The organism is Tengunoibacter tsumagoiensis (genome assembly GCF_003967535.1).
Taxonomy (GTDB): Bacteria; Chloroflexota; Ktedonobacteria; order Ktedonobacterales; family Ktedonobacteraceae; genus Tengunoibacter; species Tengunoibacter tsumagoiensis.
The window spans coordinates 3,153,672-4,076,417 of sequence record NZ_BIFR01000001.1 but is presented as its reverse complement, the minus strand read 5'-3'; the positions used below and the strand labels follow the sequence as shown (position 1 = coordinate 4,076,417).

Genomic DNA, 922,746 nt, shown 5'->3' with positions numbered 1-922,746 from the left:
TGCCCGTCGCCCTGGATACCAGTATTGTTATTATCGGTGCTCTGCTGACTGTTGCCCTGTCCAGTCTGACCCTGAACATAAACTGGTTCGTTTTTATCTGGTTGACCATTCGTATTTTGATTTCCCCCAGGACCGTTGCCATTGCCACTGCCTCCACTTCCCTGCCCCTGCCCCTGACCCTGACCTTGCCCCTGGCCTTGACCCTGGCCCTGACCCTGACCCTGACCCTGACCTTGACCCTGCCCCTGGCCTTGACCCTGACCCTGACCTTGGCCCTGGCCCTGACCTTGGCCCTGACCCTGGCCCTGACCTTGACCCGGGTTCTGGCCCTGGCCCTGATTCTGGCCGGGTGTGGTAGCTGTTGTCGCCGAAGGATCAGTAGCAGAAGCTAGATTATTCGCATTATTCTGAAGGCCTTGCTCTGCCTTTGCGATAGCGTTATCCTTGGCCGTAGTTGAGCCAGTCTGATTGGTGGCAGAAGTTACAGCGGCTGAGGCATCTGCAATCTCACTAGAATTACCATCGGCAACTGCTTTAGCTAGCTGATGTAGGGCTGAACTGAGATCAGAATTCTGGTTTGACTGGTTAGCTGCTTTTTCGATTTCTTGTGCGAGCTGGCTCCGTTGATCGCTGGACATCGAACTGGCCTGATTGGCCAGATTCTGGAGAGCCTGCGCTAAGGCATTATTATCATTCTTTGCAGCCGCATCTCCCGCTGCTTTTGCATTGGCATTGCTGCTATTTTGCAGTGTATTCGCGGCATTCTGTAAGGCCTGTGATTTAGCTGCCGCCTGAGGATCGCGGAGTTGATCGAGCTTGGCCTGTGCATCTGAAAGCGCTTGCTGAGCCTCAGTGGCATTTTTAGCATCCTGAAGCTTTGCCTCAAGATCCTTCAGGATCTGATCCGCCTGTTTTTTGTCAGCAGAAGAGAGCTCTTTCTGTTGCGTAATTGCCTGACGAGATTTCTCGATAGAACTAATCTGCTTGGCGACCTGGGCATGAAAGAGAGCTTGCTGTTTTAAGACTGCATCCATTGGATTAGGAAGCAGCAGCAAGAGCACCAGTGCAACCGCCAGCGCACCCAGCCAGAGAGAGGTCGAGCGCCGTAAACGCAAGGGCAGCGTTGTATTTGGGCGATGCTCTCCCAGGTGTTGCAGCGCGTCCTGTCTCTGGAGACGGGACAGGGTAGATGATTGCTCGCGTAACTCCCAGGCTGTTCCGATGCGATCATGGAGATGCAGATGGCGGTCAATCTGTGCTGCAGTTGAGCCTAGAGATGGGCGATACCAGACCGCAATCGCCAGGGCTCCAAAAAAACTGAGCAGGCCGACCGCTCCAGCCCAATAGCGTGCCGAGGCCCAGGGAAAGAGGTATGAGAGGAGCAAGATAGCCCCAGCACCGATCAGACCCACTAACAGACCACGGGCGCTCCAGCGCACTATTTGTCGAATGGTGAAGCGCCAGCGCCAGGGGCGCAGGGCTATGGTCAGGCGCTCGCCTGTCAGCGGCTCCTGATGAACCGTTGCCAGTCGAGACTGTAATGAAGTCGCCATACGAACCCCTTTCCTTTCTGATAGGCGGGTTACTCAAGGATGATCTGGAGCAAATCAGCATTATCCAGCAACCTGCCTACACTTGTTATTGTTATTGTATATTACGCTATCGTCGTAGCAGGTGTTTCCGACTTCCTGACGGAGCCTGTACGAATACGTAGATGGCCATTTGGCTTTACAAAGAAGATGCTTAACGCCAGAAAGATGCCTGTGATTAGCAGGCTGATAAGACTATAGAATAGCCAGGGCACCATAGAGAATTGCCCGAATGAATAGCTGGGAATGGAATTGTAGGTTGAGGTGAGGGCGAATGCCGGGTTCCAGATCAACCAGATGGACGAAGATGAACCATTCGAAGCGAGGCGAAACAAAACAGCTAACAGAGCAGGTGCAAGGAGCCAGAATAATGTCAACATATAGACAATTGCAGTCGAGAGTGCAGGACGTGGAAAGATAATTGAGCAGAGCAATCCCAATGTACCTGAGAGAAGAGCACTCACCACAATGACCAGGAATGCGTAGAAGATCTGTACAGGTGCAACACCGCCGAAGAAAAAGACCAGGCTAAAGACTGGAATAGAGGCAGCCACCAGGATAAAGGTGTTTGTGAGCCCGGCCAGGAGCTTACCGATCACTAAATCTCTGGATTTCAGCCGTGAGCAGAGCAAGAGATCAAAGGTCTGGCGTTCTTTCTCACCATTGATAGTATTGGCCGTAAAGGCCGGTGTTACAAAAAGCACAAGCAGTAATTGCAGGAAGATAAGGATAGTGTAGAGGACATATCCTACACTATTATAAGTATTGCCTGTATTGTAAGTTGATGGGTTTGATTGGCTGCTGAGGAGTGTGAGCCAGCCAATCAAACCCATCAGCAGGATATACACAATCATAACCCAGATGGTCCGTTCGCGGCGCAGTCGTAAGCGTAATTCTTTTGTGAGTAGGGCAAAGAACGTCATCCCTGCTGTCCTCCTTCTGTAATCTGCATAAAAATCTCTTCCAGCCGACCACCCCCTGAGCGGGGAGCAAAGGAGACAACAGGAATATTTTCAGCCATGAGCGCGCTCAGCATCTGATACAGGACCTGATCATCGCCCTGAAAGTCGGCCTGGATCACCTGATCTTCAATCTGAGTCTGTGTCACCTCGGGGCGAGCCTTAAGCACATCAAGGGCTTGAGGGAGCGACGACGGATCGAGCAAGCGAATTTCAACCTGGCGTCCACCATTAATCTGACTGGTGATCGTATCAACACTCCCAGAGAGGACGAGCTTCCCATTTTTTACAATTGCGATATCTGTGCACATTTCAGCTAATTCAAGCAGGATGTGGGAGCTAATAATAATCGTCTTGCCCATTCCTTGAAGAGTACGCACCAGCTCACGGAGCTCAACGCGGGCGCGTGGATCGAGTCCAGAGGCTGGCTCATCGAGCAAGAGAACCTCGGGGTCATGAACCAGAGCGCGAGCAAGACAGAGGCGCTGCTTCATACCGCGTGAAAGATTCTCCACCATCGCATCTCGTTTGGAGGTCAACTCGACCAATTCCAGGAGATCTGAGATCAGCCCGGCCTGCTTTTGACGTGGAATGCCATGAATTCCGGCATAGAACTCCAGATATTCAGCGGACGTGAGATCGGGATACACGCCAAAGAAATCCGGCATATAGCCCACCTGTCGTTGAATTGTGGCAGGTGAGCGGCTGACCTCTTCGTTATTAAACCAGACCTGGCCGCTACTGGGAGCTAACAGAGCGGCCAGGATGCGGATGAGCGTTGTTTTGCCTGCGCCATTGGGTCCAATCAGTCCAAAGATCTTCCCTCGTGGGATCTCCAGACTAAGGTCATCCAGCGCATTCACATTGCGATATCGTTTGGAGACATGCTGAATACGAATCAGCGTCTCACTTGCTACAGGCGTTAGAACAGTGCTATCTGCCATATACTGGAAATCTCCCTCTATTGAGCAAAGGTCGCATCGAGCTGGACCGTTGGTTGGCTAAAAATGGTCGTACCCAGGGCTGTTTGCTGATTGGCCATCTGCAAAAGAATACGCCCATCGGGACTTATATATGTCTGAGCATCAGAGACAGACAGCGTAAATTGTGCATCAAATTTCACCGCATCCCACTTGCCTGATTGCCAATTATAGAGCGATGTCTGTAAATGAGTTATATCGCTGATGGTACCAGCCTGACCTGGCTGATACGATTTAGCGGAATTGGCAGCATTTGCTTGTGAGGAGAGAGTAAGCGTTGCCGACTGAATGTGAGCCGTAGTAGGGAGTGTATACTCAAAGGTTAAACCTCCAGTGGACAGGGCATAGAGGCCGCCTCCAATAGACTGAATAGAGGTATTGCCCGTTGATTGATCGTTCTGGAAATCGACAACCTGGCCAGGAATAGCGCTACCAGGAATACTGGCAGTAGCGCCGTACTGAAGATCGAGCGGAGCCTGAAGGAACGTCTCCTGAGCGCCCGAAGGCTGGATCCCATTGATGGTCAGATTATTATTCGGGTCTGCTGCTGGATCTGTCCAGCCAATGAGTGTTGCCGGTGCGTTGCTGAGCAGCAAAGGATCTTGTGTGATTCCATAATTTGCGTTCGAGTTGATAATAATTTTGCCCAGGCCATTGGTCACGACACCCCGTCCATAGGGGCAGCCACCGAAACAGTTGGCATTGCTTGAATTGAGTGCTTGTAAGAGTTCTACATGGCGATGGACATCGTCTGAAGGCGTAGTTGGATTATAGGGATTAAAGTATTGATTGGGAATATTGAGGCTATTTGCAATCTGGTCGGCGAGACTTTGCGTCTGCCCATTGGTGATCAGACTATTTGTTAATGGAAGATTGACTGTTTTGCTTTCACCAACATTGAGATGTCCAAGCGAAACAAAGTCATTTCCAATCAGGAGATACGCATCTGAGATGGCGTATGGCAAGGTATTGCTGACTGTACCCTTAATGGTTTTGTCCTGAAGTGTAAGTTTTGAACGGATGCCGCCGCTCACGTGGCGATCATTCTGTGCCTGAAGTGTACGAATGCTCCAGATCTCCAGCCCCTGTAACGTAACATCGGTTGCAGTGCCACTACTTGTGAAGGTTGTGGGGGCATTGCCTGATGATGAAAAGGGAGGAGGACCATAGAAATTATTGTTCATCGTCTGAATCGTGCCAGCCGTAGGAAGATGGACATGGAAATCGCCCTGACTGGGGACGTAGACTCCAAAATAGGTATTGATATGTTCTAAACTGCCAGTTGCATCGGGCCGACTTAACTGGATCATCGAGACGCGACTGCTAATAACAGACGTTCCCTTTTGTTGGAGTGCGAGTCCATAACTGAGCCCCGTAAAAACGACAATTGTGCTGAGAACGATGCGCCAGCTCCACGAGCGCTTCTTAAAACGGCGAACGATAAAAAGTCGTATAGGACCAAGGATCAATACATAGCCAAGCAGAAGAAGCAGGATGAGCCAGGGAGAGGGGGTCGCATTGGGTACGAATGATCGTACCAGAGCGTCCATCATATTGCTGGCCGTCAGACCTGAATTCACATTGGTATAATTGCCATTATTGGTCGAGTTTTGAAAGATGCGGTTGGCCAATGATCGTGTCAGGAGCGTCTGCCAGAGCGTCGTGGTATTCTGCCAGCCAAACAAGGGGGCAATAGCAGGATCAAAAGCCAGATAAGTAATGGTCCCCTGCCCAAAGGTTGATTGAGCGATCAGGGGTACCTTGCCAGATGAGAGAAGAACAGAGCTTCCACTGACAGGCGAACCAATGCTGATATTAATGGGATCTGATAGGGTATCATTGGTTGGCTGAGAGCTGGACTGGCTGCCGGGGCCACCGATAGGCAAGAGATGCGTCTGAGCTGCCAGAGTATCGGTGCCAGTAATTGTGACGGGAAGAAGATTGGCAGGGAGGGTACTAAGCGTACGATGCCATTCTGGTCCTCCAGCCACGACAAGCGAACCACCCTGATTGACCCATTGCTGAATCGTCAGTAGTTGATCCTGACTGAGCGAACTGGTCGTAAAATTGTCCAGCACTAATAGATCAAAATTGTTCAATGACTGAGGGTTCGTGGGAATAAGGTCAGCGTTTAATGGCTCAGTATTCACCGTAATGCCACTATTGATGGGAGCAGCCTGTGAAAGTGCTCCAAAGCCATTTTTGAGATCACTCAAAACGCCAATCGAGATGATATTTGAGCTTAAGGCATTGAGCTGTGTACTGGAAGAAGTAACCTGTTGTCCATTTGCATTGATGAGCACAACATTTAAAGTACGTATACCAGTGCTATTAAGAGACAGAGGAAGATAGAGCGTAATTTTTTTGTGGGTTCCCGCAGGCAGATTGATATTTTCCTGATACGTTGATGGAGAGTTAAATGAGCCATTCTGGCTGCCAGAAGCAGTTTTGAGAGCGATCTGGCCCGTAAAATCAGAGCCATCGTTGTGCAACGTCACACGAATGGGAATCCAGTTCTGATCCTGAAATTTTCCATTGAAGCCGACATCTACTGTATCAATGGACGGGCCGCCAGTGAGCGCCTGTGTGCTAAAAGCAGATGAGGTACCAGTAAACAGAAAAAAGGTACAGAGAAATACCAGTCCGAGGCTAAGACAGAGCTGTGGCAGTAGTCTATGGTGAGATCGCTTTGTTCGCTTCTTTGTATAGAGCATGCAGTGAGCCTCTCTTAAAAAAATTCAATTGTTAGTTGTGTGGAGGATTCCCTACTGTCCTAAAAATGGAAAATATATTTCTGGTAGAGTCAATAACAGGAAGGAAGCCTCTCTCAATAGATTATTGTTTCTGCTAGTACATTAGACGTTCGAGAGAGATGTTTTGTTGCAAAAAGATAGGGAGCGGAACTGCGGTAGGACAATTGGATGAGCCAGGAGAGGGTTGAGTATGAGAAGAGAGCGACAGTGGAGAAAGACTGCCGCTCCTTCCAGAACGGAAAAGGCTACAATATTATAGAAAACACGGGAAATAGTATGTATAGTGTGCGATAAAAGAGAAGGCTAGATAGACACATGCCCAATCTGGCGTCCCACTTGCTCAATAAAGTGATTGCGATCCTGGCGACGCAGGGCCTGAAGGCGAGGCTGGCCGGCCTGATTCTCCAGAATCCACTCGCGAGCGAAGGCTCCAGTCTGAATATCAGAGAGGACTGCTCGCATCTGTTCACGTGTATGTGCATCAATGATACGCGGTCCACTAAGATAATCGCCAAATTCAGCCGTATCACTGATCGAATTGTGCATAAAATGAATACCCCCGGTGTAAAGAAGATCTGCAATCAGTTTAACTTCTTTGAGACAACAGGTATAAGCGACCTCTGGTTGATAGCCTGCTTCAACGAGCGTTTCAAAGGCCATACGGATCAGATTGGTGAGGCCACCGCAGAGCACCACCTGTTCTGCAAACAGATCGGTCTCGGTCTCTTCAGCAAATGTTGTCTCCATGACACCAACGCGGGTACAGCCAAGGGCGCGCGCATAGGCTAATGTCAGCGCTTTCGTCTGACCGCTTGCATCTTGATAGATCGTCCAGAGTGCCGGAATACCAGTTCCAGCGCAATACATCTGTCGCAACATAGCTCCGGGGCCATTGGGAGCAACCATTGCGACATCAACCTCTTCAGGTGGAATGATCTGGCCATAGTGGAGGCTAAAGCCATGGGCAACAAGCAAGAGATTACCTGCTTGTAGAGATGGGAGAATCTCCTGTGTATAGAGGCGACCCTGAACCTGGTCTGGAGCCAGGAGCATAATAATATCGGCCTGTTGAGCAGCTTCGCGAGGCAGCAGAACTTGCCAGCCATCCTGCTCCGCGCGATGACGACTCTTGCTCTGGAGTGGAAGACCGACTACAACATGGCAGCCGCTATCGCGCAGATTAAGAGCATGAGCATGGCCCTGGCTTCCATAGCCAATGACAGCAATCGTCTTTGGTTGAAGGACCGTAAGATCGGCATCGGCATCGACATAGATTTTTGTCATAGATTGTTTAACTTTCTAGAGCATTATTCATCGAGCACTGGTTCCTGTTCCTGTTGCAATGCCTGTAGGACTGTTTTATCGAAATGATAGCTCTCTTTATCGGTAGGGAACGAGCCTGCCTGGACTTCTTGATGAAATGCCTGCAAGGCTTCTGTTGCAGTATGTGCCAGTTGTGCAAATTCACGAACAAATTTGGCGAGATGGCCCAGATTCAGTCCGAGAACATCATGATAGACCAGGACCTGACCATCACACTGTGCACCAGCCCCAATACCAATCGTTGGAACGTTAACGGATTGTGTGATTAAAGCCGCGAGAGAGTCAGGAATACCTTCCAGAACGATGGCAAAAACGCCTGCCTGTGCGATAGCTTGAGCATCGGCGATAAGATCTTTCGCCGCCTGGAGATCTCTCCCTTGAACGCGAAAGCCTCCCATTGTCAGGACCGATTGGGGGGTGAGGCCCAGGTGTCCAACAACAGGAATCTCAGCATTGACCAGAGCCTTAATGACGGAGAGACGCTTGCGTCCACCTTCTAACTTCACGGCATCGGCATGACCCTCTTGAACAAGCCGTCCGGCATTGCGAACAGTCTCTTCCGGTGAAATATGGTAGCTAAGCCAGGGGAGATCGACAACCACCAGGCAATGAGGACGGGCACGATTTACCGCTGCGGCATGATAAACCATCTGATCGAGCGTCACTGAAAGCGTATCTTCGTGTCCCTGGACCGTCGTAGCGACCGAATCTCCAACCAGAATCATATCGACTCCGGCCCGATCAACAATCTGAGCCATTGAAGCATCATAAGCTGTAACCATGCTTATTTTTGGACCCTGTTTGCGGGCCCGAATCATCGGAACAGTGATCTTTTCACTCATTGTTTCAACATTTCTTTCATATGTTTGTCTCGGAAGAGGAATATAGCACCTGGCCTGTATCCCAACTTCCATGAGTTCGATAAATAAAGTTATCGATGAGGCGTGTTGCACCGATCGAAACAGCAAGTAAGAGGAGCGCAGGTGCCTGAAGTCTCTCCAACGAGAGAAAAGTCTCTGCGTGACGCAGCTCGATATACTCTAAGCGAGCCAGCGGTTCCTGAGCAATAACCGTCTGCATCGCTTGTAGGACCAGGCGAGTATCTGTCGTAGGATCGCTCTCAAAGAGCTTGCGACCAGCCTGCAAGGCCTGATAGAGAATAGTCGCTGCATGGCGTTGTGGTGGAGTGAGATAGCTGTTGCGGCTACTCATGGCCAGCCCATCGTTTTCACGAATAGTCGAGCCCACCTGAATTGTAACCGGGAGATTGAGATCTTTCACCATGCGCTGAATCACAGCGACCTGCTGTGCATCTTTCTGTCCAAAGTAGGCAGAGTGAGGCTGAATCAATGAAAACAATTTCAGAACAACCGTAGCAACGCCTCGAAAATGGCCTGGTCTGGCAGCTCCTTCACCCTGATTTGCCAGCACGCCACCAGGTTCAACAAAGGTCATAAATGCTTCAGGATACATTTCGCTTGCTGAAGGAGTAAAGACCACATCAACCCCGACGGCTTCAAGGAGCTGGAGATCGCGAGCGAGATTGCGTGGGTATCGAGCAAGGTCTTCATGGGGTCCAAACTGAGTAGGATTAACGAAAATGCTTGCCACAAGGATCGTATGAGCAGAGCGAGCCTTCTGGAAAAGCGAGAGATGCCCTTCATGAAGGAAGCCCATCGTAGGGACAAAGCCTACTGAACCATGCCATTGATGGCGTTCTGTTTCCAATGCTTGAATAGTCTGAATGATCTGCATACTGCGCTGGTCCTCTAATTCTCAACAACGAGCTTTGTGTCAAGCCTTCTCTCTATCAACAGAGAGGAGTCGCTATCTGCCACCCCCTCTTCTGCGTTGATCCTTCATAGTGGGAATGAGCTTTATGCTCTGTAAGATTGCTGTGATTATGGAAGATACTGAAGGCCATTGGGGCCACCAATAATAACCTGCGACGCCATATGAATGAAGAGCCCGGTCTCTACAACTCCTACAATCTGATGAATACGAGCATCCAATGAAGAAGGATCGGAGATACCCTGAGGGAAGCGGCAATCCACAATCAAATTGCTGTTATCGGAGATAAACGTCGATCCATTTTTAACGCGTATCTGTGCTGAAGCACCCAATGCCTGTAAATGTTTCAGAACAGGACTGACGCCAAAGGGTGTGACCTCGACAGGGACAGGAAAGTTCTGACCAAGATGGCTGACCTGCTTTGAAGGATCTGCAATGACAATAAAGCGTTGAGCAGAAGAGGCCACGATCTTTTCGCGCACCAGCGCACCTCCAGCCCCTTTGAGGAGACGGAGCTCTGGATCTATCTCGTCTGCCCCATCAATATAGAGATCTAATTCGGGATGAGCATCGAGTGTCGTCAAAGGAATACCTACCTGCGCTGCAAGATCATGAGATGCATTGGAGCTTGGGACTGCACCCGCAATCTGGAGGCCAGCTTGAAGACGCAGACCAAGAGCCTGAATAAAATAATTAGCGGTCGAGCCAGTACCTAGCCCGATCAGCATACCATCCTGAACCAATTGAGCCGCAGCCTCACCAGCCGCTTTCTTCCAATTATCCTGTTCAGATGTGTGAGCTGTCATAAATCTGCTCCTTTAAAAAAGAATGTCTATCATGTTTATGATCAGGAAAGAGAGATCTCTTCTATAAAATGAGTATCAGGCGTTATTTTGAGGAGAAGCCAGAGCGCTTCCAGAGCCAACCTCTCCTGGGAAGAGTATAGCACGCCGCGATCACACCCTACAAATGTGCTTAGGTGCTTGTCTGGTACCTCTTTGTTAGATCTTGCCATGGTTAAGGGAGTCGTGATACACTCTTCAAGTAATTGCATAACCAAGCAACGAGGAAGACCTATTGATCGTGATACGACAATGATGGCTGATGAATGGGCGTAAGGGTCTGCGTTGACGGGTGGAAGCAGCCAAATCTGTTTCAGGTGGTAGGAACGATGTCTGAAGTCTGGCGTATTTTTGTGGTTGAGGGAGATGAATCTCTTAACCGTAGCATAGTCAATTCTCTCCATAAGGATGGGTACGCAGTTCAAGGAGTAACGAACGGGGCGGATGCCGTACGCGTCTTATGGATGGAAGAATATGACGTGGTAATCTGTGACCTGAAAACTCCAGGGACAGATGGTTTTGAGCTGCTGCAATGGCTACGTTCGTATCGACCCAATACGCGCATGATCCTTATAGGCTCAATAGATATGCCTGCTCTCCGTGTGCAGGCGTTAGAGAGTGGTGCTGCAAGCTATCTTGAGCATCCTCTGGATGTGCGCCTCTTAAAAGAAGAGTTACGCCGTTTATTGCAACAGAGCGGTTTTAGTGCGAGCCTGGATTCATTTGATCTGCTCGATGTAATCCAGATTATCACGATGAGCCGTAAGAGTATCACCCTCTTGCTCAATACTGGTTTAGAGGAGCGAGGCGTTCTCCGTTTCCACAATGGAGAGCTTACCTGGGCAGAGTATGGTGTTCTGCGAGGGGAAGAGGCTTTCTTTGCCCTGGCTGCGCATAAAAATGGGACTGTCACCCAGCAAGATTGGGATGATGGGCAGCGAGGTTCAAATGTAACCCAGCCATTATCGCGTCTCATTTTCCAGGCGTTACAATATCGTACAAAATATGCAGACCGGCTGCAATATAGTGGAGAGCTCAATGCTATCCAACAGATGCAAGCGGGTGCACCAGAACTTCCAGCCTTTCCGCAGATGCAGTCGGGCGAACAGAAACTGAACCTCTTCTCGAACATTGGCACTTCAGGGGATGAGATTGATGATAGTCCTTTTGTCTTTGTCGAGGGTCCTCAGACTCCAGTGCAGCCAGTGCAACCTCCAATCGAGCGGGCCTTTCCGACGCAGATAGAGAAAAGGCAGGAGACGTTGCAACCGACGCCACATAACTTTGAGATAGCGGGAGCGGACAAAGGGGACACACGTGAATGGTGGGAACGTACCAGTCAGATTGTCAGCGTCAACAAGAGCTCGGGGGTTGAACACGGCTCTGCTACTACGCCAGCTCAATATTTTGATGAGCAGGCGCGCCAGAGTGGGATTCGGCCTCTCGGGGATCAGAATCTTTCTCAATCCGAGCTACCAAGCTGGCTGACCGATAAGGCTATTAGTAGCGGAATGCCAGCGGTCCGACCTTCATCGCTTGCCAATGGAGAAGTGGCACAGCCGCCGAAACCAGAAGGCCGAAGTTCAGCGCCCGAATGGCCGCAGTCTATCGCACAATCGAAGACCCCGCCCCCTGTTCAAGCCAATGCACCAGTGAAAGAGAGCGGGCCATTGCAGCCAGTGCCGCCTAACTGGCTAACCACTCCGATCGAACAGGCTCGTCCAGCCACGCCTGCTGCTCAGCCGCCATTGAATGCTGCACCAACCAGCGGGCCGTTGTCTTATCCAGATTTACAAGATAGCAATCCTATGTTAACCTCTGCGACCTTAACGGCACAGAGGGCGGCACGACGCAACTATACCGCTCTTGTCTCTGCATTGCAGACGCTGGGCTATTCAATTGCAGGTTTTATTGCCGCCGCAGTAGTGAGTAGCGATGGTCAACCGATTGCCCAGGTTGCGGTTGATGATCTGGATGTAGCCCGGATCTGCAAGCCATTTAGCACGATACAGAAACATATTCTCATGGTGCTTGAGCAGAGCGAATGGGGCGAATATCAAGATACCATTATCAGTAGCGCAGATGCCCACATTTTAATGCGTCAGGTGGGAGTTGAGAAAAAGGCTTTTCAAGTCTTAATCACTACGCGCGAAGCAAACCCGATTGAGAGTCTGGAAGTTATGGCAAATGTGGAGGGTGCGATTAGCGCCGCCCTGCGTCAATAGCGATATCTGAGTTATAAAGAAAGAAGTGAGTGAGATTATGAGTAAAGAAGAGATTACCACCCAGGAAGAAGAGAAGCCAAATCGCTGGTATTCTATCCTGGTTGGCATTTTTATCGGCATTGCAATTATTGCAATCTACGCCATCTTTTTTAACAGTTAGAGCATAGCCATTCATGACAGGGGTTCACTACCCTGCATGAACATTGAGGATTTCAGAAGAGAACTCAGAGCAGCTCTGATAGTGGCGAAGAAAGCTTTGTCGCCGCGATAGCTCAGGAATCCATGCTTTGTGGTGTGTCCAGTAGCTTTTTCAAATGCTTCAACTGGATATCTTGTTGAGTTGAGGGCTCAGAGGGGATATGGGCCTGCCGTATGCGCGAAGGATCGCGCTTTGTGGAGGGGTCAGCCTGATCTTCAGAGAGTGGTTGAGTGGACAAAGGACCTGTATGAGGCTTTTTGGCGTTTTGCACAATCTGCTGCATATTGAGAGGGGATTGTGCAGGCTTCTGAGACTTAAGATGTTGTAACTGATTTTCAACCATCTGCTCCCGGGTCAACTGTGTCAACTGCGCATCCAGTGAGCGCGAGTGGAGATCGGCCAGCGCTCGTGCACGCGCTTCGGCCTCAATAACAGCATCTTGCGCCTTCGTGGTCGCCTCTCGATCCTTCCGATTACCTGTTTTATTAAGAGCATCAAAGACCCGTTGTTGAATCAGCGCATTGCGTTTGCGGGTCGCTAGAATATCGATCGTCGTATCAACCTCAGCTATTTTTGCCTCTAATTGACGTAGTGCGTTACGCATTGTTGACACAAGACTCTCCTGCTCCTGTTTTTGCTGTAGATAGCGCTGCATCTGCTTATTTGTGTCGTTATAATGAGTAAGAGCATCTCGTGCAACATCATCATTACCTTGTTGGACCGCCTGCTCAGCTTTGCGTAACCAACCATCGGCCTGCGTTTTGCGCTCCTGACTCCGCTTTTGCAGCTTGTGACTCTCTGCGATAGCCGTTGCGACCTGTGTCTTCACCTGAACTAATTGATTGCGCATATCTAATTGTAATTGTCGCAAGACCTTCTCAGGATCATCCGCAGTCTCCACAACGGTTGTAAGGTTTGCTCGGAGCAAAGTAAGTACTCGTTCCAACAGATTCATAGGCCCACTCCACTTCTCAAAAATAGCTATCCTCCATGATTAGGAAAGGGAGAGAGAAGCTTAACTTCTCTGCTCCCTATTAGTACGCTGTACAGACTATTTATTGGCAGTATTGGAAGCAGCGTTTGCAGTACCATTGGCACTGGCTTTGGCTGCATCCGTGTTGGTGCTGTCTGTCTCTTGTGTATTGATCGCAGGGACACGGCTCATCAGTTCATTAATACGGGTGCCACTCAGAAGTTCAAAGAGGGCAGGGACCTGTGCAGCCATATTCATGATATCGCCAGTCAGGCGGCTGGCACCTACGCCATTGTGATTGCCATCGCCACCCGTCGAAACGATCGTCACCTTATCAACCTTGCTAAGAGGCTCAGCGATAGCACGAACAATCTCAGGCATGCCAGTGAGGAGTTTATCGAGTACAGCGGCCTGATTATATTCGTGGAAGGCAGCGGCTTTGACTTTCATTGCATCGGCCTCAGCCTCACCTTTCGCACGAATAACTTCAGCCTCAGCAAGACCACGAGCGCGAATAATTTCAGCTTCAGCGAGACCACGAGCGCGATTTGCTTCTGCATCACCAAGACCGCGAGCTTTGGCAGCGTCGGCCTGACCTTGAGCTTCGAGAATCAAGCGCTGGCGTTCGGCCTCAGCCACCGTTTCAATACGGCGACGATCGGCCTCAGCAGCCTTCTGAATCGTTGCCTGTAGCTCTAATTCGCGGCGCTGGATTTCAGCCTGTTGTACTTTAATCTGAGCGTTCTTCTCGACCTCAGTAACGCGAACAGCCTCAGCAATGACCTGCTGCTGAGTCACATTGGACTGAATATCGTAGGATTTGTCCGCAGTTGCCTGTTGCTTTTTGATTTCGGCCTCGAAAGCAGCCTTTTTCAAAGCCAGGTTACGCTGTGACTCAGCCTGGAGAGCCAGCGATTCGGTCTCCGCTTTCACGCGTTCCTGATCGGCCATGGAGCGAGCGACGGAGGATTGGCGAGCAGCGTTGGCCTGTTCAATCTGAGTATCGCGTTGAGCAAGAGCGGCAGCGATATCGGCCTGTTTGCGGATCTGAGCGATCTGTGGACGGCCCATATTCGTAATATAGTCGTTCTCGTCACGGACATCTTTAATGGTGAACGAGATCACCTCAAGGCCCATCTTCTGCATATCAGGGGTAACGGTCCGCAGCATCTTGCCGCCAACGCTTTCGGGATCCTTGACCAGATCCTCAACCGTAAGCTGACCAACAATGCCACGGAGATGCCCTTCCATGACCAGACGGATCAGATTTTCGCGATCATCCTGATGTTTATTTAAAAACTGTTCGGCAGCAGTTTTAATGCTCTCATCATCAGAGCGGACCTTAATCTGAGTCACGGCCTCTACATTCACCGCAACGCCTTGAGTCGTATAGAGAGCCTGGCGGGGGGCGACATCAAAGGACATCAGTTCCAGCGATAAATCTTGAGCGCGCTGGAGCATAGGAATCACAAATTGTGCGCCGCCAGTAACAATTTTGGTGCCACCTTTACCATAGACAATGAGAGCCTGGTTTGGGCCAACCTTGCGCAAGAAAGTGGCATAGATACGAACAATCACCACGACAATAAAGAGTGCGGCGATAACGCCTGCACCAATAATAAGAGCCCATTCCATAAGTATTACTCCTTTTGTTGGTCTTGCTGTAGGGCATACTCTTCAGTAATATTAGTAGATTCATCAAGTAAGGCGCGGAGAGTGGCTAATTCGTTACTATGAGACCCTTCTATCCCCACCGACTCTTCCTGGTTGACAAAATGTTCCCAGGTATCGACCTCTGCAATACCACGCTGATAATTGATCACCACCACCTCTTGATCGCGTTCAAGACGACGTCCATCGATGCTACGTGCAGGAATACTCTTGCGCATCCCACCAGGAGAGAGATAGAGAATCTCGCCCATGCCATGCTCTTGAATGGTCAGGCTGACCTTTCCCAGAAGACCAGTCCGGTCAGAGACATCCTGGACTGTAGCTCCCTCACTATCGCGAAAGATGCGCGAGATCAAGAGTACAATCAAGGCTGCAACGAGCAAGCCACTTATGCTGGCTAGAAGCAGCGTTATAGCCAGTGGGAGGGTGGTTGCGTTGTGAAAGATATACCCAAAAAAGCCAAAGCCAAAGGCGAAGAGGACAATCGTAATAGGATTAATATACGCGAGAAACGACAATGTATCAGAGGTTGCCTGGCGTTGAGTCGACTGATGACTCGTATGGGTTGTGGTATGAGCATGAGTTGCATGCGTGCTGACATGAGCTGCATGTGCGGGCAGGTGGACATGCGGAGCAGCATGGCCATGGCCAATGCCAGCAGTATGTCCATGACCGCCACCCAACAGGCTGGTAATGACAAGAAAGAGGATTCCTAGCAGGAAACAGACGATAAACAAGATTGAGAGTGGATCAGTAGCGATCATAGCTATGCTCCTTTGATTGCTGACCATGAGTGGTATGTGCAATCTTGACGACCTGTACCCCCCATTGGAGTTCATTGTATTCAAGGATGCCAATGATGCAGATCAGGAGACCACACGTCCCGAGCACAAATGCTACAAGCAGGCAAAGGAGCAGAGAAGAGGCTCCAATGACTGTGAAATCCATGTTTCCATAGAGGCCAGCGATACCAGAGAGTAACGAGCCAGACAGGAAAGCCGTTGGTAGAAGGACAGGGTGGCGCTGTAGCAGAGGATTCCGGCTCTGCTGGAAAAGGTAGCGCTGTGACCTGACTGAATCCAGGCACTGCTGTTGGCTACGAAACATACATCCACCTTTGTGTAGAGGCTACAGGGCGGACCCTGAAGCGTCAAAAATGTTCCTGTTCTGTAAACGGATAGAGCAGGGAAGAGTGTAGGCCAGAATAAAAACACGGTTCTATAGAAAGAGACGTAGCCTGACCGTAAAAATACAATCTCCCCTTTTTGATGATGTTACTGATCGAGCATTGCGCTCTCTTCAGATTCCTGATGCTCTTCGAGAGCTTCTACAATAGCCTCTAGCTCTTCAATTGAATAGTCCATTAACTTTTGCAGGACATCCAGGTAGCGGCGAGGATCGGGTGCATTGGCGAGCGTCTGGAGCACTGTATGCAGAGCTGGCTCGATGCGCCACTCAGCAGCATTCGCAACTAGCCAGGTCTCCAGGCGATCTGTGTGCATCTCCATCTCTGAGAGCAGATCGGTGCTATAATCGGGGGGATCGCTGACAAGATACCCAGGATGTACCTTAAAGAAACGAGCCAGCAGATCTCTACTAGACGCAGTGAGATGCAGACGTTTAGAGCTTTCCAACTGGGACAAATAGGCCTGACTGATGCTCTCGCCAAGCTCCTCTTGCATCGTTTTGACAATTTCCATCTGCGTCATGGGCCGGTTAATTCCCCGTAATTCCCCTTCTACCTCGCGCAAATGCTTAATCTTCTCCGCTAAGTTCATATTTTTCCTCAAATAACTATTTGCTATAGAAAGTATAGCTTTCTGTTATGAGGTTGTCAAGAGGTGAGGCAAAAGGTAGCGGCATCTCCTGGCATGGTGGCAATGAATGCAAAATGTACTGGCAGAAAAAGACTTCTCAAGCGTGTTGTGGGCTGGATTCATGCTCTGGGTGATACCACGATAGTGTGATTTGATTATACTGTATTGTTGGCTTTATCATGACTGAATGTACCAGAAATAGCCAGATCAGCTTACTTGAGCCATGAAGAAGGACAAAATAATGAGGCTTGTTCGCATGTACAAGCCTCTCTGAGTGTGAAGCAGGGCCTGTGACTCACTCTGCATTCTCACATAGCTATAGTTTACAGCTAGAATCTCAAGAATAAATCTTGAAAATGTAAAGAAAGTATATAGTTGTTGTGTTTGTTGTGTTTAAGGTTGGAGTTCCAATTGTTCGATGGTCGATTTTTGCACCCGTTGCTGGCTAAAGGGTAGCGAATGATAGGCCTGTTGCTGCCAGAGTGGGAGCTGATCGGCATAATGGGGGCTCATAGGATGCCCAGATTGACCGGGAGAGTGGATTGAGCGTGAGTTATCCCAATCATTCAGGTCAGCAATCAGTCGATAGGAGGCAGTAGCCACCACTTCTTCCGGGTGAATGATCGAGCTGGCGCTGACATTGATCGTATCATTATCGCCTCCGATCGGGAATGGGCCTCGATTGAAGGTCTTCTCCAGCGTTTTCGTTGTGCCCATGGGATGTTTATAGGTCAGCGTATGAATAGCGCCATATTGCCATCGTAGGATATTGGCTGTAAGGGTGTGACTGAGCTCTTCGATGGTTGCCTCAAAGGCACGTTGAAGTGCAGTCTCCCATGAGCTGGGCCCATTAGGCAGGGCTGAATGAGCAAACCAGCTATCATCCTGTACTTTGAGCAGACGAATGAGCCAGGGCTTAGCACGACTGGTGTAGCTATTTATAGAAGAGCTCCTGCCTTGATAGCTACGTTGAAGAAGCTCGTCGTCACCCAAGATAGCATCCAGAACGATCTGTTCCAGTTTCCGTTGAAACGTTGTATAGATGGCAGCTGCAATGCTTTGTGGCGATAGTGTATAATCCCAGCTCAGGAGAATCTCGTGGGCAGCTCGCTTGAGTGGCGTGTCGGTAGAAAGCTGAAGGAGATAAGGGGTATATTCGGTTGCCGGGAGAGAGAATTGATCGGTCTGGATCGTTTGCATATCTTCGAGCGTAAATTTCTCTTTTGCCAGGAGCAGGTTTGTGATGCGTTGGGCGCGATAGCCATTGGCCCATTCATGAGTAATATAGTAGTGATAGTTGTCATCAAGCATGCGATTATTGGCTGTAACAATAAAATGTTGCTCTGGATTATAGCTCTGCGGAAGCTCTGCAAAAGGGATATATCCCGTCCATTCATTCTCGCCGGTCCATCCGGGTGAAGGAAGGAGCGCCTGGCCACGAGCGCGGATGGGGATCTTCCCGGCCATCAGATAGCCAATATTACCGGACCTATCGGCATACACGAAATTTTGTGCTGGCGTATCCCATTGTTGGAGCGCAGTTTTAAATTGCTCCCAATCTGTGGCGCGATTGAGGAGATAGATTGCGGCGGGAAGGGTACAATCCTCAAAGGCGGTCCAGCGCAGGGCAAGCGGAAGTTCGCTTTGTTGTGTTGAGGTGAATGTTGTAAGAATAGGGCCATGGCGTGTGATGTAAACCTCTTCGATCACTGGTTTGGCCTGATCTTTGACGATGATAGATTCTCGTACGATCGTCGCATCTTCCCAGTGGTCTTGAAACTCATATTGGCCCTGGGCGTTGAATCTTTCAATGTAGAGATCCTGGACATCGGAGACCGCGTTAGTGATACCCCAGGCAATCTGGTCGTTGTGACCAATGATGATGCCAGGGTTTCCTGGGAAGCTCACACCTATAACGTTCAGGGTAGGGCTCTGTAAGTGACATTCATACCAGACAGAAGGGACAGCCTGTCCGAGATGGGGATCATTGCAGAGAAGGGGCTTGCCCGTCTGGGATCTGGTGCCATCGACCACCCAGCTATTGCTGCTACTCAGGGCACCCAGGCCACTGAGCTCTTTGATCTGAGCAGATTGTTCAAGCAGGTCAGGATTGATACCTCGATAGGAGACCCCAGGAGGAATGGTCAGTGGATGGCTGGGAGCATCCCCGGTTTCCAGTCGGCTGGCCTGTTCAACGCCGAGTTTTTCGATCAGTTGAGCACGAATGAGCTCAGTCTCCCAGTTTCCACTGAGGCTCCAGGCCTGTAGTTTTGACCAGAGCAGTGTTGCGGCAGGTTCCCAGAGAACAGGTGTAGTGTGTAATCGTTGAAACTCGATGGGAAGCTTTTTTATTCGGGTCTCGCTATGTGTATTGATATATGCATTGACCCCCTGACTATACACCTCTAATAGATGCCGATCGTGCTCCGAGAGGCGAGAGAGATGTGCCTGAGCGGCTCGATGAAGCCCCAATCGACGACAAAAGCGATCAACCTCAAGAGTGGGTGCACCGAACAGTTCTGAGAGACGACCAGATGCCAGGCGTCGATTAAATTCCATCTGCCAGAGACGATCCTGAGCATGAACATAGCCCTGTGCAAAGTAAAGATCATCATCATTGTGAGCGTAGATATGAGGGACTCCATAGGTGTCAGTCTGGATAGTCACAGAGGAATGCAGGCCAGGAATGTGGAGTGTGCCACTTTTGCGAGGGAGCGATTGACGAGTAAAGGGATCATAGGAGCCGCTGAGGAGACTGGTTAGATCAGCGGCGCTCTGACGAGTCTTTTGCCACCGAGATGCCATTCATCTGCTCTCTTTCTATTGGGAAAAAGACGACAAGAGAGGGAGGAGAAGCCTCCTCCGCTCCTTCTATTTTAAACTAGCTCAGTCCCATTTGCAGTATCTCGTACCTCGAACCCCAGAGCTTTTAGAGCTTCACGCAGGCGATCGGACTCCTTCCAATTGCGTGCTGCACGAGCTTCATCGCGTAGACGAACGAGCTCCAGGGCCTCGGGGCTAAACGTGCGCGTTGCGCGTGGCTGAACGGTCTCCAGTCGCAGGCCCAGTACGCGATCAAAGTCTAGAATGAGATGGCGGCGCTCACCGGGCTCGATTTTTGAGCTCCGAACGGCTTCACGTGTAATGCTAATGGCCCCGGGGAGATCCATATCGTTGTTGATCGCCTCGTGGAAAGCTTCGCGGAACCGTTGGGCTTCAACTGACCAGGTTGTAGGAGCCTCCGTGATTGGAAGCTCTGCCAGATCGGTGCGGAGATTATTCAATGCATTCTGAGCACCCGCAATAGACTCATCCGTAAAACCCTGTTTAGAGCTATAGTGAGCAGTAAGCAGCAGGTAGCGATAAGCCATGGGCTCAATACCCCGCGCTTTGAGCGTATCCAGTAGAATGACATTGCCAACCGAGCGAGACATCTTACTATTGCCGAGATCGAGAAATTCGTTGTGAAGCCAGTATTGGACTGGCTGCTTGCCTGTTGCCCCCTGACTTTGAGCAATCTCATCTTCGTGGTGAGGGAAGACCAGGTCGCGTCCGCCCGTATGAATATCGAACTGCTCGCCCAGATATTTTGTCGCCATGGCTGAGCATTCAATGTGCCAGCCAGGGAAGCCAGTGCCCCAGGGGCTCTCCCAGTTCATCTGGCGAGAGGCATCGCCTCGTTTCCAGAGGGCAAAATCTTCTGGAGCCTGCTTATCCTCAGCAATCTCCATCTGAGCGCGACCATGGCCGCCCTCGCGAAGATTCTCGACCGTATTGCCCGAGAGAGCGCCATAGCCTTCAAAGCGGCTGACATCATAATAGACATTGCCATCGGAGACATAGGCGAGGCCGCGCTCGATTAATTTTTCTGTAATTGCGAGCATCTCAGGGATATGATCCGTTGCCCGTGGCGTCACATGAGGAGGCAGAATATTCATCTCAGCCGTATCGCGCAGATACTGTTCGGTATAGTGTGCAGCAATTTCGTAGGCCGAGCGACCAGTTGTGCGCGCCTCATGCTCTAATTTATCCTGTCCTTCACGAGCCTCATCATCATGGAGATGGCCGACATCGGTGATATTGCGAACCAGGAAAACATCGTAGCCGTTATATTCCAGGATACGGCGTAGCCAATCGGTTGTCGTAAAAGCGCGGAGATTTCCAATATGAATATCTTTATAGACCGTAGGGCCGCAGTTATAGATGCCCACGCGAGGTGGATTCAGGGGCTGAAAGAGATCTTTGGTGCGGGTCAATGTATTATACAGATAGATTGGTTTCTGTGAAATGTTAGCCATAAACTTTCTCTCCTCTGGAGCAGGTAACTGCATAGTGTTGGCATAAGAGGCAGTAGCCCAGGCAGCGGATGTACGGGGGGAGGCTATGATGAAACCTGTTGGATCGCACAGAAGTTTAACGTTCACAGAGGGCTGAGCTACTTAACGGTACCTCTGTAAACGTAGAGACAGCTAGAATAATCCATGCGATAGTTCACGATGTTTTCTCCAACTTTGCCAGAGTAGATTACATTCTTACCCTGGAAGTATACCATAAGCTTTGTGCGTTGTCATTACTCATTTTTTTATGCACTCTTTTCCTCTTAAAGGAGGGCATATTGTATCTCAGATCAGGACCAACGCTTAAAATGGGATATTTATAGAACTCTCTTGACATTTCGATGACCATATCGTAATATTTTGACTGTAGGGTCATAATGAGAAGTGAAGTATGGGAGAGGTAGTTGAGTGGCTAGTGATAATGTGCCTCTAAAAAAGAACCACACCAGAATAAACATCAGTGTAGAGGTTTCTTCTGAATTTTGAGCGTCGATAGGCGGCTCATTTTTGATGCTTTAGACAATAACAAATCTCCTGACTGGGAGCGTGTGTGTTGTAAAAGCTCCTGCCTGGCGTGTGGCGACGAAGAAGTGCAAGCGTCTGGTAAACGTAAACAATCTGTTTTGACTATGCTAAAAACTTTTTGCTACAGCAACGGGACCCCAAAGGAAGGACTAACGAATGGCCTCAACGTCGCAAGTCTCTTCGGTTGAAGAGGAAAAAATTTCTGCTATCGAGCAGACACAGGAGAGACCACGCTATACCGATCGTGAGAAGCTCTTAACCATGCTGGGCGTATTGATGGTGATGCTTCTTGCTTCATTGGATCAGACCATTGTTGATACTGCGATGCCGCGCATCATTACCGATCTGCGAGGCATTAATTACTATACCTGGGTTACGACAGCTTACTTGCTGACATCGACCGTCATGGTACCAATCTATGGAAAATTATCGGACATCTTTGGTCGTAAGCCTATCTTTCTCATTGGTGTTGTTCTCTTTCTGGCGGGGTCTGCTGCCTGTGGAGCCTCGCAAAATATGGCCCAGCTCGTTGCTTTTCGCGCATTTCAGGGAATCGGTGCTGCGGCTCTGATGCCAATTGCGATTGCCGTGATTGGAGACCTGTTTACGGCGCGTGAGCGTGGACGTTGGCAGGGATTGACTGGTGGCATCTTCGGCCTCTCTTCTGTCCTGGGACCGACAGCTGGTGGATGGATTACCGATAACTCGACCTGGCGCTGGGTGTTTTATGTCAATCTGCCAATTGGCGCGATTGCCTTACTCGTTCTCATCTTCTTGATGCCAACTTTACATAGCAAAGATAGTCGCCGACCAAGTATCGATTATCTTGGCGCTGCTCTGTTAATTGCTGGAACGGTTCCATTCCTGCTGGCCTTTACCTGGGCGGGTTCCACCTATCCCTGGCTCTCCTGGCAGATCATGAGCCTGTTTGCGGGTGCGCTGGTAGTTTTGACCACCTTTGTGTTTTATGAGCACAATCTGGAGCGTCATGACGGGCAGCCAATTATTGACCCAAGCCTGTTTACCAATCGAATCTTCACCACATCCGTACTTATCTCCATGATTACAAGTATGGGTATGTTTGGCTGTATTGTCTTTCTGCCCCTCTACTCACAGGGTGTTCTGGGTATCTCCGCTACCAATAGTGGCCTGCGTCTGATTCCATTGATGGGAGGCATCATTGTCTCCAGTATTGTCTCTGGTATTCTGGTGTCGCGCTTTGGAAAGTATAAGCTGATTGCGATTGCTGGAATGGTGATTGCGATTGGTGGATCGCTGTTACTGCAACAATTGACGGCTGATTCAACGCCCAATCAATTGATTGTGGCGATGCTGGTGTTGGGCCTGGGACTGGGTTGTAGCTTTTCGCTCTACACAATTATTGTGCAGAATGCTCTACCGACCAAGCTGGGACAGGCTACGTCTGGTCTGACCTTCTTCCGGCAGATAGGTGGAACAATTGCCGTTGCAGCGATGGGTTCAGTGATGAACTCAACATACTCGCCTGCTTTCCAGAATGCTATTCCGGCAGCTGTGAAAAAAGTCTTGCCAGGCAAGACGCTGGATCTCTTCAATGATCCAAACGTGCTCCTGTCGGATGAAGTTCAGAAGCAGTTTCAGAAGCAATTGGCGGCGTATGGGCCACAGGGGAAAGCGCTCTATGGGCAATTGATGGAAGCTGTAAAAGTTGGTCTGACCGGAGGCATTCATAATGTCTTTGTGTTAAGCTCGCTTTTGATGGTTCTGGCTTTTATCATCTCGCTCTTCCTGAAGGAGATCCCACTTATCGGCAACAAGCGTAAAGCTGCCGAGCATGAGGCTCCTGAGGATGCTGCATCAACAAGTGTTTCGGCAATCTCTATCCATTAATCCATAGGTCATTGAAGAACCGTTCGGGCTCCCTCTATCTCACAGAAAAGAGAGGGAGCCCGAACGGTTTTTCAATGACCTGAAGCTTTCGACTAGACTGCTGCGGTCTCTGCTGAAGATGTGCGAACGGCAAAGTAGACGGATTGTGGATGATGGATAACAATGGCGGCAGTGGTCTGTTCAGGAACCAGTTGATAGCTTTCAGTGAGATCAACATTGATTGTCTCGCGCACTGGCAGCAATTGGAAGAGCTTCTCATGATCGGCGAGATCAGGGATTGCGGCATAGCCCCAGCTATAGCGCCGTCCACGCGGCTCCTCAAGTTTCAACTCCTGTTTGATCAGATTATTTGCATAGTCGGCCATTGCCTCCGTCATCTGAACTGAGAGTCCATGAATGAAGTAGGCTTCTGAATAGTCACCAGCCTGTTGTGCTCGCTGTACAGCTTCGCTGGCCGGCTCGCCCATTGTCACAACCTGGAAGGCTACAACATCAACCTGACCACTCTCTACCGAAGCGAAGTAGTCGGCCAGGCAGAGTCGTTCCCGCTCGGTTTGACGAGGGAAGCCAAAGCGTGAGATTTCGCGTAGCTCGGGCGTGCCACTACTTGTTTGTTGGAAAGGTTGTGGATCATAGATAATCAGCTCATTGCCGCTTGATTGGCAGGGATAATAGCCATAGATCATCCGTGGTTGGAGATAGCGTTGCTGGCGAGCCTCGCGGAGCATACGTTCCAGGCGCGGCTGAAACTCCTCTTCAACCAGGCGCGTAAATTCGGCCCCATGCGCGGTTCCTCCCCAACGTCCGCGATAGAGCGCATTCAGGTCAAGATTGACGGCGATATCCTCCAATCCGATCCGCTCAAGTACGCGTGGACCCCAGAATGGCGGGGTAGGGAGCGTGGTGAGTGGCTTGATGCTCTCCGATGGTTTTGTGGCTGCCGCTTGATCGACAGGTGCAACAGGTTCTGGTCTGGCTGCTTTGCGTGTGCGTTCTGCGAGAGCTTCTTGCTGGATGCGCTCCACAAACCTGGCCTTTTCTGTGGGAGCATTGGTTAATTTATCGATAATATCCAGGCCTTCGAAGGCATCGCGAGCATAGAAGACGCCAGGATCATAGATCTGAGGCGTTGATTCGGGGGTCTGCTCATCGACGAACAGAATACGGCGTCCAAATGAGCGGTTAATCGCAGCTCCACCGATAATGACCGGGAACTTGAGATTGCGCTTATGCAGCTCTTTGACGCAGAGAGGCATCTGTTTTGAGGTACTGACCAGCAGCGCAGAGAGTCCAATAGCATCGGCATTTACCTCAACGGCCTTATCCAGGATTGTATTGAGAGGGACCTGTTTGCCGAGATCATAGACAGTATAGCCATTATTACTAAGAATCGTATTGACAAGATTCTTGCCGATATCATGGACATCGCCAAAGACTGTGGCCAGAACGATCTTCCCTTTAGTATAGCCCTCCTGCTTCTCCAGATATTTCTCCAGGTGAGCCACAGAACGCTTCATCACTTCAGCCGATTGGAGTACAAAAGGGAGAATCAACTCACCAGCTCCGAAGCGGTCACCAACATCTTTCATGGCCGGTAACAGGACCGTATTGAGGACATTAACGGCTGTATCGCCAGTGCTCCAGCCTTCGGCCTGCGAGCGTTCGGCGATCACCTCATCGATCAGCGGCTCAACCCCTTCTTTGCGGCGATGGAGGATCTGCCAGTGAATCTTTTCGGCTGCGTTCATCCCTTCCGTTGGATCGACTCTGGCCACGCCTTCATCTTTTTGTGGGCCATGGGCCTCAAAATAGGCAATATAGCGAGGCAGAGCATCTTCTCGATTAAAGATCAGATCATCGGCGAGCTGGCGTTGCTCGGCATCAATCTCGGCATAGGGAGTAATATGGGTTGGATTGACAATCGCCATATCCAGGCCGGCCTGTACGGCATGATAGAGAAAGACACTGTTGAGCACTTTGCGAGCATGCTGTTTCAGACCAAAGGAGACATTGCTTACCCCTAGAATCGTCATCACGCCAGGCATTTCAGCCTTGATACGCGTGATGGCGGTCAATGTCTCCACTCCAGCAGTCTGAAGCTCTTCCTGTCCCGTTGTGATGGGGAAGGTCAGTGGGTCAAAAATCAGAGCAGTGGGCGGCAACTGATATTCATTGACGCAGATATCATAGATCTTCTGCGCGATCTCAACCTTTCGTTCGATGGTTTTGCCCATTCCGATCTCATCAATCGTCAGTGCAATGACCGCAGAACCATGCTCAAGTGCGAGCGGGAGCACACTTTCAATGCGTTGGCGTCCTGTCTCCATATTGATCGAATTGATAATAACGCGGCCAGGAGCAATCTCGAGGGCCGCCTGGAGGACTGGTGCTTCTGTAGAATCAATGACCAGAGGAGCCTCCACGCCCATTGAGAGCTTTTTTGTCAGGATCGCCATCTGAGCGGCCTCATCGGTTCGTTCTGTCAGCGCAACCTGAACATCAAGCACATGAGCGCCCCCCTCAACCTGTTCGCGGCCAATTGCGAGCAGCGTGTCATAGTCATCGGCTAGAAGTGCTTGCTTGGCTTTGCGACTGCCGGTTGAATTGACGCGCTCCCCGACCAGCAAAGGAGCCGGGTCCTGTTGCATCGAGACCGAGCGGATACCGCTGGAGACCAGTGGAGGAATAATCTTTGTAAAATCTTTGTGGAGAATATTCTTATCGGCGATAGGGCGGGGATGACGGGAGACGGGACGACAGGCATTCACAATAGCGCGAAGATGTTCATGGCTGCTGCCACAACATCCCCCCACAATATTGACGCCAAACTCAGTAATAAATTCGCGGAGAGCCTGTGCCATTGGTTCGGGCTCCATCGGATAGACGGCCTGCCCATTCACATTGAGGGGAATACCAGCATTGGGAATGGTTGAGATGGGCAGAGGGCAATTCTCGGCCAGAAAGCGGACCGGCTCACGCATATGTTCGGGGCCAGTAGAGCAATTGAGGCCAATAATATCGACGCGCAGAGCCGTCAGCGTCGTCATCACTGCACCGATATCCGTTCCCAGAAGCATCCGACCGCTTGTATCGAGCGAGACCTGAGCTTGAATCGGAACCTGCCGACCCACCTCCTGCATAGCGCGGCGTAGACCGGTAATCGCCGCCCGAACTTCAAGAATATCCTGACTTGTCTCAATCAGAAGGAGATCGACGCCTCCAAGCAAAAGACTATGGGCCTGCTCACGGAAGATTTCAACCAGTTGTCGGTAGGTAATATTGCTCAAGAGAGGATCATCGGAGGAGGGGAGCATACCAGTAGGGCCAATAGAGCCAGCGACAAAGCGTGGCTGCCCTGGCGTACTATAGCTATCAGCCAGACGACGAGCGAGTTGAGCAGCAGCAAAATTGACCTCATGAGTCAGATGACCGATGCCGTACTCATCCAGTTTCAAGCGGCTGGCAGTAAATGAATCTGTCTCCAGTACATCGCATCCCACCTCAAGGAAGCCAGCTTGAATCTCCTCGATGATCGCTGGTCTGGTGAGAACAAGATATTCATTGCACCCTTCGGTAGCCGCGCCACCATAATCTTCAGCCGTTAATTGATAGCGTTGTATATTTGTACCCATCGCGCCATCATAGATAATCACGCGTTGAGCCAGGGCATCGAGAAAATTGCTCATAATCCCTCCACAGTCCATCTTCAGGGGTCAGACGTATCTTTCATAGACTCCGTGACCAGAAGAGGTAAATGTTGCTAGTGCATTCAGGTATATTTCTGCTCATCGCCAGACAGGAAGGAATGTATAGACAGATCGCCCTTCAGCATAATTATTGGTAACATCTCAGTGGCGTCAAGCAGATAGTCTGTAGTATGGTCTCCAGGTTATCATCCATTATACCATGAGCCATCTGGAAAAGGGCTTTTTTAAGAGAGAATCTTGACCGACTTACTCAAGATTAGTGTGGATGCTAGCGAATTATTTCACTCATTCAGAAGCGATCGATCAAAGCGATACAGGGGAGGATTATTCGCTAAAAACGCGAGGAGATCCGCTCTCTATGGTGGATCTCCTCGCGTGACATATTCCTATAGTTCTACTAGTTCTACTGTTTATAAATTATAGCCAGCTAATTGCTGAGTATAAAAATTTGTATTTTTTTCGAAATCTTCCAGGGCCTCATAAGATGACTGGCTATAGATGCCATTGTAGCCGCCATAGACGGTTGCATAGACGAGCGTAACGCTATTGGGATCACTATTTAAACGCTCTTTGAGTAGCATCACTTTAAAGAGCTCGTAGCAAGAGCCGGCTCCATAATTGCAGGGGCTTTTCTTTAGGAAGATCTCAACCTTACAGCCGGTTTCGCGCAGCATATCCAGGTACTCATGGAATTTATCGGCATAGTGTACAGCGAGAAGCTCTTCCGCATGATTGGATGGGCGAACGCCAACCTGCTCTGGATCATGTGGTTGAGACCAGATCGTCATCGCATGAGCGTCATTGATGGCGACGACACACCATGTATCCTGTGGCGACTGATTCGTCTGCATAACTGCATCAACCTGTGCACGAAGCGCTGAGCGGCTTTTTTTGGGAGCGGAGACAAGTGTCATGCCTGGCATTGACGTACCTTTCTGCTAGTAGATCGCATTGGTAGAGAGAGATACCACTAAGATGCTGTCGTAGAGTGAGTCTGGACGGCTAATGAGCCTGGAAGCTTCAGTTTTCCAGGGGCCCAGAGAGCGAAGCCCAGCCATGCGAGCGAGATGAAGAGGATAACACCTGACAATTGACCGAGAAAAGGAATATGCAGAAAGAATTGGCCGAGCAGATTAAGGAGTGCACAGCAGATCATGAGTAGCAGGGCCGAGCGTGGGCGAACGTCTGCAACCAGAAAGATGAGCCCCAACAACAGGCACCCAGGAGCAAGTAAAGCACCGGACATCAGCATCAAGCCCAGTGTGCCAAGGAGGGGCAGAGGAGGTAGACCAATGCTAGCGAGCAAAGAGCTAATCGTTGGAACAGTAACGGAGGGGACCGAGCCCGAAGGAACAGTTGGTGAGGAAGCGGAAGGGCAGCTCAGGCTACTCCCACCGAAAGGAAGATTCTGCGTAACGGTATTGCAGGCGCTTGTTGTGCCGTTAGTAACGGTGGAAGTGGCTGTATTGGTTCCATTGATAACCGTTGAGGCAGCAGTATTAGTGCCATTCTGAACCGTATTGTACATACCCTGTAGCTGTGGAGCAAGATCAGGGAGCTGGCTAACTACTTTAAACAGCCAGGGAAGAATAAAGAGATCAACTGCGCAGGTGCCCGCGATAAGTACGAGTGCTCCTAATAAAAAGACAAGCAGGCCAAACTGTCCGACCGAGCCGATGCGCAGCATATATTGCGCATAGAGTGCAAGAAACCCAAACACTAAGAAGATCACACCACTAATGACCAGCCAGACGGCCACACTCCAGGTTGGGCTTAACGGATCTGTATGGACAGCAGCTAGAAGCCAGCCAACCGTTGATAGAACCCCACCAACGCAGATGAGCAGGCCAGTAACTCTCAGAATGAGACGCGAAACCCAGCGTAAGAGCTTTTCCAGGCGGCTAAAGAAAGTACCCACCAGATGAATACCATGAACAACAGTATCTTGTAGACCAGCGGTAGATAAGGGCTTCTCCATTCCATGCTCCTCCTGGCAAACAAAAAGCGACGTAAAATGGTAAAAGTGTAGAAATGATATATATAGTAATAACTCGATTTGATGTTTAGATGATGATGGCAAGAAAATACGCAATCTCAATGATCAATTAAGATATCTGTCTGTTTTGATCATCTAATAGTAATACGGTAACAATGCAGAATTTTGGTGGGTTATTTTGCGATGAAATGAACTATACATTTGTGGCTAGAAACTTCAGAGATGAGTTCAGCGTAAGAGTATGTCTTAAGAGCCTGGGGACACGTTTGATGTCCCTTCCAGCTTGAAGAAACGGACGGTTTTTTGTCAAAGATGCATGAAATATACACTTGTTATGTATATGACGTCAGACAATATCTCTTCAATAATGAAGTATTGAGGTTATCTCGATCAGCATTGGCGGCTCTTAAGACACACTCTAAGAAGAGTGTGAACATGGCAAGAGAATAGCGTCGTCGGAGGTATTGGATATGAGCAAGCGTTTCACACTGGGTATTGAGGAGGAGTTTCAACTGGTTGATCCTCAATCCGGCAAACTGCGTTCAAGTGCACAGAGCATACTAGAGAAGGGCGCTCCAATCTTTGAAGAGCAGATCAAACCTGAGATGTTGCAATCGACTGTCGAGTTTATTTCAACAGTCTTGCCGGATATCGCAGCGGCAAGATTAGAATTATATGCAGCCCGGGCACTGTTAGCTCGCCTCTTACAGAATGAAGGACTGGTGCTGATAAGCGCAGGAACGCATCCAATCTCTCCCTGGTGGGAGCAGAAACGGACCCCGCGTGAGCGCTACGAATCTATGGAAGATGAATATCAGGACCTGGGGCGTTCAATTCAGATCTTTGGCCTTCATGTGCATGTTGCGGTTGACTCAAAAGAGCGCTCGGTCAAACTGATGAATCAGGTACGAACCTGGCTGCCGCAGCTCGTTGCCCTCTCCAGCAACTCGCCATTCTGGAATGGGCGCATGACAGGCATCAAGTCCTATCGTTCAGTCGTCTGGAAGAGCTTTCCACGCAGCGGGATGCCTGATATTTATCGAACGCGTGAGGATTTTGATCGCTATGTCCAGAGATTGGTCGATGCAGGCTGCATTGACAATGCCAAGAAGATCTGGTGGGATATCCGTCCTCATCCATTCTTTGACACACTGGAATTCCGTATCAGCGATATGCCAGCTTCCGTCGAGGATACCCTTGCCCTTGCGGCCCTTTGTCAGGCGCTCGTTGCCAGATTGACACAGCTGGACGAACAGGGCCAGGATGTGCCAATTTTGGAGCGCGATTATATTGATGAGAACAAGTGGCGAGCAACACGCTATGGACTGGACGCTGAATGGATTGACTTTGCACAGAATCGTCGCCTGAGTATGAGAGATGCTATTCGTGAGACGCTTGAGTTTGTAGATGGCGTTGTGGATGAATTGGGGAGCAGGCGTGAAATGAATTATCTGCGGGCATTGTTAGATGATCCACGAGGAACTGGAGCCGACCGCCAGATGGCCATCTATCAACAGAGTGGTGGTGATCTTCAGCAGGTTGTACGCTATCTCATCGAGCAGACGATGCAGGGTGTCCAACAAGATGATGCCTCATTTTCTGAGAAGTTTCTGCGCTTCAAAGCCATCGAGCTGGCAGTATAGCCGATGGCTCCCGCAAAAAAGGACGGGCACACCCATGTTCAGAGAGAGATTGTGTCGAGGTCCTTTTTTGCAGTGGAGACAGTAGTGACACTATTAGATCAGGTTCTCAATGGCAGAGCAGAAACGAGCGATCTCCTCTTCGCTATTGTAGTAGTGAACGGAGGCACGCACAAACGTCTTGATGCCGCGAGCCTCCAGGTCGAGGAGTGTGGAGTTCTGAACGCCAACCGAGACATTGATGTTTTGTTCAGCCAGCCGTCGCTGAATCTCTTCAGGCTCTTTCCCATCAATCGTAAACGTGACGATACCACATTGAGTGATGCCGCGGTCTCTTACGATGAGCCCGGGGAGAGGGCTGAGTTGGGAACGGAGTTGATAAGAAAGCAATTTGATGCGCCGCCAGATCGTTTCCATGCCCCATTGAAGCGCGTAATCGATAGCTGCTCCCAGACCTACGCGATTGGCATAATTTGCCTCCCAGGTTTCAAAGCGGCGAGCATCTGGTCGCATCTCATAGCTCTCGCGAGCAGTCCAGGTAGCAGCATGGAGATCAAGAAAAGGAGGTTCTAGCTGATCCAGAACCGCTTTGCGCACATAGAGAAAACCGGTACCGCGAGGGGCGCGAAGATATTTGCGACCAGTAGTCGAGAGAAGATCACAGCCAATCTTCTGTACATCAATTGGCATCTGTCCAACCGATTGGCAGGCATCTACCAGATAGAGGATACCCGCAGAACGAGCAATCTTACCGATCTCCGCAATTGGATTAACCAGACCACCACTGGTAGGAACATGGGTAATTGAGATCAGTTTCACACGGTCATCGATGGCATTGCGGAGCGCATCCAGCGAGAGCTGTCCATAAGGATCATCAGGAATGGGTTCAACAATGGCCCCAGTCTTGTGAGCGACCTGTAAATATGCGATATAGTTGCTTGCATATTCGGCCATTGAGGTCAGGATACGATCGCCAGGCTTAAATGGAATGGAATAGAATGCCATATCCCAGGCACGCGTGGCATTCTCCATCAGCGCAATCTCCTCCCGAGAGCAATTGATCAGTGTTGCAGCAGCATCATATGTATGTTCAATAGCTGCCTGGGAGGCTGCGGCCATCTCGTAGCCGCCAAGCAGAGCTTCGCGCTGAAGATAGGTAATGGTTGCATCTAAGACCGGCTGAGAGGGGAGAGCTGAGCCTGCATTATTGAGATGAAGAACCTCTGTGGTACCTGGCGTTTCCTGCCGAGCGATCTGAAGGTCAAAGGGTCTGGTCTGGATGGTAGTCAAGTGCTAACCTCGCTTTTTCTCTTTATTGTAACAAAAAAGAGTGCATTGGAGAACAGCACTTTGCGCCTCAATCGTTGGCATCAGGCGCTGTTCTCCAATGCACTCTTACAACCTCAGGTAGTGGGGATAACAACCTTGCCCTGTCCGATAGGGGGCATATTGGGGCCGCCGCCGACATAGCGCACCGCAGTCCCGATTGCAGTAACTTCCATCCATTCGTTATTGTGCATAAACTCGACTTTAATGTCGACGCCAATCACACCATCGGCCCCTAACTGATCTGCTTCAAATTGCATGCGACCAAGGGCAAGCTCACGAGCCTGATACATCAGCTCAGAATATTCGCGAATCTCGCCTTGAAAATTGCCCTTAATACCAACGAGCCAGTTGCGCACCGCTCCCATTGAATAGACGCAGTTGCCCATCACCAGACCCATAGGCTGGAAACCTTTATCAACCACCAACCAGAATTCCTGACCGCTGAGATCGGAGGTAAAAGCTCGGCCCCGGTACCCTGGTTTGACTTCCATTGCATTGCGTGGATTCCCCATCCAGATCTACTCCCTTTTCGTATGGTTAGAAATACGCTAGAAACCCAACATTCTGTATGATAGCATAAGAGAGGACTGCTCTTGATGTCAACCATTCATGTACTGTAACGTAAGGAACTAACAAAAATGAAATTTTATCGTCTGTGTATCGTAGGCTTTGGAAATGTGGGCCAATCGCTGTTACGGCTTTTAATAGAGAAGAGAGATGAGCTACGTGAGAAGTATGAGGTCGAATGGCAGGTGACTGGTGTGGCCTCCCGACGCATTGGCTGGCTTGCGGATCCAGAAGGTCTGGACGTAGCCGCACTCCTGAGAGGCGAATGGCCTGAACAGAAAGGGCAGCCAGCCAATGTGCGCGAATGGTTAATTGCAGCGCGTGGAGATGTCTTATTTGAGCTGACCTCGCTGAACGTTGAGACTGGCGAACCTGCTATTGAGCATATTCGGACGGCTCTAGAGCTCGATATCCATGCGATTACAGCCAATAAAGGAACGATTGTCCATGGGTATCATGAGCTACAGAGCCTCTCCCGTGAGCGAGGCAAAAGATTTCTCTATGAAGCTACCGTTATGGCTGGCTCTCCACTCTTTTCCCTTTTTCAAGCATCGTTACCTCTTGCCAGATTGCTTCGCTTCCGAGGTTTGCTAAACTCAACCAGTAATGTTGTACTGGCGGAGATCGAGCAAGGAAAGAGCTTTGCAGATGCAATTAAAAAAGCTCAAGAGATCGGTATTGCCGAAAGCGATCCCAGTGCCGATGTTGATGGTTGGGATGCTGCGGTTAAGGTCTGCGCCATTGCAAAGGTTCTCATGGAGGTTGAGCTCCCCTTAGAAGCCATTGAAGTGCAGGGTATCCGCGGATTGAGTGTTGACGAGATTCAGAAGGCAAGTCTGGCTGGTCGACCGTATAAACTGGTTGCGGGGATCGAGCGCACTGAAGGAGGAGTGAAGGCCTGGGTGCGGCCTGAGCAGATTACGCCTGGCGATCCGTTCACCACTATTGGACCTGCTGGCTTGCTCTCTCATTTTGAGTTGGACGTGATTCCAGGCCTGACGATCGCCTTACATATTCCCAATAGTGGTACAGCAGGACCCGATGTGACCGCTTACGATGTGCTGGCAGATTTTATTCGTGTGGTCCAGCACTGATCTTTAGGAGGCTCTTACTGAAAACCTCTTTCGGTCAGAACCCCTGAGCATAACGGTAAGGAAACTAAGAATGCTTGTAGAATATCAAGAAGAGATCGTAAGCGAAAAGAACAACTCGCTCTGGAAAATAGCCTGTAAAGAGGCGGGGCTGGATCTTTGCGATTAGCCGTTTCATCTTGCTGCTCGTGACCTTTATTGGGCCCAGCGTCTTTCCTTCTTTCTCTCAGGAACAACACATAGTGCAGGAGAAGAAGGTCTGGGTAAAGATTGTGGCGTTTCCAACGCAGTGTGCAATAGATATCAAGCATTGTCTTGATGCCTGGGATACCTGGGACGTAGGAGTGTTTGTGGATGTGGCTCATCGTGGTTATCCATCTGACACGGATAAACAAGATCTCGTTGCCTTTTTTCCTGCATGGCCCCTTGTTCTGCATCTGGTGGGAGATCATGGTGGGGATCCCTATCAAGTTCTTTTTTATGTTGGTTTGATTCTAACAAACCTGAGCTTTTATGGAGCTCTGGTCCTGCTTTATCTGCTGGTGGCCAGACGATTTGGGGCTGATATAGGGAAGAATACCTTATTTTTGCTGGCTTTAAGTCCCTATGGCCTTTTCTTCTTTGTTGGATATAGTGAAGCCTTTTTCCTGTTGCTCTGCGTCGCTCTCTTTACTTTTTTAGAGCGCGGGCATTGGTGGTTAGCTGGTGCTTGCGGCTTTGTTGCGGCACTGACGCGTTCGGTTGGAATCGTTCTTGTTCTACCTTTTCTGGTCGTCCTTTTACAAGATTATGTGGCGCAGAGGAGAGTGAACTGGCGTCTGGCAGTCGGGCGTCTCATGCCCGCTTTATTGGTGCCTTTGGGATTGCTGCTCTATATGAGCTATCTGGGCATGATTAAGGGGAATATGCTGGCCTTTACTGTGGCTGAAGTCTCCTGGGGGCGCTCCTTAAATTTCCCCTGGGCTGGTTTTGTCGATGTATTGAAATCTTTTGTGTATTGGCGTCAGAACTTTGAAGAGAATGTGATGGATTTTCTCTTTACCCTGTTCCCGATGATAACTCTTGTACTCTGGTGGAAGAGGCTACCATTGACATACAGTATCTTTACGACTGCAATGATCTTTTTTGCACTGCTCCATCCAATTCAAGGCATAAATTATCCACTTTCGTCATCGCCACGGTTTATGCTTGTCCTTTTTCCACTGTACATCCTGCTGGCGATATGGTGTAAGAATGAGCGTGTGAGAAGTGTGCTCTTTCCATTGTCGTGTGCACTCTTTACTATTAATGCACTCTTATTTATCTGTCATGGTTGGGTCGCATGAGGCTGTGAAACGAATTGTCATCTCCGGATCTTTAGAGCGTTAGTTTTTTTCATTTTGTGCATCATACTAGTAGTTTGAAACAGAAGCAAGAGCGAAGTGTATAGTGGATATTATACACTCTAGAATGGATAAAACTGGATGCTTGACGATCTTACGCTCGTGGGGTTGCGCCCATCACTAGTACGGTTCTGCTTAAAGATGATAGGAGATAGCGCTTTAGCAGAAGATATTGCTCAGGAGACACTGCTGGAGGCATGGGTGCATCAGCACGAACTGCGTGATCAGGCACGTCTTGCTTCCTGGATGTTTGGAATTGCTCGTAATCGTTGTTTGATGTGGTTGCGCCAGCAAAAACATCATGCAACGTCAATCAGCCAACTCACTCAGGGAGAAGCAGAGACAGCACTTATGAGCCAGATGGATTTAGAACAGGATCTTGAGGCAAAAGAGATTGCTGAACTGTTGGAGCATGCTCTGGATACCTTATCGCCAGCTATGCGAGAGTTGCTCATTCATCGTTACTACGATGAAATGTCACCTGGCACAATTGCGATCCAGGCAAAGATTAGTGTTGCGGCTGCCAGTATGCGGCTGCAACGTGCAAAGGCAGCATTGTATCAGATTCTGCATGAAAATCAGAAACTGGATGGATACATAATGCTCTCAGGGAAGAAGGGATGGCAGGATACACACCTCTGGTGTCCGCACTGTGGTCAGCATCATCTATCTGTGCGTAGCACAGTAACGGAATTGCACTTTATCTGCTTTGGTTGTGTGCCAGCGTCACTTGCTTCAACCATTCATACAACTATCCCAAAAGCGTTATTTGGGACTGCAAAAGGGTATAAACGCCTCCTCTCACATCTTTCTGATTGGCTTGCTGGAGCGTGGAATGGAATGAGAGAAGGGTTAAGATATTGTCCCTATTGTCATTCATCGGTTGTCTGGTGTTCCCAGCCATTTTCAATTCCAGGCCAGGAGCTTCAGCCTGGTTTTTCTGCAGACTGTGAACAGTGTCGTTTCTCCTCTTACCTTTCCTGGGAAGGAATTATCCTGGCTCAGGCAGAGGTACAACGTTTCTGGCTTCGTTTTCCCAGGATGCAGATTGTACTTGAGCAGGAGCGTGAGATTGCAGGACAACGTGCAGTCGTAGTAACAGTTCGAAGTATACCAACGCAAGCGCGTGTGGAGTGCTGTTTGGGACTGGAGCAAGGAAAGATCCTTGAAATCATAGCGAGATAAAGAGGGGATTAAGAATGTCTATTGTTACCGATGATCCGGAAATGAAAGCTTGTATAGACCAGCTGGATGTCTATTTGCATGAGGCCATGATAGAGCATCACTTTCCCAGTTTTGCTATTGGCATTATGCACGATCAAGATGTTGTATTGTCATCAGCATATGGTTATGCGGATCATGAAAAAAAAGTCCCGGCCACTTCTCATACCATCTACGCCCTCGGTTCAATCACCAAATTATTTACAGCAACATTGTTGTTACAGATGCGAGACGCAGGAAAAGTGAATCTGGACGATCCACTGACAGCCTATCTTCCAGAACTAAAGATTGTTTCGGCATTTGGGGAGGTACGCCCTCCAACATTTCGGCAGACAGTGGCCCATATTGCTGGTTTCCCTAATTTTTCTGAGGGAAGTTTGAGGCAAGAAAAGGATGTAGTGATTGCACCTTTATTGGAAGAGATGTTTACGCCAAAGCTGGTTATTCCTCCAATGACCGAGCATCGTTATTCAAATCTGGGTATCTCATTGATGGGACATGCGTTAGCCAGAATCAGTGGACAGAGCTATGAGGAGATGGTACAGACCCATATTTTAGATCCACTTGGTATGAAAATGACAGCTTTTTCCATTCGTGATGAGATGCGTCCTTATCTGGCAACAGGTTACGTAGCTTCTCATGGATCTGAAAGATCACAAAAGATTGCCCCTTACTTTGAAGCAGGAGGGATGAAGCCAGCCGGTGGGTTGTACTCTTCAATAGAGGATATGGAGCGTTTTATCGCATTACAGTTTCGGACTGAGAGCACAGGAAGTTCCGTTGATGTTCCCATACTTGATGGGCGAAGCATAAGAGAAATGCACAGTCCAACGTTTTTTCTCAATCAAGAATGGAGAAATGCGATTGGGTTAGGCTGGTTTCTAGAGCGTCTGGGTAAGTATACAATTGTCGGACATGATGGAGGAATATTTGGCTTTGGATCAGATTTACTTCTGGTGCCAGCCTTGAAACTGGGAATGATCCTGTTGACCAATGTTGGTAGTCCAGTTAATGGGGTCAGCCGAGGGGTATTGGAGCGATTGCTTCCTGTCTTTGAGAGGTATCAACTGAGACAACAGGAGGATGGAGAGCGAGCTCTTGCGCCGATCCCGCTTGATTGGCAATGCTATGAGGGAGCGTATACTGAGCTTAATCTGACTCAGACCCTGCGTATTCTGTTTACTCCAACCATGTTAAAAGTGCAGGCCCCTGATGGGAGTGAATCGAGATTAGAGAAAGAGGGAGAGCAAAGCTTTCGCGGAAGAGGAGGCCCGCTTGATGGAGAGCTGTTTACATTTTGTAAGCATGAAACAGGGATAGTAGAGAGCCTGAAAGTATCACTATTTGAGTTTGTAAGAACGCAATAACGTGCGATTGTTCCTGGTCGAGACTCAAGAGTTAAAAAAATCTACAAGGAGAAAATCAGTCCCCTCTGAAGATTATTCTGTTATAAAAATAATCTTGGGAGGGGGACTGCTTTTCTCCTTCGACAGAGAAGTTGTCGTGTTCTGCTTAGTTTTCGACTTCGCCTGTTGGGGGAAGGCCAGTGATCTGGAGTCCCTGTGGATATTCGACCAGGAAGCGATAGTCAATTTTCTGTTCAGCATCGGGAGCCAGCGTAAATTCCCAGGTCAGGAGCGAAAGCTTTGTCTGCTCTGTCGGCTGAGGCTGGATCGATTGGAGCTTAAACTTAATGCGTTCATGTTGTGAGACGGGTAGATGATCACGAACAACGATCTTTCGGGCGACGTGAGCATAGTTATGAACAGTAATGCGATAGGCATAAATGTTGCGGCGCAGATCATTCTGGAGAAGATTTCCTTTCTCAACCGAGCGTTCTGTTGGCTCACGTGTAATTTTAATGCTATCATCGATGCCCAGGAAGATCTTAAATTGTTCATTGGATGCCGTCTGTCTGACCTGAGTTGTTCCAACATATTCTCCGCTCAGGAAGATATTGGCCTCACCTTTCAGGAGAACCTGTTCTGCGGTATTGGTGATAGTAGCACGCAGATGGGCATCTTTTTCCAGAGCAGGAGCAGTCACATAATCAAACTGGCAAGGAAGATCATGGCGAGCAATGGTTGTCTTATGTGGCGAGTTATCGGATGGAATATCGACTGAGTGACCAATGTGAAAGACGAGAGCAGTTCCAGTCTGTTCAACGTTTGCTGTCGCGACTTCAGCCGCAACTGGAGGCGGAGGAAGGTCAAGTTTTTTTTCTTTAAGCGTATCCGCAAAATCATCTAAAGCACTTTCATCAGAGGACATCAGCCGAGAGCGTGAGGGGGCTGGAGCTCCTCCAGCCGATTGTGCAAAGGAGCCAGGAGCAATTTTGCCAAATGCCATCGGTGTTACAACATTGAGATACCAGGGCTGTAGTTCTGGTAACGTTGCAGAGAGGCTTGGCCTGGCCGTTGAAAGCGAGAGACGAACGGCATTCCATGCCTCACCAGTTGATTGACGAACCATTCCAAGGTAGGTCAGTTCGACCGTCCCTGCGCCTGGTTGATCATGAAATTGCACACGAACATCATACTGTGGATACCAGGAAGCATTCTTCGTAATATACGAGACGGCTATCGTTACATCCCCCTCTTGAGCCAGTTCGATTGTCACATTGGCTGCAAGGCGATCCGGACTGGTCGTCTGTTGTTGTGGGCGAAGTTCACGATACCTGGCCTGAATTTCTTGTTCAATAGAGTGTATCTGCAATTCTAGCTGTTGGGCAGTTTCAGCGTCCTGTAAAGATTGAGTCGCCATAAACTGGAAGAAATCGCTGCAGTCCTGAGGCTTCATCTGCCCCTGAGCCAGCCCTTTCGCAAAATCGTGGGATTGTTCGCCGAGAGAACGGAGCCATTGGCGGCGGTCGTTTAATGAATCCTGACGTGCCCGAAGCAGCTCCTTCTGCTGAACGAGCAGATCGATCTCTCGCTGTAACGCTTGTAGAGAGGCTTCGGGCGGCTGGCTGTAGAAAGCCTTTGAGACATCAACGTTAAGAATGCGCGTCCCCTGGGGACCCTCACCAGATGCGCGGAGAGAATCGCGTATAAATTGAGGAAGATTATTGATACGGAGATCGTGTGTTCCGGATGAGAGATGAAGTGTGCACTGCCGTGTAACGAGTGCGCGATCAGTGTAGACCGTGACAGCTATAATTGGAGCATCGAGATTCTGTGCTGGCATGTTATTGACATCCTTCATTGTACAGTAGTTGGGCCAGGAGAAAAGGAAAGATTCCAGATCATCAGGAGATGATGGTAAAAGCTTCTCCTGGTGATTGTATACCATAAAGAAGCGAGCCAGTCTGTTAATTTATTCTCATTTTTCGTGGTGAATGTGGAGAGAGCCCGGAGGGGAGTGATGCATCATGTCTGATTGTGTGACAAAGTAGCGCATGATTGTGTTGCATTTGTTGGATCGTATTTTAAAAAAACAGCAGTGCCAGTACTACAAGTACTGCTTTTTGACAACACATCGAGAATGAGATAAAGTACATGTGTTCAAGGAATATGTGCACAAATGTGTTGAAGTAGAGGTGCGTTGCCAATGTCCAGTATCAGCCCGTCGCGTAAGCAATATCTTGAGTTTAAGCAACAGTTCCCCGATGCGATACTTCTCTATCAAGTTGGTGATTTTTACGAGACCTTTGATGACGACGCCTATATTACGTCCCGCGAACTCCAGATTGTGCGCACCTCACGATCCTATGGGAAAGGGCGAGAGCGAGTCCCGCTAGCAGGGATCCCTTTACATGCACTGGATAATTATCTAGGAAAGCTGATTCAGCGGGGCTACAAAGTCGTTATCGTCGATCAGGTTGGTGAAGTTACGAAGGGGCGAGACGTCGTTGAGAGAGCCGTGAGCCGTATTCTGACGGCTGGGACCCTCTCAGAGCCCAATTTGCTCCCAGCGCGACAGAACAATTATCTTGTAGCCATTGCACCAGCGCGAGGTCAGACGGCTCTGGCGGCGGTTGATGTTAGCACAGGCGAGTTTATGGTCACCTGGTTTGTTGCCGATGAGCTCCCCGTCTCACTGGACGCCGAGTTGCAGCGGCTGGCTCCGGTAGAATGCTTACTGATGGAGGGAAGATCCAGTGACGGATATCAATTTCCTGGTAAGACCATCACCATTACCCATTGTCCCGCCTATTTTTTTCAACACGAAGCAGCACAAGAGCGGCTCTGCCGCCACTTTGGAGTACAGTCATTAGAGGCTTACGGCTGTGCACATGAGCCGCAGGCAGTAGCCGCAGCGGGAGCTATCATCGCCTACTTAGAAAAGATGAATGTCTCTCTCCTTTCACTGTTAACAGGGCTGCGCTCATATCGCACCACCAGCTACATGATCCTTGATGCTCATACCCAGCGCAACCTGGAGATCCTGCATGGAACACGCAGTAATACCGTTGCAGGAAGCCTGTTGGGAGTCCTGGATCGTACCATCACCCCCATGGGAGCGCGCCAGCTGCGACGTACCATTACTCAGCCTCTGCTGGATCTTACAGAACTGGATGCTCGGCTGGTCAGCGTCGAAGAATTGTATGGAAGTCCAGCTCTACGCAACCGTTTTAGTAGCTGTTTGCAGGAGCTGGGAGATCTTGAACGGGTAGCGGGCCGAATACGGCAGGGGACAGCAGTACGCAACGAAGTATTGGGCCTGCGCGATTATCTTGCGCTTATGCCCAGACTCTGCGATCTGTTGCAGAGCTGTGACGCCCCCTTGCTCCATGCATTGAGCGAAGAGCTTAGTGGCTGTCCAGAGGTAGGCGCACTGATCGATCGAGCCTTGCTGAGGAGCGACGAAGAGGACGAGAGTGGGGATGAAGGCCGCATCATTCGACCTGGCTATCAGGCAGAGTTAGATGAGCTCTTTAGCTCCATTCGAGACTCGCGGCGCTGGATGGTCTCACTGGAGGCGCGTGAGCGGCAACGAACGGGCATTAAATCGCTCAAAGTTGGTTTTAATAAAGTCTTTGGGTATTATATCGAAGTCAGCCATGCCAACGCTCGCCTGGTCCCAGACGATTATATGCGCAAGCAGACGCTGGTCAACGCAGAACGTTTTATCACCCCTGAACTCAAAGAGCATGAGGCCTTAATTTTGAGCGCCGTCGAACGCATTGAAGAGATGGAGCGGAGCATCTACGCCGATCTCTTGCGCCAGATCGGCGTCTTTTATGCTGAATTGATGAGCACTGCTGCTGCGGTGGCCCGTGTGGATGTGCTGGTCTGTCTGGCAGAGGTTGCGGCTCATCAAGGCTATGTTCGACCGCTGCTTGAGCAAGGGCATCGCCTTGAGATTGTTGGTGGAAGGCATCCTGTTGTCGAGGCAGGCTTAGATGGCGACGTCTTTATTCCCAACGACACGCGTTTAGAGGCTGATCTGAGTGAGCGCGTTTTTCTGCTCACTGGACCAAATATGGCGGGAAAATCGACGTATCTGAGACAGGTTGCCTTGATCACCCTGCTCGCTCAAATTGGCAGCTTTGTGCCAGCTCGCCAGGCGCGGATCGGGCTCGTTGATCGCATCTTTACGCGTGTGGGTGCTGAAGACGATATTGCATCGGGGAAAAGTACCTTTATGGTGGAGATGGAAGAGACAGCAACCATTCTGCATCATGCTACACAACATAGCCTGATTATTCTCGATGAGATTGGACGCGGCACCAGCACCTATGATGGGCTGGCAATTGCCCGCGCCGTTGTTGAGCATCTGCATAATGAGATTGGCGCTCGCACCCTCTTTGCAACCCATTATCATGAGCTGGCAGGAATGGCCGACGAACTATCTCACTTAAGCGTGTATACGATGGCAATTAGCGATGATGAGGAGACAGGCATCGTCTTTCTGCATCGAATCATGCCAGGCTGTGCAGGCAGAAGCTACGGTATTCATGTCGCTAAATTAGCTGGTATGCCATTAAGTATCGTCAAACGTGCTGAACATGTCCTGGAACTGCTCGAGGCTGGACGTGGGAGCGAGCCTGCACAGACCCCGATGGCCTTGAGCTCAGCAGATAGAAGAGCAGCAGTAGCCAGCTCCGTTCGGAGACAGGTCGCAGAGACGAAGGGGGTCGTGAGAGGCATGAATACTCAGCCAGGATCGGGTGGATATGACTGGCAGAGTGACGAAGCGAGAAAGGCTGCCCAGGCGCTGGATCAGACAGATGATCGCGAAGCTGAGCTGGATCTCATAGATGTGTATGCCATTACTCCGTTGGATGCGCTTCATCTCTTATTTTTGCAGCAGAGAAAGAGGAGTAGGGGCGGAAAATGAAGGCAGATCAACCAATCGATCTTCCATGGGAACAGCCGTTTGAGCGAGCTCAATTGCAGACCCTGCCACTAGAGGTAGCAGAGCGTATAGCGGCGGGTGAAGTCATCGAGCGTCCAGCGTCAGTGGTAAAAGAACTGCTTGAGAATGCGTTGGATGCGGGAGCACATGAGCTGCGCATTGAGATTCGTGGCGGTGGACTGCGCATGATTAGAGTAACCGATGATGGCTATGGAATTCCCGAACACGAATTGGAAGCCGTTTGCCAGCGGCATACAACGAGCAAGATCAGAACTTTTGAAGATCTGAGCGCGTTACACACCTTCGGCTTTCGTGGTGAAGCTCTGGCAAGCATTGCGACAATTGCAGAGATTACCATTTTGAGTCGTACAGTAGAGGCTGAACAGCAGGATGATGAGCAGGCCGCCTTCTGGATCACCTTGCGCGGCAATGAAATGATACAGCGTGGCAGGAGGGCCCGCCTGCATGGAACGACTATCACCGTTCGTGATCTCTTTTACAATGTACCTGCCCGTCTGAGCTTTATGCGTGGGGCTCGTACAGAGAACAGTCATATTCTTCAGCTTGTGCGAAAATATGCTGCGGGCTATCCTGCAACCCGCTTCACCCTGATCCTGGACGAACATCTGGCCCTGCAAACAAGTGGTTCAGGGAGCGTCGTTGAAGCTCTGACAGAGCTCTATCATCTCTCACTGAAAGAGCTCTTGAGCCCTATTGAGCTGAGTGATGGAGCTCACTATCGCCTCTATGGGTATCTTGGAAATCGCATCCTGGCTCAGCATAATCGACAATATCTCACCCTCTTTGTGAATGGACGCCTGGTTAACTCGCGTGGGTTACAAGAGGCATTGGAGCAAGGGTATCGCAGTCTGTTGCCGAAGGGAAAACATCCCTTGCTTGTTTTGCATATCGAAGTACCGCCGCCAGAACTGGATGCGAATATTCATCCAGCCAAAGCAGAGGTACAACTGGTGTATGAAAAAGAGATTACCAGAGTCTTGACCCAGGCTGTGCAGAGTGTATTGGAGCATAATCCAGTCGCGCCTGAAGCGCTTCACTTTCCGGGTCCAGTCTTAGCGAGCCAGAGGCGTTTACCGGGTGTGCGTCGACGTGGGCTTCACGTAGCAGAGACCGCAGAAGGGTATCGAGCAGAAAGCGCTCCACCAGGGACTGCTGAGGTCATTGCCAGCCTTCATCCGTTGGCGCAACTTCAGCAGGCAGTAATCCTGGCAGAAGCGTCAGATGGCAGCCTGTATCTTATTGATCAGCATCGGGCACACGAACGGGTTATCTATGAGCACCTGCGTAGTACCTCAACGGGGAACAGAAACAAAGAAGAGGTCTCTGATGCGCATCTTCTGTTAGAGCCAGTCATGATCGAGATGAAGCGTTATGAAGCCGACCTGCTGGAACAACGTCTTCCCTTATTACGTGGATTAGGGATAGAGTGTGAGCGATTTGGAGGGAGAAGCTTTCTGATTCGTTCTGTTCCTGTTGGTCATGAGCAGGCTGTAGAGCATCTACAAGAGTTAGCGACACTAGCAGCAGAGGATAGCACCGATTGGGAGGACCAGCTACTGATTGGTCTGGCCTGTCGCTCAGCGCTGCGGCGTGGGAGAGAACTAAGTAGTGGTGAGCAGAGAACGCTTCTGCATGCTCTTGCAAAAGCTGCCGTCCCGGCTGTATGTCCTCACGGCAGCCCAATCTTATTGCACTATAGCCGCTCATTTTTAATTGAAAAGTTCTCCTGGTAAGAAGAGGTTCCTGCAACGCCATTCAAGATCGTAGAAGCTGAACAATGGCCTCAGCAATAACCAGAAAGACCAGATCTAGCGCGACCAGGATAAGCAAAGCGAAATCGAGCCGTGAAGCTGCAAAGGTGGCAATCGTTAAGACAGCGGAGGTCAGGTTATAGTACCAGATAGCAACGCCCGCACAGATCAGAAGCACCGTCAGCATCGCTACAAACCAGCGAGCTCCACGCCAGTCCTGGCGGCTAGGCCAGAGCTCTGAGGTCACCGTTAAAATCAGATAGGGAGCAAAGAGAAGAGTCCACCAGGGCCAGCCGGGGCGCAAAATTTTGAAAGAAGAGTGGACGCTATCAAGCGGAATATCCCACAAATTGTAGCCTGTTGCGACCCAGTAGAGAAAGATAAACGCAGCGGTCCCTCCCAGAAGAGGGGCAACCCCACTTATTCCATCACCAACAAAGCTCATCAGAGCCCTTTGAGGACGAACATATTGCACCTCACCCAATTGTAAAGAGGCGGGCCCACCACGCATAACCTGACCATATGCATTTCGCTGTGGAATAGGCTTGATACGGAAAAGCGTAATACTCGTAATACGAAAGCCAAAGGGCCAGAATAGCAGCACCACAAATGCATGACTGAGCTCATGAATAATCACTCCGGGGGCATTCAACCAGAACCAGATCAGGGGGCCTTTTGAGCGAAAGAGCCGATAGCCCGACTCATCAACCCTCCTGCGTAGCCCCTTTCGTGTCAGGCGCAAGAGACCAAAGAGCACAAAGACACCGGCAATTGTTAACCAGGATTGATAGGGGGCGATTTCAGTCATGATCTGCGCATTGGGCATAAATTCTGTGCTCCCTCACGAAGACAAACACAATTTCTGTTTCTATTGTAAACACAATAATCTCATCCGTCAATCAATTTCGCGAAGGCTGAGAAAGCTGATCGGCCTCTTCGGACAGCCCGCGTTGCACATCCTCAGTTCCAGAGGATGAATGTCTGCGTTCATAGGAGAAACCCCAGAAGCCAAACAGAATCTCGCTGGCAGCCAGAATAAAGAGCACCTTCACCATGCCAAAGTAATCAGCAAACGCCCCAATGAAGAGGATAATAGGGATCGAACAGGCATTATAAAAGGCAAGCTGGAGAGCGAGAACGCGCCCCTTAATCCAATCTGGTGATCGTTCCTGCATAATGGCCTGAGCGGGTATATTCACCAGATTTAACGCCACACCAGCTACCAGCATACAGCAAGCAACTAGGATAAATAGCAGTGGATCGGTGCTCCAATGAGCAGGATTAAAGAAGCGTGCTAAAAGCGTTAGCACAGGGAGAAGGACAGTTGCCACTGTAAGCGTCAATGTGCCAAACAGAATCGTGCGGGATGTTCCCAATTTGCGCGAGAGAGTGGGGACAAAGATTGAGCCAGCCACAAGCCCAATACCAGCAGGTGCAAAGACCAGAGGCATCGTATTAGCATCCCGCAAGAGAAGTTTTGTCACAATAGGCGTAGCGAGCTGACCAATGACCAGAATTAAGACACCAGCAAAAGAGAGCTGAACCACCCCGAGGAATAGAGACGTATCGCGACGAACAAACCGCCATCCCTCGCTCATCTCCTGCCAGACAGTAGCCCAGATACTCCATGTTGAAGCGTGCCGTGTTTTTTCAGCGGGAGCATCCAACCGTTGTTGTAAGTGAGCGTGTGGAATACTCAGAATCAAGGCTGCACAGATCAGATAGAGCACACCGATCAAAAGATAGAGTTGGATGGTTGAATTAATGACCAGCCCTTGAAAAGAGAGCGTAGGCAAGAGTGTGAGTGCCAGAGGGGCCAGTAAAATAAATCCCAGAGCTTGAGAGAGCATAAACGTGATATTGAACAGAGAAAGAGCCGGCATAAGTTCCTGTTCATTCACCAGCATGGGAATGGAAGCCCCTTCAGCAGGAGTAAAAAACTGACCAATGGTCGAGATAAGAAAAGTAAGCAGATAAATAGGAATAAGTCCGGTGTTATTGGTCAGCAAAATAAGAGCAAAAAGAAACGTTGCGATTGCACGAAGACAATTACTGGTCCAGAGAACCAGCCGCTTATCGAGACGATCGACGAAGACACCGGCAGGAGCTCCAAAGAGGACCGCAGGCAGACTAAAACTAATAATGGCCAGACCAATCAGCGTTGTAGAATTTGTTTTTTGTTCAATGAGAATAATCATTGCATAATTGGAGGCCTGGAGAATCGTCATAGAGATCAACTGAGCTAACCAGAGACGGAGAAAATCTCGCTTCTTGAGGAGAGAGAGAAAGCCATCGCCTGAATGCACTAGGGCCATAGCGATACATCCTTATGCATAGTGTGATAGAGAAACCACGGAAAGACCTACAAAGAAAAACCACGAGAGACAATCAGGTGAGCCAGACCACGAAGAGGCAATAACGCCTCTTCTACTCCTCATCGAAAAAATCGTCTGTTTTGGACAAGCGTGGCAGCACCTGTTTAATGCGGCGCTCGACCTCAGAGCGAGGAAGGAGCACGCGTCGTCCGCACTTTTCGCAGCGCAGACCGATATCAGCGCCTAAACGTACAACCTCCCAATCGAAGTTGCCGCATGGGTGCTGTTTGCGGAGGCGAAGCCGATCGCCCAGTTGAAATTGCATTGGTTGCATATTACTGATAACTTTCTGTTACGTTATGAATGTGGTCGATAGAGACCATTCTCTATGGTTGCATACTACTGATAACTTTCTGTTACGTTATGAAGGTGGTCGATAAAGACCATTCTCTATAATATAGCGTTCAACAGCTTCAGGTGTCTGATATTTAATCGTGCGTCCAGAAGCTACACGTTGGCGAAGATTGGTAGAAGAGATATCTAATTGGGGTATCTCAACAATCAAGAGCCGTTCATGGAGCCCTGGGAGGCGAGCTTCTAGCCGTTGTAAGTAGTCTAAGTCAGTCGTATAGCCGGGACGGCGAACGACAATGAGCTGATCTAACTGAGACAGGATCCCTGAGGGATCATACCAATGAGGGAAATCTTCCAGGCTATCCCAGCCGATAATAAAAGAGATCCTGGTGTGTGGCTCCCATTGCTGATGCAAAAGGCGAAGCGTCTCTACCAGGTAGGAAGGGCCAGGGCGGTCAACCTCGATGCGAGAAATTGAGAAATGTGGATTCGAGGCGATAGCCAGCTCCACCATCGCCATACGATGTGCAATGGGCGTACTGCCCCTCTCAGCCTTATGAGGTGGATGTCCGGCTGGAACAAAGACAATTTGTGAGAGCGCAAGCGTTGTCCTGACCTCTTCGGCAATAATGAGATGAGCATGATGGATGGGATCAAATGTCCCCCCCATTAAGGCCAATGTGTGTGTTGATGACTGGGATTGATCTGTACTCAAAGGACCTCCCCTCCTCAATGCGATGTGGTTGATTATATCATGCCACCTGGCTCTTTGGCTTCCAGATCTGCATTGGGAAGAAGCGTATGGAGAGCATACACCATCTCTGAGATGTCATGAGTCTGTCCACTGGGAATCCAGAAGCGAACCACAAGGACAAATGTATTGTCAACATAGCTATTCAATAAAGCTATGGGTTCAGGCTTTTCTAAGACATTATCGACCTTTTTTAGTTCTTCAATAATTGAAGGAATCGTGTGTTCCTGTGAATAATCGTCTTTGTGCACCTTCACAATAATAGTAGCGCGCCGCTCGCCATAGTATGTATTGTTAATAACAGCGTTTCCAAAGAGAATAGCGTTTGGAATGGTAATCTCTTCACCACCAACCAGGCGTAGCTTTGTTGCACGTAGCTCAACGCTTTCGACTTTACCAACATAGATGACAGTTGGTGCAATGGTAATGCTAATCTGATCACCGATAAAGAAGGGTCGTTCAAGGAGAATATAGAAGCCTGCCACCAGATCCTTCAAAATGTCCTGAATGGCGAAGGTAATAGCGACCGTAATAACGCTGGCGGCGGCTACGAGATTGCTGGAAGAGATACTCCAGATGGAGAGAATCCAGAAGCCTGCGATCACTAATGTAATGGTATAGAAGAGGCGGCCAATGAAGGTGCGAATATTGATATCGATGCGGTTCTCGCTCAGGCCCCGGATCGTCAGATTTTTAACAGTACGAGCCAGGCCAACGCCCAGACCAGCGAGCAAGAAAGTGGCAACAATATTTCCGAGCAGGCCTGGAACATCTTTAGGATTGAGATGGAGAAAATCTGCGACTATGCCAAGGAGATCATTGCGCCAGACTGCAAGAGCGATCACACTCCCTAAAGCCAGTGGCAAGAGAACTATCAGACCGCCAAGGATCTGACTGATCGATTCATCCAACACCGTTTTTTTGAGGAGTTGAACAAGTCTGCGGCGGAGATAGAGACCTATGATGAGGGCCGCTATAATCACACCAACACTGAGAACAATATTCCCAATCATACTGATGATCTCGACACCACCTGTTGTATCAAACCCGAAACTACGAGGAACAGACAACGACATGAGCAGGAGCACCCTTCCAACCTTTCCAAAATGTGGTAGCTTACTGTATCAGCTTTGTGATTATATCATATTCTGGCTGAGGATATCTAAGAATGAGCTCAGATGGCGTCATGATTTCCCCTATCCCGGCTAGCCCGCAGCTTGCGGCTAATTGTCCAATCACCTCGGCGGCTGAGTATCCTGCCTCACGGAGTGGTGCCAGACCAGCGCTTGCAGAGCGTTTAGAGAGTCGTTTGCCCTCGCTGTCGACCATGAGTGGGACATGGGCAAATGTTGGGATCGGAAAGCGCAACAGTTGAAAGAGGAAGATCTGTCGAGCAGTCGAGGGAAGGAGATCGATCCCTCGGACCACCTGATTGATGCGCATAAGCCCATCGTCAACAACAACTGCAAACTGATAAGCAAAGATGCCATCAGCACGACGAAGAATAAAATCTCCCACCACTTGTTGAACAGATTGCTGCTGGGGCCCTGCCAACAGATCGATAAAGTGGGCTTGATACTCATCAGGGATATGGATTCTGAGTGAGGGGCGTCGTCCAGCTGCTTCATGGCGGCGGCGTTGAGCAGAAGTGAGCTGGCGACAGGTTCCTGGATACCGAGAGCCATCGCCTGCCCCCTGTTGAGGAGCAGTTGCGGCATGGGCAAGCTCTGCCCGACTGCAATAACATGGATAAACGAGACTGCTGGCCTGTAAACATTCGAGATAGTGTTGGTAGATCTCGAAGCGTTCACTCTGGGTATATGGAGCGAAGGGACCAGACAGATCTGGTCCTTCATCCCAATCCAGTCCAAGCCAGCGAAGATCGGTTATGATCTGTTGAGTCGCATGAGAGTTAACTCGAGGTTGATCGAGATCCTCAATGCGTAAGACAAAGCGTCCACCCTGAATGCGGGTAAAGAGCCAGGCAAGCAGCGCTGTGCGTAAATTGCCCAGATGGAGCTCTCCAGTGGGACTTGGCGCATAGCGTCCCCGTAGTGGCGCTAACGCTGGCATTGCTCCGACCAGGGACACTGCTGCCCCTGTCTCCCCTGGGTAGCTGGATGGACATCGAACTCTGCAAGTAAGCGTACAAGCGTACAGAGTGGTAGCCCTACCACATTCAGATAGCAGCCATCAATACGTTCGGTTGGTTGGAAAGAGGCACTCTGAATCCCATAGGCACCAGCTTTATCCATTGGATCGCCAGTTGCGATATAGGACATAACCTCCTCTTCGGTGTAATCTCGCATCAACACGGGCGTAGAGCAACTGGCTCCACGTGAGCGAAACTCGCCGTCGATAAGAGTGCTTACAACAACGCCAGTTACCACATGGTGCCAGCGGCCACGTAGCGAGAGCAGAAGCTCACGAGCGTGTGCCTCATGGCGGGGTTTGCCCAGAACCTGATCATCCAGAATAACCGTTGTATCTGCGGTTACTACCAGATGGTTGGCAGCTTCAGGCTGCGTCAACGTCATCACAGCTTTGTGCAAAGCTGTCCATTGTGCCAGGCCGGTGGCTGGCCCTTTGTAAAAGAGTTGAGCTGCATCTTCATCCCCGGGGGCTATACCAAGCGTAAAAGGGAGACCCAACTGTGAAATAATCTGTCTCCGCCGGGGTGAAGCGGAGGCCAGAAGAATAGGGAGATCCTGTGCTTTCATAAATTATTGCGCTCCAGTACAGCGACGCATTCGATATGGGCCGTTTGTGGAAACATATCGAGTGGTTGGACGGAGTGAAGACGATAGATGGTATGTTGATTACAAAGGATATTAAGATCGCGAGCCAGAGTGGAAGGATCGCAAGAGACATAGACGATGCGAGCCACCGGATTCTTCAACAGAGCATAGAGGACGGCGGGCATGCAGCCTGCGCGTGGTGGATCGATGACAAAGCCATCGATCTGTGATGAAAGCTCTGGGAGAAGATCTTCCACCTTCCCTTTCAGGATCTCCACATTATCGACATGGCGGACATTCCATTGAGCATCCTTGATGGCGCTAGCTGACTCCTCAATCGCGATCACTTTACCAACGGTGCGCGCCAACAGGAGCGCAAATGTCCCTACGCCACAGTAGGCATCCACAATAGTCAATTTTTTGGCCTGTTCCGTCGTTTCGGCCAGTGCCGAGGTGAGCAGACCTTGCTGGACCATTGCAGCCATCTTCTCTGCCTGTTTGGTATTGGTCTGGAAGAAAGAACTGGGACGAATCCGAAATGTCTCGCCGCCAAGAACCTCATCCATTGTCTCGGTATGGAGCTCAATGCCAGCTTCAGCCAATTGCTGTTTCACCTCTGGTTTCTGCGCGGGTTGCATAAGCATTTGCTGATTGGTTGTTGAGCAGCGAATAAGCACCTGTGGCTTGGGATTGACATGTTGTTTCACAATACGAAAAGCCGTATTGATCTGCTCATGAGCGATAGGACATTCCTCTAGTGGGAGGACGCGATGTGTGCCCTTTGCCGTGAGTCCAGGCTGACCGGTGCGATTAACCGAGAAGCGCATATGATTCCGATAGTGCCAGGGGACATCGCAAGGAACCGTTGCCAGCAATGGAGGATCATCAAAGCCTCCCACCTCTTGTAACAGCTTCAAGACCACCTCGCGTTTCCATTCTAGCTGAGACTCATAACGAAGGTGTTGAAGTTGGCAGCCACCACAGGTGCCAAAGACGGGACAGGGAGCTGTGACACGAAGTGGAGAAGGTTGATGTACCTCTGTAATCCAGACTCTGGGAGGGCGAGGCTTCCAGCGTCGTCGTTTGCGACCTGGTTGCGGTGTGGGAGGAGCCTCAACCGCAATCGTCACACGTTCTCCAGGCAGGCCCGTAGGAACGCGATAGATAACGGAGGTTGTCTCGCCAGCCTCATTCTGCGTCTGGACCTCGGCGAGCGCCTCACCCTCGCGGGTGAGCGCTCCCAATGTCACAGTATGGTAAGTAATTGTTTGTTCGGTTGGTATCTGTGTCATGATAGCAATCTGTATTATTTCTTCTTTTTCTTTGGATGATGGTGCTGTGAACTGGAGCCCTTAGAAGGGCCTTTTGATTGTGCCCGCTGTTTCATTTTCTGTTGATTGAGCACAGAACGCACCGTTTGAACCAGTTCGTTTTCTCCTTCATCATCTAAAGCTTCCGCCTGCTGGAGATATTTTTCGGCGCTCTTAAGATCATTCCCCTGAATATAGGTCAAAGCCAGCATCGTCGTCAGATCGACCGATTCAGGATCGACCTCTAATCCTTGCTGGACCACCTGACGTGCAAGTTTGAGCTCACCTAGCTCAGTATAGATAGCAGCCAGTTCGGCATGAGCCTCAATCAAGGTTGGATTTGTCTCAATGCTGCGCAATAAATGAGGAATGGCCTCCTCTTCCTGCTCCAACTGATGATGGAGAGTACCCAGGTGGAACCAGATATTGGGAAAATCTGGTGCCAGAGCAGCCACACGCTGATAGTGTTTCAGTGATTCTGCTGGTTGATTGCGCAACTGAGCCACTTCAGCCAGGCCAGCCTCAATTAAAGCTGTCTCTTTCTCGTCAGTTGTTAGCTTCTGGGCTTTTGCCAGGAGATCGGCAGCTTCATCGAGCGTCTCATCATCTTCGAGCAGGAGATCTGCAAGGAGAATGTAGGCAGCCGGTGCGTTGTCGGTAGCAATAGCCTGTCGCAGCGTTTGCTGTGTTAATGTATGGAAGCGCTCGGCAAGCTCATCATCTTCATCATCATCAGCGGCATCAATCAACGTATTGTATGTAAACGCCAGTTCGCGCAGAGCTTCGCCCCGGAGCTCTGGCACATGTTCGATCAACTGCTGTAGATAGACAGCAGCGCGTTCGGGCTCGTTGATGAGCATGGCTTGAGCATAAGCTTGCTGATGATACTCTGGATGCGCTTCAGGATGTTGAGAGATCAAAGCATCATAATAATGAAGGCTCTGAGTCGTCATGCGAATAGCCTCATCCATTTGAGCTAAAGCCTGACCAAACTCTTCATCGTCGTCCTCCTCATCGTCCTCGTCCTCTTCATCCTCGTCGTCCTCATCAAACTCTTCTTCATCCTCCTCCTCATTGTCATCATCGTCCTCGTCGTCGTCCTCCTCCTCCAGACTCTCTGCAAGTGCTTGAAGTGCCTGTAAGCGTTCTTCAAGGACCTCCGTAGGGGTTTGTAGTGTGTTTGCGCCTTCATCGGTCATCGTCGTAATGAGCCACTCATCGTTCTCTTCAACCAATGTGTAACGCGTCCAGAACCAGTGGCGTCCAGTCTCCTGAAAAATGGCTGTAGCCACTGGTAACTCTGGGAGCGTAGAAGCAATTGGAGTCTCTGCAAAAGCTAATGACCATCCAATTTCAACAGAGATAGGTTGGCCTGTTTGTTCGGGTGACGTTGGATGAAGATACACGATTTTCGCATCTAATGGCGCTGGTTCGTCTCCATCATCATGGGTATAGATGAAAGCGACCTTTGATCCACTGGGCTGTGCTTGATTGCTCCAGGCCTGTCGGCGGGAGACCCACTCATCTTCTGAGAGACCTTCGCGTAAAGGGCTTGTTTCTGCCAGTTGACGATAGGCTTCATCAAAAGTGCCGGAGGACCATGCATCAATAAAGGTGGCAACAGTCTCTTCGGCATCTGAGCCACCAAAGAGATTCCCTGCGCCAGCCAGGATTGATTGTAATTCTGCGAAGATAGCATCGTCTGGAAGCTCGCTATCCTCTTCAGTTGCCAATTCAAAAGCCTGACTAAGAGTTGGCACAGAGGGTGGGGTCCACTGTGGATAGATCTCCGAGCTTTCGAGACGAATGATGGTTTTGCGAGCCTCTTTACGGACATCTTTTTGGGATGACATCGTATTCATAGCCATTGCAACATCGGCAGCGGCAACCGTTTTCTCCTGTGCAAGGGCCTTTAAGAATGCGGTCTGTACTTCTTCTGGAAGAAGAGTAATTGGCTCAAGCAGCGCTGAGATTTCGGCTGCTGGCTTCATTCCTTGCAACTCGTGAGCCAGTGATGGATACTGTGCAAGTAGTTGCTGTACTTGTGGATTCTCGTGCTTGTTGGGCATAAATGATCCTTTCCCTGCCACGCATGACTACTTTTTCTTTTCACTGTAGATGTGTTGTCGTACGCTCTGCACTATATCTAACGTTGGATCGAGGCGTTCGGCCTCATCAAGGCGTCGTTGTGCGCCGCGTTTATCCCCTATCTCAAAGAGAACTGAGGCCAGCAAAGCGAAGAGGTGAGCGGAAGCGGGATTGGTGCGTATCCCTTGCTCAAGAATGGTTCTGGCTTTCTGTGCCTGCTCGGTGTTCATATAGATAGCGGTAAGTTCGGCATAGATGCGAATATCGCCAGGTTCTAGCTGAAGGGCGCGCTGATAATAGCCTTCGGCCTGATCAAGGTCATTGAGGAGGCGATTGGCAAAGCCCAGGCTAAACCAGACGCCAGGGTAGCGAGGATCGATCTCGGCGACCCGTTGATAATGTGGTATAGCTGCTTGCATATCCTCGCGGCGCATCGCAATATTTCCGAGGCCAGCCTCAACTGCCGCTGCTTCTTCGCCCTCAATATGTAGCTGTTGCGCTTTAATAAATTCCTGTTCGGCTTCCTCTTCGCGATCCATACTCATTAATAGTTCAGCGAGCAGCATATGTCCCAGGCCATTTTCGTCAATGGAGATGGCCTCGTGAAGTGACTCTTCGGCTCGCTGTAAGAGATGCTGATTTCGTTCAGTGAGATGTTCGTTGCCTTCTTTATAGGCGAGGCCAACCAGAGTCGAGCCTAAGCGGCGTAAGATATCGCCACGATTGGATTGGAAGCGTTGATAGGTGCGTTCGAGATAGACCAGGATGCGCTCAGGATTGCCTGTAAGAATGGCGCTGCTATAGGCTTCCTCATATATCTGTTCGTCCAGTGGGAGTTGAATCAAGAGAGCATCATAGAGATGAAGGAGCTGCGTTAACTGCCAGGAGACCTCATCAACAAACCGTTGAGGATCGGTATCTCGTAGCTCTTTGATGCTTTTTTCAATACCATCCTCATATTCTTTCATGCGCTTCTGGATGGTTTCTACCGATAGTGCCTGGACGCGAGCCCCTTCATCAGTAATTGTTTGGATGCGCCATGCACCATTTTCTCGAGTCATTTGATAGCTCGTCCAGAACCAATGGCGGTGAGTCTCTTTATTCACTGAAGTGCCTAATGGGAGCTCTGAGATCGTACCGCTTAGCGGCGTGTCACTGAGCTCAAGCGACCAGCCAATCTCAATCTCTTTGGTTTTAGGAGTGCGGCTCGTGACATTTGTCGGGACCCAGAGAGCACTCTGGGGTTGGGGACGCTCATGAACAAAGCCCAGTTCTAAGCGAGCGGGTTTTGCCTCATCGGCCCAGGCGCGGTGAAGCTGAATCCATTCCTCACGGGAAAGGTTATCGCGAACGGGGCTCTCCTTCGCCAGTAGATCATAGGCCAGGCCATAATCGCCCATTGACCAGCCGCCCAGGAAATTGATAATGACCTCTGCTTCTTCCAATTCAGGGCTGATAAAAGTTGCTTGATGATCTTCACCTGGCTCGGATTCGGGCACCTGGAGAAGCAATTTATTGATCTGAGGAAGCGCCGCGCGATAATCCTCATGAGGTTGTTTCGCTCGCCAGGTATTGACCGATAATGCTTCTTCGAGCAGGCGTCTCCCCTCAGCCAGAGTGCACTCGACCAGATCACTGCCAGCCTGATGTATGCGGCTACGTAGATCTCTAATGCGTTCGTTGACCTGGGTTTTGCTGGTTATATCAGCCATGAAATCCTTGACGCCAGCCTGCCAATAATCCAGGAGGAAAGAGAGAAAGCGAATTTCACTATATTCATAGCCCTGCTCCCAGATCAGAATGAGCTGAACTTCACCCTCGTCACGCGTCTGTGAAACAAATCCTTTCCAGAAGCGAGGAGGTTGCGAGATAGACATCTGTACAGCGGGAGCTTGAACGACGGGTGGTTTCCATTGAGAAGTAATTTTTGAAGCTTCCAGCTGCAAAAGAGCTCTACGAGCCTCTTTGCGAACTTCCTTTATCGGACAGAGTGCATTCATAGCCGTAAGTACATCGGCTGCTTTTGTGTTTGTCTCTTTGGAGAGCGCCTTTAACACGGCAATCTGCACCTCTTCGGATTGAGAGAGAAGTGGTGCAAGAGCTCCCTCGGCATCAGCCTGTGTCGTACTTGTATGTAAGCTTTCTGCGATCTGAGAATATTGATCAAGCAGATGTTGTACCTGCGTAAACTCTTCTTGTGAAAGCTGGGTATTGCGAACGTTTTTATGAGACATAGTACCTGTCAACTCCTTGTTACACCAGCGAGATATTGGTTGGATTGTACCACGAAGTGAGACAAGAGTCGAGACACATCGGCATATAGATGTCTGAGTAATTATTTCGACAAAAGAAGAAAGATCATCAGGTGAAGAAAAAAACACAGCGGATAGAGAATAACTCTCTATCCGCTGTTTACTATCCAGATCAGGCGTTAATGGGTGTTGGCAGACTGATGGTTGGAGTCTGTCGAGTATGGAGCTCTTCTTCTGACGCCTTTGTGCGCGATGTGTTGCGTGCGGCTTGAATGATAAAGATTGGGAAAGCGATACAGTAGAAGTAGGAAGCCAGACTGCGCCAGGCCAGGAAGAGTGGCAGGACAGCGAGCAACATGACCGATTCTGGGCGTTCGCGACAGGTGCGCCAGTACCAGATCATTGCACCGAGCATACCACCGTACTCGAGAATGCTATAGAAAGAGGTTGGCAGGTAAGGGATGAGATGGGTAACGCTCAGGTTGATGATCCCCACTCCCATTGGGAACATTGGGTCGGCGATGGGAGCCATCACCCCAGCAAACCACGCCTGTGGGTCCCAGATAATAAAAGGCAAGTTGATCAGAAGGGCCACAGCGCCTGCAAAGCTCATGCGATAAATGGTAGCTTTAAGGCCATAGTGGCGTAGCAACATGATCATATAGAAGGGGGCAAAGTACCATGCGATCTGCTTACTGGCAAGGGCGAGCCCAAAGAACAGAGCCGAGATCCAGCGGCTATCACGTTTGAGCCAGGCCATGACCACGAGCAGGCTATAGAAGATATCGAGATTTCCACCAACAGTTGATGCCCACATAGGGATATTGGCGATGGCCAGGAGGAGTACCCATGGCCGCAATTCAGGTCGAGCCGCCTTCCAGGCTAGATAGACTAACAGGAGATAGCTCAAGACATAGAAGGGTAAGACATTATAGTGTTTAAACACAGCGAATGGGACCAGGGTAAGGAACGAGAGAGCGGGATAACTGACTTTTGCCTCAAATTCAGGTACTTCATCGGCTTTGAGAGAAGTATTTAGCACAGATTGCAGCTCTGCCATCTGCGGATAGTCCAGACGATTGGCAAACTGACCCTGGCGCAGCGGAGTAGTCCAGTCGGGCTGGATATTGAAGCGGCGCATCAATTCGGGAATATTGGAATCGGTATATGGATTGCGACCTTCCAGTAACAGAATTGCTGCATTTGTATCCAGAGATGTGCCGTCATTAGTGAACTGAACGGGCGCAAAGCTCAAGATAACGCAGCGAGCGAGCTGGATGCCTCCGATAAAAGTCAGGATTAACATCAGCATCAGCACAATTCGTTGCCAGAGCTGAGGTTGTCCGGGAGTCTTCATCGTAGAGGCCGGGCGCAGGGCTTTCCATACAGCATAGAAGCTTGCCAGAAAGAAGACCATTGGGAGCAGTGAGCGGAATGGGCCTAATTGCGCAATATTCGTAATATAGCTAATCTCATTCAGTGACTGAAAGATCAGCGCCAGGGCGATCCAGACGGCGCGACCCTGTAATTCGACAACGGCGCTATTGGCTGACGAAACATCCTCAGTAAAGAATGCTCGCATCCATTTATAGGAGAAAAGCTGTTTTTCTTGTTGTGGTAACGCGGTCTGTGCTGTAACAGATCTCAAAGCCATAGACACACGCGCTTCTATCGCAAGAAATGCTCACCATGTCACAGAGTAAGAAACGAATAGAGAACGATGTGAGCATTGGATCTTCGAGCGACTCTGCGCTATTTACCTCCCATTGAAGTACCGAGAACAATGGCGGAATAGTATGAAACTTTTATCAGTAGAGTTTCTCGGTCCGTGTCTTAAAACGAAGGGGAGTACCCTTTCGTCACAAATTACCGCGCTTTTTCACGTCTTGAGGAGATCTTGAGAAATGAGCAAGACTGGAGGTGCGTATCCTCTTCTTGATGGAGGGAAGAAGAGGATAGAGATGCTGCCGAATTAGAGTGGGAGACGATAATAGAGCTCGCGATGTTTGAGCTCAAAGCCCAATTTCTCATAGAGCTGAATGGCCGATGTATTTTGATCCCAGACATGGAGATCGATAGACTCTAAATGTTGCTCAGTGCGAGCAAACGTAATGACATGTTCAAGGAGCTGGCGAGCCAGCCCCTGACCACGAGCATCGGGATGGACAATGACGCGCTTCACATACCCAACAGCATTTAACGAATCATTGGGAGGGAGCATGAGTTCTGCCTTCGCCACTGCTTTGCCATCGCTTTCGGCAAGGAAGATCAGTGTACGTTCATGGGTTGAAGGATCGACGGAGCCAAAGTATTTCTGCATATCACGATGAATATCGCGTGTGGGCGAGGCACTGAAGCTGTCGAGGTATTCAATTTGGGCGATATCGGCAGGCGTAGCGAGGTGAATAAACAAGCGGGAGACCGAATGTTTGTCTGTCATAGTTCGAATCCTGATTTAAGCTAACCTGACGAAGATTACATTTTTTTGCGTGGAAGCGAGAGAATGGCAATTAATGCAACACCTGAACAACCTAGAAGTAGGATAGAATAAAAAATAGTTTCTCCATCTCTTGGCGTAGCTTGAATACTGGTGACTAACTGGGTGAGACCCCAGGCTAAAAATCCGATAAAGACAGCAAATAAAAGCAGTGTGCTGGTAAGTTTCTTACTCATGTTGGCATCCTTTTGCATAAATTGGAAGGCAAGAGGCCCCCTTTTTTAGGATTATAACATAGTCTGACCAGTCTCTCCTGCTTCCTTGTCCAATCAGGGTATGTCTCCATCTTGTAGCTCTCTCGGAGCCTTATTTTTGTGTCGTGAGTGCCTCCCAGACGAGTTGATGGATAGGTGCGCGAAACTGGCCCCAATCGCTCCAACGCCAATAAATAAACTCTTCTTTGGAGCTACCAAGAGCCTCTAGATTTTGGGCCAGGGTTGGAAGTTCGCTGATCTCGATCTCGCGGAACGCCTCGACCTGTTCGTCTTCATCGATAGCACCAAGCGTGCCACTTACCTCATCGAGCAGGAAGGCAAAGGTATAGAAGACCGGCGTGTCAGATTTTTCCAGGTGATAGGAGGCAATAGCGAGAAACTGTTTAACCTCGACTTCAAGCCCGGTCTCTTCCTGCGTCTCGCGTAACAGTGCATCAAAGACGTACTCTCCATGGTTAATACCGCCAGTGAGCAGGCGATAGGCCCCCTGAGGATAGAAGGTCTTGATCATCGTTAGCAAACGACCATTACGACGGCGCACAACCATACAGACCTCGCCATAGCGATCGGTCTTATCAAGTGGATCGAAGTATTTATTTTCGCCCAGATCAATCGAACGGATAAGAGGCTGTCCATAACGTTCAGAGAGCCGAGTTATCTCATCCTGAATCTCATTGGGGAGGGTAGAAAGTAAGGTCATAGATATAGATACTCCTTAGAGAGATATGTAATAGAGAGAGGTAATTATTTCCTTATTATAGCATAAGCCTGTGTGGAATTATAGCATGAGACCGTGTGGAGTATTTAAATGCCTTTGAAAGAAGAGGAATCTTTTGGAGGAACTAACTCATCTTTATCTTTACTCTCTGTTTCTGTGAATAATTTTTTTACTTGTCTCCATTGAAACGTATACACAAAAAAAGCGAAACAGACCGCACCACAAATAGGTAGAATGAGATGCAAAACATTATCCACTTCAGAAAAAATCTTTATCCAGAAAAGAACAACAATAACATCCACAAGAAAGTAAAGCCCTATTGTCAATCCTTTTCCTTGTGCTATCCCTATAGTATAAGAATATCCTGAAGCCTCCTTTTTTAATGCTCCTCTCTTTAAGCGTATTGTACTTAATCCAAAAAGAATAAGCACAATAAATAGACTAGTGATAATAATAGTGAGCGTTTGTTGCATCATTATTACTCCGATGGAAAATAAATAACAATGTAGATAAAAAAGAGCTAAAAGTTTATTTTTCATCTCAGAGAGCATTCATACCTTAAAAACCTTTCACTTTTAAATCGAACGAAAACAACAATTCCCCTATCGCCTTATGAGAAATACAACTGAACTAACTAAAATTACAATTATCGCATTTTAATTGTAAAAAACTATCTTTTTATTAGTATTACTAATAAAGTTACTATCATAGAAATAACACACAAAAGAGCAAATAAATACACAAAAACTTTAAAAAAAGATAGTATAATATCCCTATTAAATGCACTTTCTAAGTCTTTAAGGATATTATTTTTTATTTCATCATTGAAGTTTTTTATTACACCTCTCGGTTTTTTGAAGACCATAGCAAATGTTACTCCTCTTAGCAAACATGCTTCGATATTTGAAACAATTCTATCAAGGCATAAACTCTTTCTTGCTTTAGCTCCAGCAAAACCTAACGCTGAGGCAGCTGCTCCACCTATGAAAAGAGAAAGGAGTACGAGGATCAGATTGATCAGCTCAAAAGGCCGTGTCGGCAACAGATCTGTCAGCATCGCAGGATGATCAATAGCCATTTCGAGAATGAGTGCGACAATCAGCAGGCCCAGGCAGATCTCAAGGGCCAGCAGCCAGAGTTGTTTGATGGTGAGGGTTTGTGTATTCACTTCCGTCTCCTTAAGCACGACATAGCAGTAAAATGCTCTTACATCATCAAAAATAACTCTAATTTTTGTTATACAAGTTATAGAAAATTGCAATAGGTATCAAATTAACACTAAACACCACCAAGTAAATAATTATCAAAAGCCATCCATGATCAAAGTTTGTCACAATTTTAAAAAAAATGATAATGTTATTTAGAGCTTGGGAAAGTGCCAACATTCCAAACAAATAAATAAAAATCATCGCGTAATTTGTTTGTTTGGCTCCTTTCAGCTTTACACTAGAAAAAGAGGCAAGCCAACAACTCAGACAAATCAATAGGCTATCAATAGCTAAAAATAATAATAAAGGAATAGAAACAGATTCTAATCGTTCGATTAGAATTGTTGAAAAAATAAGTATCAATAAAATTATGCTTTCATAAAAATATAATATTTTCCTTTCAACATCTTTTTTTATGTTCGCAATAATATACAAACAAACAATGCTTAAAATATTAAAAGCAAAAAGCAAAAATAGAAACACTTCACTTAATATTTTCACCTTAGGACTCCTTCTATAGCTGGTTGTCAAGGTGCCACTATGCGTGATCAGGTCCAGATACTGCACGCTTTTTATTGAAATTTGACAGGGTTCTTGTATACCCGAATTGTTACCAAAACCTTTAGGTTTGGTGAACGATCTTGATCAATTGTGAGGTACAAGCGACCTGAGAGAATACATGTAACACTATTTGGATCAATACGCTTAGGTCACCTTCTTTATGCGTGCATGAATGCAGCTTTAGCCAGTTGGATGTATGCTGCTCCTGCAAATCCTGACACGACGACAGTAGGAACGCCAGATACCTACTTTCCAGGTAGAGGTATTTTTAAACCGATGTTCCTAAAAATAGCGACAAAAAAGAAAAGAAAACCAATTATACCGAAGAAATAAAGACAGATTGTTCTTATTTCTTCTAATTTAGCCCTTGTGAAAACAAAATAGCTAATCCCTGCGAGAGAAAATAGTAATGAAGAGAGAGCATAAAATATATTGGACGTCATATATCCTCCTTCACGCTTCTTTTGAACATGAAAAACTATTACTACAAATGATATGAAAAATATACATAATGAAATCAGCACATTTTTTGTCGGCCCAGAAAAATACACGATTAAAAAGAATAAGCATATTAATCCTAACAGGATAACTATTATTAAGATTAGCATTTGTTTAGACATTTTGATGTCCTTATTTTCCATGATGCCCTCCTCAAGATACGTATCAAAATGGCACAAAAGATTCACTATTCAATACTAGTACGTTTTCAGTATCACTGTTGGTAGTAAGCCTTGATGAGCTCGCCATTAGAGAATGGACTGTTTGAGGGAAGTAAGGGTCTTGTCTGACTCTATTTTACTCAGGTAGCTCTTCTCTAAACTATACTTTTTCATCCCCCATGATGGCAGACGGACACCACCCTATGCAGTTATGACATATAAAAACTGTAACCCAGACAGCAGAGACCGACAATAAGGAATAGAACCACAATAAAAACGAGGCCAAATATTCTCTTTAAACTATCATTCTTTTCTTTCATATGTCCCTCTTGAATCTTCGCATAATATTTATGCATAAGTAATTCGTCATTATCTAAGAATGCACAATATAAAATCTACTAATTCAATACCATCAATTACTGATGAATCTAACCACACTAATGTACTGACGGTTCCGACAATGCCTAATAAAGATGTTACTATGGCTTCGGAACAATCTCGTCCACTCGGATCCACCTCATTCACAGGATTATCATCAGCATACCCATACGGATTCCCTTTCAGCGTCTCCTGCAAGCTCCCACCCACTGGCGTCCGCTGCGTCCAATGTCCCACTGTCGGATCGTAATAGCGAATGCCGAACTTGGTCAGGCCGGTGCTGCTATCGTAGTAGCCGCCAGCATACTTCCAGGGGTTGTTGAGGCCGCTCTGTTCCTGCTGGCTGATGATGTTGCCGTAGGGATCATATGTGTAGGCATTGACCTCCTGGCCGGTGCTGTTGGTCATGCCGACGACGGAGCCCAGGCCATCGAACAAGTAGTAATATTTCTTGCCGTCTGGCGTTCGCTCGTTGTTGAGCAGGCCGCAGCTACAGCGGACATATTCGGTTGTGCCTGCGGTGGTCTTGGCTCGGGTGAGACCCAGGCCGCCGTAAACAAAGGCCTGCACCTGCTGAATCTAGTTTTTCAAAGTGCTCAGCAGGTGGAAGTCTCTTCTTTCATCATTGCCATTCTATCCTCATACCAGCACATGTGTAGTCTTCTGCGACGCCTTCTTGCCTCTTGGATAGACCAACCTGCGCCCGGAGAGGGTCACCACCAACAGCACCAAAGCCCTCGCATAAAAGACCCGTTCCATCACCCTCTCTCCACAGAGAATGACTATTTCTATAAAAAGAGTCAGCGGCAACAGGATCATGGTGATCAGCTTAAAAGGTCGCGTGGACATCAGATTGGCCAGCCTTGGGGATAATCACTATCTATTTCGAGGATGAGGTCGACGATGAGCAGGCCCAGGCAGATCTCAAGTGCCAGTAATCCCACGTGTTTGATGGTGAGAGTCAGTGTGTTTATATATTTGCTTGCTTTCTTCTGTCACAGATATCAATAAAAGAGGCTCTACCAACAAAATAGCTTTTCCAATAACCATTCTGGGAGTGTCTGTCAATGCGACTTTTTTAACATGAGATGCAAGTAATATGCAATACACAACACAAAAACTACTGCTGTAAAACCTAATAGTATACGTATGAAAACCGTATACTGATTATTGGCGGCAACATAGAAAAAATAGCAACTAGCAATAGCCATCATAAGGCTTATGATCGTATAGCTGCTCTTGCTTTTTGATGATTTCATTCTCTTTATCTTTCATTTTCTTGGGGATGCTTTTTCACTAATAATGCAAAAGCATTCCCCAAATTTGTAAAGAAAGTATTTCTACCTAATTTATGATGAAACACAACTCATCCGAAACACTTAGCGGCTAGTGCGGCACCCACACCAGCACCTATAAGTGCCAATACAAGTGCACCGCCAATAATACCTACTATCACTGCTGGACTTACGGCAATACCATATGTAGCAAGGAGTGTAACAACCTTTGGTACCGATTGTGCAGCGACAAGAGCTGGTTTTATTAAACCAATAAGGGCTCCACCAGCAGCACCTACACCAATGAACAAACAAGCAGCAACCGGAGTATCACCACTCGGATCCACCTCATTCCCCGGATTATTATCCGCATACACATACGGATTCCCTTTCAGCGTCTCCTGCAAACTCCCCCCAACCGGCGTCCTTTGCGTCCAACATCCCACTGTCGGATCGTAGTAGCGAATGCCGAACCCGGTCAGGCCGGTGCTGCTATCATAATAGCCGCCTGCATATTTCCAGGGGTTGTTGAGGCCGCTCTGTTCTTGCTGGCTGACGATGGTGCCGTAGGGATCATATTTGTAGGCATTGACCTCCTGGCCGGTGCTGTTGGTCATGCCGACGACGGAGCCCAGACCATCGAAGAGGTAATAATATTTCTTGCCGTCTGGGGTCCGTTCGTTGTTGAGCAGGCTGCAGCTACAGCGCACATACTCCGTCGTACCAACTGAGGTTGGCTCGTGTGAGTCCCAGGCCGCCATAGACAAAGCTGTCGCTCTTGACTGTGACACGCTGGCTCTGGTCGGCCTCACTCGTCTGCATCAGCTTTACCTCCTTACTCACACCAGCACATGCGACGCCCTCCCCGATACCTCCTTGCCTCGTCGATAGACCAACTTGAGTACACCGACCGTCAAGAACAATAGCACAAAGGCTCCCCTATAAAAAACCTTCTCCATCATCTTCTCACCACAGAGAACGATAATGCCTGCAAAAAGTGTCAGGAGCGACAGGGTCAGGATGATCAACTCAAAAGGCCGCGTTGGCAGCAGATCAGCCAACATCATCGGATGGTCGATAATCACTTCCAAGATGAGAGTAACGATCAACAGTCCCAGACAGATCTCAAGGGCCAGCAGTCACAGCTGCTTGATGGTGAGGGGTTGTGTATTCATCTTGTATATCATTTCTCTGCTTTTTCAAGTACTTAGGAGGGCCACTAAGTAGCAAATAGTTCCAAAAAATGAAACAATAGGCTTACAATGTGCGCTATTCCCAGTTAATAATGTTAATAACAAATTGGTTTTGTGAGCTTAAACCAAGAGAATAATCTCTTGAATTATCTGGTGTATCAGAAATACTTGTACGCTTGAATTTCAAACATCTATATTACATCTTCATACCTTTTTTGCTCTATTATTCAAGTATATAGAAAGAAAAACAATAAAAAATACAAAATATCCTATTGCTGCACTTATATCCACGATAGATCTATAACCATAGAAAAATCTCGCCACACTTGCAGTAAAACTAAGAAAAAAGAGTACGCACAAAACACAGTAAAAAATATAAAAAGACGAGGAACTTCTCTTTTCTTTTCGCATCAATCTCACCTTTACCTCGGAAAATCATAGCTGACTTAAACTTTATAATCCAATTGTAGGCAGCATAAACGATAAGTCAGATATCTTTTACGCTGCCTTGAATTTCACCATGCTCGCTTTCTATTTTTATTTAATCCACTTTCTTCTGATCATAGACTAATTGATTAGAAATCAAGCAGGTCTTCCTATTAGAACTTGCAGTCCTTTTTGATATTCTGAATACCATTGATTCCTTGAAGGATACCAAAGATAGACACAGTAACACTCAGCCCAATAAACAGGCTAGCTTCTATACCTATAATTGCTGCACCTCCCGGCGCTGCAGCGGCTGTTAGCCCTAATGCTACAGCCCCAGTGGGATTCGCGGGTGTAAACAAACTAGCTGCAAAAAAAGCTGTGAGTCCTGAAATGGCAGTTGCACCTCCACCGATTGAAACAAAATCTTGGATGCAAGAGTATGTTAAAGAAAATCTTCCACTCGGATCCACCTCATTCACAGGATTATTATCCGCATACCCATACGGATTCCCTTTCAGCGTCTCCTGCAAACTCCCTCCAACAGGCGTTCGCCGGGTCCATCTCCCGACGGTGGGATCGTAATAGCGAATGCCGAACTTGGTCAGGCCGGGGCTGCTATTGTAGTAGCCGCCAGCATACTTCCAGGGTTGTTGAGGCCGTTCTGTTCCTGCTGGCTGACGATGTTGCCATAGGGATCATATGTGTAGGCGTTGACTTCTTACACTCTTTTATAGCTTATCTGCTCGTTGGTAAATACAAAATTACTCAAGGCTGCTTCTTATTAAATCTTTTACGCAGACGAAAAGAAATAATGCCCGTCAGCAAAAGAGCGAGAATAATAATACAAAATATCACAATTTTATAGCCTTCATTCTCAGTAGGAAGACTCCAGAGTAAAACTGCAAGAAGAGCCCCTGCAACAAGAAGGCCAATTCTCAATTGTATACTTTTAGATACCTTTTTCACATTCTTACCTTTCGAATCTCGTCTGCTTCATGATAAAAAATGGGTAATCTATCGTCTTCCCTCTTTAAAAACACCAAACGCTAACGCAATAAAAAGGGCTGCAGTCAAAAAAATACTGAGTATTCCAAATGAATAGATAGTAACAGTTGTGTCTGAAATGGACGATCTCAGGAGAAAAAACACAAGGTAAACAAAAAGGAAGCCAACTCCAAAAAACAACGGGCCTATTATGAGGCATAAAAGAAAAAGGATCTTCTTTATTGTTTTTTCCATGCAACACTCCTAAAAAGGCTCAAACGATCGTAGTGATGTTCACCAATGAAGCAAGAAAAAAAACCACTACGATCGTTTCCTAAAATCCTAAGAAATTGAATACTTTAATAGCAACCGTTGTAATGCTGCTATTAATAGTAGCTTTATCACTATTAACGCACGAAAATTCGTAAGCATATTCAAAAGTCACTAAATATCTTATTGCACTTATTACAGCTCCAGCGGAAGCTCCAGCAGCGAAAAAGAGCCCAATTCCAGTTCCCGCAAAAGCAATCCCCCCAAGTGTAAATCCAAATTGCACAACTGCACCTATTATCCCCGCAAGTAGCAATCCTGCACTGCATCCTGGAGATACACCATCTCTCCCACGCGGATCCACCTCGTTCACAGGATTATTATCCGCATACACATACGGATTCCCCTTCAGCGTCTCCTGTAAGCTCCCTCCAACAGGCGTTCGCCGGGTCCAACGTCCCACTGCGGGATCGTAGTACCTGATGCCAAACTTGGTCAGACCGGTGCTGCTATCGTAGTAGCCGCCTGCATACTTCCAGGGGTTGTTGAGGCTGCTCTGTTCCTGCTGGCTGATGATGTTGCCGTAGGGATCGTATTTGTAGGCGTTGACCTCCTGGCCGGCGCTGTTGGTCATGCCAACGACAGAACCCAGGCCATCGAACAAGTAGTAATACTTCTTGCCGTCTGGCGTTCGCTCATTGTTGAGCAGGCCGCAGCTACAACGGACATATTCGGTTGTGCCTGCGGCGGTATTGGCTCCCGTGAGGCCCAGGCCGCCCTAGACAAAGCTGTTGCTATTGACCGTGACACCGGCTGGCTCTGGTCAGCACCACTCATCTACATCAGCCTTGCATACTTATTTACACCAACACATCCCATGCATCCTTCCCCTGTGGATACACCAGATCGAGTATACCGACCGTCAGAAGCAGCAACACAAAAGCCCCCCGCATAAAAAAAACACTCCATCACCTTCTCGCCGCAGAGAATAATGCTATCCACAAAGAGCGCCATCAGTGACAAAATCAGAGTGATCAGCTCAAAAGGTCGCGTGGGAAACAGATCAGCCAGCATCTTAGGATGATCAATCGTTATTCCGAGAATGAGGGCGATCACTATGAGACCCAGACAGATTTCGAGAGTCATCAGCCACAGTTGTTTGATGGTGAAGGGTCGTGTCCTCATTTTAAATCCCAAAAGACAGGTACTTTTTAATGAGCGTTAATAATAATTATGTAGATAATAAACAGCATAGTAAAAATAATAACTGCTATTGCTAACCTATATCCATTAAGCAAATCTCTCCCTCTCATGCTTACATCAGTTTTTGCTTGATATCTCATACCTAACAAAAGTGCTAAAAGCGCAACAGCTAAAACACAAAACAAAATAAACGATATGATGAGTATGTTCATTCTTACAACCTCTCTTTTTTGCAGTATCCATCGATACTTCTTTATCTTTGAAACATTCAGGCAATATCAAATGATAAGTTTTTATGCTTACCTCAAATTCTTATATCTTTTTAGAATTTTCAAGGTATTTATGCTGTTAGACCATAATAAAAATACTTTAGTCTAACAGCGTATTTCAAGAAATGGAGTACGTGGGTAAAAGCCTAGCGATACTGCTCATCTTGGCTAACTGCATCGCCAATAGCCTGTGTAATCTCGTAAACCGAATAAGAGATGAATGCAGCCAATATTAAACTAGCAGCTATTCCTATAAAAGGAAATAACTTTAATAAATCTTATATACAAGCTAAGCTTTATTAAAGCAAAAATTGGATTAGAACATATACAATGAACAAATGTTGCATTTCTATCCTGGCGGGCAATCATCGATGAGCTATCGTTTCGCTCGCCAGGACAGAGACCCATGTAAAGCTTCCTATAGCTTCATCTACTTCTGGAATAAAATTGGTAAACATATTCTGCGTATTTAACTATCTCTTTTAATTATATTTATAAGATAACCTAAAATAATAAAAATACTCCAGAAGCAATAAAAAAAGAGAGTGGAAATGCAAGGTTTCTATTTAGGTGTAGCAATAATGAAGCAATATAAAGTACGATGCCGATAATAAATATAACAACTCCGATTGAGAGTAGCGTTACTTTTGATTTCTGAGAACCCATAGATATGCTTCTCCTTATTCATTTTGGCCAATATCATGCAAACTTCTCTCCCTACATTCCGCGGTTCAGGATGGCATTTTGAATAAAAAATAAAAATATTTTTATGCTTTTATTATTTATTAAGATCTTTTTGCAAAATAGAACAAAGCGCAGAAGAGTCTGATTTGGATCAAAAGTTCTCATATCTTGCCTCTCTATTGCCATGCAAAAGAATCTTTTGTTCATATTCAAAAAGCTATTTTCTCGAGTGCAGAATGTGGGCTTTCAATAACAAGTATGAAAAAATTATGACCCGAATAACTCCAAAAGAGAAAGCAGGGCTAACTCTTTTGGGTGGAGATTTGAGCCTCAAGAAAATTATTTCCTCTGTTTCCGATGTTCTAAATAGTTTGCTAAGGCAAAGAGAAACACCAGAATACAACCTGCTAGTGCAAATAGACTAGCAACTCTCTTTTCGCCATTTATTGACCTCATTACCATAACTGCTCCACAAAGAAGCATGCCTGTAAGAGTCGTCAAATAATAAACGTTGTAAAACTTATTTTTCCTTTTTTTTTCCATATGTCCTCCTCTTTAAAATGAAAGTGGTGTTAATTATTTGAAAAAGTGCAGAATAGGCAGCATTGTTAAAGAATCTCTCGAGTCAAACGATGCTGCCTAGTCGTGCTTAACACGTATGCTAGATGTATAGATATGATCTGCTATCTATACATCTAGCATACAGTTCTAAGAGCAATCAGATTTAAGACTTCGAGCGCTATCAACTCCCTGCAGGATAAGAAGGATAGAAATAGTCACAAATACCCCAATAAACAAGCTAGCTGCTAAACCTGCAATGGCAATATCTCCTGGACCTGTAGCAGCAGCAAGCGCTAATGCTACTGCACCGGTTGCATTGCCAGGTGTAAAGAAAGAAATCAACCCTGAAAGCGTAATTACTCCGCCTCCAATAGTTATTACATCTTGAATACATTTATAAGTTAAAGAAAATCGTCCACTCGGATCCACCTCATTCACAGGATTATTATCCGCATACATATACGGATTCCCCTTCAGCGTCTCCTGTAAACTCCCACCCACTGGCGTCCTCTGCGTCCAACGTCCCACGGTCGGATCGTAGTAGCGAATGCCGAACTTGGTCAGGCCGGTGCTGCTATCATAGTAGCCGCCCGCATATTTCCAGGGGTTGTTGAGGCCACTCTGTTCCTGCTGGCTGACGATGTTGCCGTAGGGATCGTATTTGTAGGCGTTGACTTCCTGCCCAGCGCTGTTGGTCATGCCCACGATCGAACCCAGTCCGTCGAAGAGGGAGTCATACTTCTTGCCGTTCGGGGTGCGTTCGTGGTTAAGCAGGCCACAGCAACAGCGCACAGATTCGGTCGTTCCAGCTGCGGTGTTAGTTCGTGTGAGTCCCAGGCCGCCCTAGACAAAGCTGTTGCTATTGACCGTGACACGCTGGCTCTGGTCAGCACCACTCATCTACATCAGCCTTACATACTTATTTACACCAACACATCCCATGCATCCTTCCCCTGTGGATACACCAGATCGAGTATACCGACCATCAGAAGCAGCAGCACAAAAGCTCCCCATATGAAAAAACCGCTCCATCACCTTCTCACCACAGAGAATGACGATGCCTACAAAAAGTGTCAGGAGCGACAAGAGCAGAATAATCAACTCAAAAGGCCGCGTGGGCAATAGATCAGCCAGTACTATGGGTTGATCAATGGCCATTTCGAGGATAAGTATGACGATGAGCAAGCCCAGACAAATGGCCAGGGCCAGTAGCCAGAGTTGCTTGATGGTGAGAGGTTGTATGCTCATTCTAGATGCTTTCTTCAATCAAGAAATATCAGTAAAAGAGTCTACTATTCTAGCAATCTCAAGAAAGTTTCTTTACGAAAAAGCTGATATACTTTAATTTAATTGCTAATATACCTAATTACCTTTTTTTCTCCTTGCATTGTAAAGATAATTCAAAATTATTAGCAAAACAGCGACAAAAATGATACCAAGCATACTGTCAATCCAATATTGCCTAATATTCGGATCTCCTGACCAATTTTCTACAAGCCCAATGATAACAAAAATAACTACAAATAGAGCAACAATAAGTGATGTCCATGTCTTTGCTTGTTTCTTCATTGTATCTCTTTCCTATTTAAAATTTGAAGCTGTAAAATTTTTACAGCTTATTTGAGAAGATATACCTGTGGTAAACAATAGTACCTTTTAAGATAGCTGCTGTCCTTTGTCGTCTGACAATTCCAGTGCAAGTTACTGAACGACTTGCACTGAAATTGCCATCTAAAAGACTCAAATCGCATATCTGCTAAATTTTTCAAAGCAGAAAAATAGCTACGATATACTAGAATATAACACTACAAAGTCCACCACTAAGAGATTCTATTAAATGAGGCTCGAAGCTCACTATTTGCTCAGCTAATGCTTTTCCTGCTACTTTTGCCAGTGCCTCTACATCGAATAGTGGTCCCAATGCTGCGGTTAATCCACCTTCTATCCCACCAGATATAGCACCACAAAGTACATCTTTGCCAAGCTCCCATCCTCCATGACGTTGAAATAATCCATCCAAAAGTCCAAAAAATGCTCCAACTGCTGCCCCAACGCCTATGCCTGCAAAAATTTCAGTCGGATCCGGAAGTGCACCACTCGGATCCATCTCATTCACAGGATTATTATCCGCATACATATACGGATTCCCCTTCAGCGTCTCCTGTAAACTCCCACCCACTGGCGTCCTCTGCGTCCAACGTCCCACGGTCGGATCGTAGTAGCGAATGCCGAACTTGGTCAGGCCGGTGCTGCTATCGTAGTAGCCGCCCGCATACTTCCAGGGGTTGTTGAGGCCGCTCTGTTCTTGCTGGCTGACGATGTTTCCGTAGGGATCGTACTTGTAGGCATTGACTTCCTGGCCGGTGCTGTTGGTCATGCCGACGACGGAGCCCAGACCATCGAAGAGATAGTAATATTTCTTGCCGTCTGGTGTTCGTTCGTTGTTGAGAAGGCCGCAGCTACAACGGACATATTCGGTCGTGCCTGCGGTGGTCTTCGCAGTGGTCAGTCCCAGGCCACCATAGACGAAGGTATCGCTATTGACCTGAACCCGCTCGCTCTGGGTGGTTCCGCTATAGGTGTAGTTAGTGGAACCATTCTTTGTGGTCTGGTTCAGGACGTTGTAGCTCAGGGTGCCTCCTGCGGTTGAACCGATCAGGTTGCCGATGCCGTCATAGCTATAGGTGGTGCTTCCGCTGCCGTTGGTTCTGGTGATCAGCTCGCTGGCGGCGTTGTAGCTATAGCTCTCATTGAGGCCAGTGCTCTGGACCTGCTTGCTGGTGATGTTGCCGTTATTGTCATAGCCATATTTGTTGTCTTCTACCACGCTGTTACTGGCATTCTTTGTGGAGGCCTCCAGCAGGAAGTTAAGACCATTGCCGCTATAGCTATAGCTGGTTGTCAAGGTGCCACTGTGTGTGATCGGGTCCAGATACTGCACGCTCTGCAGCAGAGAGGTCGGATTGGGCCCGCTCTGATAGGTGTACTGATAATTGGTATACGCGGTACTGAAGGTATTGGATGTAGATGAAGTGAAAATCCCGCTCTGGCTTGCAGTCTCCTGACCAGCTGTGTTGAAGGCCATCAGCATACCAGTGCCGTTGGGATAGCGGATGCTGGTCTTGTGGTTGGCATGGTCGTAGCCATACGTGGTCTGAGCCCCATCAGGCTCCTGAACGGTCGTGACGCGATTGATCGTGTCATAGCTGTAGGTGATATCCCCGGTGCTATCGTCATAAATGGTCAGGTTGCCGACGTTGTCATACGTAGTCTTGATCAGGGTCCCCCCTGGCAGTTTCTTCTGCGTGAGACGGTTGAGGACATCATATTGAAAGGTAGTGGTGCCTGTGCTATCCTGCTCGGTCAGGACATTACCAGCATCATCGTAGGTATATTTCACGTCACTTTGACTATTGTAATTGATGTCCGTTACCCGATCCTGCTTATCGTAGGTGTAGGTTGTTTTGTGGGTGTTGCCATCGGTCAGGGTGCTGACACGGCTGAGGGCATCAACGGTAAGGCTTGTCTGCCCCAATGGGCTGGGCTGGGTAATCGTCTTCAGGTTGCCCAGCGCGTCATAGCCATAGGTGGTGGTATTCCCATTGGCATCTTGCTGGGTGGCGACGGTGCCATTGCCGTTATAGGTGTAGGTCAGCCCTTTGTTGGTCTGCTGATCGATGGCCGAGAGCAGGTTGCCATTGGTGTCATACGCATAGTTCGTGCTATGGCCCTGCGGATCGGTCTGGGTGAACGGGTTGTAGGTGTTGTTGCCCGTTCCGCCATAGCCAAAGTGCGTCGTGGGACCAACGGTAGGATTGGAGCCGCCCGTGTTGGTATCACCGATAGAGACCTGGGTGAGATTATTCTTGCCATCGGTTGAGAATTGGAAATCGGAGAGGTCGCTCAATGCATCTCCATACTGAGTGACGTTATAGTTGGTCGCATCATAGGTGTTGGTGGTGCTGTATCCCAGCGCATTGGTCGTCTTCGTCACCTGAAGGTTGCTGTTGTAATAGTATGTGGTGCTGTGATTGTTCTGATCGGTGACGACGGTGTTGCCGGTGTTATAGGTAAAGGTGATGGTTTTATTGTTCGCATCGGTGATTTTGGTGACTTTCCCATCCGGGGCATAGATAAAGGATGTCTGATGGTTCAGGGGATCGGTGATGGTTGCCACGCGATCATCTGTGGAGTTGTCATAGGTAAAGCTGGTCGTTTTGCCATTGGTGTTCTGAATGGAGGTGAGGTCTCCCCAGACATAGGTGTAGATGGCAGTTCGACCGGTGCTATCAGTGATCTTCGTCAATTGATTGGCGTTCAGGTTCGTGGTTCCTTTCTCAAACAGAACCGTTCGTCCCTGACTATCAACCGCCTGCGTGCTGTATCCATCAGCATCATAGTCTGCATTGATCAGATTGCCATTCTTGTCCTGGATACTGAACAGATTGCCATAGGTGCCATTAAAGTTCCAGGTGAGGCCCGATTGGTGGAAATGAAGCACGTAGTTATTTGAGGCATCATGGAAATGATAGAGCGTAGCATTGAGGCCAGGAGCATCCGTAAATTCTCCATTCCCATCGGCTGGATAGTAGGCATGGAAGCCGCTGGGTCCGGCCAACGTAACGCCCGCATTGGGATTACTGACATCAAGAGCGATGCCTCGGCCAAAGGACCAGTTCCAGTTCCAGCCTGCATCCACAATCAGTTCATTATTGAGACTATTAAAGTAATCACCCAGATTGAGGTCCAGACCAGTTCCTTTGATGTTGACCGCATCCTGGTGCAAGAGCAGGTTTCCACTCGCAACATTGACCTTCATCGATAATTGATCGGTGAGGTTGCGACTGGCGGCATAGGTATAGAAAGGAAGATCTCCCAGACCATCAAAGGGTGTCTGTGCACTCAATGCAGTGGTTGCGGTTTTGATGGCCAGACTCTTTTGAAAGTTAGCGGGAGGAGGCGTCTGAAAGGCTGGCTGCACCTGACGTGGTGGAGTCGAGCTCTGCTGAAGCGCGATTGCCTCACGTTGCTGACTGGCCGCCTGCACCTGCGGGACTTGAATCAGAAAGCTGGTCAGAACACTTCCACTGACGAGTGTCAAGAGCAGGGACAATCTGGCGATCTGACTCCAAAAACGGCGAACCCAATAAAGAGAGAAAAGCTGTAAAAAGAATGTAAAGAGTGATGAAACAAGGGAAGGAGAATTTTGCGTGGAAATCTGCTGATTCACTGTGTCATTCATAAAAGAAGAAATCCATTTCCGTATGTCAATAAAGCAATCAACATTCCATGTGGTTGCGGATACAAAGAGAAGGCGAACATCCATGGCCACTTCTCTTCTGAGAAAGCACGAGAGATTGCTGTCCTCTGGACAGATGGACATCTCGTCATACGCGAGAGCATCACAAAAGATCTCGTTACAACAGTGTAGAGAAGTGCCCAGAGGACGCTTCTCGCTTCTTAAGAAAAAAGATACGTGCCTGATATGGTCATTCGTCGAAGCCGTTTTCTGTTCGATCCTGCTCTCTCATATGCGAGAAGAGTGAGGAAGATCCTCACATCATGCAGGATAGCTACTGCGCACCATGTAGCTGACAAGAAATTTGGCGGTAGAGTTGACCAGCACAGGCTATTCCGTTCTTGCATCTCTAACCATGAATAGTGTAACTAATGCTAGAGCAATTATGCAAGTATTTCAGGTGGAATACAATAATTTCTAATCTTTCTTATCTGGCTCTTAGTGATTTCTAATCATTTTCTAAGGGTAAATTTCGCTCTGAGCTCAAAGTCTTTTGGATAAGATAGTATTACCTCATCCATAGTAATGTTAGGTATTAACTCATCCATAACTATGTGAGGAATCACTCTTCAGGAAGACTAACAAGCAGCAAGAGAGGGCATTTATTTTTTTATGTGGAGAGATTATCCCTATGAGGCTGTCAGGAGAAACGGTAATCTTTTCTACTATTCATAGTAATTAGTCTAGTTTATGTTAGTTTACTCGCAATTGTGATGCCATGTTCTAAAGCCAGATGTAATCGGCCCCCGACAAAAGAATCGCCACAGAAGGCCAGACCTTCAGGCAGACTGAGGGCGTTAAGAGTTTCGGCATCTGCTCTGGCAGAGGGAAGGGCGTAGAGCCAGCGCTGGACGTCACTGACGATGGGCTCCCCTAACTCTTCTTGTAGGAGCTTCTCAACCTGTCGAGCGGCATCCTGGATCAGATCCGGATCTTCATCATCCCAGTGGGTAAGGCTATAGCTGGGAGACATCTGAGCAAGCAAGAGGCCAGCGCCAGCGGGGACGCGTTCAGGGGCTTTTTCGTGTTCCCAGGCCAGCCAGGAGATCGCATGTTTTTTATCGGTATTGACGATCGCATAATAGGGACGTTCCTGAGGTCTGGACTGATAGCCGAGGGCGATCGAGAGCTGACGATTATAGTGGGCCATCTTCAAGTGCTTCAGGCAGTGTGCTTGTAACGTTTGGTCGAGCTGACTATTAGCGATGATAGTAGAGGATTGTTCGGCAGGGATAGCCAGTAGAATTTTTTCAAAGGGGCCGTAGAGCTGACCATGATTATCGGCTAGCGTCCAGCCATCTGCATGCTGCTCAATTGTATCGATGCGTGTATGGGTCGTGATAGGGAGGCCTTCAGCCATGCGGTTGGCAAGCGAAGAGAGCCCATTGCGGTAGCTCCACTTGTGCTCTTCCGTCAATGTGGGATCGCCCGGCTGAATCTCTCCCTGTTCATTGAAGATCCAGACTGGTTTACCAATATTGAGCAGATCCGGCGTCGCAAAGCGATCGGTGATCAGAGAAGTAATAGCAGGGTTGCCCTCTTTAAAGTATTGTGCCCCGCCATCATAGATAAAGCCGTCGCGCTGGCGGGTCGTTGCTCGACCGCCAGGGCCACGGCTTTTCTCAAAGAGGTGCACTGATAAACCAGCATCGCGCAGGGTATGAGCGGCGGCAAGTCCGCTCATACCCGCGCCAATAATTGCGATGCTCATGGTATCTTCCCTCGCCAACTTTCTGCAACACGCAAATAAATAGGATTGGAATCAGGAGAGGCCAGATCGATCGGATTGATGATTGCGCAGCCAGTTCTCTTTCCAGAGATAGGAGCGATCGAGCATCTCCTCGGCACTCTTCATCGAGAAATCCGTGACGCTTCCACCCATGATATGAGCAATCTCGCGTGAGCGCTGCTCAGGACGTAGCTCATTCACAATTGTGACCGTACGATTCTCGAGTATCTGCTTATTCACATTGTAATGGGTATCGGCAAACGCAGCAATCTGTGGCAGGTGCGTCACACAAATAACCTGATGGCTGCGTGTGAGCTGCCAGAGCTTCTCGCCAACCACCTGACCGCTGCGACCACTGATACCTGCATCGATCTCATCGAAGATCAACGTTGGAGTTGCATCGGCGTCGGCCAGAATCGTTTTCAGAGCGAGCATCAGACGTGAAGTCTCACCACCGGAGGCGATCTTTGTCAGGGGCTTGAAAGGTTCGCCAGGATTGGGCGCAATCAAGAACTGAATCTGATCGATGCCAGAGAGATCACAGGCATAATGTTGTACAGGTTCGCCCTGAATACTCGCCGGTACGCCAGACTCATCGAGAGACTGAATAATTTCGACCTGGAAGCGAGCGCGGCGCATATTGAGATCATTGAGCTGCGCCTCCATCGCCGTCGCCAGATGTTTAGCGGCTTCATAGCGGCGTGCCGAGAGTTGCTGAGCAATCTCACCGATCTCGTTGCGGAACTGGCCATCCTGTTTTTGCAGACGAGCGATCAACTCATCACGATTATCAATCGTCTCCAACTCCGCCTGATCCTCGGCCATGCGTTTGAGGATCTCCTCAATTGTCGCGCCATATTTGCGTTTCAGCTTGGCAATGAGATCGAGCCGTTCCTCGATATCGGCCAGTCGATTGGGATCATCCTCAATATCGGTCTCATAGGTGCCAATCGAGGTTGCGATATCCTCAAGCTGATAGATGGCTTCGGAGAGCGTCTCCTCATACTCCTCCATACTCTTATCGAGCCGGACGAGCTCATTGAGACTGCGTTGAGCCACACGTAACTGATCGAGGGCCGGTTGAAAATCCTCGCCCCCAACCTCGGACCCCTTGATGGGACCATAGATCAGCGAGCAGAGCTCACGCAAGCGTTCGGCATTGCTCAGAACCTTCTGCTCCTCCTCGAGCTCCTCAACCTCACCGACCTTCAAATTGGCCTTCTCGATCTCCTCAATCTCAAAGCGGAGGAACTCGGCGCGTCGCTCTTGATCACGAACATTCTGTTGTAACGACTGCAACGTTTTGCGTGCATTGCGCCAGTCAGTCACTTTATTGGTAAGAGCATCGCGGAGAGGAAGCGTCTCGGCATAGCGGTCAAGAAAGTTGACATGTTGATCGGGTCGCAGCAGACTCATATTCTCGCTCTGTCCATGGATATCGATCAGCCAGCTAGCAACCTGTTGTAGAATCTGCTGGGAGAAGGCGCGGCCATTGATGCGAGCGACCGTACGACCGGAACGAAAAATATCGCGGGTCAGAATAATCTGGCCCTCATCGGGTTCAATGGCGTATTGAGCGAGAAGAGCAGCGAGGGCCACGCGTGCATCGGCGCTGTGTTCGGCGTCGGTAGCGCGCTGAGCCTGATAGGTTTCAGCCTGTTCCATCACAGCCAGGAGCGTGGTCGCGCCATTGGTTGCGGGATCGGTTGACGCATCATAGGGCTGCCAATCCTCGGCCATAGTTGGGAGGGGAGCCAGAGTAAAGACCCCCTCAACGGAAGCGCGTTCGCAGCCGGCGCGCACGAATTCCGCGCCAATCTTCCCGCCGAGCAGAGCGTTTACAGCGTCAATAATAATCGACTTACCTGCACCAGTTTCGCCAGTAAAGACATTAAACTTATGGTTCAGACGTAAGTGCAGGTGATCGATAATAGCGAAATCTTTAATCGTTAACTCAGTTAGCATGATGACTTTCGGTCTCAGGTGTGCTATCGTTTCGTAACTTCGCATTAATGATCTGATAAAAATAGGTTGGCGGTCGTCGCCGGAGAAATTTGGTCTCGTATTGGCTTTTATGAACAGTAATAATGGCCCCATCCTTTAGCTCGCGGTTAAGCTGGCCGTCGGCGGAAAAGACCCCATTCTGAGAGCCTGTAAAGATCTGAAGCTCAACCCGGGCTTCGGGCTGGAGAACAAGAGAGCGATCGGATGCCAGATGGGCTGCAATAGGAGTCAGGACACTGCTTTTCACCTGTGGATGGAGCAAAGGGCCGCCAACAGCCATATTGTATGCCGTTGAGCCGGTCGCTGTTGAGAGGATCATACCATCAGCATAACTTGTATTATAATAATAGTCATCCACTGTCACGCGAACCTGAATCACACGTGGCCAGGTACCGCGTGCAATCACGATGTCATTGAGCGCTAAAAACTCCTCGCTGGTTCCGTCTTGTGTGAGAACCGCATGGAGCATCGAGCGTTCATCCGTCCAGACCGAAGCGTCTTCATGAATATAGTAATCGAGTTTTGTCTCCAACTCAGCTGGCTCTAATTCCGTAAGAAAGCCTACGCGACCAAAATTTATACCAACGATTGGAACGCCAAGGCAAGCGCAGACGCGAGAAGCATGGACGATTGTCCCATCGCCACCGAGGACGAGAACAAGATCGCAGCCTTCAATGGATGAGGTTGCGCACTCCTGACCTTCCTCGTGAAGATCAATAGAACGGACAGTATGGCCTTTGTGTTCTAAGGTTGGTACAAGCTGGGACGCCATTGTTGCAGCCTCTTGCTTGCGTCCCTGGTAGAAAATCGCAATTGTCTTCACTAAATACTCCCGTTGGCAAGCGAGGACTCCGATCCCATGTGCTGCCTTTACATGTTGAGCCTCTGTAATGGTACGCCATGGTAGCCGACTTGTCAACCGTTTTTTCTGGAAAGAACGTTCTTATTGCCGAGTGATAGGAATGCCGTTTGTTAGGGGTCGTTACCAGGAGTTGTTGTGTTGGAGAAACTCTTCGGCGAACCAGAGAGCCTCTTCCTTTGAGCGAATCTGGCCTTCAGACTGAGCTTCGGAGATAGCTTCCAGAAGCTGACCAACGATCGGGCCTGGTTGAAGGTTCATGCGATGGATAAGCTCATCAGCCTGTAGTAAGCGAGGAGGGAGAATGGTATCACGTTCGCAGATATAGCGCGTTAAGAGGGTCAGGACCGCATTGAGATGGCGCTGCCAATGTTCGGTTAAAGGCTGGGGTCCGCGCATGGCCAGATGGTCTGCCAGCGCTACGATGGCAACAGAGATGCCTGCTGGTCCCAGGTCTACAAAGTAGCGGCGGATGGCACGCTGAGTGATCTCCGCCTGGCTGAGTTGGCCGGGCCGCATATGATGCGCAGCAATCTGTTGAGCCAGCCTCCGTTCCTGAGTACTGGCTCCCAGGCGTGTCATAATCTGAGCCACCAGCGAGGCACCTGTTTGAGGATGATGATAGAACGTGATCGTGCCCTGATCGTCGACGGCATAGGTTGATGTTTTCCCAATATCATGGAGGAGCGCTCCGAGCTTCATCGTTGGGCTTGTGATGTGTTCGAATGAGAAGATACCCTGTTCTTCTGCTAAAAAGAGCAGTCGTTGAAGCTCAACTATTGTTCCTGTCTGTTGAAGATCCAGGGGAGATTGTGCGAGCTCTGAGGCTGGTTGGAGCAGATGATCGGCCAGATATTCCAGCGCGGCCACCGTCTCCAGCGAATGATCAAAGACATCCCAGTAATGGAGAGAAGGCTGGGGCATTCCCAGTGCCGGTTGAAGTTCAGGGATAAGTGTAAGAAGAAGTCCCTGTTGATCGAGAAAGCGGAGACGCTCAATGGCCTGCGGTGGCCGTAAAATCATAAAGAGCTCTTCATGAATGCGTTCTACGGCAGCCCTGGGCAGGAGGTGAGCATCGCGCTGAATAAGACTGGCCGTGTGTGGTTCAATGGTAAGCTGATAGCGCATACGAAAACGAATAGCCCGTAGCATGCGTAGAGCATCCTGTCGGAAGACCGTGTCATTCACCACACGGAGCGTGCGAGATTGAAGATCCTCTGCTCCTGATAATGGATCAATCAGGGCGAGAGGAGCCTGCTGTTGAAGCGAGAGGAGCAGATTATCGAGGGAAATAGCCATCGCATTGAGCGTAAAATCGCGTTGACGAAGATCCTCCTCAAGTGTTGAGCCATGAAGGGGAGCGAAATCAAACACAAGCTCAGACTGATCACGTTTAAGTACCACTCGTCTGGCTTTATCATGCATATGTGCATAAAAGCCCCCGAGAAGATTCGCAATATCACGCGCCTGTCTGGATACATCGCCACTCAGGACAATATCCCAATCAGTGCAAGGTTCATGGAAGAGGAGATTACGAACCGACCCACCAACTAAATAGGCTTCACTCTGCTGAGAGTGAAGATAATGAGCAATCTGTTCTAAAAGGGGCAGTATCTTGCTCGTTTGTTGATCTTCTATTGCCATCGCACAATCTCAAATCGTTAAGAATAGAATGGATATCCTTGTAATAATAGCATCATTGTCTATATCTTTGGATCGTCTGGCGATAGAGCCAGATTACTTCATGTTATAGATGAAGGATGGAAGAGAGAGCGGTCCATCCAGATAGAGAAGCGAATTGTTCTACGATAGAGAGACAAAAGACCAACTGAGAGATAAAAATGGTAGGGAAAAGGGTTAATTTTTTGTGGTCAGTTGTCGTATACTAAAATTAGCGAAAGATAAAAATGACAGTCAGAGATGCCGAGAAAGAAAAGAAAGATGTGTGCAGCAAGTGGCAAATAAGTCTTTGCTGACTGGGAATACGTGTGCATGAGCGTAAGCGATAATTTTGGGGTCCTGCGTATTGTGCGAGTGAGAGCGGCGAACACGGCCAGAAAGACCTCTGAGAAACAGACGGTAGAATGGCTGCCAGAAGAACGATTGGTGCACTTGCTTACACAGCGTGAGACGATTATTGGTCGCGCCTTAAGTAGCGACCTGGTCTTATTAGACCCGACCGTCTCGCGTGAACATGCTCGTTTAGTCTTAGATGAGCTGGGTTGGCGTGTCTATAATTTGACCTCACAGAATATTGTTCGCGTGAATGGGCGCACCGTCCCGATGGGGGAATCGCTCCCTCTCCAGCCTCAGGACTGTTTTGTGCTAGGTGGCACAACCTTACAATTAATTGCACCTTCACAGGGAGATCTTGACGATGTATCCTCCCTTGCCTGTCCTCCTCAAACTGATGGATCGCCAGTAGAAGATCACCTGATAAAGCTGAAGCAGTGGCAGGACCAGGAGAGTTCAATTAGCGTGCTTCCCAATGAAGCAACCGTCCTTGCAGGGATTGACACAGACATCATCTCTGAAGAGGAGGACAGTGGAGGAGTGCCGGAAGGCTTTTTGAGCGCGGGCATCACCATGCAGTTTGCATTACCGAGACTATTGCGTGGGAAGGTACGCTGGTGGGTATTTGGGGTGGTAGTGGCTTTTTTGATTGTTGGCGCGGTAATTGCGATTATCCTGCATAATATGACCGATCTTATGGCGTTAACCCAGGATGGTCCAGTGAGCATCTTATCGGCTCTTACAATCCCCCTGATCCCGGCCATTGGCATTGGCTTGCTCGTCAATTGTATCGATCGTTTTGAGCGTGAGCCCTGGTTTCTGCGTTTAGGAGCTTTTATCTGGGGAGCAATTATTATTCCTCCAGCATTATTTATTGAGCAGCAATTGGATACTGCCTTTGTAGGGATTGCTGGTCCGGACTCAGGAGCACTGGCGCATGCATTATTTCAAGGTTTGCGGGCAGGCGTAACTGAAGAGAGCGTAAAAGGCTTTGGGCTTCTGCTCCTCTTCTTCTTGATACGAGATGAATTTGATAACATAACTGATGGCATTGTCTACGGAGCATTAATCGGCGCAGGCTTTGCCATGGTGGAAAACTTTTATTATTTTGTGCAGAGTCCAAAATTAATCCTCTTCCTTTTTGTTGGCAGAATAGTATTGGGCTGGCTGTGTCATTCTACATTTACCGTTTGTTTTGGTATTGCCCTGGGATATGTGCGTCATACGCGTCTGAGATGGAAGCATATAGCTATTCCACTAGTAGGTTTTCTTGCGGCAATAGGGCTGCATACCATCTTTGATTTTATCAACCAGTTTGCCAACGACCTGGCTACTGCATCGCCAGACAATGCAACCATCATGCTGATATCAACGATTGCAGTCATTGCCAATTATATTCCCCCTTTTTGTACTCAGATTGTGATCCTCTATTTTCTCCTCAAATCATTGAGTCATGAAGTATATATCCTGCGTGAATTTTTGGCTTCGGAAGTGAGCCGCGGTATTATTACCGTTGATGAGTATGCCCTTCTACAACATTCCTTTGTTCGTACACAAGAAGAGCGAAGAGTTCTCAGGCGGTATGGTTGGAAGCAATGGTTGCGTGTCAAAGAGCTCTATCAGACTGAGATTGGATTAGCTTTTCGGAAGTGGCATGTGAGCATGGGAGACAAGCCAAAATTCGGCTATATCCAACCCGAAGATGCCTATCGTCAGCGTATCAAGCGTTTGAGACAAGAGATTGTAGTGTGTGAACAGGCCAAAAAAGGAGAGGAATCATCACCTTGACACCTCTTCAAATCGCATGTTAGCATGAGCACAGGTGCATCTGAAATAGCAAAGGATGTGTATTATGGAACTGGGGCGGGCCTTCCTGCTACAGATCTATTATTTTATGCGCCTCACACGAGCGCTAGAGGACCGCACACGGACGCTTTTCCTGCAAGGGCGTATTGTGGGTGGAGTATATACAGCGCAAGGACATGAGGCCACAACCGTCGGTGCAGCAATGGCGTTGCGCGATGGTGACTGCATTGTTCCGCAGCATCGAGATCTGGGTCTGCATCTTGTGCGTGGAGTTTCTCCGCGAGCAGTGATGTGTCAATGGTTGGCGCGAGGAAACTCAGCGACGTTAGGGCGGGACGGGCAGCTTCATATTGGGGATATGCATGCAGGAATCGTACCAATGATTAGTATTTTGGGCGAATCACTGCCAGTAGCGAGCGGTGTTGCGCTTACAATGAAGATGCGTAAGCGTCCAGGAGTCGTCCTGGCCACCTGTGGGGATGGAGCGACCAGCACAGGAGCTTTTCATGAAGCCATGAACTTTGCGGCTGTCCAGCGTCTGCCACTGGTTCTGATCATTGAAAACAACGGCTATGCCTACTCCACCCCATCATCCAGACAGAGCGCATTGCAACACCTATCAGAGCGAGCCAAAGCGTATGGACTCCCAGGCGAAAGCATTGATGGAAACGATGTTTTGACCGTCTTCACCACCGTTCAGCAAGCGGTTGAGCGAGCGAGAAAAGGAGATGGAGCGAGCATTATTGAGTGTCGAACTTTTCGCGTGCGTGGGCATTCTGAGGCTGACAAGGCCGATTATGTTCCTGAAGAAGAGAGAGCCAGCTGGTTAGCACGTGATCCAATTCACAGCTTTGAAGCCTATCTTATGCAGAAGGAAATCCTGACCATGGAGACAAAGGCCGAGATAGAAGCGAGCATTCAACGAGAAGTTCAGGATGCTGTAGCCTTTGCGGAGCAGAGCCCGCTCCCCGCTAGCGAGACAGTGGCTGACTATGTATTCGCTCCTGATGGACCAATTGCCATCATTGGCGAGCCAGGGGCAACTGCTCCCTCTTATATCAATGCAATAGATTGTCGAACAGGTCAGCCCTTTAACATCGTGCGGAAGGCAGAGGAGGCCATAGGACGATGAGAGAACCTCAGAAAGCCACCAAAGTAACCTATTTAGAGGCCATTAGCCAGGCGATTCGGGAAGAGATGCAGCGCGACGAAGCCGTCTTTTTGTTAGGGGAAGACGTAGGGGCATACGGAGGAGCTTTCAAGGTCAGCGCAGGACTCCTTGAAGAGTTTGGTGCCGGGCGTGTGATTGATACTCCGATGTCTGAAGCGGCGATTATTGGGTCGGCGGTTGGTGCTGCGCTCATGGGCATGCGTCCAATAGCTGAGATGCAATTTATCGATTTCATTACCTGCGGCTTTGACCAGATTATTAACATGTCAGCCAAGATGTACTGGCGTGTAGGTATGCCTGTGCCTATCGTTATTCGGGGTCCTTCCGGGGGAGGGACAAAGGGTGGCCCATTCCATTCAGCCAGTCCTGAGGCCTGGTTTTTCCATACACCAGGGATCAAAGTGGTTGTCCCTTCGACAGCGTATGATGCCAAAGGCCTGCTCAAAGCGGCGATTCGGGATAATAACCCTGTGCTCTATCTGGAGCACAAGTTGCTTTACCGGTTGCCGGAGTTGCGTGAGGAGCTGCCCTTAGACGATTATGTCGTCCCTCTGGGCAAGGCCATTGTGCGGCGCGAGGGAGAAGACATGACCATCCTCACCTATGGGGCGATGGTTCATCAGTGTCTGCGAGCCGCGCAGGTTCTGGAAGAGAACGACGATCTTGAGGTTGAAGTGCTGGACCTTCGTTCGCTCTCGCCCCTGGATCGTGAGACAATCATGGAATCGGTGAAGCGGACCAATAAAGTGTTAATTGTTCATGAAGATACCCTGACGGGCGGTATTGGTGCAGAGCTGTCCGCTATCTTAGCCCAGGATCTGTTTGAATATCTGGATGGCCCCATTACCCGTGTGGCAGCGCCAGATGTGCCTTTTCCCTATGCACCACCCCTGGAGCAAGCATACCTGCCGAATGCCGACAAGATCCTATCGGCGGCCAGGCAACTTGCTGCGTATTAGACCAGAACAGGACTTGAGGTAAACTATATGTATGCTGTCTTAGAGGATGTCAGTTGTCTATGCCTAGTATGTGAAGAGGGAGGCTACTTATGCCAACGTCGGTAACGATGCCTCGCTTAGGGGAATCGGTAGCAGAGGGGACGATTGGAGCCTGGTTGAAAAACGAAGGTGATTATGTCGAGCGAGACGAAGCGCTTGCAGAGGTGATCACTGATAAGATCAACGCAGAGCTCCCCTCGCCAGTAGCGGGCCGCCTGGCCAAAATCCTGGTCAACGTTGATGAAACGGTGTCAGTGGGAGCTGCGATCGCCCTGATTGAAGAAAGTGCCGAGGAAGCGCAGAGTCATAGCGGGCCTGACGCCTCACCAGTGGACTCTTTACAGGAGGCGGCGACACCGCTTCACGAGTCTGAGCGCATCTCTGGGGGAGGGCTCAATGGCAATCTGGAAGCAGGAGCCACCTCAGCTGGAAGACGAACAGAAGAAGAGAGGCAGCGGATCTCGCCTCTTGCCAGACGTCTGGCGTATGAACATGGCATTGATCTCAACATCATTCATGGAACCGGAGCCGGTGGCCGTGTGCGCAAAGAAGATATTCTCAGTTACGTAGAGCAGCGCAGGACGGCTCCGACCATAGCACCACAGGTTGTTGCCACAAACAGCCTGCATCAAAACGGCCAGAAAGCCACTACTGAAGTGCCAGCGCTGAAAAGCGAAACAGTAGCAGGGGTAGACGAAGAGATCCTGGTCCCCAGCCGGATGCGGCTGGCTATCGCCGAGCATATGGTGCGTAGCAAGCGGACATCCCCACATGCCACCACTGTCGTAGAAGTGGATATGACCAACATTGCGAAGTGGCTGGCAAAGAACAAAGAAGATTTCAAGCAGCGCGAGGGGTATGGAATTAGCTTTGTGCCCTTTGTCATGAAGGCCGTCTGTGAAGGATTGCGCAAGATCCCATTGATGAACTCCACCTGGACAGAAGATAATAAGATTATCATCAAAAAGCGGATCAACCTTGGAATGGCCGTTGCAACCGAGACCGGTCTGGTCGTTCCGACCATCTATGACGCCGATCAGCTTACCGTAGCTGGATTAGCGCGGCAGGTCAACCAGCTGGCACAGCGAGCGCGGGCCAATAAACTGACCGTTCAGGATCTGCAAAATAGCACGTTTGTAGTGAATAATCCTGGTGTATTTGGTACAATTATATCGATGCCCATCATCAACCAACCCCATGCCGGAATTTTAAGCATGGATGCGGTGGTAAAACGTCCTGTAGTCATCGAAGACGACGCAATTGCAGTCCGCTCGATGATGTACATCAGTCTCTCCTTTGATCATCGTATCCTCGATGGTGCAGGAGCGGGTGGTTTCTTGCAGGCCATACGCACAAAATTGCAGAGTTATGGTCGCGAGATCGACGTCTATTAGACAATATGGAACAGATACTCTCTACTGATCGGACCTGTTTCCTTCGTCGTCAAAGGCAGAAGCAAGCAGGTTCAAGGTAGCAACGCTAGAACAAGGGAAAAGTAGCATGACGACCATCATCCCGGAGCGTCGTCCTGAATGGCTCAGGATCAAAGCTCCTAAAGGAGAGAACTACCAGAATCTCAAGACTCTGATGCGTGGACAATCTCTCCATACCGTCTGTGAGGAGGCTCGTTGCCCAAATATTGGCGAATGTTGGAGCCATAAAACGGCGACCTTTATGATCTTAGGAAGCGTCTGTACGCGCAGTTGTGGCTTCTGCGCCGTCGATACAGGCCGTCCATTGGGCTTAGATTGGGAGGAGCCCAAACGTGTGGCCGAGGCCGTACAACAGATGGGATTGCGCTATGCGGTTGTGACCTCAGTGAACCGCGATGAGCTCAAAGATGGTGGAGCTGGTGTCTTTGCTTCCACAATTCGCTGGATCAAGCGGCTCAATCCAGAGTGTAAAGTCGAAGTCCTCACGCCAGACTTTAAAGGTGTGCGTGAAGCGCTCCAGGTCGTTATTGACGCGAAGCCAGCCGTGTTTAATCATAATGTTGAGACCATTCCACGGCTGTATCGAACAGTGCGACCGCAGGCCGTGTATGAGCGCTCGCTCCAGGTGTTGAAATGGTCCAAAGAGATGAACCCGGCTATCGCGACCAAATCAGGCTTTATGCTGGGATTAGGCGAGACGACAGACGAAGTTTTGCAGGTTATGCGTGATATGCGCGAGCATGATGTTGATATACTCACCATTGGACAGTACCTGCGCCCATCGTTCAAGCACCTGCCGATCCAGCGTTACGTGCCCAGAGAAGAGTTCGAGGCTCTGAAGATCGAGGGACAGAAGATGGGTTTTCGCCATGTCGCATCCGGGCCGTTTGTGCGTAGCTCGTATCATGCCCACGAGCAGGCAGATGATGCCACCAGAGAGCAGGCATAGCAGTGAAAATAAGCATCAATGGGGTTGATATCTCCTATGATGATCATGGGATAGGGTTGCCCGTTCTCTTTCTTCATGCTTTCCCTCTCAACCGAAGCATGTGGACCGAGCTGATGACAGCGCTTCTTAGCGAGCAGCGTTATCGGTTGGTGGCGTGTGATTATCGTGGCTTTGGCGAAAGTAGCTTAAGCAACGGTATTCTCACCATGGAGACAGTGGCAGATGATATTGTAGCATTGATGGACGCGCTTGGAATGAAGCAGGCCGTCCTCTGTGGCCTCTCAATGGGGGGTTATGTTGCCTTTGCGATGCTCCGAAAATACCCCCAACGCATTGCAGGACTCATCTTTGCAGATACGAAGCCAGCTGCCGATACTGAAGAGGGGAAGATCAATCGAGAGAGGCTGGCTGAACTGGCCCTCACCAGAGGCACCCAGGCTGTTGCCGATCTACAAATTCCCAGGTTGCTTGCTGAACGGACCAGGAGACAGCAGCCAGAAGTTGAAGTACGAGTGCGGCAACTGATTGCTGCGAATACTGTCCAGGCGATTGCCGCAGCTTCGCGAGGGATGGCCGAGCGAGAGGATGCATCTGATCTCCTGGCACAGATTGTTTGTCCAACCCTGGTCATCGTTGGCGAGCAGGATCTGGTCACGCCTCCAGATCTGGTGCAGCGCTATGTGGAGCATATCCCCAAAGCGCAATGTGTTGTGCTTGCTCAGTCTGGACATCTCACATGTTTAGAGCAGCCAGAAGCATTTCTGGCTCAGGTACGAGCTTTTCTTCAACAAAATTTTTAAGAAAGATCTCATTTTACTGTCACTGCTAGTAGCAGAGATAACAGTGCTTCGAGAAGAAGAGTATGTTGTTATTCTCACTGGTTGCTCATAAGATGAAGAGATTTGAGAGAGTGCATGAAGTATCCGCAGTATGAAGAGGGGCGATCGCCAGTTGTACTGGTAGTGGACGATAATCCAGCTATCCGCGATATGGTCTCCTGGGCCCTTGAGTTAGATGGTTTTGAGCCAGCAGAGGCGGCGGAAGGACAGGAGGCACTGGATTGGATCAAGAATGCAGCCAGTGAAGGCTGCTATCCCGCTGTTATCTTGTTAGACCTTGCGATGCCAGGCATGAGTGGCCGTACATTTTTGGAGCACTTGCATAGACAATGGGAAGAACATCATATGCCCTCCCCTCGACCAGCCATTGTGGTTATCACTGCTGCCAATACGAGCCCGGATGCGGATAGTCTTGGTGTTGAACGTGTTATCGTCAAACCGTTTCACGTTCGTGACCTCCTCGATATTGTCCACTCCTTTATCCCACCTCTAAGCTCATACCATACTTCTACCCCCATCGTTGAGCGAATTGATGAATAGTGCTTAACAATTCCAGGGAATAATGATGTTGTTTGTTGAATTTCCAACGAACAACGTATAGCCATTAGATGGGCACGTTGTAAACAACGTTACTTTAATTTGCTGTGTCTCTCCTGGACTGAGCCGGCCACCAGAAGGTTGGAATTGCGCTGATCCTCCCATCCCAAAACCATACCAGCTTTGTGATTTTGGAGCTGATGACGACAGGGAGATCGTCAAGGTACAGGTATAGAAATTTTGTCCAGCGTCACAGCTATTGGACTGAAGTTGCGCCGGGGTTACTGCAAAGATGGTCGATGTTGGCGTGGCTGTTGCAGTTGGCGCTGCCGTTGCAGTAGGTGTCGGTTCTGATGTTGGTGCTATCGTAGGGGCCGCCGTGGGACTGGGGGCAGATGTTGGCGTGGCCGTTGGCGACGGCTCTACAGGTGGATTGGTTGCAGAAAGAGTATTAGTGGGCGTTGGCTGGACCGTACCTTCTGCGCGGGTTGGAAGGGCCGTAAGGATGAGTGGTTGGCTGGGAGTCGTAACAGTTGGTCTGATGACTCCTGTATGATCTGGCAACGAGGGGATGAGTGCAAAGAATACTCCCGCCAGAACGATGCCCAGGATCATAATAAGCAGCAGCGCAAGCGCAAGCAAGCGCGATCGTGAGCGTTTTTTTTCGGCGGTTGTATTGCGTGATGGTTGTGATCTGTGCGTAAAAACCTGAGATGATGGAAAACGATCTGTATGAACACCGGCTACGAGCGTAGATGAAGACACCTCTTCTACGATAGCCTCCGCAGGCTCATCAGGAAGCGCGCCTGCCGGTGGATTTTCCGCTGACCGTTCGTTGATCGTATCAGGATCTATCGATTCTTGTGGTTCTGGAACTTCACCTGCACCCGGCGTGGATGGTAAAGAGGTTGGCATGACTGGCTGTGCCATCGCCTGTACAGCGAGAACCTGCTGCTTGCCGCTTGTGCTAATAGTTGTTCCCAGGGCATTGAGAAAGGCGCGGATAGAGGGATAGCGGAGAGCTGGATCGTCATGCAGAGCAGTGAGAAGGACCTCCTCAATCTGTGTGGAAAGAAGAGGATTTAGTTCGCGAGGCCTGCGTAAGAGATCTGCTGATGGGTGATCGTCTGCGAAAGCAGTGGTGGTCGTGAAGGGCTCATGACCAGTCAAGAGCGTGTAGGCCAGGCATGCCAGGGCATAAAGATCCCCACTCTGACTGCTGCCTTGTGTATATGGAGATGGGGTCGCTGATGAGATAGGTAATTGGAACCCTCCTATCTGAATATCGTACCGTGTGCGCAGGAACGTAGTCTGGGGAGACAGATTGCCATGTGTTACCTGATGCATATGCATATACGTAAGAGCAAGCCCTATCTGTGAGATAAACATCAAAGCTTTCATCTCAGTAAGTGGGCGATAGGCATTCTGTTGAAGAAGAGCATAGAGAGAATTAGCGCGTATCTGTTCAGTCACAATAAAAGGAGTGTGTGATGCCGTTTCGATTCCTGCTGATAAGAACGAGACCAGATATGGATGACGTAATTGCTTGAGTAAGAGAGCATGTCGAAGAAACTGTTTTTTTGCTTCGAGCGTTACCAGAGGAGCCGTAAAAAACCATTGGACAGAGACTAAAGGCTTCGTATGCAGAGGAGAGACATGAGCTCCAATAAAGGTTCGAATGGCATCGGTTGCGGGCAATTCCATAACTAATCGATAATCGCCAAGTTGAGCAGGCGTCTCATCAGCATTTATGGGCATATGGATATTCCTTAAAGAGAAACTGCCGTCCAGAATAAAAGTTCGGGCCCGTATTCTCCAACTATAAAATAAAATATATGTGGCCGAATCATAGCAATTGCGTTATATCTCTGTCAATGAAAAGGTGAACGGTAGTACTGATATGTTCCTCTCATAAAGAGAAGATTGTACTTCTGTATTCACAAAAGTGATGTGTCCTGTTTCTTAGCGTTCTAGCCGGGCTGAACGGTGCTGTCGACAACGGATGCTCAGGCTTCTAGCCGCGCTGAACGACGTTGGAGAGCCAGAGAGCCAAGAGGGATAAGAAGTACTCCCCAGGTCCAGAGGCCGCGCAGATAGGCCCAACGGAACCCATCAATTCCAGGAATCATTGTACTATATGGAACCCATGTATAGAAGCAGTAAAGACTGAGCAAGCTAAAAGCAAAGATGGGAACACTGACCGAGAGAGAGAAAGAGTGTAAAAAAGGCTGTTTTTGCCAGAGATCGCGATCGACCATTGCAAGGAGAGCAAACAGGCCAAAGAAGGTGATAGCATACCAGGGCCAGAACCAGGGCGTGCCCAGAACACAATACAGGAACCAGGCCAGCGTCATCCAGCGGATCATACGGATGGGGGTAGTGAGGCGTAACGATGAAAAGAGAGCTAACCAGCAGAGAAGGCCATAACTTCCCAGGAAGAAGACCAGACTGAGCGTGTGAAGAATATTTTCCGCAGGCGAGCCAATCTCCTCAGCGACGGGAGCACCCACAAAATGAGCCAGACTATTGATCAAGCGGCTAAGAAACTCAGCGATTGAATTGATATTGCGATACGTCCCAGGATTCACCGAGAGGAGCTTGAGAATAGCGCCCCCCTGCCAGAACGGAAGATACAGGGTCAGGAGGCTAAGCATATAGACTGCAAGCATTCCTGAGAGGAGACGCCAACGTTGTGGTTGAGTCCATAAGAAGAGAAAGAAGCCAGGAACAAGCAGAACGATATTCACTTTGAGGGCCGTTGCCAGAGCCAGCATAATCGTTGTCAGAGCATATGTGACACTGCGGCGAGGCGTCTGGCGAACCAGGGACCAGATGGCGAGCAGGATAAAGAAGAGCATAATCGTATCGTTATGGACATTCACACAGGCCTCAAAGAGGAGAAGCGGATTCCATGCAAAGGCCAGCGCGGCTTGCATACGTGTGCGAGATGAGATTCGGCCTTGCTTCTGTTGGAGCTCACCACCAATAGTCCAGACGAGCCAGACTGAACCCAGATGAGCGGCCAGTCCAAGGAGCCGAAGGAAAACAATCATAAGAGCAACATTGCGAATATCAGTATAGCCAGATAGATTGACCAGCCATTGGAGAGCGCAAGTTAGCAAGATCCAGGTTGGACCATAGGCCGAGGGTTGATCAATCCAGTAGAGATGTGGATAGGCTGGATCGTTAGGGATTGCCAGAGGCGTAGCAGTTAAGGGATTGAGATGATAGATTATCGCCATGCGTGCATAGATAACATAAGAGAAGATATCTTGCGAAGTCACAACGGGAGTCAGAACACAGATGATGCCAAAGAGAAACGTTGAGGTAAAGAGGAAGCGTCGATGAATGCGTTCGGGTAGGGTAAAGATCGCCAGGAGATAAAAGAAAAGGAGCAGCAGACAGATGCCGAGCATAATCCCTGTCTCCTTCCAACTAACAGAAGGGGCAGGAGAGAAATTATCAAGCCCAAAAAGTGATGGTGTTAAAGCGCGACCAGGAAAAAGCCATTGGGCGGGGAGCAGAACGCGGTGACTCAATGTATTAAGTAAAGATGTATGAAAAAAGAGACCGTGAAGTGGTAGAAGAGCGTAGAATAAAAGAAAAGTGCAGAGTACAGAGAACAGTAGGAAGGTCGGTAGAAAGCGAAACGTCAACAATCTCCGGAAGAATGAGGGCTTACTCTGAGGGATTAGTGTTTTCAATCGTCTCCTCGCAATACTAGGGTTAGAGCCTCTTATCAGCGCTTACTATACAACACGTTTCATCAGCGAAGCAAGACGAAATCCTAATCGCATTTTGAAGATTTCTTGAGATTTACCCGTTACAATGAGAACAGTGAACGTGAGGTGTGGGAGGAGGGGGACAACCATTGAACAAAACAATTTTCTGTCTGGATTGACAGTGAAAGCAAAGAGAATGGAGCGACGTTGGCATGGAGATGCATGAGCAGCCAACTCTCCCAATTATGGGAGAAGACCCGTTGGTGGCACATGATGCCCCGACAGAGGCGCATCGCGTACAGAGAGAGCCTCGGCGACGTGGTCTATCGCGCCGGGCACTGTTTACGAGTATAGCGGGAGCAGGCGCTGTAGCAGTCGGTGGTGCTGGTCTGGTAGCCTGGGGCGAACAAGGTGGGGGACCATTGCCACAATTAGCACAGAACCTGGGAATTTCAGGCGTCTTCCCAACGCGACCGGAGACCAGCGTTCAGGTTGGACACCTCCTGCGACGAGCAGGCTTTGGAGCCTCTCCGCAAGAAGTAAAAGAGTACAGTGCTCTGGGCTATCAAGGAGCAGTTGATCGGCTACTGAATTCTTCGCAGGACTCGGACGCCGAGCTTGAGAATCGCCTCAAAGGGTTGAATATCGATCTTAATCAACCTCGTGAGCAGCAGCGCTGGTGGCTCCTGCGTATGATCTATACCAATCGACCATTAGTAGAAAAAATGACACTTTTCTGGCATGGTTTTCTCACCAGTAGCTATACTAAAGTAGGTGGAAAACAGTATTACACGCGCATGATTACGCAGAATAATTTCCTGCGAAGCCATGCTTTTGATAGCTTTGATACCCTTCTTTTAGGCATCACCGCTGATCCAGCCATGCTTGTCTATCTTGACCTCACAAAGAGTCGGAAGAATGCTCCCAATGAGAACTACGCACGCGAATTGATGGAGCTATTTACGCTTGGCCTGGGAAAATATACGCAGCAAGATGTCTATGAAGCGGCATCGGCCTTAACTGGCTGGCATGTGTCAAAGGACCAGACCGGTTCGCAATTTGTCGCTGCTGATCACAACACTGCTGAAAAAACATACTTAGGGCAAAAAGGTAATTTTGATTATAAAGATGTCATTCGTATTCTTACGAATCACCCAGATACCCCATGGTTTGTCTGTAAGCATCTTTTCACCTTCTTTTGTTATGAGAATCCGAGCCAGAACGATCTAAAGCCCCTGGTGGATAGCTATAATCAGAGCAATCATAACATGGGAGCAGTCATGAAGACGCTTCTACTCTCGCCACAATTTCAATCTGACAAAGCCTATCGCAGTCGTATCAAATCGCCAACCGAATTTGTTGTTGGCATCCAGCGAGCGTTAGGTATCCAGGGAAATGGCAATGGGCTGCCAGCAGAGGTCATGTCCATGGGTCAAGAGCTCTTCAATCCACCGAATGTTGCGGGCTGGCCTGCGGACAAAGTGAGCGCTTACTGGTTAAATAGTGGGACCTGGATGGCGCGGCTCAACTATATTAATCTGGTGCTCATGGGAACAAAAGCCAAAAACGTCTCATATCCCGGGCTTGACCTTCAGAAACTGGTGAACGATCAGCATATCAGCACACCGGAGCAGTTTGTGGACTACTTTAGTTCGTTTCTGCTGGATGGACGTTTAGATGCCGGGCGCAAGAGCGAACTGGTCAGCTACTTTACAACGTCATTGCAGTCAGGTACTCAGGCAACAACAGCCGTCTCGACAAAGGCCGGAAAAAAAGGGAAGACTGAGCCACAGATCACATTGGGAAATGGGAAGAGCTATCCGATCAGCAATGTCCGTGGAGCTCTCTACTTGTTATTATCATTGCCAGAATATCAGTTGAACTAAGAGAGGAGCAGAGAGGTCATGAGACTTTCGCGTAGAGCACTGTTAAAAGATGGGATGATGGTCGTCTCGGCTGGAATGGTCATGCCAGCCATCTTTAGCCGTGGAGTTGCCTCCGCTCAATCGTTGGCGGGAGAAGGGGCACGTCTCTCATTAGCAGCCACAGATCGTGTCTTGATTGTCGTGCAGATGGCAGGTGGAAATGATGGGCTTAATACCGTGGTCCCCTATACCGACGCAACCTATCGTAAGATGCGCCCAACGCTTGCGATACCAGGCGAAAAAGTGTTGCAATTAGATGGTCGATTAGGATTGCATCAGAACCTTGCGCCGCTGAAAAATCTGTGGGATCAGGGACACATGGCGATTATTGAAGGGGTAGGCTATCCCAACCAGAGCCTGTCGCACTTTCAGACCATGGATATCTGGCAGACACTGGACCTGAATGGTACCGGAACAGAAGGCTGGTTGGGGAAAATGGTCTCGGGCTGGGTCGACAAAGATGGGCATCCCTTTCGCGCAATGGATATTGGATCGCAGACGGCTCAGGCGTTGGCATCGATTAGCGCCCCTGTGCCTACATTGACGAATACGAAAAATTATCGTGTTCAGCCCGACCCCGTCGATCTAGATGGTGGTAATGCCCGCATGCAGGCATTGATGAAATTGTATAATACCTATCCAAAATCTTCGCCCTATGCGGCACTCCTGGATGCCACCGCCCTTGGTGCTCACGATGGAGCGCTCCAGTTAAGTCAGGCCGACTCAGCCTACCAGCCGAGTGTAACCTATCCAAAAAATTCGTTTGCAGCTGGCCTGCAAGTTCTGGCGGAGGCCATTGTGCAGGGGTTAGGGTTAAGGGTCGGGTATGTGACCCTCGGTGGATTTGATACCCATGCAAACGAGCAGCCGGAGCATGATATGCTCATGACCACCCTGGCTGATGGTTTGGCTGCCTTCTATCAGGATCTCAATCAGCATGGCAAAGGTGATAATGTAATGATTATGACCTGGTCTGAATTTGGCCGGAGGGTTGAAGAGAATGGGAGTCAGGGAACAGATCATGGGACGGCAGCTCCAATGTTTATGTTGGGTAAAGGGATTAGCAAAGGCATTTACGGAGAGCCACCTGATCTACAGAACTTAGACCATAATGGAAACCTCAAGTACACCACTGATTTCCGTTCGGTCTATGCCACTGTACTTGATAACTGGATGGGAGCTTCATCGAAGGATGTGCTGGGGGCAACCTATGATACACAAAAATTTATCCTGCCCTCATAATAGTAACGGGATTGCTTCCTTCAGGAGGCAATCCGATATACCATTGCCTGAGAGAGCCCTTATGATGGTTAGTGTGGTGCAACAGGGTGGAGAGGGCTCTGGATATGCCCAGATTAGTAGATTTACTGCTGTGCTTGCCTTGTTAATCGATAGTTGAGATAATGAAGGAAAGAGAGTGCGTATCGAGATAGACAAAGAGCATCATGAGTAGGAGTGTTCGCGTGTACGGGCAAAATGAGAATAGAATAGCGGAAAGTGAATTTAGTAGTGAAAAGATTGACCTGACAAATTGCGATCGAGAATTGATTCATATCCCTGGCGCGATTCAACCTCATGGAGTTTTGCTCGTCCTGGCAGAGCCGGATCTGCGCATTGTACAGATTAGCAATAATGCCAGGGCATTCCTGGCGCGAGAACCTGAGGAGCTGCTCAATCAACCATTGGAGAGCTGTCTTGACCCTCAACAGGTCCAGTTATTGCAAGAGAGAAGACTGCAGCCGGATCTTGAGGCGCTCAATCCATTACAGATCACCGTACACAGTACACCTCAACCAGAGATATTTGATGGGATCATTCATCGTATAGGTACGCGGCTTATCCTCGAACTGGAACCTTTCAACCCCCAAATAGAGAATCCTTTTTCTAATTTTTATCATCTCATGCGATCCTCCACAGCAGTGCTTCAGCGGGCCAGAGATCTTCCTATCTTAAGTCAGGCAGCAGCTGATTTAGTCCGTGAATTGACGGGCTTTGATCGCGTTATGATCTATAAATTTCATCCTGACTGGCATGGAGAAGTCATTGCAGAAGCGAAAAGAGAGGGCTTAGAGCCATTTCTTGGTCTGCACTATCCAGCTTCCGATATACCCCAACAGGCTCGCGAACTGTATCGGCATAACTGGTTACGACTGATTGCCAACGTTGCCTATCAACCGGCGGCATTACTTTCAGTCGATAACCCAGGCCCACTGGATCTTAGCGGATCAGTGTTACGGAGCGTCTCACCCATGCATATTCAATACCTGAAGAACATGGGTGTAGGAGCCTCGATGTCTATCTCTATTTTGAAAAACCAGCAGTTGTGGGGATTAATCTCCTGCCATCATGCCACCGAGCGCTATGTACCTTATATCACACGTGCAGCCTGTGAATTTCTGGGCCAGATCCTCTCTCTACAGATAGCAGCCAGAGAAGAGCTTGCTGATAACATGTATGAGATGGAGGTCAAAACAAAGCAGTCGATCTTATTGGATCTCTTGCTGCAAACGGAACGGGTTGAAGATGTATTGCAAGCACAGTCCGAACGGATTCTTCAACTTGTAGAGGCCCAGGGAGTGGCCATTTATCTAGCGGACCGTTATTTGGCATCAGGAAAAGTACCTGATCAAGCGACGGGACTACGTCTATTAGAGTGGGTAAGGCCACAGTTACATGCTGAAGAGTTCTTTGCAACCAATGCCCTCGCGACCCTATGGGAAGAAGGGGAGAGCATTAAAGAGATTGCCAGTGGTGTACTGGTAATCTCCATCTCAGCATTACAGAATAGCTACCTGCTCTGGTTTCGTCCAGAGATCATTCAGCAGGTGACATGGGGAGGTGATCCAGAGAAGCCTATGCAGAGCGACCAGCAGGGGATCATCTTGCATCCACGGACCTCATTTGCAGCCTGGAGTCAGACTGTTCAGAGAACAGCAACCGCCTGGAAAAGGTGTGAAATAGAGGCGGCCCTAAGTTTACGCAGTGCGATCGTGGATCGTGTATTGCGGAGCCTCCTTTTGCATCGCAACGAAGAACTCGCCAGCCTGAACGAGCGTCTGGAGGAGAGTAATCAAGAGCTTGATTCATTTGCATATATTGTCTCACATGATCTTAAAGAGCCTTTGCGCGGAATAAGTAACTACGTCTCTATATTAGAGGAAGACTATCATGATCAGCTTGATGAAACAGGCATAGCCAGATTAACCACATTAACCCGACTCAGTGCCAGAATGGGAGAGCTGATCGATGCATTATTGCATTATTCACGGGTTGGGAGGGTTGAACTAGCGTTTGTTCAAACGGATCTTAACGAGGTTGTGCAGAGAAGCCTGGAGATGGTAAGAGGAAGAATCGAAGAGGACAGCGTACAGGTGCATCTAATTGAGCCTTTACCAACCATACGGTGCGATCGTATCCGGGTTGGTGAGATATTTAGCAACCTGATCTCAAATGCCATCAAATACAACGACAAACCAGCGAAAGAGATTGAAATAGGGGCTCTGCCAGAGGAAGAGCAGGATGGGATGCGACGTGTGACCTTATACGTGCGGGACAACGGAATTGGCATACGAGAGAAATATTTTGATTCGATCTTTCGCATTTTTAAACGCTTGCATGGTCGTGATACATTCGGAGGGGGGACGGGTGCAGGCTTAACCATTGTCAAGCGCATTGTGGAGCGCCACAGTGGAAACATATGGGTGGAATCAGAGCCGGGCAGAGGGAGCACCTTCTACTTCACCCTTGTTGAAAGGTAAAAACACAATGAGAAGAAGTTCTGCATATCCACTTTTAATTGTCGAGGATAATGACGAAGATTTTGAGATACTGGAGTGGGCACTACAAAAATTATCTATCAACACTCCAACGCTTCGCTGTAAAGATGGCGACGAAGCATTGGACCTCCTGTATCAACGTGGAAAATATAGTGATGTGCAGCAGTATCCGCGCCCGGCAATCATTTTGCTTGACCTGAACCTTACCTTAATGGATGGGCATGAAGTGTTAAGTCATATCAAGCGAGATGACACATTGAAAATGATTCCAGTCATAGTATGGACTACCTCATCAGATCCCAAGGATATTGAGATTTGTTTCCAGGAAGGAGCCAATAGCTATATTTTGAAGCCAATGACGGTAGAAAAATTGTTAGAGGCAGTAGAGATGTTAAACCATTATTGGTTTGGGGTAGTCATGTTACCAGACAATGCGGGGACGTGATGACAGAGAAGAATCCAACTATCTGTCTTATTGAAGACAATCCAGAAGATCGAGAAGTGTTTCGGCGCTATCTCCTCCAGGATACAGACTATCAGTATCAATTCTATGAAGAAGAAACGGGAGAGAAAGGGCTTATCCTGTGTCGTACCGTACAGCCAGACTGTATTCTACTGGACTATAATCTCCCAGATATCGACGGTTTAGAGTTTCTGACCGAGCTTGCGGACGAGAGTAATGGCCTGGTCCCTTATGCCGTCGTCATGCTAACAGGCTTACAGGACGAAGGAACAGCACTCCAGGCGATAAAGAGTGGAGCGCAAGACTATCTTGTCAAAGCCGAGATGACACCGGGCAATCTCCTGCGAGCAATTCACAATGCCATTGAGCGGACAGCGATGAGGCGAGATCTGGAGCAGCATCGCCGTGAGTTAGAGAAAAAGAACCAGGAGATTCAGGCCTTTGCTTATGCATTGGCTCATGATCTTCGGGCTCCTTTGCGTGCAATTACAGGTTTTTCACAGATTGTTGCAAACGACTACAGCACAGATCTTGATGAGACTGGTAAGCATTATGTCAGCAATATCGTTCGAGCCTGTTTGCAGATGGATCGTATCATCGATGATCTATTGAGTTACACACGGATTGAGCATCGGGCAGTGCGCCTCAAGCCAGTTATGTTGCGCTATAGCTTACTTCAGGTCATTGAGAACTGTCGTAGACAAGCGAATGGTGAGGATGCCAGCATCACCCTTGATGAACGAATGCCAATGGTTTACGGAGATCCGACACTCATCAACCAGATCTTTATGAACTTGATTGATAACGCACTGACATACGTGCCACCTGGAGTAATAGCAGAGATCAAGATCAGTGCGCGAGAAGAGAAAAGCTTTGTCACAATCTGCGTGGAGGACAATGGAATTGGCATTCCGCCGAAGCAGTATGAGCGTATCTTTGCCATCTTTCAACGCTTGCATGGAGATGATCTTTATCCGGGAACAGGCATTGGACTGGCTATTGTCAAGAAAGCAACAGAACTGCTGGGAGGGCAGGTCTGGGTTGAGCCCGGACCAGAGCAAGGAAGTCGCTTCTTTGTCAGGCTGCCAGGGACGGGCTAAAGAGAGCTTGTTGTGACTCTGAAAGGAGCAGAGCGAAACTGAACAATGTCTTGAAGAGTATTAACTCTAAAGGCTGAGATTAGAGAACGTTCATTGACCAATGGTCTATGTAAAGATACAGAATGCTGGAGAGAGCCTGTGAGATTCTTAATTATTGATGATAGTCCGGCTGATCGTGAGCTGGTTGTACTTCGGTTACGTAGAGAGTTTCCGGAGGCAGAATTTGTGCAAGTGGATCGGGCAGAGCGGCTGGATGAGAGCTTAACCGAGGAATATTTTGACATTGTACTCACAGACTATCAGTTAAACTGGACCAATGGATTGCACGTGCTCAGCCAGGTGAAATTGCGCTATCCAGAAGTGCCTGTCCTCATGGTAACAGGAACAGGAAGTGAAGAAGTCGCGGTGGAGGGTCTGCGTTCAGGCCTTAGCAACTATATCTTGAAAAGCCATCTTGATCGCTTGCCGCAGGCGGTCCACGAAAGTCTGGAACGAGCACGTCTACAGAGGCAGTATGAGCAGGCTATTGAGCAACTGCGAGCCTCTGAAGAGCGGTATCGAGAGATCTTCGAGCAAGGGCTGACCGCAATTTTTGCTGCCACTCCTGAGGGCGAATTGCGCACCTGTAATGCAGCCTTTTTGCGTATCTTTGGTTTTACCACCGAGGAAGAGGCCCTGGGGGCCAACATGCGCGAGCTCTATTGCCATCATGATCACTACCAGCTTTTCCTGGATAAATTGATGCGTGAGAAGAGATTGAACTATCATGAGATAGAGATGAAGCGCAGAGATGGGCATCTCCTCTATGTGGTTGAGAACGTCGTAGGTACTTTTGATGAGCAAGGAAGATTAAGCGAGATCAAAGGCTATATCTTTGACATCACCGAGCGCAGAAAGCTTGCCAATCAGCTTCAACAGGCGCAACGTCTGGAGAGTGTGGGTCTGCTTGTAAGTGGAATTGCGCATGATTTTAATAACATGCTGGGGGGAATCCTCGGTTATTCAAGCCGTGGCCTGGCTCGTATCACGACCAGCCATCCGCTCTATAATGATCTATCGCGTATTTACGAGATTGGCGGTCGCGCCGCGCGAATGACGCAGCAATTGCTTGCCTTTTCGCGTCGCCAGATGTTAGAGCCAACGAATGTTAATCTAAACGTCGTTGTTGATAACTTATTAAGCTTTTTAAGTAAGATCCTTGAAGACCATATTGACTTCACCTTTGAACCTGAGTCAGATCTAAAAACAGTCTATGTTGATCCTGGCCAGATGGAACAGGTCTTAATGAACCTGTGTGTGAATGCACATGATGCCATGCCTGAAGGCGGCAAACTGATTATTCGAACCGCAAACGTGGCACGAGAGATGATTCAGCAGAAAAGTCGGACGCCTTTAGAGGCACCTTACTATGTGCAGATCTCGGTACAGGATACCGGGATTGGCATGGATGAGGCTACAAAGGCGCAGATCTTCGAACCATTTTTTACTACGAAAGAGATTGGCAAAGGGACAGGTTTAGGCCTCTCAATGGTGCATGGTATTATTGGCCAGCATAATGGATTTATTGATGTTGAAAGCGTTCCAGGGGAAGGAACCACTTTTACACTCTATCTACCTACTGTTGAAGCCTCTGCGCAGCAGATCACCCCTATAGTAGCAGAGCGTCGAGATATTGAGACATTACAGGGTGGAAACGAAGTCATTCTGGTCGTTGAAGATGATCCAGATCTGCGGTGTTTAATGGAAGAGGCTTTAGGGGAATATGGATATACCGTAGTGAGCGCTTCGGATGGATTTGAGGGCTGGCAACTTTTCCAGGAGCGTGAACAGGAGATTGCTCTTGTCGTTTCCGACCTGATGACGCCTAAAATGAAAGGTAAAGAGCTCTACAATGCCATCTCAGAGCGGAGACCAGAGACGCGTTTCCTCTTTGTCAGTGGCTATCAGGCCAATCAGATCAGCCAGAACTTTGTACTGGATAAAGGTTTTGCCTTCTTGCCCAAACCTTTCGACCTGGATGAGCTAGCTGCTAAAGTGCGAGAAGTGTTGGGCTAGCTCATCACCAGGCTTTCTCATCCATGATGACACATGGTTCCTCCGTTGTTTTCTTTGTTATAATACGTTGTGTTCAATCTACAGAAGAGCAGGAGCAGTGTCGGTCATGAATGAAGTCGACCCAACCCAAACCCAGAATGTGGCACAAAAGAGACCTTTTTTTCGCAAGCGCTGGATGGGTTCAGCACTTGGCGTGGCAATAATTATACTGGTTACCTTTCTGGCGGTGCGCTATGCTCCACCAGAAGGAGAAGCGAATAACACTACGGGCGATCTTCCAGAGACACCTACAGTGACTGTGACTAATTTGCTGGATCAAGTCAATCTGAAGCACGAGGTTGACTTTCAAGGGGTGCATATTACTCTTTCTCAAGCGATGCTGGCCACCCATTTTTCCAATGATCGTAAGCGGGCGGGAACCTATACCGTACGAATCATGGCACAGACGAAGAATAATGGATCGCAAGCTGTAGGAATAGACTATGCGCAGTTACTCGACCTTATCTTGCCGGATGGCTCGAAAGTCAAATCGAAATATATCTCGATTAAGGCCATTCAATTGCCTGATAGCCCACAAAGCGGTTTTTTCGATTTTCCCGTGAACGAGCAGGTCCCCCTTGCGGATCTCAAATTGCAGTTTGATGAGCATACCATCGTCCCACTGGGTGAGGGATAGCGTGAGAGGATGGCAAGCAGGACGCTGGTCTGGTTCTTTGTCCAGCCAGCATCCTGCTCGCCATCCTCTCACGAAGCGGGTTCTTTTATACCAAACAAGATAGCGCCATGTTCACTCGTCTTCATTAGCGATGCCAACGTGTTCAACGCGCTGCTGAACATCGGCCAGAGCCTGTATGCGTGGGGTCTTATATTCAGTCTGGTAAGTCATGACAAGATCTTCTAATTGGAGATAATATTCAACGAGCAGGCGATCGCCAACAGTGGTATGGTTAACGCAGTCCTCCAGGATAGCTTCAGCTTCTTCATAGGCCTGCAAACGTTCCTGTGCTTCTGTGAAGGTTTGTTGTATATGGGTAAGGCGATCAGACTGTTGTTGGAGCTCTCTGCGCCGTAGACGTCCCTCCTGTTCATAGGACAGTTGTACGTGTTGCAATTGCAGCGCTGCTTCACCAATCTCAATCACCGTCTCGCGCTGCCGGCGTTTCAGCCAGGAGCGGATGGCGTGAAGGCGGACCAGTGGGCTCGCATTCTCAGGTAAGCGAAGATGATCATCCGAGAGAAGCTCATCGCTTCCAGTCTCAGCCGTTTCATCCGAAAATTCCTCATGCATACTCATTAGTCAGATCCTTCATGAATACATGTTGTAACGATAGGTCAGCATATGGTTTTATCGTAGCATAACAGGGCAAGGGTTAGTATGTATTAGAACCTTTGGCGAACATGATCTGGTACCACCCTTTTGGCCTTCATATCCTTTGAAGGACTTGTAGAGCATGGTTGTGCACCGTCAGAGATCGTGAAGCGTATTGCTACCAGGATAAGCGGTGCCTGTTTAGATAAATGGTTGAATACCAGTTTCGGCTGGAATGGGTGGAGCATGCTCCTCTTCATAGTCGGAGGGGAGTGTGAGATCATAGCGTTGACCTGGATCGAGCATATTGAACAAAGGCGTCAGTAAAACAGTCAGCAAAAGATTGATAAGCAACGCCAGGAGCGCGATATAGATGGGAAGACCAAACAGGGTATAGGTAGAGGCTCGATTATTGAGAAGCGTCAGCAGCGTACCGAGGAGCATAGAGACCCCCCAGCCGATCAGTAAAGCCCAGCGATTGAACCAATGGGTATAGAGACCGAGAAAGACCGCAGGCAAGGTCTGGAGAATCCAGATCCCACCAAGGAACTGAAGATAGACAATCTGTGTAGTTCTACCAAGAAGAAGAAAGAGAAGCGCCCCAAATTTGATCAGAAGTGAGGCAAATTTAGCCACGCGCGTCTCCTCATAGGCATCAACCTGCTTACGGATAAACCCCTTATAAATGTTACGGCTAAAGAGCGTTGCTGTTGCGATAGACATGATCGAAGCTGGCACGAGAGCGATAATAACCAGCGTTGCCATCGTAAAGCCAGCAAACCAGGAAGGGAAAAGTTGAATCATCAAAGCCGGAAAAGCGCTATTGGTGCCAAAGTCAGCTATAAAATGAATATTGGAAGCAATAGCCATATAGCCAGCAATCGCAATGACTCCCAGTAAAAGCGTGTAGATGGGAAGAAAGATGGAGATGCGTTTTATAACCTGCTGGCTATGGCAACTGAGTATGCCAGTGATCGTATGAGGATACAGAAAAAGCGCCAGAGTGGAGCCTATTGTCAATGAGATGTAGGTAACTTGCTGCTTCGCTGGAATAAGATCAGAGAACGTGTACGTTGTCGCTGCCTTCATATGTGCGGCGGCAAAGATGGGAGCGATACCATGGAAATGAGATGGTATCAGGAGAAGGAGCGCGAGAACCACAACGAATAGCATGGCATCCTTTAAAAATGCCATCAGCACAGGCGCACGTAGTCCGCTGGTATAGGTATAGCTAGCGAGAACCAAGAAAGCAAGGAGTAGTGGAAGATCTACAGTCTGACCAGCGATGGTAAAGGTCAGAGGGAGGCCCAGGCCAGCGATAGCTAATTGAATACCATACATCTGGAGTGCAATATAAGGCATCGCTGCCAGCAGACCCGTAAAGGCAACTGCGCGTGCCAGCCAGGCACTCCCAAAGCGAGCCTGTACGAAATCGGCAACAGTAATATAGTTATGCCGTTTGCAGACTAGCCATAAACGGGAGAGTACCACAAACACAAGAGGATAGACCAGAGCTGTATAGGGTATCGCAAAAAAACCACTGACGACCCCAATACTAAACATTGCTCCTGGAATAGCAATCACCGTACTGGCCGTATAGATATCACCCCCCAGTAAGAACCAGCTAATCGTTGATGTAAAGCGCCTGCCTGCCAGCCCCCATTCTGGTAGGAGCGTGAGATTCCCCTTTTGCCAGCGTGCGGCAAAGAAGCCAATTATTGTCACAATAATAAAAAAGAAGAGAAAGATGGCCAGAGCATCAAGTCGAAGTTTCATCATGTTTTTAGTCCCTTTATGCTTCTCTGGAGAGGTGTGTCGGTAAGGTATCTAAAAATGCTTTACATCTAAGTTGATAAGAGAGCAGGCTATTTTTCATACCAGTACACAATCGCGCTAATGAGCATAACAAGGAGGACACAGAAGAATTGATACCAGTAGAAAAAAGGGATTCCAATGAGGGTGGGATTGTATCTATTATAGAGGGGTGTACAGAGCAGAGCAATGAACGGAATAAGAAAAAGAAGGGAGAGCCAGCGACGACGATCAGGTTTTAGAGCCATAGAGATTTTCCCTTCATTGTACGGGCCAGAGCGATAGGAATAAGCAGTAATGAAGAGCTTTACATAGGTAGGATAGTATTCAAATCTCTATTACAACAATTAAAGACGTTGACATCACTGAAAAAGTGAATGGTAGAGAACTATTTCACGATAGGAGCCAGCGATGTTACTTAACAAAAAAATGAAATGAAAGTATTTACTGTAAAATAAAATATATATCAGATTTTAGCAATTTGTCAAATCCTCTGAAAAAGCATTCATGGTGATCATTTTAGCGGTCTAGTGGGCGAAAACTTGACAATGTACGTAAAAAAGTGTAATATGATTGTATATCCTCTTGTTTGAGAACTTCCCTCCTCTACATTTCTCGGAGCTCCGTTCCCCCCTTTTTTCAGGAGTCTATCCTATGTCATTTCTCTCATTCTGGCGCCATCACGGCACACGTGGGGTGTTTTCATCGATTCAAGAACAGCTTTCTTCTCCAACAGGCTGTACCCAGGAAGATCAGTATTGGGGCCGTTTGGCAACTGGTGGGGAAGAGGACTATTATTGGCGTCGTCTGTCGGATAATTGGTCGATGAAAGATGTGATGCCTTCGACCTATCTCGAGATTCATAATGCCTGTTACGAAGCTTACAATGCGAACCCTATTGCTTTTGCCATTATTGAGATCACCACCAGTTTTGTGCTTGGGAAAGGGGTCAGTATTACAGCCAGCGAACCAGTCGTTCAGCAGATTTTGCAGGATTTTTGGAACGATCCCGATAATCATATGGATACACGAGTGTATTCATTGTGTACTGAACTTTCCCTCTATGGAGAGCAGTTTGTCCGTTTTTATATCAATCGTTTGAATGGGAAGGTCAAAATACGTCAGATTGATCCTTCAATTATTGACCAGATTGAGACAGATCCAGAAGATATCGAGACCCCGATGCGCTTTCATCTGAGGCCGATTGGCCCGGCAGTGGTCCTGCCAACAGCCACAGATGTACAGAGGAGCCTGAATACTGAGGGTGAATGGTTGCTCGCTGGCAGTGACGTGGTACAGTTCTGCATCAACAAGGTCTCGAATGCAAAACGAGGAAAAAGCGATCTGGCGACGCTTCTCCCCTGGTTGAGACGGTATAAGGACTGGTTGACGGATCGGGTCCGCATTAATAAATACAAGTCCGCCTTCTTGTGGGATGTTCAGTTGCAGGGGGCAGATAAGAAAGCGATTGATCGCAAGAAGATGGAATACGCCTATCCACCAGAACCAGGCAGCATTATCATTCATAACGAGGCAGAGAAATGGTCTGCGGTCCGCCCAGAGATCAATGCGAACGAGGCTGAAGCCGACGGACGTGCGTTAAAATTGATGCTGGCCGTTGGTGCACAACTTCCGGAGCATTATCTCTCAGATGGAAATTATGGGAATCGGGCGACGGCGGCAGAGATGGGGCTACCAACCCTTCTTAAATTTCAGCGTCGTCAGCATATCCTGCGCGCCCTCTTGAGGACCATTCTTGATCGGGTTATTCTAGAGGCGCAGAAGGCTCACCGTCTATCAAATACACTTGCAACAGACTATGAGATTCTCTTTCCGCAGATCGACACGGCTGACCATCAGACGCTTGCCAGTGCAACACAACTTCTGATGGGTGGTCTGACTCAGGCAAAGCAGCAGGGTTGGATTAGTGATGAGACTGCGATGCGGCTTTTGTTTCAGTGTCTTGATGAAGAGATTGACCTGCATGATGAGCGAGAGCGAGTATGGCTTGGCGATCAGAAACGGAGATGAGCATGCCACTAGATGATCGAAAAGCGCAACGGATCCTCCAATTGATCAATCGAAGCTTTGCTGGTCGCCAGCGTCCAGTTGTTGTCGTGTATCGAACGGGTGTGGCCTACAGCTATAGCCTGCTTCAGGTCATTATGCGAGCTGAGCAGAATAGAGAGCCTCAGATCTTGAGTGCGACAGGTCAGCCGCTTCCACAAAGTACAGATACGTGGTTACTTGCCCCCCTGGGTACAAATTTCACCGGTGCAGTGTATATTGCTGATACTGCAACGGCCAACGCCAGTGCGGTGGCCGCCTCAGCAAAATATGAGATCATTGAGGTGCTGCCAGTGGGGCTTGTGCCGGGAGGGAGCCATCTTCGCCTTCAACTCCGGCGGATGAGGTAAGATCTGTGGCTGGTTTAGCCAACGGTGCAGAGGAGCCCCAGACCATACTGAGCAGCCAGTCGTAATGCCATTAAGAAGGTTTCTGCGTGTGTAGGAAGAACCTCGTCAAGCAAACGGAACTCAGCAGGAATGTGTTGCTGCAGGCGGAAGAGAGCATAGTCTTCTTCCGCCTGTGCAGCTGTTGGCGGAATAGCCAGTTTGAGGGAATCAGAGAGTTGCCATAACTCTTCAGGTGTAAGGTAGCCAATAATATTTTCATAAGGCTCATTGGCCCGATAGCCAAAAGGCATACGACGACGGCCACAGGCCAGGAGCTCAAAAAGTGCCATGCTTCTTATAGAGGTGCTCGCTAACCAGCCACGAAGGTGGAGAATTCCTGGTTGATTGCCAATATTAACCCCGAGCGAGCGTTCATCTTTCATAACCTCTTCGATCTCTTCGGCGTCCTCATCCTCTAGCAAAAGGGGTTCAGTTGCGCGTTCTTTAATCTCCTGGGCCAGATCCTTAAGGCCAGCGGCGTGTAAAAAAGAGATCATTTCATGTCGACTTAAGGCAGGAGTCGATGAAGCGTGTGCGGGTTGAGAGACCTCTTGTTGAGGAGATGGAAGGGTAAACCAGGATTGACAATATTCGGTGACCAGAGCTCCCCAGATGACACGCAGGGCCTCTGATTGTTGATAGAGCTGAGGAGGATGGCGATGAATATAGCTATCGCTCAAGGGAGTATAGAGAGTAGGAGTGCAGAGAGCCTGATATTCTGGGAGCGTATGGGTGCCGCGTGGTAACTGTTTGACGAAAGTTTGAGCGCGCGGCCAGGAACAGACTGGTCGTAGTGGAGCGGGAAGAAAACTTTCTTCGCGTGCGTTCTGTGTCTGTTGATAGAGCTCAGAGACGAACGATGAATCCCCATCAACGAGCCAGCGAGCGAAGGCTGGCATCACACGCTCAGTATAAGCACCCCAATCAAATCCGTGGATTCGCACAATCATCAGAAAGTCTGACCTCATCTATTCTTAAAGTAAGCTTAGGAGCAATAGAGTAGCGTTATCTACCCTGAAAAAAGAAAATTTCATGCAAGGCAGAAAATCCTTATCATGAAGGTTTACCCTGGAAAAATATTGCTTACAGAGGTATTATAGCGCACGAAATTTTAATTCCCAAATAGAGATGTAGCAATTGAATAGGACCAGTTGTACTGTTATTCCTGCGGAGAGAACGGGTAGTACAACTGGTCCTATTTAATTGCCAGCATAGATATGACGGCACAAACTGGTTATGATTGGCTATCCTGGTATTTGGTATGAGTCCCTGTAATGTCACTCTCTGTTGCGGGCCGATCAGGGAGTGCATAGAGCCCAATCTGTGCCTGGCGCATAATTGTCTCAAGAATTGGATCGCCTTTGACATCAACCGTAGGGATATCATCCTTTGGCTGCGTCGGAGGGACCGGGTGTTTATTTGAATGAAGCGGATTGGCCCCAAAGGGATCATTGGGATTTAGAGCAGGAATCGGGCCGGACTGAGAGGAGAGAACAGAGGGTGAGAAGGGATCAGCCTCTGTTTTAGGAAGAGAGAACGAACCTGTATGCTGTTTCTGAATAAAGCGATCAAAAGAATCGCTATCGGGGACAATCAATCGTGGCGAGGTCTTTGAATCAAATTCTCTTTGCGTCTGTATGTTTGGATTAGTTGAAGGAGCTGGTGTCATAGGGACATCAGGAACCGAGAACTTCCCCGAATGAGACGAGAGCGGTGTGGTTGTATAGCCGCTCCCAGATCCAGCAACAGGAAACTTACCAGAATGACCTGATGGCGTTTCAAACAAAAACGTATCTGCGTTGAATGGATTCTGTGGTGAGCGCATTTTATCCATATTTGAATGCGTAGGAAGCATAGAGATGTTGTCTTGCCCGATGGAACCTCCAGGCGTATGAGGCGAGGCCGTTGGCATCTGGAAGCCTGTGGCTCCGGCTGGATGAATCTGTGGTCGTGTTTGGGGGCCCAGGACCTGCGCAAAATCGACATCCAATAGAGGAGCATTGTTCATAGTCTGTCCTCCTGGTCGCTGATGAGAAAATTGTGCTGGGAGCGAACTTGTAATCGGGCGCAAGGCACTTGGTTTATAGTCCAGAGATTGTCCAGGCATCTGTAAAGGAATCTGGGCAGATTGAGGAAGGGCTCCTTTTACCAGAACCTGTTGTTGTGTTGGGGCAGAAGCGAAGAGAGCATTGTTCGGTCCGCCAATCGATGCCCCAAAGGCGGGCTGAGAGAAGAGAGCAGGAGCATTGTTGGGTGAGAGCTCGTCGCCAGAGGGAAGCCAGGGATTTTTAGGGCTTTTGGGGCGAACAGGTCCACCCTGGTCTGGCCGCCGTTTCCAGAAAATAAAACCAATAATCGCGCCAACAATCAGAACCAGCAGGAGAACCAGACCAGCCGGTAAGAGAATGCCATTGAGATCGGTTGACGATCCTGCTGCTGGAGAGGAGGGTGGGGTATCTGACGTGTTGGAGGTCTGTTGCCCCGTTGGAGTGCCTGAGGTGCGGGGAGTGCTGACAGCCGTTACCGTCGCCGTTGCCGTAGATGTAGCCGTAGGCGTCCCAGTTGTTGGAGTCTGAGTGCCGGCTACCATTGTTGGATTGATCGTATTCCCTGCTGTTGGGGTTGCCGTAGGCACAACCTTCGTCGGAACGGGCGTTGAATTGGCAGGCGTGGCAGTGGGAACGGGAGTAGGCGCAGTTGTTGGCGTGGCAGTAGGCACAGCGGTAGGTATGGGAGTGGGAGTTGGCGTAGGTGTTGGTGTTGGACTGGGAGTGGGAGTTGGGGTGGGCGTATCAGTAGGTGCTGGCGTTACAGTATCCTGAGGAGCGAGCGAAGCGGTAGTTTGTAATGATTGGGAGTTGTTAGCATATGCATTTGACAGGACAGAGATGAGCCCGAAACAAGAAAAAAATAAAAGCAACAGGGATGTTCCCGCAACCAGGAGATGTCGGCTCAAAAGAGATTTGAAATTAAAATATCGTTTCATAGACCTGGCCTTCCTGCACAGATTTCTTCATTGATCGTCTGCCAGCCTCTGTACAAATATGGTCCCCGCTACTTCGGAGGTGGTAACATGAGGCGTTTGCTTGAAAGATGATGAATGCAAATAAATAAATAAAATAGTAACACTGATCAGTGTAGTTGGAAGGGTAAAAAGCTGTCAAGAAAAATAGAAAATGTACTACTACATGTAATTGTATTATTGTGTATTATCATGTGTCACTAGCCTTCGAGAAGTTCAATAGTAACTTCATAGGAGAGTGCCAGAGGACCACCGGTTGCTAAAGCGAGCTGTTGAGTATGCAGATCCAGAACAGTCTCGCGATAGTTATCAATATGAACGGTTACAGCAGTGGCCCCGATGGGATCGCTATAGAGAACGGTACTTCCTGTAGAAGCGAGATAGGAAGCGCGTAGGGTATCGCGATATTGTTGGCCTGTCAATCCTGTGGGGGTACCATCATAGCGTGTCAGTTCATTGAAACAGAGAATGACGAGCTGCCATGTCCTTTTTCCTGGTCCTAGATCGACATAAGCGAGCCCACCATCGGCACGAGGCGTTGCTCTTCGTAGCCGAGGCTGCTGCATCTGATAGGAACCCGGCTTGAGAAAGTAGCCTGTACCATCCAGAATGAGCTCGCAATCCAGTCCGATTGTTGGCATCTTCAATCTCCTTTTCCTGCTGGTGCGTTGTTAGACAGTCGCGCATGTCCGAATTATTTACAGCCTTCCCCAATGAATGGGGATCTCTCCCCAGTGGATGCGGGCTGCGTAGGCGAAATCGCGCTGCTGTTTAATCTCCTGCAAGCGCTCCTCAAACTGCTGGCGTCGGCTCGTAATTGCAGCCAACCAGGCCTGTGGGCTCTGTGTGTCATCAATGCGATCATGAAGACTGCCATCTTGAAACTCGAAATTATCGTTTGTACTGACCTGATAGGCTTCCATGGCATAGACGGAGGCTCCCAATATGATACTATCGCGATGAACTTCAGGAATTGTGGAGCCACTTGTATCGAGTTGATGTCTGGTCGCGTAGAAGATTCTGATAACCTGTGTGTTATCCTTTGGTAATTCCGCGTTATTGAAGGTCAGAGTAAAACTGGGAGAGCCAGTCCTTCCCTGAAGATCAGGATTGCCACCAGCAGCCAGAGCAGTTGTACTATCAAACAAATTGGAGTATTCAGCAAACGCGCACTCTCGTGGCGGCCAGAGCATTATTCCCGATGTATTGATCGTAGGGGGCTGTGCGCGATTCAGGAGAGCACTATCAGGCAGATTATCCAGCCAGCTCGTCGTAGTATTATCGTCAATTGTGCCAAGCAAGAAAAAGAGTTGACCATTGACCTGAGTACGATAGAGATTGCGACCTATAACCGTATTCGTTCCGCTCGAAGTAAGAGTTGATGCAAATGGAATAGCAGAGAGCAGAACTGTCTGGTTCCCACTGGTAGTTGTTACCGTCACGACAGGTGAGGGAGTCGTCTCGCCACCTGGAGTGAGCCAGGTAACCAGATAACGATAGGTCCCGATATTCAGGCCAGAGCCCGCGTTTGCCTGCGCTAATGGAATGGCCGTAGGAGCCGGAAAGGCAGAGCCATAGACTTGCAGAGGATAGATAATCCTTTCTAACCACCAGACAGGATAGCTTCCATTCCAGGATTGAGGATAGGGGTAGGTGCGCTGATAGGGTTGTGTAGCCATATCGGTGTACATAATATTGGGATAATACTGTGAATAGCGATCAACTGCTTTATCGATAGCCCGATCGAGATCCATCGTTGTCCAACGTTGATTGGGGCCCGCTGGATCAAACAGATCCAGACGGAGAGCAGCTTCTATATCGGTGAGCAGCATCACAAATCCTCCTGATCAGCCCGGCTTAGCTGATGTATCCATAGGTATAGAGAGTAAGCAAACAAGTGCCAGTAAGAGCTTTAATATCAATCTGCCCGGTAGAACTGATGGGTAAGAGGCCATTGCCACTGAAGGTTGTATTGGCTGCTGCTAGATTTCCAACGGTCGCATAGAGTCCCAGTGTTGTGTTATGAGGAGCTAATTGAATGGATGCATTGTTGGTGGAACTGGTAAAGATAACGGTATAGAGTACCCCAGAGCAGCCAGAGGGGAGGCCAGTTCCCCCACCAGTCAGAGTATAAGTACGCGTCGTATTGACTGGAAGCGTATCGTTATTGATCTGGCGATAGCCTGCAACACAGGTCAGGCGACCAGGAAGTGGCGTTGGGAGACCACTACTGCCATTGGGAAATGTTGCCAGTAGAACTGCATCCTGTCCATTGTGTTCATCGAAGAAGAGTACGGCACAGAGAGCGCCAGGTAAGAGAGAGCTTTTATCCAGAGCGGTATTGACCGGCACCCCCGTCAGCGCTAAAGAAGTGGCCTCAAAGAGGAGGATCGAAGCCGTATAGCTACTGGTATCGAACGAGATCAACAGCCCTCTTCGTATATTCATTCGAGTATTCATTCATGGCCCCGTATCTGATCATAAGCTATGGCTGGAGAGATGTTTCGCCTGAGAGAGCATCTCTCCACCGTGTTCGTGACGATCAGGCGTCGTTGCTCATCGTGCCAGGGGAGACGGTGGCATCCCCACCCGAGCACGCATGGAAGCTGGCGGCAGTATAGGTAGTATTCAGCAATGTATTGAGATTGCTTGCGATAGCTGTAAAGGTCTGGCTACCCGATGGATCAACGCGGACAAATGTCCCATCCAGAGGAAGGATGCCATCCGTGCTCTGCTGGAAGATGCAGAACGTTCGTGGATTGAGATAGCTCCCGATCGGAGCCGTCTGTCCACCATTATAGCGGCCATAGGTAAATTCGAGGAGATCGAGCATCGAGTTATTCCCTTTCTTGTAGAATGGTGTGCAGCTCTAGACTTATAGCCTGAGCCATCTGAGCACACTCTTACGAAACCAAGATCGATGCTGGCGCTTTTAGAGTTCTAGCCAGCGAGCAGTGATTGAACTAAAGCCAGAGGCATAGGTCTGAAGAAAGACGACAAACCCGGTAGAAGTGCCGGGGGGAAGCAAAAGGATGGCCCCATTGGAGAGAAACTCAATCGGAGTGACATTAATAACAACTTGCGCATACGGTGCAGTGAGCGTCTGCGAGGTGTTGCTATAGCTGCAACTACTGTTGAGTGCGGAGGGTGTAGCGCCAATGCGATTGGGGGTAACATTTGCCGAACCTGGGTAGGATGGATTGACCGTCACAGTCTGGAGAAACAGACTAATCGAGTTGACACTGGCAGTGCCGGAAGAGGCATAGAGGGAGTAGATGAGAATAGTCTTCCCTGTTGAGGCTGGATTAAAGATGCAGAGCGGATAATTGCCAGCAGCAACATTCAAGAGTCCGGTAGTTGCCGTATAGCCCTTTCCTTGCTGAAGCGAAGCGAGAAGTGCAGACTGCGTTAAAACGTTGCCCTGAGCATCTAATTGGAGCGCCTGCCCCAGCCCGGTCAGGGTGGTACCACCAACCAGTGCTGAGCCATCGGCATTGATAAAGCCTGTCATAAGCTAGCCCTTTATCTAACTAGATGCCACGATACATCCCGCGATAATCGACGACCGCCCCACCAAATTCATGGCGGATCTTATAGGTAATCACATCCTGAGTAAAGTTGAGTCCAAAGAGCGGTTGATCCTGAATAAAGAGTGCTGGATTGACCTGGCCTCCCACAAATCCAATCTCAATTGTATCCACCTCGCGTGGATCAGCGATCAGGAACCATTGACTCGAGTTTGAGAGTTGTGGCGAGACAATTGGAGTCACATAGCCCAACATCGGGTTAATATCGTTGGCATTTCCGCCCGGCATACCAGCCGATTTTGTGACAATCATCGAGCTCCATTCTAGTTCAGGAGGCACAACCAGAAAATGCGGGCGGAGTCCCAATCGCTTTCCTGCATAATTGGTCTGTTCACGCATGGCTGTAACGCCAGTCTGCATGGCGCTCGTACTTAAGGCCGCCGCCCCAAGATTATTATGGGGGGCGCCTGTCGTAAAGAGCGCACTGCCATCGTAGATGGTTGAGTTGGAGCTTAAGAAGCCATACACAAATTCAGCAAGCGTGTATGCGGCAGAGACGGCAAGCTTGGTTGGAATCTGTTTAATGGCTTGTAGATCATCATTCACAATCACCTCGCGTGAGACCGTCACCAGATTGCCACGTTTCTGTGGCACATAGGTTGCAGCCGAATCGGTAAGGGTCATTGTGCTATAAGAGCTATCCTCTGCTACGATCGAGAGAGAGCCAAAGGCCCCCAGGCGCACACGGGTCTGCTGCTTGAAATCTCGAATGGGCACAATCGTTGTAAACTTCATCCACTCAGCTGGCCAGGCCTGATAATCTTTGAGTAAGCGTTTATTCATGCTTGTACCAAGCAGATACGAGAAGGATGCAGTTGTTGTATCTGCCTCGCTGATATGGGCGATGGGGGCGCTTTCTGAGACACGGATAGTACCTAATGTGGAGCGTTCAGTAAAGCCAGCGACAGCCGGATCTCCTGTGACACGTGCGTACGCCTCGCGAATACTGCCAAAGGGCCTGATTGGACCAAGGCGGCCAGTATCCACCTCTAAATCAAACATCCGATCAAAGGCGGCCTGAATTTTTTCGGCCTCACTAATAACATGGCTAATGTCAGGTTTCTCATAGGTATGGCCGCGAATGAGGCCCGATGAGGACAGGGCAGACAGCATAGAGTGTTGTGCTTGTAGCTCCGCATCTAATTCATGTTGTTCAAAGAAGCGATTGGTATAGCGGTCGCGGACCAACTTTTGAACCGCCTCAGGTAAGGCTGACTCCAACAATCGGCGTTCAAGCAGTATCTGAGCTCGTTCAAGCTGTAGTTCACGTTTCAATTCTGTAATTTCTGCCAGTTGAGGCGTTAGAGAACTCTGGTGCTCTTGAACTTGTGCCGATGAAGATGGTAGGGGAGAGGAAGCGGAAGTTACATCCATAAGGTGATCTCCTTGTGAGGTAGAGGGCAAGTAACTGGATAGAGGGGCATCATGATGCAGGATACGTTGAAAGCGCCCTCCAGCGCTGGGGCGTGTCACAACATCACACGAATTAAGCGCTATAACCTGGATAACATCTTTAGCTCGTGTTGCCTCATTGAGCTGCCACCGGCCAAAGATATCAATTGAGAGCCCGATGAGTTCAGGCTGCTCAAGCCGACAGGCCTCTTGAATCAGTGACCAGAGCCATTCAGCGGCCTCTAGAATATGCAGTGTTGCCTCAACCCGGCCGGGCTGCTCAGGCGTGCCTGCAACATAGAGAGCATCCTGATAGAAGCCAACGATATCTCGTACTGAACGTGCATCGTGGGCAGCCTCAGGGCGAACATGATCCGTATAGGCATGGGCCCCTTCAAGGCAACAGGCAATCTCCTGGAGAATACACTCATTGTAATTGTAGCCATTTTTAGATAGCCCACCTTGTAGTACTGTGACACGAACTGCGTGCCCCTGGGGGGAGAGAGCATGATGCTCTTGAATTTCACCATCCAGGCGTATCGTTGTAGAGCTCTGTTCAGGCATCAACGCCTCTCCTCTTCTGCTAAGCCCTGAAAGAGTAGATCGAAATGACGAGCTCGATACCCATTGACCCCTGACTGATCCATAAATGACGTGCGATAGTTGTGATGAGCTAATTGCTGATAGGTAGGATCTTGCTGTAACAGGTCTTGAGCCGCATCTGCGAGATCTCCAGGGCGCTCTACGGTTGGCCATACCACATCTGGTCCTTCAGGATAAAGATCGGGGAGAAGTGGATCATGTGCTAATTGTGCAGACATGAGAAGATCTGGTGAGGGAAGCGGGGAACTAACGAGGAGATCGCTGGTAAAGGGAGGAATGCTAAGAGGAAGAACATAGTCAGTCAGATCAGGTAGCAGAGGATCTGGTTTGAGGGCATCAAACAGGTCAAACTGGAGGCCTGATAGCGAACCGGAAAGAGCATCATCTTGTTGCATCATTGTGGCTCCTGAGAAAAAGAGAAGAGGATGAAAAGTAGTGTGAAGAGGTAGTAAGGAGGAAAGCCTTAAGATATCAAAAGAAAAGATATCTTGCTTATAAAAAAAGTATAACCAGAAGAAGTTTAAATGTCAAGAGCACCTTCAAAGATTTCCCCTCATTGTAAAATCGAATGATAGAGTGACAAAAAGGTACTATTTCACAATGAGGCAAAAATGCTTTGTTTTTTTTCAAGAAAGCGTGAACATCTTTATAACAAAAAACGTAGATAATAGAGAAGAAGGTAGCAGTTCGTACGGCAAGGACTGAACTGAATCTTAGCAAGCGATAACCAGGAAGTGCAACCAAGGCGTACCCGCCCACATATTGCCAATGCCCATTGGCAAAGGAGTCATGCCGCTATGTTCATTAACAGTACCGTTGCATTTTGCGTGGGGAACTTCATGCGTCAAGAATTACAGCGTGTGTTAGCGAGCCATGTCTTGAAGGAGGAGCAGGCTTTTCTGGCTATTCATTCATTGCAAGAAACCTTGTCAATTGTCAGCCCGGTAGAAATTGCGGTCGTGCGGACGCTGAACATCTTTTGTGATCGCGAGACCTGTGCTCATGCACTTCGGCTCTCAGTGTTTGCCGAAGCAATTGGCGCGGCTTTAGGGCTCTCTGCAAGAGAGGTGCAGTGGGTACGACTGGCGGCGCTGTTACATGATATTGGGAAGGCAGGCATGGCATCTGACATCTTAGCGAAACCGGGGCCTCTGGGCGAGGAAGAATGGCAAAAGATTCGCCTCCACCCTCAGATTGGACAACATATCCTGCTCGTTGCAGGTGGGGTCTTTGCTTCTCTGGCAGCAACAGTTGTGTCACACCATGAGCGTTGGGATGGAGCAGGCTATCCAGTTGGGTTAAGTGGCGAAGCGATCCCAAAGTGGGCGCGAATCCTGGCAGTCATAGATTCTTACGATGCCATGACATCGTATCGACCTTATCGGCAACCGTTGCTACTAGAGCAGGCATATCACGAACTTGAGCAAGGGGCGGGTTACCAGTACGACCCGCACGTCGTAGCAGCATTTCTTGCTGTACTCGACGTGCGGAGGGCCTTAAAACCTCCTTATATTCCAAGAGTAATGTTTATACCACAGAATGCTTCTCAATTAGAACCAGTTCATCTGGATTATGCAAGCTAACGTAAACTCTCTGATAGAGTGCAAATGAGCCATTCGTACTAGAATTATTGTCAAAGTACCTATTGAAGCATATTCATACGACAGCGGCGAGAAAACCGCAAGTTCTTCAGCTTCGTGGTAGTTCACAATTCATTGCATAAAACCATTAGATTATAGTTTGTCAGGGTTACTCTCCAGAGAAGCGCATCAGACAAAATCCAGGAGATGAACCTGAATAGGTTGCCGAAGGGTACGCAGTGCCTTTACTTCAATCTGGCGAATACGCTCTCGGGTCAACTTGAAGTAAGCGCTCAATTCTTCAAGTGTATGGCAATAACCATCATGAAGGCCGTAGCGTAATTCAATGACCTGACGTTCGCGTTGATTCAGAGTCTCGAGGGCGCGGCCAATCTGATCGCGTAGTACCTGATGGGTGACCACATCAGCAGGGGCGGCAGCATGAGTATCTTCAAGCATATCTGCGAGATGGTACTGTTCATCCTCAATCAGAGGGGCATCGAGAGAGATAGGCGCTTCAGCCATACTTTGTAGCTCTACGATGCGTTCTTTGCTAAGGTGGATAGCCCGCGCAATCTCTTCAGGAAAAGGATCGCGCCCGAGATCCTGATAAAGCTGGCGTGTAACCCGTTTCATCTTATAAATGAGTTCGACAACATGAACAGGGATATGGATCGTGCGCGTGTGTTCAGCAATTGCGCGGCTGATCGCCTGGCGAATCCACCAGGTCGCATACGTGCTAAAGCGAAAACCTCGTACTGGATCGAACTTTTGCGCCGCTCGAATGAGCCCGAGATTCCCCTCTTGAATAAGGTCTAAGAGGGAGACACCATGATTATTATAGCGTTTGGCGATGCTGACGACCAGACGCAGATTGGCTTCTACGAGCCGTTGCTGGGCTTCGAGATCGCCAGCGATAATACGCTTTGCCAACTGCATCTCTTGCTCCGCTTTGAGCAAGGGATAGCGGCCAATTTCGGCTAGATATTGTCGGATCGCATTCTCAACCTCGTTCTCATCGGGATCTTCTTCTTCCAGGTACTCATCATCTTCATGGAAGTCTGTCGAGCTTGTTTTTTGGCGTCGCTCGGTGCTTTCGGACCCTTCTGGAAAAGTCTCGTCCTCATTCCATGATGAAAGTTCACTGGTCTTCTCACCTTTTTTACGACTGGCTACTTTTCCCTTTCTGCTTGTTCCAGCTCTATGGCGAGCCGTCGAATTCTTGTGTATTTGCTGCACTTCGCCCTGTCCTGAGGCCAAAGGCGGCTGTACGTCAAGTGCTGTCTCTCTTTGTGTGCTCGCCTGTTTGATAATGGCTACCATATCCTACACTCCTTATACCTCAAATCCCATTCCACAACTTGGTAACCGGAGATATTGGCGTTAGTCAACTGGACCATCCCTGGTGCTAACGCACGCCCGAAATTTTTTCGGACATCTACCCCCTATTCTTTAATTGTGCAAGATATGTGCCAATATAGAGGTATAGGTATATATGCTGCCTCTATCCACAAAGGGGGCTCTCCTCCGGTTTCTTTCTCAGGAGACAGGTTCTTTTCTTCTTGTCTGGTCGGAAAAAATTTCCAGCTAGTGAGTAAAAATTCGCATTCTTATCTGGTTAAAAAGGTCAAATCTCTTGTGTTTAATCAGGTGGTTTCTGGTCCGATAAAGCAAGAAAATGCTGCGTTTAATTGAATGAAGGCGGTTCTATTGAAGATTTCTTGTAGAAAGGTTCCAACTGAGATAGGAGAACTGGTATGGCATCTACTCCAGTAAAGAAACGATCACGTACTTCTGGGAAGCATCATTCTTCTCAACAGTTTCTCGTAAAGCCTTCTTCAATCCCGCCACGTGCTTCGGCTCATCCATCGGCCATTGTGCGGGTGCGACCACGTTCTGCGCGTTTCTTGTTTCCCGAAGCAGAGGAGGATGTAACACGTATTCCAACGTGGCCCCAATCTGCAACCTGGCACTATGAATCGCCAGGTTTTGCTGCGGTGAGCAGTCTCCCTTCGCTGTCTTTAATTGTTGCTGAGGCAGCCTCTCACCCCGATCTGACTATTGATGATGTGGATACCTATCCTGAACAGGTGTCCAGTGCATTGGTAGAGAAGAAAAGAAGATTTGCCCTGATAGACACGCTCCCACTCTTGCATTCTTCGTTCCAGCCTCGGTCTGAGCGTGGATTGTGGATGCGGCAGAGCTTGCCCATCTCCGATGAAGATCGTCAGAGTGTCACGTTCTTTGAATTCCAGGTATCTGGCAAACGTCTGGTCTTTTCTCGTTGGCTTGATCAGTTACGATGGTGGCTCTTGCGTCCGGGGCGGTTGGAGTATCTCTTCTGGCTCGGGGGGACAATGCTACTGTGTTGTTGTACTGGAATCTTTTTCTGGTTGTTGTTCATGTGCCTGGGTTGTGGAGCATTATAGCCATGAGAATAGATCCTCAAAAGAAAAATCCAGAAGGAGCGCATATTTTAACAGAAATTTGATGAAATATATTTTGATCTGGGCCTATAATAAAAAAGTGGATGTTATGTGCGGTAGAATAGGTCAGGGTAGCAGGTGAGAGACTACGCTGATTGGGAGAGGATAATGAAATATTTTGATTACCCCGCGAATGAGGTTATACCAGAAGGAGCTTATTGCACCCCTCAATTTACCTTCCATGAGCCCTATATTCTGGTAGTAGATGATGATCATGCCATTTTATCTGTTCTTATGATGGTATTGGAGAACGAAGGCTATGCCGGTCTGGGCCTCTTTGAAAGTCGGAGGGTCTATCCTTTTTTAGAACAGATTGAGCGCTCCAGAAGACAGGGCCAGATGCGATCTCTGCCATCGCTCCTTCTGCTTGATTTAATGATGCCAGACGTGTCAGGATATGAACTGGCCTCTCGTTTAAGCCTCCATCCCACTCTATCTGCCTTGCCCATTATTGCAATCTCCGATGACGTGACGGTCTCCTCAGTGGGCATGGTTTCCGGTGCCAGCGATCTTATCGGCAAACCATTTTATCTTGATGTGTTATTAGAAAAACTTGCTCGTTACCAATCCCCTGCTGTTCTCTTTTAATCCCTGCTAAGAGTACAGAGGCGTACTGCACCAATGAGAGTACAGAGACGTACTACTAAAGGTTCTTTTAAAAGTTCTTTATTCGCCCCCTTGAAGCAAGGCTCATTGTATGTTACAATGATAATTGTACGAAGAATAGCGTTATTTTACTTCTCTCTCCCCTCTTCATCTCCTCCGAGAAAATAGACTATGCAACGCCCTCCACTCACTGTTGCGCAGTTTGCACAGCAAATATTAGGCAAGCCGCTTTATCCCTATCAAGAGCTTATCGCCGAAGCTATTGTGCGCTCGATTTATACAGAACAGGGCCATATCTTCACCGTCATGATGGCTCGTCAGTCCGGCAAAAATCAGTTATCAGCCGTTCTCGAAGCCTATCTCCTGTTTTATCAGTCAGAGGGAGTAATCGTCAAAGCAGCCCCAACGTTTCGACCGCAGATTCTGCATAGCAGACTTCGCCTTCTCTCATTGCTGGAGACTCCACTCACGCGAAAGCGGATCTGGCAGAGCTATGGCCAGATAGTGGGACTGGCTCCTCGCGCTGATCAGCTGCTGGTGCGCAATCAGATTGGGCCACGAGTGATGTTTTTCTCTGCGGCACCAGAAAGTAATGTCGTAGGTGCAACAGCGAGTCTTTTATTAGAGATCGATGAGGCGCAAGATGTGAGCGCAGAAAAGTTTGATCGCGATTTTCGCCCGATGGCCTCGACCACAAATGCCACGACCGTCCTTTATGGTACAGCCTGGTCTGACCGGACGCTCCTTGCACAGCAGCAGGCTAGGAATAGAGAGTTTGAGCAGCGGACTGGTATACAACTTCATTTTGAATATGATTGGCGGATTCTGGCTGCTGTGAATAGTGCCTACCGGCATTACGTGGAGCAGGAGATAGCGCGACTGGGTGAAGAGCATCAGGCCATTCAGACTCAATATTACTTGCGTCCTATTAATGGAGCCGATTATTTTTTGACTCCTATGCAGCAGAAGTTATTGCAGGGAAGTCATATCTGGGAAGGAGCTCCGGGTGAGGGGGGCTGCTATCTGGCTGGATTAGATATTGCAGGAGAAGAGCGGGCCGCCGGGAGCATCGCCCTGCCAGTAGCGAAACAGCGTGATTGGACCGTCCTGAGTATCGGGCGGGTACGCTACAATGAGCTTAATCTCCCGGTGATTGAAGTCGTCTATCAGCAGCGCTGGCATGGAGCACGCTATCTTGAGCAATATGCGGCCATTAGCATGCTCATTGAGCAATGGAATATACGCGCAATCGTTATTGATGGAACCGGATTAGGAGCAGGGCTGGCCTCATTGTTAGAGGATCGCTATAGTGCAGAGCGGGTCACAACCTTTCATTTTACGCGCCCCAGTAAATCTCGGCTGGCCTACCAGTTGCTTGCTCTCATTAATAGCGGTCGTTTGAAGCTCTATCTCCAGGCCAGTGCCCCTTTTGAGCTCGCGAATGAATGTTGGCAGCAACTGCGACGTGCTCGTTATCGCTTGCCAGCGCCCAATGTACTTGATATGTATGTGGATCCCTCGGAAGGACATGACGATTTCTTGATCAGTCTGGCTCTGCTGACAGAAGCATTAGGAAGCCTGAATGCTCCTGCTCTTTCGACCTGTATCCCACCGCTTCGACTGTATGGAGACGAAGGGCGTTTTTAAGCCGTTTCCCCTCATCAGTATAGCTTTTGTCTCTAATGCTGATCTCGACTCTGACAGGTGAACGTGGTACAATGCCTTTCACTGATGTATGCCTATGAGGGCTGCATACAACTACTCCCAGAAGGTACAAGGAGACTGCTCATGCCACGAGGACGCAAGGGGCCTCCACAAGAGAGCGTTGATAGTATTCTCCTGGCGGTTAGCCGCCGCGAAGATATTGACGCTGAAACTATGTCCCATTATATGGATCGCCTGGATGAAGAGTGGGCGGAGAGTGCTCGTGAGAAGGTTCTGCATCTTCTGCAAAGCAACGATGCAATGGCTCAGGCGGCTGCACTGCGCATTCTTACGGAATTGGCCACAGACTTTGATCTGGAAGGCTTAGAAGACTTTGTGGCTGATCCAACGATTAGTGATCTCGCGAAGCTTTCCCTTGCGCCCATCCTCAAAGAGCTAGGCTCAGAGATGGCTGATGATGGCATCATTGAGTACTTAAACGATCCAGCAGGAGCCATCCGCCAGATGCAGATGCGATTGCTAGAACTGGTTGATCAGGATGAAATGGGCATCGAGACGATTCTAGAAGATGTTGTCTCAATGCCACTGGAGCGGCGCTTCGCTTTTATTGGGTGGTTGGGCAATAGTAATGATCCACGTGCTGCCAGTCTGCTTATCCCACTGCTGGAGAACCAGTCTGGCAAGATTGTAACGGCAGTGATTGAGTCTCTTGAGCAATTAGGACCAATTGCAGTTCATCAGACCATGCCAGCTCTGAATCGCTTAATGACGACCACCTCTAACCGGCAGATCAAGCAGCTCTCGCGAGCAGTGCTTGGACGTTTAACGATGCAATCAATGCTGGGAGTAGAGGATGCTGCGATGATAGCTGCACGTTCGCAGCCATTGCCGCCGTATGAGGCACGCGTGAGCTCAATCGATGGCTCTGGTGCTCAGCTCATTATGCTCTCCTGGCAACGTCCAGATGGCCTTGTGAAAGGGGTCAACGTACTATCTCTGGATCAAAAAGGCATTAAAGATTGCTACGGCGTTGATGAGATGGATGCTGAGCAGTGGAAGTCGCTGGTGGATGATCTGCAAGAGCAAGGTTTTTCGAATTTTTCTGTCCCGTTTGAATATGCTCGAGCATTGATTATTGAGGCCCGCGCCCTCAATAAGCGTTCGCGCTTTAAATTGCCGATCGCCTATTCCATCTGGCGACCCCTGATTGAGATACGCCCCGTTGAGCAATCAGAGGTCGGGATTATAGCAGATCCTCTCCCTCTCACACCGGCTACCTATGCACTTGGGCAACGAGGTGACGAGCTCTATCAGATTAAAGAATTTGCCTCCTGGCTTTTTGAGCCTATGGAAGCGATAGAGCCCTATATTGGTCGCTATTGGACGGCACAGGATCTTTCTGAGGGCTCTGGCCGTGGCCGCACAGGGCGCAAGAGCAAGGCACGTGAAGCCGAGCAGCGTGCTTTACTGGAACAGATTGTGAAAGAAGCCATTGAAGAGCTTGTCGATGATAAATGGCGTATACTCTATCAGCAGCGCCTTCTTCGGCAGGTGGCTCTTTTCAAACAAGCGGGTCGTCAGGATGAGGTTCCACTGCTTCAGGCGGTGGCGACGCTGTTAGATCCAGCCTCAGGTATCTCTGTACTTGAGCAGCCTTTTCCACGCGCCCTCTTCCGAATTTCTATTGAGCAAGGCCCTCTTCGCTTGATGGTTGAATCATTGCGGCATGGAATGCTCAATGCCTTTCCCATTGACATGTTTCAACCGGATTAAAGACCGGGCCTGATTCTGGAAGGGCTCACAAATTGGGGAGGTTGCTTGTCTCGCTAACTCCAGGTTAATCATAAATGAACCTGGGAAGCTCATTCAACCAGACCAGCTACGCTCCTTCCGCCTCTTCTGGTTTTGCCAAAGCCCGCCCCTCTATCTCTAATGTTGAAAAAAGAGGTGCTGATCCAGTCAAAACCGGAACATGTGGAAGGAGACAAGCAACTGGTTTAGTGAGCAGCTTTTGTGCGCTCGCTTTCTAAACGCTCAGGTGTCTCCAGGATCGCCCTGGCTGCATGTTCCCCGCTGTGCATTGCACCCTGGATACTGCTTGACTGAGTATACTCTCCTGCCAGGTAAAGCCCTTCAATCGTTGTTGTATTGCCGGGAAGCTGGTCAAATGTGCCAGGGAGCTGAGCAAACTGAGCAAAGGGGATGCGATAGAGTCCCAGAAGCTGCCAGTGCCTGAGATCATTGTCTGGGAACCAGCCGGTTAGCTCCTCGCGGCAGCGTCGTTCGATCTCTTCATCGTCCTCGCCTGGATTCCCCAGGACCGTCACAGAGAGAAGATGTTTGCGCGGTGGGGCATAGGTAGGAGCGATATTTGTGAGAAGAACCGCGTTGTTGATATACGCCTGTGGATCGGTATTCAACAGAATCTTGCGCTGCGAGTAGAGCCGTTCATCGCCAGCGAAGTAGAGACAGACTGCACTAACTGGCTGTGTCGGGAGAGGGGTATGTACAAAGCGCTCTGCAATGGGACTGGCAGTGGCGACCACAACCTGCTCGGCTTGAAGCGTCTCTCCATTGACCAGCACAACTCCTTTAACCTGACCCTCTTGTACAATGAGCTCTTTCACACGTGCATTGCAGCGTACGCTCCCTTTGGGTAAAGCGGCTGCGAGCTGCTCTGGGATGCGTTGAATCCCTTCGGCAGGGATAATAATATCCCCCTGTGCCAGCATTTTAAAGGTAAATTGAAACATCCGAGCACTGGTTGAAAGTGAGCGATCCAGGAAGATTCCACCATAAAAAGGTCGAACAAAATTATCTAGAAAGGTATCAGAGAAGCCCGCGTTGCGCAGATAAGCCTCAGTTGACTCATCCTGCCCATCTTCCTGTAATTTACCTGCAAAGATCTCACCCACTGATGGTTGGGCAACCTGCATACGTAAGCGCAGCACACGCATCTTATCGAGCGTGGGGACAAGGGGATTTAAGAGGCTTCTAACTGTGTGCATTGGCTCGCGCAATGGATCAGTAATCTCATAGCGCTTTTTGCCTTTCACCAGAAGTGCCCCGGGTTCAAATTTGCGTTGTTTGAGCGTCGTAAAATCGAGATGGCGTTCGGCTGCCGGATAGGAAGTAAAGAGAACCTGAAAGCCTCGATCTAAGCGATAGCCATCCTCATGATAATCTGTGCGGACACGACCACCAATCTGATCCCCAGCCTCGAGAACCAGTACCTGGCGACCAGCTTCTGAAAGCATTTTGGCGCATGTTAAACCGGCCAGACCAGCGCCGACAATAAGTATCATTTTCTGCTCCTCACCATAATGGATTCATCACCAACCCGCTTATGAGTTTTGGGTAGAGGTAAGTTGATTTTTGAGGCATCCTTTCATCGGCCTGGGCCACGTCGCGCACTTGTCGAAAAGGAAGCCCGTTGAGTAAGATAACAGCCTGAGCTTGTTTCTGTGCAATAGCTTGCAGGGCCTCAGCTGTCTCGTGAGTATAGCGTATATAGTTACCAGCCGCCACCTGATCTGCAGTAATCCCCAGCAGGCGTTCGAGTATCAATCGTTGTACCTGTGCGACATCCAGAGCATTCCAGGCTTCGCCGTGTCCACTCCGTTCCATCTCTTGTCTTCCACCCTCATTGATGCGCAGGAAGAGCATCTGTGCCTCCGTCTGTACCATGAGTGTGGGCTGTTCCTGTCCGCGTTGCGCCAGATGAGCGATGAGCTCTGCCTGAGTTGCGGTGCTGGAGGCTGGCTCAACAGTGAAATAGGCTCCTAATCGCTCAGGTATAAGAACAGCGAGCTGTTCAGAACTGAGATGATTCAGGAGGCGATGCGTTGGTAAGACAAGCATGCCAGGATCATCGAGGTCAATGAGTGCCATCATGACAAAGTTAGCAGCGTCCTGAGGATGAAGCTCCTTGCGTTGTTCTCGGATCTCTTCGCGATAAGTGAGAGCAGTTGTATAGCGATGATGTCCGTCGGCAATATATATCTGGCGCTCTCGAAAGAAATCCTGGATAGCGGCAATCTGTTGTGCATCAGTAATAGGATGTAAGCGGTGCTGTTCTCCTACCTCATCAGTAAGCTGTACTTCGGCTTGCTCTGCATATGTGTTGAGGAGACGGCGGATGCGCCCCTGTGGATCTTCATACATGCACATAATCGGACTAAAGTTTGTGGCACAGGCGCGCAACAACTGTAAGCGATCCTCTTTATCTTTGGTGCGTGTGTGCTCGTGAGGCAGCACAATGCGTTTCTCCCAGGGTTCCAGCCGAACGCGTGCCAGTAGGCTTGTTCGTGTATAGCTCTGTCCCTGATAGAGAAAGCTTTGCTGGTAAAGATAGTAGCATGCCGTGTTCTCTTGCTGAAGCACCTGTTGAACGCGCCACTCGGCAAAGGTTGCGGCAGCTCGCGAATAGACCGTACTCAGCGAGGTATCGTTCGTGCCCTGGTGGCCAAGCTCCAGTCGAATGACATTATAGGGATGACGCGCATAATAACGATCCTGCGCCTCATGGCTAATCACATCAAATGGAGGGGTTACCACATTGGCAAGATCCTTGATCTTTTCTGGTGCGTAACGCAATCCTCGCAATGGCTGTACGTCTGCCATGGCTACTTCCTCCTATGTTCTATCTCGTTCTGTTCTGGTTGGTTCTTTTTTGCCCCTGGGAGGCAGCAAAGTGGAAAGGGGTGAGAGCTCTATGCATGCGCTCGCTCAGAGCTTGATTGATGACCCTTTGCTCATTGTATCATCCCAGGGAAAGATGAGTCCCAGAAGTAGGACTCTTTCGGGAGGAAAAAAGGGTCTTTTGTCTCTCTTTGGCTGAAAAATGAATCTTCGTCTTCTCTACCGCTTGACAGGCCTCGCGACATATGGTATCCTCTTTTTCGTTGGAACAAAAGTTCCAGTGACGCGTTCCCCGCCGCGTCTAACCCCCTTCGTATCTCCCTCATCTTGGGCGGTCGGGTTCCTCTCTCCCCCGACCGCTGAGGGCCCGCTATAACGCACAAGTCCTACTTCCCTCCTGTTGCATTGACGTAATCTGATACAGTGTGTAAACTCATCATCGTAGTGTCTGTTTAACAGCCAGACTGCGTTTTTTCTTTTGTCAGAAGCCAGTTGGTCGGAGAGATCATCCAGGGACGGTTGATTGGCTGCTATCGATAGTAATCAGTCGTTGGCTGTGTGTAGTTTGTATTTGGGGAGCGATGTTGTATGCCAACACTATCTGCGGATCAGCTTGTCGGACAGAGCCTGGGAAACTATCAGTTAGAGCGTTTATTGGGCCGTGGTCGCTTAAATGCAATCTACCTGGCTCGACATCGAACGCTTCAGCGCAGCGATGCACTCACTTTTTATCTCCTCCCAGAACACTATACACTTGATGCGCGGCAACGTTTTCTTGCTCGCTTTCATCAAGAGGCGCAGGCTGTTACCCAACTGGACCATCCCCATATTCTCCCTGTCTATGAAGTGGGAGAGTATGCTGGCTTCCCCTATCTTGTGACTCCCTATATGATGAATGGCTCCCTGGCTGATCTATTGAAGCAGAAAGGGCGCTATGAGTATGATGAACTGGGTCCGATTGTCGAGCAGATTATTTCCGGTCTGGCCTATGCCCATAGTAAAGGCTTTATCCATGGGACGTTGAAGCCAGCAAATATCGTGGTGAGCAATGAGGGGATCCTCCAGGTCGCGGGCTTTGGTTTAATGCATATCCTTCAAGCCAGCGGTATTGAGCCAGCTGATCAGCCTTATGCACATCTGTTAAGTATCGTCGGGACTTTTCTGGCGGCTCCGGAATATATTGCGCCAGAGGTGGTGCAGGGGCAGTCTATTGATCGACGGTCAGATATGTATGCGCTTGGTTGTATCATCTATGAGCTATTAAGCGGACGCCCCCCTTTTACTGGTCAACATCCATTGGAGGTGGCTGAACAACACCTCAAGCAGAGCATTCCACCGTTGCATACACTGTCTCCAACCGTCCCCCTGGTTCTGGAGTCTGTGATCAACCAGACGTTAATAAAAGATCCGTTGCACCGTTTTCAGCAAGTCGAAGCGTTTGGTGTGGCCTTTCAGCAGGCCACCAGAGGGGCCAGTAGCTCATTGGCATTTGTTGATCCTATCCATATGCCTGTCAGCCAGACTGTGCAAGAGACGCCGCAAAGTGGTTATGTGACGCGGAATTGGCAATTAATGCCACCAATTGTAACGGGAAAACTGCCGATTGTTTCTTCTCCATCTGCTAATAGCAGCCGGGAGCGGTTCACCGATCTTTCTCTGAAGGCGTCCAGTGGGCGTTTACCTGCTTCTGCACATCTGAAGCCTCCTGTACCCGCTGCTCCGCCAACGTTGATTCCTTTACCTCCCCAGGAACTGGCTAACGCTCAGATGGGGTTGGTCAAGCCCCTTGGAGCTGCTTCAATGGCTGCGAAACCGCAGACTGTTCCAGAGCCTGCTGTAGTAAAAGAGCCTCAGCCTGCTGATCTGGCGAAGGCATATGAATGGTGGTCACAGCCTGGTCTGGCCCCTGCCGATTCCTCTCCATCTGCTCGCGCTTCTGCTCCGAAGGAGGCCAGCGGGCTCGCAGCCGCTCAGTGGACAAGTGAGCCGGTGCGACCTCTTCCCTCTTCAGCCAGACAGATGCCACCTCCTACAAAGTCATCGCCGAGCCGCCGCCGTGTAGTTGCTCTACTGGCTGGTGGAGGCGTTATTGCCGCCGGGCTTGGAGTTGCGGCGTTGAACCTGAACCATTTTATGGGATCGACAGGTAAACAACAGGCTGTAACGCCACTGAACTCGAATGGGCAGGGCATAGCACAAAGACCCCCAGCTGGTAATCAACCCCCGGCTGGGAAGAATCCCCCGCCTCCGGCTGGCAATCAACCGCCCGCGGGGAACCCGCCGCCAGTGGGGAATCAACCGCCTGCGGGAAATCCACCACCAACGGCAGCGCCAGCTCCTGGTCATACAGGAACGGTGATTGGCCAATCCACTCAACCAACAGCAACAGCAACGACGTTTGTCAACCCTGCGGATAAAAAGAATAGCTTGCTCATCCATCTTACTAATGGGAATTTTGCTGCATATGAGATGGCCTGTACTCATGAAGGAGTTGCGGTGCGCTATGATAAGGGGACTGGAACCCTGGTCTGCCCGGCTCATGGTGCAGTTTTTGATCCCATGAATGCCGGAAAAGTCTTGCAGGGACCTGCCACGAGACCATTGCCCTCAGTAGCAATTAAAGTGAATGCGGATGGAACAGTGACAGCCGTTTAGGCGTAAGAGCGTGATGGTTATTGCAGGAAGAAGGCAGGTTTTTGTGCAAAACCTGCCTTCTTCCTGCGCCTGTTTAAAAGCGGTTACTCTTTCTTTTGCTCAAAAATGCGATGGACTTCGGCGAGAATCTCCTGCACATCCAGGCCACCTGGCTCCTCATCTCCTGCGAGACCCAATTTTGCAAGCGGTTCATTGGTGGAGGCAGAAGACCAATCGGACAGTTCATGCTGAAAAAAATCGTGTTCACAGCCCTGGATTGCTTCTTGAATTGATTGATGTCCATAGATAATGCGTGGAAGCAGGCTATGATACATCGATGCCGTCTGGACAATAGCTCCAAAGACCAGTTGAAATTGCTCAAAGCTAATACCCTGTTCGGCCAGAGGAACAGCTTCTTCGAGACGAACTTCGCCATCCTCCAAATCTAAGCCAAACTTGCCAATGGCAATACTATAATTGACGGCCATTAATGCTTCCAGGCATTCCAGGCGTTTTTTGTTGGTCACAGTTCCGATGTGAGGAGCTATCAGCATGAGCTTGCGTTCAGGTCCACTCTGCTGAGTCCCGATAACCAGACGCCATTGGCCGCTCTCGCCATGAAAGGCTAGCTCAATAATGTTTTTTGTGCGATCCACGTGGGCGACCTTAATATCCATCTGGGTGAGGTAATCAAGAATCTGTGCAACACCAAAGTCTCTAGCCATGCGGCTCTCCTTACCATGCTCATGATCTGGACGGGGCTTGAACCGTTGAGTCCTGTCTATCTCTGCACCAAGTATAGCATAAATGTTCTCTTATGCACTCTATCTGTGCATGGAAGGGAGAATAATTCTGACGAATGTACTAGACTAGACGGCCATGTTACTGGTCTGTTATTCTGAACATATCGTTAGGCAGCAATCCCATCTGCGTATTGTTGCCATAGCGGACGTCACATGTTTATGTATGATGTAGAGGAGATGTGCTATATGTTGAATACTATTCCGGGTGAGAGTGAAGCGACTTCATTCGAGGCCCGCTTGCAGAAGGGCGCAGGCAATGCGATCGCTTGCATGGGAGTAACGGCTCGTGATCGCGTGTTTATTCTGACCGACTACGCTCGTCAACGAATTGCCGAGCAGGTGGCATGGGCGGCCCTGCAACAGGGTGCGAGCGTGACTGTGCGTTTCCTGGAACAATATGGGGAGCGTCCTTTAAAAGCCTTTTCGGACGAGTTACGGACAGAGCTGCTTGAGGCACGTCCTACCGTCACCTACTATATAGCAACGGCACAGCCAGGAGAGATCTCATTTCGTATCCCGCTGCTTCCATTTCTAGTCAATGAATTGAAGGTGCGTCATGGGCATATGATTGGCATCGATGAGACCCTGATGACGGATGGTATGTGTGCCGACTATGAGGAAGTGTATACGGTGACGAACCAGATCTATGAGGTTGTGCGTCACGCAAAGAAGATCCATGTAACCTCGGTCAAAGGGACCGATGTTACGGCCACGTTCCATGAAGATTGGCGCTGGGTTCCCTGTAATGGCCGCTATCATGAACAAGGCAAGTGGGGGAATTTGCCCGAAGGTGAGGTCTATACCGCTCCAGCCACGGTTGATGGAGTCCTGGTCTGTGATGTCCTGGGTGACTATTTCTCTGAAAAATATGGCGTCCTTGAGCATCCTCTGGTGATCAATGTAGAGAATGGCTACATTACAGAGATTCGTAGCGAGGACACTGCTATTGCCGATGATGTGCGTTCTTATCTCTTCTCTGTTCCCAATGGGAATCGTGCGGGCGAATTTGCCATCGGTACATTAACAAGCCTTCAAAAGTTAGTTGGAAACCTGTTGCAGGATGAGAAGATGCCAGGCTTACATGTGGCTTTTGGCGATCCCTATCCTCACTTTACCGGTGCCGATTGGAGCGCAGGCATCCACGTCGATGTGATTCCTTCCGAATGTACCATCGAAGTAGATGAGCGCGTGATCATGCGTGACGGGAAATTTGTCATCTAAGTCATCTTTCTTGATGAAGCTCCTGCCAGCAAAAAATTTTTAAGATAACCATCTTCTGCTCAAGTGAGGAAAGATGGTTATCTTCTCTCTCTCCTCTTTGCTAGTGGTAAATTTGCTAGTGGTAAAGTAAGCAACGTTAAAAAGAGAGAAATAGTGTATCGTGTATAGCTTTGTTGTTGTTCAATAGGTAGAATGACTGCATATTGACAGTTAGTCGGTTTCTTGCTTACAATGATTATAGAGTCCCAAGGAGAGCGAAGGGGATTCACGAGGGATAAAGGGTAGCACTTGATTTTTTAAGGGGGGAAGCTAGAGAGGAGCTTTGGCGTGGCTACAACTCGGGGTCAACATCTGATCGGCAAAACATTAGGCTCATGCGTGTTGGAGCGGCTGCTGGGATATGGTGGATCAAGTGCTGTTTTTCTCGCACAGCAAGAGCAGCCCAGGCGCAAGGTCGCGATTAAAGTCTATCTTCCACGAACGGGAATGGATAGGCGTATGCAGCGAGATTTTTATCGGCGCTTTTTGCATGAAGCTGAGGCGGCGAGTAAGTTGGATCATCCAAATATTCTGCCTATCTACTCATATGGTGAGGAAGAAGGCTTGCCCTATATCGTGATGCCTTATATGGAGGGAGGGACGCTCTCTCAATATATGGCAAAGAGACGTGTGCTTTCTCTCCCTGAAGCAAATTGGTATCTTGAGCAATTGGCTTCGGCGCTCCATTATGCGCATGAGCATGGTTGTGTGCACTGTGATGTGAAGCCTGCAAATATTCTGCTGAGCGACAAAGGACATGTGGTCCTGTCGGATTTTGGTATTGCGCGCCTGACCCGCACTGATAGAGAGGGAACACCAACAGAGGTGAATACTCCCAATGCTGTTATGGGTACGCCAGATTATATTTCACCTGAACAGGCTCTAGGCCACAAGCTTGATGGCCGCTCCGATATTTACTCCCTCGCTGTTACGCTCTTTTTTTTGCTAACCAGGCAACTGCCGTTTAAAGCCGATTCAGCGATTGCCCTGGCCTTGATGCATGTTCATGAGAGCCCCCCCGCACTCTCCCTTCGTCGTGCCGATATTACCCCTGGCGTTGATCGAGTGCTGCAAAAGGCATTGGCGAAAGATCCTCAGGATCGTTTTCAGACGCCATTGGAGTTTAGTCAGGCGTTTTCCGCCGCTGTGGCGGCTGCGGCTGAGAAGAAATCTTCACCTTCGCGAGGAAAGTACCTGACCGATATTGAAGGGGATGAGGATGAGCCTCTTTCAGGTCCACAGCCAGTGACCATCGTTACCCGACAAATCGCTCGTCGGAGCTCCTGGCTACATAGCTGGAATGGGGGGCGTCTCCTGTTAACAGCATTCTCTTTACTTTTATTAGGCATTATTATTGGTCTGTTTGTCTTCCAATCAATTGCCAGCCGTTCCTCTCGGGTCGCTCATGGCCTGGCCACGACCCCCACTCCCGTTGTGCTGAACCTGTTTGCTAAAACGGACAACTGGTCGGATAATTGTTCCTGCTTTTTTGATTCCACAAAGCAAAGCTATCATGTGCAGAATAATCTGGACAACGGAGCGGTTTTAGCGCAATATTATGGACCCTCCATGAGCAATTTCCTGCTGACCGTGACTTTGACCGAGACCAGGCATACAGCTCATACTGCAGATTTTTATGGGATCGTTTTCCGTGAAAGCAACGATCAGGGGCAGTATTATCTCTTTGAGATTGCACCCTCCCTTTCTCAGTATGCCTTTTTACGATACGATAATCGGACGCAGGGGGCCTGGTGCACCATTCATCCTGAGAATGCAACCCAGGGTCCATGGTGTTTTATTAGCACTGGTTCAGCCCCTTCATTGCTTACGGGCGTTGGCCAGAGCAATGTTGTCACCATTGAGGCCAAAGGCAACCATTTTGCCTTTACAATCAATGGTGTCCCAATGGATAGCTCTCCCGTAGATACTCTTCCAGCACGTTCAACTGGATCCTTTGGTCTGTTTGTTGAGAACCAGGGGATTGAGGCCGCCTTTTCTCATTTTACAGTCAGGCAGTTGCCATGAATCAAGCGCTTTCTGCTCTAAAGGGGAGATGGGCGGGCTGGAAAGAGTGTCGTAAAGACAACTTCCAGGGCCGGATTCACCCACACATCTGGGAAGGATGCCCTGGAGACAGAAGCCCTTTCTGGTGCTGTTCATGTACTGTTGTTTTGCTGTTCAGGTAGATCTCTCAAAGAGAGGGCTCTCGTTTGCCATGTTATAATAATAAACAATAAGAAGATCGCCTGGCTAGTGGAGGTCGTCAAGGACTGGCCAGCCATTGTTGGTAAAGGCGCCAGGCCAGACAATTGACAGCACCTGTACAACCCTCTATACTAAAGTTGGCCTAATACTAAACTTTGCCGCTATGCCTCTTGTTTTGTCATAGTGTGCTAAGAGGAGGATGTCGAGAACAATGACCTATGTAATTACTCAACCCTGTATCGGTGTCAGAGATGCTTCCTGTGTAGATGTCTGTCCTGTTGATTGCATTCATCCATCGTCCAGCGAGGCAGGATACGATGAGCATGAGCAGCTCTATATTAATCCCGATGAGTGTATCGATTGTGGCGCTTGCGAGCCAGCCTGCCCTGTAACAGCGATCTTCGAGGAATCAGCCGTTCCTGAAGAGTGGAAAAGCTATATCAAGGTAAATGCTGACTTCTTCAAAGGCTAATTGGCCCTGGCCATTGTGAAAGCAAATGCCCATAGGAATACGCTCGTATTTCGCCGGTTTTCTATCTCAAAGGGGTCGGGCCTCATCCCTTTCTACTGGTGAGGCTTGTCCCCGACTGGTCGGCACCTGCTACTCCTGACGCAAAACGATACCAGGTCAGGCTCTCGCTGTGCGACGTGATATAATACTCGTGCTACGTTTACTTTGTACGCACACACAACTTCTTTTCATTAATGGAGTGTACCCCTATGCCAGTAACTCGTCGACGACGTGTCAATCCACCTGATCAACAAGAAGCGAATAATCAGATTGTTGATGCAACCGAACAGAATGTAGAAGCGACCGCCGCCGAGCGCCCCACGGCCCCTGCCGAAGAAACGGTAAGCCAGGCCTCTGCACCTGTGGCCTCTTCCCCTGTCGCACCTGTTGCCCCCACCCAGCCTGAAACACCCCCCGCCCTTCCATTTCGTGCCTATACCTCTGCCCAACCTCCGCTGAGCGAGCGGCCCGAACGCCCAGAGCGGCCCGAACGCTCAGAACGTCCCGACTATATGCCCGCTATTGAGCCAGGCCGTCGTACCGCGCGAGGCGAGCTGTTCCGTCGTGCGCCTCAGCCTCCGATCGCTCAGCCACCAGTAGCTTCTCAGCCTGCAGCCAGCACTCAGGCCCCTTTACAGGCCCCATCCCATGAGATTAACCTTCCCTTAGGAAATCTCCTGCATCTGGCCTATAATCCAGGCTATACCGGGTCTGAAGAGGCACGTAGCGCCCTGTTACAGAAATTAGTAGCTGAGAGTAAAGCGGGAGGCCGGGCACGTTGTTGGAGTTGTGGGTCATTAGCTATTGCCTATGATCGCTGGAATACGCGTAGTAAGACCTTTGGAGAAGTCGGCGTCGCCTTTTGTGAGATCTGCGGTGTGTGGAGCGTGATGTAGGGACCAGGGATTGGATGATCAACGTTTCATGAGGTGGGCCTTTATGATGGAGGAACGAGCATGACGACTGGTCAGGATCAAGCGACACCCTTTTATTGTCCACGCTGTGGGGGGCTGATGTATAAGCCAACTGGGAGCACCTTTTATTGGCATGCCAATAGTAATCACCCCCGCTGCACCATTACGAATATTGCCGAGGACGTACGCCAAAATCCTCCCGATGCAGAACTTCCAGCCATAACACCAAAGAAAAACCTTCTTCGTTGACAGACCCATGTTGCATCTGCCTCGAGACCTGTGGGGGGATGGTCCGGTGGAGATCCCACAGTAGAGACATAGAAATGCCAGCTGATCCATTCCTACGCTCGGGCTAACAGGGGATCGCGCTTGCAACTAGCGCTTTGCTTTCTGCGTAGTAAGGGATGAGAGTGCTTTGTCGTTGTGTTGCAGAGAGCACCTATGGGCGACTTGCGCTTTTCGATCTATGTGGCGACTCGTGCTTTTGCAATCTTTTCACCGTGAGGTTTTTATGTATAATCCAAGAGATCCCTATGGCCGGGGTAATAACCCTTCCAGGAACAGAAACCAGGGATTTGGTTCAAGTTATCAGTATCAGACATTGCCTTATGGCTATGTTGGTACCCAGACCAGCGGCCTGGTAAGTAAGGTCATGGGTCTCCTTGCTTTCAGCTTTATCTTTGCCACGTTGGGGGCCTTTGTTGGTGTTCAGATCTCACTTGGCCCTGGTACCTTTTTGGTTGTGGCAATTGCGGGCTTTATTGTGCTGTTTGCCCTTCAAGCTCTGATCCAGAAGCCTGGGATCAATCTGTTTCTCCTGTACCTGTTTACTTTTTTGGAAGGCCTCTCACTCGGTCCTCTGATCGATTATTACCTCAGGACTCCAGGGCTGTCTCACCTCCTTGGCCAGGCCTTTGCCATCACCGCTGTAACCTCCCTGGCGCTCGCACTCTATGCCTGGACCACGAAGCGCGATTTTAGTCGGTTTGGCGATTACCTGTTTCTGGGAGTCATCCTTTTGATTGTGGCAGGCTTGCTCAACATCCTGTTTCAGAGCAGCTTTTTTGCATTGATTATCTGTATTGTTGGGATTGGTATCTTCTCTGCCTACGTGCTTTTCTATGTTCAACGGGCCAAGTATATGGCTGATACGTTGCCAAATGCCATTGGCCTGACCGTCTCACTGTTCATGACGGTCCTCAACTTGTTTCTCTATATCCTTCAGTTCTTGTCTATCATGCAGAATAATGAACGCCGACGCTAATAATTGTTCCTCTTTCTCCTGAGCTGTTGACGGAATAATTTTTGCAAGCATGGTGTTTTCATTGGCAGGTAAGACTGATAAAGGTATATAATCCTTGAAGGTTGATAGATTGTTGTTTTGATATGGAAAGTGAGAACCATTTATGAGCACGCATGCACATCTAACCTATGTGAGCGATGCAGATTTTCAGACGCAAGTCTTGAAGTCGGCTCAACCAGTTATCGTCGATTTCTGGGCGACCTGGTGTGGACCCTGTCGCGCTATCGCTCCTGTCTATGAGCGTCTGAGCGAAGAGTATCAGGGGAAGTTGCAGTTTGCTAAGATGGATATCGATGAGCATCCCAATACTGCTGGACAGCTTGGTGTTCAGGCTATTCCTACTTTGATCATCTTTCATGCAGGCAAAGAAATTGGTCGGTTAGTTGGGCCACGCCCGACGAGCCTGAAAAGCGAAATTGATCGTGTCCTCGCCCAAAATGGGCTAACTGTAGCCTAAGTCCCCCTAAATGACCTGGTATATTTCGAATTTACCAGGTCATTTTTCATATTCATACAAATTTATTCATTTACCCCCTCGACTCTCATCGCTTTTTGTGATATATTCTTCCCATATTGTTATCTATCAAAAATCTGTTGTATGGACATAAGGGGAACCATATATGCCAACACTAGAGCGCTCAAATCCGCTTCCGCTGTACTATCAGCTGAAAGAAGTTCTTAAGCAGCAGATCCGTGCGGGGCATCTGGCTCCGCATACTGCTATTCCATCTGAACCTGAGTTGGTGGCTCAATATCATGTGAGCCGCGCAACGGTCCGCCAGGCCCTGACGGAGCTGGTTCATGAAGGGCTTCTGTATCGTCAACATGGTCGCGGAACATTTGTATGTGAGCCACGGGTACAGCACCAGACTATTAGTGAATTAACAAGTTTTTCTGAAGAGTTACGTCGTCGAGGGAAGCGTCCGGGTGGTATGTTATTTGTTAGTGAATTAGTTCGTGGTTCTCAGACGGTTCGTGAGCAATTGCGCCTGACCGATGAGGAACAGGTTGTGCGCCTTGAACGGTTGCGTACCGCCGATGAGAGCCCGATCGCTTATGAAATTAACTATTTACCCTACCCTCGTGCGATGAGCGTCTATCAACGCGCTAAGGAGGCCGCCGAGGGCTCTCTGTATAATCTGATGGCTTCTGAAGGCCTCCAACCCTATATTGCTGAGCAGGCCTTTAAGGCCGGTCTGGCTTCTGGCCGCGAGTCTGAGCTGTTGCGCGTGCCTGAAGGAAGCGTTGGGGTCCGTATGACCAGCACCGCTTTTGATGAGACCGGAGCCCCCATTGAATATACGGAGTCTTTTTTCCCTGAGAACTTGTATGAGTTTCGCCTGACCTTACGTATTACAAAATAGTTGTTATGGCACGTTAACTGACGTTTGATCTTTGGGCCTGAGGGAATGTCTGCATCTCGTTCGGACATTCCCTTTCATCGCTCATCGCGTCCTTTCTCTGGTAGAAGGGTGCTCAGCCGCCCGCTGTTCGGCTAGGAACTGAGCGGTGTTACGTGCTATACTACGCAGGGACTTTCGGCGCTTTCGTATGCTAAAGAGAAATGACTCTTTGCTTAGAGGAGAATTGGTGACGTATATGAGTGACATGCAAGGTGAATCAAATACTCCAAATGTGAACAGTCAACCTGTTCAGTTTGTAAGACGTGAACAACTGCGTGGGGACGAGCAGTCTCTCACGGATCGTGGCAACTCTGCTGCCCAACAGGGGGATTACGAGACAGCTGCTGAGGCCTTTGCTCAGGCGGTTGAAGTGAGCCCGCTGAATGCTCGCGCTCGGTATAATCTGGCCCTGGCTCAACAATATCTCGGAGATGCTGAGACGGCTATCGCTGGCTATCGCCGGGCTATCGATCTGGATCCGCAACTGCTTGATGCATATATCAATCTTGGGAATCTTTACGGTGAACTGGGAATGCATGAGGAGTCTTTGGAGACGTTTCAGGAGGCGCAGGATCTCGATCCTGAGAATGATGAGCTCTATCTGAGCGTGGCCGATGCCTATCGTTCTCAGAATCTGTTTACCGATGCGATCCAGGCCTATCGCCAGACGCTGATGCTCAATCCTGAGAATGCTTCGGCTGCGGACAATTTGCGCGATGTTCGCGAGCGTGTGAATGATCAGTGGCGCCGCGTTATGGATCAAGAGCACAAGATTGATGACAATCCTTCTGATCCTGCTCGTTACGCTGAACTGGCCAGCCTTTATCTCGATATGCGCCGCTATGATGATGCTCTCTCCACTGCAAACAATATGCTGACCCTCGATCCCGATGGCCGCACTGGTTATGATATGCTGGCTGCGATCTATGAACAGATGGGGGAGCGCGATCAGGCTGCGGGGATCTATGAGCGGATCGTTACGATCGATCCTGAGGATGCCGAGGCCTGGGAGCATCTTGGAACCTGGCGTAGTCTGCAAAATAAAGCTCCCGAGGCTATTACTGCTTATCAACGCGCGTTGCAGCTGGATCCTCAGCGGGTAACAACACGTTTTAGTCTCGCTGAAACCTATCTCGAAGCCGAACGCTATAGCGATGCTCTTCCTGTGTATCAAGCTCTGGTCGATGATGCTGAGCGCGGTGATCTCCAGACGGATGATCTGGCCGCAGCGTATGCTGGCCTGGCTGAGACTCTCAATGCTCTCGGTCACTATGATGAGGCTATTCAGGCTTCAACCAGCCTGCTTGAACGCTCTGAGGATGATCCAGAGGGCTATTATCAGCTGGCTACAGCCTATGATGCTCTTCATCGTTATGATGAGGCTATCGACAACTATCAGAATGCGATCGAAAGCGATCCGCTGAATGCTGATTACTACAACGATTATGCCGATACGTTGCGAGAGGTCAAACGGTATGATGAGGCGTTGGATACAGTCCAACAGGCGATCTCTATGGACCCTTCGTTGATTTTAGGGTATGAGACTCTTGCTCAGATCTACGAAGAGATGGGACGTTCTGAAGAGGCTGCCAGTGCTATGAGTCAGGCCAATGAGCTACGCTCAGTCTCGGAGTAGCCGTTTTTTGATCAGCTTTGTGGTGGAGGGGGCTCAGATCCTTTTGAGCAAAGAAAGCTGAGGGGGCTCTTGATACAGAAGCAGTAGAGGAAAGGAGACAAGCTACTTTTCCTATGCTGCTTCTCGTGCTATCGAGGCATATTTTTTTGATGTGACAAGGATGCATGGATTGGGTTCTGTGCTCTCAATGGTGTCGTTTCTCTGAAAATGTGCAGGAGACTGATCGCTAGCCCTGCTTTTTTTCTATGATGGCGACAAACTCTGTTAGATCGACCAGATGCTGTTGAAGGTGCTCATAGATAAGCTCATGATTGTTACTTGTCGATTGAGTAAGCAGGTCGTTGCGCAAGTTTGTAAGATTCTCTAAACGATAGGCAAGGGATTGTGGGAGTATCTGTTGGCCTGCCAGGATACTGAGGAGCTCATGATGCGCTTCTGGTCGGCGGAGATTCAAGGCAGCGATTAAGGTGCTACAGATTCTCAGACAATTTTCAATGGCTATTTGTAAGTAGCGCTCGGCCAATCCGTACAGTTGGTAGTCGGAGAGAAAGGTTTCACGTGGTTTCTGTTTTAATTCACGGAGAATCTCTAAGGCTGCATTCATCTGTTGAAGCGCCGGTTTCAGTAACTCTTTATCAATGGGAAGCAGCTGCGCATATAAACGACGACTAAGGGCCTGGTGTTGGATCTCGTCAAACTTTTTGAAGTCCAGATAATCCATCACTGCCTTTGTCTCAAATGAGACACGCTGTTTTTCATTGCGACTGAAGAGTATCTGCCCATATTTGATGACTTGAAGCTTGAGGAGCAACGAGGCCTGATTCAAGATCACGACATCAATCATATCTGATTCAAGCCGTTTTGCTAGCTCACTGAGAAAGTAGAGTTGATAATCCAAAAATTGTTCGGCTTTGATCTGGTCCATCATGAGAATTGCGACGTCAATATCGCTGAGATGACCAAAGCTGGTACGATTCGATAGGGAGCCAGCAAGATAGGCAGCGTTCACGGGGCTTTGCGTGAAGAGTTGATTCAGAAGGGTCTGTTTTTCGAATAAGTTCATCAACGGCCTCCGAGAAAAAATCTGTGTCCATTCGGGAGCGTTGGCACCTGAGTGCGTTTGAGTCTGTCCTCTCATTATACCATAAAAATAAGCCGATCAGGCAGATCTATACCATAAAAATAAGCCAATCAGGCAGATGTCTCTCCCTCTTTTTGTGTATGCTCTCTCATTCTTCCGCATATGATTTCGTTTCGATGAGATGAGGGAGCACACCACTGGTGGGTAAGCTCTGAGAGGAAAGATTGGTTAGCCCTCTACCCATTCCTCTCCATTGGTGGCGACCTCTTTTTTCCAGATGGGGACGGTTGCTTTAAGGGTATCAATGATGTAGCGGCAGGCTTCAAAAGCTTCTGCGCGATGGGGGGTGCCAACGACGATAATCACGCTGGCCTCTCCGATCTCCAGGCGACCGGTGCGATGGGCGACGGCAACTCGTTCGACGCCCCATTTTTCTCCTGCTGTGATGACGATAGCACGAATCTGTTCTTCGGCCATCTCTTTATAGACATCATATTCAAGGTATCGTACCTGTTTGCCGCGAGCATTATCGCGCACGACCCCCTCAAAAATGACGATTCCTCCCAGGCTTGAGTGGGCGACGGCTGCGACGAGCTGTTCCCGTTGCAGCGGCTGTTCTGTCAGTTGAATTACGATCTCCATCAGCAACCTCCTCCTGTTGGAGGGATAAAGACAATCTCGTCACCATCCTGTATGAGTGTTTCAGGGGTAACATAGCGTCGATTAACTGCGCAGACTGAGCGTGTCATGATAGATTGTAGTTGGGGATGCAGGATGAGCAAGTGTGCTCGTATGTCGGCAACGGTGCTTGCCATAGGGACCTCCAGGGTCTCCTCTCCCTGTCCCACAGCCTCTCGGAATGAAGCAAAATAGCGAATTCGTATTTTCATGCCTCCGAGTATAGCATATCCAGCGTCTTTCTGCCGTGTTCCGTTTCATGCCTCCGAGTATAGCATATCCAGCATCTTTCTGCCGTGTTCCGTTTCATGCCTCCGAGTATAGCATATCCAGCATCTTTCTGCCGCTGAGTGCGCCGTTTCAGGAGGTTGTTATCCTCAACTCAGGTGGTACGAACGTTTCTAAGAGAGGAGGAAGCTATGAATAAACAACAACGCTATGATGCGATTATTATTGGATCTGGTCCTAATGGTCTGTCGGCAGCGATTGTACTGGCTCTGGCGGGCCGTTCGGTACTGGTGGTGGAGGCTCGGGCGACGATCGGTGGTGGGTCTCGTTCACAGGAGCTTACCTTGCCTGGTTTTGTCCATGATGTCTGTTCGGCAGTCCATCCCTTGGGTCTTGCATCGCCTTTTTTTCAAACATTGCCTTTAGAACGATATGGGCTGGAGTGGATACAGCCTGAGGTTCCATTGGCCCATCCTTTGGATGATGGAAGTGCGGTTCTGCTTGAGCGGTCGATCGTGGCTACTGCGGCCCATCTTGGGGTTGATGGAGAGCGCTATGAGCGGTTGATGCGCCCTTTTATTGAGCACTGGGAGCTTATCGTTGCAGCCTTTCTGGCTCCTTTGCAACTGACGCCCTTTTTGCATCCATGGGCTCTGGCTCCCGCTGGTCTGGCCGCTCTGCAATCGGCTCGCGGATTGGCCGAGAGGAGCTTCAAAGGTGAGCGGGCAAGAGCCCTTTTTGCCGGGATAAGTGCGCATTCGATGTTACCTTTGGAGCAGTTAACGAGCGCTGCGGTCGGTCTGGTACTGGCAACGGCGGGCCATGTCTCTGGCTGGCCAGTGCCAAAGGGAGGTTCACAGAGGATTGTGAACGCTCTAGCGGCCTATCTCCAGGCTCTGGGTGGCGAGATCGTCACGGGGGAGGAGGTGACAACTGTTGAGCAACTGCCTCCTGCCCGCGTGATTCTTGGAGATATTACCCCGCGCCAACTGCTGAATATAGCGGGTCATCGTCTCTCTCCTGGTTATATCCGAGCTCTTAAGCGTTTTCGCTATGGCCCTGGCTCATTTAAAATCGATTATGCGCTCTCCGGGCCCGTCCCCTGGATGGCCAGAGACTGCTTGCGAGCAGGTACGGTTCACCTTGGCGGAACTCTCTCACAGATTGCCACTTCAGAGCGTTTGATGCGTGGTGGCGAGCCAGCCCCTCAACCGTACGTGCTGGTTGCCCAACAGAGCCTGATAGACCCTTCGCGAGCACCAGAAGGCAAGCAGACGCTCTGGGCCTACTGTCATGTGCCTCATGGCTCAACGTTTGATATGACTACGCGTATTGAAGATCAGATCGAACGGTTTGCACCTGGTTTTCGCGATCAGATCCTGGCTCGTTCCGTGATCTCGCCCGCAGACCTGGAGCGCTATAATCCCAACTATATTGGCGGAGATATCAATGGTGGTAGTCTGGACCTCTGGCAGCTTTTTACGCGTCCAACCCTGCGCCCTATTCCCTATAGCACATCTGCGCCCGATATATATCTCTGTTCATCGTCTACGCCGCCAGGAGGGGGTGTGCATGGCCTCTGTGGGTACTATGCAGCCAGAGCCGTTCTCAATGCTGGTTTATAAAGCCCTTGAAGCGTTTTAGCAGAGAGGTGATCCCTATTTGCGAACGGTGAGTGGTTAGCGTATACTCCGAATGGTCCGATGGCGTGAGGCTTTCGGCTATTTACTTTCAAAGGGGTTGACTTGACTATGGATGCAGCAACAATTGCTCTAAATAATTTCGAGATACACCTGCAAAAAAATCCTTATCCTGGACGTGGCCTGGTCGTAGGGCGCTCTGCTGTTGAAGATGCCTGGTTGATTGTTTATTGGATTATGGGGCGGAGTGCTTCGAGCCGCAATCGCCAGTTTGTGATTGAAGGATCGACGCTGCGCACTGAGCCGATTGATTCAAGTAAGATGGAGGATCCCAGTCTGTTGATCTATGAGGCGATGCTGGAGCTCCCCAATGTCTATCTGGTGAGCAATGGCGATCAGACGCGCACGATTGCAGATCTTCTCCAGGCCGGGAGCTCGTTTGATTCTGCGCTGGCTACGCGGGAGCGCGAGCCTGATGCTCCTAACTATACGCCTCGGATCAGTGCGATGTTGGAACTCCAGCCTTCACCAGCCATCACGCTGAGCATCTTAAAGGCGAATCCTTTTAATCCTGATCTGACCGATCGTTTTGCCTATCGTCCAGCTACGCCAGCTCCTGGCTTCGGTGTTGGCCTGACTACCTATCAAGGCGACGGCAATCCTCTGCCGAGTTTTCACGGAGACCCTTTACTTCTGCCTTTACAAGGAAGTCAGGAGTATGTATTAGAAGCCTACTGGCATGCCTTAAATGTCGAGAATCTGGTCTCGCTTGCCGTAAAGCAGATCTCGAATGTGGATGGTTCAAGCCATATTATGGTTCGTAATCGCTATTCGGCATAATATTAGAGTTCGTACTCACTCTTCGGCATCAGCCAATTGAGCCTATAACACGGCGTGGATAAGCTGGATAGCTACAGTACAGGGCAAGATGACCTCCAACATGAGTCATCTTGCCCTTTGTTTGTGCTACGAAGTTTGTGTTGTTAGCTGGCAGCTGGTAGCTGTTCTGTGGATATCTTTTTCTCTGCTTCAATCTTCTCGATACGACGTGCCATAGAGCGGTTAGCAGCTCTCCATGAACGAATGAATATCCAGGCTGCAATTAGTGCGACCCCTGCCAGTGAGATCCACATGATAATGAGCGCGACAGTCGGGTGTGCACTACTGGTGAATATGTTACCAATGCCTGCCAGATAACTCTGACTGGTTGCCTCGATTGCGAAGACCTGTGGGAGATAGTAGAGTGTGGCTCCTATAATCAAAAATGCGGTCGCAATCCGAAAGGCGGTGACATCGTCATCAACTCTCCGTGAAAGCTTGACTGCCAGTGCCAGCAAGAGACAGAGCGCAGATATGGAGCCAGTGATTGGCAGAGCCTGAGCAACCAGGATATTGGGCAGGAAGAAAACCCAACTAAGCGGCGAAGAGATCAATGCATGGGTATGGTCTTGCACCTCCGCCAGAAATCTAGGCCTGCCCAGGCCCTTGATACTAGGGAATGAGGCCGCTTACAAGAACTTCCAGTATGCTCTTCAGGTGGAGAGAGGCTTCATGTGGTTGGCGGGGAGTGCCCAGGAAACTATAGTTAAAGGCCAGTTGGAAGCATGGTCCTAGCAAGAGGTGACTGATCGTTAGGGGATCAAGTTGCGGCGTGATGCGTCCAAGTTGTTGTTCTTGCTGAATATATTCCGCCACCCTTGCTGGTAGACGCTGTGGCCCTATTTGATGGGTATCCATCCAGGTGCGATGCCGGGTAAGGAGTTCTGTATCTGCAAAGAAGCTGGCGGCTAGAGGCGTCAGTTGTGTGTAATAGAGAAAGGCAGCTTCGGCGATAGCCAGAAGATTTTCCTGTACCGTCCGCTGGCCAGGCTGGTGATCGTGGAGGGCAAGCACAAATTCTGGCAGATTTTCTTGTAGCACTTGCAAGAAAAGATCTTCTTTATGTTCAAAATGTTTATAAAGCGTCCCTTCTGCGCAGCCAGCCTCACGGGCAATCTCTTTTGTCGTCACACGTGCAATACCGAGCTGCTGAATCACCCGTTCTGTAGCTTCCAGAATCTGTTGGCGTGTCCCCATCCCATAGACTTCCTTTCTGTGTGGATGTGGCATGATGACTGATGATTCCATGCCACTCCAACATTATACGCTGATAATTCTCGCGCATCTAGAGCGTTTTTAAGGTAGTAAGGGCTTCGGTAATATGTTTTTCTGGTGTGAACTGTGAAGAAAAGATGTGTCGTACAATCCCTTCTTTATCAATAATATAAGTGACGCGTCCAGGCAAGAGTCCGAAGGTACTCGGGACACGATAACTTTTGCGAACTGCTCCATCTGCATCACTCAGGAGTACAAAGGGGAGGCGATGTTTCTTTCCAAAGTTTTCATGGGCGTCGACCGAGTCAGAGCTAATGCCCAGCACTTCAGCTCCAGCCTCTTTAAACACTTCATAGCTATCGCGGAAAGCACAGGCTTCCTTTGTGCAGCCAGGGGTATCATCTTTGGGATAGAAATAAAGCACGACCGCTTTCTGCCCGCGAAAATCTGCCAGGCTTACCTCTGTCCCATTCTGACTGGGAAGAGTGAACTCTGGCGCTTGATCGCCAACCTGAAGCTTTCCTGTTGAACTGGTTGTCATCCTAAGGCTCCTTCTGCTTTTATATATCGTCTTTTTTTGAGTGAGTGCTCACTCACATTTTTATTGTAAAGAGAAATTGAGCGTTTTGTCAAGGGAAATGGCACGTAGAAAGAGGCATTTCTTTCTACGTGCCATTTCTGGGATCACGGGCTTTGGAGAGAATTATTTGTTATTGGCGCGTTTGATGGCTAGTTCGGCCAGTGTGCGGACACCGACACCCACACCGCCTTTTTCTTGATAAGGCTTTTTGCTATCAACATAGCTTGTGCCAGCGATATCTAGATGTGCCCACTGGGCAGTACCAACAAAGTTTTCCAGAATTTTGGCAGCCGTGACTGCGCTGGCCTGGCGGCCACCAGTCTGTTTGATATCGGCGATATCGCTACGGATCATCTCGCTATAGTCATCATCAAGGGGCATTGGCCAGTATTTCTCGCCAGCAAGCTGACCGGCGGCAATAATCTCTTGTGTCAAAGACTCATCGTTGCTGAAGAGCCCGGTCATCAGTGAGCCGAGAGCAACAACGATACCACCAGTCAGAGTTGCCAGATCAATAATCGTAGAGTGCCCCTCTTTGACCGCATACGATAGAGCATCGGCCAGGACCAGACGCCCTTCTGCATCGGTATTGACGATCTCAATGGTTTTTCCATTCATAATGCGCAGGATATCACCAGGTAGATAGGAGGTGCTGCTGGGGCGATTCTCACAAGTAGAGATAAAAGCAGTGACATTGATGGCGGGTTTGATCTGGCCGATCGCCTGCATTGCACCGATAACGGCGGCGGCTCCTCCCATATCGCCCTTCATTTCATCCATGCGGTCCGCTGGTTTTAGAGAGATGCCACCAGTGTCGAACGTAATCCCTTTACCCACCAGTGCGAGCCCTTTGTCGCCCTCTGCCCCACCGCGATAGCGTAGAATAATAAAGCGTGGTGGCTCAGCACTGCCCTGAGAGACGCCGAGCAGTCCGCCCATACCCAGGGCTTTGATCTTCTCACGATCAAAGATCTCACACTCAATCCCCACCTCTTTGGCCATACTGCTTGCTCGATTAGCGAGCTCTGTCGGAGTGAGCACATTTGGGGGCTCATTGATCAACGTGCGCGCAAAGTTGGTGGCTTCTGCCAGTGCCTGCCCTTTTCGTACGCTCTGCTCGGTCTCGGCTTTCTGGGCCTCAGTGCTCAGCACCTGTATCTGTGTGATACTGCTGGTCTGTTCGTTGCTTTGATAGATTCTAAACGTATAGATGCCAAGCAAAGCACCTTCAACCTGAGCCTGTATGCCTGTCTGAGTCTCAACCTTCTCTTGCGCTAAGCCAAGTACTATCTGTTTCGCACCAGTGTTTTGGAGATGACGAACTGCAATGGAGCTGGCGCGCCGTATTGTCTGGCTGGTCACCTTCTCCTGTGAGCCGAGTCCCACGACAATAACGCGAGTGGCACCTATCTGACCTTTTGTGTGAAGCGTAAGTAGCTCACCCGGATTGGCTTTGAACTCTCCCGCGCGATAGCGATCTTGAATGAGTCCGTTAAGGGTCTGATCTAACTCGGTAGCCGTTGGTGAGAGAGTCAGTTCTTTTTTTGTCTCTCCACCGCTTTTGTATGCAGCTGCAATGACGAGCGCATCGCTGCTTAAGGTGCGTATTGCCTGTGTGATGACTTGAACGTCCATCGAATGTGCCTCCCAATGAAGTTGAATATGGTAGGACTGGCGAATGCTTCTCTGTGTTGTACTTGCCAATGCCAGCAGTCAAAGAACACATAAAACGGACCGATCAGCCCACTGATCGGTTTTGTGCTTCTTGAGATCCTGCCTTTTTTAGTATGGCACATCTGGTCAAGGTTTGGGGTGATTTCGCCCTATAAAATGGACAAACAGAGAGAGCAACACGAACATTCATTTATGGGCACAGAGCCGTTCAACGACATCAAGCAACTGCCGTGGTTTAAAAGGTTTGGTAAGATACTCCGTACAACCAATCTTTCTGGCAGCTTCTCCTTCATCGCTGAGGGCAAATGCCGTCACTGCGACAATTGGAACCTCAGCCATACCGGGTCGAGCGCGGATAAGCTGAGTTGTCCGATAGCCATCCAGAACTGGCATGGAGAGATCGGTCAGAATCAGATCGACCTGTTCATGATCAAGGATATCAAGTGCTTCCTGTCCATTCGAGGCTGAAATACAGCGATAACCTCGGGTGGATAAGACGCGTTCAATAAGAATACGATTAGAGACCTCATTTTCAACCACGAGAATACTGACTTGTTGATTGCTCATAGCTCTTGTCTCCGTTTTCTCTGCTCAATAGAATGAGTATTCATCTAGATAGTATGGGGGAATGTGGGGAAGAATACAACTCTGACCTTCCAGTCTCCCAGATGCTTTCAGTGCTAGACCAGCGGTAAGCAGGCTCTCTTAAACGTATGCTACTGGCCTGTAGTTATGATTGGACAGTCGGTATGGTAAAGGAGAAGGTTGAGCCCTCACCTGGCACACTTTCCACCGCGATCTCACCACCTTGAAGTTCAATGAGTCTTTTGGCGATCGTTAACCCCAGACCAGTTCCTCCAAAGCGTCTGGTTGTGCTGCCATCGGCCTGTCGAAATGCCTCAAAAATATAGCTCAAGGCTGCTGGAGAGATTCCGATCCCTGTATCTTGTACTGAGATACGCAGCATCGCTGGTTTTTGTAGTGGTATACAACGGATCGTTACTCCTCCTTTTTCGGTAAATTTCAGGGCATTGGAGATCAGATTAATGGCTACTTGTCGCAAGCGATAGCTATCTGCAAGCGCCAGAGGTAAGGGTTCCGTGATCTCTAAATGAAGAGCGAGCTCTTTATTATTTGCCAGCGGTTTCAACTGATTCACAATGTCTCGCAAGTAGTGTGGCAACTCAAGGGGTTCTGGTTTGACTTCAATCCGATCGGCCTCAATTTTTGAGAGATCAAGCATATCATCGACGAGATGTGAGAGGTCCTCGGCCCGCCGGACCATAAACTGAATATGTTCTTCCTGTTCTGTCGTTAGTTTACCATCGACAAAGCCATCCACAAGGAGCGCTCCATAACTAATAATGCTATGAAGGGGTGATCGCAATTCATGCGTAACATTGGCAAGAAACTGCGATTTGAGTTGATTTGCCCGTTCAAGAGCGGCATTTTTCTCCTTTACTTCGGCAAAGAGCAAGGCATTTTCGATGGCCATCGAAGTCTGGAGCGCCGCTGTACTGAGGAGAAAGGTATCCTCCTTGCTGATCTGATGTGGTTGATCCAGATAGAGAATAAATGCTCCAATAGCCTGATCCTGGAACAAAAGAGGGACTGAAATTGCAGACCGATACCCCTCTTCGAGGGCGAGGGAGGCCCAATGTTCTTTGCGTACCTGATAGATCATCGCAATATCTTCACCATAGACAATCTTCTTCCGTTGAATTGCCATGCGTCCTAACAGTCGGTCGAGGTCGCGCAAGGCATGTGGAGGAATTCGCAGCCCTCCTCCTGTTGGAAAGTGTGGTATCCGTTCCATCTCTGGCGAGCGACCTGCCTCATTAAATGTATGCTTGTTCGTTCGTTTTTCCGCACCTTGTATACGTCCATTGGGGATCGCAGCCAGTTTGCTGGTTACGACCATAGTAATATCCCCATCAGGATCAATATGGACCGTTACTACACCATTCTGATCGGTCTGTGTCAGAAGCGAAGGGAGAGCAGGGCTATCTGACCACTGCGCAACCGCCCAGGGAAGGGGCATCTCTCGACCATAAAGCAGCAGTGAGACATGTTTCACCTTCATGATATTGCCCATTCGCGCGACAAATTCACCCAACAGCTGCTCTAGATTGAGCGTTGACATGAGTGCATCGCTCATAATGAGAAGATGACTCATCTGCTCTGTCTGAGCAATATTTTCGTGGTGGATAGACTGGGCTAAGAGCTGAATAGCTGATTGGAGTGTTGAGAGCTCATCGCGCTTTGGTGGGAATGGTGTCTCCTCCGTGATATGTTCTACAACCAGGGCCTGAGCCTGGCTTTGAAGCTGCTGTAGCGGTCGAATCACGAGTATGCGAATAATCAGGAGCGAAAGCATGACGCCGAGCGCAAAGACAAAGAGCCCGATTCCCAGCATCAGGAGAGGAAACGTCGTGCTATGGGTAGCTAACGTATAGAGTGGCTCAATAACAGTCAGCGTCATCGTTGGTGAGTTGGGCATCTGTTGTTGACAATGTGTCCTGGCTGAGAGCAGCAACGATGGTTGAGGATGCTGAACAGTGCGAGGCGTTGAAGCAGTGCAGAGGGTTGATGAATCTTCTAGCCTCATCGCGCTATCCGAACTTGTCAGCAGCGTTGTATTCTGGCAGAGCAAGATATGGAAGCCGCGCGGCATTGGTTGCAGCAATGTCTGTACAAAATTTGTATCGATGGGTTGCGTTGCCAGCAGGACCCCTTGTATCGTCTGATCCTGATCTTGAAGAGGAATCGTGAGCACCATCTCCCAATTTTTTGCGGGTTGAGCTGGGAGCATAGGCTCTGGTATTGGCTGGATGGCTGTCACCGTCTGACCCTGTAAGGCCTGAGCAATGAGCTGTGCGGTAAGATCCGATTGTGCATGAGCTGCCCCAATGGAGATCCGCTGATTATTTTTTGTGAGAACTTCTAGATGAGAGAAATGCTGATGAAGCATAGGTGCCAGCAATGCCTGCTGCATCTGAAGGCTGCCCTCCATGCTAAGAGGTTGCGAGAGGGAACTGGCCAGAGCCTGTTCATGGGCCGTCTGCTCCAATTGATGGATGAGAAACGTTGTCTCAACCTGATACTCACTCTGCAAGAGCTTCAGATGGACCTGTGCATCATTGCGTGCCTGATTTTCGGAGGTCAAGAGAAATAGACTCCAGACGAGAACGATAAAAAGGAGCAGGCAGAGTAAGAGTGTGAGTGAGACAATTGTCGTCAATTTTCCACCGAGGGAACGGACAGTGAAACGCATGTGATCCTTTCTACCGTAACCAAAAAGGAAGGAGAGAACGGGGTGCCAGCTCGTCCTCCCCTTACCGCGCGTCGGCATAGTAGAAGCGCAACGCGAAGCTTTAAGAGGTGCGCGTGCAGACCCCATGGGGAAAAGGTTGCACGAATGTCTAGATACACGTTACAAGCCGCTCGTCGAGGTGGATCTGCTTGCCCACGTCTATCCCGCTATCCATCCCAAGCCTATGTATTATAACGTATTAGCGATCAAATTGTTATCGTTTTTGGCATTAAAATTTTAATAAGCCAGCAAATGTATTTACTGACATTTCTTGACACAGTTCTCTGCCGGAAAAATTGCTCGTTCAGTCCTTGAGACATGCCCCATACCTTTCAAGGACTGGTATGTGATCTATTATACTATCATACTGATAAAGTATAAAAATAGTATCAATTTCCTGTGTGACATTATGAAGATTTGCGAAAAAATCAACATGATGACTCAGGAAGTGCTCCTTCTTTCATTAAAAAAGATTCTGGGAAAAGTGTCCAGCGTTTAGGACTTTGGGTTGTGCGGGTAGCTTTTACGGTGTTGAAGCTGCCTCAGACTGAGGAAGCTAGCGAGAAGCACAGTAAGGAAGAGGAAGAGAGCGAGCCATAGAGGTAGCTTCACCGTCTTTTGTCCATAAGTGGGGAGATAGAAGAAGGGAGCTGTTGGTGTCTGATAGGTTGGGTTCACAGGAGCCTGGAGAGGGAAGAGGAGAAGTTTGGGATGAGGAGAGGCGACCTGAAGTCCTCCGGACCTTTCAGAAGGTAGACGTAAATAAGTGAGATCCTGGTCGCCGCTCTGTGCATTTCCTGTGTAAGAAGAAAAGTTAGCATGTAGAAAAATATTCTGTCGAACCGCCAGATCTGGTGTAATACGAGGCAACTGGCTGAGGAGAGCGTTATAGCGGCGAAAGTCAGCGAGAATCTCGGTGCAAGCCTGACAGTGTTGAAGATGATGAGCGACTTGCTGACACTCGTCGGCGGCGAGCATATGATCAAGGTACGCGCTTAGCAGATCCTTGACTTGCCCGCATCTCATGGTGCGCCTCCCCTTGTTCCAGGGCTCGATACTGTTCCCTAAACGACTGCCGCGCGCGCGAAAGATACATTTTAACGCCACTCTCTGCAATATTGAGCGTCTGAGCAATTTCGCTGTATGAGAACCCTTCCTGGGTATACAGGAGGAGAGCCGCTCTATATTGTTGGGGCATGAGACGCAAAGCCGCGCGCACGAGCTCCGTAGTCCCATAAATCTCCTGTGGATCTGCGCCTTCAATGTCTGCTGGCTCGTGATCAAGATCTTGCCAGGGTAACCAGGCAATCAACTTGCGACGTCGTAATGCATCATAGGCAGTATTGGTCGCAATACGATAGAGCCACGCGGACAATTTCAGGTTAGCATCCATTTTTGGGAGCGCTCGAAACGCCTTTAAAAACGTATCCTGTGTTAAATCGTCTGCTTGCTCACGATCACCTACCAGATGATAGACATAATTATAGATAGGTGTTTTATATTCGTCGTAGATCTGCTCAAACGACCAAGCTTGTTCCTTGGTTTCCACCCGGACCATGCGCTACTATCCCTTCGATAGCTACTGTTTCTCTTTTGTCCGTTCCATGCAAAAGACAGTATCTACCTCCGGTGATCTGCCGCTATCAAGGCGACGATTGCAAGTACTCGTCGGGCGGACCGGAAATACATTTTCCTTCTGTCTAGTGGAACGGACAACCAACGCTATCAGTAACATGCTAAAGTAGTCATCACCTTCAATTGGGACACCCCAGCCTTCAAGCGTGGGGAGGAAACAATAATACCTTGCAGTTGGGTGATGTATCGTCTATCATGTTAGCATACTTTGGTGGAATTCCCGCTATTCTTTCCCTCTTCCTTAGTACTATTTGGTGGATAATGTCATGCTTGCGTTACCACCTCGTTACATAAAATCGGGGGACTATGTCCAAATTTGTCTTCATGCTTTACTCCAACGAGGAGAGGTCTGGGAGGTTCGTTTTTCATGGATGATCAATTGCAGCCACCAGTACGAACAGTCTGGTGGAATGAAGATCCATCTGCTACTCCTTCTTTCTCGCTTGGTCTGTTGGACCAGACGTTATTGCCGCAGCAGGTTGTTGAGCTTTCTTTGACACATGAGCTAGCAGTTGCCGAGGCGATTACCAGTCTGCGCGTTCGTGGTGCGCCTGCCATTGGTGTGACTGCGGCTTTCGGTCTGGCTCTCGCTCTCCGAAGGATTGTTTACGACTATGAGCAGCAAGGCCACGAGCTCTCTCTGGCTCTGGCGCAAGAGCAGTTGTTTCGTACTGCTCAACTGTTACGTCAGACGCGCCCTACCGCAGTGAATCTTGCCTGGGCACTCGAACGTATGCTACTGGCTGCACAGAGTGTGCTGGTTGAGACCAGTTCTGTGGCTGCGCTGGTGGAGCGGGTACAGATGGAGGCGCATACAATCGCTGCTGAGGATGCAGCAGCCTGCCTTCAGATGGGTCGGTATGGGGCAAGCCTGATTGTTGATGGGATGTCGCTTCTCACGCATTGCAATGCAGGCGCTTTAGCTACCTCTGGTCTCGGGTCGGCTCTGGCTCCAATTTATACTGCTCAACGGCAAGGGAAACAGCTTCATGTCTATGTGGATGAGACGCGTCCCGTCTTACAAGGGGCTCGATTGACCGCCTGGGAGCTTCAGCGCTCACAGGTCCCCTGTACGTTGATTACCGATAATATGGCGGGGACATTTATGCGTCAGGGGAAGATCCAGGCCATTTTTGTTGGGGCCGATCGCATTACAGCGAATGGAGATATTGCCAACAAAATTGGAACCTATAGCGTTGCCGTTCTCGCCCAGGCCCATGGCATTCCGCTCTATGTCGTTGCTCCCTGCTCTACCATTGATCTGGCGCTGGAGACCGGGGATGGGATTCCTATCGAGCAACGGGACCCGGGTGAGGTCAGCTCTTTAGGTGGTCAAATGATTGCTCCATTGGGCGTTGCAATCGCCAATCCTGCCTTTGACGTCACCCCCCATCATCTTATTTCAGCCATTATTACCGAAAAAGGTATTGCACGCTCGCCGTATGTGCAGACGCTCCAACAGATGTGTGCAATATCTAACGAGAAGGTATCATCTTTAGATGAATAAAGAAGTGTTACAAGCTGTTGCCCGTTATTCCGAAGAGATTATGGGGAGCGAGGGTTTTCAGTATGTCAGTGCTGTCGTGGCAAATTGTAAGATGCTTGCTCTTGAGTTAGAGGCAGAGGCTGACGAGGATCATCCAGTGACGCTCGATATGGATATTCTGGTTATTGCAGCCTATCTCCATGATATTTCGACGGTGACACACGGTTTTCAAGATCATCAGGTAAAATCAGCTGAGATGGCTGTTGAGTTTCTGAATGAGTTGGATCTTTCTGATGAGCAGATCAAGAAGGTCGAGCAGACGCTTTTGAGTCATACTGTTCCACTCTCTGAGTCTGAGCGAGGTGTGTTATCAGAGGGGCAGGTGCTCTATGATGCGGATAAATTAGGACGCCTGAGTGGACTGGCAGTCGTGACCTCGCTTGTAGAGTTTGGGGCGCGTTATCCTGATCGTGTGGTGAATGGTGAGGTGTTAGCTGCTATTCTTCGACACATTGAGGAACGCTTCATTGAGCTCTATCAGTCTCTGAATACTGGTCCTGCTCGTGAGATGGCGCGGGATAAATTTAATCGAACCGTGACATTTCTGGATGGGGTGATCGAGCATCTGAGCGATGCAACTCCTGTGTGAAGATCAACCTGAGCGGCGTCGGGTTCAGCATGGAGTAGACTGACTCGTCTCTCCGGCTTGTGGCTGTGTGTAGATAAAGGATGCAAGGGGCTTGCAGCTTAGTCTGTTATCAGTTGTCTGACATTGAGTTATTTTGAGTTATTCCGGGTTATTTTAAAGTATCTGGAGGAGGCATACATGTCGATTCTTGTTGTAGGTTCTGTGGCATTGGATACGGTGGAGACTCCGTTCCGACGCGAGGAAGGTGTTCTTGGGGGAGCTGCCTCGTATTTTGCTACGGCAGCTTCGTTATATAGTGGTGTAAATCTTGTGGCTATTGTCGGCAGTGATTTTCCGCAAGAGTATTTAGAATACTGGAAACAGCGTGGGATCGATCTCACTGGCTTGCAGATTGAAGAAGGAAAAACCTTCCATTGGAGTGGCCGGTATCATCTGGACATGAATACGCGAGATACGCTTGATACCCAATTGGGGGTTTTTGCTGATTTCCATCCTGTTGTTCCCGCACAATATTTGAACTCGCCCCTGGTTTTTCTGGCCAATATTCAGCCGACGCTGCAATTGGAGGTCCTCAATCAGGTCTCTTCACCACGCTTAACGGTGCTGGATACGATGGAATTGTGGATCAATACTGCGTATGATGAACTGACCGAAGTCATGAAACGCGTTGATGTCCTCCTGATCAGTGAGGAAGAGATTCGTCAATATACAAAACAACCGAGTGTGTTAGTCGCTGTTCGCCAGCTCTTCGAGATGGGCATTCGTTATGTGGTTGTAAAATTAGGAAGTTATGGTGCGCTGCTCTTTGGTACTGATGGTACTTATTTTAGCGCCCCTTCCTATCCATTGGAAGAAGTACAGGATCCCACAGGGGCAGGTGATTCTTTTGCGGGAGGTTTTCTGGGGTATCTCTCCACCGTTGAGCCACAGGCCGATCAACACTATAGCGTTGATGATCTCAAGAGAGCCGTTGTTCATGGCAATATTACGGGTTCTTTTGCCTGCGAAAAATTTGGTATCGAGGGACTGCGCTCATTGACGATCGAGCAGATTGCTGGTCGCTATCGGGAGTTGGTAACCTTCTCTCACTTTGATACCAACTGGTATCCTGGTCAGCGTTAATCGTACGCACGAAGCTGTTCGAGGCCCAGGAAGGAGACTGAGCAGGCATAATGTTCCTTGCTCGGTGGCTGAAAAGTAGGCGCAGCGCATAAAATGTTGTAGAATGCCATCAGATGTTATTGATGATTATCATTTTGTAGTGTGTCCGTTCTGTTTTCATAAGAAGGGAAGACGGAGATAAAAATGGCTATTTCAACTCAGGGTGATGTAAGAGATCTGTCTCTTTCAGCCCGTGGTAAAGATCGTATCGAGTGGGCCGCAAAAGACATGCCCGTCCTGCGCCTGATCCGCGAGCGTTTTGCTAAGGATCTGCCTCTCAAAGGCGTGCGTATGTCTGGCTGTTTACATATTACAACCGAGACGGCCAATCTGGCAATTACGCTCAAGGCAGGTGGTGCCGATCTGGTGCTGTGTGCCTCAAATCCTCTTTCGACCCAGGATGATGTTGCTGCAGCTCTGGTAAGCGAGTATGGCATTCCTACGTTTGCTATTAAGGGCGAAAATGAAGAGATCTATTATCAACATATTAATGCTGTGCTGGACCACCAGCCACAGATGACTATGGATGATGGTTGTGATCTGGTTTCAACTATTCATACCAAGCGTACCGAGCTCATTGCCAATATCATTGGGAGTATGGAAGAGACGACGACGGGTGTGATTCGCCTTCATAGCATGGAGAAGCAGGGCGTACTCAAGTTCCCGGTCGTAGCAGTGAATGATTCTGATACCAAGCATCTGTTTGACAATCGCTTTGGTACTGGACAAAGCACGCTTGATGCTATTATTCGTTCAACCAATATTTTGTTGGCTGGTCGCACGCTGGTCGTGATTGGTTATGGCTGGTGTGGTCGTGGTGTTGCTTCTCGTGCTCGTGGTATGGGATCTGAGGTCGTCGTCTGCGAAGTGAATCCTACCCGCGCTCTTGAGGCTGTGATGGAAGGCTATCGTGTGATGCCAGGGGTTGAGGCTGCTGCTATCGGCGATGTCTTTGTCACCGTTACTGGCGATATTAATGTGATCGATAAGGCCCATCTGGAGCATATGAAGGATGGAGCGATCATCGCAAACTCTGGCCACTTCAATGATGAGATTAACATCCCTGAGTTAGAAAAGCTGGCAGTCAAGAAGCGCCGCGTTCGTGATTTTGTTGATGAGTATACCTATGCTGATGGCCGCCATATTCATCTTCTGGCTGAGGGGCGTCTGGTCAATCTATCCGCTGCTGAGGGACATCCTGCAAGCGTGATGGACATGAGCTTTGCCAATCAGGCTCTGGCCGCAGAATATATTCTCGAGCATGCGAAAGAGATGCAGCCACAGGTATATACCCTGCCTGCCGATATCGATACTGAGATTGCCCGCCTGAAGCTGCATGCAATGGGCGTTAAGATTGATACGCTGACTCCTGAGCAAGAGCACTACCTCAACTCCTGGGAGTCTGGCACCTGATCATCGTCTCAAAGGGTTAGAAACCCTATGGCTAAAGCTGGGGGCTTGCACGTGCGGCAAGCCCACACCTGACCAGTTTTGGCCTGGTAACAGCCTCCGTTCTAAGCGAAATAGCGCTTTTTGTACGCCGTTATGCGGTGGTAGTGGCTAACTGATCCTGTAAATAGGGTATTTTTGCTTGACGGATGCAAATTCTCTTTTGCACCATTGACAACTTTCCCAACCATAGCGTACAATAATAAACGATGACAAGCTATGATAGCCTTGCGTCAAAGATCCCAGACAACTGAATAGTTGAGTTTGCTCTCATCAAGAGAGGTGGAGGGAAACGGCCCGATGAAGCCCGGCAACCCGCTTGTCCTTACAGGAAGGGTGCCAATTCCGGCGGTATATACCGCAAGATGAGGGGATGTGCTATAAATAGCCAGGCCCCTGAACACGCAGGGGTTTTTTTCTGCCCCGACAGACCCCCTGTTTCACCTTTGCGATAGAGAACACGTATCATGCGCACGTCTCTCTGACTGATAAGCCAGTCGATTCGTTCGCTTTGAGCAAGTGAAGGTCTCACAGCCCACTGCTTGCTCGTGTAGAGTGCAAAGATGCTCGATGTTCCACAGATCTTTGTCGCTCTGTCTATTTTATGTAATTGAAAGGAAACAGCTGATGAGCAGTTTCATGCGTAGTCCAAAAACATTTTTCACCAGTGAGTCTGTCACTGAAGGGCATCCCGATAAATTATGCGATCAGATCTCCGATGCTGTTCTAGATGCGATCCTGGCCCAGGATTCCAGCGCTCGTGTGGCTTGTGAGACCGCGACAACGACTGGTCTGGTCCTGGTAGCTGGAGAGATTACCACATCGGCCTGGGTAGATATCCCCGCTGTCGTGCGGTCAACAATTGAACAGGTTGGGTATATCAATGCGGATTATGGCTTTGATTATCGTACCTGTGGCGTGGTGACTTCGATCGGAAAGCAGTCGCCAGATATTGATATGGGTGTGAGTCAGGCTCTGGAGACGCGCGATGCTCAATTGACAGATGATGAGCTGGAGCGTATTGGCGCTGGCGACCAGGGCATGATGATTGGTTTTGCCTGTAACGAGACTCCTGAATTGATGCCGCTGCCCATTAGCCTTGCTCACAAGCTCACACGCCAGCTCTCACAGGTACGCCGTAAGTCCTGGGGTGGCAATGGCCCTATGACGTATCTGCGCCCCGATGGGAAGGGTCAGGTGACGATTCAGTACGAGAATGGCCGTCCCGTACGTGTTGATACCGTCGTTATTTCGACGCAACATGCCGATTATGTGGATCGCGAACAGATCCGCCGCGACGTGCTGGAATATATTATTAAGCCCGTCGTTCCTGAACATTTGCTGGATAAAGAGACAAAGATCTTTGTGAACCCGACTGGACGCTTTGTAACTGGTGGTCCTATGGGTGATGCTGGCCTGACTGGTCGCAAGATTATTGTTGACACCTATGGTGGTATGGCCCGCCATGGCGGTGGCGCTTTCAGCGGCAAAGATCCGACAAAGGTTGATCGCTCGGCTGCTTATGCTGCTCGTCATATTGCCAAGAATATTGTCGCTGCTGGCCTGGCTGATCGGATCGAGCTCCAGATTGCGTATGCTATTGGTGTCGCTCGCCCTCTCTCTCTCTTTGTCGAGACGTTTGGGACGGGCAAGGTGGCCGATGAAGAGATTATTCGCCTGATTAATGAGCACTTTGATCTGAGGCCTGCTGGCATTATTCAGTCGCTTAATCTGCGCCGTCCAATCTATCAGCCAACGGCAGCGTTTGGCCACTTTGGTCGTACCGACATTGATCTGCCATGGGAGGCTTTAAATAAAGTTCCTATGTTGCGCAAAGGTGTTGGCGCTTATGCAGGGGAGCATGAAGCTCTCCCGTAGACACCGTAGGCACATTTAATGATGAGTCATGCCGATCTTGCAGGGATGACTCAGCAAAGAACAAGATGGCTCACAGACAACAAACTGTGAGCCGTTTTGTGCTAAAAACCTTACCCTTTTTTTAACCGGCAGGCATCTTAGTTCGTATTCTATTCAGGAAGATGTTGTATAGGTGTGAAAAAGAGAGGTTGAGGGGAAGATGGACTTTTCACTCAATGATGAGCAGCAGGCTATTCGCGAGACCAGCCGAGACTTTGCTGAACAAGTAATTAAACCCGTCGCCGCAGAACTGGATGAGACCGGACGTTTTCCCATCGAGATTATCCAACAGATGGGCCAGCTCGGTATGCTTGGTCTCCCTTTTCCTGAGGAATATGGGGGAGCAGGCGCTGATTTTCTCTCCTATTGTCTGGCTTTAGAGGAGATCTCACGAGCCGATGTCTCTGTCGGTATTACGATGGAGGCTCATACTTCACTGGGGGCCACCCCTTTCTTTCTCTTTGGTAATCAGCAGCAGAAGGAAGAATTGCTTCCTCGCCTGACACGTGGAGAGCAGCTCTGGGCGTTTGGTCTGACGGAGTCCGAGGCAGGATCAGATTCAGGAAGCACTCAGACGCGTGCTACTTTGTCGGACGATGGCTGGTGCATCAATGGTGCCAAGGTCTTTATTACCAATGCGGGTACTGAAATGAGTGGCGGCGTCACTATTACAGCGCGCACTGGCACACAGTCCAATGGGCGTCCTGAGATTACAAATCTTATCGTTCCCAAAGGCACCTCTGGCTATAGTATTGGGCAGCCCTATAAAAAAATGGGTTGGAAAGCCTCCGATACTCGACCCTTAACCTTTGAAGATTGTCTCATTCCACAAGAAAACCAGTTGGGTCAGCGAGGTGATGGTCTCAAACAATTTCTTCGCATTCTTGATTCCGGTCGTGTTGCGATTGCTGCACTCTCCGTAGGTCTGGCGCAGGCCTGCCTGGATGAAGCTTTGAGCTATGCGCAACAGCGTAAACAATTTGGTCAGCCGATCAGCAGGTTTCAGGCTATTCAGTTTAAACTTGCCGATATGGATACCGAGATTGAACTGGCTCGCCTGATGTACTATAAGGCTGCCTGGCTGCATATGCAGGGGAGATCCTACACGCGTGAAGCCTCAATGGCTAAGTTGGTGGCCTCAGAAACAGCCAAGAGAGCAGCCGATCAGGCTGTACAGATTCATGGTGGGTATGGGTTTATGGACGAGTATCCTGTTTCACGCTATTGGCGTAGCGTCAAGATCAACGAGATTGGCGAAGGAACCAGCGAGATTCAACGTATTGTTATTGCCAAGCAGCTTGGTTGTTGACCGTACTTTTTAAAATAACAGATCAAATACTCATCCTTAAGACGTTTAAATAATAGGCAGCTACAATTCGAAACGTCTTAAGGAGTTTTTTTGATGGAGACAACCCCTGGCCAGAGTGTCAACCAGCACTCTCAATCTACGACTGAAGAGAATATTAAACAATTTTTTAACGCAGTTGGCTCATGGAAATTTCCGCAGCTGAAGCGCGAAGAGCAACCAGAACTTATTAATGTCAATAAAACGGTCGATGATAAGCTCACAATAGGTGACAAAATTTCTGATGCGGTAACGTCTACTATTGGAAGCTGGCGTTTTATCATTATTCAATCATGTATCCTGTTTATCTGGATTGTGCTAAATATTGTACTATTTGTGAAGTACCGATGGGATCCGTATCCATTTATTCTTTTAAACCTGGCCCTCTCTTTCCAGGCAGCCTATGCCGCCCCTTTTGTCATGATGAGCCAGAATCGCCAGGCCGTGAAGGATCGTCTGACCGCCGAGAACGACTATCTAACGGATGTGAAAGGAGAGCAAGAAGTCTCTCATATTCTTGAGCATCTTGATCATCAGGATACACTGGTACTGGAGATTGTGCAGCGTTTAGCGACCCAGAATGAGAAAATTAATCAACAAGAGCAACTTATTCTTGAACTGGTACACAAAATTGATGCACAGCAGCAATTTATGAAAACACAGCATCAAGAGATTATTGACCTGGTGAAAACAGCAGAAGACAGCAAGTAAACGGTAAGGAAGGCAAGACGCAGCTTAGATCAACCATCTAGCTGCATCTTGCCTTCCTTGACATCTCCGTCTCTCTAGGGGCCTGTAGAGCCTTTAATGGGTCGAGGCCATTTGAACGTACCCAGCTTAATAGTTGGATTAACAGGATCGCTTTGATCGGTGGTATTTGGAGCGAGGGTATTAATGACCCAGACTGCCGTATCGCCGTTAACATTTAAGAAAGAGGCATTCTTAGGCACCGTATCGCTATCAATCGTCACGGGAGCTTTTGTCTCCACATCATACATCTCAAACGCATTGGCACTATTCTGCCAGAGTAAGAAACGTTTGCCGCCTTGAATTGCTGAGACAATCTTATTATCATCAATGGTCGTTGGGAGCTGGAGTGCACCATTGGCTGAGTAGGTCTGAAGCTTTCCGCTGGCCTGAGCATCGATCTGTGCTGCGTACACACCTGGATCATATTTTACCGTTCCACCCAGTACACTATTGGCATTAATTGAGATTGGCGAGGCCGTTACAGTTGCCTGAGCTATTGATGTCGATTGAGCGGTTGGTGTTGCCGTTGGTTTGGCCTGATTGCTTGTAGAACCATCCGTTTGCAGGAAGAAAAGCATATCTTCAACAACCTGCGGTTTGAAGGAGCGTTCATCAGAACGGAAGAGATAGGTATAGGTCTGCATATGAGCGGCCCATCGTCCCTGGCGCTCGGGAATCGCCTCTTGAATCTGCTGTGTCCAGATATTGCTATGCAGAGCATTCTCTCCGTTGACCCACCATTCATCGGCCCAATAGATATCGGTGCCATCCATATTGCTGGTAGGAGAGGCCAGGATATGCCCATCCTCAGCATGAGCGAGCTCAATAGGATTGGCCTGAGTTGCAGCAGTCTTATCTAAGGGATAATTTAAGAGATGGGATGTCCCCCTCTCATCGACCATAGCCAGCAGGATCGTATTCTGAGTAAAGCTGACCCCCTGTACAGGTGAACGTACCCAGTTTGGAACAGTATCGGGATTAAACGTCCCATTTACCAGTGTGAGATCAGCATTGTTCGGGCTACTTGCATCTGTTCCGAGCGCTTTGACATGAACGCTCCAGGTGCGCGGCAGGACATTCTGTGCATCAGGATGAACATGTTTTGTATCAGCAGCTTTGGGCTCATCAAATTGGAGCCAGAGCAGCCAATCTTTGGAGGTTCCAAGGAGAATCAGCGGGCTACCGACGGGAACAGTTAAGAGCAACTGAGAGCTATTCTTCCTGATATCGAACTGTTCGAGCATCCAATTGGTCTTACTCGCATTGTAATTTGTGTAATAGATCGCATCGTTTCCAGCGATTGCACTGGCTACATAGGGATAAGTCGAGGTTGTTGCATACGGCTCTGACGCAGAAATCTGTGCTGAGTGAATACTTGTCGTTGTTTTATTCAGCGTCGAAAGGGAAGAGCCTTGATTGGCAAGAGTCAAGAGCCCTGTTACTCCACCAACCATCAAGACCATCAGAATAGAAGCGGCGAGACCGATAGTCATAAATTGATTCATATGCCAGGGCTGACGTCGTCTGATAGGGCGTATAATAGGCAGAGGACCAGTCTCAGCGGTGGCGAAAGCCGCGAGCGATTTTGTATCCGGATCTTTCTGTGCAAGTTCCTTTAAGTAAGGCGCGAGAAAGGCAGGGGCAGGAGTTGAAGATACAGAAGAGGGGGCGCGTTCCAGGAAACGCGCATGTTCTGCCGCCAACGCCTGCATCAACTTTGTGTGTGCAGTAGGGGACGGCTCAATAGGAGGGAGCGCACGAATGCGTTCGCCGATAGAATGATATTGAGCATATGCCTCTCTGCATGCTGCACAATGCGCCAGGTGCACGTCTAATTCGGTCGCGTCAGAGGATGTTGTCTGATCCTTATTCAGTTCTCGGTATATGGCGAGCAGAGCTCGCGCCTGACTACAGTTCAATCTTCACCGACCTCTTTTTGATACAAACCAATAAACCGTTCTCTTGCTCGCATCAAACGCATTTTTACCGCTGAGGCACTGATATTGAGGACTTCGGCAATCTCTGCACAGGAGAGTCCATCATTTTCATAGAGCCAGAGGCAGCTAGCATATTTTTCTGGTAACTGCTGAAACACACGTTGTACGATTTCGCGGTCGGCGACACGGCTTTCAAAACGTCCTCCATCGTATCCATTGCGCTCATAGAGTGAAGTCACGGAAGAAGAACGTGGCTCAGAGCCATGTTCATCGGATGCTGGATTAAAGGTTTCGGAAGGTGTGCCTCCTGCGTCAGAGACAACCCCGGCCCCAATCCCACGATCTTCATTAAACAATGAGAGTGGTAACCACGAAATCAAGCGACGGCGGCGAAGGGTATCTGTTGTGGTATTGGCCGCAATTCGATAGAGCCACGCCGATAGTGCCCCGGGTTGAACAACAGTTCCCCCTAATAACGCTTTATATGCTTTGACAAATACGTCTTGAGCAAGATCATAGGCTTGTTCACGATTCCCGATCAAATGGTAGATAAAATTAGTGATAGGGCCCTGGTAGCGTAAGAAGATAGCCTCAAAATTCGCCACATCTACCTGTTCTGGTTGAGTGACCAGTTCAGGGGATGATGGGCTCTCGGCGATCTCAACCTGTTCCTCCTCACCATCAGTCTCTTTTGGAGCGGGAATGGTTACATGCCCCTGCTGTTCCTCCTCTTCAGAGGAACGCAGATTGCTATTCGTATTGTACAAACGTATAGAGGTATCCATCGGTTACATTGGCCTTATCGAAAAGCAGTATTTTCTCTGACAGTGCTTACAAACGCGACTTTACACAAACGGAGAGAGCCTATACTGTTAGCATAACACATCTATCAGTCTTTGACGGTGACAGATCAGCCGGGCAGGCCTAAATCGGCCAGCCCACTCCCGGTGAAGAAGAGCACGACCTCGTCGTCTGCCGATAGAGAGTTATTTGCAAGCAAGCGATGATAGGCAGCCAGAGTGGCGGCGGCTTCTAATGAGATCAACATACCTTCTTGTTGTGCCGCATAATGGACCATCTGTTTCATCTCCTCATCACTGACGCTGAGCGCGGTTCCAGCGCTTTCGCGTATGGCTTGTAGGATCAATCGGTCCCCAATGGCTGATGGGACCCGAAGGCCAGCAGCTTGAGTCGTAGCCTGGTCTGAAGGCCAGGGAGTGGCCTCTGTACTTCCTTGATTCCAGGCCTGTACCAGGGGGGCGCATCCCTCTGCCTGGACAACAATCATCCTGGGTAGGGGGGATTCAGTCAACCAGCCAAGTGAGTAGAGTTCACTGAAGGCTTTCCACATCCCTACAACCCCAGTCCCTCCACCGGCGGGATAGATAATTGCCGTGGGTAGTCGCCAGCCAAGTTGTTCAGCTAATTCGAGCCCCATCGTCTTTTTACCTTCAACACGATAGGGTTCGCGTAAGGTTGCGACATTGAATAAGCCCCGTTGAATTGCTCGTTCAGTTGCTAATCGTCCAGCATCGCTAATTAATCCTGCGAGGAGCTCAACCTCAGCTCCGTAAAGGTGGGCCTGCTTTATACACGCTTGAGGAGCATCTTCTGGTGCAGTGACATATGCAGGCAATCCGGCACGTGCAGCATAGGCGGACATGGCTGCACCCGCATTTCCTGCCGTAGGGGTGATTACACCGCGTACTCCTAATTCAAAAGCGCGAGAGACGGCGGCTGACATGCCACGGGCTTTGAAACTTCCTGTTGGATTCTGTCCTTCGTCTTTGACAAAGACCTGTGCTGTCTGTTTTAACCCTTTTGGTGCTAAACGGGGCGCAGGCAGAAGAGGCGTCATACCCTCACCCAGACTCTGTACAGATTGTGGGGTACGAACAGGTAAAAGTTCATGATAACGCCACATGGTTGCAGGCCGTCCAGACAGTTCTTCCCTGCGCATTTCGTTTTTGAGCGCCGAGAGATCATACTGGGCAAGCAAAGGGCGGCTGCAACACGGGCTGATGGTACTCAGCTGGTCTGCGTCGTAATGGCACTGGCAGAGACTACAGACCAGATGACTTAGGTAACTGAAACGTCTACTCATGAGAATTAGTATATCATATAATTCTCAGCTGCAAACCATCTTTATGAATAGTGCTTGTTTTGCTCTGTAAAATTCAATAATGAGTTTCCAGTAGGATTTTTTTACGCGTAATTGCCGCATATATGGTGACAGACGATGCGCGAAACTTGCCATTTCACTGTATTTCTGCTACCATGAAGCTATGGTTACCCAGCTATTACAATCACAAAATTGGGATATCGTGGGCCACGAGCACTCCATTGATATCCTCCGTCGAACCCTGGCAGCGCAACAGGTGCGGCATGCCTATCTTTTTGTTGGCCCCCAACGGATAGGTAAGCATCGGCTTGCGCAACAGTTTGCTCAGGCATTGCTCTGTACTGGTGGTCCTGATCCACATCGTTCTCCTACCGATCCCTGTCATCAGTGTCTCTCGTGCCGTAAGATTATGCACAATAATCATCCTGATGTGCATGTGATTACAAAGGCAGTTGATAAACAATTTATTACGATTGATCAGGTACGTGAATTACAGAGCTCGGCGGCCCGGCGTACGTTGGAGGGACGCCGTAATATTTTTCTGCTTCCAGATGCACAAGATATGAATGTGCAGGCGGCCAATTGTTTACTCAAAACATTGGAGGAGCCCGAGCCTGAGGTTGTGCTCTTGCTCACTGTTCCAGATGCAGGTCTTTTGCTGCCAACTATTCTTTCGCGCGTGCAGCAGATTCCTATGCACCTTTTGACAGCAGCTCAGATACGGACCGCATTGCTTCGAGAGTGGGATGTAGATGAGCAGCAGGCTAACCTGATCTCTTCGCTCGCCGCCGGTCGCATGGGCTGGGCGGTCCAGGCTGTGGAGGATGAGGAGATGCTTGACGAGCGCCGTACTCTTCTTGAGTCGCTGGCCAAATTGCCTGGGATGTCTAAGGTGCAGCGTTTTGATTTTGTGCAACAACTGGGGTTGGATGCAGAGAAGGCTCGAACTCTCTTAGAGCTCTGGCTTCTCTGGTGGCGCGATCTGGTGTTAACTGCCAATGGTTGTCTGGAGCTGACTGTCAATGTGGATCTGCGAGATCTTCTTGCCAGACATGCTGCTAAAATCGGTTCTGCGGAGGCCGAGCGCGTCGTCCGAGCGATTTTGCAGACTCAGGAAGCAATTGATCAGAATGTAAATGTACGTGTCGCTATGGAAGTGTTACTGATGGATCTCCCCCTGCTAAAAATGTAAGCTTATCATCAATCTGTCCGCCATGTGACTGTTCTACGATGAGGAGGAACCCACCATGCGTACTGATTTCCAGCATCTGATTGTGCAGCGTCAGGGTGGCGTATTGACGCTACTCATGAATCGGCCAGAGGTGCTGAATGCATTTAATGCGCAACTGCTTCAGGATTGTATTGAGGCGGCGCAGGCTGCGGCTGAGGATGAGACGGTGCGCTGTGTGGTATTGGCAGGAGCTGGACGCGCCTTTGGCTCGGGTCAGGATCTCTCTTTCTTCAAAGATCCGTTATCTGAAGATGCCGGGCGTGATCACCTTCAGCACTATCATCGCCTGGTTCAGATCATTCATACGATGCCTAAGCCAGTCGTAGCAGCTCTTCATGGTGTGGCAACAGGCATTTCGTTAAATATTGCGCTTGCCTGTGACCTCCGTATTGCTGCCGATACGACGCGCTTCTCCGAAGGTTTTGCACGTATTGGACTGGTCCCCGATGGTGGGGGGGCTTATTTTCTTACACGGTTGGTCGGGCTGAGCAAGGCGTTGGAGCTCTCATTGCTGGCTGAAGAGATTCTGGCTCCGGAAGCTGAGCGTATAGGGCTGATCCATAAGTGTGTTCCTCTCTCTGAACTAGAAACCACAGTTCAGGCGCTTGCACAACGTCTGGCTGAAGGTCCAACCGTGACGTATGGTCTGATTAAGCGCTTAGTGTATGCAGCCCCTGATGGCGATCTTTCAACTATTTTTGCATTGGAGAGTGAGCTACAGGGACAGGCGATCCAGACAGCCGATCATAAAGAAGCAGTGGCCGCCTTTTTGCAGAAGCGGCCACCCTCCTATACCGGGCAGTAGGTCAGAGCTGTAGTATTACAGGAAGGCCTGGGTATGTCCCCATGCAACGCGTTCGTCGATGTGACGATAGAGGCGATAGGCGATCGTGCGGAAGCCCTGCCGGGGCCAGAACCGGGATGAACTGAGATTGGTGACGCGCCAGTCCACTCCAACTTTCGTGTCACCCTGCTCTTGAGCCTGGCGGAGGGCATGGGCCGTCAATGCCTGTCCAATTCCCTGCCCTCGAAGCTCTTCGCGTGTAGCTGCAATATTTAAGTAGGTTGACTTCTCATCGTCCATCAGGTTATCGACTTCAGGTTCTGATGGGGTATAGAGCTGGTAAGCAAGGAAACGACCATCTTTTTCAGCTACCCAGCAGATAGCCTCGGGATCTGTCAGGACACGCTCAAATAGCTGGCGGCGACCGACTATCTCCTCAGGGAGAAGAGGGGAATAGACGGGGCTGTCTGCCTGGTGGCGCATGATGATAGTGGCAAGCTCCATGAATGCCTCCAGATCAGCTCTCTCAGCGCGGCGAATCTGAATCGATGGATCAAACCGATGCTCAGGTTCTTTGATTGGAGCAATCTCACGCAGACCATGAGCATGTTCCTTCCCAAAGCTCAGAGCAAACCAGGCCGCCAGGGCATCTTGATCATGGGCCGGAATGAGCGCGTAGTGTTCAAAACACCCTTCCGCAATCCAGCGAGGAGCACTGGCTGCATAGAGGTCACGATAAAGTTCGGCATCTTGCGATGGTGCCAGCGCATGGCCAGCCAGCGGTATCCAGATTGTGCGCCCACGCTTTGTCTCAATCTTTGGCGCTCCCAATACATATCCCACGACCTCATTATGTGCAAGTGCGACCGTTCCACTGGCCAGAGGCTGTTGCCATGTCTTCTCAACGGCTTTAAGCGAGACAGCTGGATCGGCAAATTGTGGAGGAAGTGCAGGCTCTGCCAGGAGATCGCGCCGATGACGTTGGGCAAGCAGGTTTGCTGCTCCCAGGAGATGGTTTTCCTGAAAAGGCAAAATCGTAATAGACATTGGAGGAGCATCTTTCTGTGTTTTTGAAATATCGAGATGAGGGACGCATCTTTAAGGAGACTTCTATCCTTCGCATGGTGAAAGAGAGAAGCTCTAACTAGACCTGACGCAGCAGAAATGCTACACTAAATCCGTTCATTGTTACCAATTATACTTGAAATTTCCCGTTTTTGCCACTACGGCATAATGAAGGTCATCATCGTGCGTATAGATACATTAGCTGCAAATAATCGTCAAAGCCAGGGACCGCTCCGTCGTGAATGGTTTCGCCAGCATACTCCACAGCATCTCAAGCAAGTGAATGCCCTTGTCTCTCAGGGATTGTCCCTCCGTTCAACAGGAGCATCTCGTAGCTCACTTATTCTAGGAGCAGGAGCGTGTACAGAGGTGCCTCTGGCTGAGATCACGCGTGCATCCGAGGAGGTCGTCCTGGCTGACCTCGATCTGTTGTCAATGAATTATGGGCGTGAGGAATTGGGAGCATCTGGTCTTAAGCGGCGTGTGCGTTTTGTGAAATGTGATATCAGTGCTGGCGTGAGTAGTAATTTAGAGCGCCTGTTGAAGCGTCAGGACTGGAAGCTGTTAGCCCAGCAAGGTGCTACGGCCATATTCAATGCAGCAGCAGCCTGTCTGGACGAGTGTCTCATCCCCGACCCACCAGAGATTCATACCCTCCGTAAGGGCGACTTTGGCCTGGTAATAAGCTCACTCGTGCTATCTCAACTCTTTAGCTATCCATTGCTTGATGTCTTAGATACCGTGAAGCAGTATGCGCCAGATCTATTAGTCGAGCAAGAACGCCACCGCCGTTATCAAGATGCGGCCCAGGATTTTCGGATTCGCGTCATTAATGCTCATCTGCATTATATGCGTACCCTGTTGGATATTGGCGGGGTCGCCGTACTTCTGAGCGATATTCGTGCCTTTGTCTTTGGGGTCTATGGAACCGACCACGATGCTAAACATCGGCGTCTGCTCCCGCTGGTACCACGAAGCTTTCCAGAGCTCGTGCAGAATGTATTTACGGTGGTAGAAGAGGCTCACTGGGAATGGATCTCAGATCTTCCAGAGAACGATCGGCCCGGTCGGGGCTATGAAGTGGCAGGCTATATTCTGCGAGATGGGAGGTAGCCTCAATCTGAGCGATAAGAGGAGTATGGCTTCTGAGCTATACTTGACAAAGCGACAAGAAGAACCGTATACTAAAAGAAATTCAAATTTCAAAATCGTCGCGAGGGACGAATGCAATTTGCTAGAAGCAGACAGAGAGCTGGCAGTGGTGAGAGTCCAGCAAGCTTCACAAAGCACTGTAAGGCCCCCCTCTGATCCCATAAGTGTAAAAGGATCGCGATGCAGGAAGAACGCTTCTTTTCTGGAGCCTGTAATCCTGACCGGTAGCCCTCCGTTATCTCAGGGCAAGGCATCGAATAGCGATTGCGGCTGATGGTTTTACTATCATCTTCCAGCCAGTTTATTCCGTGTCTTATTAAGTGGGAAGCTTTCTATAGACAGAAAAACGCTTCCAATCCAGGTGGTACCACGGGCTATCAAGAAATTTCAGCCCGCCCTGAGCAGTAAGCTGAGGGCGGGCTTTTTATTGTGCTTGTTAGGTTTTGATCTGAAGGGAAATTGATATGAACAGTATGGATATTCGGCGTACCTTTCTGGACTACTTTATTCAGCACCAGCACGTGCAGTTGTCTAGTAGTCAGCTTGTCCCTGCAAATGATCCAACCTTGCTGTTCGTGAACGCTGGTATGGTCCCATTTAAGGAGACATTTCTGGATATAAGCCAGCGGACCACTCCACGCGCAACAACGGTCCAAAAATGTCTTCGCGTCTCTGGCAAGCATAACGACTTTGAGACTGTTGGGTCATCGCCTCGTCATCATACATTCTTTGAGATGCTGGGCAATTTTTCATTTGGTGATTACTTTAAGCGTGAGGCGATCCAACTGGCCTGGGGTTTGCTTGTACAAGTCTTGCAACTTCCGCTTGAGCGGCTCTGGTTTACGGTGTATCGCGATGATGACGAGGCTGCTCGTTTGTGGGAAGAAGTGGGCGCTCCACGAGAGCGTATCCTGCGCTTTGGTGAGAAAGATAACTTCTGGACTATGGGTGAGACTGGACCATGTGGGCCCTGTTCCGAGATCCATTACTATCAGGGCTCTGATCTGGCTCAGCAGCAGGCGTCTGGTGTGAATTCGGATGATGACGATTATATGGAGATCTGGAATCTCGTTTTTATGCACTATAATCGCGATATTCAGGGTCATCTGACCCCTTTGGAGCGACCCTGTATCGATACTGGCATGGGTTTTGAGCGTCTGGTTGCTATCTTGCAAGGTGTGAAAAATAATTATGAGACGGATCTGTTTCAGCCACTTATTGAGCGCCTGCAACAGTTATTGGGTCAGCAGAGCAGCCATTATCGGGCCCATACATCTCTTTATCATACTATTGTTGACCACAGCCGTGCGATTACTTTCTTGCTTGCTGATGGAATAGCGCCGGCGAATGAGGGTCGGAGCTATGTGGTGCGCCGTATCTTGCGCCGGGCTGCATACCTGGGCCAGCGTTTAGGAATGGAGAGACCATTTCTGGCGCACATGGCGCAGACGGTTATTGAGAAGATGGGACCAGTCTATCCTGAATTAGTGCTAAAGCAGGCATATATTCAACAGTTGATCACTGACGAAGAGGGTCGTTTTCGTTCGACATTAGTGACTGGTCTTCAGCACCTGGAGGCGATGGTTCAGCAGTCCGGAGCTCAAGAGAGTGGTATTCTTCCTGGAAGCGTTGCTTTTACGCTGCATGATACCTATGGTTTTCCAGTGGATCTAACGCAAAAGGTTTTGTCAGAGCGTTTAGTAAAGGTTGATCTGGAGGGCTATGAGGAGTCGCGAAGAGAACAGCAAGAGCGTTCTCGCTCTGGCAGCTGTCTGAAGCAGAGCGTTGAGTCGCTCTCAGAGCTGGTTCGTGAATTGCCACCAACAGAATTTGTTGGTTATACTCGCCTCGAGTGTCAGGGAACGATTCTGTCGCTTGAGCACCTGGGTCAGATCGTCCATTCTGTTCATGCTGGAGAGTCACTTCATGTAGTAGTTGATTGTACTCCTTTCTATGCAGAGAGTGGAGGTCAGGTTGCTGATACCGGTCTCATCTATAGTTTGACTGGAACTATCAAAGTAACCGATGTCCAGAAATTAGCGAATGGCCTTTACCTTCATGAAGGGAAGGTGGAGGAGGGAATCATCTCTATTGGAGAGCAATGTACATTGCAGGTAGACCGCACGCGCCGTTATGCGATTATGCGTCATCATACGGCGACCCATCTCCTCCATCAAGCGTTGCGCGAAGTGTTGGGTGCTCATGCAGAGCAGGCAGGCTCTTTAGTTTCTCCTGAGCATCTACGCTTCGATTTCCGACATCCTCGTGCGGTAACGTTGGAGCAACTGCGTGAGATCGAGCGCCGCGTTCAGGGGTGGATCCGTTCCGATTATCCTGTCAGCATGACCTTGATGAGCTATACCCAGGCAAGAGAGCAGGGAGCGATGGCCCTTTTTGGCGAGAAATATGGCGATATGGTACGAGTCGTTTCTGTAAATTCTTATAGTCTTGATAAACAAGAGCAACATGCTCACCTTGATTCAGATGTGCCATTCTTGCATTCACAAGAGCTGTGTAGTGGGACGCACGTCTTGCGCACAGGTCAGCTAGGAAGTTTTCATCTGCTGGGCGAAGGCTCTGTGAGCTCGGGTCTAAGACGTATTGAAGCAGTGGCTGGTCTGGCAGCCGACGCGTGGGTCACACAACAGTATGAGCAGTTACAACAGTTTGCAATAAAGCTATCAGCGCCGCTCCCACAATTATCTGAACGTATAGACGTTCTTGTGAATGACCTGAAGCAACGCACACATGAGCTAGCTCATGCACAATCTCAGCTCGTAGGACAACTTACGAAGACGTTGTTGCCACAAGTACGACAGCAAGGGACGATTCCTGTTTTGACGAGCATAGTTGAGATAGGGGATAAAAACCTCTTACGCCAACTTGGTCAGCGTGTTAGCCAGCAGTTAGGGTCGGGAATAGTGGCTCTGGGTGCCTTGATTGAGGGACAGCCACACTGTGTGATTCTCGTGAGTGCAGACCTCATTGCTCAAGGCTATCATGCAGGTACGTTCGCACGTGAAGTTGCAAAACAGTTGGGAGGAGGCGGTGGTGGACGACCCGAGATCGGGCAAGCTGGGGGCGGCGACTATCAAAAGCTAGAGAACGCGCTACATGCTCTGTTCTTTACGGGTAGCCTGTAGCATAGAAGTTATCAGGGATAGCTTATCGGCTCATTTTGCCTTGCCTGCCTATTCCAACGGCATATATAGCCGCACCATTGAGCGCTCACGCTTCTCAGTCCTGAATTGGTCAGAGCCGTCTCCCTGAAGAAGCAGGCAAGCAGTTTCCCACAGACCAGTAGGGTGATAAAGTAGGGACGGATGTTTGCCTGCCCTTATCGATCAAAGAAGCCCATAGGTGAGCCTACTGAGCTCCTGCAGACCAGCCTCTTGAATAGATGGTATGAAGATATGCACATCTAAGCAGAGCTTCTGGCTGCAGGGTCTTATTTTAAGACTTTCATCCACTGAAGTACTAAGCGAGAGACACAGATCAGTGATGGAAGAGGCGCACGCCAGTGAAGGCCATGGCAATATCGTAAATATTGCAGGCTTCAATCACATCCTCATCGCGCAAAGAACCACCAGGTTGGGCAATATATTTCACTCCATAGGCGGCAGCGCAGTCGACATTATCGCGGAACGGAATGAAGGCATCTGAACCCAGAGCCACATTTTTGAGTGTCTTGAGCCATTCCTGTTTCTCTTCAGCGGTCAGTCGAGCAGGAACCTCTTCAAACAGCTCTTTCCAGGGCTCTAGCTCAGCCGCAGTGGCATCGTCGCGCAGATAGAGGTCGATGGCGTTGACACGATCCTGACGTTTGACGGTGGCTTTCCAGGGGAGTTCGGCGATACGTGGGTGCTGGCGCAGATACCAGTTGGCAGCCTTTGAAGCAGCCAGGCGGGTGCACTGGATACGGGATTGCTGACCAGCTCCAATGCCAATGCACTGTCCATCGAGAGCAAAGCTGATCGAATTTGATTGCGTGTACTTCAGAGCAATCAGCGCAATTAACAGATCTCGTTGAGCACTCTCAGGCAGCTCTTTATTGCTGGTTGGGATATTTTGCAACCATTCAGTGCTGGCAAGGGCGGTGTTATGTTTTTGTTCGAACGTGATGCCAAAAACCTCTCGGCGCTCCAACTCCTCGGGCTCATAGGTGGGGTCCATCTCCAGAATAATATAGCGACCTTTCTGCTTTTTCTGGAGTAGTTCCAGTGCAGCAGGTTCGTAGCCGGGAGCTATGACACCATCGGAGACTTCGCGGTTAAGCAGCCGCGCTGTTGAGAGATCAACCACATCGCTCAATGCCACCCAGTCGCCAAAGGATGAGAGCCGATCAGCGCCACGTGCTCGTGCATAGGCATTCCCTAAAGGGGAAAGTTCGAGATCTTCGACACCATAGGCCCGCTTGAGCGTTTCGCTGAGCGGTAGACCGACCGCTGCTCCTGCCGGGCTTACATGTTTGAACGACGCAGCGGCTGGCAGATTGAGAACCTGACGGAGCTCTTTGACCAGTTGCCAGGAGTTTAGTGCATCAAGGAGATTGATATACCCGGGAGCTCCATTTAGCACCTTAAATGGTAGCTCACCATTATTCATAAATACTCTGGCTGGAGCCTGATAAGGGTTACAGCCATACCGTAATTTTAACTCTGTAGGATTGCTCATTGTTCTATTTTATCCTTATCGTACAACAATCACAGCATGAAACATTTGAAAACGTTTCATGCTGTGATTGTTCTGATGGTTTATTAATTGTTCTCGGCCAGAATCTGGGTGAGATTCAGATTCAACTCTGGATAGAGGGGATATTTAGCCAGAAGTGCTTGTACACGCTGTCTGGCCTCAGTGCTGATTTCAGGATCTAATGCGTATTTTGTAAGGCTCTTCTTACCACTTGAAGTAGTATTTGGTACGACATGTGAAAGCACAAGTTTGATAATGCTGGCAATCTCGCGCATGTCAGCAGGCCCCATACCCAGGGTTGTGATGGCAGGCGTGCCGATGCGAAGGCCACTGGTGTACCATGGTCCATTGGCATCAAATGGCAGAGAGTTGCGGTTGAGTGTAAAGTGGCAGTCGTGCAAAGCTGATTCGGCCTGGCGACCAGTTAAGCCAAAGGTTTTGGCAACATTGATCAAGAGCAGGTGATTGTCAGTGCCGTTGGTAAGCACAACGAGGCCCTCATCGAGACACGCCTGAGCCAGTGCCTGTGAGTTCTCAACAATCCTGTGAGCGTACTCTTTAAACTCAGGCCGCAGCGCTTCACGGAAGGCAATAGCTTTGGCTGCCATCACGTGTGGCAAGGGGCCGCCGAGCATCGAAGGACAGCCCTTATTGACCCATTCTGCAAATTCCTGTTTGCAGAGGATCAGGCCACCTCGAGGTCCACGCAGCGTCTTATGGGTTGTTGAAGTCACCACATGAGCATAGGGAACTGGATCGTACTCACCAGTAAAGACCTTACCCGCAACCAGACCTGCAAAGTGGGCCATATCAACCATCAAAACGGCACCTACTTCATCAGCGAGCTCGCGCATTTTTGCAAAATTCAATTTGCGTGGATAGGCACTATACCCAGCCAGTAAGATCAGGGGGCGCACCTCGTGCAACTGAGCGCGTAGCTGTTCCAGGTCAATCTGGTTGGTAGCTGGATCAACCGAATAAGTATAGACATCAAAGAGCTGACTGGAGATATTATGGCGATAGCCATGTGTCAGGTGGCCGCCGGAGTAGTAGTCCAGCGAAAGCAGGCGTTGATTATGGAAAGCTTCACGAACTTTATTCCAATCTTCCCGGCTGAGTTTCGAAGGATCTTCCTGACCCAATGAAGTTAGTAGAGGTTTCTCCACCTTTGCCAGCAAAATTGATAGGAAGGCTACAAGGTTGGCATCAGCTCCTGAATGGGGCTGAACATAGGCATGATCGGCTCCAAAGAGCTCACAAGCCAGTTGTGCAGCCTCCGACTCAATTGTATCGACATTATCACAGCCGGCATAAAAGCGGTGATTGGCATAGCCTTCGGCATATTTATCGGTCAGCAGATTGCCAGTTGCTAGCTGGCTTGCAAGAGAGCTATAATTTTCGCTGGCAATTAACTTGAGGTAGCTTCTTTGATCATCGAGCTCCTGTACAATTGCGCGAGCGATGGTTGGTGAGACGCTACTTACTTGATCCAGAGAGGCATAGAAAGCCGCGGCGGCAGAGTTCGGGGCTGCTCCATTGAGGCTATTGAGATAACGAATAAGAAGAGTCTGTGGAGTCGTTGAGATACTCATAGCTATTTTCGCTCCTTTGCTGTGCTTAAAAGATATCCACACAGGTATCGTATCATGTGTGGTCTACCAGCCCAGGCGAGCGACTGTAGATGGTTGTTCTCCTAACTTCCTCGTGGTTAATCCACTCGATCGCCAGTTGTTAAGAGAACCAGGTAGCTTATGATATGTTTGCCGCATTGATTGTATGTCTACTACTTCCTAGTATAACAATTTTGTAGGTCGCGTCAAGTACTCTGTATTCAAGGCAGGGCTTTCCCATTCCAGGTTGGTGCTCTCTTCACTGATGAGATTTCGAAAGCCAGTATTTAATTGTCCCTACTAGAGATGGGATCTGTGCGAAAACGAATCTTACGTGCATTTTCGGGTGTAAAATGCCGTGTAGCAGATTGCTGTAACTGTTCAACCATCTGTGTAAGCTGTAGATGATGGGGTGAAAGGTCGCAGGTTGGATCGGTCTGTGCAGGGTCGCCAGTAATGAGGAAGGCCTGACAGCGGCAGCCACCAAAATCTGTCTCTTTGTGTGGGCAACTCCGACAGGGTTCAGGCATCCAGGCGGTACCTCGGAAAAGCTTGAAGGCTGAAGAATGTTCCCAGATCCATGGAAGAGAATGTTCACGGATATTATCAAACTGGATGGTGGGGATTTCGCCAGCGGTCTGGCAAGGCAAAACGTTTCCCATAGGGTTAACCGTTAAAAAACGCTGGCCCCAGCCAAAGAGACAGGGTTTTGGACGTTCGCCATAGTAATCAGGCAAGATATAAAGGACCTCCATCTTCCCCCGCAAGCGCAGCTGAGCAGCGGTTGCAGTGTGATGGGCATCAGTCACCTGTTGCCGCGTTGGGAGGAGAACCTCTTTATTCTGAAATGCCCAGCCTAAAAATTGCGTATTAGCCAGTTCCAGTCGTTGTGCATCAAGTTCCTCCGCCAGTGCAATGATCTCGCTCAGTCGTTCTATATTCTCGCGGTGAAGCACTACATTCAGAGTTAGCGGAAAACCGAGTTCTCGAGCTAAGCGGGCCGCCGCTAATTTGCGTTGATGTGCCCGCGCGCCTGCAATCAGATCGGCCAATTCAGCCTGATCGGCCTGAAAGCTGATCTGAACACTATCAAGGCCAGCGGCTTTTAGCTCCTGGGCTCGATGTCTGGTAAAGCCTAAGCCGCTGGTAATGAGATTTGTATACATGCCAGTCTGTTGTGCTGAGGCAACGAGCTGTACGATATCGCGGCGCAACAGTGGCTCTCCACCTGAGAAGAGTATGTGGAGAATTCCTAGTTCGCTTGCTTCCTGAATGACGCGGAGCCATTCGTTCGTGGTGAGCTCAGACTGCTTCTGGGCCACCTGGAGTGGATTTGAGCAGTAGGGACAGTGGAGAGGGCAGCGGTACGTCAATTCTGCCAGAAGGCCAAAGGCACGATAGTGATTTGTGGTGGTCGTATGTGAGGTTTGTGGTGCAACGACCACTGGTTGTTGATCCATAGCTGCCAACATCCTTTCTGCTTCCAACATAACGAGTTTTTCGCGAAAGTTCTTAATGGAATGATGGGAATTCAGAAGACTCTATTTCAAGAAGGCTGTGGCGATAAAGCAGCACAAGGTATCTGGCGATTTCCGGTTGGATCTGTGCTGGAGATTGTCGATACTGGAGAGAGAGCTCTTCGACAATCTGGAGAAGAGAACGTGAGCCATCACAAAGCCTGACAATAGCCGCTCCAGTCTCATTGAGTAGGAGAACCCCTTCTGGATAGAGGAGAATGGGTTGCCCTGTAACCTTATCGATCTGAACACGAGCTTTGAGCGCCAGTCGAGGAAAGCTGGTGTCTGTAAGTATATTCTGTTCCTCTTTCACATTCTCTTCTCCTTAGTATATTTACTTCACCTTAGCCCGCAGCGACTGCTTCCTCGCTCCATTTCTTCTTATATCCACTGTATTCAAGCATCATGGCATCAAGCATGCTCCAGAGCAGATCGCATTTAAAGGAGAGCGCTTTGACAGCTTCTTCCTGTAATGGCAATGTATCGCAATAGGCCATGGTTAATTCTAGGCCCTGGTCAGAATCAATACTGGCTTGAGTAATGCGCGAGCGGAAATAATCCAGCCCTTCATCGGCGACCCAGGGATAGTATTTTTTAAAGGCAGCTAAGCGCGTGCTCATAAGATCAGGTGCGAACAGTTCAGTAAGTGATGAGGCAATGGCAATAGGCCACGGTTTTGTACGTGTAAATTGGACATACGCATCCACAGCGAAGCGGACGCCAGGAAGGACATGGCGCTCATCCTGAAGCTCGGCGCGTGTGAGCCCGGTAGCTGTAGCAAGTTTGAGCCATGCTCCAATGCCCCCATCGTCATTTTGAAGACCATCGTGATCAGTAATCCGATGGAGCCATATGCGTCTGACCTCGCGAATTGGGCAATTTGAGAGAATCGCAGCATCTTTAATCGGGATATTTTGCTGATAATAGAACCGATTTGCGACCCACCCGCGTACCTGTTCGGGGGTAAGTCTCCCCTCATTCATATAGGTATGAAATGGATGTTTATTATGATATTTGTAATGACCAACTGCGCGCAACTGAGCTAAGAACGTCTCCCTATTCCACCGCTCTCCACATTGTGTTTGTGTCATACTGAGCTACTCTTTTCTACATAGTGATTGAAAACGTGATTGAAAACTCTACCATGTGCTTACGATCCCAGGAGCATGGCTATGCTAAGAACCTAAAGAGTAAATTCCAGGCCGTCCCAGCCAATCTCGATCCCTGCCTCATGGACTATGGAAGCTTCAAGTGAATCCTCCACAAGCATGGGATTGGTATTGTTGATATGAATATAGATGCGTTTGATGGCTAAACTCTGGAGATAATTCAGACTGCCTTCAGGTCCGCCGACAGGGAGATGCCCCATCTGGCTTGCTGTTGTGCTCCCTACATGACTGATCTCCATCTCATTCTCACTCCAGAAGGTACCATCGAACAGAACTGCGTCGCATTCGCCCAGATATTTCCTGGTCTCAGTATCAAAGGAGGCCAGGCCAGGCAAGAAGAGCAATCTTCCACCAGTCTGCTGATCTACAAACCGATAGCCAACCCGATCACCAATCTGCGGTTCGGCTCGTTGCTCCATATAGCGTGGAGGTTTTCCTGCAACAGGATAGGCTTGATAGGTAAGCTGGCTGACTGTTCCATCTGCATGGAGCAATGGTGTCGGGGTATGTGCTAACTCTTGCCAATAGATGCCGCTATAGGCTTCGAGCACCGTACTGGCGGGAAGGCCGACCGTTAACGCCTGACGTACCTGCGGACTTGCGTAGACGGTAAGTGGTTGCCCTTCGCGCAGGGTAAAGAGCCCAAGCGTATGATCGAGATCGGCATCGCTCAGTAAGATCCCATTGATTCGTGTATCACGCCATTCGTCTTCTTTGGGGGCAAGAGCGGGTGCGTGTTCGATCTGCTGACGAATATCCGGCGAAGCATTGAGCAGAAACCAGTGTTCGTCATCGGCGCTAATCGCGACGCATGACTGTGTTCGTGTTTTTGCTCGTAACGAGCCCGACCGGAGCCCCCGACAATTGGCACAATTACAATTCCATTGTGGAAACCCACCACCAGCAGCCGTCCCCAGGAGTCTTACGCGCATACCAATCTGTCTTTCGCTAACTGAGGCTGTTGGGCAACTGAAAGGAGGGACAGGCAGTGCTAACAGCCTCATTTTCCAATTAGAACACTCTTAAGGGAGAGCTAGAACTACTCTTGTGGCTCGCTTGCATTCGCATAGGCGGTGCATTCTAAGCTGACCGCGATGACCTCCAGAGTGGGAGCTACCCAGACTGGTGTAGAAATAGCCCCGTTTTCAGTCTTCTTTTCCATGCTGCTTTTCCCTTTCGTGTAAAGACGTTCGAATAACAGTATCAGCATCTACCTTTTTTCATTTCATCAATACGATGAAATTGGTATCTGCTAAGAAAAGTGCGCTGGCCTGCATAGAATGCTATGATGACCTTCACATGAGATAGTATAGAGCGGGATTATAAAAAATGCAATACATTCCTGGGAAGATGAAAATACTGTCATAATTCAAAAGATAATAATATGCTTGTATGTTTGGTTGATACGAACTATGTGATAGAAGACTATACTAAGATAGCCCCAACGCGTCCCTTTAAAGAGATGCGTTGGGGCTATGCTCGGTCTTACTTATCGATCCTGCAATCAGGCAATGGGCTCAATTTTGGAGAGGACCAGATCCATAATAGCGGTTGCTTCGTCAATATCGCCGTGATTCAACACAAGAGGTGGAATCATACGGAGCGTATCGGGAGCAGTGCTATTCAACAGTAGTCCGTGTTCAAGGGCTTTTTGTACAATTGTTGCTGCAAGCCCATGCTGTACATGGACAGCCCGCATCAGGCCGATCCCTCGTGGGCTATCAATAATGGGGTACCTGGTGCAGAGTTCTACCAGTTTGCTATTCCAATACTCGCCCATCTGGGCAGCGTTCTCAATGAGATGGTTCTCCTGAATTGTGCGAATCGTCGCGATCCCAGCGGCGCTGGCCAGGGGGTTGCCGCCAAAGGTTGTGCCATGATCACCCGGGGTGAAGAGATCTGTTCGTGGTCCAGTGAGCATTGCGCCAATGGGGACTCCTCCAGCCAATCCTTTTGCCATGGTAACAATATCTGGTCTAACATAGTGTTCCCAGCTAAAGAACTTGCCTGTGCGACCCATTCCGGCCTGGATCTCATCGCAGATCAGGACCAGATTTTGTTCATCGCACCAGTCTCGGACCCCCTGCATGTACGCTTTATCGCTGGGCCAGATGCCACCCTCACCCTGTACGGCTTCGATCAAAATACCAACCGTTTTCTCACTAGTCGCTGCCTTCAGTGCCTCCAGATCATTGAATGGAACCTGCTTGAAGCCATCGGGTAAGGGGGCCCAGGTTGCCTGATATGCAGCCTGACCTGTTGCAGCTGTTGTAGCAAGGGTACGGCCATGAAAACTATTATTCATGCTAATAATCTCATAGGCACCATTGCGATGCAGCCGACCATATTTTCGTGCTAATTTGATGGCTCCCTCATTGGCTTCGGCACCACTATTGGAGAAGAATGAGCGCATACCTTGACTCTGCTGACCAAGAAGTTCGGCGAGTTCGATCTGACGAGTGTTATAGTAGAGATTGGAGACATGCACCAGTTGCGTGACCTGTTGCTGTACTGCTTCAACGATAGCTGGATGGCAATGCCCAAGGACATTGACCGCAATCCCTGCTACAAAATCAAGATACACGTTTCCCTGACTATCCCAGACTCGTGTCCCTTCGCCACGCACAAGGGTGAGAGGCTGACGTTTGAAGGTGCCTTGATAGTATTGGTGCTCCAGCGCTACCCAATCTCTGTTGTTCACTTCTGTTGTGGTCATGTTCTGCTCCTGATCATCAAAATAGAAATGCTGCCTGTATTCATGGACTCAATGCCAGTGGCCTGTATGTATCATACGACAAGCTAGCGATGATAAACAGTATTCTCTTCAATATAGCCGGCTGTAAGGTTACAACCCCAGGCAGTCGCTTGATGAGAACCTATGTGAAGATCAATGGTGATGATAATCTCTGGTCCCAACATTGCTGCTTGAGCCTGTTCAAACTCATATTCTGTCGCTACCCCACCTTTGGCGACCTGGATCGAACCCAGAAAGACATCAAAGCTCTCCTGGCGTAATGCGCAGCCACTTGCTCCCAGGGCTGCGACCAGTCGTCCCCAGTTAGGGTCTTCTCCGGTGAGGGCACATTGCCAGATCGGCGAGAGCGTGATCGCTCTTGCAGCCTTACGCGCATCCTCTCGAGAGCTTGCTCCCTGAATATGGACGGTCATGAGTTTGGTCGCGCCTTCGCCGTCGCGTGCGATCTCACGAGCCAGGTAGATGGTCATTTTTCTCAGGGCCTGACGAAAGATAGCTGCGTCCGGATGAGCCTCATGCAGTGGCTGATTGCCGGCTAAGCCATTGGCAAGAAGAATGCAGCTATCGTTGGTGGACATGTCGCCGTCTACAGAAATCATATTAAACGAATCGTCCACAGCCAGTTGGAGCTCCTGTTGGAGCCAGTCTGCATCAATGGCCGCATCAGTAGTCAGATAACAGAGCATTGTTGCCATCTGGGGGCAGATCATGCCCGAGCCTTTTGCTACTCCTCCAAGCCGGACTGTCTTGCCATCGATCAGAAATTCGAGCGTCATGCGCTTAGGGCGGCTATCAGTGGTCAGGATCGCATTCGAGAAGGCTACGCCCCCTTCTGAGGTAAGTGTCAGTTGCTTAATGCCCTGTTCTATCTTTTCAATGGGTAGCTGCCGCCCAATAATGCCTGTTGACGAGCAGAGCACCAGTTTCTTATCGATTCCCAGGAGTGCCGCAGCAGCAGCTGTCATGCGAGCAGCATTTTTACGACCTTGCTCGCCTGTTGCACAATTGGCATTGCCACTATTGATAATAATTGCCTGGGCTCGATGACCATGAAGACGCTCCTGACAGAGAAGGACTGGAGCGGCCCGTGTGCTGCTTGTGGTGAAGGTGCCAGCGGCAATGCAGGGCACATCAGAGACCAGCAGTGCTAGATCATGGATCGTGGCATTAGATTTAATCCCACACGCGATGCTCCCTGCTCGATATCCCTGAGGCGCTGTCACATAGTAGTCACTTTCGGAGTATAGATCGGACACTTTTTTCTCTTTCTCACTTAAAAAAAGCTTCAGGCCTTTGCTCTGCTCTCTTCTCGTATCTGTTGAGGAGAAGCGTCTGCCAGGAACTCTTTATGATACTCCCCAATTATACTCCCCATCTGGTCCGTGGAACAATCCTATGGGTCTACAGACCTCTCTAAGGTTAAAACCCCCAATATTGAAAAATAGTCAGGAGGGTATCGATGAGGCCATGCATGATCGAGCCACTCCAGATGTTTTTCTTATTTGCCAGGTAGATCAGGCCAGCAAAGAAGCCATAGGTTGCTGCATTAATCATACCACTCAGCCCCTCATACCCATGAGCTGAACCAAAAATAATAGCCTGGAAGAGTAAGGCAAAGATCCAGCCATATATTTTTGTTCCAAAGAGATCAGTAAAACGATTAAGTAGATAGGCACGAAACATAATCTCTTCCATAAAGGCGGCTGATGTCCAGATATTGAAAAGATCGCTAGCAAAGTAGGCCCATTTATTGTGGATGATCAGAATATTTCCTGTGATTGAAACAGGCGGGACCAGATGATTGATCGTTGGCGTAATCACATAGTGGACTAAAACAGTAAAGAATAAGCCGAGCCCTATTCCACTAAGCAAGCAGATTTTCAGACTATTTGGGCTCCTCAGCCCTAGCTCGCCCCAGGTCTTTCCTTGTAGCCAGACCAGACCAAAAAGGAGTAAGAAGATCCAATAAAATTCAATCAAGTGCTTGAAAGAAGCGATTTCAACCAGAACGATGAAGCAGAGAATTTCTAGTCCAATGACAAACTTGTTATAGCGAAGTATTTGAATGCAGCGGCCTCGAAATGATGACAGTGGAATGATCTGAGCATGAGGAAGGAGCTGAATCTCCGGGCGTAATCTCTGGAGTACTGAACTCTTGCTGTTTTCGACGGCATACAGATTTCCTTCGGGATCAACTCCATCAAAGCGCAGTGCTCCGGGAGTGGGAGAGCTCATCTCCTGAATGAGAGCTCCACTCTGTAATAGCTGAGCATGGCAGGCATGAATATCTGGAACGCAGAAGATCAATCTTGGCGTATTCTGTCGTGGAGCCTGTTTGAGAACAGCCTGTGATGGCGACTGAACCTGTAGAATAAGCGTACACGCGCCACTTTGAAGTTGTACTTGATAGAAATCGCGAAAATCGTTTACTCCCACAGGCTCTTTGACGCGGAGGCCAAGGATATCGCGATAAAAAGCAACCTGAGCATTGATATCTAGCACCGGGAGAATGACCTCGAGGAGCTCCCCCGTCCGTGAGGTAATCATCCGAAATAATCCTTTTTCAGTAATAGTTGGCTTACAAAAGTAATACTTGCCTAGTTTGACATCCTCCCCCGACTAAAGCCGGGGGATTCCCGACCTCACGATCGGGGTTTCCTGCTTCGCTGAGACGTGCCAGGCTTGGTTTTCACCGCACCAGGTCTTACGGCCTCTCCACAGGCTTCACGTACCGTCAGTCCGGCGGCATGAATGTTTTTTGAGGCGTTGAGGTCACGATCGTGATGGACCCCACATTTGGGACAGGTCCAGTGCCGTACCTCTAACGCTAAGGAGTCGAGAATATGTCCACAGTCAAAGCAGCGTTTGGAGGACGGGTACCACTTGTCAATTTTGACGAGGGTGCGTCCATACCACGTTGCCTTGTATTCCAACTGGGACACGAATTCCGACCAACCCACATCGCTGATGGCTTTACTGAGACTCTGGTTTTTGACCATGTTTTTCACCGCCAGGCTCTCCACACAGATCGTTTGGTTTTCACGGATCAGGCGGGTCGAAAGCTTGTGCTGGAAATCACGGCGACGATCAGCGATGCGGGCATGGATTTTGGCAACCTTCAAACGAGCTTTCTCTTTGTTCTTGGAGCCCTTTTTCTTTTTCGCATGCCGTCTCTGGGCTTTGGCGAGCTTCTTTTCATCGGTGTGAAAGAACTTGGGATTGCCGATGGTTTCCCCTGTGGAGAGGATCACGTAGGATTTCAATCCGAGATCCGCACCCACGGTTTTGGGGGTGACAGGCAACGGGGCAATGTTTTCCTCCACCAGGATGCTCACAAAATAGCGATCGGTACTATCCTTGGAGACGGTGACGCGAGAAGGGACGGCATCCTTGGGCAGCGGACGGGACCACACAATGCTGAGAGGTTCTTTCATTTTGGCAAGCGTCAACTGCCCATCTCGCCAGGTAAAAGCATTGCTGGTATAGGTGGCTGCTTGTTTCTGACGTTTGTGCTTGAAACGAGGATAGGCGGCGCGTCCCTCAAAGAAATTGACAAACGCTTTATCGAGATGGCGCAAAGCTTGTTGCAGGGGAACAGAAGAGACGTCATTGAGCCACACATACTCACCTTGTTTTTTGAGGGCTGTGAGCATCTCACTCAAATCTTTGTAGTACAGACGTTTCTGCTCCTGGTAAAAGGCGTCGGTTTTGCATCGCAATGCCCAATTGGAGACAAAACGTGCGCACCCAAACGTACGAGCAAGTATCTGTTTTTGCTCGTTGGTTGGATAGACTCTGTACTTATATGCTTTCTTCTGTTCCATACTTTACATCGTATCACATATCGTGTAAAAAGTCAACCCCAAAAAGGAACGGCGCTTTCATCCCCCGCATGAATGCAGGGGTTTTCCCGCGCCGGTTCTATAAATAGAAAGGTGGCTTTTGTACAGGCTTGTTTATCTCATGAAAATCTTGTTTAAGCCGATTGATGCTGTCAGAGAAGAGGTGGTAAGGGATGGTTTGTAAGCAGTCAGAAAAGATGTCTATAGCCGCCAATGGAGCAGATGGAACTTGCTGGACCCTGTACTGTTTGATACCTCTCAATCAAGGCTCTTCTTTTTCATCCGAGGTTTTCCTTTATTGAGAAGTATCCAACGCAAGAAACCATCCTACGCGTTATAAGAATTATGATCAGGCATTGGTAGCCCCTTTGGCTCATGGAAAAATTCCATCTCGGGCATACCGGCAATAACACTGGGGCCATCAAATTGATCATCAGCAGCAGCAGGCTCTTCAGAACCTTGCTGATTGAAGAGCGATTCAAAGACAGCTCCTTCGAGTGTCTCTTCTTTCATCAGCCGTTCGCTGATCATAATGAGCCGTGTCTTATTCTGATTCAGGATCGCATAAGCCCTATCAAAGGCCTGCTGAACGATTCGACGAACCTCTTCATCCACTTCACGCGCAGTCTGTTCGCTATAGTTGCGTTGTTCGTTGATATCGCGCCCCAGGAAGACCAGCTCGTCCTTATGTCCCAGTGCGATTGGTCCAATGAGCTTGCTCATGCCATATTCGGTCACCATTGAGCGGGCAATTTTGGTCACTCGTTCAATATCATTAGAGGCCCCGGTCGTCACCTCGCCGAATGTCAGCAATTCTGCCACATGTCCACCAAGCGCATAGGCGAGCATATCCTCAAATTGTGGTTTGCTCCAGAGATAGCGATCCTCGGTAGGGAGTAACATAGTAAAACCACCAGCCTGGCCACGAGCCACGATAGAGACCTTATGGACCGGATCAGTATTTGGAAGCATGCGTGCGACTAAAGCATGCCCGACCTCATGGTAGGCTGTAATAGCTTTCTCTCGTTCACTGATGATGCGACTCTTCCGTGCGGGGCCCGCCACAACGCGATCAATAGCCTCTTCCAACTCACTCAGGCCGATGGTATGCAGGCTACGTCTGGCTGCAAGAATTGCGGCCTCATTGAGAAGATTTGCCAGATCTGCTCCCGAGAAGCCAGGAGTCTGTTTGGCGATCACATCCAACGAGATCCCTGCCTCGAGCGGTTTGTTTCGCGCGTGAACGTTAAGTATACTGATCCTTCCACGGATATCGGGTTTGTCTAAGACAACCTGTCGATCAAACCGGCCAGGGCGTAGCAGAGCTGGATCAAGCACATCAGGGCGGTTAGTAGCAGCGATAACAATAACATTGGTATTCGTATCGAACCCATCCATCTCAACGAGAATCTGATTGAGCGTCTGCTCGCGCTCGTCGTGTGAGCCTCCCAGGCCAGCTCCTCGTTGTCGTCCAACAGCATCGATCTCATCCACAAATACAATGCATGGACTATTACGCTTTGCCTGATCAAAGAGATCGCGTACGCGGCTGGCGCCAACCCCTACAAACATTTCGACAAATTCGGAGCCGCTAATGCTAAAAAACGGAACCCCGGCCTCACCAGCTACCGCACGTGAGATCAGCGTCTTCCCGGTACCGGGCGGTCCTACTAGCAGCAGACCTTTCGGGATGCGAGCACCTAAGGCCGCAAACTTTTCGGGATATTTTAAGAATTCAACGATCTCTTGTAGCTCCTGCTTTGCCTCTTCCACACCAGCCACATCAGCAAACGTGATGGCCTGCTTATTGCCCATAAACATGCGTGCCCGACTCTTTCCAAACGAAAGGGCCTGATTATTATTGCCCTGTGCCTGACGGACCATAAACACAACAAGCCCTATGACCAGAATAAGAGGGATCAGGGCCCACAATCCAGCCAGCCAGCCCCAGATTGGATTGGGGGTTGCATATTGGAGAACAATGTGTTGACTATCCGTATAATCGATTCCATTATCTTTGAGCACATGGGTAATATCAAAGCTATTATCAATTGTGGCAGCTTCCAGAGGCAAGTCAACTGTTTTGCCTCTGGCTAGTGTCAGTGCTCCATCTCCTACGGTTAATGTATCTTGTTGGTTGCTTGCAATATCTGCTTTTAAGTGGCTGAGCAACGTCGAGACGGTTACCGTCTTTGTGGCAGTTTGTGGATGTACAAAAAATACCACGATTACTACGAGAACAAGCAATGACAGGAGCCAGAAAAAGCTCGTTCTGAGCCATTTTCTATTGGTAGACATTGGGGGCTCCCCTCTCTGAAGTAGTACCGGCACAGAGTTATTGAGATAAAATCGTTTCATCGGCTGCATAGAACTACACTGTGACTCTTGTGTGCCATATTATAGCACACGAGCAGACGATTCTCTTTATCTTGAAGTGGCCTCTGGTTCGCCCTCTATCCTTGTGAGCTAGAGAGGTTTCTGTTAATCATTACGTACTATGGTGTGATTTTGTTCTCCAGATTGACCAGAGATAGTTCTTTTTGGAGGAAGCTGTTTGCTTTTCACTCATTCGCAGCGACCCATACCTGATTGTGCAGCGCTAATGAGGACTTGCCAGCACCAAAGCGTTTACTTCAAGCGCCCCACTGAGCCAGAGGGGTTTTGCGCAGGCTTCGAGGGTTGCGCCAGTTGTACAGACATCATCGATAAGCAGAACGCGTTTGCCCAGGAGGTGGGCCGAAGCATCTGCTGAGGCCTGGAATGCTCCCTGGACATTGACCCGGCGTTCGGCACCGGAAAGATTGACCTGTGCTTCTGTTGGACGTATGCGACGAAGGAGTTGAGGCTGTAGGGGAAGTTGTAGAAAGAGAGCACAATATTCAGCAAGTAACAAGGCTTGATTATACCCACGTTGTTTTTCGCGTTGAGGATAGAGTGGAACAGGGATCAGGATGTCAGCCTGAATGCATCGCTGTTGATATGTCTGGTATAACAGATGACCAAGTGGTTGGGACAGGCTCCTCTGACGATTATATTTGAGTGCATGGATGCAACGTCGCAAAGGTTCCTGATATCGGCTGGATACAAAGAGGCGATGAAGGATAAAAGAGGGTGCGGTACAACGGAGGCACTTTCCGTTCTGATTGAGAGAGCCACTACAGCGATCACAAAAAGGCGGGGATAGTGGCAGGATCGCCGTCAGACAGAACGAGCACAGGATCGAGCCAGATCGTTTGCAATAGACACAGCAGTTCGGAAAAAGGAGATTCAGAAGGTGTTGGAAAGGTTTTTGCCAATCATACATGTAAATCCTCTTTTCGCGTATAGTGGATCCATGGATGAATTGTACCCATTTTCTGGCGCTTTGTCTATTCTTAAAAATAACGAGAATGGGGGTCTTCCTTGAATCGGTACGTGTATGGTGTGCACTGTCCTGCAAACCTCTCCATGAAAAAAGGCTCGCAGGTGCTTTACCGTTCCTGCGAGCCATGCGTGTAAGGAGAAGAAAAAATTATTGAATTGAGAGAATAGTATATTCTTTCACTCCACCGGGCGTGGCAACAATCACCAGATCGCCCTCTTTATGACCAAGCAGAGCTTTACCGACAGGCGACTCATTTGAGATACGGCCCGAGCCAGGATCGGCCTCAAAAGCCCCAACAAGCCGATAGCAGTATTCGCGCCCTTCGCTTGTACGCAGTTGTACGACAGAGCCAAGCGTCACTACTTCAGATTGTACATCCTCAATCATCTTTGCTCTAGCAAGCATCTCTTCAAGTTCATGGATGCGCCCTTCAAGGTGAGTGTGTTGATATTTTGCCTCTTCATAAGCAGCATTATCGATCACATCGCCCGATTCCTTGGCATCATGCAAGTATTGAGCTACTTCTGCACGTTTTACTGTGCGCAAAAACTCTAACTGGTTCATTGCACGCTGTAGCCCATCATTGGTAAGGAATACGTCTTGTGACTCCATAATTGTTCCCTCTCATCTGCTTGTTGGAGGATAGCCCTCCGACAGTTAGTGATTGTCTATCCGGGGTAACAATTCAACGTCCCCCCAGGTAATACAGATGTGCCGTCCCGAATGGTCACGCAGTAACAGTTCTCCGTGTTCATTCACATCCTCAGCCACGCCGCTGAGGAGCTGGTTGCCTTGTCTGACCTGAACAGCTCGACCGAGTGTCGCCAGGTGTGCGCGCCAGTTCTCTCGGAGCAATCGAGCGACAAGCGGAGCACCAGAATGGTCAGTATGAAAAGCTTGTTGCAAGGCGAGGTAACGATTTTCCAGATGGTGCAACAGGTGTGCGATAAAAGCTTCGCGCTCAATCACCTGACCACTAGCCTCTTCTAGCGTGATGGCTTGATAGTAAAGCCCTGAGGTAGCCGGTGGAGAGTGCGCCTGCAACGCCTCGAGTGGTGGTATCGTTCCCTTCACATTAACGCCTATTCCCACAATAGCAATCAGTTTTCCCTCTGGATCAAAGCGGGTCTCGATCAGAATGCCAGCGACCTTGCGGTCCTCAATGAGGATATCATTAGGCCATTTAATAGTGGCAACACACGAGCAAGTGTCAGCAATAGCATCGACGACAGCCAGAGACGCGATCATAACCAGAAAATGGGGAGCAAAGGAAGGTCGAAGGATGGTTGAAGAAAGAGCATGATTGCCTGCAACATCAATCCATTTTCTGCCCTGTCTCCCTTTGCCAGCTGTTTGACTATTGGTAAGAACTACAACCCCTTCCTCTGACCCTTCCTGAGCCAGTCTCATTGCCAGTGTATTTGTTGAGTCGATTGTTGGTGTATAGATCAGACGATGACCAGTACCAAAATATTCTGTTGCGAGGAATTGTTGAATCCGATCCACTTGTAGTCCTTGTGAACCGGAGGTATCCGAACTATTCAAGCGTTACTACTTCTATCTATCAATCTTCTCGGATATGAGCGCAGATTGGCTCGTTCGAGGAGAGCGAGCAGCTAATTGGATAGCATAACAAAGTGAGAAATGTCCTCTGTATGAGAGGAGACCGGAAGGGAGGAAAACAGGTTCTGGCGTGCTCGGCAATGCGAAGTGGTTGAGGTCCGATAAGTTGCGAAAAAACCCAGGGCCTAGACAAAAAATAGTGTTTGCCTCTGCCCTGGGGAGCTGCACAGGCAGACGGGAGAGCCCGACCTACCAGTGTATATTTTCGGCCCACACCTGACGCCTAAGCCAGATGTCGCAGAGAAAAGGAACGGAGCTAGCTCCGCAGTCCTCTCTTCTGGAAGGTGTGGAGATCTATACCGCTGACTGTGCAGCGACTAGGTTCATACATTACACACCACCTCCTTTCGTTGAGTGAATTGTACCATTAAGGGTTAGCATTTGTCAAGATCTGTCGTGATCAGCCGAAAAATTCATCACCGTTAACGTTGAGGTGAACCAGCAAAACTGGCTTGAGAGGCGGGAGAAGCCCTTCTTTTAGATGTGAAAATAGTGTGAAAATACGCCTTCTGGAATTGCTGAGAGTCCCCCTGAAAGCTTCGACACTAGGCAAGATAATCTTCTATGCGCTATACTTTGTATGTAGCATGTTTGGGGTGAGTGAAGTGGGGGTCTACCTGCTACTTCTCTACTCCGCGTCTGTGCTGTATCCAGTATGTCACACCATTGCGTGCCTGTTACGTCTGTCATCAATCCTGTCTTATGTATTGTGCTCGCCTGGTTTTTTAGTGCGTGGATGTCAGCTGACTCATCTCGTGTTACGCGAAGCGGTTGCCCGTGGGTAATCGTGTTCTCTGTAGAAATCACCATTGAATGCGCTGGGAAGGAGGACTTTATATGCAGCAACAGTTTGTAGACCTGCTCATCGATGCCCTCCTAGACGAGGGTTTTACTGTCGAGGAAGCTCAATCTCTCATCTTACTACAGCAAGTGTATGAGGAGCGTAAAGCTTCTGAGGAGACCAACCATCACCGTTTTGTGCGCTGGCTTGTTGAGCATGGGCACTTTAGCGAATGGTTTTAAGGGGTCTTTGTTCCTTTGCTCCGCTGAAGCATGAGGGGCCTTCGAGGATGCATATGCGTCCTTTGTTAGCAAAGGTAGCAGGCAGCCTGAATAGAGTAGATACTCTCCTTGCGGTGCTCTTCGTGGATGTTGTACAATGAAGACAGCGGAGCAGATGGGACGGCGTGGCGTTGCTACGCCGTTCTTCTATTGCCAACAATAGTGCGGGGGACGAAGGTGCGTTTCCCTGCCAAAGGGAGGCCTCTATGAAAGCGGTTGTAATGGCCGGAGGGGAAGGATCGAGGCTACGTCCATTGACTATTCGGCGACCTAAGCCTATGGTCCCAATTGCAGGAAAACCTGTAATGGAGCATATCCTCAATTTGTTAAAGCGCCATGGCATTACCGAGGTCGTTGTTACGGTTCAATATCTGGCGAGCAATATCGAAGACTACTTCGGCAATGGTTCACAATTAGGAATGCGCATTACGTATTCGCGAGAAGATGTCCCGCTCGGAACGGCTGGGAGCGTGAAGAATGCTGAAGAACAGCTAACCGAGCCTTTTATCGTGATTAGTGGTGACGCTCTCACTGATTATAATCTTACTGAGCTCATTCAGTATCATAATGAAAAGAAGTCGCTAGCTACCCTGCTGCTGGCTCACGTCCCCAATCCTCTTGAATATGGTGTGATTATCACGAATGAGGATGGTCATATCTCTCAATTCCTGGAGAAGCCCAGTTGGGGCGAGGTCTTCAGCGATACTATCAATACTGGCATCTATGTTCTGGACCCCAAGATCTTTTCTTACTTCGAGCGAAATAAGCCCTTTGATTTTAGCCAGGAGCTTTTCCCCATGATGCTTCGGCAGGGGGACCCCATCTACGGCTACATCGCGACTCAAGGCTACTGGTGCGATGTTGGTAACCTCAGTGAGTATATGCGTGCTAACGCCGATCTGTTGCAGGGGAATGTCGATCTGACTATTCCTGCACAGAATATTGGTGGCAATATCTGGTGCGAAGAAGGGGCCGAAATTCACGAAGATGCTCAACTTTACGGTCCGATCTATCTTGGCCGTGATAGTAAGGTGAGGGCTGGGGCTATTATTCATGGGCCTAGTATGGTTGGTAGCTATTCGATTGTTGATGAGCGAGCGCAGGTTGATCGCAGTATTGTCTGGAATAATTCTTATATTGGCGATCGAGCGGAGCTGCGGGGCGCAATCGTTGGCTCGTCCACAAACATCAAGAGTAAAGCGGTGATGTTTGAGGGGTCGGTGATCGGCGATAATTCAATTATTCAGGATGGCGCGATCATTCAGCCAAACGTTAAGATCTGGCCTGATAAAGAGGTTGAGGCCGGGGCCGTGGTGAATACGAGTATTATCTGGGGGTCACAAGGCCGCCGTGGGCTCTTTAGCCGCTATGGTGTGACCGGTCTGGTCAATGTAGATATTACGCCCGAGTTCGCCACCAAACTGGGGGCCGCTTATGGTGGTATTCTGCCAAAAGGTTCGGTTGTCTGTTTGAATCGTGATGCAAATCGCACCTCTCGTATGATCAAGCGCGGGATTAATGCCGGGCTTCCTTCAGCCGGGGTGAATGTGTATGATATCAATCAGGTGCCTTTGCCTGTGTCCCGCTATTATATTCGTACAACCGAGGCGGCTGGTGGCGTCCATGTTCAGGTCTCGCCTTTCGATCAGCGTGTGATTGATATCAAGATATTTGATCAGAATGGTCTGGATATCAATAAGACAACCGAACGCAAGATTGAGAATCTCTATTTCCGTGAGGATTTTCGGCGCGTCTATCTTGACGATATTGGGGCCATTGATGTGCTCAGCAATCGCGATGTGATGGGGCATTATCTGGAGGGTTTCAATAAAGTTGTTGATCACGAGGTGGTGCGCAAGCGGAAGTTCCAGCTGGTGGTTGATTATTCTCATGGCGGGACAATGGAATTCTTACCTGCTATCCTGGATAAGCTTGGCTGTGAAGTGATCGTTCTGAACTCTGGTACAGAGGATGCAGTGACGGCTCGCTCGCAAGATGAGCTCACCAAGGATATGCAGCGTCTGGCCACGATTAGTGCAGCTCTCAATACCGATATGGGTATTCGGATCGATCCCAGTGGGGAGCGCATCTCTCTGGTTGATGATCGCGGTCGCATTCTGGATGGAATGAAGCTCCTGGCTGTGATGACCAGTCTGGTTCTGCGCCGCCATCGCAATGGCATTGTTGCTGCCCCGGTGACCGCTCCCAGTGCTCTTCAGCATATTGCAAAGCGCTATGAGGGCTCGATTCAGCATACGAAGGTCCTGCCTCATGCTTTGATGACTGCTGCGGCTCGGGAGGGGGTCGTTCTGGTGGGCGATGGTGGGGGCCAATTCGCGTTCCCAGAGATGCATCCGGCTTTTGATGGGATGTTGGCGATTGCAAAGTTGTTAGAACTGCTGGCAACTTTCGATATGCGCCTCTCTGAGGTCGTCGATGACCTGCCTACCTACTATATGAGTAGCGCTCATGTCAGTTGTCCCTGGGAGCATAAGGGCAAGGTGATGCGTATTCTGAGCGAGCAGTATCGTGAGCGCCGCGCCAAGCCAATCGATGGGATTAAGATCGATCTCGGCAAAGAGTGGGTCCTGATCCTGCCCGATGCTGATAGCCCTTTGTTCCACGTTTTTGCTGAATCTGTTTCAAATGAACAGGCTCAAGCGCTGGCTGAAAAGTATGCACGTGTGGTCAGTGGGCTGCAACAGTAGCTGTTGATAAGCGATGCATTGAGGAGAGGGGATCAGCAACGATCTTCCTCTCCTTTTTTGAAGCTGCCATGAGATGTTAAACGTGAGAGTAGCGTTTCTCTCCGCTCTGTTCGTGTCTTTGAAATGCTACTGGTTGTGGTCTTTTCGCTGAGGGCTCGATATGCAGCCGCTCGAGGGCTTTTTTGATCCCTTCTCGTAATACTGTCTGAGGTTGCCAGTGCAGGATCTGGCGCGCCCGGCTGTTATCTAACAGGCAGACCGTTGGCTCTGTTAGATAGCCTGACAGGTAGATAGGTTCAATCTCTGGAACCTCCAGGGCTGTTGCGCTCATCATATAGAGCTCATTGAGTGAGTATCCTTCTCCCGAGCTGATATGAAAGGTCTGATCTGTCCCTTTTTGTAAGACTGCCAGGTTGGCGCTGACAACATCATCGATGAAAATGTGGTCCCGAATCTCTGTGCCAGCGCCACGAATGACTGGTCGTTGTTGCGCTTGAAGCATCAATAGAAAATAGCTTAACGGATGATGAATCCTGGTTCTCTCTGGTTCTCCATAGACATTGGCGTAGCGTAGAATGGTATGGGGGAGGCCGAATTGCTGGGTATAGTAGCGGATATACCATTCACCGATTGCTCTGCTAATATCAGCGGCGCTCTGCGGATTAAGTGGCCTGTTTTCATGAATGGGCTGGTGGCTGGCCTCGACATTGCCATAAAGCGAGTTGCCTCCTGAGGCAAAAATAATTTTGGTGCAGGCTGCATTGACGCAGCTATCGAGGACATTAAGCAGACCGCGAACGTGAACGTCTGCTTCTGTGAGTATCTGTTCTGTAGGGTATTCGTGGTGCAGATTAATCTGATAACTGACAATCTCTGGCCGCTCCTGTTGTAACAGTCTACAGAGCTTACCATCGCGAATATCAAGTGGATAGAAGCGAGCACGCGGATCAATCTCCTGCCTCGACCCTTCAACCAGCGTATCAATGACCACGACTTCGTGGCCGGCATCCAGATATGCTTTTGTGAGGTGGCTTCCAATAAAGCCAGCCCCGCCGGTAATTGCTATTTTCATGCTTGCCTCGCTTCTTTGTACTGTCTTCCTTTTCCCATACAACTGGTCTCTTCTCTCCTTTGAGAGGCATGCTTTCTCTTGACGTCCTTTTTGTTCTCTGTGGTATAGGGTCCCTCCCATTTCATTCCATTTCTTTTAGTGTAGTTATCAGTCCTATCGATCAGGCTTGATCTGTCTTGTTGTTTACAGTGGCGGCCTGCTCGCTCTTGCAATCTGCCTGACCGCCATGGTCGCTGGCTGCGTCTTAGTTCAGAGCTAATACGCTGGTTAATAATGTATCGAGCGTTGATTTCTTAATTCGATAGGCCTGGCGCTTCCCTCTGTGAGGCAGGGTGATCGCTTCGAGGGCTCCACTTTTGATCCAGCGACGCACTGTGGTATCATCGACACGTAGGCGACGAGCAACTTCACGAACGGTTAAGAGCTCTTCTTGCGGTTTCTCTATGATGATCATTTCTCCGGCTGAAGATGGTGCATCTAAAACACTACTTTTGCGTGACATGATTTCCCCCTTTACTACTTGCTTTGCAGATTACGTCGTTTTTGCTTGGATAGAACAGCATGTTGTCTTGTTGAACGAATCATCATCTGTCTGTTCATAAGAGCTCTTGAGCGGCCTCTGAAGAACCAAACAACAAGCAAAGGATGATTACTCTCTCTTTAGAATAACATCGGTCACAAACCAGCAAAAATTCAATTTTCTACCGCATTCCCCTTTTTCTGCTGAGTCGAGGCTAAACCTACCTGGCCTGACTTTCCATATTTTCTTCTCTCAATGAGAATAAGCTATCCTGGGCTGAAACCCCTTGATTCTTGAGGTGGGACAGCGTACCATACGTATGCAGCCAGATGCGCTATGTGCCGTGAACTTCAAGCCCTGAGATTGTTGGCCTCTGTTCTGGCCTGTGGAATTGATAGATAGACGGGTTGCTTAAAGATGACAAAAGAGACAAAACGCAAAAGACTCATTTTGATTGATGGTCATGCCATCATTCACCGCGCCTTTCATGCTGTGCCAGAGGACCTTTCGACCAGTGCAGGTGAGCCGGTGAACGCGACTTTTGGCTTCACATCCATGCTGATGAAGGCGCTTCTGGAGGAGAAACCAGATTATATTGCTGTCACGTTTGATCGCCCTTCTCCTACTTTTCGCCACACTGCTTACGCCCCCTACAAGGCACATCGCCCTGCGTTGCCTGATAATCTCCGTTCGCAGTTTGCTCGTATCCGTGAAGTGGTCCACTCATTTGGGATTCAGATCTATGAGAAAGATGGTTTTGAGGCCGATGATGTGCTAGGAACGCTCTCGGTTCAGGCTCGGCAGCTTGATGTGATGACAATTATCTACACAGGTGATATGGATACGCTCCAACTGGTGAATGATCAGGTGATGGTGAAGGTAGCCAAGCGCGGCATCTCTGAGGTGGTAGAGTACGATGAGGCTGAGGTACAGCAGCGCTATGGCTTCACGCCAGACAAACTCCCTGATTTTAAAGGTCTGATTGGGGATAAATCTGATAATATTCCAGGGGTACCAGGGGTAGGCGAGAAGACGGCCAGCCGTCTCCTGAATGAGTATGGTGATCTGGAGGGGGTACTGGCTCATGTGGATGAGTTAAAGCCAAAGGAACAGAAACTTTTACGTGAATTCGCTGATCAGGCTCGTCAGAGTAAGTATCTTGCGACGATTGTGCTGGATGCTCCAGTTCAGCTGGATTTAGCGTCCTGCCGTATGACACATGTGAAGACTGAAGATGTGGTGACGCTCTTCCGTCAGCTAGAGTTCCGCACGCTGATCGAGCGAGCACTTTCGCTCTTTCGGCAGCTGGGCCTGAGCTCTGCTGCCATTGAGAGCTCTGTGCCTGATCAGCGTGCTTCGGATGAACAGGCTCTGGTAGCTGATCTTTCACCAGAGGTGGAGCAAGAGAGTCTGTTGTATGCTCCGCCGCTTGGTGTTGTCCCTATTCTGCTTCCGCCCATCTCTCCTACCACGCATGCGATCAATCCTGTAAGGGCCGAGGCTGCGGCTGTCTCTCCCAGTTCACCCAGTGTTCCACCTCCTGCTGAAGAACCCCTTCAACTGAGCTTGTTTGACGTGGAGGTTCCTCATACAGAGGTTGTGCGTAAGTTGCGTCTGCCAGATCCTGCAACGCCCGCCTCGGCGCTCTTTGTAGAGGATAATCGACCCGGCCAGACGAACACATTGATTGTGGATACAGAGGAGGGGCTACGCGTTTTAGTCCAGAGTCTTCGTAATGCAGGCCGTTTCGCTTTAGATACTGAGACCACTTCTGATGATCCTCATCATTCTGATCTGGTGGGAATCTCGTTTGCGATGGCTCCTGGTGAGGCTTACTATCTCCCCGTTGGTCATGGCATAACCCCGGATGGGCAGGAGCCCGGACCTCAGCTTCCTCTCCCACTCGTTGTGGAGAAGCTTCGACCTGTGCTGGAAGATGCCTCGCTTCAGAAGTATATGCATAATGCAAAATATGATCTTGCGATCTTTGCACGCGTCGGTTTACATGTTCAGGGCCTTGCCTTTGATACTATGTTGGGGGCGTATCTGGCTGATCCTGGTCGGCGAGGGGTGGGTTTGAAGGATCAAGCTTTTCAGCGGTTAGGGGTGGTGATGACACCGATCTCTGAGCTTATCGGAACTGGGAGCAAGATGATTAGTATGTCGCAGGTTCCGATTCGCAAAGCTGCCGATTATGCTGGAAGTGATGCCGATATGACGTTTCGGCTGGTTGAACCGATTGAGGAGGAGCTGCGTCAACACAATCTGCTCGATCTCTATTATCGCATCGAGCTCCCACTCATTCATGTGTTGATGCAGATGGAGATGTATGGTGTCGCTCTGGATGCTGATTTTCTCAGTCAGTTTGGTGAGGCATTGGAAGACCAGCTCACACGATTGGAGGAGCTGATCTTCTCCGACGTTGGACATCGTTTTAACATTAATTCTCCGAAACAGCTGGCGGTTGTCTTGTTTGAAGAGCTTAAGCTCCCCACAGGGAAAAAGACGAAGACCGGGTATTCGGTGAATGCTGATGTGATTGACAGCCTCCGTGGGAAACATCCAGTCGCCGATCACCTGTCGCTCTATCGGCAGTTGACCAAGCTGAAGTCAACGTACGTGGATGGACTCTTATTACTGGTGGACAAGCAGACAGGGCGAGTGCATACCTCGTTTAATCAAACGATTGCATCGAGCGGACGATTATCATCGAGCAATCCTAACCTCCAGAATATTCCGGTGCGCACCGATCTTGGTCGCCAGATTCGCCGCGCCTTTATTGCTGATCCCAGCTATCTGCTGCTGACTGCTGATTATTCGCAGTTCGAGCTGCGTATTCTGGCGCATATCATTGGTGATCCTCGGCTGGTTGAAGCTTTTAAATCTGATGAGGATATTCATAAAATTACAGCCGCCTCGCTGTTTAACGTGCCTGTAGAGGAGGTCACAAAAGATCAACGCCGTCTGGCTAAAACGGTTGTTTATGCGACTCTCTATGGTCAGTCGGCCTTTGGTCTTTCGCAGGTAACGGGTATGACGAATGCTGAGTCAGCTGATTTTATTCGACGTTATCATGAGACCTTTCCCAGTATTAAGGGCTATGTTGACAGTACGTTGCAGCAGGCGCGCTCCCAGGGCTATGTCAATACACTCTATGGTCGGAAACGGTTCTTTCCTGAGATGCATGCGCTTTCACATACTGAGCGGCAGGCTCTGGAGCGTGAGGCGATCAACATGCCCATTCAGGGCACGAATGCCGATCTGATTAAGATTGCAATGCTGCGCATCCAGCATGATCTGTATGCACAGAATCTGAAGACCAGGATGATTCTGCAGGTTCATGATGAACTTGTTTTTGAAGTGCCTGTGGAGGAGGTTGAGCGCGTGCAGCCCTTGATCAAAGAACGGATGGAAGGGGTTGCTGAGCTAAATGTCCCGATTAAGATTGAGATGAAGCTTGGTCGGAACTGGTATGAAGCTGAGCCCGTCTCTCTAGCGGAATCTCTTGTTGATGAGCCTGTGGGCTTGAATTGATGCATTCATCCTCCGCCCCAGAGTATCTACTCCAATCTACTCCAGGCGGGGGAATGGTGAAAGGTAAGGTAGCGTATGCAGTTGTCTCGTTTGATTAATAATCTTCCTCCCTATCATTTTGCCGATGCCAAGAAAAAGATTGCCGATCGGCAGGCGGCAGGTGTGGATGTGATCTCGCTCTCAATGGGTGACCCGGATCTTCCAGCTCCTCCGGCAGTACTTGAGCGGCTCTGGTCTGCATTACAGGATCCCGTAAATCATCGTTACCCTGAATACCGGGGCATGTATGCACTTCATGAGGCGATTGCAGATTGGTTTGAACACCGTTTTGGCGTGCAGCTTACTCCTGAGCGTGATATTCTTCCGCTTCTAGGTTCAAAAGAAGGGCTGGCTTATGCTGCTCAGTCGGTGCTTAATCCTGGCGATATCGCCCTGATTCCAGATCCCTACTATCCTGTGTATGTTACTGGTAGCACTACCCTCGGAGCACAACCTTATTTTCTCCCTTTACGTGAAGCTAATCGGTATCTTCCTGATCTTACAGCTATTCCTGCTGAGATTATTGCAAGAGCGCGTCTCCTCTGGCTTAACTATCCCAATAATCCTACCGCCGCCAGTGCTGATCGAGCGTTTTTTGAAGAGGTAGTTGAATTTGCTCATCGTCATCAGTTGGCAATCATCCACGATATGGCTTATGCCGAGGTCTATTTTGAAGATTTTCGCCCCATGAGTATTCTTCAGATTCCAGGGGCCAGTGAAGTGGCGGTTGAACTGCATTCATTGAGCAAAACATATAATATGGCGGGTTTTCGCATTGGAATGTTAGTAGGTAATCCACAACTGGTGGATGCCGTTGGACGTTTGAAGAGCAATATTGATAGCGGCATCTTTCGCCCTGTACAATATGCGGCTATCGAGGCGCTTCAGCTCCCGTCCAGTTGGCTTGAACAGCGCAATGCCATCTATAAGCGGCGGCGCGATCTGTTGGTGGAGGGCTGCAATGAGCTGGGTTTGCAGGCTGAAAAGCCTCAGGCTGGACTGTATGTCTGGGCTCATGTCCCCACAGGCTATACCTCGCGTGAATTTGCCAACTGGCTCTTTGAAGAGACAGGCGTCTTTGTTACCCCAGGCACCAACTTTGGACCCGCTGGTGAGGGATATCTGCGCATCTCCATTACTGAATCTGAAGAGCGTTTACGTCTGGCTATCAAACGTATGCGCGAAGCTCTCCGTAAATAGGGCTATTAATAGTTATAAAACAGTACTATTGAGTAGTCATAGAATGAGTCCTTCTTCATTGGTTGATGCGTGCTCAAAGAGAGCGCAGCAGTATCAGATTCGTTTGTCCATGGAGTAAAGGGTGTATAGAAACACATCTGGTGGTAGGGCCCTTACAGCGAAGTATGTTAGTTTAACCGCCCGTCTATCCATTGCAGACTGACCGTGTTTCATGCTTGAGAGCCTGCCACCAACTTGCGGTCCTATCCGCACTGACCTCAGGACAAGAAGCTGTAGGCTTCTTCCTGAGGGAGGGAGCGACCTGCTCTCTAGCTGTATAATTGAAAAGAATGGTTTTTGGACAATCTTTTAAGAAAATAGGTAGATGATAGTCAATATCATAGGGATTTGGAACCATCTAAGCATACCGTTGTCGCTAGTGTCGTTTTTCGTGAAATTTCACAGAGGAAAAAGTAAAGATGCTCTTGGAAAAAAATACCACATTGCGACAGCCGCAGTTTGCCAATGCCTGGCACCTTCAGCTTGGCCCCGAGGTCTGTCAGAATGTTCAAGCTAGCCTGGATCTAGAATGGCTGGTGACGAATGGTCTGGGTGGTTATGCCGCTGGATCGCTTGTTGGAGCAACCACAAGCTCATATCATGGGCTTCTGGTTGCTTCTTTGCATCCGCCAGTAGAGCGGACGGTTCTTGTGACAAAGGTTGATGAAACGGTAGCTCTTCCTGATGGACAGATGCTTCAGTTAGGGGTAAATGAATATCAAGGTGGTATTCTTGATCCTCATGGGGCATCTTTATTAGAGATGGTTAGTCTAGAAGGGGATATCCCTTGTTTTGTCTATCGGCTCAATGAGACGCTTAGCCTGGAGAAGCGGATCTGGATGGAGTATGGTCAGAATACGACCTATGTCCAGTATACATTGCGTGGGGCTTTCCAGGACGATGATTCTGCTCATCCCGAACGTATTGATCATACAATCAAGCTGACTCTTGCTCCATTTTGTCTTACCAGGGATTATCATAGCACTACTATCGGCTCCAATGATTGGCATTTTCTCGTTGAAAGCCAGCCCAATCGATGTATGGTGCGTGCATTTGTGGAGGCTGTCCCATTTCAACTCATTGCTGATCCTACGGCAACATTTACCCCCGGGGGGCTCTGGTACTGGCATATCTGGCATCGTCGCGATGCCGAACGAGGCCTGCCTGCAAGTGAAGATGTCTATCAGCCCGGCCATTTTCAACTGACTCTTCAGCCGGGTATTCGTAAGACATTAGTATTATCTTCTGAGCCTCACCTATCCAATGATTTTGGGACGCAGCAACATGAGACTGCTATTGCTCAGGCTCTCATGCGCCATCAGCGTCGGGTCCGTCAGATTCTCGCCGTTGCTGATCGGTCCATTGATAATCTTCAGGTCGCCGATCCTGTGCATGCGCGTCTGGTACTGGCTGCTGATCAATTTATTGTGGCTCGTCCAGATTATTCAGCCGCTAAAACTCCATTGCGCCTGTCGCCTGATCGCAAAACGGTTATCGCAGGATATCCCTGGTTTACCGACTGGGGACGCGATAGCATGATCTCTCTGCCCGGTCTGTTTCTCTATACGGGGCGGTATAGTGAGGCGCGAGGTCTGTTGAAAGCCTTTGTTTCATTTATGCAGAATGGATTAATCCCTAATAGATTTGCTGATAGCGGTGAAGAGCGAGCCTACAATACTGTTGATGCAACCCTCTGGCTCTTTCGTGCCCTTGATCTCTACGTTGCTAAAACTGCCGATTGGCAACTTCTCAAAGAACTTTTTCCAGCACTACAGAGCTGTATTCAACACCATATTGATGGTACTGATTACGGTATTGGTCTTGATTCTGGCGATGGTCTGTTGCACGCAGGTGCTCCAGGAGTGCAGCTTACCTGGATGGATGCCAGGGTTGATGATTGGGTGGTGACACCGCGACGTGGGAAGCCAGTAGAGATTAATGCTCTCTGGTATTATGCCTTATGTGCGATGGAATACTGGGCAGTGCATCTCTCAATTGATGCAACGCTCTATAGCCGCTTGCGCCATCAAGTACGCCAGAACTTTGCGTCTCGCTTCTGGTATGAGGAAGGAGGCTATCTTTATGATGTGGTGGATGTCGATGGTGAGCCTGGTCGCAACGATGCCTCTCTACGTCCCAATCAATTGTTTGCAGCTTCGCTGACCACTGATCTTCTCTCCGATAGCCAGACAACCCGTCTGTTTCAACAGGTTACTGAGCACCTTCTTACACCTTTGGGCCTGCGTACTCTGAGCCCTACAGATCCGGCTTATCAGAATCATTTTCATGGTGATCGTCATCAACGAGATGGGGCCTATCATCAAGGGACCGTCTGGCCCTGGCTGCTTGGCCCCTATCTGGATGTTCATCTGCGCCTTTATAATGACCGTACGGCCTTGATTCCTTTGCTTCGGCCTCTCGTAGAGGCGTTATGGGAGAACTGCCTGGGCACTCTTGGTGAGGTTGTTGAGCCCGAAGCTCCTTTTACCATGGGAGGTTGCTTTGCACAAGCCTGGAGCGTGGCAGAGATTCTACGCTGCTGGCTGTTAGCTGTAGGATAGTGGCCGCCTGTAAGATAAGTATCAGCACAGAGAGGGGCAGGGTCGTGTATTCATACAAGCAGTCAGATTGTATAAATACACGACCCTGACCTTTTTCATGCGATCCAGAGGAGAGCTATCACTGTACACGTACCACGATGGCACTAATATTTTCATTCCCTGCAACCCGATTAGCAGCTTCAACGAGCTTAAGTGCCAGCAGTTGTGGATCGCCACCAACCTCCAGAAGTCGTTGAATAGATAGATCATCGAGCGCGTTCCAGATGCCATCGGTGCAGAGCAAAATGAGATCATCCACGTCAACCTGTTTACAGGTTGATTTGATCTCGATATGGTAGCTCTGTCCAAGATACCCTGTCTGCTGTTGCGCTGTCAGCGTATCCTGTGTCAGGAGCTGTAGGCCCTGGTGCTTATTGTAGCGATAGGCTCGGCTATCGCCATAACTGGTCAGGTAGATCTGCCGCTTGTAGAGGAGTCCGACTGTCAGTGTACTTGCACGTTCGGTTTCATAATCGGCATTACAGTGGTAGATCACATGGTTGGCCTGGCGCACAGCATCTCTGAGCCATTGCTCGATGATAGTATCGGGAGGTATTTTACGGATGGGGAGCGTGCTCAGACTGCCTGCTGGAAGCGAGGGCGTATGGGAGAGTTGTGTGCGTGGCGGAGGCGATAGTAAGGGTAACAGGACATCTGTGATTGTTTCAATGGCAAGATGGCTGGCCTCCTGGCCGCCTACCGCTCTTCCCTGAGGACCTCGTAAACCATCAGCCACAGCAATGAGTCCAAAAGGATGTGGCGGTGGCGTAAGGGTAATACATAACCCTTGCACCACTAACATCATATCTTCATTATCATGAAGGTGGCGACCCGTCTCGCTGACATAGCCGATCTGGCAGGTTTCTTCAACCATTGGTGACGTTTTGGCGAGACCATTGCCACAATAGCGACAGAAGCGAGAGCTGAGTCTGTTCTCTCGTCCACATTGTGTACAGGGATTGTCTGGTAGAACGGTCCGTACGATGACATTGGCCTCTGTTTTGGGGCTAATCGTCTGATCGATAGGAACTGCAATTGTTGGTGCGCTCCAGAGGTGCTCTTCAGCATCAATCGCGCTATTCAGCTCTGCTATAAATGCCCGGGCTGAATGATAGCGATCTCTGGGATCTATCTCCATTGCCTTCAAAATCACCGCATCGATAGTAGCTGGTAATGTTGAATTGAGCTCGCTTGGAGTCGGTAATTCACCATTGACGCTTTTAATAGCTGCCTGAAATGGAAGTAGACCTGTGAGCATCTGATAGGCGACAACCCCCATGGCATAGATATCGCTGGCTGGCTCAGCCTCTCCATGCCTTTGCTCGGGGGCCATATAGTGTTCTGTCCCAAGTTGCCACCCACGTTGAGTAAGAGGTTTATCCTGTTGAATGGCGCGTGCAATGCCGAAGTCAGTGACAACCAGCCGCCCATCATCCTGATGAAGCAGCAGATTGGAGGGCTTAATGTCGCGATGAATAATTTGCTGTGGATGTTGATGAATGGCATCGATGGCCGATGCGAGCTCATTCAGATAACGCTGTATCTGTTGGAGTGGCAATGGCAGTCCCGAATGCATAAGCGATTTTAGCGTGCCGCCAGTGACCAGAGGCATCGCAAGGTAGAGGATCTTATTATCCTGTCCAAAGTTTAGCACTGGCACAATATTGGGATGGTGTAGTTGATGAGCGTAGCGTGCCTCACGACGAAAACGTTCGACACCAGTCTCCAGATCAAGGTTAGGGTTGGTAAACGTCAGAACCTTGAGAGCTACCTGCTTCATCTCAAATGTATCGCTGGCTCGATAGACGGCTCCCATGCCCCCAATACCAATCAATGTTTCAATGCGATAGCGACCTGCTACAATAGCTTCTGGCAGCAGGCACTGGCAGAATGGGTTGCTACATTGCATATCTCCAGCAGTATAATCGCGCTGGCAGCGAGGGTTGGGACAACGTGGCATGGCTTTTCTCTTATCTTAATCTACTAAGCAGATTCTCTCGTAAGGTCAGTTTTGTGACCTCAGTGTAGATTATGAGCAAGCGTCTGTCAATACGTGTATCATGAGCAGACCGCTCTTCTTTTGCCCAGTCTGTTTGTCCTATAATCGGATTGGCAGAAATTCCCTGTCGGCAGAAGCGGAGAGCTTCATGCTGCCTGAATCGATACGTTGTCATGTGCGAACGGGAGATGTATAATCTGCACAGGTCTTGTAAAGTTTTTTCCCCTGACCTATCCTGAAAGAAGCAATCAAAGGACAAGGATATCATGCGACTAGAAACGTTACCTTTAGCCTTGTATATAGTCATGGCCGAGGTCTCCATTGGCGCTGTAAGCGTTCTGGTTTTTCTCGACTGGCGGAATGAAGTGAAGCGCGGTTTTCTGATCTCTTATGCTTTTATCTATCTATTCCTGGCCGGTATGACCTATCTCTTGCAGCAGAATTTTTCTACTCCTGAACTGCTGCATACGTTTAAGCATCTGGATCAATCCTGGACAGGCTCGCTCTCACTGCCTCTCTTGCTCTTCTTCCTTCTGCTGATCCCCTATAGTCTGTTTCTTGTCTTCGATAAGCATGCAGGCATACAGGATGAGGTGAAGGCAGAAGGTGAAACGGTCCGGCCTCCTCAAGGGCGCGTGATCCGTATCCTTCGTCTGGCGAGCGGTATTGCAACCGTTCTGGCCGGTCTAGCAACCTTATTTGTGACGGCTATGATTTATCGTCCTGTAGTTGCAGGAAACCTGGGAGGAGCCTTTACGGTTGCAGGCTTTTTTGCCGCTGCTTTTGCCCTTGGTGGTGTTATGACGGCGATGTGGTTGGGGCATTGGTACCTTGTCACTCCCGCGCTCTCTGAGAAACCTCTTCAGTTCTCTACAACGTTGGTGCTTGTCGCCATCGTCGCTCAGATTGCTTTTGCACTGATTGCTAGCCCTGCTGCTCTGTTTGGATTTGATCAGGCTGCAACCTCTACAACACCTGCGACCACTGTTGTCACGCCTACTCCAACAACTGGATCGGCGCCCGCTGGTCAGGTCAAGCCTGAAGGTGCTCCTGTTGTGACACCGTTGAGTATAGGGGCAATTAGCTGGATTCGTATTCTGGTTGCCTTCCTGATGCCTCTGGTTCTGGGTGGACTGAGCTGGAAGCTGATTCGTGATCGCTCTTTCCAATCAGCAACGGGTATGCTTTATCTTGTGGTTGTCTGTGCACTGGCGGGTGAGATTATGGCCCGAGGACTGTTCCTGGGTGGTCTTATCTCTTGATCTGTCCTCTTGCGGATTGATTCCTACAAGGATAGACCTGTGTGTTGTCAATCTGAGACAGAGTCACTATCGTTCAATGCAAGCCTTTTGAAGGCGTTGTGTTGGAGCTTCATCAAGGTGCCATAGAACTTAAAGGGCAGATCTGGTGTTCAAGATCCCATCCTACAAGTTTTATGGCATCCCCTGAGATCAAACAAGCGTCTTGCAATGAAGACTTTCCTTTTCAAGAACCCTTCTCTAAAGAACCCTTCGATAGTATCTCGTTAGCTCGTCTGCTCTCGCTCTTTCAGCGTCCGACGCAAGATTTTCCCGGATGTGGTTTTAGGAATAGCGTCAATAATTTCGAGGACGTGTATATGTTTGTATCCTGCCAACCGACCATTGACGAAGCTTATAATCTCTTCTCTCGTGACTGATGCTCCTGGTCGGACCACGATAAAACCTTTGACCTGTTCACCAGTCTCTGGATCGGGAATGCCAATAACTGCGGCATCGACGATGGCTGGATGCTCTAATAAAGTGGTCTCTATCTCTGCAGGAGCTATTCCAAAACCTTTATATTTGATCATTTCTTTTTTGCGATCAACAATATAGAGATAGCCATCCTCATCGAGATGCCCAATATCTCCCGTATGGAACCAGCCATCCTTCAGCACTCGTTCAGTCTCTTCAGGCGCTCTCCAATACCCTGTCATTACCTGTGGTCCCTTTACGAGAAGCTCTCCATTCTCCCCCTGCGCGACCTCTCGTGTCTCATCATCGATCTCAACCAGCTTTTGCAGCGTATTATGAATGGGGAAGCCAACGCTACCCAGCCGGATTAATTCCGGGTCGTATGGCTGGGAATGTGTGAGCGGGGAGGTCTCAGTCATGCCATATCCCTGGACGACGGTCCCTTTAATCTTGCTTTGTACTATACGAGCCGGTTCAATCGGAAGTGGGGCAGCTCCAGAAAAAATATACTTGACCGAGTTTAATTTTTCCAGGTTTAGTGAAGAATGAGCCAGGGCAAGAATAATGGGTGGGACCGCAAAATAGTAGGTGATCTGATGTTTCTCGCTAAGCTCCAATGATTGCTGAAGGTCAAAACGTTCCATCATGACCTGCGTTCCACCACATGCAAGGAAGCTACCTGTGAGCATAACGCCATAAATATGATAAAAAGGCAAAAAGAGTAACGCTTTATCATTGGCTGTGGCACCAAGAACGGTGATGAATTGGAGGTTGTTGATGCTCAGGTTTCCGTGGGTAAGCATGGCGCCTTTGGGAAGCCCGGTTGTGCCTGAGGAGTAAGGGAGCGCTAGCAGATCCTCGCTGCCTACGACCGCATGTTCCTGATAGCGAGGTGATGATTGGCGTAGTAACGTGGCAAATGGCAGAGCTCCTGGCAGGTTTTCTGGCGCGCTGCTTCCCGTGATCAGAATATGTTTGAGTTCGGGGAAGGTATGCTGTGCCAGGACGCGACTAAAAAGTGGGGCCAGCTCTTCTTGAATGAGGATCGCCTGGGCCTCAGAGTTTTCCAGTTGATAGGTGATCTCACGCTCCTTATAGGCAGGATTGATCGGGCTGATAACGACCCCTAAAGAGGCAGCAGCAATAAAAGTAATGATATATTCTGGTCGATTGGTTAGCAAGAGGCAGAGCCGATCGCCTTTCTGGAGGCCCAATGCATGAAGCCCATTGGCGATACTATTGACCATGGCAACGACTTCGCGATAGGTCAGACGGAGATTATGATAGATGATTGCGTGTCGTTCCGGGTTACGTTCAGCAGCGGAACGTAAGAGCTGATCATAGGAAACAGCAGGAAAATCAAGTGAAGGACGAAAAAGTTCAGGTGTTATCATTTTCTCAGACATAGCGGAGCCTCTTTCTGCTTTACTCAACTCTGAGCCAATCAGCCCCCACACTTCTAACCCACGTCAGGCCGTTCTTGCCAGTTTTTATGATAGAAAATAAGCATACGCTGGTTTCTCTTAATAGTCAAGGGCCATATCTGTCCAGCTTTTCGGAGAATATCGTTATGCAGCCTGGATAGGGCGCAAGACGTATCTGTAAAAGAGATGGAGATATTTCTGGTCTATCTCTTATCTATCTAAGGAAAGAGGTATGTTCTATGAGCGCTGCTGAAGTAATCTGGTCGGCAGAACAGATTCTGCCAACGTTTCAGACGGTTGAGCACCTGACTATCTATGCGTTAGAGGGAGTAAGTCAGGACTATCAATTGGCAATTCTTACGCTGGTAGGCCTGATTAATCGTCCACAACCTTTGATCTACCTTGTGATGAATGGTGATGACGAATATTGGCTAAAGAAGATCTGTTCAACGATTCCTCAAGAGCGCCCTTCATCGGTGAGAGATGCAATTCTCTTTGATCTGCTAGAGCATCATCGGTCTGTCTGCACAGGCCTTATCATTTATGATCCAGAGCTCAACGATACGATTAATATCGCCACTACGCTGGCTGGCCAGCGCTCTGGCATTATTGTCTCACCAGTGTTAGCTGAGATACTTCAACACAAATATGCCCTTCCTATCCTGGTTGATCTGCGCCAATATGGTTGGGAGAATCGTATCCAGGCCTATACCTGGGCTATGGAGAATCTGTTGCCATTAACAACTGACCGTCTTGTCGCAGGCTTAAAGCCAGATGGTGTAACCTGGTTGCGTTCATTTGCTGTCGCTACCCGAACCTTTGTCTATTGGCTGGATTCGAGACGCTCCCTTTTCTCCAACGGTCAGAGCTCCGAGCGTGCGCTTATGCGTAAGCTCCTTCAGGCGTTTCCTGCTGGAGCAGCTCATCTAGGCTGGTTTGAGCACGAGAGCAGTGGCGTTGCTCTTACTTCAGAGGCGGCTCTGTCGGTCTATGCAAGCGATTTTTGTAGTAATCTTGAAGTGCTCATCTCGCTTCCTGCGCCAGTCGTTCGACCACATCTCCCTCAAAAATCGAACCTCGTGCTCGATCCACAAAAGATCTATCTCTCCTTCACGTTGAGTGAGGGTGATAATCTGCAATATTGTCAACATCATCTATTGAGGCTCTGGCAAGACCCACAGCGTGGGGTTCTTCCGCTTGGTTGGACCTTTTCGCCAGCATTATTACAGATGGCTCCTGCTCTGACGAATCATTATCTCTCGACCGCTACACCAAACGATGAATTTATTGCTGGACCAAGTGGTATTGGGTATATGTTTCCTTCTCGTTGGCCTGTTCAGCATCTTGTCCCCTTTGTACAGCGCACAGGGGCCGCAATGCAAGCATTGGGAATGACAACTGTTCAGATATTGGATGTTGACCCACTTACACGCTCTGGATTACCATTGCTCTCCAAACTGAGCCTGACGGGGATGGCCTTTACAGCGTGTTCTCGGCAACATATATTTGCCCAGACCCTTATTCCTTATGGAGTACAGGGGCTTCTCACAGGTACCGGTTTCTGGGTCAATCGTGGAAGCTATAGGTCTGTTTCTAACTTGCCAATCTACCGTAATATCGGTCTGGCTGGATCAGTAAAACAGGCCTTGATGCTGATTAAATGGGCCAGTCGCCGTAAGAAACGCCACCATCCCCTTTTTCTCAATCTGTATGTTCTTGCCTGGTCTCTTGGTCCTACTCAGCTCTGTCAGCTCGTTGAACAGCTTGGTGAGACCTATCAGATCGTCCTTCCGAGGACTATTTTAACCACTCTTGAAGAAGCAAGGCGTTTGTGAGCCTTCAGTTGTTTTGGGGCGAACAGAACGGAACTGAATGATCCCCCCAACCTGGGATGATCCTTTAGGTGTAACGCGGCCCTTTCTAAGGATACGCCTGTTGATACATCTTTTGTTGCATGGCAATGGCTGAATTTTCGAGTATTCTTCCTATAGAAATCAGTTAGAAATCAATATTGATGAGGTCTTGCTTCATCAGAGATGCAGATCAATAGAAACAGTTCATTATTCATGCAAAGGAGATAGTTTTTATGCGAGTGGTACGTTCTTTTATGGGGGTAAGCATTGCTCTGGTTGCTCTTACCTTAGCACTCAATGCACCTGGACATCAACTTATCGCCCCTGAGATTAGCACAGGGAGAGTCCTTCATATGCGCGCACAGGCGGCCTATCCTCCTGGACCGAGTGAGCCAGTGAGCAGTTATCCTCCTGGACCAAGCGAGCCAGTAGCCGCCTATCCTCCGGGACCGACCAAACTGGTGGCCAGTTATCCTCCTGGACCAAGCGAGCCAGTGGCAGCCTATCCTCCGGGACCGACCGGGCCAGTAGCTATAGTTTTCGCTCATTCAGGAATAATTGCTCCAGATGTGTAAGGTATAGTAGTTAATCGCGGCTGGAACATCGTGGATGGGAAGAAAGCAAGAGGGCAGGTTTCTCAGGAGATGAGAGAAACCTGCCCTTTTAAGAACATGTTACTTTTTTTGTGGGAGCTGAGCCACAGGCTCTTTCTCTTCTTCTAATTCTTCTGTCTCGAGGTCGAGCTCGAAGTCGAAGTCGTCATCTTCCTCTTCAGTCCAGATTGTGGGACGCAGAACACGTTTTGTCGAGCGTTTCTGCTCTAGCACTTCGTGTTTGAAACCGCTCTCTTTACTGCCTCCTCGTTTGTCTCGTAATTTTCCTCTCATCTTTTCACCTCCTCTCCATTGAGGATGCTGGTTATTGAATGGATAGAGCACAATGGTTGACTAAGCAATGTCGCCAGCGCTTTCTTGTCTGTTAAAACAGATTATTGAATAGGAGTAGAAAATACATAGAACCTGTATGAAAATGATACAGAGATAATTCATGTTTTTCTCTATTGATGAAGTATTAAACTCTTGAGGAATGATTGCGCATTGGGAGGGATAAAGGGATAGAACCGCCTGCTCAGGTTTTGTTGTTGCCGAGCCATAACAACTTCACGCATCGAAAAGTGCTCTCCTAAGAATCGATGACTATTTCTGTTAGTCTTCTCCTCCCATATTGGGCGGAGCCATGTGCCGTCTGGATCTCCCTGTGAAACATGGGCTGTTTGGCCATGTATAAAACGAAGATGGGATTGTCCATTCCATTGTATCGAGTGTACTTGCCCAGTTTCTAATTGTCAAGCGTTTTTGCCTTTGAACATCCAGGGATTGCCAGATTTCATTGATTTCGGTGCTTTTGATGTTTGAAAGAGGACGTTTGTCTACCCGCTAAATGTCCTGTTGTACTTGTTATTCGTTTAAACCCGTGTTAAGCTCTTGCTAATTGATCTATAGAGTGGAGGATACTATGGCTGTACGGCAAATACAGACGGAGACACTTTATTGGTGCTCTGTACCCAGTGTACGAGGCATCTGCTACATTTTTGCAACGAGATATGGTATCTGCTGGGTTGGAACACCAGGTACCTCGTTAGAGGATGGTATAGCTCAGACCAGACGCTGGTTTCGGCTTGAAAATATTACGCATATCGGTAATCCTTTGTTAGAGAAGGCACAGGAAGAATTGCATCGTTACTTTGCTGGCGAGTGCGTGCAATTTACCTGTCCGCTTGATCTCCATGGGACACCGTTTCAACTCCTTGTCTGGCAGGCACTCACAAAGATTCCTTATGGGAAGACGTGCAGTTATAGCGAGATTGCACAGGCCATTGGCCAGCCTAAAGCTTCACGAGCGGTTGGTGCAGCCAATGGGGCTAATCCTGTTCCTATCATCGTCCCATGCCATCGTGTCATTGGTCGTAATGGAACCTTAACAGGTTATGGAAGCGGATTACCTACTAAATCCTGGTTGCTCTCTTTAGAAGGTATTTCGCATACCTTCTAAAGCGTTATCGGTACTATGGCTGGAAAAGAATAGTTCCTAAAATCTAGCGAATCCTTGATTTGTTCGGTTATGGAGCTACCAGCGGGCTTCACTTCGGTGGAACAGGAGTTCGAGAGGTGTATCACACCCTGGGGTGTTTGTTCCAGCTCCAGGCTCTGTGGTGCTGCATTAAGGAGAAGCGAAAGCAGACGTGTGCTGCACGTGACAACCCTCTTGAACGCCGCGAGGAGCATTTACTCCGAAAGGAGCGCTTACAGCATGACCCAGTTGGTGTATGTCATCAATCAAAATGGACACCCCTTGATGCCTTGCAAGCCATCAAAGGCACGCAAGCTGTTGCGGGATGGTCGAGCCAAAGTGAAGCACCGTGCGCCCTTTACCATTCAACTGCGCTGGGACTGCGAAGAGCAGGTCCAGGACGTGGTGGTTGGCATTGATAAGGGCAGTTCAACGACGGGCTTTGCCTGTGTGGGCCGAGGAGAAATCCTGCTGTCAGGAGAGATCCTGCATCGCAAGGATGTCAAAGAAAAGCTCGACGCACGGCGTGCGCATCGGCGCAGTCGCCGGAACCGCCGCTGGTATCGTCCCTGTCGAATATTGAACCGGGCATCCAGCAAGCGCAGTGGCAGGCTGCCGCCTTCCATCAAGACCAACGTGGAAGAGGTGATCCGGGTGGTACGACGGCTGCCCTTGCCCATCACTCGGATCGTCATTGAGGATGTCCAGGTGGATATTGCCCGGCTCAATGATCCGACGGTACAAGGCAGTCGCTATCAAGATTCCAAACGCCTGGATGAGAACCTGCGCATCGCGTGCTTGCTGCGAGATCGCTACCAGTGCCAACACTGCGGCAAACGGGAGGTGCGTCTGGAAGCCCATCATGTGCAGTATCGTCAGCATGGGGGAAAAGACACACTGAGCAATCTGTTGACCCTGTGCGAGTCGTGTCATCACGGGGTGCATGCGGGGAAAATCACGCTCGAAGTTTCAGGTGTGAGCGGCCATCTTGATCACATCGCGCAACGGTCCATGCAAGGCAAAACGTATCTGTACACCACACTTGGAAGCGCGCTTCCGCTCTCAACGCTCTTTGGGTATCAAACGGCCACCTGGAGAAAGCAGCAGGAATTGCCGAAGGAACACGACAGTGACGCCCTGTGCATCGCGACCTACGACACCGGAGAACTGGTTCCCTGGCAACGAGAGCGATTTTATCGCATTGGGTTCCGCCCTCGTCAAACACGACGGCAGTACCACGATTTGCCGCGCAAGGGGCAAGGGCGGGTGCGCTATCAACTCAACACGGAACTGGAGGGCTTTCGCAAAGGGGATGTCGTCCGAGTCAAAGGAACATGGATCAAACAGATCAACTCGATTTATTCGACGGGATATCTCGCCTTTTCCCGTAAGAAGGGGGAGCCTGCGAACGCTCGTCCCAAGGATTGCGTGTTGCTGGAACGTGGCACCACGATACTCTGGCAAAGACCGCAAAGATAATCAAACAATGTCATTGATTCACAATGGTTTCAAAGAACGTTTCGAATACCCCAGGGCGCTCGTTTGACGCCTTAAGCGAGCTTATATTGGTGTACTTCAACGTATGTAATCCCTTGCCATTCCTTGCGTGTGCCAATCATTGCAAAAGGGAAACGGTTGATCTGGAGCACTGCTTCAATATCGGCGAACGGCAAATCTGGATAGCCCTGTTTCCAGGCATCAAACCGCCCTGCTGTTTGAAGCTGGTGGATAGCCGTTTCCAACAATGTTTGGGCCTGTTTATCTTGATGAAGCAGAGCTTCAATATATTGTGCGCAGGCCTCATCCTCAAAGCATGTTGGATCCTCAGCGGAATGGGCAGTGGGCAGGATGGTGATGACCTCACCTGTTTTGATTGACCGTTGTCTGGCATATTCTGCTGTTGCTTGTGCATTTGTCAGGGCGCATAACAGAATGATGCTGGCCCCATCTGAAGCATTGACGGCCCCTTGCGTGCCTGCGCCAGTTCGTTGAATCAGGCGTTTACCGCGTACATCACGGGCCGCCATCTGCGAGGGAGAATTATTGAAATCAAAGCCCGGTATCAGGCGGCCACCAATCTCTCCACCAAGTAAGGCATCCGGGGCGAGTTGTTGCAGTGCCCGAGCCTCTTCTGCGCTGCGAACCAGCCAGAGGCTGTGAGCCTCTTCCGCAAAGGCATAGCCAGCAACACTAAATGCGCGAATAACATCAATCACAATCACAATGCCGCGTGCATGCGCGGCATTGTGACGATCTATGGTAACAATCTGCATACATCCCTGTCTTTCTACCTGTTCTGGTCGAACTGCTATGCTGTATGGGAGCGACCGTAATTGCCAGCCTGGGTTAAAAAGATGCGGCAGAGCCCCCAGATGACCACAGACGAGATAATTAATTCAAGGACGATCATCGTAATCCAGACCCAGATTAATTGAGCTTCTTGTGGATTTCCGCCATGGAGTGCAGCAATAGAATTAGAGAGAAGGGGGATTAAGATAAACAGTGGAATCGCTAGCAAAGAGATGCAGAAAAGGGCTATAGCACCTGGTAGGATAATACGCCAGAGTCCAGAATCGCGGAGGTTCTCCGTTTTAGCCGTTCCATATGCTTTGCGTTGTTCAGCTTCGCTTCGTTCAACGGGGGCCGTGGATTCCTGGTAAGCTGCTGCTGAAGCGCTCTGAGCCTGGGGAGTCGAAACGCTGGAACTTGAAGCTTTCTCTTCCATAAAAATATCTCTCCTGAAGGACGTAGAATAGGACGCTGCCCCTCAGTATACCATATATCAGGAGAAAGTGGGTTCTAAAAAGAACCCACCTACAGACGTTCGTCGATAAAGGTAAAGATCTGTTTACGTAAGGCGAGCACCAATGCTGGTAGAACGATAACTCCCACTACCCATTTTAAAACAGATTTTTTCATTCTTCTTCCCTTTCCTTCTGGAGATAATTCTGCTTCTGTATAGAACACGGATATATTGGAATAGGCGTCTCACTTTTGGACAAATGCATTCTTCTCTTATCCCATCCACAGATTTTGTCTCTCCTTAGCAATATTGTTGACAAAAGCGCTTGACAAAGCCCTGGACTGGTGATATAGTTACACCCGTCACCAGTTAGACGGGCGTTTAGCTCAGCGGGAGAGCGCTTCGTTCACACCGAAGAGGCCACTGGTTCGATCCCAGTAACGCCCATATTTCTTTTGCAACCACCCCTGATCTTCAATGTAGCATCCTCCATCGTATCATCTTATCTGCACTATTTTTGATCATTGTTGTTTTATCACTCAAAAGCGTGAGCTTTGGTCAGATCTTTTATGCAAAATTTTTCACAACAACGCTCATCCTTGCTCGCCTGGCTCCAAAGCCAGGGTATTCGTGATCAGCGGGTTCTCTTTGCTCTGGAACAGGTTCCACGAGAACTGTTTGTGGAGCAGGATCTGCTCTCCCTCGCCTACGCTGATCGAGCTCTTCCAATTAGCCAGGGCCAGACAATCTCCCAACCTTTAATGGTCGCGACCATGACCCAGGCATTAAATCTGTCTGGGAGAGAGCGGGTCCTGGAGATTGGAACGGGATCAGGGTATCAGACGGCTCTTCTGGCCCAGCTAGCTGGGAAGGTCTATAGCATTGAACGTTATCCTGAATTGGCTCGTCAGGCGAAGGAGAGACTCTCACATCTTCCTTGTAAATCGCCGGTTACCCTGCTCGTAGGGGATGGTACACTGGGCTGGCCTGAAGCGGCTCCGTATGATCGTATCCTGGTTACTGCCGCCGCACCTGCTATTCCTTCAGCTCTCCTGGATCAATTGGCTCCAGGCGGCTTGCTTGTTATACCTGTAGGGAGTGAGCAAGCACGACAAGATTTACAGGTTGTGCAACGCACTGCTGAAGGTTTTTCAACCCGTTCGTTGGGCTATTGCGTCTTTGTGCCTCTCATTGGAGCACAGGGATGGAAGGAATCATGTGAGCCATGATCTGATCCATTCCTCCTTATCAATTGCACAAAAAAGAGCGTCTGGTTTATAATAGAAGAGAACCAGTCCGCATTCAAAACGCACAGTAGTGTCAGGAGTTTTGTGCATGCCAGATTTATTGGGCGCTATTCATGTCAGTAACTTCTTGGGCTTGTTGCTGTTCCTTGTGTTGTGGATCGTTCTGTGCGAGTGTGCTCGTGTGGGCGTGATGCTTTTACGGAGAGAACCATTGTTAGGTTGGGCTGTAAGCCCGTTTGGGGTGACGGCATTGTTTTTGTATGAGCCATCTCTTTTGACCCTCTGGCTGAGTGTCCTTGTCCCCGCCTGTGTCTCTACAGGCATATTGGCCGTAGCTCTCCTCTCCCCTTTTACACCGATTACGTTTCCCGCTTATCCAGTAGGCCAATGGATTGTGTTTCTCTGTGCAGTTCTTTTATCTATCAGTGGAGATCTCATTCATACTTTGCGTGATCTGCGCTATCCACTCTGGGGTGAGGCACGCGTCTTGCGGACAATGCAGGCTCTCCGTTCGTCCTGGGCTACCATTCACTTTACACCTTTTGGTCATTCCTACGTCCAGGACCATTTTGGGTCTAATCCGACTGAATTGCTACAAACAATGTAGCAATTCAGTCCGTTCTTCATGCTATGCTATAGGTGAAGGATGAGGAGGTACGACAGGGAGCGTAAAATGGAATGTTGTCCCTGTGCCCTGATTATTTGCCAGCCAGATCTGTCCACCATGTGCATTAACGATCGCTTTTGCGACGTAAAGGCCAAGGCCAATACCTGCAAAATGTTTGCTCGCTGTATTTTGTACGCGATAAAACCGCTCAAAAATGTGATCGAATTGTTCTGGACTTACGCCTATGCCTTGATCGCTGATACTGATCAAGTACTTATCCTGATACATACACAGGTTAACATGAACCTGGCCGCCATAGGGAGAGTATTTCACCGCGTTATCCAGGATATTTCCTACAACCTGGCTGATGCGTGCCTGGTCAGCAATTACCTGCGTCTCCTGGACTTGAAGATTCAACGAAATGGCATGTTGCTCAGCACTGGCCTGAACTGAATGAATATTTGTGCTGAGGAGATCTGCCAGGTGAAAAGTGCTATAGCTAAGCTCAAGGTGGCCCCATTGGACCCGAGAGAGATCGAGAAGATCATTGACGAGCCGTTCGAGATGATCCGTCTGGCTCTGAACGATGGTTAAATTGCGTAAATCTTGCACCTCTGGAAGATCGTTTCCTCCCTCTTCATCTGGTTGACTGCTTCTAACTTTACGCAGGCGCCTCTCGATTCTGCGCACAAGGTGCTGAGTATATCCTTTAATGGTAGTAAGAGGTGTTCGCAGCTCATGAGAGACGACGGAGACAAATTCGTCTTTTAATCGTTCTACTTGTTTGCTTGACGTGACATCAGTAAGGACTGCAACGACTCCAATGGGCCGTTTTGGCGTACTGGCTTCATACAGAGGTGCAGCACTGATACTGAGTGTTAACGGAACGCGTTCCTGTGAGTTGCCAATGACCAATTCTTGATTTTTGACCGTTTTGCCAGTTAAAGCCTGCCTGAGAATCTCAATAAAACGTGGAACCCAGGGGGCAGTACTACTCTCTGCCAATGTATAAAGTGGCTGATCTGGATCAAAATCGATTCCTACTTGTGAGAAGAGTTGACGAGCTGAGGAGTTTAGCTCCGTAATATTCCCCTTCGCATTTGTAATAAGCAGACCTTCAGTCATGCTACCAAGAATGAGTTTAAGCCGCATCCGTTCCAGTTCCGTCTGTTGCCAGAGAGCATTAGCCCGTTCATGAAGTCGAACGTTTTCCAGGGCAACTGCAGCATAATCAGCAATCATGGTCGTCAATTGCAGGAGATTTTCATCAAAAGCATGTTCTTTCTCGTCGAAAAGACTGAGCATGCCAATAATAGAATCCTCAACAATCAAAGGAATATTGAGATGGGAGCCGACCTTCGTCCCACCAACGACTCCATAGTTTCTTGATGGTGCTAGCTCATCGGGCGCATCGAAGTAGGCCGCACGAATAAGCTGTTCAGCCGTCATGGTAGGGAAATTGAGTGCATTGGAGGCATTAGCAATGCTTTGGATCATGGACTCTAAAAACGTTGCATTGAGAGGATAGCAGGGGATGATGAAGAGCTCAACGGGTTCGGTTTTGAGCAGAATGCAACAGGCCGCAAAACTATAGATGTCACTCAACGCGGCCAGCAGGGCTCGATGGACCTGAAAGCGATCCAGCGCAGCTACAAACCGTTTCCCAATGGTATTGAGATACTCCATCTCCTGGCGGATAGCCAGCAGACGCTCTTCGTTCAGTCCATTGGATTGAGCGGTTACTTGGATGTCAGACTGTACGCTGCTCTCCATGCTGCTCCCTTATTGTAATGGTGGTTGATCTACATGATCTAACTGATGCATAACTTCTTCATGTAACGGCGGAGCTATAAGATCGCCTGTTAGCTCTCGCAAACCTGCAAAGCACTCGTCAACGAGAGCATTAAGCCCTTCAATGAGCTTTGGGGCCGCGACACCGGCGCATTCATCTTTAATGGTTGATAGTTTCAGATCGGTATACGGTCGATTGATCAGGCAGCGGAGAAAGGGGTATTTCTGTTTGATGCGGTTGGCGGCACCTTGTACCAGGGCACGGGTAGTTGCTCTCCCTAGAAAGGGAGCTACGCGCTCATCTATTAACCCGATAGCCTTCAGGTACGCCTCTGTTACTTGCTCACTGGAGACGAAAGAGGAGTTGTCATGTATGGGTAACACTATGTTCTCCCTTCGCTTCTTTAGAATACGCTCCATTGTTTATTATATCATAGTCGCCTATATATTGTAAGTGTGCAGTACTTACAACGCAAGCGTTCTCTATGATATACTTTGACTATGAAGCAGAAGCTGTGCTTTGATCTCTGTTGATCTCTAAAGAAGAGCTTCTGCTTATGATAGTCACAGAGGGCGTTTTACCGGAAGAGTTTTAATTTGCTTCTACCAGACCAAAGAGACGCGCGAGCCAGAGCCGGAAGCCTCGCAATGGTGGTTTTTCGTGTGGATCTTTTCCTGCTGCCATGTCAATCAGCCGTTGTCGTCCGCGTTCTTGCCGTGTTCTCTCCTCTTCTGCCGCTTCCTGAACCGAGTAGCGTTCGCGCTGTTCGTCGATTGCCTGTGCAAAATGTTCGGGCCGGATCTGAAAAGGTCGTGCTGCTATCTGGGGGGTCATCGCTGTCTCTCCAGTGGGTTCAAGCGGCTCTCCCTCTTCAGTGACAGGTGTGATCTGCACTTGACCAATGCCGAGCTTGGGCGTGATCCACTCACGTAATGCCAGGAGTGCGGCACGGCGGCAGATGGCTTCTATATCTGCTCCACTTCGATTTGGGGTGATCTTGGCAAGCTCTTCGATGGTGATATCTGGCGTAATTGGCCGGCCTCGTAAGTGCACAGCAAAGATTGCCTGCCGTTCAATCTCGCTTGGGGCTCGCAGCTCAACGATCAGGTCAAATCGTCCAGGACGTAAGAGCGCCAGATCAATTGCTTCTGGTCGATTGGTTGCTGCAACGACGATGACGCCTTCGCGACCTTCGATGCCGTCCATCTCAGTTAAGAGTTGTGCGATGACTCTATCTCCCACATTGCCATCATTGCCGCTCCCACGCCGGGGGGCTAATGCATCCAGTTCATCAAAAAAGACAATGCAAGGAGCTGCCTGTTTAGCGCGGCGGAAGACCTCTCGAATGCCCTTTTCTGATTCACCAACCCATTTAGAGAGCAGTTCTGGCCCTTTGATGGAGATAAAGCTGGCTTCACATTGATTGGCGAGTGCTCGTGCAATCAATGTTTTTCCGGTTCCTGGAGGGCCCGCGAGCAGTACTCCACGAGGAGGTTCGACTTTGGCATTGGCATAGATCTCGGGGAAGCGTAAGGGCCATTCAACGCCTTCAGTGAGCGTTGTTTTGACATATTCCAGCCCTCCAATATCATCCCATGAGGTCTCACTGACTTCAACATAGACTTCACGTGTCGTAGACGGTTCCACTTCGCGAAGGGCGGCTTGAAAGTCTGCCATCGTAATATTGAGATTGACCAGCGTCTCGTATGGAATATAGCCTCGTTGATAGTCAATATGTGGGAGGACACGACGTAGCGCAATCATTGCGGCCTCACGGCAAAGTGCCTCAAGGTCAGCTCCCACAAAGCCTGGTGTGAGCTGAGCCAGTCGAGCCAGATCGATATCATTGGCAAGTGCTGCATCTTTACTATGAATTTGCAGAATCTCAGTGCGCCCTCGCACATCAGGGACGCGAAGCGATATCTCACGATCAAATCTGCCTGGTCGACGCATTGCAGGGTCTAACGCGTTAGGTTGATTGGTTGCTCCAATGAGAACGACCTGCCCACGGGACTCCAGGCCATCCATTAAGGCTAAGAGTTGCCCAACAATACGGCGCTCCACCTCTCCGCCAGTCTCTGCACGTTTAGGGGCTAAAGCATCTAGCTCATCAATAAAAATGATGCTTGGTGCGCGTCGCTGGGCTTCCTGAAAGACTGAGCGGAGCCGTGATTCGCTCTCGCCATAAAATTTGTTAATAATTTCTGGTCCATTGATAATGAAAAATGCGGCATTGGTCTCAGCTGCAACGACGCGTGCAATCAGCGTTTTTCCAGTTCCGGGAGGTCCATACAATAAGACCCCTTTGGGCGGTTCAACTCCTAGACGATCAAAGACGGCTGGATATTTGAGTGGGAGCTCGATCATCTCGCGAATGCGTTGCAACTCTTTGCCCAATCCACCAATATCTTCATAGCCCACTCGTCCCTGCGTGCCGTTGGCAGCCCCTCTTGCTTGTGCGCGAACGATCGTTCCAGCCTGCACTAAGACGGCTTCCACCTCCGCATTGTGTACAGGAGGTGCCAGTGGTAGTTCTCCGCTGACATCTTTGCGCTGCAATGTGTAGCTTGGAGTGGCTGGAGTTGTGCCAATGATCAGAAATTCGCGTGGAGCCGTTCCAGGTGTTCCAACGCGCAACAGGTCTCCAATCGTCACGGGGAGGCCCACCAGATAGCGGGCAATATATTGAAGGTCGCTCTCTTGAATAGGGGCACCTCCACTCAATGGGAGGAGCGTGACTTTTTCGGCCGTTTGCACGCGAGCTTTGTGAACGGTAATGTGTTCACCTAATCCAGATGCGCTATTCTGCCGTACCTGGCTATCCATCTGAATGGATTGTTGCCCGCGATCGATGAGTGCACTGGGCACAACCTTGGCCGCTGTTGTGCGTGCTCCCGTAATCATCACGATATCGCCTGGTTGACAGCCCAGACGCGCAATATCGGCAGGATCGATCCTTGCTACTCCACGTCCAACTTGAAGCCCTTCAATGACGGTGAGTTGAATGTCTACGGGTGATCCATTGCCTTGCTGTGTTGCCTCTTTATTGGTGATCCCTGCCTCTTGCTTTACCTCTTCTGGCGATAGCTTGGCAGTGATTCGTGTTGTAGTGTCGGAGCTATTGGTCTGGCGTACGTGATTGTCTCGTGGCTCCTCCATATGCTTCTCTCCTAGCCCTACAGGATATCTTGGATGCTCTAGGCATCATATCATAGGTATCTTATCTACGAGTGCTGGCAAAGAAAGTTGGATAGCGAGATCGCTGAGGGACTTTCTCTTCTACGTACTCCCTTCGCCTTTTTAGCGGAGATCTGCTTGCTGCAATATGCCACTAAACAGGTAGTAATTTTATCGTATTTAGCGGAGATCTGCTTGCTGCAATATGCCACTAAACAGGTAGTAATTTTGTTGTATTTAAATATACGCAAATATGCGTATTCTCACCCAATTCTGGATCGATTATACTCTTTTTCGAAGCACTTTTTACTTTGCTCGCGATTGGATTGATTGTGTTCTCTGTTGGGCCTGGGAATGGTGTTGGTAAAGTAGTGGTGCTTGTCATGTGACAACTTTTTGAAAAAACATGGTTGAAGTAAATGGTGGTAGGATATCACGTCTAGACGAAAGGGTGGAGAGGATGCTTCAACGATCGATATTGTCTAAAAAGGTATGGGCTGTTTTCTTACTTGTGTGCATCTGCGTGTTTCTTCCGCTAGTCACTACAGCCAGCAAATTGGTTGCAGCCAGGGGCCACACAGAGGTTCATAGTTCAGGAGTAGCTGTAACAACGTATCATAATGATAATTTACGGACCGGTCAGAATCTTCGAGAAACGCTGTTAACGACCAGTAATGTGAATGTTCATTCGTTTGGTCGTAAGGTCGTTTATCCAGTCGATGGCAAGGTCGCGGCTCAACCGCTGTATCTGCCTAATGTTCCTATTGGAGGGAATACACATAATGTTGTGTATGTTGCGACAGAAAATGATAGCGTCTACGCATTTGATTCCGATGCGACTCAGGCCGGCGCTCCTCTCTGGCAGACATCGTTTATTCACCCACCTACTGTTACTCCTGTGTATGCAAGCGATATCTTTGGTCATGGTTCTGCAACGGTCTCTGGAGATCCTATTGGGATTACGGGGACACCAGTCATTGACACTACTACTGGCACATTGTTTGTTGTATCAATGACGAAAGAGGGTGGTGCCTTTATCCAGCGCCTGCACGCTCTTGATATTCAGACTGGGAACGATAAGCCTGGTAGCCCTCTTCAGATTACGGCCTCCGTTGCTGGACATAGTGCTGATAGCAAAAATGGTATGGTGTACTTTGATGCGCAAAAGGAGCAACAGCGTGCAGCTCTGTTACTTTTGAATCATAATGTGTATATCGCCTGGGCTTCCTTTGGGGATCGTAAAGATTATCATGGTTGGGTGTTAGGGTATAGCTATGATGGAAAGCATTTGAGCCAGATTCACGCGGGCATCTACAATGATATGCCCAATGGTGAGGATGGCGGGATCTGGATGGGAGCATCTGGCCCCTCTGCTGATGCAGAGGGCAATATTTATGCAATTTCTGGCAATGGAACCTTCAATCTGAACCAGGGTGGTTCAGATGCTGGCGATACCATTCTGAAGTTGAGCACAAAGTCTGGTCTGCAACTTGTGGATTATTTTACTCCCTTTAATCAAAAATGCCTGGATACTTTTGATAAAGATCTGGGATCAAGTGGGGCGCTCCTTTTGCCCGATCAAACAGGTACAAAGCATCCACATGAGTTGTTGGGCATTGGGAAAGAGGGACGATTATATCTATTGGATCGGGATACAATGGGGAAGTATGTCTCAGATCAACAGTTAAAGTGTATTCGTTCTGGAGCCCCGGCGAATGCTGAACAGTTTCGTACTGATGTGGATCACGCTGTAGAGGAATTTCCTATAGGTATAACTGGCGCGATGTTTGGTAGTATGGGGTACTGGCAAGGTACAACGAAAAGTGGTCCACTGGTGTACATTGGTGGTTTCAAGCACCCGCTGGAAGCCTTTCAGTTGAAGAATGGTCTCCTTCCATCAACTGTTAGTAGCCAGAGCACCGAAACGTTTGCCTTTTCTGGCGCAACGCCTTCAGTTTCAAGTAATGGAAATCTCGCCGGGACTGGGATTGTTTGGGTGACTGGCTCCGTTAATTGTCCTGATCCCGGGTGTACTCCTCTCGGCCCTGCTATCCTACGTGCCTACGATGCAACTGATCTTAAGCATGAACTTTTTTCAAGTGATCAGAATCCCAAACGTGATCAACTGGATAGTTATATGAAGTTTAGTGTCCCAACGGTCGCTGATGGACATGTTTTTGTGGCCACGCAGACCGGGCTCTCTATCTATGGTCTCCTTTAGCCTCCTGTGACACTCCGCACGCGTTAGAAACGCGGCGGCTTCTTGCACTGCTCCGTAGTCGCTCTTCTGAGTCTGTGCTTGCTAGAAGCTACTCGGTGAACAAGCGTAGTTGGGTAGCAATACGGGGAGAAGGCGCACCCATCCTGCGCTTTTTCCCATGGGCGGTGCCATGCCCCTGGCGATCTGCGCGCCCAGATGGGGGAATGGATGGTTCCCCGTCCCCTTTGGCGCCCTGGCAGATGGCCACACCTGACCCTCTCGGGTCCTCCGTTTGACGGGCAAGCGGAGTGCGAGGCTTTTCTTGATATCGGGAGACCAGCCGTTGACCAATCACGATGGCCGCGTTACGATCCGCATTGCCACGCATCCCGCACGCAGGACAGATCACCAGTGGAGCCCCCATGGTATAGCCTTGCTCAGGAGTGCCCTGGGCATAGCGAATCACGTTCGCATGACAGCATGCACATTCTCGGCTCGTGTTGCGCGGATTGACCCGACTGGTGATGATGCCTTCATTCCAGGCTTTGTACTTGCAATACCGGAAGATGCGTCCCTTCATCCAGAATGCCCGCTTGCTATTCCCGCGACGACTGTATTTTCCTTGTTCGGGTTTCAGGTTCCCCAGATGCTCAAACACCAGGATGCTTGCCCCGTGGTGTTTGGCAAACTGGACAATGCGAGCGCTGATCTGATGGGAAAAGTCTTCATCGTGATTGGCTATTTGGTGCCACAGAGCCGCGTTATCCTGCTCTTCAGTGGCAATGATTCCCGTTCTCTTGCGATTGCGTGCAATAATGCCAAGCTACCTTTTCCTAAAGCCGGATATCCGTTTGCCACCCTTGAGAAAGCGGGTGGCAAGGATCGTACCTGCGGCAGTTTGCACCGTGCAGACGGCGATGTGGTCGCCTAAATTGAGGTCTACCGAACAGATGCGTGTCTCAGGATAAGCCATCTGTTCAACGATTTTGCCCGGACTGGTAAAGGTTTTTTCAACAGGGGTATGCAGCACCCATCGATCGCCTTTGCGAATGAGCGAGGGACTTCCCAACACGTAGCCATCCTCCACATCCCCGCCCAGCGTGCGCACTTTGACCCAGGACCAGCAGGTTCCCGTCCAGATCTTGAGCAAGGTGTTCGTCGTGGTGCGTCCTTTGTACATTCCAGCATAAAAAGAAGGAGACTTGCGCCATGTGCGAGGCGGAACGGGTGGACGATCGCCACAGGTTTTGCCTTTGGCCTCCGCTTTCGCCTTTTTCGCTTTCCATCTGGCGAGATGCGAAAAGAAAGAGCGAGCGGACCCCAGCGCGGTGTTAATGGCAGCGCGTCGAAACAGGGCGGGAATGTTGGGCTCAATCTCGGAGAGTGGCATGATGGGATCAGGATTATCAGCCGTGCGATGAGTAAGTTTCTCCAGAGCGGTGAGCGCTTCTTTTGTCGGCAGATCGAGCAGTTTCACATGGGCGTTGATCACATCAAAGTAGAAGGCGGCCACCCGGTTGAACAGGGCATGGTGAGCTTCAAACCAGAGCGCATGCTGCGGTTGATAGCACAATGCCTGTTTGATCGTTTTGGTCGCCTTCCCCATCACTTCTCCTCTTCCTCTTGTTTCGCAAGAACTCTTGTTAATTCCTGTTGAACAAGTCGATCAAGCACTTTCACGATGCTTTCATTGGTATATGCTCCGATGAGCTTTGCAGCTCTTACGGTTCGTATCCAAATGCGGGTACTGGTGTACTCTGGTTTTTCCATGTGGTATTTATATCACATTTTATACAAAAAAGCAAGGGCTAAAGCCAAGAGAAAACCCGCCTTACCGGCACGCCTTGAAAGGACGGCGGCTTGCGGCGGGTTTCGGTTCATGTCATCCTGAAATCAGATAGCTGAATGCAGAGTGGTATATTTGCCTGTTATGCCTACCGCTTTGTTCTGGTAAATTGAGATCTTATTCTAACGGTAGAACGCAAGTTACAAAAAATAAGCTCGTGGTAAAGATAATCTTTGCCTGCTTGAATGCTACTTTAAAACCGGATGGAAAGCTGCTATGCTTTAGTAAAGCAATTACTCTGCTGTATTCTAGAAGGTATAGGAGCTTTTATCTATGTATTATCTTGCGGAGGTAAATATTTCTCGCGTGCTCGCGCCATTAAATGATCCTCAATTAGCTGACTTTGTGACGAAACTTGAGGAGGTCCATCAGTATGCAGAGCATAGTCCCGGATTTGTCTGGCGGTATCGCTCACCAAAGAACGCGAATTCGGTCAGAACAACTCCTTTTGATGATGTGTTGATACAGCTTAATATGTCTGTATGGCGTTCGAGAGAGGCACTATTGGAGTTTATTTATTCTCCGCAAGGTCTTCATCATCAGGTCATGAAGGAGCGTCAACGCTGGTTTGCTCATATTGATGGCCCTTTTATCGCTTTATGGTGGATTCCACAGGGGCATCTTCCAACTATTGAAGAGGCAAAGGAGCGTCTTGCCTATTTGCGGATGCATGGTGAAACGCCCTATGCCTTTTCATTTCGACATTTTTTTCCCGCTCCCGATGAAGCGAAAGTGCAGTAAAATTATAATAAGTGTAGAGTGTACTAATGTTTCTTGCGTGCGTTCCACAGGACAGTTCGTGCATCTTTGCTGGAACTGTGCCCGGCATCAATCATTGTTCGGCGCAAGAAGTAACCGCCCATAAGGATAAGCCCTGAGATGAGCAGGCTCACTCCGCCCGGCGATTTCTTGTGATTTTTTGTCTGTAAAAGAAGAAATTGGAGCGCAAGCGGTAGGACCAGGCCCCCACCAAACATAAAGCGCCAGAACGTTCGCCCATGCTCCTCTGGCCCACTTCCAACCAGTGGTCGAGCTACACGTCTGGATTGACGCAGGAAGATAAGGATACCAGTTAGTTCGATAAGCATATTTGATACTTCTAGCCGTTCGAGCTTCTTAAGGGTTCTGGCTGGTGCCTGCGTAAGATGCAGAACCAACGAGATGAGCGCTCCACTGGTTGAGAGAGCTGAGGCAATAAAGATCGCTCCCATAAATTTGCTTCGTGACCAGAGTGGAATGCTCGTGGCTGCTAAGAGGACTCCTGTGTAGCCACCAAGAAAAACTCCGGCAATACTGCCTGGAACCGCCAGCAGTTTTTGAGGCCAGGAAGCCAGCCAACGAGCTCCCCACCACTTTCCCAGCAGACCATCTCGGGCTGCTTGAATCATTGTTGTTATTCCACTAAAGAAAGAGAATGTGAGAATGCCCCAGACGCCCATTGACATTGGCGATTGTACCTTAAAAACGCGCATCATATGCAGAAAACGCTCTGGCTTGCCGAGATCTTTAATTAACAATGGTGGACATGGCAGGAGTGCTAGCAAGGAGAGGTAATAGCCTGTTCTTGTGACAACTTGATCCTCTTTTGAACCAAAGAGCGAGGCAATGCTCGCTATCACATAACAGCCAGCAGCCAGACCTCCAAAAAAGAAATACCAGACAATCTCCCAACTCCAGACCGGTGCTTTGAGTACAGGATAATCATAGTAGGAGATCTCCTGTTGTTCTTTCTCTCTCTCTGGTTGATAGCCTGTTGTCACAAGCGCCAATTGCTCATAAAGATTTTTTCTGATCGTTCTGGCAGGCTGTGGCTGTCCATTTGATGGCGTCGCGTGATCGATATAGTCTCCCATAGCAGGTCTACTCCACTTCTATTAATCTTGTTTGAAAAAGAGCATTCCCAGAACTCCCATCAGTAATGCAGACACAATTGTCCAGAAAGAGGTAGGCCAGACATTGTTGGAAGGTCGCGGCGGGTCTTGTGGGAGATTATACACCTCTGGTTGATCGAGTAGCAGAAAGAAAGAGTGTAGGCCACCTTGTAGAATAGTGTCATCCACTCCATATAATTGTGCTGTGTGTACACCGCGCTGTTGCAGGCTGCCTACTCTCTCTCGTGCTTGCTGTTTCAGGTGCTCAACCTCGCCAAAGACGATTGATTGAGTGGGACATGCTTTGGCACAGGCGGGCTGCATGTCCTCTTTGAGCCGATCATAGCAGAGGGTACATTTATGGGCTAGATGATCCCCCTTCTCGTCACGGGCAATAACGCCAAATGGGCAGGCAACAATACAATAGCCACAGCCATTGCAGATATCTTGTTGCACATAGACTGTGTCAAATTCTGTACGGATGATTGCCCCGGTGGGACAGGCCTCCTGACAGGGAGCATTTGCGCAATGTTTGCAGACGTCGCTCTGCATCAGCCAGCGATCGCTGCTAAAAAATGGCAGGGCAGTGCCTGATGGTACCGCTGGAATAGCTGGCTCAACCCTGGCAACTGGTTGATCGTTCGTCGTAAGTTGATCATTCGTCGTAAAGAGCGGAAGTTCCGGTTGAGCTGGAATCTGAGGCTTACTGACTCGTACCTGTTCGATGAATTGAACATGCCGCCAGGTAGTAGCGCTGAGCTGACCGGTATTGTCGTAGCTATGACCGCTCCATTGTGTTTCTGGCGCTGATAACTGGTTCCATTGTCTGCATGCAACTTCGCAGGCTTTACAGCCAATGCAGATGCTGGTGTCGGTAAAAAATCCCATTGCTGGCTTGCTGGGAACTGGTGGCTCGTGTTTAAGCGGAGCCACCAGTTTCATAAATTGTCGCTTTTTCTGGGAGGTTCTACCAGAACCTCCCGCTAAGTTGACCATCTTTTTTTAATCCCCTTTGTTCAGTCGCCCTGGACGTATGTTACAGGTAAAAGCTTTGGCCTCTTCGATGCTCACATTTGGCTCTAATACCATATGGGTGAGATCGTTGGCGATACTTCCTGTACTTTTGCCTTGAAATCCCCAGTGGAAAGGGAGTCCGATCTGATGAATGGTTCGTCTGCCCATCTGTAAAGGCCGTAATCGACGTGTAACCATAGCTCGGGCCTCGATCTCTCCTCGAGGTGTGCAGAGTACTATCCAGTCTCCATGCTGGATCTGTCGCTCATGGGCTAACTCAGGACTGAGCTCCGCAAACAGCGAAGGTTGCAAAGCGTTCAGCCATGGCATCCAGCGCGTCATTGGCCCGCTCACATGATGTTCTGTAAGCCGATACGTCGTAATAACGATGGGATACTGCGGATCACCTACAGCGGCTAGACGGTTATCCTTCCGATCTTTGTTGTATTTGGCGGCTGGATTGCTTTGTTGACGATACAGCTGATTATGAACAGGCGACTCGATCGCCTCATAATGAGTTGGTAAGGGGCCATCTTTCAGTCCCCTGGGAGCAAAGAGCCAGGCTCGTCCATCAGGTTTCATGATAAACGGATCACTGCCAGAGATGGCATCCATCCCCGTCGCTCCAACTGGTGGTCGATAGTCAGGTGGCTTATTGATGGGAAAGTCGGGAATATCATAGCCTGTCCATTGCCGTTTTTCGGCATCCCACCAGATGTATTTTTTTTGTTCGGACCAGGGACGGCCCTCAGGGTCTGCCGAGGCTCGATTGTAGAGAATCCTACGGTTAGCGGGCCAGGCAAAGCCCCATTGTAGACTGATGGAATCGTCAGCGATCCGTGACGCTGCCAGATTTTTTCCGGGCTCTGGATAGATGCCACTATAGATCCATGAGCCACAAGCAGTACTACCATCAGCTTTGAGTGCTGTAAAGCCAGGCACATGTGGTGCCTCAGACAGCGTATAGTCCTGTTTGTTCTCTTCTTGATGGACAATATACCCATTGATCTCTTTAAGCACGAGAAGTGCGTCAGGTTCATCGTGAATCTGAGAACCTTCCTCAGGTTCACGGCGTTCATAGTCCCAGGTAAGATGCTGGATTGGCTGATCTTTGGCTTCATGACTGTCTGCATAAAGCTCTTTGAGCCGTTTGCCCAGTTGATAGACAAACCAGAGATCTGAGCGAGCGTCGTCTGGTGGATCGACGGCTTTATCACGCCATTGAACCAGGCGTTGGGTATTCGTAAAGCTCCCTTCCTTTTCAGTGGAAGCCGCAGCTGGAAGGAGAAAGACCTCAGTTTTAATGGTGGTTGGATCGACGGGTTCGGTCCCTTTATACCAGAAGACAGCTGACTCTACTTCATAGAGATCACGTATAACCATCCAGTCTAACTGCTCTAAAGCTCGTCGTTGCATCTGTGCATTACTGCTCCCGGCAGAAGGGTTTTGTCCAAACAAAAAGTATCCCTTCACTTTACCATCCAACATCTCATAGCTTGTCTTAAGATGGGAATGATCTCCAATGATCTTTGGAAGCCAGCGATAGCCTCTGTCAGCTCCCGGTAATTCAGTCGCAGAGCCATACCAGGCTTTGAGGAGGCTTACTATATACGAGGAGGTATTTGACCACCAGCCAAGCTTTTGACCATTGACTTTGATATAGCTTTCCAGCGTCTGTTGATCTTTGGAATGCGTTTGTTGATCATGTCTGGCCCCCCAGGTGGTGGCTGTTGGGGTATCATGGGCGTGTGGCTTGCTGGAGAGCATCGCCGCTGGCTGTGGCATATAGCCGGAGAGCAGATCATAGAGGGTAGGAATATCTGTTGAACCCTGAATGGAGGCATGCCCTCGTAAGGCCAGAATTCCACCACCCGGTCGTCCAACATTGCCTAATAAGAGCTGTACGATTGCAGCGGCTCGGATAATCTGTACCCCTTTTGATTGCTGCGTCCAACCAACCGCATAGCAGAGGGTCGAGGTACGTTCACGACCGGAATTGGCAATCAGTGTCTGTACCACCTGAAGCCATTGCTCTTGACTGACACCACAGACTTCCTCCACCATTGCAGGCGTATAGCGTGCAAAATGGCGCCTCATAATCTGGAGCACACAACGAGGATGCTGAAGCGTTGGATCTGTTAGAGGCCTCCCCTGCTCATCGTATTGATACTCCCAGCTGCTCTGGTCACTATAGGTGTTCGTCTGAGGATCATATCCTGAGAAGAGGCCATCTAATTCTTCAGTATCCTGAAACTCTTCGCAGACAAGCATTGCAGCATTTGTATAGTGTTGGACATACTCAAGGAAATAGGCCTGATTCTCCAGTAGATAGCGAATGATGGCCCCTAAAAACACAATATCAGAGCCTGCTCGTGTCGCTAAGTAAAGATTAGCGAGCGCCGAGGTGCGAGAAAAATGTGGATCGATGTGAATAACTTGCGCGCCGCGCTCTTTGGCTTTTACCACATTGGCAAAGGCAACAGGGTGGGCTTCAGCCATATTGCTTCCCATGATCCAGATGCAATCGCTATTGAGAAGATCGCGTGGAAAGGATGTTGCCCCGCCACGTCCAATTGTTGTACCCAGACCGGGCACTGTCGAGCTGTGTCATATCCGGGCCTGGTTCTCAATTGAGACTATCCCCAGGCCGCCTCCTAATAGCTTCTTAATGAGGTAATTCTCCTCAACATCCAGCGTTGCACCGCCGAGCGAAGCCATTCCGAGCGTATGATTCACTTCCTGACCATCCTCCAGCCGTTCGACAAAGGTTTCCTCGCGCGTCTGTTTAACACGGTGCGCAATCTGTTCCATTGCCCAGTCGAGTGAGCGGGTCTCCCAATGATCACTATAAGGCGCTCGATAGAGCACATGAGTAAGTCGACTGGGATTGATCGTGTATTGGAATGTAGCTGAGCCCTTGGGGCAGAGCGTACCCTGATTAATGGGGCTATCCGGATTCCCTTCAATATCAATAACGCGCCCGTCTTTCACATAGACATTGAGCCCACAGCCAACGGCACAGTAGGGACAGACGCTTTTTACGATTTTTGCGTCGCGAATGCGAGCTACTTTTTCAGTGCTCTCTTTGCTGAAGGGTTGTTTACGCGAACCAACCTGAAGCAATTGTTGAAAAACGTTCTGGATGACTTGTGGCGCTTTGTACTGTTCTGTCATAGTATGTACCCTTCTTCAGAGGTCATTAATGTGCGAGAAGACAAGTAACGGGCTGGAGCGGCATGACATTGGTACTATCTCAGGAGATACGTATGTACTCAGTCACTAAAAACGTATTGTATCATAAAAATAGATACCATCTTCTTCTATCTCATCAATACGCTTTGGGATCGTTGATTCGTTCTCAAGTTGTGTAACTTTTTATACGGTGAAGAAGAAGAAAACTCAGCAAAAAGTCGTGCGACCAATGATACAATAGTACTAGCTTTCTCAGTATTCTAAGCTTTCTAAGCTTCTCCTAATCTTGCTAAACAAATTCTTATGAGCTATACTACGCACAAGTAACACGCTGACAAAAGGAAATATAGCACGATACTATTTGAACTATGGTTGATCGTTTATTTCCATTGTAGAAAAGCATAGAAGGGACCTTCGGTAGCGCATGCAGATACCTCCAAAAGATAAGCGCGAAAACACAAAAAGCTCAACTCCCAAGATAACAAGAAGACGGAACGCATTTAGGCGTTATGGCCTCCCGGCCTCGCTCGTCTTGCTTGGGATTCTGCTGCTCGTGATTGCTGGTTTACGGTTTGCAAATATTTCGTTCGGCTCCACTGCTGCGGTACAGGAGCGACCAATCAGTGATGTACTGAATATGGCTGACCAGCATCAATTGAAATCGGTCACGTTGAATGGCAATGAGGTTACTGCAACGAACCGGTCTGGAATGCGATTCCATGCGATGAAGGAGGACGGCCAGTCCGTCACCGATATCTTCCGCCGCGATGGAACAACTGTTACTATCGACAATGGGCAACAGGGACAATGGACACAGGGCGTGATCGATCTGGTGATTGTGCTCCTGATTGCTGGTGTGGCATTTGCTTTTATTCGCCGTAGTTCAATGGGCGGTCAGGCGATGCCTTTTGCCCGTTCCAGAGCTCGCCGTTTTAATGAATCTCGTCCATCGGTTCTCTTTAAAGATGTAGCTGGTGTTGATGAGGCTAAGATTGAGCTGCAAGAGATTGTCGAGTTTCTCAAATATCCCCAGCGCTTTACTGCGATGGGCGCTCGTACTCCTAAAGGCGTTCTGCTGGTTGGTGCTCCTGGTACAGGTAAAACGTTGATTTCCCGCGCAGTTGCTGGCGAAGCGGGTGTATCGTTTTATAGTGTCAGTGGTTCAGAATTTGTTGAGATGTTTGTTGGTGTTGGTGCAGCGCGGGTGCGCGACCTCTTTAAAGAGGCAAAAGAACATGCCCCTTGCATCATTTTTATCGACGAGATTGATGCAGTTGGTCGCCAGCGTAGCTCCTCTGGAGCCAGCGGCAACGATGAGCGTGAGCAGACCCTCAATCAGTTATTGGTCGAGATGGATGGTTTTGATAAGCAGACAAATGTTGTTGTTATTGCTGCGACAAATCGTCCCGATGTGCTGGATCAGGCACTGCTGCGCCCAGGACGTTTTGATCGTCGCGTCATGTTAGACAAGCCAGATATTCGTGGTCGTCACGAAATACTGGAGGTCCATGCGAAGGATAAGCCGCTTGCCCCTGAAGTAACTTTATTGGATCTGGCTCGTCAGACCGCTGGCTTCTCGGGTGCTGATCTGGCAAACTTATTGAACGAGGCTGCTTTGCTGGCAGCTCGTAATGATCGACAAACGATTAATAAGTTGGATCTTGATGAGGCCATCTTGCGCGTTATGGCAGGCCCTGAGCGAAAGAGCCGTTTGATCACCGAGGCAGAAAAAGCAATTATCGCGTATCATGAAGTGGGTCACGCTATTGTGATGCGCTCGATGCCTGGAGCCGATCCAGTACAGAAGGTGTCGGCGATTGCTCGTGGCATGGCACTAGGGATCACCGTCCAATCTCCGTCTGAGGATCGGTATCTGATGCGCCGCTCAGAACTGCTGGCCAAGTTGGCAGGCGCAATGGGTGGGCGTGCCGCTGAAGAGATTATCTTTGGCGATATCACTACTGGTGCCAGCCAGGACATTGAGTATGTAACCAATATTGCCCGCCGTATGGTCTGCGAATTTGGTATGTCCTCTCTTGGGAATGTGGCTTTTAAAGCTGATGCAGAAGGCAATATGCTGATTGGGGCTGAGATGGCTGCAAAGATCGATAAAGAGGTCTCGTTCTTAATCGATGAGGCCTATGCTACTGCCCTGCGTATCCTACGAGAGCGAGAAGAGAAGTTGATTATGATCTCTGAACACTTGATTAAGGTTGAGACTATCGATGGTTCAGAGTTAGATCAGATGCTTTTTGCAGCATGACTCGCACCTTTATCGCCCTCGAGATGAATAAAGAGGTTCAGCGCTACCTGACGGAGGTAATCCGTCAGGTAGCGCGAAGTTTTCCTGCTATTCGCTGGGTAGATCCTGCGACAATCCATCTGACCCTGGCTTTCCTGGGTGAGTTAGACGATGAGCAGGTTGCTCATGCAATCCAGATCAGTGAGCAGGTTGCTCAGCAGAGTACCGCGTTCTCCTATCGACTTTCGCGTCTGAGCAGTTTTGGGGCTTCTCATCAGCCTCGCGTGCTCTGGATGGGTATCGAAGAACCTTCACGAAACCTGCACCGTCTCCACCAGGCACTCAATCAGGAGCTTGAGAAGTGTGGCTTTGCTCTCGATACCAGACCATTCTCACCACATTTAACGCTGGCCCGTCTTAAAGCGCCCTTACCTCCCTCAGAGCTCCAACGACTTCAGGAACTTCTTCAGGGCCCTCAGACAGGCCTTATAAGTTCACAGAGCTATCCTATCCATGCACTCCACGTTGTAAAGAGTGAGCTTCGGCCTCAAGGCCCCATCTATACCCTGCTCAAGAGCTGTCCTTTCCAGAGATAAAAGATCTCTGCTATGCTGCCTGGTTTTCGCCTCTTTAAGAATTCGCATGTACTATCATGATTACTCATCTAAGTGCTTGCATTTTAGATGAAAACCGTGTACTATTCCTATTTGGAAGTATCACTATTTGAATACCCGCGTTCGCCTCCTGTAAAGGCTTGCATCAGAAGCGTTTGTGCAAGCGTTATGTGATATCTATCCATGGCACCACAGGTGCTTATGTGTGTTTCCTCCAATCTCTCAAAAAGATCTTTTTCTGGGGTTGACAAATCTCTAGCGGGTAGTGTATCCTCGAAACCAACAAAGAAAAATTGTGTAATAGAGAAGTGCTCCGGCAAGGGTGCCGTTGTAGCCTCTTTATCCACTGTACCTCAATCTCTTATTGTTTCAGTGAGTCGCACCTGGTAGAATTTTGAAATGGAGTGAAGGCATGTATACAACGTTTTCGACGGCTTCAACGACAGCATCGTGTTGTCAGAGTCCGTCTGGACGTATGCCCTTCACCGCTTGTGCTATGGCCATGTGCTCCGCTGCAAGCGCTAGCATGTTGATTCACACCGGCGTCTGGACGTCGGTTTTTTTATTTGTGCTAGTATCCCTCCTTATTCTTGTATGCCTTGTGGTCCTTATTAGCCTCCTCCTTACCGGCCTTACCGGACTATTGAGGCTTGAGTGTCTGGTAGGGCTAAACAAAAAGCTAGCCACAAGAACAGTACAGGGAGATTAAGCGGGAGCAAAGACGCCACCCAATCCGCAGTAGGTAACCGAACAGGGCCTCCCAGTCTGGGAGGTCTTCTTTTTTTGTGATCAATTTCGTATTCAGGAGGAATTATGGCAATCGCTGCAAAAATTGTTCAGCGGCCCGAGATGGCCCAGGATGCGACAGGAAAAGCTGAAGAAGCTCGTGAGTTAACAGGCAGTCAGATTATCTGTGAGGTGTTGATTCGTGAGGGGGTTGAGGTGCTTTTTGGCTATCCAGGCGGCACAATTATGCCTTTTTACGATGCATTGACCTCCTATCCCGCCCTTCACCATGTGTTAGTACGTCATGAGCAGGCAGCCGCCCATGCAGCCGACGGGCTGGCTCGCGCAACTGGACGAGCTGGTGTCTGCGTAGCAACGAGCGGCCCGGGGGCCACAAACCTGATTACTGGTCTGGCAACCGCTTTTATGGATTCCGTTCCACTGGTCGCCATTACTGGTCAGGTGGGTCGGCCTTTGATTGGCCGCGATGCTTTCCAGGAGATTGATGTTCTGGGCGTTTCACAGCCTATCACCAAGCACAGTTATCTGGTGCGCAATGCCAGTGAACTGGCTGGAATTCTGCATGAAGCATTTCAGGTTGCCCGTAGTGGTCGTCCAGGACCCGTCCTTGTCGATATCCCCAAGGATGTTCAATTTGAGAAAGCGGTCTATCAGCCAGCGAAGTATCAGAGCTCTGATGCCTATCTTGAGGAGCAAGCTAAGAAGACTCCACAGCCTGCCTCGGCCTTGATCTCACGAGCGGCTGAACTCCTTGCTGAATCGAAACAACCAGTGATCTTAGCAGGTCATGGCGTTATCCTTTCCAACGCTTATACTGAGCTGAAGGCATTTGCAGAGAAGACCGAGATCCCCGTTATTACAAGTCTGTTGGGACAGAGCGCCTTCTCAGAGGATCATCCTCTCTTCATTGGTATGCCTGGTATGCATGGAGCTGCTCACACTAATCGAGCAATTGATGCTTCAGATCTGATAGTAGCGGTTGGTATGCGTTTTGATGATCGCATTACTGGCGATGTCTCGACGTTTTCTCCCCATTCGAAGCTGATTCATATTGATATTGACGCTTCTGAGATGCACAAGGTGAAGGTCGCTACGGTTCCGATTGTAGCTGACGCGAAGGTTGCCCTGGCGGCGCTAACAGAAGCAGTACCTCAGAGCAATCGTCGTACCTGGTTACACGAGATTCGTCAGTGGGAAGACGCGGGCCGTATTCGTACTCAGCAGATTGTTCATGATGAGTCACTGCCCGATCCTGTGAGTATTCTGAAGGCTATTCGTGAGGCAACGGATGGAGAGGCGATTGTCGTCTCAGATGTTGGCCAGCACCAGATGTGGACTGCTCGTTATTATAACTGGACCCGTCCCAATAGTCATATCACGTCAGGCGGATTGGGAACGATGGGCTTCTCCTTACCAGCAGCCATGGGCGTCAAAATGGCGCTACCAGATGTGCCAGTCTGGGCAGTAGCGGGTGATGGCTGTATTCAGATGAACATTCAGGAACTGGCGACCCTGGCTCAAGAGGGAGTGGCCGTCAAAGTAGCCATTATGAACAACGGCTATCTAGGTATGGTGCGTCAGTGGCAGCAGTTCTTCCATTCTCGTAATTATTCGGAGACCCCAATTACTGGCCCGGATTATACAAAACTTGCTCCAGCTTACGGCTTGACGGGTATTCGCGTAACGCGTCGCGATGAAGTTGCAGCCGCAGTGAAGCAGGCAATGGAGACGGAAGGGACGGTCATCATTGATTTTGTGATCGAATCTGAAGCAAATGTGTACCCCATGATTCCAGCTGGTAAGTCGGTCCACCAGATGATTGAAGAGACGGTAGAGGAGTAATAATTGTGGCAAATGGAATATCGACAACGATTCGGACGGGGCAATCTACGCTGTCCCAGGGCGCAGAGCAGGTTCATACATTAATCATCACCCTTCAGGAGCGCCCTGGATCGGTCGATCGTGTGGTTGGCTTGCTGCGTCGTCGTCGCGCAAGCCCTCGCTCATTGATCCTGACTCAGACTGGACTGCCTGAGCAAGTTTGTATTACCGCTCAGGTGCGTGATTCAGAAGTCGCTATTGATCAGTTAACCGAGCAGCTACGAAAACTGGTTGATGTATATCAGGTGCAGAATCTGACGGCTGCTGAGATTATTGCTCAGGAACTGGTGCTGATAAAGATCAATGTGCCAGCCGAGAGGGCAGTCCAGGCTCAGCAATCAGGAGCTCAGATTATAGCAAGCACTGCACAGACAACGACCATATCCTACACGGGAACACACGAGCAGGTTGATGCGTTCATTGCCTCCTGTGAAGAGTCTGGTATTCATGAGATTGCACGTTCAGGGTCTGTGGCCTTATCTCGCGAGTAGAAGTCATAACTTAACTTTCAAGTAGATGTAGCAACTTAACTTTCAAGTAGAAGTCACAACTTAACTTTCAAGTAGAAGTAGCGACTTTTTCACAAAATTCGTTGAGCGGACAGGTCTTCTCTTGCAGGAGACCTGAGAGGAGTAAGAAGAGCTGATGGCGACTATTTATTATGATGCAGATGCCAACCTTGAACTTATTCAGTCAAAGCGGATTGCCATTATTGGGTATGGTAGCCAGGGTCATGCACATGCTTTGAACCTGCGCGACAGCGGCTGTGATGTAGTGGTTGGCCTTCCTATAGAGAGCAAGAGCCGCAATCGCGCTCAGGCAGAGGGCCTGCGTGTGATGACGCCTGCTGATGCTACCCAACAGGCTGATGTCATCATGATCCTTCTACCTGACCAGATTCATCGAGAGGTTTTTGAGCGCGATATTCGCCCAGGACTGGCCGCTGGCAAGACCATTTTGACCGCCCATGGCTTTAGCGTCCATTTTGCTCAGATTGTGGCTCCAGAAGATGTTGATGTTGCAATGGTAGCTCCTAAGAGCCCTGGCCATATGGTGCGTCGACTCTATACCGAAGGTGCAGGTGTGCCAGCTCTGTGGGCCGTCCATCAGGATGCAACCGGTCAGGCACAACAGCTTGCTCTCGCCTATGCTCGTGGGATTGGTTCAACACGTGCAGGGGTACTACGCACAACCTTTGCAGAGGAGACCGAGACCGACCTCTTTGGAGAACAGGCTGTCATCTGTGGTGGTGTGAGTGCTCTGATCAAAACTGGGTTTGAGACGCTGGTCGAGGCGGGCTATCAACCAGAGATTGCCTATTTTGAGTGCTTGCATGAGATGAAGCTCATTGTTGACCTTATGTATCAAGGCGGCATGAATTACATGCGCTATTCTATCAGTGATACTGCTGAATTTGGCGATTATGTCTCTGGCCCTCGTGTCGTTGATCAGCATGCACGCGAAGAGATGCGCGCCATCTTGCGTGAGATTCAGGATGGAACATTTGCGACCCGCTGGATTTTGGAGAATCAGGCTGGCCGTCCCAGTTTCCTGGCTCAGCGCCGCAAAAACGCTACCCACCAGATAGAGCAGGTTGGTCAAGAACTGCGCTCTATGATGTCCTGGTTGCATCCTGTAAAGCAGAAGGCTGGTGAAGCCGAGGAAAACGTCGAAACAAAGATCTAGCACACGGAGGCTTTGGCGCCTCCTCTTGCTGAGATGGTTCTGAAAGAGAGATGAACATGAAGGCTGCAGTCGTTAAAATTTTTGATACCACTTTACGCGATGGAGAACAGTCCCCAGGCGCGACTCTGACGACCGATGAGAAACTGCTTGTGGCTGATCAACTTGTACGCTTGAATGTAGATGTGATTGAAGCTGGTTTTCCAGCGGCCTCACCTGGTGATCTTGCAGCTGTTAAAGAGATTGCTCTTCATGTGCGCGGTTCTGCCGTAGCTGCTCTTGCTCGTGCAATGATCAGTGATATTACGACTGCATGGGAGGCTGTACGGGATGCCGAACAACCTGTTATCCATGTGTTCCTTGCCTCCTCTGAGATCCATCTTGCGCATAAACTGAAACTCAGCCCAGAAGAGGCATTGCAAAAGATTAAAGCATCTGTCTCTTATGCTCGTTCGCTCTGTCCGACAGTTGAATTTTCGGCTGAGGATGCGACCCGGAGTAATTGGGAGTATCTCTGCCGCGTCTGTGAGACGGCTATTCAGGCGGGTGCAACAACCATCAATATTCCTGATACCGTTGGCTATACTCTGCCACATGAGTATGAGGCCCTCTTTCGCTATCTCAGTGAACATGTGCCAGGAATGGATAGTGTCACCATGAGTGCTCACTGTCATGATGACCTGGGAATGGCGACGGCTAATACGTTAGCTGCGATTAGAGGGGGGGCTCGTCAGGTTGAAGTGACAATCAATGGTCTGGGCGAGCGTGCAGGAAACACGCCATTGGAAGAGGTTGTTATGGCCTTGAGAACGCGTCCCGAGGCTTTTGGTCATGTGGATACCAACATCCAGGCTCAATATCTCCTGGCTACGAGCCAGATGGTGAGCCGTCTGACGAGCATGCCTGTTCAGCCCAATAAGGCGATCATTGGTGCCAATGCTTTTGCACATGAAGCCGGTATTCATCAGGATGGAATATTAAAGAACCGCCTGACCTATGAGATTATGACTCCTCAATCGGTTGGCTGGAATGAAACAAAGCTGATTCTCGGCAAACATTCGGGCCGTCATGGACTGGATGCTCGCTTACGTCAACTGGGCCATCATCTGGATGCGGAACAGTTGAAAGAGGCCTACACACGTTTTGTGGCACTGGCCGATCAGAAGAAGGAGATCTCAGACAGTGATCTGATCTTTATCGTTGAGAGCAGTGAGGAGACACCCGCCGCTGTCTAATCGTAGATTACCTCTTCTTTTCGTGACGTGGGCATTCACTGATGTTCCCCCCATACAGTGAATGCTCGCTGTCAGACAGTCATCACTTGCATTTTTCTAACCTGCGAAATGTAGAGATTTTATCTATGTTCAAGCACAGCATTAGATAGTTTATCAATTGAGTGTCTGTACAGAGGCTGGTATACTAGAAGGAACAATTTGCTATGCTGGGAGAGTAGCATCGCGGCTATTCGCCTCCTTATCGTATTAATCTGAGCGATTCCTCACCATCTTTACAGGATCTACTTTCACGATTGAAGAGGACTTTTGTACTTCCTCTCTTACTAACTGTACAAAACATGATAAAATAGTTGCATGTTGAAAGGATGAATCGTATGGGTTCTTCATCAGAAAGGCAGGTAGCCTCCGATGGCACTGGTATTACCTGTCTCAGTGACAGTCTTAACGCCCGCTACATCAGCTAATCTAGGACCTGGCTTTGACAGCCTGGGTCTGGCCTTGCAGCTGTATAATCGCTTTGAAGTTGAGGAAGCAGGTTCTGACCCGCTTCAGCCAACAATCGAGATCCGTGGCTCTCTTGGCGAGGGTCTATCAACGGGACCTGATAACCTCTTTTTTCGCTCATTTTCTCGCCTCTTTGAGCATGTTCATCTTCCTCTACCTGCTGTTCGTATTCGAATGACGATTAATATCCCGCATGGGTGTGGTCTGGGAAGTAGTGCAACTGCTGTCGTTGGCGGCCTGGTGGCTGCGAATGAATGGTTGCGCTTACAGCAAGCCTCGGTCTCGCAGGATGTTTTATTAGAGCTAGCGGTAGAGATTGAGGCGGGCAACCATCCTGATAATGTTGCTCCGGCTCTTTTAGGTGGGTTGGTAGCTACTACTCATCTGGATGGGAAGATTCATGCGATTAAAACACCTTTCCCTGATGTTTTGAAGGCCGTTATTTTCACTCCTTCATTTCCAATGGATACGGTGGCAGGTCGCAAGTTATTGCCTGCAAGTTATCCCAAGGCGGATGTGACCTTTAATACCGGGCGTGTTGCTCTCTTATTAACGGCTCTCCAGACTGGGCGCTATGAGTTGATTGGGGAGGCAATGCAAGACCGGCTCCATCAACCGTACCGTCAGGTCCTGTTCCCGGCTATGCCTGAGATTATTCAGGCGGCAGTGAATGCAGGAGCTCATGGTGCCTGCCTCTCTGGAGGTGGTTCATCCCTTATTGCTCTGGCCAGTTCGCGGTTCCATGATGTGTTAAATGCGATGCAGTCGACTGCTCGGGAGGCAGGTGTTCAGGGAACGGGAATGGTGCTACGTGCGGATCAGAATGGCGCGCGGGTTATCAAGACGTCGCGCAGTCGCATACGAAAGGAAGTCAGTGCCCGTCATGGCGATCAATTCTACTGGTCTCCAGCCCGATCAAGGGGCGGATTCTAACCGTTTATCTCAATTATCTGAAGCGGTCGAGGCATTGTCCTCGACGTCGCTTCGCTGTGTTGAATGTGCTTCACTTTATCCTGCACTGGTTATTGGTCAGCAGCCACGTTACCGATGCGATTGTGGTGGGGTGCTGGATGTAGAGAGCCAGTTTCGGCTCCCAGCCAGCCAGCTCAATTCATCCACTGAGTCCGAGGTTGTTCCTGCTGGTGGCTTGCTTCTTCCTACACTCGATACACCTTCTGAGGGAGCAGTCTGGCGGCAACTGTTTGATGAGCGGGTGGCTACACCGCCGATCTGGCCTATTAGCACTGATGAGTTGCTTCTGGATCGAAGCGGAGTCTGGCGCTATCGAGAGCTGATTCTGCCTGTCCCAGAGCAGTTTGTGGTAAGCCGACCAGAAGGCAATACCAGCCTGTATCCAGTGGGCCTGGAGAACTGTGGTGCTGGTCGAACTGGACATCGGCAGATTGGCAACTACGCTGGCCTTGAACGCTTCTTCCTGAAGCATGAGGGGGAGAACCCCACTGGTAGCTTCAAGGATCGTGGAATGACAACGGGCGTCACCATGGCCAATCTCTTAGGATCGCGGGCGGTAGCCTGTGCCTCGACTGGCAATACTTCAGCTTCGCTGGCCTCTTATGCTGCACAAGCTGGTATGGAAGGCATTGTCTTCTTGCCTGCTGGTAATGTAGCTGCCGGTAAGCTCGCCCAATCGCTGGCCTATGGCGCGAAAACGGTGCAGATTGAGGGCGATTTCGATGCTGCAATGACGCTGGTTGAGCAGGTCTGTAACGAATTGGGCATCTATCTGCTTAATTCGCTCAATCCTTTCCGCGTTGAAGGTCAGAAGGCCATTGGTTTTGAACTGCTTCAACAGCTCGATTGGCAGGCACCTGATTGGCTGGTCTTGCCAGCTGGAAATCTGGGCAATACCTCTGCCATCGGAAAGGCTTTCCGCCAGGCCTATGAGCTATCCCTGATTAGTCATCTTCCACGCATTGCCTCTATTCAGGCCGCGGGGGCCAATCCGTTTTACCGGAGCTTTATGGGCAGCTTTGCTCAGCGTGAATCTGTGCAGGCTGATACCGTAGCAACTGCTATCAAAATTGGCAATCCTGTGAGCTATAGCCGCGCTCGCCGGGTGATTGAGGAATCCGATGGCATTGTTGAGCAAGTGACTGATGAAGAGATTCTTGAAGCCAAGTCTGTGATCGATCGTGCTGGTATTGGGTGCGAACCTGCCTCTGCCGCAACATTGGCTGGTGTACGCAAACTGGTCGCTCGTGGCGTGATTAAGCGTGATGAGCAAGTTGTGGGCATTCTCACAGGCAATTTATTAAAGGATAGCAAGACTGGCATTCCTCAAAGCATTAGCGGTGGTGCGGTTAAAGCAACTATTGAGGCCGTGAGGAGTATTTTATCCTAATGACTTTTACGCGTGTTCAGAATTTTAAAGCATCTCAAGCTGAGACTTCAGAGCCTGCTGCTTATAAGCAGCAGGCTTCCTTACGTTCCTGGCTTTTATCCTGGGAGATCTATCTGATCGTTCTGGTCGCCTCGTTTCTTCGTCTTTACGGCATACAGCGAACCGAGTTTGATGGCGATCAGGCTGATATCTTTCAGATGGCTCATGATGCCATTGTCCGTGGGCATCTGGTGGCAACCAGTAATATTGCCTCAATTGGTATTTATAATCCACCTGGTACGATTTATTTCTTGATGGTGCCTGCGGCAATAAGCGCAGATCCAGTGGGTGGAGCGATTTTTACTGCTATTTTGTCGATTGCATCGGTTCTCCTGACCTATTTTTGTATGCGGCGTTATTTTGGACGTCTCGCCGCCACTATATCTGCATCCCTCTATGCAACGGCTGCGCTCTCAATTTTCTATTCACGTTTTATGTGGAATCAGAATCTGCTGTTTTTCTTTGTCACGGTATTGATTTTTCTGTTCTTAGAGGTGATATTCTTCCAGCGTAAAGGCTGGCTTATTCTTGCGATTCCTTTGCTTGGACTCCTTTTTCAACTCCATGGTTCTGGTATCCTTCTGCTTGCGCCTCTTATTGTAACGGTGGTTTTGGCGCCGAAGACAGTGAGGATACGTGATATTGTCTTTGGTTCTGGGCTTTTATTGCTGCTCTATCTGCCTTATATTCTGTGGGAATTTTCAGTCTCATTCCACGATGTCTCCGTCTTATTGACCGGCTCTCAACGTGAGAATGTCTATGATAATCAGATCTGGATTCTGTATCAGACCTATTTAAGTCCTTTTTACGAATCCTTTCTGAATTTAGATACAGTCTATATTACCTTTTTCAAATGGGTTCGCGTCTTCATGACCGGACTGATCATACTCTCACTCCTCTTTGCGCTGTTCTCTGGCCTGAAGGCATTGAGGAGACAGCATGAAAGTCCCCGCGTCTGGTGGTTGAAGCCTTTGCAGTGGGTAAAAGCGCTCCAGTCTTCACCAGAAGGTTGTGCTTTATTGGTGCTGGCTTCCTGGCAATTAGTCATGCTCAGTGAAATCCATCACACGATTAAGTTGCAATTGCACTATTTAATTGTTTTTGCACCTGGACAATATCTTCTTGTGGGGATATTCCTTGCCTGGTTGATTTATTGGCTTCGTCAGCGTACTGGTTGGCCGCGAGTGGCAATGTATAGCCTCTCCATCTTTTCTCTCTTGCTGATTCTGGTTCAACTGGTTGGTAGCACTTACTCTGTTCTGGATGCAGTTACGGGCCAGTTTAACGAAAAGGATTTCTCACATCCTTATTATAATGATCTGCAATCTATGCAAGATGCCCTGGCGCGGGCAGAGGATGAGGCCAGGGTGCATCGGATTCAGCATATCTATGTCGATGCTGACCGCTCGAATTTTTCTGGTTTCAGATATCTAGCGGGGCAGGCACAGATTCCTACCATCGTCTCTAATGATGAGTGTGTGCTGCTACCAGATGCCAGCCGTGGCCCGATCATCTGGCTTGTCTCTCCGTACAGCGCGGTAAACGAGGCGCTTGTGACTCATCTAACGAATGCGACGTTGTTGTCTGTCTCTCATCGCCCGTCTGGTGCACCGTTTAAGCTGTATTTAGTTCAGCCCCCAGTGCACGTTGGTGACCAACCGCTGCAACTTTCAAATGGTATGCAGTATCTGGGCAGTCAGAGCATACACACCGCACAAGCACAAGGTCTGCTGACACAGTGGCGTCTTGAAAAGGATCGACCAGCGACCACAGGCCAGTTTTATAACTACCATGTTACAAGCAATGAGCTTGGGAGAGATAGCTGTAAAGTAACCTCAGTGCAGTCGGACGATCAACTCTGGACCTTCTTTCCGCAGCAGCCAGCGAAGTTTAACCAGCTCTCATTGCGTGTTGAGATGTACCAGAGTACAGAGCAGAGCTTCTCTCTTCCGGGCTTACTGTCATTTATAACATTTGACACCTTTTCTTATCAGACACAGAGGTTCCAGAAAGCCTCTGCTAATCAGGGCAGCCTTACAATTCCCTGGCCCTGATCGCACCTCTTGTGAAGTTGGATCAACAATTGGCAGAATGATTGATTGAACTGATACAATAGAAGCAACGAAGACCAAAACTATGCTGTAAAAGAGGATGACTGTGAGTACAAGCAAACAGAGACGACGTTTACTCCCACCCTGGGATATGCCTTCAGATCCCATCAAGGCCCTCTGGTGGTTTATGCATTGGCTCCTCAAAGTTGTAGTGCACTATTTCTGGTTGCTCATTATCTTCATGGTTATCTATGAGACAGTTATCGATTGGATGGCCAGTGGAGCTGTGAGCGGTCTTATCAGTGGTTTTGTGACCTTGCTCATTGGGCTTGTTGTATGGGCTATTTTGCGTGGAGTGCTGGTACTGGTCAATTTTAGTACTGGGGTCTCACGCGTTTATACGACGTTTACGAATTTGCAGCAGCAGCGGTATCCGCGAAGAGATTTCTCCTCCCCTTTTAATAGTGGAAATTACTTCTCCAACGATGATTCCCCTTTTGCATATAAAGATCCTGAATCGAAGATCGTTGAAGGGACAATTACTGATCTTGAAGAGGAGCGTCAAAAACGGCGTCGCGAAGAGAAATAATTCCAGACACAGGGCATCATTCTCCATAACTGATCAAACCAGAGGACTCTTTGGGACTCTTTGTAGTAATGTACAAGCTACAAAGAGTCCTCTAGTTTGCCAGGAAAATGTTTGCGCTAGTGATTGGTACAGACGCAAAAAAATCTTAGAGGGCGACCTCTTTATTGGCTGCGTTCCAATGTTGCCAGGCTGTATCCTGTTCATTTGGAACATAAGAATAGAGGAAGCTCCCCAATCCACTGATAGAGAAGGTGCCCAGAGCAGCAGGAAGTACAAGCGTCTGACCACGGCTCAGGACTTCACTTTGAGACAGATCATCTCCATAGTTGACCTGGAGTTCTGCACCTACCGATGTAATGATGATACAGCTATCGGTTGTCTGTCCTGCCATTGTTGCGCCCGCTTTGAGGCTGATCTCACGCGTCAAGAAATAACGGCAGGCCACAAGTGCTCGATCCTGATAGTTTTCTTCGGAAGCAACCACGACGGGGTCCATCTTAATCTTAGGCGAGACACCATAGTAGCTGACATCTAGTGAACGTTTGATATGAAGTTCGCGTGGTTTACCAGCGGCAGTGAGGCGACCATAGTCATACATGCGGTAGGTAACATCTGAGTACTCTTGCAGCTCATAGAGCAGCACATCACTCCCAATTGCATGGACAGTTCCTGCTGGCACAAAGATCACATCGCCAGCCTGGACCTGTTCTTCATGCAGAAGCCCTTCCAGGGTGACATTTTCGATTGCCTGCTCTACTTCTTCGCATGTGACTGGTGCTTGAAAGCCATGGACAATACTGGCACCAGGTTCGGCGGCTAGAATATACCAGAACTCAGTTTTCCCAAGTTTACCGCCCTCATGCAGATCGGAGTAGCTATCAGTGGGGTGGACCTGGACAGAGAGTTTCGCGTTTGCGTCAATGAATTTAGCGAGTAGAGGGAAACGGTGTCCAAAGACGTTGATGGCCTGTTGTCCTAATAATTCAGCATCGAGCGTTTTCACCAGTTCTCCCAGAGTCTGACCCTGATAGGGACCATTCTGGACGATCGTGCTAATCTCAGTCTCCCAGGCTTCCCCGATGGCACTCTCCCCCTGGGGAAGCTCTTTCCACTGATCGCGCTCCAGGCGGCGTCCGCCCCAGAGCGTTTCATGTAAAGAGGCATGTAAACGAATTGGATATAAATATGACAAAATAAAACTCCTAAACTACTTAATAGAAGTGAGGATATATTTAATTTACCAACAATACTCCCTCGATCTGGCGCTTGAGACGAGCTCGCATCACGATCCCTGAGATGCGATAGATCTCTCTTCCATATCTGAAGAAGACCAGGGTTGGTATACCTGTAATATTCCACTGCCGTGTGAGTTCTTCGTTCTCGGCCACATTGAGCCTGGCGAAGGTAACACGGTCGGCATATTGCTTGCTAATCGCTTCAATTTCTGGCTCTTGTATTTTACTTGCATTGCTTTGATCCATCAGGAAAGCCACAATGACCAGATGTTCTGCTTGTAAAACGTCGCTTGCAAAATTTTCGCTGGTCACAGTAATATAGTTTTCAGCCATTTTACCCTCTGCTTACTGCTAAAGAAGTTCTAGAACGTGCACTCCACAGTATCATTCGATTCAGCTATCTGTCAAGCAAAACGTTCTTTCACCCGATTTTTCTCATTCTTGCGGTTTCTTGGTAGAAACGAAGAGCATTGAAAAACCCGGTTCTTTTATAATGGCCTTTGGCGAGAAAACCACGAAGTCTTCAGCTTCGTGGATGAATCGCCGGATGTGCAGGACCCTTCAAAAGAAACCAGCACACCCATGGACTCAAAAAACTCCGGCAGAGCCGGGTGATGCGTATCTACTGGCTGTGACCACCAGGAGAATCCGACCTCATCTCGACAAGGTTCAAAAGGCTTGTTGTGCTTGGAGCACCGATCCTTTCCTCAAATCTTCTTAACTCCAAACGACAGAGCAGCGGTCTGATGCGTCAACCGCAGGTGTCATGACCAATTGAACGGAGCTCCCATTTCTGGGGCTGAGTCTGGTGAACTTGAGCTTCCGAAGAAGCGACCAAACCGTCGATCCAACGGCTTCCGAAGAAGCCGCTGAGTCTTCAGCTCAGCGGTAGTTCACCAGTGACCGTTAAGAGTGGACCTGTAACAAAGTTTCAGCATCTTCTATAACGTATCGGTAGCCTTGTTCGGTAAGGAACAGTTGGCGATTAGCCGAAAATTCCTGGTCTCGTGTATCACGTGTAACAAGCGAGTAGAAGTACGCCATCCCTCCATCGCTTTTTGGTCGCAAGATACGTCCCAGGCGTTGAGCCTCTTCCTGGCGAGAGCCAAAGGTGCCAGAGACCTGAATGGCGACATTGGCATCGGGCAGATCGATCGCAAAATTTGCGACCTTGCTCACGACAAGGCGGGTGATCTCACCGCGTCGGAACTGCTCATACAGCTTTTCTCGTTGTGAGGTGGAGGTTCGGCCTGTCAATAACGGTGCCTCCAGAGTCTCTGAGATCTGTTTGAGCTGTTCCAGATATTGGCCGATAATAAGCACGCGATCATTTTTATGTTTGTCAATCAGGTATTGTGTGACAGTTAGTTTCTCGGGACTCTCAGCAGCAATACGATACTTATCGCGTGTTTCGGCGGTGGCATAATTCATCTGCTCATCTTCGCTGAGGCTAACGCGGATCTCATGGCATTCAGCGGTGGCAATCCAACCCTGTCGTTCAAGTTCACGCCAGGGGACATCATATTTTTTGGGTCCGATCAAGCTAAAGACATCCGCCTCACGTCCATCTTCGCGGACCAGCGTAGCGGTTAATCCCAGGCGGCGGCGAGCTTGGATCTCGGCTGTAACGCGGAAGACAGGGGCGGGCAGAAGATGAACCTCATCATAGATGATCAGCCCCCAATCATAACTGGTAAAGAGCGAAAAATGTGGGTAAGAGTCCTGCTCATCACCTTCGCCATTTTTGCGATAGGTCAAAATTTGGTATGTACTGACCGTAATGGGAGCAATCTCTTTGCGATCACCTGTATATTCACCCACCATTTCAGGTGGAATATCTGTCTTATCAATGATTTCGCTAATCCATTGTCGTACTGCAACGGTATTGGGCGTAAGAATTAAGGTTGCGCGTTGAACAGAGGCCATGGTCGTCAGGCCAACAATAGTCTTGCCGGCTCCACATGGAAGGACCACGACACCGCTGCCTCCACTTGGTGCTCCATTGGCATAGAAGGCAGCGGATGCCGCGTGTTGATAAGCTCGTGGCTCAAAACTTTTTCCTATAGTGGTTTCGCTCCGGAGCAGCATAGGCAGAGGAGAGCCATCGCTATAGCCCGCGAGATCTTCAGCAGGGAAACCAATATGAATGAGTGCCTGTTTGATATGTCCGCGTCGCGATGCATCAACTTGCAGCGTCGAGCGATCGATCTGGCGCAAAATATACGGCTGCGTTCGCTTGTGATGGAGAACTTCACTGATTAATGCAGCGTCATCTGAGTGGAGGAGAAGAGCTTCGCCGTCGCGGACCAGTTTGATGCGACCATAGCGTCCAACATATTCGCGGATCTCAACAGCGATATTGCCAGGGATGGGATATTTACTGTAACGGGTCAGCTGCTCGAGAATTTCAGGGGCATCCATCCCACCGGCAGCTGCATTCCACAATGAAAGAGGCGAAAGCCGATAGGTATGAATATGCTCGGGTGATTTCTCTAGCTCAGCAAACTGGGAGAGCGCATCCCTTGCCTCGGTATGGAGGGGATGATCTACCTCTAAGAGAATCGTGCGATCACTTTGCACAATGAGTGGGTTATTGGGATTCATACATTACACTCCAGGCATCTCTGCCCACTTCCTCACATACTGTACGACAGCCTGAACGGCAGGCTCTTCAAATCCACGCATAAGATGCCGAGCCCCAACGATAACTTTGATCCCTTTGGGGCCTTCGAGCTGTTCTACAAATGGTTCAAGTTTAAAAAGCGGGCAGATCTCATCAAATTCGCCTGTGACAAAGAGCTTGGGGCGTTCGAATTGACGAGGGAAACCGCTTGCTGCTCGAAAGAGTGGAAGGCTAATAGCAACCACGGTACGGATACGGAGGTCAAAAGGAGCATAGAGTAGTGTTGCATAAGCACCAAAACCATGACCAATGACACAGACCTTGGCGGGATTGATACCGGGTTGGTTTAAGGCGAAATCGATTGCTCCCGCTAGATCGAGTGGCTCCAGGCGACCTTCACTCTGCTGTCCCTGGCTCTTGCCAACACCACGGAAATTAAAGCGCAGCGCCACCATTCCGGTTCCGGCCAGACCCTGAGCCAGAGCCACAGTGAGAGGATCTTGCATATCACTGCTGGCAGGTTGTGGGTGGCATAAGATGACCACTGGTGCCTGCCTGGCATGGGAAGGAGTATGGAGCACGCCTTCTAAGAGATGGGCAGGTTGTCCTTTGCTCTGGAACGTAATAGCTCGCTCAGTTTGTACTGATAAGGTCATCGCGTATCCCTTTTCCCCTATTCATTATTCTCTCGCACCACAATAGTATCTCAGGATGAGCCATGCGTCAACTTTCTTCGTGAAAAAGGGAGAAAAAATACCTGATTGGTGCAATCTCTTACCAAAAAGTCCATATTGCGTGAGTTTTTGAGGATTTTTGACGAATTGCAGTGAACTAGTCTGATTTGTTGAACAAAACCTTTGCATGTAGACCTTTGGATGTTATACTAACTATGACATATGTACACTTTTTTTTAGTTGTGGAAGGTTCATTGTCAGGAAAGCTGTTTCTTATTTTTTGCCAGCGTATTGCTACCCCGGTTTCCTGACAACCCTTGCGTTGGAAAGGGCGGTTGCCCTGGGAGGTGATCTTTTCATCACGGTACGTCTGACCTGACAAGGCTCAGTTCAGTCTGCACTTTGCAGATATCTTCGGCTCACCAGTAGAACTTTTTTCCGGCGGGGGATGTGATAAGGGTGAGACCAGACATATTTTCTCTCAATAGTGGTCCTTCAATGATGGAAATGATGCATGTATCTCTCTCAAAAGTCGCTTTTGAGGGCCTACGGCCTCGTCTCTCGTGTATAAGCGCAAGCCTGCCTGGCTCTCAATCGGTGAGAGGCTATTTTTTTCTTTTTCGATCGAAAAAATACTGGTGCGCTTATTGATCGTTATTGCTGAGATTATGAACATCTAGTAAGATTTTTTGTTTGTTTTTCTGCAAATGAGAGTATCAATGTTCTGATACAGGTGAGTCTGGTAAGGTAATTTGGTGTATATAGTGAAATGTAGAGGTAGGAGCACATATGCCCAGTATTCTCGTACTTGAAAATGACGGTTGGATAACCAATGTAATTAATGACCATTTGAAGGGCGAAGATTATCAGGCTGTAATGGCTTGTACTGACGAGGATGCTGTTCAATTTGCTTTTCGTGAGACTCCTTGCCTTATTTTATTGGATGCAACATTGGAGAATGCCAATTGTTTGCGCATGGTTCAGCGATTGCGAGATCATCCAAAGTGTATGCATATTCCAATTATAATGGTGGGGGCAACTACTCCTAATACACTTGCTGAGAAAGTGTGTGCTTACGAGGCGGGGGTTGATAGCTATCTGTGTAAGCCCCTGATCCTTGAGGAACTTCTGGTGCAAGTACAGAGGCAGATTCAACGTTTACAACAACATATGCTTTCACCTCTAACACGCTTGCCTGGCGGTCTCCAACTCGAGCGAGCAATTGAACAGAAGGTTAAAAATGTTGTGCCCTGGAGCGTTCTTTATCTAGATTTAGATAATTTTAAAGCTTTTAATGATGTGTATGGCTTCCTCGCGGGCAATAATATGATTCTTCTTGTGGGCAATATCTGTCAACGTATGGTGTATGAGTACGGGAATCCGGAAGACTTTGTGGGACATGTTGGAGGCGATGATTTTGTGATTGTGTCCACACCAGAGCGTGAAAAGATGCTTTGCCGACAGATCCTTTCCCATTACAATGAAGAGAGTGCGGTCTTATATAGGCGTGAAGACCTTGAGCGTGGAACGATTAGCGGGGTAGATCGCAAAGGACGACCCTATCAGTTTCCACTCGTCTCTTTGTCGATTGGTGTGGTGAGCGATCATCTGTGCTGTTCGCATACGGCCGATGAGGTGGGGACGCTGACGGCAGAGGCAAAGCGACTGGCTAAACAATCCTCCAATAATATTTCTCATATCTCTCTGGAATGGGGGAAGAAGTATCTGCAAAGTTTTAGCTCTCAGTCACCACCTTCGTTCCATTTTGCAAACCATGCCGGGCGCAATCCGTTTCGACTGCCAGAAGAAGGAATCGTTGCTGAGTATAAGTAATCCTTGCTGGAGAACTGATTGGCAGCCTCCCCATTTCTGTGCTACAGTACAGAAGAGAACGTGTTGTTTTAGTTGAAGCCGAAAGGGCAGGATTGTGACAAGGCTGAATAAGGATCTCACCTTTAAAGGAAGTGTGCAGAAGCCAGAGACGATAGAGATAACAGACGATCTTCACTCTCAAGAGGAAGCAGCGAGACGTCAAGCGGTGCGAGAAAATGCCAAGCAGATACTGCGTGAGAGCGGATTGGCTGAGATGATGCAGTCCCTTAATCGTCATGAGCTCAAAGGACGCGGACGTTTTGAGGAGTATGATGCAATGGTCCTGTTTAAGTGGGGGACCTGGTCAACAATGCGTCATATCTGGATTGAGGTGGTAGGAAGTTCTATCCGTTTCCGTCTCCAGCCTCACCGTGTCTGTAAACAAGAGGTTCCTCTGTGTGATGGGGAGTACCATACGCTGACCAGTGCAATGTGGGCGGATCAAGAGTTATTGCGGCATGAGCTTAAGAAATGCTACGATCGACCAGTAGCAGAGACCTCATCTTTCTAATAGCTGTTTGGAAGAGCCGAACGGTTCTGGCGGCCCAGATTGGCCGGGAATAGGCAAAAAAACCTTATAGTGGCTCGAGTGCGAGAATCTGAACGGAGCTTCCCTGCTCGCTGAACGCGTGCATGGTGCGGATCTGTTTCTCGCTATAAAAGAGATCACGTTCCATCTGACTGCTCCAACTAAAGAAGCAGAATAAAACAGTCACTGGACCTTCATGAGCCTCATCAGTTGTTGGAGTCGTGCTGTGCGCCAGAAAGGCATAGGCCAGCGCAGGCTCCTGAACATGATGTTGGAGTGTTCGCCGCCAACCGTTTTGTAGTAGTACCTCCTGTTCAGGAGGCGCAGACATAAGGTGGATTGCCGCCAGCGTTGGCGCAGCAAGAGGTCGTGTATATCCCCATACATAGTGCATCACCCATTGGAGAGGATCGATAACGAGCAACTCCTGTCGTTTATGTGCTTCTTGTAATAACTTATGAGGACTATACTGTTCCTGAGCTTTCCGCCAGCTATTCTCACTATCCCAGGTGCATAAGAACAGAGCATAGGCTCCTCCTTTCTGGCGTCCGCGATAGCTACGTAGATGAGTTAGCCCCGGGGCTGTCTGGAGCGTGTCCGAGACCGTTCGGAGTTGTGAAACGATCTCTGTATCTCTTCCTGTTAGCGTATATGCGAGTGTAACAACAACGACTTCCATCTATATCCGCCTTCCACTCAGCCCAGGAAAAAGAGCCTGGCGACTGGCTGTATGAAGCATGAGAATGATGACTCTAAGCATACCATAGCTTCTCTTTCCATGCAATAGTAGCTATTCCTGTTCTGATAACCTTCTAACCGTTCAATATATTAAAGCCTGCTAACTTCTTTCCATTGATGATTTTTTTTCTTCTCCTTTACCACAGTACAGGGCTGTGGGTCTGTCTTATCTGGTAAAATACGAGTAAAGACTATTCATAAAGAAGTGAGGGCCTGGTATGGATCACTCATCATTGGGAGAATTTGAGCTGATTGCGCGCTTAACACAGGGGTTGCACTCTCGTGCCGATGTGGCTTTGGGAGTAGGAGATGATTGCGCTCTTCTGGAGCTTGGAGGGGATCTCCAATTATTAGCAACCTGTGATAGTCAGGTTGAGGGGGTTCATTTCACGTTACAGACTGCACGTCCTGAGCAGATTGGGCGGAAGGCACTCGCAGTCAATATTAGTGATATTGCTGCTATGGGTGGTGTGCCACGCTATGCATTGATCTCGCTGATCCTTCCTCAGCAGATAGCGATTGAGACATTGGAGGGGATCTATCGGGGTCTTCAGCAGGAAGCTGAACGCTATGAACTCTCGCTCGTTGGTGGAAACATTGCTTCTTCTCATGGATCAAAGCAGTTAATAATCGATATAACCCTGTTAGGAACGATTGAGCGTGGACGAGCGCTCTTGCGCAGTGGGGCTGAGGTGGGAGATCTTCTTTGTATCACAGGTCAACCTGGCTCGTCCGCCGCTGGCCTGTATACGCTGTTTCATCCCGATCAACCCTATGATGCTACAGCCTTAATCTCTGTTCAGGCTACTCATCACACACCAGAGCCGCGGGTAAGCGCAGGCCGTTTATTGAGCCGTTTTTCACCCCAGCAGGTGACAGCCGCATTGGATGTCAGCGATGGATTAAGCGGCGATCTTCAACATTTATGCGAGCGTAGCCACGTGGGCGCGCTTGTAGAGCAAGCAAAGCTCCCAATTTCTCAGCATCTTTTCGCCATTGCGCAAGCAGCCAGGCGTGATCCTTTTGCCTGGATTTTGCATGGTGGAGAAGACTATGAACTCCTGTTTACCTTGAAGCCATCTGCTCAACAGGAGGTGCTGAAGGCACTCTGGGCAGAGACAGGAACACCTGTCTCTGTGATTGGAGCTATTCTTCCAGAGAGTGAAGGTCTACGCATCCGTCTGTTAGATGGTCGCGAAGAGGCTCTACGAGCCCAGAGTTGGGACCACCTGAGGCAGAGCTAGTGTGGTTTTCCTGCTGTCGGAACTGAGTTTCTTAGCGTGAGAAGGAGCGTAGTGCAAGCGTCACCTGTTGCTCCAGGGTCAGGACCTGATCCTGGGGTAATTTTGCCAGCGCAGCCTGAGCCTCGGCGGCACTAAATCCCAGCCCCATCAGAGCCTCGAGCGCCTCGGCTTGAATACGGCCCGCTGCGGCTCCATGAGGTCCACTGGCGGCCTGGGCAGTTGCTGGTGGAAGTTTTCCTTTTAGCGCAACGATAATCTGAGCGGCCAGTTTTTTGCCGACCCCTCTCGCCAGGCCCAGGCGCTGCTGATCATCGTTGGCAACGGCCTGATAAAACTCAATTGCACTCATATTTGAGAGCAAGGCCAGCGCAACTTTGGGTCCAACGCCATTAATGCCAATCATCTGTTCAAAGGCATCGCGATCGGCCTCAGTTATAAAGCCATAGAGAGCAATTCCATCTTCACGCATATGAAAATGGGTGAATAGCGAGACCTCCATCCCAGGCTCATTTAAGCGACTGAGCGTTGATAAGGGAGCAAAGACGCGAACGCCAAACCCTCCAACGCGAATAATCGCTGCATCTGGTAAGCTTGCCTCTAAGGTTCCATAAATATTTGTAATCATGAATGGCTATTGTCTATCTCCACGTGTGGATAGTCCTGCCTTCGAATCAGGACGGAAGCGCCCGAAGGCAGGATGACTGTGCATCGAATGGGAAGATCTAGCGATATTCCAGCAGATCTTGCTGGCCGTACAGATACGTTGCGGTCTGAAGATGGCAAAGGGCTACCGCAGCGGCATCAGCAGCATCATCTGGCTTTGGAATGCTCGGTAATTGCAAAAGAATCTTCACCATCTCACCCACCTGATTTTTGTCGGCCCCACCGTACCCTGTCACAGCTTGCTTTACCTGTTTGGGCGTATATTCAGCCACGGAGAGACCTCCATTGGCTAAAGCCAGCATTGCAACCCCACGTGCCTGCCCAACAGTCATCGCCGTTCGAGCATTCTTGGCAAAAAACAGCTCTTCCATCGCTGCTTCATTGGGTTGATAGGTAGCAATAATCGTACTTAACCCTTGATAAATGAGCTGCAAGCGTTGCGCTAACGGCGTTTTAGCAGGAGTTGTAATCACGTCACAGGCCAGCATGCTGAGTGTACTTCCTTGCGCCATCACGACAGCATAGCCGACAATGGCAGTGCCTGGATCGATGCCAAGCGCAATGCGTGCAGCTGGTACATGTGGCGGGAGAGTAACTGGATTATGCATGATCTCTCCCTTCAATGGTAAAGGTTCTAAGCACCGTAAGATGCCGCAAACTCCTCTGGGAAGTCCGCATTCGTATAGACGTTCTGGACATCGTCCAGATCTTCCAGCTTATCAATTAAGCGGATAGCCTGGTGAGCAACCTTCTCTTCTGAAAGCTCAACACGCGTCTTGGGTACCATGGTGCTTTCAGACTTTACGATCTTGTAATTTTGTTTCTCTAAGGCCTGGCGCACCTCATCAACGGTTGATGGATCTGTATAGATGACCAGCGTCTCATCGCCTTCTGAGTAGGGTTCAGCGTCATCTGCACCAAGATCGATGGCTTCAAGAGAGACCTCATCAGGATCTTTGCCGTTGAGCTCGATCTCAATGACGCCTTTCATCTCAAATAACCAGTCAACGCAGCCATTTTCGCCCATATTTCCAGCGTTTTTGTTGAAAGCGTTGCGAACCTCGGCAACAGTGCGGTTCCGATTATCGGTGAGGGTCTGTACAATAATGGCGGTGCCGCCAGGACCATAGCCCTCGTAGGTGATCTCTTCCAGATTTGCACCTTCGCCGCCACCCAGAGCGCGCTTGATGGTACGCTCGATATTGTCCAGGGGCATGTTTGCATCGCGTGCGCGCTGTACAGCGATACGCAAGCGGAAATTAGCATCAGTATCTCCACCGCCTCCCTCACGCACAGCAACCACGATTTCACGACCCAGACGTGTGAATAACTGACCACGACGTGCATCATTGACGCCTTTTGAGCGACGAATTTGTGCCCATTTTGAATGACCTGACATCTCAATGCTCCTCTATTTTTTTAGACGTCTATAGAATATGCCTCATGCATATTGTCTAACCTGAATGCTTTTAGAATAGCTGTCGGGCCTATTTTAACACGAACCGGCCTTCAGCGTCGAGGGGGGGCTGGCTAAGCCCTCATTCCAGGCCGTGTTCCTTGCTTCAGTCCTTTCTCCAATGTCTGCAACACAGTGGTATAACGTAGCGTACTATTCTTGAAGATGCTTTGATGGGGTGCCTGGTAAAGGATGGAAGATGAGGTTTAGACAGGGAGATCCGGCTCCTAAACAGGGTCTGGGTCGTACAGGCGAACGTCTGGCTGCTGAGCAAATTGAGCGGCAGGGATATATTATTCTTGAACGGAATTTTCGATGCGGCTATGGTGAGATCGATCTGGTTGCTGAAGAAGGAAACGAACTGGTATTTGTAGAGGTCAAGACGAGACGTGGTCAGGCCTATGGGCTCCCTGAAGAGGCCGTGACCCTTCGTAAACAGCGGAAGCTGCGGCAGGTTGCTAATGCCTATTTAGATCTGCATGCCTGCTTTGAACGAGACTGGCGCATCGATGTCGTCGCTGTTCAACTCAGTATTAGCGGGCGCTTAGAAGAGATTCGTATCTATCAGTATGCCGTGAGTGATGAATAGTTTTTGAAGGTAAAGTGGAAAACATTGGTACTCTTTGTGCGGGGACTTTTGAAAATTGGTCTAAAAGGCAATTATAGTACAATGTATTCTCATCTATTGCATTATACGGAGGCAAATAATGAGTGATTTTCTGGAATCTGCCAAAAATTTTGTGAATTCGGCGGTAAGCCGCACGAGCTGGGAGGCGCAGAAGCAATTAAAAGTTCGCAGTAAGCAGACGGAGATCGATAAGTTGGTGGATCAGAGGCGTCAATTAATGGACGAACTGGGACAGGTTGCGATGAACCTCTATCAGCAAGGAGCATTAACGGATTCGCAGCTCTCGCGACTCTGCGCCAGTATCTTCGAACTGGATCATGATCTGCGTACTCGTGAGACACAGATGCAGGATATTAAGAACGAGGCGTATCCAGCGGACCAGCTTGGACCCGCCCCAACGATGAACTACGCTCCCCCCATCTCTGGACCCTCACAGGTTCCTCCTCAGCCGATCAATGCCAGTTATCAGCCACAACAAAATCAGCCACCGCAGATACGCTGTCCTCAGTGTGGAAATACCGTCCGACCTGGCTCGGCATTCTGTCGTAGCTGTGGGGCTAAAGTGCAATAAGGGCAATGTAAAGTACCATTTCGTTGGGAGACCATTCAGGTTGGTCTCCCAGGTACGGTCTTAACCACAGAAGAAGAAGAGGCTGACGTTCTGGTTAAGCGCGTGAAGTTCATATTGTTCCTGAGCCGTAGCAGATCATCAGCTCTTTTCTCAGCCGTGTGATATGAATGAGGGGAGTAGCTGATAGAAGTCAGTCAGGATCATAGTCAGCGGGATAAAACTCTTCATCCTCTTCGCGGACATGAACGCGTGGACGCAAGTCATTTTCCGCCATTTCGCGATTGAGCAGCTTAGAGATCTCCTCAAACATCGTCTCTACATTGCCAAACGAGCGGTAGACGCTTGCAAAGCGAATATAAGCGATCTTATCGAGTCGGCGGAGATGATCCATGACCAGTTCCCCAATCACGCTACTGGGAACCTCCTGCCGCCCAAAGCGATAGAGCTCCTGTTCGATCTCCTCTACGGCCTTCTCAATCTCTCCTGCGGGGAGCGGGCGCTTCTCACAGGCTTTGCGGATGCCTACATAGAGCTTCTGTCGATCAAACGGCTCACGGCGCTGATCTTGTTTAATCACCATCAGGTGAAATTTTTCGACGCGCTCATAGGTGCTAAAACGAGCTTTGCAATGCTCGCATTCGCGCCTGCGATGAATGGCGTCGCCAATGTCGCGCGAATCTTTGACGCGCGAGTCTGTGCCTCCACAAAAAGGACATTTCATCCCTGTGTTCCAAAATCCTTACTGCGATGATAAATGTAGATATGTTAGGATTATTCTACCACAAATCGAATCCTTTTTTGTGAAGGTACAGATTGCTTCAGCCATTTGTCTGCTGAAATCAGTAGCGATAGACGTAAATCCATTGATATTGCTGGAACGCCTTCATCAGAGACGGGCTTGTGCGGCAACGACCTCTTCTTTTGGGCGGAGAGGAGCTGCAACCCCCTTTGTTGTTCCATTGCGCTGCATGCCTGGATGGATCTTCCCAACATAGCCCGAGCGGAGTCGAGAGCCTTCGCGCCAATAGGCATACCAGTAAGGGCCATGCCCCTGTCCATTGCGACAGGTACTGCAAGAATTCTTGCCACATTTGCGATATTGTAACTGATAGGTGATATGTTGATCACTCGGAATAACTGTCATAAACCACTTGCCCTTCCACAATCAAATTAACTCCAACACAACCTTCTAGGGTTAAGAATATAATACCATCAATTAATGAACATTGTATGAATTTATCCCCCTCAAAGATGAAACATTGTTCATAATTTGGCGTATATCTCTATGCAAATATGTCGTTCCATAAAACAATTTTCATCATTCACTGCCAGCGCTATTTTCGTTTGATCTCTGCTATTCTGTCTGCCTGGTAGAAAGAAGGTGCTACTGCGCATCTTAAAGGCTGCGAAATAGCGGGGCAGGCCATAAACGTTCGTCGGAATGGTCGCTTTAAACGTATCCTATATATGACAATTGGGGCCGCCTGTGGCAAGGCATGAGGACATGGCCTTTGTGAGGGCGGGGATAGGTCAAACGCTCAGGGGCAGGAGCGCTATTCTAGATCATGCTGCTTCACTGGCAAAAGCCCACCGGCTTTGATGAATCGTGATATACTATCAGTGTATACACCTTTCTCTGCTCGAAAGTTAGCTGCTTGTTCGTTATAGTGTGTTGTTGGACTGGAAAGAGAAGGCGAACTATGCAAGTTATTATTAAAAGTAGACAAATGCACGTATCTGATAATCTGCGCTCAAAGATTGAGCACAAAATCCAGCGTCTGACGCGATTTGTGGAGGATACTGCGCGCATTGAAGTAACCGTAACTGAAGAACAGACGCGTAGTGCAGATGATCGCTTTACGGTGCAACTTGCTCTCTCGACTAACTCCCATCCTATTCATAGTGAGGTGAGCGCACAAAGTGCCAGTGCGGCTCTGGATATGGCGCTCGATAAAGTTGTGACGCAATTGGGGAGACAGAAGGATCGGGCGACTACTATCCGCAGGCATCATACCCCTGGCGTGAAGGTTCTTGCTTTGTCTCGCAGTGGCGAAATCTCCTCATTGGAAGAAGAAGAAAGCCTCGAGGCGGCTGCGGCTCACCCTCCTGTTGGCGATGAAAGTAATGAGGCAATCTGGTCACAGGTCCTGGAGATTCGCCGCCTACCTACGACGCCTATGAGTGATCAGGAAGTGATTGAACATATGGAGAAAGATGGCGTTGCTTTTTATCCCTTCTTTAATGGCGAGACCAATAGCGTGAATGTGATGTACAAATTGGAGCAGGGTGGCTATGGGCTGCTCGTCCCTGCCGTCGGCTAACGCTTCTCATAAGGCGAAGTAGAATGCTTTGCCTGGATATCTTTTTGAAGCACTAACAATCGAGCAATTGCGTGAAAGCTGCTCTCTCCGGGTACGATAGCCAGGAGAGGGCAGCTTTTTTGAGTGATGATCGGTGATGTGGACGTGATAAACTATCCACAAGGGGACGTAATAATGCTATAATGGCAGAGAATAGACGCGCTTTGGCCCCGCTGGAGCGCGTTTCTGGCAATTAATAACAGATTACGTGGTCCTATTCCGAGCTCGCCGCTGCGTAAAGGCGAGTTTGTGAGGGGATCATCATTATGGGGAAAAGAAGATCTCTTTTGGAAAGGTTGTGATCTTATGAATGAAGATGCACTGGCACGAGTCGACCTCTTTTCGGGGCTTAGTAAGAAAGAGCTACAGTTTTTAACGAACAGTTGCCAGGAGCGTACCTACACTGCCGGTTCGACCTTATTTGCACAGGGCGATGCGGGTGTGGGCCTCTATATTGTGATTAGTGGGAAAGTCCGGATCATCCATAAGAGCAATCCTGAGGCCGATGAAGAAGAGTTGCGTGTTCTGGGTCCTGGTGAAGTGATTGGTGAGATGGCTCTGCTGGATGATCTACCCCGTTCCGCCAGCGCGATTGCCATCGATGATGTGAAAGTCTTGCTGTTGCCTGTCTGGGAGTTTCGCACGATTCTGCGCAATCATCCAGACATCACGCTGAACCTGCTCAGTGTCCTCAGCCGCCGTCTTCGTAAAGTTGAAGCTGAGTAAACCACTTTGACCTCTTTGGGCATCCTCCGCTAACTGAGTCCGGAGGCCCATCCCTCATGCTGTAATTCTTCTGTTTTTTTGAGATGTGCCGGGTGCAGTGAGAGCTGCACCTGGTCTTAGGGACCAAATGACTATTGTAGCTATCTTTTTTCAGCCGTTTGCTCCATTTCTTAGATGTGCTGTTGTAGCTGCTCAATCATTTGGGTCGCTTGTTGCACCGCTGCTTCCAACTGTGCCATCTGCTGATCTTTCTACTGTCTCTGTTGATCTTTTCCTACACCTACGCCGTACCTGATGGGCCCAAAAATGCAATTGTTTAATCCATTTGAGTCATCTATAAGGAAAACGATCCAATGAGTTATAGTGATAAAATGGTTTTGACATCTTATCATCTCCAATTGGGAGAATTGCCTTGCCTCTATGGGAAAAACTATTTTGGACCTGCATTGGTAGGGAAGATTGGTCGTGAAAGGCTTTTAACCACTCCTGGTGTGGAGATACGAGAATTAGGTGATGGTGGAATTTTCCTGCGTGATAAGGCTCCAGAAGATGTTATGAGCGAGCATCTTGGGTTAGTTTGGCAGTCAGACGCAAAGTTGCCAGATTTTTAGAGGTGCTGAGGTCATCCATTTCACATTAGGGAGATTTGTTGACTTCGACGCGCGAGAAATGCGTCTCGCGAGTCAACCAGAGCAAGACGATGGTGGTGCCTTCCACAGATAAAAAGGAGCTTTGTAGGCAACTACAAAGCTTTTTTTGCTGAGAGGAAGGTCATGTATCCCACATAAAAGCGGCCTGCCGTCTCTTTGTTTCGCGGCGTAGGGTCAGAAATCTCTGAAGGTTTGCATCAGCTCTTTTAGCTTTCCTGGACTGAGTCAGCTCTCGAGCCACAACTGAGCACTCTCTAAAAAGTGATATAATCAGATGAAGGTATGCGGCTCATCCATAACTGGCGATACTAGCAAGCGTACCAGAGTACTGTACGATTGAGCAGAAGGTCGTGGAACGATCACTCTCACCAACAGAGTTCACTCCATCAATCAGTGCAGACTCTCGTATTTTTGGTGTCAGAGACAACGAAGTGTGCTGCCTCGACAATGACGGAGAGTTGGCCCCTGGCGGATGTGGGTCTTATTATGCGAGTCGCCACATTCAGGAATGACAATAGAGGAAATGCAAGATGGAACAGATAGCGAACAATAATCTTCCAGATCGGTTCGATACTGATCAGGTAAAGAATCGAAACCTGGGACTCGAGCTGGTACGAGTTACCGAAGCAGCCGCTCTGAGCGCTGGCCGTTGGATGGGAAAAGGCAATAAAGAGATGGTGGACCAGGCTGCGGTGGATGCCATGCGTCACGCACTGGACGGCGTCGATATGAACGGAACCGTGGTCATTGGTGAGGGCGAGAAGGATGAGGCTCCGATGCTGTATATTGGCGAGCATATCGGCAATGGAAATCCCCCCGATGTAGACCTGGCAGTTGATCCCGTTGATGGCACACGTTTACTGGCTCTTGGTCTTCCTGGCGCTCTCGCCGTTGTGGCAACAGCCGAGCGTGGGAGCATGTATTCGGCCCCTCCAGGTGTCTTCTACATGAATAAGATTGCCGTTGGGCCCGCTTTTAGACATGTGATTGATATTAATGCTCCTGTAGCGGTTAATCTGGATCGCATTGCCCGCGTCCGTTCAGCACATATTGATGACCTGGCCGTGGCCGTTCTGGACCGTCCTCGTCACCAGGAGCTCATTCGCCAGATCCGCGAGGTTGGCGCTCGTATTCGCCTCATTGGGGATGGCGATGTTGCCGCTGCCATTCAAGCGGCGATGGAAGATTATACTGGTATTGATGTGATGATGGGAATTGGTGGTGCTCCAGAGGCTGTGCTGGCCGCTGCGGCCATCAAATGTGTTGGTGGTGAGATTCAGTGTAAGATCTGGCCACGGACAGAGGAAGAGCGTGAAAAGTTCAAGGCCGATGGTATTGATCTTGAGCGCGTCTACAGCACAAATGATCTGGTGAGCGGAGACGATGTCTCATTTGCTGCAACTGGAATTACGACTGGCGAGATGCTTGATGGCGTTCAATATTTTGGCTGGGGGGCTCGCACTTCATCTGTGATGATGCGTTCTCGCTCTGGGACGGTCCGTTATATTCAGGCTCGCCATACCTGGAAGACGAAATCAATCAAGTAACCTCTCTGATAAAACTGGTTTTGTGCCCATCGGTGGGTGTGTAACAGAGATGCATACTCCGAGCAGTGTTGTTATTCTGATGGCTCCTTCATGAAAGGATTACGCTTCATTGAAAGCTTGTTTTCTTATCATGAATGGTCCATCAGAGTAACTCTGTTGTAGAAATCTATACCGACGCTCAGCTACGATCAAAGATAGGAATCTCTGAGAGAAGGAATGAAAGCGTCATAGAAGGTGGCTCTTATGCTCAAACCTACTTCTGAACAATGGACTATTTTTGAGCAGAGTCCAGGGCAGATCGCGGCAGCTGTCCAGGATCTGACCGACAAACAGTTGCGTTTCTCACCAGGCATTGATCAGTGGAGTATTCATGATATTCTGGTGCATCTGGCTGATAGCGAGGCGGTGGGTTACTGGCGCTTCCGCAAAACACTGGCAGAAGCTGATTCTGTTCTAGCAGTGTATGATGAGGCCGCATGGGAAAAGAATCTTCAGTATGAGCAGCAGGATTGTACACTGGCACTCAATCTCTTTACGCTTCTACGTGCTGCTAACGCCGCTCTCTTGCGTATCCAGACCAGCGAGGCCTGGGAGCGCAAAAGCATTCATGCTGAACGCGGAGAGCTGAGTATCTATGACCTCTTTGAGACATACTACGAACACGGTCAGCTCCATCTCCAACAGATTAAGCGCCTAAAACGAGCTTTTCCGCTATAGGGGAGCGTCAATCATTATCACGGGCTGACAAAACGTTCAAATCCAAAGGGTTTAAGACTTGTAGGAGTATCTCCAGTCAGTACCAGTTGAGTGAGCGCCTGGGCTGTAATAGCGCTTGAGAGCACGCCAAAGCTATAATGTCCAACGGCCAGTATGACATTCTCCCAACCAGGAGCTCTTCCCAGAATGGGTTGATTGTCAGACGTTTTTGGTCGCAGTCCAGCCCAGGCTCTGTCCCAATTCGAATGCTCTAAGGCTGGCATTAATTGGAAGGCAGAGGACAATAATGAAGAGATCCCACCAGCCGTAACCCGTGTATTAAAGCCGACATCATCGTTGGTGGCCCCGATGATGACTGTCTGATCTTGCTTGGGGGCAATATAGATGCCTTTCCCAATGATAATATGGCGAACGGGAGGATTCGGCTGATGGAGCGCTAAGATCTGACCACGCTGTGGAACGATGGGTAGGTTGAGTTGAAGCCAGCGACCACATTCTGCTGCCCAGGCTCCAGGAGCCAGTATCAACTGTTGACAATGAACAACCTCGCCGCTTGCAGTAACTACGCCTGTAATCTGTGACCCATGTTTCTTCAAGCCCACTACAGGAGTTTGTGGGCGTATCTCAACTCCATGCTGGCGCGCAGCCAATGCCAACGCTTCAACGACACGAGCAGCCTTTACCTGACCCTCACCAGGGAAAAAGACAGCCCCAAAGAGCTCAGTAGTCAAAAGTGGCTCGCGTTCTCTTGTTTCAGCCTCGTTCAATAGCTGAACGTTAAGCCCGGCCTCCTGACAGGTCTGAAGCCATGTCTGTAAGCGTGCAATCCTGACTTCATGATGAATGGTACGCAACGTTCCCGACTGCTCATACTCAAGCTTCAGTCCTGTCTGCTCTTCAAGATCTGCCACTAACTGCGGAAAAAGTTCCTGGCTGGTGGCCAGGAACTGGTTATAGGCAGCCATAGGCCTGATCTTACTCTGAGGCTTAAGCCAGGAGAAGAGGCCAGCAGCCGCGCTAGAGGCCTCTCCACCAATCTCACCTCGCTCTAATAAGGTCACTTTTACCTGTTGCCTGCTGAGATGATAGGCCAGTGAGCAGCCTATCACCCCGCCCCCTACAATGACAATGTCGGGTGTGTGCATGGTGCTATTGCAGAATCAGAACATGATTGATAGGGCCAAAGACTACTGGTTCGCCTTTGCGAGCGCGGGTAAAGGCCTTGAGAGCGCTGGCTTTGAGCGTTGTTGCCTGTTCGGTCTTCCCGTTTTTCCAGCTAATAAGGAGATACTGATCTTCCTGAACAAACATGGCAAGCAGAATCTGATCATCATCGCTGAGCTCAGTGCTGACAACGCCTGTGGTGGCACGCCCCTTCTGGGGATACTGGCCCACAGGCACTTTTTTCGCCAGACCACTCTGTGTGACGATCAACAGGCTTGTAAGGTCCATGCTCTCTCCGCGTTCACTATCCAGATAGGATGCGCTGACAACCGTGGCTCCTTTTCCCAACGCCATGGCTGCGACCCCTTGACCAACGCGACCCTGGGCACGAAGCTGCTCATCGCTAAAGCGCAGTGTCTGAGCATTGCTGGCAGTCACAAAATATTCACCACGGCCACGGGAGATCAGAGCTGTCAACAGGGTATCACCCTCAGCGAGCTTCATATCTGGCAGGCCATCCACATCCGTCGTTTTGTATTCACTTAATGGCGATTTTTTGACCTTACCAAGAGCGCTAAAGGTTACAAGGTAGCGATCCTCATCATAACTATCAATTGGCAGAATCGTCACAATCTCTTCATCTGGAGCCAGTTCAAGCAGGTTTGCCAGCGGCTCACCCTTGGCCGAGCGGGTCGCCACTGGAATCCGATGAGATGCAATCTGGAAGACACGACCGGTTGAGGAGACGCATAACAGATAATCCTGAGAGGTTGTCTCAATTATTTGTCGCAACTGTTCATCACCTCTCACGGGTGTATAGATAGCCTCGGAATCTCCATTCTTGGCCCTGGGTTTGTACGTATCAACGGGCAAGACTTTGACCGCCCCGGCTGCGGTAAAGGCAACCGTCATTGGCTCGCGTTCATGCAGGCTTTCTACGACCTCAATAGGTGTGTGAATGGTGCTCTCTGCATCGATTGTGGTTCGGCGCTCATCGCCAAATTGTTTGATTAACTGTTGCATCTCTTTTTTCAGCAACGAGATAAGTGCCTTGCGATCAGAGAGAAGTCGTTCCCATTGAGTAATCCGCTCACCCAGCTCGTTCTGCTCTTTTCCATATTTGCTGGCATCCAGGCGTGTTACTTGAGCCAGCGTCATAGAAGCGATGACGTCAGATTGGATGGCGGTCAACGCATAGCGTTGCTCAATCTCTCGTCGTGCTGATGCGCGATCCTCAGCCTCCTGGAAGATCTTAACGATCTCGGCGGCATGCGTGGAACCAATAATCAGACCTTCCACTACGTGCAAGCGTTCACGTGCTTTGCGCAGATCAAATTCAGTTCGGCGCGTCAAAATATCTATCTGATGAGCGTTCCAGTAATTGAGCAGCTCAATCAGACCGACCTGTTTCGGCTGTCGTGCAGCTTCCATAGGCGAACCAAACAGGAAGACTACCTGGAACGACAGAGCAATCTGAAGGTCTGTATCGTTATAGAGCTGTGAGAGCACCTGAGCAGCATCGGCATCTTTGCGTAGCTCGAGTACGATGCGCGTCCCTTTCTCCGTATCACTTTCATCGCGTACATCTGGCATCAGGCCTTCCAATTTGCGAGCATTGATCGCTTTCACAATCGAGGCTTTCAGCTTATCGCGGCCAATGGGGGGAATCTGGGTGACGACCAGCGAACGGCTCCGGGGAGTCTCTTCTAAGCGTACTTCTCCTCGTACAATGATGCGCCCTTTGCCATTCTTGAAATAATCGCGGATTCCTTCAACCCCAATGATGCGTCCACCCTGACAAAAGTCTGGGCCCTGGATATAGGTCATCAATTGCTCGACGCTCATCGTAGGCTGATCTAATAGGGCAATACAGGCTCGCATCACCTCGCTCAGATTATGAGGTGGAATATTGGTTGAGAGACCTACTGCAATGCCACTGGATGGATTGACGATAGGAGGAAGACGCCCGGGCAGATAATCGGGTTCAACAACCTTGGGATCTTGCTTATACGTTGGATGAAGTGGCACCGTATCGCGTTCGATATCAGCCATCAGAGCCTCTGCGATAGGTGACAGGCGCATCTCTGTATAACGATAGGCTGCAGGATCATCCCCATCCTCACTCCCCATATTGCCCTGCCCTTCGATCAGCGGATAGCGCATCGTGAAGGGCTGTGCCATACGGACAGAAGCATCATAGACAGAGGCGTCCCCATGTGGATGATAGTTTCCAAGAATGAACCCTACCACCTCGGCACTTTTGACAGTGCTGCGAGATGAGAGATACCGCGCCTCCAGCATTCCAGACAGAATGCGGCGCTGAACGGGCTTTAAGCCATCACGAGCGTCTGGCAGCGCTCGATCAGTGACGACGGAGAGCCCGTAAGTAGCAAATGCCTGTGACAAAATGACCGAAAAATCTTCCTTTACAATGCCAGTCTCTGTTGTCGTATCAGTTATATTCCGAGCCATTACTTTTTATACATCCAATTCTTTAATCTTACGGGCATGCTCTGCCAGGAACGTCCGCCGCCGCTCTGCATTTTTATCTTCCATCAGTTCCATGACCAGTCGTGCAGCTAAGACCCCATCTTCCATTGTGACCTGCTTGAGAACACGCCGGGCAGGATCAAAGGTCGTATCGCGCAGCTCTTTGGGGTTCATCTCGCCCAGACCTTTAAAGCGCTTAAACTCTAGATTTTGTGAGTCTGGGTGTTGCTCAATAAAGCGAATCCTTGCTTCATCGTCTAAGAGCCAGTTGACTTTGCCTTTATATTTGACTGAATAGAGCGGTGGGCAAGCAATGTAGACAAAACCACGTTCAATCAAGTCGCTAAACTCTTGATGGAAAAGAGTTAAGAGGAGACACTGAATATGGAGTCCATCGACATCAGCGTCAGTTGCGATAATAACACGATTAAATTTTAAGCGTGTGATATCGAATGTGTCGCGCGTACCTGTTCCCAGCACATTGATGATGGTACGAATCTCTTCGTTCTCCACAATGCTTTTAAGATCAGCCTTTGCCACGTTGAGAGGCTTCCCTTTGAGCTTTAAGACAGCCTGGAAATCTGAGAAGCGGCCCTGACCGGCGCTACCACCAGCCGAGTCACCCTCAACAATAAAGAGCTCAGCGCGCGATGGATCAGGTGTGTTACAGCGCAAAAACTTTTTCGAGAGCGTTGTATCAATCAACTCGCCATTTTTCTTTGTGCCAGCGCGAGCCAGCTCTTCGACGAGTTGCGCTTCATTTCGCGCTTTTTGCATCTGCTGGATCTTCTTCAACCACTCTTTTCCAACATTTGCATTGCTCTCAAACCAGTCTTTCAGGCCTTCATCTACAATCGAGCGTACAATTCCTTCGACTGGAGCATTATTCAGGCGATCTTTTGTCTGCCCTTGAAACTGTGGATTAGTCAACTTTACTGAGATAACGACATTGAGCCCTTGTTGAATAACTTCGGGCCGGAAGCCATCGCGCTCACGATTGCGAATAATATTCCACTTCAAAGCATAATCGTTCACAACTTTGGTGAGTGCTGCTTTAAAACCAGTCTCATGAACGCCGCCATCGCGAGTGCGTACTGCATTCGCATAACTATACATGGAGATTTTGTAGCCTGTTGTTGGCTGTAGTGCAATCTCAACATGGACATCATCTTTATCTTTCATGATGCTGAGCACATTTTTGAACAAGGGCGGATTTGTGCTCAGAGCCAGATCTCGTACATAATCTGGCAGACCATCGCGTGAATAAAAGACCCGCGAGATCTCTTCATTTGTAGCATCATCCCATGCATCCAGATGGAACGTCATACCTCGATTGAGGTACGTTGCAGCTTTCAGGCGACTTTCTAATGCCTCAATTGAGTAATAAGCATCAGGATCAAAGACCGAACGATCGTAGAGCCAGCGCAGCTGCGTCCCATGTAGTTTGGGATCACAAGGCTCGATCGCATGTGGTAGCGCAGTCCCACGACTGAAATTTTGCGAGAATTGTTGACCATCTTTCCAGATCGTCACTTCGAGTTTTTCGGAGAGTGCATTAATAACGGTTGAACCAACACCATGGAGACCGCCAGCCGTCTTATAGGCTCCTTCAGAGAATTTTCCGCCCGAATGGGGAACGGTTAAAATAACAGTGGCAGCAGGAACATATTCTCCCTGATACAGCATCAGGTCAAATGGCATACCTCTCCCTTCATCCCGCACCGTTACCCAGCCTTCCTGATCGATCATAACCCAGACATGTTTTCCATAACCTGCCACAGCCTCATCAACTGCATTATCCAACGCCTCCCAGATCAAATGGATTAAGCCGGAGGTAGACGTTGAACCAATATACATGCCCGGGCGATGGCGGATGGCGGCAATACCCTCTAACACCTGGATATCGGCAGCCGAATAGTTCTCTGGCTTCTTTTTTGTACGCCCTGTCGCTTTTGTCTCTATTTTTGGTGTGTCTTTCTCTTCACTCTCATCAATCTGTTCACCAGTGCTCCTCGTGGGAAGAAGTGAGAGCTGATCTTGCAGCACATCAGACTCATCTCGCGTAGGAGGGGGTGCTTTGGGGGAACGGAACATCTACCCTTATACCTCTCTTCAGAATGCTTTCATTGCATAATTCAGCATACAGCCTTCAATCCCGAAAGTCAAGACACCTTTGGACCAAAAGTTCTAATCCCAATAGGGGGCACCATTTCTGGACTTGCCATCTTTTTTCTGATTCTCACCACCGCTTCCAAAAATGACACTGAACTAAAACGACTATAGCATACACCTGGTTGGCAAGAGGGCGAAACTCTCCTGATTGGTACTTCTGCCCGGTACGTAGGCCAGATGCGGGCTATCCTGTTGGGAATGTCGCTAGAAACCCTGCTCGAGAGCCTGTTCTCTTTTTGAACCGTTTGCTCAATCTATTTCTAGCGAAATTGCTCGTATCATATGTGTAAAGCCAGAACATGATTCCTCGCGCTACGATCTATACGCTCATTCTTCCACATGGGATTGTCTTTTTATGCTGCATCGATTATAATTACTTTTGACTGTCATATACTGTCATAGTTTTGAGCATTTGACAATTCCCAAGTAGGAAGGATGGCGTAGCAGCATGCCACGGCCGTCTAAATATATACCCCCAACGACAATCGGTGGTCGTCTCCGCGCCGCTCGCGAAGATTTGCATCTTTCACTGGCGGATGTTGCTCATGGTCAATATAGTACCAGTCTGATCTCTCAGATCGAGCGCAACCGCATTGAGCCATCCCAGGAGAGCCTTCGCTTTCTGGCTGAACGGCTCCAATTGTCTTTGCCAGAGCTCCAGCAGCTTGCTCGCCAGAGTCGTGAGCAGGATCAGCAAAATCATCCCACTCAATCATATGAAGAACTACGTCGCTCCGCAACAGAACTTCTCGAACGGGCAGAAATCTCTTCTGCCCTCCATCTCCTTGCTACCCTCTCGTTTCCTCAGATTCCACCAGATCAGCGTTGGCGATTGGCTGCCCTACGTGGGCATTGCTACTTTGGGCAGCGCAAATTTCTTCAGGCACAACAAGATTTTATCTATGCTCTCCATGAACAGTCTACCTCGCAGACGCATCTTTCATCATTGCAGCCAGAACGTATGTTGCTCCATCTTCATCTTGCTGCTACCTATCGCGAACTGCGTCAGTCAGAAGCTGCGCTAGAACAGTATTATCTTACCCTGTCATTGATCTCGCGGGAGACGCCTTTTGACTATGTGGCAGAAGCTCACTGGGGCCTGGCACTTCTCCATCTCGAACAGGCTCATAGGCTGTCGAGAACTGCCGAGGAGGAGATCAAAGAGGCTCTGCACCATGCTCTGAAGCATGCCGAAAATGCGTGCTTTCTCTATCGCTCGATTAGCGAACTACGCCGCGCAGCTGCCGTTACTTGTCTGATTGCTCAGATTGAGCAGGAACTGGGGTCGATCGATCACGTCAAAAAGCTGCTGACTGAACTGCTTGCTCATTGGTCTCCTTTGCTGGTTGAGCCAGCTGTTTCTTCAGATTCGAGCGTGCTAGAAAAAAATCAGCATCAGGAGATTGCCAGTATTGTCTCTTCGGCTGCCTGCTCCCTTGCCGATATTGAACTTCAGGCGAAAAATTATGCGCAAGCATTGCTTTATGTAGAGCAGGCTTTAGCAGCTGCCCAACAGAGCTATAAGCTTCGTCGCGCCGAAGCGTATGTGATGCTCGGGCGTGTATTCGAGTCTATCAATGCAGAGACGGATGAAAGCGCGCTGGCCAGGATCTGCCCCTCTCAGATTGAGCAGGCCTTTAGTCAGGCAGTGGAAGAGCTCTCAACGACGCATCGCATCGCCGCTCGTATCAGCATCCATGTCCGGTTTGGTCGCTACCTGCTCAAGATCGGTAAGATTGAGGATGGTGAACAGCAGTTGGAGCTGGCTCGACAACTCTCGGACCTGGTCTCGGCGAGCAATCATTCCTCAACTTTACTGGAAGATGTGACCTTGCTCTAAATGTGCTATAGTAGCAGTAATAGTTTAGCACTACAAGCAGGTCAGTAAGGCAGGAGGGAAGTCGAAAGCTATGAAGCCCATTACAGGTCAATATGAATGTGTCCACAGCTCTGGCGTTGGACTGGATTATTTTACGTCTCGCATCGATCGGCTTGTGCTCCTTCCGAACGGAACCTTTACGCTTACTGTGCAGACACACAGTCGTGCTACCCATGCGGCGAAATCTTTTGCGAAAGGCGAGCAGACCTCTCTCTCTGCCCCTGAAAATCGGTTGGAGGGGAGCTATACCTGTACTGAGACTCAGGTCGATCTCACGTTTGCCAATGGCGGCTTTGAGCAGGCTCACCTAGCCCCTGATGGGACAGGGCTTCAGATCGGGCCAAATTTCTTTACAAAGGTCTCCGACTCCACTCTTTTGCCCTCGACCCATCGTCTGAAAAAGGATATGGATGATATCGCCAGAGGGCTAAAAATTGCCAGCACAATTGGCGGAATAGCCATGAAGGCTGCTAAAACTATTCAAGGTGGTATTCAGTCCGTTCAGGGCAATGCGCAGAACTCTCCTGAAACTCCCAATCCACCACTCACTACCTCTACCCCACCAGTCATGCAACCTGCTCCAGCTCAGCCTGTCCAGCCGAGCATTCAACCTGGAAGCCCGGCTCAACCAGCGGGTGCTCGCTTCTGCGATCAATGTGGCGCTCCATTACGAGTAGGGAAGCGCTTCTGCAATAATTGTGGAGCTCGCGTTGTTTGATTGAATTTGAATAGACAGAAAGAAATGATCTTTAACGCTGAGGGTCTTTCATCAGTAACTCATAGGCTGCAATAATTTTCTGCATCTGTCTGGGATCGCCTCCACGGTCGGGATGATAGCGTTTGGCAAGAGCTCGATAACGCCGTTTGATCTGTTCTGGAGTCGCATTCAATGGCAGGCCCAGGACCGCCAGTGCTTGCTGACGCTGAAGCACTGCCCGCGCTGGATTGGCACCACTTCCCCAGAGGGATCTCATCCCAATTCGTACAACATCCCACAGTAAAGAGGCAAAAGATTTTGGGGGCTGTGAACTCATAAATGTATTCTTCCACTCCTGTATAAAAATACCTGTTTAGAAGATCTAGAGTAGATAGCGTTCTGACACTTTCTCGTCCTGTATAAAAATACCTGTTTAGAAGGTCTAAAATAGAGAGCGTTCTGACACTTTCTCTTATACTATACGGCATAGCGTGAGATAGTGAAACGTAAAGCCCCGATAAACCGTGGATGAACTAACAGGAAGGTGCACTTTTTTAAGAGTGAACAGACCAGAATGATTTGTATTCTAAATGTGAGAAGCACCTCCAGCTAGTCTTTTTATACTGCATCCAGTCCATTTTTTTATAGAGGGGAACGATCGAAGATGGCAAGTGATACACACGGCTTTCGGCGTAATGTGTCAACCTCAGGGTTCACTAACATGCTGAAGCGCGAAAGCAGTCCCTGGAAACAATTTTTTCAGAAGTTTAGCAATGATTGGTCAATGACGTTTGCTGGCTCTTTAGCCTATAGTCTGCTAACTGCTATGCTCCCTATTGCAATTGCAGTGCTCTCTATCCTTGGCTTTATTCTCGGCAGCCACATTAATTATATTCTGCAACATCTGGATATTATTCCAGGCATTAAACCTAATGATCCAACCATTAGCAATGCTCTGAAGCAGTTCTCCAATGGCGCAAGCCTTCTGGCCTTTATCTCTATCGTGCTGGCGATCTTTGGTGGTTCTCGCCTGTTTGTTAGCATGGAGGGCTGCCTGGATATTATCTACCGTGTTCGCCCACGCCCTTTGCTTCGACAGAACCTCATTGCAATTTTGATGATGGTGCTGTTTGTCATTCTCGTTCCAATTATGGTTTTTGCCTCAACCCTTCCAGGTATTCTTGTTGGGATTGTAAGCAACAATCCCTCTTTGAGCAAAATTTCATTCTTGAATTTTTTGCTTCAGAATCAAGTTACCGTCTATCTCACCGGTCTGGCTGGCGGGTTAATTGCAGCCTTCATTCTGTTTGAGGCGATCTACGTCATTGTTCCTAATCAAAAGATTAGCTGGAGTAATAGTTGGCAAGGAGCGCTGGCTTCAGCCATTGCTTTACAACTCTTTATGACAGTTGTCTTCCCTTTTTACAGTAGTCATTTTATGAGCAATTATGTAGGGCAGATCGGGTTTGCAGTGATTCTGCTCGTGTACTTTTACTACTTTGCGGTGATTTTGCTGCTTGGAGCTGAGATTAATGCATTTTTTCGTGAAAATGTGCGCCCTTTACCCAACGATCTGGCGACCTTTGTAAGCACGATGGCTGGAAAACTCAACAAAGATACGCCCGTATACGAAGCGCATAAGCATGTGAATGCAGAGCCTACTGAGCAGGCAGACCATCATCATATTGTAGAAGCTCGTGAGCAGGAGGAACGTAACTCTGTTGAGAATGTTGCCAGACAGCAGCAACTACTGGCACAAACAGAGTCAGAAGCGCCCAGGGCTCAGCAAAAACCTCATGCGTTCTCAAGCATTCTTCCAAGTATTATTCAAGGCATGATTGGCTCAACTGTGGCTCTGATAATTGAGCTCTTTCGCCTGAGGCAGAGAGAGAAGTAAGTGTTGAACAACCTCTGCGGCAAGGCTGGACTGTGACAGACCTTCGGCGAGAAGTGACGCTCCACGAGCAACCTGAAAGGCTGCTGGTTCGGTCTCTGCCAGAGGGAAGTGGTAGAACTGATAGTGCTCATCCAGACGTTCAATGACGGCATTTTTCATTTCACCACTGTGTACGCTGCGATCATACACTACGACATCTTCGAGATGATGAATTGCCTGGAACCCTGCCAGCTGGCGCGTCAGGCTCTCCCAAAAAGCTTGCTCGCAGATGTTCTGAGCCTGCTCTTGAGCATATTCACTGGCGGCTGACAGTGAGAATACCTGCTCCTGTGCATCAATCAGTAGCCCATCAACTATAACGGCCAGACGATATGCATACCGGGTTGTCGTACGTTCGAGCTCCAAAAAGAAGAAACGCATCTCTGGCCAGGCGGCATCTTGCTGACGCATTCGATACAGCAGATTGGCAACCATGCAGACCAGATCAGAACCTCCCATATGCTGCTGAAGCAGACGCCGGTAAGGTGGAATCGTTGGTACAGAAGCAACATCTGGAATGTGATAACATCTACTACTGGCTTTCTCAATTGCCGATAGAAATGTCTGTTCACCCTCCCTCAGACCAATCTTATCCATCTCATAGATTTCGCTTAATGTTGTTGGCCAGGGCGAGGCTAAAGCGATTACTGGCTCTGGATAGAGTGCGCAGGTTTGCTCTACGTATGCCTGAACGGCCTGCAGATCTGCAAATTGCTGATACTCTACAATCTGACTTTTCTCGGTGAGGCAGATCCGATAGGATAGGTCACCAATTTCAATTCCAATACTCAATGCCACAAAATCCCTCCAAATAAATTTCTTCGTGGGTCTTATTATAGCGATGACCTCTTCGAAAGGTCAACGCGTCATAGCGTTTCTCCCTTCCTCAGTCGTCTCTTTTACCTACAAATTGACGCCATACCTTTCTTGACTCATCAACAATTAATCTGTTACACTTTGACTCAACCGGGGAAAAGCCCCATTGCCCTGGATTTACAGAGTCCTACATTGCTTGCTTGTCAGCTTCAGATAAACCGTAGAGCATGTACGGATCAATGTTGCCTGCATCATCGCGTTAGCTGTTGCAATCACATAGGCCACTAGAGGTCACGAGTATGCGAAACGAACATTCTTTATCGACGCATAACCAGGAACAAGCGAGACTCCTTAAAGCATTGCGCGAAAGCGAACTGCTTCGTGAGCTCTCCGAATTATTGGCTTCCTCATTGGATACGCCGACGATTTTACAGGTGTTGGCTCGTCGCACCGCAGAGGTCTGTGAAGTTGGACGCTGTTCCGTCTGGCTGCTGGATGAGAAGCAGCATCAACTCATACCTTCTGCGTACTATTTTGCGGCCACAAATGTAAAGAAAAAGGTCCTCGAGAGTGCCAGCCGTGTCTGGCCGCATAGCACGCTTCCTTTTGATGACCCACTCTTTCAGCGCCTTCAATTGGGCAATGGATTACTCTTTGTGGAAGACCTGCGTCTTGAGGCAGGTATGCAACAGATTGCCAGAGATTTTTCGGTTCGTTCCATTCTGCTGGTTGCGCTCCTGCGAGAGAACCGTCCCCTTGGTATTTTGACTCTCGATAATTTGTCGGCGATGAGCCCGATTTCTCGTGAACAACAACAATTAGCACGTGCAATTGGACAACAGGCTGCGGTAGCCATTGATAATGCTCGTCTCTATCAACAAGCCAGGGACGAGAGAAGTCGCGCTGAACGATTGATTGAGCGAGCCCAGTCTATTTATCAGGTCGCTACCGCCGTGAATGCTGGCGAGCCCTTGCCATCGATCATGGAGATGGCCACTGGTCATCTGCTCCATGGGCTCAATGTGAAGAGTGTTGCTATTGTGCTTCTTGAGAAGCAGACATTGACGCTAGCTACCCATACGCATTCACCGCCTCCTCAAGTCGCTCCTGCATTGATCTCAAACGTTCCGCATTTACAGGCTACTCTCAAAAAAGGCGCTCCTCTCTTTCTCAATGCTCAGCAGCTAGAGGGCTCGTGGTGGCAACAACTCCTGCTGGAGAATGTTCTGCTTGTTCCTTTGCTAGCAGGGAGCCAGCCATCTGTTGTGCAGCCGGGAAAGAAGATTGGGCAACGCAGTGTAGGCTTTGTCTTACTGAACTATGGCCAGGACGTGGTCGCGCCCTCACCTGGTCAGCAGGCCTTTGCACAGGATATTGCTGCCCAATGCGCTCTTGCGGTTGAAAAAGCACAGATGCTGACAGCGATGCATCACGCCAGTGCCCTTGCTCATGAGCAGGCTCAGACCCTCAGTGCTGTCTTTAATGCGATGACCGAAGGCATTATTGTGTTCAACATGGAAGGCCAGATTATTCTCAGTAACGAGCTCTCTACACAATTTGTTCATGCGACCCGCAATGACAAGAAACGTTTAGTAGCCTATTTGCAGAATAATCAGGCTTTCACTCTCGCTGGTGAGCCAATTGCAAAAGAGAATTTTGCACTGGTTCGTGCTTTGCGCGGCGAGTATATTCATGCAGAACGGTTTCTTACCATTCAGCCTGATGGGAGTGAGCAAGCGGTTGAGATCAATGTGGTTCCGCTCTTTGATAGCGAGGAGCGGCAGATTGGCATCGTCAGTGCTTTTCGTGATATCACGGAACAGATGCGTGTCGAGAAGCGGATTCGACGGGCTCTGGAGGCTCTCCTCAATGCTGCTCAGGTTGTCTCCGGTATCACCACGATTCAAGAGATTCTTTTCCGTATTCTCTCGATGACTATGGAGACTTTTAGTATTGAACGCGGTGTGGTCCTGCTCTATGATCAGACGCAACAGGATTTTACCCTGTTGTTGGAGAGTGGATTTCAGACAACGGACATTCAGCATTGGCTCTCTCAGCAACGGCGCTGGCTCGTTCCTGAGGATTCACGATACCTGTCATTGCACACGCAATTGATGGAGAATCATTCAACAATGGTCAGTGAAGAGATCTTTGATGAAGAGAGCCAGCGATATCAACAGACATTGATTCTTGCTGCCCCCATTATGCAAAATCAGCGCCTCCTTGGTGTGATGCTATTAGATCGTTCGAGTAGCCATCCTGCTGTCAATGAACAGGATGAAGAGATGTATCACCGAGAGATGCCCCTGCCCCAACCCATCCGCTCTTTTCATGCCTGGGATACTGCCATTATCGAAGGGATTATGCAACTCGCTGGTCTGGCTATTGAGCAAGCGCGCTGGCAGCATGAGGTTGAGATCGCCCGCACCAATGAAGCCACGATGCGAGAATCAAATGCCTTGAAAGACGAATTCCTGGCGTTTACCGCCCATGAGTTCCGCACGCCACTCACCGTGATTCTCACACATAGTCAGATGATGGCCCGTCTCATCAATAAATCGCCAGCCGTTCCCAATGAGTTGAAAGAACGGCTGAAAGAGAGTACATCTTCCATTCAGGAGCAGACGAGACAGCTCACCAATATTGTCAATGCCTTTCTCGAAGTGACGCAATTGAATCGAGGGCAGATCAATCTTCTGACAGAGGTGCTCAATCTGGAAGATGTGATAAGAGAGGCGATAGAGACTGCGAGTGCCACATCGGCACTGCATACACTGAGCTATACCGTGGCTCCATCCTCTGTTCCCTATCTTCTCATGGGTGATCGTGCTCGGCTCTTGCAGATCTTTGGGAACCTTTTGCAGAATGCTATCAAATATAGCCCACAGGGCGGCCCTATCTGTATTGAGCTCTCTCAGCCTCAAGACGGAGATGGCAGAAACGTCATCGAGGTCAGCATTGCTGATAAGGGTGTTGGGGTTCCAGCCGACGCTCTTCCCTTCCTCTTTGATCGTTTCTATCGTGCTCCCAACATCAAAAGTAGTCAGGCACGAGGAATTGGATTGGGACTGTATCTCGTGGCCGAGTTCCTCCGTATGCATGATGGTTGCATCCGTGTAGAGAGTGCTGGCATCGAAGGTGAAGGGACCTGTTTCACCCTGACCCTCCCTTTACATGAGTAATCATCGAGCCCTCCCTCATCAGGTCATCTCACTGCTCCTGATGAGTAACAACGACATAGTTAAACGGAGTCCTCATAGCAGCTGGAGCAGTGAGATGAATAGTAAAACCAACCTTCGGCTGAAGAGAGATATATTGCACTACAACCGGGCCTGGATTGGCTGTAAGCGTCACAAGAACGACGCTAGAAGGGGTGATCACAGGATTGAGGATAATACTCTCCCCTTGCCCACTTTCAAACACGCCTGAGCCCGAGAGCGTTTCTACGCTTGCTCCACCTCTTAGTGCTGGTAAATAGCTACTCAGACTCTGTTCGTATTTGCGGAGCAGCTCAATAATTGGCAGATGGTTACCAGTTACTCCCTCTTCCAGCTCCGGTCCAACGATGGGAAGATGGCTACTTGTGACACTAAATTCATGGGCGATAGAATAATGCGAAAGCTCAGTTTTATCTCTGCCACCTGCATCAATCCTCTGTTCAAGATGACTTCCATACTGACGTGTGAAAGTCGTGGCCATAGGGGCCGTCTCCAGACGAATCTTACTATGCCGACCTGCTAAGCGCTGCCGTTGCACTCCAGGATGAACTTTCTGATTCTGTGTAAGTGAAGGAATAGGTGGCAGACTTTTTCGCTTGGCGGTAGGTTGTTCCGCCTCGGTCTGTTCAGATGGTGGCTCACTGGGTTTAAACGTTTTATCACAAGGTTGCACCACATAAGGAGCCGCCGATCTGCCAGCATTTGCGTCGACAGCAATAAAAGAGGCCGTTAGCCGTTGGGCAAAGCGTAATAAGACACTTTCATGCGTATTTGTGGTAGATTTCCATCCTTCCATCTCGTGCATGTTCTCGGTGCCAGGCTTCACCACAGGCATAGGACGTGACTGCAAACTTAACCGAGGAGGAAAAAACATAGGGCTTGTCGTCAGGCGATTCTGAACACTGGTTGGTTGAAAACCCTCATCTCGACTGAGCTCATCTAACCACCCTGCCTGCGAGCCTTCTCGCAATGTCTCTACCACAGAGACTGAGAGATCCAATCGTTCTCGCTCAAAACGCGACAAGACTTTTGACTGTTGACCTTGCTCTTTATCCACAACCATCACACAACTTCCCTCTACAAGGTAAAACAATTTTCGGATACATAATAGATAGAATAATAAATCTTAGGGCTAGTATAACATATATTTTTAAATAAAAAGGCCTTATATGATATTTATTGTACTTAAATAGAATTAGTCATATATTTGCATTTAGAACGATTGCTAATTTATGTATGCCACTAGGAATTTCGGCTATGAGGATGTTAGAGACTTGAAAGTCCTTTCAGAACACGTTACAATAGGGCCTGATCTTGCTGATCGTAAGATCAAACAAGTTCAATATTTTGATTAGCGTATTTGTCCCTGTCAATAATACGATGTAATGGGGATGGTCGCTGATTTTCTTTTTGATAAACACCATGAGGAAGGATTTTCCGAGATGAAACTTAGCGGAACACATAAATTCAAGGGTGCTACATGTGCCCAGGTTTTTCGCACCGTTCTCAATCCCGAAGTCTTGAAGGCCAGCATTCCTGGCAGTAATTCGGTTGCTTACAGTAGCCCAACCAGCCTGCGTGTAGAAATCTCCCCATCCATCCCCGGTTTACGTGGACCTTACAGCGTCGATATCAATATCGTCCGTGCTCAGGAGCCGAATTTTCTGGAACTTCAGGTTGCTCGCCAGGGCCGTGGTGGTTCGATCAACGCGACGGCTCAGATCACTCTGACAGCTGAGGCTGATGGCACACAGCTGAGCTATGAAGGAAATGCTGACCTCGATGGTACCATTGCGATGCTCAACAATCCGCTGGGTCAGGGAGCTGTTAAAAGCGGCTTAAATAGCTTCTTTAACAATATCGAAAAGCACATTGCCTAGCCTAAATGCTGCTTATCCAGTGACGAGAGACGAGGCTGGCATCTATAGATGCCGGCCTATTTTCTTATCTCTACTGAAAGTATCTCGTTTTATGCAGCTACTATCTATGTTGATAGACAGTAAGTAGATCACTGATTGGCGTTGCTCGGAGCCTGAAGGTGTGTTTTCAAGCAGGAGAAAAACTGCTCAGTCAGTTTCTCCGCCGTACTGTTCATTAAGCGAGCTCCAACGCTGGCCAGGGTTCCACTGACGATCACATGAGCCCGCCAATCCATCGTTGTCTGATCGGCTTCAGCAGGCGAGAGGGTCATTGTGCCCTCTAATTCAACTGCGCTACCAGGTGCTTTGCCACGTCCTTTTACAATCATCAGATCGGGTCTGCGCATCTCTGGCCGTACAATATCCAGTGTAAATTTTGCTTTTACAGGGCCAATGCCCACTGAGATCAGAGCTTTCCAGTGTTCAGGTTCAATCTCTTCAAGGCTTTGAAAACCGGGAACGCATTCCGCTACTTTATTGACATCCTCTAAATATTCCCAGACGATCTGTTGAGGAACGGTAATCGTTTGTGTACCAGAAAATTCCATCTCGCTTTCCCTTTCAACAAGATTATGCGCTACTTTGCCTCCATTCAAAAAATGCTCAAAACAGGTGTTATATACGATACGCTTTTTTACGCTTCATAGATGCCTTCCTAACAAAATATTAACAACATGTTCAGCACTACGATCGATGGTCCAGATCTCCATCCCATAGCGCAGACAAAATTGGATAGCGGGATAATTGCTATTCTGTAACTGAGTTGCCATTCCGTGGCACTTTTGATGGCGTGACCAGTCTAAGGAGCAGTCAAACAAGAGCCGATCTAGCGCATAACGACGATAGTTGCGCCCAACGATCATTCCTTTGATGATAGTTAGTGAGCGCTGCTCATCAATGGTCATCCAGATCCCGCCAGCGATCGTCTCGTCAACCAGGGCGCAAAAACCACCTTGACACTGTTGTAATTCATACGTGATCTCGTTCAGGTCATTTTTGCGACCACGATAGCTTTGATAGATAGGCGGGTCAATGGGCATCTCCATGAGCTCCAGCATAAAACTAGAGCGTGGCTTTGTTCCAGTAAGTCCTCGTTCATCGTTGGATTGTAAGCGATTATCGGTCAAAACTGCATAGATGCGATCAGTCTCAGAGAGATAATCAAGCTCAAAAAGCCAGGGAGCATCATTGCTATGGATCGCACGTACAGCAATATGAGGTTTTCCTTCTTCCATCACAGCACCTCCATTTGCAGAGCTACATGATGCTCGTTCCAGGAGAAGCGGGAGGTGGTATCCCGCCAGATGAATTACCACTTTTCATCTTTTCACTTTTGTGAGAAGAGAGTGATCAGGTCTACTGGAGCACCAGACCCGATGCATCGCAATAGTGCGTTGAGATGCATCGGGCATCAGCAGATCAGGCAATGTTAGTAGACAGGTCACGTATAGTTACTTAAGGGTGGAAAAAGTATGACCAGCGGCCTGAGCACCCAGGCAGGCCGCACCAACGACCCCCGAGAAATCACCAAGCTTAGCACGTAGAATCGGCGTCTGTCTGGCCGGGCCCGAGAGCGCAGTTGTACGTGCTCGATGGGTTGCAGTCTCGTAGAGGAGATCCACGGCCTCCACGACACCACCGCCCAGGATAATTGCCTCGGGATTATAAAAGTTCAGAATCGAACCCAATGCTACGCCAAGATACTGAGCTGCTGCAATAATGGCCTCGGTAACAAGTTCATCTTTTTGTTGAATGGCTGCTGCCAGTACGCCAGAACGAATAACAATATCACCATCTTTGAGGAGCCCTAGCGAATCTTTGGAGAGGACTGATGGTCTACCATGATGTATCTCGGCCAGAATAGCCTTTGTAATCGCCGTCCGAGATGCATAAGCCTCCAGACAACCACGCCCACCACATCCACAGATGCGTCCGTCCATCTGTACAACCATGTGACCCACTTCACCAGCCGTTCCAGTCAGGCCTGTATACATAGTACCATTTTGGACAATGCCCGAACCAATTCCTGTTCCAACAAAAATACAGATAAAGTTCTTATAGTTTTTGCCAGATCCATAGATTGATTCCCCAAGGGCTGCAACCTCAACATCATTGCCAACGGCTACAGGGGTATTAAAGCGTTTGCCAAGAATCTCTCCCAATGGCATATTATGAATGCCCAGATTAGGAGCATCCAGTACGACGCCAGCTTTACGATCAATCTGACCTGCGGCGCCAATGCCAACGGCTACGAGCTCAGTCCCTTCGGGCAGATTGGCAGCCTCAAGCGCAGCAGTGGCAAGTTCAATAGTGCGCTGAGAAACGAAGTCCTGTCCACGTTCAGCACGAGTGCGTTTACGGGCTGAAGCAATCACCTCACCAGTTGTGATATCAATCAGAGCAGCCAGTGTTTTTGTGCCGCCTAGATCGATTCCCAGGGCGTATTTGGGTTTTGGCATGACATTCCTCATTTCTTAAATGGAAGGCTTAATCCAGGTTGCACATCTAGATCAAAACCATGTCTTTCACCCAGAGCGAGGTGAAAGAAGGCCGCGCTGCCAATCATCGCAGCATTGTCTGTACAAAAATCTATGGGAGGATAGCTCAGACGAACCCCCAGCGGCTTGAGCTCTTGTGCCATACGCTGGCGCAGACTCAGATTCGCTGCCACACCACCAGCCAGGATCACTTGCTTGACCCGAAATTCTTCAGCAGCCAGTCTGGTCTTGACGGCCAGTACATCAACAATTGCTTCCTGAAAGCTAGAGGCGAGCAGGGCTACGTCGAGCTCACCATGTTGAGCAGCCTGCTCCCCCATACGCGTATATTGAGTCACCTGTGTAGCGGCACGCTGTTCCGCAGGCATGGATCGAGAAGCTCCTTCAGCTAGATTGAGCATAGCGGTTTTGACTCCACTAAAACTAAAATCATAGGTGCCTCGAATCCAGGCTCTGGGCAGGCGATAGGCCTTGCGAGCTTGATTTACAGATTTCTGTTGCTGAACATATGCATCCTCAGCCTGTTGCGCCATTTTCTGAATGGCGGGTCCACCAGGATAGCCAAGTCCAAGAATGCGCGAAACCTTATCAAAAGCCTCGCCAGCGGCATCATCACGCGTCTGCCCCAACAGTTCATAGCTCCCATGCTCATGTACCAGGACCAGTTCGCTGTGAGCTCCTGAAATCACGAGAGCCAGTAGTGGAAAAAGTGGGTCTCCCTCTTGAACACGCCAATCAGTCCCTACCAGTTGACCATCCCCCGCACGCAACCAGTTCGCATAGAGATGAGCCTCTAAATGATTGACTCCAATAAACGGAAGCTTCTGCGCAAGTGCCAGAGTTTTTCCTACTGTCAGGCCGACCAACAAGGAGCCAGCCAGGCCAGGGCCATACGTAGCGGCAATGGCATCAACCTCCTCCCAGCGACATGAAGCTTGCTGCATAGCTGCCTCAATGACAGGAATGATTGAGGCGATCTGTTGGCGAGAGGCTACTTCAGGGACAACTCCTCCGTAACGATTATGAATATCGATCTGTGAGGCCACCACATTTGAGAGGAGATAGCGTCCATCTCGGACCAAAGCAGCCCCAGTCTCATCACATGAACTTTCAATACCAAGTATAAGCATCTCTTCTTCTCTTCCCCAAACAACGCTACTCAGCTTCTAATTTTTGCAACAAAGTCTCTTTTAAGGCAAGATATTTCTGCTTATAATTGGGTGAATTAATCTCATCAGTCCACATGATGAGAGCATCTTCTTGATTATCACTATAATAACGGTGACGGAGACCGGCTTCACGGAAGCCATATTTCCGATAGAGATTCTGTGCAGTATAGTTAGAGACCCGGACCTCCAGTGTCACCCATTTGGCCCCGATCGTATACGCAATATCGATCAAGCTGACAAGTAGAAGCTCACCAAGACCACGGCGACGAACATCAGGATGAGTCGCAATGGTAGTCACATGAGCTTCATCGACCATGAGCCAGAGGCCGGAGAAACCAATAATTGAAGCCAGATCTGGCGCTGGGACGGTGGCGGCGGGACGGCCTGGCAAGAGCGAGAGCGGAAACAGACGATTTTTCCGTGGTTTCTCAGGCTCCTGAGGTACAGCCGTACGTTCTTCCAAAATGTGCTTATCGCGTAAGACGATGTAATGCGCCCAACGATTATCCTGGAGCTCCTTGCGATAGGCGCTAGGAGGCCAGGTCGAAGGGTAGGCTAGACGCTCGATCTCGATCACGCGAGGCACGTCCGACATCGTCATCTTATCAATGACGTAACGCACCCTCTTCCCTTTCTGTCGTGTGCGGCCCTATAGGAGGCTGACCTCCCAGTAGAGGCCGCTTTCGAGTACTCGTCGTAATAGACGGACGTCGTAAATAAAGTGGTTCAAGTGTATGAGGATCATCAGACTGTCCCCGCAAGATGCGTGTCTCTGCCAGACGTGCCAGCACCGAGGCGCGGCGACTGGCAGCAACTCCACTGATAAAGGTGATTGGTGCGGGCCAGTGCTGCTGGAATGACTGTCTGGAAACCGCACGAATTTCGCCAGAGAAACAGAGCTCTGTTGCACCTCCATCTGTGAGCTGTTGAAGAACTGCTAGCACTTGTTGTGGGGTACCCAGTTGATAATCACCTATCTGCACTAAAGCTGGTTCTTCCGTTGGAGTGACAGTCTGCCAGCGATAGAAGCCTGTATAGAGCTCTGAACGACCTGCTTCCAGTGCTGTGCAGAGAAGTGCAGAGTTATTATACAACTGGTGGGCAGCGATAATCTCCAGGGTACTGATCCCAATCAGTGGTTTTTGCAGGGCAAAGGCAAGAGCCTTGGCGCTGGCCACAGCTACCCGGACTCCATTAAAAGAGCCAGGACCAGTCGCAACTGCAATGCCATCGACATCGGGTAAGGTGAGATGACAATCAGTAAAGAGACGCTCGATGCGCTCTAGAAGCTCGACACTATGGTTATTTGTCGAGCTCCATGAATATTCAGCCAGCAGATCAGTCGTTGTACACAGAGCAATGCTGGATTGGTGAGTTGATGTATCAAGAGCGAGCAGTAGCATAGGTATTCTTCTGAAACTGCCGTAGCAGTTGACAATAGTGCGCACCTGCGGCATAAAATGCCAGGGAGCGCTGATCCTCAAGTTGTGTCTGGAGACGGATGACGAGCCGTTCAGGAGGCCAGAGCTCGGCAGCTTTATCGGCCCACTCGACGACACTTACTCCTGTTCCATAAAAATACTCTTCAAAGCCTAGATCAAGAATCTCCTCTGGTTCGTCCAGACGATAGAGATCAAAATGATAAAGTGCCAGCCCCAGGCCCGCCTGAGCAGGGGTCCAATACTCTTTGAGTAAAGTAAACGTTGGGCTACTCACTGTTGAGGTAATCTGCATCCCTCGCGCCAGCCCCTGGGTAAAGGTTGTCTTTCCTGCCCCCAGGTTCCCATCGAGCAAGAGCAGTTCACCCCCTGTCAACAGAGCTCCAAGCTGACGAGCATACTCTTGAGTCTGCTCTGCACTCTGACTGATCAGCCTCAATGAAGCATTCTCCAGGCCAGCTTCGTTGGCTGTCAGCGTAAACCAGGCGTCACTCACTCAATCACACTCCACTTTTCTCGTATATGTAGAATGAACGTTATCTCCAATTGCCCCTATTACGAAGCAGTCAGACAAAGATTTCGCATTCTACACACTCTCCTCTCGTCTTCATGTGTGGATACCCCGGCCTTCAGGTATGGGGAGGAAACACCCACTGCTGAAGGCAGAGCATTTTTGAATGGGAATGCTCAAACCCCTGGCCGGGTCTGGTCAAGTCCAGGCTTGAAGAACACGAACAAATGTCGCCCCATCTTCAAGCCCCGCCATTGAGGCGTGGGGTACTTGACTGATCTGGGAAGAGTTTTTTCCAATGTCCATTAAGTAAGCTACCATAGAAAAGGGAAGCAAACAAAACAGGCAACGGTGCAAATATTATAGCATAATTCCCTCGTGCAAGGACACCAGCCTGACTCCTCTTCTGCCAATATACACGAATACAAACCGGGGGAAGCTCACTATGGTATAGTATACAGAAAAATGAATGTGGCGCTTGCCAATTATCTAGAAAAAAACAAGGATTTCTTTATGGTCATGCATTCTCTTCCTCTTGAGCGTGCTCGGCTTGCCCTGGAAGGGCTCTCTGTGGGCGACGCCTTTGGTGAGCGCTTCTTTCTTCCTCAAGAACAGTTTGATATTCAGATTCAGACGCGTCAGCTTCCTCCGCCCATCTGGCGCTATTCTGATGACACACAGATGGCTCTTTCAGTTCTCTGGGTCTTACAGCAGCACGGACAGATCAAGCAGGCTCAACTTGCTGCCAGCTTTGCAGAACACTTTGATCCCTCTCGAGGTTATGGTCCAGGCGCCCAACGATTGCTCCGTTCTATTCGAGAAGGTCAGAATTGGCAAGAGGCTTCTTCAAATATGTTTGAGGGTCAGGGTTCACACGGCAATGGCGCAGCAATGAGGGTGGCTCCAATAGGAGCATATTTTGCCGACGATCTGGAGCGAGTTATATTTGAAGCGGCTCGCTCCGCAGAGATCACTCATGCTCATCCTGAGGGCATTGCCGGGGGGATTGCCGTGGCTGTGGCTTCGGCTCAGGCGTGGCGCCTGATGCAATCTGGAGAACGCCCAACGCGCTCGGCATTTATTGAGCGCGTCGTCCCATTTGTTCCAGTCGGCAAAGTGAAGGCCAGACTTCTCTGGGCCAGTCAGATTGCAGAAGCTACTCCAGTTGAAACCGTAGCTAAGATGCTTGGTAATGGTATCCAGATCTCGGCTGCAGATACGGTCCCTTTTGCTTTATGGTGTGCTGGAGAGCACCTGGATAATTATGAAGAGGCCCTCTGGCTAACTGCTCAAGGGGGAGGCGATGTCGATACCACCTGTGCTATTGTGGGAGGTATCGTTGCGCTTTATAGCGGCAGAACAGGTATTCCCCCTTTCTGGCTACAGGCTCGCGAAGCTTTACCTGATTGGCCCTTTACTTTTCAGTAAAAAGGACAGCTGGTGATGATAAGCCTTTTTCTGCACTAATAGCGATAATGTTAATATTTTATTAAAAAAACAAGGTAAGCCTTTTTCATGCTTTAAAAATAAAACAAACACTGGTATAATCAAGAAAATTTGTTCTGGATAGTTGTTGGAAAGGGATGATGCTCGGTGGAAGAATCCGAACAAAAACCAGGAAGTGCACAGCAATACGATTCAAGCCTGAAAGATTTTATTGAGCTGAATGCAGCTCTTCTCATTCCTGAATTAGTTCCTGGTGCTCAATTTGAACGTTCAATAAGTGTTGAGCTGATTCGTCCTGTCATTCGTGCGGACAAGGTTTTTGTCATCCGCTACAAAGGTGAAAGTTACATTTTGCATATTGAGATCGAAAGTCGTTCTCATCCTGAAATGCCAGCCCGGCTCTTGGCTTATAATGCTATTCTATATCATGACCAGAAATTACCAGTCCGTTCATTACTGCTGTATCCATTTACGGTTGAGTCGCCAGCCAGGTCGCCTCTCGTCGTAAAAATGGAAGAGCAAATGCTCATTACATTCCACTTTGATGTGTTATCATTGTCAGAGTTGGATGCCCAACGCTTTGTTGAGCAGCAGAAGCGCGAATTATATCCATTATTGCCAACTATGCAAAATGTTACCCCACTGCTGATAAAGCGAGCAATGGAAGAGTTAGTTGAGGTTTATCAGCATGATGAGGCAACATTATCCAAACAGTTTGTGTGGATGGAACTGTTATTAGACCGGACAACCACTATTGGTGATCTGGATAAAGGATTGATTCGGGAGGTGCTCAAAATGTACGACAGTTTGTGGGATGAGAATCCTCGTATCCAAAAAATGGTTCAAGATAAGCTCAAAGAAGGGCTTCTACAAGGATTGAAGGAAGGACTTCTAAAGGGACTTGAAGAGGGACGACAAGAGGGACGGCAAGAGGGACGGCAAGAGGGACGGCAAGAGGGACGGATGGCAGGGGAGATTGCTGCAAAAAAAGCAGTAGTCGTTAAAATTGCCCAGGCGCGTTTCCCCCGACTTTCAGAGCTTTTTCAGCGCCATGTGAATCAATATGCAGATAGCACACAGTTAGATGCGTTTATTCAACAGCTGATTGTGACTCCAGACGAAGATTCAGCTCGTCGCTTATTGACGTTACCAGAGGATTTCTAGTTTTTTCATGCCTGGGATAGGCGTATTCCAGGTAGTGTTACGAATATGCAAGGATAAGAGACATTGTTTCACCTTATCCTTGCATATTCTATTCATGCCGGAGGTTACACAGTCAGATGGACATCGTAATGCCAGGGCTGTGGCGGTGTCTCCTCAAATTGACCAAGGGGGTCGGCTGCGCGGATAGTGAGGACACGAGCCTCGCGATTGGGTAAAGGTTTGAAACGCGCATTTCCCTGGTAGACAGCATTGTTGGGTCCACTTGCCAACTCGGGACGAGCAAGCAGCATACCTCCACGTTCACCAGTCCATTGGGCACCAGTATTATCTTTTAAAAAGAAGATGATCCGAGGCACAAAAGAAAATCCCGCCATCAATGGAGGGCGAATCCATAGATAATGAAGCTCAAAGTAATCTTCAAAGTAGTGTAACTGATGTAGAATAAGCGTCATCCCCTGTTGTTTCTGCTCTATCTCGAGTGTAATGCTCCGTGTAGGTTCCGCGCTGTGTGCTGGTCGCTCAAGACCAAGAGCTTGTGGAGCCGCAATGACTACAGGGGGACGTGAGGCCAACTCGAGAGCCTGAGTCGAAAAAGGTGTAGGGTCATGCAGAATATCATTACAGATTTGCAGGCATTCGTCACAGATATAAGCAGCTCCAGGTCCAGCAATCATGCGCCGGACCTCAGAGGTGTGGCGTCCACAGAACGAGCAGCGAGCCAGTGATCGATCGAAACTCATGCCGATTTCTCCATCAAGATAGTGCCAATGAGACGTTTACTGCATCTCTGGCATTGCGTAAGGCGGCAGCGGCCTCAGTATGCAATCCCAGCCGTTCTAAGATGGAGGCATGTGCCTCCCATTCTAAGCGATCATCTAAAGGAGTGAGCAGGCTGCTAGCAAGGTCCGATTGGAGCTCAGGTGAACTGGTGTGGTCATCCTCAGTATCAGGATGGAACTGACCATTGAGGCTCCCAGGTTCGCCTGGAGATGTTCCCTGACCATATTTTCTACGCAAGGCCAACTCTATTAAGTGGTCAGCAAAGTGCGGATTTTTTGGCAGGAGCGATCCATGGAGATAGGTTCCAAAAGCGTTGCGATAGACAGCTCCTTCATTTCCATCCTCTGCATTATTGCCTGAACCTTTCAGGACTCTACCTAGAGGGGGAGTTGTGCCGAGATAGGTGCGACCGCCATGATTTTCAAACCCTACGAGAGTCTGATCATTCCAACGCAATGCAATATCTCCAATGCAGCGCGGAGTCTGCGCTCCTTTATGAATGGTCCAGGCGTCAAAGACGCCCAGGCCGCGCATATCCGGCCCCTCAGCAGGACGGTAATAGTGAGCCAGCAATTGATAGCCCCCACAGACCGCCAGGACTGGCATGTCATCTTCGATCGCTGCCCAAAGTCCTATGCCCTTCATTTCATACAGATCCTGGGCGACAGGAGCCTGTTCTTTATCCTGTCCACCACCAATAAAGAGGAGATCATACTCATCTGGGGCCAGTGCATCGCCTACCCCCAGGCCAACAATTCGCAGATTGATGCCCCGTAGCTGGCAACGGCGTTGTAGGGTGAGAATGTTTCCTCGATCACCATACAAATTAAGCTGATCTGGATACAAGTGGCCCAACGTTAGCGAGCGTGGTGCGATTGTCTGAATCATGCGTTGCCCCCTTCCCAATAGTGCGGTGTCAAACCACGCTGTTCTAACTCACGATGTACCTCTAGTAAACCTGTATACGTGGGAACTATGAACAGGGTTTCACCCAGAGGCGTCTGATCAAGTGCCTGATCAATAGCATTTTTGATGCCATAGCTGCGTATACCAGCCTCCGTCGCCTCAGACGGTATTTTTTTGTTGCGCCTATTGGCTCGATTTCTGGCAGCCAATTCATTCTTCTCTGCGCGTAAGGGCTGCGGTGGGATAATCTGAATCTCATCCTGGGCTATGCCCGCATATTTAAGGCGAAGTGCCAGATCAAGAGCTCGTGTACCTGCTACAACGAGGCTCTCCGTACGTCCTCTTGCACGCTCAAAATCAACATCCCAGATCCAGGAAATATCTTTCCCGTCGGCAGTGTTGTCGTTTAAAATAAAAAGCACATGGCGGGGAACTTCATCTGTAAAGAGGGTGCGAAGCACTTCATTAAAGCCGGTTGGATTCTTTGCCAGTAGGAGCCGCATTGTTTTTCCGTTGGCCTGTACACGTTCACCACGTCCAAAGACTGGTTTCGATTGTTCGATGCCACTGACAATCGGCTCCCAATCCATATCCAGAGCCAGGGCCGCTGTTGCTGCTGCCAGGGCATTATAGATATTATAGAGTCCCGGGAGAGGAACGACTAATTCTTGCGTATACAACGGTGTCTGGATCTGTAAGCGCATCCGATCGAAACTATCAACCTGAACCGAGCTGGCTGCAATATCTGGTTGGGGGCGTTCTAATCCACAGTTTGGGCAATGATAATGGCCCATGTGACTATAAAAGCGAGCTTGATAGATGAATTCGCCTCCACAATGGGGGCAGGTGCGAGCATCCATCACCTGATGTCGTTCAATGGAGCTCTCTTGATGAAGCGTGTCTAATGCAAGATCATTGATGCCATAATAGAGTACGCGACCAGCAAAGTTTCGTCCTAATTGAGCAACAGCTGGATCATCAGCATTTAAGATGAGCGTTGTCGTTGCAGGTAAGCGATGAATTGCCCGTTGCCAGAGGGTCAGGACGCTATCAACCTCGCCGTAGCGGTCTAGTTGATCACGAAAAAGGTTGGTAAAGACGGCGACACGTGGTTGAACAGAGCTTACAACCTGCGGAAGGGCGGCCTCATCAACCTCAAGGATTGAGATGGCTCGCCCAGATCGACGCAGATGGCCGTTTGGTTTGGCTCGAATAACCAGTGAACTGGCGACACCGCCGGCTAGATTTGAGCCCTCACGGTTGTTCCAGACACGTAACCCTCCATCACGTAAGATCGCTGCGATAAAACTACTGGTTGTGGTTTTGCCATTGGTTCCACTAATGACCAGACTGCCATGCTCGAGTTCAGAGGCAAGGTGCTCCACAATCTGGGGATAAACGCTTTGAGCCACTACGCCAACAATGCTCGTGCCACCACCAAAGCGCAGACGGCGGCTGACGGCTCCTGCCGTACGACCTGCCATGACTGCGAGACCAGCGCGTAAGGGGCTTCGGCGGCGTCGCTTTGCCTGCGCTTGTTTTTTTTGTGGAGGGGGAGGCGAGGTGGGCTCCATCTGATGCTCGCTGGCTGGCTCCTGGGCTTCGGGCGAGATTGACTGAGATGGCTTCGATTTTCGCATGCTATTCCTCCGCATCGGCGCTTCTGCTTCTATCCTCTATAGTAGATGCTATGCAGCATAGCATGCAAGCCTCATGGGGTCAAGTCTAAGGACTTTTTGAACATGCAAAGTCATATCTTCTCTCTTGTCCCCATTTGACAAATGGGGGTAAGATGCAGATACGTTGAGACTGCCATTGCAAGGATCGCATTCGTCCTGTATAGTTAAAAAAGAGCGTAAAGAACAGGTGTATTTAGTACCTGAATTAGCAAATGGTAAGGCGTTCAACAGGTAAAGGGAGCAATGACGAGGCTCAAAGCTTTGAATAGATGTAGTAAGAGATAGAATACCACCTTGCAAACATATGCTATTCTATCCTGTAAGATATAGATGATCTCTTCTGCGAATTGTTAGTAGTAAAAAGGTCAGGGAAAGTTTGATGGCGAAAAAACTAGTTATTGTCGAATCACCTGCCAAGGCAAAAACAATTGAAAAGTTCCTTGGCCGCGATTTCGTCGTTCTGGCCTCCATGGGCCATATCATGGATCTCCCTAAAAAAGGGCTTGGCGTCAATACCAGGAAGGATTTTACCCCTCGCTATGAGGTGATTGAGAAAAAAGATAAGCTTATTAATGAGCTAAAAGCCGCATCTAAACGCGCTGATGAAGTCTATCTGGCTCCAGACCCCGATCGTGAAGGGGAGTTCATTGCCTGGTCTCTTAAAAATATTCTTGGTCTTCAAAATCCGCATCGAGCAGTCTTTAATGAGATTACGAAGGGTGCTGTTCAGGAAGCAATCCGTAAGCCTCGGCAGATTAATGAAGATCTCTTTAATGCTCAGCAAGCTCGTCGTGTTCTTGACCGTCTGGTTGGCTATAAAATTAGTCCTCTTCTCTGGAGACGCATTCAGTCGGGGACGAGCGCTGGCCGTGTGCAGTCGGTGGCTCTCCGTCTGATCTGTGACCGTGAGGCAGAGATTAAAGCGTTTGTGCCCGAAGAATATTGGACGATTACTGCTCTTCTCAGCAAACAAAAGGATGCTCAACGTTTTGAAGCTACCTTGATCTCACGCTTGAAAGATATTGCGGCTGTTACTTCTGAGGAACTTGAGCGGGAAGATGGAAGTAAAAGCGATGAAGTCGTGAAAAGCGCAAAGGCTGAGAAGGGACGCATCAAGATCAGCTCAAAAATTGAGGCCGATGCAATCCTGGCGGAGCTAAAAGGTGCCAGCTATAAGATTCTGAAGTACGATGAACGTGAGCAGCGCCGACAGCCTCCGATTCCTTATACAACGAGTACTATGCAGCAAGATGCCTCGTCTCGTCTGTACTTCAAACCGAAAAAGACAATGAGCCTGGCGCAGCAACTTTATGAAGGTATTGAGCTTGGCGAACGTGGTCATCAAGGCCTCATTACCTATATGCGTACCGATTCTACGCGCATCTCTGAAGAAGCTCAAAGCAAGGTCAAGGCCTATATTGGAGAAGAGCATGGTCAGCCTTATGTAGGTCTGGGACGCACAGGGAAAGCGAAAGCGACGACTCAGGATGCACATGAGGCTATCCGCCCAACTGATGTAACCTTGACGCCTCAGATTGTTAAAACACATCTTTCACCTGATCAGTTTAAACTCTATAACCTTATCTGGCGTCGCTTCGTCGCCAGTTTTATGACTGCGGCTGTCTTTGATACTGTGCGTGCAGATATCGTTGCCCAGAACTACGTTTTCCGCGCTACTGGCTCAAATTTGAAGTTTCCAGGCTTCTATGCGGTCTGGCCCAGAGAGGAAGACGAGAAGTTGTTGCCGGTTATGCAAGTGAATGAACTTCTGGAGCAGCATGGTCTTAAACCTGAGCAACACTTTACACAGCCACCCCCTCGTTTTAGTGAGGCCAGCCTGATTAAAGAGCTTGAAGAACAGGGCATTGGACGCCCAAGTACGTATGTCCCAATCATCAGCACAATCCAGGATCGTGGGTATGTCGATCAAGAGCAGCGTCGCTTTATACCAACCTGGTTAGGTGAGACAGTCAATGAGGTCATGAATAAGCATTTCCCCAATATTGTGGATACTGGTTTTACCGCTTCAATGGAGCGCCAGTTAGATGATGTTGAAGAAGGACGGCGCGCCTGGACTGAGTTCCTCAGCAGTTTTTATGGCGATTTCAAGGTCTCAATGGAGAAGGCCGAGGCTGAGATGAATCGGGTCCAGAAACCACTTGAGGAGATGGATGAGGTCTGCCCTGATTGCGGACGTAACCTCGTCATTCGTACTGGTAGGTTTGGTCGCTTTATCTCCTGCTCAGGTTTTCCCGAATGCAAATATCGCCGCTCATTTATGAATAAGACAGGTTCCCACTGTCCACTCTGTCAGGGAGATCTTGTGGAGCGCAAGACACGCCAGAAAAAGAAGATCTTCTATGGTTGTGCAAATTATCCGACCTGCAATTTTGCAATGTGGGAGAAACCTACTACCGACCTCTGTCCAAATTGTGGCGGCTTGATGGTCATCCCGAAAGTAGGACAGGACCCTGTTTGCTATAACGAAGTGATTGCTCCTCAACGGAGTGTGAGTGAGGAACCACAGGGTGATGGAACGATCGTAAAGAAACCTGCTACACGCAAACGTGTCACCAGTAGCTCCGAAGAAGGGAAAACAACCACCCGCAGAACAGTTCGCAAAACGTCTCCCGAAGAGAGTGGTAAAAAAACACGAGCTACAAGCAGACGTACCAGTGCAACGACTACAAAGGCGACTAAAACGGTTCGGTCAACAAAAAGTGTGGCAACAAAAAGTACTACACGCAAGCAGGCTGTCAAGAAGGTGGCTACAGCGAAAAGCGGTACAGACGCAGTGCAGTAGAGGATGATGCAGAATACTATGCAATATGGTTGAGTAGATTGTGCTATAATCTTAGGATAATCTGACTCTTCTATCATTCGGTATTATCATAGGTTCTGCAATAACGGAGGATGCTATGCCGCACGCAGTGACGCTGATCCCCGGAGACGGAACTGGGCCCGAAATTGCTGAGGCGACCCGTCGTGTTTTAGAGGCAACTGGTGTACAATTCACCTGGGATGTATGCCAGGCCGGGGCCGAAACACTCGAGAAATATGGCACTGTTCTGCCTGATGAAGTGATTGAATCAATCAAACGGACCGGAGTGGGACTGAAGGGACCAATTACAACGCCTGTTGGGAAGGGGCAGCGGAGCGCAAACGTTGCCTTACGCAAAAAATTAGATCTCTATGCCAACTTGCGCCCTGCCAAAACCTACCATGGCCTACGTTCCCGTTATGAAAATATTGATCTGATTATTGTCCGTGAGAATACCGAGGATCTTTATGCCGGCATTGAATTTCAGCAGACAATGCCGGAGTATGAAGAACTGATCGAATTAGTTGGGCGCACAACAGGTCATCAATTGGATCCCAACTCGGCTATGAGTATCAAATATATCTCAGTTCTGGCTTCCCGCCGAATCGTCAAATTTGCGTTTGACTATGCTCGGGCCAATGGTCGGCGTAAAGTTACTGCGGTCCATAAAGCCAATATCATGCGTCTTTCGGATGGACTCTTCTTGTCTACGGCCCATGAGGTGGCCAGGGAATACCCGGATATCCACTATGAAGATCGCATTGTCGATAATATGTGCATGCAATTGGTCCAGAAACCAGAGCTCTATGATGTCCTTGTGCTCCCCAATCTCTATGGCGATATTATCTCTGATCTTTCGGCTGGCTTAATCGGTGGACTGGGTGTCGCACCAGGAGCCAATATTGGGAGTCAATACGCTGTCTTTGAGCCAGTTCATGGAAGCGCACCAAAGTATGCAGGGCTTAATAAAGTTAATCCGATGGCAATGATGTTCTCAGGAGTGATGATGCTTCGCCACCTGGGTGAACGTGAGGCGGCTCAACATCTAGAGTTGGCTCTGACACAGGTCCTGGCTGAAGGTCGTTCGCTGACCTATGATCTCAAACTACGGCCCGATGATCCCACTGCGGTTGGTACGTCACAGGTTGCTGATGCCGTGATTGATCATTTACAGCGGCTGATGTAAAGAATGGTGGATGAAGAAGAGAGCAAGCTCGAGCTTGCTCTCTTTGTGTACAACGACGATGATTGACCTCTGTGTGACAATACTTTCCTTGAGTTAGAGGATAGGTTGATCTTTGAAGGTGTCAGGGCTAAAATTGTTGACGTCCTCGTTTGTCTTTTCAACACGGACAACCTCGATCGAACATTGAGCGATCAAAGCGCCAAGGACACCAATTGCAGCCCAGATAGGGGCAAGTACAACTCCAGCTACACCAATGGTTAAGGGAATCTCAAGAATCGTGCGACCATCTTGCTTCAGGATGATGCGGCGGACATTTCCCTCATGAACCAGCTCTTTGACCTTGCTTAACAACTGTTCGCCAACTACCTGGAGCTCTTCAATACTATAGCCCTGTTTCTGTTCAACATTATTTGTATTAAAATCTTGTGACATACCTTTATACTCCTTATTTAGCAACATTTAGCAACGTTTAACAACGTGTAATTTTAATAAAATGTCCTTCACTTACAAGAACGAGATTGTTTCTGCACAATCAAATTATTGCTTGCTTGTCCAGTGTGTCAGTTCTCATCCTTGTGGTTCAGGATGGTTACATATGGTATACGTATTCAAGGCTCATCAAGTTGAAGCAGATTGTCACAAAACTGTCTCTATAAAGGTTTCTTCCCCAAAAAGAGGTATACCTGTGCATTGTTGCGGGCATCTGTTATGATGAGAGTGCAGATAGAGATACTTAGAGGTAGAGAATAATGGCGTATTTTTTAGCAAAGACAGATCCTGAGACCTATTCAATTGATCAATTTGAGCGCGAGCAGACGACCAACTGGGATGGAGTACGAAGCGCCCAGGCATTACAAGCCATCCGTGCAATGCGACCAGATGATCGTGTTTTGATCTATCATAGTATGAGCGATGCAGCTCTAGTCGGGGTTGCACGCGTCATCTCAGATCCTCAGCCCGATCCAGATGACAGCAAAAGTTGGATTGTTGAACTGGCCTTTGAACAGCGTTTTCCTACACCAGTGACTCTGAAAGAGATCAAAGCTACCCACCTTTTCGATGATTGGAGTCTTGTTCGGCAGAGCCGTTTATCTACAATGAATGTACCTGAGAAGTTTGTGAAGTGGTTGGAAGAACAGTACATGCTCGTATTATCATGAGTCTGTCTGCTTCTTGCGCTCCGCGCTCACCTTATGAGTACGAGTGGCAAACGAACCAGACTTCCCTGAGGTAAGAGGAGGGAAGCGACATAATGCAACAGAGATTAAGCTGGCGTCTGGTTATGAATAGATTATCCTGGATCGTCCTTCTGTTGGGTGGCTTCTTAGCGCTTGGAGTCAATTATGGTGAGTATCTTCTTCCTCTTAGTTTTGCGACTGTGGCGGGTTTCCTCTTCTTCAGGCAAGGCTGGCATTCGTTACGAGCGTTCTCTGCTGTTGTGTTGCTGGCAGGCATTGCGCTTGGGCTAAGTAGTCATACCTATTTTCTCTCTATTCTCTTGCTTTCCCTGGCCCTGTGCTCGTTTTTGAATATATTCGTAAACTTTACCAGGCATAAATTGCTAATGAGCCTGCATGTCGTGATCTGGCTTATGGCCTTTGCCGTTTTGTCTGTCTCGATGGGTGGGGGGATTTTAGCACTTTGTGTTGCATTGGGTGTCAGTTTTCTGCTAGAAAAGGCTATCAAGCCCCTTAATAATGCTCTGGCACGTCGCTCGGGAGCACTAAGACCTCAGGAGCAGCCCTATTACACACCGCCAGTTCATACGCCATCATATCAAACATATGGACAGGGATATCAGGCTATCGTACCTCAGAAGCGAGCCCAGGAAGCATCAGGTGCTCGCAATACTGAAGAGCCAGGCGTGCAGAGCTATGAACTTCCTCAAGCGCAGTATCCAGTTCTTCCTCCTCCACAATGAATAACACATGCAGTACAATAGAAGCAGAGAGTACAGCAAAAGGATAGGAGTCATTAAACAATGGATACAAGCGCCTGGTGGTATATTGATGGCCAGTGGGTTCATCCTCATGAGGCAAGCCTCTCAATCAATGATGTCGCAATCTTACGTGGTTATAGTGTCTTTGAGTCACTAAGAACGTATCATCGCCGCCCTTTTCATCTCCATGAGCATCTCCAGCGGCTCTACCGCTCAGCACAACTCATTGAATTAGAACTTCCTTATACGCCAGAGTTTTTTGCGCATCTTATTCAACAAGTGATCGAGCGCAATGTTTATGAGCATGCCTCTTTACGTCTTCTGGTTACTGGTGGTGAGAGTGAAGATGGGATTATGCCAATCGGTAAGCCAGTCGTTGCAATTCTTATTACTGAGCTGCCAGAGCGAGATATGGAGCGTTTTGCTCGTGGCGTGAAACTTATTACCACCTCTTTGCAGCGTATAACACCCGAGGCAAAGACCTCAAATTATATCTCTGCAATTCGCTCGCTCAAGACGGCACAGAAACAGGGAGCTGGTGATGCACTCTATGTGAACGAACAGGGACATGTCTTAGAGAGTACGAAAAGTAATTTCTTTGTATTTCGGGGCGATACGCTTATTACCCCACGTGAAGGTGTGCTCATCGGGATTACCCGTAATATTGTTTGTGAGCTTGCTCAGGGACGTTTTGCGCTGGAAGAGCGCCCGATCTTGTTAGAAGAACTGGGTCAGATTGACGAAGCTTTTCTTACTTCGTCCTCCAGAGAGATCACCCCGGTAGTACAGATTAATGAGCTTTCCATTGGTTCTGGCCGTCCTGGTCCACGTACGAGCGAATTGGAGCAGCTGTTTATCGAATTAGTAGAACGTGGAGACTTCTAAGTGTACAAAAAACCATCCAGGTAGAGTAGTCTCTATCTGGATGGCTGGCATAAGCGTCATCAAGATGAATAGTTTGTTTCACCCTAGGCGGCTCCTCCAACAGGGAGGCGTTGCCGTTCACGCAATATGCGTTCTACTGCTGTCCGTAAGCGAGCTTCACTGCGTGTTCCAAAGCCAGGTAATTGACGAATGGTGTGTTGTTGCAGAGCGGTCCATAATTTCTCAATTGAATCGATTCCTAATTCATCATACAGGCGAAGCGCTGTATAGGTTCCAATATGTTCGATTGACATAAGGGTACGAACTCCTTGAGGAATTGAATCCCAGCAGAAGCCATTCTGGAATGTCATTGTCCCTGCGCGCACTAATTCAGCAATACGCGAGCGGAGTCGATCACCAAGGCCTGGAATAGGGAGGGACTCACCACGGGCCAGAATATCTGCGGCAGGCTCTGAGAGGTTGAGCACTCCACGGGCAGCATTACGATAGGCCTGGATACGATATGGATTAGCCTGTTGTGTTGTCAGCATATCGGCGATACTTGCGAGCACCTCAGCAATCTGGCGATTCGTAACTTTAGGTGGGATCGCCATGTCCATCTCCATCCCAGGTAGCGTAGGTTGGAGGGAGCGTTTACGACGGCGAGCAGGTGCAGAAGGCATAATCTGGATGGTCTGAGTGATTTGCATGATACTCATGAAAGATGCTCCTCTTCTTTTTAAGAAAAAAGTTGAAGAATAGATGAAGAAGAACTACGAAGAAAAACATCATCACAATAGAGCGCAATATTTCTGTGGAAATCATGTTCTAATTATAGCACAAAAGTCCTTCTTCGTCAATCACAATGAGTTGCAATGAAGCATGATGCATTGTGGTATACGCTATCTTGATTTCATATTGACTCCTCTATCTATTCTTTTTTGATTGACTAAAAGTGGAAAGATGCAGGCATATAAATGCACGAGCAGAAGATAATTCAGCGCTGTCGCCAGGCTGGCCTTGGCCACCCTTCAGGCAGTCCAGAATCGATTACAGGTGGTTTATTGCATCTGCTATGGAAAGTTCGGACCGAACAGGGATCATTTGCAATGAAAGTACTCAATCCTGAGATTATGCAGCGACCAGGTGTGCGAGCTACTTATGAGCTCTCAGAGGAGGCTGCATCTGCATTTGCCGAGGCAGGGATTCCAGCAGTTACTGCATTGTCAATTTCCGGTAAGTATGTACAAGAGTTAGCCGGAAGCTCTTGTTTGATCTTTCCTTGGATAGAGGGGAATACTCACTCCTCCCAGGCAACTCCACCAGATCAAGCTTATCAGATCGGTTTTTTGTTGGGACAGATGCATAAAATGAACATACACATGCCAAAAATGCAGCCTTTGCAGATTGAAAGGCTTTTAGAACAAAGATGGGCCAGCATCATAGATAATCTTGAAACAAAAGATACGATCTGGGCAAGAGAAGTTCAGCAAGCATATCCTGAAATACTTGAGTGGATTGCGCTTTTTAATCGATCAGTGCCAGCACTAACTAGTATGCAAGTAATCAGTCATCGGGATCTGGATCAGAAGAATGTCTTATGGCAAGATGCTCAAACGCCATGGCTGATTGATTGGGAGGCCGCCGGGTATATCAATCCTACATTTGAAATTGTGGATGCTGCGTTAAATTGGAGTGGAGTTACAAGTGGTGTAGTAGTGGAGCAATCATTTCGAGCTGTTCTAGAAGGCTATCATGTTGCAGGTGGTAAGCTTGTTATTGATGCTGAGGATGCGCTGGCTGGGAGCTCTGGGAACTGGCTACGATGGTTGTACTATAATCTTCGCCGAGCCAGTGGAAGGCTTTCTGTTTCAGTTGCCGAGCAAGAGCTGGGGATTGGTGAAGTCCTCAAAACTCTGGCAACTTTGCGCTTGCTCGTTGCCCATCGTGAAGATTGGGCTCAATGGGCCAGAGAGTAGATGTTCATGAATGGTATTTATCACCCAGCATGAAAACTTCGTGTTCAGAAGAGAGAAAAATTTCGATTGACAGCCATACTATCATTGTTGCTTGTTACTAACTTCGACCAGGTTTCCTAAAACAGCTTTGCTGGTATCTATTTTTGTTTTCATGCTTGCAAAGCACATCCAAATAGAGGCATAATTGAAGTGACATTATAGCCACTATTAAGAGGGTATAAATAGATGGGATATCAAGCGAAGCTGGTCGGTCAAGATCCGCTCAATTATTTCTTGCAGCATGCTACTGGTGAGCAACATTTACAAATAGCTGATGTTGTTCTACGTACAAACAAAGATCCCAAAGAGATCTTTGCACATCTGATTCGTGTAGCGACGAACAGTAAGTGGAGTCATTCGGCAATTCTCTATCTTGTGAGCGATCCCTATCGAGGCTATAACAATACATTTTTAGTTGAGGCCAAGACCAGAGGAATCAATCTGGCAAGCTGGCGCAATGAGGTCGTACCGTTCGAACAATTTACAGTAGGGATCAAACGCCCAATTCTGGATTGGTATAAGGAGACTCCTTACGAGCAATCGCGTCGTGATCCTCAGGATGCTGAAGACGCGCATGGTATCAGTTACCTTCGGCATGTGCGGGGAATTGCTTTTGATCAGATTAATGGACTTTATGATAACAAGACCGTCTATGAGCTCAGTGCTTTATACGCTCAGCGTATAGCCAGGCGACATTTGAGTGCTCTTCCACAGGTTGCTGATGCTGCAGGAGCGATTGCTGATTTCTTTCGGAAATGGGATGAAGCAGACGATTCAATTGCCTCAATGCATCAATTAATCTGTAGTGGTCTGGTACAATATAGCTTCTTTGAAGCCTTGCGTATTCGGATTAGCAATGCGATGGCGATTCCTGAACATCGTGAGGCTGCTATGAGCAATCTCCAGAATATGGAGCGCATCCTCTTCCGAGAAGATCCTGATGGTATCCTCAAGCGCTATATCCAGCAGGTACAGGCGGGCCAACTTTCTATTGCCGATAAAACTCCTGAGGATGTACTTGATCTATTGAAGACAGCAACTCCTGCTGATTTCAATAATAGTTCTCATCTCCAATGGCGCTTTGTCATTAATAAAGGGGCTATCTGGGAGATCCTGCCCGCTGCCGATAGCTACCAACCTGAGAATGAAGAGGAAGCTGAGGTACTGGAAATGTTAGGACCAGAACATCACCCCTTCAAGAAGTGACAGGAACAGGCTGAGATAAGGGTCCTGGCCTCTTTTTTTTGTTTAGTTACCTGTTTGTTAGTGTCTTGATAGCTGGTTGATAGTTGAAGTTATTGTATCTATGCTCCGATTAGGGTACACTCTCCTCAACGAAGAAAAGAGTAACAAATAGTTGTTGATCCGATGTAGTCATTCCATGAACCTGAGTGCGTTGTTTATCTTGTTTGATGTCGTGGATCTCTTCATGGATTTGATGAGTGTACTTACCCCAGGAGGCGAAATTTAATGGTTCCTTCAGTTGTTATGACCGATGAATATATTATCCAGCTTGATCCATTGCAGGAAGATAGTCTCCGTTTTATCCATATCGAATCAAAGAATACATTTGTACTGACTGGTGCAGAAGCTTTTGATATGCTTTCACTGATGTATCGACATCAAGGTGAACTGCGAGCGATCCGTACTGGAAGCCCGTTCATCTAGTCCTCATCCTCTACAGTATAATTTTTCAACAGAAGAGGTTCCTGAATAGACTCAGGAACCTCTTCTGTTTTTCAATTTTCTCCCTTATTGAATTGAATGAAAAAAACGAGTGAAAGGTTGTAACGAGCGACCAGGAAGTGGACAGCTACACGGCATTGGTCTATACTAATTTTAAACTTAGCAAGAACCGCATCGTCCGCGCAGCTTGTATGTGGTTGGACGCGTTGCTTGTGCATCACTCTTCTAAAGAAGGTATTTCATGCCAGATAATCAAAATGTGCTCATTGTAGGCGGTGGCCCTGCCGGCCTGGCCGCTGCTGAGGCAGCAGCTAAACGAGGCGTGCAGACGCTTGTACTGGAGCGCCAGAATGAGATTGGGTATCCTATTCATACTAGCGGTGGGAGCTGGGTGCAGGATATGAAGGCGTTAGGGATTCCCGAACACCTCTATCACCCCATTCAAAAGGTTATTTTCCTTACACCTCATCGAGAAGTTCCTCTGTATTATAATCCAGCAGTGGCTTGTGTGGTTGATATCCGGGGCCTCTATCAGCATCTGGCGGCTCGTGCAGTTGCCGCAGGTGCCTCTATTCGTGTTCGACACACCGTCGAGCAGACGTTATTTGAGGATGGTCGGGTATTAGGTGTGACTGCCAAGACTCATGTGGGTGAGCGGATCGAGGTCCGCGCCGACGTCACGATTGATGCAAGTGGCGTAGCTCGTCATGTTGGTGTACGTACAGATATGGGCAAGGCTTTCCATCGCTATGGATATGGTGCAGAGTATGACCTCTATGCTCCAAACTATCCCCAGGACGAGTTGTATCTGATTATGGGGAGTGAATATGCGCCGCAGGGGTATGCCTGGGCCTTCCCTCGTGGTAACGGGCGTGTACGTCTGGGCGTTGGTGTTATTCATCCCGATAACGACGAAGATGCACGTGTCTATCTGGACCGCATCATGCGCGATATTCCGCAATTGGCCGAACGCTTTAAAGGTGCCAGTCCGCTAGAGTACCATACAGGCCTTTTCCCTTCCGAGGGTCCTGTGGAGCGCTTTACACGTGATGGTCTGATCCTGGCGGGCGATTCAGGTGGGCATGGTTCCACGCTTGTTGGAGAGGGTATTCGCTTTGCTATCTACTCGGGTCAGATGGCTGGAGAAGTGGCTGCCGAAGCCGTTAAGGCTGGTAACACTTCTGGTAGCTATCTTGAGCGCTTTGATAAGCGCTGGCGAGCTCGTTTTGGTCGTGATATGGATATCTCCTACATGATTAACAAGCATATTGCCCCCTATAGCGATGCCCAGTGGGATAATTCACTGGACCTGCTCAAGAGAATGACACCAGCTCAGTTGGCGCAAGCCCTGAGAGGAGACTACAGTGCCAGCCTGGTCATGGGAATTCTCGCCCGTAATCCTGGATTGGCAGCGCGTGGAGGAAAACGTTTCCTGGATCTTATGCTCGAGCGGATTAATAAGCCTGCCCCTACCTCTATCGAAGGCTCATTGTGAGTTCGCTCACTCCACCTATCTTGTCGTCAAAAGCAGCCATCATTGAAGCTGGCTGCTTTCTTTTGCAGCTGATACTTCTCTCACAATGTGCTTTTAGATGAATATTGTCTTCTGCAAGGAAGGATACGTATGAATAGGTGCACTGACTTGGGAATAGATCAGTAAACAACCGTGTTCTGATCAGTAAGAAGAGAAATCTAGAGACATCTTGCAACTATCTATCACTATCAAGGAGAAAATCGTGACAGCAGAGACGCCAGAGACTGAAAAGAAGATTCGCATGTATGCAACCACCTGGTGCGGCGATTGCCGCTTTGCCAAACGCTGGTTTGATGCACGCAATGTACCCTATGAATATATTAATATTGAAGAGAACGAGCAAGCTGCTGAATATGTCATGAAAGTGAATGGTGGTGCCCGTACTGTTCCAACCATTATCTTCCCAGATGGTTCAATTCTGGTAGAGCCTGATGCACGAGCCCTCGCAGCCAAATTCCCCACCGAATAGCTCGCAAAACCAACAAAAAAACTCCTGTTCCGAAACAGGAGTTTTTTTGTTGGTGCTTATATTGAACAAAAGTACCACTTTCTGTCTGGTGAAAATTGTATATTTTGAGCTTAGAGCTATAATTGCATAGAGATGCGTTGTTGTAGATCAGGAACCCGATGTCTGAAAGTGGGAGGGCCAGGTCTCATAATCTTATGGCTTGAGTCTGCTCTTGAAGAGCAGACCGTATTAATTTTAGTGCTGCATGCAAACAACGAGACCGAAACTCTTCTGAACAAGCGTTGGGACGTTGAATCACAGAAGTCAATGTGCGGCTGGCAGCTCAGTATCTGGCACAAACTATAGATTCTCTTCGACGGAGGCGCTACAATAGTCAGTAGGATCTGTTCACGGTCAGATCGAGCGCAGAGACGCCTTTGGGCGTTCTCGTTTTAGGAGCAGGCAAATACTATGATGAGGTCTGCCAGAGGGAGTAGTTGATGACAACAGGCGAACCCAGGATGCAGTATCCGGTCCCACCAGCCCTTGAACATCCAGAACTCCTGGTCTTTCGGGATGAGTTTCCTCTTTTGCAGCGAAGAACATATCTCAATAGTTGTTCACTGGGTGCTCTTTCTCAGCGTTCGATGCAGAATGTCACGCAGTTTATGGAGACGTGGAATGAGTGGGGGGCACACGCCTGGTCCGAGCTCTGGTTAGATGAGATTGCGCGGGCGCGAAAGAAATTTGCGACCTTAATCGGTGCTCAGTTACATGAAGTTGCCATTGCGCCCAATGTTTCAACGGCTCTCAGTGTTATCTCTTCGGCTCTGGACTATCAGACCCGTACGAATGTTGTGCTATCAGCGCTAGATTTCCCAACGCTTGCTTATCAGTGGTTGGCAAAAGAGCGGCAGGGGCTTACCTGTCGCTTTGTAGAGAGCCCTGACCAGATCTATGTCAGCCCGGAGCTATTTACGCCGCTGGTAGATAGTCAGACCGCTCTCATTGCGACGTCGCGCGTCTGTGATACGAGCGGGTATATCCAGGATATTCGAGCTGTAGCAGATATTGCTCATAAACATGGAGCTTTTATTCTGGTTGATGACTATCAGGGAACTGGTCAGATCCCTATCAATGTAAATGCCCTGGATATTGATTTTCTGGTCACTGGCTCGTTGAAATGGTTGTTGGGGGGACCTGGACTCGCTTTTGTCTATATTCGTGAGGGGCTTATACCGCATGTAGAGCCCGTAGTGGCCGGCTGGTTTGGCCAGCGCAACCAGTTTCAGTTTCAGGCGCAGACGTTTGAATGGCGGCCAGATGCAGCCAGGGTAGAACTGGGAACGCCGGCTATGGCTGCGGTCTATGCCGCTAATGGAGGGCTGGATATCGTTCTAGAGGCCAGTGTCGAAAGTATTGGCGAGCGTTCACGGTATCTAACAAATGATCTCATTGCGCGCGCTCGTGAGCATGGCTGGACAGTACGAGCTCCTCATGAACCAGAGTTGCGCAGTTCGATTGTTGGGCTAGAGTTTGAGGATCCGGAAGAGCTTGTAAAAGAGCTGAGAGCACGTTCGATTATGACTGATGCGCGCCCGGGGATTTTACGCATCTCGCCCTATTTTTATAATACCATTGAAGAGAATGCTGTCGTGATCGACGCATTAGCAGAGATCCTGACGCAGAGAAAACAACACAAAAAAAGGTAGTACAGGAGTACTGTACACTTGAGATAGAGGAGAAATCTATGCAGTGTCCTAATTGTCATACAAAATATGGAGAAGAGGATCTCTACTGTCGTCAGTGCGGGACTGATCTTGTCGAGAGACCTTCAACCGGGTTGGCGCATCGACAGAACCATCTGCCCTCCCTGCTCTACAATCCACAGCTTCCCAAAGGTGTCGCTGCCAGCGTCGGAGCCGTGGCTCTGGGCTTTGGCATCGAGCTCCTGAGGCGTAATCTCTTGACGCGCCTGGGGATGAAACCTTCGCGCATCGCACGAGAGACGCTACCTGCACTGGGAACCATCAAAGAGCTTATGCCTCAACAACGTACCATTAAGCTAGCTAAAGGGTATGAGATGCAAGAGACAGTGATGTATATACAGCGCGTGATTAGAAGAGAAGATTAAATTTCCTCTGGTCCAGTTGGTAAGCAGCTTGCCTCCTGGCCGCGATACCAATGCAACCCAGAGATTTATCTAGACAAATACTCTTTTTTAAGAGTAGTATTCTTCTATAGATAGAGAAGGGGGGAAGCTCTCCCTCAACCTGCTTTATTTTTTCAGATCGTGAGGGAGTAAAGCAGGTCTGGTTTGTATGCTCTACGCGAAAAAGGATAGGCAATAGTACATGTTAGCACCACTGAGAAACATTCGATCTCTCTCTTGCGGTCTTCTTTTATGCGTTTGTCTGTTGGCTTTCTCCTCATGTGCTACGGCGTCTGGGGGAATTTTAGGTGGAAATGGTGAGTGGCAAGGAAGCGATCTGGCTGGTCGTCATATCCGCACATTGGCTGTCAATCCAACTCATTTAGATCAATTGGTGGCTGGAAATGAGCATGGTCAGCTTTTTATCAGTGCAGATGCAGGCCTCCACTGGAAGGAGCAGGCACTTGCGTCTGCCCCAATAACACTTTCAACCCTGATCTATCATCCCTCAGGAGATCCGCTTTACGCTCTTACCAATCAAGGAATTATGCGAAGTACTGATAATGGAGCACATTGGGATCTCTGGCCTACCGCTCCAAGAGGATCTGTGATGGCACTATCCTTTTCGCCAAATGACCCGAAGCAAATGATCGTGGCAACTATGCAGCAAGGCATTTTTACGAGTCAAGATGCAGGAGAGACGTGGAGCGCTGAAAATTCAGGGTTGCCAGCGGGGATGACGATTTCAGGACTGACGTATGATTCAGGTGGCAATCAAGTATGGGCAGCAACGTCTCAGGGTGTCTATCGTCTGGACCGCGTACAGCGAACCTGGACTGCACTCAATACGGGCCTGCCGGCTGGACTGGCAATCAATTGTGTGCAACTGGCGAGCAGTCAGCAAGGACTGATCTATGCCGGAGCTCAGCGAGGGTTTTATCGCTCTACGGATGCTGGACAGCACTGGGTGAGTAGTAAAGATTCGTTAGCTGGGACCAGTGTCTGGAGCTTATTGGAGAGTGATACCGTTTCATTATACGCGGGAACAAATGTTGGCGTCTTGCAGAGTCGAGATGGTGGTGAGACATGGAGTGGGTTTGCACATGGCTTGCCAATGAAAGAACCGGTCTATGCCTTAGCATCTGGCGCTGATGCGAATAATCAGCTGTTTGCTGCTGCTAATAATGTGTATCGTTATCCTGGTACAAGCGGCGATTTGACACTGTCACGGCTTCTTCCTATTTTGCTGATTGTTGGTTTTTTCGTCTTGCTCTCTCTGCTTATCGGTAGGAAGAGACGGAGGCCAGTTCAGCTGAAAAAAGCGCCAGATGAGGTGAAGTAGGGGGTCTTAGAGCCGTTCGTAGCGTAGGAACAGTAGCAAAGGGAAGAGGAGGAAAGGCTTAAGCTCTTTTCAAGAGGATCTTCCTCTCTTCCTGATATGTAGTTGCTAGTGGTGAACAGTTGTACCAATATATGCAACTACTAGATAAAGAACGTAGAGAAAGATGCATAACAGGATAATCGTTCCGTAGCAGGTAAGACTCCATGCGCGGCGATTATTGAGCGCTTGCCGTAGCTGTTCCGCCATATCAGGAGGATCTAATTCCAGGCCAGGAATATGCTCTTGTAAATGAGGAATCATCTCGCGGAAACCACGAGCATTTGTCATTCCTTCAACTAAAATAATCGTTGTCTCGTCATCAAGATCAGCCATGAGAACAAGCTTGCCCGGATTGGGATCACCAGGAACGAGCGTCAGGCGTTTGATCGCCTCTAATTGGACGCGAAGCTCCTGGTCCTCCTCCTGGCCAGTCACCACCAGCTCATCGGTATAGAGTTGAATCTCTTTTCCCATCCCAAAACGCACCACACTGATTGGGTGCTTGTGTACTATTTCGTGTTCAACATTCTGTTCGCTCATCAAAGTTCCTATAATATCTCAATCTTATTGCATGTAAGATAGAAGCTAGCGCAAAGAAAAATTGCTTTTCCAATTGTACCTCAAGCGGCCAACCGCGTCGAGAGGGGCCTCAGGAGGAGAGCATTACTTGACAGCTGTAGATAGAGATATTACAATTTGAGAGGAGTATCGATAGGCAATCGAGGATTTTGTGATTTATGGCTCAGATTGGTCTACTTGAAGATAATACGCGCATAGCGAAATTATGTTCAACAATGTTGCAATATGCTGGACATCATGTCATTGTGTATAATCATCCACAAGCCTGTTTGGATGCGCTTTTACCGTCGGCACAGCATTTATGGCCAGATGCAATTGAGGAGAGCAAGACGCCAGATGTCTTAATTCTCGATCTGCATCTACCAGACATTCCTGGTCTGGAAGTTCTCCGTTCGTTACGCTCTCATCCTAGTACCAGTTCACTTCCACTTATTTTTTGCACAGCAGCCACTCCTGCTGAAATTAAGCAGGCATTGAGCGTTGCCCCCCAGGCAAGTTTTATTGAGAAACCATTTACCTTTCAAGGCTTGATCCAGACTATTCAACAGGTTCTTGATTCAGATCAAGCCATCGGAGCAGATGACTGACAACGGACCGTTGTTGCCAGCGATCTTTCTCCGCCAGGCTCTCTGTCTTTTCTATCTATATTCCTACATGGACACGTTTAGACGTTTGGTAGGGTTAATTAATAGCCCCACTTCCAGCCGCGCATGGTCTCTTCAGCGACTGTACGCCACCCACGGGCCGCAGCCTCAGATTTTAGGCCAGCTTGTTCGGCAAGATCGGCATCACTGATAGTAGGATTCTTTTTGAGAATCTGAATCACTTTATCAGTAGTAGCATGCGTTGTGGTGGTTGTTTTCTGTTCGGATGTGTTCACTACGATCCTCCCTTACGAATAAAAAAAGCTACAGAACACAAATCGTATGTATTCAAGAGAAAGATAGTCGGCTCACGATACTGTTGCGTATAACGGTTCAGTTTTAGCCTCTCTTAGATAAGAGAAGAAATGAGTCCCATTTAGGGTAGGATTGTGAGCAGTTAAATTTTCTCTTGTTACTCTTCTATAGTACAACTTTTTGGGTTACAATATCCACCTTACCAGACAATGATTCTCGCCTGGAATTTTATGGCGATCATAGAAACGATCACCAATGGAAGCAAAAGGGGGATTTCAACCGTCCTTTTTCTAGAAGGGGGCAGATCCCTTGCCTGTAGAGCATGCCAGTATTTTTTTGTGCAGTTGAAGATGATACAATAGGAGTGTGGGAACGGACCATCCAGTCTTCTAGAGGAGAGTGCTCTCTGTTCTCTACTAGAGATATGGATACAGAAGAGAAAGCTTTGGAGAGATTTTAGATGAATAGTAATCCAGACCGATGTATCCAGTTGCGTAAGCTCCACGCTCAACTCACCAATGAAGTAAAACTCTTGAGAGAAAGTATACAAAAGGCTGAGCAGAATGGTGTGGATACCTCTATTGAGACCCTCAATAGTATCAAGCACCTTCAAGCATCACTGCGTACCATCTCTCTAGAGCTAGAGAAGTGTCCTCCAGAAGTAGTTGAGATTGTGCCAACGATCACGCCTGCACAGGTGAAGGTTGGGAAGACCTCACGTAGCTGGTTCCCAGATGCAGAAGAAGATGATGTCGATTTTGAAAGTGTGGTTGACGAGCCTTAATGGACCTGGAAAGAAGGTTATCAGGCGTATCTGCCTCTTTCTTCTTAATCCTGAGCATACAAAAGGAGCTTGATCAGCGATGATTGAGCTCCTTTTGTATGCCTATCCCCAGTTAGTCATGGTGCTCTCTAAACAATGCGACGATTCTTCGTAGTGGTGCGTTCCTACTAGTGGAGTTTCTCTGTATCGGCACTCCTGTGTTAATTTATAGGTGGAAATATACTATGTATTTTACTCCTTTGCTCTTTCCTACAGAATAATGTCTGTACTAGAAATACGAGGCCAAACGTATGTATCAACCGGGTCAGCAGTCATTCCCCCCCAACAGACGACCACCAGGCCGTCTGTTTTCTCCGAAAAGCATGCTCTTATTGGCCCTTGGACTCATTCTTTTATTATTGGTGATTGTCATTGGGGGCGATTTTCTTGTTTCACCCTCCCAGGCTCGTTCACTCTTTTTGCCAACCTTTGTGACTTCATCTCCAACGGCTCTAGCTACTTCGACTCCCAGGTCTACTGCCATTCCCAGGCCTACTGCCACTCCAACAGCGCCTCCGTTTGATCCAGACGCGAATCGTATTCTGCCAGATCATCGCATTGTGGCTTTTTACGCGGTTCCAGGGGCAGAGCCAACCGGGCCAGCCTATCAGCTTACCCCTGCGATGGTTCAGCAGCTCCAGGATCAGGGCAAGGCCTATGAGGATCTTGATCCCGCCCATCCCGTTCAACTTGGCATTGATCTGGTTGTAAGTGTCCCAGATGGCGATCCAGGACCATCGAATACCTATAGTCATCATGTAGATGCTGACACGATTCAACAATATATCGATGTGTGTCAGGCTAATAATTTTCTCCTGTTTCTCGATCTCAATATTGGTTGGGCGCAACCAATGGATGAAGTGAATTTTTTCCTTCCTTACCTTGAAAAATATTCTTTTGTACATATGGCGATTGATCCTGAATGGATGTTTCCTCGTCATACGGGCATTCCTGGGACGAATCTCAGTAATGTATCAGCCTCAGACTTGAATCCCATTATTACAGCACTGGCAGAACTCCCGATGAAATATCATGTTCCGCGGAAGATACTCATTCTTCATCAATATCGTGGCGATGGCGACGAATTGGCAGATCCGACCGATGCATCACAAGCGGAGTATGCAGATAAGCGGAATCTTCGCTTCGATCCACGAGTGGATACGGTCATGCACATTGATAGTGTGGGTGGTTTCCCGGGCGATCATGATATCAAAAAGGCACAATATGAGCAGTGGGTAAAGAATGATATGTTGAAATATCAGAATTTTCAATATGGAGGTTTTAAGATCTTCTATCATTTGGAGTCCAAAACTTCTCTCATGACTCCACAGGAGGTACTTGCGCTTGATCCTGCTCCAATGGTCATTACCTATGGAAATTAGTGCCCATTACCAGGGGAGATCAGGCCAGATGGTAGGCGGTTGGGGGACATCTCCTCCTTCTGTCAGAACGGAGTGGAAAGAATGCTGGCTGCTTTCTTCAATGTGAGCTAGAACGTTGTTCTTGCATAAGAGCAGTAATCATCCCCATTTCCGCTCTAATAAAGGAAACAAGCTGTCTCAAAATAAGGCGCTCGACGTAGTATTGAGTAGAATACGTCGAGCGCCTTGCTGTATGTGTGCATTTCACAAATGGTTGACGTGAAGGAATCTTTTGTTGTTTTTTCTTTGTGGAATGCATGCCACCTGTTTCGGTGCCGGGTTTGTGATTAGATAAAGGATGAAGAGAAGATGCTTGCCTTTCTACTATGGGTAGCCGGTGTAAGCCTATTCATTGTAGGCGGAGTGCTTTTCAATGTCTATCTCTACTCGCGTGGAGCGATGGAATATTTGCGTCGCCATGGTAATGATGCTGCACATGCCGCCGAAACATACTATATGGATTGGGTCTCTACCAGCGATGATATGGGTCGACCGGTCCGCCGGATGGCTGCTGGTATTTTGGGAGCCTGTCTTATGGGTGGGTGTTTTATCGTGTTACTGATTTTTAGCCTGACACGCTAGTACAGGTTCAGGTTGATGATGAGTTTCGATCGTCTGGTTTTGAAGAATGGGCTCCCTCCCGGATGGAGAGAGTCCATTCTTCAAAGCGTTTTATAATTGCTGAGCCAGGAAGGCACCTACTTCTGCCAGCGCTTTCATTGCACGACAGGTGATCTCTACGGATTCATAGTAGGGAATTTTCTCTTCCTGTAAAATATGGAGTGCAGGAATGTCATGGCGTGCATAGACGGTCTGTACCAGGACGGGTTTCTTATATTCCCTGACCAGCCGACCTAGTTCGCGCGCTGCTTCTTCCTCTCGTTTCCCAAAGTCTTCAGAGAGGAGCATGCGGTAGCCGCCAAAGAGCCCGGTGACAATGACGCCATCGATATTGGGATCTTTTAGACAGGTTTCTGTGATGAGAGAGAAAGCGAGAGGGTCCTCATCAGTTGCACCTGCGACATCAATAGGATTGGTCGCGGTGGCACGTGGAGGCATCTGGGTGCGTAGAATCTGCTGCGTCTCTTCACTTAAGATAGGTACCTCGAGCCCGGCAAGTGTGACCGCATCTCCACTGGCGACTGAACTGCCACCGCCATCACCCACAATAGCGATCCGACGGCCTCCAGAGGGCGTTGGAGGCTGTAAAGCGAGTGCCTGAGCGACTGGATAGAGCTCATCTGAGCGCATCACACGAACGATCCCGCTCTGTTCCAGGCTCGTATCTTCGGCTGGTCGTACGATGCCTTCAGTGCCTGTATGGGCCAGCGCAGCGCGGACCCCAACGGAGGTTGCGCCGCTTAAGAGGATGACTACAGGTTTGTATTGTCCCTGTTCGTACATCTGGCGTGTTACCTGACGAAGAGTATCGACCTGAATGGCCTCTACATAGCCAGCGATGACCGATGTAGCGGGGTCCTGCCCGAGATACGTGACACATTCTGGAAAGGTTACATCAACGGCATTGCCAATGCTTAAAAAGGTTGTAAAGCCAGGACCATCCAGATGTGCTTGCGCGTACCAGTACATGCCGAGATTGCCACTCTGTGAGACCAGGCCAATAGGACCTTTGGGTAAAGGGAAGACCATCCCCAGTGCATTCAGGCGAGACCGCTCCACATAGAGCCCCATGCAATTACTGCCAATGATGCGGATACCGTGTTCGCGACAGCGTGCAACCAGTTGTTGTTCAAGTTCGCGGCCAGCTTCCCCCGTCTCGCTAAAGCCTGCGGTAATGACGACAATTCCTTTGACGCCATGAGCGATACAGTCCTCAATTCCCTGGGAAACATGGGGAAAGGCTGTTGCAATAACCGCAAGATCGACCGGGCCTGGCACATCGCGAAGGCTGGGATAGGTTGGGCGTCCCAGAATTTCCGAGACTGAAGGATTGATTAAATAAATATCGCCAGCAAAGCCACCATTGATCAGTTGGCGAGCTGCTACGTGTCCCCACTTTTGGGGAGCACGCGACGCGCCCAGTATTGCTACTGAGCGCGGCTGGAGAACTTCTTCTAGTGTATAAGGGATCATTCGGTCTCCTCATCATCATCAAAGTAAGCAGAGTTACCATTTTGGCGTTCTTCGCGGAGAAGCTCTTCCACATGGCGAATGACGCTGTCGGCGCTTGGTAAGGGGCCGGTCCCTACAGGACGATCGGGATTATGCAGAATTGCATTTCCTTCTTCATCCTCTGCCTCAATTCCATTTGCAATCTGTTCTTCAAGTCGGCGCACATACGCACTGGCCTCAGGGTCCTGTGCCACTAATGCAGTCACCCTTTCCTCAAAGCGTACAGCCTCTGAATGAACCTCTTTCAGATCTAATCCAAAGGAAAGAAATTGGTTGATATAGGTAAGTAATGCCGCCGTTACCTTGACATTAGGGGTTGCTGCCAGATAGTGGGATGCTGATGCCCAGAGAGATGCTGCGGGAATCTGCTCCCGACGGCAAGCATCTTGTAGGACACCAAGAATACCTGTAGCCCCTTCATAGTCAGAATTGCGAATCGCCATTTCAAGCAATCGTTCTTGCATCTCCTCATTGGTGGAAGTTCCTATAATAGGAACATCGGCTGAATGGGGGATCTCAGCGAGTAATGCTCCCAGAAAAAGAACTTCTGAGACATTGAAATGCTTACAGACATCCAGGAAGGTTGAGCTAAAAGATTTCCACTTCAGATGTGGTTCGATACCATTGAAGAGGATCACGTCACGGGTCCCTTCGGGGAGGCGCTGGGCAAAAAATTGATTGAGTGGCCAGTTGATAGGATGTTGAATCCCATCCTCATAACGAATAGTTGGTCTTGCCTCAGTGAAGACGAAGAATTCTTCAGCCTCGATTTCAGCTATTTTCTCCGAGGACCATCGGTCAACGAGAAACTTTACAGCTGAGGTTGCCGCCTCAGCCGCATCATTCCATCCTCCAAAAGCTACAAGGACCACGGGATCACGCAACTCTGGCTGATTATAATAGTGTATTAGTGACATGCTACTACCTCTTTATAAAATGAGGCGAGAAAACCACGAAGTCTTCATCTTCGTGAATGAATCGCCAGGCCTGCTCTTGTCTGAAAGGAGCACAACAGACCCATTGACTCAAAAAACGCTGCTTGCGCAGGTGGTGTGTATCGCTCCGCTGTGACCACGGAGAGAGTCCAGCCTCATCTCGACAATGTTCAAAAGGCCTGGTGGGCCTGGATCACTGGACCTTTCCCCAGTCCTCCTGAAACCCAGGTGACAGAGCAGCGGTCTGATGCGTCAACCGCAGGTGTCATGACCAATCGAACGGAGCTCCCATTCCTGGGGCTGAGCCTGGTGAACGCACATTCGCCGGGCGAAGTGACTGGATGGAAGATGCCATGGCTCCTGAAGAAGCCGCTGCGTCTTCAACTCAGTGGTAGTTCACCTGTGCCAGGCAAATACATGGTCTTATTCTATCATCCTCAATCAACACCCGATAGCATCATAGTGGCTGCGTGTTTTTTTTCGCTCACAGTGTAGTCGCTTGATTCAAACGGTAGCTCGTGTGGCAACGTCTTTGTTCAGAGCTTTTGCATTGCGATTCTGCCAGATGGTGTCTGCATATCTTTCTATTGTATCACTTTTAGTGCTCCGCTTCCCGAATATATGCGCACGATCTCTGTCGGCCCGGGTACTACTTGACGGTTTGTGTGGAAAACCATATACTCGCGATATGGAAATTGCAGATATCTCACTTCTTTTTCAGGATCATTATCTCCTTCTCGTGAATAAACCTGCTGGTATCGTGATTCATCCCACCTATAAACATGCCGCTGGGACGCTTTGGGATGCCCTTCTGGAGTATCTCCAACAGCAGGTTCCGGATGACTGGCAACCGCCTGTCAGGCCAGATGACCCTGAATGGGAAGGAGCACCCGCCGAGATTCGTGAGATGCTACGTGCCAAGCGTACCGCACGCTATTGGCAGGAAGATGGGCTGCTTCCCAGACCTTGCCTGGTGCATCGATTGGATAAAGATACTTCGGGCATTGTGGCGCTGGCGCGTACTGAGAACTCTCGTCGTCATCTGGTGAAGCAATTTCAAGAGCATACGATTCGTAAAAGCTATCTGGCGGTTATACAGGCTGGAGCTGATAGCTGGGCTCTGCCACGTGTCCCTTTGCACATAATAAAGCGCTCCTCTAGTGGCGAGGTGATCGAAACGCTCAATGCTTTTGACGCACTTCCAGAATTGGGCGTAGAATATCTCCTGGATGGTCCATTACAGCGTGATCCAGACGATCGCCGGCGCTGTATAGTTGGTCCAGATGGGCAAGAAGCACAGACAATTATCAGGGGAATCGCCGTGGACAATGGCTATGCCCTTCTTGAGGTACACCCTATCACTGGTCGCACTCATCAGATTCGTGCGCATCTGGCGGCAACTGGATATGCTATTGTTGGCGATCAGACCTACGCTCCTATGGTGCGCTTACAAGCAGAAGGTGGGTTGCAGCGTCAATTTCTTCACGCCTATAGTATTACCTTGCACCGTTACCCCGGTAATGAGCTTACAACCTATCGAGCACCACTGGCCACAGACCTCTTGCTCTGGTTAGAGCAGACCAGCCCGACGTTATATCGTGCCTGGCTAAACTTTTTCAACTCTTAAGAGAGTATGCCATATTGAGTTTTCATGAGCAGAATGCGCTGAAGCGACTGATCGATATTGGCCTGACTGATTGTGCCCTGCGTGATAGCAGCTTTGAGGGCCGCAATCACTGTCGTGACCTGACTGGTGGTATAGGGTCCCTCAATGATATCGTTGCCAGCGCTAATCGCCATCACGGCAGCCTGACTTAAGCTCCAGTAATTCTTCACCATGTAGAGCCCATCGGTAATGATTACTCCATTGTAGCCAAAATCTTTGCGCAGTATATTGATCGCTTTGGGCGAAAATTCTGCGGGCAGGATTGGATCGATTGCTTTCGTAATGACATTGGTTGTCATAATCATCGCTGGATGATTAGTGGCAATCAATTGTTTATACGGAGCAAGATCGATTCTTTGTACATCAGCCAGGCTTCGATTGACAACTGGCAGTACAGCATGAGGGTCCTGACCTTGAGGGAGCGAGCCAAGGCCCGAAAAATGTTTGACGCACCCAATTGTACCATTCTGCTGTAAACCAGTTAAAAAGGCACCAGCGTAGGTCGTTACAGTCTGTGGGTCAGATCCAAACATACGTGTTTGAAGAAGGTTAGAGGGCGGGCCCACATCGGCTACAGGGGCAAGATTTACATTTAAGCCAAGCTGTTTTAACCATCCAGAGCTCTGTTTACCCTGAGCCTGTACAGAAGCGATATTCTGGCTCTGGGCCATCTCCAATGCCGAAGGAGCTGGACCAAAGAAAGTTGAGAGCTTGGTCACCAACCCTCCTTCTTGATCAACTGCTTGAAGGAGAGGGATTTTGGCGTCTTTTTGCGTCTGAGTGATGAAGTTTTTGAAGCCGGAGACCGTATTGTTCGGAGCGGTAAAGTTATAATTGGCTGCTTGATAGAGAATGCCTCCAACGGCACCTTGAGAGATCATCATGGGTAATTCGGTCGTTTGATAGGTATACCCATGTTGATTGCCAAAATACTCAACCATAATGAGCTGCCCCAATTTTTGTTCAAGGGTCATACCTTGTATGAGCTGTCGTATATGATCTGTTCTGACGCGGAGGGCCTGTTCATTCAGAATGCCATTTGTATTAGCTTCAATCGTCTGGGAATGGGTTGCATCGGATTGTGAAGATTGCATATGCTGAAATGAATTGCTACAACTTGCAAGTAGAATAATCAGAGTAAAGGCAAATAAAAAACGCAAAATAGGCATTTTTTGATGTATTGTGTAAGAATATTTGTATTTTTGCATTTTTTTTGCTCCGTATTAGCACAGCTAATAATTGACGCCACCAGAATATCTTCATTTACATAACGCCCAACCTCCCAAAAAGATCGCGCTTTCCGTAGTGAATCGGATTAGCCGCTTCATACTCATCTCCTTACACCTGTGTTTTAGGCAGCACAGAGGCCTATAGCATCACTACGTTAATGAAAGGCATGAGATAGAAAGTTCGGCAATGCTTGCCAATAAACCTTGACAATAATCTTAGCAATATGTTATTTTATATATAGCTTACTGCTATATTCGATGAAGAGGAAGCACTAAAAATCCTTCAAAGAAGAAAAAAATAGATAATTCCGTTGGATCAACTGCATTTTGATACGTTGAAGAGAGTATCAAGGAAAATTTGTTTGTTATTCAGCTATAATGCTAAAGGAAAAAACACAATCATGCATGAAACAACGCAGCCCAATTCTGAGGAGCAGCTAGCTCAACCGATTGCCCAGGCCGAGCGCAAAGTAGTCATGGATGTGCGCAATATTACCAAGAGTCTTCCACTTGGACGTGAACAGATCGCCATTTTAAAAGGGATTAGTTTTCAGATTTTAAGCGGAGAATTTGTATCGATAGTTGGCCCCTCTGGATCTGGCAAAAGCACCTTGCTTGGTATTATTGCAGGTCTGGATAATCCATCTACAGGTCAGGTCTTCATCGATGATGTTGATATTACGCGGATGACAGAAAGTAAGCTTGCTCAGGTTCGTAATAATAAAATAGGTATGGTTTTTCAGGCTTATAATCTCATCCCCACCTTAACTGCCCAGGAGAATGTCGAGGTGCCCCTCTACGTTGGTAAGCATCGTGTCTCTCCTTCCACTCGTGCCAAAGAGCTACTTGCGCTGGTTGGTCTGACTCATCGCCTCGGCCATCGCCCAAGCCAGCTGTCGGGAGGTGAACAGCAGCGTGTTGCTATTGCTCGCTCGCTGGCCACAGATCCTGCTGTAGTCATTGCCGATGAGCCAACCGGAAATCTCGATGCGCGTAATGGTGAAAATGTCTTAAAGCTGATTGCCGACCTGCGGGCTCAGACAGGCAAGACTTTTATTATTGCCACACATGATCAGACGGTTGCCTCCCATGCTGATCGTGCCATTCGTATTGTGGATGGCTTGATTGGTTCTATTGATACTACAGGTGGGAGGATTACACAATGAAGTCGTCCTTGTACTTGAGTTACGCCAGTCGTTCTCTGCTTCGAGGAGGCCAACGAACTGTCTTAGCCATCTTTTGTATTGCCGTTGGGGTGATGGCAATCGTCTCGTTACAGTTAGTAGGCGAAATGATCAATCGCACGTTTACTAGTAATGTACGCGAGGCCAATGGTGGTGATATTGCAGTTTCCTCTTTTTCTGTTCCATTGAAGGATAGTGATTTAAGTTTCTTTGATCACCTCAAAACTGAGGGGAAGATTTCGAGCTATACAGCAACGAGTAATTATTCTGGCTCAGTTGGCGCATCTGCATCAGCAGGTCAACATTTTTCGCTCGAGACGATTGATCCTGAGACCTTTCCAGTTGTCTCTCCTCCGCCATTTGTAACACCATCGGATGGTAGCTTTGCCAGTCTGGTCAAAGAGACACAAGTCGTGGTGGATCAGAGCTTCGCTGATCAATATGATAAAAAAGTCGGTGATAGCTTCGATGTGCATGTGACCTCAGCAAAGCAAGGTGGTTTTGTTTTACATGTGCAGATTGTTGGTCTGGTTGCCAATAAAGGCTTATTGGCTCAGAATAAAGGGTTATTGTTTGTTGCAAAGAATGGATTACAGGCCGCTCAGCCTGATAATCTGATCACTTACCAGAGTGTGTATATTGCGACAACAGATCAGGCTCAAACAGATGCAGCCAGCAAGGCAATTAAAAAGCAATTTCCTCTGGAGACGGTCCAGACCAGTGATGATGCTTTAAAATCTGCACAAGATCAGGTTGCTCTCATCAAAAAGTTCCTGGATATCGCTGGCTTATTAGCGTTGCTGATCGGTGGCGTGGGTATCGTTAACACGATGCAGGTCTTGCTCTCACGGCGTAAGACAGAGATTGCGATGCTCAAGACGGTCGGTTATCGTCGTTTTGATCTTTACTTTCTCTTTGGCCTGGAGGCTGGTTTCCTTGGCCTGATAGGGGGCATTATTGGAGCCGCACTGGCTACTGGCGTTAGCGCAATTGTCCTCAATTTTATGGAGCGACTCTTCTCAGTCGATGTTCCGTTTGTGCTGGACCCACTGATCATAGGTGGGGGCGTCCTGATTGGCCTGATTACAGCGCTCATCTTTGGCCTATTACCAATTGTCCAGGCTGCGAATATTCGTCCGCTGAATGTCATTCGTGAGATCGCTGGTGGCAATCGTGTCGCAAGCATCTTTTTGACCATTGGTCTCCTGTTTATTCTCTCCGTTCTCTTCTGTCTCATGGCTGTCTTTATCCTGAATGATGTTGTACTTGGGATCAGTGCCGTCTATGGAACCTTCGTTTTCCTCATCATTTTAAGCGCTTTCTTTGCCTTCGTTGTCTGGTTAATTGGCATTCTGCCAGTGCGAGAACGTTTTAACATCTGGTATCTGTTATTGATCCTGGGTGGAATCATTATCTCGCTCTTGCTAACGCTGGCTCTACCAACCTTTGGTATTCTGCTGCTGCTTGTGTCATTGATGGGGATCGTGATAGTGCTGTTGCCGCGCTCAACAAAAGCCAGCACCAGGATGGCCTTGCGCAATATTGGTCGTCAGCCTGCACGCACGACGACGACCCTATTGGCACTGTTTGTAGGCGTCTTTACGATTGGTCTGGTGCTGGTGCTGGGTGAAGATATTCGTGGCCTGTTAGATAAGACAATTGCTACAACCATCAATTTTAATGTGCTGGCTCTGGCACAAGGGAGCGAGGGAGTTAAGCTTAAAGCGAACCTCTCGACTGTTCCTGGTCTGAGCCATTCAGAGGTGCATCCGTATGCTCCTGTGCTGCCATTGACCATTGATGATCAGCCAGTACAGACCCTGCTGGCGGCTCCACCAGATAAAAATGCGGCTTATAGCCTGCCTCCAAGCGTGGATTATTACTACTTAAGTAGCTTTGAGGGGTACGATTTAGCCAATGACCAGACTCCAAGTACTCAGACCTTCTCCTTCCAGAAAGGTGATGGCCGTAACCTTGATGCTAGCGATGTTGGAACGAACAACGTGATTGTCAGTGAGTACTTATCCCACCTTCCTCCCTTAAAGGGACATATTCATCTTGGAAGCCAGATTGCACTGGCAAGTCAGGACGGAAAAATTACTCGTACGGTTACCGTTGTTGGTTTCTATACGACGAGCCTTTCAAGTGATTATGGAGCAATTCTGTCTCCCAGTGATGTTACCAGCGCTTTTGCAACGCCTAACCACGAATTGTCGGTCTTCTACATGAAGATTGATGCAGATAAAGTTGGGAAAGGCCTGAACGAGATTGGGAAGATAGCCCCCAACGCGTCAGTCACTAATTATGCAAATATTGGCGACTTTATTAATGGGTATATTGCCAATATCATTCAGATCTTGACTGCAATCGCCTCGTTATCCTTGTTAGCCGGTGTAATTATTATTGCAAATGCGGTTGCACTGGCAATGCTAGAGCGGCGGCGGGAACTGGGCATTCTCAAGTCAGTGGGCTATACCAGCCGTAACGTCTTAGGTGAAGTTGTCCTGGAGAATGCAATTGTTGGTGCCACGGGGGCGCTCTTAGCGATGTTGCTGGTCACCCTGGTAACGAGTATTCTGGATCGTTTTGTCTTTAAGTCTGGCTTTGGTGTCAGCTGGTACATCTCGATTGGCCTGATTGTGGGGATCGCTCTGTTGGCAGTCATCACCGCCACACTGGTTGCCTGGGGCTCGGTTCGTGTCCGTCCGCTAGAAGTGCTACGCTATGAATAAGCGATAAATCTTCAAGTGCAGATGAATGCTTTTAGAGCATGGAATGTCTGGAGAGATACGCTGTCAGTATTTTTCCAGACATTTTTCTATTCTGTTTTTCTCGTGTGTGTCGCCCCTGTGTTGAGATATGGATGCGCTATAATAGCAGTGAAATTGATCAATAAAAGGAAGAATTATCCGATGAGTACAGCGCAAGAACGCCTTTCCGCCTATGAGCGTCAGTTAGCTCGAGTGCAACGTCGTCTTATAAAGCTATCAATGCAAAATAATACGTATAAAGTGCAACAGATTCTTCTTTTTTGTGGTGGAGTCCTGGTGGCTCTCTTCTCTATAAGTCTCAACCTTTTTTTAGGCCTTCTATTGTTAATTGGAGTGGTTGTAGGATTCATCATCTTACATCGGATGCAGAAGCGAGTCGAGCGTAGCTTCCTCAAACATCAGGCATGGGAGAAGATGATCAAAGCACAACTGGCGCGACTGCAACTCGATTGGGCTGCCATGCCAGTAGTTCCTGAGCTGGAGAAGGATCCCAATCATCCTTTTGAGATCGATTTAGATATCACTGGGGAGCGTTCTTTGCATCGTCTTCTGAACACAGGTATCTCATTTGAGGGGACAGAGCTATTGGCTGATTGGCTCTTAGAGCGTGTGCCAGATCTGACTACGATTAGACAGCGGCAAGCCCTGGTACAGGAACTTGCACCATTGACACGTTTTCGCAATAAGTTAATGATGAACTCTTTATTTGCGACACGTTTTTCGAGCGAAGGCCTGGATGGTGAAGGGTTGATGGCCTGGTTAGAGGCCGATCGTGAGGTATCGAATATGCCTTTCTCCACCTTGCTCATCGCATCTTTATTATTTGTGACATTGGTTATTCTGCTCTGCCTCTATGTCTTTGGGCATCTCTCACCATTGCTGCCTCTTAGCGGACTGGCACTTACGGCTCTCTGGTATCTATTTAAGCGACATGAACAAGGAGATCTGGCTCAGAATGCATCTCAAGTCAATGTTTCTTTTATTAAACTCCGTCCCATCTTTGAGTATCTAGAATCCTACCCTTATCGTCAAGGTTCTCTCCTTAAGCAACTCTGTGAGCCCTTTTATCTCCATGATGATCGCCGTCCCTCGCAGCTATTGAAAAAGTTGGAGCGAATAACAAAGCGGGCCAGCGGGGCGCAAAGCCAGGAGGGATGGTTCATCTTGAACACGCTCCTCCCAATTGGTTTTTATACAACATATCAACTACAACAATATAAAGCTCTATTAACAGAGTATCTCCCTCGCTGGCTGGATGCATGGTACGACTTAGAGGCTTACTGCTCACTTGCTAACTTTGCATACCTCAATCCAGATTATGTGGTACCTGAGATTTTGCCATCTGATACATCGGTTGAAACTTTTCAGGTCAGGGCGCTGGGCCATCCATTGCTAGCTAAAAAGGACAAGGTCAAAAATGATATTCAATTGGATACATTGGGTGAGCTTGTCTTGATTACCGGGTCAAATATGGCAGGAAAAAGCACCTTTTTACGTACAATGGGGATCAATCTCTGTCTGGCATTTGCAGGAAGTGTTGTCAACGCTGACTCTTTTCGAACATCACTGTTTGAGCTTTATGGCTGTATTAAAGTCTCAGATTCACTTGCAGATGGTTACTCATATTTCTATGCTGAAGTACGGCGATTGCGAGCAATTCTGGATGCTTTGGAGCAAGGAACACGTTATCCTGTCTTTTTTATGATCGATGAGATCTTCAAAGGGACAAATAATTACGAGCGCTTGATTGGAAGTGAAGCTTACCTACGTGTTCTTCTCCAGAAAAAGTGTATTGGCTCTGTCTCAACCCATGATCTCGAACTGGTGAAGTTAGCAGATAGTTTCTCTGCGATTCGGAACTATCATTTTCGTGAAGAGGTCATCAATGGTCAGATGGTTTTTGATTATATCTTACGGATCGGACCCTGTCCGACGAGGAATGCATTAAAAATCATGCAGATGGAAGGACTTCCCATCACCTGGGATCAACTTTCCCACCGTTAGCCACCTGGAAGAGAAGTCTTCTGCCATTGCTTACTTATACAAGAGCACTCTTTGATTTGGCGATAAAGGCAGATGGGCAGAGGTTAATCAATGTACATTGCTCGCAGCGAGGTTTGCGCGATTCGCAGGTGGCGCGTCCATGAAAGATGAGCAGGTGAGAAAGATCAAGCCAATCTTTATGAGGAATAATTTGCATAAGATCTTTCTCAACCTTAACAGGATCATCATTCAGGGTCCAACCAAATCGACGTGAGAGACGACCAACATGAGTATCAACGACAAAACCAACGCTAACACCATAAGCATAGCCAAGTACTACATTGGCAGTCTTGCGAGCGACTCCTGGAAGTGTCAACAGCTCTTCCATTGTGTGAGGGACCTCGCCACCGTAGGTACTGATAATGCGTTGGCAGGCTGCGCGAATATTTTTTGCTTTATTGTGATAGAAACCAGTTGAGCGAATATCTTGCTCAAATTCTTCCTGGCTCGCCGTTGCATAATCTTCGACACTCTGATACTTTTGAAAGAGACGAGCAGTTACACGATTGACGCGCTCATCGGTGCATTGTGCTGAGAGTTGAGTTGCCACCATAAGCTCAAGCGGATTAGAGAAATGAAGTGAGCAAGTTGCGTCAGGGAAGAGCCGGCGCAGTTCAGTAATAATTGCTAGAACCTGTTCCTGAGAACCAGGTTCAGGTCCTTGATAGATTGGTGCACTTGTCAGGTCCATAAAAAACCACTCCACATCAACGGAATATTAGAGATCCTGAATGAGATACTGTTCACTATGTGTGTGCCCAGAGTGACGCACGATTTTTTCAATCAGATCAGCCTTCTTGCTATCGGCAGCATAACGTATATGTAACTCTTTGGCAATCTTTTTTAATTCTGGGACAGTCTTCTTTTTTAGCTCACTGTCTGTCAGAGAGGTAACAGCCAGAGGGAGCTCTAAAGGAGAAGACGCTTCAGATGTCAGCCTCGGAGCACTTGTAGACTCTAACTGATGCATCACGAGATTTTGAAAAGGTACATCTGGTAAACGTTTAAGGAGAAGTACCACATCTGTAAGTAGTTCTGCCAATTCATGCGTTTTCATCTTCTCTAAGTCTGTGCTGGTCAAGCGATTTTTCATTATAATCTCCTATTAGTGCGTGCTAGCGAGCAAAAAATCGTAGCCCTTTCTGCCCATCGTGATCAACAAATTTGATCAGGGAAACCTGGAGAGAAGGGATGATACTTATTGTCAAACATATATATCTTACTGATAGAGATGAAGATTTTGCATACGTTGTATAAATTCGCCTGCGAGTTCTTTAAATTGTTCTTGAAGTTCAGCCTCTTTCTCTCTGGGCTTAGAAATCGCGCTGATAGGAAGCCGATTATCGGCGGCTTCAGCTACTTTTACGCTATCGCTAATGGTGCGTGTAAAGACCTGATTAGGATAATCCTTGATGACTTTATCGCTATAGGTACTGCTAAGATTCGTCTGTTTGATACGGGTGAGAACGATACCAACCAGAGTTGGACCATTGAAGCGTTGCTGCTGATTGGCTGCTGGAAAAAGCTTTTTGACGGCACGTTGGAGCAGGCCAATACCGTAGGTAGACAGAAAGTCAGGGACTGTTGGGATTAAATAGGCATCGCTTGCCCAGAGGCTATTTTTTGTAACAGGATTAAAATTTGGGGGACAATCGCAAATAATATAGTCATAATCGTTCTGTAGCTCATCTAAATAATGCTGGAGGATCGTATAACCGAAGAAATCTGCCAGACTGAGATCTACATCGATAAGATTTGGATCGGAGGGAAGGATATCAAAGCCAATGACAGGAGCTTTTCCTTGTAAAACATCCGGAACAATTGCATTATGGATAGGAAAGGAGCGATCACGTTTTTCAAAAAGGTTAGCGGATGTACCACGCAGGTTTTTCCACATTTTCCAGTGATCTTGCTCCATCACGTAAAAGCTTGCGCTGGCTTGAGGATCAAGATCGATTAAGAGCGTTTTACGTCCAAAATGACGAGCCAATGAGGTTGCCAACTCAATAGATGTCACCGTTTTCCCTACGCCACCTTTGAAATTGATGATTGTCACTATTTGAGCCATCGAATCTATACCTCTCAGTCTACGAGAATGATCTCAACCTTATTGAATGCAATTATTGCAGAAGCTGCAAGGGAATGTCAAATTCTGTATGAGGAAAGTGACTAAAGAGTCTCTTATCAATCTTCCTTTCATGCAAATGTTATTTTTACATTTAATAGACCATAAATAAGCTTCCCCTCTCAAGAGAGAAAGCTGTGAAAGGTATGTCTACTGATGCGGGATAAGTGTATGCCAGAGTTTATAAGGGGGTAAAAGGTGATGGTGTATGTAAAATCCGATACCTGGTCTACATACAGTTTTTAAGGAGTATAAAAAACCTCTTTCCCTTGTGTCCACCAGGAGGAGGAACCTTCGAGTGGTTCTTGCATGGGATCCGTCAGCGTCCACCATTCCTGTGTTTTGGGATCGGCAGCCATTTTCTTCATATCGGCTGCATAATCCTCGCCAATGTATTCGAAATAAGCAATGAGGAGTGTGTCATGACGGAAAATGGAATAGTTACGGATATTGCAATCATGGATGGTTGCAAGAACCTCAGGCCAGACGGCTGCATGAATGCGTTCGTATTCGTCGATACATTCAGGCTTTACCTTTACAAGTTGAGCAATTCTTTTCAAGGTGAGGCATCCCTTTCTTTTTGACTAATCAGTGAATAAGATGGCAGCGTCCAGCTTGAAAGAGAAGCGATAAGCAAAAACGCCGCCTAGTCAGGCGGGTGAGATGGCAGCGTCCAGCTTGAAAAAAAAGCGACAAGCAAAAACGCCGCCCAGTTTAGGCGGGTGAGATGGCAGCGTCCAGCTTGAAAGAGAAGTGGTAAGCAAAAACGCCGCCCAGTTAGGCGGGTGAGATGGCAGCGTCCTATTTTCCCATGCAGTTGCCCACAGAGTATCATCGGGGCTGAAGAGCTTAACTACCGTGTTCGGGATGGGAACGGGTGGACCCTCTTCGCTACAGCTACCAGCTCACCTGCATATCCAGGTGGCGTTTTCAACAAGACGAATACTACCAGAACCTTTGAGCTTTGTCAACCCCTTTTTGATCAGTCTTTTTTTCACAGGGAGGCAAGGGGTAGGATGGACCTCTCCTTCCTGAACGTGAAGCTGCACCATGGCAGTCCCTCCATCGTCCATGTTCACGTTACGTTATGAAGGGGCGACCAGAGCGGAGCTGAAACGAGCCCCTTCCCAACGCTTCCCCGCTTCTGCACGAACCAGCAAAGCCCAGCAAAAAGTCGGGTGTCCGTCAAATTTTTGCAAAGAGGTAGACACGTACAAGGAAAGAAGGTAAGATAGAACGAAGAAAATGTGGAGGTGGACCGTGAAGGAACCAAACGAAGAACAGTGGCAAGAGCTCAGTACACGTATTTTAACAGACATCAGAGAATGGCGGCGTAGCCATCCGAAAGCGACCCTGGCCGAAATTGAAGAGGAAGTTCACCGGCGCATGAGCCAGCTGGAAGCTCAGGTGATCGAGGATACCGCCCACACCAGTGCTTTTCAATGTTGGAGTGGCAAACCGGCGCACGAACGACCCTGCTGCCCGATCTGCCGCACGCCGTTGCAGACCCGAGGGAAACACATGCGGACCCTGCAAGCAGCGGGGGGACATGACATCACCCTGAAACGCGAGTATGGAACCTGTCCCACCTGTGGGACAGGTCTTTTTCCCCCTGGATGACGAGTTAGCTCTGCTTCCCGGACGCCTGACCCCACAACTGCAAGAACACCTGACGCACCTGGCAAGTTGGATGCCTTTTGCGCGTGCAGCCCAGATGCTCGAACGGCTTCTGGGAGTCCAGGTCAGCGAGCCAACGGTGCGACGCAAGACGCTAGATGCAGGCACAAGGTCCCAGGTGCGACAAACATCATCGCATGACGCCTCATGGCAGGCGAACAGTGGAGGGGACAAGCAGGTCATCAGTGTTGATGGAGCCTACGTTCCACTGATTGGTGGAGAATGGGCTGAGGTTCGCACGTTGGTGATCGGAGAGATCGACGTGGCGAAGAAACATCAGGGGAAACAGGAAACGAAGGTTGAGCGCCTCTCGTCCTTCTCGCGTCTGACGGATGCCGACACCTTTGGCGAACTGGCTCAAGGAGAAATGGAGCGCCGTGGGGTGCCTTCTGCCAAGGCGGTCTGTGCCGTCATGGATGGGGCAGACTGGCTGCAAGGTTTTGTCGATCTCCATCGGCCCGATGCGGTACGTATTTTAGATGTTCCGCATGCGGCTCACCATTTGAGCCAGTTGATTGAGGCCTTGCAGCAGGCAGGAGTACGCTTGCCTGCTGATGTCCTGCCACGAAGCATCCACATCCTCAAACATCGTGGTCCTGGGTTGTTCGTGCGCTGGTATGATCGCTTGCCTCCCTTGATCAAAGAGGGTGAGGCCGTTTCCAAACAGGAAGCGTACCTTCGCAAACGTCTGAGCTTGATGGACTATCCCACCTTTCAACGAGAAGGGTGGCCCATTGGCTCGGGTATGGTAGAAAGCGCCAACAAACTCGTCGTCCAAGCACGTTTGAAAGGGGCTGGCATGCATTGGCAGCGTCATCATGTCAATGCGATGCTCACCTTACGCAACGCTGTCTGCAATGAACGGTGGTCTGAGTGCTGGCACGAGGGAGTCCAGCAGCAGCAGTCTGAGCATGCCCTCAAGCGCACTCAGCGCGCTGAGAAGCGCTGGCAAGAGGTGTGCTCCTCTTTGTTGCACTGCCTTTTGCGGTCTCACCCTTCAACGCCTGCTCCTCTGGCGACTCCATCACCTCCTGTTGAACCTCCCGTTGCGGTGCGTTCGGCTGAACCTTGTGCCACCTTGCCTGGATCTTCTCGTCCCTCGCCTCATCACATCTGGAAGCGCCTCCCTGCGTGTCGTCCAAAGGAGATTGCAAAAATTTGACGGACACCCAAAATTTATTACCCCCTTGACAGCCCCTTTCCCGAGTGCTATACTCCGTGAGCTGTCGTTTCCAGACAATCACTCTCCTGGAGAGTGCTCCTGTCCGCAAACCCCCGGCTGTGCCACGATAACGTGGCCCCTCAGGAAGTTATTTCTTCCCAATGATGTGCACGACCACACGGTTCGTCCGTGGGTTGTTCAGCCTGTGAAAACGGTCTGAAACGTGCCAACACCAGGGGATGAGGACTTTCGGGGCAGGCGAAAAAACTCAGTGAGAAAACGCTTGACAGACCCCGAGGAATGTGAGATACTACAGCAGTCGTCGCGAGAACGCCAAAACAAAGCAATCGAGCGAGACACCCGAGAGCTACGGTTCTCGATCAGTCGCACTTTGACAACTGAAGAGTGGAAAGCAGAACAGTAACTGGTTTAGTAAGAAGGAACAAGACACCAGTTCCTGTCAATTCAATCACTTGGCTCACGCTGAGTGATGCAATCTGCGAACAAGCCAAGCAATAATAACTTGGACTGGATCGCGAACTACACAATGCATTTTCGGGAGGCCCGCTGTGGCTCTCTTGAACATAAATTGGATGGCGAGTTTGATCCTGGCTCAGGATAAACGCTGGCGGCGTGCCTAACACATGCAAGTCGAACGCACTCAGCAATGAGTGAGTGGCGGACGGGTGAGTAACGCGTGGATTATCTGCCCCAAAGTGAGGAATACCGGCGAGAAATCGCCGACAATACCGCATATGCTCGCAAGAGGAAAGCTCGCAAGGGCGCTTTGGGATGGGTCTGCGTCTGATTAGCTAGTTGGTGAGGTCAAGGCTTACCAAGGCGACGATCAGTAGCTGGTCTGAGAGGACGATCAGCCACACTGGGATTGAGAACGGCCCAGACTCCTACGGGGGGCAGCAGTGAGGAATTTTCGTCAATGGGGGCAACCCTGAACGAGCAACGCCGCGTGCAGGATGACGGTTTTCGGATCGTAAACTGCTTTTCTTGGGGACGAGAACGGACGGTACCCAAGGAAGAAGCCCCGGCTAACTACGTGCCAGCAGCCGCGGTAATACGTAGGGGGCAAGCGTTGTCCGGATTTATTGGGCGTAAAGCGCACGCAGGCGGTCAGGTAAGTTTGTACTGACAATCTCCGGCTCAACTGGAGAGGGTGTATGAAGACTGCTTGACTTGAGGGCTTCAGAGGGACACGGAATTCCGGGTGGAGTGGTGAAATGCGTAGATATCCGGAGGAACACCAATGGCGAAGGCAGTGTCCTGGGAAGTACCTGACGCTCAGGTGCGAAAGCCAGGGGAGCGAACGGGATTAGATACCCCGGTAGTCCTGGCCGTAAACGATGACCACTAGGCGTTGGAGGGTTCGACCCCTTCAGTGCCGGAGCTAACGTTTGAAGTGGTCCGCCTGGGGAGTACGGTCGCAAGATTAAAACTCAAAGGAATTGACGGGGACCCGCACAAGCAGCGGAGCGTGTGGTTTAATTCGATGCAACGCGAAGAACCTTACCAGGACTTGACATGGAATTGCACCAGCGGTAACGCGCTGTCCCTTCGGGGCGGTTCCACAGGTGCTGCATGGCTGTCGTCAGCTCGTGTCGTGAGATGTTGGGTTAAGTCCCGCAACGAGCGCAACCCCTGTCGTTAGTTGAATGATCTAACGAAACTGCCGCGATCAACGTGGAGGAAGGCGGGGATGACGTCAAGTCAGCACGGCCCTTACGTCCTGGGCGACACACACGCTACAATGGTCGAGACAAAGAGTTGCGAACCCGCGAGGGGGAGCCAATCTCGTCAAACTCGGCCTCAGTTCAGATTGGAGGCTGCAACCCGCCTCCATGAAGTGGGAGTTGCTAGTAACCGTAGGTCAGCACACTACGGTGAATACGTTCCCGGGTCTTGTACACACCGCCCGTCACACCACGAAAGTCGGCAACACCTGAAGCCGCTGGGCTAACCCTTCGGGGGGGCAAGCGTCGAGGGTGGGGTCGGTGATTGGGGTGAAGTCGTAACAAGGTAGCCGTACCGGAAGGTGCGGCTGGATCACCTCCTTTCTAGGGAGCTTCGATGGATCTTTCTCAGCAATGAGCAAGCACCTCCATCCACTCCTAGGTCGAAACAGGATACTGATGGTTGCTTTGAGCGACCAGGGACTGCGTTTGGTTTCCACTCTCCAGTGGTTGGGGTTTATCCCTGATCACATGCACCTGAACAACTGAAGAGGATATTCCTTCAATTTTGCTGAGCGATGAAGATTGCAAGCACGAGTTGAAGCAGAGCAAGCAAGACACCATCAAGACCAAAGAAAGAACAAGCTACACAGAGTACGAGGTGGATGCCTTGGCACGAAAGACCGATGAAGGACGCGGAGACCGGCGAAACGTTCGAGGGGAGCTGCATACAAGCCATGAACCTCGAGATTCCGAATGGGGCAACCCATCCAGAGTGATGTCTGGATACTCCCTGTTGAACACATAGACAGGGCAGAGGGCAGCGGGCGAACTGAAACATCTCAGTAGCTCGACGAAAAGAAATCAACCGAGATTCCCGTAGTAGTGGCGAGCGAACCGGGAGGAGCCCAAACCATCCGTTCTTCGGAACGGGCGGGGTTGTAGGACTCGCAACAAACAATGGCCGATCATTCGAATGCGTTGGAAAGCGCAACCAGAGCAGGTGAGAGTCCTGTAGAAGACGATCAACCAGCGTGGGCGAGGATCCTGAGTACCACGAGGCACGTGAAACCTTGTGGGAAGCTGGGGGGACCACCCTCCAAGGCTCAACATCTTTCGTGACCGATAGCGAACAAGTACCGTGAGGGAAAGGTGAAAAGCACCCCGAGAGGGGGATGAAAGAGACCCTGAAACCACGTACTCACCAGCAGTCAGAGGCCACTGTTCCAGGAGGAACCAAGGGCTGATGGCGTGCCTTTTGTAGAATGATCCGGCGAGTGCATCGTCGTAGCAGGTTAACCAACGCTAAAGTTGGGGAGCCAGAGGGCAACCGAGTCTGAAGTAGGCGCGCGTTGCGGCGATGCGACCCGAAACCACGTGAGCTATCCATGAGCAGAGTGAAGCGGATGTGACAGTCCGTCGAGGCTCGAACCCACCAGTGTTGCAAAACTGGGGGATGACTTGTGGATAGGGGAGAAATTCCAATCGAACGTGGAGATAGCTGGTTCTCCCCGAAATGTATTGAGGTACAGCTGCATGTGTTGTCTGTTGGAGGTAGAGCGCTGGAAAGGCTCGGGGCCCTGTGCGGGTTACCAACCCTTCTCAAACTACGAATGCCAGCAGAGTGGAGCATGCAAGTGAGACAGTGGGGGCTAAGCTTCATTGTCAAAAGGGAAACAGCCCAGATCACCGGCTAAGGTCTCCAAATCACTGCTCAGTGTCAAAGGGAGTCAGTACGCAATAACAGCCAGGATGTTGGCTTAGAAGCAGCCATCATTGAAAGAGTGCGTAATAGCTCACTGGTCGAGTGTAGTGGCACCGACAACGTAGCGAGGCTTAAGCAGTGTACCGAAGCCGTGAATCCTGGTTTTTGACCAGGATGGTAGGGGAGCGTTCTCAAGCAGAGAAGCCAGACCGCAAGGACTGGTGGAGCGACGAGAAGTGAGAATGCCGGAATGAGTAGCGCAATCTCTGTGAAAACCAGAGACACCGAATGCCTGAGGGTTCCTGGGCACCGTCAATCGTCCCAGGGTGAGTCGGGCCCTAAGCCGAGGACGTCATAGTCGTAGGCGATGGAAAGCAGGTCAGAGATTCCTGCACTAGCGTCAGATCGTGATCAACAATGGGGGGACGCAGTAGGGAAGGTGAACCGATCGAATGGACAGGATCGGCGTGTCGTTTGAAGTGCGAGACCGAGGCAAATCCCGGTCTCCTGTGCATGACAGCGGCACCGAGCGCGAGCAATCGTGCGGAAGTCATCGGACCCCAGGCTGCCAAGAAAAGCCTCTCGTGAGAGCTGACGCTACCCGTACCGCAAACCGACACTGGTAGGCAGGGGGAACTCCCCCAAGGTGATCGAGCGACCCTCTGTTAAGGAACTCGGCAAATTGACCCCGTACCTTCGGTAGAAGGGGTGCCCCAGTAGCGTGTTTCGATGCGTGAGGGGGCTGCAAGAAATTGGCTCAACCGACTGTTTACCAAAAACACAGGTCTCTGCGAACGCGAAAGCGGAAGTATAGGGGCTGACTCCTGCCCAGTGCCGGAAGGTTAAGCTGAGTGGTGTTCGTAGCCACGAGGTGAAGCCCCGGTGAACGGCGGCCGTAACTATAACGGTCCTAAGGTAGCGAAATTCCTTGTCGGGTAAGTTCCGACCCGCACGAAAGGAGTAACGAGTTGAGCACTGTCTCGACAGAGGACTCGGCGAAATTGAAGTACCCGTGAAGATACGGGTTACCCACGACAGGACAAAAAGACCCCGTGGAGCTTTACTACAGCTTGGCCTGGATACGAGGGACAGCGTGCGTAGCATAGGTGGGAGCCGGAGAATCCATCCTTGTGGGGGTGGAGGAGGCAGCAGTGAAATACCACTCTCGTTGTGTTTTGTGTCTCACGCCAGACCGTGAACCGGTTGGCAGACAGGACCAGGTGGGTAGTTTGACTGGGGCGGTCGCCTCCCAAAGAGTAACGGAGGCGCTCAAAGGTTCTCTCCGGGTGGATGGACATCACCCTTCAAGAGTGTAAAGGCAGAAGAGAGCTTGACTGCAAGGCAGACGCGCCGAGCAGGGACGAAAGTCGGACTTAGTGATCCCACATTCCCGAGTGGAAGGAGTGTGGCTCAACGGATAAAAGCTACCCCGGGGATAACAGGCTTATCTTGCCCAAGAGTTCACATCGACGGCAAGGTTTGGCACCTCGATGTCGGCTCGTCGCATCCTGGGGCTGGAGTAGGTCCCAAGGGTTGGGCTGTTCGCCCATGAAAGCGGCACGCGAGCTGGGTTCAGAACGTCGCGAGACAGTTCGGTCTCTATCCGTCGTGGGCGTAGGAAGATTGAGGGGCGTCATCTCCAGTACGAGAGGACCGAGATGGCTGAACCGCTGGTGTGCCAGTTGGCCTGCCCGGGCCACAGCTGGATAGCTATGTTCAGAAGGGATAAGCGCTGAAGGCATCTAAGCGCGAAGCCGCACCCAAGATGAGTCTTCCCATCACTTTGTGTGATCAAGATCCCAGGAAGAAGACCTGGTGGATAGACGACACGTGGACGCCTGGTAACAGGTGGAGCGAAGTCGCCCTAATGATCGTACGGCTTGTCATTCAGGTCTTGAGTGGGTGAGCGAGCAAAAATCGGCTTGAACGCGTGGTTGCACACGGCGCGCTCGGCAAAATTGAGAGAATATCCTCAACAGTTGGCGCCATCAGGTGCAATGGAACAAAGAGAGAAGTCAGGATTGAGAGATCCTGGCTTTTTTTTGCGTGTGATAAGTTCGAAGACTAATGATCCTGGATGTTTTTTGTATGAAAACATTCAGGATCATTAGTCTTCGTATTTCCTTAAGGATGTAGTTCTAACAAGGTTTTTTTGATGCCGTTAAGTGCGGTAGAGATTTGTGCAGTATCGATTCCATGATGTGTTACAGCACGAATTCTCCCCTCCCCCATCTCGCTTAAAAGGACTCCGTGTTCTCGTGCTTTTGCGAGAAATGGCGCGACGATTTCGTCTGAGGAGAGATGCGTACTCTTAACTTTGAATATGACAATATTTGTCTGTACTCGCTCTAGAGCAATTTCAAGCTGAGGTAGCTCAGCGAGTCCTTCGGCGAGCAGTCTAGCGTTCGCATGATCCTCTACCAGGCGTTCAACTCTCGTAGTAAGGGCAACGATACCAGCGGCTGCTAGAACACCTGCCTGTCTCATACCGCCTCCTAGGAGTTTACGAATACGTCGTGCTTTGCGAATAAATTCCTGGTTGCCTACTAATAGCGATCCAACCGGAGCGCTTAAGCCCTTTGAGAGACAGAACATCATAGAATCTACATTCTGTATGAGTGTTGCCAGTGGTATACCCAGAGCGATAGCTGCATTAAACGCTCGCGCTCCATCCATGTGAACGGGGACATGTCGACTGTGGGCAAGATCGGTAATCATCTGCATTTGATCTTGATTGAGCACTGTACCACCGCAGCTATTGTGAGTGTTCTCGATGCATACAAGTGCTGTACGGGCAACATGATCATCGCTCTCATCCGTTAAGCTTGCTCTTACTCGGGTCAGATCGAGCATTCCATCTTTATGAGTAGGTACTACAAACATAGGTGAGCCGCCCAGTGTTGAAGCTCCTCCAGCTTCATAATGGTAGATATGTGATTGGTCCCCTACAATAATGGCTTGCCCACGGCCAGCATGTGTGAGCATTGCAATAATATTGCCCATCGTGCCGGTAGGTACAAAGAGCGCAGCCTCTTTTCCTGTTAGCTCTGCTGCTAATTCTTGTAGCTTATTGATTGTGGGATCTTCGCCATAGACGTCATCACCAACGTCAGCACGAGCCATTGCCATTCGCATCTCATCTGTTGGCAGGGTCAAGGTATCACTTCTTAAATCAATTGTCATCTATCTTAAACCTTTCATAATAGCTGAATTTTTATGCTATAAGTATACCTGATCATGGAAAGAGTATATTATCAAGTCAACTCAAGAAAAGATAGGGAGATAAAATTTCTCTGATTCTCACTCCACCCATACGCCACAAAAGGACGGTCCATTCCTCCTCCGTATTCACGCAGAGGCATCCTGGACCAGTATCGTAAATTTTTTCTTATCCTGTGCACATTGTTGGTAAGAGTGTGTCCTAAAACCAGTAAGTGGCCGATAGAAAAAAGAAAGGAGTCAAACAAGCGATCAGAAAGGATCACAGCCAATGGAAAGAAGCATCACGCGAAAGCCGTACGCCACCGATCTGACGGATGCCCAATGGGAGTTGCTGGCTCCCTTCATCCCAGATGTCTCGCCCAATGCGACCCAAGAGACCATTCCCAGGCGCGAGATCGTCAACGGCATCCTCTACGTGTTGCGAACAGGCTGTTCGTGGAGACTGACACCCCACGATTTGCCCAACGGCAAGACGCTGCACCATTATTTGCGTCAGTGGAAACACAGCGGGGTTTGGGAGACCGCCATGACCAGCTTACGCAAACAAACCCGTCAGGCCATTGGCCGAGAAGAGGAACCCAGTGCGGTCATCATCGACAGCCAATCGATCAAAACCAGTCCCGTCCGAGGCATCGAGCGTGGGTTCGATGCGGGAAAAAAAAATCTGGGGTCGTAAACGACATCTTCTCGTTGACACGCAAGGCTTCGTTCTGGCGGTCAAAGTGCATACCGCGGGCTTGACCGACCGCAAGAGCGCTCCTCTGCTGTTGGCCGGGCAAAAAGAATACTTCCCACGAGTTTCGTATCTGTTCGCTGATCGGGGATACACTGGGCCGCTTCTTGATTGGATCAAAGAGCACCTTGGCTGGGAACCGGAGATTGTCCCTCATGAACACAACGACTCCCAGAGCGATTGGGTGCTCGTCAATGGGGAACCGGTCAAGATTGCCAAACCAAAAGGCGGTTTTCAGGTTCAACGAAAACGATGGGTTGTTGAACGCACCTTTGCCTGGCTCACGCGGTTTCGTCGCTTGGCGCGCGATTATGAGGGTCTCCCTTCGAGCAGTGAGGCTCTTATCCAGATCGCTGCGATCCGTCTCTTTTTGACGCGTTTGGCTCCTTTCTAGGCCTTTGCGTTTATCTTAAGACACACTCTAAATAAGTACTCATAAATAAGGATTTACAGGCTTGATATGATTAAATGGTCCTGAGGGGTATTGCATATCTCCTGATCTACAGTGCTACTTGCTAGTAAGATTACTATATTCTCCAATAGCGTTGTTTTTTCCTAATGTTGCCTCTCAGGAAGACTTTGCAGAATAAGATAGGCGATTCGTGCGTAAAGAGGATGTTGTGTTTGGATAAGTTGAAAGGAATTGGGTAATTTTTATGCACAACCATGAGAGTGAAAACGAGATGCAGCCAAATGAAGGATTGCATTCGCGTCGTAGATTATTACAAGGGGTTGCTGGAGTAGCTGTTGGGGCAGCTGGGGTCGCCGGTGTCACGCTCTTGCCATCGATTGGTGCATTTGCTGCTGGGGATAAAGGGAAGAAGCCTACGGCGGTCCAGGATATTCTGAATATTGCGCGTACCGCAGAGCGTCTAGCAGTCACCTTTTATAGTCAGGGCATTGCTAATGCTCATAAATTGGGAATTTCGGGTGATAGGCTGAACTATCTACGTGCTGCAGTTGTGGAAGAGCAGATTCATGAGTTCTACTTGCGCGATAATAAGGCAAAGCCTCTGACAAGTACCTTTAGTTTTCCACATGGGGCTGATACCTTCAAGAAGCTTTCACTCTTCATTGCCACACAGCAGGAATTGGAAGGCTTTTTTGATTCGGCCTATCTTGCGGCGGTCCGTGAGTTTGCAGAGCAGAATCAGCCGCGCCTGGCACAAATTGCAGCTCAGATTGCTACAATCGAGTCTGAGCATCGTGTTCTAGGCCGTGTCTTACTCGGTGAAAGCTTTGCCGATAATTGGGCTTATACACCAGTTGCCATTACGAGAGTGTCTGATGCTCCAGCTGCGGTTGCTAAGGCGGGCTATCTCAGTCCTAAGGGGGATAATAGTTATACATTTGCTGCGGTAAATATCGATCTGCCCGCAGTTATTAATCGTACGCCTCTAGTGGGGACGGTCTAATTCTAATACAAGTGAGCGGCTATGTAAGAGATTACATAGCCGCTACTCGAGTTTAGGAATACGCCTGTGTTTAAATGCTTGGGTCTACGAGTCTAATCATAATGCTATAGACAACGAGGATTGCAAAGCTAATGATGAGATTACAAAGGAGCACCAACCCTAGAAATTGGTAGGATGAGAGCTCTTGTAGTTGGTATAACACAAAACCCAGGCTAGCTGCTAGACCAATAGCTGCGAGAAGAACTGCACGCGTTACAGAGCCCACACTTGGATATTTTCTGCGCAATTTGGTCAGGCCTGTTAAAAGTCCTGCAATACCATTGATGAGAAGAGGAGCCCACCAGTCGATATTCTTATGCGCTGTGTTGATAAGATGGAAATGATTGTCTATGGGGTAAAAGAGGTCCCCACAGAGCACACCACCCAATCCAACAAGCAAGCCCACCCATGGACCAAACGAGGCACCAAAGAAGAGCGGAATGACTACGACCAGGGTAATCCCCCGATTTAGTACAGGAACAGGAAAAGAAGGGAGTGGGAAAATGGTGAGGTTGTGTATGGCACAGAACAGAATGATGCCCACAATTGTTGCCAGGATAGGCCATTTCCAGGTTGCCAGGATTCCCCAACTCTCCTCAAAGCTCTCGCTTCGACCTGTGGCTTGATTCTGCTTTTGATTTGTGCGTACGGCCTCACGTTGAGCAGCCTCACGCTGGGCAGCCTCACGCTGGGCGGTCTCACGTTGGGCGGTCTCACGTTGAGCAGCCTCACGCTGAGCAGCCTCACGTTGGGCAGCCTCACGTTGGGCAGCCTGCTGTGGGCTTTCGTAAGATTGTGCTGGTGCATACTGGTTACCAGGATATTGGTTACCTTGCTGGTTGCCATAAGGCTGTCCAGGATAGGGATTTCCCTGTTGGGGATTACCATATGATTGGCCGCTTTGTTGAGGCCCACCATATGGTTGTCCAGGATACTGGATACCTTGTTGATTGTTATAGGGCTGACCGGGATAGGGTTGTCCCGATTGTAAAGGCGGTTGATACGCACGATTCTGGAAATCCTGCCCCGATTGTGGCGTTGTTGGATTGCCTTGTTGTTGGGGTCTGAATTGGTTCGGTGTTCCTGGCGGAGGTGGCGGAAGAATCATTTGTGGAGGATTCGTCCGGGCCTCGGTCTCCATGGAATGAAGCGTTGGAAGTGCGCTCGGTTGAGAATTTTGCGCTGGTGCCTGAGAAGGTTGATTGATTGCCTGGTTGCTTCCTTGACCTGTGGTCTGTTGCCCTGTTTGATTCCCCGTCTGAGAATTCGTAGGAGTATTCTGGGTGTATTGTGCTCGAGAGAGCAACCCTTTCCCTGGTGTGATAGGGCTCGAAGGCGTGGCCTGTGTTGGAGGCATAAGCTCAGTCCTGTAAGAGGGAGGGGGTTGCATTAATTCTGTGCGATAAGAATTATTTTCTAGATCGATCTGGCCTGTGCGCAGTGCTGTATCGCCACTTTGCTGAATATTTTGCAGGGCGGTCGCGAAGTCACGGATTGTTTCAAAGCGCTGTTTGGGATCTTTGGCGAGAGCCCTCATAATCACTTGCTCAATGGCAGGTGAGACCTGAGTGAGTTTCTCGCTCAAGAGGGGAGGCTGAGCAAACATATGCTGAGTGCACATCTCAGTAAACGAGCCATGGAATGGACGTTCACCAGTGAGCCATTCATAGGCCACAATGCCCAGTGAATATTGATCGCTCGCTGGTCGAGGTTTTCCCTGGATCTGTTCAGGCGACATATAGGCGACTGTACCGATAACATCCTGCGTACCCTGTGAAAGAGAGCTTTGTGCTACAAGGGCGATACCAAAATCGCTGAGGAGGATCTCGTTGCGTCTCCCAATGAGCATATTTTCTGGCTTGATATCACGATGTATGAGCCGCTCGTCATGAGCGTATTGCAGTGCATCCGCTACCTGAGTGATATATGGGAGAATTGTTGTGAGGGGCAACGGAATCCCTTTCGCGTGACGCTGGCGCAATGTGCCATTGGGGGCATAGTCCATCACCAGATATGGTGTCTCCTCATCTATGCCGAAGTCCATGACGCGCACAATATTGGGATGGGCTAGCCGGGCGATGGTCTGGGCCTCTTTTAAGAAGCTGTCCATATCATCGGTACTCGACAGTCGAGCTTGTAGTACCTTAATTGCGGCTTGCGATTTCAGATAGAGGTGCTCGCCAAGATAGACCTCAGCGAAACCTCCCTGGCCCAATAGTTGTGTGATCGTATAATTGCCCAGTCGCTGTCCGACTCGATCTGCCATCCTTGCTCCTTCTGGTTCTTGCTATACCTGATTGTACGCTTACTCTAACGGGTTCAATTGTAAATAAATGGTGTAAGAACGTCAAGTATTCGGGAAGAAGCACAGTCCTTTCTGTCTGTTCCTGACAGAAAGAATGCCTACGAAGCAGAAGAAATGATATAATTGTTTTTCAGGTTCATAAGGTTTCTTCTTTTTGTGAGAACTTTATGCTTTTCAAGAAAACTGGCTCAATAAAGCAGGTGAGGAGTTTTTCATGACGTTCAGTACTGGCCACTTGATTGGTGGTTATCGTATCCTCTCAGAGATTGCTCATGGGGCCTATGCCTCTGTGTATAAGGCTGCTCATACTGTCTTGTCTAATCGGATTGTGGCCATAAAAATCCTCAATACAGCAACTCCAGATGCACAAAAGATGTATGAGCTTTTCTTTCAGGAAGCTCGTTTGCTAGAGCAGTTGCGACATCCCCATATCCTGGCTATTCTCGATGCGAATATGCAAGATGGTATTCCTTACATCGTTAAAGAGTATGCTCCTCATGGTTCTCTGCGTGATCTTCTGCGGCAGTATAAAGGACATCCTTTGCCAGTTGAGCAGGCCCTGAGTATTTTGCGACAGGCTGGCGATGCATTACAGTTTGTGCATCAACAGAGAGTTGTACATTGCGATCTCAAGCCCGAGAATATCCTCTTTGGTATTCATGACGAAGTACTCCTGGCCGATTTTGATATTGCACAGATTGTACAGAATCCTGGTCTGTCTGCATCAGGGATTGGTGGGTCTCCATCCTATATGGCCCCTGAACATTTTCAAGGTAAGGTTCGCCTGGAGAGCGATCAGTATTCTCTGGCTTGTATTGCCTATGAACTTTTTACTGGTCAGCGTCCTTTTGCTGGTACAGATTTTGAGACTCTTAAGCATGAGCACCTTACGGCAACTCCAACTCCGCTGACCCATCTTAATCCCGAACTCCCTTTTCATATAGAGCAGGCAGTCTTTACAGCATTAGCGAAAAAGTATACGCAGCGCTATCGCGATGTTGCAACATTTATTGAGGCCCTGGATCCAGTCCAGGCTCCAGAAGCGACTCAGCAATGGACATATATTCCTCAGCAGGGGCAACGCTTGCTATTGAAAGATACACAGCGCCGAAGCAAAGCGGATGATGAATTGTATTATGAAGCGACGGTGGTCGAGGTTCCAGAGGAGGTAAGTAAGCCGCGGTCTAAGGCACCGGCGAAGCCTAAAAAGGCTTCTCAAGAGGTTACGGCAACGCCTAAGAAGCGAACGGCTACCACATCTGCTGCGTCAACCTCGAAAAGCCGGGCCGCAAAAACGATTAATAGCGAGAAACAAGCAACTGCTGATACCTCTCCTAAGAAGAGGGCTACCAATTCTCAACCGGTTGTTGGTGCTGCTTCTACACGTTCTAAACAGACAGTCAATGCTAAGGATGCGCCCATACCCAAAAAACGTTCAACCACAGAAACGGCGTCGCCCAGAGCTCCAAAAAAGACAGTCGAGAGCCCGAAAGAGAGAGCGAAGCCAGCATCAACTCGTTCAGTGGCTTCTTCCTCAACTGCTAAAAAGCCGTCTTCGGATGTTGTGACAACTGAGAATGCTTTGCGTAAACTTATTCTAGATGGCGGCTCACATGTGCAGGATGGGAGTGAAGTTGTCAAGCCAGCGCGGCCTTCCCGAAAAACAAAAAATACGTAGATCCGATCAGAGATACTATCCTGAATAACTTATTAAGAAGTATTTGAGTAAGGCCATTTTTCAGGCATGCGAGGGTCAGTTCCTCATAACAGAGGAATTGACCCCTTGTGGATTGACGCTTCCAACATAGACGCATTCTCCATAGAGTGGACAGCGACCACAGTCGGGGCGCTGTGCATGGCAGATCTGCCGACCATGGTGAATCAGGTTGACGTGCAAGGGATAGACCCACTCAGGAGGAACGATCTTTGCAAAGATAACATGTGCCTGGTCGGCGCTGACTTTTTCTCCAATCAGTCCTAGCCGTTTGCTGGTGCGATGAACATGGGTATCAACTGGTATCACTGGTTGATCGAGATTGAACATGAGCACACAGGCAGCTGTTTTGGGTCCAACTCCTGGATAGGTGCGTAAATACTGCCAGGCCTGTTCGGGCTGCAAGGTCTGGAGTTTTTCTAACAGGTAACGTGTCAGTGGGCCTGGATGTTGATCTTTTTCCTGCTGGGCACTCATCTCATGAAGCACTTCCTGAATTCTGCGGGCCTTGATGTTAGCCAGACCGCCTGAACGAATTGCCTCTGCTATCTCTCCCGTGGGCGCATCGCGGACCCTCTCCCAGTCAGGAAACGTTTTGATCAGTTTTTGATATGCTCGGCCAGAATTGATGTCAGATGTATGCTGTGATAGGATTGTTCCGATCAGACCACCCAGTGGATCCATATCGGGTTGGTTATGGGGCTCACCATAGGTCTCTATTAACAGCTCATAGACCTCTTTTAAGTGGAGCGTTGGTTGTATGATCGTCAATGAACCTCTCCTCTGTTTTCCCAGCCGCTGGTAATCGAATGCTTGCCCTCTTACATGATAAAAGGGAACGATTAGAGCAGTATAGCATGTTTTGAAGGTGATTTCTTCCTCTAAGGTTAAAAACAGGACCTCTCAAATGTGTAGAGAATCTGTGCCACTATTCACACTGAGAAACGTACTATATATATAGTAGAGAAATAATGTAACACAGAGGGCTCTATTGTCTCAAGCTTTAGTCCCTAGACTTTAGTCCATGTAGATGATCCGCTCACGTAGGCGTTCCTTTTTCTTAGTAAAGGAGTGTGATCATGAGACGTTTGTTGTACGATCGCCGTCTGTTTCTGGCTCCGCTGTTCCTGTGTGGATTTCTCTTGTTTATGAATGCCTCTGAGGTAAATACACATACTGGTAGCACCTTTCTGACTGCATCTCATTCAAGCGTTAAGGCGGCAGGACCTGATTTTGGGTCTCTGGCGGGGAGCTGGGTACAACACGGGGCAGGCTTAACGGTTTTTGCCAATGGACACGCTAATTATGTTGCTCGCGTGTATACCTGGTGTGGTCCAGGAGTTGCGCCCCCATGCGATTCCTTTCAGGGGAATACCATCATTTCTGGAAATCAGGAGCAGTATCAATTTACTCATCTTGATAATGGGAAGGCTTATGGAAAAGTGATATCTAGCACCGTTGGTCATCAGGGGGCAGATGTGATGTTGGAGAAGACTCCTCAAGATACAGTCACGCTGCATGCAAGCTTTTTCCCTATTCCCAATGTGCTTTGTGGTCCCAGGGCACCAGCTGATCTTTGTGGCGCATAGGAAATACGGTATAGCTCCGCCCTATTGGGGGCGGAGTTTTTTTATTATCTGAACCTTTTGTGGGAAGCGGTGCGTTCAAAAAGTAAGCCTTTTGTCAGAGTTGTGTAGCTTAGATATAATGAAGAGGCTATGTTGCATGCAGGTCTTCATTTAGAAACGCTTGTGGCGACGAATTGAGGTTTGAATGGAGGGCTCTTCTTAGTGAAAGATGTTTGGCGGTTTCCTGCGTTCTATTGTGTGTGTTTTGTCCTGTGTATTTTTTTCTCTTCTTGTACTACTGGTGTGGCCCAAAAAAACACGGTAATGCTTTCACCTGCCACAAAGCAAATATTGACTTTTCCAAATGTTGGAATAGCCGATCTTCAAACGCTTGATCCAGCCGTCGGCCTTGATCAGAATGCTACCCTGGTCGCCAATATGATTTATAGTGGCCTGGTGCGGACCGACAAGGATCTCAAGGTCATTCCTGATCAAGCTACCTGGCAGATAGCAGATGATGGAAAAGTGTATACTTTTTTTCTGAATGCAGAGGTTGCTTTTTCAGATGGAACGCCCGTCACTGCACAGACCTATATTTATACGTGGAATCGTGTCTTTAACTCTACTTCAAACTCTTCAGTTGTGTCGGATCTCAACCTGCCAATTGCGGGCCTTAACGATTTTTTGACGGGGAAACAGACAACCATTAGTGGTTTGCAAGCTCTTAATGCTCATACCCTCCAGGTAACGTTAACGCAACCAGCACCTTATTTTTTGAGCGTCCTGACTAATCCGGCTTTTTTTGCAGTTAATCAACAGGTTGTTGAGCACTATCAGCAGGAGGATTGGTCGCAGCATGTGGCCGATAGTGCCGTTGGAACCGGGCCATTTATGGTTCAGTCCTGGCAACATAATGTCAAAATGCTTTTTATCCCTAATCCACACTACATTGGAAAGAGAACCAATCTAGCAATGGTGGATATGCGCTTTGTCGACGATCCTATTGTGGCCTTTAAAGCTTCGAATGCTGGACAATATGACCTTGTGTGGGGGATGGATCCGCAGGATCAGCCTGCCGCCAAAGGGTTAGCTGGTTTTGCGGCCAGTCCACAATTGCAGACCGATGCGCTCTTTTTTGATCCAACGCAACAGCCCTTCGATGCCTTAGAGGTGCGACAGGCGTTGACTTATGCGATAGATCGGTCAGCACTTGCGCATACGATTTTACACGATGTGGTTGTACCCACCACGACTATCTTGCCACCAGGAATGCCTGGATATCAGGAGCAAAAAGCTGGTCTGAGCGCAGATGTAGGTCGGGCTCGAGACCTCTTGAAGTCTGTCTATCCAGATCTTTCGGCATTTCCACCCATTACGCTTTCATTTCCTAATAGCCAGCTCTCGGTGGCTGAGGGGACCGCCTTACAACAAATGTGGCAGCAAAATTTAGGTATTCAGGTCTCTTTGCAACCAGTAGAAGAGAATGCCTATGAACAGGAGCTCGACGCTCATTCCATTGCGTTTGGTTTTGTTGGCTGGGCCGCCGATTTCCCAGACCCCTATGATGTTCTAGCAGTGAATCTACTCTCCACTTCCAATCAAAATCCCGGTCAATGGAAGAACGATGATTTTGATCAGGCTATCAATCAGGCAGAAGCTACGAGTGGTCAAGAGCGGTTGGCCCTCTATCAGAAGGCTGAGCAGATTGCACTTACTGACGTCGCCTGGTTCCCACTGGATCATCAGAAGCAAGTGGCTGTCCTCTCTTCATGGGTCCATGGAGTCACGGTTAACGCAAATGGTCTCTACTTTGGTGATTGGTCATCTGTCTATCTCTCAAAGCACTGATCCAATCCCCTTTAGCCCTCGACGCCTCCTACAGAGGATGTTAGAATGCAGACGAGTGATTTTGCAGGGAAGCATTGAAGCACAAGTATGCAAATAGATAGAAGGCGTTGCGATGTACTTAGATAAACAGTTACAGGACTATTTAGATGATCTAGCTTCTGCCAGACCTACCCCCGGTGGGGGATCAACGGCAGCTCTAAGTGGAGCTATGGGATCTGCACTGGCTTGCATGGTCTCGCGTCTGACGTTAAGCAAGGCGGACTATGCACCAGTTCATGCTGAAATCGAGCGCTTGCTGGCTCAGGCTGAGCAGTTGCGCAGCCGTTTTCAGTCGTTGATGCAGGCGGATATCGAAGCCTATGGTCACCTATCTGCAACCTTTAAGCTACCACGAACAACGAGCGAGGAGAAGGCGGCTCGTATGCAGGCCATTCAGGATGGTCTGGTCTCAGCAGCTCTTGTCCCCTTAGAGATGGCTGAGAGCGCAGCTCAACTCGTTCAGTGTTGTCTGCGCATTGCTGAAATCGGTAATAAGAATGTTCTCAGCGATATCGCTACGGCAACGTCTATGGCGACCGGAGCCGGTAGGGGCGCTTCATGGATGGTTCAGATTAATCTGCAATCGATGAAGGATCAAGGGCGTATTGCTGAGCTTAGCCAGCGCCTGGAGACTGCTCTGGCACAGATTGAACAGGGAACGCAGCAGGTTATCCGTAGTATAGAGGAGCGAGCATGAGCGTACAATTATTAGATGGGCGTGTGTTGGGAGCAGAGATGAAAGCCGAGCTTAAAGAAGATGTCGCTCGCTATATTCAGCGCTACGAACGTGCTCCAGGTCTGGTCATAGTGCGTGTGGAGGGCGATGCTGCCTCTAACGTGTACAGTAAAGCGATCTTGCGGATCTCCAAAGAACTGGGGGTACAGGCGCGTCTTGAGCTCTTGCCGGAGCAGACAACGGCTGATGAGCTGCGCACCACCTTACAGGGACTTAATGGAGATAAGGATGTGCATGGCGTGATCGTTCAGATGCCGCTCCCTGCTCATCTTCCACAGCAGATCGTTGCTGATACGCTCGCCAGCGCCAAGGATATTGATGGCATTAATCCGCTCAGCGCTGGAAGGCTCTTTATGGGTCTGCCCAGTTTCCTCCCTTCAACGGCTGCCTCCGTCATGGAGATTCTTGAGCGTAGCCAGACTCCACTTGCTGGCAAGCATGTGGTTGTGTTAGGTCGTAGCAATGTTGTTGGTAAGCCTCTGGCGATGCTTCTCCTGCAAAAGAACGCAACGGTGACTATCTGCCATTCGCGTACCGTCAACCTTCCCTCTTTGACGCGTCAGGCAGATATTCTGGTGGTCGCTGTGGGGCGAGCAAAAATGGTTACGGCTGAAATGGTACGTCCAGGTGCCACAGTTATTGATGTTGGCACCAATGCTGTGCCCGAAGGTGGAATCGTTGGGGATGTCGATTTTGCATCAGTACAAGAGGTTGCTGGCGCTCTAACCCCGGTGCCAGGTGGTGTTGGGCCCCTGACAAACATTCTGCTCTTAAGGCAATGTATCCAGGCTGCCTGGCAACAGCATGAATAGAGTGATGGTGAAGGCACGCTCAATAGAGTGGTAGTTTGTGTTCCATATTTTTAATGAAAGAGGGGGCAAGATCATCTGTCAGGATCATGCCTCCTCGTTTTTGTAGCTATTCTCCGCTGTAGAGAGCCTCTTTGATTTTTGGAACGTGGGAGGAGTATTATTAAGGGAGGGGGTATTTCTATGTTGAAAGAGTCAGGTCTCTCGATTCGAGAAGCAACTAGAGCTGATAGTGATCAGATTAAAATTGTGTTGCGGCAGGCTCATCTCTCCACAGACGATCTACTTGTTGAGGGAACGCGTTATTGGTTAGCAGAAGATGCCAATGAGCAGCCAGTCGGCACAATTGGTCTGGAGCTAGGAAATGAAGCGGCACTGCTGCGTAGTGTCGCGGTTATCCCTGCACAGCGGGGCCAGGGGATCGGTGCGGCACTGGTTCAGCAAGCGCTTGCCGCCGTATTGCAGGCTGGCTATCAGCGTATCTATCTCTTTAGTACCGGGTCAGGGGTCTACTGGCAGCGCTCTGGCTTTCGTGAGGTTCCTGTAGTTGAGTTGGTGGCATCTTTGCCCGATGCGCCGCAAGTTCGCCGTTACAATCAACTGGGATTGTTGCCGACTGAAGTGGCCTGGCGCCTGGACCTGGCCCAATAATGTGATGATCAGTCCCAAACTTTTGCATCTTGAAAAGAGGCTTCGGCAGGCGCTGTCTGGTCGCTACCAACCAGTACTCCAATCTCTCCGTGATCATAACTAGCATCGTGAATCGTTCCGATGCTTTTTTTGTTAATAAAAATAGTTATTACATCTCCCTGTGCGGTCACAGCGATAAGGTTTGTCTGCCGTAAACCAGTCTTAATGGCAGGTGAACTACCTTGCTCCAATATTAAGGCATGTTCATCAAGTGCATCAAGATACTGAATAAGCATATGGATGCTTATAAGGTAACGAATATAAATGATCCGAAGTTCTTTCATCCGTAGTTATCCGAATGTGTCAGAAGCCTCTTTGTCGAATAGATCAGAAAGACAAAGAGGCTATTGTAAAAAATAGAGTGTTCCGACCAGTATATATATAGTCATTCTACAATGCTGCATTATTGTTCCCCTGTATGTTTGTAGAATGACTCCTGTTATCTCTGATAATTGGACAGCATTGACTTCCAGGCATGCCTTACCTGAGATGTACGATTCATTTTTTTGTTAATATACAGGAAAAAATATTCACGGCGTTGATATTTTGAATTTTCATCTTTTTTTGCTATACTTATTCTGTAATCATAGTGTCACTACTATTCCTCTTTTTCTTCCTCTCTTTCACCCCCCTCTCAGCTTGAAAGGAAAAATCCAATGGTTCGTGCGCTTAGTCCCACATTACAGCTTGCTCTCAATCAAGTGACGCGACACCCGGCTCTGTCGGTTGTAGTTGAGGACCATGTCCAGCATTATACGTTATATCAGAACCCGGGGACAGCGGATGCCTGGAATGATGCCTGCCTTGCCAGCGATGGGAATGTTGTGCGAGTGCAGGTGCCGCGAGGCGGGACGGGGTTTGCAGCATCTTTTCTTGTTCAACGTATTACCGATCCCTCGCAATCCTCACAATGGTCTCATTGGATAACGCTGCCTGGCTCATCTGGATTGCTCTTTCAGGATGGTGGGTGCGCGATTGCGAATAGTGGAGGAATGCTCTTTGCATTTGCTCAGCAAGGGACTGGCGGCAATACTCTTCTGACCTGGACTTCCAGCACAAATGGTACTACCTGGTCCGGGCCGACGAGTGTGGTGTCCCCACCTGGTGGTGCCTTACTGAAGGGGATTGCCAGCGCTGGTAATGCAGACGTTTTTTTTCTGTATGACGTCGCAGGTGGCGAATCCATTGGTTGTTGCTTTTGGACAGGCTCAAACTGGACTCCACTCATAACCTGGACCTTGCCAACTCTTCCCTTTGGACAGGGCCTTGCTGCTACCTGGAATAGTTTTATCTACACGCTCATTTATTCAGATGGCTATAGCCTTGCTACTTGTAGCTATGATCCCTCGCTTGACCTCTGGCAGAGTGGTTTTGTGATTGCCCCATCAACCAATACTGCAATCTCTCGTATCGCTCCCCGACTCTCGTTTGTCGATGGGTTGTATCTTCTTACGTGTCTGGAGCAAGATAATGGGGCTCTGACGGGGACCGTCTATAGTTATCCACGCTTGCGACAATCGGTTGACCTGATCCATTGGTCGAATGGCCTGCCCCTGCCCGCTTTGAGCGCTCATTATGGAGCAGTTGCTTTTAGTCTTGCTTCTTCTGTCAGTGGGAGTGCTGGTCCACGCTATTATGTAGCAACACTTGCTTCTGTATTGAGTGCTCCGGCCTTTCAGGCAAATAATCCCGCGCAAACGTTGGATCTTTCGGGCGCTGTTCTCTCCTATCGTCGTACTGAACGGGCAGGTCGGCCAGGCGAATTGGAGGTGGTGCTGGATAATACCAATGGCGTCTATAGTCATCTGGTGACAACTGGCTCTTCACCGCAACCGCTGGGACTTGCTACTTCGCTGGTACTAAGTACTGGATGTCTGATTGGTGTGCCAGTGCTCCAAAAGGTGGGGACCTATCGCGTGCAAACACTGCGTTTTGAGCGTACCCCTGTACAGAATCAGATCGTCTTGCAGGCCCAGGATCTGACCTTTCAATTGGATCTGCTCTCACGCTATCAGGGGAGTTATCTCAATCAAACAGTGAGTTTTTTGATTCAAGAGATCTGTGCTCGAGCTGGCCTGTTTGAGATTCTCTTGCCCCTGACCACTCAGATGGCCCAGATCATTCCTGGTTTTGTCATACAGGCCGGGCTCTCGTATCGGCATGCACTGGATGAACTCTGTCTCACCTATGGGCTCGTCTACTTCCTGGATCAGGATGAGATCCTTCAGTTTCGCGAGCTCTCTTCCAGCGATCCCCTTGTCTGGAGCTATCGGTCAGAGATAGAGTCTGTCACATTTGCGCAATCTATCCATGCGGCTAATCACATTATTGTGACAGGGAAAGCTCCTGCGGGTGGTTTACTGGGTGCATTGACCACCGCAGAACTGGTTGATACAACCTCATTGCAGCTTCTGGCCAGCGAACATCTGCTTTCACAGATCGATGTAAGATTAACAGATCCACTCCAGTGTGCAGCTAAAGCCAGTTTTCTGTTGGCTCAAGAACAACGCAACAGCCTCGCTCTAACCGTAACCATACCGCTCAATCCCGCCCTACAGCTATTCGACTGTCTGAGCCTGCTGGATCAGAATCTGCCCATTGGATCTGGTCAGCAGGCGAATGGACGTATCATCCAGATCCAGGAGCACTATTCAGTGGCCCAGGCGCTTGCTGAGATGCGATTGACACTTGAGGGGTGCTAAACAGTTCAAAGCTCAGGCTCGGCCCGATTGTCTGCGCCGAGCTTGAGCAGCTTTCTGACGACGTGAGCGACGTCTTTCTTTTGAGCGAGCTTGCTGCTGAAGAGACTGTTCCTCGACCATATTTGCAAAAGAGTTGCGTTTAGGCGTAGCCTGTATTGAGCGTGCGCGGCGGCTGACAAGGCCCAGGTAGAACATTGCACAGAGAACGATGGCAGAAAGAAACATCATTGCTGTATAAATAGGCACAATGATGACGGCCCAGGAAGCTGGAAGGAGTTGTAGAAGCAGGCTCATATGCAGTACAATCACGCCAGTAAGCAGAAGATACTCCACTCCAGTAAGTATGGTCTGGTGTTTATACCAGGGAAGAGTATAGCCAGCGGCCAGCGCCAGTCTCTGGCGGCGTAGACCTACAACGAGGCTATAGACGCCCATAATCAAGAAAAAGATCCCCACGATCGCCAGAAATCGAGGATCAAAATGAGATAGCATGCTTAGTCCACTCCTTACTACAAATAGCTGTGAGTACTTCGACTGATCTTGCAAGTACTAGGAATTTTTACTTATTATCAAAGAAGAAAGTATAGGCTGTTCGTCTCCCTATCATACACCTTTTGGGGCAGCATTTCTGCATGAGTTTTGGTGTGGGGACGATTGAACTTTGTGTTACTGTTAGTAGAGAGTAAGAAGTGTTAAGCAAAAAAAGGCATAGGATGGAATGAAGAGGCCATCAGCCCGAGCGCGTACCACAGGAGGTATGCTCTTTTTTTTCCTCGACGTCATCCTATGTACCTTATTGATGATGTATGAATGAAGAACGGGTAACATCGATCAGGTAGATATCTGATGGAAGATAAGGTGAGCGCCTGAGAATATATAGGAATTCAGATCTTGACTCTTCTGAAAAAAACGCTAAAATCTAAAGTAGACTATGAAATTTCTAAAAGTTTTATGAGGTTTGCATGCATATCATCGTCGTTGGCGTTGATCACACTACCGCGTCTATTGAACTACGCGAACGCTTGACGTGTTCCTCTCGCCATATTCCACATCTTCTGCAAGCAGCTAGCCAATATGTGCAGGAGTGTGTCTTGCTTTCTACATGTAATCGTCTCGAGATATATGCGGTCTGTCAGGAGATCAGTCAGGGACGTCTGGATCTGTTAACAGTAATGAGTGAGCTTCGTCAGGTAGCGTTTGATGAGGTAGAAGCTCATAGCTATAGCTTTGCTGATGAGCGCGCGATCGCGCATCTCTTTGGCGTGGCCTGTGGGCTCTTTTCGCTGGTTCCTGGTGAGCCTCAGATTCAGGGTCAGGTTGCAGAGGCGATGGAGATTGCACAGGGGGGTGGTTTTGCAGGCCCTTTAATTTCAGGGCTCTTCCGTTCGGCTCTTGTGACAGGGAAGCGAGCGCGTAGCGAGACTGGGATTAGCAAGAATGCAGCCTCACTAAGCCATGTGGCAGTACAACTGGCGCATCATCTCCTCCCCGATCTTCATCAGGCTAGCGTCCTATTAGTTGGTTCAGGAAAGATGAGTGAGCTAGCAGCCCGTAATTTGTGTGATAACGGGGCGCAGCGACTGGTGATTGTGAATCGTACGCAGGCGCATGCTGCGGAGCTTGCGCAGTCTTTCCAGGGGACCCATCGCACCTTTGCAGAGTTATCAGAGGCCTTGATTGAGGCGGATGTTGTGATCAGCTCTACTAAATCGCCACGAGCGCTCATGACCTATGAGCTTATGAGTCATGTGATGGCCCACCGTGGAGGGCGCTCACTCCTGATGATCGATATTGCTCTGCCACGCGATATTGAGCCTGCGGTAGCGGATCTGCCAGGTATTCATCTGTATAATTTAGATGATCTCCAATCCGAAGTTGAGCGTGGTATCCTTCTCCGTTTGCAAGAGGCTGAGCAGGTACGCGTCATTGTGGCTGAAGAGGTGGCAGCTTTTCAGCGCTGGCAGGCATCATTAAGCGTTGTCGATACGATTAGTGATTTTCGGAAACATGTGGACGCGTTGCGACAACAAGAGTTGGCGCGCACCCTACGGCAACTTCCTTCTTCCCTTTCAGAGCGTGAAGTCGCGGTTGTACAGGAGCTTACCACACGGTTAATGAATAAGGTCTTACATACCCCCATGTTGCGGCTGAAAGAAGCGGCGGCAGCTGGTCAGGGGCATGTCTATGCAGAGGCTATGCGCTATTTATTTGATTTGGAAGAGAAGGCAGATGTCGATGTCAATAAGGATCGGAACACGAGCAAGCAAGCTCGCTATGATACAGACGCAGTGGGTAACTCAGCAGCTACGCCAGCAGTGGCCCAGTCTTGAGATTGAGATCGTCCAGATCCATACAACTGGCGATCGTGTCACCAATCTTCCATTGTCTCAGATTGGTGGCGATGGAGTATTTGTGACGGAGATTGAGCATGCGCTGCATGAAGGCCGCATCGATCTTGCTGTGCATAGTCTGAAGGATCTCCCAACCCAACAGCCAGATGATCTTTGTGTGCTTGTTGTTGGTGAACGGGAGGATGTGCGCGATATTTTTGTGACAAATCAGCCGTTTACCATTGCGGATGGTCGTCTTTTTCCCAACCAGCCAGACGCTAAATTGAGTGTATCGCCACGCATTGGGACCTGTAGTCTCAGGCGCACGGCGCAGATTCGCGAGTTTTTACCACAGGCACAGATTCTTTCTTTACGTGGCAATGTGGATACGCGGCTCCGGAAGTTGGAGGCAGGTGAGTATGATGGCATTGTCCTGGCGGCAGCAGGCCTTCATCGGCTGGATTTTGTTGAGCGGTTAGCTGGCAGGATGACCTATTTTCCATTAGAGATGATGCTCCCTGCTCCTGGTCAGGGCGCTTTAGGGGTGGAGTGTCGCAACGAGCCAGAGCTGTTGCGCCTTCTCGCCCCTTTGCAGAATCAAGAGGCTCAGGCCGCTACCAGCGTTGAGCGTACTTTTATGCGCCATCTAGGTGCTGGCTGTTATCTTCCTGTAGCCGCGGCGGCCCAGATTCGTGAGAATGTTTTGAGTGTACAGGGTCTGGTGATTAGTCTTGATGGCGAGCGGAAGATTCGCGTTCAACAGAGTCTCCCCTGGACCTCAAACTCAACGATTGCAGATGCAGAAGCGCTGGGCGTCAGGCTGGCTGAGGAGGCATTGACCCGGGGCGCAGATCGGATTATTCAGGAGATTATTCCAATCAGAGAGCAGGTGCAGAGTCATGTCTGATTCACTTCCTCTTCAAGGAAAACGCATTTTAGTCACGCGTACGCGAGAACAGGCGAGCGTTCTTTGTGAGCAGTTAAGGGCATCTGGTGCGATACCAGTGGAATTTCCAACGATCCGGATCGTTCCGCCAGACGATTGGAGCGCATTAGATCAAGCGCTCAGTCGCCTCTTTATTGTCAATGAAGTGAGCTATGACTGGTTGGTACTTACGAGTGCCAATGGCGTTGCGATCTGTATGGAGCGTCTGCTCAGTCTGGGATATCAGCCACAGCAGATGCGTGCAGTCTGGCAGGGACGTATTGCGACAATCGGTCCCGCCACTGCGGCAGCGTTGGAGCACTATGGCCTTCAGGCCGACCTTATCCCTTCCGAATATGTCGCTGAAGGTGTTATTCAGGCCCTTCTGCAAGCTGCTGAGAGAGATGGTCGAAGTATAGCGGGACAGCGTATTCTGCTGGCTCGTGCAGCCGAGGCGCGCAAGATTCTGTTTACCGAACTGCAACAAGCAGGCGCAAACGTGGAAGAGGTGGCAGCTTACTATACCTTTCCTGTTACCCGTGATGATGAGCAGGGGAGGACAGTCTTTCAGCAATTACAAAACAGACAGATTGATCTGTTGACCTTTACAAGCTCATCTACTGTCCGCAATTTTGTTTCCTGGCTCCAAAGCTATGGGCCAGATGGACAGCGTTCACAGATTGCCGAACAGATAAAGATAGCAAGTATTGGCCCTATTACTTCACAAACGGCCCGCGAACTGGGCTTGCGCGTCGATATTGAGGCGCAAGAATTTACCATCGATGGGCTGGTGAAAGCAATCATCCAAAGCGAGGAAAAAGTATCATGGTAGATCAGACACTTACCACACATGGTTCACAATCTGAGACAGCACCTGCCCAGGAGCAGCCTAAGCCGAAGCAGCCCCGCCAGCTGGTGCGTTTCTCATTCTATAAACTTGATCCACAATGGCAGTTGTTGCCAGCCGAACGTCGTGCCGAGGGGCGGCGACAATTGGAGCAGATCCTTGAGGCATATGCCCAGGATGAACTCATTCGTACATTCTCTCTCTATGGTATCCGCTCAGATTGCGACTTTATGCTCTGGCAGGCAACCTACGATATCGATAAACTACGTTTTCTGAGCAGCCAGATTCGCCGTAGCGCAATGGGCCCCTATTTGCGTGAGGTTCAATCGATGCTTTCAATGACCAAACGTTCAGTCTATGTGGGAAAGAACGCAAGAGGTGCCCATGATCCTCGGCTCGTCATTACACCTGATGATAAGAAGTACCTTTTTGTCTATCCTTTTGTGAAGACTCGCCCCTGGTATGCACTTCCAATGGAAGACCGCAAGCGCATGATGAATGAGCATATTCGTGTTGGTCTCAAGTATCCAAGCGTTTCATTAAATACCACCTATTCGTTTGGTATTGACGATCAGGAGTTTGTCGTTGCCTTTGAGACGGACGTATTGCCTGATTTTCTGGATCTGGTCCAGGAGCTGCGCGAGACCGAAGCAAGTATGTATACGTTACGCGATACCCCCATGTACACCTGTGTGGCAGAATCTTTGCATGACATTTTGGAATCTATTGGTGCGTAGACGTTGTGCCGCCTTTTGCGAGGAAGAGGCACCTTTATCGGTTCGTCTCTTCCAGGGTGTCTGACCTGTATGAAAAAAGGGTCATTGTACGCGCCAATCGGTCTCAGGCATCCATCTGGAGCCGGGACCATATGCTATCCATTGTCAGAAGGCAAGAAAAGGGGGAATTATGAGCCAGCAGAGCTCGGCAGAGACATCTTTATCACTTGCGCGTTCCCATGAATTATTTGCGGAAGCCCAGACATTACTACCTGGGGGAGTCAATAGCCCGGTGCGAGCCTTTCGTGGTGTCGGCGGGGCCCCCATTTTTATTGATAGGGCCGAGGGTTCCTATCTCTATGATGTTGATGGTAATCGCTATCTGGATTATGTGCAATCCTGGGGACCAATGATCCTCGGCCATAGTTATCCATCCGTTGTCCAGGCTGTGACTGAGGCGAGCCAGCGTGGCTTTAGCTTTGGGGCTCCTACTCAGGCCGAGAGTGTCCTTGCGCGCCTGGTCATTGAGAGTGTGCCATCGGTTGAGATGGTGCGTTTTGTCAATTCTGGGACCGAGGCCACCATGAGTGCCCTGCGCCTGGCCCGCGCTTACACTGGTCGTAGCAAAATTATTAAGTTTAGCGGCTGCTATCATGGACATGCAGATATGTTGCTGGTGCAGGCAGGATCAGGTGTTGCGACTATGGGGCTCCCCGATAGCCCGGGTGTGCCAGCAGAGACCACGGCCAACACCTTATCTGTTGCCTATAATGATGGAGATGCCGTTGCCGAACTCTTCCGTACCTATCCCAATGAGATAGCTGCCATCATTGTTGAGCCAGTAGCGGCCAATATGGGGCTGGTTCTGCCTCAACCAGGCTTTCTGGAGCGGCTACGGACCCTGAGTAGCCAGTATGGAGCCGTCTTAATTTTTGATGAAGTTATGACTGGCTTTCGAGTGGCGTTGGGGGGCATGCAGGAGCGAGTGGGAATGACGCCAGACCTGACCTGTTTTGGTAAGATTATCGGTGGAGGGCTGCCAGTTGGGGCTTACGGTGGGCGACGTGAGATTATGCAGCTGGTGGCTCCATTGGGTCCGATGTATCAGGCGGGTACCCTGTCTGGGAATCCTCTGGCTATGGCGGCTGGCATTGCGACGCTGAACGAGTTACGCCAGCCGGGTCAGTACGAACGTCTGGAGCAGAAGGGGCAATTGCTTTCAGAAGGGATTGAGCGCGTACTCTATGACCAGAAGATCCCGGCTCAGTTTGTGCGCATAGGAGCTATGTTCTGTCTCTACTTCTCAGCCGAGCCAGTTACCAACTATGCCAGCGCCAGACGTTCCGATACCGCCCATTTTGCCAGCTACTTCTGGCAGATGTTAGAGCGTGGCATCTATCTCCCTCCATCGCAGTTTGAAGCCTGCTTTATCTCGCTTGCTCTCACCAATGCGCAACTAGCAGACACCGTTGCCGCAGTCTCGGCAGTCCTGAAGAAACAAGACTAGAAAGAATCAGCTATGAGTCAATTCCCAACCGTTCGTTTACGTCGTTTGCGGCAGAATGAGCGCCTGCGCGGACTGGTGCGTGAGACGCGTCTAAGCGTTGAGCAGCTTATCTATCCACTGTTTGTGGCTGAAGGGATTGATCAGCCCTCTGAGATAGCTTCCATGCCAGGTATTGTTCAATGGCCATTAAAAGCCCTCCCGGCAGAAGCTGAGCGCCTGGCAAGGCTGGGCATTCCAGCCGTTCTCCTCTTTGGTATTCCCAATGAGAAGGATGAGGTAGGATCTCAGGCCTATGCAGAGCAAGGAATTATTCAAAAGGCTATTCGCGTCTTCAAAGAGACTGCTCCAGAGACCCTTGTCATTACTGATGTCTGCCTCTGTGAATATACCAGCCATGGCCACTGTGGCGTCATTGAGCATGGCAACGTCCTTAACGATGCCTCGCTTACGCTTCTCTCACGTATGTCACTTTCGCATGTTGCTGCTGGTGCCGATATCGTCGCTCCCTCAGATATGATGGATGGGCGTATAGGGACGATTCGCAAGGCCCTGGATGAACAGGGTTTTCAGCAGACCCCCATCATGGCCTATTCAGCCAAATTTGCCTCCGGCTTCTATGGTCCTTTCCGCGAGGCAGCAGGTTCAACGCCACAGTTTGGAGATCGCCGTTCTTACCAGATGGACCCTGCCAATCATCGCGAAGCCTTGCGTGAAGTTGAGCAGGATATCATAGAAGGAGCGGATATTGTGATGGTCAAGCCAGCGCTGGCCTACCTGGATGTTATTCGCCAGGTACGTGATACCTGTAATCTGCCAGTAGCAGCCTACAATGTGAGTGGCGAATACTCAATGGTCAAGGCAGCCGCTCAAAATGGTTGGATTGATGAGCAGCGTGTAGCGCTGGAAATCTTGACTGGTATCCGACGAGCTGGTGCCGATATGATTATCACCTACTTTGCTCCCGACGTGGCGACCTGGTTGAAGAATAGTTAAATCCTTTTCCATCTTTAAAGAGTTCTTGCGACAAAGAGAGCTCTTCCAGTATCACAATGCTGGAAGAGCTCTCTTTGTTTATAATCTTTCTCTTATCGTAACTTTAGATAGAGGCAGCTTTTTATTTGTCTGGATTTTTATACTATAAAAGGAGATACATATCTCCACAACAGAATCCTGAGAAACTTTTGCAGAGAACCGAAAACACTTTATGTGCACATATTGGCACGTAAAAATAGTGGAAAGGGGAACAAATCGATGCAAGAAGAACAGAGATCAAATGGAGAGATCGTAGAAATCGTCGAGAATCGTGAGAGTCGCCGAGCTTTTTTCCGACAGGCGGGAGCGCTCTTCCTGGCCTCTGCCGGTATTGCTGAACTGGGCTCGTTGGCATTCAGTGAAATTGCGCATGGTGCCAGTCTTACTCCAGGCATCCAGGCCAGTCCAACGGTCTGGTCTGGCTGGGAGGATCTTGGCGGATTGCTTGGTTCCAAGCCGAGCGTCTCGTCCTGGGCCCCTGGCCGTTTGGATGTTTTTATTAGTGGACCAGCAAAGGCCCTGTGGCACAAGTGGTATGATGGGGGCTGGTCTGGCTGGGAGAACCTGGGGGGTGTGCTGAAGTCGGCTCCTGGTGCTGTCTCATGGTCATATGGTCGTATTGATGTCTTCGTTGAAGGAACGGATAACGCGCTCTGGCACAAGTGGTATGATGGTGGTTGGTCTGGTTGGGAGAGCCTGGGGGGGATTCTAAAATCGGCTCCAAGCGTCTCTTCCTGGGCCCCTGGTCGTTTAGATGTCTTTGTGCGAGGAAAAGATAATGCCCTGTGGCATAAGTGGTATTCTGGTGGCTGGTCTGGTTGGGAGAGCCTGGGCGGCGTCCTCACGTCGGGGCCAGCAGCAGTCTCCTGGAGCAATGGTCGTATCGATGTCTTCGTGCGTGGCACTGATTATGCGCTCTGGCACAAGTGGTACGATGGCATCTGGCATGATTGGGAGAGCCTGGGCGGTATCCTTACCTCTGATCCAACAGTCTCTTCCTGGGCCCCTGGTCGCCTGGATGTCTTTGTAACTGGAACTGACAGTGGCCTGTATCACAAGTGGTACGATGGTGGCTGGTCAAATTGGGAAGGTCTGGGAGGTGTGCTGAAGTTCGGTCCAGGAGCCGTTTCATGGGGGTATAATCGTATAGATGTGTTTGTGGGGGGGACCAACAAGCATCTCTTCCATAAATGGTGGGCATAACAAGATTGGAAAAGAGGTGTGATTGTATCACGTTTGTTTATGAGGATTGAAGCAGACAACTGGCAGAGTACAAATATACTCTGCCAGGACTTTTTGGGAGTTCCCATCTCTGCCAGGATAGAAGAAGAAACAGAAAAATAGGATTAAGGTTGCTTATCTTTGGGGTGAGCGCTTCTGGCGAGAAAGCGACAGAAGCTTACAAATAATAATGCTTTACTCGCCTCTCCCATCATAGCGGCAATGACGCCGATAACCAATCCCATTGTCAGGCCAATACGCCCCGCTGGCTGTTGCATCATCTGTTGAAATTTACTCATTGCTGTGCCTACTCTCTTCCATCTGAACGTTCTTTCTGCTACACGTCTCACAGAGGGAAAAAGTTCCTCTTTTTGCACTTGCTGAGCTTTCCCCCACTTTTCTCATCTTCAAAGTAGCACATACGGGCTAAAAATGTCCAGCGGAAAGTGAATAGCTGTATAGTGGAAGTGGAATAACGTGTAAAGTTCTCACGTTTCGCTCACAGTAAAAAAAATCTCAAAAAAGGCTTTTTTTACTGTTACTATCAACTGTACTCTTGCGTTCTAATCTGTTATAAGGGTTCAAGAAATTAAGGATTTTCTAAGGAAGCCTTAAGGATTTCTAAGGAATGTCGTAAAGCACATTGTTTAAGAGAGAGAAGTGTTGCGTAATGGTTGGGATGAATGAACTCAATCGCACTTATCTGCCGATTAATTCGTATGGCGTCATTGGCGACTGTCATTCTGTGGTCCTTGTGTCCCCAGACGGGTCGGTAGACTGGGGATGTCTACCCGACTTTGATAGCCCGGCCATCTTCTGTCGCTTGTTAGACGCCGAACACGGAGGCTTTTTCCAGATCGCTCCCACTGAGGGGACGATCCCTGGTTCACAGCGCTACTTGCGCGGGAGCAACGTTTTGCAGACCCGTTTTGCCAGTATTGCCGGCGAGATGGTTCTCACCGATTTTATGCCGATCGAGACGTTGAGCGCCTGGCCCTATAAAGGCATGAATAATAATACCTGGACCCGTGATGATGGCTCCTGCCACTGTCTTGTGCGTATTGTTGAATGCGTACATGGCGAGATGCCCATCACTATGAAGCTCAAAGTGAGCCCAAATTATGCCTCTTCACCGAGTGAGATTACGTTTTCAGAGAGCCACACGGGCGTTGTGATCTCTGGCGGGCAGCAACATGTTGGCCTCTCCGTCGTTGGAGCGCACCTGTTGCCATCCTTCTCACTAAACTCCATTCAGGATCAAGATGACTGGCATGGTACGGTGCAGGCGCAGGTGACCCTCCGTGAGGGTGAACGTCTTCTGTTTGTTGTGGGTATGGGCCGTACAGCGCAGTCTGCCCGTCGTCTGGTGGACGAGGAATTACAAATAAGAAATTTTGATGCTGAATTAGCTCATACATTACATTGCTGGCGAAAATGGATTGCTTCCTGCAATTATCAAGGTCCTTATGCTGACATGGTCGAGCGCAGTGCGCTGACTTTAAAAATGATGACCTATGCTCCAACGGGGGCGATTGTGGCTGCGCCTACGACCTCTTTACCCGAAGAAATCGGCGGTATGCGCAACTGGGATTATCGCTTTACCTGGCTGCGCGATGCAACCTTTACACTCTATGCCTTTAACGTGCTTGGTTTTACTGAAGAGGCTCGCGCCTTTACGCACTGGTTGCGTCGGCTCTCCTTTGCCAATGGGGAAGATCTCCAGATTATGTATGGCATTCGTGGCGAGCGAGAGCTAACAGAGATCGAATTAAAGCATCTCAGCGGGTATGAGAATTCTGGGCCTGTCCGTATTGGGAATGGGGCAGCCGATCAGAAACAACTGGATGTGTTTGGTGAAGTCCTCGACTGTATCCACCTGTATCGCCGCCAGGGCTGCTTTGAGCGCTATGGCGAGACGCTGGAAGGTCCGTTGTGGACGATGATGCGCACGCTGGTTGAACATGTTTGTGCACACTGGAACGAGCCCGATAGTGGTATCTGGGAGGTTCGCGGTGGCCTGCGTCACTTTGTGTATTCAAAGGTGATGTGCTGGGTCGCTCTGGATCGTGGAGTTCGTGCTGCCGAGCAGCAGAATCTTGAGGCTGACCTGCCTCGCTGGAAGATGGTACGTGATCAGATTCGTGCTGATATTCTGGCCAATGGATACAATACGTCGGTGGGTGCTTTTACCCAATCGTATGGTGATACGGCTCTGGATGCCTCTAATCTCTTGTTGCCGCTGGTGGGCTTTATCGCTCCAGATGATCCTCGTATGCGTTCGACCGTCGATCGCACTATTGAGCATCTTACCGATGAGCGTGGCTTTGTCTATCGCTATCTCTCAGATGATGGTCTGGAGGGGGCAGAAGGCACATTCACAATCTGCACTTTCTGGCTGGTCGATAATCTGGCAATGCAGGGACGTCTTGATGAGGCTCGTTCGTTGTTTGAACGCCTCCTGAAATGCGCTGGTCGCCTGGGGCTCTTCTCTGAAGAGATCGATGGGGATGTGGCTCTGGGAAATTACCCACAGGCCTTTACGCATATTGCTTTGATTAATAGCGCGAACAATCTGCGTAAAGCTGAGATGCGTCTCTCTGAGCATCATACCGATCCATTGATTGCGGCGATTCGCCTTCAGAAGCAGTAGGTAAAAGGACGTATTCTTTGTTCTAACACTACAAGGAGACACCTGATTTGTTCATTCATTGAGCCAATCAGATGCCTCCTTTTTGTTGCGTGCCTTCAGTTCGTGCCTTTGCCTCTCCTGCCAGAGCCATATGGTGTGAATTTTGGGTTATATGAGCGGTAAACGTCTCTATGGAGAGCACCTCGGGCCAGCCTTTGCTTGCATGTGCTTTTCTCCCATAGTTTTACCATGTGAGATAATAGCGCAAGGTTAAAAAAAGCCTCATTTTTATTGTATAGATATCAAGGAGTAAGTGGCAACGTGTCTTCTGTTCATTATCCTTCGGCGAGCTTAAAACCACATCGGGATGAGAGTCTGCAAGGCGGACATCTCTGGATCTTTTCCGGGGCTTTACAGCAACCTCCACGCTGGGTTGAGATTGGTGGGGTGCTGGATGTCAAATCAGCAACAGGGAAGTTTGTGGCACGTGGATACTACAATCCTCAGACCGATATAGCCATTCGTATTCTTACCTATAATCCAGAAGAGCAGATTACTGTAGACTTTCTGCGTCGGCGTGTCGCGCAAGCTGTGCAACTCAGACAGGTCTTTGATCCAGAGCTGACCAATGCCTATCGTCTCATCAATTCTGAAGGGGATGGTCTCCCTGGCCTCGTGGTTGATCGCTATGCTGATGTGCTGGTTGCACAGATTCATACTGCGGGCATGGAGCGGCTCCGTCCTCTCCTGATCGAAGCTTTAATGCAGGAGACCGGGGCGCAAGGCTTGCTCTTCCGTAATGATAGCCAATCGCGCAAACGAGAGGGCCTGGATATTGAAGAGCCCATGATCGGAGCCGGAACAGTGCCTGATGCTGTTACTATCCGTGAAAATGGAGTGTACTTCACGGTCGATTGTTGGAATGGTCAGAAAACTGGCTTCTTTCTTGATCAGCGCGATAAACGTGAATCCCTGCGCAAATATGCCAGGGGGAAGCGTATCCTTAATTGCTTTAGTTATACTGGAGGATTCTCTGTTTATGGAGCCCTGACCAGTCCAGATACAACTGTCACCAGCGTCGATGTCTCTGCACCGGCGATGGAGGCCGCACAAAAGCACTTTGAGCTCAATCATGTATCGCCAGATGCTCATGAGTTTCTGATAGCAGATGTATTTGACTATCTGGAAGAGGCTGTTCAGAATGGAGAGCAATTTGACATTGTGATTCTAGACCCACCTGCATTTGCGAAGACACAGAATACACGGACCAACGCGCTGAAGGCCTACAGGCGCTTGAACACGCTTGGGATGCAGGTTCTGCGCCCTGGGGGCATTCTTTTAACCTGTTCCTGTTCTGGTGTGATTGGGATGGACGATGTATTAGGAGTGATCTCTCAAAGCGCCCAACGCCTCCAACGTCCCGTCCAACTTCTGGAATCTTATACTCATGGCGTCGATCATCCCATTCACATTGCGATGCCCGAAACAAGCTACCTGAAATCTATCTTCTGCCGCGTTGGCTGATAGATTTTACGGGTGATGTGCTTACTGCAACTGGCTCTCTTCGACACTTCCAAAGGGGGCCAGGCCTGTCACGACAGCCGCAGCCTCACCATGGAGATGAGCGCAGGATGCCCAGCGTTTCATGATGCCTTCTACTTTTTCTCCACTTGTCGTTAATTCGATCTCCGTTACAGCACAATTATAATTATCGACGCGGATGAGCTCTTCAATATCCATGGTGGGGCAGAGGTCGGGCATCGTCCGCGTAAAGATGCCGCCATGGCCAACAATGATGATTCGTTGGCCGTTGCGATTGCGCGTCGCTTCTAACAGGCCAGCTTTCAAACGAGCCAGGAGCGTATAATAATTTTCGCCACCAACAAAAGCGATCTCTTTATGACCATTAAACCATTGTTGTACAATCTTGTTATGATATTCCCAGTTCTCGTGGCTGGGCTCTTTGCCTTCTAAATCTCCGATATTGATCTCACGGAATTCTTCGATGATTGTTACAGGAAGCTGGAGTGCATCACCAATTGCCTCAGCGGTCTCTCTGGCACGTTTCAGTGGCGATGCATAGATGGCATTGATGGTTGGTTGCTGACTGAAGTATGCAGCTGTCTGTTGTGCCTGCAATCTGCCTTTGGGAGTGAGAGAATAATCAACAGCTTTATAAGAAAATTCATGAGTGAGATTTGCCGGATTCTCGCCATGGCGAACCAGATAGATGGTATTTGTGTGTACAGTATTCATGGTGTATAAGTGACTCCTTTATATATATACGAGGATCGGGCCGGCTATGTAAGGGTATAGCAGAACGTGTTCATGTTCTTCAAACATGTCATCCCATCAGTCTAACAGCTTATTATTAAACGATGTTTAACGTTAGCTCAAAGCTCTGATGTTTTAATTGATCTCAGGCTATCGTGCCTATAGTAAGGCATAGAGATCAATGGATAGAACATTTTTTGCAGTCATGAATGATAATATGTAACTCTATCATAACGTGTCCAATGAAGGCAGGGGGCCAAAAGGTTCTTCTGGTGAACACTCCCTCTAGCTTACCCAACCTGAGGAGAGGCCTATGTTAGCAAAGGAAGCCACTCAGATGAGCCACTGTTTTGAAGTACTAGAAGCTTTGTGATTATGAAGAGTAAAAAGAGCATGGATTGAGAATTGTTTTTGACTTTCTCAGGGGAACGAACTACAATGATGTGAGAAATCTAAACACATTCAACTCCGCTCTATAGCGTAAGAGTTTGAGGAATACATTTTTTATGGCAACATTGGAACCAGACAAACAAGAAAAAGATCGGCAAGCAGCCGAAATGCGTTTCAGAACCGCCATCGATGCATATAATGATGGTAAATTAGACAAGGCAAGTGAAGCATTTGGTGATGCCGAGATTCGTTTCCGCCTGATCAAAGATTTTAAGCGGGCGGGGGATGCTCGTGCCTTGATTGCAGATATCCAGGGTCAGAATCTGGAAGTTGAGGCTTCGGTGAATAGCTATCAACGAGCGATGCGCTTCTATCACGATGCCAATCGTCCGTTGCAAGAGGCTGCCAGCGCGCTTTCGATGGGTCATGGTGAGAGGCAGCTTGCTCATCTCGATCGAGCTCAGGATGCCTATCAGCAGGCGGAGCAACTCTATCGTCAGCAGAAGAATGCGCAAGGATTGGGCAATGTTGAGCTAGCCCTTGGGCATATCGAACTGCAACGCGGGAAACTGGATTATGCGACCGAGCATTATCAAGCGGCCGTTCAATCTTTCAAAGAGGCTCAGGATCGCATCAATGAAGCCGATGCCAATCGAAGCCTGGCTGACATTCAACGCTTTACACGTCATTTTGCTGAGGCGGAGCAGGCGTATAAAGAGGCATTAGCGATCTATACTGAGACCAAAGATCAGTATGGTGCCGTGGATGCTGAGGTTGGGTTGGGGCATATCTATATCGATCAGGATCGGCTAGACGAGGCCAGTACACTCTTTGGCGATGCATTGAGCACCTCAGGTGTATTGGAATATGAACTGGGTCTGGCCGATGCCAATCTGGGATTGGCAGAGATTAGCCTGGCTCAGAATGCCGTTGATCAGGCGCTTCAGGGAGCCCAGGCTGCAATCCAGTTATATTCGCAGCAGAAAAATGCACTGGGATCCGCAAATGCCAATCGCTTATTAGGAGAGGTCAATCTTCGTCGTGGCCAGCTAAACTATGCCAACGCCACCATGGAGCGAGCTCTCCGTACCTATCAGGCGATCTCATTCCGACTTGGTCAGGCAGAGACGCAGGTTGGTCTGGGGCTTATCCAGTATCAACTGGGACTGCTTGATAAGGCGCGCCGCTCGTTAGAGGCCGGTGTGGAGCAGGCCAGCACGCTGAGGAATGTCCTGGTAGAGGCGAGAGCCATCCTTGGCTTAGGGGATGTCTATCGGCAACAGGGCCAGCTAGCCCCCGCCAAAAATGCATATACTGATGTTCGTCCACGTCTGGAGAGTCAGGGACTGGAGCAGAGTGCTGGCCTCCATTTTGTCGTCAGTGCGGAGAGCCGTCTGGCTCGCCTGGCCGTTCTGGCAGGAGATCTACAGGAAGCCAGCCACCACCTTGATGTTGCCACACAGCTTCACCAGTCGCAGCCACGGCTCCAGCCCATTTTGAACGTAACTCGGGCCCAGATTCTTCTTGCCCAGGGCGAGTTCGAGCAAGCGTTACAGCATTTTAGCACCGCTCAGAATCTTGCTGATGGTCAACAAGAGCCGATCCTTGCGGCGGAGGCACTCCTGGGACAGGGGCAGGTCCAACTGGCTCTCGGCAATTTTGCAGCGGCCCGTGAGATTCTTCTGGCCGCCAGTCGTCAATTTCAGTTACTCGAACAGACAGGTGGGGATGGACTGGCACTGTTGAGTCTGGCCCAGATGAATATTGGCGAAGAGAAATTGGATGAGGCACTGGAGAATTGTGACGCGGCCCTGTTGCGTTTCACCCAGGTGAGTGATCAGGTCAATCAAGCCGATGCGTTACTGACGCGTGGCCTTGCCAATCGTACAAAGGAAGAGTACGATAGCGCCCTGGCAGACTTTGAGCAGGCTTTGAAATTCTATCATCAGCAGCGCCGTCCATTAGGGGTTGCTGATACACGCTTCGCGCGTGGAGCAATCTACCTGCTGCGCGGTGATCTGGAGCGGGCTCGGGATGAGCAGAGTAAAGCCATCTTACAGGTCGAGAAAGTGTTGAGCACCTTGAGTACCCCTCAACAGCAGAAGACGTTCCTGCGCCAGTATAGCGAACAGTATGCAGAGGCAGCCATTGCCGCAGTGCGTCAGAAACAGGATACTGAAGCGAGCGAGCTGTTGAAAAAATTCACGCAGATTGCAGGAGCTCAGGGCGTCAAACAGCAATTGGCCGATTACAGTGAGGCCATCCCTACGACTGGTGAAGAGCTCAGCGAAGAGGAACTCTTGCAAAACAAAGATCTGGTGAAACGCTTTGATCAACTCCGCAAAGGATTGAGGGATTGAAATTAGAGGCGATTCCATGAGAAAATAGAGAGACGTGTGACCAATCCAATTGCACACATCTCTTAAGTAGAGCAAGTTATCGGTGAAGCAGGGAGATAGATCTCCCTCTTTACCCTCGAATTGGAAGGACACTTCGGTATGGGTATTAATTTCTTACGCGGAAATTCTCAAGCTCCCAAAGGGCATGCAATCTTTATCGCGCGGAGTTCACGCGATGCCAGGGTGGTCTACAGTACATACTGTCTTGTTCCTCCCATTCCCATGTCCATTGCGAAGTATCTTCCTCCGATGCTTGCCGCCCAGATTCCTTCTGAGGAGTTGCAAGGAGCCTCTAGCGTCGCAGGAATGCCGATTCCACCAATGTTGGAAGAAGGCAATACCGTCGAACAGCTTGAGTTGTTGGCTGAGCGTCGGGATGATGACCTCTGCGATATTGGGACCGTTTCTTATGAAGAGATTGAGCGTATGCAACTGGCCAGCGTAAGTTGTCAGGAGTATGCTCAACTCTATGCAAATTATAATGAGCAGGCCGAGCGTATTCCACCATCCAGCGCTTCATCATTTAAGCAAGAGCCGCTTAAGCTTGATGATATGGATGCCGAAGATCTGCTCCTCCAGACAATGTCCGAACGGCAGAAACTGGCAGAACTTGGAAAGCTTGTAGGCATGGCTCGTTATGCCCTGGGTGGGCAGGATATGACCCTGTTACAGGAGACCAGACGGCGAATGGAGCGCATTACCAGCCGTTTCTCGGAGAAGTATCGAGGGACAGAGATTATTGCGGCTGCCGTTAGCCCGCAGGAAAAAGGTGCACGTCTGGCTGAACTCTATTTGAGCCGCGCATATAAACTACTAGACGAAGAATACGCAGATATCCCTAACATAGAGCGTGAGATTCGCGATTTGCAAGAATAACTCATGCCTGTGTTCTATTCTTATTCGATTTATACTTACAGTGTAGGAGTCATAAATGGCTGCAGTAGAAATGAGAGTGGACCTCTCAACGCTGGTTGACGCTTTAGTCAGCGGCAACAGCGATCGCATTATTTCGGTTGCTCGTGATCTTTTACTCGAGGGACGTTCTCCTGATGTCCTGCTTGGTCGTATCGGTCTGATCGCCTCCCATGGGGACCCTGATGGTCATCCTACGACGACTCTGGCCGCGGCAGCAATGTTAGCTCGTCTGACGCGTTATCTTCCAGAGCCTCTGGACAGCAAGGTGCCAGCTCAGGTGCGTACACTGCCTCTATTTGCGCAGGCTTTGCTTATGGCTGTGCCAGCAGTGCGTGCTGGTCATGATGTAAAGGTAGAGTATCCTCATCCGTTCTTCCCAAGTCAGCTGGTGGATACCGGTAAGAGCATGAACGATATTATGCATCAGGCCGTCTATCAGAACGACGCAGACCTGGCTGAGCGAGCGTTGTTGGGATTATATGGTACTGGCGCTGATTATCGCACGATGCAGGTGCGTGCCTATGAATCAATTGCTACGACCTTCCAGGATGCTGGTCATCCATTGATCTTTGCTGTGCGTGGTTTCCAGATTCTTGATGCGGTCGAGTGGGGGGATCGTGCTCCCAACATCATTCACTGGCTGGCTCCTCATCTTCCTCTGCGCTCGAACAGCGAAGAGACTCCCTGGATCAAAGCTGTCCGTAATTATACGGCTGATCCCAGCCACAGTGTGGCCAGTATCCGTACTCGTCTGTCGGCACCTAAAGATGAGAATGCGCTCCCTCTACGCCAGTTGATTTTGAGCAATGCTGATACTACCCAGGTCTGTCAGGGCGTTTATGATGCGTTGATCAAGGGTCAGGCCTCTCCACGTGCGGTTGGATCGGTCATTACCCTCGCGGCTTCAGATCTCCTCCAAAAGATTAGCGATAGTGACCGCGATCTCTTTACAGAGGTTGCGCATGGGCTTCTGTTTGCGTCTGCTACACACCTGATCTTCCGTCAGGTTCAGGATGTTGAGGCATTACCGATTTTGTTCACTGCCGCCTCTTATATCAATGCGCTCCAGAAAGAGATTACGCTCCCAGCACCTCTTACTGCTCCTGGGGTAACTCACACACCCTTTGCTGGTGGTGGATTGATTGCGGTTGCTCAGTTGGAGAGTATCAACAATCAGTTGAAGGCTCAGGATCTACGTGGAGCTTTGGTCACTGCTCAGCGTTATCTAAGCCTGGGACATGATGCGCGTGCACTCTTCGGTAGCATTGCGCTTGTGGCAGGCCGTATTGATGCGACCGCTGATCAGGGCCATAGCCTCCAGATCTTGCAGGCCGCTGCTGAATCGTATCTGACCTGGCCAACCAGCCTGGCTTCAACCAATATTGAGGGCCTGTTGTCCGTAGCCTTACGAGCCGCTGCCTTTGGTCAGGCTGATACAGCTATCTCTCATCTGTAATCGACCGCTTCCAGATTCTTAACAGCGACGATAGTTGCCGCTGCCATCATAATAGGAACCCTCAGGCGATAAATTGCACCTTGTGAGCGATTTATCGCCTGAGCGTGTAAGGCCCATCATTCATGATGGGCGAGGCGAGCCACTCCGCTGTGTGTGCCCTCTTTCCCTTATGATCAACATAGAAGAACTCTCCAATCCACAGCGGAGCTCCTATTGATGTACATGCCATCAAGATGGCCGAGTTGAGCCACTCCGTAGAAGTATTGATTATTGGTGTTCCTTACGAGGACATGCCATAGAGTGCATACAGTTCTTACGAGGGACACCCATAGAGTGCATACAGCTCTGAACGGTCTGGCTGCGGGTCCTATATTCTCTGTCTGTACTATGCATTCAATCTACTATCATGGTAGAATCTTCTAGAAGAATAAGATCTTGTGCCCAGAGGGACAAATACAAAAAAAGAGGATTCTCTATGTATGATAGATATAGACAAAAGCACCTACAAAACCTTCTGCCACTGTTCTGTCTGCTACTGATACTTACAGGTTGTGATCTCTTTGGGGGTGGAACTACAGTTCATAAAACTCAGCTCAAGGCTCCTCCCAGTAAGCAGACCTATACTATTCCTGAGATTGGACTGGAAAATCTTGATCTTGAGACGCTTGATCCAGCCCTGGCTCATGATCCAGCTTCGATTCGTGCTATTCAGATGGTCTTTACTGGCCTGGTTCAGCTCGACGACCAGCTTCAGGTCAGGCCCCAGTTGGCCCAATCCTGGTCGGTGAGCGATGATGGATTGAGCTGGACATTTCATCTCAAACCACATTTAAAGTTTAGTGATGGTACTCCTCTCACCTCTGCTGACGTCGCCTATAGTATTGATCGTGCGCTACAGCCCGCGACGCAATCTACTATCGCTCCCATCGCCCTTCGCCTCTTGAAAAACGCTGATGATCTCCTGGCTGGACGCGTTACAACTCTGATTGGTTCAAGCATTCAGACCCCCAATGACCAGACAGTTGTGCTTATCACGAAAGAGAAAGCTGCCTATTTCCCCGCCATGTTGACGAGCTCATGCTCCTATATTGTAGAACAGAGCCTGATAAAAACATATACAGATAAGTGGACCGATCATCTGGGCGAAGGTGGTGGCGCTGGCCCATTTAAAGTGCAACAATATACGCACCATACCTCAATTATCTATGTGCCCAATACAAACTACTATAATGCGAAACCACAGCTGCAAAAAGTGACGACGATATTCTATCATTCAGCCGATGAAGCCTATCGTGATTATCAGAATAATCAACTGGATCTGACAACGATTCCCACTTCATTGACGGTAGATAAGCGGCATAAAGATTACTATCAGGTTCCGCAATTGTGGGAAAATTATTATACGATGAACTATCTGGCGAAGCCTTTTGACAATATCAAGATTCGTCAGGCTTTTGCCCTGGCGATTGATAAACAGTCCATTGCTGACACGGTCTGGAAAGGGAGCGTTATTCCAACAAATCATATCGTTCCACAGGGGATGGTGGGCTATACTGCCAATCTAACCGGTCCAGATGGAACGACAAAGCTGACTGGTAATGTGGTCAAGGCGAAGGATCTTCTTCAGCAGGGCCTGAAAGAATCTAATCTGACAAGTTCTACGGATCTGCCAGCCATTACGCTCTCGTATGTGTCCGGCGTCGACAATTTTGATCAAGAGGTCGCTGCCCTGATTCAGCAGTGGCAAAAGGTTTTGGGAGTGACGGTAACGCCAGATCCAATCACTGATTATAATACCCTGCTGGATAAGATTACCGCGACCACCAACAACTCGAATGGACTTCAGATGTGGGGCCTTGGCTGGGTAGCTGAATATCCTGATCCTCAGGACTGGCTGAGCTGGCAATTTGGTCAGGGAGCGTTTAATAACAACATGAATTATGGCCAGAACACCAGCTCCCATGCGGCTCAGCAACAGATCATTCAGAAGCAAATGCAGGATGCCGATGCCAATACAACAGAATCTGCCCGTTTACAGAGCTATCAAAAGGCGGAACAGGATATTATTAATGATGTGGGGTGGATTCCGATATCGCAGGTTACAAGTACTTTTTTGCGAACCACATCCATCGTTGGCATAACAAACAATGGAGAGAACCTGATCCCTCCTGATGATTGGGCTCATATCTACCGCGTGCAGGCATAAAGAAAGCACTCATCTTGATCATAGGAGGGGTTTGGTGCCACCAGACCCCTTCTTGTTTCAATTCCCTCGCCCCCCGTTTAAGATGACAGGCCACCAATTTTACTTTTTTGTAGGAAGCCAGCGAGTTTTATTAATCTACTAAATTTCCTTATGTAAATGTGAGAGATTCTGTAAGTAATGGACGTATATTATTACAGATACTCTCCTTGAAGAGTAATGTAAGCTCTCTTTTCGCTGTTGCCAGGCGGATAATCTATTTTAGGATAGTCCACTATTCTGCGAACCCTTATGTCCTTATGCCTTATCCATTGTGCGTAAAACAGAAAAATGGTCTCTATCCACTATCTACCCTTTTCTCATGTGATGTAGGGCGCGATGAAAAGGGTGCAGCAGAGAAAAAGCTTATACTGGTTAAGACACTCGATAGACCAATCCTTTAACAAGCGTTTCCCTTTTGTAAGGAGGGCCTTCACATGCGAGGAACACACAAGCGACGTGTTCAATTGTTCTCAACCCTGGTATGTTTCTTTGCCCTATTTATGGCTGCTTGCGGCAGTAGTACCCCTGCAACCAGCAGCAAGCCAGAAGCCGCCTCAGCCGATAAGCAGATCTTCAAGTATCCAATGTCGGGCAAGCAGGACTTCGGTACGCTGGACCCCGCACTGGTACAGGATGCTTCAGACTCCTATGCGATTCAGGCCATCTTCACTGGCCTCGTGCAGTTTGATGATGCTGGTAATGTGCATGACCAGCTGGCCGCTAACCACTCGGTTAGTGCCGATGGTCTGACCTATACCTTCAATCTGAAGTCCGGTCTGAAGTTCAGCGATGGTACAGCTTTAACGGCTGATGACGTTGCTTACAGCATTAACCGCGCTCTGGACCCTGCCACCAAATCAGAAGTGACCAGCTACCTGAGCCTCTTGAAAGATTCTGACAAGATTGCCAGCGGCGCTGTGAAGACCCTGATTGGCGATAGCATCAAAGTTTTGAGCCCAACCAGCATCTCGTTGACCCTGAGCTCCCCAGCTGCTTACTTCCTCCAGACCCTGACCTACCCAACCTCTTATGTCGTGGAGAAGAAGCTGATCACTCAGTACGATATTAAGTGGACTGATCACCTGCAAGAGGGTGGCGGTGATGGCCCCTTCAAAGTACAGAGCTATAGCCATAGCACTGGCCTGGTTCTGGTTCCTAATGACAACTACTATGGTGCAAAACCCCAGCTGAAGCGCTTAGAGATGCCTTTCTCTGGCGATGCAGAGACCACCTACAAAGCCTACCTGAGCAATCAGTACGATTATGCTGGCGTTCCAGCTGCTGAACTGCCTGTAGCGAAGACCCGCAAAGACTACCATCGTGCTGATGCACTGGTCATCCGCTACCTGAGCTTCAACTGGTTGGTAAAACCTTTTGATAATGTCAAAGTTCGTCAGGCTCTCCAACTGTCAATCAACAAAAGCTTGATCACGAATGAGATCCTGAAGGGTGCTGTCACCCCAACGAACCGTCTGGTGCCAACGGGTATGTACGGTGCAAGCAAATCTGTCACCGGCCCTGCTGGTGCAACCGTGAATGGTGATGCCGCGAAAGCGAAGTCTCTGCTTGCTGAAGGTCTGAAGGAAGAGGGCCTGACCAGCATGCCAGACTTTACCCTCACCTACTACACCGGCAGCGGTTCGATTAAAAAGATCATTGACAACGTTATAAGCCAGTGGCAGGCCATCCTGGGCTTTACCGCCAAGACCAATGCTATTGACTTTGACGCTCTGGTTCAGGCTCAGAATTCGACCACCGGTAATGGGAGCTTGACTGCCTGGATTGGTGGCTGGCAGGCGGACTATCCCGATCCAGAAGACTGGCTGAGCATCTTCTTCGGCAAAGGTCAGAGCTATAACAACGCGAACTATGGTCAGAACAATAGCACTGCCGCTCCAGAACAGCAGGCTGTTCAGGCTGACCTGGCAAAGGCTGACGTCGAACTGGATCCTGCCAAGCGTTTGAAACTCTATAACGATGCTGAGCAGAAGATCATTAACGATGTTGCCTGGATTCCTTTGTATCAGTCGGCCACTAGCGTCTTGCAGAACCCCAAACTTCAGGGATATGTGAATGATCCTCTGGGTATCACTGCTCCTGATGACTGGGCAAACATCTACATTTCAAAGTAAGAGAGCGCTGATGAGACAGTCCTCAGTCCTCTAGTGATGGGAGCCATCACGATTACCGACCCTTGACAAAAGGGTCGGTAATTTTTTTATCTTCTTTTTGAGGGGAACAATTGAGGGGAACAACATATTTGAGAGCTTGCAGGCCTGAAGTTGGCCAATCAAGCCATGTGATGTTGGTCTGTTCTGTTTTATAATCTACGTTTCCTTCAGTCTATGTAGTGGAGAAAGAAAATGGTGCGGAATCTAGCATACGTGTTGACTTGTAACCTGATATCTCAATATGATAGTGAAAAACGCTAGAAAACAAGCATGTATGCTCGTTATAGTCGAGACCCTCAACCCTTGGGACCGTTCTCACATAATATTAGAGACGGTTTGGCGTTGCGGTTCGGGAAGAAACGCGTTACAATGACGGCTACAGAGTTAAAAAAACGTCAGGTTACTTCATATTTATCCGGTCAAGACTTGCGCACTGGCCAGACCTTCTGTTCTGGTGTATCGGTGAACTCACTGAACAGGGAACAAGAGAAGGCCAGTATCATCTTAGAGGTGTATTGATGCACGAACAAAACGCACAATTGGAAGAGATTTTAGGGGTACATTTTCATGATTCTCAGCTTCTCAGGCTGGCTCTCACCCACCGTTCATATATTTATGAGACCTCTGGTGCTGGTTTGACCTCCAATGAGCGGCTAGAGTTTCTAGGCGATTCGATTCTCGCGTTGATTAGTGCGGATTTCCTCTACCGTAATTTTTCGCATCTTACAGAAGGTGAGTTGACCGATGTGCGCGCCGTTCTTGTGCGAACAGAGACTCTAGCGCGCTTTGCTCGCGAGATGGACCTGGGCCGCTTCCTCATGATGGGGAAGGGGGAGCAGAATAGTGGCGGGGGACAGCGTGTTCAGGCTTGTGCCTTCGAGGCTATTCTAGGGGCGATCTATCTTGATCAGGGCCTCGAGGCTGTGCGTCATTTCCTGATTCCTCTGCTTGATCCTATTGCCCACACAATTATTGAAAAACGTTTGTTTAAAGATAATAAATCACTCTTTCAAGAGATCGCACAGGCTCAGACTGGAATCACTCCATCTTATCGTCTGGTTGGACAAGAAGGCCCTTCTCATAATCGCGAGTTTACGGTAGAGGTTATGTTAGGTGATGATGTTGCTGGACGCGGCCAGGGACGCAATAAACAGACTGCTGAGCAAGAGGCTGCTCATAATGCTCTTGTTAGTCGAGGTTGGATTTAGTTGCAATTAGCTGAGCCCTTTTTCTGGTTTCTACCATCTTGATTGATCTAATGCAAAACAATTGTATGTTGGAACAGTTCTAATCTTTGCTTTGGGCTATTGTTTGTTCTAAACGTACGATGAAGCAAGGATTGGGCGCTTGGGAATACGTCGGGTAAGTGAGAATAGGGGACGTGTATGCGGTTAGAGCCAAGACCCAGGCCCAGTCAGGTGTTACGTGTCAGTGCAAGGCTGATTACTTCCAGTACCATTTTACATTTATCGGCTGATGAATTAGAGCACACGGTAAATCAGGAGCAGACTGAGAACCCTGCTTTAGAAGTAAAGGAGGAGCGTGTCTGCCTCTTTTGTGGGACGCTGATGTATAGTCAGCGCTGCCTTGTCTGTGGGCGCTTTGTGCAGACGCCTCAGCCACTTCATCAGTCTCAAGAGGTACAGGAGGCTGAAAATCTGCATGAGCCTCCTGTCTATGTGCAACAGACCTTCTATGAGATTGATGCCTATGAGAGTTCAGAAGGTGACCAGGACGAGGATTTTGATCCGCTGGCGCATATTGCCATTAGTGTCACGCTTGAGGAGACTCTTTTACAACAATTAGAGGCGTTGGTGACTCCTGATGATGCAGTGATTGCAGAGAATCTGGTAGGGAATCTCAATGAACATGGCTATTTGGAGATCAGCACGCAAGAGATTGCTGAGTATCTTCAGGTTCCCCTGGAGCGGGTGGAGTATGTGTTAAGTCAATTGCAGACATTGGAACCTCTCGGTATTGGTGCTCGCACGCCTCGCGAGTGCCTCTTAATTCAACTCCACTCTTTAAGCGAGCAGCAAGCCCCGCATCCATTAGCGGCTCTTTTGATTGAAGATTATTTTGATGATCTTGCCCATAATCAATATCAAGAGATTGCTCGGCGGCTGAAGGTTCCTGAGGCAGAGGTACAGGCGGCAAATCAGTATATCCGAGAGACGTTACACCCTTTTCCCGCCTATATTTATCGCCCAGATTCGCGCTATGAGCAGCTAGGGGCAGGTGGCGCAACAACGTATATTCACCCTGATGTGCTTATCCGAGGAATGGATGGCCACTATGAGGTGGATCTGATTGAAGATAAGCGCTATCAATTTAGTACACGCAATCCTATTGCTGGACAGGCGAGCTCTCCAAATCCTGATCTTCAGCGCTATATGCAGCAGCAGAAAGAGCGTGCCAACTTTTTTATTGATTGTCTTGAGCGCCGCTGGCGGACATTGCGTCGCGTCTCTGAATTTGTTGTGGAGTATCAAAAAGGCTTTTTGCAGTATGGTATTCGCTCGTTGCGTCCTCTGACACGTGCTGAGGTCGCAGCTCAGCTGCATCTGGATGAGGGGACGGTAAGCCGCGCTACAGCTAATAAATATGCGCTTTTACCCAATGGACGTCTGATCCCACTTTCAGATTTTTTTGATGGCTCGCTGCGGATTAAAGATATGTTACGCGAACTTATTCAGTCTGAGAGCGCCAAACATCGGTTTAGCGATGAAGAGCTGGCCCGTCAGCTCTCTCTGCGTGGTGTTCCGTTGGCACGACGGACCGTGACTAAATACCGTGAAGAGATGGGGATTGGCTCCTCTCGGGAGCGTGGCCTCTGAAGGATTGTTTTCATTAGATGGTCCGCGGCCATCATGAATGATGGGCCCGACACGATTATGTGATAAATCACGCTTGAGGGTAGGTTCTGTGGAACAGGGTGGAGTGGGTTGCTGCGGCCATCATGAATGATGGGCCCTGCCAGCTTATGCGATAAATCGCGCTTGGGGATGCAATTTATCGTATGAAGAGGGAGGTTCTGTGGAACAGGGTGGAGTGGGTTGCTGCGGCCATCATGAATGATGGGCCCTGCCAGCTTATGCGATAAATCGCGCTTGGGGATGCAATTTATCGCATAAGGGGTGCATTTTGTTATAGTGGTTGCGGATAAGATGTTAGCGTTTTACAAAGGGTAGGGCGGCATCTGGCTCTACATAAATGGTATGTTCTCGTTCATAGATGACCATGCCGGGTCCGCCTCCCTTCATATGACGCACATGACGTTGTAAGGTGTAATCGACGGGGGCGCTGGTGCTTCCGCGGGCCTCGCTATAATAAGCGGCCAGACTGGCTGCCTGATTGATGGTAGCGCGAGGAATCTCTCGTCCTGCGGCCTTAATGATGACATGGGCTCCCGCCACTCCACGAGCATGCAACCACATATCGTTAGATGTGGCCTGATGGAAGGTGACCTCTTCGTTCTGGCGGCTATTCTTGCCGACAAGCAACGTAAAGCCTTCGGTACTCTGAAGGTGGATGGGAACGCCACCGCCGGGCGGGACGGGTCTGCCTTTTGTCTGCTTGCCGCCCTTGCCTTTTTTGGCAGCTTTAAGCGCTTTCTTATCCAGAGCAGCTTTCCCTCGAATATAGCCTGCCGTCTGAACTTCAGCCTTCACTAATGCGACCTCTGCGGCATTCTCAGCTAACAGGAGATCGGTGATCAGTTGTTCAATCGTGGCAAGCTCAACAGTATTCTGCTCGATCTGGCCTGGAACCAATTCAAGAGCTCGCCGCAGTTTATGATATTTGTTAAAGTAGCGATTTGCGTTGCCGATAGCGTCAAAACGTGGATCAAGCGGAACCAGTACGGTCTCCTCCTGGTCTCCAAAATAGTTTTGGAGCTCGATCTTTGTTGGCCCCTGTGTGACCTCTTGCTGGTGAGCGAGCAGGAGATCGCCGTAAAGCCGGTAGGTGTTGGCCTCCTGAATGCTCTCCATCTCTTTCTGCAAGAGCTCGGCTTTGCGTTGACAGCGCTCGCGTTGATGCTGAAGAATCTTGCGTAGCGGTGCACGCAGACCCTCGACAGCGTCGCGCCACTCGGCGCGGGCATAGTAATCATCCAGAATCACATTGATTGAGGGTGATTCACGTATGAGAAGCTCTGGTTGGGCCGCATATTGCTCCAGGCGATAGGCGGCAAAGGCCAGAGGAAGCCGCTGTCCACCCTGATCAAGCCCCTGTCTGCTGGTAGCTGAGTCGGCCTGCTCAACCATCTGTGGCTGCCAGCGGCGCGTCTTGTAGGCGCTCAAGAGATCGCTCACATTCCATGCCAGCTCTTCCCAGATATTATCGTCGGCCTGCGTAACGGGCATCTCCGTCTGCTCGGTTGTGCGAAAGACTGCCTCACGGGCCACCAGAGGGCTGCACCCCAATACATGTCGTGAAAGGAGCTCCCACAATTTGGGAGGGCCAGATGCGCGTTTCCCTTTCCGCTTCTTTTCGGCGGGCTCCTCAGGGGTGGGCTCTTCAACGGCACAGATGGAGAGCTGTGCTGCGGTAAGCGCAAGGGGATCTAATTTAGGAAGCTCCTGACCAACGAGCGTGCGCTGTTGAGGAGGTGGTGGCACATAGGGGAGCCCGGCTGAAATCACGCGATAGCGATTGATCTCTGCTCCGACGCGCTTCAGGCTTCCCAGGATGAGCCCTTCTTCAGTACAGAAAACGATATTGCTTAATCGCCCCATTATCTCAATAATGATGCGAAAACGGATGCGCTCCTCACTATCGGGACTTGAGCGATAGCCCGCTACAATCTCCACCACGCGCTCCCAGTCTGGCTGTACGACTGCTTCGATACGAGCGCCTTCGAGATGTTTGCGGAGAAGCATCACAAAAGGAGGTGGCTCGCTCGCAATTTTTTGAGGCTTGCGGGCAGTGATATGGGCGCGAGCCAATTGAGGATGGGCTGAGAGATAGAGCCAGCGATTCTGGCCTCCCTGTCCCTCAGAGCCTGGAGCATAACATTGCAGTGCAATAGCATGTTCCGTGGGTTGAATAATGGTATCAATGCGAGCTCCGATCAGGAGCTTGCGCCATTCATCAGCGACCGCAGCCAGTGTTATAGCATCAACATACATAGAGAAGCCTTCCGATCTACTTCGCCTCTGTTTTTTTATGGGTACAAGACTTCCGTGAGACGGAGGAGTGTTGTACAATAGGGAAAAGAGCCCACTTCTATCGCGCCAGCGAAACAACTGGTGGAGAGGTATGTGCTCAGAAATAGTACGTACTATTGTGTCGTACAAAGTATACCAAAGAGAGATTCATTCGTATACCAGCCTATACTCTTTGATGAGCAAGCAGGAAGAAGAGCATGCAACTCGAAACACAAGTAAATACAGCGACGGACGCCCCGACCGAGATTCAGCAGGGACTTCTCTTTGTTCTCTCCGCTCCCTCCGGAACCGGTAAAGACTCAGTCATCAACGCATTAAAACAAGACGGGATGGATTTTTATGTCGTTGCCTCAGTAACCACACGAGCGCCCCGTCCGGGTGAAAGCGACGGCAATCCCTATTATTTTGTCAGCCTTGAGGAGTTCGAGCGGATGGTCGCCGCAGATGAGTTGCTGGAGCATGCTAATGTCCATGGGAACTGGTATGGGCAGCCGATTAAGCAGATTAAAAATGAGCTCCGCCAGGGCCGGGATGTTCTGTTAAAGATCGATGTTCAAGGGGCTGCAACGGTGCGCCAGAAGTTACCCGGGGCAATCTTTATTTTTCTGACCCCCGGCTCCGTTGAAGAACTGGCTGAGCGGCTGATCAATCGAAGTACTGAGACTCCTCAGGAGTTAGAACGCCGGCTGGATGATGCTCGCGGCGAACTGGCCCAGCGCGGCCAATACGATTATATCATCGAGAACCGCCAGGGCAAGCTTATGGAGGCTGTCGAAGCTGTACGAGCTGTTATGCAGGCCGAACACTGCAAGACTCACCCCAGGTATGTAGATCTCTAACGATCCTCTTCTCCCCCTGTAGAGGGGGAGAGCCCCTTACCTCTTTGCCTGAAAGATCATATAGGCCCCACTCTCAAACTTTTGATAATTACCGCTTTGCGTAAGAAGTTTGATCGCTGCATCTGGATGATAATCTCCATCTTTTGTAAAGATATAGACGATGTGATCACGACTTGAATCAACTCTGTTTTTATAAGGCGAGTAACGAGTGAGGCCAGGATCAAGATGGTCATCGAGGACTGCACAGATTATTTTCTCTTCACTTTGAAAAATAAGGCTATCGCAGACCCAATAGCCAGAGTAGATCTTTGAAATATGTCTGCTGTGAAGAAATGTGATCAGATCAGCCTGTTGCTGTATGCGAATATTGCCCTCTGGAATTGCCTGTAAAGACTGTATGCTTCCATAGATGACCAGCGTGATCATCAGCGTAAAGATGGCTGTCTGTAAAAGCCTTTGGAGACTGGCACGACCATCTCTGGTGAATTTTTTTAGAAGAAAAAGACGCGAGCAGAGTGGATTGATCACGACTGGAATCGTTACCAGCAGGCCAATTAAATAACGGAAACTCCATGGACGTTCGGCAGCCGTAGCGCTCGATGCATAAGATAGTAAGGTAAGCCAGACACATAAGGCCAGAAAAAAGCGCAGGATCTGTTTGATGATCGCTGCTCGCTTTTCTGGATCAATTTGCTGACTCTTCTTTTTTAAGAAGAACAGCAATGTTTTTCCGGGCCATGATCGTCGTGTTTCAATGAGCAAGAGTGTCAGATAGATAGAGCTCCAACCTCCATAGAAAACAATTGGGATGAGCGATTCATGAGTGAGAGGACCATAGAATGGCAGAATACGAACGTCCAGATTAAGAAGAGAAGGCATGCCAGTCGCCATCGGCAGGGAATCAAATAGCGTTCCTGATAGTTGTTTAAGCCAGAGCGATAGGCCATGTGGTGCATCTGGATAGGCTGTGTTGTGCAGTCCCAGAAAAACAGCAATTGAATTATCTTTAAACGGGGCTAACATATTATAAATGATGAGTGGCGTGATCCCAATCAGGAGGCCAAACCCAAGTATAAACACCAGATATGAGCATAGATCGGGTAAACAAAAGATTAGAAGAATCAGTATGCTACAAAGGATGAAAGGCACAACCAGGAGATGGCTCCATAATCCTAACCCGACCGCCAGTCCCCAGGTACCATAGAGAAGACCATAACGGATTGTGTGGGATACTGTTTTTTCTTTCCCCGTATTTGAGAGATACGCTGGATGAAGTGCCAGCCAGGATGAAAGTAAAAAAGTCAGAGATCCGCACAGAACTGTCTCCATCGCTCCTCCAACTGCCATTAGTTCAGGTGCAAAAATAATTCCTGAACCTCCGATAGTGAGAAGAAGAGTGATAAGCGCTATCTTTCTGCCATAAACGAGTCTTGCTAAGAGATAACAACAAATTAACGCGCATAAAAATAAAAGTAGCATACCCAATCGAAGAGCGAAGATAGATGGCCCAAAGAGATGAAACATAATGGCTCCAAGATAGGCTTCGCCAGCCCCCATATAGTTTTGCCCATAAAGATACACGGGGTGATCGTGAGTGAAGGCAATGTGACGAGCCTCAAGGGCCATTGTCCCTTCTTCACTATTGGTGACGGGCCAATTGTGGATTATAACAAAGAGGCGGACGAGAAAAGAACACAGAAGAAGCAGAGAGGTAACAAGAAGATTCGCTTTCTCATCGATTTTTACTATTTTTTTCATTAAACCACTAAATCAATCATTTTTTAAGAAGTTTCTGTTCTCAAACCGTTACACTCCAGGATACAGTGCTGTATTGGATACCAGCAGTAGTGTGTTCGGTAAGTCATATCTCAAAACTCATTTGTTCCAGTTAACTGATTTGCAGGAAAATTGAATGCATATGTAAGTATTAAAAAGGGAATATTTTCTATAGCGTAATGTTATGAATGTGCATATATAATCATTATAAAACGGCAATCTACAAAAGTCAATCATTTTTATGAATATAGTAACGAAAATGCTTTAGCATTTAGAGATGCTTAAGTTGCATGGATTTTGAGTGAGGTTCGGGTATCATTTGTGGCAATTCAGGTTAAGAGAGTGATATTCTTGTGAGGAGCGAATATATATGCTATATTCTTATCAAGAAAGATGTTCTGAGAGAGTGCCTTGAGTGTCTCCGAGCAGAAAAAGATCTTCGTACAAATTTTAAGCCCTATCACCAATAGAGGCAAGGAGTAGATCTCTATGTCATCACAGATGCACGATGAGGGCTTCTCTTCAGAAGCTTATTACAAGGGCGAGCCCATCAATGGTCGGAGTCAGTATGAATTCCAGGGGAGAGGACAGAAACTCTTGTTTGACAAGATGCTAACAGTTAATCAGAAATTGGCACTCAGCTTGATTTCGACGCTTCTGTTTATGCTTTTTTCGCTGGCTTTGTTCTGGCTTCTGCTTACTAGCGAATCCGCTTATAGCTATGGCCCCGTTCAACTCTTTCTGTTTCTGGCACTAATTCTATCATTCATTGTCGTTATTGTAGTCAATATCAACTTTTATCGCCGTAAGTAGCGGTAACAACACCTATTGCTTTCATTCTTAGTGATTCCATCACGATCAAATCTATCAGGAAGAGCGAGTAGCAGATCATTGGATTGTCGCTACTCGCTCTTCTGTTGTATCTCTAAACGGCTTCAGCAGCCACGGGCTCTTCCAGTTTGGGGAAGAGAGGCTCGGGTTTGGGAAGCGTAATCCCGGCTTCAACTTTATGCATGCGCCAGGGAGTCTTGCTGGCCTCGCCCTCGTAGCCCAGGAAGCCATGAAGTCGCTCGGACGAGAACGGCAGGTAGGGACTGAAGAGCAGATGAAGACCACTCAAGACCTGTAGCATCACATAGATCGTCGTACCGGCAGCCTCGCGGTCGACTTTGATCTGTTTCCAGGGAGCCTGTTCGTCCAGATAGCGATTGGCCGCCCGAGCGACATTCATTGCCGCATTCAGACCATCTTTTAAGTGGCAGAGAGCAATATTGTGGCCGACAAGCCCGAAGCCACGCTCAACTTCAGCCAGAATAGCCCGATCAGCCTCACGAAGCTCTGTCGGCGTAGGAACGACCCCACCAAACTTGCTCTGGAGGAACGTCAAAGTGCGATGGACCACATTGCCATAAGTCGCGACCAGCTCATCATTATTGCGGCGTACCAGCTCCTCAAATGTGAAGTCAGTATCGCGCCCCTCAGGGGCCGTAGCCGAGAGATAATAGCGAAGCGCATCGGGACCATATTTTTCCAGCACATCTCTGGTCCAGATCACATTGCCCCGGCTGGTAGAGGCCTTGGCCCCACTCATCGTCATAAATTCGTTGGCCGGCACATCATAGGGGAGATTGCGATTGCCATAGCCCAGCAGCATGGCGGGCCAGATAATTGCATGGAAAGGGATATTATCTTTGCCAATAAAGTAATAGGCCTTCACCGCAGGATCAGTCTGCTCTGGCACCCACCAGGTTTTCCAGGCCTCAGGTTTTCCCTGTTTCTCCGCCCACTCGACCGAGGCTGAGAAGTACCCAATCACCGCATCAAACCAGACATAGATGCGCTTATTCTCGTAGCCATCCAGCGGAATCGGCACGCCCCAATCCAGATCGCGGGTAATCGCTCGAGCTTTCAGACCATCCTTCAGCCAGTTCTGGGCAAAGCTCAGTGTATTCTGCCGCCAGTGATGCTTCTCCTGATTTAACCAGGCTTGCAGAGGCTCCTGAAGCCGGGGAAGATCCAGGAAAAAGTGTTCAGTTGTGCGCATCTCAAGCTTGCTCTCTTTACTGCCACAGAGCTTACAGCGGGCATCGATCAGATCCACAGGATCCAGCGTGTGACCGCAGTTATCACATTGATCACCACGAGCGGACGTATAGCCACAGATGGGGCAGGTGCCTTCGGTGTAGCGATCGGGGAGGAAGCGGCGATCGGTGGGACAATAGGGAGAGAGCATGGAATCTTTATAGATATAGCCCTTTTCATAGAGGGTTAAGAAGAAATCTTGCGTAAGGCGGTAGTGATTAGCCGTCCCAGTCTCCGTATAGAGATCCCAGGACATCCCCAATGTATCCCAGACCTCGCAGATCTGGCGATGATAGTTCGCGACAAACTCGCGTGGTGTAATGCCGAGCCGTTCAGATTCGACCAGGATCGGTGTCCCATGTTCATCGCTACCAGAGACCATGAGCACCTGATTGCCAGCCATGCGATGATAGCGGGCAAAGGTATCAGCGGGTAGGTATGCGCCCACCACCTGTCCGACATGCGTCGAACTTTTTGCGTACGGCCAGGCGACGCAGACCAGGATATGTTCATTCATGATAAAATTGCTCCCTTATAGTTTGAGAGGAGATCTCGTCTGGTTTGACAACCTTGCTGCGTACATCTGGACAACGACAGAGAACAACAGGAGACGAACCACGGGTATTATATCAACACTATCAAGTAGCGACAAGCTCTCCTGTGATCAATTTCCGATATAGCGAGCATAGATCGAGCGTGCCACCTGTTCATCAGCAGTGCCTTTGATAATCGCTCGAGCATTGGGAAAAACAGTAATCTCATAGTCATCGACCAGAAAACGGAGCAAGAATTCATTGTAATTGACCGTCCCAACGGCTTGTAAACGTTCTGCCAGAGCAGCAAAATCGATGCTCCCCTTATGATGCTGAGCGCGTACCTGGACCGCATTGCGTCCACAAAGGCTGGCACTGGGCGGTCCCTGCGGGGCGTCTAGAAACTCATAGTGATGCTCACCGCAGGTTGGGCAATCGGGCTGGCGGGGAAGCTCGAGCCGCTCAACAGTATTTTCCCAGAGATCCATCCACAGCATAGCTTTGCTCACCTGTTCGCTGTGCAGGAGGATCTTCAGCGCCTCCGTTGAGGCAATCCCCGTTATTGCGCCCACGATACCATTGAGGACGCCGACCGTATCACAGGTTGGTGTTGTGCCTGGTAAGGGGAGATCGGGGAAGACACAGCGGAGACAGGCGCTCACTCCAGGGAGAATATTCATCGTCACGCCATATGAGCCAATCACACCGCTATAGATCCAGGGGCGCTGATACTTGATGCAGACATCATTGAGAAGATAGCGCGTCTCAAAATTATCCGTTGCATCCAGGACCAGATCGCAGGTACGGACCAGACTCTCAATGCCGTCCGCTGTAATATCTTCAACGACTGCTTCAATCTGAACATCGCTATTAATAGAGCGCAACTTCTCAGCCGCCGCCACTGCTTTCGGGAGGTGTTGAGCGACATCCTTCTCATCGAAGAGAATCTGGCGCTGAAGATTATTTAATTCAATAAAGTCGCGATCAGCGATGGTCAGATGCCCGATGCCTGCTCGACAGAGATTATTGGCCAGCACCGTTCCCAGGGCACCACAGCCGATAATGACCACCGATGAGGCTCGGAGCCGCTCCTGCCCTTCTATCCCAATAGGCCGAAATAACGTCTGACGAGAATAGCGCTCGAGCATAGCCTTTCCTTCCTCAACCAACGAAAACCCTGTTTGTTGCACCCATGAACACCCTGTTTTTTTTAACCAACGAACATCCTGTTTGTTGCACCCATGAACACCCTGTTTTTTTAATTGTAGCATATAGTTCCTCTTCCTTTCTTGCGAACTGGAATAGGACAGTTGTGGAAGGAAGTTGGCAGTGCCATAGAACTATGTTACAATGCAAAAGGTGCGATAAATTTCTTTCAAAGACTCTGTCACCAGTACAGACAGAGTGCAGCACTTTTTGTGAGGCATGCTGATGAATAGCGAAGAAGCCATCAAGAAAGTATTAGTAATTGACGACAATCCGACGATTGTGGAGCTTATCAAATATGCGGTAAACCTCCAGGGATTGTATCAAGTCGTTGTGGCTTATGATGGGGTACAGGGACTGGAACAGGTTATGGTCGAGCAACCTGACTGCGTTATTATTGATGTAAAAATGCCCAAAATGGATGGCTATCAGCTTGTACGCTGTCTGCGCGGCGATCCACAGACCGCAGAGGTCCCGCTCATTATTTTAAGTGCTATGACACGCGAGGAAGATCAGATGACAGGGCTCTTATCAGGAGCGGATGAATATTTGACCAAACCTTTTAAGCCAACTGCACTCAATGCTGCTATCGATCGTGTTTTAAGCCTCACGCCTGCTGAACGCCAGCGGCGCACCGACACTCTGGTTCAAACTCAGGCCGAGCGAGACTGATCTTTTTCTGGTCAGTGTTTGCCTGGAGGGAAGAGTTTTGGACCAGATCCCTTTTGACGACAACCGTAGGGGAGGAGCACGTCTTCCTTGAGAGACGCTTGAGAGACGTCCCTCTCTCCCAGCCAATTAGTAATAAAAAGCACGTATGTGCACATAGGCTACAGCCAGTGCGTAGGTTACAGATTCTTTTTGTTGATAATGATGCAAATGTGCATAGCCGGATGCAACAGGCACTCGAGCGCGATTTTGCGGTCCAGTGCGTACGCTCAATTCATGAAGCCGTTTCCTACTTAAATGCTCCGGTTCTTCCAGATATTCTCATTACAGAGGTGATGATTGGCCAGGAGAATGGCCTGGACCTCTGTCGCTATGTGCGTGGCATCTCCACGCTTCGGCATCTGCCAATTATGCTGCTCACCTCCCGAACCGCCTTGCAAGACAAGGTAGCGGGCTTTAGCGCTGGGGCCGATGATTATGTGGTCAAACCATTTGACCCCCATCATTTGACGGCTCGCATTCGTTTACTGTCACGCATCAAACGCATTGAACGGAAAGCAAGCAATAATCCAGGCATAAACGCATAGGTCTCTGGCATGGTCCTCTCCAGGAAATTGAATGACCTTAGCTATCTGTGCCGTTTTTCCTCCAGGGGAGCGGTTCTTATCCCTGAATGAAAATCCCTCTCCTCGCAATCTGCAAGGAGAGGGACTTTTATTGAGTAATAGTGAATGAAAGAGCTTACCCAGGGAAATGGCAGGCTGCGAAATGATTTGGCTGTTTCTCTTCCAGCGGAGGAACGACCTCGCGGCAGATCGTCTCGGCTTTCCAGCAGCGTGGATGGAAATTACAGCCACTGGGCGGATTGACAGGACTGGGCACGTCACCTTCCAGGATAATGCGTCGGCGGCGAGACTCGATATCTGGATCTGGCACAGGGATAGCTGATAAGAGGGCCTGAGTATAAGGATGCAGCGGAACTTCATAGAGCGACTCGCTCTTCGCCAGCTCCACAACACGGCCCAGATACATGACAGCTACGCGGTCGCTGATATGTTTCACGACCGAAAGGTTATGTGCCACAAACAGGTAGGTCAGCCCAAACTGGCCCTGGAGATCCTGCAAGAGATTTAAGACCTGAGCCTGAATAGAGACATCCAGAGCGGAGACAGGTTCGTCGGCGACAATAAACGAAGGTCGTAAGGCCAGAGCGCGGGCGATACCGATACGCTGACGCTGTCCACCGCTAAACTCGTGTGCAAAGCGATTGGCATAGAAGGGATTGATGCCCACGACTTCCATCAGATGAGCAACCTCTTCACGAATCTCGCGTGCATTGCCGCGCTTAAAGTTTTCGAGCGGCTCAGAGATAATCTGACCAATCGTATAGCGTGGGTCCAAAGAGCTAAAGGGGTCCTGGAAGACCATCTGCATCTCCGCGCGTTTGCGGCGAATCTCATTTGGAGGGAGCGTTGTCAGTTCGACATCACCCAATTTGACGCTGCCTGCCGTTGGTTTGATCAACTGCAAGATCGCGCGACCCGTGGTCGATTTCCCACAGCCACTCTCTCCAACCAGGCCCAGGGTCTCGCCTTTCCGAATAAACAGATCGACCCCATCAACTGCTTTCACCCTTGCAACCGTCTGACCGAGCATTCCGCCTTTAATGGGAAAGTGAACTTTAAGCCCTTTCACATCGACCAGCGTCGTCCCTTTTTGTGCGGGCGTCTGAACTTCTTGTACCATAGTTTTTCTCTCCCCTAGTTTGGATAGAAGCATGCTGCGACTTGCTCGCCGCGTCCGACTTGGATCAACTCTGGAAGCTCCTGTCGGCAGCGTGCCTGTACGCGTGGGCAACGAGCTGCGTAAGGGCAACCAACAGGAGGGTTGATGAGGTCTGGTGGTTGACCCGCGATGGGAGTCAGACGTGTGCCTCGTGAATCATCGACGCGTGGGATGGACTGAAGGAGCCCTATGGTATAAGGATGGGCAGGAGTCTCAAAGATCTGTTTGACAGGTGCCGATTCAATAATATGGCCTGCATACATAACGTTGACCCGCTGGCAGGTTCCAGCCACAACTCCAAGATCATGAGTGATCATCATTACCGCAGTGCCAAACTCATGGGAAAGCCCCTTCATCAGCTCCAGAACCTGTGCCTGAATCGTCACATCGAGCGCGGTTGTTGGCTCGTCAGCGATGAGCAACTGAGGATTACAGGAGAGCGCGATCGCAATCATCACACGCTGGCGCATGCCACCACTAAATTCGTGGGGATAGCTTTTGGCACGGCGAGCAGCATCAGGGATGCGAACCAGATCGAGCATCTCGACTGCGCGGCGCCAGGCCTGATCATTACTGACATCTTTACGATGCCGTTTTACCGTCTCAGCGATCTGATAGCCAACAGTGAAGACCGGATTTAACGAGGTCATCGGATCCTGGAAGATCATCGAGATCTTGCTGCCGCGAATATCGCTCAGCTCATCCATGCTTTTCTCCAGAATATTCTCCCCATTAAAATTGATCTCACCTTGCACAATCTTGCCCGGAGGCGAGGAGATCAGGCGCATGACAGAAAGAGCAGTGACACTCTTGCCACAGCCGCTCTCGCCCACCACTCCCAGCGTCTCACCAGGCTTCATTGAGAAGGTAACGTCATCAACCGCCTTAACTACACCACTTCGGGTGTAGAAATAGGTCTTTAAGTTATTTACTTCCAGCAAGTTTGCTGCCATAAAATTGTTTCTCCGCCTCTTAGTCTTTGGATCGTGGGTCAAATGCGTCGCGTAGACCGTCGCCCAGGAATGAGATACATAATACGATAATCGTGAGAATGATGGTAGGGAAGAGCACCTCCCAGGGATGGATGGTTGCCACTTCAAGACCATCAGAGATCATCAGACCGATACTTGAACCAGGCGAAACTACACCAAGACCAAGCAAGCTGATACCAGCCTCACCAATAATGGTGTTGGACACATTCAAGGTGGAGGCAATAAAGACCAGGCTAAACAGATTAGGAATGATATGGCGCAGAATAATCTGAGTATTGCTGGAGCCAGACGTTCTTGCGGCCTCAATAAATTGCTGTTCTTTGAGTTGCAGGGTCTGACCACGCACATAGCGTGCCATTAAGGGCCAGACAGTAAAGGCAATGGCGGCTGAACCGATCACGAGACGGGCGCTCCCCGTATCCTTAATAAAGGGGATATTCCCGAACCATTGATCGGCCTGGGGTCCAAAGAGGCCAACCAGCAAGATAATAAAGAGCAGGCTTGGGAACGCAAACATCAGATCGGTAAAGCGGGCCAGGAGCTGGTCGATCCAGCCACCGTAGTAGCCTGCGAGCACTCCGATAGTGATGCCCAACAGAATGTCTACCACTTCAACCAGGAATGCAATCACAATCGAGACATTTAAGCCCTGGAACATACGAGCAAGCATATCTCGTCCGAGGCCATCGGTGCCCATCCAGTAGCGTGCAGAAGGATTTTCATCGGCATGAGTCACCTCCTGATGGGCAAAAGTATGATAGACCGAAGGGCCAATTGGTTCACCGGTCAGGTCACTGTTATAGGTGCTGCCAATGACATGATAGATATAAGGGCCAACGATGGCAAGAACAATGAAAAAGATCAGTACCCACAGACTGATCATGGCGCGTTTATCCCGCGTGAGCCGTTTAAGCGAATCTCGAAATGGGCTGGAGGCCTTGGGTGCATTTTTAATGGAGAGTGAGGCTGCTGCGGCAGTGATATCCCCCCCTGCTTCCAGGAGATCCAATGGCGGCGCGGCCGTTCCTGTCTGGGGGGCCATATTCTCTGCTGGCGCGAGTTCCGAACCTTTATCTCTTGTATCCATGGTATCGTATGTTCTCCTTACGAAAGCTTAATGCGTGGATCGACAACGGTATAGAGAACATCCGAGATCAGGTTCCCTACGACCACACCAATCGCAATCAGAATAGTGGTAGCCTGGATAACAGGATAGTCACGAACGTTGATCGACAGTACTGTATTCAAGGCGATGCCATGAATGTTAAAGATCAACTCGACAAAGAACGAGCCAGCTACCAGGAGGCCGAGAAAGAGGCCAATGACTGTGATCAGAGGAATCATGGCGTTTCGTAAGGCATGGCGATAAATAACAACGCCTTCAGAGAGCCCTTTCGCACGAGCGGTACGGACATAATCCTGACGAAGCACTTCGAGCATCGTCGTTCGCGCTAAGCGAGCAAAATAAGCGTAGCCAGCAGCACCATAGACGATAATGGGGACCAGTTTATATTGGATATCCTCAGGCGTATATTGCCAGGGATTGCCCCAGTTAGATACCGGCCAGGATAAACCAAACTGAGTGTTGATCCACCCAACGATAACCTGGGCAAAGGCTGCCAGCACAAAAGGTGGCAGGGCATAAAAGATGAGGGCGACTGCCATATTGCTAGTGTCAATCCAGCTATTGGCTTTTACCGCAGACCAGATGCCCGCAGGGATGCCGATAACAAGCGTAATTAACGTTCCCCAGAAGGCCAGTTCTAACGAAATTGGGACTCCACTACTAAGAATATCCCAGACTGCGCGGTTCTTATAATAGAACGAGACGCCCAGATCAAAGTGTGCTAACCGAACCAGAAAATTCCAATACTGGTGATACCAGGGCAGATCAAATCCATAAATGTGTCGTAACTGAAGCCAGAGTTTTAGATTGAAATGTTGTCCCATCGCAGCTTTGATGGGGTCGTCAGGCTGCCAGTACCCAAGGATGAAGGTGATGAAGGTTACTCCAAGCACCACAAAAATGAGCCCAATGAGTCGTTTGACGAGAAATTGAAGCATAGTGTGTCCTCACTCTCCTGTCGAGGTTGGTATGACGAGCGAGATGCCGCTCATGACGTTATCTGCACAGGGAATAGCAAGCACCTGTGCTGTGCTAAGCCTATCTATACAATGGCACCTTGTTATAGATAGGTTGTGCTTAGCGCTATTTGCTACTGTCATGTGGCTGAATTTTGTTCATTCTATGTGAAGCAATCGGTAATGTCAAGCATACTAGCACCTCTGTCTCGCCCAGGGCAGAGTCAAGAGCCAGCCCAGGTTGCGAATGCTGTGCTGGCTCCTGGGGCCAGCCAGAACGACTGAAGATGGGTCAGAAAGCGTGTCCTCTCTTTTTGTGTGCGACACCGCCGCTACGCTCTTCCCTTTGTGCCAGCGAGAAGGCGTAGCGGCATAGAACCTGAAGGGGTTCTACCTAGCGCTATTATCTAGCACTGTTATCTAGCAATGTACACTTTTGACCAATCATCAGGCGGTATAATGAGCAGTGCATTGTCTACATAGCCCTGAACTTTGGGATTAATCAGCGTATGATTGACCGACTGATACAACGGAATCCAGGCCACATCATTAACCAGTTGCTGCTCAGCCTCATTATAGAGTTGAGCACGTTTGGTCACATCTGTTTCCTTGTCAGCAGCAACGAGCTTTGCCTGCACTGCTTGTTGCGCAGCAGCGCTGGTGCTGTTGTTCTGACCATAGTTATTATTGTTGTAGCTTGCTCCTTTCTCAAAGTAGATGCTCAGCCAGTCCTGTGGATCAGGATAATCGGCCTGCCATGCGCTAATCCATACCTGTAGTGGATCGGCGTGACCAGTGGTTGCCCCTTCAGCCTGAATCAGAGCGTCAAAGTCGATGGCATTGGTTTTCATGGTAATGCCCAGAACTGCCTGCCACTGACTCAAAACAGCATCGGTAATCTTTTTAATGCTGGAGTTGCCCGTATAGTAGGTGAAGGTCACGTCTGGGAAACTGCTCAGGCCCTCTTCCTTCAGCCCTTCGGCGAGCAATTGTTTGGCTTTGGCCGCATCACCATTGACAGAGGTTACCCCGGCTGGTCCAGTCAGGTTTTTGCTTGCACCATACATGCCCTCAGGAATCATATGATTGGTTGCTTGAACAGAATCCTGTAAGACGTTTTTGGTGATGAGCTCCTTTTTGAGAGCCAGGGCCAGGGCCTGACGCACTTTGATATTATCAAAGGGTTTGGCCAGGTAGTTCAGGCTTAGATAGCGGGTGACCAATGTGGGATTCTCATGGAAATCGTTGCGGTTTTTGCTATTCGGCACCTGTGCAGCTGTCAACGTGGTGTAGTCGTATTGTTTGCTGAGATAGGCCTTGTAGGTGGTGTCCAGATCGCCAGAAAAAGGCATTTCTAAGCGCTTCAACTGAGGCATCTTGCCATAATAGTGTTCGTTGGGGACCAGAATCAGGCCAGTGGTGTGATTATAGCTCTGTACTTTGAAGGGGCCATTTCCACCCCCCTCTTGTAGATGATCCGTCCAGGCCGTACCATATTTCTCAATAAGCTTCTGCTCTACTACATAGGCAGTTGGATAGGTGAGCGTCTGGAGAAAGTAGGCAGCGGGCTGGTTGATAACCAGTTTGATTGTGCTGGGATCGACGACGATGATGCTATCCCCGATCAACGTTTTCACCGCACCACTCGCCATTTTGTCGGAGTCCTTTAAAAGGCTCAGATAGCTGGTGACGGCTGATTTGGTGGCTGGATCAAGGGAGCGATTGATGCTGTAGGCAACGTCCTGAGCTGTCAATGCCGCACCGTCGCTGAACGTCAGATTGGGCTTCAATTTGAACGTATATGTCAGGCCGTCAGCGCTGACTGTGTGGGAGGTGGCCAGTTGATCCTGAACCTGACCCTGTGCATCAAACTCCACAAGACCGGTGAAGATAGCTTGAATGGCGTAGCCATCGGTTGCGTCTTGCACCAGCGCGGGGTCTAATGTTCCAAAATCCTGTTTGCCAGACATAGGATATTTGAAGATCTGCTGATCATCAGCTGCTTTTTGTACGTTTCCGGTACTTCCGCTCTGGCCGCAGGCGGCCATGAGAAGCGTCATGAGACACAACATACCGGCGAACATTTGTGTACGCAATGCTTTTTTTCCCTGCATGGAAAAGGTCTCCTTCGAAATGATTGGTGCATCTGATCGCCAGTAAGTAAAGAAGAGGCTAACAGCCTGTGTCCTTCTCCAATGTCTCGTCCTGTAGAGAGGAGGACATCTTTTTCCATCTAAGCGAACAGATAGCTGGATAGAGTAATTGCAGGTAGAACTTCGTTGCATTGGTTGGGTGTTCTCATATGCCTTCGTGTCTCAATGGGATGGGAAACGGTGACTACGAGCATTCCAGGGATCAGGGCCAGATGAGGAAAAGAGCTCGTTCTCTTCTCCTTAAAAAGACAAAACGTTCAAAACATCAATGATAGTGACCAGGGTGTCTGCACAAGGTGATCCGGCAACCTCTACAAACGTATGGTCTATAGTAACATACGTTTGAGATTTGTGTAATCTCTCACTGTTGTAAATAGGAAATTTGGTATGAAAATGAAAAATAAAAACTTTTTATATGAATATAGACATTAATTGTCCTCTGTAAAGGCCAAATAGGGAAAAGAAAACCGGCTCTCGTGAAGAGAGCCGGCACGCCTTCTGGAAGAATCTCTTGAGACACCTTCTTTAAGCGTATCTACCTGACCAGACTATTTGGTCATGTAGATGTTCTGCCAATCCTCTGGATCGGTGATACCCAGAGCATCGACAGTATACCCTTTGAGTTTGGGGTTTACCAGGACGACTGAGGCCGACTGATAGAGAGGAATCCAGGCCACATCATTGATCAGCTTCTGTTCAGCTGTGTTGTAGAGTTGAGCACGTTTGGTTGCATTTTGCTCTACATCAGCCTTTTTCAGATCAGCCTGGACAGCCTGTTGAGCTGTAGCAGTAGCGCTCTGATTCTGACCATAGTTGTTATCGTTGTAGCTCTGGCCTTTGCCAAAGAAGATGCTCAGCCAGTCCTGAGGATCGGGATAGTCCGCCTGCCAGCCGCCAATCCAGACTTGCAAGCTGCTATTACCAATCGTTGCATTCTGAGCATTGACCAGGGCATCAAAGTCAATGGCGTTGGTTTTGGGTGTAATACCCAGAACTGCCTGCCACTGGCTCATCACGGCATCAACAACTTTTTTAATGGTTGCGCTGCCAGTGTAGTAGGTGAAGGTGAAATCGGGCATGCTGGTCAGGCCCTCTTCCTTCAGACCTTCGGTGAGTAGCTCTTTAGCCTTGTTGGCATCACCATCAACGGTAGCCAGACCTGTTGGACCATTGACGGAACTGCTTGCACCATACATGCCAGCTGGTACCAGGCGATTGGTTGGATCAACCGCACCATGTAACACATTGTCAGTGATCAAGCTCTTTTTGATCGCCAATGCCAGTGCCTGACGGATTTTGATATTGTTAAAAGGTTTGGCCAGGTAGTTCATGCTGATATAACGAATGACCAGAGCAGGAGTGCGGACGAAGTCGGGGCGGGTTTTGGCCTGAGGCAGGCTGGCCGCAGGGACAGTCGCGTAATCGTACTGCTTACTCTGATAGGCCTTATACGTGGTGTCAACATCACCAGAGAAAGGCATCTCGAGACGCTTCAACTGGGGTTTTCCACCATAATAGTTGCTATCGGGAACCAGGATCAGGCCAGTGCTATGGCTATAGCTCTGCACTTTGAAGGGGCCAGCGGTACCACCCTCTTGCAGATGATCGGTCCAACTTGTCCCGTACTTCTCAATGAGCTTTTTCTCTACCACATAAGAGCTTGGGTAGGTCAGAGTCTGGAGGAAGTAGGCCGCAGGCTGGCTGATGACCAGTTTGATCGTACCGGGATCGGTAACAATAATGCTATCTCCGATCAAGGTCTTGACGTCGCCACTGGCAATCTTGTCGGAATCCTTCAAGAGGCTCAGATAGCTCACGACAGGTGATTTGGTGGCGGGGTCCAGAGCGCGATTGATGCTATAAGCAACATCCGACGCAGTAATGGCAGAGCCATCGCTGAACTTTGCATTGGGCTTCAGCTTGAATGTGTAGGTCAGACCATCAGAGCTGACCGAGTGAGAAGCAGCAAGCTGATCTTTCACATTGCCCTTATCGTCGAACTGGACCAGACCAGTGAAGATGGCCTGAATCGCATAGCTATCGGTAGCATCCTGAACGAGAGCAGGGTCCAGGGTTCCAAAATCCTGTTTGCCTTCCATGGGATAGCGGAAGACTTGCTGGTCATCGGCTGCCTTACCGGCAGTGGGCGTGCTGGCCTGTGAGCCACAAGCCGCCATAAACAGGGCAAAGAAGCACAGAAGGCCAGAGAAGAGCTGGATACGACGTGGGTTTTTCCCTTGCATGCAGGGATCCTCCTTAAAAAGGAAAACGCGATGTGATAAGAACGTAGGTGCTGGGATCAGTGGATCGCTATAAAAAAGCTAGAATGCAATAGACATGCATTATGCTATTTACTGTTCCATAGATAGAATGTACCACCATTGTAAGTATCGCGTAGCTTCCAGTCCTACAAAAAGTAATCGCTAAATCAGGATAAAAGAAAGTTTCTTGCCCCTCTATTGAAAAGAGTTCAGGAAAAGATAAATTGCCATGCGAAGAAGGCTTTCATTTATAACAGTCATTAGGTAATACCATTTGTAGTCCACCGTTACTCTTAAAGAAGATTTCTTGAAGAGTATATATATTCTATACGTCGAGTAATTACATAATCTCTCACATTTTTTCACGACTTTTGAGAAGATCCCCAAAGTCGTCCTAATAGATTGATATGTGTCTATCTTATAGCCAATGAAAAGGCTGGACTCAGACGTTGAGATATGGTACTCTAACGGGGTGCGGGTCAAAGAAAAACAGGTAATCGCGGACCAGAAGGTCCGAGGAAAGTCCGAGCTCCATAGAGCGTGGATGCTGGCTAACGGCCAGTGAGGGTGACCTTAAGGAAAGTGCAACAGAAACATACCGCCGGTCCGGATCTCTGGTCTGGATTGGTAAGGGCGAAATGGTGAGGTAAGAGCTCACCAGCAGCCAGGTGACTGGCTGGCTGGGCAAACCCCATCCGGAGCAAGACCAAGCAGAAGGAGTGATCAGGCGTTTCGATGCTTGATCCGCAGGTTGCTCGCCTGTTAACCTTCGGGTTGGTTGCTTGAGGCGGCGGGCAACTGTCGTCCTAGATAGATGATTACCATCCATTCTCACCGTAAGGCAGGATGGAGACAGAACTCGGCTTATGGTTTTCTTTGGCCTGCCACCACCCCACAAGTCTGCGTTTTTTGAGCCAGTTTGAGCCAGGTAGAGTATCGAGTATCCTCGCTGTTGTTTCTTTCTCTCTACAAAACAGGCCGCCGATACAAAGATCTTTGGCCTGCTTTTCTATCGAAGGATCAGGCTGTTTTGCTACCAGCTGATCCGATCGTGCTCTACTAGCCAGCGCATGAAAGCGAGGCGGCGGCTCTCTTCGACCATTTCACGATATTCTTTCTGCTCGCCAACATGTTCTTTCATATGAACCAGGCGGGTTGCTTCACATTCTGTAAAGCCCTGGCTAAGAAGCTGTTGGAAATGGGGGCCTTCACTGATTGAAGAATATTCTGGCATGATGCTCCCTCTCTGCGACTAACCAGACAGATTACGAGATGGTGGGATAGATGGAGACAATGAATGAGCGGAGTGTTATCGCTGTGAGCATGCCTCTCATTTAGTAAGAACACTGCGCCTTCCTAAAAATTTCCACACCTACGAATGTTTGTTATCTATATTCCGGTTGTTCTGGCAGAGTGGCTCTGGTTGGAAGCTCCTTTTCGCTAGAGAGCAAATAGAAGGGCATAAGTTGTTGATCCGATGGAGAGAGTAGGGAGCTACTCTCCCGTGAACATGTGTCTTCTTTAAACTATTCTGTTGGTCATGCTCATTCCTAGTTTTAAGATTCGTAACGCTCGCTCTGTCGCGTCCCTTGTCAGGGTTGCGGCATTGTGTATAGCATAGACTAATGACATGGGCCGAGAGGGTAATACTGCTACCGCATCAATACCAAGTTGGTAGATTCCTTGATACCCCTCGCTCAGACCTCCAGCCAGTGCCAGGACAGGAATATCGCGCTGTTTGGCCAGAGCTGCAACGGCTCCTACACTCTTGCCATAGGCAGTCTGTTCGTCGAGCTGACCTTCAGCGGTGATAACAAGATCTGCTCCTTCCAGATGCCTTTCCAGGTTGACTGCTTCAAGGACGATAGCTGCACCTGGTCGAAGGGTTGCATTGAGGAAGGCAAGCAGACCTGCTCCTAATCCCCCTGCCGCGCCTGCGCCGGGCTGTTCGGCAATGGATATTCCCAGGTCCTGGTCTATGATCTGGGCATAGTGTGCCAGCGCGGCATCGAGTTCCGCCACCATCTCGGGTGTTGCTCCTTTTTGTGGCCCGTAGATGGCCGAGGCTCCTGACGCTCCACATAAAGGATTGGTGACATCGCATGCCACCTCAAAAGTACAATCCACCAGACGTGAGTCAAGGTTGGAGCTATCGATCTGTGCGAGCTGTGCTAATGCCGCACCTCCCCATGTGAGCTCTTGCCCGTTTGTTGCAAGGAGATGGATTCCCAGAGCTTGTGCGAGACCAGCGCCGCCATCGTTGGTCGCGCTTCCTCCAATTCCAAGCAGAAAGTGACGACAGCCTTCATCCAGAGCAGCTCGGATAAGCTCACCAACTCCATAGGTTGTGGTGATCCGTGGATTGCGTTGTTCCGGTGAGATTAAGGGGAGTCCGGCACAGGCGGCCATCTCAATCACCGCCGTTTTTCTATCTTCCCCGCCTAAAAGTCCAAAGAAGGCCTCAACCGGTTCTCCTAAGGGTCCAGTGACTCTGCGCGTGAGGATTGATCCACCAGTGGCATCGACCAGTGCCTGGACCGTTCCTTCACCTCCATCGGCAACGGGGACAACGACGATCTCTGCTTCGGGATAGACTGCTTGAGCGCCCTGGGCGATAGCAGCCCCTGTTTCGGCTGCGCTCAAACTTCCTTTGAGCGATTGGGGCGCAATGACGATACGCATTTTTTCCTCCTACGTTTCGTATGGTCAAACACATAGTATGCCTAGTATACAGGCGGAAGGGAGAGTTTGGGAGCTGATTTGCGCTGTGACTTCACCTGCTCTATACTAGGATGGTAAAGATACCTCCAGGTCTTGAGATATTTTGTTCGTGCTGACAGCTTTTTGGGAGTATTTCCATGTTTTACGGTCTTCCACTCTCCTGGTCATGGAATTGGGGCGTTCTGATTTTTTTTATTGGCATCACTGGTCTCTATCTTTGTGGTTGGTGGCGAGCGCAGGTGCATCAGCGTCGTCTGGGCGAACCAGCTGTCTCCTGGCTGCGTAGCATCTGTTTCCTGAGCGCTATGGGGCTCTTTGCCGTAGTCTTCTTTTCTCCAATGAATGAATTAGCTCGCCTTCATCTCTTTACATTGCATATGGTGCAAGCGGTTTTATTGACGACGGTCTGTGCTCCATTGGTGCTAGCCGCCTGTCCTGCTATCGTCCTTCAACCTTTGAACGAATTGCCAGTTCTGCGGGTTATTTTTCGTGCCCTTACTCGTCCGGTAGTGGCATCTCTCATCTTTAATCTGACCTTTCTGCTCTGGCATGCTCCTCGCTTTTATACCATGGCGATGAAGAGCCCTACACTCTATACTCTTCTGCTCCTGAGCATCTTTGTGACTGCATTATTGAACTGGTTTCCTTTAATCGGGTCGGTAAGGACAGCACGTCAGATGAGTTATCCGGTTCAGATGCTCTATGCCTTTTTAGATGGGCAGCCAGTTGATATTTACGCTTTTATCCTCGTCTTTACTGGCGTTCCCCTCTATACACAGTACATGCTTCCCCCTGAACTTGGTATCACGCCATTTGCTGATCAGGCGATTGCTGGTGCACTGCTCTTAATTCCAGGTCTGGTCGATCTCGGTGTGATGAGCCCGATGTTTTTTCGCTGGTTGGGACAGATTGAAGAGAAGACGCGCCAGGCTGATCTGCGTCGCTTAGCTGAAGCCGAGGAGTGGGAAGAGGTTGAAGATGAGGAGCAGCAAAGAGCTTAATCGCTCCATTGGCAGGGAAGCATAATGGCATGGCGGAGACGTTGTTCATAGAGAGAGCGGGGAATTTCGCTTACACCTAAAGTGAGCAGGTGAGGGGTTGTAAATTGTGTATCGTGCAAGGTATAGCCACGGGCTTGCAGGTGTTCAACCAGAGCTACCAGGCAGACTTTTGAGGCATCTGATGCAGTTGAAAACATGCTTTCCCCCATAAACGCTCCCCCAATCGTGACCCCATACAGACCACCCACCATGTGTTTCCCCTGCCAGGCCTCCACACTATGTGCGTGACCAGATTGATGGAGGAGCGTATACGTCTGAATAAATTCCTCGTTGATCCAGGTTTCTGAGCGAGCCCCACAGGCTCGCATCACCTGTTCAAAGGATGTATCCATCCGTATTTCATAGCGGCGCTTCCGAATAGTTGAACGCAACGATCGTGAGACCCGTAAATTGGCATGTTCCAGAATAGCACGTGGGTCCGGAGCATACCAGCGAATCTGCCCATCCTCATCAGCCATAGGAAAGATCCCCTGGGCATAGGCATTAAGAACAAGCAAAGGATCAAGGGTCTCAGATCGTTTTCGCGCCATGACATCTCTCCTATTTTTTGCGTGCAAACCAGCGTAAATAGCGGACAGTTGCTGGTTTCGTAGCCTGGATCATCTCCAGATCGGCAGCACTCAATGGTTTAACGAGATAGAAGAGGATGAGACAGAGCACGAGAAACAGTCCTCCAGAGGCACTCAAGAGAATGCGGCTATTGGGATGCCAGAGGATACTTGGCAGGGCTGCAACCACAAGGACAGCCAATACACGAAAGGTAAAGCGTAAGAGATCCAATGGATAGTGGCGTGGTAGGGTTGGCAATAAGAACAGCAGCATTAAAATACCCGTCACCAGTCGAGCGAGCCCATCCGCAATGAGTGCGCCAGCTGGCCCATATTTTGGAATTAAGAGAATACCACTCACGATCATCAGTACCAGGCCAACCCATTGACTGACAATCACCAGCCCGGCCTTTCCAACGACATAGAGGCTTGACAGATGAATAGTTGATCCCGTTATGCGCACAAGAATATTAAAAAACAGAAAGATTGCCAGTAGCGGGCCAACGGCATCAAATTTGTCCCCATAAAGAGTATGGCTAATACTCTCGGCATTAAAGAGACAGAAGATGAGCCCGGGACCTGCGATCAGTGTCTCAACCTTAATCAGAGCCTGCCAGGAACGAGCCAACCGTGTCCCATTATGACCAACATACGCAGCTGCCAGTGCAGAGGCCCCCACACCAGAGAGCCCGGCGACTAGCAGAACATTTGCTGCATCGGCCATCTGATAGGAGAGATTAAAAAAGGCAACGTTTGTATCTGCTAAGCGAGCAATCGAGTAATACACAAGGAGAAACAGAACAACCTGCTTGAGTAAAGCCCCCGAGACCAGATTATTTAACCAGGCCGAGAAGCTCAAACGTAAGACAGGACCTAGCGGCTGTTTGTAGGTCACTCCTCGCGCAAATAAAAGGGAGGTTAACCAGAAAATGAAACCAGTTGCGCCAACTAGTGAGAGTAAAGCCTGCATCCACAGGACGCCGTCAATCCCCCAGCCCAATTGAATGACCGTAACGCCAGAGATTAAGAGTCCCAACTGCACCATACTGCCTATGACCAGCACAACTTTCATTCGCATCACAGAGGCACAGATAGCCATTAAAAGGTTTGTAATGCCTGAGCCAATAACATAGAGCACAATTGGCCAGATATGAGAATGAATAACGGGATCTGTGAAACTTGCGGCAACCTCACGCGCACCATGAACAGGGAGTTGGGCAATAACATTTCCCAGCGTAGTCAGACCAAATAGCAGGACAAGGACACTGACCAGCAGAATACCCAGACGAATACTCAACATGCGCCTCATCAAAGAGGCCGCCGCGGCTTTCCCGTATTCAGCGAACACGCTGGGGACAAAATTGGCGGTGGCATCCTCTAATCCGAAAGCCGTGATATAAATCAAGGTATTGATGGTCGTCTGGATACGGGCGTACATACCATACTCTGCGGTGGCAATGGTGTGCGTAAGCAGGAGCGTCAAAGTAAACAAAGAAATATAGAGCCAGAATTGGTACGCCTGGTTAAACAGATAATTATTGGGAGCCCGCTGTAACAACTGATGTGCTTCAGCGTCTCTCTGAATGGGCTGGATCTCTTCAAGTGTTTCAGGTGACATAATTATTACATTCTTTGGGTCTATCGATGCCGCCTCTCGTCGGCTCTCAGCCATTTGCCCGCTTCCTGTCACACCATCTCTACTTTGCCCATCGGGATAGTTGGTCTGTGTTTCCGTCTTGTTCAAACGGATCAGCCGTAAAGGACGCAACGGTAATTTTTGCATATCTTTATTTTATCTCATTTTGAGAAGGGAGCGTGCTAACCAGCCAATACCTCCTAGTGCGGCAAACAGTTCCAGCACACTAACATTGGCTGTAACATGATCCGCGGAGACAAGATAGAAGGCACCGATCTTGAATGTTGCGCCGATCAGGAAGATGCCCAGTCCAATCCAGGCAGGAAGTGTGGCCAGTAAGATCGCGCGTTGCCAGTCTCGGTTCAAAAAGCCAATCACTGTGGGGAGCGCATACAGCAATAACGTAATAACCGGGGCGATACTGGCTGGAAAAGGGCCATTGAGGGTTGAGCTAGCTGAAGGAAGGAGCCGAGACCACATCTGAGGCGTAATGAGCGCCATTGAGACAAGAAGAGTCTCCAGAGCTGTAAGGCTCCAGACCGCTCGATCCCAATTTCTTGGAGCCTTCTGCGGCGGAGGCTGCCCATGAGTTGATTGGTGATACATAGATTTCGTCCTCTCGCGTTTTTGTCGTATGTAAGAGCTAGAAAAGTAGAGCTAGAAAAAATTATTGTTATGCAGACAACTATTGTCGTGGTAAAGGAAGCAAGCCGAGATCATATTTCATCTGTAACAGGCGGCGAACCGATTCATCGATTCTCTGCTGGCTGATAGTGCCTGCATTGATGGCATCTTTAATACCATCAATCATTTGTTGCAATGCAGTTGGACTGGAGGCTCCCATGAGCAGATCTGAGCCAGCTTCAATAGCTAAAGCTGCGGCCTGTCCTGGAGTATAGAGATTGGTGATGCCATCCATTGTCAGGCTATCCGTCATAATGACCCCCTTGAAGCCCATTTGATCGCGTAGAATGCCCTGCACAATCTTGCTGGAGAGCGAAGATGGTAATTGGGTGTCGATCTGAGTGAGAAACTCATGGGTAACCATAATAGCATGAACATTGCCCTGTTGAATGAGATTACGGTAGGGGGCCCAATCCACTTGCTGAAGCGTATCTGGTGAGAGTGAGAGATGGGTGATCTGTCTGTGAGGATCGCCATTGACATGTCCAAGGCCCGGAAAATGTTTGAGTGTTCCAAAGACTTTTCCGCTCTGTTGTAGTCCGTTGAGATAAGCTCCAGCCATCTGAGTGACTTCATCGGCTGTCTTGCCAAATGCTCGATATTCGGTATGAATGATGGAGGCATTGGAGGTATCAACATCTACAACTGGTGCTAAGTTCACATTCAGTCCATATTGAGACAGATCTTGTGCATCTTGCATCCCGGCTGCTTTTGCCTGCTCAGGATCGCCCGTTGCAGCAATCTTTGCTGCCGATGGGCGTGGATCATCGATAGTTACGAGCCTGTCAACCTTTCCCCCTTCCTGATCAATGGCTAAGAGCATGGGGATAGGAGCATTCTGTTGCATCTGTCTGGTTAAGTTGGTCAGTTGAGTCTTGCTCGCTACATTCTGGTTGGCTGTAAAAATCAATGCAGCCCCCACTCCATACTGGCTGATCATAGCATTCAGATCAAGTGAGTAGTCGGGGCCAATAAATTGAATCAGCATCATCTGACCTAATTTCTGGTCAAGGCTCATCCTACTAATAATTTGATCGATATATTGTTGTGGTGTTAACGTTGTCGGTGTCCCGTTTTGGGGTTGAAGTTGTTGGGTAATCTTTTTTATCAGATTCTTATCAGTATTTTCTTGTGTTCCCGATAGGACAATCCCCCAGCCCCTGGGGCCAATAAAATCGTTGGCTCCAGTGGAGAAGAACTGTAGCACGATCAAACAGAGAAGGGAGATCAGGAAAAAGGCCTTGCCACGGCTCATAGGCCATGGTTTTTGAAAAGGCTCTGTCTGAGGAAGAAGAGGGAGGGCATGCGTAGTCTGTGTATCAATCGTATCAAGAATAGTCTGCGCGGGATCAAGCGCTGACTGGGACAGAGATTGATTCGTATGGATCTGAGGTTGCTGAGATACAACAGACTGAAGCGGGACAGTAGGTGACTTCTGAGTCTCTCTTTCGGTAAAAGCATGAGAAGGAGTCATTTCCTGCAATGCACTCTTCTCTGTTGTCGGGTTTCCCACCTTCTGGTCATCTTCGGGTGCCGTTTGTGGATCTGAATCCCCCATCGCCAGATGAAAGGCCGGTTTAAATTGTGGTTTACGCCGTCGGTTCAAGTGTACTAATGGCTTCTGTTGTTTGCCAGGCCACGAATTGGTCGGCTCCATGATTGGCGGTCCCTTTCAACAGTAACAAGTAACAATGTGCAAATTCATAGTTTTTGTTTACTTGTGATTGTGATTTTTGATACCAGTTTTTATGCATGATTCCATAAAAGGATGATTGAGTTCTTCAAACTTCCATCATACGAACGCTTCACATAGATGAGTTGTAACATAAAAGGCGTAGTACTAGGTGATTGTCAATCCTTTCTGAGTAAAACATATTTGCATAAAAAAAGCTAGTGGCCTCATTGGGTACGATTTTATTTCTTGAAAATCTCACCTGATGGTACTTTATTGGCCTCCTTCGATGGTACTGTCTTTGTATAGGTAAGGATGGGGTGTTCTGTGTTGTATTGTTTCATCTTGATGCGACTTTCCTACCTATTGTGGGGTTTGTGCTTGTTGATCTGAATGGACTAAGTTATACTGTTCGTACCACTCTTTTGATTTGGAAAGGGACGGGGTTTGATGAAAAAATCAATGACAGGATTTATGTTACCAGTGCATGTGCCACAACGCTTAATCCAGGGGACGTTGCGACAACGCCTTCTCGCCTGGTTCGTGTATGGTTTTCTCTTTGCTTGTGTATTAACAGTTTTTGAAATACTTATCATTATCGCTTTTAATCCATTTTTGATCTTAGGGACGGCTGCGAATAGGTGGGTGGCTTTATTGGTGGTGCCTGTCCATGCCCCTCTTCTTCTGCTCGTCCCTCTGAGTGAACTTGTTGTAGGGACGCTTGTTCTTGGTTGGGCCGCCCAACCATTGGCACTTTTTGCGTATCTTCGTTCGACTCAGCAACTACAGAAGGAGATCTATCAGCGCTCGTTTCCTGTAACTGCGCTGCTGACGCTGCCTAAACAGGAGTTTGATGAGCAGCCATCGGGAGAGAAGCCAGCTGAGCCAGTCGATGTCTTAGAGTTATTGCAGCGTCCGAACACGAGCATTCTCTTGTTGGGTGAGCCAGGAACGGGTAAGACGCAGGCTCTACGCGCTTTCCATTATCAAGCTTCCCAACGGTCTGCTTCACGTGCGTTTGCTCATGCACGTCTCCCAATCTATCTGTCGCTTAAGAAGTACAGCCTTTTTCTGAACCAGCATGCCGGTCGATTAGGAGATGAGGAAAGCTCTGGCCTCTTATTAGAATATCTGGTGCAGAGCGAATTACCGGGATTTGAATACCTGCGCTCCAGTCTCCGTCGTTTGGCTGGGCAAGGTCGCCTTCTCTTTCTCTGTGATGGGCTTGATGAGGTGGATCTTGCACTACGAGCTCGTATCGGCAGCGAGCTGGCTGCCCTGATGCAGTCTACAAGGAATCTTTTTGTCCTGACCGCTCGCGAAGTCGATTATGTCTCTCATCCAGAGCTTGTACAATTAGTTGAAGATGGGCTACTCCATCGAGCTGATCTTTTGCCTTTGCAGGATGATCAGGTGAGTGAGTTTGTCGAACGTTCGATTGGGAAGCAAGAGGATGATTGGAGCTATACTGCTGGTCAGGTTATACAAGCTCTACAACAGAGCCATCTGGGCTATCATTGCAACACGCCTCTACTGCTCACAACGCTGATGAGTGTTATTGAGCGGCAGGGGATTACGGCAGTCATGCAGGTTGATACACGAGGGCTGCTCTGGCGCACGTATGTGTTTGAGCTTCTCGAGCAACATTTGCATAGCTGGGAGGAGCCTGCTCCAGAGGCGCAAGATGTCGCCTACTTCTTACAAGTGGTCGCCTGTGCAGCTTTCTGGACCGGTGATCGCTTTGCTCTCCAGTTGCCAATGACAGCCGCTCTCCCTGATGAGTTACGCGATGGAGGACTCCCGTTTGGCTTCACACAGTTGGCTGAAGCTATCCTTACCTGGTTGCAAGAACATGCAGCGTCTGGCCCTTTTACCAATGGTGTCGGGTTGGGGTTAGATGAGCAGATTGATCTGGTCCCTATCCTTCAAGTGGCTCTCTCTACGGCGTTGATTGAAGTCAGTGCTGATGGGGTATTAAGTTTTCAGCATGCTCAATTGGCGGATTACCTGGTGGCCGAGGCTTTTCAGGCAGTGCTGGAACAATCCTCAATTGATGCTGAGTTTTTTCAGCCAGAACTGTTGGGGCAGCCAGGCTTCTGGAGCCAGATCGTTGTTATCTGGGCTGGGCTCCTTAATGAACCCTTTGAGTTAGCCCAACATTTTGCGGCGGGGGCTCAAGAACATGTTTCTCTGATTGCACAATCTCTGGCATTGACACTACTCAGCGTAGGCGTTGCTGTACCTGCGACGCTCTCTCCCAATCAGCCACCATTGATCTTTCCTCAATCCTTACAGAAAGAGTTTGAGCAATACCTCCAGCAGCAAAGCATCTGTGAAGAGCTTGCCCAGGCTTTTGTACAATGTGCGGCTGAGGGTGGGCCAGAGATCTATCGATCCCTTCTCCCACTCCTCCTGGTTGAACAGAGTGAACAGCTTTTTGCGCTCTTGGATCAGTCGAGGGTGGCGACGCTTCTATTTGATTTTTTACAAGATATTGTGGATGTTCCTGCCTATGAGGTTCATGTCAGGAGGTTGACCCGCATCCTGGCCAGTTTTGGAGCTCTTGTTGTTCCTCAGGCTACTGCTTTAAGTCTTCCTGAATTTGAACGTAGTTTACGTTTACGTGCTGTCGCTGTAAATATTCTTGGTGGCACAAATGCTGCTGAGGCTGTGACTCCTCTGCTGGCGCGTCTTCGCGATGCCGACTATCTCATCTATCAGCGAGCCACTAATGCTCTTACTCATTTAGGGGCCGGGCTGGTTCTCAAGGCCCTTTTAGAGCAGCTTGAAGAGCGAACGCCTACTGCTGTTATTGCAGGTGTCCATCGCGCGGCCCTGGTCATTCTGGGGTATTTCATGAATGAGCAGGACCCTCTTCGCCAACTTTCTTTGCTTCAATATGAGCAGATTCTGGATGGAATCTTGCCTCTCTTGACTTCGCAATATCAACATGAACCAGAAGTACAGAAACAAACTCGTGAATTATTAGTGGAGCAAGCTCGGAAAACCGAGGGTTTGAATATTCGCGATAAGCGCTGGGCAAAGGTTATTGAGGCGCTTCTGCGTTATCTGCCCTCGCAGAATGAAGTTGCTCTTCGTCATGTTGAGCAGGCGCTACTGGCTATTGGGGTGATGGTTATCCCGATTCTGTTGGAACAAGTGCAGAATACATCAGAGATTGTAAGAGTGCGCGTTGTTGGGCTGTTGCAGTCCTTCCAGAGCCCACAAGCTATTCCAGCCCTGCTAGATCTGGTTGGTGATCCCTTTCCTTCGGTTCAGCAGCGTGTTTCACAGGCCTTGATTGCATATGCACCTGACAGTATTGGTGGCTTGATTGATCTTGTGCAGCATGCACCATCTGAAGTGAGTGCTGAGCGAGCGGCTCAGATTCTGTCAAGTGCGGGCAGCTCAGCGGTGCAGCCAGCTATTCAGGCGCTATCTGATATTGTGCCTGAGCGAACTTTGTTGTTGGTGAAGGTTCTGGAGACCATTCATGATCCCCGGGCTGTGCCAGCTTTAATCGATCTGCTTGGGAGTGTGCTTTTAGATCCTGAACTGGCTCTCTTAGCAATCACTTTGATTCGAGCATTAAGTACGTTCTCAGAAGCAGGGGTTGTGGCACCACTTCTACAAGCGGCTGGCGCTTCCCAGCCTCAAGTGTATGAAGAGGCGATTACCGCCTTGAGTCAGCTGGGCGAGGGGGCTCTGGAGGGGCTGATCGCAGCGCTTGATAGCCGAGATAAGACACTGGTCAAGCGATTTCAGAGAGCAATTTTAGGGATTGCCCCCTTCCCAGGCAAAGCATTGCTCAAAGCGCTTGAACAATGTAGCTCGACACAGCGTCAGCAGATTCTGGCGATCTTTAAGGCTCGAGGTCCTGAGGCGGCTCAGGTTCTGGTGCGCAATCTGTTGTATCCAAAGAAACAGGTTCGGGAGACTGTTTATGAGGCACTGGAGCAATTGCCAGAAGAACTGGTTGTTCCTGCCCTTCTCCTGGGATTGGATGATCCTGCCTTACGCCAGATTATTAGTAGTTTCTTGCTCAAATATCCAGACCAGGCAATTCCAGCGCTTGTCAATCTATTAGGGCATCCTGAGCGCGAGCCGATTGCAGCTGAGATTCTCCCCCAATTTGGCGTGGCGATTCTGCGGTTCTTACTCGCAGGCCTGGATGATGTGCGAAGCCTGGCTCGCGAATCTGCTCAACGTATTATGGCGACCCTTGTCCGTCAGAGTCTTGATGAGCAAGCTGTTCTGCGAGAGGTTATTAAACTTTTCTATCCCCCGCTCCCGGTTCGGGCTCGTGAGGTGCTTGGGGGGGTCTTAACAGTCGACCTGGCTGATAAGAGTGTGCCAGCCTTACTCGAGGCGTTGGGTGATTCACGGTTGCGTAATGACGCGGCAATTTGTCTTGTGCGTCTGGCTCAGAATCCCATGTATCAACAGCTCGTCCTGGATGAATTAGTTACATCGCTGTTAAATGAAGAGCAACGACCAGGAGCTGAAGTAGCTTTGACGCGCCTGGGAGCCGTGGCTGTGCCTCGTCTGGGTGATCTTATCACCTCACCAGATCCGTTGTTGTCACAGGTTGCCAGAGCGGTCCTTGGTGAGATTGGCGTGCCTGCCCTCCCTTTTATCTGGAGTGCACATAGTGATCGTAGCCATCAAGCTCGTCGTGAAGCTGCGCTAGAAATTTTCCATGCGATGCGCACAGAGGTCATTAAGGATGAGCTTATTTCATTGTTGATAAGTCAGCGTCATGATGACACGGCAATGGCTGTCTCGCTGCTACTCGAGCGTATTCATGATGAGTCTGCCAAATCCTATGCAGACAGTGAGATGGTGCAGGAACTGGTGGATTATATCCAGAACAATCAGATGCAAGATACGAATCTCCGTGTCTTAGCGCTTCTGTTTCTCCTGGGTGAAGATACTATTGCTGAACGCTTTGTGCAGGCTCTCAAAGAGTCTATCGTACCTCAAAAGCAATTAAGCTATAGCCTCCTGCTGCTCAGCAAGAAGACGCATAGCCTCTTACTGAAATTGTATAACGATCCAGAAATTAGCGCGGAATTCCAGGCTGAACTGGCGGCTCTTCTTGCAATGGTCTCGCCAACAGAAGTGATTGTCCATGATGCAGCGCATGTGACGAGTTATGGAATGGATACCACTGATGGTACACCACGTTATCCAGATCAACTCGCCCTGGCCTTGCGTTCATTGGGGGGTCTGCTCGCGAGTGGAAACTGGAATATTGAGAGATTATTGGAGTTAAGAGCGGCTAATGCGAATGATGTTGAAGTACGTGAGCTCTTTAATATTCTCTTAGGGATACGCTACGAGCCTCAGATTGCACAGCTCCAGGCCGAAAAGTTCAAAATGCAAGAGACCTTCAAACGCGATATTGCACAGGCAACTGCCCAGATTCTTAATGAGAAGGGACGCGCCAAAGATCTTGAAGATGAACTGGTAAAGGTTCAGCAGGAACATAGCGATCGAGGTGACGAACTCCAAAAGGTTCTTCGAGAGAGAGAAGCCTTGCGTATCGAGGCCGAGAATGCTCAGAAAGAGCGCAGTATGTTAAGGACCACGATTGAGCAATTATCGCGTGAGAAAAGCACTCAGATTAATAAAATTGAGCAATTAATGCGCGAAAAAAATCAGTTAGGAATTCAACTGGAGCAACTTAAGCAGCGCCATCTGGAGTTTCAACGTCGTGTCGCTGATATTTCATCAGCACCAACCGTGAATAATAATCAGCAACGGCGCTAGACCTTACCGACTGGCTGGTTCAACAGGAATGTTTGGACCAGCCTTTTTGTGTTATCAACAGTTTGGATGCCTTATGTTGAGGATGGTGAGCTCTTTGAACTCAACAGTTTGTATGCCTTATGTTGCAGGTGTCGAGCGTTTTTAACTCAACAGTTTGTAGTGCAAGCGAGGTTAGGTAGTGCATCTCAACACGGCTTTGTAGCGTGTTCATCTCAGATATACCTGGAGAGAGAGGCATAGTTCCTCGTTTGTGAAGGAAGATTGGAGTGAAATATGAGTCAATCTGCAGCACATGCCGATAATAAAAAGCTCCTGTGGGAGAAAATTAAAGGTATTCGTATTGCTATGATGACGACCCATGAACCAGATGGTTCACTGCATAGCCGTCCAATGGCAACGCAAGAGATCGAATTTGATGGCGATCTCTGGTTTTTTACGCAAGCAAGTACCCCTAAAGTTGAAGAATTGCAGCGCGAACATCATGTGAATATTGCTTATATCGGGTCCGACGACAACCTGTTTGTTTCCGTCTCTGGAACGGCTCAACTGATCCGTGATCGACAGAAGATTAAGGATCTCTGGAAGCCTTTTTTCAAGGCATGGTTTCCAAAAGGGGAGGATGATCCAGATCTGGCGCTGCTTAAAGTCAGAGTAACAGATGCGGAATACTGGGATGCTCCAGCGGGAAAAATGGGAGCTCTTTATTCAGTGGTCAAGGGGCTGGCTACCGGCGGACAAGATTCTAGTGGCGAAAATCAGAAGTTGCACTTGCAATAGATTTTTTGCGCCACTCACACGCGTAGGATGGTGATCACTCATACCTTCTTTACCGGGGAAGTATGAGTGATCACTGTTTGTTTTATCTCGGCTCCCCGCTCAGTCCCAAACATCTTCGAGCAAGAGCGACGAACTCCAAACGGATCTCCCACCAGTGCTGAAGCCGCTTTACTAGCACATTGTGGACTTCCTTTTCGTGATGGCTTCCTCTTCAGGTTTACATCATTTCCTTTTTGCAAGGCGCTAGACGTACTATCGATCTTTTGCTTATAAGTGTTATAGAAGTTGAGAAGATGAATAGATGCCCTATTTCTTTATCAAAGAAGGCTATTTTTAGAGAGGAATCCTCCTGCAATGAAGATCTCGGCCAGGACTCAGCAGCATAGCCAGCAGCGATTATTGCCGCTTCTGACTTTAGCTGGTTGGCAAGTACGCCAGACGTGGCGTCTCCTCTTTCTACTTGGTATAGGGATGATTGCCGCTGTTGTGATTGTCTGTACCGGTCCGCTTTATGCTCAGATTACCTTGAATGCCAGTTTACGGAATTTTCTTACGGATGATTCTGGTCATGCAACGATCTGGTTGCAAGGGAAAGTACCAACGATCACTCCACAAAACGTTGAAAACTCAAACAGAATCTTACAGCAGATTGCGAGCAGAGATTTTGGCACCAACGTTACCTCTCAGCAATACATGCGTGCGGGAGTTACCGTCCTGACAGGTGATCAGCAACAGTCAGAGTCTAGTGGCAATACCGATGTTCTGGATGGCTTTCCTCAAGCTACTCTGGCTTCTCATGTCCATCTTGTCAGTGGGGCTTTACCTCAAGTCTCTTCTCAAGCGAATGTGGTAGAGATTGTTATTACACCCCAGATGTCTCAGAAGCTCCACCTCAATGTGGGGGATGTGAGCAGAATCACTCCTTCTCTTCTGTCATCAACTATCTGGACTTTGCGTGTAAGCGGGATCGTAACACCTCGCTCAAACACCGATCCATACTGGCAAGGAGAGGTCTTTCAATCTGTTGCATTGAACAATATTAATGCATCGCGCCTTCTTTCAACGTGCTTGACTACGACCGAAGTCTTATCGAAAGCCTATAGTGATCCTGGCGCAACTGAATCGAGCTTTGATTCTGCTCCAGACTTCTTTTGGATCTACCAGATCATTGGAGATCGCCTGGATGTCACTCGTTTGAACCAACTTATTGATGGTATCCATAATTTTACTGCTGATGCCGCAAATAGTCCCGCGCAGATTCAATTAATACAGACGAAAACGCCATCGAATGATCTGGCAGCCTATCGTGATCGTATTAACCTGGCCCTTGTCTCAGTCGACCTGCTCCTCTTACTGATTGTTGGCATGGTTCTTCTTTTTGTTTCGCTCATTGCTGAACTCCTGGTTGAACAACGATTGGATGCGATTGCTCTGTTGCGAAGTCGTGGAGCCAGTCGACGCCAGATTTTCGGCCTGTTTGCGATCCAGAGTGTTCTCTTGGCGCTGATCGCCTTATTGATTGGTCCATTTCTCTCTCTTCCACTTACCCATGAACTGGTGGCTCGTATTCTGCCAGCGAGTGATCTCGACCTGCTTGCTCCTTTGAATGGGAATCTCTTGAATCTTGTGATCGCTATCTGGCCTTACGCGTTACTGGCCGTGACAATTACGTTGCTTGGAATCCTTGCAGCAATCTTTCGCGAAACCGGTTATGACGTACTGGCTCTTCGCCGAGAGGCGGCCCGTTCAAGTCGTCGGCCTGTCTGGCAGCGCTTCTATCTTGATATTGCTCTGGCTATTTTAGCTCTTGGAGGATACGGCTATGCGCGCTATGCAACGACCGCCAGCGCTCTCAATGGTCAGGCAAGCACCCAGACCCTGGCCCCTCTGGCCCTCCTGGCCTCAGCGTTTTTTCTCTTAGCCTGTGTTCTTTTCTTTCTGCGCTGTTTTCCTGTTCTGCTCCGTTGGATGACCAGCCTGGCGAGCCGCCGTGGGAGTGTTTCTTCGATGCTGGCCCTGGCTCAAATGTCCCGTTCGCCGCAGCGAGCCTTGCGAACGATGTTGCTGCTCACGCTGGCAACGGCCTTTGCCATCTTTACCCTTGTGTTTACCGCCTCACAGTCTCAGCGTATCGTTGATATTGCCGATTATCAAGTAGGGACTGACTTTAGTGGGAGCATACCCGACGTTCAAAGCACGAATCTGGCTGAGCAGACGGCAGTCTATCGCGCCCTTCCGGGAGTAGAACGAGCTTCATTGGGGAATGTGGATGTCTTTTTTAGAGATAATCTGAATGCGACGGTGAAAGCTGTTGATGTAGATACCTATGCTCAATCATCAAAATGGTCGTTCCTGCCTGCTTCCAAATCATTGCCCTCGTTGATGACGAGCTTAAAAGCGCAGCGCAAGAAGGCCCAAGTGACTTCAATCATTCCCGCAATAGTAGATGCAGCTACATTAAAAGCCCTCCATCTCCAACCGCACATGGCATTTAGCCTCTCTATCTATGTATCAAATCCTGGTAGTAGCAATGCCACTGTCGATCCTACTACCCCACCTGACAGAGGTACCACTGTAGGTCTCACCTTTTTTATCATCGACAGCGTTTCGCATATCCCATCATTTGATGCACTCGATGCGGGAAATATTGATAATAGCACCCATTCAACTATTTTAGTTGATTATCAGACCTATAATCAACAGTATGGCAAAGCGGTATCGCTCCTTAGCAAAGATCATAGCTATCTCCCAGCCGAGCGTACATTGAATTATGTCTGGCTGCGTGCAAAGCCTGGTGCAAATCTGGGATTATTACATAAAGATCTCTTGAAGCATCTCACGCCTGAGACGCCATTGGCCGATCGTGCTCAATTTATTAGTGTTCTCCAACATGATCCCCTCTATCTGGCTTTACGGGGTATTCTGCTTATTGGCACATTTACTCCACTCTTTCTTGCTCTGTTTGGGAGTTTGCTGACATCCTGGATCGTTGCCACTGGTCGTTTAAGTAGTTTTGCACTGTTGCGAGCGCTGGGCTCGGCTCCTGGGCAACTGGCTGGTGTGTTGAGTTGGGAGCAGAGTATTGTCTATATCATCATCTTTGCGCTTGGAATCCTGGCGGGGGCGCTCCTCTCTTATATGGCAATGCCAGCCCTTATTCTTACCAGCGTTATTGCTTTTAATGGGACCAACATTGCTGTGTCTAATGGGGTGAATCTTCAGAGTGATCTTCCACCGCTCCAATTTGTGTTGTCGCCGTCGTTGGGGTATCTCCTGGGGGGGATTTTGGGCATTAGTATTCTCACACTTCTCCTCATTGTGTACCTTGTATCACGTCCGTCGATGAGTCAGACGTTACGGCTAAACGTTGATTAAAGGTTCTATCTGGATAAGTTGATACGAAGATTGTTCAGTTTGCGTTTCCTGGCAGAATATTCATAGACTTTGAAGGTGTGAAGTATTCTAGCGAGAGAGGATTTCTATGACAACTAAGCAAAAGACGCAGGCTCAATCTTCGAGTAGCATCAAATCCTTCCCGGTGCCACCTCCTCTAGCTACGGTCACAGACCTTACACCAGAGGAGGTAAAGCATGTTACGGATGTGATCAACCCGCTTATTGCTGATGCTTTTGCCCTCTATACGAAAACGAAAAATTTTCATTGGCATCTTGAGGGCTCGCATTTCCGCGATTATCATCTGCTTTTTGATGAGCATGCTGCTGCTCTGCTCGCCTCCATTGATACGATGGCTGAACGGGTGAGACGGATCGGTGGAACGACCATTCGTAGCATTGGTCATATTAGCCAGCTACAGACCATTCAGGATAATAATGCCGATCTGGTTGATCCGGCAGAGATGGTTCGCCAATTACTCCAGGATAATACGCATATGGCGCAAATGTTGCGTGCCGCAGGTATGATCTGTGAAGATAATCATGATTATGCCACCAGTAATGAGCTTGAAGTACTCCTCGATGAGACCGAGCGCCGGAAGTGGTTTTTGTACGAGATTGTGCAGGGCCAGGATAACGCGAACTAAGCTCCAGGGTTTAGGGGGCAAAGCCAGGAAGAGCTCGACATGACGAAAACATCGTTATGTCGAGCTCTTCCTGGCAATCTATTTTGTGAAGTAAAAGTTCTTACCTTGATTAATGTTTTAAAGATTACTGAAAAACAGTGAGATAACACATAGTCTATCTGCATTTTCTCTGCTATAGTATTGTCATCAAGGACAAAAACAGATGTCAAGGACGAAAACAGATGTAATTGGACTTATTAAAAATATATATGCAAAGGGACTAATCAGAGTGAAATACAAACATTTATTAAGCCGTTCCTCGGCAGCCGTATTCATGTTGCTCTTCTTTGTTGGAGCCTGCCTTTTGTCTGCCTGTGGTCAGGAGCCGATTGGCACAGGTGATGGGGGGCCTCTGCCTGCAAAGATTGCTGAGCCATTGACACAGGTCCGTCTGGTGGATGCCAATAGTGGCTGGGCTCTGACAAAGCATGCCATTCTGCATACGCTGAATGGTGGGCAGCAGTGGTCCGATGTGACCCCTCCGAGTGCGATGGCGAGCGGTGGCGATAAAGCTGAAAGCACTTTTCAGACAGCTCAACGCGCCTGGGTTGTCGTGCCAGCCTCAATAAGTGGCAGTAGTGGAGGCCTGCATATTGTTGTCTGGCATACAACTGATGCTGGAAAGAATTGGACTTCGGTTACCATCAATGATTCTGATGCCGTGGGCCTGGCGGATCGCCCTAATTTTGTGGATGACAAACATGGCTGGTTACTGGTCAATCTCAGTGCTGGGGCAGGCAGTCAGGGAGTGCATCTCTATCATACAAACGATGCTGGACAGACCTGGAAAATTATTGCTCAGGCTCCAGGCAGTCTCTCGCTCAGTGGTCAGAAGGCTGGCCCTACTTTTGAGAATACGCAGCAGGGCTGGATTTCGCATAGCGTAGGAGCGCTCACTGATAGTGTCCTGGTTGAGCGGAGTAATGACGGTGGGGTAACCTGGGCCGATAATAATCTTCCTCCTCTGGCCGGTGTAACCGATGCCTTTTATGAGACGACCCCTCCAGTCTTCATTGGTTGGACTGGTCTGATGCCCGTTCATGTGAGCTCTAGCGCAGGCCAATGGCTGGCAATGTACTCTTCGGGCAATGACGGTGGACGCTGGTATGCCAGCTATACTAAAGATTTTGATACACATGACATCTATATTGCCGATGAAACCCATTATTGGGCCCTGGATAAGGGCGCTTTATATGCAAACACCACTGGTGCCAGCAACTGGAGCAAGATTGCGACATTGGCAAGTACCGCAGACAAAATGAGCTTTATCAATGCCAATCAGGGCTGGATTACCGATACCGCAAATGCTGTCCTGTATCACACAACTGACGGCGGCCACACCTGGACCACCATCCATTATACCATTGTGTAAATGTTTACCCCTTAAAGGAGGGTGCAGGAAAACCAAAATTTTGGTTTTCCTGCACCCTCCTTTAGATTGCTATAAATATAAAGACCAGGATTATGTTGTCTTAAGGGCATATAAGACATTAAAATAAGATTTAAACGTTATTTTAATGTTATTTTAATAAAAAGTACTGCATTATTAAGCGTATATAATATAGAAGCCATAGGTGCAAAGAGAGATAAGATAGTAGATACTATGATATTTAATTGAAAGGGAGCAGACAAAAATATGGTAAAGTCAGTGAAAACTCAAGTACTTGCTGTTTTTGCAAACCCTCGAGGAACAGAACATCTTCGACTTGATGGGTAGAACCACATTACGTGGTGAATGAGCTCAAGCACTTTTCCGAGGCCGCCCCTTGGACTGCTTGGGGGCCATTGGGTCGGGCAAGGCATGTTTGCGTGGTCGCCCTGGTTGCCGTTGGGGAGCCATCGGATCAGCAATGGGTCGCAGCCTCTCCCTGTCTGCTCAGATTGCTTGTCGCGAAAGGCTCGCACAATACTCTTTGGATAGGCTGCAAATCCATCAGTCTTTCTTCCGGATTTTGATATAATTTGAAAAAAGTTCATATTGAAACTTATACGATCGAAAGACAAAAACAACTAGAATAGAGAGGTAGCCAATTCTATTAAGTATGCTATCAATACCAAGGCTTCCAGAGATAACGACTCCAAATAGACCTATGTCCATAATGATAAACGAAACAACCCTTTTTAAGCTGCTCCCTTCATCCTTAATACGCAGCATAAGTATGGGGCTACTTTTATCTTTTTCAATTTTCATTCCAGAAAAATAGAGTATAGATCCTAAAATAAGGACAATATAAAAACAGATAATAGTAAGACTCATAAAATTTTCCTTTCTATCGACGAGGTAGGGCCATATCGAGTAGGAAGAGTTCAAAAAGACCTGGAAAAGCATGGTCAAATGAAGAGGTCTTCACCAATTAGTGGTGTTCTACCCATCACTTTTTATATCAGATTTCGTTGTCATTGTCAAAGAAATACTATTAGAACATCTAGAAACTATTCAAGCCTACTTGAAAGCTTTGATCAGTAGTAGAACCGAATTACCTTTTAAAAGCCACTTCATTTAGCCTATTTTGTAGAGTATTTATGAGCCCTTTATCACTTAGAGGATTTATATCATTACCTCCTCGTGCAATCCTCCATTTTTAATATATTCTTAATTAACCATCTGTTATGCCCTAAAAAATATAATCATAGATATATATATTTAAAAATCAAAGGCTTTTTCTATGGGAATATTATTGACATATATATATATATCATGTTATGCTAGCAAAGGTTCTTACACAAGGTTTGCTGTCTTTAGCAGGGAAGTCAACCAGAGTAACTAATCTGCCGTGCAAATAGCCAAATTCTATGCACACCTCAGATTAGCACTCTAAGACATTGATGAACATTCGTATTGTAAAGAATCAACAGAGGAGCATAAAATGATGCACTTGTATCCACTTAAGAAATTTTTGCTAGTTGCTTTTATAGCAACAATGCTTTCAGCACTTTTTACACTGGGAGGAGTTGCAAGCGCTCACCCTATTGAGCACGTTGCTGACTCACAAACCTCAGTTTTTGTTCCTATTGGGAATACTTCAGATCTCTCTTCGCCACTTAAAGATGCACTAGAGAAGATACCTCAGGATAAACTAGAGCAAGCGAAAGCCGAATATGCCTATGCACTGGAACATCCTGATCAAGTTCATACTGAGACACGCACAATTACAGTCTCTAACACAACTTCTAATGGGAAAGTAAATCCTTATATTTTTGTACCTGGTATTGGTAGCATCACAGTCAGAATATATACTGCTGGCCCCGGCATTTTCCAGGTACCATATGCCTTCGGGTTGTACTTTCCTTTAGATACAGCCAAGGCCTTGCAAGGTTTTGGTCCAGTAGCTGCAGGAGCTATCGTTGCTTCGATTACAGTTGCTTACCCAGCTTTATTGCCCTTTAGCGGGGTTATATCTTATCTTCTGGGTAATGTGCTGAATTCTGTACCTAATTTTGTAGTAGACGTTTGCGGTGCACAGGGTGGAGGTTTTACTTCAAACTTAGGTCTGGGTGGTGTACCAATAACGTTCTGCGGATCGCTGCCACCTCTTCCCCTATAAAAATGAGCACCGACTCATCGCAAAAAACCTGATTCTTCCCTCAAATACATAGCAAGAGATTGACAGCAAGCTAAGAGTATATGACTATTTATCTATTGTGCATAGACAAATAGTCATATACTCTTTAAAATACCCAATATTGTGACTATTCAGTGATCAAACGTACAGCTTCGCTAGCGGTGGCGGTCTCGCGAGCATCTTTCTCAAGACCATCAGGAGCATACGTATCATTTTCAATCTGCTTCGTGGTTGCAGTCGCTTCCGCCACTTTTGCCTCTTTTCTGTTCAAATAACTCCAGCAATTTGTTGGAGTTATTTTCTAGTATTCACAGTGTTAGCTGTTATTTCCAACAAAATAAAGTATAGCATGACATAGAAAAAATGAGAAATGATTAGCTTCTTCGCACTAAAAAAGAAGAGAGTTTGCAAACTCTCTTCTCTCCAGTTATATTATGGTAGCACTCCATTAACCGGCGAAGGTTGCTCAATCTGAGCTCATTTTGCCGTCTCTTTTTGAGCTCTTCACCACTTACTGTGGCTGTACCGAGAGGAAGATGAGGAAGAGACTGATATCTTTTGTCTAGGGATGGGATTTAAAACAGAGATACATGTAAACCAAAAGGGTGATGCTAGCTTTCAAAAGGATCATCACATACCAGGTGAGGTACAGCAATGGAAAGTTCACCATGTTGTGTGTGATGTTTTAGCTCTTGCAGAACTCCTGCCTTCTCCTCAAAAATTAGCTAATTTCTAACAACAATTAGATCAAAGATGGAAAGAATATGCTGGTGAAATCATTGACAATGCCGTTATTACTGATGATGCCTATGAAGAATTGAGAAAATATCTCTGTGATGAGCTCTATAGATCTGCCACTAACCATTTGCACCAGAGTTTGCGGTATAAACTTGCACGCATCCAACCTCCAGACTGGCTTGCTCGTTACCTCCGTGATTTTGTTGGAAGACAGATGCAAAAAATCACAGAAATTTCTAACAAGTCCTCACAACGTTATACAAACGATGTTTATCAAAAAGCAAAAAATGATTTTGAAAAGCATAAAGAGTATTATGTCAGTATCATTCGTAATCTTGTGGATTCGTTTGCTAAAGAATTTACGACGGCAGCATTAAAAGGAATGACTCTTGGTTTTAGCTTATCTGAACTTGTGGAAAATCTAAGTAAAGAAAAAGCTTTAGATATTGGTGCAGAAATTCTAAATGCTCTTGAGAAAGAAGTAACTCAAAATATTGCATTGTCAATAAATTACCATATACAAAGGTTAAACTATGATAGACGTAGGATTTTTGCGAGAATAGATAAAAAAAAATCAAGACTCAAAACAGAACGTCTTATACGCAAAGTAGGGTGGGATATTCTCAAGCCATTAGTAGAAAATACGATAAAAGCGGTTTTTATAGAACATTTTGAAGAACAAGTCAGCGAGAATCTACCCTATTGGATTCAACTTGCATCTATGCGAGAAGTTGTGAGGCCTTTGCAAGATATATCTTACGAAATTCCAGGTGTAGATACTCAATATGCAACAGCAGATAAAATTATGTTTGGAGGAACACCATTCGAACAAACGTTGGATAAAGCCGCTATCCGCTTTATTGATAAAAGATATGAGGATAAAAAGAAAGTCCTTGTGATTATTTCCGATGGCGAATTTTTGCAATCGAAGCGCACCTTATTAACTGCTGAGTTGCTGAAAAAGCGAGGTATTATTATTATCTCTTGTGTGATTGCCAGGCAGGATATTTTGACCGGATTCATTCAACCTGCATATCCTAAATGGCCAGCTGGGGTGCAAAAGATGTTAGAGGTTGCTTCAGAATTTTCGACAAATGATCCAACTCTATCATGGGGCTATATTCAGCACCAGATTACTGAGGGCAAATTATGTCTGCAAATCAACCACACCTCGCTACTGGAAGATGTCTTTAAAACAGTGTTTCAATATGATGAGAAAGAAATCTTTTCTTGATCGCTTTCTGAATGTATACTCTCTTTATTGGTAGAGGTCAGATGGAATGTTAATAAGAAAATAAAGGCCCTCTATCGGTCTGTGAGGTAGGAACTTGCCAATAGAGATTACGCCAGAATGGCTGAAGACAGTATCCTTTCAGCGCTATGAGAAGACAACAATGGGTCGGGCCCGCCGTTTAACTGCTGAGGATTATCAACAGCGACAGGGGATTATCCTGTCATTAGAAGGCCCTGAGCGCTTTGAGCCAGGTGATTATCTTGCGCGTGGTGTGCAAGATGAGGAGTGGCCGATCGCAGAAGAGAGCTTTCGAACCAATTGTGAGCCGATTGGTGAAGCTGATGCCGAAGGCTTTTTCCCCTATCACGCAAAGGATTCTGTTCGAGAAGCTTGCCAGATCTTCGAGCCCTTTACGGTTCAGCGTGGTAATGGTGACATACTAAGTGGAAAAGCTGGCGATTATCTGGTGCGTTCTGGTAATCGAACCGCAATTGTGGATCAAGCAATATTTTTAAAAAGTTATCGACCTATCGTAGAGTCTGAATGAAGGAGCAATAAGGGAAGTGCAGGAAAGCAAAGAAGAGCGTTATCTAACAGGTCGTTGGAGCTCACAGCAGAAATATTATTCTAAACGTGCCAGTCGCTATAAAAACTTTCATCTCACGTTGCTTTGCGTGAGCGCCATTGGAGCAGTTCTTGTTCCTCTTCTGCTCAGTGTTGTCGCAATCCCAACCTGGATCTCGATCATCATTAGCGCCCTTGTTTCAGTGGCGCTAGTCGTGGATAACGCGTTTCATTTTGGCGAGAGCTGGCAAGTTTTTCGTCACTCCTCGGAGTTATTAAAGCGTGAGCGGGTCTATTTTGAGAGTGGGACAGGGCCGTATCTCAATGTCGCACAGCCATTTCCTCTTTTTGTGCAACGTTCAGAGGAGATCATCAGTGCAGAGGGGGCATCTTACTTTGATATATATAAATCTGGCGGTCAGGCAAGAGTCTAGAGGTCAGGCAAGCTGCGTAGAACATCAATCTCAGGAGATAAGAGAGCTTGCCTCCGTCTGTGACCTTGCGTTTTCATCCTTTAGGCGGTAGAATCAAATATGGTTCCACATGTTTTTGGTACCGTTGGATCATGCAGGATCGATCACTAATCCTCAATCCCAGACATGCATCACACGAAGCCAACCCCGAAGAAAGGTAGCACAAAACTGAATGACCATTACTACTCGACCACGCACTATCCGCGAGTTGCGTGAAAGTGGATATAAGGTGCTTTCTGTTAAAGAAGAGATGCGTAAAAACCTCGTACAGAAGATTCGTGATGGCGAGGAGCTGTTTCCGGGGATCGTTGGCTATGAGGAGACCGTCATTCCTCAGATTGAAAATGCCATTCTTTCCGGACAGGATATTATCTTCCTGGGTGAGCGTGGTCAGGCGAAGACACGTATGGCACGCAGCCTTGCGAATCTTCTCGATGAAGTAGTCCCAGTTATTGCTGACTGCGAAATTAACGATAGCCCCTATGACCCCATCTGTAAAGCCTGCCGTGAGAAGGTCGCAGAACTGGGTGAGGCCGTAGAGATTGATTGGTTGCCACGGGATCGCCGGTATGGAGAGAAACTGGCTACCCCCGATATCACCATCTCAGATCTGGTCGGTGAGGTAGACCCGGTCCGCGTTGCGGAAGGCCGTTACCTCTCCGATGAATTAACGATCCATTATGGGATGATTCCTCGCACCAATCGAGGGATTTTTTGTATCAATGAGCTTCCTGATCTAGCAGAACGCATTCAAGTTGGTCTGCTCAATATTATGGAAGAGCGCGATGTCCAGATTCGCGGCTATAAAATTCGCCTGCCCCTCGATGTTTATGTAGTGGCGAGCGCCAATCCTGAGGATTATACCAATCGTGGACGTATTATTACCCCGCTGAAGGATCGCGTTGGTTCCGAGATCCGAACGCACTATCCACGCGATATTGAGCATGAGATCTTGATTATGGAGACCGAGAGCAACCACTTTGTGACTGAAGGATTGGATGTGATGGTTCCACCCTTCATGAAGGAAGTTATTGCCGAGATCACGCATCTGGCTCGTAAGAGCAACGATATCAGCCAGCGCTCGGGGGTCAGCGTGCGCGTCTCCGTCACGAACTATGAAAACGTTCTGAGCAATGCCTGTCGCCGTGCGCTGCGTCTGGGTGAGCGTCAGGCTGCCCCACGCGTGAGCGATCTCTCTGCGGTCGTTGCCTCAACCTCTGGTAAGATCGAGCTGGATACCGTTGGTGATGTGAAAGAGGATCGTGTGGTCCAGAAATTAATCAATGCCGCCGTACTCAGCGTTTTTGGTGAGTACTTTGAGAATCGAGATTTTGAGCAACTGGTCGCTGGTTTTGAGCGCGGTCTGAGCGTTCAGGTTGGGGATGATATGTCCGCTATGGATTATGTGAATCAGTTGTCGAAGGTCGGTGGATTGAGCAAAGCTATCGATAAGCTCAACGGTCGTGGGAGCCCCGCAACCATTGCTTCTTCGGTCGAGTTTATTCTCGAGGGCTTACATCTTAACCGGCGTCTCAATAAGGATGATGTGGGCGGAAAAGTTCGCTATCGGCGCTAAGCCTGGCTGAAAGGACGCGCATCATGTTTGAACGCTTTTATAAGAAACGCTATGGCTACTCACGCTGGGATGGAACGCAGCGTATTGAAGGGCTTGATGCCGATGATATCCTGAATGCGCTCTCAGATGATTATCTAGAGAATGGCGATCTGCAACAGGCATTAAAACGTTTGATGCAGGAGGGGATACGGGGCGAAGATGGTCGGCGGGCCATGGGGCTGCGCGAGATGATGGAACGCATGCGCAACTCTCGCCGCGAACAGCTTAATCGCTATAATATGGCATCTGGCGTTATGGATGATCTTCGCGAGAAGCTAGAAGAGATCAAAAAACTGGAGCGAGACGGGATTCAGAATCGGCTCGACAAAGGCTCACAATCATCAGCGCAATCGCCAGAGGGCCAATCTGGCCAGGAACCAGGCGAGCAAAGCCAGTCAGGGCAACCTGATGCGGGTGAGCAAGGTCAATCCGGGCAACCCCAGGCTGGAGCGCAGGGCCAGTCTGGTCAGGGCGACGATGGTGGACTTACCCCCGAGCAGAAGCAGCGCATGTTGGAGATGATTGCTAAACGCAAGCAAGACTTCCTCAATGAACTGCCCAAAGATGTGCCGGGACAGATCAAAGGGCTGACCGATTATGACTTTATGGATGATCAGGCCCGCGAGAAGTTCCAGGAATTGTTGTCAGGTTTGCAGCAGCAGATGATGCAGCAGTTCTTCCAGGGTATGCAGCAATCCTTACAGAATATGTCCCCTGAAGACCTCGCCAATTTGCGTGAAATGATTCGAGATCTGAACAAGATGTTGCGCGAGCGTCAGGAAGGACGTGAGCCAGACTTCGATGCCTTTATGCAGAAGCATGGTCAGTATTTTCCTGGCGTTAACTCTCTAGATGATCTGATTGAGCAGATGCAGCAGCAAGCGGCAGCGATGCAGGCGATTATGGAAAACCTTTCGCCTGAGCAGCGACAGGAGCTGCAAGATCTCATGGAACAGCTCATGGGAGATGATCGCATTCGCGTCGATATGATGGAACTGGCTCAAAACCTTGAAGCCATAGCTCCATCAGAGCGGATGCGCACGCGTTTCCCGTTCCGTGGCGATGAATCCTTACCTCTCAATGAAGCTATGCGTATGATGGGACGTATGCAACAGATGGAGGGTCTGGAAGAGCAGATGCAAGAGGCGCGGCGGATGGATAATCTGGATGCCATCGATAGCGAGAAGGTGAAAGAGCTTCTCGGCGATGAAGAATATCAATCAGTCGAGCAGCTCAAACAGTTGATGAAGACGCTAGAAGAGGCAGGGTATATTCAGAAAAAAGGGAAGCGTTGGGAGCTAACAGCTCGTGGTATTCGTAAGATTGGTCAAAAGGCCCTGCAAGACATCTTTAACAAGATGAAGCGCGATGGCTTTGGTCGTCATGTGAGCCCCTTCCGTGGTGTTGGCGGCGAGCGTACGGACGAGAGCAAGCCCTATCAGTTTGGAGATCCTTTCTTGCTGGATCTCGAAAAAACACTGATGAATTCCTTGCACCGGCGCGGCACAGGCACACCAGTTAATCTGGCCAAAGAGGATTTTGAGGTCTACCGAACTGAGTTTACCACGCAATCCTCAACGGTTCTGATGATCGACATGAGCCTGAGCATGGTCTATAATGGATGCCAGCCCGCAGCTAAGAAAGTTGCCGTTGCGTTAGAGAGCCTGATTCGTTCGCAGTTTCCTCGCGACAATCTCTATATCATCGGTTTCTCCTTTGTTGCTCGTGAATACAAACCAAATGAACTGTTCGAGATGAGCCAGTACGACAATGAGCGAGGCACGAATATGGCGCATGGCCTGATGCTCGCTCGCCAATTGTTGGCTCGTCATCGAGGCGTCAATAAGCAGGTGATTATGATTACCGATGGCGGCCCAACCGTCTGGTATGAAGATTCCATGGGGGGATGGCAGTTTCAGTTCCCTAGCGCTCTGGCTGAAAAGCAGACGCTCCTTGAAGTTCAGCGCTGTACTCGTGATGGCATCACTATTAACACCTTTATGCTCTATGATGACAGTTGGATGGTTGCCTTTGTCAATCAGCTTGCTCAGATTAACCATGGTCGGACCTTCTATGCCGACAAAGACAATCTGGGCGAATACTTACTGGTTGATTACCTGAATAGTAAGCGGAAAATTGTATCGTAGTATGTCTGAATACCTGTCACTAACGTTCCTCAAGGAGCTTCATCAACTGGGTCTGGCCCAGACGGTTGAAGAAGAGGCCAGGTTAAGCCAGGCCTTTCTCATCTATCGGCAGGAGCTCTTATCCTGGAACGAACATACAAATTTAACGGCGATAACCGATCCTGAGGAAGTGTTGCAGAAACACTTCCTCGATTCATTATCACTATTGCCAGCTCTTCCTGATGCCGAACTAACCCTGATCGACATCGGCACAGGGGCTGGCTTTCCAGGCCTGCCCTTGAAGATAGCGCGTCCGCATTGGCAGGTAACACTTCTTGAGGCTACCGGCAAGAAGACAAAATTTTTAAGCCATGTCATCGAGAAGCTTCATCTGTCGGAGATTACTGTGATTCATGGTCGAGCAGAAGAGTATGCGCATAAAGAAGCGTATCGAGGCAAGTATGACATTGTCACGGCACGAGCCGTCTCTGCCTTAGCAACACTGCTCGAATCTGGAGCCCCTTTCTGCCGTATTGGGGGGCGTCTGATTCTCCCAAAGAAAGGTGATCTTGCACTCGAACTGGAACAGGGTAAGCGAACAGCAGGCCAGGTGGGAGCCCGGCTCATTACCGATCTACCAGTCACTCTGCAGGGGTTGGCTGATGGGCGGCGTATCCTCGTCTGGGAACAGCAGAAGCTCTCCCCGGCAACGTATCCACGAAGCTGGGCCAACATGACGAAAAAGCCACTTGGGTGACCATGTGGCTTTTTCTTATAGTTTTTCAATTCGTTTTTTTAGTATAGCATGAAAGAAACACTTATCGAGAAGCATTTTTGGGATAGCGGGGATCGTAGGGTGGGACAGCAAGCATATCTTTGATCTCCACTGTTTTACCGCGTTGAGGGCTCACCGAGACCATAACCAGAGGCGTTTCAATAAGTTCTTCAAGCCGTTCGAGGTAAGCTTTAGCGGCGGCTGGAAGTTCATCATAGCTATTAATTCCCGTGGTACTGCACTGCCAGCCTTCAACCTCTTCATAGATGGGTTCGCACGCGGCCAGATCCTGGAGTGTGGCTGGGAGATTATGGATGATCTGCCCTTTGAGGTTATAAGCGGTACAGATTTTAATGGTGGGGAAGGTATCCAGTACATCGAGCTTGGTAATCACAGCGGCATCCAGACCGTTGAGCTGAGCGACAAAACGACCAGCGACCGCATCAAACCAACCGCAGCGGCGTTCGCGGCCCATACTACTCCCATTCTCTTTTCCGCGCTCGCGCATCGTTTCCCCAACGACATCAAAGAGGCCAGTTGGCATCGGGCCGCTCCCGATCCTGGTCATATAAGCCTTATAGACTCCGATCACACGGTCAATCGAGCGGGGAGGGAGACCTGCACCGACTGAGGCATTGGCCGCCATGGTTGAAGAGGCAGTCACAAAGGGATACGTTCCAAAATCAATATCAACGAGAGCTCCCTGGGCACCTTCCAATAAAATAGTTTTATTTTCAGAGAGGGCATCATGAAGCATCTTTTGTGTGTCGGCGATATGTCCATAGAGTTGGAGGCCATAGCCAAAATATTCACCATGGATCTCTTCCAGCGAGAGGGGGGGCTGGCCATAGATCTGAGTGATCATGCGGTTCTTTTGCTGAATAATGGTAGAAAGCTTGGAGCGAAAGGTATCTACATCGAGCAGATCGGCCATGCGGATTCCAGTACGAGCATGTTTATCCACATAAGCTGGCCCCATTCCGCGTTGCGATTGATCACCTTTTTCCGCGCCACGGGCCTCTTCCTCTAGACGATCCAGGAGAAAATGATAGGGCATAATGACATGAGCTCGATCGCTGATATAAAGACGCGAAATATCGATGCCTTTATTACGAAGCTGTTCCATCTCTTCAATAAGAGCCCTGGGATCAACAACGACGCCATTTCCGATAATGCATGTTGTGTTCGGGTAGAGGATGCCAGATGGGACAAGGCGGAATGAAAATTCCCCCTTTTCATGAACAACACGATGACCAGCATTGCTCCCACCCTGGTAACGCACCACAAAGTCTGCTCGCATAGAGAGTTCATCAATGATTTTGCCTTTGCCTTCATCTCCCCACTGAGCTCCGATAACTGCTATTACCGCCATGATCTATTCCCTCTCAGCTTTCTAGGTTCGTCTGCCCATTGCCAGGCCAGAACTGGTCAGGTGTGGGCTTGTATGAGTGGCAAGCCCCCGGCTTTAGTCGTTGGGTTCCTGACAAGATAGTATAATGATAATCTGTCTGATTCGTCTGACCCGCATAAGAATACCACGTATGATACGAATTGTACACGTGATAGCATCCTTTTATCACAAGCAATAATGTCCTCAGTTTAGGACGAGATCTCGCGCTCTGTCAATGGGCCAAAGTGTTCAGATCGAGACAATCATACACGCTCGAGAGCAGAAAAGAGCTCACAGGTTGGAAAAAGGGAGAGCGAAGAAAGGAGACAGACCCTTGCAAGATCAGCAAGCCTGTCTCCCAAAACAAATGATCTCTTCATACATCGAGATGTGCTACGAGTGCTGAATATAATTGAGCAGGAGCTGATCCGTAATCTGTTCAATCGGAGCCCGATCGTCTGAGAATACAATCCCATTCGGTTCGGCGTGGCCCTCGGTGACAGTTGGAATAACTTCACTGGCTACCTGACCGAGAGTAGAATCAGGAGTGAGCTGGCTCAAGTTATTCTGAAACGTCTCCAGCGAAGTTGGTTGCATAGTCGCCATAATCTCAGTATTGAAGGTATTGGGAACATGGAACACGTAGACACTTGGAAAGACCTGGCGCATTGTATTCACAAAGGCCTGTTCCAGTCGATAATCAGTCGTTGTATGGCCTGTGTTCAGAGTCACTACGCCCGTAGAAGAGAGATGACTGGCAATCTCCGCAAAAAATTCGCGTGTGGTAAGCTGGAAAGGGATATAAGGTTGTTGGAAGGCATCAATAGCCATCACATCGTATTTTTCCTGAGTCGTGCGTAAGAATGTGCGTCCATCCTGAACATAGACATTCAGATTGGGCTCATTCATATCAAAGTACTTGCGTCCAACATCGACGATACTGGGATCAATCTCAACGCCATCGATTGGAACATGGTGATAGACCTCAGTAAACTGATGAGCGATGGTGCCCGCAGCCAGACCAATAATTCCAACGCGTTGAAGTTTATCTGGCGTAAAGCCGGGGTTAAAATACGGGGCAGCCAGAAAGTAATCCCAATACCAACCGGTCAGAATTTTATCCTGCGTGGGCGGATAATAGATAGAATGGATAGCTTCACCCTCATTGAGAATAAGCTGCCGCGTTCCATCGGACTCTTCAGTGACCTGGATATAATTGTAGAGTGACTCATGTTGATATTTTAGATGGGGAATATCCTTCAACGGCCCCAGAGGAACGACCAGCGTTACCACAGCCAATAGAATGAAGGCCACACTGAAAGAGGGACGCCAGCGTGGCCGTAGTCCCCAGAGTGAAGCTGCCAGGAGGAGCGTGGCTAAAATAAGGAGAGAACGTCTGACCCCCCACGTTGGAATAAGCCAGAGTACGGGTAAGAAGGCCCCAAGGATACTTCCCACCGTAGAGATTGCATAGAGTGAGCCACTAATGCGCCCACTGTGCTTAATATCTTTTGCCAGCAAGCGGATGGCGAAGGGTGAGACGAGCCCAAGCAACGTTACTGGCAGAGCGAAAAGCAGCATCGTTCCAACCAGAGAACTATAGAAGATACTGACCGAGACCTGGGCCATTCCCGTAACCGACCAGGATAGAATACTCTGGCAGACAAAGGGGATAAGCGCAATAGTGACGGATGCAGTCGCAGTGATGATGCAGAGCACCTGCTCCGAGGGATAGCGATCGGCTAGACGACCACCAACAAAATAGCCAATCGTGAGATAGAGTAAGATCAGACCGATCAAGTTGCCCCAGATGAAGAGCGAAGTACCGAAATAGGCACCCAGCAGGCGAGAGGCGCACATCTCCAGAGCCAGGCTGGTCAGACCACAGATAAATACCAGGATAATAAGAAAGTATTTCAACAGGCCTCCAAAAAGCTAAGCAGTCCCTGACGGTAAGAACTGATATTTGTTCAGCATCGCTGAATAGTACTGACTATATATTGTATCAAATTGATCATCGGGAGCCTGAAGCGCAATGACATATGCTTTTGAATTATGGATGGTTGCGTAGACCTCTACCCGTTCTTTTTGTGCGTTATCCTGATAGTAGAGGATGGCTGTTGTCCAGGTCTCGCCGCAGATCGTCGCTGTTTGATTGGAATTTGAGGCCTGATATCCGGGGTTTCTTGCATAGTTCATCGTGATTTCATTCAGTAAAATCTCACTGGCTGTAGTAGTACTAGTTGGTGGTAATTCTGCCTTAAAGCTTGCCATTGTATGGGATTGGGAGGCATTGCTGATCTGCATGCCGTTGCCAGGCATGGGAAGTGTTGTCACGATCCATCTGGTGGGATATTCTGTCATAAAATCGGCCGTCGTGCAGGTAGAAGAGCACCAGGTAAATCCGGAGTCGAGAGAAGGAGTCGGTGTAACAACTGTCGTGGGTGTAGAAAGTTGCGTTGGCGTAATCGAAGGGGCCCCGGTCACAGGCGTAGTAGGATGAGATGGTTGTGCTGTATCTCCATTGTGATTGCCTAAAGACCACATATAGGTCAGCAGGCCTATGATGCTTATAAGTGCAATGACCAGACAGATACAGATAGTCATGACAATGGCACTATGTGGTTGTCTCTGGATTGTTCGATGTTGATTTGTTTTGCTACCAGAACCTGGATTATTCACTGGATATGTTTGAGCCTTCTGCGAGGCTGTTATTCCGGATGTGGTGGCTGTTCGGTCCGTAGATTGAGATGGTGAGTACGCTTTCTGTTCTCCATGTGTGGGAAGGACTGGCATCGCCTGTGAGATCTGTCTGGGCTGGCTGCCAGGAATAACAGAATACTGCTGGTTCACTTGAAAAGCAGCGGTTGAATCGTGGTAAAATTCGCCCTGTTGATTGGGGCCACTCAGCACATGTGCGCCTGCCTGGGGAATTGAGGGGTACTGATGACCTGCCGATGAGCCAGATCTGGTACTATAGGGCTGCCGTGGAGGTTGGTTGGGGAGGCGGGGAGAAAGTGAGCGAGGCTGGGGTGGTGTCGTGGGCACACCATTGGGGTAGATTACAGGGATAGGGCCACTTTGGACCTGCGATTGATGAGGACTCACATTTGCCCGAGGAGAGACAGGAGCTGTGAATGGGGCTCCACACTGCCCACAAAACAGTTCCCCGGGTTGTACCTCATTCCCACACTTTGAACATCTCATGACGTTTTCGCTCCTGTTTTTCCCTTTTTTGCGGTGACTATTCTGATTTACAAGAGAGTCGTTTTTTTGCACAGCAAGCGTGTTCTTTTACCGCTTACCTTTGGTTTTGACGGCAGTACAACACTTTTCCACCAGCGAAAACATTATAACGTATTTAATTTAGTGTGGCTAGGTTTCTATCCAATTCTCTTATTCTGCTGCTCTGTATAGTCCTGTTGTGCCTTCTGAGATGAATGAGTGGAAGGTTCTGTTTGTATGGAAGATTGAATCTTGAGTGTGCAAAGCCCGTGATCTGGATAATAATGATAGGCGATAATATGCATGCTCTGCTCTCCTTCCATTCTAAATGTGCTGTCAAAGGGTCCACAGACAATTAACCAGGCCCAGGGAATCTGCTGTTCCAGGTTGACACGGCGCATATTGTTGATATCTGTCTCGCTAGCACATGCATACCCGGTTGGGTGACTGTGATAGATACCGATGATCTGTTCCGGATATTGTAGCTCCATCATGAGGAGCTCTTCGGGCTCAAACTCAAAGTAGACTGCCGAAGAAGCAGTATTTCTGAGTGCCCTTGCTTCTGTGATATACCAATCTCCAGCCTGATTCTGTTTGCCCAATAAGATGCCGCAAGCCTCTATCTGCGGTCGTTGACAGATATCAGAAAAAATATCCTCTCTGGCCTGTTGCTCCATCACTACTCGAGCCATAAGTCCTCTTCCTGCCGTCGTAAACACGGACCCTCTCTGTTCTGGCGATAAACCGCACACGATTCGCGGTTTATCGCCAGACTGGTCGTTATGATAGGTAAGATGTTGTATGCCATCTTGCCCTCTCTGTTATGCAATCCCGATGAGCTGGCGTTACTGGTTGGGATATAAAAACTGCTCGGCTGTAAATGTACGCAGGTCGCCAATCTTATCTACGCTGATATCGGGAGCAAAGTTTTTAGGATGCTCTTTGGCATATTTTCCCTGTCGCACAAAAACCGTTGTGATCTTTGGACCCAGAGCCTCTTTCATATCGATCAGAATCTGTGGTTTATCATCAATCATTACATAGTGATCGGCAGGATAGGTCCTTTGAATATCTGGAATATGCTCCTGTTTATGAATATAGAGGAGCACACGTCCTTCGACAGTCTCGGCCAGTGTGCTATTCACGATCTTTTCTGCTTGAAAGTCCAGATCACCATCGGAGACAATCACTGTTTGTCCAATGGTGTTAAGGTGATGAAGGGTCTCAATCGCCTGTGGATAAAGGGCCTTAATAAAAGGAAAATTATCAAAGATCGAATGGACATGTAAATAGGTACGTTCATCTAACTGATCTTCTGGGATCTCTGCTCGTAGCCGTTTGAGTGATAAAGGAATATCGACAAGCCCGGTCTCTTCTCGCACTTCCTCATAGATCTTCCAGAAGCGTGTATTAAGCTGCTCGCCCATTTCTACTTGCAGATGATGCTGTAGAACTTTTTTAACCTCGTCATTGGCAAGCAAGGTATTGTCAACATCAATCCAGAACACGAGTGTTGGCATCTTCTCTTTCTCTCACTTCTTCTTGGTATGGTTCTCTCAAAAGAGGCTCTTTTCCTTTGTACACAGTATCACAAAAAAGCTGATTGTGCAGGGGCCTATAACTTTAGCAGTCCTGGTTGTATACTGGAAGATGCCGAAAGATGCTGAAAGATGCTGAAAATGGCACAGAAAAAAGAAGGTGGATGGAAAGTTTTTGGTATGAAGATACTATTTCGCAGCAAAGATTTTTCCAGTGTAGAGGGTTCTGGTTTTGGCTTTAATAATCGCCGTCCCATGGCGAAACCATGGGAGTACCAGGGACGAGTGCAACATCGTCAGTGGCAAGGGACCTACGAATGCTATTGGGAAGGCGCTGGGGAGACTGCCAATGGCCGTGTCCCAACGGAGCTCGTCTGGACAGTGCGTGGGGATGCACGCTTATTTGGTCTGGCCGCAGCTCTCAAGACGCTCGGGTTTGTGGTCGATGTTGAGCAAGACTGACAGTGTGTAGCTGATAGCGTGTAGCAAATGTGCAGGTTGTGTTGTAAGGAACCAACCGGATAGCTAACCTGTGTTTGGCCTGCGAGAAGTGTAACACCGCCAAAGGAACGCAGGACATCAAGGACTTTCTCAAGAAGAAACCGGATGTACTCAAGCGGATCCAGGCACAGGTGAAAGCTCCTTTAAAGGATGCTGCCGCTGTGAATGCCACAAGGTGGGCACTCTTTGAGCGCTTGAAGGCCATCGGATTGCCCGTAGAATGCGGTTCCGGCGGGCTGACGAAATATAACCGGACGCTGCGAGAACTGCCCAAAGAGCACTGGATAGATGCTTGTTGCGTGGGCACATCGACACCAGCACACCTGATCATCAAGGCAGTGAAGCCCCTCCTGGTCAAAGCGACCGGGCATGGACGGCGCAAGATGTGTGTCACGGATAGGTACGGATTTCCCAAGCAGCACAAAGAGCGCAAAGGTTCCTATCTGGGTTATCGGACCGGAGATGTCGTGAAAGCAGTGACCCCCAAAGGCACCCTTCAGGGGCGTATTGCGATCCGGTATCGTCCCAGTTTTCGTCTTGGAAAGACCGATATCCATCCCAAGTACATGCGTCGTCTCCACCGGGTGGACGGGTATGAGTACACGAAAGAAGGGAGTGCGTGATGCTCCTCCCCATGTCTGAAGTCAGGGGTACCTGCATCACGCGATTTTATGATGGACTTTGAAGTTGAATGTAAGCGCATATTGTTTTTAATGACTCCGGCTACCTATCGTTCGGGCGCTTTTCTGAACGCCGCTCAGCGCCTGGGGTTGGAGGTGGTGGTGGGGATTGATCTTCCTGAGACCTTGTCTGACTATTGGCATGTGCCGTTGGGATTAGATTTTTCACAGGTAGAGGCGTCGATCCAGACAATTATTGATTTTGCTCAGACGCACCCATTCATGGCGATTCTGTCGTTGGATGACAGCGCTTCAGAGCTGGCGGCCCGAGCGAGCGTGGCTCTGGGTCTGGCTCATAATTCTCCTCATGCCAGTGAAGCCGCACGCGATAAGCTTCTCATGCGTCGTCTGATGTCTGCTGGTGGGGCCCCATGCCCAATCTTTCGTGAGTTCTGGTTACACGCCGATCCTGTAGAGATGGCCCGGCAGGTGAGCTTCCCCTGTGTACTCAAGCCACGTCGACTCTCGGGGAGTAGAGGCGTCATACGCGCCGATACGGTCCCAGAATTTGTGTCTGCCTTCCATCGCCTGAAGCGCCTGCTGATCAATGAGGGGTACAGTGAGAACGAGACCTCGTTTCTCGTAGAAGATTTTATTCCAGGCTTTGAAGTGGCATTAGAAGGGCTGCTCACTCACGGAGAGCTTAAAGTTCTGACGCTGTTTGATAAGCCTGATCCACTGGATGGCCCCTTTTTTGAAGAGACGATCTATGTGACTCCTTCTCGTCTGTCAGGAGAGATGCAGCAAGCGATTGCGCAGTGCGTTGCTACGGCAGCACGCTCGTTGGGCTTGCGTGAGGGGCCTGTACATGCTGAGCTTCGGGTAAATGACCAGGGACCATGGATGCTCGAGATTGCTGGCCGCTCCATTGGAGGTCTCTGCTCGACTGTTCTAGAGTTTGGATCTGGCATCTGTTTAGAAGAACTCATTCTTCGTCACGCGTTAGGTGAGGATCTGGCATCAGTAGAGCGAGACGGAGGGGCAGCAGGTGTGATGATGATCCCTATTCCAAAGGCCGGTATCCTGCGTTCAGTCCATGGGATTGAGGAGGCTCAGGCTGTGCCATTTATCACGGGCATCGAGATCACAGCCAGATTGCATAATCAACTGGTGCCGTTGCCTGAGGGGGCCAGCTACCTTGGTTTTATTTTTGCACGAGGTGAGACGCCAGAGGCAGTTGAGGAAGCCATTCGCCAGGCTCACCAGCACCTGCATTTTGAGATTCGACGTGAAATTCCTCTCCTGAATCGCTCGTTGCCGGCTGTATAAGAACTTTTCATGTGCTTCCTGATGAGCTCGCTGGAGCAATGCTTGCCATTGGGGGAGGACGGTCCATTTCTAGACAGCCTCCCAACGTGGCATGACAGGTAGTATATGTGTTCTGAGCTATACTATACCTAAAACTACTAGCTTCACGTATGTAAGTAGACACAGAATGTGTAGTATGCGATACTCAGAAAAAACTAGCATTGGTTTTCTGTGGAGGTTTCGTATGTCCTCAACCTACCCTCCTTTTGGTGGTGGTACGGCACGACCCTGTCAACGGTGTGGTGCCCCCTTGCCTCCTGGCGACTTCCGTTGTGTCAACTGTGGTTTTGCTCATATGCCCCCATCGGGACCTGATCAAAGGCCCCCGTCATCGGCTGGATGGGGACCGCCATCTCAGGCGCAGGGTGCACCAAACTGGAATCCAGGGCCTGGGCCACAGGGGCCTGGCGGCCCGCCCTCGTATCAACCCTTTCCAGGAGGACCCGGTTTTGCAGCTCTGCCCGCCTCTGGGACCTCTTTTGGTTCTCAGGCACAGTTGCCTAATCAGGGATCTGGCCCTCCTCATCAGGCACCTTATGCAGGATCGAATTATCCCTCGGCACCTGATGGGGCCTCTTTTTCAGGGACGGCTTACCCTTTTGTTCCTCCACCACAGCATCGCACAGGGAATCTGGGTGGACAGGCGATGGGCAATTCATGGTCTGTGGGACCAGGACCAGGTCCTGTGGGACCTCAGATGGGTAATGCCAATCCTGGTTTTGGCTCTTCAGCCCAGTTTGCTCATTCGGTGAATGCACAGCCTGATGCTGCTATGCCTTTTCCAAATGCCAGCATTCAAGGCAGAAGCCTGTATACAGAAGCTCAGAAGAGCAGATCCAAAAGAGGGATCTTGCTTATTAGCCTGCTGGTAATTCTCCTTCTCGTGGCTGGTGGTGGCGTGGCTTATTATTTTCTAGCTCCCTCTCTCTTTTCAACAACGGCAACGCCAGTCAGTACGGGAGGCAATACCGCTCCTACTGGACCTGTCCTCTTTAGTGATAGTTTTAAAGATACAAGTAAAGGCTGGGATCTTCAGAGTGAGCAGGGAATCTATACCGTAGCGATTACCAATGGCACGCTGACATTAGAGGATGATCATAATCGTTTATTTCCCGAATATGTCCCGGGTACCAGCGACAAGCCTCTCCAAGATCTTACCATAACGGTAGATGCCATGCTCTCCAAGGGCGATCCTGGCAATGGCTATGGGGTCTATCTGCGTTCGGCTGCTGGTCAGGATGGAAATCCATCCACATATTACTGTATTGAGTTTTATGGTGATGGTACCTTTGCCGTCTTCAAGGGCACTACTGATGCCAATGGTGCTCCCACACGTGCAAAAGTTGTTGATTATTCCAGTAACCCGGCTCTTGAGAAGCAGGGGAAGATCAACCATCTGAGCATTACGGCTAAAGGAACCAATTTTACTATCAGTGCCAATGGAAAAGTTATCAAAACCTTTACTGATAGCAGCTATAAAAGTGGCGCTGTGGCCCTGTTTGTCTCAAATCTCTCGGGTCTCCAGGCGGGCGCTCAAGCGCAATTTTCAAATCTTATTATCTATGGAGCATAAGCAAAAGCTAATGCAAGAGAGGCGCGGAGGTATGCGCCTCTCTTTTTTGTGGGAATTATTCATTCTGATCTGAGAGGACCTGCCCATAGAGATCGGGGTCAACATTCCCACCGCTGACGATACAGCAGACCCGTTGACCTGCAAAGCGCTCTGGTTGCGCGATAATTGCCCCCAGGGTGAGCGCACCAGTTGGTTCGACCTTGAGATTTGCGGAGAGAAAATAGTGACGTACTGCCTGTATGATCAAGGGATCAGAGACGTCAATAATATCTTTTAGTCCATGCTGGAGGATCTCCCAATTAAGTTGCCCAAGGCTGACAGTGCGTGCCCCATCTGCCAGTGTTACGGGCTCTTCTTCATTGCGGACCAGGGTGCCACTGCGTAATGAGCGGGCGGCATCATTACCAGGAATGGGTTCAGCTCCAATAATCGTGGTGGAAGATTTGAGGTGATCACGAGCAACCACCAGTGCAGAGGCCAGTCCACCTCCTCCAACAGGCACAATCACAGTATCAAAGGGGCCCGCAGCAAGAATCTCCTGGCCTAGTGTTGAATTACCTACCACCACTCGATAGTCATCATATGCCTGTGCTTGAAAAGCCTCTGGGCGAGCTGCTAAGAGCTGTGCCACACGTTGGGCCCGGCTAATCTGATGTACATCAATTAGATCGACCTCGCCACCATGCGCCAGGACCGCTTCGATTTTGACGCGCGCCGACGTATTGGGCATGACTACGGTACAGGTCTTGCCTAAGAGTTTGCTGGAGTAAGCCACTGCCTGCCCAAAATTCCCTGAGGAGGCCGCAATGACATGGGGATGAGGAATACTAGAGAGGAGATTATAAGCGGCCCGAAATTTAAAGCTACCAGTATGCTGAAAGGTCTCACTGGCAATCGTGATCTCGCAGCCAAAGCGTTGCGAGAGAGCCGGATTAGGAAGGATGAGTGTTGGGCGAATAGATGCTGGAAGGGTGTTCCAGACATTCTCAATATAGGCAGAGTTTAATTGTGGTGCATTGATATAATTTAATGGCATCGTCTTCTCCACACAATGTTTTCAATATTTTACCACAGTTTTTGTGTTCGTCCCGCAGTCTCCGTCCTTTCATGCTTGATGGTGTCCCAACGGGGCATGCTTATGTCTCGCTTATCGCCTGAAGCCAGTTGAAGATATCTTGATCGAGTTGAGAACGGTTGGCTTCAAATTGTGTATCGTGAGCAAAGGTTGGATAACTGATCCAGGTTTTCTTCGTACTGGCTAGCTGTTGAAAGAAGCGCCGGGTCGCAAGAGGGCGGACTGCTCTATCTTGTTCGGCCTGTAACACGAGTGCGGGGAGCGTGATCTGTCTGGCCATTTTGAGTACACCAGTGCGGAGAAGAAAGATCTGAACAAGGAATGTAGCCGTCTGCGCCTGCCGCCAGAGAGGATCGGCCCGTAACATCTGTTGGGCCTCTGGATTGAGCGTCATTGTCTCGACATCCCCACCCAACTTCCAGCTGCGCCTGGATCTGAGGAGACCACCAACAAAAATGCTTACTGTCGTAGGAATAGGAATCTGGGCAGAATCTTGAATCCATGGATTGAGGAAGATGACGCCCTGGATGAGCTCTTTGTGGAGAGCTGCCACATAGGCTGCAAAGATCCCACCCATGCTATGGCCTAAAATAGACAGTTTGCCCGTGGGATGGCGCTCGCAGAGCCTCGTGAGCACAAAAGCAATATCTTCTATATAGGTTTGATGTCTATCGATATGCCCCTGGAGACCGCCCGAGCGACCAAAGCCACGATGATCCATGGTATAGACAGTAATCCCTTGTGTAGCTAATTCCTGTGCCAGATCAATATACCAGCCGCCATGGCCACCCAGACCATGGAGAATCAACAGAACATGCTCACTTTCTGCCTGCCAACTCTGTAAAAAGAGCTGACAGCCATCCCTGGTTGCAAGCAGTTCAGTATGATACCTGTTCTCCTCGAATGGAATACCCCATTCACCCTGTCTCTCTGGTTGATAGCTCATAGCAGGCCCCTTGTTCATCATGAATAACGGTATATAGGTAGCAGTGCACAATAGTATACCATACTGAAGAGATAGATCTGGTTCTCCTTTCTGGCAAGAGGCCCTTCTGACATTGGATCAGAAGGGCCTCTGAGTATTGAAACGATTGTCTGAAGGATTGCTACTCCATTATAAGCATTGGGCGTTCCGCAGCATCCTCAGCAGCTGTCGGGAGTTTTTTGAGGGCTTCAAGTGCTGGATCACGTCCAAGGGCCAGCGAGATGAAGACACAGATGGCGCAACCAATAGTAATCAGCCAGAAGGTATCATTGAGCCCCATGATCGTAACATGTTGCGTCACACAGGCCTTGATAGCATCTGCATGGGCTCCAACTGTAGCCGCACAGGTGTGAGCCAGATCTGTCGCAGACTTCGCATAAGAGGTCGCCTGTTGCGTAAGATACGTTGTGAGAACCGCAACGCCAACGGCAGAAAAGACCATACGCATCACATTGACCAGCGAGGAAGCCCGTGCCATCGCTTTATTGCTCACAGACGACAGCGCAATGGTCTGCAAGGCAGTATTGGTCAGGCCTAAGCCGAGGCCACGTACAATGAGCCAGCCCTGGAGCGCTCCTCCGGTCGTGGAGACATCCAGTCTGGTTAAGCCAAACGTTCCAGCCCCAAGAAAGATGAGCCCAACAAAGACGAGAGGGCGTGGTCCAACGCGGTTATAGAGCCGTCCACTGATCACCATCCCCACCGCTGTGGCGATTCCCTGTGCGATCAACCAGAGACCAGCTGTGAGTGGTGAAGCCCCCTGGACATTCTCAAAAAAGAATGGGAGCAGGAACAGACTTCCGAAGAGCACAGCGCTTACGACCCACATCAGAAGATTTGAGATGGCAAACGTATATTGCGCGAACAGCCGTAGATCGATAATAGGATCACTGGCGAAGAAGAGCTCGACCACCGCAAACAAGATCAAGATCAGACTGCCTGCGCCGATAAAGCCGAGCACCACTGGATCACCCCAGCCTCTGGTTCCGGCTTCAGTGACGCCATATACAAAGGTTGTGAAACCCACCATCGATAACAGAAGCCCCGCAATATCGATGCTTCTGCTGGTATGATGTTCATCCCCGGCAGCGGCTCGCTCCTGGGTGCGATTGTGGAGAAAGAAGAGCGCCAGCAGAAAAGCAATCACGCCAAGAGGAAGATTAATAGTAAAAATGGCGCTCCAATTGAACGTACTTGTGAGATACCCTCCAATGGTGGGTCCAAAGGCAGGTGCTAGAAAGATCGGTATACCCACAGTAGCTGTCACTGGTCCCCGTTCAGTTGGTCCAAAGAGACGATAAATGAGCGTAAATGCGGTCGGCATCATCGCGCCGCCGCCCAGGCCCTGAATGACGCGGAAAATGATAAGCCATTCTTCCGTTGGAGCGAAGACACAGAGGGCAGAACCCAGTGTGAAAAGCCCTAATGCTGACAGATAGACCACTTTCGTTCCCAGGCGATCGCTCAAGTAGCCAACAATAGGAATCACTGCCGCTTGAGAGAGAAAATAGCCCGTGGAAACCCAGGTAATAGTATCGAAGGTTGAGTGAAATGCTTTCTGGATCTGTGGCAGAGCGACACTGACAATGGTATTGTCCAGCACCGCCATAAACAATCCGATCACCAGGATGATGGTTGCCTGCCAACGATAGTTCAGTTGCATGTATTGCCTCCTTCGGGAGCCATAACACCATGAAGCACCAGCAAGACAATCTGTTCGCGTGCCTGGAGCAGCGCTTCGGGTGAGGAGAAATCTCGTTCGGGAAAATTGATCTGATAGCGTGGAATAGAGAGGACATGGAAGATACACATATTGAGTATATGGGCGACTAGCAGAACAGGATCGAACTCTGCCCGGATCACATTGAGTGCACGAGCCTCTTCTAAGAACTGGCTGACTTTGACAAATTTGTTCCGAAAACAGTGAGGCCCCTCAGCCTGGGGAAGAAGTTTAAAGGTACTCCAGCCTTCGACCATCTCCCAGGCCAGGATATGGACCAGGCGGGGATGGTTCGCTTGATAGTCGAAGTATTGGCGAATCACCGTTGCCAGGAAGATGCGAAACTGTTCGGCATTGATCGTTCCACCATTCTCCAGTTTATCGTTCATAATCTGGATTAAATCATCTTCAAGCTGTTCCTTGCACCTTTGCACCACCGCTTTGTAAAGTCCCAGCTTATCTCCAAAGTATTGGAAAATGAGGCTCTTATTATAACCCGAGGCCTCTGCGACTGCATCAACGCGAGCCGCTCCAAAGCCATCTCGTGCAAAAATCTCTTCTGCAGCAGCCTTGATGGCCGCTTTTGCTACCTGTGAATCGCGTTCACGTCTGTGCTTCTGTACCATTCAAACACTATCCTCTTCCTTACTAACTAACCAGATAGTTAGATAATACGGCATTGAGTCCTCTTTGTCAAGATCTAACTAACTGGTTAGTTTGTGTTGTGGCGAGAAGTTCTTTGTGAGAAGAGGGCTTATAGAGACAAAGTTTGTGAGATTCTTGCTCTTATGTTCGTAATCAACTATGCTTGCTTTAAAGCATAGTGCAGAGCTGTTTCTGGTTAGAAACAGCTGTCTATAAAATATAGAAAAGAGTAGTAGAGAAAAAAGTGTCAGAGAAAATAGTGCAAGCTTGTCTTGAAAAGAAGGAGAATCAAAACTTGCAGCCATCCTCTCAGTCCATTGGCGTTTCCGATCAACGCAATTACCCAATTTATCTCATGGGTGATGTTCACGGTCAGTTACAGATCCTCATTTCTTTGTTGCAAAAGGCATACTTGATTGATGAACAGGCTCATTGGATTGGTGAGCAGAGTCATCTCTGGTTTCTTGGAGATCTTGTGGATCGTGGACCCGATAGTATTGGTGTATTGGATCTGGTGATGCGTTTGCAGCGAGAAGCCCAACTTGTTGGCGGGGCTGTTGAGAGCCTTTTAGGGAATCACGAGGTCTTATTGCTGGGTGCGTCAAAGTTTGGGAAACGGTTATTGGGTGGTGGAAATCATTTTCTGACGAGATGGCGGCGGAATGGAGGAAAAAAAGAGGATCTTGGCAAACTTACTCCCGCTCATCTCACATGGATTGAATCTCTACCAGCGATAGCGCGCGTCGAGCATGCACTATTGATCCACGCCGATTCCAGTTTCTATACCCGTTATGGGACTTCAATTGCCGAGGTAAACACCACCCTCTATAATCTCTTGCAGCATAAGGATCTGCTGGCCTGGGAAGATCTCTGGGAGCATTTCGCCTCACGGGGCGTGTTTAGCCATCAGCTGGGTGGCGATGAGTATGTTGAGCGTTTTCTCAGTATTTTTGGGGGTGAGCAGATCATTCATGGCCACACACCAATTCATCTGATGGTCGGTGGAAACGTCAAAAGTGTTACGCAGCCCTATAGCTATGCGCAGGGACGCTGCCTGAATCTCGATGGTGGAATCTTTTTAGGGGGGCCGGGTTTTCTTCATCAAATCACCGCTCCTGCAGAGGCTGCCAGGAAGAGTGAAAATTTACCGCTTTAGCTATTGACAAAGCACAAAACAGTTTGTATTATCTAATGTAGATGAGAGAATACGTTTGTTGAATACTTTTGTAAGGAAAGGAAAGGGAACTATGAAACCACATTATTATGCAACAGGCACCTATCCAACAGCCCCCTTTTCCTGGGCATCTTAGGAATGCTGCGAAAGCCTTTCCAAGTATTCGATCACACCGCCGACATTGGTCTGCATGCATATGGAGCCACCCTTCCTGAATTGTTTCTTCATGCCGCCGAAGGGATGGAGAGCCTGCTGGTTGATCCAGAGCAGGTGCAAGTAGTGACCAGTCGCGAGATCTCCGTCGAGGGCCATGATCATCTGTCTCTACTCATCGCATGGCTCAACGAACTGATCTTCCTGTTTGACACAGAATACCTCCTCTTTCGCACATTTGAGATCAAAGCATTGAGCGCAACGAGCTTACAAGGTCGAGCCTCTGGTGAGATGTATGATCAGCATCGGCATGATCTGAGTAGCGCCATTAAAGCGGTGACCTGGCACGAAGCAGCTATTACAGAGATTGATTCTGAAGGCTATCAAGCCCGTATCATTTTCGATCTGTAAGCTTTCATCCATACCTATCCTTTGCCCCACTGCATGTCAGATACAGCAGAACATCAACCATTGTCTCTGTTTGCTGTACTCATCTAGCTGCATGCTGACCATTTGATGATACAGGGGATCACGCAATGCTCTCTTGCAATTGAGTACGTAATCCTCTTGCAAGAACACAAACAGGTAGTAAAATTGGTGTCCTCAAGCTATGAGGAACTATGAGATAGAGAGAGTCTATATGGGCGAGAAAATCCCATTGGAGCGCATTGATGCCAATCGCTGGCGTATTCCAATGCGCTATAACGACGACATGCATGTTCCGGGTATGATCTATGCTGACGATGAATTGATTGAATCGATAGTGAATGACAATGCTTTACAGCAGGTAGTCAATGTTGCAACGTTGCCTGGAATTGTGGGGCACTCATTGGGGATGCCAGACATCCATTGGGGGTATGGTTTTCCCGTCGGGGGAGTGGCTGCAACTGATGCTGAGACAGGCGTCATCTCTCCGGGGGGAATCGGGTTTGACATTAACTGTGGCGTGCGTTTGCTGGCGACAGATCTGCTGTATGATCAGGTGAAAGGGAAAGTCTCGGAACTGGCAGATCAATTGTACAACACTCTCCCATCAGGTGTTGGTACTGATGGAATGCGGATTCTCAGTGCGGACGAGATGAGAGATGTCATGGTGCACGGTGCACAGTGGGCCGTTGACGCTGGTTATGGTCTGGCTGAGGACCTGGAGGTTACCGAGGAGAATGGCTGTCTGGAAGGAGCAGATCCCAGTACAGTAAGCAAGCATGCTTTGGAGCGAGGGCGCAAGCAGTTGGGAAGTCTTGGTTCAGGGAACCACTTCTGCGAGGTGCAAGTTGTTGATCATATCTATGATCAAGAAGTTGCGAATGTGTTAGGAATCGGCAGAAAAGGCCAGGTTGTGACAACTCTCCATTGCGGTTCGCGAGGAATCGGACACCAGGTGGCCGAAGAATTTATAAACTTGGCTGAGTCAAAACAAAAAGAATATGGTTTTGAGTTAGTTGATAAGCAATTAGCTTGTTTACCAATTAATTCAGTTGATGGGCAGGCCTATCTAGGAGCCATGAGGTGTGCGGCGAACTTTGCCTGGGCCAATCGTCAACTATTGATGCATGGGGTGCGACAGTCGTTTGCCAATATCTTTGGGCGCAAGGCGCGGCCAAAGGATCTGCCACTGGTTTATGATGTCTGCCATAATATTGCCAAGATGGAGGAGTACGAGGTTGACGGTCAGCTCAGAAAGCTCTGCGTGCATCGGAAGGGAGCGACGCGTTCGTTTCCAGCAGGGCACCCAGCTATCCCGGAGAAGTATCGCGCTGTTGGGCAGCCAGTGCTGATTCCCGGTGATATGGGCCGTTACTCGTTTATGCTGGTCGGTGATCATGGTTCTATGGAGCAGACCTTCGGTTCGTGCTGTCACGGTGCTGGCCGTCGGTTGAGCCGGACCGCGGCCAAGAAAGCCATTGGCAACAAAGAGCTACTGGAACTGCTGGAGAAGCGCGGCATTACGGTGCGCGTGCATAGTAAGAATCTTTTGAGTGAAGAGAGTCCGCAGGCCTATAAAGACGCCCAGCAAGTTGTCAACGTTGTTCACAATGCAGGTCTGGCGAAACTGGTGGTCAGGTTGAAGCCAGTCGTGGTGGTTAAGGGATAGTTGCTGTAAGAAGAGGGAGGATTGAATGTATTATTATTCAATCCTTGCTTGTCATCTGTCCTTCTAGAAGAAATGTAAGAAGCGAAAGTAGTTTTAAAGGCTTTTAAACTACAATCCTCGCATGAATTCGTGTCGAGCCATGTGCAACTTCTCTTGGAAGGACAGAGAAACAGATGCTTCTGGTAAAAGAATATTCGTTCTTTTGCTTTTCAAGATTACTAGAATTTTGATGCCAAAAATTTATTTCAAGTATTTTACGTTATGAATAGCTGATAGTTGTATATAGTTATTGGCTATTGAACTGTAAAAGAAAGGTAAATTTTACATGAATATTAGTTTCAAACGAAGAGCAACGGTATCTCTTCTCATGCTTTCTATTGCTTTTCTAGCTTTTTCCTTTGTGGTCAAAAATTTAGCTTTTTTAATGTATGCTGGTGCGTTTCTATTAATGATTTTGCAGCTGCAATTTATTTAAAAAGTAATTTTTTTAATAAAAAAATACTCTTGTATATAGGATCATTTTTAGTTTTTTTAATTTGCTTTATAGGAATGTACTACGTTTTGAATTTATTTCACAAATAGGAATGTAGATGTTAATGTAGTAATAAAACATAAAAAGCAGGAGGGACTTCGGATCAATCTCTAGGTAGGGAAAATTGTGTAAACTTTATTATACGGAAAAAGTGAGTGAAATTTGATAAAGCGAGCTGGTACTTTCTATATTGGGAAAGTGCCAGCTCGCTTTATCAATATTTTAATTATACGAATATGAGCTTAGCCAAACTGTTTCCTGAGGAAACTTCAAAGCGCTATTATGCTCTATTGTGTAGAGGAAATCCACACATAAACTCATCAGCCAGAGCTTCCTACGAAAAATGTCTTCCAATAGAGAACACAGGCGATATCGCATACGCCAGAGCTAATGAGTGCGCCATGCACCTGGAGTTTTGCCGGTGATTTTCTTCAGATGACGGCTAAGATGACTGGCAGAATCATAGCCGCAGAGACGGGCAATCGTTTCTAATGTCAGATCTGATGTCTGCAATAGTTCACACGCATGCCGGGCGCGTAGACGCTGTAAGAACACGATTGGTGCGCACCCACGCGCCTGTACGACATGTTTCCGTAGTGTTGCAGATGAAATGCCCAGGGCTGAAGCGATTTCACCAATCGTCAGCGGGTGATGGTAGCGTTCCTGCATATAGCGTTCCGCTTCGGCTGCTAACTTCTCTGATATACTCAGGGGTGGTGCAGATGCGGTCCGTTGGAGAAGCAGATCGAGTTGCTGGAGTAATAAGGACAGGAGATCTGAGCGATCAGCGTGATGAGAATGCCATTCCCGTACCAGCCAGCGGCAAAGATGTGTCAGCGTCTGTTCTGCATCATCCATACATACGCGTGGCCAGGGTTGATTGGTCGGTGCATTGATGCCTAAATAATAGTTGGAATACGCTGTGTGTGCGTATTCCGCGTGTGCAATTCCTGGTGGGGTAAGCACTAACATCCCTGGAACGACATCATAGTTGTCTGGACCAAGCACGACTTGAATGGTACCGGATCGATAGCAGACGATCTCCCATTCGGTATGGCTATGCAATGGAAAGTCCTGGCCCTGCGCTGCTTCATATGGGCCAGCATTAACCAGTTGAAGTTCCATCTCGCTCCTCTCTTTCCCCCATAACCTGTCCGTACTTTGATCGTTCCCTTTCGAGCCATGCTTTTATGCAAAGAAGGGAGCGTTTTGTGCATTGTCACACGATGAATTTCTCCGGTAATATTACCTTCAGCAGCTACCAAAAAGCAAGCCGATGAGATCGGCTCACTTTTTTTTATGCAATATATTGATAGTGGATGGGAGAAAAAATATGTTAGAACAGAGACAGGTGGCAAACATTAACGAGGCATTGGCGGAACTGGGCGTTACCTCTGATACGTTGAGCCAGGAAGAAAAACGACAGTTAGACGAGCAAGGGTATCTTCTTTTTCCAGAGCTTATCGATGGGGTCTTGCTGGAGCAATTGCGCGCGAAATACGAAGAATTGATGGAGAAAGAGGGGCAATCGGCAGGGCTTGAAGTCCATCAAGAGCAGGGGACGCGCCGCCTCTCTGATCTCGTCAATAAAGGCGAGATCTTTGATTATGTATATACGCATCCTCGCGTGTTGGCGGCAATTTTTCACATCATTGGCGGTGAATTCAAGCTCTCTTCGCTTAATGCGCGCGATGCTATTCCAGGCGAGGGTCATCAGGTACTCCATGCTGATTGGGGTCATCTAGCAGCCGATGAGCCTTTTCATGTGGCTAATTCGCTCTGGATGGTAGATGACTTTACCAGAGATAATGGAGCGACACGTGTCGTACCAGGCACGCACCATCTCCGTCAGACCCCTCAAGAAGCCTTAGCAGATCCAGCAGCAGCACACCCTGAGCAAGTGCTGGCAATCGCCCCTGCAGGGACGGTCCTGGTCTTCAATTCTCATCTATGGCATGGTGGAACCAGAAATACGACCCAGAAGACCCGGCGCGCCCTGCATTCCTACTACGTTGCCCGTGATTTTCCGCAGCAATTAGATCAGAGTCAGTACATACGCCTGAAAACATACCGGCGCATCTCTCCGGCTGCTAGATATCTTCTTGACGTTGACTAAGATGAGTCAACGCCTTAAGGCCGAGCCCAACACATAACCCGATGAGAAGGCCAATGAAAAAGCTCTTTCCTGTTAAACGCTTGCTCGCTTTGTAGGAATATATGCCGCTTGCTTGATAGGCTTCATCCAGGAGTTGCACGGGATGGACAACCTCGATCGAAACGCCGCGCTGGCGTACGCCCATCGCGATCTGCATCATACAGCCCGGATTGGAGGCGGCAATGACGCTTGCTCCACTGGCAATGACATGGTCCATCTTTCTTTCCAGCAGCTGTTGAGCCATCTTCTGATTGGTGAGATTATAAATACCTGCACTGCCACAACACCAATCAGACTCTTTGAGTTCGACGAGCTGGAGGCCCGGAATGGTTTGTAGGAGTTGGCGGGGTGGCTGCTTGATTTTCTGCCCATGGAGTAGATGGCAGGCATCGTGATATGCAACTGTCTGTTTGAGCTCTCCTGGCTGTTTCTGTAGTGGGATGCTCATCAGAAATTCACTGATATCTTTGACTTTCGCACTAAATATTTTTGCGCGTTCAGCGTAGTCTGGATCATCGCGTAAGAGGTGATCATATTCTTTGAGGGTCGAGCCACAGCCAGCCGAATTGATGATAATCGCATCACAGTCGTACTGCTCAAATAGAGCAATATTGTGTCTGGCCAGTTCTCGACCCTTATCCGCTTCTCCTGCATGAATATGGAGGGCCCCACAGCAGCCCTGTTGCTGTGGGGTAATAACCTCACAGCCATTGGTGCTCAGAACGCGGATTGTTGCTTCGTTGATATCATGAAAGACTTGATCCATGATGCAGCCGCTGATCATGCCGACGCGATAGCGCTGTACCCCCAGGGCTGGTGTGCGCTCTGGTAGGGGCCTGGGAATGATCTCTCCCTGTACATTGGCCATCAGTGCTTCGGGAGTGCTGAGCTTCCCTTTAAAAGGGGTTGGAAGGCTATCGGCAAAACGGAGCAAGCCTGTCCGATGAACAAGCATCTGGAGCCCACTGCGCTGGTAGATTTTTAGGCCTCCAAAGATCAAGGTAAGCATCAGCCGCGAAGGAAGCATAATCTCAAAGAAGAAGCGCCGGAGCAATGTCAGCGGTAGCGGATTTCGGTTTAAGGAGGGTGTAAGAGCAGTTGAGCTCTGCTCCAATGCAGATGGAGGTGCGGCCTCTTGAGGGACCTCTAACTGAATCTGTTCGCGTGCCGCCTCAATGAGCTTGCCAAATTGAACCCCAGAGGGGCAGGCCGTCTCACAGGCCCGACAGCCAACGCAACAATTCATATGTTCAATAAAATTGGTATCGACCGCGAGCTTTCCATCGGCGACTGCCTTCATCTGGTAGATGCGCCCGCGAGGCGAGTCCATCTCTACTCCCAATACCGCATAGGTGGGACAGGTGGGCAGACAAAAACCACAATGAATGCATTGGCGCAGGAGATCATACGTGTGCGTATGGCGTCGCAATGGTCCCTGGATAGGTGGTTGAATGTGCAATGCGTCTGTGCGAGATGAGATGGACTCTGTACTCATAGCCTTCCTCCGCTTATTTTTTTCGGCTGCGTATAGGCTGCGCCGCCACAACCGTTACTTCCTGTCGATTATGGAATAGCTGTTTCGTCTGTATAATACCATAACTGGTACTCAGAATACGTAGTGCCTCTTTGAGGTTGCGCAAAGGATCAACGACCAGTGTCTCATGAGGGAGCTTGAAGACGCTGACAATAAAGCCATCATCATGGAGACAGAGGACGGCTCGGCAGAGTAGACGGGCAGCTTCACGAGCATCCATGCGCATATCATTCACAATCGCATCAAAGAGAACCTGTCGTTCGATGGCCTCTTCAATAAAATCTTCGGCGTAGCCACGATAGTGTTGTAGTGCCTCATCTTGTTCGAGGCGAGGGTCTAATCTGGCGGGGTCAACGGCATAGACCTCCAGACCAGCCTCTAGAAGCAGACGGCTCCATCCTCCAGGAGCTGCGCCCAGATCCAGGATGCGTCCCTCATCGGGGAGCGTAATGCCAAAGACCTCGAGCGCTTCAAGTAGTTTGAATTCAGCCCGGCTGACCTGATCATCAGTCTGAGCATAATGCCGGGCGCCTCCAGGCCAACTGCTCAGGTTCTCTTCTGGCGTCGAGATGCCGAGATAACATTTCTGCATAGTGCAGAGGAGCGAGATAATAACCTCTGGCTTTTTGATATATTCAATGGCTTCCGTCTCTTCGGCCAGTGCCTCAGCCAGCGCTCGATTTAACTGGCCGGTGCTAAAGGGGCGCTCTCCCAGACTTCTGTCGGACTGGACAAAGCGCGCTTGAACGGCAAAGCGCGTCCCTTTGCTTAAGAGTGAAAAGCCCGGCAATTCAGCCAGAGCAATAGCGATCGTTCCCAGATCTTGTTCAGTATTGGCGAGCTGTACAATATCTTGAGCCGGTGCAAGATGGCGTACAAAAGTTGGTCGCTGATTTGCCACTCTCCGCATAAATTGTTGACTATTTGAGACGGAGTAGAGCGTAATGCCATCAGCCATCTCTTCCACAAAACGAATCTGGCTATCAATCTGTTGAAGCTCTTGTAGAGCTGACTTTGCAAATTCAGGGTGGACGGTAGCGATAATCAGGTTATCTGTGTTCAATTTCTTCTCAATCTTCCTACGAAGCATCCTCTTCTTATGGGTCTGTCTGGATTTTCTCTCATTGTACTATGTTTAGAGGATTCCTGCACTACCGAACACCGTGGTGAGAGCTTCCTTTCGCTGTTTAGAGGATTCCTGCACCGCCCAGCACTGTAGTGAGAGCCACATTAGCTGAGGATGCGCTCAGGCAAGTAATCTCGATGGACTGCTGCCAGGGCCTCGTAGAGCTTCTCAGCCTTACTGTACGAGTGGACAAGCGGATTTGCTGTCAGTGCTTTGATGGCACTTTTGCGGTCCCCCCAGAGGGCGGCCCGGGCGGCAGCCCCTTCATAATCAGCCAGGGCAGTAATCAGGCCGCGTTGATCCATGGCCAGCCCACCATCGCTCTGTGTAAGCGGCGTTGCCCCACGGGCATCCACACGACAGGGAATCTCAACCACATGTTCATCATCTAGAAAATTGACCGCACCATGGTTTGGCACATTGAGGACCCACTCATTGCCCAGATCATCAAGAATGGATTGAATGACCGAAAGCGCAAAATTGGCGAGCCCATTATCATTGACGAGTTTGAGCAGTTGTGGAACCTCTTTGTGAACCTCTGACTTATAATGAGTAGCGGCTTCATTGAAGAGCTTTAAGAGATCTTCTGATGGTGTCGTTGCCCGTCTGGCCTGAAAATCCAGCACGATTTCAGGAAAATAATAATAGTGGAGATCGTAAGAAGGGATTGCACCGTAGTTGGTAGCCAGGAGTGCATGCATGAGCTGCTGATAATTATCGGCGGTCATCTCACGTTTCTGTGCAATAATGCGTTCGCTCCACTTCAAGATTTGTGGAAGAATATCTGTCCCATTGTGCCAGAGTGCCGTTGTCCAGGTGGCATGATTAACTCCAATCGTGCGGGGATATAATTGAAGTTCTTCATCAGTTGCCAGACCAGCCTCATACGACATCAGCGTCGTTTCGTGGATGAAATTACGGCTCAGTCCAATGACCCGAATGCCACTATATTGTGCAATGGCCTCAATGATAATGTTACTGGGAGTCGTATAGTTCAGTACAAAAGCTTTAGGCGCTAGCTTTTCAACTTCGGCGGCAATCCCGGCCAGCACAGGGACCGTACGTAATGCATAGAAGAACCCGCCAGGGCCAATCGCATCATGGCCAATGACGCCATAGCGTGGGGGAATCTTTTCATCCTGTATGCTAGCGTTAAGACCCCCTGTGCGAAAAGTGATCAAGACAAAGCTGGCATCAGAGAGGGCTTCCTCAAGATTGGTGGTTCGTTTCAAGGTAATATTGATGCCAGCATGTTTGAAGAGATGGGAGCTAATCGTATAGACCAGTTCAAGTCGTTCTGCATTGATATCCATCAGGATGATCTCACTGCCGCGCAGAGCCTCTGGATTCCGGAGCACTCCGCTCAGAAAATCAGCGCAGTAAGGGCTGCCTCCACCAAGAATCGCAATTTTAGCGAAGTGCTTCTGCTTCTTTTTTGTCGTCTCTGTCTCTAACATCATAAGTGCTTTCATCAGAATGAAATAATAGTGTAGTTGTCTGCCTACTAACTATACACTATTGAAAACGTTTTAGCTGCGATGAAAGCGTCGCCATAGCCAGACCCCACCAACCAGGAAAGGAATAACGAGAAGCGTCAAAAGCAAGCGGAATGGCATCGTCCCGTTGTCAGCAGAAATGCTCTGCCTGGTCAGATCAGGAGAGTGTTGTATTACTGGAGGTGGAAGATTGGTTGTCTGGTGAGGAAACTGCATCGAGCCCCAGTCTGTTGTTGGTAGAGCAGTAGTGGTGGGCTCTGGCCTCGTTTTGAGTTCGCCCCCCTGACTTGCGGACGTATCTCTGGGCAAAGGTGTTTTGAGGACAGGCGTTGGATGAATGTTTTTTTGTCGCGCATGGGTGGGTGTGTTCTGGACCGTTGCTTGAATAAGAGGTGGTGTATTGCTGCTATCGATAGTTGGTTGGCTAGTTGTTTGCCAGGTTGTGCTACCGTCGGGGATGCGGGCATAGGACGTTTCTGCGGGAAGATCTGGCAGCGTTACTTGATCAATAACTATTCCTGTCATGAGAAGGCGGAGAGTAGAGGTTGTTGCTGGCAGATAATGTGGGAGGAACATAACCATAAAGCCATGGGCAGAGATGGCCGAAGAGAATGGGAGATAAAAGGTTTCGGTCTCTGGACCTTCATCGAGAGCAGCGTGTGCTCCATAGAGATCAAGGGCCTGATCGTGAGGATTATAGAGTTCAATCCATTGATTTGAAGGGGCGGACGTATCTGGATTGCATGTCCACATCGCCTGAGATTTAAGCATCACCTCATTGAGTACAACCGAGCCAGCAGTGAGAGATGGGGAAACAAGAGGAGCTTGAACAGGAGGTGGAATAGCGGGGGCACAACTTGTTGGATCGCGGCTCGAAGCGCGAGAGATGGCCACACTCAGACTCAAGAAAGCCAGGAAGATAGTGCAGAACACAACCAGAACCCGCATCTTACCACCTCTTCAATTATCTTCAATATACCCACCCGAGTGAGTATGACCATGCGCTTGTGCTTATTTCATCTTTTGGAAAGAACACATTCCTGTTTTATTGGGAAAGGTATTTGAAAGGCACCTCTCGGCGTTCGGGAAACTTCTCATTGAAGGCCCGGCGTACGATCTCGATGCTACTCTCACCAAGCGTAAAAGCGATAACGGAGCCAATAATGATGCCGCAGATACCGCCAATAGCAATTCCCTCGAGGAACATGCGGTTCCGAAAAAATGTCATCGTCGTCACCTTTTCTAATAATTATTGTAGGTATACAACCGTCTTTGCTTCATTCCACAGGCGTTCAAGTCGATAGTATTCGCGTTCTTTTGGGCCAAAAACATGGACAATAATGCTACCAAAGTCCAGTAGCAGCCATCCTGAATCGGCATTCCCTTCTCGGCGAAGGGGTGGACTCCCCTGTTCATCTAAGTCTTCGGCGATGGCATCAGCGATAGCCTGGATTTGACGGTTGCTATTGCCGCTACAGATGACAAAGTAATCAGCGATTACTGTGACATCTCTAATATCGAGCAAAAGAATGTCGGATGCCTTTTTATCGGCTGCACTATCGACTGCTGCTTTTGCTAATTGAGCTGTATCTAGCAGAACTCCCTCCACGAATGCTCCCTGTATTGACACATCACTTCATGAAAGTGAAGGCGATGTGTATGATAAATGTATCAGACAATCCGTTCTAATTGTTGTCTTCGCATTATAACATGATCAGACCAGTCTTTGGTACCCTCTTTTAGCGAGGAAAAAGAGAATCTGAGCAGTATCTGCAAGACCCTCTGGGACGAAATATCTGTGGCTGCGCCAGCCAATGAAAAACATTTTTGAGGAGCGCGACCAGAACCTCACTTTTTTGACGAGCACGCCTGATGCTTTGTGTGCAGTGTAGCACAATTGATTAGTACGGGCAAGTCTCTACCGATGAGTGGCGGACCCACTTCTCATGATAGATCTTGCGTGCTTTCCGGCTGCGGTAGGATCAACTGATCCTGACGGGTCATGCCTTTTTGAGAGAGGATTGTGAGGCACTCCTCAGCGGAGCGGCCCGTGAGAGGATCGACAAGCCCGGGCTCAATCTCTACGAGAGGGGCAAGGACAAAGGCTCGTTCCCACATTCGTGGGTGAGGAATAATGAGCTGTTCCGTCGTCATACTGAGATCGCCATAAAGCAGAATATCGATATCGATCAGTCTGGGGGCATTCCGGAAAGTTGGTATGCGCCCAAGCTCCGTTTCTATCAGCTTAAGGGCCTTGAGGAGCTCAAGAGGAGGGAGCTCTGTCATACCACGGCAGGCGAGATTGAGAAATCGCGGCTGGTCCAGATAGCCCACGGGATCAGTTTCATAGACTGCGGAGATTGCGTCGATTGCTACTGTCTGCTGTATTCGTAAGAGCGCCTGAGTGAGAAGCGCTTTTCGATCGCCTTGATTGGAGCCCAGGGCCAGATAGACTATCTGGCCCTGTGTTGTATTGGTGGGGGTAGGTGATGGCTGAGTGCTCATATTTCCTCCTTGATCATCGTGATCGCCGTTTGCGTGAATGCCGCAAGCCCCTTCGCTTTTCGCAAGAGTATGTTGCCAGACTATTTGCGAAAGACGGCCACCTGACTGAAGAGTGCCTGCGTACTGCTTTCATTATCTTCTCCTACCAGGAGTCCAAGCAAACCAGCTCGATAAGTACTATCGGTAAAGGATGAGACAATGAGCTGTTTGTTTACATAGAACCGAAATGTTGAGTTAGTGGTAACGACCAGCAATGTATTGATAACTCCATATCCTGTGTTGAGCGCTGATGAGCTTGTCCAATCAATGAGGGTTAGCCATAGGCTGGGATCATTGCCGAGGGCGCGTTGAAAGCGATACTGGCCCAGGCTATTGAGCTCCAACACATAAAAAGCCTTTGTATGAGGATCGAGCCGAAAAACAAGCCCACAGAAGTTTCCCTGGAGTAGCTCGGCCTGGGCCGTGATCGCCACATCGAAGAAACTGGCCTGATTACTATAACACCAGGCAACAGAGTGCGGGAGATACGTGCGGACTTGATAGCCCATGGAAGAGAATGCACACTGTTTGCCATCGTTGATCCAACCGCCACCGCTTGTCTGCATATCATCATAGTAGAGAAGCGGGCCTGTGCTGACAGCCGAGGTAATGCCAGCAGTGGCCTGGACACGTGCCTCAGCGGCCATCGTTGCCTGTAATGCATTGTGCGCAATCGACGTCTCTGTCACCTTTGTATGGAGATCTGGTGTGCGTGGCTTGCTGGTCGACTTTGGGATGGACGTGGTATGGTGGAACAAGAAAACGCCCAGAGACGCCCCAATGAGGAGAAAGACGAAGCCCAGCAAGATCAATGTGCGTGGGTGTGACCAGGATCGCTTTTTATAATCAGCAGTAGCCCGGGGAATAAAGCTTGTATCATAGCCAACAGGGAACAGTGGCGTCTTGCCTGGTAGCTCATCGAATGCAGACGCGATTGTTGCAACCATGCCGGGCAGCGTGTCAACATCATGAATGGTTGGTCGTTCCTGTTCGTTGGCCGGGCGAGAAGCGATGCCTAGATGAGAGACCAGCTCCTGATGTAATGCTTTGCGATAGGCCTGTGCAAAAGAGCGTGCATCTTGATAGCGATCTTCAGGACGCTTCGCAAGCGCTTTGAGCATCACATCTTCAATTGCCTGAGGAATCTCAGCATTGAGTTGTCTGGGTGAGAGTGGTGGACTTTGCAGATGTTTGAGCATGACCGCCACGGGCGTATCGGCCATAAAAGGGACGCGACCCGTTAAAAGTTGATAGAGGATAATACCGAGAGCATAAATATCGCTGCGATGATCATTGATGCCATCCGATTGTTCAGGGGCCATATATTCGGGCGTGCCTACCAGAGCCCCGGAATGGACCAGCGATTCAGCATCCATTTTGGCCTTTGCCAGGCCAAAATCTGCCAGATAGGCATGACCATCAGGTCGTAGAAGAATATTTGATGGTTTCACATCGCGGTGGATAACGCCATGGTCATGTGCATATTGAAGGGCCGAGGCGATCTGTTCTAAAAAGCTCCCAGCCTCTTCCAACGTGAGACGTTCGCGTTTAAAGAGATGGTCGCGGAGTGTTCCACCTTCTACATAGGGCATAACGAGATAATACCAGGGTCGTTGTTCACCAAAATCATAGAGAGGAAGAATATTTTCGTGCGAAAGCGCCCCGATTGCCAGCGCTTCGCGCTCAAAGCGACGGACAAATGGCTCATCGCTCCCATATAATACCTTCACCGCCACCCATCGTCTGACGCGGCGATCATAGCCAAGATAGACTTCAGACATGCCCCCCTGGGCTACACGGCATCGTAGTTCATACCGTCCTAGTTTTGAACCTTCTATCCCCTTCATCACTCCTACCTCACCACATTCCTGTGCAGGATCTAGGACCTGCTGCATATTCAAGAGGGCTCTTCTCCATCTGAGCAGTATCAGACAACGAGCCTCTTCCTCGCTTTACTATATCCCTTAAAGCCTTCTTTTCTCTTGTTCGTGTTACTTTTGGGGCGTTGCGTCTGTGTCTAAAAGGATGGAGAGGGCCTGACCCTCTCCTCATTGTGTTGTTTGCAGAATGCTAGCGGGCTAGCCAGTAGCGTTCCAGACGGATGGTTTCAACCGGGCGAATACTCTGGCTGTATGAATCGATCGCCTTCAAGAGTGCTTCTCGATTGCCAAAGTTGGCAACGATCTGTGACCCATACATTTCAGCGGCCTCCTGGCGGGCTGAGAGGAGTTCAGAGATCTCAACCAGCGTGGGCTCAAATGCGTTGCCGAGCTCTTTAAGGCGAGCTTCACGGGCACCTTGCAGGGTCACATAAGGGAAATCCTCATAAAAGTAGACCTTTGCTCCATCCTGCACCAGGCGATCGGAGGCTGAGCTGACAATCTGGTGGTCAACATGGCGGCCAATTCCCAGTGGTGCATACCAGACGGCATCTGGTAGACGTTGACGCAGGCTGAGAAGCGTATTGGCCAGATCCTGGTCGATTGCCTGGTCACCGGGATGAACCTCGCCGCCGATGAGGGCATCGCGATTGGTATAGTAGGGATTATTGGCAGGAGTTCCCCGATAGAGGGCATCCTTATAATCGAGCCAGAGATAATCGCATTGCAGATAATCCAGCGCAGCGGCATCTTCTTTGCGCCGTGTTTCAATCAATGCATCAGGACCCTCGGCGATGGCTGCACCATTGCTAATGTGAACCTGTTCGGCAAACGGGCTGAGTTTTAGATCGTTGCCAGGTTTGCCCCCAAAAATAGTTACGACCAGAGGACGAAGTCCGGAGCTTACCTGTACCCCGAGCGTCCCACCACAGGCATAGACGGCATCATCGTAGTGGGGAGAGAGAAAGATATGTCTATGTCTGGTCTCAATATCATTAATGCTTGCTAATTGCATTATTTTGTTCCTCCAATGCATGCTGAGAAAAGCCCTGTCTATTCTAGCACGCCTACCAGTTATTTAGACAGGTCAGGGCAATTTGACTCCATCCTCGTTCGCATCGAGTAGACCATCCTTAACCAGGCCCGTCACAATTTTCTGAAGCCAATCCTCCTGTGCTGAACTAAAATCAGCTTTGATAAGTGGCCCCAATGTAGAAAGTGGAAGACGCTCTTCTGGTGGAAGAGAACGGAGCAGATCCACGATCCGTCCACGAAAATAGCGATTGCTACTGGTAAAAGGCTGTGCCTGATAGCGCGGTTTTTTCTCGGCGACTTTGCGCAATTGCCGCAGGACTGCACCCGAAGGGAAAAGACTGTGTTGACTCATCTCTGCATAGGCAATACACTCTGTCTGGAGAGGGCAGTTCATGCACAGTGGATTATTGCTTGTACAGACAGTTGCGCCAAGATCCATCAATGCCTGATTCCAGGGATAGGCCTCTCCCGGAGGAAGAACCTGCTCTGCAAGCGTAAGCATTTGAGCATCGTTGACCTTTGGTTCAGGGTGTTCAAGCCCCAGGAACAGACGATGCAAGACGCGACGAATATTGGTATCGACCGTTGCGACCTGTTTGCGATAGGCAAAGCAGGCAACAGCGCCAGCGGTATAGCGACCAATTCCTTTCAAGGTTAACAGTTCATCAATTGTGTCAGGAATGCGACCTGCATAGCGGCTTATAACCTGTTGGGCAATTGACTGTAAGCTGACGGCTCGCCGATTATAGCCCAGCGGAACCCAGACTGAGATCACATCAGCAGTAGGTGCAGCGGCCAGTGCTTCAAGCGTAGGAAAGGCCGTCAGAAACTGCTGATATTTCGGTAACACCCGATCAACCTGTGTCTGTTGAAGCATAATCTCAGACACCAGAACAGCATAAGGATCGCTCGTCGTACGCCAGGGAAGATCCCTCTGTTTTTGTGCATACCATTGAAGCAGGCCGGTATTAACGCGAGAGATGTGCTCGGGCGCAAGAGAAGGAACGGGCGAGGATAGTGTCTGTTTAGCCATACAACCTCAAGCTTTTCCGACGCGCGTCGGAGTAGCCACAGGTTTAGCATTCTCGATTGGGCTATCTTGCCCCTCTTGCCGATTGCGCGGAGTCAACATAAAGATCGTTTTTCCGCCTTCTTGCCAGCAAGTTGCATCAGGAGCTGGCAGGTTTTCGCAGAGGACCCAGTCATTTGCGTCCCTGATAACATGGCCTTTCACGCATTTGGCGTAGGAAATGTTCGCATTTAAATCGGGATCTCCCGGTTTAACGTCAGGAGAAGCAATCTTTGGAATAAAAAATCTACACCACGGCACGGTTATGTACCTTCCTTATTTTAGATTGATAAATAAGCTCTCTATAAAGAAATAGCTGAAAGAACCACCTGAATGCAAGGATTGCGGGGAGGGTTCGGTAGCTTTGCCTCATTATAGCGTATCTGGCTAGTGAGAGTCTATAGGCCTGAAGAGGCTCCAGGAGTCTAATGATCAACAAAAAAGGTAAACATATCATTGCTCCTCATTTCTTCTTGATGGGAGACTCGGGCTACTCTCTTCTGAAAATAAAGGTTTCATGCAGGGGTGGTGAAACCCGTTCATGAACGTCTACTCTCGCTGCATTGATTCATGGTTATTGATCATACAGATCTTTTTTGCAGACCAGGACCAGACGGCTATCAAGGGTCAGCGGGCCTCCGTCCAGGTCTCCATAGGCCGCTTGCAGGGTGAGGCTAGCGCGCTGGAGCATCTGAACAAGTTCGGTCAATGTGTAGATGCGCATGCTTTGCCTGTATTCTCGTCGTTGTCCATCAGGCAAGATCAGACTGATATGGATGTCATTTCTACTTTGTAACAGATCCAGCTTGCGCTCCTCTAAGACGATGAGGTTATCAGGATAGCGAATGATTCCATGCGGCGTAAAATTGCGTATGACACGAGGTTGGTAGATGGTCTCCATAATAAATAAGCCGCCAGGCTTGAGGGCCTGCGCAATCTGTTGAAGCACGAGTTGATTGGCCTCATCGGTCTCTAGATACCCAAACGAGCTAAACATATTGATGATGGCGTCGAACTCTTTGTGGAATGGAATCGTACGCATATCCTGATGGAGCCAGCGGATGGCAAGCTGGTGGGTCTCTGCTTCCTGTTGCGCATGTGCCAGAAAGAGTGCGCTGAGATCCTGTCCGGTGACCTGATAGCCGTGTCGGGCTAACGGAATGGCATGACGCCCTTCGCCACAGCAGAGATCAAGGATGCGGCTGCCTTTGGGCAGGTCAAGAAGCGAGATGATACCTTCAACTTCTTGTCTCGTTCTCTCAGGGGAGAGAAAAGGTGAATAGATCCGCAAATAATCCTGCCCAAAGAAATCGATATACCAGGGTGGTGTAGCCTCAAGCTTTGTGTTCTCTTCCAATATTGTCACGGCCTCTCCAGGGGCTCTGATGACGCTTTCTGTAAAGATTAGGTAGCCAGTTGTCATCCCCATGCCTAAATAAACGCGCTCCCCACAGACTTTCTCGGAAGAGTTGAGGGAGTCTCAGGCCCGTTGCGTCATAGAGATTCGCAGCCACCAGCTCCCAGCTTTAAATGCGATAATCAGATAGAGCATGGCCCAGATCTCAAATAAGACCAGATAGCTAGCGGCCATAGCCAGACAGAAGAGGCAGGCGAGTGCCGAGACATGCCGTAGACTCGCATTGCGCAGATGCCAGCGGAAGCTTCCACCGGGGCATTCGCGATAATACCAGAGAATGAACGCAGCCAATGAGAGAAAGGTCAGGATGCCAAGACTGCCGAGAATAAGCAGGATCGTTGAGAAAATTTGATGATCATGCATGGTTGTACTCTGAATCTCTGTGACTCTTCTTTTGGTAGAAAATTTGGTAGAAAATTGTTACAGTCCAAATTATAACACGGCTTCCGTGGATATAGTATACTGAGGGCGGATCTATAGAAGGGGTAAAGGGCTGCTTCAAGTTGCTTTATCAAAGGAGCCAGATACGTGTTAGCGGAAGAATTTATTGTTATTGATGTTGAATCACCCTTGTGGGAGACCGCTCGTCCGATCTTAAATGCCGTATTACGCCTGGAACAGCAGGATGAAGATAGCGCGACCTGGTACGGTTGGCAGAAGCCAGTGCTGACAGCCTTTCTTGAAGGGCTGCCTGCGCATTGTACATTGCTCGTGGGGGTCTGGAGTGGTGAACAGTCCATTGAGGGGCAGGAGCAAGTGCGCGAGACATTGCTGACTGGCTGGGTTGCTGAAGTCGTAAAGGGGCGTGTGCAGTCACTGCGAACTTTTGCAGCTTTAGCCGATACAGATCTGCCGCCTTTAGAGCAGCTAGAGCCTGGTTATCAGGATGCGATGGCCTTGATGCGTGCTACGCGAAAGCTTATTGCACCAGTCGCCTGGGCACTATTTACCGATAAAGCCACCTGGGATGAATGGATTTTCTCCGATCAGGGTCTTGATAAAGGGGAGCATCTGGCCTCATTGGCACAGCAGGGACGATGTGTCCTGCTGGGAAGCCAGACCGCGCATAGGTTTTAAGCCTCTTTTTATGTTCCAGCACTGCTTCTTCAGGTGGTTCTTATTTTTTACACTCTCTATCCTTCTTGCTATCGGCGCATTGAAGATGCCTGATATGAAGACGTGGTATGGTCAATTGTCATTTTACTATAAAGCAGGTAGGTAAAAAAAGATATGGATTATAGTACACCATTAGTCTGGAACCCTATTTTGCGTCAGCATCTGATTAATGCGGCCCATCGTATGAATAGGCGTGAAGGAACCAACGAATGCCCCTTTTGTGCAGATATCACAAAAGGATTGGTAGGGCCAGAGACGCAGGTCTGGATTCACCCCAATGATTTTCCTCCCCTTAAGCCTCCTGTTGGAGAAGCGGTTGTGGTTATTTATAATCGGGATCATAATCGCACGTTTACTCAGTTATCAGTCGATGAGGTCTTTGAAGTCACCAGGCTCTGGCGTGATCTCTATCAAGATATGGCCTCTCGCTATCCAGCAGTCATGATTTTTGAGAATAGCGGAACCTCGATTGGTCAGACGCAATTTCATCCTCATGGACAGGCTTATGCTGTCTCTGTTCTTCCTCCGACGTTAGAGCAAGAGCTTGAGACGGTCGTCCTTGATGCAGAGGCCGGGAAGGGCTGTCCATTCTGTCGTGTTCGTGAAGAATTAAGTGATGGGAACTACCAGGTGACGGCAAATGAGACCTGGCAGGCCTTTTTACCACCCTATGTGCGCTATCCCTATGAGACCCATCTCTATCCTCGTCGTCATGTTGCCAACATCGGCTTGATGGACGATGCCGAGCTGCGTGATCTCTCGGCCATGTTATTAGAGGTTATTCAGGGGTATAATGCTTTAAATGATGGCGCAATGGCCCCGATGCCTTACCTGTTAGGTCTTCATCAGCTCGCCGATGAGCGTTTCCATTTCCATGTCGAGATCCTCGCAATTGGACGTGCCCCTGGCAAGCTGAAGTTCGCCGCCTCCTCAGAGTCGCTGTGGGGACTGTGGAGTAACGATTCTGATCCGATTCAGAAGGCACAGGAGCTCCGTGAAGCAATTGCAAAGAGAGAGAAGTAATGCAAACACAAGAATTATTACCTCCTGTTAAGGAAGCATTGGCACTGTTCCCCGACAAATTTTCTGATGAGTCAGTGTATGCAGGCCCTCTGGGTGGTGCCTGGGCTCCAGGTCGTGTCAATCTGATTGGTGAGCATACCGACTACAATGGTGGCTTTGTCTTACCATTGGCTGTGGACCGTGTGGCCTCCTGTGGTGGACGCAGGCGTAAGGATCAGCTTGTGCGGCTCTGGTCGACCCATGCGTCCGAATATGCGCAGTTTACGCTCGAGGGGCTGCCTCAGTCTTTTGATGAGCAGCGACAGCAGCTGCCTGGTTGGGCTCGCTACCTCCTTGGCGTGGCTACAGAGCTGGTGCGTGCTGGTATTGTGCTACAAGGGTTTGATGCTGTGGTGGCGGGAGATGTCCCACTGGGAGGTGGGATGAGCTCTTCGGCTGCACTTGAGATTGCTACCGCACAGGCCTTTGCGCTCTTCTCTGATGGGAAGTTTACGATTGGTGAAAAAGGGACAACTCTCACATATCTAGAAGTGGCCGCGCTCTGTCAGCGTGCGGAGCAGATTGCTTCAGGTGTCATGTGCGGTATCCTGGATCAGGCCGCTTCCGTTCTAGGTCTGCCTGGTAAGGCCATTTTGCTGGATTGTCGTTCGATGGAATATCGCTATCTACCCTTTGAGGCTCCGAACGTCTCTGTGGTTGTGATTGATACGAGCGTTCGTCGAGAGCTGGCCTCATCGGCCTACAACGAGCGCCGCAGCCAGTGTGAGCAAGCGACACAGCTTCTACAGAAAGCCATTTTGCAGGCTGATCCAGAGAATAGTCAGGCCAGGCAGATCAAAGAGCTGCGTGATATCACACCCGAACAATATGCACAGCATAAAGATCAGCTCCCCGAAGTTCTGCAAAAGCGTGCGGGTTATGTCATCGCTGAGAACAAGCGTGTCTTAAAGGTTGTTGAATTGTTGGGGCAGAATGATATCGAGGCTGTCGGGGCGATTCTCTGGCAGGGTCATGCCGGTCTGCGCGATGAATATGAAGTCAGTTGTGATGAACTGGATGCTCTGGTTGAGATCGCGCAGAGTGTTCCGGGCGTCCTGGGAGCGCGTATGATGGGTGGTGGATTTGGTGGTTGCACTATCAATCTGGTACGTAATGAAGCCCTGGATGCGCTGAGAGCAGCCGTCGAAGAGCAATATCCTGCTCGCACAGGCCGTCAAGCTGTAATTGATATCTGTCGAGCTGCGGCTGGCCCGGGCCATACCATTGTTGGATAGGGAGAAAAAACTATTGCTCTAGATGGAATCGCTCTAGCCAGTGAAACTTGATCGCAGCCAGATATTTTTAGCCTTTTGATCCTCTTATATAGTAGGAAGGGAGCGAGCTCGCTCCCTTCTTTCATTGCCCATTATATATTGTGTGCTCTCTCAATCTCTGTTGCATCTATTGCGATGGATTGAAGAGAGCATACATGTGCATCTTTAAGTGATCTGCCCACGTAACTGTCGAGCGAGAGATCAGCTAGGAAACTTCTGTTGAGATAAGGCTGCTCAATGGAGCTGCCTGGAGCGGGTCTTCCTCGAGATGGAACGTGATGTTGTATTCTCCAATATCGATCTTGTCGCCATCTTCAAGAGGATACCCAATCTCTGTCGGGAGCTTCTCTTCATTAACGGTCACCCCATGCGTGCTGCGAAGATCATAGATCAGGAAGAGCTCCCCTTCGTGGCGAATGAGGGCATGATGACGCGAGACCAGTTCACCCTCAAGCAAAATATCGCTTGAGCCAGCGCGTCCGAGTGTCGTTTCAGCCTGTACTAATGGTACAGTAAGAGCTTCATTTCGCTGCGATGACCGAATGACAAGGGAGGCATGTTGCGCCGATTGCCTGGCCTCATACAGCGAGACACGTTCCACTTCATCGGTGGTCGGCCCCTCTTGGAGCAAAAAGGTCGGCGTGATCGGATCTGGTAATGGCTGTGGAATATCTGGAGCCGGGGGGATGGTTGGCGGTTCCGTTGGGAGTGGCTCCGTTGCTGGTTCGGGCTCGGTAGGCTCTTCTGGAGCAGGGATCGGGTCTGGAAGGGGCGCTGGAATCGGCTCTGGATGAGGATCTGGCTGTGGAACATCGGGCTCAACCTGAGGAGTGGGTTCGGGCTGCACAGGCTCTTGCTGGTCATTGTGAGCAGTCTCAGGGTGTAATAGGGAGTTCAGCAGATGATCTAAGCGTGACTGCTGTTTGGCTACTTGTTGCAAGAGCGTCTCTGTCTCTTCTTTTTGGATAAAAGCCTCTTCAAGTGCCTGTTCATTGGGCATGGTCTCGTCCTCCTGAATGGCTGAAACACTGATAATGACGTCGTCCTCGTCAGTCTGTTTCTGCTTCGAGCCCTCATGTGTGGGCACATCAGGATCGTTTGTAGGGACAGGTAGAGTGTTTTCATCGGGCATAACGATGCCAGGGAGATCCTCTGTATCGGGCTCGTCCTGTTTCCTCTCCTCAATGGAAGAATCAGGAATGGAAGAATCGGGCGTTTTTTCGGAGATCGTAATGGGCTGGTCAACTATTTCTGGTGAGCGCGTTGCAGGCGTTCTAGCGGGTCTGTTTGCGAGGGTCGCAAGGAGCGTCTCGGCAAAGGCAAGGATGGTCGGATAGCGTTCTTCTGGGTAGACACTGAGTGCGCGACGAAGAATCCCCTCCTGCTCCAGCGTAAATTCGGGTTGGTAGGTTCCAAGCGTTGGAATGGATTGTGTCAATTTAAGATGTGCAATCTCCGCTGGCGAACCTAAAAATGGAGGGCGACCAGCGAGCCAGAAGTAGAGGAGAGCTGCAAGCGCGTATTGATCGCTGGCGGCAGTTGCTCGCCCTTGAAGCTGTTCAGGTGAGGCTGTAAAAGGAAGCTGAAGACCACTCTGTTTCTGGTGGCTACGAACGATGTGAGCGATGCCAGGATCTGCCAGCAAAAAGGGCGATCGGTAAGGAGCAGCTTCGTAAGTAAGATCGTGTGTGATCAGTAGATTGGAGAGGGTCAGAGAGCCATGAATCTGCCCATAACGATGTGCATGTCCAAGTACTTGTGCGAGTTGAAAGCCATACGTAAAGGTCGAGCGCAGATCAAAGGGGGTTTGAAACCAGAGCCGCCCTTCAGTACCAAGGAGCGATCCATAGTCTACAGCTCTACGTACGACATAGAGCTGCCCATCGGAATCACCATAATCGAGGGTAGCAGTCAACATGGGATGAGAGATAGTGCTGATGCGTTGCATATCGCGAAAGAATTGGCGGCGAGCGGCATCTGACGACGTGGCTTGAGGATTGAGCAGTTTTAGGACCACCTTGCGCTGAAGAAGTGTATCATCCGCTTTATAAGTGATTCCAGAAATACTTCTCCCCAACTCATGGAGCACCTGATATCGCTCAAATTTCTGACCTTCTTTCAAGCTTGACATATACCTCTTCCTCGTTTCTTATTCAGACTGCACCCTGATTACTGCTATTGTACCATTTGGGATAGCTTTTGGATATGAGATGATTGTAAGTATGCTTCTCACCAAAAGAAAGAGCTTCCTTCGTTATTTGGGGGAAAGCTTTTTTTTGCGTAGCTGGTACCAGATAACGGCGATGATGACTCCAATAACAATGACTGTGCCACTAATCCATGTCACATTCCGGGCCAGCCTCTCGACTTGAGCAAAGTTATCGTGAAAGACCTTTCCAGCATAATAGCCCAACAGACCAAAGATTGTGGCCCAGAGAATGCCTCCGGCTGCATTATAGATCAAGAATGTACGCCAATGCATCTTATTGACGCCAGCCAGAAACGCGGCCCAGGCTCGTAGTACGGCGACAAAGCGCCCTAGAAACACGGTCTTATCTCCATGCCTGGCAAAAAACGTTTCGGCCCGCACCAGATGTTCTGGTTTGAGAAAGATATAGCGGCCATAGCGGTTTACCAGAGCCTTGCCCCCTGTAAGACCAACGTAATAGCCGATATTATCACCAATAATTGCGCCCAGTGCGGCACAAGCAATCACAATGGGAATAGAAAGCTGGTGGTTTGTCGCTGCATAGAAAGCCGCCAGGAGCAACATTGTTTCACCAGGAAAGGGGATGCCCGAGCTTTCAATCATAACACCTACTGCTACAGCAGGGTAGCCTGCAACGTTCAAGGCATTTTGTAAGATCTGTAAAATATCGATAGCGCCCAGGGGACTGATCATTGCCCGTGTAAGCCAGAAAGTAATACCATTCAAGGGAACATTCTCCTTTTCAATTGATGACAATAATTATCTGATATAATTGTCTAATTATTTTTATCCTGGTTATGTATAGTACTCTTTCTAGAGAAATATGGCTAATATCCTGAAGACTTGTGGTGACAGCGCTCCCCAGGATCTTTATACTGGTGCCCCGTAAGTCTAAACTCCATTGAAATATCGAAAGGATGTTGAGAGATGAAGATCTGGAAGGCAAGAGGGCATCGCCAGCTTTGGACGATTCTGGATTACGTTCTTCTTTGCGGTATGTGTGCCCTCCTTTTTTATGGAGCCTCCTGGCAGTTCTTCAAAACCTATACCGATGCCGCTCGCTACCAGTGTTATGCTCTAGCATTCTGGCAGGGGCAGGCAGAGCTGCAAACGCTTCCTCATTCACAATGTACGTTTCTGACACACCCAAAGCCCCAGGACCTGCCACCTATTACTCAGGAGACGCTACTCCATAGCCTGCGCCAGACTGGTGCCCCGCCATGGATGCTGCAATTTATCCTGAACCAGGATCCATCGAGTCCCTTACACACCCTTCCTTATGAGTATCCTCTTCTAACCCTCATCCCTTTTTCCGTGGGCTTACTGGCATCAGGAGGTTGGTATCAGGTTGTCTTTGCCGTTGTTATGACATTATTTGCGGCTGGTTGTTGTTTACTCTTGAGAAGATGGCATTCGCGTTCTGCGTTCCTTGCCTGTGCCCTGTATTTCGTTCTGGGTGGGTGGTCAACAGTGGGAGGGCGTTTTGATATTGTCTCTGTCCTGCTGACATTGCTGGCTCTTCTCTTTGCTGTACGGCGGCGCTGGAATTGGGCCTTTGCCTGGTTGGCGTTGGCAACCTTTTGCAAGCTCTATCCTGTGCTTTTGTTGTTACCCTTTGTGCTGGCTCAACAGAGAGAGCTACATGGTCCATGGAACATGCGGAGTCGCTGGCGTTCCGCAGGTGTATTCTGTGCCCTGAGCCTGCTCATTCTCTGCATCTCTTTCCTGTTGAGCGTGGCAGGCACGCTGGCCCCCTTTAGCTATTTTGGCGATCGACCAGTTCAGGTAGAATCGTTGAACGCTTCTTTGCTCTGGCTGGTCAGCCTGTTCGGATGGGGAGCGCTTTCACATGAGATCAGTTTTGGGTCACTAAATGTCGTTAGTCCACTGGCGGCAGGGGTCTCATTGGGTATGAGCTGTCTACTTCTGCTTGGATTGGGCTATACGTATTGGTTGCAATGGAGAGGTTCTATTGATCTCTCGCTGGCCAGTCTGTTGACATTGTTGATCATCATGATCACCAGCAAAGTCTTTAGTCCGCAGTATCTCCTCTGGGTGATCCCGTTTGTTGCCTATAGTGGTGGAACCAGGCGCTCGTGGTTGTTCCTCTGGACCGCGATTGCATCGTTGACGAGCTGGATCTATCCCTTTATTTACTTGATGACGCGTTCACTGATCTCTGTCCCCTCTCTCCCTCTCTTCTATCCGGTGTCGAGCGTGCGCAACCTGCTATTAGTGCTATTTATCGTCATGATTTTCTGGATCTCTGCCCCAAAGAGGATTGTACCAGAGCCGTAATTGTTAGACCTCAAATGAAGCTCTCTCCTGATGCGTGCGAGGCCACCACAGCCCTATCACCAATGCCAGCAAAGGAGGGCCAATCGTTGTGATGGCCGTCCAGCCGATCCAGGTACCAGCCGGTGGATACCCTTTAGCGAAAAGATAGATACAGTGTGCGGATGCAGAGAAGACCAGAGCCGCCACCAGTAGCGCCCGATCCAGACGGTTCTGGCTCAAAGGAAGACAGAAAGGGACCAGACAGATAAGCCAGATAACATACCAGGGAAAGAACCAGGGCGTTATAACCAGAAGAGCTCCTAGCATGCTTAATGCCGAGAGCAGCATCGTTCGCACTGTCGGAGTGCGCCAGAGCCAGACTGCGGCCACCAGGATGAGCACGACCATTGTTAACGTATTGATATTCTGCCAGAGTTTATGGCTGCCAAATAGTGTCAGGAGCTCTGCCTGCCAACCAACTTGAGGCAGACCGTAGGTATTTACCTGCTTAATAATGGCATGGAGAATTGAGCCATAGGCCTGGTTGGCTGAAGGAGGAGACGTAAAGCTTGCCAGGATCTCAGCCAGCGAATGGCCTGTCCAGAATGGTCCATAGAACAGAAGAATACTCCCACCAATTACCAGTCCTGCAAGCATGAGCCGTCGAAGAGTGGTCATTCCTGAGCGACGGAGCAGATCCGTGAATGAAAGCTCTTTTCTATCCTGTTGAAGGCTCCGAATGGCAAGTAAGAGCAGGAATAGCGCTATCAGAGGGGCAGCAGTAAACTTGATCAATAGCGCAAACGTAAAAGCTAGTAGCGGCGCAAGATAGCCACGCCACCTCAGAAAAGTGCCCTGTTGTTCAATCCGAACACTGAGCCAGATCCCTGCTAAGATGCACGTCGCGAGAAAGGTATCGTTGTGCCCACCTAAACTGCTCTCTTGAAGCACTAACGGGTTCAGCGCATAGAGCCAGACGCCCAGCAGAATAGTTCGTGGAGAGCGCCCCATCAGTTTAAGCGTGTGAGCAATAATGAGAAGATTGAGGAGATGGGCGGCCAATCCGAGCGTCCGATAAAAGAGGACATAGAGAACAGCATGCTCTCCACAGAGGTAGGCACTGAGCGTGCAGATAAGCAGCCAGAGCGGACCATAGGCTGAAGGAGCATCTTTCCAATCATCCAAGCGAATAAAGGGATCATGAGGGAAAGCGGTCAAAGCCACAAAATAAGGGTTTGCCTGATAGACCGCCAGAGTGCGACCATACCCTGCATAGACATAAGCATCGTGAGAGATCATCGCAGGAGTAAAGATAAAGAGTAGCCCGGCCAGGAGGGTAGCCCCAACAAGCCACCAGAACATTTGCTTTGAATGACGTAGAGCTATACGTGATGAGAGCCACCAGGCTCCCAGGCCATAGAGCACAAATTCACCTGCCACAAGCCCCAAAAAGAGCAACATATTCGTGGATGAGATCGACATTATTCGATCGTTTGTGAGATGGAGATCGCCAGGTAGCCAGCTTCCAGGCCATGTCAGGAGAGCATTAAATGGAAGAGCCAGCAGCTCCGTCGTCCCTGCGAGCCGATTGAGGGGAGCGATACTCACGCCAATACAAAGCAGGAGCGCAACAACAAAGAAGAGAAGCGTCCACTGTGAGTAGCCGAGAGAGCGATCAGGTGATCGATGCAAAGAGGATGGTTGAGATGCGGATGCAACAGAATTTTTCATCGGAACAAGAGACTCCTCCAACTTTAGACCATCCATAGATTCATCACAAAGATCAAACTCAATGTTGCAAGGAGCCCGGGAAAGATCCAGACAAGAGCCTGATGGAAGCGTGGATGTTGGATGCCAAGAAGCGCCATGGTAATAAAGGCCGGGAACATGACCAACACAAAGCGTTGGTTAGAGATCATTGGATCATGTTGATTCAGGCTTGGAGAAAGGAGAATTGTGAGCAACTGTACAGCCAGCCAGATGGTATAGCTTCGTCTCACCTTTTTCCAGCCCAGGACAGCGAGAATAAGGAAGCCAATTGTGGCGCTAAAATCAAGCAACGTATGGACCTGATTAAATGAGCCAAACGGCTGGTTCCAGAACATCTCAAAGAGCGATTGCCAGATAGCTTCCCAGGGCCAGGCCATCTCTCGTGACCAGTGTGATTGAACCGTAGCAAACTCAAGAATGTTTCCAGTCATCTGCCAGCAGAAGAGGCAGTAGAGCAACGTCCCCAGAGGGATAAATACAATAGGCAAGAGATGAAGCAGAACTGTCTGGCGAGAAAAATGCTCACGTGGGCGCGTAACCCAGACCTCATAGAGAAAGGGCAGGATAAGCAGAACCCCTATATTGCGTGTCAGCGCCGCCAGAAAACCCAGCAGGCCTGCGATCCACCAGCGCTCGCGACGGAGAGCAAGAAACGTTCCAGTCGTCAGAAGTAGGAAGAGAGATTCCGTATAAGCAGCAAAGAAAAAGAACGCTGTCGGAAAAATGCAGAGATAGAGCAGTGTTCGTCTGGCGACCACCGACCCTCCCATCTCTATCGCCAATTGATAGAGAAGAAAGAGAGCCCCCAGGAGAGCTAGATTGCTAATAAGCATTCCAATGATCAGGTAACTGTTGTCTCCCAGGAGATGAGCAAAAGGAGAGATAAGCGTTGGGAACAGAGGAAAGAAAGCGAAATCGTAAGGTGGTTGATAGCCCGAGTGAGCAATACGCAGATAGATCAGGGCATCCCAATGGTTCCAGGCCCCAAACAGTGTCTGTATGGGCACCATCGTAGTACCATACTTATCCTGAGTCAGGATAATATATCCAAAGTATGTCACCAGAATGAGGAGCAGACGCGTAACAAAAAACAGACCGAAGATATCCCATACAGGAGCACGTTTCATAAAAAATCCTCTTTACACAAATTCTGGTGCCAATGGTCAGTATTCTAGCGAGCACAGCAAGGAAAGTCAAGCTGAAACAAGAGCCGTTCTCGGCTACACCATCCAGCGATTGAGCAGGAACATAATACTCAAAATGGCTAACAGACCTGGAAAGAGTGCCATCAGGCTATTGTGAACGCGTGGATAGCGTTTGCCCACCAGAGCCAGGGTCATAAAAGCAGGAAACATCTCAAGCACAAAGCGTTGATTAGAGAGTAAGGGATCAGGCTTCTCCAAAGCAGGATAAAGCAAGATATACACCATGAAAACCGCCATCCAGAGCGTATAGACCCTGGGCAAGGAGCGTTGCCCAACGATAAGCAATACTATGAACCCGAGCGTGGCCGCCAGATTGAGCAGAATATGAGCCTGATTCGAAGAGCCAAATGGTTGAAGGAAGAACAGCGATTGCAGAGAACGTCCTACACCCACCCAGGGCCAGGCCAGATGTCGTCCAGCATGGGCCTGCACCGTCACAAAGGCCAATGGACTCCCAAAAACACGCCAGCAATAGAGCGCAAAGACTCCAGTCCCCAGAGGGATCAGAAGCATAGGAAATGTTCTATGGATAAAGCCTTTGGCCGTAGCCAGTACCTCTGCACGTCGGGGCCAGAGCTCATAAAAATAAGGAAGCAGCAACAGGATTCCCACATTACGGGTTAAGGCCGCAAAGAAGCCAAAGATCCCTGCCCACCACCAGCGCTCGCGGCGCAATGCATAGAAGCAGCCTGTACAAAAGAAGAGATAGAGCGACTCATTGTAAGGGGCAAAGAAGAAAAAAGCCGTTGGAAACAGACAGAGGTAGAGCAGCGTACGTTTCGCAATCTCGGTGCCAAAATGTTCGGTAGTCAGAAGATAGAGAAAACAGAGCGTCCCCAGCAAGGCCAGATTACTTATAATAGTACCGACGAGAATATAGCTCCAGCTTCCCAGGAGATGGCTAAACGCTGCAATCAGGAACGGGTAGAGCGGAAAGAAAGCAATATCGAACGGCAAGTAGCCATATTCAGCAATGCGTGTATAATTCGCGGCATCCCAATGGTTCCAGGTTGTGAAGAGTGCAACCACATCCACGGGGGTGCTACTATATTTGGGAGCGGTAAATAAAATATAGGCAATATAGGTTATTGCAACGAGAAAAAGCCTTGTCAAGACAAAGAGCCAGAGAATATGGCCCCAGGGTACCTTTTTTATCATTAACTACACCTCTGTCTGCTGATGGGTCGCCTGATAATAGAGCAGACAGGTAAAGCCCAACAGAATAAGATTGCGAACAAGAACAACAAGGTAAAAATCTGGTAAGAGCGAGCCAACGCTATACTCTGTTCTATTATAAAGAAATGGATAAATCAGCGTTGTCAGCAGGCAGATGCTCCCCCAGCCAGAAAGCCATCTCCATCTCCAACCTCCGACATAGGCCACCAGAGGAGTACTCCAGAGTATATATTGAGCACTAAAGACCTTGCCAGTCAGTAGCAAGAGCAGTAGCAGCAACAAGACGGCCATAGCTAGCGAGATCCGCTGGTGCCAGAGGTGCCAACAAGTATACACGATTCCAGCACAGAGGAGTAGAGTAGCCCCCCCGGCGATCAAAGGCGAAAGTGGGCTAAAGACATTGCGTGAGCCATACGAATAGCCATACTGTAGCGTCGTTCCACCTGCCTCTCCCAGGATGCGCACCAGCGAGGCAGAGAAGGACTCTACCTGAAGTGGGCGATTGGCAAAATAGCTGAGCGGCGCTATGGTCCCCTCCAGGCTCATTGCTGCGGAGAGAAGCAGAACAAAGGAGCAGATGAGGATAAACAGCCCGACAGGACTCCAACGACGCCAATCCAACCACATCATCTCTCTGTTCTGTTGTTGAACGATAAGGAAAGGGAGCAAAAAGAGTGCTGGATAAAACTTAAGCAATGTTGCAATTGCCAGACAGATAAAGGACCAGTGCCAGCGCTTCTTCTCCGCCCAGATAACAGCCAGCAACGTAAATGTGGTTGGGAGTAAATCAAAGCGCCCCAACGCCGTTGCCCAACTTCCCAGACCCAGATAAAAGGCAAAAGCCAGAGCCGTTGAACGTGATCCTGCGATCCGCATAATGACAAAAAGCGCAACAACAATACAGGCCATCCACCCGGCAAAAGCGAGTTGAAACGAACTTGGAGGAGCGAGTAAACCAGGCAAGAAGGTAGCTAACGCAAGAAGTGGATATTCATGGGGTAACGCATGAAACGGTTGTCGTTGATCCTGCTGGGCAACGAACTGGATCAGAAAGTCTGGAAGTTGATGCTGGCGCATGTTTTCCAATAGGATTGCTGCTGGTTCTGCCTGCTTCAGAAACGCACATTGAGCCTCGGGAAGAGTATGAAGTGCCTGTGTTCCATGCCAGAATGCAAAAGCATAGCACTGATATTTGGCGGCATCACTATTCACTTTTGCCAATTGATTTGAGATGCCTGTAAAGAGAAGGGCCAGTAGAATGATCACAAGCAGGCTATCCACGAAAAATTGTCTTCTTGTACTACCAGACTGCCGCATCTGATCACTGATGGATATTCTTGTTGAGCTTTTAATGGTAGCCACCTCTCTGAGGTTGGGATGGATGATGAGAGCCAGATGTTTGGGGTCTATGAGTAACGATATAACAGTATATCGTCCGACCGCCTGTAACCAGATGGATTACTTGCGCATCCCAGTCTGCTGGAATAGCATAGCCGCGTTGGACTAGATGCATGGGCCAGATAAGATAATCTTCGTTGAAACTCGTATCATTCGGATGAACCTCGTGTATCTGAAAGCGACTGGTGAGATCCTTATTGTAACTATACCAGGAGACACCATAGCCTTTATCGGTTAGCGTATAGGGAAGTGCTACCAGTCCTACACGGGGATGTCTCTGCTGAGCATGCGCGGCAATCCATTGGAGTCCATCGCGATAGCCAGGATAGGCTACCTGTAAGCTTGCATTTTCGCCTGGGAAAAGTTCGCTGGTATACCCTTCTGCTGCCGGTACAGTGATCAGTCCGATGAGATGAGGAAGCATGGTAAGACAGAGCAGCAGCACGACTTGAATACCTGTTTTTCCCGAAACCTGCCGCCAACGTCGCTGTTCTCCAGGGCTAGCTGGAAGGTTTTTAACGAAGGGAAGAGATGGAAGCACAAACGATCCGCGCCGATAACGGAGAAGATATGTCAGCCCCATGCTGCCAGCGATCACGATCGCAGGAGTTGTTGGGAGATCATAATGTGTACCAACTACGATATTTAACAGGCTGAACATAAAAAGTGTTGAAAAGAGCCAGATACAAAGAAAAGAAAGGGACGTCGCCTCAGAGACGTGAATCGTCGTTGCATGGAGATGAAAACGTATCAGCTGTACGAGAGCAACAAAGACAAACAGAAGCGCAGGAATAGTGACAAAAACGCTTAATTTAGCGATAACGATATAGAGAACAGCCCAATGTGGCATATGAGATGCATAGGAGCCAGCGAGAAATGTCGAATGCCCATGCATTGAGTGCATCCATTCAAAGCCAAAGCTATTGGCGATGCGCTGGTAGGGATTGGGCCAGATAGTGGGATCTACGGCAAAAAAAGTGATGAATGAAAGGAGAATTGCCCCTCCCCACCAGCGCCAGGGGGTAAGGGGTTGTTGGTCCTGGGGTAGGCGTGGTCGTAAAGCCAGAAAATAATAAGCAAGAAAGGCGACCATGCCAGGAATAATAAAGGCTGCAGGGTATTTGCTGGCCACGCCCAGGCCTAACAGGATACCAGTGACAAGATAGAGCCAGGGGCGACGTAAAGCATGCCATAAGAGGAGATAGGCAATACTAATGAGCACCATCATAGTCGTATCAAGATAGGCAAGAGCGCTAAAATAAGCGAGCCATGGGCTAAATGCCAGACAGAGGGCTGCCGTAAAGGAGACCAGATGACCAAAGGGCGCACGACCCAGCCAGTAGACTGCAACTACGAGTACCGTTCCCATGATGATACTGGGAAGACGAGCTGCCAGGAGATCCCCAAGAGGTTGTCCAGAGAGCGTGTTGATGCGCATAGATAGCCCGATTAGAAACTTCACCAGAGGTGGATGCTCATTATTATAGACCCACAGCGGACTGGTCAGGCTAGCCGGGAGATGGGTTAATAAAGGAAGATAGATCTTTCCTCCAGTAATATAGACCACTTCATCCGTCACTACATCTAAACGTTGTGCGAGGAAAAAGCGAGGAAGGAAAGCAGCGAAAAAGAGTACAAGGCAGCTAAAAATCTGCAGCAGAGGGCGAAAAAAAACAGGTGTCTGTCTGGTAACATGTGAGGTGAGCTTTGTGCCAGGAGGCTGGTCAACAATAGTCACTGGGTCAAGTCGACTACTCTGCATACACTTCCTCTATGTTGGTAGTGCAAGTATATAGGTGACGCAAGTTTTCAATGAGAAATAGAAAGCTTGCAATGAGTGCTTGCAATCGGAGATCAGTATAGCATACTGTTGAGCAAGAGTCGAGTGGGAGCGACAGGATGGAGAGGGTTATGCAGCCGTCGTAAACGTGGTAGATCCCGCGCTTACGACGGCTGCGGCATGGTTAGACACATTCGCGTAGGGCAAGCGTATTGCTCAGGCCGCGAAGCTTCATCAGAGCAACAACCTCAAGTTGGCGAACGCGTTCGCGTGAAATTCCCAGTTCTTTCCCAACTTCTAGAAGCGTGCGACTGTGTCCGTCTCCAATACCATAGCGTAGCGTAATCACAGCTCGTTCACGAACCGTGAGAAGAGCGAGCGCACGATGGAGCTCTTCACCGAGAAGGTGCTGTGATGCAGTATCAGACGGAGCTGGTGTTGTCAGATCCTCCAGCGTATCAGCCAGCGAATAGCGGGCCTCCTCATCGACAGGAGCATCCAGAGAGACTGGTTGCTCAATCACCCCAAGGAGATCCTCCACCTCACTGAGCGAGATATTGCAGGCCTGAGCGATCTGCTCTGGAAGCGGATCAAGCCCGTTCTCCTGTGATAGCTGGGCAGCAACACGGCGGACCTTGCGGAGACGAGTTGCAACATGCTCGGGCAGATGGATCATGCGAGATTGTTCGCCAGCTGCGCGGCTAACGGCCTGACGAATCCACCAGGTGGCATACGTCCCAAAGTGGCAGCCGCGTTGATAATCAAACTTCTCAGCCGCACGCATCAACCCGAGATTGCCCTCCTGGATCAGATCATTCAGAGGAACACCTGTGCTGGTATAACGGCGGGCAATTGAGATAACTAAGCGTAGATTTGATTCGATAAGTTTGCGGCGAGCATACTCTTCACCTTTGGCTGCCCGACGAGCAAGATCAATCTCCTCATCGTGCGTCAACAGGCCGAGCCCGCGGATGTCATGAAGATAACTCTGAAACGCATCCTCGGACCCTGAGGCACTTTTTGTATTGGTAATACCTGCTGAGCGAGAGCGTGTAACGGGGATCTCCAGAATATCAGTCTCTGTTATCTCTTCGTCCCTAAAGAGAGGATCAACCTCTTCACTGAATGTAACATCCACTTCAGGCAGAGGCTCAGTGTTACGCTCAGAACGAGAAGACGTAAGCATCTCATCGAGTATAAAATCAGATGCGAGCGATGGAATAGAGCGGTCCATCACTGTTTCAGGTGTAGTAATCATTGTCCTAAGGTCGTCTATGACAGCATCAATAATTGCCATGAATCCAAGCTCCCTTCAGGAAACTGGCCGACAAAATCAGCGTCGGGTTATATATGGCCTGGTGGGTTTGCACTGACAGGCATACAGCATCCAAATGCTGTTTCCAGCTTTCTTTAATACTTTCTTTGTTGATATTGTAAAGAAAGGGGAGCAGACATACCATAGGGTGTTCACCGTAAATACAATAGGGTCTTAACCTTATCTTCTGCTTAATAGAGAGGTGCAGGTGGATTGGCTGGTGGCGTAATAGGAGGATTGATCTGTCGGGCTTATCATAGCCCGACAAACGGGGGATCAGGACTGGTTGGATGCGGTCTCATCAAACGGGTCTACTACCCCATGACCGCGATCATAGAAGAGTTGAGTAGGATCGCCCAGATGATCTTCATAATCTGGCCGTTTCTCCCATTTCATCTGTGCAGCTTCATCTGCATTTAAAGACAGGTGAATGGTATCGTTCTCCATGCGTGCAATTACACTGTAGGGGAAATAGCGGTGCCTGGCAAAGACCCCTTTATGGACCACAAACGAATCCTCATAGATAGCGTTTACCTGACCAAGATTCTGCTCATCAGACGTATAAACATGCTGATGTTTGCGGAGATTTTTCGGTGTCCAATGCGTCATGAACGTGCCTCTCTTTCTGTATACTATCTCATTCACGACCTGTTGCACTGGAAAGTTTCATGCTTCACTGGAGTATGGTTCGCATGTTTCCAACTTCAGTCCAAAGTTTTGTTAAGATGAAAAGGTTTGAGCGCAGATGCAAAAATAAACTGCACCGCCTTCACTGAGAGGATTCTCTTGACAAACTGCACCTCAATGAGTAAAATCCCTTTAGAAATATAGAAAAAGACAATGAATGAGAAGAGTAGGGAGTGTCGGGTTCGCCAGCGAATAGAGGCCATCGGGTGGAAGCCTCTTCCGAACACAGCTCTTGAACGTGGCTCATTCGTCAAAGTTCTGAAACCTGTATTCCCTTGACTGGCCTCCAGATGAGATTTGCCAGTGTGCATGAGGGAATGCTGTAGTAAGGCTGTCGGTCTCTGTCCGTTATCGCAGAGCCGTGCCGGTACAGAACTCCAGCGTGCGCTTCCCTTTGCCGTACCAGTCCAAGGTGAGTTTCTGCCAGACGGCCTCCGGGCTCTGTAACACCTGCTCTAGGGAAGGAAGACGCTGCCCTACCACTCTCGGACGGCCAATGGTGTGCTGGGTGCGTTCGGGAGGCGGTTCATGGAACACGGCATCCAAGCGGCCAGTTGTGACCAGGGTCACCCGTTGGGCACGAGCATGCAATCCCAACTCCAACACTGTGTAGGCGGTATCGCCCATGAGCTTGAGAGAGCGGCCGGGAAGCCAGTGGCGGACCAGACTGATCATTTGATGTGCCCACATCCCGATAGTCTTGTGTCGCTTGCCTAGTCGTTCACTCACTTCCGGGGTCGTCGCCAGCACACAAAGAAAAGGCAGAGCCCAGCGCTGCGCGCGTCCAAGGCAGCGTGACGACCACTGCCATCACGCGTCCCTCGCAAGCCAAGGCTACTCACCGAGCGTTCTCGACTGGAAAGCGCGCTATCGCGGTAATGCCTTCGTTTCCTGATCTTGCAGCCCCAGCGTCGTTCGAGCGTTTCATCAATGACCAGATCCACGTCGGCTCCGGCTGGCACGAAGGTTTCGACGATGAGGAGGAGAAGTTGACGGCTCACAGCCAGAGGAGACCAGCGGGCTCGATTGAGCACGTGATGGAAGGTGCTCCAGTTGGCAGCCACGTCGTTGCCGCTGGCACGCAGAGCTGCCGTGACTGTTCGGCGTCCATGAGCCAACAAGGTTCCAGTTAGCAACGTCATGAGTTTCCTCCAAGTGGGAGCCGTAAATAGTGGCCGAAAGACGGCTAAAACTTCTATAATGGGGTCGGGAAGAGGCATGAATATTCTCCTGACAAGATGATGCTTTGGTCAGCTTCTATCTTATCTCAAGAGGTTTTCATGCCTCGTTCTTTCCCCAAAATGTACAAAGTCAAGCTGAGAATTACTAAGACTTTAATATAAATCGCAAAGGCAGCATGAATTAGATAGTACTTTTTGATATAAAAAAAAGATTTAACTATGCATTTTCAAAAGTATTTTGCTAAAATAGCTAATATTTATGCTCTTAAAAATAGGACAACAAAGTAAGTAGCCTTGGGTGCCAATTATCGAGGAATAAGCTCTGTTTGTGTGTCTATTGTATGGAGATTGAACAATCCATCAACTTCCAAATAGACAACGTTCTTTGTTTCGCAGGAGAATAACAGGTATGAATTATGCCCAGAAGGTATATAGATCATTTTATACCTTTCTTAACGAAAATATTAAAAGATTAAGTAATGATATAAACGATGCTTTGGGAACGGGCAAAAAAGAAAGTTCTATTTTAGTACTTGATGGATTAAGGGCTATTGCTTGTTTATCCGTTCTCGTTTTCCACTTTAGGTGGCTTAGTTCTCAGAACATTTCGTTATTTCCGCTACATGGTCCTCTTACATATGTGACAGCCTTCTTCCTTTTCGGCAATGCTGGTGTTATTCTTTTTTTTCTTTTATCAGGTTTTCTTCTTTTTCTACCCTTTGCAAAAGCTTTGCTCCTTGAGAGGCAGAAGTGGCCGTCAACAAGCCGTTTTTATCTCCGACGTATCTTTCGCATTATTCCTGCCTACTACATTGCATTTATTTTACTTCTGCTCTTTTTTCACCCGAATTTCCTCTCTCTAAACCAATGGCAAGTCATCTCAAAATTTTTGACCTTTCGAATGAATTACAATTTGGCCCAGCAGATTAATGGGGTTTTCTGGACACTAGCCATAGAATTTCAGTTTTACATGATCCTCCCGCTTATCGTTTGGTTTATGCGCCTCTTTGTTCGATCTACTTCTGTTCATTGGCGAATTATCCAGCTTTGCCTGTGTTTGGTTGTTATGATAGGTTGGGGAATAGCTGTTCGTTATTGGGCCTTCTATTTTGTAGATACGGCAAACCTGGATTGGCTGCTTTCTCATGCAGTCAGAAATTCTCTGCGACTCCTTCTGTATGGCGATCCAGGTCCCACAGAATCTGGGAAGTATTTTGAAGTTTTCGGGCTTGGTATGCTCGTTTGCACATTCTATGTCTACCTTCGTCAAGTTCCACAATCGGCAAGATTGAGTCGTATAACCGAACGGCTCAGCGTCTTTTTGATGCTTATTGGTCTAAGTAGTCTGATATTCTTCTCTGTTTGGAATCTGTATTTCATCAATATAGGCGCAAGCTCAGAATTAGAGCACCTCTTCCACTCCTATCAAAGTTTTTTTAAACCTATATGGCTAGTCTGGCGGCCATTCCTTATCGGTCTTGCATATGCACTCTGTATGTTTGCTTTACTCCATGGACCTAAGTGGTTTAAACATCCACTGGAATTGGCTCCACTTCGTTGGCTCGGAGCTATTTCATATAGCTTATATATCTGGCATATGCCGCTTGCACTACTTTTCTTTGGATACTTTTTCCCCTATATTCACAACCGGAGTTATGCAGTTCAATATATTATTTCCTTCCTCTGGATAGTTATTGTCATCCTTCCGTTCTCAGTTCTGTCATATCGTTTGGCCGAAAAACCAGGTATCCGCTTTGGGGAGTACATCTTACGCCGAATGGAAAAACAGAAGAAATTGCCAGATGTCATACAGAACGAAGATACAAAAATCGGCCACATCGATGCAACCACAACACAAGATGAGGATATAACGATGATTGCCATTCGTGCTGTTCAATAAGCTCCAAAGCAACTGAAGACTGAACCATCTTACCGCTCTGAATTCACTGCCAAGTTAGCGTTTCGTTAGCGATATAACAACCAGCCCTGAGAGCATGTAGGGTAGGCATCTAGCGAGGTACGTTACCGCCCTGTTCCAAATGCCCCCCTCCAAACGCAGCATGCGACTTTCACCGCACTGCGCTTTCCAGCATCATTGGAGTCATTCCATCCGAGAACGTGATACCTTTTTCCTGAGTGGTCGCCCTGCATGAAGTTCTCTATGACAGGTTTGACAGAGAACGAGCGTTTTACGCCGCCGAGCGGCCATGATCTTCACCCAGTCTGGTTTTTCTCTCCCATCATATTTTTGCAGATCTTTGAGAGCGCGAATATGATGAACTTCCAGTTTGTCAGTGATCGAGGTGACCCCGCAGGCTTCGCAAGTTTGGGCTAAAAGACGCTTTTCTAGCTCCGTCCGATTGTTCCAGGGAAGTTGATGTGGTCTATCCTGGATGATGGCATTGCTATCCCACACAAGCGGGATACCGCCCCAGGTCGCGATCAATGGCTTCTTCCCTTTTCGTGTGACGGCAGCGTGCAACCCTTTGTACATCCTTCCTTCTCCTTGAAGTTTGGTACGATAGTTGCCATACACTGCTCTCACTGAGATCTGGTGCTTCGCTGCGAGCGTTTTGGTGAGAGAGGTTTCCATGACCCATTTGAGACGCCGGAGTGTACGCAGGTTGTACGCTAGTCGATAATAGTTGACGATGCCTCGGTACTCCAATTGATACGTCGCAATAATGGTGTAGTCACTTTCGTTGAGTAACTCAGCCCGATGGCACGGTTTTCCTCGTCGTTCATAGCGCTTGCATTTCTCCAGCAGAATGGTTCGTGGCACGCGTAACCCTGTTTTTCCATTGATACCTCGGCGTTTCACCCCTCCTTTGGTGATGCTTTGTTTGGTATCGGCTTGCAGGGTCGTGATTTCGTATCCCAAGAACTTGGCGGCTTCGTTTCTTGCATGGGTGATCAGCGTCTTTTCTGGAGAGAGGGTCAATTGAAGTTCCTCTTGAAGAAAAGTGCTGAGTTGGCGCTTGATATCCTCTGCTTCTGATTTTGGACCAGTAAATCCGAGGACGAAATCATCTGCATAGCGGCAATAACGGAGTCGTCGGTAGGCTGGATCATGGGTCGCGATGGAAGGCAGTTGACGCATACGTTTTCTCAATCTCTGGGCAGCCTCCTTCTCCCCTTTTTGTTGCAGGCGATTGGCCTGTTTCATGAGTCGCGCATGCTCATTGTTGTGTTTTCTTCTTTTCCCTCTCGTGTAGCGCGGGATCAGCGTAGTTTCGACAAATGTGTCCAGTTTATCGAGTAGGATATTGGAGAGCAAAGGACTGAGCACTGAACCTTGTGGTACCCCACTCAGCGTACGATTGAATGTCCATTCCTCAAGATATCCTGCATCTAGGAGCTTTTTGATGAGGTGAAGGAAACGTCCATCTTGGATTTTCTCTGACAAGGTGTGCATGAGCAGTTCGTGTGAGAGTGATCCAAAGCAGTCGGAAATATCGCCTTCGATAATCCATGTACAACCCTTCCAAGTAGAGTAAATCTCCTGGAGTGCGGTGTGACAACCGCGTCCTTCGCGAAATCCATGCGAGTGTTCGCTGAATTGGCAATCATAGTAAGCTGAAAGGATCATTCGGATGACTTCCGCTAGGAGTTTGTCGCTCCAAACAGGCATGCCTAGTGGCCGCTTTTTCCCATTCCGCTTTAAAATGTAGACCCGCTTCGCTGGCTTCCATTGGTACCGCTCGGTACGTAGAGCAGCAATGATGGTCTCAATCTTCTCTGTTGACATCGCATCAACGGTCTCGCTGGTGATGCCTCTGGTCATGGCTCCTGCATTCCTGTACAGCTTGCCGTAAGCTGTGAGATACAGATATGGATTGAACAGTTGTCGATAGACTCGTTGGAGTGGCAAGCCTTTCTTGCCACGTTCTCGGAGAAGTCCCAGGTACGTTTCGGTGGTTTGCATTGCGCATGCCTCCGCGTGTATGAACTTCTTGATACCTTCCCTGCGCACCTGTATCAAGGGTGCGCTCTGGCTCTTTTTCAAGAGCTGCCCCTTCCTTCAAAAAAAAAACAATGTGTTGTTTCTTTTTCTGTCGTACTATGGGGGTTCCGTCACCGTGAGGGTTTCCCCTGGTAGGCGATCCCGTATTTACCCTCTATCAACGTTTAGAACGGGTAGGTGCCCTTTCGTTCCTTCTCAATTTCCTTAACTGCTACTCACCGGAGAGAGTGATCCTTCAGCCTGGTGGCTTCAGGTGTCTTTTCACATTTCACCATACCAAATGTGTATCCGGTGTCGCCACCTTTTGCGTGGAGTGACGGGTCGTGGGTATGACCGTGCGGAACTTGGGTTCGACAATCCCAGTCTCACCATGCGTTCAGGACTTGCGGAACGCGAACATACACGCCTTCTGTTTCTTTCCGCTTTCACAGCATGCTCTTGTTCTCTTTGAGTTTCCTCGCGAAGTAAGCTGGTGTCCTGGAGGATGTTTTACTCTCTTCCTCCCCCATATTGTATGGGAATTGATAGTGGGCCGAAACGGCGCACATTGTGAACCCCTTTGTCAAGACAATAGAAAGCGATTTTCTAAGGTGAAATCTCCTTTCCTTGCTTGAGCTCATGGAGAAGCGACTCCATGAGATTGACTTTTCAACTGGAATGAACAAAATACACCTCTGAAGGAGTACGATACTGCAGTGATTGGTGAAGCTGCTCATTATTGTAGAAATGCAAATAGTCGGTTAAGCTGTTGCGTGCATCCCGAGGACTTTCATATTCTTTCAAATACACCTCCTCATATTTCACGGTTCTCCAAAGACGTTCCGTAAAAATGTTGTCGAGCGCTCGACATCGACTATCCATGCTGATTTGAACCGCGTGTTCTTTAAGAAGCTCAAGATACTGCGTGCTGGTAAATTGGCTCCCTTGATCACTATTGAAAATGAGTGGACGAGCCTGGCGCAGCGCTGTTTGAACGGCTTCCAGCACAAAAGGGAGCTGCATGGTTTGATCCAATTGCCAACTGATCACGTATCTCGAATACCAGTCCAACACGGCGACCAGATACATCCAGCCGCTTCTCAGGCGGATGTAGGTGATGTCAATTCCCCAAACATGATTGGGATAACTGGCCGTGACATGAGCAAGCAAGTATGGATAAATGGCGGCTTGATGAGCACGCTTGGAAAGATTGGGGCCAGGATAGAGTGCAGTCAAGCCCATCTCTCGCATATGGCGTGCCACGGCTTTGTGATTCACAAGCAGACCTTGGCGACGCAAATGCGCCGTGATGCGTCGATATCCGTAGGAGGGATGCGCTGTATAGAGCTCATCAATACGATGCTTCAGTTCGATTTTCTCAGCGGAAGCACCAACCGGTTGATAGGAGAGCCCCGATCGGTTCAACTGCACCAGCTCGGCTTGCGTCATCACAGCAATCTCCCGCTCCGTCCAATCAATGAGCTGCCGACGCTGATCCCGACTCAAGCAGGTGACCGCATTTTTTTTCAACCAGCTCAACTGAGTACTCAGCCGTCCGATTTCCGCATACAACTCATCCCGTTCTTTTTCCCAGGCACTTTCTTTGGCTGTCTGCTCTTGTGCTTGCTGATCGCTGAAAAGGGTTGGCATTCTCGCAAGAGCCTGATCTCGCCAGCGGTAAAGCATGTTTGAGTGCAGCTCATGCTCTGAAGCAAGCTGTCCAATGGTTTTCTCCTCTTTGAGGATTTCTCGAACGATCTGCGCTTTGAAATCTGCTGTATACTGTTTTCTCTTGTTTGCCATCTTCCATCTTCCACCTTAAACCTTCAACTTTTTTTGTCTCAATTCCTGGGTTCATTATAAAGAAAGTAATAGTAGATAAGCTTTCATAACCATTGACCGCCTCCTTTGTAGTTGGGTATACTTAGTAACACACAACAGCATAGGAATACGCCGGGAAGAGTAGACCTCTAGCAAGCTGATAGAGAAGAAGGGTCGATGGCTGAAAGCCCTTCGCAGCGGCTGGAGTTGAATGTCGCCCAGAGGCAATGCGGAAGAAAGCCGTGTGAACGCGGTGAGTAGATCCAGCACGGGTTAGCCCGTTATAGCGAGGCCCTGATTAACTCGGTAGATGCGTCTGGCGTGAATCTGGATAGGTATTATGAGCGAAGCTGGCGAGCCGTCGGGGTAACGAGTGCGTCGGTGCGGCAACGCCCGGCGAATTGAGGTGGTACCGCGAAAAGACCGACCCTTTCGTCCTCATGTGGATTGAAGGGTTTTTTTATTGGGAAAAGGAGCGATGGACATGAGTCTGTCCAAACGGTACGACCCTAGTATAACTGAACCGGCCCTGTGCGATCTCTGGCAGCGCGAGGGCACCTACCACTTCAAACGTGAGGACGAGCAACCCGAACAACGTGAGATTTACGCTATCGACACCCCTCCATTGACCGCGTCGGGCAACTTGCACCTCGGCCATGCTTATTCTTACAGTCATACTGATTTTATGGCCCGTTTCTGGCGCATGAATGGCTACAACGTATTCTACCCTATGGGCTATGAAGATAATGGGCTGCCCACCGAACGGCTGGTGGAGAAGCGTATGGGCATCACTGCTCTCCAGGTGGGTCGCACAGCCTTTATTGAGAAGTGTCTGGAGGTGAGCGATGAAGTCGAGAAGGATTACCAGACGATCTGGCAGCGGCTTGGCCTCTCAGTTGACTGGCGTTACAGCTATCGCAGCATCGACGAGTGGTCGCGCAAAACCTCGCAGTGGTCCTTTATCGACCTCTACAAAAAGGACCTGGCTTATCGCCGTGAGGCCCCGACCATCTGGTGTCCCACATGCCACACTGCTATTGCTCAGGCAGAACTAAACGACCTGGAGCGAGAGAGCGAGTTTGTCACCATTGTTTTCACCCTGGAGAGTGGCTCGGCATTACCGATCGCCACGACGCGGCCAGAGTTACTGTCCGCCTGTGTGGCTTTGTTTGTGCATCCTGAAGATACACGCTATACTCATCTGATTGGCTCACAGGTGACGGTGCCGCTGCTGGGGTTCAAGGTGCCGCTACTGGCTGATCCAAAGGCCGATCCCGCCAAAGGTACTGGTGCAGTGATGTGCTGTACCTTTGGCGACGTGACTGATGTGGAATGGTGGTATACGCACAAACTGCCCCTCAAGATCATCATCGGACGTGATGGGCGCATGACTGAGGCTGCGGGTGAATTTGCGGGGCTGAGCACAAAGGCAGCGAGGCAACGTATGGTGGCGCAGCTAGAAGAGCACGGTTTGCTGCTGAAGCGCGAGTCTGTGACACAATCCGTGCGTGTGCATGAGCGCTGCGATACGCCGGTGGAGTACCTGGTGGCCTGGCAGTGGTTTATTCGTGTGCTCGATTTCAAGCAGCAGTTGCTTGAGGCTGGGGAGCAGATCGAGTGGCAGCCAGAACATATGCACACCCGCTATCGCGAGTGGGTGGAGAACCTGGGTTGGGACTGGTGTATCTCGCGCCAGCGCTACTTTGGCGTGCCCTTTCCACTCTGGTACTGTCGCCAGTGCGGCGAGGTGCTGCTGGCCGACGAGGAACTGCTGCCGATTGATCCAACGACGCAGCAGCCCACACATAGCTGTCAGTGTGGCTGTACGGACTTCGCGCCGGAAGAGGATGTGATGGATACCTGGGCCACTTCCTCGATGTCGCCACAGATCGCAGGGCGCTGGTTCGCGGATCCGGCTCTCTATGCGCGAGTGTCACCTTTCGCGCTACGCCCACAGGGACATGAAATCATTCGCACCTGGGCCTTTGATACCATCGTAAAGTCTTTCCATCACTTTAATACCCTACCCTGGAAGACCGTGGCGCTCTCTGGATGGGGCCTGGCTGGAGCTGGCGGCGAGAAGATCAGCAAGAGCCGCGGCGGTGGTCCCATGGCCCCACTGAAGATGATCGAACGCTATTCTGCCGACGCTGTGCGCTACTGGGCAGCTTCGACCGGTTTTGGTAAAGACACGTTAATTAGCGAGGAGAAGATCAAGAACGGTGCGAAACTGGTCACCAAGCTCTGGAATGTGGCTCGTTTCAGCGAGCGCTTTTTGGAGGGGTATCAACCGGTGACCGATGGAATCGAGCTCACGCCAACCGATCGCTGGCTGTTGGCTCGCCTGGTGAGCGTCATCCGACGTGCAACTAATCTTCTCCAGAACTACGAGTACGCCACGGCCAAAGGCGAGATCGAGAGCTTTTTCTGGCACGATCTGGCTGACAACTACCTGGAAATGTGCAAAGAGCGGATCTATGGCGAGGCCAGCCCACTCCGAGAAGGTGCGCGCTACACGCTCTATTCGGCTCTGCTGACGACGCTCAAGCTTTTTGCTCCTTTCCTTCCCTATGTGACTGAAGAAATCTATCACGGGCTGTTCGCCGGGCACGAGGGCCATCCCTCGATACATCTGACGTGCTGGCCAGAGGCAAACCCGGACTGGGCGAGCGAGCAGGCAGAAGCTGCGGGCGAGATTTTGATCGAAGTTGCTACGGCTGTGCGGCGTTACAAGAGCGAGGCGAGCATCTCGTTGGGTGCCGAACTGAGCTGGTTGTTTCTTTCCACACCAGACGAGCAACTGGCCACAATGCTCGAAGCGGCACGGCTAGATATCATGAGCGTGACCCGGGCCAGAGGATTAAGCATTGGCACAGGTCTCGCGCTCCATGGTGCAACCGAGATCGCACGAAAAGAGGGGGTGATTACTATCGGTCTGGAGAAATAAAAACCAGGAACGTTTCATACGTGAGAGTCACTGTGATATGAAGAATGGGTGAGTTCTGCTTTCGCTATTAGAAAGTAAACTTCACCCATTTTGCGTCTAATTTAAATCTACAGCAGATCTATAGCGTGTACGCGATTCATTGCTCCCAAATCCAGCCTTTGTGGCCAATGAGCGTTGGGATGGTCACTGCACGCAATCAGGCGACCGCCAGGGCGTTCAAACCTTTAAAGGTGCTAACTCCTCAAGACCACAACCTTGTCTGGCTTCTCTTTCCTTGTCTCTTTCCTGCTCGACGATACTCTCTATCCGTTTTTGTCCCCAATCAGCCATCAGAAGCAGGATAGGCTTGAGGCTTTCTCCACACGGCGTGAGTGAATACTCCACCTTTGGCGGAACCTCTTTATAAATTTCTCTATGGATGATCCCATCTTCTTCCAATTCGCGGAGTTGAAGCGTGAGCATGCGCTTACTTGCCTGAGGAAGAAACTGGTGCTGGTTCTCTCGAACTCAATTGGCACCACAGTGGACATGTGGGATGGGCCAATTCAGGATTTATCGAAGCATTTTCGCGTTCTCCGTTACGACACCAGAGGTCATGGTGCCTCAGGCGTTCCAGAAGGAGCATATTCAATTGGCAGGCTCGGATGGGATGTGATCGAGTTGCTCGACGCGTTAAAGATCAGCCGTGTGCATTTCTGTGGGCTCTCGCTCGGCGGTATGGTTGGCCAATGGTTGGGCATCCATACCCCAGAGAGAATAAACCGACTGATTCTCTGCAGTACTTCATCATTCTTGGGGCCAACCTCACAATGGGATGGCCTGATCTCTTTTGTGCTGCAACCTGGGAATATGGCGGAAACCGCCGAAAGATTCCTCAGAAATTGGTTTCCTCCACATATGTTGGAGGAGGAGTGCGCCATTATACAATCAACTCGCGCCACGTTGCTCGCTATGGAGCCACAAGGGATTGCTGGATGCTGGGCTACGGTCCGTGACATGGATATGCGCAGGACCGTGGCACTGATCAACTGCCCAACACTGGTGATTGGTGGTCAGTACGATACGGTAACGCTGCCCAGCCACAGCGAATTGATCGCTGCAACAGTCCCTGGTTCAAAACTGGTGATGTTATCCGCAGTTCACTTATCGAATATCCAGTATCCAGCCGAATTCCTGAGTGCGGTGCTCACATTCTTGCTCTCCAACGAAAGGTAAAGGCGTCCAAGTTTCTTGAGTAGGAATAAAGACTCCTTCTCTCTTAAGCCCTCCATTCATAACCAGATGTCTGATAAAACAGCCAACCTCATCAATATTTGGAATGAGGTTGGCTTTTGTTTACAAAATTCTGTACGTTTTATCCCTTCGTCTGATATCATGCAGATGCCAGGGTGTTTTTTGCCGATTTAATAGGTATCTGGTTATAGTTGGGGGACGCTGAGGTCAATGAATCTACAGAACTTACGTATATTTTTGAAGGTAGCGGAACTGGAGCATGTCACACGTGCGGCTGAGGTCTTAAATTTAAGTCAGCCCGCCGTCACCAAGATTATTCAAAGTTTAGAGCGCGAGGCACACCTGAAGTTTGTGGAGAGGCAAGGACGAAGAATTGTCCTGACTCAAGCAGGTCGTGTGCTTCAAAGTTATGCACGTCGCTTATTTGCATTGGAACATGAGATGGATGCAGCTCTGGGAGCATTGCGGGATGTCGAAGGTGGAGAAGTGAGCCTGGCCGTCAATACCACCGCCTGGACCTATCTTCTGCCGCCCATTGTCGCCCGCTTTCGAGAGCGTTATCCACGTGTGCGATTACAGATTGCTGTCCTGAACTCTCATGAGATTATGGAAAAGACCCTTAATTGGGAGCTTGATTTTGGCCTGATCGAAGGGACTGCGACCGAGCTTCCACCACCTCTTCAGATGCATATTTTTTCCCAGGATCGTTTAATTCTTGTAGCGTCCCCCCAGCACCCTTTCGCTCAGAAAGAGAGTATCAGTGCAGAGATGATCTGTATTGGAGAGCTGTTGTTACGCGAGGAGGGAAGCGGTATTCGTGAAGTAATAGAGCAAGCATGTCGCATACAAGGCCTGGTGATTCAGCCTTTATTGACGCTCTCTGATAATGAAGCGCTAAAGCAGATGGTGATGAGTGGAGTTGGGGTTACTATTTTGTCAGAACTTGTGGTACAGAGAGAGCTTGCAAGTGGAGAACTTGTGCAGTTGCCAATGCTAGATTTTGCATTGCAAGCGCAGTTGAGCCTGATTCAGCGCAACGATAAGTTGCTTTCCCCGGCCTCACAAGCCTTTCTGCGTTTTCTTGTTGCAGCCAATACCCATTCCCAGTTTGCATAATTGTCGTATTTTTCAGAACGTATAACAAAAGGAGAGCGGAGCTTTCTGGCAAGCACATTCCGCTCTTCTTAATTATATAGCGTTTATCTTCTCGTTTATCGGCTAGTGAGCTCCAGCGAAGCCCCAGCGTGTACGAATAAGGCGCTCCAGCGGATTAAAGATTACGTTATCGATAGTCAGACCGATGACAATGATAATGATGATGACAGCAAAGATTAGCGCAATATCCCCAAAGTTGCGACCATTATCCAACAATCCGCCCAGGCTTGGGGTAATATAGAGTAGTTCAGCAGCCATTAATGAGCGCCAGGCAAAGGTCCATCCCTGTTTCAAGCCAGTGAGAATCGAGGGGAGGGCCGCTGGCAGGATGACCTGTGTATTGAGCGCAAGTCCGCGAGCACCCATATTGCGTGCAGCTTTCACATAGACAGGTGGCGTGTTTTTAATGCCAGCATCCACGCTCAAAGTTACAGAGAAGAGAGCCCCCATCACGACTACGAACAACATAGCCTGTTCAGACAGACCAAACCAGAGCAGAGCAAGCGGAATCCAGCAGACGCTGGGAAGAGCCTGGAGACCAAGCACCAGAGAACCAAGCGTCTCTTCAATATAGCGATTGCTTCCGATGAGCAGCCCCAGGATAACTCCAATCACCACTGAGATAACATATCCAAGAAACAGGCGACGCATACTGACCAGAATAGCCGTGATCATAGTCCCTTTCTGGAAACCAACAATCAGGCTATGCGCGACCGCCGTTGGACCTACGAAGAGATAGTCTGGCCAGATGCCTGATCGACTGATCCCTTCCCAGATGAGCAGCACAAAAACATAAAAAATAAACTGACGCAGTAATTTAAAGAGCCATTTATACTGAGCGGTTGGTCGAGAGAGATTAATTGCGCGTGCCATTGTGTTCCTCCTGTTCGCTGGCCTCGGTCTCGCTGCGCAGCACCTCAAGGATCTCAGCGGCTTTGTCGACCAGATTATGATCTTCGAGGCTGCGAGGCCGGGGAAGATCGATGCGGAAATCGCGAACGATTCGACCAGGGCGTGGAGCAAACACGACAACACGATCCCCTAATGCGACCGCTTCACGGACATTGTGCGTAACAAAAAGAATCGTTTTCTGTGTGCTGGACCAGATTGACTCAAGCTCGCTATGAAGCCGATCACGGGTAAACGCATCCAGTGCTCCAAAGGGCTCGTCCATCAGCAGGACTTCCGGATCAATTGCCAGAGCGCGTGCAATTGCGGCACGCTGGCGCATTCCACCAGAGAGTTGGTGCGAATAGCTGCGTTCAAAACCTTTGAGATGAACCAGCTCAATAAATTTGTGTGCGATCTCAGCGCGTTTGCGAGCTGGAATACCAGCCTGGCGCAGGCCAAACTCGACATTTTTCTGGACATCTAGCCAGGGAAAGAGAGCGGCTTCCTGGAACAGGAGAATACGATCAGTACCTGGTCCAGAGACGGCTCGATCATTGGCAAAGACAGTCCCACTACTGGCCGATTCCAGTCCTGCAATAATGCTCAGCAGCGTCGATTTCCCACAACCGCTGGGGCCAAGAAAACAGACGAATTCGCCAGAAGCAATCTTCAGATCGACCGGGCGTAGCGCCTCGACCTGGCGTCCATTGCTCTCAAATGTTTTACTGACACCCTCAATGCGCAGAGACGTACCATGGGCAAGAGGAGTTAAACTCCCCTTGCCCTCCTGCTCAGTAGTCTGGGAAACGCTTGCTATACTTGCTATATTAGAAGCCATTGCTCATCTCCCTCTATGAGGCCGCGACCGTTGCCAGGCCTTTGTCTTTTAAAATCTTGTTCAGAGGATCGAGATCATAAATGTGACTGAGGTCAGGTTTGGAATCACCCAGGAAGCCCAGGCTAAAGGCATTGTTCGCTGATGTGAAGAGCGATTTTGCCAGGGGATCATAGGTGATATCGAGATCTTTAAATGATTGATCGAGGACACTCTGTGCCAGTGGCTTGCCGGTTAAGGTCTGTAACTGATCATTTACCAGCTTCTCTGCGTCTGGCAGATTCTTGTTAATATACTGGACGGTCTCTACATGGGCCTTCAGAAACTCTGCAACGACATCGGGGTGCTGATCAAGGAATGCTTTACGAACCACAACATTGGTCGTGACAAATTTATTGTTGGGCCAGAGTGTGCGCTCATCGACAAAGACTGTTCCTTTGCCCTCTTGAACCAGGCGTGAGGCCCAGGGCTCAGGAACCCAGGCTCCATCGATCTGCCCTTGCTTAAACTCATTGAGAATAACGGAATTGTCTGCAGGCAGAATCTGGACCGAACCACCATCATCAGTGCTTTTCAGATTATGCTTCTGGAGGTAGTAGCGGAGCGAGATATCCTGTGTGCCCCCCTTTTGAGGTGTGGCGAGCTTTTTGCCAGCCAGATCGGCAGCACTTTTAATATTTGCGCCCGGGCGAACGATAAAGAGTGCACCACCGCTTGAAGCACCGGCAATGATGCGGAGTGTCTGACCGTGGCCGGTGACATAGCCATTGATAGCTGGATTTGGGCCAACGTAGCCAATATCGATTGAGCCTGCCTGAAGCGCCTCGATCAGATTTGGCCCGGCATTAAAGGTCGTAACCTTCAACGTATTGGCTCCAAAGGCCTTCTCAAACGTTTTATTGGCAACCCCAACCAGTGCGATTGCATGCGTAATATTGGGGAAATAGCCAAGATTGACCGTAATTGGAGGACTGGGCGTAGGCGTGCCGGTTGATCCAGTGGTTTGAGCTTCTCCGCAGGCTGCCAGAACAAATAAAAGCAGGAATGAGAGCGAAAAGAGCTTAAGATAATGCCGGGATGAACTTTTCATCTAAAGAGTACTCCTTATAATCAGAAGCATTGAGTGTCATGTCTCCGATGTTGTCACCTGCCTCATGCTTTCTTTATCGAGCAAAAGAGAGGGGCCCTTCCCGGTCCGGCGTTGAGCGATGAGTTCATTCTCATCAGTCGGGAATATATAATCCGCTGACATCCATGCGACCACTCAAAACAGACACACTCGTGAAAATGTGACCATGAACAGAGCTGTATTCGTCTATTTTGTAGAAGCAGTTACAAATATCCCCAGACGAAAGATCATTGAGAAGGAATGTCTTTTTGAAACTGCTGTTACAAATTCATGTGTAGAGCATACATAAGATGAATGAAGAAGTCAATGGATAGATCTGTCACCTCTAGTTGAGAAGTATAGAAGAAATGCTCACTAATAGAGGAGTGAACACAGAGAGACCGATCGATAATGGCTCAACAAAATTTGTAATGCTGGTTACATGATTATGATCATGGAGATGATTGCTTTCTACAATTAGTACTGTGATGAAAGAGGGCGAGCTGTAGCGGCTGCCACAATATGAGAACGTCCTGTATGGCTACGTAAGGTCTTCATTGCGTAGAGATAGTAGCTGCTCTCACCGGCTGTTTTCAATCTCATTGATAAAATATACATATAAATGATTCTCATAATCTTACTAAGAGGGCTATCTCTAATTGAAGGATAAAAAACTATTTTGCACCTCCTGGAATTGTTGCGAAGCTGATCTTCGCATGCTATAGTAGTGAGCCATGATTGAAAAAATGTTGTGAAAGTGGGGGTATCCAAAAACAATTGAAACCCTATGATGGTAACCCATTTTTCTCATTGTGCGTTGTCAGGAATGCGTGATGCTCCGCCCCTCAGGTGAGCCAGGGGCACCTGTATCACGTGAACAAAAGAGATGGAGCCAGGATGACCTCTCAGGGAGTTAGACAGAAAGCGAAGACACAGACAGCTTCACAGATGCAATTTAGTGCCAACCCACAACAGGAGGCGGCGATTGCCCATACCAATGGACCGGCTGCTTTTATTGCGGCTGCGGGGACTGGCAAGACCTCTATTCTCGTGCAGCGCCTGGTGCGTCTGATAGCTGACGAAGGCATCGCTCCAGAATCGATTCTCTGCGTCACCTTTACTCGCGCGGCGGCTGAGGAGATGGAGAAGCGAGCCCTCAAGGCCTTGCGCACACGTGGCATGGCGGCTAAGGATCTCAAGGCTTTACGGGTGGTGACATTCCACGGGCTTGGACATCAGATGCTGCGTGAGAAGCTGGAGTGGAAGCCACAGGAGCTCAATCAACGTTTAATTAGTGGTGAGCCCAGGCAGTGGTTGTCAGAAGATATCATTCGCCCCTGGCGCAGTAATCGGACGCGGGGCATGAACTGGGACGTCGATATTACCGATGTCTTGCGGGGTGTTGATCGAGCGAAGGAAGAGCTGATCAAGCCAGAGGATTCTGCTGCTTTCTTTTCAGCAGAATTGAGTATTGAGTCTGAGTTAGCTGAGCGCTATCAAGAGTTTTTTGTGTTGTACGAAAAGACAAAGCAAAAAGAAAAATTATATGATCTTTCCGATCTGATTTATGTTCCTTTATTGCTGCTGGAGGGAAGTCCTAAATTTCGTAAGACCTGGCAGGCACGTTATCAATACTTGCAGGTTGATGAGACGCAGGATACCAATCCATCGCAATATAAGATGATCCAGCATCTGGCGGCACCCAAAAATAATGTCGTCGTTGTTGGAGATCCAGATCAGGCTATCTATCAATTCCGAGGTGCCAGCCCTGAAGCCTCAATTCTTTCCTTTAAGGCGATGTACCCTCGGGGCCAGATCTATCGAATCGAGCATAATTATCGTTCGACGCCCCAGATTCTTGAGGCAGCTAATCGCCTCATCGGACATAATGAAGTGACCCCTGGTTTTGAGAAGGTGTTACGCCCAACTCAGCCCAGCGGGTCTCCTGTAACGGTGACCGCTTATCCCGATCAAGAGACCGAAGCCGAGGGGATCGCTACCAGTATTGATCAACTGGTGCGTACCTGGCGTCAACAGGGCGAAGAGCTCTCGTATCGCGATATCTTTGTGCTTTCGCGCACCAATCATCATCTGTCATCGCTGGAGATTGCTCTGGCTCGGCAGCGGGTCCCTTATCGAGCGTTGGGCGGGTCCTCGTTCTTTAAACGGAAGACGACCCGCGATATGCTGGCCTATCTGGCTCTGGTAGATGGTGTGCGTATCCATCAGGATTTCCAGGCGTCAAAGAATACTCCGCTGCCGCAGCGCTGGGATGATATCTTTACGCCCGTCCACTGTGGTGAACAGAATGCAGCCTTTCGTGTTGTGGCAAATATTCCGTCTAAAGAATATTTTGCTCGTTCTGGCAAGACTTCTCATCGTTTTACTCCCACTTTCTTTGGCACGTTGAGTGGCTTTGCCAGTGGCCGTCCACTCTTACAATTCTGTGATGAGCAGGCATACACCATTGCGAAAGAGTATCAGTTGGGGGTAAAAGACTTTGTGGCCTTGATCAAGCGCGTCGCTGCACGTTGCCATAATCATCCGGCTGAAGCAATTAAGTTGTTGCGTGAGTTTGCCTATGATGTGCACCTGCGCCACTATGATAGCAGACATAAGGAACAGCAGGATGAGGAGTCTGATGAGAGCAGCCCTGTGCCTCAGGAAGATACGAAGTCTGAGGCACGCTATGATGAACTTGAGGAACTGACTCAGATTGCGCAGAAGCATCATACCATTCGACACTTCTTGCAGGCGATGGCGACATTGAAGGATCAGGCCGAAGATAATAGTAAGAATAAGCGCGATTGTGTGACGCTCTTGACGGTCCATAAAAGTAAAGGTCTGGAGAAGCCCGTTGTCTTTGTGATGGGTCTGACGGAAGGGATCTTTCCCCATAAGCGTTCTTATACCATGGCGACTGAGGATGGTCCCATTATTCTGTCGGGCCTGGCTGAAGAGCGGCGTCTGGCCTATGTTGCCTTTACAAGAGCACAGAAGTACCTGTTCCTCTCCTGCATTTTGCGCTATCGAGGTACAGATGCCATTCCCTCGCGCTTTATTCAGGAGGCCGGGCTCTCGCCGACTGATGATGATGGGGTCCTCAATCCTTTTCTGATGAATCGAGATGGTACGCCACGTACCCTGAGTCCCCTGGTTGATATGCCAACCTTGTTCTGATTCTCGCAACGACTCCAGGCGTGAAGCGCCTGGGGCCGTCATGGAGCAAGCCTGCTGTTGACCAGTTCGGACTTCTCGTCCTATGTGGCTTGCTCTATGGCACCTCGTATGCTATTTCGATTGAGTGCTTTCCTGTTGTATGTTATGAGCCCGTTCACTCAACTTTTTTAACGGGTGTTGTGGATGTTGTATAGTACGATTGAGAACTACCATTGAATGGTATTGAAAACCATGACTGAGCATTATCATTCAGATGAAGGCTTAGTGGCTTCTTTGAAAGCCCGCTACTGTACCAGGCTCATTCTCAGAAATGAGCGTGCCAATTGACGTGTTTAGGAAACTCTCTTGTTAGATGCATCACATTACTTGCTCAAGCGGTGGGGTTTAGCCGTTCCCGTTCAAAAAAAAGGCCTTCCGAACGAAACGTTGCATACTTAGCGAAAGGAGAGCGGCATTTCTCCCCATGTATCCAATGGAGACCCTGCCGCAACATGCATGAGCGTTGATACCACTGAATTTCGTCGGGCCCTGGCACAATTTGCGTCTGGCGTCACGGTTGTCACAACTATTCTTCATGGCAAAGATTATGGCATGACCGTCAGTGCATTCTGTTCACTCTCTTTGCAGCCTCCTCTGATTCTCATCTGTATTGATCAACGGGCATCCAGCCATAATTTCATTATACAGAGCGGTCTGTTTGGCGTTAATATTCTTTCGGAGGAGAATAAAGACCTTTCCCGCCATTTTTCCCGTCAAGGATTGGTTGATTTTTCATCGATCCCTCATCAAAAGGGACCACTGGGCATCCCTCTTCTCAATGGCGTTCTTGCCACGCTTGAATGTCGGCTCGTTGAGAGCCAATATGGTGGAGATCACAGCATCTTTATTGGAGAGGTTCTGAGTGCAGAGGTCATTTCATCTAACCTGCCTCTTGTCTATTTCCGGGGCGCTTATCAGTCCATGAAATCAGTTGATGAAGCATAAATAGCGACTTTCAGCAGAGAAACTTGTAGGATGGAGTAGGATATTGAGAAGATTACAGGCAATTGAAATTGCGGAGGGGGCCCTGCTTGCCGATATTGCCGTTGTTTTTCATCTGATTGCCGTGTTTTTGCCGGTAGGCTCGTCGTTTTTTCAATTACTGTGTTTTGTCGCCTTTGCAGTCCTGGTCCTGAGGCGAGGTCTCTATGTTGGAATGATGGGGCTGGTCGTAGGCATGTTTATTGTTGCAGTGGTGATTGGTCCACATAGTCTCTTCCCTATGCTTTTAGAAGGGGCTGGTGGACTCTATCTGGGCCTGACCATGAAGCGCCGTTTCAGCCATGTTGCTATTATCGTGTTGGGAGCCCTGGGTGGGGCGTTATTTCTTTACTGCTGGCTGTTTCTGTTGACACTTTTTTTTCACCTCTCGTTACAATCGTTTTTTGACTCGATTCATCAGGCTGAGGAAGCACTCTTCCCTGTGCTGGCGAGTAGCTATGAAAGGATGGGGCAGGGGGAGATGTGGCGGCAGACCATTCATCCACAACTGGTAGCTGCTTCGAATTGGCTGATCACCTACTGGTGGCTCTCTCTTTATCTGGCGCTTCTGACAATCTTATTGCCCGTTGTTGTATGTGTCTATGTCGCCACAAATACGCTCGTACGCTGGCTGGGATATGAGGTTCGCCCTTTTCCAAATGATCGCTTTATTCACCGACTGCGCTGGCTCTTCCAACGCTTGATCCCTCGCAAGATGATAAAGAAAGTACGGAGCCGGTTCTAACTATGACGAGAACTCCACTTATTGATATACAACAGGCTAGCTATGCCTATCCTCTGTCGGCAGGTGCGCAGAGCCAGGTTCAGGCCCTCGTAGAGGTGAACTTGCGGATTGAGCAGGGGGAATATGTAGCTCTTCTGGGCCATAATGGCAGTGGTAAGTCGACGCTGGCTCGCCTGTGTAATGCTCTTCTTCTGCCTGATAGTGGGCGTGTATTTGTTGCCGGAATGCTTACCAGTCAGCAGCAATTGCACAGCCAGATTCGTGAACGAATTGGCATGATCTTCCAATCTCCGGATAATCAACTGATCGCAACCGTTGTTGAGGATGATGTAGCCTGGAGCCTGGCCCGGCGCGGTTTTACCCTTCCGGTGATTCGTGAGCGTGTCGATGAGGCCCTCAGGGCCGTGAATATTGCTCATCTTCGCTGGCTCCCACCCCATAAGCTTTCAGGAGGGCAGAAGCAGCGGGTCGCTATTGCTGGTATCCTGGCCCTACGCCCTGATTGCATTATTGCTGATGAGGCGACTGCTGCCCTCGATCCAATCGCACGACAAGAGATTATTGATCTGCTCTTTCGCTTACATCAAGAATATGGCCTCACTATTCTGCATGTGACGCACTTATTGGAAGAGACGATACGAGCGCAGCGCGTCCTGTTGATGGAGCAAGGCCGCATTGTCCAAGAGGATACTCCTGCAAGAATCTTTGCTGATCTTGAGCGTTTACAAGCACTAAAATTAGCCATTCCTGAACCTTTTGTGCTGGCAACCCGTTTGCGTAAAGCAGGCATACACCTTTCTGAAGAGGCTATGAGTCTCGAGGCAATGGCAAGAGAGCTACATTCATGAGCGAGACAATTATTCGGACGCAGAACCTTGGTTACGCCTATACATCGGGCCCATCTCCCAGGCATGTTTTAACGGACGTCTCATTAGAAATTGAGCGAGGTAGTTGCGTTGCTATTATTGGAACCAATGGTTCTGGTAAGACAACGCTTGTGCAGCATTTTAATGGGCTGTTGCGCCCGACTTCTGGCACAGTCTGGGTTGACGGAGTGAATTTAGGGACGAAGCAGAGCACAGTGCGAGAGCTCCGCAGGCGCGTCGGACTGCTCTTCCAATTTCCTGAATCGCAGCTATTTGAGCGCACGATTTATGATGATGTCGCGTTTGGACCCCGCCGGTTGCGCTTAAGTGAGAGTGAGGTCCAGCAGCGGGTATATCGCGCTCTTATGGCGGTTCATCTGCCATTGCCCGAGTATGCGCAACGTTCTCCATTTGCCTTAAGTGGTGGTCAGCGCCGCCGTGTTGCATTAGCCGTGTTGCTCGCAATGGAGCCCACGATCCTTATTCTGGATGAGCCATCCGTAGGACTGGATGGAGAGGCCAGACAGGAGTTATATCAGATCTTACAGGAGATCCGCCTGGAGAGGGAGGTAACTATCGTTCTGGTCTCGCATGATATGGCAGAGGTCGCGAGTATCTGTGATCGTCTCTATCTGTTGCATGAGGGTCGACTTGTGCTACAAGGTCCTCCTCGAACGATCTTTGCGCAGAGCCAGCAGGTTTTACAGTATGGTTTAGCCCTTCCTCCACTCAACGAATTACTCCATCTCCTGCGTCAGCAGGGGATGTCTATTCCCGAAGAGCTCTTCACGCTTGAAGAGGTGTATGCCTTTTTCGTCAATCAAAGAAGACAAGCTCATCAATAGGTTAAAGAATGCTGAAAAATATCTCTATTGGAATCTACTATCCAGGCAAAAGTCTGCTCCATCGTTTGCAGGCTCGCACCAAATTAATCAGTATCTTTTGGATGGTTGGGATTTTATTCATTGCGAATCATCGCATATGGCATTTTGCGCCGTATCTTATCGTTGGAGGACTGGCGCTGGCTGGTATTCTTCTGTCGGGTATTACACTACGTGAGATCTGGCATCGCGTCTGGTTTCTGATTGCAATGACGCTCACCAGCGCCCTGTTTGCGATCTTTAATCAGCAGGGGGATGAGAGAGTCTTTACCCGGCTGGGGCCATGGCAGGTTCTGCCATCACTGGCGATTTCAATACTCCTGAGTAGCTGTGGAGTCATCTGTTTGCTTTTTTTGTCCAGCTTTTTACGCCCTCTTGGTGCATCTCTGTCTTCCACAGTTATCAGCCTTGCCAGATCTTTTCTGGTCTTCATGCTGCTGGTTAGTGTGCTGGTACTGGTGGGCATTGTTCTGCTTGCGGGCTCCAAAGCCTTGCCAGTCGGGCCAGTAATCATTACTTATGGAAGTGTGTGGGCCCTGGTCACAAGTTTTGCCGTGTTTTTAGAGCTTTATCTTTTTTCTCTCCTATTAACAATGACCACATTGCCAGTTGCCTTAATTGAAGCGACAACCTGGCTGCTGTATCCGTTACGTCGCCTTCATCTACCAGTGGATGATTTCGCTTTAATGGCTCTCCTGGCCCTGCGTTTTATTCCAACCTTGTTTGAGGAGGCGGAGCAGTTAATCAAAGCGCAGAGTGCAAGAGGGGCTGATATAACAGAGGGGAGCCTGTTCGAGCGAATGCGCTGCCTGGCTATGTTTTTTGTTCCTCTGATACATGGGACATTGCGGCGAGCGTCCGAGTTGTCAGTCGCATTGGAGGCGCGTGGCTATCAGTCCGAAGGCCAGCAGACGCGGTTGCATGAGCAGAATCTGCATTGGATCGACTATCTGACACTAGGAGTGATTGCAGCTATAACGCTAGGATCGCTTTTCCTCTAAAAAGATTCTGTTCCTATTCAAGCCTCTTGTTACACTCTTGTTACAAAAAAAGCGATCCTTTAGATGGTTATACTGGCTGGCTTCTGACGGGTATCAATCGAAGAAAGAAAGATCTTACCCGCCATGCCTCCGGATGTCTAAGACAGTTTGATCGTTGTCGCCCCCTGACCCGTCTGGATCTGGCCTTGCAAGGTACGATCGCCAATATGAACAATAATAGTATAGAAAGCATATGAGGGTTTGTAGCCCTTATGCTGTTCCTCGAGCTGTACTGTCACTGTTTCACCAGTTGTCTGGCAGCTCAGCGTCGTCGTAGCAAAAGCCCCCTGGCGATATGCCTGGGTCTGACCATCGTCCTCATAGAGCGTGTAGCTTGCCAGACCGTCTTTTGTGAGATAGCAGGTGAAAGTTAACGGCTCCTGATGGGGTTGGTCTGTATATTGCAGCACAGGTCCAGTTGGGATGATGCTATTGGCACGCACAAAGAATGGCCAGCGCTCAAGGGGTGCTGGAACCTCATGCGTAGCCAGACCAGAATAGGGCGTCCCATCCCAATAGTCAAACCATTCCCCTTCAGGAAGATAGACTTCTCTGCTGGTTGCTCCGGCCTCTGAGATAGGGGCTGAGAGCAAGGTTTCACCAATCAGGAACTGTGTCTCGACATTTGCGGCTTGCTCGTCCTGCGGATAGTGATAATAGAGTGGGCGCATGATTGGTGAGCCGTCAATAGTAGCTTGCTGGAAGAGCGTATAGAGATGAGGGAGCAACTGATAGCGCGTCTCTATCGCTTTGCGGATCGCGCTTTCATAAGGTTCGCCAAAGGCCCAGGGTTCCTGACTTACGGTCTCTTTAGAGCTGTGATTACGGCTAAAGGGCATGAGCGCTCCCAACTGGCTAAAACGTGTTAAGAGCTCTCCATTGCTATCATCATGAAAGCCACCGATATCTGAGCCCACAAAGGCCTGTCCACTTACTCCAATCGAGAGGCACATACGGACCGCCAGACGAATATGAGACCATTTGCTGGTATTGTCACCAGTCCAGAGAGCTGCATAGCGTTGCATACCACCAGTGCCCGAGCGGGTGAGGACGAAAGGGCGCGAGTCAGGGCGAAGTGAGCGCAGGCCTTCGTAGGTTGTGCGTGCAAGCTCCATGCCATATGCATTGTGGAAGTCGCGGTGGCTTACCGTAGGGCCATCAGGACCAGTAGCATGAGCACCTCCAGCTTGATGCACAACACTTGCATCCATAGTTTTACCCCAGAGCGATGGTTCATCCTCATCAGTATTAAGCAGCGAATTCGTGAGGGCTGGTTCATCCATATCGTTCCAGATGGCATCTACGCCAGCATCCAAGAGTGCTTTGTAATTTTTCCCCCACCATGCCCGTACCGCTGCCTGTGAGAAATCAGGAAAAGCGCTATTACCGGGCCAGACGCTGCCAACAAACAGTTCTCCATTGGGGTAGCGACAGAAATAATCATTCGCCAACCCTTCGCGATAAATGGAATATTCTTCATCAACCTTGGTTCCGGGGTCGAGAATGGTGACCACATGAAAATGCTGTTCATGTAATTTTTTGGTCAATGCCACGGGATCTGGGAAGCGCTCAGGATGCCAGGTAAAGTTCCTGTACCCATCCATATAATCAATATCCAACCAGATGGCATCGGCTGGATGTTTACGTTCGCGAAGTTGATCGGCAATCGAACTGGCCAGTTCGGCTGACGCATAGCTCCAACGACACTGATGATAGCCAAGGGTCCACCGCGCTGGAAGAGGCATGCGCCCGGTCAACTCAGTATATTGGCGCAGAACATCGGCAGGAGTAGGACCAGTAAAAAAATAGATTGGAAGCTCATTCGCCTCAGCTGTAAGCGTTGCAATACCGGGCTCGCTCACACCCAGATCGGCATTGATCTGACCAGTGTAATCAATAAAGACCCCGGAAGCCTGTCCCGTCGCAACATGATGAAGCGTAAAAAACGGAATGGAGGTATACATTGAGGTAACACCCTCATCATGATGGCCTGGGAAATCAATATTCCAGATTGGAAAGGCCTCTCCACGTTTATTTAGCCCTCCGGTGCGCTCGCCAAAGCCATAGATGCGGGCCTGCTCTTCCAGTGAGAGATGAAGTTGGATCTGTGTGGGCGTGAATAGAATGGTCTGGAGATAGGGTTCTAAGCGTTTTAACATCTCAGCTTCAGAGAGCGTTGTCGACCATTGTTCATCTCCGTGAGCAACCATCCAGGAGTGGTAGGGGAGCGTTCCCTCTCCTCCATCTGCTAGCTGGTAGCGATCCTCCGAAGTCGATACATCACGAATACAGCGAAGACGTAGAATCTCATGCCCGAGAAATGAGCCTGCAATAAGACTATCAGACTGGTCTACAGTGACCTTCCAAAGATATTCATATCCTGACCTTTTCAGGTAATGAACCTGATTATTTTGTGTAGAGATATTCAAGATCTGCTCCTCCAAAAATAGCCTATTTCCTGGATACAAATTTTTTAGCACTCTTATGGATCTAGACGTATAGTAGCATACAATTGGGCATCTGCCACCCATTGAAGAGAGACGATCTGCGTAGAGGGGGATCGAGGGATTACTTAAGGCTCAGGGTCAATCAATCCATGGTGAATGGCAAAACGGACAAGATGAGTGATATCCTGTAAGCCTAATTTCTCCATCACATTTGCTCGATGAGCCTGAACAGTTTTAATGCTCAAGACCAGCAAGGTGGCGATCTCTTGATTTGTTTTCCCCTCGGCCACCAGTGTGAGGACCTCAATCTCGCGTGGAGTAAGCACCTGGAGCGCATTCGGAAGCGTCTGTCCTCGTGGGCTTTCACCTGCCTGTGCATGATGGGGAGCGAGATACGCACGTACGAGCGCTCTGGCCAGGCCCGGGTAGAGATACATCTCACCCTGAGCAACGGCCCGCACTGCACTACTAAGCTCCGCAGGGGCAGCTTTTTTTACAAGATAGCCAGCGGCTCCAACACGCAGAGCCTGTAAGAAATATTCTTCCCTCTCATGCATCGTTAGAATTAAGACCTGCGTCTGTGGAAGCTCACGACGAATATGTTTGCACGCGGTGAGGCCATCCATCTGAGCCATACTGATATCTAACACGACAATAGCAGGCCTGAGGGCTCGAGCCTGAGCAATGGCCTCTCCACCTGTACGAGCCTCCCCGACCACACGCATATCTGGCTGAGCCTTAAAGAGCAGTCTGAGACCTTGACGAAGAATATCATGATCATCTGCAAGTAGCACAGAGATCATCTTTTCACCTGAATTGGCTTCAATCTGCATTGAAGTCCTCCTTGAGCTGGTCACATGAATTACTGTTAGCGTATCTTTGGGGGCAAAATTTCGCCAGCGTTCTCTGGAAGAGGAAGTCGGACAGAGACCTGTGTGCCCTGTCCAGGTCTGGAACGAATTTCGCATACCCCCCCGATCTGAGTCGCTCGCTCACGCATACCGAACAAGCCGGTACTTTTGTAGTGTTGATCTGTTTGAAAACCACAACCTTTATCCTCAATAGTCAGCCTTAAGGATGGCTCTTCAACCCGAAGCGAGATCCAGGCATGAGACGTGTGTGCATGGCGCGCTACATTGGTTAAACTCTCCTGAGCAATACGAAAGATAGTTGTCTCATAGAGTTTAGAGAGACCTTTGATCGCCTCTTCCTCTATTGTAAGCACGATTTCAAGCTGAAGGTGTTTCTGGCTATCGTCGGCAAGCCAGCGTAGAGCCGCAGCCAGGCCGAGATCATCCAGTACACTGGGCCGTAGCTGTTGAGAGAGGACGCGAATATTCTCTAGCGTGAGCTGTGTAAGACTCATGAGCTGCTGAACTTCATCGATGAGCTCTATCTGCACTATCGTAGACAGAGAGTCCTCGGAGAGAGAGCGTAGCTGCTGCTGAAGGAGCTCCTCATGGATTAAAAGAGCAGTCAAGGTCTGACCAGCCTCATCGTGCAACTCCAGGGCAATCCTGCGACGCTCATCTTCTTGTGTCTGAAAAATAATTTGAGCCTGTTCATGGCGCAAGTTTTCCAGGCGATCAAGCATGGCGTTAAAAGCATGCGCAAGTTCATGAAGTTCCCCATCGTTTGGAGAGAGTGGGGCGCGTATCTGAGTCCGACCAGCACTTATTTCTCGTATAACAAAGAGAAGGCGAAATAGGGGGCGGAAACTGGTCCGTATCACCAGGCTATTGATCACTAACGTGAACAGTGTTGCAGCCACCAGGAAGCCAGTATCAATCAGATAGTGTTGTGTCTCAAGATTGTGGCTGGTTACCCAGAGGCCAGCGAGAGCCTCGCCAACAAGCATGAGCGTGTTAATGAGGATGACTTTTTCAAAGAGAGAAAGTTGCCACGTGCGGACCCAGGTAAGTAGGGAATGAAGACTCTTACGCACTGGTGAACACCATTTCCTCCTCGTTGGCTTGTGATAAAGACATCATTGCACTTAACTATAAGCGTATTGTCACGATTGGTCAAGTTGAAACAATACCAAAGGTGGTAGAATTGGACCTCATGCGCCTATGGAAGGAATGAGGCTCTATTCTACCACCTTTAGTGCGAAGAAGGACCTTTCCCGTCCCCCAAATCTTGTGTAAATTTGCAAGCTGTGCTATAATTAGGGCAAAATAAGAATAAAAGTGTGAATAGGGTTTGGCGCATTTTGAATGGCCTGAATGCCTTATAGATTCAGCGTTTTTCATTCTGATGCAACCTGTATTCGTATCCTCTCTACCAGCCACGTAGCGCAATTTCTTGACAAAGCGGTCACTTGCAAGCATTTAAGGGATGAACAGCTCGCGTTTGTAGTCTTGTTCATTTTTCTTCTCTGAAAAAAAATGAACTGTTTTACAAAGACGCAGCCCATTGTTCACCATCAGTTCGTTGTCGGTTCTCAGGAGGCGGCAAATGGACAGTTTTAAGCCACAAAAATCAGTTGTCAGGCTTGTGGTTTCCTGTAATAGATATATAGTCGTGTCCTGGTGATAGGAGTCGATCCTCCTCTACAATATGTCACTTTTTTGTTTCATCAACCGTGTAGTATTTGGGTAAGGAAAGCCCATGAGTAGTGTAGAAGGTAACTAAGGACTATGGATTTACCACAGAAGAGTAGAGGGTAACGTATGAAAATTGCGCATATTGCACCGCCTTGGATTGCCATTCCTCCCAAAAATTATGGAGGGACTGAAGTTGTACTCTATAATCTTGTAGAGGAACAGGTAGCTCAGGGACACGATGTGACACTCTTTGCTCCCGGTGATGCAAAAACATCAGCCAGGCTTGTCTCTTTTTTTCCTCAGGCCCTGATTGATTCTGGAGTCCCCTGGGAAGGCCACCTCAAGGCCTATTACCATATCTTTAAATCGGTTGAGTATATCAAAACCCATCGATTTGATATTGTGCATACACATCTCTCTTCCTGTGCAGATATGTATGTTTTCCCTTTGATTTCACAGATGTTGACGCCACACGTCAGCACTTTGCATAGCCGTTTTCCCTTTGACCGTGTCCAGACCTGGACCGGGGATGCGGATCAATACTATATGGATTGGTGTGCTTCAGTGCCAATGGTTGCGATCAGTGAAAGCGCACGCAAAGAGGTGACGCATCCCTTAAATTTCGTGGCAACCGTCCATCATGGTCTCCCAATGAAGACATTCAAGCCAACAGTCGAGACTCCGGAGGATGCGCTGGTCTGGTTAGGGCGTATGGTTCCTGAGAAAGGGCCACACCTGGCAATTCAGGCGGCGAAAGCGGCTGGAAGGTCCTTAATCCTGGCCGGAACGATTGATAGGCATGTGCGGGAGTCTGTGAACTATTTTGAAGAGGTCATCAAGCCTCAATTGGATGGGGAACAGATTAAATACATTGGTCCAGTCAATATGGAGCAGAAACTTGATCTCCTTAGCCGGGCGTATGGCTTTTTAAATCCCATCACCTGGGAAGAGCCGTTTGGAATGGTTATGATTGAGGCGATGGCAGTTGGGTGTCCAGTCATCAGTTTTGCCCGTGGAGCGGCTCCAGAAATTATTATGCATCGCAAGAGTGGTTTCCTGGTCCATGATGTGGAGGAGATGATTCGTTTTATCCCAAGGTTGGCGGAGATCGATCGACGAGCGGTGCGCGCCTATGTGGAGCAGAATTTTTCTGTGCGGGCAATGGCTGACAAATATACTCGGGCCTATAAAAAGGTGATTGCGTCGTCGCTCCTGGCGTCTTCGATGCCAAAGGTCACTGTGACAGCTCATTCTGGCGCAGTTCCTCTGACAGTGCCCGCAGTGTCAAAACCAGGATTGTTCAATACTATTGATCCACTGAGCGCAAGCTATTCTTCAGCGTTGACGACTAAAGCGCCAACAGAGGCTGAGCCGCTCTCCTGAAGCTAAGACAGAGAAGATCAAACAAACGCATCTCTACGTGTTTCGAAACATGTGTAGATGCGTTTGTTTGATCTTCTGTTCGTTTAAAAGAGTTGAAGTTGTTCGGGCTGAGGTTCTTCGGGCTCCAGCCGCCAGGAAAGTGTCGGTAAAGGGAAAAGGGCCTTAACTCTCTGATAGAGTGCGTAACAGATCGCTGGTGAATGTTCCTCATATGGACAATGGCAGAAGACATAGAGCGTGCGGCCCTCTTTGAGCCAGTGAGCACAGTGCTGAGCCCATTCATCCAGAAGAGGTTCATTGACGTCCATGCGGGGATGACCAATGTAGCGAATAAACGTAAAATCTGTGGTAATCACTCGTTGCAATGGGAGATCTGGTTTACGTTCGCGTGCCTGTAGAACCTGCTGTTCTTCAGCCGAGCCAACGCGAATTGGTCGTGTATCCATCATCACGCGCGCTACGTGATAGTGCTCCAGGAGCTCATTGAGGGCGCGAGAGGCTTCTGGCTGATAGAACTCGGCATGACGGACTTCAACCGCGAGCCGAACTTCAGCTGGCCAGAAGGCAAGAAATCTGTGGAGATTTTCCAGTTGAGATGGTCCAAAGGCAGGAGGAAGTTGGAGAAAGATCGGGCCTAAACGTTCCCCAAAGCCTTGCATCCGTTGAATAAAAGCCAGCGTTTCAGCCTGTTTGAATTGTAGCTCTCCTTCGTGGCTGATCGTGCGTGAAACCTTGGGGCAGAAGCGAAAGTGTGCAGGGGCTTCTTGTGCCCAGCGTGTGATTGTTTCGGGTGATGGAAGTGCATAAAAAATAGTATTGCCTTCTACTGTTGTCAATTTCTGGCTGTAGAGGCGCAAAAAATCGCTTGTGGGCGTACGTGCCGGAAACAGGCGGCCATGGCCGACCCAATCTTTATATCCCCACATGGGACAACCAATATAGAACATGAACCCCCTCAGATTGGCTACTTTTTCTGATCTTTTATGAGATAACTAGCATAGCATGCTGGTATGTAGGATAGCAAATCTCATTTGGTAGGAGTGCGAGAAGTCAAAGTAGTCTAGCCTGATCTGGCTGTTTTTCCGCAAAACCCCCAGATTTAGCTGTTCATATGGTTATAATGATCAATAAGGTTACTCCTGAAGTTCAGTACTCAAAGTTTTATTTTGTGAGGGGAATGTATGTTGACTGCTGCTGTAGCGGCTCTGCTCGTGTGCGTTGTGCTTATTATTGCAAGTATTGTGGTGAGTGCCTGGCTTGCACATCGACGCTATAAACGGACAGTAGCTTCCCAGTCGACGCTTCCTGCCCACCCACTTGATCGACATGTGACGGCGATTCTGCATTTGCAAGATGGCAATATTGTGAGGGTTGAGGAACCTGGCCCTCCTTCCTTTTTTATTTTGCCTGCGCGCTGGTATGCACGTCGGCGGATTATCGTCTCATTGGGTCTACTCGCTATGTTACTCCTGGCCATGGCGATTCAGGGTGGGTTAGCTGGAGGCGGAGGAATCAGAACTCTTACAGATACGCTCGGTCTCTCTTTTTTAAATCCTGCTCAACCGAATGGGGTCAGTCTGGCAGACCGGCCATTGCCAACAACCGCAAGCCAGCGCGTGGTACGCATCGATTCGGCTTCAGTCGCCCAGTACCGTACGGCCTATCAACTGAATGTCTGGTCCTACTCTTCCTGCTCTGGGATTGCGATGGAGACGGTGATGAATGCTTATGGGAGACATTTCATCGCCTCCGATATCCTGCAAGAGGAACTGAATCTAGGGGTGTGGGATGTGAATCTGGGTCTGTTGCGCGAAGATGGGATCGGATTAACGGCTGCAAACTTTGGTTTTGCCACAGATGCCGGGCATACGCGTACCTTTCAGCAGGTCGTTGATATTGCTAATAAAGGCCAGCCAGTGATAGTCAGCGTGCGGGATGCTCGCTATTATCCAGGCGGACATCTGTTTGTGATCAAGGGAGGGGATGACCAATATGTCTATATTGCTGACTCCTCCTTGAATAATTTTCAAAAGATGACCAATGCTATGTTCCAGGGGATGTGGCAAGGCTTTAGTGCCGTTTTGACACCAAAAGATATCTAGCCTGACTGTTCTGTTATACAGGAAGAGCCCAATCTCATCCAATGGAATATTTGGACGAGATTGGGCTCTTCCTGTATTTGAAATGTTCAATCAAACGAACTGTGAACCATACGGCTACAGATTGAACTGCTATCGATTCTGGCCTTTTTAATAGACGATGACGGGCGTATAGATAGCAACGAAATCATAGAGCCAGGCGGCATTTGCTTTTGAGAGATTTACACAGCCGTGAGAGCCCTGTGATGAGTAGATATCCCCGCTGGCATCTTGATGTGGAAAATTGGTGCCGGGCCCATAGTCGTCGCGCCACCAGCTATCATGGATAAAATAGCCATTGCTGTGATATTGCATAGCATAGTTAACGGGAGTGTCTGGATACCAGCCAGGATCTGATTGAGGGAGTCCTGCCTTAAAAATCGTATGGGTCTGTTTGCCCTCGATCCACCAATCACCTGGAATGCTGGGACGATCGGGACGGCCAGTGGTCACAAGAAAGGCCTTGACAAGGGTTCCGTGATCGTAAGCACGAAGGACCTGTTCATTTAAAGAGATGACAAGTGCCTTTTTATCCAGATCGCCTTTCTGTTTGAGGAGATCCAGATCGCTCTGATGAGCAAGGTAGTAAGGAGTCTGATCCTCGGCCACGCGTTGCATAGCTGCAAAGTTGGTCAGATACATCTGTTCGTTTTCAATGGCTTGCTGATAGTCAGATATGGTCTGCGCAGCGACGAGATCGTTCTGAATCCACAGACCGATCCCCTTTGCGCCATATTCAAAGCCAAGTGGATAATTGATCTGGTCCGTTGGATTATGATAGATGTGGCTCTGTCCCCAGGCTGTGACTGTTTGCTGTAACTGTTGTTGAAGCGCCTCTGCTTCTGTCTTCATCGTCGGCAGTTGAATGCTGATAATATGGGCTGAGAGGAGGGTCAGGGCTGCTTGATAGTCGCTGGATGTATGGGCCTCCTGAAGGGCGTGTTGATCCTGGCGATAGCTTTGCTCGTAAGAGCTTGTATTGCCACCAAACTGGTGAAGCAGACTGATCCAGCGCTGGAAGGTCTGAATTTGGGTGGTCCCCTGCTCATGAAGAGCTGGAGAGATAGATGGTGTCACCTCAGGGTTATCCGCAAGTCCCAATCCCTCTGGCGATGGCTTACAACTGCTGAGCAGGCAGCAGAACACAATGCCATACCATATGTACCATAGAGGAGCCAGGAGACGCGACCAGCTAGAATCTATCTGCTTGTTCATAAATTTCTTCTGATACAAGAAAACTCTCGATGAGTAAAAAGTACAACGTTTGGTAGGGAGCGAAAGAAGCGCATCTCCTGGCTCCAAAAGAGAGACATCAGCTCGTTTTTTTGAGCCGACTTAAGATCTCTTGATGGAGTTTTTTATTGCCAGCCAGCACCAGCGAGAATTTTTCGCTGAGATTGGCAATTGGCCGCAAAGGTTTTCCTTCCTGGTCGGTAACGACCCCTCCAGCCTCAAGCACAATACCAGCGGAGGCCAGGAACGATTCTCCGGTGATTTCGTCCCCAATATCGATATAGGCATCGTAGGTTCCACTTGCCACATACACACTATCCATCGCTGGACTGCCAGTGCGGCGCATCTGTTTTAGCGCAGGAGATTGGGTGAGAAGCGCCTTCATCGCTTCAATATTTTTGCCATCCAGGTTCACGCCTGCCAGACTCTCGCGGATATTGGTGATCGTACTGGTCTGACAGCGACGACCATTGCGGAAAGCACCGGCCCCTTTTTGTGCTTCATAAACAGTGCCGCTAAAGAGCTCTCCAACCAGCGCCCATTGGACGTGTTCTGGCGTGACGGGTGCATCAATAGGAACAACCGCCAGTGCGACGGAGGCGGTCATAATCCCTCGCTCAACGTTATCAGAGCCATCGATGGGATCGATAATCACGCGATAAGCAGGATTCGCCGTAGTGCTAAACGTCTCGCGCTCTTCGCTAATAATCTCAAATCCAATCCCACTCTCGGTTAAACCATCGATAATGATATCCTCTGCATCACGATCAAACTGCATAGTTGTGTGTTTGGACGACTGTGAGTAGACCTGTTTGCGATCGTATCGTTCGGACTGTGCGTAGGCCCGCACCTGACGAAATAGCTGTTCAAGTAATTCTTGCATAATGTTTCTTTGCCTGTTCCTTTGTCTAATCGGTAAATAGTGAATGTTGTTCATGTAATTGCTGTAGTACAAAGGATCGTTTTAGTTCATGTGTCAGTAAACGTTGGCGCGTTGTAGAGATGGCGAGCTCGTTCTGGTCACCAACTATCCAGCGTCGGTTCAGCCGTTCGGCAACCACTGCTGTGACGCCACTTCCACAGAAACAATCAAGGATCAGATCATTTTCCTCCGAGGAGGCAAGAATAATACGTTCGAGCAAGGCTTCGGGTTTCTGAGTGGAATATCCCGTTCGTTCAGGATCTTTCTGGTGAAGATGACTAATGTCATTCCAGACGTCTGTGATGGGCATCGGGGTTTCTTCATCGTAGGTATAGATTCGTCCTGATGAGCGGATTGTCCAGGTGATCCGGCCATCTTCGGCGATCTCTTTCCGCATATGATTGCGCCGGACCTGGCCACGCGGTCTGGCGATGCGCTCTCCATGAAAACAATATTGACCTGATTTTGTGTAGAGGAGAAGGGTATCGTGTTTTCGTGAATAATATTTGCGTGTATTTCCGCCAGATTGATAGTGCCAGATAATCTCATTTTTGAAGCCAGCGCCGGATCTGGCTGAACCGGAGCGGAAGATCTCATCCAGCATGATTTTGGCGTAGTGGATGGTGCGCCAGTCTAGATGGATATAGAGGCTGCCGCGTGGAGATAGGAGCGTATGGAGGGTAGATAATGTCTCATAGAGCCATTGGAGATAGATATCGAGATCGTTGTTCCATGTATCGTGGTAGACGATCTCTGCGCCACGTCTGAAGGTTCTCCCTGTCATAAAAGGTGGATCAATATAGATGAGATCAATCGTGCCTGCAAAATCCACGAGAAGGGCGGGAAGAAATGCTGTCTTATCTCCCCAGATCAAGCGATTCTGCCAGGCTGTGGAAGGGCTGTCATGAGAAGTTGTGCCCTGAGGCGATTCAGGCATATAGACCTGTTGGGTGAGAAGCGGTCTGGGCGATGGGATGTGAGGAGATGATGCAGGGATGAGGGAAGCTGGTTTGCCTTTCCAGATCAGTTCTGCCATGACGTTTACTCCTGGCTAATCATTCAGCATACTTTAGCATATTGCGATGAGAATAGCAAATGCTTGAGATGAGGGATGCAGCAATAGCATGTCCGTGGTACAATGGCGGGGGTATCTCTGCCTTGTTTCACCTGTGTCTTGCAAATCCTACCTGTAGACATTTTTATGAGGATAAAGATTATATGTCGAATTTTCTATGGGTTATGGCCTCGCTTATCTCGTATATTGCAGGTCTCATTGTCTTGATAAAAGTAACTCCTCAGTTGCTCTCACGCTCATATGATGAGGGCTTATTCATGGCGATTGCTGCGGCTGATATTGTTGGCGCAATGCTGGCTTTTAGTGGCGTGATCATTCCATTATTACTCTTCGGTGGGGCAATCTGGATCAAGCTGCTCGATGCCGTTTTGCTGGTGGGTATTTTTGCCATTGCAGCCCGTCTGGCCTGGTTTTCTCTGCGTCCTCATATGTTGCAGGGGGTCTATCGTATTTCGCGGATCGGCGTCGGCGTTTACTGTGCCCTTCTGGCTCTAGGGGCGTTTTACTATATCATCCAGATCTTTCTCGTCTAGTGAGCATCCTGGGTATCCAGATCTTTCTCATATTGAAAACCTATAGTGAACGTTCCCTGAAACTATAGCGAACCATAATAGACGCCTGCCTCCTTCTGATGCTGCCTGTCATACTATGGTCATACTATGCGCTTGCACCTTCACAACAAACGTTCAGGCAGCATAGTGGGAGAGACGGGGATATATGAGTGGTGGGCGAGGAAGGAGGAAGGAGCATTCTGCTGCCTTGCTCCTTCCTCCTTCGTTTCGATCCTGGTCAGGGATAGATTGTACTCGGGCTTGCTACAGGAAGCGCTCGAACCATCCTACTGTGCGTTGGAGGCGATCGCGTCTGTGCTGAGGCTGGCCAAACTGAGGCCAGTCGAACAGGTGGCTGGCTTGTGGATAGCGAATGAGTTCAACGATCTGTTTGCGCTTTCGTAGCTGGACAAATAGTTGCAACGACTCGCTAAAGGGGCAGCGGAGATCATTGTCACCGTGTAATAACAGGAGCGGTGTCTGGATCTCATCAACAAAGCTGAGGGCCGAGCGCTGTGGCCAGAGTGTCTCATCGGGCATACTGAGATGAAACCAGAGCGTTTGATCGGAGAGCAGGGCTGAGGTTGAGAGTGAGCTGATGCCGTTGCGGCTCACTGCGGCCTTGAAGCGGTGGCTCTGTGAGATCGCCCAGTTTGTCATGTAACCACCATAGCTCATCCCACCAATACCCAGGCGTTGCTCATCAATCGGTTCGGTGGCAATGACCGCATCCAGGCCAGCCTGTAGATCGAGCCAGTCTGCTCCTCCCCAATCGTTCAGGATGCTGCGACTAAAAGCTTCTCCATAGCCAGCGCTGCCTCGTGGATTGGGGGCTAGAACCGCATAGCCTCGGCCTGCCAGCACCTGAAATTCATGAACATAGCTGTCTCCCCAGGCCAGAGAAGGTCCGCCATGTGGCATCAGGATTAAAGGCACTTTTGTTCCTACCGGAACCACAGGGAGGTAGAGCCAACCTTCGATCTCCTGGTGATCAAAGCCAGACCAGGTGATCCGTTTGGGGCGAATAAGCTGGCGTTTTTGGAGGAGCTGGTCGTTGACGCGTGTGAGCTTCCGCAGACGCTTGCTATCGAGCTCCATATGCCAGATATCACCCGGCGTAAACCAGTCTGCTCGCACCATTGTGACATGCTGGCCATCACGGCTGATCTGCGGACTCAGATAACGACCATTGCCAGTAGTCAGACGCAGAGCAGTATTCTGCTGGAGATCGAGGCGATACAGATGCTGCTGACCATGCTCTTGCACAGGAACGAGCAGGGCTGTACTATCAGGATACCAGAGCGGAGCTGCCAGCCATTCTGTGCGCAGCTCATCAATAATCCACATCTGGCAGGTGAGCTTTTCTGCCTCTTGAACTGCTGGCTGAGGTGCTGCCTGACCAGAGGCTGCCACCAGCCAGGGGGCCATATTGCCAGCCTCAGTCTGATCAGGCGATCCTAGATACGCGATCGTCTGACCATCTGGTGACCAGGAGGGAACCTGTGCAAGGTGCTCTTCAGGCGTCAGACGGCGCAAATTTCCTGTCGCCAGGGTCAGAATCCAGAGGGCTTGACTGACACTAAGATCTGGATCGGAACGGCGATTGGCGCAGAATACGATCTCAGTTCCATCAGGTGACCAGCATGATTGCGTGAGATCGACCGGCTCAGAGGTGAGGCGGATCGCGGGGCCCTCAAGCGGCTGGAGCCAGAGCTGAAGATGACGCCCCTGTCTGTGTCCCAGGCCATCCCAATGTTCGGCCAATGTACGATACACGAATGGGCTGGTCTGTGCATCATGTGTAGGTACATGGTCGTCCTCTGGTTTCCAATAGCTGTGCGTAAGAAACATCTGTCCATCAGGTCGCCAGCTATATTCAGTAATACCAGAAGGTAGCTTACTTATTTGTAGTGCTTCTCCCCCATGGATTGAAAGAAGATACAGCTGGGATACTCCCGTTCGATCACTGAGGAAAGCTAACTGCTGACCATCAGGAGACCAGCGAGGAGTACTATCATGATGATCGCCGCGTGTTAATTGGCGTGGTGCAGCAAGCTGTGCGGAGCGTTCTACGAGCCAGATGGTGCTGCTTGTGCTATTGTGCCTGGCATCGCATTGCAAGACCGTAAAAGCAATGAGCTCACCATCGGGAGAGATCTGAGGATCACTGACAATCTGTAATGCCAGTAGATCTTCAATCTCCATTCGCGGCAGAGTGGAGAGAGTGGTAGGGGATGCTGATGGCTTCTCTGTATCTGTCGAGACTTGAATCGTATGAGCTGTAGTGGCAGGTGGTAGCGAAGCGGCTAACGTTTCATTGGTGGGTGAAGGGCGTGGCGCTTCTTCTGGCGTGGTGGGGACTGGTGCGCCTGATGCATTCGCATAGGGATAGCGATTGGTCTCTTCATCATCTTTTGGTGCAGGAGAAAGCCGATGAGGCTGTGTCTGCTCTTGATCCTCATATGTCATGGGTATGATCCCTTTCGCTTTATCGTTCTGCTTCAAGTTCTCGTTGCTTTTGAATGCTCTTTTCAACTATACGATGAGAGGATATGTTGGGTTGAGAAGATCACAATTTTATCACAATGGTAGATAGTGCAATAAGATCTCTCTATAGAGAAGGGGGAGATATGCTATCATACAAGCAGCATCTTTTACCGATGCCAGGTGTGAAAAAGAGAGGTGTCAATGATCATTTGTGATATTATGACAACGAGTGCCAGGCTAGTTACCGTCACACCAGAAGAGACGCTGGGCCATGCGGCGCTTCTCTTGCGGCAGTATCAATTTCATCATCTCCCTGTACTACGAAGCTCGACCGAAGCTGCTCCAAAAGACCTTTTTTTTGAAGGCTTAATCTCTTCACAAGATATAGACCTGGCTGTAGCCCTGGATCATGAGAATGCGGCTCATCAGCAGAAGCAGAAGGCATGGCAGGATCGATTGATCTCTGAAGTGATGCATCGGGCGATTCTGCGCGTTACGCCTACGACCAGTGTGTCAGCAGCGGCAAAGATTATGGTTGAGCGAGGCTTAAATTGTTTGCCAGTGGTGGAATATCGTGAGCTTGAAGATGCATCGAGCGATACGGTCCTGGTGGGACTGGTGACGCGCAGTGATCTCTTACTTGCTCTGGCTCGCTCATTGGGAGCATTTGAGCCGGGTATGCAATTAGATCTTCCATTATCTGCTGGAGATCTGAGTCCATTGACGCGAACACTGCAGATTGCCGACGAACTGCACATTCCAATTCGAAGTGTCCTGGCAGCGCCAGCCTCGACCAGTAATCTGGCGACCATACGTATCGGAACCATTAATCCAACGCCACTTTTATTGAGACTACAACAAGAAGGCATTCACTATGCATTTGGGATTCTGCCAATGGAGGAAGAGAACCATGTCTAGTCCAGTCCCTGCTCATCCTCAACAACGTGTTGGCCTGATCTTTGATAACGCTTCACTTAACTACCATTTTGGGCCTACTCATCCGATGCAGCCAGCCCGGCTTCAAGCGCTTCGAGATCTCCTTATTGCAGCGAATCTCTGGCAGCCCGACAATGACGCGACACATCTGCCTACGCGGTCAGCTACGTTAGCAGAATTAGGCTTGATTCATACTGCTGACTATCTTGCCGCAGTTCAGCGTCTGAGCCATGATGAGGATGGTTCAGGCGAGAAAGATGCAGGTATCGCCCGTAAACAGCTTGCTATGCAGTATGGTTTTGAGACCGGTGACACCCCTGCTGTGCCAGGAATGCATGAGGCGGCTGCTCGTATTGCTGGAGGGACGCTTGTTGCACTCTCGGCGGTTATGGGGTTACCGACAGGCATTGCTGAGATTGATGGGCAGGAGAAGCCTGTTCATGTCTTTCATCCAGCGGGTGGTCTGCATCATGCGTGGGCAGAGCGCTGTTCAGGTTTTTGTATCTATAATGATGCGGCAGTAGCCATTGCTCATGTTTTGCAGGCCAGCGAGGCAAAAATTCTCTATCTGGATTTTGATGCCCATCATGGAGACGGAGTTCAGCGTGCATTCTATGATGATCCACGTGTGCTGACGATCAGCTTCCATGAGACTGGCCGCTATCTGTATCCTGGAACGGGCGATGTGCTGGAACTGGGGAACGGTTCGGGGCGCGGTTACACCGTCAATATGCCATTAGAGCCTTTTACTGAAGATGACTCCTATTTAGCGGTGATGGATGAGCTCCTCTCTCCTCTGGTAACGGCCTTTGCCCCGGCAGTGATTATTTCGCAACATGGATGTGATACCCATGCGTGGGACCCGTTGAGCCATCTGAGCCTCACAATGCGCGGAATTATGGCTCAGATGAGAGCCGCACATGAATTGGCTCATACCTATTGTGGAGGGAAGTGGGTGGCGTTAGGTGGAGGCGGCTATGATCTCTATCGCGTTGTACCCCGAGCCTGGAGTGCCGTCTGGGCTGAGATGTCCGGGCAGCCTCTTCCGGATCGTCTGCCCCAGGGTTGGATTGAGCAATGGAGGCACATCTGGGAGGAGCAGCGAGAGGAGGGGCAGGCGGCCCAGGAGGCAATGGGGAAGTATAGTGGTCGAGCTGTCTTTCCAACGACCTTTGTGGATCAGCCTGAACATTTTCTGCCGCAGCCCCGGCGTGAGATCATCAGCCGGACCAATCAGCATACAGCGGGACTTCTAAGCCATCTGGTGGTGCCAACCTCTGTGCGCCAGGCCTTTCCGCGCCATCGACCGCGTTCGCCGCTCTCAGGACTCTATGATCTGTTGCATATGAATCGGACAGAGAGCCCTTCACGGAGTAGAGTGATACAGACTCCTCATGGGGCGGTTCTCCTGCGTGATTTCTGTCCACCATCGCTGGTCGAGCGGTTGCAGGCTGATGCGGGCTTAAGTTCATTTGCGCGTGTGCCCGAGCGTGAACATCAGCTCTTACTGGAGATTGCGCGCAGTCCAGATTGTGCGCTGACGCTGGCGCATACGCCCACCGGTAAAATTGTGGGCGAAGTGACGATCGCGCCAGCGGATGAGTGGTGGGGAGGGATCGAGAATGTGTATGAGGTCGCCATTGAGGTGAGTTCGGACTGGCGTGGATTAGGGATCGCTCGTGAGATTCTGGAGTTTGCTCTAGAGCTCGATGCGAAGGAGGACATGATCTTGTTTGCGATCGGGCTCTCCTGGCATTGGGACGCCGAAGGCCTGGGGCTCTCGCCCTATCGTTATCGCAAACTGATCACCCACCTTTTTGGCACGCAGGGATTTCAGGAATACTCAACCGTTGAACCAAATGTCACCATGGAGCCTGCAAACGTCCTGCTGGCAAGGATTGGTTCACGGGTGGACCAGCGTACAACGACCCAATTTCTGCATCGAATGGGGGGGACCGCAAATCTCGCCTCCTTTTAGATGGGCTTAGATAGGCTTAGATGGGCACTTGAGATAGGCACCTGTAGGAGAAGTAAACGACGATCGTGTGTGTGTTTCTCAGCAAATTCTCAGCTTTGGGCCATAGATTCTCAGCTTTCTTATCTAAACCTTAGAATTTGTGAAACTCTTCGCTACGATAACGCGTAGTAATAGCAGAGAATCTAATGTTGAGCAGAAGGAAATAGTGCCATGAAAAATGTACCGTTCCCATTTCTTCCAGATGATTTTGATCCTGAAGATGATATCGATGCCCTCTTTTTTCAACTAGAGCGCTATACTCCTCCAGCAGATATAGTGGAGCGAATTATGCAGGCTGTCTCTGAGCTCCCGATCTCTTACGCAGAACAGAATAGTGGGCACAAAAGCGAGCAAAAATAGAGCGGTAATAAAGCGTATTTTCATATTGATTATGTTCGATTTTTCTGCTCTCTACTCCAGACGATAAAGGGAGAGCAGAAAACAACGACCAGTCTCACAAAGACGAGACTGGTCGTTATTGTCTGAATGTTCTGGTACATGCCCGATGTTGTTCTGCGAGCATTGTGCATCCATGGGCGTTTACCTGTCTACGAGGTACGATGCTCTCCCCCCTACCACAGTCAGTTTGCTTCAGGCGATCTGATCTGACAGCTTCCCAGTATTGACAAGCCAGCGAATAAATTCAAGGCGGCGATAATCGGCTTGAGATTCGCGCTGCTCCTTTGCATTGTAGTCCATGCGGAGCTTATTTAACTGAAGCACTTCATTTTCGGCAAAACCACCCTTACGCAGAATTTCTCGATCATCTTTGCGGTCCATCTAAGCCTCCTTTTGGACTAAGAACACTGTTCTGATGGGGGAGTTGTTAACATGCGTTTTATGCGCTTGAGGAGCGTCTGTAAAGGGTAAGGTTTAGGTAAATGGTCCAGCGTTTCTTTTGATTCTCCACAGCTACGGAGATGCTTACGGACAGCCGTTGCGGAACTGGAGGTGATCAGGACTGGAATACAGGTAGCATCGCGCAGATGCTCAAGGACATCCCAGCCGCTCATTGGACCTGACAGTTCAAGATCAAGCACTACAAGGTCAGGTAACAGTTGTTCCAGTGTTATGAGTGCCATCTCGCCACTTGGAACGGTACGCACTAGATAACCATGGGCTGCGAGAACTTCACCCTCTAGACTAGCCAGCGAGGCATCATCTTCAATGATGAGAATCGATTGAACGACATTCGGCATCTGTTGATGAGGAAAAAATGTGGATACCGCCACATTCTCCTGGAACAGAGATGGTATGCCGCGAAGCGACGTTCCTGGTGCAGTGTTATTGTTCATCGTATTGGGAACACTCAAACCCTCACCGCCTTGCCTGAGCGAGCTATTCATATTTCCCAACTACCTCGCTCCCGCCAGGATTGGTTACTGAGAGTTACGCTCTTGGAAGATCGTAAATGGACTATCCTCTATGGCGTTTCTTCTAATCAGAGTGTACCGAATTTCTAGTGAGGATGACGTGAAGATACAGGGATTGGTGTTAAAATCGTGTGAATATTCTCTACTATACAGAGATTTGCTGCTGAGTATGTTTGCGTCCAGAGATTTGCTGCTGAGTATGTTTCATTCACTCCAGGGTGGTCTGAGCATCTGGTAATGGTACATAATAGCCAACGCCCAGCTCGTTGTGTAAAAAGCGAGGTTGGGCCGGATCTGGCTCTAATTTTCGGCGGAGATGGCGAATAAAGGTTCTGAGATACGTATTTTCGCCGCTATAGTCCGGGCCCCAGACCCGTTGAAGCAGCTCACGATGGGTCAGGACTTTGCCTGCGTTGCGCGTCAGTTCGCAGAGCAGATCATATTCGGTTGGTGTGAGATGAACTTCCTGTCCATTACTATGGACGCTGCGGTGCGCAAAATCGACAACCAGCCCATTCTCTCCACCACAGCGATACAGTGGCCGGGGGGCATCCTGTCCAGTGACGCTATTACGCAAGCGGGCAGTCTCATCAGCGCGTCTCAGGGCGACGCGCACTCTTGCCAGAAGCTCATTGAGACTAAAGGGTTTAGTCAGATAATCGTCGGCTCCCAGATCAAGGGCCTTAATCTTTACGGGTTCTTCGTCATGGGCGGAAAGCACAATGACCGGCGCGGTACTCCATTCGCGAAAACGGCGGAGAAATGAGAGACCATCGAGCGAAGGGAGCGAGAGATCGAGCAGGACCAGCTCTGGTTGGAAGATGGCCGCCAGATCTACTGCCTGTGCGCCATCTCGGACCGCCTGTGTCTGAAAGCTGCGCGCTTTTAGTTGTGCCAGTAAGAAGGTTCGCATCTGTGGATCATCTTCAACACAAAGAATGCGAACTTTTTTATCCGGTGTAACCATCTTTCTCCATCCGTTCTACTTCCATTGTATCTGCACTGGACTTTACTGGGAAGGCTGGTAAGGTGAAACCAAAGGTTGCCCCCTGACCAGGGCTACTTGTTAAGAGAAGCTTGCTCTGGTGGGCTTCAATAATACCACGGCTGATATAGAGACCCAGGCCAGTGGCAGGGCTCCAGCGTGAGCTGCGTACCTGGCGCTCTGTCGTTGGCTGCCCGGGCCGATCAATCGATGGACGGCTCATAGCTGCAAACGTACTGAAGCGGGTAAATAGCGCCGCCTGCTGCTCCTGACTAATGCCAGGACCATGATCGGTGACGAGAAACAGGACCGATGAGGTGGCCTGATGTGGGGTCGGGCTAAGAGGTTCAAGCCTTAATTCGACGGCATCGCCTTCGGGGGCATAGCGAAAAGCATTACTCAGAAGGTTAATCAGCACGCTCATAATCAGCTCATAATCTCCCTGAACGGCTGGTAGAGGGCCAGTAATCTCAATCTCCAGGGAACGGCGAGAACTGGCAATGAGTGCCTCCAGCCGATCCTGAAGGTCTTCGACTAATTCAGGAATGAGGATGGCCTCCTGTTCCAGGCGCAGGGCCCCGGCTTCAACGCGAGAGGCATCCAGAAAATGGTTGATCATTCCCACCAGCCGATCCACCTGCTCATCAGCCGTTTGGAGAAAGTCTTGCTGCTCCTCTCTCGACCATTCCAGATCATGAGTCAGAAGTGCGCTGAGGTGAGCGCGGATGTTTGCCAGCGGAGTTTTGAGTTCATGGGCCATCGTCGTAAAGAAATCTTCACGAGCTCGTTCTAAGGCTTTGATACGTGTAATCTCTTGAATCACCAGAATGGCGCTCCCCACCTGACCCTCTAGCGTGTACAGTGGCGCTGCATTCACAAGCCAGTGGACGATCTGACCGTCTTTGCGTATCGTATGGAGCTCGGCCTCACAGGTCTGTCCAGTCGTTAGCGCTTGCCAGAGTGGTTGTTCTTCATAGGGAAGCGGTGCACCAGAAGGGGTTGCAAAATGGATGGGGCGTAAGAGCTCTGTAAAATTACGGCCAATGGCACGCTTACAGGCCTCTTCCAGATCATGTGCAGGCTCGAAGGCCACGCCAATCTGTTGCAAAAGATGAATGGCGTGTTGATTAATCATCTCAATATGAGAATTGTGGGCATTGATCAGAAGGACTCCCGAAGGGAGCTGTTCAAGCAGAAGCGCCATGCGTGCATTACTGAGCTCCTGGGCGGCCTTTGCCTGCTGGAGGGCCAGGTTCCGTTGCTTCAGTTCAGCCGTACGTGCGACAACTTCTGCCTCAATCTTTTCGCGGGCGGCAACCTCTTCAGTAACGTCGTGATAGATGATGATAAAGGCAAAGATATCGCCCAGTTCATCGCGAATAGGTGTATAAGAACAGCGGATTGTAGCAGGCCGCCCTTCCCAGGATGGTACTTTGAGCTCGTCTACCTGACCCGTAAGCGCGCGCTGTTCGATGGCTTCAATCACCTGTCCCTGTTCAAGCAGTTCTTTGTGTAAGGGCGTCTGACTACGCTTCAATGCTTCGACAATTGGGAGTCCCAGGACATCGTCAGACCAGCCAAGCAGTTGCCGGGCTGCCTGATTAAAGTCGGCAACGCGCCAGCGAGGATCATAGATGACCACCCCATTGGGGATAGCCTGCATCATATTTTCTTTCTGACGCGCCTGACGGCTAGCAGCTCTGGCCCAGCGATCAATGCTGCGGATCATTCGAGCGTTCTGAATGGCCAGTCCGGCCTGTTGCGCAAAGCGCTCTAAGAGGGTAACCTCTTCAGCAGAGAAATCGCGAGCTCGTCGATGATAGACTTCGATGCTACCCAGCACAATGTCACCAGGTCGTGGCTCACTTACGGCCCTCTGAAGCCCCCTTTGCTGTACTGAGCCCGGGTGGGGCTCAAAGATCGGGACGCAAAGAACTGAGCCAGGGCGACGGGGTTGACCCTGGTGCCAGAGCAAAGGGAGCTCAACCTCTGGAATGAGGCTTGTATCAGGAATTAAGAGCGTGCGACGCTGTTGGAGAGCCTGCCCAAGAAGCAACCGATCATCAACGAGAGGATGCCAATCCAGGGCGCTGGGATGGAGTCCATGTTGAGCTGCAACGGTGGCGCTACGCGGTTGATCGTTACTGGTTGAGAGGGCATCCTCAGTCTCTTTAATTGAGCGGAGATCGGGAGTCGGGACTGAATTATCGAGCAGGAAGACGGCACAGCGCTTTGAGCCAAACATCTCTTGAAGGACCTGAAGAATGCGATCCAGCACACTATGTAAAGAAGACGGGCCCGCGAGCGCTGAAGAGATAGCATCGATTGCATTGAGATGTAAGCGAGAACGAACTTTATCCGTCACATCTTCCACCATGATCATTAACAGATAGCTATCAGCATTGGAAGCAATGCGCTCAATGGAAATGCGCCAATATGTGCGTCCGCGGCTTTCCAGGAAGCCCTCATAAGGAAGTTCTGCATATTCGATCCTATCTCCATCTTTGCTCACCTTTTCTAGCATTGGTAGAATACGAGCTGCCATAGGAGGGGTGAGCAACGTCGTGAGCGTCTGTCCAATGAGCTCTGGTTGGGCAGAGGTTTCAGCGCACAGTACACGGAGATAGGCATTGAGATAAAGAATATGCAGGGTGGTAGCATCAAGGAGCGCGGCTCCCATTGGGACATGATCAAGCATGTAGCTAAGTTGTTCAACTCTTCCTGATTGCATATTGGTAGACAATTCTAGAGATGGGATCTCTCTACAGTATGAGACTCTTTCCTCTGATCTTCCCTCTGAAAGGAAGTAACATCTACTGGTGTTCCGCTGTTATTGGACTGATTCAATAGCTGATGTTAGTATTATAACTTTTTTTTGCGAAAAACTGTCAGGTTGTTTCTTGTATGATATCAGAATGAACGTTTCTGGGCCCTTTTTTTAGGAGCGAATTTGTACCTTCAAATTTGTACCATCATCGGTAATTCTGGTATGATGGTGAACAGAAATGCAAGAAGAGAAGCGAGGAAATTGTGCTATGGATCTGCGTGGAAAGCGTGTCCTGGTGATGGGTTTAGGCCTCCAGGGTTCTGGCATGGCGGCAGCGCGGTATGCTGCCCAGCAGGGGGCGCAGGTACGGGTGACCGATATGAAGTCGCCCGAGATACTGGCTCCAAGCGTGAAAGCGCTGGCAGGCCTGCCAATTGAGTTTATCCTGGGACAGCATCGAGATGAAGACTTTATCTGGGCAGAGATGGTTATTCGCAATCCGGGCGTACCGCGAACCTCGCGCTATCTGTTGTTAGCGCAAGAGCATGGTGCGCGGATAGAGATGGAGATTGGCCTCTTCTTTCTGGCCTGTCCTGGCCGCATCATTGGAGTGACGGGGACGCGTGGCAAGACAACTACAGCCAGCCTGTTGTATGAGATCTTGCGCGCCAGTGGAGCACCAACGATGCTTGGTGGCAATGTAGCTGGCGTCGAGACGCTGTCACTTCTGCCACAGATTACGCGTGAGACACAGGTTGTTCTGGAACTTTCCAGCTGGCAGTTAGAAGGATTAGAGCCTCATCAGATCAGTCCAGCCGTTGCAGTGATGACGAATATCTATCCAGATCATCTCAATACCTATAGCGGGATGGAGGAGTATGCGGAAGCCAAGGCCAATATCTTCCGCCATCAGACCTCTGAAGGGCTGGCCATCTTTAATTACGATAATCCATGGACGAGGCGCTTTGGCGAAGAGGCACCAGGCCAGACCTGGTTTGGGAGTCTCGAGCGTGGTGGGAGCTTTGCGCGTGGTTCTCAGGAGCTTGAGCCTTTCCTATTCTATGATACGCCGCTACCAGGAAGACACAATAGAGAGAATATTTTACTGGCGACGACCACAGCTCGTCGATTGGGCGTACGTGATGAGGTCATTGCCGAGACCGTTCGTCGTTTCAATGGCATCCCCCATCGGCTCCATGAGTTTCGCGAGCGTCATGGCGTGCGTTTCATCAATGACAGCGCAAGCACTACTCCAGTCGCTGGTCAGGTCGCTCTGGAGGCCTTTAACTCACCCATTCTGCTCTTTGCAGGAGGGAACACCAAGCATCTGCCATTGGAGCTCTGGCCTCAACGCATCGTGGAGCGCTGCCGGGATGTTGTTCTCCTGGCTGGAAGCGGCACCGATGAGCTCGTGCCCGCTATTCAGGCTGAAGCGGATAAGCAAGAGAAGAACAATCCGGTCCGCGGCGTCTTTACAGATTTTCGGCAGGCATTGGAGACTGCCTTAGAACTGGCCCGCCCTGGCGATGTTTTCCTCTTCTCCCCGGGCTTCACGAGTTTTGGAATGTTCCTCAATGAATTTGATCGAGGTGATCAGTTTGTGGCAGCCATTCAAGCCCTGTAAGAGAATGGTAAGTCACGTCAATAAGATCTTTGAAGAGAAGGTTGAAATACCACGGAACCGGTAGAGAGTATACCTGGCCGATAGAATTTTCTGGTACGTTGGCTCTTCCGGGTTGCATAAAGCAGCCAGATTTGGTAGACTAACGCTTGTTCGGTGCATGAAATGTGCTGGTACAGAAAATTATCGTCTGGTTTTATTGGCGTATAGGCTGCGAATTGAAGCGTAGAGATTGAGAATCCTGGAATTATAAAGCGCTCAGAGCGATGTGAACCAGCCAATATCAAAGATGTGCTGAACATGTTCATTTTCTGTTCGTGTGGACACACAGCGTGGTGTATCCAGCAACGGCAGCGGGGTATGATCTTTCTGTTGTTGACCCAATCGCGTCACGCTAGTTGTCTTTTCTTCGTGGTTGAAGTTATGTGGGCTGTGGGACACTATTCTGAAAGGCGGATTTACGATCATGACGTTGATGATGAGCCGAAATGCCCTGGAAGATTATGGGCTGGTCAATCTGGGTACTATTCATTGGAATCTTTCTCCTGCTGCACTGGTTGAGCATGCACTCACACAGCAGGAGGGTCAACTGGCCGCTAATGGCGCTTTCTGCGCTACGACAGGTTCGCATACTGGGCGCTCGCCAAAAGATAAATGCATTGTCTCTAATGATAGTTCTTCTTCCCGTATCTGGTGGGGAGAGAATAACCATCCTATGGAGCCTGAGACCTTTGCGATTGTGCGGCGGAGCCTGGCCGACTATTTGCAGGGACGGGATGTCTATGTGTTGGATGCCGCCGCAGGGGCTGATCCGCACTATCGTATGCCTATTCAAGTCATTACTGAACTGGCCTGGCATAATCTCTTCGCTCGCCAACTTTTCCTCCGCTCGAATGAAAGCGATCTGACAACTGAGCGGCCCGGCTTTACCATTCTCTGCGTTCCGCATTTCCATACAAATCCCCGCACGCATGGGACGCGTTCAAGCGCTGCGATCATTATCGATTTTGAGGAACGTCTGGTCCTGATTGCCGGTACGCAATATGCGGGCGAGATGAAAAAAGCGATCTTTACGGTCTTGAATTTTATTCTGCCAGCGGAAGGCGTGCTGCCCATGCATTGCTCGGCCAATGTAGGGAATAGTGGCGATGTGGCGCTCTTCTTTGGCCTGTCAGGGACAGGAAAGACAAGCCTCTCGGCAGATCCTGATCGGCGCTTGATTGGTGATGATGAACATGGGTGGGGTGAGCATGGAGTCTTTAATTTTGAGGGTGGCTGCTACGCCAAATGCATCAACCTCTCTCAGAAATATGAGCCCCAGATCTGGAATGCTGTGCGGTTTGGTTCAGTCTATGAAAACGTCGTGTTGGATCAGAAGACGCGCGAACCCAACTATGCTGATGCTTCTTTAACAGAGAATACACGGGTGGCCTATCCTGTTGACTATATCGATAACGTTATCACTACTGGTATAGGGGGACAGCCACAGGCCGTGATCTTCCTGTCTGCCGATTCCTTTGGCGTCTTACCCCCCATCTCGCGGTTATCGACTGAGCAGGCGATGTACTACTTCTTGTCGGGTTATACAAGTAAACTTGCGGGAACAGAGACAGGGATAACGACCCCACAGGCAACCTTTAGCTCGTGCTTTGGGGCCGCCTTCTTGCCTCTGCATCCAATTGAATATGCAAATCTCTTGAGAGAGCGTATCGAGCGCTATAAGGTGCGCTGCTATCTCATCAATACTGGCTGGACGGGTGGCCCGTATGGAACTGGCGAGCGTATCAATATCAACTACACACGGTCGATGGTGCGAGCCGCTATCAGTGGAGCTCTAGAGCAGGTGGATACCGTGACCGATAGCGTCTTTGGCCTCCATATTCCTACGAGCTGCCCCGATGTCCCTGGCAGATTGCTTCAACCCCGTCAGACCTGGTCTGATCCTGAGGCCTATGATCAACAAGCAGCCAGATTAGCAGAACTGTTTAAGCAAAACTTTGTTCAATTCTCCTCGATAGAGGAGGCCGTTCGTAGAGCGGGCCCGAACTAGATCTGCCCTCCTTCACGCTGGAGAGCTTCGACCAATCGAGCAAACTTGATTGGTCGAAGCTCTCTTTTTTGCGTCACATCCTGACAGGAGATCTTCAGATCAAGGCAAATATATCATTTGTCTGCCTATTTATGCTAATGTTGAACGCTCAAACTCCCTCTAAACGAATACTACAGAGCGTTCTATTTTTAGTTATAAAGGGTAAGAGGATGGCACCACGATTTCTATTGAGCTGGTTGATGGCCTTTTTTTTGCTGGCAGTAGTAGGTCTGGGAGAGGTGAAGGCCGCCCCATCGGTCTTACGTACGCCAGCGATTTCTTATAGTTTTTCTCATGGGCCCTATCGAGCCTGCCCTGATGGGAAAAAAGTTGCTCAGGATCATAAAGCACGATGTACAGTCATTGTCGAAAAGTCTTTAGGCAGGCATTGGGGGAATTTTGCGGTCCCACCAGCTGATACCTTTCCCTATTCACCTACCGCTTTGCAGACAGCCTATCAACTGCCATCGACCACAGCAGGGACTGGTCAGACGATAGCTATTGTTGATGCTTATGATGATCCCAACGCAGAATCGGATCTGGCGGTGTATCGAGCGCACTATCATTTAGCGCCCTGTACACTGAGCAATGGGTGCTTTTTGAAGCTCAATCAGGCTGGTCAGAGTGCTCCGCTCCCGTCGCCGAATGTGGCGTGGGCTCAGGAGGTCTCGATTGATCTCGATATGGTGAGCGCCATCTGTCCGAATTGCCATATCCTCCTGATTGAAGCCAACTCAGATGCGCTCAATGATCTGGGTATGTCAGAGAATACAGCGATTGCTCAGAAGGCGAATGTGGTCAATAATAGCTTTGGCTCACAGGGAGAGTATACTGACGAGGCTTCTTATTGTAGCCTTTATTTTCAGCATCAGACCGTGACAATCACTGCCAGCTCCGGAGATTCTGGTCCAGGAGTAAATATTCCCGCTGTCTGTCCATATGTCACAGCCGTAGGTGGAACGAGCCTGCAACAGAATGGCACAGAGACGGCCTGGAGTGGGTCAGGCGGTGGCTGTAGCCAGTATATTTCGCAGCCCTACTGGCAAAAGAGCTTCTCCACAGGCTGTGCTAATCGTGCAGTCCCTGACGTCGCTGCCGTTGGTGATCCCCAGACTGGAATGGCGGCGTACGATACCTACGGCCTGGATGGCTGGTATATGATGGCCGGGACCAGTGCGTCTGCCCCTATTATTGCGGGCGTTTATGCCCTGACGGGAAATGCCAATGCAAGTTATAGTGTGCGGTTCCCCTGGCTGCTTGAGAGCGAAAGCTACGATTGCTTGAATGATATTCCCTCTCCTGAGAATGAATATTCTTTTCAGACCGGCCTGGGGTCGCCGAATGGTATTCGTTGCTTTTAGCAGCGAATACCATGTGCTCTTTGTAGAATGGTATTGAATATGATATGGTGTGGCAGAGAATGTGTGATTATGATCGGGGTGCGATCTCACATGTATTAAGAGAATGTGTGATCATGATCGGGGTTCGATGTCACATGTATAGAGGAGAGTGATGATGATAGCTATCAAAGAACGGCCTATCCTGCGAGAGGGGATCTTGTTTGGGATAGGTATTGGTATATTTCAAGTCATTTTAGGCTTTATTGCCAGCCTGGTTCCACCAGGAGTCGCTTCATGGATCGCCATTATTGGTTTTTTACTGACCTTGTTTGTCTATATGTATGTTGGATTCCGTATAACTCGTGAAACAGGGGCATTGAAGAAGGGGGCAATGGCCGGTGCTCTGACAGGTGGCATTGCCTATCTGGTAAATGGAATTGTGTCGCTTGTCGCTACCCTTGTAAACCTGGATGCGATTCGTCTGGCCACGCAGGCCACGCTCAAGACACCAGCCCAGAAAGCGGCGATAACGAATCAGGTCATTATCTCATCGACACTGTTCACGCTGCTGGTGTTGATCCTCTTTTTTGGGGTCATTGCTGGTGCCGTCTTTGCCTTCTTTGGCGGACGTTTGATAGATAGCCGGAGACGCCTGGCGGCCATGAGATCGGGCAGAAAAACATGAGTATCGTATTCTCAGCCCCTCGTTGCCCATTTCCCCGTTCTTGTTCAAGAGCAGACAGCTCAGGCTCAACACACAGACGTTGACCGTGCCGTATGCAGACGAGAGTGAAAAGTTATATAAATAATTAATTTCCCCCAGAGAGAATCGGAAGGGTTTTTTCAATGTATTCAATAGTAAGTAAATAAGCAAATAGATAGTGTCTTATGTAAGAGAATGGGCAATCTTAGAATGCTTCTGGTCAGAAAGATACAACTTGAAAATTTTTTATATAGCATAAACGATAAAAACGATACTTTGTGGATAATTTCTAGTGAAGTTGTATCTGGTAATCTTTGGGTACCAGTGCGTCACTATTTGTGGCAATGTGAATAAGGTATAGGCATCTCCGAATACTCTGGTCAGATTGGTTAATCCAATGCTTTCCGTATCCTCTTCCACGCTCTAAAAACGGTGAGCAGGATGAACCAACTTTTTGTTTGCAGTAACCATTCCAATACCAATTTTTATACTTTTAATCACAGTGCAACAGATTTGAGAAAGGATACAATCAATCTTGTCCACAAAAAAGAATTGGTTGAAGCTGATTATAGCTTTCTCGCTTGTGACGATTGCTACTTTTGGTACCATTGCCAGTGCAGGGGCACAGAGTGCAGCTGGCGTTGATGTTGGTACACCACGATATGCAACCTTTCATGGCAATACCCAGGTTGGTGCGGCTGGTGCAGCTGCTCATACGGCAGCCGTTGCAGCGGCTCGTTCATCTGGTTTTGTCGAGACGGTTCCATTCTGGAGTTCGGCTTTTGCCGCTGATGGAAGTATCTATCCATTCCAGATGGTAGGTACTGATCCAAGCCTGGGATCAAAGACCACTACCGTTAAAACAGAGATCATTCCCTTGAAGCTGGTATTTTCAAATGGTGTTGTTTTGGATGGAACGCAGAAGCTTGATAAGACTGAGGACTCTCCAATCTTCACGAAAGCGGATTTCACCAGTGGTCATACTCAGTACGGTGATGCCATTCAGCGTGCAGAGTTCTGGAAATATGTCTCCAATGGTAGCAAGAATTACCACGTCCTGCTGTCTGAGCCAAAGATTTATAAGACAGTAACCTTGAATGTGCCTGCTGAATATGGTATTGAGGGGCCTAGCCGCCGTACGGGTGCACCACTGGGCCGTGTTGATGTCAACTGGTTTGATACGCAGCTTCAGGGCTTGTTGTTCTCATTGAACTTGAGCCCCAAAACGCTGCCAATCTTCCTGGACTACAATACCTTCCTGTATGATGGTGGAGATCCCGCCAACTGCTGTATTCTGGGATATCACAATGCGCTTCCCGTAACGACTGCCAGTGGTGATAGCAAGATCTACACCTATGCTTTCGCTGCGTATAGTGATCCAGGTCTCTTTGGATCGCTGCCGATCGAAGATATTCATGCGCTGAGCCATGAGATCTCTGAGTGGTACAATGATCCTTTTACCGATAATTTGACTCCAAACTGGACTTCGCCGTTGTCTCCACAGTATGGCTGTAGCAATATTCTGGAGGTTGGTGATCCTCTCGTTGGAATCGCATTTGACGTCAAGGGCTATCATCCACAGGATGAGACCTTCTACTCCTGGTTTGCTCGTCAGGATCCGTCCCTGGGTATCGGTGGCAAATATACCTATCTGGGCACATTTACTGCCTATGCGCCTACCTGCTAACGTTCTGTAGGTGATAAGTGGGGCGTCTTCGCATTGACTCTTTTGATGCACTGTCAAAAGGCTCTCACCCAACGATGGTTGGATGAGAGCCTTTTTGTATAGGCGAAGACTTATGGGTGGCGTGTGTGGGCCCAGAATTCGAGCAGATCGGCCTTGGTGACAATGCCTGCCAGCTCTCCTTTGCTACTGACCGCGACCGCAGAGCTACAGTCGTTAAAGAGTGTGTAGGCTTCGCTGGTTGGTGCGTCAGCATCCAGGATGGGGAATGGCGGTCCTTGAATCTCGCCCACGGCGCAGGTCTCTAAGGGCTCGCCCGTTGCCAGGCGGCGGAGCAGAAGATCTTCGGTCAGACTCCCAATCATCTGCTGATTCTCCATGACCGGGGTCTGGCTAATGCCATAGCGGCGCAGGAGCTCGACGGCGTCAGCGACGGAATCGCTGGGTCGGACGCTCACAACCAGAGGCATGCTATGAGCATGGTTGCGTCGATAGATCAGCACATCATGGAGCGTTGGCTGCTCAGCATCTGCCTGAACGATCATATCATTTTCGCGCATCCAGGTCTCGTTATATTGCTTGCTCAGGTAGCCACGACCGGTATCGGGGAGCAGAACAACGACAACATCTTGCGGAGTCAGACGACGTGCATAGGTGAGGGCGGCTCCAAGGGCCGTTCCCGCTGAACCGCCAGTAAGGATACCCTCCTCGCGAGCCAGGCGGCGAGCCCAGTTGAAAGAGGAGCGATCATCGATGCGGATGACTTCATCGACCAGTTCGGGCGCATAGTTACGTGGGTACATATCCATGCCAATCCCCTCAACTTTGTATGGGCCAGGGGTATCACCAGAGTAGACAGAGCCCGGTGGATCGGCACCAATAATCTTAATGGCGGGATTCTGCTCTTTTAGATAGCGAGCGGTTCCTGAGATAGTACCGCCTGTGCCAATGCCAGCCACAAAAGCGGTAATGCGGCCAGCAGTAGCCCGCCAGATCTCTGGACCCGTCGATGCATAATGGGCTGCTGGGTTCGCTGGATTCGAGTATTGATCAGGACAACAGGCACCTGGAATCTCTTTGGCGAGGCGATAGGCGACGTTTTTATAATATTCGGGAGAATCGTGATTGACGCTACTTGGGCAGACGACAACTTCTGCTCCATAAGCGCGCAGCAGGCTGCGTTTCTCTTCACTGGCTTTATCCGTCATGACAAAGATGCAATGGTAGCCCTTAATGGCAGCCGCGATCGCCAGACCATGGCCGGTATTGCCGCTGGTTGGCTCGACAATGGTGCCACCAGGGCGAAGCCAGCCCTGCTGCTCACAATATTCGATGAGGGCGGGCCCAACGCGATCTTTGACGCTCCCACCAGGATTAAACATCTCCATCTTCGCCAAAACGAGAGGGGGGACATCGCTTGCAATACGATTTAATCGTACAAGCGGAGTATTGCCAATTCCATCCAGAATGGATGAAAAGTAGTGCATCCCATCCATCGCAGGTTCTGTATTCTCTTTCACCATTTTTCGCCTTTTATCCAACAAAAATTTAGAAGGGCGTAAGAAAAGAGCGCTTCTCCTCCATACGATCTCTCAGAGAGTGCTGGTGATGGTCGGCTCTTTGTCCTGATAAGTCCTTCTGTGCCCGGGTTCTTTGTCCACAGTATACCATATCATCCAAGCGTTTCATCTTTTGACGATCTGTTATATCGAAATTTACCTTTTGATTTTTCGTTTTTTATGCCTTAGAATAGCGCTGTGAATGATGAAGTTTCCTCCTCCAACTCTACCATCTTTTGGAGGCATAAGTTAGTTCGGATGCTTATACCTCCCAACCCTATAGAGGAAGCGCCAATCCTTCTTTATAATGGGCTAGACTTACAGCTAGCCCGTTTTTTGTGCTTGTGTGGGTAAAAGAGGAAAGCAACGAGCAAGAGGAGAACGAGAAGAGCAAGTGCGCTGAGCCAGAAGACAAGGACAACGCTGGACAGATAGGCCTGTTCATAGATGCCAACGATGGCTTTAGCCTGGAACTCACTGATACCATACTGATCGCCGAGGTTGGCAAAGGTTGGTTGAAGATCTTTTGTTAGCAGCGTCAGTGACGAATCGATGTGGGCGCGCAACACTCCCAGTTGTAGAAGGTGCCTGGTGTACGCTTGAGCTGCAAACAGTGAGACGAGCAAGGTTGAGAGCACAATACTTAGTGCCCCTCCTATATCTGCGACGATATTGCTTAAAGCAGAGGCTTCACCGGCTAATTCGACTGAGGCGGCATCCATGATCATCTGGACCCGTAGCGTATTGGCAATGACGACGCCTCCCCCGATACAGATGAGGGGAAGAAGGAAATGCCAGAAGGTACTATCTGGCCCCAATGTCAGCGCCAGACCAGCGATACCGGCCAGCATAATCAGAAGCGATCCAATAAGGAGCACTTTTCGGTTGAACCGCCGGACGAGTTGATCCATGAAGAGGCAGACGAGATAAGAGGCAAAGGCAAAGGGTAAGAGATAGAGTGCGGTCTGCAATGGCGAACGCTCCAGGTAGGTCTGGAGATACAACGTAAGCTGAAAGATCGCACAGCCCTGCGCGAAGAGGACAATAAGGGCAATCAGACATCCCATCTGTACCGCTGGCAGGCGCAAGAACGCCAATGACAGAACGGGATGGTCGCAGGTGCTCTCATGCCAGATGAGAAGGCCCAGTGTGACGAAGCCGAGCAGAATAAAGCCGTCTGCCTCCAGATTGCTAAAGCCTCTGGGAGTGGCTGCCAGATTTAAGCCATAGATCAGGCCAACCAGGCCAATGCCAGCCAGAATGATTCCGCGCCAATCAATGGGCTTCTGTTCTGTGGCAGAACTTTCAGGAATGCCGCTGAGCATAAACCACGCCAGTAGGCCCATCAAGATGATTAATAGAAAGGTTGATCGCCAGCCAAACGTCTGATTGATCAGTTGAATTACGATGGCGGATAGCCCTGAGCTCAGATTCAGAATGCCCAGATACAGCCCCATGGACCTGGCATGCTCCCGTTCTGGCAGATTGACACGAATAATGGCAATCGTAAGAGGGCTCACAAAGGCACCGGCTATGCCAGCCAGTGCGCGAATGAAGACAAGCGCTCCAACAGTTGGTGTAAAGACCGCCAGGGTTGCGAGCAGCGTTTCTGCGGTCACTCCAATCAGGAGAAGGCGTTTGCGACCATAGCGATCTGCCAGTGCACCAGCTCCTAGAATGGCCGCAGCCAGTGTGACAATAAAAAGCGAGGAGAGAATGCTGACAGAGGCGGGGTTTGCGTGCAGATCTCTGGCAATTGCGGGTCCAATCCAGGATAGAAGCGTCGAGTCCAGGACAAAGAGAATGCCTGCGATAATACAGGCCCATAAGATCCGTGTTGAACTGGTAGCTGGCTGAGTGAATGCTCTGGTTGTAGTTATTGAACGACTCACACACTATTCCTCCCTTACAATTCTCTCTTGAACATATTTAGCCGACAAGCCAATGGGGTGCGTGTCAGGGATTGCCGGTTTACAGTGACCGGTTTGTAGTGAATTGTAGGCGGCAATCCCTATGGATGGCATCAGCCAAAAGAGGGAGATTCTGTTTGGGCCAGAGAGAGCCAGGAGATGGCATTGGGAATGGTCAGGTACGCGGGATTGGCCCGCTTATAGGCCGCCTGGCTCATACGTTGATAGTAGGCTGGATTGCTGAACAGCTCATAGAGATGCTCAGCTACGCGCGTGGTATTGCCGACAGGGACCAGATGGCCACTGACCCCATTTTCGATCTGTAATGGCAGCCCTCCGACATTATAGGCGATCACCGGGATACCCTTCAGTAAAGCCTCCGTGACTTTGATCTCAAATCCTTCACGAATTGAAAGTTGCAGTGCTACAGCGCTGCGACGAAGTAAGGCGTTCAGAATCTGGTCGCGATGGGGCAAGCGCACAATCTTGATATCCTGCGCAAACGACTTATAGGGCTCTTGCTCGACGATCTGTAACGTCTGGGCATGTACCCGCTTGCCATCGGGATCATCAATCGATCCATTGCCAGTAATCACCAGTTGTGGCTCAGGGATCCGCCGCTTTGCAAGCATCTGGCGCAGCTTTAGATAAGACTCCAGAACGTCTGGAATCCCCTTTGAAGGATCAAAGCGGGCGATCTGAATAATATAAGGCCGCTCAACATCCAGTGGCGTCTGCTGCTGCTCACTGGCAATTCTATTGAAGATGCGCAGATAATTATCCGTTTGCTCATCTGTCAGTGGCTTATTTAAGCCATCGAGAGGATCTGTTGTCGCTGGCAGGTAAAAAACCTTTTTAGCTGGAACAATAGCTGGAATAAACCGATCAATGGGATGGCTGACAAAACAATCAGCCAGTTGAATATTTTCCCAGAGGTAGCTCCAGGTTGCATACTGAGGTGTGCCCACTTGATTGGTTAAGTCGGCCATAATCTGGATATGTGAGCGATAGATAATCTTTGCTGATGGATTTACTTGTTTGATAAATGGAATCAGACCTGAGGGCTGAGGATCGTCGATCACGATCACATCAGCGTCACGAAACACTGGCTGTAACAATTGAGCATTTTCGCGCATCCAGAGGGCATACCGCAGTTTCTCCTCCGCTGTCAGCTCAACCTCACGATTGGCAACCGCCTGCAAGACGTTATGGAACTTCGTCTTGGTGATATCAAAGGCCTCTTTTCGTGGCATGAGGACATGCCAGTGCGCATCCACATCAACCAGCCGGAGCAGACGTATAAGGGCATGACGCATCAACGCGACCCCGCCACCCTGTGGAGTAGCGCTTAAGAAGACAAGCCGGCGTCCCTGGAAGCGTTGCGCGAGAGTGGTTAAGCGCATAAAATCTCTGGCGGATGTAATCTGTCGGTATTCTTCGAGCGAGACCAATTCCGTGACCAGTACTTCGTTGGCTGGTCCCAGTTTTGTCTCTGCAATATGGTTAGCATCAAAATGAGACGAGACCGCTTTTACCCCTTCGGCGATCCTGGGCGTCCTGGTCAGTCCTGGGGATGGCTCTAATTGATCTGTATGATAGCGATAGGGCACGACATCATCTTGTAACCATAAACGTGACAGCAGGTCATCCGACAGCTCTGCTGCGGGAAATGAGGCTGCAACATAGCTTAGATGCTGTCTGCGGGCTCGTCCGCGCAACCAGTGGATGCTGGCTTCCGCAAAATCCTCGCCCTGCAATGGCACAGAATGTGTTGTAAGCAACGAGCCGCTTAATTCAGCAATGGCTATTTGGTCACTCTGTACTGCCAGACTGACATAGGCTGCCATCGGCGGCGTGATCTCATGCTTGTTGTCTGCGCGGGATTGTATTTCGTGCAGGAAGGTTTCAGTGATAGATTTTTGATGAAGCAGGTCATTGGTAATAAGCGGCTTCTGCTTTTTCGCAGGGTGCAGCCATGAGCCATCTGTCTTTTCACACACAAACGCTAATGTAAGGAGGCTGCGTACCACTGCCAATGTCTGAGCCCGGAAGGCGCGGAACCTGATAGAAAATGGATTGAAATTCAGCATCATCCTTCTTACCTGTGGCTTTCTCTCTGACACTGTGCCGATCAAATACCATACACGTGCTGCGATCTATGATAGGCATGAAGAACTGTCCTCCTTTCATACCGTTATGATTGTTAATAAGGCCTTCTCATGGCATGAGACAGCCTATACTCAATCTACTTACAGGACTGCTCCCTCCATTCCATGGCCGAATAAGTAGGAGCCTTCCGTTGTTTCTGTTTTATCGTTGCATAATTTTTAGAAGGTATAGAAGGGGGCCAGCCCCTGTTTGCGTGTCGCCCTTGCATAATTTCTAGAAATTATATAAATAGCATACCGCTTTTCTGAATGGTCTGCAAGAGGAATCGCCTGTTTTTTGAATAATTATTAGCCCATGTTTACAATTTTAATGTATCAGCATCTCTACGTATAGAATAACACCCAATGCCTGCATATTTATTCCATACCAGTCAGCGAAAGAGGCAGCCTCTCCTCCTCTGTATGATCATCTGTATGATTGTCGAGGCTTTTAAATTTCCTTATCAGATGATAAAATATTTGGAGCTAAATTATTACCCGATCCTGTCCATTTCGATCATCTCTTCTATGAGAAATGGGCCAGAAGGGCTGTAAGGATGGTATCCTGGCCTCTGACCAGCGGGTCAGTAAGGAGCATTTTCGGTCTTATTCTTTTATTGGCTGATAAAAAAGTTGTTTGAAAGTTGTTTTAATTTTCCTGATTGACTTAATCACTGGAGGTTACGCGTGATTACACGCCTCTTACATAGGTTTACCGATGCAGCCTCATCCAGGCGTGGCAAGTTTGTCACGATTGCGCTCTGGCTGGTTCTTGCCGTTGTGCTGGTACTGTTAGCACCTTCGCTTGCCAGCGTCTATAATAATTCGGCGCAAAATATTCCGGCTGATTCGCGCTCAGAGGTGGCCTCTCGCTTGCTATTGAAAGAATTTCCCAGTAGCAAAGGGACTCCTGCAATTCTTGTTTTTTCGGATGCCAAAGGGTTGAGCAGTGATGATCTCGCCAGGGCCCGGCAGGTGAGCGATTGGCTGACATCGGATCAGAAGCCAGCTCTCGTTGGGCCTGTTCTCTCGATCTTTACAGTGCCTCAAGCGGCATCGCAGCTTCAATCTGAAGATAAGACTACGATGACGATGGTTGCTACGATGACGGGTGAGAGCTCAAGCCAGACGTTTCAGGATAGCGTTAAGCATATCCGAGATTACCTCAAGCAGACAACGGCTAATACGTCGCTTGAGGCGCATGTGACGGGACCGGCGGGCGTGGTTGCCGATGCCGTATTGATCTTCTCAGCAACCGATGTGTCGCTGTTATTAGGGACGGTTGTGCTGGTTCTGGTGCTCTTGATCCTGCTGTATCGTTCACCTATTCTGGCCTTTCTGCCTTTGATTGCGGTCGGCTGGGCTCTCCAGGTTGTGAATGCCTGTCTGGGCTTCGCTGCTCATGCCGGGCTTTTTAGTGTGAGCCAGCAGGCATCCTCAATTATGACGGTACTTCTCTTTGGTGCGGGGACAGATTATAGTATTTTTGTGGCTTCGCGTTTCCGCGAGGAGTTGCAGTATACTGAGGATAAGTATCTGGCGATGCGCACGACGATGCGTGCTGTTGGTGAAGCGATTACTTCGAGCGCTGGCACCGTGATCCTCAGCCTGCTGACGCTGGTCTTTACGGCGATCAATCTGTATAATTCACTGGGTCTGACGCTGGCCATTGCTGTTGCCATTATGCTGGTTGCTGGTCTGACGCTGGTCCCGGCTCTCCTGGTCTGGGTTGGTCGAGCTGCCTACTGGCCTTTTGTGCCCCGATATACTCCAGAGGTTGCACGTGAGTCTGATGTAAAGAGTTTGAAGGGGTTCTGGGGACGTCTGGGACTCTGGACGGCGAAGCATCGTATTCTGGCAACTGTTGGGAGCCTGCTTCTGCTCGGTATTCTGGCGCTGGGCAATATTGGTTCTGTCCCGACATTTAATCTGTTGACGTCGTTTCGCAATCCAACCGATGCAACCGAGGGGTATGCAGCGCTTCAGAAGCATTTTCCTGCGGGCACACTGGCTCCAACGACCGTTCTGGTGAAGCTCAAAGGCGATCAGGCCGATGTCTATCAGCATCTGACCGAGCTTGATGCGGTCGCAGTGGCCTTGCAGAAGAGTACAGGGGTGGCGAAGGTTCAGGGTCCAACCCGGCCTGATGGTGCGCAGCCAATTGTTGATCCTGCTGTCCTGCAAAAAGGACTGGCTTCGCTGCCAGAGAGCCTCAAACAGGCTATTCGTAGCGGGAAGTTCACGCAACAGCCAACCTCAGGCCCTGGTCCCTGTCAGGGTCCTACCTGTCAGCCAGTTAATCCTCAGCAAGTGGCGCTGATTGGAGCTTTTGCGGCGAGTAGCACCTACGTCTCGCCTGATAATAGTACGGCTCAGTTCTCGGTGGTGCTTAAAGATGATCCCTATTCGCTGGATGGTATCAATGTGATTGATCCATTGCGCTCGGCTCTAAATCAGGCGCTGCACGATAATCATCTGGACGCCGATGGCTATCTATCGGGTCAGACGGCTGAACTGGCCGATACCTATCAGTACAATCTGCATGATACCTATCTGATCGTTCCAGTGGTGCTGATCCTGGTTGCAATCGTCCTGGGGCTCCTACTGCGCAGTCTGATTGCTCCTCTCTATCTCCTGGGGGCTGTGACGCTGAACTTTGTGGCTTCGATTGGAGCCTGTGCGTTCTTCTTCCAGCATATTGAGGGTCAGGATGGCTTTAACTATGCGATCCCGCTCTACACCTTCATCTTTCTGGTTGCGCTAGGAGCTGACTATACCATTTTCTTGATGTCGCGTGTCCGTGAAGAGGCTCAGCGGCATAATCTGGAGGATGGGGTTCCTTTTGCCGTATCACGAACGGGTGGAGTGATTACATCGGCTGGTCTGATCCTTGCCGGTACCTTCGCGGTCTTAACGACTTTGCCTTTAAATATTCTCTACCAGCTGGGCGTCTGTGTGGCGGTCGGTATTCTGATGGATACCTTTGTCGTACGTGGTCTTCTGGTCCCGGGCGTCGTTCTGCTCCTGGGTAAATGGAACTGGTGGCCCGGCAAGCTGAATAGTGTTGTCAGCGAGCCAGAATCCAGCCATGAAGAGGAGCTTATGGCGGAAGTGTAAGATGGGTGCGATGATTGTATGAGAAGGGGGGATTGGGAGGAGTGGGTCACGGCGGCATCATTCATGATGGGTCCGACACGTTTGTGCGATAAATCGCATATGGGGTGCGATGATTGTATGAGAAGGGGGGATTGGGAGGAGTGGGTCACGGCGGCCATCATGAATGATGGGCCCTACATTCTCATGCGATAAATCGCACATAAGCGATTTTTTTGGAAGCCAATCTTCTTTTCATGAATGATGGGTCATATATCACATAAATGATATATGACCCATCATTCATGTATCTGGTACAACTAAATTTATCAATTGAGTTGCAAAAAACCAAAAAAGAGAATACGCCTATTTGATATTAAAATTTAAAAAAAACAGGGCCTTTTTATAAATCATACACCATCCGCACAAGACCATACCATATATCATATCTTATTCATGTTCAACATCGTGATCCCCTCATCCCAATTCCTGTCACTCTCCAATGAATCGCTCTTCATAATTGATTTATCGCCCAAGAAGGTAGGGACCATCATTCATGATGGCCGCCGTACACACCCCCCTCCGTCCTATCTCTCTCTTACCCCCTTCCCCCAATGAATAACCCTTAATGTGCGATTTATCGCAAGGACATGTAGGGCCCATCATTCATGATGGCCGTAGCGACCCATTCCGCCATCGAAACTCCCTCCGCCATATATCCCCTCATGATGGCCGTAGCGACCCATTCCGCCATCGAAACTCCCTCCGCCATATATCCCCTCATGATGACCATCGCGACTCACTCCGCCCCCGTTCCACATCCCTCTCTCCCCCCACCTATACATGTCATAGGCTTAAATACTCTTATTTGATGATGTAATTATCCTATATATGGAAGACTCAATGAGATATCTTACATTTATCAGGTGGAAGGGATGAAATATGCGGATTTTTCTGCTCATGCGTGCAAAAAGGCGATCTCTGTATGTGTGTATGCCTCTGTTATTGGCGATCTGCCTTATGCTGGTACAGGAAGTGCAGGCGCAGGGGATTGTGAAGAGAGCAATTGTGCTCTCGAATCCTCACTCGGTGGCTCTGCACCAGGGCCAGCTTATTCATTCGGGAGCGGCTCCCGCCAGCGCTGCGATCAGACCTACCAATAACTCTTTTGTAGATACGATCCCGTTCTGGGGCTCTGACTTTACGTTTAATAGTAATGTCTATCCCTTTCAGATGGTCGGAACTGATCCCTCTCAGCAGGCAAGTACGACAAGTATTGCAACCGAGATTATTCCACTCAATGTGGTGTTTGCCGATGGTGTAGCCCTGGATGGGACGCAGAAGGTGGCCCCGACAGTAGCCTCTCCGATCTTTCAAAAGGCAGATTTCAGTAGTGGCAATACACAGTATGGCGATGCGATTCAGAGGGCTGAGTTCTGGAAGACAATCTCGGCTCAGAACCCCAATTATCATGTCGTTTTAAGAAGCCCGAAAGTGTTCTCAACGTTTACCCTGCACGTGCCAGCTTCGATGGGGGTTGAGGGGGTAAGCAAACGAACAGGTTCGACGGTAGGTGAGATTGACATTGACTGGTTTGATCTCCAATTACAGACATTGTTGAGCTCGTTGAAGATAAGCCCACGTACCTTGCCCATCTTTTTAACGTACAACACGTTCCTGTATACCAATTTCAATCCATCTCAGTGCTGCATCATGGGCTATCATGCAGAACTGGCTAAGACCTCTGCCAGTGGCCGTAGCTCAATCTATACCTACATCTATTCAACCTATAGTGATGCTGGCCTGTTTGGAACGTTTCCGATTGCTGATGTCAGTGCGCTAAGCCATGAAGTCTCTGAGTGGTATAACGATCCGTTTACCGATAATCAGACTCCAACCTGGTCCTCGCCGCTGGCACCTCAATATGGCTGCAATAGTTATCTAGAGGTGGGTGATCCGCTGGTTGGGATTGGTTTCACGGTCAATGGCTATAATCTCCAGGATGAGGCCTTCTATTCCTGGTTTGCGAAGCAGCCGATCTCGCTTGGCATCAATGGGCAATTTACGTACCTGAATAGCTTTAGTACGCCATCTCCGACCTGCTAAGGTTCTCTTAGGAAGAGGAGCGAGACGGGTAGGCAAGCTCAGCGGGACGCGCCCGAGTAATGGCCTGATAATCTCAATTACCTCTTCCGAATCAATTGTCCAGAAGGCTGAGATGCAGAGGAAGGGGGAGCGAGGCGGGTAGGCAAGCTCAGCGGACGCGACTGCGGTCTGGTCCGTGTCTAGGGGGACAATGAATTGAAGGCGCTCAGGTATTCAATTCATTGAGGCTGACGACACGGGCCCGACCGCAGTCGCGTCATGTGAGAACCTTTTCGGCTTCCAGAGCACACCTCAGCACTGGAAGCCCTGTTTTAGGAAGGCATTCGTTGTTGTGATTGTATGCCTCAGCAGCCTCTGTTCATGATCAGGCGTGATCAGGCCATGCCGCCGGTGATGTGAATGACCTGTCCTGTGAGCCAGCCAGCTTCGTCGGAGACCAGGAAGGCAACGACGTTGGCAATATCCTCTGGTTGGCCGATGCGACCCAGTGGCGAGAACTTTTTCATCTGATCGTCAAGCGACAGTCTGGAATCGGGGTCCCCATAGAGCTCGACATTTTTGTCATACATGCTGGTCTGGGTCGCACCAGGGGCAATAGCATTGACGGTGATGCCACGCGGACCGAGGTCGATCGCCAGGCTGCGGGCAAATCCTTCATTGGCGGCCTTGCTGCCACTATAGACGGCATGATTGAGAAAACCTTTGCTCGCACTAATGGATGAAGTGCAGATGATACGTCCACCATTATTCATATGCCTGGCTGCCTGCTGCATAGCAAAGAATTGGCCACGGGTATTGACGGCGAATATTCGGTCAAAATCCTCTGGCGTGACCGTATCAAAGGCTCCAAAGTGTTCAATCCCGGCATTGGAGACAAGAATATCCAACCTTTGATAGGTTTCAATGACTTTGTCCATGAGTTGGATAATCTGAGGGATCTGGCCCATATCGGCTTGAAGGGCGATAGCGTCCCCACCCTGTTGCTGGATTGCCTGGACCACTTTCTGGGCCTCATCGGGCTTACTACTATAGTTCACGACGACTTTCGCGCCCTCCTGTGCTAATTTCTGGGCAATGCTTCGACCAATACCACGGCTCGAACCGGTAACGACGGCGACTTTATCGGCAAGTCTCTTCATCTCAGCTCGCTCTCCTTCTCTCTTCAGTCAAGGGTAGTGTAACGATGATGGTAAGTTCTCTCACTTCACGTTCACTACCACCCTCTGGAGACAAGCGACCTTGTCTTTTCTCTTTCACCCAAAATATACAATTTTACCCATTAAATAATGTCAAGTAGGGAAAGTCGCTTGTCTCTTTCCTGTGTTCCTGCTCCGCTGTGTGAGCCCCTCCATGGCATCTGTTCCTATCTTTCCGGTGTTCCTGCTTCACGTTGTGAGCCTCTCCATGACATTGTTGCCAATAGGGTTATGGAGGGGCTCACATTGCGGAGGTTCACGATGGTGGAAGGAGACAAGCGACCTTCACTACTTGTATTGTTATATATTAACCGAAAAACATATTATACACTGCAAAGTAGGGAAAGCCGCTTGTCTCTTTCCTGTGTTCCCCTTCCCACATGGTCACCCCTCTATGGCATTGTTTCCAATGAAGCGATGGTGGGGCTGGCATGGTGGATGTTGACGATGGTGGAAGGAGACACCCTACTTTTTTTTGTCTTATTATGAACGAAAAAATATATTATGAACTGTGAAGTAGGGAAAGCCGCTTGTCTCTTTCCTGTGTTCCCTTTCCCACATGGTCACCCCTCCATGGCATTGTAACTAAGCCGCTCGCGACCTCAAAGAACAGCTTAGTTATCATAAAATGGTGCAAATGCATCAGAAAGAACTAAATGCAGGCAAAGTCGAAATTTTTGAAGGCGGGGTAAAAAGGGAGCTGATGCGTCTGAACAGGCCAACGTTTCTGTAGGATCGTGCTCATTGTTTGGAAGAGATCCCCGAGGCACTCAAGATAGCCTGTTTCTGCTGTTATCTGTGCCAGACGTTCAAATCGGAAGAGGATGTGCTGCTGCATCGTCGTTTGTCGGTCAGAAGGGCAAAAGGATGGATCATGTATCGTCAGGCGGTTAAGCGCGTCGAATTGGCAGGAGAGCAATGTCCAATAGGTACAGGCATGGACCAGAGCCTGGGCGAATAGCTGATCATCGGCGGCCTCGGGACAACCAGCGGTCAGCGTCGTACGATAGTGTTGTTCAGTTTGTTCTACGACAGCCTGCGGGACTTGCTGGCCGTTCCAACAGGTGGGAAAGCCCATGCGGGGATACACGGCATCGAAGAGGGCATGCCGATACGCCCCATTCTCGAAATCCACAAACTTGAGCCCTTGATCATCAAGCAGACAATTCTCAGAACAGGGATCGCCATGCGTGTAGGCCAGGAAGGGGCCTGGGGAACTGAGTGCCTGGATCACCTCTGCCAGTTCTGTCTCTATCTGCATAGTACAGGGCAACGCGAGTGTCTTGCACGTCTGGCGAAGAGTCCAGAGCATCCATTGAAAGCTCTCAAATCCCTGCTTGAATACATGTGCTGGTATACTGGAGATCAACTGATCATAGATGTCTGACGCTCGTTGCCAGGGAGGAACCCAACTCCAGGAAGCCGTACGGGGAGCCAGTGCTTCTCGAAGGGTATTGAAAGCCATCTGTTTCCCAATGGTAGAGGCGTGCAGCCTCCCCAGGGCGGCTCCCCACAGCTTCAGCGTTTCTGTGGCTTGTTGTGCATCGCGGCCTTGCAAGAAGGTTCCCAAATGGGCATAGGGTTTGAGATCTTGCATGAGCAGCAGGGCAGGCTGGTGGCAACTTGCATACAGGCGCGGCACAATTAGCGGATCACTTGCTTCCTTTTGGAGGAATTGTAGACCAGCCCAATCATTGAAGAACATCCATTGAGGGGCTGGATACCTCGTTTCTACACCAGTACGGTCCTCAAAATATCGTATGCCCTTCATGATCAGGCTTTCTCCAAGTTCGACTGGGGAAGTTCTCACCCGCAAGCGGCATACACTAGGAGTACGGATGAAGCTAGAGAGGCGCAGGGAGACCGGGCCTCCTGTATGGTGCGTAAGAACCTGCTCTGCCTGATGTTGGATCTGCCTTCTCATTCCAAGGGCAGAGATGACCGCTTTGATAGTCATTTGCCTACAACCTCCCAGTGCATTTCTCTCCTGCCCGAGCTGCAAAAGAAGCGTATCGCGTCTCTTATTTATAACGCTGAGAAAAGTATATCAGATGGGTCGCGGTTTCTCCACGTTCTCGATCTCCATGAGGTGAGCCCCATCATGGCATTGTTTTCTATGAGGCTATGGAGGGGCTCACAAAGCGGAGCTTCACGATTGTGGAAGGAGACAAGCTACCTTCCCTACTTGTCATGCTATATTTTGCACGAAAACATATATTATGAAATATCAAGGAAGGTGTCTCTTTCCCAGGGCTTTTCAGTTCTTGCAGAAGAGGCTATGAGCCAGGAAGGAGGTAAGAGGCGGGTGGGCACGCTCAGCGGACGCGACTGCGGTCTGGTCCCTGTCCGGGGGGACAATGAATTGAGTGAGTCACGGAATCACTTCAGTGTGGCTGATGACACGGGCCAGACCGCAGTCACGCCCGAAAAATTACCTGATGCAGTATTTTCTTTTTCTTTGAGCTCTTTCCAATGCGAGAACCTCTTTGGCCACCAGAGGGCCAACCTAGAATTGAAAAGCCCTGTCTCTTTCCTCTCGCTCTGCTTCACTCAGGAAGCTCCTCCATGGCATCTGTTCCTGTCTTTCCTCTCTCCCTGCTTCACGTTGTGAGCTTCTCTGGGCATTGTTTCCAGGGGGGTTGGTATGGTGGAGGTTGACGGGACGGGACGGGACGGGATGGGGAGATGCGATCTCCCTGATGGCTCCCTCCTGTCACCTTGAACGGCAGGGATCCAGAGGTGTATTGCTATTTTTAAGTATTGCTACTTTTGCATATTGGCATTGCTGATTTTTGGTATGTTCTTTGCGGGAATGGCCCTACTTTTGCTTGCCTTTTTCGAGGGGAAATGCAATAATCACTTTTGTCGAGTATACTATCTATTGTATTGCATAGCTATTCTATAGACTCTCTCCGGGGCGAAAAATGCGAAAAAGGTCTGACCTTTTTTGATCTTGTACTTGCTTAAGAAGAGGTGGGCATGAAATTATGGCGGTATGGACGAGCGATTGAGCGGTTAGGGATGCGTTATCGGTTAGATGGTGTTCTGGGCAGTGGCGGGATGGCTGATGTCTGTCTGGCCTGGGATGAGCGAGAGGAATGTGAGGTGGCTGTGAAGGTGATTAAAGCTGGCGAACTCGATCAGAAGACGCTTGACCGCTTTATGAAGGAGGCGGCCCAGGTGGCGCAGTGGCGTCACCCCAATATTCTGCGCATCTATGGCGATGTTCGGTTGGAACTGCTGGATGCCGGTCATGGCTCGATTGTGCCGTATATTGTGATGGAGTTTGCTCAGGGGGCCGATCTCCATAAACGGATGACGCCCAATGCTCCGTTTCCTCTTGCGGAGACTCTGACGATCTTTGAGCAGCTCTGTAGCGCGGTCTCGTATGCCCATGCGCAAGGGATTATCCATCGCGATCTGAAGCCGATGAATATTCTGTTCCGGATTCTACCCGATGATTCGGAGCAGGTGGTGCTGAGCGATTTTGGTCTGGCAGTGGATGTTGAGGCCACACATCATACGTTTGCTGGCGCAGGGACGCTTCCTTATATGGCTCCCGAACAGCTTCTCGGAAAGTCTGAGCCAGCCAGCGATATTTTTGCTCTGGGTGTGATTCTCTATCAGCTCTGTACCGGTCAGTTTCCCTTTCGACGGAGTGTTCAGGATCTGCGCCGCCGGGGCTCTCAACCCCTTCCACCAGCTCCCAGTAGTCTGGAGCCAGCTTTGCCGCCTGCACTCGATGCAGTTATTTTTACGGCTCTGGCTGAAGATCCAGCCCTCCGCTATCCCGATGCAGCTCTGTTCTGGCAGGCTGTACGCGCCGCCATTCCACGCGAACAGGAGCCTGGCACGACTCAGCGCCGACCCCGTCTGGATTATCGGACCGTGACCTCGCCCACCGTTTTTGATCAGGTTCCGTTATCTTTTCCCACAGGCAAGCAGCCTCGCCCCTTTTTGTCAACGGGAACTTCAGTCTCTCAGAGTGGCCTTCAGTCTGCGTCTCAGGGCGCTCCAGCTCCTCAGAGTGGTCTTCAGTCTGTGTCTCAGGGAGTTCCAGCTCCAGATAGTGAGCGTTCGCTTCAGTCGTCTGCCCATGTCGAATCTTCCGGGCTGCGTGGGCCACATGAGCGAGCGGATTCGCAGAAACAATCTTCTGTGCCTCGTCGCGCCTCGCGGGCAGATGCATCGGTCTCGGCTGCGGTTATTCCTCGCCGACCCGAGCCGCGCACAGAGAAAGCGAGTATTCCCAATGGCGAACAGCTTCAGAGTGGCTCCAATCAACCCTTCACGACGCTTTCTGAAGTAGAGGAGAAGAAACGGAACAATGTCTATCGCCGTGGAGCACCCCGCTGGCTCCCCATTCCACGTTCAAATCTCCAGCCAGTCTCCCGGTTGGCACCGGAATGGTCAGGTATCGATTGGTCGCGTAAGTCGCCTGCAACCCCGCTGCCAGCGCCATCCAGGCGAGCCCCTTCCTGGCTGATCGTTGGAGCCAGTATCGCTCTCTTCACTTTTATCATCGGCGCTGGCATCCTGGCCTTTCTGACGCCTGATCTGCGTGGACAGCTCAGTCGCGTGCTTCCTGGTGGGAGTCCACAGACCACGATCACGCTTACCCCCGCCAGCCAGACCATCCAGCAGAGCTATCTCCTGACAGCACAGGCCAATCCCAATCCCCAAAAAAATCAGCTTGCCGGTCGCACCCTCACCGCCAGTAGCAGCTCCCAACCCCAGACTATCAAAGCCAGCGGCCATAAACAGACCCCCGGCGTGGCTGCGAAGGGGACTTTGACTTTTTTAAATGGATCTTTTACAAATATTCAAACTGTACCAGCTGGTACGATCTTTATTGGAAAAGATGGAGTACAAGTTACAAATGATACCGATGCAAAGATTCCTCAAGGAAATCCTCCTAATACTGGATTTGTAAGCGTTCCAGCCCATTCTCTAAGTTCAGGAATAAAAGGTAACATCATCGCACTTGATATAAGTCAAATTTGTTGTAATACAGACAACTCTGTCTTTGTCAAAAATACATCTCCATTCACCGGAGGTCAAGATCCGAAGGATTATCAGTTTGTGCAGCAGGGGGATGTGACGGCGGTGGAGCAGGGTCTGGTGAAGGATCTGACGACGCAGGCTCAGACGGCTCTGCGTGGCAAGCTGGTGGCTGGCGAGCAACTGGCTGGCGATCCACAGTGCAAGACCAGCGACCAGACCGATCAGCAGGTTGGTGATACAGGCGTGAATGTGCCATCGGTCCAGTTGACGGTGACAGAGACCTGTACGGGGCAGGTCTATGATGCAGCAGCGGCTCAGCAGATGGCAACAACGCTGTTGAAGCAGACGGCTCAACAGCAGGTGGGGATCGGCTATGCGCTTGTGGGAGCTGTGACGACACAGGTCTCGGTCAGCAGCAGCAATGCGCAAAGCATTCAATTGCAGGTCCAGGCCAGGGGAGTCTGGGTCTATCAGATCGACGCCGCGCTGAAACAGAGCTTACAGAAGGAGCTGGCAGGCAAAACGCCTGCCCAGGCGCGTCAACTGCTGGGGCAACAGATGGGGATCGCGAGCGTACGCATTGATGGTGCTGGCGCAACCCTTCCCAGCGATCCCGGGCAGATCAGATTCGTCATAGGTAACCAACAGTCCTAGCAAGCGAGACGAACTTTGTCGGGTGATGCGTATACCATGTATACTTGGTGAGATCCGAACGGATTTTCGCTATGATGCTGATTGGATAGGTGCAAAGGGCAAAAGAGAGGGGTGAGATACGTTCATTCCAATGGGAAATGATCTCACCCTTATCTGAGCCTGATCGCGATAGTTAGCTTCTTTTTGGATGACAAGATTGATCTTCGGGTAAAAAGTGCATCGTGTTTTGGATGCAAAAGCTTATAATCTATAGCAATTATTTATTATTTGCTCTTTTGGATCTTTTAGAATTCGACCGTATAGTGTAAAATAATCCCCATAGGCGACGATCGACGCTTTAAAAAGATTTTGCTTAGGGATTTGAGGAACGCGACGATGAGACAGGGTAATGGCACGGAACTGCCGGGATTTGGGAAGACCGACCCCCGCGGAGCAAAAATAGGTATTATTGAGGTTGCTCCTAGCGATGACCGAAAAAGTGTCCTGGCGGCTATTTTAACGCAAGAGAAACTTGGTCGTCAGCAGGTGGCGGTGGTTTTGCCCAGTCAGAACAAGGCTTTTCAACGTCCACAAGATTTTGATGACCTCAAGAGCCTGCGTCGGAAATTGCAGGCCGAGATTGTGTTTGTGATCCCACGAACCAGCGGCACCGGCCCCGCCGACTATGCGCGTCAGCGCCGCTTCCAGGTCTTCTCCTCTCTTGACAGTTTTGCAGGCTCGATTCAAGAGGATGAGCGCCTGGCCGATGCCGAGCCCAAAAAGGGGTTCTGGCCCTTTGGACAAAAAGCTCGTGGAGCAGCAGGTGCTGCAATGGCTGAGCATGAGTTCTCCGATACTCCTCAGCCTCCCATCGTTGGCGGTGCAGGAACGCAACCACTGGCTGTCATTCCACCGAAAACGCCACGTGTCTCACAATCATTGCCTGCTCAGCCAATGCAATCGCGCTGGCAGCAGCAGACCTTTGAGGAGGACGACGAGGATCTCGATCCACCGGCCCGACCAGCGCAACTGCAATCGCGCCGTAGTGGAAACTTTGGCGCAGGCGCGGCAGCTGGTGCCGCAGCTGGACTGGCAGGAGGTGCACTTGCCGATGAAGCCCTGCGCTCCCATGGGGCACAGAGCCAGCCGCCGCTCGAGATTGACCACGACGATGACTTTGATCAGCTTCCTCCACCGGCAACACCCTTTGAGGACTACGATGAGGAAGAGCCCACCAGAAGCATTCAACCTCTACCACAACGGGCGTCTGCGGGAGGGCCACCTCCAATTGATCCTGAGGTAGAGGACGATGAGTTTGAAGAAGAAGATGCACCAGATATTATCCAATTGCCCTCAAACAAACGTGGGCGCGCCACTCTCAAGCTCAATCCAGATCAGCAGAGCGGTGCAATTCCAGCCGCGGTGCCTTTAGAGGCTGGCAGCCTATCCAATCGTGGAGCAAATCGGCGTGGGGCCGTAGCTGGAGGCGCTATCCTGGGTGGAGCGGCTCTGGGAGCAGGAGCCGCAGCCGCAGCCAATCGCAGCAATCGTGGTGCGAGTCATAGCAATATCGGCAATCCTCCACCAGCAAGAGGAACCGCAACCAGAGGCGGCGGTGGACGTCGTTCTGGTCGACGCCTCCTCTTAATTGCAATCCTGCTGCTTTTATTGACGCTTGTCTTTGGTACGATCGCCTACGCCCTGGCGGCTCCAGACTCCTTCCAGAACGTGGCGCGGAGCACAGGGGTGGCTAATATCCTGCCGATGGTGGCCTCACCGGCAACAGTCTCAATCACACCCGATAGCAAAGTCGTACAGGATAGCTATCAACTGCATGCCGTCACTGGCACGCCCAAAGCCGACCAGCGCGAGATTGGCCTCCATCAGATTACCTTCACTACTCCCGAACAGAAAAAAGACGTCAAAGCGACAGGACAGAAACAGACCGATGGAGTAAGAGCCTCTGGCACGCTTGTCTTTACCAACTCCTCGTTCACAACCGATTTTACTGTTGGAGCAGGTAACACGTTCAAAAACGCGAATGGTGTTGTAGTAACCCTGGATAGTCCTGTAACTGTTCCACACAATAATAATCCACCAAATGGACCTCCTGGAAGTGCGTCTGGACTTGCACATGCGGCTAATCCAGGAGCGGGCGGGAATATTCAGGCTGGATCATTGAATGGCGCTTGCTGTTCTGTAAGCGGTAATATCTTTGTTGCCAATCCATCTGCCTTTGTCGGAGGGCAAGATCCACAGAATTACACCTTCTTGCAGCAGAGCGATATCAATGGATTTGTGAAGACCGTCAACGACAAATTGTTGAGCGATGCACAGGCGGGAGTAAAGGCTCAGGTCAAATCAAATGAGCAACTGGTAGGGGATATTCACTGCGACACCCCATTAGTAAAGAGCGATAAAGTCGTGGGTGATCCAAACGTCACCGACGCCAATATCGCAGTCTCGCAGACCTGCTCGGCCATTGCGATTGATCAGGCCGGAGCGCTCAACATGGTTACGCAGCTCTTAAAGACAAAAGCCACCACCGATCTGGGTGCAGGCTATGTCTTACAGGGAAATGTCATCACACAGGCATCTATGCCAGATGGGGGAACGAAAGACAATATCCCTCTGTTGATCAATGCCAAAGGGCTCTGGTCCTATCAGTTTACCGAGGCTCAGCAGCATGATCTCCTGGCAGCTATTGCGGGCAAGAGCGTCGCCGACGCCAGAACCCTGCTCAAAGCTCGCAAAGGGGTCGCCGATGCCAAGATCGACATGAACGGTAGCTCCTTACCAACCGACCTGGGGCAGATGACCCTCTCTATTCAGAAAGTGCCGGGTCTCTCCGGCACTCCGACCTCCCAGCCAACCGGCGTCTCCACCGCGAGCGCCCAGGGGACGCCCGCCAGTCAATCTGACGGGTCTATCTCGGGGGCCAAGGGCTGATCGTAAGCGAAAGCTTGAAAGGATAGAAGCAGGCATGCTGTCTCTAGAGGGCAAGCAGCTCGGCAACTACGATGTGATCAGACGCATCAGAGTTGGCGGCATGGGTGCGGTCTACGAAGGTCGTCAGCGTACGGCCTTCGATCGTCGTGTTGCGATCAAGGTCATTCTAGGCGATTATGCAAAAGATAAAGATATGCGGAGGCGTTTTGCGCGCGAAGCCAGAACGATTGCGCGTCTGCATCATCCGCATATCTTACCCTTAATCGAATTTGGCGACGAGCAGGGCATTCTCTATCTCGTCATGCCTTTTATCGATGGAGGGACGCTGACCAGCTATCTTCGGCGGAGCCTGCCCGACCTTGGGGAAGTCTCTGCGATGTATCAGCAGCTCTTAGATGCCGTCGAGTATGCTCATGAGAACGGCCTGATCCATCGCGATATTAAATCTTCCAATGTCCTGTTGGAGCTGCGCCGTAATGCAGCTCCCTACGTCTACCTGGCCGACTTTGGGCTGGTGCGGACCATGCGGCAGAACGATCCTTCGCAAGCAGGGAAGCCCATTCCTCTGGAACAGGTTCCTGGCACTCCTCACTATATGGCCCCTGAACAGACGCGTGGAATTGTGACGCCCCTGACCGACATCTACGCGCTTGGAGTCCTCCTCTTCCAGATGCTGACAGGCGAGCTGCCGTATAACGATCCAGACGATGTCCGTGTCATCCAGAAGCATCTGTACGATCCCATTCCATCACCCTGCGAGCACGATGCCTCGATCCCACCTGAACTGGGTGATGTCGTGCGCATCGCCATGGCCAAGCGGGCGGAAGATCGCTATCAGAGCGTAGCCGACCTCCGAGCCGCCTTTATGGATGCCATGGAGGGGCCCGACGAGACCCTGATCGAGCGGATCGAACCGGCAGCCCCTATGCGTTCCTCCACCATCCTACCTGGAAGTCGAAAGACCTATCCTCTGCGCTCAGAGGATCTGGCGAAACCGCTCAGCATGCCTGTCGTCGTGCGCAAGAGTGGTCATCTCAATCAGTCAGGCCCTTCGCCGGTCGTGCAGGAATGGCAAGAGCGCCCGCGAGTCACTGGCGAGAACACCACCATGCGCATGCGGCCCCGCATCACCGAAGATCCACTCACGCTTAGACGTCGCAAAAGACGTTTGCCGTTCCAACTCTGGTTCTTACTGATCTTATTGGTCACCACTATTTTACTGGCCTTATTAATTGTTCCTCGCGCCCTCGGCGTCAGTATCTTTCCGGCCAGCGTCCCCATCATTGGCGCATCGCCTGTGGCAACCGTCTACATTACCGCACAGAGCCAGGATCTTCAGGATAAATATCTGCTCACCGCTTCTCAGCAGGTGAAGATGCCCGATCCCACGACCCACAGCATCCCATCCCATACGATCAAAGGAGCGGTCGATAGTACCACCACTGTACCAGCCACTGGCATCAAGACCACGCCAGCCGTTCAGGCGCATGGGACGATTGAGCTCACCAATACAAGCAATGCAGACGTTCAGATCCCAGCCAATCTAGACCTTAAAAGTGCGACTGGCGTCCATTTTCTCGTTTTGCAGGGCCAGACGCTGGCCCCTCACCAGAGCGCATCCGCAGCCGTCGTGGCAATTGCCGGGGGAGCCATTGGCAATATCGCGGCCCATGCTTTAGATGGAACCTGCTGTGCCAATAATGCGGTCAGCGTCAAGAATTCTTTACCCTTTATTGGCGGAATCGATGCACAGAGCACCCATGTGGTGCAGCAATCCGACCTGGATGCCGTCCAGAACGCCCAGTCTGGCAAGCTTCAACAGCAGATCATTCAACAGATTCAAAAACAGTTGAGCGGGGATGAACTCATCGCTGGCACCCCTGCATTTGACACTCAGGTCAGTTCAAGCCTTGCCGTCAACGATGCAGGTGATCAAGTCCAGGTCACCGTCAAAATCGTCGGGACCGCCTCCGTCTACAATCGAGCGCTGGTAGAACAGCTGGCCGGTCAGATCCTGCAACAGAAGGCAGACCAGACCCTGGGTCAACATTACCATGTCTTTATCCGACCAGCGATCACCAGCGCACCCACCGTTGCCCAGGTAAAGGATGGTGTCATCTATCTCAATGTCTCCATCAAAGGAACCTGGATCTACACCCTCAGTCAGCAGCAGATGAGCCGCTGGATTGATCCCATCAAAGGAGGGAGCGTTGCGGCGGCCCAGGCCTATTTAAAGTCTCAACCTGGCATAAGCTCCGTCTCAATCCATCTCCCCTTTGGGACCAGCCAGCTCCCAACCAACGCAGATAACATCAAAATTCAATTAACCCAACAGTAAACGGCCATCATGAATGATGGGCCCCACATGTTTATGCGATAAATCGCTCGTATTGCGTTATTACATGATGAGGCCATTGGGGATGATGGGGTGAGGGTGGAACATGGTGGAGTGGGTCCCCGCGGCCATCATAAATGATGGACCCTACATGTTTAGGCGATAAATCGCTCATATTGCGTTATTACATGATGAGGCCATTGGGGATGAGGTGAGGGTGGAACATGGTGGAGTGGGTCCCCGCGGCCATCATGAATGATGGGCCCTACATGTTTATGCGATAAATCGCTCATATTGCGTTATTGCATGATGGACGCGGATTATTTTGGTCATTATCGATTATTGCAAAGAATGTAAACCTCCGTTTTTGCGAACAACATACATTCTTTAAGAGACCCATCCCATCATGATGGCGGTAAAACGTCCCCTTCAATCCCATACCCCTCATCTACCATTGTGGAATAAATTGCGTATAAAGGGCGATTTATCGCCTAAACATGTGGGGCCCATCATTCATGATGGCCGTGGTGAGCCACCATACCATGTTCCTCCCTTATGATGGGCGAGGGTGAGCCACCATACCATGTTCCTCCCTTATGATGGGCGAGGGTGAGCCACCATACCATGTTCCTCCCTTATGATGGGCGAGGGTGAGCCACCATACCATGTTCCTCCCTTATGATGGGCGAGGGTGAGCCATCCCACCATGTTCCTCCTTTATGATGGGCGAGGGTGAGCCACCCCCACCATGTTCCTCCCTCATGATGGGCGAGGGTGAGCCACCCCACCATGTTCCTCCCTTATGATGGCCGTGGTGAGCCACCATACCATGTTCCTCCCTTATGATGGGCGAGGGTGAGCCACCCCACCATGTTCCTCCCTTATGATGGGCGAGGGTGAGCCACCCCCACCATGTTCCTCCCTTATGATGGGCGAGGGTGAGCCACCCCACCATGTTCCTCCCTTATGATGGGCGAGGGTGAGCCACCCCACCATGTTCCTCCCTTATGATGGGCGAGGGTGAGCCACCCCACCATGTTCCCCCTCATGATGGCCGTCGGGACCCCTTGTGACTCCATCAACGGTCTCAGCTCCCATTATTTTTTATGCAAATGTTATTATAGTGGCCAGAATCATTAAACATCGGGTTGCATTTATGGAGCATTCGCCTCATAATAGAGGGAAGAAAAGTCAGCTGGCAGGCGCTAATTACTTTCCTGTGACAAGTAGAGAATAGCGCAATTGGATGAGCAATATGGCTGCCATGACGGACTGAATAATAAGATACTGTCTGTACCCGTCCTTTGAACGAAGATGTCTGGGATCTTATGGGATTATCAGTAGACAAATAGGTATCTGGAAAGACTGTCACAGTATGAAAACAAACGCATCTTCTTTATCTAAAGAGCAATTAGCAAAGCTTCCTCATGTAGTCATTATTGGCGCAGGCTTTGGAGGTTTACAGGCGGCCAGAGCGTTAGGGAATGCACCTGTTCGCGTGACTGTTATTGACCGGACTAATCATCATCTTTTTCAGCCGCTTCTCTATCAAGTAGCCACAGCTGGCCTCTCCCCTGCGGATATTAGCGTTCCGATTCGTCATGTGTTGCGGAAATATAAAAACATTTCTGTTATTATGGATGAAGTTACAGGTATTGATGTCGAGGGACGTCATGTCCTGATGGATGATCTCTCTCTCTCTTATGATTATCTGATTGTTGCGACAGGCGCGCACGAAAACTATTTCGGGCACGCGAAAGAATGGCGTCCACTGGCTCCAGGCCTTAAATCGCTTGACGATGCACGCGGCATTCGTCGGAAGATCCTGCAAGCGTTTGAGACAGCTGAACTGGAGACAGATCCAGAGCGTATTCAAGAGCTGCTCACCTTTATTGTCGTTGGTGGAGGTCCTACGGGCGTCGAGATGGCCGGGGCTATTGCTGAAGTTGCCCATAAGACACTGGCCTCAGAATTTCGCCATATCGATACATCGATGGCTCGTATTATTCTTGTCGAAGCCCTCCCACGCATTCTGGGAACCTTCCCCGAGAGCCTGGGCCGTAAAGTGGTGAAAGAACTGACCCACCTGGGAGTCGATGTCCGTTTAAATACGGCACTAGAAGCCATTGACGAGCATGGTGTGATCGCGGCTGGACAGCGTATTCCGGCTCACACGGTCATCTGGACGGCAGGTGTGCAGGCCTCACCAGCAGGTACCTGGTTGCAGGGCGAAGTTGACCGGGCGGGTCGCGTCAAAGTTCAGGAGGATCTCACCCTGCCAGGACATCCAGAGATCTATGTCATTGGCGATACGGCCAGTGCCACTCAAGATGGTAAGCCCCTGCCAGGCGTGGCACCTGTAGCCATGCAAGAGGGCCGGTACGTTGCGAAGTCAATCAAAGAGCGTGTACAAAGCACGAAGCAGCCAGCCCCCTTCCGCTATAAAAATAAAGGGTATATGGCTACAGTGGGACGCGCTTACGGCATTGTGGATCTGGGCTTCCTGCACATCACCGGTTTCTTAGGCTGGATCATGTGGCTGGGCGTGCATGTCGTTTATCTGATTGGTTTCTCGAATCGTATCATTGTGATGCTGCAATGGGCATGGGCCTATCTCACGTTCCAGCGACGAGCTCGAATCATCACCTATGTTGCCGATTCGCTGCCCCTCGTGAAACCGGAAGAGGCTCCACGCCAGCCCGTACAGTCTCGATAAGGTTTGCCCATCTCCTTCCTCAATGTGAAGCTGCATGATGTGAGCCCCTCCATAGCTCATCGTCCCATTGAGCCATGGAGGGGCCCACACAACGGAGCAGGACGAGAGGAAAGAGACAAGCGACTTTCCCTACTTTACATGTTTTTATATGCGAAAAATACTTCGATGTGATAAAACAAGTAGGGAAGGTCGCTTGTCTCCTTCCACAATCGTGAAGCTCCGCAATGCCAGCCCCTCCATAGCCTCTGTTCCCATTGAGCCATGGAGGGGCTCACACAACGGAGCCGGACGAGAGGAAAGAGACAAGCGGCTTTCCCTACTTTACATTACTTAATAGGGAAAAGAGACAAAAAAACCTCATTCCACCACCATTAACCTCCGCCATGACAGCCTTCTCTTATCTCTCATCTTGCTATCAATATTCAATTATGCCATTAAGCAGGTAGCATTCTGTGTTATGATCTGCTATAGTGTATGGCAGAGCAAGGAAGAAATAACGAGACGTCTCAAAGTGTTTTCATAGATGGTATGAACTATGAAAACACTAAACTAGAGCACACATACAATAGAGATCCAATGCGAGCACGCAATGACTGCCTGCTTGCACCCCGAGAGAGCGCAACCGCTTTGAGGGCGCTCAGCTTCGGAAGTCGAGTCAACCCTCTTGCACCAATGAAGGTAGCAGGTCTGTTCCTCACCAATCACAGGCTTCGTCATTTTTCAGACACGATCGTTGTCTTCCATTCGCAATCATTTTTAAGTTTCCTAAGGAGCAGTCTCATGAGTGTGTCACCTGACGTCATTGACCAGAGTGGTTTTCAGTCCCATCAATTAGTCACCTGGCGCTATCGTGACGGGAATGTGCGTATGCCAGTTCCCGCCGTTGTTGTTCGCCAGCTGGGAAGCCTTGTCGTGATCAAAGCCCGTATCCAGGGCGTCACGAAAGAGTATGAAGTAACACCAGATCAGCTTGACGTCCGCTAATTGACCACAAACATCTGATCGATCATTGCCAATGAAGCAGGCGCCTGAGTAAACGTTGATGCAAGGAGTTCACCCTCTTATCTTCAGAAGAGTGATCTGAGCAGGAAAAGAAACAGGTGCCGAGGATGAGAATAAACCATCCTCGGCACCTGTTTCTTTTTCCTGAGAAGGTGAGCTAACTAACCTTCAGGTGTATTTTTATCGATCTTATGTGTCTCTTCCGTCTCTACGTGACCACCAAACTGGAAGCGCATGGCGGACAGCACCTTATTCGCGAACTCATCCTGATTGCGCGAGCTAAAGCGCTCATAGAGAGCGGCTGTCAGAACGTGAGCTGGCACGCCTTCGTCAATGGCAGCGGCAATGGTCCAGCGACCTTCGCCGGAGTCAGCCACGCGGCCCTTGAAGTTCTCCAGGGTTGGGCTCTGCAACATTGCATGGGCAGTCAGGTCGAGCAACCATGATCCGATAACGCTACCACGGCGCCAGAGCTCGGTTATATCGGTCAGATTGAAATCGTACTGGTAGTATTCAGGGTTGCTGAGAGGAGCCGTCTCGGCATCCACCGTCTGAGTATTCAGGCCAATATTGGCATGGCGCAGAATATTCAAGCCCTCAGCATAGGCAGCCATCACACCATACTCGATGCCATTGTGAACCATCTTCACAAAGTGGCCAGCACCATGAGGACCACAATGGAGGTACCCCTGCTCCGCTGTTCCAGTGGTGATCTTCTCACGCCCTTCAGTGCGAGACGCAGCCTGGATGCCTGGGGCTAACGTTGAGAAGATGGGATCAAGACGCTTTACAATCTCATCCTCACCGCCAATCATCTGGCAGTAACCGCGCTCAAGTCCCCATACTCCACCGCTCGTTCCCACATCCAAATAGTGAATCTGATGCTCTTTCAGCATCTTTGCGCGACGAATATCATCATGATAATATGAATTGCCGCCGTCGATCACCACGTCATCGGGTGAAAGAAAAGGCAAGAGATCGTGAAGTGTTGCATCCACCGAGGCTGCGGGTACCATGAGCCAGATGACGCGAGGCTGGGCAAGCTGTTTTACCAGATCTTCTAAAGAAGAAGAACCCCGAGTGATTGCGCCATCCTGTAATGCCCCCTGAACGGTCGTCGTGCGGCGAGCATAGCCTACAACGGTATGCCCATTTCGTAGCAACCGTTTTGCCATATAAGCGCCCATACGACCAAGACCAACGAGACCAAGTTCCATATCTATATCCCTTCTGCATATCCCTTCTGTAATTGAGAACATGCCTGAGCGAGGCACAGCCTGTTAGCGAGGCTATTCCTCTTTTTCTGAGACGCGTATGAGTAGAGTGCTTTGCAGCGCTCTCTTCTTTAACGTTTGGTTTGATTACAATAGTGACAACAAACCTGATCTATTGTACCATTTGCGCGGCAATTCTGCATGTCCCTGAAGAGGGAATTTTTCGTCTCTTTTCGTCTCTGGTGGATAATCCTCTCTCCGGTAACGAAAATTGGCTATATAAAGTGTGCATAAGTCGTTTAGGCAGTGTATAATAGGAAGAACTGTGAACTACTCATATCGTGCATAGATACAATTTACATAAAAACAGTGAATACCCCTCTAGTGGCAACGACAAGGAGCTATTTATGTCCACTGTCCAGCCGAAGGAGCGTCAACGTTTCCCTGGTATTGATCCCATTGCGCTCCAACATCCATACGATCGCGCAGCCCTTACAGCCTTACAGAAGGTGCCAGGATTTGATATCGCCGTTCGCAAATTTCTCGAGATTCTTCCCGAACGCATTGCCTACATTCAGAATATTGCTCAGAGCATTCGTGTAAGCTCCAGGCAGTGCCCCAGATTGTATAGCTTATTGCAGGAGGCCTGTGCTATCATCGACGTTCCAGAGCCGGAGCTCTATATTGCTCAGATGCCAATGGTCAATGCCTACACAAGCGGCCATGATCATCCCTATATCGTCCTGCACAGTGGCCTCGTGGACCTGCTGAGTGATGATGAGGTGCTAGCCGTCATCGCTCACGAATTGGGGCATATTAAGGCCGGGCATGTGCTTTACAAGACGATGGCGCGTAGCATTGGGGTCCTGCTAAGTATCCTGGGGGATATGACGTTGGGTCTGGGACGTGTTGTTGGTCGTTCGCTTGAGATTGCCTTCCTGGAATGGGATCGCAAGTCAGAGTTTACTGCCGACCGATCGGCGGCTCTTGTTGTGCAAGATGCTGACGTAATGGTCTCTGTCATGATGAAGTTGGCCGGTGGAACCCTGATGCAGCGAGATCAGATGGATACGAAAGAGTTTCTGAAGCAGGCCGACCTGTATGAGGAGATTGATATTAATGCCCTTGACCGGCTCTATCGTCTCTTAATGGTCACTTCTGTGAGCCATCCTCTGACGGTTGTACGTGCTCGTGAGAGCGTTAACTGGTGTGAGAGCCGTGAGTATCGAGCCATTCTGGACGGCAATTACCCTCATGTGCCAGGTTCCGCACCACGTAATGGGAAGAGTAATGGCTATGGTCCCCATAATGAGGCCACTGATCAGGCTAAGACAATCTTCTGCCCCCATTGTGGTCGCGAGCAGGCGAATCGCCGTTTCTGTAGTCTGTGTGGCTCATCTATCTATTAGGTGTTGTTGAGCCTGGTCGAATATAGACGATTTTGCATATCATACAATGTAAAGTAGGGCGTCTCTTTCCTCTGGTCCGGCTCCGTTGTGTGAGCCCCTCCATGGCTTAATGGGAACAAAGGCTATGGAGGGGCTGGCATAGTGGAGCTTCGCGATTGAGGAAGGAGACGCCCTACTTGTCTTGCTGCTCTGTGCATGAAAAAATATATGATACACTTTCAAGTAGGGAAAGTTGCTTGTCTCTTTCCTCTCGTCCAGCCCCGTTGTGTGAGCCCCTCCATGGCTCAAGTTCTCGTTGGGTTATGGAGGGGCGACCATTGGTGGAGCTTGACGATGGTGGAAGGAGACAAGCGACCTTCCCTACTTGTCTTGTCATATTGTGAACGAAAACATATATCATGAACCTTCAAGTAGGGAAAGTTGCTTGTCTCTTTCCTATGGTCCCATTCCGCTCTGTGAGCCCCTCCATGGCATTGTGTCCAATGGAGCTATGGAGGGGCGACCATTGCGAAGCTCCACAATTGAGGAAGGAGACAAGCGACATTCCCTACTTGTTATATTGCTCCATGCATGAAGAAGAGTATAATGTTCCTTCAAGTAGGGAAAGTTGCTTGTCTCTTTCCTATGGTCCCATTCCGCTCTGTGAGCCCCTCCATGGCATTGTGTCCAATGGAGCTATGGAGGGGCGACCATTGCGAAGCTCCACAATTGAGGAAGGAGACAAGCGACATTCCCTACTTGTTATATTGCTCCATGCATGAAGAAGAGTATAATGAACCTTCAAGTAGGGAAAGTTGCTTGTCTCTTTCCTATGGTCCCTTTACGCTCTGTGAGCCCCTCCATGGCTCAAGTTCTCGTTTGCCTATGGAGGGGCTCACAGAGCGGAGCTCCACGTTTAGGAAGGAGGCGCCCTACTTGATTTCCTCTCTCATACACGAAAAAACATAGTATGTCGTGTCCAGGAGGGCGTCTCTTTCCGCGCTCCGGACTGGCTATCTAATCGACTTTTCTCGATGTAGTTTCGGATTTTCGCGTTCCTGGAGATAACTCTCATGATAGGCATCGCAGACCAGCTTGCAGATCTCCTCTGGATCATCGGAGACGCGAAGGAGAGCAGCATCGGCCTCTGAGATATTCCCTTTTTTGAGCATGGTGTTGTTGATCCAATCGATCAGACCACCCCAGTATTGGGAATCATAGAGAATAACCGGGAAATTACTTACCTTTTGAGTCTGAATCAGTGTCAGGGCCTCAAACAGCTCATCCATGGTTCCAAAGCCACCAGGGAAAATGATAAAGGCATTGGAGTATTTAATAAACATGGTTTTGCGCACAAAAAAGTAGCAGAAATCCAATGAAAGATCCAGATATGGATTGGGTGATTGCTCAAATGGGAGCTCAATATTACAACCAATAGAGACATTATCCCCCTGCTGAGCCCCTTTGTTGGCTGCCTCCATGACACCGGGCCCGCCGCCCGTGATGATCCCAAAGCCAGCTCTGGCCAGGAGCTCTGCTGTTTTGATGGCGGCTGCGTAGGACGGGTCATTGGGTTTGGTACGAGCGGAGCCAAAGATAGCAACTGACGGTGGAATGTGGGCCAGTGCATCAAAGCCCTCCACAAATTCGCTCATAATACGGAAAACGCGCCAGGGGTCCGTAATCGTAAAGTCGAAATGCATCGCACGCTCAAGCGCGTGCTCCTCTTGTTTGATATGCTCTTGTGAGGGAACCTCATGGGGATGAAAGAGTGGTTGCGTTGGTCGGCGCAATAGACGTTCATCTTCCGTAGAGGCACGCCCTTTGCTATTGGGAGAACGATAGCGGTCAGTGGGTTTTTTTACGCGGCGGTTGTGGTTGGTTCCATTATTCTTGCTGTTGTTGCTCATCTGCACTCTGCTTCTACATCTATGCAAGGCCTTTTCATTTAATAGTCTGTACAGTATATCACGTATCTCAACGAATAGCGAGTGTGTTCAGATTGAACAACTCTCAGTTTCAATTCAGTCTGCTCTCAGCTTTGATTTAACTTCTTATGCGATAGTTGGTTTGATGGATTGCTCTCATCTTAAGGGGGTCTGGTGTGTGGTAATCTGTGTCACAGTAGGGAGAAGCATGCAGGTACAAGAAGGTGAGAAGAAGGAAAGATGAAAGCTCATATTCTGATTGTAGATGATGATCCCAGGATTACGGATCTCGTCCGTCGTATTTTTGCCTATGAGGGATATAGCGTAGCCGTTGCGATGAGTGGAGATGCGGCGTTAACCCGTATGCTCGAGCGGGCTCCTGATCTGATTGTGTTGGATGTAATGCTGCCAGGTCTGGACGGCCTGGAGGTTGTGAGCCGTTTGCGGATGGCTGGCGATCGGGTCCCTGTGTTGTTGCTGACGGCTCGCGATGCTGTGGCCGATCGCGTCAAGGGTCTGGAGATAGGCGCGGATGATTATCTGGTCAAGCCATTTGCCCACGAGGAGCTCCTGGCTCGCGTCAAAGCTCTCTTGCGCCGTAATCAGACCGAGCGCAATGAGGTGCTGCATTTTGCAGATGTTGAGTTGGATACAGGAACTCGCGTTGCCCATCGTGGGGGGCGCACAATTGAGCTTTCACCGACAGAATATGAGCTCCTGGCCTTATTCCTCAGACGTCCGCGACAGGTACTGACGCGTGATATTATCATGGATCGAATCTGGGGCCTGGATTTTGAAGGGTCATCCAATATTATGGAGGTCTATGTAGGCTATCTCCGTACAAAATTAGAGGGCGATGGCGAGCCGCGCTTGCTGCATACGGTTCGTGGGATTGGCTATGTCTTCAAAGATTAACCGGCTGCTCTTTAGCTGGCCTCCACGATCAGTGCGCCTGCGTCTGCTGCTCCTTTATAGCCTTCTTATGATGGCTACGCTCTTTATTCTCTCTGTGGTTGTGCTGTGGTTGACGCAAAATCAACTCAATCAAAGCGTTGATCATTCCATTGAGACGCAGGTGCGTATCGCACTGGTTGATACCACCCAGGATCTCAAGGCACAGAAGCCCTATTGGCCAGATCATATTCCATTACAGGCTGTCGATGCGTACCGTGAGCCAGGCGTGGTTGTAGAGGTTGTGGACAGACAGGGGGAGCTACACGCTCTGTCTAATACAGGCGGCCAGCGTATTCCTGTTGGAGAGCAGCAGTTGCAGATGATAGGGGATGGACAGACGATCTGGATGACGATCTTTTCTGCTGGTCGTCATATCCGCGTTCGGGGTGTTCCAATCTATGCTCCACTTCAGACTGGATCGTCACCATCCTCGCACCAGCCGGTGATTGGCGCGTTACTGGTTGCTAAATCATTGGAAGATGTGGATGTGACGATGATTCTTCTGCGTACTCTGCTGGTCATATCCAGTATCTTTACATTTACTGGTGCCCTGGTCGGTGGGTGGATGCTTGCCAATAGCCTGCTCAAACCATTGTCAGATATGGCGAAGACTGCTCGAGAGATTACTATTGCCACCGCAAGTGGCACGCGGATTGGCAATCTCAGTCTACGCGTCAAGCGTCCGAGTGGTGATGATGAGATTGTGGAAGTGGTAGAGACCTTTAATCAGATGCTCAGCGATTTAGAGAGTGCGGCCCAACTGCAACGCCGGTTTGTGGACGATGCCTCCCATGAGCTGCGTGCTCCTTTGACTACGGTACAGGGAAACCTCTCGTTCTTACAGCGACATATGGAAGAGCTTCCGGTTGAGGAGCGGCGCAGTATGCTTACCGATGCTTATGGGGAGACCCTTCGCCTCTCGCAACTGGTTGAGCAGCTGTTACTGCTGGCCCATGTTGATGCGGATCAGGTCTCCCCACAGCTTCCGCCACAGCCAACTGCTCATCAGCCTCTCGTCGAGGTTGATCGAGCTGTCTTGCATATTGTGCGTCAGCTCCGTGGGCGTTTGGAGATGGACAGTGCCATGAAGAAGAGCCTGGAGATTGAGCAGATTGATCCAGTCCGCGTCCGAGGCGATGAGGAGAGTATTCGTCGTATTATTTTGATCTTATTGGATAATGCTCTTAAATACACGCAAGAGAGTCAGCAAGCTCGAATCAGTATCTCATTAATTCAACAGGGGCCCGAGGCGCTCTTACGTGTGCGGGATACTGGTATTGGTATCGATGCAGAGGACCTTCCTCATATTTTTGAGCGCTTCTATCGTGCTGACCGCGCGCGTTCCCGCCAGGATGGAACCGGTCTGGGCCTCTCTATTGCCCAACTGCTTGTGGAGCGGTTAGGGGGACGTATCGGTGTGAAAAGTCAGCCAGGTGTGGGAAGTACCTTTAGTGTCTGGCTCCCGCTGGCGTGAAGAAGCGAACGAAACGTCTTTTCTCAGTTTCAATTCAGCAAAAACACAGGATCAATTCATGTAGCTGCGCTATACTCAGTTCAGATGTGAGGGGATCGATTCTCTACAGTCACATACCCTCTCCCCTCACACTCATTTTTCCATCTCTTTACTTTTATTGATAGATCGGTAATTCCGGAAAGGGCCCTCCACATTGAATGGAACGCTTCTCGCCTGGATTGGTTTTAATGTGTTTGTGTTGGCGATGCTGGCGCTCGATCTGGGAGTATTCAATCGCAAGGCGCATGCGGTCTCCATCAAAGAAGCTCTCAGCTGGAGTGTTGTCTGGATCGCTCTGGCTTTGTTGTTTAATATCGGCCTCTACTTCTGGCAAGGGCCCGAGCCTGCCCTTGATTTCTTTACAGGCTATCTGATCGAAAAATCCCTTAGCGTTGACAACATTTTTATCTTTGTGCTCCTCTTTGGAGCGTTCGCAGTCCCGGCAAACTATCAGCACCGTGTTCTCTTCTGGGGCGTATTAGGTGCCTTGCTTTTGCGTGGTTCTCTGATTGCAGTAGGTGCTCTTCTTTTAGAGCAATTCCACTGGATCATCTATCTTTTTGGCGCATTCTTAATTTATACAGGCCTGAAGATGGGCTTTCAACGCGGAGATGAGAAGGTTGAGCCAGAGCAGAATCCTATCCTAAAAATGGTGCGCCGGTTCATGCCAGTAACTCAGAGCTATGAACAGGATCGCTTTTTTGTGAAGAAAGCGGGTAAGTTCTTTCTGACGCCCCTGTTTCTGGTTCTCATTGTGGTTGAGACCACTGACTTGATCTTTGCCCTCGATTCTATTCCAGCGATCTTTGCCGTGAGCAAGGACCCGTTTATTGTGTATACATCAAATGTTTTTGCAATCCTGGGCCTGCGTTCACTCTACTTTGTCTTTGCCAACATTATCCATAAATTCTACTATCTGAAGCTGGCTCTGGCCATCATCCTTACCTTTGTAGGCGTCAAGATGATCCTGTCAAGCATCTATGAGATCCCCACAGGCCTCTCATTAGGCTTTATCGCGCTGATCTTGTTAGCCTCCATCGGAGCCTCGGTACTACGCGCGCGCCGCCTTCCAGAAGCCGATCATCATTCATGATAGGCCCTCTCCCTTATTGCTCCTCCCAAAACAAATTACCCCTCAAGAGCGATTTATCGCACAAACATGTAGAGCCCATCATTCATGATGGCCGTGGTGAGCCAATTCACCATGTTGGACCCTCATAACCCACCACGGGGATACTCGACGGCTCTGGTCTCGGCCTTTACACACACGCTGTGGTGAGCTTATGTCTCGCTTCCATTAACCATCTTCGTCGTCTTGCTGTTATCAACGATCTTTGCTGGTCGTCGTTTGAGAATAATTGTGCTTAGTGGAGAGAGAGTCAGGCTGATAGATTGATTGTGTCCATGCCAGACAATGGGTTGGCTGTTCAGATCCTGTCGATTTAGCAGATCGCTACCGCCATAGCGCGTGGCATCGCTATTGAGCAGTTCATAGTAGTCGCCAGCCACGGGAACGCCGATGCGATAGTTATAGCGGGGGACTGGCGTAAAGTTACAGACAAATACCAGCGTCTCCCCTGGCTCTTCGCTCTGACGTGTAAAGGCAATGACACTGTGCTCGACATCGTTGCAATCAATCCAGGTAAAGCCTTCAGACTCATTATCGAGCGCGTTGAAGGCATTCTCCTGGCGATAGAGCAGGTTGAGATCGCGAATAAACAGGCGAAGCTGCTCATGAAGAGGATTACTGGGAGGCTGGAGGAGATGCCAGTCCAGGCTCTCTGTAAAGTTCCACTCGCTCCATTGGCCGAACTCACCCCCCATAAACAGAAGCTTCTTCCCGGGATGGCCCCACATATAGCCGAAGAAAGCGCGAATGTTCGCAAAGCGCTGCCAGAGATCGCCCGGCATCTTATTGATGAGCGAGCCCTTGATATGAACCACCTCATCATGCGAGAGCGGCAGCACAAAATTTTCTGAAAATGCGTACATGAGCGAGAACGTAATATTATTCTGATGATAGCGGCGCATAATAGGATCGAGATGCATATAACTGAGCATATCATGCATCCAGCCCATATTCCACTTAAACGTAAAGCCCAGCCCACCTACATAGGTGGGACGAGAGACAAGTGGCCATGCACTCGATTCTTCAGCAATCGTTACAGCGCCTGGTACCTCGGCATAGACCGCTTCATTGAATTGGCGCAGAAAATCCACCGCCTCCAGATGTTCGCGTCCCCCATACTGGTTTTTTACCTGCTCATGCGGCTCGCGCAGATAGTCCAGATAGAGCATAGAAGCCACCGCATCGACGCGTATCCCATCAATATGATATTCGCGGAGCCAGAAGAGCGCACTGGAGATTAAGAAATTCTTGACTTCATTGCGACCATAGTCAAAGACATAGGTCCCCCATTGTTTATGTTCGCCTTTGCGCCAATCAGAGTATTCATAGAGGGGTCCGCCATCATAATGTGCCAGGGCATGAGCATCCTTAGGAAAGTGAGCAGGCACCCAGTCGAGAATCACCCCAATCTCATTCTGGTGCATCGTATCAATAAAATATTGAAAGTCCTCAGGCGTTCCAAAACGGCTGGTAGGTGCAAAATAGCCAGTGACCTGATACCCCCAGGAGCCATCATAGGGATATTCTGTAATCGGCATCAGTTCGATATGTGTAAAGCCCATCTCCTTCACATAAGTAGATAAAGCATCTGCCAATTCGCGATACGTCATAAAACGATCTTCTTCGGCTGCCCCAGGTTGATGTCGCTCGGGGACCTGGCGCCAGGAACCAAGATGAACCTCATAAATAGAGATTGGCGAGTTTAACTTCTGCCGTTCTGCACGCTGTTGAATCCATTCTGTATCTTGCCACTGATACTGAGTAATATCTGCAACAATACTGGCCGTGTTGGGTCGGAGCTCACAAGCAAAGGCATAAGGATCAATCTTATCTGCGCTATAGCGATTGGCCTGTGAGTAAAGAGAGAACTTATAGAGCGCCCCCACCTCTATACCAGGAATAAAGCCCTCCCAGATTCCGAGATCGGCGTGGCGCAATTGAAGTGGATTGGCCGATCGATTCCACTGATTAAAATCACCAATCACAGAGACCGCCAGTGCTCGAGGTGCCCAGACAGCAAAATGAACGCCCATCTGTCCATTGAGTGTTCGTGGATGGGCCCCCATCTTCTCATAGAGATGATAATGTTTCCCCTGACCAAAGAGGTGGAGATCAAAATCGCTAAAGAGAGAAACCTGTTGTGTTTCGCGCTGAGTCGTAGCATGATTTTTGCCACCAGAGCCAGGTGGAAGTTGAGATGCAGACATCCTTCTATCCTTCTGTTCTAATCTATCATTCGCCTATGCATTTTCAGCATAGCACATTGAGCAAGGTTGGCAGGGCGCAATCTAGCGTGCCTTCCAGTCCGAAGCAGCCCATCGAAGGCACCAGCAGAGGGATGCAGATACTAGTAGAGGTATCATATGCCGATCTGCATAGATCTGGCAAGGAAGCCATTGCCAATAGTAAGGATGGGCAGATACGGATATAGGGCCATAGCTATCTACCTATTAAGGCTAATCACCCTCATAATTCATATAGCCATAAAATATAACGAGACAAGAATGAAAAATAAGTATACATATAAAAATAGACGTAGAAAGGTCCGGAGTGTTCATGCAGCGACCACTGCATGAACACTCCGGACCTTTCTTTTTCACTCATCCAGGCGAATATGACTCAGCGTTACGAGAGCATAGACTCCACCCAGGATGATCATAAGAGCACCCCCACTGAAGATCGTATCAATCGTCCCGAAATTACTCCCCAATACAGATGTATGAAAGCTAAACTGACTGGCAAGGAAGCCTGCCAACAAAGTTGAAACTAACGCGGCTAAGGTCTGAGTGGGATTAATGACGGATAGAACACGCCCAAGCATCTCTCTTGGTGTGGCATGGAGTAGTAATGGAAAGAAAGCTGTATTAAGGGCTGCGATAGGAATACCCACTATAGTGAAGATCATCAATGCAGGAATAAAGCTCGTCATTCGTGAATAGGCAAATATCAGTAATCCAGCCATCACAAGACAGCCCCAGAAGGTGCGAACAACCTCCAGACGTTGTGTAAAAAAAGTTGAGATGACCGCCCCAAGAATTGAGCCAGCCCCAAAGCCCATCCCTATCAAGCCATAGAGACTGCTATCTACATGAAGGTTCCGGGTCACAAAAAAGACATCCAGCACATTCATCATCCCGGTTCCAAGCGTCACAATCGTAATACAGATTAATAAGGTCATTAAGATCTGACTATGACCAAAGAATGTCAGGCCAGCTCGCAACTCACTCCAGAAACTCAACTGACCATGATCCTTCTGTCCCTCTGGTTCAACGATTTTGTGAGAGCGTACCATCAAGATAGCAAAAAATGAGACCACAAATGAGAGCGCATTAATCAGGAGTGCCCACTCTACTCCAACCACAAACAGGAGTGGAGCTGCTAAGGGAGGGCCAATAATAATTGCCAGATTCTGGGAGACCTGAGCCAGTCCTCCAGCTCGTGCCTGATCTTTTGCCTCAACTGTATCTCTAATCAAGGTAGTTCGCGCTGGAGCAAAAAATTGAGAACAGGTCGCATTGAGTGCAACCATCGCATAGATCATAGTCAATGTTGCACTCGGAGAGATGTGTAATGGGAGTGGGAGAGCCGCTACAAACAAGAGGAGAACAAACAGAGCTCGACTAAAATCCATCAGGAGCATAGTGCGGCGTTTGTCCCAGCGGTCGGTAAACACACCCGCAAGTGGGCCAATCAGAAGTGTAGGGAGTGCTGCGGATAACATTACTCCACTGATTGCCAGTGGAGCCCAGCTCTGATGTGCAGCAATCTTTGTGGAGACCCAGAGCACCAGCGTTGTGTCAAAGACCATATCGCCCAGATTTGAGATCGCCTGACCACTCCAGAGAAAAGCATAATTACGATTAATGAGCCACGCCTTTTTCGGTGACTCTGCGTGAAGAGGAGATGAATCCATACAAACTCCTGTAAAATCTAATAAGCTAAAGTACAGTAAAATATTCAAATAACATGCTAAATCTTACAATATTGCACTCTGTCTGTCTATATATAATTAAACTGCCTCTATTTAATTTTTCTCCTGTTACTCGTACCATGCCATCGACCGGAAAATAATACGACTGCCGAGAGGCTCTTTTGAGACTAAAAAAGGATGGCCTGCGTGTATCTGTTACAGGCTCATATATCTCAAATGTAGCCCTCTTATTTTGTGGTATCTTGTTGCATATCGAGCAAGCGTATGTCGAAGGCTCTATTTCTGAGGGTCACTCAGGATGGATCAGAATGGAAAGGATCATTAGTGCTATGACACTGAACATACAAGAGCAAAAGAAAAAGTTAGAGCAGCGCAGAGCTGAAATACAGAATAATGCGGCAAGTCTGACCGAAGCCTATCCCACGCCAGTGAGCACCGAAGAGATCAGTGAGGGGTCGCAGGAGTTTGAAGAGATCGCTGTTGATTTTCTTGAGACGCAGCAAGAGCAGTCTCTTCTGGTGAATGATCAAGCCCTTTTAAGTGAGATCAATACAGCATTGAAGCGTATCGAAGATGGCACCTATGGGAAGTGTATTGAGTGTGGGAAGGTCATTCCAGAAAAACGCCTTGAAGCACTTCCATGGGCGTTGAGGTGCATAGAGGACGAGGAGAAATTAGAGAAAGTAAATCTAGGGCAACAAGAGCTTTATGATAGCGATATCAACTAAGGCTGGAACAGAGAAGGACGGCACACTACTCTAATGGGGGTGTGCCGTCCTTCTCTGTTCCGACAGTATCTTAATGATGGAGTAGCTCTGTTTCGTCTTGCAGAGGAGAGCCATCATTTTCCACAAGGGGAACAGAAATGGTTTTTTTAATGCTCTCCTTTTCGTCGGTACAGTGAATCCTCACTACATCCCTACGTTCAGGATAACCTTTAAGACTATGAATGTAGAGAAGACGGTTCAAGCCAATCCAAAGAATAAGTCCATAGAGGATACTATAGCAGACAAAAATAGACATGTTTGGAAGAGAGATTGCCAGCAAGCAAGTTGCAAGAAAAAAGGAGACAAAAACTTTTAAGAAGGCATACTTCACGAACGTTACTCCTTTATGAGGAACCACCTCAGAAGAATCCTTTACTTGCAGAACAGTATGGCATAGCTTTCCCTATAAATAAATACCAGTAATATAACACTTTCTTAACAGTTTCTTGTATGGTATTATTTTTGCGGTACTTTTTTCTTAAAACGAGGTATTTGCAGAATCTTGGAAAGTGATGGAAGGTCAGAGCGTATGAGTGAAAAATCAGAGCCCAATGAGCGGTTACAGAAAGCCCGCTTTCAGCACAAATGGACTCAGGCCGAGGTTGCAGAACAGCTCCAGGTCAGCCCGATTACAGTCAATCGATGGGAGCAAGGTGTGACTCAACCATCGCTTTTTTATCAAAGAGCATTATGTGAGCTATTTGGAATGACCGACGAAGAATTAGGTTTTACGAGGAAGAAGCGCCAAAGTGCCTCATCCGGTCAGAGGCGGAGCACCCCTCCACTTCTCCCCATGAGTAACTTTACTGTCCCTCTCATCCGCGCGGATTTAGTTGGGCGTGAGCAATTAATCCAGCGTATTGTAGATCAAGTGGTTATATACAAAGGAGCCTTCGCTCTTAGCGGTTTGCCGGGAGTGGGTAAGACCGCCCTTGCAGCAGCGATTGGGCAGCAGAATCAGATTCAACAATATTTTCACCAGGGAATCTTCTGGATTAGTCTTGGCGAGCGCCCCCATCTCTTCTCTATTTTAAAACAGCTTGCCTTAAAATTGGGCCTCTCTCCTGCCGCCATCGAGCAATATAACGATCTGGCCGGACTAAGCACAACGCTCCATGATTTAATTGGAGAGAGCCGCATGCTCTTTCTGATTGATGATGCATGGCAGATTGCAGATGCACTGAGCTTTCGCCTTGGAGGGCCACAATGCTGTTATCTCATCACTACCCGCTTTCCCGCACTGGCCCATGCATTTGCTCATGAACATGTTGTGCCTGTGCATGAGCTGCCTTTAGAAGAATCGCTGGCTTTTCTCTATTACCTTGCTCCTTTGCTGACGGAAGAACATAGAATAGCCATCGAGGAGATTATTCAAAGTGTTGGCGGTCTACCACTGGCGCTGCAATTAATCGGCCACTATCTGGACATTCAAGCACGAAGCGGCCAGCCCCGCAGAGTTTTTACAGCCCTCCAGACGTTACGGCAAAATATCGAAGAGCGGCTTCGTTTAACCGAACCATGTGTCCCATGGGAACAGGGATTAAGCAGACCATTTGGCTCTAGCATCTCACTACAGACCACCATTGAAATTAGCGATCAGGCTCTTCCCCCAAAAGTACGGGAAGCCCTGAGAGCCCTCTCAGTTCTTCCAGCGAAGCCAGCTCATTTCGCCGAAGAGATTGCATTGGCCGTGATTCATGAACCGTTCGCAGTGTTAGATCGTCTCGTCGATAGTGGGCTCCTGGAAAGTTATCTCCCTGGCCGTTATCAAATTCATCAGACGATAGCAGACTATGCCACCCTTGCCCGTAAAGACAATAAAAAAGATATCAGAATTGAAAAGCGCCTGGTTATCTGTGTTATCGAATATATTCATGCGCATAAAGCTGATGAACATGTATTAGAACAGGATATTGAGACGATCCTGGCAGCGTTTGAGGCGGCCTATGCAAAAGATATGAATGAAGAGCTGCTCAAAGGAGTATTGGGCATCGCCACCTTCTTTATTGATCAATGTTACTATGATCTGGTTGATATCTGGTTCCCACGTGCGCTCCAGGCAGCTCAAAAGCTTGGAGATCAAGAGGGTCTGGCAATGATGTATCTAAAAATAGGCATCAGTGCCGAGAGGAGAAGCCACTTTCCAGATGCTGAACAGATGTATCTACAAGGCGTTGCTATAGCAGAGCGGGCCCAACTTCCACTCTTAGCCCAATTATTGGTTAGAGCATCTGGTATTGTTGGCGATATGGGGGAGTACGTTCGCAGCCTGACCTATTTGGAACGGGGTGTACAGAAGGCTCAGGAGATTAATGATCAAGAGACGCTCTGCATGGCTTTGCTCTATCAAGGTGAGACCGCAGACAATATGGGTGATTATGAGCAGGCAAGTCTGCTCTATCAACAAGGGCTTGAAATCTCTCTTCAATCAGAGAACTGGTGGTATGCCGGGGCGTTCTTACAGGATATGGGGGTTCAGGCTGTCCGTCGTGGAGAGTATGACCAGGCTAATACCTATTATCAACAAGGCCTGGAGTACGCTCAGCGCTTCCAGCATCTCCAGAGGCAGGCTGCGCTATTAATGAATATAGGTATGGTTGCTATTCACCGACAGCGATACGATGAGGCACGCAAGCGATCACATGAAAGCCTCGCTATCGCACGTAAATTACACCATCGCTTACGTATTAGTTCAGTGCTCCAGAACCTGGGAATGATTGAGCGTATCGAAGGCAATTATGACCAGGCAGAACGTTATTTGCAGGAATCTCTTCATCTAGCTCAAGCTATGAATCAACACTGGTTAATTAATGAGACACGTGGCGAACTGGGTCTATTGGCTTTACAGCAAGGAAAACCACATGAAGCCCGCTTACTGTTTCATCAGATGTTGATTGAGGCTCAAAAGATGCAGGGATTACAGCTTGTCGCTCAGGCTTATTTTGGTCTTGCACAGTCGGCTGCTGCAATGGGAGAGAGTATAGAGGCAAAGTCCTCAGGTCATCAGAGCCTGGAACTTTTTCAACAACTAAAAGATGCTCAGCAATATCAGGTCAAAACCTGGCTAGAACAGCTCCGACCTTTGTAGAGATTCAGAGTAGAGATTCAGATCAACGTGAGATCCTTTGAGACTTCCCATAGTCATTGAAAGAGAATTCAACAACGAGCCCCATCTGTGGTACAATATAGCAGCTAATTGATAGTCCATGAAAGAAGGAACAGAAACATCGTGCTAGCTAAACGAGCCCGTCTTTATGATGCCCTGGCCCTGTTGACAGTCATTGTCGTTATTGCCCTTGACCAATGGACAAAGACTCTTGTTGTCAACACTATACCCTTATATAGTGAGGCACCCTTTCCCATTCTGGGCCGCTATCTTGTCTTTGAGCATATTTTGAATAACGGGGCGGCGTTTAGTATGTTCCAGGGCAACCTTTTCCTGATTGTTTTTATTCTACTAGCGATTGGCGTCGTGGCGTATCTCTATGGGCGCATCCTTAATACAGGCCCGCTGCTGTACAAAGTGGTATTTGGCCTGATTATCGGTGGGGCAGTAGGAAATATTGTAGATCGCTTGTTCCGTGGTGGGGCCGTGGTCGATTTCATCTCATTCCGTATTCCAGAGATGAACTTTTATTTCGCTATTTTCAACGTCGCCGATGCCTTTATCTCGATTGGTGTCGCCCTCCTTTTTATGCTGGTCCTCTTTGGAGGTGGTTTACAGCAGAAGTCAGCGTCAACAAAAGATGAGAGCATTCAACCAATCTCAACAGCTTCCGCTCACACGAGTGGTCCATTACAATCTACGGAGCAAGATGCAAAATCCTAAGCAATCAACCCCAACAGTATTAGATCCCCGTCAGGCAGAGATCGGACAGACCTGGACGATCGAGTCTGAGCAGGCAGGTCAGCGCCTCGACCGCTTTTTGACAACGCTGATCGATGGAGTATCGCGAACGGGTATTCAACAGCTTATCACCGAAGGTTCCGTCCTGGTTAATGAGAAGAAGAGTAAGCCAGGCTACGCTCTCCGTGTGAACGATAGTGTTCATCTTCTCACCATCATTGCGGCCCCGGTGCCTCGCGAGATCAAGCCGTTAGATCTCACCCTCGATATTGTGTATGAAGATACCGACCTTTTAATTGTAAACAAACCAGCTGGACTCGTCGTCCATCCAGCACCTGGTCACTATGATGATACGCTGGTGAATGCGCTGGTCGCACATTATCCCGAGCTGCAATCTGCACTGAAGTCAGAGATCGGCCCTGAGGCTGAGATAAAAGCAGAGATCCCTGGTGAGAGCGACGAGATGCAGGGAGAGGAAGGGTTGCGGCCAGGCATTGTCCATCGCCTCGATCGTGATACCTCTGGCCTGATCATAGTGGCAAAGAATCTCGCCACCCAGACCGCTCTGATTGAGCAGATGAAACGCCATGAGATTGAGAAGCGCTATCTGGCTCTGGTAGAGGGCATTGTTTCGCTTGATCGTGGTAGTATCGATGCTCCGATTGGACGCGATCAGCGCCATCGCCAGCAGATGACGATTACCGTCACCGAAGGGCGCGAAGCACGAACCCATTTTCGTGTCGTCGAGCGTTTTACGCGACATACGCTGTTATTGCTCCAACTGGAGACGGGGCGAACACACCAGATCCGTGTTCATCTCAAGGCAATCAATCATCCTATTGTAGGCGATCCTATGTATGGCTCTGGTCGCATGCAGCCCGACATTGAGCTCCATCGTCAATTTCTGCATGCCTATCAACTCCGCTTCACTCATCCAATAAGCGGTAAGCTCATTGATGTTGAGGCACCAGTTCCTGCCGACCTCCAGGCAGTGATTGATAAAAAAGAAGTACTCTAGCCTTTTTTATCCTTCCAGCTGCTGACCAATAGAAGAACCTCTTGCAGATACCGAATGCGGAAAGGCTGACCACTGATGAATGGATGCAGCCTCGATCCCATCACGCGGACGGTGTCTGCTCCATATTTTTTGCGCTCCTCTTCTGTCATGCAGCATCTCGTCTCAGCATGGTACATGAATACGCTCGCTCTCGCGGCGTCACTTGGATAAAGTCTCGCTAAGGTTATGCGATAAATCATTGTTTCTCTCGTTCAGTAATATGCTCGTGTTTATTCACATGAGCATGAATCGTTTTTGTCTGTATAATGATTCGGAGGAACGTGAGTATGATCCAGATCGACAATCTCCATGCAGGTCTCTATCCAAAAGCGTATCAACTATTGGCTCAAGCCGTTCAGAGTACCGGTGCGGGGAAGGCATTCTGGGCGTTGTGTGAGCAGAGCCCCAATACTCATCTCATTTTCGAGGATGTTCAACTCGCTGAGAAAGAATTTGCATTTACCCGCTTCGAAATTGGCAACAAGCATTTGCATGCACTCGATTCCGATCCAGAGGTGGACTTTCTTACGCAACAACTTCGCACTGCGGTTCTCAATGTTCGTATTGGTTTCAATCCTACCTGGGCAGGAGCTCATAATCTGGGCTTTGCTTTAGAAACAATGGTGCATGAGTTCGCGCTCCATGCCGCCGATTATGGGCATTTGATCAAGGCGTTGCGCGATCCACAATTGAGCGAGATGGAGCTGAATAAATTCTATCGTGTGCTGGGCGGACCTCTGGGCCTTTTGACGAAAGATGCTGGTCACTTCTTTATCGCGTCTGTCACGAGCAAGCGCTTTCTCGTGCTTGCGGACTACTTGAAGAAAAACTTAGCCTCTCCTGACGCTCAGAGTTTTCAGAAAGAGATCGAGGAGGATAGTAGTCGTCAGTTGCGACAAGAGTTTGACGGCAACCTTGAAACGTTCAGGGCAATCTATGCTCGCCTCGCGGCCAGTACCTTCTCCTATCCTGGCGCTTCTCTTGCTCCTGCGGTTGATGATGCTCACTTTGCTAGCACCCCATTTCCTGAGCAGCTTGCGCAGCTTATTAAAAGTGCATCGGGTACTTCTCTGGCTCAACAGCCTGCACAGCCAGGAAAAAAGACGGTGAGTAGTTCTCCGAAAACCCCAGCACCTGCCAATACTACAACAAGTACTTCTTTATCAGCATCACTCAATAGAAGCACATCCTCGATTCCTCCGCAGGCTGCTGGAAGTCTGGTGAGTAGTGAAGTTATTGGTGTTTTCTGGGATGTGGTACAGCGTAATTTCTATCTACAGGATCTGATCCAGGCCCAGCACATCCAGGTCGTCGCAGGTGGACGTCAGGAGGTGTTAGATACTGATACCCCTCAACATATGTCTGCGCAAGAGTTGCGCACTGCATATTGGCAATTGTGCCAGATCGAGCAGCAACAGGTAAGGTGGCTCAATCAAATTCTGCAGTTAGTGCAGGATGACACGGTTCTTCAGGTTATGATTGACCAGCAAAAATTCTTTATGAAAGGCAGAACTGAACCCGTGAGTATGAAGGACATTTGTTATGCTTCCCCTGCCACGCTGCAAGTAATCCTGTCAGCATTGCAAGAGCTTCACCATATACAACCAGGCGCTCGTCGCCAGCCACCCAACGAAAATTGCATTGTTTCCTGAAAACGATTTATTCCCTAAGGATCTCAACTACAAGAGATCAAAGAAGCATGGGGAAAAGGGGTCTCAGTCATACTGTTTCTCCTTAACGGCCCTTGAGTATGAATGGAACGAAAAACAACGCTAAGGAAATTGAACTGGGTAATATACACGATCTTTAACCATCATCGTCATTGTAGAGAAACCAGTAGCCCATATGCGACATGGGGGGATAATCATATGGGGTCTCCTGCCGAGGGAAAGAAATTGGCAGAAGACCCTCAACCATCATCATGAAAGATGAGAAGAGATTACGCTGTCGCCTCGTCTTGAGAAGTCTCTTCTGACTCCTTCTGCTCCGGTTGCCTCTCCTCTTGTACTGTTTCTTCTAGCTCACGTAAGGGATGGAAGGCCCCTTGGCGAACCTCTTCGGAAAGAGAAAACGTATATCGACCGAGCAGATTCACATGATCGTATCCAAGGGGTGAGAGGCGCTCAACATCCTCTGATAGAACGGCCATTCCTCTCTCACGCATATCTTCTACCGCTCTATTCATGTATAACGTGTTCCACAGAACGATAGCATTGACCACCAAGCCCAGCGCTCCAAGCTGCTCTTCCTGTCCCTCTCGATAACGTTGACGGACCTCACCCTTTTGTCCGAAAAAGGTGGCCCGCGCCAGACTATGACGACTTTCCCCTTTATTGAGTTGAATGAGAATACGGCGGCGATAGGCTTCATCAGAAATATAGGAAAGTAAGAAAAGTGTCTTGGCAATACGGCCAAGTTCTCCAATGGCTCGTCCCAGCGTGGAAGGACGCCCTCCTCCTTGAAGAGCGCGAAGTAAGTCAGTCACATTGACGGTTCCCATTTTCAGAGAGCCTGCGACCCGTAAGAGATCCTCCCAATTGTCCTCAATCAGATCGGTATCGATAGTATGACGTGCTAGATCATTGAGCACCCCGTAGTGAGCTGCTTTGTCTATCCGCCAGAAGCGTGTCGAGCCGATATCAGCCAAGCGTGGGCTGAACTGATAGCCCAACAGGTGAAAGAGACCAAAGATGATGTCGGCATAGGATGCCGTATCGGTCATCAGTTCTTTGGGACGGAGCCCTGTTTCCTGATTGAGCAGCCCTTCTAAAACTGCAAGAGAGTCGCGAAGAGTGCCGGTCACAACAATATTTTTAAAACCGCTAAACTGATCACTGGTATAGTTAATCAAAGTAATACCGCGCCCGGTTCCAAAGTACTTGGGATTGGGTCCAGCATTCAAGGTCCTCAGAGGAACGAGAAAGCGAAGTCCATCAGCGCTCGCTACCTCGCCACCTCCCCACGCCTGTGCCAGCGGAATCTGAGCTTGGTAATCCACCAGACGGGCATTGGCACGGGAAAGTGTCTCTGGTCGGATATAATTTTGTTGAACATAGGAGAGTCGATCCCGCTCTAAAGCCGGTATTCCTTTGCGCACTAATGGAGTCAGCCCGATATTACATGCCTGGGCAATGAGGACGGCGCAGATGGAGGTGGGTAGGTCATCAACGCGCGACCCTCCTTCGCTGATATGGGAGAATTCCGAGGCAAAGCCTGTGCGTGCCTGAATCTCCAGTAAGAGTTCCGGGAGATCCACTGTTGGTAATCGTCGCGCGATCCGGTGACGAAGCAGGTGTAAACTGTCTGGTTCCTCTACTTTCTCCAGGCCAGTGAGAACTAAGGTATCTTGTTCCTGCCCCGCTTTGTTTTTCACCTTCTCAATTCGAGCTGCCGGGTTGGTGGGAAAGCATCCTGCGACCCGCCTATACGCCTCGTCTAAGCGGCGAGAAAGTTCCTCTCTTTCCAATTTTGGTTCCGCCTTTCGCCCTAATGATTGGCAGAGAGTGGGCCGAGCACTTTCCCAGGCAGCTCCTGTCAATAATTTGGCACGAGGATCACCCCAACGCGTGCTCTGAATCACAAAAACATCATGGCGGCGCATCGCCTCTTGCAAACGGGCCATCACACAGAGGGTATAGTACCGACGATCAACGGACTGACCTACAGGGGCAACATAGCGTTTCCAACTGACAGGAACGACCTCCATAGGGGCTGCTGAAAGGTCCGGATGTTTGCGTCCTTCCAGATCTCGCAGAAAGTTCATGGCATCGAGCACCGGCTTTCCCGCTTCATTACTGGACCAGGAGATTGTTCGCAGAAGAGAAGGAAGAAACCGGCGGACCGTGGGATAGCGCTCTACCACTTCTTGATGATAGTTGTCGTCAGGAGGGCGTGCAATGTCATAAATCGTGGCGACAGCCTCAGCGATTTTCACCTGCTTCTCATTCAAAAACGTGCGCACCTGTTCATCAGACCAATCAGGTGTGATCACTTTTTCGGTTTGCTCTGCCAAGTAGAGTGCAGCCTGGTCAAGATCGCGCAACGTGCGTAAGCGTTCCTTGCGGCCAGTGCGCACCGAGCGGGCAAGCAGATCCCGCATCAGCATATCCAGGACATCAAGAGCGTCATCCTGAGCGGTCATGGTCAGTGTGTGCACTAAAGAGACCAGAGTAGCCGTGCGGCGATCAGGTGTCAAGTTCGCAATATTTTGAGCCTTCGTTGTCACCGCATAGTGGGCCAAGGCTTTGATGCGTGAGGCTGGTACGTTCGCCAGATCGAGGGTGTTCGTGCCAAGGTGGCGTACCTCGCTCAGGCGGGCCAGGGCAGCTACGAGGACCGGTGCGCTGGCTCTGGTGGGAGCACGACGCAAGCGCTCAAGATTGGTGATCCGAGACGTGCCTGCACGTGCGAGCAGGCCATCCAGATCGGTTTGTTGTTCGGGGGTGATACTCTGACTCAGGCGCTGCCACAAACGCTCTGCGACCCGCTCACGAACAGCAGAGATCAGACGGGTGAGCGTGGTGACGCCGGGCAGCAAAACTTTCTTATCGAGCAGCCAAGCAGTTGCGAGATCAAAGAGAACACTGGGACGCTCGGTTCCTATCCAGGCCCGTGCATAGAGGAAACGCGTGAGGGCAAATCCCCCAAGAGGCGAGGACCATTCTGTATAGTCGTATCTCTTGCGTATTTCCTGGGCATGATCCTGATGGGTCTGAACACGTTCGGCATAGTGCGTAATGCATCCTGGATCGGCAATGGTTAGTTGTTCTGCCACATAGCGAATCACCCCAATGGGAATATTGATCGGGTCGCTGAGAAACGTTCCGAGAAAGCGGACCGTTCCAATTTGCACGCCAAAGCCGAGGCGATTGTGGTCTCCTCGCCGCTCTCGAATGAGCTTCCGGTCCTCATCATCCAGGTGAAAATACCGGGCAAGTTGTTCAGGGGATGGTTCACCAACGTAGCGTCCATAGCGTTGTTCTTGGACTTCGGTAAGATACTCAACAGGCATAGGGGAATCTTTCCTTTGCAGGTATGATTTCACGCCTCTCCACGAGTTGGATCAGCCGCCAGACAAACGTCCCAGGCATTTCACGGCAGGATTGTGGCTGGTTCACGCTGGTGGTGAATGACAGCAAGGAAAGCTCATCTGATATTCGTGTGGGAGTGTCCATGAGCATAGCACTCCTGAAAGTAAACCAACAAGCCAGATAGGAGAAATGGATCAAACTAACCGCAGTACGCATTTGTCGAGGCTGTTCGACACGGTGTGAAAGCTGTTCAATGGTCGGCTACCTGTAGATTCTTATGGTGTTCAGTAAGATGTGCCCAAACAGTGTCGCCAGTCCGATGAGATCCCCAGGATGCTCGGCAAGATACTTGTGGGTGAAGGTATACCGTAAAGGAGGCTGCGCTCGGACCATGAGGAGAAGGAGGCGAATGTCCAGAAAACGTTCGTTTCTTGCAACTGTACCATATTTGCTCTCTTTACGTATTGGAGGAAATACCTCTGCCAATCTCTGTTCACCAGGGGCCAGGGCAATCCTGGTTCCATTTAACGAATCACTTCACTTATGTGGTTGGCAGGCTCTCTTTAGGAAAGAATAATTGTGCAAGTGCAATTCCGTATTCTCCAGCAACCGTATAGAGCAAGTACTGTTTTCCGTCTTCCTCATAAACAGCAGGATCTCGCAATTGATGCATTCTTGTAGCAGCTAAACCACGCACGGAAGGTGAAAGTGGGAGCTCAGCACCTTCATACGAACGTTCTGGTTGTAACACGATTGTTGGTTTACTTTCTTTCCATTGTGTCCACTCAACCGTGAGTGCAATTTCAGAAACGAGGATACCTTCTGGGGTATCACCAACCTGGCTATAGAAGACCAGGAGGCGATCACTGGCAAGCAGGACAGCACTATGGCGCATATGTTCATGAAACAGCATTGGTCCTGGTTCAAAACTGTCTAGACCATTCCTTGATCTCCTCAATTCTCCTGGCATGACAAGGGCATAATAATAATTTTCCCACTGAAACACACGAAAATAGGAATTACCAAGGATGTCTGTATACGACGTAAAGTGAAGCCCATCATACGAAACAGCGAGAAAGGTTTTCTGGCTTTTTCCATCTGGCATCAAACCATGATAATACATTCTGATTGCTCTCGTTTCATGATCAATATGAACATCTGGCGATGCTATATGATGGATACATGGTGTTTGCTTCAATAAAAGCGTTCCTGGTTTATAAATCTGCCAGGGACCCTGTAAATGATTGGAATAAGCAAGACGAATAAAGGTTCCGTTATGATGAGCAAAATATAAATAGTAGCGACCAAGGGGGTGAGAGACCCAATCAGGGACACGAATAAGAGATGGCCCATTGATATTGGTTCCGATGGTTTCATTACTCTCAGGCGTGATAATCGGCCCCTGTAAAAGCCTTCTGGCATGAATCGTCACCAGTCCAACCCCTTTCTCTTAGAACAGCTTGCTGCCACCATCTTTTTGCCAGTAGTCAATGATGCCACCAAAGAGAAAGTCGTTTGTTTGAGAGGTCCATAAAGTCTGGACTTCCGTCAGAAGTTGTTGCTCAATATGGTTGGCATCCCATCTCCATTCTACACATTGCGGGTCATTCTTACCAGGATACAGGACAATCGCCTTCGCATTTGAAGAAGTGGTAAATTAACTGGAAGGTTGACTGATTTTGCACGGAAGGATGAAAATGTACGCTGAAGGATGGAATTGCACGCGAGAATTCTGGAAAAACTGTTTCCTACCAGGTATACTGTTCAATGGATATGTAAATTGTGCTCCTCATCGAGAGCATGACACACTCGTAGAATGAGCAAGACAGCTGCACAGGGTAGGTAGATTCGCTCACGGGTGCACCAGCAGTCGAAGGGATTGATCTCTTCAAAATAGCAGGCCGCTCCATTTCAGGACGAATTCTGAGCCTCAAAACAGGCACCCCCATCCGGCAGCCGTTCTGTAGCCAGCTTGAGGAACGTCTCTTGGTGTGGCTCGAATATACCCCCCAGGTGAAAAGCTATGCCCATGGCGATATTGGCCCGCAGTTTGCCGAAACCTACCGACAGCCCATCCTCAAGCACGCTCCATTCGCTATCGGCTATATATTTGAGGGCAAGCCCCATGTGGACTCTTTCTCCGAGCGGCGGAGTCCTGCGTTGCAAGTCTCACGACAAACGCAAAATGAACACACCCAATACCGGACAGAGGTGGGCCAGATATGAAACAATATGGAAAGTCATTGGGACATAACATATGAATGGATGTGAATTTCTTCCGACCTTTGCTTCCCTGCGCCGACATCCAGAACTCCTGACACCGGCGCTTTCTTCTCCCATCGTTCATCCAAGTGGAACCATCACCGTGCTTTGGGAAGGCGACCCAGGAACCGCCGTTCCTCTGTGCATCACCGAGTGGATTGCTACTCCTCAGCCATTGGAGCAGATCCCTGGCACCTCTGTTTGGGGAGCAGATCTTGATGCGCCTTCATTGCCACGCACCATTTGCTCTTGTATCCGAGTGATGGTCAAAGGGAAGCAAGCACCTTCTCCTCGCCACCAACCTGATCTACGTGGACCAGACCTTCCCGCGCTCTTGTCGCTTTCCTCGGGGCGCATGTCATTGGCAGAGGATATGGTGCTCCCTGCGCCTGGATTAGCGGACGACGCACGCAGGATACGTGTGTATGTTCCTCACAACTATTCTGCTCGTCAGCCCTATCCTGCTCTCTTTTGGTTCGACGCACAATCTGAAATCGACCAACTGCGTTGGCTCCCCGGTTTGCCGGAAACGCTGTGGAAGCTTGGAGAGATGCCTCCCGTGATTGTTGTGGCTATGGACCATGGCGGTGGAGCGCGACCCGAAGAGTACCTGGCCGGAGGGCGTCGTAATCAAGCCGCCCGTACCTTTGTATGGGATACGATCCTTCCCTCTGTTGCAGCTCGTTATGCGTTGGGCCAGTGCTGGGTGATTGGATCATCCAATGGAGCCTCGATGGCCTTGCAACTCATCCTCGCGAAACCAGGAGCATTCGCGGGTGGCCTCTGTATCTCCCCTCGACATCGGGAGGGGTTAAATACCATCCTTGCGTTAGCAGGAGACTGGCCTGGAGGAGGGCGTTTTTTTCTGAGCCAGGGAGATTTTGGACTTGGGGAGCAACATGCTCAACCAAGTTCCCAGGTGCTTGCTGAACGACTCCAGGAGCGTGGAGCAAACATCCGTCTGGTCACACAGCATGGCTATGGACATACCTTCGATGCTTTTTTTCTCATGCTTATGGACGGGTTGCGTTGGCTTTTCACAGAACGCTGATCGGAAGGCTTGATCTCGGAATCTGGAAATCATGCGGAAAGATACTCCTTCCCTTTTTCCAAAGCACTCCAATCTACAAGGCATCGATGAAAAAAGCTAGGAGGAGAGCTGTATTTCCAGATATGTTTGTCTCAGTGCTCATATCGGTGGGCAAGTACTTACATTGGAAGACTAACCTTGCTTACTTGGCAAGGCATTTGCTAGTAAGAACAAACTGGGAATCCAGGCTTAGCGGAATAAATCACCAATCTTTTTACTTCTTGCTTGCCCTTAGCGGAATCTATCGGGGAAATTATGTCGGGACCCCTTCTTGATCCTGGACCTGCTCGTGCAGGCGGTGATTTTCTGCCCGAAGGGAATCGCGGTCTTCCTCTCTGTTCATAGTCCTACCTTAGCAGATTGGCTGCCGGGACGCAATGGCATAGCTCTTCTGAACAGTTACTTAAAATCGCTAGGATCTTCGCCCACCCTCATTCATACTCAAGGGCCTATCCTGGGCCTACCTCATCTTGCACATTCCACTCAGCATTCATCACAAGACCAATTTCCTTAGCGTTGTTTTTCGTTCCATTCATACTCAAGGGCCTTAACAAAGAGAGAGAGGGAGAGTGTGCATTTTTTTGCATACTTCCTCTCGTCTTTTTTTGTTTTGGCTCCTTAGGACTTTCACGCCGTAGCAAAAAGAGCAGGCCAATCACGAGCATCTCACAAAGTGTTGCGACAACCCCAAACGGATCAACAGGTAAAAGCAGAAAGGCTTCTCCAACCAGCACGCCAACCGTGTGCGTGAAGAGATAGAGAAAGACAAGGGAGCCATTGACCCAGAGACCAAACGTCAGAAGGCGACGGGGTGGAGCAAATAAGAGATTCGCCCCGATAACTCCTTGAGCCATAGCAATAAGCAAAAAGATCAGCCCATAGCCGATGAAGACGTCATACTGTGCAGGTAAGAGCCAGAGATGAATGAGTTCAGAAGCAAAACAGGCCACTGCACCTCCAGAACAGAGTATCTGTTTCTGACGTGTCGTAAAATGAGGATCGCTTTTTCTGTTCATCGCCGCAAATGGTATCTCCCTTCGAAAGGTGTCATTAAGATGGTGCATGGCATTTACCTCCACTAGATAACCTCAAATTGGCCCATCATACGCATATCTTCGTGTTCAGCGTTGTGGCAGTGAAAGACGTAGAGCCCCCGGTAGCCATCGAAGCGCGTGATCACGCGTGCCTTCTCACCCGCTTTGAGGAAGATCGTATCCTTATTCCCAGCATCTTCCGGGTCAGGAGCCCGTCCATCACGACTCAACACCTGAAAATTGACGAGGTGCATATGAATGGGATGATTCCCGTCACTCGTAAATTCCCATATCGCTGTTGTCCCAAGGCGTGGGGTCGCATCAATCCGATTGGGGTCAAAGTAGGTCCCATTAATCGTCCACATCCCCAACCCATAAAAAAACTGAAAGGTACGTGTGGTGAGACTCTCAGATGGTTGAAGGACCTCAAATGGTGCTAAGGTGGTGGGGATGGTGCTCTCGTCTCTGGTCTGACGCACCACATCAAAGCGCATAATATCGGTCGTTCGTTCATCTCCCAGAAGGTTTTTCAGGACGACCTGCGAACCGACGGGAACGTGTGAAAAATCAATGACCACATCAAAGCGTTCGGCAGGAGAGATGCGAATAGTTTGACGTAGTGTCGGAGCAGGAAGCAGCCCCCCATCGCTGCCAATCTGGACAAAGGACTGATGGGAACTCAAGGCAAGCTGATACACGCGCGCATTGGAGGCATTGAGCAGACGGAAGCGGTACCTGGCGGCAGCAACCTCCAGGAACGGCTGAACAGCTCCATTGACGAGAAGCGTGTCCCCCAGCATCCCATTGTAATATTTTCCGAGAACTCCGGGTGTCGTGGTCAACGTGGGGTCAAGCGAGGGATAGAAAAACGAGCCATCGGCGTTGAACGTGCGATCAGTAATCATGAGAGGGATATCGTACTCTCCCTTCGGCAGGGGAAGTGCGTCGTCAACCTCGTCTCGAATGAGATACAACCCGGCGAGTCCCTTGTACACTTGTGGCCCTGTGAAATCCATACGATGGTCGTGGTACCAATGAATAGAAGCTGGCTGATCATTAGGATACACATACTCTTTTGTCTGCTGCATCTGCATCTGTAAGGAATGCCCAATGCCGTTTGTTCCCATGAAGCGACGCATGGATGCATCGTTGAGGCTGGCTTGAAACGGGGCAGGATCGCGTGGCAAGATGAGATCCATGGGGTAGCCATCGCTTGTGGGCGGCGTTTTCCCACCATGCAGATGCGTTGAAACGGGAACAGGTAAGGCATTGATCTGCCGAATCACCGTCGTGCGCCCCCGTCTCGCTTCAATGGTCGGGCCAGGAAAAATCCCGTTATAGCCCCAGATTGGAGTCGTGATACCAGGCAGAATATGGGCGAGTCCGGGTTTGATCGTCATCTCGTAATAGTCGGTCGTCGTATCGCTACGCAGTGGTTGAAGCACTGGCGGTATAGGCAACGGAACCTGGAATGGCCGTGTTGCGGGGCTGGTCACGGACTCAATGGCGCGAATGCGTGCTAAAGGGAGTTGTAAGACCCCAATGGGAACTGCAAATCCCGCAGTGCCTATGACTCCCCACTTGAGGGCCTGTCGTCGAGTAATCTTCATACGTCTTCTTCTTGTATATAACTAGGAATGCTAACCAATTGGTTGACATGGCGAGTATACACCTCTCACAGAGGACTGTCAACCGTTTGGTTGACATTTCAAAAGATGAAGAACGCAAAGAACGGAGTGAGCAGATAAGAGATGATGTGAACTAACGTTTCTCCTCGTCGTGGGGAGACAAGAGCGAGTGAAACCACGTCGATAGTTGTGAGAGGATACCGTCGATGTCTTCTGGTCGTGTGTGTAACAAGAGACCAACACCCTGACAAAATGCCATCAGGGTAAGAGCAGCACTCCTGGCGTCAATATCAGCCCGAAAGCGTCCAGAGGCCATCTCCTCCTGAATGAGACGTTCCAGAAAGTGTTGCCAGGACGTGACAGCCTCCATGAGGATGCTGTGAGTTGCAGGATCACGTCGTGCATACAGAAGAAATTCATCAAGGACGAGGAACAGGTCAGGCACTTCGCGTAACTGATGGGCAAGATCGGAGAGATAGCGTTGCCGGAGATGCTCGCTAGGGGTTGTCGCAACGGAAGGATTGGGAGCTTGAATGAGGTCAAACTGACGAATACAATACTCAACGACAGCCTGGATGAGAGCTTCTTTCGTGGGAAAATAATACAGCAAGGTCGCGTGATTGAGTCCGATTCGCGAGGCAACCTCGCGAATCCGTAGCCCTGCCATCCCTTTCTCAGCAATCAAGGAATAGGCAGATTCTACCAATCGTAAACGCCGTTCGTCGTTGGAAGTAGTATGCGGTGCAAGACGACGGCCAGAAGGATGCGCTGAGTTCATAAGAAAATGTTCCTTCGAATACTTTTCCATCATCGTATCAGCAATCAGGTTTCTCTGTCAACCTATTGGTTGAAACACCGAATCAGGAGCACTTTCAGTGGGCAATGTCCCTGTGTTTCCAGGCTACAAACCGTTCTCTAAAAAAGAAGGAGGAACAAGTATGTTTGATTATGGTCTTGATTATCAGACGACAAATTTCCGCGAACAACCTCATTTGTATCGTGTTGGTAAGGGTGAGCAAGGTGTTTTGCTTGTCGAGCCTTATAAATCAGAGATTTTACCTTACTGGCATTTTAAAACTCCAGCCATCGCTCAAGAATCCTCCGAGAAGATCTATCAACTTTTTCTTGCCTACAAAGAACAACAAGATTTCGTCGGTATGGATATGGCCCGCAAGTTTCTACAGATGGGCTATACACGATCGCGCCGCTATGCCAATCATCGTTCCGGCAAAAAGTATGTTCAAAATCCCCAAAAGCTCCCTGCAAACGAACAACAGGCGGCCAGGAAGCAGATCAATCCACAGGAACCTGATTGGGACAGAAACGAGAAAGCTCAATCATCTCGCATCTTCTATGAAAAATATCTCCTCGTAAAAAATGATCCAGACTATCAGTTCTTGCTTAAACGACATAAGAACCTCTATAGATAAGATGAAAAAACAGTACTCATTAAGGAATAGCTCTTCTTTATTGAAGGGGTACAAAGCCTTGTTTGTACACTATCTACAAAAGAAGGTTCGCCCACCTCAATTTGAGAGATAGGCGAACCTTCTTTTGTGACAAACTACCAGATCTTCAGACAGATAGTTTTTGAAAGAATGTTAATCCTCGACCAGAACGCGAGACTCCTCAGAAGCACCACTCAAGTGGGTTGCAGGCCCGGCAAGAGAAGGAGCAAGACCCATCAGAGCATATTCAGGATAGGCAACTGCCCCATGCTCGTGCAGATCCAGGCCTTCCAGCTCACCTTCCTTCGAGACGCGAAGGATACCAATGGCCTTCAAGGCAAACATCATGATCAGAGAGACAACCAGGGTTGCCCCGACAACTGCGCCTGAACCAATCAACTGAGCAACTAATTGTGAAGCGCCACCGCCGTAGAAGAGGCCAGAGACAAAACCGCTGGTCGCAGCGCCGGTCGGAGTTGGAGCACTGTAGGCACCCGTTGCAAAGAGACCCAGAGAGAGCGTTCCCCAGATACCAGCGAACAGGTGAACAGGAACGGCTCCGATAGGATCATCGATACGTAAGTATTCGAGAAGGTCCAGACCCAGCGCGACGACGATCGCAGCGACAGCGCCAATGAAGAACGCTCCAACTGGATCAACCCAGTAACACGGGCAGGTGATAGCGACCAGACCGCCCAGGAAGCCATTAACGGTCAGACCCAGATCCCAGGACTTGCCCTTTGAGCGGAAGTAGGAGTAGAAGAGCGCAATCAGGCCACCCGAACAAGCGGCCAGAGTTGTATTGAAAGAGACGCGACCGATACCAACAGCATCGAGAGCTGAAAGAGTGCTACCAGGATTAAACCCATACCAACCGAACCAGAGGATCAGGCCACCAACAGCACCGATGATCAGATCATGAGCAGGAGGAGGTCCGCCACCATCGCGTTTGAAAACACGTCCCAGTCGGGGTCCCAGAGCAATCGCACCAGCTAGAGAGATAGCACCACCAATACTGTGAACAACCGTCGAACCAGCGAAATCGTGGAAGTTCAGAGCGACCAACCATCCGTCAGGACCCCAGGCCCAGTGACCAATGATCGGATAAATGAAGCCCGTCACACCAATGCTATACACGATATCGCCCCAGAACCCACAACGACCGATCATAGCGCCCGAAGTGATCGTTGAAGCAGTATCAGCAAAGGCAAACTGGAAGACCCAGAAGGCAAGAACCGGAATGCCTGAGCTTTGATAGGTGCTACCGAGCATACCATTGAGGAAGAAGCCCTGTGTCCCGATGAAGCCATTACCATTATCAAACATGAAGGCAAAGCCCCAGGCCCAGAAGAGAACTCCACAGATACAGGTATCAGCAATACCCTCAACAAGAATATTGACCGATTCGCGCGAGCGGGCAAAGCCAGCCTCAAGCATAACAAAGCCAACCTGCATGCCAAAGACCAGGAAAGCCGCAACCAGTGTCCAGACAGTATTTACAGCATTAATAGTTGGAACATCAGCAGCAGGGCGGCCCGTTGCCGCATGAATAGCAGTAGGAACAAAGAAATTAATTGCCAATAAAACCAGAGTTAAACCTAACAATTTACCACCCATATAGAGGGCAACATTGCGGCGCACAAGGGGATCGCGCAGATTCGTCTTAAAACGAACCCAGGCGGAGCTAAGGAGAGATGTCATCGTAGATAAGTCCTTTCAGCCAGAATTGGTCCATGTGGAACGGGTCAGAATAAAAGGGCGATGACGAAACTCGACAATGAGTAAACGAAATAGCGAATATACAGATAATGCAATGTGAGGCTTTTTGAGGAATCTTCATTGATTGGCATCACTGATTGTTTCGATAAGATAACTATAAAGATTTACGGTTCCAAATGATAGTGACAACCTGTAAAAAAAAGCCGCTTGCTATTTGTGCACTATGCACAAATAGCAAGCATCTATTGAGAAATTCTTGCGAATTGCTCCTGTTTTACTGAGCAAATCTTTAGGGAAACACTAATTTTATTGAGAAATTCTTGAGGTCGTTTGTGCAAATTAACTATAATTGCCATCGGCAAAAAGACCGTAGTTTGCTCATTGCACGAATCGTTTAGTAAAGCTACAGAGGAAAGCCTGGCAAAAGGAGTTTTCAGCACGCCTTTACCTGTGTATACATAGAACACAGTAAACTTTATACCCTCAGATACCCAATTGACTTTCCTATCGCGTCGCTTTTATACTCAGAAGTGAGCAAGGAGCAGAGTTTGGCAGGGCTTGAGCTGCCATGTGCCAGAATTGTGGTCTTTGGTGTGACAACGAGAGATCATTTCAACATTGCTGTGATCGTCACACTTCCTCATTTTTTTGCATCTGACATAGAATATCTCTCTACAATGCACGAAGGCTCGCTATCTCACACCCTCGTCTATCGCTCACAGCCAGGGTTGCCTCCACATTCTTCAGCAAGTCCCCCTCTATTCTATGACGACGCGAAAATTATCTTATAGGCCCCTGGAATATCAATGACGTCTATGCTATACTACAAACATGCTAGCGGATGAAAAAAACTTTTTTTTCTATCGAATGAGAAATATTCACAAAAACAGCCTGCACGTCTTCAGTAGATTCCACCACAGTAGTATCTCTTGTACAACAAAGATCCACCTGGATAATGTATAGCCCTTTCTACCAAAAGCTTGACGAAGCCTGTCACGGACCTTTAAAATAGAACATATATTCTTATTGTTCCGTTTACTGTTGTGCGTACCTCTTCTCCAGGTGGAAAACGTTCAGGCTCCAACAGAGCAAGACTAAACGTGCCAGTTGTCAAGATAGGAGAAAACAAACGATGCCAACCTTAGCATCTACAGGCAAATTGATCCCCAAAAGTATCATCCGTCATCGACCTATTGGAGAGAATATGCCTTTTCCTATCAAAGCAGCTCCTCGTTCCTCTACGCGTACGCGCGTCAACTACGTCCGTCCAATCACAGCACAGATACCAACCACTGAGCAGGTAGTTGAGTGGAAGCGAGCGACAAAAGAACTTGCTAAATCTCCATCTTCACAGCCCCAACCGGTAAAGACAAAACAGAGCAAAACCACCAGGGCCGTTTCTGGCACCAGTACATTCCCGGCTCAGAAAAAGAGGCAAGCAACCGCCCAAAGTGAGGCCCATCAGGCAGTTTCTTATCAAGGATCCCATCCACTCCTCTACCTGGGGTCTGGAATGCTCCTTACCATTCTGCTCTGGTTTGTCTTGAGTTCAGTATGTGCCTGGTTAAACACAACCTATAACGATCTCCTCTATGGTCGCCCTCGTACTTTTCAGACAGATGCATGGGTCGGGCATAATGAACAGAATGGAAGCCCAAGCCATTTTATTGCCCTCAACCTCAATCGACATATTCAGGTGATCGAGATCTCTGGAGGAGATGCGGCTCATACCCATATCTATACGGGACCTCAACTCTATGGAACGACTGATGATCTGATCCCAATTACGCTGGCATTCAGAGATGTCAATGGAGATCATAAACCAGATATGATCATCCTTTTTCAAGGAAACCATACCGTCTTTCTCAATGATCAAGGTACATTCAGGGCTCCAAAAGGAGACGAACGAGAAAAGATCGAGCAGTTTTTACACCAGCACCCGGTCTGATCACGATAATTGTTGCGTCCCTCTTGATAACAACCAATAGAAGAGAGTGGTTGGATATCTAAGAGGGACGCACAGCTTTATTTTGCTACGCCGTTACGGGCACCTTTCCCATCGGCATGAGTGGGTTTGATCTGTTTTGAACCATGAGTCTGCATCGCAGCTTGTGAAAGGACTGCACCAACCGAGAAGCCAACACGCTTGCGTGCAGGAATCGTAATCTGATCGCCACCACGAATAGACTTCACACGGCGGGGAGCCACATCACGAAGATTCCAGGTTCCAAAGCCCATCAGGCGAACTTCATAGCCTTTGGCTACACCTTCCCGCACAACCTCAGTAAAGGCATCAATAACCTTATTGGTCTCCTTCAGATTCATTCCCGCTTTTGCGGCGACCTGATGGATCAACTCATCCTTACCAACCACAATCTGTTCTTTATCGTTCGAACTCGCTCTCATAAATGGGTACTCCTCACAAATAGCATAATGGTGCAGAGAAAAGAAAACTCTCTGCTAAGAGTGTTAATGCGCCCTGGCTCTTGGTCTAGAATCGTCAGATCCCCTCTAACAACAGGTATAGTAGCCTTGCGCTCAGGCATTTAGTTGCCTTCCACTTTCACTATACCGAGGGCCACCAAATGCTCTTGCAAAAAGAGAAAAAATCCTTTTGACCTGTCTGAAAGACGGCTATAGCGAAGCTCGAGGAGTCAGCATGAGGAGTCCAGTTTATAAAACAACAAGGTCGCCTCTGGTGCCCATTCTCCATGGCACCAGAGGCGACCTTGTTTGAGGAAGAGGAGACTACTCGTCTTTCATCTCGACCCAGGCCGCATTTTTCTGCGAACTTTCAACGGCTTTGGTAATAAAGAGCATGCCACGAAGGCCATCATAGACAGTTGGATACCCTCCCTGTGGCTTTTCGCCAGACTCAACACGCCTGATATCAGCAATCGCCATCTTGTAAATATTGGCAAAAGCTTCATAGAAGCCCTCTGGATGGCCCGCAGGCGTCCGTGACGCAGCCTTCGACTCATCAGACATGTAGCCCTGATTGGTGCGTAATACCTGCACTGGCTTGCCTGCTTGCTTAAAGAGAAGGGTATTCGGCTCCATCTGATGCCACTCAAGTCCAGCTTTTGTGCCATACACACGAATGCTTAAGGCATTCTCTTCACCCGCTGCGATCTGAGAACACGTTAGCAGACCTTTGGCTCCATTCTCCAGGCGCAGAAGCATGTTTGCATCATCATCCAACTGGCGACCTTTCACAAAAGAGGTCAGATCAGCACTGAGTGAGGCAATCTTCAGGCCAGTGACAAACTCTAACAGATTTTCGCCATGGGTTCCGATATCGCCAACGCTCCCGGCAATCCCTGAGCGCTTAGGATCGGTCCGCCACGATGCCTGTTTATTGCCAGTCTCTTCTTCTGCCTTCATCAACCAGTCCTGGATATATTCAACAATGACCTTGCGCACTTCCCCAATCTCACCCTGCTGAACGAGGTAGCGCGCCTGACGAACGGCTGGATAGCCAGTGTAGTTATGGGTCAACGCAAAAATAACGTTGCTTCGTTCAACCAGGGCGACCTCTTCTCGTGCCTCCTCCAGGCTAAGGCTCATCGGCTTGTCAGAGACCACGTGGATTCCCTGTTCCAGAAAGGCCCTGGCAACGGGAAAGTGCATATGATTGGGTGTTGCAATGATGACAAAATCAATGCCATCAGGTCGCCTGGCCTCTTGCTCTGCCATCTCTTGATAGCTAGCATATGAGCGTTGAAGGAACCATGAACGGGCTGATTCCTCGGCCCGTTGGGGATCAGTGGACATGGCTCCAGCAATGATTTCAGCCTGCCCATCTAGTTCTGCCGCGACCCGGTGAACGGCTCCGATAAAAGAACCTTTTCCGCCGCCTACAATGCCGGCACGCAGTCTTCTGTTTGCAACATCTCTGCTCATGATGTTCGATGTTCTCCTATCTACTGAGTGTACTTGCTGACTATTTTTGCAGGACCCTTCGGCCAGGATCATCATTGCCGAAGGGTCAGTTCGTCTTTATTATAGCATGAGATATCTCTTAACGATCTTCGCTCCAGTCATGAGTGCCTTCACTCAGTGGAGCAGGTTTCTCACAGACGCTGGTCAGTTCAATATGTTTTCCTTCACGGGAGGCATCCAACAGAGATTCCATGGCGTCGAGGACATGGTAGGCCAGTGCTCCACTGGCGCGGTGAGGACGGCCAGAGCGGATGGCGTGAGCCATATCGGCGACACCGATGCCACGGCTGTTCTCGCTGTATCCATGTGTCAGAGGAACCTCTTGCCATTCATGATCACGAGCTCCACGAATAGAAATGGGGCCACCAAATGTATTTGGATCAGGGACGACCAGGGTTCCTTCAGTTCCATAGATCTCGATGCAGGGAAGGCGATGTGACCAGACATCAAAGCTCATGATAAGTGATCCAACAGCACCATCGGCAAAATCTAGCACTCCGGCGATATGGGTGGGTGTATTGACCTTGATCTTTGTGCCATATTTTGGCTGGCTTGTAATCAGTCTCTCAGGGAAACTAATCTGTGCCGAACCAGTAACACGGCGAATGGGGCCGAGCATTGCCACCAGGGCGGTTAGATAGTAGGGACCCATATCGAAAAGGGGGCCTGCTCCTGGCTGATAAAAGAATTCAGGGTCGCCATGCCAACCCTCGGGTCCATGCCCCAGCATAAAGGCTGTGGCCGCGACTGGTTTGCCAATACGACCTTCGTTGATCAGTTGGATACAGGTCTGTATACCACCACCAAGAAAGGTATCGGGGGCGCATCCTACGCGCAGATTTCTGGCTTCAGCGGCCTGCAAAACTTCTAATCCCTGCGCACGAGTAATTCCTAATGGTTTCTCACTATAAGGCGATTTTCCAGCCTTAATAGCTGCGAGATCGATCTCGGCATGCACTTTAGGAATGGTTAAATTAATAACAATGTCAATCTCAGGATCTGCTAATAATTCTTCGACGCTGCAAGCTTTGGGGATATTATAGCGGAGAGCTTGAGCTCGAGCACGCTCTAAATCAATATCTGCGCAGGCAACGATATTTAAGATGTCAAATTTGCTCGGCGACTCAAGATAAATAGAGCTGATATTACCGCATCCAATGATACCAACGTTGGTTTTCATATTCTTCTCCAAAAACAGACGGTTTTTTCTGGATATCTTGTTCTTCCTATAGAACAAAACAGCCTTAAATTCATGAGATTATATTCATCATATCATGCAGAAAATTTTTTTCCAACCCCTGAGAAGGCCCAATACACGTTTTTAGGATTCAGAATGCTTCCTTGCCTGTACTGGATTTTGACCAGAATTGGCAAGAAATTGACCCCATCAGCGATGAGAAGCCCCTGGAACAGAATCCAGGGACCTCTCATCGCTGATGGGGTCAGTTTCTGACTTCTCTTTATAGAACCGGCGCGGGAAAACCCCTGCATTCATGCGGGGGATGAAAGCGCCGTTCCTTTTTTGGGGTTGACTTTTTACACGATATGCGATACGATGTAAAGTATGGAACAGAAGAAAGCATACAAGTACAGAGTCTATCCAACCAACGAGCAAAAACAGATACTTGCTCGTACGTTTGGGTGCGCACGTTTTGTCTCCAATTGGGCATTGCGATGCAAAACTGACGCCTTTTACCAGGAGCAGAAACGTCTGTACTACAAAGATTTGAGTGAGATGCTCACAGCCCTCAAAAAACAAGGTGAGTATGTGTGGCTCAATGACGTCTCTTCTGTTCCCCTGCAACAAGCTTTGCGCCATCTCGATAAAGCGTTTGTCAATTTCTTTGAGGGACGCGCCGCCTATCCTCGTTTCAAGCACAAACGTCAGAAACAAGCAGCCACCTATACCAGCAATGCTTTTACCTGGCGAGATGGGCAGTTGACGCTTGCCAAAATGAAAGAACCTCTCAGCATTGTGTGGTCCCGTCCGCTGCCCAAGGATGCCGTCCCTTCTCGCGTCACCGTCTCCAAGGATAGTACCGATCGCTATTTTGTGAGCATCCTGGTGGAGGAAAACATTGCCCCGTTGCCTGTCACCCCCAAAACCGTGGGTGCGGATCTCGGATTGAAATCCTACGTGATCCTCTCCACAGGGGAAACCATCGGCAATCCCAAGTTCTTTCACACCGATGAAAAGAAGCTCGCCAAAGCCCAGAGACGGCATGCGAAAAAGAAAAAGGGCTCCAAGAACAAAGAGAAAGCTCGTTTGAAGGTTGCCAAAATCCATGCCCGCATCGCTGATCGTCGCCGTGATTTCCAGCACAAGCTTTCGACCCGCCTGATCCGTGAAAACCAAACGATCTGTGTGGAGAGCCTGGCGGTGAAAAACATGGTCAAAAACCAGAGTCTCAGGAAAGCCATCAGCGATGTGGGTTGGTCGGAATTCGTGTCCCAGTTGGAATACAAGGCAACGTGGTATGGACGCACCCTCGTCAAAATTGACAAGTGGTACCCGTCCTCCAAACGCTGCTTTGACTGTGGACATATTCTCGACTCCTTAGCGTTAGAGGTACGGCACTGGACCTGTCCCAAATGTGGGGTCCATCACGATCGTGACCTCAACGCCTCAAAAAACATTCATGCCGCCGGACTGACGGTACGTGAAGCCTGTGGAGAGGCCGTAAGACCTGGTGCGGTGAAAACCAAGCCTGGCACGTCTCAGCGAAGCAGGAAACCCCGATCGTGAGGTCGGGAATCCCCCGGCTTTAGTCGGGGGAGGATGTCAATCTGTTATAAGCAGTGCCGCTGGAAGAACGTGTATCTGCCCTCCACGGACAATCTTAAGAGAAAGCTCTTTGCCTTCTTGAACGGCCAGGATCTTTCGAAGCATCTTTACATCGGTGACTGGCTGCCCTGCCGCTTCCAGGAGAATATCGCCTAAGAAAAGGTCTGTATAACGGTCCTGTCTCCCTGGTAGCCCGACAATGAGTAATCCCTGTGTCTGACCGTTTGATAGCTGCTGCTGAATGGGAGCAGGAAGTGGAACGATCTGTAGTTCAACGCCGAGCGTGGGGCGACGGCCTGGCAACGCCTCCAGCCATGCTTTGACCACCTGACTGGGGATCGCTACTGAGAGGTCACCACCAAAGATCATGGCATTGATCCCGACCACTTTTCCTTCTGCATTCAACAGTGGTCCCCCTGAGTTCCCAGGAGCCAGACGGACATCTGATTGAATATATCTGGTCTTTAACTGTGGTGTAAGTTGGACTGAGCTGAGTCTACTCACAATACCAGCCGTTACGACCCAACGTTGTCCCCAGGGGTGACCAATAGCAAAGACCCATTCGCCAATCCGCAATGCATCGGAATCTCCAGGCACAAGGGTCGGAAGATCCTTTGCATGTACTTTGAGTAGCGCAAGATCCAGTTGGGGATGACGATGAAGAATGGTTGCGTCGAGTGTTGTTCCATCAGCAAAATGTACTTGAAGCTGTGATCGCATTCCTGCAATCACATGGTTGTTGGTGAGAATCTGCCCATCTGCGCTCCATACGATCCCTGTGCCTCCCCCACGTTGATCAACGTGTACCTGGACAATGGCTGGCCTGGCATCGGCAAAGAGGGCTGTGAGGCCCGTAGAGAAGGCATCTGGCAGTGGTAGAGATGATTGTGTGGAAAAGGTTGTTTGTGACATCGTGCACTCCTTCAGATGAGGACTATCAGATCTGGGCTATAAAGAACAGACTACGCAGGGCGTTGCCCAATTGTGACCTGAAGAGTATGCACTGTGCCACCACGGATAATTTCTACAGGGACAGCTTTTCCAACTCGCTCACCTGTAAGGAGCAGTTGGAGATCCTCAGAATCGGTCACGGCATGACCATCGAGTGCCACAAGAATATCGCCTAAGAAGAGGCCTCCCGTGTGAGCTGGACTGGGATCATCTACCTTTACCAGGAGAAGGCCATGTTTTCTCTGGCTTTCACCCCGCTGTTGCTCAGGAAGTTGTACAAGTTGACTGGCAATTCCAAGATAACCACGCTTGACGGTTCCCTGTGTTGCCAGTGTTTCTGCCAGAGAGGTGGCGAGATCTATAGGAATGACGAAGGGAATTCCATTGACAATCCCGGTGGTCAACAGGCCCAGTACCTGTCCTTGTGTATCGATAAGGGGACCACCTGAGAAACCAGGATAGGGAATAGCGTCCGTACGAATGAAGCGTTCCAGGGCAACTCCCTGTTCTGTGCGTAGGGGACCACCTGCGCTACTGACAATCCCTATACTCGCCATTGGCCCATCTGTAGAGGCTCCGATCGCCAGTACGAGCTGTCCCACTCTGGCTGCTTCTGGTGCTGGCGTTGCAGGCGTCTGAACAAGACCAGGGACGCGTAAGACGGCCAGATCACTGGTACGATCTCGTCCAACAATCTGAGCAGCATATGTCTGTTTATCTGCGGTATGAATCTGAACTTTTTCGCTACGTTCCAGGACATGGCTGGCAGTCAATATCAGATCAGGGGCATAAATAATGCCACTTGCTGGCTGACGGCTACGTCCATCCACAAGAACAAGCGAGCTCTGTGCTCGCTCAACGGCATCTGCCATCTGTTGTGATAAAGCTTGTAAACCTTGTGTATTTTCATGAGTCTGTGTCATAGTTCCTTGTCCTTTTCCTCTCAGGAAACACGAATACTTGCGCATACTATAATCCACGGTCAGCCTTTACAGCATCGGTCTTTTCACTAGTTTCTTTCCTGGTGAAATAAGCAGGGTGCAGACTAGCTAACTGAACAGTATATCTGTAGCTGTAGAGGCACAAAAGAGATTTATAGTTGTGTTTTCTTTAATCACAGCAAATACATTCAAAGAAGCAGAATACCCGGATCTATTGATACTTTCGTCGTTAGGTACGAGAAGGCAACAACAGATCTGTGTTTCAAACATGGACACAGAATCGTTTTTTTAGTAAACGAGCAGGGCAATTGGTTGAGATAAAGAAAGGTGCGTGATTATTGTGTATGATCCAAACAATCCAGCAACGAATGTGCCTCGTTCGTCTGAAGGGGGAGTATCTTCTCAGGAAGCACAACCTGGACAAGCGTTTGAGCAGAGAAGTGGTGCTGTTCATCCCCCTGCTAATGCTCATCTAGAGGAGCCGTCGCCCACTGATGCCTCGCAGGCGACAGAGCCTTTTACGCATCCTCATGCTTACGCTCAATCTTCTGCGCAACGTTCTACGATCCCTCTGGCTGATCAGCCAGGCACCTCCTCAGGCCAGCAATTTGTGCAGAGTGAGCCTGGAACCACATCATTTCCGCCCACACCATCTTCGGCTAGAAGAAAGATCTCCTGGCTAGGTGCATTATTAGCCGCTTTAATCGCCTTAACGCTTTTCTTGTTTGGCTGGCAATTTGGCGCTCACAATAGTAATGGATCAAATCTTCTGCCAGGTATCCCATCTACAACAAATGGGACCGATTCAGCCAGGGCAACGGTGATTGCAAAGGTGCGTCCAACCGTAGTACAGGTCAATGTCACCGGATCATCTGGCAATAGCGTTGGTTCGGGAGTTATTATTGATAAGCGAGGATACATTATTACCAATAACCATGTGGTGGAGGGGGGGCAGAACATGGAAGTGGTCCTCTCGACTGGTGCCACGCTGCCTGCTCAATTAATTGGCCAGGCACCTGATGATGACCTGGCAATCGTTCGTATTGATCCCACTAAATCCCACCTTGAAGTTGCAGCGCTGGGAGATTCTTCAAATTTACAAGTAGGGCAAGAGGTACTTGCCATTGGAAATCCTCTGGGTATTACCCAGACCGTCACAGCCGGGATTGTGAGCGCCCTGGGACGCAATGTCGCAACTGGAAACGGAACGATTTTACCCAGTACGATTCAGACAGATGCGGCTATTAATCCAGGCAATAGTGGGGGGGCTCTGGTTGACATGCAGGGCAATCTTGTAGGTATTCCGACATTAACGGCGATTGATCCTCAATTCAAAACGCCAGCCAATGGGGTAGGATTTGCGATCCCTTCCAACCGTGTAAATTTTATTGCTCCCCAACTCATTCAATACGGGAAAGTCACACGTACGGGACGTGCAGCCCTGGAGATTCAGGCCGCTGACGTCGACCCAACCTTTGCCAGACAGAATAATCTGCCTGTCTCTCAAGGCGCTCTGGTTGTTGAGGTTACCCCGGGAGGATCTGCAGATAAGGCTGGACTGAAACAGAATGATGTGATTGTGCAGATTAACGATCAACCAGTGACAGGCATTTTATCGCTTGGCGATATTCTGATTGCTAAGAACCCTGGCGATACCGTCTCTGTCAAAATCTGGCGTGGCTCGCAACAGAAGACCGTCAACGAAGTACTGGGCGAACTACCGGCCCGGTCGTAATAACAGAGGCTCCAGCTCCTTTCTCTATTCGGAAGGGCTGGAGCCGAATCCAGGGCTTTCCAATTCTCACAGAAGAGGTCCGAAGCCATGAAGGGGGAGGGAGGCGGAGAGTCACGCCCGAGAAATAACCTGATGCTGTAGTGTTCCTCTTCTTCGCGCTCTTCCCGATGCGAGGGCCTCTGTGACCGTCAGAGGACCAACCCAGAATTGGAAAGCCCTGAGCCGAATCTCACTGAGGTTGACACGCTTTTGGACCGTATGAGAAAATAGAACGGAAAACAATCAGAGAAATGGATAGTTAATGACAGGCGAGCAGATACGATTGGGGCGATTGGCTGCTAGAGGTAGATAGAGAAGCGACCAGAAGAGCCTATCTTGATGCTCGGCCAATCAGCTTATGTCGTTGTACCGGATGTCGCAATTACATCACCCTTGCCTCAACCTTCCCAGAGGATCTTCTCGCTTTCTTTCAGCATCTCGGGATCGATCCGGTCAGAGAGGGAGAGGTATTTGTTTACTACCAGGATGAAGCTGGCATCCACTTCTATGGTGGGTTTTACCATCTGGTTGCCTGTATTCGAGAGCAGCCAGAGCCTCTATCTTGTTTCACTGTGACGGAGCAATTCTCAGTCTCCTTTACGCAGGAGATTAGTATTGTACCCAATGATTTTCCTCAACCTATTCTCCAGATGGAGATTTATGCAGCACTCCCCTGGGTACTCAAGGAGTCCTCTTCATACTAAGCAAACAGCTATTTCTCTCCATGCTAATCATGTAAGAGCGACAGTGGGTTGTATACGCCGTTCATGCTGTTCTTCAATAACAACATGAACGGCGTATACAGCAAAAGCAGAACCAATCAAGCAATATTTCCTCTCAGGGAGAAGTTATGCCGTTGGGACCTCAAGAGAGCGTAGCAGCCGTTGAAGAGCCTGAGAGGCCTCGCGGAACCGATCAGCGCCACTGAAACCCTGATATTGGCCTGCATGGAAAAGGTGTGGTTCCAGCGAGAGAAATCCATCATAGCCATCTTCAAAAAGCTGCTCAAGCAGTTCTGGCCAGTGTGCTTCGCCTTCACCTGCAACGACCATGCCCCCATCTGCTTGGACATCCTTCACATGAACGTATTCTAACCAGGGCAGAGTGGTATCATAGGCATCAGGATAAGGGACCTGGTCACACTGCAAGTAATTAGCGGGGTCGAGAACCGACAGAAAGTGGGGATCGTTGATACTCTGTAAAAGATCAATACAGCGAGCAATAGTATCTCCATAGATCCCTTTTTCATTCTCATGAATAAGAATGACATCAGCCTGACTGGCTCGCAAAGTCATCTCACGCAAACGACGCAGCACCTCATCACGATAGGTAGCTGGATCAGTCGCAGCAGCAGCCTGTGCAGGTGGATAAAAAGAGAAGATACGGATATAGGGGGCCTCTAATGTTTTTGCGACGGTCAACGCTCGCTCAAAACGTTCCAGATGTTCATCAAAAGGACTATCAACGGGAACCTTTCCAATCGGCGAACCAATGGCGGCCACCCCAATGCCATTGGCAGCAAGGGTCTTCTTCACCTGTGCAATCTGCTGATCGGTCAGATCAAGCACATTCGTATTCCAGGCGGCACGAAAGTCAATATAATGAATGTTTTCGCTCTTCAATACGGCGATCTGTTCATCAAGATCAGGCGAAATTTCATCAGCAAAAGCAGATAAACGAATCATCCTAAACGAACCTCTTTCTGTGTACGTGCGGATTCATAAATGGCCAGAATAATCTCTACGGGATGACGAGCGGCTACTCCATCAACCAGAGGTGTGCCATTTTCACGAATCGCACGAATCATGTCTGCAATCTGTAAAGCGTGGGTCGAGGCTGCTACCGCTGCCGGATCGTTGGCTGTCGCAGTCTGTGAAACTGGTGCCACGGGTTCCTGCTTCACCACCCCACCATACGAACTTACCTCTTCATTCGGATTATAGCTATGCAAAAAGCTCAAGCGATCATTCTCAATTACGCCAGAACCTTTATCACCAAAGATCTCGATCCTTGTTGTCACACCTGGATAGGCTCCGGTCGTTGCTGTAATGGTCCCCAATGCCCCGTTGGCAAAGCGAAGAATGGCCACAGCAACGTCTTCTGTCTCCATCGTGTGCACCAGGGTATCAGTATAGGCGGTCACGCTTTTGACCGGTCCCATCAACCATTGGAGCAGATCAATCGAGTGGATCGATTGATTCATCAGGATGCCGCCGCCATCCAGTTCCCACGTTCCACGCCAGGCACCGCTATCATAGTACGTCTGTGAGCGCCACCAGGGGATAGCTGCATTGCCTAACACCAGACGCCCAAACTTGTGCTCCTCAACAGCACGATGGATCTGCTGGGTGGCTTCATCAAAGCGATGCTGGCTAATGACTGCAAGTTTACGCCCGGTCTCCTGCTGAACTTTTAGCATCTCTGCCAGACGCTCCTGACGGATCTCCATGGGTTTCTCAACGATCACATGACGGCCTGCTCGCATAACCTGGCAGGCATGTTCTCCATGCATGCCGCTGGGCGTGCAGACATCAACGATATCCAGATTTTCCTGTTCAAGCATCTCTTGAAGGCTATGATAGGCCTTCACTCCATATTTTTGAGCAAGTTTTTCTGCTTTCTCGGGAAGAATATCGGCAACTGCTACCAGTTGTGCATCTGGCAAGCTGGCAATTGCCTCTGCATGGGTTGGTCCGATGACTCCACAACCAACAATTCCAAAACGATAGTGTTCTGACATCCTCTGTTATCCTTCCTTGTCCTTAAGGTGGAAGCGCATTGCTTCATCATTAAAGGAAGCGCTTCGTTCCACTGTCAATCACGTTGCAATGTTTCAATAACCTCTTGCGCGAATTTATACATCGCGTTGCAATGCCTCAATAACCTCTTGCGTGAATTGTTGGAGTGCCAGCTTTATCTGCTCAACGGTTCCATCAGCAAGCAATAAAAAGCAGGCTCGCCCCTGCTCAATCATGGCCTGCCAGGTACTGATAGCCTGCGCATTGAGAAAGGCATCCGAATAGCTTCCAAGCAATAGTGGCTCATGAGGTCTTTGCAACAGGCGTAAGCTCACCAGTTGAGGTGGTCCATCCATCTCGCCTTGCTCTGTTGAGTGATAATCTGCCGGGGCCTGACGGAACTTCACTGGAATGCCAAGTAACTGGTTTCCAATCTGCCCGAAAGCACGCGTGAGGATTGCTCGTAAAGCTGGAGAGAGTTCACCATTGCTCGTAAAATCGAGATAGCCCGCCAGAGAGCCCGAGGAAATTGTCTGAGTGGCAAGCACTTGTTTTAATGCCTGAGCAAATGTCTGGGCAGGAGTATGCTGTAGCGAGAGAGAGGGAGGAACGTAGAGGGTCAGATACTCTCCACGTGAAACCTCTTTCCAATCTGCAAGCACCTGAAAGGGATCGGGCAGATCACGTAAGGCGCGAGCCCGAGCTTTATAATTTTCTACCGCAGGTTGACCGGCAAATTGAATCTGGTGAAGATAGCCATAGATCGCCATCGTCAACTGCCACCCCAGGAAATTCGTGGCCAGAGAAGCCAGTCGTTCGTGTGGCTGTTTTCCAACGAGATAGGGTTGTGTAAGCGTATACACATGTGGCGAGCTAGAGAGAGGAGAGGAGGGCTCTGTTGTCACCTGAACATGGAGCCTGCCTGCTTCCGTAAAACCAGGAGCTTGCCGTTGAAGCATCTGTTCAGGAAAGACCACAATCCCTTTGCCACCTTTCCCAAGGCTCTCTTCCATTAACTGCTCAATCCACGGAACAAGTGCCTTCCATTCCCCGGGAAGTTGCAGGAACAAGTGACTGGCTCCCTCCTGACCGATCTCTGCCAGACGAACGGCAATCTGGACAAATGGATGCTGTTCGGGAGAGTGCGTAGCCCTTTCCAGATCATAATTTTGCCAGGCCTGACGTAAGACCGCTCGTAGTTGTCCAGGGTGTGATGATCGGCTATGAAGCGCGAGCGCAGCAGGCAGCAGGAAGACGCGTGTGGTAGGTGCACTCATTCTGCCACCGGTTCCAGTGCCATGATCCAATTGAAGAGGGCGACGTGGAGCCTGCCGTTCTTGCGCAAACAGATCCAGGTAAGAGCCTGGCAATGTCATAACAAAAATATGCTCTGCGGCCAGGAGTTTAGCCTGTTCTAGCAGACCAGTAAACCAATGGAGATGCGTAATGGGCTCTTCTGAAGTCATTCCCATAGACACGCCTACCATCATGACATCATCTAACAGACGGTGGAGATCATCGGTGGCCAGAGGTGTTGGGAGAGGCCATGGCAGTCCTTTTGCCTGGGCAATCCTGCGGAGAATCGTATTGAGGGAGGCCGGATCAGTACTATCGAGGGGATAGATGGCAATCTCTTCGGGCTTGAGCCCGGAGCCAAAACCAAGATCGACGAGAACACGGACAGTGATGATCGACCCTCCCATCCCAGCCCAGATCAGATGACGAATCCCATGTTCCCAGAGAGCATGGGCCTCCTGTTCAACGTCCTCGATGAGGTGATCATCCTGTAAGAGCCGGGCAATACCCTCTACCCAGTCTAATTTCAGCTCTCCATTCTCGCTGCCTAAATGAGCCATCAGCCCATCTCTTCGGCGCAATTGTCCCAACACATCTTCCTGTTGCAGACGCTCGAGTATGGCTTGTTCTTGCATAGAAGTTCTCTCTTTTTTTTCAAGAGCCATCTTTCCTATCCTTGCCTTGCATCATTGCTCGAACGGTGCGAGCATCGCCAGACCGTTCGAGCAAACGAGCAGGTTCTAATGGCTCAGTGTTGTGCTGGTCGCCCAGTGTTCTCGTAGAATAGCAATTGCAGTTGGCACCTCCTGGGAAAGATCTTGCCATTTACATTCGATAGAGATCCGCTGGTCATAGCCAGCACGCTGCAAGGCCGAGAAATAGGGGCGGAAATCATCCCCATGATGCCCCGGGGCAGCGCGATCTTCTAACTCAGCGACATGGACATGAGAAAGGAGGCTTCCCCAGGTAAAAAGGCTCTCCGGGTCCTCCTTATTCGCTGCCATATGGTAGGTATCCGCTAATAAGCGAGCACCGGAATGTTCAATCGATGCGACCAGTTCACCACCTTCAGCCACCGTATTCAGCGTATTTGTCTCCGCATATTGTAAAGGCTCAAGGACAATTTCGATCCCATGTTGTTTTGCCCACTCACTCCAGGTGGCAAGATGTTCACCTATCTGCTGGACCGCATCCTTGAGTGCATAATCAGGAGGGCAGTGTCGTGCGCCTCCACTTCCAAATACCAGGAGACGAATCCCAGCTTGTTCAGCACGTTGTAACGTTGTTTGCATATAGCGTTGAATACGAGGGCGATCAATTGACTGAGTGGGAGTCTCAACCAGAGCTAAACGAGCAGGAAGTAAAGAATTGGCGGCTTCGATGGGAACAGGAAGTCTGCGGGCTTCTCGTAAAAGATCTTCAAAATCTTCCTCGGGCTGTTCTGGAACCAAAAATCGTTGGACTGCCTCCTCAAGATAATCAAAAGGGTATGCTTGAAGTGCCGCCACGTGTTGAAAACGGGCACAGATACCAAAGCGCATAGCTATTCCTCTTCTTATTCTTTACCAGCGAACCGAATCTCCGATGAGCCGATTCTTCAAGGATACGCAACAACTGTTTCGTACTTTTTTATTATAATAAGAGAGCGCACAAGGTGATTGAAATCCTTGTGCGCTAAAACTAGCTCTTCCATCATATCATATGGCAGCGTAGAAAGGGAAAGACTGCGAAGACCTCTCCTGCAATCTTATCCCATTACCTGATAAGTAAAGCTATAGGTGGTATTGTCCTGCGCATGGGGAGAGGGAGATGTGGAGGAGGCAATACTAAAACCATGATTGGTTATTGAACTGACATACCAGATCGTGCCTGTCTGGGCTGCGGCAGCATTCGCGGCAGAGATGACTACCACTGGCGAACTTTTGTAGGGATTGGCAAACTGAATCTGAACCTGTTCACCTTGAGAAGCCCGGTCACCACATCCAAAACTTACTATTCCACGCACATCATTGCCATGAATGGTTGGATAAGGCGCGTGTTTGCCGTTCGCGCTCCCATTGGAGATCGAGGCTTGTTGCCCGTTAGTCACAAAATGATTCCCTGTATGAAAATCCCCATCGGTTCGCAGATCCCCACACATTTCATTGCTGGCCATAATGGTCGTCGGGGCCGCATCATTAAAATAGGTCTGGCCAACGCCATCGACACGATTCAGCGCCACCAGCGCATAGAATTGTTGCTTACTGGAGATCTGAGTCGCATTGCTCTGGACAACAATACCTGCACTATGCTCTGCTTGTTTGCTCTGTTGAGCGCCATTGGAGCCGCGAGGAACATAACCGCCCAGGATAGCATTACCAACAACGACACAACGAGTATCGGTCGACCCGCCACCAGTAATAACAAGATGCTGGTACATTGTGTGTGGGTTCATCTCTGGAGTTGAAACAACATTCCCCTGCACGATAGTTGCACGTGGTCCAATACAGGTGACACTCAGCCCTGCACAATAGCCAACCGAAGCTGACATATTGTATCCATACCCATCAACCTCATTGCCAATAATGCTTGTTGACCAGGCATTGTCTACAATAATGCCCGATAACTGACATCCATAGACATGATTTCCTGACAAAAACCAGCCAGCACCACGTTCGACAAAAATGGCCGTGTCGGCAGTCCCATTGACCACACAATCGCGAATATATCCATCTGTGCAACGGCCACTATCTTCGTCTCGTACCCAGATCCCATACTGACCCGTTGTCTCTATTTTGCAGCGGACCACCGTATTCTCAATCGAGCTGTTGCGAAGAATTTTTCCCACACTATTCCGATCAGAAAAAACAATTGCAGTCTGAGGAATATTTGTGAACCAGCACCCCTCAATGGTTGAATAGGATGACATAAGAACCAGCCCATGACCACCGTGTCGTGGTGGATGGGTATTATGAGCGCTATTGCCATCAAAACAGAGATTGGTCATGTGCACTGGTGGGCTGGCAAAGGTCTCATTCTGGAGATATTCCTGAACTGCTGCCAGGGCGAGGAGATTACTATTCTTTGCCTGTTTGATCGTGGAATTGGAGCCCAGGTAGCTCAGACCATTTTTCAGCGCAATGGTCCGTGAGATCAGATAGACACCAGGTGGAAAAAAGATTGTCGCGCCTCCTGCTGCCTGATTGATAGCGTTCTGAATAGGACCTGTATCATCAGCTCGTCCATCACCAACTGCTCCATAGTCCTGCACGTTTAGATACATGGAATTTTTATGCGCATCCAGGAACACTTTTTTCCCCTGTGGATCGACCACAAAAAGAGGTTTGGGTTCTGGCAAAGAAACTTCTTGTTGTTGCATGTTTTTGTATCACTTTCAAGAAAAATAAGCTGCCCAACGATTCCTATGTATTATAAAACCAAATGCATTTTAAACATAAAAAATAGTATTTTCGGGTAAAATAGAATTTTTTCTATATAAAATATGTGAGGGTATATGGGCATCTTTGATGTACCAACACCCTCACAATGAAGCTGTTTAATCTTCGTTCAGACGAAGGATCTGGCCGAGTCTGGGGCGAGAAACGAGATGGGCCATGAAGAATAAGGCACAAAGGCAGATGATCGTAACTGTTCCAAAGAGCAGAGCCAGTTGGAACCATGGGATCGTCACAGAAATTGGTGGCACATCATAGAGATTTTCTCTCGTTGCTGGTCTGGTTAAGTCCAGTAAAGTGACGATTGGCGAGGCAAACAGACTTAACATGGCACTGAGACCCAGACCCAGCAGAATTGCGACAGCATAGATAAAGCCTTGTTCCCATAGGAGCACCGTGGCAATCTGTCGGGGGCGCATTCCAAGAGCTCGCAGGACAGAGAAGCTGGTAATCCGTATACTCGCGCTCAGCCAGGAGTTGAGAAGCGTCCCCACGAGAGCCAGAAGCAAAGCTGCAACAATGGCAATAATGAGCACACCAATAATATCCAGATGCACTGAACTCTCCTGGTTGGTCACCGTTTGTTGTCGACGATCCTGAAGTCCCGGAAAAAGGGAGCGTAGATGGGCCAGGGAGGCCGCATCACTTTTCGTTTTGAGGAGCAATTGGTTAGGAATGAGCGTTGTCTGGCTTTGTTTGGCAATAACTGTTGCATAGCTTGTATAGTCTGTCAGCATGCCAATGCCTCGATAAGGTGCTAACGGCGTGTCATAAATGCCTGGTAGATAGGGAACCTCGGCTACTGCCACAAATTGTATCTGTGTATCCCCATTATCATCTGCTGGCAATGTAAAATGAGATCCAGGGGCAAGATGCAACTGTCCCCATAGGGGTGCGTCTACCAGCGCATAAACGAGATTCTGCGTTGTTGCTTCTTGACGATGAGCTACCAGCTGACTCATCAAGCTGGTGAGTGATTGAGAAGAGAGCTCTGCTGGCCAGTTCACCGTCCTGGCGTAGGTATCAGCATCAACTGCATGTATCGTGATGGGTCCGACAGCATTGGAGGTCAATACACTGCCAGGCTGGATTAAAGTAGTGTACCCAATGTTTGCTGAAAGGATCTCAGGTATCTGAGCATACCGTGCTTTCAGATCAGCAATGGGCAGATGTGCCTCTGAAGCTGGAAGCTGACCTGCATAATCAGCGTAAGAGGTTGCATATGCAGCTGCATTGCTCGTCCGTACTTCTTTTGTTGCAATCAGGGTTAAGAGGAATGTCGACGAGGCAATTGTCAGGGCCAGAAGAACAATCGTGCGCGTTGCAGCCTGAGGGCGCCGTTCCATCTGTGCAAATGCCAGCGTTGCTGATGCGCCCCGTTGCCTGGCACACAAAGCTCTTATCCCTCGTAGCACAGATGGAAGCAGACGGAGAAAGAGGAGTAAGATAGCACTTACCACAAAGGCCGGAGCAATCAGTCCAAATCCCTGTAAGAGACTATATTCAATGGGATTCAGTTCTTGCGCAGTTGAAAGAGATTGCCAGAGAAACGTATAGCTACCATATGCGACCATAATGATGAGTATCAACAGGAGATCGAGATTGAGACGACGCCAGAAAGGAACACGCCTGGTCTGGGACGACTCTCGACGCAGGAGGACAATATCCAATGTGGAAGCTCTGTGAATCGCAAGAAGCATCACCCCCAGAGCAACCATAATGGCGAAGAGCGCATACCATTTGATGTTCAGGAGGGATTGCAGAGGCTGATCTGTAATGACATGAAGCGCTTGTTGATTGGCTGGTGTTAATAGCGCTTGAGCAATGAGACGAACCAGGACGATTGACAACCATGGGCCAATCAAGAGAGCAGCCAGGCTTAAGATGACCCCTTGCGTTGCGAAGGTGCCAAAGATATGTTGTCTGGTTGCACCACGGCTACGCAGGGTGGCAATGACTGGGGTCTGTCGTTCAACCAGTAGATTGGAAAGAATGCTCACTAAAAAGAGAATCAAGGCAAGGGTCATCAACAAGAGAATGGTACTTACAATCTGTAAGACAATCATCTGTTGATTATAGGACCGCAATTGTTGAAAAAGCGAGCCCGTTGGGAACGCAAAAGGCAGATCTGGTTGTTGAAAGGTATCCTGCAACTGTGTAGGGAGATGATCAAGCTGCTGTGCAATCTGAGTGATCATATCGGCATCTAAATGACTGAGATCAAAAGGATAGCTCCAGATGAAATGGAAGGCATCCGCAAACAGTCCTTTTTTTCTGGCCCCACCGGAGCCATCATCAATCTGAATCGAGTTACTTTTTGCTTGAAGGATCGCTCTATCGGCTAATGCATTATAGATTGTGGGGCCGCCTCCATTGATAGATTGAGAGCCAAAGAGGCGTGGAGCCGACCAATAGGTATCTGTCGTAGCTGCTGGCGCAATAAGCCCAACAACATGTATTGTCCAGACAGCTGTATCGCTCAGGACAGGAAAATGCGCCTGAAGCGTGGAGCCAACCTGGAGATGGAAGGCAGTCGCAGTGATCTCTGGTAACGCAACTTCGATACTCTCGTCAGTTGTCTTTTGTGGCAATCGCCCCTGTACCATAGTCAGGTGTGAAGTGCTTTGAGTCAGATCACTCCCGACAATAGTTAAGAGATTTTGTGACTGACTGGACGTATTTTGCAGCGTCAGGGCGGATGTGGTAATGAAAAATTGTGGTGCCTCTCGGAGATAGGGGCTGATAGCTCCTTGATGCAGTATCTGATCCACCTGATGAGCAGCATCCTGTACCTGTGTGTCTGTGATATGGGTACTACCAACATGCACCTGGAGGTCTGGACCGTCTGGCGTGGTACTCGCTAACGAGCGGAGGTCAGCGCTGATTGCTACACGCGAAAAAAGTGGGAGCGCACAGACAAGGATAACCATAGCAAGGAGACCTGACCAGGTAATGAAGAGAAAGCGCCATGTCTGTGCAAAACGCCAGAGTGAGAGTCTGACGATTCCAGGGATGAGAGCGAGACTACGGCGATGTGGTAGTACAATGGGTGTTGCAGCCATGAGAAAAACTCCTTTTTTATCAACGAATCAATCGGAGAGCAGGTTCCCATCGCGCATCTGAAGCACGCGATCGGCTGCTGCGACAACAGTTGTGTCATGTGTTGCAATGAGGAGGGTAATTCCGGTCTGTTGGACAATAGTGCGAAAGAGTGTCACAATTTTTTGTGCCATGAGGGAGTCCAGGTTGCCAGTTGGTTCATCTGCAACAAGGAGACGAGGTCTGTGAACCAGTGCTCGTGCCAGCGCCACCCGTTGCTGTTCTCCGCCTGAGAGCTCCATACTGCGATGCTTCGCTCGTGCGGATATCTCTACCAGTTCCAGTGCTTCTCGCGCCCGTTGTGTTCGTTCGGTAGCAGGTGTCAATTGGAGTCGTAAGGCCACTTCTACATTCTCCTGAGCCGTTAAGGTAGGAAAGAGATGAGCATTCTGGAACAGGAGGCCAATATGCTCGCGTCGCAAGTCTGCCCGCTGTTCTTCGCTTAAACGCGTTAGCGTGCGCCCTACGACACGAATCTCTCCACTGGTGGGATCATCAAGTCCCACCAGTAGATGTAAGAGCGTGGTTTTGCCCGAACCAGAGCGTCCTCGCAGGGCCACAAACTCACCAGGCTGAATGTGCAGATTGATGCCATGAAGAACCTCTACAGAGCGTGAGCCGATGTGGAATGTTCGTGTGATCTGAGATCCCTCAACAATTGCAGTCTCTGTCATCTGGGTCATCTTTTGATACCTCTTCTGCTTTCTCTCAGTATGTTCGTTGAGTATCCAACGTCGTCTGCACTGGCCATAACTCGATATGCTGTTCTACAAGAGAGAGTCTGACCCGTCCATTGAAAGACAGCTGTTCCAATGCCTCTTTTGGCAACTGCAAACGCCCGGCACGATCAACCAGAGCAGTCTCTGCATGAGAAGCCAGAGAAAGTCCAATGACCGCACTTTTTCCGTGAATTGCGCTTTCCGGAGAAGGAACAAACAGACCTGTAGGCCAGATCTCGACATGATCTGTTGCTACATGCACATCGGCCCGCCCTGATTCTGTGAAGAAAGTTGCTGCTTCAGAGGGAAGTTGAAGCATACCAGTTCGATCAACAAACAGAGACTCCTGATGTGTTTGTGAGGAGAGACCAATGGTGGTGCTTCCTCCATGAAGATTGTCCAGGGGTAAAGGCTGCTGACGGCGAATGGTTTCTGTACTGGTGCGTCCATCACGAATAGCAAGCGTGCGATCGACCAGTGATGCAACTGTCGCGTCGTGGGTAACGATAATGATAGTAATGCCCAACGCATGATTTAACTGGCGCATAAAGGCCAGTATCTCCAGAGTGGTGGCGGAATCTAATTCACCGGTGGGCTCGTCTGCCAGTAGCAATGGAGGTTCATTGGCCAGCGCTACTGCCAGAGCCGCCCGTTGTTGTTCGCCTCCTGAAAGTTGCAGTGGTTTTTTCTTGCCCATTGTCCCCAGACCAACAAGCTCTAACAGGGATTGCGTATGCTGTTTGTACCTCGAGGCTCGTACACCCTTCAAGAGTTGAGGGAGCTGAATATTATCGGCAATCGTAAGATCAGGGAGAAGATTACGTCCACTCTGTTGCCAGAGATGGCCAACAATCAGGTTTCGATAATGGGGACGCTGCTCCTCATTGAGCCGGCTCAGATCATGGGCAGCGACGATGGCACGTCCAGCAGTAGGCGTATCCAGACCGCCCAGAATGTTTAGCAGGGTTGATTTCCCCGATCCAGAAGCACCCACCAGCGCAATCATCTCACCTTGCCTCACTTCCAGATCAAGTCCTTGTAATGCGACGACTTCCAGGTCACGTGCTTTGTAAATCTTGATCAGGTTATCGCAAATAACCACATGTTCTTGCATAAAACCGTCCTTTGTAGCAGTAAAAATGCTTTGGGGCTTTTCCTGAAGAGAATATAGCAGAGAAAAATGACAGTGATATGAAACCTGTTTTCATCTTTTTGTCATCATTTTTTGCTATGGTTCTTTTGTGTGCAAGAAGAAATGCAGAGAACTTTATGGTATAAAGAAGAGGCTATGTTAGAGCAGAGAGGGGGTCCAGTATGCGTATTTTAGTGGTAGAGGATGATCAGCGTTTAAATCAGGCACTCAAGATGAGCCTGATGGATGAGGGCTATGCAGTAGATGTCACATTTGACGGGGAAGATGGAGAAGCCTTTGCCGAAAGTACAGCGTATGATGCAATTATTCTGGATATCATGCTTCCACGCAAGGATGGCATCGCAGTCTGTCACTCGCTCCGCAGGCATGAGATCAACACACCTATTCTGATGTTGACGGCCCGGGATGCGATTGAAGATCGCGTTCGTGGCCTGGACAGTGGTGCAGACGATTATCTGGTGAAGCCTTTTGCTTTACACGAACTTCTGGCACGTTTACGTGCTTTAATGCGCCGAACAACCCCTCAGAAAAGCGGCCTTTTGTGTCATGGCGATCTCATTGTTAATCCGGCTACCCATACTGTTGAACGAGAGGGGCTGCCCATTAAGTTGAACGCCAAAGAATTTGCACTGCTCGAATACTTTATTCGCCATCCTCATCAGGTTTTAACAAGAGAATCAATTGAAAATCATATCTGGAGCTATGATTTTATCAGTGCCTCAAATGTGGTGGATGTCTATGTACGCCGCCTCCGGCGAAAGCTGGATGATCCATTTCCGGTGAAACTGCTTGAAACTATTTATGGTGCTGGCTATCGGCTTCGCTTGCCTTTACAGATGATGGAGGCAAAAAAATGAAAAGGATCATTTTCAGGAGCTATCTGCTCTTCAGTGGGGCAGGGCTGCTCTTCTGTTTCTTTATGATTGGGACCCATCCAACCAATGTAAGCTTTTATGCTCCGGCTGGCCTGATTATGGCCTGTACAATTCTTCTCTTTTGCGTGATACAAGGTATTCGCAAAGTACGGACGGAAGGCGTGCAGGGCCTGCGTCGCTTCTGGCACAGTATGCGATTACGCCTGACGCTCTGGTATGTTGCCTTATTAGCACTCATTCTGGTGACTTTTAGCAGCATTATCTATACGACTGAAAGCGTCAATCTCTCTACCACGCTTGATTCCTATTTGAGGACACGTCTCACTCAGGTGGCAGTAACATATGATGCACAGAAGCATCAGATTCCCCTTACCGATGTTCAGGTAAGTATCCAGGGCTCAGATGCTAAGATGGCGCCAACAGAGAGTACAAAAGGAGAGGCCGATCAACCCATACGTAAACTGATAAGGAACGATGAATTTGTCGTGCTTATGAATCCAGAGGGTCAGATTCTCCAATCCAGTATTGTGTTTACCTCTCAAGATATCAAAGCACTTACGGCAGTCGCACTACCAGATGTCTCTGTGCGGGGAGACTGGAAGAATAGCACCTGGATCACGTTGGGTTCGCCTCCACTGACTCTGCATGTGCGCAATGCAGAGCTCTCGCTATCTACCTTGAAGAATCAATTCTATGAAACCTCGCAAGCACTTATCGTCGACAATCAGCAGCATGTATCGGCAATATTGCTTGTTGGCACTCCTTCTACTATTGAGGCAGAGCTGCACAGTCTTCTGCTTATCTTAGAGATTACGACGCCACTGGTCCTGCTCCTGTCGAGCCTGGGAGGATACTGGTTGGCAGATCGTGCCATGAAGCCAGTACAGGTTATTACCAGAACAGCCCAACAGATTGGCGAGACGGATCTGCACCGACGTTTAAAGCTACGGCAGCGCGGCGAATTGGGAGAGTTAGCTGACACGTTTGATCATATGTTGCAACGGTTGGAAGAAGCTTTTGATCGGCAGCGCCAATTTACAGCTGATGCCAGCCATGAACTTCGCACACCTCTCTCCATTATCGATCTGGAAGCTACCCGCGCCCTCCAGCATGACATGTCTCCTGAACAGTATCAGAGAACGATGACGGTAATTCTGCAAGAAAATCGTCATATGAGCCATCTTGTGAATGATCTGTTGCTTCTCGCGCGTGCAGATACGGGCCAGAGTCGTTTCCAACAGGAACAATTAGATCTCAGTGACGTTCTGTGTGATACCATTGAACGTCTCGCACCGCTGGCTGAGCAGACGGGTATTGCTATTCAGATACTCTCATTACCAGAGCTGTCCATCCATGGTGACTATCTCTATCTGCAACAATTATGTACAAATATTATTGAGAATGCCCTCAAATATAGCGCTGGAATCGGGGATAACGTCACAATTACCGTAACGCGACAGCGGTATGCAGAGCAAGATTGGGCAGTTTTGCGCATTACCGACAATGGGCCAGGCATTGCCGCAGAGCATCTGCTACATCTCTTTGAACGTTTTTATCGGGTGGATCAATCGCGAACGCATAATCAGAAGCAGACTGTTTCTGGCAATGGCCTGGGGCTTTCCATTGCGCAACTGATTGTACAGGCACATGGTGGAGCTATCCAGGTGCATTCGGTTGTGGGCCAGGGGAGCACCTTTGAGATACGATTGCCTGTTTAAAGGCTTATTTGCATCAGACAGGTGGGCTATCATCCGGATGATCAGCCCCACCTGTCTGGCAGGAAAAGCTTCCAGGATTCTTTAATCGCGCTCGTTTGCTGGATCTCCATGGGGGGTAAGAACCATCAGATCCTGTTCGTCACCCATCATGGACATGGTTTTCTCGCGCTTGACACGGGGTGCTGGGGGGCGATTGGCAGCGCAGGGTGTTCCAAAGAGTGGTTGAGCGTAGGGGAGATGTGTCTCACCACGAGCCAGGATATGGAGATAATTACCTGCTTCACCCTCATAGGGCTGACCATGGTTCCAGGGGACCAGTGAGTGAGCATTGCAGTAATGACCAACAAAGGCGCGACGTGTGCGATCTTTGCTCATATTGCGATGAGAGCGATGCAGAATATGCCCGCCAAAGAAAACGACGTCCCCAGGCTCAACCTCTGCCTTGACCTCTTTCCCAGGATACTTATGCGCCACGCGGGTCAGACCATTATTCTTTTCATCGGTATGGCTTGCATTATAGATTGGTTCGATATCGCTCAGATTCTCTTGCCCATTTTCGCTGATACCATCCGAATCGGGATAGACTGGCTCATGTTGTGAACCAACGGTCATCCATAAACAGCCATTCTCTTCATCGACACGATCTAATGCCAGCCAGGCTCCACATAAGGTATCGGGTAGAGTTGGGATATAATAAGAATCCTGATGGTACCCTTGCCCAGGCTGCCCCGGGTTTTTAAAGAAGAGCATCGATTGCAGTGCCAGCACATCCGGGCCAATCAGGGCTTCTAGCACGTCTAACACGCGAGGATGGAGTAAGAAGCGTTCATGAATCTCCAGTGTTCTGTGTAGCATATGGACACGAAGATAATGGGCGATCTTCTTATCGGCGTCCCACTCTGCCGGAGGTGGTGTTACTCCTGGAAAGTGCTCTTTGCCCGCTAGAATGCTATCCATGTGCTCATTCATCTCGCGCACATCATCCAGGGGCACAAGCCCTTTAACAATCAGAAAGCCCTGCTCACGAAACGTCACATAGTCCTGTACTCTGACAGGATAAGGATCATAGCGTCTCTGCTGAGATACAGGGGTGGCGGTTGTGGTCATATCAATGCTCCTTTGCGTGAATATGTCTGAAATTGATGAAGCCCAGAAATTCGGTTTGTCGATCTGCTTCTTTCTTCTGATATAATACGCTGAAAAGAAGGAGCTACAGATAGCTGGAATGAACGTACTGTTGTCTGAAAGTAACATCATTCTCTGGTGAATAGAAGAAAGAGGAAAGCGATGGAGGATGGCTTCTGGCCTGAGCAGGTACAGATTAACGAGATTGTGTATCCTCCTAAAGGGACGTTAGGGCCGAGGATTCAACCCAACCTGCAACTAGTCCTGGTTCATCGAGGACACCTTACCTTGACGTTAAATGGGCAGCAGCATTTTATACCAGATACGACGATATTTGTTCTTTTTCCTGGCGGGAAAGAATATTTTGCCTTTGCCGAAGAGCAAGAGACCCATCATTCATGGCTGCATATTACCTCGTCCATCCCCGAGAAGATTCTTCAACGTCTTCAGCGTTTAGAATGGCCGCTGCCACTTTCATCAACAATGCTCCAGTTGATGCAGCAGGCTCTTGCAATACGTCCTCATGTCTTCTCTACCAGAGAGGAGATCCTGAAAACGTTGGCTTTGCAGATGCTCTGGCGCTATATTGGGGAAGGTGAAGCGCGCCTGACACAGACGAGGCAACAGCATCCAGCTGTAGAGCATGCTCAGCAGTACATTCTCATGCATCTCAGTGAAGATCTAACGCTAGAAAAGATCGCAGATGTGGTTGCTATGAGCCCTGCTCACCTGATTCGGCTCTTTCAAGCGCAACTTCAAACCACGCCAATGGCTTATGTCTGGCAGCAACGGGTACAATTGGGCATTCGGCTTCTGGAACAGACCGGGTTAACAGTGGGGACAATCGCTGAACGCTGTGGATTTCAGTCGCGCTTTCATTTTTCTCGTCGCATTCGTCAGGTTAGTGGGGCAACCCCACTGACGATTCGCCAACGTTCCTGGCAGCATCTCCAGAGAGAAGATCTGCTTTAATCAGACAGTCGGCTAAGATGGCAGAAGCGTTCAACCTGTGAACGGAGCACGCGTTTGTTCTGCTGAGGATTTGCTATCGAAGGATCTGGCACCCATTCCAGGCTACCATTCTCGATCGCGCGTGCAATCCGCATTCGATTAGCCTGTGTATTTTCGCCAAAGGCCAGTGCAGCAGCATTGCTAATCGTAATCAACTCATCCACAGAGATCCACCAGCGGGCTCGTGAAACAACAATGCCGATCTCTGTCTGCCAAAATTCTTCGGGATAGGTTGAGCTACTGTGTAAGACAGTTCCAAGTAAGATATCTCTCAAATGAGTCAATGCTTGCTCAACCTCTTGTGCCAATTCATCAGTGCGCTGATATTTCCCATTAGCCACGTCAATTAATAGGGTAAGGTCCTGTTGTAAGGTCCATGTTTCCTGTGTGTGCTCATTGTTCTGTGAAGAGATCTCCCCAAGCGCTTCTCCAAGCGCGAAATAGCGTTGACGGACCAGCGCAATAATTTCTTGTGATACAGTTCTGTTAAAAAAGGTCATATATCTTTCTGTTATCGTCTCGTTGAGTTTTCTCTTATACCTGCGCTATTATAACGCAACTAACGTTAGCATACAAGAGGGTCCTGGCAATGCGCATTGCCAGGACCCTCTTGTCCCATTCACTGTGGTAATGAGCTCAGGTGTTCATGGATGACATACCACTGACCGTTATCCTTCTGGAACACGTTTGTTCCCCGTCCTTTTCCCTGTGCCGGACTTCCACCAACGGTTCCTTTCCAATAAAAGTGGTAGATGCAGACTGCATCAGAATCGCCTTGAATTAGCCACTTGATATCATCAATCCAGTAGTGCTCATCCTTGACCACTGCCCAGGTTGTTTCAAATGCCGCTCGAATCTCTTCTCGACCGCAGTATGTCCCTTCACTAAACCAGTAGGTGGCGTGTTCAGAGATCAGTGGGGCAATCTCATCATAATCATGAGCACTGTTTTTCTGGATATATTCCTGCAAAAACTCTTCTGGATTCATGGCACGCATTCCTTCCAAGAGGTGAGGACGATCAGCATTATTCTATTGTACACAGGCCGTTAAGCCAGCAGCAAAATGAGCAGTTCATATACATACTCTGTCCATCTCGGGTGCTCAGAACCAATAAAAGTAGACAAAAAACGTTATTCATGGTATAATCCTATTATTAGTTGCAATTTCTAGACATTGAGGATACAGGACACCAATGGCAGAACAATCTCTTTCCACCATCGTCAATAGCAATCATATTGATGTAGCGATTACTGCATGGATAGATTCAAAGACGCGCCATTCAGGAAGTCAGAAGACACGAAAAGCCTACGAGGAGACCCTTTTTGCGTTTCGCAATCTTCTCTGGCAGACGGGGCGTGAGTTAGATCCTTATCTGAATACGCATGGCGATCTCTCTGAAGCGGCCTGCCGTCAGGCGATAACAGAGGTGGCCCTTGCCGCACAGGGATTTGCAGGCCTTTCGGTAAAAGAGAAGGTTGTCGCTGAGGCCACATACAATCAGCGCCTCGCCATTTTAAGTAGTTTCTACACGTTTGCCAATAAGCGTCATTTTCTTACCTGTGGAAACCCTATCTCTCTGGTCGAGCGCACCCGTGTCCAGTCCTATAAAAATGCCCAGCCCCTGGAGACACAAGACGTTGCCCAACGAATGCAAGCTATAGATCGTACGACAAAATTGGGGGCACGTGATTATGCTTTGCTGGCAATCTTATTGCAGACGGGGCGCCGCCTCTCTGAGGTCATCGATCTCCGCTGGCGCAATGTCCTTGTCCAGGGATCGCGTATGACCTTAACATTTGAGCATTGTAAGGGTGGCAAGACGATGCGTGACACGGTACCGACACCTGTCGCCAATGCACTTCTGGAATGGATGGTCATGGCATATGGGCGGAACCTGCGTGGACTGCATGGAGATTCACCGATCTGGATTAGTTTTACGCGGAAATCAGAGAAAGAAGATTCAATTCCGGGAGTCGTGCCACCACCGCTGACCATTCGTTCGGTTGCAAATATCTGCGAGAAGCGTCTGGGGGTCTCAAAAGTGCACGTTACCCGTCATACCTGGGCTCGCACAATGGAAGATGCCGGGGCTAAAGTCAGCGATATTCAGGCTCGTCTGGGCCATGAATCGCTTGCTACCACTGGCCGCTATCTGGCCGCATTGAAACAGGCCGACAATAAACATGCGGATACCCTGGCCTCTCTCTTCGGGCTGGCGTAACGAAGCGTTCAAATCAACTATTTCAAGGCCACATATGAGCGTACGGGCCACGTCCCCAGAGAGGGGGGTGGCCCGTACGCTCGTATGCTTACAATCTATGGGTGACACGTTACTTGTAATAACATCCTTTAAACGTTCCTACCAATGGATCGCCAAACGTTGCATTATTACATGAAATGCTGTTGGTCACAGTCTTGTAATAATATGAACTGTTGGCACCATAGGCCACGGTCACGGTACCAGGAACGGCACACGTTCCGTTCTCACTGGCACAGAAAGTCCAGCTTGTTGGTGGTACAGACGCGAAAGCGCATGCTTTCACTGTTCCTACCAGTGGATCGCCAAACGTCGCGTTGTTACAGGCAATACTGGTAGTGGCTGTCTTATAGAAAAATTGGTTATTGGCTCCATAGCGCACCACCATCGTACCACTAAACGAACAGGTTCCATTTTCGCTGGCGCATGTGGTCCATCCTGATGGAGTTGGCGTTGGCGTGGAGGTTGGTGTTGATGTCGGGGTCGGAGTCGGTGTTGATGTTGGCGTAGGCGTTGGATTTGAATTGACAAAGGCAACACCATTGAGACTGATATTGTCCAGATCGCCAGTTACCAGCGTCCCATTGTTGTGTGCATCAACTGCCAATCCAACATAGACAGTCTGTGGGAAGGCAAAGGTATCGGACCCTGTCTGCGTCCAGGTCGTTCCATCGTGGGAAATGAAGCCCGTGATGGTGCTCCCCGAACGGACCAGTTTGAGCCAGGTGGGTGAATCAAACTGTGGTGGAGTGCCATGATTGGTCGATCCGTTGTCAGTGACGCGTTCCTGGAAGGTCGTATCCCCACTGGGGCTGTAGTAGGTGATCGCATTAGCTGCACTCTGATCCAACGAATCTCGAATCATCACACCCACTTTCGCATAAGGATTAGAGTCTCCCAGCCAGGTTGTGCGTGCAATAATCGTAGCATCGCCCGTCACTGCCTGATAGACAAAATGGAACGAATCTGCAGTTCCAGAGATATCCGAGCCACTGGCCGTGATATGCAGCGTCCCATTATCGAGAGAGGCTGAGCCAACCTGACCAACCGATCCGATATCCTGGCTCATCCAGCCTGAGGGAAGTGCTCCAGGAGAAGGAATCGTTGGTGGCGTTCCTGTTCCTGGTTGGATCAACAGGGCATTGACTGTCCCAGCGTTCGCACCTGAGGGTTGGGCCGACGCCCGCAGCGTAACGCTATGGAGCCCCGCAGAGAGAGAGGTTGAACCTGCAACGACAGTCTGGAAACTGCTGGTCCCCCCTGTGTTGGGTACTGTGATTGTGGTGAGAAGGACACTATCAATGTAAACGCCAATTGCCCCTCCACTGGCACTATTACCTGCACTGACCGCAATCTGGTACGAGCCTGATGCATCTACTCGCAGCAGATAATCTGTCTCGTTCCCCAGGTTGGTCGTTGCGCCACTCAAGCCAGTACGGGTAATACTGTAGTGGGGCCCGCCAATGATCGTCGGACTTGTTGCTGAGACCTCCAGACCCTGTGTGATCGCAGGCAAAGCATAGTTGGGATCATTGACCACAGCTGCGGCCTGAACCAGTGGGTAGGTGCTGGCCGTTTTAAAGTTGTTCCATTGCCCAAACGTACCCACGGTATAATTTTCCCCACCCGCTTTAACAAAATCATTGAAGGATGTGATTAATGCCTGTTTGGCTCGTGCATCTACGCGGCCCTGATCTCCAACGGTGCCACTAATGCCCCAGCTTCCTTCATAGGACATGAAGTGCAGACCATAGCTTCGCGCCCAACGTGCTTCGATATTGATCATATTCTGGTAGCTATCCTGGGGAATCCCGGAAGCAAAGAGGGCATCTACGCTACTGGCACTGTCATTGTTACTATTGAAGTAGACCGCACCACCACCGCCCCAGAAGTAGTAGGAGAGGGGGTGAGGATCGGAGACATGCTGGATACCATCTGCATTGTTATAGTAATCATTCAAGAACAACAGCTCATCTTCCGCTGTATTATTGAGGTCTGCATATTGCCAGAAGAGCAGCGGACGAACCCGAGACCCCATGGCACTATCGCCATAGATGCTACGGAAGATTTTGCTGACATTGAGGGCACGATTGGCATAGTTGCGATGCCAGATGAGATTGCCATCGGTATTACCATCATAAATGAGCGGCGAGTTGGGATTGTTGGCAATCTCTTGCTGGGCCCCAATGGGTCCATCATAGAGATCATGCGCCTGGTCAAAAGAGAAATTCCACGCTTCGTTGGTGTACTCCACATAGAGATGTAAATTGGACTTGAGCGGTGCCCAGACGGGATTTGTCTGGGGACTGGTGTACGGATTGAGACCATCGCTGCCATACAGAGTTAACTGTGCCAGCTTCGTAATATAATCCGTATTGGCACGATCCGGAACGACCAGATAGAGATCCTTGTTGTTATCGTTGGCAATCTTGACCATGTATTCAAAGGCCATTTGATTGCCTTCGAAAGCGTTATCGCCTGGGAGAATTTTATGCTGGGACGCATAACTGATCGTGGTGCGATCAGACCAGTTGGTCGATTTGTTCCAGTTGGTGCCAAACATAAACCGTAGATAGGTATAAGGTGCAACAGCCTGAGCCACGTACGGAGTAAAGATCGTTGAAGGGGCGTAGGTGGTGGTCGATCCTTCGCTGACAGGCTTCATCATGACTACATTGGTAATGCCTGTATTTGTGGCACTGCTGGCTGTACGATGGGTATTTGTGAAGTTCAGGTTGAAATTGATCGGCCCTGTATCGGTAATCACAATCGTCGCTGTCGTCGTATTGGTTGCGGCAGTATATTGCTGGTTGCTGATCGTTCCTCCAAAAGGAGAGATTGTGGCCTGTCCTGTAAAGCTCAGTTGATAGGTACCATCGGTTCCAGACGCTCCCTCCCAGACATAGAGTGAGGCATCTTCAGTCGGCCATCCATTGGCATCGACTGTAGCGGGATTGCTGCCACTGTTCCACGGTGAGGAGGTTTTCATTGCGTCGGTAAAGGTATCGTAATCAGGTTCTGTAAGATTGAGTCCGACAGACGGTCGCTGGTTGGAGGTCTCGGCATGTGCCTGGAAGCGAGGAACCACCAGGAGTGCAGAGGTGAGAAGCAATGCGAGACAGAGCAAACCGACAAGGAATGTCAGGCTCCAATGTGGTTTCTGATTGGGGGCAATGATAGTCTTCATTGTCAAAAGACGTGTCATGGGTAGACTCCTTCCTTAGAGACAATTTACATCTTCATTGATAGAAAAATTGTTGCGTGGTGAATAGTTCTTTCTGGCTCATCACCTCCTTTCCAAATTTTCTTCTCTCTTCCTGATAGCCATATTGATGACACAACGATATGTCGTCCGCATGACCAGCATATGGACAGAGAGCTTTGTGAGGAAACGATTGATTGTGATAGCAGCAAAGGATTCAAGAACCGGGAATGTTCTGTGCAATCTTTTTTACAACAAAAATGCGAAGCATTACGGGGGAGGAAATACAATTCTCAATCTTATGATAGATAGCACGCTCATAAATAAAGTGTATCCATCCAAAACGGCAATGTAGAATTGTTTCAGAACAATATTGTTCTGAAACAATTCTACATTGCTAATGCACAGCTTGTCAAGAGGAGCAAAGTATCTTAAATCTTTCACACCGGTGCTAGATAACGTTTTTTGTTTATCTCTCCACTAAAACTGTGGAGCATGTTGATCCTTGACGGTATGAATAACAAAGGGCTTCGATTTGAGAGGATGGTGATAGGAATGAATTACTTATTAAACATAGAATGCATAGAATAGGGATATGGGGGCTTCAGTCCATAGTTCTGCATAGAGAAAACAGCCAGGATAATCTTCTACCTGTTCGAGCTGGCTGACTCTTTGCAGAAAGATGGCCAGTGATTCATTATGGATGCGCCAACCTCTCCGTAACAACTGATTCCAACTGGCACGACCTTGCAGCGAAGGCATTTTCCGGGCTTTGGCCGCCTGGACAAACTGTGGCGGAAACAGTCGCGTATACGATTCCCAATTATAGAGCCATGATCCACCAACGACCCACAATGCATCAGGATGGTTGGATTGAATATGCTGAAACATTGCGCGTAGCTCCTCTTTGCGCTGTATGATACGCAAATGACTGAGGGGTCCATGTTCCGACTGATCATAGTCTCCAAAGTGGAGCCGTATCTTCTGTGTGGCAGGATCGTAATTGTAGGAAAAACAGCCCCAATGTGGTTGTTCTTCAGCGGATGTAGGGATCTCAGGATAGCGTTGGAGATAATACTCGTAGGTATATTGCGTTTTATCAGCGGCACCGGGTAACCCGGAGATATATGCTTCCCAGACCGGGTTGGTAGGATCAAAACTCCAATCCAGGCCAAAGATACGATACAAAGCGGTATACTGCAAAACGACCTGTTCAAGAGGTTGGGATGCAATGTCTGCAATTTTTTGTGCCAGTGCCAACTGAGCCACAAAAAATTCCTTTTGATACATCGGTGCATTCCTTGAAGCCAAAAGAAATCTCCTTTTCCTTACTGGTTGACAGGGGCATAGCGCGCGAGAAAGTTTTGAATCCGTTGCATTACATCAGCATCATATTCACTATCAAAAAGGGCTACTCCGTGCAGGCGCCCTGGATAAAGGTGGATATCCTTAGGCTGACTTGCAATATCTGCCATATGTATTGTTTCCTGAGAAAACCTGTCATCTTCGCTATTGATAAAGAGCTTTGGTGCCTGGATTGCACGAACTTCATCATCACTGACCATGGAACCAAAATTTTGTGGGGCTGAAAGTGTGATGATTGCCGTCATCTTGTCGTGGGCCGCAACTTTGAGTGTCGCTGTCCCACCCATGCTTGAACCGATTAAGACAATGCTACTTACGTTCTGCTGGCGCATAAAGCTCACTGCGGCTCTCAAGTCGGTCTCATTCTTCGTTGGATTTCCCTTTCCTTCTGAGTCACCATTTCCACGGAAATCGTAGGCCAGAACCATGTAGCCTTTTGCCGCGATTCGTTGCGCAAAGCCATTTGTACTCCAAATATCTTTATTTGCGTGAAGCTCATGCGAACAAATAATTCCCGTTTTTCCTGTTCCATAGAGTATCCCGGTTAGCGTCATATCATCTTCCGTTTTAAAGTGCACAATCTGATTAGGAACTGTGGGAAACGTAGGGGTTGGTGTGACTGTGGGGACCGTAGGGGTTGGTGTGACCCTGGCAACGCTGGTCGTCGTAGGGGTTGGTTGTGTAGTAACAGTTGAACTGTTGCATGAAATAAAGAGTAGTATAAGAGCAATAAAAGGCAAGAAACGTATATGTTTCATTGGTAGATCTTTCCTCTCTTTTTCGTCAAACACCTCAATGCATTGTTGTTCTCTTGTTTAAGCTCAAATGTCTTCATGATTGCAATATCACCCCTTGTCGAAATACTATACAATAATGATCCTCTTTTAGCAACATAGCTGCGTTTCTCACCGATTATCGATGATGGAGCCAGTTCCATATTTTTTGCGAAAGTTGTTACTGACCCAGGGCAATCGCATCTAATGAACCCCGTCAAGAACGCGTAAGAGATACTGGTTGTCCCAGCCCGCTTTGAGACGCCTGGCATGGATACCAACGCGAGAAGACCGTTCCTGTTGATACATCGGTGCATTCTTTGAAGCCAAAAGAAATCTCCTTCTATTGAATGATTTCGGTTTCGTCTTTCTCTATGACGAATTAGAGTATAAATCATGTTTTCCCAATTCGTCTTTTTGCGTGTGTAAAGTCACTAGCTGGTCGAACACTGTCTCCCTGGAGTGCGTTTATAGTGGGCCAGCGCCTTCTGTAGAAAAGCTTTTTCCTCCTCGCTCAGGTGATAGGCTGGTAACGGTTTCTCTTCCAGGGGAAGCGCCTCATAGGTATTCCACCATTGTTTCACGCCAGCCTCGACATCCGCATCACCCCGCGTGAATTGCTTGATCAGTTCACTGTGCTGCTTGGCCAGAGCCTGGCCTTCTCTATGGGTTGGATCTTTGCCTTCTCTCACCAGTTTCCTCACATCAGAAAATACGGCATCCCATTGCTGATTGGCACGTTGTTGATCTTCTTCGGTCCAGCTCTCGCTCCAGACTGCCAGCTTCTGAGCTGCTTCAGGACTGTATGATTTCCGAGAGATTTCAGCCAGCTTCTGTTGTTGTTCGTCAGTAAGATATTTCCTGACCCATGCTCTATCCTGTTCCGCATGCATCACCTGGATAACATCGATAATAATAGCCTCCCAATCTCCCACATTTCCTTTTAACAATGTTTCAGCTTTCTCGATGGCTTGCAGAACCGTATCTAACTGATTGCGCTTCTCCTGCATCATCGCCTTCTGCATGAGAAGTGCCTCCTGCAAATATTCTGGATTCTTTTGCAGGCATACTTTAATCTCTTCCAGAGAGAACCCTAGAAATTTCAATGCCAGAATCTGTTGTAAACTCCAGAGATCCGCATCCGAATACAGTCGATGTCCGGCCTCAGTATGCTCAGAGGGGGAGAGCAGGCCCACTTTATCATAAAAACGTAAGGTCCGCGCTGTGACGGCGGCCTTCCGGGCAAATTGGCTGGTTGTATAGCGTTTGTGCTCCAAACACGTTCTCCTTTCAACTATTAGTATAAGCCATGACGTAACGTCACAGGTACTATATCTCAGCGGATTGGCGGGATTATCCAACAACATTTTATGTGAAGATGGGTCGCCGCACCACCTATCCAAAGCAGTGCGCACAGCCTGAGAGAAGAAAGCGCCAAATAGACTTGCAATAGGCTTGCATATGACGTAACGTCATGGGTTAAACTCTTCTCTGTACTCCCAAACTTGAAAGGAATACGAGATGAAATTGCAGATTATCGATGCCGAATCCATCTATCAACGTTTGCTCAACAGTGCCAGCGCACAAGAGAGCGAGGCGCTGTACTGTCAGGAACTCCTGGCCCCGTTTGAAGGGATGATGCGTATTTATGGAGGCAATGATCCACTGGCCATGGCAAAAATGTGGTCCTTCTATACACCCGAAGATTTCGATGGGGAGCAGCGTCCCTTCATTGAGGATATGCTCCAACGGCTGAGCGATAATGGGGTCTGGCAGAGGTCCGCAACTGCGCTTGAACGGGGTGTGAGTGCATTTGCCCCTTATGCTGACCAGATTGCGTTAGACACCATCAACTGTGCCTTAGTCCTTACAAAGCATACAGGTATCAATACATTGGGGCGAGGCTACGCCGGGTTTGGAGGCTTCCCTGGCTACTTGATAGTCACCCTCAGTCTGGTTGATGACTACACCATTCCACGTGTAGGGCCTGCATTGGTCCACGAACTGAACCACAATGTGCGCTTCAAAATCGTGCCTTTTCTGCCGATGAGCATCACGGTCGCTGATTACATCATTGCCGAAGGGCTGGCCGAATCGTTTGCCGCTGAACTTTTTGGACATGATCTGGTAGGCTACATGGTGACTGATTTTGATGAGGAGGAGATTGCCACAGCGAAGCGCGTGATCGGGGGGAATCTTGACGTGAGCGGGTTCAATGCTGTGCGCAGCTATATCTTTGCTGTGCGCAGCTATATCTTTGGCGATACGATTGCCGCGTCTTCGGGATTACCAAAGGTCGGATTACCCGATTTTGCAGGGTACGCCATTGGCTATCGCGTCGTCCAACACTATCTCCAGCGGACAGGGCGATCCGTTGTTGATGCCACCTTCCTCCCATCACAAGAGATTATCGAGGAGTCCGATTTCTTCGCATAGCAAGGCGAGAAGGGCGTAGAATGACCATGCTATGGATCTGCTCGTTGTGATAGGAATGGTGTTGGCATAGTTTTGATCCTTACATGGCTCTTGCCCTTCCTCATGATTGGGAGACAGCCGTACTGCCCTTTGGCTATGGCCAACCAACACCTGGTGCAGGCGCCTGGGCAGTAAGTACCTGACCTGTTCGCGCCCCATCTGCCATATGTTCAAAACCACGCCACTCAGCGGCCATCATGAACAGCGTTTGCTTGTTTATCCCTCCGAGCATGCAAGCGAAGCAGCCACGGTCGAGATGGATCGTCTGCAAGATCTCACCACCTTCTCTCACGCGTACGCAACGCTTGTTTGGGACATCTCCATACCAGACGGCACCCTCAGCATCGAGACAGATTCCGTCGGGGGCAGCTCCTTCGAGTGCGGCCCAGACCCGCCGGTTCAACAGGTTGCCAACTGCATCGATATCGAAGGCTGTAAGACAGTTTCCGTGGGACTCGGCGACGATCAACGTCTTGTTATCAGGTGTCACGGCCATACCATTCGGGAAAGCGATGCCGTCGGCCACCAGACGCGCCGACCCATCGGGGGTGACCAGGGCGATGATTCCAGGAGCACCAAAGTCGCCGCCGTTGATGTAGACGTTGCCACGACCATCCACGACGATCTCGTTCCAGATGCCGGCAAGGCCGCTCAAGTCGGCATGGGTCACCAGTTCCCCATTGGACTCTCTGCGTAGGAGAAGTCCCTCGCGTCCTGAGACGACGAGCAAGCACCCATCGGGCAGCCAGTCGATGCAAAAGGGGATCGTGGTCGGTACGCGGACCATGACTTCGTTCGTGCCCGCTAGATCGACGGCAACGACCTCCTGGGTACCCCAGTTAGAGAACCATAGACGGCCCTCGTGCCACCGTGGCGATTCACCGAACCCGAGACCAGTCAACAGAGTTTGCAGTTCAGACATTTTAAAAAATCCTTTTTTTGTTATCCTCCAACTTATAGCTTTCTTGAGGCTGATCAATTGAACTCTCGTTCAGTATATCATTTTCCTCATCTTTAAGAGACGTTGACCTTGTGTGAAACCAGAGCCATTTTTCAATCTAGCGGCGGATTTAGAATTGCGACTAACTGCCATTAGTTGCAATTCCCTTTTCGAGGGTGGTGTATGCTCTCTCTTCCCAGGTTGTAAATAGAAATGGTAGTTTGTATCGAGTCAGCAAATGGGACAATGCAAATTAGACCAAAGAAGAGAGGGAGTTATAAGAGAGGTCGTACATCTGCTCTCGCCAGAGATATGGTCCTTGAGTTGGCTCAAGGACCATGAATATTGCTCTGAATCTTCTAGAAGCTACACAATACGGAGTTCGGAACTCCCAGCCAGGAATTTCAGATTGCCGAGGCGCTCCGGCGGCTGACCTTTCTTGAGCAAGCTGGCTTTTACCGCAGGACGATACACTTGAGCAAAACGCCAGACTTTGTTCGTACCCTGCTCATATCCCTCCGCAAACATTGCTCTGGTCCGTTTGCCTTCAAGTGTGAGGTAGCCATTGTAAACCAATGCACCCTGTTTCACACTCCCAGATTCGAGCAGTTTCTGGATGACGGGAAAAATCTCACCGAGATTTTGTTCTGGGAGAGCGATAATTGATGATGTAGTAATCAAGGCGGGAAGAACCTCGTCATCCTCATCTTCTATTTGTCCAAACCCAGCGTTAATTGCCTCATGGATCAACTTGAGTAGCTCATCACTAATATCTAATCGATTTTCCCTTGTTGACAAATATGCTCCTCCTGGCAAAAATGATTTGAGTGAACCCTGGCTCCAAAAAGCAGCTCTTTCAGGCACTCAGGAAATTCAGCAGGCCCATCTTACCACATCAATACGAAGCACTCAACTTCGTTGGATTGTATCCTTTTAAAGCATCGACACTCTGATACTGTATGCGTCTCTGTTATGAAAGTTCGACCATTGCCAGAATATCATCTTGAATTGCCTGGTGAATTAAAATCCTCGTCATAAATACACTCCCTGTAAAAATGTGTTCGCTTCCCGCTATTCGGTGATAAGTCCTTTTCCTTTCCTAAGTATACATAATTCCTATTTTTGCTAGGATCTTATCCCACCCTCCACTTCTCTCATGCTTGTTCGTGAATGGAATCATGAAAATGTGGGTAAAGATGGAAGGAAACAAATCTGTGCGCCATTTTTATCGCGTGGTCTCCTATCTCAATGAGTTCTCCGTGTGTTGTTTTTGTGGATCTTTCTATAGAGACAATAATCATTCTATAGAAAACTATTTGTATCAAATAGCAAAAATAGTCGTTATGAAAGTGTTGTCAAGGAGATATCGTGATAGGAAGGATCTCTCGTAGCATGTTCAGCATGACATAGGAGGCTATCTTGATTCCCACTCTATTAAATGTACTGAATGGAAAGCGGCTAAGGAGAGCTTCTCTCTTTACCCTGCTTGTATTCCTTTTATTCTCCCCAATGGTAGGTACCGTAAGTGCTTCTATTGAGAGAGAAAAAGATGGAGGTTCTGGCAATTCCCGCAATCCAAAAGGCTCTGCACAGATAGATGAACGGGGCGATACCCTTTTGTCGATGGATCGTTTTGTTTTTAAACGAATCAGAGAGATTAATCTCACACGTGGCACCGTTCGCCTACCACTTTATAAAGGCAATGCCCAGGGCAAGACTGTCTGGTATATCATTACCGATGCCTCTGATTTTGGTATTGCCCATGATCTGAATGTTAATTACGCACCTAAGCTGGCAAATATGGGGATTAATTGCCCACGATGTGTTCAGGATACTACGATTACAGTGCCTGAAAACAACAAGTTCGATACTGCAATCGTCAATTTTGCAGGGTCTCCAGACTTTAGTCCTACACGCTCAATTACGGCTGGCCCAAACGGATTTCCTCCACAAAGCTATCAACCTGGTGCTGTCGGAGACGAGATGTATAGCCCATACATACGTTTCCAGAACTCTTCGGTCGTGTATAATGCACCAATTGTGGCTAGCGGAGATGGTCCATTTGATTTCTATCATCATACGAATACAGGAGATCGCGTGGTAGGAATTGACCTCAAAAATAGGACTGTTGATCTGCTCATGGTAAATGGTTTCGACGCTGGTCAACGGATCTTATACATTAGTACTGACTCAAATAATCCTCTAGCTGCTACCATTGAACGGGCTACCTACGTTCCAGCTCTGGTTAACGCACCCTACCCAGGAGGTGATGATTTTATTGCATCAGCACGCGAGCGTATCTTTACGTTTAGCAATGGACAGATTGGCCGGGACAATCCACAGGCTCAAGGGTTGAGTAATTTACTGTTGAGCGGAAATGATGAAATCGAAGCCACGCCTGAGAATATCGGCGTTGGTAAACCTCTAGGAAATTCGCAGGCAGATCCATTGAATATTCAGGGTGATTTTCCGTCCCTTGATGATCCTCGCCATGCGAATGCATACAGCCCCGCATGGGACTTGCAAATTGGAGAATGGACTCAAGAAGCCATCAATAAAGGACTCAACATTCGACAGACAGATGAGAATCGCATTCTACAGTTGGTCTTAGCTGGCTACATTACAGGTCCTGGAGGGTCCACATACGGATCATCGAACATCCTCATTAACTGTCCCCCCGTCGGCTTCTTAGATCAAAGGCCATCGTCTGATCCCATCTCAATACCCGCTGATTATGGGAGTGATTAAGTCAAAAAATCATCTGAATTTGACCTGCTTTCTCCCCCTTGTTTGAGCTATGGGGAGGAAGCAGGTCTTTCTTTTCTTCAAACTACATGCAGAATATCATGTTTTAAAATATATCGCAATTTTATTTTAAAATACATTAATTATTGTATTTCAATTGTATTTCATAATTTCAGTTTAAGATTGCTGTTCCTTCTGTGAGCTGGAAGATGACTAACGAGGCCATTGAAGGGAATGAGGAGGCTGCCTAAGTACAACTGCCACGAGACATGTATTAGCCGCATATATCTAAAATGATATAATGCGGCTAATGGGTGTTTCGTGGTCAAGTGACGCGAGCAGTTAGAACTGGTGTCGGGTCTGGCTGCGGCCTATAACGAATGAGAAGACTTTGGTGGGTTTGACGGAGAACACGAAGTTCGAATCTGTGAGAACTCGTTGTGTCTCTTCATCGTAGAGGTAAAAATAACCATTGCGTACCTTGTATGGCCAGCTTCCATCCCACTTGGTTGCCCAGACCGAGGCTAAGCGTTCGAGCGTGTCCTGGTTGGTGACCTGCACAGCGTCGCCTTCAACCACCACGCTAAGGCCTCCCCTCGGGTTATTGCCGGTTGTCAGAATGACGTGTGGGTTTTCACGCAGGTTGACAGTCTTCTGTGCAGTATTTTCTGCAGTAAAATGGATAGCCCCGTCGTGCCATACGGCTACTAGCGGCGTGACGTGAGGGCGACCATCAGTCCGCACTGTTGAGAGCAAGAACAGATCAGCTGTTTCCAACGCCTGACGTGTCTCTTCCCATGAGGTGACTACTGCGTTTGGTCCGCCATGTCCAAGTGTTGAGATAGGTTCGCTCATTTTCAGAATTCCTTTCAATCGTCCCATTCCTCTTGCAGGAAACGAGACTCTCTCAATCCATTCTCTTTGCACGAAGGAAAACTGGAAATTGATCGTAATTCTCCACAGAAGCACTATTTTTCTTGTGATATTATGAGGAGAGAGACGAATAAGAAAAACGCTCTTTGGAGGAACACAAAGATGACCCAGAGCCGCCGCCAGATAACAACCATGTGCCCTATGAATTGTCGCCCAACCCAGTGTGGAATGACCGTTGAAGTGGAAGAGAATAGACTTCTCTCAATCAGAGGTGATCAACAGAATCCTGACAGCCGGGGTTTTCTCTGTATCCGAGGGCAGGCGACACATGAGATCTTTAGCAATCCCAAACGATTAAGAACTCCTCTTCGCAGGATCGGATCTCGTGGTGAGAATCGATGGGAGCAGTGCTCATGGGAGGATGCCTATGCGCTTCTGGTGAATGCTATCCAGCAGACACAGCCAGAACGCGTCGGTTTGTGGCGTGGACACGGTATTGGTACCACTGGCGTGACGAACAGTACGCTTGTGAGCCGTTTTGGCGCGTTGGGAGGTTTTCAGCAGTGGACGACATCAATCGTTTGCTGGGCCATGGGCGGCTATGGTCTGGGTCTCACGGGAACATTGTCTATCAATACGAAAGAGGATATGGCAGCTAACTCGAAGACAATTCTCCTCTGGGGTGCAACGCTCGCCAGCCAACCCGATCTCGGTGCCAGTCTTGTTAAGGCTCGCAAACGTGGAGCACATATTATTCAGATTGATACGAGGCGCACCGAAGTCTCCCGGCTGGCTGATGAAGTCTTGCTCATTCCTCCAGGTACGGATGCAGCCCTTGCGCTCGCCCTGGCCCATGTCATTCTCGCTGAAGGTCTCCATAACCAGACCTTTATCGATGCCAACACCCTGGGCTTCCCACAATTCGCGGCCCACCTCCAGCAGTATACTCCCGAATGGGCCAGTGCGATTACGGGTATCGAACCCGAACGCATTTGTCAACTCGCCCGCTCCTATGCAACTCAGACTCCTGCAATGATTGTACTGGGTGGCAGCTCGATGTTTAAACACCAGTATGGCTGGGAGTCCAGTCGAGCCATCTCCTGTCTACCAGCTCTTACTGGACAACTGGGCATTGCTGGTGGCGGATTGGGGCAACGCCATGGAGCTTTACCAGAGAGTACAGGGCTCGCCAATGTTCTGGCTGATGTCACTGCCAGGATGACTCAGGATCTGGCTATTCCAAGCCATATGGCTACTATTACTGGTGCTTTTAATGAGGGAAAAATAGATGTCCTGCTTTTATTAGGAACAAATATGCTCTCCTCTTTTGCTGACTCCAAGCAACTTGCGCAAGGACTGGATAGGGTCAAGTTGATCGTTTCATATGACCTGTTCATGAACGAGACGACCCGTCAGTGTGCAGATCTTATCTTCCCTGCCACCGCCTGGCTGGAAGAAATTGGCTTGAAGCAGACCGATACACATATCTATTTAATGGAGCCAGCTTTACAGCCTGAAGGAGAATGTCGTTCCCTGACGACGATCCTTCGTGATCTGGCCCAACAGCTCTCCATCGACAATTTCTTTCCCTGGCAGAGCGAAGAGGACTACGTGCATTCGTTCCTGGCGGCTCAGCAAACAGAAACAGGAGCGCCACTAACGTTAGTAGAACTTCGTCAACGTGGAGGCTACTGGCAAAAAAAGAAGCTTTCGCATATTGCTTACCAGAATCATCATTTTGCTACCCCCTCTACCAAAATCGAATTCTGGAGTGAGCGCGCACGACAAGCCGGGCTCTCGCCACTCCCAACGTACACCCATCCAGTTGGAAGCAGCTATCCTCTGCGTTTCTGTCAGGGGCGAACACTCACCGCATTCCACGCCTTCTTTGATGAGGGTCAGGCGCTCCCTACCCTGGCCGCAGCCAATCCGGGGCCAGAATTATGGATCCATCCAACTGATGCTCAGCAACGTCATATTCAGACTGGAGAAAAAATCATCATTTTTAATGATCGTGGACAGTTCGAGGCCAAAGCACATATCACCGCGGATGTTCTGGAGGGAGTTGTCTGGATGCGTGATGGCTGGTTCGGGATTAACAAACTTACAAGTGGAACAGAGACGGTATCGCTGATAGCCAACGAGATTGTTCCGGGCGTTCCAGGAGGACAGGCTGCCTATGATGCATGGGTTGATTGCCGAACCTGTTGAATCATAAGACTGACAACTATGGTAGTTGCGCAAGCCGCTTTCGCGCCTCTTCAACAGTTAAGGGAATATTATAGATAGGTGATCCTGGTTGTTGGAGCAGGCCACCTTCGTGCAGTGATCCTGTATCAAGAGGGGCAAAACCAATCTCTTCAATAAGCTGAGAAACAATCGCTTTTGCTTGAGCATTATCTCCTGCTAGAAAAATGACAAGCCGATTCTGAGGCGTGGTGCGACCACCAGTGCGCAGTGTTTCAAAATACATCGTGTTAAATGCCTTCACAATGTGAGCCTGCGGAAGTTGTCTGGCTACCTCTTCGCTTGAAGTGCTGGGAGAGAGATCAATGAGCTGGAAGATAGCGCTATAGGGATTCATTGCATCAATGACGATCTTATTGGTGAAGAGTTGTGCATCCGGCAATTCATCGCGTTTAACCCATGGAATGGCGAGCAGAATAACGTCACCGAATTGAACTACCTCTTCAGCCGATAGGGCCTGAGCATTATGCCCAAGCTCATGCACAAAGTTCACCAACGATTGCGGCCCTCGTGAATTACTGATGGCAATCAAATGGCCTGCTCGTGCAAAGAGACGGGCCGCATTATGCCCAATATTTCCTGAACCGAGAATTCCAATGTTCATCAATATCCTCATCCATTTACTTTGCTGCAAGCCTTGCAGAACAATTCCTGATCAGCGGGCGGAGATAAGATGAATATATCATATATCACCCCCGCTTTTCTTTCAAATTCCTTTCCCTTAAGATCAAAGGATCTTGCATCAGCCCACCAGAAGGTTGTCGAGAGAGGCGTGCAGGACCAGTAGCAATGACCACGATCAGCGCCACAAGGCATTGTGCTACTACCCCCTGCCAATTATCCGATAACGATAGGGGAAGATACAGCGCCGTGATGTTGAGAGCATTATGGAACAAGAATGCCAGCAAGACACTGCCTCGTGTATGATTGTAGACCCAGGTGATCAGAATGCTATCGGCTATCGTTCCGCACGCAAAGATAAAATGTTTCATTTTCTGATCATGCTCGCCTTCCGTCTTTCTCCCCGCTATGGCTGAATCGATCATTTGTTGAGTTCATTGAGGAATCGCGAAACTGACCGTTTTCTGACACGTATTGCTCTGTTTCTCTGTCTTAGAGTAATATTAGAGGAGGAAAAACGGGGAGACCTCTCTATGCTGATCTTGACAAATAATGGCCAGTAGCGTACATTTATACTATAGAATCAATTTGAGTAGTAAAGAAAGGCATCTCTCCCGATGACGTGGACGTTATCTTGTTAGCCTCTCCAACGGCTGCACCCCTTCCTTGCCTCTAGTTTTATCTCAAGCAGTTTACCATCCCCTTCTCCCATAGTGTGAATTGCTTGCCTGGATTTATGCTGAGCACTCTATTCATCACTATAGTAGATACACACATCGTCTTCTGGCTTGTAAAGGGAAATGCCGCCGATGGCGGACCTTGAGCAAGAGATATGTTTGCGGGTCATTGTGTGGCCTTTTCCCATTCCTCTAATCTCACTCGCAATATGTACCCCTTATCTCACGTCCGGCGCAATTTTTCCCTCTATACATCTATACATCTTTTGTTATTTACACTCTATGTGACGTGTTGATAATGGAGAATCTTTATGCCTGACCTTAGACCAGTTGTTGATCGTGAACAGGTGCTTACAGCACTCGGTCAGTACTTCTCAGCACCAATCACCAGTCTTACTCCCGTGGAGGGTGGGCAGGTAATGCGCACCTTCACTTTTAGAGTAGGTGAGCAAGACAATCAAGACTATATCGTACGCTTCAATCACGATACTATGCTGACCTCAAATCTGCCGAAAGAGATATATATCGCAGGTAAGCTGGTGGTAGCACCAGTTCCCATGTCGCCAGTCCTGTATACGGGACGCCTGAATGAGCTCCACTTTGCAATCTCACTCAAAGTGCCAGGCCAGATGGTAGAAAGCCTGATCGAGCAAGAAGTCGAACTGCTCATGCCAGAGATCATGCGGATTCTGGACGCTATTCATCACATTGATGTAAGTGATACGCAAGGCTATGGGGTCTTCGATTACCGAGGGATGAGCACAGTCTCTAGCTGGCAAGGATCTCTTGCGATTATCGCGAAAGAGGAAGATGAGCGCGACTACTTTGGTAAATGGTACTCCCTGTTCACGGATACCTTTCTGGAGCGCGGTCTATTCAAGGATATCTACTGGAAGATGCGAGACCTGCTCGACTTTTGCCCCACCGAGCGTTACCTTGTGCATGGAAACTATAGCTTGCGCAATATCCTCGCAGACCATGGAGAGATCACCGCCGTTTTAGATTGGGTTGACGCGAAGTATGGCGATTTCGTCTTCGATATTGCCGGGCTGGATTTCTGGTATCCCTGGCTACGTGTGCGCGAACGGTTCCAACGCTATTACCAGGATCAGCAGATCAATGTCCCTGCATACGAACAGCGTATGCTCTGTTATCAATACTATATATTCTTGAGCGCCATTCGCTTCTATGCCAGGGCAGGAGATGAGCGGGCCTATCACTGGGTGAAGCAACGTCTTCTGGAACTACAGTCTTTCCAGGCCTGAGGATAGATGTAGCGGGCCAGGGCTGGGACCAGAGGAGAAACAGAAATCCCAGGCTTACCATGAATGGGGAGGAGATTTTCCTGTTGTTCCAGTGATTTTTTCTCCATGTGGATGTATACATTAGCAGATAGAAGAGAATCCGACAGGTATCTGAGCCTGATCTCCTGTCGTTCCTGGATACGGAACCTATACCTTGAGCACAAAAGCTCTGATTGCCTCACTTTTCGCCTTCTTGTACATTACCCTTGTGGGAGGCATATTCTCAAGTGAGAAGACCACCACATCCAGTTTGCCTAGACAAGAAAGGATCTTACTCATGATTAGCATGACACGTTCGTTCAAACCTGTGCTTGATTCGATCGAACAGGCTCCTGAGATGGAGGCAATTGAATTAACTGAGGGTGAGTTGGAACAGGTAGGTGGAGCATGGGGTGGTGGTTGTGGTTGTGGTAGCAACAACTACTATTACTATGACAACTATGGTTCCTATCATCGCCACCATCACAGACACCATCACTTCCATTCGCACCATCACTTCCATCATCATCGTCACTAGCCAGGATCGCCTGTCAACACCGATCAGCCCGACAAGCGTACAGAGAGAGGGTGGGCCGAGATGCTCGATAGCTCGGCCCACCCTCTCTCTGTACGTTCCAAACGGTTATTCTGCCTTGCGAGCCTTACGGTAGCGCTGGATCAGCGTATTGGTAGAGCTATCATGGTGAAGATCTGGCTCTTCTGCACTCTGAAGTTCTGGTACAATCCGGTTTGCCAGGGCTTTTCCGAGCTCAACTCCCCACTGGTCGAAGGAATTGATATGCCAGATCGTTCCCTGCACAAATACTTTGTGCTCATAGAGCGCAACCAATTTTCCCAGCATAGATGGTGTCAGGCGATCAGCCAGAATCGTATTGGTGGGATGATTTCCCGTAAAGGTACGATGAGGGACCTGATAGTCGGCGACTCCATCGGCTGCCACTTCTTCAGAGGTCTTGCCAAAGGCCAGAGCCTCGGTCTGAGCAAAGAAGTTTGACATCAGAAGATCGTGATGGGGCTTAATGGGATTGAGCGTCTGGCTAAAACCAATAAAATCACAGGGAATTAACTTGGTGCCCTGATGGATTAATTGGTAGAAGGCGTGCTGGCCATTGGTGCCAGGTTGCCCCCAGATCACAGGACCTGTCTGGTAGTTGACAACATTTCCGTCCAGATCCACATGCTTGCCATTGCTCTCCATATCTAGCTGCTGGAGATAGGCACTAAAGCGATTGAGATACTGATCATAGGGCAGAATAGCAACGGTCTCGGCACCAAAGAAGTTGTTATACCAGAGCCCGATCAGGCCCAGTAGCACTGGCAAATTCTTCTCAAATGGGGCCGTACGGAAGTGCTCATCCATCTCGTGGAAGCCAGCAAGCATCTCATAGAATTGCTCAGGGCCAATGGCCACCATGAGTGAGAGGCCAACGGCAGAGTCATATGAATACCGACCACCAACCCAGTCCCAGAACCCAAACATGTTGGCTGTATCAATGCCAAACTTCGAGACCTCCTGAGCATTGGTCGAAACTGCCACAAAGTGCTTTGCAACCGACTCTTCAGATCCAAGCGCTTTGACACTCCAGTCACGAGCACTACGCGCATTGGTGAGGGTCTCCTGCGTGGTGAAGGTCTTCGAAGCCACGATAAAGAGGGTCTCAGCGGGGTCAAGATCATGAACGGCTTCAGCAAAATCAGTGCCATCGACATTTGAGACGAAACGGAAGGTCAGATTACGATCACTATAATGCTTCAAAGCTTCATACGCCATGGCTGGACCGAGATCAGACCCACCAATACCTATGTTGATCACATTACGAATACGCTTGCCTGTATAGCCCTTCCATTCGCCGCTCCGTACACGATTGGAGAAACTGGCCATCTTCTCGAGCACTTCGTGAACTTCAGGGACAACGTTCTGGCCATCCACGACAATGCTTGATCCTTTAGGCGCACGTAATGCAACGTGTAAGACCGCACGCTTCTCGGTAATATTGATCTTCTCACCGCTGAACATAGCGGTCGTACGCTCTTTTAAACCAGAGCTCTCTGCCAGATCCAGGAGAAGCTTGAGCGTCTCATTGGTAATACGGTTTTTCGAGTAATCAAAATAGATACCAAGAGCATCAAGCGCGAAGGTTTCTCCACGTTTGGGGTCTTCCGCAAAGAGAGTACGCAGATGCAGATCACGGACCTCTTGATAATGTTTCTCAAGCGCGGTCCAGGCTGGACGCTGTGTCAATGAATTTATAGCCATTCGTCATAGCTCCTCTATCAGTACATTTTTCGATGAGGGGACGGTGAAAACTATCCCCCCGTGTGTTATATCACAGTATTGATACCATACGATAGGTTTTGCGGCCTCACAGCAAGGCTTAACGCTCTAATTCAATGGAGATGAGAAAAAAGTAGTGGCTACACTTGACAGATAGTGCCATGAAAAGGTACAACTAACAACAAAGGAGTGATACAATACTGAAACAATGTTGTACCACTTAAAAACATATGCTCACACAGGAAGACAACAGACAGATCCTCTACGTCGATAATACCTCCGACTCATAGCCGAGCCTTCTGGGGTTTGTATGAACAACGACCGTTTTGTGGTAGGGTGTGGTGGAGACGAAAGCCTCAGCATGGCATATTAGCATATCTACCATGTGCTCTTTTTTTATCGCTGAAAGACTGGCCCTGGCCTTTTTATACTTTTTATATGAAGGAGTTGTATTGTATGCGTCCACTGATTGGTATTCCTTGCCGCACAGGTCACTATGGCAGAACTGAACGCTCTATTAGTTACAATAATGATGCTTATCTCCACGCCATTGAGCATGCTGGTGGAGTGCCTCTTCTCATTCCTGTCCTTCAAGAGCTTCATGGGATTCAGGCCCTTCTCGCCAGTCTCGATGGCCTGCTTTTGCCAGGTGGTATAGATGTTCAACCCCTTCATTATCAGGAAGAGGCCAGTGAATATATCGATAGAGCTCATCCCCAACTCGATGCCTTAGAACTTATGCTGGCACGATGGGCATATGAGCAGAATGTCCCCACATTGGGGATCTGTCGTGGGATGCAGGTTATCAATGTGGCCCTTGGTGGCTCGCTCTATCAAGATCTGGCCAGTCAGTATCCAGGAAGCCTCTTCCATGCTAATTGGGATCAACCCCGCAATCAGATTATCCATACGATAGAGCTTACCTCTGGGAGCCGCATGGAGAAGATTCTAGGCGTAGGTAAAGTTGCCGTTAATAGCCTGCACCATCAAGCAGTGAAAGTTCCTGGCAAAGATGTCGTCATTACAGGACGTGCCGAAGATGGCGTGGCTGAACTCTTAGAAGTGACTGGTCGACGCTTTATGCTTGCTGCACAATGTCATCCCGAAGAGCTCTTTGTTGAATCTACTCCCTGGGCCCGCCTCTTTCAGGCCTTTACTGATGCTGCCAGCCTAAAAGTGCAGCCCCTCACTGCACCGGTCGAGGTAGATCTTCTTGCTAGCTAGCTCTTGAGCATCAATGCACTATTGAACGGGCCATCGAAACAATTGAGCTGGCCCGTATTTGTTCCTTCCTCAATCTGTTCATCCATTCTAATAAACTGGCTCAAAGAAAGCCACACCTTCTTTGAGCCGTTTCCAGATCTCTTCAGAAAACGCACTTCAAAAGGTGGGAAGACAAATCCATCTTGTAATCCACCGATTGGTGGAAGACATCTCACCTCTCTGTTCGCTACACTGCAAAGGAAAAGGCACCTCAGGCTTGACCTGTCTCTCTACTGTTGAGATTGTCAAGGGCGAATACGGCGTTCATTAGATAAGGGAGGATATCATGCCAACACTTGATCCGACCCGATTAAGTCGGATGCAGCAGTACTGGAATGCTAGCAACTACCTGACCGTAGGCCAGATCTATCTTCGAGATAATCCCTTGCTTCAAGAGCCTCTTCGTCCAGAGCATATTAAACCTCGCTTGTTAGGTCACTGGGGCACGTCTACTGGGCTCAGCTTTATTTATACCCATCTGAATCGACTTATTCAGGATAATGATGTTGATGTGATCTATCTCGCTGGTCCTGGCCATGGTGGACCGGCCATCGTCAGCCATGTCTATCTGGAAGGCACTTACTCTGAGATCTACCCCGAGATTGCTCAGAATACGGCTGGCATTCTCCGTCTCTTTCGCCAATTCTCATCTCCAGGCGGGATCCCCAGTCATGTCAGCGTGCCCACTCCAGGTTCAATTCATGAAGGCGGCGAACTTGGCTATGTGCTCTCCCATGCATTTGGCGCGGTCATGGATAATCCCGATCTGATTGCGGTTGCCGTTGTCGGAGATGGTGAGGCAGAGACGGCTCCATTGGAAGGTGCCTGGAAGAGTATCAAATTTATTAATCCAGCCCACGATGGAGCTGTTCTCCCCATTCTTCATCTCAATGGCTATAAAATTTCTGGTCCCACGGTCCTGGGTCGGGATGAGGATGAGGATATTCAACGCCTGATTAGTGGTCATGGGTATGAGGTCTTTTTTGTTGAAGGCGATGATCCTATGACGATGCATCAGAAATTTGCTGAGACACTCGATACATGCTATGCAAAAATTCGTGAATATCAACACGATGCCCGTACAAACGGCTTTAAGCAGCGACCTCCCTGGCCTGCAATTATTCTGAGGACGCCAAAGGGATGGACTGGCCCCAAAGTAGTTGATGGTCTTCCTATTGAAGGCACGTTCCGCTCTCATCAGGTTCCCGTTGCGGATGTGAGGGCCAATGCATCTCATTTACAGATTCTTGAAGAGTGGATGCGAAGCTATAAACCGGAAGAGGTGTTCGATGAGCAGGGACGCTTACGGTCCGAACTGGCTGAACTGGCTCCTAAGGGAGATCGTCGCATGGGGTCCAATCCCCATGCGAATGGGGGCAAGGTGCTTGTCAACCTCGATCTGCCAGACTTTCGCGACTATGCAATCCAGGTGACAAAACCAGCGACTGAACGCTATGAGTCGACACGCCAGTTAGGTAAGATGATGCGGGATATGTTTACAAAGAATAAGCAGCAACGGAATTTCCGCCTCTTCTGCCCCGATGAGACCAACTCTAATCGCTTAGGGAATGTGTTTGAAGTCGAAAATCGTTGTTCAACCAGTAAGATTATTGATATTGATGATCATGTCTCTCCTGATGGTCGCGTCATGGAAGTCTTGAGCGAACATCTTTGTCAGGGCTGGTTGGAGGGGTATCTGCTCACCGGACGCCACGGCCTGTTTGCGACCTATGAAGCTTTCGCGATGGTCTCAGATTCTATGACCGTCCAGCATGCAAAATGGTTACAGGAAGCGATCAAACTTCCCTGGCGTAAACCAATCGCATCACTCAACATTCTCTTAACTTCAACCTGCTGGCGTAATGACCACAATGGCTTTAGCCATCAAGGACCTGGCCTGATTGATACGGTCCTGTCCAAAAAAGGCACGATCGCTCGTATCTACCTGCCTCCAGACGCTAATTGCCTGCTGTCTATCTCCGATCATTGTTTCCGCAGCCGCAATTATGTTAATCTGATTGTGATTGATAAGCAGCCTCAACTTCAATGGCTAAGTGTTGAAGATGCTGTCGATCATTGTAATCGAGGTGTCTCAACATGGGACTGGGCAAGCAATAGTGGGAAACTTGAGCCAGACGTTGTACTGGCATGTGCCGGTGATGTTCCAACACTGGAAACTATTGCCGCAGCCTGGTGGCTCCGTCTTCATCTTCCAGAACTTAAAGTCCGCGTCGTCAATGTCGTCGATCTGATGACACTCTATCCCCCCTACTTCCATCCTCATGGACTTGATGAGTCTACATTTGTGGAACACTTTACGGAAGATAAACCGGTCATTTTTGCTTTCCATGGCTACCAACGGGCAATCCATGAGGTCATTCACGGTCGTACGAGAACTGATCGCTTCCATGTGCGCGGTTTTATGGAAGAAGGCACAACGACCACTCCCTTCGATATGGTGGTACGTAATGGTATGAGCCGCTATCATCTCTGTATCGAGGCCATGAAACAGGCCACCAGAGTACAGGAGCTGACGCCATCGCTGATAGAAGAATGCAATGATCTGCTGGCCAAACATCATGCCTATGTGCGTGCCAATCTGGAGGATATTCCCGAGGTGCGAGACTGGGTCTGGACGGAGGCTTAAACGAACGATCATTCCTAGTGGCCAGCGTCAAGGTTTGTTTTATGAAGAAGGCAGGTTGTTGCGCACAACCTGCCTTCTTCATAAACTATAACGCGGCTTCAAGGTTTCATATTTCATTCCTGCTTCTCCTAGAGACTTGACAAGCAACCTTGTTCAGATTATAGTTATTAGTATAGAATAATACTACGGAAAGTGTTGAATCCTGGCATTCATTAAATATTATCCTAGTCTAATGAACGCATTCATAGGAAACTCTTTCTACGGAAGAAAGTGATCAATGGTGATGAGAGTACCACGACTGGTACGGTCAGATAGCAAAATAGAACACCTGTGCACGCGCCTGCGTGAGATAGCGAGTGCACAGGGGCCAAATACCCGCTTGCCAACAGTCGATGAACTCTGCCTTCTCTTGAGCACAAGTCGCGTCACCCTCACCGAAGTTCTCAAGCAGCTGGAAAGCCAGCAGGTTCTTTATCGGCAACATAGCAAAGGCATCTTTGTCTCTCCCTACATTCACCGCAAGAACATTGGAATCGTGCTGAATTCGACGCTTTTTATGGCCCGTGGGGCCTCCCCTTTCTGGGGTATGCTCTGGGGCTTGTTTGCGCAAGAAGCACGTAAGCGGGAAATGCAAGGAAATCTCTTGCACAGTTTCTATGGAGCCTTCCAGGGGGAGACGCAGATTGAATTACCTGAAGAGTGTCAGCAAATGATCCTGGCCCAACGATTTCAGGGCGTCCTTACCATTGGCCTCTCAGTACAAGAGAATGAATGGATCCTGGATCAGGGCGTTCCCTGTGTAGCATTTGCTGGTGGCTGCCCCTGGGTCGTTGCCCTTGACCAACTCCAGTTTGTGCGGATGGCCATACGATCGATGGCTCAGCAAAACTGCCGTTCGCTGGAATTCTGGTTGCATAGCTCTTACGGAGAAAATGACCCCGATCTGGTTGAACAACTGGATGGCATTCAGGCGAATCAAGGACTTATCTTTGATTCGGTACAACTCAGGATCGGGCATGAACGCCCAACGCTCCAGGAGCAAGGCTACCAGATGGCAATGGAGGTCTTTGGTCAGACCAAAAAACCACATCCCGATGGGATTATTCTTCTGGACGATATGATGACAGATGGTGTCCTGGCGGCTTTTCAGGTACTGGGCATTCACACAGGTCAGGATGTGACAATAGTAACCCACTCCAACCTTAATTCAATGTTGTTATTCACCGCCCTACCAGGTATTACCGTCTTAGAATTTGATCCCACAGAGACTGTCCAGGCCATGTTCACGCTGTTAGATACTCTGATGATGGGGCAAACTCCCGCTCTCTCCCCAGTCAGAATTTCCCCGCGCTTCCGTGAACGTATCTGATAGTTTCTCTCTCGATAGAATCTGATCTACTCATAAGGAATACTCATTTGCTCAGAAAGGAGGGAAGATGTAGCAAGATCTTACCTTATCTCATGGTGTTGTGTGGACAGCATTCTGTTCACATGAACGCACAAATACAGACCCGGAGACCTGACAGCACGAATTTCCTCAGTGATATCTGGCATACATACGTATGCTCATCAGGATGTCCTTTTTACATGTTGCATCAAAGGAGATACAAATGGTTAACGATCCTAACGGTCTGCAACGACAGCAGCATCCTCATGCCCCCTCCATACGCCATACGGTGATGCGATTGAGCCTCTCACTTTGTTTTGTGCTCACGTTACTGGTTGGAGGTGCCAGCCTGCTCATGGCCACCTCTAACCATCATGCGGTGGCGGCTTCTCAGCCTCCTTTTGTTGGTATTAACCTCAATGGAGTCAATGATTCTGATTCGGATATCCCATTCGCAGATGTGTTTAAGACGCCACGTTATGAGGCCGCCCCTAATCAGAGTAGCCCCCCTTCAGTGGATGCGAATGGCTGGCCATTAAGCGATTTTCAAGATTTCTTGTGGGATGGATCCTTTGTCATCCATACAAGTGGCACCTATAAGCTCCGGTTTAATGGAATTGCCACGCTTGGTCTGGGACTGCAAACTGGTTCGTTTGCGAATCAGACCTATAATCCTTCCACCAATGTCACAACGGCTGACGTTATATTGCAAGGGGATAGCTCGCCACGCTTGATCTTTACCAATACGCAACGCACAGCTAGTAGCGCAACGAATACTGGCGTCACAAACATTGAGCTGATGCGCCCAATCGCTGAAGGCTCCACCACAAGTTATAGCTTCGGGACGGTCTTTACGAATGCTATTGAAAACTTTGTCAAGAACTTTCAAGTTATTCGATTCATGGATTTCACCGGAACGAATGGCAATCCCCAGGTCAACTGGTCCGATCGTGTCCTTCCCCAGGCGAGACAAGGAGACAGAGCTGCCTGGGAGTATGCCATTCAGCTCTGCAATGAGACAAATAGAGATGGCTATCTCAATGTTCCGGTAAATGCAACGGATGACTATATCACCAATCTGGCGAACCTGATCAAATATGGCAGCGATGCAAACGGGAATGTCTATACCAGTCCACAGAGCAATCCAGCACATGCTCCATTGAAGAGTACTTTACATCTGTATGTGGAGTATAGCAATGAGGTCTGGAATGGTTCCTTCCAACAGATGCATGATAATTATAATTCAGCGGTGGCGGAGGTCAATGCAGGTGGTTCGCCCCTGAATTATGATGGTGAAACAGGTTCTTATCAATGGGGATGGCGACGGATCGCTAAACGCATCCATGACATCAGTACGATCTTCCGCAGTGTCTTTGGCGATGCAGCCATGCCACCAAATACCAGCGCTGAGATTCGCCCGATCTTTGAGTGGCAATATGGCAACGCACAGGACACCGCTCATCAGGGGCTCTCTTTCCTCGATAATTATTATAACAACGCTGATGGCATTCAACATGTCTCAAATCCCCATCCCGTTAGCTACTTCTTATGGGGTGGTGGAGGAGCCGCATATAGTAGCGTCAAGAATCCTACAGCCAGCACTGTGGATGATATCTATAACTCTGGCTACGATGACGGGGTTGTACCAGGGACGATCAGCAAAGATGCCGTTTTTATCCATGCCTATGGTCTTCAGCAGGATATTGCCTATGAAGGTGGCTTCCAGATCGGTGGTGATGCGATTAACAGCGTCCAATACCAGGCGAATATTGATCCACGTGCACAACAGATGGAGGAGCTCACTCAGACCAAATTTAGCCAGGCTGGTGGTGATCTGCTTGTCTACTTCGATTCGTCTAGCTACCAGTATGGGGTGGCCAGGCCAACAGTCCTCGATAGCGCTCCCAAACTGCTGGCCATTCAACAAATAAATCAGTCTTCGGAGGCTGCCCCAACAAACGGCACGCTGCTTCCGGCAGTCGTCGCACTGAACTCCGGAGCCTTTGTTACAGGCAATCGAGTGGATACGCTTGTTAATAGTCCATCTGGCGGGACCTATAGTGCTGTACTGACCATGCAAACGGGAACAAATGCCAACACGCTTCAGGTGCTTGTGAACAATACGCCAGTACAGGTGCTCACTATCCCACAGACGAGCGACCAGATCACCAATGTGACGTTGAATAGCATCACCTTAAATGCGGGGCTGAATGGCGTCTCAATCCGTGGGCTGAGCTCTACTGATACTGTTCTCTCTAGTCTCACTCTATCCGACGGGAGCTTTACACCAACTCCCGGCCCAACTCCTGTCCCAACCCAGAATGCGTTGATTGCTTCCGCTGTGACCGCGCCCACTATCGATGGCAACGCCACTGATGCGCTCTGGAGCAGTGCAACTGGTTATCCAATTACGCATGCGATTGGTTCACCCTCTGGCTTCTCTGCCTCATTCCAGACCGGATGGGATAGCGCCAATCTGTATATTCTGGTGCAGGTGCAGGATGCTACCTATTCCTCACATCCAGATGCCGTAGAGCTCTATCTTGATCCTAATCACGATAGTGGAACCAGTTATGACCACCTCGATATGCAGTATGTGTTCCCATCAAACTCGACCACTGTCTCGCAATACAATGGAGGCCAACCAGGCAGTAATACAGCAGGTATTGGGTTTGCGAATGCTCCTGTGGCAGGAGGCTATCAGATGGAGGCCAAAATCCCCTGGTCGACATTGGGGGTCTCGGTATCCACTGGTACAACCATTGGGCTGGATCTTGACGTACAGCAGAATACTACGGGGACGACAAAAGCGAAACTCTTCTGGAACTCCACCGTCGATAATGACTATACCAATCCCAGCCTCTTTGGCATCGGCCAATTGCAAGGTCAGGGAACGCCGACACCCACGCCAACACCCACGCCAACACCGACACCGATGCCAACAGGAAACATGGCAATCAATGCCGGTGGCCCTGCTGCTGGTTCGTTTGTAGCTGATACTGACTTTAGTGGCGGCAACACGTATACCAGTACCGCCAGTATTGATACCAGTGGCAGTAGTACCCCTGCTCCTCAGGCAGTCTATCAGTCGGAACGCTATGGCAACTTCACCTATACTATTCCGAATCTGACTGCGAATGCCAGCTATACTGTACGCATGCATTTTGCTGAACTCTACTGGAACAGCGCAGGGAAACGGGTCTTCAATGTCTCCATCAATGGTGTGCAGGTACTCACTAATTTTGATATCTTTGCCACTGCGGGGGCTGCAAATAAGGCGGTTGTGCAGACGTATTCGGCTACTGCGACGAGCACCGGACAGATCACGCTCCAGTTTAGTACAGTTACTGATAATGCAAAGGTAGATGGAATTGAAATCCTCTCAGGTGGTTCATCAGGGGGGACAACCCTCTTTAGTAGTGGTTTTGAGGGCAGCGATCCTCAACCCACCTGGCTAAATACTGTTGATAACCTGGGATATCCAGCAGGAGGTAGCAGTAATATCGTTGGCATCTGCTGTAATCTCACAGGACCTGAGGCGCATCCAAATACTGAGAGAGCTCATACAGGCAGTAGTGCATTGATGTATTCAGGAAATGATAACAGCGCAAGCGGCTCTTATGCATATATGCGGATGTTTGACCTGAGCACACAAAGTATTACGGTTAGCTCCAACACAACATTGGAATACTGGATCTATCCTCAAAGTACTGCTACAACACCGCTGGTTGCAGGCACGAATAGTACCTGTGTCTCGCTTGATCTTGTCTTCTCTAATGGGACGGATCTACGCGACTCCGGTGCCGTGGATCAGAACGGCAATCGGGCCCACCCGGCCTCCCAATGCAATAAACTGACCCTCGATAGCTGGAATCATGTGATCATTTCTCTCGGTGCCCATAATAATGGGCTGACGATCCTACGCGTGGATCTGGGCTATGATCAATCAGCAAATACTGGTGGCTATCGCGGCTATGTCGATGATGTTCGTATTCATAATTAACGTAACGCTCTAGCACACGAGAGGCATTTTCTTTACAGGGTAAAGGTAAGGAAAGTGCCTCTCATGCGTGCTCCAGACAAGGATTTAGCTCAGGCTGTCAATAATTTTCAGGCAGACGGGATGCTGCAGTTGAAAGGTCTCTCCCGTTGCTTTTAAACGTCCACTTTGTGGATCAAGCGCAAAAGTGACGATCGAGTTGGAGTCTTGATTGGCAACCAGGAGAAATGTTCCATCGGGGGTGATCACAAAATTGCGTGGGGTCTTCCCCTCCGTAGGTACATGCTCAACGAGTTCAAGCAATCCTGTATCGGCTAGAACAGCATAGACTGCGATGCTATCATCCCCACGGTTCGACGCATATAAGAATTTTCCTGAAGGCGCAAGATGAATATCGGCAGCGGTACTTGTACCATGAAATTCCTGTGGAAGCGTTGAGATGATCTGCTGTTGCTGTAGTGATACCCGGGCTCGATCAAATGTATACACTGCAATGGTTGAGGTCAGTTCATTAATGATGTAGACCAGGGAACCATTAGCTGAGAATGCCAGATGACGGGGACCAGAGCCTGGTAGAACTTTGTGTTCATTTTTTAATGTGAGCTTGTGGGTAACATTATCCACCTGATAGATGCTCACGATATCTCGCCCCAGATCGCAGACAAACGCATAAGCACCACTGGGATCGAGATTAATTGAATGGGGATGAGGTGCAGTCTGCCGATCCGGATTCAGGCTCTTGCCACTATATTGAATAAATTCTGCCATAGCTCCGATCTCTCCGTTGATGTTCAGAGGATAGGTTGCGACTGAGCTACCACTATAATTGTTGAGAAGCAGCAACGAGCCACTCTGATTAACAGAGAGGAAACAGGGGTCAGCTCCCAACGTTGCCTGAGCATTGATTGGCGTAAGCGTTCCCTGCGCAGGATCAATGGCAAACGAGTAGACTCCCCCACCAGTCTGTCCCTCAAACTCCCAGGTTTCACTTACCGCATAAAGATGATGCCTCTGTGGATCAATGGCAAGGTAGGATGGATTGACGATTTTGCAGACTGACTCCACAAGCGTAATCTGCGCCGTCTGACGATCCAGTGTGGTCACATAGAGCCCATGTTCATCTTTTCCAGCATAGCTTCCAATATAAAGAAGCAGCTGCCCGTTTTTTACCATCGAATAATCCCTTTCGCACGTTCTGTTTTACACAATTTGTACTTCATTCTTCATGACGTCCACTACAGATTGTAGATTATCATAATTCATACGACGAGAAGAAGGCCACTCCTGGCATCTTCTTCGAGACCGGGGACGAGTGGGTCAATAACCATTTTCTTGTTGTGCAATGAGAATAGATAGACATGCAAAAGGGTAAGAAGATCCTTTATTTTACTATAAATTATCCTGAATGTAAAAAGGAGATATGTTGCGATGAATACACCTGATCATCAGTATTCTACGACCAACAGTGACACCTCTGCGTTGCCTCCAGTGGTCGACCGGGCTACCTGGCAGAAGGAGCGACACAAACTGCTCGCTCGAGAAAAGGCGCACACCCGTGAAGGGGATGCGATTGCGGCGGCGCGTAGACGTCTGCCGATGGTAGAGGTGGACCCCAAAACCCAGCTTCTTGGCCCGCATGGGCCGGTCACGCTGCTGGAGGTCTTTGAGGGCAGACGGCTTCTCATCGCTTATTTTCACATGTGGCATACTGGTCAACCTGCCAGCGCTCAGTGCGAGGGCTGCACCTTCTCCAATAGCCAGGTTCGTGAACTGTCCTATCTGCATTCCCGCGACGTTACCTACGCCACTTTCTGTGAAGGTCCGTACAAGGAGAGCTCGCGTTATCGCGACTTTATGGGCTGGAACGTTCCCTGGTACTCGGTGCCGCAGGAATCTGAGGGCGCGCTGATCGCAGACCGGCATTTCGGTATCCTGGTCAGCTATCTCCGAGACGGTGACAGGGTCTTCGAGACCTACTGGACCACGGGCCGTGGCAATGAAGTAATGGCACCATCGTACGGACTGTTAGACATGACTGTGTACGGTCGACAGGAAACCTGGGAGGACTCGCCCGAGGGCTGGCCGCAACACTGGGGAAGCGTTGGCTGCGAAGCGTTTCGCACAGATGGACGACCTACGCCCCAATGGTCCCGGCTGGCAGCTGGCTACTCCGACGACCTCGGCACTGACGCAAACGACGGCCCGCACCAGCCGTAATCTGGAGAACATGCGTGAGGTCAGCAAGGTGATCTGGATCAGGGAATCACGCCAATCCAGATCACCTGGCTCCCCTCAAACACTGCTACAATGTCACGTTATTCTGCGAGTTGCTCTGCAAGCAGTTGTGCCAGATGAAGGACGCGAATGGTTTTACCACTGGCATCGACGCCACCGCGGAGATGCATTAAGCAGCCCGGGTTATCGGAGACAAGAATTGCTGCCCCGGTGCTTTCAGCGTTTTGTAGTTTCTTATCCAACATCCGTCGTGCAATCGCTGGAGTCTCAATCGACGTTGAACCGCCAAAGCCACAACAGACATCTGACTGTGGCATCTCACGAAACTCCAGCCCTAAGAGATCTTGAATAACATAGCGAGCCTCTTTCCGCAGACCCAGGCAGTTACAAGATTGGCAGGAGTCGTGATAGGTCACAGTCGTCTGGTTCTCGGGCCCAACCTTCCGAACCGGCAATGCAACACCGCTGGCAAAGACAACTTTATCGAGAAAGCTGGCAAAGTCCAACACTTTTTCACTAATGGCCTGTGCACGTTTGAGCCACTCCGTCTCACCCAGATCCTCGAAAAGTCGTAGATAATCCTGTACGACTGTAACCACACAACTGGTGGAGGCGCTCAAGATATACGCTGCCTGTTGCTGCTGTAAGGACTGCTCCAGCATCGTAATCGTCTGCTTTGCCATAATGAGCCCATGGGCGCGATCGCCAGAGTTAAGGGCGGGAAGCCCACAACAATTTTGTTGCTGCGGAAAGGTCACACGAATACCAATCGATTCCAGTACTTTGATGACAGCCTCGCCCATCTCAGGATAGAGCCGATCAGTCATACAGCCTGCAAAATAGCAGACAGTGAGATCAAGTGTGTGCTCTACATTTGGGCGTGTTGCCAGATGAGCACCAGATGGCCCTTTTTTGACACGATCACGCAGCGGACGGACAGCAAATGCAGGCAGGCTTCGCCACTCAGCCAGATTCGCTAGATAGCCAGCTATCGGGAGGCCACGCAACCAGCGCATATTCCGCGCACGCACGTACCGGCTCCCCAGGGTGACGGGCCACTGTGCAAGGCTTCCAACTCGTGCCAGAAGACCAAAGATGCGTGGCCGCGCCATAGTGCCAAAGATAAGCTTTTTGATCCAGGGAAGGCCCTTTGCTTCCGTTGCTCGACTGCGTACATCCAGAATTAAACTTGGGAGTGGTATCTCAACGGGACAGACTGTCTCGCAAGCATTACAGCTCACGCAGAGGCTCTGTGGGCCCGCCGCTGCCTCAATCCCATGGTGAAAAGGCGTGACAACCAGACCGATGGCTCCACTGTAAATATGCCCAAAGGAATGGCCTCCCACCTCCTGATAGGCGGGGCAGATATTGGCACATGCGGCACAGCGGATACAGCGCAGAGCCTCTTTAAAACGAGGATCAGCCCGCATCTCGCTTCGACCATTATCTAGCAGAATAATATGCATCTCTTTTTCGGGCGTCGCTGGCCCTGTAATAAAGGTATTATAGCTGGTAATATGCTGACCCGTAGCGCTGCGCGCTACCAGACGGAGCTGATTCATCGCCTCAGCATAGGTGCCAATTAATTTATCGTAGCCCGCCAGCACGATATGCACTGGTGGCAAGGATGTGACCAGACGGCCATTGCCTTCATTGGTCATCATCATGACAGTTCCGCTCTCTGCAATCAACGCATTCGCCCCACTAATACCCAGACCAGCGGAGAGGAACGATTTACGATGCTCGGTTCGGACGACTGCGACCTGCTCTGCAACGTTCTCCTTAGAGATCTCGCGTCCCGTGGCTTTAGAAAGCGTCTCACCCACCTGTTGACGGGTTTTATGAATGACCGGGAGCACCATATGTGAGGGCCGCTCATGGTTCAACTGGGCAATCCATTCTCCCAGGTCGGTCTCGATCGGTGTAATTCCGCGTGCCTCTAAATAGTGATTGAGCTCGGTCTCTTCGCTGACCATGGTCTTTGATTTGACCACCAGTTTGATGCCTTTTCTCTGACAGAGCTCATAGACATAACGATTCAGATCATCGATAGTGCGCGCTTCATAGACTACTGCACCAGTAGCCTCTGCATTGGCTTTAAACTGGGCGAGTAGTTCTGGTTGATGTTCAATGGCATAATCTTTGGCCTGGCGCAATGCAGAACGCATATGAGGGAAACTATACTCTTTCCCATAATCATTCTCTTCAGCTTGAAACATCTCTAAGCGCGAAGCACGCCAGGAGGGGGCGAAGCGGCCCAACGCTCGTGGGATATTCTGATCATGTAATGAGCGATCCAGGCGTCTGGCAAAGGGTTGATCTTCATGAGTTGGGCTGGCACGTTCCTCTGTAAGCACCTGCGCGAGAGATGTGTTACGTGTCAGATCATTCTGCGCGGCTTCCACTGGCACGTTCGGTTGTGCTGATGGTGTTTCTTTGAAGGTCATAGAGTTCTCTCCTCGCTCGCTAGCGAACTATCAGGACACAGACAGCTTTAGGCCCCTGAACGCCTATGGTTAACGTCCGTTCAATATCGGCAGTTCGACTGGGGCCTGTGACCAGTGACATATAACGGCGCTGTTCTGGCCCGGGTCGAGAAAGTTCCTGAAGACGTTTTCCTGCATCATCCAGCATTGGAAGAAGGTCCGCCTCTCGTACAAGCACAAAATGAGTCAGGGTAAGCATACTCACAATGCGAGCCTTCAATGTGTTCTCCGCCAATAAGACTGAACCGGTCTCAGAGATGGCTACTTCTGCGTTGGAAAGTCCCGCAGGCGCATCCGCTACCTCTGCGGGGCTGCTGGCTTCACGTATCTGAATAGCGTGTTCCTCTAAGAATGGCAGAATTGCTCCCCAGGGATGGCGTGCCTCAAAATGGGGCGGAATAACCACATTTTTTGCCTCCAATGCTGGATGCGAAGCAATGAAATGGGCAGCTTCCCTCAAATCATTGACGAGAACGCATTCGCCACCAGCTGCCAGCAAACGTTGCTGAAAATGAGAAAAAAGAGTTGTTGTCATCACTCAGCCTTTCGCTACTCCATCTGAATCTTCTTCAATCATAGTGCATAATCTGGTCAGAAGTAAAGGGGGTTGCTTTCTTTTTTATTTCATTCCCCTTCACTCTATTTCGTTTGAAATCCTTATCGAAGGAAATAGGAAGAAATTGGAGATCCCTCTCTCTAAAAACCCCACCTATTGACAAAGTCGGCCAGATATGTTACAAGTCAATGAAAGAGATCGAAAGCAACTGAAACAGAATAGGAAAGTTTGTATGGAGATAGATCGAAGTCAATTAATCCCTGCGGATGCACCGCTTATTCATGCTCCCCCCCTTTTTACGAAAGAGCGTCGTCAACAGATCGCTCAGATTCTTGGCGAACAGCAGCGCGTCACTGTGCTTGCTCTCAGCCAGCAGTTTGCCGTCTCTGAAGTGACGATTCGGAAAGATCTGGCCTGGCTGGAGATGAATCATCTTGCGGTCCGCACGCATGGCGGAGCCGTCTCGGCGGCAAACCATACAGCCGAGATGGGCTTTGAAATACGTGAACACCTTCAACAGAGTGAGAAAGAACGGATCGGTGCTATGGCTGCAAGCCTGGTTCAGGATGGCGAGACCATTGCATTGGATGCGAGTACGACGGCGCTCTGTATGACTCAGTTTCTCAAAGCCAAACGTGAATTGACGGTTGTCACCAATGGACTGCGCGTTGGAATGGAGCTTATCAATACCCCTGGCATCTCTGTGCTTATCCCTGGTGGCATGCTCCGTAAAGAGTCGTTTTCTTTGATTGGGACCTGGGGAAAATCTGTCTTGCAGAATATTCATATCAGCAAGGCCTTTCTCGGAGCGCGCGGCTTCTCGCTGGACGAAGGGCTGACAGACGTCAATAGCGAAGAGGTTGAGCTGAAACGGGCCGTTGTGGAATCAGCTCGTGAGATCGTTGGCATTGTAGACCATAGTAAATGGGGCCAGCTGGCTCTTGCCACGTTCTGTCCCCTTGACCGGCTCAAATATGTCATTACCGATACGGCAGCCCCGTCAGAGATGGTGGAAGCAGTTCGTCAGAGAGGCGTTGAGGTCAGACTGGCGTAAAACGTTGATCTTCCCCCTTTTTATAAACAATCTGCTATCTGGCAAAAGTGGCTAGAAATTACTATACTAAGGGATGGGGGATCGCTTCGGATATTTTTTGCATGATCTATGGAAGATCGTACGCAAGTTTAGATGGTCCCTGGTAGAAGGAAGGAGTGTCAAAGTCATGGTTGACTCAGCATATACACTTTTTGAACGTCAGCAGACGGAGCGCGGCATCGATGTTGAACAGGTAAAAGAGCACCTCAAAGCACTAAAAATTGAGACGCCATCCTGGGGATATGGAGATTCAGGCACACGCTTCAAGGTCTTTAAACAGACAGGAATCCCTCGCAATGCATTTGAGAAATTAGAGGATGCCGCTCAGGTTCACCATTTTACTGGCATCTGCCCTTCCGTTGCCCTGCATATCCCCTGGGATAAAGTCGAAGACTACGCACAACTGCAACAACATGCCTCTCATCTGGGTCTCACCCTTGGTGCCATTAATCCGAACCTCTTTCAGGAAGATGACTATATTTTTGGCAGTCTCTGTAATTTGCAGCCTGCTATTCGCCGCCGCGCCATCGATCATGTTCTGGAATGTATTGAGGTCGCTCGTACTGTCAATTCTTCGATCATTAGCCTCTGGCTTGCAGATGGGACAAACTATCCTGGTCAGGATAGCATTCGAGGGCGCAAACATCGCCTTTTCGAGTCTTTACAAGAGATCTATCAGGCCCTTGCTCCTGAAATGCGCCTGCTGATTGAATATAAATTCTTTGAGCCTGCCTTTTATCATACCGACCTTGGGGATTGGGGGATGGCCTATAATATGGCCCTGAAGCTAGGCCCTCAGGCCGAGGTCCTTGTGGATACGGGCCATCACGCGCAGGGAACCAATGTGGAACAGATTGTTGCCTATCTTTTGGATGAGCAAAAATTGGGAGGCTTCCACTTCAATAGCCGCAAATATGCCGATGACGATCTGATTGTTGGTTCCGTTAATCCCTATGAGCTTTTTTTAATCTTCTATCAGATTCGTGAGGCTCTTGCAGATTCTCAGGATGCTGTGCGACAAAATGCTGCCAATATCGCCTATATGATTGATCAGAGCCATTGTATTGAGCCGAAGATCCCGGCTATGCTTCGTTCTGTTCTCAATGTCCAGACATACTATGCGAAGGCTCTCCTCATTAATCTTGCTGAAGTCCGTCAGGCACAAGAACAACAAGATGTCCTGGCCGCCGAGAGTGCGATACGCGAAGCCTTTGAGTTTGATGTGACCCCTCTCCTGCAGGTTGTGCGCGAAGAGTTGGGGGTTCCAGCTGATCCAATGCGTGCCTATCTGAAGTCAGATTATGGTCAGCGGATTCTTGCCCGCGGTAAAGGTGGTGCAAGTTGGTAAATACGCTTGCCTTTGATCTTGGAGCAAGTAGCGGACGAGCTGTTGTTGGAAGCCTTGAGGGTGATCATCTTTCCATCGTTGATACTCATCGTTTTCCCAATGAGCCAGTACATGTACAGGGTCACATGTACTGGGATATTCTCCGCCTGTTTCATGAGATAAAACAGGGCCTTATTGCGACGCGCCTGAAGGGCTATACCGAGCTTCAGAGTATCGGTATTGATACCTGGGCCGTGGATTTTGGTCTCCTCGATATCAATGGGGATCTGCTCGGCAATCCCTATCACTATCGCGATCCACAGACAGATGGCATTATGGAGGCACTATTGAAGCGCGTTCCCCGATCCGAGCTCTTTCAGCAAACGGGGATTCAGTTTCTTCCATTCAATACTATCTATCAGTTGATTGCGCTCAAGCAGAACCATTCGCCGCTTTTGACGCAGGCTCGAACACTCCTCCTTATCCCTGAATTGCTCAGATATTTTCTGACAGGGAAGAAGATCAGTGAATGGACGGTAGCATCAACCAGCCAGCTTTGTAACCCATTTACTGCGACATGGGACCACCATCTCATCGAATATCTGGAGCTCCCTCACTATCTTTTCTTAAAGCCGCAGCAGCCAGGAAGCCCGTCTGGTACGATCCTTCCAGAGATTGCTGCTGAGGTAGGATATTGCGAGTTGCCCGTCATTGCAGTCGCTGAACACGATACAGCCTCAGCAGTCATTGCTGTGCCCGCACAAGAGAAAGATTTTGCCTATCTGAGTTGCGGCACCTGGTCGCTTTTGGGGACTGAAGTCGCTGCCCCGGTCATCAATCAGCAGGCTTTAGAGCTTAATATTACCAACGAGGGCGGCATTAATGGGAGCTCGCGCCTCCTCAAAAATGTCACCGGGCTCTGGCTTATCCAGGAATGTCGGCGTATCTGGCGCAATGAAGGTCTGATTGCGACCTATGAGGAAGAACAATCAGCCATTCAGAAAGCAGAACCTTTCCAATCGCTGATTAATCCCGATGATCCCATGTTTATTCACCCGATCGATATGCCACAACAAATTCAGAAGTATTGCTCTGAGACGAATCAGGTCGTTCCACAGTCTCCTGGAGCATTGCTGCGCTGCATTATTGAAAGTCTGGCTTTGCGCTATCGGTTTGTCCTGGAACAGATTGAGATACTGACGCAAAAGGATTTTCGTGGGTTACACATGGTAGGAGGGGGGGCGCAGAATGCAATCCTCTGTCAATATACGGCGAATGCGTTGAAACGTCCTGTCTGGGCGGGCCCTTTTGAAGGGACGGCCATTGGCAATCTTTTAGTTCAGTTCCTTGCCAGCGGACATATTCGTGATATGCAGCACGCTCGCTCTATTGTGCGCAACTCCTTCTCCATCGAAACGTATGAACCAACCGATACAGAGGTATGGGAACAGGCATATCGTCGTTTTTGCACGTTGTTTTCAGCGTAAGAGGTCTCCCATCGGGCTGATATCGTGATCACCTGGAAAGGTACAAAAAAGACTATGACACGGATAGGAATCATTGGCGCTGGTCCAAATGCAGCTGGGCACGCTCGCTATTTTGCCAGTTCAGAACGCAGTACAGTCGTCGCTATTGCTGATCCAGATCTCAAACGAGCACAGGAGCTAGCCGCTGAGATCCAGAGTGAGGCGGTACCAGATTATCGGGATTTTATTGATCGTGTCGATGCTGTAGTCATCTCTTCCCCCAATTTCCTGCATCGCGAGCATGCTATCGCCTGTGCTAAGGCGGGGAAACATATTTATTGTGAAAAACCGATGGGCCTTTCACGCTCTGACGCAGAAGAGATTGTTGCAGCCGTTGAGTCAGCGGGCGTCAAATCGACCGTTGGTTTCTCTGTTCGCTTTGAACCAGCAATGCAGACTGCTCAACGCTTCATTCGTGAGGGGAAACTGGGGCAGTTGCTCTCCCTCTGTGGACGCCGCACTTCCTATTTTAATCCTGCCGATATTGTTGGCTGGCGTGCCAATCCTCGTCTCTCCGGCGGTTACCTGATGGAGATTAGCTTTCATGAGTTAGATTGGATGCTTGCCTTTGCTGGTGAAGTAACTTCGGTCTATGCTCGCACCTGGTCAGCAAACTCAGATGATCCTCGCAGTAATGATCATCTATGGATTACCTTAAACTTTGGCTCAGGTGCAGTTGGTTTTCATGAGGGTGGCTGGCTAGCAGCAACGCCCGTCTTCTATCGCAGTATTCTGGGTACACAGGGTGGTGTTCATACAGATGAGTGGGGTTCGATCCTCTATCACGCAGAACTGGGCCAGAATCGCGAAGTTGTTAAGATGGATGAGGGCTTTGATCTGCGCAATCACTTCCTGGACTGCATCGAAGGCAGTGCTGAACCGGTCGCTGATGTGGCCTGGGGCTTAAAAGTGATGGCAGTTGCAGAGGCCGTCTTAGAATCAGCAGCAAGCGGTCAGGTAGTCTCACTTTTAGCATAAAGATACATCTATTCTAAAACAAGAGTTAGACTGAGCAAAGGAGCATGTCTATGCGGTTTGCGCAACATACAATTGCCTGGGGCTCATATTTTGAGAAAAACAATCTCCCTTTTGATTGGGATCTCGTCTTTGATGAGATCAAGGCTGCTGGCTACGATGGTGTCGAGCTCGGAGGCGATGAGAGCACTCTGGGCTCTCCAGAGGCCTTCAAGCGCCGTCTGGCCGATCATGGACTGGAGTTGGCAGCATTCGGCTCTGGTGTGACGGCGAATCCTCATCAACCCAATACCGATCAGTATCGCCGCGAACTGGATTATGCAGCGGCGTTGGGAATGAAAACGATTGCTGTCTGCGGTGGCTTCGTGCCTGAACAGCGCCGGACGATGTTTGAGTCAGATTATAAGCTCTTTGCTGAGAATCTTGGCGCGGCCTGTGAATATGCCAGACAGTATGATCAGGTGATCGCATTCCATCCCCATACAGGCTGTCTGGTTGAAACAATTGATGAGGTCAAACGCCTCTGGAAGTATCTGCCCAATCTTCACCTCTGCATTGATACGGGGCATCTGGCGGCTGTACGCAGTAACCCGATCGATCTTATCCATCTGGCACCTGATAAGATCTCCCACTTTCATCTGAAAGATTGGAGTGCACAGCGTCGTCGCTTTGTTGAGCTCGGAAAAGGCGATGCTGGTCTGGACTTTAAAAAGCTCTTCCAGACGCTAGACGATATCAATTACGCTGGCTGGCTGGTCGTAGAACTGGATCAGCCTCAGGGAACGGCGTTGGAAGCGGCTCGCGTCAGTCGTGAGTTTCTAGAGAGTCAACTGTAATTCGCTCCTGTTTTAAAAGAAGCCAGTGGATGAGAAGCAAAAGCTCTCACCCACTGGCTTCGACATTCCTCTGCCCATGTTTTACAGTTGAATGGGAACCGGGACGCCACTCTCGGAACTCTCGATGGCCCCAAAGACCATAGCCAGACTTTTGATATTATCTGCCGCCTGTGTCTCGGGCTGGGTGCCATTCTGGATAGCAGCAAAGAATTCATGGATCAAGCCTGCATGTCCACCAATGTTCCCTGTCGTATAAGCTGGTATCTCAAGGTCTTGATACTGTGACGTAAACCCTCCTGTTTCAGCGACTGCCTGAGCACGTACTTGCGTATGACCATCCCAGGTGACACTCCCCTGTTGTCCAATGAAGCGCCAATCACATTCCCAGGAGGTCGGAAGCCCCTCGGCACACCAGCTTCCTCTATATGTGTACACAGCTCCATTGCTCATCTCAAAGATTGCAATTGCCGAAGCATCATGTGCGTACCAGGAGCCAGAGGGGTTCCATTCTTTACAGTAGACCGAGACTGGATCTGCTCCAATTAAAAGGCGAGCAGCATCAAATGTGTGAATGGCCATGTCCAGGAGGAGCACATGTTTCATCTGGTCGCGGAAACCACCAAAGTGAGCGCCGATATAAAAGTCGCTATTGATTGTTGTCAGTGGCCCAATCGCGTCGCTGCGAAGAAATTGGGTGACACGCCGAATATCAGCATCATAGCGCCTATTCTGAATGACCGAGAAGATCTTGCCTGCCTGCTGTGCCGCCGCAACCATCTCTTGAGCTTCCTTTAAAGAGTTGGCTAATGGTTTCTCACTTAAGACATGACACCCATGCTTGAGGGCACTCATCGTTATCTCATAATGTGCCTCTGGTATGGTGCAGTTAAAAACGGCATCAACCTCAGTCTGGGCAAAGATTGTTTCAAGATTGGTTGCAATCAATGCATTCATGAGATTGTATTCGCTGGCTCGTTGGTTTGCCGCAGACTCATAAATATCAACCAGGCCAACCATTTCGACCTCTGGTAACTCCTGGACCGCATTGAGCCAGGCTCTGCTCATACCACCACAACCAACCAGGACGGTACGGACTTTCTTTCCCTGTTGCATGTGCTTGTTCCTATCTTATCTCTACAAATCTCTAAAAAGTCTCTGGTACTGCCTGCTTCCTGTGAGAGGTCTCAGATGAGAGGAGCCAGAGGATCTCTGTGCAGGGTAACACATGAGCTTCTCTTTTTTCAAGAGGCTTTACGAACTTTCCGTCCTGCGATATTCTCCCATTGGTTGAGGTGATACAATGAGGCAAAACTGTGTGTTAATACAGAGTTGAAAGGAAGTAAACAATGAAATCAGCGTTGATTGTCTGGGGAGGTTGGGAGGGGCATGAGCCTGATAAAGGGGCTCAGCTCTTTTCCTCTTTCCTGCGTGACCAGGGCTATGAGGTTGAAGTCTCTGATACCCTGGACTCTTATCAAGATGAGGCAAAGATGCGAGCCCTGGATCTTATTGTTCCAATCTGGACGATGGGCACGATTACAAACGAACAGGAGCGAGGACTGCTCTCCGCTGTCGAGAGTGGCGTTGGGATCGCTGGTTGGCATGGCTCGATGGGTGATTCTTTTCGCAATAATCCTGAATATCAATTTATGGTTGGTGGACAATGGGTCGCTCATCCTGGAAACATCATTGATTATACGGTTACGATTACGAATCATGACGATCCTATTACAGCAGGTATCTCTGATTTTTCTATGCATTCTGAACAATATTATATGCATGTCGATCCTCTTAATGAGGTACTGGCAACTACAACTTTCAATGGTGATCATGCACCCTGGATTGCAGGCGCTGTGATGCCTGTCGTCTGGAAGAAGCGGTGGGGCCAGGGACGCGTTTTCTATTCATCACTTGGCCATGTCCGTAAAGATTTTGATGTCCCTGAAGCCCTCGAAATCATGAAACGTGGTATGCTCTGGGCTAGCCGCTAATTCTTTCCCCGTTCTTGAGACAGATAAGGCATGGGTTGAGAAGAGTGAGAGATGCGAATGGGCTCGCTTAGCGGGCCCATTCAGGACTCAGATGCTGTTTCCTCTGTTCACAACCCCATCTATCATGAGAGAGCTACCCTGGAATTGAACAGCCCTATTCTCTGAGGTTGACAGTTTCCTTTTTTTACACTACGATTGAAAGTGAAAAGCATAGTGTTGCTTGAACATTCATGTCTTCGGGGCAGGGTGAGAGAAGTTTCTTCTCAATTCCCGATCGGCGGTAGAGCCCGCGACCTGTTGCCTGACTGGCAACGGCAGACCTGGGGAAGTTCCAGGGCCGACGGTATAGTCCGGATGGGAGAAGACAAGGCGGTAGTATGATCTTTTTCAGGAAGCCCTGAAAAGGTCGGTCTCTGCGTAGAAACGTCTCGGGGTAATCGATGACGTAGCTCTGTGGCATCTTGTGGACATGTAGTATGGTTCCCTGGTTCCCACAGGCTTTAAGTTGCGCAGATATCCAGACATGCCAAAAATCCCTTTCTCCCCTCAGCCCAGCCCTCCACGACAAAACACTCATGCACTCCTCCCGTTCGATGAATGTACGATGTACAGAAAGATGTGCGAGGGTTACTTTTATGACCATGTTATCATCTCTCTTTCTCTCTCTTTCAGAAGCCCTGGAGGAAATTCAAGCCGGGCGTATGGTGTTGATGAGCGACGACGAAGAGCGTGAAAATGAAACGGACCTTTGTCTTGCCGCACAATTTATTACGCCTGCACAGATTAATTTTCTTCTCAATTCGGCTCATGGCCTTATCTGTGTGCCTTTAACTGGTGAGCGGCTCGATGCACTTGATATTCCTCTTATGGAGAGTGCCTACTCTCCCCTACAGGGAACAGCATTCACCATCTCAGTGGATGCTCGCGCTCATACGACAACTGGAATCTCTTCCTCTGATCGCGCCCAAACGATCCATACGTTGATTGACCCATCCTCTCAGGCGTCAGATCTCGCACGACCTGGTCATGTCTTCCCCCTTCGTGCTCATGCTGAAGGATTGAGCGCTCGTCGTGGACATACCGAAGCTGCTGTTGCGCTTATGCAACTCGCCGGACTAGAACCCGGGGCGGTTATCTGTGAGGTACTTGATCCTACGGGCGAACCCGCTCGTGGTACAACCCTGCTCGAAATGGCCCACTATTGGCATATAGGGCTCATCACGGTAGAAACAATTGCTCAAGCTCAGAGACTGCTGCACTAAGCAGAAACCAGGCGTGCGCCATGAATATACGAAGAGGAATATAAAGGAGAGCTACCCATGGAACAGATCCAGATGACACTTCCCCCCGTCAATCTCGATGGAACAGGCCTGCATGTAGGCATTATTGTCGCTCGCTATAACTGGGAGATTACAGGGCATATGCTCTCTCTAGCACACGAGGAACTTCTTCTCCTGGGAGTGGAAAGTCATCGGATTCAGATTTATAGCGTGCCGGGGGCTTATGAGCTTCCTCTGCTGGCTCAAGCTCTCTTAAAAAAAGAACATTTTGATGTGCTCCTTTGCCTTGGCTGTGTTATGAAAGGAGCCACACGTCATGACGTGATTATAGGAGATGCAGCGGGACAGGGATTGCAAAGAGTTGCCCTCGATACGGGCATTCCTCTTATCTTTGGGGTCATCTGTGCTGAAAATCAGCAGCAGGCTGAAGAGAGAATTCAACGTGGACAGGAATGTGCTCGCACCGCTATCGAGATGGCTCTCTTACTCCAGAACAGATAATTTGAGCAGTATGGAAAGGATAAAAAAGAATGTTTTCAGGGATTGTTGAAGAATTGGGACGGTTGCTCTATTGCGAGCCAACGGGACTGGTCGTTGAAGCTCATCTGATTCTGGAAGATTTACGGCCAAAAGAGAGTATAGCCGTTGATGGCATCTGTCTGACTATCACTGAACAAGGGGCAGATTGGTTTCGAGTTGATACGATGCCAGAGACACTTCGCCGCACACGGTTAGGGCACCTTCAACCCGGAGCATCTGTCAACCTCGAACGTTCTCTGCTTGCGAACGGACGTATTGGTGGGCATATGGTCCAGGGACATGTTGAGGCCTGTACTGACGTCACGACTGTTATCGAGGAGGGGAATAGCCTGCTGGTCGAGATTGCGCTCCCCCCTGCTCTTCGGCCCTATGTGGTTTCCAAAGGTTTTATCGCTATCAACGGGGTGAGCCTTACCGTTGTCGATACCAGCGAACAAAGCTTCTCGATTGCTTTGATTCCCTATACACGGGAACACACCAATCTAGGAGAAGTACAGCCTGGCATGCCTCTCAATCTTGAAAGCGACATTCTAGGGCGTTACGTTGTCAACTACTTGAGTCAACGTTGAGATGGGATAGCGCGCGCATGACTTCAATTCTTTCACAACGACAGAATTGAAGTCATGCATCTCGTCAAAGAAAAATTTTTAAGCCAGACTCAATGGTCCAACGACCGGAATAGCCGTGTCAGCCGCATCGGTGATATTACAATAGGGGTCCATTCCCCATCCATACCAGAGCACGCTATCTTCTGGTAACGTGTTTGTCCCCAGGTGGAGAAGGACAGTATTCCCCTCGAGGGTAATTTTATAGATAAGGAAAAGATCTTTTCCCTGCGCATTCCGGATGCTAAAACCCGCTGGTAGACCAGGAGCGTGCAGTCCCCCTCGTACATCTTGATAGGTGAGACGAAGCAATGAGCCATCGCCCTCACGCTGTAAGGAGACAATAGTGGGGATACGATATCCATCTGCTACATCTGCAAGACGCTTGCCAAGGCGTTTGAGACCTTTCACTCCAATATGAATAAAGTCGTCAAGTTCCAGGTCGATAGCAGCCGCCAGGCCAGTATGAGGAAGAGTTGCAACCTGGGTCAGTTGAAGGGTCCGAATGAGATTCCAACTGGAAATTCCGGCTAGATCCCCATCATTCGTAAAACGACCAAGTTGTACAAGATAGAAAGGCAGGTCAGCGTTTCCTAAATCTTCGCGGAATGCTTTTATCAGTACATGCATACGATCAGCGTAAAGTGCTGCATCCGTGGGATTCGCATCGCTCTCACCTTGATACCAGAGGATGCCTGTAACCTTGCCGCCAACCGCTGTCACGCGCTGCATCGTTGCGCCATAAAGCGAGCGATCTCCTTCACCTTTGAGGGCCGGGTCCCACTGGCTCATTGAAGTGCCACCGTGTGCACATGGAATGAGGCCAATTGGCACCCCTGTCCGAGCGTAACGTTCCTTTGCAAAGGTAAGACCCAGTCCTGACCCTTTCGTGCGATGAGGATCACGTGGCTCGAATGGAGTTGGAATGCTATGAATATCCTGTCCCCAGATCAAACGATGTACAATACGAGGTGACTCTCCCAACCAGTGTAATGGTTCCTCTGCTACTGCCCATTCTTCACGCGATTGGAAAGAATGCACAAATGGAGATGGCTCTTCTACATCAATGAGATCCCCTACCCCTTCCATATTGCTCTGGCCCGCAAGAATCCAGATGTCGCCAACGAGCACATCATGAGCCTCCCCGATCGTATAGGGACCACCAACAGCGAATTCTTGTATTTGCCCATTTGCTAATTGAACACGAGCTTTATTGTCTTCATCGCGCTGAAGAACCTGATAACTTTGAATATTTTGATATGCCATATATCCCTCCAAACAGATTTTTGGATTACCTATAGCGAAACAGTGCTACAAATAGTGTTATCTATTGTATGCTCTTCCTTTCCTACTGTCCAGGTATGATTGTATACAAACATATGGTTGCTAGATGCTTCCTATTGGTAGCTATCCTTGTCGCTACCAGCAACAAAAAGCCTTGCGGAACGAGATTCTCTCACGCGAATGGAGACATCTGTACTTTTTATGCATAAATACGCTTCTTCATGAGCGGGTAAAGGATTGGACATGCCAGGATTGCCCGCGTCTTGTATCTCTAACAGAAGGTCAGTCAAAAGTAATAGTACTCATGCTGTAGAAAAACTGGACTCTTTTGTATACAACGAAAAGACTTCATTCTGTTTTCCATCATTAGATGATTACACTTTTGTTATCTTGCTCTTCTCAGGGAAGATTCGTACGTTTTTTGTCATGTCAAATCAGAAAGAGATGTTGTAGGTATGTCTGAACACACTCCGCATAAAATCAGCATTATTGGAGCTGGCAGCGCTGTCTTTTCGCTCAATATCATTCGTGATATCTGCCTTACGCCCCGGTTACAAGGAAGTTTGATTAGCCTGATGGATATTCATCCTGACCGCTTAGAAGCCGCCTCAACCCTTTGTAGGAGGTACGCCAGCGAGGTTGGGATCAACCTACAGATTGAGCAGACGACGGATCGCCGTACCGCACTCCTTGGGGCTGATGTCGTCATAAATACTGCTCTCGCTGGAGGTCATGAGTGGTTACGCGAAGGTTGGCAGATTGCTCGCAAACATGGCTATCGCTTCGGTGGCAGCCTTCATATCATGCATGATGAGCCCTTCTGGATTAATTTCTATCAGCTCCAGCTCTTCGAATCGATTATTCAAGATATACTAGAAATTTGCCCTGACGCCTGGTATATCCAGTCAGCAAATCCAGTCATGGGTGGAATCACTCATCTTGCGCGGAAATATCCACAGGCCAAGATTGTCGGGCTCTGCCATGGGTTTACAGAGATTTATGAGATCGCCCGTATTCTGGGTCTGGATGATCGTGATCAGTTGACGTTTGAGATTCCTGGCGTTAATCATTTTGTCTGGCTTACGCGTGCCTACTATAAAGGTGAGGATGTGTTTCCGCTTCTTGATGAGTGGATTGCAACAAAATCCAGACAGTATTGGGCAAGTCAGCAGGGTGGTTCGCTCAGACCAAAACAGATCGATCTTTATAAACGCTTTGGTGCACTCCCGATTGGTGATACTGGTACTGATGGTGGGGGCTCCTGGGGCTGGTGGTACCATACTGACGCTGAGACAGAGGCGTTATGGCAGGAGAATCCTGAGAAGTGGTGGAAGGACTATTTCCATTATACCAGTCAGGGAGTTGAACAGATTCGTCAGATTGGCGCAGATATGCAGAATCCTGTAACCGCTCACTTTAAGCCTGAATTGTCTCATGAAAGCATTATTCCTCTCATTGAATCACTGCTTCATGACATCCCACGGGTTATGATCGTGAATGTGCAAAACACCGGAGAATATGTTCCGGGTATTCCACGCGATTTTGCTGTTGAAGTTCCTGCACTGGTTAGCAAACGTGGCATCCAGGCTGTACAGACTGCTGGTCTACCGGCTGCTCCTCTTGCTTATGCTCTTCGAGACTGCGTCGCCCCCTGGAATTTAGAATTAGAGGCCTATACACAACACAGTAAACAGCTCTTGCTGGAAGTAGTAATGATGGATCATTGGACTCAATCGGAGCAGCAGGCACGTGCACTCCTGGATGAGATTCTTTCGCTTCCCTATCATAACGTGCTTCGGGAACATTATCAGTAACATAGCGCCATTGAAGAAAGGAAAAAGATGTATGAGAGGGTTAAAGAATAAAGGGGTTGTGATCACTGGCGGGAGCAGAGGCATTGGATTGGCGACGGCCCGGCGTTTCTTAGAAGAGGGATCTCGCATCTACTTCTGTGGCCTGGAGGCTGATGAGGTCGCCCAGACTATACAGGATCTTTCGCCACTTGGAACGATCCAGGGGCAGGTCTGTGATGTAAGTGATGAGGAGCAGGCGATTCAATTCGTGGCAGCAGCAGAGGAGGCTCTGGGCGGTATTGATATTTTATTGGATAATGCTGGTATCGCCTGGGAAGAGAACTTTTTGGAGATGACAGCAGAGCACTGGGATAAAATCCTTTCAGTCAATCTCCGTGGCATGTTTTTAATTGCCCGAGAAGTCTCTAAACGAATGGTTGCTCGCGCTTCTGGTGGCGCGATTGTATTGATGGCATCAAAAAATGGGCTGGCAGGTGAAGTTAAATATGCCCACTACAATGCTTCCAAGGGAGCCATCATTATGCTCATGAAGACAATGGCCTTAGAGTTAGGACCACATGGGATTCGCGTAAATGCTCTCTGTCCTGGCTATATCCTCACACCTCTGGCTGAATCGATCGATTCGCCTGAGTTCATTGCCGCCTACGTGAACAATATTCCACTTGGTCGTGTAGGACGACCGGAAGAGGTTGCAGCTGCCTACGCCTTTCTTGCCTCCGATGATGCTTCCTTTATGCATGGAACTGAACTTCTCCTGGACGGGGGACAGTTAGCGCAATAAAGCTTCATGGCATCTCAAGGCGGCGCGCTGGTATGAACAGTACGGTTCTCTTGATGATGCTCTCCATCACCTCATTGCCGCCCGCCAGTTTCCAGAAGCGGCACAGGTGCTGGAACGCTTTTGTGAACAGCTCATGAAGAGTGGCAAGATCGTCACCCTTCTACGCTGGCTCCAGGCTCTTCCAGACGAGTATATACAGGAGCGCCCGTATCTGAGTCTATATTACGTGGGTGTGCTTGTGAGTACCGAACAATTTGACGAGGCTGAACGGCATCTGCGAGATGCTGAGCGGGCAATTGACGCGATGAGAGGGCTGAATGCAGCCGTGAAGGATACAGCAACATCTGAGACCGTTTCAGTTCAGATGCAGGGACTGCTCGCTGCACTGGCGGTGACGTGCGCGAGCCTGGCCGGGTTTCGCGGAGATGTCGTGCAGACCATAGAACTTTCGCGCCAGGCCCGTTCACATTTCAAGAAATCCGACGCGTACCTGGAAAGTGTCTTGTCGGTGAGCCTCGGCATGGCGTATCTGCATAGTGGCCAGCTGGCCAGGGCCGCAGATACCTTCCGCGCCGCCCAATCGCTAGGAGAAACAGCTTATCACTTCCATCTCTCGCTGGCGAGTGCCAATGCCCAGGCCTATCTGCTGATGGAACAGGGACACCTGCACCAGGCTGCCGAACACTACCGACAGCTCTTACGTCTGGCCACAGAGGAGGGACAGTTGCCCGCAGCGCTGAGGAGTGCGTATCTGGGACTGGGCGAACTGCACTATGCCTGGAATGAGCTTGAACTTGCTGAACATGCGCTACGTCGTGGGTTAGATGGAGAACAGCATGGGGAATCGATGATAACTCTTCTCCATGGGTTACAGTTCTTGGCCAAGATACAGCAGGTGCGTGGTGAAACTGCCGAAGCGTTCGAGCGTCTTCACGCACTTGAAAAGCAGGTTCAGCGTCAGGATCTCCCGCGCTTCCTTCCGTTTCTTGGGGCGATCCGTGCCATGATCTTTCTGGCTGAAGATGATGTTGAGCAAGCGGCTCGTTGGGCACGGGAAACGTCAGTACACGTAGATGATGAGTTCAATCATTTGGACAAATTTCCGTATCTGATTCTGGCTCAGGTGCTTGCGCGCACTGGCAGATCTGATAACGCTGCCCTTCTGCTTGCTCGACTGCTCAGTCATGCAGAAACAGAGCAACGAATGCGCAGTGTTGTGGATACTCTCGTGTGTCAGGCCACTGTCTTCCACCAACAAGGCCATGCTGTTCAGGCTCAGCAGGCTCTGCTCCGCGCCCTGGGGCTCGCCCAATCTGAGGGCTGGCTCCGCGTGTTCATCGATCAGGGAGCGCCAATCCAGACGCTCCTCAAATCCCTGGATCAACGTGCTAAAGACCTCTCGGATTTCTCACGTGTGAGGCCGTTTGTACACACGCTGCTGACGATTATAGAGCAAGAACAACCAGCACGTGTCTCCCTTTATACCTCTGTCTCTCACGCACAAGGCAACGCCTCTTCAGTATCCTTGACAGCGCGTGAACGCGAGGTGCTTCATCTGGTGGCCCTTGGACTCTCCAATCAGGCCATTGCGCGTGAACTGGTGGTTGCGGTGAGTACCGTCAAATGGCACCTCAAGCAGATCTCAACCAAACTCGTAGTTCATAGTCGCATCCAGATGGTGACGCGCGCTCGGGACATCCACTTGCTGTAAACATCCTGTTCAGGTTTCAAATCCCCTCCCAATGGATGGGGCGAGAAAAGCGTCCAAGAGCTATAGTAGATGAGGTGGTTCTGGCTGACTCTCGCCTTCCCGTGCGTACCTGCGTTTCAAGAGGATGTCTCTCGGACCAGATGAAGCCGCCTGGCGGAATAGACAAGAGATCGTTTCTTAATAGCGTAAAGAGAGATTTATATGCAGAAGATATCATCGCCAAACCTTTCTCCGAAAAGCGTTCCTGGACCGCAGAGTCCGTTTTTCCGCGGCCATCTGCGTGAGATGCAGCAGGATCAGCTTGGATTGATGCTCCGACTGCGGGAGCGTTATGGAGATCTGGTGCGCTTTCGGGCTTTCGGGTCAGTGTTCCTGTATGTATGTTTTGATCCCCAGGGCATTGATCATATCCTCAGGGTCAATGCGCAAAACTACCACAAAGGCTCTAGTTTACAGAGGCTGACGCCGCTGCTTGGTCGGGAGAACTTGTTTTTGCAAGAGGGTGCCTCCTGGCTCAGAGAACGCCGCCTGGCTCAACCTGCCTTCCATCGGCAACGGATCGCTGGTTTAACCACGATGATGACAGACAGCGCTCTCGCCATGCTGCAACGGTGGCAGGCCTATGAACAGCATCAGCAGGCGTTTGACCTGTCCACTGAAATGATGCGCCTGACACTGCATATCGTGACAAAGGCTCTGTTTAACGTGGATGTCGAGGTCGAGGCAAGTGCAGTCGGACAAGCGTTTAACATCGCTCTTGAGCATCTCAATCACGATTTGAACGCGCTTGTTCCCTTTCCGCTCTGGATACCAACGGCGAGCAATCGTGAGTATACACGTGCGCTCACGCTTCTTAATACAGTGGTTGCTCGCATCATCCAGGAGCGGCGTGGGAGTCAGGAGGATCGTGGGGATTTGCTTTCGATGTTTTTGCTGGCCCGTGACGAAGAGACGGGCGAGTTCATGAACGATCAACAACTGCGTGATGAGGTTATGACGATGGTCTTTGCGGGCCACGAGACCACCGCCAATGCATTGACCTGGGCGTGGTACTTGCTTGCAGAGCATCCCCAGGTCGAGCAGCGTCTTCAGCAAGAGTTGTCTCAGGTCCTGGGTGGACGTGTCCCAACTGTTGCAGACCTGCCACTCCTGCCCTATACGCGCATGATTCTTGATGAAACCTTACGGCTGTATCCCCCGGCACCAGGTGTTATCCGTCACGTGCTCGATGACGACGAAATTGCTGGCTACCACATTCCGAAAGGCTCTGAAATAGCGATGTACCAATATGTGACCCATCGCCATCCTGACCTGTGGGAGCAGCCGGACCAGTTCGATCCCGAACGCTTTTTGCCCGAACGTTCAGCAGGGCGACCGCGTTTTGCGTACTTTCCTTTTGGCGGGGGACCACGCATGTGCATTGGCAATAGCTTTGCACTGACGGAAGCACAACTGATCCTCGCTACTGTGGCTCAAACCTATGAGGTGCGCGTTGTTCCAGAGCCTCTCGTCACGTTGCGTCCGCGCAATGGGATGCAGGTGACGCTTCAGAGACGAAGATAAAAAAAAGAACGTATAGATACCATATAATTTGATATATGGTATCTATACGAGATTGGAGAAGGCTGTTGAATCAAAAGATACTCCTCAAACGAGGACTCCTCCTGGAATATCTAACGCTCGGCTGGAATGTGGTCGGCGTTGTCATTGTCGTGATTGCTGCCTACGCTGCCCATTCCGTCGCGCTTGCCGGGTTCGGACTCGACTCCCTCATTGAAATCTTTGCCTCCATTGTGGTCGTCTGGCAACTCACTGGCGTTAACCACCATCGAGAGCGGCTGGCGCTCCGTCTCATCGGAATCGCGTTTATTGCCCTGATTATCTATATCGTAGCACAACTGCTCTTCACGCTTCTGACAGGAACGCGTGCCATTCCCTCTTTTGGCGGGGTCGTGTGGATTGCAGCCACTTTCATCGTGATGCTGCTGCTCGCCTTTGGCAAACGGGTGACGGGACGGCAACTGAAAAACACAGTCTTGCTTACCGAAGGGCAGGTGACGCTGGTGGATGCCTACCTCGCGGGTGCTGTCCTGGCGGGATTGCTCTTAAATGCACTTTTCGGCTGGTGGTGGGCTGATCCGCTCGCCTCTCTTATCATTGTCTATTATGGTATTCGGGAAGCAGTCCATGCGCTCCGTGAGAGCAGAGAGCATCTGTCCCCGACAGACGCGTTGAGAAAGGATCTCTAATGCTTTCTCTCCTCTTCGCGCTCGGACTGCTCGCTCTGGGAACGCTTCTGCTCGTTGTTGGAGCGGATTGGTTTCTTGATGGAGCCAGTGATCTTGCCCATGCACTCGGCGTCAGTGCCCTGGTTCTCGGGGTGGTTCTGGCAGGGCTGGAACCCGAGGAGATGCTCACTGCCGCCATTGCTTCGGCACGCGGTGCACCAACACTTGCAGTGGGCAACGTGATTGGAACCAACGTTACCATCGCCACGTGTGCCCTTGGCCTTTCTGCACTTATCTTTCCCCTCAGCATCGCCAGGAATGTGCGACGACAGGCCCTCATCGCGACCCTCGTCTCCCTCATCCCTATCATCCTGCTCTTTCTCGGAGTGGTGACACAATGGGAAGGAATCCTCCTATTGGTGGTGTTTGTGGGCTATACGCTCTTTTTGCTTCGAACAGACCGAGAGGCAGTCAAGCGCATGGCATCATCTGAGTCAGATGACGATGACGATGACAACCAGAAACCACACGTTCGCGCTCGTCTTCAGTGGAAACCAGTGGCACTGACTTTTGGAGGGGTGATTGCCATGGCGGTGGGAGGCCCAGCAATCGTGGAAGGGGCTCTTCGCTTCGCCTCTCTCGTTGGTTTGAGTCAGAGTGCGGTTGGAGCAACGATTGTCTCACTAGGAACCGGAGCAGAAATGATTGCCCTCGGGGTCAGTGCTGCCCGAAAGAAACAGGCTGATATTCTGGTGGGGGGTATTCTTGGCTCTTTCGCCTACAATCTGCTCGTCACCCTTGGAATTGCTGCCACGATTCATTCCATTCCGGTCGATCCCCATGTCACCTTCATCGCATTACCTGTCATGGTCGTGGTTCACCTGGCACTCCTGGTTCTTATCTGGTATGGGAAGATTCCCCGCACGATGGGCGCTCTGCTGGTGACGATCTACCTGATGTACCTTATTGCTGTTGTGCTGGCTTAGAACAACAAAGCGCTCTGCTCGCGTTCTCGACGTTGAAACAGGATGTGAGACGGGTGTCGAACAGAATGACGTGTCCTATTAAAAAGATACAAAGCATCTCTCTGGTATATGTTCCCTCTTAAGTGGTTGAAGTGAAGAATGGTTGAGACATAAAAAATGAGAGGAACATACTCCAGGAGTATATTCCTCTCATTTTTACTGATATGGTAAAGAAGAATTACCAGCGGGAAGAGGATCGGCGTGAGTTACCACGACCAGAATCCTGAGACTGGAAACAGCTACTGCAATAGACGGGACGGTCATCGCGTGGCTGGAAAGGAACTTGAGCCTCATTACCACAGCTAGCGCAGGTAACCGTATAGAGCTGGCGTGGCTCGCGGGAACCACCGCTACGGCCACCGCCGTTATAGCTACCACCACCCTGGCCATTGGCCTGTTTGCGGGCAGCGCGGCATGAAGGACAGCGAGCGGGCTTGTTTGTTAAACCACGGCTGGCATAAAATTCCTGTTCACCGGCAGTAAACGTAAATTCCTGATTGCAATCGCGACAATACAGGGTTTCATCAACATAAGACATAGGTTCAAAATCTCGCTTCCAGGGCTTACGCCCAACAAATAACTACCTGTATCGCGCAGCTTCAGATAGACAATCTACTCAGAGCACCAATGCACTATACAGCCTTATATTAATCATATCACATTATTGCAGCAAAGAATAGTCTAAAATGGGCTGAAAATAAAGGAAGATTCTCAAATTTGTCTAATACGTTGAAAAAAAGTCCACAGCTGTCTCCTGTTATTTTGAACCCCAAGTGTGAGTATGAGCTATTCACTTTCCTTAATGAAGTGAACAGTGCCATTGCAGGCGAAGATCAGCAGTAATACCTCTTCCTCTACAATATCTATACATACATGTAGAATGCCTCTCTCTCCCTGGAGCTCTCTCCTGCGTCCTTAGAGTATGTCTTAAGAGCCTGGGGACACGTTTGATGTCCCTTCCAGCTTGAAGAAACGGACGGTTTTTTGTCAAAGATGAATGAAATATACACTTGTCATGTATATGACGTCAGACAATATCTCTTCAATAATGAAGCATCGAGGTTATCTCGATCAGCATTTAAAACTTATGAGAAATCCACGTTTTGAAAAAGTGCGTCCAATTTGTGTATTAAAATCAGAGCATTCATGGTAGATCTTGTTACGATGTCGCTGTTGCTGTCGCCGTCCCGGGGCCTGGGGTTGGCAGTGGTTGGACAACTATACTGCTAAAGGTTGCAGTTACTGCATCAGACGTCGTTCCATTTTCAACAAAGAGGGCGATCTGTCCATGGGTATAATCGGCATCGATAATGGTATTTACAAGATGCCCATTGAGAATAATCTCCATTGTAGAGCCGCTCATCGTTACTGTCAGCGTATTTTGATGGCCAATCGGGAGCAGATCTGGTGTGGTTAATGGGCCAATCAATGTGGCTCGGGTATCCATGTTCGCATCATCTAGCGATTCTTTGCTGACTGTATAGGTAGTATTCCCAGAGATATCAATACGATAATCATGGTCAAGGTTACTATCTCCGCGCAGGTAGACGCCAACGCTATCATGAGCATCTGCCTTCAAAATAGTAAATGTTGTCGAGAAAACAAAGTCTGTAAAGGAATTTGTACTGGGCAGGCTCTCTGTGAGGATCTTGTGATTGGTCCCTGATAGAGTTAATTGCCCATTACTAATCGTGCGAATATAGCCAGCTGAATCTCCAACAAACCATCCCTTTTTATTATCAACGAAATTTTCAAAAAAGAGTGGGGTGGCGGTGGGGGTCAATGTGTCCGTTGCCGTCTGTTGGGGTGATGCAGTAGCTGTCTGCTTTGGTAATTTGATATGAGAAAGCACTTGATTTCCTGCCCCTAAACGATTGACAAGGAGAAAGATACTACTGGTGATCACCAATAGGGAAAGGATGACCCATACGATAGGTTTCCGATGCTTTTTTTCGCTCTTCTTTGTAGGCTCCATTCTGGTGCTATAACTCCCTTAAGATAAGTACATACTATGGAACGAAGCAGCAATGTATGAGTTACATTGCTCATCAATCTGAGATCTGGTGGTTGTATCTGGTCTGGCTACTATGGGACCTACGGCTTCTTTCAGAATATGCTCCTGGTCTCTATACGCTCTGATCTGGCAACAGCAGACCATGGGTGATAAGTTGTCGGTAGAGTACAATGACTTGCTGAACGGTCAAACGCCCTTCAGGTTTAAACCAGGTCGCAACTTCTGTGCAGAGCGCGATAATAGCATAGGAGACAACTTTCACATCGCTTGTGCGAAAAATACCCTGCTCCATCCCTGTTCGTAATAGTTCCTGCCACAATTGTTCATAGGTATCGCGTAAGGAAAGTATATACGGTCGATTTTCGGGGTCCAGAGCTCGAATCTCGGTATCAACAATGAAAAACTCCGCTTTATACATTGTATGCAAACGGATATGATTGGCAATCGCTGCATCTAAACGGACTAAGGAGTCCTGGTGTTCCTGTAAAATATGCTCCAGGCTCTGGTTGAGATGCTGCATCTGAGTCGCCATGATCTCTACCAATAACGCTTGCTTATTTGGATAGTGATGATAAATACTTGCAGCCTGAATGCCTGCAATGCGGGCGATATCACGTAATGGAGCCGCATGGTAGCCATATTCTGCAAATAGTTGGACGGCAGCGGCTAAGATGCTATCGCGCATGGGCCGCATAAGCTCATTTCCTCACTTTGCTCAAGTTATCATTATTGTACCAAAAAAGCCCGGGAGATGCGAGTCAAATCTCTCCGGGAGCGTCTCGTTCCGATATAATGAATACAGGAATGGCAGCTTTCATGCGAAGAGCGAGAGTCTGTGTTTTAAGCTCTCAGCCCCTTCACTTATTATCTCATCATTTTGGATATGCCACGAATGGTCATGCTTCTCGGGAAGAAGCGATATAACTGTGTGACGATATAGTTACTTCCTCCATCGACTGTATAACATTTGCCTTGTTCGAGTGCTCGCAATGCGGTTGCAACTACCTGTTCGGGGCGACGTTTCTGACTAAAAATAGCAGGCTCTTTTGTTGACGCCGATTGGTTTAAGTCATCAAAAAAAGAGGTCTCTGTTGCACTTGGACAGAGCGCAAGAATACGCAGACCCCTGTGGTGATATTCACCCCATAAGGCTTCACTAAAAGAAAGTATGAAGGCCTTGGTTGCAGCGTATACTGACATGTAAGGCATTGGAGTGAAAGATGCGATCGATGCAAGATTAATTATTCCACCACGACGTTCTAATAACTCTGGTAAAAAGGTGTGGGTCATATCAACTAATGAGACAACGTTGAGCATAACTTCGGCATGCTTTCTCTCTGCCGGTATGGCTTCAAATGGTCCGTAAGTCCCAAAACCTGCATTATTTATGAGGAGATCAATGCTAAGATGACGTCGCTTTATCTCATTATAAATTCTTTGTGCACTTCCCTCTTGTGTGAGATCTGCAATAATGATGTCTGCGTTGATCCGAAATTTTGTCATGAGATTGGCTGCCATGTTCTGTAGCTTCTGCTCTGAGCGCGCAACAAGGATAATATTCATCTTGCGTTGCGCGAGCTCACGAGCAAAAGCTTCACCAATCCCTGAGGAGGCTCCGGTAATAAGAACAGTCTTTCCTTCATAAATGAACATGTCGTTTCGCCCTCTTCTCGAATTTTTATAGAAAATACCGTAATATATTGTAACATTATTTTATGATTAGTCACCTATAAATAGATGACTAATATCTCATATCATCTTTTCATTCTAGAATAAGTATGCTTATCCCTTCCATGCTCTGGTCAAAATTGAAGGGTATCCTGCAAAAATTGTCTGGCCTCCTGGATAATTTCCAGGCGTTCTTGGTCGTTGATGTGACGTAGTCCAAGTACGTTCTGGTTTGAACGCCCTGCTCGGAGTCGGGTCTCGTTCTCTATGAGGAAGTTCCAATAGAGAAAGTTGAAAGGGCAGGCGTCTGGTCCTGTACGCTTATTAGGAGAGTAGGTACAGCCTTTGCAATAGTTACTCATCCGATCTATGTACTTGCCAGAAGCAATATAGGGTTTGCTCGTCGTACGACCATTGTCTGCATTTAATCCCATTCCAATCACGTTGGGTAGGACAACCCAGTCGTACGCGTCAAAGTAACAACTTAAAAACCAGGCTGCGACATCATAAGGTTTTACTCCTGCCAGCTGACAGAAATTGCAGACGACCATCAGGCGCTCGATATGATTGCTGTAGCCACTGTCAAGAACACGGGTGGCTACATGTTTAATACAATTCATCCTGGTCTGCCCATCCCAAAACATTTGAGGCATTGGACGCTGTGCATTCCAGCTATTTGCGGTGCGTAAATCTGGCATCTGTTGCCAATATTGCCAGTACATATATTCACGCCAGCCCAGAATCTGGCGAATAAAGCCCTCAACGGATTGAATAGGGACCTGTTCTTGTCGATAAGCCGCTTCTGCCGCCTGGAGGATCTCCATTGTATCGAGCAGACCGATATTCATATACAATGAGATCTGGGCGTGATATAGGACGCTCCCTTGAGTACTCATCGCATCTTCATAGGGTCCGAATCTGGATAAGCGACATTCTATGAAGTCATTAAGTGCTTGCTGAGCCTGTTCATGGGTAACAGCATATTCAAAATGGGTGGTGGTTCCAACTCCATTTTCAAATGTGTTGACCAGTTCAATGACTTCTTGTGTTATGGAATCAGGCGCGAAGGTTACAATAGGTGGTACGGAAAGTTGCCTGGGCAATGGTTCCCGATTCAATTCATCATAGTTCCAACGCCCACCACTTGGACTCTCTTTTCCATCCATTAGAATGCCGTAGTGTTGGCGCATTGCTCGATAGAAAGGTTCCATCACTGCATGCCTGGTCTCTTTTCGATTGGCAAAAGGACTATATAATTCCACAAGAAACTGCGTATTGGCCACTACAGTAACAGGGATGCCGATGAGCTTCTCGAGCTCTTTTTGCTGCAAATATCTGGTATCATATTCACTGGCAGCCATAGTGATAAGTTGCTGTGGTTGAATGCGCCGGGCATGTTCTTGTAACCCTTCAACAAAACTTTTTGCTTGGATATAATCCACCTGATACCCTTCAGTACGTAGCCGATCTGCATAATGTCTCATCGCGCTCAGAAGTAAAACAATCTTCTTTCTCTGATAAGGAAACAAGCGTAAACGTTCAAGGCTTTCAATCAGGATAATATGAATCTGTTCTCTTGTCGTTTGCTCCTCTGCTATTTGAATTGCCGGATGCTGTAAAAGCAATTGATCACCTGGAATCCACACTGAAACTGTAGTCATAAACTTTCCCTTTCCCTCTGATCTATTTATCCCCTCTCAGTGGACGACGGTGACTGCTCTTTTGAGTATCCTTAAGTTCTGAGGCTATATGAAAAACCATACACTTTACATTCTTCCAATTACACAAGCAATATCCTGTCAAGAGGTATAAGGAGGTCTTAGATTTCTCCTTACTCTCCTTGATCAAGATACTCATCCCCTCCTACCATAGTAGAGAACAGAAAAATGGTTGGGCTTACCCATTGTAGCCAGAAATTCTTAAAATTTTGACGTGCTGAACGTTTTAACATAATATAGAAATGCAGAAAATATTTTGCTCACATATCAGATATTTTTCCCATGTAAACTATTTTTTTATTTAAAAGGTATGTTTCTCTCAGGGAGCGCTCATCCTATCCCTCTATGTCAGGAGTAAAGGAGCATTTCTCACTCATGGATCTTATACATTCTCATCCAGAAGTCTCTCAAACACGAGCAGAGTTGCTCCAGACCATCCATCGACTGGGACAGGAGATTATTGCCCCTGCTGCGGCCTCTGTGGATCGTGAAGCTCGTTTCCCTCATGAAGCGCTTACGGCACTTCGTAAAGAATCTTTGTTGTCTGCCTATGTTCCTCAACAGTATGGTGGTCTTGGCTTATCAATCGATGATCTGGTGGTGATTGCCCAGACCCTCTCACAATATTGTGCCTCCAGCGCTATGGTCTGGGCGATGCATCAGATCCAGGTCGCCAGTATTGTTCACCATGGTCAATCTCTGCCTTTTTTTCAAGCGTATCTACGCGAGATGGTTGAGAAACAGTTGTTGCTGGCTTCAGTCACCTCTGAAGTAGGGGTAGGCGGAAATATTCGTACCAGTATTGCTGCGGTAGAGCATGATGAAGACACGCTCTGTACACTTGAAAAGAAATCAACAGCTATCTCTTATGGTGAATATGCCGATGGCTTTCTCGTAACAGCTCGCCGCAATCCCACCGCTGCTGCAACTGATCAGGTGCTACTTCTCTTGCGCCGTGAAGAAACAGCTCTCACAAAAACGGGCAATTGGAATACATTGGGAATGCGTGGTACCTGTAGCCCTGCTTTTACTCTCAATGCAAGCTTCTCTGCTGAACAGATTTTGCCGCTTTCATTTGGCGATATCGCAGCTCAGACAATGGTCCCCTTTACTCATTTGATCTGGTCGGGGTGCTGGCAAGGGATTGCTACTGATGCTCTGAAACGAGCCCAAAAATTCTTGCAAATGAAAGCTCGACAGCAACGGGTGACGGCTATTCCAGGTGACGATAAGCTGGTCGAAGGAACTGCTCAACTTCAGTTGATGCGTGCTCATCTCCAGGAGGCTGTCCGCGAGTACGCCGACATGCTGAGTCATCCAGAACAACTTGAAGACGCAGCCGCTGATATGGGGTACGCTATCCGCCTGAATAATGTGAAGTTGCTCTCTTCTCAGCTGGTTGTCCAGATTGTCCAGCTGGCTCTGGCAGTCTGTGGTCTGGCTGGCTATAGCGAGGATTCCCCTTTCAGTGTTGCTCGCCATCTGCGCGATGCTTTCTCCGCTAGCCTGATGATTAGTAATGAACGCCTCTACACGACCAATGCTGCTCTGCTACTGATCCATAAAGAAACCTATTAGAAGCGAGAAAAGAGACTATGTCCTACGATACGCAGTTTACAGAATCATCATTCCTGCAACAGCTTTTTCACTATGGACTGCTGATTCCTTCTACAGTTCAAGGTGTGTATGGACGCAGCGGAACCTTTGAGGAGGTGGTGACGGCCATTGAGGCGCGCATTACCTCCATTGGATGCGATCAACAGCCTGAGGTGATGCGTTTCCCCCCCGTCATGAGCCGCTCAACGGTTGAGATAAGTGGTTACATGAAATCTTTTCCTCAATTATTGGGGTCTATCCATAGTTTTGAGGGGACGCACAAACAACATAGTCCATTATTAAAGGCGATTGAGGAGCAAGAGGATTGGGGTGAACATCTAGCTTCCACAAATCTGGTGCTGACACCTGCCTCCTGCTATCCCATCTATGCAACTCTCTCTGGCACCACTTTACCCGGTCCTGGGCGAACTATTGATGTCTCATCCTACTGTTTCCGCCATGAGCCATCCTCCGATCCAGGACGTATGCAATCCTTTCGTCAACGTGAGTTTGTGCGTCTTGGCACTCCTGACGTGGTTGATCAATGGCGCCGGCTCTGGGTTGGGCGCGGTCTGGAGTTTCTACAGAGTCTTGGCCTGCATGCACTTCAAGAGATTGCTACTGATCCCTTCTTTGGACCTGGAGGTCGTTTGCTTGGGGCAAGCCAGCAGGAGCAAGAGCTCAAATTTGAGCTCCTGGCACCGGTCAATTCGAATGAACCTCAGACAGCGGTTGTCTCCGTCAATTATCATCAAGACCATTTTGGGAGCAAGTTCAATATTGTTACGCACGATGGTCAGGTAGCCCACACAGCCTGTATTGGCTTTGGTCTAGAACGCATTACCCTGGGGCTCTTCCGCGCCCATGGTTTTATCCTGGCTGAATGGCCTGCCGAGGTGAAACATATTTTATGGCCATAAATACCGCTTTTCCTATGGTGCCATCCTCCGCGTATACGCCACACTGGTTACACAATGGCGAGCGAATCTGGCCACAATCCAACTGCTATATGGATCTCTGGATCGAGGCTTTACATGCACTGCACCTTCATCCAATTGCCTCGTTTGCCTTTACGATTGGAATTGACTTTGAAGGGGATCAATGGACCTTCTTCAAAGTCCCATCCTATGATCTCCTTCGCCTCTATGGGATTGATGTACAGGAGCTGAATATCTGGCATGCTATGCTGGATCACCTGCTGGTTCAGGTCGGCAAAAATCGGCTGGTGCTGATCGAGGTCGATGCTTTTTATCTGCCCGATGTCCATGCAACAAATTATCATCAGCAACACGAAAAAACGACGATTGGTGTCCAGATGATTGACCTGGAACAACAGAAGTTGGGCTACTTCCATAATAGCAGCTATTATACGTTGCAGGGAGAGGATTTTGTGGGGATCTTTCAGTTGGAAGGAACCACCGGGGTCGTCCTACCACCATACGTAGAGATCGCGAAACTGAACCATCTGAAACGCCTCAATGAAACTGAATTACAACTGCTGAGCACAGAACTGTTGCGCGAACACTATCAACGACGACCTGACCTGAACCCGTTTCTTGCCTATCGTCAGGCCTTTCAAGGGTATCTAGATCAGATCCAGGCACAAAATCTGGCCGATTTCCATGGCTATGCCTTTGCTCATCTCCGTCAATTTGGAGCCAGCTACGAATATGCCAGTCTCTTCCTGCGCTGGTTAGCCTCCAGTTCTCAAGATTCATCATTGCTAGAGGCCGCAAAACACTTTGAGGAGATCTCAACCAATGCTCAGACGCTGCTCTTAAAGACAGCCCGTACTGCACACAATAAGAAACCATTTGCGATTGCACCTTTTTTTGATGCACTGGAAGATCACTGGGAGCAAGCTATGCATGCCCTCTCCTATCTGCTACGGTAAAGAGGTGGAGGGAGAAGATATCATGACACACATTCGTAGTATGACGACCACGACCACAATGCTCCTTGCAGAAGATTGGGAACTGCTTGCGACCGAGCCTGGAAGCTATCAGAATCCACAACAGTTGAGCGCTCAGGCTGAGTTGGAATGGCTCTCGACCTCTGTCCCTGGCACAGCATTGCAGACGTTACAACAGCATAAACGTTGGGATATTGAACGACCCCTGAATGCAGATACGCTAGATTGGTGGTATCGCTGCTCTTTCACTGCGCCAGAACAGGCTGAGCAGTCTGTGCTGGTATTCGCTGGCCTGGCATCTCTGGCGACGGTCTGGCTCAATGGGCAACAAATTCTCATTAGTGAGAATATGTTTCGTCGCTATGAGGTGGAGATCAGCGCTCTGCTTCAGCCTGAGAATACGCTGTATCTCCACTTTCAAGCCCTTCAGCCACATCTCACTTCCAGGAGACCACGTCCTCACTGGCATACTCAGTTGGTTGAGCAACAGCAATTGCGCTGGTGGCGCACTACTTTTTTAGGTCGTATGCCTGGCTGGTCTCCGCCCATTCAAGCAGTGGGGCCCTGGAGGCCAATCACTGTGGAATCGCGCCATGCACTCTCTATCGAACGGTTTGATATCCAGCCATGGCTGGATATCACCAATACGCAAGGACAGATAGTGCTTCATGTCGAAGCTCACTCTCTTACGCAAGAGCTCCCAGCAAACGCCTCTCTAGAGATAGATGGACAAAGTCTTCCTATCAACGTTCAGGCACTGGAAGATGGGCGATTTTCGCTGAGTGCAACACTTTGCCTGGAATCCATACAGCCCTGGTGGCCTCATACGCATGGTGAACAGCCTCTCTACCCTACGAGTCTCTGTCTTCACTATGCCACAACTACCATTGTGATCGATTGTGGACATCTGGCCTTCCGCCGTGTTGAGCTGCTTTCGGAGGAAGAAGGTGGCTTTGGCGTTCGTTTTAACGGAGAGAAGATCTTTTGCCGGGGAGCCTGCTGGACCCCACTTCATATGCTGACCCTGACAGGGACTGAAGCGGAATACCGAGAAGCTCTTCTGCTCGCTCAACAGGCAGGGATGAATATGCTACGCGTGGGTGGAACAATGGTCTATGAGGCTGATATATTCTACGATCTCTGCGATGAATTGGGCATCCTTATCTGGCAAGATTTTCTGTTTGCAAATCTGGATTATCCTACCACTCAGGAGGCTTTTCTAGAAAATTGCCTGTTAGAATGTTCTCAGCAGCTTCAGCGTATCCAGAACCACCCCTGCCTGACCGTTCTCTGCGGCAATAGCGAGATCGAACAACAGGTAGCCATGTTGGGTCTGGACACTGCACTGGCACAGTCTGCTTTCTTTTATCAACACCTGCCAACTCTCTGCCAGCAACTGACAAAGGTTCCTTACTGGCCCTCGAGCCCCAGTGGGGGCGCACTGCCTTTTTTGAGCAATCGTGGTAATTCTCACTATCAGGGGGTGGGAGCCTATCTCAGGCCATTAGAGGACGCCCGTCGTAGCGAAGTGCGTTTTGCCTCTGAATGTCTGGCCTTCGCTAATGTCCCCGAAGAAGAGACTATCGAGCGCTTTTTACGCGCACATGAGCAACCCGTTCACTATCCACACTGGAAGGCTCGTGTTCCGCGCGATAATGGAGCAACCTGGGATTTTGAGGATATTCGCGATTACTATCTGGAACAATTTTATGGGCTCCAACCACTACAGCTCCGCTATGGTCAACGCGAACGCTATCTGGCATTTAGCCGTGTGGTGACCGGCGAAATTATGGCGGCGGTCTTTGCTGAATGGAGACGGCAGGGCTCGACCTGCAACGGTGGCCTGATCTGGTTCTATCGCGATCTCTGGCCGGGCGCTGGCTGGGGCGTCATCGATGCTCATGGCACGCCCAAAGCTGCCTATTATTATCTTAAACGTATTCTACAACCACAAACTTGCTTCTTTGCCGATGAAGGCCTGAATGGGCTCTGGCTCCACATTATCAATGAGACGGCTCAGGAGACACAGGCGACGCTTCAGGTTGAACTTTATCGTACACCTGGCACGCTACTGGCCAGAGAGAGCCGAGACCTGGCCCTGGCTTCTCACCAACAGACTGAACTCCATGTGGATGCTCTCTTCAAACATTTTCGTGATCTGACCTATGCCTACAGGTTTGGGCCACCTGACCATACGCTGGTGACCGCAACTCTTACCCATAAAGATTCGGGCAAACTGATTGGCGAAGCATTCTATTTTCCACATGGACAACCGGTAACCCAGGAAACAGAGACCGGGCTTCAGGTTCAGGTGCAGCAATACCCTGGAAGGTATGAACTTACCATCCAGACAAAAAACTTTGCACAATCTATCGCTATTAACGCTGGCCCTTTGCACCCATCGGATAATTACTTTCATATGCGACCAGATAGTCAAAAAACTATTTCGCTCGCTGGAACAAAGTCAACTCATCAATTCGTTTCCTTAAAGGCTCTTAATTCTTTTACCGACATACACGTCTCTCTCTAATTTCTTTTTTGACGCGAAAGGCTCACAGTTTATGGTTGCAGCGACTCCAAAAGTGATTCTGGATACGCAAGTACGTATCCATACTATTCAGGCGGGAAAAGGCTCCCCCTTAAAAAAACCCATCTTTTTTTTTCATGGCGATCGAGATGATCACCCACCACTGGTCTGTTTTACGCTCTCACGCACTCTGGGATCAAAACAACCATTCTATGCAGTCGATTGCTATAATTATGGTGGAGAGATCAAACCAACAACATTAGAGGATCTGGCTACGATCAATATTCAAGCTATTCGTACCATTCAACCTGAAGGACCCTATCACTTGATTGGTTTTTGCAGCGGGGCCTTTCTTGTCTATGAAATGGCTCGCCAACTTCAAGCTCAAGGCGTAACGGTTGCTTCACTTATTCTGATCTCTCCCTCAGAGGTCGATGAACGACATATTTTTATTCGCAAATTAGTCAATCTATGTGGCACCATATTTTCGCTCAACAAATTTCAGCAACAGGTTCTTTTTTTACGCATTGGACAAATAACCAGATATGTGTATAGAAAGACACACCATGCCGATAATCCTCATCTCAAGGGCCTTTCGGTCGTCCTGGCTCGCGATCCAAAATTAAATAGAATGTTTCCACCAATCAATACTCTTTTCTATGACTATGCCCATGCCTTTATCTCATTAGGTTCAAATTACACGCCAATGTTTCAGCCCGAACACATCTCTTTTATCTGGGCCAGCGAAAATCTCAGATATCGTTCACGGTGGAGCCCTTTTGAAAATCCTGAGACTTCTACGATTATCGATGGCTATTATATGGATATGCTCGATAAAAATATTCATGAACTGGTAACAGCTATTCAGGCGCACCTTAATGAGATAGACACTGCTCTTTAGATCTCACTTTGTAAAATAAGCATTGAGGAGCTCAGTTGGCGTAGGGAAAGCCGCAACTGAGCTCCTCAATCACCCAATGAGAAGCCCTATATTTGTGCTATTTTTTCGAACATTCAGGAGTTCACAATGCCTCAAGTGCCTCTAAATAATTCGATAGCCATCGACAACGCTGATAAATTACTTCCTTTACAGGTTCTAGAAATAGAGTTAAGCCAGCCTTTACCTTTTATTGCGGCTTTTCATAGCGAAAAACAACAACACTATACAAAGGCCCTCTGCCTGATCAAATTCCATACCTTTCCTCTTGGAGTCGTTGAGCTCCGCCTGAACGGGGATGGACTTCCCCCACAAACCTATGGTCCCATCATCTGGCAGAAATTAAAACGGAGTATCCTTGATCATTTACAGGCTGATGGACTGCCTCCGATTGATGCTCTTCCTGAACAAGGGGTCTTGCATCCAGATCATCCAGCATGCCTGAAAGTCCGCGAACAGTTTCTTGCTCAGGCTCCGTTTGCCAGTATCATTATTTCTACACGCGATCGACCACTGGAGCTTCGCAATTGTCTACAGGCGTTACTTAAACTTGAATATCTGGACTACGAGATTATCATTGTAGATAACGCACCTACCTCTCATGCTACCGCAGAAATGATACAAGCATCCTTTCCAAACGAACAGAAAATTCGTTATATTCGTGAGGATCACCCTGGTATCTCCTGCGCTCGCAATCGAGGCATTATCGAAGCTCGTAGCGAATTTCTTGCCTTCACAGATGATGATGTCATCGTTGATCGCCACTGGCTCACACAATTGGTCTCTGCTCTCAGTCAATCCAACGATATTGTCTGCGCTACCGGTTTTACTATGCCCTTAGAATTAGATACTCCTGCCCAACTCTGGTTTGAAAATGCAAGTTGGATTGCGACAGATGAAGAGGCTCGCAGCAGATTTCAACCTCGCATTATCGATAAGAAGCTCAGATATCAGCAGATCTATAGCGGTAACATGTGTGGACATGGCGCTAATATGGCGGCTCGAGCCAGTTTTCTCCAACAAATTGGAGGATTTGCCATGTTCCTTGGAACAGGGACGCCAACGATGGGAGCCGAAGACATCGCATTCTTTCTTGACGTGACAGCACACAATAAACAGCTAGCCATTGACCCTGGAGCCATTATTTATCATCTCCACCGCAGAGAGATGGCGAAGCTACGCTATCAGATATTCGGATATGGCGTTGGCTTTACCGCTTATTTAGTCCATATCTTCTTGCGCTATCCCAAATTATTCCTGGCCCTTTTCACTACTGTTCCTCTGGCAATCTTGAAACGTTTATTTGTAAAAACTGCACCTAAAGTGACACACAATACTTTTTTAGATCGGCAGCAAGATCATGACTATCCTCAGGAATTGATAAGAATACAAATGAAAGGCTATTTGTATGGACCTTTCCTGTATGGTAAAAGCTGGTGGATGACACGGAAGCTTCGTCGCGAGATGAACGCTTTGTGGAAGCAAGGCATAGCGCAAAAACGTGTAACCCATCAAAAATCCTGACATCTTGCATTTTTATACATGGATTTGGTACAGTACAAGAGGGACTGGCACGATACTTATCACATGCGTAGACGATGCAGGCTCACAGGAATAGATACGGAGCACAATGGAAGACCAGCAAGAGAGAAAACCACAGAATATGACAAGGCGCCACATTTTGCGCAATACGCTGCTGACGACGGTCGGTCTGGGGGCTACAGGGGCAGGGACAATCTATTATTCAAAAAAGATTGAGCCAGCCTGGGTCGAGGTCACATATCATTACTTACACCTGCCCCGTATGACACCTGCTTTTCATAATTACCGCCTTGTGCAATTAAGCGACTTTCATACGGATGATACCTGGATGACTGCCGAACGTCTGGCAAACGTTGTAAGTATGACCAATGCATTGAAGCCTGATCTGGTTGTGATCACTGGCGATTTTGTTACGGACTATCTGGATAGCTCAGAGGATACGTTAAAAGAATTGGGTAAATTGAAAGCTCCTGATGGTGTATTGGCGACGTTAGGCAATCACGATCATCCCGCAGGCGCTGAATTTATTCGCTATTGTCTACGTACCAACAATATCCATGAACTCAAGAATGCCACTCATACGCTGAAACGCGGCAATGATCTCTTGCATATTGTGGGTCTGGATGATCTCTGGCCGAGCAATCGTGGCACTCCTGCATCTATCTGGTCACACCAGCCGCTTCTCGCAGATCTGACGGCATCCTTACCGGCAGAGGGGGCTGCCATTCTTCTTGTGCATGAGCCCGATTTTGCCGATGTTACAGCACAGTCTGGCCGCTATGGACTTCAACTTTCAGGCCATTCGCATGGTGGTCAGGTGCGGATCCCGTTCCATGGAGCACTGGCGCTTCCTCCTCTCTGTGAGAAATATCCCTGTGGACTCTATCAACTGGGGACTATGTGGCAGTATACAAATCGCGGCCTGGGTATGGTCAAACCGCAAGTACGGCTCAATTGTCGCCCAGAGATTGCTGTCTTCCAGCTACTCTCCCGGTAATGTATCCCTCTGTCTCAACTGAAGAAAACGTTCAAGGAGATGCGCATGCCAGATCCAGCGCTGTAGAATACTCCAGATGAGTGCCGCGGCCCCGATGAACAGGTAGTCAGTTGGATGCAAAGCCGTAAGGCTAAAGAACGTACGCAGGGGGGGGAACGCAATTACTACCAGATAGACCACCAGCAGCCCCACAGCCAATAGGGTTGGCCGCCAATCTCCACTCAGCTCGCTTCCTCCAACCCAGAATCGCGCCGGTGGCACGACAAAAGGGACGAGCAATAACCCGCTACAGACCGCGAACGTGGTCAATGCACTTTGTGCAACCAGTTGGGCATCTTGTAGGCTCTCATTCATCTGTTGATAAGCTTGATAGAAAGTAATCAAGTAAATACCAAAGGCGATAAGGCTTAAAGGAATCGCTGCAGGAAGCACAAAATGCACCAGCAGGTGCCCCAATCCACGGCGTGAAGGGGGGCCCGGGTGCGCCCATGCAGCTAGCGCTACGGCAATGATCCCCACTGTCTCAAATGTGATTAACGCTTTTTGCTTTGGCGCAAAAGGGAATGCTCCAAGCATGGGGACGGTAAGCAATAACAGGGCCAGATACATCACCCTCGTCAAAAAAAGCTTCATCGCGCTCTCCATCCCATTACGAATACGCTGCCCTTCTGCAAAAGCCGCAGGAAGGGCACCAAAGGAATCATTAAGGAGAATGATATCCGCAATTCCTCTGGTAGCCTGGCTTCCACTTTCCATTGCAATACCTAGATTCGCCTGCTTGAGCGAGAGCAGATCATTGACCCCATCTCCAATCATGGCGATATAGTGATGATGGCTGCGAAGCGCTCGAACAAGCCGCTCTTTCTGCTGGGGAGTCACCCGCCCAAATACAGTCGTCTCTTCAGCAACCTGCATCAGCCTCACATCATCCATCTGGTCAAGCTCTGATCCAGTAACGACAGGCTCAGCATTGCTGATGCCAACCTGCCTGGCAAGCGTTGCGACGGTCTGGGGGTGATCACCAGACATCACTTTGATCTGCACTCCGACCTCAGCAAACAAAGCCAGTGTCTTCTGTACATCGTGGCGCAGTTCATCTCGCAGGCTAATCAAGCCTAAGGGAATAAGACCTGTGGGCAACGTTGGCTGTGTGTCAGATGTCTGCAAAGGAACAAGGTCAGGAAAAAAAGCAAAGAGCAAGACGCGCCTTCCACGTCTGGTGGCGTCCTCAGCAAATGTCCCCAGATCGGTTCCGGAGCGCAGAAAAGGGGATAGAACCTCAGGCGCTCCCAGAATATAGATCCCTTGCAAGTCTCCTCTATCACACGACAGGGCACTCCACTTCCATGTTGAGGAAAAGGTAACTTCCTCATAGACATGAAATGCTTCCTGGCTAACTTGAAAATTACCTGCCTCTTCGATTGCTCTACTGGTCGCGTTCCGACTTGTTGTCTGTGAGATATAGAGAGCCAGGAGCCGCCGCAGCTGCTTTTCGTCAATGCCAACTGGATACACCTGCTCCAGAACCAGGGCATTGGTTGTGATGGTCCCTGTTTTATCCAGGCAGAGCACGTCCACATTACTAAGTGACTCAACAGCGCTCAAGCGTTGCACTAACGCGCTTTTACCTGCCATGCGCAATGCACCCAGTGCATAGGCAACACTGGTTGCCAGAAACAGGCCAATGGGGACAATGCTCACAACAATAACAGACATCCGAACCACATCCACTACAGCTGTCCGGTTAGCCAGGGCAATAAGAATGAGAATAATTTCAATATAGAGCGCTACGAGCAACAAAGATTGAATAATCACAGTAATATCTTGTTGCAAAGGAGTCAATATTCGACGAAAAGCACGCGCTTTGCTGGTTAATTGGCCCGCAACGCTTGTCATGCCAATGCGTTCAGCACGATAGTAGCTTTCTCCCGAGAGACAAAAACTGCCTGATGAGAGCCAATCACCGGCCTTCTTTGTGATCGGCTCTGATTCTCCTGTCAGGAGCGACTCATCCACCTGTAGACGACCTTCACCGACAACTGGTCCGTCGGCGACAATCTGATCCCCTGTATGCAGGAGAAGCAGGTCATTCTGCACCAGCTCTGAGGGATCGAGAGCCTGCTCCTGCCCATTGCGCATTACGGTTGCCCGTGGTCGTGTCAGTAAGGCAATACGATCAAGCGTTCTCTTGGCCCGTACTTCTTGAACGACGCTAATTATCACATTGAAGAGGACAACTCCTGCCGAGACGAGAGCCTCTGAATATTGTCCGAGTAAGAGTAATGCTATACACAGCACAAACAAAATATTATTGATCAGTGTAAAAACGTCCTCACGGAGAATCTGGGCATAGGTTCTCCCAGTTGAGGGCGGCATATGAGCACCTTTTCCAGCCGCACGTTGAGCTTCCGCTTCCTGCGTTGAAAGTCCCTGAAACGATTGATGCATCATTGGCCGTTCATCGCTACTAGATTGTTGCATCGCTTCCTCCTCAGACTTCCATCGGTTCTGGTTGCATCGCTTCCTCCTCAGACTTCCATCAGAAGATAGCCTTTCCCGCTCTCAGGGCATTGAGGATGACAATCACGTCAAAGGCTTCTTGTATCAGTGCCCCCGCAGCTGGACTGATAAAACCAAATGCGGCAAAGATCATAGCAAGCGTAGAGAGACCCATACCTACCCAGATCCCCTGTACAGCGATATGCATGACGCGACGTCCTAGAACTACTGCACGCACAACCCGCAGAATATCTGTTGAAAGAAGCGCCGTATTGGCAGCAGAGGCTGCCGCAGTTAATCCCTGTGTACCAAGCGCCATACCAACGGCGGCGCTTGCCAATGCGGGGGCGTCATTAATGCCATCCCCAACCATCAGCACACGATGCCCCTGTTGCTCATATTCTTTGACGATGCGTACTTTATCCTCTGGCAAACAACGCGAGATGACACGGTCTACCTGAGCAATTTTGCCGATCTGACATGCTACGACTTCACTATCACCAGTCAATAAGATCGTCTGTTTAATGCCAGCCGCACATAAATTCGGTGAGAGCAGAGAGAGTTCTGGACGTGGAACATCTTCAAGAACCAGGAGCCCCTCAATGCATCGTTCGATCGCAATGAAGCTACAGATCTGTCCACGCTCGACACGCTGCTGTCTTTCAGCAAGAAGTGTGGCCGGGAGAGCGATATTGAGGTACTTCATAAAGGTTCGATTACCTACTGCAACCTCTACATCATTGCCTGCGTTCAGCCAGCTCTCTTGTAGATCTTCTGCAAGCAATGGCACGCGCCCGCGCACGCCTTTGCCAAAGATCTCCTCAAAACCATCTACCAGACTAAGCGGACATGCACATTCCTGTGCCGCCTCCACAATCGCACGTGAGAGAATGTGCGTTGAAAGCTGTTCGACCGAGGCGGCCAGACGCAAGAGAGTTCTATCCCTGCTATGAGCAAGCTCTTTGCTTGTATTGGTGCTCTCTACGCTCTCCCGCTCTCGATGAACAATAGCAGTCACTTTCGGCATACCAAGTGTCAATGTGCCTGTCTTGTCGAAGACGGCGATATCCACTTCCCCTAATTGCTCAATAGCTCCCCCACTCTTGGCGATGATACCATTTCTGGCCGCAAGATCAATACCAGACATAATGGCAACCGGGGTGGCCAGGATCAATGGACAGGGGGATGCACAGACCATGACTGCCAATGCATAGACGCTATTACCCGATATGATCCAGGCCAGTCCGGCTAGAGTGACTGCCGCAATGGTAAACCAGACACTATAGCGATCAGCCAGACGATGGATGGGTGCCTTCTGAGTCTGTGCTTCTTCAACGAGATGGAGGATCTGGGCAAATTTGCTTTCGACACTGCGTTTTTCCGTACGGATCTCCAGCACGCCATCAAGATTTACGCTACCAGACAGAACCAGCATTCCTGGAGTTTTGCGCACAGGAATAGGCTCACCTGTCAGATCCGCCTCACTCAAACTGGAGGAGCCGGATGTCACAACCCCATCAACCGGGACCAGCTCGCCAGGCTTGACGACAATAACCATGCCAACTTCAACTTGCTCTGCCGGAATATCGATCAGTTCCTCTCCTTGCCAGATGTGCGCACTACGCGGCGCACACTCGACCAGTGCAGAGAGCGATGAACGTGCTCTCCGCAGAGCATAGGCTTCCAGCGCCTCACCGCCCGAGAGCATCAATACAACCAGCGCACCCGCTAGATACTGGTGAAGGAGGATTGATCCACCAATTGCAAGAATAGCGATCACATCAACCCCAAATTCTCTGTGGACGATCTGTTTCAGGGTGTCATACAGGAGTGGGAGACCACCCAATAATGTCACAGCAAGCAGGACCCAATGAGCAATATCTGCGTGCCCGGCAAGCCAGAACCCCAGGCTCACGATCATGAGTGCAACTGCTATAAAGGGGATGGGATAACGCTGGACACTACCCAGCAAACGCTCTGACCAACGCTGTTTGAAGAGAGATGCGGAGGACTTCTCGGGCTCTGCTTTCTGAAGAGGCGACATAATGATCCTATTTTTCTTTTCGCCATCTCTATTGAGCATTGTGTCACTTCCCTTTACTTGTCGTTCCTCTACTGAGGCCAATGCCACCCACCCGGCAACTTGCAGTGAAAAGAGGTGCTGTTATCAGTAGCATGTGTGAGACAAAATCTCGGTTACATGCGAAACGTTCAAACGGATGAAAGCAGCATATGTGATAGACATCACATATGCCTCACAATTTTGCACGACACATAACAGACACGACACAGAGAAGTCCACGTTCTCGATCTTATAATCGTAACAGATCTCGGCTGCAGATCTCGGCTTTATATTACATTTGGCAACGTTTGCTAGTGATTTCTAAAATCGTTTACGGCACTTTTACATGAGAGAGCCGATAATAGCAGTTGAAACAGTTTAACTCTTGAGAGAAAAGGTAATGTCTTGCGCTCCCTCCCACATAACTTTACGCCCCAGCTCCTTGAGCTGTTCTTGTCCCTGTACGATAGTGAGAAAGTGGTTGCCAGCCAGTTGCCCCATCTTGCTGGCAAAACAGGTGCTTCCATAGGGAAACAGAATCTCGGTCTCACTAAAACCACCAGGGTAAAAGAGTAGCTGACCCGGACCAGGATGGCTGGTATGATTCTCAAAACCAACACCCAGTTGATAGTCACCAAGAGGAATCCAGGCGGACTCTCCACTCCAACGTGCCTGAATAAGCTTATTTCGGAAAGGCAGGATTTTGAGAAAGGCCTCACAGGTCCTGGGAGCTTCTTCTTCTTCTACACGCGCGATAAATGTTAGATCGGCGACAATAATCTGAATAGACGTCATTGACATGTTCCTCTCTACTTTTTCTGCTGCTGAATGGCGCTCAAGACGCGTTCGGGCGTCATGGGTAATTGATTGAGCCAGACCCCTGTCGCCTGCTGAATAGCCGCTGCTACAGCAGCAGCAAAGGGGACGAGTGGCATTTCGGCCATCCCTCGTGCGCCATAGGGACCTTCTGGATCAGCCAACTCCAGCACAATTGGCGTGATCTCAATGGGCATATCCAGAATGGTTGGCACAAGATAGGTGCTGAAGTGATTGGTCAAAACATGACCATCGCTTATCTTGAACTCTTCTAACAGGGCATACCCCAACGCTTGAGCCAGACAGCCCTCAATCTGACCCGTGACTTGCTGCATATTGATGGCTTTGCCAACATCATGAACGCTGATAATACGCACTACTCGCACCTGCCCGGTCAGCAGGTTGACTTCAACTTCAATCGCCTGAGCCGCATAGCCATAACAGTAGTTTGGTCGACTGCTAAAGGTTGCCGGGTCCAGGGCAGTAGTCATGGGAGCACGATAGTTGAAGGTTGCCTCTGCGCGATAGTCATCGGTATAGCTCCATTGCTCGCGAGCAGCCAGTGCGGCCTCTTTTACCGCTCGACCTGCCATAAGGGTTAGACGTGAGGCCGAAGCACTACCAGCATTTGGAGCCAGGCTACTATCCTCTGCGCAGAGTTCGACCTTCTCAAAGGGAAGATGCAGTGCCTGGGCTGCAATCTGACGCAAGATCAGATGTGATCCCTGTCCCACATCGGCAGCTCCCGCTCTCACAATGGCTCGCTCCAGTTCAGCCGCCCCAAATACTTCGACGGTTGCGGTCGCTTGCTCTGGAAAACCGAATGAGTAGCCTACGTTCTTGATGCCACAGGCCAGACCAATCCCGCGCTTGAGATAGCTTGCCTCTGATTGCTCGGGCAATGACCAGCATGTATGTACCTCTTCCACGCAGCGCTCAAACACTGGTAAGGCACTCACGCCTGGCGGAAGTGGTTGCTGAGTTGGCTCCAGGCTCCCTTCGCGATAAAGATTTCGCCGACGGATCTCGTCAGAGCTTATACCGAGCTTCTGAGCCAGGCGCGTAACCATATTCTCAACGGCAAATTGCATCTGTGGAGCCCCAAAACCGCGAAAAGCGCCACTTGGAATATTATTTGTATACGCTACATATCCATCAACAGAGAGATTTGGAACCTCATAGCAGCCTGTTGCAAAGAGTGTGGCCGCCTTCACCACTTCAACGCTTGTCGAGGCATAGGCTCCGCCATCTGCTATCATCGTTGTCTCGACAGCGGTGATTTTGCCATCTTCCCTGGCGGCCCAACGACAATGTATCGTCATCGGATGACGCTTATGATGCGATGTCATTGACTCCTCACGGCTCCAGACCATAGCTGTAGGTCGCTGCAACTTCCAACTTGCGAGCGCTAACAGATGCTGAAGAGAAAGATCCTCGCGCCCTCCAAAAGCGCCGCCAATGGCAGCATAACGAATAACAACTTGCTCTTCTGACAATTGCAGCATCTGTGCAATCTGTCGTCTATCTTCATGTAACCATTGCCCAGCTGTCTCAATGACCACACGCTCTGATGGATCAATATACGCTATCCCTGACTCTGGCTGCAAAAAGGCGTGCTCCTGCCAGCTCGTCGTAAAGGTCTCTTCCAGAGTCACGGTCGCCTCTGCAAAGCCTTGCTCGAGATTGCCTTTGCGCAATGGAAAATGGAACAGTTGATTGCTCGCAAGATGTTGATGGACAAGGGGGGAATCAGGAAGAAGGGCCTGCTGTGGATCACTGACAATCGCTAATGGTTCGTAGCTCACTTCTACCAGCCTGGCTCCTTCAATTGCTGCTTGTTTATTCTCGGCAACGACGAGTGCAACGCGATCGCCCTCAAACCGAACAACATCGTGACAGAGCACTGGTTGATCGGCGTCAATCAGTCCGTAAGCATTGTATGGCACATCAGCGGCGGTCAAAACCGCAACGACACCCGGGTGTGCCAGAGCTTTCTGACGATCAATCGAAAGGATTCGCGCATGTGGCTGGCCAGCATACACGAGCTGAAGCTGGAGCATATTTGAACGCACAAGGTCAGCGGGATAAAGAGCTTTTCCTGTCACCTTGCCGAATGCATCGGGTCGAGCTACCGATGCCCCAATGAGCTCTGTCATGCTTCACCCCCAATGCTTAGTACCGCCTCTATGATCTTCCGATAACCGGTACAGCGACAGATATTCCCACTCAATGCTACTTGAACCTGTTCGATGGTAGGATGCTGTACCTCATCCAGAACTTTTGCCCCTGCCATCAACATTCCGGGAATGCAGAAACCACATTGCACTGCTCCATGATCAATAAAGCTCTGCTGCAATGGGTGCAGTTGCTCGCCAGCCAGGCCTTCGATAGTTGTGATCTCTGCTCCATGAGCCTGAACGGCAGGTACCAGACAGGACATAACGGCCTGTCCACCGAGCCAGACCGTACAGGCTCCACATTCTCCTTCGGCACAACCTTCTTTTGTCCCGGTCAAACCAGCATCCTCACGTAAAGCATTTAAGAGCGTCTTCTGTGATGCATGAGGCCAGGAGGTTGGCTGGCCGTTCAGTGTCGTCTCTATCTGCCGTCTAAAGGGCAAGGGATGAGCTCTTTTCGCTGCGGTCTCCAGCGTGACGGGCCGCTTCTGCTCAGGAAGCACTGGATGTGTCAGTCGCTGCAATCCATGCGCAAGAAGTGAGGAGAGCGCTTGCTGACGATACGTGGCTGAGGCGCGAATATCACTGATAGGGCGGATATCCTGAGCCACAATTGCACCTGCCTCCTTACAGACCTGCTCGTTCAGCTCTTGCCCTTGAAGAAAGGTTTCGACCCGGCGAGCATGAATGACCGTGGGTGCCACTGAACCCAGCGTAATAGCCGCCTTTTCGACGCGATTATCTCCATCAAATAAAAGGACAAATGCGGCATTTACCACCGAGATAGCCTGAGCACGACGTAACCCCAATTTGAGAAAAAGGCTTCGCTGCTGAATGCTAAGTGTGGGGAAACGAATCTCGCGGAGGAGCTCATTGGGGCGACAGACAGTATGGCGAACGCCAGTGTAAAAGTCTCGCAGAGAGACAATACGCTCTCCAGCACAGCTCATAAGCACAACTGAAGCATCTAACGCCATGAGTGGTGGAATTGTATCATTGGCAGGGGAGGCTGTAAGCAGGTTTCCGGCCAGAGTCGCTCTGGCGCGGATCTGGGGAGCACCAACCTCCTGACAGGCCTGCACCAACAAAGGAGCATACGTCTGACAATCCGTTGAACACAAAACTGCATTATGCGTCGTAAGTGCACCCAGTACCAGAACGCCCTGCTCATTGCGAATAAAGTCTAACTCGGAGAGCCTTGTGATATCAATAAGCACAGAACTCGGCCTTAAACCGCGTTGAAGCTCTAAGAGGATGTCTGTTCCTCCTGCAATCAGGCGTGCCTCTGGCCCATAACGATCGAGCAGGCTAATGGCCTCAAACAGAGTGGTAGGTTGACAGTAGATATCCCACATAGTCTACGACCTCTCCAACGATGATCTGGTTCTATCGAGCTTACATAGTGGCTACAGTGATGAGTTGACCACGATGTGTCGTAAAATTTCCATTGTGAAAGACAGTGGAACCCCGTACGATCGTTCGCACCACACGGCCCCGCATCGTCCTACCTGTATAGGGACTCTGTTGATGACGATAGTATAACTGCTCAGGTTCCAGGCGAAAATGAACATTCAGATCAACAAGACAGAGATCTGCATCTGCTCCTACGCATACGTGCCCTTTATGCGAACCCAATTGAAAACGGCTGGCAATTCCGGCTGAAGTCAGAGCGGCGATCTGAGATAAAGGGAGTTGGGACCCCTCGGTGATCAAAAGGCTCAGCAGCGACTGGCAGCCTGAGATACCTCCCCAGACAGCAAAGAAATTCTCAGACTGTTTTAAAGCTTCAGGGGCTGGAGAATGGTCGGTGGTGACGAATTGTACATTCCCCGCTCGCACATGTTCCCACAATCTCGCCTGTTCGCTTTGAGAGCGCAAAGGAGGGGCACATTTGGCAACTGCTCCTAATCGCTCCATATCTTCTTCTGTCAGGACAAGATAATGTGGGCAGGTCTCACAACTCACATTGATCCCATGGAGTCGTGCCTCTGCCACCATCGCAACCCCTCTCCCTGTGCTGACGTGAACGATATGCAGTGCACACCCCACCTCTTGCGCAAAAAGGATAGCGCGCGAGATGGCTTCGAGCTCGGCAATGACCGGCCTTGAGGCCAGATAATCACGAATACCTGTCTTGCCTTGCGCTATTGCCTGCTGTGAAAGGGTACTGGTCATCTGATCGTTTTCCGCGTGGACGGCCACGATCTTCCCTAACTGAGCTGCCCTTAACATCCCTTCATACAGGGTTACATCGTCTACCGCAGCAAAATCGTCGATGCCACTATTGCTCATAAAAGCTTTGAAGCCAATGACACCACATTCAGCCAGCTCTTCCAGACAATCTAGATTATCTGGCACAATCCCACCCCAGAAGGCAAAATCGACAAGCGAGTTCGCTCTGGCCGCCTGATACTTCAACGCAAAGCTGGCACGATCGAGAGTAGGTGGCGAGGCGTTTAACGGCATATCAAAGAATGCGGTGACACCACCAGCGGCCAGGGCCCGTGACCCTGTTATAAAACCTTCCCACTCGGTTCTGCCCGGCTCATTAAAATGGACATGAGCATCAATCAGTCCAGGAAAGATGTGCAGACCACGAGCATCAACAATCTCACGACTACTGCCAGTAAGCTCTGGCGCAATCTCAACGATCTGGCCCTCTGCAATTGCCAGATCGGCTGGAAATACGCTCTCGGCGGTAACGAGCGTCCCTCCCCTCAAGAGCAGATCATATGTGCTCATCGGCACTCCTCCTGCTCTGCCAGAAGAGAAAGAAATTGCTCTGTCACTTCCAACGCAATCTCTACATCTGCTTGCTTAATCATTTCATCTGGATGATGGCTAATACCGCCTCGACAGCGAAGAAAGAGCATTGCGACCTCTGTCAGGTCACTCATTGCCACCGCATCATGGCCTGCCCCGCTTGGTAGGAATTGAATTGTCTGGTTGACGTTGACCAGCGCTTTCTGCAACTGATCAATCAGACGTGGAGAACAGGGGACGGTTCGGCTGGCCTGAATCTCTTCCCAGACCAATGACACATTCCTTTGCTCAGCCAATTCTAGCGCCAGGATATGCAGATCCCGGCAAGCTTGTTCGCGTATCCGATCTTCCTGATGACGCACATCCAGGCTCAATGTTACCTGACCGGGAATGACATTTGGAGCTCCTGGTTGTACGGTAAGCTTTCCAACCGTTGCCACCAGTCCACTTTCGGCTGAGGCTATTGCTTCTACAGCTAAAATAAACTCCGCAGCAGCACAAAGGGCATCAGAGCGCAGTGACATTGGTACAGTCCCTGCGTGACCGGCCTGACCCAGAAATTCCAGGCGTAAACGGCTTTGACCAGAGATCGCTGAGACAATCGCAACTGGCAGGTCCAGTACTTCCAGGACCGGACCCTGCTCAATATGCAGTTCATAATACCCAATAAGATCAGCTGGTGACCAGTAAGGCCGCCCCTGCCGTAAGATTGCAGGATCACCACCAAACGCGCAGATCGCTTCACTCATGGTCAGATTATTGGCATCAGTCAGGGTCAAAGCCCGGCAATCAAAGGTTCCTGCGACAGCCTTGCTCCCAATATATGCATAGTTGTAGCGCAAACCCTCTTCATCAGCAAAAGCCAGGATCTCAATGGCAAATGGTAATCGCCGTTGCTCCTGCTGTAAACGTTCCACACAGGCCAGCGCTGCCAGCACACCGAAGATTCCATCGTATTTGCCCGCATCGATAACAGTATCAAGATGCGAGCCCAACAGTAAGGTTCGCGCTCCAGAGTGCGTTCCCTCATAGCGTCCAATCAGATTCCCCACCGCATCTGTACGCACTGTCATCCCTGCCGAACGCATCCACTGCGCCACGATACCATTTACCTGCTGCATCGCTGTCGATGCAAAACGTCGCGTAAGCTGATAGGGCGATTCGCTATAGCGTGCCAACATATCGCAACGCTCCATCAGTACACTGGCAGTCGCCTCAAGGGTTGAAAGTGGTACTCTCATCAGCTACCTCGATATGTGCTATAGGCCCAGGGAGAAACGAGTAAAGGGACATGATAATGAACCGAACTATCTGCCAGACCACAACGAATGGGAACGAGATCCAGAAAAGGGGGAAGGCTTGTCGTCACCGCCTGAGTGGAGAAGTATTCACCCACTGAAAAAAGAAGTTCGTACGTGCCTGCCTTCATCTCGTCATCAGCCAGCAGTGGCGTATCGGGCCGACCATTCGGGCCAGTTCGTACTGTTTTGAGGAGAGTGCGCTCCCCTCCTGGATTATCTAGATACCAGACCTGGATCTGCATCTGATCTGCTGGTAGGCCATGAGTCAGATCCAGGACGTGCGTCGTAAGCATTCCTGACATCATACCTCCTCGGTCATACGAACCTCGCGCTGAAGGGTCAGTTTAATCAGACCATAGGCCGAAAATGGATCACTATAGACTCTGATCTTCTCATCGCTTTCTGAGACACTAATCTGATCTCGCGTTCGATTCTGTGCTGCGAACGAAAGCTCACAGATCTGAGGATAGCGCTGGAAGAGCCGTAAACCAATCTCATGGACAAGATGCTGGATCGACTCACTCACGAATTCGTGGAAGACCACCTGTACAACATCGCGAACCTGCTCCGCCGCCACGTATCTGGCGAGATCCCGCCCCACAAAATCTTCGTGATGAGCATATTTCCAGTGCACATCCAGATAGACAAAAAGTGGGCGATCAACACGTTCTGGGAGCGTTGTATATTCGTCCTGCACAAACCGTGTGAAAGAGCTTCCAGTGACCTTCAACAGTTCCAGCCCGACCCGACCACTGCGCTGAAAGGTAACAACCGGGCCACGCTCTGAACGCTCAAAAGAGAGCTCGGCCACTGCATAATCATCATGTGTACGACGAAAGAGGATTCCACTCTCAGTAAATGAAGCATAACCACGCTGCGGGACAGGAACTAAGGAAAAGGGAAGCTCACGTGCGGTTAATTGCAAACGCTCCATCTGTTCATAGGTATCTAAAAAATGCTGGCCCAGGACATAGAGAAAATCTTCTAACGTGGAACCTGTATAGTCCAGCGCCTCGCGCAGAACAAAGTTCTTCATGCTATCAGTAGCTACAACGGCGCTGTTATCACCCTCAGTATAGGCTGGTAGAAAGTTCTGTCCAAAGACCTCGACATCCACTTCAAAGGCCCAGAGGGTATTCGATCGGCTCGTAAAAAGGGATTCGGGAATCGGTTGGATGCCCGCAAGCGGCTGGGCATAGACCCGATACACTGGAACATGCATCTTGCCATAACTAATAGCATAAGTAGGCTCTTGACTCATCTGAGCTCCCCCTCATTTCCTTCCTAACAAACAGCCAACGGATAAAGAGCATCCACACTAGAAGAGCGTAAGACCGCGAAAGATCTTCTGAAAAGAAAGGTTGCATACAGGATGGCGAAACCCTTTCATGAACGTCTCTTCTAAAAAGAAAGGTTGCATACTGGGCGGCGAAACCCTTTCATGAACGTCTACTCTGGCAAAAGAAGATCCTGTATGCGAAGCCTGCTAATCTTAGCGACCTCGCCTAAGGCAATGAGAATCTCTTGCTCGCGAGAATGGGATAGACGTGTTGCAAAACCTGCAAGGATACTCTCTTTCTTGTTCTCACGTGCACAGATCACAAAAGGAAAGCCAAAGCGTTGATGATACTCCTGATTCAACTGCGTAAAGAGGGCAATCTCTTCATGTGTAAGCTGATCCAGGCCCGCTGATGCCTGCTCACTTGTTGAAGATGGGGAAAGAGTCCCGGCTAGAGCCGCGCGACCAACCAGATCGGGATGGGCGCGTAGAAGGGCGATCTGTTGCGCTTCGGAAGCGGCAAACATGATTGCACAGAGTTCTTGATGGAAGTGAGTCAGACTCGTAAAGGGTCGGCGTGACCAGGCAGCAGAGATAATCCAGGGTGGACCTTCAAACAGCGGAGTTAAGGTTTGCACAAAAACGGCGTGCTCTAAGGCATTCACCTGCTGTAGTGTGACATATGGCGCCATATCTTTCTTTCCTTTACGAGATAGCAACCAATGAGACCAGATCAACCGGCATGCGATGAGAGCTCAGCTTCGGCGGTGCGGATCGCCCTTTCCAGCATAGCAAAGGGGAGAATAAGTCTAACTAGAGTAGATGTTCATGAAGGGGTTTCACCACCCTGCATGAAACCTTTCTTTTCAGAAGAGTTGAGATGATAAAATAAGTGTAATCTTTACGTCTCTTCTTGTCAAGGATAGATCTGCCTGAAAGCTCATCCCTCTGCCCTCATCTCCCCGATATGCATATGATAACACGAGAAACTCTTTTTATATATACCTAAAAATAGGGATATTGCGTTTTTCTCAGTGCTAAAAAAAATGCAAGAGCGCTCATTTAACCATCTTTTTGATCGTGTTCTCTTTGATAACTGTCTAAAGGTCTCAGCTTCATAAGAATGATATAGTATATTTAAGCATAAAGAACTTACGCACCGTATGAGCAAGGATAGTTCTATAGAAGAAACGAGGTCAGGACAGATGCTCTTAAAGAACGCCACTATTCTTACAATGAATGCAAACCGCGATATTTTGACCAACGGAGCAATCGCGGTGCAAGGTAACCGGATCGTTGCTCTTGGAAAAACCTCAGCACTGGAGGCTCGCTATCCCTCGGAAGAGAGTCTGGATCTCGGGGGGAAGCTCATTATTCCTGGTCTTATCGACACACATGTGCATTTAGCGCAAGCCTTAATCCGGGGCTGTGCCGATGATATGGCTCTGATTCAATGGCTCTGCGAGCGCGTCTGGGTCCTGCAAGGCAACTTTACCCACGATGATGGCTATGTCAGCGCTCGTCTGGGGATTGCAGAGATGCTTCGCTCGGGGACGACAACCTTTCTGGAATCAATGCTTGCACATCGCTATGGCTTTGATGGTATCGCACAGGCTGTTCAGGAGAGTGGAATTAGAGCCTGCCTGGCTGGCATTGTGATGGACATTGGAACGTATGCAACACAGACCAATTCAATGCATCCAGGGATGATTGAGAGCCGCGATACCAGTCTCCTGGGGGTAATACAGATGCATGACAAGTGGCAAGGTGCAGCCAACGATCGGCTCCACGTCTGGTTTGGACCGCGCACTCCTGGTGGAGTCACTTCCGAGCTCTATCGCGAAATGAGTGAGATTGCTCATCAACGCCAGATGGGGATCACGATGCATCTGGCGGAGGTCGAGGCCGATAAGATCTATCTCCAGGAGAAATTTGGTCTGACACCGGTCGATTATGCCGAAAGCGTTGGCCTGCTGGGGCCTCGTAGCGTCCTCGTCCATATGGTCTGGCTCACGTCCGCTGAAATCGAGAAACTTGCTGCCACTGGCACCCATGTCTCCCATAATCCTTCCTCCAATAGCAAGCTGGCATCAGGTGTCTGCAAAGTCCCGCTCATGCTTGAGCGCGGCGTCAATGTTGCTCTGGGCTGCGATGGAGGCCCCAGCAATAATGATTATGATCTCATTCGCGAGATGAAGATGGCTGCTATCCTCCACAAAGCGGTAACGCTTGATCCTCTCATTGTGCCTGCGGAGACCGTTCTAGAGATGGCAACGATCAATGGCGCTCGTGCATTGGGGCTGGACCATGAGATCGGCTCGCTTGAAGTGGGCAAAAAAGCTGATCTGGTGGTTATCGATCTTGCGCGATTACATACAACACCCGCCATTAATCCTGTCTCTACCCTTGTCTATGCTGCCACTGGTGGAGAGGTTGATACCGTCATGGTGGATGGGCAGATCGTCGTACGCCAGGGGCGTCTATTGACAATGGACGAACATGAGGTGATGCGCGAAGCTAATCAACATGCCAATATGCTCTATCAACGCGCTGGCATTGATCTCAAACCTCGCTGGCCTATCTCTTGATAACCTGTAACTTATAATTAAAATTTTTTCGATCTGATCTTCTTCAAAAATGTACCCGTACAATAGTGTTATACACATGTTAAAGCAGAGATAATTTTGAAAATATAAGAATTATCCTATCTTTAACATGTGTATAATTTTTTTATAATATACTCATAACCATAATTATGTTTACTATTAAATAAAGAGACTCTGCAATTCTGTTGCTTATTTGGATTTACAATTGTGCTTCAAGTGCTCTTAATGAGCCTGGAAAGGGCTGGTTATGCGTTTACGCGTGCTCTTATTTGGTCTTATCGCAAGTCTTTGTTTTCTCTCGGCCTGTGATTCCACGCCTACGACTTCGACACCACATCCAACCAATCCATTTGGAAAGATTAAACATTTTGTTGTGCTCTACCAGGAAAACTGGAGCTTCGATAGCCTCTACGGTAGCTTTCCAGGCGCTGATGGCATTAGCAATGCAAGCCAGACGGCCTTACAACAGGTAGATAAAAATGGTCAGCCCTACACGACCTTGCCACAGCCCCTCTTAAAGGGTCAGCCAGATCCGCGCTTCCCTGCTAATCTTCCAGTGAAACCTTTTGATGCTACTCAATATGTCTCTCCAGATCTGATGACTGGTGACCTTGTTCACCGCTTTTACCAGGAGCAGTATCAGATTGATGGTGGCAAAATGGATAAATTTGTTGCCTGGAGCGATGCTGCTGGTCTGGTGATGAGCAATTATGATGGCACAAACATGCCTGAAGGCAAGTTAGCCAAACAATATGTGCTGGCGGACCATTTCTTTCACGCAGCTTATGGCGGATCTTTTCTCAATCACTTCTGGATGGTCTGCGCCTGTAGCCCAACCTTTCCGAATGCTCCAGGTAGCATAGTCGCACAGGTGGATGCCAATGGTGTTATAACCAAAGATGGAGCAGTGACGCCTGATGGCTATGCCGTCAATACATCTTTTACGGTCAATACTCCCCATCCTGCTACCGCCAACCCGGCAACGCTGATCCCTGAGCAGACAGCTCCTACAATTGGGGATCGTTTGAACGATAAGAATATCTCCTGGGCCTGGTACTCCGGTGGGTGGAATGATGCCCTTGCTGGCCATCCCGATCCACTGTTCCAGTTCCATCATCAACCATTTGCTTTTTTTGCCAATTATGCTGATGGCAAGCCAGCTAAGACCGAACATCTGAAAGATGAGCAGGATTTTCTGAGTGCGCTCAAAAATAATACACTGCCTGCGGTCTCTTTTGTGAAGCCGTTGGGTGAGGATAATGAGCATCCTGGCTATGCCAACGAAAATACCGGTCAACAACATATTGCAGATCTGGTTAAGGCCATTCAAGATAGTTCTGCCTGGAAAGATACGGCGATCATTATTACCTATGATGAGAATGGTGGTCGTTGGGATCATGTCGCACCTCCAACGGGAGATCGCTGGGGACCCGGTAGCCGTGTGCCTGCAATTATCATCTCGCCCTTCGCAAAGATGGGAACGGTCGATCACACAACATATGATACAACCTCTATCCTGCGCAGTATTGAGGTTCGCTGGAACCTGAATCCTTTAGGAACCCGCGATGCAAAGGTCAATGATCTCCGCAATGCATTAGCAAACGCCGCTAGCTAATAGAGCGACTCTAGTGATCAAGCCTCTTGTAGGATGCATTATCTTGCAAGAGGCTTACTTTTTGCTTCTAGAGGATGGCGCTCTCAGGTTGGAATAAGCTCTCTCTTCTGTGCTATACTACGACCGAACAGAAAAAGTTGGAGAACAATCAATCCGCGCAGTAGTAGCCTTCTATCAATCGCGTTGTGGAAAAGAGACGTCCATGCCTTATCACTTGCCTATCCAGATGCACTCAACCATCGGACGCACCACAGATATTGAGGAGATCTCAACACTCCTGACAAGTTCGTCAGTCCGTCTCCTGACACTGACTGGCCCGGGGGGAGTCGGCAAGACGCGTCTGGCGCTGGAAGTAGCCCAGATGCTCAACGATATTTTTCGTGATGGCTGTGCTTTTGTAGAGTTAGCCCCTCTTCGCGAACATACTTTTGTGCTGCCAACCATCGCTCAAGTTCTTGGTCTGACAGAGCAGCTCCATCATTCGTTCAGCGAACAGCTCACTACTTTTCTTCAAGAAAAACACCTGCTCCTTATCATTGATAATGCCGAACATGTTATGGCCATGGGCCCTCAACTGGCCAGCCTCCTGACGAAGTGCGCAGATCTCAAAATACTGGTTACGAGCCGCGAGAGACTCCACCTGTATGGTGAGTACGAATATCCCGTTCTGCCCCTGGAGGTCCCTGATCTTGAGGCACTTCAGTCTAATCCCCTTCCTATCTTATCGCCTGCCATGGAGCTCTTCGTGCAACGTGCCCAGGCCGCCAATCCAACCTTTGTCCTTACGGCAGAACACAGAGCTACCATCGGTGAGCTTTGTGTTCAACTGGATGGCCTCCCATTAGCCATCGAGCTAGCAGCTGCACGAATAAAATTTTTCTCACCAGCTATGTTATTGGCACGCATGAAAGATCGCTTCAAGACGCTCGTTGGTGGTGCAAGCAATCTTCCTCAACGCCAGCAGACGCTTCACAATACGCTTGAGTGGAGCTATCAGCTCTTAAATGATGAGGAAAAATTCTTTTTCCGCCAGCTAGGCGTCTTCACTGGCTCCTGGACGCTGGCTGCTGCTGAGGCAATTACTGCCTCCTCTTCATTAAGTAGTGATTGCTTCTCTTTCTTAAGTTCTCTGGTCGATAAAAGCCTGATACGCATGAGCTCAATCAGTGGCAGTGAAATGCGCTTTTTCGCGTTAGAAAGTATTCGGGCATATGCACGAGACTATCTCTATCTGCATCAGGAAGAGCTGACTGCCCACTACAAACATGCTTGTTACTATACTGAGTTTGCAGAAATGGCTGCAAACCGCCTCCACGGCCTGGCTCAGCGCGATGAGCTCCAGCGACTTGATCAGGAAACGGCTAATCTATGGGAAGCCATGCATTGGGTGGTTGAACAGACAGAGACGACCCTGGCCCTCCGACTGGCGGTGGCATTAAGCCACTACCTCCATCTGCGCGGCTCTATTACGGAGGGGCGTAACTGGCTGGAAGAAATACTGTCACTCAAGACGACGCCTGAACAAGCAACGCTACGCACTGGGGTCCTCTATGGAGCAGGAAACCTGGCTCTGGCTCACAACGATCTTCCCAGGGCTCAATGCTATCTTGAAGAGTGCGAAAAACTATCAGCTACTCAACACAATTACCATTTACTTGCTCTGGCGAGAGGAGCCCTGGCAGCTCTTGCTCTTCATCGAGGGGAGAATCAAATGGCTCAAGAGCTTGCACGCAGTGGTCTCCAGGTCCTGGAGGGTCAGAATGATCTCTGGGGGCGAGGTATACTTCATATTATCAACGGACAGGTAGCAACGAAACAGAATAACTATACGATGGCTCAAGTCCATTTCCAACTGAGCCTGAAGCTCTTGCGTCAGGTGGGAGATCTGCGTAGTCAGGCTGAGGTCCTGCTCAATGTTGGTGAATCCATGTATCAACGTGGCAAACTTGTTACGGCACTCTTTCTCTATCAAAAGAGTCAGCAACTCTCGCAGGAGATTGGGGATAAGTGGAGCCAGCTCACCTGTCTGGATGGAATGGGGAATATTCTGCTCTTACAGGGGGATTATGCGCAGGCAGAGGTTATAATACGAGTGCAACTTCAACAAGCCATTGAACTGGGTTCCCGCAAACAACAGACGATTGCTCTGAACAATCTTGGACATCTCTTTCTGGCACAGGGCAATCTGTTAGAAGCCCATCAACAGCTTAAAGAGAGTCTACGACTTTCAAAAAGTATCAGCTATCATGCAGGATGGGGCAAAGCGATTCTGGGGCTGGCCGAGCTCATGCTTCTCAGTCTACGCTTTGAGGATGCTCATCGCTACTATAGTGATGGGTTAACTATCATACGCCAGTCCGGTGACCAGATCGCGCTTGTAACGATCTATTGCGGACAGGGGAGCATCGCTCTGGCACGACAAGATTATGAACAAGCCGCTATGCACTTTCGGCAGGCCCTCCATCTCGCTTATACTATCGCAGATGTAGCAGGCTTTACCAGGACGCTCGAAGAATTTGCCAGACTCTGCACCGACGTAACATGTCTGAAGCAGGCTATCCAATTGTTAGGTCACGCAGCTCGGCAGCGTGAAAAACTTGGTCTTCCAATTCCAAAAGTGCGGAGAGCACCTCTGGAACATCTGCTTACACAGCTTCAACAGCAGTGTGGTCCAACTATCTTTTACGAAAATTGGAGTGCAGGCCAGAATATGTCTCTCACTCAGATCTTTAGTACCATCTCTGCTATGATGCTCACTCCTATTACCCACGATCTACAAAAGACGCAAAATAGACAAACAGCCGTTCCTCCACAACCCGCCTCTGAACCATTGGAGGCTCCTCTGACAAACCTGACAACCCGCGAGAGAGATGTCCTTCGCCATCTCGCCGCAGGGTTGACGGATGCACACATAGCCGAAAGATTGATCATCAGTCCTCGGACAGTAAATACTCATCTCCGTTCCATCTATGCAAAATTGGGAGTGAATACGCGCAGTGCGGCGACTCGCTTTGCGCTCGATCATCATCTTATCTAACTCTCTCCATCACTATGCTCATCATCCAACCATCAAATGATCCGTTATCTTACCCATCTAAATCTCCGATCTTGTCAGCTACCCAGGAATCAAAAGATACGTTATTTTACCTATCTGAACCCCAGATCTCGCCTGCTACCCAGGAATCAAAAGATACGTTATTCAAGTCAGGGCTATTTCTCTTTTAGTCGCTAAAGTAGGTACAGAAAGATACAGAGAAAAACTGATGCGCGAAAGAGAGGTACAGTATGAGCGCGGTAACAACGCTTCACAGCCAGGATCAAACGCAAGAGCCAACCATTACAGGGAAAATTGTACAGATTTTAGGTCCAGTGATCGATATGGAATTTCCATCCAATCATCTCCCACAGATCTTTGATGAGATTCGACTGGATCAGCCCGATCTCGCCATGGCACCGGCCTTTGAGGTCCAACAACATATCGGCAATAATTGGGTACGCACAATTGCCATGGGTGCCACTGATGGCCTGAGCCGCGGAATGTCTGTCGTCAGTAGCGGTCGACCAATCTCTGTTCCCGTGGGTCCACAGACGCTTGGCCGTCTCTTCAATGTATTGGGACAGGAGATTGATAACAAAGATCCCATTACGGATTCCCCGCGTTGGAGTATCCATCGTGCCGCCCCCGAACTTATTGATCAGAAGTCAACGGTGGAGCTTCTGGAAACGGGTATCAAGATGATTGATCTCATCTGCCCCTTTATCAAAGGTGGAAAAATTGGAGCATTCGGTGGGGCGGGAGTGGGCAAAACAATCATTATTCAGGAGCTGATGCGCAATATTGCCTATAACTATGGGGGGTACAGCGTTTTTGTAGGAGTTGGAGAGCGCACCCGCGAAGGAAATGATCTGTATCATGAGATGATCGAACGAGGCGTCATTGATCGCGTGGCGATGATCTTTGGGCAGATGAATGAGCCTCCAGGAGCTCGTTTGCGTGTTGCTCTGACTGGTCTGACAATGGCCGAGTATTTCCGCGATGAGGAAAAGAAGGATATCCTGCTCTTCATTGATAATGTCTTCCGCTTTAGTCAGGCTGGTGCTGAAGTCTCAGCTCAGTTAGGGCGGATACCTTCTGCTGTTGGCTATCAGCCAAATCTCTCGGAAGAGATGGGCGAGCTTCAGGAACGCATTACATCCACAACGAATGGCTCAATCACATCCTTGCAAGCTGTCTTTGTACCCGCCGACGACTATACCGATCCAGCCACAGCAACAACTTTTAGTCATCTTGATACGACAGTTGTGCTAGAACGCTCACTCTTCGAACTGGCGCTCTTCCCTGCCATCGATCCGCTCGCCTCAACCAGCCGCGCCCTGGCTCCAGAGCTGGTTGGGGAGAGACACTATCAGGCTGCAAATGGAGTCAAAAAGCTGCTGCAACGCAATCGCGAGCTTCAGGATATTATCAATATCCTGGGCATGGATGAGCTCACTGATGAGGATAAGACCATCGTAGCTCGGGCTCGCAAAATGCAGCGTTTTCTCACGCAGCCATTTCATGTGGCCGAGAATTTTACTGGACGGGATGGCCGCACAGTCTCTCTGGCCGAAACCCTGCGCGGCGTTTGCGAAATTCTGGATGGCACACATGATCTGGTTCGTGAGGATCTCTTCTACATGGCTGGAGGGATCGACGAAGTTTTGGAGCGCCATCAAAAGTCTCTGAACGGGTAACGCAGGTTCCTCTGCTAGAAACGCCAGGTCATCTCAGCATGCTCTGGCGTTTCTCCCTGTGGTCCCGGCCAGATCTCGCGTAGATATCCTACGACCCCTTTTGCAGCCCGCCAATCCTGTGGATAGCCGAGTGAGACCTCTTCAAAACGGACTCCATTCCGATAATACGTCCCTCGCATATGCAGATGCCCATAAATAGCGACACGGGTGGGAAAGCGTTGATGCCAATCTTCAGTCTGGCAGGTTCCGCTCCAGAGCGAGATCTCTGGATGACGCATAAAACCTAAGGGATACGCTTGAAACGGAAAGTGGTTAATCAGAATAAATTTCAAGCCTGGAGCCTGGACCGCCTGTAATCTCTGTTCCGTTATCCGAAGACGCTCCTGACACCAGGCGTAACGTGAAGGATAGGGATTAGGATAGAGCACTATCTCGTCACGGAAGACTATTCCAGCTTTGGCCGCCCAATCTACTGCATCTTCTAACGGGACCGTGGCGGGTCGAAAACTATAATCATAGAGGAGAAACAGGGGTGCAAGGACAAGGGTGGGATCTTCCGGCCAATGAATATAGGAATCTTCGGGGGTCAATACGCCGCACTGCTGGCAGAGAGAGACCAATCGTTCGTACTTAGCAACGCCTCGTGGCTCATAGGCATCCAGACACCAGAGGTCATGGTTACCCGGCACCCAGAGCACCTGTGCAAAACGGGGACAGAGCACAGAGAGCGCAAACTGAAGCTGCTCCAACGTCTCACCAACATCGCCTGCCAAAATCAACCAATCATCTGGATAAAAAGGCAGGGCTTCCAGAGCCTCTCGATTTGCAGCATAACTCAGATGAATATCCGAAATTGCGTAGAGTTTTCTCAATTTAAACCTCTTCACATGGGGTGTGAGACACAACACGCCTCATCCTACTCTTCCCATTATGATGATCCTCTAAATTTTATCATAAAGCACATGTGAACACAATAAAAAGGCAAACAAGCAGTAATGGAATATACCTGCTTTTTACCGATGTTATCCTTAAAAGGAGGGTCGAGAAAAGGAAGGTCTAGCGAAGACCAATCCTCATCTCGATAGTCTAATTATGGACATATGTTATTTCTGTGTTTTGAACAGAGAGGAGCTACTTCAACAATGGCAACTATTCCACAAGGGTATCAGGATCTGTTGAATACCAATGCACTGGCTCATGTTGCAACCGTTGGCGCTAAAGGCGAGCCTCAGACTACCCCTGTCTGGTTTGGTTGGGATGGCCAGCATATTCTCATTAGCCAGACCAAAGGGCGACAAAAATACCGCAACATCCAGCGCGAACCCCGGATCGCACTCTCCATCGTTGATCCCGCCAATCCCTATCGCTATCTAGAGATTCGCGGAAAAGTCGTGCGCATCGACGAAGATCCCAAACTTGCCTTTATCAATGCCATGGCGAAGAAGTATATGGGAGTGGATACCTATCCCTATCACCAGCCTGGCGACGAGCGTGTCGTGCTCATCATTCAACCAGAACATACAACACAGATGGGCGCATGAATTTCAGCGACCATTGCTCATACCACCCATCAAACAGACCGCCAGATACCTTTATTGGCGGCCTGTTTGATCTCTTTAATCCAGCGCGAGCAGAAATTCTCTGATCTCGTAGCCGGTGACAAGGTCGCTCCAACTGACCTTTGGCTTCTGTGTCATACGCAATTCCTTTAGTGCAAGCAATCGTGTAAGGAAGATATCTGTCTCTTGAATCGCAACATAGGCTCCAGGGCAGCGATGCGCACCATCGCCAAAACTCATTATCATTGTTGGCACACGCTCGCCCTGAAGATCGCGGCCTGGACAGATGACACGTGGATAGTCGCCAACGATCTCCTGGTCAGTATTTGAGCTATGCAGATGAATATTTATCAAAGCGCCCGCTGGAATGCTCATCTCCTGCCCATTCGCTTCAAGCTTGATCTCTGCGGTTGTACGCCTCTGAAGGTTCCCAACAATAGGTTCCAGGCGCAAGATTTCATGCAGAATATCAAAGCGCTTCTCCTCGGACTCAGCAAGATAGCGTTCGCGCAACTCTGGCTGCTCCAATAGATGCCAGGCTGCAACACTAATAAACTCACGGGTAGTGATCATACCCGCCGCCCCATAGGTGACACACTCAACCAGTATTTCTGCATCGCTATACTTCTGTTCGAGCAGATGCGAGATGACATCTTGCTTTGGAGCACGTCGGCGAGCATCAATTGCAGGCTTGACATCCAGGTAGAAGAAGCTAAGCATCCGGCGCTGGGCCCAGATGGCACGAACTTTATCCATGAGTTTTCCCTTGCCCGGCGCAAAGTCCTGCTCAAAAAAGGCTTCAATCCGCTTATCCATTCCAGGAAGGCGGCTATTCGTTAACCCGACAATCTCGCCAGCGACTCGGACCGCTAATTGCATACTGAGTTGGCTAAGATCAATCTTCTTCTCTCGTTTGAACTGCTGAATAAGTCTGTCACTGAGTTCTTCCATCAATTGGCGATAATTATCACTGACGGCTTTCGGCGTGAAAAAACGGGCCGTCTGCTTACGCTGCTGCTGATGGACTTTCCCCTCTTGATACAATATTGGCGTATTCTTCTGATTAGGGATGCGCGTTATTACTTCAGCATTAAAACCTGCCTGCCTGGTATGAGGGCTACGTAAAATGGCTCTTGCTGCCTCAAAACCATAGATATTCCAGATATCGTTAGCCGCATCATAGTTCATGGTGCCATGAGCTGGCTCAATGATCTTTGGCGTCTTCTGTTGGGAAATAGTCGTGTGATCAATAGGACATTTAGCGAGGGTAGGGGTATTCCCCTCCATTGCTTCAGCATGTGTTTGCATCTAATCTGCTCCTCAATCCTTGTGGCACGCTCGTGTGGGCGAGTATCTTCATTGCTATTCTGATCTATAGTGAATCATATGATCCACTATAGATCAGAAAATAGGAACAGGTCAAGAGGATAGAAAAAATGTCTGCTTATCGCGTATAATGCACAAGGACCTTTTGGTGATAGAAAGAGGATAGTACGATGCTCGATCGCAGAGTCAAACGCACGCAACAGCTCCTGGCTAATGCATTGATCGCTTTAACTTTAGAGAAAAGCTATGAAGAGATTAATATTCGTGAGATTACAGAGCGGGCAGATATTGGCTATGCAACATTCTTTCGCCATTATCCAGATAAGGATACCTTGCTGCATGCCGTCCTGGCAACAGTTTTTCATGAGCTCTCTAAACATTTATCCATAGCCTTTAGAGAAGATGCCACCGGGACAGGGGGAGCTCTGTTTCACTATGTTCAGGAGCATAGTGAGATTATTCGTGTGCTTCTCAAAAGTGGCGAGACATCTGAGCTTGTCAAACAAGTCCTCTCTCTTTCGGAACAAAAGATGCAGGCGGATAAGCCGTTGAACCAGAACCCCATTGTCCCCTTTGAGATTGCGCTCTACCATAATGTTGCTTCAACAATCTCGCTTATCCAGTGGTGGCTTGAGCATGATATGCCTTATGCACCAGAACAGATGGGCGCTATCTATCAAGAGTTGATTGTGCGCCCAACAGGTATGCTCCATTAATGCTATGGGAAGGTACCCACCAGTTACTCATATCTCTCTTAGCCTTCTGCTAAAAAAATGTCCCTTTTTTATCTTCCTCTAGAGGTAAGAGTACTACAACAAATGAATGAAAACATAAATGAACAGCGGCATATCTACCTTAATAAGGTTTTCCAAGTGTATGGAAATATAAGTCTCCCACTTGGAGCTGGTCTTCGTTTCTCGCTCTTACAGGTCTTTCAACCACTACGTCTGCGTCAGGGAATTGCAGATCCAAATTCGTCCGATGTTGATTCTGACATTGATACGGACGAAGATGAAGAACAAGCTCTGGAGATTATAGCGGATAGTGTGATCGAAGCTCTTCGGCAAAGCACCCACAATCGCCTGGTTATCCTTGGTGCTCCTGGTACAGGAAAAACAACTGTGCTCAAACATCTCTTGTATCATCAGACGCAATTGGCTCTAAAGGACAGCACTGCTCCGCTGCCAATATTTCTTTCTCTTCCCCATCTGGCAACACTGGAACTGGACCTGCCAGCCTATCTCTCTCAGATTGCGTACGATCTAGGCCTGGAAGCCGGTTATGGACAGACTCTCTGGCAGGCTATCCAACAAGGGCAAGCGGTCGTCTGTTTAGATAGTCTGGATGAGGTATTTCCAGGACTGCGGGCCGGTATTATTGATCTAATCAATGAGTTAGCTCAAATAAGTGGCAATATCTGGATTATAGGCTCACGCTTTACTGACTATAAAGGGAACCAATTTCAATCAGGGCAATTCCTGGAATGGGAACTTCAGCCTCTTGGCTATGAACATCGTTTACAGCTTGCCGCACGCTTACTTCCCGAACTTCAGTATCAGTTAACAGGCTCACTAGACACATATGATAAACTTGATCCATTGGCCTATGTTCAGGCTCTTAGTGAACACCAGCAGGCTGCAACCTGGGGAGCTAATCCCCTGCTCTTTAGTCTGGGAGCAGTAGTCTACCTGCGACGTGGCAATCTTTCTGGCAGTCGGGCTATGATCTATCGTGAAGTCATTGGTGCACTGTTACAAACACGTGCCACTAACAGGGATCTTCTCCCGATTCTGGCTCAGGTGGCTTTAGCGCTCTATCAGGTTAGAGGACGCACATTCTCGTCAGATGATCTCCGATTGGCAATACATCACGTTTCTATGGTATGGCAGATACCCTGGGAGAAGAGCGAAGTCTATACCCAGATACGTAACTCAGGAGTACTCGATACCATTACAAATCAAGTGTATAGTTTCCGCCACCAGACCTTTCAGGAATATCTTGTTGCTTCGGGTATAGCCTCACGTCTGATGCATCAGGATAGAGCAATCCAGATAGCTGCCCGCCACTTTCTCTGGAGCAAACATACCTACAGCCGTTGGAACGAGATTGAGCGCCTTGTCGTTGGTATTTTAGTGCAAGAATATGGCGAACAGGGTAAACACCAGGCGATAATCTGGATCAAACAGCTCCTTGAGCAACGGAGTGATCCCGGTAACCTTAGCCTGGAGCTAGCCATCAAAATACTTGGAGAAGTTGCTGAGTTAGAGGAATGGCAATCCCCAGAAACACAGAAGCTTGAGGAGATGGCTGCCACTATCTGGAGCCAGATAGTTTTAGGCATGGAAACTGTTGAGTTCGATCTATATAGTAGAAGCAATTCGCAACGCTCTGATCGCTATCTGCGTATGGCCGCTGATATTGGACGCTTAAATATCAGCGCACAGTTGAAAGTACTTGAACCCTTCGTTGAAGCTCTCGTTAAAGGTGGACACCGGCACTTTATAAGAGTTCTGGGTGCCATCCATTCTCACTATACGACACAATATCTACTGCAAACCCTCAAAAACAATCCACAGGGCAATTATCAACGTAGCATTAGAGCTGTTTTTATGTATTTAGGCGAATTTGCGCCCATTGAATTCTTATTGGACGACCTCCGTAGCGAGGACTATTCCTGGATTAACTTAGCGAGACAATCACTTAAAGCACTTACTCCCTATGTTCCAACTAAAAAGCTCATCCCTATTCTCTACCTTAATACATTTAGTCGTTCGGCAATAGCAGCCGATATATTACAAACAATAGCTGTTACCAGGGAGTTGCCTCTACAGGAGCTCCTTACTGCCTTGCATGAGGGAGAGTGGAAAACTTCTTTCTATGCCGCTAAGATACTTGCCTCAATACAACATCCAGCCGCAATCGATTTTCTCTTTGCCCAACTCAATGATCCTCTTACCAATCATCGTGCAATGGCTGTGACAGCACTGGGTGAGTACAAATCTCCAGCCATCCTGGAGCGATTATTCACCTTACTCGATGATAAGGAGGTAAACGTACGCAAGAATGTACTACAAGTCTTGAAGGCACAGGGGAGAAATGCGCCGCTCCTTCCACTGCTTCACCTCCTCAATGACCCTGATTATATGATACGCCAGGAGACACTCACGCTATTGGAACAGTTAGGAAAGTCGGTCCCACTGGCCCCAATTATTCAGGCAGCCAACGATTCTAAGACATGTGTACGTGCAGCTGCTATCAAGGTCATGGGGACATTGGGCGAGATTGCTCCTCTGGATCTCATTATCCAATTCACAAATGATCCAGAACCAGAGATAGTTACTAGCAGTCTTCTCGCATTAGGCAAGTTGGGTCATCGAGCCCCCATAGACGTACTTATACGCTTCCTTAAGAACCCAAATTATATTTCTTCTGCGTTAGAGGCACTTAGCCAGAAGTCAGTAGCCGAACGTGTCCCTCTTCAGACACTATTTGCTGTCTATGAACAGAATTGGCGGAACCAATCAGAAATCAGGGAAGCATTCAGCCGCAAAAAAAATCCGCTAGCACATGCTCTTTTGCTCAAAAAGCTTTGTGAACCCTACCATTTCAGCAATCCACTTACAGCGACATGGCTACTGACATACAAGCAGGCTGGTCTTACGATCGAGGAGCGTATAAAGATCGTCGAGGATGTGTGTGATCCTCCTTATTGCAGGGCAATACGTATTCTCGGACAATGGGGGTCTCAGGACGCTCTTTCAATAATACTCAAAGCCGTCACTGATGAACGATTGGCTGTTAGTGAGGCGGCCACAGAAGAATTATGCAAACGCGCTGATGAGCTATCGCAAACAGATCTTTTAGATCTTCTGACACATAGATATGCCTGGGTGCGGATTCATGCATTACGGATTCTGACGAAGTGCAGCGTGCTACCACCATTAGCTCCTCTCGTTGAAGCCCTTCACGATCAGGATTACGAGGTCCGGGCCACTGCTGCAAAACTGCTGGGGCGCTATCCAGATGAAGCTCCAATTGAAGAAATCTTAAACGCCACTCTGGATGAAAGCTTAATGGTATGCAGGGAAGCAGCTATTACTCTGGGAAAAGTAGGAGCGCGTAATCCTGCGTTAGCGGTTGCTGGCGTACTAAGATTACTAGAACGCCAAAATGCGATTACCCTATCCGTTGATTTTGATGAGGAGGAGCTATTTGAAAATATCTTGATCAATGTAAGCAAGTTTACTCCCGCCGAAACGTTGCTGCAAATCATGTATACCTCAGCCTCTGATCACCCCTTTGCCGTTGCAAAAGTACTTGGATCGATGGGAGAACGCACGCCTATTGAACAGCTATCTCAGGCATTATTGGAGCATCCGAATTTTGCTATTCAACGTGCTGCTGCTTACGCATTAAGTCAGACCGGAAAACTTGCCCCAGTCCCAATACTCATCAATGCTCTGAGTCAGAAAAAGAATCAGGAGATCCGTAGAATAGTGATTGCAGCATTGGTGAATGCAAGCAAGTATGGGAATGTGCCGGACGATGTATTTTTGCAACAGATTCTGGTCAGGCGAAATTATGATACCTATCTGCCACTTTTTGAAGCCTTTAATGCGCAGGAAAAACTTGTTCCGGTAGAGATTGTTGCTGAAGCATTAGAACATCTCTCGTGCAAAAACATATCTTATGTCATCCAACATCTCAATCTCTTCCCAGATTTGCTTATTCGCCTACCAGAAAAGCTTGTTGTCGAGTCTCTAGCTTTATACGCTTTTCAGCATTTAAACAAAGAGAGCGCGAGCATTCCAAATATACTTCACCACATCTCCTTAGATCAACTATTCATCGCGCTGACACATCCTATGAGAAATATCCAGCTTGGAATATTAATCCTCCTCGCCTATTATCCAGCAGCCATTTCACTAGATCCCATACTTATAACACTTCATGACCCCGATTCAACTGTGCGTCGTCAGGCTATCGAATGCCTGCAGAGCCGCCCTGAACAGCTACCCATTCAACCACTCATCGAATGCCTACAAGATAGTAATGAGTACGTCTGCCAGGAGGCTATCAGCGCGTTATCGAGCCTGGGCGCGCAGGCCCCTATGTCTGAATTTATGCGTCTGCTCTCAGCATCAAATGACAATATCCGCTTTACTGCCATCCAGGCATTGGCCCAACCAGGTCTCATTGAACAGGTCCCAGCTGAGATCTTTCGGAATGCGTTAGAAGATATGTATCAGTTTCACTCACCACAAATAATCCTCGAAGCTTTTTTCAAGAAAGATCCATTGCGTGCGACAGAGTATGCTATCTCAGTGGTAGGCTGCAATCGTGAAGATCTCGCACTAGCTGCTTTCCAACTTTTAAGGCAGCACCAACCTGAAATTATTCCTGAGATCTTACAAGAGGCTGTTTCTCTGTTCGCTGGCAGTAGGCCTGGCCGTTTCTTTCAACAGCTCAGCACTTACTTTATTGTTTGTGTTACTAAATATGTCTCGAGAGAGCAGGTCGAACCCGGATGGATCAACCGGCTGGGTGAACTCTTAGATGGGCCTGATTGGGAGGTACGTGCTCAGGCTGCACAAAATTTTGGCAGCCTGCAACGTACTATTCCTGATACAATCATCCGTCAATTGCTACGTTTACGCCATGATCCTCATTCACGAGCTGTTCGCACGTCTGCCGATAAGGCACTGGCGGCCATTCTCTCGCTTGAGAATGGTCTTGAGGATGATTAGATCTTAACCTTCAGTCAGGACAATGGGCTGCCAATCGCTGCTATCGTACTCAGGATAGGCAATCTCCCAGATATGTCCTGGCTCCTCACGCGTCTCCCAACGCCGTAGGGCATCTAACAACACTTTTCGTTGGAGATCATGCTGTCCTGGTCCGCCCAGACTATTTCCTAATTTGAAATGCTCGGGAGCAATGGCACGCGGCGGACCAGCGGGACGAGAGTGCTCAGGGGCGACTGTGATGATCACTGTAGGTATTCCCGCAGATTCCACCTCACGAGCAATATAACAGACGACACGATGACATAGGGGACAGCCCGCCGTCAAAATAACGCCATCTGCCTTTGAACGCACAATGATCTTTGCCATCTCAGGGGCTGCACGCTCATAAAGATCGCGAAAGTTCTGGCTAAACCCCATAAAACCGAGATGCTTATCACTAACACCCGCGATAATGCCTTCCGCAGCCAGTTCACGGAGCCGGTCAATGGGAAAAATACAGTTGATATCTTGATCGGCATCGCGATGATCGTAGTGCTCATGCGTAACCATCAGTTGCTCTGATTGCACATCACCAGGAATAAGCCGCCAGCTATTATCGCCATCTGTATTAAATGGCTCCTGCTCTCGTAGATGCACGCCTGCCGTAGTGATCAGCGCAAACGTGCTCTCTTTGACTTCTCGATTACGTGGCGTATAGGGGATGCATCGCTTTGACATTGCCATAAATTACTTTTCATCCTTTTTACTGTGCTTGTCTCAGTCTACGCTTGGCAGCCTGCTGTCTATGTACTCATCCTCATTATAGCGCAAAGTTGGGAAGAGAGAATACCATCCCTGCTGGGGGTCACTCACTGTCTCCTCTCTTCTTCTTCAATTCGTTATGTATTCGTTGTAGCAAGCGATCAATAATACTACAGGTTGTTGGTATTTCGGATATTCTCAAGCGATCCGGTATGCAGCTTGTACTTTGAGGATGGCAGGAAACGGTCAGACCTTCTTCACCTGAGATTTAAGGAGATATTCATGTCTAAAGTACGTGCCTGGGGAGCTCATAAAGCGAAAGACAAATTTGTTCCATTTGAATATGAGGCTGGCGAACTTGGCGATGAGGAGGTTGAGATAGCGGTTGAATATTGTGGGCTCTGTCATTCTGATCTCTCTATCCTGAACAATGATTGGGGATATTCTGTCTATCCGCTCGTTGCTGGTCATGAGATCATTGGTCGTGTGGTGGCTCTTGGCAGAGATGCAAAAGGGTTGAGTATTGGTCAGCGCGTGGGTGTTGGTTGGAATGCTGAGAGCTGTCTCCATTGTCGGCAATGTCTTTCTGGCAATCAGAATATGTGCCCGGAAGTGAAGGCTACAATTGTTGGCCATTATGGTGGCTTTGCTGAGCGTGTACGGGCACAGTGGGACTGGGTGATTCCTATTCCGGAGGCTCTGGATAAGAGTGCCGCTGGCCCTCTTCTCTGTGGTGGCATCACGGTCTTTACGCCGTTCTATGTCTTCGATGTGCAACCAACGCAACGAGTAGGCATCGTTGGGATTGGTGGACTTGGACATATGGCTGTTAAATTTGCAGAGGCCTGGGGTTGTGATGTCACTGCCTTTAGCTCAAGTCCAGCCAAATTTGAGGAAGCAAAGTCCTTTGGGGCCAACCATGTTGTCTCGAGCCGCGATAGCGATGCTATTCGCGCAATGGCTAACTCGTTGGATCTCATTCTGGTCACTGTCAATGTCGGCCTCGATTGGCAGGCTTTTATTGGAGCATTAGCACCCAGAGGACGACTGCATTTTGTAGGGGCTGTGGCGGAGCCAGTACCTGTTGCTGTTCCAGCTCTCATTAATGCTCAGAAAAGCATCTCTGCTTCACCTTCAGGCTCACCTGTAGCTACGATTGATATGCTCGATTTCGCTGCACGTCATCATATATTGCCGCAGGTGGAACACTATAAGATGAGTCAGATTAACGAAGCCTTTGATCGCTTAAAATCGGGAAAGGCTCAATATCGCATCGTCCTGGAAGCGGATTTTGCCTGAAGTTTATCTCTTGTGCAATAAGTTCTACTTCGATGGTTCGTGCCATCACTATCCGCACTGGATGCTCTCTCTCAATAAACGAGAGGAAGCATCCTGGGCAGACAGTGATGTTCTCTATTCTAACCACATGGAAAACTTTTACTTACCGCAAAATCCTTGCGAACACCTCTCATGCGTTTGAACATCATCGTCCTCCTTTTATCCTTTTCATTGGTTACTAAGCTCCTAAATGAGTATAAGGCTAATTTTCTTGTACTTATTTTTATTGACTATAAGAATATCAGGATAGTTACATTTTTGGCCATGTATTTACGTATGGTTTTATTTTTCCATTCGCAATAATTGGAGGATGGATCGAAACAAATGCTCCCTCTTTTTCGTCTTCTTACATATTACCTATGATAACGAATTTCTGGCACTCGCCAGTCTTATCCAATCAATCAAGCTAACACGCACAAAGAAGCAGGCGAAACGAGATCGAATGTTTCTGCGTGTTAAAAAAAACAGACAGCAGGTAGAAATGAGCTTATGAGAGAAGAAGAATATCATTCATCTATCCTCATCGTAGACGACGATGAGGCTCTGCTTCAGGCGCTACCACAAGTAGTATATCTGCGTATGCCCAGGGTACAGGTGACGACGGTTAGTTCAGCGGTTCAGGCCCTTGAGGCTCTGCAGACAGACAAATTCGATACCATCGTCAGTGATGTGAAGATGCCTGGTATGGATGGATTGGAGCTTTTAGGGCGGATTCAAGAACTCAATCCAGAGGTGCCCGTTCTGCTGATTACTGGCCATGGCGATCATAATCTTGCGATCCAGGCTATCCGTAGTGGAGCTTATGATTATATCCTTAAGCCTATTGATCGCGATTCTTTTACGGTTGCGCTCCAACGGGCGTTACAGACTCATCAGATGCGTCAAACCATTGTGCAACAACAACTTGCACTCGAATTACATGCTCAATCACTTGAACAGATTGTCGAAAAGCGGACAGGTGAGCTAAAAGCGGCCAATGAGACAAAGGAAAAGTTTCTGCGCATCGTTTCGCATGAGCTGAAGGCGCCTCTGGAAAATCTGAAGGGGATGGCGCAGTTGCTTCAGCATCAACTCCAACAAGGTGAGTCATCCACAATGGTGATGCAAGGCTTACAGGATATGGAACGTTCGATTATCCGCACTGAGATTCTTACACAGGATCTCCTGGATACATCGCTAATTGAGACTAATCTGTTTGTACTTCATCGCCAACGCTGTGATCTGGTTGAGTTATGTGGCACGTTGCTCCATCAATATACTGCTGGCTCTCTCCACGCCCATCTGAGTGAATTGCTGGGTGAACAGGTTGAAGTCGAGGTTGATGCAGGGCGCATCGGACAGGTTCTTTTAAACTTGCTGTCCAATGCACGAAAATATTCAGCCCCACATACACCAATTACGGTGACATTAGAAAAAGTTGGCTATGAAGCAACGCTCTCGATCCGCGATGAAGGCATTGGTATTGCTGCTGATGAGCTTCCCCATATCTTTGAACAATTTTATCGTGTGCCCAATGTAGAGGTACAGAATGGCGCGCGAGCAGGCATTGGATTGGGTCTCTATATCTCGCGTAAGATTATTGAACGCCATGGCGGGCATCTGGAGGTGCAGAGCGCTCCCGGACAAGGGAGCACGTTCAGGATTGTGCTTCCACTTTTTGTGGATACAGAGCGTCCCCAGAACGAAAGTGCCTCACCGCTCAAGGCGGCCTGGACACTCGCGTATTATGAACACTGACGATCCTCTTTAACGTACAAAAAGTCTCTTACAGATCAAATGTAAGAGACTTTTTGTATGTAGCAGGGAGAAAGATTTAGAGTTTTCGCAGTGCTTCGAAGAGGTCTTCGTTATTGGGCATTTCTCCTGGACTGTGCTGGACTTCGATATAACGGATAACTCCCTCACGATCAATGACAAAGAGGGCTCGCTCAGCCATGCCAGCAGGGTGACGTACACCATAAAGGTCCACAACCTGGCCCTGGGGATAAAAGTCTGAGAGCAATGGGAATGAGGTGTTAATGGCCTTCTCCCACGCAGTCAAAGCATAGGTGCTATCTTCGCTAATGCTCACAACTTCTGTGTCGAAATCTTTAAAGCGCTCGAGCTCTTCCTCATACGATGGCAATTGCGCAGAACAGACGCTACTAAACGCAAAAGGAACAAATGCCAGTACGACGTTCTTTTTTCCGCGCAGATCTGCCAGATGCCAGGGCTCACCATGAGCGGATTTCAGAGTAAAATCAGGCGCGACATCGCCAACTTTGAGTGTTCTGGTCTGTGTACGATTTCTGCTATCCATCAATCTCTATCCTTCCAATACTGCTCTGGTCTTTTTACTCTATGCAAGATATCTCTGTTTCAAGCTTGCGCTGTGACAATTGCTGAGTCCCACACGTCCTAGCATAAAGCAGCAACGTTGTAACACTGTCAGGCGCCAGGACGCTCCGTCCAAAATTGTAGCACTACGCTTGATACAACGTCAAATGCTTTGAAAGGCCGACGAAAGGAATCTTGCAGATTAGTGAAAATGCTAAGAAAACGCGCACATGCACTAGAGACGCTTCTCACAACCTGGTTCTCTGCTCAGACTACTTCTCAATCACGCTTCTGGCTCTCTTGTCTTTTCCTTTTACTCCTGGCCATTGGCTTTGGACAGTGCTTCTGGCCTACAACCGATCCCGCTCGCTATCAATGCTATGCCCTTACCTTCTGGTTTGGCAAACAGGCGACTTCCTGGGTGCCAGCTGTGCAATGCCACTTTCTTCCAACTACAGGGCCTCAACTCGCTTTTCAGATGCTTCCACGCGAATATCCCCCACTTACATTGCTTCCTTTCTCACTTCCGCTCCTGTTTCCAATCTCTTTCTACCAATATGTGTTTGTCGGTCTGATGGCCCTGACACTTCTCTTGATCTTCTGGCTGCTTGAGCGTTTTGGGCCACGAGGATCGGCCCGGCTCTTTATTTTTTACAGCGTGATTGGAGCAGCAGCCCTTGTATTGATGCGCTATGATCTGCTTCCAGCTCTCTGCACCCTTCTCTGTGTCCTGTTCGCAGAGCGCCAACGCTGGCGACTCTCATATCTGGCACTTGCTATCGGTGTCCTATTAAAGATCTATCCCATTCTCTTGTTCCCTGCTCTCTTTCTGGCTGAGCAGCGCAGCACAGGTCGCCTGCGAGCTCCAGAAGAAGTGACATTCTCTGGTCAGGTGAGTCAATTCATACGCGCAATTCGGCACTGGCAGTGGGCCAACTGTGTGTTTTTTGTGGTGCTGTTGGGCGCTGTAACTGGTTTTTTTGCTCTTTTCAATGTCGATGGCGCAATTCTGAGTCAGGTACAGTATTTTGTCAAGCGTCCCCTTCAGATCGAAGCAATGAGCGGCTCTCTGCTCTGGCTCTTGCATTTCGTGGGAGCTCCCTGGCAGGGAAATATCTATACTTATGGCTCAATCAATTTTGTAAGTACGCTGGCCGATCCGTTGTCACGATTAGGGACGCTCGGATTTATCATCGGAGTACTTGTCATTCTCTGGCAACAGTATCAGCAGCGCTATGATCTTTTGCAGGCCAGTATTGCTCTTATTCTTCTGTTTGTCGCTACGGGAAAAGTCTTTAGCCCTCAATATCTTATCTGGTTGATCCCTTTGCTGGCCTATGCGGGCGCCAGTAGTGGCTTCTGGCTGCTCAATTGGAGCCTGCTCTCGCTGCTCACAACATTCATTTATGCCTTTTTCTATGCTCAGGTTCCCAGTGCAATAGATGGACAGATCATGATTATGCCTTACGGCTTTTTCACCGTAGTCTTCCTCCGAAATGCGCTCTTCCTGTTTATTACGCTGGCCTATCTCTGCAACTGGTTTGATGCTCGTAGACGTCAACCGCTCGCTTCTTTTTAACAGAGTGGTTCAAGCAAGCGGGTCGCCAGATCCTGACGAATCTCGTAGGCCCGCTCTGCATCTGCCAGCAGAGAGGTTTCAACGCTCTGTATAAACATATCTTCATTACTGTGAGCAAATCTTTGTACAATCCCTTTAAATGGAACGGTTATCTGTGAGTGGCCGATCAACTGATCGGTTCCTGTTGCAGAGGCGGCTGCATTGGCATAGACAAAGATAATTCCATTTTCAAAGGCTCGTGCCACACTCAAAGCATCAACAAGGTGAATCTCAGCATTGGCATCATGTTTCAATCCAACACCAGCATCCTCAAAACACCAGTAGCTGGGGCAATAGACAAGCTCAACTCCTTGTCTGGTCAGAGCACGAAAGGCTTCTGGAAAGATCAGATCCCAGCAGATCAACAGGGCAGCTTTACCATAAGGGGTCTCAAATACAGGAAAATCGTGTCCTGGTGTCAGATAAGAGCGTTCAGATAACCAGAGATTCACCTTGCGATACCGTCCCAAAATCTCGCCTGTTTTCTCAATATAATAGGTCGTATTGTAAAATTTCCCGGCCTCCTCTTCAATAATTGAGCCGGGCACAATATCGATCTGATAGGTACGAGCCAGTTCTTGAAAATGACGTACATAGCGTTGTTCAGAATCAGCATATGCTATCGCACGTGAAAGTGGTCCAGTCACAACATCTTCAGGAAAGATAATGACATTGGCCTGCCCTGCAGCCTGTTGAATAAAGGCTTCGGCCTTGCGCAAATTGGTCGCGGGGGCAAACTGGCTAATGGAAAATTGCACAACTGCAATGTTTATCTGCATGATACCTCCTGCCGCATGCTAACCGTTTACAACATCTTTCATTTTTGACCATACTGGCGATGGTGAACAGATCAAAAACAATCAGAGAGAAAAGTTGGGATAAATTTCTGCATTCCTATTGTTCTCATTATAAGAGACATACTGATGAAACACTATCACATTTTCTTTTAATAAAGGATGTTCTTCATGACACTTCCACTCTCATTATTGGATCTTTCGCCGGTTGACGCCGGTTCGAATAGCCGTGAGGCACTTCTTCACTCAATTGAATTGGCTCAATTAGCTGATAGTCTGGGCTATCATCGCTACTGGCTGGCGGAACATCATAACACCAGTATGACGGCCAGTCCTGCGCCAGAGATTATGATTGGGCATATTGCGCAAGCCACTCAGAGGATCAGAGTTGGCTCTGGCGGTGTGATGCTTCCCAATCATTCTCCACTCAAAGTTGCAGAAAATTTCCGCGTCCTGGAGGCTCTACATCCAGGGCGAATTGACCTGGGACTGGGCCGCGCTCCTGGGACAGATCCTCGTACTGCTATTGCGCTACGCCGGAGCAGGGAGGCGCTCAATGCCGATGATTTTCCTGTTCAATTAGCTGAACTTCTGGCCTTTGCAGGAGAGGACGATGGTTTTCCTGCCGGACACCCATTCCGCAGTGTGCAGGCAACGCCAACCGATGTCCAGCTTCCTCCTATCTGGCTTCTGGGATCAAGCGATTTTAGTGCTCGCGAAGCCGCTACCCAGGGATTGGGCTTTGCTTTTGCCCATCATATTAATCCAGGGTATGCCATTCCAGCTATTCAGCTCTATCGAGACCATTTTGTCCCATCCAAACGCCTTCAGGAGCCAAAGGTCATTCTGACAACAGGAGTGATTACAGCGGAAAGCGATGAGGTAGCGGAAGATCTGGCCAATGCAATGGCCCTGGCATGGCTCCGCCTGCGTACAGGGAAAGCTGGTCCACTTCCTACGCCCGAAGAGGCAAAGCATTATCGCTATTCACCATCAGAGCTTGCGGTGATCCAGGAGACCCGTTCACGCCAGAATGTAGGACGTCCAGCAATCCTTCGCGATAAATTACTCCGACTGGTTGAACAGACAGGTGCAGATGAACTGATGCTCGCGCCAATGGTCTATGGACACGACAATCGTATCAAAATCTATGAGCTCATGGCAGACGCTTTTGGCATTCAAAACTTATCAGTTGATAAAATCACAGCTCAATAAAACGGGCTCTGACGTCTATAAGGGTGAGTAAAAGAGACAAAAGAGGCAGACATAGAGGGAGGGTCCCTGGGGCCATCAGTAATGATACCCCCGGGGACCCTCTTCATGAAACCTGACAACTATTCACTCAGGCTACCTCAACAGGTGGCTTTTCGCCAGGAGCCTCAACAGTTTTATTCTTCCCTGAATTGTACTTACCAGGCCATCCGGGCAGGAAGAGGGAGAGCAACGTGGCCACAAGAGCAATCACGAAAGTTGCCTGATAGGCATGTTGCAGACCGGTAATGTACTGACTCTGGAACAGTTGAATCTGATGCAGAATCCCCTCACGGATCGGAGGTGGCAGCTTTGAGAGATCTCCACCCTGATTGGCACTGGCAGGAATCGTCAACGTAATGGCACTGGTCAGGATAGTAGCCAGGACAGCGACGCCAATAGATTGCATCGTCTGCCGCGTCGCCTGAATCAGCGGAGTCGCCCGGTTAAGACGATTCAACGGAACATCCAGAAGAGCCGCCACCTGGCTATTCTGAATAATCAGACCAACCGCAAGACCTCGTAAAATCAAGAGGAAGATAATGAAGTTGATATCTGTATTCAGCTCGATCTGTGAAAGCTGGTAGGTATTATAACTGATCAGCAAGAAGCCTGCAACAATCGGAAGGCGTGGTCCAATCTTATCGGCCAGACGTCCACCCAGAAAGCTCGAAAAGGCCGAGGCAATCGCCAATGGTAATAAGACCAGACCGGCTCCAAAGGCCGTATAGCCACGCAAGATCTGAAGGTAGAGCGGCAGCAGGAACTCTGCTCCAAACAGAGCAATGGTACCAACCATACTCGCAACGCTTGCAATGGCAAAAGTTGGAATTGCATAGAGGCGCAGATCCAACAAAGGCTCAGATGTTCGTAACTCAACAATCGCAAAGATAAGCAGAGCAATAATACCAACAATAAAACCAATGATCACACGTTGATCCGTCCAACCTGCCCCCTGCTCACCAGCCACTGAGGCGGCAAAGAGGATGGAGCCAAAACCAATGGCCGAGAGGAGAATACCTGGGATATCGGTACGCACACGTGGTGAGCCAGCAGCCTCGCTCAAGAAACGGCCACCAATGAAAAGTCCAGCAGCTCCAATTGGCAGATTTAAGAAGAAGATCCAGGGGATCTGATTCTGATCAACTAACCAGCCACCAAGTAATGGGCCAATCGCTGGTGCAAAAACGAGCACAATACCAAAGATACCGAAAGCCGCGCCGCGCTCGCGGGCCGGAAACGAACGGAAAAGAAGAGCAGTTCCCAGCGGCAATGCAATACCACCACCAATACCCTGAATAGCTCGAGCCGTAATCAAGAAAGGCAACGAGGTCAGATACGTCGAAATACCACACAACAGTGAGCCAAATGCAAACAGAGCCAGACCTGTCAGATAGACCTTCTTAACTCCAAACCGATCACCCAGGAAACCTGAGAGAGGAGTCGCAATACCTAGAGCCAGGGTATAGAGACTAATGACCCACTGAGCCTCATTCGTTGAGACCGAATAATGTTGCTGCAATGATTTCAACGCGACATTGACAACTGTCGAATCCAGAATGACCATAAATAAGCCAACAACGACACTTGCCAGTACGCGCCATTTATAACCAGAATCATGCTCCTGTTGAGACTCAACAGGCAACGTTGGATTCTCTGCCATAATTCCGCACACTCCTTATCAAATGATAAAATTATTATACCCTATATTGAGGAGTATGGTACAGAGGAAAATGGGTAATTTTTTTTGCACACTCTGACAGCATCACTTCCACCTTTTACAATTGAAAGCAAAATTGCGAAAAATCGAAAGCAAAACAGTTGACTTCTCAACCATTGATTGCTATACTACTATTGTTCTGATAGTTGAACGGTCAACAGTTGGAAGGAAAACCACGTATATGGAGCCGATGATGGTCTCTTCAATTGAGCTGGAATTAGCCCAACTCATTTCCAGTACATTCATTCACCTTGATGAAGGTGATCGCCAGTTGCTCAAACACTTTGGTCTAACCACCACACAGTATTGGGCTCTGGTTCATCTCGAAGACCCACAGGGACGTTCATTGAGTGAACTTGCCGATCTGTTGATCTGTGACAAAAGTAACATGACCAGTGTGGTCGATAAATTAGAGAAGGCCCATCTTGCAAAACGCCAGCGAGGAAAAGATGGAGATCGCCGCTATACACGTGTTATTTTGACCGAAGAGGGGCAAGCATTGCGCCATAAAGTCAAATCTGCCCGTGAGCAGATGATCTCAACTCGCCTCAGTCCTCTGGGTACTCCAACGCTCCAGGCGCTAAAGCAGGCGCTTCAGCAGTCAACTACCTTGCTGGAAAGTCAATTTGCCAGTGGCGAGGTTCCCACTCTAATTGAACGCGTTATCTCATCAGAACCACTGCCAGTCTCATGTAATCCCTAAAGAATTCTTTCACGCTATGCTGCTGTTTTTTTCAAAAATGTGAGCATAGCTAGTCTAGTATAGGTGCGCCCTTTTACAGTACGCTGAAATCTTACGGGTTACATCGAAAAAGATTACTGCTTTGTCTTTTGCTCTGACTTGCGCAGAACAAAAGATCAGGAGATCTTACACGGTGGTCATTTTGTCCTGTTGTCCTGAGGTATCAGGCAGTCGACATTCTTTGGAGACAAAGAAGAGTTGATGAATAATCTTTCCATCTACGGAGTCATTATGAAACATCGACGTTCTCGCACAATTGCTGCCAGCTTGAGCACACTGCTCGTGCTCTTGACTGTCATCCTCTCTGCTTGTGGTGGTAGTTCCACCAGCACCACCAGCGGCCCGGTCACCTTGAATTACTGGTATACTGAAGGGACAGCGGAAGCTCCCGTGATCACCAAGCTCATTGGTGAATTTGAGAAGCAGAATCCTGATATTAAGATTAATGCTCAGTATCAGCCCTTCGATCAGACACAGTCGAAGTTTGCTAATGCAGCTCAGTCAAACACTGCTCCTGATGTGCTTCGCTCTGATGTGGGCTGGATTGCTCAGTTTGCGTCGACCCGCTATCTGCTTCCCCTGGATCAGTATGTTTCTGAGACCGATCAGAAGGATTATCTGCCTAATGCTCTGGCTTACGGCAAATATGATGGTCACCTCTATGCTCTTCCTCAGGTTACGGACTTCCTGGCCATTCAGTACAATAAAGCGATCCTGGCCAAAGCTGGTATTACCAGCGCTCCTAAGACCATGAGTGATTTTGAGGCTGCTTCGAAAAAAATTGTTGAGAGCGGAGCTGCCAAGTATGCCTTCGAGACCTCTGGCGCTTCCTATTTTACCTTGCCCTTCCTGTGGTCCTTTGGCGGCGGCATGATCGATGCCAACAATAAGGTGCTGGTCAACAATGCTGGTTCCGTTGCTGGTCTGGAATTCCTGACCAAGCTTCAGAATCAGGATAAGGTGATGCCTGGCAAGATTGACTTCAACAATGGCTACAACAATATGGTCAACGATCTGAAAGATGGCACCACGGCAATGATCTTCAATGGTCCCTGGGAGACATCGAACATCTTGACTGGTAGCGCTTTTGCTGACAAAACCAACCTCGGTATCGCTGCTATCCCTGCTGGCCCTACCGGCGTCACTGGCTCACCTACCGGCGGTCACTCCTATGTCGCTTACGCTGGCACCAAACATCCTGCTGAAGCGGCCAAGTTTATCAATTTCATGAGCTCGACCAGCAGTCAGGTTGAGATTGCAACCGCAAACCATACTCTGCCTACCCGCGAGAGCGCGTATAAAGATGCGGCAGTTACCGCCGATCCTATCATCTCTGCCTTCTATGCCATCCGCAATAGCGCGGTTAGCCGCCCTGTCATCCCTCAGGGTGGACAGCTGTTCACCGATTTCGATCCCAACATTCAGGCCGCTCTGGGTGGTTCAAAAACCCCTGCCGATGCTCTGAATGCTGTGGCCGAGAAATGGCAGCAGCTTCTCGCTAGCAAGTAGTCCTTCTGTTAAAAGAAACCTACCTGCTATTGCATGGATGTTGATTATCCAACTGGGAATGAGGGAATGATCCCTCCTTCCCAGTCTTGTCACAAAATTTTTTTCGTACTTCATACACCCCATTCATCTCGTTTGCTGTTCTTTCTTTCGGAACAGCGCGCTTAGGTTCCATGATGGATCTTCAATGTAGAGATATGTTCTCTCAGTCGCGGACCCCCTGGTACAGGTAAAGAGTAGGGAGCAATTCATGGCTATGCAAGCAAAAACAACACCGGTCGCTTCTGCAGCTCAGCAGGATAAAAGAGATCGTCAACAAAAGCTAAAAATAACACTTCGAGCCTATCTCTGGCTGGCCCCCATCATCATCTGTATGGCGGTGATCGTTTTCTACCCACTTGTGAATGGGCTGATTCTTAGCTTTACGAATGCGGATCAGACGAATATTGCACAACAGATTGGTGCTATGAGTTATCCCGCAACGTATCATTTTATTGGACTGCAAAACTATACCACCATTATCTCTGGTTGGTTCCAGCCCGGTTCAGATGAAAGCCATGTGATTTTTCAGACAATCATCTGGGTCGTTGCAAACTGTTTCTTTCACTTTATCTTTGCTATGGGTCTGGCACTCATTCTTAACCGGCCAATGCGTGGCCGCACGATCTATCGGACGCTGCTGATGGTCCCCTGGGCCATGCCTCAATTTGTAGCTGCGTTCGCCTGGCGCTTCCTCTACAATCAGCAGGGCGGCTATATCAATAAGCTGCTGGATATTTTCCATTTGCCCGCGATTGCCTGGGGCTCGGACCCTACCTGGGCGCTGATCTCTGTGATTATTGTGAATATCTGGCTTGGGATCCCGTTTATGACTGTTACTCTACTGGGTGGACTCCAGAGTATTCCAGCAGAGATGTATGAGGCGGCGGCTATGGATGGCGCAAGTGCCTGGCAGCGCTTCCGCTCGATTACTCTGCCTATGTTACGGCCAATCGCTTTCCTTTCCACTATGCTTGATGTGATCTGGACGTTCAATGTTTTTGCGGTGATTTATCTCATCACGCAGGGCGGACCGTTCAATCGCTCGCAGACGCTCTTTACGTACGCCTGGACCAAAGCTTTCCAGGTGCCTCAGCACTACGGTCTCGGTGGCGCTTATGGCATTATTATCCTGGTGATCTTACTGGTCTTTACCATCATTTATTCGCGCATGCTTCGCTCGAATGAGACTGTGTACTAAGGCGAAAGGAATGGAAAAGATGAAAGAAACAACCACAATTGCGCAGCCTGGACCTGCCGGATCAACCCGAACCACACGCCGTCCACGCAATCAGAAACGGGTAAAGCCTCTGAAGGTTGTTGGTTCGATCAGTGCTCACGTGGTGATGATAATCACTGTGCTGCTCTGTATCTTGCCAATGCTGATTATTATCTCGACTTCGTTTAAACAACCAAACGATGTGTTTGATCTAAAGCTCATTCCAGCCGTCTTCACCTGGAGCAATTATCAATATGTGCTCGGTGGAGCTTTCATTACCTGGTTCTTCAATAGTCTGAAAATCGGGGCTCTCACAACTGTGTTTGGGGTGATCCTGGCCGCTCCCGCCGCCTATGCGGTCTCACGCTGGCAGTTCTTTGGCAAACAGGGTCTGTTACTCCTCTTCCTGGTAACGCAGATGTTTCCTGCGGTCCTGCTGATTGTGCCACTCTATCTGCTGTTTGCCCAGCTCAGTCTGCTGGATAATATCTTTGGCCTGGTTGTAGCCTATGCTACGACAGCACTTCCCTTTAGCGTCTGGATGCTGAAAAACTTCTTTGATGCTGTTCCTAAAGAACTGGATGAGGCTGCGAATGTGGATGGTCTGGGACCCTTCCAGGTTTTCTGGCGCATCATTCTCCCTCTGACGCTCCCTGGTATTGCAGTGGTCGCGTTCTTTAACTTTATGACAGCCTGGAATGAGTTTATGATGGCCTTTACGTTCCTCCAGAGCGATTCCAATCTGACCCTGGCCGTTGGCATTCAGCGCTTTGTCCATAACTTTGGTGCTGACTGGAGCTACCTTGCAGCCGCTGCTGTGCTGGTAACCATTCCCGTTCTGGTCATTTTCATCTGGGCTCAACGCTATCTGGTCACTGGTCTGACCGGTGGAAGTGTGAAGGGCTAGACTCCAGGCGGTCGATGTTCATTTAGATTCGAGGTTCTTTTCTTTTGTTTACCAAAATTCATTCATTTCACCTCCTTGGACAGGAGGGCAGACATAGCTTCTGGCATGGACTGGACGAGGCTGGGCATGACTATACAGTCATTGGCTCAGCCCTGGGCCCCGACATTACTCGCGTGGTGTTACAGCGTGGTGCAGAGCTCGATAATCGACGCTATCAATTGGCCAGTGGTGCTGATGGCACGCTCCCTTATCACTCCTGGATGGTGGATAAGGGAGATGAGGCGTGGCCAGTTGTTGAGCAGAAGCTTACAGATATCGAAGAGTTTTTTCAGTTTGAGGCCAGTCCTACGGCTCTGCGTCTCTTCCGTCCTCTTCAGCCCCAACACCATCTCTTTGGCTTCGGTGAGCGCTCCGGCTCTATGGATAAACGTGGCCAGGCCTTTCCAACATGGAATATCGATCCTCCAATGCATCATAACGATCAAACGGTGACGATGTATGTCTCTCTTCCGTATTATCTCGCTCTTAATCGTACGAATGGACATGCGCATGGTCTGCTGGTCGATCATACTGGTGAGGTAGAGGTGGATCTGGGTCATGAGCATCCCGATTTCTTACGCTTGATGGTTGAGGATGATATTCTGGTGGCCTATTTCTTTGCTGGCCCAACTCCTGCCGATGTGGTTCGGCAGTATACTGATTTGACTGGTCATATGCATCTTCCACCCCGCTGGGCTCTGGGACACCATCAGAGCCGCTATGGCTATGATACTGCCAGAGAGGTGCGTGAGATTGCGCAAACGATGCGCGAACGCAATCATCCCTGCGATACCTTATGGCTGGATATTGATTATATGGATCAATATCGCAATTTTACCTGGAATGCTGAGACCTTCCCCCATCACGAACAACTGATTCAGGATCTTCGTCAGCAGGGCATTCGCACCGTCACGATTATCGATCCAGGTACTGCCATCGATGAGGCTTATCCTGTCTATAAAGAGGGCAATGATAACGACTACTTTGTTCGTTATCCCAATGGGAAGCATTTCCTGGGCGAGGTCTGGCCTGGCATCTGTGTCTTCCCCGATTTCTCACAACAGGCGGTACGCGAGTGGTGGGGTGGGCTCTATAAAGATCATCTTGATCTCGGGGTTGCGGGCATCTGGAATGATATGAATGAGCCGGCAATGACGAAGCTTTTGTCTGAGCACAGTGCCGAGCATATGCATGGCAAGACGATGGATAAGAATGTTGTTCACCGCGCTGGCGGAGAGAACCATACTGGTCCCGATGGTGCTCCAACTTCTCATCGCCTCTTTCATAACGCTTATGGTATGCAGATGGTCCGCGCTACCTATGAGGGCCTTCGCCGCCTGCAACCAGACCAACGCCCATTTGTCCTCACACGTTCAGGAACTGGAGGGGTGCAGAGGTATGCCGCAGTCTGGACTGGTGACAATACAAGTTCGTGGGAACATATCTCGCTCGCTTTGCGAATGACGCTGAATATGAATATCAGTGGCATCCCTTTTGTGGGGATGGATATTGGCGGCTTCTGGGATGATAGCAATGGTGAGCTCCTCGTCCGTTTTGCTCAATTGGGCGCTTTTATGCCTTTCTGCCGCAATCACTATGCCAAATTTGTTGCTCACCAGGAACCCTGGTCGTTTGGCGAGCCATATGAGAGTGCCTATCGAACAGCAATTGAGCTACGCTACCGTAGTCTGCCCTATCTCTATACACTTTTTGCTGAAGCGGCACGCACTGGTGCACCAATTCTCCGTCCGCTCTATTATCACTTTGCTCAGGATGCAAAAGCGATTACTGTTGAAGATGAGCTACTCATTGGTGAGACATTGCTCTCTGCTCCGCTGTATATGGAAGGCGCAACCAGCCGCGAGGTCTATCTTCCCGCTGGAACCTGGTTCGATTTTTGGAGTGCGCAGACCTATGAAGGGAATCAGACTCATGTCGTTGCTGCACCGTTAGAGAGCTGGCCTCTCTTCGTTCGCGGCAATAGCATCTTCCCCATGGGTCCGCTGATGCAGCATACAGACGAAAAAGCCACTGATCCATTGACGATTCGCTGTTATATGACCTCTCATGGGACGGCAAGTTATACACTCTATGATGATGATGGGGCCAGCCATGATCATGAGCAAGGGATCTTTGCCGAGACATTGATCACTTGCAACGCTCAAGAAGAGCGTGCGACTGTCACTATTGAAGAGCATTTTGAGCGCTATCATCCTCAGCGCACATGGTATGAGATCATTGTGTATCTCAATGGTCAGGTCTTTACCAGCCGTGTTCCGGCTGGTCAGGGCCAGGTCACTATTGAGCTCTCAAATATTCATCAACGGTGATACACATGAGTCATCTCTCATGGTAACGGATGAGTATGAAAGACTTCAGATGGGCACCCGTACGAGTACGAGTGCCCATCTTTTATAAGATGGCTGCTTTCAGACGCTGATACAAGTCCTGCAACGCATGACCTGGCTCAACTCCAAGCTCTTGATGCAGAATCTCTCGGCATTGCTGATACTGACGAATAGCCAATCCGCGCTTTCCCAACTCTACAGAACAGATCATAATCCCCAGATGCGCCTCTTCCAGGCAGTTATCCAGGGCAAGCATACGCTGCCAGTGCATAATGCTCTCATCAAACGCTTTTTCATCCAATGCAATCTGCCCTAAAGATCGGCGAGCATTTAAATAGAGGGTGCGAGCTTCATCGCGCTGCGTACGACACCAATCGCTATAGATTGAACGCAGGTAATCCCCCTGGTACAGATGTATCATTGCCAATAACTTTTCGCGCATCACCGCTATCTCTTTACAGGCCAGGGCCGTCTGCGCCTGCTGATAGTAGTGCTGAAATTCGGCGACATCGTACCATACATGTTTACCATATACAGGAGTAAGGTCTAGCTTATAGGTCCCCGCATGAGAGGTTATGCACTTACTATGGCCCAGAATCTTGCGCAAATAGTAGATGGTTGTATAAAGAGTAGACTCCGTCTGCTCATCAACATCCGACCATAAAGCGGTCAAAATCTCTTCTTTGCGCAATGGGCGGCCCATGTGGAGAAAGAAGAACAACAATTCCATCGAGCGTGCCATGCGCCAATGGGTCACTGGTTTTCCGCCAATGATCACGGCAGGCTCACCAAAGGCCACAATTCTTAATGTGAGGCTCTCTTCCTGAGGAGGTGAAATCTGTGGCTTTGTTGCACTGACAACATGAACTGTTTTTTGAGCATGAACACTATGCGATGGTTCCTCCTCTAACAGCAGTAGCCCTCTTAGCTGCTGCATATCTGGACGTGATTTGATGGCTTGCAACAACGCTGGATGACGGCGAAGTTCCACCAGAGCGAGATTTCTGTAACTCCCATGGCTGGTAAAGAAACAACAGATCTCATCTATCGTGCTAACAAACGCTTCATCTTGAAGAAGTGACAGCCGACAGAGAGCCAGAGAAATGAGAAGCTGCACCAGCACTCTGGGAGAGGATGCAAAAGCTGCTTTCTTTTCGACCAGAAAAGCCAGCGCTTCTTCATATCTTTGTTGATAAAGCAGTACCGTACCATACGCAATTGTAGACATATTGTATTCATAGCTATCGATACTGCTTCCGTCTTCTGGGGCACGAATCTCTGAAATAAAGAGCAAGGCGGTTGAGGAATCCCCTTTAAGCAGATAGACCATGGCCAGTTTGTAGAGGCAATAAACGGCCAGACGTTTATCTTTTAACTGACCAGCCAGGGCCAGACTCTCTTCAGCAACCGTTAAGGCTTGAATAAGCTTATCCTGGTCCAAAAACAGATCTGCTAAATTAGCCAGAGCATAGGCTTCGCCTCGTAGAAAACGTACCGGGCCCCTTGCAAGTGCCAGAGCCTGTTGAAGATCCTCTTCAGCTTCTGTGAGTAACCCCTGACGCTGCTTGAGAATGCCGCGCTGCAACAGACTGGTGATTTTCCCTCGCTCATCATGGAATTCTTCCCAACAGAGAAGCGAACGAGAGAGATGATGTTCGGCCAGTGTAAAGTTCTCTGAGATACTATAGGCATTAGCCAGAGCACTGTGGGTATCCGCCGCCTGACGATTCAATGTATGTCGTCCATTGAGTTGAAGTGCCCGCTGTAAATGCTGAATCCCGGGGGCGGTCTCTCCCAATAGATTCAGACACACGCCAAGGCGCAGATGGACTTCACAGCGCAAAGCCAGTTCGTCATCAGATAGGCGCTTAAGAATCTGTTGACAGAGAGCCTTTGCTTGATGAAGCTCTCCAGCCTGAAAGAGCGCTTTGCTCCTCGTAATCTCCTGTTCAATGCGTAAACGATGATCAACAGTATCTTCCTGCTCGACCATGGCATCAAGTCGAGCAACTGGTGATGTGGCCAATTGCTCTAAAGCTACTGTATAATTCCCGTTCATCAGCGCGATATTTGCCTGTACCAGGCTGAGACGCGGATAGCTCTTTTTTATCTCTACTGGTATACGTTCGAGCCAGAAAGTAAGTAATTCTACGCGATTCTGCGCCAGATAGGTGTCTGCGTTTTTCAGAAGAAGGCGAACAAATATATCATAGGACTCGCCCTCCAGAGCATGATATAAAGCCTGTTCTTCATCGCCCGCAGCAAGAAAAAGGGTCAATGCCTGCCGATGCCGACGAAGGCACTGTTCTGGACATTGTTCACGTAAATGATCAAGCAAGAGTCTCCGCAGAATTGGATGACAGGTATAAAAAATATGCGATCCACTTCCATGCAGTGTCACAAATAATCCTTGCTCTTCGAGTCTTGCTAAGACTTGTTCGGCATCCTCTCTTCCTAAAACGCTGGCACAAATAGTTGGTACGAGATGCTGAAAAAGTGCGGCCTCTCGCACAAAGGAATAAAGATTCTCCTGGTCGCGAAAAATCTCGGTCTCTAAATATTGAAACAGATGAGGGGAAAGTTGAGAAGCCCCTCGCCCCGGAGTGTGTAAAAATTGCTGCCCACCCACTCGCGTCCCCAGCAGAATGCCAGCAACCCACCCTTCGAAATCAGTAGCAATCCTTTCTGCCTCTTTATAGGTAAAATCATGGACTTCCTGGATCTGAGCCAGATGGTAGACCTCCTCTGCCGTAAAGCTGAGATCTTTGCTGTTGATACTCAAGACCTGACGATGTGCCAATAAATGCACAAATTGCAGATTGGGTAAGACGCGACTTTCAATAACCAGCACACAGTTGGCAGTCACATGCCTTAAAAAACGATTAATCATGCCTGCAATGAGCGAATTCTTCGCCACATGCTGGTAATGACAGAGGAAGAAGGCAAAACGCTCAGCGATCCTCTCATTGAGCAGATGTATCCATGCATCAAGCACTTCCAGCGATAAGGCTTCCATCTCTCTCTGATCTCCCGGGCTGGAGACAAGGCGCTCGAGGAGTGGCTGGCAGCTGTCTTCAAGATGTGGAAATCGATAGAGAACACTTTTGATCAGGGAAGAGAGGAAAAGGCTACCCTCTTGATCGACGGGAGACAGTTGATACCAGCAACAGGTGACATCAGTATGTCTTGATACATCTGTCAACAGGACAGTTTTACCGTATCCGGCAGGGGCACAAAGTAAGATCAGCTTTACGTTAAGACGCTTCGCCTGTGAATCTACTAAATGACCAGAAAGAGCATCTCCAAGTTGAGAGCGCAACCTTGCGCGTTGTAGACATGCGGGAGGGAAGAGCGGACTCACCAATCTCCTAGATCTGTGAGGTTCCAGCATGGAATATTTCCTTTCTGAGCAGGTCGCGCTTCGTTTCGCCGTTCACAAAACGAATAAAAAGCCATAAAAGATGCAAATCATTTCACCGAAAGGAGTTATAGGGTGACATGATGTTCAATAAAGAACTGTCCAACCTTTATTATAAATCCAATATCTCTCCTTGCAAAGAGTTCTTAGAAGCTTCTGTACACAGTATGAACTGCTTATGCCGGTATTTATTGCATACCAATTCCCCAAAAACTGCTGAGATCTGCTGAGAATTTGTTGAGATTCTTTTTCTATACTATGCATAGATGAGTTGAAACGCTCCTCATCAAAGGCACAACAGATTATCAGATGAGGCTTACACTATTTCAGGAGGTTCCCACCATGCTTGCAATCAGATCTATTCTTTCCGCTTCCATTGATCCAATCGATCCCTGGCCCATTCACTCAAAATAGGCCAGTTACTGATGAAAAGGATATAGAATGTCCTGGAAGACGATCAATCAGATTCTTGGGATGGCTTTACATGATCCTTTATTCTGGCAGATGTTTCAACATGATCCATTGGTTTTCCTACAAAGTAGGGATTTTGAGCTCACTGAGGATGAAAAAAAAGTTCTCTGTCAGTCTGGACATCAAGACCTGGCGGCTTTTTGTCAGTACCTCATTGATCAATTAGGCTGCCCGGAAACATAAATGAGCATGCGTAAAGGATGAGAAGGAGAAGGAGCTATGGTCAATGAGTTATTGCGTCAGGCGAGAGTTCAGCGCAACTGGACACAGAGCACACTGGCAGCACAACTCAATACAACCAGGATCACGGTAGCACGCTGGGAACAGGGACAGACTATTCCCAGTCTCTATTTTCGTGAGCAACTTTGTCAGATCTTTGGGATGAACAGCCAGTCCCTGGGTTTCATTAAGAACGAGCCGATTGATCGGGAGCAGACTCTGTACCTACTTCCTGAAAAGCGCAATCCTTTCTTCGGTGGCCGCGCCGCTCTTCTCCAACAGATTACCGCCATTTTCACGCAACAATCCATCCAGGTCGTGGTCCTCAATGGGCTTGCAGGTATTGGTAAGACGCAGATAGCCCTGGAATATGCCTACCAATCTCAACAAAATTATGATACGATTCTCTGGCTCCATGCTCAAACACTGACAGCGCTCAATGCCTCTCTCCTCCAGCTTGCCATTGCTTTGCAGCTTGTCTCACATCAGGAAACGGATGAACAACGAGCCCGTCAGGCATTTGTGCTATGGGTACGCACTGCTCAAAACTGGCTGCTTATTTTTGATCAGGTCGAAGATCTTTCCCTCGTTCATTCACTTCTCCCCACCCACACTATCCAAGGCCATATTCTGCTTACAACACGCTTACCAGCAACTGGCCGCGTTGGCTGGAATCTGACGATCCCCCCGATGAATACAGAGGAAGGGGCTTGCTTCCTGTTACGCCGCGCTCGCCTGCTCACATTCGATCAAACGCTTGAACAAGCCAACGAAAAGCTTCGCAGCTACGCAGTAGAGCTCTGTCGCCTGTTTGGAGGTCATTCCCTGGCTCTCGAACAGGCCGGTGCTTATATTGAAGAGACTGGATGCAGTCTGAGTGGATATTTAGAACGGTTCCAGCAGAATAGAACTGCACTATTAACATGGTGTGGGCGATCGCCGGGCAGTCCCTCAGTATCAATAGCTATGACCATTCTAGAAGCGTTTAAACAGATCCAGTCTCGTTCCCCTCTGGCGGTCGAGTTTCTCTCGCGTTGCCTGTTTCTTCATCCCGCTGGCATAGCGGAGAAACTTATCAGCTATCCAACAGAAGGCGAATATCAGCAGCCTTTATCCAACCTCTTTCAGCTCGATCAGGCCTTTGCGCTGCTCAATGCCTCAGCTCTGCTACGACGCGATCCAGAAGATCATCAAATCACTCTTCATCCACTTGTACAGACCATTCTGCGCGATCAACTAACTCCTGAGCAACAACACCATTGGATTGAGTGGACACTCCAAACACTCATCCAGTTTTTTCCATTCCACCCGGGGCAAAACACTGGCAACTGGCCCCGCCCGGAGCGGTTCCTCTCTCACGCTCTGTACTGCCTCGGGCTGATCGAACAGGCTGGAATAAACGAACAGCAAGACGCTATTCTCCTTCTCCGCAAGAGACTGCTTGCAGAAATCACTCTGTATCGATTGGGACAGGGCCACTCTCCAGAAACTCATGTCCTGCACACTAACCATATCCTGGATACGGAAGCAGCTGGTACTTCCACTCAGCTTATTCTGGCTCAGACACAATCGACGCTCTCCTCTGTTGATGAGCAATTAGAATGGTATCAGAGCATGAGAACAGGTCGTCAGGCCCTTAGTAGCATTCAACGTATCTCTATCCATGAAAAAATGGTCGCCCCTTTATAATACACATATAATATAAATGGTGGCAGGCCCATCACAATCGATTCGATTGCTGTAAGCCTGCCACTCAGAATAGTCATTGCAAAAAAAGGCCATCTTAAATCGAGCTAATTGTCGTGCAGCCCAGATAGCCCGAGACATCCGACAGGTCAGTAGCGTTTAAAAAGTCTGCCATGGCCATCTCTGGCAGTCCTTCATCCAGCAAAAGCTGAGGATTCTCGCGCACTTGCTCTTTAAAATCAGCATCTTCCTGAAGCCTCTCGGCTAACCTGCGCGCAACAATCCGGATCTCTTCAACATTTTCTTGCGTCATCTCCTTCTCACCTCCTTTCTCAATCCATTTCTTATAACAGGATATCTCCTCCTACTTTTGCACTTCTAATGCGACCTCTTCCAATGTCATAGCCTGCCCGGTTGTCCAAAAGCCGTCAAAGGAGTCCTGGTCCAGTGAGGTACGCAACTGTTCTAGTGTGGCGCTATGGGTATGTTGTTCATAATGCAAGACTGAGCTTTCTAGCGCATAGGCGGTCACTTCTGCCTGGGCAAAGAGACGGGTTGCTAGCTCCAACTGCTCCTGAATATAGGCAACTTCGGCTAAACCTTGGAGACAGATGGTGATCCCCACGCGATTATTCAGTTCACGAAAGAGGCTCAGGCTCTCTTTATAAAAGATTGATGCCTGCTCATGATCCCCCTGAAAGCGCACAATATCTCCCAGACTGACGAGAGCAGTCGCACATCCTTCGGTATAGTTCAGAGAACGGCAGAGTTTTAGCCCCTCTTTATACAGAATAGAGGCCTGTCTGTAGTTGCTCCGACGTCGCTCAACTTCGCCCAGGCTATTCAGGACGGTCGCAATGGCCCATTGGTCTTTGAGTTGCCGAAAGAGCAACAGGCTCTCTTCCTGTAAGCTTGCGGCCCGCACAAGGTCCCCCTGCTGAAGAGCAACATTGCCCAGGTTATTCAGCAGACTGGCTGTATCTCTCTTCTTTCCAGCTGCACGCTGAATAGCCAGGCTCTGCTCTAGAAAATAGGTGGCCTGCCCATACTCTCCTTTATGGAAGGCAACTTCTGCTTGTGTGGTGTAGGCCGCACTCAGGCTCACCGGATCGCCCGTGTCCTGACTCAATGCTAAAGCCTGAGTAGCTAACTGGGAAGATTGCTCATAATCCTGCTGACTTGATGCCAGACGGCTAGCAATCACCAGGCCACGCACCCGCAAAGGTATGGAAACCTCTTCAATCTGGTCAGATCTCAGGAGAGCATCCAGCCACTGACGACCTTCGGTAAGATGCCCATGCATCCACCAGAAACGCCAGAGGGACTCGACCATCTGTAGACCAGATACGAGCTCGCCCTCTTCAATAAACCAGTCGAGAGCAGCCTGAATGTTCTCTTGCTCCTCCTCTAAAAGAGCCAGGGCTGATTTCTGCTCAAACCCTGTCAGCGTAGGAGCAATACGCTCAACTAAGGCCAGATAGTAGTGAGCATGCCGCCTCTTGAGGTTTCCGCTCTCCTCTTCTTTCTGTAACTGCTCCAGTGCATATTCGCGAATGATATACATCATCCGGAAGCGCGGCTCATCATTTTCACCCTCAAGTTGGCGTAAGAGGCTTTTATCAATGAGTGATCGCAAGAGAGCAAATACATCGTTCTGGTCTGCCTCAAAGAGAGGACAGATGGTCTCAATGGCCTCCAATGTGCAGCCGCTGCGAAAAATGGCCAGTTGGTTGAGCAGGATCTTCTCCTCAGTATTGAGCAACAGATAGCTCCACTCAATGGTCCCACGCAACGTTGCTTGCTGCTGCTTTTCATTCCCTGCGAACAGCTGGAGTTGTCGATCCAACCGTTTGAGAATAGCGGACAGGGACAGTAACTTGCTGCGAGCTGCGGCCAGTTCTAACGCAAGTGGAAGGCCATCCAGCCGTTTACAGATCTTCAGAACCAGGGCTGCGTTCGAGCGCTGAAGCTGAAAATCTGGCCGGGCTACGCTGGCCTGCTGGACAAACAAGGCGATGGCTCCATACTGTAACAATTCTTCTGGAGGAGGAGTCTGGCGCGTCTCTGGAACGGCCAGGGGATTCAGTGAATACAGATATTCCTGCTTCACATTCAGGCTTCTACGGCTACTTACAATGACCTTGACGTGGGGACAGGCCACCAATAGCTCTGCGACAAAAGTATCGGCTCCTGGAATCTGCTCAACGCTATCAAAAAATAAGAGCGTCTTCCCATCAACACGTTCTTTCAAATGCTCAAGTGTCAATTGGGGTGTCGCCTCATATCCCCCCATGGCCTGAAAAATCGCTGGAAGAATCGCCTCACTATTCCGAATGGTTGCAAGCTCAATAAACCAGATTCCACCTGTAAAGGTCTCAATCAGCGTACTTACAACATACAGACCCAGACGCGTCTTTCCAATCCCGCCCGGCCCCGTCAAAGTCACTACTCGCACTTGCGGATTACACAACAATTTGCTGATATCGGCCAGCTCACTTTCGCGGCCAACACAGGAATTTGTTTGCAACGGAAGATTGTTTGGACGCAGATCCAGACTTTTTAATGGTGGAAACTGCTCAGACAAGCCCGGAACCAGAAGTTGAAAAATCTGGACAGGATACTGGATATCTTTTAGTCGATGCCTCCCCATGTCACGTACAACAATATCCGCCGGGAGAGCATCGCGTACAAGACTGAGCACTGCCTGTGATAAGAGGATCTGTCCACCATGGCCTGCGGAGAGGATACGAGCCACACGATTGAGAGGTGGACCAAAATAATCGTTCTCACGGAGTTCTGCTTCCCCATAATGGAGCGCCATCCGCACTCTGAATGGACGGATCGCTTCAGGCCAATCCTCCTCTGCCAGAGCCTGTTGAGCCGCAACAGTTGCCATGAGAGCAGACGTTGCTGAAGCAAAGACAACATAAAACGCATCACCGACGGTCTTAAACACAACACCATTATGCGCGTCCATGATGCCTCTTAAGAGTGCATCATGGCGCGCAACTGCCGCTCGCATCTGTTCTGGATACCGCTCCCAGCGCGTGGTGCTTCCCTCAATATCGGTAAAGAGAAAGGTTACCGCACCAGTTGGTAGATCTGGCATAACATTGCATCCCTCTTGTTAGCACGTCTCCATGATTTAATAGACCCGTTCCTGGCTCTCCGCTTGACCAATCTTGACATTACGTAGCGCCAGGGCCACCCCTACCCCGATAAGAGCGGTCAATACTCCGCAGGCGGTCAAGATACAGTCATAGGTGCCAAAGGAGAGCCCGCCAATGGTGGCATGAAACCCACTCAGAGCACTTGCTACTGTGCTAATGAGACAGACGGCAAGAATCGAAATGGCACTGGTACAGGTGGTAAAGACAGCAATAACGCGCCCCAAAACCTCGCGCGGAATGGTGCGCAACAGCAACGGACTCAAAGCAACATTCGCAGCAGCAACGGGAAATCCCACCAGAAAGATCACCCCTAAAGCAGGAATAAAGAATGTTAGCCGTGAGAAGAGAAACATTAAGAGTCCAAAGACGATAATCCCCAACCAGAACGAACGAACTGTCCCCAGGCGTTCTACAATATAGGTGGCGACTAATGCCCCCAGAATTCCACCAATCCCACCAACCGTTCCCACAATGCCATAAAACTCCGATGGCAGATGGAGGTTTGTCAGCATAAAAAAGACGCCTAACGTCTGCTCAGCTGACTCACTAATGATGATAAATGACAGTGCTAACAAAAGCACAATTAAGACCCGGCTCTTGACCAGAAATTGAATACCTGTTGCAAACTCTGTCCAGAATGTTCCTCGCTTCTCTGTTTTCGCTTTTGTCCGGGGGCTAGCCTGTACCCATGTCACAGCCAGAGCCGAGAACAGAAAAGAGACCATATTAATGAGCAGGGCCCATTGGACGCCAAAGACAAAGAGCAATGGAGCCGCCAGCGAAGGTCCGACAATACGCAAGGTATTCTGCGTCAGAATAGCCAGTCCGGTTGCGCGCTCAAGGTGAGCTTCAGCAACCACATCCTGGATAATGGTTAAACGCGCTGGATCAAAAAAGAGTGAGCAGGCGGTCGTCAAGATAATGACAAGGTAGATCATCCCTAGCTGACCCAGAGCCGGTAGATGACCGCCTGCCAACCCTGGCAATGGGATAACTAATAAGAAGAGGAGAGAGATTAAGGCTGCACGCGCCAGATCCATCCCAATCATTGTCTTCCGTTTATCCCAGCGGTCTACAAACACTCCTGCAAAAGGACCCACAAGAAAGGTGGGAACCGAGCCACAAAGAACCGCCCCTCCAATCGCTAGAGGAGCCCAGGTCTGCCCTCTGGCGATGACCGTCGCAACCCACAGCACCAGCGTCGTGTTAAAAACAAGATCGCCCAGGTTGGAAATAGCCTGCCCACCCCACAAAAAGGCATAATTGCGACTCACGAAAAAAGGTGTCTTCTGTTTGAGAACTGTTGATGCTTTGTTCTCTGCTATCGTACTCAAGGGCTTCTTCTTCCTTTCAATAAGCGAACGATTTCGCTAGGCATGACTATAAGCCATCATCTGCTCTGAGATACGCTTCCATGAAGGCGGCAGGCGGGACCACTGCCAGGATGTCATATCCGCCATAATCTCATGCCCCAACATCTGCGCTTCGCCTATCTCCCATTTCTGACAGAGCTGGACAAGCTCAAGCAAAAGACCATACCAGAGCCAGAGGCTATCATTCGGACCAGCAGCAAGCAAAGGCTGGATCAGGAGACAATAGCGATCGATCTGTTGGTCTTGTAGAGCTTGTAGAGATTCCAACCAACGGTGGAGTCGTGGGCTCAGATAACACTGCTCCGATAAAACGCTGCACGTATGCGCGTTCAGCATCTGAAGCATGGCCTCTGTGTCGCCTTCTCGACCAACAACCATAAAGAGAATCTCAAAGAGTGCCTGTTCAAATAAGAAATTTCTTGGCTCAACTGCCAGATGAGAGAGCGCATGAGCATCCCAGGTGGTTGGAAAAGGTAATGAGAAACGCTTCTGCTCCATATAATCAACAATGGCAACACTCATCTGAAAAGCTTCCGCAATCTCTCCCTGACGGCGCTTCAGTCGGATGAGATTGAGTAACAGGCGAAGTCTATGCAGATGATAATGACCATATCCATAGTCATTTTCCAACGACTCATCAATGGCTAACGCGCGATAAATTCTTGCTGTCCCGGAATCATACTCTTGCCGCCGATAATCGAGATAGGCGACAGCCGCTTCATGCGCCGAACGCATCATCAAGGTCGCAACAGGAGAAAGGTCCTGACTCTCGATTAAAGTCTCTGTGCTCGTAAAGAGATAATCAGCAATGGCAAGATTCCCTTCACGCGCAGCCTTCAGAGCAGCCACGCGAAAATGAGCACATTTTGTAAATACCGCCTGTTCTGCTGGCGTTAAAGGAAGATCGGCCTCTTGATCCAGGCTCTGCTGAAAATCCTTATCAGAGAGCATCACAAGTGGTTTTACTCTCCCGATTGCATAGCTTGAGCGCAGATTGCGCAGGTGTTCCTCGAGATTCATAGTCGGTCCCCGCCTCTCGTCATGGTGAATACGTTAATACGAAGTGACTCCTCAGCAAAGTTGGCTCTCATGAACAGTATTGCTTGCAAGCTCTCGCAAGATGGTTTTGATCTGAAACGGCGTTAGCTCTGGATAGACGGCTAAAATCTGGGCAATAATACCAGTAATATGGGGCGCAGCAAAGCTGTTGCCCGTCGCCATAATCCATTGCTGATTTAACCAGGCTACATTCACATCAATACCAGGTGCCCCAAACTCAACGGGCGGCTGGGGATTATAATAAAATTGGTGCGGGTCCTTCCCCTCATGAGCCGCGACAGAGATTACGGAAGCATAGAGAGAGGGAAAGCTTGGAATAGGCATGTTATTGGCGGCAGTGACCAGGGTCACACCTCGAAAATAGGCCAGATCGGCTAGCTCGTGCAAGGTATCTGAAAACTCTTTTTTTGTCGTACCCAGGCTTAAATTACAGACATGCATGCCATTCTCAATTGCCCACCGTAGTCCGGCCAGAAAGACCGTTCCACGCCCCCTGGACCATTTCCCCAACACTCTGACACTATAGAGTTCGCACTCCGGTGCCAGAGCTCTGATGACGCTGGCGCAGGCGGTACCATGACCAGAGATGTCGATAGGCTCCTCGACTATGGTGGAAAACCCTTCTGGCCCCTCCTCGATCATCACCTGTTTGCTAATGGGCCCACCAACACCAGGATGCGTATCGTCAATGCCACTATCAATCACCGCCACTTTCACCCCTTTGCCACGGCTATCATGATGCAGTAGATCGCGACTAAGCGTTGCAAAGAGATCAAGCGAGGGTAGAGCTATCCGCGCATCGGCGCTAAATTGCCAGCTCCAGGCTGGCCTTTGTACACTCTTTTTTAGCTCTTCTGTCCCCATAATCATCTCTTTCTAGCGCCTGCCTGTAAACGCAACTGAATTGAAGGATGTCAGGCTCGCTTGCCAGTTTCGGCGCTCACGCACGCGTGCAACCATTCCCTGCAACACATTGCTGCAAAGATCACAGCTCTGTTCGCCGTCCAGAATCAGTTCATGAACTAATAGAGCCAATTCATGTGAACGAGCGCTCAAAAGATCTGTGCTTTCACCCCAGTTTGTAAATGCGGCTACTTCCTGATACAGCTGTTGCCGCCGTTCGCTGTCTTCAGTTTCAAAGGTACGAACCATTGCCTGAAGAAAGGTCTGCTGATCTTGAAAAGCACTCGATTGCGCAATGGCAACGGCGGCAATCTGCGCAAATTTACCCAGAACCTCCATGTCAGTGGGGCTAAAGGATTCCTGTTGCCGTTTATCAAGCAGTTCCAACACACCAATCACTCGATCATCATAGAAAAGCGGCACGCAGAGAATACTCTCTGGAACATAGTTCACGGCAAACGCAATATCGGTTGCCAGACGCTGATCTCGCTGCGCCTGGGCAATCGCCATTGGCTGACCCGTTAAACCCACTATTCCAGCGATACCATGTCCGAGAGGGACACGAAATTTCTTTACCTCTTGCGAGGCTGGCCCCATGGCAACCTCAAAAACGAGCTCCTGAGTGGCATCATCCAGAAGAAACAGCGAGCTCGATTGCGCATCAATAAACTGGGCTGCTGCCTGGACAATGAGCTCCAGGAGATGCGAACGGCTAAACGGTGATAGGACCAATCCAACCGCGCTTGAGCTCATGAGCAATCGACGCAGCTCTTCTGCAAACTGCTCCTGCTTCAATTGAAGGCGAAGGCTCTCGATCTCTTGCCTCTGGATTTGAAGCTGCTCTTGTAGAGCCTCAAGGTGCTCCTGTGGCTCTGACATAAAGGAGGTATCTTTCTCCATATTTGCTCTCTTTCTGCCCTTAACGCTTGAGCAGCTGCGCTGTAGCCTCGGCCTGCCGCTTGTAAGCACGAAAACCAGCCCGACTTAACTGAGCTGGTATCCGTTCAGGTGCGCTCAGGCGTAAAAAACTCATTGCAATCCCTGCATATCCAACCTGATAATCAGGAGAAGAAACGTCATAGCGATCCGAAAAAAATGTGAGATGTCCCTCTTGCTCGGTGGCAAATGCTTCCAACAAACGACCAAAAAGCTGAGCCTGGCTGAGGTAGAGAGGCTCTTGCGTCTCCTGATAGAGATCCAGCAAAAATTCAATACTCCCTGCTAGCCCATGACAGAGCACTGGACTCCCATGCTTTGTGAGCTGGAAGACAGTTATGGCCGCACGTTTAGCAATCGTCAATGCCTCAGGGGCCCAGTCATAACGACTCACATGGAGGAAGAAGCGCCCGATCCCCGTTGCTCCATGGCACCAGAAAGGATGAAAGGGGCCGCTGCTACGCTCTGTCATCGGCCAGCTCAAGCCGCTTTGATCCTCGAACATCGGAATAGCGAGACGCTGTAACCAGCGTGTCGCTCCTTGAATAATGGGCAGTAAACGCGTATCCGCTGTTGCCTCAAAAAGATCGAGCAGGGCATCTGCAATTCCCGCTACGCCATGGGCATACCCCAGATACGCACCTTGCTCTGTACTTTGCTCCACTCCCACCATCTCCCAACAAACTTCCCCATTCTCGCGAATCTGTGCAGTCTGTATAAGATGCTCACCACACACCCAGGCTGCATCCAGATGTTCTTGCTCTCTCGTTGTATCCCACAGGAGAAGATGAAAGAGCAACCTTCCTGCTGATCCATGAAACAGATCCAATGTTGTTTGAGGGAAGGCTGCGATCATTCTCCCCCGCTCAACTGCCGCCTCAAGCAGGGTTGAGTCATTAAGGACCAGGCCAGCAAATAAGAAAGCAGTCCCGACTCCAGCTTCTCCAACATAGAGGCCTGAGAGAGGTGGATTACTGTGGGGCTGCATTGTCTGCAAATAGGCAGCTCCCTGAGCCAGAACATTCCTGGCTTCGGGCCTATCCAATTCAGCGGCCAGGCCAGCCAGCGCCAGCAGAGTCCCTGCATGCCCGGCATTAAGATCTCGTAATGCATACCCATTTGTCAGAAAATGCTTCGAGCGCCAGGTAAGCCCTTCTGTACCTGCTTCGGATTGATAGGCAAAAGCACACAGCGTCTCCAACAGGTCGGTCGCAATGCTGCGCGCACGTAACTCATTGGCAACGGTATCAAGCAGACCTGGCACAGATGGAGCTGGAGGCACAATCTGCTCCACAAGCGTTAAGTCTGTCAGAATCTCTGTGAAGGATGCATACCGTTCTGCAACTTCAGGTTGCAGGCAGCGCACAATAATCTGTTTGAGACGATCAGGAATGTCTGCACGAAAAAGCTCAAGCGGACGATTTAATAAATGAAATGGATCAGGGGCATTTGATGATTCTGCCCCGGTCACTATAAAATAGAGCAGGGCTCCAAAGCTATAAATATCATCAGTAATGTGGCGAGGATAGGCCGCATATTGCTGCGGAGAGACATAGCCACGGGTGCCACGCAATAGTTGCCCTGGTGCTCCCTGGCGATCTGCCAGCTCAAAATCGATGAGCGACAATTTTTCATCAGAACCTATAATCAGGTTGGTTGGCTTCAGATCGGCATAGACAAATCCCTGCTCATGGATAAACAGAAGCAGCTCTGCTACCTCGCTGGCCCAGGTCAGGACCTGAGAAAGAGGAACGGCTCCAGTAAGGGTGAGCTTGCTCATCCTCTGCATCAATAGCTCACCTGGCACATCACTCATAACCAGATACATATCGCTATCGTGCTCAAGGAGATCAAAATAGGTGGGAATCTGTGAATGCGAACCAAGAACACGCAGTGCACAGGCTTCGCGATAGAAATCCTCACGCTCGCTTACAGGCAGGACCTGTTGCCAGGAATGCCCTAACGCCTTAATGATACAGGTATGTTTCTCCTCTAAATCTACTGCCAGATAAATTTTATGTTTTACTGAGGCTGAGATCAGGCTCATGAGCAGATAGCGTTGTGCTATGATGCGAGGAGATTTAGGAAGCTCACTTGCCACACCTGCTGCCAGAAAGGGATCGCTCCACTCTGCATAGGCTTTATATGTCAGCGAGCGGACATCACGAATGAGACGCTGATCGGGAGTAGTAAGAGCAGGCCAGATCTGACCATTGGACTCTTGCACCCACTTTTCACTATTCATCCCTCCATACCGATAAAAGACCAGACTATTGGGCCGTAGCATACGATCAGAAGGGATACGTGGTCCCGAGAGGCCATCTGTGAGCTCATCCAGGAGCGGAGCAATCTCTACCGCCTCCTCAGAACTGCGGGGATAGATCGTGAGGAATTTGCCAATCTGACTCTCTCCGCCCTCGCCTTTATTCAATTTCGTAAGATTAAGAAGAGAAGAGGTGCATTTAAAAGCAACCGTTTTCGCAAGAAGAAGCGGCAAAACGCGCCTCAGGACAGTCTCAGCTGAGAGGTGATCAGCCGAAAGATGGAGCTTCCATCCTTGTGCGGGGAGAGTACTCTGAGGACGCCGAAAACGCAACCACATCCTTTGTTCTGTCGGACAGGTTACGTTCCAGTCTTCCAGATCACCAGTCTGATAGAGATCATACACGACCTGGAGAAGAGGATCATCCAGAGATAAATCTAACGCTTTGACAAATGGAGGAACGCTTTCTACTTGTCTATGATCTACTTGCATACGATCTCTCACCCAACTTTCTAAGCAAGAAGCGGAGACACATTTTTCATGGACGGTGCACAAGCACAGGCAAAAGGGGCTGGGATAGAAATGCACACCATTGCTACTTCCTATCCCACAGCCAGATCTTAATAGGCGCTCCCGACACAGGTCATGATACAGGTAAAGATGCATTTACCAAATGTAAATACACCATCCTCACTTCCCTTGTCTGAAAGCTCCTCAGTCAGAAATTCAGCAATGGCATAGTTTGATAAGCCAACTGATGCTAGTGCGCTGCCAGGATCACTGAATACCTGAACCTTAAAGGCAGCATCACTATTGATACGCTCAACAATCGCAGCAGCCGTCTCACGAGTTGCTTGCATGGAAACAGACATGCTCAGATCTCCTTATATCCACCTGAATCTCAAAAAAGAGATCTTAGAGCGAGGTAATGGTGCAGCTGGTCAGGATACAGGTCACGGTACAACCACCACTCACAGGAGCAAGATACCCGCTTACCTCACCTGACAGCTCTTCGGCCACAAACTCGGCTACTGCATCCTTTGGCAGGCCAGCAGCTACCAGAACACCTTCAGGATCGTTGGCCAGTTGAGCCTTAAATTCGGCATCGCTATTGATACGCTCAACAATGGCAGCAGCCGTCTCACGAGTTGTTTGAATGGAATCAGACATGGGTGAATCTCCTTGTAAATGTAATGAACAAGATAAAGAATCGAATATCGAATGAGAACTTAGAGAGAGGTAATGGTGCATTCTGTGAGAATACAGGTCACGGTACAATTACCGACGAGATACCCGCTCACCTCGCCTGACAGCTCTTCGGCCAGAAACTCGGCGACGACATGCTGAGGCAAGCCAGCAGCCACTAAGGCACCTTGAGGGTCATTGGCTACCTGGGCCTTAAACTCGGCATCGCTGTTGATACGCTCAACAATCGCAGCAGCCGTATCACGAGCAGTTTGAATCGAATCAGACATGATTGAAGCTCCTTGTAAATGCAATGAACAAGATAAAGAATCAAACATTGAGTGAGATCTTAGAGCGAGGTAATGGTGCAGGTTGTCAGGATGCAGGTTACGGTGCAATCACTGACGAGATACCCGCTTACTTCGCCCGACAGCTCTTCGGCCAGAAACTCGGCGACAAGCGACTGAGGCAAACCAGCAGCCACCAGAGCACTTTGAGGATCGCTGGAGACCTGAGCCTTGAATTCGGCATCGGTGTTGATACGCTCAACAATGGCAGCAGCAGTCTCACGAGCGGTTTGAATGGAATCAGACATGGGTGAACCTCCTTGCAAATGCAATGAACAAGATAAAAAATCGAACATTGAGTGAGATCTTAGAGAGAGGTGATGGTGCAGCTTGTCAGGACACAGGTTAGTGAACACTGATCTACTAAATACCCACTGACCTCGCCTGACAGCTCTTCGGCAATAAATTCGGCGACAGATGCCTTAGGCAATCCAGCGGCAACCAGAGCGGCTTCAGGGTCTTTCGCAACCTGAGCTTTGAAATCAGCATCGCTGCTAATACGATTGACAAGTTCGGCGGCTTTTTCACGAATCTGATTCGTTGCTTCTGACATGTTGAAATCTCCTTTTACTGGACAAATAAGTACAACAATACTTAATTACCGGGCCAAAAAGCTCTGCAATGAGAAGATTAAAATAGCGGTTTGAAGCAGACGTTTTGGGAACCAGTCTGACCACTGACTGTAGATCTTCCTCGCTTTTCTTGGGGAGGAATTTATCTTACGTGAGGAGTATAGAAGATTCTGAAGGGAAAAAGGTTACACCACTGTAGCATCCTTGTATCATCTCTGCATCAGATAAAAAAATGGGTTCCTGTTTATTGAACAGGAACCCGCAGATAGTTGTGTGGGGCGTGCCCTTCCTGGCGTTCAGTCAAACGCTCAAGTATTTTCCGATGGGTCGCTTGATTCAGCCAGTAATCATACTCGCCCAGGCAATAGCCATAGATGCTATCCTCTGCCATCGCTTGCAGAACCAGTGGACGAGGCAACCAGCCACCATGCAAAGAATGCTGGCTCAAGCGGCGTACAAGCTGGCTCAAAGCTTGACAGACGATGGCTTCACGTTGATCAAGCATATGGACGAACCGATGTCGCTTTAAGTAGATTGTCTCATGCCCTCCCTCAGACGTCTCCTGCCAATCAATCTCCACTAATTTAATCGTCTGTGCATATTCAATGGCCCATTCAGCTAATTCACGATTCCCATGGGTCGCCACTTTAACCATCGCATCCACCGTTTCTGCCACCGTTTTTTGTCGCTCTGGACTATTCCCGCGCAGGATACGAAGTGCCAGCACCACCCCCCAGATATTCATTCGTCCCAGGAGTCGCTGGAGTAAACGAGATTCCAGATCTAAACGCAAAGCATTCTCATTCTGCTTTAAGAGCCCATCGCGCAGTAATAGAGCAATCCATTCCTCTTTATCATCTTGTTTGAATAAAAACCGTTTTGAGGACTCGACTTTAGACCAGAACTCTGCGTGAGTAAGGGCCTGATGTTTCGCTTTCCGATACAGTACCTCGATCAAATGATTGCGCTTACGCAGAAGGCATTGAACTTCGTCGTTCTCCTCAACTAACCAGACATTGACACGACCACGGTCATCCTGATACTGCCTATCGCAGACCTCCTGGCGCTGAACCCAGAGACGCTGCAAGGCCAATTGATAGATAGACCTGGCCCTCTGTTCACCAAACAAGAAGACTGCCCTTCGTTGGAGCACATGCTCATGGATCACAGGGAAACCTTCCCGTACCAGAAAATGATCCAATCCCAACACAAATGCTGGCAAATAGGGAAGACTCTGCAAGATCTCATCCGGTTCCGACATAGTTTCTTTCGGTGTGATGAACTGAACATCATTCCAGAGACATTCACTGATTTTCTCAACCATACAAGACACTCCTTTATTCTTTTTGTCCATAAAAAACACAAAGGATTGTTGTAAAATTTTTATCCGTCAAAGCAGCAGAGTATAGATCCCACTGCCTTGCATCTACTCGTATTCCGCTCACTAACCGTGAATGATAAGGGTGGCAAGCTCACCTCTTGCGAAGAGCTCAGATGGACAAGACGCTGCTCAATTGCTCTCTTCACGATATATTGCGCTTCGATGGAGGTCATTTTTTCGGTCAGGAGCAGTAGTAATTGCGAAAATTGCATAACTTGATTGTTACGATTGACGCAATAGTCGCTGAGCACATCCATCAAATAAGCCTGGTTTTGGCGCTCTTGCTCGAGCATAAGCGGCAAGACATAATGAGATGGATAAGAAGACAATGCAATAACAAGCACTGGATGCCCGAACTGTGGGACAAAACGACCCAGGAGAACCCCCAGCTCTAACAAGAGATCCAGCCATGCAGCACTGTACTCTCGATCCTGAAAGAACTGATCCGTTGCCAGAGCTTCTTCCAATACGCTACACTCGACCCATTCCCGGTCCATTAACAGGCCACGTAGCATCATCAGAATACGAACTCTTCTCAGATAGGCATTCTGTGCTATCTGATGATTGGAATTAACCCTGATAAAAGGCCTGGATACGCTCTCATCCAGGTGAACAAAGAAGAGTTGCTCCTCTATGGCCATCTGCACCCAATCATGGCTTCCTCGCTGAAACCAGTTTAGTCCTTGAATGTGCATATCCAGAGCTTCTAGCGAGCAGACACCGCCCCTATCGCGCTGCACGTAATCAGCCATCAGTACCAGCGCATACCAGGGCATCTGTTGATGCCAGTGCAGCCCTTTACACTCCAGGCTAAAAGGCATTGGTGGCTCGTTCATAGTATTTCAATCTTCTCCTCTTGGTGAAAACAATCATCTATGCCCAGTTTAAAACACCTCTGGCTGAAAGAAGAGGTCTGGCAAGGGGCTGGAAAGAGGTTTTTGGGGGGCTCTTTAGAGAGAGAGAGAGAGAGAGAGAGGATCGCGGAAATATTAGGATAAAAGATACAAAATATAGCAGGAAAAATGGCTTATTGCATATAATTATATCTATATTATGACAGGCCATTGCTTGTCTACGAGGGGGACAAACTTATGACGACAGAGAAGCCATCCAATGAAAAACTTCTAAAGCCAAATTCTAAGTTAAAAGCTATGCGTTTGAAGCAAGGTTGGACACATCAAGTGCTTGCCTCAAAAATTGGCCTGGCTGATTCTCATACTGCCAGCCGCTGGGAGCGTGGTATAGCGCAGCCGAGTTTACACTTTCAAAACAAGCTTATAGAAGTGTCTGGCCTCTCCGCAGAAGAATTAGGTTTCCTGGACGCTCAGATATCTGACAACCCTCTTAATTCATCAACAGCTCCTATACAACATGAGCCAGACGCTACAACAATATCAATGTACAAGCTTCCAGCGTTTATCACATCCTTTGTAGGGCGACAGGAAGAGATGGCTCTGCTCAGTGAAATGCTGACTCGTCCCGAAATAAGGATGATCACGCTTCTGGGCCCTGGAGGCATTGGGAAGACCCGGCTTGCCATACAAATTGCGCCACATGTACACAACTACTTTACCGATGGCATCTGTTTCGTTGCCTTTAACACCCTTAACAGTGATGCACTGGTAGTTTCGACGCTGGCTTCGGAGCTCTCTATTTATGAAGACGATAAGAATGGCACGTCTCTCATCGATCGCATTAAATATTTTCTTCATACAAAACGTTTTTTACTTATACTGGACACATTTGAACAAGTCATTCAAGCAGCTCCATTGCTTGAAGAACTGCTCATTGCCTGCCCACAGCTTAAAGTGCTGGTCACAAGCCGTGAGATCCTGCGTGTTCAAGCAGAACATATCTTTACCGTTCCGCCCCTCTCGCTTCCCGAACCAACCACTAGTACGACATTAGAAGACAACACTAACTCTACAGCAGTGACACTTTTCATTCAACGCGCACGAGCCCATGATGCAACCTTTAAGCTGACAAAAACAAATCTTGTCGCGATAATGAAGCTCTGCAAACTACTGGATGGCCTTCCACTTGCGATAGAGTTAGCAGCATCACGAGTGAAACTTCTCTCGCCTTCAGCACTACTAGCTCGCCGTTCCCAACTCATTCATCTCCTCAAAAATAATGTGCATACCACCGATGAACGACATCACACACTCTACAATACCATTCGTTGGAGCTATGATCTCTTAAATGAGCAAGAGCGCTGGTTCTTTCGTCAGATGGCGATCTTTGCTGGTGAGACTTCCCTTACTACGCTCGAAAACTTCTTTGCAACCTCATCGCAGGATGCAGTAGCAATTCTTGAGAGGGTCTATGCTCTCCTAAATAAAAGTTTATTACAGGCGATCACTCTCTCTGAAACCGAGACGCAGGTTCTGATGCTCGATATGGTTCGGACGTATGCCTTGGAGCTTCTTAAAGCCGAAGGCGAACTTCACACTATCCAACACTCACATGCTCTCTACTACCTCAATGTCGTGGAAAAGGCAGCTTATTCATTCAAAGGACCTGAACAGTATCGTGGGTTACAAGAACTTGAGAAAGAGATTAAAAATATTCGTGCTGCCCTCGATTGGTTAATTGCCGAGAACGAAACGGCATTGGCCCTCAAATTTTGTGAAGCTTACGGCAAATTCTGCGGCTTACGTGGCTACTGGAATGAAGAGCGTGAGCTCTTGAAAGCTGCCCTGGATCTTCCACAGACTCCTGAGAGCCGACCAATGCGAGCCCGTGTCTTACGACGTGCTGGCCATTTAGAATATCGGCTCCGTAGTCTTGAGACAGCTGAGCTCTTTCATTCTGAGAGTGCGACGCTTTCGCGAGAGCTCGGCGATACACAGAATCTCGCTGGAGCATTAAATGGTCTGGCCTCAGTGTATGTACGCAAAGGTGAAACAGAGAAAGCAGCACAATTATTAGAGGAAGGTATCGCCGCCGCTCGTGAATCAAGAGATATCTGGTCTATTGCCAATGCCCTTGAGAGTCGTGGACGTTTCCTTCATCATCAAGGGAATCTCCAGGCAGCACAAAAAATGCTTGCTGAAAGTCTAGATCTTTCACGCAGTATTGAGGATAAAGAGACAATTACCCGAACGCTATTTACGCTCTCATCACTAGAACTGGCTCAAAATCATGTTCAGCGGGCTGCACAAGCGGCCAGGGAAGGTTTCGAACTGGCCCAGGAACTTGGGACAAAGCCTCTATTAGCTCTGGCGCTAGAAATTCTTGGGACAGTAACTGCCTTTCAGGGACAATATGAACAGGCAAGAGAGCATTTTCGTGCCAGTATTATGCTGGCAGAACAGTTGGGCGATACATCAGCAGTAAGGGACCGTCAGATAAAAATGCAGCAATTACCACCAGAAACATACGACTAGAAGCAAGTAAAGACCGCTAATTAAGATAAAAGGGACAGCAGATAGGAACAAAAAAAGACAAAAAAAAAGCCAGGATCTCTCAATCCTGACTTCTCTCTTTGTTCCATTGCACCTGATGGTACCAACTGTTGAGGATATTCTCTCAATTTTGCCGAGCGCGCCGTTTACAACCACGCGTTCAAGCCGATTTTTGCTCGCTCACCCACTCAAGACCTGAATGACAAGCCGTACGATCATTAGGGCGACTTCGCTCCACCTGTTACCAGGCGTCCACGTGTCGTCTATCGACCAGGTCTTCTTCCTGGGATCTTGATCACACAAAGTGATGGGAAGACTCATCTTGGGTGCGGCTTCGCGCTTAGATGCCTTCAGCGCTTATCCCTTCTGAACATAGCTATCCAGCTGTGGCCCGGGCAGGCCAACTGGCACACCAGCGGTTCAGCCATCTCGGTCCTCTCGTACTGGAGATGACGCCCCTCAATCTTCCTACGCCCACGACGGATAGAGACCGAACTGTCTCGCGACGTTCTGAACCCAGCTCGCGTGCCGCTTTCATGGGCGAACAGCCCAACCCTTGGGACCTACTCCAGCCCCAGGATGCGACGAGCCGACATCGAGGTGCCAAACCTTGCCGTCGATGTGAACTCTTGGGCAAGATAAGCCTGTTATCCCCGGGGTAGCTTTTATCCGTTGAGCCACACTCCTTCCACTCGGGAATGTGGGATCACTAAGTCCGACTTTCGTCCCTGCTCGGCGCGTCTGCCTTGCAGTCAAGCTCTCTTCTGCCTTTACACTCGAAAAGGGTGATGTCCATCCACCCGGAGAGAACCTTTGAGCGCCTCCGTTACTCTTTGGGAGGCGACCGCCCCAGTCAAACTACCCACCTGGTCCTGTCTGCCAACCGGTTCACGGTCTGGCGTGAGACACAAAACACAACGAGAGTGGTATTTCACTGCTGCCTCCTCCACCCCCACAAGGATGGATTCTTCGGCTCCCACCTATGCTACGCACGCTGTCCCTCGTATCCAGGCCAAGCTGTAGTAAAGCTCCACGGGGTCTTTTTGTCCTGTCGTGGGTAACCCGTATCTTCACGGGTACTTCAATTTCGCCGAGTCCTCTGTCGAGACAGTGCTCAACTCGTTACTCCTTTCGTGCGGGTCGGAACTTACCCGACAAGGAATTTCGCTACCTTAGGACCGTTATAGTTACGGCCGCCGTTCACCGGGGCTTCACCTCGTGGCTACGAACACCACTCAGCTTAACCTTCCGGCACTGGGCAGGAGTCAGCCCCTATACTTCCGCTTTCACGTTCGCAGAGACCTGTGTTTTTGGTAAACAGTCGGTTGAGCCAATTTCTTGCAGCCCCCTCACGCATCGAAACACGCTACTGGGGCACCCCTTCTACCGAAGGTACGGGGTCAATTTGCCGAGTTCCTTAACAGAGGGTCGCTCGATCACCTTGGGGGAGTTCCCCCTGCCTACCAGTGTCGGTTTGCGGTACGGGTAGCGTCAGCTCTCACGAGAGGCTTTTCTTGGCAGCCTGGGGTCCGATGACTTCCGCACGATTGCTCGCGCTCGGTGCCGCTGTCATGCACAGGAGACCGGGATTTGCCTCGATCTCGCACTTCAAACGACACGCCGATCCTGTCCATTCGATCGGTTCACCTTCCCTACTGCGTCCCCCCATTGTTGCTAACGATCTGACGCTAGTGCAGGAATCTCTGACCTGCTTTCCATCGCCTACGACTATGACGTCCTCGGCTTAGGGCCCGACTCACCCTGGGACGATTGACGGTGCCCAGGAACCCTCAGGCATTCGGTGTCTCTGGTTTTCACAGAGATTACGCTACTCATTCCGGCATTCTCACTTCTCGTCGCTCCACCAGTCCTTGCGGTCTGGCTTCTCTGCTTGAGAACGCTCCCCTACCATTGCACCACAAGGATGCAATTCACGGCTTCGGTACACTGCTTAAGCCTCGCTACGTTGTCGGTGCCACTACACTCGACCAGTGAGCTATTACGCACTCTTTCAATGATGGCTGCTTCTAAGCCAACATCCTGGCTGTTATTGCGTACTGACTCCCTTTGACACTGAGCAGTGATTTAGAGACCTTAGCCGGTGATCTGGGCTGTTTCCCTTTTGACAATGAAGCTTAGCCCCCACTGTCTCACTTGCATGCTCCACTCTGCTGGCATTCGCAGTTTGAGAAGGGTTGGTAACCCGCACAGGGCCCCGAGCCTTTCCAGCGCTCTACCTCCAACAGACAACACATGCAGCTGTACCTCAATACATTTCGGGGAGAACCAGCTATCTCCACGTTCGATTGGAATTTCTCCCCTATCCACAAGTCATCCCCCAGTTTTGCAACACTGGTGGGTTCGAGCCTCGACGGACTGTCACATCCGCTTCACTCTGCTCATGGATAGCTCACGTGGTTTCGGGTCGCATCGCCGCAACGCGCGCCTACTTCAGACTCGGTTGCCCTCTGGCTCCCCAGCTTTACCGCTGGTTAACCTGCTACGACGATGCACTCGCCGGATCATTCTACAAAAGGCACGCCATCAGCCCTTGGTTCCTCCTGGAACAGTGGCCTCTGACTGCTGGTGAGTACGTGGTTTCAGGGTCTCTTTCATCCCCCTCTCGGGGTGCTTTTCACCTTTCCCTCACGGTACTTGTTCGCTATCGGTCACGAAAGATGTTGAGCCTTGGAGGGTGGTCCCCCCAGCTTCCCACAAGGTTTCACGTGCCTCGTGGTACTCAGGATCCTCGCCCACGCTGGTTGATCGTCTTCTACAGGACTCTCACCTGCTCTGGTTGCGCTTTCCAACGCATTCGAATGATCGGCCATTGTTTGTTGCGAGTCCTACAACCCCGCCCGTTCCGAAGAACGGATGGTTTGGGCTCCTCCCGGTTCGCTCGCCACTACTACGGGAATCTCGGTTGATTTCTTTTCGTCGAGCTACTGAGATGTTTCAGTTCGCCCGCTGCCCTCTGCCCTGTCTATGTGTTCAACAGGGAGTATCCAGACATCACTCTGGATGGGTTGCCCCATTCGGAATCTCGAGGTTCATGGCTTGTATGCAGCTCCCCTCGAACGTTTCGCCGGTCTCCGCGTCCTTCATCGGTCTTTCGTGCCAAGGCATCCACCTCGTACTCTGTGTAGCTTGTTCGTTTCTTGGTCTTGATGGTGTCTTGCTTGCTCTGCTTCAACTCGTGCTTGCAATCTTCATCGCTCAGCAAAATTGAAGGAATATCCTCTTCAGTTGTTCAGGTGCACGTGATCAGGGGGAAACCCCAACCACTGGAGAGTGGAAACCAAACGCAGTCCCTGGTCGCTCAAAGCAACCATCAGTATCCTGTTTCGACCTAGGAGTGGATGGAGGTGCTTGCTCATTGCTGAGAAAGGTCCATCAAAGCTCCCTAGAAAGGAGGTGATCCAGCCGCACCTTCCGGTACGGCTACCTTGTTACGACTTCACCCCAATCACCGACCCCACCCTCGACGCTTGCCTCCCCGAAGGGTTAGCCCAGCGGCTTCAGGTGTTGCCGACTTTCGTGGTGTGACGGGCGGTGTGTACAAGACCCGGGAACGTATTCACCGTAGTGTGCTGACCTACGGTTACTAGCAACTCCCACTTCATGGAGGCGGGTTGCAGCCTCCAATCTGAACTGAGGCCGAGTTTGACGAGATTGGCTCCCCCTCGCGGGTTCGCAACTCTTTGTCTCGACCATTGTAGCGTGTGTGTCGCCCAGGACGTAAGGGCCGTGCTGACTTGACGTCATCCCCGCCTTCCTCCACGTTGATCGCGGCAGTTTCGTTAGATCATTCAACTAACGACAGGGGTTGCGCTCGTTGCGGGACTTAACCCAACATCTCACGACACGAGCTGACGACAGCCATGCAGCACCTGTGGAACCGCCCCGAAGGGACAGCGCGTTACCGCTGGTGCAATTCCATGTCAAGTCCTGGTAAGGTTCTTCGCGTTGCATCGAATTAAACCACACGCTCCGCTGCTTGTGCGGGTCCCCGTCAATTCCTTTGAGTTTTAATCTTGCGACCGTACTCCCCAGGCGGACCACTTCAAACGTTAGCTCCGGCACTGAGAGGGTCGAACCCCCCAACGCCTAGTGGTCATCGTTTACGGCCAGGACTACCGGGGTATCTAATCCCGTTCGCTCCCCTGGCTTTCGCACCTGAGCGTCAGGTACTTCCCAGGACACTGCCTTCGCCATTGGTGTTCCTCCGGATATCTACGCATTTCACCACTCCACCCGGAATTCCGTGTCCCTCTGAAGCCCTCAAGTCGGGCAGTCTTCATACACCCTCTCCAGTTGAGCCGGAGATTGTCAGTACAAACTTACCTGACCGCCTGCGTGCGCTTTACGCCCAATAAATCCGGACAACGCTTGCCCCCTACGTATTACCGCGGCTGCTGGCACGTAGTTAGCCGGGGCTTCTTCCTTGGGTACCGTCCGTTCTCGTCCCCAAGAAAAGCAGTTTACGATCCGAAAACCGTCATCCTGCACGCGGCGTTGCTCGTTCAGGGTTGCCCCCATTGACGAAAATTCCTCACTGCTGCCCCCCGTAGGAGTCTGGGCCGTTCTCAATCCCAGTGTGGCTGATCGTCCTCTCAGACCAGCTACTGATCGTCGCCTTGGTAAGCTTTGACCCTACCAACTAGCTAATCAGACGCAGACCCATCCCAAAGCGCCCTTGCGAGCTTTCCTCTTGCGAGCATATGCGGTATTGTCGGCGATTTCTCGCCGGTATTCCTCACTTTGGGGCAGATAATCCACGCGTTACTCACCCGTCCGCCACTCACTCATTGCTGAGTGCGTTCGACTTGCATGTGTTAGGCACGCCGCCAGCGTTTATCCTGAGCCAGGATCAAACTCGCCATCCAATTTATGTCCTCACCCTCACAGCGGAGGATGAAAAAATGCATTGTTAGTTCGCGATCCAGTCCAAGTTATTATTGCTTGGCTTGTTCGCAGATTTGCATCACTTAGCGTGAGCCAAGTGATTGAATTGACAGGAACTGGTGTCTTGTTCCTTCTTACTAAACCAGTTACTGTTCTGCTTTCCACTCTTCAGTTGTCAAAGTGCGACTGATCGAGAACCGTAGCTCTCGGGTGTCTCGCTCGATTGCGTTGTTTTGGCGTTCTCGCGACGACTGCTGTAGTATCTCACATTCCTCGGGGTCTGTCAAGCGTTTTCTTGTTGAGTTTTTCGCCTGTCCCGAAAGTCCTTCTTCTCCGGTGTTGGCACGTTTCAGGCCTCTGAAGAGGGCTGAAAGACCTACGGACGAACCGTGTGGTCGTGCACATCATCGGGAAGGAATCTTCCTGAGGGGCCACGTTACCGTGGCACAGCCGGGGGTTTGCGGACAGGAGCACTCTCCAGGAGAGTGATTGTCTGGAAACGACAGCTCACGGAGTATAGCACTCGGGAAAGGGGCTGTCAAGGGGGTAATAAATTTTTAAATTTTTTTAACTTTTTGCAGAGGAGGACCATTCTCGTCGGGGCCGGGAAGCGTTTCGAGGGATCTCGTTTCTCTGTGTCAGCTCCGCTCTGGTCGCTCCTTCATAACGCAACGTGACCATGGGCGATGGAGGGGCTGGCATAGGGCAGCTGCACGTTCAGGAAGGAGACGCCCTACTTGTCTTGTCATATCACGCTCTATTTCAAAGACAAAACACTGCCAAGTAGGGCGTCTCTTTCCTCTGTTCCCCACTCCGCTCTGTGAGCTCCTCCATGGCCCAATGGGACATGATGCCATGGAGGGGCTGGCATTGCGGAGCTTCGAGATGTGGAAGGAGACAAGCGACCTTCCCTACTTCTATTACCGCATCATGATCTTTTTCACATATAAAATAATGTAAAGTAGGGAAAGTCGCTTGTCTCTTTCCTCTGGTCCCACTCCGCTGTGTGAACCCCTCTATAGCTCAAGTGGAAAACGGAAAATGGGGAAACGAAGCGATGGAGGGGCAACCATGGTGCAGGGGCACGATGTGGAAGGAGACAAGCAACCTTCCCTACTGCTTTTCTTCCCCCACACGCAAAAAATAACATTATGCTCTTTTAAGGAGAGAAAGTCGCTTGTCTCTTTCCTCTGTTCCCACTCCGCTGTGTGAGCCCCTCCATAGCTCAACGTGAAAAGAAGCGATGGAGGGGCTGGCATTGCGGTGTCTCACAGTTGAGGAAGGAGGCAAACACCACTGACTCCAACTAATTCAAGACTCTTGTTTCTTTTTGCGGGGAAAATTGCCAGCAGCCTTATGGGCATAGCGCGATTTGCGTTCCCGTGGAAGATCGTCGGGAGGATCACACAGCTCTTCCACGGGAACGTGAAAGAGCTCACGGCGGCTGCGCGTGCTTGGACGAATCATCTTCATGGCGCGACCCTGGGACAGGATGACTTCAATGGGATCGTACCCCTCTGCAAGCCATCGTGGAACATGACGAACCAGGAGTTCAAGCGACACATCAAACACATCAATATCCGCTTTGTCCGCAATATGCATCTGATATGCGTGAAAGAATTGCGCCAGGAGGGCCGTGGCCCAGATTTGAACCTGGATCACCTCCCATTTCGCGCTCCAGAGCCATTTGAGCCCCAAATAGTCTTTGAGCAGACGAAAGGCACATTCGATGTCCCAGCGGCGATCGTAGAGCCTGGCAATCTGTGCAACAGAGAGTTGACGAGCATCAGTGACATTGGTGAGATACTCATACCATTGACCTCGATACCAATAGCGCACCAATCGAGCGGTGTATCTTGCTTGATCTGCACGAAAGGCTCCGACCTGAACGAGGGCATCGACGATGCCATTGCGATCAGAGATGACGTGCAGAACCTTGTAACTCATGTTTTTCTTGACTCGTCCAATCCACCAGAGGCGGCGGGTCGTCAATTCATCAAACCACTCAAATCCATTGTAGCCCCGATCGAAGAGGATGAGGGCTCCTGCGGGAATGCCACTGATGAGATCAAAAGCGGCACGTCGGCAATCGGCCACGGTATTGAACACATCGATTCGTTTCCATTGCTGCCGACGGACATCGAAGAGCGCCCCAATGCGGCCAGCTAGCAAGCGCCGGTCGCCGATGGGGACCTGTCGCAACTCCGCAATCCAGCGTTTTCTGGGATCCAGGGTACTTTCATCGAGGGCAAAGACGTCCGTGGCAAACGGAGCCAGGCTGAGATCGGTGCGAAGGTTCATCCGTTCACACAGCCAGGCACTCATCTGCTCAAAAAAGGCGCGAAAATGTGCATGGGTGTTCTGCGCCAACCGTTTGTAGATCGCCTGGTCGGAGACGCGGACCGGGGGCAAAGTTCCCACGCCGGAAAAGCTGAGGAGTCGCCAGAGGTCCAATTGGGAATTCCAGCCACGTAGCATGCAGATCAAGATACCAAGGAAGAGAAAGCAGGAAGAAAGGCGTTGTGGACGACCACGCCTCTTTCCCGGCACCACGAGATCTCGACTCGCCTCGATCAACAAGGTTTCCAGGGCCTGGGTGGGCTCTGACGACTTGACAAGCTCACGACCAGATGGGGTATCATAGATCATAAGAAGGATGTCCTTTTGATGTGAAATGTTTATTCGGATTGTCCTTCTTTTTTTCGTTTTTGGCAACGGCTCTAGGACACATGGGCAGCTTCCTCTGACCCGTGATCACGCACGAAGGATTGGCTTCCCAGGCCTCTCCGTGAATTAGTTGGAGTCAGTGAGGCAAACACCCTTCCCTACTTGTAGTGTTATTTATTACTCTTAATACTCATTTAAACACCTATCCGCGTTTCTCTTGCCGCCTCGAAACGAGACAGGGAGGAGCGAACATCGTGCGCCTTGCCTCCCTGTGAAAAAAAGACGGATCAAAAAGGGGTTGACAAAGCTCAAAGGTTCTGGTAGTATTCGTCTTGTTGAAAACGCCACCTGGATATGCAGGTGAGCTGGTAGCTGTAGCGAAGAGGGTCCACCCGTTCCCATCCCGAACACGGTAGTTAAGCTCTTCAGCTCCGATGATACTCTGCGGGCAACTGCATGGGAAAATAGGACGCTGCCATCTCACCCGCCTAACTGGATGGCGTTTTTGCTTCCCACTTTCCTTTCAAGGCTGGACGCTGCCATCTCACCTGCCTAACTGGACGGCGTTTTTTGCTTCTCTCTTCTCTTTCAAGCTGGACGCTGCCATCTCACCCGCCTAACTGGACGGCGTTTTTTGCTTGTCTTTTAAGATAGACTCGACTCCATGTTATTTTCATTTCAATTGATAAGCGAGAACCGATGCCTTGTTCTAACAGATTCTTGGCAATGGATCGCCTACAAGCATATCCAGCACTCTCATCCCTCCAATGTCTGTACGTAGAAATACCATGCCCTCAGGTGAGGATTGGACGCTGCCAATGATGGCGGTCTCGCGCCCAAGGGGATGCTTTCTCATGGCTGCCAGGGCCTCGTCAGCTTTTTCACCGGACACGATGACGAGCATTTTTCCTTCATTGGCAATGGTGAGTGGATCAAGTCCCAGGATCTCGCAGGCACCACGCACTTCCGAGTGGACAGGGATGGCGTGTTCATCAAGGGCGATGGCAACATCTGAGCTCAATGCCATTTCGTTGAGCGTTGTGGCGACCCCTCCACGGGTGGGATCTTTCAGGCAATGAATACTATCGCCCACGGCGGCAAAGAGGGCTGCGACCAGCGTATGCAGGGGCGCTGTATCGCTCTGTACTTCAGTCTCGATCTCTAAAGCTTCGCGAGCAAGCATAATGGCAATCCCATGATCTCCAATTGGGCCACTCAGCAGAACTTTGTCGCCAGCCTGGAGACGGTTCTGGCCGGGCTGCCAGGTTGGATGTGCCAGTCCAACGCCTGCTGTATTAATAAAAACTCCATCGGCCTTTCCACGCTGAACAACTTTGGTATCGCCTGTGACAACAAAGACTCCAGCTTCTTTTGCAGATTCAGCCATTGAACCAACAATTTTTCGCAGATCAGCTATAGGAAATCCTTCTTCGAGGATAAAGCCCGCTGAAAGATAGAGCGGCTGCGCCCCCGAGGTGACAAGGTCATTAATGGTTCCATGAACGGCCAGTCTGCCAATGTCTCCACCTGGAAAGAAGAGCGGACTGACAACATAGGTGTCGGTGGTGAAGGCGAGTCGCGGGTTCGTTCCTACAATATTGAAGGTAGCAGAGTCATCCATGGCGTCCAGAAGCGGATTGGAGAAGGCTGGCGCAAAGACTCCTTCGATGAGATTATGAGAGGACTTTCCACCACTACCATGGCTGAGGGTGATCTTTTCGTCGCGCAGGTAAAATTTATGGCGGCGAGCCTGTCTTGTCTTCTCGATCTTTTGCAATACTTCGTCGATCTGACCTGCGGTCTGCGGATTGTGAGTTGTAGGCTCGTCCATGGCATCCTCTCTCTCTTGCATAACATTTGTCACGTTCCTATCCACTGCTAGAGCAGGAATCTCAGGGTAAAACATGTAATCTGGTACGCTCAGAGGCCATTGAGAAGCGGCCATAATTGAAGTAGGCAGCGCAGGCCCCTTCAGGAGAGACCATACAGGTTCCAATGGGGGTCTCCGGGGTACACGCGGTTCCAAAGACTTTGCATTCCCAGGGTTTAATGACGCCCTTGAGAACCTCACCGCATTGACAGGCTTTGGGATCGGCAACACGCAGGCCCGGCACATGATAATGGAGCTCGGCATCCCATTCAGCAAATTCTGGTCGTAAAGACAGGGCACTATGCGTAATAAAGCCCAATCCACGCCACTCAAAGAATGGCCTGAGCTCCATTGTCTTTGCCATGGCCTCCAATGCCTTGACGTTCCCTTCTGGTCTGACGACGCGTGCATACTGATTTTCGATCTCAGCGCGCCCCTCGCTGATCTGTTTGACGATCATGTAGACCGATTGGATGATATCTAATGGCTCAAAGCCTGCAATAACAACGGGTTTATGATGCTCTCTCGCAACGAATGTGTAAGGACGCATCCCAATGACCATGCTCACATGCCCTGGCCCGACAAAACCGTCCAGCCGCAGATCAGGTGAGTCCAGAATCGCTTTCATAGCCGGGATGATGGTAACGTGGTTACAGAAGACTGAGAAATTCTTAATGCCTTCGGCCTGAGCTCTTAGCAGTGTAACAGCCGTCGAAGGTGCAGTTGTCTCAAAACCGATCGCGAAGAAAACGACCTTTCGGTCTGGATTCTGACGCGCCAATTTAAGAGCATCCAGAGGCGAGTAGACAAAACGGACATCCGCTCCATCAGCTTTAGCATCCAGTAAGCTTCCGTGAGAACCAGGGACGCGCATCATATCACCAAAGGTGGTGAAGATGACATCATCCATGCGGGCAATGGTGATGGCGTCATCAACACGACCCATGGGCAGCACGCAGACGGGACAGCCTGGACCATGTACCAGGTCGATGTTCGGCGGCAGAACGTCTTCAATCCCATGTTTATAGATGGTATGCGTGTGTCCACCACAGACCTCCATGAACTTAAAGGATCTGCCTGCACTTACTTTCTCGATCTCCCTGGAGACGCTCCGGGCTAATTCGGCATCACGATACTCATCAACATATTTCATTCCCATCAGTCGCCTCGTTTCAAAATGGTGTAGATGACATCTAATAATGCATGGTAGATGGTGGCCTGCGCCTCCTGAATCCTGGGAATATAATCACTGGGTGCGTTCATACAGATATCCACAACCGCTGAACGCAGCATCTTGCCTCCGTCATAACCAGTCAGGCCAATGGTTAACAACCCTTGTTTCTTTGCTTGCTCTAATGCCTGAAGGACATTGGCGGAGTTGCCGCTTGTGGAGATACCTACGGCAATGTCGCCCGCTCTCCCAAACGCGATGATCTGTCGCGTAAAGATATTTTCAAAGCCAACATCGTTGCCGACGGCTGTGACGACGGCAATGTCGTTGGCTAAGGCTAATGCTGGCAGAGGGCTCCACTCAGACATTGGCGGATTCATCAGTTCGGTGACGAGATCTTGAGCATCGGTATTGCTGCCTCCATTCCCAAAGGCAAATAAGGTTGCTCCTCTGGCAAAAGCTGCGGCCATAGCCTGACCGGCGGCAACAATCTGATCTCTTCCGTTGAGCAGGGCGGCCTGTCTTAAGGCTATGACTTCCTGGCACTTCTGCACCGTTGAGTGGCGTACCTGGCTCAGAACTTCTTCACGATCAGCCTTACCACCTTCAAAGAGGAAAGGATAAAAAAGACGATCGTACTCAGACCCTTCCGCATTGCTGCTCATTGTTCACCTCACTGTGCTCTTCCTTTGCAGATGACTGATTGCAGGCCTTTTAAGAGATTGTCTCTGGTGCTACTCCAGAACATCTTCTAACGTCGAGATGGCAACACCGCCGTGAACGAGCACCTGAGTTCCAGGCTCAATCTGGTCGAGCAATGTGATATCTACCTCGGCCTCTTCATCCGCTTGTTCCGCTTGCACTATTGCCAGGCCTGCTTCACTATCAATGGTAAGAATGCGGCCCGGCCAGGCTTCATCCGAACAGGTGATACAATGCTCGTCGTTTCTATGACATTGCTGCTTGCTCATTTAATAGTCCTTCATGCTCAAAGAAGACATGGACGAGCTCCCAGAGAATATGGTAAAGTGTCTCATGCGTCTCCTGAATGACAAATGGATCGTGCGTGGGTACGACGAAACAGAAGGCTGGCTGATCCTGTCGCATCTGTCCACCATCTCCACCTGTTAAGGCCAGCGTCAATAACCCGAGCTTTTCTGCCGCAAGCAGACCTGCTCGTACGTTTGCACTTTTGCCATCTGCTGAGAAGCCCATGGCGATATCCTGAGGACGAGCCAGTGCTCCGATCTGGCGCGCAAACGATGCCTCCGCCTCTCCACTCCCCATGAAGCTGCTCATGGTGGCACTATCATTGGTTAATGCCAATGCTGGCAATGCTCGCTTGCCTACGATGACAGGATGGACAAATTCAACGGCCACATGCTGTGCATCGGTGGCCCAGCTGCCATTCCCAAAGGCAAGCAGTCTTCCGCCCCGATGAAAGCGGCGTGCCATCGCCCAGCAGGCCAGCGCAATCTGATTGGCTTCTGCATTGAAAAAGGCGTCCGGTATGGTCGTGCTCTGAGCAAAGCGAGCTGCCACGACCTGATACAGTTCTGCCTGTGCTATCTGTTCACTCTTCATCGAGTGCCTCGCTATTCTATCTGGCTTTCATGCAGCATAGTGAGTTCGTCAGTATAGGCCTGACCCATGATCTTCAGGGCCTTCATGGTTTCGCGAGCCTCGCTTTCGTCAATCTTGCTCATGGCAAAACCAACGTGAATCAAGACCCAATCACCAGGACCGATCCCCTCTGGCCGCACAAGCGCGACGCTCACGTTCCGTTTGACGCCCGAGACCTCGACGCGCGCAATCGAATTGGGATCATCAACGATGTCGATCACCTGACCCGGTATTCCCAGACACATATGCGTTTCCTTTCTTACTCTCCTGACACCCACACGTTGTATCAGCCATTTCTGTGACACTGCGATAACAGGTTAACTACTTTTCACCAGTCTGAAGACGGGCGGCGGCGATTGCGAGCTGTCCCAGGCTTAATCCTCCATCATTTGGTGGCACTACGTGATTGCGATAGACATGAAATTTCTGTTCTTGCAGTAAAAGCGTCAATCGCTCAAGCAACAGACGATTCTGAAAGACGCCTCCACTCAATGCAACACGCATGAGATCTGTCTCCGCCTGTGCTAGAAGGCAGCCCTGCAACAAAAGATGGGCAATCGAATTGTGAAAGCGGTAGGCTATCTGCTCAATTGGCACGTGCTGCTCTATCTCTTCAACAAGACGACGATATAAGGGCTGAACATCAAGCGTCGCTGGCTGATCGGCTTCACCTGGATGGAGAGAGATTGGATAGAGTTGATCATCGGGTCTGGCCTGTTGAGCCAGGACTTCTAACTCGATGGCCGCTTGCCCCTCATAGATGACTTCGCTACATACTCCCAATAGTGCAGCTACGGCATCAAATAGACGACCAAGGCTAGAGGTAGGTGGACAGTTGATGTTTTTGGTAATCATCTGCTGCAGGATATGCCATTTCTGTGTTGATACCTGTCTGACAAACGGAATATCCAGCGCTAAAAAGTTCTCTCCATATGCGCTGGCAAGATAGGTTGCTGCCATTCGCCAGGGCTGACGAACGGCCTGCTCTCCTCCTACGAGTGGTTGATAGGCGAGGTGCGCCAGACGTTGAAAAGTTGTTAGATCGGCGCGCAGAATCTCACATCCCCAGATTGCTCCGTCGCTGCCATACCCTGTCCCATCGACTGCGACCCCGATCACTGGCTCGCTCAGACCATGTTCAGCCATGACGCTAGCAATATGGGCATGGTGATGCTGTATAGGTATTTTATGCTCAATTGCTGAACTGAGAGCATATTTGGTCGCGAGATATTCAGGATGGAGATCATAGGCAATCGCCTGTGGGGTAATGGCAAAGAGCCGCTGAAAATGTTCGATCCCTTCACGGAATGAGGTCAGGGTCTCAACATTCTCCAGGTCTCCAATATGATGACTGAGAAAAGCTTGCTTGCCTTTGCCCAGACAGAACGTATTTTTCAGATGACCACCACAGGCCAGAATCGGTAGTGGTAAGGCTGATGCAAGGGTGATAGGCTCGGGCGCATACCCACGCGAACGGCGAAAGATCTGCTCACCATCTGACACGACGCGCACGACTGAATCATCACAGCGCATATGAATCGTTCGATTATGCGCTAACATGCCTTCGGCGATTGAACTTAAACGATCCAGCACCTCTTCATCGCGATACACAATTGGCTCATCGCTCAGATTGCCGCTGGTCATGACAAGCACTGAAGGACGCTCTGAACCATTCAACTGAGCAAAAGCAGCCAGTAAGAGGTGATGCAAGGGTGTATAAGGAAGCATAATTCCCAGTGTCTTATGGGTTGGAGCGACCGCAGGTGCCAATAAACAGTCAACACGCTTTGCCAGCAGTACAATCGGCCTCCGCCGCGATTTGAGCAGTTCTCGTTCAGCATGACTGACCAGACAGAGCTGCTGCGCTGTCTCAACATCTGGGACCATGAGGGCAAAGGGTTTCGCCTCGCGATGTTTGCGAGCACGCAAGCTCTGAACGACCTCTGGATTGAGCGCATCACAGGCCAGATGATACCCTCCCAGGCCCTTAATCGCAAAAATAGCACCTTTCGCAAGACATTGAGCTACGATGGCGATCGAATCGTTCTGCTCCTGCTCGACCAGAAAAGGGTCAACCCAGTCCAGAAGCTGAAGGTGGGGACCACAGACGGGACAGGCATTCGGCTGAGCATGAAAACGTCGATCAAGTGGGTTGCTATACTCGGCAGAACAGGGCGCACATTGAGGAAAGACGCGCATTGTAGTCTTGTCGCGATCATAGGGGACGTCCTGAATGATCGTAAAACGTGGCCCACAATTTGTACAGTTGATAAAAGGATAGTGATACCTGCGATTGGCAGGGTCAAACAGCTCATGAATACACTCGTCGCATGTTGCAGTGTCAGGCGAGATCAAGGCCTGTCGTGAGCTATAGGTCTGGCTCTCCTTGATGGTGAAGGTGTCTTCATGACAGAGTGGGATACGTTCGGCCTGTAGAGATATGATGCTGGCCAGAGGAGGGAGCTTTGTTTGTAAGTCTTGTTGAAAACCAGCTATGGCTGTCGCTGACCCTTCAATCTCGATGGTTACGCCGCGGCTGTCATTAAAGACAAAGCCGGCGAGCTTCCAGAACAGCGCACGACTGTAGACAAAGGGGCGAAACCCAACCCCCTGTACAATGCCTTCGACTATGATGCGTTGACGCTGAATTGCGGGATCTCTAACCGATGACATAGGACACATATCCCTTCAAGCTCTCAATCCGTTTTACCAGATAGCACCACTCCGAACAACTGTCTGTACCCATTCACACCAGTCCCTTAAACCAGCTCCTGTACGACAACTGAGCTCAAAGATCTGCAGATGGGGGTTAATAGCAAGGGCCTGCTGCTTTACTTTTGCCAGATTGTAATCCACATAGGGCAAAAGGTCGATCTTATTAATAATCAGTGCCTGCGATGTGGCAAACATCTGTGGATACTTGGCTGGTTTATCATCTCCTTCGCTGGTACTTATCAGAACCACGCGGAGATTTTCGCCCAGATCCCACGATGATGGGCAGACGAGGTTGCCAATATTTTCAATGAAGAGGAGCTCGATTGGATCTACATTGAGCTGTGTCAGTGCATCACGAATCATATGAGCTTCTAGATGACAGGCTCCCCGTGTATTGATCTGCACGGTTTCTGCACCAGCAGCTTCGATACGTTCGGCATCTGCGCTGGTTTCGATATCTCCTTCAATGACCGCAATCCCAAGGTCATCCTGGAGACGAGCAATGGTCTGCTCTAATAAGGTTGTCTTTCCCGCGCCAGGCGAGCTCATCAGGTTGATGACATAGATCTCCTGAGTGGTAAAGGTGTGGCGGATCTCCGCTGCTACGGTCTCATTGGCGGCCAGAATATTTTGTGCAATCGTTATCTTCGGCACATTTATTGCTCCTCTCCGCCAGAAGCAAATTCCATCTCCAACACTTCTAACTCTGTTCCAGAGATAATCTCTCTGCTCCATTGCTGACAGTGCGGACATTGAGGAATATAGTTTAGGATGACAAAATCCTGATGGCAGGTCTGGCAATAGGCCCGATGGGGCACGTGATCAATTACTAATTGCACGCCAGCTAACATGGGATTCAAGCTGGCAATCATCTCAAAACAGAAGGTCAAAGAATCATACACGACTCCATTCGCTTCGCCAATTTTCAAACGTATCTCTCTCACGTGAGCAGCGTTGCAGATGCGAGCCTGCTCTTCTACCACATCGGCAATCCCTTGAGCTATGGAAAGTTCATGCATGACCTGACCTCTTCTTCTTCAATCACAATGACGACTATGAATGAGATGTATTCCAGGCCAATGGCTACATGGATCGTATACGCAGGTACCGCTGGATATCAGGCAAAGCTTCAAGCAAGACAAAACCACCTAGCCCGACAAGGGTTAGCACCAACACTGTTCCAAATGTCTTCATCTTCCTTTCCTCCTCTGGATACAGGAGACAGAATCCCGTCTTTACAACTGGATTGTCTTTTGACTGGTTAACTCGGCTAGCAGCGTGTCGATCATTGTGATGGCTTCGGGGATGGCTGCCTGTACGGATGCGCTGAGGCCCATACACATCTCTTCATAGTCTGCACTTGCGCTGGGGTGGGTTGGTTCGCAACCAACAATCAGGGTGCGTATGGGATGAGCACCCAGGGTCTGAGCGAAGAGCAGGACTTTCATTGGGTCAAGGCTATGGGAATCAAGCATAAAACGACTGGCATCTGGCGTCTGCTCAACCCGCAAGGTCGTGAGATCAGGTTCCAGCAGATAGAGGGTTCCAGGCGCGCCACCTCGCGGAACGGCATCAACGAGGATAAGTACTTCATAAGCATCCAGCAGGCTATAGGCCAGTTCGATGCCACGAATACCAAAATCGACGATCTCGATGGTCTCCCCATACTTGCTGCGCTGCTTGAAGAGCTGCTGAGCAACCTCTACGCCAAAGCCATCATCACCCATAAAGATATTGCCAATACACGCTACCAGGATGCGTCTGCTTGAAGATGCGTTCATACGCGCTCCTCCAATAGTTCAACCTCCTCTGGCGCAAAGAAGAAGCGATGTCCAGGCAACATGCGCTCATCCCATTGCTCACGCCCTGGATCATCGTCAAGGGTCACAATGAGATGAATTCTCTGCTCAAAATCCTGTTGAATGGTCTCAATCCGGCCCGTTTTGCCCTCCAGGAGGAAGTCAAAGGCATCCGCACGCTGACCTGGATGCAGACGTACATGAGCGCCTGCCTTTACCTGCTGTCCATCAACCATTACCAGGGGGGGTGGTATATAGGCTCGTGGTTCTTCAGCGGGCAGAGTCCCTAACGTATGAAGTGCACCATGCAATTGCATAAACTGATCGGCTGTCAGGCTCTCTGTGCGCTCAAGAATCTCACGGGCACGAGCATCACCAGCTCGCATCTCCTGCTTCTCCTCATCGGTCAGCGTCATAATGCGCAGGGTCAGGATCTCATCGATCTCTGTTCCATCAAAGAGCGCCCCTGCACTCTCAGGAGCAATCTGGGGGTAGTCATAGAGAATAATGGGAGCCGAGAGAAGCGCATCACATTCCCCTTCATTCCCGACCAGGACGGGCCAGGTATGACGATTGTTACACCCATGAACCAGGGGCTGAAGCGTTGCAGGTGGATCAATGAGAGAGATAAAAGAGCCACGCTGCACCTGTAAGAGCGCATGGGTGGAGACAAAAGACTGAAGGAGAATCGCATCCCGACGCTGCTGCTGCTCTTCAATCACAACTGTGGTATTTTCAATCTGTACGGTAAGCTTGTAGAGCTCTGAATCAATATGCTGGGCGGAAATGCTCATCGCTCCTGTCAATGGTTGGTGCTCTCGTACAATTGCCGAAGGCTCTCCTGGAAGATGCTCTTCCAGACGATTGCCTGCATAGGCGATCTCTATGATCAGCGGCTGATCCAACAGATCTGCTAAGAGCAGTTGGTCAGAACTGATCTCACGCTCTATCCCCTCTTCCCAGGCATCGGGCGACCAGTGATCCACAACTGGCTCCATTGGATGAGCCGGTGACTCAACACTCCGACGGAGCAGATGAAGAAAGCGAGCTGTAACGAGTAGCTCGGTCTGCGGCTGTCCAATGAAGATACACTCGGTCTGTATGCTCCATGGCTCCTGTCCCCCATTCTGCTCGCTATATTCGTGCGGATACAGGACACCAAAGGTCCAGCGCTGCCGATTTTTGATCGCTGAGTGACGGTAAGGATAGAGGAGGTACCCCTCATACAGAACGGCATTGGCGATCTCTTTGATCTGAGCCATCTTCATTGTGGCACCTCCTCTCCATTACGCTGCAAGAGCTGCGCAAATGTAGCTTCCCAGGTCGGAAGCCGCTGATGCAGTTTATAGTGATAGAGTCGATCGAAGATCTCTTTATCCAGATGCAACCAGACACTATTTGGATAGTAGCGCTCCATCATCTCTTGCCAGAGCAATACTGGCAAACGATAACTGGCCTCCTTTTTCCATGAAACCTGCATGACCTGCAAGGCATTCTCGACCGTAGCATAAAAGATGCTGCCACTAAATTGAAAGAGTAAGGGGATCTCGCCAGAGTCTAAGGCATGAAAATATTTGGTGGTGACAACTTCAAAATCGTATGTACAGGGAATCGACAATTCTACCATGGTGCTACCAGTAAAGGAGGGAACGATTGTGCTGATATGCGTCCAGAGCAAGTTTTTCAAGGTGGTCCCCCAGCGCGCTGGCTCATCAAAAACATCGAGCAACTGCGCCTGGGAGCTGGCAGTATAGTTACGCCTTGTGACAGCTATCTGAAGTTGCGTACGGAGAGCAACCGTATGAATCATCTCATGTTCGTCAGAATTGGTAATACGCAATTTGAAGATGAGTGTTGGCATGGCTGCAAAAGCTGGCGTCTCAGCGCCGATCACTTCAAAGTTCAGATCTGGCATCTTACCCTCCTCTTTTATATGGCTGACTCCGCTGATTGTAGCTCACATTTTTTATGCAGTCTGTCAAAAAACGCATCGATCTCAGCCCAGACGGTGCTCCCTCCACTCAAACCACGCCAATGGATTCGCATTAATCCCACTAGCTGATAACAAGTATCAAGGGGCACAATTGAATAATCGGTCCGACCATGAACGCGATTGAGCAGTAGTGCTTCGACATCCGATTCCAGGGTCGCGAGAATGGGGTTCTGTTCAACAAGATGTGCCCACTGTTCCAGGCCGAGCAGTGCTTCCATTGCGCCTGCAGGGCTGGGATAGAAGGCCATCATCCGCTCAGCGAGACTATCGCGATAGAGATAGGCCAGTTGAACCGGGAGCTGAAGGTCATTCCATTGTTCATCTGTGATGTGAAAATGTACGAGGGCAAGATAACGATCTGGGATAAGCCGATATTTCTCACCACCAGCTCCCTGTGGATGAAACAGCAATGAACAGGGCGTGCATGTGCAGAGAACTTCATGATTTGACAACTGCATGAGATGGTGGTGCGTCGGTGGTAGAGGGCTATTGCAGAGCTCGCAGTGCTCTAAGATCGCCGACGCTGGTCGCCGCTTCTGTGTAAAACGACGCAAGGCACTCACAGAGGCCCGCGCGTATTCATAACTGTTGGTGAGATCACTATCCATATTAACTGCCACCTCCCGATCCAGCCTTTTGCCGACGCGGCGCAACAAAAATGACTGGCTGAACGCTCCCACGCTGGTCAGATAAGCCTTCGATCTGGATGCCATTCAGATCTGGTGCGGCAGAGTAGAGCATATCTTCTATGGTTGCCTGCAATGATCCAGCAGAGGAAGAGCACCCGTGGCAATTGCCGTCAATGTGCAGATACGCAACACCATCGCTCAGCCTTACCAGTTCAATAGTGCCTGTATGTCCTTTGATCGCATCCAGGGCACGCTGAACGCGGGTCGCTAGAGGAATAGGATGGAGACCATGGAGTAACAACAACGAGCCAATCAGCTCATCCTCAGCAAACGCTTCGATTAATGCAGTTGCCTGGTTGGGTTCAGCCTGTAGGTGAGCCGCAGTCAATTCCAGCATACGGGCCAGGCTCTCACCATACAGATCCAGGAGTGTCTGAACGAGATCTTCGGTTAGCGAACGTGTCTGCTCATGGGAGATAATTGCGATCTCTTGCAGCAGATGCTCAAGATGCTCAGCGCGGCGACGATGCTCTTGCGTTTCTTGTTGCATCATTTCTACTCATCTTCTAACGCATAGACTGACCCTACAGAACAACCTGTTTGCCAGGCCCCGAGGAGAGGGGAGCGGGGAGCCTCCCTCTCCTTTTACAGATCTCCCCCAGTCAGGGAGTAACGCCAAAGGTTGGTGAGTGAACCACTTGCAACTCTTTCCCCTCCCCTAAGTACATATGTACCCCACAGGGTAGACAAGGATCGAAACTGCGTACAGCACGCATGATATCGATGCCCTTAAAATTACTGGGGCCATTCTCTTCGAAGATGGGAGTGCCTTGAACGGCGTCTTCGTATGGACCCGGAGTTCCGTAGATGTCACGAGGGTTAGCATTCCAGGGTGTCGGTGGATAGGGATGATAATTGGCGATCTTCCCATTCTCAATCACCATATGATGGGAGAGTACGCCACGGACCGCCTCATGAAAGCCACAACCAATGGCATTCTTTGGCACCTCAAAATCTGTCCAGGTCTTTGTATGACCGGCGCGAATCTCTTCAAGGGCTTTATCAACACAGTGAAGCGCTACCGCTGCTGCATAGGCCTGGAAGTAGGTTCGAGCCCGGTCTCGCTCAATCGCATTGCTCCAGGGTGGAATCTTCCATTCTAACTCCATCTCGGGCTTCATCGCGGTCTTTGGCAAGCGAATCTTAACGCTATTGCCAGTGGCTTTAATATACCCGCCAAGATCGACCATACCCGCCAATGCCGTTGTCCAGAGTCGGGCAATTGGACCACCACCAGTATCCAATGGCAGGTAATCGCCTGTACGCTTGTCGTACCAGCGTGGTGACATCACCCAGCTGTAATTTCCATTGAAATCTCGCTTCTGTGGCTTAGGAACCGTCGTCTGATTCCAGGGATGGCGTTGATCAATTGGATTGCCCAATGGATCACGATCAACAAATGTTCGCTGATTGTCCCAATCATCATAGTACGAGTGTCCAAGGAGAATCCTGATGCCCAGATTGATATCCACCAGACTTGTCGTCACCAGTCTGCCATCGACCACTACACCAGGCGTCACGAACATTGCCCGTCCCCACTCATCCATGGTTCGGTAATCATAATCACAGACATCCGGGTCCTGGAACGAGCCCCAACACCCCAGAAGCACTCGACGCTGCCCGACTTTTTCATAACCCGGGAGGGCCTGATAGAAGAAGTTAAAGAGGTCATCATGAAGAGGCACCACTTTTTTCATGAACTCTACATACTTCATCAAGCGCACGAGGTAATCTGTAAAGAGCTGTACCGTTGCAACTGTTCCAACACCACCAGGATACAGAGTCGAGGGATGAACATGACGTCCTTCCATCAGACAGAACTTCTCTCGCGTCAGACGGCTCATCTGGAGCGCTTCACGATAGAAGTCGCCGGTAAAGGGGTTGAGGGCACGCATAATGTCCGCGATCTTGCGATAGCCATGTAATTCAGCGTGAGGTGCCTCGGTCTTCTCTGCCAACTCCAGTACACCGGGATTAGTTTCACGCACCATCTGCTCACAGAAATCTACCCCAACGAGATTCTCTTGATAGATGTTGTGGTCAAACATATATTCTGCGGCCTCGCCCAGGTTGAGAATCCATTCGCCTAACGAGGGAGGTTTGATCCCAAAAGCCATGTTCTGTGCATAGACAGAACAGGTCGCATGATTGTCGCCGCAGATCCCGCAGATACGACTGGTGATAAAATGCGCATCGCGGGGATCTTTCCCTTGCATAAACAGGCTATAGCCCCGAAAGATCGAAGAGGTACTATGGCACTCCACAACCTCTCGCTGCTGAAAATCGATCTTGGTATAGATTCCCAGGCTTCCTACGATACGTGTAATCGGGTCCCACGACATCTCAACCAGTTGTGGTGATGGCTTTGCAGCATCCTGTCGTCCTACCTGTGTTGCCATACTAGCGTCTCCTCTGACACCTATCTCTGTACGCTCATATCTACCCTACTGGCCCCATGTTGGCTGATATCCTGTTGTAAGTTCGGGACGTGTATGCCGCCATGAAGGTTCCTTATCAAGTGTCGTATTTGTCAGCTTTCGCAGTTTCCGAATGACAGAACCGTACACACTAATTGCATTCGATGAAATCTTCGCGCCAGGAGGCTCATCCATAAATGGCATGAACTTATCAGGAAAGCCCGGCATCGTACAGCCAATGCAGATTCCACCCACATTTGGGCAACCTCCAATTCCAGCCATCCAACCGCGCTTGGGAACATTGCATTGTACAACTGGCCCCCAACAGCCCAACTTTACCAGACATTTAGGTGAACCATACTCGGTCGCAAACTCACCCTGCTCGTAAGAGCTACCACGATCACAACCATCGTGTACAGTATGGCCGAACAACCAGGTTGGACGGAGAGCCTCGTCAAGGGGAATCATGGGAGCCAGTCCAGCTGCCTGATAGAGGAGGTATAGGAGCGTTTCCATAAAGTTATCAGGCTGCACAGGACAGCCCGGCACGCAGACAATGGGAAGACCAGCCGAGGAACGCCAGTTCCAGCCGAGATAGTCCGGCAAACCCATTGCGCCGGTCGGATTTCCTTGCATGGCATGGATTCCACCATACGTCGCACAGGTCCCAATGGCGACGACAGCCCAGGCTTTGGGGGCCAGTCGATCGATCCATTCGCAGGTTGTGATAGGCTGATCTGTAATTGGATCGTTGCCCAGAGCAGCCCAGTAGCCCTCTTTTTTGATCTTCTCATTGGGGATGGACCCTTCGACAACCAGCACAAATGGATCTATTTCGCCGCGTTCGGCCTTATACCACCAGCTAAGAAAGCTATCGCCAACTTCATAGGCAAGCACAGGATTGTGCAATTGAACTTTGGGGAGCCCGGGGATCGCCCCCATGAGAACATCCTCGATGCTGGGTTGCATGGCCGCAGTAATCGAGACCGAATCACCATCACAACTTAATCCAGCTGTCATCCAGACAACGTGAACCTCCTCAACCCGCACATTAAGCGCCATAAAACAACCTCCCACTGCGAGCTCCCTTCACAGCTCCCTCTGACATCTTCTTCAGAGCCATGAGCACCATGCATGAGCACCTTGAAATAACAATCAAAGGAGGATATCTCCATGCTTTGCAGGAAGATGGACAGCCTACAATCGACGACGTTACACCATGCTTCACAAAAAAATACTCATGCTAGAGATAGTCGTAAAGATTGTCTATCGATCAAACGTAGCATCTACTCTATTATTTGTCAACATCATCCATATATAAACCTATCACATCGTACATAACGTAGGAGCTATCCTTTGAGTGAGCCAGCGGTAAGTCCAGTGACAATACACTTGCCCTTCCGTATCAGGGAAGGGCAAGTGGGTATCATTATTCACAAAAAATCTATGAAACGGTGGCGGGGATAGGTGTCTCACTAAACTGATTCACAGGGCGCGGCAATCCCAGATTTTCGCGCAAGGTCCGTCCTTCATATTCGGTTCTGAAACGCCCTCGCTTCTGAAGAATCGGCACCACCTGCTCAACAAATTCGTCCAGTCCGTCTGGCAGATAGGGTGGCATGATATTAAAGCCATCTGCGGCCTCATTGATATACCATTCCTCGAGCTGATCTGCAATCTGCTCAGGCGTTCCCCAGATCGTACGATGACCTCTCGCACCGGCCACTGCTTCGTAGAGTTGCCGAATTGTCAGATTATCGCGCCTGGCCAGTTCGGTGACGAGTTGCAGACGGCTCTTCTGAAGATTTGTCTCTGGCAGATCTGGCAATGGACCATCCAGCGGATAGCTGGAGAGATCTACTCCACCAACCAGCCCCGAGAGCAACGACAGACCTACCGATGGATGAATCAACGATTGGAGATAATCATACTTCTCCTTCGCTTCTGACTCCGTCTGACCAATCACGGCAAAGATGCCTGGCATGATCTTCACATGCTCCGGATTACGGCCATATGCAACAGCCTGTCTCTTAATATCTGCGTAAAAGGCCTGGGCATCGGCCAGCGTCTGCTGCGCGGTAAAGATGACCTCTGACGTGGCTGCTGCAAAATCACGACCTGTATCGGAGGCTCCTGCCTGAATAATGACGGGATACCCCTGGATGGGACGCGCAACGTTCAGAGGCCCCTGCACAGAGAAATGATCCCCTTTATGATTCAGCACATGCAGTTTATCCGCGTCAAAATACACTCCAGTCTCTTTATCGCGGATAAAGGCATCATCGGTCCAGCTATCCCACAGACCTGTTACCACCTGCACAAATTCACGCGCCCGCTCATACCGCAGCTCGTGGTCCATATGCTGTTCGCGGTTAAAGTTCCTGGCCTCTGCATGAGTGGCTGAGGTAACCACGTTCCACCCTGCTCGCCCTCCACTTAGATAGTCCAGAGAGGCAAATTTACGCGCAATATGGTAGGGCTCATTATAGGTCGTCGAGGCCGTCGCAACCAGACCAATATGCTCTGTCACTGCCGATAATGCGGAGAGGAGCGTAATTGGCTCAAAGTAAACAATCTGACCCGATCTCGTTAACGAATCAGTCGAATGCTCACGTCGAACTGCAACCCCGTCCGCAAAAAAGATCATATCAAATTTGGCCTGCTCTGCCGTTTGAGCCAGACGCTTATATTGTGCAAAGTTCAGACCATTCTCAGACCAGGCATTCGGATGCCGCCATGCCGCCACGTGATGCCCCGTATTCAGTAAAAATGCTCCTAACCGATATTGACCTTCTCTTGTACTCATTGTGATCGTCTCTCTATTTCTAGCTAGCTACCTGGAGATTAAACAATTGCTGATGCTGGTGCGGATACAAATTGGTTCTCTGGACGAGCTAAACCCAGATTCTCACGCAGGGTTCGGCCTTCGTATTCTGTACGGAAAAGCCCTCGACGGCGCAATTCCGGCACGACCAACTCCACAAAATCATCCAGACCACCTGGAAGATGCGGAGGCATAATATTAAAGCCGTCCGCAGCATCATTGCTAAACCATTCCTCGAGCTGATCTGTGATCTGCTCAGGCGTGCCCCAAATGGTACGATGACCTCGTGCGCCTGCAATGGCCAGATACGTCTGACGGATCGTTAATTTCTCTCGACCTGCCAGATCTTGAACCAGTTTGAGGCGGCTTTTATTATTGTTGGTCTCTGGGAGATCTGGTAAAGGACCATCCAACGGATAAGCCGAGAGATCCACATTACCAATCAGGCCTGAGAGTAGGGCTAAGCCTACCTGTGGATCAATAAGATCCTGGAGCTGATCGTATTTCTCTTTGGCCTCAGCTTCCGTACGCCCAATGACCGCAAAGATGCCGGGCATGATTTTGACATTCTCTGGATTACGTCCATAGTTGGCTGACTGCGTTCCCATCAGCCAGAAAGACAAGATCAAATTTAGCTCGTTCGGCTGTCTGAGCCAGACCTTGATAAAAAGCAAAGTTTAAGCTTGCATCAACAGGAACATCCGGATGCCTCCATGCCGCAACATGATGACCAGAGTTCTGGAGAAAAGCGCCTAATTTTATCTGACCTCTGTGTGTTGCCATTAGCTTTCCCTTCTTCCTCACATTTACAGATCTATCGGCTCGATACTACCTCTTGGTAGCAGTTGGAAGGAAGCATCATCTCTTCTGATCATGCTTCCCTCCCAGAACGAAATGCAATCTAGCTTCCAGTTCCATAGACCGTTGGTAGCTCAAAATCTTTGACTGAGCCCGGCTCTTTGGAGGTCAGACCAATTGATTTCATAAATTTGGCGTAAACAACCAGACCCGATGGAGTGGTGTCAAAGATAAAACTTGGGCTATCCAGCAAGGCCTTGAAGTTCGCTACCGATCCACCGCCACCCTGATCCTGTGCTAAAAATTGAGCTGCCTGCTCATGATTGGCCTTATTTAAGGCAACGGCATCCTGATAATCTTTGTAAAATGCCTTTGAGAAATCAGGATACTGATTGTAGAACTTTTCTGGCAGAACCAGCAGACCAGCTCCTACAGGACCAAAGATATCTTTGGTGTGAAAGATAACGTGATCTCCCGCCGCAACTTCGCGCTCTTGAAAAGGTGAACCCGATAACTGGGCCGTCAATTGACCATTGCGCAAGGCTACCTCACCATCGGCAGAAGAGATCGTAACCAGATTCTTGTCCAGAGCATGTGCATCACCCAATTGCTGCTGCGCCGCTTTGCGAATCAGAATCGCCTGCTGCGAATCAGGTGCAACGACCCCAATCTTATCGGTCGGCTTTAAATCTTTGAGGCTCTTGATATTGGGATCTTTCACCACAAACCATCCATCAGATCGATTGGTAGCTGTAAGGACCTTCCAGTTGAAACCACGATCCCAACCAACCAGGAACGGGGGGAGTCCAAGCGAACCCAACTGGGCCTGATTCGCAATCACAGCCTCGCGAACAGCCGATCCACTATTGACAACTTTCCACTGGATCTTGGTCTTAGGATATTGCTTCTCCAATGTTTTCTGAAGCTTGATGGTAATCAGAGAGACGGAACCAAGTCCAGGTTGATAGGCAATGGTAAAAGAGTCAGGCACAGCTGAGGGCGATGAAGCCGCCTGTGAATTTCCACAACCGCTTACAAATAAGATAAGTGCAATGAGAGAAAGGCTAACAACTAACCAGCGATGTTTGGCCATAAAAGAGATTCCTCCGCAATAAAATGAATAATAGCGTGATAAAAAATTTGATTAGCTCTGTTTCATTCCCCACTTCACAACCGTCTTCCGCTCCACCCACAGGAAAAATGCATCTAATAGCATACCAAGCAGTGAGATAACGACAAGACCCGCAAAGATTGCTGGTGGATTCAGAAAATAGCGTGCATTATCGATATACCAGCCGAGTCCACCAGCCGAACCTGCGACGCCAAAGACGACTTCAGCGCCAACGACGGTACGCCAGCCAAAGGCCCAGGCTAAACGCAGTCCCGACAGGAGATGCGGCATAGCTGCTGGTAGATAGACATCGGTTATCGTTCGCCATCGGCTCAGCCCGAGATTGAGCGCGACCATGCGCGTTGTACTTCCAATAGTGCGAAAACCCGTATCGGTGTTGCCAGCAATGGGCCAGAGCGCACTATGCACGACCACAAAGATGATCGCTGCCGGACTCAGACCAAACCAGATCATCGTTAAAGGCAAGATGGCAATACCAGGCAAAGGACTCAACAATGCGGTAAACACTGTCAAGATATCGCGTCCAAAGCGTGAAAAGGTTGAGATTGAAGCCAGAATCAGGCCTCCAATGATACCTAAAGCCATCCCGATGACAAGGTTTTGTAAGGATGCAACAGTTGCCGTCGGCAGTTGACCATCCTTCACATCGGCAATAAGCGTCTGCAATGTGGCTAACGGCGAGGCAAAGACCAGGCTATCAACACCACTAAATGTGACATAAAGCTGCCAGATCACCAGCAGCCCGATTGCTATCGCCAGATAGCGAAGCCAGTTCGGCACTCTCTGAGCTCTGGCGACGACTCCTGGTGGAGAGACACTAATACGCATATCAACTTCCTTTCTTTTAATTGGCCGCGTTTCCTGCCAATTCTGCAACTGGCTCTGTAACGGGTTTCTGACGAATCAGAAGCGAATGTAAGTGCCGAGAAAGCTGACTAAACGCTTCGTCGCCAAAGTCTTCAATCCGACTGGTATCGACGATCTCACGGATCAGTGCAGGGGAGGACGACATGACCAGCACCCGCGATCCTAAAAAGATCGCTTCCTCAATCGAATGCGTCACCAGAACAATGGTTACACCTGTCCGCTTCCAGATCTCGTTGAGTTCAATCTGCAACTCTCCACGCGTGATGGCGTCCAGAGCTCCAAATGGCTCGTCCATCAGCAAGATATCTGGTTCCAACGCCAATGCCCGAGCAATAGCCGCCCGCTGCTTCATTCCGCCTGAGAGTTGATGCGGATATTTATCTGCTGCTGCTGCCACCTGAACCAGCTCCAGATAATAACGGGCTTTCTCAATAGCCTGCCGTTTGGAGATCTTACGCGTGACCTGCAAGGCATAGACAATATTTCCTAAGACCGTCCTCCAGGCAAAAAGCTGTTCAAAATCCTGAAAGACGACCGCTCGATCAGGCCCGGGCTTCTTAATTGCCGATCCATTGAGAAGAATCTCCCCCCGTAATGGCAAAAGAAAACCACCAATGGCCTTTAACAATGTGGTCTTCCCACAGCCCGAGGGTCCGATAATTACAAATTTCTCACCACGCTGAATCGAGAAGCTGGCATCTTCAACAATGGCCGAGATCCGATCCCCTCGAACCCCTCCCTGGGCATAATCAAGGTAGACCCCATTGATCTGCACAATCGAACCGTCATACTGTTGTCCCATCGTCCATTCCTCTTTTCTTATTGAGCAACCAGGCTGGCTGGCTGAAACTGATGAATGGCCTTGTCGTATAAGTGAGCATAGCTGCTTCGATAGTAAAGTAATGGCTGCGCCTGAGATCGCGTGGTCAGGGCTGCAACTTCACCTACGAAGATAGCATGGTCCCCACCCGGGTAACGAGCCGCCACACGGCACTCAAGCGTCGCCACGACATCTTCTAGCAAAGGGACGCCCAACAGACCAGAGGTGTAGTTGACCCCCACAAATTTATCAGGACTACGACGGGCAAAATGGCGTGACAGCGCCTCACCTTCCTCGGATAAGATATTAATCCCAAAGACACCACTTTCGACGATCAGATCATGAATATTGGCCTTGAGATCAATTCCAACGAGCACCAGAGGAGGGTCTAAGGAGAGTGAACAGAATGAACTTACTGTGGTTCCATGAAGCTGCTGCTGGTGCTGCGTCGTGATGACTGTCACCCCAGAAGCAAAGTGTCCCAAAGTGTACCGAAAATTAGCTTGTTCAATGCTCATAGCACTCACCTCTTTCACTTTTCTGCTGCCACAAGATGAGCAGCACACGCAAGATTACCATACGACATACACATCAAGCACTGCCTCATGACCAGATGATAGTACGAGAGTAACTATAGTTACATTTATCTGGCACAAAGTACAGGGTTCATTCAATGATCAGATGAGGATCTGCTTATTGCTCGAGTCACATATATACCACCCACGATGGAAAAGAGTGTATCAACCTTCAGAGCAATATGTCTTTGTAACTACTGTTACATTCGCCTGATCAAAAAAAATTTCTGCTTTCCCCTTTGAGGAAAGAACTTTTCTTAACACAAGCATAAAGGATTCTATTCCATCTGTCAAGGGTTTATGATAATCTTGATTAACAAAGTCAACTTTATACGATAAACCGGCTGGAGAGGTGTTATAAATGTCTATTCTCAAGCCTGAAGATAAACCAGGCATGATGAGAATGCGAGGCACAAAGAAGCCTCTCCAACATGCGGAGAGGCTTCTTGAAAACGATACTCTAGGCAGAGATCCCCATCTGCGAGCGATGCGGAAGATGCTGTGGCACGCTGGTAACGACAATACCAGGACGGAACAGGAGGGCTGCCTTCAGTTGCAGAGCCGTCTGGTTGTGCAGGAAATGCTCCCACCAGTGGGCGACGATAAACTCTGGAAGCAAGACCGTCAAGGTGTAATCAGGAAACAGCTCATGAACCGTATCGATATAATCAATCAAGGGACGGAAGAGCGAGCGATAGGGAGACTCGATGATCACCAGTTCCGTCTTTTCATCATCAGCAATATTAGGACGCCACATCTTCCAGGCCTCACGGACACGATGAGCATCCTCAACATCCACTGCTACATGGACGGCAATCACATGCGCAGAGATCGAACGCGCATAGGCCAGACTCTGAACAGAGACACGGTCCATACCTGCAATAGGTACGACAAACAGGTGCTGGATCTCTGCAGGCTTCGTAGGAATACCCGTGGTACGCTCACTCTCAACACGAGTGTAGTGAGCATGGATACCTGAGAAGACAAGTACGAGCAAAGGAATCAGGATAACAACAATCCAGGCACCGGTGAGAAACTTGGTGGAGGCAATAATCACAGCCACCACACACGTCACCAGGGCTCCCAGAGCATTAATAGAGAGCTTCCGTTGCCAACCAGGCTCACTCGCCCGTAGTCTCCACCAGTGGCGTACCATACCGCTCTGTGAGAGGGTAAAGGACATAAACACGCCCACGGCATAGAGATCAATCAAGCGGCTAATATCACCATTGAGCACAATCAGCAGAGTACTGGCTAAAATTGCCAGGAAGACAATGCCTGTCGAGAAGGCCAGACGATCACCACGGAAGGCAAATTGATGCGGCAAGAAGTTATCACGTGCCAGCAGTGAGGCCAGACGGGGAAAGTCTGAATAGCTCGTATTCGCAGCCAGGACCAGAATCAATAGGGTAGCAATCTGGAAGACATAGAACATGAAAAAGACTGGTGTATGCGAAAAAACTTGCTGCGAGATCTGTGCAATCAGCGTGTTCGAGCCAGAGGGATCAAGAAAGATGTGCGGTGCATAGGTCAGCGTCAGCAGGGTGATCCCCGCAAAGAGCGAGCCAAGAATCAGGGCCATGGCTGTAAGTGTCTTGGCAGCATTTTTGGTTTCAGGCTTTTGAAAGGCTGGCACACCATTTGAGATGGCCTCAACTCCAGTCATCGCCGAACAACCAGAGGCAAAAGCACGCAGAATGAGGAAAAAGGTTAATGGCGTAGCAGGATTGGGATTGGCCGGAAAGGCGGCAATAATCGGCTGATGATCAAACACATACCCCTTGATCAGGCCCATCAGGATCAGAGCGAATGCACAGACAATAAAAAAGTAGGTTGGAATCGCAAAAAAGGAGCCTGATTCACGCACTCCACGCAGATTCACAACAGTAATGAAGATGACCAGGCCTACCTCAATTGGCACAAGATAGGGATCAATTGCACCGTGAAACAGGGCAGCAAAGTTCAGCACCCCGGATGCAACACTCACAGAGACCGTCAACACATAATCGATAAGTAACGATGAAGCAGCAATCAATCCTGGCAGATTACCCAGGTTATCTTTTGCGACAATATAAGATCCTCCGCCATTTGGATAGGCTGGAATGGTCTGCCGATACGAGATCGCAACAATTGCTAACAGTGCAATAATCGCCAGGCTGATTGGCAGAACGGTCGTCAAGCCTTGTGAGCTCACACCGGCGGTGAAGAGGATCATCAAACAGGCTTCCGTTGCATAGGCAACAGAAGAGATGGCATCCGATGAAAGGACAGCCAGGGCCTTAAATTTGGTCAGTCGCTCATGTTCGGCCTCAGAGTTGGCGATAGGAGCTCCAATCAAGGCACGCTTGATATGATAAAAGATGCGGCCTGCCCCACCTCGAGGTGCAATCGCTATCTCGGTGGCTTGAAGCATATCGGAGCTAATCTGCTTAAAAGAGGGTCGACTGGGGCGAATTAAGCGAACGCGTTCATGACTGGGAAATTTTCCATGCAAGACTTCTGCACGTGACAATAAAGCAGGATCATCGTCGATCATAGTAGGAAGTTGCGCTGCCTGAGAAGGGCGGCTCCCCTCCTCAACAGTGGAAACCTGCTTTTCAGTATGGTCCATAGTGAGTGTGATCTCCATCCCCTTTGAATGAGCTGCATCAAACATTACTCATTTTGAGGTGCTATTTTGTGCCTCTTGATCAGCACAGCTGACAATATAGCCCTTTTTTCCTCAACATGACATCAGGATTCCTGTCAAATTTCTCAAAAAATTCTCAAGAAAATGACGAAAATCCTGTCAAAAAGCTCGTCAAAGAGTAGATTTAACTCAATAGCGTTTGCTTGATTCTGCTTAGTCTGCCTCCCTTTTTTTGCGTTCTAAAGGCACAAGGTGGATATCAACATCTGATTTTAGTCGTAAGATCCGATTGGTAACAGATCCATAGAGGAATACTTCCCACCGCTTATGGGCTGGCTGCCCCAGAACAATCTGCGTGGCATGATACCTGTTCGCTATTTCAGCCAGGGCCTGAGCAATATCGGAACTGGAGACGCGAATGATCTCCGCACCAAGGTCCTCTGCAAAAAGGGCATGCTCCTCCAGGCGCTGCTGTTGCTCTTTGAGAATCGCTTCACTCTTTCCACCATGCTGTAGTAAAAATGTCATACGGCGCAGGAAGGCTGGATACCCCTCCAGTTGAACGGAGACAGCAAGCAGTTCGGCGTGCATACCATGAGCCAGACGCCAGGCATCTCGAATAATCGATCGGCTATAGGGCCGGTGATCAAATCCTACTAACACACGCTCGGTTGTGGACCATTGCGAGGTAATATCATGCTCCGTCATATATTGCTGAAGCTGAGATTCGGTCTTGTTGGCGGTCTGCCGCAGGGCCAGTTCTCGCAGGGCCGTCAGGTTACCTTCGCGAAAGAAATTATTAAGGGCCGGTTCGATACGGTCTGCCGGATAGATATTGCCATGCTTCATTCGTTGACGCAGTGCGTTGGGGGCAATATCTATCAGCTCAACCTCATCGGCCTGGTCAAGAATACGATCTGGCAGGGTCTCCCGCACTTGAATCCCAGTGATACTGGCAACCAGATCATTCAGGCTCTCAAGGTGCTGCACATTGACCGTCGTGATAACATCAATGCCAGCCTCCAGAACCTCCTGGACATCTTGATACCGTTTCGCGTGTCTGGAACCTGCCACGTTGGTATGAGCCAGTTCATCAATCAAGGCTATCTGTGGATGACGGGCAATAATGGCCTCGGTATCCATCTCTTCCAGGGTCACGCCACGATACTCAATCTTTTTACGAGGAAGCAACTCAAGATCACCCAGTTGAGCCACTGTCTGAGCACGTTTATGTGTCTCGACATAACCTATGACAACATCACTTCCTCGCTCTTTACGCCGACGTCCTTCGTTTAACATGGCATACGTCTTGCCAACGCCAGCGGCCGAACCCAGATAGATGCGAAGACGGCCTCGCTGGTTCTCTCTGGTGCTGTTTGAAAGAGGAGAGGAGGTTGAGCCTCCTCCCGCCTCAGCATCACTTAAATGATAGCGCTTTAAGAGAGCCTCTGGATCGGGCCGTCCCTCTTCACGTGCCTTTTTATCTGAAGGGTGCGTGCTCATATCTCTCTCTTTACTTATGATCTAAAGCCAGATTAAGATCTAAGACGTTGACATATTCATCCCCAAACACCCAGAGGAAGCGATGCTGCGTGTGATCTGTAATGATCTTCTTGACCGCATCCTCAGAGAGCCCTCGCTGGGTCGCAATCCGTGGTACCTGGAAAAGGGCTCCGGCTACCGAGATATCTGGATCAAGGCCGGAGCCTGAAGCCGTTACCAGATCGACCGGAACAGGTGTGCTCAAAGGCGTGTTGGGGTTCTCTTTACGTACCGCATCCTCATTCTGCTTCACTCCATCAATCAATACTTTATTGGTTGGACCCAGATTGGAGGCAGCAGAGTTCTGCGCATTATAGGGCTGAGCCTTGCTTCCATCTACACTTACTGTTGCTGAAGGGCGACCGTGAAAGTATTGTGGCGATGTCCAATATTGTCCAATCAGGTCTGAGCCAATGACGGTCTTTCCGTCGGATGCATAGTGCAGGCTCCCGTTCGCCTGCGCTGGAAAGATCAACTGAGCCAGGGCTGTGACGATTCCAGGGTAGAATAAGCCTGTTACAACTGTTAAAAGCAGTGTTACCACAATGGCGGGACGTATGTATTTTTTCATCACCAGAGCCATAATATCTATCCTTCTTTACGCTCAGCCAGAGGAGAGCTCCTCTGGCTGAAAGCAACATTATGCAAGATGCAGGAGAACCAGCAGCAGATCAATGAGCTTGATACCAATAAAAGGCACAATCAGACCTCCCAGACCATAAATCAAGAGGTTCCGGCTCAACAATGGACCAGCGCCCAATGCACGATATGTGACGCCACGCAGTGCCAATGGAACGAGCGCGATGATGATCAAAGCATTAAAGATGACAGCCGAGAGAACTGCACTATGCGGTGTTGCTAGGTGCATGATATTGAGTGCATTGAGCTCCGGAAACGCAACGGTAAACATCGCCGGGATGATGGCAAAGTATTTCGCTACATCGTTTGCAATACTAAAGGTAGTGAGCGCACCTCGCGTCATCAAAAGCTGCTTGCCAACCTCAACAACCTCAATCAATTTGGTTGGATTGGAATCGAGATCGACCATATTGGCGGCCTCTTTCGCAGCCTGGGTCCCCGTATTCATCGCCACACCCACATCTGCCTGAGCCAGAGCCGGAGCATCATTAGTCCCATCACCGGTCATCGCCACCAGACGACCACCTGCCTGCTGCTCGCGGATCAACTTCATCTTCGTCTCAGGAGTCGCCTGGGCCAGAAAATCATCGACTCCAGCCTCTTTAGCAATGGCTGCTGCGGTCAGTGGATTATCGCCTGTAATCATAATTGTGCGGATGCCCATTTTGCGCAACTGATCGAAACGCTCACGCATCCCACCTTTGACGATGTCTTTGAGCTCAATCACTCCCAGAAGACGAGCCTGACCGGTCGCTCCATCTTTTGTGACCGCTTCTGCGACGACCAGAGGCGTACTTCCAGCACTCGCAATGCTCTTGACCAGGGCATCAAGTTCATCGGTCGTGCTTCCACCCAGTTCACGCACATAGGTTGCAACCGAATCGCCAGCACCTTTCCGCACTGAACGAATTAATTTCTCGCCGGTGGGAAGGTCGACGCCACTCATACGCGTCTGCGCTGAGAAGGGAACAAAGATGGCTTCAGGCTGCTCCTCTGCCTCTAATTGATAGCGCTCTTTCGCCAGAGCCACAACTGAGCGCCCTTCCGGGGTCTCATCCGCCAGGCTAGAGAGCAGGGCCGCCTCCGCCAGATCTCGTTCGTTCACACCCTCCAATGGCACAAAACGGCTCGCCATACGATTGCCCAGCGTGATCGTACCGGTCTTGTCTAGCAAGAGCACATCCACATCACCCGCAGCCTCAACAGCACGTCCGCTCATCGCCAGGACATTCCGTTGCACCATTCGATCCATCCCCGCAATACCAATTGCCGAGAGTAGACCTCCAATCGTCGTTGGAATCAAACAGACCAATAAAGCGATCAGCGTTGGAATCGAGACAGGACTATGGGAATAGATTGCAAAAGGCTCCAGGGTCACCACTGCCAGCAGAAAAATGATCGTCAGGCTGGCCAGAAGAATATTCAGGGCAATCTCATTTGGGGTCTTCTGGCGGGCTGCTCCCTCAACCAGGGCAATCATGCGATCCAGAAATGTCTCGCCAGGATTGGCACTGATCTGTACTACAATCCAGTCCGATAACACACGTGTCCCTCCAGTGACAGCGCTGCGATCTCCTCCGCTCTCACGAATCACCGGCGCTGATTCACCGGTAATCGCCGATTCATCAACCGAGGCCACGCCCTCAACAACATCTCCATCGCCGGGAATGACCTCTCCTGCCTCAACCAGGACATAATCACCCTTGCGCAGTTCCGGTGCAGCCACTTCTGTCAACGGGCTGGTATGTAAACGGCTGGCCAGGCGCTTTGCCTGCGTCGTTGAACGTGTCTTACGTAGCGTATCTGCCTGAGCTTTTCCTCGTCCCTCTGCCATTGCCTCAGCGAAATTAGCAAAGATCACGGTAAACCAGAGCCAGATAGTCACACCCAATACAAAGGAGAGCTCACTGGAGGGACCAGTAATGAGCAGACGCACAAACTCGATCGTCGTAATGACGCTCCCCACCTCTACGACAAACATTACCGGATTTTTTAATTGTACCCGTGGGTCCAGTTTGATCAATGAATCCAGCAGCGCACGACGAAGAATCGGACCATTGAACACAGAATTTGCGCTTTTACGACGGGTTTTCCACTGCTTCGTCTCTAAGAGTTCAGTACTCATCGAACAACTCCAGCTAACATTTGTAGGTGTTCCACGATCGGTCCCAGTGCATAGGCTGGGAAGTAGGTCAACGCACCCACAATTACGACAATGCCAATTAAGAGAACGACAAAGAGAGGTCCCGTCGTTGGGAAGGTTCCAGCGCCCGCTGGCACCACTTTTTTCTGCACCAGCGAACCGGCCAGAGCCATCGCTGGCACTACAAAGGCAAATCGGCCAACCAGCATGGCAAAAGCGATCGTCCAGTTATAGAAAGGAGTATTCGCCGTCAGGCCAGCAAAGGCCGAACCATTATTGCCCGTCGCCGAGGTATAGGCGTAGAGAATCTCTGAGAGGCCATGAGGGCCAGGGTTCAGAATCGAATGTATTCCTATCGGAAGGACAGCAGCAATCGCGGTAAAACCGAGAATCGAAGCTGGAAGAATCAGAATGGCTAAGGCTGCCATCTTCATCTCTTTCTGCTCAATCTTCTTCCCCAGGTACTCCGGAGTCCGACCAACCATCAGGCCAGCAATAAAGACGGCTAAGACCGCAAAGATAAGCATGCCATACAATCCCGATCCAACGCCACCAAAGACCACCTCGCCCAGCGCAATATTTGCCATTGGGACCAGACCCGCCAATGGTGTAAAGCTATCGAAGAAACCATTCACGGCCCCACAGGAGGCATCAGTGGTGATCGTTGCAAACAACGCGGATTGCGTTATGCCAAATCGAACCTCTTTCCCCTCCATATTGCCGCCAGCCTGATAAGCAGTAACGGACTGATCAATCCCAAGTTTTGTCAGTGCAGGATTCCCAACCTGTTCCGCAGGCAGGATCACAAACACACCAATCAAGAAGAGAACGGCCATCGCAGCCCAGATAGCCCAACCTTGCCTGGTGTTCCCTGCCATCTTCCCAAAAGTGTAGACCAATCCGGCAGGAATCGCAAAGATTGCCAGCATCTCCAACATGTTGGTGGCAACATTCGGATTTTCAAATGGATGAGCCGAGTTCGCATTGAAGAAGCCACCACCATTGGTCCCAAACTCTTTAATAAACTCTTGCGATGCCACAGGCCCCTGAGCAATCACCTGTTGTGCTCCATCCAGAGTATGAGCAATCGTATAAGGACTAAAGTTTTGCACCACCCCTTGCGAGACCAGGACTAACGCGCCAACAATGGAGAAGGGAACCAGGAGATAGAGGGTGCAGCGAACGACATCGACCCAGAAATTTCCCAATGATTGCGCACTACGTCGCGTGAGACCACGAATAAAAGCTATTGCCAGCGCAATGCCTGTGGCCGCCGAGACAAAGTTATGAAAGGCCAGACCCGCCATCTGCGTCAGGTAGCTCATGGTCTGCTCACCTGTGTAGGCCTGCCAGTTGGTATTGGTGGTAAAACTGGCCGCTGTATTAAATGCAAGGTTTGGCTCGACGGCTCCAAAGTTCTGAGGATTCAACAATGAACCATGAAACTGCTGTGTGCGCTCTAGCAGGTACAACAACAGCATCCCAGCCAGACTGAAGACAAGCATGGAAATGACATACCCGGTCCATTTCTGCTCCTCCTCAGGATCAATGCCAGACAAACGATAAAACACTTTCTCGACTGGAACAAGAACCGGCGAGAGCCAGGTCCTCTCACCAGCAAAAACCTTCGTCATATAAAGGCCCAATGGTCTGGTAATTGCTAATAAAAGTACCAGATAAATCAGAACCTGAACGACGCTATTGGGCGTTACAGGCATAAGTCACACCTCAATTTCAATCATGATCAGTACCGCTCTTCAAACCAGATGGTATGTCAAGCGGACAACACGAATACATGTTTTCTAATCAACTAAAACTTTTCAGGGGCAAGTAATGCAATCACAAGATAGACTGTTACCGCCAGCGTTACAATACCAACCAGGATATATTCAAGTGGAGCATTCATCACACACTCTCCTCTCGTTACAAACGATCGCTACCAAAGGTAAAGCCAACACAGAGCAAAAAGTAGAGGATTGTGACCGCCACTATCAATAGATCAAGCATAAAAAACACCTTCACGCTTTCAGATTTCCAACAGTTCCATCAGCCAGCTCAAACAGAACCAGGACGTTGCTACTGCCTATCCTGAGGAACCGCCTCCGCAGCGAGCCGGAGGACCGCTTCCATCGGAAAAGGCTTTGGCAGATAGGCCAGTGGATGAAACTCAGCCAGACGGCGGGGACTGACACGCACAGCTGAGAGAACTACCACGGGTAGGGTTCCTTCTGGCAACTGGTCTTTCTTTACCTGATGCAACAAAAAATGGCCTTCAGTCTGCGCAATACGCAGAATATCCCAACCAGTCTGATCGGGCAGATTAATATCAAGCAGTACGAGGTCAAATTCATAACTGCGCAGTTGCGCCAATGCACTCTGCACATCAATGGCAAGATGTACTTCGTGTCCACGAGCACAGAGATTGCGCTCAACCACTCCCCGCAATACATCATCATCCTCAACTAAAAGAATACGCGCACCTTGCATACAGACCTGTTTCCTTTTTCTTGCTACCTGAACCATTTCTGTCTCCACAGGAACGTGCCGTCACTCCCCGCATAGCCTTTACACTATTAACCACGCTAGAAGCAACTGCTCTGGCTCCATCTGCCCTCTTTACTTAAGGCTCTATATGTAATGCCCTCTTTACTTAAGGCTCTATAAATATATGCCTTCTTTACTCAAGGCTCTATAAAGAGAACGAAATCGAGCCTCAAAAAATGCTCAATAGTCTGGAGGTGGCTCACATGCCGCTACGGGGCCCTGGTTGAAGCAGAAAGGAAATACTGAATCAGACTTGTCTTTATTGAGGGAAGTTTCTCAGAACGGCAAACGATCGACGTAGACGTAAAGATACGCTCAATAAAAGAAAGCTCATCCTCAATAGCTGATCAATAAACTAGTTGAGATCCTAAAAAATCCCTCAAAATTTCACCCAAAAACATTTTACTTGTTACAGCTTGCTGTGCTACACTATTGAGCAATGTTTGATTTCTACGGCAGGGCGAAATAGATGAAAATAGATGAAGAGGTCTAAAAAAAGTCGTAGCAAAGAAAGAATTAAACAGAAGCAATCACCCTTTTCAAAGGACGAAAAAATAGTATGGTGCAGGAATCTCTGGCACAAGGAACAAAAAACATGGCACCAGGCCATGATCATGAGTCACACTCGGCTGCTGGTATGCTTGGACCATTGCTCTGTTGGGCAGTTGTCTTTGCTGACATTGGTACCTCAGTCTATTACACACCTGGCATTCTGTATACGTCGGTCCAGAGTCTGGCTGGCTTCTTCGTGTTTCTCACGATGTCGGTCTTCATCTTGCTGACACTCAAGTATGCAGAGATTACTCATCGTTTCCCACAAGGTGGCGGTGTAGTGACTGTAGCAGCCCAGGCACTCAATCCCTGGTTTGGTGCAATGGGTGGCATGTTTATTCTGGTTGACTACTTTTTAACAGCCGCCATTAGCTGCCTATCTGGCATTCTCTATCTGAGTGTCATTGTACCGGCAATTGGCCCTCCCTATGCCTTGTGGATTACTGTTGGAATCATGGTCCTGCTGGGCATCTTAAACTGGGTCGGCATTAGCGAGAGTGCAAAGGTCAGTTTTGCAGGAGCCGTTATCGCTTTTCTCAGCGATATTGCCATCCTTGTAACCGTATTCAGCCATCTTTCCTTTCCTGAATTTCTTGCGCTCTTCCCTCAAATGTTCGCCGGGCATAGTCTCAATGCAGGATCGCTTCTGGCCGGTTTTGCAGGATCATTTCTGGCCTTCTCAGGTTTAGAAAGTATCTCTCAGCTTTCACCTGTGATGAAACAGCCCCATAAAAAAGTGGCAGGGATAGCCTTGCTGCTCGTTGTCATTACTGTTGGACTTACCAGTCCACTCTTGACGATGTTCTCAACCCTTCTGCTCCCCAAGGCCGCTGCTGATCCTCACCAATCTTCTCAGATCATTTCTCTCCTGGCTGGTGAGTTTGGTGGCCCCGTCTTACGAGCAGAGGTCGCTATTAGCGCCTGTGCCCTTCTGGTGTTTGCCAGTAACACTGCTATCATTGGCGCTTATCATGTCTTTATGGCCCTGTCTCGCATGGACTTCTTGCCACCGATTATCCTCCAACGCAACAGGCTGCGAGGCACGCCCCATTATTCTATTATGTTGGCAACAGGTATTCCCATTGCGGTCCTGATTGCTGTTGCTGGAAATGTCGATATCCTGGGTGATATGTATGCCTTCGGTCTACTCGGTGCGTTTACTCTGACTTGCTTTGGCCTGGATATTGTTCGCACCAAAGAGTGGAGAGCAACCAATCGAGCACTCAAGGCAATACGACACGCTTCTCCGGCCAATAGCCCTGAAGTGGTGGCTGTTGAGGCTCACGATCTCCAGACCTCTCATGTAGCGCCAGCGGTTCCCAGGGCGCATACTGCACTTATGCATGCTGATCTTGTCCATCTTCCTCAACCAAAAACGCTCTGGTTCAAGATCGATTTCACCCTGGGCGTTTTGACGACTCTGCTTGTCAGTGTGGCATGGACAACAAACCTGATTACCAAGCCTCTGGCGACTGCCTTCGGAGGAGGCGTGGCCGCTGTGGGTATGATTGTGGCTTATCTCAATTACTCGAGCCGCCAGAAACAAGGACAGGTTCCCGTCCCTGTGGTGGTAACGCAATTGGATAGCCTTCCTGGCTCTATTCTGGCCCTAATGAAACAGGACAACCCTACCAATGATGCGGTCATTCATGCCGCCATCCATGCTGCCGATGAGAATAGGCCCGTGACGTTCCTTTATCTCAGTCGCCAGCAGCCTCGCACTGAAGCCCCACGGATGATGGAGATTATTGATCCTTATCTCGATGATCCACAGGCAAAAGAGGCCTTTGGTCGAGCCGAGAATCTCGCGCTCAAAGCCAAAATACCCAATCGGCGCTATGTCTATCTTCAGACAACTCCAGAGACCCCTGGGCAGATCTGGCAGTATGTGCATCCCTACGATACCATTATGGCGATTGAAAATGAGGAGCAATTGAAAGATATTAATCCTGATCGCATTCGCTATGAAATCACCCCTGAAGGGAAGGTCGCTCACTTGCTTAAACGCTGGTAACGAAAAGAAAAAAGGGAGGCGTGCAGATAACACGTCTCCCTTTTTTGCGTCTATTCGGCGACAATGTACGGTTAGTCTTCAGCGTTAAAACGATAGCCCACACCTGAAACGGTCAGAATAAATCGAGGATGGGCTGGATCTGGCTCGATCTTGCGCCGCAATTGTCCAATGTAAACATGCAGGTAGTGGGCCTCAGCCCCATAGCCAGTCCCCCACACTTGCGAGAGGAGCATCTGGCGGGTCATGATCTTGCCACTGTTCTTGATCAATGCTTTTAACAGATCGTACTCAGTAGGGGTAAGTTTGATTTCATGCTCATTAACCTGCACTGTCCGTTGCGCAAAATCTACTTTTAGTGGACCTGCGCTAAAAATCGGTTCGGTCCCAGCCTGAACTTGCGCGGTATGACGCAGGGCTACACGCACTCGAGCTAATACTTCGTTAATGCCAAAGGGCTTCGAGACATAATCATCTGCACCAAGATCCAATGCTAACACTTTATCGTGTTCAGTATCTTTGACCGAGAGCACAATAATGGGGAGATTCGATTGCTGCCGCACCTGTTTGCAGACTTCCAAACCGCTGATGCCTGGCAGGCCCAGATCTAAAATGATCAGATCTGGACGATGGTGAGGAATAGCATTGAGAGCCTCTTCGCCACTGGATGCAGTGAAGACCTCAAAACCATGTGCGGTCAGGCTGCGCTGCAAGGCACGCATAATCTCAATCTCATCATCAACTACCAGGATACGGGCACCACTCTTATTCATTACTTTGATCCTTCTATAGCTCTTAAGGGCAGCGTAAAACAAAACTGAGCTCCACCTTGCGAACGATTTTCAGCCCAGATCTTTCCACCATGAGCCTCTATCAATCCTCGACAGACCGCCAGACCCAGTCCGGTCCCCATAACGCTGGTCGCTCGGCGTGCCGTTTCGGAGACCCGATAAAATTTATCAAAAATACGCTCTAATGCATGGGCCGGGATTCCTGGCCCTTCATCCATAATGCACACAAGCAAGGAAGCTTCTTGCTCGCGCACACGTATCGTTATTGGTGAACCCTCGGGGGTGTAACGTACAACATTCTCCAGCAGGTTCGTCAAGACTTGATCAATTAATAAATATTCTAGCTCAACTGGTGGCAGATTGTCAGGAATAGCAAAGAGAATTGGACGCTTCTCTAAGACTACCTGCATTCGACCCACGACATCATGAATCACTTCGTCTAAAGGATACCACTCGGTCTCTAATTGCAAGGCTCCCCCTTCGATGCGCGACATATCCAGGAGATTTCCTACCAGTCGATTCAGTCGGTCAGCTTCTCTCTCGATGGCGACGACAAAACTGGCTCGTGACTCCTCATCCCAATCCACATCCTCTTGCAAGAGACTGGTGGCTGAGGCTTTGATCGATGATAATGGTGTACGCAGATCATGTGAAATGGATGAGAGCAATGCCAGGCGAAGCGCATCTGTTTGCTGTAACAGCTCTACTTGCAGGGCTTCACTCTGGAGGCGCGAGCGCTCAATCATGGCAGTAGCCTGATCCAGAAAGGTCCAGAAAAATGTTGCCGGCTGCTGAAAACTGTCATCTTCATGCCCATGGGTAGGACGTGTCCAGATGCGTTGCGAGTTTTTTTGCACAAGTAGCCGAATCGCACCAAAACAATGATTGCCCGTCTGGAGCGGCAAGACCTTAAAGACATATTTCTCTGCGATCCGTGCAGGCCGTAGAGCGCGCCCTCGCAGCAATTCCACTGTCTGGGAAGAGGCCGGGATTTCAGCTGGCTTTCCTTCCATCAAAACGTTCGCGATGATACTCTCTTGTTCGGCTGAAAGTGCGGTTGGGTGGAGATGGCCAGGGACTTCAACGACTAGCTCTAACTGTCCTCGCTCGTTGTGAAGAATAATGGCACAGGCAAAAATGCCAACGCCTGCAAAGTTCTTCATAATCGCCTGAGCAACAGTCTCTAACTGACGTTCCAGGCTCTGTGCACTTGTGGTTGCCTTGACTAATTCATAGAGGGCCAGTGTCTCATTCGCACGAGCTGTAGCCTGAGCTGCACGCTGCTGCAATGCTGAAGCCAACTCTCCCGTTAAAATAGCCGTTACCAGAAAGATGCAGAGCGCTAACAGCTCATCAAAACGATCCATTGAGAACGTAAATAAGGGCCGCACAAGCAGAAAATCAAAGGAGAAGAAGGCAACCAGCGAGGTGAGGATAGCTGCATACAATCCCCTCTTGCTTGCCATAGCCAGCACAACCAGCAGAAAGAGAATTGAGATATTAGGAATAGCAGGATACAGTCTAAAGAGATAAATAAAAGTTGTAGCGATAAGTGCTGAAAAAAAGCCCAGAAGAGAATCAAGACAAAGGCGCTTCTTCCATTGCTCTTTTTGTGCACCTAAAAATAAGACTGGATAGATTGATTTCATTGTATGCGCGATCCCATGTTTCCTAATCGTACCTACTCAATTCGTTGAGTCAGAAAAAGCATATCACAGATTTTTTTTTCTGTAAAAGCTATGCCTCTGTAAACAGAGCCTTCCGCTAGCCTGGAGAAGGTGTTCTTACCGTGGGAAAAGGCACACAGAAGATCACAACAGAGAATCGGCCCGGCAGAAAAATGTGATCCGGATCGCATTTTTCTGCCGGGCCGATTCTCTGGTATCACCACTACTTTCGTCGGCGCGCTACCCCATACAACTGATATGTATGCAATTGCAAGGTGACAACAAGGCCAGGAGCGAGCAAGAAGAAACCCGCTACTGTGGCTATGGCACATACCAGAATAACGCCAATGACCAGACCAACCAGCAACGTCTGATAAGGAGCACGCCAGACCATCTTCCCTGATTCTTTCAACAGCGCAAACCAGGACAGATCGTTCGAATGGATCAGGATCGGGCCCCAGTAGATCGAACAGAACAGCAGGCAGAGCAGAGCAAACTGAGCCAGAGCACTTCCAGGCAAGAACTGCGCTGGCAGAAGCACAATCAGCCAGAGCAACAGCGCACAGAGACTATAGAGAGGAATCAGGCTACGAAAACAGGGCCGGACACACCTGCGCAATTCATCCCAGATCAGCTGTCGATGGAGATCCTCACCAGCAGAGAGCCGCGCAATGACTGCATAGAGGGTTCCTCCGGCCAGAACAGAGGCAAATGCACTATACACAAAAAAACCAGCGCGCAGCCAGAGGGGAAGATCAGGAAAGGCAAGGGCCACCAGAGCCGGAAACAATTGCAGCCCCCACCCAATATTGAGCAACATAATCCGCTCAAGATTCTCCTTGAGCAACAAAAAAGCCCCCCAGATCGGGTGACGAACCTCAGAATCTCTGCCTTCCAGCTCGCTATAGACCTGTTCTTGCAGCATTTCTCGTGCTCCTTTCTTGATGCTCAGCTCCGCTTTGTACCTCCAAAGCATTAACTTTTCACTATTTCAGACCGCGAATACGAATACCACTCAAGAGATAATTGCGACAGACCAGGAACATCACAAAAATGGGGATTGTTTGGAGTAAACCCAGAACCATCAGCCCATTCCAGGTCAGTCCTTGCTCCAAAAGCGTCTTCTGCGATTCAGCCAGCGTCGTTGAGGTCGTTCCCTGCTGTGTAAACGTATTAATCAGCGTGTAGATAGCCACTGATGTAGGCAACTTGTCAGGACTACGTAAGACCAGAGACGACCATAAGAAGTTGAAATTTCCATCCCAGAGCGAGCTAAATTGTAGCCAGGCGGCAGCCGCAAAGACCGGAACACTCATTGGAACAACGATGCGGCGAAAGATATTAAACTCAGAACCACCATCCACGCGAGCCGCCTGAATAACGGAAGTCGGAATGCTATCAAAAAAGCCCTTAAAAATCAGAAAATTGAAGCCATTAAACAGGCTCGGAATAATCACAGCCAGAGGCGTATCCCAGATCTGGAGAGAGGGATAAGGATCACCGCTATCAAACGTAGGAAGACGTGGAAAAGCAAACGGAAAATGGAGCGTCAAAAAGACTGATGGGATCAGCGTCGTTACCTGAGGAACCATCAGCATCGAGATCAGGTAGACAAACGTCCAACGGGCCGCTGGCCCACGTTGTAGTTTACTGTTGGCATAAGCCGCCATCGACGTAATCGGCAAGGAAATGAGGATCGTCAAAACCGTCATATAAAGCGAATTCCAGAGATAGAGATAGAACGGTTCTGGCATCAGCGTCCCGGCCCCTGATGCAATATTAAGAACTAACATCCAGGCAGCAAACGTCACATGTTGCGGCCAGATGGTTGGGGGATTTGCCAGCGTCTCAGTCCCTGTTTTCAACGATGAAGTGATCATAAAATAAAAAGGAATCAAATGTATGATCACGCCAAGCGAGAGAAGAAGCGCCACACACCACCAGGAAAAACGTATCAATGGTTGTTTACGTCCAACAGTTGGAAACAGTGCCATAGTCTTCATCACCCTTTCTTCATAAAACAGCCTTCACATCTCAGTTGAGGTCATCCTTACGCATCCGGATCTTCTTTGATTAAGAAGCGTGAGAGGATTACCAGAGCCATAATAAGCAGGAAGAGGAAGACCGCCAGGGCAGTCGCATCTGCAAAACGTTGATCCAGAAGATACTGATAGAGATACATCACGACGGTACGGCTGGCGCCTGCAGGCTCTCCATTGGTCATAATTCTCGGCCAGGCAAACTCTTGCAGCGAATTGATAATCGAAAATGTAAGCAGAACAGAGATGATAGGGCGCAAACGCGGCAAGGTAACCGTCCAGATTTTGCGTATAAAGCTAGCCCCCTCAACTTCAGCGGCCTCATAATACGATTGAGGAATACTTTGCAAGCTCGCCAGATAGATAAGACCGGGGCTGGACAGGAGAAACCAGGGAAAAGCCAGCCAGAACAAGACCTGACCTGAGTTCCCCAAAAATTGCTGCCTGGGCAGATGCAAGAGAGCAGTTGCAATATATTCAAACAGCCCTGAGTTTGCATCATAAAGATACTTCCATAAGACCGTACTACCAATAGAGCTCAAGGGTAAAAACCAGAGCAACATCATCCATCGCATCACTCTGGGAGGCATCTCCAGCAACAGAATGGAGATAATAATTGGGATCAGAAAAGTCAAGGCAATGGAGATGACGGCATACCACAACGTCACCTGAAAGGCCTTAGCCACGAGAGGATCGTTCCAGACACGCCAATAACTTTGCAATCCAGTAAACTTACTGGGAAGAATTGGTTGCGCATCGGTTAGGCTGAGAATAAACGAGACAATCAGAGGATAGGTTCCCCAGGCTAATTGAAGCACCAGAGCTGGCACAAGAAACAGCCAGGTCTCGATCCGATTGCGGCGTCGTAACTTTGGCGCAGCACTCTCCTCTTCCACGACCTCTTGAACGCTCTCTACTGAAAGATTGGATGCATAATTTGACATACCAGCTATCCTTCTTTACTGAGGGGGGAGAACTACAGAATGAGCAAACCCCTCATCGCTGAAGGATCTGCCCACATCTGTCTTCATCTCAAACTATGTAGAACATCTCTCGATCCGCCTAAATCTTACCAAGCAAAGGCTGAACAGACTTCTGGTACCAGGGCAGATATTCATTCTGATAGTAATCAGGGGCATTCTTCTGCCAGAAAGTAGCGAGCGCACGATAGTAGTTCTTTGCACCTTTATTGAAATCATCCTGCGAGGCACTTGAAGGCAAGCTAGCAGCCTGCTGGTTGCGCGTACTCTCAAGGTCCGTCAGGATACCTTTCACATCTTGCTGATAGAAAGCCAGCTTCGTGATTGCATCATTGACTGCCTGTTGAGGAGGACCAGCAACCTGCTCGGCTGGTACATAGAGCGAGTAGTTTGGCACCAGAGGAACTTTCGTCCCTTCCAATAACGAGGCGACCACATTGGTTCCCCAATAGGTCTCGCTCGTACCAGGGATGCCTGGGATCGAGCCATTGGCCTTATTGGTTGGCGTAACGGATTGGTAGATGCTCTGGGCATTCTCTGGCGTTGGCTGAGCCTTATAGGACGCCTGGTTACAGGCCACCACACCATCGATCAGCCAGAAGTCGCAATAGAGCTTAAAGGCCTTCTCCAGACCAGCGGAACTGAGATGGGGATCAAAGGAGACGACCCCAAGGCTTCCCTGTGTGGCACCAAAGGCACCATTTGGTGCCACTGGATCAATCACATACCCCACAACCTCATCCAGAGGCTTCTTTAATTGCTGGGCCAGAGCCAATGGTGAACTGGGATCACCTAATACAGGATGTGTAAAGAAGGAAGAATGCATTTCCGCCATCGCAACATCGCCACGGAAGAACGCCTTTTCAGCATCGGTCTCACCATAGGTGACATCTTGAAGCACGCTCTGATCATCGAAGACCATACCACGATAGATAGAAACAATCTTCGCCCATTCATCTGCTTTAGAGGAATAGTCATATTTCCAGTGCCAGTTCGAGCCAGTATTCAGAGGGATCATGGTTAACGCATCAAATTGATAGGTTGACAGGAGGTAAGAAAGAGCGTTCTTCTGGAAGACAATACCTTTGCGCTTACTAGTCGTCAACCCTTTCGCCAGGGTCCGCAGATCTTGCCAGGTCCAGCCAACCTTTGGTTCCTCCAGGCCAGCCTCTTTCAAAAGATCACGCCGGTAGTAGACACCACGGCCAGGGAAATAATCTCCAGGCGCACCATAATAGTGACCATTCAAGTGCCAGAGGTTCTTCCAGGCATCGGCAGCATAGGCAGACAAAGGCATCTGCGAAGCATAGTGGCTGAAGAGATCTGTTGTATCAGCTGCCAATCCACGTGCAAAGACTGCGCGGGTTCCTGCATCATCACCGCCAATCACGCTGGCCAGATACCAGGTTGCGGCTGTCCCTGTACTAATCGCAGTTGACAGCGCCTGTGGGTCCCAGATATTCGCACTACTGGCCTTAATCTTTACGCCTGCATTCTTCTTCAGCCAGCTCTGCAACCAATCAGCATAAGCCTTCTGGAAAGGATCTTTCGCCTGAGCATCCGCAGTCGGCATCGAATTAATCGGCCAGGCACCTGAGGCCTGGAGGGTTACCTGTACCGTTGTATCAGAGGTACCTCCACAGGCCGCTAAAATTCCGCCACCAGCAGTAACGGCCGTTGTAGCCCCCAGAAGTTTTAACATACGACGACGATTCAAAGGTTGCTGAAGGACGCTAGCAGGCTGCTCAGATGCAAACAAACGAGAGGATTGAATAGATGAGTCAACTTGAGACATGGTGTACCTTTCTTTCTCCAATGAAAGTGGGTTAAAAAATCATGACAACACAATAGGACAACCGGTTTAATTGAAATCCGTATTTACTGTCAAACACATGTCAGAGCTAACGAAAGACGATGCCTGAGAAAAAAGACAACAAAGTATGTTCTCTCAAGCAGTCTTGAGAAAAACCAGGAAGCGAAGGCTTCTGTTATTGTTTACGAGGTCCTGTTGAATGACGGACAATAAGGCGCGCAGAAAGTTTAATATGTGTTGCTTCAAGCGGTTGCTGTTGCATAATCCGATAGAGAACATCAACTGCGATGCGTCCAATCTCCCTTAATGGTTGATGAATAGTTGTCAGTGGGGGCAATGCATAGGGAAGATCATCGAGCGCATCATCGCACCCAACGACAGAAATATCCTCTGGCACACGCAAGCCTGATGCGTGAACAGCATAGATGGCTCCAATTGCCATATCATCATTAAATGCAAAGATGGCGGTAGGTGGCTCAGGTAAGGCCAGTAATTGTCTGGCTGCTTCATCGCCGCTGTCTGCCTGCCAACGTCCTTCACAGATTAAGACAGGATCAATTGGGATGCCAGCCGAGGCCAGAGCTGCATAATACCCGGTTGTGCGATCAATCGTGGTCTTCCAGTCTGGAGGACCCGTAATGACCCCGATACGGCGATGCCCTAACTTTAAAAGATGCTCCGTTGCAATCATACTGGCCGAAATATTTTCAACCATAATCGTTGGGATCTCATCCGGTAATAAACGAAAGGGATCAGCCACCACAAATGGAAGTCCTTTTTGCTTGATTCGTAACAACTCATCAGCATTCTCTTGCGGTAAAGTAAAGATCATACCGCTAATCTCCTGGTTCATGAGTTGCTGCACCTGACTTACTTCAGCATCGTAATAGTTATTGGTGCGAATAGGCAATAATTGTGCATTGCGCCCCTGCAATGCTTCATAGACTCCTTCGATGATTTTTCCAAAATAGTTATTGAACATGGGAACAGTGATGCCAAGTTGAGCAGAAGATGTGCGTGATGTGCGATGAGAGACATACCCAAGCTCTTTAATATATTGCATCACTTTATTGCGCGTGGCCGCTGAGACATCTTTATGCCCGTTTAAGACACGCGAAACGGTGGTTGCCGAGACCCCGGACCGCTCTGCAATATCGCTGATGACGGTACGAGGAACTTCATTGGTTTCTCTCTGATTACTCACGCTACTTCTTCCTTCAATGACGCCGCTCTTATTCCCAACTCACACCTTCAGCTTAGTTGTACTTGGTGCGCCAGTAAGAGCAAGTATAACCGGAAAAAAACTAGAATGTCAATACTCCACAGCATCAATTTTCCGGTTAGAGAACAGATATCTTTCATAAACACACCGGTTGAATAGACCATAAAAGAAAGGCCCTTTTTTCCTGGAAGGAGAGAAAACAAGCGAATACCCCCTTGACAAGTGATGATTTTCTCTTTACTCTTTGTTTTAGTGACAGATTACCACCGAATATCTCTGGATTTATTCCGGTTTATTTCAGAAATAAAATGGACACTGCAACAAGAAAAGCGGCGTTTGCTTTTCATTATCCTGGCTCGTAGTCATTGTGGATTGATAGAACAAGGAGCGTTCTTATGAGAAATCACCCAGTTGCACGGATCTGTCTCACTCTCTGCCTGGCTGGTAGTGTGTTTGCCTTTACGCTCGTAACTCAACCTTCACTGAAAAAAGCCCATGCAAGCCCTGACAGCACCTCTCTCTCAACCATCTACGGTCTGCATGTCTCGGGCAACCAGTTGCTCAATGGGAATGGGGACTCCGTTCGCCTCTTAGGTGTCAATCGCTCAGGCTCTGAATACAAATGCGTCAATAATTGCAGCTCCTTCCCTTCTCTCATCTCGGACTACGATGGCACAGCAACACAATTTGGCGCTGGCTTCCGCGATCATCTTGGTTCTCTTTCATAAGAAGATTGCCTCTTGTCGCTACGTGACGCTTCATCTCGATAGTCGGACATGCTGTTGAGTGAAAAGAAATGTTCGACAAGAGTAATCGATAAATGAGCTTCAGGATATTATCCATGCATCTGGCAGAGAGATGAAATGCACCGTCCTGGACACGCACGCTGCTGACGTCCGATCGTCATAATGCGCGGATGATATTCTGTGGCTTCTTCACAAACACTATTGATAGATCAGGTCCAATTTTCTCTGCAGAGAGATTGGAAAGAAAGTGAGCACACTGATGTACCTTCGTTTCCAGCGCAGGCTCTTACAAGGAGGACTCATCTTCCTCTGTACCCTGCTCTTTAGCCTCGTACCCTCCATGACAAATGTGGCCCAGGCAAGGTCTGTGTCAACACCTCCCAGTTCAATCTTGAATATCTTCGATCTTCATGTCAATGGAAATCAGCTCGTTGGTGCCGATGGCAAATCTATTCGCTTGCTTGGCGTGAATCGCTCGGGCACTGAATACAAATGTGTCAATAATGCAGGCATCTTTGATGGTCCAAATGATGCGGCCTCGGTCGATGCAATGGCCAAATGGCATATCAACACTGTCCGTATCCCTCTCAATGAAGATTGCTGGTTGGGCATCAATGGCGTTCAGCCTGCCTACGGTGGTCTTACCTATCGCGCTGCGATTGCTCAATATGTCATCTTGCTTAATTCGCGTGGGATTATTCCTGTTTTAGATCTTCATTGGACTGCGCCAGGCACAACGATCGCCATTGGACAGCGTTCGATGCCCGATGCCGATCATTCCATTGAATTCTGGCACTCGGTTGCTGATCTCTTTAAATATGATCGTTCTGTCATCTTCGATCTCTTCAATGAGCCTTACCCCACGAGCAACTGGGATTGCTGGAAGAATGGAAGTTCCGCTCCCAATTCTGCATCCTGCCCCGAGATTGATTATGCTGCGGCTGGTATGCAGACTCTGGTAGATACGGTTCGCAGCACCGGGTCAAAAAATGTGATTATGCTGGGTGGACTTGGCTATGCTAACTGGCTGGGGGGTATTCTCGATGCACTGCCCACTGATCCAGCCCATAATTTGATGGCCTCTTCACACATCTACAATTTCTCTGGCTGTAAAGATTCTACTTGCTATAACCAGATCATTGGGCCAGTTGTGGCTCAGATTCCTGTGGTCTTTGGTGAGTTAGGTGAGAATGACTGCCAGCATGGCTTTGTGGATAGTGCTATGGATTGGGCTGACCAACACGGCGTTGGTTACCTGGGCTGGGCCTGGGATACCTACGATTGTAGCTCGTTCCCTTCATTGATCAGCGACTATAATGGAACCCCCACTGCGTTTGGCCTGGGTTTCCAACAGCGCTTTGCTGCAGTAAATCCATCCCATTAACATTTGCACACTCTCTCTTCTTCTTCGGAACGGTGTCGATGATCTTTTCATCGCCACCGTCTCCTTTCCTACTTGACATTTTTCTCTCCTCCTCGCATACTCCAGTATATGAAGAAGCAACGCCTTGTTTTGCTGCTATTGCTTGTTAGTATGAGTCTGGCTGCGTGCAAGCCAGGCCATCTGGGCAGCACTATCCTGACATTTCTACGCGATGGGCAACTCTGGACGGTTGATCCAGATGGCGCGAATGCCTTTGCTATCGTGTCACAGGGGGACCCTGTGATTGGGTATAGCTGGTCACCGACACATCAGATTCTGGCCTACCGGACATTGGATAGCAGCTTTGCCCACACAGCGAAAGGAAAGTCTCTTTCGCATCAGTCTGCGACTGGTCTCATTCCTGATCTTCCAGGTACAATCAATACGCTAGGCGTTGATGGGGGCACTCCTATTCCCATTGCGTTCTCAAATGCCTCTGTGCGCTACAGCAATGCTCAATGGACCCCTACAGGGACACGCCTGATCTACCGACAGAGTACAGTAGAGACAACTGGGAATCCGCTTAATAATGCCTGGTGGATCTCACAGAATGATCAACCGGGTGGGATCGCGGTCAAGTCCTTTCCTGATAGCTATTCAATCCCTTCGCTCTCCTATGATGACAGAACGCCCAGACTGGTCGGCAACGATGAGCAAGGGATCTTTACCACAACGCTTGCCGGTACTGAACGTCAGGCGCTGACCCATGAAGCTCTGGCTGGCCACCCACTGATCGCTTCATTAGAACGTATCCTCTGGCGCCCGCACCATCAAAATCAGAGTTATCTGTATGCGCTGCCAGATTCAGGCTCATCTTCACACAGCATCCATCTTATTTTGGCCGACCTCACGGGTCAGACGACCGTTATTGCTGACTGCACATGTGAACAATTTTCCTGGTCACCTGATGGCAAGGCAGTGCTTTATCGGAGCGATTCAACCTATACGTTCGTGACTATACCAGAGACTCTCACTGGTCATGATCTGATGAGTTTCTCATTTTCAGGTGAAAAAGAAGCCGCTGTGTATTGGTCACCTGACAGCCATTTCCTGCTGCTCGATGGACCACATACGCTAACGGTAATGAATCTCTCAAATCATCAGCAGAAGATCGTCGTCAGCGATACTGCCGATGCCACAACCACAGGAGGTGCACAGACCGCTCAGATAACTGTACAGACGCTTTTACAGCCTGCTACAAATAATCTCTGGGCCTCCGATAGCCGCCATCTTGCTTTTTTGACCAATGGGCGAACAAAAACGCTGGCAAAAGGCTTGTATACCCTGACCGTCGATGCGCAGGGCTCACCACAGGACCCCCCAACACTGGTTGATAAAGGGAATGATACACAGGTTGGTTGGAGCTACCAGGACCCCAATACGTCGTTTCTCTATTAGCATCTCCATTGGGAAGAGATATCATCTTTCTCCAGGAGAGCGTACGTATTCTGATCCTGATTGAGCTTTAGCTATTCTCTGTCAACCTGACAGATAGTGCCTGCCACCACAGTGCAAATAGATTCATTTTTCAAAGGAGAGCGTTTCATGACCAATAAAGATAAAGAGTTGTTAGAGGAAGAAGAGACTATCACCGACGAATACGATGATTTCGAGCTACTCGAACGACTGGAAAGCCTGCAAGAAGATATGGAGGATCTGGGAGTAAGCACGCTCAAGGAAGTGATCCAAAAAATTAAAGATCTCCATCGCAAGCTGGATGAAAAGTAAATGCGGGCCAACAGGCATCCACCTTCCCTGCCGGGGTTCAGGTGGATGCCCAGTTGCCGCAGTGAGCCCTCGCCTCCCTGCCACCCGCCTCTATAGGCCGCACCACATGAGAAGTCTTTACTCGCCACCCAGATAGGCCTGACGCACCAGGTCATTGGTTAACAGATTTTTGGCTGAATCGCTCAATACGATCTTCCCTGTTTGCAATACATAGCCACGATCGGCCAGGCTCAGGGCCATTGAAGCATTCTGCTCTACCAGAAAGATTGTCACACCCTCTTCTCGAATCCGTAAAATAGTATCAAAGACGGTCTCAACCAGCATCGGTGATAATCCCATTGATGGCTCATCCATACACAGCATACGAGGGCGAGACATCAGAGCACGCGCCATCGCCAACATCTGTTGCTCACCGCCAGACATCGTGCCAGCAACTTGTTTCAAACGGTCTCGCACACGAGGAAAAATCTGGCAGACTCGTTCCATATCTTCCCGCACTTCTACACGATTGCGGCGGGTATATGCGCCTAGCTCAAGGTTCTCCAGGACAGACATACGTGGAAAAATGCGTCGTGCCTCTGGCACCAGTGCCATGCCAGATTTCACAATATCGCCCGTTAAGGTTCGCTCAATTGGCTTCTCTTCAAACAGAACAGATCCACTTTTGGGACGCACCAGTCCAAAAATAGTCTTCATTGTTGTGGTCTTACCAGCAGCATTGGCCCCCAGCAGACAGACAATCTCCCCTTTCTTCACCTCAAATGACACATTCTGCAACACATGGCTGGGACCATAGTAGGTATTTATATTCACTAGTTCTAACATTCGCGACCTCGTACAAGTTCCTATCTAAGCAACGATCTCGTCTTGCCTCCAGCCCACATGGACCGCGCTGCTATTCATTTTCTACCGGCGCAGAAGAATGTTGAAAAGATTCAGGATTCGTTCGTGAAGCTGTTCCCAGATACGCTTCGATGACACGCTCATCATGGCGTACCTCATCTGGCAGCCCTTCAACAATTTTTTTTCCATAATCCAGCACAGCAATGCGATCTGAGAGCCCCATAGTTACCGTCAATTTATGCTCAATGAGGAGAATAGCCACACCGAGCTCATCGCGCAGGCGTCGAATATACTTCACGGCTTCTTGCGTCTCAACCTCATTCATCCCCGCCGTCGGCTCATCCAGCAAGAGCAACTTTGGCTGAGAGGCCAATGCTCGCGCAATCTCAACGCGCCTTCGCTCCGCATACGAGAGATTAATAACGTACTCATCCTGACGCTCGACCAGCGAGGTACCAAAGAAGGAGAGTAGCTCCAATGCACGATGACGCGCCTCAGCCTCTTCTCGCTTGACACTGGGGATACGAAGGAGCGAGCCAAGAACTCCTGCATGCAGCCTCGTATGCTGACCAACCAGCACATTCTCTAATACTGTCATCCCATTAAAGAGGCGAATATTTTGAAATGTCCGCGCCAATCCACGCTTCAAGACCTGATCAGGGTTCAATCCAACAATCGATCGTCCATCCACACGAATATCGCCAGTCGTTGGACGATAGATACCAGTGATGAGATTGAAAACGGTCGTCTTACCAGCACCATTAGGACCAATGACACTGACAATCTCACCTGGATGGATCTTTAGATCAACGTCCTGAACGGCGATCAACCCACCAAAACGCTTCGTGACCTGACTTAAATCAAGCAAGGGTGTAGCCGAAGCATTTCCGGCCTCACCCGCTGGCTCTACATGCGTTACACTCATACGACGTCCTCCAATCTGGCTACTCAACCTGTACGCTTGATTCAAACTCAGAGGTCCCAGGATTGGCATCCAGGGCATCAATAGGAACCTCTTCGGTTGCCGCATCCACCTTATGCAGTTCGCGTCTCCGGCGTGCACTGGGGATAAAGCCCTCTGGGCGGAAGATCATGACCAGCACGAGAATGATGCCAAAGAGCAGGTTACGAATATTGCCAAAGGTAAAGCCTGGCACATATTTCACAATGAACGTATAAATGGGGTTGATGAAGCTCGTGGGATCAGTGGCAAAGGTATCTAACTGCGCAATCACAAACTGGTTCAGCGCATAGACGACGAGCGCCCCCACAATAACCCCTGGAATACTGCCGATACCGCCAATAACGACCATGGCTAGATAGATCACAGAGTCGCCAAAGCTAAACATATCTGGCGAGATCGAGCCCAATTTAGCGGCATGATAGACGCCTGCAATACCTGAAAAGAAGGCGCCAGCAGCAAACGCAAACAGTTTGGTATTCACCAGATTGATGCCCGAAGAGGAGGCGGCAATCTCATCCTCGCGAATGGCGACCCAGGCTCTCCCCAGGCGCGAATCACGGAGCCGAATATTGGCAAACACGACCAGCACAATGAGCGCTAAGATCAAGTAATAGAATGGTAGCGACGTTGTCCAGTCTGCACCAGGAAAAGCTGGCTTGCGAATACCGATCAGACCATTCGTCCCATTTGTGTATTTATCTAACTCCAACAGCACAACCGGCACAATCTCGCCAAATCCAAGGGTCACAATCGCCAGGTAATCTCCCTTCAAACGCAGCGTTGGAGCACCCAGCAAGACACCAAAGAGGGCCGTAATCAGAGCCGCCACGATCAAGAGTGGCCAGAAGAGCCATGAGGTCAATGTCAGGTCCATGTGAATGCCAGTCAGAACCTGAAACTGGATCGAACCCACCAGTCCCCATAGATAGGCACCTATTGCAAAGAAGGCCACATAGCCAAGATCGAGAAGTCCCGCAAAGCCAACAACAATATTGAGACCCAGGGCCAGAATGACATAATATCCGGCGTCACCATAACTCGCCAGGCGCCCCTCGGTCCCTACGCCAAACAGAAAACGGTCGATAAACGGATAGAAGAGTAAGAAGGCTGTGAGCAACAGGACATAGAAGCGCTGCGCCCCCGTACTTCGCAATGGCAATGCGTTGGGGACCAGATCTTTCGCTTCTTCACGCACACGTGTCCTGGACAACACCTCTAACTGCTGCTCTTTTTTGACACCTGACTCCTCATCTTTCGGAGAGAGTGCAAAACGCAGCGCAAATCGTCCTCCCAATTGGCCCAGCAGATAGCCTGCCACCGGAAGCACCAGTGTGCGAGCGACAACCCAGATCAGCAGATCCGCTGGTAGATCACCTGTAAGCAGAAAAATGATATCCGCAACCAGTGCAATCACCGCAAAGATCACCGCAAACCAGAAGCCCGCCAGACGCGCTCGATGAACCAGGCTGAGACGTTGCATCTCATCTAAGGCTGAAACACTCGGTAATGGCGAGACGACCTCGGAGCGACTCTTAAGAATGCGATTACGAATCAGAAAGTAGATCACCCAGGCAATAACGCTCAAACTCAGGCCCAGCACCAGCCCGTTCGTAATAATCAACAGCAACGGGACCAGCACAAAAATGGCAATATCCAACCAGAGCGAATACATCGAACGCTGACCACTATCAGCCGCAACCATGTAGCCAACCAGACCAAGCATAGTTGCATAAAACACAATGGTAAAAATGGCTGCAAAGATGAGCGTGGTGGATTCATACTCAGTCTTTACTCCAAATAGCAGACCCAACAACGCGTTATTAATGATTCCTTCACCAGCCCAGACAAAGGTAAAGACGACAAGTGGCACCAGCAGGGCCACAATCCACTTCACCAGCAAGGGCATCATCTCCGATGATGGAAGCAAACTTCGAGACTTGGCTACCTTAGACACAATCGTACTACCTCTCTTCTGACACTAGCAATTCCGGCATAAACCAATCGGAACAATCCTGCTACACCTTGTCTGGAGTATGCTGACCAAAGAGGCCAGAAGGACGGAAGATGAGGATCAAAATGAGGATGGCAAAGATGATTGCACCAGACCAGGCCGAACCACCATGAGGCAGGATAGAGTCCGAAATAAGGCTTGCTTCAGCCTCAATAATTCCGATCACAATACCTCCCACCATTGCGCCAAAGATATTGCCAATACCACCCAGAACTGCGGCAGTAAACGCAATTAAGCCATAGCGGTAGCCAATATAGAAGATTGTGCTTCCATATTTCAACCCATAGATGAAGCCCGCTGCTCCAGCCAGGGCCGCTCCAATAAAGAACGTAATGGCAATAATCCGATCAACGTTGACTCCCATCAACGCTGCTGCCTCACGATCCTGAGCTACGGCACGCATCGCACGACCAATGCTCGTCCCCTGCACAAACCACTGGAGGACGACCATGAGAACACAGGCGACAACAAACACAAAGATGTCGACGGCATTAATCGAAAGAGGACCAAGTGTATAGGTTACTTGCGGAAAAATTTGTGGAAAAGGAACGTAGGTCACACCCTTCCAGAGCTTACCAACATCTTCGAGAATCAAAGAGATCCCAATAGCAGAGATCAATGGGGCAAGGCGAGGAGCATTGCGCAACGGACGATAGGCTACCCGTTCAATAGCAACCCCAAGCAGAGCACAGATTACCATGGTAGCTACACAGACAAAAAGCAGAATAGCAACCAGTGCAAAACCGACTGGGGGTGAGGCGGCATTTATCCCTAACAGACTCATGACAGCAATGGCCATCAGAGAACCAATCATAAAAACATCGCCATGCGCAAAATTGATCAGCTCAATAATACCATAGACCATGGTATATCCAAGAGCAATGAGAGAATAAATAGCCCCTGTTGCCAGACCAACAATTAGCTCCTGTAAGATCAGGGTCGTATTCATTTTTTACTAGATCCCCTTCCTACCCATAACAATAACTGTAAAAAAGACGTGATAGCGCATATCGCTACTCTTTGCAATGAAGCGGAGGAGTGAAAAAAAGAGGAGTTGTCCAAACTTCCCCTTAGAGACAAGAGAGGCTAGCGCATGAAGCATCTCGTTCATTCATGTGCTGGCCTCTCTCAAAAAAAGCACTGCGCTTACACGTGCGCATCAGGATAGTTTAGGCAACGGTAACAGACTTGAGGATCTTCCAGGCTGCCTTCCCATCAACAGTCTCAATCTGCTGAATGGTGATCACTTTATTGGTGGTATCTCCATTCACATCAAAGCTGTGATGACCGGTCAGGCCGTCGTAGCTCGTCTTCTGAATCTGATCAATAACTGCCTGGCGGAACTTCTTGGCTGCCTCAGTATCACCACTTGCAGCAGGTTTGGCGCCAGCATCAATGGCTTTATGGATAGCATTGATCAAGATCTTCATGCAGTCATACCCGGCTGCACTGTACGAACCAATATCACCATATTTCTTGTATGAGTCTAAGAACTTCTGGTAATTCGGGTTCTTCGAGGAATCAGATGAGGCGACTGTACCGAAAACTGGGCCGCCAGTTGTTCCAATAGTTGTTGCAAAGGTGTCGGTTACCAGACCATCACCACCAGCATACACGGTGTTCTTCAAGGCGGGAACCTGCTGCATCTGCTGACGGACGCTTAATCCACCATTGGCATCTGTTCCGCCAAAGTAGATCACATCTGGTTGTTTGGAGGCGATATCGGTCAACAGAGAGACATAGGAGGTAGTCGTGCTGGGCTCGCTGCTGCGGCCAAGAACGGTTCCACCCAGTTTGGTCCACTCATTGGAGAAAGTGGTGGCAATACCAACACCATAGACGGTGGTGTCATCAATGACATACGCCTTCTTCAGGTTCAGGTTAGCCTCTTTATACAGGTAGTCAGCGTTCGCTGGACCCTGGTGGTCATCAGTGGTCGCGATACGGAAGTAGGTGACTTTCCCGGTTGGGCGCAGAGTCGGAACGAGATCATTGCTGCCTTTACAACCAATGTCGGGATTCTCTTGCGTCAAACACTGATTGGTGTTTGATGGGCTGATCAGAGCAAGAGGGGCATTGTTGGCATCAGGCATCTCGGCTTTGGCTACACCGCTGTTGAACGGTCCTACCACACCAGCTACCTGAGTATCGGTGATTAAGGATTTTATGTTCTGCGCACCAACAGTCGGATCATTTGTACCGGCTGAACCAACGTCGTCTTTCGCTTCAAACACAATTTTGTACCCAGGAATTGAATTCTGAAGCTCATCAACCGCTACATGAGCACCATTCTCCGTAGGTTTACCACTACTCGTATCTTTACCAGAAACAGGCAGTTCCGTCGCAACTTTAATGGTCACGACATCATTGTTGCTTGTTGAACCCGAACTTGTCCCGGCGCCACAGGCCGCCAGGGTACCAAGAAGCAGGGGGACACTCAGAGACAGAGCAAAAATACGCGCTAAACGCTTTTGCACCATGAAGTTAGCCTCCTTAAAAAAACAGTACGCAGAAGATAAAAAATAGGCGAAAGATGATAATGGCAACCATCCTGACCACTACTTTCCCTCTTTAACTAGTTATACGTTAGAAATAAAAGAAATCTCACAGCCTTACTAAAACATCTCATTTCTGAGCTTCTCTATTCACCATATTGAAAAATATAAAACTATATCCCGTCGTTTAGAATTTATCCTCTCCTGTTTCTATTTATTCATTTCACAATCGCTGGCATCGCAAATGGAGCCTGTTTAACCAGGAAATTTCTGTACAAAACGCTGAAATGCCGCTTCCACCTGCTCTTCTAACTGTTGCAATGTTCCCTCATTGCGGATTATCTCATCCACAAACGAGTAGGCCATCGTTCTATCTGGCTGTGCCTGTAATCGTGCTTCAGCCTGCTCAAGCGTCAAATTATTACGGATCATCAATCTCTGCCGTGACTGCTCCGGCGGACAAAGAACCAGCCAGATACTCTGGCAGTAGGCTGCTGATCCTCCCTCCAGTAATTTGACGGCATCCAGTACGGCTATCCCTTTCTCACTGACCAGACCCAATTCTTGCTCCATCACCCGATGGACGGCTGGATGCACAATACGTTCCAGACGTTGCATGGCATCCTGATCGTGAAAGACCAGTGCCCCCAACGCCTTGCGATCAACACCCCCATCCTCAGCGAGCATCTGTTCGCCAAATTGTGCAGCTACTGCACGCGTAATGATCTGGTTCGGACGATACAATTGATGTACCAGTGCATCAGCATCAATGTAACGTTCAGCTCCTGCTTTTACCAGCAACTGCCCTACGGTCGTTTTGCCACTGGCAATATTCCCAGTCAGTCCAAGCACACGACTCATCTTTTTCTCCTCATTCAGCTAACAGATAGAGAGCGAAAGGATTTTCAATCCCTTTTCCACAAGCGCATCTTCCAAAGAGGCTAAGAGGCAAGCAGGAAAAAGGTCACTCCGTTCTGATGTTCTCACCACAAATGGTGTATACTTGCGTTGTGGTATGACACATAGAGTGTTGTAAACGTTGATAGAGAAAGATTATACAGGTCCTCTAAACGCTCTACAAGGCTCCTCATCTGTCGAACCATGAAGATCTGCTCATGGAAGACCTGGACATGCCACAAAAACAAAACTGGAAGGATCGCTATGTATTCTGGAAAGTTGCCGATAGAGAACTCTAGACAGCCCACAGTACGACATCTCGGGCTCATTATTGGCGTAAATCAGTACCAAGATCCGGCGTTTCAAACGCTACATTATGCAGAAAATGACGCTCGCGCCCTCGCTCAGTGGTTAGTGAATAGCAAAGGCGGTAAATGGGCTCCCCCTGATGTCCAACTTATCCAGGGTCAACATGCTACACGGGAATTGCTCGAAGGAGTTATTACCCAGATCTGTCTCCATAAAGCTGAGCCTGGCGATAGTATTCTCATCTATTTTGCGGGACATGCTCTCGTCAGTGATGCCAATGGTGAGGGCTACCTCGCTCTGACTAATAGCCGCGCAAACGATCCTACCACCTGTCTCCACTTGAACTCTTTTGTCCAGCAGGTGCTTGCTGCCAGTAAGGCCAGTCACATTCTCTGTATGATTGACTGCTTTCAGAATGGGCAGATGTGGCAGATGCGGCGCTCAACTCCTTACGACTCTAAACCACTACTTGGCCCGAATGTTCTCGGTGCACTCCAAAAAATGCCGGATCGGCTTTTTATGTGCTCTTGCCGGGGCAATGAACGAGCTCCTGAAACGGGTGAAAGAGGTCTGGGGTTTCTGGCTCATCGTTTTATTCTTGGGGTCTGTGGCCCTGCCCAGGAGGCTGGAACTGGCAATATTCTCCTTCCAACACTCCATAGCTACCTCTTTGCAAATCTGAGCGAACAGCAGCGACCACAGCTGTTTGGACAACAGACGTCTCCGCTCCTTCTCGTAGGAACGCTGGCTTCTCAACACATAGCTGAGCCCGCGATAGCTGCATCTCCCGCAAGCAGCTCCACCGGCGGTTCTGGTCTGTTGAGTAAAGCTGGTCTGAGAAGCCAACAAACAACTGGCGCCGTCAATCTCGCAGAACAGGTGTATGCCGCAACGGGCTCCACAGCGGGCTTCAGCTCGTCAACAACTGATATGCTGATGCCTTCATCCCTTGATTCACGCCGACAACAACAATGTCAACAATTGATTGAACGAGCCCAACAGTTCTTTCAAGCGCAAAATTTTGGAGAAGCATTCAATCTGGCAGAACAGGCTCTGCATATTGATCCAACGTATCAAGAAGCACTGATTCTTAAAGCACAATTGCTGGGAACCGCAGGACGGTATCAAGAGGCGCTACTGGTGGTGGATCAGATGGGGCAGTCTATGCCCACCAATCCTATCGCATGGAGCATGAGGGCAGTCTTACTCAGTAATGTGGGTCAGCACCAGGCTGCACTGGCAGCGATTGAACGTTCGTTAGAGTTAGATGCGCAAAATCCTGAATCGTATGTCATCAAAAATACGATTACGGCAAATATTGCCCTTGGACAGAGCCAGGCAGGCAAACAGAGTGTGAGTAAGTTTCAACTTGCAGCCGTTGCGAAACCTCAGAGCGCCCGAAAGATTTTTTTTAGTGGGATAGGGCTCCATCTTCTTGGGCTTGTGGTGGGAAGTTTGGGGGCAATCCTTCCACTTCTCTCTTCCCATCTCTCGCCATCCATCGGCAATGGGTTGATGAGCATCGGTCTGGCTCTGATCTGTGTTAGTTCGGCGATCAGCGCCTTCCGTCGCGGGCTCGTGGCATTGGGAATTGCTTTGCTTCATGCGCTCTTTGCAGGAATAATTCTTGGTCTTGTGTATCTTCTCCGCTTTCGGAAGGTGTATGCCATCTTACAGGGGACCAATAAGGATCAGTTTCTTCCCATTATCCATTCTCAGGTGCTACCACTATTCATGCTGGTACTCTGGCTGGCAATGGCGGTCAGCCTTCCCTTCCTGATCACGCTGGTCAGTGGCGTAGCAGGAGCAGTCACACGTGCACGCCGTAAAAAGCAGTAAACGACCAGGATGTTGCCAGCCTTAGCTGGCAACATCCGATAAACGCTCCCACTCCTCAAACAGTTCGTCAACACGAGCTCTGGCCTCTTCATAAGCAGCAGAAAGTTGCGTCAACTGTTCAGCATCGGCATTGAGGGCAGCCTGAGCCAGTGTTTCTTCCAGTTCTTTGACCTTGCCTTCAGCTTTCTCCATATCTTTCTCCACATCATCTACTGTGCGCGCTTTGACCTTCCCTTTTTTCCCTCCATTTTTTGCAGGGGCTGGCTGGGGAGCTCTGGCAGGTGCAGCTGCTTTGACAGATTTCCCATTGGACGTGGCCGAAGCAAGGACAATATGCTGTTTCTTGCTCCGGAATTCGGTATAGTTTCCAGCATACGGGATGAGCACACCATCTTCAATGGACCAGACCTTGGTGGCAAGACTATCAATAAAGTAGCGGTCGTGAGAAACGAAGAGCAGAGTCCCTTCAAACTCGCTGAGCACCTCTTCAAGAAACTGGCGAGATTGCAGGTCTAAATGGTTGGTTGGCTCATCAAGAATAAGAAAATTAGAGCCCTGGAGGGTTAGTTTAGCTAGAGCTACCCGGCTCTTTTCGCCACCACTTAGAGAGCCTATCTGTTTAAATACATCATCGCCGCTAAAAAGGAAACGACCTAAGAAACTCCGGGCCCCCTCTTCGCTCAGGACGCTCACCTGCCGAATTTCATCGATGATAGATCGCTCCATATTCAGACCCGAATGGGTCTGTGAGTAGTAGCCGATACGGACCCCATGCCCAATGATGGCCTGCCCGCGCACTGGTGGTAGCTCACCTATTAGCGTCCGCAAGAGCGTCGTCTTCCCGGCTCCATTAGGGCCAATCAGGCCTACCCGATCACCACGTAAAAGCTCCAGATCCTCCACCTCAAACAGCACTTTGGGTTCAAGCGTTGGATCAAGCTTCTTCGAGCCTCCACCATAGCCAGCGGCCAGACGCTGAGTTGAGATAACCACCAGACCGCTATCAGTCATAGGAGTAAACTCAAAGTGCATCTCGGGCAGATCCTGTGGACGCTCAACGCGTTCCATTCGATTCAGCAACGTCTGGCGACCACGAGCTTCCCGGCTCCGCTGGCCCGCTTTATAGCGCCGAATAAACTCTTCTGTATGGGCAATATAGGCCTGCTGAGCCTCATACTCGCGTAAACGGCGCTCCATGCGCTCTTCGCGCAGACTCAAATATTTAGTATAGTTACCGGGATACTCTTCAATGCGTCCAAAGGCAAGTTCGACAATACGTGAGACGACTTTATCCAGAAAATAACGATCATGAGCGACAATCACGATCGCCCCTTTCCAGGTCGAGAGATAGGTCTCCAGCCATTCCAGGGTCGCTAAATCCAGGTGATTGGTAGGCTCGTCAAGGAGCAACAGATCTGGCTCTTGTAGCAACAGTTTTCCTAAGGAAGCGCGAGTCTGCTGTCCACCACTCAGATGCATCACGGGAGCAGCCTGCTGTTCGCGCGTGAATTCCAGGCCATCTAAGACCTGCTCCACCCGATTCTCATAGGTGTAACCGCCTGCATGTTCATAACGCGATTGGAGATCTGCATAGCGGTGCAGGAGTTGTTCATGGAGAACAGGATCGTTCTGCGCCTCTGGTGCTGCCATACGTACAGCCAGATCGCTCAACTCCTGCTCCCATGAGCGCAGCTCTGCAAAGACAGAAAGCATCTCTTCACGCAGGGTATTTGCTGGATGAAAATCCACTACCTGTGTGAGATAGCCGATTCGGGTATGGCGAACAATTGCCACTGTTCCCTCATCTTGCTCTTCCCGCCCGGCCAGGATCTCGAGAATCGTTGATTTTCCAGCTCCATTGGGGCCGACAAGACCAATTCGATCCTGGGGCTCAATCTGAAATGTCAGTCCTGAAAAGATGCGGTCGGCACCATATGATTTGCCTAATTGAGAAATGTTTACAATGGCCATGAAGTATCCACCTAATAGATCAAATGCAGCTGTTCTTCTCTTCACACGTTTGGCCTAGCATACCATTTGAACGTATCTGATGCAAGGGCTTTTGAGATTCTCGCCAGAGCTGGGAGCGAAACGAGAGAGGTGACCTGACCTTTGGTTTCTCGTCTTTAAATATATGGTATACTGAGAAAAATCCTTCTTTGCTAGAAAGGATGCTGAGGTGGCGAAAGAGCAGTCTCTTGATAATCTCTGGTTGGCCCAAACCCTGTTCGACCTGGGTGGCGTACAATTCGGCAACTTCACTGTCAGTGAATCAGCCGTGAGTTCTCCTGTTTTTGTCAATCCCAAGGTCTTGATCAGTAACCCAACCGCTTTACGTGTTGCCAGTAAACTGATGCAACAAGAAATTAAATTAGCTCAATCTTTGCGTCGTCCCCGTGTTCACCCCTTTAGTCTGGTGGCTGGTGTACCTGCTGGCGGACTTTTGCTGGCGACAGCATATTCCCTTGAAACCAATACGTCCTTGATCTATGCCCGCACGCGCCCTGAAGGCACTGGCAAGCGTGGTATCGAAGGTCGTTTTATCGAGGGCGATACCGCTCTGATCATCGATGACTTGATCACACGCGGAAGCAGTGTGCTGGAGACAGCCTCTCTGCTTGAAGAAAATGGGCTGAAGGTGAAGGATGTGATCGTCCTGGTCGACCGCGAACATGGAGCCAATGAGCGTTTACGGCGTCATGGATACAATCTCATCAGTATTCTCAAACTGGATGTTATGCTTAATCACTATATGTCAAAAGGTCTCATCCCTGAAGAGACCTATCGCACCTGTGCGGAGTATTTACGCGCCAAACAGGGCGAGAATCATACTGGAACGCTAGGTCTCTAGCAGAGACAAAAAGTGGGGGCTCAGACCATAATGGTCGACACCCCCTCTTTTTTTATTGCCGCACTCAGGCAAAAACATGCTAACGCGGCGGCAATTGAGCATTCCCATTGCCCTGCACATCTCGCGCACCATCAACAGGGGCCGGCCTTGACGCCGCTTTCTGATCCAGTGACGACAAGAAGGGCTGAATAATATCCATTGGCAGTGGGAAGATGATGGTCGAATTTTTCTCGACGGCAATCTCTGTTAACGTCTGGAGATAACGCAGTTGCAATGCACTGGACTGCGAACCAATCACTTGCGCTGCCTCTGCCAGCTGTGCCGAAGCCTGTAACTCGCCCTGTGCATGAATGATCTTGGCGCGTTTTTCACGCTCAGCCTCAGCCTGCTTGGCCATTGCACGCTGCATTGTCACGGGTAGCTCCACATCCTTAATCTCAACCGCCGTGACCTTGACTCCCCACCGCTCAGTATGCTCATCAATAATCGTCTGAAGCTCCTGGTTGATCTTGGTGCGCTGCGAGAGCAATTCATCCAGATCTGACTGACCCAAGACATTTCTTAAGGTTGTCTGAGCAATCTGTGTTGTAGCCTGCACGAAATTGATGACATTTGTAATGGCAAACTCAGGATTGATGACATAAAAATACACGACGGCATTTACTTTGATGGTGACGTTATCGCGTGAAATCACCTCTTGTGGAGGAACATTCAATGTCACAATACGCAGATCGACCTTTACCATCCTCGAAATGAATGGTGGTACCAGGAAGAGACCAGGTCCTTTGGCACCAATCAAGCGTCCAAGAACAAAGATGACGCCACGCTCGTACTGTTGCACAATACGGATCGCGGAAAAGAAGAGGAAGATCAGAACAACAAGAATGATTCCGATCAGGACTCCAATAAACGATGAATCCATAAACAGCCCCCTTAGAATTTAACGTTATTATGAACCAATGTAGAAGAGCTCATCGCAGAGAGTGGCCGAACCACTAAACGCAGGCCTTCAACGCGGACGATCTGTAACTCTGTTCCCTGACCAACACTGGTCGTCGGAAGATCAAGGATGGCTGACCAGTTTTCTCCACCATAACTGACCCGACCTTCTGGCTCAAGCGCAGTGATAGAGACAACAGATCTCCCAGCCATTCCCTCAACCCCATTGCGCACTGGCGAACGCTGCACGCGGACAATGATTATAACGAGCGTGAGACCAATCAGTCCAATCATGCTCGCCGCAACATAGACCAGCCAGGGTTGGAGCTGGACTCCTCCATAGGAGGTTCCTGAATCAAAGAAGATTAATGAACCGATGACAAGAGAGACGACAGCTCCTACGGTAAGGACACCATGCGTAGGTAAGCGTACATCAAGCACCAGAAGGACAAATGCCAGCACCATCAATCCTAACCCGGCCCAATTTGGAGCTAATGTGCCAGCACCCAGCAGAAAGAGCAAGAGAGCAATCGCGCCAACTACGCCGGGAAGGATCGCTCCAGGGTGCGAGATCTCGACATACAGCCCCAACAAAGCCACGATAAACAGCAAAAATACAATATTTGGATCTAATAAGAGAGAATAAAAGGCATCCCAGGCGCTGGCACTGAGCATCTCAGTCTCTACTCCACTGGTCTGTAGCGTTGCTGTATGATTGCCATTGAGCTGAACGCTACGACCATCGATCGTTGTCAGCAGAGCTGGTAGATCCGGGGCTTGCAGGTCAACCAGATGATTCTGGGTAGCAGTCTGCTCATCATAGGCTCTGGCCTCGGTAACCATTGCGGTAGCCAGTGGCACATTACGCCCATAACGCTCTTGAATGCTGGTTATCGATGCAACCAGATCGTTCTCGATCTTTGACTTCAGCGTGGAATCTAGATCACTCCCTGTTCCAGTCACCGGGCTTGATGCACCAATACGAGTCGTAGGTGCCATCGCTGCTACTTGAGCTGAAAGCTCTACAAATGCTCCTGCCGATGCAGCTCTCCCGCCCGTTGGCGAAACATACGCGATAATTGGCACTGAACTTGCCAACTCCAACTGCGTCATTGCCTTCATTGAATCAAGATCACCACCAGGCGTATCAATCTCAAGCACAAGCGCTCGAGCACCATCCTGTCTGGCAGAATCAATGGCATGGGTCAATAAACGCAACGATGACGCATCAATCGTGGAGTTCAGTACAACTACATCAACATGAGGTGAGGCCGCTCGCGCAGCATGAGGAGCCAGAGCCCAGACTACAAGTAATGTCACAACGCTCGCCAGACCAACAAGAACGAGTACCAGCCGTCGCAAGACATGAAAAAGAGAGCTCCTCAGCATATTCTTGTCCTTTGTTGCTTCTACACTTATATACCCATTTAGAAAGAAATTTTGGTAGGCATCACTTGTGCTTAAAATCACAATCTGCTATGAAAAATATAGCAGATTGTGATTAAACTGTCAAGCATGTTGCCATTGTTTCATCTCCTATAAAATCTCTGTAGCGAAGCACATCGGATAGCAGGGGTCCTGGTCTACACAGAGAAATAGCCACCAACACCAGATTTCTACCCGATTGATACACGTTCTGCACAGCCAGCATGCTAAAATCTCTCATAGAAGGTCTGTAAACCCAATGCCAGGGTCTTTAACAGTCAGGATCAACCGTAGTTGAGTGAAAAAACTAGCACAACCATGCACCAGAAAGGAGTTCGGGATATAATGAGGAGATTCAGTCAACACATTCATTTCTATACGCTACTTGTCCTGATCATTCTGCTCTGGTCAGGATCGCTCTTTAGTCTCTTCATACGTCAGGAATCTCTTTCTACAACAGTCGCTCCTGCTTCTTACAACGACACAATCCCAACCACGCCTCTCTCTTCCATCACCGTCTCTCAACCGGACCGATCGTACCAGAACCGTGGCCCCTCCTTCACCAAACCCTATCCCATCACCCCTTTTCCTGTCACAACCAGCAAAAAAAACTCGGCAGATTGGCAGGCCAGATCCACAGCCGATCTGAATCCTGATCATTGCTCACAACACTATCGTTTTGTGACCTACGATGCCCATGATGCCGAACTCAACCGCTGCCATCATCATCGGCATCCCATTCACACGTGAGAAATAACGCACAAAGAGCGTATATTGAATGGAACTATTTGCCGGCCTTTCTCGTCTCTCATCATAACAAGAGGTAGAAACGGTCTTAAGGTTTTTCTCTCAGTTCTCATAGCATGTAAAATCATTTTAACCTTCAAGTCCTCTAACTCATTTCATCTTCGGTAAATTACTTGAAAGGACTGATGCTATGCCTCATCGATGGAGCATCTTACGCCCTCTACTCTACTGGCTAGGATGTCTGGCCATTTTAACAACCATACTTGCAGCATGTGGTGGGTCAGCTACTCCCACATCAAATGCAACTGGCCATACTGCCGCATTCAATGTTCAGAATCAAACAGCCAGTAATACACAAGGAGGCCAGAGTACAAATACGCAGAAAGATTCCTCGACTCTCAGTACCCCACAATATCTTATTCGAACATTAAAAGTTGATTTATCGGTCAAAGATACTCGTGCAGCAGCAAGTGGGCTTCAGACATGGATTGCTAATGATGATCCACTATCTTCCTCAGCTGGTACCAGTTATCAACAGATTGGTGATAATCTTTATATTGTCTCCTTAACGTTTTCTGTGCAGGCTCAGCGTTATTCTGATGTCTATAATTATTTGCGTGACTATACTACCAGGAATGCGGGTCATCTCAATGGGTTCGATGAGACCGTTCAGAACGTGACTGGCACCTACGTGGATACCGACTCACGCATTCAAAACCTGAAGGCAGAACAGGCACGTTTGCAGGATCTGTTAAGTCATGCTCAGGCTCTCAATGATATTATTACGATTGAGCAGCGCCTCACTGATGTTGAGGGACAGATTGAAACGCTGGAGACGCAGCTCAATACGCTGAAAAGTCAGGTAACCTACTATACTGTTACGATCACGCTACAGCCGATTCGTAGCTTTTCACCATCTCAACCCGTACCAAATACAGGATGGTCCCTCGGCCAGACTATTCATGATGCCTTTTTTGCATCGGTCACCGTAGGTGAGGGCTTGCTCAATTTCCTGATCTGGTTACTCGCCTTCGCCATTTATATTGTCCCTGCTGTGATCCTTCTCTGGCTCCTCTGGAAATGGTATCAACGCTCTCAGGAATCGATCTATGCTCCGTCAAGCGTGGCGACCGCCAGACCAAAATCTACGCCTCTTCCTGAACCAGAAACGCACCAAACAGAGGTGAAGTAAGCATATATTCTTATCAAACCGCCCTGTAAAACTCCTGGCTAAAGCCCTGACTTTCCACTGAAACTCGACCTCGTAGCCTGGGGGCAATCCCCAAAAAAATGTCGATAAAAGTCAGGGCTTGAGCCACAGGGGAGACGTCACCGTCGAATCTGCAAGGCAGCTGGTAACAGTTCGATCTCCAACTTCGTAGCCTGGCGAGTCTCACCATCGAGTCCGAAATAGACCGGGACGTTGCTCTCAATCTGAAGCTTTTTCGCTCGATACATGTGCACTTCTGGCAAACCGGCATGATGACCCTTTTGAATCACTGATAAGAGGGTCAATGCGCGTAAGAGTGGAAGATAATCAACGGTACAGATATCTAACCAGCCATCGCTGATATCAGCCTGTGGATTGACACGAAAACCGGCTCCGTAGGAAGGACCATTAGTGGCTGCAATAAAGACATAGTGCCGCTCCTGTGTATATATAGGAGGAGCTCCATCTAGAGAGAAGGTGAGCCAGGGACAGCGATGATACCCAAACAAGAGTTGGCGCAGAATAGAGGCATAATAAAGACGCTTTCCGCTAAGAAAAGGGACCTTCTTTAACTCATCGGCTGCGGCGGCAATGTCCGCATCCAATCCGACACTAAATGAGTTTACAAAATATGCCCCATTGACAATCCCTGCATCCACATCCTGAAGCTGGCCGGTAAAGGCTCGTTCAATTGCCTGCTGAGGATCTTTTGGCAACTGGAGAGCATTCCAGGCAAAGTCATTGCCCGAGCCAGCGGCAACAATACCTAAAGGGACGCTTTTTCCTGCCTGCAACAGGCCATTTACTACTTCATTCACAGAGCCGTCACCGCCTGCGATAATTACGGGTCGTCCAGACAGAGCGGCCTCGCGGGCTTTTTCGCGCGCCTCTCCCTGCTGTCTGGTCTCATAATAATCGGCTCCCTCTTGCTCTGCTCGCTGCTGCAACAGATGACGATAGGGCTGCATCTTGCCACGATTGGCGGTTGGATTGAGTAATACAACGGGTTTTCCCAGTAGATCCGGCATCTTTGTGCTCCTCAGAACCTTTACTAGCGCAAAAATTGCTGGCTCAATTGTAGCAGCTTTCGATTAGCTCGACAATTGCTTTGCGAGAGGAAGGCAGGGCATTTCATTGCTTGCACAAAGAAAGAGGCAAAGTGCCAGGGAGAGCAAAAAGGCGAGTGAGCAGACTTCCAGGTCGCGGTCGCGTCTGGAAATCCGCTCAGTGCAGACAGTACCTCTGATAAATGGCGTTTCCTGATGCGTTTTACGGCTCCAGAATAATCTTCGAGGCTACGCCAGGGCGATCAACCAGTTCAGCAAATGATTCAGCTCCCTGGCTCAGATCCCTCACTTCCAGCCAGGGTCCTGTTGGAACCCTTCCTTCGGCTAAAAGGGTCACGGCATGACGAAACTCTGGCATAGTATAGGCATATGAGCCCTGCATCTGTACCTCGTTACGGATGACCGCATTGATCTCCAGGGGCGTCTCTTTATCGTGTAACCCCAGAAAAATTACGCGCCCCGCCGGACCAGCCGCAGCCACCGCAGATTGCCGTGTTACCGTCCGCCCCACAGCATCCAGAACAACTGTGTGAGCAACATCGCTCAGAAGGTGCCGAATCTCGTCCACCACATGCGTTTCGCGTGCATCAAACACAGCAGTCGCTCCCGCAACCCGCGCAGCCTCCAGACGAGCTGCATTGGTATCAACAGCGATAAGATGTGCAGGCTGAGCCAGACGAGCGGCACAGATGGCCAGCAGGCCAATTGAGCCTGCCCCCCAGACAACCACACCATGCGCTGACTTGATCTGCCCAAGATTCACTGCATGGAGTGCAACTGCCAGTGGCTCTGATAATGCCCCAATAGTAGCATCAACAGTTGGGGGCAAGGGAATAATCGCCTGCGCTGGCACAAGCACATATTCGGCAAAAGCCCCTGGACGATGCGCACCAATCAATTTTCGTTGCCCACAGACATGCGCCATTCCTGCGCGGCAAAAGACACAGTCACCACAGGATAGAAGAGGATTAACGGTGACAAGCCGTCCTACCTCCGGCACTGACTGCTTCGTAGGACCTGTCGAAATAATCTCGCCCGTAAATTCATGTCCCATGACCAGAGGGGGAACACGCAGACTATTAAAACCAAGATAGCCTTCAATCTCTGAGCCACAGATGCCCACCGCACGTACCCGCAACAGTACTTCATCTACACCTGGAACTGGAACCTCTTGATCCTCCATGGTCAGTAGACGCGGTCCCTGATAGACAAGAGCTCTCATGCCAAACCTCTCTTTTGTAAGCATTCATCGCAAATACACTATACAACCAGGCAACAATGCAAGGTATAAAAAAAACGGAACTTTCTAGATATAATAACATAAATTCTTTTTACACAACGCATCTGCTCTATAGCAAGGGTGACAATACCCTGCCTGGTTGAAGCGGAACGGAACGAAAACACGAGAGGCAGCTACAGGTTCCCTATAGACCAATCTTTGGCCGATATTGAATGGCTTCAGCAATATGATTGGCAGCGATGAGATCCGCGCCAGCCAGATCAGCAATGGTGCGAGAGAGCTTCAGGACGCGATGAAAGGCACGTGCGGAGAGATGCAATTGCTGCATAGCTGCTTTCAACAACTTTTCGGCGGAGGGCTCTACTTCGCAGAAGGTTCTTACCTCGGCCGGACCCATCTCTGCATTACAGGTCAGATGAACATGTTTGAGACGGAGAAGCTGCCGCTCGCGAGCCTCTTGCACACGGGCGCGAATCATCGCAGATGTCTCAACCTGGCGTTTATCCGCCAGTTTCTCATAATCGATTCTGGGGACTTCGATATGAATATCGATACGATCCAGTAATGGTCCGCTCATACGTTTCTGATAGCGTGCAATAGCCGTGGCCGAACAGCTGCACTCGCGTACGGGATCACCATAAAAGCCACAGGGGCAAGGATTCATAGCCGCAACCAGCATAAAATTCGCGGGATACGTGATTGTTCCCTGGGCGCGTGAGATCGTCACGACTTTATCTTCCAGCGGCTGACGCATCACTTCAAGCACATTCTGCCCAAATTCAGGGAGCTCATCGAGAAAGAGAACGCCTCGGTGCGCGAGGCTAATCTCTCCAGGGCGAGGAATGCGTCCGCCTCCTACAAGGCCTGCATGACTGATCGTATGATGAGGAGCCCGAAAAGGGCGCTGCCGGACCAGCGGGATATCGGCTGACAACATTCCGCTTACGCTATAGATCTTTGTGACATCCAGCGCTTCAGAGGCGATCATTTTGGGGAGGATTGACGGCATAGCACGCGCAAGCAACGTTTTACCAGAGCCAGGAGGGCCACTCATCAAAATATTATGTCCGCCACTCGCCGCAACTTCTAGCGCTCGCTTGACATGTTCTTGACCGCGAATCGCCGCCATATCCTGGGCATAACTCACCTCTGTAGCCGTTTCAAGAATAGAGGGATCAACCACAAAACGTTCGATCCTGCTGGTCCCATTCAGATGATCAATCAATTGCCTTAACGTCTCAACAGGATAGACCTCCACACCCTCCACTAATGTTGCTTCGAGAGCATCTACAGCAGGCACAAAGACCGCCTTGACCTGTTTCTCACGCGCTAATGCCACCATTGGTAAGATGCCGTTGGTATGGCGCACGCTTCCATCCAGGGATAATTCGCCCAGAAACAGGCTCTCCTGAATCGGAGCATCGGCCTGGATCTCCATTGAGGCCAGCAGGATACCGACTGCGATCGGAAGATCATAGGCAGGCCCTTCTTTACGCAGGTCAGCAGGCGCAAGGTTGACGGTGATTCGACGCTGGGGAAACAGGCAATTACTGTTCTTGATCGCTGCCTTCACGCGCTCTTTTGCCTCGGTGACGGATGCATCTGGGAGACCTACAATCGTAAAGGCAAATAGTCCATTGGCAGTATCAACTTCTACTTCTACCAGTGCGCCATCCAGGCCAACGACGGCGCAGCTACGTGCCATTGCTAACATAACTCCAGTCCCTCCTAACCAACACATATCAACTCCCATGCGCATTATGCACGAAAATCTCGCGAAATGCAAGAGTCTATGACGTCGCCTTGTAAAATGAGGCCTTGCGCTTTCCAGAGGCTGGTTACAACTTCCACCATTGCCGTTGCCAGTTCCTTATCGTCTGAAGAGCTCTCTGAGTCTCATCAGAAAATATGCTCTGGCAGAGCTCTAATTCGGGCGCAGTGGCGTACAGATCCACGATTCCCAGATCTGCTCCAAGCAGCGGTTCAACAGCTGCAACGGTGCAATATGGGACGTAAGGCGCGCTATAGCCACCCTCCTGCACCATAACCAGACGTCCTTCACAGACCTCTTCAGCCAGTTGAACCAGTAACGCGGAGATCCGACGATAGCCATCCATGGTCATCATCATCTGGGCCAGAGGATCAAGCCAGCTGGCATCCTGGCCCGCCGACACAAGAATGAGTTGGGGTCGAAATTGCAGTCCAATCGGCAAGACGATCTGCTCAAAAGCAGCCTGATATCCACGATCTCCTGTGCCAGGTGGGAGGGGAATATTGACAGTGGTGCCCACGCCAGCTCCACACCCTACTTGCTCAAGCTCACCTGAGAGCCTGGGAAACCAGTTCTGCTGGTGCAGTGAGACAAAGAGCACGTCAGGATCTGCATAAAAGGCATCCTGTATTCCATTGCCATGATGCACATCCCAATCAACAATCATAATCCGCTCGATACCAAACTGTTTTCGTGCATACTGCGCAGCCAGGACTGCATTATTGAAGATACAGAATCCATAGGCTTGATTCCTTAAGGCATGATGCCCTGGGGGGCGCAATAATGCGTACGCGTTCCGTACCTGCCCTTGCAACACCGTAGCAACCGCATTCAGCGCTCCTCCTACCGCATATCGTGCCGCCTCATAGGAGCCGGGATTCAACACAGTCTCTTCATCAATGCTTCCCCAGGGCCCCTCTTTGGGCCCTCCATAACAATGCTCACGAATGCCTGCCAGATACTCGCGTGTATGATAGGGCAGCAATTCCTCATCGATTGCCTCCCTGGCAGCAATTGGCAGCATCTGAGCAGTTAAGCCTGAACCATCTAAAAACTCTTTTATACGACGAGTTATCACCGCTGATGATGGATGAGGCTCAGGTGTTAGATCAAAAAAACCTGAACGCATCTGCACCCGTGACTCGCTCCCCGTATCATGGGCCAGAAACCGCTCATCAAAGACCAGACCCGAACGCTGTGTAGACATAATGATGTATCCTTTTACTCTGCCTGATTATCTCAACCCACCCCCTTGCCATCTTGCACATTCTTCTCAATTATCCAACATCTGAGCCGCAGACAAAAGATGACTCGTACTAGAATACAGGGATGAATTTCTCCTGGTGAAAACGTTTACACCATTGAGCCTGAAGATTCTCTAGCTTTTTGCTCGAAGGGACCGTTGTAATTCAGAGGGAGAACGGCGCAATACCTGACTCAAAGCTCCTATCAGCAAGGCTTGACGTGTACATGGACTGCAAACTAGTGTATAATGCGAATGCCGACGAAAAAGCGGTTAAGCCTACGCTAGACAATTTTCATGCTCGTAGTTCGTTCAGATCAACCTAAAACATGAGGCCCTCGCCAGATACATTGTGTATAGAATTCATGTGTGTTTATGCTCATTTCTTGCTGACAAACGTCAGCATACCAATAGATAGCTACCAGGCTTAACTTTAAGGGGACAATGCCAGATACGAGAAAGGTCTGCGCTTTCTCGACTGTGAACAATGCACATTCTCTCACATCAGGGTTTTTGGAGGTTTTTGATGATAGAAACAGTCCCCTCAGGGACAGTATTGCATGGACGCTATCGGATCGAGCGGGTTCTCGGCAGTGGGGGATTTGGGCATGTCTATCTGGCCATAGACCTCACCTCCAACCAGCAATGTGCAGTGAAAGAATATCTCGTGAGCGGAGCCAGCGGACAGGAACAGCTCAAGCATGAAGCGACAGTCCTCAGTCAGCTTCACCATCCCAGCCTCCCTGCCTTTGAAGCGGCTTTTATTGAGCGCGGGCGCTATTATGTGGTGCTGAATTATATTGAAGGCAACGATCTGACGGATCTTGTGCGTATCACCACCCGCCAGCGCAATGAGGTTATCCCTACAGCACAGATTCTCCATTGGATGCTTGCTATATGCGATGCCGTGACTTTTTTACACCAGCAACAACCAACGGTCATTCACCGGGATATCAAACCGGATAATATTCGTATTACGCCCAGCGGGACGGCGGTCCTGGTCGATCTTGGCAACGCAAAGGCCGCTGCCGATGGCGCTCGTACTCTCTTCTTTATTCGCCATCAAGGAACGCCTGGATATGCCCCGCCTGAACAGTATCCCGGTGGAAGTGGGACAGACGCTCGTTCAGATATTTATGCCCTTGGCGGTACCCTCTATTTTGCGCTCACCAGTCAGGAGCCCCCCAGTGTCTCAACCCGCAATCAGTCTATTCAACAAGGGGTCCCTGATCTTCCAACGCTCCAGGATCATCTGAATAATAATCCTCCCGAGGAGAGCCCTGAGGCCAACGCTGCCCGCCAGTTTCGGCTGGGTGTGACCAAGCCTCAGAAGCCTGCCCCTCGCCATTCAAACCATATTGCACAATTGGGGACGCTCCCACCTGAGATCCTTCAGCAGATGACGGCTGTGATCCATAAAGCAATGGCGATCAAACCGAAATATCGCTATCAGCAGGTGGCTGAACTGGCGCAGGATCTGAGAAGGATTACGGCGAAACTTCCACCAGCGTCACCACCACCATCAAAGCCGCGAAAAGTTGATCCTCATAGCACCCAACCAGATCTGGCAGAGCTCTATGAGGCCATTCAAGATGCGAAGCAGAATGCACAGCAGCCCGATTCGGGTACACAACCTATGGGCCCCAATAATGGGGCACACGGACCAGTCTGTCCACGTTGTGGCAGTGCGGTTCAACCAAGAGCTGGCTTCTGCCCACGCTGTGGTGCCTCTTTAAGTAGCCCTCACCACATCCAAATATCGAAACCCGCTACTAGAAATTCTTATGAAGAGCATGACTCTACGCTGGTGATTACTCCGGGCAATCAACGTGATCTGGGGATTCAGCCGCAACGTGAGAATACGCCACGACCTCCACGCTCAGCCTCACCCGTTCCAGCAAAGGGTGAGCATCAGGTAGCTTCGCCCCCCCGAACGCAAGGCGGCGACCCATCCGCACGAAACGCGCGCTCTTACGCTCAGCCAGTGGCTCAGGCCGTTATAGGAACAAACCAGGTTCAGCAGCACACGGCGCTGGCAGCCCAGGCTCTTCCCGCCTCGGTTACACAAAACCAGAGCACGTCCGAAAATGGCTTTGAAAACGGCTTTAAATTAGGGAATAAGGCCCTTCTTATTCTTATTCTGACGCTCGCTGCTCTCCTCTTATTGACGGCTATCCTGGTGATCAGCCTTCATGGGCACTAAATCTTTTCTAGCGCTTCCTTCCTCGCTAAATATAATATACAGAACAAACCTACCTCCACATGTCCCCGAGAGATGTGCGGACACGTGCTAGCCAGGAAGGAAGGGTGGTGGCCCATTCCAATCGTTCGAGCATCTCGTCAATTACTGCCTCAGACTCCTGTCTCTCCTGCGGATAAAACAGGTCTTCTAACGGTCCATTCATTGTGGCAATGGGAGCAATCAGTAGAAAGGCATCGGTCAGCAATGTTGTTTCCCCTTTAACTGGTGGTGGGGCAAATTCAGCATACGCATCTAAAAACCTCTGAGCACGTTCGGGTGCAAAGCCACGCTTGACCGCTGGCTGAGTCAGGCTACTCGCTGGCTCCCAATCCAGAGCGCAGAAGTAAAAAAGACTATATGCAAGTTCAAAGATTCTTTTCTCCCACCGTACTGCCTCCCATCCGGTTACAGAACTCACATTGAACGCGGTAAAGCGCAGATTCAAAGGATGATAATCGCCATGAATATGGAGCTCTGGTAAACTTTTGCCTCCTCCGATCGCAATCATCGAGGCTGGTAAGACGCGCTCCCACTGCTCTACCCACCCTGAGAGGGCCGCTGCAATGGCCTGTACTGGATAGGTATCGGCGAGGACACGTACCTGCTGAAGGTAGCTCTGCACGATTCCGCCTATATGCACCTCTGCTGGCCAACGCAGTTCCTCGCCCGCATAGCGCTGTGATACCTGATGAATGCGCCCCAACATTGCTCCTGCGGAGGCAATCCAGTCCAACTGACGGGGACTGGCGCTGGCAAATTGCTCTCCCATCGACCACTGCTGCAATTCAAATGCATCTTCACCAATGAGTACAAAGGGTTCGCCCTGAGGGGTCCGCTTATATTCAGGAAGCGGGATGCCTGCTTGACGTAGAAAGTCCTGGAACAGATAGAGCTGCTGATGCTGAGCGCCCAGGAGGCTCTCAGGCCGTTCACGCAAGATATAATTCTGCTCACCTGGTAGTTCAACGCGCAGACTCAAGGCCTGCGTTACTGGCTCAATTGGCCCCAGATTTTTCCACTCATCGACACCAAAAGCATGCATGACCTCGTTGAGGTCCAATAACTCTTCTTCCGTCTCTTGTTCATGATTGGATGGAAACTGATCGCTCATCTTTTCTCTCTTCGTCTTCTTTCTTCGGTCTACCCAGAAGGATTTTACCATATGTCCACACAGCCGCTCTCATCGTCGTTGCGTATGGAAGAAAGAGCCACATCGATACTATCTGTCATTCCTCAATGATCACATATATGGGCTCTACATCATCTGGCGATTTGTATCATGCATAAATGATGTAGAGCCCATATGTGTGTGAACTGAGGACCCTTTAAGGGAGCTCGACCGGGAGGTCCTGGCGCACTCCCCACTCATTCCAGGAACCATCATAATTCGTCAACTGAGGATAGCCCAGCATAGCCAGACTAAACAGGACAGTTGTGGCGGCAACCCCACCATTACAATAGGCCACTATATGGTGTTGTGGCTCCACATGAGCACCTGCAAAGATCCGTTGCAGTTCCTCATTGCTGCGAAAAGTCCCATTACGTGGATCGATTAATTCCTCCCGGGGCAGGCTCAACGCGCCCGGAATATGACCTGCCCGCCCCTCTCCACGAATGACTTTTCCAGTATATTGACCACTATCACGAGCATCAATCAATGTGACGCCCTGCTGCCCTATCATGGTCAACACATCTTCTGCCGTCGCCCGCAATTGAGGTTGCACATGAGGCGTGAATGTGGCAGGAGGATAGGAGGAGATCGCAGTCGCCAGTGGCCTCTGTTCGCTCTTCCACTTGGGCAACCCACCATTCAGGACCACCACCCGCTCATGACCATAATAGCGCAATGCCCACCAGAGCCGAGTCGCAAACTGCGAAGCAGGATGAGCATCATAGGCCACCACCAGCGTCTGATCGCCAATTCCCACTCGTCCCATCGCCGCCGCAAAATCTTCTGGCAGAGCAATCTGAGCCTCAACCTCATCATTGAGATCAACGATATCCTTGCTCCAATCAAGGTAGACTGCCCCCGGAATATGTTCATGCGCATACTCCTCGGGAGCACCTACATACTGAGCATCATGAGCTCCCTCAACCCCTGGACGAGGCTGCATACGCACATAGCCGCGCATATCCACGATCCTGAGATCAGCATCATCGAGGTGCTCAGCCAACCAGGAGGTCTCTACGAGAAAAGAACTTCTCTCTTGTGACATGACTGATATCCTTGCTAAGAGAACAGGCCCGCTGCCTCGGGATTATCTGTACTGACAAAATGTGCTGGCGAGCCCATCACGGTCATCTGCTTGACTCCGAGAATGGTCATAGAGGCATTGGGCGTCTGGGTGGTCACATAGCGCTGCACCGTCAGCCCCAATGGACGTGCCAGCACAAGCGCTGCGGTTGAGGCGAGAATGACATTATTGGCAGTACTATATGGGCGCTTCATCCTGGAGACGGCCATTGCCGAAAGCCCCGTTAAGAGACCCGCTACCGCCAGATTGGTGCCACAGCGCTCGTGAACCGCAAGCTCAGGCTGTGTAGTACGTAAGAGATTCAACGCCTCCTGAGCAGCGGGCAAGATTGCTTCAGTTGGCACATCGCCAAAGACAAAGAACCCGGCGGCAAACGAGATCCCCGAGAAACGGACCTCGGGAAAACGCCGCGATAAGAGAACAATTGTCGCATGCTCTAAGGCATGATTCTGCTTGACTGCACCACCCAGTAACATCTGCTGTGCAACTTGTACGACTGGATTGATTGAGCTCATAACCTGGACCCTTCTAGAAAACCAGTTGAGTAAGGTCTTTGTCGGATGTTTGCTATCGTCCAACCGGAGACTGCTGCAAGAACTACGGTCCGTAGGTGACATTGAAAACGACCACCTCGTCGCCAAAGTTAATTACATCTCCATCATTTAAGACAACTGGTGGATAGATACGTACGTTATTGACAAAGGTTCCGTTGGCACTTCCGACATCTTCGAGATACCAGTGGCCATCCGAGAACCAGAGCCGCGCATGGCGACGGGAGACGGTAAGACCCGAGATGACCAGGTCATTGCCATTGGTCCGGCCAACCGTGGTGACATCCTGGTGAAACCGGTAAGAACGCCCCGTCATAGGGCCGCTTTGAATCGACAAAAGCGCAAGGACCGGACGCCCATTTACAGTATATACGTCCGCAGAGGCCCTTCTGTTGGACAAATCATCGCCACACGTTGTGCAATACAGCCGTGAACTGGGGTTGACTGCGCCACAACGAAAACAGGTGATGGTTGCTGGCTGCACGGGTGACACCGGATTGACACTGAGATTACTTCCCGATGGAGTATTTTTGCCCAGACCTGACATACCACGAGGATCAACAAATAAGCCTCCACCTCCACGATGGCGCGGTATGGAAAGATTGGAGGCCGCCAGCGCGCTCGTTAAAGCATCAATCAACGCATCCACCGCCTGAAAACGCTCATGCGGCTGCTTGGCAGTCATTTTCTGCACAACCTGAATAACCGGCGAAGGAACTTGCGCTGCGACCAGCTTCTCTATGGGTAGCGGCTCATTTATATGTTTCACCGTTACTGTAAGCGGATTATCAGCCGTAAAAGGAACCTGCCCCGTAAGGCAATGAAAGAGCACAATACCCAACGAATAGATATCACTACGGCGATCTACTGATTGCCCCATACCTTGTTCTGGCGACATATACTGAGGGGTTCCAATGCCCGTTCCAACACGCGTTAAGTTGGTTGTCCCCTCTAAAATCTTGGCAATACCAAAGTCCGAGAGCAGAAGATGTCCATCTTTGCGCAACAACATATTAGCGGGCTTCACATCCCGGTGAATAATTCCATTGTTATGTGCACAATCCAGCCCCTGTGCTGCTTGAATAATAAAATCAATGGCTTCAGGTACTGGCAATGCCCTGGGGGCTGCATTTGGCCCTGTTCCTCGCAAACGATCTCGCAGCGTCCCCCCATCCACATGCTCCATCACGATAAATGTAATATTATCTTGCTCACCAAAATCATGAATCTGCACGATATTTGGATGGGCAAGCCTCGCTACCGAACGCGCCTCCTGCACAAAACGTTTTACAAAAACAGGATCACGAGCGTAAGAGGCGGGCAAGACTTTAATCGCAACATAGCGATCAAGCGTTGGCTGATATGCCTTAAAGACGGTTGCCATGCCACCAGCGCCAATTCGCTCAACGATGCGAAACTGACCCAACGATTTGCCGATGAGCCCCTGTAAATCGTCGTTGTTTCCTCCGTGCATAACTGTGACGACTCCCTCTGTTGCTGCCGTGTCTTCTCATTACACGTCTTTTGAGCGTTCTTTGAGCATACCCCTCAAAAGAGTGCTCTCGGCCTGACAACCTTCTACCTGTAAATGTAAGTGAGAAACAGGCCATTTGGAGATAAAGATTGCGACTCTGTATCTCCTTGATTATACAGGTAGAAGGCCTAGCTGTCGAGAGAAACAGCAAGCTCGTGTTAGCCCTCAAGGAGCAGGGCTTCTGGATCCTCAATCAGTTCTTTGATCTTGACCAGAAAGCGAACAGCCTCGCTACCATCGACAATACGATGGTCATAGGACATCGCCAGATACATCATTGGTCGGATGACAACCTGTCCATTCAGCGCAATTGGGCGCTGCTCGATCTTGTGCATTCCCAGAATCGCGACCTGAGGCGCATTGAGAATCGGGGTTGAGAGCAATGAACCAAAGACGCCACCATTGGTGATGGTGAATGTCCCACCCTGAAGCTCCGGCAATGATAAGGTATTGGCACGTGCACGCTTCGCCAGATCGGCGATCTCGCGTTCAATCTGCGCAAAGCTCTTGCGATCCGCATCGCGTAGCACCGGGACGACAAGGCCTTCTTCGGTCGAGACGGCAATGCCCAGATCATAATAATGCTTCAGAACGATCTCATTCCCCTGAATCTCGGCATTGAGGCGGGGAAAGGCCTTTAAAGCTCCTACGGCGGCTTTGGTAAAGAACGACATAAAGCCCAGTGAGACGTTATTGCGCTCTTTGAAGGAGTCTTTTCGGCGACTGCGCACGTCCATAATCGCGCTCATATCAACTTCGTTAAACGTTGTTAACATGGCTGCGGTCCGCTGAGCCTCAACCAACCTCTGGGCGATGGTCTGCCGTCGGCGCGACATACGGATACGTTCTTCTCGTCCCGCATTCACGTTTGCCGAAGGGGGCTCCACTAATGGCTTTGTACCGTTTGCAGGTGGGGCTACGGCGGGCCTGGTGGGCTGTACAAGAGGCTGCGTGGCCGGGACCTGCTGAGCGGATGAGGCAGGTTGCGCATTCGGCTGTACGCTCGTACTCTGCTCCAGATAGTTGATGACATCGTCCTTGGTCACACGACCATGAGGACTGCTCCCTTTCACCTGGGCAATATCGACGTTATGTTCAGCGGCAATCCTGCGGGCCAGAGGAGATGGAGGGCGCTGTGCATCAAACAGGACGGTAGCCTGCTCGGCAACCGGCACTGACTTCACTTCCGGCTGCGCCGCTTTGCTCTGCTCAACGGCAGCGCTCTTCGCCCCTCCTTCAGCACCGATGATTCCCAGGACCGCACCAACCTCCACCACCTCGCCAGCCTGTTTTACGATCTGTTGGAGAACACCATCTTGTTCAGCGTTCACCTCAACGTTAATCTTATCAGTCTCCAGCTCCACAAGGGCGTCTCCGCGCTGTACTGCATCGCCCTCTTGTTTGAGCCATGATGCTACCGTAGCATCGACGATCGATTCTCCCAATGTGGGAACATGAATTTCAACGGACATACTTTCCTCCGGACTGTCCTAGCGGTGTGCGAGAAACTTCGGCAATAATCTGCCCTTGCTCTGCAACATAAAGATCCCAGAAACCTGCCGCCGGGCTTGAGCGCTCTGGTCGCGCAATCACATCAAGTGTCAAATTACGCTCAGTCAACCGACTGAGTAGTGCACGTAAACGTGGAAACATATAGCTCCAGGCGCCCATGTTACGTGGCTCTTCCTGGACCCAGACAACCTCTGTCGCCTGTGGATAGCCAGCGATCACTTGTTTCAACTCATCGCCTGGAAAAGGGTAGAGCATTTCAACCCGTACAATTGCGACATCTTCATTATGGGCACGACTCTCGTGACCTAGCAAGTCTATGGCTATTTTACCAGTACAAAGGACGATGCGCTGAATCTTTTCAGGCTGCTGGCGAGCTCGTTCATCATCAATAACGTTTTGAAACCCTTTTTCTGTCAAATCCTCTAAACGGGAGGATGACTGGGGCTGACGCAACAGTGCCTTAGGAGTCATAAGAATCAAAGGGCGAGGTTTTCGTTGCAGATAATAGGCCTGTTGACGCAATAGATGAAAGTATTGAGCAGCTGTTGAACAATTGGCAACGCGCCAGTTATCCTGAGCAGCCATCTGAAGATAACGCTCCAGGCGGGCACTGGAATGCTCTGGTCCCTGCCCCTCATATCCATGCGGCAAAAGCATGACAATTGAAGAGTTCTGCATCCATTTGGCCCGACCAGAAGCGATAAACTGATCAATAATAACCTGCCCAACATTGGCAAAGTCGCCAAATTGAGCCTCCCAGAGAACCAGGGCCTCAGGTGCATGAACGCTATAGCCATACTCAAATCCCAACGTCGCAGTCTCGGTCAACGGGCTATTATAGACTGAGAATGAGGCCTGGGCCCCCTGCACATTCTGCAAAGGAATATAGGTATTGTTGCTATGCAGACTATGAATGACTGCGTTGCGATGGCTAAATGTACCGCGCTCAGCGTCCTGGCCTGTCAGGCGGATCGGGGTCCCATCCACAAGGATAGACGCAAAAGCTAACGCTTCAGCCTGTCCCCAATCAATTCCTCCCTCCGCGCCAAGGGTAGTAGCACGCCGCTGAAGGATACGAGCCAGCTTCGGATGGGGGGTAAAATTCTTTGGCCAGGTTAACAGATCTTCATTCAGCTTGCGAATGTGGTCAGCCGACAATCGAGGTGGTTGCTGCTCGCCAGAGAACGAAGCGTGATGTCCATTAGGCAGTTGTGCTTCTGGAGCAAAAGCCCCTGTATCAGCATCTCGCTTTGCCTGCTCCAGCTCGGCAAAGATCTCTTTCTCTAATAGCTCAGCTTCTGCACGTGTAACGACCTTCTGCTGATCCAATAAGCGGATATAGAGCTCTCGTACACTCGGATGCTCTCGAATCAGTTCATACATATGAGGCTGTGTAAAGGCTGGCTCATCCCCTTCGTTGTGCCCCCAGCGCCGATAGCCAATCAGGTCAATTAAAACATCCTTATGGAAATGGTCTCGATAGGCATGAGCGATACGTACAGCAGTCAGACAGGCATAAGGATCATCAGCATTGACATGAATGATGGGGATGCCAAAACCTTTAGCCAGATCGCTGGCAAAAACGGTTGAACGACTATCTTTTGGATCGGTGGTAAAGCCTAACTGATTGTTCACAATCATATGGATGGTACCACCAACCCAATAGCCATGAAGATGCCAGAGGTTCAGCGTCTCAGCCACAACTCCTTCACCAGGGAAGGCTGCATCTCCGTGAATCGCAATCGGCAACGACTTATCGACATCCAGTAAGGGCGAGCGCTTCTGTACCTGGCGAATCTCCTGCGAGGCCCGAGCCATCCCTTCGATGACGGCACCAACAAATTCCAGATGGCTGGGATTTGGAGCCAGGATAACGTTGAGATCACGTGCGGCTCCCTGCCCAAGCAGATGTTCAGCCCCAAGATGATACTTCACATCGCCCGTCCAGCCAAACCCAAAGCTATCGGTAAGTGGAATGCCTTCTTCATGCTTGACATGGGCAAACTCGGCCAGAATAGCCGCATAAGGCTTTCCAAGGGTATGCGCAAGCACGTTTAAACGGCCACGATGGGCCATCCCAATAATAACCTCTTTGGTCTCAGAGTCTATGGCACCCGCAATAATCTCATCCAACATTGGCAGCAGCATATCGGTGCCTTCAATGGAAAACCGTTTCTGACCCGGAAAGGTCTGATGTAAGTAGCGCTCAAAGATCTCAACCTGCGTTAAACGCCGCAAGAGCTTCCGTGCATCCGCAGCATTGGGATCGCGGTGATAGAGCCGCAGGCCAACGGCATCCCTCAGCCAGGCTCGCTCACTTGAGCTCTTTACCTGATCAAACTCGTAGCTGATTGTTCCTGAATACATTGCCCGTAAGGCTGTAATGGCTTCCAGGGCATTGGAAGCCCCCTCCGCAGAATGCCCACCAACGACGCTGGGAGACAGGCGCATTAAATCGTCATCGCTAATGCCATGCGTCTCTGTCAATAGAGCCGGATCTCCTAGAGGATCGCTCCCCAAAGGATCAAGGTGTGCCCCTAGATGTCCGCGCTCTCGAATCGCGTGCGCAAGGGCAGAGGCCGCCACTATTTTCGACACGTGTGATTGCGAGACGCTCCCCACATTCTCCTGTGCCATCGGCTCCTGCACCTCAGGTTCCCATGAGCGAAAGATAGCACGCGTCGCTGCGTCAACTGACGCGGGGTCCTGCTGGTAGCGTTCATAGAGCTCCAGCACATATCCCGCATTCGGCCCATAAAATCTGTCCAGGTTATGCATGATGATTCCTTAAGATTACATTGACAACAAGTTCACAAACAAGAGTACATTGACAACAAGCCCACAAACCCTCCACATTCCTGCTCACTGCTTGCTCGCTTGTGTCTGAGATTCAGCTATTGTATTCTGCCATTTCCTATGGTATCATAGCTTTACTATACAGCAAAATAATCGTTCTTGAGATAGCCTATAGAAACTACGACGGATGTAACCACATCTCAGTCACGATAAGCCGATCTCAGATGATCTTGTTTCTCATTCACAAGGTGGATGGAAAACAGGACAAGTTCCATAATCCCATCAATTCAGCAAAGACCTACAGTATAAGCGAAGAGGGAGAGAGTACGTCAGTTAGCTCTGTCACAGAGAGTCCGGGGCCGGTGCAACCGGATACAGACAACCGACCGAAAATCACTCCTGAGCCACCAGCCGAACTGATAACCACAGTAGGCCTGGTCGGTCTCCTCCCCGTTACCATGGAGGCGTGTAATCTCACTTCCTGACGTCAATGGCTCGTCTTAGAGCCACTGCAAGGATAAAGCGAGAATACAATGATATGAGTGAGCACTAACAGGATCTTCTAGTCTTGTTGGCTAATCAGGGTGGTACCGCGGGAATTCCTCTCGTCCCTACGATGGGCGAGGGGTTTTTTGTTGGCCAAAAGAGGGGGATACAATGAAAACAAAACTTCTTTACCATACAAATAGCTTTACCTATGAGTGCACCGCGACCGTTGTAGCTGTTGATGGAAATGATATTGCTCTGGATGCGACGGTCTTTTATCCTGGCGGCGGCGGTCAGATGGCCGATCGAGGGATGATTAGCTGGGAGAATAATCATGAACAGGCCAGCGTCATTGCTCTGAGCAAACGTCAGGATGTGGTCTGGCATACCCTTGACTATCCACCACCACCCGTGGGGACAGCAGTGGTGGGCACAATTGATTGGAACTTTCGCTATCAAATGATGCGTACCCATACGGCACTTCATATTCTCTGTGGCATTCTGTGGCATGAATATGGGGTTCAGGTGACGGGTGGACAGATGTATCCTGATCGTGCACGCATGGATTTCTCGATGGAGAATCTGGATAAAGAGCGGATCAATCATATTGAGAAGCTGGTCAATGAGGCTATTGAGGCAGATTATCCGCTTCGCGTCTATACTCTGCCACGTGAAAAGGCTTTTGCGATTCCTGATCTGGTACGCACCAAAATTAATCTCTTACCACCAGATATCGAAGAGGTTCGGATTGTGGAGATTGTAGGGCTGGACCTTCAGGCCGATGGGGGGACACATGTGAACCATACCAGGGAGGTTGGGGGCATTATGATTATGAAAACTGAGAATAAGGGGCGCATCAATAAACGCGTAGAGCTGGTGCTTACACCACCCAGAACCGTTTAGTCCATCCCCTTTTCTCTCACGATAAAAAACCTGTCCAATGGGATTCTGCACATCGCCAGGCCCGTTCCAGGAGAGAAGCATTTTCGATATGTACAAGAACAAACGCTAGTCAGTACACAATCACAGGCCGCAGCTAACAGCTCGGCACTGTGATTGAAGGAGGGGCACTGTGTCAGTTACAACAAGTGTGTTTAAACCAGTGGTAGCAGCCGACCGCGTAGATTATCCAACCCTGGAACACACCATTCAGAAGTGGTGGGATGAGCATAACGTCCGACAACACTACCTGCGCCGCAACGAGCAAAGCTCAAAACGCTACTCATTTCTGGATGGTCCTATCACGGCCAATAATCCAATGGGTGTGCATCACGCCTGGGGCCGCACCTATAAAGATCTGTATCAGCGCTTTAAAACTATGCAGGGCTTTCGCCAGCGTTACCAGAACGGGTTTGACTGTCAAGGCCTGTGGGTAGAGGTCAACGTCGAACAGGATCTCGGCATCAAGTCTAAGCGTGATATCGAGACCTATGGGATCGCTGAGTTTGTCGAACGCTGCAAAGAACGCGTCTTTACCTATGCCAAACGCCAGACCGAACAGTCGATCCGCCTGGGCTACTGGATGGATTGGGGCCACGATTACTATACGCTCTCCGATGAGAATAACTATACGATCTGGTCGTTCCTTAAAAAGTGCATGGAGCGCGGCCTGATCTATAAGGGGCGCGATGTGATGCCCTGGTGCCCTCGCTGTGCCACAGGTATCTCTAATATGGAGATGGAGGCCGAGGGCTATAAGGATCTCTCGCACCTGAGCCTCTATGTGCGCTTCCCACTCAATGATCGACCTGGCGAGTACCTGCTGGCCTGGACGACAACGCCCTGGACGCTGGCTGCGAATGTGGCCGCTGCGGTCAATCCCGAGCTGACCTACGCCAAAGTTGAACAGGATGGCGAGTTCTACTACATTGCTGAATCCTTGCTTTCGGTACTGAAGGCTTTGAAGGGCCGCGATAAGGGCGACTATACGGTTGTTGAGACGCTCAAAGGCAGTGAGATGGTTGGCTGGGGCTATCGAGGACCCTTCGATGAGCTACCGGCAGCGCAGGGCGTTGTCCACAAGGTGGTTGGCTGGAAAGATGTCAGTGCGACTGAGGGGACAGGTATCGTCCATATTGCTCCTGGCTGTGGCCGTGAAGACTTTGGGCTCTCTAAAGAGTGGAAACTGGCTGTCATTGCTCCCGTCGATGAGTTTGGCGTCTACGTTGAGGGCTTTGATTGGCTTACAGGACAGAGTGCAGCTGAGGTGGGTACACAGGTTGCTGAAAATCTGACGAAAAAAGGTCTGCTCTACCGACCTCAGAACTATCGTCACCGTTACCCTACCTGCTGGCGCTGTAAGACTGAACTGATCTTCCGCCTGGTCGATGAGTGGTTTATCTCGATGGACCAGCTACGCTATGAGATCATGGAGGTGGTGAAGCAGATCAACTGGATCCCATCATTTGGCTTTGACCGCGAGATGGACTGGCTGAACAATATGGATGACTGGATGATCTCAAAGAAACGCTATTGGGGACTGGCTCTGCCAATCTTCGATTGCCAGAAATGTGGTCATTTCGAGGTCATTGGCAGTAAGGAAGAGCTCAAAGAGCGCGCCGTCTCGGGCTGGGAGGAATTTGAAGGACATACTCCTCATCGCCCCTGGATCGATGCTATCAAGATCCAGTGTAAAGGCTGCGGCGCTGAGGTTGCTCGCATTAAAGATGTCGGCAATCCATGGCTTGATGCAGGTATCGTTCCTTACTCGACCCTGAACTACCGCTCCAATCATGCCAATTGGGAAGAATGGTTCCCAGCTGACTTCGTGACCGAGTCGTTCCCGGGGCAGTTCCGTAACTGGTTCTATTCAATGCTGGTGATGAGTACGGTGCTGGAGAATCGCCCGCCCTTTAAAACGCTCTTTGGCTATGCTACGTTGATGTCCGAGGATGGAACGCCAATGCATAAGTCCAAGGGCAACATGGTGGTCTTTGACGATGCCGCCGATCGCGTTGGCTCGGATACCATGCGCTGGCTCTACACCAATCATGTACCAGAGCAGAATCTGAACTTTCCACGCATCCCAACGCCCGATGATATGCAGAAATCAGCGGAGAGCGGTCAGCCTGTCCGCTTGAGCGAGAAATGGATGCTGGTGCGCCGCACGCTGGATAAGATCTGGAATGTGTACTGGTTCTTTATCACCTACGCCAATATCGACCAGTTTGATCCCACTCAGCATCAGCTCCCGGTTGAGAAACGGACTGAGCTCGATCGCTGGATTATTTCTGAGCTCCAGCAGACGGTGCGCGATGTCACCAGAGGGCTGGATCAGTATGATACGGTCAAACCGTCTGAGGCCCTGCAAAATTTCCTGGAGGATCTCTCAAACTGGTACCTCCGCCGTAGCCGTGAGCGCATCTGGAAATCACAGCTCGATGAGGATAAGCTAGCAGCCTACATGACGCTCTATGAATGCCTGACGACGCTGATCACTCTGCTGGCTCCTTTTATGCCCTTCATGACAGAGGAGCTCTACCAGAATCTGGTCCGGAGTGTCAATCAACAGGCTCCGATCAGCGTTCATCTCTGCGATTGGCCTCAGGTCAAAGAGGAGCTGATCAATGAGAAGTTGACCAGCGAGACCCACCTGGTTATGCGCCTGGTTGGACTCGGTCGCGCAGCTCGCGAGAAGGCGCAGATTCGTGTGCGTCAGCCACTGAGTACTCTTTCTGTGCGTGTCCCAAGTACGGAGGAAGAGGAAGCGATCAAACGACTGGAAGATCAGGTTCTGGAAGAGCTCAATATCCGTAAGCTGGAACTGATGAGCCATGATAGCGATATGCTGGCCTATACGCTAAAACCTCAGGTTAAGATCCTGGGACCAAAGCATGGCCCTCTGGTCCAGAAGATTCTGGGCCACTTCAAAGGGCTCTCGGCTCATGAGGCTCAACAGGCTGCAACCGAGCTGAACACACATGGCAAACTGGATCTGGTCATTGCTGAGAAGCAGATCAGCCTGACGCCTGAAGAGATCGAAGTGGTCTCGACGGCCCGCCCTGGCTTTGTCACAGCGGAGGAGCGAGGCTATATCGCGGCACTGGATACCACCATCACGCAGGATCTGCGCGAAGAGGGTCTGGTTCGCGATCTGGTTCACTTTATCCAGGATATGCGCAAAAAGGCTGGCCTCAATATCGAGGATTCAATTGGTCTGGCTGTGTATACTGATGACGCCAGTCTGGTTCATCTCTTGCATGACTTCCGCGATGCGATCATGCGCGAGACGCTGGCTGCAAATATGCTTCTCTCGATCAATAGCGAAAAGGATAAGCCATCGTTCGCTGAACTGTATCGTGAGAGCATCTCGCCCTCTTCGGCCAAGAAGCTTGATAGCTACAACGTCGAAGTTGTGATTGGCAAAATGTAGCTTGTAGACAATAACCAATTTGGAAATGAGGATGGTATCTCCTCTCGATACAGAGATACCATCCTCGTTTTTATAGAACAGCTCTTAGAAGAAAGTAGGGCATGAATGCAGATCTTGCTTCTCAATGAACAGTATGTTGAACGTTACATAGAACAGTATCGAGCATTGCGATTGCGGGCTCTTCAGAGTGATCCAGCATCCTTTGGTTCAACCTATGAAAGTTTTCAGCAGCGTACTTTAGACGATATCAAAGCTCAGATAATGCCCAGTGGCGATCCCTATGAAAAGTTTTTTGTGGCGGCCATTGACGACGATGAAAGAATGGTCAGTACGGCCTGGTTTAGTCGGGAAAGTGCACAAAAAGGCCGCCACAAAGGCTATATTTTTGGTGTCTATACTGCACCCGAAGCTCGAAGGCAGGGCCTCTCTCGCCGGGTGCTCCAGAAGATCATCGCACATGCCTCTGAAATTCCAGGGCTGGAGCAGATCAATCTGGAGGTCGTAACCACAAGCGTGGCCGCCCGCAATCTCTATCTCTCGCTAGGATTTCAGGTCTATGGATTGGAGAAGCGCTGCATGAAACTTGGTGATACCTATTGGGATGAAGAACTTATGACCCTGCATCTGGACCCGTTGCCAGCGGCTCAACGGTGAACTCTATCGACCTGTTCGCTTGATCGCTATCGGAGGAACTATGCACATAGAAGAGGCCACTATTGCCGAGTTGCAGGCCGCCATGTCTCAGGGCAAGCTCACTGCCTGCCAATTGACAGAGCTCTACATTGAACGCATCCAAACGCTCAATCCACAGTTACATGCGATTCTAGAGATAAATCCTGATGCCCTGAAGATTGCTAACGCACTGGATCAAGAGCGTGCCAGCACTGGTCCACGTGGACCTCTCCATGGTATTCCTGTTCTTCTGAAAGATAATATCGCCACCGCCGATCTGATGGAGACAACGGCTGGCTCGCTGGCACTCCTGGGGGCTCGTCCTCCTCGCGACGCTTTCGTGGCTCAGAAGTTGCGCGAAGCTGGAGCAGTGATCCTTGGGAAGACCAATCTCAGTGAGTGGGCAAACTTTCGCTCAAGTGCCTCAGCCAGTGGCTGGAGCGCTCGCGGTGGTGTGGCCCGCAATCCTTATGTCCTGGATCGGACCGTCTGTGGCTCCAGTTCGGGCTCTGCCTCAGCCATCTCAGCAAATCTGGCCGTGGTCTCGCTGGGAACAGAGACCGATGGTTCTATCCTCTGTCCCGCTGGTATTACTGGGGTTGTCGGTATTAAACCCACCGTTGGTCTGACAAGCCGGGCAGGCGTTATTCCCATCGCCCACAGTCAAGACACCGTTGGCCCCTTTGCTCGCACTGTAACCGATGCTGCTATCTTGCTGGGAGCAATCACTGGTGTTGATGAGCGCGATCCCTTCACCGGCGAAAGCGCCAACCATTTCCACAAAGACTATACGCCCTTTCTGGATAAGCAGGGCCTCAAAGGCGCTCGCATTGGGGTCAGCCGCCAGGTCTATTTCGGCTATAGCCCTAAAGCCGATGCAATTATTAATACAGCCATTCAAGAGCTAAAAGAACTGGGGGCAATTATTATTGATCCAGCTGATATTCCTACCGCCCGTCAGATGGCCGAATCAGAAGCTGAAATGAAGGTGCTCCTCCACGAGCTCAAGGCCGATATGAACGCCTATTTGAGCGAGCTTGGCAATACAGAGATGCATACGCTGGCTGATCTGATCGCTTTCAATACTGCGCACGCCGAGGAAGAGCTGATCTATTTTGGACAGGAACACTTCTTGCAGGCACAGGAGACAGGCGATCTCAATGATCCAGACTATCTTGCGGCTCTGGCTGAGAATCATCGCCTCTCGCGACAAGAGGGCATCGATAAAGTGATGAATGACTATCAGTTGGATGCGCTGGTTATGCCTACTGTGAGCCCGGCCTGGACCATCGATCTTGTGAATGGCGATCATTATACTGGCAGCAGTTCACAACCAGCCGCTCTGGCAGGCTATCCAGCCATTACTGTTCCCGCTGGCTATAGCCACGGCCTCCCGGTCGGAATCACGTTCATGGGCCGCGCCTATAGCGAACCAACGCTCATCCGACTGGCTTATGCCTTTGAACAGAGTACGTTGCAACGTCGTGCTCCGCAGTTCCTGCCCACTATCCAATAGGCTGATTGGCTACCTGACCAGTCAGATGCTTCTGTTCATGAGACTTCTGAGCTCTTACCAGGCTTACTGCAAGCCAGATACAGCCAAGAGTTAACAGAAGTCCATGGAGAACTCTGATTGGTTGATCTCCAAAAAATTGTGGAAGGTACAACGCAAACCCCAGGGCAAAAGGAATGCCACTCCATTTAAACACTACGCCAGAGCGCCAGATCGCAATCGCAGCCAGAATAGGGCCAATTGCCAGAAAAAGGAGCCCTACTGCAAATACATAGACGGCTGGCCCAAAGCGTATAGCGTTTACCAGCGGCATCAATGCCAGATTCTGCTGCCTGACAACCTCTTGACCGATAACGTTGAGGGCAAAGACCTCAGCACCATAATAGGGAAGAATCAGGCCAACTCCAATCCAGGTCATAATGAGTGCCAGGGACATAAGTCGCTCCACACCTGTGTTCTGAAGAACTCTAGACAGACCCAACAATCCCAATGTAGTGAGGATAAATCCTACTACAGCCAGCAGATGCGCCAGCAACCAGAGGGGAGATGCAAACGCATGAGCCCCTTGCAAAGACGTTTCATCCGAGAACGGTCGCAGCAAAGGATAGAGCACAAGCAGAATGCCTGCAACAACAAACGCAACAGCAGATACATAGCGAATAATTGAAGATTTCTTGGTTGTAGCCGTGTTCATAATGTTCCCTTTACTCATATCTCAGTGTCCCAATTCATGACACAGAAACTAACGAATGGAATTATTGAACTAACTTTATAAATTATAAAACTAACATCGTTAGCTATAAATTGATAATACCATCGATGGTTGGGAAAGTCAAGGGGAGGAAAGCTTTTTGCAAGGGATCTCCTCTCTAATCGACAGAGGAGATCCCTTCAAACTGAGCGTTAAGAGGGAGACTGAATGGCTTCTGCCCCCTTTCTGGCAATCTGAACAAGTTGCTCAGCCAGTTGCAGCAAGGCATCTCGTAACTCGGGCGGTTGCTGGACAACAAAAGGAAGTTCTAGCCCGACAAGATAGTGGGCCATACTGAGCAGATGGCTATGGTGGGTCTGGAAAAGAATACCTTCAGGAATAAGGGTAAGCTGTCCATAGGAAGCGGGAATCTTCTGTTTTACGGCTGCCAGACTTGTCTGAAAAATAACCTCAATCTGCCAGGTAGGAGGAATGGTTGCAAAGTGCTTTACCATATATTCACGACAATCAAAGTTTTCATCGCGCTCAAATGTGGTTGATAGAAACTCTACGCTCTGGATTCTATCGACCCGAAACAGACGCATCCCTTGACGCAGGCAGCAATACCCCACCACATACCAGTATCCATTCCAACCGGCTATCCCATAGGGCTCAATCTCACGCCGGGTAATAGAGTCATGATAGGAACTATAATCCATTGAGACGCGCTTATGCTCGCGAACTGCTTCGCTCATAGCGACTAATAGCGAGGCATCTGGACGAGTCTCTTGCCGCTGTGGTGAGAGCGTGAGATGGGTCGAGATAGATTGGAGCCGTTCACGTCCCTTGAAAGGGAGAACCCGGTAGACCTTCGCCAGCGCACCTTCAATGGCTACAGATGAGAAATCTATCTCCATCCAGGGAGTTCCCAACAGGCCCAGAACTACGGCAGTGGCCTCTTCCTCAGTAAAAAGCAACGGTGGAAGCTTAAAACCTGGGCGCAAACGATATCCTCCACCAGGCCCACGCAGCCCTTCAACAGGCATCCCCATCTCTTGCAACATCTGAATATAACGACGAACCGTTCGTGGCTCTACTTCCAGCCGCTCAGCCAGCTCCTCGCCACTTAGATGAGCATGACTTTGTAATAATTCAAGGAGAGTAAGCAGACGCGTTGATGGATGGTACATTGTTCCCTTCCTTGCTCCAGGCATACATTTTTTAGACCAATAGGATTCATTCAATAGAGGTCTCATCTTAACCTCTATTCCCTTTATACTTCAAGGGTCAGGCAAGGATTCATCAAAAAGCTTGATAAAAACCAATGGAGTCATTCTGTTAAGGCAAGTAGATTACAGCAGGCTTTAGCCATAAAAAAAGGAGTTTCAGATGGAGCTATATGGTGTTCGTTTATTAGTCAGTGATTTCTCTGCGTCCGTCCATTTCTGGCGCGATATTATGAAGTTCTCGGCACAATTTCTCGATGAGGAACTGGGCTATGCCTATTTTGACCTCGGGAAAGTAGGGCTCGAATTACACCAACAGGATGTCTTCGCAGAAGCCATTGGCGAAACAACCCCTGTTCCTCTTCCCAGGGAGCGACAGGTCATCCTTGATTTCAAAGTCGAGAATGTCGATGCAACCTATGCCGAACTGGTTGCCCTTGGTGCTACTTCTATCTCTCAACCTACCGATCGACCGGCATGGCGAGCCCGCACCGCCCATATTGCCGATCCCGATGGACATCTCCTTGAGATCTATACCTCTCTTACATAGAGAGCTGAAGCAACAAGATAGTATTGGTACTGGAAGGTTGTCCATGGGCTTGACCGATCCATGATGAATGAGGAAATCACCACCCCCATGCCCGTCTTGATGTAAAGGCGAGCATGGGGGCTCTATTTTCGGGATGAGCGGGCCTGGGTCCGACTGCGGGCTACTTCAGCCAGAATAGTCTGGACCTGAGTGAACACGACGTTATAATTAATAGCTTCACTATCTGTTGTATCAAATTCAATCACCGGACCATCAAGCGGTAACGCCTGCAAAAACTCTGGAGGAATCAGTTGATCTGGATCGAATGCTCTCAGATTCTCCATATGACCGCGATGGCGCTCCCCTGACTCCCAGCGACGGTCAATGCGCTCGCTCAATATCGCTCGTTCAGCGTGGCAATGAATCTGGATAGGAAAGAATGGAGTGCGCTGGTGCAGCTGTGCAAAATCTGGCATAGCAAGGAATGGATAAAAAACGCTTTCCATAATGCAGGACTGCCCACTCTTGAGAATTACTTCCGCAAATTGATACAAAAGCGCCATACTTGCCCGCCCATACGATTGCGATTGTGCAAGATCGGTGCATCCCAGGCTATCGTACAGACTCTCTTTAATCATATCCTTCTGAATCAGGGGCAAGGCAAGATGAACGGCAAGTTGCTGAGCCAGCATTGATTTCCCTGATCCTGGTAAACCCGATACGATTATGAGGTTTGGAATAACGGATTGTGCGTGTGCCGCCATAGTGATCCCTTCTATAAAAGGACGCGTAGTTTTTTCTTCATGGATTGCCCAACTAGCAGGCAGACCATACCACAAAGAGCCGTTATGACAATAGGAACAAAAAAGAAGAATTCACCCACGTTGGGCTGTGGTGGCCGCATAAACGTGATCTGTCTTGGATCAAACGTGAAATACCAGCAGGTGTATAGCTCGCCCACACTGTAACGTTTGATCCTCTCCTGAGCATACGTAGCATCAGTAGGAGTATACAAGAAAACATCCGGACCTTCCGTTGTGATTTTATCCTGTTGTGTCTGCAGTGTTGTTTTAAAAATTGGTTCATAACCTGGAACAGTCTCGCTTGTCGTCTCGTCCGTAGCAGGATCTGTAGAGGTTATAGTAACAGTAGTGGGCTGAATGCGGGTTGCCAGAATAGTACAACGTCCCTGCTGAAAGTTAGCTGCATACAGATGCTGACCACCTGTTGCCAGAGCGAGTGCACCTGACACCAGCAAAAAGAGCCCGGCAACAACAAACATCATCAATGGGCTCGATCTCTTCGGCTTTAACGATGCAAATGGCAATGGGGGAAATTGCTCTCTCTTGTGCCTTCTCTTTTCTTTCCACATTGCCCACCCCAGAGTGCTCACATTTACCAGACTATAGACAAAAGAGCATACCCCCAATAGACTGAAACATACCGATGCGAATAATAGCAGCGCTGAAAGATTTTGCCCCATAAAAATAATCCCTTATCAACAAAATCGCGGCTAGCTCATGTAAAAGATGCTCAAAGTCAGCGAGAGGAAATGTATCAAATATATCGACAAGAGTCCCAAAGAGATCAAAAAGAATCGCATCATACTGTCTGGCTACTTATCCTCAAGCTTTTCTTCGAGAAGATCATTGCTCCAACATTATAACGCGATCAACCTGGAACTGGAAAGATAAACCTACTTTACAAGACCTTTGCGACTCATCTGAGCCAGATCAAACTCAGCTGGCCCTTCCGGACTGACGCCAGCCTGCGCACAGGCCCAACCGATAAGGCTAAAACCAGTACGCAGACCTTTGATAATCTGCTCCTGATCCTGTGACGCAAAACTTGTCAGACATTCCTGGCGCAGTTCAATCACTCTGGCCTCACTATACCCTCCCTCATAGCCCTCTAGCAGCGCGCTATGAGGGGCAAATGTATCATAGGGAATGGTGCTGGCCGAGGCCAGAAGGAAGAGCCAGTAGCCAACCTGGCTGCCTTCCAGAATAGTATCTGACTCACGACCAGAGTGGACATGCTCTCCCGTCTGTACGTCGGAGAGCTCTTGTAATTCGTCGGCCAGACGAGAGGCCAGATAGCTATGGTCTTCTTTATTGCTCTCGTGCAACAGGCGGGAGGTATTTGATTCAGTGCTCAGATCATTGTCGCGTAGATAGACATACACACCATAAAGCTGGCGTAATTGATCCTCTAGCTGCGTTTTCACGTCTGCTCTTACTTTTGCAACCTTCTCTGCCATAATCTGAGCGGGGCTCTCGTGCTCTTTCTCTTCAACTGGATGGGCCTGTAGCTGCGTGTAGACCTCAGCAGGATCAAAGACCCTCTCACCAATCTGCTGATAACTATCATCAGGCAGAAGCTGACGATAATAGCAGCTCTGGTAGCCGTCATGACAGGCGGCATCACCGTGTTGCTTAACGCGGACAAGGAGACTGCTTTCTTCACAGTTGACAAAGATCGCACGCACCTCTTGAAAATTGCCCGATTGCTCGCCTTTATGCCAGATCTTCTGCCGTGAACGGCTAAAAAAATGCGTCTGGCCGCTCTCGCGTGTGAGGCGTACCGCCTCTTCATTCATAAAGGCAACCATCAGCACCGCTCCGCTGGCATCATCAACGACTACTGCTGGGATTAAGCCTTGAGGATCAAAGTTTAACATGGTCTGATTGTGACCCCTTTCGCCTGCAAGTACTCTTTGGCATCGCGAATCCGAAATTCGCCAAAATGGAAAATCGAGGCTGCCAATACAGCATCAGCCCCCCCAACAGCAAACCCTTCATACATATGCTCTAAGGTTCCAACTCCGCCAGAAGCAATCACTGGCACCGTGACAGCGGCGGCGACTTTCGCATTGAGATCCAGGTCATAGCCTCGCTTCGTCCCGTCCCGATCCATGCTGGTCAATAGAATCTCACCTGCTCCTAATTCTACGCCTTTTTGTACCCATTCCACAACATCCAGTCCTGTTGGAGTTCGCCCACCATGAACATAGACTTCATAGCCGCTTGGCATCTCACTATTTGAACGTGCATCAACGGCAAGGACAATACACTGAGCACCAAATTGTTCGGAGCCCGCAGTAATGAGCTCCGGCTTCTGGACGGCTGCTGTATTTAACGAGGTCTTATCCGCCCCCGCTCCCAGCGTTGCCCGAATATCTTCGACGGAACGAATCCCTCCACCTACCGTTACCGGAATAAAGACCTGTTCGGCTGTTCGACGCACCACATCAAGCATCGTGGCACGTTGCTCGTAAGAGGCGGTGATATCCAGAAAGGTGATCTCATCTGCCCCTTCTTCATTATAGAATTTTGCGAGCTCAACTGGATCGCCTGCGTCGCGCAGATTGACAAAGCTGACACCTTTAACCACCCGGCCAGCCATGACGTCCAGACAGGGAATGATACGCTTGGTTAGCATCGTCCGTACCTACCTTTCGATCTCACGAATAGCAATCGCGAGATCTACGTCTCCAGTATAAATAGCCTTGCCAACGATCGTTCCTTCGACACCTAGCTGAGCCAGGGCATGCAGATCAGCCAGCGAGCTTACGCCTCCCGAGGCAATTAAGGCGGCTGAACTCGCGGCCTGCATCTCTTGTAGCGCTGGTAGATTGGGGCCACTTAGCGCTCCATCACGAGCAATATCAGTATAAACAAAACGTCGCACGCCAACCACGTCACAAAGCTCATGGGCCAGGTCAACAGCTCGTACTTTGGAGGTTTCACGCCAGCCCGAGATCGCAACCCACCCATCTCGAGCGTCCAGCCCAACCACAATCTGCTCTCCCCACCGCTCAACGGCCTCTTGCAGCAGAGGCCGATTGGTAATCGCGACAGTCCCTAAGATAACACGATCCGCACCTGCGCTCAAAACCTGTTCAATATGCGCCAGGGAACGCAGACCGCCACCTACTTCAATATGCAGATCAGTTGCCTCGCGCATACGCTTGATGAGATCAGGAATCACGGGCTGACCCAGGACAGCGCCATCGAGATCGACCACGTGCAGCCAGCTCGCACCGGCCTCCTTCCATCGCCGCGCCACTCGAACAGGATCAGAATCATAGGTCGTCACCTGGGCATAATCACCCTGGTAGAGTCGGACGCAGAGTCCATCTTTCACATCAATGGCTGGTAGTAAAATCATGCGTTCACCCACTTTACAAAATTTCTTAAGAGTTGCAGACCAACGGTTCCACTTTTCTCTGGATGAAACTGTGTTCCCCAAACTTGCTCGGTTGTAATGACACTACAATAAGGCGATCCATAATCGGTGACGCCAGAGACACCTTCTCGGTGATAGGGCTCAACATAGTAGGAATGAGCAAAATAAAAGTACGAGTTTGGGGCAATATGCGCAAACAGTGGCAGATCTTCGGCCAATGGCTGCACCTGATTCCAACCCATATGAGGAATCTTTGGTCCATGCGGAATCCGGCGCACCTCGCCTGCAAAGAGTCCCAGTCCAGTAACCTCACCCTCGGCATGATGACCCGCCAGTAGCTGCATCCCCAGACAGATCCCCAGAAAAGGCTTTCCCTGCTGAGTAGCCTGGCGAATCGCATCATCCAATCCTCGCTCTGTCATGCGAGCCATGGCCGAGCCAGCTGATCCAACCCCTGGCAGAACCACCGCCTGTGAGCGCTGCACCACCGCTGGATCATCAGTTACCTGCACCTGAGCTCCCACCTGCTCCAACGCTTTCTCGATACTATGGATATTTCCGGCCCCATAATCAATAATTGCAATCCTTGTGCCCATTTAGCGCTACCTCCTTCTTCGATTAAAGTGTGAGATTTCCCATCTGCATAACCTGGGAGAGACCCAGCCAGCAGATTGCCGCCGACCGCTTTTCGCTATCCAACAGGTCAACTGTTAAGAGCGGACAGCACATCAAAGCCAATCGCATCACTTCAAACCAGTTCTCTGGTAGGGCCTGCTGAGAACGCAACAGCGCCGTTAGTGGTCGCAGAAGATGCTCTACCTTTGTCTGTAAGATGGCCTGTCGTACGGGGGTGAGATGATAGTTATGTTCAACAGTGATATGCTCACCAGCCAGGGTGACAGAGATGTTCAGCTCACGTTCTACATCCTGTGGAAAATACATCCAGGTTGCAAACACATTATGGAACAATGGTTTGACAATATCTAGAATAGGGGCATGTCGACCCGCGAAGGCAGGATCAAAATAACAATAGTGCTTGTGCCCTTCGAGAAAGACATTCCCAAAGTGGGCATCGCCATGACCAACCACGGTCTGAGCGGCCTGTGCAGGTTGCAGCACCTCTCTGGCCCGTTCAATGAGCGCACCCAACGTTGAGAGCTCTCCTGTTATCTCTTCACCATTAATCGTCCATTGATACCGTAACAGATCTTCAAACAACAGGCTACGTCCAATTTCGCCCGCAGACGAAGAGGAAGGCAGAGGAACCTGTTTGCCGCCATAAAATTTCTGGAGCCGACCACCGGTCAGACGATGCCAGAAGAGCTGATGAATGGGAGCCCTGGCATGCTCTTCTGCACTACTGGGAGCCAGGGTCGTCTGATAAATATCAAGCAACCGTTCACACTCTCTGCGCTCTGCTGCGGCCAGAAGATCGATGGTCACCTCAGTTGTGGCTCCTGTCTCAACAGCGCGCATCAGATCGAACATTACCGGGGCATGTACGACTGGATAGATCACCATCTGTCGCCCCTTCTCATGGAGTGTTTGTAATGGTCGTACTATATTATAGCCCGCATTAAAGAGCATCTCCGCATGATAATATTCTTCGAGAATGCCCTGATCTTCAACATGTGTTTTAAAGAAATATTCTTCATCATTAATGCGATAGATACCATTGAAAGAGTTGAGTGAGACTGGCTTTGGTGTAAGGGTAACCTGATCGACGTGAAGGTCCATATGTCGACCAAACCAACGCTGGAGCAATAGCTCGGCCCTGGCTCGCTCATTAAATTGCAGATGCTGAATGGTTTCTAAATTATCGATATAGGCTAAGAGGGCTGGGACTTTCGTGACATCATCAACAATAAAATCTGGTTCAGTCTGTAGCAGGATGCGTCTGGCCTCAGCAGTCAGAGCACCTGTCAGAACAGCAACGGTAATCGCGCCCGCCGCCTTCCCTCCACGTACATCGCTGGGGGTATCGCCAATGACGACAAAGCTTCCACGCGGTGGCAAGGGCTTTCCTGGCTGATACCCTGGATAGGCTGCGGCCAGAAACTGATACGGATGAGGCTTGACTAAAGAGACCATCTGCCCTTGAGCATGCAGCACCTCTTCCGCTCGCGAGACCTCAGCGTGGGTCATAATATGCCACTCATCAAAATACTCATATAATCCATAATTTTTGAGAGGAACAGTCGCTTCATCTCCTGGACGGCCCGTTGCAATCCCAAGATTATAGCCTTGACTTTTGAGAGCCTCCAGGGTCTCTTTCAGCTCTTCAACGGGCAATAATGGCTTTTCTGTATAGATACAGCCTGGTTTACCAGGCTGAAAAGGCTCGATGCCATAGGTCTGGCGATAGAGCTCCTCACCCAGATAGGTCTCCTGGAATAACCTCTCACAGAGACGCCAGGATGCACTATATCGGGCAAAAACGCCTGTAATTGGATAGCCCAGTACTTCACTGGCATACTCATTCAGACGCTCAAACAGCTCAAAACCAACATACTCGGCAAAGATAGGAGCCTGTAAACGCTGATATACACGTATATCAGGATGCAGTGGTTCACCCAGACGGGCAAGCGCCGCACGCAGATGTGCCAGCCATTCAGGATCTGCTGGACGCAGCGGGAGAAGTGCAGCACAATCTGGAAGATGGGATAGCAGATCAATGAGGCAGACGCAAAAACCGGCGTAACAGGTATCCCAATTTGAATTCAGAGAATGGGCCTTAAAACTGAGAATGACATCTTGTGGCAGGATAGCCTGACTCAACCGTTCACACTCTGCCGTTGTGGTCGGTGGTTCATAAGAAGGCGAGAATGCGATATCCCAGTAACGTGGGCTATAAAACATTTCGTGCAGGACCAGTCCCGCCGTCATCCAATAAGCCTTTTCACTGGTAATAACCCCATCAAGATCAAACACGATAACGTTGCTCAAAAGAACCTCTTCAATCGCTCTAAGGCACGCCTGTTCCTCCATCTTGTAGAGATGGAGCCCCCATTCAGGTTCTTGATCGGCGAGCCAACTAGTAGCCAGATACTCCCAAGATCCAGCTATATACTTACGCAATGGTTATCCCGGAGCAGTAGTCTCTCTTCTAAAAACGGAGTTTTCATGCCGGGCGGTGAGCCCTTTTCATGAACGTCTACTTTTAAAACGCTGGCAATAGCATAAGTATACTACCTACCAACATCCTCTCGCACTTTCCACACACACGATGCTCTCAGATCGTTGTACGGGGGCAGTGACCACATTGTGATAACTCCAACTCATTCGGCCTCCTTGCCGTGTCAAAAGACCGCAAGTGATGAAGAGAACGCTTCTGGCATTCAGAAGCTGAGCTGCGAATGCGGCATGCCGGGCGCAATTGCGGATCGCGCCCACCGAGCCACCGGACGCTCCTTCTCTCGCCCTGCTATCTACCTCGCGCGACAAGACAGGGCGGCTAGTGAGAAGCTAGCGAATGATCATTGTTCCTGCCCCCTGATCGGTAAAGAGCTCTCGCAATAAGACATGAGGCTCTCGTCCATCAACCACGTGCACACGTGGAACTGCCGCCAGCGCGTCCAGGCAGGCGGTAACTTTGGGAATCATCCCTCCATGAATAACGCCTTCTTCAATTAACTGTCTTGCCGCTGCCTCACTGAGCTCTGAGATTAATGACCCATCCGTTCCACAGATACCGGCTACGTTGCTTAAGAAGATGAGCTTCTCGGCATTCAAAGCGCCAGCTATATGGGCAGCAACCAGATCAGCATTAATATTTAAGCAGGTTCCATCGGGCCCCTCACCCAGAGGGGCAATCATAGGAATATAGCCCTCCCGCAATAGAGCCTCAATGGCTTTGGTATCAACAGCATCAATCTCGCCGACAAATCCCAGCTTCTCGTTGGCAATATGCGCATGCACCATGCCTCCATCGGTTCCGCTCAGACCAATCGCCTTTCCTCCCATCTGTGAAGCCATCAGCACCAATCCCTGGTTGACCTGCCCCAACAGAACCATTCTCACCACCTCTAGAGTCTGTGCGTCCGTCACACGTAAACCATTCTCAAAGCGCGTAGGAATATTCAGCACTTCCAGCCAGTGATTAATATAGGGCCCACCACCATGAACAAGGACTGGACAGACGCCCAGCGCCCGCAACCAGATAATATCTTGCAACACGCCTCGCTGATGTTCAAGCGTACTTCCACCCAGTTTGATCACCAGAATTTTTCCTTTGAGGTGGTCAATATAGGGTAGGGCCTCTCCCAGGACTTGCGCAATTAGATAATGATCGTTGATAATATCTCCTGCCGCTGTTGTTGAATAAGAGATTGCCATTCTGTACTCCTCATACTTTTTGAAAGCATCCAGCCTCTACTTATGGATTCACACCTAATGGAAAAAGCCCTGTCGTCTCTGGCAGCCCATACATAAGATTTGCGTTCTGAATGGCCTGACCCGAAGCACCCTTCCCCATATTGTCAAGACACGACATCACAATAAGTCGATTGGTTCGCTGATCAATAATTGGATAGATAAAACAGTGATTACTGCCATATGTCCAGCGGGTGTGAGGCGGCTGTTTGACTACGTGAACAAATGGCTCATCTGCATAATACTTTCGATACAGATCCTGCACATCTTCAGTCGTAAGATGGGCATCCGTTTTTAATTCTATATAGCTGGTGACAAAGATTCCTCGCGTCATTGGCACGAGATGCGTAAAAAAGGTCATTCTCAATGGTTGCTCTAAAGCATGCCCACCTGCCTGTGCAGCCAGCACAACCTCCTGCGTCACCTCTGGTAGATGGCGATGACCAGTGACGCTGTATGCTGTGACATCTTCATTCGCTTCGGCATATAAGGATGCCAGTTTTAAGCCACGGCCAGCTCCACTTAAAGCAGCTTTGACGTCTGTAATGACCTCACGCTCGGCCAGACCGGCGGCATAGATTGGCAGCAGACCAAGAATAGTTGTGGTGGCATTACAGCCTGGATTGGCTACCAGTGACGCTGTTCTGATCTGTTCGCGATAACGCTCTGGGAGTCCATAGATTGAGCTCTCCAGGAGAGCCGGGGCTGGATGGGTGTGGGCATACCACTCTTCGTACACTTTTGCGTCGTGCAAACGAAAATCAGCCGACAGATCAACGACCTTGATGCCTCGCTCAAGCAGGCGTACCACAGATTCCGCAGCCGCAGCGTGGGGCAGACAGACAAAAGCAAGCTCGGTCTGAGCAGGCTCCTCAGTAATTGCCAGCGCAGGATCAATTGGCATTGGCCGAGGCCCCGCTCCCGGTGAGGAGAGCGTCTGGACCTGTGGAAATACATCCAGTAAGCGTTGCCCAACAGCACTCCGACCCGTGACCGAAGTCACCACAAACTCAGGATGTTGGGCCAATAAACGTAAGAGCTCTAACCCAGTATATCCTGTGACGTTGACAATAGAAACCGTCGTCATACTCGTCTCCCATTCAACGATGACAAGAGAACAATAAAAAAAGCTCCCATCCCTCTCTACACATGCTGCAAAGGGACGAAAGCTATCTCTGCTCCCGTGGTACCACCCAGATTGCCTTTTCCCGGCCATCACAGGCCGCATAGCTTCGGTTCTCTCTTTACGAGATACGAAAGCAGAAAAGACCACTCTTTGTGGCTATATGCTGCATGGGAGCCACCCATCTGGTCCTACTTGTCACACTAGTGGCCACAGTGCCCATAGGGCCGGGCCGGGACTTTCTTCGGTCAGCCGCTCACGAAGGCGTTCTAAGGCGGACAAGCCACTCCGACCTCTCACTCTGCATCGGATCGCTGTTGGGTCTCTACCTTATACTTTGTTCGTTCAACACGGGTCAGTCTCTTTTATCACTTGTCATCCCTTAGGATAGCAGCAGGCTCTAGCAAAGTCAATTAGTATTTATTCTGATAGTAGGACGAACATATAGTATAAATAACCACAAACGCCTTCCACCATTCTAAAAAGATCTATTCTTGCTGTTGAGCAGAACATCGAGTACAATTGGGAGCGGTTACCACTTTTAGCACCTACCTGATGTAACCAGACCTTCCTATGTACAATGACTATTTGCAGGAGAGATGTTCCAAGATCATGGCATTGACACCTACTGCTCAACGCGAAAAAACACTTGTTGCCCTCTCGTCTGTGGGAGCTGCTATTGGGCTTACGAGTCTCAAAATCACTGTTGCGCTCCTTACTGGTAGCCTGGGATTACTCGCAGAGGCCGCCCATTCAGGGCTGGATCTTGTGGCAGCTTTGATGACATTCTTTGCCGTCCGTGTTGCGGACCGCCCCGCTGATGCAGATCATAATTACGGCCATGAGAAGGTTGAAAACATCTCAGCGTTGATGGAAGCGATTCTCCTTCTTATGACTGCTGCCTGGGTGACGTACGAAGCGATCCGCCGGCTCTGTTTCCATGAAGGTTCGATCGAGATAAACATCTGGGCTTTTGTAGTCATGGGAATCTCAGTAGGCGTCGATGTGACCCGCTCGCGGGCACTTCTACGCGTGGCACGCAAATTAGGAAGCCAGGCCCTGGAGGCCGATGCCCTCCACTTTAGTACCGATATCTGGAGCTCAGTCGTTGTGATCATTGGCCTGGTCGTTGTCTTCATGGTCCAGCGATTTCATTTGCCAGACTGGCTCGCTCAGGCCGATGCTGTGGCGGCTCTTGGTGTCTCGGCCATCGTCATCTGGGTCAGCATCCGCTTAGCCAGAGAGACCATTGATGCACTCATCGATCGTGCTCCTGGCACGCTTCCTACCCATCTCTATCAACAACTCTCTCTGATTAAAACAATCACCCAGATACGGCGTATTCGCATCAGGCGTACAGGGAATAAGTTCTTTGCCGATATTATCATCGCTGCTCCCCGTATTCTAACGTTTGAGCAGATCCATACGCTGACAGAACAGGTGGAGCTGGTGGTTCAGGAAAAGGTGCTGGAGTTTACGCCGCAGGGTGAGATTGATGCTGTTGTGCATGTTGAGCCAGTTGCGACTCCCTCCGAAAGTATCACCGATCTTATTCACTATCTCGCTGAACGTCAGGGCGTCCATGCTCATGATATTCATGTGCGCGAGGTCTCAGGGAAGCTGGAGGCGGATTTTGATCTTGAAGTCCATGCGGATATGGATCTTCGCACCGCTCATGATCTTGCAACCCATCTTGAGCAGGCTGTGCTGCAAAGCAATCGCAATCTTCGGCGCGTGACCACCCATCTGGAGGCTCCCAATACTCATATTGTGCCGCGCCAGGAGGTCACTGACCATTATCAGACTATGACCAGACAGATTTGCCAGATCGCTGATGGCATTGCTGGTCAGGGAAGCGCTCACGATATTCGGCTCTATCGCCCCAATAAGGTGCTGCTTGAGCTTAAAGGAGAGGCGAAAGCCAGTCCGCCAGAACTCGATCTGGTCCTCCACACTATTTTCGCAGCCCAGGCACCACTCAGCCAAGTCCATGTGGAGGCGGAGGAGATTAAGCGTGCATTGCGCCAGGCATATCCCAATCTCAACTCTGTGACGATCCACACAGAGCCACCTGAATAATCATGACATTATCTGCTTTCATGACTATTTGTAAAAGAAATGAATACTCAGTACTTTCTGTGTGCAGAGATTGACGAACGGTAAAAATCAGAGCTTAATAACTCATAGAGGGCTCTCATAAAACAGACCATAGGCATTATAAACGGCAGGAGAAAAAAATGGCCAATCACATCGGTGATCTTACAGGACGTGTACTAGGAAACTGCACCCTGATGAGACAGCTCGGTCAAGGGGGTATGGGGGCTGTCTACCTTGCGCAACAGATACGCCCCACGCGCAATGTCGCAGTCAAGGTTCTTCTCCCGGATCTGGCAATGAATAGTCAGATGTATACGGAGTTCCTCGAACGTTTTCGCCGCGAGGCCGATGTCATTGCTCGACTTGAACATGTCAATATCATGCCCATCTATGAATATGGGGAGCAAGAGAATATTCCTTATCTCGTGATGCCCTTTCTTAGTGGAGGAAGTCTGCGCGATGTCCTCGCACAGCAGGGCCCTCTCTCGCTCTCTACTGCGCTCTCTTATATTGAGCAGGCCTGTTCAGCGCTCGATTATGCTCATGCTCATGGTGTGATTCATAGGGACCTGAAACCAGCTAATTTCTTGCTCCATGCCGATGGCCGCTTAATCCTGGCTGACTTTGGTATTGCACGCATGATTGCAAACAATACAACTGATGGAGCCACTTTGACGAGCGCAGGAACCGTCCTGGGGACCCCCGAATATATGGCCCCCGAGATGGTTAGCGGCGATCACGTCGATTATCGAGCCGATATTTATGAGCTTGGCGTTGTTCTGTTCCAGATGCTCACTGGCTATGTCCCTTTCACAGGAAGCTCTGCCTTCGCTATTGCCGCCATGCACCTTCGCGATAATCTCCCACTCATGCAATCAGTCAATCCCGCTATTCCTTCTCGCGTCGATATGGTGGTTCAGAAAGCGACTGCGAAACGGCGTGAGGATCGTTTCTCTTCTGGAAAAGAGATGGCTCTCGCCTTCCGTCAGGCCTGCGCACTACCAACTTCGCTCTTAGACAGTGCCGAGCCAGCTCCAGTACCACCCTACTCTCCGGCACCCCTCGTCCTATCAACACCAGAGGCAGCCTATCTCTCCCAGGCACATAGCACATCTACTATGCAGCACGCTCAGATCCCTCCATCTCACCAGCCACTCCCTGCAACAGCGCTCCCACGCGGTACAGCATACCCCACACTACCACCGCCTAAGAAAAGCACGCCCTGGGGGCTCTTTATTGGTCTATTTATCTCCATTCTTATTATTGGTGGAGGCATCATTGTAGGTGTCGTCCTGACAAGTCCCCCTAAAAAGGACAGCACGATCACACAGGGACAAACGGTTCCATCACCAACAAGTACAAGCCCCGCCGCTCCCAACCCTGCCGTTGCTCTGGCTACCGGAACCCCCAGCTATACTATCAATAACCCCGCCTGTGAAAAGAAAAAAACACTCTGGGTACCCTTTAAAGCCAGCTTCAGATGTGTTGAAGATACGACCATTATCACCAATAGTGGGAATTTAGGGCAACTTGGCGGCCTGCTTATCTCGCGGAACAGCGACCATGGAAATCTAACTGATGCAACGATTAGCGCTCAACTCAAGCTAGATAACCGCTCAACTGCGGAATATGGGCTCGCCTTCCGTACCATAGAAAGAGGAGGCTATGCCTTTCTCCTTCACCCCAATGGTCGTTGGGGCGTCTATGTCTATGAGACAAATGGCGTCCTGAGATCCCTGGCAACAGGTCAATATCAGATGGATGATCCTCATCAACTTGTGACCTTAGCAGTTGCCATGAATGGCGCTCAGTTTAGTTTGTACGCCAATAATTCCTTCCTGGGTAATGCAAGCGATAGTACCTATGCCAGTGGGACAAGTGGAATCTTAGTTGCTCATACTGGAATTATTACAGCATCTCAATTTTCCCTGTTTACGACGGGGAAAGCTGAGACGCCAAATAACTAAATGCATATTGACCCGACAGGTAGGAAGAAACGCCATTTTTTACCAAATTACTATTAAGATCAGAATTACTTTACATACATGGGTTGGCAAGTATACACTATATCCAGATAGCTAGATCAACTATCTGGAGGCCACTCCTGATCTCTTCAACGACCGTCAACACAAGCATACCGTTCAAACACACCAGTTGACGAAGAGAAAACGTCCATTATAATAGGGAAGAAAACAGCGTAATTATCGCCTTTTCTACTTATGCTGATTCATGCAGACCAGTTGGTTCTTTTGTGAATCGTCGCGATAACCGCACACTATTCCCATCATCCGGCCAGGGTGGCAAACAAGGACTTATTATCAGATAATTACCTGAGATACATTTCATGAAAATAAAAAGGTTTACGTATTTTTGTAGCAAGAGGAGTTGCGAGCGTGCGAACTAACAACGACGAGTTAATTGGGAAGACGCTCGGAACATTCACCCTCCAACGTCTCCTCGGACGTGGTGGGATGGGTGCAGTGTATCTAGCTCAACAGACGCGACCTCGACGCATTGTCGCCGTGAAAGTCCTGTTACCCGATCTCGTTGAGCAACGGCCCCGTGATGAGTTCCTGGCTCGTTTTCGCCGCGAAGCTGACGCTATTGCGGCCCTGGATCATGTCAATATCATGCCCATCTATGAATATGGTGAACAGGGGGATACAGCCTATCTCGTTATGCCCTATGTTACCGGGGGAACATTGCGGGAAAAGTTGGAAAAACAAGGCCAGCTTCCACTCAAGGAGGTGCTCAATATTGTTGAGCAGGCCGCCGCTGGTCTGGAGAGTGCTCATAGCAAAGGGATTGTGCACCGCGATCTTAAACCAGGCAATATCCTGTTTCATGCAGATGGTCGTGTCCTTATCGCTGACTTTGGACTGGCTAAAGTGCTCAAAGATGTCACAGATGAAAGCAATGGCCGTTTCCTGACAAGCGTAGGGACGATTGTAGGTACCCCTGAGTATCTCTCTCCAGAACAGGGAACAGGAAGTGCTCTCGATCAACGCACTGATGTCTACTCGTTAGGGATCGTTATCTTTCATATGCTGGCTGGACAGGTTCCCTTTACCGGTGCGTCACCTGTAGCGGTTGCCATTAAACATGCTCTGGAGGCTCCTCCATCTCTGATCGAGCTGAATCCAGGTATTCCTCCTGCCGTTGAAGCAGTTGTTCATCAAGCGATGGCAAAATCTCCCGATCAACGTTTTTCCAGCGCAAACGAGCTCGCTCGCGCTCTACGCAATGCGATTACCACCACCCTTGAGGGCTATAAAGCTCCTCCCACTACTGTTTCTGGCAGCGATTATGAGGCGATCGATCACTCTAAGGCAACGCCATCTGAACGCGTAACACCACAGGAGCAGCCCCCGTTCACAACTGAACTGGATAATAGCTCACCCATCGCTGAAGATCATCCTCTTCCCAGACACATAGCAGCACAACAGAAGCAAGTGCAAGCGATCCCAACCGTCTTAATGAATGAGGACGCAAGTCTCCACAGCTCAGAGACGGAAGCCGCTCCTCGCCTGCAAACAGCCAGAGAGAAGCTAACGACACACCCAACAATGATTACCGATCCCCGCGCAACGGTGGTCAAACCACGCGAAGTTCCCAATCCATCGCAAGAGGGTGAGGTACGACGCTTTGAACAGGTCGCTAGCCCGGCACCTCGGATACAACCTCGCGCACGAGCTGGCTGCCAATCTGCCTCAATGATGCTTGTTGGCAGTATCCTCACCCTTATTCTTGTGGCTGGTGCCCTGGCAGCTTATCTCCATTATGGAGTATCCGACAGAACAGCGACTACCAATCAACACAATGGCACCCCTCAAACACAGAAGACGCCACAAAGTACACCACAGGTGACCCGGAGCTCCACCCCGACCACACCGCTATCGCAAGAACCTTCGGGTCTGCCTGCACCAACGACGAATGGAGCTCAAGTCTTTGTTGGCACGATTGGCTCCATGCTTTATGGCACAAGCCTGCCTGGAGGCACCTGTGATAAACAGGGTGGTACGTGGAGTCAGAAGCAGAATGCAACGTTGCAGTGCACGTCCAATGGCACGGTGCTTCATAATACTGCAAACAATACACTGGCTGGCACATTCTTGAGTAATCTACCACAACAACAGAAAATTCCCGAGAATTTTGTGCTCCAGGTTCAAGTTACAGTCAATCCTGGCTCACATGGGCAGTTTGGTGTCTATTTCCATAATCAACCTGGTGAACAGAATCAAGGGGCGTACTCGTATCTGGTTAATCCAGAGGCCAGAACTTCACAGACCTATACCTATGCCGATGATACAGGATCTGCTCGAGGGCTCTCTACTTCCTATCCATTTAACCCTCCACAGACAGATAGCTCGACCATCACCATTGAAGTTATTGTCTCCAATGGCGTCTATAATTGCTACATCAATCAGAACTGGCAAGGCTATGCCACAAGCGATCAGTACAAGGGAGGAGATATTGGGTTGGCCGCAGATGCTGGCACCAATGTCACGTTCAAAAACCTGGCTATCTACACCTTGAATTAAGCTCACCGGTGAGAGAACACTATGGCTTCTTCTCAAATGCCGAACGTCAATTTGTTGGATTGTGGCCTTCATAAGTGAACCTATATATCCCTGCTAAGGCTACAATCCTCCCTGGAGCTGATTATAGATCTCTTTCAACACTGCCCACTACCCTGGTGTCAAAAAAGCCGCTTGCCTACGTCTAGTTTGTGATAAGCGTCTTCAATCAGCAGAGGTGCCTGTGGAGGTGGGATCATGAAGCTAAAGGCTTCGTGGTTTTCACACCAATTGCATATAAAACAATGACTACTGGAGGGTCTATGCAGTCTTTTTTCTCTTCTTTTCGATGGACAGTTTTACTCTTATCATGTCTCTGTCTCACGTTCGCTCTTTCGGCCTGCGATCTCTTTGGCTCGAACGCTACAGCTAAACCCACACCTACACCAACTCAGGCGAGCATCAATATTCCTGGTACAGGCAATCTCAAAACCTATCAGGGCGATGGCTTTACTCTAAAATATCCTGAGGGCTGGAAAGTGACGGAGGACCAAAAATTTGAGGAAGGGAGAGGAAAAGCCATCAGTTTCACTGATCCAACCGGGCTGGTCAACTTCACTGTCGATGTTGCCCCAAATCCTGGTGCACTCCTCTCGGCCAATTCTATCCTGGATCTGGCGGTCAATGCCTTTAAGAGCAATGCGAAGAATTATCAGGCAGTCAACGTCTCGGCAAAAACAACTGTTGGTGGACAGAGCTGGGATCAACGCGGTGCCACTGCGGACGTGACCGTCAAAGGTATTACGGCCAGCAGCAAAGAGATTGCGATTGCGGTCAACTATCCCGCTCAAAGTGCCAATACGAAGGTCTATGGCATCCTGTATGCAACAGCTACCGCAGGCTTTGATCTGGCTAATGCTGCGTACTTCCAACCCATTCTTCAGTCTTTCAAATTCACAAACTAAGCCAGCTTTTGATCAGACTGTGATGGCATGAGTCAAACAAAGGGGCCTTCCACCTCTCGAAAGAGGTAGAAGGCCCCCGCTGCACTCAGCACTAACGTGCTCAGGAAAGCGCGTCATTTGTGTAGTATTGTGAAAGATTATTCACTGGTGAGATCATCTTTTGTGAAATCAAAAATTGTTCCATCGCTTGCCAGGTCGCACTATCGTTATAACCCGGATGCCCATCCCCTTTGTAGATTGGAAGCGTTGCCTTCAAAACTGCCAGTGCCTGCGTGGTGTTCATCCCTGGCACAAAACTTTTGCTTACGTCAACTGCCCCATTTGGATCGCGTATGACCTCCTGCACCCCTTTAAGTGTAGCCTGCACGAAGGCTTTAACAGTGGCCGCATCGCTCTGATACGTTTTCTGTGGCACAACGATACCATTGGAGACCAGGGGCTGATAATCGGAGACTGCAAACGTACGCACGTTAAGTCCGTGAGACTCTAACTGCAAAGGCTCATTATTAGCATACCCCATCACCGCATCCACACGATGAGCTAAGAGCGCCGAAACCTGATTATAGCCAATAGACTGCAAGTTCACATCGGAGGCCGTCAGGTTGGCTTTATACAATAACGCCAGCAGGCCCGTATGAGTGGCACCATAGGGTCCGGGTTCCCCAATGCTATGACCTTTGAGATCGGCCAGGGTCTTGATGGGAGAATCCGCTGGGACAATCAGGCTGACGGGATAGCGCTGGAAGATGTTCGCCACATCCACCACCTGTACCCCTTTATTTTTATCCTGGGCCACCAGCAACTCATCGCCACTGGCAAAGACAAAATCGCTTTTGCCAGCCAGCATTGAACCAATGAGATCTGGCACAATCCCATGATTAAAGGTGACATTTAGACCAGCATCCTGATAATAACCTTTGCTTTTCGCAACATAAAAAGGAGCAAATTGAATATCAGGATTGTAGCCCAGTCCAATCGAAATATTTTTAAGCGGCTTTGTGGTGGTGCCCCCGGTTGTTGATCCAGCACCACAGGCCGTCAGTCCCACTGAAAATAAGAACACACAAGAGCTCAACAAGAGAAAAAATGAACGTTGAGAGAGACGCATCACTGTACAGTACTCCATTTCCAACAATAATGATCCTTCGTACATCTATTGTCTCTGGATGCACGCTTTTTTTTTGAAGCCTCTGAATTATATCGTATCGAACGCTTGCTTAGTAAGTGGACTCGGCAGCTTTAACAAGCAACCAGGTGGCACTATAATACAGAGCTGCCAGCACTGCCAGCACCAGTACCGTGGCAAACATCAATGACATATCATATTGATGCAGAGCAATCTGAACCAGAGCGCCAAGTCCACGATCCGGGCTACAGAAAAACTCTCCTACCAGCGCACCGGTAATCGAAAGCGTCATCCCTGTGCGGACAGCGGCCAGAATTGCCGGTAAAGCCAGCGGAAACTCAATTTTGGAGAGGAGAGACCAGCCAGCAGCCCCCTCTAACCGCGCAGCATCGGTGAGCGCTGGATCAATTGTCTGCACACCTAAAATAGTGTTCATTACCAGAGGAAAAAGAACCACGAGCATACAGACGATGACCACAGGGAGCAAGCCATTGCCAAACCATAAAAAGAGGAAAGGAGCAATGACAATAGCTGGAATAGCCTGCCCTGCCGCAAGATAGGGCAGCAAGGTTCGAGCCAGAAGACGGGATTTGGCTACACCATAGCCAATCGGCAAAGCAATAGCGACGGCAAGTAAGAAACCAAGCAAGCTTTCTTGCAGCGTGACCTGAAGATTGCTCCAGAAGAGGCCCGACTGTACGCCATCAGAGAAACTGGCCAAGACCTCTGCTGGTGTTGGTAGAATCAGGCTATTGATCCGACCAGAAGCCGTTATAAAATACCAGCCCATAATAAAGAGCAAAGCGAGGAGAAAAGGAGGTAGAAAAGAGATGAGATGTTGCAAGTCTTTCCAGCGCTGAGAATCGGCCCTTCGCCGGGGCATCTCCTGCAACGCCTGTGGCTCTGCATACGCCTGGAGTTTGAAGCCTGTGCGCTTCCCACTGGATGTTGAAATACTCATGACTATCCCTCGGTTATTAGCTCTACTGACGATTCCACGCGGCCAACAAAGAGAAACGGGGAAGCGTCAATTCAACTAACCTGGGGGGGATTTTTTTCGCGGGAGATCTTAGGGATACGTTCGACCATAACCTGATACTTTTGTGCGTCAATGCAGTTCACAGACTATAGCAAACGATCCTGTTGCACAGAGATGCAACAGTTCCCTGATAAACCTTCTCCCATCCGGACTGTACCGTCGGCCTCGGAATCACACCGAGTCTGCTCATTCCCATCAACACACAGAGTCGTTGATGATGTGCTCGCGGGCTTAACACTTCTGTCCACAAAAGTGTCTTACCGCCGGTCGGGAATTTCACCCTGCCCCGAAGGTTCTTACTAAAGGTAAGTATGCCATAAATAGGTGCTCTTTTGCAAGAGCTAAACGCATGACATTAGAGATCTCTCACTCTACGTTCATGCGAGAGAAAGAGAACCACTTTCCTGTAAGTTCTCTATGCTCAACACAACAGAGAGGAACCTGTCTCACTTTCGATGTCTTGGCAGTCTTTCTCTACAAGCGATATAATAATGGACGAGGAGGCTTATGAGCACAGAACTACGTATCATTCCAATCACTGGAATCGGAGAAATCCCCCTGGGCACCGACCTGGGTCAACTTATTTTTACAGCACTGCAACAGCAAGGGCTCTCCCTACAAAAGGGCGATATCCTCGTTGTCACACAAAAAATTGTTTCCAAAGCGGAGGGACGCACAGTCAGACTGGACGAGGTCGAGCCTTCAGCATTTGCACGACAGATTGCAGAACAAGGCAATAAAGATCCCCGCCATGTTGAGGTTGTGCTCCGCGAGAGCAAGCGCATCGTCCGTATGAGCCACGGGGTGCTTATCAGTGAGACTCACCATGGTTTTATCTGTGCCAATGCTGGCGTTGATGAATCGAATGTGAATGGAGCCGATCTCTTAACCTTGCTCCCCATTGATTCTGATCAATCAGCCCACCAATTGCGTACGCGCATACAAGAGCTTACTGGCGAAGGCGAAAACTTTGATCTCGCCATTATTATTTCTGATACCTGGGGGCGCGTCTGGCGCAATGGACAGATAAATATGGCCATCGGAGTTGCAGGGATGGAGGCAATGACAGACTATCGCGGCCAGATTGATCCCTATGGGTATGAGCTACACGCCAGTGTTATCGCCGTAGCGGATGAACTGGCCTCTGCTGCCGAGCTCGTGATGGGCAAGATAGCTGCGGTCCCCGTTGCCCTCATTCGTGGCTATCAGTATCAACCTGCCAGTGGAACGGTAAAAACGCTGCTACGAGACAGCGCAACCGATATGTTCCGCTAAGACTATGTGCATGGTTCAAGGGCCATTGTGATCTGGAAGGGTACTTGAACCATTTTTTATGATTCAATGGAACGCATGAGCCTGAATTACTATAGGATAGACAATTGTGACAGGACCAGAAACACGACCGATCACCAGCCCTCTACGCAGCTCAGATCTGGCAACCCTTCTACGGAGCAGACGGAGCGTACGCAAGTATCAGGATCGACCAGTAGAACGGCAACAACTTGAACAGATCCTTGAGGCAGCTCGCTGGGCTCCCTCGCCACATGGGCGACAGCCCTGGCGCTTTGTTGTTCTGACACGTCCGGAGGCTAAAGCTCAGCTAGCGGATCAGATGGGTGAGAGCTGGCAGCATAATCTCCAAATGGATGGCCAGGATGAGCAGATCGTTCACACTCGCCTCACAAAATCACGCCAACGCATCAGTGAAGCACCAGCTATCATTATCCCTTGCCTTTATCTTGAAGATCTGGACCAATATCCCGATGCAAGGCGTCAGAGCGATGAGACAACCATGGCGATTCAGAGTCTTGGAGCTGCCGTACAAAATATGCTGCTGATGGCCTACGATCTGGGATTGGATACTGGCTGGATGTGTGCCCCCCTCTTTTGTCCAGAGGTTGTCTGTGCTACACTCAACCTTGATACCCATTTAATCCCGCATGCCTTGATTACGGTAGGTTATGCCGCCGCTGATCCTCAGCGTCGTCCACGCCTTCCACTTGATACATTAATCGTTCATTTTGACTGAGGTTTATAAAAGATGATTGTAGTACTCGCAGGAGGAGTTGGCGCTGCCCGTTTCCTACAGGGGGTGGTACAGATTGTGCCCCAGGAGCAGATTACCGTGATCGCCAATACCGGCGATGATCGAGAGTTCTATGGGCTGCATGTCTCGCCCGATGTTGATATTGTCCTGTACACATTAGCTGGCCTTGTTGATGAGGCCCAGGGCTGGGGCCTGCGCCACGATACCTATCATGCCATGAAACAACTTACCAGCTATGGCAATGAAGATTGGTTTAACCTTGGGGACCGCGATCTGGCAACCCATATTCACCGCACCAATCTTCTGCGCCAGGGCAAGACGTTAAGTGAGATCACCAATCAGCTAAAAAACAGCCTTGGCCTGCAAATTACGATGTTGCCAATGAGCAATCAGTCGGTAGAGACGCATATTCAAACGCCCACTGGTCTGATTCATTTTGAAGAATATATGGTCAAACGCCGCTTTGCCGATGAAGTATTAGATGTGGTCTTTGTCGGAGCCCAGGAGGCTAAGCCTGCCCCAGGCGTGATTGAGGCTATTCGCAATGCCGAGGCTGTGTTTATTGCTCCCAGCAATCCCATTGTCAGCATCGGCACGATTTTATCAGTCCCTGGCATCCATAATGCTTTGCATGAAACAAGTGCCATGGTTGTTGCCGTCAGCCCCATTGTAGGAGGTGCTCCGATCAAGGGACCTGCGGATAAGATTATGCGGGGCTTGCATCGCGAGGTCTCGGCAGTCGGCGTTGCCCGAGGCTATCGTGATTTTCTAGATGTCATGGTTATTGATCAGCAAGATGCCCATCTGGCTACCGAAATCGAGGATCTTGGCATTCCTACCGTCGTTACTGATACGATTATGAGAGATCTCACTGCCAAAAAGGCTCTAGCACAAGTCGTTATTGAGGCAGCTGGCTTACAATTCTCATAACGGGTGGAACACCTATCCACTCAGGATCTTTAGAGAGTGAGAGCCAGCAGGAAGAGAGATCTGCTCGTTTAGAACAGTAAGGAAACCCATTGAAATATACTGCACTCATACCGGTAAAGTCTCTGGATGAGGCCAAAAGTCGCCTTGCCACCCATCTTACCGCAGTTCAGCGCGCAAGTCTGATGCTGGATATGCTTCGTCATGTTATCTGCACATTACGCACCAGTCAGGTTCTCTCTTCTATCTCTGTCGTCAGTGCAGATACACGCGTCCTGGAACGGGCTCAGGAGTGGGGAGCCTCAACCTGGCTTGAGGAACAGGCTGGCCATAATCCTGCCCTGACAGCAGCGGCTAAGCGTGAGCTGATCAATGGCTCGAATGCTCTACTCACGATCTCAGCCGATCTTCCTCTCCTGACAACTCGAGAAGTGCAAGAGATGGTCGATCTTGCTCACCACTATGAGGTCGTCTTAGCTCCATCACAAGATCAGACTGGCACCAATGCGATCCTCGTACGGCCCCCTCTGGCTCTTCCCTATCTCTTTGGAGTCAATAGCCTGCCCCGCCATCAACGCGAGGCCCAACAACAAAAGCTGAGCCATGTGCTCTACAGCAGTCTGGGCCTCGCTCTGGATATCGATACTATCGATGATATCACTCAACTCGAAACGCTGGAGCAACAGAGCAAAATTGGTTGTCTCTAACACATATTGTGTCCAACTACCACAACGACCATTAAGGGGAAACAACAAAGTAGAGCAGTGGACGTTCCACGGCCATCATTCATGATGGGCCCGGCACCCTCATGCGATAAATCGCTTATAAAATTTGATTTATCGCATAATCTCGTAGGGTCCATCATGAATGGTCGCCACCGTAACCCTCTCCGCTCTCTTCCCCCACTTCATGACCACGAAGGCGTGGCCTCCTTCATAAAGAAGCCACGCCCCCCAAAGCAGAGACAGGTTTAGTGAGGACCTGCAATCTCCGTTCCGCAGGGGCCACCACCTTCGTTGATATCAAGTATGACCTCATCGCCAGCGAATGTGAGAATTGGTCGATACCACTGCGACATGCGCTCCGACGAACGACCAATATAGTGGCAGATAAATGAGCGACGGAAACGATCCTGGGTCCGATTGGGTTGCGAACCATGCACTAAGCTGCCATTAAAGAAAAGCACATCACCTGGTGCCAGATCAACAGGGAGAGCCTGCAATCCCTCGGGAATAGGCACAAAATCGCGCGTAAAAGAGAGTGCAGCATCAGCCTCCTCGGGACAGAAGATATCCATCTTATGGGTTCCAGGTACTACCTCTAAGCCGCCGTTATCCCGATCAGCTGGATCAAGAGCAAACCAGGCAGCAATACAGGTTCCTGGCTCAACGCGTAGATAGAAATTATCCTGATGGAGAGCCTGTCCACGTGCCCCGGCTGGCTTAAAGTAGAACATACTCTGAGCTGCTAGAGGCTCCTCAGCAAATAGGTCCGCCAGAATAGCCTGAATACGCCCATCCAATAGATAGCGCAGAGCAATCTCATTAAAACGATGGGGATGCATAATACGTGGATACAGCTTCAGAATATCGCCATTGGCCTCCTCAGCAGAAGCTGGCTCAAAAAAGCCTGGAACCGATCCTGCTGCCTTGATCTCCATAAATGTCTGAATAAGCTGGTCTACTTCCTCCGTATTTAAAACCCCACGGAGAATAAGATACCCTTGCTCCTCAAATTGATGGAGTTGTTCAGGCGTCAATCGTGCTGCGATAGTCGTCATTGGCTTACCTCATCCTTTCATCTACTCCAGCAAACAACATGCTGTTTCTCTCTCTATAGTAGCGAGAAAAGTGACAAAAAAGAATGGACTCCACGGTTAGAAACATGTACAATCCTGCTATGTACACTACTGAAGAATCGCAATCACCTCCACCAGATATTCTGGTGAGCGGCCATTTCAAAGAGCGACCCGGGTATGCAACCTATCGCACCCACGGCTCAAATAACTGGCTTCTTACCTACACAATTCAAGGAACGGGCCTCTATCGACAGCCCGGGCTTGAACTACACACGCAGCCGGGAGATCTCATTCTCCTTGATCCTCACGCGCTACACGACTATTCTGTCCCAGATGGAGCATACTGGGAATTTCATTGGGTCCATTTTCAGCCAAGGCTCACCTGGTTTAACTGGTGGCATCTCCCAGCAATCGGACAGGGACTCTTTCGCTATCACTTACAAACCAATCAGGAACGCTGTACCCAGGCCTTTGCCAGACTGCACGAGGCAATAAAACCGCAACCAGCGACCGTCAATAGCCAGCACGCGCTCGGGCCATCTCTGATTCAACAAGAGCTTGCCCTGAATGGCCTGGAGGAAATCTTCCTGCTCGCTGCGCACGAACAGGCACAACAACCCCTGCGCCAGTTCGATCCACGTATCCAGACAATCCTCAATCTCATCACCCAGGATCTTAAGGCCCCATACGATCTCCACCTGCTGGCCCGGCAGGTAGCACTCTCCCCCTCGCGTCTCTCCCATCTGTTCAAACAAGAGATTGGGGACTCTGTCATGAACGTGCTTCTCTCTCTCCGCCTCCGCAATGCAGCTCGTTTATTGGAATTTAGTGCACTGAGCATCAACACAATTGCAGAAGAAGTAGGCTTTCACAGCGCCTTCTATTTCAGCCGCCAGTTTCATCGCCACTTTGGGACATCCCCCAGTGACTATCGTGCTCGCCACCTGACAACTGGCAAAGAACAGATGAAACCCCTCAATAAATAGGCTTCATTTTGTAGAGCTTCATTGTATGGAATGTTCAATCTATCTATAAAGCAGTAGATGTTATTTTGAGCAAAATAAACAAAAATAGAGAATAGGGCAGCAATATGATAGGGAAGTCAGGAAATTGGCACATTATTTTGTGCAGACTGCACAATTCAGCATGGTCAACTTTCTTGCAAACTGTCTGTATCTTCCTATTCGCTCACGGCATATCATAAGGGACATACATGAATAAACCCCATGTCTATCAAGCGAGGTTTCTATACCTAATACTAGCAAGAAAAAAACAAATAACCCGGCAATGCATGCCATACTTCCTGCGATGATGCCAGGAGAACATGTAAGAGGAGAAGACACAGATGACCACGCCAGCCGATGTCCTGAAGCTAGCTAAAGAGAATGGTGTCAAAATAGTAGATATTAAATTTTCAGATCTACCTGGCACCTGGCAGCACTTTAGCGTGCCTGTGCATGTTTTGACAGAAGATCTCTTTGAAGATGGTCTGCCGTTTGATGGCTCCAGTGTCCGCGGTTTCCAGCACATCAATGAAAGCGACATGCTGATTATCCCCGATGCCAATACTGCTTTCCTGGACCCTTTCACCGCTGTTCCCACTTTGAGCCTTACGTGTAACATCTTCCATCCACAGGATAAAAGACCATATAGCCGCGATCCTCGCTATATTGCTCAGAAGGCAGAAGAGTATCTCCGCAGCACTGGTATTGCCGATACTGCTTATTTTGGACCTGAAGCCGAATTCTATATTTTTGACAATGTTCGCTATGCCTCTACTGATAATAAACAGTATGCTGAGGTTGATTCCGTTGAAGCCGCCTGGAATACCGAGGGCTTTGAGGGTGGACGCAGCCTGGGCCATCTGATGACTGTTAAAGGTGGCTACTTCCCCGTTGCTCCTAACGATACCTATCAGGATCTGCGCACAGAGATGGTCCTCAATCTTGAGGCTCTGGGCATTAAGGTCGAGGCCCACCACCATGAAGTCGGTGCCGCTGGCCAGTGTGAGATCGACTATCGCTTCGGCACTCTGGTCGATACTGCCGACAAGCTGCTGCTCTTCAAGTATGTGATCAAAAATACCGCTCGCAAATATGGCAAGTCGGTCACGTTCATGCCAAAACCAGTTTATGGTGATAATGGTTCCGGTATGCATACGCACCAGAGCCTCTGGAAGGACGAGAAGCCTCTGTTCTTTGATAAAGATGGCTATGCTCACCTCTCGAAGATGGCCCGCCACTATGTCGCTGGTATCTTGAGCCATGCTCCAGCCTTGCTGGCCATTGCTGCTCCTAGCACCAATAGCTACAAACGTCTGGTTCCTGGGTACGAAGCTCCTGTCAATCTGGTCTTCTCTCAGGGTAACCGTAGCGCTGCCGTCCGTATCCCGGTCTCCGAGAATCCAAAGGCGAAGCGCATCGAGTTCCGCCCTCCCGATCCAACTGCCAACCCTTACCTGCTCTTCGCTGCTCTGCTGATGGCTGGTCTCGATGGCGTTCGCCGCGAGCTGGAGCCCAGTGAGTATGGCTTCGGTCCCGTTGATAAAGACCTCTTTAGCATGACTCCTGAAGAGCTCAGCGAGATCAGCTCGGTCCCTGGCTCATTGGATGAGTCGCTCAAAGCACTTGAGAATGATCATGCCTTCTTGCTCGAGGGCGATGTCTTCACTCCCGATGTGCTTGAGAAATATATTGAGCTCAAACGCGAACAGGCCGCAGCAGTCCGCCTCCGCCCTGCTCCAATCGAGTTTTCGATGTACTACGACGCCTAAGCATTCTCTCTATGATTATGAAATTGGCGTAAGATAAGGCCAGAAGCCTGATCATAGCAAGTGACCGTTAAGTAATTTTTCTTTACTTAACGGTCATTTTCTGTGATTTTTAGTGCTGTACTACGACGCCTAAGTGTTCTCTAGAAGTTGATATGATAGCGTGAAATAAGGCTAGAGGCCATTAAGTGGTTAGATCTGTTTGAGTTATGAAGAGGAACTCAATTTTTACAATACATTTATAATGTAGTATACTATAAGTGAGATTGGCAAGCTCATAGAGCAGTAGCATACAATAACAGTTCTCATATTTTTACCTCTGACACCGGATTCAGAGCTTTTCATGACACGTTCAGTCTCAATGGAAAGGACCGAAGGAGCCTTTCGGCTCCCATAAAATAGGCAAGGAGAGGCTTTGTGAAATTTCTGCTCACTTCGGCTGGCATCAGCAACGACAGTATTTGTACCTCCCTGGTTGATCTATTGGGCAAACCAATCGCCGAGTCCAGCGCTCTGTACATTCCCACCGCGCTGCACGCCAACAGCAATGGTCCAGCCATGATTACCCGACTGATCCGCGGAGAGATCAACAACTCTATGTGCAAGCTGGAGTGGAAGTCCCTGGGCGTGCTGGAGCTCACCGCGTTGCCCAGTCTCGATAAAGAGCAATGGCTCCCTCGGGTCCAGAAGACAGACGCCCTGCTGGTGGAAGGCGGCGATCCCCTCTATCTCTCCTACTGGATGCAGCAATCTGGCCTGGCCGACCTCTTGCCTGAGCTTCTGCGTGAGACGGTCTATGTGGGGCTGAGCGCCGGGAGCATGGTGATGGCCCCCAGCATCGGAGAGGACTTTGTCCGCTGGAAGCCACCCACCGGTGGCGATAGAACGCTGGGACTGGTCGATTTTGCGATGTTTCCGCACCTGGATAACCCTTCGATGCCAGACAATTCCTTAGCCGATGCTGAAAAATGGGCCGCTAACATGCCTGTACCAGCATATTTGATTGACGATCAGACCGCCATACAGGTAGTTGATGGCGTTATCAAAGTTATCTCTGAAGGCCATTGGAAACGCGTTGTGGCTCAATGAGTAGGGCCTCCTTTTGCTTCTCAGCATTTCTCTCTAGCATAAGCTCATTCATCAACCAGATTACCAAGCAACCTGATTGTGATCCCTAACGCAAGTATCACTCCGGCATTGACTCCAAGCTCAATCATGGCATGTTTAAAATCTTCCAACGTAATGGTTGAACTCTCAACTGAAAGGCGTGCACCGATCGAGAGGATGCCGCGTGTGGCAGAAATGATGCCAATAAAAAGAAATGGTCGTAAGGATGTTGCTCGTTGCCTCAAATAGTGGATAACTGTCCCCAACACCTCCATAATAATAAGAACAAGCAGCAGATCAGATACAAATTGAACGATTGCCTGCCCTAATTTATCAGGCTCAAAGTGTGCTTTGCCCAGTAACAGATAGAATGCCCAGAAACTATAGACAAGTGCAAGGAGAGCTCCGATGAAAAAGCAGATGCCGACAATTCCATAGACAATGGTATCACCCATGCCCAGCAGATGAATGGAGAAATTTGTGCTGCGGCTAACTGGCTCACTTACGGAGTTGGTAGGGGTAGAGAGAATGGGCTCTTTCTTTTTGTTCGCTTCGTCATGAGAATCTGCCATCACACATACCCCTTTTTCATGGTTAGATTGTGTCGCCAGTTACCTGTTTCATCCTGATTAAGAAGCCAACTCTTGAAACCAACTCTTATGGAGCAAAAAGGAGAGACCTGCTGTCCAATTGCTTCGGGGAGAAGAAATGTGGCCCTCAAGTAGATGGACAGCAGGCCTTTTAGTGTACAGTACCAATCTTCTCCCTAATCCACGGAAAGGTACTGCACACTGAACAGCGCTTCTTTATCCAGCCAGATTCGTCTGACGGTAAAACCTGCCCCGGCTGCTAACCGGGCAAACTCGTCCAGTGAATATTTGTAAGAGTTTTCTGTCCAGATGCTCTCCGCCCGCTTGAAATGAATGGGCATCTGCTCGATCCGCACCGCTTGCTCCTGCAAACTCACCAGATGCATCTCAATCCGGCCCGCCTCTGGATTATAGAAGGCATAGTGATTAAAGTGCTCTCGCTGAAAATCTGCCCCCAGCTCTTGATTGATGCGCTCCAACAGGTGGAGATTAAACTGTGCGGTCACTCCATCCCGATCGTTGTAGGCGCGATGAAGAAGAGCAAAATCTTTTTTGAGATCAACTCCAATCAGAAGCCCACCATCACCGCGACAGATCCCAGCAATGCGATGCAGAAATGCTTGCGCTTCGCCAGGGTCAAAATTGCCAATGGTTGAGCCTGGATAGTAGACAACCTTCCGCGCAACCTCTCCTCGGGGTTCAGGCAGCTCGAAATCATTTGTGTAGTCCGTACAGACGGGAAACAACTCAAGCTGCGGATAGCGCTCATGAAGGGTCAGAACAGAAGCGTAGAGCTGCTCACGAGAGATGTCAATGGGAACATACCCCGCTGGCTGAGGCAGATGATCCAGCAGCATCCTGGTTTTGGTACTGCTCCCACTGCCATATTCAATCAGCAAACAGCGAGGCCCCAGCAGAGCCGTCATCTCACCGATGTTGTCCTGCATGATCTGTAGTTCTGTTCGGGTGACATAATAGTCATCAAGCGAACAGATCTGTTCAAACAGGGCTGATCCGGTCTCATCATAAAAGTACTTACTGGGGAGGGACTTGGGTTGTTGCCCAAGTCCCTGCATGACGTCCTTGCGAAAGGTGTTTTGTGCAGGCTCACACTCATAGAGCTGCAAGAAATTATCCATACGATGTGGTTGGATATTACACCTCCCGGGCTAAACGAATACCCGTAAATTGCCAGCGCGCATCTGGCGGGAAGAAGTTACGATAGGTGGGGCGAATATGCGCTTCTGACGTGGCACACGATCCACCTCGCAACACAAACTGGTTGCACATAAACTTGCCATTATATTCACCGATGGCTCCCGGCGCTGGATGATAGCCTGGATAGGGCAGATAGGCGCTCTGGGTCCACTCCCAGACATCACCATACATCTGAGCTGGTTGACCCTGTGGAGGGGCTGTAATAAGCGGCGCTGGATGATAGAGCCCATAGTCCACAAAGTTCCCACGCATTGGTACCCCACGGCTCGCAACTTCCCATTCGGCCTCAGTTGCTAAACGGGCCTGAGCCCAACGTGCATAGGCCTCCGCTTCGTAATAACTTACATGACAGACTGGCTCGTCTGGCTTGACCTCACGCAGGCCGCTTAAGGTCATCATCAACCAGCGGCCATCCTGCTTCTCCCAATACAGGGGGGCCTCCCATTCTTGCTCCTGCACCGTACGCCAACCATCAGAAAGCCACAACAGCGGATTCTGATACCCGCCATCCTCAATAAAGCGTTGGTACTCACCATTGGTGATCAGGCGCGAAGCAAGCTCAAATGGATGCAAAAATTCACGATGCCGAGGACTCTCGTTATCATAGGAGAACCCTTCTCCATCAAAACCAATCCAATAGATCCCTTCTGCATAACGCAGCCATTCAAGTGGTGGCAGTTGACCGGGATCTGCTGGTCGCTCGGCAATATAGGCCGGATGAAGCGGATTACAGGAGAGCACATGCTTGATATCGGTAACCATCAATTCTTGATGCTGTTGCTCATGCTGAAGGCCCAATGTAACAACGGGCTTGAGAGCTGCTAACTTCTGCTCACTTGCCTCCTCAAGCATAATGATGACATGGTGGTCTACATATTTGCGATAAGCATAGGTCTCTTCAACCGTTGGACGGGAGATTAAGCCCCGCTTGGGCCGACAATGGCGCTGCCCAATTGAATTGTAGTAGGAATTAAACAGGTAAGCATATTGCGGATGAGGTGAGGTATAATCAGGCATATTCGGGGCCAGCAGAAAGGTCTCAAAAAACCAGGTCGTATGAGCGAGATGCCATTTGGTCGGGCTTACATCTGGCATAGATTGAATAACATAATCCTCCGTCACTAATGGCTCACAGATCGCTTCTGAAAAGTGACGAACCTTTTTGTATGCTTCAATCAAAGACGCTTGTTCGCTCTGTACACTCACTTGCTCTTGAATATCTTTTACCACGGTAGCTCTCCTTGATGCCAGTCCACATTGAATGCTGGCATGATTGGAATCTCTCTACACACGAATTGATAACTCACCGCTCTGATTTGTGACTACCTACAATTCCTTCTTACTGGCAATACGAATAACAGCGTCCTGTTGGTTTCGCTCTCGTACTATCTGCTAGCATGATGGATGCTTTATCCTGTGGGGTCCATTGTACACTCGCGATGGTTTACATGTACATGGCTGAACGCGCTTACAATACTCCCTTTACCAATCTATCCACGCTCACTCCCCAGATACACTCAAGCACTCAGATGCACAGCACCTCCTGCTTGACTCATTCTTTTTTTACGATTTTTTTTTTAGCATTTTTTTCTCCTACAGCACGCTATCTCTCCCAAAATGGAGGAGGTTCGACAACACCTCCTCCTCTGCTCTCTTTCTTAGAAAAGTTTCACTACGGCTTTAGCAAGATGATCAATATCTTCCTGGGTATTATAGAATCCTGTGGAGATACGCAATGCATGGATATTTGCCAAATTTCTTAAATAGATTCCATGCTGCTTCTGCAAGATACTCACTGCCTCCGCATCATCCACATTCGCCAACTTGAATGAAAGCAGCCCATTCGAGCCAGGCTGCGGCGTTAAGACTGTCAGACCGGGGATGTCCTTTAAGACGGCATACGCATAGTCATTCAGATCGGCAATTCTCTCAAACAACCAGTCATACCCAATCTCATCCTCAAGCCATTGTAAAGCCGCTAACTGACCTGCCAGAGCAGACATATGCCGTCCTCCAACCTCAAAACGCTGAGCATCTGCCTTGAGCTCCCACTCTCTCTCCGAAAGATGATTTTTTGAGGGATAACCAGCATACGTCGGTGCAATGCGGTCTAAGAGATCTCTACGAATATACAATGCCCCCGTACCATCAGGTCCACATAACCATTTTTGCATGGGAATCGCATAGAGATCTGCCTCGAGCTCTTTCACATTGATGGCAATATTGCCAGCAGATTGAGCTCCATCAATCAGCACAGGAATACCTCTGGCCTTCCCAAGCCGAGAGGCCGCCCGTACGTCTAGCACTGTCCCGGTTGTCCAGGTTACATGTGAAAGGACGATTAAACGCGTACGTGGCGTCAGAACCTTCTCAATCGCGGCCACTAATGGCCTGTCAGCACGCTCTCCGAGATCGGCCATCCGAATGACAATACCTCGGCGTTCACGTAGTTGGTAGAGAGGACCTAACGCGCCAAGGTGTTCATGATTCGTCGTGATGACCTCATCTCCCGCCTGCCAATCAAGACCATAGGTTGCAATGTTCATTCCCTCACTGGTATTTGCTGTCAAAGCAATTTCATCGGCATCTGCATGGAGCAGATGAGCCACGCGCTCTCGAACCTGCTGACTAATCAGACTTCTTTGCTCATAAGACTGCATACCCAATCTGCCTTCTGCCAGTTCCTCCTGTATACGTGCTTGCATTGCCTGCACAACCTGCTTAGGAATAGGACCAAAGGTTCCTGCATTTAAATAAATACGGGATTCAACTGCGGGAAGGGTTTGACGGATACGCTGCACATGCGAGATAGTGGTCAAGAGTAGTACTCCTTCGTTACGGTGCGCCCTACGGCCTCTCTCACTAAGGGATGGCCTGGGACCTCTAAAAATGTAAAAATACACAACTATTGGGTCACCTGGAACAACTAAAATTACATCTCTAGTATATATCAGCTCTTGTGTATCTACTAACAAGCAGTGTTTCGCCAGACAGGGCGCAAAGCGGGGCAGAAGTGGAGTCTGTGCAGAAGATATAATGAGGAAATAGGAAATTTTTGCTAACTGAAATGGAACATAATCTATGCGTATACGTACGTTTCGCGCAAGCGATCTTCCAGCGCTATGGCCAATCTATCAAGCGGCGACGCAGGAGGATGGACAGCAACTACATTTTCATGCAGAGGCATTCGAGGCCTGGCTACACCAACTTGACGCAGAGAACAATGCCTTTGTGATCACCGATGACGATGACGAGCTCAATACCTGGGGCCAGGGGGAGACATTAGAAGGGATAGAGGGAGAGATTATTGGCTATACTCTCGTAGAGACTCTACAGACTTCCGATGGCTATCATCTTCGTTGTCATGGGGCTGTCAGCCCCATCCACCGGGGCCGCCATGCTGGTCGAGCCTTGCTTATCTGTGCAACCAATCGAGCCAATCTACTTGCCTCTGAATTTGAATGGGAGGCATCCTTGCAAGGAGTTCCCGTCTATTTTGAGGCACTTCTTCCCGTAAAGGATCCACGCTCACCACAACTGGCTGCTAAATGCGAACTCCAGCCAATTCGCGATAAACATGAAGCTGGCTGGCAGCTCTATCGACGTACATTGTGACGGACATTGTTGAGAGAGCTCCAGCCAGCTAGCAGGCTTAAATCTTGTGAAAATCTGTCTTGACGGCATATGTTCCATCAGACAACGATTCAAGCTCATAATCATCGAAAAGAACGGGATCAGTCAAACGAAGACAGAGAAACGCACGCACTGCCAGTTCGCGAATCTCTGTCTCGGCATGTGCATTGGCACGCATCTCAATAAAGTGACGCCAGGCACGTGTATTGCCAGTCACGACCACAGTCGTCTCTGTCTCATTGGGAAGAACCGAACGAGCAGTCTGCTGCACCTTTTTGCGCAGATCAGTCCGCGCGTCAGCGCTCAAAATCTCCACCCCTTCATGCTGCATCTCCAGTAAACGATCAGTTAAGGCTGCATATTCGTGTGCCGCGCGATCGATGCGCTGCAAGAAAAACTGATGCAACTGCTCATCCACGCGATATTCGGGCCGTTCGACAAAACGAAGAGAGCGACCTGAGACGTAGCGCTGGCTCAACTGAGAATACGCAAAGCCCGCACGATGACGAATCAATTCATGGGTAACGCTGCGCGAGATCCCATAGAAGAGGAGGCTGAAATTGGCATGCTCAAAGACTGAGCCATGGCCGGAAGATTTGAGGTTATTGAAATACTTCTCTGCCTTTTCGTTCCATGAACGTTTTGGACCAAAGCTCATATAACAGACCTGACCCGCGATCTTACACAACTGTGCGCCATCAGGAAGTGGGGTTGGATCATTGAGATAATCAGGGAATTGTAGTGCCGGATCAAAGCCGTCGAGAAAGCCTGCCAGACCAGCCATATTCGTCTGAGGGCGAGCAAGAACGACGACTCCAGGTGCCTCAAGATAAGGCGTTCCCTCTGGCGTATGCTGAACGGGAGTGTGAATTGAGGCCAGACCAGTATCTTCACTTCCATTTAACTGCTGGAAGAGCGCCGGAATATCGATAGTAGACAAAAAAATACCTCCTAACTGCTAGTGGGAGAATACACTGGCCCATAGTCTAGCAGGTCGGAGGCTATTTGGCTACTCGTGTACAGTGGGGGCCGGGTCGGCTAGCAAAGCGTCCAAAGTGGTGCGACGAACACGATAGGCCTGGCGCACGCCACTATGGGGAAGTGGTATAGCATCAAGAACGCCACTCTTAATCCAACGACGAACGGTGGTGTCATCCACACGAAGACGTTGGGCCACTTCATTAACCGTGAGTAAATCCGCGTCTGAGTTTTCCACTGGATCCTCTTTCTGGTCGTCCCTACAACCTGTACGACCATTTTCTCACAAGAGACACTAACACCTATGCCTCCTTTTTATCAATTAAAAGCACAGGTAAGCCTACTACTTGTCTATAATGACGAAAATCTAATGGCTTGGTAACTAAGAATGCCTATGTACTCGGTTTAAAAGTTTATCCGCCAATTCTAGACATACTACGGCTCGCTCTTTTAAATCTTTTATCTCCAATATAATGCTTTAACTCTTTATGCGACACGGCCTCACGAATGGCCTGGGCCAGAAGTTCATTATCGCTTGAAGAGCGCAGAACCGAACGCAGGTCGGTCTCTTCTGTGGCAAAAAGGCACGTACGAAGTTGCCCATCAGCCGTCAAACGAATACGGTCGCACGAGGCACAAAAGGGTTCGCTGACCGGATTAATAAACCCTACTTCTCCGATGCCATCTGCAAAGGTATAGCGCCTGGCCGTTTCTGAGGGGTCGCCAGTGGTAATAGGCACAAGAGGTCCGTACTCCGCTTCGATAAGCTCTTTAATCTCCTGTCCAGTGAGGATATCTTCTTTGCGCCACGCTTGATCGGCGTCCAGGGGCATAAATTCTATCCACCGAATGACATAGGCCTTTCGGCGAGCAAGCCTGGCAAAATCAAGCACTTCTTCTTCTGTGAAACCACGCATGGCGACGGCGTTAATCTTGATTGGATGGATCTCTGGATACTGTTCCAACTCTGCCAGGCCAATCAGCACGCTCTCTAACTGATCGCGTCGCGTGAGCTGGGTAAACTTTTCGCGCAGCAGTGAGTCAAGACTGACATTAATACGTGTGAGACCGGCCTGCGCCAATGCTCTGGCTTGCTGCTTTAGCAAGACGCCATTCGTGGTCAGACTCAGACTCTGAAGACCTTCAATCTGACGCAGTTGATGCACGAGCTCAGGCACGTCACGCCTTACCAGTGGCTCACCACCTGTCAAACGTACCTGCTCAATCCCCATGTCCACGGCTACACGCACGACACGCTCAATCTCTTCATAGGAAAGGATCTCTGCCTTCTTTAACCAGGGTAAACCTTCGGCAGGCATACAATAGGTGCAGCGAAAATTACATTTATCGGTGATGGAGATACGCATATTTTTGATACGCCTACCATAACTATCGATTAGTGGTTCCATGAAGGCCTTCTCTCTTTTACACTACAACGAGATGGGGTAAATAGGAGCTCGACAAAAGATCGTACATTTACTATACCACAGAGATGGGAAGCTCTCCTATCCCTTTACAACACGTCCACTGCGTCAGGGCGCTGTAAAAAAAGACAAAAAAACACCGCCTATGATGGGCGGGTGAGATGGCGACGTCTTATTTTCCCATGCAGTTGCCCGCAGAGTATCATCAGGGCTGAAGAGCTTAACTACCGTGTTCGGGATGGGAACGGGTGGACCCTCTTCGCTACAGTCACCAGCTCACCTGCACATACAGGCGGCTTTTTTCTTAACACAATCAATTATATACTATTCCAATCCCATTGTCAAGTCTCTGTCACCATCGCAAGCTTTTCCATAAATAGTGGAAATTCATTTGCAGCTTACGCAGGTAAAGATAATATTTCTCATTTTAATTGTATCATTTTTGTCAAGTGCAGGACATCGTGCTTTTGGGCGGTGTGTTCCATTTGTGCCTCTTGTATACTTGCTATGCAATTTAACAGGGATAGAGCAGAAGGGAACTACCACTATGAAACCGTATTTGTTATGTACACGAAAACAATCTACGCGTCAGGAGAAGGCTGTCTCTGAGCAGGAAGCAATGGTGAAAAGAACAGGCTGGCAACGGGCCTTTACCTCGTTACAGCAACGTAATTTCAGGCTGTTCTGGTCCGGCCAGAGTATCTCTCTATTGGGTACGATGATGCAAAGCATCGGGCAGACCTGGCTGGTGTGGGAACGAACTCATAGCTCCTGGCAGATCGGCCTGGTAGGAGCACTCCAGGCCCTGCCGATTCTCTTCTTTTCGATCTTTGGAGGGGTCGTTGCTGACCGCTGGCCTAAACGGCGCATCCTGCTTTTTACTCAATACGCCGCCATGTGTCAGTCTTTGCTGCTCTGGCTCCTTGTTGTGACTGGCTCTCTCCAGCTCTGGCAGCTCTATCTGTTGGTCCTATTATCAGGGCTCACCAATAGTCTGGGCAAGCCGGTCAGCCGATCCTTTATCGTTGAGCTGGTTGGCAGTGAGGATCTGCCCAACGCCTACGCTTTGAGCTCATCCTTCGCCAGCCTGGCACGTATCGCTGGCCCTGCTCTGGGAGGACTGATTATTGCCTCTACTGATTTCACGGTGCTTTTTTTGCTGAACGCCCTGAGTTTCCTGCCGATCATTATCAGCCTGAGCTTCATACAGAGCCATGAACTTCATAGTCCGGCTTCGCAGGACAAAAGTATGAATCGGCAACAAAACACCTGGCATAGTCTGCATCAGGGATTGTCCTACGTCTGGCACACGCCGGAGATCCTGATGCTCACGCTGGTTGTCGGGCTGGTCCTGCTCTTTGGCTCAAACTTTGGTGTGATTCTACCTTCTATCGCCACCAATCTGCTGCATGCAGGTTCCAGCGGCCTGGGCTTTCTCTCGGCTGCCACTGGCATCGGCGCTCTCCTCGCCGCTATCTGGCTTGCCTGGAGCAATCAAAGGTCAACGCTGCGCGGTGTCCTGCTCATTATGCTCATCTTTGCGTTGTTGGAGGTCGCTTTCTCATTCTCGCATCACTATTATGTATCGCTGCTGCTTATGACCAGCATTGGTTTTACTGAAGAGCTCTTCGCTATGCAGTCTATAGCCACGCTGCAAATAATTACGCCTCGACACCTCAACGGACGCGTCACCAGCGTTCAGGTACTGCTCTTCGACGGCAGCCTCCCTCTGGGCTACCTTCTCATGGGCTGGCTCTCCGCAACCACTGGGGCTCCTACTGCCCTGCTCATCGGTGCTCTCATCTGCCTTCTCGTTGTCATATGTGGATGGATCTATGCTCGCCGGGCATCATTCCTTATTTTGCAGAGCCAGAGTGGTAATCTAGAACGGAAGGGAAATATCCCAACAATATGATCTCCTTACACATTTCGCTCGTGTTCTTTGATCAATGCTCACCTTGCACTGCAACCTCTTCAATACGCAGCGATAACAGACGCGAGACGCTCTCTCGCATGGAGACACCATAGATTACCTGCGCCGCTGTCATTGTGACGCGATTATGGGTGATAACGATAAATTGCGTTCTCTGGGCCAGTCGCTTTAAAATATCACAGAAACGCGCCACATTGGATTCGTCCAGGGCAGCGTCTACTTCATCCAGGAGACAGAATGGGGGCGGGTTGATCTCTAACAAGGAGAACAGGAGGGCGGCAGAGACCAGGGCACGCTCTCCACCGGATAATAATGAAAGGTCCTGAACTTTCTTTCCCGGCGGTTGCACGATGACTTCAATGCCAGTGGGCATGCTGGATTGTACTGCCCCCTCTTCTTCAGTGGCTCTGGCTATAAGCTCCAGGTGCGCTGCCCCTCCATTAAATAAGGTCGTAAAGTGTTCTCGAAAACGAGCATTGACCGCCTGGAAAGTTGCCTCAAATTGGCGAGCCATGGTAGCGTCAAGTTGACTGATAATGGAACGAAGATGAAGGGATGCCTGATCCATATCGGCAATCTGAGTCGAGAGAAAATCGTACCGCGTCCTGGTCTCTTCGTAGAGTTGAGGAGCATTGATATCACATCCACCCATGGCTTTTAAACGGCTTCGCAGGCTATCTATGCGTCTTCGGTTGCGTTTGAGCTGCGCCTCTTCTTCATCAGAAAGATCCCCTTCGTTCTCCTGGACCGGGGTTCCGTCCGCAACATCAATCTGGAACTGCCCCCTCTCTTGCGGCCCTATCTCTTCCTGAAGTTGAACCTGCAAGGTTTCGACTGCATCTGCCGCTTTCTGGCTCTCCAGCAGGGCTTTTCGATAGAGGCTCTCTTGCTCAGCCAGAGCCTGACGCAATCGGCTCCGTTGTTGTTCCATGCCCGTCGTCTGCTGATCCAGCGTGCTCAGTTGCCCTTCGATCTCTTGAAGCTGGACTAAAAGGGTATGAGCCTTCTCATGCGCCCGGGTTAAGGAGCTCTTCTGTTGGGCAATTGTTTCTTGCAGGTGCTGCCGACGCTGGTCGGCCTCTTTGCTACGAGCAATCTGCTGGTCCAGTTGCCCTTTGATCTCTTGCGCTTGCGCACGTTGCTGGGTGAGCTGCTGGAGAAGGGACTTTGCCTCTTGCCGCTTCACAGCCAATGCGGTCCTGGCCTTGCCCAATTCGTCCTGTTGACGACGATAGACAATTGCTCGCTCTTCTAGCTCATACTGAAGATTCTCGACAAGGCCTGCCATTTCACGCTGTGTTTTCTCATGGATCTGGACACGTTCTTGAGCTGCCGCTACCTCTTGCTCAAGACCTGCTACCTCGGCTGCTAATTGTTGTTCGACGGAGGCTGCCAGTTGAATCTCGGTCTGCACACGCTCAAATTCTCTCTGGGCAGTCTGGACATTTTTGTTGATCTCATTGATGCGCATGCTGAGCTTCTGTAGCTCTTTCTCTAAGGCTGTCTGTTCAATTCTGCGGCCCTCTTGTCCACGCTGCACTTCGCTGATCAGGTTATTCATCTGATCAATCAATGCTTTATGCTCATCTAGCTGCTGTGGAAGCTCTCGTAGCTCCCGCTCATGAACCAGAAGACCCTGGGTAGCCGCCCCATCTTTGCCACTTCCGCCCACCAGCCACCCGTCAACATGCAGAACTTCGCCAGCTTTTGTTACTACTGAGGTAAAGGGGAGATCCGTCTCGGATGAGATGCTGAGATGCAACGACCAGGCCAGCAGCTCATGGGCTGCGTTTAGATCCTGCACAATGACGACCCCACGCAGCAGACGGCGAAAAAATGGGATCAGCGCCGTCTCACAACGAACCATCCGCCAGGCAAAGCCGGTCACATTCTCCTGCAATTCTGGAGAGCCCTCTAAAAAGCGCTTCAAAACATCGTCTTCGACCTGCCCCTGAATCTGGATGACTTCCTGGATACCGTCATCATCATCTCCACGCTCCAACCAGGCAACCATAGCTTTGCCAGCTTTTGTAGCATTCAGGAACTCCAGGCAGTGCTGAGCATCGGGAATTGTTTTCACAACGACCGCCTGCATATAGGGCCCCAGGGCAGCTTCTAACGCCAACTCTAAGCCTTCGGGCACTACTCCTAGCTGGGGTACCGGGCCAACCAGACCTGTCAACTTGCCAGCGGGGGCTCGTAAGAGTGCTCGAACACCGTCGCTATAGCCACTTAAGCTCTGACGCCAATTCTTCAGCATAGTCAGACGATCAGATAATGTACGCCGTCTTCGCTCCGCTTCTGCCAGTAATCCTTTTAGACGATCCAGTTCCTGCTGGGCATCCGCAATTGTTCGTGTAAGCGCTTGTTTGCGCTGGGAGACCTGCTGCTCTTCATTGCGGGCTGTTTCAAGGCGCGAACGCTCTTCGATCAGACGACTTTCTCGGGTGCGCTGAGATTGCTGCGCCTGGGCGATCGTCTCGCGTCGTGCTGAAAGCGTGCGATTGCGCTCGCCGACCTGTTTCTGCAAACGCCCTAATTCTGTCTGGCTCGATCCTAGCCGCGCCTGCACCTGAACGAGATCGTTCTGAGCTCCACGCAAGCGACGCTCATCTAGCTCATACTCTTTCTGAACTTTCGCAACCAGGGACTCTAAAGAGGCAAGGCTGGCAGAACCAGTATCTACCGCCTCGTCTGCAAGATCGCATTGCTCTTCTAGATCGATGGTCTGCTTCTGAAGCACAATTGAACGCTCGCGTAGCCGCCGCTCTTCGAGTTGAAAATCTCCGCGCTGTCGCTCCAGGCCAACAATGCGCTCTTCACTGACTGCCAGATCCCGTTCAATCTTCTGTACGACCTCGTTGGCTTCGGCGCATGCTTTACGAGCCTCGGCAATCTGTGCCTGGGTCTGCTGACGAGTGAGGCGTAATTGGTGAAACTGGCTATCCAGGGCCTGCTGAGAAGTCTCTAGCTGCCGGACTTTCTGTTCTTGTTCGCGCTCAGCGTGGCTGGTACGCTCTTTTACAAATAAGAGACGCCGCCATTGCAGTGTATACCAGGCCAGAAGGACCTCTTGCAGCTCTTGATTGAGTTGATTAAATTCATGCGCACGCTCGGCCTGCTCAGCAAGCGGTGCCAGACGAGGCTCTATCTCACTGACGATATCCCGCAGCCGTTCGATGTTTGTCTCTGTCTGTTTGAGGCGCATTTCGGCATCAGTTTTCTGGACCTGAAAGGGGCGAATGCCTGCAGCATCCTCGAATAATCCTCGCCGCTCTTCTGCCCGCAGGCTCAGGGCCGCATCAATGAGACCCTGACCAACGACTGTATATGAGTCATGTCCAATACGAGCTTGCGCAAGAAGCAGCAAGACGTCTTTGAGGCGCACCTTCTGCTTATTGATGAGGTATTCGTTTTCACCCGAACGATAGCTACGACGAGTAACGGTAATCTCGCTATATTCGGATGGAACCCAGCCAGTGCTATTATCGAGCGTTAATGAGACCTCGGCCATTCCCAATGAGGCACGCCCCTGGCCGCCAGCAAAAATGATATCATCACTTTTCTTGCCCCGTAACTGCCGCATGCTCTGTTCGCCCAGGACCCAACGCATCGAATCAGCCACGTTGGATTTCCCGGCACCATTTGGTCCCACCACTGCGGTGATGCCGGGACTAAACTCTAAGAAGGTGCGGGCGGCGAAACTTTTAAACCCAAGCATTTCTAAGCGTTTGAGATACACTGGCTCGACTGATCCTCTTTCCACTGCAATTTGTTCGTGTGAGTGTCCTCGATAATAGCACAGATGCCCTTTCTCGTCGAGTTTATAGTTCTAAATGAGAGAATCTTCCCAAGCAACTGTCGCGGCTTCTAAAATCTGCATAATACACCTATTACAGCTTATTTTCCTGAAATTTGAGGCACCTTATCGCTCAGAGCATCCACAATCGCGATTGAGACTGGCCTGTTCCAGTCTCATTTTGCTCTTGTGAAAACTGTGCCTGGATAGGATGGCTCGTGCGTGTTTATACCAGATACAAGTTGCTTATCCGGAGGAAATTATGCGTGTACTTTGTTGCCTGGACGGTCACAATAGCCAGGAAATTTCACAGGCTATCACAACGCTACAACCAATGAAAAAATTGACTCTCGGTTTACTTTATGTTCTTGACGAATCTCCAACCAGAGAGCTAGAACGACAGCGCGGACTCTCTCTCGAGGAACCTCCAACAACTGGAGCCATCCGTCAGAAAGAGAGCCAGCAATTGAAGGTTCAGCAGATGCACGACATTCTGGCTGAGGGCCAGAGGACTCTCCCTATGGCTCAGGTTCTCCAGCGAAGTGGGCTCCCTGAGCATGAGATCGTCTTAGAAGCTGCTGCCTGGAAGGCCGATCTGATTCTTCTGTGCGCTCGCTCGGCTCAGACTCCCATCTTAATTGGCCCACGAGCATTGGGACATGTGGCACGCTTTGTCGTGGAACATGCCCCCTGTTCTGTTCTACTTCTGCGTTCATTCCGTCAGCCCGTTCAACTGCCAGTTCCAACGCCCTGATAGCTTGCAGGAGGTGAGGTAAGTACAGTCACCCGGCCAGTCCGGCAAGGAATCGTGATCCGGCCCTGTTCGTCTGGGTGGTCAGGCCCAATCTGCTCTTCAAAACTATAAGCAATGGCATCGTAGACGTAGAGCCTCTTCTTCTGAACATAGACGTGTAATGGTCGATGCCAGTTGCTTACACCACGAATAAAACGATAGACATGCGGAGCATCCCATTCGGTCGCATGCACGACAAAGTCTGTTTCTTGCGGAAAAGATTGGAGACTGCTGCGACTTTCATCTTGCGGCATACGGGTAGCTGTTCCCTGCATCAGTTTCCAGACACTTTGCACGAGCAAAGCGGCCCCTCGCTCAGCACATAACTGTTCGAGAGGATCAAAACGAATCCCTTCTGGAAGAGGAAACTGGTCCTGCGCCACAATATCGCCTGCATCCATTTTCTCGCTCACAAAGTGAACTGTAACGCCACCTTGCTCCTGACCCTGGCGCAAGATCCAGAAAAGTGGGACGGGACCACGATTGGCTGGTAAAATCGATGGATGGACGTTCAGACAGCCCAGCGGAGGAAGATCGATAATCTCACGGGGTATTCGCTGTGAAAAGCAGGCTACACAGATGAGGTCGGCCTGATACTCCGCCAGAACCTGCACTGTCACTGCATCAGCAAGATCATAAACATCCCAGGCTGGAAGCTGGTGACGCAGGATCAGATCATCGATGGATAAGCTCCCTGCCATGGTCATCATATGAGAACGGTGAGGCAGCTCTCGTTTCTTGATCGCCGCATGCCGGGCACCTGGAAAAGGGGTTGCTGGCAGAATAACAGCACAGACTTCGATGCCGCTCTTTAGTAATGCGTACAATGAAGGTGAAGAAAAGGCGCTTTGCATTCCAAAAAAGAGGACGCGCGGTGGGCGATTCCCCGGTTTGATTGCACTCACATTATGGTTCACAGATAGATAATCCTTATTACTCTTTTTTACTGCTAACATGCTATGAGAATTGATTTATTCCTCTGTTCAGAATTCATGAACAGCGAAAAAACCTGAAATCACCGCACGCTCCCTTTACAGGACAGGGGAAAGAGGATACTATGAAGGCTGAAGTTCTTCTCACATTCACCCACCATTGTTTTTAAGGGAGAATATCGATTATGGCAAGAACCGTTTACTGTGTCAAATTACAACGAGAGCTCCCAGGCCTGGAGAAACCTCCCTTCCCAGGAAAGCTGGGCCAACGGATCTATGAACAGATCTCGCAGCAAGCCTTCGGTATGTGGCCTGCCCAGCAGACGCTGATTATCAATCACTATGGCTTAAATATGGGCGATCCCGAAGCCAGAAAGATTCTACGTGAACAGATGGAAGAGTTCTTCTTTGGGAAGGATGCCGCGATGCCTCCTGGCTGGACGGCTGAGGCTGCTGGAGCCGGCGCGCCCCCACGCAAAGGCGGAGGCGGGGGAGCACCGCGCAGAAAATGAGAACGCCTGGTGCCATTCTCCTGATCTCATGCTATGAGCTGGGACATCAACCATTTCATCTCGCTTCATTGTCGGCCACACTTCAGCAGGCCGACTATGTTCCTGTCTGTGTGGATACCTCTGTTGATACGCTCTCGGATGAGGCTATTCGGCAGGCTCGCTTTGTCGCCATCTCTGTCCCTATGCATACGGCTTTACGATTGGGCGAACAGATTGCTCAACGTATTCGGCAGATAAATCCTACGGCTCATATCTGCCTGTATGGCCTCTATGCGCTCCTCAATGCGGAACACTTGCTGGATGAGACCATCAATTCGGCAATTGGGGGTGAATATGAGACTCCTTTGCTCAGCTTAATTACTGCCATTGAGCAGGATGACAGTTCACCCGTCCCAGGTGTGTATACGCGTACTGCCTCCAGCGGACCCTGGATCGAGCGCACTCCCTTCCTGGCTCCCAAACGTCAACAATTGCCCGATCTTGAACGCTATGCACGCCTTCAGATTGGCAATGAGATGCGACTGGTTGGCTATACGGAGAGCACACGCGGCTGCAAACATACCTGTTTGCACTGTCCTGTGACACCGATTTACGGAGGGCGCTTCTTTGCTATTCCGGCTGAGGTTGTGCTGACTGATATCCGAACTCAGGTCGCTCGAGGAGCGCGTCATATCACCTTTGGCGATCCCGATTTCTGGAATGGTCCTACCCATGCGCTTCGCATTCTACGCCATATGCATGCTGAGTTCCCTGATCTGACTTTTGATGCGACGATTAAGATTGAACATCTCCTCAAACACCAGAGCCTGCTGCCAGAGATGAAAACACTCGGCTGCGTTTTTATTGTCTCTGCTGTTGAGTCGCTCAATCCCACCGTCCTCTCTCGTCTGGATAAGGGGCATACGGCCAGCGAGGTCAGTAAGGCCTTTGAACTGGCGGAACAGGCCGGAATCGCTCTCCGCCCCTCACTGCTTCCTTTTTCTCCCTGGGAGACGCTTGACAGCTATATCGAGCTGCTCACCTTCTTTGAGGAACGGCACTTGATCGAACATCTTGATCCTGTGCATCTCTCGATCCGTCTGCTCATTCCACCTGGCTCTGCTCTGCTGGCCGCTTCTCACCATGAAGAATGGCTGGGAGAACTGGATGCCGTCAATTATACCTACCGCTGGCAGCATCCTGATCCACGGATGGATGAACTACAACAGAAGGTCGCTCGCGTGGTTGAGCTGGCAGAAAGCCAGAAAGCGGATTCCTTACTCTCATTCTTTGAGGTCAAGGCACTGGCGCTGGCCGCTCAGGGACAACGTCTCTCCACATTCCGAGCCCTCCGCCAGTATGGGGCGGCCAAAGTCTTACCCCATCTCACGGAATCCTGGTTCTGCTGAGCAGAGCCCACTACGGGCCAGTTGGCCCCATAACTTTTTCGCTATTTTTTCACTTTTTTGGAGAACAATATGTTAGAAAAACTGAGTGCCAGTGCACAAAAAGTTCAGCATGCCCTGCTGGAGCAGGGCTTTGCAGGTCAGGTTCAGGAACTACCAGACTCAACACGCACCGCTAAAGAGGCGGCTCAAACGATTGGATGCGAAGTTGCTCAGATTGTGAAATCACTCATCTTCAAAGGGAGCCAGACGCAGAAGGCCATCCTTGTAGTTGCCAGTGGAGTCAATCGCGTCAATGAGAAGCGTCTGGGAGAACTGGCCAGAGAGCCCATTGAGAAGGCGAATGCGGATTTTGTGCGACAACATACTGGCTATGCTGTGGGTGGCGTCCCTCCTCTCGCCCATGCTGAGAAGCTCGAGACGTTTATCGATGAGGATCTTCTCCAGTATGAGCAGCTCTGGGCCGCTGCTGGGACTCCGTTTGCCGTCTTTCCTCTGACGCCAGTAGAGCTACAGACTATGACCTCTGGCGAGGTTGTCTCTATCAAGTAAACCAATTATAGCTCATTCACTGCCCTTTTTCCTCAGTTCTATACTACATATATCTGAGTAAAATAACAGACATAGTTGGAGCATAAACGTATGATGTCAGGGCAGTGGAATCTTTCATTAGATGGAGATTGGGAGATCGGACTCAATCGTCAATATGAGCAGCAGGTGGTGGTACCAGGACTGGCCGCTGATCCCTGTCAGATCACTCAGGGGACGCTCTGGTATCGCCGCACTCTTACGCTCCCCGATGGTGACTGGACACATGCAACGCTTCGATTAACAGGAGCTCGCTTCTGCCCCGCTGTGTATGTCAATGGGCACCTTGTCTCATCCTGTTCTGGAGGGATGACTGTCACCAACCATCCTTTGCAAAGTGCCGCCATCTCTCCTGGTGCGACCATTCAGTTGGAGATTGCACTACAATCACTTCAGAATGTCGATCCAGATGATGCGTCCCTGATTCCACGCGCCGATCGCTGGCGCACCAATCTCTCGTCAGGCCTGTGGGATCATGTTTCGCTCCATCTTCATAGCTCTTCTCATATCACACGGATCATTCCATCCTATGATCTCTCAGCCGATCAACTCAAGATCTCCTGGTGGCTCTCCCAATCTGAACCAATGCCCACTATCCTCACGTTCACGATCCTGGATACGACCGATCGGCAGCTCATCACGATCCAGGAGAAGCTCCTGCCCATCGAAGCAGAGACAGGACAGACAATGCTCAATCTTCAGCACGCCTGTTCTCTCTGGAGTCCAGAACACCCGGTCTGCTATCGCTTACAAGCAACTCTCCGTAGCGCCGAACGCATACTCGATGTCGCCGAGATGACGCTTGGACTCAAAACGTTTCGTACCGATGGACTTCGCTTTCTCTTAAATGAACAACCAGTCCACTTGCGAGCCGGAACAGTCGTCTGGCAGCGCTGGCTTCGTGATCCAGAAGCTCATCAGCTCGCCTTTGATACCGCCTGGTTTGAGCAGAATATCATTCTCCGTTTAAAGCAGCATGGAGCCAATACGCTTCGCTTCCACCTTGGAGTACCACCAGAAGCCTTGCTTGACCTCTGTGATCAGCATGGGCTGCTGGTGCAGACTGAATGGCACTTTTTCCATGGCATGGAGGCATCGCTAGAGAGTCTCTGTACACAGTGGCGCCAGTGGCTTGATCTCTGCTTTCGCCATCCGTCTATCTGCCTGATCCATCCCTGGAATGAGACCGAAGGAGTGCAGCTCCAGACGGCACTTCAGGCGCTCGAACGATTAACACCCGACTACCCACCGCTCGTGATCTCTCATCGCGATGTTTTGCATCTCCATAAATACTGGTGGAGCCTCTTTGAAAATGTGGGGCTCTACTACGACGCTGCGGATCAGTTCCCACTTCCCATTATGGTCGATGAGTTTGGTGGCAATTATCTGGATGGACAGGGGGAACCAGGTGGCTACCCGGCACTGACCGAAAGCTTTCTACGCTTTCTGGGTCATAATCATACAGCCAGCCTGCGTTTACAGCTCCAGACTGAAGCGAACTCTCAGATTGCGGAATATTGGCGCAGATTAGGGGCTGCTGGCTTCTCTCCTTTCTGCATTCTGGGTAGCCCTGAAGATGGCTGCCATCATTTTCTGGGACCCTTGCAAGCAGCAAAGCCCAAACCTGTCTGGGAGGCACTCACCGCCGCCTATGCTCCGCTCAGTTGCAGCCTGGAGGTCTGGGATCGCAACTATCTCCCAGGGCAACAGGTCTCGCTACCAGTTACCTTCTTTAACGAAACGCCTCACCCTCAGTACCTTGAAGCAAACATACAGATTACCTGCGAGGACGTGGCAGATCAGCCTTCCTCTTCTTCATTGCTGACTTGCCAGCTCGCTCCCTATGCTCAGGATCAATGTACCATCACGCTCCAGGTTCCTGACACCGAAGGTTGCTGGCGTTTTTGTGCTGAGCTGCAATCGCCAGTACAGCCAGCAATCACGCATCCTGTTGTCTCATCATGGCGTTTTCGCACTCTACGCCCCCAGGTTCCTGCATCGCTCCAGACCATCACAATCGGGCTCTCCCCTGCTGAGCCAGAGCTACAGACCTTCTGCCTCGAGCAACAGTTGAAGACCTGTGCGCTAACCGATCCTACCGCTTCGCTTCTACTGGGCTCTTCATCTACCTGGGAGGCGTTGAGTCACGGCGCGCTCGATCCTGCCATATTTGAGCAGGCACTTCTCCTGAAGAAATCTATTTTACTGCTTGATGTGGGTCCACAAAAGTTGGGATATGGCTATACGCCAGGCTCAAAAGGGGATTTTTTGCAGGGAAGCCCTCGCGTCAACCGCCCGGAGAAATGGGAGTATGAGCTCTTCTGCGGCTTGCGGCTCTGTTTCCAGGAGGTCGCTGAGCCTGAGAGCTGTCTCCATCCTACCCATGAGACGGCTCATCTCTGGTCTCATCTGGATCAACAGGCAACCTGGCTCTGGAATGGCTTACGAGGTGGACTGATTGTGCCAGCAGTCACTATGGAAGTACAGAATCTGAATGCTGACAGTTTTCTGTCCCTCTGGCAGACACGCGGCGCCGACGGTTCAGCGATGCAACTGGAAGCACACTATGTTGCATATGAGTTAGCTGGCTTCTATGCCTTTGCTCATGGTGATGATCCACAGGTGCACCAGCATCTCCGCGAACGAGTGCAATTCCTCGTGGCTGATGCTCCAGCGCTGGCCGCCTCGCTCGATCCCTACGCCCCGATTCAGAGCTATCCCCTTTCACAGCGCTATCGAGAGCTTCAACAGCAGAGCGAGCAGACGATGGTGCTTACCCCACTGGCAGTCTGTGGCAAACAGCTTGCTCGCACCCCCCTCTGGCAGATTGACTCTGGTGCCCATGCTGGCCGCTTACTACTCTCCCAGCTCATGACCCAGGGAAGGATCGCTCATGGGTCTGGCTCACCAGGACTCTATGGGCTACGCTATGATCCAGCAGCCGTCCAGTTTACACTCAACCTCATCCATCACTGTTTACAATCCAGCAGGGAAACTCTATAGAAAATCATACGTTCTTCTCATCACTCACCGCCTGCTCAAGCTCATTGAGACACTGGACAATCGCGCTTGAATGTTTCATTATAAAAACGAAAGAGCCAGTGCAAAGACGAGATTATACGAGAAAACACAAAGAAAAGGAATAGAGAATGAGTCAACTACCATCAACTATCGCTGCCGATGAGATTGAAAGCTATGTTACGCATGGATATGCGACGAATGGCGAAGTAAAGATCCACTACGCCAGCCTGGGTAGTGGACCATTGATCATTATGGTCCATGGCTTCCCTGACTTCTGGTATACCTGGCGCCATCAGATGGTGGCACTTGCCCCCCAGTATCAGACAGTCGCTTTAGATCTCCGGGGCTATAATCTCAGCGATAAACCTCAAGGTCAAGAACAGTATGCGATGCCTCATCTCATTGGAGATATTCGAGCCGTCATCAAAGCTCTTGGAAAAGAACAGGCGATTGTGGTCGGACATGATTGGGGTGGAGCAATCTCCTGGCAATTTGCTTTATACTATCCAACAATGCTGCAGAAACTGATCATCCTGAATCTTCCGCATCCCTATGGAATGGCTGCTGAGCTGGCCCATAATCCAGAGCAGCAGGCAAACAGCCAATATGCTCGCGATTTTCAGCGCGAAGGTGCTCACCTGCATGTAACCTCCGAAGCGCTAGCGGCCTGGGTACAAGACCCTGAAGCGCACGCGAAGTATCTGGAAGCCATGCAGCGTTCAGATAGGGAGGCGCAACTCCATTATTATAAAGCTAATTATCCACGCCCTCCCTACCAGGAAATCACGACTCAGCTCCCAAAAATCACCGTTCCTGTCTTACAGATTCACGGCTTACAAGATACATTCCTCTTGCCAGGTGCCTTAAATAATACCTGGAACTGGATGGAACAGGATTACACCTTAGTTACTATCCCCAGGGCAGGCCATTTTGTACAACACGATGCCGCCGATCTCGTTACCCGAACCATCAAAAGCTGGTTGGCGCGCTAGAGGAGAGAAATGGATACAGCACTCAAAAAGCAGGCTCTACGGATGTTGACCTATGGGCTCTATATTGTCATGTGTCAGGATGGAAGGGAGGTAAATGCGTTTACAGCCAACTGGCTCACCCAGATTTCGTTTGAGCCGCCTCTACTGGCTATCTCCATCGAAAACGACGCCAAATCTCTTCCCATGATTCTCCACAGCCGCCACCTGACCGTGAACATTCTGCGCACAGGTGAACGTGAACTGGCAGGCAGGCTAGGGAAATCTGGCTTTAAACATCCAGAGAAGCTTCTAGGCATCCCATATCACATCATCGATGCAACATACCCAATCCTGCAAGAGGCGCTCTCCTGGGTCGCCTGTGAGGTCCGTGAGAGCCTCCCTACTGGCGACTCCACTCTTGTTATTGTTGAAGTTGTCAATGCAGGTGTCCAGGCTGAGGGCCAACCTCTGACGATGAATGAAGCAGGTTTTAAACACGCCGGTTAATGCTCTTGCGCTTCGTGAAAGCTTTAGGTTATAGTTTTCTTGAGAGAGGAGATTCCTCCCTCAAGATTACAAGGAGTAGACCTGCATGCAAGGAGGAAACATTTCTGCATCTCATCCTCATCTCCATCATGATCCCGTCTATGACTGCACATTCTGCCAGCACAGTACTATCTCCCACAATATCCTCAAAGAGACGGAGAACTTCTACCTGCTTGCCGATTACGCTCCCCTGGTAGAAGGACATCTTCTGATTGTCCCCAAGAACCATTATGCCTGCTATGGTGCGTTACCAGCTACCTATGATCAAGAATTACAGGCATGTAAAGACGAAGTCGCGCGTTTTCAGACGCATTTTTATACCGCACCAACCTACTGGGAACATGGGGTCTTCCATCAAACAGTCTTTCATGCTCACCTGCACTGCTTCCCATTTGGAGATGTACAGTATCATTCCTCATCTCAACGCCACCAGAAGATCCTCTCATCTCAGGATGAGCTACGCAACTGGTATGGAGCAAAAGGGCATTATTTCTTTTTACAAATTGCTCATCAGAAGCTTCTCTTCGCACCAGATGAAGATGACTATCGCTATGTCATTCAGTCGATCTTCCATCCAGGGATCGCCAACCGGATTCCCAATGCGATCCGACGGACCTCCCTGCAAAGGCAGGCCGAAGGCCAACCGCTCATCGACTCGCTGTTTGCGAATTGGCGACTCTTTCAGAGGCAAGAGGAAAAAGTCTAGCTATTCAGCCCACAAAAAAGCAGTGGCAACATAAACGTAACCACTGCTTTTTTTAGATGCGCCGATGCGCCAATTCTCTTAGCTAACGGCACGAGAAGGAATGCGCTTCGAGTCCAGATACGTCTTCCGACGATCACCAATATACTTCTGCGGCGCAGGACGGACCTCTTCAGGTCTGTACGAGCCAGCTGCATCCGTATTGATGCCCGGAAAATTTGGACCATAATTATAGTGACCAGTCTCCGCTGGCGACAACGGCCCATTTGCAAACATTGGTACACCCGTGATCTGGGGCACCTCAGGCTCTGGAGTGTTGTCATAAAGATCAACGGGAAGCTTGTCAGCATACTGATTGAACAGATCATTTTCAGTCACGGTCAGACAAAGTGCATTGTTCTTCAATTCGTCCTTAATAACGCTTACTGGCACATAATACGGCTTGACCAGTTGACCACGATCAACCAGCACATAGCGGTTGAAACGCGCTCCCACTGTTCCAAGCAGTTCACCATCGCTCCCAAGGACATCTTGACCAATTTGATACTTTGAGTACGCGCCTGCTCTTGCAAGGGTTGGTATGACCTGTTCGGCTGGAGCCGCCATCGGATCCTCGAGGGCCCATCCCAGAATCCCAATCAGGATAAAGGGGGCGGCCACAACGACGAGCCAGGGGCTATCAGGGATGAACAGAAGGCCAACCACTGTCACCAGAATTGCGACACTTAACAGTAAGGGCCATAAACTTGGTGAAGGCAGGTGAATATGATGCTCCTCTTCTGCCACCTCTGCTTCCTCATGTGCTGTGTCCAATGACTGATCGTCAAGGACTAACCCGGCACGGTGAAGAGAACTATCCATAGGCATTTTCCTCTACGGTTATTCTACGGTCTATGAGGACTCCTATTCCTAATAATTGTCCTGCTCATTAAGCATAGCACAAGTCTCTTTTTTTGACCAGAGGAGGTACCTGACTCGCTCCGGGTCTTTCAGCAGATGGAGAAAAAAGATATAATGGTGCCAGTCGCTAATAATCTTATGGGGAATATTTGTATCTAAAGAAGAGAAAGAAGAATCATGGAATCAACGACGCATCATTCAGTAGCAGATACCTCTTTAGTATTTACACGCAGTGACGAGCAGGTGCAGGCGCTCTTGCAGCGGCTCCACGAGGTGGCAGATTTAGAAGCTCTGGGCGCTCTCGCCGACTGGGATCAGCAAACGGCACTTCCTAAGGGAGCCTATGAAGCTCGTATGCATCAGATGGCGACTCTTCAGGGCCTGGTGCACGAACGTTTCACCCATCCTGAGATCGGCTCGTTACTGCAAAAGTTGAGTGAACGCGTCATACAACCAGAGTTCACGGCTGCCGATCGTGGTCTGGTCCGCCAGACGTTACACTCCTATAATCGCGCGACGAAACTGCCACGCTCACTCGTCGAGGAACAAGAGCGCGTTCGAGCTGCGGGCACTGAGGCATGGATCAATGCCCGCTCCAATAATGATTTTGCCACCTTTGCTCCCTGGCTCACCAAAACAATTGCGATCCAACGCGAGATCGCTGATCGTATCGGCTACGCCGAGACACGCTATGACGCCTTACTGGATGCAACTGAGCCAGGGCTCACAACAGCTCGCGTGGAGGAACTTTTCGCACCTGTACGCAAGGTCAGCAGCGATCTGCTCCAGCGAATTCAGGCCAGTGGAACCGATATTGACGATTCCATTCTCCAAGGAACCTTCTCTATCGAGCAACAACAGATTCTCTGCGAGAAGATCCTTCAGGTCATCGGTTACGATTTTAATCACGGGCAGCTCGCTCGCTCAGCTCACCCCTTTACGACCAGTTTTGGCTCTCCTCTCGATGCTCGCCTGACCGTCCGCTATAGTGAGCAATTTCTCCAAAGCTCGCTCATGGCTGCTCTTCATGAAGGCGGTCATGGTCTGTATGAGCAGGGTCAATCAAAGTCTCTCATGCGCACTCCGCTGGCTACTGGGGCTTCAATGGGGATGCATGAATCGCAGTCGCGTCTCTGGGAAAATGCGATTGGTCGCTCTGAAGCCTTCTGGACCAGACACTATGCCATTGTGCAAGAGCTTTTCCCTGCACAATTTAAGAATGTTGATGTTCGTGCCTTTGTACGTGCCTTAAATAAAGTTCAGCCGAGCCTGATCCGCGTTGAGGCCGATGAGGTCACCTATAACCTGCATATTATCATTCGCTTCGAGCTCGAACAGGCCATGGTCAATGGCGAGATCGCAGTAGAGTCGCTACCAGGTCTCTGGAATGCGAAATATCAGGAATATCTGGGCATTACGCCTCCAAGTGATGCAGATGGTATTCTGCAAGATATTCACTGGACCTCTGGCTTTGGCTATTTCCCTGACTATACACTGGGGAATCTCTATTCGGCACAGATCTTTGCTACTCTCCATCGTCTCTTCCCCGATATGGATGAGCGCTTGAAACACGGTGAGACTGGCTTTATCCTGCAATGGCTCCGCGAAAATATGTATGCATTGGGAACAACCTACTTACCAGAAGACCTTATTCAGCGTCTGACGGGTGAGCCAGGGAGCCCCCAGTACTTCATCGATTATCTGACACACAAATTCACTGAGATTTATGATCTCTAGAAAAGGGTGACCACGTGGCCAGTGAGTGATCTATAGTATTCGCTCACTGGCCACATCCTACGCCAGAAAACTTTCTTATAAAGCTTTCTCTTTAAGGAGCAGACCTTCTTCGTAGATACGGCGAATGACATCCTCAACTTCAGGCTCCTGAAAGGTAACATCACGCAGCGGATAACGCGCTCCCAACCAGGCTACCAGTTCATGCGCAGGCATCGTCTCGCGCCCAAAGCTCAAAACAAGCGTTGGACCATCACTACTCAAGACCTGCACACCAGCTGGAAGATCTGGCAAGATTGGCACGTTCTGCTGATTCCCTGGGAGTTGAGACGCGCTATCAAGGGTTGCAATCAGCGTCCGCTCTCCACCAAACCGTTCACGAATCGCGGTAACAGTACCATCATAGAGCTTCTGTCCATGATCGATGATCAACATGCGCGGGCAAAGGGTCTCAATATCATCCATATCATGGGTGGTCAACAGGAGTGTTGTCCCTCTCTTTGTATTGAGCGCTAGCAGGGCTTCACGAATCCTGGCTTTGGCAATCACATCCAGCCCAATTGTAGGCTCATCAAGATAGAGCAGCTCTGGCTCATGAAGCAGTGCTGCGGCCAGATCGCCTCGCATACGCTGCCCCAGCGACAACTGCCGAACTGGTGTATCAATAAACTCATCCAGATCCAACATTTTTCGCAGTTGAGCAAGATTTTCACGATGGCGTATTTCTGGCACACGATACAGATGACGTAGCAACTGCAATGAGTCAATCAATGGCAGATCCCACCATAACTGCGTTCGTTGACCAAAGACGACGCCGATACGTGCGGCCAGGCTCCTTCGTTGCTGGATTGGATTGAGTCCGGCCACCTGAAGATGCCCGGCCGTTGGCTTGAGAATACCGGTCAACATCTTAATGGTCGTACTCTTACCAGCTCCATTTGGCCCAATCAGACCAACCATCTCTCCCTGCTGAATAGAGAGCGAGAGATCGCGAACCGCCTCAACGCTTCTTACCTCTGGATCAACAATGCTACGAACGCCTCCCAAAAAACCGGTGCGTCTTTTCGTAATGCGAAAGGTCTTTTGTAATCCCTTAGCTTCAATCAGAACAGTCATTCTCTCTTTCCTCTCTTGTTCGTTTAGCTACCAGTACTCTGATATCGGTGAACTCCATAGCGCCAGATACAGCCAACCACCAGGGCAAACAATGTCGCAACCACTGGTGCCAGATAGGCACACTCCAAAGGCAAACCAAAGGGAAGCGCTTTTCCAAGTACAAAACAGACGGGAACATAAGCCCCAAAGGCCACGGGAATGATAAAGAGAAAGAAGCGTTGCATCAATTGATGATAAATCGCAAGAGGATAGCTCATCATTTCTCTGCTCCCATACGTCAGAAGATTAATCAGTTCGGTTGTTTCTACTGTCCAGAAGCAGAGTGTAGCCCCTAATAATTGAACTGATACATAGATCACCATGCCACTGATAACTCCAAGCACCAGTACCAGTACACGAAAGACTGTCCAGTGCAATTGCGGAATAAGGGGAAGAGCCAGACCGATCGCCAGCACACCCTGAGTGAGACGACCCAGACGACGAAGACGAAAATCGCTCCCAAAAATCTGGATGAAAGCTCCCAGGGGTCGTAGCAGTACTCGATCAAAATCGCCGCGACGAATCATCGTAGAAAAATCATCAATGCCCGACCCGACCATCTCTGCCAGACCAAAACTTAATGACACCACCCCCGACAACAGCATAACCTCGCCAACTCTCCATCCGAGCAGCGTTGGAAAAGGCACAAAGTAGAGGATGACTGCAAGCAACTCACAGGCAGTAACCAGAAAATAGGTAGAGATATCCAATACAAGGTTCAACTTATACTGGGCCTGCGCACGAATCTGCATGAGAATCAGACGCAGATACAATTGCATATCCTCAAATAACAGGTTCATAGCATTCTCGCTTTCTCGATTAACCGCCTTGAGAGACAACACGCTGCGTCGCCAGTCCCGTTAACCAGCGAGCAAAAACCATCAAGATGACAAGCCAGAGCAGTTGGCGTCCCAGCTCAAAGAGCAAAGCAAAACCAACGATTTTCCCTAAAAAAATCTCAACAGGAAGGTTCATCAGACCATTGAAGGGAAGCCAACCCACAATAGCCTGAAAGGGAGGCGAAAGCAGAGGAATCGGAATATATGATCCAGTAAAGAAGAGAGAGACCGTCGTCGCCAGCGTAATCATTGCGCGAGCCTCTACTAACCAGAATGCCGCAAGATTAAAGAGAAAACGATAGGCAATCCCTAACATCGTTCCAATACTAAAGGAAAATGCATAAGCCAGCCAGAAAAACCAGGAGTCTGGGAGGCCCAACTTGAACAGCACCATCCCTACCAGATAAATAGGGATACTCCGAAAGAGGAGATAATAGAGGCTCCTGCCAACCTCACGGCTAAACCAATAGCCATAAAAATCGCAGGGCTTGCTCAGATCAGAAACGACCTCACCAGAACGGATCGTTAACATTAACTCATTCCAATTAAATGGCACCACAACCATAATCATGGCCTGCACTAGCCAGGTATACCGCACCATATCCTGCAGGTTATAGCCAGCTACTACAGGCCGTACCTGATACAGTGCAATCAATATATAGCTAAACAGAAGGACAAAGAAAATATTCGTACAGATGCCGGCAAGATTTGCCCAACGGTAGATAAGTTGCCGGCGAAACGCAGTCTGCGCCAGGGCAACATAAAAACGCCACATGATGGAACTCCTCTTGATGATGATAAGGCAATACATACAATGTCTGTAGTAAGGGGGAGTCAAAACGCGGACAACACAAAATAACCAGTTGCTCAGCGCGAGCACGACTGGTTTTTTTGAAGAGTGGAAGAAACACAAGAAAAAAGCTGTCGCAAGCAGCCGCATCAGTATAAAGCTATTGCAGCTATCTGTCAAGGCTCCCGCAATACAGCAAAAAAAGTTTCTTCTATGAATGAATCAATCTCCCCTGAAAGGGAGGGGGAATTAGCAACATGTCCCTATTCGTTGCGAGCTTCTGCTCTTGTGGGCGTACATATGCGTAGAATAATTAAAAATAGTAATACACATTTTCCTTTTTTCATGGTACACTGCTGACGAATAGAACCTTTTATAAGTGAATACAACCTTTTATAAGTGAAAGGATGCAGAAAAACACCACAAGAAATCTCTATATGCACTCATTGAAATGTGAAAAGGGGAACAAAATGAATGCTGATGAAGAAGGTGTAACTGTTATTCCCAATCAAAACTACTTTCCTGACCGCAATGGACAGAAACCCCTGTATGTTATTCTCCATGGAACGGCTGGCGGCACCAGTGCCGAGGCCATTGCCAACTTTTTTGCCACGACCGAAAATACAAATAATCCTGTCAGTAGCCATTATGTGATCGGCCAGGACGGAAAAGTCGTTCAATGTGTGCCCGAATCGGGGGGAGCATGGGCCAACGGCATCTTCTCTGCTGGCCATGAACCATTCTGGAACACTTCCATCAATCCAAATAATAGCACCATCTCAATCGAACACTGTAAACCATCAAGCGACAATTCTGATCCCCTTACTTCCGCTCAACAGGCAGCGAGCTTTCAATTGATTCAACATATCTGTCAGCGCTGGAAGATCCCCATGCGAACGGCAGACGCAAGTGGAGGAATTACAGGTCACTTCTCGATTGATCCGGTTAGTCGGAGCCGCTGTCCCGGAAACTATCCCTGGGATCAACTATGGAGTTACTTAAAAGGTGGAGGGTCTATGCTGCAACTTACAGATCCAAGCGTTCAACCATTTTTCTCTGATGGCGGCAATGGAGCCTGGAAATGCAAAAATGGAGTCGTTCTTTTAGGGGCTAACTTGACCTTTTATCGAACGTATGGAGGACCGGGCTTATTGGGGCTTCCTCTTTCGAATGAGATCTACCCACCGCAGCATCCCAATACCGCCATTGTTCCCTGTGAGCGAGCGATCATCATCTACGATCCAAATCGTAGCGTTGATAACCCCCCTATTAGCGGACCCTGCTACCTTTTACATATCGACTCAGGGCTGGGGCAACAGTTGCTGGCTCAATCGACGAATACTGCACTCCAGACATATATCAATAAGCTCAATCAGATTAATACACTCTCAAAACTATCCTGAGACTTCCCATCTGCTCCTTCGCTGGTTGCCTTCTCTTCAGCGAGGGAGCTCGTTTATCAGAATGGAGGGAGAGTGGTCTAGTTTCGTGACTGCTCCTCTTTTCGCAACTGAAAAGGGAGTGGAGCGGGCTCTGGAGGAACAATGCGCTGTTGCGCATGAGCACGATCAAGAGGAAGATGCTGATGATGATAAAGACGATTAGAAAGCAGGGCGCTGTTCGCTGTCATCGCGACTTGCATCGACTCAATCAGTTCTTCGAGCTGATGAATACTCTCGTACACCTCTTGCATATTCTGAAAGGGGGTCACAGCCTGAGGCGACTGCTCCATCATCAGCGAGCGCAACGTTTGTAGATGACCAACCAGTACACGCTCCAACTCCCTCACACGATTCTGTAGGGCAGCATGCAAAGAGGAGAGCCGCTCTTCTAAAACTTTGTCAATCAGCTCTACAAGATCTTCCCACGGGATCTCCGTCTGGACCTCTATCGCATCAAAATCACTGGTCTGATCATTGACATATAAAGAGCCGCCCTCTCCCATTGGAGGACTTTGACGCTGATTGATTAATTGCTCAAATGCCAGTAACTGTGCCGCAAGTGAACGCTCAACGACATCTTCCAGATGCGGGGAGCTTTGCTTCTCCTGTTGTGCAAGCTCCTGAGTCAGAAGCTGAGAGAAGCGAGCAAATTGACTTTCGGTGGATTGCTGGAACAGTTCTTTCGTTTTCTGCTGTTGCTCAACTGAGCGACGAGCAAGGTGAGTACGTAGATCTTGCTGTACTGCCGTCAGGCGCTGCTCAAACTCCGATTTAAACACAAGCAAACGCTGGTCAAAAGTACGCTCCAATTCGCGGCGATGATGAAGCAACTTTTGGTCGAAAATTGCATTAAGCGACTGAAGTTCATCTTGCGTAAACGCCATTAGATTGTACTTCCCTTCTTCTAACGTGGCAATGTATAAGCACATCTTCTCTTAATCAGTACTATAGAAACAGGAGACAAACCTGTCAATGTAGAGAAGCTGACAGACCCCAAATGGGCTACCTTTTTACTTCTTTTGCCTTGCTCGCAGACGACGCGCGTTACTCATCCCGAGCCGGATAAGAGAGCAATCCTTTTGTCGGACAGGCTATGGAGGATGGACCTATCTCAAAACGCTCAGTCGGCTGAGCTGGCATTGTAAGCGTATAATCACGCCAGGGCGGCTGTTGCGCAAAAAGGTTGGGGGTCAGCAGTCTCTGCTCATACGTCTGGTGAAAAACCGGCGTTGCGGAAGAAGACATTGGTGGCACAATCCAGCCCCAGTCGGCATACACTTTTCTTCCCGCTCTAGCCTCTCGCTCTTCATGCAGGAGAAATTGTTGAGCTGCGGTGTGATGGTCAATCATTGTGACCCCAGCCTGGGCAAACGAATAAAGCACAGCACTATTGAGCTCGAGAAGCGCACGATCTTTCCATAAGGTCCGCTCTGAATTCATGGCCAGGCCCAATTTTTCTGCAATCACAGGGAGAAGATAATAGCGCTCACGATCACCAAGGTTACGCGATCCAATCTCAGTCCCCATATACCAGCCGTTGAAAGGAGCTGCCGTGTAGGAGACCCCTCCAATCTCCAGACGCATATTAGAGATAACTGGTACTGCATACCACTTCAGACCGAGGTCAGCAAACCACCGATACTCTGGATGCTGCAAAGGGACCTCTAATACTGCCGAACGCGGGATCTCAAACAGTTGAGGAGCCTGCCCCGGCATCTGAATGACAAGTGGTAGCAGGTCAAAGGCTGAACGTTTCCGCTGCTTCCAGCCTAATTGTAGAAGGATCTCTGTCAGATCTTGATTGGCTGGATCGCCAAGAATTTTGCCATCGAGCTGTCGATATCCCGCATATTGCAGAAGTTGAGCATTCCAGATACGAATTCCTGGCTGTCCAGGCTGTTGGGGCGCAAAAAGGGTCAGGTACGGGCGAATCTTTCCATTGTTTGTTGCCTGTCGCAAATGGTGCAACAACGCTTCAAAAACGCCTTCAGCCGTGGTGACTTTGCGGCGATCGCAGATATTGAGCGATTGCCAGTGCAAACGACCAATACAGCGTAGACTCTGTCTCCAGGCAACTTTGGCTCCATAGGCAATCTCATCATACGTCTGCCAATAGCTTCCACTTCGCTCTATCTCTGCCTCAATCTGAAGCATACGCGCTTTGGTCTGGTGCATTATCCCTTGCTCTTGATGAAAGAAACGGAGAAACGCTCTTGCCTCACTTAAAAGGACCTTCGGCTCAACGAAAGGTTTTTTTATCTCTGGAATATTCTTCATAAGCGAATACGTATATGGATACATCTTTGCACTCACAGCCATACCCTTCTACCAACAACCAGCAGCAACAACCAGTATAAATTTACACACTTTCTAAAACGCTTCTTTTCTTAAGAAGTAACGGTGTCTTGACCTGAGAAGGGAAAGAGAGAGAGGAATCGCTTCTTTCTTCTTTCATACATTTCAATATGTTTTGCAACGGCAAGCAGCTTTTTTGCGTTGAAAAGATAGGCATGAGCAACGGCTCTGATGTAGTAGGAGGTTTCTGGCAATGACGGTGTGGCAGGTTATAGGACTGGTGTTTGCAGCAGGCGGAGTTGGCGGGCTGGTGAATAGTTACATCAATGATAAGGGGTTTGAACTTCCTCATACGGTCCCTAAAGGAGATGGCACCAGTATTCTTCTCCCTGGTTTTATTGGCAATATGCTCATTGGATCGGTCGCTGCACTCGTTTCATGGCTGCTCTATGGTCCTCTCACACAGGCAGGAGGTGGGAACGCACTGGTAAATGTCTCTGAGTTTGGTGGAGCAATCCTGGTGGGTATGAGCGGCTCTGGCTGGCTCTCCAGCGCAATCGATAAAGTAGTGCTTCAGACTGCTGTGAGCCAGGCCGCACTGGCCTCCCCTACCAATACTACGGTGGCACAGCAGCTTCAAAATGCGACTCCTCAAGATGTCTTAAAGATAACACAACAGATGAGCGCCCCAACTTCATCACCCATCTCCACCAGCCTCCCCTCCAACGAGGCGGCTGACTCACTACGCTCTTCCATATCCGATACTCATCTTTAATTAAAGCTAACATGGTAGTACTCCCCTGGAATAGGCACGCGATCTCTAGGGGAGGTTTTTGCTCTTCCATGATGCGATTATGCCAGGACAGAGGACAGAAATGCACACTATCTCACCAGTTAAGCCTGTCAAACGCAAAAAAAAGATGTAAGCCCTTCCATGAAGAAGAAAAAAGGAGCTACATGCGAACTAAATGCTAAATGTGGCAGGCAGCACAATGACTTCTTGACCAGGCTTTAAGACTGTTTTCAAGCCACTTGCATCGCTGATAAGTTGATTGTTCACAAAGATTCTCACATGTTCGCGAATCGCCCCTTGCTCTGTACACAAACGCTCCCAGACCAGGGGATGCTGCTGTTCTAATAGATTGAGCAATTGCTCTATCGTCTCTGCTTTAAGGGCAATCTGGCTCTTTCCACCGCTGTAAGCACTCAATGTTGAAGGCAGACGTAGCGTCACTGTCAGTTTATCTTCAGAGCTCATAAACCTCACCTTCACTATCAATCAAATAGTGTTCCTAAAATACTGCAAATTAAGACTAGACAAAATACGACCATGAATATACATATGTTCTATGATTTATTGCAAGTATACGGGGAAGAGGAAGAGATTGCAAGCGTTTCTCGCGCCAAATTACCATCAAGGACAAACTGCTTTCTTCTTTCCAGAGAGGATGCCTTTAGCATCTCTGGCGCACCTGCTCTGTCGTTTTACGCTCCTTTTTCGCCACCTTCGCATGCTCGCTAGGGATCATGTCTGGCTTATCCACTACATTGTATTGACATGCCACTACACGATCTGGTATTCTATCCTCAAGATAACTCCGTGGATACAATAGCAAGCGAGAGGTGAAGAGCTTGACTATTTCTTGCAAATTACGTTTGTTGCTCGCGCGCGTAAACGTTGAGCGAGCACATCGAGGCCAGACCATTTTGAGTCTCCGACGTCTCTCTGAGGAGAGCGGGGTCTCACTAAGTGTTCTTGCCTCTCTCAATACTGGCAAAAGCCAACGTATTGATTATACGACGATAGACAATCTTTTGAATTATTTTAATGGCTACTTTCAGGTCTCCACGAATGATCTGTTGACCTGGGAAGAACCTCAAGAGATGAATACGGCAGCCCACTAATATCCTGAGCATACTTTCTATTCTTCATTCCATAGAGAGAGGTTTTTTATGGCAGTTTTACTGAAATCGCGGCAGGAGATCGCTCATCTGCGCGAAGCAGGCCGCATTGTTGCTGAGACCTTTGAGGTTCTCCGCCCGTATGTCAAACCAGGTACCACAACCGCTGAATTGGATCGGATTGCTGAAGACTATATCCGAGGCAAAGGGGCCATCCCTGTCTATAAAGGGTATGGCGCTCAGCCAGCACGCCGTGGTAATCCTGCCGTTCCGCCTTTTCCTGCTGCGACCTGTATTTCGATCAATGACGAGATCTGCCATGGGATTCCCAGTACGAAACGGGCTCTTCAAAATGGTGATATTGTAGGAATCGATATCGGGTCGCTCTATAAAGGTTGGGTTGGTGATTCTTGCATGACCTATGCGGTGGGGACAATTGACGAAGAGGGGCAGAGGCTGATGGATGTGACGGCCAAATGCCTTGAATTAGGCATCGAACAGGCTCGCCCCGGCAAACGTATCGGAGATATAGGCGCGGCGATTCAAGAGTATGCGGAAGCACATGGATTCTCTACGGTCCGTGATCTGGTCGGCCATGGCGTAGGGCGCTCTCTCCACGAAGATCCCAGCGTTCCCCACTTTGGCAGGCCCAATACTGGTCTGCGCATCCAAAAAGGGATGGTCTTTACGATTGAACCTATGATCAATACTGGTGGACCAGAGACACGGCTCTTACCCGATCGCTGGACAATCAGCACAGCCGATGGCTCACGTTCAGCCCAGTTCGAACACTGTATGGCCATTACCGATGGCGCTGCCGAATTGTTAACAGTTATCTAACGCGATAAGAGGTGCGAGCATCATGTTCTCACCTCTTTCTTATGCTGTGATGACGCTTTTCACAAGCTCAAGCGCTTCTACAACAGAGCTTACTTCCTGCCCACCTGCGGAGATGATCTTTTCAAGGAGCATTGCCCCTTGCCCACCAGTATAGTCGCGTGCACTAAAATCGCTCTGGCTGGTGCGTTGCAGGTTCCCTGTTTCAGGCGGGGTGCAGGCTGTTCCATCAATCGTTCCTTGTAAGAGAAGAACGCTGACTCCGCGTTGTGCTACCGCATAAGCCTCTTGCAGTAAGATAAGATTCCCTGGCCCAATGGCCGTAGGACAGATGAGAAGCACACGTACATGCTCAAGGCTCTGTTGGACTCGGGTAAGCGCTGGCAATGAAATAGGCGCAAATGGCTGCTCCGTAATCACTTCCTGGGCCAGGCGCAATGCTAATGCATGATCGCTATCGCCTACATTCAATGCCCCCGCCACAAAGGGGAGCTGAGCATCTGCCAGTGCTCTCATCAACAGCTCGCCCGATCCTCCACCTGCCATAACATGAATCAACGGATGGCTTCCCTCTTTTCTGTTGACCGCTTGAGCATCGTCCACAGGTGGCAGAATACTGAGATGCTGAGAGCCGCGAAGAATACCCACCTGAATCGGGATGCCATACACACGGCTTAACAGCTCAGGCTGAAGCACCTCGGCTGGACTGGCATCAGCAACGATTCCACGCTGAAAGAGCAGTAGTCGTGGAAAATAGCGCGCCGCAAGATTCAGATCATGAAGCGCTGCAATAATGGTCACACCTCGCTCACGATTCAATCGCTGGGCCAGGGCAAGGGTCTCAATCTGATATTTGATGTCGAGATGCGCTGTAGGTTCGTCCAGAAGGAGCAGAGCAGGCTCCTGTGCTAATGCCATTGCAATCGTGACCCGTTGTCTCTCTCCTCCACTTAGCTCGTTAAAGCTTCTCTTCGCAAAGGCTGAAACGCCTGCAATCTCCATCGCTTCCTGAACGGCTTTCTCATCTTGACTGCCACGTGTCCCAAAAAAAGCCGGGACAAAAGGGGTCCTCCCAAGCTGAACCATCTCCTCAACGGTAAAAGCAAAGGGCATATGCATCTCTTGTGGAACAACAGCGACCCTCTGCGCAGTGGCACGCCGCCCCCACTGCCGCAAAGTTTTCCCCAACAGCAAAACCTGTCCCTGCCGAGGATGGATAGCCCCACTGAGCAAACGTAACAATGTGGTCTTACCTGATCCATTTGGTCCCAACAGACCAACCATCTCACCAGACCGGATCTGTACTGAAACATCATAGAGCAACGTTTGTTTGCTATAACCAAAAGAGACACTCTGCATCTGCACCAGAGGATCTGCTGCCTTAAGCGATCTCCGTTCCATATTCGCTACCATGTGTACTCTTTCTTGCTACCCCTGAGAAGAAATAAGAAGAAGGGGGCTCCAACCAGCGCGGTAAATACGCCTACCGGGACAATAGCCGGGCTAAGCACTGTTCGAGCGCAGAGGTCGGCCAATGTCAAGAAGATCGCACCTCCCAATGCAGAGGCTGGCAATAACAGACCATGTCGAGGTCCCAGCAGCAGCCGCATCACATGCGGAGTCACCAGCCCCACAAAACCAATCAGACCGCTAATTGAGACAGCAGCAGCAGTCAATAATGAGGCTAACAGCACGATCACAAATTTATATCCTTCAACATTCAGTCCTAAATGGGCTGCCCCCTCATCGCCCAGAGCAAAGGCATCTAACACTCCGGCCAGACAACAGGCCGCAACGATACCAATCATCACGACAATGATCACGACCAGTAATGGCGGCCAGCTATTCACGGCAATTCCACCTGAAAGCCAGCTAAAAAGACCCTGCCATCCATTCTGCCCTGGTGGGTGGAGCGTCAGGATCAAGGTCTGAAAAGCTATCAGCACAGAATTGACCACGACACCAGCTAAAAGCAATGTGACGACCGGAGTCTGTCCGCCAGTGCGTGCCAATGCGTAGACAAATAAAACGGTGACCATTGCTCCTATAAAGGCTAATAATGGAGTCAGCGTAAAAAAGGAGCCCGCAACAGTCTCAAAAGGCAACACAAAGGCGATTGTCGCGCCCAAAGCCGCTCCCGACGAGGTCCCAATCAAAAAAGGATCGGCAAGAGGATTTCGCAAGAGCCCCTGAAACAGGGCTCCAGCCACAGCCAGTGCCGCACCTACAATGGCCGCTCCCACAACAGTAGGCAGACGAATCTGCCAGATAATAATCTCCCACATAGGGTCCCATTGGGGCCGAAAATGAAACAGACCACTTTTATTGAGCAGGATCTTAGCGATACTACTCCCAGGAATCGCTAATGACCCAAAATTGATTGCGACAAACATCACAAGGAGCAGCAAGAGACATAAACAAAGAAGCAGAATGATTGGAGAGAGCTTTCTTTTACGCTGAGTAGCTAGAGGCCGCCAGGTGATCTTCATGAGGCGGCTCGTTTCAAAAAGAGCAGAGAGGAGAGATCAGACAGAAAAACGCTCATAGAAAACCTCCAAGACAGGTGGACAGAACTCACTCAACTCCACGCCTGAGATGTTCCAAGACACGCTTTTTAAACGAAGACATGCTGTCTCGGCCCGCTCCTTAATTGACGCGAAGGAACGTCAGCAATCTAGCAGGCAGGTCTCCTGGCTTCTGGCTCGAACAGCTATCCCCTCAGCCTTCCCATCTCCTTGTATGATGAGAGACAGTGGCATGCATTCCTCGTTCGTCGAAACGAACCTCTATGACAAGGAGGGACAACTTACCAGTCTACAGTAGCGCGTCTGCGTTGGAGTTTCACCAACTTCCCTATTCTCTCCGCTTTGACTACTCAAATGAGACAAAGCAGGCACCTGCTGGATGCACCAATAGATAAATACTACAATGAGTATATCGATGGGCCTGATGAATGTCAACCATTGACACCAACCAGGCAAAACAAAACTACCCTTTTGTACAGTTGACATAACCTCGGACGCAGAGGATACTGTTTATAAGGAGATCAATGACGACCTCCCAAACAGAGGGAATGGCTCTCTCCAATCTACCGACATTGTAAGACGTTTGTTCTTTGATGCCGTTCAGCCTGTCCTTATCAGACGGCTACATGTACTACCATTGAAAAATTCGGTAAAGGATAGAGTTTATGGCAATGGAAAAAGAGTTTTTTCGACAGGTTATGGGGCGTTTTACAACCGGGGTCACTGTCGTAACAACCAGCAGTCAGGGCCAGATTGCTGGTATCACGGTAAATTCATTCTCTTCTATCTCGCTTAATCCCCCTCTCGTGATGATCTCTATCGATATCAATAGTCATACTATTCCACTTTTACGAGAAAGCAAGATCTTTGCAGTAAATATATTATCAGCAGAGCAAGAGCATCTTTCGCGCGGTTTCGCTACACAATCACCCGAACGACATGAGCATTTCTGTCATGCTTCCTACTCGACTGCAGCCACGGGAGCGCCCATCATCGACGATGTCCTGGCCTTTGTTGATACCCGTATTGTGGCAGAATATCCGGCGGGCGATCATAGTATCTTTTTGGGGCAGGTGGAGGCAATGGGGACGGGGCAGCGTGTTGTATATGAAAATACCAGTAATATTACTACGAATGATGAGATGCGGACTGAGCAACATACCATTGCTGCGGATGGACAGCAGTCTTTTCAGAGTGAACTTCCACTTATTTATTTTCAAGGAAAATACCGACACCTCACGGTGCCCTACCAGACTCCTGATCTGAGTTCAGAACATGCACCCATCTCAACAGCCGCCAGTCACTAAGGGAGCTGCACTGAAGGTTCTTCAGCAACAGATCCGTAGCTGTACACTCTGCCAGCAGCATGGCTACCTTCAGGCCGTCCATCCCATTGTGAGCGGACGAGCCACTGACAGGTTAATGGTCATTGGACAGGCTCCTGGGCATCGCTCTGTGGCCAAAAACCTCCCGTTTAGTGGTCCTGGTGGGATGGTGCTGCAAAAATGGCTGGAGCGAGCTGGCTTTCCGGAGGGCTATCTCCATGATCGGGCCTATTTAAGTTCCTTGACCCGTTGCAATCCTGGTAAAAATACCTCTGGCAGTGGTGATCGCAGGCCGTCTCCTCCAGAAATAGCGCTCTGTCGCCCTTATCTAGAACAGGAGTTGCTGCTCCTACAACCTCGCGTGGTGTTATTGGTAGGTTCAATGGCCATCGAAGCTTTTCTGGGCAAGGCCAGGTTGGAGGAGATTATTGGGACGTATCAGCAGCGCGATATGACCTTTTTTCTTCCTCTCCCCCATCCTTCAGGTGTGAGCCGCTGGCTCAATGCTCCAGCCCATCAATATCTTCATCAACAGGCCCTCCAGTTGCTTGCTGAATGGCGCATAACCTATCAGCTCTGACGAAATATCAGTCCCTGCGTCTCGATCAACTGGAAACAGCAAGCAGGGTGAGGACAGTCAAACCTCTAGTGAGGTTCGCTGCTAAGAATAGTGAGCATCTTCCGAGCGCTTGTGCATATGGTACTCATGGACCCCTTTTTTCAGAGTTCCCAAAGCCAGGGTCGCACAGGTTGGTCGGGTCATCACTACTTCACGACCCAGTTGCTCCATCAGATCTTCAAAGCTAATCTCATCAATCTGATCGGGAGTTAATCCCTGGACCATCTCGGTCACATAAGAGGCTGCTGCGCGGCTGATGGTGCAACCTTCGCCATCCCAGGCGATCTCTTGCAGCTTGCCATCCTCGCCAAAGCGGGCCTGCATAGTGATAACATCCGAACAGCCAGGATTGCCACCATTCAGGCTAACGTCTGGATTGGCAATCTCACCCTGATTGCGTGGGTTCTCATAATGATCAAGTAAAAAATCAATCGCTTCTTGGCGATTCATAGGACTGTCCTCCTTGGTTTGGGTCTATAATGCAGAGTGAGACTTCTTCTATACTCTTCTCTGTGTTCAAAAGTATACCATATATGGTCTCAACTCTTTTTGACTCTATCGTTTACGTACACAAATCTGCGCTCTGTTAACGAGAACAAGATTTGTCTCCGATTTATTCTGCTGCATGACCGTCTACTCTGGAAATGGGAGCATAGTCAGCAACCGTTCGGTTAATCCAGTATTACGATGCTCGACGCGATTGTTTCTCACAGCCATCTCTAATGCGGCTGGCTGTCCAACCAGGACACAGAAACGTTTGGCTCGCGTAATTGCAGTGTACAACAGGTTTCGCTGGAGCAACATACGATGCTCTCTCATCAGTGGAATCACAACGGCAGGATACTCGCTCCCCTGGCTCTTATGAACCGTTACTGCATAGGCCAACACGAGTTCATCCAGTTCATGAAAGTTGTAGCTAACAAACAATGGGCCGTTCTCTTCAATAAACTCCACTTTTAACGAGGAGTTCTCTGTATTGATCACACGAATCCATCCCACGTCTCCATTAAAGACTCCTTTGTCATAATTATTGCGGATCTGCATGACTTTATCTCCCACCCGCAAGATCCGATCGCCCAACTCCAATTGTCCCGTTGTCAGAGGATTTAATTGAGACTGCAATTTTGCGTTTAATATTGTTACTCCCACTGCTCCCTTGTACATCGGTGAGAGAACCTGAATATCTGTGGTTGGATGAAAGTGATAACGAGCTGGCAGACGTCGATGGACAAGGTCGAGAATCAATTGTTGCATCCGCTGGGGATCTTCTTCTGCCATAAAGAAAAAGTCGCTGGTCGCTTCAATCTTTGTTGAGGGGACCTGCCCCATATTGATGCGGTGAGCATTGACGATAATCTTACTCTGCTGAGCCTGGCGAAACAGTTCGGTCAAGCGTACCATTGGTAGCGCCTCGCTCCTCAAGAGATCGCGCAACACGCTCCCCGGACCGACGGATGGGAGTTGATCAGCATCCCCTACCAGGAGGAGATGAGCATCTCGCGGTAAGGCTTTCAATAGATGATAAAACAACAGAATATCAACCATTGAAAACTCATCCACGATCACAAATTGAAAGGGCAAAGGATTATCTTCATTGCGCTGATAACTATTATCATGGGGCGCATACTCCAGAAGCCGATGGAGCGTTTTGGCCTCAGCCCCCGTTGCCTCTGCCAGACGTTTCGCAGCTCGTCCCGTTGGTGCGGTCAGGGCGACATTCACTTTGCGCGTGCGCAAGAGCATCAATAATGCCCGAATAGAGGTAGATTTGCCTGTTCCTGGTCCTCCCGTCAATATACACACCTTTTTAGTATAGGCCAGTTGCACTGCTTCGCGCTGCTTATCTGTCAGCACCATGTTCCGCTTCTGCTTGAGCAGGTGAAAGACGACCTCCCACTGTTGTTGAGATGTGGAAGGAATACTGCTGGGCGCTTTGAGCAGGATCCGCAACAGCCGGGCAGAGCCTTGTTCAGCATACCAGAAAGGCGCAAAATAAATACGTGACTGGGGAGCAAGCTCTTCTCCCTCTTCTTCTAAAAAGGGATCATCTTCGTCAAGAGCAGTCTGCTCTTGTGGGCTCTGCCTGGAAGCAGCAGGCAGGGGCTGAGCAGGGGGCTCCACAAAGACACTCTTCTCCTGCTTCAGTTGCTCAATAGCTCTCTGCAACGCCTCTTGAGGAGCCTGTAGGATCTCAGAGGAGCGATAGAGAAGGTCATTTTCATATAAGAAACAGTGTCCATCATCGTTAGCCGCTTGCGTTAATACATATTCAAGTCCAGATACAAGGCGCGGAATACTATCAAAAGGAAGACCAAGCTTGACAGCAATCTCATCCGCCGTTCGGAAACCGATCCCACTTACATCCTGAGCCAGTTGATAAGGATTCTCCCGAATAACTTTGATTGATTCCTTGCCATAATGTTTATACACACGGGTTGCCACATTCATGGCTACTTCATGCGATTGCAAGAAGAGATGGAGTTCTTTAATATCATTCTGTTCAATCCATGTCTTTGCGATCTGGTCTCGATCCTTCGTACTGATTCCTTTTACTTTGTTCAACAAATCTGGCTGTTGCTCAATAATGGCCAGGGTCTGAGCACCAAAGTGGTCCACAATTAATTTTGCTTTTTTTGGACCAATCCCTTTAATCAGACCAGAGCTCAGATAGCGAATCATCCCCTCAGTTGAGGTAGGGAGCCGCTGGATAAAGGTTAGAACATGAAGTTGTCGTCCATACCGGGGATCGTTCTCCCATTCACCTTCAACTGAGAGGAGTTCGCCAACCTGCACACCTGGCAACGTTCCTACAATTGTTGTCAGGTCATCTCGAAACAGCCGCTGGCTATCAGTAGTCCTAAAACGTGCCACGGTATAGTGGTTATCTTCATTGCGAAAGACAATGCTTTCAACAGAACCTTCGAGCTTTTGCATACTTTGCTAATTCCATAAAAACATCACAACAAACAGGATGCATTCCAAAAAGGAGAGATGCTTCTATCTTAGCATAGTCACCAATCAGCGTCGAGACACGCCGCTCAAAGGCTAGTAGGTATCTACCACCAGGACTTGATAGGGCCGCAAGGTATACACAGTTCGATCCACTATCACCTCCTGAGCCAGTGGGAGACGATTCACCAGGATGGTCTTGAGCTGCGAGGCAAGGACGATAACTGTTGATGATGTGCTGGTTGCTCGATAGATCCTGGTGCCAGGCTTAAAATAGGTGCTAAATGTCTGGGCAATAGCGGCATAAGGGGTTGCCTTTCCGCCAGCAGGAGCCCGAGGATCGGTCCATAATCCTTCAGGAGATGAGTAGCCCTGAGCATCTCCCTGAGGCTCCCACGTCAATACGACTTGCGCCTGACTCTCCAATGTAAAAATCTGCGCTGCGGTCATTACAGCCGTTAGATAAGTGAGATTCTTTGCATGTGAGGAAGGTACACCAACATACCATTCAGCCCACCAGATGGGCAAGGTAGCTCCCCCATGGGGCTGCTGACGCACCCAGTTGTCGATATCAACAAATTTCCTGGCTGCCTCAAAAGGATCCGTCAGCCAGATGCCATCGTCGTTCACCATTGAACCATCTAATGTGATAAAATCTGCGCCATGTTTATGGGCAAGCCAATACGTGATAACATCTAATGGCCGCTGATCAAGCGTTCCCCAGGCATAGGTTGGCCCGGCCTCAGAGAGCGTTGACGCATCTCCATTACTTCCCATAACTACATATGGCCCTCCTATGAGTGCGTCCGGGCGAACCTCCTTTATGGCGTCATAGACTGCATTATACAGAACGGTATAACGTTCATAATCCCACCGATTCAGATCTTCTAATCCGGCAGTTGCCCCTGTTGCATCACTCCACATCCCTTTTAACTCATTCCAGACCTGAAAGTAATGCACATCTGGATAGCGCAATGCAATCGTCTGGGCCAGGGCTGCAAAATCTACTATATGCTGAGGTGCTGGTGCTTCCTCCAGGTCATCCCATTCGTTGCGGTGATCCGGGGTTCTCATCCAACCTGGGGCACAACAGAGCGTCAGGATCATCTGAGCGTGGGTTCTCCGCATCAATGCCACGCGTTCGTCAAGGCTCTGCCAATTATAGACCCCACGGGCTGGCTCAGGATCTTCTACCCCCCACCCCATAATGTGTTGATTCTGATAAATAAGGGTCTGTTGCAACAACTGCTCAACAGCCTGAATATGCAGACTGTCATCTCCGTTGTCTACATCATTTTGTGTATGAGTTGCCCCTAACGAAAAAGTGCTCACACGATCAAGCAGTACCGATGAAACGGTCACTGAAACGGCTTGAGAATGACTCCCTTGCGGGACAATCAATTCTCCACGCCAGAAAAGCAGCACAAAAGGCCCTAAGACGATGAGACAACGCATCAAACGACGACCAACCTCAGAAACCCTCACAACATTCCTCCCCCTGAACGATAGAAGTACAAAAAATAGCTCTTTACCTATCAAACCATCTCGATTTCGTCTTCCAACAAAAAGAGTATAACACCCGAATCCATTATATCGCTTCATAAAAATATATAGATAAGGAAAATTAAAAAAAGAGAAGAGAGATCTTTCGAAAGACGATACCCTCTTCTCTTACAGAGGCTAGACGCTCAGACGAACTGGTCGGCGCATAAAAAAGGCAATAATCTGCACGAGTGAACAACAGAAACTGACCCACATGAGAATAGCAAGCGTTCCATAGGAAGACCAATGCCCACTATACATAAACAGTGAGGTGATGATCGCATCCAATGAAAGACTTAAGGCAATGCCCAGGCTCCATTCTGCAACCTTATCTTGTAGATAGAGCAGGCGAACAACTGCCATTCCAGGGCAGATAAAGAGAAACCACATCACGACAAAAGGGCGTATGGCCAGGTCCGGTTGCACAAAAGTCACAAGCCCAACAGCAATCGTCGACGCAATGATCACCAGTGGCCAGAGTAGTATTGAGCGCATTATTTTGTTTCTCCTTTCCCCGACCGGGCCTGCATACTATCTGGCCTGGTATGAGCGGCAAATGAATAGATACGAACATCTGAATTATGATAGATCAGCGTGAAATCGCCTGAATGCACCAGCGCTGTAGCAAACTGATTAAGCGCATCGGATGGCAAGCCATAAAATAGCTCGAGTTGAGCCTCTTGTCCACGGGTAAAGACGACGTACGAGTTAGGAGCATGCTGGGCCTTGAGGAACAGCTCAAGCCGCATCACATCACGTGTAGCCACGACTCCAGAGAGGGCTGGATCATCATCCATAGAATCATAGCCATACTTTTCAAACCCCTCAAAAGGCCAGGGAGTCACATCTCCAGCCCCCAGGAAAAATGAACGTTCAGGCGCAATCTGATAGAGATGGCGAATTCCTGCCAGTTCATTATAGGTAACATAGTCCATTCTCTCATTGCCATAGCGTGTAAACAGAAAGCCAAAGAAGAGACCAAAGTGGAGAATGAGCAGCGCCGCAGCCAGGAGACGCGGATGGGAACCTGGATGCAGGCGGGGAAAGAAAAAAGCGGCGGCAAAAAAGACCATAAAGGGCAGAGCAAACAGATAGATGCGCAAAAACATCTCTCCCCCATATTGTTGGGCAGCAATCAGCGGAAAAGGAGCGATGGCCAGAAGAATCGCCACA

The 922,746-nt window shown here is 49.5% G+C and carries 716 protein-coding genes, 1 tRNA gene, 7 rRNA genes, 1 other RNA gene, 6 pseudogenes, 5 riboswitches and 1 other annotated feature (2 of these 737 running past the window's edge); of the genes and pseudogenes, 319 read left to right on the top strand and 412 right to left on the bottom strand.

Features of this window, described 5'->3' with window-relative positions; all coding sequences use genetic code 11:
- The 8 genes from EL628_RS16025 to rpiA form a co-directional block, all read right to left on the bottom strand.
- Nucleotides 1–1,553, bottom strand: the 5' portion of a protein-coding gene (locus EL628_RS16025; protein ID WP_126580931.1) for a DUF8809 domain-containing protein. The gene continues 127 nt to the left of window position 1, outside the view; the window shows 1,553 of its 1,680 coding nt (coding positions 1–1,553); it begins with the start codon at nucleotides 1,551–1,553; the stop codon falls past the left edge of the window.
- A gap of 101 nt (nucleotides 1,554–1,654) precedes the next feature.
- Entirely contained in the window at nucleotides 1,655–2,512 is an 858-nt protein-coding gene (locus tag EL628_RS16020; RefSeq protein ID WP_126580930.1) for an ABC transporter permease, read from the bottom strand.
- Nucleotides 2,509–3,492 (bottom strand): ABC transporter ATP-binding protein, encoded by a 984-nt coding sequence (locus EL628_RS16015; protein WP_218028930.1) that lies wholly within the window; start codon nucleotides 3,490–3,492, stop codon nucleotides 2,509–2,511. The genes EL628_RS16020 and EL628_RS16015 overlap by 4 nt, the downstream gene beginning before the upstream one ends.
- A 17-nt stretch (nucleotides 3,493–3,509) precedes the next feature.
- Complete coding sequence (locus EL628_RS16010) at nucleotides 3,510–6,242, bottom strand: DUF8815 domain-containing protein (RefSeq protein ID WP_126580929.1); 2,733 nt, start codon at nucleotides 6,240–6,242, stop codon at nucleotides 3,510–3,512.
- A gap of 342 nt (nucleotides 6,243–6,584) precedes the next feature.
- Nucleotides 6,585–7,565, bottom strand: a complete 981-nt coding sequence (gene ilvC, locus EL628_RS16005) for a ketol-acid reductoisomerase (RefSeq protein ID WP_126580928.1) — start codon at nucleotides 7,563–7,565, stop codon at nucleotides 6,585–6,587.
- Nucleotides 7,566–7,588: 23 nt separating this feature from the next.
- Complete coding sequence (panB, locus tag EL628_RS16000) at nucleotides 7,589–8,446, bottom strand: 3-methyl-2-oxobutanoate hydroxymethyltransferase (protein WP_126580927.1); 858 nt, start codon at nucleotides 8,444–8,446, stop codon at nucleotides 7,589–7,591.
- A gap of 16 nt (nucleotides 8,447–8,462) precedes the next feature.
- Nucleotides 8,463–9,359 (bottom strand): pantoate--beta-alanine ligase, encoded by an 897-nt coding sequence (panC, locus tag EL628_RS15995; protein ID WP_126580926.1) that lies wholly within the window; start codon nucleotides 9,357–9,359, stop codon nucleotides 8,463–8,465.
- A 146-nt stretch (nucleotides 9,360–9,505) separates the two neighbouring features.
- Nucleotides 9,506–10,201, bottom strand: a complete 696-nt coding sequence (rpiA, locus tag EL628_RS15990) for a ribose-5-phosphate isomerase RpiA (RefSeq protein ID WP_126580925.1) — start codon at nucleotides 10,199–10,201, stop codon at nucleotides 9,506–9,508.
- A gap of 365 nt (nucleotides 10,202–10,566) precedes the next feature.
- Here rpiA and EL628_RS15985 point away from each other — a divergent pair, with 365 nt between their 5' ends.
- Together EL628_RS15985 and EL628_RS30820 are read left to right on the top strand one after the other, a co-directional pair.
- Nucleotides 10,567–12,462, top strand: coding sequence for a response regulator (locus tag EL628_RS15985; protein WP_161975541.1), 1,896 nt, complete (start codon nucleotides 10,567–10,569; stop codon nucleotides 12,460–12,462).
- A 37-nt stretch (nucleotides 12,463–12,499) separates the two neighbouring features.
- On the top strand, nucleotides 12,500–12,622 hold the full coding sequence (locus EL628_RS30820; protein WP_281276546.1) for a hypothetical protein: 123 nt from the start codon (nucleotides 12,500–12,502) through the stop codon (nucleotides 12,620–12,622).
- A gap of 112 nt (nucleotides 12,623–12,734) precedes the next feature.
- Here the strand turns inward: EL628_RS30820 and EL628_RS15980 are convergent, their stop codons facing one another.
- The 7 genes from EL628_RS15980 to cysS all read right to left on the bottom strand — a co-directional run bounded on the left by EL628_RS15980 (nucleotide 12,735) and on the right by cysS (nucleotide 21,420).
- Complete coding sequence (locus EL628_RS15980) at nucleotides 12,735–13,616, bottom strand: PspA/IM30 family protein (RefSeq protein ID WP_126580923.1); 882 nt, start codon at nucleotides 13,614–13,616, stop codon at nucleotides 12,735–12,737.
- 96 nt (nucleotides 13,617–13,712) lie between these two features.
- Nucleotides 13,713–15,269: a flotillin family protein gene (locus EL628_RS15975; RefSeq protein ID WP_126580922.1), complete on the bottom strand. Its 1,557-nt coding sequence runs from the start codon at nucleotides 15,267–15,269 to the stop codon at nucleotides 13,713–13,715.
- A 5-nt stretch (nucleotides 15,270–15,274) separates the two neighbouring features.
- Nucleotides 15,275–16,069 carry a hypothetical protein gene (locus EL628_RS15970; RefSeq protein WP_126580921.1) on the bottom strand — a complete coding sequence of 265 codons (795 nt, stop codon included), beginning with the start codon at nucleotides 16,067–16,069 and terminating at the stop codon, nucleotides 15,275–15,277.
- Nucleotides 16,056–16,412: a hypothetical protein gene (locus tag EL628_RS15965; RefSeq protein WP_126580920.1), complete on the bottom strand. Its 357-nt coding sequence runs from the start codon at nucleotides 16,410–16,412 to the stop codon at nucleotides 16,056–16,058. The genes EL628_RS15970 and EL628_RS15965 overlap by 14 nt, the downstream gene beginning before the upstream one ends.
- A gap of 167 nt (nucleotides 16,413–16,579) precedes the next feature.
- Entirely contained in the window at nucleotides 16,580–17,083 is a 504-nt protein-coding gene (locus EL628_RS15960) for a transcriptional regulator (protein WP_126580919.1), read from the bottom strand.
- Nucleotides 17,084–17,515: 432 nt separating this feature from the next.
- Nucleotides 17,516–19,927: a penicillin acylase family protein gene (locus EL628_RS15955; RefSeq protein ID WP_126580918.1), complete on the bottom strand. Its 2,412-nt coding sequence runs from the start codon at nucleotides 19,925–19,927 to the stop codon at nucleotides 17,516–17,518.
- Nucleotides 19,928–19,998: 71 nt separating this feature from the next.
- Nucleotides 19,999–21,420, bottom strand: a complete 1,422-nt coding sequence (gene cysS / locus EL628_RS15950; protein ID WP_161975540.1) for a cysteine--tRNA ligase — start codon at nucleotides 21,418–21,420, stop codon at nucleotides 19,999–20,001.
- A 720-nt stretch (nucleotides 21,421–22,140) separates the two neighbouring features.
- On the opposite strand from cysS, the gene EL628_RS15945 reads away from it, so the two are divergent.
- Nucleotides 22,141–23,853 (top strand): MDR family MFS transporter, encoded by a 1,713-nt coding sequence (locus tag EL628_RS15945; RefSeq protein ID WP_126580916.1) that lies wholly within the window; start codon nucleotides 22,141–22,143, stop codon nucleotides 23,851–23,853.
- A 92-nt stretch (nucleotides 23,854–23,945) separates the two neighbouring features.
- Here EL628_RS15945 and metH read toward each other — a convergent pair whose 3' ends face one another.
- From metH to EL628_RS15930, 3 genes are all read right to left on the bottom strand, one after another.
- Nucleotides 23,946–27,539 (bottom strand): methionine synthase, encoded by a 3,594-nt coding sequence (gene metH / locus EL628_RS15940; protein ID WP_126580915.1) that lies wholly within the window; start codon nucleotides 27,537–27,539, stop codon nucleotides 23,946–23,948.
- Between the two features lie 431 nt (nucleotides 27,540–27,970).
- Entirely contained in the window at nucleotides 27,971–28,483 is a 513-nt protein-coding gene (locus tag EL628_RS15935) for a hypothetical protein (protein WP_126580914.1), read from the bottom strand.
- A 47-nt stretch (nucleotides 28,484–28,530) separates the two neighbouring features.
- Entirely contained in the window at nucleotides 28,531–29,538 is a 1,008-nt protein-coding gene (locus tag EL628_RS15930; RefSeq protein ID WP_126580913.1) for a hypothetical protein, read from the bottom strand.
- A gap of 488 nt (nucleotides 29,539–30,026) precedes the next feature.
- Here EL628_RS15930 and EL628_RS15925 point away from each other — a divergent pair, with 488 nt between their 5' ends.
- A complete protein-coding gene (locus EL628_RS15925) occupies nucleotides 30,027–31,199 on the top strand; it encodes a carboxylate-amine ligase (RefSeq protein WP_126580912.1) in 1,173 nt (390 codons plus the stop codon).
- A 93-nt stretch (nucleotides 31,200–31,292) separates the two neighbouring features.
- Here the strand turns inward: EL628_RS15925 and EL628_RS15920 are convergent, their stop codons facing one another.
- Both EL628_RS15920 and EL628_RS15915 read right to left on the bottom strand, forming a co-directional pair.
- The gene (locus EL628_RS15920; RefSeq protein WP_126580911.1) at nucleotides 31,293–32,486 is read right to left on the bottom strand and encodes an aminotransferase class V-fold PLP-dependent enzyme; all 1,194 of its coding nucleotides are present in this window, start codon (nucleotides 32,484–32,486) and stop codon (nucleotides 31,293–31,295) included.
- A 113-nt stretch (nucleotides 32,487–32,599) separates the two neighbouring features.
- A complete protein-coding gene (locus tag EL628_RS15915; protein WP_126580910.1) occupies nucleotides 32,600–33,037 on the bottom strand; it encodes a YbjQ family protein in 438 nt (145 codons plus the stop codon).
- Nucleotides 33,038–33,163: 126 nt separating this feature from the next.
- Between EL628_RS15915 and EL628_RS15910 the strand changes: the two genes are divergently transcribed.
- From EL628_RS15910 to EL628_RS15895, 4 genes are all read left to right on the top strand, one after another.
- The gene (locus tag EL628_RS15910) at nucleotides 33,164–34,186 is read left to right on the top strand and encodes a homoserine dehydrogenase (protein ID WP_126580909.1); all 1,023 of its coding nucleotides are present in this window, start codon (nucleotides 33,164–33,166) and stop codon (nucleotides 34,184–34,186) included.
- 185 nt (nucleotides 34,187–34,371) lie between these two features.
- A complete protein-coding gene (locus EL628_RS15905) occupies nucleotides 34,372–35,508 on the top strand; it encodes a mannosyltransferase family protein (protein WP_245994252.1) in 1,137 nt (378 codons plus the stop codon).
- Nucleotides 35,509–35,646: 138 nt separating this feature from the next.
- Nucleotides 35,647–36,750 carry an RNA polymerase sigma factor gene (locus tag EL628_RS15900; RefSeq protein ID WP_126580907.1) on the top strand — a complete coding sequence of 368 codons (1,104 nt, stop codon included), beginning with the start codon at nucleotides 35,647–35,649 and terminating at the stop codon, nucleotides 36,748–36,750.
- A 14-nt stretch (nucleotides 36,751–36,764) separates the two neighbouring features.
- Nucleotides 36,765–38,153: a serine hydrolase domain-containing protein gene (locus EL628_RS15895; protein WP_126580906.1), complete on the top strand. Its 1,389-nt coding sequence runs from the start codon at nucleotides 36,765–36,767 to the stop codon at nucleotides 38,151–38,153.
- 145 nt (nucleotides 38,154–38,298) lie between these two features.
- On the opposite strand, the gene EL628_RS15890 is transcribed toward EL628_RS15895, so the two are convergent.
- Nucleotides 38,299–39,972, bottom strand: coding sequence for a mucoidy inhibitor MuiA family protein (locus EL628_RS15890; protein ID WP_161975538.1), 1,674 nt, complete (start codon nucleotides 39,970–39,972; stop codon nucleotides 38,299–38,301).
- Between the two features lie 363 nt (nucleotides 39,973–40,335).
- Here EL628_RS15890 and mutS point away from each other — a divergent pair, with 363 nt between their 5' ends.
- Both mutS and mutL read left to right on the top strand, forming a co-directional pair.
- Nucleotides 40,336–43,068 carry a DNA mismatch repair protein MutS gene (mutS, locus tag EL628_RS15885; protein ID WP_126580904.1) on the top strand — a complete coding sequence of 911 codons (2,733 nt, stop codon included), beginning with the start codon at nucleotides 40,336–40,338 and terminating at the stop codon, nucleotides 43,066–43,068.
- Nucleotides 43,065–44,840, top strand: a complete 1,776-nt coding sequence (mutL, locus tag EL628_RS15880; RefSeq protein ID WP_126580903.1) for a DNA mismatch repair endonuclease MutL — start codon at nucleotides 43,065–43,067, stop codon at nucleotides 44,838–44,840. Before mutS ends, mutL begins: the two co-directional genes overlap by 4 nt.
- Nucleotides 44,841–44,862: 22 nt before the next feature.
- On the opposite strand, the gene EL628_RS15875 is transcribed toward mutL, so the two are convergent.
- From EL628_RS15875 to EL628_RS15730, 31 genes and pseudogenes are all read right to left on the bottom strand, one after another.
- Entirely contained in the window at nucleotides 44,863–45,684 is an 822-nt protein-coding gene (locus EL628_RS15875) for a hypothetical protein (protein WP_126580902.1), read from the bottom strand.
- A gap of 73 nt (nucleotides 45,685–45,757) precedes the next feature.
- A complete protein-coding gene (locus EL628_RS15870) occupies nucleotides 45,758–47,173 on the bottom strand; it encodes an MFS transporter (RefSeq protein ID WP_126580901.1) in 1,416 nt (471 codons plus the stop codon).
- A gap of 112 nt (nucleotides 47,174–47,285) precedes the next feature.
- Nucleotides 47,286–47,507 carry a DUF951 domain-containing protein gene (locus tag EL628_RS15865; RefSeq protein WP_126580900.1) on the bottom strand — a complete coding sequence of 74 codons (222 nt, stop codon included), beginning with the start codon at nucleotides 47,505–47,507 and terminating at the stop codon, nucleotides 47,286–47,288.
- A gap of 87 nt (nucleotides 47,508–47,594) precedes the next feature.
- Nucleotides 47,595–48,242 carry a nicotinate-nucleotide adenylyltransferase gene (nadD, locus tag EL628_RS15860; protein WP_218028929.1) on the bottom strand — a complete coding sequence of 216 codons (648 nt, stop codon included), beginning with the start codon at nucleotides 48,240–48,242 and terminating at the stop codon, nucleotides 47,595–47,597.
- Nucleotides 48,243–48,274: 32 nt separating this feature from the next.
- Nucleotides 48,275–49,354, bottom strand: a complete 1,080-nt coding sequence (locus EL628_RS15855; RefSeq protein ID WP_126580899.1) for a mechanosensitive ion channel family protein — start codon at nucleotides 49,352–49,354, stop codon at nucleotides 48,275–48,277.
- A gap of 40 nt (nucleotides 49,355–49,394) precedes the next feature.
- Nucleotides 49,395–50,369 carry a tRNA glutamyl-Q(34) synthetase GluQRS gene (gene gluQRS, locus EL628_RS15850; protein WP_126580898.1) on the bottom strand — a complete coding sequence of 325 codons (975 nt, stop codon included), beginning with the start codon at nucleotides 50,367–50,369 and terminating at the stop codon, nucleotides 49,395–49,397.
- A complete protein-coding gene (locus tag EL628_RS15845) occupies nucleotides 50,339–50,998 on the bottom strand; it encodes a Maf family protein (protein ID WP_126580897.1) in 660 nt (219 codons plus the stop codon). Before EL628_RS15845 ends, gluQRS begins: the two co-directional genes overlap by 31 nt.
- Entirely contained in the window at nucleotides 50,995–52,308 is a 1,314-nt protein-coding gene (locus EL628_RS15840) for a class I SAM-dependent RNA methyltransferase (RefSeq protein ID WP_126580896.1), read from the bottom strand. The genes EL628_RS15845 and EL628_RS15840 overlap by 4 nt, the downstream gene beginning before the upstream one ends.
- 14 nt (nucleotides 52,309–52,322) lie before the next feature.
- Nucleotides 52,323–54,395 carry a tetratricopeptide repeat protein gene (locus tag EL628_RS15835; protein ID WP_126580895.1) on the bottom strand — a complete coding sequence of 691 codons (2,073 nt, stop codon included), beginning with the start codon at nucleotides 54,393–54,395 and terminating at the stop codon, nucleotides 52,323–52,325.
- 27 nt (nucleotides 54,396–54,422) lie between these two features.
- Nucleotides 54,423–56,648: a tetratricopeptide repeat protein gene (locus EL628_RS15830; protein ID WP_126580894.1), complete on the bottom strand. Its 2,226-nt coding sequence runs from the start codon at nucleotides 56,646–56,648 to the stop codon at nucleotides 54,423–54,425.
- 190 nt (nucleotides 56,649–56,838) lie between these two features.
- Nucleotides 56,839–58,320 (bottom strand): glycosyltransferase 87 family protein, encoded by a 1,482-nt coding sequence (locus EL628_RS15825; protein ID WP_126580893.1) that lies wholly within the window; start codon nucleotides 58,318–58,320, stop codon nucleotides 56,839–56,841.
- 318 nt (nucleotides 58,321–58,638) lie between these two features.
- On the bottom strand, nucleotides 58,639–59,106 hold the full coding sequence (locus EL628_RS29850) for a GNAT family N-acetyltransferase (RefSeq protein ID WP_161975537.1): 468 nt from the start codon (nucleotides 59,104–59,106) through the stop codon (nucleotides 58,639–58,641).
- A gap of 35 nt (nucleotides 59,107–59,141) precedes the next feature.
- Nucleotides 59,142–59,339: a hypothetical protein gene (locus EL628_RS15815; protein ID WP_126580892.1), complete on the bottom strand. Its 198-nt coding sequence runs from the start codon at nucleotides 59,337–59,339 to the stop codon at nucleotides 59,142–59,144.
- A gap of 130 nt (nucleotides 59,340–59,469) precedes the next feature.
- Nucleotides 59,470–60,078 carry an NUDIX hydrolase gene (locus EL628_RS15810; RefSeq protein WP_126580891.1) on the bottom strand — a complete coding sequence of 203 codons (609 nt, stop codon included), beginning with the start codon at nucleotides 60,076–60,078 and terminating at the stop codon, nucleotides 59,470–59,472.
- A gap of 104 nt (nucleotides 60,079–60,182) precedes the next feature.
- Nucleotides 60,183–60,635, bottom strand: coding sequence for a hypothetical protein (locus EL628_RS15805; protein WP_136626715.1), 453 nt, complete (start codon nucleotides 60,633–60,635; stop codon nucleotides 60,183–60,185).
- A 131-nt stretch (nucleotides 60,636–60,766) separates the two neighbouring features.
- Nucleotides 60,767–61,264, bottom strand: coding sequence for a hypothetical protein (locus EL628_RS15800; protein WP_126580889.1), 498 nt, complete (start codon nucleotides 61,262–61,264; stop codon nucleotides 60,767–60,769).
- 58 nt (nucleotides 61,265–61,322) lie between these two features.
- A complete protein-coding gene (locus EL628_RS15795; protein ID WP_126580888.1) occupies nucleotides 61,323–61,805 on the bottom strand; it encodes a hypothetical protein in 483 nt (160 codons plus the stop codon).
- Nucleotides 61,806–62,893: 1,088 nt separating this feature from the next.
- Nucleotides 62,894–63,472, bottom strand: coding sequence for an RHS repeat-associated core domain-containing protein (locus EL628_RS15790; protein WP_126580887.1), 579 nt, complete (start codon nucleotides 63,470–63,472; stop codon nucleotides 62,894–62,896).
- Nucleotides 63,473–64,268: 796 nt separating this feature from the next.
- The gene (locus EL628_RS15785) at nucleotides 64,269–64,886 is read right to left on the bottom strand and encodes an RHS repeat domain-containing protein (RefSeq protein ID WP_161975536.1); all 618 of its coding nucleotides are present in this window, start codon (nucleotides 64,884–64,886) and stop codon (nucleotides 64,269–64,271) included.
- Nucleotides 64,876–64,998, bottom strand: a complete 123-nt coding sequence (locus EL628_RS30815; protein WP_281276545.1) for a hypothetical protein — start codon at nucleotides 64,996–64,998, stop codon at nucleotides 64,876–64,878. The genes EL628_RS15785 and EL628_RS30815 overlap by 11 nt, the downstream gene beginning before the upstream one ends.
- 17 nt (nucleotides 64,999–65,015) lie before the next feature.
- A complete protein-coding gene (locus tag EL628_RS15780; RefSeq protein WP_136626713.1) occupies nucleotides 65,016–65,261 on the bottom strand; it encodes a hypothetical protein in 246 nt (81 codons plus the stop codon).
- A gap of 707 nt (nucleotides 65,262–65,968) precedes the next feature.
- Nucleotides 65,969–66,445 (bottom strand): annotated as a pseudogene (locus tag EL628_RS15775) (RHS repeat-associated core domain-containing protein); the annotation flags it as partial.
- Nucleotides 66,446–67,116: 671 nt separating this feature from the next.
- The gene (locus EL628_RS15770) at nucleotides 67,117–67,761 is read right to left on the bottom strand and encodes an RHS repeat-associated core domain-containing protein (protein WP_503827289.1); all 645 of its coding nucleotides are present in this window, start codon (nucleotides 67,759–67,761) and stop codon (nucleotides 67,117–67,119) included.
- Nucleotides 67,762–69,916: 2,155 nt separating this feature from the next.
- Nucleotides 69,917–70,561 carry an RHS repeat domain-containing protein gene (locus EL628_RS15765; protein ID WP_503827287.1) on the bottom strand — a complete coding sequence of 215 codons (645 nt, stop codon included), beginning with the start codon at nucleotides 70,559–70,561 and terminating at the stop codon, nucleotides 69,917–69,919.
- Between the two features lie 108 nt (nucleotides 70,562–70,669).
- The gene (locus EL628_RS15760) at nucleotides 70,670–71,017 is read right to left on the bottom strand and encodes a hypothetical protein (protein WP_126580881.1); all 348 of its coding nucleotides are present in this window, start codon (nucleotides 71,015–71,017) and stop codon (nucleotides 70,670–70,672) included.
- Nucleotides 71,018–71,131: 114 nt separating this feature from the next.
- Nucleotides 71,132–71,338: a hypothetical protein gene (locus EL628_RS15755; RefSeq protein ID WP_126580880.1), complete on the bottom strand. Its 207-nt coding sequence runs from the start codon at nucleotides 71,336–71,338 to the stop codon at nucleotides 71,132–71,134.
- A gap of 223 nt (nucleotides 71,339–71,561) precedes the next feature.
- The gene (locus tag EL628_RS15750) at nucleotides 71,562–75,011 is read right to left on the bottom strand and encodes an RHS repeat-associated core domain-containing protein (protein WP_161975535.1); all 3,450 of its coding nucleotides are present in this window, start codon (nucleotides 75,009–75,011) and stop codon (nucleotides 71,562–71,564) included.
- Between the two features lie 745 nt (nucleotides 75,012–75,756).
- Nucleotides 75,757–76,779: an NAD(P)/FAD-dependent oxidoreductase gene (locus EL628_RS15745; protein WP_126580878.1), complete on the bottom strand. Its 1,023-nt coding sequence runs from the start codon at nucleotides 76,777–76,779 to the stop codon at nucleotides 75,757–75,759.
- A gap of 51 nt (nucleotides 76,780–76,830) precedes the next feature.
- Nucleotides 76,831–78,762, bottom strand: coding sequence for a DNA repair protein RecN (gene recN / locus EL628_RS15740; RefSeq protein WP_126580877.1), 1,932 nt, complete (start codon nucleotides 78,760–78,762; stop codon nucleotides 76,831–76,833).
- Nucleotides 78,752–79,624 carry an NAD(+)/NADH kinase gene (locus EL628_RS15735; RefSeq protein WP_126580876.1) on the bottom strand — a complete coding sequence of 291 codons (873 nt, stop codon included), beginning with the start codon at nucleotides 79,622–79,624 and terminating at the stop codon, nucleotides 78,752–78,754. Before EL628_RS15735 ends, recN begins: the two co-directional genes overlap by 11 nt.
- A gap of 159 nt (nucleotides 79,625–79,783) precedes the next feature.
- Nucleotides 79,784–81,304, bottom strand: coding sequence for an HD domain-containing protein (locus EL628_RS15730; protein WP_126580875.1), 1,521 nt, complete (start codon nucleotides 81,302–81,304; stop codon nucleotides 79,784–79,786).
- A 348-nt stretch (nucleotides 81,305–81,652) separates the two neighbouring features.
- Here EL628_RS15730 and EL628_RS15725 point away from each other — a divergent pair, with 348 nt between their 5' ends.
- The 7 genes from EL628_RS15725 to EL628_RS15695 all read left to right on the top strand — a co-directional run bounded on the left by EL628_RS15725 (nucleotide 81,653) and on the right by EL628_RS15695 (nucleotide 89,409).
- A complete protein-coding gene (locus EL628_RS15725; RefSeq protein WP_126580874.1) occupies nucleotides 81,653–83,461 on the top strand; it encodes a PrsW family glutamic-type intramembrane protease in 1,809 nt (602 codons plus the stop codon).
- 64 nt (nucleotides 83,462–83,525) lie between these two features.
- Nucleotides 83,526–84,611 (top strand): thiamine pyrophosphate-dependent dehydrogenase E1 component subunit alpha, encoded by a 1,086-nt coding sequence (locus tag EL628_RS15720; protein ID WP_218028928.1) that lies wholly within the window; start codon nucleotides 83,526–83,528, stop codon nucleotides 84,609–84,611.
- Nucleotides 84,608–85,609: an alpha-ketoacid dehydrogenase subunit beta gene (locus tag EL628_RS15715; protein ID WP_126580872.1), complete on the top strand. Its 1,002-nt coding sequence runs from the start codon at nucleotides 84,608–84,610 to the stop codon at nucleotides 85,607–85,609. The genes EL628_RS15720 and EL628_RS15715 overlap by 4 nt, the downstream gene beginning before the upstream one ends.
- Nucleotides 85,610–85,698: 89 nt before the next feature.
- A complete protein-coding gene (locus EL628_RS15710; protein ID WP_126580871.1) occupies nucleotides 85,699–87,042 on the top strand; it encodes a dihydrolipoamide acetyltransferase family protein in 1,344 nt (447 codons plus the stop codon).
- 106 nt (nucleotides 87,043–87,148) lie between these two features.
- Entirely contained in the window at nucleotides 87,149–88,030 is an 882-nt protein-coding gene (lipA, locus tag EL628_RS15705) for a lipoyl synthase (RefSeq protein ID WP_126580870.1), read from the top strand.
- 2 nt (nucleotides 88,031–88,032) lie between these two features.
- Nucleotides 88,033–88,830 (top strand): alpha/beta fold hydrolase, encoded by a 798-nt coding sequence (locus EL628_RS15700; protein WP_126580869.1) that lies wholly within the window; start codon nucleotides 88,033–88,035, stop codon nucleotides 88,828–88,830.
- Nucleotides 88,831–88,944: 114 nt separating this feature from the next.
- Complete coding sequence (locus tag EL628_RS15695) at nucleotides 88,945–89,409, top strand: response regulator (RefSeq protein WP_126580868.1); 465 nt, start codon at nucleotides 88,945–88,947, stop codon at nucleotides 89,407–89,409.
- A gap of 3 nt (nucleotides 89,410–89,412) precedes the next feature.
- Here the strand turns inward: EL628_RS15695 and EL628_RS15690 are convergent, their stop codons facing one another.
- Together EL628_RS15690 and EL628_RS15685 are read right to left on the bottom strand one after the other, a co-directional pair.
- Nucleotides 89,413–91,164: a protein kinase domain-containing protein gene (locus tag EL628_RS15690; RefSeq protein WP_126580867.1), complete on the bottom strand. Its 1,752-nt coding sequence runs from the start codon at nucleotides 91,162–91,164 to the stop codon at nucleotides 89,413–89,415.
- A gap of 248 nt (nucleotides 91,165–91,412) precedes the next feature.
- The gene (locus EL628_RS15685; RefSeq protein ID WP_126580866.1) at nucleotides 91,413–92,822 is read right to left on the bottom strand and encodes an MptA/MptB family glycosyltransferase; all 1,410 of its coding nucleotides are present in this window, start codon (nucleotides 92,820–92,822) and stop codon (nucleotides 91,413–91,415) included.
- A 518-nt stretch (nucleotides 92,823–93,340) separates the two neighbouring features.
- Between EL628_RS15685 and EL628_RS15680 the strand changes: the two genes are divergently transcribed.
- The 7 genes from EL628_RS15680 to EL628_RS15650 all read left to right on the top strand — a co-directional run bounded on the left by EL628_RS15680 (nucleotide 93,341) and on the right by EL628_RS15650 (nucleotide 103,123).
- Complete coding sequence (locus EL628_RS15680) at nucleotides 93,341–95,014, top strand: DUF1800 domain-containing protein (protein WP_126580865.1); 1,674 nt, start codon at nucleotides 93,341–93,343, stop codon at nucleotides 95,012–95,014.
- Between the two features lie 18 nt (nucleotides 95,015–95,032).
- On the top strand, nucleotides 95,033–96,295 hold the full coding sequence (locus EL628_RS15675; protein WP_126580864.1) for a DUF1501 domain-containing protein: 1,263 nt from the start codon (nucleotides 95,033–95,035) through the stop codon (nucleotides 96,293–96,295).
- 203 nt (nucleotides 96,296–96,498) lie between these two features.
- Nucleotides 96,499–98,811, top strand: a complete 2,313-nt coding sequence (locus EL628_RS15670; protein WP_126580863.1) for an ATP-binding protein — start codon at nucleotides 96,499–96,501, stop codon at nucleotides 98,809–98,811.
- A 7-nt stretch (nucleotides 98,812–98,818) separates the two neighbouring features.
- Nucleotides 98,819–99,274 carry a response regulator gene (locus EL628_RS15665; protein WP_126580862.1) on the top strand — a complete coding sequence of 152 codons (456 nt, stop codon included), beginning with the start codon at nucleotides 98,819–98,821 and terminating at the stop codon, nucleotides 99,272–99,274.
- On the top strand, nucleotides 99,274–100,392 hold the full coding sequence (locus EL628_RS15660) for a hybrid sensor histidine kinase/response regulator (RefSeq protein ID WP_126580861.1): 1,119 nt from the start codon (nucleotides 99,274–99,276) through the stop codon (nucleotides 100,390–100,392). The genes EL628_RS15665 and EL628_RS15660 overlap by 1 nt, the downstream gene beginning before the upstream one ends.
- 138 nt (nucleotides 100,393–100,530) lie before the next feature.
- Nucleotides 100,531–102,447, top strand: coding sequence for a hybrid sensor histidine kinase/response regulator (locus tag EL628_RS15655; RefSeq protein ID WP_126580860.1), 1,917 nt, complete (start codon nucleotides 100,531–100,533; stop codon nucleotides 102,445–102,447).
- A 106-nt stretch (nucleotides 102,448–102,553) separates the two neighbouring features.
- Nucleotides 102,554–103,123, top strand: coding sequence for a hypothetical protein (locus EL628_RS15650; RefSeq protein WP_126580859.1), 570 nt, complete (start codon nucleotides 102,554–102,556; stop codon nucleotides 103,121–103,123).
- A gap of 111 nt (nucleotides 103,124–103,234) precedes the next feature.
- On the opposite strand, the gene EL628_RS15645 is transcribed toward EL628_RS15650, so the two are convergent.
- From EL628_RS15645 to EL628_RS15635, 3 genes are all read right to left on the bottom strand, one after another.
- Nucleotides 103,235–103,741, bottom strand: a complete 507-nt coding sequence (locus tag EL628_RS15645) for a hypothetical protein (protein WP_126580858.1) — start codon at nucleotides 103,739–103,741, stop codon at nucleotides 103,235–103,237.
- Nucleotides 103,742–103,957: 216 nt separating this feature from the next.
- A complete protein-coding gene (locus EL628_RS15640) occupies nucleotides 103,958–105,535 on the bottom strand; it encodes a sodium:solute symporter family protein (RefSeq protein ID WP_126580857.1) in 1,578 nt (525 codons plus the stop codon).
- Nucleotides 105,536–105,621: 86 nt separating this feature from the next.
- Nucleotides 105,622–105,816 carry a DUF3311 domain-containing protein gene (locus EL628_RS15635; protein WP_126580856.1) on the bottom strand — a complete coding sequence of 65 codons (195 nt, stop codon included), beginning with the start codon at nucleotides 105,814–105,816 and terminating at the stop codon, nucleotides 105,622–105,624.
- A gap of 406 nt (nucleotides 105,817–106,222) precedes the next feature.
- Here EL628_RS15635 and EL628_RS15630 point away from each other — a divergent pair, with 406 nt between their 5' ends.
- Both EL628_RS15630 and EL628_RS15625 read left to right on the top strand, forming a co-directional pair.
- Entirely contained in the window at nucleotides 106,223–107,599 is a 1,377-nt protein-coding gene (locus EL628_RS15630; RefSeq protein ID WP_126580855.1) for a phage portal protein, read from the top strand.
- Between the two features lie 2 nt (nucleotides 107,600–107,601).
- Nucleotides 107,602–107,985, top strand: a complete 384-nt coding sequence (locus tag EL628_RS15625) for a hypothetical protein (RefSeq protein ID WP_126580854.1) — start codon at nucleotides 107,602–107,604, stop codon at nucleotides 107,983–107,985.
- Between the two features lie 14 nt (nucleotides 107,986–107,999).
- On the opposite strand, the gene EL628_RS15620 is transcribed toward EL628_RS15625, so the two are convergent.
- The 9 genes from EL628_RS15620 to EL628_RS29845 all read right to left on the bottom strand — a co-directional run bounded on the left by EL628_RS15620 (nucleotide 108,000) and on the right by EL628_RS29845 (nucleotide 117,026).
- A complete protein-coding gene (locus EL628_RS15620; protein WP_126580853.1) occupies nucleotides 108,000–108,974 on the bottom strand; it encodes a hypothetical protein in 975 nt (324 codons plus the stop codon).
- Nucleotides 108,975–109,258: 284 nt separating this feature from the next.
- Entirely contained in the window at nucleotides 109,259–111,010 is a 1,752-nt protein-coding gene (locus EL628_RS30280; RefSeq protein WP_176589863.1) for a hypothetical protein, read from the bottom strand.
- A gap of 236 nt (nucleotides 111,011–111,246) precedes the next feature.
- Nucleotides 111,247–111,687, bottom strand: coding sequence for a hypothetical protein (locus tag EL628_RS15610; protein ID WP_126580852.1), 441 nt, complete (start codon nucleotides 111,685–111,687; stop codon nucleotides 111,247–111,249).
- Between the two features lie 57 nt (nucleotides 111,688–111,744).
- The gene (locus EL628_RS15605) at nucleotides 111,745–112,878 is read right to left on the bottom strand and encodes a hypothetical protein (protein ID WP_126580851.1); all 1,134 of its coding nucleotides are present in this window, start codon (nucleotides 112,876–112,878) and stop codon (nucleotides 111,745–111,747) included.
- 25 nt (nucleotides 112,879–112,903) lie between these two features.
- Nucleotides 112,904–113,494 (bottom strand): hypothetical protein, encoded by a 591-nt coding sequence (locus EL628_RS15600; RefSeq protein ID WP_126580850.1) that lies wholly within the window; start codon nucleotides 113,492–113,494, stop codon nucleotides 112,904–112,906.
- 94 nt (nucleotides 113,495–113,588) lie between these two features.
- The gene (locus EL628_RS15595; protein ID WP_126580849.1) at nucleotides 113,589–113,879 is read right to left on the bottom strand and encodes a hypothetical protein; all 291 of its coding nucleotides are present in this window, start codon (nucleotides 113,877–113,879) and stop codon (nucleotides 113,589–113,591) included.
- 99 nt (nucleotides 113,880–113,978) lie between these two features.
- Nucleotides 113,979–114,557, bottom strand: coding sequence for a hypothetical protein (locus EL628_RS15590; protein ID WP_126580848.1), 579 nt, complete (start codon nucleotides 114,555–114,557; stop codon nucleotides 113,979–113,981).
- A 19-nt stretch (nucleotides 114,558–114,576) separates the two neighbouring features.
- Nucleotides 114,577–116,589 carry a phage major capsid protein gene (locus EL628_RS15585; protein WP_161975534.1) on the bottom strand — a complete coding sequence of 671 codons (2,013 nt, stop codon included), beginning with the start codon at nucleotides 116,587–116,589 and terminating at the stop codon, nucleotides 114,577–114,579.
- The gene (locus EL628_RS29845) at nucleotides 116,589–117,026 is read right to left on the bottom strand and encodes a glycosyltransferase family 1 protein (RefSeq protein WP_161975533.1); all 438 of its coding nucleotides are present in this window, start codon (nucleotides 117,024–117,026) and stop codon (nucleotides 116,589–116,591) included. Before EL628_RS29845 ends, EL628_RS15585 begins: the two co-directional genes overlap by 1 nt.
- Before the next feature lie 399 nt (nucleotides 117,027–117,425).
- Here EL628_RS29845 and EL628_RS15580 point away from each other — a divergent pair, with 399 nt between their 5' ends.
- A complete protein-coding gene (locus EL628_RS15580; protein ID WP_126580846.1) occupies nucleotides 117,426–118,211 on the top strand; it encodes an HD-GYP domain-containing protein in 786 nt (261 codons plus the stop codon).
- Nucleotides 118,212–118,397: 186 nt separating this feature from the next.
- Here the strand turns inward: EL628_RS15580 and EL628_RS15575 are convergent, their stop codons facing one another.
- Nucleotides 118,398–119,531, bottom strand: coding sequence for a sigma-70 family RNA polymerase sigma factor (locus EL628_RS15575; protein ID WP_245994113.1), 1,134 nt, complete (start codon nucleotides 119,529–119,531; stop codon nucleotides 118,398–118,400).
- Between the two features lie 434 nt (nucleotides 119,532–119,965).
- On the opposite strand from EL628_RS15575, the gene EL628_RS15570 reads away from it, so the two are divergent.
- From EL628_RS15570 to EL628_RS15555, 4 genes are all read left to right on the top strand, one after another.
- Complete coding sequence (locus EL628_RS15570) at nucleotides 119,966–120,637, top strand: hypothetical protein (RefSeq protein ID WP_126580845.1); 672 nt, start codon at nucleotides 119,966–119,968, stop codon at nucleotides 120,635–120,637.
- 165 nt (nucleotides 120,638–120,802) lie between these two features.
- Nucleotides 120,803–121,282 carry a response regulator gene (locus EL628_RS15565; protein WP_126580844.1) on the top strand — a complete coding sequence of 160 codons (480 nt, stop codon included), beginning with the start codon at nucleotides 120,803–120,805 and terminating at the stop codon, nucleotides 121,280–121,282.
- Nucleotides 121,283–121,471: 189 nt separating this feature from the next.
- Nucleotides 121,472–122,947 carry a phage terminase large subunit family protein gene (locus tag EL628_RS15560; RefSeq protein WP_126580843.1) on the top strand — a complete coding sequence of 492 codons (1,476 nt, stop codon included), beginning with the start codon at nucleotides 121,472–121,474 and terminating at the stop codon, nucleotides 122,945–122,947.
- A 141-nt stretch (nucleotides 122,948–123,088) separates the two neighbouring features.
- Nucleotides 123,089–124,738, top strand: coding sequence for a HEAT repeat domain-containing protein (locus EL628_RS15555; RefSeq protein WP_126580842.1), 1,650 nt, complete (start codon nucleotides 123,089–123,091; stop codon nucleotides 124,736–124,738).
- Between the two features lie 224 nt (nucleotides 124,739–124,962).
- Here the strand turns inward: EL628_RS15555 and EL628_RS15550 are convergent, their stop codons facing one another.
- Complete coding sequence (locus tag EL628_RS15550) at nucleotides 124,963–126,270, bottom strand: NAD(P)/FAD-dependent oxidoreductase (protein WP_126580841.1); 1,308 nt, start codon at nucleotides 126,268–126,270, stop codon at nucleotides 124,963–124,965.
- A 10-nt stretch (nucleotides 126,271–126,280) separates the two neighbouring features.
- Entirely contained in the window at nucleotides 126,281–127,588 is a 1,308-nt protein-coding gene (locus tag EL628_RS15545) for a DUF1015 domain-containing protein (RefSeq protein ID WP_126580840.1), read from the bottom strand.
- A 606-nt stretch (nucleotides 127,589–128,194) separates the two neighbouring features.
- Between EL628_RS15545 and EL628_RS15540 the strand changes: the two genes are divergently transcribed.
- Complete coding sequence (locus tag EL628_RS15540) at nucleotides 128,195–130,261, top strand: protein kinase domain-containing protein (RefSeq protein WP_126580839.1); 2,067 nt, start codon at nucleotides 128,195–128,197, stop codon at nucleotides 130,259–130,261.
- A gap of 83 nt (nucleotides 130,262–130,344) precedes the next feature.
- Here the strand turns inward: EL628_RS15540 and EL628_RS15535 are convergent, their stop codons facing one another.
- A complete protein-coding gene (locus EL628_RS15535; protein ID WP_126580838.1) occupies nucleotides 130,345–130,965 on the bottom strand; it encodes a YbjN domain-containing protein in 621 nt (206 codons plus the stop codon).
- 264 nt (nucleotides 130,966–131,229) lie between these two features.
- Between EL628_RS15535 and EL628_RS15530 the strand changes: the two genes are divergently transcribed.
- The 9 genes from EL628_RS15530 to EL628_RS15490 all read left to right on the top strand — a co-directional run bounded on the left by EL628_RS15530 (nucleotide 131,230) and on the right by EL628_RS15490 (nucleotide 140,275).
- Nucleotides 131,230–132,264, top strand: a complete 1,035-nt coding sequence (locus EL628_RS15530; RefSeq protein WP_161975532.1) for an aminopeptidase — start codon at nucleotides 131,230–131,232, stop codon at nucleotides 132,262–132,264.
- A 327-nt stretch (nucleotides 132,265–132,591) separates the two neighbouring features.
- Nucleotides 132,592–134,328 (top strand): serine/threonine protein kinase, encoded by a 1,737-nt coding sequence (locus EL628_RS15525; RefSeq protein WP_126580836.1) that lies wholly within the window; start codon nucleotides 132,592–132,594, stop codon nucleotides 134,326–134,328.
- Between the two features lie 391 nt (nucleotides 134,329–134,719).
- Nucleotides 134,720–134,980, top strand: a complete 261-nt coding sequence (locus EL628_RS15520) for a 4Fe-4S dicluster domain-containing protein (protein ID WP_126580835.1) — start codon at nucleotides 134,720–134,722, stop codon at nucleotides 134,978–134,980.
- 248 nt (nucleotides 134,981–135,228) lie between these two features.
- Complete coding sequence (locus EL628_RS15515; RefSeq protein ID WP_126580834.1) at nucleotides 135,229–135,915, top strand: hypothetical protein; 687 nt, start codon at nucleotides 135,229–135,231, stop codon at nucleotides 135,913–135,915.
- Nucleotides 135,916–135,975: 60 nt separating this feature from the next.
- On the top strand, nucleotides 135,976–136,182 hold the full coding sequence (locus EL628_RS15510; RefSeq protein ID WP_126580833.1) for a hypothetical protein: 207 nt from the start codon (nucleotides 135,976–135,978) through the stop codon (nucleotides 136,180–136,182).
- 262 nt (nucleotides 136,183–136,444) lie between these two features.
- Entirely contained in the window at nucleotides 136,445–137,197 is a 753-nt protein-coding gene (locus tag EL628_RS15505) for a Bax inhibitor-1/YccA family protein (RefSeq protein WP_161975531.1), read from the top strand.
- Between the two features lie 142 nt (nucleotides 137,198–137,339).
- On the top strand, nucleotides 137,340–137,693 hold the full coding sequence (trxA, locus tag EL628_RS15500; RefSeq protein ID WP_126580831.1) for a thioredoxin: 354 nt from the start codon (nucleotides 137,340–137,342) through the stop codon (nucleotides 137,691–137,693).
- A 163-nt stretch (nucleotides 137,694–137,856) separates the two neighbouring features.
- On the top strand, nucleotides 137,857–138,600 hold the full coding sequence (locus tag EL628_RS15495) for a GntR family transcriptional regulator (RefSeq protein WP_126580830.1): 744 nt from the start codon (nucleotides 137,857–137,859) through the stop codon (nucleotides 138,598–138,600).
- A 235-nt stretch (nucleotides 138,601–138,835) separates the two neighbouring features.
- Nucleotides 138,836–140,275, top strand: coding sequence for a tetratricopeptide repeat protein (locus EL628_RS15490; protein ID WP_161975530.1), 1,440 nt, complete (start codon nucleotides 138,836–138,838; stop codon nucleotides 140,273–140,275).
- Between the two features lie 226 nt (nucleotides 140,276–140,501).
- On the opposite strand, the gene hepT is transcribed toward EL628_RS15490, so the two are convergent.
- From hepT to moaD, 3 genes are all read right to left on the bottom strand, one after another.
- Entirely contained in the window at nucleotides 140,502–141,338 is an 837-nt protein-coding gene (hepT, locus tag EL628_RS15485) for a type VII toxin-antitoxin system HepT family RNase toxin (RefSeq protein WP_161975529.1), read from the bottom strand.
- A gap of 246 nt (nucleotides 141,339–141,584) precedes the next feature.
- On the bottom strand, nucleotides 141,585–141,998 hold the full coding sequence (locus EL628_RS15480; RefSeq protein ID WP_126580827.1) for a molybdenum cofactor biosynthesis protein MoaE: 414 nt from the start codon (nucleotides 141,996–141,998) through the stop codon (nucleotides 141,585–141,587).
- Entirely contained in the window at nucleotides 141,998–142,246 is a 249-nt protein-coding gene (gene moaD / locus EL628_RS15475; protein WP_126580826.1) for a molybdopterin converting factor subunit 1, read from the bottom strand. The genes EL628_RS15480 and moaD overlap by 1 nt, the downstream gene beginning before the upstream one ends.
- Nucleotides 142,247–142,453: 207 nt before the next feature.
- Here moaD and EL628_RS15470 point away from each other — a divergent pair, with 207 nt between their 5' ends.
- Together EL628_RS15470 and EL628_RS15465 are read left to right on the top strand one after the other, a co-directional pair.
- The gene (locus tag EL628_RS15470; protein WP_126580825.1) at nucleotides 142,454–143,887 is read left to right on the top strand and encodes a phytoene desaturase family protein; all 1,434 of its coding nucleotides are present in this window, start codon (nucleotides 142,454–142,456) and stop codon (nucleotides 143,885–143,887) included.
- A gap of 126 nt (nucleotides 143,888–144,013) precedes the next feature.
- A complete protein-coding gene (locus EL628_RS15465; RefSeq protein WP_126580824.1) occupies nucleotides 144,014–144,742 on the top strand; it encodes an IMP cyclohydrolase in 729 nt (242 codons plus the stop codon).
- A gap of 143 nt (nucleotides 144,743–144,885) precedes the next feature.
- Here the strand turns inward: EL628_RS15465 and EL628_RS15460 are convergent, their stop codons facing one another.
- The 8 genes from EL628_RS15460 to EL628_RS15425 form a co-directional block, all read right to left on the bottom strand.
- A complete protein-coding gene (locus EL628_RS15460; protein WP_126580823.1) occupies nucleotides 144,886–145,356 on the bottom strand; it encodes a hypothetical protein in 471 nt (156 codons plus the stop codon).
- A gap of 37 nt (nucleotides 145,357–145,393) precedes the next feature.
- Nucleotides 145,394–145,978, bottom strand: coding sequence for a TetR/AcrR family transcriptional regulator (locus EL628_RS15455; protein WP_161975528.1), 585 nt, complete (start codon nucleotides 145,976–145,978; stop codon nucleotides 145,394–145,396).
- A gap of 88 nt (nucleotides 145,979–146,066) precedes the next feature.
- Nucleotides 146,067–146,537: a peroxiredoxin gene (locus EL628_RS15450; RefSeq protein WP_126580821.1), complete on the bottom strand. Its 471-nt coding sequence runs from the start codon at nucleotides 146,535–146,537 to the stop codon at nucleotides 146,067–146,069.
- Nucleotides 146,538–146,699: 162 nt separating this feature from the next.
- Entirely contained in the window at nucleotides 146,700–148,211 is a 1,512-nt protein-coding gene (locus EL628_RS15445) for a leucyl aminopeptidase (RefSeq protein WP_126580820.1), read from the bottom strand.
- Nucleotides 148,212–148,436: 225 nt separating this feature from the next.
- Nucleotides 148,437–148,817 carry a response regulator gene (locus tag EL628_RS15440; RefSeq protein ID WP_126580819.1) on the bottom strand — a complete coding sequence of 127 codons (381 nt, stop codon included), beginning with the start codon at nucleotides 148,815–148,817 and terminating at the stop codon, nucleotides 148,437–148,439.
- Between the two features lie 163 nt (nucleotides 148,818–148,980).
- On the bottom strand, nucleotides 148,981–151,524 hold the full coding sequence (locus tag EL628_RS15435) for a sensor histidine kinase (protein WP_161975527.1): 2,544 nt from the start codon (nucleotides 151,522–151,524) through the stop codon (nucleotides 148,981–148,983).
- A gap of 534 nt (nucleotides 151,525–152,058) precedes the next feature.
- Nucleotides 152,059–152,589: an anti-sigma factor family protein gene (locus EL628_RS15430; RefSeq protein WP_126580817.1), complete on the bottom strand. Its 531-nt coding sequence runs from the start codon at nucleotides 152,587–152,589 to the stop codon at nucleotides 152,059–152,061.
- Nucleotides 152,546–153,121: an RNA polymerase sigma factor gene (locus EL628_RS15425; RefSeq protein WP_126580816.1), complete on the bottom strand. Its 576-nt coding sequence runs from the start codon at nucleotides 153,119–153,121 to the stop codon at nucleotides 152,546–152,548. The genes EL628_RS15430 and EL628_RS15425 overlap by 44 nt, the downstream gene beginning before the upstream one ends.
- 444 nt (nucleotides 153,122–153,565) lie before the next feature.
- Between EL628_RS15425 and mtnA the strand changes: the two genes are divergently transcribed.
- The 7 genes from mtnA to EL628_RS15390 all read left to right on the top strand — a co-directional run bounded on the left by mtnA (nucleotide 153,566) and on the right by EL628_RS15390 (nucleotide 161,916).
- Complete coding sequence (gene mtnA, locus EL628_RS15420; protein ID WP_126580815.1) at nucleotides 153,566–154,705, top strand: S-methyl-5-thioribose-1-phosphate isomerase; 1,140 nt, start codon at nucleotides 153,566–153,568, stop codon at nucleotides 154,703–154,705.
- Nucleotides 154,698–155,333 (top strand): HD domain-containing protein, encoded by a 636-nt coding sequence (locus EL628_RS15415; RefSeq protein ID WP_126580814.1) that lies wholly within the window; start codon nucleotides 154,698–154,700, stop codon nucleotides 155,331–155,333. The genes mtnA and EL628_RS15415 overlap by 8 nt, the downstream gene beginning before the upstream one ends.
- Nucleotides 155,334–155,510: 177 nt before the next feature.
- Nucleotides 155,511–156,455 (top strand): PfkB family carbohydrate kinase, encoded by a 945-nt coding sequence (locus EL628_RS15410; RefSeq protein WP_126580813.1) that lies wholly within the window; start codon nucleotides 155,511–155,513, stop codon nucleotides 156,453–156,455.
- A gap of 183 nt (nucleotides 156,456–156,638) precedes the next feature.
- Entirely contained in the window at nucleotides 156,639–157,907 is a 1,269-nt protein-coding gene (gene ahcY, locus EL628_RS15405) for an adenosylhomocysteinase (protein WP_126580812.1), read from the top strand.
- Between the two features lie 303 nt (nucleotides 157,908–158,210).
- Nucleotides 158,211–158,315, top strand: a riboswitch (SAM riboswitch).
- A gap of 267 nt (nucleotides 158,316–158,582) precedes the next feature.
- Nucleotides 158,583–159,821: a methionine adenosyltransferase gene (metK, locus tag EL628_RS15400; protein WP_126581962.1), complete on the top strand. Its 1,239-nt coding sequence runs from the start codon at nucleotides 158,583–158,585 to the stop codon at nucleotides 159,819–159,821.
- A gap of 199 nt (nucleotides 159,822–160,020) precedes the next feature.
- Nucleotides 160,021–161,169 (top strand): acyl-CoA dehydrogenase family protein, encoded by a 1,149-nt coding sequence (locus EL628_RS15395; protein WP_126580811.1) that lies wholly within the window; start codon nucleotides 160,021–160,023, stop codon nucleotides 161,167–161,169.
- A 93-nt stretch (nucleotides 161,170–161,262) separates the two neighbouring features.
- On the top strand, nucleotides 161,263–161,916 hold the full coding sequence (locus EL628_RS15390; protein ID WP_126580810.1) for a DUF1003 domain-containing protein: 654 nt from the start codon (nucleotides 161,263–161,265) through the stop codon (nucleotides 161,914–161,916).
- A gap of 74 nt (nucleotides 161,917–161,990) precedes the next feature.
- Here the strand turns inward: EL628_RS15390 and EL628_RS15385 are convergent, their stop codons facing one another.
- The 3 genes from EL628_RS15385 to EL628_RS15375 all read right to left on the bottom strand — a co-directional run bounded on the left by EL628_RS15385 (nucleotide 161,991) and on the right by EL628_RS15375 (nucleotide 165,996).
- Complete coding sequence (locus tag EL628_RS15385) at nucleotides 161,991–163,874, bottom strand: anti-sigma factor family protein (RefSeq protein WP_126580809.1); 1,884 nt, start codon at nucleotides 163,872–163,874, stop codon at nucleotides 161,991–161,993.
- Nucleotides 163,871–164,677, bottom strand: coding sequence for an RNA polymerase sigma factor (locus EL628_RS15380; protein WP_126580808.1), 807 nt, complete (start codon nucleotides 164,675–164,677; stop codon nucleotides 163,871–163,873). Before EL628_RS15380 ends, EL628_RS15385 begins: the two co-directional genes overlap by 4 nt.
- A gap of 125 nt (nucleotides 164,678–164,802) precedes the next feature.
- On the bottom strand, nucleotides 164,803–165,996 hold the full coding sequence (locus EL628_RS15375; RefSeq protein WP_126580807.1) for a threonine synthase: 1,194 nt from the start codon (nucleotides 165,994–165,996) through the stop codon (nucleotides 164,803–164,805).
- Nucleotides 165,997–166,177: 181 nt separating this feature from the next.
- Here EL628_RS15375 and holB point away from each other — a divergent pair, with 181 nt between their 5' ends.
- Both holB and EL628_RS15365 read left to right on the top strand, forming a co-directional pair.
- The gene (holB, locus tag EL628_RS15370; protein WP_126580806.1) at nucleotides 166,178–167,206 is read left to right on the top strand and encodes a DNA polymerase III subunit delta'; all 1,029 of its coding nucleotides are present in this window, start codon (nucleotides 166,178–166,180) and stop codon (nucleotides 167,204–167,206) included.
- 55 nt (nucleotides 167,207–167,261) lie between these two features.
- Nucleotides 167,262–168,050: an enoyl-CoA hydratase/isomerase family protein gene (locus EL628_RS15365; protein WP_126580805.1), complete on the top strand. Its 789-nt coding sequence runs from the start codon at nucleotides 167,262–167,264 to the stop codon at nucleotides 168,048–168,050.
- 15 nt (nucleotides 168,051–168,065) lie between these two features.
- Here EL628_RS15365 and EL628_RS15360 read toward each other — a convergent pair whose 3' ends face one another.
- Entirely contained in the window at nucleotides 168,066–169,076 is a 1,011-nt protein-coding gene (locus EL628_RS15360; protein ID WP_126580804.1) for a GNAT family N-acetyltransferase, read from the bottom strand.
- Between the two features lie 201 nt (nucleotides 169,077–169,277).
- Here EL628_RS15360 and EL628_RS15355 point away from each other — a divergent pair, with 201 nt between their 5' ends.
- Together EL628_RS15355 and alaS are read left to right on the top strand one after the other, a co-directional pair.
- A complete protein-coding gene (locus EL628_RS15355) occupies nucleotides 169,278–170,207 on the top strand; it encodes a hypothetical protein (protein ID WP_126580803.1) in 930 nt (309 codons plus the stop codon).
- Between the two features lie 503 nt (nucleotides 170,208–170,710).
- Nucleotides 170,711–173,389: an alanine--tRNA ligase gene (alaS, locus tag EL628_RS15350; RefSeq protein ID WP_126580802.1), complete on the top strand. Its 2,679-nt coding sequence runs from the start codon at nucleotides 170,711–170,713 to the stop codon at nucleotides 173,387–173,389.
- Nucleotides 173,390–173,741: 352 nt separating this feature from the next.
- Here alaS and EL628_RS15345 read toward each other — a convergent pair whose 3' ends face one another.
- From EL628_RS15345 to EL628_RS15280, 15 genes are all read right to left on the bottom strand, one after another.
- On the bottom strand, nucleotides 173,742–174,920 hold the full coding sequence (locus EL628_RS15345; protein ID WP_126580801.1) for a phosphoribosylaminoimidazolecarboxamide formyltransferase: 1,179 nt from the start codon (nucleotides 174,918–174,920) through the stop codon (nucleotides 173,742–173,744).
- An 83-nt stretch (nucleotides 174,921–175,003) separates the two neighbouring features.
- Nucleotides 175,004–176,530: a glycine hydroxymethyltransferase gene (locus EL628_RS15340; RefSeq protein ID WP_126580800.1), complete on the bottom strand. Its 1,527-nt coding sequence runs from the start codon at nucleotides 176,528–176,530 to the stop codon at nucleotides 175,004–175,006.
- Between the two features lie 62 nt (nucleotides 176,531–176,592).
- Nucleotides 176,593–176,680, bottom strand: a riboswitch (ZMP/ZTP riboswitch).
- Nucleotides 176,681–176,835: 155 nt separating this feature from the next.
- A complete protein-coding gene (gene pqqE / locus EL628_RS15335; RefSeq protein ID WP_126580799.1) occupies nucleotides 176,836–178,008 on the bottom strand; it encodes a pyrroloquinoline quinone biosynthesis protein PqqE in 1,173 nt (390 codons plus the stop codon).
- 52 nt (nucleotides 178,009–178,060) lie between these two features.
- Nucleotides 178,061–178,378 carry a pyrroloquinoline quinone biosynthesis peptide chaperone PqqD gene (gene pqqD, locus EL628_RS15330; protein WP_126580798.1) on the bottom strand — a complete coding sequence of 106 codons (318 nt, stop codon included), beginning with the start codon at nucleotides 178,376–178,378 and terminating at the stop codon, nucleotides 178,061–178,063.
- A 31-nt stretch (nucleotides 178,379–178,409) separates the two neighbouring features.
- Entirely contained in the window at nucleotides 178,410–179,156 is a 747-nt protein-coding gene (gene pqqC, locus EL628_RS15325) for a pyrroloquinoline-quinone synthase PqqC (protein WP_126580797.1), read from the bottom strand.
- Between the two features lie 92 nt (nucleotides 179,157–179,248).
- A complete protein-coding gene (gene pqqB, locus EL628_RS15320) occupies nucleotides 179,249–180,166 on the bottom strand; it encodes a pyrroloquinoline quinone biosynthesis protein PqqB (protein WP_161975526.1) in 918 nt (305 codons plus the stop codon).
- 107 nt (nucleotides 180,167–180,273) lie between these two features.
- Nucleotides 180,274–180,396, bottom strand: a complete 123-nt coding sequence (locus EL628_RS30810) for a hypothetical protein (protein ID WP_281276544.1) — start codon at nucleotides 180,394–180,396, stop codon at nucleotides 180,274–180,276.
- Nucleotides 180,397–180,738: 342 nt separating this feature from the next.
- Complete coding sequence (locus tag EL628_RS15315; protein WP_126580795.1) at nucleotides 180,739–181,950, bottom strand: aspartate aminotransferase family protein; 1,212 nt, start codon at nucleotides 181,948–181,950, stop codon at nucleotides 180,739–180,741.
- 83 nt (nucleotides 181,951–182,033) lie between these two features.
- Nucleotides 182,034–183,245 carry a bifunctional glutamate N-acetyltransferase/amino-acid acetyltransferase ArgJ gene (gene argJ, locus EL628_RS15310; protein WP_218028927.1) on the bottom strand — a complete coding sequence of 404 codons (1,212 nt, stop codon included), beginning with the start codon at nucleotides 183,243–183,245 and terminating at the stop codon, nucleotides 182,034–182,036.
- A 163-nt stretch (nucleotides 183,246–183,408) separates the two neighbouring features.
- Nucleotides 183,409–184,536: a CPBP family glutamic-type intramembrane protease gene (locus EL628_RS15305; RefSeq protein WP_126580794.1), complete on the bottom strand. Its 1,128-nt coding sequence runs from the start codon at nucleotides 184,534–184,536 to the stop codon at nucleotides 183,409–183,411.
- Between the two features lie 95 nt (nucleotides 184,537–184,631).
- The gene (locus tag EL628_RS15300) at nucleotides 184,632–185,813 is read right to left on the bottom strand and encodes an RNA-guided endonuclease TnpB family protein (protein WP_126580793.1); all 1,182 of its coding nucleotides are present in this window, start codon (nucleotides 185,811–185,813) and stop codon (nucleotides 184,632–184,634) included.
- Between the two features lie 345 nt (nucleotides 185,814–186,158).
- On the bottom strand, nucleotides 186,159–188,129 hold the full coding sequence (gene ftsH, locus EL628_RS15295; protein ID WP_126580792.1) for an ATP-dependent zinc metalloprotease FtsH: 1,971 nt from the start codon (nucleotides 188,127–188,129) through the stop codon (nucleotides 186,159–186,161).
- Nucleotides 188,130–188,430: 301 nt separating this feature from the next.
- Nucleotides 188,431–189,135, bottom strand: a complete 705-nt coding sequence (locus EL628_RS15290) for a ComF family protein (RefSeq protein ID WP_126580791.1) — start codon at nucleotides 189,133–189,135, stop codon at nucleotides 188,431–188,433.
- Between the two features lie 207 nt (nucleotides 189,136–189,342).
- On the bottom strand, nucleotides 189,343–189,807 hold the full coding sequence (gene greA / locus EL628_RS15285; RefSeq protein ID WP_126580790.1) for a transcription elongation factor GreA: 465 nt from the start codon (nucleotides 189,805–189,807) through the stop codon (nucleotides 189,343–189,345).
- A 45-nt stretch (nucleotides 189,808–189,852) separates the two neighbouring features.
- Nucleotides 189,853–190,740, bottom strand: coding sequence for a biotin--[acetyl-CoA-carboxylase] ligase (locus EL628_RS15280; RefSeq protein WP_126580789.1), 888 nt, complete (start codon nucleotides 190,738–190,740; stop codon nucleotides 189,853–189,855).
- A 915-nt stretch (nucleotides 190,741–191,655) separates the two neighbouring features.
- Between EL628_RS15280 and EL628_RS15275 the strand changes: the two genes are divergently transcribed.
- A complete protein-coding gene (locus EL628_RS15275; protein WP_126580788.1) occupies nucleotides 191,656–191,841 on the top strand; it encodes a hypothetical protein in 186 nt (61 codons plus the stop codon).
- Nucleotides 191,842–192,086: 245 nt separating this feature from the next.
- On the top strand, nucleotides 192,087–194,588 hold the full coding sequence (locus EL628_RS15270) for a mannose-1-phosphate guanyltransferase (RefSeq protein WP_126580787.1): 2,502 nt from the start codon (nucleotides 192,087–192,089) through the stop codon (nucleotides 194,586–194,588).
- Nucleotides 194,589–194,664: 76 nt separating this feature from the next.
- Here the strand turns inward: EL628_RS15270 and EL628_RS15265 are convergent, their stop codons facing one another.
- Together EL628_RS15265 and EL628_RS15260 are read right to left on the bottom strand one after the other, a co-directional pair.
- Nucleotides 194,665–195,660: an NAD-dependent epimerase/dehydratase family protein gene (locus tag EL628_RS15265; RefSeq protein WP_161975525.1), complete on the bottom strand. Its 996-nt coding sequence runs from the start codon at nucleotides 195,658–195,660 to the stop codon at nucleotides 194,665–194,667.
- A gap of 244 nt (nucleotides 195,661–195,904) precedes the next feature.
- Nucleotides 195,905–196,162 (bottom strand): helix-turn-helix domain-containing protein, encoded by a 258-nt coding sequence (locus EL628_RS15260; protein ID WP_245994105.1) that lies wholly within the window; start codon nucleotides 196,160–196,162, stop codon nucleotides 195,905–195,907.
- Between the two features lie 435 nt (nucleotides 196,163–196,597).
- On the opposite strand from EL628_RS15260, the gene polA reads away from it, so the two are divergent.
- The 3 genes from polA (at nucleotide 196,598) to EL628_RS15245 (ending at nucleotide 203,553) form a co-directional block, all read left to right on the top strand.
- The gene (gene polA, locus EL628_RS15255) at nucleotides 196,598–199,714 is read left to right on the top strand and encodes a DNA polymerase I (RefSeq protein ID WP_126580785.1); all 3,117 of its coding nucleotides are present in this window, start codon (nucleotides 196,598–196,600) and stop codon (nucleotides 199,712–199,714) included.
- 75 nt (nucleotides 199,715–199,789) lie between these two features.
- Nucleotides 199,790–200,953, top strand: a complete 1,164-nt coding sequence (locus EL628_RS15250) for an LL-diaminopimelate aminotransferase (RefSeq protein ID WP_126580784.1) — start codon at nucleotides 199,790–199,792, stop codon at nucleotides 200,951–200,953.
- A gap of 458 nt (nucleotides 200,954–201,411) precedes the next feature.
- Entirely contained in the window at nucleotides 201,412–203,553 is a 2,142-nt protein-coding gene (locus EL628_RS15245) for an amylo-alpha-1,6-glucosidase (RefSeq protein WP_126580783.1), read from the top strand.
- A gap of 118 nt (nucleotides 203,554–203,671) precedes the next feature.
- Here EL628_RS15245 and EL628_RS15240 read toward each other — a convergent pair whose 3' ends face one another.
- Nucleotides 203,672–205,552 carry a protein kinase domain-containing protein gene (locus EL628_RS15240; RefSeq protein ID WP_126580782.1) on the bottom strand — a complete coding sequence of 627 codons (1,881 nt, stop codon included), beginning with the start codon at nucleotides 205,550–205,552 and terminating at the stop codon, nucleotides 203,672–203,674.
- Between the two features lie 305 nt (nucleotides 205,553–205,857).
- Here EL628_RS15240 and EL628_RS15235 point away from each other — a divergent pair, with 305 nt between their 5' ends.
- On the top strand, nucleotides 205,858–206,853 hold the full coding sequence (locus EL628_RS15235; RefSeq protein ID WP_126580781.1) for a hypothetical protein: 996 nt from the start codon (nucleotides 205,858–205,860) through the stop codon (nucleotides 206,851–206,853).
- A gap of 263 nt (nucleotides 206,854–207,116) precedes the next feature.
- Here EL628_RS15235 and EL628_RS15230 read toward each other — a convergent pair whose 3' ends face one another.
- Nucleotides 207,117–208,712, bottom strand: a complete 1,596-nt coding sequence (locus EL628_RS15230) for a class I adenylate-forming enzyme family protein (protein WP_126580780.1) — start codon at nucleotides 208,710–208,712, stop codon at nucleotides 207,117–207,119.
- A gap of 257 nt (nucleotides 208,713–208,969) precedes the next feature.
- On the opposite strand from EL628_RS15230, the gene EL628_RS15225 reads away from it, so the two are divergent.
- Both EL628_RS15225 and EL628_RS15220 read left to right on the top strand, forming a co-directional pair.
- Nucleotides 208,970–210,565, top strand: a complete 1,596-nt coding sequence (locus tag EL628_RS15225; protein ID WP_126580779.1) for a GxGYxYP domain-containing protein — start codon at nucleotides 208,970–208,972, stop codon at nucleotides 210,563–210,565.
- 251 nt (nucleotides 210,566–210,816) lie between these two features.
- Nucleotides 210,817–211,158, top strand: a complete 342-nt coding sequence (locus EL628_RS15220; RefSeq protein ID WP_126580778.1) for a hypothetical protein — start codon at nucleotides 210,817–210,819, stop codon at nucleotides 211,156–211,158.
- 99 nt (nucleotides 211,159–211,257) lie between these two features.
- Here the strand turns inward: EL628_RS15220 and EL628_RS15215 are convergent, their stop codons facing one another.
- Entirely contained in the window at nucleotides 211,258–211,470 is a 213-nt protein-coding gene (locus EL628_RS15215) for a hypothetical protein (protein ID WP_126580777.1), read from the bottom strand.
- A gap of 628 nt (nucleotides 211,471–212,098) precedes the next feature.
- Between EL628_RS15215 and EL628_RS30805 the strand changes: the two genes are divergently transcribed.
- Both EL628_RS30805 and iscB read left to right on the top strand, forming a co-directional pair.
- The gene (locus EL628_RS30805; RefSeq protein WP_126580776.1) at nucleotides 212,099–212,635 is read left to right on the top strand and encodes a methylated-DNA--[protein]-cysteine S-methyltransferase; all 537 of its coding nucleotides are present in this window, start codon (nucleotides 212,099–212,101) and stop codon (nucleotides 212,633–212,635) included.
- Nucleotides 212,636–212,893: 258 nt separating this feature from the next.
- Nucleotides 212,894–214,132 carry an RNA-guided endonuclease IscB gene (gene iscB, locus EL628_RS15205; RefSeq protein ID WP_161975524.1) on the top strand — a complete coding sequence of 413 codons (1,239 nt, stop codon included), beginning with the start codon at nucleotides 212,894–212,896 and terminating at the stop codon, nucleotides 214,130–214,132.
- Nucleotides 214,133–214,203: 71 nt separating this feature from the next.
- Here the strand turns inward: iscB and EL628_RS15200 are convergent, their stop codons facing one another.
- On the bottom strand, nucleotides 214,204–214,926 hold the full coding sequence (locus tag EL628_RS15200; RefSeq protein WP_126580774.1) for a 2-phosphosulfolactate phosphatase: 723 nt from the start codon (nucleotides 214,924–214,926) through the stop codon (nucleotides 214,204–214,206).
- A gap of 35 nt (nucleotides 214,927–214,961) precedes the next feature.
- Nucleotides 214,962–215,378 carry a hypothetical protein gene (locus EL628_RS15195; protein WP_126580773.1) on the bottom strand — a complete coding sequence of 139 codons (417 nt, stop codon included), beginning with the start codon at nucleotides 215,376–215,378 and terminating at the stop codon, nucleotides 214,962–214,964.
- A gap of 393 nt (nucleotides 215,379–215,771) precedes the next feature.
- On the opposite strand from EL628_RS15195, the gene EL628_RS15190 reads away from it, so the two are divergent.
- The 3 genes from EL628_RS15190 to EL628_RS15180 all read left to right on the top strand — a co-directional run bounded on the left by EL628_RS15190 (nucleotide 215,772) and on the right by EL628_RS15180 (nucleotide 217,250).
- Nucleotides 215,772–215,843: transfer RNA gene (locus EL628_RS15190), tRNA-Val, on the top strand.
- Between the two features lie 122 nt (nucleotides 215,844–215,965).
- Nucleotides 215,966–216,625: a protein-L-isoaspartate(D-aspartate) O-methyltransferase gene (locus EL628_RS15185; RefSeq protein WP_126580772.1), complete on the top strand. Its 660-nt coding sequence runs from the start codon at nucleotides 215,966–215,968 to the stop codon at nucleotides 216,623–216,625.
- 106 nt (nucleotides 216,626–216,731) lie between these two features.
- Nucleotides 216,732–217,250: a hypothetical protein gene (locus tag EL628_RS15180; protein WP_126580771.1), complete on the top strand. Its 519-nt coding sequence runs from the start codon at nucleotides 216,732–216,734 to the stop codon at nucleotides 217,248–217,250.
- A 21-nt stretch (nucleotides 217,251–217,271) separates the two neighbouring features.
- On the opposite strand, the gene EL628_RS15175 is transcribed toward EL628_RS15180, so the two are convergent.
- The 3 genes from EL628_RS15175 to EL628_RS15165 all read right to left on the bottom strand — a co-directional run bounded on the left by EL628_RS15175 (nucleotide 217,272) and on the right by EL628_RS15165 (nucleotide 222,201).
- Nucleotides 217,272–219,023 (bottom strand): ATP-binding protein, encoded by a 1,752-nt coding sequence (locus tag EL628_RS15175; protein WP_126580770.1) that lies wholly within the window; start codon nucleotides 219,021–219,023, stop codon nucleotides 217,272–217,274.
- Between the two features lie 9 nt (nucleotides 219,024–219,032).
- Nucleotides 219,033–219,425: a hypothetical protein gene (locus tag EL628_RS15170; RefSeq protein WP_126580769.1), complete on the bottom strand. Its 393-nt coding sequence runs from the start codon at nucleotides 219,423–219,425 to the stop codon at nucleotides 219,033–219,035.
- Nucleotides 219,426–219,633: 208 nt separating this feature from the next.
- On the bottom strand, nucleotides 219,634–222,201 hold the full coding sequence (locus EL628_RS15165; RefSeq protein WP_126580768.1) for a CDC48 family AAA ATPase: 2,568 nt from the start codon (nucleotides 222,199–222,201) through the stop codon (nucleotides 219,634–219,636).
- A gap of 478 nt (nucleotides 222,202–222,679) precedes the next feature.
- Between EL628_RS15165 and EL628_RS15160 the strand changes: the two genes are divergently transcribed.
- The gene (locus EL628_RS15160; RefSeq protein WP_126580767.1) at nucleotides 222,680–224,440 is read left to right on the top strand and encodes a pyrrolo-quinoline quinone; all 1,761 of its coding nucleotides are present in this window, start codon (nucleotides 222,680–222,682) and stop codon (nucleotides 224,438–224,440) included.
- Between the two features lie 88 nt (nucleotides 224,441–224,528).
- Here EL628_RS15160 and EL628_RS15155 read toward each other — a convergent pair.
- Nucleotides 224,529–226,025: pseudogene (locus EL628_RS15155) on the bottom strand (RNA-guided endonuclease TnpB family protein).
- A 513-nt stretch (nucleotides 226,026–226,538) separates the two neighbouring features.
- On the opposite strand from EL628_RS15155, the gene EL628_RS15150 reads away from it, so the two are divergent.
- A complete protein-coding gene (locus EL628_RS15150) occupies nucleotides 226,539–227,006 on the top strand; it encodes a DUF3291 domain-containing protein (protein WP_126580766.1) in 468 nt (155 codons plus the stop codon).
- A 23-nt stretch (nucleotides 227,007–227,029) separates the two neighbouring features.
- On the opposite strand, the gene nrfD is transcribed toward EL628_RS15150, so the two are convergent.
- Genes nrfD through fdnG form a run of 3 tightly spaced genes read right to left on the bottom strand, consistent with a single transcriptional unit; the run spans nucleotide 227,030 to nucleotide 232,324 of the window.
- Nucleotides 227,030–228,118, bottom strand: coding sequence for an NrfD/PsrC family molybdoenzyme membrane anchor subunit (gene nrfD, locus EL628_RS15145; protein ID WP_126580765.1), 1,089 nt, complete (start codon nucleotides 228,116–228,118; stop codon nucleotides 227,030–227,032).
- A gap of 21 nt (nucleotides 228,119–228,139) precedes the next feature.
- Nucleotides 228,140–229,132, bottom strand: coding sequence for a 4Fe-4S dicluster domain-containing protein (locus tag EL628_RS15140; protein ID WP_126580764.1), 993 nt, complete (start codon nucleotides 229,130–229,132; stop codon nucleotides 228,140–228,142).
- A 6-nt stretch (nucleotides 229,133–229,138) separates the two neighbouring features.
- A complete protein-coding gene (gene fdnG / locus EL628_RS15135; protein ID WP_281276543.1) occupies nucleotides 229,139–232,324 on the bottom strand; it encodes a formate dehydrogenase-N subunit alpha in 3,186 nt (1,061 codons plus the stop codon).
- A 442-nt stretch (nucleotides 232,325–232,766) separates the two neighbouring features.
- Between fdnG and ftsH (EL628_RS15125) the strand changes: the two genes are divergently transcribed.
- The 10 genes from ftsH (EL628_RS15125) (at nucleotide 232,767) to EL628_RS15080 (ending at nucleotide 246,289) form a co-directional block, all read left to right on the top strand.
- Complete coding sequence (gene ftsH, locus EL628_RS15125; protein WP_126580761.1) at nucleotides 232,767–234,605, top strand: ATP-dependent zinc metalloprotease FtsH; 1,839 nt, start codon at nucleotides 232,767–232,769, stop codon at nucleotides 234,603–234,605.
- A complete protein-coding gene (gene thpR / locus EL628_RS15120; protein WP_126580760.1) occupies nucleotides 234,602–235,180 on the top strand; it encodes an RNA 2',3'-cyclic phosphodiesterase in 579 nt (192 codons plus the stop codon). Before ftsH (EL628_RS15125) ends, thpR begins: the two co-directional genes overlap by 4 nt.
- 867 nt (nucleotides 235,181–236,047) lie before the next feature.
- Nucleotides 236,048–237,787, top strand: a complete 1,740-nt coding sequence (gene ilvB, locus EL628_RS15115) for a biosynthetic-type acetolactate synthase large subunit (RefSeq protein ID WP_218028970.1) — start codon at nucleotides 236,048–236,050, stop codon at nucleotides 237,785–237,787.
- Nucleotides 237,788–237,792: 5 nt separating this feature from the next.
- On the top strand, nucleotides 237,793–238,317 hold the full coding sequence (gene ilvN, locus EL628_RS15110) for an acetolactate synthase small subunit (RefSeq protein WP_161975523.1): 525 nt from the start codon (nucleotides 237,793–237,795) through the stop codon (nucleotides 238,315–238,317).
- Nucleotides 238,318–238,471: 154 nt separating this feature from the next.
- Complete coding sequence (gene ilvC / locus EL628_RS15105; protein ID WP_126580757.1) at nucleotides 238,472–239,512, top strand: ketol-acid reductoisomerase; 1,041 nt, start codon at nucleotides 238,472–238,474, stop codon at nucleotides 239,510–239,512.
- Nucleotides 239,513–239,568: 56 nt separating this feature from the next.
- A complete protein-coding gene (locus EL628_RS15100; protein ID WP_126580756.1) occupies nucleotides 239,569–240,744 on the top strand; it encodes a 2-isopropylmalate synthase in 1,176 nt (391 codons plus the stop codon).
- Between the two features lie 408 nt (nucleotides 240,745–241,152).
- Entirely contained in the window at nucleotides 241,153–242,181 is a 1,029-nt protein-coding gene (thrB, locus tag EL628_RS15095; RefSeq protein WP_126580755.1) for a homoserine kinase, read from the top strand.
- Nucleotides 242,132–243,610, top strand: coding sequence for a threonine synthase (gene thrC / locus EL628_RS15090; protein WP_126580754.1), 1,479 nt, complete (start codon nucleotides 242,132–242,134; stop codon nucleotides 243,608–243,610). The genes thrB and thrC overlap by 50 nt, the downstream gene beginning before the upstream one ends.
- Nucleotides 243,610–245,703 carry an ArnT family glycosyltransferase gene (locus tag EL628_RS15085; protein ID WP_126580753.1) on the top strand — a complete coding sequence of 698 codons (2,094 nt, stop codon included), beginning with the start codon at nucleotides 243,610–243,612 and terminating at the stop codon, nucleotides 245,701–245,703. The genes thrC and EL628_RS15085 overlap by 1 nt, the downstream gene beginning before the upstream one ends.
- Before the next feature lie 103 nt (nucleotides 245,704–245,806).
- Nucleotides 245,807–246,289, top strand: a complete 483-nt coding sequence (locus EL628_RS15080; protein WP_126580752.1) for a hypothetical protein — start codon at nucleotides 245,807–245,809, stop codon at nucleotides 246,287–246,289.
- A 145-nt stretch (nucleotides 246,290–246,434) separates the two neighbouring features.
- Here the strand turns inward: EL628_RS15080 and EL628_RS15075 are convergent, their stop codons facing one another.
- From EL628_RS15075 to EL628_RS15060, 4 genes are all read right to left on the bottom strand, one after another.
- On the bottom strand, nucleotides 246,435–247,481 hold the full coding sequence (locus EL628_RS15075) for a type I phosphomannose isomerase catalytic subunit (protein ID WP_161975522.1): 1,047 nt from the start codon (nucleotides 247,479–247,481) through the stop codon (nucleotides 246,435–246,437).
- A gap of 40 nt (nucleotides 247,482–247,521) precedes the next feature.
- The gene (locus EL628_RS15070) at nucleotides 247,522–247,857 is read right to left on the bottom strand and encodes a thioredoxin family protein (protein WP_126580750.1); all 336 of its coding nucleotides are present in this window, start codon (nucleotides 247,855–247,857) and stop codon (nucleotides 247,522–247,524) included.
- 573 nt (nucleotides 247,858–248,430) lie between these two features.
- Nucleotides 248,431–250,128: a DNA repair helicase XPB gene (locus EL628_RS15065; RefSeq protein WP_126580749.1), complete on the bottom strand. Its 1,698-nt coding sequence runs from the start codon at nucleotides 250,126–250,128 to the stop codon at nucleotides 248,431–248,433.
- A 3-nt stretch (nucleotides 250,129–250,131) separates the two neighbouring features.
- Nucleotides 250,132–250,803, bottom strand: coding sequence for an alpha/beta hydrolase (locus EL628_RS15060; RefSeq protein ID WP_126580748.1), 672 nt, complete (start codon nucleotides 250,801–250,803; stop codon nucleotides 250,132–250,134).
- An 807-nt stretch (nucleotides 250,804–251,610) separates the two neighbouring features.
- Here EL628_RS15060 and EL628_RS15055 point away from each other — a divergent pair.
- On the top strand, nucleotides 251,611–252,654 hold the full coding sequence (locus tag EL628_RS15055; RefSeq protein ID WP_126580747.1) for a GGDEF domain-containing response regulator: 1,044 nt from the start codon (nucleotides 251,611–251,613) through the stop codon (nucleotides 252,652–252,654).
- A 94-nt stretch (nucleotides 252,655–252,748) separates the two neighbouring features.
- Nucleotides 252,749–253,204, top strand: a complete 456-nt coding sequence (locus tag EL628_RS15050) for a hypothetical protein (protein WP_126580746.1) — start codon at nucleotides 252,749–252,751, stop codon at nucleotides 253,202–253,204.
- 64 nt (nucleotides 253,205–253,268) lie between these two features.
- Here EL628_RS15050 and EL628_RS15045 read toward each other — a convergent pair whose 3' ends face one another.
- Nucleotides 253,269–253,901, bottom strand: a complete 633-nt coding sequence (locus tag EL628_RS15045) for a hypothetical protein (RefSeq protein WP_126580745.1) — start codon at nucleotides 253,899–253,901, stop codon at nucleotides 253,269–253,271.
- Between the two features lie 277 nt (nucleotides 253,902–254,178).
- On the opposite strand from EL628_RS15045, the gene thiL reads away from it, so the two are divergent.
- Nucleotides 254,179–255,204, top strand: a complete 1,026-nt coding sequence (gene thiL / locus EL628_RS15040) for a thiamine-phosphate kinase (protein ID WP_126580744.1) — start codon at nucleotides 254,179–254,181, stop codon at nucleotides 255,202–255,204.
- A gap of 31 nt (nucleotides 255,205–255,235) precedes the next feature.
- On the opposite strand, the gene ruvA is transcribed toward thiL, so the two are convergent.
- The 3 genes from ruvA to EL628_RS15025 all read right to left on the bottom strand — a co-directional run bounded on the left by ruvA (nucleotide 255,236) and on the right by EL628_RS15025 (nucleotide 257,266).
- A complete protein-coding gene (gene ruvA / locus EL628_RS15035) occupies nucleotides 255,236–255,829 on the bottom strand; it encodes a Holliday junction branch migration protein RuvA (RefSeq protein WP_126580743.1) in 594 nt (197 codons plus the stop codon).
- 97 nt (nucleotides 255,830–255,926) lie between these two features.
- The gene (gene ruvC, locus EL628_RS15030; protein ID WP_126580742.1) at nucleotides 255,927–256,475 is read right to left on the bottom strand and encodes a crossover junction endodeoxyribonuclease RuvC; all 549 of its coding nucleotides are present in this window, start codon (nucleotides 256,473–256,475) and stop codon (nucleotides 255,927–255,929) included.
- Between the two features lie 26 nt (nucleotides 256,476–256,501).
- A complete protein-coding gene (locus EL628_RS15025) occupies nucleotides 256,502–257,266 on the bottom strand; it encodes a YebC/PmpR family DNA-binding transcriptional regulator (RefSeq protein ID WP_126580741.1) in 765 nt (254 codons plus the stop codon).
- Nucleotides 257,267–257,522: 256 nt separating this feature from the next.
- Here EL628_RS15025 and EL628_RS15020 point away from each other — a divergent pair, with 256 nt between their 5' ends.
- Complete coding sequence (locus EL628_RS15020; protein WP_126580740.1) at nucleotides 257,523–257,912, top strand: YraN family protein; 390 nt, start codon at nucleotides 257,523–257,525, stop codon at nucleotides 257,910–257,912.
- A 118-nt stretch (nucleotides 257,913–258,030) separates the two neighbouring features.
- A complete protein-coding gene (locus EL628_RS15015; protein ID WP_126580739.1) occupies nucleotides 258,031–258,522 on the top strand; it encodes a zinc ribbon domain-containing protein in 492 nt (163 codons plus the stop codon).
- A gap of 190 nt (nucleotides 258,523–258,712) precedes the next feature.
- On the opposite strand, the gene nrdR is transcribed toward EL628_RS15015, so the two are convergent.
- Both nrdR and EL628_RS15005 read right to left on the bottom strand, forming a co-directional pair.
- Nucleotides 258,713–259,243, bottom strand: coding sequence for a transcriptional regulator NrdR (gene nrdR / locus EL628_RS15010; RefSeq protein WP_126580738.1), 531 nt, complete (start codon nucleotides 259,241–259,243; stop codon nucleotides 258,713–258,715).
- Between the two features lie 165 nt (nucleotides 259,244–259,408).
- Nucleotides 259,409–259,666, bottom strand: coding sequence for a DUF6788 family protein (locus tag EL628_RS15005; protein WP_126580737.1), 258 nt, complete (start codon nucleotides 259,664–259,666; stop codon nucleotides 259,409–259,411).
- A 556-nt stretch (nucleotides 259,667–260,222) separates the two neighbouring features.
- On the opposite strand from EL628_RS15005, the gene hpf reads away from it, so the two are divergent.
- The 5 genes from hpf (at nucleotide 260,223) to EL628_RS14980 (ending at nucleotide 264,522) form a co-directional block, all read left to right on the top strand.
- Nucleotides 260,223–260,843, top strand: coding sequence for a ribosome hibernation-promoting factor, HPF/YfiA family (gene hpf, locus EL628_RS15000; protein ID WP_126580736.1), 621 nt, complete (start codon nucleotides 260,223–260,225; stop codon nucleotides 260,841–260,843).
- A 345-nt stretch (nucleotides 260,844–261,188) separates the two neighbouring features.
- Nucleotides 261,189–261,608 carry a cyclic nucleotide-binding domain-containing protein gene (locus EL628_RS14995; protein WP_126580735.1) on the top strand — a complete coding sequence of 140 codons (420 nt, stop codon included), beginning with the start codon at nucleotides 261,189–261,191 and terminating at the stop codon, nucleotides 261,606–261,608.
- Nucleotides 261,609–261,961: 353 nt separating this feature from the next.
- Nucleotides 261,962–262,219 (top strand): hypothetical protein, encoded by a 258-nt coding sequence (locus tag EL628_RS14990; RefSeq protein WP_126580734.1) that lies wholly within the window; start codon nucleotides 261,962–261,964, stop codon nucleotides 262,217–262,219.
- 569 nt (nucleotides 262,220–262,788) lie between these two features.
- Entirely contained in the window at nucleotides 262,789–263,805 is a 1,017-nt protein-coding gene (glpX, locus tag EL628_RS14985) for a class II fructose-bisphosphatase (protein WP_126580733.1), read from the top strand.
- 243 nt (nucleotides 263,806–264,048) lie between these two features.
- Nucleotides 264,049–264,522 (top strand): DinB family protein, encoded by a 474-nt coding sequence (locus EL628_RS14980; protein ID WP_126580732.1) that lies wholly within the window; start codon nucleotides 264,049–264,051, stop codon nucleotides 264,520–264,522.
- Between the two features lie 17 nt (nucleotides 264,523–264,539).
- Here the strand turns inward: EL628_RS14980 and thiO are convergent, their stop codons facing one another.
- The 3 genes from thiO to EL628_RS14965 are packed head-to-tail and all read right to left on the bottom strand — an operon-like array spanning nucleotide 264,540 to nucleotide 270,222.
- Nucleotides 264,540–265,667, bottom strand: a complete 1,128-nt coding sequence (thiO, locus tag EL628_RS14975) for a glycine oxidase ThiO (protein WP_126580731.1) — start codon at nucleotides 265,665–265,667, stop codon at nucleotides 264,540–264,542.
- Between the two features lie 4 nt (nucleotides 265,668–265,671).
- On the bottom strand, nucleotides 265,672–268,158 hold the full coding sequence (locus EL628_RS14970) for a DNA gyrase/topoisomerase IV subunit A (protein ID WP_126580730.1): 2,487 nt from the start codon (nucleotides 268,156–268,158) through the stop codon (nucleotides 265,672–265,674).
- Between the two features lie 6 nt (nucleotides 268,159–268,164).
- The gene (locus EL628_RS14965; RefSeq protein WP_245994102.1) at nucleotides 268,165–270,222 is read right to left on the bottom strand and encodes a DNA gyrase/topoisomerase IV subunit B; all 2,058 of its coding nucleotides are present in this window, start codon (nucleotides 270,220–270,222) and stop codon (nucleotides 268,165–268,167) included.
- Nucleotides 270,223–270,796: 574 nt separating this feature from the next.
- On the opposite strand from EL628_RS14965, the gene EL628_RS14960 reads away from it, so the two are divergent.
- The gene (locus EL628_RS14960; protein ID WP_126580728.1) at nucleotides 270,797–272,188 is read left to right on the top strand and encodes a helix-turn-helix domain-containing protein; all 1,392 of its coding nucleotides are present in this window, start codon (nucleotides 270,797–270,799) and stop codon (nucleotides 272,186–272,188) included.
- A gap of 70 nt (nucleotides 272,189–272,258) precedes the next feature.
- Entirely contained in the window at nucleotides 272,259–272,945 is a 687-nt protein-coding gene (locus tag EL628_RS14955; RefSeq protein ID WP_126580727.1) for a zinc ribbon domain-containing protein, read from the top strand.
- Nucleotides 272,946–272,976: 31 nt separating this feature from the next.
- On the opposite strand, the gene EL628_RS14950 is transcribed toward EL628_RS14955, so the two are convergent.
- Entirely contained in the window at nucleotides 272,977–273,261 is a 285-nt protein-coding gene (locus EL628_RS14950; protein WP_218028926.1) for a J domain-containing protein, read from the bottom strand.
- Between the two features lie 327 nt (nucleotides 273,262–273,588).
- Between EL628_RS14950 and EL628_RS14945 the strand changes: the two genes are divergently transcribed.
- On the top strand, nucleotides 273,589–274,821 hold the full coding sequence (locus EL628_RS14945) for a YihY/virulence factor BrkB family protein (RefSeq protein ID WP_126580726.1): 1,233 nt from the start codon (nucleotides 273,589–273,591) through the stop codon (nucleotides 274,819–274,821).
- On the opposite strand, the gene EL628_RS14940 is transcribed toward EL628_RS14945, so the two are convergent.
- Nucleotides 274,768–275,658 (bottom strand): DUF1464 family protein, encoded by an 891-nt coding sequence (locus EL628_RS14940; protein WP_126580725.1) that lies wholly within the window; start codon nucleotides 275,656–275,658, stop codon nucleotides 274,768–274,770. The two genes, EL628_RS14945 and EL628_RS14940, sit on opposite strands and share 54 nt — an antisense overlap.
- A 317-nt stretch (nucleotides 275,659–275,975) precedes the next feature.
- Here EL628_RS14940 and EL628_RS14935 point away from each other — a divergent pair, with 317 nt between their 5' ends.
- Nucleotides 275,976–278,858, top strand: coding sequence for a sensor histidine kinase (locus EL628_RS14935; protein ID WP_126580724.1), 2,883 nt, complete (start codon nucleotides 275,976–275,978; stop codon nucleotides 278,856–278,858).
- Nucleotides 278,859–278,886: 28 nt separating this feature from the next.
- On the opposite strand, the gene EL628_RS14930 is transcribed toward EL628_RS14935, so the two are convergent.
- Entirely contained in the window at nucleotides 278,887–279,957 is a 1,071-nt protein-coding gene (locus EL628_RS14930; protein WP_126580723.1) for a hypothetical protein, read from the bottom strand.
- Nucleotides 279,958–280,336: 379 nt separating this feature from the next.
- Between EL628_RS14930 and EL628_RS14925 the strand changes: the two genes are divergently transcribed.
- Nucleotides 280,337–280,774 carry an SRPBCC family protein gene (locus tag EL628_RS14925; protein ID WP_161975521.1) on the top strand — a complete coding sequence of 146 codons (438 nt, stop codon included), beginning with the start codon at nucleotides 280,337–280,339 and terminating at the stop codon, nucleotides 280,772–280,774.
- Nucleotides 280,775–280,902: 128 nt separating this feature from the next.
- On the opposite strand, the gene EL628_RS14920 is transcribed toward EL628_RS14925, so the two are convergent.
- From EL628_RS14920 to tsaE, 7 genes are all read right to left on the bottom strand, one after another.
- Nucleotides 280,903–281,361 (bottom strand): SRPBCC family protein, encoded by a 459-nt coding sequence (locus EL628_RS14920; RefSeq protein WP_126580721.1) that lies wholly within the window; start codon nucleotides 281,359–281,361, stop codon nucleotides 280,903–280,905.
- Nucleotides 281,362–281,454: 93 nt separating this feature from the next.
- Nucleotides 281,455–282,048, bottom strand: a complete 594-nt coding sequence (locus tag EL628_RS14915; protein WP_126580720.1) for a GNAT family N-acetyltransferase — start codon at nucleotides 282,046–282,048, stop codon at nucleotides 281,455–281,457.
- A gap of 216 nt (nucleotides 282,049–282,264) precedes the next feature.
- Nucleotides 282,265–283,272, bottom strand: a complete 1,008-nt coding sequence (locus tag EL628_RS14910; protein WP_161975520.1) for an ROK family protein — start codon at nucleotides 283,270–283,272, stop codon at nucleotides 282,265–282,267.
- Between the two features lie 8 nt (nucleotides 283,273–283,280).
- Nucleotides 283,281–284,441 carry a tRNA (adenosine(37)-N6)-threonylcarbamoyltransferase complex transferase subunit TsaD gene (gene tsaD, locus EL628_RS14905; RefSeq protein WP_126580718.1) on the bottom strand — a complete coding sequence of 387 codons (1,161 nt, stop codon included), beginning with the start codon at nucleotides 284,439–284,441 and terminating at the stop codon, nucleotides 283,281–283,283.
- A gap of 25 nt (nucleotides 284,442–284,466) precedes the next feature.
- Complete coding sequence (rimI, locus tag EL628_RS14900; protein WP_218028925.1) at nucleotides 284,467–285,102, bottom strand: ribosomal protein S18-alanine N-acetyltransferase; 636 nt, start codon at nucleotides 285,100–285,102, stop codon at nucleotides 284,467–284,469.
- Entirely contained in the window at nucleotides 285,086–285,883 is a 798-nt protein-coding gene (tsaB, locus tag EL628_RS14895) for a tRNA (adenosine(37)-N6)-threonylcarbamoyltransferase complex dimerization subunit type 1 TsaB (RefSeq protein WP_161975519.1), read from the bottom strand. Before tsaB ends, rimI begins: the two co-directional genes overlap by 17 nt.
- Nucleotides 285,864–286,415 carry a tRNA (adenosine(37)-N6)-threonylcarbamoyltransferase complex ATPase subunit type 1 TsaE gene (gene tsaE, locus EL628_RS14890; RefSeq protein WP_218028924.1) on the bottom strand — a complete coding sequence of 184 codons (552 nt, stop codon included), beginning with the start codon at nucleotides 286,413–286,415 and terminating at the stop codon, nucleotides 285,864–285,866. Before tsaE ends, tsaB begins: the two co-directional genes overlap by 20 nt.
- Before the next feature lie 528 nt (nucleotides 286,416–286,943).
- On the opposite strand from tsaE, the gene EL628_RS14885 reads away from it, so the two are divergent.
- Entirely contained in the window at nucleotides 286,944–287,858 is a 915-nt protein-coding gene (locus EL628_RS14885; protein WP_126580716.1) for an ADP-ribosylglycohydrolase family protein, read from the top strand.
- A 165-nt stretch (nucleotides 287,859–288,023) separates the two neighbouring features.
- Nucleotides 288,024–289,040: an RpnC/YadD family protein gene (locus tag EL628_RS14880; protein ID WP_126580715.1), complete on the top strand. Its 1,017-nt coding sequence runs from the start codon at nucleotides 288,024–288,026 to the stop codon at nucleotides 289,038–289,040.
- Nucleotides 289,041–289,144: 104 nt separating this feature from the next.
- On the opposite strand, the gene EL628_RS14875 is transcribed toward EL628_RS14880, so the two are convergent.
- From EL628_RS14875 to EL628_RS14865, 3 genes are read right to left on the bottom strand one after another with little or no spacing between them, the layout of a single operon-like run.
- Nucleotides 289,145–289,780, bottom strand: coding sequence for a ClpX C4-type zinc finger protein (locus EL628_RS14875; RefSeq protein WP_126580714.1), 636 nt, complete (start codon nucleotides 289,778–289,780; stop codon nucleotides 289,145–289,147).
- Nucleotides 289,781–289,793: 13 nt separating this feature from the next.
- Nucleotides 289,794–290,708: a type 1 glutamine amidotransferase gene (locus tag EL628_RS14870; protein ID WP_126580713.1), complete on the bottom strand. Its 915-nt coding sequence runs from the start codon at nucleotides 290,706–290,708 to the stop codon at nucleotides 289,794–289,796.
- The gene (locus tag EL628_RS14865; RefSeq protein ID WP_161975518.1) at nucleotides 290,705–292,366 is read right to left on the bottom strand and encodes a Mur ligase family protein; all 1,662 of its coding nucleotides are present in this window, start codon (nucleotides 292,364–292,366) and stop codon (nucleotides 290,705–290,707) included. Before EL628_RS14865 ends, EL628_RS14870 begins: the two co-directional genes overlap by 4 nt.
- A 418-nt stretch (nucleotides 292,367–292,784) precedes the next feature.
- Between EL628_RS14865 and topA the strand changes: the two genes are divergently transcribed.
- Both topA and EL628_RS14855 read left to right on the top strand, forming a co-directional pair.
- A complete protein-coding gene (gene topA / locus EL628_RS14860) occupies nucleotides 292,785–295,208 on the top strand; it encodes a type I DNA topoisomerase (RefSeq protein WP_126580711.1) in 2,424 nt (807 codons plus the stop codon).
- 115 nt (nucleotides 295,209–295,323) lie between these two features.
- Complete coding sequence (locus EL628_RS14855; RefSeq protein WP_126580710.1) at nucleotides 295,324–296,412, top strand: isocitrate/isopropylmalate dehydrogenase family protein; 1,089 nt, start codon at nucleotides 295,324–295,326, stop codon at nucleotides 296,410–296,412.
- A 93-nt stretch (nucleotides 296,413–296,505) separates the two neighbouring features.
- On the opposite strand, the gene EL628_RS14850 is transcribed toward EL628_RS14855, so the two are convergent.
- On the bottom strand, nucleotides 296,506–296,844 hold the full coding sequence (locus EL628_RS14850) for a DUF4342 domain-containing protein (protein ID WP_126580709.1): 339 nt from the start codon (nucleotides 296,842–296,844) through the stop codon (nucleotides 296,506–296,508).
- A 317-nt stretch (nucleotides 296,845–297,161) separates the two neighbouring features.
- On the opposite strand from EL628_RS14850, the gene EL628_RS14845 reads away from it, so the two are divergent.
- The 3 genes from EL628_RS14845 (at nucleotide 297,162) to EL628_RS14835 (ending at nucleotide 299,236) form a co-directional block, all read left to right on the top strand.
- Nucleotides 297,162–297,572 (top strand): EVE domain-containing protein, encoded by a 411-nt coding sequence (locus EL628_RS14845; RefSeq protein WP_126580708.1) that lies wholly within the window; start codon nucleotides 297,162–297,164, stop codon nucleotides 297,570–297,572.
- Between the two features lie 92 nt (nucleotides 297,573–297,664).
- Nucleotides 297,665–298,333 carry a hypothetical protein gene (locus tag EL628_RS14840; RefSeq protein ID WP_126580707.1) on the top strand — a complete coding sequence of 223 codons (669 nt, stop codon included), beginning with the start codon at nucleotides 297,665–297,667 and terminating at the stop codon, nucleotides 298,331–298,333.
- Nucleotides 298,334–298,393: 60 nt separating this feature from the next.
- Nucleotides 298,394–299,236, top strand: coding sequence for an aminotransferase class IV (locus tag EL628_RS14835; protein ID WP_126580706.1), 843 nt, complete (start codon nucleotides 298,394–298,396; stop codon nucleotides 299,234–299,236).
- Nucleotides 299,237–299,319: 83 nt separating this feature from the next.
- Here the strand turns inward: EL628_RS14835 and EL628_RS14830 are convergent, their stop codons facing one another.
- Complete coding sequence (locus EL628_RS14830) at nucleotides 299,320–299,934, bottom strand: helix-hairpin-helix domain-containing protein (protein WP_126580705.1); 615 nt, start codon at nucleotides 299,932–299,934, stop codon at nucleotides 299,320–299,322.
- Nucleotides 299,935–300,192: 258 nt separating this feature from the next.
- Between EL628_RS14830 and EL628_RS14825 the strand changes: the two genes are divergently transcribed.
- From EL628_RS14825 to EL628_RS14790, 8 genes are all read left to right on the top strand, one after another.
- Nucleotides 300,193–301,194 (top strand): phosphotransferase, encoded by a 1,002-nt coding sequence (locus tag EL628_RS14825; protein ID WP_126580704.1) that lies wholly within the window; start codon nucleotides 300,193–300,195, stop codon nucleotides 301,192–301,194.
- 225 nt (nucleotides 301,195–301,419) lie between these two features.
- On the top strand, nucleotides 301,420–302,439 hold the full coding sequence (locus EL628_RS14820) for a hypothetical protein (protein ID WP_126580703.1): 1,020 nt from the start codon (nucleotides 301,420–301,422) through the stop codon (nucleotides 302,437–302,439).
- Between the two features lie 264 nt (nucleotides 302,440–302,703).
- Nucleotides 302,704–302,901, top strand: coding sequence for a hypothetical protein (locus EL628_RS14815; RefSeq protein ID WP_126580702.1), 198 nt, complete (start codon nucleotides 302,704–302,706; stop codon nucleotides 302,899–302,901).
- 259 nt (nucleotides 302,902–303,160) lie between these two features.
- On the top strand, nucleotides 303,161–304,414 hold the full coding sequence (locus EL628_RS14810) for an NAD(P)/FAD-dependent oxidoreductase (RefSeq protein ID WP_126580701.1): 1,254 nt from the start codon (nucleotides 303,161–303,163) through the stop codon (nucleotides 304,412–304,414).
- Nucleotides 304,415–304,655: 241 nt separating this feature from the next.
- Nucleotides 304,656–304,922, top strand: a complete 267-nt coding sequence (locus EL628_RS14805) for a glutaredoxin domain-containing protein (protein ID WP_245994101.1) — start codon at nucleotides 304,656–304,658, stop codon at nucleotides 304,920–304,922.
- Nucleotides 304,923–305,401: 479 nt separating this feature from the next.
- Nucleotides 305,402–306,613, top strand: a complete 1,212-nt coding sequence (locus EL628_RS14800) for an aminotransferase class V-fold PLP-dependent enzyme (RefSeq protein ID WP_126580700.1) — start codon at nucleotides 305,402–305,404, stop codon at nucleotides 306,611–306,613.
- A gap of 38 nt (nucleotides 306,614–306,651) precedes the next feature.
- Entirely contained in the window at nucleotides 306,652–307,035 is a 384-nt protein-coding gene (locus EL628_RS14795; protein ID WP_126580699.1) for a zinc ribbon domain-containing protein, read from the top strand.
- Nucleotides 307,036–307,255: 220 nt separating this feature from the next.
- Nucleotides 307,256–308,395 carry a WD40/YVTN/BNR-like repeat-containing protein gene (locus tag EL628_RS14790; protein WP_126580698.1) on the top strand — a complete coding sequence of 380 codons (1,140 nt, stop codon included), beginning with the start codon at nucleotides 307,256–307,258 and terminating at the stop codon, nucleotides 308,393–308,395.
- 105 nt (nucleotides 308,396–308,500) lie between these two features.
- Here the strand turns inward: EL628_RS14790 and EL628_RS14785 are convergent, their stop codons facing one another.
- A complete protein-coding gene (locus tag EL628_RS14785) occupies nucleotides 308,501–308,974 on the bottom strand; it encodes a hypothetical protein (RefSeq protein ID WP_126580697.1) in 474 nt (157 codons plus the stop codon).
- A 197-nt stretch (nucleotides 308,975–309,171) separates the two neighbouring features.
- On the opposite strand from EL628_RS14785, the gene EL628_RS14780 reads away from it, so the two are divergent.
- A complete protein-coding gene (locus tag EL628_RS14780; protein ID WP_126580696.1) occupies nucleotides 309,172–309,600 on the top strand; it encodes a response regulator in 429 nt (142 codons plus the stop codon).
- A gap of 98 nt (nucleotides 309,601–309,698) precedes the next feature.
- On the opposite strand, the gene EL628_RS14775 is transcribed toward EL628_RS14780, so the two are convergent.
- Nucleotides 309,699–309,893 carry a hypothetical protein gene (locus EL628_RS14775; RefSeq protein ID WP_126580695.1) on the bottom strand — a complete coding sequence of 65 codons (195 nt, stop codon included), beginning with the start codon at nucleotides 309,891–309,893 and terminating at the stop codon, nucleotides 309,699–309,701.
- A gap of 479 nt (nucleotides 309,894–310,372) precedes the next feature.
- On the opposite strand from EL628_RS14775, the gene EL628_RS14770 reads away from it, so the two are divergent.
- The 3 genes from EL628_RS14770 (at nucleotide 310,373) to EL628_RS14760 (ending at nucleotide 312,738) form a co-directional block, all read left to right on the top strand.
- Nucleotides 310,373–310,696 (top strand): hypothetical protein, encoded by a 324-nt coding sequence (locus EL628_RS14770; protein ID WP_126580694.1) that lies wholly within the window; start codon nucleotides 310,373–310,375, stop codon nucleotides 310,694–310,696.
- Nucleotides 310,697–310,986: 290 nt separating this feature from the next.
- Entirely contained in the window at nucleotides 310,987–312,117 is a 1,131-nt protein-coding gene (locus tag EL628_RS14765; protein ID WP_126580693.1) for a hypothetical protein, read from the top strand.
- A gap of 348 nt (nucleotides 312,118–312,465) precedes the next feature.
- Complete coding sequence (locus EL628_RS14760; RefSeq protein WP_126580692.1) at nucleotides 312,466–312,738, top strand: hypothetical protein; 273 nt, start codon at nucleotides 312,466–312,468, stop codon at nucleotides 312,736–312,738.
- A gap of 90 nt (nucleotides 312,739–312,828) precedes the next feature.
- On the opposite strand, the gene EL628_RS14755 is transcribed toward EL628_RS14760, so the two are convergent.
- The gene (locus tag EL628_RS14755; protein ID WP_126580691.1) at nucleotides 312,829–314,250 is read right to left on the bottom strand and encodes an acetate--CoA ligase family protein; all 1,422 of its coding nucleotides are present in this window, start codon (nucleotides 314,248–314,250) and stop codon (nucleotides 312,829–312,831) included.
- Complete coding sequence (locus EL628_RS14750; protein ID WP_126580690.1) at nucleotides 314,247–315,206, bottom strand: PAC2 family protein; 960 nt, start codon at nucleotides 315,204–315,206, stop codon at nucleotides 314,247–314,249. Before EL628_RS14750 ends, EL628_RS14755 begins: the two co-directional genes overlap by 4 nt.
- A 150-nt stretch (nucleotides 315,207–315,356) precedes the next feature.
- Between EL628_RS14750 and EL628_RS14745 the strand changes: the two genes are divergently transcribed.
- Nucleotides 315,357–315,719, top strand: coding sequence for a hypothetical protein (locus EL628_RS14745; RefSeq protein WP_126580689.1), 363 nt, complete (start codon nucleotides 315,357–315,359; stop codon nucleotides 315,717–315,719).
- Nucleotides 315,720–315,912: 193 nt separating this feature from the next.
- Nucleotides 315,913–316,851: an RluA family pseudouridine synthase gene (locus EL628_RS14740; protein ID WP_161975517.1), complete on the top strand. Its 939-nt coding sequence runs from the start codon at nucleotides 315,913–315,915 to the stop codon at nucleotides 316,849–316,851.
- On the opposite strand, the gene EL628_RS14735 is transcribed toward EL628_RS14740, so the two are convergent.
- A complete protein-coding gene (locus EL628_RS14735; RefSeq protein ID WP_371859669.1) occupies nucleotides 316,848–318,059 on the bottom strand; it encodes a glycoside hydrolase family 3 protein in 1,212 nt (403 codons plus the stop codon). The two genes, EL628_RS14740 and EL628_RS14735, sit on opposite strands and share 4 nt — an antisense overlap.
- 461 nt (nucleotides 318,060–318,520) lie before the next feature.
- Between EL628_RS14735 and EL628_RS14730 the strand changes: the two genes are divergently transcribed.
- The 3 genes from EL628_RS14730 (at nucleotide 318,521) to EL628_RS14720 (ending at nucleotide 324,078) form a co-directional block, all read left to right on the top strand.
- Nucleotides 318,521–319,285, top strand: coding sequence for an ABC transporter ATP-binding protein (locus EL628_RS14730; RefSeq protein ID WP_126580686.1), 765 nt, complete (start codon nucleotides 318,521–318,523; stop codon nucleotides 319,283–319,285).
- Nucleotides 319,282–322,035 (top strand): ABC transporter permease, encoded by a 2,754-nt coding sequence (locus EL628_RS14725; protein WP_126580685.1) that lies wholly within the window; start codon nucleotides 319,282–319,284, stop codon nucleotides 322,033–322,035. The genes EL628_RS14730 and EL628_RS14725 overlap by 4 nt, the downstream gene beginning before the upstream one ends.
- A 180-nt stretch (nucleotides 322,036–322,215) precedes the next feature.
- Entirely contained in the window at nucleotides 322,216–324,078 is a 1,863-nt protein-coding gene (locus EL628_RS14720) for a MutS family DNA mismatch repair protein (RefSeq protein ID WP_161975515.1), read from the top strand.
- A 34-nt stretch (nucleotides 324,079–324,112) separates the two neighbouring features.
- Here the strand turns inward: EL628_RS14720 and nth are convergent, their stop codons facing one another.
- From nth to rrf (EL628_RS14695), 5 genes are all read right to left on the bottom strand, one after another.
- Nucleotides 324,113–324,808, bottom strand: coding sequence for an endonuclease III (gene nth / locus EL628_RS14715; RefSeq protein WP_126580683.1), 696 nt, complete (start codon nucleotides 324,806–324,808; stop codon nucleotides 324,113–324,115).
- Between the two features lie 27 nt (nucleotides 324,809–324,835).
- Nucleotides 324,836–325,210 carry a Rho termination factor N-terminal domain-containing protein gene (locus tag EL628_RS14710; protein WP_126580682.1) on the bottom strand — a complete coding sequence of 125 codons (375 nt, stop codon included), beginning with the start codon at nucleotides 325,208–325,210 and terminating at the stop codon, nucleotides 324,836–324,838.
- A 126-nt stretch (nucleotides 325,211–325,336) separates the two neighbouring features.
- Nucleotides 325,337–326,185, bottom strand: a complete 849-nt coding sequence (locus tag EL628_RS14705) for a ParA family protein (protein WP_126580681.1) — start codon at nucleotides 326,183–326,185, stop codon at nucleotides 325,337–325,339.
- A gap of 299 nt (nucleotides 326,186–326,484) precedes the next feature.
- Entirely contained in the window at nucleotides 326,485–326,802 is a 318-nt protein-coding gene (locus tag EL628_RS14700; protein WP_126580680.1) for an L-rhamnose mutarotase, read from the bottom strand.
- Between the two features lie 228 nt (nucleotides 326,803–327,030).
- Nucleotides 327,031–327,147, bottom strand: a 5S ribosomal RNA gene (gene rrf / locus EL628_RS14695).
- A gap of 512 nt (nucleotides 327,148–327,659) precedes the next feature.
- On the opposite strand from rrf (EL628_RS14695), the pseudogene EL628_RS14685 reads away from it, so the two are divergent.
- From EL628_RS14685 to EL628_RS14675, 3 genes and pseudogenes are all read left to right on the top strand, one after another.
- Nucleotides 327,660–329,081: pseudogene (locus EL628_RS14685) on the top strand (ISKra4-like element ISKra2 family transposase).
- 590 nt (nucleotides 329,082–329,671) lie between these two features.
- A 16S ribosomal RNA gene (locus EL628_RS14680) occupies nucleotides 329,672–331,150 on the top strand.
- Nucleotides 331,151–331,404: 254 nt separating this feature from the next.
- Nucleotides 331,405–334,359 (top strand): 23S ribosomal RNA (locus EL628_RS14675).
- A gap of 236 nt (nucleotides 334,360–334,595) precedes the next feature.
- Here the strand turns inward: EL628_RS14675 and ltaE are convergent.
- Nucleotides 334,596–335,654 (bottom strand): low-specificity L-threonine aldolase, encoded by a 1,059-nt coding sequence (gene ltaE / locus EL628_RS14670; RefSeq protein WP_126580679.1) that lies wholly within the window; start codon nucleotides 335,652–335,654, stop codon nucleotides 334,596–334,598.
- Between the two features lie 307 nt (nucleotides 335,655–335,961).
- Between ltaE and EL628_RS30990 the strand changes: the two genes are divergently transcribed.
- Nucleotides 335,962–336,820, top strand: a protein-coding gene (locus EL628_RS30990) for an IS5 family transposase (RefSeq protein WP_371859653.1) whose coding sequence is annotated in 2 segments (ribosomal slippage) — nucleotides 335,962–336,348 and nucleotides 336,350–336,820 — 858 coding nt in all. Because the reading frame shifts where the segments join, the coding sequence is not laid out codon by codon here.
- A 262-nt stretch (nucleotides 336,821–337,082) separates the two neighbouring features.
- On the top strand, nucleotides 337,083–337,841 hold the full coding sequence (locus EL628_RS14660; RefSeq protein ID WP_126580678.1) for a ferritin-like domain-containing protein: 759 nt from the start codon (nucleotides 337,083–337,085) through the stop codon (nucleotides 337,839–337,841).
- Between the two features lie 70 nt (nucleotides 337,842–337,911).
- Here the strand turns inward: EL628_RS14660 and EL628_RS14655 are convergent, their stop codons facing one another.
- The gene (locus tag EL628_RS14655) at nucleotides 337,912–340,146 is read right to left on the bottom strand and encodes a serine/threonine protein kinase (RefSeq protein WP_126580677.1); all 2,235 of its coding nucleotides are present in this window, start codon (nucleotides 340,144–340,146) and stop codon (nucleotides 337,912–337,914) included.
- Nucleotides 340,147–340,399: 253 nt separating this feature from the next.
- Here EL628_RS14655 and EL628_RS14650 point away from each other — a divergent pair, with 253 nt between their 5' ends.
- The gene (locus tag EL628_RS14650; protein WP_126580676.1) at nucleotides 340,400–341,863 is read left to right on the top strand and encodes a serine/threonine protein kinase; all 1,464 of its coding nucleotides are present in this window, start codon (nucleotides 340,400–340,402) and stop codon (nucleotides 341,861–341,863) included.
- A 75-nt stretch (nucleotides 341,864–341,938) separates the two neighbouring features.
- On the opposite strand, the gene EL628_RS14645 is transcribed toward EL628_RS14650, so the two are convergent.
- Nucleotides 341,939–342,670 (bottom strand): endonuclease III domain-containing protein, encoded by a 732-nt coding sequence (locus EL628_RS14645; protein WP_218028922.1) that lies wholly within the window; start codon nucleotides 342,668–342,670, stop codon nucleotides 341,939–341,941.
- A gap of 308 nt (nucleotides 342,671–342,978) precedes the next feature.
- Here EL628_RS14645 and EL628_RS14640 point away from each other — a divergent pair, with 308 nt between their 5' ends.
- The 5 genes from EL628_RS14640 to EL628_RS14620 all read left to right on the top strand — a co-directional run bounded on the left by EL628_RS14640 (nucleotide 342,979) and on the right by EL628_RS14620 (nucleotide 347,550).
- The gene (locus EL628_RS14640) at nucleotides 342,979–343,488 is read left to right on the top strand and encodes a hypothetical protein (RefSeq protein WP_126580675.1); all 510 of its coding nucleotides are present in this window, start codon (nucleotides 342,979–342,981) and stop codon (nucleotides 343,486–343,488) included.
- 330 nt (nucleotides 343,489–343,818) lie between these two features.
- Complete coding sequence (locus tag EL628_RS14635; protein ID WP_161975514.1) at nucleotides 343,819–345,315, top strand: peptide ABC transporter substrate-binding protein; 1,497 nt, start codon at nucleotides 343,819–343,821, stop codon at nucleotides 345,313–345,315.
- A gap of 112 nt (nucleotides 345,316–345,427) precedes the next feature.
- A complete protein-coding gene (locus tag EL628_RS14630) occupies nucleotides 345,428–346,051 on the top strand; it encodes a cyclodeaminase/cyclohydrolase family protein (protein ID WP_126580673.1) in 624 nt (207 codons plus the stop codon).
- The gene (locus tag EL628_RS14625) at nucleotides 346,048–346,902 is read left to right on the top strand and encodes a bifunctional 5,10-methylenetetrahydrofolate dehydrogenase/5,10-methenyltetrahydrofolate cyclohydrolase (RefSeq protein ID WP_126580672.1); all 855 of its coding nucleotides are present in this window, start codon (nucleotides 346,048–346,050) and stop codon (nucleotides 346,900–346,902) included. The genes EL628_RS14630 and EL628_RS14625 overlap by 4 nt, the downstream gene beginning before the upstream one ends.
- A 180-nt stretch (nucleotides 346,903–347,082) precedes the next feature.
- Nucleotides 347,083–347,550, top strand: coding sequence for a GNAT family N-acetyltransferase (locus EL628_RS14620; protein ID WP_126580671.1), 468 nt, complete (start codon nucleotides 347,083–347,085; stop codon nucleotides 347,548–347,550).
- 8 nt (nucleotides 347,551–347,558) lie between these two features.
- Here EL628_RS14620 and EL628_RS14615 read toward each other — a convergent pair whose 3' ends face one another.
- On the bottom strand, nucleotides 347,559–347,873 hold the full coding sequence (locus EL628_RS14615; protein ID WP_126580670.1) for a hypothetical protein: 315 nt from the start codon (nucleotides 347,871–347,873) through the stop codon (nucleotides 347,559–347,561).
- A gap of 372 nt (nucleotides 347,874–348,245) precedes the next feature.
- On the opposite strand from EL628_RS14615, the gene EL628_RS14610 reads away from it, so the two are divergent.
- A complete protein-coding gene (locus tag EL628_RS14610; RefSeq protein WP_126580669.1) occupies nucleotides 348,246–350,291 on the top strand; it encodes a hypothetical protein in 2,046 nt (681 codons plus the stop codon).
- A 12-nt stretch (nucleotides 350,292–350,303) separates the two neighbouring features.
- On the opposite strand, the gene EL628_RS14605 is transcribed toward EL628_RS14610, so the two are convergent.
- Nucleotides 350,304–350,783, bottom strand: a complete 480-nt coding sequence (locus EL628_RS14605) for a hypothetical protein (protein ID WP_126580668.1) — start codon at nucleotides 350,781–350,783, stop codon at nucleotides 350,304–350,306.
- 470 nt (nucleotides 350,784–351,253) lie between these two features.
- Between EL628_RS14605 and hemA the strand changes: the two genes are divergently transcribed.
- From hemA to EL628_RS14570, 7 genes are all read left to right on the top strand, one after another.
- Nucleotides 351,254–352,621, top strand: a complete 1,368-nt coding sequence (hemA, locus tag EL628_RS14600) for a glutamyl-tRNA reductase (protein WP_126580667.1) — start codon at nucleotides 351,254–351,256, stop codon at nucleotides 352,619–352,621.
- Nucleotides 352,566–353,528 carry a hydroxymethylbilane synthase gene (hemC, locus tag EL628_RS14595; RefSeq protein ID WP_218028921.1) on the top strand — a complete coding sequence of 321 codons (963 nt, stop codon included), beginning with the start codon at nucleotides 352,566–352,568 and terminating at the stop codon, nucleotides 353,526–353,528. The genes hemA and hemC overlap by 56 nt, the downstream gene beginning before the upstream one ends.
- A complete protein-coding gene (locus EL628_RS14590; protein WP_126580665.1) occupies nucleotides 353,521–354,378 on the top strand; it encodes a uroporphyrinogen-III synthase in 858 nt (285 codons plus the stop codon). Before hemC ends, EL628_RS14590 begins: the two co-directional genes overlap by 8 nt.
- Entirely contained in the window at nucleotides 354,372–355,130 is a 759-nt protein-coding gene (locus tag EL628_RS14585) for a chlorite dismutase family protein (RefSeq protein WP_126580664.1), read from the top strand. Before EL628_RS14590 ends, EL628_RS14585 begins: the two co-directional genes overlap by 7 nt.
- A gap of 169 nt (nucleotides 355,131–355,299) precedes the next feature.
- Nucleotides 355,300–356,616, top strand: a complete 1,317-nt coding sequence (hemL, locus tag EL628_RS14580) for a glutamate-1-semialdehyde 2,1-aminomutase (protein WP_126580663.1) — start codon at nucleotides 355,300–355,302, stop codon at nucleotides 356,614–356,616.
- A 12-nt stretch (nucleotides 356,617–356,628) separates the two neighbouring features.
- Nucleotides 356,629–357,609, top strand: coding sequence for a porphobilinogen synthase (gene hemB / locus EL628_RS14575; protein ID WP_126580662.1), 981 nt, complete (start codon nucleotides 356,629–356,631; stop codon nucleotides 357,607–357,609).
- 258 nt (nucleotides 357,610–357,867) lie between these two features.
- Entirely contained in the window at nucleotides 357,868–358,851 is a 984-nt protein-coding gene (locus EL628_RS14570) for a PLL family lectin (RefSeq protein ID WP_218028920.1), read from the top strand.
- Between the two features lie 143 nt (nucleotides 358,852–358,994).
- Here EL628_RS14570 and EL628_RS29840 read toward each other — a convergent pair whose 3' ends face one another.
- Nucleotides 358,995–359,168, bottom strand: a complete 174-nt coding sequence (locus EL628_RS29840) for a hypothetical protein (RefSeq protein WP_161975513.1) — start codon at nucleotides 359,166–359,168, stop codon at nucleotides 358,995–358,997.
- Between the two features lie 371 nt (nucleotides 359,169–359,539).
- Between EL628_RS29840 and EL628_RS14565 the strand changes: the two genes are divergently transcribed.
- Together EL628_RS14565 and EL628_RS14560 are read left to right on the top strand one after the other, a co-directional pair.
- Nucleotides 359,540–361,519 (top strand): glycoside hydrolase family 15 protein, encoded by a 1,980-nt coding sequence (locus EL628_RS14565; RefSeq protein ID WP_126580661.1) that lies wholly within the window; start codon nucleotides 359,540–359,542, stop codon nucleotides 361,517–361,519.
- A 300-nt stretch (nucleotides 361,520–361,819) separates the two neighbouring features.
- The gene (locus tag EL628_RS14560; protein WP_126580660.1) at nucleotides 361,820–363,022 is read left to right on the top strand and encodes a class I SAM-dependent rRNA methyltransferase; all 1,203 of its coding nucleotides are present in this window, start codon (nucleotides 361,820–361,822) and stop codon (nucleotides 363,020–363,022) included.
- A gap of 21 nt (nucleotides 363,023–363,043) precedes the next feature.
- On the opposite strand, the gene EL628_RS14555 is transcribed toward EL628_RS14560, so the two are convergent.
- Nucleotides 363,044–363,754 carry a histidine phosphatase family protein gene (locus tag EL628_RS14555; protein WP_126580659.1) on the bottom strand — a complete coding sequence of 237 codons (711 nt, stop codon included), beginning with the start codon at nucleotides 363,752–363,754 and terminating at the stop codon, nucleotides 363,044–363,046.
- A 524-nt stretch (nucleotides 363,755–364,278) separates the two neighbouring features.
- Here EL628_RS14555 and EL628_RS14550 point away from each other — a divergent pair.
- The 7 genes from EL628_RS14550 (at nucleotide 364,279) to rpoN (ending at nucleotide 376,185) form a co-directional block, all read left to right on the top strand.
- Nucleotides 364,279–366,522 (top strand): tetratricopeptide repeat protein, encoded by a 2,244-nt coding sequence (locus EL628_RS14550; RefSeq protein WP_126580658.1) that lies wholly within the window; start codon nucleotides 364,279–364,281, stop codon nucleotides 366,520–366,522.
- 138 nt (nucleotides 366,523–366,660) lie between these two features.
- Nucleotides 366,661–367,437: a hypothetical protein gene (locus tag EL628_RS14545; protein WP_126580657.1), complete on the top strand. Its 777-nt coding sequence runs from the start codon at nucleotides 366,661–366,663 to the stop codon at nucleotides 367,435–367,437.
- Nucleotides 367,438–367,492: 55 nt separating this feature from the next.
- Nucleotides 367,493–368,932, top strand: a complete 1,440-nt coding sequence (locus EL628_RS14540) for a hypothetical protein (protein ID WP_126580656.1) — start codon at nucleotides 367,493–367,495, stop codon at nucleotides 368,930–368,932.
- A gap of 475 nt (nucleotides 368,933–369,407) precedes the next feature.
- Nucleotides 369,408–371,138 (top strand): peptide ABC transporter substrate-binding protein, encoded by a 1,731-nt coding sequence (locus EL628_RS14535; protein WP_126580655.1) that lies wholly within the window; start codon nucleotides 369,408–369,410, stop codon nucleotides 371,136–371,138.
- Nucleotides 371,139–371,611: 473 nt separating this feature from the next.
- Entirely contained in the window at nucleotides 371,612–373,309 is a 1,698-nt protein-coding gene (locus tag EL628_RS14530) for a peptide ABC transporter substrate-binding protein (protein ID WP_126580654.1), read from the top strand.
- Between the two features lie 557 nt (nucleotides 373,310–373,866).
- The gene (gene rnc / locus EL628_RS14525) at nucleotides 373,867–374,556 is read left to right on the top strand and encodes a ribonuclease III (protein WP_126580653.1); all 690 of its coding nucleotides are present in this window, start codon (nucleotides 373,867–373,869) and stop codon (nucleotides 374,554–374,556) included.
- A 177-nt stretch (nucleotides 374,557–374,733) separates the two neighbouring features.
- Nucleotides 374,734–376,185, top strand: coding sequence for an RNA polymerase factor sigma-54 (gene rpoN / locus EL628_RS14520; protein WP_126580652.1), 1,452 nt, complete (start codon nucleotides 374,734–374,736; stop codon nucleotides 376,183–376,185).
- Between the two features lie 333 nt (nucleotides 376,186–376,518).
- Here rpoN and EL628_RS14515 read toward each other — a convergent pair whose 3' ends face one another.
- Nucleotides 376,519–378,480, bottom strand: coding sequence for an Rqc2 family fibronectin-binding protein (locus EL628_RS14515; RefSeq protein ID WP_126580651.1), 1,962 nt, complete (start codon nucleotides 378,478–378,480; stop codon nucleotides 376,519–376,521).
- A gap of 236 nt (nucleotides 378,481–378,716) precedes the next feature.
- On the opposite strand from EL628_RS14515, the gene gmk reads away from it, so the two are divergent.
- The gene (gmk, locus tag EL628_RS14510) at nucleotides 378,717–379,358 is read left to right on the top strand and encodes a guanylate kinase (protein ID WP_126580650.1); all 642 of its coding nucleotides are present in this window, start codon (nucleotides 378,717–378,719) and stop codon (nucleotides 379,356–379,358) included.
- Between the two features lie 36 nt (nucleotides 379,359–379,394).
- Here gmk and EL628_RS14505 read toward each other — a convergent pair whose 3' ends face one another.
- Nucleotides 379,395–380,984: a glycosyltransferase family protein gene (locus EL628_RS14505; RefSeq protein WP_126580649.1), complete on the bottom strand. Its 1,590-nt coding sequence runs from the start codon at nucleotides 380,982–380,984 to the stop codon at nucleotides 379,395–379,397.
- Nucleotides 380,985–381,623: 639 nt separating this feature from the next.
- Between EL628_RS14505 and EL628_RS14500 the strand changes: the two genes are divergently transcribed.
- Nucleotides 381,624–381,947, top strand: a complete 324-nt coding sequence (locus EL628_RS14500; protein WP_126580648.1) for a hypothetical protein — start codon at nucleotides 381,624–381,626, stop codon at nucleotides 381,945–381,947.
- Nucleotides 381,948–382,059: 112 nt separating this feature from the next.
- Here the strand turns inward: EL628_RS14500 and metG are convergent, their stop codons facing one another.
- Together metG and EL628_RS14490 are read right to left on the bottom strand one after the other, a co-directional pair.
- Nucleotides 382,060–383,733 (bottom strand): methionine--tRNA ligase, encoded by a 1,674-nt coding sequence (metG, locus tag EL628_RS14495; RefSeq protein ID WP_126580647.1) that lies wholly within the window; start codon nucleotides 383,731–383,733, stop codon nucleotides 382,060–382,062.
- Nucleotides 383,734–383,880: 147 nt separating this feature from the next.
- On the bottom strand, nucleotides 383,881–384,897 hold the full coding sequence (locus tag EL628_RS14490) for a ThiF family adenylyltransferase (RefSeq protein WP_126581953.1): 1,017 nt from the start codon (nucleotides 384,895–384,897) through the stop codon (nucleotides 383,881–383,883).
- 283 nt (nucleotides 384,898–385,180) lie between these two features.
- Between EL628_RS14490 and EL628_RS14485 the strand changes: the two genes are divergently transcribed.
- Nucleotides 385,181–385,627, top strand: coding sequence for a response regulator transcription factor (locus EL628_RS14485; protein ID WP_161975512.1), 447 nt, complete (start codon nucleotides 385,181–385,183; stop codon nucleotides 385,625–385,627).
- A 167-nt stretch (nucleotides 385,628–385,794) separates the two neighbouring features.
- Nucleotides 385,795–386,211: a response regulator transcription factor gene (locus EL628_RS14480; protein ID WP_126580645.1), complete on the top strand. Its 417-nt coding sequence runs from the start codon at nucleotides 385,795–385,797 to the stop codon at nucleotides 386,209–386,211.
- A gap of 154 nt (nucleotides 386,212–386,365) precedes the next feature.
- On the opposite strand, the gene EL628_RS14475 is transcribed toward EL628_RS14480, so the two are convergent.
- The 6 genes from EL628_RS14475 to EL628_RS14450 all read right to left on the bottom strand — a co-directional run bounded on the left by EL628_RS14475 (nucleotide 386,366) and on the right by EL628_RS14450 (nucleotide 394,879).
- A complete protein-coding gene (locus tag EL628_RS14475; protein ID WP_126580644.1) occupies nucleotides 386,366–387,370 on the bottom strand; it encodes an ABC transporter ATP-binding protein in 1,005 nt (334 codons plus the stop codon).
- A gap of 14 nt (nucleotides 387,371–387,384) precedes the next feature.
- A complete protein-coding gene (locus tag EL628_RS14470; protein ID WP_126580643.1) occupies nucleotides 387,385–388,362 on the bottom strand; it encodes an ABC transporter ATP-binding protein in 978 nt (325 codons plus the stop codon).
- Between the two features lie 19 nt (nucleotides 388,363–388,381).
- On the bottom strand, nucleotides 388,382–389,488 hold the full coding sequence (locus tag EL628_RS14465) for an ABC transporter permease (RefSeq protein WP_245994097.1): 1,107 nt from the start codon (nucleotides 389,486–389,488) through the stop codon (nucleotides 388,382–388,384).
- A gap of 17 nt (nucleotides 389,489–389,505) precedes the next feature.
- Nucleotides 389,506–390,465: an ABC transporter permease gene (locus tag EL628_RS14460; RefSeq protein ID WP_126580642.1), complete on the bottom strand. Its 960-nt coding sequence runs from the start codon at nucleotides 390,463–390,465 to the stop codon at nucleotides 389,506–389,508.
- Nucleotides 390,466–390,899: 434 nt separating this feature from the next.
- Entirely contained in the window at nucleotides 390,900–392,597 is a 1,698-nt protein-coding gene (locus EL628_RS14455) for a peptide ABC transporter substrate-binding protein (RefSeq protein WP_126580641.1), read from the bottom strand.
- A 587-nt stretch (nucleotides 392,598–393,184) separates the two neighbouring features.
- A complete protein-coding gene (locus EL628_RS14450; protein ID WP_126580640.1) occupies nucleotides 393,185–394,879 on the bottom strand; it encodes a peptide ABC transporter substrate-binding protein in 1,695 nt (564 codons plus the stop codon).
- Between the two features lie 498 nt (nucleotides 394,880–395,377).
- On the opposite strand from EL628_RS14450, the gene rnpB reads away from it, so the two are divergent.
- Nucleotides 395,378–395,780, top strand: an RNA gene (rnpB, locus tag EL628_RS14445) — RNase P RNA component class A.
- Between the two features lie 150 nt (nucleotides 395,781–395,930).
- Here the strand turns inward: rnpB and EL628_RS14440 are convergent.
- Both EL628_RS14440 and EL628_RS14435 read right to left on the bottom strand, forming a co-directional pair.
- On the bottom strand, nucleotides 395,931–396,131 hold the full coding sequence (locus EL628_RS14440; protein WP_126580639.1) for a hypothetical protein: 201 nt from the start codon (nucleotides 396,129–396,131) through the stop codon (nucleotides 395,931–395,933).
- A gap of 287 nt (nucleotides 396,132–396,418) precedes the next feature.
- Nucleotides 396,419–397,579 carry a glycerate kinase gene (locus EL628_RS14435; protein WP_126580638.1) on the bottom strand — a complete coding sequence of 387 codons (1,161 nt, stop codon included), beginning with the start codon at nucleotides 397,577–397,579 and terminating at the stop codon, nucleotides 396,419–396,421.
- A gap of 176 nt (nucleotides 397,580–397,755) precedes the next feature.
- On the opposite strand from EL628_RS14435, the gene EL628_RS14430 reads away from it, so the two are divergent.
- Nucleotides 397,756–398,619: a cytochrome c oxidase assembly protein gene (locus EL628_RS14430; protein WP_126580637.1), complete on the top strand. Its 864-nt coding sequence runs from the start codon at nucleotides 397,756–397,758 to the stop codon at nucleotides 398,617–398,619.
- Here EL628_RS14430 and aat read toward each other — a convergent pair.
- The 4 genes from aat to EL628_RS14410 form a co-directional block, all read right to left on the bottom strand.
- Entirely contained in the window at nucleotides 398,616–399,209 is a 594-nt protein-coding gene (gene aat, locus EL628_RS14425; protein ID WP_126580636.1) for a leucyl/phenylalanyl-tRNA--protein transferase, read from the bottom strand. The genes EL628_RS14430 and aat overlap by 4 nt on opposite strands.
- A 10-nt stretch (nucleotides 399,210–399,219) precedes the next feature.
- On the bottom strand, nucleotides 399,220–401,010 hold the full coding sequence (locus tag EL628_RS14420) for a lipopolysaccharide biosynthesis protein (RefSeq protein WP_126580635.1): 1,791 nt from the start codon (nucleotides 401,008–401,010) through the stop codon (nucleotides 399,220–399,222).
- A gap of 9 nt (nucleotides 401,011–401,019) precedes the next feature.
- Complete coding sequence (locus EL628_RS14415) at nucleotides 401,020–401,469, bottom strand: hypothetical protein (protein WP_126580634.1); 450 nt, start codon at nucleotides 401,467–401,469, stop codon at nucleotides 401,020–401,022.
- A gap of 79 nt (nucleotides 401,470–401,548) precedes the next feature.
- A complete protein-coding gene (locus EL628_RS14410; RefSeq protein WP_126580633.1) occupies nucleotides 401,549–403,204 on the bottom strand; it encodes a glycoside hydrolase family 3 protein in 1,656 nt (551 codons plus the stop codon).
- Nucleotides 403,205–403,669: 465 nt separating this feature from the next.
- Between EL628_RS14410 and EL628_RS14405 the strand changes: the two genes are divergently transcribed.
- The 5 genes from EL628_RS14405 to EL628_RS14385 all read left to right on the top strand — a co-directional run bounded on the left by EL628_RS14405 (nucleotide 403,670) and on the right by EL628_RS14385 (nucleotide 415,218).
- On the top strand, nucleotides 403,670–408,991 hold the full coding sequence (locus EL628_RS14405; RefSeq protein WP_126580632.1) for a HEAT repeat domain-containing protein: 5,322 nt from the start codon (nucleotides 403,670–403,672) through the stop codon (nucleotides 408,989–408,991).
- Between the two features lie 273 nt (nucleotides 408,992–409,264).
- The gene (locus EL628_RS14400) at nucleotides 409,265–409,768 is read left to right on the top strand and encodes a pyridoxamine 5'-phosphate oxidase family protein (protein WP_126580631.1); all 504 of its coding nucleotides are present in this window, start codon (nucleotides 409,265–409,267) and stop codon (nucleotides 409,766–409,768) included.
- Between the two features lie 354 nt (nucleotides 409,769–410,122).
- Nucleotides 410,123–413,143: an FtsX-like permease family protein gene (locus EL628_RS14395; protein ID WP_126580630.1), complete on the top strand. Its 3,021-nt coding sequence runs from the start codon at nucleotides 410,123–410,125 to the stop codon at nucleotides 413,141–413,143.
- 106 nt (nucleotides 413,144–413,249) lie between these two features.
- A complete protein-coding gene (locus EL628_RS14390) occupies nucleotides 413,250–413,807 on the top strand; it encodes a Dps family protein (protein ID WP_126580629.1) in 558 nt (185 codons plus the stop codon).
- Nucleotides 413,808–414,075: 268 nt separating this feature from the next.
- Nucleotides 414,076–415,218, top strand: a complete 1,143-nt coding sequence (locus EL628_RS14385) for a beta propeller repeat protein (protein WP_126580628.1) — start codon at nucleotides 414,076–414,078, stop codon at nucleotides 415,216–415,218.
- Between the two features lie 561 nt (nucleotides 415,219–415,779).
- Here the strand turns inward: EL628_RS14385 and EL628_RS14380 are convergent.
- Nucleotides 415,780–416,103: a hypothetical protein gene (locus EL628_RS14380; protein ID WP_126580627.1), complete on the bottom strand. Its 324-nt coding sequence runs from the start codon at nucleotides 416,101–416,103 to the stop codon at nucleotides 415,780–415,782.
- A 610-nt stretch (nucleotides 416,104–416,713) separates the two neighbouring features.
- Here EL628_RS14380 and EL628_RS14375 point away from each other — a divergent pair.
- Complete coding sequence (locus EL628_RS14375) at nucleotides 416,714–417,391, top strand: hypothetical protein (protein WP_126580626.1); 678 nt, start codon at nucleotides 416,714–416,716, stop codon at nucleotides 417,389–417,391.
- A gap of 145 nt (nucleotides 417,392–417,536) precedes the next feature.
- Here EL628_RS14375 and EL628_RS30800 read toward each other — a convergent pair whose 3' ends face one another.
- Nucleotides 417,537–417,659: a hypothetical protein gene (locus tag EL628_RS30800; protein ID WP_281276542.1), complete on the bottom strand. Its 123-nt coding sequence runs from the start codon at nucleotides 417,657–417,659 to the stop codon at nucleotides 417,537–417,539.
- 702 nt (nucleotides 417,660–418,361) lie between these two features.
- On the opposite strand from EL628_RS30800, the gene EL628_RS14370 reads away from it, so the two are divergent.
- The 6 genes from EL628_RS14370 (at nucleotide 418,362) to rsmG (ending at nucleotide 424,916) form a co-directional block, all read left to right on the top strand.
- A complete protein-coding gene (locus EL628_RS14370) occupies nucleotides 418,362–419,381 on the top strand; it encodes a vWA domain-containing protein (protein ID WP_126580625.1) in 1,020 nt (339 codons plus the stop codon).
- A 94-nt stretch (nucleotides 419,382–419,475) separates the two neighbouring features.
- Nucleotides 419,476–419,928 (top strand): PGDYG domain-containing protein, encoded by a 453-nt coding sequence (locus tag EL628_RS14365; RefSeq protein ID WP_126580624.1) that lies wholly within the window; start codon nucleotides 419,476–419,478, stop codon nucleotides 419,926–419,928.
- 16 nt (nucleotides 419,929–419,944) lie between these two features.
- The gene (locus tag EL628_RS14360) at nucleotides 419,945–420,379 is read left to right on the top strand and encodes a DUF4231 domain-containing protein (RefSeq protein ID WP_161975511.1); all 435 of its coding nucleotides are present in this window, start codon (nucleotides 419,945–419,947) and stop codon (nucleotides 420,377–420,379) included.
- 211 nt (nucleotides 420,380–420,590) lie between these two features.
- Nucleotides 420,591–421,994, top strand: a complete 1,404-nt coding sequence (locus tag EL628_RS14355) for a sigma 54-interacting transcriptional regulator (protein ID WP_126580622.1) — start codon at nucleotides 420,591–420,593, stop codon at nucleotides 421,992–421,994.
- 23 nt (nucleotides 421,995–422,017) lie between these two features.
- Nucleotides 422,018–424,180: a vWA domain-containing protein gene (locus EL628_RS14350; protein WP_126580621.1), complete on the top strand. Its 2,163-nt coding sequence runs from the start codon at nucleotides 422,018–422,020 to the stop codon at nucleotides 424,178–424,180.
- Nucleotide 424,181: 1 nt separating this feature from the next.
- A complete protein-coding gene (gene rsmG, locus EL628_RS14345) occupies nucleotides 424,182–424,916 on the top strand; it encodes a 16S rRNA (guanine(527)-N(7))-methyltransferase RsmG (RefSeq protein ID WP_126580620.1) in 735 nt (244 codons plus the stop codon).
- A gap of 61 nt (nucleotides 424,917–424,977) precedes the next feature.
- Here rsmG and EL628_RS14340 read toward each other — a convergent pair whose 3' ends face one another.
- The 5 genes from EL628_RS14340 to EL628_RS14320 form a co-directional block, all read right to left on the bottom strand.
- Nucleotides 424,978–426,306, bottom strand: a complete 1,329-nt coding sequence (locus EL628_RS14340; RefSeq protein WP_126580619.1) for an adenylosuccinate synthase — start codon at nucleotides 426,304–426,306, stop codon at nucleotides 424,978–424,980.
- A 411-nt stretch (nucleotides 426,307–426,717) separates the two neighbouring features.
- Nucleotides 426,718–428,244: a spermidine synthase gene (locus EL628_RS14335; protein ID WP_126580618.1), complete on the bottom strand. Its 1,527-nt coding sequence runs from the start codon at nucleotides 428,242–428,244 to the stop codon at nucleotides 426,718–426,720.
- Nucleotides 428,245–428,259: 15 nt separating this feature from the next.
- Complete coding sequence (locus EL628_RS14330; RefSeq protein ID WP_126580617.1) at nucleotides 428,260–429,531, bottom strand: zinc-ribbon domain-containing protein; 1,272 nt, start codon at nucleotides 429,529–429,531, stop codon at nucleotides 428,260–428,262.
- Between the two features lie 176 nt (nucleotides 429,532–429,707).
- On the bottom strand, nucleotides 429,708–430,241 hold the full coding sequence (locus EL628_RS14325) for a M67 family metallopeptidase (RefSeq protein WP_126580616.1): 534 nt from the start codon (nucleotides 430,239–430,241) through the stop codon (nucleotides 429,708–429,710).
- A gap of 153 nt (nucleotides 430,242–430,394) precedes the next feature.
- Nucleotides 430,395–431,069, bottom strand: coding sequence for an HAD family hydrolase (locus tag EL628_RS14320; protein WP_126580615.1), 675 nt, complete (start codon nucleotides 431,067–431,069; stop codon nucleotides 430,395–430,397).
- 198 nt (nucleotides 431,070–431,267) lie between these two features.
- Here EL628_RS14320 and EL628_RS14315 point away from each other — a divergent pair, with 198 nt between their 5' ends.
- The 4 genes and pseudogenes from EL628_RS14315 to EL628_RS14300 all read left to right on the top strand — a co-directional run bounded on the left by EL628_RS14315 (nucleotide 431,268) and on the right by EL628_RS14300 (nucleotide 435,149).
- Complete coding sequence (locus tag EL628_RS14315) at nucleotides 431,268–431,549, top strand: hypothetical protein (protein WP_126580614.1); 282 nt, start codon at nucleotides 431,268–431,270, stop codon at nucleotides 431,547–431,549.
- A 47-nt stretch (nucleotides 431,550–431,596) separates the two neighbouring features.
- Nucleotides 431,597–432,230: pseudogene (locus tag EL628_RS14310) on the top strand (RNA-guided endonuclease IscB); the annotation flags it as partial.
- A gap of 71 nt (nucleotides 432,231–432,301) precedes the next feature.
- Entirely contained in the window at nucleotides 432,302–433,537 is a 1,236-nt protein-coding gene (locus tag EL628_RS14305; RefSeq protein WP_245994244.1) for an ATP-grasp domain-containing protein, read from the top strand.
- A 223-nt stretch (nucleotides 433,538–433,760) separates the two neighbouring features.
- Nucleotides 433,761–435,149, top strand: coding sequence for a 3-keto-alpha-glucoside-1,2-lyase-like domain-containing protein (locus tag EL628_RS14300; protein ID WP_161975510.1), 1,389 nt, complete (start codon nucleotides 433,761–433,763; stop codon nucleotides 435,147–435,149).
- A gap of 55 nt (nucleotides 435,150–435,204) precedes the next feature.
- On the opposite strand, the gene EL628_RS14295 is transcribed toward EL628_RS14300, so the two are convergent.
- From EL628_RS14295 to EL628_RS14280, 4 genes are all read right to left on the bottom strand, one after another.
- Nucleotides 435,205–436,185: a threonine ammonia-lyase gene (locus EL628_RS14295; protein WP_126580611.1), complete on the bottom strand. Its 981-nt coding sequence runs from the start codon at nucleotides 436,183–436,185 to the stop codon at nucleotides 435,205–435,207.
- Between the two features lie 100 nt (nucleotides 436,186–436,285).
- On the bottom strand, nucleotides 436,286–437,170 hold the full coding sequence (locus EL628_RS14290; protein WP_161975509.1) for an alpha/beta fold hydrolase: 885 nt from the start codon (nucleotides 437,168–437,170) through the stop codon (nucleotides 436,286–436,288).
- Between the two features lie 160 nt (nucleotides 437,171–437,330).
- Nucleotides 437,331–438,872 (bottom strand): DHA2 family efflux MFS transporter permease subunit, encoded by a 1,542-nt coding sequence (locus tag EL628_RS14285; RefSeq protein ID WP_126580609.1) that lies wholly within the window; start codon nucleotides 438,870–438,872, stop codon nucleotides 437,331–437,333.
- On the bottom strand, nucleotides 438,863–439,555 hold the full coding sequence (locus EL628_RS14280) for a TetR/AcrR family transcriptional regulator (RefSeq protein ID WP_126580608.1): 693 nt from the start codon (nucleotides 439,553–439,555) through the stop codon (nucleotides 438,863–438,865). The genes EL628_RS14285 and EL628_RS14280 overlap by 10 nt, the downstream gene beginning before the upstream one ends.
- A 314-nt stretch (nucleotides 439,556–439,869) precedes the next feature.
- Here EL628_RS14280 and EL628_RS14275 point away from each other — a divergent pair, with 314 nt between their 5' ends.
- The 3 genes from EL628_RS14275 (at nucleotide 439,870) to EL628_RS14265 (ending at nucleotide 442,996) form a co-directional block, all read left to right on the top strand.
- Entirely contained in the window at nucleotides 439,870–440,730 is an 861-nt protein-coding gene (locus EL628_RS14275) for a metallophosphoesterase (protein ID WP_126580607.1), read from the top strand.
- Between the two features lie 156 nt (nucleotides 440,731–440,886).
- The gene (locus tag EL628_RS14270) at nucleotides 440,887–441,312 is read left to right on the top strand and encodes an archease (protein ID WP_126580606.1); all 426 of its coding nucleotides are present in this window, start codon (nucleotides 440,887–440,889) and stop codon (nucleotides 441,310–441,312) included.
- A 229-nt stretch (nucleotides 441,313–441,541) separates the two neighbouring features.
- On the top strand, nucleotides 441,542–442,996 hold the full coding sequence (locus tag EL628_RS14265; RefSeq protein ID WP_126580605.1) for an RtcB family protein: 1,455 nt from the start codon (nucleotides 441,542–441,544) through the stop codon (nucleotides 442,994–442,996).
- A 919-nt stretch (nucleotides 442,997–443,915) separates the two neighbouring features.
- Here the strand turns inward: EL628_RS14265 and EL628_RS14260 are convergent.
- Nucleotides 443,916–444,653, bottom strand: a complete 738-nt coding sequence (locus EL628_RS14260) for a helix-turn-helix domain-containing protein (RefSeq protein WP_126580604.1) — start codon at nucleotides 444,651–444,653, stop codon at nucleotides 443,916–443,918.
- Between the two features lie 208 nt (nucleotides 444,654–444,861).
- Here EL628_RS14260 and EL628_RS14255 point away from each other — a divergent pair, with 208 nt between their 5' ends.
- A complete protein-coding gene (locus tag EL628_RS14255) occupies nucleotides 444,862–445,644 on the top strand; it encodes a phytanoyl-CoA dioxygenase family protein (protein ID WP_126580603.1) in 783 nt (260 codons plus the stop codon).
- On the opposite strand, the gene EL628_RS14250 is transcribed toward EL628_RS14255, so the two are convergent.
- The 13 genes from EL628_RS14250 to EL628_RS14190 form a co-directional block, all read right to left on the bottom strand.
- The gene (locus EL628_RS14250; protein ID WP_126580602.1) at nucleotides 445,619–447,178 is read right to left on the bottom strand and encodes a (Fe-S)-binding protein; all 1,560 of its coding nucleotides are present in this window, start codon (nucleotides 447,176–447,178) and stop codon (nucleotides 445,619–445,621) included. The genes EL628_RS14255 and EL628_RS14250 overlap by 26 nt on opposite strands.
- Before the next feature lie 13 nt (nucleotides 447,179–447,191).
- Entirely contained in the window at nucleotides 447,192–448,280 is a 1,089-nt protein-coding gene (locus EL628_RS14245; RefSeq protein ID WP_161975508.1) for an SAM-dependent methyltransferase, read from the bottom strand.
- Between the two features lie 167 nt (nucleotides 448,281–448,447).
- Nucleotides 448,448–449,803, bottom strand: a complete 1,356-nt coding sequence (locus tag EL628_RS14240) for a family 4 glycosyl hydrolase (RefSeq protein WP_161975507.1) — start codon at nucleotides 449,801–449,803, stop codon at nucleotides 448,448–448,450.
- 69 nt (nucleotides 449,804–449,872) lie between these two features.
- A complete protein-coding gene (locus EL628_RS14235) occupies nucleotides 449,873–450,787 on the bottom strand; it encodes a lamin tail domain-containing protein (protein ID WP_126580599.1) in 915 nt (304 codons plus the stop codon).
- Between the two features lie 97 nt (nucleotides 450,788–450,884).
- Nucleotides 450,885–451,067 carry a hypothetical protein gene (locus EL628_RS14230; RefSeq protein ID WP_126580598.1) on the bottom strand — a complete coding sequence of 61 codons (183 nt, stop codon included), beginning with the start codon at nucleotides 451,065–451,067 and terminating at the stop codon, nucleotides 450,885–450,887.
- 21 nt (nucleotides 451,068–451,088) lie between these two features.
- The gene (gene rsfS / locus EL628_RS14225) at nucleotides 451,089–451,448 is read right to left on the bottom strand and encodes a ribosome silencing factor (RefSeq protein ID WP_245994095.1); all 360 of its coding nucleotides are present in this window, start codon (nucleotides 451,446–451,448) and stop codon (nucleotides 451,089–451,091) included.
- Nucleotides 451,449–451,783: 335 nt separating this feature from the next.
- A complete protein-coding gene (gene folK / locus EL628_RS14220) occupies nucleotides 451,784–452,344 on the bottom strand; it encodes a 2-amino-4-hydroxy-6-hydroxymethyldihydropteridine diphosphokinase (protein WP_126580596.1) in 561 nt (186 codons plus the stop codon).
- Nucleotides 452,345–452,424: 80 nt separating this feature from the next.
- On the bottom strand, nucleotides 452,425–454,278 hold the full coding sequence (locus tag EL628_RS14215) for a protein kinase domain-containing protein (RefSeq protein WP_126580595.1): 1,854 nt from the start codon (nucleotides 454,276–454,278) through the stop codon (nucleotides 452,425–452,427).
- A gap of 175 nt (nucleotides 454,279–454,453) precedes the next feature.
- Nucleotides 454,454–455,278: a PIG-L deacetylase family protein gene (locus EL628_RS14210; protein WP_161975506.1), complete on the bottom strand. Its 825-nt coding sequence runs from the start codon at nucleotides 455,276–455,278 to the stop codon at nucleotides 454,454–454,456.
- A gap of 72 nt (nucleotides 455,279–455,350) precedes the next feature.
- On the bottom strand, nucleotides 455,351–456,331 hold the full coding sequence (locus EL628_RS14205) for an A/G-specific adenine glycosylase (RefSeq protein ID WP_126580593.1): 981 nt from the start codon (nucleotides 456,329–456,331) through the stop codon (nucleotides 455,351–455,353).
- Nucleotides 456,332–456,337: 6 nt separating this feature from the next.
- A complete protein-coding gene (locus EL628_RS14200) occupies nucleotides 456,338–456,628 on the bottom strand; it encodes a hypothetical protein (RefSeq protein ID WP_126580592.1) in 291 nt (96 codons plus the stop codon).
- 313 nt (nucleotides 456,629–456,941) lie between these two features.
- Complete coding sequence (locus EL628_RS14195; RefSeq protein ID WP_161975505.1) at nucleotides 456,942–457,733, bottom strand: class I SAM-dependent methyltransferase; 792 nt, start codon at nucleotides 457,731–457,733, stop codon at nucleotides 456,942–456,944.
- Between the two features lie 114 nt (nucleotides 457,734–457,847).
- The gene (locus tag EL628_RS14190) at nucleotides 457,848–458,147 is read right to left on the bottom strand and encodes a hypothetical protein (RefSeq protein WP_126580590.1); all 300 of its coding nucleotides are present in this window, start codon (nucleotides 458,145–458,147) and stop codon (nucleotides 457,848–457,850) included.
- A 165-nt stretch (nucleotides 458,148–458,312) separates the two neighbouring features.
- On the opposite strand from EL628_RS14190, the gene EL628_RS14185 reads away from it, so the two are divergent.
- From EL628_RS14185 to galK, 3 genes are all read left to right on the top strand, one after another.
- Nucleotides 458,313–458,861 carry a hypothetical protein gene (locus EL628_RS14185; protein WP_126580589.1) on the top strand — a complete coding sequence of 183 codons (549 nt, stop codon included), beginning with the start codon at nucleotides 458,313–458,315 and terminating at the stop codon, nucleotides 458,859–458,861.
- 153 nt (nucleotides 458,862–459,014) lie between these two features.
- Complete coding sequence (galT, locus tag EL628_RS14180; RefSeq protein WP_126580588.1) at nucleotides 459,015–459,923, top strand: galactose-1-phosphate uridylyltransferase; 909 nt, start codon at nucleotides 459,015–459,017, stop codon at nucleotides 459,921–459,923.
- Nucleotides 459,923–461,197: a galactokinase gene (gene galK, locus EL628_RS14175; RefSeq protein ID WP_126580587.1), complete on the top strand. Its 1,275-nt coding sequence runs from the start codon at nucleotides 459,923–459,925 to the stop codon at nucleotides 461,195–461,197. The genes galT and galK overlap by 1 nt, the downstream gene beginning before the upstream one ends.
- A gap of 244 nt (nucleotides 461,198–461,441) precedes the next feature.
- Here the strand turns inward: galK and EL628_RS14170 are convergent, their stop codons facing one another.
- Nucleotides 461,442–463,367: an FHA domain-containing serine/threonine-protein kinase gene (locus EL628_RS14170; protein ID WP_126580586.1), complete on the bottom strand. Its 1,926-nt coding sequence runs from the start codon at nucleotides 463,365–463,367 to the stop codon at nucleotides 461,442–461,444.
- Nucleotides 463,368–463,490: 123 nt separating this feature from the next.
- Nucleotides 463,491–464,171, bottom strand: a complete 681-nt coding sequence (locus EL628_RS14165) for a DedA family protein (RefSeq protein ID WP_126580585.1) — start codon at nucleotides 464,169–464,171, stop codon at nucleotides 463,491–463,493.
- Between the two features lie 201 nt (nucleotides 464,172–464,372).
- Here EL628_RS14165 and EL628_RS14160 point away from each other — a divergent pair, with 201 nt between their 5' ends.
- Nucleotides 464,373–465,743 (top strand): glycosyltransferase 87 family protein, encoded by a 1,371-nt coding sequence (locus EL628_RS14160; RefSeq protein WP_126580584.1) that lies wholly within the window; start codon nucleotides 464,373–464,375, stop codon nucleotides 465,741–465,743.
- Between the two features lie 3 nt (nucleotides 465,744–465,746).
- Here the strand turns inward: EL628_RS14160 and EL628_RS14155 are convergent, their stop codons facing one another.
- The 7 genes from EL628_RS14155 to EL628_RS14125 all read right to left on the bottom strand — a co-directional run bounded on the left by EL628_RS14155 (nucleotide 465,747) and on the right by EL628_RS14125 (nucleotide 474,975).
- Nucleotides 465,747–467,453, bottom strand: a complete 1,707-nt coding sequence (locus EL628_RS14155) for an MptA/MptB family glycosyltransferase (RefSeq protein ID WP_126580583.1) — start codon at nucleotides 467,451–467,453, stop codon at nucleotides 465,747–465,749.
- 23 nt (nucleotides 467,454–467,476) lie between these two features.
- Entirely contained in the window at nucleotides 467,477–468,619 is a 1,143-nt protein-coding gene (locus EL628_RS14150; RefSeq protein WP_126580582.1) for a mannosyltransferase family protein, read from the bottom strand.
- A gap of 93 nt (nucleotides 468,620–468,712) precedes the next feature.
- Nucleotides 468,713–469,855: a mannosyltransferase family protein gene (locus EL628_RS14145; protein WP_126580581.1), complete on the bottom strand. Its 1,143-nt coding sequence runs from the start codon at nucleotides 469,853–469,855 to the stop codon at nucleotides 468,713–468,715.
- A gap of 3 nt (nucleotides 469,856–469,858) precedes the next feature.
- The gene (locus EL628_RS14140; protein ID WP_161975504.1) at nucleotides 469,859–471,154 is read right to left on the bottom strand and encodes a glycosyltransferase 87 family protein; all 1,296 of its coding nucleotides are present in this window, start codon (nucleotides 471,152–471,154) and stop codon (nucleotides 469,859–469,861) included.
- A gap of 67 nt (nucleotides 471,155–471,221) precedes the next feature.
- Entirely contained in the window at nucleotides 471,222–473,033 is a 1,812-nt protein-coding gene (locus tag EL628_RS14135) for an ArnT family glycosyltransferase (protein ID WP_126580579.1), read from the bottom strand.
- A 202-nt stretch (nucleotides 473,034–473,235) separates the two neighbouring features.
- A complete protein-coding gene (locus tag EL628_RS14130; protein ID WP_126580578.1) occupies nucleotides 473,236–474,348 on the bottom strand; it encodes a sigma-70 family RNA polymerase sigma factor in 1,113 nt (370 codons plus the stop codon).
- Nucleotides 474,349–474,642: 294 nt separating this feature from the next.
- On the bottom strand, nucleotides 474,643–474,975 hold the full coding sequence (locus EL628_RS14125; RefSeq protein WP_126580577.1) for a DUF2171 domain-containing protein: 333 nt from the start codon (nucleotides 474,973–474,975) through the stop codon (nucleotides 474,643–474,645).
- A gap of 606 nt (nucleotides 474,976–475,581) precedes the next feature.
- Between EL628_RS14125 and EL628_RS30540 the strand changes: the two genes are divergently transcribed.
- Nucleotides 475,582–475,770 (top strand): hypothetical protein, encoded by a 189-nt coding sequence (locus tag EL628_RS30540; protein WP_245994093.1) that lies wholly within the window; start codon nucleotides 475,582–475,584, stop codon nucleotides 475,768–475,770.
- 8 nt (nucleotides 475,771–475,778) lie between these two features.
- Here the strand turns inward: EL628_RS30540 and EL628_RS14115 are convergent, their stop codons facing one another.
- Complete coding sequence (locus EL628_RS14115; protein WP_126580575.1) at nucleotides 475,779–476,273, bottom strand: transposase; 495 nt, start codon at nucleotides 476,271–476,273, stop codon at nucleotides 475,779–475,781.
- Between the two features lie 370 nt (nucleotides 476,274–476,643).
- Here EL628_RS14115 and EL628_RS14110 point away from each other — a divergent pair, with 370 nt between their 5' ends.
- Nucleotides 476,644–478,134 carry an acyltransferase family protein gene (locus EL628_RS14110; protein ID WP_126580574.1) on the top strand — a complete coding sequence of 497 codons (1,491 nt, stop codon included), beginning with the start codon at nucleotides 476,644–476,646 and terminating at the stop codon, nucleotides 478,132–478,134.
- 201 nt (nucleotides 478,135–478,335) lie between these two features.
- On the opposite strand, the gene EL628_RS14105 is transcribed toward EL628_RS14110, so the two are convergent.
- Both EL628_RS14105 and EL628_RS14100 read right to left on the bottom strand, forming a co-directional pair.
- Nucleotides 478,336–480,159, bottom strand: coding sequence for a reverse transcriptase domain-containing protein (locus EL628_RS14105; RefSeq protein WP_170211134.1), 1,824 nt, complete (start codon nucleotides 480,157–480,159; stop codon nucleotides 478,336–478,338).
- Nucleotides 480,160–480,846: 687 nt separating this feature from the next.
- Nucleotides 480,847–481,980: an IS3 family transposase gene (locus tag EL628_RS14100; protein ID WP_126580573.1), complete on the bottom strand. Its 1,134-nt coding sequence runs from the start codon at nucleotides 481,978–481,980 to the stop codon at nucleotides 480,847–480,849.
- A gap of 502 nt (nucleotides 481,981–482,482) precedes the next feature.
- Here EL628_RS14100 and EL628_RS14095 point away from each other — a divergent pair.
- A complete protein-coding gene (locus tag EL628_RS14095) occupies nucleotides 482,483–484,945 on the top strand; it encodes a valine--tRNA ligase (protein ID WP_161975502.1) in 2,463 nt (820 codons plus the stop codon).
- A gap of 216 nt (nucleotides 484,946–485,161) precedes the next feature.
- Here EL628_RS14095 and EL628_RS14090 read toward each other — a convergent pair.
- Nucleotides 485,162–485,425 (bottom strand): annotated as a pseudogene (locus tag EL628_RS14090) (winged helix-turn-helix transcriptional regulator); the annotation flags it as partial.
- 9 nt (nucleotides 485,426–485,434) lie between these two features.
- Between EL628_RS14090 and EL628_RS14085 the strand changes: the two are divergent.
- Both EL628_RS14085 and EL628_RS14080 read left to right on the top strand, forming a co-directional pair.
- Nucleotides 485,435–486,160 carry an alpha/beta fold hydrolase gene (locus tag EL628_RS14085; RefSeq protein WP_218028919.1) on the top strand — a complete coding sequence of 242 codons (726 nt, stop codon included), beginning with the start codon at nucleotides 485,435–485,437 and terminating at the stop codon, nucleotides 486,158–486,160.
- A gap of 228 nt (nucleotides 486,161–486,388) precedes the next feature.
- On the top strand, nucleotides 486,389–487,294 hold the full coding sequence (locus EL628_RS14080; RefSeq protein WP_126580569.1) for a LysR family transcriptional regulator: 906 nt from the start codon (nucleotides 486,389–486,391) through the stop codon (nucleotides 487,292–487,294).
- A gap of 102 nt (nucleotides 487,295–487,396) precedes the next feature.
- Here the strand turns inward: EL628_RS14080 and EL628_RS14075 are convergent, their stop codons facing one another.
- From EL628_RS14075 to EL628_RS14065, 3 genes are read right to left on the bottom strand one after another with little or no spacing between them, the layout of a single operon-like run.
- Nucleotides 487,397–488,206 carry an ABC transporter permease gene (locus EL628_RS14075; RefSeq protein ID WP_126580568.1) on the bottom strand — a complete coding sequence of 270 codons (810 nt, stop codon included), beginning with the start codon at nucleotides 488,204–488,206 and terminating at the stop codon, nucleotides 487,397–487,399.
- Nucleotides 488,190–489,062, bottom strand: coding sequence for an ABC transporter ATP-binding protein (locus tag EL628_RS14070; RefSeq protein WP_126580567.1), 873 nt, complete (start codon nucleotides 489,060–489,062; stop codon nucleotides 488,190–488,192). The genes EL628_RS14075 and EL628_RS14070 overlap by 17 nt, the downstream gene beginning before the upstream one ends.
- A gap of 13 nt (nucleotides 489,063–489,075) precedes the next feature.
- Complete coding sequence (locus EL628_RS14065; protein WP_126580566.1) at nucleotides 489,076–490,149, bottom strand: ABC transporter substrate-binding protein; 1,074 nt, start codon at nucleotides 490,147–490,149, stop codon at nucleotides 489,076–489,078.
- Nucleotides 490,150–491,064: 915 nt separating this feature from the next.
- Between EL628_RS14065 and EL628_RS14060 the strand changes: the two genes are divergently transcribed.
- From EL628_RS14060 to EL628_RS14035, 6 genes are all read left to right on the top strand, one after another.
- On the top strand, nucleotides 491,065–493,347 hold the full coding sequence (locus tag EL628_RS14060) for an ATP-dependent helicase (RefSeq protein ID WP_126580565.1): 2,283 nt from the start codon (nucleotides 491,065–491,067) through the stop codon (nucleotides 493,345–493,347).
- Between the two features lie 495 nt (nucleotides 493,348–493,842).
- Nucleotides 493,843–494,331, top strand: a complete 489-nt coding sequence (locus EL628_RS14055) for a flavin reductase family protein (RefSeq protein WP_126580564.1) — start codon at nucleotides 493,843–493,845, stop codon at nucleotides 494,329–494,331.
- 43 nt (nucleotides 494,332–494,374) lie between these two features.
- The gene (locus tag EL628_RS14050; RefSeq protein WP_161975501.1) at nucleotides 494,375–495,112 is read left to right on the top strand and encodes a DUF2232 domain-containing protein; all 738 of its coding nucleotides are present in this window, start codon (nucleotides 494,375–494,377) and stop codon (nucleotides 495,110–495,112) included.
- Between the two features lie 2 nt (nucleotides 495,113–495,114).
- Entirely contained in the window at nucleotides 495,115–495,960 is an 846-nt protein-coding gene (locus EL628_RS14045; protein ID WP_126580562.1) for an ATP-binding cassette domain-containing protein, read from the top strand.
- Nucleotides 495,957–496,823 carry an energy-coupling factor transporter ATPase gene (locus EL628_RS14040; RefSeq protein WP_126580561.1) on the top strand — a complete coding sequence of 289 codons (867 nt, stop codon included), beginning with the start codon at nucleotides 495,957–495,959 and terminating at the stop codon, nucleotides 496,821–496,823. The genes EL628_RS14045 and EL628_RS14040 overlap by 4 nt, the downstream gene beginning before the upstream one ends.
- Before the next feature lie 8 nt (nucleotides 496,824–496,831).
- Nucleotides 496,832–497,860: an energy-coupling factor transporter transmembrane component T family protein gene (locus EL628_RS14035; protein WP_126580560.1), complete on the top strand. Its 1,029-nt coding sequence runs from the start codon at nucleotides 496,832–496,834 to the stop codon at nucleotides 497,858–497,860.
- Nucleotides 497,861–497,997: 137 nt separating this feature from the next.
- On the opposite strand, the gene EL628_RS14030 is transcribed toward EL628_RS14035, so the two are convergent.
- From EL628_RS14030 to EL628_RS14020, 3 genes are all read right to left on the bottom strand, one after another.
- On the bottom strand, nucleotides 497,998–500,328 hold the full coding sequence (locus tag EL628_RS14030; RefSeq protein WP_161975500.1) for a glycoside hydrolase family 31 protein: 2,331 nt from the start codon (nucleotides 500,326–500,328) through the stop codon (nucleotides 497,998–498,000).
- A gap of 143 nt (nucleotides 500,329–500,471) precedes the next feature.
- A complete protein-coding gene (locus EL628_RS14025) occupies nucleotides 500,472–501,179 on the bottom strand; it encodes a response regulator (protein WP_218028918.1) in 708 nt (235 codons plus the stop codon).
- Nucleotides 501,180–501,214: 35 nt separating this feature from the next.
- A complete protein-coding gene (locus EL628_RS14020; protein ID WP_126580558.1) occupies nucleotides 501,215–502,291 on the bottom strand; it encodes a HAMP domain-containing sensor histidine kinase in 1,077 nt (358 codons plus the stop codon).
- 727 nt (nucleotides 502,292–503,018) lie between these two features.
- On the opposite strand from EL628_RS14020, the gene EL628_RS14015 reads away from it, so the two are divergent.
- A complete protein-coding gene (locus EL628_RS14015; protein ID WP_126580557.1) occupies nucleotides 503,019–504,275 on the top strand; it encodes a glycosyltransferase family 4 protein in 1,257 nt (418 codons plus the stop codon).
- Between the two features lie 83 nt (nucleotides 504,276–504,358).
- On the opposite strand, the gene EL628_RS14010 is transcribed toward EL628_RS14015, so the two are convergent.
- Nucleotides 504,359–505,222 (bottom strand): DUF72 domain-containing protein, encoded by an 864-nt coding sequence (locus tag EL628_RS14010; RefSeq protein WP_126580556.1) that lies wholly within the window; start codon nucleotides 505,220–505,222, stop codon nucleotides 504,359–504,361.
- Between the two features lie 234 nt (nucleotides 505,223–505,456).
- Between EL628_RS14010 and EL628_RS14005 the strand changes: the two genes are divergently transcribed.
- A complete protein-coding gene (locus EL628_RS14005) occupies nucleotides 505,457–506,377 on the top strand; it encodes a C39 family peptidase (protein ID WP_126580555.1) in 921 nt (306 codons plus the stop codon).
- Nucleotides 506,378–506,524: 147 nt separating this feature from the next.
- Here EL628_RS14005 and EL628_RS14000 read toward each other — a convergent pair whose 3' ends face one another.
- The 3 genes from EL628_RS14000 to EL628_RS13990 all read right to left on the bottom strand — a co-directional run bounded on the left by EL628_RS14000 (nucleotide 506,525) and on the right by EL628_RS13990 (nucleotide 509,604).
- Nucleotides 506,525–507,628, bottom strand: coding sequence for a L,D-transpeptidase (locus tag EL628_RS14000; protein ID WP_126580554.1), 1,104 nt, complete (start codon nucleotides 507,626–507,628; stop codon nucleotides 506,525–506,527).
- Between the two features lie 97 nt (nucleotides 507,629–507,725).
- Nucleotides 507,726–508,529, bottom strand: coding sequence for an inositol monophosphatase family protein (locus EL628_RS13995; protein ID WP_161975499.1), 804 nt, complete (start codon nucleotides 508,527–508,529; stop codon nucleotides 507,726–507,728).
- Between the two features lie 25 nt (nucleotides 508,530–508,554).
- Nucleotides 508,555–509,604: a DNA methyltransferase gene (locus EL628_RS13990; protein WP_126580552.1), complete on the bottom strand. Its 1,050-nt coding sequence runs from the start codon at nucleotides 509,602–509,604 to the stop codon at nucleotides 508,555–508,557.
- Between the two features lie 182 nt (nucleotides 509,605–509,786).
- Here EL628_RS13990 and EL628_RS13985 point away from each other — a divergent pair, with 182 nt between their 5' ends.
- Nucleotides 509,787–510,176, top strand: a complete 390-nt coding sequence (locus EL628_RS13985) for a hypothetical protein (protein ID WP_126580551.1) — start codon at nucleotides 509,787–509,789, stop codon at nucleotides 510,174–510,176.
- Nucleotides 510,177–510,458: 282 nt separating this feature from the next.
- On the opposite strand, the gene EL628_RS13980 is transcribed toward EL628_RS13985, so the two are convergent.
- A complete protein-coding gene (locus EL628_RS13980) occupies nucleotides 510,459–512,663 on the bottom strand; it encodes a S9 family peptidase (protein WP_126580550.1) in 2,205 nt (734 codons plus the stop codon).
- A gap of 219 nt (nucleotides 512,664–512,882) precedes the next feature.
- Here EL628_RS13980 and EL628_RS13975 point away from each other — a divergent pair, with 219 nt between their 5' ends.
- The 3 genes from EL628_RS13975 to EL628_RS13965 all read left to right on the top strand — a co-directional run bounded on the left by EL628_RS13975 (nucleotide 512,883) and on the right by EL628_RS13965 (nucleotide 515,994).
- Complete coding sequence (locus tag EL628_RS13975; RefSeq protein ID WP_126580549.1) at nucleotides 512,883–513,599, top strand: CBS domain-containing protein; 717 nt, start codon at nucleotides 512,883–512,885, stop codon at nucleotides 513,597–513,599.
- Entirely contained in the window at nucleotides 513,592–515,595 is a 2,004-nt protein-coding gene (locus EL628_RS13970; RefSeq protein WP_218028917.1) for an acetoin utilization AcuC family protein, read from the top strand. The genes EL628_RS13975 and EL628_RS13970 overlap by 8 nt, the downstream gene beginning before the upstream one ends.
- A 210-nt stretch (nucleotides 515,596–515,805) precedes the next feature.
- Nucleotides 515,806–515,994, top strand: a complete 189-nt coding sequence (locus EL628_RS13965; protein WP_126580548.1) for a hypothetical protein — start codon at nucleotides 515,806–515,808, stop codon at nucleotides 515,992–515,994.
- Between the two features lie 231 nt (nucleotides 515,995–516,225).
- Here EL628_RS13965 and EL628_RS13960 read toward each other — a convergent pair whose 3' ends face one another.
- The 4 genes from EL628_RS13960 to EL628_RS13945 form a co-directional block, all read right to left on the bottom strand.
- Nucleotides 516,226–516,414, bottom strand: coding sequence for a hypothetical protein (locus EL628_RS13960; RefSeq protein WP_126580547.1), 189 nt, complete (start codon nucleotides 516,412–516,414; stop codon nucleotides 516,226–516,228).
- A gap of 17 nt (nucleotides 516,415–516,431) precedes the next feature.
- A complete protein-coding gene (locus tag EL628_RS13955) occupies nucleotides 516,432–516,980 on the bottom strand; it encodes a response regulator transcription factor (RefSeq protein WP_126580546.1) in 549 nt (182 codons plus the stop codon).
- A gap of 235 nt (nucleotides 516,981–517,215) precedes the next feature.
- Nucleotides 517,216–517,974: a response regulator gene (locus EL628_RS13950; protein WP_126580545.1), complete on the bottom strand. Its 759-nt coding sequence runs from the start codon at nucleotides 517,972–517,974 to the stop codon at nucleotides 517,216–517,218.
- Nucleotides 517,958–520,723: a PAS domain-containing protein gene (locus EL628_RS13945; RefSeq protein WP_126580544.1), complete on the bottom strand. Its 2,766-nt coding sequence runs from the start codon at nucleotides 520,721–520,723 to the stop codon at nucleotides 517,958–517,960. The genes EL628_RS13950 and EL628_RS13945 overlap by 17 nt, the downstream gene beginning before the upstream one ends.
- Before the next feature lie 304 nt (nucleotides 520,724–521,027).
- Here EL628_RS13945 and murD point away from each other — a divergent pair, with 304 nt between their 5' ends.
- The 5 genes from murD (at nucleotide 521,028) to EL628_RS13920 (ending at nucleotide 528,199) form a co-directional block, all read left to right on the top strand.
- Nucleotides 521,028–522,383: a UDP-N-acetylmuramoyl-L-alanine--D-glutamate ligase gene (murD, locus tag EL628_RS13940; protein ID WP_161975498.1), complete on the top strand. Its 1,356-nt coding sequence runs from the start codon at nucleotides 521,028–521,030 to the stop codon at nucleotides 522,381–522,383.
- A gap of 463 nt (nucleotides 522,384–522,846) precedes the next feature.
- Nucleotides 522,847–524,430, top strand: coding sequence for a phosphoenolpyruvate carboxykinase (ATP) (gene pckA, locus EL628_RS13935; protein WP_126580542.1), 1,584 nt, complete (start codon nucleotides 522,847–522,849; stop codon nucleotides 524,428–524,430).
- Between the two features lie 209 nt (nucleotides 524,431–524,639).
- Complete coding sequence (locus EL628_RS13930; RefSeq protein WP_161975497.1) at nucleotides 524,640–525,830, top strand: S53 family peptidase; 1,191 nt, start codon at nucleotides 524,640–524,642, stop codon at nucleotides 525,828–525,830.
- Nucleotides 525,831–525,981: 151 nt separating this feature from the next.
- Complete coding sequence (locus tag EL628_RS13925) at nucleotides 525,982–526,494, top strand: hypothetical protein (RefSeq protein ID WP_126580540.1); 513 nt, start codon at nucleotides 525,982–525,984, stop codon at nucleotides 526,492–526,494.
- 553 nt (nucleotides 526,495–527,047) lie between these two features.
- A complete protein-coding gene (locus EL628_RS13920) occupies nucleotides 527,048–528,199 on the top strand; it encodes a hypothetical protein (RefSeq protein ID WP_126580539.1) in 1,152 nt (383 codons plus the stop codon).
- A 110-nt stretch (nucleotides 528,200–528,309) separates the two neighbouring features.
- Here EL628_RS13920 and EL628_RS13915 read toward each other — a convergent pair whose 3' ends face one another.
- The 3 genes from EL628_RS13915 to EL628_RS13905 all read right to left on the bottom strand — a co-directional run bounded on the left by EL628_RS13915 (nucleotide 528,310) and on the right by EL628_RS13905 (nucleotide 533,758).
- Entirely contained in the window at nucleotides 528,310–529,683 is a 1,374-nt protein-coding gene (locus EL628_RS13915) for a cystathionine beta-synthase (protein WP_126581949.1), read from the bottom strand.
- 374 nt (nucleotides 529,684–530,057) lie between these two features.
- A complete protein-coding gene (locus EL628_RS13910; protein WP_126580538.1) occupies nucleotides 530,058–531,647 on the bottom strand; it encodes an MFS transporter in 1,590 nt (529 codons plus the stop codon).
- Nucleotides 531,648–531,778: 131 nt separating this feature from the next.
- Nucleotides 531,779–533,758, bottom strand: coding sequence for a glycosyltransferase (locus tag EL628_RS13905; protein ID WP_126580537.1), 1,980 nt, complete (start codon nucleotides 533,756–533,758; stop codon nucleotides 531,779–531,781).
- A 741-nt stretch (nucleotides 533,759–534,499) separates the two neighbouring features.
- On the opposite strand from EL628_RS13905, the gene EL628_RS13900 reads away from it, so the two are divergent.
- Nucleotides 534,500–536,929 carry an MMPL family transporter gene (locus EL628_RS13900; RefSeq protein ID WP_126580536.1) on the top strand — a complete coding sequence of 810 codons (2,430 nt, stop codon included), beginning with the start codon at nucleotides 534,500–534,502 and terminating at the stop codon, nucleotides 536,927–536,929.
- Nucleotides 536,930–537,542: 613 nt separating this feature from the next.
- Here EL628_RS13900 and EL628_RS30795 read toward each other — a convergent pair.
- Nucleotides 537,543–537,677 carry a hypothetical protein gene (locus tag EL628_RS30795; protein WP_281276541.1) on the bottom strand — a complete coding sequence of 45 codons (135 nt, stop codon included), beginning with the start codon at nucleotides 537,675–537,677 and terminating at the stop codon, nucleotides 537,543–537,545.
- A gap of 170 nt (nucleotides 537,678–537,847) precedes the next feature.
- Between EL628_RS30795 and EL628_RS13895 the strand changes: the two genes are divergently transcribed.
- Complete coding sequence (locus tag EL628_RS13895) at nucleotides 537,848–539,011, top strand: hypothetical protein (protein ID WP_126580535.1); 1,164 nt, start codon at nucleotides 537,848–537,850, stop codon at nucleotides 539,009–539,011.
- A gap of 374 nt (nucleotides 539,012–539,385) precedes the next feature.
- On the opposite strand, the gene EL628_RS13890 is transcribed toward EL628_RS13895, so the two are convergent.
- Both EL628_RS13890 and EL628_RS13885 read right to left on the bottom strand, forming a co-directional pair.
- Nucleotides 539,386–540,150, bottom strand: coding sequence for an SDR family NAD(P)-dependent oxidoreductase (locus EL628_RS13890; RefSeq protein WP_126580534.1), 765 nt, complete (start codon nucleotides 540,148–540,150; stop codon nucleotides 539,386–539,388).
- A gap of 709 nt (nucleotides 540,151–540,859) precedes the next feature.
- The gene (locus tag EL628_RS13885) at nucleotides 540,860–541,978 is read right to left on the bottom strand and encodes a phosphotransferase (protein WP_161975496.1); all 1,119 of its coding nucleotides are present in this window, start codon (nucleotides 541,976–541,978) and stop codon (nucleotides 540,860–540,862) included.
- A gap of 105 nt (nucleotides 541,979–542,083) precedes the next feature.
- On the opposite strand from EL628_RS13885, the gene EL628_RS29835 reads away from it, so the two are divergent.
- From EL628_RS29835 to EL628_RS13860, 6 genes are all read left to right on the top strand, one after another.
- The gene (locus EL628_RS29835; protein ID WP_161975495.1) at nucleotides 542,084–542,818 is read left to right on the top strand and encodes a hypothetical protein; all 735 of its coding nucleotides are present in this window, start codon (nucleotides 542,084–542,086) and stop codon (nucleotides 542,816–542,818) included.
- 368 nt (nucleotides 542,819–543,186) lie between these two features.
- A complete protein-coding gene (locus tag EL628_RS13880; protein WP_126580532.1) occupies nucleotides 543,187–545,865 on the top strand; it encodes a serine/threonine protein kinase in 2,679 nt (892 codons plus the stop codon).
- A gap of 375 nt (nucleotides 545,866–546,240) precedes the next feature.
- Nucleotides 546,241–548,793, top strand: a complete 2,553-nt coding sequence (locus EL628_RS13875; protein WP_126580531.1) for a hypothetical protein — start codon at nucleotides 546,241–546,243, stop codon at nucleotides 548,791–548,793.
- A gap of 34 nt (nucleotides 548,794–548,827) precedes the next feature.
- Nucleotides 548,828–551,131 carry a serine/threonine protein kinase gene (locus EL628_RS13870; protein ID WP_126580530.1) on the top strand — a complete coding sequence of 768 codons (2,304 nt, stop codon included), beginning with the start codon at nucleotides 548,828–548,830 and terminating at the stop codon, nucleotides 551,129–551,131.
- A 1,372-nt stretch (nucleotides 551,132–552,503) separates the two neighbouring features.
- Complete coding sequence (locus EL628_RS13865) at nucleotides 552,504–553,844, top strand: NAD(P)/FAD-dependent oxidoreductase (protein ID WP_126580529.1); 1,341 nt, start codon at nucleotides 552,504–552,506, stop codon at nucleotides 553,842–553,844.
- A 780-nt stretch (nucleotides 553,845–554,624) separates the two neighbouring features.
- On the top strand, nucleotides 554,625–554,828 hold the full coding sequence (locus EL628_RS13860; RefSeq protein ID WP_126580528.1) for a hypothetical protein: 204 nt from the start codon (nucleotides 554,625–554,627) through the stop codon (nucleotides 554,826–554,828).
- Between the two features lie 179 nt (nucleotides 554,829–555,007).
- On the opposite strand, the gene gnd is transcribed toward EL628_RS13860, so the two are convergent.
- Nucleotides 555,008–556,063 (bottom strand): phosphogluconate dehydrogenase (NAD(+)-dependent, decarboxylating), encoded by a 1,056-nt coding sequence (gnd, locus tag EL628_RS13855; protein ID WP_126580527.1) that lies wholly within the window; start codon nucleotides 556,061–556,063, stop codon nucleotides 555,008–555,010.
- A gap of 404 nt (nucleotides 556,064–556,467) precedes the next feature.
- Between gnd and EL628_RS13850 the strand changes: the two genes are divergently transcribed.
- Entirely contained in the window at nucleotides 556,468–557,469 is a 1,002-nt protein-coding gene (locus EL628_RS13850) for a M48 family metallopeptidase (RefSeq protein WP_126580526.1), read from the top strand.
- Between the two features lie 992 nt (nucleotides 557,470–558,461).
- Here EL628_RS13850 and EL628_RS13845 read toward each other — a convergent pair.
- Complete coding sequence (locus EL628_RS13845) at nucleotides 558,462–559,358, bottom strand: LOG family protein (protein WP_126580525.1); 897 nt, start codon at nucleotides 559,356–559,358, stop codon at nucleotides 558,462–558,464.
- 258 nt (nucleotides 559,359–559,616) lie between these two features.
- Between EL628_RS13845 and EL628_RS13840 the strand changes: the two genes are divergently transcribed.
- From EL628_RS13840 to EL628_RS13830, 3 genes are all read left to right on the top strand, one after another.
- Nucleotides 559,617–560,291 carry a response regulator transcription factor gene (locus EL628_RS13840; protein WP_126580524.1) on the top strand — a complete coding sequence of 225 codons (675 nt, stop codon included), beginning with the start codon at nucleotides 559,617–559,619 and terminating at the stop codon, nucleotides 560,289–560,291.
- Nucleotides 560,275–561,804: a sensor histidine kinase gene (locus EL628_RS13835; protein ID WP_161975494.1), complete on the top strand. Its 1,530-nt coding sequence runs from the start codon at nucleotides 560,275–560,277 to the stop codon at nucleotides 561,802–561,804. The genes EL628_RS13840 and EL628_RS13835 overlap by 17 nt, the downstream gene beginning before the upstream one ends.
- A 193-nt stretch (nucleotides 561,805–561,997) precedes the next feature.
- Nucleotides 561,998–562,936 carry a TerC family protein gene (locus tag EL628_RS13830; protein ID WP_126580522.1) on the top strand — a complete coding sequence of 313 codons (939 nt, stop codon included), beginning with the start codon at nucleotides 561,998–562,000 and terminating at the stop codon, nucleotides 562,934–562,936.
- A 188-nt stretch (nucleotides 562,937–563,124) separates the two neighbouring features.
- On the opposite strand, the gene glgB is transcribed toward EL628_RS13830, so the two are convergent.
- Nucleotides 563,125–565,179, bottom strand: a complete 2,055-nt coding sequence (gene glgB / locus EL628_RS13825; protein ID WP_126580521.1) for a 1,4-alpha-glucan branching protein GlgB — start codon at nucleotides 565,177–565,179, stop codon at nucleotides 563,125–563,127.
- Between the two features lie 389 nt (nucleotides 565,180–565,568).
- Nucleotides 565,569–566,885 (bottom strand): MFS transporter, encoded by a 1,317-nt coding sequence (locus EL628_RS13820; protein WP_126580520.1) that lies wholly within the window; start codon nucleotides 566,883–566,885, stop codon nucleotides 565,569–565,571.
- A gap of 347 nt (nucleotides 566,886–567,232) precedes the next feature.
- Between EL628_RS13820 and EL628_RS13815 the strand changes: the two genes are divergently transcribed.
- The 4 genes from EL628_RS13815 to EL628_RS13800 all read left to right on the top strand — a co-directional run bounded on the left by EL628_RS13815 (nucleotide 567,233) and on the right by EL628_RS13800 (nucleotide 572,535).
- A complete protein-coding gene (locus tag EL628_RS13815; RefSeq protein ID WP_126580519.1) occupies nucleotides 567,233–567,631 on the top strand; it encodes a TraR/DksA family transcriptional regulator in 399 nt (132 codons plus the stop codon).
- A gap of 568 nt (nucleotides 567,632–568,199) precedes the next feature.
- Nucleotides 568,200–570,758 carry a tetratricopeptide repeat protein gene (locus tag EL628_RS13810; protein WP_126580518.1) on the top strand — a complete coding sequence of 853 codons (2,559 nt, stop codon included), beginning with the start codon at nucleotides 568,200–568,202 and terminating at the stop codon, nucleotides 570,756–570,758.
- Between the two features lie 141 nt (nucleotides 570,759–570,899).
- Nucleotides 570,900–571,499: a signal peptidase II gene (gene lspA / locus EL628_RS13805; protein WP_161975493.1), complete on the top strand. Its 600-nt coding sequence runs from the start codon at nucleotides 570,900–570,902 to the stop codon at nucleotides 571,497–571,499.
- The gene (locus tag EL628_RS13800) at nucleotides 571,486–572,535 is read left to right on the top strand and encodes an RluA family pseudouridine synthase (protein ID WP_126580516.1); all 1,050 of its coding nucleotides are present in this window, start codon (nucleotides 571,486–571,488) and stop codon (nucleotides 572,533–572,535) included. The genes lspA and EL628_RS13800 overlap by 14 nt, the downstream gene beginning before the upstream one ends.
- Here EL628_RS13800 and EL628_RS29830 read toward each other — a convergent pair.
- Nucleotides 572,532–572,684: a hypothetical protein gene (locus EL628_RS29830; protein ID WP_161975492.1), complete on the bottom strand. Its 153-nt coding sequence runs from the start codon at nucleotides 572,682–572,684 to the stop codon at nucleotides 572,532–572,534. The two genes, EL628_RS13800 and EL628_RS29830, sit on opposite strands and share 4 nt — an antisense overlap.
- A 177-nt stretch (nucleotides 572,685–572,861) precedes the next feature.
- On the opposite strand from EL628_RS29830, the gene EL628_RS13795 reads away from it, so the two are divergent.
- Entirely contained in the window at nucleotides 572,862–574,226 is a 1,365-nt protein-coding gene (locus EL628_RS13795) for a hypothetical protein (RefSeq protein WP_126580515.1), read from the top strand.
- 287 nt (nucleotides 574,227–574,513) lie between these two features.
- On the opposite strand, the gene EL628_RS13790 is transcribed toward EL628_RS13795, so the two are convergent.
- The gene (locus EL628_RS13790) at nucleotides 574,514–577,585 is read right to left on the bottom strand and encodes a Tn3 family transposase (RefSeq protein ID WP_126580514.1); all 3,072 of its coding nucleotides are present in this window, start codon (nucleotides 577,583–577,585) and stop codon (nucleotides 574,514–574,516) included.
- A gap of 560 nt (nucleotides 577,586–578,145) precedes the next feature.
- Nucleotides 578,146–579,036 carry a hypothetical protein gene (locus tag EL628_RS13785; RefSeq protein WP_218028915.1) on the bottom strand — a complete coding sequence of 297 codons (891 nt, stop codon included), beginning with the start codon at nucleotides 579,034–579,036 and terminating at the stop codon, nucleotides 578,146–578,148.
- A gap of 825 nt (nucleotides 579,037–579,861) precedes the next feature.
- Between EL628_RS13785 and EL628_RS13780 the strand changes: the two genes are divergently transcribed.
- Nucleotides 579,862–580,917 carry an alpha/beta hydrolase gene (locus EL628_RS13780; RefSeq protein WP_126580513.1) on the top strand — a complete coding sequence of 352 codons (1,056 nt, stop codon included), beginning with the start codon at nucleotides 579,862–579,864 and terminating at the stop codon, nucleotides 580,915–580,917.
- A gap of 488 nt (nucleotides 580,918–581,405) precedes the next feature.
- Here the strand turns inward: EL628_RS13780 and EL628_RS13775 are convergent, their stop codons facing one another.
- The 3 genes from EL628_RS13775 to EL628_RS13765 form a co-directional block, all read right to left on the bottom strand.
- Entirely contained in the window at nucleotides 581,406–582,020 is a 615-nt protein-coding gene (locus tag EL628_RS13775) for a hypothetical protein (protein ID WP_126580512.1), read from the bottom strand.
- Nucleotides 582,021–582,034: 14 nt separating this feature from the next.
- On the bottom strand, nucleotides 582,035–583,600 hold the full coding sequence (locus EL628_RS13770; protein ID WP_126580511.1) for a multicopper oxidase family protein: 1,566 nt from the start codon (nucleotides 583,598–583,600) through the stop codon (nucleotides 582,035–582,037).
- 151 nt (nucleotides 583,601–583,751) lie between these two features.
- Nucleotides 583,752–584,396 carry a TetR/AcrR family transcriptional regulator gene (locus EL628_RS13765; RefSeq protein WP_161975491.1) on the bottom strand — a complete coding sequence of 215 codons (645 nt, stop codon included), beginning with the start codon at nucleotides 584,394–584,396 and terminating at the stop codon, nucleotides 583,752–583,754.
- 160 nt (nucleotides 584,397–584,556) lie between these two features.
- Between EL628_RS13765 and EL628_RS13760 the strand changes: the two genes are divergently transcribed.
- Nucleotides 584,557–585,048, top strand: a complete 492-nt coding sequence (locus EL628_RS13760; protein WP_126580509.1) for a DUF4385 domain-containing protein — start codon at nucleotides 584,557–584,559, stop codon at nucleotides 585,046–585,048.
- 171 nt (nucleotides 585,049–585,219) lie between these two features.
- Here EL628_RS13760 and EL628_RS13755 read toward each other — a convergent pair whose 3' ends face one another.
- Entirely contained in the window at nucleotides 585,220–586,767 is a 1,548-nt protein-coding gene (locus EL628_RS13755) for an ammonium transporter (protein WP_126580508.1), read from the bottom strand.
- A gap of 1,150 nt (nucleotides 586,768–587,917) precedes the next feature.
- Between EL628_RS13755 and EL628_RS13750 the strand changes: the two genes are divergently transcribed.
- The gene (locus tag EL628_RS13750) at nucleotides 587,918–588,733 is read left to right on the top strand and encodes a hypothetical protein (protein WP_126580507.1); all 816 of its coding nucleotides are present in this window, start codon (nucleotides 587,918–587,920) and stop codon (nucleotides 588,731–588,733) included.
- A gap of 77 nt (nucleotides 588,734–588,810) precedes the next feature.
- Here the strand turns inward: EL628_RS13750 and EL628_RS13745 are convergent, their stop codons facing one another.
- From EL628_RS13745 to EL628_RS13735, 3 genes are all read right to left on the bottom strand, one after another.
- Nucleotides 588,811–589,191, bottom strand: a complete 381-nt coding sequence (locus EL628_RS13745; protein WP_126580506.1) for an HU family DNA-binding protein — start codon at nucleotides 589,189–589,191, stop codon at nucleotides 588,811–588,813.
- A 342-nt stretch (nucleotides 589,192–589,533) separates the two neighbouring features.
- Nucleotides 589,534–590,688 carry a Gfo/Idh/MocA family protein gene (locus EL628_RS13740; RefSeq protein WP_126580505.1) on the bottom strand — a complete coding sequence of 385 codons (1,155 nt, stop codon included), beginning with the start codon at nucleotides 590,686–590,688 and terminating at the stop codon, nucleotides 589,534–589,536.
- Nucleotides 590,689–590,806: 118 nt separating this feature from the next.
- Nucleotides 590,807–591,907: a Gfo/Idh/MocA family protein gene (locus EL628_RS13735; protein ID WP_174719961.1), complete on the bottom strand. Its 1,101-nt coding sequence runs from the start codon at nucleotides 591,905–591,907 to the stop codon at nucleotides 590,807–590,809.
- Nucleotides 591,908–592,291: 384 nt separating this feature from the next.
- Here EL628_RS13735 and EL628_RS13730 point away from each other — a divergent pair, with 384 nt between their 5' ends.
- A complete protein-coding gene (locus tag EL628_RS13730; protein ID WP_126580503.1) occupies nucleotides 592,292–593,473 on the top strand; it encodes an RNA-guided endonuclease TnpB family protein in 1,182 nt (393 codons plus the stop codon).
- 36 nt (nucleotides 593,474–593,509) lie between these two features.
- Here the strand turns inward: EL628_RS13730 and EL628_RS13725 are convergent, their stop codons facing one another.
- Both EL628_RS13725 and EL628_RS13720 read right to left on the bottom strand, forming a co-directional pair.
- Complete coding sequence (locus EL628_RS13725) at nucleotides 593,510–594,424, bottom strand: S1C family serine protease (RefSeq protein ID WP_126580502.1); 915 nt, start codon at nucleotides 594,422–594,424, stop codon at nucleotides 593,510–593,512.
- A gap of 50 nt (nucleotides 594,425–594,474) precedes the next feature.
- Entirely contained in the window at nucleotides 594,475–595,386 is a 912-nt protein-coding gene (locus EL628_RS13720) for a S1C family serine protease (protein WP_126580501.1), read from the bottom strand.
- Nucleotides 595,387–595,744: 358 nt separating this feature from the next.
- Between EL628_RS13720 and EL628_RS13715 the strand changes: the two genes are divergently transcribed.
- Complete coding sequence (locus EL628_RS13715; RefSeq protein ID WP_126580500.1) at nucleotides 595,745–597,139, top strand: S1C family serine protease; 1,395 nt, start codon at nucleotides 595,745–595,747, stop codon at nucleotides 597,137–597,139.
- Between the two features lie 887 nt (nucleotides 597,140–598,026).
- On the opposite strand, the gene EL628_RS13710 is transcribed toward EL628_RS13715, so the two are convergent.
- The 8 genes from EL628_RS13710 to EL628_RS13675 all read right to left on the bottom strand — a co-directional run bounded on the left by EL628_RS13710 (nucleotide 598,027) and on the right by EL628_RS13675 (nucleotide 609,578).
- A complete protein-coding gene (locus EL628_RS13710) occupies nucleotides 598,027–598,863 on the bottom strand; it encodes a sugar phosphate isomerase/epimerase family protein (protein WP_126580499.1) in 837 nt (278 codons plus the stop codon).
- Complete coding sequence (locus tag EL628_RS13705; RefSeq protein WP_126580498.1) at nucleotides 598,860–599,918, bottom strand: Gfo/Idh/MocA family protein; 1,059 nt, start codon at nucleotides 599,916–599,918, stop codon at nucleotides 598,860–598,862. The genes EL628_RS13710 and EL628_RS13705 overlap by 4 nt, the downstream gene beginning before the upstream one ends.
- Before the next feature lie 114 nt (nucleotides 599,919–600,032).
- Entirely contained in the window at nucleotides 600,033–601,847 is a 1,815-nt protein-coding gene (locus tag EL628_RS13700) for a hypothetical protein (RefSeq protein WP_126580497.1), read from the bottom strand.
- A gap of 105 nt (nucleotides 601,848–601,952) precedes the next feature.
- Entirely contained in the window at nucleotides 601,953–602,753 is an 801-nt protein-coding gene (locus EL628_RS13695) for a sugar phosphate isomerase/epimerase family protein (RefSeq protein WP_126580496.1), read from the bottom strand.
- A 206-nt stretch (nucleotides 602,754–602,959) separates the two neighbouring features.
- Nucleotides 602,960–604,570, bottom strand: a complete 1,611-nt coding sequence (locus tag EL628_RS13690; RefSeq protein WP_126580495.1) for a glycosyl hydrolase family 28-related protein — start codon at nucleotides 604,568–604,570, stop codon at nucleotides 602,960–602,962.
- 177 nt (nucleotides 604,571–604,747) lie between these two features.
- Nucleotides 604,748–607,708 carry an ABC transporter permease gene (locus EL628_RS13685; RefSeq protein WP_126580494.1) on the bottom strand — a complete coding sequence of 987 codons (2,961 nt, stop codon included), beginning with the start codon at nucleotides 607,706–607,708 and terminating at the stop codon, nucleotides 604,748–604,750.
- 27 nt (nucleotides 607,709–607,735) lie between these two features.
- Nucleotides 607,736–608,428 (bottom strand): ABC transporter ATP-binding protein, encoded by a 693-nt coding sequence (locus EL628_RS13680; protein WP_126580493.1) that lies wholly within the window; start codon nucleotides 608,426–608,428, stop codon nucleotides 607,736–607,738.
- A 25-nt stretch (nucleotides 608,429–608,453) separates the two neighbouring features.
- The gene (locus tag EL628_RS13675) at nucleotides 608,454–609,578 is read right to left on the bottom strand and encodes an ABC transporter ATP-binding protein (protein ID WP_245994091.1); all 1,125 of its coding nucleotides are present in this window, start codon (nucleotides 609,576–609,578) and stop codon (nucleotides 608,454–608,456) included.
- Nucleotides 609,579–609,778: 200 nt separating this feature from the next.
- On the opposite strand from EL628_RS13675, the gene EL628_RS13670 reads away from it, so the two are divergent.
- A complete protein-coding gene (locus EL628_RS13670) occupies nucleotides 609,779–610,474 on the top strand; it encodes a response regulator transcription factor (protein WP_126580492.1) in 696 nt (231 codons plus the stop codon).
- Entirely contained in the window at nucleotides 610,471–612,210 is a 1,740-nt protein-coding gene (locus tag EL628_RS13665) for a sensor histidine kinase (RefSeq protein WP_126580491.1), read from the top strand. Before EL628_RS13670 ends, EL628_RS13665 begins: the two co-directional genes overlap by 4 nt.
- Nucleotides 612,211–612,291: 81 nt before the next feature.
- Here EL628_RS13665 and EL628_RS13660 read toward each other — a convergent pair whose 3' ends face one another.
- Entirely contained in the window at nucleotides 612,292–613,317 is a 1,026-nt protein-coding gene (locus EL628_RS13660) for a phytanoyl-CoA dioxygenase family protein (RefSeq protein WP_126580490.1), read from the bottom strand.
- A gap of 180 nt (nucleotides 613,318–613,497) precedes the next feature.
- Between EL628_RS13660 and EL628_RS13655 the strand changes: the two genes are divergently transcribed.
- The gene (locus tag EL628_RS13655) at nucleotides 613,498–614,307 is read left to right on the top strand and encodes an AraC family transcriptional regulator (protein ID WP_126580489.1); all 810 of its coding nucleotides are present in this window, start codon (nucleotides 613,498–613,500) and stop codon (nucleotides 614,305–614,307) included.
- Here EL628_RS13655 and EL628_RS13650 read toward each other — a convergent pair.
- Both EL628_RS13650 and EL628_RS13645 read right to left on the bottom strand, forming a co-directional pair.
- Nucleotides 614,304–614,846: a hypothetical protein gene (locus tag EL628_RS13650; RefSeq protein WP_126580488.1), complete on the bottom strand. Its 543-nt coding sequence runs from the start codon at nucleotides 614,844–614,846 to the stop codon at nucleotides 614,304–614,306. The genes EL628_RS13655 and EL628_RS13650 overlap by 4 nt on opposite strands.
- Nucleotides 614,847–614,965: 119 nt before the next feature.
- Nucleotides 614,966–615,334, bottom strand: a complete 369-nt coding sequence (locus EL628_RS13645; RefSeq protein WP_218028914.1) for a YybH family protein — start codon at nucleotides 615,332–615,334, stop codon at nucleotides 614,966–614,968.
- A gap of 205 nt (nucleotides 615,335–615,539) precedes the next feature.
- Between EL628_RS13645 and EL628_RS13640 the strand changes: the two genes are divergently transcribed.
- Nucleotides 615,540–616,568, top strand: a complete 1,029-nt coding sequence (locus tag EL628_RS13640; protein WP_126580486.1) for a tyrosine-type recombinase/integrase — start codon at nucleotides 615,540–615,542, stop codon at nucleotides 616,566–616,568.
- Nucleotides 616,569–616,677: 109 nt separating this feature from the next.
- On the opposite strand, the gene EL628_RS13635 is transcribed toward EL628_RS13640, so the two are convergent.
- The 5 genes from EL628_RS13635 to EL628_RS13620 all read right to left on the bottom strand — a co-directional run bounded on the left by EL628_RS13635 (nucleotide 616,678) and on the right by EL628_RS13620 (nucleotide 623,221).
- Nucleotides 616,678–619,809, bottom strand: a complete 3,132-nt coding sequence (locus EL628_RS13635) for a carbohydrate-binding protein (protein ID WP_126580485.1) — start codon at nucleotides 619,807–619,809, stop codon at nucleotides 616,678–616,680.
- A 564-nt stretch (nucleotides 619,810–620,373) separates the two neighbouring features.
- Nucleotides 620,374–621,096 carry a hypothetical protein gene (locus tag EL628_RS13630; RefSeq protein WP_126580484.1) on the bottom strand — a complete coding sequence of 241 codons (723 nt, stop codon included), beginning with the start codon at nucleotides 621,094–621,096 and terminating at the stop codon, nucleotides 620,374–620,376.
- 38 nt (nucleotides 621,097–621,134) lie between these two features.
- The gene (locus EL628_RS13625) at nucleotides 621,135–621,929 is read right to left on the bottom strand and encodes an alpha/beta hydrolase family protein (protein WP_126580483.1); all 795 of its coding nucleotides are present in this window, start codon (nucleotides 621,927–621,929) and stop codon (nucleotides 621,135–621,137) included.
- A 219-nt stretch (nucleotides 621,930–622,148) separates the two neighbouring features.
- Nucleotides 622,149–622,274: a hypothetical protein gene (locus EL628_RS30790; RefSeq protein WP_281276540.1), complete on the bottom strand. Its 126-nt coding sequence runs from the start codon at nucleotides 622,272–622,274 to the stop codon at nucleotides 622,149–622,151.
- Nucleotides 622,275–622,378: 104 nt separating this feature from the next.
- Nucleotides 622,379–623,221 (bottom strand): MerR family transcriptional regulator, encoded by an 843-nt coding sequence (locus EL628_RS13620; RefSeq protein WP_161975490.1) that lies wholly within the window; start codon nucleotides 623,219–623,221, stop codon nucleotides 622,379–622,381.
- 244 nt (nucleotides 623,222–623,465) lie between these two features.
- On the opposite strand from EL628_RS13620, the gene EL628_RS13615 reads away from it, so the two are divergent.
- Nucleotides 623,466–624,380 (top strand): DUF2268 domain-containing putative Zn-dependent protease, encoded by a 915-nt coding sequence (locus EL628_RS13615; protein ID WP_126580481.1) that lies wholly within the window; start codon nucleotides 623,466–623,468, stop codon nucleotides 624,378–624,380.
- A 133-nt stretch (nucleotides 624,381–624,513) separates the two neighbouring features.
- On the opposite strand, the gene EL628_RS13610 is transcribed toward EL628_RS13615, so the two are convergent.
- Entirely contained in the window at nucleotides 624,514–625,341 is an 828-nt protein-coding gene (locus EL628_RS13610) for an SMP-30/gluconolactonase/LRE family protein (RefSeq protein ID WP_126580480.1), read from the bottom strand.
- A gap of 384 nt (nucleotides 625,342–625,725) precedes the next feature.
- Complete coding sequence (locus EL628_RS13605; protein ID WP_126580479.1) at nucleotides 625,726–626,157, bottom strand: hypothetical protein; 432 nt, start codon at nucleotides 626,155–626,157, stop codon at nucleotides 625,726–625,728.
- An 825-nt stretch (nucleotides 626,158–626,982) separates the two neighbouring features.
- On the opposite strand from EL628_RS13605, the gene EL628_RS13600 reads away from it, so the two are divergent.
- On the top strand, nucleotides 626,983–628,107 hold the full coding sequence (locus EL628_RS13600) for a DUF7482 domain-containing protein (protein ID WP_136626712.1): 1,125 nt from the start codon (nucleotides 626,983–626,985) through the stop codon (nucleotides 628,105–628,107).
- Between the two features lie 339 nt (nucleotides 628,108–628,446).
- Here the strand turns inward: EL628_RS13600 and EL628_RS13595 are convergent, their stop codons facing one another.
- Nucleotides 628,447–628,959, bottom strand: a complete 513-nt coding sequence (locus tag EL628_RS13595; RefSeq protein WP_126580477.1) for a pyridoxamine 5'-phosphate oxidase family protein — start codon at nucleotides 628,957–628,959, stop codon at nucleotides 628,447–628,449.
- A gap of 180 nt (nucleotides 628,960–629,139) precedes the next feature.
- Here EL628_RS13595 and EL628_RS13590 point away from each other — a divergent pair, with 180 nt between their 5' ends.
- On the top strand, nucleotides 629,140–631,188 hold the full coding sequence (locus EL628_RS13590) for a molybdopterin-containing oxidoreductase family protein (protein WP_161975489.1): 2,049 nt from the start codon (nucleotides 629,140–629,142) through the stop codon (nucleotides 631,186–631,188).
- A gap of 16 nt (nucleotides 631,189–631,204) precedes the next feature.
- On the opposite strand, the gene EL628_RS13585 is transcribed toward EL628_RS13590, so the two are convergent.
- The gene (locus tag EL628_RS13585; RefSeq protein WP_126580475.1) at nucleotides 631,205–631,828 is read right to left on the bottom strand and encodes an NADPH-dependent F420 reductase; all 624 of its coding nucleotides are present in this window, start codon (nucleotides 631,826–631,828) and stop codon (nucleotides 631,205–631,207) included.
- 85 nt (nucleotides 631,829–631,913) lie between these two features.
- Nucleotides 631,914–632,270, bottom strand: coding sequence for a hypothetical protein (locus EL628_RS13580; protein WP_126580474.1), 357 nt, complete (start codon nucleotides 632,268–632,270; stop codon nucleotides 631,914–631,916).
- A gap of 563 nt (nucleotides 632,271–632,833) precedes the next feature.
- Between EL628_RS13580 and EL628_RS13575 the strand changes: the two genes are divergently transcribed.
- Nucleotides 632,834–633,787 carry a phosphotransferase family protein gene (locus EL628_RS13575; RefSeq protein WP_126580473.1) on the top strand — a complete coding sequence of 318 codons (954 nt, stop codon included), beginning with the start codon at nucleotides 632,834–632,836 and terminating at the stop codon, nucleotides 633,785–633,787.
- Between the two features lie 316 nt (nucleotides 633,788–634,103).
- Nucleotides 634,104–634,343, top strand: a complete 240-nt coding sequence (locus EL628_RS13570; protein ID WP_126580472.1) for a hypothetical protein — start codon at nucleotides 634,104–634,106, stop codon at nucleotides 634,341–634,343.
- A gap of 105 nt (nucleotides 634,344–634,448) precedes the next feature.
- Here the strand turns inward: EL628_RS13570 and pgi are convergent, their stop codons facing one another.
- Nucleotides 634,449–636,083: a glucose-6-phosphate isomerase gene (pgi, locus tag EL628_RS13565; RefSeq protein ID WP_126580471.1), complete on the bottom strand. Its 1,635-nt coding sequence runs from the start codon at nucleotides 636,081–636,083 to the stop codon at nucleotides 634,449–634,451.
- A 474-nt stretch (nucleotides 636,084–636,557) separates the two neighbouring features.
- Between pgi and EL628_RS13560 the strand changes: the two genes are divergently transcribed.
- From EL628_RS13560 to EL628_RS13545, 4 genes are all read left to right on the top strand, one after another.
- Nucleotides 636,558–637,325 carry a gamma-glutamyl-gamma-aminobutyrate hydrolase family protein gene (locus EL628_RS13560; RefSeq protein WP_161975488.1) on the top strand — a complete coding sequence of 256 codons (768 nt, stop codon included), beginning with the start codon at nucleotides 636,558–636,560 and terminating at the stop codon, nucleotides 637,323–637,325.
- Between the two features lie 325 nt (nucleotides 637,326–637,650).
- Nucleotides 637,651–640,011: a phosphoketolase family protein gene (locus tag EL628_RS13555; RefSeq protein WP_126580469.1), complete on the top strand. Its 2,361-nt coding sequence runs from the start codon at nucleotides 637,651–637,653 to the stop codon at nucleotides 640,009–640,011.
- 277 nt (nucleotides 640,012–640,288) lie between these two features.
- The gene (locus EL628_RS13550) at nucleotides 640,289–641,380 is read left to right on the top strand and encodes a substrate-binding domain-containing protein (protein ID WP_126580468.1); all 1,092 of its coding nucleotides are present in this window, start codon (nucleotides 640,289–640,291) and stop codon (nucleotides 641,378–641,380) included.
- A 241-nt stretch (nucleotides 641,381–641,621) separates the two neighbouring features.
- On the top strand, nucleotides 641,622–645,401 hold the full coding sequence (locus EL628_RS13545; protein WP_161975487.1) for a sugar-binding protein: 3,780 nt from the start codon (nucleotides 641,622–641,624) through the stop codon (nucleotides 645,399–645,401).
- Between the two features lie 84 nt (nucleotides 645,402–645,485).
- On the opposite strand, the gene EL628_RS13540 is transcribed toward EL628_RS13545, so the two are convergent.
- On the bottom strand, nucleotides 645,486–646,571 hold the full coding sequence (locus EL628_RS13540) for a lactonase family protein (RefSeq protein WP_126580466.1): 1,086 nt from the start codon (nucleotides 646,569–646,571) through the stop codon (nucleotides 645,486–645,488).
- A 255-nt stretch (nucleotides 646,572–646,826) separates the two neighbouring features.
- Between EL628_RS13540 and EL628_RS13535 the strand changes: the two genes are divergently transcribed.
- Nucleotides 646,827–647,615: a DUF899 family protein gene (locus EL628_RS13535; RefSeq protein ID WP_126580465.1), complete on the top strand. Its 789-nt coding sequence runs from the start codon at nucleotides 646,827–646,829 to the stop codon at nucleotides 647,613–647,615.
- A 98-nt stretch (nucleotides 647,616–647,713) separates the two neighbouring features.
- On the opposite strand, the gene EL628_RS13530 is transcribed toward EL628_RS13535, so the two are convergent.
- Together EL628_RS13530 and EL628_RS13525 are read right to left on the bottom strand one after the other, a co-directional pair.
- Nucleotides 647,714–650,080, bottom strand: coding sequence for an LUD domain-containing protein (locus tag EL628_RS13530; RefSeq protein ID WP_126580464.1), 2,367 nt, complete (start codon nucleotides 650,078–650,080; stop codon nucleotides 647,714–647,716).
- 19 nt (nucleotides 650,081–650,099) lie between these two features.
- Entirely contained in the window at nucleotides 650,100–650,654 is a 555-nt protein-coding gene (locus EL628_RS13525; protein ID WP_126580463.1) for a LutC/YkgG family protein, read from the bottom strand.
- Nucleotides 650,655–650,907: 253 nt separating this feature from the next.
- Here EL628_RS13525 and EL628_RS13520 point away from each other — a divergent pair, with 253 nt between their 5' ends.
- From EL628_RS13520 to EL628_RS13500, 5 genes are all read left to right on the top strand, one after another.
- Nucleotides 650,908–651,729, top strand: coding sequence for a DeoR/GlpR family DNA-binding transcription regulator (locus EL628_RS13520; protein ID WP_161975486.1), 822 nt, complete (start codon nucleotides 650,908–650,910; stop codon nucleotides 651,727–651,729).
- A 166-nt stretch (nucleotides 651,730–651,895) separates the two neighbouring features.
- Nucleotides 651,896–653,116: an L-rhamnose isomerase gene (gene rhaI / locus EL628_RS13515; protein ID WP_126580461.1), complete on the top strand. Its 1,221-nt coding sequence runs from the start codon at nucleotides 651,896–651,898 to the stop codon at nucleotides 653,114–653,116.
- On the top strand, nucleotides 653,110–654,582 hold the full coding sequence (locus EL628_RS13510) for a rhamnulokinase (protein WP_126580460.1): 1,473 nt from the start codon (nucleotides 653,110–653,112) through the stop codon (nucleotides 654,580–654,582). Before rhaI ends, EL628_RS13510 begins: the two co-directional genes overlap by 7 nt.
- A 54-nt stretch (nucleotides 654,583–654,636) precedes the next feature.
- A complete protein-coding gene (locus tag EL628_RS13505; RefSeq protein WP_126580459.1) occupies nucleotides 654,637–655,599 on the top strand; it encodes a Gfo/Idh/MocA family protein in 963 nt (320 codons plus the stop codon).
- 50 nt (nucleotides 655,600–655,649) lie between these two features.
- Nucleotides 655,650–656,432: a sugar phosphate isomerase/epimerase family protein gene (locus EL628_RS13500; protein ID WP_161975485.1), complete on the top strand. Its 783-nt coding sequence runs from the start codon at nucleotides 655,650–655,652 to the stop codon at nucleotides 656,430–656,432.
- An 81-nt stretch (nucleotides 656,433–656,513) separates the two neighbouring features.
- On the opposite strand, the gene EL628_RS13495 is transcribed toward EL628_RS13500, so the two are convergent.
- Nucleotides 656,514–657,545, bottom strand: coding sequence for a Gfo/Idh/MocA family protein (locus EL628_RS13495; RefSeq protein WP_126580457.1), 1,032 nt, complete (start codon nucleotides 657,543–657,545; stop codon nucleotides 656,514–656,516).
- A 233-nt stretch (nucleotides 657,546–657,778) separates the two neighbouring features.
- On the opposite strand from EL628_RS13495, the gene EL628_RS13490 reads away from it, so the two are divergent.
- The 4 genes from EL628_RS13490 (at nucleotide 657,779) to EL628_RS13475 (ending at nucleotide 660,812) form a co-directional block, all read left to right on the top strand.
- Nucleotides 657,779–658,423, top strand: coding sequence for a ThuA domain-containing protein (locus EL628_RS13490; RefSeq protein WP_126580456.1), 645 nt, complete (start codon nucleotides 657,779–657,781; stop codon nucleotides 658,421–658,423).
- A gap of 228 nt (nucleotides 658,424–658,651) precedes the next feature.
- Nucleotides 658,652–658,793: riboswitch (FMN riboswitch) on the top strand.
- Between the two features lie 265 nt (nucleotides 658,794–659,058).
- Nucleotides 659,059–659,685: a 3,4-dihydroxy-2-butanone-4-phosphate synthase gene (ribB, locus tag EL628_RS13485; RefSeq protein ID WP_126580455.1), complete on the top strand. Its 627-nt coding sequence runs from the start codon at nucleotides 659,059–659,061 to the stop codon at nucleotides 659,683–659,685.
- A 57-nt stretch (nucleotides 659,686–659,742) separates the two neighbouring features.
- Nucleotides 659,743–660,204, top strand: a complete 462-nt coding sequence (ribH, locus tag EL628_RS13480) for a 6,7-dimethyl-8-ribityllumazine synthase (protein ID WP_126580454.1) — start codon at nucleotides 659,743–659,745, stop codon at nucleotides 660,202–660,204.
- A 29-nt stretch (nucleotides 660,205–660,233) separates the two neighbouring features.
- Complete coding sequence (locus tag EL628_RS13475; protein ID WP_126580453.1) at nucleotides 660,234–660,812, top strand: riboflavin synthase; 579 nt, start codon at nucleotides 660,234–660,236, stop codon at nucleotides 660,810–660,812.
- Nucleotides 660,813–660,890: 78 nt separating this feature from the next.
- On the opposite strand, the gene EL628_RS13470 is transcribed toward EL628_RS13475, so the two are convergent.
- A complete protein-coding gene (locus EL628_RS13470) occupies nucleotides 660,891–662,114 on the bottom strand; it encodes a sialate O-acetylesterase (protein WP_126580452.1) in 1,224 nt (407 codons plus the stop codon).
- A 473-nt stretch (nucleotides 662,115–662,587) separates the two neighbouring features.
- Here EL628_RS13470 and EL628_RS13465 point away from each other — a divergent pair, with 473 nt between their 5' ends.
- From EL628_RS13465 to EL628_RS13440, 6 genes are all read left to right on the top strand, one after another.
- Nucleotides 662,588–663,946 carry a family 4 glycosyl hydrolase gene (locus EL628_RS13465; protein WP_126580451.1) on the top strand — a complete coding sequence of 453 codons (1,359 nt, stop codon included), beginning with the start codon at nucleotides 662,588–662,590 and terminating at the stop codon, nucleotides 663,944–663,946.
- A 31-nt stretch (nucleotides 663,947–663,977) separates the two neighbouring features.
- Entirely contained in the window at nucleotides 663,978–664,727 is a 750-nt protein-coding gene (locus EL628_RS13460; protein ID WP_161975484.1) for an SDR family NAD(P)-dependent oxidoreductase, read from the top strand.
- A gap of 106 nt (nucleotides 664,728–664,833) precedes the next feature.
- A complete protein-coding gene (locus EL628_RS30535; protein WP_126580449.1) occupies nucleotides 664,834–666,438 on the top strand; it encodes a LuxR C-terminal-related transcriptional regulator in 1,605 nt (534 codons plus the stop codon).
- A 201-nt stretch (nucleotides 666,439–666,639) separates the two neighbouring features.
- On the top strand, nucleotides 666,640–668,001 hold the full coding sequence (locus tag EL628_RS13450) for a cytochrome P450 (protein WP_126580448.1): 1,362 nt from the start codon (nucleotides 666,640–666,642) through the stop codon (nucleotides 667,999–668,001).
- 65 nt (nucleotides 668,002–668,066) lie between these two features.
- The gene (locus EL628_RS13445) at nucleotides 668,067–668,687 is read left to right on the top strand and encodes a cation efflux transmembrane domain-containing protein (protein ID WP_218028913.1); all 621 of its coding nucleotides are present in this window, start codon (nucleotides 668,067–668,069) and stop codon (nucleotides 668,685–668,687) included.
- The gene (locus EL628_RS13440; RefSeq protein WP_126580446.1) at nucleotides 668,687–669,652 is read left to right on the top strand and encodes a sodium:calcium antiporter; all 966 of its coding nucleotides are present in this window, start codon (nucleotides 668,687–668,689) and stop codon (nucleotides 669,650–669,652) included. Before EL628_RS13445 ends, EL628_RS13440 begins: the two co-directional genes overlap by 1 nt.
- Nucleotides 669,653–669,869: 217 nt before the next feature.
- Here EL628_RS13440 and EL628_RS13435 read toward each other — a convergent pair whose 3' ends face one another.
- From EL628_RS13435 to EL628_RS13415, 5 genes are all read right to left on the bottom strand, one after another.
- Nucleotides 669,870–670,229: a zinc-ribbon domain containing protein gene (locus EL628_RS13435; protein ID WP_126580445.1), complete on the bottom strand. Its 360-nt coding sequence runs from the start codon at nucleotides 670,227–670,229 to the stop codon at nucleotides 669,870–669,872.
- Between the two features lie 621 nt (nucleotides 670,230–670,850).
- Nucleotides 670,851–671,666 (bottom strand): 3-keto-alpha-glucoside-1,2-lyase-like domain-containing protein, encoded by an 816-nt coding sequence (locus EL628_RS13430; RefSeq protein WP_126580444.1) that lies wholly within the window; start codon nucleotides 671,664–671,666, stop codon nucleotides 670,851–670,853.
- A gap of 151 nt (nucleotides 671,667–671,817) precedes the next feature.
- Complete coding sequence (locus EL628_RS13425) at nucleotides 671,818–672,399, bottom strand: TetR/AcrR family transcriptional regulator (RefSeq protein WP_126580443.1); 582 nt, start codon at nucleotides 672,397–672,399, stop codon at nucleotides 671,818–671,820.
- A 170-nt stretch (nucleotides 672,400–672,569) separates the two neighbouring features.
- Nucleotides 672,570–673,358 (bottom strand): SDR family NAD(P)-dependent oxidoreductase, encoded by a 789-nt coding sequence (locus EL628_RS13420; RefSeq protein ID WP_126580442.1) that lies wholly within the window; start codon nucleotides 673,356–673,358, stop codon nucleotides 672,570–672,572.
- A gap of 149 nt (nucleotides 673,359–673,507) precedes the next feature.
- The gene (locus EL628_RS13415; protein ID WP_126580441.1) at nucleotides 673,508–675,034 is read right to left on the bottom strand and encodes a cryptochrome/photolyase family protein; all 1,527 of its coding nucleotides are present in this window, start codon (nucleotides 675,032–675,034) and stop codon (nucleotides 673,508–673,510) included.
- A gap of 432 nt (nucleotides 675,035–675,466) precedes the next feature.
- Here EL628_RS13415 and EL628_RS13410 point away from each other — a divergent pair, with 432 nt between their 5' ends.
- From EL628_RS13410 to EL628_RS13380, 7 genes are all read left to right on the top strand, one after another.
- Nucleotides 675,467–676,669, top strand: a complete 1,203-nt coding sequence (locus EL628_RS13410) for an acyl-CoA dehydrogenase family protein (RefSeq protein ID WP_161975483.1) — start codon at nucleotides 675,467–675,469, stop codon at nucleotides 676,667–676,669.
- Between the two features lie 17 nt (nucleotides 676,670–676,686).
- On the top strand, nucleotides 676,687–677,607 hold the full coding sequence (locus EL628_RS13405) for an amino acid--[acyl-carrier-protein] ligase (RefSeq protein WP_126580439.1): 921 nt from the start codon (nucleotides 676,687–676,689) through the stop codon (nucleotides 677,605–677,607).
- On the top strand, nucleotides 677,598–678,581 hold the full coding sequence (locus EL628_RS13400) for a DUF1839 family protein (RefSeq protein ID WP_161975482.1): 984 nt from the start codon (nucleotides 677,598–677,600) through the stop codon (nucleotides 678,579–678,581). The genes EL628_RS13405 and EL628_RS13400 overlap by 10 nt, the downstream gene beginning before the upstream one ends.
- Before the next feature lie 22 nt (nucleotides 678,582–678,603).
- The gene (locus EL628_RS13395) at nucleotides 678,604–681,129 is read left to right on the top strand and encodes a glycoside hydrolase family 2 protein (protein ID WP_126580437.1); all 2,526 of its coding nucleotides are present in this window, start codon (nucleotides 678,604–678,606) and stop codon (nucleotides 681,127–681,129) included.
- 31 nt (nucleotides 681,130–681,160) lie between these two features.
- A complete protein-coding gene (locus EL628_RS13390) occupies nucleotides 681,161–682,027 on the top strand; it encodes a thioesterase domain-containing protein (protein WP_126580436.1) in 867 nt (288 codons plus the stop codon).
- A 126-nt stretch (nucleotides 682,028–682,153) separates the two neighbouring features.
- Complete coding sequence (locus EL628_RS13385; RefSeq protein WP_126580435.1) at nucleotides 682,154–683,587, top strand: glycosyltransferase family 2 protein; 1,434 nt, start codon at nucleotides 682,154–682,156, stop codon at nucleotides 683,585–683,587.
- 139 nt (nucleotides 683,588–683,726) lie between these two features.
- The gene (locus tag EL628_RS13380) at nucleotides 683,727–684,602 is read left to right on the top strand and encodes a metallophosphoesterase (RefSeq protein WP_161975481.1); all 876 of its coding nucleotides are present in this window, start codon (nucleotides 683,727–683,729) and stop codon (nucleotides 684,600–684,602) included.
- On the opposite strand, the gene EL628_RS13375 is transcribed toward EL628_RS13380, so the two are convergent.
- The 10 genes from EL628_RS13375 to uraD form a co-directional block, all read right to left on the bottom strand.
- Nucleotides 684,588–687,083: an HAD-IC family P-type ATPase gene (locus tag EL628_RS13375; protein WP_126580433.1), complete on the bottom strand. Its 2,496-nt coding sequence runs from the start codon at nucleotides 687,081–687,083 to the stop codon at nucleotides 684,588–684,590. The genes EL628_RS13380 and EL628_RS13375 overlap by 15 nt on opposite strands.
- A gap of 58 nt (nucleotides 687,084–687,141) precedes the next feature.
- Nucleotides 687,142–689,145, bottom strand: a complete 2,004-nt coding sequence (locus EL628_RS13370; protein ID WP_161975480.1) for a heavy metal translocating P-type ATPase — start codon at nucleotides 689,143–689,145, stop codon at nucleotides 687,142–687,144.
- A 396-nt stretch (nucleotides 689,146–689,541) separates the two neighbouring features.
- The gene (locus EL628_RS13365; protein WP_126580431.1) at nucleotides 689,542–689,958 is read right to left on the bottom strand and encodes a DUF3830 family protein; all 417 of its coding nucleotides are present in this window, start codon (nucleotides 689,956–689,958) and stop codon (nucleotides 689,542–689,544) included.
- Between the two features lie 14 nt (nucleotides 689,959–689,972).
- Complete coding sequence (locus EL628_RS13360) at nucleotides 689,973–692,135, bottom strand: xanthine dehydrogenase family protein molybdopterin-binding subunit (RefSeq protein ID WP_126580430.1); 2,163 nt, start codon at nucleotides 692,133–692,135, stop codon at nucleotides 689,973–689,975.
- Nucleotides 692,132–693,511, bottom strand: a complete 1,380-nt coding sequence (locus EL628_RS13355) for an FAD binding domain-containing protein (RefSeq protein WP_126580429.1) — start codon at nucleotides 693,509–693,511, stop codon at nucleotides 692,132–692,134. The genes EL628_RS13360 and EL628_RS13355 overlap by 4 nt, the downstream gene beginning before the upstream one ends.
- Before the next feature lie 40 nt (nucleotides 693,512–693,551).
- Nucleotides 693,552–694,898 carry an allantoinase gene (locus EL628_RS13350; protein ID WP_126580428.1) on the bottom strand — a complete coding sequence of 449 codons (1,347 nt, stop codon included), beginning with the start codon at nucleotides 694,896–694,898 and terminating at the stop codon, nucleotides 693,552–693,554.
- The gene (locus tag EL628_RS13345; RefSeq protein WP_126580427.1) at nucleotides 694,895–696,160 is read right to left on the bottom strand and encodes an allantoate amidohydrolase; all 1,266 of its coding nucleotides are present in this window, start codon (nucleotides 696,158–696,160) and stop codon (nucleotides 694,895–694,897) included. Before EL628_RS13345 ends, EL628_RS13350 begins: the two co-directional genes overlap by 4 nt.
- Nucleotides 696,160–696,513, bottom strand: a complete 354-nt coding sequence (gene uraH, locus EL628_RS13340; RefSeq protein WP_245994090.1) for a hydroxyisourate hydrolase — start codon at nucleotides 696,511–696,513, stop codon at nucleotides 696,160–696,162. The genes EL628_RS13345 and uraH overlap by 1 nt, the downstream gene beginning before the upstream one ends.
- An 8-nt stretch (nucleotides 696,514–696,521) precedes the next feature.
- On the bottom strand, nucleotides 696,522–697,481 hold the full coding sequence (gene pucL, locus EL628_RS13335) for a factor-independent urate hydroxylase (RefSeq protein WP_126580426.1): 960 nt from the start codon (nucleotides 697,479–697,481) through the stop codon (nucleotides 696,522–696,524).
- 188 nt (nucleotides 697,482–697,669) lie between these two features.
- Nucleotides 697,670–698,191, bottom strand: coding sequence for a 2-oxo-4-hydroxy-4-carboxy-5-ureidoimidazoline decarboxylase (gene uraD / locus EL628_RS13330; protein ID WP_126580425.1), 522 nt, complete (start codon nucleotides 698,189–698,191; stop codon nucleotides 697,670–697,672).
- Nucleotides 698,192–698,704: 513 nt separating this feature from the next.
- Between uraD and EL628_RS13325 the strand changes: the two genes are divergently transcribed.
- The 4 genes from EL628_RS13325 to atpD all read left to right on the top strand — a co-directional run bounded on the left by EL628_RS13325 (nucleotide 698,705) and on the right by atpD (nucleotide 706,454).
- The gene (locus EL628_RS13325) at nucleotides 698,705–700,087 is read left to right on the top strand and encodes an amidohydrolase (protein ID WP_126580424.1); all 1,383 of its coding nucleotides are present in this window, start codon (nucleotides 698,705–698,707) and stop codon (nucleotides 700,085–700,087) included.
- 265 nt (nucleotides 700,088–700,352) lie between these two features.
- On the top strand, nucleotides 700,353–701,720 hold the full coding sequence (gene acpA, locus EL628_RS13320) for an acid phosphatase (RefSeq protein ID WP_126580423.1): 1,368 nt from the start codon (nucleotides 700,353–700,355) through the stop codon (nucleotides 701,718–701,720).
- A gap of 202 nt (nucleotides 701,721–701,922) precedes the next feature.
- Entirely contained in the window at nucleotides 701,923–704,757 is a 2,835-nt protein-coding gene (locus tag EL628_RS13315) for a tetratricopeptide repeat protein (protein WP_126580422.1), read from the top strand.
- A 248-nt stretch (nucleotides 704,758–705,005) separates the two neighbouring features.
- On the top strand, nucleotides 705,006–706,454 hold the full coding sequence (atpD, locus tag EL628_RS13310) for a F0F1 ATP synthase subunit beta (protein WP_126580421.1): 1,449 nt from the start codon (nucleotides 705,006–705,008) through the stop codon (nucleotides 706,452–706,454).
- Nucleotides 706,455–706,468: 14 nt separating this feature from the next.
- Here atpD and EL628_RS13305 read toward each other — a convergent pair whose 3' ends face one another.
- A complete protein-coding gene (locus EL628_RS13305) occupies nucleotides 706,469–707,326 on the bottom strand; it encodes a metallophosphoesterase family protein (RefSeq protein ID WP_126580420.1) in 858 nt (285 codons plus the stop codon).
- Nucleotides 707,327–707,596: 270 nt separating this feature from the next.
- Between EL628_RS13305 and EL628_RS13300 the strand changes: the two genes are divergently transcribed.
- The gene (locus EL628_RS13300; RefSeq protein ID WP_126580419.1) at nucleotides 707,597–707,995 is read left to right on the top strand and encodes a PPOX class F420-dependent oxidoreductase; all 399 of its coding nucleotides are present in this window, start codon (nucleotides 707,597–707,599) and stop codon (nucleotides 707,993–707,995) included.
- Between the two features lie 75 nt (nucleotides 707,996–708,070).
- On the opposite strand, the gene EL628_RS13295 is transcribed toward EL628_RS13300, so the two are convergent.
- Entirely contained in the window at nucleotides 708,071–709,321 is a 1,251-nt protein-coding gene (locus EL628_RS13295) for a cytochrome P450 (RefSeq protein WP_245994088.1), read from the bottom strand.
- A gap of 188 nt (nucleotides 709,322–709,509) precedes the next feature.
- Between EL628_RS13295 and EL628_RS13290 the strand changes: the two genes are divergently transcribed.
- Complete coding sequence (locus tag EL628_RS13290; protein ID WP_126580418.1) at nucleotides 709,510–710,055, top strand: TetR/AcrR family transcriptional regulator; 546 nt, start codon at nucleotides 709,510–709,512, stop codon at nucleotides 710,053–710,055.
- Between the two features lie 156 nt (nucleotides 710,056–710,211).
- On the top strand, nucleotides 710,212–715,086 hold the full coding sequence (locus EL628_RS13285; protein ID WP_161975479.1) for a HEAT repeat domain-containing protein: 4,875 nt from the start codon (nucleotides 710,212–710,214) through the stop codon (nucleotides 715,084–715,086).
- Between the two features lie 3 nt (nucleotides 715,087–715,089).
- Here EL628_RS13285 and EL628_RS13280 read toward each other — a convergent pair whose 3' ends face one another.
- The gene (locus tag EL628_RS13280) at nucleotides 715,090–715,809 is read right to left on the bottom strand and encodes a glycine/sarcosine/betaine reductase selenoprotein B family protein (protein WP_126580416.1); all 720 of its coding nucleotides are present in this window, start codon (nucleotides 715,807–715,809) and stop codon (nucleotides 715,090–715,092) included.
- A 300-nt stretch (nucleotides 715,810–716,109) separates the two neighbouring features.
- Between EL628_RS13280 and ahr the strand changes: the two genes are divergently transcribed.
- Together ahr and EL628_RS13270 are read left to right on the top strand one after the other, a co-directional pair.
- A complete protein-coding gene (gene ahr / locus EL628_RS13275) occupies nucleotides 716,110–717,126 on the top strand; it encodes an NADPH-dependent aldehyde reductase Ahr (RefSeq protein ID WP_126580415.1) in 1,017 nt (338 codons plus the stop codon).
- Nucleotides 717,127–717,654: 528 nt separating this feature from the next.
- Nucleotides 717,655–718,902 (top strand): hybrid sensor histidine kinase/response regulator, encoded by a 1,248-nt coding sequence (locus tag EL628_RS13270; protein WP_126580414.1) that lies wholly within the window; start codon nucleotides 717,655–717,657, stop codon nucleotides 718,900–718,902.
- A gap of 76 nt (nucleotides 718,903–718,978) precedes the next feature.
- On the opposite strand, the gene EL628_RS13265 is transcribed toward EL628_RS13270, so the two are convergent.
- Nucleotides 718,979–719,464 (bottom strand): peroxiredoxin, encoded by a 486-nt coding sequence (locus EL628_RS13265; RefSeq protein ID WP_126580413.1) that lies wholly within the window; start codon nucleotides 719,462–719,464, stop codon nucleotides 718,979–718,981.
- Nucleotides 719,465–719,686: 222 nt separating this feature from the next.
- On the opposite strand from EL628_RS13265, the gene EL628_RS13260 reads away from it, so the two are divergent.
- A complete protein-coding gene (locus EL628_RS13260; RefSeq protein WP_126580412.1) occupies nucleotides 719,687–721,060 on the top strand; it encodes a glycosyltransferase family protein in 1,374 nt (457 codons plus the stop codon).
- Here the strand turns inward: EL628_RS13260 and EL628_RS13255 are convergent.
- Complete coding sequence (locus tag EL628_RS13255) at nucleotides 721,057–721,878, bottom strand: carbon-nitrogen hydrolase family protein (RefSeq protein ID WP_126580411.1); 822 nt, start codon at nucleotides 721,876–721,878, stop codon at nucleotides 721,057–721,059. The two genes, EL628_RS13260 and EL628_RS13255, sit on opposite strands and share 4 nt — an antisense overlap.
- A gap of 186 nt (nucleotides 721,879–722,064) precedes the next feature.
- On the opposite strand from EL628_RS13255, the gene EL628_RS13250 reads away from it, so the two are divergent.
- A complete protein-coding gene (locus EL628_RS13250) occupies nucleotides 722,065–723,108 on the top strand; it encodes an LLM class flavin-dependent oxidoreductase (protein WP_126580410.1) in 1,044 nt (347 codons plus the stop codon).
- Between the two features lie 127 nt (nucleotides 723,109–723,235).
- Here EL628_RS13250 and EL628_RS13245 read toward each other — a convergent pair whose 3' ends face one another.
- Nucleotides 723,236–724,807: an MDR family MFS transporter gene (locus EL628_RS13245; protein ID WP_126580409.1), complete on the bottom strand. Its 1,572-nt coding sequence runs from the start codon at nucleotides 724,805–724,807 to the stop codon at nucleotides 723,236–723,238.
- Nucleotides 724,808–725,045: 238 nt separating this feature from the next.
- Between EL628_RS13245 and EL628_RS13240 the strand changes: the two genes are divergently transcribed.
- The 5 genes from EL628_RS13240 (at nucleotide 725,046) to EL628_RS13220 (ending at nucleotide 731,646) form a co-directional block, all read left to right on the top strand.
- Nucleotides 725,046–725,567, top strand: a complete 522-nt coding sequence (locus EL628_RS13240) for a MarR family winged helix-turn-helix transcriptional regulator (RefSeq protein ID WP_126580408.1) — start codon at nucleotides 725,046–725,048, stop codon at nucleotides 725,565–725,567.
- Between the two features lie 240 nt (nucleotides 725,568–725,807).
- The gene (locus EL628_RS13235; protein ID WP_126580407.1) at nucleotides 725,808–727,115 is read left to right on the top strand and encodes an extracellular solute-binding protein; all 1,308 of its coding nucleotides are present in this window, start codon (nucleotides 725,808–725,810) and stop codon (nucleotides 727,113–727,115) included.
- Between the two features lie 247 nt (nucleotides 727,116–727,362).
- A complete protein-coding gene (locus EL628_RS13230) occupies nucleotides 727,363–728,352 on the top strand; it encodes a carbohydrate ABC transporter permease (protein ID WP_218028912.1) in 990 nt (329 codons plus the stop codon).
- Nucleotides 728,353–728,371: 19 nt separating this feature from the next.
- The gene (locus EL628_RS13225) at nucleotides 728,372–729,277 is read left to right on the top strand and encodes a sugar ABC transporter permease (protein ID WP_126580406.1); all 906 of its coding nucleotides are present in this window, start codon (nucleotides 728,372–728,374) and stop codon (nucleotides 729,275–729,277) included.
- A gap of 44 nt (nucleotides 729,278–729,321) precedes the next feature.
- A complete protein-coding gene (locus EL628_RS13220; RefSeq protein ID WP_126580405.1) occupies nucleotides 729,322–731,646 on the top strand; it encodes a glycoside hydrolase family 31 protein in 2,325 nt (774 codons plus the stop codon).
- 82 nt (nucleotides 731,647–731,728) lie between these two features.
- Here EL628_RS13220 and EL628_RS13215 read toward each other — a convergent pair whose 3' ends face one another.
- On the bottom strand, nucleotides 731,729–734,680 hold the full coding sequence (locus EL628_RS13215; RefSeq protein WP_161975478.1) for a BTAD domain-containing putative transcriptional regulator: 2,952 nt from the start codon (nucleotides 734,678–734,680) through the stop codon (nucleotides 731,729–731,731).
- An 843-nt stretch (nucleotides 734,681–735,523) separates the two neighbouring features.
- On the opposite strand from EL628_RS13215, the gene EL628_RS13210 reads away from it, so the two are divergent.
- Nucleotides 735,524–735,736, top strand: a complete 213-nt coding sequence (locus EL628_RS13210; RefSeq protein WP_126580403.1) for a hypothetical protein — start codon at nucleotides 735,524–735,526, stop codon at nucleotides 735,734–735,736.
- 36 nt (nucleotides 735,737–735,772) lie between these two features.
- Nucleotides 735,773–737,461 carry a helix-turn-helix domain-containing protein gene (locus EL628_RS13205; RefSeq protein ID WP_126580402.1) on the top strand — a complete coding sequence of 563 codons (1,689 nt, stop codon included), beginning with the start codon at nucleotides 735,773–735,775 and terminating at the stop codon, nucleotides 737,459–737,461.
- Nucleotides 737,462–737,555: 94 nt separating this feature from the next.
- On the opposite strand, the gene EL628_RS13200 is transcribed toward EL628_RS13205, so the two are convergent.
- The 14 genes from EL628_RS13200 to EL628_RS13135 form a co-directional block, all read right to left on the bottom strand.
- A complete protein-coding gene (locus EL628_RS13200) occupies nucleotides 737,556–737,771 on the bottom strand; it encodes a hypothetical protein (protein WP_126580401.1) in 216 nt (71 codons plus the stop codon).
- A gap of 51 nt (nucleotides 737,772–737,822) precedes the next feature.
- Nucleotides 737,823–740,567, bottom strand: coding sequence for an ATP-binding protein (locus tag EL628_RS13195; protein WP_126580400.1), 2,745 nt, complete (start codon nucleotides 740,565–740,567; stop codon nucleotides 737,823–737,825).
- A gap of 36 nt (nucleotides 740,568–740,603) precedes the next feature.
- Entirely contained in the window at nucleotides 740,604–741,962 is a 1,359-nt protein-coding gene (locus tag EL628_RS13190; protein WP_161975477.1) for an MFS transporter, read from the bottom strand.
- Nucleotides 741,963–741,998: 36 nt separating this feature from the next.
- Nucleotides 741,999–743,021 (bottom strand): hypothetical protein, encoded by a 1,023-nt coding sequence (locus EL628_RS13185; protein ID WP_126580398.1) that lies wholly within the window; start codon nucleotides 743,019–743,021, stop codon nucleotides 741,999–742,001.
- A gap of 51 nt (nucleotides 743,022–743,072) precedes the next feature.
- The gene (locus EL628_RS13180) at nucleotides 743,073–743,924 is read right to left on the bottom strand and encodes a S8 family serine peptidase (protein ID WP_161975476.1); all 852 of its coding nucleotides are present in this window, start codon (nucleotides 743,922–743,924) and stop codon (nucleotides 743,073–743,075) included.
- 12 nt (nucleotides 743,925–743,936) lie between these two features.
- Nucleotides 743,937–744,863 carry a GAF domain-containing protein gene (locus EL628_RS13175; RefSeq protein WP_126580396.1) on the bottom strand — a complete coding sequence of 309 codons (927 nt, stop codon included), beginning with the start codon at nucleotides 744,861–744,863 and terminating at the stop codon, nucleotides 743,937–743,939.
- A gap of 19 nt (nucleotides 744,864–744,882) precedes the next feature.
- The gene (locus EL628_RS13170; protein ID WP_161975475.1) at nucleotides 744,883–747,654 is read right to left on the bottom strand and encodes a class III lanthionine synthetase LanKC N-terminal domain-containing protein; all 2,772 of its coding nucleotides are present in this window, start codon (nucleotides 747,652–747,654) and stop codon (nucleotides 744,883–744,885) included.
- Between the two features lie 128 nt (nucleotides 747,655–747,782).
- Complete coding sequence (locus EL628_RS13165; RefSeq protein WP_126580394.1) at nucleotides 747,783–748,034, bottom strand: hypothetical protein; 252 nt, start codon at nucleotides 748,032–748,034, stop codon at nucleotides 747,783–747,785.
- Nucleotides 748,035–748,077: 43 nt separating this feature from the next.
- Complete coding sequence (locus EL628_RS13160) at nucleotides 748,078–748,332, bottom strand: hypothetical protein (protein WP_126580393.1); 255 nt, start codon at nucleotides 748,330–748,332, stop codon at nucleotides 748,078–748,080.
- A gap of 59 nt (nucleotides 748,333–748,391) precedes the next feature.
- Nucleotides 748,392–748,637 carry a hypothetical protein gene (locus EL628_RS13155; RefSeq protein WP_126580392.1) on the bottom strand — a complete coding sequence of 82 codons (246 nt, stop codon included), beginning with the start codon at nucleotides 748,635–748,637 and terminating at the stop codon, nucleotides 748,392–748,394.
- A gap of 59 nt (nucleotides 748,638–748,696) precedes the next feature.
- The gene (locus EL628_RS13150) at nucleotides 748,697–748,942 is read right to left on the bottom strand and encodes a hypothetical protein (RefSeq protein WP_126580391.1); all 246 of its coding nucleotides are present in this window, start codon (nucleotides 748,940–748,942) and stop codon (nucleotides 748,697–748,699) included.
- Between the two features lie 59 nt (nucleotides 748,943–749,001).
- Nucleotides 749,002–749,247 (bottom strand): hypothetical protein, encoded by a 246-nt coding sequence (locus EL628_RS13145; RefSeq protein ID WP_126580390.1) that lies wholly within the window; start codon nucleotides 749,245–749,247, stop codon nucleotides 749,002–749,004.
- A 263-nt stretch (nucleotides 749,248–749,510) separates the two neighbouring features.
- Nucleotides 749,511–750,590, bottom strand: coding sequence for a hypothetical protein (locus EL628_RS13140; RefSeq protein WP_126580389.1), 1,080 nt, complete (start codon nucleotides 750,588–750,590; stop codon nucleotides 749,511–749,513).
- Between the two features lie 59 nt (nucleotides 750,591–750,649).
- Entirely contained in the window at nucleotides 750,650–751,483 is an 834-nt protein-coding gene (locus EL628_RS13135; RefSeq protein ID WP_126580388.1) for a hypothetical protein, read from the bottom strand.
- 255 nt (nucleotides 751,484–751,738) lie between these two features.
- Here EL628_RS13135 and EL628_RS13130 point away from each other — a divergent pair, with 255 nt between their 5' ends.
- A complete protein-coding gene (locus tag EL628_RS13130; protein ID WP_126580387.1) occupies nucleotides 751,739–754,036 on the top strand; it encodes a tetratricopeptide repeat protein in 2,298 nt (765 codons plus the stop codon).
- Nucleotides 754,037–754,252: 216 nt separating this feature from the next.
- Here EL628_RS13130 and EL628_RS13125 read toward each other — a convergent pair.
- The 3 genes from EL628_RS13125 to EL628_RS13115 form a co-directional block, all read right to left on the bottom strand.
- Nucleotides 754,253–757,207 (bottom strand): 23S ribosomal RNA (locus EL628_RS13125).
- A gap of 254 nt (nucleotides 757,208–757,461) precedes the next feature.
- Nucleotides 757,462–758,940, bottom strand: a 16S ribosomal RNA gene (locus EL628_RS13120).
- Nucleotides 758,941–760,270: 1,330 nt separating this feature from the next.
- Nucleotides 760,271–761,608: an IS4 family transposase gene (locus tag EL628_RS13115; RefSeq protein ID WP_126578558.1), complete on the bottom strand. Its 1,338-nt coding sequence runs from the start codon at nucleotides 761,606–761,608 to the stop codon at nucleotides 760,271–760,273.
- Between the two features lie 382 nt (nucleotides 761,609–761,990).
- Here EL628_RS13115 and rrf (EL628_RS13110) point away from each other — a divergent pair.
- Nucleotides 761,991–762,107, top strand: a 5S ribosomal RNA gene (gene rrf, locus EL628_RS13110).
- Nucleotides 762,108–762,335: 228 nt separating this feature from the next.
- Here the strand turns inward: rrf (EL628_RS13110) and hypE are convergent.
- The 32 genes and pseudogenes from hypE to EL628_RS12960 form a co-directional block, all read right to left on the bottom strand.
- Nucleotides 762,336–763,457: a hydrogenase expression/formation protein HypE gene (gene hypE, locus EL628_RS13105; protein WP_126580386.1), complete on the bottom strand. Its 1,122-nt coding sequence runs from the start codon at nucleotides 763,455–763,457 to the stop codon at nucleotides 762,336–762,338.
- A 61-nt stretch (nucleotides 763,458–763,518) separates the two neighbouring features.
- Nucleotides 763,519–764,649: a hydrogenase formation protein HypD gene (gene hypD / locus EL628_RS13100; protein ID WP_126580385.1), complete on the bottom strand. Its 1,131-nt coding sequence runs from the start codon at nucleotides 764,647–764,649 to the stop codon at nucleotides 763,519–763,521.
- A gap of 5 nt (nucleotides 764,650–764,654) precedes the next feature.
- Nucleotides 764,655–765,332: a D-sedoheptulose-7-phosphate isomerase gene (locus tag EL628_RS13095; RefSeq protein ID WP_126580384.1), complete on the bottom strand. Its 678-nt coding sequence runs from the start codon at nucleotides 765,330–765,332 to the stop codon at nucleotides 764,655–764,657.
- Between the two features lie 69 nt (nucleotides 765,333–765,401).
- Nucleotides 765,402–765,638, bottom strand: coding sequence for a HypC/HybG/HupF family hydrogenase formation chaperone (locus EL628_RS13090; RefSeq protein ID WP_126580383.1), 237 nt, complete (start codon nucleotides 765,636–765,638; stop codon nucleotides 765,402–765,404).
- On the bottom strand, nucleotides 765,616–766,251 hold the full coding sequence (locus EL628_RS13085) for a D-sedoheptulose-7-phosphate isomerase (protein ID WP_126580382.1): 636 nt from the start codon (nucleotides 766,249–766,251) through the stop codon (nucleotides 765,616–765,618). Before EL628_RS13085 ends, EL628_RS13090 begins: the two co-directional genes overlap by 23 nt.
- 11 nt (nucleotides 766,252–766,262) lie before the next feature.
- The gene (locus EL628_RS13080) at nucleotides 766,263–766,535 is read right to left on the bottom strand and encodes a HypC/HybG/HupF family hydrogenase formation chaperone (protein ID WP_126580381.1); all 273 of its coding nucleotides are present in this window, start codon (nucleotides 766,533–766,535) and stop codon (nucleotides 766,263–766,265) included.
- 76 nt (nucleotides 766,536–766,611) lie between these two features.
- On the bottom strand, nucleotides 766,612–768,963 hold the full coding sequence (gene hypF / locus EL628_RS13075; RefSeq protein ID WP_126580380.1) for a carbamoyltransferase HypF: 2,352 nt from the start codon (nucleotides 768,961–768,963) through the stop codon (nucleotides 766,612–766,614).
- A 33-nt stretch (nucleotides 768,964–768,996) separates the two neighbouring features.
- Complete coding sequence (gene hypB / locus EL628_RS13070) at nucleotides 768,997–769,659, bottom strand: hydrogenase nickel incorporation protein HypB (protein WP_126580379.1); 663 nt, start codon at nucleotides 769,657–769,659, stop codon at nucleotides 768,997–768,999.
- A 2-nt stretch (nucleotides 769,660–769,661) separates the two neighbouring features.
- Nucleotides 769,662–770,024, bottom strand: a complete 363-nt coding sequence (locus EL628_RS13065; protein ID WP_126580378.1) for a hydrogenase maturation nickel metallochaperone HypA/HybF — start codon at nucleotides 770,022–770,024, stop codon at nucleotides 769,662–769,664.
- Nucleotides 770,025–770,088: 64 nt separating this feature from the next.
- Nucleotides 770,089–770,199 (bottom strand): DUF6893 family small protein, encoded by a 111-nt coding sequence (locus EL628_RS30985; protein WP_371859647.1) that lies wholly within the window; start codon nucleotides 770,197–770,199, stop codon nucleotides 770,089–770,091.
- A gap of 41 nt (nucleotides 770,200–770,240) precedes the next feature.
- A complete protein-coding gene (locus tag EL628_RS13060) occupies nucleotides 770,241–770,786 on the bottom strand; it encodes a hydrogenase maturation protease (RefSeq protein WP_126580377.1) in 546 nt (181 codons plus the stop codon).
- The gene (locus EL628_RS13055; RefSeq protein WP_126580376.1) at nucleotides 770,783–772,072 is read right to left on the bottom strand and encodes a hypothetical protein; all 1,290 of its coding nucleotides are present in this window, start codon (nucleotides 772,070–772,072) and stop codon (nucleotides 770,783–770,785) included. Before EL628_RS13055 ends, EL628_RS13060 begins: the two co-directional genes overlap by 4 nt.
- On the bottom strand, nucleotides 772,069–772,719 hold the full coding sequence (locus EL628_RS13050) for a DUF6084 family protein (RefSeq protein WP_126580375.1): 651 nt from the start codon (nucleotides 772,717–772,719) through the stop codon (nucleotides 772,069–772,071). The genes EL628_RS13055 and EL628_RS13050 overlap by 4 nt, the downstream gene beginning before the upstream one ends.
- 14 nt (nucleotides 772,720–772,733) lie before the next feature.
- On the bottom strand, nucleotides 772,734–773,405 hold the full coding sequence (locus tag EL628_RS13045) for a DUF5947 family protein (protein ID WP_126580374.1): 672 nt from the start codon (nucleotides 773,403–773,405) through the stop codon (nucleotides 772,734–772,736).
- 1 nt (nucleotide 773,406) lies between these two features.
- Nucleotides 773,407–773,979: a NifU-related iron-sulfur-binding protein gene (locus EL628_RS13040; RefSeq protein ID WP_126580373.1), complete on the bottom strand. Its 573-nt coding sequence runs from the start codon at nucleotides 773,977–773,979 to the stop codon at nucleotides 773,407–773,409.
- 109 nt (nucleotides 773,980–774,088) lie between these two features.
- Nucleotides 774,089–775,885 carry a nickel-dependent hydrogenase large subunit gene (locus EL628_RS13035; protein ID WP_126580372.1) on the bottom strand — a complete coding sequence of 599 codons (1,797 nt, stop codon included), beginning with the start codon at nucleotides 775,883–775,885 and terminating at the stop codon, nucleotides 774,089–774,091.
- 45 nt (nucleotides 775,886–775,930) lie between these two features.
- Nucleotides 775,931–776,965, bottom strand: coding sequence for an NADH-quinone oxidoreductase subunit B family protein (locus EL628_RS13030; RefSeq protein WP_126580371.1), 1,035 nt, complete (start codon nucleotides 776,963–776,965; stop codon nucleotides 775,931–775,933).
- 382 nt (nucleotides 776,966–777,347) lie between these two features.
- Complete coding sequence (locus tag EL628_RS13025; RefSeq protein WP_126580370.1) at nucleotides 777,348–778,709, bottom strand: LLM class flavin-dependent oxidoreductase; 1,362 nt, start codon at nucleotides 778,707–778,709, stop codon at nucleotides 777,348–777,350.
- 38 nt (nucleotides 778,710–778,747) lie between these two features.
- Nucleotides 778,748–779,317 (bottom strand): annotated as a pseudogene (locus EL628_RS13020) (LLM class oxidoreductase); the annotation flags it as partial.
- A complete protein-coding gene (locus EL628_RS30330) occupies nucleotides 779,304–779,510 on the bottom strand; it encodes a hypothetical protein (RefSeq protein WP_218028909.1) in 207 nt (68 codons plus the stop codon). The gene EL628_RS30330 and the pseudogene EL628_RS13020, both read right to left, overlap by 14 nt.
- Before the next feature lie 118 nt (nucleotides 779,511–779,628).
- A complete protein-coding gene (locus EL628_RS13015; protein WP_126580369.1) occupies nucleotides 779,629–780,618 on the bottom strand; it encodes an ABC transporter substrate-binding protein in 990 nt (329 codons plus the stop codon).
- Between the two features lie 51 nt (nucleotides 780,619–780,669).
- The gene (locus tag EL628_RS13010; protein WP_126580368.1) at nucleotides 780,670–781,485 is read right to left on the bottom strand and encodes an ABC transporter permease; all 816 of its coding nucleotides are present in this window, start codon (nucleotides 781,483–781,485) and stop codon (nucleotides 780,670–780,672) included.
- Between the two features lie 16 nt (nucleotides 781,486–781,501).
- Nucleotides 781,502–782,326, bottom strand: a complete 825-nt coding sequence (locus EL628_RS13005; RefSeq protein WP_126580367.1) for an ABC transporter ATP-binding protein — start codon at nucleotides 782,324–782,326, stop codon at nucleotides 781,502–781,504.
- A gap of 17 nt (nucleotides 782,327–782,343) precedes the next feature.
- Entirely contained in the window at nucleotides 782,344–782,862 is a 519-nt protein-coding gene (locus tag EL628_RS13000) for a flavin reductase family protein (RefSeq protein WP_126580366.1), read from the bottom strand.
- Between the two features lie 222 nt (nucleotides 782,863–783,084).
- Nucleotides 783,085–783,333, bottom strand: a complete 249-nt coding sequence (locus EL628_RS12995; protein WP_126580365.1) for a hypothetical protein — start codon at nucleotides 783,331–783,333, stop codon at nucleotides 783,085–783,087.
- Nucleotides 783,334–783,379: 46 nt separating this feature from the next.
- Nucleotides 783,380–785,530, bottom strand: a complete 2,151-nt coding sequence (locus EL628_RS12990; protein WP_245994084.1) for an APC family permease — start codon at nucleotides 785,528–785,530, stop codon at nucleotides 783,380–783,382.
- Nucleotides 785,531–785,761: 231 nt separating this feature from the next.
- The gene (locus tag EL628_RS12985) at nucleotides 785,762–787,051 is read right to left on the bottom strand and encodes a sensor protein KdpD (RefSeq protein ID WP_126580364.1); all 1,290 of its coding nucleotides are present in this window, start codon (nucleotides 787,049–787,051) and stop codon (nucleotides 785,762–785,764) included.
- 10 nt (nucleotides 787,052–787,061) lie between these two features.
- Entirely contained in the window at nucleotides 787,062–787,661 is a 600-nt protein-coding gene (kdpC, locus tag EL628_RS12980) for a potassium-transporting ATPase subunit KdpC (protein WP_126581943.1), read from the bottom strand.
- Nucleotides 787,662–787,730: 69 nt separating this feature from the next.
- Entirely contained in the window at nucleotides 787,731–789,854 is a 2,124-nt protein-coding gene (kdpB, locus tag EL628_RS12975; protein WP_126580363.1) for a potassium-transporting ATPase subunit KdpB, read from the bottom strand.
- Nucleotides 789,851–791,590 carry a potassium-transporting ATPase subunit KdpA gene (gene kdpA / locus EL628_RS12970; RefSeq protein WP_126580362.1) on the bottom strand — a complete coding sequence of 580 codons (1,740 nt, stop codon included), beginning with the start codon at nucleotides 791,588–791,590 and terminating at the stop codon, nucleotides 789,851–789,853. Before kdpA ends, kdpB begins: the two co-directional genes overlap by 4 nt.
- 92 nt (nucleotides 791,591–791,682) lie before the next feature.
- On the bottom strand, nucleotides 791,683–791,778 hold the full coding sequence (locus EL628_RS12965; protein ID WP_126580361.1) for a potassium-transporting ATPase subunit F: 96 nt from the start codon (nucleotides 791,776–791,778) through the stop codon (nucleotides 791,683–791,685).
- A gap of 170 nt (nucleotides 791,779–791,948) precedes the next feature.
- The gene (locus tag EL628_RS12960) at nucleotides 791,949–792,359 is read right to left on the bottom strand and encodes a response regulator (protein ID WP_161975474.1); all 411 of its coding nucleotides are present in this window, start codon (nucleotides 792,357–792,359) and stop codon (nucleotides 791,949–791,951) included.
- Nucleotides 792,360–792,975: 616 nt separating this feature from the next.
- Here EL628_RS12960 and EL628_RS12955 point away from each other — a divergent pair.
- Nucleotides 792,976–794,982: an APC family permease gene (locus tag EL628_RS12955; protein WP_126580359.1), complete on the top strand. Its 2,007-nt coding sequence runs from the start codon at nucleotides 792,976–792,978 to the stop codon at nucleotides 794,980–794,982.
- Nucleotides 794,983–795,053: 71 nt separating this feature from the next.
- Here the strand turns inward: EL628_RS12955 and EL628_RS12950 are convergent, their stop codons facing one another.
- From EL628_RS12950 to EL628_RS12920, 7 genes are all read right to left on the bottom strand, one after another.
- Entirely contained in the window at nucleotides 795,054–795,752 is a 699-nt protein-coding gene (locus EL628_RS12950) for a response regulator transcription factor (protein ID WP_126580358.1), read from the bottom strand.
- Nucleotides 795,752–797,419 carry an ATP-binding protein gene (locus tag EL628_RS12945; RefSeq protein ID WP_126580357.1) on the bottom strand — a complete coding sequence of 556 codons (1,668 nt, stop codon included), beginning with the start codon at nucleotides 797,417–797,419 and terminating at the stop codon, nucleotides 795,752–795,754. Before EL628_RS12945 ends, EL628_RS12950 begins: the two co-directional genes overlap by 1 nt.
- Nucleotides 797,420–797,660: 241 nt before the next feature.
- Nucleotides 797,661–798,362, bottom strand: coding sequence for a hypothetical protein (locus EL628_RS12940; RefSeq protein ID WP_126580356.1), 702 nt, complete (start codon nucleotides 798,360–798,362; stop codon nucleotides 797,661–797,663).
- Nucleotides 798,363–798,423: 61 nt separating this feature from the next.
- On the bottom strand, nucleotides 798,424–799,431 hold the full coding sequence (locus EL628_RS12935) for a carbohydrate ABC transporter permease (protein ID WP_161975473.1): 1,008 nt from the start codon (nucleotides 799,429–799,431) through the stop codon (nucleotides 798,424–798,426).
- A gap of 56 nt (nucleotides 799,432–799,487) precedes the next feature.
- On the bottom strand, nucleotides 799,488–800,420 hold the full coding sequence (locus EL628_RS12930) for a carbohydrate ABC transporter permease (protein ID WP_126580354.1): 933 nt from the start codon (nucleotides 800,418–800,420) through the stop codon (nucleotides 799,488–799,490).
- Nucleotides 800,421–800,538: 118 nt separating this feature from the next.
- Entirely contained in the window at nucleotides 800,539–802,251 is a 1,713-nt protein-coding gene (locus tag EL628_RS12925) for an ABC transporter substrate-binding protein (RefSeq protein WP_126580353.1), read from the bottom strand.
- Nucleotides 802,252–802,444: 193 nt separating this feature from the next.
- A complete protein-coding gene (locus tag EL628_RS12920) occupies nucleotides 802,445–803,473 on the bottom strand; it encodes a LacI family DNA-binding transcriptional regulator (RefSeq protein WP_126580352.1) in 1,029 nt (342 codons plus the stop codon).
- 413 nt (nucleotides 803,474–803,886) lie between these two features.
- On the opposite strand from EL628_RS12920, the gene EL628_RS30135 reads away from it, so the two are divergent.
- The 4 genes from EL628_RS30135 (at nucleotide 803,887) to EL628_RS12900 (ending at nucleotide 807,388) form a co-directional block, all read left to right on the top strand.
- On the top strand, nucleotides 803,887–804,219 hold the full coding sequence (locus EL628_RS30135) for a hypothetical protein (protein WP_126580351.1): 333 nt from the start codon (nucleotides 803,887–803,889) through the stop codon (nucleotides 804,217–804,219).
- A gap of 265 nt (nucleotides 804,220–804,484) precedes the next feature.
- Nucleotides 804,485–805,621, top strand: coding sequence for a cellulase family glycosylhydrolase (locus EL628_RS12910; RefSeq protein ID WP_218028907.1), 1,137 nt, complete (start codon nucleotides 804,485–804,487; stop codon nucleotides 805,619–805,621).
- A 129-nt stretch (nucleotides 805,622–805,750) separates the two neighbouring features.
- On the top strand, nucleotides 805,751–807,058 hold the full coding sequence (locus EL628_RS12905) for a TolB-like translocation protein (RefSeq protein ID WP_126580350.1): 1,308 nt from the start codon (nucleotides 805,751–805,753) through the stop codon (nucleotides 807,056–807,058).
- A gap of 147 nt (nucleotides 807,059–807,205) precedes the next feature.
- Nucleotides 807,206–807,388, top strand: coding sequence for a hypothetical protein (locus EL628_RS12900; protein ID WP_126580349.1), 183 nt, complete (start codon nucleotides 807,206–807,208; stop codon nucleotides 807,386–807,388).
- A 117-nt stretch (nucleotides 807,389–807,505) separates the two neighbouring features.
- On the opposite strand, the gene EL628_RS12895 is transcribed toward EL628_RS12900, so the two are convergent.
- The 6 genes from EL628_RS12895 to coaE all read right to left on the bottom strand — a co-directional run bounded on the left by EL628_RS12895 (nucleotide 807,506) and on the right by coaE (nucleotide 814,562).
- Nucleotides 807,506–808,213, bottom strand: coding sequence for an ABC transporter ATP-binding protein (locus tag EL628_RS12895; RefSeq protein WP_126580348.1), 708 nt, complete (start codon nucleotides 808,211–808,213; stop codon nucleotides 807,506–807,508).
- A gap of 70 nt (nucleotides 808,214–808,283) precedes the next feature.
- Nucleotides 808,284–809,156: an ABC transporter ATP-binding protein gene (locus EL628_RS12890; RefSeq protein WP_126580347.1), complete on the bottom strand. Its 873-nt coding sequence runs from the start codon at nucleotides 809,154–809,156 to the stop codon at nucleotides 808,284–808,286.
- Between the two features lie 19 nt (nucleotides 809,157–809,175).
- Nucleotides 809,176–811,149, bottom strand: a complete 1,974-nt coding sequence (locus EL628_RS12885) for a branched-chain amino acid ABC transporter permease (protein WP_126580346.1) — start codon at nucleotides 811,147–811,149, stop codon at nucleotides 809,176–809,178.
- Nucleotides 811,150–811,210: 61 nt separating this feature from the next.
- Nucleotides 811,211–812,155, bottom strand: coding sequence for a branched-chain amino acid ABC transporter permease (locus tag EL628_RS12880; protein WP_126580345.1), 945 nt, complete (start codon nucleotides 812,153–812,155; stop codon nucleotides 811,211–811,213).
- Nucleotides 812,156–812,375: 220 nt separating this feature from the next.
- Nucleotides 812,376–813,686, bottom strand: coding sequence for a branched-chain amino acid ABC transporter substrate-binding protein (locus EL628_RS12875; protein ID WP_245994082.1), 1,311 nt, complete (start codon nucleotides 813,684–813,686; stop codon nucleotides 812,376–812,378).
- A 270-nt stretch (nucleotides 813,687–813,956) separates the two neighbouring features.
- Entirely contained in the window at nucleotides 813,957–814,562 is a 606-nt protein-coding gene (gene coaE / locus EL628_RS12870) for a dephospho-CoA kinase (RefSeq protein WP_126580344.1), read from the bottom strand.
- A 300-nt stretch (nucleotides 814,563–814,862) separates the two neighbouring features.
- Between coaE and EL628_RS12865 the strand changes: the two genes are divergently transcribed.
- A complete protein-coding gene (locus EL628_RS12865) occupies nucleotides 814,863–816,746 on the top strand; it encodes a tetratricopeptide repeat protein (RefSeq protein ID WP_161975472.1) in 1,884 nt (627 codons plus the stop codon).
- Nucleotides 816,747–816,767: 21 nt separating this feature from the next.
- On the opposite strand, the gene EL628_RS12860 is transcribed toward EL628_RS12865, so the two are convergent.
- On the bottom strand, nucleotides 816,768–818,717 hold the full coding sequence (locus tag EL628_RS12860; RefSeq protein ID WP_126580342.1) for an ABC-F family ATP-binding cassette domain-containing protein: 1,950 nt from the start codon (nucleotides 818,715–818,717) through the stop codon (nucleotides 816,768–816,770).
- Nucleotides 818,718–818,925: 208 nt separating this feature from the next.
- Between EL628_RS12860 and EL628_RS12855 the strand changes: the two genes are divergently transcribed.
- Nucleotides 818,926–819,597 (top strand): orotate phosphoribosyltransferase, encoded by a 672-nt coding sequence (locus EL628_RS12855; RefSeq protein ID WP_126580341.1) that lies wholly within the window; start codon nucleotides 818,926–818,928, stop codon nucleotides 819,595–819,597.
- A gap of 79 nt (nucleotides 819,598–819,676) precedes the next feature.
- Here the strand turns inward: EL628_RS12855 and EL628_RS12850 are convergent, their stop codons facing one another.
- Together EL628_RS12850 and EL628_RS12845 are read right to left on the bottom strand one after the other, a co-directional pair.
- Nucleotides 819,677–820,519 (bottom strand): slipin family protein, encoded by an 843-nt coding sequence (locus EL628_RS12850; protein WP_126580340.1) that lies wholly within the window; start codon nucleotides 820,517–820,519, stop codon nucleotides 819,677–819,679.
- An 11-nt stretch (nucleotides 820,520–820,530) separates the two neighbouring features.
- Entirely contained in the window at nucleotides 820,531–821,925 is a 1,395-nt protein-coding gene (locus EL628_RS12845) for an NfeD family protein (protein ID WP_126580339.1), read from the bottom strand.
- Between the two features lie 381 nt (nucleotides 821,926–822,306).
- Here EL628_RS12845 and EL628_RS12840 point away from each other — a divergent pair, with 381 nt between their 5' ends.
- Together EL628_RS12840 and EL628_RS12835 are read left to right on the top strand one after the other, a co-directional pair.
- Nucleotides 822,307–822,711: a hypothetical protein gene (locus EL628_RS12840; protein WP_126580338.1), complete on the top strand. Its 405-nt coding sequence runs from the start codon at nucleotides 822,307–822,309 to the stop codon at nucleotides 822,709–822,711.
- 187 nt (nucleotides 822,712–822,898) lie between these two features.
- Entirely contained in the window at nucleotides 822,899–823,900 is a 1,002-nt protein-coding gene (locus EL628_RS12835) for a DUF4349 domain-containing protein (protein ID WP_126580337.1), read from the top strand.
- Between the two features lie 137 nt (nucleotides 823,901–824,037).
- On the opposite strand, the gene EL628_RS12830 is transcribed toward EL628_RS12835, so the two are convergent.
- The 4 genes from EL628_RS12830 to EL628_RS12815 form a co-directional block, all read right to left on the bottom strand.
- Complete coding sequence (locus EL628_RS12830; protein WP_126580336.1) at nucleotides 824,038–824,946, bottom strand: diacylglycerol/lipid kinase family protein; 909 nt, start codon at nucleotides 824,944–824,946, stop codon at nucleotides 824,038–824,040.
- A gap of 241 nt (nucleotides 824,947–825,187) precedes the next feature.
- Nucleotides 825,188–826,207, bottom strand: a complete 1,020-nt coding sequence (locus EL628_RS12825; protein ID WP_161975471.1) for a zinc-dependent alcohol dehydrogenase — start codon at nucleotides 826,205–826,207, stop codon at nucleotides 825,188–825,190.
- A 202-nt stretch (nucleotides 826,208–826,409) separates the two neighbouring features.
- Complete coding sequence (locus tag EL628_RS12820) at nucleotides 826,410–827,939, bottom strand: YifB family Mg chelatase-like AAA ATPase (protein WP_126580334.1); 1,530 nt, start codon at nucleotides 827,937–827,939, stop codon at nucleotides 826,410–826,412.
- 124 nt (nucleotides 827,940–828,063) lie between these two features.
- Entirely contained in the window at nucleotides 828,064–829,203 is a 1,140-nt protein-coding gene (locus EL628_RS12815) for a class II histone deacetylase (protein WP_126580333.1), read from the bottom strand.
- 562 nt (nucleotides 829,204–829,765) lie between these two features.
- Between EL628_RS12815 and EL628_RS12810 the strand changes: the two genes are divergently transcribed.
- A complete protein-coding gene (locus EL628_RS12810) occupies nucleotides 829,766–831,442 on the top strand; it encodes a serine/threonine protein kinase (RefSeq protein WP_161975470.1) in 1,677 nt (558 codons plus the stop codon).
- A 49-nt stretch (nucleotides 831,443–831,491) separates the two neighbouring features.
- Here EL628_RS12810 and EL628_RS12805 read toward each other — a convergent pair whose 3' ends face one another.
- The 6 genes from EL628_RS12805 to EL628_RS12780 all read right to left on the bottom strand — a co-directional run bounded on the left by EL628_RS12805 (nucleotide 831,492) and on the right by EL628_RS12780 (nucleotide 840,111).
- Nucleotides 831,492–832,592: a phosphotransferase enzyme family protein gene (locus EL628_RS12805; protein ID WP_161975469.1), complete on the bottom strand. Its 1,101-nt coding sequence runs from the start codon at nucleotides 832,590–832,592 to the stop codon at nucleotides 831,492–831,494.
- Between the two features lie 214 nt (nucleotides 832,593–832,806).
- Nucleotides 832,807–833,697, bottom strand: a complete 891-nt coding sequence (locus tag EL628_RS12800; RefSeq protein ID WP_126580330.1) for a sulfurtransferase — start codon at nucleotides 833,695–833,697, stop codon at nucleotides 832,807–832,809.
- 14 nt (nucleotides 833,698–833,711) lie between these two features.
- The gene (locus EL628_RS12795; protein WP_126580329.1) at nucleotides 833,712–834,251 is read right to left on the bottom strand and encodes a DUF6391 domain-containing protein; all 540 of its coding nucleotides are present in this window, start codon (nucleotides 834,249–834,251) and stop codon (nucleotides 833,712–833,714) included.
- Nucleotides 834,252–834,333: 82 nt separating this feature from the next.
- Nucleotides 834,334–835,761: an FHA domain-containing serine/threonine-protein kinase gene (locus EL628_RS12790; RefSeq protein WP_126580328.1), complete on the bottom strand. Its 1,428-nt coding sequence runs from the start codon at nucleotides 835,759–835,761 to the stop codon at nucleotides 834,334–834,336.
- Between the two features lie 218 nt (nucleotides 835,762–835,979).
- Nucleotides 835,980–837,293 carry a 2-oxoglutarate dehydrogenase complex dihydrolipoyllysine-residue succinyltransferase gene (odhB, locus tag EL628_RS12785; protein ID WP_126580327.1) on the bottom strand — a complete coding sequence of 438 codons (1,314 nt, stop codon included), beginning with the start codon at nucleotides 837,291–837,293 and terminating at the stop codon, nucleotides 835,980–835,982.
- The gene (locus tag EL628_RS12780; protein ID WP_126580326.1) at nucleotides 837,283–840,111 is read right to left on the bottom strand and encodes a 2-oxoglutarate dehydrogenase E1 component; all 2,829 of its coding nucleotides are present in this window, start codon (nucleotides 840,109–840,111) and stop codon (nucleotides 837,283–837,285) included. Before EL628_RS12780 ends, odhB begins: the two co-directional genes overlap by 11 nt.
- A gap of 321 nt (nucleotides 840,112–840,432) precedes the next feature.
- Nucleotides 840,433–840,745, top strand: a binding site (T-box leader).
- A gap of 41 nt (nucleotides 840,746–840,786) precedes the next feature.
- Here EL628_RS12780 and EL628_RS12775 point away from each other — a divergent pair.
- The 4 genes from EL628_RS12775 (at nucleotide 840,787) to EL628_RS12760 (ending at nucleotide 847,175) form a co-directional block, all read left to right on the top strand.
- Complete coding sequence (locus EL628_RS12775) at nucleotides 840,787–841,518, top strand: alanyl-tRNA editing protein (RefSeq protein ID WP_126580325.1); 732 nt, start codon at nucleotides 840,787–840,789, stop codon at nucleotides 841,516–841,518.
- Between the two features lie 169 nt (nucleotides 841,519–841,687).
- On the top strand, nucleotides 841,688–844,987 hold the full coding sequence (ileS, locus tag EL628_RS12770) for an isoleucine--tRNA ligase (RefSeq protein WP_126580324.1): 3,300 nt from the start codon (nucleotides 841,688–841,690) through the stop codon (nucleotides 844,985–844,987).
- 105 nt (nucleotides 844,988–845,092) lie between these two features.
- The gene (locus tag EL628_RS12765) at nucleotides 845,093–845,641 is read left to right on the top strand and encodes a GNAT family N-acetyltransferase (RefSeq protein WP_126580323.1); all 549 of its coding nucleotides are present in this window, start codon (nucleotides 845,093–845,095) and stop codon (nucleotides 845,639–845,641) included.
- A gap of 40 nt (nucleotides 845,642–845,681) precedes the next feature.
- Entirely contained in the window at nucleotides 845,682–847,175 is a 1,494-nt protein-coding gene (locus EL628_RS12760) for an amidase (RefSeq protein WP_126580322.1), read from the top strand.
- Here the strand turns inward: EL628_RS12760 and EL628_RS12755 are convergent.
- Nucleotides 847,165–847,866, bottom strand: a complete 702-nt coding sequence (locus tag EL628_RS12755; RefSeq protein ID WP_126580321.1) for a hypothetical protein — start codon at nucleotides 847,864–847,866, stop codon at nucleotides 847,165–847,167. The two genes, EL628_RS12760 and EL628_RS12755, sit on opposite strands and share 11 nt — an antisense overlap.
- Before the next feature lie 209 nt (nucleotides 847,867–848,075).
- Nucleotides 848,076–849,053: a helix-turn-helix transcriptional regulator gene (locus tag EL628_RS12750; protein ID WP_126580320.1), complete on the bottom strand. Its 978-nt coding sequence runs from the start codon at nucleotides 849,051–849,053 to the stop codon at nucleotides 848,076–848,078.
- Between the two features lie 199 nt (nucleotides 849,054–849,252).
- On the opposite strand from EL628_RS12750, the gene EL628_RS12745 reads away from it, so the two are divergent.
- Nucleotides 849,253–849,639, top strand: coding sequence for a VOC family protein (locus EL628_RS12745; protein WP_126580319.1), 387 nt, complete (start codon nucleotides 849,253–849,255; stop codon nucleotides 849,637–849,639).
- A gap of 122 nt (nucleotides 849,640–849,761) precedes the next feature.
- Here EL628_RS12745 and EL628_RS12740 read toward each other — a convergent pair whose 3' ends face one another.
- From EL628_RS12740 to argC, 9 genes are all read right to left on the bottom strand, one after another.
- Entirely contained in the window at nucleotides 849,762–850,382 is a 621-nt protein-coding gene (locus EL628_RS12740) for a P-loop nucleotide/nucleoside kinase family protein (RefSeq protein WP_126580318.1), read from the bottom strand.
- An 11-nt stretch (nucleotides 850,383–850,393) separates the two neighbouring features.
- Complete coding sequence (locus EL628_RS12735; RefSeq protein WP_126580317.1) at nucleotides 850,394–850,903, bottom strand: DUF3592 domain-containing protein; 510 nt, start codon at nucleotides 850,901–850,903, stop codon at nucleotides 850,394–850,396.
- 411 nt (nucleotides 850,904–851,314) lie between these two features.
- On the bottom strand, nucleotides 851,315–852,298 hold the full coding sequence (hisI, locus tag EL628_RS12730; protein ID WP_126580316.1) for a phosphoribosyl-AMP cyclohydrolase: 984 nt from the start codon (nucleotides 852,296–852,298) through the stop codon (nucleotides 851,315–851,317).
- Nucleotides 852,292–853,059 (bottom strand): imidazole glycerol phosphate synthase subunit HisF, encoded by a 768-nt coding sequence (gene hisF / locus EL628_RS12725; RefSeq protein WP_126580315.1) that lies wholly within the window; start codon nucleotides 853,057–853,059, stop codon nucleotides 852,292–852,294. Before hisF ends, hisI begins: the two co-directional genes overlap by 7 nt.
- 9 nt (nucleotides 853,060–853,068) lie before the next feature.
- Complete coding sequence (gene hisA, locus EL628_RS12720) at nucleotides 853,069–853,788, bottom strand: 1-(5-phosphoribosyl)-5-[(5-phosphoribosylamino)methylideneamino]imidazole-4-carboxamide isomerase (protein ID WP_126580314.1); 720 nt, start codon at nucleotides 853,786–853,788, stop codon at nucleotides 853,069–853,071.
- Entirely contained in the window at nucleotides 853,785–854,402 is a 618-nt protein-coding gene (gene hisH / locus EL628_RS12715; RefSeq protein WP_126580313.1) for an imidazole glycerol phosphate synthase subunit HisH, read from the bottom strand. Before hisH ends, hisA begins: the two co-directional genes overlap by 4 nt.
- A 22-nt stretch (nucleotides 854,403–854,424) precedes the next feature.
- Nucleotides 854,425–856,752, bottom strand: a complete 2,328-nt coding sequence (locus EL628_RS12710; RefSeq protein WP_161975468.1) for an HAD family hydrolase — start codon at nucleotides 856,750–856,752, stop codon at nucleotides 854,425–854,427.
- Between the two features lie 519 nt (nucleotides 856,753–857,271).
- Nucleotides 857,272–858,141, bottom strand: a complete 870-nt coding sequence (gene argB / locus EL628_RS12705; protein ID WP_126580311.1) for an acetylglutamate kinase — start codon at nucleotides 858,139–858,141, stop codon at nucleotides 857,272–857,274.
- Between the two features lie 40 nt (nucleotides 858,142–858,181).
- Complete coding sequence (gene argC / locus EL628_RS12700) at nucleotides 858,182–859,264, bottom strand: N-acetyl-gamma-glutamyl-phosphate reductase (protein WP_126580310.1); 1,083 nt, start codon at nucleotides 859,262–859,264, stop codon at nucleotides 858,182–858,184.
- A gap of 648 nt (nucleotides 859,265–859,912) precedes the next feature.
- Between argC and EL628_RS12695 the strand changes: the two genes are divergently transcribed.
- The 4 genes from EL628_RS12695 (at nucleotide 859,913) to EL628_RS12680 (ending at nucleotide 866,879) form a co-directional block, all read left to right on the top strand.
- Nucleotides 859,913–861,379: a cation diffusion facilitator family transporter gene (locus tag EL628_RS12695; protein ID WP_126580309.1), complete on the top strand. Its 1,467-nt coding sequence runs from the start codon at nucleotides 859,913–859,915 to the stop codon at nucleotides 861,377–861,379.
- Nucleotides 861,380–861,537: 158 nt separating this feature from the next.
- Nucleotides 861,538–863,364 carry a serine/threonine protein kinase gene (locus EL628_RS12690; protein ID WP_126580308.1) on the top strand — a complete coding sequence of 609 codons (1,827 nt, stop codon included), beginning with the start codon at nucleotides 861,538–861,540 and terminating at the stop codon, nucleotides 863,362–863,364.
- Between the two features lie 426 nt (nucleotides 863,365–863,790).
- The gene (locus EL628_RS12685) at nucleotides 863,791–865,938 is read left to right on the top strand and encodes a serine/threonine-protein kinase (RefSeq protein WP_126580307.1); all 2,148 of its coding nucleotides are present in this window, start codon (nucleotides 863,791–863,793) and stop codon (nucleotides 865,936–865,938) included.
- 299 nt (nucleotides 865,939–866,237) lie between these two features.
- Nucleotides 866,238–866,879, top strand: coding sequence for a hypothetical protein (locus EL628_RS12680; protein WP_126580306.1), 642 nt, complete (start codon nucleotides 866,238–866,240; stop codon nucleotides 866,877–866,879).
- Nucleotides 866,880–866,979: 100 nt separating this feature from the next.
- Here EL628_RS12680 and EL628_RS12675 read toward each other — a convergent pair whose 3' ends face one another.
- Complete coding sequence (locus EL628_RS12675; protein WP_126580305.1) at nucleotides 866,980–867,987, bottom strand: ABC transporter substrate-binding protein; 1,008 nt, start codon at nucleotides 867,985–867,987, stop codon at nucleotides 866,980–866,982.
- A gap of 109 nt (nucleotides 867,988–868,096) precedes the next feature.
- Entirely contained in the window at nucleotides 868,097–868,966 is an 870-nt protein-coding gene (locus EL628_RS12670; protein WP_126580304.1) for an ABC transporter permease, read from the bottom strand.
- Between the two features lie 208 nt (nucleotides 868,967–869,174).
- Nucleotides 869,175–869,342, bottom strand: a riboswitch (FMN riboswitch).
- Between the two features lie 209 nt (nucleotides 869,343–869,551).
- Here EL628_RS12670 and cofE point away from each other — a divergent pair.
- From cofE to cofC, 4 genes are all read left to right on the top strand, one after another.
- Nucleotides 869,552–870,319, top strand: a complete 768-nt coding sequence (cofE, locus tag EL628_RS12665) for a coenzyme F420-0:L-glutamate ligase (RefSeq protein ID WP_126580303.1) — start codon at nucleotides 869,552–869,554, stop codon at nucleotides 870,317–870,319.
- Between the two features lie 106 nt (nucleotides 870,320–870,425).
- Nucleotides 870,426–871,073 carry a nitroreductase family protein gene (locus tag EL628_RS12660; protein ID WP_245994079.1) on the top strand — a complete coding sequence of 216 codons (648 nt, stop codon included), beginning with the start codon at nucleotides 870,426–870,428 and terminating at the stop codon, nucleotides 871,071–871,073.
- 12 nt (nucleotides 871,074–871,085) lie between these two features.
- Nucleotides 871,086–872,021: a 2-phospho-L-lactate transferase gene (gene cofD / locus EL628_RS12655; protein ID WP_126580302.1), complete on the top strand. Its 936-nt coding sequence runs from the start codon at nucleotides 871,086–871,088 to the stop codon at nucleotides 872,019–872,021.
- Nucleotides 872,022–872,110: 89 nt separating this feature from the next.
- Nucleotides 872,111–872,725 carry a 2-phospho-L-lactate guanylyltransferase gene (cofC, locus tag EL628_RS12650; RefSeq protein ID WP_126580301.1) on the top strand — a complete coding sequence of 205 codons (615 nt, stop codon included), beginning with the start codon at nucleotides 872,111–872,113 and terminating at the stop codon, nucleotides 872,723–872,725.
- A 263-nt stretch (nucleotides 872,726–872,988) separates the two neighbouring features.
- On the opposite strand, the gene EL628_RS12645 is transcribed toward cofC, so the two are convergent.
- Nucleotides 872,989–873,798 carry a phytanoyl-CoA dioxygenase family protein gene (locus EL628_RS12645; protein ID WP_126580300.1) on the bottom strand — a complete coding sequence of 270 codons (810 nt, stop codon included), beginning with the start codon at nucleotides 873,796–873,798 and terminating at the stop codon, nucleotides 872,989–872,991.
- An 83-nt stretch (nucleotides 873,799–873,881) separates the two neighbouring features.
- Between EL628_RS12645 and EL628_RS12640 the strand changes: the two genes are divergently transcribed.
- The 3 genes from EL628_RS12640 (at nucleotide 873,882) to EL628_RS12630 (ending at nucleotide 877,675) form a co-directional block, all read left to right on the top strand.
- The gene (locus EL628_RS12640; RefSeq protein WP_126580299.1) at nucleotides 873,882–874,802 is read left to right on the top strand and encodes a helix-turn-helix domain-containing protein; all 921 of its coding nucleotides are present in this window, start codon (nucleotides 873,882–873,884) and stop codon (nucleotides 874,800–874,802) included.
- A 359-nt stretch (nucleotides 874,803–875,161) separates the two neighbouring features.
- Nucleotides 875,162–876,589 (top strand): type I glutamate--ammonia ligase, encoded by a 1,428-nt coding sequence (gene glnA, locus EL628_RS12635; RefSeq protein ID WP_126580298.1) that lies wholly within the window; start codon nucleotides 875,162–875,164, stop codon nucleotides 876,587–876,589.
- A 414-nt stretch (nucleotides 876,590–877,003) separates the two neighbouring features.
- On the top strand, nucleotides 877,004–877,675 hold the full coding sequence (locus EL628_RS12630) for a Type 1 glutamine amidotransferase-like domain-containing protein (RefSeq protein WP_126580297.1): 672 nt from the start codon (nucleotides 877,004–877,006) through the stop codon (nucleotides 877,673–877,675).
- 44 nt (nucleotides 877,676–877,719) lie between these two features.
- Here the strand turns inward: EL628_RS12630 and EL628_RS12625 are convergent, their stop codons facing one another.
- The 4 genes from EL628_RS12625 to EL628_RS12610 form a co-directional block, all read right to left on the bottom strand.
- Nucleotides 877,720–878,265, bottom strand: a complete 546-nt coding sequence (locus EL628_RS12625) for a phosphate-starvation-inducible PsiE family protein (protein WP_126580296.1) — start codon at nucleotides 878,263–878,265, stop codon at nucleotides 877,720–877,722.
- Nucleotides 878,266–878,459: 194 nt separating this feature from the next.
- On the bottom strand, nucleotides 878,460–879,410 hold the full coding sequence (egtD, locus tag EL628_RS12620; protein WP_245994077.1) for an L-histidine N(alpha)-methyltransferase: 951 nt from the start codon (nucleotides 879,408–879,410) through the stop codon (nucleotides 878,460–878,462).
- Between the two features lie 28 nt (nucleotides 879,411–879,438).
- Nucleotides 879,439–880,731: an ergothioneine biosynthesis protein EgtB gene (gene egtB, locus EL628_RS12615; protein WP_218028906.1), complete on the bottom strand. Its 1,293-nt coding sequence runs from the start codon at nucleotides 880,729–880,731 to the stop codon at nucleotides 879,439–879,441.
- Nucleotides 880,732–881,159: 428 nt separating this feature from the next.
- Nucleotides 881,160–882,320, bottom strand: a complete 1,161-nt coding sequence (locus EL628_RS12610; protein ID WP_126580294.1) for an aminotransferase class V-fold PLP-dependent enzyme — start codon at nucleotides 882,318–882,320, stop codon at nucleotides 881,160–881,162.
- A gap of 262 nt (nucleotides 882,321–882,582) precedes the next feature.
- Here EL628_RS12610 and EL628_RS12605 point away from each other — a divergent pair, with 262 nt between their 5' ends.
- Nucleotides 882,583–883,116 (top strand): GNAT family N-acetyltransferase, encoded by a 534-nt coding sequence (locus tag EL628_RS12605; RefSeq protein ID WP_126580293.1) that lies wholly within the window; start codon nucleotides 882,583–882,585, stop codon nucleotides 883,114–883,116.
- Between the two features lie 37 nt (nucleotides 883,117–883,153).
- Here the strand turns inward: EL628_RS12605 and thyX are convergent, their stop codons facing one another.
- The 4 genes from thyX to rrf (EL628_RS12585) form a co-directional block, all read right to left on the bottom strand.
- Nucleotides 883,154–884,074 carry an FAD-dependent thymidylate synthase gene (gene thyX / locus EL628_RS12600; RefSeq protein WP_126580292.1) on the bottom strand — a complete coding sequence of 307 codons (921 nt, stop codon included), beginning with the start codon at nucleotides 884,072–884,074 and terminating at the stop codon, nucleotides 883,154–883,156.
- Nucleotides 884,075–884,143: 69 nt separating this feature from the next.
- On the bottom strand, nucleotides 884,144–884,350 hold the full coding sequence (locus EL628_RS12595; protein ID WP_126580291.1) for a helix-turn-helix domain-containing protein: 207 nt from the start codon (nucleotides 884,348–884,350) through the stop codon (nucleotides 884,144–884,146).
- A 175-nt stretch (nucleotides 884,351–884,525) separates the two neighbouring features.
- On the bottom strand, nucleotides 884,526–885,521 hold the full coding sequence (gene moaA / locus EL628_RS12590; RefSeq protein ID WP_126580290.1) for a GTP 3',8-cyclase MoaA: 996 nt from the start codon (nucleotides 885,519–885,521) through the stop codon (nucleotides 884,526–884,528).
- A 174-nt stretch (nucleotides 885,522–885,695) separates the two neighbouring features.
- Nucleotides 885,696–885,812 (bottom strand): 5S ribosomal RNA (gene rrf / locus EL628_RS12585).
- A gap of 271 nt (nucleotides 885,813–886,083) precedes the next feature.
- Between rrf (EL628_RS12585) and EL628_RS12580 the strand changes: the two genes are divergently transcribed.
- Nucleotides 886,084–887,451 (top strand): MFS transporter, encoded by a 1,368-nt coding sequence (locus EL628_RS12580; protein ID WP_126580289.1) that lies wholly within the window; start codon nucleotides 886,084–886,086, stop codon nucleotides 887,449–887,451.
- Nucleotides 887,452–887,482: 31 nt separating this feature from the next.
- On the opposite strand, the gene smc is transcribed toward EL628_RS12580, so the two are convergent.
- Nucleotides 887,483–891,235, bottom strand: a complete 3,753-nt coding sequence (gene smc / locus EL628_RS12575) for a chromosome segregation protein SMC (RefSeq protein WP_161975467.1) — start codon at nucleotides 891,233–891,235, stop codon at nucleotides 887,483–887,485.
- Nucleotides 891,236–891,530: 295 nt separating this feature from the next.
- Here smc and EL628_RS12570 point away from each other — a divergent pair, with 295 nt between their 5' ends.
- The gene (locus tag EL628_RS12570; RefSeq protein WP_161975466.1) at nucleotides 891,531–892,022 is read left to right on the top strand and encodes a universal stress protein; all 492 of its coding nucleotides are present in this window, start codon (nucleotides 891,531–891,533) and stop codon (nucleotides 892,020–892,022) included.
- Here the strand turns inward: EL628_RS12570 and EL628_RS12565 are convergent.
- Entirely contained in the window at nucleotides 891,998–892,978 is a 981-nt protein-coding gene (locus tag EL628_RS12565) for a methionyl-tRNA formyltransferase (protein WP_161975465.1), read from the bottom strand. The two genes, EL628_RS12570 and EL628_RS12565, sit on opposite strands and share 25 nt — an antisense overlap.
- A gap of 200 nt (nucleotides 892,979–893,178) precedes the next feature.
- Here EL628_RS12565 and EL628_RS12560 point away from each other — a divergent pair, with 200 nt between their 5' ends.
- The 7 genes from EL628_RS12560 to EL628_RS12530 all read left to right on the top strand — a co-directional run bounded on the left by EL628_RS12560 (nucleotide 893,179) and on the right by EL628_RS12530 (nucleotide 900,722).
- Entirely contained in the window at nucleotides 893,179–893,505 is a 327-nt protein-coding gene (locus EL628_RS12560; protein ID WP_126580285.1) for an oxidative damage protection protein, read from the top strand.
- Nucleotides 893,502–894,893: a CUAEP/CCAEP-tail radical SAM (seleno)protein gene (locus EL628_RS12555; RefSeq protein WP_126580284.1), complete on the top strand. Its 1,392-nt coding sequence runs from the start codon at nucleotides 893,502–893,504 to the stop codon at nucleotides 894,891–894,893. The genes EL628_RS12560 and EL628_RS12555 overlap by 4 nt, the downstream gene beginning before the upstream one ends.
- A 69-nt stretch (nucleotides 894,894–894,962) precedes the next feature.
- Complete coding sequence (locus tag EL628_RS12550; RefSeq protein WP_126580283.1) at nucleotides 894,963–895,442, top strand: YbaK/EbsC family protein; 480 nt, start codon at nucleotides 894,963–894,965, stop codon at nucleotides 895,440–895,442.
- Nucleotides 895,443–895,532: 90 nt separating this feature from the next.
- Entirely contained in the window at nucleotides 895,533–898,481 is a 2,949-nt protein-coding gene (locus EL628_RS12545; protein WP_126580282.1) for a glycoside hydrolase family 2 protein, read from the top strand.
- 146 nt (nucleotides 898,482–898,627) lie between these two features.
- Nucleotides 898,628–899,491, top strand: coding sequence for an alpha/beta fold hydrolase (locus EL628_RS12540; protein WP_126580281.1), 864 nt, complete (start codon nucleotides 898,628–898,630; stop codon nucleotides 899,489–899,491).
- Between the two features lie 9 nt (nucleotides 899,492–899,500).
- Nucleotides 899,501–899,977 carry a flavin reductase family protein gene (locus EL628_RS12535; protein WP_126580280.1) on the top strand — a complete coding sequence of 159 codons (477 nt, stop codon included), beginning with the start codon at nucleotides 899,501–899,503 and terminating at the stop codon, nucleotides 899,975–899,977.
- Nucleotides 899,978–900,062: 85 nt separating this feature from the next.
- On the top strand, nucleotides 900,063–900,722 hold the full coding sequence (locus EL628_RS12530; protein ID WP_126580279.1) for an HIT family protein: 660 nt from the start codon (nucleotides 900,063–900,065) through the stop codon (nucleotides 900,720–900,722).
- 78 nt (nucleotides 900,723–900,800) lie between these two features.
- Here the strand turns inward: EL628_RS12530 and ctaF are convergent, their stop codons facing one another.
- A complete protein-coding gene (gene ctaF / locus EL628_RS12525) occupies nucleotides 900,801–901,580 on the bottom strand; it encodes an aa3-type cytochrome oxidase subunit IV (protein ID WP_161975464.1) in 780 nt (259 codons plus the stop codon).
- Between the two features lie 216 nt (nucleotides 901,581–901,796).
- Between ctaF and EL628_RS12520 the strand changes: the two genes are divergently transcribed.
- Nucleotides 901,797–903,356 (top strand): carboxypeptidase M32, encoded by a 1,560-nt coding sequence (locus tag EL628_RS12520; protein WP_126580277.1) that lies wholly within the window; start codon nucleotides 901,797–901,799, stop codon nucleotides 903,354–903,356.
- 75 nt (nucleotides 903,357–903,431) lie between these two features.
- On the opposite strand, the gene EL628_RS12515 is transcribed toward EL628_RS12520, so the two are convergent.
- Genes EL628_RS12515 through EL628_RS12505 form a run of 3 tightly spaced genes read right to left on the bottom strand, consistent with a single transcriptional unit; the run spans nucleotide 903,432 to nucleotide 906,122 of the window.
- Nucleotides 903,432–904,469: an ABC transporter ATP-binding protein gene (locus EL628_RS12515; RefSeq protein WP_126580276.1), complete on the bottom strand. Its 1,038-nt coding sequence runs from the start codon at nucleotides 904,467–904,469 to the stop codon at nucleotides 903,432–903,434.
- A 23-nt stretch (nucleotides 904,470–904,492) separates the two neighbouring features.
- Nucleotides 904,493–905,308: an ABC transporter permease gene (locus EL628_RS12510; protein WP_126580275.1), complete on the bottom strand. Its 816-nt coding sequence runs from the start codon at nucleotides 905,306–905,308 to the stop codon at nucleotides 904,493–904,495.
- A 19-nt stretch (nucleotides 905,309–905,327) separates the two neighbouring features.
- Nucleotides 905,328–906,122, bottom strand: coding sequence for an ABC transporter permease (locus EL628_RS12505; protein ID WP_126580274.1), 795 nt, complete (start codon nucleotides 906,120–906,122; stop codon nucleotides 905,328–905,330).
- 485 nt (nucleotides 906,123–906,607) lie between these two features.
- On the opposite strand from EL628_RS12505, the gene EL628_RS12500 reads away from it, so the two are divergent.
- Nucleotides 906,608–907,540, top strand: a complete 933-nt coding sequence (locus EL628_RS12500; RefSeq protein WP_161975463.1) for an N-acetylmuramoyl-L-alanine amidase — start codon at nucleotides 906,608–906,610, stop codon at nucleotides 907,538–907,540.
- Between the two features lie 77 nt (nucleotides 907,541–907,617).
- Here the strand turns inward: EL628_RS12500 and EL628_RS12495 are convergent, their stop codons facing one another.
- Entirely contained in the window at nucleotides 907,618–908,463 is an 846-nt protein-coding gene (locus EL628_RS12495) for a hypothetical protein (RefSeq protein WP_126580272.1), read from the bottom strand.
- A 160-nt stretch (nucleotides 908,464–908,623) separates the two neighbouring features.
- On the bottom strand, nucleotides 908,624–909,856 hold the full coding sequence (locus tag EL628_RS12490; RefSeq protein WP_126581938.1) for a nitric oxide synthase oxygenase: 1,233 nt from the start codon (nucleotides 909,854–909,856) through the stop codon (nucleotides 908,624–908,626).
- A 271-nt stretch (nucleotides 909,857–910,127) separates the two neighbouring features.
- Here EL628_RS12490 and EL628_RS12485 point away from each other — a divergent pair, with 271 nt between their 5' ends.
- Nucleotides 910,128–910,649: a hypothetical protein gene (locus EL628_RS12485; protein WP_126580271.1), complete on the top strand. Its 522-nt coding sequence runs from the start codon at nucleotides 910,128–910,130 to the stop codon at nucleotides 910,647–910,649.
- Nucleotides 910,650–910,838: 189 nt separating this feature from the next.
- Here the strand turns inward: EL628_RS12485 and EL628_RS12480 are convergent, their stop codons facing one another.
- Nucleotides 910,839–911,132 carry a MoaD/ThiS family protein gene (locus EL628_RS12480; RefSeq protein ID WP_126580270.1) on the bottom strand — a complete coding sequence of 98 codons (294 nt, stop codon included), beginning with the start codon at nucleotides 911,130–911,132 and terminating at the stop codon, nucleotides 910,839–910,841.
- Between the two features lie 374 nt (nucleotides 911,133–911,506).
- Here EL628_RS12480 and EL628_RS12475 point away from each other — a divergent pair, with 374 nt between their 5' ends.
- Together EL628_RS12475 and map are read left to right on the top strand one after the other, a co-directional pair.
- Nucleotides 911,507–911,779, top strand: coding sequence for a helix-turn-helix domain-containing protein (locus EL628_RS12475; RefSeq protein ID WP_126580269.1), 273 nt, complete (start codon nucleotides 911,507–911,509; stop codon nucleotides 911,777–911,779).
- A 48-nt stretch (nucleotides 911,780–911,827) separates the two neighbouring features.
- Nucleotides 911,828–912,616, top strand: a complete 789-nt coding sequence (map, locus tag EL628_RS12470; RefSeq protein ID WP_126580268.1) for a type I methionyl aminopeptidase — start codon at nucleotides 911,828–911,830, stop codon at nucleotides 912,614–912,616.
- A gap of 39 nt (nucleotides 912,617–912,655) precedes the next feature.
- Here map and EL628_RS12465 read toward each other — a convergent pair whose 3' ends face one another.
- Nucleotides 912,656–914,026: an ABC transporter ATP-binding protein gene (locus EL628_RS12465; protein WP_126580267.1), complete on the bottom strand. Its 1,371-nt coding sequence runs from the start codon at nucleotides 914,024–914,026 to the stop codon at nucleotides 912,656–912,658.
- A complete protein-coding gene (locus tag EL628_RS12460; RefSeq protein ID WP_126580266.1) occupies nucleotides 914,020–915,102 on the bottom strand; it encodes a FecCD family ABC transporter permease in 1,083 nt (360 codons plus the stop codon). Before EL628_RS12460 ends, EL628_RS12465 begins: the two co-directional genes overlap by 7 nt.
- Before the next feature lie 174 nt (nucleotides 915,103–915,276).
- Nucleotides 915,277–915,529: riboswitch (cobalamin riboswitch) on the bottom strand.
- A 274-nt stretch (nucleotides 915,530–915,803) separates the two neighbouring features.
- On the opposite strand from EL628_RS12460, the gene EL628_RS12455 reads away from it, so the two are divergent.
- Together EL628_RS12455 and EL628_RS12450 are read left to right on the top strand one after the other, a co-directional pair.
- Nucleotides 915,804–916,445: a flavin reductase family protein gene (locus EL628_RS12455; RefSeq protein ID WP_126580265.1), complete on the top strand. Its 642-nt coding sequence runs from the start codon at nucleotides 915,804–915,806 to the stop codon at nucleotides 916,443–916,445.
- On the top strand, nucleotides 916,414–917,043 hold the full coding sequence (locus EL628_RS12450) for a uracil-DNA glycosylase family protein (RefSeq protein ID WP_126580264.1): 630 nt from the start codon (nucleotides 916,414–916,416) through the stop codon (nucleotides 917,041–917,043). Before EL628_RS12455 ends, EL628_RS12450 begins: the two co-directional genes overlap by 32 nt.
- Nucleotides 917,044–917,124: 81 nt before the next feature.
- Here the strand turns inward: EL628_RS12450 and EL628_RS12445 are convergent, their stop codons facing one another.
- The 5 genes from EL628_RS12445 to EL628_RS12425 all read right to left on the bottom strand — a co-directional run.
- Nucleotides 917,125–917,532: an iron-sulfur cluster assembly scaffold protein gene (locus EL628_RS12445; RefSeq protein WP_126580263.1), complete on the bottom strand. Its 408-nt coding sequence runs from the start codon at nucleotides 917,530–917,532 to the stop codon at nucleotides 917,125–917,127.
- Nucleotides 917,533–917,715: 183 nt separating this feature from the next.
- The gene (recD2, locus tag EL628_RS12440) at nucleotides 917,716–920,016 is read right to left on the bottom strand and encodes an SF1B family DNA helicase RecD2 (protein ID WP_126580262.1); all 2,301 of its coding nucleotides are present in this window, start codon (nucleotides 920,014–920,016) and stop codon (nucleotides 917,716–917,718) included.
- Between the two features lie 111 nt (nucleotides 920,017–920,127).
- Nucleotides 920,128–921,516, bottom strand: a complete 1,389-nt coding sequence (locus EL628_RS12435) for a xylan 1,4-beta-xylosidase (protein ID WP_126580261.1) — start codon at nucleotides 921,514–921,516, stop codon at nucleotides 920,128–920,130.
- A gap of 195 nt (nucleotides 921,517–921,711) precedes the next feature.
- Nucleotides 921,712–922,068, bottom strand: coding sequence for a hypothetical protein (locus tag EL628_RS12430; protein WP_126580260.1), 357 nt, complete (start codon nucleotides 922,066–922,068; stop codon nucleotides 921,712–921,714).
- Nucleotides 922,068–922,746 carry the final stretch of a hypothetical protein gene (locus EL628_RS12425; RefSeq protein ID WP_126580259.1) on the bottom strand. 1,247 nt of this gene lie beyond the right edge of the window, so the window shows 679 of its 1,926 coding nt (coding positions 1,248–1,926); its start codon lies off the right edge, out of view — the gene reads right to left on this strand; the stop codon is at nucleotides 922,068–922,070. The genes EL628_RS12430 and EL628_RS12425 overlap by 1 nt, the downstream gene beginning before the upstream one ends.

Coding starts and splice junctions, on each gene's coding strand:
- EL628_RS15680 (WP_126580865.1), top strand. CDS start 93,341: ATGGAGATGCATGAGCAGCCAACTCTCCCAATTATGGGAGAAGACCCG.
- alaS (WP_126580802.1), top strand. CDS start 170,711: ATGAACAGTATGGATATTCGGCGTACCTTTCTGGACTACTTTATTCAG.
- EL628_RS30330 (WP_218028909.1), bottom strand. CDS start 779,510: ATGGCAACACACAGAGGTCAGATAAAATTAGGCGCTTTTCTCCAGAAC.
- EL628_RS14515 (WP_126580651.1), bottom strand. CDS start 378,480: ATGTATGTTGATGCTATAACACTGGCTGCGGTCGCTGATGAATGGCGC.
- EL628_RS13465 (WP_126580451.1), top strand. CDS start 662,588: ATGTCTGAACACACTCCGCATAAAATCAGCATTATTGGAGCTGGCAGC.
- EL628_RS13835 (WP_161975494.1), top strand. CDS start 560,275: ATGTCTTCAAAGATTAACCGGCTGCTCTTTAGCTGGCCTCCACGATCA.
- EL628_RS14605 (WP_126580668.1), bottom strand. CDS start 350,783: ATGCTATCTCATTTTGATCCTCGATTTCTGGCGATCGTGGGGATCTTT.
- nrfD (WP_126580765.1), bottom strand. CDS start 228,118: ATGGGAGACTATATCGATCACGCGACGCCATCAAATGGACAGCCACAG.
- EL628_RS12560 (WP_126580285.1), top strand. CDS start 893,179: ATGGCAAGAACCGTTTACTGTGTCAAATTACAACGAGAGCTCCCAGGC.
- EL628_RS13755 (WP_126580508.1), bottom strand. CDS start 586,767: ATGACATCTCTCCTTAGCTCCGCCTGGGTTCGTTTTAAGACGAATCTG.
- EL628_RS29835 (WP_161975495.1), top strand. CDS start 542,084: ATGGTGCGTAAGAACCTGCTCTGCCTGATGTTGGATCTGCCTTCTCAT.
- EL628_RS12880 (WP_126580345.1), bottom strand. CDS start 812,155: ATGAATACGACCCTGATCTTACAGGAGCTAATTGTTGGTCTGGCAACA.
- pgi (WP_126580471.1), bottom strand. CDS start 636,083: ATGGCTATAAATTCATTGACACAGCGTCCAGCCTGGACCGCGCTTGAG.
- EL628_RS12865 (WP_161975472.1), top strand. CDS start 814,863: ATGTATTCTGGAAAGTTGCCGATAGAGAACTCTAGACAGCCCACAGTA.
- EL628_RS15855 (WP_126580899.1), bottom strand. CDS start 49,354: ATGTCGTTGTCTGTTCCTCGTAGTTTCGGGTTTGATACAACAGGTGGT.
- EL628_RS12775 (WP_126580325.1), top strand. CDS start 840,787: ATGAAAACAAAACTTCTTTACCATACAAATAGCTTTACCTATGAGTGC.
- EL628_RS13080 (WP_126580381.1), bottom strand. CDS start 766,535: ATGTGTCTGGGAATACCGGGTCAGGTGATCGACATCGTTGATGATCCC.
- EL628_RS15240 (WP_126580782.1), bottom strand. CDS start 205,552: ATGCCACGTTGTCCCAACCCTCGCTGCCAGCGCGATTATACTGCTGGA.
- EL628_RS15220 (WP_126580778.1), top strand. CDS start 210,817: ATGCGAGTGGTACGTTCTTTTATGGGGGTAAGCATTGCTCTGGTTGCT.
- ilvB (WP_218028970.1), top strand. CDS start 236,048: ATGGCCCAGGATGCGACAGGAAAAGCTGAAGAAGCTCGTGAGTTAACA.
- EL628_RS12530 (WP_126580279.1), top strand. CDS start 900,063: ATGCAAGGAGGAAACATTTCTGCATCTCATCCTCATCTCCATCATGAT.
- EL628_RS12965 (WP_126580361.1), bottom strand. CDS start 791,778: ATGAATGCTCCACTTGAATATATCCTGGTTGGTATTGTAACGCTGGCG.
- EL628_RS15560 (WP_126580843.1), top strand. CDS start 121,472: ATGCAACGCCCTCCACTCACTGTTGCGCAGTTTGCACAGCAAATATTA.
- EL628_RS15690 (WP_126580867.1), bottom strand. CDS start 91,164: ATGCCCATAAATGCTGATGAGACGCCTGCTCAACTTGGCGATTATCGA.
- EL628_RS13155 (WP_126580392.1), bottom strand. CDS start 748,637: ATGTCTGATTCGATTCAAACTGCTCGTGATACGGCTGCTGCGATTGTT.
- mtnA (WP_126580815.1), top strand. CDS start 153,566: ATGGATGATCAATTGCAGCCACCAGTACGAACAGTCTGGTGGAATGAA.
- EL628_RS13095 (WP_126580384.1), bottom strand. CDS start 765,332: ATGAGCAGCAATGCGGAAGGGTCTGAGTACGATCGTCTTTTTTATCCT.
- metH (WP_126580915.1), bottom strand. CDS start 27,539: ATGAGCAATTTTCTCGATGCCCTGGCTCAACGCGTGATTATCTATGAT.
- EL628_RS14960 (WP_126580728.1), top strand. CDS start 270,797: ATGCCACGGCCGTCTAAATATATACCCCCAACGACAATCGGTGGTCGT.
- EL628_RS14980 (WP_126580732.1), top strand. CDS start 264,049: ATGCTCAAACCTACTTCTGAACAATGGACTATTTTTGAGCAGAGTCCA.
- EL628_RS15375 (WP_126580807.1), bottom strand. CDS start 165,996: ATGAGTAGACGTTTCAGTTACCTAAGTCATCTGGTCTGTAGTCTCTGC.
- EL628_RS12430 (WP_126580260.1), bottom strand. CDS start 922,068: ATGCGCTCAATACTACTCTGGCCACTGGTGATCATTGCGTCGACGATT.
- EL628_RS13630 (WP_126580484.1), bottom strand. CDS start 621,096: ATGTATCAAAAGGAATTTTTTGTGGCTCAGTTGGCACTGGCACAAAAA.
- EL628_RS13270 (WP_126580414.1), top strand. CDS start 717,655: ATGAGAGAAGAAGAATATCATTCATCTATCCTCATCGTAGACGACGAT.
- rhaI (WP_126580461.1), top strand. CDS start 651,896: ATGGTTGACTCAGCATATACACTTTTTGAACGTCAGCAGACGGAGCGC.
- EL628_RS13170 (WP_161975475.1), bottom strand. CDS start 747,654: ATGCAAGTAGATCATAGACAAGTAGAAAGCGTTCCTCCATTTGTCAAA.
- EL628_RS13550 (WP_126580468.1), top strand. CDS start 640,289: ATGGTGATGAGAGTACCACGACTGGTACGGTCAGATAGCAAAATAGAA.
- metG (WP_126580647.1), bottom strand. CDS start 383,733: ATGAATGAACATATCCTGGTCTGCGTCGCCTGGCCGTACGCAAAAAGT.
- EL628_RS14760 (WP_126580692.1), top strand. CDS start 312,466: ATGCTTGCCTTTCTACTATGGGTAGCCGGTGTAAGCCTATTCATTGTA.
- EL628_RS13960 (WP_126580547.1), bottom strand. CDS start 516,414: ATGGACCGCAAAGATGATCGAGAAATTCTGCGTAAGGGTGGTTTTGCC.
- EL628_RS14765 (WP_126580693.1), top strand. CDS start 310,987: ATGTATCAACCGGGTCAGCAGTCATTCCCCCCCAACAGACGACCACCA.
- EL628_RS13775 (WP_126580512.1), bottom strand. CDS start 582,020: ATGCACCATCTTAATGACACCTTTCGAAGGGAGATACCATTTGCGGCG.
- EL628_RS15315 (WP_126580795.1), bottom strand. CDS start 181,950: ATGACCACAACAGAAGTGAACAACAGAGATTGGGTAGCGCTGGAGCAC.
- EL628_RS16015 (WP_218028930.1), bottom strand. CDS start 3,492: ATGGCAGATAGCACTGTTCTAACGCCTGTAGCAAGTGAGACGCTGATT.
- EL628_RS14455 (WP_126580641.1), bottom strand. CDS start 392,597: ATGCAGGGAAAAAAAGCATTGCGTACACAAATGTTCGCCGGTATGTTG.
- EL628_RS14730 (WP_126580686.1), top strand. CDS start 318,521: ATGCATGAAACAACGCAGCCCAATTCTGAGGAGCAGCTAGCTCAACCG.
- EL628_RS13585 (WP_126580475.1), bottom strand. CDS start 631,828: ATGAACATTGGAATTCTCGGTTCAGGAAATATTGGGCATAATGCGGCC.
- EL628_RS13815 (WP_126580519.1), top strand. CDS start 567,233: ATGACACTGAACATACAAGAGCAAAAGAAAAAGTTAGAGCAGCGCAGA.
- EL628_RS13975 (WP_126580549.1), top strand. CDS start 512,883: ATGATCATTTGTGATATTATGACAACGAGTGCCAGGCTAGTTACCGTC.
- EL628_RS13945 (WP_126580544.1), bottom strand. CDS start 520,723: ATGCAATCAGGAAGAGTTGAACAACTTAGCTACATGCTTGATCATGTC.
- hemL (WP_126580663.1), top strand. CDS start 355,300: ATGAGCCAGCAGAGCTCGGCAGAGACATCTTTATCACTTGCGCGTTCC.
- glgB (WP_126580521.1), bottom strand. CDS start 565,179: ATGTCTGCATCTCAACTTCCACCTGGCTCTGGTGGCAAAAATCATGCT.
- EL628_RS13015 (WP_126580369.1), bottom strand. CDS start 780,618: ATGGCCAAACATCGCTGGTTAGTTGTTAGCCTTTCTCTCATTGCACTT.
- EL628_RS15875 (WP_126580902.1), bottom strand. CDS start 45,684: ATGCCCAATGCGCAGATCATGACTGAAATCGCCCCCTATCAATCCTGG.
- EL628_RS14260 (WP_126580604.1), bottom strand. CDS start 444,653: ATGGAACTTCAACTGGTTAATGCTGGCCCATATGAAGCAGCGCAGGGC.
- EL628_RS15470 (WP_126580825.1), top strand. CDS start 142,454: ATGAATAAACAACAACGCTATGATGCGATTATTATTGGATCTGGTCCT.
- EL628_RS15605 (WP_126580851.1), bottom strand. CDS start 112,878: ATGCTGCTCACCGATATAGAAGCTGCTCTCCGTCTGGATCTGTTTGAT.
- EL628_RS12540 (WP_126580281.1), top strand. CDS start 898,628: ATGAGTCAACTACCATCAACTATCGCTGCCGATGAGATTGAAAGCTAT.
- EL628_RS13345 (WP_126580427.1), bottom strand. CDS start 696,160: ATGAGAGTACCACTTTCAACCCTTGAGGCGACTGCCAGTGTACTGATG.
- EL628_RS15490 (WP_161975530.1), top strand. CDS start 138,836: ATGAGTGACATGCAAGGTGAATCAAATACTCCAAATGTGAACAGTCAA.
- EL628_RS13760 (WP_126580509.1), top strand. CDS start 584,557: ATGTTTGATTATGGTCTTGATTATCAGACGACAAATTTCCGCGAACAA.
- EL628_RS13395 (WP_126580437.1), top strand. CDS start 678,604: ATGACACACATTCGTAGTATGACGACCACGACCACAATGCTCCTTGCA.
- EL628_RS13290 (WP_126580418.1), top strand. CDS start 709,510: ATGCTCGATCGCAGAGTCAAACGCACGCAACAGCTCCTGGCTAATGCA.
- EL628_RS14355 (WP_126580622.1), top strand. CDS start 420,591: ATGACCATTACTACTCGACCACGCACTATCCGCGAGTTGCGTGAAAGT.
- EL628_RS13230 (WP_218028912.1), top strand. CDS start 727,363: ATGGCTATGCAAGCAAAAACAACACCGGTCGCTTCTGCAGCTCAGCAG.
- EL628_RS15455 (WP_161975528.1), bottom strand. CDS start 145,978: ATGGGGACACGCCAACAGATTCTGGAAGCTACAGAACGGGTGATTCAG.
- EL628_RS15650 (WP_126580859.1), top strand. CDS start 102,554: ATGAATGAAGTCGACCCAACCCAAACCCAGAATGTGGCACAAAAGAGA.
- EL628_RS29840 (WP_161975513.1), bottom strand. CDS start 359,168: ATGAGTAAATTTCAACAGATGATGCAACAGCCAGCGGGGCGTATTGGC.
- EL628_RS15975 (WP_126580922.1), bottom strand. CDS start 15,269: ATGGAATGGGCTCTTATTATTGGTGCAGGCGTTATCGCCGCACTCTTT.
- ltaE (WP_126580679.1), bottom strand. CDS start 335,654: ATGACAATTGATTTAAGAAGTGATACCTTGACCCTGCCAACAGATGAG.
- galK (WP_126580587.1), top strand. CDS start 459,923: ATGCAAACACAAGAATTATTACCTCCTGTTAAGGAAGCATTGGCACTG.
- EL628_RS14440 (WP_126580639.1), bottom strand. CDS start 396,131: ATGCCAGAATATTCTTCAATCAGTGAAGGCCCCCATTTCCAACAGCTT.
- EL628_RS15725 (WP_126580874.1), top strand. CDS start 81,653: ATGAGCGTAAGCGATAATTTTGGGGTCCTGCGTATTGTGCGAGTGAGA.
- EL628_RS14650 (WP_126580676.1), top strand. CDS start 340,400: ATGACGTTCAGTACTGGCCACTTGATTGGTGGTTATCGTATCCTCTCA.
- EL628_RS12860 (WP_126580342.1), bottom strand. CDS start 818,717: ATGGCCATTGTAAACATTTCTCAATTAGGCAAATCATATGGTGCCGAC.
- EL628_RS13800 (WP_126580516.1), top strand. CDS start 571,486: ATGCAAAATCCTAAGCAATCAACCCCAACAGTATTAGATCCCCGTCAG.
- EL628_RS13650 (WP_126580488.1), bottom strand. CDS start 614,846: ATGACCTTTTTTAACAGAACTGTATCACAAGAAATTATTGCGCTGGTC.
- EL628_RS13430 (WP_126580444.1), bottom strand. CDS start 671,666: ATGGAGCCTACAAAGAAGAGCGAAAAAAAGCATCGGAAACCTATCGTA.
- rpoN (WP_126580652.1), top strand. CDS start 374,734: ATGCGGTTAGAGCCAAGACCCAGGCCCAGTCAGGTGTTACGTGTCAGT.
- EL628_RS14875 (WP_126580714.1), bottom strand. CDS start 289,780: ATGAGTTTCGATCGATCACTGGCTCGCTGCTCGTTCTGTGGACGCCAC.
- EL628_RS15495 (WP_126580830.1), top strand. CDS start 137,857: ATGCCAACACTAGAGCGCTCAAATCCGCTTCCGCTGTACTATCAGCTG.
- EL628_RS14170 (WP_126580586.1), bottom strand. CDS start 463,367: ATGTCAAGCTTGAAAGAAGGTCAGAAATTTGAGCGATATCAGGTGCTC.
- EL628_RS13245 (WP_126580409.1), bottom strand. CDS start 724,807: ATGGCAGAGAATCCAACGTTGCCTGTTGAGTCTCAACAGGAGCATGAT.
- EL628_RS15020 (WP_126580740.1), top strand. CDS start 257,523: ATGAGGTTTAGACAGGGAGATCCGGCTCCTAAACAGGGTCTGGGTCGT.
- EL628_RS14265 (WP_126580605.1), top strand. CDS start 441,542: ATGGGCGAGAAAATCCCATTGGAGCGCATTGATGCCAATCGCTGGCGT.
- nrdR (WP_126580738.1), bottom strand. CDS start 259,243: ATGAAATGTCCTTTTTGTGGAGGCACAGACTCGCGCGTCAAAGATTCG.
- moaA (WP_126580290.1), bottom strand. CDS start 885,521: ATGGAACCACTAATCGATAGTTATGGTAGGCGTATCAAAAATATGCGT.
- nth (WP_126580683.1), bottom strand. CDS start 324,808: ATGGACCTGACAAGTGCACCAATCTATCAAGGACCTGAACCTGGTTCT.
- EL628_RS15630 (WP_126580855.1), top strand. CDS start 106,223: ATGTCATTTCTCTCATTCTGGCGCCATCACGGCACACGTGGGGTGTTT.
- EL628_RS15565 (WP_126580844.1), top strand. CDS start 120,803: ATGAAATATTTTGATTACCCCGCGAATGAGGTTATACCAGAAGGAGCT.
- EL628_RS12795 (WP_126580329.1), bottom strand. CDS start 834,251: ATGAGCTCAATCAATCCAGTCGTACAAGTTGCACAGCAGATGTTACTG.
- EL628_RS14945 (WP_126580726.1), top strand. CDS start 273,589: ATGGCAAGTGATACACACGGCTTTCGGCGTAATGTGTCAACCTCAGGG.
- EL628_RS16010 (WP_126580929.1), bottom strand. CDS start 6,242: ATGCTCTATACAAAGAAGCGAACAAAGCGATCTCACCATAGACTACTG.
- EL628_RS13890 (WP_126580534.1), bottom strand. CDS start 540,150: ATGAAGAGACTTGCCGATAAAGTCGCCGTCGTTACCGGTTCGAGCCGT.
- EL628_RS30280 (WP_176589863.1), bottom strand. CDS start 111,010: ATGAAACGATATTTTAATTTCAAATCTCTTTTGAGCCGACATCTCCTG.
- EL628_RS14340 (WP_126580619.1), bottom strand. CDS start 426,306: ATGGCGGTAATAGCAGTTATCGGAGCTCAGTGGGGAGATGAAGGCAAA.
- thiL (WP_126580744.1), top strand. CDS start 254,179: ATGGATCACTCATCATTGGGAGAATTTGAGCTGATTGCGCGCTTAACA.
- EL628_RS15265 (WP_161975525.1), bottom strand. CDS start 195,660: ATGAAAATAGCAATTACCGGCGGGGCTGGCTTTATTGGAAGCCACCTC.
- hisI (WP_126580316.1), bottom strand. CDS start 852,298: ATGTTAAACTTTGATCCTCAAGGCTTAATCCCAGCAGTAGTCGTTGAT.
- EL628_RS14005 (WP_126580555.1), top strand. CDS start 505,457: ATGTTGACTGCTGCTGTAGCGGCTCTGCTCGTGTGCGTTGTGCTTATT.
- EL628_RS13655 (WP_126580489.1), top strand. CDS start 613,498: ATGGAGGATGGCTTCTGGCCTGAGCAGGTACAGATTAACGAGATTGTG.
- EL628_RS13820 (WP_126580520.1), bottom strand. CDS start 566,885: ATGGATTCATCTCCTCTTCACGCAGAGTCACCGAAAAAGGCGTGGCTC.
- EL628_RS13535 (WP_126580465.1), top strand. CDS start 646,827: ATGAATACACCTGATCATCAGTATTCTACGACCAACAGTGACACCTCT.
- rpiA (WP_126580925.1), bottom strand. CDS start 10,201: ATGACAGCTCACACATCTGAACAGGATAATTGGAAGAAAGCGGCTGGT.
- EL628_RS15445 (WP_126580820.1), bottom strand. CDS start 148,211: ATGGACGTTCAAGTCATCACACAGGCAATACGCACCTTAAGCAGCGAT.
- EL628_RS16020 (WP_126580930.1), bottom strand. CDS start 2,512: ATGACGTTCTTTGCCCTACTCACAAAAGAATTACGCTTACGACTGCGC.
- EL628_RS15810 (WP_126580891.1), bottom strand. CDS start 60,078: ATGACCTTACTTTCTACCCTCCCCAATGAGATTCAGGATGAGATAACT.
- EL628_RS13005 (WP_126580367.1), bottom strand. CDS start 782,326: ATGGGACAACAGTATGACGGTTCGATTGTGCAGATCAATGGGGTCTAC.
- topA (WP_126580711.1), top strand. CDS start 292,785: ATGGCGAAAAAACTAGTTATTGTCGAATCACCTGCCAAGGCAAAAACA.
- atpD (WP_126580421.1), top strand. CDS start 705,006: ATGAGCGCGGTAACAACGCTTCACAGCCAGGATCAAACGCAAGAGCCA.
- EL628_RS14395 (WP_126580630.1), top strand. CDS start 410,123: ATGAAGATCTCGGCCAGGACTCAGCAGCATAGCCAGCAGCGATTATTG.
- EL628_RS14770 (WP_126580694.1), top strand. CDS start 310,373: ATGAATAGTAATCCAGACCGATGTATCCAGTTGCGTAAGCTCCACGCT.
- EL628_RS13030 (WP_126580371.1), bottom strand. CDS start 776,965: ATGGCGCTTAATGTGCGGGTTGAGGAGGTTCACGTTGTCTGGATGACA.
- EL628_RS14235 (WP_126580599.1), bottom strand. CDS start 450,787: ATGCGGGTTCTGGTTGTGTTCTGCACTATCTTCCTGGCTTTCTTGAGT.
- EL628_RS14280 (WP_126580608.1), bottom strand. CDS start 439,555: ATGGTACAGAAGCACAGACGTGAACGCGATTCACAGGTAGCAAAAGCG.
- EL628_RS13790 (WP_126580514.1), bottom strand. CDS start 577,585: ATGCCTGTTGAGTATCTTACCGAAGTCCAAGAACAACGCTATGGACGC.
- EL628_RS14015 (WP_126580557.1), top strand. CDS start 503,019: ATGAAAATTGCGCATATTGCACCGCCTTGGATTGCCATTCCTCCCAAA.
- EL628_RS12465 (WP_126580267.1), bottom strand. CDS start 914,026: ATGGTAGCGAATATGGAACGGAGATCGCTTAAGGCAGCAGATCCTCTG.
- EL628_RS14465 (WP_245994097.1), bottom strand. CDS start 389,488: ATGGATACAAGAGATAAAGGTTCGGAACTCGCGCCAGCAGAGAATATG.
- EL628_RS15060 (WP_126580748.1), bottom strand. CDS start 250,803: ATGACCTTATCAGTACAAACTGAGCGAGCTATTACGTTCCAGAGCAAA.
- coaE (WP_126580344.1), bottom strand. CDS start 814,562: ATGAGTCGTGTGCTTGGACTGACTGGGAATATTGCCAGTGGCAAAACG.
- EL628_RS13905 (WP_126580537.1), bottom strand. CDS start 533,758: ATGATGCTGAATTTCAATCCATTTTCTATCAGGTTCCGCGCCTTCCGG.
- holB (WP_126580806.1), top strand. CDS start 166,178: ATGGTTACCCAGCTATTACAATCACAAAATTGGGATATCGTGGGCCAC.
- EL628_RS14780 (WP_126580696.1), top strand. CDS start 309,172: ATGGCTCAGATTGGTCTACTTGAAGATAATACGCGCATAGCGAAATTA.
- EL628_RS15150 (WP_126580766.1), top strand. CDS start 226,539: ATGTATTATCTTGCGGAGGTAAATATTTCTCGCGTGCTCGCGCCATTA.
- EL628_RS15545 (WP_126580840.1), bottom strand. CDS start 127,588: ATGGCAGACGTACAGCCATTGCGAGGATTGCGTTACGCACCAGAAAAG.
- EL628_RS15955 (WP_126580918.1), bottom strand. CDS start 19,927: ATGGCATCTCGGTGGCAAAAGACTCGTCAGAGCGCCGCTGATCTAACC.
- EL628_RS29830 (WP_161975492.1), bottom strand. CDS start 572,684: ATGACAGAAGAGGAGCGCAAAAAATATGGAGCAGACACCGTCCGCGTG.
- EL628_RS15300 (WP_126580793.1), bottom strand. CDS start 185,813: ATGGAACAGAAGAAAGCATATAAGTACAGAGTCTATCCAACCAACGAG.
- EL628_RS14035 (WP_126580560.1), top strand. CDS start 496,832: ATGCTGAAAAATATCTCTATTGGAATCTACTATCCAGGCAAAAGTCTG.
- EL628_RS15070 (WP_126580750.1), bottom strand. CDS start 247,857: ATGGCTGAAAACTATATTACTGTGACCAGCGAAAATTTTGCAAGCGAC.
- hepT (WP_161975529.1), bottom strand. CDS start 141,338: ATGAACTTATTCGAAAAACAGACCCTTCTGAATCAACTCTTCACGCAA.
- EL628_RS30540 (WP_245994093.1), top strand. CDS start 475,582: ATGGAACACGGCATCCAAGCGGCCAGTTGTGACCAGGGTCACCCGTTG.
- EL628_RS12990 (WP_245994084.1), bottom strand. CDS start 785,530: ATGGACCATACTGAAAAGCAGGTTTCCACTGTTGAGGAGGGGAGCCGC.
- EL628_RS12510 (WP_126580275.1), bottom strand. CDS start 905,308: ATGAACCTGTTATTTGAGGATATGCAATTGTATCTGCGTCTGATTCTC.
- EL628_RS13575 (WP_126580473.1), top strand. CDS start 632,834: ATGCCTGACCTTAGACCAGTTGTTGATCGTGAACAGGTGCTTACAGCA.
- EL628_RS14210 (WP_161975506.1), bottom strand. CDS start 455,278: ATGCAATTAGCAAGCATTAATGATATTGAGACCAGACATAGACATATC.
- EL628_RS12445 (WP_126580263.1), bottom strand. CDS start 917,532: ATGAATCGCCAAGAAGCGATTGATTTTTTACTTGATCATTATGAGAAC.
- EL628_RS14935 (WP_126580724.1), top strand. CDS start 275,976: ATGCGAAACGAACATTCTTTATCGACGCATAACCAGGAACAAGCGAGA.
- pqqE (WP_126580799.1), bottom strand. CDS start 178,008: ATGGATCAACAACCAGTGGTCGTTGCACCACAAACCTCACATACGACC.
- EL628_RS14025 (WP_218028918.1), bottom strand. CDS start 501,179: ATGCAGATTGAAGCCAATTCAGGTGAAAAGATGATCTCTGTGCTACTT.
- EL628_RS13470 (WP_126580452.1), bottom strand. CDS start 662,114: ATGGCATATCAAAATATTCAAAGTTATCAGGTTCTTCAGCGCGATGAA.
- EL628_RS13645 (WP_218028914.1), bottom strand. CDS start 615,334: ATGAATCCAGAAGAGTTTTTGCAGGAATATATCCAGAAAAACAGTGCT.
- EL628_RS14410 (WP_126580633.1), bottom strand. CDS start 403,204: ATGGAGCCGACCAATTCGTGGCCTGGCAAACAACAGAAGCCATTAGTA.
- EL628_RS15065 (WP_126580749.1), bottom strand. CDS start 250,128: ATGAATCCCAATAACCCACTCATTGTGCAAAGTGATCGCACGATTCTC.
- moaD (WP_126580826.1), bottom strand. CDS start 142,246: ATGAAAATACGAATTCGCTATTTTGCTTCATTCCGAGAGGCTGTGGGA.
- EL628_RS15515 (WP_126580834.1), top strand. CDS start 135,229: ATGCCAGTAACTCGTCGACGACGTGTCAATCCACCTGATCAACAAGAA.
- EL628_RS14405 (WP_126580632.1), top strand. CDS start 403,670: ATGAAAAAATCAATGACAGGATTTATGTTACCAGTGCATGTGCCACAA.
- EL628_RS14610 (WP_126580669.1), top strand. CDS start 348,246: ATGGTTCGTGCGCTTAGTCCCACATTACAGCTTGCTCTCAATCAAGTG.
- EL628_RS15865 (WP_126580900.1), bottom strand. CDS start 47,507: ATGCAACCAATGCAATTTCAACTGGGCGATCGGCTTCGCCTCCGCAAA.
- EL628_RS15575 (WP_245994113.1), bottom strand. CDS start 119,531: ATGGTAGCCATTATCAAACAGGCGAGCACACAAAGAGAGACAGCACTT.
- EL628_RS14070 (WP_126580567.1), bottom strand. CDS start 489,062: ATGGCTTCTAATATAGCAAGTATAGCAAGCGTTTCCCAGACTACTGAG.
- ilvC (WP_126580757.1), top strand. CDS start 238,472: ATGGCGACTATTTATTATGATGCAGATGCCAACCTTGAACTTATTCAG.
- EL628_RS14045 (WP_126580562.1), top strand. CDS start 495,115: ATGACGAGAACTCCACTTATTGATATACAACAGGCTAGCTATGCCTAT.
- EL628_RS12925 (WP_126580353.1), bottom strand. CDS start 802,251: ATGTCTCAAGTTGACTCATCTATTCAATCCTCTCGTTTGTTTGCATCT.
- EL628_RS14855 (WP_126580710.1), top strand. CDS start 295,324: ATGCCGCACGCAGTGACGCTGATCCCCGGAGACGGAACTGGGCCCGAA.
- EL628_RS12760 (WP_126580322.1), top strand. CDS start 845,682: ATGCACATAGAAGAGGCCACTATTGCCGAGTTGCAGGCCGCCATGTCT.
- ahr (WP_126580415.1), top strand. CDS start 716,110: ATGTCTAAAGTACGTGCCTGGGGAGCTCATAAAGCGAAAGACAAATTT.
- EL628_RS15165 (WP_126580768.1), bottom strand. CDS start 222,201: ATGGAGGAGCCACGAGACAATCACGTACGCCAGACCAATAGCTCCGAC.
- EL628_RS15415 (WP_126580814.1), top strand. CDS start 154,698: ATGAATAAAGAAGTGTTACAAGCTGTTGCCCGTTATTCCGAAGAGATT.
- folK (WP_126580596.1), bottom strand. CDS start 452,344: ATGAGCACTCAGCCATCACCTACCCCCACCAATACAACACAGGGCCAG.
- EL628_RS14885 (WP_126580716.1), top strand. CDS start 286,944: ATGGTCATGCATTCTCTTCCTCTTGAGCGTGCTCGGCTTGCCCTGGAA.
- EL628_RS15520 (WP_126580835.1), top strand. CDS start 134,720: ATGACCTATGTAATTACTCAACCCTGTATCGGTGTCAGAGATGCTTCC.
- EL628_RS14950 (WP_218028926.1), bottom strand. CDS start 273,261: ATGAGTTCACAGCCCCCAAAATCTTTTGCCTCTTTACTGTGGGATGTT.
- tsaD (WP_126580718.1), bottom strand. CDS start 284,441: ATGCTTATACTTGGTATTGAAAGTTCATGTGATGAGACTGGGGCTGCT.
- EL628_RS12450 (WP_126580264.1), top strand. CDS start 916,414: ATGCACCCATCTCAACAGCCGCCAGTCACTAAGGGAGCTGCACTGAAG.
- aat (WP_126580636.1), bottom strand. CDS start 399,209: ATGGCGCGAAAACGATCTGAGACCCTTGATCCTTTGCTTGTTCTTAAT.
- EL628_RS15140 (WP_126580764.1), bottom strand. CDS start 229,132: ATGGTCAACTTAGCGGGAGGTTCTGGTAGAACCTCCCAGAAAAAGCGA.
- EL628_RS15195 (WP_126580773.1), bottom strand. CDS start 215,378: ATGGAAGAGAAAGCTTCAAGTTCCAGCGTTTCGACTCCCCAGGCTCAG.
- EL628_RS15640 (WP_126580857.1), bottom strand. CDS start 105,535: ATGATGAAACTTCGACTTGATGCTCTGGCCATCTTTCTCTTCTTTTTT.
- cysS (WP_161975540.1), bottom strand. CDS start 21,420: ATGGCTAACATTTCACAGAAACCAATCTATCTGTATAATACATTGACC.
- EL628_RS13895 (WP_126580535.1), top strand. CDS start 537,848: ATGCGGATTTTTCTGCTCATGCGTGCAAAAAGGCGATCTCTGTATGTG.
- EL628_RS13085 (WP_126580382.1), bottom strand. CDS start 766,251: ATGAAGAGTGAACAGATAGCACAGGCAGAACTGTATCAGGTCGTGGCA.
- EL628_RS14240 (WP_161975507.1), bottom strand. CDS start 449,803: ATGATGTTAGAGACAGAGACGACAAAAAAGAAGCAGAAGCACTTCGCT.
- EL628_RS13365 (WP_126580431.1), bottom strand. CDS start 689,958: ATGACGTCTATTCAGATTATTGTCGCCGATCTAACATTTATCGCGCGT.
- EL628_RS13370 (WP_161975480.1), bottom strand. CDS start 689,145: ATGTCGCCTCTTCAGAAAGCAGAGCCCGAGAAGTCCTCCGCATCTCTC.
- EL628_RS13055 (WP_126580376.1), bottom strand. CDS start 772,072: ATGAAGATGGCTCAGATCAAAGAGATCGCCAATGCCGTTCTGTATGAG.
- EL628_RS14400 (WP_126580631.1), top strand. CDS start 409,265: ATGAGTCAATCTGCAGCACATGCCGATAATAAAAAGCTCCTGTGGGAG.
- EL628_RS15425 (WP_126580816.1), bottom strand. CDS start 153,121: ATGGTCCGGGTGGAAACCAAGGAACAAGCTTGGTCGTTTGAGCAGATC.
- EL628_RS14865 (WP_161975518.1), bottom strand. CDS start 292,366: ATGCGAAAATCGAAGCCATCTCAGTCAATCTCGCCCGAAGCCCAGGAG.
- EL628_RS14835 (WP_126580706.1), top strand. CDS start 298,394: ATGGATACAAGCGCCTGGTGGTATATTGATGGCCAGTGGGTTCATCCT.
- EL628_RS12535 (WP_126580280.1), top strand. CDS start 899,501: ATGGATACAGCACTCAAAAAGCAGGCTCTACGGATGTTGACCTATGGG.
- EL628_RS14535 (WP_126580655.1), top strand. CDS start 369,408: ATGTATGATAGATATAGACAAAAGCACCTACAAAACCTTCTGCCACTG.
- EL628_RS30820 (WP_281276546.1), top strand. CDS start 12,500: ATGAGTAAAGAAGAGATTACCACCCAGGAAGAAGAGAAGCCAAATCGC.
- EL628_RS14095 (WP_161975502.1), top strand. CDS start 482,483: ATGAGTCTGTCCAAACGGTACGACCCTAGTATAACTGAACCGGCCCTG.
- EL628_RS13915 (WP_126581949.1), bottom strand. CDS start 529,683: ATGCACTACTTTTCATCCATTCTGGATGGAATTGGCAATACTCCGCTT.
- EL628_RS15480 (WP_126580827.1), bottom strand. CDS start 141,998: ATGGAGATCGTAATTCAACTGACAGAACAGCCGCTGCAACGGGAACAG.
- EL628_RS12640 (WP_126580299.1), top strand. CDS start 873,882: ATGGACTCCACGGTTAGAAACATGTACAATCCTGCTATGTACACTACT.
- EL628_RS15825 (WP_126580893.1), bottom strand. CDS start 58,320: ATGGCTTTGAGATCTGTTACAGCACAGACCGCGTTACCACAACAAGAA.
- EL628_RS13735 (WP_174719961.1), bottom strand. CDS start 591,907: ATGAAAACCAACGTTGGTATCATTGGATGCGGTAATATCAGCTCTATT.
- EL628_RS15845 (WP_126580897.1), bottom strand. CDS start 50,998: ATGAAAGCACAGGATCTCCCTATTCTTCTGGCCTCCGCTTCACCCCGG.
- EL628_RS14490 (WP_126581953.1), bottom strand. CDS start 384,897: ATGCTCGAGCGCTATTCTCGTCAGACGTTATTTCGGCCTATTGGGATA.
- EL628_RS13880 (WP_126580532.1), top strand. CDS start 543,187: ATGAAATTATGGCGGTATGGACGAGCGATTGAGCGGTTAGGGATGCGT.
- EL628_RS14460 (WP_126580642.1), bottom strand. CDS start 390,465: ATGCTTCAATTTCTCGTCAAACGACTCATTGGGCTCATTTTTGTGGTG.
- EL628_RS15160 (WP_126580767.1), top strand. CDS start 222,680: ATGCTTCAACGATCGATATTGTCTAAAAAGGTATGGGCTGTTTTCTTA.
- ilvC (WP_126580928.1), bottom strand. CDS start 7,565: ATGACAAAAATCTATGTCGATGCCGATGCCGATCTTACGGTCCTTCAA.
- EL628_RS15620 (WP_126580853.1), bottom strand. CDS start 108,974: ATGATTGTGCGAATCCACGGATTTGATTGGGGTGCTTATACTGAGCGT.
- EL628_RS15245 (WP_126580783.1), top strand. CDS start 201,412: ATGCTCTTGGAAAAAAATACCACATTGCGACAGCCGCAGTTTGCCAAT.
- EL628_RS13380 (WP_161975481.1), top strand. CDS start 683,727: ATGACAAGGCGCCACATTTTGCGCAATACGCTGCTGACGACGGTCGGT.
- EL628_RS14000 (WP_126580554.1), bottom strand. CDS start 507,628: ATGAACAAGCAGATAGATTCTAGCTGGTCGCGTCTCCTGGCTCCTCTA.
- panB (WP_126580927.1), bottom strand. CDS start 8,446: ATGAGTGAAAAGATCACTGTTCCGATGATTCGGGCCCGCAAACAGGGT.
- EL628_RS13690 (WP_126580495.1), bottom strand. CDS start 604,570: ATGCAACAACAAGAAGTTTCTTTGCCAGAACCCAAACCTCTTTTTGTG.
- EL628_RS15625 (WP_126580854.1), top strand. CDS start 107,602: ATGCCACTAGATGATCGAAAAGCGCAACGGATCCTCCAATTGATCAAT.
- EL628_RS14325 (WP_126580616.1), bottom strand. CDS start 430,241: ATGGCTCGAGTAGTGATGGAGCAACAGGCCAGAGAGGATATTTTTTCT.
- pucL (WP_126580426.1), bottom strand. CDS start 697,481: ATGAGTCAAGAGCCTACTTATGCTATTAGTTATGGCAAGATGCATGTT.
- EL628_RS13495 (WP_126580457.1), bottom strand. CDS start 657,545: ATGCAACAGGGAAAGAAAGTCCGTACCGTCCTGGTTGGTTGTGGTGGT.
- EL628_RS15755 (WP_126580880.1), bottom strand. CDS start 71,338: ATGAAGAAACAAGCAAAGACATGGACATCACTTATTGTTGCTCTATTT.
- hypE (WP_126580386.1), bottom strand. CDS start 763,457: ATGGACGAGCCTACAACTCACAATCCGCAGACCGCAGGTCAGATCGAC.
- EL628_RS14230 (WP_126580598.1), bottom strand. CDS start 451,067: ATGACATTTTTTCGGAACCGCATGTTCCTCGAGGGAATTGCTATTGGC.
- hisH (WP_126580313.1), bottom strand. CDS start 854,402: ATGGGCACAAGGATTGCAATTATTGATTATGGGGCCGGAAATATCCAT.
- EL628_RS14955 (WP_126580727.1), top strand. CDS start 272,259: ATGAAGCCCATTACAGGTCAATATGAATGTGTCCACAGCTCTGGCGTT.
- EL628_RS13730 (WP_126580503.1), top strand. CDS start 592,292: ATGGAACAGAAGAAAGCATACAAGTACAGAGTCTATCCAACCAACGAG.
- ftsH (WP_126580792.1), bottom strand. CDS start 188,129: ATGTCTACCAATAGAAAATGGCTCAGAACGAGCTTTTTCTGGCTCCTG.
- hypD (WP_126580385.1), bottom strand. CDS start 764,649: ATGAAATATGTTGATGAGTATCGTGATGCCGAATTAGCCCGGAGCGTC.
- EL628_RS13770 (WP_126580511.1), bottom strand. CDS start 583,600: ATGAAGATTACTCGACGACAGGCCCTCAAGTGGGGAGTCATAGGCACT.
- EL628_RS14570 (WP_218028920.1), top strand. CDS start 357,868: ATGCAAGAAGAACAGAGATCAAATGGAGAGATCGTAGAAATCGTCGAG.
- EL628_RS13130 (WP_126580387.1), top strand. CDS start 751,739: ATGACGACAGAGAAGCCATCCAATGAAAAACTTCTAAAGCCAAATTCT.
- thrC (WP_126580754.1), top strand. CDS start 242,132: ATGGCGATCAATTCTACTGGTCTCCAGCCCGATCAAGGGGCGGATTCT.
- EL628_RS13810 (WP_126580518.1), top strand. CDS start 568,200: ATGAGTGAAAAATCAGAGCCCAATGAGCGGTTACAGAAAGCCCGCTTT.
- EL628_RS15910 (WP_126580909.1), top strand. CDS start 33,164: ATGAAATTTTATCGTCTGTGTATCGTAGGCTTTGGAAATGTGGGCCAA.
- EL628_RS13590 (WP_161975489.1), top strand. CDS start 629,140: ATGACCCAGAGCCGCCGCCAGATAACAACCATGTGCCCTATGAATTGT.
- EL628_RS12780 (WP_126580326.1), bottom strand. CDS start 840,111: ATGCATAACCTGGACAGATTTTATGGGCCGAATGCGGGATATGTGCTG.
- EL628_RS13685 (WP_126580494.1), bottom strand. CDS start 607,708: ATGGCTGCAACACCCATTGTACTACCACATCGCCGTAGTCTCGCTCTC.
- EL628_RS15230 (WP_126580780.1), bottom strand. CDS start 208,712: ATGTCTGAGAAAATGATAACACCTGAACTTTTTCGTCCTTCACTTGAT.
- EL628_RS14585 (WP_126580664.1), top strand. CDS start 354,372: ATGGTAGATCAGACACTTACCACACATGGTTCACAATCTGAGACAGCA.
- EL628_RS14590 (WP_126580665.1), top strand. CDS start 353,521: ATGTCTGATTCACTTCCTCTTCAAGGAAAACGCATTTTAGTCACGCGT.
- EL628_RS15410 (WP_126580813.1), top strand. CDS start 155,511: ATGTCGATTCTTGTTGTAGGTTCTGTGGCATTGGATACGGTGGAGACT.
- EL628_RS13375 (WP_126580433.1), bottom strand. CDS start 687,083: ATGCAACAATCTAGTAGCGATGAACGGCCAATGATGCATCAATCGTTT.
- EL628_RS13010 (WP_126580368.1), bottom strand. CDS start 781,485: ATGCGTATTAGTGTCTCTCCACCAGGAGTCGTCGCCAGAGCTCAGAGA.
- EL628_RS14250 (WP_126580602.1), bottom strand. CDS start 447,178: ATGAGTACAGAGTCCATCTCATCTCGCACAGACGCATTGCACATTCAA.
- EL628_RS15305 (WP_126580794.1), bottom strand. CDS start 184,536: ATGATTACCTCACGGACGGGGGAGCTCCTCGAGGTCATTCTCCCGGTG.
- EL628_RS15175 (WP_126580770.1), bottom strand. CDS start 219,023: ATGGAGAGCAGCGTACAGTCTGACATCCAAGTAACCGCTCAATCCAAT.
- EL628_RS15390 (WP_126580810.1), top strand. CDS start 161,263: ATGGAGACAACCCCTGGCCAGAGTGTCAACCAGCACTCTCAATCTACG.
- EL628_RS14785 (WP_126580697.1), bottom strand. CDS start 308,974: ATGAGCGAACAGAATGTTGAACACGAAATAGTACACAAGCACCCAATC.
- EL628_RS12515 (WP_126580276.1), bottom strand. CDS start 904,469: ATGACTGTTCTGATTGAAGCTAAGGGATTACAAAAGACCTTTCGCATT.
- EL628_RS14725 (WP_126580685.1), top strand. CDS start 319,282: ATGAAGTCGTCCTTGTACTTGAGTTACGCCAGTCGTTCTCTGCTTCGA.
- EL628_RS14710 (WP_126580682.1), bottom strand. CDS start 325,210: ATGAAAAATCGCTTGACCAGCACAGACTTAGAGAAGATGAAAACGCAT.
- EL628_RS13765 (WP_161975491.1), bottom strand. CDS start 584,396: ATGAACTCAGCGCATCCTTCTGGCCGTCGTCTTGCACCGCATACTACT.
- panC (WP_126580926.1), bottom strand. CDS start 9,359: ATGCAGATCATTCAGACTATTCAAGCATTGGAAACAGAACGCCATCAA.
- EL628_RS15760 (WP_126580881.1), bottom strand. CDS start 71,017: ATGAGCATACAACCTCTCACCATCAAGCAACTCTGGCTACTGGCCCTG.
- EL628_RS15215 (WP_126580777.1), bottom strand. CDS start 211,470: ATGAGAGGAAAATTACGAGACAAACGAGGAGGCAGTAAAGAGAGCGGT.
- EL628_RS15590 (WP_126580848.1), bottom strand. CDS start 114,557: ATGACAGGCTTTATCAATGCCGATGGCTCAGCACTGGTTGGTGGTACC.
- trxA (WP_126580831.1), top strand. CDS start 137,340: ATGAGCACGCATGCACATCTAACCTATGTGAGCGATGCAGATTTTCAG.
- EL628_RS13265 (WP_126580413.1), bottom strand. CDS start 719,464: ATGGATAGCAGAAATCGTACACAGACCAGAACACTCAAAGTTGGCGAT.
- EL628_RS14870 (WP_126580713.1), bottom strand. CDS start 290,708: ATGATTCAGACAATCGCACCACGCTCGCTAACGTTGGGCCACTTGTAT.
- EL628_RS14470 (WP_126580643.1), bottom strand. CDS start 388,362: ATGGCAGCAAACTTGCTGGAAGTAAATAACTTAAAGACCTATTTCTAC.
- EL628_RS14215 (WP_126580595.1), bottom strand. CDS start 454,278: ATGCAGCAGGTCCTAGATCCTGCACAGGAATGTGGTGAGGTAGGAGTG.
- EL628_RS14995 (WP_126580735.1), top strand. CDS start 261,189: ATGAATGAAGATGCACTGGCACGAGTCGACCTCTTTTCGGGGCTTAGT.
- EL628_RS15925 (WP_126580912.1), top strand. CDS start 30,027: ATGAGCAAGCGTTTCACACTGGGTATTGAGGAGGAGTTTCAACTGGTT.
- EL628_RS15745 (WP_126580878.1), bottom strand. CDS start 76,779: ATGAGCATCGCAATTATTGGCGCGGGTATGAGCGGACTTGCCGCCGCT.
- EL628_RS13410 (WP_161975483.1), top strand. CDS start 675,467: ATGGATCTTATACATTCTCATCCAGAAGTCTCTCAAACACGAGCAGAG.
- greA (WP_126580790.1), bottom strand. CDS start 189,807: ATGGAGTCACAAGACGTATTCCTTACCAATGATGGGCTACAGCGTGCA.
- EL628_RS15980 (WP_126580923.1), bottom strand. CDS start 13,616: ATGAATCTGTTGGAACGAGTACTTACTTTGCTCCGAGCAAACCTTACA.
- EL628_RS13135 (WP_126580388.1), bottom strand. CDS start 751,483: ATGAACGAGCCACCAATGCCTTTTAGCCTGGAGTGTAAAGGGCTGCAC.
- EL628_RS13925 (WP_126580540.1), top strand. CDS start 525,982: ATGATGATAGCTATCAAAGAACGGCCTATCCTGCGAGAGGGGATCTTG.
- EL628_RS13615 (WP_126580481.1), top strand. CDS start 623,466: ATGAAATTGCAGATTATCGATGCCGAATCCATCTATCAACGTTTGCTC.
- EL628_RS13540 (WP_126580466.1), bottom strand. CDS start 646,571: ATGGTAAAAAACGGGCAGCTGCTTCTTTATATTGGAAGCTATGCTGGA.
- EL628_RS13985 (WP_126580551.1), top strand. CDS start 509,787: ATGTCGAATTTTCTATGGGTTATGGCCTCGCTTATCTCGTATATTGCA.
- EL628_RS14190 (WP_126580590.1), bottom strand. CDS start 458,147: ATGCATGATCATCAAATTTTCTCAACGATCCTGCTTATTCTCGGCAGT.
- EL628_RS13500 (WP_161975485.1), top strand. CDS start 655,650: ATGCGGTTTGCGCAACATACAATTGCCTGGGGCTCATATTTTGAGAAA.
- EL628_RS14135 (WP_126580579.1), bottom strand. CDS start 473,033: ATGCAGAGTAGTCGACTTGACCCAGTGACTATTGTTGACCAGCCTCCT.
- rsmG (WP_126580620.1), top strand. CDS start 424,182: ATGTCTGAATACCTGTCACTAACGTTCCTCAAGGAGCTTCATCAACTG.
- EL628_RS13885 (WP_161975496.1), bottom strand. CDS start 541,978: ATGAAGGGCATACGATATTTTGAGGACCGTACTGGTGTAGAAACGAGG.
- EL628_RS14925 (WP_161975521.1), top strand. CDS start 280,337: ATGAAACTTAGCGGAACACATAAATTCAAGGGTGCTACATGTGCCCAG.
- EL628_RS14320 (WP_126580615.1), bottom strand. CDS start 431,069: ATGCCAACACTCGTGTTCTGGATTGATGTTGACAATACCTTGCTTGCC.
- EL628_RS15085 (WP_126580753.1), top strand. CDS start 243,610: ATGACTTTTACGCGTGTTCAGAATTTTAAAGCATCTCAAGCTGAGACT.
- EL628_RS13930 (WP_161975497.1), top strand. CDS start 524,640: ATGGCACCACGATTTCTATTGAGCTGGTTGATGGCCTTTTTTTTGCTG.
- EL628_RS14435 (WP_126580638.1), bottom strand. CDS start 397,579: ATGCGTATCGTCATTGCGCCCCAATCGCTCAAAGGAAGTTTGAGCGCA.
- thpR (WP_126580760.1), top strand. CDS start 234,602: ATGACTCGCACCTTTATCGCCCTCGAGATGAATAAAGAGGTTCAGCGC.
- EL628_RS13240 (WP_126580408.1), top strand. CDS start 725,046: ATGGAGCCGATGATGGTCTCTTCAATTGAGCTGGAATTAGCCCAACTC.
- EL628_RS15900 (WP_126580907.1), top strand. CDS start 35,647: ATGCTTGACGATCTTACGCTCGTGGGGTTGCGCCCATCACTAGTACGG.
- EL628_RS15830 (WP_126580894.1), bottom strand. CDS start 56,648: ATGTCTCATAAAAACGTTCGCAATACCCAGCTTTCACAAGAAGAGTTT.
- EL628_RS30815 (WP_281276545.1), bottom strand. CDS start 64,998: ATGCAGACGAGTGAGGCCGACCAGAGCCAGCGTGTCACAGTCAAGAGC.
- ftsH (WP_126580761.1), top strand. CDS start 232,767: ATGCAGATACCTCCAAAAGATAAGCGCGAAAACACAAAAAGCTCAACT.
- EL628_RS13185 (WP_126580398.1), bottom strand. CDS start 743,021: ATGAATCTCGAGGAACACCTGCGCAATCTGCGCTCAAGCTATGCAATC.
- EL628_RS14415 (WP_126580634.1), bottom strand. CDS start 401,469: ATGTATCACCAATCAACTCATGGGCAGCCTCCGCCGCAGAAGGCTCCA.
- EL628_RS13160 (WP_126580393.1), bottom strand. CDS start 748,332: ATGTCTGATTCCATTCAAACAACTCGTGAGACGGCTGCTGCCATTGTT.
- EL628_RS13145 (WP_126580390.1), bottom strand. CDS start 749,247: ATGTCAGAAGCAACGAATCAGATTCGTGAAAAAGCCGCCGAACTTGTC.
- EL628_RS29850 (WP_161975537.1), bottom strand. CDS start 59,106: ATGACAGACAAACATTCGGTCTCCCGCTTGTTTATTCACCTCGCTACG.
- EL628_RS13995 (WP_161975499.1), bottom strand. CDS start 508,529: ATGCAAGAATTACTTGAACAGCTATTTCGTCAGGTGCGGGCCTACGCA.
- EL628_RS12490 (WP_126581938.1), bottom strand. CDS start 909,856: ATGAAGAATATTCCAGAGATAAAAAAACCTTTCGTTGAGCCGAAGGTC.
- EL628_RS15380 (WP_126580808.1), bottom strand. CDS start 164,677: ATGGATACCTCTATACGTTTGTACAATACGAATAGCAATCTGCGTTCC.
- EL628_RS12680 (WP_126580306.1), top strand. CDS start 866,238: ATGCAGTCTTTTTTCTCTTCTTTTCGATGGACAGTTTTACTCTTATCA.
- EL628_RS13990 (WP_126580552.1), bottom strand. CDS start 509,604: ATGGCAGAACTGATCTGGAAAGGCAAACCAGCTTCCCTCATCCCTGCA.
- EL628_RS13970 (WP_218028917.1), top strand. CDS start 513,592: ATGTCTAGTCCAGTCCCTGCTCATCCTCAACAACGTGTTGGCCTGATC.
- recN (WP_126580877.1), bottom strand. CDS start 78,762: ATGCTAACTGAGTTAACGATTAAAGATTTCGCTATTATCGATCACCTG.
- EL628_RS13530 (WP_126580464.1), bottom strand. CDS start 650,080: ATGACCTTCAAAGAAACACCATCAGCACAACCGAACGTGCCAGTGGAA.
- EL628_RS13450 (WP_126580448.1), top strand. CDS start 666,640: ATGCAGAAGATATCATCGCCAAACCTTTCTCCGAAAAGCGTTCCTGGA.
- kdpB (WP_126580363.1), bottom strand. CDS start 789,854: ATGAGTACTGAACTCTTAGAGACGAAGCAGTGGAAAACCCGTCGTAAA.
- EL628_RS13695 (WP_126580496.1), bottom strand. CDS start 602,753: ATGCGCTTTGGTATCTGTGCCCGTTTTCAACACGTGGCGGCACTTCAA.
- EL628_RS15395 (WP_126580811.1), top strand. CDS start 160,021: ATGGACTTTTCACTCAATGATGAGCAGCAGGCTATTCGCGAGACCAGC.
- EL628_RS14615 (WP_126580670.1), bottom strand. CDS start 347,873: ATGAAAGAACTTCGGATCATTTATATTCGTTACCTTATAAGCATCCAT.
- EL628_RS15805 (WP_136626715.1), bottom strand. CDS start 60,635: ATGAAAAATAAACTTTTAGCTCTTTTTTATCTACATTGTTATTTATTT.
- EL628_RS15275 (WP_126580788.1), top strand. CDS start 191,656: ATGCAGCAACAGTTTGTAGACCTGCTCATCGATGCCCTCCTAGACGAG.
- EL628_RS15645 (WP_126580858.1), bottom strand. CDS start 103,741: ATGAGTATGCATGAGGAATTTTCGGATGAAACGGCTGAGACTGGAAGC.
- gmk (WP_126580650.1), top strand. CDS start 378,717: ATGCAACTCGAAACACAAGTAAATACAGCGACGGACGCCCCGACCGAG.
- EL628_RS30810 (WP_281276544.1), bottom strand. CDS start 180,396: ATGGAAAAGAAGACTGAAAACGGGGCTATTTCTACACCAGTCTGGGTA.
- EL628_RS13965 (WP_126580548.1), top strand. CDS start 515,806: ATGAAAAATGTACCGTTCCCATTTCTTCCAGATGATTTTGATCCTGAA.
- EL628_RS15235 (WP_126580781.1), top strand. CDS start 205,858: ATGCGACTAGAAACGTTACCTTTAGCCTTGTATATAGTCATGGCCGAG.
- EL628_RS12840 (WP_126580338.1), top strand. CDS start 822,307: ATGAGGAGATTCAGTCAACACATTCATTTCTATACGCTACTTGTCCTG.
- EL628_RS15935 (WP_126580914.1), bottom strand. CDS start 28,483: ATGCCAGGCATGACACTTGTCTCCGCTCCCAAAAAAAGCCGCTCAGCG.
- EL628_RS12835 (WP_126580337.1), top strand. CDS start 822,899: ATGCCTCATCGATGGAGCATCTTACGCCCTCTACTCTACTGGCTAGGA.
- EL628_RS13235 (WP_126580407.1), top strand. CDS start 725,808: ATGAATAATCTTTCCATCTACGGAGTCATTATGAAACATCGACGTTCT.
- EL628_RS13560 (WP_161975488.1), top strand. CDS start 636,558: ATGCGTCCACTGATTGGTATTCCTTGCCGCACAGGTCACTATGGCAGA.
- EL628_RS14620 (WP_126580671.1), top strand. CDS start 347,083: ATGTTGAAAGAGTCAGGTCTCTCGATTCGAGAAGCAACTAGAGCTGAT.
- EL628_RS12555 (WP_126580284.1), top strand. CDS start 893,502: ATGAGAACGCCTGGTGCCATTCTCCTGATCTCATGCTATGAGCTGGGA.
- EL628_RS15960 (WP_126580919.1), bottom strand. CDS start 17,083: ATGAACTTAGCGGAGAAGATTAAGCATTTGCGCGAGGTAGAAGGGGAA.
- EL628_RS14830 (WP_126580705.1), bottom strand. CDS start 299,934: ATGAGTATCATGCAAATCACTCAGACCATCCAGATTATGCCTTCTGCA.
- EL628_RS15695 (WP_126580868.1), top strand. CDS start 88,945: ATGAAGTATCCGCAGTATGAAGAGGGGCGATCGCCAGTTGTACTGGTA.
- hpf (WP_126580736.1), top strand. CDS start 260,223: ATGCAAGTTATTATTAAAAGTAGACAAATGCACGTATCTGATAATCTG.
- EL628_RS13875 (WP_126580531.1), top strand. CDS start 546,241: ATGAGACAGGGTAATGGCACGGAACTGCCGGGATTTGGGAAGACCGAC.
- EL628_RS13955 (WP_126580546.1), bottom strand. CDS start 516,980: ATGAATAGCTCGCTCAGGCAAGGCGGTGAGGGTTTGAGTGTTCCCAAT.
- argC (WP_126580310.1), bottom strand. CDS start 859,264: ATGACGACGGTTTCTATTGTCAACGTCACAGGATATACTGGGTTAGAG.
- EL628_RS29845 (WP_161975533.1), bottom strand. CDS start 117,026: ATGATGCAACAAGATGATGCTCTTTCCGGTTCGCTATCAGGCCTCCAG.
- EL628_RS14850 (WP_126580709.1), bottom strand. CDS start 296,844: ATGTCACAAGATTTTAATACAAATAATGTTGAACAGAAACAGGGCTAT.
- EL628_RS14740 (WP_161975517.1), top strand. CDS start 315,913: ATGGAAATTGCAGATATCTCACTTCTTTTTCAGGATCATTATCTCCTT.
- EL628_RS15835 (WP_126580895.1), bottom strand. CDS start 54,395: ATGCCCAACAAGCACGAGAATCCACAAGTACAGCAACTACTTGCACAG.
- EL628_RS13420 (WP_126580442.1), bottom strand. CDS start 673,358: ATGTTCATTTATGAAGGAAAGACTGTTCTTATTACCGGAGCCTCCTCA.
- EL628_RS15610 (WP_126580852.1), bottom strand. CDS start 111,687: ATGCCAACAATCGGACTGGATTGCGAGCTCATTCTGGATGGTACAGGC.
- EL628_RS15675 (WP_126580864.1), top strand. CDS start 95,033: ATGAGACTTTCGCGTAGAGCACTGTTAAAAGATGGGATGATGGTCGTC.
- EL628_RS12690 (WP_126580308.1), top strand. CDS start 861,538: ATGGCCAATCACATCGGTGATCTTACAGGACGTGTACTAGGAAACTGC.
- EL628_RS13300 (WP_126580419.1), top strand. CDS start 707,597: ATGGCAACTATTCCACAAGGGTATCAGGATCTGTTGAATACCAATGCA.
- tsaB (WP_161975519.1), bottom strand. CDS start 285,883: ATGCTACTGCTCGCTCTTGATACATCAACTCACCAATCCAGCATTGCT.
- EL628_RS12935 (WP_161975473.1), bottom strand. CDS start 799,431: ATGGCACTGTTTCCAACTGTTGGACGTAAACAACCATTGATACGTTTT.
- EL628_RS12940 (WP_126580356.1), bottom strand. CDS start 798,362: ATGCTGCAAGAACAGGTCTATAGCGAGCTGGAAGGCAGAGATTCTGAG.
- EL628_RS13025 (WP_126580370.1), bottom strand. CDS start 778,709: ATGAGTACAAGAGAAGGTCAATATCGGTTAGGAGCATTTTTACTGAAT.
- EL628_RS13675 (WP_245994091.1), bottom strand. CDS start 609,578: ATGCAAGAACATGTGGTTATTTGCGATAACCTGATCAAGATTTACAAA.
- pqqC (WP_126580797.1), bottom strand. CDS start 179,156: ATGACACAAACACAATGTGGAGAGCGGTGGAATAGGGAGACGTTCTTA.
- EL628_RS15890 (WP_161975538.1), bottom strand. CDS start 39,972: ATGCCAGCACAGAATCTCGATGCTCCAATTATAGCTGTCACGGTCTAC.
- EL628_RS14810 (WP_126580701.1), top strand. CDS start 303,161: ATGCCAGATAATCAAAATGTGCTCATTGTAGGCGGTGGCCCTGCCGGC.
- EL628_RS15985 (WP_161975541.1), top strand. CDS start 10,567: ATGTCTGAAGTCTGGCGTATTTTTGTGGTTGAGGGAGATGAATCTCTT.
- EL628_RS13710 (WP_126580499.1), bottom strand. CDS start 598,863: ATGATTCGTTTATCTGCTTTTGCTGATGAAATTTCGCCTGATCTTGAT.
- uraH (WP_245994090.1), bottom strand. CDS start 696,513: ATGCTTACGACGCACGTCCTGGATCTGACTCATGGCCTACCAGCAGAT.
- EL628_RS14270 (WP_126580606.1), top strand. CDS start 440,887: ATGCTGCGAAAGCCTTTCCAAGTATTCGATCACACCGCCGACATTGGT.
- map (WP_126580268.1), top strand. CDS start 911,828: ATGGCAGTTTTACTGAAATCGCGGCAGGAGATCGCTCATCTGCGCGAA.
- EL628_RS12985 (WP_126580364.1), bottom strand. CDS start 787,051: ATGAGCACGCACCCTTCAGATAAAAAGGCACGTGAAGAGGGACGGCCC.
- EL628_RS15430 (WP_126580817.1), bottom strand. CDS start 152,589: ATGAGATGCGGGCAAGTCAAGGATCTGCTAAGCGCGTACCTTGATCAT.
- EL628_RS13700 (WP_126580497.1), bottom strand. CDS start 601,847: ATGCAAGAACAAGCCATACTCGAGCGTCTGCAACAGGAAGATGTGTTG.
- EL628_RS14475 (WP_126580644.1), bottom strand. CDS start 387,370: ATGGTACAAGAAGTTCAGACGCCCGCACAAAAAGGGACGACGCTGGTC.
- EL628_RS15970 (WP_126580921.1), bottom strand. CDS start 16,069: ATGATCGCTACTGATCCACTCTCAATCTTGTTTATCGTCTGTTTCCTG.
- EL628_RS12945 (WP_126580357.1), bottom strand. CDS start 797,419: ATGAAATCAATCTATCCAGTCTTATTTTTAGGTGCACAAAAAGAGCAA.
- EL628_RS12955 (WP_126580359.1), top strand. CDS start 792,976: ATGGTGCAGGAATCTCTGGCACAAGGAACAAAAAACATGGCACCAGGC.
- ahcY (WP_126580812.1), top strand. CDS start 156,639: ATGGCTATTTCAACTCAGGGTGATGTAAGAGATCTGTCTCTTTCAGCC.
- cofE (WP_126580303.1), top strand. CDS start 869,552: ATGAGCACAGAACTACGTATCATTCCAATCACTGGAATCGGAGAAATC.
- EL628_RS14315 (WP_126580614.1), top strand. CDS start 431,268: ATGAAGATACTATTTCGCAGCAAAGATTTTTCCAGTGTAGAGGGTTCT.
- EL628_RS14550 (WP_126580658.1), top strand. CDS start 364,279: ATGGCAACATTGGAACCAGACAAACAAGAAAAAGATCGGCAAGCAGCC.
- EL628_RS12695 (WP_126580309.1), top strand. CDS start 859,913: ATGGCATTGACACCTACTGCTCAACGCGAAAAAACACTTGTTGCCCTC.
- EL628_RS15730 (WP_126580875.1), bottom strand. CDS start 81,304: ATGGCAATAGAAGATCAACAAACGAGCAAGATACTGCCCCTTTTAGAA.
- EL628_RS13780 (WP_126580513.1), top strand. CDS start 579,862: ATGAATGGATGTGAATTTCTTCCGACCTTTGCTTCCCTGCGCCGACAT.
- EL628_RS13360 (WP_126580430.1), bottom strand. CDS start 692,135: ATGACAGAGCTCATTGGGGCATCGGTAGCTCGACCCGATGCATTCGGC.
- EL628_RS14305 (WP_245994244.1), top strand. CDS start 432,302: ATGACTCCGGCTACCTATCGTTCGGGCGCTTTTCTGAACGCCGCTCAG.
- gnd (WP_126580527.1), bottom strand. CDS start 556,063: ATGGAACTTGGTCTCGTTGGTCTTGGTCGTATGGGCGCTTATATGGCA.
- EL628_RS13490 (WP_126580456.1), top strand. CDS start 657,779: ATGAAATCAGCGTTGATTGTCTGGGGAGGTTGGGAGGGGCATGAGCCT.
- EL628_RS12670 (WP_126580304.1), bottom strand. CDS start 868,966: ATGAGTATTTCAACATCCAGTGGGAAGCGCACAGGCTTCAAACTCCAG.
- EL628_RS15005 (WP_126580737.1), bottom strand. CDS start 259,666: ATGACAGTTATTCCGAGTGATCAACATATCACCTATCAGTTACAATAT.
- EL628_RS30985 (WP_371859647.1), bottom strand. CDS start 770,199: ATGAAGACATTTGGAACAGTGTTGGTGCTAACCCTTGTCGGGCTAGGT.
- EL628_RS14565 (WP_126580661.1), top strand. CDS start 359,540: ATGGTTGGGATGAATGAACTCAATCGCACTTATCTGCCGATTAATTCG.
- EL628_RS13325 (WP_126580424.1), top strand. CDS start 698,705: ATGCTCTTAAAGAACGCCACTATTCTTACAATGAATGCAAACCGCGAT.
- EL628_RS15635 (WP_126580856.1), bottom strand. CDS start 105,816: ATGGCTCTAAAACCTGATCGTCGTCGCTGGCTCTCCCTTCTTTTTCTT.
- polA (WP_126580785.1), top strand. CDS start 196,598: ATGACAAAAGAGACAAAACGCAAAAGACTCATTTTGATTGATGGTCAT.
- EL628_RS14130 (WP_126580578.1), bottom strand. CDS start 474,348: ATGGCAATTATTGATGCTGTCATAGACGACCTTAGGACAATGATTACT.
- hemC (WP_218028921.1), top strand. CDS start 352,566: ATGATACAGACGCAGTGGGTAACTCAGCAGCTACGCCAGCAGTGGCCC.
- ctaF (WP_161975464.1), bottom strand. CDS start 901,580: ATGGATAGTTCTCTTCACCGTGCCGGGTTAGTCCTTGACGATCAGTCA.
- EL628_RS13845 (WP_126580525.1), bottom strand. CDS start 559,358: ATGAGCAACAACAGCAAGAATAATGGAACCAACCACAACCGCCGCGTA.
- EL628_RS12570 (WP_161975466.1), top strand. CDS start 891,531: ATGCGTGTACTTTGTTGCCTGGACGGTCACAATAGCCAGGAAATTTCA.
- EL628_RS14350 (WP_126580621.1), top strand. CDS start 422,018: ATGTTTGAACGCTTTTATAAGAAACGCTATGGCTACTCACGCTGGGAT.
- EL628_RS13460 (WP_161975484.1), top strand. CDS start 663,978: ATGAGAGGGTTAAAGAATAAAGGGGTTGTGATCACTGGCGGGAGCAGA.
- EL628_RS15585 (WP_161975534.1), bottom strand. CDS start 116,589: ATGCCTGAACAGAGCTCTACAACGATACGCCTGGATGGTGAAATTCAA.
- EL628_RS14205 (WP_126580593.1), bottom strand. CDS start 456,331: ATGGCTAAACAGACACTATCCTCGCCCGTTCCTTCTCTTGCGCCCGAG.
- EL628_RS15600 (WP_126580850.1), bottom strand. CDS start 113,494: ATGAATATACGAAGAGGGCTGTTGATCTCGTTCGATACCAGTAGCTAT.
- EL628_RS12815 (WP_126580333.1), bottom strand. CDS start 829,203: ATGTCTACACAGCGTTCGGGTCTGGTCTTTGATGAGCGGTTTCTGGCC.
- EL628_RS12875 (WP_245994082.1), bottom strand. CDS start 813,686: ATGGTGCAAAAGCGTTTAGCGCGTATTTTTGCTCTGTCTCTGAGTGTC.
- EL628_RS15895 (WP_126580906.1), top strand. CDS start 36,765: ATGTCTATTGTTACCGATGATCCGGAAATGAAAGCTTGTATAGACCAG.
- EL628_RS13595 (WP_126580477.1), bottom strand. CDS start 628,959: ATGAGCGAACCTATCTCAACACTTGGACATGGCGGACCAAACGCAGTA.
- EL628_RS12845 (WP_126580339.1), bottom strand. CDS start 821,925: ATGCTGAGGAGCTCTCTTTTTCATGTCTTGCGACGGCTGGTACTCGTT.
- hemA (WP_126580667.1), top strand. CDS start 351,254: ATGCATATCATCGTCGTTGGCGTTGATCACACTACCGCGTCTATTGAA.
- EL628_RS15250 (WP_126580784.1), top strand. CDS start 199,790: ATGCAGTTGTCTCGTTTGATTAATAATCTTCCTCCCTATCATTTTGCC.
- EL628_RS15815 (WP_126580892.1), bottom strand. CDS start 59,339: ATGAGTAAGAAACTTACCAGCACACTGCTTTTATTTGCTGTCTTTATC.
- EL628_RS13250 (WP_126580410.1), top strand. CDS start 722,065: ATGACACTTCCACTCTCATTATTGGATCTTTCGCCGGTTGACGCCGGT.
- EL628_RS13180 (WP_161975476.1), bottom strand. CDS start 743,924: ATGGGGACAGAAGAGCTAAAAAAGAGTGTACAAAGGCCAGCCTGGAGC.
- EL628_RS14485 (WP_161975512.1), top strand. CDS start 385,181: ATGAATAGCGAAGAAGCCATCAAGAAAGTATTAGTAATTGACGACAAT.
- ruvC (WP_126580742.1), bottom strand. CDS start 256,475: ATGCATAATCCAGTTACTCTCCCGCCACATGTACCAGCTGCACGCATT.
- EL628_RS15580 (WP_126580846.1), top strand. CDS start 117,426: ATGTTCATTAACAGTACCGTTGCATTTTGCGTGGGGAACTTCATGCGT.
- EL628_RS15450 (WP_126580821.1), bottom strand. CDS start 146,537: ATGACAACCAGTTCAACAGGAAAGCTTCAGGTTGGCGATCAAGCGCCA.
- EL628_RS15595 (WP_126580849.1), bottom strand. CDS start 113,879: ATGCTCGATCTCCTCGAATTTACCTATGGCCGCTATAATGGTGGACAG.
- EL628_RS15510 (WP_126580833.1), top strand. CDS start 135,976: ATGACGACTGGTCAGGATCAAGCGACACCCTTTTATTGTCCACGCTGT.
- EL628_RS12790 (WP_126580328.1), bottom strand. CDS start 835,761: ATGCACGGAGGAAACAACGACGATTTACAGGGGCTCATCGGCAAATCG.
- EL628_RS12750 (WP_126580320.1), bottom strand. CDS start 849,053: ATGTACCATCCATCAACGCGTCTGCTTACTCTCCTTGAATTATTACAA.
- iscB (WP_161975524.1), top strand. CDS start 212,894: ATGACCCAGTTGGTGTATGTCATCAATCAAAATGGACACCCCTTGATG.
- EL628_RS14295 (WP_126580611.1), bottom strand. CDS start 436,185: ATGCCATTAAATTATATCAATGCACCACAATTAAACTCTGCCTATATT.
- EL628_RS14655 (WP_126580677.1), bottom strand. CDS start 340,146: ATGGCAGATCGAGTCGGACAGCGACTGGGCAATTATACGATCACACAA.
- EL628_RS30795 (WP_281276541.1), bottom strand. CDS start 537,677: ATGGCGGAGGGAGTTTCGATGGCGGAATGGGTCGCTACGGCCATCATG.
- EL628_RS14820 (WP_126580703.1), top strand. CDS start 301,420: ATGGGATATCAAGCGAAGCTGGTCGGTCAAGATCCGCTCAATTATTTC.
- EL628_RS30805 (WP_126580776.1), top strand. CDS start 212,099: ATGGCTGTACGGCAAATACAGACGGAGACACTTTATTGGTGCTCTGTA.
- EL628_RS13295 (WP_245994088.1), bottom strand. CDS start 709,321: ATGCAAACACATGCTGAAGCAATGGAGGGGAATACCCCTACCCTCGCT.
- EL628_RS12805 (WP_161975469.1), bottom strand. CDS start 832,592: ATGAGCGATCAGTTTCCATCCAATCATGAACAAGAGACGGAAGAAGAG.
- EL628_RS12505 (WP_126580274.1), bottom strand. CDS start 906,122: ATGTGGCGTTTTTATGTTGCCCTGGCGCAGACTGCGTTTCGCCGGCAA.
- EL628_RS12755 (WP_126580321.1), bottom strand. CDS start 847,866: ATGAACACGGCTACAACCAAGAAATCTTCAATTATTCGCTATGTATCT.
- EL628_RS13610 (WP_126580480.1), bottom strand. CDS start 625,341: ATGTCTGAACTGCAAACTCTGTTGACTGGTCTCGGGTTCGGTGAATCG.
- EL628_RS14545 (WP_126580657.1), top strand. CDS start 366,661: ATGGGTATTAATTTCTTACGCGGAAATTCTCAAGCTCCCAAAGGGCAT.
- EL628_RS13035 (WP_126580372.1), bottom strand. CDS start 775,885: ATGGCAACACAGGTAGGACGACAGGATGCTGCAAAGCCATCACCACAA.
- EL628_RS14055 (WP_126580564.1), top strand. CDS start 493,843: ATGAGCGTTGATACCACTGAATTTCGTCGGGCCCTGGCACAATTTGCG.
- EL628_RS13840 (WP_126580524.1), top strand. CDS start 559,617: ATGAAAGCTCATATTCTGATTGTAGATGATGATCCCAGGATTACGGAT.
- EL628_RS15180 (WP_126580771.1), top strand. CDS start 216,732: ATGCCAGATTTATTGGGCGCTATTCATGTCAGTAACTTCTTGGGCTTG.
- EL628_RS13850 (WP_126580526.1), top strand. CDS start 556,468: ATGTCCACTGTCCAGCCGAAGGAGCGTCAACGTTTCCCTGGTATTGAT.
- EL628_RS13950 (WP_126580545.1), bottom strand. CDS start 517,974: ATGGTTACACCGGATAAAAAAGTTCGCATTCTTTGTGTTGAAGATGAT.
- EL628_RS14330 (WP_126580617.1), bottom strand. CDS start 429,531: ATGAGATGTTCAAAGTGTGGGAATGAGGTACAACCCGGGGAACTGTTT.
- EL628_RS13660 (WP_126580490.1), bottom strand. CDS start 613,317: ATGACCACAACCGCCACCCCTGTATCTCAGCAGAGACGCTATGATCCT.
- EL628_RS15670 (WP_126580863.1), top strand. CDS start 96,499: ATGAGTAGGAGTGTTCGCGTGTACGGGCAAAATGAGAATAGAATAGCG.
- EL628_RS13545 (WP_161975487.1), top strand. CDS start 641,622: ATGGTTAACGATCCTAACGGTCTGCAACGACAGCAGCATCCTCATGCC.
- EL628_RS15570 (WP_126580845.1), top strand. CDS start 119,966: ATGGCATCTACTCCAGTAAAGAAACGATCACGTACTTCTGGGAAGCAT.
- EL628_RS15535 (WP_126580838.1), bottom strand. CDS start 130,965: ATGGCTAGAGACTTTGGTGTTGCACAGATTCTTGATTACCTCACCCAG.
- EL628_RS13505 (WP_126580459.1), top strand. CDS start 654,637: ATGACACGGATAGGAATCATTGGCGCTGGTCCAAATGCAGCTGGGCAC.
- ribH (WP_126580454.1), top strand. CDS start 659,743: ATGGAACAGATCCAGATGACACTTCCCCCCGTCAATCTCGATGGAACA.
- EL628_RS13740 (WP_126580505.1), bottom strand. CDS start 590,688: ATGAGCAGAGATGTTGCAAACAGAAGACTGCGTGCCGGCATTGTAGGC.
- EL628_RS12800 (WP_126580330.1), bottom strand. CDS start 833,697: ATGTCACAAGAGAGAAGTTCTTTTCTCGTAGAGACCTCCTGGTTGGCT.
- EL628_RS14290 (WP_161975509.1), bottom strand. CDS start 437,170: ATGAGCTATCAACCAGAGAGACAGGGTGAATGGGGTATTCCATTCGAG.
- EL628_RS15185 (WP_126580772.1), top strand. CDS start 215,966: ATGCAAAATTTTTCACAACAACGCTCATCCTTGCTCGCCTGGCTCCAA.
- EL628_RS14800 (WP_126580700.1), top strand. CDS start 305,402: ATGACAACAGGCGAACCCAGGATGCAGTATCCGGTCCCACCAGCCCTT.
- EL628_RS14750 (WP_126580690.1), bottom strand. CDS start 315,206: ATGTCACTAATACACTATTATAATCAGCCAGAGTTGCGTGATCCCGTG.
- pqqB (WP_161975526.1), bottom strand. CDS start 180,166: ATGCGCGTAAGACTCCTGGGGACGGCTGCTGGTGGTGGGTTTCCACAA.
- EL628_RS15930 (WP_126580913.1), bottom strand. CDS start 29,538: ATGGAGAAGCCCTTATCTACCGCTGGTCTACAAGATACTGTTGTTCAT.
- EL628_RS14300 (WP_161975510.1), top strand. CDS start 433,761: ATGTCCTCAACCTACCCTCCTTTTGGTGGTGGTACGGCACGACCCTGT.
- EL628_RS14930 (WP_126580723.1), bottom strand. CDS start 279,957: ATGGTTGTGGATAAAGAGCAAGGTCAACAGTCAAAAGTCTTGTCGCGT.
- kdpC (WP_126581943.1), bottom strand. CDS start 787,661: ATGAAAAAATACATACGTCCCGCCATTGTGGTAACACTGCTTTTAACA.
- galT (WP_126580588.1), top strand. CDS start 459,015: ATGGATTATAGTACACCATTAGTCTGGAACCCTATTTTGCGTCAGCAT.
- thrB (WP_126580755.1), top strand. CDS start 241,153: ATGGCACTGGTATTACCTGTCTCAGTGACAGTCTTAACGCCCGCTACA.
- EL628_RS12580 (WP_126580289.1), top strand. CDS start 886,084: ATGAAACCGTATTTGTTATGTACACGAAAACAATCTACGCGTCAGGAG.
- murD (WP_161975498.1), top strand. CDS start 521,028: ATGGATCTGCGTGGAAAGCGTGTCCTGGTGATGGGTTTAGGCCTCCAG.
- EL628_RS13175 (WP_126580396.1), bottom strand. CDS start 744,863: ATGGAGAAAGATACCTCCTTTATGTCAGAGCCACAGGAGCACCTTGAG.
- EL628_RS15345 (WP_126580801.1), bottom strand. CDS start 174,920: ATGAGCAATCCTACAGAGTTAAAATTACGGTATGGCTGTAACCCTTAT.
- EL628_RS15440 (WP_126580819.1), bottom strand. CDS start 148,817: ATGAGCAATCAACAAGTCAGTATTCTCGTGGTTGAAAATGAGGTCTCT.
- ruvA (WP_126580743.1), bottom strand. CDS start 255,829: ATGATTACAAATATTTATGGAACCTTAGAGGCAAGCTTACCAGATGCA.
- glnA (WP_126580298.1), top strand. CDS start 875,162: ATGACCACGCCAGCCGATGTCCTGAAGCTAGCTAAAGAGAATGGTGTC.
- EL628_RS14040 (WP_126580561.1), top strand. CDS start 495,957: ATGAGCGAGACAATTATTCGGACGCAGAACCTTGGTTACGCCTATACA.
- EL628_RS13200 (WP_126580401.1), bottom strand. CDS start 737,771: ATGACGCAAGAAAATGTTGAAGAGATCCGGATTGTTGCGCGCAGGTTA.
- EL628_RS14920 (WP_126580721.1), bottom strand. CDS start 281,361: ATGGAATTTTCTGGTACACAAACGATTACCGTTCCTCAACAGATCGTC.
- EL628_RS14915 (WP_126580720.1), bottom strand. CDS start 282,048: ATGGAAGAAGGAAAACCTCATATTGCTGTACGTGCGATCCATAGCAAT.
- EL628_RS15270 (WP_126580787.1), top strand. CDS start 192,087: ATGAAAGCGGTTGTAATGGCCGGAGGGGAAGGATCGAGGCTACGTCCA.
- EL628_RS13635 (WP_126580485.1), bottom strand. CDS start 619,809: ATGACACGTCTTTTGACAATGAAGACTATCATTGCCCCCAATCAGAAA.
- EL628_RS12495 (WP_126580272.1), bottom strand. CDS start 908,463: ATGGCGTTTACGCAAGATGAACTTCAGTCGCTTAATGCAATTTTCGAC.
- EL628_RS14010 (WP_126580556.1), bottom strand. CDS start 505,222: ATGTTCTATATTGGTTGTCCCATGTGGGGATATAAAGATTGGGTCGGC.
- EL628_RS14380 (WP_126580627.1), bottom strand. CDS start 416,103: ATGAGTCTTACTATTATCTGTTTTTATATTGTCCTTATTTTAGGATCT.
- EL628_RS12950 (WP_126580358.1), bottom strand. CDS start 795,752: ATGAATAAGAGTGGTGCCCGTATCCTGGTAGTTGATGATGAGATTGAG.
- EL628_RS15505 (WP_161975531.1), top strand. CDS start 136,445: ATGTATAATCCAAGAGATCCCTATGGCCGGGGTAATAACCCTTCCAGG.
- EL628_RS13000 (WP_126580366.1), bottom strand. CDS start 782,862: ATGAGCATTGAACAAGCTAATTTTCGGTACACTTTGGGACACTTTGCT.
- EL628_RS13060 (WP_126580377.1), bottom strand. CDS start 770,786: ATGAACGCATCTTCAAGCAGACGCATCCTGGTAGCGTGTATTGGCAAT.
- EL628_RS14080 (WP_126580569.1), top strand. CDS start 486,389: ATGAATCTACAGAACTTACGTATATTTTTGAAGGTAGCGGAACTGGAG.
- EL628_RS14660 (WP_126580678.1), top strand. CDS start 337,083: ATGCACAACCATGAGAGTGAAAACGAGATGCAGCCAAATGAAGGATTG.
- EL628_RS15665 (WP_126580862.1), top strand. CDS start 98,819: ATGAGAAGAAGTTCTGCATATCCACTTTTAATTGTCGAGGATAATGAC.
- EL628_RS14825 (WP_126580704.1), top strand. CDS start 300,193: ATGCACGAGCAGAAGATAATTCAGCGCTGTCGCCAGGCTGGCCTTGGC.
- uraD (WP_126580425.1), bottom strand. CDS start 698,191: ATGGCGCCATATGTCACACTACAGCAGGTGAATGCCTTAGAGCACGCC.
- EL628_RS13425 (WP_126580443.1), bottom strand. CDS start 672,399: ATGCGGCCCATGCGCGATAGCATCTTAGCCGCTGCCGTCCAACTATTT.
- EL628_RS13350 (WP_126580428.1), bottom strand. CDS start 694,898: ATGAGCACATATGATCTGCTCTTGAGGGGAGGGACGCTCGTTACCGCC.
- EL628_RS15530 (WP_161975532.1), top strand. CDS start 131,230: ATGTTGAATACTATTCCGGGTGAGAGTGAAGCGACTTCATTCGAGGCC.
- EL628_RS13355 (WP_126580429.1), bottom strand. CDS start 693,511: ATGTGGGATATCTACTGTCAACCTACCACTCTGTTTGAGGCCATTAGC.
- hisF (WP_126580315.1), bottom strand. CDS start 853,059: ATGCTAACCAAGCGTATCATTCCCTGTCTGGACGTCATGGCTGGCCGG.
- EL628_RS13980 (WP_126580550.1), bottom strand. CDS start 512,663: ATGACATATGAGGATCAAGAGCAGACACAGCCTCATCGGCTTTCTCCT.
- EL628_RS13440 (WP_126580446.1), top strand. CDS start 668,687: ATGCTTTCTCTCCTCTTCGCGCTCGGACTGCTCGCTCTGGGAACGCTT.
- odhB (WP_126580327.1), bottom strand. CDS start 837,293: ATGTCCGTTGAAATTCATGTTCCCACATTGGGAGAATCGATCGTCGAT.
- ribB (WP_126580455.1), top strand. CDS start 659,059: ATGACCATGTTATCATCTCTCTTTCTCTCTCTTTCAGAAGCCCTGGAG.
- hisA (WP_126580314.1), bottom strand. CDS start 853,788: ATGATTTTACTACCAGCCATTGATGTGAAAGATGGACTCTGCGTCCGA.
- EL628_RS12645 (WP_126580300.1), bottom strand. CDS start 873,798: ATGACGACTATCGCAGCACGATTGACGCCTGAACAACTCCATCAATTT.
- EL628_RS15715 (WP_126580872.1), top strand. CDS start 84,608: ATGAGAGAACCTCAGAAAGCCACCAAAGTAACCTATTTAGAGGCCATT.
- EL628_RS12850 (WP_126580340.1), bottom strand. CDS start 820,519: ATGGATTCATCGTTTATTGGAGTCCTGATCGGAATCATTCTTGTTGTT.
- EL628_RS13580 (WP_126580474.1), bottom strand. CDS start 632,270: ATGATCGATTCAGCCATAGCGGGGAGAAAGACGGAAGGCGAGCATGAT.
- EL628_RS13435 (WP_126580445.1), bottom strand. CDS start 670,229: ATGTCTTATGTTGATGAAACCCTGTATTGTCGCGATTGCAATCAGGAA.
- EL628_RS12675 (WP_126580305.1), bottom strand. CDS start 867,987: ATGCGTCTCTCTCAACGTTCATTTTTTCTCTTGTTGAGCTCTTGTGTG.
- EL628_RS13670 (WP_126580492.1), top strand. CDS start 609,779: ATGCGTATTTTAGTGGTAGAGGATGATCAGCGTTTAAATCAGGCACTC.
- EL628_RS12740 (WP_126580318.1), bottom strand. CDS start 850,382: ATGGCGGCACACGCACAATCCGTTATTCCAAACCTCATAATCGTATCG.
- EL628_RS14160 (WP_126580584.1), top strand. CDS start 464,373: ATGAAGATCTGGAAGGCAAGAGGGCATCGCCAGCTTTGGACGATTCTG.
- EL628_RS14115 (WP_126580575.1), bottom strand. CDS start 476,273: ATGCCTCTTCCCGACCCCATTATAGAAGTTTTAGCCGTCTTTCGGCCA.
- EL628_RS13165 (WP_126580394.1), bottom strand. CDS start 748,034: ATGTCTGTTTCCATGCAAGCAACTCGTGAGACGGCTGCTGCGATTGTT.
- EL628_RS14060 (WP_126580565.1), top strand. CDS start 491,065: ATGACCTCTCAGGGAGTTAGACAGAAAGCGAAGACACAGACAGCTTCA.
- EL628_RS15710 (WP_126580871.1), top strand. CDS start 85,699: ATGCCAACGTCGGTAACGATGCCTCGCTTAGGGGAATCGGTAGCAGAG.
- EL628_RS13860 (WP_126580528.1), top strand. CDS start 554,625: ATGAGTGTGTCACCTGACGTCATTGACCAGAGTGGTTTTCAGTCCCAT.
- hypF (WP_126580380.1), bottom strand. CDS start 768,963: ATGTCATCGGTTAGAGATCCCGCAATTCAGCGTCAACGCATCATAGTC.
- EL628_RS14430 (WP_126580637.1), top strand. CDS start 397,756: ATGTTTTACGGTCTTCCACTCTCCTGGTCATGGAATTGGGGCGTTCTG.
- EL628_RS12930 (WP_126580354.1), bottom strand. CDS start 800,420: ATGTCAAATTATGCATCCAATCTTTCAGTAGAGAGCGTTCAAGAGGTC.
- EL628_RS13640 (WP_126580486.1), top strand. CDS start 615,540: ATGGCAGAACAATCTCTTTCCACCATCGTCAATAGCAATCATATTGAT.
- EL628_RS14150 (WP_126580582.1), bottom strand. CDS start 468,619: ATGAAACGTGCTCCTGTATGGGATATCTTCGGTCTGTTTTTTGTTACG.
- EL628_RS14790 (WP_126580698.1), top strand. CDS start 307,256: ATGTTAGCACCACTGAGAAACATTCGATCTCTCTCTTGCGGTCTTCTT.
- EL628_RS15840 (WP_126580896.1), bottom strand. CDS start 52,308: ATGACACAGATACCAACCGAACAAACAATTACTTACCATACTGTGACA.
- EL628_RS15225 (WP_126580779.1), top strand. CDS start 208,970: ATGAGCGCTGCTGAAGTAATCTGGTCGGCAGAACAGATTCTGCCAACG.
- EL628_RS15340 (WP_126580800.1), bottom strand. CDS start 176,530: ATGAGTATCTCAACGACTCCACAGACTCTTCTTATTCGTTATCTCAAT.
- recD2 (WP_126580262.1), bottom strand. CDS start 920,016: ATGCAAAAGCTCGAAGGTTCTGTTGAAAGCATTGTCTTTCGCAATGAA.
- EL628_RS14155 (WP_126580583.1), bottom strand. CDS start 467,453: ATGAAAAATTCTGTTGCATCCGCATCTCAACCATCCTCTTTGCATCGA.
- EL628_RS13225 (WP_126580406.1), top strand. CDS start 728,372: ATGAAAGAAACAACCACAATTGCGCAGCCTGGACCTGCCGGATCAACC.
- EL628_RS14815 (WP_126580702.1), top strand. CDS start 302,704: ATGGTTCCTTCAGTTGTTATGACCGATGAATATATTATCCAGCTTGAT.
- thiO (WP_126580731.1), bottom strand. CDS start 265,667: ATGCACACACCCGACATTGTCATTGTAGGGGGCGGGGTGATAGGCTGC.
- EL628_RS14735 (WP_371859669.1), bottom strand. CDS start 318,059: ATGCCTATTTTGCGTTTTTTATTTGCCTTTACTCTGATTATTCTACTT.
- EL628_RS13795 (WP_126580515.1), top strand. CDS start 572,862: ATGATCCAGATCGACAATCTCCATGCAGGTCTCTATCCAAAAGCGTAT.
- EL628_RS14390 (WP_126580629.1), top strand. CDS start 413,250: ATGACAACTAAGCAAAAGACGCAGGCTCAATCTTCGAGTAGCATCAAA.
- EL628_RS13115 (WP_126578558.1), bottom strand. CDS start 761,608: ATGATCTATGATACCCCATCTGGTCGTGAGCTTGTCAAGTCGTCAGAG.
- EL628_RS15365 (WP_126580805.1), top strand. CDS start 167,262: ATGCGTACTGATTTCCAGCATCTGATTGTGCAGCGTCAGGGTGGCGTA.
- EL628_RS14075 (WP_126580568.1), bottom strand. CDS start 488,206: ATGGCACGCGCAATTAATCTCTCTCGACCAACCGCTCAGTATAAATGG.
- EL628_RS14720 (WP_161975515.1), top strand. CDS start 322,216: ATGAGTACAGCGCAAGAACGCCTTTCCGCCTATGAGCGTCAGTTAGCT.
- EL628_RS12500 (WP_161975463.1), top strand. CDS start 906,608: ATGAATGCTGATGAAGAAGGTGTAACTGTTATTCCCAATCAAAACTAC.
- lipA (WP_126580870.1), top strand. CDS start 87,149: ATGACGACCATCATCCCGGAGCGTCGTCCTGAATGGCTCAGGATCAAA.
- EL628_RS15260 (WP_245994105.1), bottom strand. CDS start 196,162: ATGTCACGCAAAAGTAGTGTTTTAGATGCACCATCTTCAGCCGGAGAA.
- EL628_RS13625 (WP_126580483.1), bottom strand. CDS start 621,929: ATGAAACATATACGTTTCTTGCCTTTTATTGCTCTTATACTACTCTTT.
- EL628_RS15015 (WP_126580739.1), top strand. CDS start 258,031: ATGAGTGATTTTCTGGAATCTGCCAAAAATTTTGTGAATTCGGCGGTA.
- argB (WP_126580311.1), bottom strand. CDS start 858,141: ATGGCAATCTCTTATTCAACAACAGCGGCAGGAGATATTATCAACGAT.
- EL628_RS12765 (WP_126580323.1), top strand. CDS start 845,093: ATGCAGATCTTGCTTCTCAATGAACAGTATGTTGAACGTTACATAGAA.
- EL628_RS14500 (WP_126580648.1), top strand. CDS start 381,624: ATGTCATCACAGATGCACGATGAGGGCTTCTCTTCAGAAGCTTATTAC.
- EL628_RS13525 (WP_126580463.1), bottom strand. CDS start 650,654: ATGACAACAACTCTTTTTTCTCATTTTCAGCAACGTTTGCTGGCAGCT.
- EL628_RS13390 (WP_126580436.1), top strand. CDS start 681,161: ATGGTTGCAGCGACTCCAAAAGTGATTCTGGATACGCAAGTACGTATC.
- EL628_RS13400 (WP_161975482.1), top strand. CDS start 677,598: ATGGCCATAAATACCGCTTTTCCTATGGTGCCATCCTCCGCGTATACG.
- EL628_RS12960 (WP_161975474.1), bottom strand. CDS start 792,359: ATGCAAGGTGCGCGTATTCTTTTAGTTGAGGATGATGATGTATTGCGG.
- EL628_RS14970 (WP_126580730.1), bottom strand. CDS start 268,158: ATGGCTCGGAATATAACTGATACGACAACAGAGACTGGCATTGTAAAG.
- EL628_RS14630 (WP_126580673.1), top strand. CDS start 345,428: ATGTACTTAGATAAACAGTTACAGGACTATTTAGATGATCTAGCTTCT.
- EL628_RS12810 (WP_161975470.1), top strand. CDS start 829,766: ATGATAGAAACAGTCCCCTCAGGGACAGTATTGCATGGACGCTATCGG.
- EL628_RS14105 (WP_170211134.1), bottom strand. CDS start 480,159: ATGCAAACCACCGAAACGTACCTGGGACTTCTCCGAGAACGTGGCAAG.
- EL628_RS15550 (WP_126580841.1), bottom strand. CDS start 126,270: ATGATACTTATTGTCGGCGCTGGTCTGGCCGGTTTAACATGCGCCAAA.
- EL628_RS13385 (WP_126580435.1), top strand. CDS start 682,154: ATGCCTCAAGTGCCTCTAAATAATTCGATAGCCATCGACAACGCTGAT.
- EL628_RS13065 (WP_126580378.1), bottom strand. CDS start 770,024: ATGCATGAACTTTCCATAGCTCAAGGGATTGCCGATGTGGTAGAAGAG.
- EL628_RS13195 (WP_126580400.1), bottom strand. CDS start 740,567: ATGCCAGATCTACCAACTGGTGCGGTAACCTTTCTCTTTACCGATATT.
- EL628_RS12480 (WP_126580270.1), bottom strand. CDS start 911,132: ATGAGCTCTGAAGATAAACTGACAGTGACGCTACGTCTGCCTTCAACA.
- cofD (WP_126580302.1), top strand. CDS start 871,086: ATGATTGTAGTACTCGCAGGAGGAGTTGGCGCTGCCCGTTTCCTACAG.
- EL628_RS14705 (WP_126580681.1), bottom strand. CDS start 326,185: ATGGCTCAAATAGTGACAATCATCAATTTCAAAGGTGGCGTAGGGAAA.
- EL628_RS12520 (WP_126580277.1), top strand. CDS start 901,797: ATGGAATCAACGACGCATCATTCAGTAGCAGATACCTCTTTAGTATTT.
- EL628_RS14540 (WP_126580656.1), top strand. CDS start 367,493: ATGGCTGCAGTAGAAATGAGAGTGGACCTCTCAACGCTGGTTGACGCT.
- EL628_RS14555 (WP_126580659.1), bottom strand. CDS start 363,754: ATGAATACTGTACACACAAATACCATCTATCTGGTTCGCCATGGCGAG.
- EL628_RS13570 (WP_126580472.1), top strand. CDS start 634,104: ATGATTAGCATGACACGTTCGTTCAAACCTGTGCTTGATTCGATCGAA.
- EL628_RS12895 (WP_126580348.1), bottom strand. CDS start 808,213: ATGTTAGAACTAGTGAATATAAATACCTACTATGGTCCCAGCCATGTG.
- EL628_RS15465 (WP_126580824.1), top strand. CDS start 144,014: ATGGATGCAGCAACAATTGCTCTAAATAATTTCGAGATACACCTGCAA.
- EL628_RS12735 (WP_126580317.1), bottom strand. CDS start 850,903: ATGATGTTTGTTGTTGCCGGGCTCTTTTTGCTGGTGTCAGGTGCACTC.
- EL628_RS15200 (WP_126580774.1), bottom strand. CDS start 214,926: ATGCAGATTGTTACCATAGATCGTCACAATGCCGCGCATGCACGCGGC.
- EL628_RS14450 (WP_126580640.1), bottom strand. CDS start 394,879: ATGCAAGGGAAAAACCCACGTCGTATCCAGCTCTTCTCTGGCCTTCTG.
- EL628_RS13750 (WP_126580507.1), top strand. CDS start 587,918: ATGCCAACCTTAGCATCTACAGGCAAATTGATCCCCAAAAGTATCATC.
- EL628_RS14530 (WP_126580654.1), top strand. CDS start 371,612: ATGCGAGGAACACACAAGCGACGTGTTCAATTGTTCTCAACCCTGGTA.
- hemB (WP_126580662.1), top strand. CDS start 356,629: ATGAGTCAATTCCCAACCGTTCGTTTACGTCGTTTGCGGCAGAATGAG.
- EL628_RS12820 (WP_126580334.1), bottom strand. CDS start 827,939: ATGTTAGCAATGGCACGTAGCTGCGCCGTCGTTGGCCTGGATGGCGCA.
- EL628_RS13045 (WP_126580374.1), bottom strand. CDS start 773,405: ATGGATAGTGATCTCACCAACAGTTATGAATACGCGCGGGCCTCTGTG.
- EL628_RS13040 (WP_126580373.1), bottom strand. CDS start 773,979: ATGATGCAACAAGAAACGCAAGAGCATCGTCGCCGCGCTGAGCATCTT.
- EL628_RS13555 (WP_126580469.1), top strand. CDS start 637,651: ATGCCAACACTTGATCCGACCCGATTAAGTCGGATGCAGCAGTACTGG.
- EL628_RS14100 (WP_126580573.1), bottom strand. CDS start 481,980: ATGGCAAACAAGAGAAAACAGTATACAGCAGATTTCAAAGCGCAGATC.
- EL628_RS15540 (WP_126580839.1), top strand. CDS start 128,195: ATGCCAACACTATCTGCGGATCAGCTTGTCGGACAGAGCCTGGGAAAC.
- EL628_RS13475 (WP_126580453.1), top strand. CDS start 660,234: ATGTTTTCAGGGATTGTTGAAGAATTGGGACGGTTGCTCTATTGCGAG.
- EL628_RS14375 (WP_126580626.1), top strand. CDS start 416,714: ATGATGCACTTGTATCCACTTAAGAAATTTTTGCTAGTTGCTTTTATA.
- EL628_RS13210 (WP_126580403.1), top strand. CDS start 735,524: ATGTCCTGGAAGACGATCAATCAGATTCTTGGGATGGCTTTACATGAT.
- EL628_RS15435 (WP_161975527.1), bottom strand. CDS start 151,524: ATGCGTTTCACTGTCCGTTCCCTCGGTGGAAAATTGACGACAATTGTC.
- EL628_RS14370 (WP_126580625.1), top strand. CDS start 418,362: ATGCAAAAAATCACAGAAATTTCTAACAAGTCCTCACAACGTTATACA.
- EL628_RS12825 (WP_161975471.1), bottom strand. CDS start 826,207: ATGAGAGCTCTTGTCTATCAGGGACCGCGTCTACTGACCATGGAGGAT.
- EL628_RS14795 (WP_126580699.1), top strand. CDS start 306,652: ATGCAGTGTCCTAATTGTCATACAAAATATGGAGAAGAGGATCTCTAC.
- EL628_RS12545 (WP_126580282.1), top strand. CDS start 895,533: ATGATGTCAGGGCAGTGGAATCTTTCATTAGATGGAGATTGGGAGATC.
- EL628_RS14285 (WP_126580609.1), bottom strand. CDS start 438,872: ATGCAACTGAACTATCGTTGGCAGGCAACCATCATCCTGGTGATCGGA.
- EL628_RS13415 (WP_126580441.1), bottom strand. CDS start 675,034: ATGACTACAGTTTCAGTGTGGATTCCAGGTGATCAATTGCTTTTACAG.
- EL628_RS14255 (WP_126580603.1), top strand. CDS start 444,862: ATGTTAGAACAGAGACAGGTGGCAAACATTAACGAGGCATTGGCGGAA.
- EL628_RS13680 (WP_126580493.1), bottom strand. CDS start 608,428: ATGACCCAGATGACAGAGACTGCAATTGTTGAGGGATCTCAGATCACA.
- EL628_RS13725 (WP_126580502.1), bottom strand. CDS start 594,424: ATGTCACAAACAACCTTTTCCACACAATCATCTCTACCACTGCCAGAT.
- EL628_RS13315 (WP_126580422.1), top strand. CDS start 701,923: ATGCCTTATCACTTGCCTATCCAGATGCACTCAACCATCGGACGCACC.
- EL628_RS14990 (WP_126580734.1), top strand. CDS start 261,962: ATGAGTTATAGTGATAAAATGGTTTTGACATCTTATCATCTCCAATTG.
- EL628_RS15290 (WP_126580791.1), bottom strand. CDS start 189,135: ATGTATGATTGGCAAAAACCTTTCCAACACCTTCTGAATCTCCTTTTT.
- EL628_RS30135 (WP_126580351.1), top strand. CDS start 803,887: ATGAGAAATCACCCAGTTGCACGGATCTGTCTCACTCTCTGCCTGGCT.
- EL628_RS15055 (WP_126580747.1), top strand. CDS start 251,611: ATGCCCAGTATTCTCGTACTTGAAAATGACGGTTGGATAACCAATGTA.
- EL628_RS14110 (WP_126580574.1), top strand. CDS start 476,644: ATGAATTATGCCCAGAAGGTATATAGATCATTTTATACCTTTCTTAAC.
- EL628_RS14145 (WP_126580581.1), bottom strand. CDS start 469,855: ATGATAAAAAAGGTACCCTGGGGCCATATTCTCTGGCTCTTTGTCTTG.
- EL628_RS13205 (WP_126580402.1), top strand. CDS start 735,773: ATGGTCAATGAGTTATTGCGTCAGGCGAGAGTTCAGCGCAACTGGACA.
- EL628_RS14755 (WP_126580691.1), bottom strand. CDS start 314,250: ATGATCCCTTATACACTAGAAGAAGTTCTCCAGCCGCGCTCAGTAGCA.
- EL628_RS15870 (WP_126580901.1), bottom strand. CDS start 47,173: ATGGCCCTAGTGCATTCAGGCGATGGCTTTCTCTCTCTCCTCAAGAAG.
- pckA (WP_126580542.1), top strand. CDS start 522,847: ATGACGTTGATGATGAGCCGAAATGCCCTGGAAGATTATGGGCTGGTC.
- EL628_RS14640 (WP_126580675.1), top strand. CDS start 342,979: ATGAGACGTTTGTTGTACGATCGCCGTCTGTTTCTGGCTCCGCTGTTC.
- EL628_RS12460 (WP_126580266.1), bottom strand. CDS start 915,102: ATGAAGATCACCTGGCGGCCTCTAGCTACTCAGCGTAAAAGAAAGCTC.
- EL628_RS14625 (WP_126580672.1), top strand. CDS start 346,048: ATGAGCGTACAATTATTAGATGGGCGTGTGTTGGGAGCAGAGATGAAA.
- EL628_RS14840 (WP_126580707.1), top strand. CDS start 297,665: ATGCAACAGAGATTAAGCTGGCGTCTGGTTATGAATAGATTATCCTGG.
- EL628_RS13280 (WP_126580416.1), bottom strand. CDS start 715,809: ATGGCAATGTCAAAGCGATGCATCCCCTATACGCCACGTAATCGAGAA.
- EL628_RS14420 (WP_126580635.1), bottom strand. CDS start 401,010: ATGCAAAAATTACCGTTGCGTCCTTTACGGCTGATCCGTTTGAACAAG.
- EL628_RS13090 (WP_126580383.1), bottom strand. CDS start 765,638: ATGAGCAAGCAGCAATGTCATAGAAACGACGAGCATTGTATCACCTGT.
- EL628_RS12485 (WP_126580271.1), top strand. CDS start 910,128: ATGACGGTGTGGCAGGTTATAGGACTGGTGTTTGCAGCAGGCGGAGTT.
- EL628_RS15660 (WP_126580861.1), top strand. CDS start 99,274: ATGACAGAGAAGAATCCAACTATCTGTCTTATTGAAGACAATCCAGAA.
- EL628_RS14065 (WP_126580566.1), bottom strand. CDS start 490,149: ATGAAAAGTTCATCCCGGCATTATCTTAAGCTCTTTTCGCTCTCATTC.
- EL628_RS13665 (WP_126580491.1), top strand. CDS start 610,471: ATGAAAAGGATCATTTTCAGGAGCTATCTGCTCTTCAGTGGGGCAGGG.
- EL628_RS13255 (WP_126580411.1), bottom strand. CDS start 721,878: ATGCAGATAAACATTGCAGTTGTGCAATTTTCCATTAGCCAGTTTGCC.
- EL628_RS12605 (WP_126580293.1), top strand. CDS start 882,583: ATGCGTATACGTACGTTTCGCGCAAGCGATCTTCCAGCGCTATGGCCA.
- EL628_RS12830 (WP_126580336.1), bottom strand. CDS start 824,946: ATGCCGGATCTACTGGGAAAACCCGTTGTATTACTCAATCCAACCGCC.
- EL628_RS15045 (WP_126580745.1), bottom strand. CDS start 253,901: ATGGAAGTCGTTGTTGTTACACTCGCATATACGCTAACAGGAAGAGAT.
- EL628_RS13215 (WP_161975478.1), bottom strand. CDS start 734,680: ATGGAAGCCTTATCGCTGGAAGTGCTTGATGCATGGATACATCTGCTC.
- EL628_RS13865 (WP_126580529.1), top strand. CDS start 552,504: ATGAAAACAAACGCATCTTCTTTATCTAAAGAGCAATTAGCAAAGCTT.
- EL628_RS12455 (WP_126580265.1), top strand. CDS start 915,804: ATGGCAATGGAAAAAGAGTTTTTTCGACAGGTTATGGGGCGTTTTACA.
- acpA (WP_126580423.1), top strand. CDS start 700,353: ATGCGTTTACGCGTGCTCTTATTTGGTCTTATCGCAAGTCTTTGTTTT.
- metK (WP_126581962.1), top strand. CDS start 158,583: ATGCGTAGTCCAAAAACATTTTTCACCAGTGAGTCTGTCACTGAAGGG.
- EL628_RS13140 (WP_126580389.1), bottom strand. CDS start 750,590: ATGGTTGAGAAAATCAGTGAATGTCTCTGGAATGATGTTCAGTTCATC.
- rnc (WP_126580653.1), top strand. CDS start 373,867: ATGCACGAACAAAACGCACAATTGGAAGAGATTTTAGGGGTACATTTT.
- EL628_RS14910 (WP_161975520.1), bottom strand. CDS start 283,272: ATGCCAAAACCCAAATACGCCCTGGGAATCGATCTAGGCGGCACAAAA.
- EL628_RS13150 (WP_126580391.1), bottom strand. CDS start 748,942: ATGTCTGATTCCATTCAAACCGCTCGTGAGACTGCTGCTGCCATTGTT.
- EL628_RS15100 (WP_126580756.1), top strand. CDS start 239,569: ATGAAGGCTGCAGTCGTTAAAATTTTTGATACCACTTTACGCGATGGA.
- EL628_RS12745 (WP_126580319.1), top strand. CDS start 849,253: ATGGAGCTATATGGTGTTCGTTTATTAGTCAGTGATTTCTCTGCGTCC.
- EL628_RS15965 (WP_126580920.1), bottom strand. CDS start 16,412: ATGTTTCGTAGCCAACAGCAGTGCCTGGATTCAGTCAGGTCACAGCGC.
- EL628_RS13520 (WP_161975486.1), top strand. CDS start 650,908: ATGGAGATAGATCGAAGTCAATTAATCCCTGCGGATGCACCGCTTATT.
- EL628_RS12625 (WP_126580296.1), bottom strand. CDS start 878,265: ATGGCAGATTCTCATGACGAAGCGAACAAAAAGAAAGAGCCCATTCTC.
- EL628_RS15720 (WP_218028928.1), top strand. CDS start 83,526: ATGGAACTGGGGCGGGCCTTCCTGCTACAGATCTATTATTTTATGCGC.
- mutL (WP_126580903.1), top strand. CDS start 43,065: ATGAAGGCAGATCAACCAATCGATCTTCCATGGGAACAGCCGTTTGAG.
- EL628_RS14845 (WP_126580708.1), top strand. CDS start 297,162: ATGGCGTATTTTTTAGCAAAGACAGATCCTGAGACCTATTCAATTGAT.
- EL628_RS13050 (WP_126580375.1), bottom strand. CDS start 772,719: ATGCCAGATCTGAACTTTGAAGTGATCGGCGCTGAGACGCCAGCTTTT.
- EL628_RS15360 (WP_126580804.1), bottom strand. CDS start 169,076: ATGTCTATTACGATTTTGCCTTTTCAGGAAAACCATCTCCTGGGAGCA.
- EL628_RS13600 (WP_136626712.1), top strand. CDS start 626,983: ATGGATCGTTTTGTTTTTAAACGAATCAGAGAGATTAATCTCACACGT.
- EL628_RS15555 (WP_126580842.1), top strand. CDS start 123,089: ATGCCACGAGGACGCAAGGGGCCTCCACAAGAGAGCGTTGATAGTATT.
- EL628_RS13705 (WP_126580498.1), bottom strand. CDS start 599,918: ATGTCAGAACACTATCGTTTTGGAATTGTTGGTTGTGGAGTCATCGGA.
- EL628_RS13405 (WP_126580439.1), top strand. CDS start 676,687: ATGTCCTACGATACGCAGTTTACAGAATCATCATTCCTGCAACAGCTT.
- EL628_RS13745 (WP_126580506.1), bottom strand. CDS start 589,191: ATGAGAGCGAGTTCGAACGATAAAGAACAGATTGTGGTTGGTAAGGAT.
- EL628_RS15945 (WP_126580916.1), top strand. CDS start 22,141: ATGGCCTCAACGTCGCAAGTCTCTTCGGTTGAAGAGGAAAAAATTTCT.
- EL628_RS15750 (WP_161975535.1), bottom strand. CDS start 75,011: ATGAATGACACAGTGAATCAGCAGATTTCCACGCAAAATTCTCCTTCC.
- glpX (WP_126580733.1), top strand. CDS start 262,789: ATGGAACAGATAGCGAACAATAATCTTCCAGATCGGTTCGATACTGAT.
- EL628_RS14125 (WP_126580577.1), bottom strand. CDS start 474,975: ATGACGCATTGGACACCGAAAAATCTCCGCAAACATCAGCATGTTTAT.
- kdpA (WP_126580362.1), bottom strand. CDS start 791,590: ATGCCTGTAACGCCCAATAGCGTCGTTCAGGTTCTGATTTATCTGGTA.
- EL628_RS13720 (WP_126580501.1), bottom strand. CDS start 595,386: ATGACACAGACTCATGAAAATACACAAGGTTTACAAGCTTTATCACAA.
- EL628_RS13870 (WP_126580530.1), top strand. CDS start 548,828: ATGCTGTCTCTAGAGGGCAAGCAGCTCGGCAACTACGATGTGATCAGA.
- EL628_RS15915 (WP_126580910.1), bottom strand. CDS start 33,037: ATGGGGAATCCACGCAATGCAATGGAAGTCAAACCAGGGTACCGGGGC.
- EL628_RS12900 (WP_126580349.1), top strand. CDS start 807,206: ATGACCAATAAAGATAAAGAGTTGTTAGAGGAAGAAGAGACTATCACC.
- EL628_RS15685 (WP_126580866.1), bottom strand. CDS start 92,822: ATGCTCGGCATCTGTCTGCTGCTCCTTTTCTTTTATCTCCTGGCGATC.
- EL628_RS15025 (WP_126580741.1), bottom strand. CDS start 257,266: ATGTCAGGTCATTCAAAATGGGCACAAATTCGTCGCTCAAAAGGCGTC.
- EL628_RS12890 (WP_126580347.1), bottom strand. CDS start 809,156: ATGAGTGTAACGCATGTAGAGCCAGCGGGTGAGGCCGGAAATGCTTCG.
- mutS (WP_126580904.1), top strand. CDS start 40,336: ATGTCCAGTATCAGCCCGTCGCGTAAGCAATATCTTGAGTTTAAGCAA.
- EL628_RS14505 (WP_126580649.1), bottom strand. CDS start 380,984: ATGGCCCTTGAGGCTCGTCACATTGCCTTCACTCACGATCACCCCGTG.
- EL628_RS12550 (WP_126580283.1), top strand. CDS start 894,963: ATGTTAGAAAAACTGAGTGCCAGTGCACAAAAAGTTCAGCATGCCCTG.